Genomic DNA, 922746 nt, shown 5'->3' with positions numbered 1-922746 from the left:
TAATCACTGCGCAAAACGTGGCGAATATACGTTGAAACAGTTTCATTTAGCTGTTTTATCTTTTCATCAGTTTTTCACAAACAAATAACCCAAACCGCGTACAGTCTGAATCAGAGAAGCATCGCCCAATTTGTGACGGATGCTGGAAATATGCACGTCGATACTGCGGTCGAATTTGGCAAGTTTGCGGTCGAGCGCTTCTACCGACAAGGTTTCTTTGCTCACTACCTGACCGGCATGACGCATCAGCACTTCCAATAAGTTGAACTCAGTGCTGGTCAGCTCCAAAGGCACGTCTTTGATGGTAGCTTGGCGTTTGGCCGGATACAGCACCACATCGCTCACCGAAATGCTGTTGGGGCTGGCGCTTTGCTCGCCGGATTGCTGGGCACGGCGCAGAATGGCATTGATACGGGCCAGCAACTCGCGTGGCGTGCAAGGCTTCGGCACATAGTCGTCGGCGCCCATTTCCAAACCGATAATGCGGTCGATATCGTCGCCTTTGGCGGTGAGCATGATAATCGGCACGGTGCTTTGGTTGCGCACGTTTTTCAATACATCCAAGCCGTTCATTTTCGGCATCATCGAATCCAATACGACTACATCGTACTGGCCGGATAAGATTTCCTGCACGCCGGCTTCGCCGTCGGGCACGCTGTGTACATTTAAACCCTCTGCCGTTAGGTATTCGGTTAACAGCTCGGTTAACAGAGCATCATCATCTACCAATAATACGCGACTCATGGTTGGTCCTTTATACGGTTATAGTGGGTGGCTGCGCTTTTGCAGATTATGCAGCCTCAATGGATGAATCTTAACATGCAAATCTAATCCGTTATAGCACTTGCTTCTATGCTTTTGCGCTTTTTTGCAATGGCAACAACGGTCTTTACAATTCGTTTTGCATACCGATTGGTTTTTGAAAACGGTATGTTTTTGGAACTTATGTTAAGAATGAAAGATGGTTTGTTTAATTCAGGCCGTCTGAAAATTTTTTCACTTACAAAGGCATATTGCATTCTGTCTTTCATACGAGTTGAAACACAGGGAAATATTTTCAGACGGCCTCTTTATTTAAGATGGTTCTTTTTGCCAAACTTTCAAGCCATGCGGGCGTGTTTACATTTCAAACGCATGAAAATTCAGCTGACTTTGTGTTCTTCCAGCAGCCACGCCGACAGCCACAGGTTCAACACCACTCCCACGGCCACGGTTAATCCGAAAGCGGCGACAGCGGGCGTGCCGCTCATGCCGAGCAAAACAAAGGAAATACCGGTGGTGAGCGCAGCCAAAAGCATGCCGCCCAAGCGTGCGGGCGCGGAATGTTTGGCGGCAACGGCATAAACGGCGTAATCGACACCGATGGCGGAAACCAGCAGCAAACCGAACATGGCAAACAGGCTTACCGGTACGCCCAACCAGCCCAACACGGCTACCGAGCCGACCGCCGCCGCCAAAGGTACGGCGAGAATCTTGATGCCGCGCTTAGTGCCGAACATGCGCCACAGCAACAGCCACGCCAGCGTGTAAGAAGCGAGTTTCAGCCAAGCCGCCTGATTGCGGGTGGCGTGAAACAATTCGTTTAAGTGCGCGCGTTTGTCCGCCCAATGCACGCCCTTCATGCCTTGTGTGGCCGTCTGAACTGCAGCCGGGTCGGCCAAGCCGTTTAAACGGATAACCGACGCAAACCGCCCTTGCTCCGCTTCTCCGAGATACAAAGGCCGCCAAGCTTCCGCCAGCTCGGGTTTGAGGCCGTCTGAAAGCGTGAGTGCGGGCGTTTGCGCAGCTTGATTTAAGGCTTGGCGCATGGTGTTTCGCGGCACGCCGATGTCGTGCATGGCCTGCCACGCATCGGGCAATCTGGCTAATTCGCGCAAACGGTTTTGCAGTTTTTGCTGTTCGGTCACGGGCAGCAGCCATTGGTCGAGCGACTGCACGCCACCCAATTTTTGCTGTGCAATAAGCGGCTGCAATGCGCGACGGACTTCGACGTTTTTCTGTAAAAGCGCATCTTCACTTTCGGCTTCGACCACCAAATATTGACCGCTGAAATCGGTGCCGGACAACACGCCGATTTGCCGCGCTTCGGCCAGCATTTCAGACGGCATGTTGACCCATTGGCGGATATCGTCGCGCCAGTCGCTACGCCACAATCCTGCCGCAAGAAAAATACCGCCCACAATCCACCAACCGCGGCGGTGCAGGCGTTTTTTGATGCGTGCCGACACCTCGCCCAGCTTTTCCACCCAGCCGGCAAAGGGAACGTCTTTCACAGGATAACGTGCAAACAAAACGGGCAGCCACAACACGGTTGCGCCAAACGCGCCCAGCAGTGCAAAGCCAGAAAACACCGCGGTTTGCCGCAACACCGGCAGCGGCGTGAACCATAAAAACGCATAGCCTGTTACCGTGATAAACAGGCTTACCGCAAAAGTCGGCATCACATGGCGCATGGCGGAAGCGGGCTGCCACGGGCCGTCTGAAAGCGCGTGGTATTCGCTTTCCGAACGGCGGAACACCGACGGCGCCAGCCAATGCAGCGGGAAATCGACCAGCATCCCCACCAAGCTCGTGCCGATCACAATCGTGAGGATATGCACTTCGCCGAACACCAGCAGCGCCGCCGCCAGCCCCGTCAACATGCCTGCCGCCAGCGGCACCGTCAGCCAAAACACGCGCGCACTGCGGAACACCCACAGCAGCAGCGCAAAAGTGAGCAGCAAACCGGCAGCGCTCATCAGTTTACTTTCACGCTGGGCTTGCGCTTTGGCAGCAGCAGCAAACACCGCACCGCCCGCGCTTAAGGTATCGACCTTGCGCTCCGCTGCCAGCTTTCGGCTTGTTTCCAGCAGCGGCAGCAATCCTTCGCTGGCGTTGGCTACATGATTGGCATCGGGCAATCTGCCGCGCAGCACCACCCACGTTTTTCCCTGTTCGTCTTCGGTAAACAGCATGCCGTTGTCGGCATTCCACTGCAAACGGCTCTGCGGGCGGGCGCGTTCGGTTACAAAACGGCCGAAGCCCAGCCAATCTTGCTCCAGCGATAAAGGAGAAGGCGCGGCAAAGGGGTTTACCGCCGCCTCTGCACGCGCCTGAAAATAGTGTTTGGGCTGTTCAAACAGCAAGCGCTGCTGTTCAGACGGCATCACCGCCAGCCCCACCTTTTGGATATCCGCACGCACCTGCGCCAAATCGGGCGTGATGCTGCTGTCCACTTCGGCAAACACGCCGCTTTGCCGCCACTGCCCGGCAATATCCGAGGCCGTCTGAAACGCTGTTTCCGCATCGCTGCTTCCGGCCAACATCACCACTTGCGAATTAAGCTGCTTTTCGTTGGCCGCATCCGCCGCCAGCAACAGCGCGTCGGGCTGCTCTTCCTGCGGCAGCAGCGCGGTCAAATCGGTTTGCAGCCAAGACGTTGCGGCGAAGCTGTACAGCAGAAAACCGAGCAGTAAAACCATCAGCGCGGTGTAAGTGCGTCGGATTGAAGCGAGCATGGAAACTCCTTATGGCTGTGGAAATGAATATTTTATGGGGCGGCAAATCGTCTAAAGTACGTTCAAACGGTTTAACCAATCGGCAACACCCTGCCAATAATAGCAGTTTTCAGACGGCCTGCTGATGCCGTCTGAAACGCCAAGCGTCAGCTCCGCACCGTTTTGCCCTCCGCGCTCCAGCAATATCCAAATGCTGCCTTCCTGAAGCTGCTCCGATTGCGGCGGCTGCTCGAAGCACCAGCCGACGGCAATCTGCTGCCCGACATTCAGGCTGTTGGCGGCAAGTTGCACGATTTGGCACCATGACTCGGGGCGGTTGTCGGCGGCAATCACCAGCGATGCGCCGCTGCTGCCGAGCGCCTGCGCGGTGTGGAATGCGGGGGCGTTGTGCAGATTGGCGATAAAATCAAACGGCATGGCCACATGATGGTTGAGCACGTTGTCGGCCATTTTCTCAAACAGCGACGGCGAAAAAAACGGTGTGGCCGCATAAACGGCGCAATCAGGTTTGATTTCCGCCCGTTCGAGCAGCAGGCTGCCGCCGAGCGCGGCAATCAGGCTAAGGCGGCTGAGGCGGCGGGCATCGATGCCGGTTTGCGCTTGCAGCTGCTGTTTGAGTGTTTTGACCGCGACCGTCGCTTCGGTGTCGAAACGCACGGCAGCGGTGATGTTTACGGGGGGATTTATTTTGTCCATTGCCATACCATCGCGGTGTTGCTGCCGCCGAAACCGAAGTGGTTACTTAAATAATGGCCGTCTGAAAAAGCGACGGGATTGCCGTTAAGGTCTTGCCCGCCGCCTTGCTGCAAGGCTTCGGCCAGCAGCGCAGTTTCCAATGCCGTGCTGGCGCCGAGGGTGTGGCCGATGCGCGGTTTAAACACCAACAGCGGCGGCAATGTGCCGAACACTTGCTGCAAGGCTTGAAGCTCGGCGGCATCGCTGTCTTGCGTGCCGATGCCGTGCGTTTTCACCGCGCAGATGTGTTCGGGAGAAATCTGTGCGGCAGCTAAAGCGCGGCGGATCACGTCGGCTTGGGCAAGGCTGTCGCTTTGGACGGCGCTGGCGGTGGCTGTGTTGGCGGCATGTGCAACCAAGCGCAAAGCCGAAGCGTTTTGGGGTGCAGACGAACACGCCAACGCAGCAATGCCTTCGCCCAACATCAGGCCGTTGCCGCCGAAAGGCCGGTAATCGTCGGTAAACAAGCCCAAGCTGTGAAAATGCAGCAGCGTCAGGCGGTTGAGGCTTTCCAGCCCGAGCACAAACGCGCGCGGATGCAAGTCGCTGCGCAGCCAGTTGTCGGCTTGAATCAAAGCATGGGTAGATGATGTGCAGGCGGTGGCGAAGCTGAAAATGTTGGGATTGCCGCTGCGTTTTTTCAGGTCACGGGCGAGAAGAAGCAGGGAATATGTGTCTTCATCGTACCCGTTTTGGTCGGGATGGCGGTTTTCGTATTCTGACATCAAATAAGAACTCGAGCCGATAAACACGGGCATTTCGTGCCAACTTTCAGACGGCCACCCTGCCCGTTCGGCGGCTTGGCGCAAATGCTGTTCGGCCAATGCCACCATTTCGGCGCGGCTCAGGCTATCGTTGGAAAATGCGCGGAAATACTTGGCCTGCTGCGCTTGCTGCAAAAAGGTAAAACCAACCGTTGCGGGTTGGTTGGCGCTGCATCCGGCTTGCGGTTGCTGTGCGGAAGTAGCCGCCTGCCCGCACACATACATCATGCGCCGTGCTCCGCGCGCACGAAGGCCGCCAAATCGCGCACGGTCATCATGTGTTTGCGCACTATGCGGTCGCCTTGCAAGCGCACTTGGAAATGCTGTTGCAAAGCGACGGTAATTTGCAGCGCGTCGAGCGAATCCAAATCAACATTGCTCTGCCCGCCGAACAGCACGGCATCGTCGGCAAAATCGGCCAAATCAATGCTGTCGGCTTTGTCGGATTCTTGCAGTATCAGTTTTTTCAACTCGGTTTCGAGCGCGCCCGGTGCCAGGGTAAAGGTGTAAGACATGGTGTTCTTTCGGTATTCGGTATGTGTTTCAGGCCGTCTGAAACGTTTTTTGCGAAACTCTCGCACGGCTCGGTTTCAGACGGCCTCGTTCGGTTAAAACCGCACTTGCGTTTGCAGCTGCTGCCTGTACAGCAACACCGCCAGCACAAGCGTAACGGCTGCAAAAGCGGCCAATAATTGCAGATAAAGCGTGATGCCGTCCAAACCGCTGCGGTTGAGCAGCAATTCTTGAAAGGCTTTCAGCCCCCACGACATCGGCGACACCCAAGCGGCCTGCTGCATGGCTTCGGGCATCACATGGGCGGGCACCATAATGCCGCCGATGGCCGCCATCAGAATCACGCCGCCGCCGCCCAACACCACCGCGTGTTCGGTGGACTTAGCCACCACGCTCACCAGCAGCGCATAACCCAAAGCCGCCGCGCTCACCGCCGCCGACAGCAAAACATAAGGCCACAGGCTGCCGTTTAACATCAAAGCAGGCACGCCGATTTGCGGCAGCAGATAGCGGCCGAGCAGCAGCATGCCGGCAAACTGCAACTGGTTAATCAGAAAATACGGCACCAGTTTGGCGGCAATCAGCCCTGCCGCCCCTGCACGGGCAAGGCGCAGGCGGGTGATGGTGTTGGTTTGGCGCTCCAAAGCCATCACGTTCGACAGCGGTATCATAATGAAAAACATACCGAAAATCAGCCATGCCGGTACGCTGTGCTGCACGGCGTTCGGTTTGGACACCGCACCGCCCTGCACGGTCAGATAATGTTCTTTGAGCATGGGCTGCTTCAGAAAATCGCTGACAACGGCAAACTGCTCGGCGTTTTTTTCATCCACTTTTTTCTGAATGCTGTCGCGGATTTTTTTCGGCAACTGCTTGTTATCCACAGTGATGCCGGTGCCGCCGTCGAAATAAGCATTCAGGCGCGTTTCGGTGTAGTGCTGCTGCAAAACGCCTTTCACCGCCGCCAGCCAAGAAGGCTCGGTGTCGGGCGGCACATAAATATCCAGCGCACGGCTGTCGGCAAGCGCGTCGGAAGCGGCGTTGGGATTGTGTAGCACCAGCTGGAAACGCTTGTCGTGCAAGCCTTGCTGCGCGTCTTTGAGTTTTTCAGACGGCATCAGGCTCACCTGCATGTTTTCCTTTTGCAAAGCGGCAGCAAAAGCGGTGTTGACTTTATCTTCTGCTACGCCCACCAAAGCAATGCGGCTGTCGGTATGCGGATCTTCATCGCGGCTCAGAGCCAGCGACATAATCAGCATAAACGCCACGGGCATCACAAACAGCACGGCCAAACCGTGCAGATCGCGGCTTAAGAGTTTGAGTTCTTTGATTAAAGAGGCGACAATCATGCGGCTTCTCCGCGCAGAAAATCAAGGTAAAACGCCTCCAGCGAACCGTGCCCCTGCTGGAAATAACGGATATCCGTGCCGCTCTGCTGCAAGATTTCATACACTTCGGCCGGCGTGCGCGCGGTTTCCATCATGCCGCGGCCGTCAACAGCTTCGGCTTGCAGCAATGCCAGCGTTTCAGACGGCAGCGGCGGTTCGGTAATAAAACGCACCCGTTGCTCCTGCTCTGCCAATAGCTCGTCCAACGCGCCCTGATAAACCAAACGGCCTTGCTGCAACAGCGCGATTTTGCTGCACAACTGCTCGATTTCGGGCAGATAGTGGGACGTATAAACAACGGTTACGCCGTTGCGCGTCAGTTCCGCCACGCTGTCGAGGATAAAACGGCGCGACTGCGGATCGATGCCGACGGTAATTTCGTCCAAAAACACCAGTTCGGGCGCATTAATCAGGCCGATGGCGAAATTCAACCGGCGTTTGAGGCCGCCCGAAAGATGCTTCGCCGCCTTGTTTTTGTGCTCGGTGAGGCCGGTTTGCTCCAGCAGCGTTTTCAGACGGCCTTTGTCGCGCATTTTATATAGAGATGCGAAAAACAGCAGGTTGTCCCACACCGAAAGCTGCGGATAAAACGCAAAATCCTGCGGCACCAGCCCGATTTTCTGCCGCTCCGCCCGGCTCAAACGGCGGATGGGTTTGCCGTTAAACAAAATCTCGCCGCGCTGCACGTCTTGCAAACCGGCCAGCAGCGACATCAGCGTAGTTTTGCCCGCGCCGTTGTGCCCGAGCAAACCCCAACATTCGCCCGCGGCAATATCAAGCGAAACATCCGCCAATGCGTCGGCATCGGCGGCGGGATAGCGGTGTGAAAGAGATTGGATGTGAATCATAAGTATCGGGTTTTCAGACGGCCTGTTGGTTAAGATTTCAAACTACGCCACAAGGCTTCTTCCTTATCGGCAATCCCGCGCAGAAAGTCGGCAATCTCGCGGCAACCGTTTTCAGACGGCTTCTTACACTGCTTCACGCACTTGGCGGCAAACATGCGCCAGTCGTCGCCGATGGCGGTGAGTTGCTCGGAGGCCGTCTGAAAACGGGATTCGCCGCAAACTTCGGCGGCCTGCTCGAGAAAATAGGCGTAGATGTAGCGGAAGCCTGCGCCGCCTGTGCCGATTTCTTCCTGCATGCGTACGAGATGGCCGAGAAAGAGCTGTTGGTATTTGGCAGACTGTTTGCGCGGCAGGGATTCTATTTTTTTCGCCACGGTGCGTATGCCTTTCACGCCGGCGAAAAATACGGGGGCAAGCATGTGTTTGGCGTTTTTGCGGATAGCAGTACGAATCAGCGCGGGCAGTTCGGCCTGAGCGTTTTCAGACGGCCTGTTGTGCAGGGTGTACATCATGCCTTTGGCCGCCAACGCGCCTTTGGCAAAACGTGCGCGCTGCAAGTCTTCGGCAGCGCAGCGCTGCACGGTTTCAAACACGGGGTCGCTGATGAGATAGTCGCCGCCCTCTTTGCCGTACACCAACAAATTATGCGCGTTGAAATGAAAACGCATGTGCGGTGGAAAGTAAGGCAGCCAGAATACGGAAGTCTGCAAGCCGGCCAAACGGCCTTGCGACAACGCTTCATCTAATGCGGCCTGCCCTTCCTGTTCGCTCGAAAACTTGCGGATATCCAGCTTGAGATTCAACGCCTTGCAGGTGTTTTTGATGATGCTGCGCGGCACGGTGCGGTAAGACACGAGCGGCATGCCCGCCAGTTTCACAACCGGCAGATACACAAAAGAAAGCCCGTGCGCCAAGCCGAAAACCATGGCTTCGTTGAGCGGCAGGCCGTGGTAGTTCAGCAGCGTGGACATGACGCCGCTTTCGCAATGGGCGGTATGTTGGTGAGGGAAATCGGTCATAGGGTTTTGGTGTTGAGGCCGTCTGAAAGCGAGCTTTGCGGGTTTTGCGAAAGCCGTTTCAGACGGCATATCATGGTCAATACGTTAGATCATTAAGTTGAGGCTTTGTGTATGGGCGAACCGGCCTCGGCGCTTTTCAATTCGTCTAGGCTGATACACAAAGCATCGGCGTACTTGCGCAAGGTTTTTTCCGACAGTTTGGCAAACACCTCGGGGCGCAAGTGGCGGCGCAACTGCCATTTCCACACGCCCGCCGCCATCGCTAAGCTGGTTTCGTCGTGGCGGAAGCGGAACATATGGTAATACAGCGGCGAATATGCGCCTTGCGCCACAGCTTCGCGCGCCGCTTCGGTTTGCTGTTCCAACTCCGACACCGCCATTTCGGTGGCGTAGGATTCTTCCTGCCAGCCGGTGCTGGTGGCGGCTTCGTAGTGGCCGTTGCGCGTGCCATAAATGATTTTGCGCTGGCCGTGATACGACTTGCTGTTGTCTTGCGGAATATCTTCAACTTCCATTTTCAGACGGCCTTTACTGCTTCCAAGAGCATGAAACAAGTGGAAAAACGCCCGCTTTCGGGAATATAGCACAAGATTTTCTGGCCGTTTTCCAGCGGAAAAGTACGCATAAATTCTTCCAGAATAATGTAAATCGACGCCGAGCCGGTGTTGCCTTTGCTGTGCAGGTTGGTAAACCATTTTTCCTGCGGAATGGCAAAGCCGATGTTTTCCAGCCCCGCCGCCACTTTGTCGCGAAAAAAGCCCGACGAATAATGCGGCAGAAACCAATCGATCTCTTCCGCCGTCAGCTTGCGTTTGGCGGCAATCTGCGCCAAAGGCTTTTCAACGGTGTAGCGGATAATATTTTCATTGAGCAGCTTCACATCCTGCTTAACCGCCATCAGGCTGTTTTGGCGGCAGTAGTTTTGGTCGAATGCTTTCCAACCTTGAAAGAGGCCGTCTGAAATTTCTGCGCCCGCGTACATGCAGGCGGGCATTTCGTTCGCGTAGGAAAGCAGCTCTATCCAATGGATTTTGAAACTCAAGCCTGCCTCGTTCGGGCGGTTGCTCACATGCACGGCACCGGCGCCGTCCGACAGCATCCAGCGCAAAAAGTCTTTTTCAAAGCCGATTTCAGGCTTGGCGTTTTCCAGCTTTTTGTAATCGGTTTCGCTTTGGAACACTTCGCCGCGCATGATGGCGGAAGCGGCTTCGGAAGCGGCGGCCACGGCATCGCTATGCTCGCCCGTGCGCACGGCGTTGTAAGCGTGTTTCATCGCCGCCATGCCCGCTACACACACGCCGGAAGTGGTCAGCACTTCGCAGGCGGGAATCTCGGGCAGCAGACCGTGCACCATCACGCCGTGACCGGGCATCACTTGGTCGGGATAGGAAGTCGCGCACACCAAGCTGCCGATGTTTTCGGGTTCGACACCTTGCGCAAACAGCTGCTTCACCGCTTCCGCCGCGAGTTCGGCATTGGTATGCGTTGCCGCGCGCGTTGCCGGGTCGATGGCGTAATGGCGCGTTTCAATGGCGTTGGAACGCAAAATCATTTTCCGCACGCGCGAAGGCAGCCCGCCCGCCATGCCGAGCACGGCTTCCATATCGTCATTGCCGACTGCTTCATTGGGCAAAAAAGCGGCAATGCGGTTGATGTAAACGTCGTTGAGAGTGTGGTTTGGGTTCATATAGCGATATTAACTCATCAATATTTTCAGACGGCCTCATTCTCCCGAAGGCAGGCTGTAATAATGTTTTTGCCTTTCCAGCCACGGGCGCAGCAACGGCTTGAGCAGCTGCTTCAGCAAAGCGGTAATCGGCACCACGGTCAAAATCAGGGTAATCAGAAAAACGATGTACACGCCGAGCAGCACGCGGCGCGCAAGCGGCGATACGCGCCCTGCCGCCATCAGCAGCTTGCCCCACAGATAAAAACTGCGGGAAGCGGCTTTTTCGCTGAAAATCAGTTTTTCGTTCACTTTTACCGCGCTCATGCCGTGAAAAATGCCGGTGTCCAGAGGCCGGTTTTCCATCAAAACGTCACGCAGTTTCGCGCCGAAACGCGCACCGTCGGCCAACTGTTCGGGGGCGATGCCGGCTGCGGGCAGCGAACGGAAATACTGCCTGTCGCCCGTGAGCATCCACGCCGGTGTGGTGATAAAACTGGCGGCGCTGCTGCACGCATCAATTTTCACGATGTTCCCGATCAGCTTCGCGCCGTTGCGCGCCAACAGCATTTTCATTTTTTCCTGCGCCGCCAACCACATATTGCGGCAGCCGATAAGCGTAATCACGGGTTTGTCGCGCAGCAGCTGCTGTGTTTCAGGGCGCTGCAAAAATGCGGTAATCGGCTGGGCGGGCGACAAAAACCACACCGTATAGGCAATCACAACCACATCATAATCGGTGTGCGGAATATCGGGCTGCTCAATCGGGGCGGGCTTTAAGTGGACGGTTTCGGGAAAGGTGTCGAAAAACCGCCAAAACGGCCAAGGAAACGGATAAGGCTGCTGCGGCCGGATATTGACGCAATCCACATGAATACCGCCGCTTTGTTGCAGCGGCTCGATAAAATGTTGCGCCAACCGGCTCAGCTGGCCGGTTTGCGAGTAATACACCAGCAAAACTTTTTTCACATCAGATGCCATTTTCAACAATACACAAGGCTTATTCTTAAAATTTAACTACATATTTTAACCGAATTGGCGCCTGAGCTTACGGTTATTTTTCCCCGGCCTGATTTTTTCTGATGAAATATGTCGTGAATATATAGGGAGGTAGCTCTGCAAAGCTCTATAGCAAATAACTTTATTTCTGCTACGGCGTTGCTGCGCCTTGCCGTATTACCCATACTGTCTGCGGCTTGCTGCCTTGTATCAAAAATAAGTTTATTTGCTATACGCATCAACACTAGAGCAGTATCTCTACAAACTTAATGATGCCGTCTGAAAACCTGTTCAGACGGCATCATCATAAGCAAGCCGGGTTTGGTTTACAGCGCCTGCTTGGCAAAAGCATCCAATTCTTTGCCGGTTTGAATCTGGTTAAACTGCATCACCGTGCGGTCGCCCTGCTTTTCGTGCAGTTCGATACGGCGCACAACGGTATCGCCGCTGATGTCGATATGGTTGAAAATCTGCTTCATCAGCGCGGTTTTCGGGTCTAAACGCAGCGTCCATTTCTGTTGGGTACCGGAAAGTTTGAGCGTGAACTGTTTTTCCAGCCCTTGCGCATTGCCGCCGAGCAAATCGAGAAACAGGCGGATTTGCTGTGCTTGGCCGCTCATTTTGCTCGGATTGGCTGCCGCCCAGCTTTTGCCGTTCCACTGCATGATGCCGTCTGAACGCACGCGCAGGCGGTTGTCAAACGGCTTTTGCATATGCCACAGCAGGCCGCGCTTGGGAATCAGCACGAATTGGCCTTGGGTCGTCATCGGTTTGTTGAGCGATTTCAGGTAACGCTGCTGCGTAAACGCGCCTTGCACGTTATCGGGCTTTTGCAGGGTTTGGGAAAGCTCTGCGGTCGAAAACGCCCAAAGCAGCGGACTGCACACGGTTAATGCGGCAGCAAGTATCAGTTTTTTCATCGGTTTCTTTCTATCTTAAATTTCACGGTAAACGCTTTCAAACGGCAGGCGGAAGCGTTCGCCCCAAATGCCGCGTCCTTCTTTGCGTATGCCGCAGGAAACAATCATGTTGATTTCCGCGCCTCGCGGCAAGTTGAGAATGCGCTTCACCATGCGGCTGTCCAGCCCTTCCAGCGGGCAAGTGTCGTAGCCTTGCTCGGCCATGGCCAGCATAAAGGTTTGCGCCGCCAAGCCGCAGCTTTTGTGTACAACGGTACGCACATCGGCTTCGGACACGTCCACCACAATCGGGCGGAACAGGCCGGCGCTGCGGGCAATGATTTGGCGCAACAAGCCAACCAAGCCGAAAAAGCGTGCATAGATAAACGGCATCAGTTTGCCATAATAAAACTCAGTGTTTTTCAGACGGCCTGCCACTTTTTCGGGCGGGCTTGTGCGGCTGATGTTGCCGCGCTGGAACGCCAACACGGCACGCGCACGCTCGCGGTGCAAATCTTGGCGAGCTACAAACACCACCATCTGCGGCGCCGTGCTTGCTGCGCCCTGCCCCAAACAGGCTTCCGAAAGCTGCTTCAATACGGCTTGGTCAGTGATGTGGTAAAACTCGTAAAGCTGCATATTGGAGCTGCTCGGCGCAAGCTGCGCCAGCTTGAGGCATTCGCGCACTTTGTCGCTGTCCACCGCTTTGTTTTCATCATAATGACGTACCGCGCGGCGGTGATGAAGCATATCGGAAAGTGTCATGATGCTGCCCTCCTATCTTGGCAAAGCCCTGCCCGCTACGGTTTCAGACGGCCTCAAACGTAGGATGCCGCTTAACGGCCTGCAACCAGCTTTCAGGCGTTTCAAACTGCATTTCGCCGCTCTCGAGCGACACCGCCGCCTGAGTCGTACTCGCTTTGTTGAGTTTCACACCGCTCTCGGCATCGACAATCGTGTAATCAATCCGCAGGCAGCTTTCGATTTCCACCACCGCCAAATCCACGCGGATTTTTTGGCCGAAGCGGGCGGGCTTCACATATTTCAAGTTCATCTGCACAATCGGCCAGCTGAAACCCTGCCGAGCCATTTCATTGTAATCGTAGCCGATTTCGCTGAGAAACGCACAACGCGCCACCTCGAGATATTTCACATAATGCCCGTGCCACACAATGTGCATGGCATCGACATCGAAAAACGGCACTTCCATTTCGGTGCTGTGGCGACAATAAACATGTTTAGCCATGCGTTTCGTCTTTCCAAAAATCGTAAAAATTAAACCATTGCAGCGGATTGCGCGCACATTCCTGCGCCAAAGCATCGGCAAAACCCTGCGCCGCCGCCTCTACCGCAGCATGGCGTTCGCTGCGCTTCCAATCCGCCGTGTCCGCAAAACGGCGCAACTTCAAATGATAACGCCCGTTTTGCTTCACACAAAAAAGCGTGTTCACACGCGTTTTCAACAAACCCGCCAGCAGCCATGCCCCTTGCGGCATATCGGCTTGCGCGCCTAAAAAATCCACCGCTACGGTTTTTTCGCCGCGCACGGGCACGCGGTCGGCGGCGATGGCAATCCATTCCCCCACATCCATGCGCTTGTGCAGCTCCATCATCACCGCCGCATCCAAATCCGTAACCTGAATCAGCTGGATTTCATCGGCACCCGCCTTAGTCAGCGCTTCATTAAACGCCTGCGCATGGCGGCTGTGCACCAACACATTGAGGCGGAAACCTTTGTGATGCGACACCAACGCGCGGCACACTTCTACATTGCCGAAATGCGAACACACAAAAATCTGCCCGCGCTCACCGCGCTTGTCCACCACAGCCGAAATACCGTCGGGGTCTTCCACCACCAAATCTTCATAACGGATTTTGCGCTGCCACACCGCAAAACGGTCGCACACCGCCTCGCCAAACGCCACAAACTGCCGAAACACAGGCATACTTTGCGGCAGGCGCACATCGGGAAAGGCAGTCTGAAGCCGCCGTTGGTAGCGTGCGATATTGCGCCGCTGCTTGGGCGACGTGATATAGAAATACAGCACCACAAAGCCGATACACGGATTCATCAGAAACGCAGGCAGATATTTCACCATCAGCGTGGTAATGCCCAAAAACAGGCGGTTGCCGCGTTCGTTTTGCGCGGCCCAATGCGCGTTTGCTTTCGTATCCTTTTTCATATTTTCAGACGGCCTCTCACAGCTTCCCGCCCAACCGCCGCCACACCATCCCGCAAAACAATCTTGCGTGCATTTTGCTGATCAGCACATTATCGTCAAACGCGCGGAAATGCGACACGCCGCCGGCTTCGTATTTCACCGGCGTTTTAATCCACACCGGTTTCACGCCGCGCCAATAGAGGCGGATAAGGATTTCCGTGTCGAAATCCATACGGTCACCCACCCGTTCTTCACGCACCACGGCCAGCGCGGGCGCGAGCGGATAAAGGCGGAAACCGCACATACCGTCTTTTATATCGGTGGAAAACGTATGCACCATATTCCAAAAATCGGTGATTTTACGCCCGTAGAGCCGCGCTTTCGGCGCATCGCTGCCGTATTGCGGCCAGCCGCATATAACTGCTTCGGGATGTTGCGCCGCAGCGGCCAGCAACTTTTCCGTGTCAGCCAAATGGTGCTGAGCATCGGCATCCACCTGCAAAACATGGGTATAGTCCTGCCCTTCGGCGTATTTCAACCCCGCTTTTACCGCCGCGCCTTTGCCGCCGTTGACCGAGCGGTACACAACGTGAATGCCGTCCTGCTCCGCCAAAGCGTCCAATACCGGTTTGCAGTCCGCCCGCGAACCGTCGTCCACAATCAGCACATCCAAACCAAACCCGCGCATGGCTTGGGCAACTTGGGTGATGGTGGTCGGGTGATTGTAGTGGGGGATTAGGGCTAGGGTTTTCATGGATAACATTCAGGCAATATGAAATAAAACTTAACGGCACCACTGACGCTCGCACGGCACGCCGTCGTGGTTTCCGTCCATCTTGGTGTTGGGGCAATTCTGTAAGAAAAACTTGGCCTCTTCGCAGGAAGTCATTTGCGAACAATGCGTTCTGCCGTCGCAAGTAAATCTGCTTTTTTCTTTATCGGCTTGCTTGGGTGGCGATTTTAAAGGCAGCTGTTTAGTAATGTTCGACAATACTTCCGGTTTGTTTTGCCATTGGTTGTAGGCATCCTTTCCCCACAACTGCCATAAACCGCTAATCACAGCCAGTAAAAGAATGAATTTACGCATACGCCAACCCTTTCATGTATTTTATTAATGCTAAATTATTTATATAAAACAATATAATAACAACTCCAATATTGAGATGTAGGGGCGGATTACATATCCGCCCTATACTTGGCAAGACTGGAATGTTATTTATCCAACTACACGTGAAGCCGCTGTTGAATCTCAATGCCTATTGTTGAAATTCACATAGCGGGCGGATATGTAATCCGCCCCTACAAATAGCCCGGCGTAGTCGGCAAAGCATTTTTTCAGACGGCCTCAAACGCCCCAAACACAATCCGCCCCGAAGCGCACACCGCTTCATGGTTTTCCAGCTTAAACGTCAGTTTGTTTTTATCCGCATCGTATTTCAACTCTGCAAACACTTCATGATGCGGGCGCAGGAATTGCTGGTATTTCAGGTTCTCCACGCGCACGACGCTTTGCCGACCCCAGTCGAACCGTTCGGCCAAATCGCGCACCCATTGCAGCTCGATCACGCCGGGCACCAGCGGGAAATGGGCAAAGTGTCCGCCGAAATACACCAAGTCCAACGGCACCCGGCCTTGAAAGCGGTAGGTTTCTGCATTTTCAGACAGGCATGGCTGCCATTGCGGAGCGGTTTGTGCTTCGGTAAAGGCCGTCTGAAAATCGGCGGCGGTGATTTTGGATTGGGCATTGCGCGGCAAAGCATCGGTGAAACGCCAGTAGCGCGGCAAGGCCACTGTGTCTTGCGTCGCCGCAAGGTGTTTTTTCAACGCTTCCGCCACAGCTGCCCTGCCCCGTTCCTGCAAGGCTTGGATACCGTCTGAATTCAACGCCGCCCACACGGCGGGGCGTTTGTGCTGCGGGTGCTGGGCGCAATAGGCATCGGCAATCCATTCATGCGCCAGCAGATCGTGTTCGATTTGGTTTAGTGACACGCGTTTGTCCTCAAATTTGATAATCCGGTCTTTCCGGCCAAGCAGTAAAAAGCCTTCGGGCTGCATTTCCACCATATCGGCGGTTTGGAAACGACCGTTTGTCCACGGCGATTGCGCCCACAACGCGCCGTCTTCGTCCTGCCCGATTTCCACAGCGGCAAAAGGCTCCCACTCGCGGCGGTGGCAGCGCGACGCAATCACGCCGGTTTCGGTGCTGCCGTAAATCTCAAAAGGCCGCACGGCATGTTTTTCGAGCAAATCGGCGGTCGCTTCGGGCAATGCGCCGCCTGCCGACACAATCCCCGCCACTTTGCCGCCCACCGCCTGCCAGTTGCGCGCTTCGCCCAAGCGGTTCAACACCGCCGGGCTGGCAATCCACACCGATTGCACGTGCGCAGCCGTAGCGGCCAGCAGGGTTTCGGGATACACATTTTGCAGGCGGTCTATCGTCCAACCCATCGTAAGCGCGAGCGCGAAGCGGAAAGTAAAACCATACATATGTTGCGGGCTGACGCTGCCGACTACGGTTAAGCCCTCTTGTTGAAACGGTACAACCCCCGCCAACGCCAAAGCCTCCGCCTCCATCTGCCCCGCCGTTTTTACCACCACCTGCGCGCCGCCGGTCGAGCCGGACGTTTTCAGACAGGCCTCGGCATCCGCAGGAATCAGCAGATTATCCGGCATCACTATTTCAGACGGCATCCCGCTTAACACCGCGGGAATGTTGTAAATGTTATCGGCATTAAGGCCGTCTGAAAACGCTTTTTCATGCGGCGCATCCGTCAACCACACATCAGCCGTGTTGCCCCAATCCACATTATCCTGCGCCAAATTCGGCGGCAACAACACCTTCGCCCCCGCATGCCACGCCGCCAGCACCGCGCAGGCAAAAAACGCGGCATCTTCAAACCACAAAGCGGCGGTTTGCACGTTTTGCGTTTTCAGACGGCCTGAAAGGTGGATAACGGCGCGGTTGAAATCGGCGCGTGTCCAATCGGGGCTGGTGGCAATCAAATTATTAGAAAATGTTTTTTGAAGCAATATGTTAGTGAGTGTATTCATTATTTAAATCACTGTTTTTTATTCATGATCGGACGGCAGATTCGATAACTCAAACTACATTAAATCAGTTATCAAGCGGTTTCGATGTCAAAGGCTGCGCCAAACGGTAAACCCTACCTTTGCCCGTTCCCACCGCTTCCAGCAACCCGGCTTCGGTCAACTCCGCCAGATATTTTCTAACAGTCGCCGCTGATTTTCCGGTCAATTGCTGCGCCCGACTGTTGGAAATTTCGGTGTTTTCTTCAAGGTAGCGGCGTATCGGCAAATACGCTTGGCAGGCTTTTTCGCTGATTTTGGCGTCTGCAACATCACTTGTTGCATCGAATGTGTACGCTTTCAAGGTTTGAAGCACCATATCGAGCATAAACTCAACAAATACGGTTGAATCGTTGGCTTTGTCAGCCTCGGCCAAGACACGGTAATAGCCCTGCTGATTGCTGTACACCATCGTTTCTACGGGTATCCACGCAAACAAAGGGTTCCAGCGGCTCAACATTACGCTTTGCCACAACCTGCCTATGCGGCCGTTGCCGTCTTCAAACGGATGAATCATTTCGATTTCGTAATGCACTACGGCGCTTTTTACCAACATCGGCGTATCGTCGGCTTCTGCCCATGCAAACATTTTTTCCATCAAATCGGGCACAAACTGTGGTCGTGCGCCCATGTGCAGCAATGTACCGTCGGCGGCAAAAATACCGACATCTTTATGGCGGAAACCACCGGCTTGGCGGACGATGCCTTCGGTCAACAAACCGTGTGCTTTGAGAAAGTCGCCGATGCTGTATGGGTTGAAATTCAAAATCTCCTCATGCGCATCATAGGCATTTTTTACTTCTTGAATTTCTTTCGGATTACCCAATACCCGCTTGCCGTTGATGATGTCGGTTACTTGCTCTATGGTTAACGAGTTGTTTTCAATAGCTAAAGACGACTGAATCGAGCGGATGCGGTTTTCTTTGCGTAAATGCAGATTGCGCTCGTATTGGAATTGCAGGCGGCCGATGATGTGTGAAATTTCTACAATCAAGTTGAGAATATGATTGGTAATGCTGAAAGGCGGCTTCATGGCGGTATTTCCTGATGTTCAGGCGGCATCAATTGAGACGTTGAATTATACCGCTTATTTTATCGCTCGCTATATCGCTTATTTTATCGCTTATCTTTTCCCTATCTGCTTTTGCCTCAAGAGGCCGTCTGAAAGACTAGCCTGCTTCTGAGATAGTCAAAATATCGGTTTCACACATCCGTTCCGCCATTAAATGTTCAGACGGCCTCAAACCTTCAATACCACTTTCCGATAAACCCACTCCCCCGCAAACAGCACGCCCATCAATATATACGAAACAACGCCCGTATAAAGCGCCCACCAATCATGCCTGTCTGAAAGCGCCAACAGCGCGGCGGTGGCGGCGTTGAAGATGAAAAAGCCGCACCAGATTTGTGTTACCCGGCGGGTATAGCGCACGCCTTCGGGCGGGAGGTCGGGGTTTTGCAGGCGGGCGAGGCGTTCGATCAGGGTTTGTTTGGCAAAGAGGCTGGCACCGAACACGGCAAGCATCAGCAGGCTGACGGCGACGGGATACCAATACATGGAATCAGGCCGTCTGAAAACAATCACTACGGCAAAAAAGGCGGCAAGCAGCAATGAAACGGCTTGCTGGGCGCGGGTTTTCTGCATCGCGGCGCGTATCAGCCACAAGGTGCACATGGCCGCGGCAAGCCAGACAAACGCACCGTGTTCGCGGCCGTAATACCACAGTAACGGATAAGCGATACTGACTATGGCGAGCAAGACTTGGCCGATGATTTTCATAGTAGCTTCGGAATGAATGTTGTTGGACGGTAAGGGCTTTTCGATTGTTTTCCGAATAGGCAAAACAAGTTTTCAGACGGCCTTAAAGGAAAGAGGCCGTCTGAAAACCAATCCGAACATAGCAAAACGGCGGGCAAGGATGCCCGCCCTTCGGCTTTTAAATATCAAATGCGGCTTATTCGGCCTCAATCTTTGATACGGCCTGCACCACATCATCGACGGTGCGCACGTTGCGGAAATCTTCGGCTTTGAGCTTACGGCCGGTTTCGCGTTTAATGTGGTCGATCAAGTCGATGGCGTCGATACTGTCGATTTCCAAATCTTCATAAAGATTGGTTTCGGGCTTGATGCGCTCGGGTTCGATTTCAAACAGATTCACCAAAGCATCGGTCAGAATCCGGCGGATTTCTTGTTCGGTCATCATTCGCTCCTTAGGCTTGGCGGCTGCGGATAAAATCGGCCAATGTGGCTACGCTGGCAAAGTGGTCGCGCAAGTTGTCTTTTTCGCCGTCGAGTTGGAAGCCAAAGGTTTTTTGTACGGCCAAACCCAGCTCCAGCGCATCGACCGAATCCAAGCCCAAGCCGTCGTCGCCAAACAGGGGGGTGTCGGTTTCGATGTCGTCGGCAGTCATGTCTTCCAGACCCAAGCTGTCGATAATCATTTGTTTGATTTGTGTTTCTAAATTCATGTTGTTTCCCGTGTGAAATACTCTTGCAAATAAGTGTTTAAACGCCGTGCGGCGATGGGTAGGGGTTTTTCGGCCAGCCAATCTTGCGGATGGATGTCGTCGCCGACCGTAATTTCGTAATGGATGGTACGGGGTGGGATTTTATACCATGGCTGGCCTTTTTTAAAATTGGGCGGGTTCATTTTGATGCTTACAGGCGTAATCACTTCCGCGCTGCGCAAGCCGATGGATACGGCGCCGCGGTGGAGTTTGATTTCGCCATCCCACCCTGTGCGCGTGCCTTCGGGGAAAATCAGCATACTCTGCCCGCTTTTAAACACGGCATCCACTTCTTCCATCATTTCCAGCGATTCGTCGTTGGGGATATAACCTGTGGCGAGAATCTGGCTTTTCATAGAAGGATTATTCAGCAAATCTTTTTTAACGATGCAATTCACGTCCGGCACATGGCTGACCAGCAACACCACATCCAGCAGCGACGGATGGTTGGCCAGCACCAATTGCCCCGGGCGGCCGAGTTTTTCCACGCCGTTGAATGTCACGCGCAATACGCCCGACCACTCAAGATAGCCGACAAACCATTTCCACACTCTGCCGATCAGTCTGCGCGCGGCTATTTGGCGGGGAATATCGCCTTTGGTGCTTTTCAGGGTGTAAGGCAAAAGAACGATTTTCAACAATACGCCCACCACACCGAATAAGACGAATCCGAATAAAGTGGCAAGAAAACGGCGGCAACGGTTCAACATCTTCATCAGCTTTTCTGCCACAGCCAGCGGTAATGGCGGTAATTTCGGGTGTATTCGGGTTGGTCGGAAAGCATGAAGCGTATCCAATCCAAAGCTCCCCAATAAGGCGCCTGCTCTTCTGCATCTTGGTTTGCGGAACACATCGACAAGGTATATTGTTCGCCGGGTTTCAGCACCATCGCCAGCGCATAAGTCATAGGCGCACGCCCGGCAGCGACGGCGTATTCTTGAAGCATGGGGTCGTCGGCGATTACCACCAATACTTGCTCCGCGCCCTCCTGCATGATGGCGTAAGCCTCGGTCAAAGCGGTTTCCAAACCGTCGCGGCCAACCGCCAATGCGGTACTTTCGCCCATATCTTTGCGCAACATAGACCATTGGCCTATTTGGGCATTGTGCACTGACAAACCAAACGATGTGGGCGAAACGGTATCTGTTTTCATCAATTCCAGCCACAGCTCGAAGCTGCGGTTTAATTCGCCGTCGTGCGAAGCGAATACCAGCGGGCTGTCGGGATAGCGTTCGGCCAAATCCCATGCGGCATCGCACACCAGCCGTGCCGCGGAGCTTAAGCGCCGCCGCTGCATGGCAGGCAAAAAAGACAAAGCAGGTTTGTAATCAGGCCGGGTATCGGCAAAACCGGCATCCGCTGCCCATTGCTGCCAAGCTTCCAAGCCTGATACGCGGCTTGATGAAGCCTGCCAAGCTGCAATGTCAAAAGAGAAGCGGCAATGGCGGGAAGAATTCATGGTGTTTCCGGTGTTAAAGAAGGCGTTTATTTTAACCTAAGGTTTTAACAAAAAACAGCAATGCAATATAATCGCCGTGCTGCGGTGTCGCATGAATGATTATTTTGCCGTTCGGCACATATCAGGCTTACCGCAACCTTTTTTATACGCCACACCAGCCCAACCTTATCCACATTACATGTTTATGAATACTCCGCTCACTTGTCCGATTACTTCCGTTGCCCCTCTGCTGCCGCACAGCGGCCATATGGTACTGCTCGACTGCATTACCGATTACGGCGACAACCACCTTACGGCAACCGCTACCGTTAAAGACAACCACATTTTGTTGCGTAACGGCCGCCTCCCCTGCTTGGCCGGTCTTGAAATCATGGCGCAGGGCATCGGTGCGCTGGTGGGCTGCCATGCCGTAAATTCGGGAGAAGCAGTCAAACTTGGGTTTCTGCTCGGCTCACGCAAACTGAACCTTTTTGTCGACGATGTGCCGGTGAGTACGGAGCTGCTGATCAAAGTGAAAGAATCCATGCGCGATGCCGGCGGTTTCGGTGTGTTTGACTGCTCGCTTCATTGGACGGACGCTCCCGAACACGAAAAGCATTTGCTGCCTTCAGACGGCCTCTTGGTACAAGCCTCTCTGAATGTTTACAGCCCGAACGAAACCGAGGCTGAAACGCTTTAAACACATTCGGCACAAGTATTCATCTCTCAAAGTATCTCAAAGCACAAGTAAACCAAAAGGCCGTCTGAAAATATTCAGACGGCCTTTCATATAAATAAACCAAAGTTAACAGCGATTAAGCAGCAAAGCGTTTGGCTACTTCATCCCAGTTTACGATTTCCCAAAAGCCTTTCAGGTAGTTGGGGCGGCTGTTGCGGTAGTCGATGTAGTAAGCGTGTTCCCACACGTCGCAAGTCAGCAAGGGAGTGTTTTCGGTAGTCAACGGAGTGGCTGCGTTGGAAGTAGAAACCAAATCCAATTCGCCTGCCGGTGTTTTCACCAACCATGCCCAGCCTGAACCGAAAGTGCCGGCAGCACAAGCGTTGAATGCTTCTTGGAACTTCTCGAAACTGCCCCATTTCGCATCGATGGCAGCGGCCAATTCGCCGGAAGGCTTGCCTTGGCCTTTAGGTGTGAAACCCAACCAATAGAAAGTGTGGTTCCAAGTTTGGGCTGCGTTGTTGAATACGCCGCCGGAAGATTTTTTCACGATCTCTTCCAATGAAGCGTTTTCAAACTCGGTGCCTTTGATTTGGTTATTCAGGTTAGTGATGTAGGTTTGGTGGTGTTTGCCGTAGTGGTATTCCAAAGTTTCTTTAGAAAGATGAGGTTCCAAAGCATCTAAAGCGTACGGCAGTTCTGGTAATTTGTGTTCCATTTCGTATTCCTGTGGTGGTTGTTGTCGATATCGGTTTTGGTTGTGGTGCCGCCTTTTTATCGGCGGTCTGCGCTGATTTTACCCTGTTCGTTTTCAAAGGCCAATAAAACTTATTCATGTAGCTGTTTTAAAAGCCGATAAAAAAGCAGATAGGTAGGGTTGCCCATCTGCTTGAAAAGAATGTTTGGTCTGCGTCGGTTACACCAAGCTGACGACGCCCATCACAATCAAGGTGAGCAAAATCGTCAAGGCACACCCTACTTTGGCCACCACGCCGATGATGAAGCCGATAAACGTGCCGATGCTGACTTTACCTGCCGCCCATAAATCCTTACGCGCCCAAAGTTCGCCCGCGCCCGCACCAACCAACGGCCCGAGCAGCAAGCCCGGCAATGAGAAAAACGCGCCGACCAAGCCGCCGATTAACGCGCCCCATATCGCCTGCTTGCTAGCGCCGGTAAATTTCGCGCCCAACATTCCCGCCACATAATCGGTGGCTGTTCCCAATACCGTCACAACTGCCAGGAAAATCAGCGTATTGGTGGTAATCACCTGATAATCGCCCGCATAACCGATCAGCCACGCGCCGGCAAACATCAATCCCAAACCGGGAATGGCAGGATAAACCGTGCCGAGCAAGCCGATCAGCAGTGAAATCAGGCCGAGAATAATCAAAATAGTGGTCATGCGGTGTCCTCAAAAAAATCAGTTCTATAAATATCATCCGCACATCCGCACAGGCCGTCTGAAAAATGCGGCCGGTGCCGATGCCGGATTTTCGGTATTGTAATCACTAATATGCAGACAAAGTTGCTTTATTACAAGATTTAAAAATGCGCCTGCCAAACCCGGATTTCAGCTGCCTGCTTGAAAGCGCAACGCTCCGGCCTCTTTAGCCAAACAGGCAAAATAAAATATAATGTCTTTTTCGCCATGCGGCCGTCTGAAAACCCATCAGCAAAGTGAGAAAATATGACCACCTTATCGCAATTCCTTCCCCAGCATCTGCAAACCAACCACATTCCCGCCGCTTTGGGCAGCGTGTTGGAATCCGTCGTCGCCGCGTGCGCGCAAATCAACGGCAAAGTGCGCCAAGGTGCGCTGGCCGGCATTTTGGGTGAAGCCGGCACGGGCAATGTACAGGGCGAAGACCAGAAAAAACTGGACGTTATCGCCAACGATATACTGGTTCACGTTTTAACCGCCAACCCCAACGTAGCGGGCTTGGCCAGCGAAGAAGAAGACACTTTTGTCGCCTGCAATGAAAACGGCGGCTACTTGGTGCTGTTCGACCCGCTCGACGGCTCTTCCAATATCGACGTTAACATTTCCGTCGGCACCATTTTCTCCATTCTCGCCAAACCCGAAGGCGCGCTGGCTACCGAATCGTTCCTGCAAAAAGGCCGCAAACAGGTGGGCAGCGGCTATGTGCTCTACGGCCCGCAAACCCAGCTGGTGTTTACCTTAAAACACGGTGTGTTTGTGTTCACGCTCGATTCAGACGGCCAATTCGTACAAACGCAAACCAACCCAAGCGTACCCGCGCAAACCAAAGAATTTGCCATCAATATGTCGAACCAGCGCCATTGGTTCCCGCCCATGCAACAATACATTGGCGAGCTTTTAGCAGGCGACACCGGCGTGCGCGGCAAAAACTACAATATGCGCTGGGTGGCCTCGATGGTGGCCGAAATCCACCGCATCCTGATGCGCGGCGGCGTGTTTATGTATCCGCAAGACACGCGCGATCCGGGCAAACCCGGCAAACTGCGCCTGATGTACGAAGCCAATCCCTTGAGCCTGATTTTGGAACAGGCGGGCGGCGCGAGCAACAACACCGTTCAAAACATGCTCGACATCCAACCCGAAGGCCTCCACCAGCGCGTATCGGTGGTGATGGGCAGCCGCGAAGAAGTCGAATACGTTAACAAGCTGCACCAACAATAACAACGTCCGCATCAATCCCAAGCATCGAGCGGATCAGCTATCGAGGCCGTCTGAAAACACTTTTAAGGTTTTTCAGACGGCCTTTATTCAACAACCACGCTCCCCCTACTTCACACTCGAAATTTCCATTCCTTTTCCCTTCCCGCCATTCCGCCTGCCAATCCGCGCTCAAACCCCTGCCGAAAAGTCCGCATTGCGTTAAAATAGCGGTTTTTATTTTTCACGCGAAACCACATCATGAAAGCCAGTCAATTTTTCATTTCCACCTTAAAAGAAGCCCCTGCCGAAGCCTCCCTCGTCAGCCACAAACTAATGCTTCGCGCAGGCCTGATCAAAGCCAATGCTTCGGGTTTGTACACATGGATGCCGATGGGTTTGCGCGTGCTGCGCAAAGTGGAAAACATCGTGCGCGAAGAGATGAACCGCGCCGGCGCGGTGGAGCTGCTGATGCCGGTGGTGCAACCCGCCGAATTGTGGCAGGAAAGCGGCCGCTGGGAATTTTACGGCAAAGAGCTGCTGCGCCTGAAAGACCGCCACGACCGCGATTTCTGTATGGGCCCCACCTGCGAAGAAGTGATTACCGACATCGTGCGCAAAGAAATCACCAGCTATAAACAGCTGCCGAAAAATTTCTACCACATCCAAACCAAATTCCGCGACGAAGTCCGCCCCCGTTTCGGTGTGATGCGCGCACGCGAGTTTGTGATGAAAGATGCCTATTCATTCCACAGCGATTATGAATCGCTGGTGCGCGACGGCTATCAACCTATGTACGATGCCTATTGCCGCATTTTCAACCGCTTGGGCTTGAACTACCGCCCCGTAGCCGCCGACACCGGCAGCATCGGCGGCACCGGCTCGCACGAATTTCAAGTGCTGGCCGAAAGCGGAGAAGACGTGATTGCATACAGCGACCAATCCGATTTCGCCGCCAACGTCGAGCTGGCACCGACCTTGCCCCAACAAGGCGAACGCGCCGCCGCCACCGCAACCTTAACCAAAGTGCACACGCCGAATGTAAAAACTATTGCCGACTTGGTGGCGTTTTTGAACGTGCCGATTGAAAAAACGCTCAAATCCATCGTGGTGGAAGGCGAAGAAGAAGGCGAATTGGTGTTGCTGCTGTTGCGCGGCGATCACGAGTTCAACGACATCAAAGCCGAAAAACTCACCGGCGTGAAATCGCCTTTGGCCATGGCTACCCCAGCCGCCGTTCAGACGGCCTTCGGTGCCAACGGCGGCTCGCTCGGGCCCGTCGGCTTCACAGGCAAAGTGTATGCCGATTTTGCCGTTGAAAAACTGGCCGATACCGTGATCGGTGCCAATGAAGACGACTACCACTACACCGGCTTCAACTTCGGTCGCGACTGCCCCGAACCTGAGTTTGTCGATTTGCGCAATGTGGTTGAAGGCGACCCCAGCCCCGACGGCAAAGGCCGTCTGAAACTGGCACGCGGTATCGAAGTCGGCCATGTTTTCCAACTGCGCGACAAATATTCCAAAGCCCTGAACACCACCTTCCTCGACAACAACGGCAAAGCGCAAATCATGGAAATGGGCTGCTACGGCATCGGCATCACCCGCATCGTGGCCGCCGCCATCGAACAAAACAACGACGAACGCGGCATCATTTGGACAGATGCGATGGCACCGTTTGAAGTGGTGATCGTGCCGATGAACTACAAAAAATCCGATACCGTGCGCGAAGCTGCCGACACACTCTACGCCGAATTGCAGGCAAAAGGCGCAGATGTACTGCTCGACGACCGCGACGAACGTGCCGGCGTGTTGCTGAACGATTCCGAGCTTTTGGGCATTCCGCACCGCATCGTTATCGGCGACCGCGCTCTGAAAGAAGGCAATGTCGAATACGCCAAGCGTACCGACAACGAAGCGCAAAGCATGGCTGTTGATGAAGTGGTTGGCAAAGTGTTGAGTGCTTTGGGTAAATAAAACTGATTGAGTGATGTGAAATGAGGCCGTCTGAAAATTCAGACGGCCTTTAAAATGGCAAGCCCATGTAGAGCGGGCATCCCTGCCCGCCTTTAACGCTTGCTGCACCTCGGCGGGCAAGGATGCCCGCCCTACTGCAATCTATTTTTCAACTCCAAAAACAAAATATCAAAGCATACCGTTTGAAATCCACAATCCCATCTTATCCTCAAACACCAAACCAAAGGCCGTCTGAAAGCGAGCTTTAGCGAGCTTCGCCAAAACGAGCTGTGCGAGTTTCGCTAAAACTTTTTCAGACGGCCTTTGAAACGACAAATCCATGTAGGGCGGGCATCCCTGCCCGCCTTTAACGCTTGCCGTACCTCGGCGGGCAAGGATGCCCGCCCTACTGCAATCTATTTTTCAACTCCAAAAAACAAAATATCAAAGCGTACCGTTTTAAATCCACAATCCCATCTTATTCTCAAACACCAAACCAAAGGCCGTCTGAAAGCGAGCTTTAGCGAGCTTCGCCAAAACGAGCTGTGCGAGTTTCGCTAAAACTTTTTCAGACGGCCTTTGAAACGACAAATCCATGTAGGGCAGGCATCCCTGCCCGCCTTTAACGCTTGCCGTACCTCGGCGGGCAAAGATGCCCGCCCTACTGCAATCTATTTTTCAACTCCAAAAAACAAAATATCAAAGCATACCGTTTGAAATCCACAATCCCATCTTATCCTCAAACACTAAACCACAAGGCCGTCTGAAAATGTTGTTCAGACGGCCTTGTGGTCGATGAAAGGGAATGAATGAAATTTTATCAGACTGCCTGATTACTCTTTGCGGGTAAATTCAGCGTTGAAAGACACGGGAACTTGCTCAACGATAGAGCTCAAGCCCATTACTTCAACCAGTTTGGCTACACCGCCAACCATGTCCATGGCTTTAACATCGAGCAATACGGGGCTTAAAGTGCTGACCATGATTTTGTCTGCGCTGATGCGTTGTGCGGCCAAGTCGGCTTCCAGATTCAGCTGTTTGCCGTGGATGTCCAACACCAAAGGCTGTTTCAGGTTGATGGTTTCGCCTACGGCCAGTTTGCTTACGGCATCTACATCTACGGTGCCGGTTACGTTGGCTTTGGCAAATTTAGCGGTTTCAAAAACCCAGTCTTTCAAACGTTGGTCGCGGATTTCGATGCCGGTGTTTACGCTGCTCAAATCCACTTCCATTTTGAACTCGCCGTCTTTACCCAACACGGCTTGGCTGGCGGTGAAGCGTGATTGCTCGGTAACGCTGTTCAGCTGTTTGTTGATTTTGCTGCTCAGGAAAGTGATGGTTGCGTTGGATACTTCCCAATCGGCAGGGGTTTGCGGCACGGCTTGTACGGCTTCTGCAACAGGTTGTTCGGCTTGTGCGCTTTCGTTGGAAGGAGAGCAGGCTGCCAGAGCGAATAAAGAGGCGGCAACGATCAATGATTGTTTAAACATTTGGGTTCCTTTCAGTAAAAAATAAGATACGCACGGCTACGCTTTATATGCTTGGTATGCGGTAAAACATGCCGTTATTCAAAAAATCATGCCTAACAGACGGCGGGCTCTTCGGTTTCTTACAGAAAAATGACATTATTTTTTTACAAAGATTATCGATTTTCCGCTAATGTTTGTTTTTAAAAGTAAAAAAATATACGTTTTGTGGCAAAAAAATGACGGCAAAAATCCCCTTCTCATGCCCGTTCAATCATTCATCCGGCAGCCGCGCTTTATACGCGGCGCTCTTCAGACGGCCTGCCCGCCCAATCGCACACAAACTGCCAAGCGGTTCGGCCGGAACGGTTGCCGCGTGTGAGCGACCAATCGAGCGCGGCTTTGCGGGCGGCTTCGTCAAACGGCAGGCCGAAATCTTCCAGCCAGTTTTCGACGGCTTTCAGATAGTCGTTTTGGTCAAACGGGTAAAAGCTCAGCCACAAACCGAAGCGGTCGGAAAGCGACACTTTTTCTTCTATGGCTTCTTTGGGATGCACTTCGCCGCGTTCGCCGGTAAAGGCTTGGTTTTCGTCCATATACTCGGGCATCAGGTGGCGGCGGTTGGAGGTGGCATACACCAGCACGTTGCCGCAACGCTGCGACAAGCCGCCGTCCAGCGCGGTTTTGAGGGCTTTATAGGTTTCGTCGCCGCTTTCAAACGATAAATCGTCGCAAAACACGATGTATTTTTCAGGGCGCGGCTCGAGCATGGTGAGCAAGGCGGGCAAGGTAATCAAATCGGTTTTATCGACTTCGATGAGACGCAGGCCGCGGTCGGCGTATTCGTGCAGCAAGGCTTTCACCAGCGACGATTTGCCTGTGCCGCGCGCGCCGGTCATCAACACATTATTGGCAGGCCGTCCGTTTAAAAACTGCTCGGTATTGCGTATCAATCTTTGCATTTGGTTATCGACCGCCGCCAAGCGTTTGAGCGGAAAAGTGTGCGGATTGGGCAGGCTTTCGAGCAAACCTTTTCTGCCTATGCTCTGCCAACGGTAGGCCAGCGCGCGCCAATCCGGCTCGGAGCTTTCGGGCGGCAGCAGCATATCCAAACGCCGCAATACGGAAGCGGCCAGTGTAAAGAAGGTTTGGGGCTTCATCTTGTTTCCTTTTTTTCAGACGGCCTCAAGCCACATCAAAACGCGCCTGCACCACGCCTGCCAAATCCAATTCCAGTTTGTCGCCGGAATGCAGTTCGCCCACGCCCGCCGGCGTACCGGTAAACACCATGTCGCCCGCTTTCAAACCGTAGCTTTCGGCCAGCTCGCGCAAGATGGCGGCGATGGGATAAATCATGTGGGAAGTGTGGCCTTTTTGGCGCAACTCGCCGTTCACGGTCAAGGTAAACGCACAATCCTGCGCTTGCGGCAGCGTGGCGGCAGCAACAAAATCCGACACACAGGCCGCGCCGCGGAAACCTTTGGCTTTCGTCCACGGCAATCCTTTTTCTTTCAGACGGCCTTGTACATCGCGGGCGGTCAAGTCCAAGCCGATACCGAATCCGGCTATGATGCCGCACAAATCTTCATCACAGAGGCCGTCTGAATCGCGACCAATCAGCAACACCAGCTCGCATTCGTAATGCACCGATTGGCTGTACGGCGGCAGGATAATGGTGCTGCCGTCGTTGAGAATGCTGTTGTTCGGCTTCATAAACACCACCGGCTCGGTGGGCGTTTCGTTTTTCAATTCGGCAATATGGTCAACATAATTGCGGCCGATGCAGTAGATATTGTTGACGCGGGTCGTTTGGCGGTTGAAACGGATTTGGGTCATGGCGGTTTCCTTGCTCGGATCAATAAACGGAATGCGCAACATTATAACGGGATTCACTCCGTCCGAAACGCCCGCCGCCGCAACGATATGCAGGTCTTGTAAGCACGGAGCTTCGGTCGGATAATCAGGCTTACAGCCGCATCAGGCCGTCTGAACATTCAGACGGCCGGAGTTATTCATTCCCAACCTCCACCGACCCGTACCCGACACGAGATACCTATGCTCCCCAACTTGATTCCCGCCGCCGCAGAAACGTTGAAACAACGCAAGCAAGAAGCCGTCGAAGCCTACCGCACCCAACGCAGCCCTTTGGTGTTTTTCGAACAATACACCCAAGCCATCGACGACATGCTGGCCGTATTGTGGCAAGCGCTGTTCGCCGAGCAAAATAACCTGTGCCTGCTGGCCACGGGCGGCTTCGGGCGCGGAGAAATGTATCCGTATTCCGACGTCGATTTGGCTTTGGTGTCGGCCGAACCGCTCACAGCCGAAGAGCAGGAAAAAACCGCCGCATTCGTGCAGGCACTGTGGGACATGCAGCTTACCCCCGCCCTCAAAGCCGGCAGCATCGAAGAATTGAGCGAAAGCGCCCGTGAAGACATCACCGGCGATACCGCCTTTCTCGAAGCCCGCTTTCTGCACGGCAACCGCGAGCTGTGCGGCGAATTACTCAAACGCATCAATCTCCAGCGCGACACCGTTTCCTTTATAGAAGCCAAACTGCTCGAAATGCAGCAGCGCCACGCCAAATCGCAAGGCACGGGCGCCGTGCTCGAGCCGAACATCAAAACCTGCCCCGGCGGCCTGCGCGACATCCACACCATGCTGTGGCTCGCCAAAGCACAAGGTTTGGACGCCCCCCTCGGCACCTTAATCAGCCAAGGCGTACTTACCCGCACCGAAGCCGCCATGCTGCTCAACAGCCACACCCAGCTTGCCACCATCCGCATCGAGCTGCATCTGGCCGCAGGGCGCAACGAAGACCGCCTGATTTTCGACCTTCAAGCCCAAGTAGCGGAAAACATGGGCTGGCAAGAAGAAAGCCAACGCGCCAAAAGCGAAAAACTGATGCGCACTTTTTACCGCGCCAGCAAAACGCTCACCCAATTAGGCGGCATCCTGCTGCCCATGCTGCGCGGGCGGGTGTATTCGCTGATACGGCGCGTTGTCCACCGCATCGACAACCACTACTATCAGCTCGACAACCAAGTGGCGGTGTACGACAAACAACTCTTCGCCCGCCAACCCGAGCATCTGTTCAAAATCATCGAGATTCTGCAAACCCGCAACGATATTTCCAGCATCGCCCCCAAAACCCTGCGCGCATGGTGGGCGGCCACCCGCAAAATCAACCGCAGCTTCTACCTCAACCCTAAAAACCGCCGCCGCTTTATCGGATTTTTCAAGCAAGGCGAAGGGCTGACCCGCGTGATGCGCTTCCTCAACCTCTACGGCGTGCTGGAACGCTACCTGCCCGCATGGGGCAAAATCGTCGGCCTGCTCCAGCACGACCTCTTCCACATCTACCCCGTGGACGACCACATTCTCACCGTGCTCCACCACATGCGCCGTCTCGCCATGGATTCGCGCAGCCATGAACTGCCTTTCGCCTCCGCGCTGATGCACGCTTTCGAGAAAAAACACATCCTCTATCTCGCCGCCTTTTTTCACGACATCGCCAAAGGCCGCGGCGGCGACCACTCCATAGAAGGCATTGCCGACGCCCGCCGCTTCGCCGCCGACCATTTCCTCGACGAAGAAGAAAGCGCGCTGCTGTGCTGGCTGGTAGAAGACCACCTGCTCATGTCGGCCGTTGCCCAAAAAGAAGACATCCAAGACCCCGACGTGATCAGCCATTTTTGCGAACGCGTCCAAACCCAAGAGCGCTTGTCCGCCCTTTACCTGCTTACCGTTTCCGACATCCGCGGCACCAACCCCAAATTATGGAACAGCTGGAAAGCCGGCCTGCTCGAAAGCCTGTTTCACGCCGCCGCCCGCCGTTTTGCGGGAGAAAGCGGCAGCCGCCATCTCTTGGTCAGCCGCCGCCAACAAAGCGCCGTCGACCAACTCAACCGCGCCGGCACGCCCGAAAAACAGCAGAAAAAGCTTTGGCAGGCGCTCGGCTCGGCCTATTTCGTCCGCCACGAACTGCAAGAAATCCTCTGGCACACCGCAAACCTCGTCCACCAAACCGAATCCCCGCAAGTCCGCAGCCGCCTGCTCGACAGCGCCACTCTGCAAGTGATGGTGTTCATGCCCAATGCTCCCCGCCTGTTTGCCCGCCTGTGCCGCATCTTCAGCCATCAAGGTTTCGACATCCTCGCCGCCCGCGCTTTCGTTACCGAACACAACTACATCCTCGACACCTTCATCGTACACATGCCGGAAAAATACAACCGCAGCGAATACCCCAATGTACAAAGCGCTTTAGAGGCCGAAATCAACAACTTCATCCACGGCTGCGACACCACCCAAACCCACAGTCCGCAAAGCACCGCCGTCCGCAGCCGCCGCAGCCGCCACCTGCCGATTGCCCCCGGCGTGCAGCTGATACCCGAAAGCGACTATCCTGGCTGGTACACACTGGAAATCATCGCTGTCAACCGCCCTTACCTGCTGGCCAATATCGCCGAAGTCCTGTCCGACCAAGACATCAGCCTGCGCTACGCCAAAATCGCCACCCTCGACGAGCGCGCCGAAGACAGCTTCGTCCTCTTCAGCCCCCAGCTGGATAACTCCAAAAACCAACTGGCGCTAACCAGAGCTTTGCTGGAGCAACTATCCGCATAACGGCTGCAATATGCTTTGAGGCCGTCTGAAAGCGAGCTGTGCGAGTTTCGCTAAAGCGAACTTTAGCGAACTTTGCTAAAACCTTTTCAGACGGCCTCAAACACAAAACAGCAGCAACAAAAAAGCCGCGTTTTCATACGCAGCTTCAACTATTCCTCAAACAGATCCACATCAAACAAATCCGGCTCTTCAATACGCAGCCTGCAATCAAGCTCCACCGCTTCGGTAACCCGACAACAACACGGCAGAACCTCATTCGGGCCCACAAACGCCAGCGGAAAATTATCGTATTCCACCCTGCCCGACACGATTTTCAGACGGCATGAACCGCAATACCCGCTGCGGCATTGGTATTCGACCTCATGACCGGTACGCTCCAGCCCTTCCAGCAGCGTTTCACCGTCTTGAAGCTCGAAAATTTTGTCTCGTGTGGTAACCAAAGGCATATATAAAGACATTCCACTTGTGTGCGACGGTTTGCATTTTCCCTACCCGCCTGCATCACTCATTTTAGCGAAATCCAGTTAGGGGATATTTCGCGAAGCTCGCTAAACTCGCTTTAGCGAAACTCGCACAGCTCGTTTTAGCGAAACCAGCTAGCGGGTTTTGGCGAAGCTCGCACAGCTCGCTTTCAGACGGCCTCAAACAGCCGTGATACTTGAGGCCGTCTGAAATTCCGGTTTGAAACGGAAGCTTTCAGACGGCCTGATATTCAGATTCAAAACGCTCTGCCACTATTCACAACTACGCACAAAGGCAGATTATCTATCTGCCCGTACATCCATCACGAAGGCATTCGAAACGTCAGAATCACTGTTGGTAAAGGCAACGACTATCTTTTCAGACGGCCTTAAAGCTCGAAATCCCCCAAATCATCGGCGCTCACTTCAGCATCAATCTGGCCGATTAAGTAAGAGCTGATTTCCACTTCCTGCGGCGCTACCTGAACATTATCAGACGACAGCCACGCATTAATCCACGGAATCGGATTTTGGCTCGCCCCTTCAAAAGCAGGCTTCAAACCCACCGCCGCCATACGCAGATTGGTAATATATTCAACGTACTGGCTGAGAATTTCCTTATTCAGGCCAATCATCGAACCGTCTTTAAACAGATATTCCGCCCACTCTTTTTCCTGAGTGGCCGCCGTTTTAAACAACTCGAAACATTCCTGTTCCAATTCGGCGGCAATCTCGGCCATCTCTGGGTCGTCCGCACCGCTGCGCATCAGGTTCAACATATGCTGCGTGCTGGTTAAGTGCAAGGCTTCATCACGCGCAATCAGCTTGATGATTTTTGCATTGCCTTCCATCAATTCGCGCTCGGCAAAAGCAAACGAGCAGGCAAATGACACATAAAAACGGATCGCCTCCAGCACATTCACGCACATTAGGCACAGATACAGTTTCTTTTTCAGCTCGCGCTTGTTAACCGTAACCACCTTGCCGTTCACACGGTGCTCGCCCTCGCCCAACAGATTGTAGTATTGGGTATATTCAATCAAATCATCATAATAGCAAGCGATATCTTCCGCGCGGGCAATAATGTATTCGTTATCGACAATATCATCGAACACCACCGAAGGATCGTTCACGATATTACGGATAATGTGCGTATAGCTGCGCGAGTGAATGGTTTCCGAAAACGACCACGTTTCAATCCACGTTTCCAACTCCGGAATCGACACCAACGGCAGCAAAGCCACATTCGGACTGCGCCCCTGAATCGAATCCAACAGCGTTTGGTATTTCAGATTGCTGATGAAAATATGCTTTTCATGCTCGGGCAGATTCTGGTAATCGATACGGTCGCGCGACACGTCGATTTCTTCCGGCCGCCAAAAGAAAGACAGTTGTTTTTCAATCAGTTTTTCAAAAATTTCATATTTTTGCTGGTCATAACGGGCAACATTCACCGGCTGGCCGAAAAACATCGGCTCTAGCAAAGCATCGTTTTTTGCTTTGCTGAATGTGCTGTATGACATGACTAGGTGTTCGCAGGACATGGTTAATTTTCTTTAAAAAATAAAATCATCTATTAATTTATTATCAGCAACATATTTCAACAAATACTTTGCCTAAAGAAGTTAATTTACAAATACCTTTTCGTAAACTGACTGTTCTATCTTGCAACCAATTTTCAATATCAGAAACAGAACAATGGTTAGCTGAAGCAATTCTTTCCTTAGAATATGATTTTAATAGTTCTTCTATTTTCAATTTTCTAGATAAAATATGATTATTATGATTTAAGTGATCGAATAAATTTATCGAATAAAACTCTCTATATCTCGCTTCATCTGTGAAATGCCTATCCATATCAACTTGGATCAGTCCTAAATGTACTAAGTTATCTATTGATACAGATGTTTTCTCTATATTTTCTTCTCCCATAGCTAAACAAACTATGGGACTAAGTGTAAATTCTCCAGCATTATTATTGTCTTCAATATAATATTCACCCAGAGCCAATTCTATTGATTCTTTTAAGTTTTGAAGTAGTTTGGCATCATGAGAGGATAATGATTTAATTTTATCTACAAAACTATTATGCAACTTACCATTTTGTCTTGCATCAAAAGAAGCTGATACCAATTTTGCAAATATCTCTCTAAGCTCTTCTTCCTCTAAATAATATTGAGAAGCCTCTATCGCAGGACCCAAGACACTAAATGTAGGTTCTTGAATCTCCTCTTTCGGAATTTCTTTTAATTTCTCATTCAGTCTATTACCAAAATCCTCCAACTCTTTTGTTCTTTTTAACTGCTGCTTTTCCAACCATAAATCCATAGAACCAAAAACTTGTTTCCATATCAGATTTAATGTGTGAGCAGGAGCATCCGCTCCCTTTGTCATCAAAGTTGTTGCTCCTGCCGTTATGACTGAAGTAGCAATTGTAGATATATTCTCAATCACTTAAACTCCCTTATCCTAAAAGTTTTGATATCTAAATCTACAAAGAAACCCCTTAAATCTTACAAGCCCCACCCGCGCAGCCGTCGTCCTGCAAATCAGTCTGCGTATCGTCCGCACCATCGCGGGTGTTATGGTAATACAGGGTTTTCAAGCCGAATTTGTAGGCGGTGAGCAAATCTTTCAACAGTTGCTTCATCGGTACGCGGCCGCCTTCGAAGCGTTGCGGGTCGTAGCTGGTGTTGGCGGAAATGGCTTGGTCGACAAACTTCTGCATAATGCCGACAAGTTTCAAATAACCGTCGTTGGAAGGCATTTGCCACAGCAGTTCGTATTGGTTTTTCAGACGGCCGAATTCAGGCACCACCTGTTTCAAAATACCGTCTTTCGAGGCTTTCACAGACACCAAACCGCGCGGCGGTTCGATGCCATTGGTGGCGTTGGCAATCTGCGAACTGGTTTCAGACGGCATCAAGGCGGTTAAGGTTGAATTGCGCAGGCCGTGCTTCACAATATCGGCACGCAGGCTTTCCCAATCGAGATGCAGCGGCTCTTGGCAGATGGCATCCAAATCTTTTTTGTAGGTATCAATCGGCAACTTGCCTTGCGCGTAAGTGGTTTCGTTGAACAGCGGGCAGGCACCGAATTCTTTGGCAAGTTCCACCGAGGCTTTGAGCAAGTAGTATTGAATGGCTTCAAAGGTGCGGTGGGTTAAAGGGATAGCGGAATCGTCGCTGTATTTCACACCGTTTTTGGCCAAATAGTAGGCGTAGTTAATCACGCCGATACCGAGGGTGCGGCGGTTCATGGTGGCGACTTTGGCCGCTTTAACGGGGTAATCCTGATAATCCAACAAGGCATCGAGTGCGCGGACGGCAAGATCGGCCAAGCCTTCGAGTTCATCCAAACTTTCCAACGCACCCAAGTTGAATGCCGACAGAGTACACAAAGCGATTTCGCCGTTTTCATCGTTAATGTCGTTTAACGGCTTGGTCGGCAAGGCAATTTCCAAGCACAGGTTGGATTGGCGCACGGGCGCAACTTTGGGATCAAACGGGCTGTGCGTGTTGCAATGATCGACGTTTTGAATGTAGATGCGGCCGGTACCGGCGCGCTCCTGCATCATCAATGAAAACAGTTCGGTTGCAGGCAGCGAACGTTTGCGGATATTCGGATCCTGTTCGTATTGCGTATACAAACGCTCGAACTGGTCTTGATCGGCAAAAAACGCTTCGTACAAGCCGGGTACTTCGTTGGGCGAGAACAAGGTAATGTTGCCGCCTTTAATCAGGCGGGTATAAAGCAGGCGGTTGATTTGCACGCCGTAGTCGAGATGGCGCACGCGGTTGTCTTCTACGCCGCGGTTGTTTTTCAGCACCAGCAGGCTTTCCACTTCGATGTGCCACAGCGGGTAAAACAGAGTGGCCGCACCGCCGCGCACACCGCCTTGCGAACAAGACTTAACCGCGGCTTGAAACATTTTGAAAAACGGAATACAGCCGGTGTGTTGCGCTTCGCCGCCGCGGATTTCGCTACCCAAGCCGCGGATACGGCCTGCGTTGATGCCGATACCGGCACGTTGGGAAACGTATTTCACAATCGCGCTGGTGGTGGCGTTGATGCTGTCGAGGCTGTCGTCGCACTCGATCAACACGCAGCTTGAAAATTGGCGCGTCGGCGTGCGCACGCCCGACATAATCGGCGTAGGCAGGGAAATTTTGAAAGTGGAAACGGCATCGTAAAAGCGTTTCACATAATCCAAACGGGTGGCTTTCGGATATTTGGCGAACAGGCACATGGCCACCAAAATATACAGAAACTGCGGCGTTTCGTAGATTTGGCGGGTAACGCGGTTTTGCACCAGATATTTGCCTTCAAGCTGCTTGACCGCGCCGTAAGAGAAAGTCATATCGCGCTCGTGGTCGAGATAATCGTTCAGCTCTTCAAACTCTTCACGGCTGTAATCGGCAAGGACATGGCGGTCGTATTTGCCCGCTTCGGTGAGCTTGGCAACGTGGTCGAACAGGTGCGGCGGCTCGAATTCGCCGTATGCAATTTTGCGTAAATGGAAAATCGCCAAGCGTGCGGCGAGATATTGGTAATCGGGCGTATCTTGTGAAATTAAATCGGCCGCCGCTTTAATGATGGTTTCATGGATATCGTCGGTACGGATGCCGTTATAAAACTGGATATGCGATTTCAGCTCGACCTGGGAAACGGAAACGTTGTCCAAACCTTCCGCCGCCCAAGTAATGACACGGTGGATTTTATAAAGGTCCAAAGGCTCCAAACGACCGTCTCTTTTGGTTACTTTCAGGTTGCTCGCTGCATTCATCTCTATCATCCCGGAATTTATAAAAACACAAGATACAGTAGTACCCCGATAATCGGAACACAATATACTGTAATTCTAAAAGGCACACCAGTCTTGACAAGCCAAATCAAATTCGGTTCGGCGGCAACTGCAAACCGTATGTGCGGCAAACTTATACGTTTATCGGTTTGGGCTTGAAAGGCCGTCTGAAAGAGATTGCAGACGCAAAACAAGGGTTTGCTTAAAGATAAGAATGTCTCGCAACAACTGCGGCGGCGGCGCACAGGCTGACATGCCGAATTTCCCCGTCCGACCGAAAACGGCGCAAACCCGCATGATGCCTAATACTTGATGCTTTTGCCGACCAAAGTGTAAATAAATGTTAATTTACACATTCGTTATACCAATTTTGCATATCGGTTAGAGGCCGTCTGAATATTTTCAGACGGCCTCAATTGATAAAACCGCATCACAACAACGGACTCATCAAACGCACGGCGTTCTCAACCAAACCCCACCATTTTGCCCGCTGCTGCCAATTTTTAATACTCACATAGCTGCTGCCGGCCAAATACTGTTTTTGCAGGTTCCACACTTGCCGCGTGATGCCTTTATCGTACACGGCTAAGCTGATTTCCAGATTCAGGAAGAAGCTGCGCATATCCATGTTTACCGTACCGAAAAGCGTGTAGCCGTCGTCCACCGTCATGGTTTTGGCGTGCAGCAGGCCGCCGTCGAAAAGCGCGATTTTCACGCCCGAGCGCAACAGCATCGGGTAATAAGCCTGCGAAGCGTAACGCACCATGACCGAATCGACTTTTGCCGGCAGAATCAAGGTAACATCTACACCGCGCTTTGCCGCGTTGGTCAGCGCCATCAGCAAAGAATCGTCCGGCACGAAATAAGGCGTGGTAATCACCAGCTTGCGGGTTGCCGCATAAATCGCGCTGATGATGGTTTCGTAGATTACCCGGTCGGTTTGGCTGGGGCTGGAAGGGATAACCTGCGCCACCACTTTTCCGGCTTGCATTTTTTCAGGCAGCATGGCCGGAATAATATCTACATAAGTGCTCAGGTATTTTTGTATTTCAACCAAATTCTCATCGTTTTCAACCGCCACATCGGCATAAAACACTGCCGTCATTTCCAGCACCATCGGGCCGGTGCAGCGCATCATCACATCCACCCACTCGCCCACGCCCGCACCTTTTTTGAAAAAGTGCGGATCAACGAGATTATAGCTGCCGGTATAGCCTATTTTCTTGTCGATAATCATCAACTTGCGGTGATTTCTCAAGTCGCTGCGGGTAAACAGCGTGCGTAGCGGCCCCACCGGCAATGCGGCATGCACTTCTACGCCGGCATGACGCAACTTCTCTATCCATGCGCTGTTGAAAAAACTGCGGCTGCCCACCGCATCGGCCAAAATCACACAATCTACTCCGCGTCCGGCCGCTTCGATAACTCTGTCTAACAGGCGTTCAATCCGTCCTTGCGGGTCGATGATATAAAACGCAAGCAGGCAGGATTGGGTTGCAGATTCGATATCGTTTTCCATTGCCGCCAGTATGTCGGCGGTGGAAGACAGCAGCGACACGGCATTATTTTTCGTAACGCCCAATCCGGTCGGGTCTGCCGCCACTTTGGCGATACCGCGATAACGGGGGCTGACTTCTTCGGTGGTATCCAAATCGATATCTGCCAAATAACGTTCGGCGAAACGGCCGTAAAACCGGTTCATTTCTTCCGTGCGTTTGGCTCGGGCAATACCCAAGCGCGGCTCGCCCAGCATCAGGTATGCCGCCACGCCGAACAAAGGAAACAGAAACAAAATAATCAACCAGGCAAATGCCGTGCCGGTGTTGCGCTGTTTGTAGAGTACGCGCACCATAAAACCCAGTGCCACGGCAGTATGCAGATAAATCAGCATCTGCCCCCATGTGATTTCTATATTCATTGTTTGTGGTTTAAAAGAGTGAGCAGGATTGCAATCAAGATAAGACTAAACAGGCCGTCTGAAAGTTTAATCTTTTTTCAGACGGCCTCTTAAAGCGATGCAAGCATCAGACGTTTACTTTAACCAACCAGCCGTGGCGGTCTTCTGCCAAACCATATTGGATATCGGTAATCGCTTTGCGGATGGCCGCGCCACGCTCTTGGCTTTGCACTTCGATTTCTTTGCCTTCGATCACAAAAGAAGTTACCGGAGAAATCACCGCAGCCGTACCGGTTAGAATTGCTTCGGCACCGTTTTCAACCGCTTCTTTCAGTTCGCTTACCGTGAAATTGCGTTCGCTCACTTGATAACCCATATCACGGGCGATTTTCAGCACCGAATCGCGGGTCACGCCGTGCAGAAATTCGTCGGTAAGCGGCTTGGTGATGATTTCGTCGCCTTTAATCAGTGCGAAGTTAGACGCGCCGGTTTCTTGAACATCGCCATTGGGGCAGAACAACACTTGATGCGCACCGTGTTCTTCGCGGGCTTTGGTCACCCACGGTAAGGCAGACGCATAGTTACCCCCGCATTTCACACGCCCCATGTGCGGCGCACAGCGCATATGCTCGGTTTCAACCAAAAGCTTCATCGGCGCACCGGCCTTGAAATAGTCGCCCACGGGCGAGGCTAAAATATACAGCAAGGCATCGGATGAACCGACACCGGCTTTACCGATTACGGGATCGGTGCCGATTAAGGTCGGGCGCAAATACAAAGCGGCCGGAGCATCGGGAATCTCTTCTTCTGCGCGTGCCACCAGTTCCAACAGCGCCGCACGAAACGCCTCGGTTTCCGGCACGGGCAAACCCAACAGTTTGGCACTTTGCTGCATACGCGCGATGTTGGCATCGGGGCGGAACAGCACGATATCGCCGTTTTTTTGGCGGAACGCTTTCAAACCTTCAAAACACTCGCTGCCGTAATGCAGACAATGCGCACCCGGAGCAAGCGTCATCCCGTCTGATTTCTGCCAGCGCACTTCCTGCCACGAACCGTTTTCAAAAGCCAAGACGGGCATGTCTTGATGAAAAACACTGCCGAATACGGCGGGTACTTCTCTTGCCATGATTATTTTCCAAGTGGATGTGTTAAAAATGATGAAAATACTCTTTGCCTGCCCGGATTGCAAGTGTCTCTGCGCATAATCATTATTCCGATTGATAGGAGGAGACCTTTGCAAACCCCTCAGATGTGGATGCAGTTCAAGGCGTAGCAGCGCAGCGAGTGCAGACATATCATACAGATAGGCAAACGAGCGGGCAGCGCACAACGCAGAAATGCGCCGCAGATGAGGGTTTTGCAAAGGTCTCAGGCGGGTTGTTTTAACAAGATTTGAGGCCGTCTGAAAAACCGCACAGCCAAACAAAACACCCGCTGCCCTATCAACCGGCAACGGGTGTATCCGTAGATTTCAGACGGCCGTCTGAAACGGCCTATCCTTGCTCATGCTTAATTGCTCAACACATCCACACCTTTAGGCGGCGTGAATTTAAACGTGCCGCGGGAAAGATTCGGCTTCATATTCAAATTGCTGAAGCGGATGGTGGTTTCATTACCGAAGCTGTCTTTCAGCTGCATCGCGGCCAGTGCATCACCTTTGAAACCGATGCGGATGTATTGATAGCCCGCATTGTTTTTCTTCGGCATCGCGCGCACGTAATCAATGCCTTCGGCCGAGCCGTCTTCTTTCAGAGAATAGCTGCTGTCAAGAGCGGATTTGTTCGACAAAATCGCAGCGGGGCTGTCGCCGATGGTTTGGTTTTGCGCAGACTTGGTCACTTGCGCCAAATCGACATCGTAGAGCCAAATGGTTTTACCGTCGCCGACTATCGTTTGTTTGTAGGGCGAAGTGTATTGCCATTTAAACAGACCGGGGCGCAGAATTTGGAACGAGCCGTTAGTCGTTTGGGTTTTCTTTTTGCTTTTCACGGTTTGGGTGAAGCTGCCGCTAATGCCGTCGGCGTCTTCGTTGAATTTTTTCAGCGCATCAATCGCGCCTGCATGTGCGCTGCCCATGCTCAAGGCAAATACGGTGGCAAATGCAGTAAGCATTTGTTTTTTCTGAATCATCTCAGGTGTTCCTTTCGGGAAAATCAATCAATCGGCTCCCAGCAGATTGCTAGGGCGTATATTAAGCCTTTTTCTCGGAAATTCAACACTTTGAGCCGAAGCGCACGCATACCCTGCTTTCTTGTAAAGGCGGTTCTGCGCACTAACTGCTTATGAATTAAGGGCAAAATCCTGATGCTTTTAACCTGAATTTAAACCCCGTTTACCGTATAATCCGCCGCATGAATACAACACAATCCGTTTATCCCCGGCTTTTATCTGCGTTAAACGAGTCTGATCCGGAAGCAAAATGCCGTCTTACCGATGACATTTTTGCAGGGTTTGCTCAAGGTATTTTGGACAACAGGCCGTCTGAACCGCCGGTCGATTTCCGCTTTGCCGGCCGTCCGGCCAAACCCGACCTTGTGCCTTCCACCGCTGTCCGCGCCCGCAAAATGGGTACGCCCGAAGGCTACGCGGCCATGCTTCATGCGATTTGCCACATTGAATTCAACGCCATCAACTTGGCACTCGATGCCGCTTACCGTTTCCGCAACCTACCCTCCGACTTTACTGCCGACTGGCTCGGCGTTGCCCGTGAAGAAGCCTTCCACTTCCGGCTGATGCGCGCACGTTTGCAGGCGCACGGCTATGATTACGGCGACTTTGAGGCGCACAACCATCTGTGGGATATGGCCTACAAAACCGCTTACGATCCGCTTGTGCGCATGGCGCTGGTGCCGCGGGTACTCGAAGCGCGCGGCTTGGACGTTACCCCTGCCATACGCGCTAAAATGGCGCAAAAAGGCGACATGGAAACCTGTTCGGTGCTCGACATTATCTACCGCGACGAGGTCGGCCATGTACAAATCGGTAACCGTTGGTATCAATATTTGTGCGCAGAACGCGGCTTGGAGCCGATTGCACTCTTCCGCACTTTGATTTCACGCTACGATTTGTTTATTTTCCGCGGCTACGTCAACATCGAAGCACGCGAGCGCGCGGGCTTCAGCCGTTTCGAGCTGGATATGCTGGAAGACTTCGAGCAAAGTTTGAAAGCGGGCTGATAATGGATGAACCAGCCTGAGACTTTTGCAAAACCCCCATCTGTGGATGCAGTTCAAGACGTAGCAGCACAGCGAATGCACACATATCATATGCACAACGCAGAAATGCGCCACAGATGGGGGTTTTGCAAAGGTATCAGCCTTGCTTTGATGATATTTCGGTGTGAACTTATTTACGCTATCAATCTTTTGAGGCCGTCTGAAATTTTTTCAGACGGCCCCATCATTATGTGTGCAAAAGCTGCGGGCATTCAAAATGCTTTAGATACTCCGCCCTGCCCGCAATCTTTACAGCCATTGCCGACACAGCAGCCAAAACGTTCTCAATCCAAACAGGCTTAACTATTCAACAGCCAATATTGCAAACCGGCCAAGGTTTTGCCGTCTGAAACTTGGTTGTTTTTCAACGCCGCTTTCACTTCTTCGCGGCTCATCAGCACGGTTTCAGTAAATTCGTCTTCGTCGTTTTGCAGCGTGCTGCCCTCGCGCACGCCTTCGGCTTGGTAGAGGTACATCAATTCGTCGCAGAAACCGGGTGCGGTGTAGAAAGTGTGCAACAGTTTGACACTGTCGGCGGTGTAAGGCGTTTCTTCGGCCAGTTCGCGCAGGGCGCAGACAGCGGGGTCTTCGCCGGCATCGAGTTTGCCTGCGGGCAGTTCCAGCAGGGCTTGGTCACAGGCGTAGCGCCATTGGCGTACCAGCACCACTTCGTCGTTGTCGGTTACGGCCAGCACGCAGGCGGCACCGGGGTGGCGGATCACCACGCGCGTGCTTTCGTTGCCGTTGGGCAGGCGGATGGTGTCGCGGGCGATGTTGATGAACGTGCCTTGAAAAATCGGCTCGGAACTGAGTTGGGTTTCTTTCAAATCCATGATGATTCCTTGTTGTTATTGAAACAATTCTGTTTTTTGAACGGCCGCGCCAACGGCATCGGTAAGCCGTTGCAATTCGTGCGGGCGGATGATGTAAGGCGGCATCAGGTAAACCAGCTTGCCAAACGGCCGAATCCACACACCTTGCTGCACGAAAAACTGCTGCATGGCGGCCATATTGACGGGGCGGCGGGTTTCGACCACGCCGACGGCACCGATGATGCGCACGTCGGCCACGTTTTCATGAGCGGCAAGCGGCGTTAAGGCCGTCTGAAAATGTGCTTCGATGGCGGCGACTTGCGCCTGCCATTCGTTGCGCTTGAGTATCTGCATATTGGCTTCGGCCACGGCGCAGGCCAGCGGGTTGCCCATAAAAGTGGGGCCGTGCATGAATACGCCCGCTTCGCCGCCGCATACGGTTTCGGCGACATGGCGGGTGGCGGCGGTGGCGGAAAGCGTCATCATGCCGCCGGTGAGGGCTTTGCCGATGCACATAATATCGGGTTGGATGGCGGCGTGTTCGCAGGCAAACAGCTTGCCCGTACGCCCGAAGCCGGTGGCGATTTCGTCCAGAATCAATAAGATGCCGTATTCGTCGCACAAGGCGCGCACCTGCCGCAAATATTCGGGATGATACACGCGCATGCCGCCCGCGCCTTGCACCACAGGTTCGAGAATTACGGCGGCAATATCGTTGCGGTGTTGCGATAAGGCCGTCTGAAAAGCGGCGATATCGCTTGGCTGCCATTCGCCGTCGAAGCGGCTTTGCGGAGCTGGCACGAAGATGTGCTCGGGCAGGAAACGACGGTAAAGATTGTGCATGGAGTTCACGGGGTCGCACACGCTCATGGCACCGAAAGTGTCGCCGTGATAACCGCGCTCGATGGTGAGAAATTTACTGCGCGCTTCGCCCCGCGCATGCCAATATTGCAGAGCCATTTTCAGGGAAACTTCCACCGCTACCGAACCGGAGTCCGCCAGAAAAATGCAGTCGAGATTTTCGGGCAGCATGGTTTTCAGGCTTTGGCACAGGCGGACGGCGGGTTCGTGGGTGATGCCGCCGAACATGATATGCGGCATGGTGTCGAGCTGCTTGTGGGCGGCGGCAAGCAGTTCGGGATGATTGTAGCCGTGTTGCGCGCACCACCACGACGACATGCCGTCCACCAACTTGCGGCCGTCTGAAAGCTCTATATACACGCCTTCGGTGCGGGCGACGGGATAGACGGGCAGCGGATCGATCACCGAGGTGTAAGGGTGCCAGATATGGCGGCGGTCGAAGTCTAAATCGGCGGAAGAAAGCATGAAGGTAAGAGGCCGTCTGAAAAAAGAATGGCGGAATTATAACGCTTTTCAGACGGCCTTGAATGTGTCTCTACACCGCACGCATCAAGCCGCGCTCCTGCAAAGACGTTACTTGGCGGGCGGTTACGATGAAATGGTCTAAAAGCGTGATATCTACCAAATCCAAAGCCTGCGCCAGTTTGTGTGTGAAGGTGATGTCGGCATCGGAAGGCTCCGGCGAACCGCCGGGGTGGTTGTGGGCAATGATGATACTGCTGGCGTATTCGTCGAGCGCGAGTTTGACGATTTCGCGGATGTAAACGGTGTTTTCCGCCACCGTACCGCGCGCCAATTCATGCATGGCAATCAACTGGTTTTGCCGGTTCAGCAGCAGCGCAAGGCTCACTTCCACACGTTGGTGTGCCAGATGCAGACGCAGAAAGTCGGCAACCTCGCGCGGATTGTTCAACACGGCGGTTTCGCGCAACTCTTCGCCCAATATCCGCCGCCCGATTTCGCGCACCACGGCAAACTGCGTATAGCTCGCCAGCCCCATGCCTTTGTGCGCCGACAATTCTTTCATCTCCGCACTCATCAGCCGCCCTAAGCTGCCGAACTCGTTGAGCAGATGGCGCGCCAAATCCACCGCACTCATGCCGCGCGTGCCCACCCGCAGCAATACGGCCAGCAGTTCGGCATCGCTCAACGCACCCGCGCCGCGCTCCAACAGCTTTTCGCGCGGGCGTTCGCCTTCCGGCCATTGTTTGATACTCATGTAAGGTTTTCCCGTTTTATTATGAAATAATCATATCATTGATAGTTTTAAAATAACACAAGAGGCCGTCTGAAAAACCTTATTCGGCTTGATAAGAAAGTTTTTTGTCGCATAAATAAAACTGCTCCGGCTAAAAACCGGAGCAGTTTCAAAACATCAGGTCAATGGCAAATTAACCGTGCAGAGCGCGTTTGTCTGCCGCCAATGCCGCTTCGTGCAATACTTCCGACAATGTCGGGTGTGCGTGAACGATACGGGCGATATCTTCGCTGCTGGCGCTGAACTCCATGCTCATCACGCCTTCAGCCACCAGCTCGGAAACCATCGGGCCGATCATGTGAACGCCCAATACGCGGTCAGTTTTGGCACAGGCCAACACTTTTACCGTACCTTTGGCTTTGCCTAAACCTAAAGCGCGACCGTTGGCAGCAAAGCCGGAAGTCCCTTTTTTGTATTCCACGCCTTCGGCTTTCAGTTGCTCTTCGGTTTTACCTACCCATGCGATTTCGGGGTCGGTGTAAATCACAAACGGGATGGTGTTGAAATCCAAATGCGGTTTTTGACCGGCAATACGCTCGGCTACGGCAACGCCTTCGTCGCTGGCTTTGTGCGCCAACATCGGGCCGCGTACCACGTCGCCGATTGCCCATACGTTAGGCAGATTGGTGCGGCATTCGCCGTCCACTTTAATAAAACCGCGCTCGTCTTTTTCCAAGCCCACGCCTTCGGCATTCAAGCCTTCCGTGTTCGGAATACGGCCGATAGACACGATTAGTTTGTCGAAGGTTTCGGTTTTCGCCGCACCGCCGACTTCGTAAGATACGGTTACACCGTTCTTGTCGTTTTTGATTTCATTGAGCTTCACGCCCAATTCAATTACCAGGCCTTGTTCTTTCGTGAATACTTTGAAGGCTTCTTTGGCAATTTGCTGGTCTGCGGCAGCCAAGAAAGTCGGCATGGCTTCAAGAATGGTTACTTCAGAACCCACACGTTTCCACACCGAACCCATTTCCAAACCGATTACGCCGGAACCGATTACGCCCAGTTTTTTCGGCACTTCGGTCAGGTTTAATGCACCTTCGTTATCCAACACGTTAACATTGTCGATTTCAATCAACGGCAACGGACGGGGCACCGAACCGGTAGCCACAATCACATGCTTGGCTTCCACTACGGATTTTTCGCCTTTATTCTCAACTTCAACTTGCCATAAATCACCGTTACGGCCTTTCAATGATCCTTTGCCAAACAGGCTTTCCACTTTGTTTTTTTGGAACAGGAATTTGATACCGCCGGTCAGCTTGGTCACGATGCCGTCTTTACGCTCGATCATTTTGGCAGCATCAAATTTCACATCGCCCACGGTAATGCCGTGCTCGGCAAAGTCGTGTTGCGCTGCATGAAAATGCTCAGAAGACTGCAACAAGGCTTTGGAAGGGATACAACCTACATTCAAACAGGTGCCGCCCAGCGCGGGCGCGTCGCCTGCTTTGTTAACGCCTGCATCGATACAGGCAGTTTTGAAACCGAGTTGTGCAGCACGGATCGCAGCGATATAACCGCCCGGGCCTGCACCAATAACTACTACGTCGAATTGAGACATAATCAAATCCTTTTTCTCTTTTCCATGTTTAAGCCGTCTGAAACACAGCTTTTTCAGACGGCCTGATCATTCCTAACGACATGAATACGGTTGAAAATCTTTAGCCAACTGTTTGCTTGTTTTTTCGTGTACGCGGATAACGGCTTTAGGATAAACCTCGCATAAAGTATCACGTACCAAAGGAATACCTGCTTTGTTGCTGCCCAACTCTACACGTTTGGTCAGCAGACGCCCTTTGCCGTCGTAAGCAGATACCAGATATTGTTCGTTGTTTGTCGAAGCGCATGCAGAGAGAAAACACACGGCGCAAAACAAAAAATATCTCATAAGCCCCCTTGAAATTTAAAAACATTCAAGCTAATGCCTGATTAATTTGTATTTATTTTATGACGTTTATTGTGATGGTATATGCACGTTTCAGACGGCCTGCCTACCTAACCGCAGGCCGTCTGAAACCGTGTATATGAGCTTACTGCTTACAGGTCAAGCAGCAAACGTGCCGGGTCTTCCAGCAAGTCTTTGATGGTTACCAAAGTCAATACGGCTTCGCGGCCATCAATGATGCGGTGGTCGTAAGACAAAGCCAGATACATCATCGGGCGCACCACTACTTGACCGTTTTCAACCACGGCACGTTCTTTAGTGGCGTGCATACCCAAAATAGCAGATTGAGGCGGGTTGATAATCGGGGTAGACATCATAGAACCGAAAGTGCCGCCGTTGGTAATACTGAAAGTACCGCCGGTTAAGTCTTCCAGAGCGATTTTGCCGTCTTTGGCTTTTACAGCGTAATCTACAATGGCTTTTTCAATATCGGCAATGCTCATTTGGTCTGCATCGCGCAGAATCGGTACAACCAAACCACGCGGGCTGCCAATAGCGATACCGATATCGAAGTAACCGTGGTAAACGATGTCGTTGCCGTCAACAGAGGCATTAACTACCGGGAATTTTTTCAGTGCAGCAACAGCAGCTTTGACAAAGAACGACATAAAGCCCAGCTTCACGCCGTGCTCTTTTTCGAATTTTTCTTTGTATTTGGCACGCAAATCCATAACCGGCTTCATGTTGACTTCGTTAAACGTAGTCAAAATCGCGTTTTCTTGTTGAGAAGCCAACAAACGCTCGGCTACACGCGCACGCAAACGGCTCATCGGCACACGTTGCTCAGGACGAACACCGGCAGGAACAGGCGCAGCGGCAGAAGCAGCAGCTTTAGGCGCAGCAGAAGCATTTTGAACATCTTCTTTCAATACGCGGCCGTCTCTTCCGGAACCTTGAACACCGGCAATATCCACGTCTTTTTCCGCAGCCAATTTGGCAGCGGCAGGCATCGCCACACCGGCTTGAGCATTAGACGCTGCGGGAGCGGCAGCGGGAGCTTCGGCAGGTTTGGCTTCGGCGGCAGGCGCAGAAGCTTCTGCTTTGGCTTCAGTATCAATCTTGGCCAGCAGCTGTTCAGCTACTACGGTTTCGCCGTCTTGTGCAATGATTTCAACCAACACACCTGCTTGCGGCGAGGGAACTTCCAAAACGACTTTGTCGGTTTCAACGTCAATCAAAATCTCATCACGTTCTACGTATTCACCAACTTTTTTGTGCCAAGACATCAAGGTACCTTCAGACACACTTTCAGATAAAACAGGTACTTTTACTTCAACAATCATTTTATTCTCCGGTAGTGTAAGGCCGTCTGAATTACGCAAACCGTTTTCAGACGGCCAAAATGGTTAGTTCAGATTCATTGCGTCTTCAACAAGCTGTTTCAGTTGAGCGATATGTTTGCTCATATAACCCACAGCAGGAGAAGCGCTGGCAGGACGGCCTGCATAGCTCAGTTTTTGGTCTTTGCCCAAGATTCTTTCGATGCGGTGACGCAATTGATGGAAAGCACCTTGGTTGCGCGGCTCTTCTTGCGCCCAAACAACATCTTTCGCATTCGGGAATTTGTCGAGCTCGGCTTTAACTTCATCGTATGGGAACGGATAAAGCTGCTCTACACGAACGATGGCAATATCGTCTTCCAACTGACGCTCTGCACGGCCTGCTGCCAAGTCGTAATAAACTTGACCCGCACACAAAATCACGCGTTTCACGCTGCTGTTGTCTGCACGTTTGACCGTATCGCCGATAACCGGGCGGAAAGTAGAACCCTCCACGAAGTTTTCCAACGGACTCATAGAGTCTTTGAAACGCAGCAAACGCTTAGACATAAAGATAACCAACGGTTTGCGGTATGAACGCAATGCTTGGCGGCGCAAGATATGGAACATCTGAGAGGCTTCAGACGGCATCACGATTTGCATATTTTCTTCGGAACACAGTTGCAACCAGCGCTCCAAACGTGCCGAAGAGTGTTCCGGACCTTGACCGTCGTAACCGTGCGGCAGAATCGTCGTCAAGCCGCACAAACGACCCCATTTGGTTTCGCCTGAAGAAATAAATTGGTCGATTACTACTTGGGCACCGTTGGCAAAGTCACCGAATTGAGCCTCCCAAATCGTCAACTTATCAGGCGCCGAGCAGGCAAAGCCATACTCGTAAGCCATCACAGCTTCTTCATTCAAAATAGAATCGATAACCAAGAATGGGGCTTGTCCTTCAGACATATTTCTCAGAGGGATATATGCGCCATCTTCGCTTTTCTCTCGTTTTTGGTCATGCAATACGGCATGACGGTGTGAGAACGTACCGCGGCCTGAGTCTTCACCTGAAATACGGACACCTGTGCCATTGGTTACCAAAGCGGCATAGGCTAAGGTTTCGGCCATACCCCAGTCAATCGGTTGTTCGCCCACTGACATGCCTTTACGTGCTTCCAATACGCGCTTAGCGGTATTGTGCAAGGCAAAGCCTTCAGGCACTTCGGTAAATTTATCCGCCAACCGCTTGATATCAGAAGCAGACAAACCGCTTTCAACTTCTTCGCGCCAATCTTGGCCTTGATATTTAGACCAATCTACGCGGTGTTTGCTTTCATAATCGGTCAAACGGGTTTGCTCTACATGCTCGCCTTTATCCAAAGCGTCACGATAAGCCTGAATCAAACCTTCCGCTTCGTTGGCTTGAATCACTTTTTCCGCAACCAATTTGTCAGCATACAATGAGCGCACACCGGGATGTTGGGCTACTTTTTTATACATCATCGGCTGAGTCAAAGTCGGGTCATCACCTTCATTGTGACCAAGCTTGCGATAACATACCAAATCAATCACAACATCTTTGTGGAATTTTTTGCGGTAATCCAAAGCAGCTTGCACAACAAAACACACCGCTTCAGGATCGTCTCCGTTAACATGGAATACCGGTGCCTCTACCATTTTGGCGATATCGGTACAGTAAACTGTTGAACGTACATCTCGCGTATCTGATGTGGTGAAACCGATTTGGTTGTTGATTACCAAATGAATCGTACCGCCGGTGGTATAACCGCGTGTTTTAGACAAGTTGAAAGTAGCTTGGTTAACGCCCAAGCCAATAAATGCAGAGTCGCCATGAATTAATACAGGTAAAACTTGACCTTGACCGTTTTCTCCGCGACGGCGCTGCTTGGCACGAGTAGAGCCTTGCACTACCGGATTGACAATCTCAAGATGCGAGGGGTTAAACGCCAAAGTAACGTGGACCGCACCATGAGCTGTGGCGATATCCGAACTGAAACCCATGTGGTATTTTACGTCGCCACTCGGGAGAGTGGCCGCTGCACGGCCTTCAAATTCAGCAAATAAATCGCTGGGCTTTTTGCCTAAAGTGTTAACCAACACATTCAGACGGCCACGGTGAGCCATGCCGATAATCACTTCTTCTACGCCATCTTTTGCGACGTTCTGAACCAGATAATTCAAACCTGCAATGGCACTTTCGCCACCCTCAACAGAGAATCGCTTCTGACCAACGTATTTGGTGTGCAGATAACGCTCCAATGTTTCTGCGGCAGTCAGTTGTTTTAAAATATAGCGTTTTTCATCTGCATTAAATTTAGGCGTAGACAAAGCTGATTCAAAGTAATTGCGAATCCAGTGGCGCTCTTCGGTATTTTCGATATACATATATTCGATACCGATATGACCGCAGTAAGTTTGTTTCAACTTACTAACGATATCTGACAAAACCATTTTGTCGCTACCGGCAAAATCACCCTTACCTACACTGAATTGAACAGCCATATCCGAGGCATCCAACCCATGAAATTTGGGGTCCAAAGCATCAAGATTGCGGGGAGGCATACGTTTCAACGGATCGAGACTCGCTGCACCCACTCCTTGAATGCGGTAAGCAGAAATCATGCGTAACACGCCAACCTGCTTTTTCATCATGTTTTCATCTAAAGTTCCTGCAATAGCAGCAGTCGCTCGTTTTTTTGCTAAATTGGCAAATGATTCTTGAATAGGACGATGGGCAACATCCCGTTCTACACCCCCCGGCTGGGCAGCCAAATCAGTAAAATATTGCTTCCATTTTTCATCCACAGACTCGGGATCATTTAAGAAATTTTCATATAATTCTTCTATATAGGGTGCGTTAGAGCCAAATAAATAAGAAAAATTTAGCTTGTCTTCCATCATGAGTGTTGCCCTTTAATTAATAAAAAATTAGAGAGTAGAATTTTTATTTTCATGACATATACTGCATGCCGACTGAAAACATTCCTATTCTACTCTCTACGTTTTAACTTAGCTAATATTTTCTACATTGTTTTTAAAGGTAATTTAATTACATTTAATAAGCAAATGAACTCTATACAAAATACCTTTGCAAACTATGAGCTTACAACAATCAAATATTAGCGTTTATCGATTGAAACATAATCGCGACGCGGTGATCCGGTGTACAGCTGACGCGGACGACCGATTTTTTGGTTAGGATCGCTAATCATTTCATGCCAATGAGAGATCCAGCCAACGGTACGTGCCAATGCAAAGATAACGGTAAACATAGAAACCGGAATACCTAATGCAGACAATACGATACCTGAGTAGAAGTCTACGTTCGGATACAGTTTGCGCTCAACAAAGTAAGGATCGTTCAATGCAATTTGTTCCAATTCCATTGCCAATTTGAATTGAGGATCATCTTCCAAGCCCAATTCTTTCAATACTTCGTAGCAGGTTTCACGCATAATGTTTGCACGCGGATCCATGTTGCGATATACGCGGTGTCCGAAGCCCATCAAGCGGTATTTACGTTCTTTAACGCCTTCCATAAAGGCTGCAACATTGGAAACATCACCGATTTCATCAAGCATCTTCAACACGGCTTCATTCGCACCGCCGTGGGCAGGACCCCACAAGCTGGCAATACCGGCTGCAATACATGCAAACGGATTCGCACCGGAAGAACCGGCCAGACGAACAGTAGATGTAGAAGCGTTTTGCTCATGGTCTGCATGAAGGATGAAAATGCGGTCAAGCGCACGCACCAAAACAGGATTCGGCTCATAATCTTCGCAAGGAGTGGCAAACATCATATGCATAAAGTTAGCGGTATAAGACAAATCATTGCGAGGATAGTTAAACGGCAAGCCGTTGGAATAACGGTAGCACATTGCAGCAATCGTCGGAATTTTTGAAATCAAACGATAAATAGCAATCTTGCGATGTTCAGGATCAGAGATCTCCAAGCTGTCTTGATAGAAAGCAGACAGTGCACCTACAACACCAACCATCATTGCCATAGGATGTGCATCACGACGGAAGCCGCGGAAGAACCAAGTCAGCTGTTCGTGAATCATGGTGTGGCGAGAAACAGTATGCTCGAATTTTGCCTTTTGCTCGGCGGTAGGCAATTCACCATAAATCAACAAATAACATGTTTCGAGATAATCACTTTTTTCTGCCAGTTGCTCAATAGGATAACCGCGATAATACAACTGGCCTTTATCACCATCAATAAAGGTTATTTTTGATTCGCAACTTGCAGTAGATACAAAGCCGGGATCAAATGTAAACATACCGGTTCCCTTGGTAAAAGTCCGGATGTCTACAACATCCGGGCCTAAAGTACCTTCTAAAACCGGCAATTCCAATGACTCTTTACCATCGGCTTGTAACTTAATTGTTTTGGACATCTCTTGCTCCTTTATTTTTCTGTTCAAGTTAGACTCAGCGCATTACCCTTTATGATGATGCGGCTATGCTGCTTTTCAGACGGCCTTTAATCAAGCGCGCCTTATTTTTTCCAGAAGAGGAAGAAAACGGGTGTCTTCTGTATGCTCTTTTTGATTTACTAAAGCAAGAAATTGCTGATCAGGCAAATCTAAAATTTCTACAAAAACAGCCAATTCTTCGTCATTGAGATTCTGGAATTCTTTTTCCATAAACTTCCCGAGCAGGATATCCAGCTCGAGAAGTCCACGGCGTGTTTGATAATGTATTCTGCGTTTCGCAGCTTCATCAAAAACAGGCATATTTAAATTGCTCGTTTCAACATGATTTCTTTAATCTTACCGATAGCACGGGTCGGATTCAAGTGTTTCGGACACACATCAACACAGTTCATAATGGTATGGCAACGGAACAACCGATAGGGGTCGTTCAGATTATCCAACCGCTCGTTCGTAATAGTATCACGACTATCGGCAATGAAGCGATATGCATTTAGCAAACCAGACGGACCTACGAACTTATCAGGATTCCACCAGAATGAAGGGCAAGCGGTAGAACAGCATGCGCACAAAATACATTCATAAAGACCATCAAGCTCTTTACGCTCCTCTTGGGTTTGCAAACGCTCACGATCAGGCGCAGGAGTATCGTTTACCACATAAGGCTTAATAGAATGGTATTGCTTAAAGAATTGAGTCATATCAACAATTAAATCGCGCACTACCGGTAAGCCCGGCAATGGGCGCAGTTTAATCGGCTGTTTCAAACTACGAATATCGGTCAAACAAGCCAAGCCGTTTTTACCGTTGATATTCATGCCGTCTGAACCGCAAATACCTTCCCGGCAAGAGCGGCGGAAAGACAAGCTGTCATCCATGGCTTTTAACTTAACAAGAGCATCCAGCAGTTTCACGTCTGTAGGCTCAATTTCAAGCTCATAGTCCTGCATATAAGGTTTGGCATCTACGTCAGGATTATAGCGATACACCTGAAAACGTACTTTTTCCATGTGTTGTGTTCCTTTTATTTTTAGTAAACGCGCTTGGCCGGTTCAATATAATCAACGGTCAGTGGTTTAGTGTGAACCGGTTTGTAAGACAAGCTGTTGTCGGCAGTGTAGAAAAGGGTGTGTTTCATCCAGTTTTCATCATCACGCTCAGGATGGTCGTCTGAGGCATGCGCACCGCGGGATTCTTTACGAGCTTCGGCAGAAACCAAGGTGGCCTTAGCCACTTCCATCAGGTTATCCAGCTCCAAAGCTTCGATTCGTGCTGTATTCCATACTTGGCTCTTGTCTTTAATTTCCGTATGTTTAACACGTTCGGCAAGTTTCAATACTTTTTCCACGCCCTCTTTTAAGATGGCATCGGTACGGAACACACCTGCATGCAACTGAACGGTACGTTGCAATTCACGACGCAACTCGTCTACGTTTTCACCGCCGGTTTGGTTATTCAAACGATCCAAACGTTGCTTGGTGAGCTCGCCAGCATTACTGGGCAACTCTTTCCAGCCGTCTTGCTTGTTGATGTATTCAATCATGCTATCGCCGGCAGATTTACCGAATACAACCAAGTCTAACAGGGAGTTTGTGCCCAAACGGTTAGCACCATGTACAGAAGCACAAGCACACTCGCCGGCAGCATATAAACCGTTCACTACGGCTTCGGGATTATCGCCTTGAGGCACAACCACTTCGCCCAAATAATTGGTAGGAATACCGCCCATCATGTAGTGGGTGGTCGGCACAACCGGAATCGGATCTTTAATCGGATCGATACCGGCAAACTGAATGGAAATCTCGCGGATACCCGGCAGTTTTTCCATAATCTTTTCTGCACCGATATGGTCGATTTTCAGCAATACATGGTCTTTATTTTTACCACAGCCGCGGCCTTCATAAATTTCCATCGCCATAGCACGCGAAACCACGTCGCGAGAAGCCAAATCTTTTACGGTTGGCGCATAGCGTTCCATGAAACGCTCACCGTCGCAGTTCAGCAGAATACCGCCTTCACCGCGCACACCTTCGGTAATCAATACACCGGCTCCGGCCACACCAGTCGGGTGGAATTGCCAGAATTCCATATCTTCAAGCGGAATACCTGCGCGTGCACAAATGCCCAAGCCGTCGCCGGTATTCATAAAGGCATTGGTTGATGAAGCATAAATACGGCCTGCACCGCCCGTGGCAAACAATACGGCTTTAGCATGGAAAATGTAAACATCCCCGGTTTCCATTTCCATAGCGGTTACGCCGACAACATCACCGTTATCATCACGGATCAAATCCAGTGCAGTCCACTCCACAAAAAATTGCGTGTTTGCACGCACGTTTTGTTGATACAGCGTATGCAACATAGCGTGGCCTGTACGGTCTGCTACCGCACAAGCACGTTCTACGGCGCGTTTACCGTGTTCGGCGGTATGGCCACCGAAAGGACGTTGATAAATTTTGCCGCTCTCTACGCGGTCGAAAGGCATACCCATGTGCTCCAACTCAATAACGGCCTCAGGAGCACGGCGGCACATGAATTCGATGGCATCTTGGTCACCCAGCCAATCTGAACCTTTTACGGTATCGTACATGTGCCAGTCCCAACGGTCTTCCTGTACGTTACCCAAAGAAGCGGAAATACCGCCCTGAGCAGCTACGGTGTGAGAGCGTGTAGGGAAAACTTTAGACAATACGGCTGTATTCAAACCGGATTTAGACAATTGCAACGCAGCACGCAAACCTGCACCGCCGCCACCAACAATTACAGCATCAAACTTACGAACAGGAAAATTCATACAATACCCCAAATTACTTTAACCGAATAAACCAAGCATCCCACCAACCAAATAATAGTGGCTACTTGTAAAAATAATCGCAAACCGAAAGGCTTGATGTAGTCCATCCATAAGTCACGGATACCTACCCAAGCATGCAGAAACAATGCGATGAAAGTAACTTGGGTAAATACTTTAACCCATGTTTGCGCAAAAAATGCCTGCCATGAATCGTAATCGCCAGGCAAGGCAAGCAAGAAGATAATGAAAGCAACTGTGTAAACCAACATGATCACTGCTGTCGCACGTTGCATTGCCCAATCACGCAAGCCGTAATGGGCACCGGCCAATTTACGGTCTACCATAACCATGCTCCTAATACTACGGTTAACACCAATGCTGCAACAAATACCAATTTGGCAGTTGCACGGGCAGTTTGTAATTCCAGTCCTTTATGGGCATCCAACAACAAGAAACGGATACCGGCTAAAGAATGGTGCAGATAAGCCCATAGAAGACCTATCAAAGCGAGCTTCACAAACGGATTGGAGACAACGGAACGGTAAGTTTCAAATGCAGCCTCACGGCTCAACGTACCGGCAAGGAAACACAGCAAAAGGGGCAGGCTTACAAATAAAATAACCCCGCTGATGCGGTGCAGAATAGAAACAATCCCGGGTATCGGTAATCTGATATTGGGGATTTCAAGGAATACAGGGCGCTGCTTCGTCTGCATTTCAATATCCTCTTTACACAGTATTTTTCTCAAAAAACTCAAACCAAAAAGTAGGTTTATGCACCTCCGCCTAAAGCGGGCTACATAAAACTACGTTAAGACGTAATTTACATGTTTTGCAACTGCTTGACCAGTCTTTTGTTACAGTTTTTTATGAATTTTACGGCTTCCTTAACAAACAATAGATTTTTATATTGGTTTTAAGCACATAAAATTTCAATTTATCCGTATTTTTCATCAATCCGTGGCTCACAAACGTCCTATTCCAGCCACATAAATTTCCTGTTTGAAGCTAAATTCCACCGGATTGCTTTTCCATACAAAATAAAACCGCTTCCCATCGGTTTCATGCGATTACAAAATTCTATTGCCCCGTTGTGTAAATTTGGTATGATACAGCGTTGCAAAAACGGTTTTGATGGCTTCAAATGGCATACCATCCGTTTGCACACAGCCGCAAAACGGCTTGAAGGTCTTTTGCGCTAAATGCTTTAAGTTATATAAATGCTTCATTCACTTCGCATCATCGAAAATATTTGATGAGGCCGTCTGAATCATTATATTTGTTTATCACAATCACAAATTCACCCAGGAGAGTTTTGGTATGAAATCACCCGTTCGCGTTGCGGTAACCGGTGCCGCCGGTCAAATTGGTTATGCTTTATTGTTCCGTATTGCTAGTGGCGAAATGTTAGGTAAAGACCAGCCTGTTATCCTTCAATTGTTAGATTTGCCCCAAGCGCAAAATGCCGTGAAAGGCGTGATGATGGAGCTTCAGGATTGCGCCTTCCCTCTGCTGGCCGATATGTTTACTACTGACGACCCTGAAGTGGCTTTCAAAGACGCACAAATTGCCATTTTGGTAGGTTCTCGTCCGCGTAGCAAAGGTATGGAACGTGCCGATTTGCTGCTGGCCAATGCTGAAATCTTTACCAAACAAGGTGCTGCGTTGAACAAAGTTGCTGACCGCAACGTGAAAGTTTTGGTTGTGGGCAACCCTGCCAACACCAACGCTTACATTGCCATGAAATCCGCACCTGATCTTCCTGCGAAAAACTTCACTGCGATGCTGCGTCTCGACCACAACCGCGCGTTGAGCCAAATCGCCGAGAAAACCGGCAAAGCCGTAGCAGACATTGAAAAACTGTGCGTATGGGGCAACCACTCTCCCACCATGTATGCCGATTACCGCTTTGCCACCATCAACGGCGAAAGCGTAAAAGACATGATCAACGATCAAGAGTGGAACGCCAATGTGTTCCTGCCGACCGTGGGCAAACGCGGTGCTGCCATTATTGAAGCGCGCGGCCTGTCTTCTGCTGCTTCTGCCGCCAACGCCGCCATCGACCACATCCGCGACTGGGTGTTGGGCACCAACGGCAAATGGGTAACCATGGGTATTCCTTCCGACGGCTCTTACGGCATTCCCGAAGGCACTATGTTCGGCTTCCCGGTAACTTGCGAAAACGGCGAATACAAACTGGTTGAAGGTTTGGAAATCGACGAATTCAGCCAAGAGCGCATCAATGTAACTCTGAAAGAGCTGGAAGAAGAAAAAGCAGGCGTGGCTCACTTGTTGTCTTAATTGAGGCCGTCTGAAATCAAACGTTTAGTTTGAAGCAATCCCCTAATTGGTGCTGTTTTACAGTTCGCAATCAGGGGATTTTGTTTGCCGTTAAATCTGGAAGCGCTTCATTATTTTTTTCAGACGGCCACTCTACGGGTCTCAAACATTTTCAACACCGATATAACAAAATCATCTTAAATTAAAACGAACCATTCTTTCCTTTTTTCAGACGGCCTGTTTACAGTAGCCATCAGATAACAGGCCATCTGAAAAAAGGATTTTGTATGAGCGCACCCACCGCCCCTCTGCTTCGTTTTATTACCGCCGGCAGCGTAGATGACGGCAAGTCCACGCTTATCGGCCGCTTGCTTTACGACAGCAAAGCCCTGCTCGCCGACCAAGCCGCCAAACTCGACCAAACAGCTCAAAACGGCCAAGCGCCCGACTTCGCCAGCCTGACCGACGGCCTGGCCGCCGAGCGCGAACAAGGCATTACCATTGACGTTGCCTACCGTTATTTCTCCACGCCCAAGCGCAAATTTATCATCGCCGATACACCCGGCCATGAACAGTACACGCGCAATATGGTCACGGGTGCATCTACGGCGGATGCCGCAATTATTTTGGTTGACGCCACCCGCGTTAATTTCAACAGCGGCGAACCTGTATTACTGCCCCAAACCAAACGCCACAGCGCCATTTTGAAGCTGCTCGGATGCCCGAACATCATTGTGGCCGTCAACAAACTTGATCTCTTAGGCTTTGACGAACACAAATATCTTGCCATCACTCAAGCCTACCAAACGCTGGCTCAGCATATCGGCTTGGAAGCCGATATCCATTTTCTGCCCATCAGCGCTTTAAACGGCGACAATATTGTCGATATCAGCCCCAATACACCTTGGCACACAGGGCTGGCGTTGCTGCCGCTTTTGGAAAGCCTGCCGGTAGCCCGCAGAAACACCGACCACCAACCCGCTTACTTTTCCGTGCAACGCGTGGCCCGGCAAGACGGCAGCAGCAGCGATGATTTCCGCGGCTATCAAGGGCGTTTGGAAGCAGGCCGTCTGAAAACGGGAGACGAAGTCAGAATCCTGCCCAATAACAAAACCGCGCGCATTGCGGAAATCTACAAGCCGAACGGCAAAAGTGACTCTGCCCAAGCCGGCGATGTACTAACCTTAACGCTCGACAGCGACATAGACGTTTCACGCGGCGACAGCATTGTTTCCGCCGACAATCCGCTGATACCGCAACAAAATTTTCAGGCGGCCTTATGCTGGTTTGACGAAACGCCGCTTAATCTGCGGCGGAAATACCTGCTCAAACAAGGCGCAAAAACCACCGGCGTGAAAATCAGCGAAATCGCTTATGTGTGGGATGTGCACACCCTCAGCCACGTTCAATCGGCGCAGCAGCTTAACCTGAACGACATCGGCAATGTCAGCCTGAAAACACAGCAGCCGCTCAACGCAACGGCCTACACGGAAAACCCGGCCACAGGCGCTTTTATCCTGATAGACGAAGCAACCAACCACACGGTTGCCGCCGGCATGATACGCGGCGCAAACCATGAAAGTACGTTTGAAATCTAATTCTGCCTGCCAATAAACAGAGGCCGTCTGAAAGTTTATTTCAGACGGCCTCTGTATGCACACCAAGCTATTCGGCAAATTACCCTGCTTATTGATCCACAAACGCGCGTTCAATCAAGTAATCACCGCGCTGACCCATTTTCGGCGACACTTTCAAACCGAATTCGTTTAACACCTCGCTGGTATCTTTCAGCATGGCCGGGCTTCCACACAGCATGGCGCGGTCGTGCTCGGGGTTCATCATCGGCAAGCCGATGTCTTCAAACAATTTACCGCTGCGCATCAAATCGGTAATGTGGCCGCGGTGCGGAAATTCTTCGCGCGACACCACAGGATAATAAATCAGCTTCTCTTTCACGAGGTCGCCCAGATACTCGTGTTCGGGCAATTCTTTGGTAAAGCGGTCGTAATAAGCCAAATCTTTTTTGTAGCGTACACCGTGTACCAAAATCACTTTTTCAAACTGTTCATACACTTCGGGGTCTTTCGTGATGCTCAAAAACGGTGCGATGCCGGTGCCGGTTGAGAGCAGATACAGATGCTTACCGGGATTCAAATCACCGCAAATCAGCGTGCCGGTAGGCTTTTTGCTGATCAGCACTTCGTCGCCCACTTTCAAATGCTGCAAACGGCTGGTTAACGGGCCGTCTTGCACTTTGATACTGAAAAACTCGAGATGCTCTTCCCAGTTGGCGCTGGCCACGCTGTATGCGCGCATCAAGGGTTTGCCGTCGACCATCAAACCGACCATCACGAATTGGCCGTTTTCAAAACGCAGCGACTCATCGCGCGTGCAGGTGAAAGTGAAATAAGCGTCTGTCCAGTGATGTACTGATAAAACTTTTTGGGTATTGAATGCTGCCATTTAAGCTTCCTTAATTAATAGTAGAAATAGCAAAAAATTACCGGTTTCAGACGGCATACATATGAGGCCGTCTGAAAATGAATTAGTCTGCGGCTTGACTGTGGCCGTCTGAAATTTCGCTGTGCTTATCGAATTGCAGGCTGTGCAAATCGGCATAGCGGCCGCCCTTAGCCAGCAACTCGGTATGCGTACCCTGCTCGACCACCCTGCCTTCGTGCATCACCACGATATTGTCGGCTTTTTCAATCGTGGATAAGCGGTGGGCAATCACAATCGTGGTGCGGTTTTGCATCAAGGTTTCCAACGCCGCCTGCACCAAGCGTTCGGACTCATTATCCAGCGCGCTGGTGGCTTCGTCTAAAATCAAAATCGGTGCGTCCTTCAGAATGGCGCGCGCAATCGCCAAACGCTGCCGCTGGCCGCCTGAAAGTTTCAAACCGTTTTCGCCGATTTCGGTCTGCAAACCGTTCGGCATGGCTTTGATAAACTCCCAAGCATTGGCGGCTTTGGCTGCCTGAATAATATCGGCTTCGCTCACTTTATTCAGACGGCCGTAAGCGATATTGGCCGCTACCGTGCCGTTGAAGAGCACGACATCTTGGCTCACAAACGCCATATTGGCGCGCAGGCTTTCAAGCGTAAACTCGCGCAAATCAATGCCGCCGATGCGGATCTCGCCTTCGGTCGGATCGAAAAAGCGCGGCAGCATGTTGGCCAAAGTGGTTTTACCGCAGCCAGACGCGCCGACCAATGCAACTACTTTGCCTTGCGGCACCAAAAGATTGATACCGTTCAAACTGTTGCGATCGGCTTCGGGATAACGGTGCACGACATTGCAAAATTCGATATTGCCCGGTTTGGTGCTCAATACCAAACTGCTGCCGTCGCTTTCTTCGGGCGCATCCAAAAATCCGAATACGCTTTCCGCCGCCGCCAAGCCGCGTTGCAGCGACTGCACCACGCCGGTCATGCGTTTGATCGGGTCAAACATCATGATCATGCTCGACAAAAACGCCATAAAGTCGCCGGCGCTGAAATCCGAAGAATTAGCCTGACCCGCCGCCACATACACAATCACGGCCAAAGCCACCGATGCCATCAGCTGGGTAAAACCCGTGCCGAAAGAGCTGGCGGAAACCTGCTTGATATTGTTGCGGCGCACATGGTCGGACACATGCTCGAAGCGTGCCGTTTCATATTTTTGACCGCCGTAAACCTTAATCACGCGCGCGCCTTCGATGCTTTCGTTCAGCACCTGCATCATTTGGCCGAGATAAGTTTGGTTGACTTGCGACAGATTGCGCAACCGGCGGCTTACCAAACGGATGCTGACGGCCACCACCGGCAAAATGCCGAATGTAATCAGCGTGAGTTTCCAGTCTAGATAAAACAGCAAACACAGCAGACCGACCACGCTGACGCCGTCTTTGGCGATGACCGTAATCACGTTGAAACCGGCGTCGGTAATCTGGCCGGCATCACTTAAAATGCGCGACATAATCCGGCCGCTGCTGTTGTTGCCGAAATAGCCCGACGGCAGGCGCATCATTTTTTCAAACATTTCACCGCGCACCTTTTGTACCAAATGGCTCGAAAGGTAGGTGGTGCAATATTCGTTGAGAAAATTGAACAGGCCGCGAATCAGAAACAGACCCACAATCGCCAGCGGCAGCCAGGTCATTTTCTGCATGTTTTTATCGACGAAGCCTTCGTTGATCAACGGCTTCAACAGATAGCCAAACGCAGGCATAGTCGCCGCCACCACCAGCATCGAAAAAACAGCAAAGGAAAAAATCTTCCAATAGTTTTTCAGATACCCCAGCAAGCGCGTGTATAAAACCAGATTTGGCCGCTCTTTCATTTGGTTTGGCATAATTTCCCGTAAATTGAGCGCAAACATGTCATTCTAAACAAAAATATTTTTCATCACAATGTTTGCAGATAGCACGAAACAGCCGCAGAGGGCTGTACCGATATCCGGTTGGCGAACCGTTGTTCCGTTTATCTCAAAGGCCGAAACCTTTGCAAAACCCTCATCTGCGGCGCATTTCTGCGTTGTGCGCTGCTCGCTCGTTTGCCTATCTGTATGATATGTCTGCACTCGCTGCGCTGCTACGCCTTGAACTGCATCCACATCTGCGGGTTTTGCAAAGGTCTCAGGCCGTCTGAAAGCGAACTTTGCGAGCTTCGCCAAAACGAGCTGTGCGAGTTTCGCTAAAACGTTTCAGACGGCCTGAACACCTTTATTGATCTAAAGTTTCACGAATGATGGCTTTAACGATGTCCGCATTGTTCGGCACGACTTGAACGCGTTGCGGCAGTTTTTCCAAGCCTTCCAAACCGGTGGGGCGCGGGATTTGCACGTCGCCCACGGCTTCGCGAATGGTGTCTTCAAACTTGGCCGCCAATGCGGTTTCCAAACAAACGATGGTTTCGCCCGCTTCGCGCACTTCGCGCGCCACTTTCACACCGTCGGCGGTATGCGGGTCGATGAGTTCGCCGTCGGCTTGATACACTTCGGCGATGATGCGCAAACGGTCTTTGTGCAGGCTCTTGCCGGATACGAAACCGTAGCGTTGGTGCACTTTTTCCAGCAGCCAATTCAGGTCGAAGCCTTTGCCTGCGCCCACTTCCGCCCACAAGGCTTCCACTTGTGCGGCATCGCGCTCAACCAAATCGAAAATAAAACGCTCGAAGTTGGAGGCTTTGGAAATATCCATAGACGGGCTGGAAGTTACCATAGTGTGATCGGCGGTACGCGGGCGGTATTCGCCGGTTTTGAAAAACTCGTCCAACACGTCGTTTTCATTGGTCGCCACAATCAGGCGGTGGATAGGCAGTCCCATTTGGCGGGCAATGTGGCCGGCGCATACATTGCCGAAGTTGCCGCTGGGCACGCAGAAACTGACTTTTTGCTCGTTGCTGTGGGTTGCGTTGAAATAGCCGGCAAAGTAATACACCACTTGGGCAACGATGCGCCCCCAGTTGATGGAGTTGACCGTGCCGATATGGTATTGCTCTTTGAAAGAAGCGTCATTTTGCACGGCTTTAACGATGTCTTGGCAATCGTCAAACATACCTTTTACGGCGATATTGTGGATATTCTCGTCTTGCAGACTGAACATCTGTGCGCGTTGGAAAGCACTCATTTTCCCTTCGGGCGACAGCATGAATACATGAATGCCTTTTTTGCCGCGCAGTGCGTATTCGGCCGCCGAGCCGGTGTCGCCGCTGGTGGCACCGAGGATATTGAGCTGTTTGCCTTCTTTGTTCAGCACATATTCAAACGCGTTGCCGAGAAACTGCATGGCCATGTCTTTAAACGCGAGCGTCGGGCCGTTGGAGAGGGCTTGGATTTTGATGCCGTCTGAAAGCGTGCGCACCGGCGTGATTTCTGCCGTGCCGAAAGCTTCGGCGGTGTAAGTGCGGTTGATGATGTCGCGCAGGTCGTCGGTGGGAATATCGGTCACAAACAGGCTCATGATTTCAAAAGCCAATTCGGGATAGCTCAAGCCGCGCCATTTTTCCAGCGTTTGCCCGTCAACCTGCGGATAGCTTTCGGGCATCATCAGGCCGCCGTCGGGGGCGAGACCCATCAATAAAACTTCGCTGAATGCTTTATGTGCGGTTTGGCCGCGGGTGCTGATATATTTCATGATTTCTTCTTGTATTTCGTGAGATGGTTTGGAAAATTTCATGCCCGAAAGCGGGCTTATATCTTATTTTATTTTCAGACGGCCTGCCTTGCGACAGAGGCCGTCTGAAAAACAGGTTTAGCGTATCAAGCGTTTCACGCAGGCGGTAACGGTTTTCGCGGTTACCGAAGCGGCGGCTTCCACACGGGTATCGGGGTTGGCAATCTTAATTAATTCGTCGGTCGTCACATGATTGAATACTTCTTCGCCGGCACAGCCGCAGATTTTGTCTTCCCATTCGCGCTGCTGTTGGGCCGTCATCACCAACGATGCCAATTTCCATTCGCTGCGTTTGTTCAACTCTATACGGCATTGGTTATCAACCACCGATTTCACAATCGAATTACTTGACAACATACCGTTTGCGCCGCCGGCACAGGCACCGAGCAACAACATTCCCACCAATCCTGCTGTTTTCTTCATACATTTTCTTTCTAAAAACAAACGGCTCGCCAATCGAGAGGCCGTCTGAAACCCACCAAGGCGGTATTGTACAACATCGTGCTGCCGCTTACACGGTTATGGCGACGAAACTTCATCTTGCTGCAAGCCGGCCGACATCACTCTGCACTTTCTCCGCTATAATAAAGGCCGTCTGAACAGAAAACCGAGCCATGACCGACCTCTTTTCCCGCCAACCCGACGCCCCCTTAGCCGAACGCCTGCGCCCGCACTCGCTTGACGAAGTGATCGGGCAACAGCACCTTATCGGCGAAGGCAAACCTTTGCGCGTGGCGATTGAAGGCGGCAAACCGCATTCCATGCTACTGTGGGGACCGCCCGGCGTCGGCAAAACCACCTTGGCGCGGATTTTGGCGCAAAGCTTCAACGCCCAGTTTCTGCCTGTGTCGGCGGTATTTTCAGGCGTGAAAGACATCCGCGAAGCCATCGACAAAGCAGAAATCGCCTTGCAGCAAGGTCGCGCAACTATTTTGTTTGTCGATGAAGTCCACCGTTTCAACAAAGCCCAGCAAGACGCCTTTTTGCCGCACGTCGAAAGCGGCCTGTTAACCTTCATCGGCGCCACCACCGAAAACCCCTCTTTCGAAGTCAACCCCGCCCTACTCAGCCGCGCGCAAGTGTATGTATTGCAACCGTTAACTGCGCAAGACATGCAGCAGCTTATCGACAAAGTGCTGGCACTGCCCGAATACACCGCCTTCACCATCACCGACGAAGCCCGCGAACTGCTCGCCGACACTGCCGACGGCGACGCCCGCCGCCTGCTCAATCTTTTGGAACAACTGCTGCGCGCCGCCGATACACGCCGTCTGAAAACGCTTGACGCCGCTTTCCTCACCGAAAGCCTCGGCACACAAATCCGCCGCTTCGACAAAGGCGGAGAAAGCTTCTACAACCAGATTTCCGCTCTGCACAAATCCGTGCGCGGCTCCCACCCCAACGCCGCCCTTTACTGGTTTTGCCGCATGCTCGACGGCGGCGCCGACCCGCGCTACCTCGCCCGCCGCATCGTGCGCATGGCTTGGGAAGACATAGGCCTGGCCGACCCGCGCGCCATGCAGATTGCCAACGAAGCCGCCGCCACTTACGAGCGTTTAGGCTCTCCCGAAGGCGAATTCGCCCTCGCCCAAGCCGTGCTTTACCTAGCCGCAGCCGCCAAATCCAATGCAGGCTACAAGGCTTACAACAAAATGCGGGAATTTATCAAACAGAATGCCAGCGACGAAGTACCCGTCCACCTGCGCAACGCCCCAACCAAATTGATGAAAGAACTCGGCTACGGGCGCGAATACCGCCATGCCCACGACGAACCGAACGCCTACGCCGCCGGCGAAACCTATATGCCCGACGGTCTGGCCGAACCGGACTTCTACCAACCCGTACCGCGCGGGCTGGAAATCAAAATCGGCGAAAAGCTGGCATGGTTGAAAAGCTTGGACGACGAAGCGGGTTCGCCTTAAAAAGGCTTTGTACTCGGCAAGCCCTTCTGCCGAGCAAACCGTGTTGCCGATTTGCATAACAACACCGCTCTCTCAAACCTCAAACCCGCTGAATTTCCAAGCCCTGCCGCAGTTTTCAGACGGCCTCATCCCTATTCCCGACAAAACTACTCAACTACCCGCGTCAAATCTGCTAAAATACGCGCCGACAAAAATAACACCCCACAAGGCACACAAACATGGCTCTTCTGCAAATTTCCGAACCCGGCATGTCTGCCGCACCACACCAACACCGCTTGGCCGTCGGTATCGACTTGGGCACCACCAACAGCCTCGTCGCCTCTGTTAAAAGCGGCAGCGCCGTTTGCCTGCCCGACGAAAAAGGCCGCGTTACCCTGCCTTCGGTTGTGCGTTATTGCGGCCGAGACGATATCGAAGTCGGCTACGACGCGCTCAAGGCTCAAAAAATCGACCCCGTGAACACCATCAGCTCCGCCAAACGTTTGATCGGGCGCACTTTGGAAGATGTTCAGCAAGAAGCCCGCTATCTGCCTTACCGCTTCGGCAATAACGAACGCATCATCGAGTTGCACACCCGTGCGGGCGACAAAACGCCGATTGACGTGTCCGCCGAAATCCTCCGCACTTTGAAACAGCGTGCCGAAGAAAACCTCGGCGGCGAGCTTGTCGGTGCCGTGATCACCGTGCCTGCCTATTTCGACGATGCCCAACGCCAAGCCACCAAAGATGCCGCGCGTTTGGCCGGATTAAACGTTTTGCGCCTACTCAACGAACCGACCGCCGCCGCGATTGCCTACGGTTTGGACAACCGCTCGGAAGGCACGTTTGTGGTGTACGACCTCGGCGGCGGCACGCTCGACGTATCCGTGTTGCAGCTCACCAAAGGGCTGTTTGAAGTGAAAGCCACCAACGGCAACAGCGCGCTCGGCGGCGACGACTTCGACCACCGCCTGTTCTGCTGGCTGCTGGAGCAAAACAAACTCTCGCAGCTCAACGAGCAAGACAGCCAACTGCTGCTCAGCCTCGCCCGCGCCGCCAAAGAAACCCTCACCACCGACACCAGCGCCACCGTGCAAACCGTGCTTTCAGACGGCCGCACGGTCGATACCGCCATCACCCGCCAAGAATTCCACAACCTCACCCAACATCTGGTTGCCAAAACCATCGAGCCGGTGAAGCAGGCCTTGAAAGACGCGGGGGTGGGCAAGGCCGACGTGAAAGGCGTGATTATGGTGGGTGGCTCCACCCGCATGCTGCACGTTCAGCAAGCCGTGGCTACCTTTTTCGGCCAAACGCCGCTCAATAACCTCAACCCCGACCAAGTGGTCGCACTCGGCGCGGCGATGCAGGCCAATGTGCTGGCGGGCAATAAAAACGAAGACGAATGGCTGCTGCTCGACGTAACGCCCCTGTCGCTCGGCCTCGAAACCTACGGCGGGCTGGCGGAAAAAATCATCCCGCGCAACAGCACCTTGCCCACCGCCCGCGCCCAAGAGTTCACCACCTTTAAAGACGGCCAAACCGCGATGACCATCCATGTGGTGCAAGGCGAACGCGAACTCGTGTCCGACTGCCGCAGCCTCGCCAAATTCACCTTGCGCGGCATTCCGCCGATGGTGGCCGGCGCCGCCCGCATCCGTGTTACCTTCCAAGTGGATGCAGACGGCCTGCTTTCCGTGTCCGCCCGCGAACAATCCACCGGCGTGCAGGCGCAAATCGAAGTGAAACCTTCCTACGGTCTCGACGACGAAACCATCACCAACATGCTGAAAGAGAGCATGTCGAACGCCTCCGACGACATGGCCGCCCGCGCCCGCGCCGAAGCCGTTGTGGAAGCCGAAGGTCTTACCGCCGCCGTAGAAACCGCGTTGGAAATGGATGGCGATTTGCTCAAAGAAACCGAACTCGCCGCCATCCGCGACAGCATCGCCGCTTTGCACAATCTCGTTCAGACAGGCAATGCCGACGAAATCCGCAATGCCGTATCCGCGTTAGGACATGCCACCGACGACTTCGCCGGCCGACGCATGAACCGCAATATCCAACGCGCCCTGGCCGGACAAAATGTAAACGATATTTAAATTTCAGACGGCCTCCCAACTTGAGGCCGTCTGAAAATAACACAATCAATAACACCACCCTAAAGCCGCCAAGCACCTACCCGAACGGCTGAATAAAAAAATAAAGCGTTGCCCGAACAAGGCCGCAAAAGACAACCATGAACCTCTACACCCTAAGCATTCTGGCCTTTGCCATGTCTGTCGACGCCTTTGCCGCCTCGATAGCCAAAGGCGCCGCCTGCAACTGCAATTGCCTGACCTTGCGGCGCGTCGGCCGTACGGCACTGATTTTCGGCGTTATCGAAACCATTACGCCCTTAATCGGCTGGCTGGGCGGCTCGGCAGCCAAACCCTTCATCGCCGAATGGGACCACTGGGTCGCCTTTATCCTGCTGCTGGGTTTGGGCGGCAAAATGATTTACGGCACTTTATCCGACCAAGAAGAAAGCGGCGAAAACACAGGGAAAAACGGTTTCCTGCTCACCGTCATTACCGCCATCGCCACCAGCATCGATTCCATGATTGTCGGCGTCGGCCTCGCCTTTGTCGAAGTCAACATCTGGCTGGCGGCCTTTATGATCGGCACCACCACCACATTAATGTCCGCCACCGGCATGGTTTTAGGTCGTTCGTTTGGCAAAGCCGTGGGCAAACGCGCCGAAGTGTTGGGCGGCATCGTGCTGATCGTGATCGGTTCGTCGATTCTGATCGAACATTTGGAGCTGCTTGCCTGAAAAAACCAAACCGTTTATCCAACCGAACAAGCGGCGGAAATCTCAAGCAGCGCTTACCGCCCCATTTAAAACATTAATAGCAAACCGGCAGCAGCACCTGCCGTATCGGGTAAAATAGCGCCCGACCATAACTTCATTTCATTTAAGAGAACACACATGCCGAAAGTTACCATACTGCCACACGCCGAACTCTGCCCTGAAGGCAAAATCATCGACAACGCCCCCGAAGGCCAAACCATCTGCGATTTGCTGCTCGACAACGACATCGAAATCGACCATGCCTGCGAAAAATCCTGCGCCTGCACCACCTGCCATGTGATCGTTCGCCAAGGTTTCGACAGCTTGGAAGAGCCGTCTGAAATCGAAGAAGACCTGCTCGACCAAGCATGGGGCTTGGAAGCAGAATCCCGTTTAAGCTGCCAAGCCAAAGTCGCCGATGAAGATTTGGTGGTGGAAATTCCCAAATACACCATCAACCACGCGCGCGAGCATCATTAATCACAGAGGCCGTCTGAACAATTATTTTCAGACGGCCTGAAGCCTTAACGGAACCTATACCGTTTTCCGATGGGTTCCGTCTCAAAAATCACAAAGGAGTACACCGATGAAATGGACCGACACCCAACGCATTGCCGAAGAACTCTACGACACCCACGGCGATATCGACCCGAAAACCATCCGCTTCACCCACTTGCGCGAGCTGATTCTCGCCCTGCCCGATTTTGACGACGACCCTGCCCGTTGCGGCGAAAAAATCCTCGAAGCCGTGCAGCAGGCTTGGATTAACGAAGCGGAATAATCACAGGCAGCAGAACAAGCCCGTAGAAAGAGAAAATATAACCATGGCCTGTAAAAAACTGATGCTGTTGTGGCTGTTCGGTGTCGCGGCGGGAGCAATCTATTACGCGCAAGACCCGTTCGGCTATCTTGTCTTTTTGGCTTATATCGGCTTCCCTTTGGGTACGCTCGCCATGTTTTTGACAGCACCGCTTCTAACTTGGTTTCCCAACGAGTTTTCCGACTTTCAACTGTTACTAATCAATATCTCGGTAAACGGTATCGGTTTTTATCTGCAATGGTATGTGATACTTCCCTTTCTGAAGCGGAAATGGCAGTCGCGCAACCCGTAGCCTGTTTCGACAAAAAACCGTGCCGCAAACAAAACCGTCTCCATCCTGCATAAATACAGACAAACCGAGGCCGTCTGAAAACGGGTTTTGCGAGTTTCGCTAAAACGCATTTTCAGACTGCCTATTTTGATTTACAGAAATTTTGCCAGCCACGGCAATATATGCTTGCGGAAAAAGCCGCTTTGTTCACAGACAACCGGCTTCTGCAGCAGCTTCTCCAGAGCGGCGATATACGGGTTGAAATAACCGTAGCGGGCGGTCAGTATGGTTTTCGGTGCGTAAGGCGATGATAAATGAAGCCGCACAAAATCTTCTCCGCCGCCTTTCATCGAAAACACGCGCTCCAAACCCACTTGTTCGATGTGCGCCAGCGGGTAGGTTTGCGAAAAGTTTCCGGCGCACACACCCAGCAATTTGTTTTTATCGTCACGCCACACAACCGTCTGCCTACCGAATTTTTCTGCAATTACCGGCGGTCTTCTTTTCACGGAAGCGTCTTTTTTATAATCTACTCCCGTGGATACGGTCTCCTGCGGAAAAACCAAAACACCGCTCAACTTCATACTGTTTTCGCTTTCAACATCTGCCGGCAAATCAAAATAATCGCGCGTATTGACTGATAAAACCTGCAAACACGGATATTCCTGCCCGGCAAAATGTTTCAGATACAGCGTGATGCCGTTTTGACAAAATACTGAAGCAGACGCTTTACTGCTCCGTTTCTCAAGCGGCAAAACTTTTTCCAAATGATGGTGAATCTGCTGAAAATCCGACTCACTGATGCCAGTGGCAATGTCCGCATAATATTCTTGCACGACAATATCTGTACGTTGCTCCGGAGCTACATGGAAACACCATTTTTCAAACAGCACGTTGCCGACCCGCACCGGATAGCGGAAGCAGTAATCACTGCCGATTTCAAAATCCATATCCAAATACGGATCGTCCCGTTCCACGCACGGCAAGGTAATCACTTCGTCGTAAGCCGCGTCCCACGAGACAAGCAGCTTTTCGGGGGACTGTACTTCAAAGCCGAAAGCATAATCATGGTGTTTTTCCGAAAGCAAGGTAATCTGATTCATGGTTTTTCCGCGCATATCCGCCCTTTTCTTCAAAAAAGCATCGTAGCCTGCCGAAGCATAATCCGAATATAGCAGATATGCCGTTTTTAAGTCGGATGCATTGCCCGTGTTGCGCAAACACCCGGCGCAATCCTTTCAGACGGCCTGCCTATGCCTAAAAAAGTTTATCTCCTGCTTACCAAGCCACAACATAAGTGATGCGGTAATCCAGCGGCAACATACCGTTCGGCGCGCGCATGTTTTCGTAGGCCGTCTGAAAACGCTGCCAGCGCCGTTTGCCCGTTAAGCCTTTGTTTTCGCGTGCGATCACATGGTTGGCACCGATGTTTTTCAGGCTGTGCAGCAGGGCTTGGAGGGTGGGGAAATATTGGGTATGCGTTTCGGTGTGTATCCGTAGGTTGGGAAAGCAGTTAAAGGCCGTCTGAATTTCTCTTTCGGTCAGGAAGCGGTTGACGTGCGCGGCTTCGTCGGCGGCCTGCCATGCCTGTTTGAGCTGTTGCAGGCTGCCTGTGCCGATGGTGGCGACGGCCGCGCAGCCGCCGGGCCGGATCACGCGCTGCATTTCGGCGGCGGCGCGTTCGAGGTCGCACCATTGCAGGGCGAGGCTGCTGAAACAGGCATCCATGCTGCCGTCGGCCAACGGCAGCGATTCGGCATCGGCGAGCAGGCAGTAGTCGGCGCGGCGGTGGCGGGCGATGTGTTGCAACATGCCTTCGGCCAAATCGAGGGCGAGTACGTTGGCGCCGCGACTGCGTATTTTTTCGCTGACCCAGCCGCTGCCCGCGCCGATGTCGGCAACGGTTTTGCGGTTGAGGCCGTCTGAAAAATGGCTTTCCAGAAGTTGCAGCAAACGCAGCCCGGCCTGCTGTTGAACGTCGGCATAGGCATCGTAACCGGCGGCGGCTTGGCTGAATGCGCGGGCGATGAGGTGTTTGGACGGTTTTTCAGACGGCATCTTGCAAGCCTTTGATTAATGTTTCGATATGCGTCGGTTCGTGGGCGGCGGTAAGGGTAATCCGCAGCCGAGCCAGCCCGACGGGCACGGTGGGCGGACGGATGGCGGGCACATACAGGCCGTGCTCGCGCAGGGTGGCGGATGCGGACAAGGCGGCTTCGTTGCTGCCGCAGAGAAAGGGCTGGATGGCTGTTTCAGACGGCATCAGGCGTTCCCGCAGTCCGCATTCGGATAAGGCCGTCTGAAAAAAGCGGATGTTGCCTCGCAGTTTTTCGCGCAAACCGTCGGCGGCACGGACGCGCTCCAAAGCAACAGACAGCGCGGTGGCTTGGGCGGGCGGAAAGGCGGTGCTGTAAATCAGGTGGCGGGCGAATTGGGTGAGGTATTCGGCAACGGTGCGGCTGCACAATACCACCGCGCCCATCAGCCCGACGGCTTTGCCGAAGGTAACGATCAATATGTCGGGTTGCACGCCTGCCGCTGCCGCGCTGCCGCGGCCTTCGCTGCCGAGGATGCCGATGCCGTGTGCGTCGTCGAGCAGCAGCCATGCGCCGTATCGTTCGCACAGGGTTTTCAGACGGCCTAAGTCGGCGGTATCGCCGTCCATACTGAACACGCCTTCGCTGGCTACCAAGATTCTTTTCCCTTTATGTTCAATCAGTTGCTTTTCCAAAACATCATATTGCCGATGGGCGAACCGCTTAAACTGCGCGGGGCCGAGGGCGGCAGCTTCCTGCATGGAAGCGTGGCAGAGTTTGTCGGCCAGCAGCACGTCGCCTTTGCCCAATAAGCCAAGTAGCACGGCTTGGTTGGCGGCGTAACCGCTGGGAAACAGGATGGCGCGTTCGTAGCCGAGCCAATCGGCCAAATGGTTTTCCAGCATTTCGTGCGCGTCGGTGTGGCCGCTGACCAAAGGCGAACCGCCGCTGCCGGTGCCGTATTGCGCCAAAGCCTGCTGCCATGCGGCGATGATGCCCGGGTCGCGGCTGAGGCCGAGGTAGTCGTTGCCGGCGAAATTGAGATAGCGTTTGCCGCCGCTTTCGAGATAAGGCGGCGCAGTGTCGGCGCGACGGGCGGTGCGGCGGCGGTAGGCTTGTTTCGCCGCTTGGCTGTCGAGCGCGGCTTGCAGGTGGTCGTTCCAGTTCATCATGGCTGCGGCGGAGTGGAAAGCGGCAGAGTGTGTATGGTTTCAGACGGCCTGTCAAATGCAAAACCGCCCGAGCAAGGGCTTTTTTTGTTACACTACGCAGTTGCATTTTTCGAGCTTGTCTGCCGGCTTAGGCCGTCTGAAAAACAGAAAACAACGCGAAAACCGCCATGCGTAGTATCTGCCTGCACACTTTTTTGCCCTGCTCCGCCGAAGAAGCGGCCGCGCACTTGAAAAAGCCGTCGTTGCTGCTGTATGTGGCGCGTCCGTTGGTTGTTTTCTGCCCGTGCCGCAACGAAACGCTTCCCGAAACATGGCAACCCGCCGCCTACCGGCTCAACATGCACCTGTTCGGCCTTGTGCCGCTGGGCTGGCAGCTCGTGGATATTTCCTATCCGACGGCAGACTGCTTCACCATGCTCGACAACGGCCGCGGCGCGCTGATACGCCGCTGGCGGCATACGGTTACCGTCAAACCGCAAAACGGCGGCTGCCTGTATCACGACTGTGTGGAAATAGACGCGGGCATGCTGACTGCACCGATGGCAACCGCCGCCCGCCTCTTTTTCCGCCACCGCCAGCGGCGTTTGCGGCATTTGGCGGCAAACGGCTTTCGGGATGTAAAGGCCGTCTGAAAAAACACAGCTATCTACAACACACACTATCCGTAAGAGGCCGTCTGAAACAGGCCGTCTGAACTTGGAAACTTTATGCTTTTCGATCTAAACCGTTATTCCTTCCCCGTTTTCCATAAAGAAGGCAAAAAACTCGTGCTGCTCGCCCTGCCGATGCTGCTTGCCCAAGTGGCGCAAGTGGGCGTGGGTTTTGTAGATACGGTAATGGCGGGCGGCGCGGGTAAAGACGATTTGGCCGCCGTCGCCCTCGGCAGCAGCGCGTTTGTGATGGTGTACATCACTTTTCTCGGCGTGATGACGGCGCTGAACCCGATGATCGCCCAGCTTTACGGCGCGGGCAAATACGACGAAGTGGGCGAAACGGGGCGGCAGAGCATGTGGTTCGGCCTGATGATGGGCGTGATAGGCATGCTGCTGATGTGGCTGGCCATTGTTCCGTTTCAGAAGCTGCTGAACTTGAGTGAAAACGTCGAAAGCATGATGGCGCAATATATGCTGTTCACCGGCTTGGCCATGCCCGCGGCAATGATACACCGCGCCTTGCATGCCTATGCTTCGAGCCTGAACCGGCCGCGCGTGATTATGATTGTGAGTTTTTTGGCGTTTTTTCTGAACGTGCCGCTCAATTATGCGTTTGTGTACGGCAAATTCGGCATGCCTGCGCTGGGCGGTGCGGGTTGCGGTGTGGCGACTACGCTGGTGTTTTGGTTCAACGCCGCCGCGCTGTGGCTGTATGTGGTGAAGCAGAAATATTTCAGGCAGTTCAAGCTGACCGAGCGATTCAGTAAGCCTGATATGAAGGTGTTCAAACAAATCTGGAAACTGGGCGCGCCGATCGGCTTTTCGTTTTTTCTGGAAGTAAGCCTGTTTTCGTGCATCGTGTTTTTGGTGGCGCGGCAAGGCGAGGATTATGTGGCGGCGCAGCAAGTGGTGATCAGCTTAACCAGCGTGATTTATATGATTCCGCAAAGCATCGGCTCGGCGGGCACGGTGCGGGTGGGCTACACCATCGGCCGCAGGGAATATGCACGGGCGCGTTATATTTCGGGCGTTTCATTGGTTTTGGGCGTGGTGATGGCGGTGTTTACCGCTTTGTTGCTGGTATTTTTGCGCTACCCGCTGGCAGGCATGTACACCGACGATGCAGCGGTATTGGCGATTGCGGCAACGGTGCTGCTGTTCGCGGCGGTGTTTCAGTTGGGCGACGCCACCCAATGCGTCGCTTCTTATGCCCTGCGCGGTTATAAAGTGACCAAAATCCCAATGCTGATTCACGCCGTAGCCTTTTGGGGCTTCGGTTTGGTGCCGGGCTATCTGCTGGCTTATTCGGCAGACATGGGCATTTACGGTTTTTGGACGGCGCTGGTGATTTCGCTCACCGTCGCCGCCGTTTTACTGGTTTGGTATTTGGAAATATGCAGCCGCTCGGTGGCTGAACGTAAAAGGATGTTGTGATGCAGTTGTTGCACGATGTGGATTTAACGCCGCTCAACACATTCGGCTTGAAAGCCGCGGCGCGTGATTTTGCCGTGTTGGAAAAAGAAGCGGATTTGCCGGAATTGGTGAAGCTGCCCCAGTTCGACCGCCATACCGTTTTGTGGCTCGGCGGCGGCAGCAATATCCTGCTGATGCACGACTACGACGGGCTGGTCGTCCACATGCAAAATAAAGGCATACGCGAACTTTTCCGTTCAGACGGCCTCGTTTATATAGAAGCGCAGGCCGGCGAAGTGTGGCACGACTTTGTGTTGAAAACGCTGGATATGGGCTTGAGCGGTTTGGAAAACCTCAGCCTGATTCCGGGCACGGTGGGCGCGTCGCCTGTACAGAACATCGGCGCATACGGCGTGGAAGTGAAAGACATCATCCACAGCGTGCGCTGCTTCGATTTGGACACTTTAAGCTTTGTCGAATTAAGCAATGCCGACTGCTGCTTTTCCTACCGCGAAAGCCTGTTCAAACAGCAAGGCAAAGGGCGCTATGTGATTGTTTCGGTTGTGTTCGCCTTAAAAGAACAATTCACCGCCAACGCCCGCTACGGCGATTTGGCTGCCGTATTGGCGGAAAAATGCGCAGGCCGTGCGGCAACGGCGAAAGACGTATCCGAAGCCGTGTGCAGCATCCGCGCAAGCAAACTGCCCGACCCGAAAGTGCTGGGCAATGTCGGCAGTTTTTTCAAAAACCCGATTGTCGATAACGAAACCACACACAAACTGCTGGCACAATATCCCGAAATGCCGCATTACCCGCAAGCCGACGGCAGCGTCAAACTGGCGGCGGGCTGGTTGATCGACCAATGCCGTCTGAAAGGCTACGGCATAGGCGGCGCGGCGGTGCACGACAAACAGGCTTTGGTGCTGGTTAACAAACAGCAGGCCACAGCGCAAGACGTTTACCGCCTCGCGCAACACATCTGCCAAACCGTGCAGGAACGCTTCGGTGTGGCATTGCATGCGGAACCGAACTGGCTTCCGGCATCTTTTTCATTATGATTGCAGTCAAAACAAAGCAGCTTGGTTATAATCAACCACTTGTTAAAAGCATAAATTGAAACGGGCGGCAATGCGCCGCCCTAAGGAGTAGCAAAGTGGCAAAAGAAATAAAAATAAATACTTACACCAGAATCATTGATGCAGGGCTGATGTTGTTCAACGAAGAAGGCGAACGCAACATCAGCACCAACCACATTGCCGCCCATTTGGGCATCAGCCCGGGCAACCTCTATTACCATTTCCGCAATAAAGACGAAATCATCGTCCAACTGTTCAAACGTTACAGCGACGATTTGCTCAACTACCTGCACAACGCCCAACTGCCGGCAGGCGTATGCGATGCCATCAGCTATATGTCGGGCATTTACGACGTGATGTGGCGCTACCGTTTCCTGTTCAGCGACGTGAACACCTTGCTAGCAAGAAGCGCGGAGCTGTTGGGCGAACACAATAATTTCACCCAAGCCAAAGTGTCGCCGCTGTTGGTGAACCTGCTTACCCTCCTGAACGGCTTGGGCATCATCAAAGCCGACGAAACCTCCATGAATGATTTAGCTTTGAACATGTGGATGGTAACCAAATACTGGTTCGATTTCGACGGCTCGCTGCGCGGCCGCGCCAAGCTGACTGAAGATTCCAAAGTACGCGGCATCCAACGCACCCTCAGCCTGCTTCGCCCTTATCTTTTGCCGGAATATCTGGCCGAGTTCGACAAAACCATGAAAGATTTATCGCTCGAATCCGAGTGCGTGAAAAAAAGCGTTATCCCGTCATAAAGGCTTGGAAATATCGGATAGGCCGTCTGAAAACCTTTTTCAGACGGCCTTATTACTTTCTCCCACCCAATTAAATTTGCCGCTCCATCTTGCAATTACCTCCAAACGCACCATATAAGTTCGGCCAAGCTTTTGAAATCTTTGGCTTTGATACCGACACATCAAAAGGAACGACACTATGAACAGACCTTCTCCTGAAGAATTTATCCCTAAATTCCGCAGAAGAAAATTAGACGAACCGGGCTTTCTGCGAAAAGTAGGCCGCGTAGCCGGCAAACTGGGCGCACCCGCCATCAGACAGCTGTACAGTCTGTATTTTCTGTTTAAAGACCCCCAAACGCCCAGCCGCACCAAAATCATCATTCTCGGCGCGTTGGTGTATTTTTTCAGCCCCATCGACAGCATCCCCGACCTGCTCGGCCCGCTCGGCTTTACCGACGACATCGCCGTGATCGCTTTAGTCTATACCCAGATGAAAAGCCACCTTACCAATGAAATCCGCGACAAAGCACGCCGGGCTACCGAAAAGCTCTTCGGTTGATTTCCATGCAAAAAACTGCCGTCTGGACATGTTCAGACGGCAGTTTTTTCATTTCAGAATACCGGTCGTGCTTAAAATGGCTTATCCAACATTTCCGGTAAAGTTGTACATCATTGTTATTGCAAAGGACGCATCGACATAACTTCCATCAGGAAGTTGGTAAACGCAGGATTTGAAGGTTTGTTTCTCATGTTCGGCCAGCGTTGGTGCCAACCTCTGAGCGCGTTTTGGATATACAGTTTCGACTGCTCCGTCGTAATCGCACCGCGTTGGCTGTCCACAGCAGAACGCAGATACACTTCATACATGCTGTCGTCGATGGAGTTGCGGCCTACTTGTTGGATACGGAATTTGTTCAGATATTGCGCGGCCTGAACTTTCGTGATCTTGCCTTCACTTACCTGATAGCTCAAACGGGTTGCTTCGTCTCGGATTTTAGAAACGTCTGTCCAATGATTTTCAGCCAAACGGTAAGGAGCGCGGGCGGTAGGTTTCGCCGGCTCGGTTTTGACATTGGTGGGGCGTACAGGCACTTCTTTCAGGGTCGGAAGATAAATGGTCTCACAACCCGCCAGTGCAACCAAAGTAACGAGGAATGGGATATGTTTTTTCATGGCTCGCATTATAATCAGGTTTATAAGGATAATCCAACAATGAATTACAAACGGTCTCTATTCAGGTTTAAATATATAGAATTTCAAAGATTAAATCCAGCCTTGTAAACATTTGATAACTTAGATAAAAATAAACCAATTTCTCATTTGTCACACCGGCTCTTTCGCAAAGAGGCCGTCTGAATCGGATTCAGACGGCCTCTGCTTATTCAGGCTAAATAAATTACACGCCGCGCAGCAGTTCGTTTACGCTGGTTTTGGCGCGGGTTTGCGCATCCACTTTCTTCACGATTACCGCGCAATACAGGCTGTGGCTGCCGTCTTTGCTCGGCAGACTGCCCGATACCACCACCGAACCGGCAGGCACGCGGCCGTAGTGGATTTCGCCGGTTTCGCGGTCGTAAATTTTGGTGGATTGGCCGATGTACACGCCCATGGAAATCACGCTGCCTTCTTCCACAATCACGCCTTCGACGATTTCGGAACGTGCGCCGATGAAGCAATTGTCTTCGATAATGGTCGGGCTGGCCTGCAACGGCTCCAACACGCCGCCGATGCCCACGCCGCCGCTCAAATGCACGTTTTTACCGATTTGCGCACACGAGCCGACAGTCGCCCAAGTATCCACCATCGTACCTTCGTCCACATAAGCGCCGATGTTCACATAAGAAGGCATCAGCACCACGTTTTTCGCCACGAAGCTGCCGCGACGCGCCACCGCACCGGGCACGGCACGGAAACCGGCGGCTTTAAATTCTTCTTCGCTCCAGTCGGCAAATTTGGTCGGCACTTTATCGAAATACTTGTTTACACCGTCGTTTTGCACTTCGTTGTCTTGAATGCGGAACGACAACAGCACGGCTTTTTTCGCCCATTCGTTAACCACCCACTTGCCGTCTTTTTTCTCGGCAACGCGCAAAGTGCCGGCATCCAGCTGTTTCAATGTTTCTTCAACCGCCGCTTTCACTTCTTCGGTAACGGTAGCCGGCGTAATGTCGGCGCGGTTTTCAAATGCTGTTTCGATGATGTTTTGTAATGACATGTTCTTTTCCTAAATGGAATCAATTGAAAGTAAAGATATGAGGCCGTCTGAAACCAACGCCTTCTCTCGGCTGAATTTAAGCTCAGACGGCAGTTATAAAAAAGCATCAAGCTTTCAGACGGCCTTGAATGCTTAAAACGCAGGTATTTTACCTTAAAAAATTTTGGCGGCCACTTCTGTTGCCGATTCAGCTCTCACCAACACAAGAAAATTTTTGAATATCAATCAGATAAAATCCAAAAACCTTCTTTTAAAAAAACTATCGTCCGTAATGCGCTACTTTGCTTTCAGCGATTGCAGACAACCATCTTGAAAAGCATATATCTACGGAATATGCTTCACAGCTACCGTTCCGCATCCGATTTTCTGTGCCAACGGAAGCGCTGAACACCGTGTCAACGTCGCGCTAAAATCAGCGAAATCGATTTGCTCCGAGCCAAACCGCGCCAAATGGTGCGTATTCTGCTGGCAGTCGATCAACTCTACCCCGCATTGCGCCAAATACGGCACGGCACAGGCAAAAGCGATTTTGGAGGCATCGGGTTGCACGGCAAACATAGATTCGCCGAAAAACACCCGCCCGATCTGCACGCCGTACAAGCCGCCCGCGAGTTTCAGACGGCCTGATTCATCGGGATACCAGCATTCAAACGAATGGGCATGCCCCATTTCATGCAAACGGACATACGCCTGCTGCATGCTGTCGGTAATCCATGTGCCGTCTTGCCCCGCCCTCGGCACTTGCGCGCACGCTTGAATCACGAGCGGAAAACATTGGTTTACCGTAACCGCGTAAGGCTTGTTGCGTAAAGTTTTCTGCAGCGAACGACCAATGTGGATTTTTTCGGGATACAGCACGGTGCGCGGCGACAACGCCCACCAGCACACCGGCTGTCCTTCGGAAAACCACGGGAAAATGCCCTGCCGATAAGCGGTCAACAGCCTTTCCGGGCTTAAATCGCCGCCGACGGCAACCAAACCGTCGCGCTCGGCGATGGCCTGATTCACATCGGGGAACGTTTTGCTTTTAGGGTGTAAAAAAGGAATATCCATGCTCAACCGGCTTTGATAAAAATTTCAGACGGCCTCAGTTTATACCGAGGCCGTCTGAAAAAATTTGACACCAACACCGCCTTAACGCTTGCGTTTTTGCTGGCAGTCTTCGCACACGCCATACATATACAGCGCGTGGTCAACCACTTTATAGCCGTTTTCTTCGGCGATTTTTTCTTGCAGGTTTTCGATTTCTTCGTTGTGGAATTCGGTTACTTTGCCGCATTTTACGCACACGATATGGTCGTGGTGGTCGCCTTTGTTCAACTCGTAAACCGCTTTACCGGTTTCAAAGTGGTGGCGCAGCAAAATGCCGGCCTGCTCAAACTGGGTCAACACACGGTAAATGGTGGCGACACCGATTTCAATACCTTCATCCAACAAAATGCGGTAAACATCTTCCGCACTCAAATGTTCTTCAGCGTGAGTTTCAAATAAATCCAATATTTTCAAACGCGGGCCGGTAACCTTCAAGCCGTTGTCTTTCAATTGGGCAATATTGCTGAAATTGTTTTCCATAATGCTCTCATACCGTTGTGGTCTAATTGCCGTTATAATACGCACTTTTAGCGGCTTTGCCCACTATAAGATGATAAAGGTTTCCAATTGCCTGAGCCTTTCAGGCATACCGACACCTAAAACCTGCTACGACTTGTCAACGAAAGGTAAACCTGTGAATAAAACCTTATGTCTCGCCATCGCCGCCCTACTCGGACTGGGCGCGTGTTCCGCCGAACGCGTATCGAATTTTCCTTCTTACAAACTGAAAGTCATTCAAGGCAACCAGCTTGACGCCCGCGCCGTTGCCTCCCTGCAACCCGGCATGAGCCGCGACCAAGTACAGCTGATGTTGGGCACGCCGCTCTTGCGCGATCCTTTCCACAACAACCGTTGGGACTACACATTCAATATCTCCCGCAACGGCGTGATCAAAGAACAACGCACACTGACCCTGTACTTCGATAACGACCGCTTGGCACGCGCCGAAGGCAACGCCATCGAATACGCCATCCAACAACTTCAGGCAGAAGGCTTGATCGAACAGCAAGCCCAACAGCCGCAACAAGCCGCTCCCCAACCCGTTTTCCAACCGGAAGGCAACTAAAATCCGATAAGGAAGCACCAATGACTGCATTAAAGATTGCCATTGCCGGCGCAGACGGCCGCATGGGGCGCGTGTTGGTTGAAGCCGTCAACCAACATCCCGACACCGTATTGAGCGGCGCACTAGAACATTCCGGCTCAGACGCTTTGGGCTTGGACGCAGGCTATGCCGTCGGCCTGAAAACCGGCGTACCCATCACCGACAATATTGACGAAGTGCTGGCCGCCAGCGATATCCTGATCGACTTCACCCGCCCCGAACCCAGCCTCGTGTACATCGAAAAATGCGCGGCGGCGGGCGTGGGCATGATTATCGGCACTACCGGTTTCGACGACGCAGGCAAAGCCGCCATTCAGACGGCCTCTGAAAAAACCGGTATCGTATTCGCCGCCAATTACAGCGTTGGCGTCAACCTAACCTTCCATATCCTCGACACCGTGGCCCGCGTGTTGAACGAAGGCTACGACATCGAAATCATCGAAGCCCACCACCGCCACAAAGTCGATGCCCCCAGCGGCACCGCTTTACGCATGGGCGAAGTGATTGCCGATGCGCTCGGCCGCAACCTGAAAGAATGCGCCGTTTACGGCCGCGAAGGACACACCGGCGCGCGCGACCCGAACACCATCGGCTTTGCCACCGTGCGCGGCGGCGACGTTGTCGGCGACCACACCGCCCTTTTCGCCACCGACGGCGAACGCGTGGAGATCACCCACAAAGCCAGCAGCCGCATGACGTTTGCCGCCGGAGCCGTGCGTGCGGCCGTATGGTTGGGCAAACGCAAGAGCGGCCTGTTTGATATGCAAGATGTCTTGGGTTTGAAAAACCGATAAGCCGTATCAAACCTACACAGGCCGTCTGAAAACAAGATTTGCGGGTTTCGCTAAAGCTTATTTTCAGACGGCCTGTATATTTCTCAAACTTCACCTTTACCCTGCTTTTGAAACGAACCGTTTTCAAAACGCCGCCGGCCTTACTTCTACGCTTTTAACATTACATTTACCTGTTCTAACCTCCATAAGGCCGTCTGAAGCCCGCCGCCAGCTTGAATAAGCATCTCAGCAAACCTATAATCCAAAACAGCATTTTCATAAAACACCATGTGCATTTTATCCGAGCCACACACTGCCCGGCGATTAATCATGAACAAGCTTTTCCTACCGCTCGTCTGTATCCCGCTAGCCGCCGCCCTACCCTCATACGCCGAAACGGCGGTCGGCACACATACCGGCGAACCTGCGCAAACCGTTTCCTTGAGTTTCCAACAGGCTCGCGACGAACTGATGCAAAACTCCCCCAAACTGGCCGCCGCCCACGCTTTTGAATCGGCCAAACAGCTGCAAAGCGAAGCCGCAAAAGGGCTTGGCGGCCCCAGCCTGATTCTGAACGGTACCGCAGCCCAATACCGTGTACGCGGCGAAGTGGACGTTACCGACATCAAACAACGCGCCCTCAGCCACCCTTCCGGCGGCCAGACTTCCCTGCAAGGCATAGACCCCGCCCTCGCCGGCCTGCTCAATCAAGCGTCCCAGCGCATTGCCGCCCGCATCCCCAATGAATTTACCTACGATCACCGCGGCAACACACACCATGCCACCGTGGCCGGTTTTTGGCCGGTTTTTGACGGCGGCACCACCAAAGCCGCCAAAAACCTGATTAAAGCCCGCGCCGAAGAAGCCGGTGCCGACACGGGCTTAACGAGCAACGAATTAAACAGCACTTTGGCCGAACGCTATTTCGGCGCCCAACTCGCCCGTATGGCGGCGGGCCTGCACGACCAATCCGTGCGCACCATCGCCCGCTACGACCACACCGCCAAACGCGCACTGGAAGAGGGATTGATTGCGCGGGTTGACCGGCTTGAAGCCCAAGCCATGTTTGAAAATGCCAAACGCGACGCCGAAAAAGCACACAACGATGCCGCACTTGCCGAAACCGCATTAAGCCGCCTGCTCGGCAGCCCTGTTACCGTCAAACCTTCCACACCGATTTTTTTACTGAGCAAACCCATCGAACCGCTGGAGTATTTTCAAAATCTCGCCCTGCAAAACCATCCCGGCTTTAAAAAAGTCCACGCGAAAAAGCAGCAGGCCGAAGCCTTGCACGAAGCCGGAAAAGCGCGCTATTTGCCGAACGTCAACCTCTTCGGCGCATACGATATGGGCAAAAAACCCAGCTGGATTGCCGGCGTCAACATGACTTGGACGCTATACAGCCAAATAGACCGCCGCACCATGAACCGCGCCTCGGCACAGCAAATCATTCAGGCGGAAAAAAGCGATGAAGAGCTGCGCGACAACATTCTGCTGCTGGTAGAAAAAAACTGGCGCAGCGTAGAAAACGCCCGCGCCGACTACATCCGCCGCGGCAGCAACATCAAGCTGGCCAAAGAAGTGCTGCATTTGAAACAAGCCGGCCTGCGCGAAGGCGTCAATACCGTAGCCGAACTGATGAAAGCCGAAACCGAGTTTGCCAAAGCCAAAACCGAACGTGCCAAATCCGCCAACGATTATGTGCAGTCGCTGGCCAAACTGCTCGAAAGCAGCGGCGTACCCGAAAAGCTCTCCGACTACGAAAGCAAAGCCGACGTGAAGCTTTTCATGAAAAACGGCATCGTCCAATAAGCGAAAAAAGCGGGCTTGTCTGATACAGGCCGTCTGAAAATAAGAAAGACAATATGAACACCAAAAGCAAAAACAAATCCCGTTCCGCCGCACTGATTATCGCACTGCTGATTCTAATCGCCGCCGTTGCATACGGCGTATGGCTGTCGGTCAAACCCGAACCCGTCGTTTTGCAGGGGCGGCTTGAAGCACAAGAAACCGACATCGCAGCCAAAGTACCCGGCCGCGTGAGCAAAATCTTCGTGCGCGAAGGTGAAGACATCCAAGCAGGCACCCAGCTGATAGAAATGGACAGCCCCGAAATCACCGCCAAAATCAAGCAGGCACAAGCTGCCCAAGAAGCTGCCGAAGCCGTGGCCCGCAAAGCCGAACACGGCGCACGCCCCCAAGAAATCGAAATGGCGCGCGCGCAATGGAAACGCGCACAAGCCGCTGCCGAGTTGGCCGAAGTTTCCTACCGCCGCATCCAAAACCTCGCCAACGAAGGTTTGATGTCGCGCCAAAAACGCGACGAAGCCTACACCAACCACATCGCCAGCCGCGAACAGGCTGCCGCAGCCAAAGCCCAATACGATATGGCACGCACAGGCGCACGTTCTGAAGACAAAGAAGCCGCGGAAGCACAGGCCAAGCAAGTGGCGGCCAAAGTGGAAGAAGCCCAAGTGGCCCAAGAAGAAGCCAACCTCAAAAGCCCGATTAACGGCCAAGTTGCCGACATTATGGTGGAAGAAGGAGAAATCGTTCCGCAGGGCGTGCCCGTAGTCACTTTGGTTGACAACCAAAACCAATGGGTTGTTTTAAACGTGCGCGAAGACCATCTGAAAGCGTTCGCACTTGGCAACGAATTTGAAGCCACCATGCCCGCTCTGAGCGACAAACCCATACGCTTCAAAGTGTTCGCCAGCAAAGTGCTGGCCGACTACGCCACTTGGCGCGCCACCCGCAATAACGACGGCTTCGACATGCGCACCTTTGAAATCAAAGCACGCCCGATCAAACCTTTAAACGACGCCCGCCCCGGCATGAGCGTGCTGGTAACCGTGGTGCCGGAATAAATATCCGGTTTCACAGGTTTAGGGCGTGTCGTCAGAAAACTTCAAATAACAAAAGGGCAGATGTTAGTCTTCCCTTTATGCTTTTAAATAGAAATGAAACACAAACAAGATCGCCCTTAAACACTGAGGCCGTCTGAAAAGTTTTCAGACGGCCTCATCATTGAAACACCTTAATCAACTGCTTTCTTTATCCCATAAAGTACCGTCGCTCATGCTCATCACGCGGTCGAAACGGGATGCCAGCTCGTCGTCATGCGTCACCACAATCAAACTCGTGCCCAACTCGTTTTTCAAATCCAGCATCATGTCGAGCACGTTTTGGGCGTTTTTACGGTCGAGGTTACCTGTCGGCTCGTCGGCCAGCAGACATTTCGGGCGCGTTACCAATGCACGGGCAATCGCCGCACGCTGGCGTTCGCCGCCGGAAAGTTCGCTCGGGCGGTGCAGCATACGCTGCTTCAAACCTACCTTTTCCAACATCGCCGCCGCCTGAGCTTCCGCTTCTGCTTTCGGTTTCTTACCGATCAGCAGCGGCATCATCACATTTTCCAGCGCCGAAAATTCAGGCAACAGGTGATGAAACTGATACACAAAACCCAGATACTGATTACGCAAATCGCCGAGCTGCTTCTGGTTCATCTTGCCCAACTCATGGCCCATCAGTTTGATAGTACCCGAAGTCGGCATATCCAAACCGCCGAGAATGTGCAGCAAAGTTGATTTGCCGCTGCCTGATGCGCCGATGATGCTCACGCTTTGTCTTTGATAAACCTCCAAACTGAGATTATTCAGCACGCGGACGCTCAAATTACCATCGTTATAACTCTTGCAGACTTGTTCGCATTTCAAAACAACATTATTCATAACGCAAAGCCTCCGCAGGTTGGGTTTTCGCTGCACGCCAGCTCGGATAGAGTGTGGCCAAGAAAGCCAACACCAGCGATATGGTTGCAATCACGGCAACATCACGCATATTCACATCGCTGGGCAGGTAATCAATAAAATAAATTTGAGAATTAATCAGATGCACGCCGAAAAGCTTTTCAAAGAAAGCAACAATCTTGCCGACATTCCAGCCCAGCAGCACACCGCAAACCACGCCGACCAATGTGCCGAAAAAGCCTGCAAATGCACCTTGAACCATAAAAATCTTCATCACACCGGCGGGCGATAAACCAAGCGTGCGCAAAATAGCAATATCGGCCTGTTTCTCCGTAACCGCCATCACCAAAGACGACACCAAATTGAAAGCCGCTACGGCAATAATCAGCGTGAGAATGATGAACATCATGCGTTTTTCAAGCTCGACGGCTTCAAAATAACTGCGGTTTGAGAACGTCCAATCGCGCGCCCATATGTTGTTCTGCTGGGCTTTCGGAATCAGATTACGGGTAAAATCCGGCGCGTTTTGAGGGTCTGCCAACTTCAAGCGCAAACCGCCGACACCGTCTCCCAAGCGGTAAAGCACTTGGGCATCTTTGATATGGGTCATTGCCAGCGAGTTGTCCACTTCATAAACGCCCGTTTTGACAATACCTACCACATTAAACTGCTTCAAACGGGGCACAACACCGACCGGAGTCACATTACCCTCGGGCGTGATCACGGTAACCTTACCGCCTTTTTCCGTACCCAAAGCTTCGGCCAAGCCCTCTCCGAGAATAATGTCAAACTCGCCCGGTCTCAAATCATCAAAACTACCGACGGGCATGTTGTTGCCGTAATCCACGACATTTTTTTCTTCCTCAGGCAACACGCCGCGAATCTGCACGCCGCGCACTTCTCCCGCATTCGCCAACAATGCCTGATCTGCAATATAAGGGGCGCTGGCCAGCACTTCTTTTTTATCTTTGATATAACTGCGCAGGCTCTGCCACGATTCGCCGTTGCCGATATCGTAATACCCGATTTCAGCATGAGGCGCCACATTAAGCAGCTGCCCGCGTATTTCTTTTTGAAAGCCGTTCATTACCGACAGCACCACAATCAATGCCGTTACACCCAATGCAATGCCGGCTATCGAAATCATGGTAATAAACGACATGAATCCGTTACGTTTTTTCGCCCGCAAGTAGCGCAGGCCGATCCAAGTTTCTAAAGATGCCATTTGTTCAGGCCGCCTTTTATTCAGTAAAAATAAACGCGCATTGTACCGTATTTCAAGCTAAACCGCTTTAAGACAGGTACAGCCTCTGCTAAAAAACGCTAAACGAATAAAGGCTTAAAGCCCGCATATGAAAAGCTGCTGTTTTATCGCCTTGGCTGTTTTTCAGACGGCCTCAATAAAACTTCACACGCAATCCACCCTATTAGCTTTTGCCTCTGCACAAATTCGCGTATTCTTCACCTTTTTACACATATGGATAAGTAATGGAAGCGTTAGCAAAATTCAGCCGTTTAATCGGTCAAACTTTCGCATTGTGGGCGGCATTATTTGCTGCGATTGCATTTGTTGCGCCCGATACCTTCAAATGGGTGCTGCCTTATATTCCGGTATTGCTCGGCATTATTATGTTCGGCATGGGCCTGACGCTGGCTCCGGCCGATTTCAAGATTTTAGGGGAACACCCCAAAGCCGTGCTCATCGGCGTGATTGCCCAATTTGTGATTATGCCGCTCACCGCTTATGCCTTGGCGATAGGATTTAACCTGCCACCTGAAATCGCAGTCGGTGTGATTTTGGTAGGCTCTTGCCCCGGCGGTACGGCATCTAATGTGATTACTTATCTGGCACGCGGCAACGTCGCCCTTTCCGTGGCGGTAACATCGATTTCCACCTTGCTCGCACCCATTTTGACGCCGGCCGTTTTCTACCTGCTGGCCAACCAATGGCTGGACATTTCCGCCACAGCCATGTTTGTGTCGATTTTGAAAATTGTGCTGTTACCGATTGTTTTGGGCGTTATCGCGCATACTTTATTCAAAAAGCAAACCGAAGCTGCCGTGGGCATATTGCCTTTGATATCGGTGATCGCCATTGTGCTGATCATCGGCTCGGTAGTCGGCGCCAGCAAACCGAAAATCCTTGAGAGCGGCATGTTGATTTTGGGTGTGGTGATACTGCACAACGCCATCGGCTATTTACTCGGTTTTGTGACTGCCAAACTGTTTAAACTGCCTTTCGACGTACAAAAAACATTATCCATCGAAGTCGGTATGCAGAATTCCGGCTTGGGCGCCGCGCTTGCAGCAGCTTATTTCACGCCTTTGGCTGCCGTTCCCAGTGCCATTTTCAGCGTGTGGCACAATATTTCAGGTTCGCTCTTGGCTTCTTATTGGGCTTCAAAGGCAGATAAAGAAAAAAATAAATCGGCAAACTCATAAAACTGATATCGTTATATATCCGTTCAAGAATCCGATGAAAGATGAAAGGCCGTCTGAAAATTTTTCAGACGGCCTTTCTTAATCAATTTAAGCAGGTGTGTTCGTATTATTTATTATTTTAAGCAAATGTTCAGCCAATGCTGCCTTTGCGTGGGGCTGAGCAATTTGTAGAAACGGTGCTGGATCGACAACTCATCCACCGCGAAATCCATACTGGAAATATAGCGTTTTTCTACATAATCACGGGCATCGTCTTGGTTGAATCTATCGCTGGACAAAATTTTAATAACGTCACGACGGCGGTTTTTAAGAATACGGTCGTCTTTGCGGACAGATTTATCCAAGGCTTTTTTATAATCTTTACGGATAGCGCGCAATTCGTTATTCTGCTCGCGGGTCAAACCCAGAGAGCGGATATCGCAATTGGGATGGAAATCATCAAGCGAAGCAGCCAACGGCCCTGCATGTGCAGAACTTAATCCGTTTAAAATTATCCAACCGCTGATCGTTATAATCGGCACTACGCGGCTGAACCCTGTGAATGCAAGCATATATTGTTTTCCCAAATTTCGATATTGTTAAAATATAGCGGATATGTATGTGAAACGCGGTATAATCGTCGTTAACTTTAGTTAATGACAATGAAATTATTTTAAAAATATTTCTTTACATCATATCGTTATCATTATCCAGACAGTAAATTTATATATAATTCCTTGTAGGAAAATAAAACAAAAAGGATACATTTGTGCAAAAATTCCGCATTGCGCCCAGTATTCTCTCCGCCGATTTTGCCCGTTTGGGCGAGGAAGTCAGCAAAGTGATTGAGGCCGGAGCAGATTTAATCCATTTTGACGTAATGGACAACCATTATGTACCCAACCTGACATTCGGCTCGATGGTGTGCGCGGCATTGAAGCCCTATGCCACAGTACCCATAGACGTGCATCTGATGGTAGAGCCTGTGGACGACCTGATTCAGTCGTTTTCCAAAGCCGGTGCAAACATTATCACTTTCCATCCCGAAGCCAGCCGCCATGTGGACCGCAGCTTGAGTTTGATTAAAGATGCCGGTTGTCAGGCGGGGCTGGTGCTGAACCCTGCCACACCGGTTTACCTGCTGGAAAATGTGCTGGAGAAGCTGGACATGGTATTGCTGATGTCGGTTAACCCCGGATTCGGCGGGCAAAGCTTTATCCCGCAAACGCTGGTAAAAATCCGGCAAGTGCGTGATTTGCTAAACATGTATGAAGCGGAAAGCGGGCGCAAAATTGCTTTGGAAGTGGACGGGGGCATTAAAACCGACAACATCGCCGAAGTGGCTCGTGCCGGCGCCGATACTTTCGTGGCCGGTTCGGCCATCTTCGGCCAAGCCGACTACGCTGCAGTAATCGATAGAATGCGGCAGGAATTGGCTTCGTTGGAAGCTTAATTCTTCTAAACCATCAGTAAACGCTGTTAATGATTGTTTTAGATTAACGGTCTATACATACATAAAAGTATAAAAGCTGTGAGGCCGTCTGAAATATTTTCAGACGGCCTCACAATCTTGATTTAGCCTATTTAGCAGTTAACGATGCAATACACTGTTTGTCGCGTGCTTCGAATGCTTCAACGCCGCCGAGCAAATTAAGCTGCTCTTCGGGAGGCATGGAACTGAGCGACTGAATCTGCTTTTCGGTAAGCTTTTCAAGCGGTTCGTCCCACATACAGATGCAGTAATCGTTAATCACCTTTTCGGATTGACCTTCCAATCCCGCAGCCTTCAAATCCGCCTGCCATTTTTCGGAAAACGGCACGTTTTTCACACACGAATCCACAATCGCCTGCTTGGCTTTAGGTTTGGAAAGCGCACAATTGGACAACAATCCGAATACCGCCAACAAACTCAACACGATAAACGCCCAAATGCGGATGGTGCGTATTTTCGCGCGGGCTTTACGGCGTTCTTCTTCGGGCGTTAAAACCTGATTATCCTTGTTGTCCATGCAGGCTCTCCATGCGGATCATCACCACAGGTTTTTGAACGACTTCCAACGCTTCAATGGCGGCGATGGCAGTTTTGATGTTTTTCTCTACCGTGCTGTGGGTCAGAATCACGATCTCAGCCGAGCCGCCGTCAATCACGCCTTTTTGAATCAACGCTTCGATAGACACGTTTTCTTTCGCCAGCAAATTGGCGATTTGCCCCAACACACCCGGCTCGTCTTTCGCCTGAACGCGCAGATAATAGCTGCTGGTAATCTCATCCATAGTGAGCATGGGCTGGGTTTTCACTTGAGCGGGTTGGAAGGCCAAGTGCGGTACGCGGTTATCGGTATCGGCGGTAATCAAACGGCAAATATCGACGATGTCTGCCACTACCGCACTAGCCGTTGGCAATGCGCCGGCACCGGCACCGTAATAAAGGGTTTCGCCCACCATATCGGCATCAACCCGCACGGCATTCATCACGCCGTTCACATTCGCCAGCAAACGGCACTCGGGAATCAGGGTCGGATGCACACGCAATTCAATACCTTTGTCGGTTTTACGGGTAATACCCAATAATTTGATGCGGTAGCCCAACTCTTCGGCATATTTAATATCGCGGCTTTCCAGTTTGCTGATGCCTTCGAGATAACAAGCATTGAAGTTTACCGGCGTACCGAATGCCAGCGAACTCATAATAGTGATTTTATGACCCGCATCATGGCCTTCAATATCAAAAGTCGGGTCGGCTTCCGCATAACCCAGCTCCTGTGCCTGCTTCAACACATCGGCAAACGCACTGCCTTTTTCACGCATTTCGGTCAAAATGAAATTGCTGGTGCCGTTGATGATGCCTGCAATCGAACGGATTTTGTTGGCAGACAAACCTTCGCGCAGCGCTTTAATAATCGGAATACCGCCGGCAACGGCAGCCTCAAACTGCACCATCACATTTTTTTGCTCGGCCAACGGGAAAATTTCGTTACCGTACTCAGCCAAAAGCTTTTTGTTGGCCGTAACGATATGTTTACCGTTTTCAATGGCCTTCAATACAGCTTCTTTTGCCGCGCCCGTGCCGCCAAACAGTTCGACAACGATATCGACATCATCACGCTGAACCAACTCAAACGGATCTTTAACGAAGACTGCATTGGGGCAAAGCGTGCGGACTTTTTCCTCGCTGGAATCGCAAACCGCCGAAATATACACATCGCGCCCCAAACGGCGGCTGATTTCTGCGGCATTGTCCTGCAACACTCGGGCAGTGCCGCTGCCGACAGTGCCCAAACCCAAAATTCCGATATAAACAGGCTTCATTATGTCTCCTTAAGCCGTTGTATGTTAGTATTCTGCAAGCAAAACTGCTTGAACGCAAAGGCCATAATCCTACCTGAAATTGCCTGTTTCTGCATCTGAATTTCAGGCAGAGAGCCACTATAAGATATCGAGAGGAAATGTATGTTGATCGAAGAAAATACTTTCGGCGGAGAAGAAGCCGCCATCACAGCCTATTCGCCCGGCCGCCTAGAAATCAACGGTCAAGTTTATACCGAAGCCGTTATTTTAAAAGAAAATACAATTGAGCATCCCGCCAAAGCCACGCCGACCGAAATGACTGCCGAAGATTTTTTTCAGACGGCCTCAAACAGCCACCCCGAAGTGATTTTGGTCGGCACGGGAGAAAAACAGATATTTCTGCATCCGAAAATTGCCGCAGCTCTGGCCGCAAAAGGAATAGGGCTGGAATCCATGTCCACCGCCGCTGCTTGCCGCACGTTTATGATTTTACAAAGCGAAGGACGTAAAGTTTGGGCTTGGTTGTGGCCTTAATTCATTCAAAACTTTGGCCGTATTTTATTGAATAGAATCGAAAATCCGAAGAAACCGCGCTTCTGCTGCAATGAAACAAAATAACCCCGATCGTTGGTCGGGGTATTTTTATGGCAGTTGGAAATCCGTTAAATAAATAAAAATACTATAAACAGATTAACTAAAATTTTTCAGATAAAAAAAACCATCTATACTAAGGGGAAAAGTATAGATGGCCAAACACATTACGGGGAAAACGTCTTACTCACTTACTCACTCCTTTCGGAGCAAGTGTTACTCAGACACCTGAATTATATATTAGTTCATGAATTTTAGTATTAAGTTATGTAAATAAAAAAGACTTAAAATTATCCAATTGTTTTTAAATGGAAACTTACTTCTAAAACAGCTTATTTCTTTCCATTTCTTTACAAATATATAAACTGCCAATTCCCGATTGGCATATTATCAGCCGTCCAATCGCCAAATTTCGAGCGGTGAAGTTGCTCTACACGGTTGCCTGCGGCGGCGATCATGCGCTTCACTTGGTGGTATTTGCCTTCGGTAATGGTCAGCATCAAGATGTGTGGCGACTCCAAAACCGCATCGGCAGCGGCAACGGTTTCATTGTCATCGTGAAGCAATACGCCTTGTTTCAGCGTTTCGCACAAGATTTCGTCGGCAGGATGTTTTAATGTCACGCGGTAAACTTTCGCCACTTTATGCTTGGGTGAAGTTTGCCTGTGGTTGAAGCCGCCGTCGTTGGTAATCAGCAGGATACCGGTTGTATCAGCATCCAAACGCCCTACTGCCTGCATGTCGATATTGCGCATATGGTCGGGAAACAGGCTGAACACGCTCGGATATTGCTGGGGCTTATGGGAAGTTTCGTAGCCTGCCGGTTTGTTGAGCACGATATAAAAATACGGCATGGGTACGACGGTGTATGCCTTGCCGTCAATTTCCAAGCTTTGCACTTCTTCCGGCTGAACCGTGCTGCGCGGTGAATCCTGAATTACTCCGTTAACCGCAACGCAGCCGTTTTCAATCAGCCGCATACATTCTTTGCGGCTGCCGATTCCTTGGGATTGAAGATATTTGAAGAGTTGCATGGTCAATAAAATAGATGATGAATATTCGAACTCAATCGGCACATATCAATGCGGGAGCAAAAGTTTTCAGACGGCCTGATGGTGTTTGAGGCCGTCTGAAAATCGATTGCCAACGATCACGCGCTGCTTATTTTCAGACGGCCTTTATGTTTACATGGCGCCGTAGTTAGGCCCGCTCGCGCCTTCAGGGCAGATCCAAACGATATTTTGAGTCGGGTCTTTGATATCGCAGGTTTTGCAATGCACGCAGTTTTGGGCGTTGATTTGCAGTTGCGGTTTGCCGCCCTCTTCCACGATTTCATACACACCCGCCGGGCAATAGCGGGTTTCGGGGCTGGCGTATTCCTGCAAGTTCACATCGAGCATGGTTTGCGGATTTTTCAACGTGAGGTGCGACGGCTGGTTTTCTTCATGGCTGATGTTGGCTAAAAACACGCTGCTGAGGCGGTCGAACGTCAGTTTGTTATCAGGTTTCGGATAATCGATCGGACGGCAGGCCGCGGCTTTTTTCAGCGAACCGTGATCGGTGCCGTGGTGTTTGATCGTCCACGGTGTTCTGCCCTTGAAGACATATTGTTCCAAACCGGTATAAGCCATCGCGGGGAACAAGCCCCATTTGAACGACGGGCGGATATTGCGTGCGGCGTAAAGCTCGCGGTAGGCCCAGCTTTGTTTGAACAAATCTTCATAAGCAACGGCTTCTTTGCCGTGTTCAAACGATTCGACCTCTTCTAAATTTTCCAAAATCGGGAACACGGCCTCAGCAGCCAACATGGCCGATTTAATGGCGGTGTGGATGCCTTTGATACGCGGCACGTTCAAGAAGCCTGCCGCATCGCCCACCAGCACGCCGCCTTTAAACGAGAGCTTGGGCAGGCTTTGCAGACCGCCCTCGCTGAGCGCACGCGCGCCATAAGCGATGCGGCGGCCGCCTTCAAAAGTTTTGCGGATTTCGGGGTGGGTTTTGAAACGTTGGAATTCTTCAAACGGCGAAAGATAGGGGTTTTGATAATCCAAACCGACCACGAAGCCGACGGCCACCTGATTATTGTCGAGATGGTAGATAAACGAGCCGCCGTAGGTTTTGCTATCCAGCGGCCAACCCGTGCTGTGCACCACCAAACCGGGTTGGCAGCGGCCTTCGGGCACTTCCCAGATTTCTTTGATGCCGATGCCGTAGGTTTGCGGCTGGCAATCGCGGTCGAGTGCGTATTTTTGAATAAGTTGTCGGGTGAGCGAGCCGCGGCAGCCTTCGGCGAAAATGGTTTGCTGCGCCCACAATTCCATGCCGGGCTGGAAATTGTCGGTCGGTTCGCCGTCTTTGCCCACGCCCATATTGCCGGTGGCGATGCCTTTCACCGAGCCGTCGGGATGGTACAGCACTTCCGATGCGGCAAAGCCCGGATAGATTTCCACGCCGAGGTTCTCCGCCTGCTCCGCCAGCCAGCGGCACAACGCGCCGAGGCTGATGATGTAGTTGCCGTGGTTGTCGAAATTGGGGGTAACGGGCAACTTGATGGCTTTGTTTTGAGTAAGGAACAGCACTTGGTCGGCGGTAACGCTGCGGGTGAGCGGTGCGCCTTGCTCTTTCCAATCGGGCAGCAGCTCCGATAAAGCGCGGGGGTCGATCACCGCGCCGGACAAAATATGCGCGCCCACTTCCGAACCTTTTTCCACCACGCAGACGCTGATTTCGCTGCCTGCCTGTTCTGCAAGCTGTTTGAGCCGGATAGCGGCAGACAAACCCGAGGGGCCGGCGCCGACAATCACAACATCGTATTGCATACTGTCGCGTTCAATGGTTTCGGTCATGGTTGGTGTTCCTAATATAATGATTATCGGCCGGAAATTTTTCAGACGGCCTCGTTATGAAAAACTTCAGATTATACGACATCTTTCCATAGGATAGGCAGCCGGATACGCTCCGCTTAAACCGCCGCGCTCTGTTTCATTTACTTATCTGCATGAATCTTTTCAGACGGCCTCAAGCTCATGCTCCGCCATAGCCCAAGCCGATTGTGTAAAGCGGCAATGTTCGTGCTGATATTTGTACTTTAAGCATCAGGCCGTCTGAAAATAGTTTTCAGACGGCCTATACAGTTGCTTCAAATAGGATTGGGTATCATGAACGCCGCAATGGTTCTATCGCCAGCAAATGGTTGGTAAAGTCGTCTTTGGTTTCGCAACGCCAGCTGGCCCACAATTTATTACCGCCGCGGCTACCCTCGTCCAGCTCCAATGCGAGCCAGTTGCGCGCGGGCATAACATAGCGGTTGGAAGACGGAAACAGCATCATTTCCGCTTCGAGGTTCACGTCAAGCTTCTGCTTCTTCTTCGCCAACGAGTTCAACACTTGGCAGAACAGCCGCTCCATTACCGAAACCAATGACGGGTGCACAACCGCACTCGAAGTCAGCTGCTGGATTTGCGTTGAGCAGTTGGCATAATCCGAATCGGTGCGGTACACCACGCCCCAAGCGGCCACATGCACGTCGCCCGAAAGCACGGTAACGCGCAAATGATGGTCTTCGGCGGTTCTGAACAAGGTTTCAATCAAGCGCTTGCGTTCACCTTCGTGATCGTCGTTGGTCCAGTGGTCTTTCAAGTCGTCGGCGCTGCTGTCGAGCACATGGTCGTAACCCAAATTCTCCATCAGCAATTCCGCCAGCGAAAGTTTGGGGTGCATCACCGGCACCGACGATACAAACAGCAAATGCCGTTCCGTTTCGCATGTGGGAACGCCGTCGCACAACCACCGCTGCATGGCGCGCCAAGTGGAAGGCCCCATAATCTGCTCGTGCGAACGCTCGGTACGCAAATCCGCCACCAAAAGGCTGATCGGGCCGACGTTGTGCGCAAACGAAAAGCCGGGCTGGTCATCGAAAAGCGGCAAGGCAAGCGGGTCGGACTTCAAAATCTGCGACCATTTGATCGGCTCGAAAATCGGGTCATCGATACGCATATTGATGTCGGTGCGCAAGGTCAGTTCAGGCAATTGGTCTGCCGCCTGCTGCATCTGGAAAACCCAAAAAGCCCGGCGGGCATGGTAAAACATGCGTTGAAACACGGGGCTGCGCTGCATCTCGGCACTATGCGAACCCCAGCCGTCGAAAATATCATGGTCGTCCCACATCATCACGGTAGGAATGCGCGCCATACCGTGCGCCGAATCCAATGTTTTATTGGCCGAACCCCACGGCGCATGGTTGCGCGGCAGCCAGCGGCTGAGATAGAAATTGATGTAGTAATCTTCAATCGCTTTCTCCAAAGATGCACTGACTTTATATTTCAACTGCTCTCTGCGCGGCAGGCCGATCCATTTTTTCAATAACTTAATGTCTTCCCAAATCGGGTCGAAATAAATTTGGTCGCCGCCCATTACCATCAGGTGAAAACGCTGCAAGCCCTGCTCGTGCGTGCGGGTTTCGTGCCAAAGCTGTTCTTTATCGATTTGATAACCGGGCGGGCGCACGGATTTATCGTGGTTGCACAAAATGTCTTCCCACACCGCATTTTCGCCTTTAATCAGCTTACGGATACCGTTTGCATCGGAAAAGCCGTTACAAGACACATAAATCATGCGCGGCGCCTGACCTATTGCCGGCACGGTGAAATGCCAAACCTCGTCGATACCGTCGAGGCAGTATTCCACTTTTCTCTCTTCCGCCTGCTGGCAGGTAGATAAGTCGTAACGCAAATAAGCCTTACCGCCATGCTCGAGCAAAATCTTGGGGGCGCGGGTCGCTTTGCCGTCAACCCGCATCACCGGAAACTGCGCGCTGTTCGACACCGCAATCAATGCGCTGACTTTCCATTCTCCACACTCCGCCCCGCCGCGATACGACAGCACAGGGCCGATATAAAGCTTGGTCATCTTATTTCTCCTTTGTTTTTCAGTATGCTCTGAAGCCTGCTCAGCTTGCTTCCGCCGCCATGTGAAAACAAGAAAAAGCTGTTTTAGGCAGGATTACAGACGTTCAAATCGGTTGCAGGCCGTTTTTCAATAAATGCAATAACTCGGCCTACGCAGTTTTTGTTATGACAACACTATGTTTCGTATGGTTATTGTATCCATATTCCCGCAGAAGCTGCTTTAATGTAAAACAAAGTAATGTTATTGATTCCTCTGCTTGCCAAAAATATTTTTGCCTATAATTCCTATCAGGCCGGTATGCCGGATTATCATCAACACACTAAAAGGAATGAAAAATGGGTTTGTTTAGCTTTATCAAAAATGCAGGTGAAAAACTGTTTGGCAAAGACGAAAAAGAAGTTGCCGCTGCTGCCGCCGCCAACGTAGAAGACTTAAACAGCAAAGCTTCTGCCGCCATCCAAACGTACATCGAAAAACAAAATCTGGGCTTAACCGGCTTGAGCGTGTCTTTCGACGGTGCCAACGGTAAAGTTACCTTGAATGGTTCGGCACCTTCTCAAGAAGCTGCCGAGAAAGCCGTTTTGGCTGCCGGCAACGTTACCGGCGTTTCCGATGTTGAAAACAAACTCTCGTTCCCCGCCGCCGTAGAAGCCAAATATCACGACGTAGTCAGCGGCGACACTTTGTCTGCCATTGCTAAAAAATACTACGGCGATGCCAACCAATACATGAAAATTTTTGAAGCCAACAAACCGATGTTGAGCGACCCCAACAAAATCTATCCCGGACAAAAACTGCGTATTCCTGAGTAATCCATAGCCGGATAAACAATGAGGCCGTCTGAAAACTTTTTTCAGACGGCCTCATGATTGATAGGGCAGCAAATACAAAAGACACCACTTGCTCAAAAACCAATCATCCAATTCAGACAAATTAAGGCAGCTCTTCAATCGACTTAGCCAACTCTGCGAACATCTTATCGGCGTCCACCTCGGTAATCCAGTTCACATTCGCAGGCTTGCCGGTTGTCCCCCACCAATCGACTACGCACGCGCCCATCGTCAATTCGCTTTGGGTTTCAACCGCCACATGGCAGTTTTTGCCTTTAAACAATTCCGGAAACACCGCATAAGCAATGGCACACGGATCGTGCAGCGGGCCGCCCTCTAAACCGAATTTTTGCGTATCGAAACGCTCGTAGCTTTGCAAAATATTGGCAAGCCGCTTGCCGTTGGTATTGTTTTGTTTACGCAAAACGTCCATGCGCGGCGTGGTGATACATGCCTTGTGCGTTACATCCAGCGGTAAAACGGTAATCGGCGCGCCGCTTTGCAATACAATTTGTGCCGCATGCGGGTCAACATAAAAATTGAATTCGGCAGCAGGGCTGACATTACCGGCTTCAAAATAATTGCCGCCCATCAAAACGATGTTTTTGATAGCCCTAACAATATCCGGCGCCAATGTTATCGCTTGTGCAATGTTGGTCAACGGCCCTATCGGGCAAATCGTTATGCTCGCGTCGTCAGCTTTACGCAAAGTATCGATCAAATACGGCACGGCATGTACCGGCTGCAACGGACATTCAGGCTGGTGCAGCTCGACACCGTCCAAACCCGTTTTACCGTGCACTTCTTCCGCCGTTACCAAAGAACGGAGCAAGGGTTTGGCGGCGCCTGCATAAACCGGAAACGCTTTCTCACCGGCCCAATCGCAAATAATACGCGCATTGTTGGCCGTGTGATGCAGCCCGACATTGCCGGCGACGACTGTCAAAGCCATAAAATCAACAAGACCGCGTTTGGCGAGGCCGTGCGCCATCAAAATAGCGGCGGCATCGTCCTGACCGGGGTCGGTATCAATAATCAAACGGATTTTGTCAGTCATACAAACCTTTCTTGCCAATAGTAATAACAAAAAAACCAAACAATCATGTTGGGCATGCTTGCCGAAGGTACTACACTCAGTACGACAACGCAAGCCACGCCATGATTATTTGGTTATTTCGTTCAGAAGAATAATGGGGATGCGGATTAAAGTGAGTTACTTAAAAGGATTCGCTGTTTTTTCCGCATCGTATTTTTGCTGCTCTTCTTCGGTAAATCCGTTTGCATTCAGCGCATTGACCTTATTGAGTGCGGATTGGTATTCGCTTTTGGAAAGTTTGCTGCGGCTTATCATCCAGTATGTATAACCTTTTTCTTTAGTCGGTTTCGCCGTCCACAAACCTTCTTTGTGATAATGCCCCAATACTGCTTGAGCCAAAACTTTCATATCCGCTTCAGGATTATCTGCGCCGATGGTTCTTCCTATACGGTTATTTCTCAAATCAACAGCCTGATCTGCAGCCAAGCGGCTGAAATACTTGTTTTTTCTTTCTCGGATAGAAGAATCGTCTTCATTGGCATCGCCAACCTTTTTGGCAATATCCGTACCGAAGCGCGAAGCCACCGCCGCTTGCCATAAAGCATGCCGGACAGCATTCACCTGAGTACCTCTGCCTTCTCCGTTGGCTTTATTGTCCAACCCGGTCTTCTCCGCAATGCGGCTGGCGTTGCTGGTAATATTAACCGAGTCTTCACCTTTCAAACCGATGGCTTTAGCTGCAACAGGATGGCTGGCAGCGAAATGCAAAAGTTTGTTCCGTCGGCTCTCATCGGTATGGATATGGCAGGCACTGAGTAAAAGCGCAGCAAAAAGCAAAGTAATGTGTTTCATATTTTTCACTGTATTTTAGTTAACGTGCTCAAAAAATTGATATTTCTCAATATCTTTAACCGCCCTTTTATTTAAGTGAAGCAACTGCCGATACATTTAAGGGCTGTTATCTCAAACAACAAAGTATTTTCATCGCATCAACTAGGGCATCGCAGCCTGTATTTCTTGCATAATCTTGTCTAAAAAGCGGCCTTGCCTTACCTGCATGGCAGCGTGCTCATAAGCCTTGGCTGCAAAATCATCTTTGAGCTGCAGATAAAGCTGCTTTTGCTCTGCAACGATTTCTTTTTTAAGCTCATCCAGTGCCGAATCATCTTTTTCTGCTCTGGCTTCTGCCAAAGTTTCCCGCCACTCCATTTGCTGCATCAAAAATTCAGGAGCAAAAGCGGTATGCTCCGGTGCATCGGCATCTATTCCCTGCTGTTTGAGCAGATAGGCTGCGCGGTCGATAGGATTTTTAAGCACACGGTAAGCTTCGTTAAGCGTTGAAGCCATCATCACCGCCTGCTTTTGCTCAAATACGGATGCCGCTGCAAATTTATCAGGATGAAATTGAGCAGCAAGCACACGGTAAGTGCGCTCAAGAGCTTCCGAATCGATATCGAAACCGGCAGGCAGATTAAATAAGGTAAAGTATTGGCTCATATTTTTTATCCAATGCAGTCAGGCCTCTTTCGCAACAAGTCGATACCTTACTTTACATTACTTTAAATTATCCTACAAATTTAAAATTAAAACAAATGCTTATGCAAATTCAAAATTGCCTCTTTATTTGAGGGCGAAAATACCTTTTCTGCAGCTTCTGCTAACGGTAGCCATTCGAATGCAGTATGCTCGGAATCGCACAGTTTAATAGGGGTTGCGCAATCTATCTGCGCCGAAAATATGTGTTCGGTATTATGCGTTACGCCTTCCGGATAGCGGTGGCGCCAATGGGCATAAATTTCATACACATTACTTTCATACCAGTTTACAAGCTGGCCGTCTGAAAGATAAATGCCTGTTTCCTCTAAAACTTCTCTCAAAGCAGCCGCCTCTGGTGCTTCGCCGGGTTCAATACTTCCCGTTACGGACTGCCAAAAGTTTTTTCGGTCTGCGCGTTCAATCAGCAACACATTATTGTTGCCGTCGTGCAACACCACCAAAACCGAAACGGGCTGCTTAAGAGGTTTTACAGACATATCATCCTCATGCTTGATGCTTGGTGGTTGACTCTGATTCATCTGGATTTTTTTCTACGCTTGCGGCTACACCCAAATTTTCCGGCGCCAAACCTTCATTCAAAATACGCACTTCACGCTGTGGGAAAGGAAATTCAATTCCTTCTGCGTTAAACCGCTTCCAAACGGAATAGAAAATATTTGAGAACAGCACCACAAAGCCGTTTTCAGGGTCTTTTACCCAAAAACCAATCGACAAATCGATGCCGTTTTCTCCGAAACCGGTAATAACTGCTTTGGGAGGAGGAGACGCATCCACACGATCTTGTTCCGCTGCCACTTCTTCCAAGATACTCAATGCCTTAGTTAAATCGGTATTGTAGGCCACCTGAATATTCAGGCTTTGGCGCAAAGAAGCATTGGTATAGGATTCGTTAATAACGGTAGAGGTAACAAATGTTTCGTTAGGTATAAGCGCTTCCGACCCTGAAGCATTCGACAACACAACAAAACGGGAAGTGATTTTGGTTACATAGCCGGTGAAATCGTTTACCGTCAAACGGTCACCCGGGCGGATGGAGCGGTCGCCCAAAATAATAAAACCGGAGATATAGTTACTGGCCACTTTTTGCAGACCGAAACCGATACCGACACCCAACGCACCGCCGAATACCGAAAGCACGGTCAAGTCTATGCCGACCAAGGGCAATGCAATCAAAACCGACAAGGCCAGCATTACCGTTTTAACTACCTTCGACAAAACGATACGCAGGTTTAAGTCAAGACGTGAGCTGGACATCAAACGGTTGTCGATAAAGCGGGCCAACCACAAAGCGAAGACCATCAAAACGACAACCCACAAGAGGCCGGTTACGACGGTAAACAGGTTGAGTTTGACGGAGCCTATCGGAAACTCAAGCGACTTCATGCCGTTGATAATAATGTCGTCTATACCCGACACCCACAGCACAAAAGCAAACCACAGAAAGCCGGAAAGAAAGCGTTCCAGCCAATCGGTAAATTTGCTCGTCGGCAATGCGGCATGAACCACAGCCAATGCAAAGCGGATAAGAATCATCCAGCGCGATGCCATTGCCAAAAGCTGGAGCCACAAAGCGTTATTGTCGTTCAGATTCCAAAAATACAAGGCCACTACGGCAGAAATCAGCATCAGAATAGGCCACAGAATGCGCTGTGTAATATGCCGGGCGAAACCCCAACGGTTTGATTCCTGAACCGGATGCTTTTTAATCCAATAAGACGACAGCCAAAACGTTACCGCCATGATTGCGGCCACCACGCCCAATTCCAGCCATCCTTCGGGATTGTTGAAACTACGCTCCAATAATTGTGAAGCAAACTGCTGGCGGGCAAACAAGCCCGAGAAGAAATCAGCGATACCGGTACTTTCGAGTAACTGGTTGCCGGTAGAAGATAAATTAGACATGGTGTGTAAAAAATATAATGCGTTAAAAAATGGAAATGGATTATAACCTAAATTAATTAGGCACTTTTTAGTTTGCCGTGCAGACTATTCTGCCTTCTCAGATGAAAAACGGTTCAAACCAACGGCAATCTAAAATGAGGCCGTCTGAAAATTCATAGCGGCATCGGTGTGTTTGTTTAAGATGCTTTTTTATTGACATCTACCAATCTCGTTCCGGCAAGGAAGTCATATAAAAACTGACGGTCGGGATTCAGAAAAGCAAAGCCCCACGGCAAAATCCACCAGATCAGGGCAACGCCGAAAGCAGGCTTAGGCGGAATGCCGTTCAGATGGCGTAAAGCCGCATAAGCCAGCATCGGCACAAAAACGATAAAAACGCATGCCCACATAAAGCGCAAACGCAACTGAGGCAGCGGCGGCCGCTCGCCTGCGGCATTAACCAAACCGATTTTCCATACGCGCATTGGCAGCGTTTGGCTTTTTTTATGCCAGTTTGCCTTGAAATACAGCCACCAAACCGCCAGCAGAATGAGCGTCGCGGTTAAGCTCGATAATAAATTAGATACGGGATTCAGCAGCATCGCCGTCATACCGGCCAGCAAAGCTGCACCCATGCTGACTGCGCCGACAAGCAAAGCTTCGTAGAGCAAGGCTGCGAAGCGGCGTTTGAAAGAAACAGTAGGAAAATGGTGCATAATGTATGCGCCTCAAAACGGATAACGCCGCATTATAACGAAAGAAAAAGGTCAAGCCTATTGCCTTATCCGCCAAGCTTTCCGCGCTACTTGAAAGACGTTTGACATGATTTCACTCACCGACACCCATTGCCATCTTGCCGATGCCGCATTCCGCCATTGCTTGCCTGACGTGATCACAGAAGCGGTAACGGCCGGTGTGCGCCGCTTTATCGTGCCCGCCACACAACGTGCTGATTTTCAAGATGTGCTGGCTTTAGAACGTGCCGAAACCATACACATCGGGCTGGGCATTCATCCGTGGTTTGCCGAATCGGCAGCCGAAGAGGATTTTGCCGAACTCGAAACCCTACTCCTCCAACATCCGCGCGCTTGGGTAGGTGAAATCGGCTTGGATTTTTACGATAAAAACCAAACCGAAGCCCAAAAACACATCCAAAAAACCTGTTTTCTCCGCCAACTCGCCTTGGCAGAAAAACTCCGCCGCCCCGTGATTATCCACAATCTTAAAGCGACCGCCGCCGTGGTTGAGGCCGTCAAACAATCCCGCTTTACCCAAGGCGGTATTGCCCACGCCTTTTCAGGAAGTTTGGAAGAAGCGCACATGCTGATTCGGGCAGGCTTCAGCATCGGCATCGGCTCGTTGCTGTTAAATCCCACTGCAAGAAAAGCCCGTGAAGCCGCCGCCAAGCTGCCTTTGGAAAGCATCGTTTTGGAAACCGACAGCCCGTTCATGCTGAAAAACGCCGTCAACACACCGGCCAATGTACGTGAAATCGCTGAAATCACGGCAAGCCTGCGCGACATCAGCGTGGAAGAAGTCGCAAGGCAAACCGAGGAAAACGTCGACCGCCTGCTGGCCAAGTTAAGATATTCATGAATTTCAAAGTTAACAAGGGTGTATTTTTGCCGGAAACCCCAACATGGGGAAAACATAGCCATCTGAAACAAATCAGGTTGTTTCACTAAATTATATCACTAATTTAGATATAAAACCTTTTAATCAACATAAAATCAACTTTTATTAAAAACATCCACTATCAGGCCGTCTGAAAAATATGCTCAAAAATATGCTTTTCCACCTTGCGGAAAGCATGTACCGGGTCTAGAATCCAGCGTTAACTTATGTATGTTTTTCAAACAACACCGCCCTTCAACAGGGTTTGTTTCGATTAAAAGGCACAACCACCATGCTACCCACACCGATTTACAATTTCTCAGCCGGCCCCGCCATCCTGCCCGAATCCGTATTGCGCACCGCTCAAAGCGAGATGTTTGACTACAACGGAACGGGCTTTTCTGTAATGACCATGAGCCACCGCTCCGACGTATTCATGAGCATCCTTTATCATGCCGAGCAGGATTTGCGCCAGCTGATGGACATTCCGGATAACTATAAGGTACTGTTTTTACAAGGCGGCGCAAGCTCGCAATTCAATATGGTGGTCATGAACTTTGCCAACGGCTTCAAGCGCGTTGATTCTGTGGTAACCGGCAACTGGTCGGCAATTGCCCACTCTCAAATGGGCAAACTTTCCGACGCCGAAATCCATTTGGCGGCCGACGGCGGCAAGCTCTTCAACTACACCAACCTGCCCCCGGTTAATTCTTGGGACATCGATAAAAATTCCGCCTTCGTACACTTTGTAATCAACGAAACCGTGCACGGCCTGCAATACCGCGAAGTGCCGAAGCTGGATGACGGCATGCCGCCTTTGATTTGCGATATGTCGAGCGAGATTTTGTCGCGCAAAATCAATGTCAGCGATTTCGGCGTGATTTATGCGGGTGCGCAAAAAAATATCGGTCCTTCCGGCGCCACCATCGTGATTATCCGCGAAGACCTGCTGGAACGTTGCTCCGACCGCATTCCTGATGTGTGGAACTACAAATCGCACATTGAAAAACAAGGCATGTACAACACGCCGGCCACTTATCCGATTTATATTTCCGGGCTGGTGTTCCGCTGGCTGCAATCGCAAGGCGGCGTGGCACAGATGGAAACCATCAACACATTGAAAGCCAAAACGCTTTACGAAGCCATCGACAACAGCGGCGGCTTCTATATCAACAATGTCCATCCCGGCGCACGCTCTAAAATGAATGTCATCTTTACCACCGGCGATAAAGATTTAGACGAACTCTTCGCCCAAGAATCCACCACCCGCGGCCTGCAACTGCTGCGCGGCTATAAATCGATGGGCGGTATGCGCGCCAGCATCTACAACGCCATGACCCTGCAAGGCGTGGAAGCACTGATTGACTTTATGAAAGAGTTCCAACGCCGTTACGGTTAACGGAAATAAAAAACCTGTTTCCCCGCTTATGTTTCAAGCAGGGAAACAGGCATTAAAACCTTTGCATAACTCTATCTCGGGTTGGCAAAGGTTTTTTTATTCATCGTCATAACGGCAGTTTTTCAAGGCCGTCTGAATCGTATCCATATCAAAACCCCGATAAGCGAGGAAACGGATCTGCTTTTGTTTTTCTTTCATATCTGCGGCAGGTTGTTTGAATTTCTTCTTTAACACAGCCATTGCGGTATCCAACTCGCTTTCGCGCGAAGGCAGAAATTCACGCACGGTTTCTTCATCCACGCCTTTGGCTTGCAATGCTTGTTTCAAACGCAGTGTACCGTGTTGTCTGCTTTTGCTGTGGATATAGGCTTCTGCAAAGCGTTGGTCTGATTGCCAATGGCGATCGGCAAATTCGTCCAAAAGCTCGTCCAACTCGTCTTCATGCTCGGCATACGGCGCAAGCTTGCGCTTGAGTTCGGCGCGACTGATTTCTTGTCGCGCAAGTATATCTAAAGCTCGGGCGCGTAGGGATTTTTGCGGTTTCATCGGCATCGTGTTTCGTGGGAAACGGGAATATACGGATGAGGCCGTCTGAACAGTTTTCAGACGGCCTCAGTATTATGCTTCTTCTTGTTCTTTCTGCGGTTGCAGGTTTTCAAAAATTTCAGGCAGCGAGCCGATAATCCAGTCGGGCTTGGTGGCAGCTTCTTGCGACAGCATGGTCATATCGCCGTAGCCAAACGTAACGCCCACACTCAAGCAGCCCGCCGCTTTGGCGGCCAGAATATCATTCTGCGAATCGCCCACCATCATCATATTGGCCGGGTCAATGTTGAGCACTTCGGCGGCATGCAGCAAAGGCATGGGGCTGGGTTTTTTCTCGGGCAAGCTGTCGCCGCCTAAGATCAGGCTGAAATAATCGGCAAGGCCAAGCTGTTTCAGCAACTCTGCCGCCAGAATTTCGTTTTTATTGGTAATAACCACTAACGGAATACCTAAAGTTTTGAGCAAACCCAGCCCGGCCTCGGTTTCCGGATACGCGCGGGTATGGTCGCTTAAATGGTCGCGGTAATAGCGGATGTAAAAAGTAAACGCTTTTTCCCATTCTTCCTGCTTCGCCATTCCGTCGCGGCTATCTGTCAGTACCCGGTGAACAAGGTTTGCCAAGCCGTCGCCTACATAGCTTTCCACCACTTCAACAGGCAGCGGCGGCAAACCCATGTGTTCGCGGGTGGCATTGGCTGCGGCGGCAAGGTCGGGCACGGAATCGCAAAGTGTACCGTCCAAATCAAAAGCAATGGCTTGAACGTGTTCGATAACAGATGTGGTCATGATATTTACAAGTGCTCAGGGAAAAAGATAAGTCGGCTATTGTATAGCAAAGTGATATGCGCCGAAACGCTTGAGGCCGTCTGAAAAACCATAAAGGCAAGCGGATACGGTAAGGCCGTCTGAAATCATCACACTGATTTTTCAGACGGCCTCTTCATATCCTAAGCATTAGATGGAAAACTTACTTCCAATAGCGCCACCACGGAATGTTGTTATCCGACCATGATTTGTTCAGATAAGGGCTGTTGGGGAAGTTTTGCGCCAAAATGCGGCGGGTGTCGTCGGCAAGTTGCGGTTTGTTCATTTTGCGGTAAGAAGATTCCATAATGGCCAAAGCCTCTTCCACGAAACGGGTGTTTTGATAGCGTTCGACGATTTTTTGGGCGCGGTTGGCCGCAGCCAAATAAGCGCCGCGTTTCATGTAGTAACGCGCAACGGCGATTTCATTGCCGCCCAAAGCATCTACCAATTTAGCCATGCGTTCGCTGGCATCGGCGGCGTATTTGCTGTCGGGATAGCGTTCGATCAGCTGGGAAAACGCTTGGTAAGCATCGCGGTTTGCTTTGGGGTCGCGGTCTGACCAGTCTTGTGAAGCCAGTTTGTTTAAAAACGACTGGTCTTCGTTAAACAGAACCAAGCCTTTGAGATATAAGGCATAGTCCATATTCGGATGTTGGGGGTGGTTGCGTTGGAAGCGTTCGATAGCGGCTAAAGCTTTTTCAGGTTCGTCGTCTTTATAATAAGCGTAGGCCGTGTCGAGCTGGGATTGTTGGGCGTAGCGGCCGTTGGGGAAGCGCGATTCCAAAATTTCGTATAACTTAATCGCTCGCGTATAATTGCTGCTGTTTAACTCGTCGTGAGCCTCAGCATACAGTTTTTCAACCGACCAATCCTGAGTGATTTGCGCGTCTTTATCAATCGTGCCTTTGGTGCCGGCACAGCCGCCCAAAGCCAAACCCAATGAAATAACTAAAAGAATTTTTTTCATGCAGAACACTTCCTTTGAAAATGAAGCCGATTATAACGATGATTTGGAATTTGCGGCAGCCCCCGATGCAGAAACTTGCATTAATTTAACCGTTCCGCTCGATTTGGCGGGTATGCGTTTGGATGCCGTGCTGGCCAAGCTGCTGCCCGATTATTCGCGCAGCCGTCTGACTTCTTGGATAAAAGAAGGAGCGGTTACGGTAAACGAAAAAACGGCGCAGCCCAAAGACAAAATGATAGGCGGCGAATATATTGCAGTAGCGGTGCGCCCCAGTGAAGAAAACCTCGCCTTCACGCCCGAAGTGATGGATCTCGACATTATTTATGAAGACGACACAGTGATCGTTCTCAACAAACCCGCCGGTTTGGTGGTTCACCCTGCGGCGGGCAACTGGACGGGCACGCTGCTCAACGGCCTGCTCGCCCACTGCCCGGAGCTGAGCCAAATCCCGCGCGCGGGCATTGTGCACCGTTTGGACAAAGACACCAGCGGCTTGATGGTCGTTGCCAAAACCCTGCCCGCGCAAAATGCTTTGGTTCAGCAGCTGCAAGCGCGCACGGTAAGCCGGATTTACCGCGCCGTGGCCAACGGCATCGTGCCTTTTGACGGCAAAATCGACACCTTAATCGGGCGCGATCCGCACAACCGCTTGAAAATGGCCGTGGTGAAGTTCGGCGGCAAACCCGCCGTAACCCACGTTAAAGTGCTGGAGCGCTATCTTGCTCACAGCTACATAGAATGCAAACTCGAAACCGGCCGCACCCATCAAATCCGTGTCCACATGCGCGAAGCCAACCACCCTTTGGCCGGCGATCCCGTCTACGGCAACCCGCGCCACACTTGTTCGGATGCCGTGAAAGAAGCCGTAAAAGGACTGGGTCGGCAGGCGCTTCATGCCTACCGTTTGAGCTTCGAACACCCCGTGAGCGGCGAAACCGTGTCATTCGAAGCGCCGATACCCAAAGATATGTACCATTTGCTGTCGGTGTTGCGTTTGGAAGCGGGTTTGGATTCCTCTTTGAGCCATGAAGAAGAATGGCTGGAGCGCGTCGGCAAAGACAAAGACGACGATGATGATTGGGATGATGACGACTACGACGTAGAAGTCGTTTATGTACGCGATTAATCTTCCGAAACCTCTGCCTTCACATCCAGAGGTTTCATTTTTCAGACGGCCTGAGACCTTGGCCTCATACAGCCAACAGCTTTCTCTCAATATTCTCCCTCAAACCCAACGCCTTACCTTACGGCAATAGCTCAAATAATCCTCGCCAAACTTGTGCGCCAGCACGCGCTCTTCGTGGCGGATTTGAAAGCGGTTCATGCCGGCGACAAACAGCGGCAGCCCGAGCCAAGACAGGCCGTGTCCCAGCCACAGCGCCCAAGCTGCGAGCATCAGCAATAAGCCCAAATACATCGGATTGCGGGTGAAACGGTAAACGCCGCTGCTCACTAAGCGGGAAGCTTTGTCGAGATGAACGGGGTTCATCGTGGTTCGTGCCTGTCTGAAAGCCGCCACGCCCGCCGCGCCGACGGCCAATCCTGCCGCTGCGGGCAGCAAGGCCCAAACTCCGGCAGACGGCCATTGCAAAGCCGCCACCGGCGCGCCCGCCAGCAGCCGCATCAATACAGCGCAGGCAATCAATTGCAGCACTGGCGGGATTTTCAGGTTGTCCATATCGCCTCCTTTTTCCCGATACGTTCAGACAGGCATTATTTTTCCTGCTTCTTCAAAATCCAGCAGGCCGAGGTGAAATACACCACGTAAAACGCCAGCAGCACCAGCATTTCGCGGCTCAGGTCGTGCCCGCCCAAGCCTTTGGTGAAGCTGCCGATGCTGATGTTGAGATACCACGACGCGGGCATCAGCTTGCCCATCCAGTACGCCCCGCCTTCCATCGACGAGAGCGGGTGCAGAAAGCCGGAATAGTTGAAAGTCGGGATCATAATCACAATCGCGGTAAGGCTGATGGCCGCCACTTGCGAACGCACAACGGTGGAAGCCAGCAAGCCCAGCGCGGTGGACACGAACAGCAGAATCAACGTGCCCGCCGTCAGCACCAGCAGCGAACCTTTCACCGGCACGCCGAAGCCGAACACCATCATCGCCGTGAGCACTACATAATTCACCATGCCCACCGCAATATACGGCAGCTGCTTGCCGAGCAGAAACTGCGGCACGGTGGCGGGCGAGGTGTAGAAGTTGGAAATCGAACCGATTTCGCGTTCGCGCACCACCCCGACCACCGACATCATTGCCGGAATCAGCATCAGCACCAGCATCAACACGCCCGGCGCGATGGCGAAAATGCTTTCAAAATCCTGATTATACATAAACCGCTGCTCGATTTTGGCCGCGGGCGGCGGCAGCGTCAGCCCCGTTTCGCGCGCCAAATCCTGCCCGTACAGCGCAAAAATGCCGCCGATATAGCCTTGGATATTGCTGGCGTTGAACGGCATCGCGCCGTCGACATAAAATGCCGCCTCCGGCCGCCTGCCCGCCAGCATATCGCGCCCGAAACCTTCGGGAATCTCAATCACCAAACGTGTTTTCGCCGACTGCAAGGCGGTGTCGATATCGCTTGGCGACGAGAGCGGCGGCTGTTGCTGAAAATAGCGCGAACCGGAAAAATATTCGGTGAGGCGGCGGCTTTCGGTGGTTTGGTCGCGGTCGAGCACGGTAAACGTGAGGTCTTTCACGTCGAACGACACGCTCCACGACAAAGCCACCATCAAAATCACCGGCCCCGCCAATGCGAAAAACAGCCGCACCTTGTCGCGCAGCAATTCTTTGGTTTCACGCAAAGCAAACGTGCGCACGCTTGCCAGCCAGTATTTCAAGGTGTCGGTCGGCGGAGTGTTTTCAGACGGCCTGCTGTCTATTTGTACACCCGATACCTGACCCGCTTGCACGCCCCTTGCTGAAACTTGAGGCACGCTTTCGATTTCAGACGGCCTGTCTGAAACATCGGCGGCTTGTTCCCTTTCTGTAATCTTGCCGGTTTCCGAATACGATTCGTCTGGGGTGGAAGAAACTGAGGCTTCCGGTGCGATAACCGTTTGCTTCTCTTCCGCTTGCGAGGAAGCAAGGCTACTGTCGGAACGGACATTTTCAGACGGCCTGCTATCTATTTGCACATCCGACCGCTGATCCGCCTGCACGCTCCTTGCTGCAACTTGGGCGACGCTTTCGATTTCAGACGGCCTGTCTGAAACATCGGCGGCTTGTTCCCTTTCTGTCATCTTGCCGGTTTCCGAACGCGGTTCGGCTGGGGTGGAGGAAATCGGGGTTTCCGGCGAAACAACCGTTTGCTCCTCCTCCGCTTGCAAGGAAGCAAGGCCGCTGTCGGAACGGACATTTTCAGACGGCCTGTTGCCTGTCTGCTCATCCGAATCCTTATCCGCCTGCACACTCCTTGATGAAACTTGAGCCACGCTTCCGGTTTCAGACGGCCTCTCCGAATCGTCGGTAACCTGTTGCGGCGGCACGGCAACATCGTTTGCTTGCTTGGAAACCAATGTTTCAGACGGCCTTTCAGACAGGCCTTCCCGTGCCTCGTCATCCAACAGATAGCGCACAAACGCCTCTTCCAAATTCGGCGCGGCCTGCCGTGCGGTCAGCTCCGCCGGCGTGCCCACCGCTAGCACGCGGCCTTTGTGCATGAAGGAAATGCGGTCGCAGCGTTCGGCCTCGTTCATAAAGTGGGTGGAAACGAAAATGGTAATTTTGTCTTCGCGCGAGAGTTTGAGCAGATGCCGCCAGAACATGTCGCGGGCGGCGGGATCGACGCCGGAGGTCGGTTCGTCGAGAATCAGCACTTCGGGTTTGTGCAGGCAGGCCGCCGCCAGTTGCAGCCGTTGGCGGATGCCCAACGGCAGCGAGGCGGGTTTGGCTGTGGCGGCATCGCTGAGGTCGAACTGCACCAGCGCATCGACCACCGCCTGTTCGCCGGCCGCACCCATTTGGTAGAGGCGGGCGTGCAGTTTGAGGTTGTCGATCACACTCAATTCTTCATACAGCGAGAACGCCTGCGACATATAGCCGACGCGCATCCGCGTTTGGATATTGCCCGCTTCGATCGGCCGCCCCAAGAGTTCGGCCGAACCGTCGCTGGCTTCCAGCAGGCCGGTGAGCATTTTCATGGTGGTGGATTTGCCGCAGCCGTTGGAGCCGAGAAAGCCGAAGATTTCGCCTTGTGCGATTTTGAAGCTTACCCGATCGACCGCGGTAAAGCTGCCGAAACGCTTGGTCAGCCCGTGTGCTTCGATGGCGGGCGGGGCATCGGGATCGGCGACAAACGGGGTCATCGCCAACCCGCCCGAGCCTTGCTGCTTTTCAGACGGCAGCATCTGCACATAGGCGGCTTCCAGCGTGGCGGCACCGCTGTCGCGCATCACCTCGCGGGTGGGCTTGTTCACCAACAGCTTGCCGTCGTCCATCGCCAGCAGATGACTGAAGCGTTCGGCCTCTTCGATGTAGGCGGTGGCCACGATTACCGTCATGCCCGCACTTTCGGCTTGAAGTTCGTCCACCAACGCCCAAAACTGGCGGCGCGACAGCGGGTCGACACCGGTGGTCGGCTCATCGAGAATCAGCAGATCGGGCGAATGCACCAGTGCGCAACACAAGCTCAGCTTCTGCTTCATCCCGCCCGAGAGCTTGCCCGCCGCGCGGTCGGGGAACGGTGCCAACCCGGTGGCTTCCAGCAGCCGACTGATGCGCGCCTTTCGTTCGGCCGCATTCAGCCCGAACAGCCGCGCATGGAAATCGACGTTTTCATACACGCTCAAAGTGGGATACAGATTGCGCCCCAAACCCTGCGGCATAAAGGCGATACGGTGCGACAACGCCTGCCGCGCCGCTTTGTCGGCCATGTCGTGCCCGAACACCTCCACCGTGCCGCTCTGAATGATTTTAACGCCGGCAATCAGCGACAACAGCGTCGATTTGCCCACCCCGTCGGGGCCGATTAAGCCCACAGTTACCCCGCGCGGGATGGTCAGCGACACGTCGTCCAGCGCCGTTACGGTTTTGCCGTAGCGGTGAGAAACGGAGCGGAGAGAAACGGCGGGGTTGTTTATCATGGGTTACTCTGTTTTCAGACAGGTATTGGTGTTTCAGACGGCCTTTTTAGGTAGCTTGTTTGGGCTGTTACGTTATGGTAGTGCCGCTGGTAGGGTGTGTGGCGCGAAGCCACGCACGCGGATTTAGTGGTTTAAGCAACGCGTGCGTGCCGGTGGCACACACCCTACGCTTGCTAAGCAACCATGCCGGATTCAAGAATCCGACCTACACCGGCTTATCCTTCGTAAGCATGCGGTTCCGTTACGGTAATGAAATAACCGTCGGGATCACGGAAAGAAAATTCCTGCTTATGGGAATTGGGGTTTTGATGAATGTCTTCTTCAATCGCCCAACCGATTTTTTCAAGATTATTCCTGATTTGCTGCCAGTCCGCCGTTCTGAAATAAAGCAGCAACCCGTTTCCTACCGTAATATTCGGATTGGTCATGGTCGGATGGCCGTCTAACTCCCAAGCATGCAGACAAAGGACAATTTCGTTTTTTTGAGTGGTTAACACCGCAAAATATTTATCGACATGAGCGTTGTTGAATCCAAAGATGTCGCGATACCAAATTGCACTAGCTTCAACATCTTTGACTGCAATAATCGGGTCAAGTTTTGTCATATCGTTATCTCCTCTTAGATTGCTGCGTAGGTGAGAATCCAATATTTGGGCGTTCAGCGACCATGTCGCTTGCAAGAATCCGAACTACGCTCGTTTAGATCAATATTATTTTAAGTCAACCAAAGTTTTTTTCAGACGGCCTTATTCTTAACCGCTGTTTTCTCAAATAAAGCCCGGTAAGCAGATAAAGTGTAAGTGGAATCACGCCGAATGTGGGCGAAACAATCAGGGTTTTGTCTGCCTGTACAGTAACAAATTGCTCCGAAATAAGTGGATTAAGTGCATCTTCGACCGAATGCAGTATCACAACCACCCATAAAGATCGGGTTAATAAGAACAGTTCGGTAAACATAATCGTCCAAACACAAATAACCAAGACCGCATATAACGCCACAGCATATCTGCCATATGGAAAAAACATGGCTAAATAGTGTTCATCCAGAAACACCAGATAATAAGGCAGATGCCACAAGCCCCAAACCAAACCGACGATTACATAAATCAACCATTCATTTCGGGTTATCCGATCAAGCTTTGCCGTGAGATAGCCGCGCCACACTGATTCTTCAAAGATGTTTTTAATCCACTCAAACCCGATTACGCTCCCAAAAACCGGCATATAAGCAGCAAGATTGAAACAGGCCGTATTGACCCAATTCATTGTTTTACCGATAAATAGCGCAATGCTGATAACCACAGGAAACACCAGCGCGGCAAAACCATACCATTTGAGATTTTTACTGAAGCCGGGTTTCAGCCCGCTATAGCTCCAGCCGTCACCTGCAAACGTTCTGAGCAACAATACTGTTATCAAAGGTATTGCTATCCAAATACCTGCTCCAATAGAATCCATTAATGATTCTTGATTGGGAACAAACGTGTTTACCTATACGCCAAGAAAACCGCAAGTTAAGGCTACAAATATAAAAACAGCGAGATTTATCAAAGTTCTTCTATCTGCATCCATAGAGTTTCTCCTCTGTATAACCAAACGGCTACATCCATTTTGACAATCAAGCGCGTTTTCAGACGGCCTTTCAGCCAGTCTATCCGCTCTGAGGCCGTCTGAAAAACAAAGCCCGCTCTTTCCACAACACCCATGCAGTCAACAGCAGCAGAATGCCTGTCTGAATCACTTTACTGTCGGGGTGGGTTTGGAATATCTCGTTGCCGAGATTGGCAGCCAGATGGAACAGCAGCGTCACCATAATACTGCGCCCGCTTTTCAGATACAGCCAGTTCATCAGCAGCACAAACACCACCATGCTAGCGACAAAATTGGCGGTGTAAAGCCAGCCTTGTGCCACCAGTTCGCTGTGGTAATAGCCTTTCACCAAACCCAGCGGCACATGCCACAGCGCCCAGTACACGGTAAAAACCAGCGACGCGGCAAACAGGCTGAAGCGCGACAGCAGCGCGTCCGTGCCGTAGGAGTGCCACGCCAGCTCTTCCAGCACCGCCCCGAGCACCAAAGCCAGCCACGGCGAAATCAGCGCCGAAGTAAACGAAGGGCTGCCTGAAATATGGAACTGTGCGGCGGGATAGCCGAACAGCAGCGACACGCCCTGCGCCAATACCAGCGACAACGGCGGCAACAGCACCGCCGCCAGCAAATACCGTTTGGGCGCGCCGGAAAAACGCAAACGCGACAAGGCATCTGCCCGCAGCGAGGGCTGCCGCCACAACAAACCCGCCGCCAAACCCACCGGCGCGAACAAACCGGCCAACAGCAAGGCCGTGAGTAAACCTTTGTGCCCGCCGTCGGGCTGGTAGCTGAGATAAGCCGCCGCCAACCAAGCCGCCCACGGCAGCAGCAGCGACCAAGCGAAGAAGAACACGGGCCGGTAAACTGCGGAGTTGACAGTGTGTTGGAGTGGGTTCATCGGTAGTTCCTTGTTGTTCGGGCAGGCATGTTTTTTCAGACGGCATCGTTTGATAATGCAACCGTGGGGTTGGCACCCTTGCCCGCCGTGCGATTCAAACTTGCGAGGCTGAATGGCGGGCAGGAATGCCCGCCCTACGCATTGAGTTTTCTACACGGCAGATTTGCTTTTCTGATTACCTCCAGAAAAAATGCCGATAGGTATGATGAAAAACAATGTGTTAGATTATCGGCAACTGTTTCTGTTCCTTTTTCACTCTGTCAACGGAAAGGAGCATGTCATGCGTCGTTTACATATCGGTTCTATCATTATCTTAATCTGCGGGCTGTCTGCCATTATTCCGGGGCTGATGACTTTGCTGGGCATGGGCGGTTGGGTGCACGAGCTGCTCAATCAGCCGCTCGGTGCCATTGCCCTGCTGGTTATCGGCGGCTCTTGCGTGCTGGCGGCTTTGTTCCCTGTGTTCACCACTTACCTGACGCGCAAGGAGATGGGCAAGACGCCGTTTGAGGAAGATGAAACCGGCGATTGAGGTTTTCAGACAGGCATTTTTCAGACGGCCTCTTCAAACAATTGAGCATCCTTGCCCGCCGTATGATTCAAACAAACCAATCCGAATAGCGGGCAAGGATGCCCGCCCTACGCATGAAACCTTATCCAATCAAATATCTACCGGCTGCCACTTTTTGCTGCCTTTTACCGGCGGCAGGTAGGCCAGCCCCATTTGGCATTGCTGCCACAATCTTTCGGGGATGCGGTAACGGTCGGCTTTGTCGGGGTCAAGTTCGCACACGATTTCGGCTTCGCGGCCGCTTTCAATCAGTTCGACCAAATCGGGGTTGAGCAAAACGGTTTTACCCAATGCGATAAATTCTGCCCAGCCGGTTTGGTAGGCTGCCAAAATCTGCTCGGCGGTAAACAGGTTGCCTACGCCGATCAGGGGCAGTTTGCCGCTGATGCGTTGATGTATCTGCTCGATGCGCGTCAAATTTGTGTCGGCTCCGCGGCGGGCTTTTTTGTAGAAATCCCAAAGCGAAACGTGTAAGTATTGCAGCGGTTTTTGTACCATGGCATCAATCAGTGCGAACGTGTCTTGCATGGTCAGGCCGTTATCGCCGCCTTCTTCGGGCGAGAAACGGTAGCCGACAATGAAATCGGAGCGGTTGTGTTTACGGCGCACGGCATCTACGGCATCGACGACGGCCAGCGGGAAGCGCAGGCGGTTTGCCAAGCTGCCGCCCCATTCGTCGTCGCGGCGGTTGCTTTGGGCGGAAACGAACTGCTGAATCAGATAGCCGTTGGCGCCGTGGATTTCCACGCCGTCGAAACCTGCTTCGAGTGCCAACTCGGCGGCGCGGGCAAAGGCTTCAATCAGCGCGCGGACTTCCGGGTCGGTGAGTGCGCGCGAACCGCCGGCTTCGTCGTCCGACGGAGCCACTTTGTCGGCACCGTTCAGTAAATCGGCAGAGGCTTGAATACCGCCGTGATGAAGCTGCAAAACCGCTTTCGCGCCTTGTTGGTGGGCAATCTGTGCCACTTCTTTCAAGCTCGGCAAATGTTCGGTACCGACGGCTTCAGGCTGTCCGGCAAAAGCTTTGCCTTCGGGCGACACCAGCGTGGCAGCGGAAATAAACAGGCCGAAACCTTTGAAACGGTTGCTCAAAAACAGGCGTTCCTCCGGGCTGATGTTGCCGTCGGACAGAGAAGCCCAATGCGTCATCGGCGCAACGGCCAAGCGGTTTTTAATAACCGTGCCGTTGTTGAGGGTGTAAGGTTGGAAAAGCGGGGTGTATTTGGGGTTCATTATGTATCACTTTCTTGTCGTTCAAACGGATATACGATTTCAGACGGCCTTTGGGTAAGTTGGTGCTTCAAATCATTACAAATCGGTGCTGCCATTTCCATCGGCATCAATATGCGCCGCATCGTGCCGGCCGTTGGAGGGCACAACCAACAATCTCCGTAGACGGGCATCATTACCCGCCATTCAGACTAACGCATTGATAACACGGCGGGCAGGGATGCCCGCCCTACCCACAAAAATTTTCAAACAGGCACGGCATCACAGCAATTCCAGTTTCCCGATACGCTCTTGCGCCCGTTGGTAGGCGGGGTCGTTTTCAATGCGACGCACATAGGCGGCGATATTCGGCAGGTTCAGCGGCGTACGCGACACGGCGGCCTGCAAAGGAAAACCCATCATAATGTCGGCACCGCTGATTTCTTCGCCCAGCAGCCAAGTGCGGCCTTTTAGCTTGTTTTCAACAAATTCCAGATGCAGTTTGAGCTGCGGATTCAAAAACGACTCGCGCACGCCGTCGGTAATCTTGCGGGCAACGGGTTTGGCGAAAAACGGCATTTTGCGCGTTTCGATTTTGCGGAACACCAGCGACATCACCAGCAGCGGCATCAGCGAACCTTCGGCATAATGCAGCCAAAACAGATATTCGGGATAAACCGCGCTGCTTTCAGACGGCCTCAAGGCCGTTTCCTGACCGTAGCGTGCGATCAGGTATTCGACAATCGCGCCGCTTTCGGCCAGCACCAAGCCGTTGTCGTCTATCAGGGGCGATTTGCCCAGCGGGTGGACACGGCGCAGGCTGTCGGGCACAAGCGAGGTTTCGGCATCGCGCGCGATCACTTCCGCGCGGTACTCCAAGCCGAGCAGTTCGAGCAGCCACGCGATACGGTAGGCGCGGGATTGTTTGAGTGCGTATAGGGTAATCATGGCAGACTTCCTTTCATCGCTGATTTTGTGGTTTACTTTTTCTTAGGCTTGGTTTGGGGCAATTCATCATACATGGCCTCAAACAGCCCTGTTAAAAACGCCTTGTCATCCACCTCGCTCACAAGCAGCATTGCTTTTGCGCCTTCGTAAGGCAACTCATAGGCCGCATTCGGCATATAGTCGATTGCCGACTGAACGGGCTTAACCAGCAACCGATCATCGTAGATGCCGCCGACGATTTTCTGCTTATAGTAGAGAATATACTCGCCCATCATGGCTCGATAAGTGATGTCGTCCAAGTCGGATAATTGTTCCAAAATAAAATCCAAATATGCTTTGCCGGATGTCATATGCGCCTCTTTTTTCCCATGTGTAACCAAACAACTTCAGTAGTAACCGTACAGTCATACTCGGGTCAAGCCCGAGTATGACGGACGTGCTGTTTTTTTAAATGCTTTTTCAGACAGGCGTTTTTTCAGACGGCCTCACTTCATCATACAACTTTTACCAATCCCTATCCGCACAATAATCCACCAAAAAATCCAAAAACAGGCGCACGGAGCGGGAAAGTTGGCGGCGTGAGGGATAAAGCGCGTAAATGGTCATTTCGGGTAAGGTCCATTGCGGCAGCACGGCCTGCAAGGTGCCTTGCTCCAAATGTTCGCCCAACATATAACGCGGAAGCATGGCGATGCCTGCCCCGTTAAGGGCGGTTTGCAGCAGCACCGATGCGTCATTGCCGGCAACGGTGTTGTTGAGCGTAAGGGAATGCCGTTCGCCGCCGTTGCTGAAATGCCATTCGCTGCGGTTGAGGTTGGTGTGTGCCAAACAGCGGTGTTGGTGCAACTCGTCGGGATGCTGCGGTATGCCGTATGCCGCCAAATAATCAGGCGAGGCAACCAGCAGCGAGCGGCAGGGAGAAAGCGGGCGGGCGATCAGTGAGGAATCGGGGCTGCTGCTGATGCGTACCGCCAAATCTATGCCGGATTCCACCAGATTCACGGTTTCGTCGCCCACATGCAGATGAATGCTGAGTTTGGGGTGTTGCCTGCCGAACCCGGCAACCGCTTGAGCCAAATGGCAGATGCCGAACGATGTGCTGGCGGTGAGCCGCAAAACGCCGCGCAATTCGCCGTCGGCCGGAGCGATTTCCCATACGGCATCCTCTGCCAATTCATTGATTTGCCTGCAATAGCGCAATGCCTGCTCGCCTGCCGCCGTTAAACCGACATGGCGGGTGGTGCGTTGCAGCAGCCGCGCATTCAGCCATTGCTCCATCAGGGCGATATGCCTTGAAACCATGGCTTTGGACATCTCCAATTTCTCGGCGGCGGCGGTAAAACTGCCGCTTTCGGCCACGGCCAAAAACACTTTCACTGCGGTTAGTTTGTCCATCATTACGCCTAATTGTTGCAAAATAAGAAACAGTATAACTCAATCCAAGCGGTTTTTTGTTTATATTGTTTCATATATTATGCGCGGCATCTTAACCGATTGTAAAAAGGATATTCCGTGAACAAACATTCTTTGGCCGTTTTGGCTTCCGCCCTGATTTCTCAAGCCGCACTGGCCGACCAATTAACCTTCCACACTTTCAATCCGCAGGAAAGCAGTATTTTCCCCGTTTCTTCCGTAATTGTGGAAGGCGACAAAGAAGTGTTGCTGGTGGATGCCCAGTTCCAGCGCAATGACGCGCAAAAACTGGTTCAACAAATCAAAGCCATCGGCAAACCTCTGAAAACCGTTTATATCAGCCATTACGACCCCGATTTTTATTTCGGGCTGGACGTAGTCGGCCAAGCCTTTCCGCAAGCGGAAATCGTTGCCACGCCCGAAACTTTGGCGCATATCGAACAAAGCATCATCGGCAAATACAAATACTGGTCGCCCATTTTAAAAAACAACGCACCGAAAATGCTGGTGCTGCCCAAAGCCACCGACGCGGCTTATTTGAAAGTGGGCAGCAGCCGTTTGGAAATCCGCGGCAAACACATCAACCCCGCGCTGACTTACTTGTGGGATTCGGGCAGCAAAACCGTGTTGGGCGGCGTGCCGCTGTATGAAGGCACGCATTTGTGGCTGGCGGATTCGCAAACCAAACAGGCACGCAGCAAATGGGCGCGCACTTTGGACGACATCGCCGCGCTGAAACCGCGCCGGGTCATTCCCGGGCATTTTATCGGTACGCCTTCCGTGAAAACCATCGAATTCAACCGGCGTTATCTGGCCGAGGTCGAAAAAGCCGTCTCTTCGGCCAAAAACAGCCGCGATGTTGTCAACCGCCTCAAAACAGCCTTCCCCAACTTAAAAGGCGGGGATGATTTGGAACTGGGTGCGAAAGTGGTGATGGGCGAAGAAAAATGGCCTAAATAAGCCGCACGGTTTGCAGGCTTGTCATGCCTGCCTGAAAAGCTTTGGAAAACATCGAGGCCGTCTGAAATATTTTCAGACGGCCTCGAACTACCTCAGGCGTGCTATTTTTTAAAATGCTTTTTTCAGACAGGCATTCAGACGGCCTGCTTGGAATGAATGCTTTCCACTTCCACGCGACGGGCAATGTCCTTCAGATTGGAATAGCTTTCTACCAGCCTCGGCACATCGTCCAAACTCATGGCAAACATCCACAAATAAGTGGTGAGCGAATAGATATGTCCTGCGCTGCCGTAGCCGTTTAAGGTAATCCACACGAAAGTAAAGCCGAACAATACTGCCATCGCGGCACCGACACACAGATAGCCCAATGCTTCGCGGTTGGAAATCAGAATGCGTAAACGGGCAACCAAACCGAAATGCCTGTGCAGCATGATTTCGGGAGCAGACTGAATCATATCCACATCGCGCTCCAAGCGGTTGTTGAGTTTGAAATACAGTTTTTCGCTCACGCGCGAAAAACCCGGCAACAACAGCAAAAATACCGCCAAAATCATCAGGCTCAACACGCCCGCCCAAAACTCCAGTACCAAAAGCATAATGGCCGCGCCGAACACAGACACCAGCGAAGTAACCGCCGTCGGTAAATGCATTTCAAAAAAATCGACAAATTCCCGCGACAATGCCACCCGCGCCGCAATTTCAGACGGCGTCTGCCCCTGTATGCGCTGCTTCACAATCACAGGCACGGCGATTGCGCTGTAAATACGGGCAAACACGCGCGTATCGACGCTGCGCCGTGCCGCCCCCACCAACCACATCAACAATACCAAAAGCGCGTAAGTCAGCGCCTGCCATACCTTGCCCTGCATGACCGCGTTGACGGCAAAACCGCCGAACACGGGGTAAATCAGAAACAGCAGGTTTTCCAAAGCCACGATGCTGAACGTGAGCAACAGCTTTTTGCGGTGTGCGGTGCCGATATTTTTTAAAGTATTCCACATGGTTAAACTTCATTTCCCATCATCAGTGCAGTCATACCGTTTATAAAAAATTCAACTGCATTGCCGTTATACTGTACTTGCCGCATCTGCGGCATCCCGCCAAGAGATTTTACTTTTCAAACGGCCATCGATCCGCTTATCTGCATGGTTTTGTTATGGAATGCACAGAGCGTATTGCGGTGGCCGATACTGACGATGATGCTGTCGGGCAGCTTTTGGCGGATAAGCATGTAAAGTGCTGCTTCGGTGCTTTCGTCTAGTGCGGAGGTGGCTTCGTCAAGCAAAATCAATTTGGGCCGTGCCAGCAGAATACGGGCGAAAGCGATACGTTGCAGCTCTCCCGGAGAAAGGCGGTGCTGCCAGTCGTCGGCTTTGTCTAAACATCCGGCGAGATAATGCAAGCGGCAGTCTGCCAATACCAGCCGCAGTTCTTCGGGCGAAGGGTTGAGATCAGGATAGCATATGGCTTCGTAAAGCGTGCCTTGCGGCACATAAGGGCGCTGCGGTACAAACAGGGTTTCGTGATGAGGCAGCCTTCTTACCGTACCGCTGCTGCCGAATGGCCACAGTCCGGCCAAAACACGCATCAATGTAGTCTTGCCACAGCCGCTCGGGCCTTGAATCAGCAAAGCGTCTCCGCATTCCGCTTTTAAAGCGACATGATTGAGCAATACCGTGCCATCGGTGCGGTAAACGGCAACATTCTCCAATTCAAGCCTGTCTGAAACAACGTCAATGCCGTTTGAGCCGCAGTCGACGTTTTGCAAGTTGGAAAGAAAACCGCTTAAACGCTCCAAGCGGGCGCGGTAGGCGGTGAAAGATTCATAAAAATTACGGAAAAACGACAAGGCGCGTTGCAGGCGGTTGAATGCCTGCACGGTTTGGTGCATATCGCCGATTTTGATTTGTCCGGCAAAAAAGCGCGGAGCTTGCAGCATCAAAGGCAGCAATTGGACGCTTTGGGTCAAGAGGTCGTTGAATCCGCCCAAGACTACGCTTTGCCGGGTGATTTTCCAGCGGTTGCGGATGACGGCGCGGAAACGGTCGCCCAGTTGCTGTTGTTCTTTCCATTCGCCCCGGTAAAAGGCAATGCTTTCGGCGTGATCCCGGATGCGGATAAGAGAATAACGGTAGTCGCCGTTGAGCTTTTCATTGTCGTAATGGTAACGGATGAGCGGCTTACCTATCCACATCGCTGCGGCAGTGGAAAGCAGCACAAAAATAAACACGAAAAACACAATGCCGCGCGGAATGTTCAGGCCGAATAAGGATAAAACGCCGGACAACCCCCATAGCACGACGGTAAATTCAATGGCCGACAAAACGGAATTGAGCATCCCGCGTATAAATTCGATGGTATTGGCGATAAATTCCTGCGCATCTTGCTGGATGCGTTGGTCTATATTATCCGGTTCATGGCGCAGCATATGCAGCCGGTAATAATTCTTATCGGCAAACCAGCGTGAAACCAGCACGCCGTTCAGTTTTTCAGACCATTTAATTGCAAGAGACTGGTCTAAAAAGTCGTTAACAATACCGTTGAGCGTGCGCATAATCACCACGCCGGCATTGATTAAAGCGAAAAACCAGAAAGCCGCTGCTTTTTTGTCTTGCAATGCGCTGTATAAACCGTTGTAAAAAAATGTGTTCAAAACATTCAGGCGGATTTCGGTCAGCAGCAGCATTACCATAGCCGCCAGCAACAGCAGAATTTTCAGACGGCCTGCTTTATCCAAGCACGGTGAAAGAATTTGCCGGAACTGTCTGCCGAAACGGGTTTTGCCGATAATATAAACTATTGCAACAAGAGAAACAGATACGCCTATAAAAGTCTGTAAAAACCAGAGCGGCGTGGCATTTAATTCGATTTGCCATTTTTCCATAATGAACAGTAATAGGATGCCTGTCTGAAAAAATTCAGACAGGCATAGGGTAAATAAAATGAACAATAATGATATTGCCGCTTAAAACGGGCAAACCCAAATAGGGGGATGCCTTCTTTAAAAACCAGATGCAAAGGCAGCGGCAAGGTATCAGAAGCTTAACTTGGCGCCCAAAGCTACCGTGCGCGGCTCACCGATAGACAAATGCTCCATGGTGGCGGTAGTGTGCGACACAAAGTATTGCTTGTTGCCCAGATTTTTACCGGTCAGACGCACATTCAACGGTTTTCCGCCGACTTTTGTGTCATAAGACACAAACGCGCTGTATGTGGTTGCCGAAGGCAGTTTGAACCATTGGGCTTGGTTGTTCCGCACATAATTAAAGCCCCATGTGCCGCGGTAGTCCAAACCCGCCCCTGCGCGCCAGTTGCCGCCCGCCGCCCGGCCGAAGTCGTAAAACAGCGTCAGGCCGGCGGTGTGTTTGGGAATGCTGCCGAATTGCGTGCCTTCGTTGAGCGGCTCGTTTTTATCTTCAACCACTTTTGTGTCTGTGAAAGTGTAATTGGCGGAAATACCCAATTTGTCGGTAATTTTGCCGTTGACATCCACTTCCATACCCTGCGAGCGGTTTTTTTCGATAACGCGCATTTCCACTTCACCGTTGTCCAAAGTTACGGGGCGTGCAACATTGCTTTTTTTGATATGGAATAAAGCCAGATTCGCGCTAAGGTTTTCTCCGTTGTATTTGCTGCCGACCTCAAACTGGCGGCTTTTTTCCAGCGGGATTTTTTTGCCGCCGTAGTCGATGTTGCGCGAAGCATTAGGTTTGGCCGATGTGCCGAAATTGCCGTAAACCGACCATCTCGGGTTAATCAGGTAAACCGCGCCGATTTGCGGCAGCAGGTCGAAACCGCTACTGTGGTTGCGGAAGCGTGCCGGGCGGCCTTGCCCGGATTCTATTTTGTGCCACTGCCCGCGCACACCGCCGGAAACAATCCAACGGTTGCCGATATAGGCGGAATCTTGCAGCAGCAGGGCGGCGGTTTTGTAATGCTCGAGCGTATCGCTGGTACGCGCGTCTGCCGTCGGATTGGTCGATTCAATCCAGTTTTGCCCGTAAATGGGATTGTCCACACTCATGATGTGACGGGTGGCGCTGCGGCGCAAATCGCCCAATTTCAATTTGTAGTCTTGCAATTGCAAAGATGCACGCAATTTGTGCGTAATGTTTTCACCTTGGTCAACGAGGCCGTTGGCAGAAAGGTTCAGGCTGTGCGTAACTGCATCGGAAGGCCTTGTGCCGTCGATACGGCGGCTAACTTCCCGCTTGGCGGCGTTATAGCTCATCACGCGTGCCTGCCAATCGTTGTAATGATTTTTGCTGAACCCGTACTCTGCCTGCAACCGCCAATCGGCATTCAGCTTGTGTTCGCCGCTTAATTGGAAAGTGTGCGAATAACCTTTGGTCACGTTAATCGGGTCGTCCAAACGGCGTTTTAAAGGGATGTCCAACGCCTTGCCATAATTGGGATTATTTGCGGCCGTGCCACTAACGTCTAAAAAAGTACCCCGGTCAAACACGCCTTCGTAATTCTGATATTCGTAGCCCGCCGAAACCTTAGTTTTATCGTTTTTCCAAGATAAAGAAGGGGCGATGACATATTCGGTGTTGCTACCGAAACTCCGCCAGTAATTTTTGGTTTGATAGTCGGCAACCAAACGGTAAGCAAAGCCGCTGTTGCCGATAGGCCCGGTGGTATCGACACCGATATTCCTTGCCGCACGGCTGCCGTATCCCGCATTGACGGTCGTGCTGCTTTTCACGTGGTCAGGCTTTTTGGTTACCACATTAATCACGCCGCCGGGATTCTGCATTCCGTAGAGCATTGACGCCGGGCCTTTCAATACTTCCACTCTTTCCACATTGGCCGTGAAATTGCGCGCCATCGAGCTGGTCAAACCGTTGCGCATAATCGAGCCGTCGCGGTTCCCTCCGTAACCCCTACGCATAACCGTATCTAAAGTACCCGCCAGATTATTGCCTTGCGTTAGGCCGCTGATGCCTTTTACCGCCTCCTCCAAAGTTTGCGGCTGTTTATCCTGCAACTGCTCTTGAGTGACCACATCAATGCTGTAAGGCGTGTCAAGAATGGATGTGTTGACACCAGTAATGTCGCTGCGTTCGGCTTTATAGCCTTTTTCCATGGTAATGCGTTTACCGCGTACCGTTACCGTATCGACTTCAACCGCTTGCGGCAACGGGGATTGCTGTGCCGAATCCGACAAAGAAGGCTGATTTTCCGCCCATGCCGGCGCTCCGGCTCCCATTGCCGTTACTGTTAGAACCACTGAAGTGAAACATGTTTTCATCTCAAAATATCCTGTTACCTATAAAAATAATATCGGTTCAAGAATTTTATTATGTTAATACATTTAAAAATTATTATCATTTATATTTCAAAATATTTTTATGTTGTCTATGCGATGGTTCACAGCATAAAAATACCTGCCTGAAAACAGCTTTCAGACAGGCATGGTTTTCAGACGGCCTCATTCCCGCCGTCCCTGTCCAACACCGCCACAGCCGAACGCAGCCGCTGCCAAGCGAGGTTTTGCTGTTCGGCAAAAGCGTTCCACAGTGCATCTTCGCTCATGATGCTGTATTCGCCTTGCGTGTGCAGGTTCACGTCCAGCCCGTCTTCAAGCGCTTGAACGTAGCGCATGTATTCGCCTTCAAAGTAAAACTGCGCCAGCTCGCGCATTATGGCTTCGCCGCGCAGCCAGTCTTGATGGGCGGCTTCGAGTTTGGGGAACAGATCCGTCCATTCGCGGTAAAGTTTCTGAATGTGGTCGATGCGTGCCTGAGCTTCGGCCTGATTCGGCAAGTCGGTCATGGAATGCCCTTTCTGTTCTGTGCTTGTACGGAATCGTTTTGTTGCTGTATTTCGGCATTGGGACGGCGTTATTGCGGCAGCTTAACCGCCAATTCAGACGGCCATTGGGCCGCGTCGTCGGTACGCACATAGCCGTTGCCCGTCATGCCGCCTTTGAGCAGACCTTTATATTTCAGCGCGGTGTCGGCGGGGATTTTCAGTTTCACGCGGAACACCAATTTTTCGCGCTCGTTTTGTGTTTCCACCGATTTGGGCGTGAATTGGGCTTCGGTGGCGATAAAGCTGATTTTGGCGGGGAACACGGCCTCCACGTTGTCGAGCACAATCCGCGCTTCTCCGCCCACTTTCAGACGGCCTGCTTCGGCATTCGGCAGAAAAATGTTCATCGACACATCAGCCGGATCAAGCAGGCTCACTACTTTGCTGCCTGCGGCAATCACGCTGCCCGTTTCGGCGATTTTGTATTCCACCCTGCCCGCTTTAGGGCTGCGGATGGTCATGTCGTCATTGGCCGAAGCCGCTTGGTTAATCTGCGCCTGAGCCGCCGCCACTGCCGCCACCGCTTCGGCACGGGCGGCACGCGCCGCTTTCACCGAAGCCGCCGCACCGTCGCGCGCGGCCAGCCGTTTGCTTACTTCTGCCGACGACACCAATTCGTCGCGCTTCAAACTTTGGGCATTGCCCAATTCCATCTGCGCCACTTTCTGCTGCTGCTCGTAAGCCCTGATTTCGGCATCCGCCCGCGCCACCGCTTCCTGCGCGCGCTGTTTCTGGGCTTTGGCAGCTTCAAGCTGGCTGCTGCTGGTTACGGAAGAAAGCTCGGCCAATACGTCGCCCTCTTTCACTTCGCTGCCCTCGTCCACCAACACCGCCTGCACCCGCCCCGGATACAGGCTGGCAATGTCAAAGCGGTTCAGCTCCAAACGGCCGTTGGATTGGGCGAAGCCCTGCGGCAGGCCGTCTGAACCGTTTTTGCACGAAACATACACCCCTCCCGCCACTACCGCAGCGGCAATCAAAGCCACGATTATTTTTTTCATGAATTTTCCTGCCATCAATGATTTAGGATACCGGATCGGCAATGCGTGCCATGCAAAACGCCGCATTCGGCGGCATCAACATGCATCCGGTAAATCGTTTGCAACTTAAACCAATTAACCGTGCGGGGCAAGCCGTTTAACAATCCCGAACAACCTATACGCCGCACACCCATACGCCCCCGCCCGCCGCCGGTTATAACAAAATCATCTTTAATTAAAACCAACCATTCTTTCCCTTTTTCAGACGGCCTGTATAAAGTTGCACCATACGATAACTGCAATCAAGCCACGACTATGCTTCTGCTCAAAACCCCCAGCGTGTTACCCGGTTTCAAAATCAGCCTCGGCCTCACCGTATTGTGCCTGTCGCTTTTGGTGGTGCTGCCGTTTGCCATGATGGCCGTTAAAGCGGGCGAAATCGGTTGGACGGCTTTTTGGCAAACCATTTCCGAGCCGAACGTGCTGGCGGCGGTATGGCTCACCTTGCGGATGTCGTTTTACGCCATGCTCACCAATATCGTATTCGGCACACTGGTGGCGTGGGTGCTGGTGCGTTATGAGTTTCCCGGTAAAAGCATCGCCAACGCGCTGGTGGATTTGCCGTTTGCGCTGCCCACGGCAGTAACCGGCATTGCGCTGGCCACGCTGTACGCGCCCAACGGCTGGCTGGGACGGTGGTTTGAACCGTTGGGCATCAAAATCGCGTTCACACCCATCGGCATTTGGATTGCGCTGGTGGTGGTGAGCTTGCCGTTTATCGTGCGGGCAGTACAGCCGGTGCTGGAAGAATTGTCGGGCGAATACGAAGAAGCGGCGGCCACGCTGGGCGCAAACCGCTTCACCACGTTCCGCCGCGTGCTGCTGCCCGAAATCGCCCCCGCCCTGCTCACCGGCGCAGGCATGATGTTTGCGCGGGCAACCGGCGAATACGGCTCGGTGATTTTTATCGCGGGCAATATCCCGATGGTTTCCGAAATTCTGCCGCTGGTCATCACCGGCAAGCTGGAGCAGTTCGACGTGCAGGGCGCATCGGCCGTGGCGTTGTTTATGCTGATGATTTCGTTTGTGATTCTGTTTTTGCTGAACATCGGCCAATGGGCTTTGAGCAAACGTGCCGGCGCAAAAGTTTGAATATTCGGGCCGTCTGAACCGTGTTTCGATATTCGTTTTCAGACGGCCTCTTTATCCATTTTGAAAATCAATCAAAACCAAGCCTAAAAACCATGAAAACCAATCCGCCCAATCCGAACCTGACCGAACCGCGCTGGCTGCGGCTGACGCTGATTGCCGTTGCGCTGGCGTTTTTGCTGCTGATGCTGGTAGTGCCGCTGGCCGCCGTGTTTTACGAAGCCCTAAAAGGCGGCTGGGATTTATACCTCCAATCCATTACCGACCCCGAAGCATGGTCGGCCATCAAGCTCACGCTGATTACCGCCGCGATTGTGGTGCCGGTTAACGCCGTGTTGGGCGTAGCGATGGCTTGGCTGCTTACCCGCTTTAACTTCCGCGGCAAGCAGTTGCTCACCACGCTGCTCGACTTGCCGTTTTCGGTGTCGCCCGTGGTGGCAGGTTTGATGTTCGTGCTGCTGTTCGGCGCACACACCGCGCTCGGCGGCTGGCTTGAGGCACAAGGCATTCAAATTATTTTCGCCATTCCCGGCATTATTCTTGCTACGCTTTTCGTTACCTTTCCGTTTGTTGCCCGCGAACTGATTCCGCTGATGCAGGCGCAAGGCGACAGCGAAGAACAGGCCGCCCTGATTCTCGGCGCAAGCGGTTGGCAGATGTTTTGGCGCGTAACCCTGCCCAACATCAAATGGGCGCTGCTCTACGGCATCATTCTCACCAATGCCCGCGCGATGGGCGAATTCGGCGCGGTGAGCGTGGTTTCGGGGCACATTCGCGGCGAAACCAATACCATTCCGCTGCTGGTGGAAATTTTCTACAACGAATACAACTTTACCGGCGCATTCGCCCTATCCGGTATTTTGGCATTGCTGGCACTCGCCACCCTTGCCGTGCAAAACATCATCACCCGCATTCAAGAACGCAAACTCGCCGCTGCCGAAAGGAACGCCGCATGAGCATCACCATTCAAAAACTCAACAAACACTTCGGCTCATTTCACGCCCTCAACAACATCAACCTCAACGTGCCCACCGGCAAACTCGTGTCGCTGCTCGGCCCTTCCGGCTGCGGCAAAACCACCCTTCTGCGCATCATCGCCGGTTTGGAAAACGCCGACAGCGGCAGCATTCTGTTCGACGGCCAAGACGTTACCCGCAAACATGTGCGCGAGCGCAAAGTGGGCTTCGTATTCCAACACTACGCCCTGTTCCGCCACATGAACGTGTTCGACAACATCGCCTTCGGCCTCACCGTATTGCCCAAATCCGAACGCCCGAGCAAAGAAAAAATCCGCGCCAAAGTGGAGGAATTACTGCAACTCGTGCAGCTTTCGCATCTGGCCAAAGCTTATCCGCACCAGCTTTCAGGCGGCCAACGCCAACGCATCGCCCTCGCCCGCGCGCTGGCAGTCGAACCCAAGCTACTGCTGCTCGACGAACCCTTCGGCGCACTCGATGCCAAAGTGCGCAAAGAGCTGCGCAAATGGCTGCGCGACATCCACCACGAACTCGGCGTAACCAGCATTCTCGTTACCCACGACCAAGAAGAAGCCCTTGAAGTATCGGACGAAATCGTCGTAATGAACCACGGCCGAATCGAGCAGACCGGCACCGCCGAAAGCCTCTACCGCCAGCCCGAAAACGCCTTCGTCACCGAATTTCTCGGCGAAACCGACGCCTTCGAAGGCCGCATCGAAAAAGGCGCATGGCATTACAACGGTTTCAGATGGCCTTTAGACCTGCCCGGTGCATGGCAGGAACAGATTGCTACCGCCTACGTGCGCCCGCACGAATGGACGGTTGCCGGCGACAGCGAAACGCCGATGCTCAACGGCCGCATCCACACCATCCGCTCCGCCGGCGCACTCACCCATCTGACCGTAGCGGAAAACAGCAGGGACATACACATCACCTTTGCCGACAGCGACGCCGTCCGCCTCGGGCTGGCGGTCGGACAAAATATCGCGCTGGTGCCGAAGCAGATTTATGTGTTCTCTCAAAACGAGTTAATTGATTTTGCGATTTAAACCGTTGAGTTGATTGACAGACTAAAGCTGCTGAAAATTTAGATACACAACCAAGACTTAAAAAACTTTGAGGCCGTCTGAAAAACAAAAAACATTTCAGACGGCCTCAAGGTTTTAATCAAAAGTCATTGTGTTTCACCGCAGTATGTAAAGGCATGGATTACCTATCCGCCCGTGCACGGCCTTCAGCAACACAGCAATTAAAAAAACAGGCTTCGCAATCTCGTCCACAGATTTCGAAGCCTGCATCAATATGAAACAAAAACCCGCCCTATTCCGCCGATTTCTGACGATTTTCGAACCTTTCCAGCCGCGCGGCCAACCTTTCCGCATCGTCGCGCAACGCATCCACTTCACGCGACCATGCTGCCAACGTTTCGCGGTCGGCAACCGGCGATTCCGGTTCTCTGGCAAACTCGCCCAGCTGCTCCAGCACGCTCAAGCCCATCTTTTTCAACAGATTGCCCGCCTGCTCTGCGCGCGTACTGATGCCGCCCGCCAACGCATCGCCAAACAAGCGGCTCAAATCATCGTGGACGTAATAACGCAGGCTGCCGATCAACGGCAGCAAAGCCATGCCTAAATCGGTGTCGCCGCTGATTTCCACATCCCCCACTCCGGGCGTCTGCCCCTGCAATACTTTTTGTATGGCCGTTTGGCGGAAGCTGATTTCGGTAGCGGCTTCGGCGTTGCTGTGCTTCAAAAAACCCTGTTCGTCAAACGTGCCCTGCATGTGCAAGCCCGCCATGCGCAAACTGAGCGTGCTGCCCGCAAACGCTGCAAGCGCGGCTTGGGTTTCGCGGTTTTGCTGGATAAGGTGGTTGATAATCGGAAGGAAGGCTGTCATGTTTTTCTTTCACTGTCGAGACCGTCTGAAACCGCTTTTCGATTTTTCAGACGGCCTTAAGGTCTTCTATCAATTGATAAACTGCATCACGCAAACACTGAGGCAAAATCATCATACGCGGTATTGACTATCTTGCCGCTGCCAAGCTCGGCGCTTTCACAATCAGGCGCAGGCAAACCCAGTTTTGCCGCTTCTTCGCCATAAAAATCCCGTTTCGACGGATGGCGCGGCTCGACGATATTGCGTATGCGCACTCCATCGGGCGTGCAAGCCGCCAAATGCAAAGCGGCCACGGCAAAATCTTTATGCACAATGTTCACAGGCTGACCGCCGTTTTTGATGCCGCCGCGTCTCAGCAAACTGTTTAAAGGATGGCGGTCAACGGAATACAGCCCGCCGAAACGCAAAATGTCGATATTGGGAATGCCGCTGTTCAAAAACACCTGCTCGGCTGCCAACACTTTTTTGGCGCTGTCGGTTTGCGGATCAAGCGCGCTGTGTTCGTCGCAAACCCGCGCCGCATCGCCGTACACGCTGGTGCTGCTGGAATAAATCACATGTTTCACGCCATACTGCGCGGCCAAAGCCAGCCATTTTTCCAGCATTTCGGCGTAATGCACCACCGACGAAGGCGGCAGCAGGCAAATCCACACGGGCTTATCCGCCCACGTTGCCCATAAGGCCGTCTGAAAAACGGCTTCATCATTCAAATCAACGGTATTCAGGCTCACAGGCAGATTGATGTCGTCGGAGGTGAGCGTTTTTTTCACCGCCGACACACTGCTGCCCTGCTCAAACAGTTTTTCTGCCAACGCTTTGCCTAAATAGCCCATGCCGAGTATGGCGCAATCGGGTGTATTCATGATTTCAGACGGCCTCTTACGGTGAATATATCGGTTAAAAACAACAAGTGCCGAGACCTTTGCAAAACCCCTATCTGCGGCGCATTTCTGCGTTGTGCGCTGCCCGCTCGCTTCGCCTTGTATATGATATGTCTGCACTCGCTGTGTTGCTACACCTTGAACTGCATCCACATCTAGAGCTTTGCAAAGGTCTCGTGCCTTATTGTATCAGCTTCAAGCCCAAAAGCCGTGTAGAAAACATCCCGGCCGGCAAAAGAAAAACGGCATACATAAAAAATGTATGCCGTTTGCTTTCCGGTATTCAAAAAGACTGCTGTATTTGGCAGTGGTTTGTGTTTTAGTCCTCTTGCGCCCCGGTTTGCAGATAGTTTGCCAAGCCCATGCCGGCAATCAATTCCTGCTGCGTTTCAAGCCAGTCGATATGCTCTTCGTTTATATCTTTCAGTTTTTCCAACAGCTGGCGTGAAACATAATCCTGCTTCTCTTCGCACAAAGCAATCGCTTCAATCAAAGCAGTATGTTTTTCCTGCTCTTTTTTCAAATCGCAGGCCAAAATTTCTTCGGGCGTTTCGCCGATTAAGAGTTTGCCCAAATCTTGCAGGTTCGGCAAACCTTCGAGCAGCAAAACACGTTCGATAATGTCGTCTGCCGCTTTCATTTCCACAATAGACTGCTTGTAGAAATGCCCGCCCAATTCTTCCAAACCCCAGTTTTTCAAAATACGGGCGTGCAGGAAATATTGGTTGATGGTTACCAGCAGCAAACCCAGATTTTTATTCAAATTCTGGATAACTAAACGATCGCCTTTCATCATCAGTTCCTTTATGTTCGGTTTAACGGCAGGCCGCGTTTACAGTTGGCTTTGCAGATAGTTTTGCATGCCCAAAAGCTCAATCAGGCGCAATTGCTGTTCCAACCAATGAGCGTGGTCTTCTTCGGTGTCTTTCAGTTGAGCCACCAACAGATCGCGGGTCACATAATCCTGCTTCTCTTCGCACAGTTTCACGCCTTTTTTCAGCGCAGCCTGTACTTCCAATTCGGTATTCAAATCGGCTTTCAACATTTCTACCACATCGGCACCCACATTGATTTTGGCCGGAATCATGTTCGGCGTACCGCCCAGCATCAAAATACGGCGGATAAACGCTTCCGCATGAAGGGTTTCGTCTTCCATTTCATGACCGATGCGGTCAAACAGTTTGGTGTAGCCCCATTCGGCATACATGCGTGAGTGGATAAAATACTGGTCGCGCGCAGCCAGCTCGCCCGCCAATAATTCGTTCATATAATCGATAACAGCTTTGTCGCCTTGCATGGTGTGTCCTTTCTTGTTTCATCAATCCGGCAAACCCCTCGATTTCAGGCGCCGTGCGTTTAATCGAATTGTATGTAATAACAAGCCCCTGCACAAATTTTCTATTTAAAATACAAATAATTATCAAAAAACTATAGAGCCGGAAAATCGCATCGAAAAATTTACTTAATTGTTTATATTCAAGTTTTGTTGCTGATAATATTGATAAGCTGTTGCAACAAAAATATTTATTTTCCATTTTTAACTTATATTAACAAATCAAAAAAGCATCATTTGAAGCTTTTATTCCAATATCAATCCAAGTTCCGATTTTTCTTTTAATTTCATCAATCTTAGCGATTGATAAATTTTTCGATTTTCATCTTTTCTGCTTGATTTCCACCGTCAAATTATCACGAGGAATCCGATAAGCGTGCTACAATACACGGTTATTTTTTAGTGATAAGACGTAAATCAACCCATGAAACAAATCAGAAATATCGCCATCATCGCACACGTCGACCACGGCAAAACCACGCTGGTAGACCAGCTCCTGCGCCAATCAGGCACCTTCCGCGCCAACCAACAGGTTGACGAACGCGTGATGGACAGCAACGACATCGAAAAAGAACGCGGCATTACCATTCTTGCCAAAAATACCGCCATCGAATACGAAGGCTACCACATCAATATCGTCGATACCCCCGGACACGCCGACTTCGGCGGCGAGGTAGAGCGCGTCTTAGGCATGGTCGATTGCGTGGTATTGCTGGTAGATGCCCAAGAAGGCCCGATGCCGCAAACCCGCTTCGTTACCAAAAAAGCCTTGGCGTTAGGTCTGCGCCCGATTGTTGTGATCAACAAAATCGACAAACCGAGCGCGCGCCCGAGCTGGGTAATCGACCAAACCTTCGAGCTGTTCGACAGCCTCGGTGCCACCGACGAACAATTGGACTTCCCCATCGTTTACGCTTCGGGCTTGAGCGGTTTTGCCAAGTTGGAAGAAGACGACGAAAGCCAAGATATGCGCCCGTTGTTCGACACCATCCTCAAACACACCCCGCCCCCTAGCGGCAGCGCAGACGAAACCCTGCAATTGCAAATTTCCCAACTCGACTACGACAACTACACCGGCCGCTTAGGTATCGGCCGCATCTTGAACGGCCGCATCAAACCCGGCCAAGTGGTTGCCGTAATGAACCACGAAAAACAGGTCGCACAAGGCCGCATCAACCAACTTTTAGGCTTCAAAGGCTTGGAACGCGTGCCGTTGGAAGAAGCGGAAGCCGGCGATATCGTGATTATTTCCGGTATTGAAGACATCGGCATCGGCGTAACCATCACCGATAAAGACAATCCTAAAGGCCTGCCCATGTTGAGCGTGGACGAGCCGACCTTAACCATGGACTTCATGGTGAACACCTCTCCGCTGGCCGGCACCGAAGGCAAATTCGTTACCTCGCGCCAAATCCGCGACCGTCTGCAAAAAGAATTGCTGACCAACGTCGCCCTGCGCGTGGAAGATACCGAAGATGCCGACATCTTCCGCGTATCCGGCCGAGGCGAACTGCACTTAACCATTCTGTTGGAAAACATGCGCCGCGAAGGTTACGAATTGGCCGTCGGCAAACCGCGTGTGGTTTACCGTGAAATCGACGGCCAAAAATGCGAGCCGTATGAAAACCTCACCGTTGACGTACCCGACGACAACCAAGGCGCGGTAATGGAAGAGCTTGGCCGCCGCCGCGGCGAGCTTACCAATATGGAAAGCGACGGCAACGGCCGCACCCGTTTGGAGTACCACATCCCCGCCCGCGGCCTGATCGGTTTCCAAGGCGAGTTTATGACCTTAACCCGCGGTGTCGGCCTGATGAGCCATGTTTTCGACGATTACGCACCGGTAAAACCCGATATGCCCGGCCGCCACAACGGCGTGTTGATTTCCCAAGAGCAAGGCGAAGCGGTGGCTTACGCATTGTGGAACTTGGAAGACCGCGGCCGTATGTTTGTATCGCCCGGCGAAAAAATCTATGAAGGCATGATTATCGGCATCCACAGCCGCGACAACGACTTGGTGGTTAACCCCTTAAAAGGTAAAAAACTCACCAACGTGCGCGCCAGCGGCACCGACGAAGCCGTGCGCCTGACCACGCCGATCAAGCTGACTTTGGAAAGTGCAGTCGAGTTTATCGACGACGACGAACTGGTGGAAATCACGCCGCAATCCATCCGCTTGCGCAAGCGCTACCTGCAAGAGCACGAACGCCGCAAACACTTCAAAAAGCAGGATTGATTGGGTTATCCATTGAAGCAGTAAACCAAAGGCCGTCTGAAAAACATTTTCAGACGGCCTGAGACTTTTGAAAAACCCTCAGATGTGGATGCAGTTCAAGGCGTAGCAGCGCAACGAGTGCAGACATATCACACGATAGGCAAACGAGCGGGCAGCGCACAACGCAGAAATGCGCCGCAGATGAGGGGTTTGCAAAGGTCTCGGCCTTTTCATTTGTACCTATTCCCAAACATTCCATTCCGCGCTCTTTATCCCTCGACAACTTATCCGCAATATTCCCTGAATCTGCCCATAAAATTGTGCGTATTCTGTGGATAAATCAATATTCTATTTGAAACATAAAGACATTTTCAAACTGATTAAAAATTAAGCACAAACTCTGAAAAGCCCACAGTCAATGTTTATTCCTATGTGCATGGTTTGTGGATAAATCGGTTAACTTCATTATTTCACATCAAAAAATTAAAATGCTTAAAAATTAGGCAATTCAAGCAACTTCTGAAACGGTATAATAAAAAACAGAGCAGAAATTTCATGATAAACGCGGCATCAATTGGAGGCCGTCTGAAAAGAGCCGTTTTAACTTTCCAACCATATAAAAATCGTTAGCCATCCGACGGCAACACAATCTCTCAGCAGTTAAAACATTTACAGCCATACTCCGCCATCATGGATTTCACACGCGATATAACAAACCACAAGGAAGCCGCCATGCATACTCTGTCTGCCGAAACGAGGGCGCAAGCTGCACGCGCCCGTTTGAAAAAGAGCCGCCGTTGGGCTACGGGTTTGCTGTTGGCGGCAGGTGTGTTGTTTGTGGTTTCCTCGCTGTATGTGCCGCAATATCCCGCTCTCGGCTATGTGAAAGCCTTTGCCGAAGCCGCGATGGTGGGCGCGCTGGCCGACTGGTTTGCGGTGACGGCTTTATTCAGACGGCCTCTCGGCCTGCCCATTCCCCATACTGCCATTTTGCCGCGCAACCAGCACCGCATTGCCGACGAATTGGGCAGGTTTATCGAAAACAACTTTTTACAGAGCAAACCCATCGCCCTGCGCGTGTATCAGGCGGCGCCGAGTGAAAAATTATTGGCACGGCTGGCCGACCAACGCACGCGCGATTATTGGCTGCCGTGGCTGGCGAAGCAGATTCCGCCGCTTTTGGATATTGCCAAGCCCGAACAAGTGTCGCGCTTTTTAAGCCGTTTGCTGGCAGAGCAATACAGCGGCGAGCGCATCGGCAAAACTTTTTCAGACGGCCTCAAAGCCTTAAAAGCCCAAGGCATGCACGAAACGCTGTTTGTCGCCGTACTCAAACAAACACGCCGCTGGCTGCAAGATCCTGAGACCCGCGGGCTGCTCGAACGCAATCTGCGCGAATGGGCGGCACGCATCGAAAGCGACGCACCTACCACTTGGGAAAAACTGAAAGCCTCGCTCAAAGGCACTTTGGTGGACAAAGTGGACGGCTGGGTATCGGAAAAAGCGCTGGATTGGGCCGACGGCTACCTCGCCGCCGCACTCGCCGACCCCGACCACCGCATCCGCGCCGCATTCGATGAGCAATACGACCGCGTTACCGATGCTTTGAGCCGTTCGCGCTTATGGCACAAGCGTTTGGAGCAAGGCAAAATGAAACTGGCCGACTCGCCTGCAGTCCAAGAAATGCTGATGAAAAGCTGGCAAGGGCTGCAAAAATGGGCGGCGGATGATGTGGAAAAATCCGAATCGCTGTGTTTGGTGCAGCTCAACAAACTGCTTGACCACATGCTGTCGCAAGCGCAGAAACATCCGCAGTTTATGCGCCGTGCGGATGTGCGGATTTCGCTGTTGGTACGCGATTTTGTGATGCGCTACAAAGACAAAGCGGCGCTGTTTGTGTCAGATAAAGTCAAAGCTTGGGACAGCACGCAGATGGTGGAAAAACTCGAATTGAGCGTCGGCCGCGATTTGCAGTTTATCCGCATCAACGGCACATTGGTCGGTGGCTTGGTGGGCTTGGTGATTTACAGCGTGTCGAAGTGGCTGTTTTAAGGGTTATTCAAAATAAATCAGGCCGAGACCTTTGCAAAACCCCAATCTGCGGCGCATTTCCGCGTTGTGCGCTGCTCGCTCGTTTGCCTATCTATCTGATATGTCTGCGCTCGCTGCGCTGCTACGCCTTGAACTGCATCCACATCTGAGGGTTTTGCAAAGGTCTCAGGCCGTCTGAAAAAACTTTTCAGACGGCCTGATGCTATTCCGATCAGATTGAATCAACCCAAACTAACCATTTCGATTTGATCCATACTACGCCCCAAAAAGCGTTCGCCGATGGTACGGAAGCGCAAAGGAATATCGCTCACATAAAAACGGTAATCCGGCTGGGCGTTATCGGTGTTCAACAAACCCGCTTCCGTCAAAGCTTTGGCCGTTGCTTCTGCGGTCGTTAGAGCGGAATCAACCAAAGTCACTCCCGGCGCTTCTTCACGCAGCAAGGGCTTGAGCAGGGGATAATGCGTACAGCCCAAAACCAACGTATCGATGTCGTCGGCCAGCAGCGGCTTCAAATATTCGCGCGCCGTCAGACGGGTCACTTCATGGTCGAGCCAACCCTCTTCCACCAGCGGAACCAGCAGCGGGCAGGCTTGCGATTGGACGCGGGCTTCGGGATTGCGGCTGTGTATCGCGCGTGCGTAGGCATTGCTGTTAACGGTTGTGCTGGTGGCGATAATGCCGATATGGTTGTTGCGCGTGGTGCGCAACGCAGCTTCGGCACCTGCCGTAATCACGTCCAAAACAGGCATATTGCCGGCTATAGCGCGCACTTTCTGCCCCGCCACCGCCGCAATCGTATTACAGGCAATCACCAAGGCTTTTACTTCGTGTTGCAGAAGAAAATCAACAATTTGGGCGGTAAACGTTTCAATCGTGGCTCGTGACTTCACGCCGTAGGGAACGCGGGCGGTGTCGCCGAAATACACGATATTTTCCATCGGCAGGCGCTCCATCAGCGCACGCACGTTGGTCAAGCCTCCGACACCTGAATCAAATACCCCGATGGGGCGTTGGTTGGTATTGTTCATCATATTCTATAAGGCCGTCTGAAAAAGAGCTTTAGAGGCTTCGCTAAAAGTTTTAGCCAAGCTCACAACCATTCGCTTTCAGACGGCCTCTTACCATTACTTTAACGATGGTGCGGATTGTACACCTTTTCAAACGACGGGGCACATCGGCAAAACATGCGCCGCATAAAAGCAGAGCAAGCAATTAGGCCGTACAAGATGCCCGCCGTTTTACAATAAAATGCGCGCGGCAGAAACGCATATTAGCCGGCTACGCCTTATTTTCGCCTTCTTTCCATCAAATTATGCTGAAAAGCCTGCCGTTTACGCCGTTTTAATTCAATTTATCGGTTTATAAGGTTCCCAATCCCATTGAATTAACGCATAATTAAACCTTAATCTTAGTTATTCATATTCACATCAAGCGAGATGCCTTTTATGGAGTCGGCAAAAATTACCCGCTTCTTGGCCGATGAAGAAGCCACGCTGAAACTCGGCGAAAGCTGGGCAGCCAGCGTAATGCCGCCGTTGGTGGTTTATCTTCAAGGCAATTTGGGTGCGGGTAAAACCACATTTACCCGCGGCCTGCTGCGCGGCACAGGTTATCAAGGCGCAGTGAAAAGCCCCACATACACCATTGTGGAATCTTACACGCTGCCGCAATCTGCCTCTTTGCACCATTTCGACCTCTACCGCTTTGCCACGCCGGAAGAATGGGAAGATGCGGGTTTGGACGATCTGTTTGCCGACGACTGCATCTGCCTGATCGAATGGCCGCAACAAGGCGGCTCTTTTGTGCCGCCCGCCGATCTCACCGTTACACTCGAAAATCATGAATCAGGCCGCAAGTGCACGCTTGAAGCCCATACCGACAAAGGTAAGAAAAGTTTAGAAACATGGTTAAATTAACACGTCGTCAAATTGTCAGCCGCACCGCTGCGGGTTTGTTGTTTACGCTCACCCCCATCGGAGCATTGGCTAAAGCTGCCGCACCGCAGTTTGTTGCAGTCCGCATCTGGCCTGCCCGCGCTTATACCCGCATCACGCTGGAATCTTCCCAAGCCATCAAATACAAGCACTTCTCGCTGGATAACCCCGCCCGTTTGGTAGTGGATATCGAAGGCGCGACGCTGAACAACGTGCTGCAAAGCATGTCGGCCAAAGTCCAGAAAAACGACCCTTATATCCAAAACATCCGCGTCGGCCAAAACACCGCCACCACCGTGCGCGTGGTGATTGATTTGAAACAGGCCGCCAATCCGCAGGTGTTTACGCTGGCGCCTATTGCCAACTTCCGCAACCGTTTGGTAGTCGATCTGTATCCTTCTGCCGCTACTGCACTGGCCGCTGAAGCCAACGATCCGCTGATGGCGCTCTTGAACGATTATTCACAAGGCAAAATCCGCAGCGACGGCACGGGCACAGGCCACACGCCGCCGGTACGCGACCGCCAACCTGCCATCATCGACACCCCGCCGCCGAGCACTCCGGGTCGCGGCAACCGCCGTCCGATTATCGTGTTAGACCCCGGCCACGGCGGCGAAGACCCCGGCGCCATCAGCAAAGGCGGCTTGCGGGAAAAAGATGTAGTGCTTTCCATTGCACGCGAAACCAAAAAACGCCTTGAAGCAATGGGTTACAAAACCTACATGACCCGCAACGAAGACGTATTCATCCCGCTCGGCGTGCGCGTGGCCAAAGCCCGCCAGTTGAAAGCCGACGTGTTCGTATCGATTCATGCCGACTCATTCACCAGCCCCACTGCACGCGGCACCGGCGTTTACGCTTTGAGCACGCGCGGTGCCACCAGTGCCGCCGCTAAATTTCTGGCGCAAACCCAAAACAGTGCCGACTTAATCGGCGGCGTACAGAAAATGGGCAACCGCAGCGTGGATAATGCCATTTTAGACATGACGCAAACCGTAACCATCAAAGACAGCATGGTGCTCGGCCGCCACGTTTTGAGCGAATTGGGCAAACACAACAAACTGCACAAAGGCCATGTCGATCAGGCCAACTTTGCCGTATTGCGCGCGCCGGACATCCCGTCTATTTTGGTGGAGACGGCTTTCCTGTCGAATCCGACCGAAGAAAAACTTCTGGCCAGCCATTCTTTCCGCCAGAAAAGTGCCGAAGCCATCGCCGGCGGCATTAAAACTTATCTCGGCAAAGCCGTTTTGGCACGCCGATAATATTTCAGACGGCCTGAAGAACTCTTCAGGCCGTCTGAAAATATAAATCTTGCTTGTCTAAATAAGTCTTAAATCACATACCAATACACGCAGATAAATTGCGCCAAACTCCCCCCCAACACAAACAAATGCCAAATGCCGTGGGCGTGTTTGATTTTATGGTCGTTCACAAACCAGTAAATGCCCGCGCTGTACAGCAGCCCTCCCAGCACCAGCCAAAACAAACCCTCCGCTGACAAACTCTTGGTTAGCGGATAAATCGCCACCAAAACCAGCCAGCCCATCAACACATATAAAAACATGGAAAGCCGCCGTTTTTCACTTTTACGGCTGATGGTAAGTTCTTGAATAATCCCGAAAAGCGCCAGCCCCCATGACACGCCGAACAGCGACCAGCCCCACGCACCGTGAAGCGACACCAACGTAAAAGGCGTATAACTGCCCGCAATAAGTAGATAAATGGCGCAATGATCGATTTTCTGCAACACCGCTTTGGCTTTGGGTTGCGAAACGCTGTGGTAAACCGTCGAACCGGCATACAAAATAATCAAGCACAATCCGTAAGCCGCCGCGCTGGTGATTTTGTACACATCCAGCGTTCCCGCCGCTTTAATCAGCATCAACACCAAGCCCGTTACAGCCAGAAAAGCGCCGACCAAATGGCTGTACGCATTAAACCGTTCGCCTACATACATAATTAAGAATCGTTTTTATTTTAGGAAGATACGCAGTTTACTGCATTTCAGACGGCATAGGCAGCCCGAAACGGTTAAATAAACTTAAGGGCTTTAATAATAAAACGAAATAAACGCAAAGAAAGTGCTTATAACCAGCCGCATATTGAAAAACACTTTCTCGGCACCACCAAAACTTCAGGCCGTCTGAAAAACATTTTCAGACGGCCTGAATCACAATCTACGCGCGATTATCTTTTGTTCAGAGAGTCGCGGATTTCACGCAACAGCAAAACTTCTTCAGAAGGTTCGGCCGGAGCTTCTTCAGCAGCAGGCGCTTCGCGTTTCAGTTTGTTGATCATTTTAATTACCACGAAGATAGCGGCAGCAATGATCAGGAAGCTGATAACGGTGTTGATAAACAGACCGATATTCAGAGTAACCGCACCGGCAGCTTGCGCAGCAGCCAAAGTAGGATAACCGCCTTCGGGGACTGCCGCACCGTCTTTCAACGTAATAAACAGGTTTGAAAAGTCCACGCCGCCGATCAAGATACCGATGGGAGGCATGATTACATCATCTACCAAGGATTTAACAATACCGCTGAACGCAGTACCGATAACCATACCGACCGCCAGGTCGATAACGTTACCGCGCATAATAAACTCTTTAAATTCTTTTGCTAAAGACATCTTTTTTCCTTTCCTTAAATATTAAATATAGATGTATGAACTTATTCAAACTACTGTTTGGCGAAAAACCGCGCATACTACTGGATTTATTGTAAAAATATGTATTGCATAGTTATAGTTTGTGTTTTTGATAGAAAATGCCGGGTTTAGTTCCCGTTTAAGACAAAAAAGTGCCGTTTGAAAGAATTTGTAGTTTTTTTACAAAAGAACGAATGAATATTGAAAAGAAAAGGAAAAAGATTTTTGAAACGAAAACGGCTGCACATCCATCCCGAAATCAAACACACGATCGAGTCAGACAATGCAGCCGTTTTGATTAACCCCAGATTCGGCTTCTGCACCAGCCCAGCCACACCAGCAGCAATACGAAACTAAAATACAAAACACTCCATATCGGCAACGGAACGCCCAAAACATAATCGGGAATCGCACAATCGCCGAAACCTCGGATCACAGGTTCGTACCAATCAAACAAAGGCCAATCACGCAGGCGGAAAGTCCACGGCGCACCGCAAGCCGGAGCCGCACCGGGCGGCAGGCTTTGAATATAAATCTGATAGACCGCCACCCCCGCACCGTAAACCGCAGGAATGCTCACCAATAAAGCACTAAAGGTACGCACACCCCTGCCCGTTTGAGCAAAAACAGCACACACCAAAGCCACCACACCCACCGCTATCACGGCCAAACGCTGCAAAATGCACAACACGCAGGGGTTCAACCCCATTACATATTGCGAATAAAAAGAACCGAAAACAGTACACGCGGATAAAAATACAATAAACCACAACGCCTTACGAAACGCGTTCATAACACTCCATTCAATAAATAATCTTCACTGCCCACCGCGAGGCAGCCTATTTCACAAGGTCTCTTTGATAGATGCAACAAGAAAAGTTCAACTTCACAATATCTTTATAGATAGATTGAAGCAGCTTGCGTTCAAGCCTTGCCCGCTACTCTTTAAGGCCGTCTGAATCACTTTTTCAGACGGCCTCATATTCATCAATTTATTGCGATGCCACCCAGTCATCCCGCGCATCTTTAGCCTGCTCAAAATAGCGGTACAAAGCTTTAGCATCTCCGTTTTCCAGCATAGCGGTCAAAGCAGCAAGCTGTTGCTGCTGGCCGTTTAACAAAGCAAGCAAACTGTCTTTATTGGCCATACAGATATCCGCCCAAATCGCAGGATGGCTGGACGCGATACGGGTAAAGTCCCGAAAACCCGAAGCCGCAAAATCCAAATAAGTGCGGCCGTCTGAATGCGTGGCAATCTGATGAACATAGGCATAAGCCAAAAGATGGGGAAGATGGGAAACGGCAGCAAAAACAGCATCATGTTCCGTCGCACTCATCCGAAAAATACGCGCCCCGACCGCCTGCCAAAGCGACTCGACCATCAAGAGGCCATCTGAATCCTCTTCTCCGTGCGGACAAATCACCAGCTTTTTGTTTTGAAACAAGCCAAATTGCGCCGCCAGCGCACCACTGCGGTCCGAACCCGCAATAGGATGCGCAGCAATACAGCGCGCCAATTGTTCGGGAAGATAGCGGCGGAAAGCATCTATCGCCGACTGCTTGGTGCTGCCGACATCCGTAACCCAAGTATGCTTGGGCAATAAAGGCGCCAGCTGGCGGCAAACTTCCGGCAACGTGGCAACCGGCGTCGCAATCACCACCAAATCAGCGTTTTCCAGCGCTTCCGCACAAATGGTGTCAAAAGCCGCATCAATAACCCTGCGCTCCAACGCACGTTCCAAATTGCTGCGGTTAAGATCAACACCCACCACCTTGCCAACCAACCCTTTGTGTTTCAAGTCAAGCACAAAAGAACCGCCTATCAGGCCGACGCCGATAAGCGTAATCTGTTTGAGTTGAACCATAGTTGTCATGTCGGAGATGGAAATGATGGATATTAGAAACGCAAGTTTACCCCAACAGCCTTCCGCTTAACAGGGGATAAAGCATCCGCTTGATTTGCCGACGACATTGATAACGAGCAAAAGTCATATGTTGCAAAATAGAAGTATCCCAAATCATCGGAAGGCATTATTTGTTAATGACATTTGTTTTTAACTCAACATTGATTTACAATTTCTCATATTTGTTATGAACTGTAAGTTCAGACGGCCACTATTAAGCCGTTTTCCATCAATAAACAAGGGGATATTATGTCTAAGAGAATGCCTGTAAAACACATCGCGCTTACTGTACTCTGCTCTGCCGTATTGGCGGCATGTGGAGGCGGCGGCTCACCCGAGACCAAATTGGTCGACAATGCGGTAGCGGCGCGTAAAGTTATCGAGTTAATCGAAGCATTGGATACGGTTGAAAAAATCGATGCTGGAGACGAAGCCAGCATCAAAGCGGCACAAAAAGCCTTTAACAATTTAAGCAACGACCAAAAAGCCTTAGTAAGCAAAACATCCATCGAAAAATTGGAAGCCGCATTGAAAGCCTTGGCAGGATTAAGTGGAAACAGCAGCAACCCTGATGCTCCCCAAACCGACAATGCCAACCCCAATGCCAATAACAACAGCGCAGAAATCAAAGACGATAAAAGCCTGGCACCTTTAAACAAACCGGCTCCCGTACACACTTCTTTCATTTCATCTTCAGGCGCCCAACAGCATAATCCACACCTTCAATTGAGACAAGTTGACGGCAAACCTGCTTTTGTGGACAACCAAATCGGCCTGATCCGCAATTTAGATTTGAAGAAAAACGACACAGTCGTACTGGATGGCGCCGTATTAACCAACTCTGCGGAAGACAACCCTGCCATTCAAGTTAATTATCTGACACCTGAATCATCCATTACTAAATATACTTCTGCCGGTTCGACAAAAGAAAATATTTCTCCCTTGTTTGGTAAGGAACACGGCATATATTCGGAAGTCAAAACTTCATTAGATGATGAGATTAAATCCCAATATGATGAGATGAAAAAAGCTTGGGAAATCATCAAAGATGATAAAGCAGACCCTAAAGCTGTTGCAGAAGCCAAGAAAAAAGTTCAAGAAGCCCTGCCTCTTTATGCTGAAGATTTCGACTACAATGATTTTGTAGAAATTGCCAGAAACCATCAGGAAGCTTTCACCGAAGAAGGCATGAAAGAAATGGTAGATAACATCGATGCCGACCTGTTGAAAAACTACCATTCCGCAGCCAAAATCGCAGAAGCATGGCAGAAAATCCGCAAAGGTGACGAAAAAGGCTGGGAAACACTCAAACAATTTGAGCCTAAATTTACCTCCAAACTTTTATGGCGCGTTGCCCTAGATGCCAACAGCAACAATGCCATCGACGGTATGGAAGGTTCTACACCTAAAACTGCCGACGTTATGCACGGCATCGCCTATGTTCATAAAGACAAAAACAAACTGGCTTTCGACAAAGAGTTTGACGGCGTATATGTCATCAAATTTATCAACGGCGTGCGCGTTACCCTGCATGATCCGGCTGCCGCAGGTTGGACAGAGCAAACTTTCGCACACTATGTTGACCTGAATAACCTGGTTAACCACGGTTATCAAAGCCTCGGCAATGAAACTCCGATTGCTTCGGTTCCGACTGAAGGCACGGCAACTTACAGAGGCTTGACCACATCTTATCTGACCGAAACCGGCAAACCTGCCTGCCAATTGACAGCAAATGTGGTAGCAGTGGCTGATTTTGCGAAAAAAGGTTTGAGCTTCAAAACCACCAACCCCACATTCCATATCTTGGAAAACGGTGTAAGGGTTTCTACTCCGGTTGCCGGTTATGAAATGTCGGGTTCGGCTAGCTGGCAGGCAAACAGCAACAGCTTTAAAGGCCAAGTGGCTACGAAAGAACACGGTTTCAAAGGTAATTTGAACGGTAAATTCTACGGCAGCCAAGTTGATGAAATCGGCGGTACTTACGGTTTATCCAATGCCACCCAGCAGCTGATCGGCGGCTATGGTGCGAAACGCCAATAATTCCTCCACATCATGTAACTTCGCTACATAACCAAATGCCGTCTGAAAATATGTTCAGACGGCATTTTCTTTATCATTAACGCATGAACGTGGCGCTAAAACCTACAAGGATCACGCATTCTATTCAAGCAAGATATCAATCTGAGGCTTTTTTGATATTTCAAGATTCACTTTATGCTGCATCTGCCAAAGATGCCGTATCTACCAAAGCCTCAGACTGATTCACACCGCTTAATGGCAACCTTAAAAACAATCGCCCGGCACTCTTACCCAACCTTCCATAATCACGCGGGCGCTGCGGCTCATAACGGCTTTGGTTGCCGTCCACTTGCCGCCAACCTGTTCGGCTGCTGCGCCGACGCGTAAAGTGCCGGAAGGGTGGCCGAAGCGTACTTCGTTGCGTTCTCCGCCACCTGCTGCCAAATTGACCAATGTGCCGGGAATGGCGGCTGCGGTCGCGATCGCCACGGAGGCCGTTCCCATCATGGCGTGATGGAGTTTGCCCATGCTCATGGCGCGTACCAATACGTCGATATCGGCTGCGCGAACGGCTTTGCCGCTTGATGAAACATAATCTTTCGGCACAGACACCCAAGCGATTTTTGGGGTGTGTTGACGCGTGGCGGCTTCGGAAAGGTCGTTGATCAAGCCCATTTTCAAGGCGCCGTGTGCGCGGATGGTTTCGAGTTTTTCCAGCGCGGCGGCATCATTGTTCACGTCGTCTTGCAGTTCGGTGCCTGTGTAGCCGATGTCTTTGGCATTGACGAAAATGGTGGGAATACCCGAATTGATAAGCGTGGCTTTCAGACGGCCTATGCCGGGCACCTCCAATTCGTCCACCAAATTGCCTGTGGGGAACATATCGCCTTCGCCGTCGGCAGGGTCGAGAAATTCAATCTGCACTTCGGCTGCGGGAAAGGTTACGCCATCCAGCTCAAAATCGCCGGTTTCCTGCACTTCGCCGTTGCTTACCGGCACATGGGCGACAATGGTTTTGCTGATGTTTTTCTGCCAAATGCGCACGGTGCAGATGCCGTTTGCGGGAATTTTTTCAGCATCAATCAAGCCGTTGGAAATGGCGAACGCGCCCACGGCAGCGGTCAGGTTGCCGCAGTTGCCGCTCCAATCGACAAAAGGTTTGTCGATGGAAACCTGCCCGAACAGGTAATCGACATCATGGTCTGGGCGGGTGCTTTTATCGAGAATCACGGCTTTGCTGGTTGAAGAGCTGGCATTGCCCAAGCCGTCGATTTGTTTGCCGTAGGGATCGGGGCTGCCCAGCACGCGCAAGAGGATTTTGTCGCGTGCCTCCCCTGCTTCTTGAGCGGCGGCGGGTAAGTCGCTGCGTTTAAAAAATACGCCTTTTGAAGTGCCGCCGCGGTAGTAAACGGCGGGTATTTTTATCTGTGCGGGAAAAGCGGTCATGCGGTGGTTCTCCTTTTTCTTGTCTGTTTTTCGTATCTGTATTGAAAGGCGGGCTTATATTCACGGCTTGCTTGCGGTCTGCACTTTCAGACGGCCTCACAGCCTTCTGCTCCGCCGGTTTCGGCATTACACCAAAAAGCCTTCTGCCCTGCAAGGTGCGGTATGCAATCCGGCATGTTTTCTTACTTTTTTAATTTTCAGACGGCATCGGTTTGAATCATGGTTTTACCGGCATACGAAGCGGCGGGGTGATTCATATTATGATTGAATTTATCTATGCACTTGCGCGCCCCGCCGGCGGTTTATTGATTTTCAGACGGCCTCATGTGCTTTTTTCCGCTACAATGCCGTTTTTTTCTTCACACAGTTTCTGCTTATGCTTTATCAATTTGTGCGCGACATGTGGGATGTTTTGCGCTTGCGTTATAAAAACCCCGAAGAATACCGCTACTCTCTGCCTGTGAATCTGGCAGTGCTGCTGCTGATCGGTATCGTCAACGCCGCCGCTTCCGTGCCTTTGCTCGGTAAAAGCACGCCGTTGATTGTGTTTGCGGTTTTGCTGACGGTGCTCAAATGCGTCATCCTCAGCCGTACCATGAGCGCTGCGTTGCGCCATCAAAATGAGACCCGCCAACCGTTTTGGGGATTTGTGTTGGTAACGGAAAGCTTGGCCATTCCTTTATTGCTGCTGTTTTATGTACCTTCTTTGGCTTCCGTCGGCGTGTTTTGGCAGATTTGGATTTTCTGGGTACAGATTATCGGCTTCATGAACATCAGCAAACAAAGAGGCGGCAAAGTGGTTTTGGGTTATCTGATGTACGCTCTGATTACCCTCATCGCCGGCACGTTGCTGATTACGGTGTTTGCACAAGCGGGCTGGCTGGACTTGCAAGAGCTGTCGCAGCAGTTTGAAAACGTGATGAACTCAAACCGCTGATTCCCGGCATCCGTAAAAATACAAACAGGCCGTCTGAATTTTCAGACGGCCTGTTTACCTATCAAGATGACTTAGCCAAAAGCTCAAGCTGCTTTACGGATAAGCAATATAAGCATAAGCCGAGTGGTTGTGGATAGACTCGAAGTTTTCACTTTCCACCACAAAACCGCACACGCGGCCGTCGGCGATCAGGCGGGTGGCGACATCGCGCACCATATCTTCCACAAATTTCGGGTTTTCATACGCCTGCTCGGTAACATATTTCTCGTCGGGGCGTTTGAGCAAACCGTAAAGCTGACAGGAAGCCTGCGATTCCACGCAGTCGATTACCTCTTCGATGCCGACTTCGCTGCTGCACGTGAGCGTTACCGTAACGTGCGAGCGTTGGTTGTGCGCGCCGTATTGGGAAATTTCTTTAGAACACGGGCAAAGGCTGGTTACCGGCACCAGCACTTTCAAAGTATGGCTGTATTCGCCGTCTTTCACTTCGCCGGTGAGCGTTACATCATAATCGAGCAGCGATTGGATGCCGGAAATCGGCGCGGTTTTTTTACGGAAAAAAGGAAACGACACGCTGATTTTGCCCGAATGCGAATCCAACAGCGACACCATTTCTTCAACCAGCTGCTTCAAACGCCCGAAGCTCAAAGCCTCGGTTTGACGCTCCATCAACGCCACAAAGCGCGACATATGCGTGCCTTTTTGGTCGGCCGGCAGATAGACCGTCATGGTCAAGCGGGCAACGGTGGCCTGCGTACCTTCGGCGGTGTTGAGTGTGATGGGGAAACGTAAGTCTTTGATGCCGACCTGATTGATCGGCAGATTGCGTAAATCTCGGGTGGACTGCACGTCTGCAATAGCGTTCATGCTGTTAAATTCCTTAAAATCTAATCGGGCTGGGAAGCCCTATGTGTGTGCTGCGGCTCAAAATACAAGTCCGCTACTTTTATAAAATATATCTGCTTCAAACAGGCCGTCTGAAAACAGCCTTCAGACGGCCTGCAAATACTTTTGCCGAATGCCGCCGTCTGCTGCAAATGCGAGATTATATCACTTAGCCCCCTGCCGGGCATTGATTGTTTCTATTTTTCGGATAGTGATAAAATTCCCCATCTTTTTATCTGCTTACCCAACACCATCCGAAAGAGCCAACCATGAAATTCGCCACCGAAGCCATCCACAGCAGCTACGATCCCGACGACCACAACCGCGCGATTATGCCGCCGATTTATCAAAACAGTATGTTTCAGATGAAAGAAATCGGCGAACACATCCCCTTCCGCTATGCCCGCTTGAGCAACCCCACCCGCGAAGTGCTGGAAAACACCGTGGCCGCGCTGGAGCACGGTGCGGCGGGCTTTGCGTTCGGCAGCGGCATGGCCGGCATCGACTGCGTGTACCGCACTTTTCTGCGCCCGGGCGACACCATCGTGGCCGTCAGCGATATTTACGGCGGCAGCTACGACCTGCTGACGGAAGTGTATGCACAATGGGGCGTGAACGTCGTGTTTGCAGACTTGTCCGACCCCGCTAACCTCGACCGCGCGCTGGCCGAACACGCCAACGTCAAAATGGTATGGCTGGAAACCCCGTCCAACCCGCTGCTGCGCTTGGTTGATATTCAAACTCTGGCCGCAAAAGCCAAAGCCGCCAGAGCCTTGGTCGGCATCGACAACACCTTTGCCACACCCTATCTGCAAAATCCGCTCGATATGGGCTGCGACATCGTGTTCCACTCCGCCACCAAATACCTGTGCGGCCACTCCGACGTATTAATGGGTGTGGTGGTCGTTAAAACCGAAGAATTGGCGCGGCCGATGCGTAAAACCATGGTCAACACCGGCGGTGTGGCGGGGCCGATGGATTGCGCGCTGGTGCTGCGCGGCATCAAAACGCTGGCACTGCGTATGCGCCAACATTGCGAAAACGCTTTGGAACTGGCCAAACGGCTGGAACAGCACCCCGCCGTAGACAAAGTGTTTTACCCCGGCCTGCCCTCCCACGAACATCACGAACTGGCGAAAAAGCAGATGCGCGGCTTCGGCGGCGTGGTTACGGTTTGGCTGAAAAACGACAGCAAAGAAGCCGCCAACAGCGTGATTAAAAACATGAAACTGGTTCAGATGGCCTCCAGCCTCGGCGGCGTGGAAAGCCTGGTAAACCACTGCTATTCGCAATCACACAGCGGCGTGCCGCACGACATCAAAACCGCCGCCGGCATCAAAATCGGCTTGTTGCGCTTCTCCGTGGGTGTAGAAGATATCGACGATATTTGGGCAGACATCTCCGCCGCGTTGGATACCACGGTTTAATGGCCTGCCGACCTGTATAAAACTTCTCATGTATGCATAAAGATTGAGGCCGTCTGAAACTGGCATGGTGGTTCAAACAAAGCCTAAACCCAAGCCCTATTCCTTCGCCAAACGGCCATTCTCCATACGCCAAATTTCATCGGCGAGGCTGTCGGCATCGGCTTGGTCGTGGGTAATCAAAATCATGGGGACGCCGCTTTTTTGCTGCAATTGCAGCAGTTCGGCGCGGGTGTGCCGGCGCAAATCGGTGTCGAGCGCGGAAAAGGGTTCGTCGAGCAGCAGCAGTTTGGGGCGGGTAATCAAGGTGCGTGCCAATGCGGTGCGCTGTTTTTGGCCGCCTGAAATATGGTACGGATAATGATAGGCAACGGCTTCGAGCTGCAACAGTTCCAGCCAATACTGCACGTTTTCAGACGGCCTTTTCGGCGGATTGAACCATCCCCGCTTCAAACCGAACGCGATGTTTTGCGCCACCGTCAGATGCGGAAACAGTGCGTAATCCTGAAACATCAGCCCTGCCCTACGTTCGCACGCGGGCACGTAAAGAAGGCGGTTGTCGAACCACGTTTCGCCGTTTACCCTGATATGGCCTGCATCGGGCTTAAGCAAACCGGCAATCATTTGAAGGGTAAGGCTTTTTCCCGAACCCGACGCGCCGATTAACACCAGCTTTTGTGCATCCGATTGCAAGCGCACGTCCAAGTCAAACGACGGTAGTTTTTTGCGGATTTCGATGTCAAACAGCATCATTTCCTCCCGTCGTGCGCGCGGGCGAGATGGCCGACACTCAGCAAAATCACGATGCACACTGCCGAAATCAAAACCACCAAGCTGTTTGCCAGCGCATCGTCTCCGGCCTGAACGGCTTCATACACGGCAATCGACAGCGTTTGCGTTTGGCCGGGAATGCTGCCCGCAATCATCAGCGTGGCACCGAATTCGCCCAAAGCGCGGGCAAACGCCAGCAGAACGCCGGCGAGAATGCCGCGCCACGCCAAAGGCAGGCTCACACGGAAAAACACGGCGGCGCCATGCAAACCCGAAATCCGCGCGGCCTGCTCAAGCTGCGGGTTCACGCTTTCAAACGCCGCCCGCGCGGGCTTGAACACCAAAGGAAACGTAACCACGGTAGCGGCAATCACCGCCCCCTGCCAAGTGAAAATCAGGTTGATGTTGAACGTGTCTTTCAGCCAGCCGCCCAACGCGCTGTTGCGCCCCAGCAGCACCAGCAGGTAATAGCCCAGCACGGTGGGCGGCATCACCATCGGCAGAGTCAGTACGCTGTCGAGCAGGTTGCGCCCGATAAAACGGCTGTGCGCCAAAGCATAGCCTGCGGCGGTGCCGAAGACGATGTTCAGCAAAGTGGCCAGCCCGGCTACTTTCAGAGACAGCAGTAAGGTAACGGATACGGCTTCAGACATGGTGGGCGGAGTATTTGAACAGAGGTATCACAATATCGAGGCCGTCTGAACAATGTTTCAGACGGCCTCGCTAGACGTATTTTAAGGTTTCTGAAAACCGTAGCGGTTCAACACCGCTTGGCCCTGCGCCGACAGCACATATTGCACAAAGCGTTTGGCTTCGGCCTGTGCCGCGCTTTGTTTGGTAACGGCAATCGGATAAGACACGGGCTTGTCGGTGGGCACTTGTTTCAAGACTTTTACTTTGTCTTTCATCAACGCCGCATCGGTGTTGTACACAAAACCGGCATCCACTTCGCCGCGCGCCACATAATCGAGCGACTGGCGCACATGCTGGGTGTTGATAATCTTAGGTTGCAGCGTTTGCCACACGCCCGCCTTTTCCAATGCGGCTTTGGCATACCGCCCTACCGGCACGCTGGCGGGATTGCTCACGGCAATGCGCTCGAAGCGGCTGTGTGTCAAATCTTTCAGGCTGTTCACGCTTGATTTTCCGGCAACAGGCGCGGCAATCACCAACGCATTTTTGGCGAAATTGCGGCGGGTTTTCTCATCAATCACGCCTTGCGCGGCGGCCTTATCCATCGTTTCCTGATCGGCAAAGGCCAACACGTCCACCGGTGCGCCCTGCAACACCTGCTGGAGCAGCGTGCCCGAACCGGCGGTGTTGAGCTTGATTTTGCTGTGCGGATACTGTTTTTCGTATTGCGCGGCAATGTCTTTAAACGCATTGCTCAGGCTGGCGGCGGCGGAAACGGTGATTTCTTCGGCCGCTGCAAAAGGCGAAGCGGCAACCAACACGGCGGCCGTCAGGCAGCTAAACGGTTTCATCGGGCTTTTCTCACTTTTAGATAATCATGCGGTTATTGTTGTGCGCCTTAGGGCATGTTCGTGCCGCGCGGATTCATTCCGCAGGCATGGGCATTATAGGGCATCTGCGGCGGGCGGGATTTAATCCGCCGGTATTAGTTCTTTCGGCCGGCCGGTTTGCCGTCGGCACAAGGCTGCACCAACACCCACGGTGCCACCACAACTGCCCACATTTGCTGATTGTCGGCAAGAAAACGGCGCGCCTGTTCTTCGCTAACCAAACCGAACAGGCCGTTTTGCATCAATTTGCCTAATCCTTCGGCATTATCGTCGGCCATCATGCGGGCGGTTTCGATGAGGTCGAGTTCGGCACTCACATACACCGCCGCGCCGCGTGCAAAATGGGTTTGGAGTTCATGCCACGAAATACGGGCGGTTTCGAGATTGAGTTTGTCGTTGAGCAGATGGTCGGACACGGCAGATTTCCATTAAACGTCAAAAGCCGTATTGTAGCCGATGGCCAGCCGTGCGCGCACGCCGCCCCGCCTTTTTGAAACGGCTTTGCGCATCTTACTGTTTTACAATAATAATGTTATACAGTATCATGCAACGTTTTTCAGTTTTTCAGACGGCCTCCCGCTTTTTTTGAAGTTTAAGGCCGTCTGAACCGTTTGGCACAATACATGAATTCGATTTTACTGACCGGCCTCTTTCAGCGCCTGCTGCTTGCCCTTGCCGCACTGACGCTGCTGTGGGGCGTTTATTTTTGGGCGACGGCAACATGAGTATCACGCTAGAAAACCTTACCGTCAGCTACCGCCGCCGCCCTGCGGTACACCATCTGAATGCCGAATTTGCCGAAGGCTGCATGTGCGCCGTTTTCGGCCCCAACGGTGCGGGCAAATCCACGCTGCTCAAAGCCGTGATGGGTCTGCTCAAAACCGACACCGGCTCGGTGCATACGCACGGTTTGGAGAGAAAAGACATCGCCTATCTGCCGCAGCAGTCCGACGTTGACCGCAGCCAGCCCATCAGTGTGTTCGAGCTCACGGCTATGGGGCTTTGGTATGAAATCGGCTTTTTCGGGCGCGTGAACGCACAGCAGCGCGAGCGGGTGATGCAGGCTTTGGAACGTGTGGATATGGCCGATTTCGCCCACCGCCAGATTGCCCACCTTTCCAACGGCCAGTTTCAGCGCGTATTGTTTGCGCGCATGTTGGCGCAGAACGCCAAATTCCTGCTGCTCGACGAACCGTTCAACGCCGTGGACGCACGCACTACTTACGCCCTGCTCGACGTTTTGCGCGGCTGCCACCGCGAAGGCCAGTCGATTGTGGCGGTGCTGCACGATTATGAACAAGTGCGGGCGTATTTTCCTCAAACCCTGTTGGTTGCCCGCCGCAAAATCGCCCAAGGCGCAACCGAAACGGTGCTTACCGACACTTATCTGCAAGAAGCCAACGCCGCCATGCAGCGGCACGAATCGGAAGAATGGTGCGAAACCGTCTGATTTTCAGGGCGTGCCGTCAGCAAGCTTGACGGCAACACGCTTGAAAATGCCTTTATCTGCCAAAACCGGCATTGCCGCCCCGCTACCGATTGCCCATTGTTACAGGCCGTCTGAAAAAACGCCCTGCCCTGTTTATCTGCCGTTTGAACCTTTTCAGACGGCCTGCAAGTAATCTCATGAATATTTACGAATTATTAATCGAACCCTTTGCCGAATTCGACTTTATGCGCTATGCGCTGGCTTCGATTGTGTGCCTTGCCTTGAGCGCGGCACCCGTCGGCGTGTTTTTGGTGATGCGCCGCATGAGCCTGATCGGCGACGCCCTCAGCCACGCGGTTTTGCCCGGTGCGGCAATCGGCTATATGCTGGCCGGCCTGAGCATGCCCGCCATGAGTGCGGGCGGGTTTGCCGCCGGTATGCTGATGGCGCTGCTGGCGGGATTGGTAAGCCGCTTTACCAGCTTGAAAGAAGACGCCAACTTCGCCGCGTTTTACCTCAGCAGCTTGGCCATCGGTGTGATACTGGTCAGCAAAAACGGCAGCAGCGTCGATTTGCTGCACCTGCTGTTCGGCTCCGTGCTGGCCGTGGATTTGCCCGCGCTGCAACTGATTGCCGTGTCGGCAAGCATAACCATTACCACCTTGGCCGTGATTTACCGCCCGTTGGTACTGGAAAGCATCGACCCGCTGTTTTTACAGGCCGTTAACGGCAAAGGCGGGCTGTGGCACATTCTGTTTTTGGTGCTGGTGGTGATGAACTTGGTAGCCGGTTTTCAGGCATTGGGCACGTTGATGTCGGTGGGGTTGATGATGCTGCCGGCGATTTCCGCCCGCCTGTGGGCGAAAAACATGGGCATGCTGCTGTTGCTGTCGGTGCTGACCGCGCTGGCCTGCGGCTTGGGCGGCCTGCTGTTTTCTTACCATGTCGAAATCCCCTCCGGCCCTGCCATCATTTTATGGTGCGGTGCGTTTTACCTGTTTTCGGTAATATTCGGCTGGGAAGGCGGCATCCTGCCCAAATGGCTGCGCCACAAAAAACACCTCCGCGCTTAAGCATCGGAACTTTTCAGACGGCCTCTTTTCCAAATATCCGGCCGTCTTAAAAAATTTTTCACCTCATTAGAATTGTTACGTTATATCAAAGGAATCGATATGAAACATTGGAAAACCGGCATCATTGCCGCCCTCGTCTCCGGCAGCCTCTACGCCGCCCCCATGCCCGTTGTGACCAGCTTCAGCATTTTGGGCGACGTAACCAAACAAGTCGGCGGCGAACGCGTGAGCGTGCAAAACTTAGTGGGTGCCAACCAAGATTCACACGCCTACCACATGACCAGCAGCGACATCAAAAAAATCCGAGAAGCCAAATTGGTGCTGCTCAACGGCCTCGGCTTGGAAGGCGGCGACGTGCAACGTGCCGTGAAACAAAGCAAAGTGCCCTACGCCGAAGCCACCGCAGGCATCAAACCCCTTAAAGCCCCCGAAGGCGGCCACCATCACGGCCACGACCACAACCATGATCACGGCCACCACCATCACGACCACGGCGAATTCGACCCGCACGTCTGGACCGACCCCGTGCTGATGCAGACCTACGCCCAAAACGTCGCCAACGCCCTGATCAAAGCCGACCCGCAAGGCAAAGCCTACTACCAGCAGCGTTTGAACGCCTATCAAAACGAGCTGAAAAAACTCCACGCCGACGCGCAAAAATCGTTCGCCGCCATTCCGCAGGCGCAACGCAAAGTGCTGACCGGCCACGACGCTTTTGCCTATATGGGCAAACGCTACAACATCCGCTTTACCGCACCGCAAGGCGTGAGTACTGCCGCCGAGCCGTCTGCCAAACAAGTGGCTTCCATCATCCGCCAAATCAAACGCGAAGGCATCAAGGCCGTGTTTGCCGAAAACATCAAAGATGCCCGCATGGTTGAGCGCATTGCCAAAGAAACCGGCGTGAAAGTGAGCGGCAGGCTCTACTCCGACGCGCTGGGCAACGCGCCTGCCAACACCTACATCGGCATGTACCGCTACAACGTGCGCGTATTAACCGACGCCATGAAATAAAGCGTTTCCTTAAACAAAAACCGATACGAGGCCGTCTGAAAACCAGCAAAGTTGGTTTTCAGACGGCCTTCAAACATCATAAAACCGCTCTGCAACAGCTGCGGCAATCAGCCCGAATTGCTAACAATCCGCCCCTTTCGGCAGCAATTTGAGCTAAAATACCGTTCCCCAAAATTGACGACTCCAAGGAACGACCATGTCTGCCATCAGCCTAAAAAAAATCTATTCCGGCAAAGTACGCGATCTTTACGAAATCGACGACAAACGCATGCTTATGGTCGCCTCCGACCGCCTCTCCGCCTTCGACGTCATCCTCGACGACCCCATTCCCGGCAAAGGCGAAATCCTTACCCGCATTTCCAATTTCTGGTTCAACAAACTCGCCCACATCATGCCCAACCACTTCACCGGCGAGAGCGTGCACGACGTATTGCCCGAAGCCGAAGCCAAAAAACTGGAAAAACGCGCCGTCGTCGCCAAAAAACTCACGCCGGTGAAAGTCGAAGCCATCGTGCGCGGCTATCTGGCCGGCAGCGGCTGGAAGGATTATCAGAAAACCGGCACGGTATGCGGCATCAAACTGCCCGAAGGTCTGCAAGAAGCCCAACAGTTGCCCGAAGTGATTTTTACCCCGTCCACCAAAGCCGCCGTCGGCGACCACGACGAAAACATCAGCTTTGAAGAATGCGAAAACATCATCGGCAAAGAACTCGCCGCCGAAGTGCGCAGCAAAGCCATTCGGCTTTACACCGAAGCCGCCGAATACGCCAAAACCTGCGGCATTATTATTTGCGACACCAAATTCGAGTTCGGCTTGGATGAAAACGGCACACTCACTCTGATGGACGAAGTGCTGACACCCGATTCCAGCCGCTTCTGGCCTGCCGACCAATACCAAGTCGGCACCAACCCGCCCTCTTTCGACAAACAGTTTGTGCGCGACTGGCTGGAGCAAAGCGGCTGGAACAAACAAGCCCCCGCCCCCAAAGTGCCTGCCGACGTAATCGAAAAAACGGTTGCCAAATATCAGGAAGCGTTGGATTTGCTCACGGCGGAAAAGTAAACCGTAACGGCTGCCGATAAAACGTGAGGCCGTCTGAAAAGATTTTTTCAGACGGCCTCACGTTTTTTAAACCGGCAACGGTGCGGTTACGGCTTTATCGTTTCAATCCATTGGTACCGGCCCGGCGCAAACCGCGATATTACCGTCTGCGCCTTATCCGTATTACTGGTTTTGTTTGATGATCTGCTCAAGCTGCGGCATCGGGCTGTAACCGCTTTGGGTTTTGCCGTTGGGGAACACAATCGCCGGCGTGCCGTGAAAACCGAGCTGCTCGCCCAGCGAAGTGGTTTCTTCCACCGGGTTGTCGCACACTTTCACTTGCGGCGGCATTTTGCCTTCGCGCATCCAAGCCGTCCATGCAGCCGTGCGGTTGGGCTGACACCAAATCTGTTCGGCCTTACGCGCCGCATCGGGGTGCAGGCTGGCCAGCGGCATCATAAAGCTGTAAATCGTGATGTCGTTCATTTTGGTAAATTCGCGTTCCAAACGTTTGCAGAACGGGCAATCGGGGTCGGAAAAAACTGCCACTTTGAGTTTGCCGTTACCGCGCACTTCTTTAATCGCTTTGTCGAGCGGCAGGGAAACGAAATCAACTGTATGCAGTGCGGCCATGCGCTCTTCGGTCAAATCGCGGCGCGCTTCCACATCCAGCAGGCTGCCTTGCAGAATGTATTTCGCCTTGCCGTCGGTATAGATAATCTGGTTGCCCGATACCACCACTTCATACAGGCCGTTGATCGGGGTGTTGTTGACGCTTTGTACTTTCAGCTTTTGGGAAGCGTAAGCTTTTTCAAGGTTGGTCTTGATTTCCGAAGCGGCGTTTTGGGGCGCAGGCTCGCTTTTTTCCGCAGCAGAAGGCGTCTGCCCGCAGGCCGCCAGCGGCAGCATAAACGGCAGCATCATATATATCAGCTTTTTTTTCATAGTCTTTCCGTATGTCTTCAAGCGGCCGTCTGAATATTTCAGACGGCCTGTTGGGTGATGGAAGCGGGCATTGTACCAAACTCTCGTTTCAATACCGTTAAATCATGTTTTCGCACCGAAAGAATGATTGTTTTGCACGATAAAGTGATATTTTTGCACCATACCTGCGGTGGGCGTTGGCGGTTTTGCCACACTTGGCGCACCGCCTGCTTCATGCCACAATGCAGCCATCTCCGAGGAGCCTCATCATGACCCCTATTCTCGCTTTCGATATTGAAACCGTGCCCGACGTAAAAGGCATACGCACGCTTTACGATATGCCTGCCGACGTATCCGATGCCGATGTGGTAACGTTTGCCCAACAAAAACGCCGCGCCCAAACCGGCAGCGACTTTATGCAGCACCACCTGCATCAGGTCGTCGCCATTTCATGCTGCATGCGCTGGGGGCAAGACAAAATCCACGTCGGCACCATAGGCGAAACCAGCGACGACGAAGAAACCATGATCGCCAAGTTTTTCGACCTTATCGAAACCCACACGCCGCAACTGGTGAGCTGGAACGGCGGCGGTTTCGACCTGCCCGTGCTGCACTACCGCGCCCTCATCCACGGCATCCCCGCCGCCCGCTATTGGGACACCGGAGAAGGCGATTTCGGCGACAGCCGCGATTTCAAATGGAACAACTACATCAGCCGCTACCACAACCGCCATTGCGACCTCATGGATCTGCTCGCCCTCTACCAACCCCGCGCCAGCGTGCCGCTCGACGACATGGCCAAACTGTGCGGCTTTCCCGGCAAACTGGGCATGGACGGCAGCAAAGTGTGGGAAGCCTACCATTCAGGCCGTCTGAAAGACATCCGCGACTATTGCGAAACCGATGCCGCCAACACTTATTTAATGTATCTGCGCTTCCGCATGATGAGCGGCGCACTGGATGCAGACGAATACGAAATGGAAATCAAACGCCTGCACAACTACTTAAAATCACAAGCCGCAGAAAAAGCGCACTGGTCGGAATTTTGCGCGGCTTGGAAATAAATCGTGCCGTATGCGGATTTAATTAAACATGCCGGAAGAAACCGCCGGCAATGTAAGCATCATCTAACTGCTGCTTAGCCGTATCAAAACCGGAGGCCGTCTGAATATATTTTCAGACGGCCTCCAATGCTTCAATCTGCTCTTTACTGCTTTTGAGCCAACTGGTCAAACAATCCGCCGTCGGCAAAATATTTCTTCATAATCTCTTCCCAAGAGCCGAACACTTGGTTGGGGCTGAAGGTTTCCATTTCGGGAAATTCCGACTTGTGTTTTGCCAACACAGCAGGATTGCTCGGCCGCATATAGAATTTGGCGGCAAGCTCTTGGGCGGGTTCGCTCCACAAGTATTTCAGATACTCTTCGGCGGCAGCCTGCGAGCCTTTTTTACCCGCCACGCTGTCCACCACGGCCACGGGGCTTTCCGAGAGAATGGTGTAGCTCGGATACACGATTTCAAATTGGCCGGGTGCGAGGTTGCGGCTGACGTGGTTGGCTTCGTTTTCAAAAGTGACCAACACATCGCCGATATTGCGCTGGGTAAAGGTTGTGGTTGCCGCTCTGCCGCCGTTTTCTAAAACAGGTGTGTTTTTGAGCAGCTTGCCGGTAAATTCTTTGGCTTTGGCTTCATCACCGTTGTTTGTTTTCAAGGCATAACCGAACGCGCCGAGAAAGGCGTAGCGGCCGTTACCGCTGGTTTTGGGATTGGCCAACACAATTTGCAGATTGTCTTTGGCTAAATCAGCCCAATCGCGAATCTGCTTGGGATTGCCTTTGCGCACGAGAAACACGGTCGTGCCGGTAAAAGGCACGGCGTTATCAGGCAAACGGGTGCGCCACTCGGCTTTGACCAAACCTTTTTTCTCCAGCAATTCGATATCGGATGTCTGGTTCATGGTCGCCACATCGGCCTGCAAACCGTTCGCCACCGCCAATGCCTGTTTGCTGGAGCCGCCGTGCGACTGCTGGATGCTGATCTCCGCGCCCGGATTTTTGGCCTGATATGCCTTGATAAATAAGGGGTTGTATTCTTTATAGAAATCGCGTGCCACGTCATAAGACACGTTCAAAAGCTTGATGCTTCCCGAACTTGCAGCAGCACTGCCATCTGAAGACGCGGCAACTTGCGTGCTTTGTTCTTCGGCTTTGGGCGAACACGCCGATAAAGCCAATACTGCGCCGAACAAGGCGGCAAACGATAAAGGGCGTTGTGCAATCATCATCCATTCCTCACATAGATAAATAAGAATGGCCCCACTCTACACAGGCCGTCTGAAAAAGTGAAAGAATGCTTGGTTTTATCGTCATAACGGTTTGGTTATATAGCGAAACACCGCACCAGCCCGCACAAGATGTTTATCCGCTTGAAGCCACGGCTTTTGGGCTTAGCCACCGTATGGCGTACAATACGCAAGCGCGCATACGATGCGGCATCCTGCCACCCTTACAGAAACGCGGTAAACCCAATGAATGACCTGATTGTGTTCAACAAACCCTACGGGGTAATCTGCCAGTTTTCGGCGCACGAAAAACACACCAGCTTGAAAGACTATATAGAAGCACCCGGATTTTATCCGGCGGGGCGGCTGGACACCGACAGCGAAGGGCTGCTCTTACTCACCAACGACGGCCGCCTGCAAACGAAAATCGCCGAACCCAAACACGGCAAAAAGAAAACCTACTGGGCGCAAGTCGAAGGCAGCCCCGACGAAGCAAAATTAAACCTGTTGCGCGACGGCGTGGACTTAGGCGACTTCGTTACCCGCCCCGCCCAAGTGCGCGTGTTGGACGCAGGCGAAACCGACCGTTTGTGGCCGCGCAACCCGCCCATCAGGGAGCGCAAAACCGTGCCCGATTTTTGGTTGGAAATCACCATCAGCGAAGGCAAAAACCGTCAAGTGCGCCGAATGACGGCCAAAACAGGCTATCCCTGCCTGCGTTTGGTGCGGATTGCGGTAGGCCGTCTGAATATCTTTTCGCTTGATTTGGCGCCCGGCAAATGGCGTTTCAGCGCCACCAAGCCTTAAAGAAGCCTTAAAGATTAGTTCAGGCCGTCTGAAAAATCACCACAACACTTCAGCGGCCTGTTTCAGCAAACCATAAGCCAGATAAAACATCATCAGCGCAATCAGGCTCTCCAATATCTGCCAAACACGCTCGCGCCTAAACAAAGGAATCAGCAGCCGCGCCCCATAGCCCAAGCTCACAAACCACACGGCAGACACCGTTAACGCACCGATTAAAAACCATACCTTATCATGATGGTTGAGCGAAGCCGCGCTGCCGCCGATCAGCATTACCGTATCAATATAAACGTGCGGATTCAGCAAAGTCAGTGCCAGCGTAGCAGCCGCCACTTTGAGCGCAGAACGATTGCCGTCCGGCTCCGCGCTTACCGAAAGATGCCCGCCGCCCAGCCACGCCCGTTTGGCATTCATCATCCCGTAACACAACAAAAACACCCCGCCCGCCAAAGCCAACCACGCGGCTCCCGCGGAATGCCCCGACAGCAGCGCGGAAATACCGAATACACCGCAGCTCATCAACACCACATCACACAGCCAGCACAAAAACACCACAATGCCGATATGCCGTTTCAACAGCCCCTGCTTCAACACAAAAGCATTCTGCGCACCAATGGCAATAATCAGGCCGCCCGTGATCATCAGCCCGTTGAAAAAAGCATTCATCATGTTAAGAAATCCACCCAAAAGGAAAAACGATTATCGCGTACATACTCTGGTTTTGCCACGCAAGATTTTTCAGACGGCCTCTACCGGCTTAAACATACATCCCGTCATTTTTAAGCTGCCCAAGCTTCATTTCCAAACAAACCGGGCAGACAGTGTTGTGGATTTACCCCACCCTAAAACTTTCGTTTTCATACCAACCGTCGTACCAATCGACCGCACATTCTCCGCCCGACTCCACATACAGCGCCGATGCCGCCGTTTGCATTGAGAAAACCGAAAAAACGAATAAAAAATAAAGGCAAACAAAACAAAGCATTAAAACAAAACCATCAGCATATGTTTTTACGCCGATAATTTTTATTTATGTCAATTTTGAACAATCATTACTTAATTAATGAATTTTAATAAATTATTTTCTTTTAAATCATAAAGTTAATTAAACAACACCCTGCATTGTAAAGTAATGTATTGCAATAGATTTAATCTATGCTATTCTGCCCCCAGTGCTGCATATTGATCAAACATATTGCGGTTCACTTTACACACTTCAGGATATAAAAAAGCAGCCTTCTGTTTGATATATCCGATTTTTCAAAGAAGAAACTTAAAATTGCAAGGAGGAAACAATCATGTCCAATGAAAAGCATGACGCTACGGGCTATTGGAAAGCGAACGTCCGACTCATTTTCACTTGTCTGATTGTTTGGGCTATCTGTTCATACGGCTTTGCTATCTGGCTCCGGCCGTTGCTCGCCAGCATTCAAGTAGGCGGTTCCGATTTGGGCTTCTGGTTTGCCCAACAAGGTTCCATTTTGACCTTCATCGCCATCATTTTCTTTTATTCGTGGAGAATGAATAAGATCGATGCAGAGTTTGGCGTTCACGAGGAGTAAGACTATGAGCCAATTTGTCATTAACCTGATTTTCGTGGGCGCATCATTTGCCCTGTATTTCGGTATCGCCATTTGGGCGCGTGCCGGCTCCACGAAAGAATTCTATGTAGCAGGCGGCGGCGTGCATCCCGTACTCAACGGCATGGCCACCGCGGCAGACTGGATGAGTGCCGCATCGTTTATCTCAATGGCCGGTTTGCTGGCCATGAACGGATACGGTGCATCCGCCTACCTGATGGGTTGGACCGGCGGCTATGTATTGCTGGCTCTGCTGCTTGCTCCCTATCTGCGTAAATTCGGTAAATTTACCGTTCCCGACTTTATTGGCGACCGTTTTTACAGCCGTACCGCACGTTTGGTTGCCGTTGCCTGTTTGATTGTGGCCTCAACCACTTACGTTATCGGCCAGATGACAGGTGCGGGCGTAGCTTTCTCACGCTTCTTGGAAGTAAGCAACACCACCGGTCTGCTGATTGCCGCCGTTGTGGTATTGTTCTACGCCGTGTTGGGCGGTATGAAAGGCATTACCTATACGCAAGTGGCTCAATATGTGGTGTTGATTATTGCCTACACCATTCCGGCGGTATTCATTTCTTTCAACTTAACCGGCAACCCGATTCCCCCTATCGGCCTGTTCGGCACCGACACCGCTTCCGGCATGCCGCTGCTGCAAAAACTGGATTTGCTGGTTACCGATTTGGGCTTTAAAGCCTACACCGCCGACGTGCCCAACAAGCTGAACATGTTCCTGTTTACCTTGTCGTTAATGATCGGTACTGCCGGCCTGCCGCACGTCATCATCCGCTTCTTTACCGTTCCGAAAGTATCTGATGCACGTTCTTCTGCCGGTTGGGCTTTGGTGTTCATCGCGCTGCTGTACACCACCGCACCCGCAGTAGGTTCGATGGCCCGCATCAACCTGATCAACACCGTGTATCCGAACGGCTCCGAGCAACAGGCTTTGAACTACGAAGCCCGCCCGGAATGGATGAAAAACTGGGAAACCACCGGCTTGCTGAAGTTTGAAGACAAAAACGGCGACGGCAACATCCAATACTACAACGACAAGTCTAAAGAATTTGAAGCCACTGCTACCGAACGCGGCTGGAAAGGCAACGAGCTGACCGTAAACAACGACATTCTGGTACTGGCCAACCCTGAAATTGCCAATCTGCCAAGCTGGGTAATCGGCTTGATCGCAGCAGGCGGTTTGGCGGCAGCCCTCTCTACCGCAGCAGGTTTGTTGTTAGCCATCTCTTCAGCCGTATCACACGACTTGATTAAGAAAACATTGAAACCCGATATTTCCGAAAAAGGCGAATTGATGGCAGCCCGCGTATCCATGACTTTAGCTATCGTTGTCGCCACTTGGTTAGGCATCAACCCTCCCGGATTCGCAGCACAAGTTGTAGCACTCGCCTTCGGTATCGCCGCCGCCTCGATCTTCCCCGCTTTGATGATGGGCATCTTCTCCAAACGCATCAACAGCGCAGGCGCGACGGCAGGTATGTTGGCAGGTTTGATTTCCACCTGTGTGTACATCTTCCTGTACATGGGCTGGTTCTTCATCCCCGGCACCAACACCTTTGAGAATGTTGAAGCCAACTGGTTGTTCGGTATTTCACCCTTATCATTCGGTGCGGTAGGCGCGATGATCAACTTCGCAGTAGCATTCATCATCTCTGCCGCAGGTAAGGCTCCGCCGCAAGATGTACAGGATTTGGTAGAAAGCGTGCGTTATCCGCGTGGCGCCGGCCAAGCAGTTGACCACTAAATCTTGTTGAATTTGGGCTTCCTTCGGGAAGCCCGAACTTTTAAAATACCCGCCTTGTTTACCCGACAACAATACGGCAACAAACCTTAGCCGCAGAAGCATCCTATTCACGACTTAACGACAGCTATGCGGGCTGTATCACCATCACTTCAGAGGAACACGCCATGATTTGGGAATGGATCGCCACTTTATTTGCCGGGCTGGGCGCAGCAGGCATCGTACTCGGCTTGAAATTGATCTTTAAAAAAATGCCGAAATGGGCGGTTCCCGCCAGCGCAGGCTTGGGCATGATATTGTTTCAGGTGTATAGCGAATACACTTGGTACAACCACACCCGCTCCCTGCTTCCCGCAGGAACGGAAGTTGTAGCCGAAATTCCGGATACCGCTTTTTACAAGCCGTGGAGTTATATCAAACCCCAAGTATTGAAATTCGTTGCCGTGAATACCGCCAAAACCCTGCCCGTGAACGGCGACAACCGAATCATTCAGGCCAACCTATATTTCTTCGAACGGCGTATGAGTGCCAACACTTGGCCGGTGCTGATCGACTGCGATAAAAAATTGCAGGCCAATGTGAAAAACGTAGAAAACGGCATCCCCCAGCCCGACAGCTGGAACAAAACGCCTTATACGGAAAACATTGCCGCAGCGGTGTGCAAATAACGCACGATAGCCCGAACGGGCAGAAAAACAAGCCGTAGAAACCGCGAAACAGAAGAGCAAATCTTTCAATGAACTCGAAAATTTAACTCTTCTGTTTCGTTTTATTTTGGATTCGGATTGAGAAAGCATACATACTTCAACCTCGATTGCCTTCCATCAAACCAAGAGGCCGTCTGAAAACAGGTTTTCAGACGGCCTCTTCATCATTCAACGCTTATTTGCGCTCGACTTGGCTCACATCGCGCACCGCGCCGGTGTCGGCGGAAGTGGTCATGGCCGCGTAAGCACGCAAGGCGGCGGAAACGCGGCGGTCGCGGTTTTCGGGTTTCCACGCTTTGGCTCCGCGCGCTTCCATTTCGCTGCGGCGCACGGTCAACTCTTCATCGGAAACGGCCAAACGGATGCTGCGGTTGGGGATGTCGATTTCGATGGTGTCGCCCTCTTTTACCAAACCGATGGCACCGCCTTCTGCCGCTTCGGGCGAAACGTGGCCGATGCTCAAGCCGGAAGTGCCGCCTGAAAAACGGCCGTCGGTGAGCAAGGCGCAGGCTTTGCCCAAGCCTTTGGATTTCAGGTAGCTGGTGGGATACAGCATTTCCTGCATGCCCGGGCCGCCTTTCGGACCTTCGTAGCGGATAATCACAATATCGCCGGCGACGATTTGGTTATCCAAAATGCCTGCCACGGCGGAATCTTGGCTTTCAAACACGCGCGCGCGGCCGGTGAATTTGAGAATGCTGTCGTCCACACCGGCGGTTTTTACCACGCAGCCGCGCTCGGCGATATTGCCGAACAGCACCGCCAAGCCGCCGTCTTGCGAATAAGCGTGTGCTTTGCTGCGGATACAGCCGTTTTCGCGGTCGAGGTCGAGCGAAGGCCATTGTCGGTTTTGAGAAAAGGCTTCGATGGTGCGCACGCCGCCCGGTGCGGCTTTGTAGCGCTGATGTGCGGTTTCGTTGGCTGGATTGGTGATGTCCCATTTCGCCAGCGCATCTTTCAAGGTTTTTTCGTGAACGGTTGAAACGTCGGTTTTCAGGCAGCCGGCGCGGTCAAGTTCGGCCAGAATACCCATCACACCGCCCGCACGGTGTACGTCTTCCATGTGGTATTTCTGCGTGGCCGGTGCAACCTTACACAAACACGGCACTTGGCGGCTGATGCGGTCGATGTCGGCCATTTTGAAATCCACTTGCGCTTCGCTGGCGGCGGCCAACAGATGCAGCACGGTGTTGGTGGAACCGCCCATCGCCACGTCCAAACTCATGGCGTTTTCAAACGCGGCTTTGGTGGCGATGCTGCGCGGCAATACGCTCTCGTCGTCTTGCTCGTAATAGCGTTTGGTAATTTCCACAATCAGACGGCCTGCTTCCAAAAACAGTTCTTTACGGCCTGCGTGGGTGGCCAGCAGCGAGCCGTTGCCCGGCAGCGACAGGCCCAAGGCTTCGGTGAGGCAGTTCATCGAGTTGGCGGTAAACATGCCGGAGCAGGAGCCGCAGGTCGGGCAGGCGGAACGTTCTACCGCAGCCACTTCTTCGTCGGACACTTCATCGTTGGCGGCATCCACCATCGCGTCCACCAAATCCAGCTTGCGGGTATCGGTGATGTTGGCCACGCCGATGACTTTGCCCGCTTCCATCGGGCCGCCTGAAACAAATACGGTGGGAATGTTCAGGCGCATGGCGGCCATCAGCATGCCGGGGGTAATTTTGTCGCAGTTGGAAATGCACACCAGCGCGTCGGCGCAATGCGCGTTCACCATGTATTCCACCGAATCGGCAATCAAATCGCGGCTGGGCAGGCTGTAGAGCATACCGCTGTGGCCCATGGCAATGCCGTCGTCCACCGCGATGGTGTTGAATTCTTTGGCCAAACCGCCCGCTTTTTCGATTTCGCGCGCCACGAGCTGCCCCATATTGTGCAGATGCACATGGCCGGGCACGAATTGGGTGAACGAGTTGGCAATGGCGATAATCGGTTTGCCGAAATCTTCGTCGGCCACGCCGGTGGCACGCCATAAAGCGCGCGCACCGGCCATATTGCGGCCGTGGGTGGAGGTTTTGGAGCGGTAAGCTGGCATGGTGTGTTCCTTTGTATGGAATATTCGGGAAGTTTGTGTATCGTCGGCCGTCTGAATGTTTCAGACGGCCTCAATCTTTTTTCATGAAGCTGCGGCAGGCTTGAAACGCGCTTGATTCCGAAACGGCCGCACGCTCGTTCAAAGCCAAATTTGCCGTATAAAAACAGGCGCGTATTTTATACCAGTTAAGGCCGTCTGAACACGCTGCGGCTGCATTTCCAAACGCTGCCGCCGGTCTCTTTTTCCTAAAGCCTGCATTGCCTGTTTTTAATGTTTTCAGACGGCCTCAACTAGATAACACTTTAACATTCATTCTTTCCAAATGTATAACATTTCTTGACATATCCTAAATTACCAAACAATATTAACGGTTTCCAATACGGAGAACACAATATGTCGCAACAATCACATCATCATGACCCCTATGCGGGATACCGCGAGTTAACCCTTCGCGGTATGGTTTTAGGCGCGTTGATTACGGTGATTTTTACCGCATCCAACGTTTATCTCGGCTTGAAAGTCGGCCTCACTTTTGCTTCCTCGATTCCTGCCGCCGTGATTTCCATGGCGATTCTGAAATTCGCCAAAGGCAGCAACATCTTGGAAAACAATATGGTGCAGACCCAAGCGTCTGCCGCAGGCACGCTTTCCACCATCATCTTCGTGCTGCCCGGCCTGCTGATGGCGGGCTACTGGAACGGCTTTCCGTTTTGGCAAACGTCGCTGCTGTGCATGGCGGGCGGTATTTTGGGCGTGATTTTCACGATTCCGCTGCGTTACGCCATGGTAGTGAAAAGCGATCTGCCCTATCCCGAAGGCGTGGCGGCGGCTGAAATTCTGAAAGTCGGCAGCAGCGAGCATGACGGCAAAAAAGAAAACGGCAACAAAGACAGCGGCATCGGCGAAATTGCCGCCGGCGGCTTTTTAGCCGGGCTGTTGAGCTTCGCCAGCAACGGCTTGCGCGTAACGGCCGACCACGCCAGCTACTGGTTTAAATCGGGCAACGCCATCTTCCAACTGCCGATGGGCTTTTCATTGGCCTTGTTGGGCGCAGGCTATTTGGTCGGCATCACCGGCGGTATCGCCATTCTGGTGGGCATTTTCATCGCGTGGGGCGTGGCCGTGCCTTATTTCTCGTCTGCCGTTCCCCAACCCGCCGATATGGAAATGGCGGCCTACGGTATGCAGCTTTGGAAAGAAAAAGTGCGCTTTATCGGCGCGGGCACCATCGGTATTGCAGCGATTTGGACGCTGATTACCCTGTTCAAACCGATGATGGAAGGCATGCGCTTATCGTTCCGTGCGTTTAGCGGTAAAGCCGAAGTTTCCACCCAACGCATCGAACAGGATTTATCGCCCAAGTCGATGATTTTGTGGACTTTAGGCATGATGGCGATTTTAGCGTTCAGCTTTTACCACTTTATCGAAGCGGCCAACATTCCCGCCGGTTTGGGCTGGCTGCTGGTCATCGTGTGCACCCTGCTCACGTCCGTCATCGGCTTTTTGGTGGCCGCCGCCTGCGGTTATATGGCCGGCTTGGTGGGTTCGTCATCCAGCCCCATTTCAGGCATCGGCATCATTTCCATCCTGACCATTTCCATCGTTTTGCTGCTGATCGGCGAATCTTCAGGGCTGTTTGCCGATGAAGGCACGCGTCAGTTTATGCTGGCCTTAACGCTGTTCTGCGGCTCGGCGGTGATTTCGGTGGCATCGATTTCCAACGACAACCTGCAGGATTTGAAAACCGGTTATTTGGTGCAGGCTACGCCGTGGCGTCAGCAAATCGCGCTGATTATCGGCTGTATCGTCGGCGCGGTGGTGATTGCCCCCGTGTTGGAAATCCTATATGAGGCTTACGGCTTCACCGGTGCGATGCCCCGCGAAGGCATGGACGCATCCCAAGCCCTTGCCGCTCCCCAAGCTACGTTGATGACCACCATTGCCCAAGGCATTTTCGCCCACAACCTGCAATGGACATACATTTTCACCGGCGTTGCCATCGGCGTGGCATTGATTATTGTGGATTTTGTGTTGAAGAAAAGCAGCGCTTCCAAACTCAGCCTGCCGGTTTTGGCCGTGGGCATGGGCATTTACCTGCCGCCTTCCATCAATATGCCGATTATCATCGGCGCGGTATTGGCGGCAGTGCTGAAAAATATCGTCCGCAAACGCTATCCGAACGATACGGAAAGCCGTCTGAAAAAAACCGAACGCGCCGGCACGCTGTTTGCCGCCGGTTTGATTGTGGGCGAAAGCCTGATCGGCGTGATTATGGCCTTTATCATTGCCGCCTCCGTAACCGGCGGCGGCTCGGACGCCCCGCTCGCGCTCAACCTCGACAACTGGAGCGGCATCGCTTCATGGCTGGGCTTGGCCGCCTTTATCACGGGCATGCTGATTTTCGCCAAACGGGTTTTAAAATCAGTCCGCAATTAAGCATCGCAGCCTAAAGCTGCGCTATCTAAACAGGCCGTCTGAAAACAGGTTATGCGGGTTTCGCTAAAACTGTTTTTCAGACGGCCTTTGTATGGCAAACAACAGTGAAGCAAATACCGTGATAAAAAATACAGCTTAAACTAATAAACCAAAGAAAAAACGATATTGCTGAAAGAAACGCCCTTTTCCTCCGTCTAACGTAAACTTTACAAGGCCGTCTGAAACTGCGGGTAAAGTTTCAGGCGGCCTCTTATTTTTCGCCCTACAATATTTCATTTCCACACCGCTTTTTCAAAGGAAACTGTATGTCCATTAAAAAATTTATCCCCGCCGCCCTGCTTGCAGCCGCCTTCGTTTTGCCCGCAGCCGCTTCGGCCGCGCCTGCTGTCAAAGGCAAATTCCGTTACAGCATGGCCGAAATGCAGGATATCGCCAATCCGAAAAAACTTTCATGGCGCATTTTCTACGACAAACCTTCCGAAGGCCCCGATGCCGAATGGTTTGATGCCGTGAAGCAAGGCAACTTAGCCAAAGTGAAAAAAATGGTGGCCAAAGGCCAAAACCTCGAGGCCAAAGACGAGGCCAGCTTGGGTCAAACTGCGCTCGGTTGGGCGGCGTTTATCGGCTATGAAGACATGGTGGATTACCTGATTGCCCAAGGTGCCGATTTGAACGCCACCGACCGCGGCGACGTGTACAACGTGCTCAAATCCGCCGTATTGGGCAAAAACACCAAAATCGTGCGCAAGGTGTATGCCAAACTGAAAGACAAAACCGATTTGAACGACCAAACCGTAGAAAGCGACGGCGAAACGCTGCTGATGGTGGCTGCCAGCAACAACCGCATCGAAACGGTGAAATACCTGCTTTCACTTGGTGCAAACCCGAACTTGGTTACCACCCAAACCAACAAATCCGCCGGCTCGTACAACCAAAGCGCACTCTCTTACGCCTGCACCCGCGGGCATAAGGAAATGCAGGCTTTGCTGATTTCCAAAGGTGCCATCAACCACCGCACCGGCAAATCAAGCTGCGAATAATATCTTTGCCAGGCCGTCTGAAAAAATGGTTTCAGACGGCCTTTTTGCGAATGCGGCAAACCTTGGGTTTCAAAACTGTTTGTAGAGGCGGATTGCATATCCTCCCCTACAAACGACACGTCATACTCGGGCTTGACCCGAGTATCTTTTAAGCCTTCCTGAAACGCCAAGATACTCGGGTCAAGCCCGAGTATGACGCACCGTGGCGAACCGTAATAAGGCAAGGTTATTGAGCACCGTTAGCGTTTTATCAGGGCGGCTCCCTACTCTGTAAAGTAAGATTCAATACCCGCCATCATTCAAACGGCTTCCTCTGCCAATAAGGTTTATCCGTTTTCAGACGGCCTACCTGCACCTCTTCCCCCACGCCTAATTCAAACACCAAGCCGCCCGACAAATCGGTACGCAGCAGCGTGATGCCGTGTGCTTTCACGCGGTTTTGCACCGCAGCGGCGGGGTGTTTGTAAGCATTGGCATAGCCGCTCGAAGCCACGGCGTATTGCGGCGAAACGGCGTTCAGAAAGCCGCCTGCCGACGAAGTGTCGCTGCCGTGATGCCCCAGCACCAGCACTTGGCTGTACAAGCCTTCGCCGTATTTTTCCACCAACGCCAGCTCGCCGCGTTTGCCCAAATCGCCCGTTACCAGCAGCGACTGCCCGCCCGCCAGCACGCGCAGAACGCAGCTTCGCTCGTTGTCGTCGGCCGTTTTCAAGTTTTCAGACGGCTTCAGAAACTCAAACACCACGCCGTTCCATTGCCATTGCCGCTCCCCGCAAAACCGCGCGCCCTGATAAAACTCCGGCTGCCCCGCCCAAATTTCGCGCGGCTGTTTGGCTTGGTGGATTTCGGTGAAACCGCCGTCGTGGTCGGTATCGTGATGCGACAGCACCAGCATGTCCAAACCGCGCACACCCGCAGCATTCAGGCCGGGCAGAATCTGCGCGTTGGCGATGTGCTCCGTGCCGGTATCGAACAACAGATTATGCTCTTTCGTCTGCATCAACACCGACAAACCCTGCCCCGCGTCCCATACCGTTACTTTCAGACGGCCTTCCGCAAGCGGCGGCGGGCGGTACAGAACAAAGCCCGCCAGCACCAACCACGCCAGCGGTTTCCAGCCCGTGCCGCGCGGCAGCAGCACCATCAATACCGCCAGCACCGCCAACGGCAGCAGATAAGGCGGCGAGGCCGCAACCGCATATTCGGGCGCATATTCCGCCACCCACACCAACACGCGCATGGTGTATTCGCCCGCCGCGGCCGCCAGCCATTGCAGCCAGCCAAACGGTAACAACGAAGCCAGCAGAGCCAGCGGCACCAATACCCACGAAAACCACGGAATCGCCAACGCATTCACCAACGGGCTGATTAAAGGCAGCGAGGCGAACATACTGCCCAGCGCCACCACCGACAACAGCGACACCGCCCATTGCCCGCGCACCGCCAACAGCCAACCGCGTTCGTTCAGACGGCCTGCCGATACCCACAGCAAAGCGCCGACCAAGCCGAACGACAGCCAAAACCCCGCACTCAATACCGCCAACGGGTCGAACAGCAGCACCACCGCCAGCGCCTGCCACCAACCCGTCCACACCGACGCACCGCTGCCACGCCACCAAGCCCATGCCAGAGCAAGCAGCATCAACACGCTGCGCTGCGTCGGCACCGAAAAGCCCGCCAAGCCCGCATAAAACAACGCCGCCGCCAAACCCGCCGCCAGCATCCACGCCCGCGGCCGTTTCGGTACGCGCGGCAGCACACGCAACAATTGCTTCGTCAGCCACCCCGCCAGCACCGCCACCATGCTCACATGCAGGCCGGAAATACTCACCAGATGGTTCAAACCCAAAGGCCGGAACGCCTGCCAAGCCTGCGCGCTCAAAGCCGATTGCTCGCCGATGCTCAACGCCCGCATCAAACCGAGGTCGTCTGAAAAATCCCGCCCGCGGGTATCGGTTTGCTGCCAACGCAGGCTGACCGTGTCGCGCAAAGCCGATAAACCGCCGGCAAGGTTTTGCGCCGCAGCCTGCCGCTCTTTGCCGATGCTGCCCACGCCGCCGATGCCGTTGGCCAACGCCCACGCTTCACGGTTAAAACCGCGCAGATTCGCCTCGCCCACCGGCGGCCTTACCCGCGCCTGCACCCGCCATTCGCTGCCGACCGGCCAATCGCGCAAACGGTAGTCGGACAACAGCAAACGGTATTCCCGCCTCGCATCATCGCGCGCAACAGCCGTAAAACGCACCCGTTTATCGTCGCGCTGCGGCAAATCCGCCACTTTTACTGTAAGCGGCACAGAGGCCGTCTGAACCGCAGGCCATTGTTTTTCCAAAGCAGCTTGCGTACGCCCAATGCCGTATAACGCGCCGGAAAAACATATCAGCAACCACGCCGCCGTCCGAAACCGCCACGCCGCCGCAAACAGGCACAGCCATACCGCCGCCAACATCGTCCAAGACGGCACGGCGGGCAAAGCAAACGAAACAACAACGCCGCTTACCCAAAGCGGCAGCCAAAACATCGGCATGAATATGGTTTCTTTAAAAATAATCAAGAAAGAGATGATAAAGAAAAATCAGAATACCGTCAGAACGGTATAGGAGAATCGGGCGGTAACGCTGCTTGAATTGTTGTATCCGCGCAGGAAGGCTCGCTTATCCCTTAAAAAGCGAACCCGCCGCACTCATGCTTCACACGGGATCGGTATGCACCAGCACATCGGCGTCTGCAAACAAACTTCTCACCTCGGCCGCCGCCGCTTTCGCCACTTGATGCGAAGCCTCCAGCGTCATGGCTGCGTCCAAATCAATATGCAGCTGCACAAACACCGTGCCGCCCGAACGGCGGGTTTTCAGATCATGTACGCCTTGCACGGCGGGCAAAGCCGACACTGCGCTGCGGATGGCGTCAACTTCTTGCGGCGGCAGCGATTGATCCATCAGCGTGCGAACCGCGTCGCGGCCGATATCGAACACGCTTTTTCCAATCCACAACGACAGCAGCAAAGCCAGCCAAGCATCGGCTTGATGCCAGCCGTAAGCAGCCATCACCAGCGCCGCCAACACCACCGAATTCGACAGTAAATCCGTTACATAATGCAGCTTATCCGCCGCCACCGCTTGAGAAGCCTGCTGCTTCAACACATAACGCTGAAACAGCACCAAAGCCGCCGTCATCACCACCGACACCACCATCACGGCAATGCCCCAGCCCGTATGCTGCACAGGCTCGGGATCCATCAGCCGGTTGAGCGCGTTCAGCAGCAAAAACAACGCCGAACCGCCGATAAACGCAGATTGCGCCAATGCCGACAAACCTTCCGCCTTGCCGTGCCCGAAAGCATGGTTGGCATCGGCAGGCCGCAACGCCAAGCGCACGGCAAAGAGATTAAACACGCTAGCCGCCAAATCGGTGAGAGAATCGGCCAAGCTCGCCAAAATGCTCACCGAACCGCTAAACAGCCACGCCGCCGCCTTCAAACCCACCAGCAAAAGCGCGGTGGACGTGGAGGCGTAAGTGGCGAGCTTCAACAAACGCGCGCGTGAATCGGGATGGGAAGTGGTCATGGCGTGGGTTCCTGTGAATATAAAGCGGCAGGCGTTGTGTTTACAGCTTCTTCAGGCTGAGACCTATGCAAAACCCCCATCTGCGGCGCATTTCTGCGTAGTGCGCTGCTCGCTCGTTTGCCTATCTGTATGATATGTCTGCACTCGCTGCGCTGCTACGTCTTGAACTGCATCCACATCTGGGGGTTTTGCAAAGGTCTCAGGCTGTTGAAAAATGAGGCCGTCTGAATATTCAGACGGCCATCTGTGCCGCCGGTTTCCTATGCGACGGTTTTCAAGCGCTTAGTTGATCTTATCAATCTGATAAACGACTTTATCGATTCTGCCGGTTCTGTTGTTCGTCACCACCAGCGTGCGCGGGATAAATATTTGAGCGCCGGGCAGATAATAGCCTTCAAAATCCTGCGACATATTGAGCGTGCCCGCTTCGTTGTTCAAAGTCATCTTGCATTGCGCCTGCTGCACGGCACCTTTGAGCTGGCTGTGAAGCTGTTGCGCATCTTGCTGTGCACCCAAGCGGCATTGTTCTTTTAAGAAAATCTGGCCGTTTTTATCAACCAGCACGGCAGAGCTTTGGAAGTCGCCGCCCTGCTTGCTCCATTGCACCGGCGGCGGAGAAATGTGCAGGTTTTGGGTGGTAAACGCACCTTCGTCCATCTTCCAACGCAGCTCCCAATGGTTGAGCAGAATCAGGCTTTTCGCGTTCGGGCGGCCTTTCACAGATGTGGTTTTGTTTTTAACGTGGCTGTTGGACGAGGAAAATATGCTCACGTTGGAGAATTTCTCAACCTGTTGATTGATTTGAATTTGGTTGTCTTGATTGTTTTGCTCGGCAATGCTGTATGTGATTTTCTTGATGCGTTGCTCGGGCTTGCCGATTTCGTAGTTTCCTGCCATCGCGAGCAGTTGTTTGTCGATATTATCGGCGGCCGATGCAGCAAACGGCAAACCCGATACCAGTAAAGCAAGAATAATTTTACGCATGTGAATCATCCTGAAGAAATTGTCTGTATAACATGCAGGCTGTCTGAAACCACTTTTTCAGACGGCCTAAACACTGTCCGATAAGCTGAAACGTGTGCATGCCCGTCGTCAACAGGCATGCCGCTCAAGACGCAACGGCTGCGGGCGGGGAACGGTGTGAAAACGGCTCAAGCCGTCAAAACTTGCACCCTTCCACCCCGCGCCCGAATGCGGCCGCCGATAGGGAATATACCGTAATTGCCGACGGTTTTTCAATGCACAGAGGCCGTCTGAAACGCTGTTTGGTTTTCAAACGGCCTCTCCCGCCTACCCAAACGCACCGAGACCTTTGCCTGAATTTATTCTTATGCACGAGCATGTAAACCCGAGCCTTCATGCTTTATAATCCCCTTTTTTCCCATGCCGTCTGAAAAACCATGATGAAATGGCTTAAACGCACCAAAACCATCGTCCAAACCGTTTACCGCTTCGGCCTCGCCGAGCTTGTTTCCGGCCATATCCGCCAAAACTGGCTGCGTGCCGCGCTTCAAAAAATTCCGCAATCCGCCGAAGCCGCCGACGAACCGCTTCCCGTGCGTTTACGCTTGGCCTTGGAACACTTGGGGCCGATTTTCGTGAAATTCGGGCAAGTGCTTTCCACCCGCCCCGATTTGATTCCGCCCGCCTACGCGCAAGAGCTGGCCAAGCTGCAAGACCGCGTGCCGCCTTTCGACGCCGACCTTTCGCGCCGCCAAATCGAAACCTCCCTCGGGCAGCCCATCTCCGCACTTTACGCCGAATTTGAAACCCGCCCCGTTGCCAGCGCGTCGATCGCGCAAGTACACAAAGCGCGTTTGCACAGCGGCGAACAGGTGGCGGTGAAAGTATTGCGCCCCAATCTCTTGCCGGTAATCGAGCAGGACTTGGCTTTGCTGCGTTTCGGCGCAGGCTGGGTAGAGCGTCTTTTCGCCGACGGCAAACGCCTGAAACCGCGCGAAGTGGTGGCGGAGTTCGACAAATACCTGCACGACGAACTCGACCTCATGCGCGAAGCGGCCAACGCCAGCCAACTGGGTCGCAACTTCCAAAACAGCGATATGCTGATTGTGCCGAAAGTGTTTTACGACTATTGCAGCCGCGACGTGCTCACCATCGAATGGATGGACGGCACGCCCGTTGCCGACATTGCCGCGCTCAAAGCCAAAGGCATCGACTTGAAACAGCTTGCCCGCTACGGCGTGGAAATTTTCTTCACCCAAGTGTTCCGCAACGGCTTTTTCCATGCCGACATGCACCCGGGCAATATTCTCGTTGCCGACGACGGCCGCTACATCGCACTGGATTTCGGCATCGTCGGCTGCCTTACCGACTACGACAAACGCTATCTCGCCATCAACTTTCTGGCCTTCTTCAACCGCGATTACCACCGTGTCGCCACCGCCCACATCGAATCGGGCTGGGTGCCCGCCGATACCCGCGCCGAAGAACTGGAATCCGCTGTGCGCGCGGTGTGCGAACCGATTTTCAACAAACCGCTGTCGCAAATTTCTTTCGGCTTGGTGTTGATGCGCCTGTTTGAAACCAGCCGCCGCTTCAACGTGGAAATCCAGCCCCAGCTTGTGCTGCTGCAAAAAACCCTGTTAAACATCGAAGGCTTAGGCCGCCAACTCGACCCCGATTTGGATTTGTGGGCCACCGCCAAACCGTTTCTCACCCAATGGATGAGCGAGCAAGTCGGGCCGAAAGCTTTTTTCAACAACCTGAAAAACGAAGCTCCGGATTGGGCGCAAATCCTGCCCGCCCTGCCGCGCAAACTGAATATGCTGGTGGACGAAAACCGCCAGCAGGAAATGCGTGATGCCTACATCCATCTGGTGAAAATCCAGCAACGGCAAACCCTGTGGCTGGCGGTCATGGCTATCGCTTTGGTGTTGATTTTATTATTCAAATAATTCAAAGCCCGCGCTAAAAAGCAAAAAGAAACCTAATCATCGTATCGGCATTTCCCGCCTTGATGATTAGGTTTCTTTTTATTCGGATAAACCGCTTACGGATGGTTACATCACCGCCAGCGGATAAGAGCCGATCACTTTCACAAACGAAGCCCGCTCCGCCAACTGCGTTAAGGCCGTCTGAACGTTGGGGTCGTCTTTATGACCTTCGATGTCGATAAAAAACAGATAATCCCACAATCCCGAACGGCTGGGGCGGCTCTCGAATTTGGTCATGGAAATGCCCAGCTCGGTAAAAGGCTTGAGCAGCGCATTAACCGCACCGGCTTTGTTGGGCGTAGAAACCACCAAAGAGGTTTTGTCGCGACCGGTAGGCGAAGTATTTTGATGCCCCAATACTAAAAAGCGGGTGGTATTGTTCGGCTCGTCTTCGATGCTGTCGGCAATCTTGTTCAGCTGATAGATTTCAGCAGCGGTTTGCCCTGCAATTGCCGCCACGCCCGCCTCTTCCGCCTCAGCGGCCAAACGGGCGGCCTCCGCATTACTGGACACGGAAATCCTTACCGCATCAGGAAGATGGCGGCTCAACCATTCATGACATTGCGCCAATGCCTGAGCATGGGCATAAACTCGGGTAATGCCGTTCAAACCATCGCCGTTTTTGCGCAGCAAATGGTGGTGAATCCGCAAAACCACTTCCCCGCAAGCTTTCAGCGGCGTGACGGAAAGCAGATCCAACGCCCGCCCTACGCTGCCTTCGGTAGAGTTTTCCACCGGCGTAACTGCATAATCGGCCTGACGCGCCTCCACCAAGCGGAAGCATTCGTCAATCGTCGTGCACGATTGCGTGTGCGCGGCATGGCCGAAGTGCTTGATGGCTGCCTGCTGGGTGAATGTGCCCGCGGGGCCGAGATAAGTGATGGTTAACGGCCGCTCCACCGCCAAGCATTCGCTCATCACCTCGCGAAACAGGCGCGTTACCGCCTCATCGGGCAGCGGGCCTTGGTTTAAATCCTGAATGCGGCGCAACACGGCCGCTTCTCTCTCCGGGCGGTACACCACGCCCGTGCCTTTCAGTTCGCCGATGGCGCGGGCGTGTCCGGCACGCTCGTTCAACAGGCGCAGAATGGTGGCATCTATTTCGTCAATTGCATTGCGGTGCGGCAACAGTTTATCGTCGGTCGTCATTATTATTGTCCGTATCGGTAAAAGGATAGGAAGCCGATTTTAACATTAATCGCATACTAAGAGGCCGTCTGAAAACACTCCCGTTATGTTTTCAGACGGCCTCAAAGCTCATCTTCATCTACTTAATCCATTTCTCTGCCGCGGTTTTCCAGCCAAGCATCGCGCGAACACCACCACAGCAAAATAATGCCGACCATCGTACACACCAGCATCATGCCGCTCATTACCAGCGCCGTACCGTTGTGCAGCCAAGTGGCCAGCATACCCATCGACGCGCCGATTACCGACTGGCACACCCCCAGCACCGCATTGGCACTGCCGCCCTCTTTCTTAAAATATTCCATAAAACAGGCCTGCGTGTTGGCCGTAACCAAACCCTGCGTGCCGACCGACACCACCACACACCCGACCAGCCACCACATCGGCGGCAGCTTCAACCACAATACCGACACAAACATCAGCGCATTCGCCGCCAGCTGAACCGCAATGCCCCACTTCAAAATATCCTGCGCATGAGTGCCGTTTTTCAAACGCATCGCCGTGATGCGGTTAAACACCGCCATAGTCAGAATATTCATGCCGAACACCCACGCATACGCATGTGCCGAAACATGATACAGCTCCATATACACAAACGACGATTCGGTCAGAAACACAAACATCGAAGAAAAGCTGAACGCCTGAAAAAAGAGATAACCCAAAGCGGGTTTCGTGCTCAAAACCTGTTTATAGCGGCCGGCCACCACCGAAAAAATGCTGCTGTCTATCTTGCCCGTCTGCTTCGGCTTGGCCAAACACACATAAATCAAACCCCAAACGGCCACGGCATAAACACCCAAGAAAACGAAAATCGCCCGCCAACCGCCCAAGCTTTTCAACACCGCGCCCAGCATCGGCGCCAGCAAGGGCGCGGCCATCATAATAATCCCGATTAAAGCGAACATTTGCGCCGCTTTACGCCCTTGATAATGATCGCGCACCGTCGCGCCCACCACCACAACGGCCATGCCCGCACCGAATGCCTGCACCAGCCTCAGCAGCAGCAACTGTTCAACCGTTTGAGCGGCCGCCAAACCCGCCACGCTGGCGGTGTATATCACCAAGCCCACCAGCGCAATGATGCGCCGTCCTTTAATATCCGACAACGACCCGCCCACAATCTGCCCGGCCGCCACGCCAAACAGAAACGCACTCAAACTCTGCTCGATACGGTGGATATCCGCCCCCAAACTTTTCGCCATATCGGGAATCGCAGGCAGATAAGTATCCACAGACAGCGGCATCAAAGCCACCAGCAAAGCCAGCAGAAAAGCCATCTGCTTTTCACTGAGCATAGAAGAAGTCGGGCGCATAACCATCTTTCGGGCAGAGAAACAATACAATAAACCAAGCCCACCCAAAAGGCGGCTTGGCCGTCACATTATATAACACCGCCATGCCCGCATCACACCGTCTTTAGGAAAAGCTGCACCAACCCATAAGAAACAAAAAACCTGCCGGATTCCGGCAGGTCGGATAGATTAGGCAAAGAGGCTGAGGACAAACGGCACCTCAAACATCGTTCGAACCGTTATTCCGAAGCCCCCTTCGGCCTAGCAGTTACTTAACGACACCGCTCGCAGCGTTCACGCCGGAAGCGTCCATCGGGGTAGCAGTAGTGCTTTTGGTTTTAGCGGCTTTATTGGCTGCTTTAGAAGAAGACACTTTAGCCTCTTCCGGCTTTTTAGCTGTTTTTTCAGCAGGAGCAGCCATCACAGCGGCAGACATCGCTGCCATAGATACGAGTAAAGCAAACTTTTTCATCTGTATATCCTTTATAAAATCTATGAAAGTCATGTCCGAGACATGTGCTTGTGAGAAAGGATGAAAAAAGAAAAGTTCATCTGCCCGATTGTCATCAAGTTAAAGAATATTAATTTGATTCAATGATATCAAAATAAAAAATGCCGGCCCGACCGCAAGCCGCCACACGCCTGTTTCCCATATAGCGTTTTTCAGACGGCCTCATCTTTCGCACTCAACATCACTGCGGCATACACAAAAAACCGCAAACCGTTTCAACATTAAACATCTATTCAAAAAAGCTTCACAGAACTTTGCACGGCAAAATACCTGCACCCAAAAGAAAACGGCCTCAAGAGGCCGTCTGAATTTCGATTTGATAAGGCTCCATCAATAGCGCGGCACTTGCGAATCGACCAACACCGACCAAGCATCAATGCCGCCCTGCAAGTTATAAAGCTGCTCAAAACCGGCGTCCGCCAAATACATGGCCGTGTGCAGACTGCGCAAACCGTGATGGCAATACACCACAATCGGCACATCGTCCGGCAGCTCATTGTGGCGCATCGGAATCATGTTCATAGGAATATGGGTATGATTGGGCAGCGAACACAACGCCAGCTCTTCATCCGTGCGCACATCCAGCAAAACAAACTCCATACCGTCTGCCATCCACTGTTTCAATTCAATAGGCGTAATTTGCGGAATCATCGTCTTCTACTTTCCTTGCCGACTATTGCGTCGGTGTTCATTCTGTTATCAATAGAATGAGGCCGTCTGAAAAATATTTCAGACGGCCTCACCATCAAATTTAGAAATTAAATTTAGCTGTCGGCGATAAGGTCGGCGTTTTCAATTGCGGAATATAAGTATCAAACAACACTTGCTCGGCAAACGCATCACCGTTGCGGGTAATCAGCAAAGCACGTTGAACAGGCGCTTCACCCACCACCACAACCATACGGCCACCGTTGTTGTTCAACTGGTTTTTCAACGCTTCTGGCACAACCGGCACCGCGCCGCCGATATATACCGCATCAAAAGGCGCACCGCCCAGCGCACCCGCCAAGCCGTCGCCAACCTCATAAATGATCTTGTTAAAACCGAGCTTGTCCAACACCGCTTTAGCGCGCTGCTGCTGCTCAGCATCCACATCCACTGTCATCACATTAGCGCTGAGTTTGCTCAGCAAAGCTGCCGCATAACCCGAGCCGGTGCCCACTTCCAGTACTTTGTCGTCCGCTTTCAAAGCCAAGCCCTGAATCAAACGCGCCACAATCTTCGGTTCCAACATACTGCCGCCGTTGGGCAACGGCAAAGTTTTATCTGCATAAGCATAAGCCTGCTGCGACTCAGCCACAAAATATTCGCGCGGAACTTCACTCAACGCATCTAAAACATCAAAATCCAACACATCCCAAGGGCGGATTTGTTGCTCTACCATATTGAAACGCGCTTGTTCAAAATTCATTCCGTGCTCCGTGATTACTTTTGGGGTGGTTTGACCGCTCCCTCCTCCGCTCGGCAGGAGAAAACATGATTATTATTCAAGAGATAAACCGCTACATCAAATACAACGCATGATTATAATGGTTTTCACAGCGGTGTAACAGTATTTTTCAGACGGCCTCACGCTTGATTCGCCGCAATCATTTCAGCCAACTTGTTCAAATAATATTCATCCGTACCGTCATAGCAAGCCGTTGTTTCCGCATCCGCATCCAATACCGCAATCAGCTGCCCCGAACGATTGCGCACGGGCACCACAATTTCAGACTGAGATAACGACGAACAAGCAATGTGGTCGGGATGCAGGTTAACATCTTCAACTACTATCGTCTCTTCCCGCGCCCAAGCCTGCCCGCACACCCCTCTGCCGAAAGGAATCCGCGTACAAGCCAACGGCCCCTGAAACGGCCCCAGCACCAATTCGCGTTTTTCAGCATCAACCAAATAAAAACCCACCCACAACCAACCGAATGCCGCTTTCAATACCGCAGCAATATTGGCTAAATTCGCGATCAAATCCGTTTCATCCTGAATCAAGCATTCAATCTGCGGCAGAATTTCCTTATAAATTTCAGCTTTGTCCGTACTCTCTACATGAAGCTCGTGCATACTCATTTCATTCCGTTTAAATTTTCTAAAACGGGCAGTATTGTCGCGGCAAGCCATTTATACGGTCAAGCCGATTACCACACAACACCTTCCATCAATCCATACACCCAACACCAAAGCTTCAATCGCAGCCTCCCCACACTGCCTTCAAATCAAATAAAATTTTTATAAAATTCAACAAAAAAGCATATCCACTTCCCATTCCCAACCCACGAAACCGCCACACAGCACGGCAATGTGCGTTAAAATCCGAATATTCTGCAAGTAAACAAAGGAACCAATCATGTGGGATAAAAAATGGGTTATCGGCAACTGGAAAATGAACGGCCGCCTGCAAAGCAACAACGCCCTGATGCACCGTTTCCGCATCATGCCCACCACAGACCGAGTCCTCATCGGCTTGGCCGCCCCCACCGTTTACCTGCTCCAACTGCACAACGCCATGCAGATTGTGCTCAACAACCGCATTCTCACCTGCGCCCAAGACGTCAGCCGCTTTCCCAATAACGGAGCCTACACCGGCGAAGTATCCGCCGAAATGATGGCCGACATCGGCGTCGATATCGTCTTAATCGGACACTCCGAACGCAGCCTGTATTTCGGTGAAAAAAACGAAATACAACGCCAAAAAATGGTCAACGTATTAAATGTCGGCCTCACTCCCTTATTGTGCGTCGGCGAAAGCCTTGAAGAACGCGAAGCCGGCAAAGAGCAAGAAATCATTGCCCACCAACTCTCCATTTTAGAAGGCCTCAATACCAAAGATATCGCCGTTGCCTACGAGCCAGTATGGGCCATCGGCACCGGCAAAGTTGCCACAACCGATCAAATCGCAGAAATGCACGCTTTTATTCACAAACAAATCTTGTCATTGTGCGGCAACGATGTTAATATTCGCATCCTTTACGGCGGAAGCGTCAATGCCAACAATGCAGCAGACATTTTTGCCGTGCCGTATGTAGACGGTGCTTTAGTAGGCGGAGCCTCCTTGTCTTACGACTCCTTTACCGCCATTATCGATGCCGCACAAGATTCGTAAAGATTATGGAAGCCTTTAAAACCGTTATTTGGATTATCAACATCTTCTCCGCCTTAGCAGTTATCGTGCTGGTTTTAATGCAGCATGGCAAAGGCGCAGATGCCGGCGCAACATTCGGTTCCGGAAGCGGTAGCGCCCAAGGTGTATTCGGTTCGGCTGGCAACGCCAACTTCTTAAGCCGCAGCACCGCCATCGCAGCAACCATTTTCTTTGCAACCTGCATGGCTATGGTGTACATCAGCACCCATACCCACAAACACGGTTTGGATTTCAGCACCGTACAACAAACCGCACCGGCGCAAACACAAAACGCTCCGGCTCAAAATACCCAACAAACGCCTGCTGCACCTACCAAATAAAGCACGCGTTAATACAATTTAAAGTTTATTGCCGACATGGTGGAATTGGTAGACACGCTATCTTGAGGGGGTAGTGACCCTAGGTCGTATGAGTTCAAGTCTCATTGTCGGCACCATCAAAAGAAAACAGCCCAATTTTCGGGCTGTTTTTTTACGTCTAATACCGTCTAACGCCATAAACCAAGATTCAAGTATAACAAGGCTTTCAGCCCGATTAAGGGTGTTTTCAGGCGGCCTTAATTATCCAATACAGTAAAATCCCGTCTAATTGAATAAACCAAAAAACGGGGGTATATTTAGGGGTATCTGAAAAACACCCCTAAAAAAATACCCCCAAATGCCGCTAAATGACCGCCAAATAAAGAATGCCAAGCCCGCCGCCAAGCCATACAAACTAGCAGATGGCAAAGGCATGTTTTTACAGGTTACACCAGCGGGCGGGAAGTTATGGCGGCTGAAATACCGCATAGACGGCAAAGAGAAATTACTTTCAATCGGAAAATATCCCGCCGTTTCTTTGAGCGAAGCCCGAGAAGCCGCCGAAAATGCCCGCCGCCTGATTGCAACAGGGCAAGACCCCAGCGCAGCTAAGCAACAGGCCAAGCAAGAGCGGCAGGCAGCCCTACTCAATACCTTTGAAGCAATAACGCGCCGATGGCATAGCGAGAACCTGCACCGCTGGAAGCCCGACAATGCCGCCCGCATTCTCAATCACTTTTCAAAAGACGTTTTCCCGTATATCGGCGGGCAACAGATAGACGGTATAGCCGTAGCAGACGTGAAAGCCGTAATCGAGCGCATAGCCGCCCGCAATGCAACCGCCACCGCTGAAAAAATCAGGCAATGGATAGCCGCCGTATATGGCTATGCCGCCATGCTTGAGATAACCGACCGTAACCCCGCCGCCCCATTACGCGGCTTTTTGGCCAAAGCGGAAACCCGCCATTTACCCGCCTTGCCCCGTGAAGAACTGACCGAGTTTTACCGCCGCTTGATATTGGCCGATATTGATCCGCAAAACCGCATAGCCGTAATGCTGGTTATGCTGGTGTTCGTAAGAAGCACCGAATTACGCAGCGGCCAATGGCATGAAATAGACTGGCAGGCGAAAACATGGACTATCCCCGCCGAGCGAATGAAGCTACCCCGCTCCCATGTGATACCGCTTTCAGATTGGACGCTGGAATTACTGCAAGAGCTACACGGCCACACAGGACAAACGCCTTATTTATTCCCCAGCCGCACAAAAACGGCAGGATTTATCAGCGAAGCCACCCTAAACCGAATTATCGAGCGGCTAGGATATAAAGGCACGGCCACACCGCACGGATTCCGCAGCTTGGCCAGCAGCGTATTAAACGAACAGGACTTTAACCCCGATGCCATAGAACGCCAGCTTGCCCATGTGCCGAAAGATAAAATCCGCGCCGCTTACAATCGGGCGGAATACTGGCCGCATAGAGTAGAAATGATGCAATGGTATTCAGATTATTTGCGGGAACGGTATAACCAAGCCCGCGAGATGATCGAGAGTGAAACAGGCAGCCGAGAATAGGCCGTCTGAAAAGTTTACAGCCACACCTAGCCCGCGATTAGCTACCAAAGGCGAAAACAGGGCAATCCCTAGTCTTGTTGGTGTGGTTTTCTATTTTGCAGGGAATTGACGTTTTGGGAGCGTTTGAGAAATGGGATTTATTAATGACAAGCTAAAAGCAGAAAAAGACCAATATATTTTGCTTGAAGATATTATTCTTTTTGTTCAATCACTAGACGAGGAAACCCCTAGCCTTGCTAATACAGCTAAATATTTATTACAGGGATATAAGCGTGTTTATTTAGATGATATTAATGCTTACGGAGATATTGATGAATTTGCATTTGAAAAAACTATTTCAGATGAATACATACAAGTTGATATAGAAAGACCTTTCTATAACTTTTTAAAATTTGTAGCTATATATAATGCTTTTGATTCAGGTTCGACCGAAGATAATCCTAACTGGGTCAGTTACAACGATTATCAAAAATATTTTTTGAAAAAGGACATTGTAACTAAGCACTTAAAATCATATTTCAATATTCCTTTATGTGGAGATATTGATGAATTTATACGTACAAAAGAAGAGAATGATAGGATTCTAAGTAAAGAAGAAGCTAAAGAGGCTTTGGAAGAGCTAAAAAGTATTCTTGATGATAAGAATGAGATTAAAAATCTTAGAGAGCAAAATAAGATTCTTAAAAAACAATTAAAAGTTTTATTGGACCGGATTAAAAAGTTATCAGAAACCCAAAAACAAGTTCTTTCTGAAGATTTAGAGATTATTCAAAAGCACAGGAAGTCTGCTCCAGAGTTTGAAGCATTGATTCAAACCCTGCTACATCACGCACATGAATATAAATACGAAACCGGGGAGCAACCTTTAAAGAAAAGTGTTTCCATCACTTTCCAAGAAAAAGCAAACTTATCAGGATCTAGTAGAAGGCCTGATGAAGCAGCAAGAATATTAGGATTGCCCGAATAAAAATATCAATAAAATCAATTATGACAGGGTGTCATGACAGTATGTCATATATTGTCTGCCACCCTGTTTCATCTTGCAAACTTGCCATATTCCAACCCCGCCCTCACGGGCAGAAAGAAATTGATTTATGGCAACCATCTTACGACAAAACGAAGTAATCAAACGTCTTGGCATTTCATCAAGCACGCTTTGGTATCGTCTCGACCCCAAAAACCGCCGCCACGACCCCGATATGCCCCGCCCGTTTAAGTTATCCGACAGCGGCAATGCAATCGGCTGGCTGGAAAGTGAAATAGACGAATATATCGCCAAACAAGCGGCAAACCGTATCTAATGGGGGCGAATCATGAAAAAAGAAACCGCCCAAAACACCAGCAACGGCATTTCAGACGGCATCAACAAAGCAAGCCGGAACTATACCCCCTTTTCCCCTGAATCACAATGCGGCGAAATCCTAGCCATCTTGCAGAGCGGGCAAAGCCTAACCAGCTATCAGGCCGCGCAGATGGGCATTATGGGATTTAACGCCCGTGTCATGGATTTACGGCGTGCCGGTTATCCCGTTATCTGCACCATGCAGCCGCATATCAACAAGCGCGGCAGAACCGTTAAACGCGGTATCTACACACTGGCAGCAGAGAAAGGGGCGGCATGATGAAACCGATCACACTCGACTATCAAGGCTTGTCCATTCATGCCACCCGCGAAGCATGGTTTAACGCTACCGAAATAGCAGAATACCACGGCAAGCGGCTTGATAAGTTTTTCGAGAGACGTCGCAATCAGGACTACATACGCGCAATCGCAGCTAAACACGGTTTTTTAAATACCCCGAAAACGGGGGATTTAAAAACACCATTCAACCCTGCCGACTGTCCCGAATTGATACAGACCAAACGCGGGCGGCATAACGGCGGCACATGGCTGCACCCTGATTTAATGGTGTGTTTTGCCCGTTTTATCAGTCTTGAGTTTGAAATATGGGCAGACCAAACCATCAAGGCCTTACTGATAGACGGTAAAGACTGGAAACCATCAAGGGAAGAAGCAGCAACCGGCCACCGCTTGATGTGTGAAGCGATATACGAAGCAGAAGCGGCAGCCGGTAATGTTCCCGGGCGTTTCACTTACATCAATGAATCATGCCGCATTAATCGGGCGTTAACCGGCAAATGGGCAAAGCTGAATAGAGACGGTTTAAGCGCGGCACAATTGAAGATGATCAAGCAGCTTGAAATCAAAAATGCCGCTTTATACATGGCCGGAAAATCAGCCGATGAGCGGGATTTAGTATTAAACCGCATGGCCGCACCGCACAGAGCCGCTTTTCAGACGGCCTTAACCGCAGGGACAGCATAGTGATACCGGAATCATTGAATTTTGTCAGAGATACGCGCGTGCGCGCGTGAGAAACACACCGACATTTTCACAGACGGCCAAAGCGTATAAGCCCCTTTGTTTGCTGGTGTTTTGCATGGCAGGGAAGCAACAATCAGCCCTTTTGCACAACACCGGCCAAACAAAACCATTGACAGCTTGAGCATTGAGAATTAAATTACAGATTCTCTCTAAATCATAAACCCCAAATCAGCAGGGTAAACGCTGATTTTTTCACGCCAAAATTTCACATTGAGCGGCCATTTTTCAGACGGCCTATCAAGTCAAGTTATGGCGGTGTCTGCCAACCGTAAGGCGCAGGCTGTTTGTTTATGACAGAGAGAGCACCGCCCCCCTAATGGGTTTCTTAATCTCAAAAACATAAACGGAGCATTCAAAATGCAAAAAACTCAAACCGCGCAGCAGGCGCAAAATCCCCAAACCGTAACCGTATCTATCGCTACCGCACAAAAGGCCGCCGATGCCTTGTATGACTTAGAGCAACTGGCCGATGCCGCCGAAACTATCGCCTTGACTATCAAAGAACTGGCAAGCGGAAACAATGTGCTTATCCATTCACAGGCGGAATTACTTGCCCGTCTGGTTGAAAAAACCCGTCTTGATTGCAACGGCAAATCATTGTGCTATGACTTGTATGACGTTGTAGATACGGCTGAAGAAGCGGCCGAGAAAAAAACCGAGCAGACCGCCCGATAATCCCCCCTTTTGTTATTCCCCCAGCTTTGCCCCGCGCGGGCAAGGCGGGGTAAGTGCAACCTTTTTTCAGGCGGGTATCGAGATAAGGCCGTCTGAAACGGAGCAGACATCATGAATATCACATTGCACCGCAACACCGAGAAAACCAAGCACAAACAGGCCATTAATCCAGCCAAAACCGCCGCCATTTTCACAGGCACATTAGCCGCCTGCATGGTTTCCCTTGCATTTTCATCATGCACCGCCAAACGCGCCGATATAGAGCCGCCAGCCATGCCGGTAAGTGTCGTTTCAGACGGACAAGCCGCCATTCCTGCCGATTGGACGAAAAACCCGCTTGCCGGGGTGGTGTATGAACCGATTGGCGAATAGGGGCCGGGCCATGAAATCTTACGACCTATCCGACCTGAAAGCCGCCGCCGCTGGCCGCTGGCCTGAAATCCATGCCGCGCTTGGCATTCCCCGCGAATACCTTAACCCCCGTAAACATTGCCCCTGCCCCTATTGCGGCGGTAAAGACCGTTACCGCTACACCGACTATCAAGGCACGGGCGCGTTTATCTGCAACCAATGCACCCCCGACGGCGGCAGCGGCTTTGACTTGCTTATGCTGGTGTTTGGTTACGACTTTGCCACCGCCGCCAACGAAACCGCCGCTTTATTGGGTTTTTCAGACGGCCAAGCAGGGCAACACCAGCCCCGCGCCCCGTTGCCCCCTGCCAAGCCTGCCGCCCCGCCGCAAGACAAACAGGCCGCCTTGCTGAATCTATGGCACGAAGCCATACCCATCAGCAGCCAAGACCCCGCCGCGCAATATCTGCACGGGCGCGGCATACCTGATACCGCTTTTCAGACGGCCTTCAATATCCGTTATCACGCAGCCTTACCCCTATGGGCAACCGACACCGACGGCCAAACGGCCAAGCCGCTGTTAATCGGCTATTTCCCCGCCATGCTGGCCGCCGTAACCACCGCCGACGGCCAATTACAGGGCTTGCATAAAACCTACCTTGATGCGGTTTATACCAAGCTATACGTCGATAACGGCAACCATACCCCGACCTTTACCAAACTGAATATCCACCACCCGCACACAGGCGAGCCGTTGCCCGCCAAAAAGATGCAATCCCGTTTACCCGATGCCCTGAAAGGCGCAGCGGTACACCTTTTCCAGCCTGATACGCAAGGCCGCCTGATTGTTGCCGAGGGCATAGAAACCGCCTTTGCCGCCCGCGCCCTTTTCGGCCTGCCCGCCGTTGCCGCCTTATCCGCTTACGGCATGGCTTCGTTTATATGGCCGTCTGAAACGCAGGAACTGTTTATTTGCGCCGACAACGACGACAACCGCACGGGCATGAAAGCCGCCCACAGCTTGGCAGTAAGAGCCATCAAAGCGGGTATCAAGGCGCGGATATGGCAGCCCGAAACAGCAGGCTTTGACGCTTTAGACGAACTGAACTGCCGCCAAGACGAACAGACCGCCCCGCCGTAAACCGCCGTATTTGCGTTTTCAGCCCGTTTCCCTTTCAGACGGCCTTACCCCTTACCTAAGCGGATAACACCCCAAACAGCGCAGATTTTCCCGCCTGCCGTCTGAAATACACCGGCAAACAAAAAGGGCAGCCGATACAGGCCGCCCAAAACAGGAAAAATCAGGAATACCATCATGAAAAACGAAACTATACACGACAACACCGCCGACACCAGCCCCGAAACCATTCAGGCCACCGCCCTTGCCGAGTTTGAACAAGCAGAATTGCGCCCGTATTTCCAATGCACCCAAAACAGCGTTTTCTACATTGCCGTAGAAACCGACAATAATGGCGAAGTTCACGAAAAATCCCCGCTGAAACTGGCCGACCCAATCGAGCTTATTGGGCGCGGCACCGACGAAACGGGCAGCCATTACCGCATTATCCGCTGGCGCGATGCCGTAACCCGCAAAGCCCGCATAGAAGCCCTGCCGATGGCCGAAATCGGCGTAAACTGGCAACGCCTGCAATCACACGGCATTACAATCATGGCAAGCCGCAGAAAACGCGAATTACTGGCCGATTATCTGCAAACCGACGGCAGCAACGAACGCTACACCGTAACCAACCGCGCGGGCTGGTGTGCCGACAATACAGCCTATATCCTGCCCAACGGCGAAGCCATAACCGCCAAAAAACAGCCCGCCAAAGTGATTTACAACGGCGACAAATCACAGGCCGACAGCTACACCGAAAGCGGCAGCCTTGAAGACTGGCAGCAAGGCATAGCCCGCTATATGGCAGGCAACAGCCGCTTATGCTTGGCAATCGGCACCGCCCTAGCCGCCCCGCTTGCCCGCCTGTTGAATATCGAAGCAGGGGGATTCCACCTTTTCGGCGATTCACGCGACGGCAAATCAACCGCCGCCAAAGCCGCATTATCCGTATGGGGCAACCCTGAAACGCTTATGCTGACATGGACAGGCACAGGCTTAGGCTTTACCAACACCGCCGCCGCCCGCAATGACGGCCTACTGGTATTAGACGAAATCGGCCAAGCCAACGCAAAAGCCGTAGCTCAAACCGCCTATTCCGTGATTAACGGCGTTTCCAAAGTACAGGGCGCAAAAGACGGCGGCAACCGGGAATTAAGCCGCTGGCGGATTTTCATGCTTTCCACAGGCGAAAAGCCCCTAAACAGCTTTCTGAAAACGGCAGGCGTAGAATGGAACGCAGGCCAAGCCGCCCGCCTGCCCGATATTCCCAGCGACGCAGGCCACGGCTTAGGCGTTTTTGACACCCTGCACGGCCACGAAAAAGGCGCAGCCTTAAGCGAAGCCATTACCGCCCACGCCGCCCGATACCACGGCACAGCAGGCCGCGCCCTTATCCGCCTGTTATTGGAAGACCCTAAAGCCATCAACGAAGCCCGCGCTATAATGGCCGACTTTATGGCCATGTTGCCCGATACCGACGGCCAAAGCCGCACCGTTGCCTTACGCTTTGCCATAACCGCCGCCGCGCTGGAACTGGCCGCCAAGCACGGCATTACAGGCTTAGGCGCAGGGGTAGGCATGACAGGCATCAAGCAATGTTTCGACGCATGGCACCGCCGCACAGGCACAGGCAAATATGAAGACAACCAAATCATCAAACAGGCCATAGACTTCATGCAACTTTACGCAGAATCCATGCGCTTTGTGGATTGGAACAGCGAATTTACCAATCAAGACCACGCAGGCTATCGAAAGCGCAAAGAGCAGGCGCATTTAGACGAATTTTGGATAATCCCCGCCGTATTTGAAAACGAAATATCCAAAAGTTTTGAAACAAACAAGACTTGTAATGTACTTTTCGGTATTAAATGGCTGAAACGTGATGGAAAAGACAGCCGCTGGCAATTCAAACGCTATGGCAAAGGACGTTTTTATGTGCTGGTAGGCATAGAGCCGCCAAGCCAAGACAGCGACAACCAAGCCGAACAATAGGCCGTCTGAAAGCCCTTAAGGTTTATCGGCAGAAAACCAACCCGACACCAGCCCCGCCGCTGGTGTTTTTTATGGCCGTCTGAAACGGCAGGGCATACGCATTGACAATGTATCCAATCGGATACATAATCAATATATGGAATACCAAATCAAAACCACAAACCACTTTGAAACATGGCTTGCCGCCCTAAAAGACAAACGCGCCAAAGCCAAGATTGCCGCCCGCCTATTACGCGCCCAATTGGGCAACTTAGGCGACCATAAAGCCATAGGCGGCGGAATAAGCGAAATGAGAATAACAGACGGAAAAGGCTACCGCCTTTACTACACCATACGCGGCAATACCGTTATTTTTATGCTGATAGGCGGCGACAAAGGCACACAGCAAGCCGATATAGCCCGCGCCCACCAAATCAAACAGGAATTAAGCCATGACTAAAACCACCATTACCCCATTTGACCCCGCCCGCTATTTGCAAGACGAAGAAGACATAGCCTTATTCTTGGAAGCGGCGGCAGAAGAAGCCATAGACGCAAACGACAACAATATTTTGTTACAGGCCATCAATACCGCCGCCAAAGCGCGGGGCATAATGCAAGTAGCCAAAGATGCGGGGGTATCCCGTGAAAGCCTATACAAATCACTAGCCCCCAATGCCAAACCCCGCTTTGATACCATTACCAAAGTATTACACGCGTTGGGGGTACAAATGACGTTTACGGCCAAGCCACCGCAAACGGCAGAAAAGCCCTAAACTGCCAAATACAAAAAAGGCCGTCTGAACAATTACCCCTTGTTTCAGACGGCCTTTTTAAAACTTATATTACCCAAGCCCGCCCCTTATTGTTTCCTATCAGGAAATGATTTACCAAAAAATCATCAAATTATTTCATAAAAAATTTTTCCCTATACAGGATAACGAAAAATCAGCGGGTATGGCGGGTATGCAATTAAAAACACCCCTGCAAGCCTTTATTTATAAGGGTTTCACGCATACCCGCTTACATAAATTAACGCGGGTATGAACGGGTATGTGCGGGTATGGCTTTATAATCATAAACTTATAATGTAAAGACGCGCCTCATACCCGCACCAACCCGCCTATTTTCACTATATCGGGTATGATTTAATCATTTAATATCAATACTTTAACCCCATCATACCCGCATACCCGCCATACCCGCAGTGTTTTGCATATATAGCAATGTTTTTTTAGGGCGTTTAATAGGCCAAAACCCGCGAAACTTTGGCCGAAGTGTATAACTGCCACCCCGACCAACTGGCAGGCTTATAAGGCCGCCTGAAAACACAAAACACCAGCCCGCGCCGCTGGTGTTTTTTTATGGTTGCCTGAAAAACAGCACAAAATGCGCTATACTCAATCCAACAAAACCCCATACCCCAAAGCCGCAAAAAAACCACAAAATCAGCCCAAAAACGCTTTGACTTTTGCAAGATGGGGGTACATTTGGGGGTGTTTATCAAATATGAAAATAAAATATATAATCAAAACAATAATTTAAACCTCTGATTCAAGTCTCATTGTCGGCTTGCCGGTTTTCTCCCCTCCAAACATAAAACCGTCACAACCCGCTACAATTCAAGCATCTTCCTCCAATCAAGGTCGTCTGAATCATGAGTTATTGCGATTTTGCCAATGCACTGCCGCTTGATACGGATAATCCGAACAAGCATTACCACGACCATGCTTACGGTTTTCCTATTGCCGGCGACAATGAGCTGTTTGAACGGCTGCTATTGGAAATCAACCAAGCCGGGTTGAGTTGGACGTTGATACTGAAAAAGCAGAAAGCTTTTCAGACGGCCTATTCGGGTTTTGATATTGCCACGGTTGCTGCTTATACCGAAGCCGATGTCGAGCGTTTGTTGAACGATGCGGGCATTATCCGCAACCGCTTGAAAATTCGTGCGGCGGTTTATAATGCCGGGCAGATTATGTTGTTGCAAAACGAATACGGTTCGTTTAAAAACTGGCTCGATGTGCATCACCCGCTCTGTTTGCCCGAATGGGTAAAGCTTTTCAAAAAGCATTTTAAATTTGTCGGCGGCGAAATTGTGAACGAGTTTTTGATGAGTACGGGTTATTTGAAAGGGGCGCATGCGGAACATTGCCCGATTTATGAAAAAGTATTGGCTGCCAAGCCGAAATGAGCGGAATAATTAGCTAAAAAGCGGCCTGAAAGCGCGTTATGCTTTCAGGCCGTTGTTCTAAAGTATAAAACGAGGGAGTAAAATTAATAGTCGATGCGTGATGACAAGACGCGGCCGTTTTTGGCGTCCACAATCACGTCGTATTCTTGACCGCCTTTGGTGATTAATTCGACATCATAGTGCGCGCCGCCATGACGGCTGATATCGAAATCTACGTCTTTGATAAACGCGCCGGGAAATTTTTTCAGCGCAGCATTGGCTGCGGTTTCGTGGGTGATATATTTACCCGGATTTTGCTGGAGGTGATAATCGTCTTTGTCAGCCATCGCGGGCGCGGCGGCGAAAACAAAGGTAGAGGCCAATAAAGCGGCGATGGTTTTATTTCGTTTCAACATAGCAGGCATCCTTTCCAAGTGGTTGAACACACAGGGAATCCGGTTCCCTATGTTGTGTATTGTAGGCGGTGTCTGTTAGGCAAAAATTAGCCGGATAAAAAAGACGGGGTGTTGCATGATTCAGAATCGGTGCCGAAAAGCGGCGTCGGAACAAAACGTGTCGCTGCTTTTGCGCTTGGCGGTCATGCTTGTCGGTCTCTCTGCTTTCCTGCAGGTTTATTCCGTGCAGGCCATCTTGCCGCTGCTGGTGCAGGATTTGGCGGCAACGGAGGTTCAGGCCGGGCTTTCGGTTGGGGCGACGGTATTGGGTGTGGCGCTGATCTCGCCGTTTATGGGTATGTTGTCGGATGCAATCGGGCGCAAAGTCTTTATTGTCAGCTCGCTCTTGTTTTTGGCGGTGCCGACTGCCCTTTTGGCGGGCGCGCAGACGATTGAACAGATGATGCTGTGGCGTTTTTTGCAGGGTGTGGCTGTGCCGGGCATCACAGTAGTGCTGATTGCCTATATCGGCGAGGAATTTGACGCTAAAACGATGACGCGGCTGATGTCGCTTTATGTAACGGGCACGGTGCTGGGCGGTTTTCTCGGGCGGTTTATTCTCGGCCATTTGAGCGAAATCATGGGCTGGCGGCAGGCGTTTTATGTGATGGCTTGTTTGACTGTTGTGAGTGCGTTTTTTGTGTGGAAGCAGCTGCCCGCATCACAACGCTTTGTAGCCAAACCGCATTTTCAGACGGCCTTACGCACTTTATCAGGCCATCTGAAAAACCGCTATGTGGTGGCGGCCTGCCTGCTTGGTGCGTGTTTGTTGTGTTCGCTGGTGGGCTGTTTTACCTATATCAATCTGCATCTCGCCGAAGAACCGTACTCGCTCGACAGCGGCAGCTTGGCCAACCTGTTTACGGTTTACTTAATCGGTATGGTCATTACGCCTTTATCGGCAAGGCTGATCAACCGCTTTGGCAGCGCACCCACCATCATCCTCGCGGTGGCCTTGTCGGCAGCGGGCGTTATCGGCACTTTGACCGCCCCGCTCCCTGCCGTGATCGCCGCTTTGGCCTTGATGTCGTCGGGCGTATTCATTACGCAGGCGGCGACCATCAGCTATATTGCGGCCAATGTGAAAGAAGGCCGCTCATTGGCATCGGGTCTGTATTACATGGCTTACTACGGCGGCGGCACCCTCGGCGCGTGGCTGTGCGGCTTGGCTTATCGGCATTACGGCTGGCCGGGCGTGGCCGGGGTTTTGCTTTCTGTGCAGGCATTCGCCTTGCTGATTACCGTGAAAGGTATGTTGAGGCCGTCTGAAAAGTAGCGGTAGCATGTTTCAGACGGCCTTAAACACAATTTGCATCTAAGCTTTGAACTGTATATCTTCCAAACACTCTTATCTGCACCCTACCCGCTTCTTCAGCATCACAACACACTAACAACATTTGCTGCCGTGCACTCAAGATAACCGCCCCACTCTCTTTCTTTCGCGGGGCTTTATTCTCATGTACAGTAGCGCTGTTGTTTAAAAGACTGGTTAACATCATGAATTTCGACACTATTCTCAGCATTGCACTCGGCATAGGCTTGGCAGCCAGCGCAGGATTCCGCGTATTTTTACCCTTGTTTGCCTTGAGCGTATCCGCCTATTTCGGCGTGTGGCCGCTAAACGAAAACTGGCAATGGCTGGCCAGCACCAACGCTTTGATTATTTTAGGCATCGCAGCCATTACCGAATCATTAAGCTATTTGATTCCCTACATCGACAACCTGCTCGACACCATCGCCGTACCGCTTGCCGGACTGGCAGGCACCGCTGTGATGGCTTCGACCGCTGCCGATTTAAGCCCGGCAGTTACGTGGACTTTGGCCATCATTGCAGGCGGAGGCGCCGCAGCGGCCATCAAAGGCACCAACGCCGTTACCCGTGCCGCCAGCACAGCCACCACCGGCGGTTTGGCCAACCCTGTGTTTTCGATTATCGAAACCGGCATCGCCGTAATCATGAGCCTCTTGAGCCTGTTTCTGCCCATCTTGGCTGTGTTTGTCGTTTTGATGGTGGCATTTTGGCTGTATCGGAAATACACGCGCTACCAACGCAGTCGGGAACACATTGCCGGTTGATACGCGGCAGCCGATAAAAAGAATGCAAAAGGCCGTCTGAAAAAACTTTCTGATGAGTTAAAATAACGCTTTCAGATTGTTCAGACGGCCTTAAACAATGAGCACAGACACTCAGAAAAACTATATCACGCCCACAGGTTGGCAAGCTTTGAAAGACGAACTGTACAACCTCGTCAACAAAGAACGCCCCGAAATCGTGCAGATTGTGAACTGGGCGGCCGGCAACGGCGACCGCAGCGAAAACGGCGACTATCTTTACGGCAAACGCCGCATGCGCGAAATAGACCGCCGCATCCGCTTTCTCACCAAGCGCTTGGAAGCCGCCCAAGTGGTTGACCCCGAAACCCGCGAAGCGACGGATCAGGTGTTTTTCGGCGCCACGGTCGAGCTTCTGCGCGGAGACGGTAGCGAACAGATCGTCAAAATTGTCGGCATTGATGAAATCGACACAGCCAAAAACAAAATCTCATGGATTTCCCCGCTGGCCCGCTGCCTGATCAAAGCTCGAGAAGGCGATGAAGTGGTGTTAAACGGCCCCGAAGGCCGCGAAGTGATTGAGATTCTTTCCGTTGAATATGTGCGGATTGAATAAACGGCAAAGCTGCATAATCTTGATAACTCCATACCAAAGGCCGTCTGAAAATTTTCAGACGGCCTTTGGTATGTGTAATACAAGATAATCAAACCAAGCATCGTACTACGCTTGATTGCCGGAAACCCAACTGATTTGCTCTTTCAACTTAACGCTCAATACAGCCGGGTTTCCAACGGTTTGCCGCAAAGATTTACAGTAAGAAAATCAGCGCCACCGTTACGGCGATAATGCCGTAGATAAACATCGGAATCACAGTTTTCTTAATAATTTCACCTTCTTTGTTTTGCACGTTCAATACCGTACACACGGCGATGATGTTGTTGATACACACCATGTTACCCATCGCACCGCCCACGGATTGAAGCGCCAAAATCAGGGTTACGGACAATCCGGTATCCAAAGCGATTTGCTGCTGAATCGGGCCGAATGTCAGGTTGGATACCGTGTTGGATCCGGAGAAGAACGCACCGATTGCACCCAAGTAAGGCGCGAAATACACCCAATGCTCGCCGGCCATTGCTGCAAATTCCGTACCGATGGTTTTCACCATAGACGAATCGCCGCCGACCATCATCAATTTCACCATCACCAGCGCGCCCATCAAAGCGAGCAAAGGTTTTTTGGTTTGATTGAAAGTCGCCACATAGAATGCTTTGGCATCGGCAAATTTAATGCGGTAGAACCAAATAGCGATCAACACGGTAATCACAAACGGAATCCACGCCGGAACATACAGGGTTTGGTAACGGTCGTTTACCGCTTCGCCCAAAATGTTTTTGAACACCAAAGTCAGAGAACGGGTTAACTCGAAGTCGAAAATACCCATCGGAATGTTGAACAGCGGTGTGGTATCGGTCAGCAAACCTTTAATACCCAATTGCTTGATACGGGTAATCACCAAGAAGCCGATCAGCATACCCAAAGGCGCCAACGCTTTTGCCACAACGGCGATAGGCAGTTTTTCAGCATTCGGGTCTTTCGGATAATCTTTGCTCAAGCCGATGCCTTTGTTGGCCACAGCCACAGAAATCAGCAAGCCGATGGCACCGCCTACCAATGCGGGGAATTCTTCATTAACCGCCGCCAGCAACACATAAGGAATGGTACACGACATCACGCTGATGGCGATAAACACAAAGTTTTTACGGATTTCCTGCCAAGAAGTGATGAAACTCAAACCGATTAAAGGAATGATGAAAGCGGCGAAGAAGTGGATCAAGCCGGTTTGACGGCCGATAGACATAATGTCTGCATGCTCCAGATTCAGCGGCGCGAAACCAAACCAAGTCGGCGTACCTACCGCACCGAACGATACCGGCACGGAGTTCATCACCAAAGTGAAAATAGCCACGCGCAGCGGGTTGAAGCCCAAACTCATCAAAATCGGCGCGGCAATCGCAGCCGGCGTACCGAAGCCGCTGGCGCCCTCAATCATAAATGCAAACGCCCAACCGATAATCATCAACTGAGCCACCGGATTCGGGTTGATATTGCCCAACCACTTGCGGATCACTTCGATACAGCCCGCGGTTTCCATCATGCGGTTAAACATAATCGCACCGAAAATCACGGTAATCGGCGTCAATGTAGAAATCAGACCTGAAATCACATTGGCGTTCAACAGCATAAAGCTGTTGTTGAAGTAAGTAATCTGTAAAACGTAAATCAGCGCGGCAGTTAACGGCAATGCAATATAAGACGGCATACCGTTTTTCTTAACCATCAGCCAAATCAGCAATACGATAGGGAAAATGCTGAGAAATAAAGCCATTTTTTCCATCCTCTGAGGCGAAATTTATTTTAGTGTCGTATACCGGATGAACCCGATACATTAAAAGAACCGGCAAAGCTGCCAATGCAGGCTTTATCGCGGTTCATAAAGGGCGGTACAAAAACGTCTGCCCGGTTTTCTCGCCATCTGATTCAGACGGCCTTATCAAGCATCTTTGTTTTCACAACACAGGTCTTGCTAAAGCCGCTGTTTCAAATCGCTTGAATAGTTGCTATTTGTTGTTTTGTCGGCGCTCGGCCACCATTTCATGCAGCGTTTTCGCAGCGGGTTTGAGCGGAATGCGGTTTTGCGTCCAACCGAACTGATTGCTCGGCGTGAGCGAACGGAATTTCGTCGCCGCCCAACCGAATGCACGATAAACCTTGTTGCCGCTGAAAATGCCGTTAAACGTACGCCATGCAATCTGTTCGCCCAAATTGTGCGAAGCGCCCTGCCCCTTAATCGGGTTCGGTACTTTCTCGTTGGGCGAGCGTTGCGCTTCGGTTCTCAAGCGCATCAGCAACTCAGGAATCGGAATGCGCACGGGGCACACTTCGGCACACGCACCGCACAAAGAAGATGCCGTAGGCAAATCTTTGGTGGATTCCAAGCCCAGCAGGTGCGGTGAAATGATTTCACCGATGGGGCCGGGATAAGTGGTGCCGTAAGCGGCACCGCCGATGCGGGTATATACCGGACAGTGGTTCATACACGCACCGCAACGGATACATTGCAGGGTTTTGCGCATCTGCTCGTCGGCATACGCTTGGCTGCGGCCGTTATCCAACAACACCAAGTGCATTTCTTGAGGACCGTCCAACTCGGCGCTGCGGCGCGGGCCGGTGATCATGTTGAAATAAGTGGTGATGTTCTGGCCGATGGCGCTGCGCGGCAACAGGCTGTACAACGGCGGAATGTCCGACAGTTTGGCCACGACTTTTTCAATGCCGGTAATGGCAATGTGCACAGGCGGCACGGTGGTGGTCAAACGGCCGTTGCCTTCGTTTTCTACCAAGCACAGCGTACCGGTTTCGGCAACGGCGAAATTCACGCCGCTCAAGCCTACGTCGGCGGTACGGTAAATATCACGCAAGGCGCGGCGGGCAATGCCCGTGAGTTCGTCCACATCGTCGGTAAGCGGGGTGTTCAGGTTGTTGTGGAACAGTTCGCTTACCTGTTCTTTGGTTTTGTGAATCGCCGGCATCACAATGTGTGTGGGTTTTTCACCGGCCATCTGAACGATATATTCGCCCAAATCGCTTTCCACGGCGCGCATGCCGTGGTCTTCCAAATAATGGTTCAGCTCGATTTCTTCGCTGACCATGGATTTGCCTTTGACCATCAGACTGCCGTTTTTCGCGGCAATAATGCCGTGAATGATTTGGCACGCTTCGTCGGGCGTTTCAGCCCAATGCACTTTCACACCCAGCTCGGTGAGTTTGCGCTCCAGCTGCTCCAACAATTCGGGCAAGCGCGACAGAGAGCGTTGGCGGATATGTTCGGACAATGTACGCAGCGCTTGCAGCTCGTATTCGTCGGACAATACGTTTTTACGTTTTGTCATCAACATATCCATGGCCGTGCGCAGGCTTTTACGCAACGGGGCATCCGCCAGCGCGCCGACGGCATTCTGCTTGAAAGTTTCCGGTTTCGGATGGAAATGTATGGTTTGTGTGTTCATAGTGGTTTTGTTTTTCTATGCCCGTTTCAGACGGCCTGAAACGGACGTATTGTGTTACTCGTCCAAATCAGACGGATCAATGTGTTCGGGCAATACGGCCAACACCACCATATCGCGCGGGCCGTGGGCGCCGTATGCCAAGGTAAGCTGGATATCGGCGGTTTTAGACGGGCCGGAAACCAGCACCACATTGGTCGGCATACCTTCGACCATCCGCTCGCCCTGCATTGCACTGTAAAAATCGTTATACATTTTGGTCGTGTCAAACAGGCAGATATGCACGGGCGGCACCAAACTTTGGCTGCGCGGCTGTTCTTCAGACGGCCACAGCATCAATGTGCCGGTTTGGGCGATACCGCAGCGGACATCGGTAAAGCCAGCATCGATATCGTTGAAAAAGCTGTCTTTCCAATCTTCAATCGGGCGGTCGAATGCTTTGACCTCGATACCGGCCGTCTGAACGACTTGTGCGGCTTCTTGGCCGTGCTCAGTCTTCAAAGGCAGCAAAATATTGCGCAAGCCTTTTTCTGCTGCCACTTTAAGCAAAGTTTGCACCCAATCGTGACGGCGCACCCAATAAATCTCGGTTTTGACCGCGCGCATGGTTTTCGCCCAATGTTTCAGACGGCCTTCTTCGCTGTCCCAATGCGGTGACATTTCTTCGTAATAAGCCTCGGTATCAGGCTCCTGCATCGGCGTGGCGGCGGCTTTGCGCAGCTTGGCTAAAATATTGTCGCGTGCGTTGCTCATACTTTGCCTCCCGTGCGCTCAAGCAAAAACGTTGCGATATGCTTGGGCTTGGGCATACCCGGCTCATCTTTAGCGATTTTGCCGCCGATGTTCAACATACAGCCCGCATCGGCGCTGATGATTTCCACGGCTTCGGTTTCTTTGAGGGCAGCCACTTTATCGCTCACCATCGCTCCTGAAATATCGGGATGCTTCACGGAGAACGTACCGCCGAAACCGCAGCATTCGCTTTCATGCCCGTGCACAACGCGCTCGACATTGGCTAATTTATCCACCAACGCCCAGCCGGACACATGCACATTCATTTCACGACGCGCAGAGCAGGAAGTATGCACCGCTACTTTGGCGGGTTCGCCTTTATCCTGCGGTTCATAGCCGATAGACAGCAGGAAATGGGTAAATTCCACCACCCTGCCGGCAATCTCGTTGGCCTGACGCTCGTAAATGCTACCCTTAAACAAAGTGGGCCAATGGTGTTTCATCATGCCGCCGCAAGAGCCGGAAGGCACAACCACCGGCCACGGTTCGGGGAACAGGCCGAGCTGCGCTTTCGCCACTTCGAAAGAATCTTTCGGATGGCCGGAAGAAAAAGCAGGTTGTCCGCAGCAGCTTTGCTCCATCGGGAAATGAACGCGGATGCCTTGCTGTTCGATCAAGGTAATCGCATCCATGCCTGCTTCGGGCATAAAAATATCCAGCAAACAGGTGCCGAAAAAGTAAATATCGGTTGGTTTACCGCCTGAAACGGCGGTTGAGGTAGTGTTGTGGTTCATTTTGATTTTGATATTTTTGGTATTTTGGTTAATTGGTCTGACCAATTTGTGAATTTTGTTCTACTTTACGTAATGCTGTGTAGGCGGTCAAGTAGCAATAAAAAAATAAATGAACTGCATTGCTTGGAAATTTCCATCGCCAATAAAAGGTTTACGGTACAATGCTTCGGCAGCTTACGCGACACTATTTCAGCCGCCCAACAATTCAATAATAAATAAATGTTTTGGATAACATTCGAAAATACATAGCTTTCACAGCCGTCTTGATTCAACCACCCAAAAAGTAATTCAGGTATGAATATGCAGCCGAACACCAGCGCTACGGTCAGACTACCCGGAATAGGCGCACAGATTGCTTCTATTTTGGAGGAACGGATTTTACAAAACGTGTATCCAATTGGCAGCAAATTACCCTCCGAACGCCTGCTCGCGGAAGAGTTCGGCGTATCGCGCCAATCGTTGCGTTCGGCGTTGCGCATTTTATCGGTTCGCGGCATGCTGCAAACCCGGCAGGGCGACGGGCATTATGTTTCCGGCCGCATCGAAAAAAACTTCCAATACGGCTGGGAAGACTTAATCGACAAAAACGAAAGCATGGAAAGCGAAGTGCTGGATTTCCGCCGCAATATCGAAGGTATGTTGGCCGCTTTGGCCGCCCAGCGCCGCACCGATGCGGATTTGGCACGGATGCGCAGTTGGCTCGACAAACTGCGCGAAGCCTATGCGCAAAACAATCTCGACCTTCAATCCGCCGCCGATGTCGGTTTCCATCAAGCCGTGGCCGAAGCTGCACATAATATTATGTTCACGCGCCTTTCAGACGGCCTGCTGCGCCTGCTGACCGGGCAAACCAAGCGCAACCTCGCCAATATGTTCGGCGTGCCGGATATCCATATGCAGCTGACGGCGCAGCACGAAGCCATCTTCAAAGCCATCAAACAACAAAACGCCGCAGAAGCCATGCAGGCCGCGCACCGGCATTTGGATTATGTGCAAAACAGCTTGAACTTCCGCCGCGAACAACAACTGCGCGAAAGCGTTTCCCTTGCCCAAGCCGCCGGCGATGCCCGCAAACCCGGTTTTAAATAGTTTGAAGATTGGCGGAATGCTTTTAAGAAGCGCGGGTAACATACCGGCCATATTCTTATAAACGATGTGCTAAACGATTCGAGGCCGTCTGAAATTTCCCTCATGATTTCAGACGGCCTCGAATCATTTATATCGACACGCTAATGTCATGTAATGTAAATATCGCTTTTCTGTTTCAAACTCCCGCCCGAATCGTTTAAAATCAAAACTTTTCTCCACACACCAAGAAAGACTGCCCTATGACCTTCCAGCGCACGCTTACCCTGACGCTTACTGCCATTACTGCAGCCGTTCTGACCGCCTGTTCGTCGCAAGAGCAGCCCGTAGAGCCTATTCGTGACGGAGCGCGTCCGTCTGCACGCGCCGCTGAAACGCCGACGAAAATCTTGGCCGACTACCAATTGTACCAAAGCGCACTGGATGCCGCTAAAAAAGATGACGACTTCCTGCCCGAACAGTTTCTGAATCAGGTGTCCGCCCACAGCGCGATGGCTGAAGAAGTGCGCAACGAATGGTTGAAGAGCTTGGGCAAGCGCGGTGCGTGGCAGCAGTTTAACCAACAATATGCCAAGCTCGACAAAGCCGGGCGTTCTCAAGAAGCGCAATGTTATTCCGAATTGAGCAGCAGCCAATTCAACGGTTTGGCAGTCGAATTGGTGAAAGAAATCAAACGTCTGCCGCAAGGATGTACCCGCTTGGTGGAAAGTGCCGCCTCGGCAGGCCGTCTGAATAATCAAGATGCTTGGCGGCGTGTGCGCGGCTTAATCAGCAACAATCAGATTACCGACGCCCGCAACCTCGCCGCTGCACTCGGCAGCCCGTTTGACGGAGGCGGACAAGGTGCACAAGAAGCCCTTTTAGTCGGCATCATCGGCAACGCCGCCCAAAAAAATCCTGCTTCGGCTTCCCTGCTCGAAAGCATGTCGGGCAGCCTTACCCGCGAACAAAGCGGCTACGCTTGGGGCGTGCTTGGCCACGTTCAAGCACTGCGCCAAAACATGTCCACCGCTCTCAACTATTTCAACCGCGCCGACCGCAGCCAATTGAGCAACGAGCAGTTTGAATGGTACGCACGCGCCGCCCTGCGTCTGCAACGCTGGAGCGAGCTGGCGAACATCATCGAAGCCATGCCCGCCAAGCTGCAACAAGACCCGACTTGGCAATACTGGCTTGCCCGCAGTTATGCCGCACAAGGCGACCGCTCGCGCGCCAACAGTCTGTATGAAAAAGCCGCTGCATCGGGCCGCAACTTCTATGCCGTCTTATCGGGCGAAGAACTCGGCCGCCGCGTCAGCACGCGCAACAATGTCGGCGAGGCGTCAAAAAGCGACGTTAAACAACTTGCCCGCGACGGCGCCATCGACCGCGCTTTAACGCTGTTCAAAGCCAGCCAAAGCAGCGGCGACTGGAAAATGCGCCGCCAAGCACAGGCGGAATGGCGTTTTGCCACGCGCAATGCGGATGAAAATCTGTTGCTCACAGCTGCCCAGCTGGCGTTTGACCATCAGTTTTACGAAATGGCCATCAACAGCGCAGACCGCACCAACACCAAACTAAACTACAACCTGCGCTACATTTCGCCGTTTAAAGACATCACCACCCGCTATGCGTCGGAAGTCGGCATCGATCCCGCTTGGGTGTACGGCCTTATCCGCCAAGAAAGCCGGTTTATGCTCGGCGCGCAATCCAGCGTCGGCGCACAAGGTTTGATGCAGGTGATGCCTGCCACCGCCCGCGAAATTGCCGGCAAAATCGGTATGAGCAGCAGCGAGCTGTACACCATGAACGGCAATATCCGCATGGGCACTTGGTATATGGCCGATGCCAAACGCCGCCTTCAAAACAATGAAGTGATGGCCACGGCAGGCTACAACGCCGGCCCCGGCCGCGCGCGCAACTGGCAATCGTCTTCCTCGCTCGAAGGCGCGATTTACGCCGAGACGATTCCGTTCAACGAAACCCGCGATTACGTGAAAAAAGTCATGACCAACGCTACTTATTACGCCAGCCTGTTCAACGAGCCGCACACTTCGCTGAAACAGCGCATGGGTACGGTGCCGGGGCGTCAGTAAGCCTGTCTGTTGCAAACTGATTGACTTCATACCGCATCCATAAAGATAGAGGCCGTCTGAAAAACAGTTTTCAGACGGCCTCAAATCCAAATCAACCCACTTCAAGCAGATAATAGAGAGAATGTCATGCTAGGTGCTGCTACCGGCGATATTGTCGGCTCCCGTTTCGAGTTCGACAATCACAAACACACCGACTTCGAACTCTTCACACCCGACTGCGGCTTTACCGACGATACGGTCTGCACGGCCGCCGTGGCAGATTGGGTGCTGGGCGGATGCCGTGCCGACCTAGCGGCGCTGATGCAGCAATGGTGCCGCCGCTATCCCACACCCCGCGGCGCTTACGGCACATCGTTTCAACGCTGGATTCACCAAAACCCGCCCGAGCCTTACGGAAGCTGGGGAAACGGCTCCGCCATGCGCGTTTCGGCTGTCGGCTGGGCATCCGATACCTTAGAAGAAACCCTCGCCCATGCACGCGCTTCCGCCGCGATTACGCACAACCACCCCGAAGGCATCAAAGGCGCCGAAGCTGTGGCCGCCGCGATTTTCTGGAGCCGCAACGGTTACGACAAAGCATTCATCAAACAAAACATCAGCCGGATGTTTGGCTACTCCCTGAATTTGAACTGCGACGACATCCGCCCCAACTACACGTTTGATTCAAGCTGCGCCGGTTCGGTGCCGCAAGCCTTAACCGCTTTTTTCGACAGCAGCAGCTTCGAACACGCCGTGCGCCTTGCCGTATCTTTAGGCGGCGACAGCGATACTTTGGCCGCGATTGCCGGCAGCATTGCCGAAGCATACTACCGCGATATTCCGCCTTTTATCCATGAACAGGCTCTCAGCCGGCTACCGCCCGATATTGCCGAAGTATTATTAAGCGTGCCGACGTGAAATACCGCCCAAACTTATTCAGTTTCACGGCGATAAGCTATAATGCACGCCGTTTCCCATTGACACATTAAGTTCAAAGTTACCGCCATGAAGCCCTTTATCCTACCCGACACCCGCCCCTATCCCACCGACCCGGTGAAAAACAGCCTGCTCACTTACGCCACCCAAATCGCCGGCAGCACATCATCCGCCCAACGCAAACTCTCTGCCGAATCCCTGCAAGCCGAGATCTATATGATGTTGCAGCAAAACCATTATCTCGGCCTGTCTGTTGCCATGAGCATGGCGCCCGACACGGAAAGCTATCGTGCGCTGTTTAATAGTTTGGACGACACCCTGCAAGCCAAATCCGATGATGAAATCCAATGGTTTGCCTTGCCGGTGGTATTGGTTGCCGGCTGCAACCAAGCCCAAACGCTGCCTCTCGACACGCCGGCGGTAGAACTGTGCGCCTGTTTAGCCGATTATCCCCATCTGCGCGAACTTATCCATGCCACTTGGCTGCCCAAGCTCGTGCGTTCTTCCGACTTGGCCGCCATCAACGCGGGCAAATGGTTTGCCGCCAAGCAAAGCGAAGCCGCCGCCCAAGCGCTGGCAGCCCAACTGCCCCAAGCCGATTTAGACATTCCGCAAAACCAATCGGTACACGTCGTTTTCGCCTTGGGATACGGCAAGAAAAATCTTCAGACGGCCTTAAACCCGAATCTGGGTGATGCCGCCCTGCCCTTGATGCAGGTATGGCAAACCAGCCTGACCCGCCCCGGACTAACCCTGTTTGCCAATCCTTTGGCACCCGCCTCCCCACTACAAGCCCTAACCGAAGGCACCCATATGCGCACACGCATGGCAATGGACGTTTTTGCCGCCAACGCCATCCGCGCCATCCGCCTGCAAAGCCCGCGCGTGGGTGTTGTTATGGCCGCACAGCAAGGCGGCAAAATCCTGTTCGGTTTCAACGCCACCGACAGCGCGTTTGAACTGGCCAACCAAGTATTTACCTGGCCACTCTCCCCCGCCGACCGCATCGAAATCATCCAGCAAAACTTCTTAGACTTGATGGTGGAATGCCAAGTAGAAAACATCCGCCTGCTGCACGAAGCCCTGCCGGAAGACGCCGAACTGCCCACCTACGCCCAAGCGCTCAACCTGCCGGGGCATAACCCCTTATTTGCCGAACAGCCTTCATCATGAGCACCTACCGCATTCTGTTTGTCTGCCTCGGCAACATCTGCCGCTCGCCCATGGCTGAATACGTTTTCCGCCATCAAGCCCGCGAAGCAGGCGTTGCCAAACGCATCGTTACCTCCAGCTCCGGCACGTCCGGCTGGCACAACGGCGAAAACATGCACGCAGGCACGTTGAAAAAACTCAAGCAGCAAGGCATAGACCCGTCGGGTTTTACCAGCAGCCAAGTCGCCCCAAGCGATGCCGAACATTACGATTTCATCATCGCCATGGACGACAACAACCTCGCCGAGCTAACCCGGCTGTTCGGTACGCGCCCCGAACAAATATTCAAACTCACCGACCTCATTCCCGAAAGCGGATACAACCATGTGCCCGATCCGTGGTACACCGGCGATTTTGACGAAACCTTCCGCTTAGTCTCTTTAGGCAGCCAAGCCCTGCTGAAAAAACTCAATCTCATTGCTTGAAGCGATTCAACTTTGATCAAGCCACCGCATTAAACAACAGGCCGTCTGAAACACATTTTCAGACGGCCTCCATTCATAAAATAACGGCAAACACCTGCTTTTCATATTTCAATCCACACCTTCATAAACCTGCCCCACGCCATCGCATCATTTATCCATCTTCAATATAAAAACCAACATTTTCAATCATTAAGCATAAAACCAAGTATTTCACTCAACAATATAAAAAATTAATTCACAATAAAAACATAGTGTTAAAAAATATATCACTAATAATAACAATTATCATTTGCAAAGGAAGATTTTTTCCGTATAATGCACATCAACGGTTCAGCACACCAACCGATACAGAAAGGAGAAAAAAATGCCTGAAAGTATTTTTAAGCAGATTTCTCTCGACCTTCTGAGACTGCATCAAAAAGCCGTGCACTCGCTACTGGCCACACAATGCAGCGGTTGCCCTGAAATCCACAACGCGGTGTTTATCACACTCAACGGCAGATATTACCTTTGGCTTGATCACAACCCGCAAAACGAACCGGATACAGGTATTTTGCTGATAGAAACAGAAGATGCGTCCACACGTCTCAGCTGGGTAGCCTCGGCAAGAACCGTGAAACAGAAAGACAGTTTGCACCAACGCGTCACCGCCGCATTGCAAAGACGCCTCAGCGCAACCAAAGATACATTTATTCAAGCTGCAAACAACTGCCTGCTGGAGCTGACTCCTCAACAAGGCCGCCTCACCACAGCAGACAATCGAGATTTTACGCTTTCGCCTTCCGATCTGATGAAGGCTTTATATCCGGCAAAACGAACAATAGAAGAGTTTGCCGTGTAACAAGTTTTGGTAGTGGTTTGTGTTCCTTTTGCGCCCCCTAGTGGGGCGGTTTTTTTGGCTGTTTAAAACCTGATTGCCCATAACCGCCGGCCTCTTTGATACCGGCCTCTTTGATACCGGCTTTCAAGATCAGCCCAATTATTTTCAGACGGCCTCATCAAGAAAACTGCTCTACCCCACGATTGGCCAATCCGTCGGCCCGCTCATTTTCCGCATGGCCCGCATGCCCTTTAACCCAAGTCCAATGAACATCATGTTGGTTCACCAGCCTATCCAGCTCACGCCATAAATCCTCATTTTTTACCGGCTGCTTCGAGGCCGTTTTCCAACCGTTTTTTTTCCAGCCGTGAATCCAACTTTCCATCCCGTTTTTCACATATTGCGAATCGGTACAAATCTGCACGCGACAACGGCGTTTCAATGCCTTCAGGCCCTCTATCACGGCGGTCAGCTCCATACGGTTGTTGGTCGTCTCTTTCTCGCCGCCGAACAATTCCTTTTCATGCCCGCCATAACGCATCAGCACACCCCAGCCGCCGACACCGGGATTGCCCTTACACGCACCGTCGGTATAAAGATAAACTGTTTTTTCCATAACCATCCGCTTCATTTACCATGAGGCCGTCTGAAAACTTTTCAGACGGCCTACTACCATCAAAACACAACACGCTGCTTAGCGCTGCAACAGCTTGGCTTCTCTTACCTTTGCTGCCAACCACAAAGCCGCCACCACGCCGTAAACATCGGCCAACACATCGGCCAAACTACCTTCCCGCGTAGTCGTCCATACCGCTTGCGCCACTTCGCTGCCCACAGCAAAAAACAAAGCAAAAGCCAACAGCGTTTTATAAGGTATCGGCTTGTTTGCCACAATAAAAGCTTTGGCACACAACCAAGTTTGGGCAAAAAAGAGGCCGAAATGCGCCACCTTGTCGAAATGGCGAAACGACGGAGCGCCTCCCGCGTCGCGCAACAGTAAAAAATAGATGCCGGCCAAAAACCACAACACGGCAAACATCGTATAACGATTGGCAGGCAGCTTAATCATCAGCACTCCTCATCCAGCCAAGTTTGGCATTGCGCGGCCAAACGGGCAAACTTACCGCCGCGTTTTTGCAAAACATCGCGCCAAGCCTCAACCTCCTCCTTGCCCGGCGCCTCATCAAGGCTGCATTCATACAAAAAGAAATCCAATGTTTCCGCAACCGCAGCCGGCGTTTCTGTGCTTATCCATTCCAAAAGTGGCGACATGATTCACAATCAATATTCAAAAAAAGGATTTTAATCGGTTTGAACGCAATTTTGCAGCTTTGCCTTCAAGAAAACAGCTTCGTTACTTTGCCGTTTTTTCGTTTTATGTTCCATTACGAACAAAACAACACACAATCGAACCGTTTTATGATAACCCGTTTCAATACAGCTGAAACAATACAACGAAAAAGAGATAAAAAAAATGCACACAATCTTGCGATTGTGTGCCAAGTCTACAAAGGAGAAATAGAGGAGAAACTATCAGCTGACTACTCAAATCAGCCAACGGGGCGAATTATGCCCAAGCCTTCCTGCCGCGTCAATATTTTTATGTATATTATTTACCTATCCGGTTATTAAAATAATTTATGAAGCTTTGTTTCAGCCATAGCATCTTTTTTCGCAACGGCTACGCATTTCATTTTGAACAAAAAATTATTCGTGTGATTTCGTGTTCGCAAAAGAAACAAAAAGCTGCTCAATCCAAATCGAGCTTATCGGCATCTTAAACGGCAAACACAACAGATAAAAAATCCACATCAATGCCGCAGTGCCCTGCTCTACCGAACAGCTATTTTTGCCAACACAACTTTTTCGCTTCGATGCCGTTCACATCAAAAATGAAATAAGTGTTTATTTTCCCAAAATAAAATATAATAAAAATCAGATATAAAAAGCATTAAAGCAAAAAAATGCGCATATCCGTGAGGGTATGCGCCAAGTCTACAAAGGAGAAATAGAGGAGAAAACATCAAGCTGCTCAAAGCAACCTGATGGCTCACATTATGCCCAGCTCCATAATTGAAGTCAAACATATTTTCAAAATATGGTTCTTTGTGGGCTAAAAAACAACAAATATGATTCGTTTCATGTTCGATTATGTTCTTTTATTCCCAAATTATTCCCAATGTATTTTTCAACAAAACCAAGCTTACAGCCGTTTTGCCAACTGCCCTGCCGCTTCCTCACGTTCGCGCCTGCTTTGCTCCGGCAAATGCGTGTTCAAAGCAGACCACTTCGGCTGGCTTCTGGCTTTATTCAATTCAGACGGCAGTTTGGAAGGCTGCCACGGCGTTTTGCCGCTCAGCATCTGAATCTGGGCTTGCGCCGCATGGCCGCGTTTTTGCAGCGCGTTGAGCAAATCCAAAGCGCGGGCAGCCAGCAAGGTGATGGTTTCGGGGTCGATATGCAGCGTTTGGATGCCGGATAATTTATCGCTGATGGTCTGCATATTCGGCAGCACACCACCGAGTACGCCGCCGATGGCCGTACCCAAACCGAGCGAACCGCCCAGCGTTACCATGTCCACGCCTAAGCCGATTAACGCTCCCGTGGCCGCACCCGTGCCGGTGCGGATGCCGTATTCTTTGAGCAAATCCGCGTCAAACGGGTCTTGGCGGAATTCTTTCAATGCCCATTCGCCCGTGTCGATCTCGCTGTGGTAAAAACGGTAGGTTTGGAATAACTGCTGCTGAAGCTGGCGCTCCAACTGGCGCACGGCGGCCTGCATGGTTTGCAATACCGGCTCGGGGTTGTCGTCTTCGTCGATTTCCTGCTTGTACGCAGCCACATCGAGCAGAAAATGGGCGATATCGTGTTTGGCATCGTTGTCGAGTTTCTGCCATTCACGGCGGCGCATCCCCATCAAGCGGTCGAGCGTATCGCGTTCGGGCAGCATGGTGGCGAGGTTATCCCACAAGCGGATTTCACCTTCAAAATCAAAGGCAACGGTATCGAATCCGCTGTAAACATGCAGCCCGCGCCGTGCCAGCATGGTTGTCCATTCGCTTAAATCCTGCCCTTCGATAAAGTTGAACACCGGCATCACGGGTTTGGCGCACCACGAAAGTACAGTCAGCTCGTCTTTATATTTGTTCAACACCGGCTCGCGCGCATCCACCACATACAAAGCCATATCGCTCTGCAAAAGCTGTCGCAATACTTTGGCTTCCTGATTGAAATCGCCCGCCGCTTCGGGGCTGTCGAGAAACTGCTGTAAACGCTCGATGCCGTCTGAACGGCCGGAAGTATTGGTTTCCAACCAATCCAGCACACCGCCCGCATCTTCCAAACCGGGCGTGTCGTAGAGGTAAACCAGCGTATTGCTGCCGTCGCTAATCGCCGCCTCTTCCACATGGCGCGTGGTGGCGGGCGCGTTTTTGACTTCGCCGAACTGACTGTCGCGCAGCAAGGTACGCAGCAGAGAGGTTTTACCGGTGTTGGTGTGGCCGACTACGGCTAGGGATAGGGGATTTTGCATAACTATTTAATTATATGAATTTATTACTATGCTAATTTGAACAATTTAAATAACAATAGATCAAGTATTGTTATCAGCAAGTCAAATATCCAATACAACATCTGCCAAAATTTCAGCGTGAGCAAACAACAACATTTCAACTTCTTGAATAGAAGTGTCACAAGCAATCGCCACCTCTTTCAATAGTTTTAAATAATTGTAATAAACATCTTTAGATGGCATTGACTGATATTGCTCCCGATTGTTTTTTTCATAAGTTTAAATTTATCAGATGCTTCTACTATTTTTGTATTCAGACTGGGTAAAACTGGAAAAAACTTGGATTTATATCCCCCTTGCAATAATAATGCATTCAATGAAAAAGCGACTCTAGAGTCAAATATTGCGTAGGTTCGAGGTTCTACAATACTCAGAACTTTAGACCAAGATGAAATACCTGTTATTCCTTTTCGTTTGATTAAGTCTTGTGGTTCTAACTCCGCATAGCCACTTATCGTATTTTTATCATTTGTACAAATACCACCCCAATTTTTAACATACCATTTTGCCAACTTTTCCCTTTTCTCCAAAGAAGAAACTTTCCAATGCTCATGTAGTTGCTGACGTAATTGAAGATTTTTCTTAGCTAAATCCCAATTCTGATCTATGTTTATATGCACTCCCTCTGGCAAACTATCAAGTCGAAATTTATCCCAAGTGTAATCCCTGCTCAAATGATCTAATTGGCTTATAACATATTCATTCACGATGCAAAACATGCAGTATCCTTTCAAATTTACAAATAAAAGCCATTACATATAAGTTATTGAATAATTTATATTTCATACATCAAATACATTTTGACTTATCTCCAACCGCTCCCGCTGGCTAACCCTAGCCGGATCCAACCACGGCAAACTGCGTTCGGTTAGGGCTGCGTGCCATTGGCTTAAATAGTCTTCGAGGCCGTCTGAAAAGTCTTTTTCCACCAGCAACTGCACCACTGCTCCGCCTTGTGCGGCTTCGGCCAGAGCGGTGATTTGGCGCAGGATGCCGCGGTCGGGCACGCTGCGGGCGCGGATGCCAATCAGCAGTTGTGCGGGCTGTGTCTGCAATTCGTTTTTTAAGACGGCCACGGCATCGCGGCTGTCGGCGGTGCCTTTGTCGAGCCAGTCTTGGCCTAAGATGTGTTTGAACCATGTTTTGTCGGGCCATTCGGCATCGAGCATTACGGCCCATTTGGGGGACTGGTTGAGGCTGATTTTGGGGGCGACGGCGGTAACGGTTTCGCTTTGGGTGTCGGCATCGACAACGCGCTGCTGCCATTGTTGGATGATTTGTTGGTAATAGGGTTTTTCAAGCGGCAGCGGGCTTTGGGTGCGGCGGGAAAGGATTTTGCACACGAGCCATGCGGCGAAGCGCGGCAGCAGACCGTAGCAGATAATGCTGCCGATTAAGAGGCCGCCCCATTGTCGGGAGGCGGTGATGTCGTTGTTCAGGCGGCTGTTTAAGACGGCCTCGGTATCGGGCACGGGAAAGCCGAGTTTGGCGGGCAGCCATGATAAAACCTGCACGGCTTTGACAAAGGTGCTGTCGCTCAACAGGGTGCTTTCCCAGTTAAAGGTGTATTGGCGCACAGTAAGCAGCAGCACGACGGCGGCGAGCATGCCGAGCAAGGTCGCCAGCCACAGGCGGTGGGTGGTTTGGCCGATCAGCCAGCGGGTGGCAGGCTTGCTCCATTCGTCGCTATACAGGCGCAGGATGGCTTGGTTAACGGGGTCTTTGCCGCGTATCCACATGGCGGGATTGGCAAAAAAACCGTTGGGTTTAAAGCGCATGCCTACGGCGACAAGCCACACCAGCAGCATCACAGTGTGCAAACCGAGTACGCCTGCCAACACGAAAAAGAAGTTCAGCCCCGATTGCTGCATCAGGGTAAAGGTGCCGAGAAACCCACTTACCAGCCAAAACACGGTAGCCGCCAGCAGCAGCCATGCAAACAGGCTGCGGACGCGGGCGAGGCTGTCCTGCAGCTTGTGGTCGCTGTCGATCATTTCGGCGCGGTGGTTGAGTTTGGTTTCGGGATTGCCTTCGGCATGGCGCAAGGCTTCGGTGATGGGTTGCGGGTCGGCAGGGAAAATGTAGCTGCGTTCCTGAAGCAGGCGCACGAGTTCGGTAAGCTGGCGGTGTGGGTTGAGCATTATCGGGATGAGGCCGTCTGAAAATAAAACGTTATTCTAACATAGGCTTGTTTTCAGACGGCCTCGGCAGCTTTGGGGAAAGAGGATGAAAAGGCAAAGGCGGTTTTTCTAGACCAACAAACCATTCAGGCCGCTGCATTGAAAAAGGGGCTGTACTAGATAAGCAGTCATGCTAGACTGCAAAAATGAAGATAACTCATTGTAAATTAAAAAAGAGTATTCAAAAGAAGTTGCTTCAATTTTTTGTGCTTGAAGCAACCGCCCGTTCTGCTGCCGATTTGTTAGGCATCCATTCCAATTCAGCGGCTCTGTTCTACCGCAAGATCCGCGAAGTCATCAGCCATCATCTTGCTTTGGAGGCCGATGCGGTTTTTGATGGTGCTGTCGAATTGGATGAAAGTTATTTTGGCGGACACCGTAAAGGCAAACGCGGTCGCGGCGCCGCAGGGAAAGTGGTGGTTTTTGGCATCCTCAAACGCGGCGGTAAGGTTTATACCGTGGTGGTAGAAAACGCCAAACGGGAAAGCTTATTGCCTGTTATTACAAATAAAATCATGCCGGATAGCATAGTCTATACAGACTGTCTGAGCAGTTATGACGTGTTGGATGTGAGTGGTTTTACCCATCATCGTATCAACCACAGCAAATTATTTGTTGATCGTCAGAGTCACATTAACGGCATCGAAAATTTTTGGAATCAGGCAAAACGGGTACTTCGTAAATACAACGGTATCGACCGCAAATCTTTCCCGCTGTTCTTGAAAGAATGCGAATTTCGTTTTAATTTTGGCACACCGTCTGAGCAGCTTAAAATGCTGCGAAAATGGTGTGATGTTTAGGGCTTATCTAGTACAGCCCCTAAAGAAATTTATCCATCAACGCCTGCATAATATTTGATTTCCCCATCTCAACAATGCCAAATCATGCAAACAATAACTGCAATTAAGCAACAGCAGAAAATACAATGATTTCCAAGTTGCATCCATCCCACATACGCTGTTATCCCTCTGATAAATATCGAATTATCTCCCTCAATTATCTGAAAACACTCCCCAACGTAGCCTGTTTTCCAATATATCAACTACCATTTTCCCATTTAGAAACAAATCATTACAAGTTCATGAAATTAATACGTTTTAACCACCTAAAAATACATTTTGCATTTATATGCATAAGTGATATATTTACGCGATAACAAACTCACTTAAATTAAATTCTATAAAAGAAAGGTTTTTATGCCTCACTATATCCGCTTGGCAATCTTGGCTCTGTTATACAACGTTTCAGTTCCGGCTTTTTCACACACCGCTGAAAACGCTAAAGATACCGCTAATGGATACTTCCCGGGCATGTTAATCGTTGAAAATGATTTTGTCCGCCTTCAAGATTGCACACGGCGTCAACATTATTCATTACTGCCATATAAAAAATACGGCTACGAAGCCATGGCCGAACTCATCAGCACACGCAAAAGCACACCTGCCAAAACACCTATTTATGTCGCGTTAAAAGGGGAAGTAGAATATTCGAGCGACAGCAACCCCACCAATACTTTTTTGGTTTCAGGCATTGAATCGATTAAAGTTGGAGAAAATTGCTACATTTATCCCGTTCCAGCCAAACCGGATGCAGAAAATAAAGTATCTACAATCACCACAAAACCAACCACCCCTGAATCAAACACCATTGAACAGAACCAAAACATTACGGAGCAAAATACGCCCGCTGTTACTGAGCCTAATGCTCCAACAGCTAAATCTGTTTCCAACATTTCGGAATCTAAAGCCAGCGTAACTGAACCCAAGGTCAGTGAAGCCCAACCTGAAGTCAGCGCAGCTCAACCTGAAGTCAGCGTAGCTCAACCTGAAATCAACCAAGCTCAACCTGAAATCAGCGCAGCTCAACCTGAAGTCAGCGCAGCTCAACCTGAAGTCAGCGCAGCTCAACCTGAAGTCAGCGCAGCTCAACCTGAAGTCAGCGTAGCACAACCTGAAGTCAGCATAGCACAACCTGAAGTGAGCGCAGCTCAACCTGAAGTGAGCGCAGCCCAACCTGAAGTTAGCGAAGCTCAACCTGAAGTTAGCGCAGCCCAACCTGAAGTTAGCGAAGCTCAACCTGAAGTTAGCGCAGCCCAACCTGAAGTTAGCGCAGCCCAACCTGAAGTTAGCGAAGCTCAACCTGAAGTTAGCGAAGCTCAACCTGAAGTGAGCGAAGCTCAACCTGAAGTTAGCGAAGCTCAACCTGAAGTGAGCGAAGCACAATCTGAAGTGAGCGAAGCACAATCTGAAGTGAGCGAAGCACAACCTGAAGTGAGCGAAGCACAACCTGAAGTGAGCGAAGCACAACCTGAAGTGAGCGAAGCACAACCTGAAGTGAGCGAAGCACAACCTGAAGTGAGCGAAGCACAACCTGAAGTCAGCACAGCCGAATCTACTCAAGGTATTGTTGATGATTCTTCAAATGTTGCCGACGCTACCGTTAACAATGAAGCAGATGCTTTACCCTCTTCAACAGAAGAACAATCCGAAGAAGAACAGGCTGACAACGGCTTTCCTGTAATGAAAGAACCGGTTTCATCCGGCATTCCTTTACCGACTTCTTCCGCCAGAATGCCTGTTAAAATAGAAAAGCAGGCATCTATTGAGACTTCATCTGAAGAGCAGTTTGACACAGAAAAACCGGACTCTGCCGATACCAACATCGACATGGCTTCTTAAAATATAAAAAGCTTTGCGCATAATCGCGTTAAGCTTGGTAACGCATTTTTCCAATATCGTTTTATGATTTGAAGCAGTAAAACAGCCGCTTAGTCTAAACAAAGCGGCTGTTTATATTTAAGGCCGTCTGAAAAAATGTTTTCAGACGGCCTTGGGTTAACACACACTCATGAATTAGTGGCTATGCTTGTGATCATGGCCGTGATGGTGGTGATCATGCCCGCCGTTTTTCGGTGCGGTTTTCACTTCCACTTCCACGGTTTTGGGTTTGGCTTTTTTAAATTTCAGAGTGAGCGGAAACTTATCGCCTTCTTTCAGCGGCGCTTTCAAGCCCATGAACATCACATGGTATCCGCCCGGTTGCAGCTTGGTTTCTTTACCTTTTGGCAACGGAATGCCGCCTTTTACTTCGCGCATCCGCATCACGCCTTTGTCGTTGGTGTGGGTATGCATTTCAACACGGTCGGACACGGGGCTGGTAGCACCCACTAAAACATCATCGCTTTTGGTTTCGTTTTTAATGTCCATAAACGCACCGCCCATGGTCATGCCTTCTACGGTAGCGCGCGCCCAAACATCGTCCACGTCGATATCCGCGGCAAATGCGGTGTGGCACAAGCCGGCAAGCATTAATGCGCTCAGTAATTTTTTCATGCTTTACTCCTTCACTATTGAGATGTTGGAAAAACAATTCGGTTATACGGCAAAACAAGGTTTGAGCGTTTGACTTACATTAAAAAAGATTCAATCCATATTCGCGCCAAACCGCCATAAACCACAACACAACCAGCAAAACCAAGGCCAACATCTGCGCCGCCGAACCGGCATCTTTAGCCCGTTTTGCCAGCTCGTGGCGGGCGGTGGAAGTATGGTCAACCGCCGCTTCAATGGCGGTATTAAACAACTCCACAATCAGCGATAAAAACGAGGCAATGATAAGCATCATGCGGGTTGCAGGGCCGAAATCTAAAACAAAAACCAACACCAGCAAGATACCGTTCAGCCATATCAATTGGCGGAATGCACTCTCGTGCCGATAGGCTGCGCGCAGGCCGTCTTTGGAATAACCGGCGGCGTTAATGATGCGTTTGACTCCTCTTTTGCCTTTAAGTTTTCGCGCATATTCTTCATTTGACATGATTGTTTATCCTGTTAAAGCCATCATCCACAAAACGGCCAATGCCGCCAATGTAGTATATTGCGCCGCCGAGCCGACATCTTTGGCTTTTTTAGCCAGCACGTGCATTTCTTCGGAAGTATGGTCGACGGCGGCTTCCAAACCGGTATTAATCAATTCGACCACGATAGACATCGCCGACACCAGCACCAATATCATTTTAACGGGCAAGGTAAAATCTGCAAAAAACAGCCCGGCGAACAAAGCGGCATGAATCCACAAAAGCTGGCGAAACCCCTGCTCTTCGCAAGCCGAACGCACGCCGTCGGCGGAATAGCCCAACGCCTTGATGATGCGTTTGATTCCGCGGCTGCCTTTCATAGAAGCAGCATAAGTTTTCGGCTTATGCTCCATGTTTTCAGACGGCCTCAGACCATTCGGCCACGGCATCGGCAAACATAGCGGCCACATCGAAGCCCTTCTGCTTCATGATTTCCTGAAAACCGGTGGGGCTGGTTACATTCACTTCGGTCAGATAGTCGCCGATCACGTCCAAACCGGCCAGCAAAATGCCGCAGCGTTTCAACTCGGGCGCAAGGGCTTCGGCGATTTCACGGTCGCGGGCGGACAGTTCCTGCGCCACACCGCGCCCGCCGGCAGCCAGATTGCCGCGCGTTTCACCCTGCTGCGGAATCCGCGCCAAGGCAAACGGCACCACTTTGCCGCCGATAACCAGCACGCGTTTGTCGCCGTGCACGATTTCGGGAATATAACGCTGCGCCATAATCGTGCGCGTATCCATCTGCATCAGGGTTTCGAGAATGCTGCCGATATTGGGGTCGGTTTCGGTCAGACGGAAAATGCCCATGCCGCCCATGCCGTCGAGCGGTTTCACGATGATGTCGCCATGCTCTTTCAGAAACGCGCGCACATCGGCGGAGCGGGTCGATACCAAAGTGGGCGCGGTAAAGCGGCTGAAATTCAGAATCGCCAGCTTCTCGTTGAAATCGCGCATGGCCTGCCCGCTGTTAAACACTTTCGCGCCTTGCTGCCCGGCCAATGTGAGCAACTGGGTGGCGTAGAGATATTGCATATCAAACGGCGGGTCGGTACGCATAATCACGGCATCAAAGTCTTTTAAGGCCGTCTGAACTTTATCGTCGGCTTTAAACCATTGTTTATCATAATCGTTTTTCGCACCGCCAAATTCAAACGCCGCAGCCTGAGCCGTCACCACGCCGTTCTTTACCGCCAATTCGCCGCTCAAGGCGTGCGACAAACGCCAACCGCGCATGGCCATTTCGCGCATCATTGCATAAGTGGTGTCTTTATAAGTTTTAAAAGTCGCCATCGGGTCGGCGATAAACAAGATGTTCATGAACTTTCCTTATCATATCAACGGCTTCATCATGCCGCATCGAGGCCGTCTGAAACTTTCAGACGGCCTCATCCGTTTTGGCTATACCTGCCAGTCTATCGGCGTTTCGCCGTGCTCTTGCAAGTAACGGTTGGCTTGCGAGAAATGGCGGCAGCCGAAAAAGCCGCGGTGTGCCGACAAAGGCGAAGGATGCGGCGAAGTCAGCACAAGATGGCGGCTGCGGTCGATAAACGCACCTTTTTTCTGCGCATGGCTGCCCCACAAAAGAAACACGATATGCTCGCGGTGCTCGTTTAACTGCGCGATCACACGGTCGGTAAACTTCTCCCACCCCAAAGAAGCATGCGAATGCGCCTGCCCCGCACGCACGGTCAGCACCGTATTCAGCAGCAGCACACCCTGCTCCGCCCAATGTTGCAGGCAACCGTGGCGCGGAATCTGAAAACCGGCAATATCGTTCGCCAATTCTTTATAGATGTTCACCAACGACGGCGGAATCGCAATGTCCGGCCGCACCGAAAACGCCAACCCGTGCGCCTGCCCCACACCGTGGTAAGGATCTTGCCCCAAAATCACCACTTTTACTTGGTCGAACTCCGTTGCTTTAAACGCATTGAACACATCGGAAGCAGGCGGATAAACAATCTGCCCGCCTTCCCGCTCCGCTCTGACCACGTCCAAAATATGCTGGAAATAAGGCTGCTGTTTTTCCGACCCGATAGCATCGTGCCAAGTTTGCATGAGCCGCTCCGTTTCACCAATCAAAAATAAGTTGGCTGCATTATAGCAAGAGAGGCCGTCTGAAAAAGCAAAGGTTTCAGACGGCCTTCTTAACAATTCCAAAATGAATAAATAAAAATATTAAACTTCAAAATGTTATCAAGAATAACAACAAAATTTTTTCATCCCCGTAAAAAATCGGCATATCCGCCGTCCAAACACCATATCCCGGGATTCAAACAAACGCTTATTCAATATTTATTGTGAGGTAGTTATTATGAAAACCAAAAAACCGCTTTGCTGGCTTCTGTAATGGCCGCAGCCATATTCAGCACTTTTGCCGGCAATGTTTATGCCGAAGACCTTGCCGCTAAAGTAGAAAGCAACTCTCAACGCACCGCCGGCAATGTCGCCACTATCCGTATCCAATCCAACCTACTTGGCGAAGCTGACCAAGCTATCAAGACCAACCGAAAAAACATTGCTGCCAACTCCGAAGCCATCAAAGCTCAAGCTGAGCGCATCAACGATACCAGACGCTACGGCAGAGAAAACCGCGAACTGATCACGTCTAACACCAAAGCCATCAACGCCAACCAACAAGAGCTGGCCGGCCAAAAAGCAGAGATTGAGCGCATTGCTAAAGTTGCAGACCCCAAACTCTCCGAGCGTGTTGCCAACAATACCCAACGCATCAACAACAACGCAGCAGCCATCGAACGCATCGGCACTCAAAACACCGTCAAATTGAAACAGCTTGAGCACGAAGTCAACAACCTCGACAAAGAAGTCAAACGCGGCCTCGCCTCTCAAGCAGCCTTAGCCGGCCTGTTCCAACCCTACAATGTCGGCAAACTGAATGTTTCGGCCGCAGAAAGACAGGCCGTCTGAAAAACTTTCAGACGGCCTCTTTGCTTCTCTCAAATCACCAAATACTTCACACGCCGTATTCCGACCACAACTGCGCCTGCAAGCTGGATTCGGCTTCACCTTCTGCGGGCTTCGCGCGGACATAGCTGCCGTCGGGCTGCATCAGCCACGCTTTGCGGCTGTCTTTCAACGCCAAGGTCAAGCCTTCGCGGATCACGCGGGCTTTCAAGTCCGGCTCTTCGATAGGGGTGCAGGTTTCGATACGGCGGAAGAAATTTCGCGCCATCCAGTCGGCACTGGAAATATAGGTGTTTTCTTCGCCGTCGTTGAAGAAATAATACACACGCGCGTGTTCGAGCTGCGGGCCGATAATCGAGCGCACGCGGATATTGTCGGACAACCCCGGCACTTCGGGGCGCAACGCGCACATACCGCGCACGATCAAATCAATCTGCACGCCCGCCGCACTGGCTTCGTACAATGCTTCGATAACGCCCGGCTCGATCAGCGAGTTCATCTTGGCGATAATCCACGCGGGGCGGCCGGCTTGCGCGTTGCGTTTTTCGCGCTCGATGCTTTCCATTACCATCGGATGCAGGGTAAACGGGCTTTGATACAGTTTGTTCAAACGCCCGGGCTGACCCAATCCGGTAATCTCCATAAACAGCGTATTAACGTCGGCGGTAATGTCCTCGTCGGCCGTCAGCAAGCCGAAGTCGGTGTAAATGCGCGACGTGCCTTGATGGTAGTTGCCCGTACCCAAATGCGCATAACGCTTGAGCACACCTGCTTCGCGGCGGATAACCAGCGCCATTTTGGCATGGACTTTATAACCGAATACACCGTACACCACATGCGCGCCGGCATTTTCAAGCTTCTGCGCCCAGCTGACGTTGTTGGCTTCGTCGAAACGCGCCATCAACTCCACCACCACCGTCACGATTTTTCCGGCCTCGGCAGCACGCAGCAAAGCTTTCACCAATTCGGAATCGGTGCCCGTGCGGTAAATGGTCATTTTGATGGCCACGACATCGGGATCGGAGGCGGCTTCCTGAATAAACCGCACCACCGGCTCAAACGACTGGTAAGGATGATGCAGCAGCACGGGCGCTTCGGCCACCGCCGCAATAATCGACTTGCCTTTGCTCAAACGTTTAGGAACCCCCGCCGTGTGGGGCGGAAACTTTAAATCGGGGCGGTCCACCATATCCGGCACCGACATCAGACGCACCAGATTCACGGGGCCTTTTACCTGATACAGGTCGGCAATATCGAGATCGAAATGGCTGAGCAGAAATTCGTAAATGTGCTTCGGACACGTTTCCGCCACTTCCAAGCGTACGCCGTCACCGTAGTGGCGGTCTTGCAGTTCGCTTTGAATCGCCGTGCGCAGGTTTTGCAGATCTTCTTCGTCAACCGTCAAATCGCTGTCGCGCGTAACGCGGAATTGGTGGCAGCCGCGCACTTCCATGCCGGGGAACAATTTACCCACATACTCGTGCAGAATCGAAGATAAAAACACAAAACCGTCATCGCCGTTACAAATTTCAGACGGCAGCTTCAACACGCGCGGCAAAATACGCGGCGCCTGAACAATCGCCATCCCCGATGCACGACCAAAAGCATCCGTACCGACCAGCTCGACGGCGAAGTTCAACGATTTATTCAAAGGACGCGGGAAAGGATGCGACGGATCCAAACCGATGGGCGTGAGAACCTGCAACAGCTCGCGGTCGAAATAATCTTCAATCCAAGCGCGCTGCTCGGGCGTCCAGTTGCGGCGGCGGTAAAAATGGATGCCTTCTTTGCTCAGGGCTGGTTGCAGCTCTTCGTTAAACAAGGCGTATTGTTCGCGGATCAACTCGCGCGCCGCTTGGGCGGTCAGCTCGATCGTTTCCGCCGGCGTTCTGCCGCTGTCGAGAATCAGATGCGGATTCTGCTTGTGTTCGCGCTTGAGATAAGCCATGCGCACTTCGAAAAATTCGTCCAAATTCGATGAAACGATGCACAAGAAGCGCAAACGCTCCAATAAAGGCACGCGCGTATCCTGAGCCTGAGCCAACACGCGGCAGTTGAACTCCAGCAGGCTCAGTTCACGACAGAGTAAACGGTTTTGATCAGGCATGGTACTTTCCTCAATATCCTGTAATGGTGCAACAAAATAGATAAATTATATCAAGTATAACGTTTTTTTCAGACGGCCTCATAAGCACGGCGCAAAAACCGAAGCTTTTGTCATATCGCCGGGATTATAAAAGTAACGTTCGCCTTCATGGCAAAAAATGTTTATTCATATCATAGATATAGATAATCGAAGATTCAAAGCTCTTTCTACTTCGCTGTGAATATCAAAGAAGCTGAAAAAACTTAGGCCGTCTGAAATCATTTCAGACGGCCTTTATAAAAGACAATCGGTCTATCGGCACGCGGTTTGTAAAGCCGCAGCAACTGCCTTTTTCAAGTTTTAACGCAGGTCGGGCAGCACATTTAACACGGCCGACAAAACCGCTTCGCCCAAACGCAGCGAGCGCTGGCCGTTCCAGCCGAAATCGTCGTCGGGCAGGTTGTCGTTGTCTTTAAACGGCATTTCCAGCGTGTAGGCCAAGCAGCGGAAGTTTTCGCCGACCCACGCCGTCGCCATGCTCATGTTGGCTTGGCCGGGCGCATCTTTTTCATAGCCGTGCTCGTCTTGAAAATCGGGGCTGGCAGCGGCAAACGCTTGTTTGAACTGTGTTTCCAGCGCGGCAATACGCTCATCATAAGAAGGCACGCCTTCGGTGCCGGCCACAAACACAAACGGAATGGCTTCGTCGCCGTGAATGTCTAAAAACAAATCTACGCCGGTTTCGCGCATTTTTTCGCGCACATAATACACTTCAGGGCTGCGCTCGATGCTCGGTTCCAACCATTCGCGGTTGAGGTTGGCACCGGCGGCGTTGGTACGCAGGTTGCCCAACACCGAGCCGTCGGGGTTCATATTGGGCACGATATAAAACGTGGCACGGTCGAGCAAGGCGCGGGCGGTCGGGTCTTGCGGGTCAAGCAGACGGCCCAGCAAACCTTCGATAAACCACTCGGCCATGGTTTCGCCGGGATGCTGGCGGGCAATAATCCACACTTTCAAATCGCTGGCCACTTGGTTGCCGATGGTAAGCAGATTGATATCACGGCCTTGTACGGTGCTGCCCAAGTCGTCAATCTGGCACAGGCCGCTGCCTTGCGCGTCGCCGAGCAGGTTTAAATGCTGCTCGTGCGAATACGGTTCGAAATAAGCGTAATAAACGCTGTTCGCCAACGGCGTATGCTCGATGGTAAACACGCCGTTTTCATAGCGGGAAGGCACGCGGAACCAGTTGCTGCGGTCGTAAGAAGCTACGGCCTGATATTCTTCCCAACCGGCGGGGTAGGCGGAAGAAGCGGCGTTTTCAAAGTGCATCACACAATTTTGATAAGCCGCGCCCTGCAAGCGGAAATAAAACCACTGGGCGAAATCGGAAGCATTATCGGGGCGCAGGTTGAGGCGGATATTGGCAGGGTCGCTCAGGTCGATCACGCTGACGGAGCCTGCATCGAATTGGGTGCTGATTTTCATAGAGATACGTTTTCCTGTTCGGAACTTGATTGATTCGTTAAAACATTATTGTAAACGGTTTCACCACCAGCGTCTTTAGCTGTTTGCGCGCCGCACACAACGTGTCGAAAGAATGTTTTCAGACGGCCTCAAAGACTATCCGGCAGCAACTTAAGGGCAAGGATTGCTGATTTCGGCGTGCACTTTATCAATGGCAGCCAACACGTCTTGCAACAATTCCACTTCGGCGCTCGCAATATTCTCCCGCAGCTGCGCCATCGTGGTTGCGCCGATGATGTTGCTGGCCAAAAACGCTCGGCTGTTCACAAACGCCAGCGACATCGCCGTGAGGCTCAATCCGGCTTCTTCGGCAATCTCGGCATAACGCTCAACCGCAGCGAAACCTTGCGGCTTGGTATAACGTTTGAAGCGCTCAAACAAAGCCAAGCGGCTGCCTTCGGGCAAAGCGCCGTGGCGGTATTTGCCGGTTAACACGCCGAAAGCCAGCGGCGAATAAGCCAGCAACGGTATTTGTTCGCGCAAGGAAATTTCGCTCATGCCCACTTCGTAGCTGCGGTTAAGCAGGTTATACGGGTTCTGCACCGAAGCCACGCGCGGCAGCTCAGGGCGGCGTTCATGCTCGTTCAGATAGCGCATCGTGCCCCACGGCGTTTCGTTCGACAAGCCGAAAGCGCGGATTTTGCCCTGCTTCACCAGTTCGCCCAATGCTTCGACAATTTCTTCCAGCGGTGTGAAACTTTCTTCGGCCGGAAGTGCCGACACACCCAGTTTGCCGAAAAAGTTGACTTTGCGCTCCGGCCAATGCAGCTGATACAAATCGAGATAATCCGTATTCAAACGCTTCAGGCTGGCTTCGCAGGCTTCGAAAATTTGGACACGGGAAAAATCGTTGCCGCCGCGGATGTAGCTGTCGAGATTATTCGCGCCGGTAGGCCCTGCAATTTTGCCGGCCAACACAAAATCATCCCGCCGAGCGCGCTGCTTAATCCAACTGCCGATATATTGCTCGGTGCGGGTGTAGGTTTCTTTACGCGGCGGCACGGGATACATTTCGGCCGTATCGATAAAATTCACGCCGTTTGCCAACGCATAATCCAGCTGCTCATGCGCTTCGGCTTCGGTATTTTGTTCGCCCCACGTCATCGTGCCCAAGCAAATTTTGCTGACCTTGATGCCCGAAGTGCCTAATTCACGCTGTTCCATCGTTTTTCCTTTCCAATTTTGCGCTGCATACTTTTAATACTTTTTAAAGCAGGCGGCGGATCACTTCTTCGCACTCGCCCGGTGCCGCCGCAGGTGCAAAACGGTTTACCGCCCTGCCCTGTCTGTCCACCAAAAATTTGGTGAAATTCCATTCGATATCGCCGCTTTTCTGCCTGATACCGCGCGAAAGCAGTTTGAACAGGGCGTTTTTCAACCACCCTCCGCCGCTGTCGTGCGGCTGCTGCGCTTTGAGATAAATATACAAAGGATGCGCCCGCTTGCCATTGACTTCGATTTTGTCAAACACTTCAAACTGCGTGCCGAAGCGGGTTTCGCAAATCTGCGCGATTTCCTTGCTGCTCTCCGGTGCCTGTCCGCGGAATTGGTTGCACGGAAAATCAAGAATCACCAAACCTTGATCGGCATAGCGCTCGTGCAGGGCCTGCAATTCTTTGTATTGCGGCGTCAACCCGCAATGCGTTGCCGTGTTCACAATCAACAAGACTTTACCGGCATAGTCAGACAAAGGAACGTCTACACCTTCTGCATTTTTTACCGTGAAATCATACACTCCGGCCATATTCTGCCTCTATTTTCCAATGATTATTTTGCTGGGAACATTTTTCAGACGGCCTCAAGCCTTTGCTCATACCCACCACAGCTATTCGGAACCATCCTCAACCACGATATATTGCGGCGGCACATGATCGGCGAGCCAAACATGGTTGCCACTCAAATAAAAACGGTGGCCGTCTTGATACATTTTTTGCGCCAACACCTTCAAAACCATCACTTTACCGTGCCGCTGCCCCACTTTAACCGCCGTATCGAAGTCGCCCGACAAATGCACATGATGGCGGCTTTTGGCCAGCAAACCCTGCTCGCGGATAGACGGCCAAAAGCGGTCTGCCGTGCCGTGATACAAAACCTCCGGCGGCTCTTGAGGCGGATAATCAATCGCCACTTGGCCGGTCGAATGGCCTTGCTGCGCACGGATTTTGCGCCCGTCTTCCGACAAGGCAAAACGCTTCTTATCATTATTCGCCACCGCATCCAAAAGCAGCGCCCTATCAATATCTCTGCCTTGCTCAGCCGCTTTTTGCAGCAGCTCGTCAACATCTGCCCAACCTTCGCTGTCCAAATGCAAACCGATGGTTTCGGGATGATGACGGAGAATATAACTTAAAAATTTACTCGTTTTCTTCACAATAGAAATCCGTCATTCACTTCATCTGAGGCCGTCTGAAACGGTTTCAGACGGCCTCAAGTATCATATTTTGCAACACATTATCTTAATCGACAGAATTATTCCCGGCCGCTGATCTTGTCAGACAACCCAACCTCATGCGGATTGATGCGCGCATTGTCTTCCTGCCCCAAACCCACCAGCCTGCGCAAGCGCGTGATGTAGGCGTTTACATCCAACCCTCGCCCGAAACGCTGCGCTTCCCAAATCGTTTCCGCCAACGCATCGGCCATATCGTGCTCCGCTTTTACCCAATCGCCCGCATGTTTCGCACACAGCTTTTCATGAATCGCACGAATACCCGGCGGCTGGTCTATCGCCGCCTGCTCCTGTATCGAAAGGTGCAGCGACATATGCAGAAAAGGATTGGTTTCGCCTGCTTCGGGCGTCCAGTTTTTATCCAAATAGTCTTCGATGTTTTCCAAATAATGATGGTATTCGGGATGCGCTTCGATGATTCTCAACGCTTTTTGCTGCAAGGCATCCAGTTGCAAAGGCAGCATGCGCTGCTGCCAAACTTGCGCAAAAAAACGGCGCACATCGGTGGTGTTGACATCATACATAATGTGAAGATTCGCAATGGTTTTCAGACGGCCATTATAACCGATAAGGCCGTCTGAAAGCCTTTATATGGTTTTCAGACGGCCTCGCGACATTGATTGGCAATTTATCCACAATACGCGTATAATTGCCGGTTCCTATCTGGGGGCGATCTTGGTTTCGACGGGGGTTGCGAAGCAGATGCGGGCATACCGGGGTCTCAGATTCCCGTAAAACACTGAACGAAAATAGTCGCAAACGACGAAACTTACGCTTTAGCCGCTTAAGGCTAGCCGTTGCAACAGTTGGTCAATGGGCTGTGTAGCGCAAGCTACGGCAACGTCATTTTACATTGACTGGTTTTCTGTCGGGTTACTTGGCAGGAAATAAGATTTAAGGTGACTGGTTTCCAAACAGCCTGTCTGTCGGCGGAATGGGAACGAGATTTTAAGTAGGCAAGACTAAGTATGTAGAACGCTTTGTAGAGGACTTTCGGACGGGGGTTCAATTCCCCCCGCCTCCACCAGTTTTCATAAAAGACCTTGTTTAAAAACAAGGTCTTTTTTATTGCTTGTATAACACTGGCACAGCCTCGGCACAAACAGCCGTTGCCAAAATCTCGTTTAAAAACCTAAAAGGCCGTCTGAAACTTTTCAGACGGCCTTTTCAAACTCTTAATCAACGCGTTACCGGTTTATAGCGAATCCGTTTCGGTTTGGCACCCTCCTCACCCAAGCGGCGTTTTTTATCGGCCTCGTATTCCTGATAGTTGCCGTCGAAGAACACCCATTTCGAATCGCCTTCGCAAGCCAGAATGTGGGTAGCGATACGGTCGAGGAACCAGCGGTCGTGCGAAATCACCATCACGCTGCCGGCAAATTCCAGTAGAGCATCTTCCAGCGCACGCAGGGTTTCCACGTCCAAATCGTTGGAAGGTTCGTCCAGCAGCAGCACATTGCCACCCGACAGCAAAGTTTTCGCCAAATGCAGACGACCGCGCTCACCGCCGGAAAGGTTGCCGGCAATCTTGCTTTGGTCGCTGCCTTTGAAGTTGAAACGGCCCAAGTAAGCGCGGGCGGGGATTTCAAACTGGCCGACTTGCAGAATATCGCGGCCTTCGGCGATGTTGTCGAACACGGTTTTGTCGTTTTGCAAACCTTCGCGGCTTTGGTCAATCAGCGACATTTTCACGGTTTGGCCGATTTTCACTTCGCCGCTGTCCGGCTGCTCTTTGCCTGCAATCATTTTAAACAGGGTCGATTTACCCGCACCGTTAGGGCCGATGATGCCGACAATCGCGCCGGGCGGCACTTTAAAGCTCAAATCGTCGATTAAGAGTTTGTCGCCGAACGACTTGCTCACGTTCACAAACTCAATCACTTCGTTACCCAAACGCTCGGCCACGGGAATAAAGATTTCCTGCGTTTCATTGCGTTTTTGGTATTCGTAGTTAGACATTTCTTCAAAGCGGGCCAAACGCGCTTTGGATTTGGCTTGGCGGCCTTTGGCGTTTTGGCGCACCCATTCCAACTCCTGCTTCATGGCTTTCAGGCGGGCGGCTTCGGTTTTGGCCTCGTTTTCCAAGCGTTTTTCTTTCTGCTCCAGCCAAGAAGAGTAATTGCCTTTCCACGGAATGCCGTGCCCGCGGTCAAGCTCGAGAATCCATTCGGCGGCGTTATCCAAGAAATAACGGTCGTGGGTAACGGCCACTACGGTGCCGGGGAAGCGCACCAAAAACTGCTCCAGCCACTCCACCGATTCGGCATCCAAGTGGTTGGTCGGCTCGTCCAAAAGCAGCATATCCGGCTTGCTCAACAACAACTTGCACAAGGCAACGCGGCGTTTTTCACCACCGGAAAGATTGCCGATTTTGGCATCCCATTCGGGCAGACGCAGCGCATCGGCGGCGATTTCCAATTCGTGCTCCATACCGCCGCCGCTTGAAGAACCTGCGGCGATAATCGCTTCCAAGCGGCCTTGCTCTTCCGCCAGCGCATCAAAGTCGGCATCGGGATCGGCATAGGCGGCATACACTTCTTCCAAACGCTTCTGCGCGGCAGCTACTTCGCCCAAACCGCTTTCCACTTCTTCACGCACGGTTTTTTCGGGGTCGAGTTCCGGCTCTTGCGGCAGATAGCCGATTTTAATGCCGCTCATCGGCACGGCTTCGCCTTCAAACTCTTTGTCCACGCCCGCCATAATGCGCAGCACGGTGGATTTGCCCGCGCCGTTCAAACCGAGCAGGCCGATTTTCGCACCGGGGAAAAACGACAAGGAAATATCTTTGATAATAGTCTTTTGCGGCGGCACCACTTTGCTCACGCGCAGCATGGAATAAACGTATTGGCTCATAATGTTCTCTTTTAATCGTATTGGGAAAAATGTTTTCAGACGGCCTAAACATCATGAAAGGCCGTCTGAATGGAATAACTTAGGCTTTGTTTCACAGCGGTGTATGTTTTGCACAAAGCCAAATAAAGATAGGCGGTATTCTAACCTCAATTGCTTGTAAAACCTATCTTAATCTCGCGCCCGCTCAATCATCGCCTCGCGCAAAGCATCCAAACCCAAACTTTCGGTTACCGAAACATTCACCGCCACCGCCCTGCCCTGCGTATCGCACAGAATACCGGCGGGGCGTTTGTTGTCGGGCAGCAGGTCGATTTTGTTGTACACGATCAGTTGCGGCACTTCATGCGCGCCGATTTCTTCCAGCACGGTATTTACATCATCCATCTGCCGCTCGAAATCGGGATGGCTGGCATCGACCACATGCAGCAGCACGTCGGCCGATGCGGTTTCTTCCAAAGTGGCCGAAAATGCAGACACCAGCTTGTGCGGCAAATCGCGCACGAAGCCGACGGTGTCGGTTAGGATAACCGTGGCTTCGGGCGACAGATACAGGCGGCGGGCGGTGGTGTCGAGCGTGGCGAACAGTTGGTCTTTCGCCAGCACGTCGGCTTTGGTTAAACGGTTGAACAGGCTGGATTTTCCCGCATTGGTATAGCCCACTAGTGCAAAGGTTTTGATGCTGCCCTGCATCCGCGATTTGCGGCGGGTGGCTCGCTGTTTCTGCACATTTTGCAATTGCTTTTTCAAGGCGGTGATTTTTTGGTTGATTAAGCGGCGGTCGGTTTCGAGCTGGGTTTCGCCCGGGCCTTTCAAACCGATACCGCCTTTTTGGCTTTGCATGTGTCCGTAACCACGCACCAGCCGCCCGCTTAAGTGATTAAGCTGCGCCAACTCCACTTGCAGTTTACCTTCTTGCGATTGTGCGCGTTTGGCGAAAATCGCCAGAATCAGCCCCACGCGGTCGAGCACGCGGCATTGCAAAACGCGCTCCAAATTGCGCTCCTGCGTCGGTGTCAGTTCGTGATTGAACACCACTAATTCGATGTCGTGCTGCCGCACCAGTTCGGCCAACTCTTCTGCCTTACCCGTACCGACGAACAGCGCAGTATGGGCTTTGTCGCGCTTGGCGGTTTCGGTGCACACCAAATCGCCGCCCGCCGCGCGCACCAAGTCTGCCGCTTCGGCCAAGGCCGTCTGAAAAGCCTGTTCGCGCCATTCGTTGGCACCGGAATAATCCGCACTCAGCATCACGCCCACCAGCATCACGCGCTCGGGCTTTTCAAGGGATTTGTCGATTTGAAACAGGGTGGGTTTACTCACGGTTTACGCTCCGTTTAGGAAAGTTTTTCAGACGGCCTCTGCGGGTTTGCCATGTTTCAGCTTTTTCACGCCAACTTGGGCACTTTGTTAAACAACCGGTAGAAGTTTTCGGTAGTGATTTCAGCGATATGCTCCACCGAATCGCCGCGCAGTTTCGCTACGAATTCGGCAGTATAACGTACATAAGCCGGCTCGTTGGGCTTGCCGCGTTTAGGTACTGGGGCGAGAAACGGCGCGTCGGTTTCCACCAAAATCCGGTCTTGCGGCACATACTTGGCGGCTTCTTGGATATCCGCAGCATTTTTAAAGGTAACAATACCTGAAAACGAAATATAAAAACCCAAATCCAGCGCGGCTTTGGCCACTTCCACATTCTCGGTAAAACAATGAATCACCCCTGCATGGGCTTGATGTTCGCGCAGCATCCGCATCGTATCCGCCGCCGCTTCGCGGGTATGCACCACCAACGGCAGCCCGCTTTGGTTGGCCGCTGCGATGTGGTCTGCAAACCGTTGGTGCTGCCAACCCAAATCGCCTTGGCACCAATAATAATCCAAGCCCGTTTCGCCGATGCCCACCACTTTCGGATGTTTCGCATGCTCCACCAACTCGGCAACGGTAAATTCCGGCGTGTCTTGTTGGTCGGGATGAACGCCGACGGTGGCAAAAATATGTTCGTGCGCCTCGGCCAGCGCCAAGACTTCGGTAAACGTTTGTTTGCTCACGCTGATGGCCAGCGCCTGCTTCACATCGTTTTCCTTCATATTGGCGAATACTTCGGGCAGGCGGCTGCTGAGGCCGTCGAAATTCAGATGGCAATGGGAGTCGATTAAATGCATGATGAGCTTAAGCTGTGGAAAAAGTCAGTAAAGATAACATATCGGCGCGGCGGATAACAGCGAGCACGATAAAACCGCGTTTGCCACTCTGCTTGGTTTGGCATTTGAGGCCGTCTGAAAAGTATTTACCTCTCCTAACCGCACGGCAGCACACATAAAAATGTTACAATACGCGGTTCTTTTTTAACCGGAATTCAGACGGCCTCACCATCATGAGCAAGCACGACAACGACACCATCCGCATCCGCGGCGCACGCACCCATAATCTGAAAAACGTCGATCTCGACATTCCCCGCCACAAGCTCGTGGTGGTAACGGGTTTGTCGGGCAGCGGCAAATCCTCGCTCGCGTTCGACACGCTTTATGCCGAAGGCCAGCGCCGTTATGTGGAAAGTCTTTCGGCCTATGCGCGCCAGTTTTTACAGATGATGGATAAGCCCGATGTCGATTTGATCGAAGGCTTGTCGCCCGCGATTTCAATCGAACAAAAATCCACCAGCCACAACCCGCGCTCCACCGTCGGCACCGTAACCGAAATCCACGATTATCTGCGCCTTCTGTATGCCCGCGTCGGCACGCCGCATTGCCCCGAACACGATTTGCCCTTGAGCAGCCAAACCGTGTCGCAAATGGTGGATGCCGTCTTAAAACTGCCTGAAGACACCCGCGTGATGATTCTCGCCCCTACCGTGCGCGAACGCAAAGGCGAATTTGTCGATTTCTTTGCCGACTTGCAGGCGCAGGGCTTTGCCCGCGTGCGCGTGGACGGCGAAGTCTATCAGCTCGACGAAGTGCCCAAGCTCGAAAAAAACATCAAGCACAATATCGACGTGGTCATCGACCGCGTGAAAGTAAAAGCCGACATCAAACAGCGGCTGGCCGAAAGTTTTGAAACCGCCCTGCGCCACGGCGGCGAACGTGCGCTGGCACTGGAAATGGACAGCGGCGAAGAACATTGGTTTTCCGCCCAATTCGCCTGCCCCGTATGTTCATACAGCCTGCCCGAACTCGAACCGCGCCTGTTTTCCTTCAATAACCCCGTCGGCGCATGCCCCACCTGCGACGGCTTGGGCAATATGAATTTCTTCGACCCCGAGCGCGTGGTCATGCACCCCGAGCTTTCTTTAGCCACCGGTGCGATTAAAGGCTGGGACAAACGCAACCAGTTTTACTTTCAAATGATTCAATCGCTGGCCGCACATTACGGCTTCGATGTCGACACCCCCTTTGAAGGGCTGCCTGAAAAAGTAAAAAAAGTGATTTTGCACGGCTCCGGCAAAGACGTTATCGACTTCCGCTACCTTTCCGAAAAAGGCACCACCTTCAACCGCAGCCACGCTTTTGAAGGCATCATCCCCAATCTCGAACGCCGTTTCCGCGAAACCGATTCCAACACCGTGCGCGAAGAGTTGTTGCAATATCAAAGCCATAAAGCCTGCCCTAGCTGCGGCGGCGCACGTTTGCGCAAAGAAGCGCGTTATGTTTATGTGGGCAAACAGCCGCTGCACGAAATTTCCGCATGGCCGCTCACCCAAACGCACCAATTCTTTGAAACCCTTGATTTGGAAGGCAACAAAAAGCAGATTGCCGAAAAAATCCTCAAAGAAATCACCGAGCGCTTGGGCTTTCTGATTAACGTCGGCCTCGACTATCTGAACCTCAGCCGCAGCGCCGAAACCCTTTCCGGCGGCGAAGCCCAGCGCATCCGCCTCGCCAGCCAAATCGGCAGCGGCCTCACCGGCGTGATGTACGTTTTGGACGAACCCTCCATCGGCCTGCACCAGCGCGACAACGACCGCCTGCTCGCCACCCTCAAGCGCCTGCGCGACCTCGGCAACAGCGTGATCGTGGTCGAACACGACGAAGATGCCATCCGCGAAGCCGATTTCGTTATCGACATGGGCCCCGGCGCGGGCGAACACGGCGGCAACGTTATCATCGCCGACACACCCGACAAAGTCGCCGCCTGCACCGATTCCGTTACCGGCCAATACCTCAGCGGCAAAAAAGCCATCGCCGTGCCCTCAGTTAGAACACCCGTTAACCCCGAAAGAATGCTCGTGCTCAAAGGCGCACGCGGCAACAACCTCAAAAACGTTACCCTCGAGCTGCCTTTGGGTTTGATTACCTGCATCACCGGCGTATCCGGCAGCGGCAAATCTACCCTGATTAACGACACGCTGGCCAAAATCACCGCCCGCGAACTCAACCGCGCCCATGAAGAACCCGCGCCCTACGACGACATTACCGGCCTCGAACACCTCGACAAAGTCATCAACGTCGACCAATCCCCCATCGGCCGAACGCCCCGCTCCAACCCCGCCACTTACACCGGCCTCTTCACCCCCATCCGCGAACTCTTCGCCGGCGTACCCCTCGCCCGCGAACGCGGCTACAACGTCGGCCGCTTCTCGTTCAACGTCAAAGGCGGCCGCTGCGAAGCCTGCCAAGGCGACGGCGTAATCAAAGTAGAAATGCACTTCCTGCCCGACGTTTACGTGCCCTGCGAAGTGTGCCACGGCAAACGCTACAACCGCGAAACCCTCGAAGTGCAATACAAAGGCAAAAACATCAGCCAAGTGCTCGACATGACCGTAGAAGAAGCCCGCGAATTCTTCGACGCCGTGCCCACCGTATCCCGCAAACTGCAAACCCTGATGGACGTAGGCCTGGGCTACATCCGCCTCGGCCAATCCGCCACCACCCTCTCCGGCGGCGAAGCCCAACGCGTCAAACTCGCCCTCGAACTCTCCAAACGCGACACCGGCCGCACCCTCTACATCCTAGACGAACCCACCACCGGCCTGCACTTCGCCGACATCGCCCTGCTGCTGGAAGTCATCGGCCGTCTGAAAGGCAAAGGTAATTCGATTGTGATTATTGAGCATAATTTGGATGTGATTAAGACCGCAGATTATATTGTGGACTTAGGGCCGGAAGGGGGAGATGGCGGAGGGAGGATTATTGCTAAGGGTAGTCCGGAGGAAGTGGTTAAGGTTGAGGGGAGTTATACGGGGAAGTATTTGAAACCTATGATAAAATAAAATTATAAGATTTCTTATGTTTAATAATAAACATTATTTCAATTGAAGCTACCTCATAGGAATTTAATTAAGATGATAAACTCAATATTTTTGACACGAGTTGTTTTGCGTAACTATAAAAGTATTGGTTATTGCAATGTTAACTTGGGAACATTAACTTATTTAGTCGGCGGTAATGGCTCTGGTAAAAGTAACTTTCTTGATGCATTACAACTGGTAAGAGATGCTTTAAATAATTCTTTGGAAAATGCATTGAGTGAGCGCGGAGGACTGAACGAAGTGCGCCGTCGCTCAAGTGGTCACCCTACTCACTTTGGTATTCGTTTAGAATTTACCTTACCTAATGGGCAACAAGGACATTTTGCCTTTGATATAGGTGCCTTAAAAGATAGAGGATATGAAGTAAAAACAGAAGAGTGCGTTATCGGAGGAATAGGAAAAGGCCCTTTTTATAAAATCAATAAAGGCAAATTAGAAAAAAGCAGTGAATCCACTTTCCCTGCTGTTACTACCGACAGATTAGCCTTGGTAGCTGTTTCAGGCTTACAAGCTTTTCGAGATGTCTTTGATGCATTATCCTCAATGAGCTTTTACAGTTTAAACCCTGATGCAATGAAAGAATTACAGAAACCCCAGGAAGGAAAACTACTTAAATTCTCTGGAGAAAATATTGCTAGCGTAATCGGACATTTAGAAAGAATTGATGGTAAAAATCAAATACAAACTATTGAAAAATATTTACAAGCAGTGGTTCCCATGGTGCATGGTGTCGAGCGTAAACAAATTGGGCCAATGGAAACTTTGGAATTTAGGCAGGATATGTCTGGTGCTAAACACCCTTGGCGTTTCCTGGCACAAAATATGTCAGATGGAACACTACGGGCTCTCGGTATCTTAACTGCTTTATTTCAAAAGAATCACGACTATTCACCTACATTGGTAGGCATTGAGGAACCAGAAACCGCTTTACATCCTGCTGCAAGTGCAGCTTTAAGGGAAGCATTAACTATAGCATCTCAAGAAACTCAAATTATCGTAACAAGTCATAGTCCTGATCTTTTAGATGATACCGCTATTCCCGACAATCAAATTTTATCAGTCATCGCAGAAGGTGGAGAGACATTTATCGCGCCACTAGACAAAGCATCTAGAGAGGCAATTAAAAACCATTTATTTTCCGCTGGTGAATTATTGAGAATAAACCAGCTAGCCCCTGACAGAGAATATTTGGAGAGCCAAATACATAACAAACAAGCTGATTTATTTGGAGACACAAAAGAATGAACATCGCTTGTATCGTTGAGGGACAGGGTGAAGTTAAAGCTCTGCCTATCCTGCTAAGAAGATTGCATCAGTGGAAAACACCAACATTTTCATACCCGACTATTCAAGAACCAATTAGGGTAAAAAGAAACCAATTTATTAATAAAAATGAAGAATTCAACCGATATTTGCAACTTGCATCTATGAAATGCAGAGATAAAGGGTGGATTTTAATTTTATTTGACGCTGATGACGATTGCCCCGCGAAATTAGGAAATACTATCTTAACACGCGCACAAGAGTGTGTTCCACATCGTTCCATCTCTGTCGTCCTAGCAAATCGAGAATTTGAGGCTTGGTTTATTGCTTCAGCAAAATCATTAGATGGGAAAAACAATTTCACATTTGATGAAGAAAAAGAAACTATTATTGCCGAAGAACCGAGAGACGCAAAAGGATGGATCAAAAAACATATGTCAACCAATTCTTATGGAGAAACAACAGACCAAGCGATTTTCACTAAAGAAATGGATCTACAACAAGCATTTGATAACAGCCGATCATTTAGAAAATTATGCTCTGAATGGGAAAAACAGATAAATAAGCTATCATAGAAAACTGCAACAATCCACAACCTGTATAAAACCTAAATGTATAATGTATAGTGTGTGGTACGAACACAAGCGTTGCTTAAGACACAACAATTCATACGCCCAAGCAAGCGTAGCAAGTCGCAGCCTGCATAAAACCTAAATCCCATGCGTAGGATGTGTGCGGTACGCACGCACGCGTTGTTCAGACCCCTGTTCCAATGCCGTCTGAAACTTTCTTTTCAGACGGCATTGTTTTGTACATAAATAATGCGGCGTGATTTTAAAATCTTAACGGCGATGTTGGAAAAGGTCGGGTTATTTACACTTTTTATACCAAACAGCTTTCGTTTTTTGCAGGAATGATGGTTTCGTGATTTTTGAGTATTCTCAAGAACGATGCGGCTTCGCCGTGCCTTTCGGCATTCTTGACAACCCTCAAAAATCCCAAAATGGGTCTGCATGCAAAAAACGGAAAGTGTAAACAACGCTAGAATTTCCTACACTTTTGAGACCTTTGCAAAACCCCACGCCAAGAAACAACCGGAACATTCTTCATCATGTTCCGGCTGTTTTTGAGTAAAAAGTAGACAAGCTGAGACCTTTGCAAAACCGCGTGCGTGGCTGCGCCACACACCCTTGTATGGGTTTTATGCAGACTACGGCTTGCCAACCCCTCCGCCTTGTTTTAGAATGGTACTAAATATTAGTGCCATTTTGTTTTTATGAAAAAGAAACACCAAAGAACGCTTGCTTTAATATTCAACCGCCCCGTATCCGGCAGCATTAAATGGGCGGATATTGAGGCTCTGTTTGCCGAATTGGGCGCGGAAATACAAGAAAGGGAAGGTAGTCGTGTGGCCGTAATCCTTTTCGGGCAAGTGAAAGTGTTTCATAGGCCGCATCCAAGCCTTGATACGGATAAAGGCGCGGTTGCGAGCGTGCGTAAATGGTTGGAAGAAAACGGAGTAAAGCCATGAACAATGTAATGGAAATCAACGGCCATAAAGCCATTATTCAATACGACCCTGAAACCGAGTTGCTGCGCGGCGAGTTTGTCGGTCTTAACGGCGGGGCGGATTTTTACGCCGATAATGTGGCAGACTTGCACAAAGAGGGCGCAGCCAGTTTGGCGGTTTTTCTCGATGTGTGCAAAGAAAAAGGCATTGAGCCGTATAAACAGTATTCAGGCCGCTTTAATGTGCGGATAAGCCCTGAAACCCATGCAGCAGCGGCGGCGGCAGCGGCAGCGCAAAATATCAGCCTGAATGAATGGGTCAACCGTGCAATCAGCCAATCCGCCCATGTCTGAAAATGATTTTATGCCCGTTTTTCGATTTTCAAGCGAGCGTAAAAGTTAGGTAAAAGGTAGGGAATTTATCTTATTGAAAATTATTTTATCTTTATATTCATTGATTTATTTTATTAAAACCCGTTTTCCATCATGATTTGCCCCGGAGTGCGGTTGCGGTGCATGGCGAAGCCCATGTCGAGCAGGGCTTGGAAGGTGTCTTTGACCATGGCGGGGTTGCCGCAGATCATGAAGCGGGTGTCGGCGGGGGTGAACCGGATATCGAATGCGGCGGCGAGTTCGCCGTTGTTTAACAGTTCGGGCAGGCGTTTGCCGAGTGCGCCTGCTGTGGTTTCGCGGGTTACGACGGGTACGAAATGCAGTTTGTGGAAATGCTCTTCAATCAGCGGGTGTTCGGCAAGGGCGGCAATGCGGTCGTTGAAAATCAATTCGTTGCCGTAAGAAACGGAATGCGCGAGGGCGAGGCGGTCGAAGCGTTGCCAGATTTCGGGCTGTTCCAAAATCGATAGAAACGGTGCGATGCCGGAACCTGTGCAGAGCATTACCAAATCTTTGCCGTCGGGGAAGCGCTCGGGCAGCAGGAAGCCGGTGGCGTTTTTGTCGAGCAGGATAGTATCGCCCTCTTTCATCGCGGCGAGTTTGGCCGACATGGGGCCGCCTTCGATCAATACGGCGAAGTATTCGAGGGTGTCGGCGTATTCGGCGGAAACAACGGAATAGGCGCGCCAGATAAAGCCTTCGCCTTCACGAAAGCCCAGCCGTGAAAACTGGCCTGCGGAAAAGCGGTAGGCTTCGGGGCGAGTGATGGCGAATGTCATTAATTTGGGTGTGTGGTGCTTGATCCATAATACGGTTTCTTGCGTATATTTGGCTTCGGGTGATGCGGCCATGGTGTTTCCGATGTTTCAAATGTTTTCAGACGGCCTGAATTATACCTAAAGGCCGTCTGAAACCATACTGCTTTGCCAAAGTGTGCAAATTAGCCCCTTGTTGCTGCGATTCAGGTAAAATGCGGGCTTTTGATTCCCGTGCATTACACACACATGACCACTCAGAAAACTTCTAAAATGAAATATTGGCTGCTGGTTGCGGCGGCCATCGTTCTCGACCAAATAACCAAAGTTGCCGTGTTGCAGAATTTTGAGTTTGCCGAACGCCTGAACGTGATTCCGCATATTTTTGATTTAACGCTGGTATTCAACACCGGCGCGGCGTTCAGCTTTTTGGCGGACGCAGGCGGCTGGCAGAAATACTTTTTCTTGGGGCTGGCCGTGGTCATCAGCTTCTACCTTGCCCGCGGGATTGTGAAAGACGATTTCGGCAAATGGGGCAAACTCGGTGCGGCTATGGTGATCGGCGGCGCCGTCGGCAACGTTATCGACCGCCTGATTCACGGCCATGTGGTTGATTTTCTGTTGGTTTACTGGCAAAACTGGTATTATCCGGCGTTCAATGTGGCCGACAGCTTTATCTGCGTGGGCGCAGCCTTGTTGATACTCGACGGCTTCAAACACAAAAAAGCCGGCGATAAAGAAGAAAAAGCCGCTAAGGCCGTCTGAACATTATTGTGAAGCAAACACCATCATGACGAAAAAAACCATTATTTTGGCCAACCCCCGCGGCTTTTGCGCGGGCGTTGACCGTGCCATCAGCATTGTAGAGCGCGCGCTGGAAGAATTCGGCGCGCCGATTTATGTGCGCCATGAAGTCGTGCACAACAAATTCGTGGTGGACAATCTGCGCGAAAAAGGCGCGGTGTTCATCGAAGACCTTGCCGACGTGCCGGAAGGCGCAACGCTGATTTATTCCGCCCACGGCGTATCGAAAGCCGTGCAGGATGAAGCGGTTGAGCGCGGTTTTCAGGTGTTTGACGCCACCTGCCCGCTGGTTACGAAAGTGCATAAAGAAGTGGCGCGTTTGGATAGCCAAGGCTATCAGATCATCATGATCGGCCATGCCGGCCACCCCGAAGTGGAAGGCACGATGGGGCAGCTGCCCGAAGGCAGTATGCTGCTGGTAGAAACGGTGGACGATGTTGCCAAGCTCGAAGTGCGCGATGCCGAAAAGCTCGCCCATGTGAGCCAAACCACTCTATCGGTGGACGAAACCCGCGATATCATCGAAGCCTTGCAAGCGCGTTTTCCGCACATCCGCAGCCCGCACAAAGAAGACATCTGCTACGCCACCACCAACCGCCAAGAAGCGGTAAAAGATTTGGCGGCGGAATGCGATATCGTAATCGTGGTCGGCTCGCCCAACTCGTCCAACAGCAACCGCTTGCGCGAAGTGGCCGCCCTGCGCGGTGTCGATGCCTATATGGTGGATAACGCGGGCTATTTGCAGCGCGAATGGTTTGAAGGCAAAAACAAAGTAGGCGTAACCGCCGGAGCTTCCGCACCCGAAGTATTGGTTCAGGAAGTGATTGCCGCCATTCAAAGCTGGGGGCACGACACCGTGCGCGAAGGCGAAGGCGTGGAAGAAAGCATTGTGTTTGTTTTGCCCAAGGCTCTGAGAAAAGAGTAAGCCGTTTGCTCTGTGAATTTAAAACAGCGTAGCGCACGCCCTGCACTACGCTGTTTTTTAATGGCTTAGGTTGCTTGAGGCCGTCTGAAAAACCGCCAAACGGGTTTCAGACGGCCTCAAGCCTTGGCATAAGTCAGCCGCCATTCCGAGATATTCATACCCAAGAAAACCGTAGGGGCGGATTGCATATCCGCCCCTACGGTAGGGTTTTGTAATGAGCGTCGAATAGGTAACAGCTTGCTTCAATTTGCGAGCAGGGGTTCATGGGTGTGAAATAAATATTTTCTCATTTCAAGCATCGGGCGGATATGCAATCCGCCCCTACGAAATCTGTGTGCGGCTTGAAAAAATTTAGCCCCCCAAAACCCGCTTTGACGAAGTTCGCACAATTCGCTTTCAGACGGCCTCAAGCAATTTTCATTTTATCCAAAGATACAAACCGCTTTTACTCCTGCATCTCAAGCCTTGCGCCTTGCTGCCATCTTCCGCCCTATCTCCGCCAATGCCTGCTGCGGAATCTGCCTGCCCATTTCAAACAGCGGTTCTTCCAAAGCCAAATGAGCTTCATAGGCGGCGCAAAAACGCTGAAGCACCACTTCGTTCACACCGTAATTATGGTCGGCCTGCAAACGTGCAAACTCCTGCGCTACCGCCGCCCAGTTTTCATGCAGGCTGTCGTGCTGGCTCAACAGTTCATGAATGCTTTCTTGAGCCTGCGGGCAATATTGCAAAAGCAGCGGAAAAAAATCGTCTTCTTCGTCTTGATGGTGCAAAGGCGCGGCCACGTTGAAATACTGGCTGATCTGTTTAACCGCCTGCAACACGGTTTCGTTGCAGCCGTGTTGCGCCAGATATTCGGGCAACACTTCAAGCTGGCTGCAAAAACGGCGCACTTTGCCGTGGCAGGCATAAAGCATCTCGATCGGTTCGGCAAATGTTACGCTGCGCGTATCGAAAAGGTTCATATTTCTTCCTTTCATCTGCCCGCATCATAAACCTTTCAAGGCCAAATGTTTAGACTCCGTTCAGAGAATAGACACCCGCACGGTTTTATGCCTGCCGCCCGCCGCACGACAGGGCATTTTGCGCTACAATACGCACTCGAAACGAATCTTGAAGAAGCAGCATGAAAGAACACAAAGCCCGAAAACGGTTCGGGCAAAATTTTTTACAAGACACGCGCATCATCCGCGACATCGTTAACGCCGTGCGCCCTCAGCCCGATGATACGGTGATCGAAATCGGCCCCGGCTTGGCGGCGATTACCGAGTCTTTGGCGCAGAAACTCAACCGCCTGCATGTGATTGAAATCGACCGCGATATTGTAGGCCGTCTGAAAACCCTGCCTTTTGCCGACAAGCTCGTGATTCACGAAGGCGACGTTTTGCAGTTTGATTTCAACAGCGTGCCGGGCAAAAAGAAAATCGTCGGCAACCTGCCCTACAATATTTCCACGCCGCTGCTGTTCCGCCTGAGCGAAGTGGCGGACGATGTGATCGATATGCACTTTATGTTACAGAAAGAAGTGGTCGAGCGCATGGTAGCCGAGCCGAAAACCAACGACTACGGCCGCTTGGGCGTGATGCTGCAATATTTTTTCGATATGGAAATGCTGATCGACGTGCCGCCCGAATCGTTCGACCCCGCGCCGAAAGTCGATTCCGCCGTGGTACGCATGATTCCGGTGAAACACCGCATCGGCAAAGCCGAAAATTTCGAGCATTTCTCCAAGCTGGTTAAAGCCGCGTTTCACCAGCGCCGCAAAACCATACGCAACAATCTGAAAGACATGACCACAGACGAAGATTTGCAGGCCGTCGGCATCAACCCGCAAGACCGCGCCGAACACATCGCGCCCGAGCTTTACGTGGCATTGAGCAATCATCTTTCAGCCAAGGCCGTCTGAATACACTGGATTAACAACATAATGATTAAATTTATCAACGTACACAAACATTTCAAAGACTTGCACGTTATCAACGGCGTGAATCTGGAAATCAAAAAAGGCGAAGTGGTGGTGGTTTGCGGCCCTTCGGGCAGCGGCAAATCCACCCTGATCCGCACGGTTAACCAACTCGAAACCATCGAAAGCGGCGAAATTTGGGTGGACGGCATGAACGTAGCCGACCCGAAAACCGATTTGAACAAAGTGCGCGAAGAAGTGGGCTTTGTATTCCAAAACTTCAATCTTTACCCGCACCTCAACGTGTTGGAAAACATCATTCTTTCGCCGATGAAAGTGAAAAAGCAAAGCCGCGCCCAAGCTGAAAAGAAAGCGATGGAGCTGCTGGAGCGCGTAGGTTTGGCACACAAAAAAGACGCCATGCCCGGCCAGCTTTCCGGCGGCCAACAGCAGCGCGTGGCGATTGCCCGCGGCTTGGCGATGGAACCGCGCGTGATGCTGTTTGACGAACCGACTTCCGCTCTCGATCCCGAAATGGTCGGCGAAGTATTGCGCGTAATGAAGGATTTGGCCAACAGCGGCATGACCATGATGTGCGTTACCCACGAAATGGGCTTTGCCCGCGAAGTGGCCGACCGCGTGATTTTTGTCGATCACGGCCAGATCATCGAAGAAGCGGAGCCGGAAGAGTTTTTCAACCATCCCAAGCACGCGCGCGCCAAACAGTTTTTACAGCAGGTGATGAAACAAAAATAAGTATTTCCTGTGCCGCCATGTTTTCAGACGGCCTTTGGCAACCTTGAGGCCGTCTGAAAAATACGGGTTGGAATATTGCTTGTAAGAATCGGCAGCCTTATCCGTCTCTTTCTACGTATGCCGCTTAATACTGCGGCTGCACATTCCGCTTCAGAAGATTATTTGAATACCCAAACCTTAAAATCCGATATGAAAAAGCTACTTTATTTCTTTACCGCATGGCTGTGTTTGGCCGGCAGCGTTTTCGCCCAAGTGGACGCGTCTAAGCTGCTGCCGCCCGAGCAGGCTTTTGTTCCCCAAGTCAATGTAACCGATCAGGGCATCAATGTGCAGTTTGCCGTTGCCGAAGGCTACTACCTCTACCAATCGAAAATCTCGGCCGAAACCTCGCCCGAAGGCTTGCTCGCCGACGCACAATTCAGCAAAGGCGAAGAGAAAGAAGACGAATTTTTCGGCAAGCAGACGGTTTACCACCACGCCGCGCAGGTTAACTGGCCTTACGCCAAGCCGCAGCAAAACTACCGGCTGACCGTGAAATACCAAGGCTGCGCGGAAGCGGGCGTGTGCTATCCGCCCACGGAAACGGCGTTCGACATCAAAGGCAAAGGCTTGTATCAGCCCGAATCAGCCGCACCGCCTTCCGGCAAAAACCGCTTTCTGCAACCCATGCCGGTTTCAGACGGCCCTGCCGCAACACCAACCCGAAACAGCACCGAAACCAGCCGTTTCAAGCTTTCTTGGGATACTCTGGGCGCCAATTTATTGGCGTTTTTTGTCGCCGGACTGGGCTTGAGTTTCACCGCCTGTATGTATCCGCTGCTGCCGATTGTTTCCAGCATTGTGGTCGGCGATAAAAACGCCTCCAAAGGCCGCGCCTTCGCCTTGTCTATGGTTTACGTGCAGGGCTTGGCGCTGACGTACACTTTGGTCGGTATTACCGCAGGACTGACCGGCGCGCTGCTGACCGTATGGCTGCAACAGCCTTGGGTAGTGCTGGCTGCTGCGGCTGTGATGGTGGTGTTGGCCTTGTCGATGTTCGGCGTGTTCACCCTGCAACTGCCCGCTTCCATTCAAGGCTACTTTCAAAACCAAAGCAGCAAACTGAGCGGCGGCAAAATCGCTTCGGTGTTTGTGATGGGCATGCTCTCCGCCCTGATTGTCGGCCCCTGCGTCGCGCCGCCGCTGGCTTTTGCACTCGGCTACATCGGCCAAACCGGTGATGCGGCTTTGGGCGGCATTGCACTCTACGCTCTGGCCTTGGGTACGGGCGTTCCGCTGATTGCCATCGGCACGTTCGGCGGCCATATCCTGCCCCGCGCCGGCGGCTGGATGGACGGCATCAAATACGCTTTCGGCTTTATCTTGCTCGCCGTCGCCGTTTACCTTGCCACGCCCTATATTCCGTATTTGCTGGTGGTGGCGCTGTACACCCTGCTGATGATTATTCCTGCCGGTCTGCTCTTGGCAGGCATGCGCAAGCAGTCAGGCCGTCTGAAAACCGTTTCGCTGATTTTAGGTTCGGTTTTGCTGGCAGGCGGCTCTTGGTTTGCTTATCAAAGCGCCAACAGCCAAAGCACCGCCCTGCACCACTTCCTGACCCTCACGCCGCCCGCCGCCGATTCTGCCAGTGCGCACGGGCAGGTATATACCGATGTAAACGAATTGAAAGCCGCAATGCAGGCCGCTTTGCAACAAAACCCCAATCAGCCCGTACTGCTTGATTTTTACGCAGACTGGTGTATTTCATGCAAAGAAATGGCGGCCTACACGCTGAACCAGCCCGAAGTGCATCAGGCTGTGGGCATGAACCGCTTCTTCCAAATCGATGTAACCGCCAATACGGCCGAACATCAGGCTCTGCTGAAAGAATACGGTTTGTTCGGCCCGCCGGGTATTTTCATTCTCCGTGCCGACGGCAGCCGCAGCGAAGCTTTGCTCGGCTTTGCCAAACCCGATGCGTTTATCCGTTGGTATCAGGAAAATAAATAAACCGGTTCGATCAATTAGTTGCGGCGGCTTGCCGAGTCAATACCTGAAGCTTTAAAGCCGCTCGTAACGATTGATTGAAATACACTTGAGGCCGTCTGAAACTTTTCAGACGGCCTCAAGTTTTGGATAATCATCAATCTGATTTCATGGGCTGTACATCTCACAATCGATGATTTCCCAATATGTCGTTCATAAAGGTAAAACAAAATGCCGGTCAACCTTTCCGCCGTTGTGATGGGCGCTGCTTTGGGTGCTCTGTTGCGTTGGGCATTGAGCCATTGGTTCGCTCACACATTTTCATGGTTCGCCTTCGGTATGCTGGCTGCCAACTGGATCGGAGCTTATATTATCGGCATCATAGCCGCCCTTTCCGAACTGTTTCCTTCCATCGATCCGCATTGGCGCTTGCTGCTGATTACCGGATTCTTAGGCAGCCTAACCACGTTTTCAGGCTTTTCCCTTGAAGTGGTCAACATGCTGAACTCGCAGCGTTGGGGCGCAGCCATAGCCGTCTCTTCGCTGCACTTGTTTGGTTCGCTCATCCTAACGGCGCTCGGCATGATGACGGTACATCTCTTTCGCAACCTATTCTGAACACTGAAATATCCATATAAAACAGCCGAAAACAGATAATTCCGTTTTCGGCTGTCACTTTATCGGCATCAGCAAGCATGAGATCTTTGCAAAATCCTCAGATGTGGATGCAGTTCAAGGCGTAGCAGCACAGCGAGTGCAGACATATCATACAGATAGACAAACGAGCGGGCAGCGCACAACGCAGAAATGCGCCGCAGATGGGGGTTTTGCAAAGGTCTCAGCATGTTTGTTACCCATCATGCCGCCATACCTTTTACCAAAACTTAAACGATATACGCCGATACCTCGCTTTGCCATTGCTCTGCCTGCATATCCGCCGACTGCCTGTATTCCGCCACGATAACGCTATCGGCAAAGGCAGCATGGTTTTGCTTACCCAGCAAGCCGGAAAGATTCAGTTCGGCAATGGAAAGCAAATCGTCCAATGCCGGAGCGTGATGAGACTCTGCAAACAGTTCATCATCTTGATCGTCCTCTCCCAATACTACCGATTCGGAACGAACCGAAGGCGCCATACTGCCTGCATCGCGATGCACGGGCACACCGGAAATACTGTCGGTACCGATATCCCATTGCACATCAGCTGCGCTCTCTTCGTCTTCAGGCGAGAAACCCGCTGCCGGCTTGTTAATGTGCTGCACTTTGCCCAACGGTTTATTGTTGTGAGTGTTTCCATCGGCAAAAACATCGGCTTTACTGCGCTCAATCCAGCTGCGGTAAAGCGCGCCTTTGAGATCGGTGATAATGTCGTTGCCATTTACATGCAGTTCAGGTATTTCATTACCGGCGCGGCCCAACACACTAATCAACGGCTTGTTCATAGTGCCGTGGATTTCAAACTGGTTGTTGGTTACATGATAGCTTTCGGCATTACCGATCATCTGAATACCTTCCATACTGCCGTCTGAATGTTTGCGTATGATCAGGCTGTTGTCATCATATGTTACTTTGCCGCGAAGCTTACCGTTATTGCTCTGCTCGTTGATAAATACGGCCATATTTCCCGGCAAAATCGACCCGATGTTCATTTTATTGCCTGAAATATTGATATCGCTGGCGCCCGGGCCTTTTTCTCCAGTACGGCGGTCACGGGTATCGTTGATAATCGCAATCATATATTTGCTGGATTCGCCTTCGATCACATTATTGCTGATGTCCAACTTATAATGCATCTTCTGCTCATGGTTGCGGAATTCAATACCGTAGGTATGCTGGGCATTCTTATATACATCCAAATTCTTAATGGTATTGCCGCGAATTTCAAAATTACCCGTATCGCTGCTGCCTAAATCTCTGAATTGGGTATTGGTCTGCAATTGAATACCGGAATAGCCGTGATAGGTGTACTTCGGATTGTCATTAACCGCCAAACGGAAGTTTGGGTCTTGGATAATGGTGTTATCAGTAATTTTTACGTTATCCATCGTAAATTGACGGTTGTACACAGCAATACCGTGAAGTCTGTCGCCTATCAACATATTGTCTTTAATCACAACATCGTCGCCGTCGTGAACATCCAAGCCTTTGCGGTAGTTGTGGTCGGTTTTATTGTTGGTATAGGTAATGCCATAGTTGTAGCTACCTGCCATGCTGGCAATACCGTATCCCGTGCCTCCATCTGCCTCATGGCCGTTCCAAGCCAGCTTGTTGCCATTGGCTAAAAAATCTTTTTGATAAGCGACCAACGCTCCCGCTACCCGGTTGTGATGCAAGTAGCTATCGACAATACGGTTGTTTTCGCCTAGCGGAAGATTTTCGTAATGCTCGTCCACTTCTTTCAAAATCAATCTGGCTTTATAGGTTCTGCCTCTAGTGCTTTCTGGGTCTTTCTGCAAAGTCTGAGTTGACGTGAAAAACACGCCGGCACGGTTTGCGCCGGAAACTTCCACCTTGCTGATCAAGGTGTTGTCGGCATCATTAACCAAAATACCGTTTACTTTGCCGAAATAACTTTGCCCTTTGCGGTAAAAATCAGGATTGGTGTATTTAACCGACAAATCGGCAATGGTTTTATTGCTCTGCCCGTCCACCAAAATACCGGCAAACTCGCGCACATCATCGTCATTGCTATTGGGGTTATAAACACCTTTTTGCGCCTTATCAAAAGACACAACGGTCTTACCCATACCATCACCGAAAATACCGGTAACGCCGGCATTTTTTTCATTCAACACAATTTGGTCGGAAATATACAGATTACCGCTCAAGCGCACGGCCACTTTTTCTTCGTGCGCGGCCGTCAAAGCATTATTAATGGCAGCCAAACTATCGGTCTTGCCCGTTGAGTCGGTGCCGAATTCGGCCGCATCGATGTATTTGCCGTATGTTTTGTGTTGGTAAATATAAAAATGGCCGTCTTTACCGAAACGTACTTCAACGGCTTCGGTGTCATTATTGCCCACTTTTTCTAAAGATTCGGGAGAGATAGCCGCAGCATCGCTGGCAAGTTTTACGGGAGCGACTGTTGCAACCTCAACCGGCTTTTCTGTTTCCGAAAGCTTAGAAGTTAAATCCGTTTCAGCAACAAGCGGAGCTTCTTCTGCGGCAGGAGCTGAAATTTTTGTCTTCGGAGCAGGCTCGGTTTCTGCTTTAACTTCAGCCACAATTTCAGACGGCATCTCATTATTGACAGCAACTTCTTCTTTAGCGGCAACAACTTCTACTTGCTTAGTTTCAACTTCTGTTTGATTGGCTGCAACTTCTGCCTTATCAGCAGCAACTTCCTCAACAAAGTTATTTTTTTCTACCGGTGCTTCATTCACAGCAACTTCCAAACGGTTGCCTGCTACCTCTTCTTTTTCATGAACAAGCGCCTTTTCAGATTCAGACGGCAGTGATCCAAGCTGGGCTTTTTCTTCCTTTTTCACGACCTGTTCAGGTTTGTTGCTCTGAGCCGGTGCAGAAGCTTCTCCCGAAGACTTACCCGAGCCGCCGCCCGCCAAAGCACCAATCAAACCGGCACCGGCCAAGCCGCCTAACGCAAGAGCCAATTTATTTACACCACCTGAAGAAGCACGGTTAACCGTTACTTCTTCCGCCAATAAAGTGGTTTCAGGCACTTCCGAAGCATAATAATGAGCATTACCGCCGGCATCTAAAACAAAAACCTTACCGACACCATTGGGCTTTACATAAATATAGTAATCTTCGATCACAATATCCGGCCGGGCAGATGTGGAGCCTTTTGCACGGATATGCAAATGATTGCCCATTTGCACCAATTCAATGTTTTCGGGCATCAATCCGGTGTCCGCATCCGCCAATTGATAAGCAACATGTTGATCCGCCCGGATATACAAAGGCTCACCCGAACCTTTTTTCACGCTGTATCGGGCAACACCCTCTGCATCAGTAAAGCGGCTACCGCCATCCAATTTGCCCACAGAAATAATCATCTGACTAGACATTTTAAAACTCTCCGTAATGTTAATTAATTATTTTTTATATAAAACAAATAGATAAAATAAAAATCTCAAAAAATCAAAACAATCTAAACGATATTTAACAAATTTAAACAAATATTAATCAAATAACCATTTCGATCATCCCGACTTTATTCAAATATTTTTATTTCATAAGATAAAAACATATTCTCGACACAAATAAAACCACAAAATTAAAACAACAATATGTTTTATATATTTATTTTATCAATCAAAACAAACAACCCAATTTGTAAAAGTAACTTTATTTATTATTACAAATTAAAACAAAAGTTACCATCAATGACGTAATCATGCAAATATTTCTTTGGAATTTTCAGTATGTTTGCACATTTGCAACAAGCAGCAATTCACCTCAAAGGCCGTCTGAAAATCATTTGCCACCACAACAAAAACGGCCGGTTTGCTTCGCATCAAGCATCACTCGGCCGAAAATCAACAATCAATATAAAATTCATGAACTTACACAATGCAAATACACCCAAACATCAAAAAACCAACCATCATTTTTCATATAAACCGCACCTCGCTTTTTGCTTTAGCACGCTGTTTTTTAGGCGCAATTTGCGTTACAATAGCCACCTTTAAAATTGAAGCGGAACGCCTTCGAGGCTGTCTGAAACAGTTTTCAGACGGCCTTTGTTTGTTAATCTTCTCAATCCTCTCAGGCGTCGCGCCGGAACACAGAAAATAAATTAAACATCATGGAAAATGTAAACAGAATCGTTGAAGAAGGCATTTCAGCCGTTAACGAAGCCCTTGATTTTCAAGCATTAGAATTAGTCAAAGCCCGCTATATGGGCAAAACCGGCGAGCTAAACGCCCTCTTGAAACAGCTCGGACAAATGTCGCCCGAAGAGCGCAAAACCGTCGGCGCCCACATTAACGAATGCAAAAACCGTTTTCAGACGGCCTACAACGAAAAACGCGATGCCCTCAATGCCGCCCAGCTGCAAGCCCGCCTTGCCGCAGAAGCGCTGGACGTTACCCTGCCCGGTCGCAGCCAAATCTCAGGCGGCCTGCATCCCGTTACCCTCACCCTTCAACGCGTGGTCGAACTCTTCCACGGCATGGGTTTCGAGGTTGCCGACGGCCCTGAAATCGAAGACGATTTCCACAACTTCCAAGCACTGAATATTCCGCAAAACCACCCTGCCCGCGCCATGCAGGATACCTTCTATGTAGAAAACGGCAACGTATTGCGCACCCACACCTCGCCGATCCAAATCCGCTACATGCTGGACAAGAAAAACCCGCCTATCCGCATCATCGCCCCCGGCCGCGTTTACCGCGTGGACAGCGATGCCACCCACTCGCCCATGTTCCATCAGGCCGAAGGTTTATGGGTGGAAGAAGGCGTAACCTTTGCCGACCTTAAAGCCGTGTTTACCGACTTTATCCGCCGCTTTTTCGAGCGCGACGATCTGCAAGTACGTTTCCGTCCTTCCTTCTTCCCTTTCACCGAGCCTTCCGCCGAAATCGACATCATGGGCGACAACGGCAAATGGCTGGAAGTCGGTGGCTGCGGCATGGTGCACCCCAACGTGTTGAACAACGTCAACATCGATCCCGAACGTTACACCGGCTTCGCCTTCGGCATCGGCCTCGACCGCTTCGCCATGCTGCGCTACGGCGTCAACGACTTGCGTTTATTCTTTGATAACGATTTGAATTTTTTGAAACAGTTTAAGTAATGCCATGCAAAAAATATGGCTGTGGCTCTATTTACTGACATCAGCCCTGCTCATTTTTGCTTTCTATTGTGCACATCGTTCTTCACAATTAGCCGATTTAAAAATCGGCACAGGCGAAATTGAACAAGCTTTGATTTGGAGTGAATACGGAAGCCGGAGCATTTTGGTAGGTGGAATCACAGGATTATGCGCCAGCTTTTTCTTACCTTATTTTCACCATAAAGAAAAAGCAGCATTCATGATTTGCTTTATTTGCGCTTACAGCATACTGGCCGTATTCATCATGATGTAGCACTAACATTTTTCCACTTAAAAAATACAAAACAAATGGGATATGCCGGATTTACACAATCAAGCAACCCAAACCGTTATGTAGTTATATCCAAGTTAATGATATATAAAGAGATAACTCATGCAATTTTCTTATTCGTGGCTCAAAACCCAAGCCGATACCCATCTTTCAGCCGATGAATTCGGCCATTTATTGACCATGTCCGGCCTCGAAGTCGAAGAAGCCGAAACTGCCGCGCCCGCCTTTTCAGGCGTAGTAGTTGCCGAAGTCAAATCGGTAGAAAAACACCCCGATGCCGACCGCCTGAACGTCACCCAAGTCGATGCAGGCACGGGCGGGCTGATTCAGATTGTTTGCGGCGCACCGAATGTGAAGCCGGGTATCAAAGTACCTTGTGCCTTACCGGGCGCGGTATTGCCGAGCAATTTCAAAATCAAGCCGACCAAAATGCGCGGTCAGGTTTCAAACGGCATGCTGTGTTCTACCGACGAACTGGGCTTGCCCGACGACGGCGTTAACGGTCTGCACATTCTGCCTGATGATGCACCCGTCGGCGAAAACCTCCGCAATTATCTGGACTTGGACGACACCGTATTTACACTGAAAATCACGCCAAACCGCACCGATTGCTTAAGCATCAAAGGTTTAGCGCGAGAAACCGCAGCTTTAACCGGCTGTGCATTCCGTCAACCTCAAATTCAGACGGCCTCTATCAACAGCGGCAAAATCCAGCCCGTACGCATTGATGCGCCCGAAGACTGCGGCCGCTTCCTCAGCCGCGTGATTGAAAACGTGAACGCGCAAGCCGCCACGCCCGACTGGATGAAGCAACGCTTGGCCCGCAGCGGAGTGCGCAGTATTTCCGCGCTGGTAGATATCGGCAACTATGTGATGCTGGAAATCGGCCAGCCTATGCACGTTTTCGATGCCGACAAACTTTCAGGCAGCATCATCGTTCGCCGCGCTACCGAAGGCGAAACGTTGGCTTGTTTGAACGAAAAAACCGTTACCTTGTCCGACAACACCTTAGTGATTGCCGACGAAAAAGGCGCATTGAGCATGGCCGGCTTGATGGGCGGCGAAGCGAGCGCAGTTTCAGACGGCACCCGCAATATCGTGCTGGAATCGGCTTGGTTTGCACCTGAAATCATTGCCGGAAAATCCCGCCAATACGGCTTTGGCTCCGATTCATCATTCCGCTTCGAACGCGGCGTCGATTTCGAACTGCAACGCGACGCTATCGAACGTGCCAGCGAGTTGGTTTTGCAGATTTGCGGCGGCCAAGCTGGCGAAATCGTAGAAGCCGTCGGCAAACTGCCCGAGCGTAAAACGGTATCGGTTCGCACCAAACGTGTTGCCAAACTGCTCGGTGTAGCCATAGATGAAGCACGCATCGAAAACATCTTGGCTTCACTTGGTTTACAGCCGCAAAAAATTTCAGACGGCCTCCAAGTTACCTCGCCCAGCTTCCGCTACGACATTGAAATCGAAGCCGATTTGATTGAAGAAATCGCCCGTGTGTACGGCTACGAAAACATTCCCGACGATTACACTTCAGGTCGTCTGAAAATGATGGCGCTGCCCGAAACCCGCCGTCCGCGCTTTGACGTTTACCGTCAACTGGCCGCACGCGCTTATCAAGAAGTGGTCAGCTATGCTTTCGTAAATGAACAGTGGGAGCAGGATTTTGCAGCCAACAGCCATCCTATCCGCCTGCAAAATCCGTTGGCCGCACAATACAGCGTGATGCGCTCAACACTTATCGGCGGGCTGGTAGAAATCCTGCAAAACAACCTCAACCGCAAACAAAACCGCGTGCGCGTGTTTGAAATCGCCCGCGTTTTCCGCAAAGATTCAGACGGCCGTTTCATTCAAAACGAACGCATCGGCGGCTTGGTGTACGGCTCTGCCCTGCCCGAGCAGTGGGGCGAAAAAAGCCGCCCGGTCGATTTTTACGACATTAAAGGCGACGTAGAAGAACTGCTGGCAGGCAAACATGCCCAGTTCGTCAAAGCAGAACACCCTGCCCTGCACCCCGGCCGCACCGCAGAAATTAAAATCAACGGAAAAACGGTCGGTTTCATCGGCGAACTGCACCCGCAATGGCTGCAAAAATACGATCTGCCCCAAGCTCCGCTGGTTTTCGAAGTAGATATGGCTGCCGTATTGGAACAAGAAAAAACCGTTTACCGGCCCGTTTCCAAATTCCAACCGTCCCGCCGCGATTTGGCCTTCGTGTTGCCGGAAAGCACCGGCTATGCCGAACTGCATGCCGCGTTAAGCAGCGTCCGCAGCCCGCTGATTCAGGAAATCGCCCTGTTCGACGTATACCGAGGCACCGGCCTGCCCGACAACATGAAGAGTATGGCAGTGAAAATCATGCTGCAAGATATGGAAGCCACGCTTACAGACGAAGCCGTAGAGCCTCTTATAGCAGAGTTAATCAAAGCGGCTGAAAGTGCGGGGGCGCAACTTCGCGGCTAAAAAAAACCTTATTCACTTGAATTCTAAAAAAAAATTAGTAATAATCCCCACCTATTGAAAAACGAAGGTAATAATATGACATTAACGAAAGCCGAATTGGCAGATATTTTGGTAGAAAAAGTAAGCAGCGTAACCAAAAACGATGCCAAAGAAATCGTCGAACTCTTTTTTGAAGAAATCCGCGCCACCTTAGCCCGTGGCGAAGAAATTAAAATTTCCGGATTCGGCAACTTCCAGCTGCGCGACAAACCGCAACGCCCCGGCCGCAACCCCAAAACCGGCGAAGAAGTGCCGATTACCGCCCGCAGAGTCGTTACTTTCCATGCAAGCCAAAAACTCAAAGGCATGGTGGAGCACTACTATGACAAACAACGTTAATACCATCCCCGTTATTCCGGCCAAACGCTATTTCAGCCTGAACGAAATGTGCGAACTGGTGCAAATCAGCCCTGCACAATTTTCTCAATGGCAGCATGAAAACGGCGTGGTAGTAGGCTACGGCGGCAATAACTATACCCGTTCCGACGTATTAAAGCTGATCAAGCTCAAAGACACGTTTACCCCTTTTGTAGATACTTTTACCCATAACGCACTGGATGCAGAAGGCAACCCTGCCATTCAAGCCGATGAAATGCGGGATGAACTGCAAAAAATGCTGGGTGAAATTGAAAAAACACTTGCCAGTTGAGTAATGTGACTTTATAATCCCGTTCTCTTTTCGAGTCGGAGTGTGGCGCAGTCTGGTAGCGCACTTGCATGGGGTGCAAGGGGTCGAAGGTTCGAATCCTTTCACTCCGACCAACAATAAATAAAAAAGTCAGCTAAGCGTTAGCTGGCTTTTTTATTTATCAAAAAACAGCTTTAATGAACTGCCTGTTTAAATCAGATAAAAATACCCGCAGATACGGAAATCGGTAAAGCTTTTGTCAAACAATCAACCGCCATTTTGCCCGTGCAAGAATCTGCACATAGCAAAACAACGGTTTTCCCCAAAAGACTTTTATCGATATCTTAAGCATTTCAGGCCGTCTGAAAATTTTATCTCCATCATCGAAGTCAGATTCTTGATTCGTGTGCTTGGTCAGACTTCCCCTTATTTTCAGACGGCCTTTACCGGAAAACACTATGAAACCATCAATTTTGGACAAACTCCAACAACTGGCCGACCGCCTCGAAGAAGTTACCCACCTGCTCGGCCAGCCGGAAGCCACCGAAGATATGGACAATTACCGCAAGCTGACCCGCGAACATGCGGAAATCACGCCTGTGGTAGAAGTCTTCCATCAATATACTCAGGCGCAAAGCGATTTGGCGGAAGCGGAAGAAATGCTATCTGACCCGGAAATGAAAGAATTTGCCGCCGAAGAAATCGAAAACGCCAAAGCGAAAATCGAAACTTTGGATACAGAATTGCAAAAACTGCTGTTGCCGAAAGATGCCGACGACGACAAAAACATCTTCATCGAAGTCCGCGCAGGTACCGGCGGTGATGAAGCTGCGCTGTTTGCCGGCGACCTGCTAAGAATGTACAGCCGCTTTGCCGAACGTAGCCGCTGGCAGGTAGAAATCGTTTCCGCCAACGAAAGCGACTTGGGCGGCTATAAAGAAGTGATTGCCCGTATTGTCGGCTTAGGTGCTTACAGCAAACTGAAATTTGAATCGGGCGGCCACCGCGTACAACGTGTTCCCGCCACCGAAAGCCAAGGGCGCATCCACACTTCAGCCTGTACCGTAGCCGTGATGCCCGAAGCCGACGAATTGGAAGAAATCCAGCTCAATCCTGCCGATTTGCGCATCGATACCTTCCGCGCATCAGGCGCCGGCGGCCAGCACATCAACAAAACCGATTCTGCCGTGCGCATCACCCACTTGCCGACCGGCATGGTGGTGGAATGCCAAGACGGGCGCTCGCAACACAGCAACAAAGCGCAAGCCATGAAAGTGTTGGCCGCGCGCTTGAATGATGCGCAAAAACGCGAAGCCCAAGCCAAAGAAGCAGCGGAACGTAAAAGCCTCATCGGCAGCGGCGACCGCAGCGAACGTATCCGCACATACAACTATCCGCAGGGCCGCGTAACCGACCACCGCATCAACCTAACCCTGCATAAACTCGATTTTATTATGGACGGCGATTTGGAAGAGCTGACCACCGCTTTAATAGCGGAACATCAAGCCGAGTTGCTGGCCGAAATGGGTGATTGAGACGACTAAACCGTTAAAATTTTCGCCAAAATGTAAAAATCAACATAATACTGTAAAAAATAGTTGCACTATTTGTTTATCTTTGTTAAGATTTGTTTCGTAGCAAGGCCGTTAATTCAGCCGGTTTACATTCCTTTTCATCGATTCTTTTTTTAAGGCCATCTGCTTGATTTCAGATGGCCTCTATTTTTGCGCGCTGCGCTTTCGCTACAGATTCGACCTTTGAAAGGTCGAGACCTTTGCAAAACCCCCATCTGCGGCGCATTTCTGCGTTGTGCGCTGCTCGCTCGTTTGCCTATCTATATGATATGTCTGCACTCGCTGTGCTGCTACGCCTTAAACTGCATCCACATTTGGGAGTTTTGCAAAGGTCTCAGGTCTTTATTCATCTGCATGCCCCCTCAATTCTTCAAATGGCCGTCAGGCCGTCTGAAAAACCGCTGTAACCAATCAACACATTTTAGTAATCGAGACAGCAAACATCACTGAAGAGCCGTTTGCGCCTTGAACCGATTCATAAGACAATATGTGCATCTTCATTCAACCTATCAAGGACATTCTGATGACCACTTTCCCCATCGCCCGTTCAGACGGCAACACGCTGAAAATACAAGGCAAAATGGCCAACCGCCACGGCCTGATCGCCGGAGCGACCGGCACAGGCAAAACCGTTACCCTGCGCCGCATGGCCGAAGCCTTCAGCGAAGCGGGCATTCCCGTGTTTTTGGCCGATGTGAAAGGCGATTTGTCGGGCATCGTGAACGCAGGCAGCGACAGCGGTAAAGTAGCCGAGCGCATTGCCGAATTCGGTTTGGACAGCGGCTGGCTACAAGGCTTTCCCGTGCGTTTTTGGGATGTATTCGGCGAAACCGGCATTCCTGTGCGCGTAACCATTTCCGAAATGGGGCCGATGCTGCTCGCACGTTTGATGAACCTGAACGACACGCAGGAAGGTTTGCTCAATCTGGTGTTCCGCGTCGCCGACGATAACGGTTGGCATCTGATTGATTTGAAAGACTTGCGCGGCATGCTCAAACACGTTGCCGATAATGCCGCCGAATACCGCAGCCAATACGGTAACGTATCGCCCGCCAGCGTCGGCGCGGTGCAGCGGCAATTGCTGACACTCGAAAACGAAGGGGCGGCAAACCTGTTCGGCGAGCCTGCGCTGAATCTGGAAGACTGGATGCAGACCGAAGGCAGCAAAGGGGTGATCAATATTCTGAATTCCGAAAAACTGATGCGTTCGCCGCGCATGTATAGCGCGTTTCTGCTGTGGATGTTGGCGGAACTGTTTGAAACCCTGCCGGAAGTGGGTGATTTGGACAAACCGAAATTCGTGATGTTTTTTGACGAAGCGCATTTGCTGTTCGACAACGCCCCCGCCGCGCTGGTGGAGCAAATCGAACAAGTGGTGCGCCTGATCCGCTCGAAAGGCGTGGGCGTGTATTTCGTTACCCAAAACCCGCTCGATCTGCCCGACACGATTTTGGGGCAGCTCGGCAACCGCGTGCAACACGCTTTGCGGGCATTCACGCCGCGCGACCAAAAAGCCGTGAAAGCCGCCGCCGAAACTTTCCGCACCAATCCGAATGTGAACGTGGTGGAAGCGATTGCCGAGCTTGGCGTAGGCGAGGCGCTGGTGTCGTTTTTGGATGAAAAAGGCATGCCGATGCCGGTGGATCGTGCGCTTGTGTTGCCGCCGCAATCCAACTTGACCCCGCTGGCCGCCTCCGAACGCGACGAGAAGTTCCAAAAAGATATTCTCTACCGCCACTACAAAGATATGGTCGACAACTACTCGGCCTACGAAGCATTGGCGGAGTTGGAGCAGCAGCAAGCCGAAGCCAAGCAGGCCGAAGCCGCGGCGAAAGAGCAGGCCCAAGCGGAGAAAACAACCGCCGCACAGCCGCAGAAAGACGGCGTAGTCGGCGGCTTCTTGGGCGGTTTGTTCGGCAGCCGCAAAAAAGCCAATCAAGGTGTGGCATATGATTTGGCCGACAGCGTGGGCGATCAGATCAACAAGCAAGTTACCCGTGCCATTTCACGCAGCGTGATGGGTGTGATTAAAAACATACTGAAATAAGGTATGGCATGATGAGGCCGTCTGAAAAACATTTTCAGACGGCCTGAGACCTTTGCAAAGCCCTCAGATGTGGATGCAGTTCAAGGCGTAGCAGCACAGCGAGTGCAGACATATCATATAGATAGGCAAACGAGCGAGCAGCGCACAACGCAGAAATGCGCCGCAGATGGGGGTTTTGTAAAGGTTTCGGGCTCATCTTAAATCAAGCCTTTTATCCGGCATCACATACCGCTTACGCTGCGCCGCTTCCAAGCAGTACAATGCGCCTATCTGCTTCCTGTTTTACCCGAACCCTATCATGCAGCTTTCCCGCTTGTTCGACCATCAAGACGACTATCTTCAAACGCTAGTCCAGCAAGGCAAATCCGCTCACACGGTAGCCGCTTACCGCCGCGACTTAACGCAACTGGCCACCCTGCTCCCCACCGACTGCGGTCAAGAACCTGCCGCGCGCAAACATTTTGTCGCCGCCTTGAAAAGCCTTTCACAACAAAACACCGGCGAACGAAGCATGGCGCGCAAACTTTCGGCTTGGCGGCAATATTGCGGATGGCTGGTCCAACAAGGCTTGATGGCCGCCGACCCTACCGAAACGCTCAAAGCCCCCAAAGCCCCCGAACGCCTACCCAAAGCCTTGGAGCAGGAAATGCTGAACCACCTGCTCGACCAGCATGTGTGCGACGAAGCACTCAGCGTGCGCGACCATGCTTTGTTTGAATTGATGTATGGCAGCGGACTGCGTGTCGGCGAAGTCAACGCTTTGAATCTAAGCGATGTTTTGCTGCAAGAAGGCTGGGTAAGCGTGACAGGCAAAGGCAGCAAACAGCGCCGCGTGCCTTTAACCGCCAAAAGCATTGAAGCGATAGAAGCCTATCTGCCGCAGCGCGTTGCCAAAGATAATGAAACCGCTTTGTTTACCAACCGCTTAGGCCAGCGCCTCAGCGTCCGCCAGATTCGCAACCGCCTGCGCGATTGGGCCTTAACGCAAGGCAGCCCGCAACACATTTCCCCGCACATGCTGCGGCACAGCTACGCCAGCCACATCCTCCAATCGGCGCAAAACATCAGAGCCGTGCAAGAGCTACTCGGCCACAGCAATTTATCTACCACGCAAATTTACACCAAGCTCGATTTCGACCATTTGGCGAAAGTGTACGACGACACCCACCCGCGCTCGAAACGCCAAAAAAAGTAGCCGCACGTTTCTCGGTTCAAACGGCTATGCTCACTAAATGCCAAATATGCCCAACATAAAACAGGCCGTCTGAAAATTCAGACGGCCTCAAATCACCACATCCCACGACCGGTATTTTTCAAAACGCTTACCCAACTTTAATCAAATGATAACCCATATCATTTTTTAATTAACCTGAATGTGTTATCTTTGCATGTACGGATATTTCCGGCGCCATAACACTCAAAGATAAAAGCGGAATCATCGCCTTACCACGCCAACGCAGTTCATAAAAACTTAGCCGATAACAACAATCTTCTCGGACGCATTTTTAACAATGCTGCCCGCCCTATTGCACACACCACCGCACCGTTTTTCAACCATTTCCCCTCAACCCTTTACAAAGGAGTGATGTTATGTTGTCTGAAAAAATCGTCAAACACTTAAACGAACAGCTGAATCTTGAGTTTTATTCTTCCAACGTTTACCTGCAAATGTCTGCTTGGGCCGACAGCAAAGGCTTTGAAGGCGCGGCGGCATTTTTGAAAGCCCATGCCGCCGAAGAAATGCAGCATATGCACCGCCTGTTTGATTATTTGAGCGAAACCGGCGCCATGCCTGAAATCGGCACGATTCCCGCACCGAAAACCAACTATAAAGGTTTGAAGGAAATGTTTGAGGCCGTGTACAAACACGAAAAAACGATTACCAAGAAAATCAATGAATTGGTAGAAGCAACCTTTACCGAAAAAGATTATTCGTCTTTCAACTTCCTGCAATGGTATGTCTCGGAGCAGCACGAAGAAGAGCGTTTGTTTAAATCGATTTTGGACAAAATCAATCTGGTCGGCGACGACGGCAAGGGCTTGTATCATGTGGATAAAGACTTGGCCGGCTTGGCAACCGCAGGCAAATAAGCCCTGATACAACAAAGGCCGTCTGAAAATTCAGACGGCCTTTTTACATCATTCAAACATTAAATCTTAAACAGTTGCTTCCGCGTCTTCAGTCAGAAAACCGCGCAGTTTCTGCATGGCTTTGGCTTCAATCTGACGGATACGCTCGGCAGACACGCCGTATTCGGCAGCCAAATCGTGCAGCGTCAAACCGCCGTCGTCTTGCAGCCAGCGGGTTTCTACGATGCGGCGGCTGCGGTCGTCGAGTTTGGCCAAGGCGTTTTGCAGGCCTTCGGTTTGCAAAGCGTAGTGAGCTTTCTGCTCGATTTGCCGGGTCGGCTCGCTGTCGTTGTCGGCCAGCCAGTCAATCGGCGCGAAGCTGTCTTCATCGTCGCTGTTTTCCGCCAAAATGCCGATGTCGCGACCGGTCATGCGTTGTTCCATTTCCAGCACTTCCGACAGTTTCACACCCAAATCGTCGGCGATTTCCTGTGCTTCTTTCGGCGACAGGGCATTCAGGTTTTTACGCATGCTGCGCAGATTGAAAAACAGTTTGCGTTGCGGTTTGGTGGTAGCAACACGCACCAAGCGCCAGTTGCGCAAAATAAACTCGTGAATTTCTGCTTTGATCCAATGTACGGCAAATGAAAACAGGCGTGCGCCGCGAGTCGGCTCGAAGCGTTTCACCGCTTTCATCAGGCCGATGTTGCCTTCTTGAATCAGGTCGGCTTGGTTAAGACCGTAACCATCGTAACCGCGTGCAATCGATACGACTACGCGCAGGTGGGAAAGAATCAGTTGTTTGGCGGCTTCAAGGTCGCCTTTTTGTTGTCGCTCTGCCAGATTGGTTTCTTCTTCGGCAGAAAGCATAGGAATACTGTTTACGGTATGAATGTACTGCTCCAAGCTACCATGACCGCTGGGGACGGGTAATGCAAAGGCGTTATTCATTGTCATTAGTTGGCTTTCCTTATATTATATTGTGCAAGACTTTCGGCGGATGCCTGAGCCTCTGTGGTTTACCGGATACCCGGCTTTCTTATTAAACAGAATTATCGTGTACACATTCAATACATAATAGGTAAAATTTTGTATTTTTTTAAATTTGATTGATTTAAAATATTTGAGTACTTCTATCAGGATTAGTTCCGCATTAAAGCACAGATTATACACGCTGTGTGGATTTATCGTTTCAGACAGCCTGTATATTTTCGGTTTTCGATGGATACCGCAACACCATGCAGGCTGTTAATAAAGGTTGAGGCCGTCTTGAAAGCCTTTATCTGCGCCGTTTTCCTGCGGCAAACAATACCGCTGCGGCAAGACCGAGCAAGATGATTAAGGGCAGCGAACCGCCCATCTTCATGTAAGGGGTTTCGCCAGTATAGCCTTCGATCTTGCCTTCCAATACGGCTTCGGTATCCGGCACGGTCTGGCTGACGATTCGGCCTTTGGGGTCGATAATCGCAGTGGCGCCGGTGTTGGTGGAGCGCACCATATAACGCCCCAACTCCATAGACCGTGCTTGCGACTGCTGCAAATGCTGGAACATGGCGTTGGATTTTCCGTACCACGCCATATTGCTGGCATTGGCGAGCAGCGTGGATTGTTTGGCGGATGCGATTAATTCGTCGCCGAAACCGTCTTCATAGCAGATATTGAACGCGACTTTTTGGTTGGCCATCTGAAACGGCGTTTGGGCATCGCCGCCGCGCTTGAAGTCGGCCAAAGGCATGTTCATCAATTGGTACAGAGGCTCGGTAAGCCACGGCAGGGGTTTGTATTCGCCGAACGGCACGAGATGGTTTTTGGCGTAATACGGAATGTGGTCGGGTCGTTCCGGCTGATAATCGGTAAGATTGATAACCGCGTTTTCATAACCGAGGCCGTCTGAAGTGTATTGGCTGATACCGATTGCCAATGCGCTGCCGTTGGCTTTGGCGCGGGCGGCAAACTGGTCTATCAGACCTTGCGGCAAATCCTGACGCATCATCGGAATGGCGGTTTCCGGCAGAATCACGATGTCGGCTCGGCTGCCGGCAACCTGCTCGTAATAGCGTTTGACCGTGGGGAAAAACTGCTCGGGCGTCCATTTCAGCGTTTGCGGAATATTCCCTTGAGCCAACGCCACGGTGGCAGAGCTGCCGTCGGGGCGGGTAAATTCAATCTGTTTGCCAATATAGCCTGCCGACAGCACCGCCACCAATGCGCCCGCTGCCACGGCACGCTGTTTCAGACGGCCTCTTTTGCCGTCCAGCAGCAACACCAGCCATGCGCCTGTTAAAGCAGTTGCCAACGTTACCAAATGAATGCCGCCCAAAGGCGCGAAACCGGCCAGCGGGCTGAAATCGGCAATTTGGGAATACCCGAGCGCGCCCCATGCAAAGCCGGTGAGCAAACGCTCGCGGGCAAACTCGGTGAGCGTCCACACCAGCGGAATCACCAAGCCGATGCGCACGGTGCGCGACACATTAAATTTGTTGGCCAGCCAAAACGCCACCGCGGGATACAGCGCCAGAAATGCGGGCAGCAGAAAAGTAAGCGGCACGGCATACAGGTTCGGCAGCCCCGACACGGTATGCAGCGCGGTATGAATCCAGTAAAACTGGGCGGTATAGCCGATCAATCCAAACAGATAAGCACTTCTCGCCGCATATTGCGGACGCAGCTCGGTAAGCTTGATCAGAGCGCCGAACAGCAAAGGCATCAGCCAAAAATGATAATACGGCGCAAACGTCAAAGGCGTTGCAAGGGCAATGGCCGGCAACAGCGGCCAATACAGCCACGGCTTTTGCCACACGGTGTCAGCTTTTTCAAAAACATTCATAGGGTTGTGATGATTCGGGTTAATCGGCGTATCAAGATTTGAGGCCGTCTGAAATATAGTTTTCAGACGGCCTTCATACCATATATTTAATGTGCGGCTTTTTTACTGAACATTTTCATGACCGGCAGCACCACCGCACACACCGCCGCGCCGGTCAGCAGGCCGACCAACAACGTGGCAGGGTAGCTGGCCAAGCCTTCGACCACACCGTATTTTTCAAGCAGGTGATGTACGAAGTCGATGTTGTGGACAATGATGCCGCCGCCCACCAAAAACATCGCCAACATGCCGACCACGCTCAGGCCGCGCATAAACCACGGCATAAACAAAATGATGCCTTTGCCTACCGCGCGGGCTAACGCATTGGTTTTATTCATCAGCCACATGCCGAAGTCGTCCATCTTCACGATGCCGGCCACCAAACCGTACACCAGCACGGTCATTCCGATGCCGATTACCGACAACACCAGTGATTTGGTCAGCACGCCGAAGCTGCCCACCACGCCCAGCGCAATGATGATGATTTCGGCAGACAAAATGAAATCCGTGCGGATAGCGCCTTTGATTTTGGTTTTTTCATCTACGATTTCATCGCCAACGGCTTCATGCGCTTCGTCGCCACTGTGTTTGTTTAGAAACTTGTGCAGTATCTTTTCCACGCCTTCAAAACAGAGAAACGCGCCGCCGATTACCAGCAAAGGCTTAATCAGCGACGGAATAAAAATAGACAGCAGCAAAGCCGCCGGCACCAAAATCACTTTATTAATCAAAGAGCCTTTGGCAACCGCCCATACAATCGGCAGCTCGCGGTCGGCCGACACGCCGGTAACTTGGTTGGCGTTCAAAGCCAAATCGTCGCCCACCACGCCGGCGGTTTTTTTCGCAGCCATTTTCGTCATCACGGCCACGTCGTCCAACACGGAAGCAATATCATCAAGCAGAGTAAAAAGAGAGGCAAAAGCCATAGTGTTTCCTGAACAACAAGTTTGAAATAGCGCGCATTATAGCCGATTTCGGAAATTTGTTTTCAGACGGCCCGACCAATGGCATCGAGGCCGTCTGAAAAGGTATGGCCAGTGCCAACCGCCCCGCCTGCTTCGTCGGGGAAAATACTGTTTTATGCTAAAATGGCAGCGTTTTACGCTATCAAACATAAGCAAAACAACGCACACACCATCATGGACGGAATCAACACTTTATTCTTAATCACGGGGCTGCTGCTCTTTCTCAGCGTGATCTCGACCACGCTCTCGGCCCGGCTGGGGCTGCCGCTGTTATTGGTATTTCTCGGCGTCGGCATGCTGGCGGGCGAAGACGGCATCGGCGGCATCGCGTTCGACAATTTCGTTACCGCCACCTTAATCGGGCAACTCGCGCTGGCCGTGATCCTGCTCGACGGCGGCCTGCGCACCAAACTCGACAGCTTCCGCATCGCTTTGAAACCGGCGTCCGTCTTAGCCAGCTGGGGCGTGATTGCCACCGTAGCCTTGCTGGGCATTTTCGCCACACTTTATATGAATGTCGATTGGCGCTTGGGCATTTTGATGGCCGCCATCGTCGGCTCTACCGACGCCGGTGCGGTATTCAGCCTGCTGCGCAACAGCGGCGTGCGCCTCAACGAACGGGTGCAGGCCACGCTGGAAATCGAATCGGGCGCGAACGATCCGATGGCCATTTTCCTCGTAACGGCCTTGATTGCACTGACGATGAATCCCGAAGAAGCGGGCGTTCTTCCATTCTTACTGCTGCTGGTGCAACAACTCGGCTTCGGCCTGCTGCTGGGCTTTATCGGCGGCAAAATTTTATCGCGGTTAACACGGCGTCTGAATTTGGCCGAAGGTCTGTATGCCTTGATGATTGTTTCAGGCGGCCTGCTGACTTTTGCGTTTACCAACCTCATCGGCGGCAGCGGATTCTTGGCGGTTTATCTGGCCGGCATTATCGTCGGCAACCGCCACAGCCACGCCACCGAGCACGTTTTGCGCGTGATGGACGGCCTGGCATGGCTGGCACAAGCCAGTATGTTTGTGGTGCTGGGTTTGCTGGTTACGCCCACGCGCCTTCTCGAACACGGTTTGGACGCCCTCGCCATCGCCGCGTTTCTGATGCTGGTCGCCCGCCCGATTGCAGTGGCCAGCGGCATTTGGAAGTTTCACTACAATATGCGCGAAATGGCCTACATCAGCTGGGTAGGCTTGCGCGGCGCGGTGCCAATTACGCTGGCGATGATGCCGCTGGTAATGGGCGTGCCCAATGCGCGGCTGCTGTTTGACGTAGCGTTTGCGGTGGTGATTTTGTCGCTGCTGATTCAGGGAACGACCATTCCCGTGGTCGCCCGCTGGTTGAAAGTGACCGTACCGCCCAAACCCGAACCGACCGACAGCCGCGAAATATGGCTTTCGGAAAGCGAATCGGTGCCGCTGCTGGCTTACGAAGTGGTGGCGGACTCCGATGCCGAAGGGCAGCACCCCGATGAAGTGGCCCGGGATTTGTGTATGCTCTCCACCCGCTGCTTCGCCCTCATCCGCAACGACAAACGCGAAGTGCTGACATTCGACACCCGCTTGCAAGCCGGCGATGTGGCTTGGTATATCGTGCCGCCCGAACAGGTGGACACGCTCGCCAAACGCTTCTGCGAAACAGGCCAATCGGCGCTGATCAATTTAGACTTCTTCGGCGAATTTGTGGTTAACCCCTCCAGCATCGCCGGCGATTTGGCCGATGCCTACGGCTTGCGGCTGGAAGAACACGAACGCAACCTGACCTTGAGCGGCCTGTTTAAAAAACGCTTTGAAGGCAATGTACCCGTGGAAGGCGACCGCATCCACATCGGCGATTTCATCCTTACCGTTAAAGAGTTGGAACACGACGGCTCGATGAAATGGCTGGGGCTGAAATGCCCGAGTTAACCACACCCTCAAGAGGCCGTCTGAAAAATTTCAGACGGCCTGAGACCTTTGCAAAACCCTCAGATGTGGATGCAGTTCAAGGCGTAGCAGCGCAGCGAGTGCAGACATATCATTTAGATAGGCAAACGAGCGAGCAGCGCACAACGCAGAAATGCGCCGCAGATGGGGGTTTTGCAAAGGTCTCGGCCTGCCCTTTTTCCCTAAACCGCACACCCATGAACGCTACCCGATCCCCATACAAAGACCCACTCGGCTCAGGCTGGGTAATCATCGCCGCCGTCTGCTTTACCCTGATGAACCTTTTGGTAAAAAGCGCATCGCAAACATTCGCACTGGGCACAGGCGAGCTGGTATTTTGGCGGATGGGCTTCGCCGCCCTTTTTCTCGGCATCACCGCCAAAGCACAAGGCAAAAGTTTCCGCACACCGCATTGGAAAGCGCATTTGAACCGCAGCGTATCCGGCACCTTGGGGATGTTGTGCATTTTTTACGCCATCATGCACCTGCCTTTAGCCACAGGTGTAACCCTCGGCTACACCTCCTCGATTTTTCTTGCCGTTTTATCGTTTATTGTTTTGAAAGAAAAAATTTCTTCCTACACAGCGGCCGTGCTGGTTTTGGGCTTTATCGGCGTAGTCGTGCTGCTCAACCCTTCTTTTCAAAGCGGGCAGGAATTTGCCGCCTTAGTCGGCCTGTGCGGCGGCCTGCTTGCCGCTTGGGCTTATCTGCTCGTGCGCGAACTTTCGCTACTGGGCGAACCGGGTTGGCGGATTGTGTTTTACCTTTCTGTGGTCGGAATGGCTTTATCGAGCGTATGGGCTACATATACCGGCTGGCATCCGTTGACTTGGCAAACCCTGCCCTACCTGACCGGCATAGGCCTTTCCGCCATGATTGCCCAACTGTGCATGACCCGCGCCTACAAAGTCGGCAACAAATTCACCGTAGCATCTCTTTCTTATTTGGCAGTTGTCTTTTCCTCGCTCGCCGGCGTATGGTTTTTAGGCGATAAAATCAGCTGGCAGGAAGTGCTGGGAATGGGTATTATTGTGGCAAGCGGTATCTTGAGCAGCCTGAATCCTGCCCGGCTGCGCAAATTCACATTATCCAAATAACCATTCAGATAAGGAGTGCATAATGATTTCCATCCGCGAACAGGATTATGGTTTGAATGTGGCTCTCTACAACGAGTTTACAGTGGAAGACTTTTACGAATTTGAACGTGCCGCACTGGAATGCACACAAAAAATCCACCGCCCCGACATGCTGCTCGATTTAAGCATGCTCAAAGATTTCACCATCGATATGGCGATGGAACAGCTTAAATTCATGCGCGAACACGAAGACGATTTCGGCCGCATCGCCATCGTAGTGGACGACGTATGGATCAAACTGGGCACCCGCCTCTCCAGCCTGCTTACCCAACAGCACCCCAAATATTTCGACGATGCCGCTTCGGCTCAACAATGGCTGCAAGAATCACGCTCCGAATAAGCCGATAAATTCCAAACCCGCAACCGCTGCGCTACCGACAAAGCCGCAGCGGTTTTGTGTTTTACAGCAAACTCTTTCCCAAACGCATACGGCGATTCTGCCCGCTCTACTCCGTTTCAGACGGCCTTTTATGCTACACTTGCCGCCTGTATCCACTTTCCCCACATAAAAAATCATGGCAGGCAATACATTCGGACAACTCTTCACCGTAACCACTTTCGGCGAAAGCCACGGCCCCGCATTAGGCTGCATCATCGACGGCTGCCCGCCCGGGCTTTCATTAAGCGCCGCCGACATCCAAACCGACCTCGACCGCCGCAAACCCGGCACCAGCCGCCACGTTACCCAACGGCGCGAAGCCGACGAAGTGGAAATTCTTTCCGGCGTATTTGAAGGTAAAACCACCGGCACCCCGATTGCCCTGCTCATCCGCAACACAGACCAACGCAGCAAAGACTACGGCAACATCGCCCAAAGTTTCCGCCCCGGCCACGCCGACTACACCTATTGGCACAAATACGGCATCCGCGACTACCGCGGCGGCGGCCGCAGCTCCGCCCGCGAAACCGCCGCCCGCGTTGCCGCCGGAGCGATTGCCAAAAAATGGCTGAAAGAAAAGTTCGGCACCGAAATCACCGCCTACGTGACCCAAGTGGGCGAAAAAACCATCGCCTTCGAAGGCTATGAACACATCGGCAACAATCCCTTTTTCACCGCCAACCAAAGCCAAATAGCCGAGTTGGAAAACTATATGGACAGCGTGCGCAAATCGCTGGATTCCGTCGGTGCCAAACTTGCCGTCGAAGCCCGCAGCGTTCCCGTCGGCTTGGGCGAACCCGTATTCGACCGGCTGGATGCCGACATCGCCCACGCCATGATGTCGATTAACGCCGTCAAAGGCGTGGAAATCGGCGCAGGCTTCGGCTGCATCACCCAACGCGGCAGCGAACACGGCGATGAGCTTACCCCCGAAGGCTTCTTGTCCAACCACGCCGGCGGCATCTTGGGCGGCATCAGCACTGGCCAAGATATCGCCGTCAACATCGCCGTCAAGCCCACCAGCAGCATCGCCACTCCGCGCCGCTCAATCGACATCGAAGGCAATCCCGTCGAACTCGCCACCCACGGCCGCCACGACCCCTGCGTCGGCCTGCGCGCCGCCCCGATTGCCGAGGCCATGCTCGCGCTGGTGCTGATCGACCATGCCCTGCGCCACCGCGCCCAAAATGCCGACGTGAGCGTGAGCACGCCCGATATCGTCCGCCGTTGAAGCTGAATATACCGAGGCCGTCTGAAAACCATTCAGACGGCCTCTCAATTCATTAAAAACAGATATAAAATCTTAGCAAAAATTTGCGCTTTATAATAAAATGCGCAAAATCTTATATTTGTGGCGAACCATCCGGAATCAGGCCTATCAAACACTTTTCAGACGGCCTGAGCTTTAGGCCATCTGAATATGGATAGTCAAATTGATTCCAAACGCAGTAAAAGCCGCGCCCTACCATTTGACCGTCTCATTTAAGTTCGCCGCCCTTGAGCAAGCCGGATCATTCAGTCCGGCGTTTCAAAACACAAGCTTTACCCACAGGAAACCGACATGACGAAGGAAACCGCTTTGGGTGCTGCGCTCAAAACCGCAGTACAAACCATGAGCAAAAAGAAACAAACCGATATAATTGCCGATCACATCTACAACAAATACGATGTGTTCAAACGCTTTAAACCTTTGGCCGTCGGCATCGACCAAGATCTCGTCACCGCCCTGCCCCAATTCGACCCCACCCTGATTGCCCGCGTGCTGGCAAACCACTGCCGCCGCCCGCGCTACCTGAAAGCCTTGGCCCGCGGCGGCAAACGTTTCGATTTGAACAACCGCTTCAAAGGCGAAGTGAGCGCCGAAGAGCAAGCCATTGCCCAACAGCATCCGGCAGTACAGCAAGCCCTCGCCGCACAAGCCGAGCGCAAAGCTGCGGCAGAAGCGAAAAAAGCCGAAGCCCAGCCTGAAGTTGCTGCGGAAAACACCGAGCAAGCCGAGCCTTCTGCTTCCGCCGAATAAGCATTTTCAGTGTTGTACAAACAGGCCGTCTGAATACGATTTTTCAGGCGGCCTCAAACCTATCTGCGGGCGGATAGGCAATCCTTTCCTATGAGACCTGTTTGTTGTCCGCAAACTGCTTTCAGACGGCCTAAAGCTTTTTTCCTGATTTTATAAAACGCTCAGGCCGTCTGAAAAAACCGCTTGCCGTTATATCGGCAAGCGGTTTTATTTAGGCTCTGGCTCGGATTAACGATTAATCTCTATTGATTAATGCGTTAATGCGCCTGATGGCCGATTTGGAAAGTCAACGTGGTGTAGCTGGCGAGTTTCTGACAAACTTTTTGATCAGGGAAATCGGCTTTATGCTCGACGTTCACTTTCCAAAAACCCTGACGCAGCGGAATGATATCTACCGTGCCGTCGTCTCCCGCCTTATCGTAAAACGCCTGCGCCTCTACTTTGTGCGTTTTGCTGCGGTCGCTGTTATCGAAACCGTCGAAAGTGGCCGTTACCACCGCACCCGGCAGCGGTTCGCCGTTAAACAACACGCGCACCTTGAAGCGGTCGCCCACATGAATATTGGCAGGATTATCAAGCGGCACGATTTCCAAACCTTGGCCTACCGGACGAGTAATGATTTTGGTGTCGGCACTTTCATGGCCCACATTCACAATGTTTTTGCCGTACATGCGGGTTTGTTCGCAATAATCGGCATCGGGCATTTCTTTAATGCTGGCCTGCTTCCAACCTGCTTTGTTTTTAGACCAAAACGTAGGCTGGTATTCGGCCGTAACCAGATAGCTGCCGTCTTTCACTGCTTTTTTGCTTTGGTATTGATAATTATGCTCGCCTTTTTGCACCAAATCTTCTTTGCCTTTTTCGGTAATCAGCTGCATAGGCTTGCGGAAAATGTGGAGACGGTCTTTGGCAATCGGTTCCATATCGGGGAACTCACCATAACCCAATTCCGCTTTCAAAATTTCGCCGCCGTGGGTATGGGCGGTTTCCACCCACACGCGGTGGGCGTGTGCCGAAGCGGCTGCAAGCAAAGCAGCCAAAGCAAATGCGCTGTATTTTTTCATCTTTTCCTCTCTTGAATCTTGAAGTTGTCTATCATCTGATTGATACGGAATTGTTATAATATAATATTTCTCAAGAAAAAGAAAAGTTCGTCAACCGAAGCCGTGCAAAGATGCCGGGCCGTATGCCGATTCAACATGAGCGCACAAAAACACCTGCATAAAGATTTCAGGCCGTCTGAATGATGCTTTCAAACCAACCCGCCGTCTTGATACAATACGCCGCAATCCCGCCAGCCGATTGAGTGCATAAGGCATGTATTATCTTACGCCGCCTGTAACACATTGCAGACACTTTTTCGATACAGATCAGCAGGTTGTGGCAACAATCATTAAAAAGCCGTTAAGTTAAGCTAATGCCCTTGCAGCACGGCTGGTGCGGCGATATGTTAACTTCCTTCCGAGGCCGTCTGAACATGAAAAACATCGTTATCCTGATTTCCGGCAGAGGCAGCAATATGCAGGCCATTGTTGAAGCTCAGATTCCCCATGTGCGCATTGCCGCCGTTTTGAGTAACAACGAAAACGCCGCCGGTTTGGCTTGGGCGGCAGAGCGCGGCATAACCACCGACAGCCTGAACCACAAGCAATTTGCCGACCGCTCGGCATTCGACCGCGCAATGATGGAGAAAATCGACGCTTACCAGCCCGATTTGGTGGTTTTGGCAGGCTTTATGCGCATTCTCACACCCGAGTTTTGCCGCCATTATGAAGGGCGTTTGATCAACATCCACCCTTCCCTGCTACCCGCCTTTACCGGCCTGCACACCCACGAACGCGCCATCGAAGCAGGCTGCCGCATTGCCGGCTGCACCATTCATTTTGTTACGCCCGAGCTGGACTGCGGCCCGGTAATCGCACAAGGCGCGGTGCCGGTGTTTGACGACGACACCGCCGACACGCTGGCCGCACGGGTTTTGAAAGTAGAACACCAATTATTTCCGCAGGCTGTGGCTGATTTTGCCGCAGGCCGTCTGAAAATCGACGGCAACCGCGTTATCCGCACACCTTCGGTCAAGCTCGAATCGCAGCTTCTGGCCTGATTTCCGCATAAAGAGGAACTTAAATGAAAAAATTCAGTTTATCCTTGCTCGCCCTTGCCGTGAGCATTCCCGCAGCAGCGGCCGAACTGCCGCAATCTGCCGAATTGAGATATTCAGGCAGCTACGGCATCCCCGCCACCATGACTTTCAACCGCAACGGCAACAGCTACAAAATCGTTTCCCACATCAAAGTGCCGCTGTACAACATCCGCTTTGAATCCGGCGGCACCATTTCGGGCAACCGCCTGATTCCTTCCTACTACAAAGATGTGCGCGGCGGCAAAACCTATGCCGAAGCCAAATTCGGCGGCGGCAAAGTTACCTACGGCAAAGCGGGCGAACAAAAAACCGAAGCTGCTTCCGGCACCACCATGGATTTGTTCACCCTCGCGTGGCAGCTGGCCGCCAACGACGCCTCCCTGCCCTCCGGCCTGCGCATTACCAACGGTAAAAAAATCTACCGTGTCGGCGGCCTGAACAAAACCGGCAGCGGCCAATACAAAATCAGCGGCGGCAGCACCGAAGTGAACAAATACCGCATCCAACGCGGCGACAGCACGGTAAATTACGCTTTTGCACCGGCGTTTAACAACATACCTGCCCAAATCACTTACACCGACGACGGCAAAACCTATGATTTGAAACTGACAAGTATTAAAATCAACGGTCAAGCCGTGAAGCCTTGATGCCTTTGCCTTAAGGATTCAGCCAAAACATGAGGCCGTCTGAAAACTTTTTTCAGACGGCCTCATGTTTATCCAACGGCTTTAGCTGTATCAGTCGATAGCCAGCACCGGAAACGATTTCACTACATCATCAACCGCTTTCACGCGCACCAGAAAATCTTCCAACTTTGCCAACGGCAGCGCACTCGGGCCGTCGCATTTGGCTTCGTCGGGATTCGCGTGCGATTCCAAAAACAGACCCGCCAAGCGCGTGCCCATACCGGCCAACGCCAAATCAAGCACTTGGCTGCGGCGGCCGCCCGATGCGGCGGCACCCGATTCGCGCTGTTGCAGCGAGTGGGTTACATCGAAAATCACCGGCAGATTGCCGCAGGTTTTCTTCATCACGCCGAAGCCGAGCATATCGACCACCAAATTGTCGTAGCCGAACTGTGCGCCGCGTTCGCACAAAATCACTTGCTCGTTACCCGCTTCTTTAAATTTTTCCACAATGTTTTTCATTTGCGAAGGGCTTAAAAACTGCGGCTTCTTCACATTGATAACATTGCCTGTTTTCGCCATCGCCACCACCAAATCGGTTTGGCGCGCCAAAAATGCGGGCAGTTGGATGACGTCGCACACTTCGGCGACGGGCTGGCATTGGTACGGCTCGTGCACGTCGGTAATCACCGGCACATCGAATTCTTTTTTCACGGCGGCAAAGATTTTCATGCCTTCGTCCAAACCGAGGCCGCGGTAAGAATGGATAGACGAACGGTTGGCCTTGTCGAACGAGGCTTTGAACACATAGGGAATACCGAGTTTGTCGGTTACTTTAACGTAATGTTCACAGGCTTTAAGGGTGGAATCCAAATCTTCCAGCACGTTGATGCCGCCGAACAGGGTAAACGGCGCATCGTTGGCTACGGTAATATTTTTGATGTTAACGTTCATGATATGGCCTCGCTTGGTTTGAGGCCGTCTGAAAAATAACAGAGCAATTTTTTCAGACGGCCTTACGGTTTGATTTATAAAACGGTATGCGGCGGTTCGTAATGAATGATGCCGCGGATTTTGTTTTTCTCGTTCACCAAAACCACTTTCGGCTCGTGTTTGGCGGCTTCTTCGCTGCTCATCATCACATACGACATAATAATCACAATATCGCCTTTCTGCACCAAGCGCGCTGCGGCACCGTTGAGGCAGATTACGCCGCTGCCGCGCTCACCGGGAATCGTATAAGTTTCAAGGCGCGCGCCGTTGTTGTTGTTGACGATTTGCACTTTCTCGTTCACGCAAATGCCTGCTGCGTCGAGTAAATCTTGGTCGATGGTGATGCTGCCGACGTAGTTCAAATCGGCTTCGGTAACGGTGGCACGGTGGATTTTGCCGCCGAGCATGGTACGGAACATGATGCGTGTTTCTTTCTATGGTAAAGCGTATGAGATACGGCTTGGGAGGCCGTCTGAAAAAAGGCGCTATTGTACACCCATTAAACCCGTCTTTTTCAACAAATCTTTCCAAGCACTTACCCGCCGCACACGCGCACATGCCGCCGCGGTGGTGATAAACCGCTTAAAAATGTTAAAATCCGCCAATCATTTAAATTATGTTTACACTACCGCAAACATGCACACATCCACTCCGCAAAACATCATCGTCGGCCTATCCGGCGGCGTTGATTCATCCGTAACCGCGTATCTGCTCAAACAACAAGGCCATCAAGTGCGCGGCGTTTTCATGCAAAACTGGGAAGACGACGACAACGACGAATATTGCAGCATCAAACAAGACTCGTTTGATGCCATCGCCGTGGCCGACATCATCGGCATCGACATCGACATCGTCAACTTCGCCGCCCAATACAAAGACAACGTCTTCGCCTACTTCCTCACAGAATATTCAGCAGGCCGCACGCCCAATCCCGACGTATTGTGCAACGCCGAAATCAAATTCAAATGCTTTCTCGACTACGCCGTCGAACAAGGCGCAGACGTGATTGCCACCGGCCACTACGCCCGCAAAGAAGTGCGCAACGGCGTGCACTACCTGCTCAAAGGTCTCGACAACAACAAAGACCAAAGCTACTTTTTATACCGCCTCAAACAGCACCAGCTCCAACGCGCCATTTTCCCGCTCGGCGACTTGGAAAAACCCGAAGTGCGCCGCCTTGCCGCCGAAGCCGAGTTGCCGACCGCCGCCAAAAAAGACAGCACCGGCATCTGCTTTATCGGCGAACGCCCGTTCCGCGAGTTCCTGCAACAATACCTGCCCACCGACAACGGCGACATGGTTACGCCCGAGGGCAAAAAAGTAGGCGGACACGTCGGCCTGATGTTCTACACCATCGGCCAGCGCAAAGGTTTGGGCATCGGCGGCGCGGGCGAACCGTGGTTTGCTGCCGGCAAAGATTTAACCCGCAACCGATTAATCGTCGTACAAGGCCACGACCACCCGCTGCTCTACACCAAGAGCCTGACTATGAACGACTTAAGCTGGACACTGCCCGAACGCCCCGCCGAAGGCCGTTACACCTGCAAAACCCGCTACCGCATGGCCGATGCGCCGTGCGAACTGCGCTACATCGACGACGAAACCGCCGAGCTGCTGTTCGACGAACCGCAATGGGCCGTTACCCCCGGCCAATCCGCCGTAATCTACGACGGCGACGTATGCTTGGGCGGCGGCATCATTACGGCTACCGACAAACCCGTTATCATTACACAATAACAGTCAGGCCGTCTGAAAAAGCCAACCTGATTTTCAGACGGCCTCACAACAAGGAAACTCACTTTATGGAAAAAATCTGGCTCCAAAGCTACGAGCAAGGCATCAATGCCGAAATCGACACCGAACGCTACAACTCGATTATCGAAGTGTTTCAAGAAAGCGCCGGCAAACACAGCCATCTGCCCGCTTTTCAAAACATGGGCAAAACCCTCACTTACGCCGAAACGTCCAAGCTGATTACCGATTTTGCTTCGTTTCTGCAAAACACCCTCAAACTGCCGCGCGGCGAACGCGTTGCCATCATGATGCCCAACCTGCTGCAATACCCCGTCGCCCTTTTCGGTGCCTTGAAAGCAGGCATGATCGTGGTCAACACCAATCCGCTTTACACCCCGCGCGAGCTTGAACACCAACTCAACGACAGCGGCGCGACCACCATCGTGGTGCTGGAAAATTTCGCCAACACGCTGGAACTGGTTTTGCCGCGCACCAAAGTGAAAAACGTGATTGTCGCCACCGTCGGCGATATGTTCGGGCTGAAAGGCAAATTGATGAACTTTGTGGTACGCAAAGTCAAAAAAATGGTGCCCGAATACCGCATCGCCAACATCATTCCTTTTCAGACGGCCTTAAAACAAGGCGCGGCGCATCCGTTTACCCCCGTAGCACTTACCCGCGACGACACCGCCTTTCTGCAATACACCGGCGGCACCACTGGCGTGGCCAAAGGTGCCATCCTCACCCACGGCAACATTTGCGCCAATATGCAGCAGGCCGCCGAGTGGATTAAAAACCTGTTGGAACCCGGCAAAGAAATCGTAATTGCCGCGCTGCCGCTGTATCACATCTTGGCTTTAACCATCAACCTGATGATTTTCACCCAAGCCGGTGCCAAAATCCTGCTGATTACCAATCCGCGCGACATGAAAGGCTTCATGGGCGAATTGAAAAAAGAAAAAATCAGCGTATTCATCGGCGTAAACACCTTGTTTAACGCCATGGTCAACCGCCCCGAACTGGCCGAAATCGACTTTTCCGCCCTCAAGCTCACCCTAGCCGGCGGCATGGCCACCCAAAAACCCGTGGCCGAAAAATGGAAAAACATCACCGGCACGCCGATTGTCGAAGCCTACGGCCTCACCGAAGCCAGCCCCGGCGTATGCTGCAACCCGCTCAGCATTCCTTCCTACACCGGCAGCATCGGTCTGCCCGTACCTTCCACCGAAATCGAGCTGCGTGATGCCGACGGCAAAGAAGTGCCGATAGGACAACCCGGCGAAATGTGGGTGCGCGGCCCGCAAGTGATGAAAGGCTATTGGAACCGCCCCGAAGAAACCACCAAAACCATCGACGGCCGCGGCTTTCTCGAAACCGGCGACATTGCCGTTGTCGACGAAAAAGGCTGGTTCAAACTGGTTGACCGCAAAAAAGACCTGATTGTCGTTTCCGGCTTCAACGTTTATCCCAACGAAATCGAAGAAGTAGTCGCCCATCACGACAAAGTGCTCGAAGTGGCCTGTATCGGCGTAGCCAGCGAAAAAACCGGCGAAGCCCTCAAACTTTTCGTTGTGAAAAAAGACCCTTCGCTCACCAAAGAAGAGCTTATCGCCTTCTGCCGCACCGAGCTGACCGCCTATAAAGTGCCGAAAGACATCGAATTCCGCGACGAATTGCCTAAATCGAACGTCGGCAAAATCCTCCGCCGCGAACTGCGCGAAGAAGCCCAAAAATCTTAACCACATAGCACCGAGAGGCCATCTGAAAGCAAGCATTATCGTTTTTTCAGACGGCCTCCAAAGTTGAAGGCAAACCCCATTCAAGGTAAAATCACGCATTCAAAACGAGCGGTAAACATCATGACCAAATTTATTTTCGTAACCGGCGGCGTCGTATCTTCACTCGGTAAAGGTATCGCCGCCGCTTCTATTGCCACCATTCTCGAATCGCGCGGCTTGAAAGTCACCATGCTCAAGCTCGACCCCTATATCAACGTCGACCCCGGCACCATGAGCCCCTTCCAGCACGGCGAAGTGTTCGTAACCGAAGACGGCGCGGAAACCGACCTCGACCTCGGCCACTACGAGCGTTTTATCAACTCCACCATGTTCAGGCGCAACAGCTTCAGCGCAGGCCAAGTGTACGAACATGTGATTGCCAAAGAACGCCGCGGTGACTATTTGGGCGGCACCGTGCAGGTTATCCCGCACATCACCGACGAAATCAAACGCAAAATCCACGAAGGCGCGGCAGGCCATGATGTCGCCATCGTCGAAATCGGCGGCACCGTGGGCGACATCGAATCGCTGCCTTTCTTGGAAGCCATCCGCCAAATGCGCAGCCAGCTCGGCCGCAACAACACCCTGTTTGTCCACCTGAGCTACGTTCCCTACATTGCCGCAGCGGGCGAAATCAAAACCAAACCGACCCAGCATTCCGTTAAAGAATTGCGCGAAATCGGCATCCAGCCCGACGTGCTCATCTGCCGCATGGACCGCATTCTGCCCGATGAAGAAAAACGCAAAATCGCCCTCTTCTGCAACGTCGAAGAGCGCGCCGTGGCCGGTAGCTACGACGCCGACAGCATTTACGAAATCCCCGAAATGCTCCACAGCCAAGGCATCGACAACATCATTTGCGAGCAGTTGCAATTAAACGTACAACAGGCCGATTTGACCGAGTGGAAAAAAATCGTTTACGCGATTAAAAACCCCAAACACACCGTCAAAATCGCCATGGTCGGCAAATATGTCGATCTCACCGAATCCTACAAATCACTCACCGAAGCCCTGAAACACGCCGGCATTCACACCGAAACCGACGTGCAGATTACCTACATCGACAGCGAAGCCATCGAAAAAGAAGGCACCGACTGCCTGAAAGACATGGATGCCGTTTTAGTGCCCGGCGGTTTCGGTATCCGCGGCGTAGAAGGCAAAATCGCCGCCGTGAAATACGCGCGTGAAAACAAAGTGCCTTATCTGGGCATTTGCTTGGGCATGCAGATTGCACTCATCGAATACGCACGAGACGTTGCCGGCATGGAAGGCGCGAACTCAACCGAATTCGACCTGAAAACGGCTTACCCCGTCGTAGCCCTAATCGACGAATGGCAAACCGCCGACGGCAGCGTGGAAAAACGCGACGAAAACACCGACTTGGGCGGCACCATGCGCCTGGGCGCACAAGAAGTGGAACTAAAACCCGACAGCCTCGCCGCCAGAATCTACGGCAGCACCGAAATCAAAGAACGCCACCGCCACCGCTACGAAGTCAACAATAACTTCCTGCCGCAGCTCGAACAAGCCGGTTTGGTGATCGGCGGTGTATCCGCAGGCCGCGAGCGTTTGGTGGAAACCATCGAACTGCCCGAGCACCCGTGGTTCTTCGCCTGCCAGTTCCATCCGGAATTTACCTCTACGCCGCGTAAAGGCCACCCGCTGTTTACCGCTTACATTAAAGCGGCTTTGGCCAACAAAAAGGCGTAAGGAAAAACGAAACAGAATTGTTTCATCCTAATAAAAAAGCTCCCGTTAACAGGGAGCTTTTTTATTAGGATGAAGTAGATTAGCCAATAACGTTAAATCCGTTTTTTCAATGTCGGCAGTATCGCATCCCATGCCGCTAAGGCTTCTCGTTCGCTTAAAGGCGAGCCGGCCTTATTGCTGCCACTGGTACCGAACATCATGGTAAAGTTGACGCTGCCGTCATCTTTCTCCCACACAAACAAATAACGGTTGCCCTGCCATTTCACCAGCTTTTCGCTGCCGGACATGCCGTTAATGGTGCGGCTGCCTTTGCGGATGGTCGAGTATTTTGCCCACGACATCATTTTGCTTAACATACTGCCATTGGTGGCGATGTCCCGTTTCAATAACGGTTTGTCTTCTTCATCCAACGAACCGCCCGTTGTCAATTCTGCATAAACGTCGGTGTAATCTTTGATTTTGATGCCGGCACTGCCGAAGAACGGCTCGTTACCGGAGTCGCCAATAAAGCCTTCGGTCAAACAGATACCCGGTTTTTGCGGGATTTCGTGATCGGTGCGGCTTTGTAGGTTATTGAGAAAGTGATTGCGGTAATGGCCGATGATTTCATCAATTTTATTTTTTTCGAGCTGTTTGAAGTTGGGCGGTTCTTTACCGTTAACAGCAGGAATATTAAAAAATGCGCCAACAATATAAGCATCATTTTTCCCCAATTTAAAGCTTAAATCGGCGTAATAAGGCATACCATATTTGCTTACATGTCGACCGTCCCACATAAAATCTTCTCGTGTAATGGTCGCAATTGCTTGACCAGGAATAAGAGTGCGGTTTTCTATAAATAGTTTGCTACCATCCTTTCTTTCCCTTTGTATTTTTGAAATAGTCCTCACACGATCAACCCAATAATCGGGTTGCACAATCACCTGCCAGTTGTTATATCTAAGCCACCCTGTGCCAGCTATACGATTGGCCGGCAAGCTGATTTGATATCTGCCGCTGCAAAACGGTTGTGCCGTCCAATATGAAGTTGTTGTCGCGTTACTCATAATTTTTTTTCCTTCAGATGGTTGAATCGTATAAGAGGTGCTGCATGCAGACAATGAAAGGCTGACACAAAAAACCATGCAAATGCTATAAATTTTCATTTTTACTTTAAACATAATTATTCCTTTCTAGATGCAAATTCAAGAATACTGAATAATGCGGAAACTCTACTGGGTCTACCGTCTGCATACGAATCTTGATGCTCATACCCGCTTTCAATAAATATTCGCCCATCCGTTTTCCCTTGGGGAGCACAGCCTGAATCAGTAGGCACTGTACCATCACCCCTATCTTGTGCTTTACTCAGTTTAAATGACAAGCGCCGCTTATCAGGTAGCTCAAGCGTGATTTTCCCTTTATACATATTGTTGCTTTGAAGCAATCTTGCCTGCCGTAATTCATCTTCACTAACATCGTCTAAGGAACCGGAACACATCCAGCTAATACTACCCCATGCCTTATGCTGCCCATCATCGCCATAGGCAATATTGGTTTTACCGGATTGATAAAATCCCATGTGTTTTTTTTGAAAAACATCTACTTTTTCCATAATGACGCTGAAACGCACACTATCATTCATTTCTTGAAATTCTTTAATTGGAGATACTAGCCCACCAGGGTTAATACGAGGGTCTGCTTTCTCCCACTTATTTTTTTATCATTCAATTGGGTTTGTTGATACATCAATTCCCCTTGATGATCATATAAATCAGGCAATAAGCTATACCATGCTTGCGGATTCCGCATTAAATCTTCTGTATTGAGTTGGAATTTAATTTTTTCAGGATTAGATTCTTCTACAATTTTTAACCAATAATTGGTTTTATCTGATAATACTTGATAATCCATCCACGGCATTAATTCCATCGCTCCGGCTGAATTGAGCAATACCGGAGTAACCCTTTTGGCAGAATAGCCAAAAATAAGAGAAGCAACATCTCCTTTAAATCCACCTTCTCCACCAAATCCAGCTTTCAGGCGCTTATAGAATGCCGGGGCACCTGTAGCAGGCATAACATTATGATAGATGCCTGCAAGATGCTGGCCTTTCTGCTCTTTTGCATAGGCTCTTCCAACCAAGCCACCCATAGAGTGGGTAAGAATAATGACTTCATCGCATTTACTGTCGGTTTTTTTGCTTTCTTCTAAAATTTTTTGTATACGGCTCTTCAAATCGCTATGACCATATTTTTTATTTGTTTTTTTATCCGCTTCAAAATATTCAACACTTTTGGAATAATAATAACCATTGGGGCTGTACTAGATAAGCAGTCATGCTAGACTGCAAAAATGAAGATAACTCATTGTAAATTAAAAAAGAGTATTCAAAAGAAGTTGCTTCAATTTTTTGTGCTTGAAGTAACGGCCCGTTCTGCTGCCGATTTGTTAGGCATCCATTCCAATTCAGCGGCTCTGTTCTACCGCAAAATCCGCGAAGTCATCAGCCATCATCTTGCTTTGGAGGCCGATGCGGTTTTTGATGGTGCTGTCGAATTGGATGAAAGTTATTTTGGTGGGCACCGTAAAGGCAAACGCGGTCGTGGCGCCGCAGGGAAAGTGGTGGTTTTTGGCATCCTCAAACGCGGCGGTAAGGTTTATACCGTGGTGGTAGAAAACGCCAAACGGGAAAGCTTATTGCCTGTTATTACAAATAAAATCATGCCGGATAGCATAGTCTATACAGACTGTCTGAGCAGTTATGACGTGTTGGATGTGAGTGGTTTTACCCATCATCGTATCAACCACAGCAAATTATTTGTTGATCGTCAGAGTCACATTAACGGCATCGAAAATTTTTGGAATCAGGCAAAACGGGTACTTCGTAAATACAACGGTATCGACCGCAAATCTTTCTCGCTGTTCTTGAAAGAATGCGAATTTCGTTTTAATTTTGGCACACCGTCTGAGCAGCTTAAAATGCTGCGAAAATGGTGTGATGTTTAGGGCTTATCTAGTACAGCCCCTAACCATTTCCTGATTCTTGGTTATCCCTAAGCCAGTTGTAGCCACAAGCATATACACGAAATTCACAATCAGCAGCTTTTTGCAGCCATTGTGCTAATTGTTTAGTATCTTGTGCAGTTTGTGCTTCACTGGTGCTATCTGATACTTGCTCTTGCGGAGTTGATTGACTAGATTGCGGATTGAATAAAGGCAGCAAAGATTGCCAAACACCACTTGAAGCAAGTTTTTCGTATTCATCTAGTGATTCATAGGCAGGTATGGTATTTAACGTATCTTCTAAGAACGCTAAAAAAGGTGTATAATTGCCTTGATAAACAGTACCCCAGCCACGCCTTTTGGCCTCTTCGGCAATTTTTTGTGATTCCTTCATTTCCTCTTTTTCTTGAAAAGGCTTCTTGGCAGATTTTTGAGCCTCTTCTTTATTTTGCTCGTCTTGTTGTTCAGTTTTGTTATTTTCCTTCTCAATGTAAGTCATTTTTTTGGGTAGAGGCCTAATTTTATTGCTGTCCCAATCCACAAAAGCAACATCCGGATTCATTTCCCTTCTTCTCATTTCTTTCGTTCGGAATATGCTTGTGAAAAGTGTATATACCATTTCTCCAAGAGAAGTAGGAGGCTGCCAAGAATTATCAACCTCTGTCTTGGCTAATTCCTCTGCATCAGTCAATAAAACAGGCGTTTTTCTGCCGCTCCAAACATCTCGACATTTTAGATTACTGCCCATAATGCCCGGTGAAAATAAGATAGGCACAACTCTGTCTTTAATACGCACTTCACAACGCTGGGTATCAGAACTTTCTGTCAAATAAGCATGTGCGGTAGGTTGACCTAAATGATTAAGTTGGATATTTAATATTTTAGGCTGATGATCGCTCATAATTAATTTTCTTTCGGTAGAATTGTTAAAGTAATTTTTTCCAAAGTAGCGTCATTACGCTGAATACCCGTACTACCATTTGCATCAGTTACACCTTGAATCTTAGTGCCGTCTGAACGGGTAAGAATAAAGCGACGGTTAGCAATCGGTTTTACTGAAGGGGTTTTAACCAAAATTTCTTGATCGAATTTAGTTTTAGGTAAAGTATTAAACATCTGACTTAAGCTCCTCGGCCCCATCACCTGAAACCCCGCGCACTTCACCCACACCATCTTCGGGCAGCCCAGTTCGATGTTGCCGTCTTTTATCTTGATATAACCGCCGCCGCTGGTGAGCAGGATTTCGTCTTTGGCCGCCACGGTCACTTTGCCCGCGCTGCTGGTAATGGTCGCGTCTTTGAGGGCGTTGAGCTGCATCTCGTCGTTTTGTGCCTGAATCTCTACTTTGCCTTGATTGGTTTGGAGTTTGGCCCCTTTGCTTTGCGCAAACAGGTTGACGCTCTCTACCGCATGGACGGTGAAGTTGCTGCCGGTGCTGATGTCGGTGTCGCCGCCGCTGATGTGGTGGATGTGTTGGCCGGCGGTGTGCAGTTGGCTTTGCGGGGTGGCGCTGGCGATGCCGTCGGGGGCGGATTGGATGATGCCCGAACGTTGCAGCTGTTTGAGGCTGTCGTTCAGACGGCCTGCCTGTTCTTCGGCTTCGGTGGCTTCGTTTTTGGCGGTATGGGCGGCTTTGTTAAGGCTTTTAGCCAAACTGAGTGCCTGTTCCATTTGGGCGATGGCGGCATCCATATCCAATACCTGTCCCGAAGCCTGATTTTGGGCGTCGGTACTGATGAACAAGCCTTTCCCCGCCCGTAATGAGCCCCAACTATCGGTACGCAGCTCGAAGCCTTCGCCGTTGTCGCCGCGTTTCTGTCTTTGGCCGTCGACGATATGACCGAGGTTGAGTTGGGTTTTGCCGTATTCGGTCGCCAATTTGATGTGTTCCTGCCCCTGTTTGTCTTCCATGCGCAGCTTATTATTCGCCCAAGTACGGATAACGTTGCGGGTGTTCCAATCGGCAGGCACGTGGTCGGGGTGGGAACTGTCGTGCATCACTCCGCTGATGTAGGGCCTGTCGGGATTGCCCTGTACGAACGACAGCATTACTTCGGTGCCTTCGTGCAGCGGGAAGTGTTGGCCGTAGTCGGGGCCGGCATAGGGCTTGGCTAAGCGGATGGGACGGCTTTCTCCGCCCGGACTCCATTCATCAAGGTCGAACGGCAGTTTGACGCGGTAACGGCCCATATTGTCGATATAGGCGTAGGTGTAGTTGCCGGGGCTGGTGACTCTGGCGGGAAGGCTGCCTTGGATCTTCGGCAACGGGGTGATGCGTTCGGGGCGGAAGATGCTGTCGGCGGGAATGGCGGTGAAAGTATGGCTGTATGCTTGGTCGCGGCTGCCGCTGTGGGTGAGCGATACCGCCAACCAGCCGTTGGGTGCTTCGCTGAAGCTCGGGGCCGTCTGAAACACCAGACCGGGGCGAAGCGCGGTGATGTTGCCGCTGCCGGAAGCGACGATACGGCGGCTGTGGTCGAGCTGTTGCAGTAAGGCCGTCTGAAGTTGGGCTTCTTCGGGTGTTTTTTGATGCAAACCCCAATGGCTGTCGCTGCCGAGTAAGACGCTGCTGTCGGTTTCCGTACCCTTCGCCGTTACTGCGGACGATAAGTCGGTATCGGCATCGCGGTAGTTGTAGTCGCCGACGCGGATGGATTCGAGAATCGGGTTGTGTTTCACCTGTAAGGCGAACACCGCTTCCTCGCCGACGCTCTCCAATCCGCCGTGGGGGCGGTAGGGATAGGGAGAGGTATTACCGCGAAAATAATGGGCGGTATCGTCACCGAATACCGCCACATCGCCATATTGGGCATTCTGCTCGAAGGCATACCAAATCCCTTCTTCTTCGCACAGCCGGTTGAGAAAGGCAAAGTCGGATTCCTGATACTGGGTCACATACTCGCGTACACCGTATTCGCGTGAGGTATTGAAACGGAAATCGACGCCGGAGAAGCCGTGGTGTTTCAACAGCGACGAAATAATGTCGGGCACGTTTTGGTTTTGAAACAGACGCGAAGTGCGGTGGTGCTTCAATGCGGCGATGCGGGGTTCCAATACCATGCGGTAACGGGTCTCGTCCGCCGATACCGACAACTTCTCACAGGATGTGATGATGCCGCTCCATTCCTTCAACGGCTCGGGAGCCAACATCCCTTCGATCAATCCCAACGCATCAGAGCTTACCGGTGTTACCGTAAACTTAGCCGATTGGTTGATGTAGGACGACAGCGGTAAGTCGGCATCAACAGCAGTTTATTTCGCTGCCTGATAGGCTTTATCGGCCTCTTCAAACTTCTCTTCCACTTGTTTCGGTGCTTTGCCGATCAGCGATACGGCAACCACGGCGATAAAGCAGGCGATGAAGCCGGGAACGATTTCATACAGGCTGCTGCCGGTTAACGGTTTCCATGCCACCACAACCAATGCTCCGGCAATCATACCGGCCAATGCTCCGGCGGCGGTCATGCGTTTCCAGAATACCGACAGAATCACTACAGGGCCGAAGGCAGCGCCGAAGCCCGCCCAAGCATAAGATACCAATCCCAACACTCTGCTTTCGGGGTCGGCGGCGATAATGATGGCAATCACAGCCACGGCCAACACCATCAGGCGGCCTACCCAAACCAACTCTTTTTGCGGTGCATCGGGGCGCAAAAAGCCTTTGTAGAAGTCTTCGGTAATCGCGCTGGAACATACCAACAGTTGGCAAGACAGTGTGGACATCACGGCGGCAAGAATGGCGGAAAGAATCACGCCGGCGATCCACGGGTTGAACAGAATAGTGGTCAAGGCAATAAAGATGCGCTCGTTGTTGCCGCCCATGGCCGCTACTTGATCGGGATGGCCGCCGAAGTAAGCGATGCCGAAATAGCCGACGGCACAGGCTCCGGCCAAGCACAGAATCATCCACGTCATGCCGATGCGGCGGGCGGACACCAGCGATTTCACGTTTTCAGCCGCCATAAAACGCGCCAGAATGTGCGGCTGGCCGAAATAGCCCAAGCCCCATGCGGCGGTGGAAATAATACCCATCAGCGTGGTGCCCGCAAGCAGGCTGCCGTATTCTTTGCCGGTTGAAGCGGCAACGCCTTGGATAGCGGCATTCATTTCATCGGCTCCGCCCAACGCCAAATAAACCATAATCGGCGTGAGAATCAGGGCGAAAATCATCAAGGTTGCCTGAATCGTATCCGTCCAGCTCACGGCCAAGAAGCCGCCGATAAAGGTGTAGGCAATGGTTGCGCCCGCGCCCAGCCACATGGCTTGCGTGTAGGTAACGTCAAACAGGCTTTGGAACAGGCGTGCGCCGGCCACGATACCCGAAGCGCAATAGATGGTGAAGAAAAACAGAATGATGGCGGCGGAAATCACTTTCATTGCCGCACCTTTGCTGCCGAAACGGTGGAAAAAATAATCGGGCAACGTTAAGGCATTGTTGTTGTATTCGGTGTGGACGCGCAGCCTGCCCGCCACCAAACGCCAGTTGAAATAAGCGCCGACTGTCAGACCGATGGCGATCCATGCTTCGCTCAAACCGCTGGCGTAAACCGCACCGGGCAAGCCCATCAACAGCCAGCCCGACATGTCGGAAGCACCTGCCGACATCGCGGTAACAAAGCTGCCCAAACTGCGGCCGCCGAGAATATAGTCGTCGAAACTGCGGGTGGAATAATATGCCGCCATACCGATCAGCAATACTGCAATCAGGTATATCCCGAAGGTAACGTACATCGGATTAAAATTGCCCATATAAACCTCGATTTCTAAATGGAAAAGCCGCATGAAAACGCGACGCTTTTATTTCTTTTCTGCTGCCGGTTCCGTTGAAAACCTGCATCGGCATTTAACCGCAGGGCTTGATTTAAGTCAAGATTCGTTAATCTGCGTTGATTTTGCCTGACAAACGGCGCTCAAACGGGCAATGTGCCGTCTGAAAAAACCGTTTCAGACGGCACACGAACAAAGCACGCCTCCGGCCAAAGCCCAATCGGGCCGTCTGAACGGTAACGCCCCTAATTTGAATGCCAACTGTTATAATAGCCGCCTTAAAAAACACATCAAGGCAGCATGATTATGATGGTACATCCGCAGTTCAGCCCCGAACTGATCAGCTTCGGCCCGCTGGCAATCCGCTGGTATGCGCTCAGCTATATTCTCGCATTCGTTCTGTTTATCTGGCTCGGCAGACGGCGCATCAACCAAGGCAACACCGTTTTTACCAAAGAAATGCTCGACGATTTGCTGACTTACGGCGTATTGGGCGTGATTCTCGGCGGGCGGTTGGGCTATGTGCTGTTCTACAAGCTTTCACACTATATGCAAAACCCCGGCGATATTTTGAAAGTGTGGGAAGGCGGTATGTCGTTCCACGGCGGGTTTTTGGGCGTGTTGGTTGCCATGTGGCTGTTCGGGCGCAAACGCAACATCGGTTTTTGGCGCGTGGCTGATTTCGTTGCCCCGCTGGTGCCGCTGGGCTTGGCATCCGGCCGTATCGGCAACTTTATCAACGGCGAACTGTGGGGTCGCGTTACCGACATCAACGCTTTCTGGGCCATGGGTTTTCCGCAAGCCCGCCACGAAGATGCCGCCGTTGCCGCACACAACCCGCAATGGGCCGAATGGTTGGCGCAATACGGTATGCTGCCGCGTCATCCTTCTCAGCTTTACCAATTCGCGCTCGAAGGCATCAGCCTGTTTGTGATTATGTGGCTGTTTTCTAAAAAGCCGCGCCCAGTCGGCCAAACATCTATGGTGTTTCTCGCCGGCTACGGCATCTTCCGCTTTATCGCCGAATATGCCCGCCAACCCGACGACTATCTCGGCCTGCTGAGTTTGGGTTTATCTATGGGGCAATGGTTGAGCGTACCGATGATTGTGCTCGGCATTATCGGCTTTATCTATTTCGGCAAACGCAACGAACCTTTAAAATAACCGGCGCTTGCCATCCGTATGACAGGCCGTCTGAACGCTCCAGCCGTTTCAGACGGCCTTATGAAAGTTAAACCATCATGCTTCTAATGATCGACAACTACGACAGCTTTACCTACAACATCGTCCAATACTTCGCCGAACTCGGCCAAGAAGTGGTGGTGCGCCGCAACGACGACATCACTTTAGAAGAAATCGCCGCCCTCAAACCGCAATACCTTGTTATCGGCCCCGGCCCCTGCTCGCCCAAAGAAGCAGGTATTTCGGTAGCCGCCATGCAGCATTTTGCCGGCAAACTGCCGATTATGGGCATCTGCCTCGGCCATCAAACCATGGGCGAAGCGTTCGGTGGCAACGTGGTGCGTGCCAAAACGCTGATGCACGGCAAAGTATCGCCCGTGCACCACCACAGCCGCGGCATGTTCAAAGAGCTGCCCAATCCCGTAACCTGCACCCGCTACCACAGCTTGGTTATCGACCGCGATACGTTGCCCGACTGTTTGGAAGTAACATCGTGGACGGAAGATGGCGAAATCATGGGCGTGCGCCACAAGCATTTTCCCATCGAAGGCGTGCAGTTCCATCCCGAAGCCCTGCTCACCGAACACGGGCATGAAATGCTCGATAATTTCTTAAAAGAATTTGCCGACTTTCAGACGGCCTGATTACATATACCAAAGGCCGTCTGAAACCGTTCAGACGGCCTTCACGAAAACTTATCCGTTTAAAGGCAACACCCCGATGATTACCCCGCAGCAAGCCATTGCCCGCCTTATCGACAATAACGAACTCTTTTACGACGAAATGACCGACCTGATGCGCCAGATTATGAGCGGTCAGGTTCCGTCCGAACAGATTGCCGCCATTCTTACCGGCCTGCGCATCAAAGTGGAAACCGTGTCCGAAATCAGCGCCGCCGCCGCCGTCATGCGCGAATTTGCCACCCCCGTGCCCGTGCAGGACAACACCCATCTGGTCGATATCGTCGGTACCGGCGGCGACGGCGCGCAAACATTCAATATATCCAGCACCGCCATGTTTGTGGCCGCAGCCGCCGGAGCCAAAGTAGCCAAACACGGCGGCCGTTCGGTGTCGTCTTCCAGCGGCGCGGCAGACGTTATGGAACAAATGGGTGCAAGCCTTAACCTTTCTCCCGAACAAGTCGGCGGCAGCATCGACAATATCGGCATCGGCTTTATGTTCGCCCCCAACCACCACAGTGCCATGCGCTACGTTGCCCCCGTGCGCCGCTCATTGGGCTTCCGCAGCATCTTCAACATTTTAGGCCCGCTTACCAACCCCGCCGGTGCACCCAACCAGCTCTTGGGCGTTTTCCATATCGACTTGTGCGGCATTCTCTCGCGCGTACTGCAACAACTCGGCTCGCGCCACGTTTTAGTGGTCAACGGCAGCGACGGCCTCGATGAAATCACCATTACCGGCGCCACCCGCGTGGCCGAGCTGCATAACGGCCGCATCAGCGAATACGACATCACGCCCGACCAATTCGGCCTGCCCGTTTACGCCAACCTCGACGACATCCGCGTAGCCGACAGCACCGAATCGCTCGCCATGATGAACCGCGTGTTGGCAGGCGAAACCGGAGCCGCGCGCGACATCGTATTGCTCAATGCCGCCGCCTGCCTGTATGCGGGCGATATCGTACCTTCGCTGCAAGAAGGCGTGGCCGCCGCCGCCCAAGCCATCGATTCGGGCAAAGCCAAAGCCAAACAGCAGGCATTTATCGACTATACCCGGCAGGCAGCGGCGGAGCAGAACGCATAAACTTGACCATCTGCACATCCGCCGTTATCCGTTAAAACCGCCCCCATCCATAAGGCCGTCTGAAAACATGCACTACTTCAGCATCCACACGCAACAAGGCGAACATCTGGGCTTTTTCATTATGCTGCCCGACGATGAATCCGGGCAGCCGCCTTCAAGCGGCCGCTTTGCCGTGAAGGCTCAAAGCGAAACCGCACCCCAAGACGCCGCAGCCGCACGCACCATTGCCTTTTACGAAGAATGCGGAAAGCCGCTTTACTGGAAAACAGAAAAAGACCATGTGGTTTTATTCGACGACGAATCCCTTATCGGCCGCCTCCGCAACGAATATCTCAGCATCGGCGGGCAAACGCTGGTGCTCAACGATCTGACAGGAACGATCTAAATGGAAAGCATCTTTATCCTGATACCCATCAGCATTATTTTGGCTTTTCTGATTGCTTATTTTTTCTGGTGGTCCGGCAAAAACGGGCAGTTTGATGACTTGGAAGGCCCTGCCCACCGCATCATCATGGATGACGACGACACCGCCGCACAAAACGAAACCGGCAATAGCGAAAACCGAGAAAAGCCCGAAAATGAGCCTGAAAGATAACCTGAATTTTTCAACCGGCCGCCGTTTCGCGCCACTTTTCGGCACACAGTTTTTAGGCGCGTTTAACGACAACCTGTTTAAAACCGCATTGTTTGTGATGATCAGCTTCTACGGTCTGGGCCAAAACACCGTGCTGCCGGCCAGCCAAATGCTCAATCTCGGCGCGCTGCTGTTCATTCTGCCTTACTTTCTGTTTTCGGCCGTATCCGGACAACTGAGCACCAAATTCGATAAAGCCAAACTGGCACGGGTAATCAAATTGCTCGAAATTCTGGTGATGACGGCGGCAGCCTACGGTTTTTATATCCAATCGGCTCCGTTGCTGCTGTTCTGCCTGTTTTGCATGGGCACCCAATCCACCTTGTTCGGCCCCCTGAAATACGCCATCCTGCCCGATTATCTCAACAACAAAGAACTGATTATGGGCAACAGCCTGATCGAATCGGGCACGTTTATCGCCATTTTGTTCGGCCAGATTATCGGCACCGCCGTAGCAGGCATACCCGCCCATTTTGTCGGCATGATGGTGATGGCCGTTGCCATAGCAGGCACTGCCACCAGCCTGTTTATGCCGTCTGTCGCTGCCAAAGACCCAACCACACGCATCGAACCCAATATCGCCAAAGGCACTTGGGTGCTGTTGAAAGAAACATTCTCACAGCGCGAGCTTTACACAGCCATTATCGGCATTTCATGGTTTTGGTTTGTCGGCGCGGTTTATACCACCCAGCTGCCTACCTTCACGCAAATCCATCTCGGCGGCAACGACAACGTATTCAACCTGATGCTGGCCCTGTTTTCGATAGGCATCGCCGCCGGTTCGATCATGTGCGCCAAAGTCAGCCACCAACGCCTGCATCTGGGACTGGTCGCCATAGGCGGCGCGGGCTTAACCGTTAGCGGGCTGCTGCTGGTATGGCTGACTTACGGCCAACGTTTCACACAGCTTCAAGGCATAGTCTGGTTTTTATCTCAAGCCAACGCCTATCCGGTTATCCTTACCATGATCGCCATCGGTTTTTTCGGCGGTTTTTTCTCCGTGCCGCTCTACACTTGGCTGCAAACCGCCAGCAGCGAAACCTTCCGCGCCCATGCCATTGCCGCCAACAATATCGTTAACGGTATGTTTATGGTAACGGCCGCACTGTTGAGCGCATTACTGCTGTTTGCCTTCGACAGCATTACCCTGCTTTATCTCGTGGTAGCGCTGGGCAACGTACCGCTGGTGGCCTACCTGCTCAAACTCGAACCACGCTTTTGGCAGGATTTGAAACTCTATTTCCGCATCAACTGATCACTAAACACAGGAGGCCGTCTGAACATTTTCAGACGGCCTCATACTTTATTTTCACCAAACCGGCATCACATACGCTCAAAGATTTACCCTCCACACCATCCGCCCAATTCAAATCTATACCGTATAATGGCGGCAACACAACACCATGAAAAGGAATCTACCATGCGCTGGCAAGGCAGAAAGCAAAGCTCAAACGTAGAAGACCGCCGCGGGCGTTCCGGCCGTATCGGCGGCAAAGGCACGGGCATCATCGGCATCATCATCTTATTGGTAGGCGCTTACTACGGCGTGGATTTATCCGGCTTGGTCGGCACACCCTCGCCTACGCAAATCACTCAGCCGCAAACCAAATTAGACAGCAAACTCGAAGCCCAACTCAACGAACTTTCGCGCGTGGTACTGGCCGACACCGAAACCGTATGGAGCAACTATTTCGCCAAAAACGGCAGCCGCTACACACCGACCACGCTGGTGCTCTACACCGCCGGTACGCAAACCGCCTGCGGCACCGGCCAAGCCGCGATGGGGCCGTTTTACTGCCCTGCCGACCGCAAAGTCTATATCGACTTATCGTTTTATGAAGACATGCGCAAAAAGCTCGGTGCATCCGGCGATGCCGCCTTCTCTTATGTAATCGCCCACGAAGTCGGCCACCATGTACAAAACCTGCTCGGCATCTTGCCCCAAGTCAACCAAATGCAGCAGGCGGCAAACTCCAAAGCACAAGCCAATGCACTTTCCGTCAAGCTGGAATTGCAGGCCGACTGCTTTGCCGGCATTTGGGCGCATTACGCCGTCAACCAAAACCTGTTTGAAGAAGGCGACATCGAAGAAGCCGTCAACGCCGCCGAAGCCGTGGGCGACGACCGCCTGCAAAAACGTTCGCAAGGTTATGTGGTGCACGACAGCTTTACCCACGGCTCGTCGGCCGAGCGCATGGCCTGGTTCAAACGCGGCTTAAACAGCGGCGACGTGAACCAATGCAATACCTTTGCCGCAAGATAACCGCAACACACCCCGCTCAATAAAGCATTTTCACCATCCGCTCCCTATCTTAGGCAGATAGTGCAAATAACAGGACACAGAAGCCGATACTTCTGCCCGTGATTTATTTGCAATATCTGCCTAATTTACAATTGCTATACTTGCAATGCGAACCGTTTTTATTTATATTCTCAACCACCCCTATAATAAAACTCAATCTCATTACGAATAACGGAACAAGGAGCACGAAAATGTTTGTATGTATCTGCAATGCCATTACAGACCGCCAAATTCAAGAAACCGTTGCCGCCGGTGCTTCCAGCTTGAGCGACCTGCAAGCCCAACTGGGTGTCGCAACCTGCTGCGGCTGTTGCAGCGAATTGGCTTCTTCCTTCCTCACCGGCAGCAACACTTCCAGCACCAGCACCATGACCGCCGGTATCAACGTACAAAGCTAAGTCATCGTTCACCATTTATAAAGCACACAGGCCGTCTGAAACCTTTCAGACGGCCTGTGTGCTTTATATGAACTTAAAAACACCACCCCAACTTGTTGCACAATCCGCCACACTCACCGGCATGAATCAAGGCCGTTGGTTGCCACTTTTACCGCCTTGGTACTACAATCCGCCCCATTCGATTCATCTTCAGCAAAGAAAGGAGCACATCATGATGATTTACCACACAATCTGCTCAATCACTCTTTGCAGCACCGGCGTATAAGCGCGCACCTCTTTTTTCTGTGTCGCCCGCGTTCGGGCTGCTTTCCTGATTATTCGCGTCAACCCATGAAACACAGACTTCATGCGGTTTGCGCCTGCAAGAAAGTATATTATGGGCACACTTATTTCCCACCCTGATTCCATCGTGATTGCCGATTCCGACACTTGGATAGAAGGCAACGCGGTTCAACAACTCCACACCACCGCCACGTTGCCGCACATGCTCCGTGTAGCCGGCATGCCGGATTTACACGCCGGACGCGGTTATCCGGTAGGCGCGGCTTTTTTCAGCCGCAATCACTTTTACCCCGCCTTAATCGGCAACGACATCGGCTGCGGCATGGCTTTTTGGCAAACCGACCTGACCGCCTACAAAGCCAAACCCGAGAAACTCGCCAAACAGCTCGGCAATATCGACATGCCGCTCGATGACAACTGGCACGAACGCATCCGCGAATTGCTGCCTGCCCACCTGTTTCAGACGGCCTTAGGCACCATCGGCGGCGGCAACCATTTTGCCGAACTGCAAGCCGTTGACGACATTTACCGCGCCGACCTGCTGCCCGCTGCGTTTGACAAAACCAAACTACAACTCTTGGTACACAGCGGTTCCCGCGGCTTGGGTCAACACATTCTCAGCCGCCACGTTCAGCAATTCGGGCATCAAGGCTTAGATGCCGGCTCTGAAGCGGCGGCAGACTATTTACACGCACATCAAGATGCTTTGGATTTCGCCCACGCTAACCGACGCCTGATTGCAGAAAGAATGCTGCACAACTGGCGCAGCGAAGGCTCTTGCCTGCTGGATGTGCACCACAACTTTCTCGAAGAAGCCGACATCGGCGGCGTGCACGGCTGGCTGCACCGCAAAGGCGCAACACCGGCCGACCGCGGCTTGGTAGTCATTCCCGGTTCGCGCGGCGACTTCAGCTATCTGGTTTTACCCGCCGAAGATTGCAGCCTGTCGCTCAATTCGCTGGCACACGGATCCGGACGGAAATGGCTGCGTACGGAATGCCGCGGCCGTTTATCGCACAAATATTCTGCGGACTCATTGCGCCGCACCGCCTTCGGCAGCATCGTCGTATGCCGAGATAAAACGTTGATTTACGAAGAAGCACCGCAGGCATACAAAAACGTTGACAGCGTGGTCAATGCTTTGCTGAACGCGGGCCTGATCACCATCGTGGCGCGGTTTAAACCGGTGCTGACCTACAAAACATCGGGCGCTTGCGGCGCATAGGAGCAAGAAATGAACACGGTTTTATTACACATCTCCACCGCACAAGGCCCGGCGGAATGCCAGATATTCGCCCGTTTTGTTGTGCGGCATTTGATACGGGAAGCCAAGTCGCAAGGCATTGCCGCCGCTGTTCAGACGGCCTCCGAAAGCAAATACGGCATGATTTCGGCCACGGTCAAAATTAGCGGCGCGGCGGCAGAAACGTGGTCGCAACATTGGCTGGGAACGCTGCAATGGATATGCAGCAGCCCCGTCCGCAAACAGCATTTGCGTAAAAACTGGTACATCGGCATCTTCCGCCTGCCCGACGCGGATTTACCCGAGTACGGCGACGGCGAAATCGCTTTCCAAACCTGTCGCGCGGGCGGCAAAGGCGGTCAGCACGTCAACAAAACCGAAAGCGCGGTGCGTGCAACTCACACGCCAAGCGGCATTTCCGTGCGGGTAGAAAGCGAGCGCAGCCAGCACGCCAATAAAAAACGGGCGTTGGCATTGCTGTCGGAAAAACTGGCCGAAGCGCACAGCACCCGGGCAGAAGCCTATGCGCGTCAAAAACATGTGCAGCTTTATCAGGTGGAGCGCGGCAATCCGGTGAAGGTGTTTGAAGGTTTGTCGTTTCGGGAACGGAAAATGCCGTAACGCAACGCAGCTTCACAGCTTGAGGCCGTCTGAAAACGAGCTTCGCGAGTTTAGACAAAACCTGCCGAACGAAAATCCGCGAGCCTAGATCCAGATTGCCTAGCCGCCCGCAGGTAGCGTTCGGTTGTTTGCACGAATGTTTTTTTGAATCGTATGTATTTGAAAAGCACACAGGCCGTCTGAAATATTTTCAGACGGCCTGCTTTCATTTCCGCACCAATAACTTAAACAGCTCATTCAACCGCGCGGATGGTGTTCCTGCACAATACTTTTCAACCTCTCGTTAGCAACATGGGTGTAAATCTGGGTAGTGCTGATGTCGGCGTGGCCAAGCAGCAGTTGTACCACGCGCAAGTCGGCGCCGTGATTGACGAGATGGGTGGCGAAGGCGTGGCGCAGTCCGTGCGGGCTTAGGTGTTCGATACCGGCTTCTTGGGCGTATTTTTCGACAATCATCCAAGCGAGCTGGCGGCTGATGCCGGTGCGTTTCTGGCTGACGAACAATTCGTCGCAGGCTTTGTTTTTCAGCAGCAGCGGGCGGGCTTCGGCGAGATAGCGTTCTATCCAGTAGGCGGCTTCTTCGCCGAGCGGCACAATGCGCTGTTTGTTGCCTTTGCCGATGGTGTTGATGATGCCTTTGTGCAGATTGGCTTGGCCGATTTGGAGTTTTACCGCTTCGCTGACGCGCAAGCCGGTGGCGTAGATAAGCTCCAACAGGGCTTTATCGCGCAGGCCGTGTGCGCTTTCGGTGTCGGGAGCATTCAGCAGCGCGTCGATTTGTGCTTCGGTAATCAGCTTGGGCAGGGTTGTGGGCTGTTTGGGCGTGGTGAGGTGGCGGGTGGGGTTGTCGCTGCGCCGTTCGGTTTCGAGCAGCCAACCGTAGAGGCGTTTGCAGGCTGAAAGGGCGCGTGCTTGCGAACGGGTTTGCTCGTCGGGATGGTAAATGGCGGCGGATAAGTCGCTGCTTTGTGCGTTTTGCCAGTTGAGGCCGTGTTCGACCAAGCGCGCGGCGACTTTTTGCAGGTCACGCCGGTAGCTGTCGAGCGTGTTTTGGCTGAGACGGTCGTTCAGCCAAAGGTGTTCGAGCAGGCGGTCGATATAGGTATCGGGATGGTTTTCAGACGGCATCGCAAGGGTTTTCTCAAAGAACGGCCATAACAACAATAAAGGCAAACACCAGCGCAATCGCGGCCAAAATGCCGATCATCACGATTTTGGCGGTTCGGGCTTTGGCCTCGGCCAAGCGCACCTCTGCTTGCAGCTTGGCGGTTTCGGCTTTGGTTTTTTCAATGTCCCATTCCGTCGGGCGGGTTTGCGGGGCTTTGTCGGAGGTTTCGTGCATGTTGGTTTCCTTGCGGGAAAAGGGTTTTTCAGACGGCCTTAACAGCAAAATAAACTTATTTTTGATACAAGGCAGCAAGTCGAAGACAGTATGAGTAATACGGCAAGACGCAGCAACGCCGTAGCAGAAATAAAGTTTATTTGCTGTTTATTTCAATGCCTTCATGTTGCAGCAGCCAACGCTTAATCGCCAGCGCGTCGCCTTCTCCGCTGGAAAATCCGCCCAAGCCTTGTTTGGCGACGACGCGGTGGCACGGCACCACTAAGGCCAGCGGGTTTTTACCGCATGCGCCGCCGACTGCACGGGGATGGCTGCCTATTTTGCGGGCGATGTCTTGGTAAGTGAGCACTTCTCCGGCAGGGATCTCGGCAATCGTCTGCCAAACCTTCTGCTGGAACGCCGTGCCTTGCGTGGAAATCGGGTGATTAAAGTTTTTCAGACGGCCTGAGAAGTAATCGTCCAGTTTCTTTTTCCATGCTTCGGGCAAAGGATAAGGCGCATATTCGGGTCGGCCGTGCAGGTTCAGTTCGACAAGGTTTTCCTCTGCGTCGAAGATTAAGGTGATGTCGCCGAACGGGGCGGAATACAGACAAGGATAGTTCATGGTTTAAGGCCGTCTGAAAAATTATGGCTGCGCATTCACACGCGCCGCCAGCTTGGCTTTGGCTTGCGGCCATTCTGAGCGGATCATGCTGTACATCACGGTATCGCGCACGCTGCCGTCACGCCGGGCTTGGTGGCCGCGCAAAACGCCGTCTTTTTTCGCGCCCAAGCGTTCGATGGCTTGCTGCGAACGGGTGTTCAGAATATCGGTGCGCCAACCCACGGTTTGTACGGCCAGCGTTTCAAAGGCATGGCGCAACAGCAGGTATTTGCAGGTGGTGTTCACATGGCTGCGCCAGTAGCTGCGGGCATACCAGGTATAGCCGATTTCCAAACGCGCGGCGGCGGGGACGATATCGTGATAGCTGGTGCTGCCGATCACTTTGCCGCTGCGCTCGTCAATCACGGCGAAGGCCAAGCGGTTGGGCATGTTTAAGGCCGTCTGAATATAGGCGGCGGTATTGTGCGGCTCGGGCACAGAGGCAAACACCAGCTGCCACAGTTCGCCGTCGGCCGCGGCTTCGCGCAAACCTTCTTCGTGCTGCATACCCAGCGGCTCCAAGCGGATGCCGTTTAAACTGAGGGTAATCGGTTGCGGCGTATTCATGGTTCCACCTTTTTTCAGACGGCCTTACTGACGGTTTCCAACACTTCCTGCGCGTGCCCCGCTACTTTGACTTTGCGCCATTCGTGCTCGATTTCGCCTTGTTTGTTGAGTACGAACGTGCTGCGTTCGATGCCGAGCGATTCTTTGCCGTAGAGTTTTTTCAACTTGATCACGTCAAACAGCTTGCACACGGTTTCGTCTTTGTCGCTGAGCAGTTCGAATTGGAAACCTTGTTTGGCGCAAAAGTTCTGATGCGATTTCACGCCGTCGCGCGAGATGCCGACCACGGTGTAGCCGAGGGCTTTGAATTGTTCCAAGCGGGCGCTGAAGTCCAAGCCTTCGGTAGTGCAGCCGGGCGTGCTGTCTTTGGGGTAGAAATAAACCACCAGCGGCAGGTGTTCGTCGGATACGAAATCGCGGTCGGCGGAAGACGGCAGGGTAAAGCTGTATTGCGGCATGTCGTTCTCTTTCTCAATCGGTTTTCAGACGGCCTTTATCTTATACCATTCTGCGCTTACACCCAAAGGCCGTCTGAAAATGAATCAACCGAATAAGGCGGCAGCCATATGACGAACCGCGGTAAAGCAAGTTATCGACTATAGCTTCAAGTCCGAAGGCCGTCTGAAAATTCCGGCACGGCTTTGCGCAGGCTTCCTTTATAATGGCGGAACTTTGTCAATAAAGGAAAACTGAAATGGGTGTTTTACACAGTTTGCTGGGCATGGCGGTGCTGGTGGCGATTGCGGTGCTGCTTTCCACCAACCGCAAGGCCATCAACATCCGCACGGTGGCCGGTGCGTTTCTGATTCAGGTGGCTCTGGGCGCATTGGTGCTGTATGTGCCGCAAGGACGCGATATGCTGCAAGGCGCGTCGAACGCCATCAGCAATGTGATTGCTTACGGCAACAACGGCGTGAGTTTTTTGTTTGGCGGCTTGGTGTCGGACAAAATGTTTGAAATGTTCGGCGGCGGCGGCTTTGTGTTTGCCCTGCGCGTGTTGCCGATGATTGTGTTTTTCTCATCGCTGATGGCGGTGCTGTACTACATCGGCGTGATGCAGGTGCTGATTAAAGTCATCGGCGGTTTTCTGCAAAAAGTGTTGGGCACATCGAAAGCCGAATCCATGTCGGCGGCGGCCAATATTTTCGTAGGCCAAACGGAAGCGCCGCTGGTGGTGCGCCCGTATATCCGCAGAATGACCGAATCGGAGCTGTTTGCCGTGATGAGCGGCGGTTTGGCTTCGGTGGCCGGTTCGGTGTTGGCCGGTTATGCCCAAATGGGCGTGCCGCTGCCCTATCTGATTGCCGCTTCGTTTATGGCGGCACCGGGCGGTTTGCTGTTTGCCAAACTGTTGGTACCCGAAACGGAAAAAACGCAAAACGATGAAGAAGTGTTGGCCGAAAATGAAGAAGACAAGCCGACCAATGTCATCGACGCGGCGGCAGGCGGTGCGGTAACCGGCGCGCAAATCGCCATTGCTGTGGGCGCGTCGCTGCTGGCATTCGTCGCTTTAATTGCCATGATCAACGGCATTATCGGCGGCGTAGCAGGCTGGTTCGGCCACGGTGATTTGACCTTGCAGGCCATTCTGGGCTGGGTGTTTTCGCCGCTGGCATGGATTATCGGCGTGCCGTGGCATGAGGCGGGTGTGGCAGGTTCGTTAATCGGGCAAAAAGTGGTGGTGAACGAATTTGTGGCCTATTCCGAATTTGTGAACTACTTGAAACCCGAATCGGCAGTTAAACTCACCGACACCACCAAAGCGATTATTTCTTTCGCGCTGTGCGGATTTGCCAACTTGGGTTCGATTGCCGTATTGGTGGGCGGCTTGAGCATTATGGCGCCGAACCGCCGCAAAGACGTAGCCCGCTTGGGCATCAAAGCAGTGGTTGCCGGTTCGCTGTCTAACCTGATGAGCGCGGTGATTGCGGGCTTGTTTATCGGCTTGTCGGGCGTAAGTATCTTGTCGTAAAAGAATCTGGTTATTAATAAGGCCGTCTGAAAGCAAACTTGTGAGCTTCGCTTTCAGACGGCCTCGTTACATCTGTTCTAATCAAATCACTATTGATCTAAAACTCAATCTCAAGCCGGCGTTACATGCGTTCCCAAGCCCGGATAAAACCATCTGCCCTTCTTCCCAAACCATCGTCTGCAACAAAACAAACAGCCTGAAGGGATAAAACCCTCAGGCTGTTACTTCTTCCTATCCTAAAATCAAACCAACAATGGATTAAGAGCGTGTTTGCAACATCCAAGATTCGATTTTACGCGCATCGTTCACACGGCTCAGAGAAGAAGGCGCATTCAACAATACGATGGTTACGGGTTGGTTCTGCACTTTGGCTTTCACAACCATAGAACGGCCTGCCTCGCGGATATAACCGGTTTTCTGAAGCTCGATGTTCCAACCGCCCTCACGAACCAAAGCATTGCTGTTGCGATAGCTTTGCTGGCCTTTATGCGTGTAAACCGCGCGGTAGTTGGAAACGCTGTCGCGTCGGATAACCGGATACTTGCTCGCAGCCTGAACCATTTTGCTCAAATCGTTCGCCGTAGACACATTACGGAAATCCAAGCCGGTCGGCTCGTAAAAACGGGTATTGCCCATGCCCAAACTTTGCGCTTTGCGGTTCATCGCATCCACAAATGCAGACATACCGCCCGGATAGCTGCGGCCAAGCGCATGAGTGGCGCGGTTTTCACTGCTCATCAGGCTCAGATGCAAAAGCTCGCCGCGGGTCAGCGTAGTGCCCACCGCCAAACGGCTGCCCGTACCTTTCAGGCGGTCTATTTCAGCAGCGGTAATGGTAATCGGCTCGTTCATATTCTGATTCGCATCCAACACCACCATCGCAGACATCAATTTTGAAATCGAAGCAATCGGCATTACGCGGTTGGGATTTTTCTGAAACAGCACTTCGCCGGTTTTATTGTTCACGATCAAAGCAGACTGTGAAGACAGCAAGGGGCCTGCATAAGCAGCCTGTGCTTCAAGCTGGTCTTCAATTTTCATGGTCGCAAATGCGCCCAAGGGATCGCTTTCAACGGGGAAGTTCTGCTCCAAAAACTGACCCAGCACGTCCAAATCATCCGCTGCGGCAGGCAGGCTGAAAGCAGCCAAACCAATGCTCAAACAAGCTGCGGCAATTTTTTTGCTGATATTCATCATCGGCATTTTTCATCTTCCGTGTGTACTTAAGTTGAAACAAATGTGCCGCCATAAAAAGCTACTGTTTGGGCCTTATGACAACACGTTCTATCTGTAATTAGTAAATTATTGATTAAAACGGGCTTTGCTGTAAAGCCGAAAAATATATTTTCCCCCATTTAAACCATATTTTACCTTTTCAAACTATTAAATAAGCATAAAAAACTTCAAAAAACCTTACAATAAATAACTATATTTACTTTAACTGAGATTATTTAATATGTTGTATGAAGCTTACACCTCGAAAGCGCTACCCCACTCCGCCTTACTTTCCAATCCATTAAAATCCGGCAAAAAGCACGCCCCTTTCATTCTCTCAAAACATTTATCCGCTTAGTTTGATAAACAAGCAGATACTTATTATACTTATCGGTTCAACCAAGCAAATTCTGCATCTTAAACATCACACAATAATCCTGAAGAAAATATAAATATGTCAGACGAAAAACGTTTCTGCTCGTTTTGCGGTAAACCTGAGCACGAAGTAAAAAACCTGATTGAAGGCGAAAAAGCTTTAATCTGCAACGAATGTGTGGAAACCTGCGGCATCATGCTCAAAGCCCAGCATGAAGATTCCGATATGCCTGCCGAAACCGCAGCGCAAGACCGTTTACCCACCCCTGCCGAAATCGTGGCGAATCTCAACGACCACGTTATCGGGCAAGAGCAGGCCAAAAAAGCATTGGCTGTCGCCGTTTACAACCATTACAAACGCTTACGCCACCCGAAAAACAGCGAAAACGTAGAGCTGTCCAAAAGCAACATCTTGCTCATCGGCCCCACCGGCTCCGGCAAAACCCTGCTGGCACAATCGCTTGCCCGCAAACTGGATGTGCCTTTTGTGATGGCAGATGCCACTACGCTCACAGAAGCGGGTTATGTAGGCGAAGACGTGGAGCAAATCATTACGAAACTGCTGGGCAAATGTGATTTCGATGTAGAAAAAGCCCAACGCGGCATCGTATATATTGATGAAATCGACAAAATTTCCCGCAAAAGCGACAACCCTTCCATCACCCGCGACGTATCCGGCGAAGGCGTACAGCAAGCACTGCTGAAACTGATTGAAGGAACCGTTGCCTCCGTCCCCCCGCAAGGCGGCCGCAAGCACCCCAATCAAGAATTCATTAATGTTGACACTACCAATATCTTGTTCATCTGCGGCGGTGCATTTGCAGGCTTAGAAAAAGTCATCCGCCAACGTACCGAAAAAGGCGGTATCGGCTTCGGTGCGGTCGTGAGCAGCAAGGATGAAAATGCCAATATTACCGAGCTGTTTGAAACCGTTGAGCCGGAAGACTTAATCAAATTCGGCTTGATTCCCGAACTTATCGGCCGCCTTCCCGTTATTGCCACGCTGGCCGAACTTGATGAAGACGCTTTGATCAATATTCTGACTGAGCCGAAAAACGCCCTCATCAAGCAATATCAAGCATTGTTTGCGATGGAAGGCGTGGAGCTGGAAGTTTTGCCTTCTGCCTTACGCAGCATTGCCAAACAAGCTATGGAACGCAAAACCGGTGCCCGCGGCTTGCGTTCGATTGTAGAACGATGCCTGCTCGAAACCATGTACATCCTTCCGAATCTCAAAGAAGTGAAGAAAGTCGTGGTTAATGAGAATGTAATTGAAAAAGGTGACAAACCTAAGCTGTTACTTTCAGACGGCAGCGAATATCAAGAAGCAAGTTCAAGCAAAAAGCCTGCTGCATAAAGCAGATAAGAAAATCCCTTGATCGCCAAGTCTTTTCAACGATTCGGCAATCAAGGGATTTTTCAAAAATAATCTCAGTAATTTTTCTTTCTAATAGCAAATTTATTCAAAAGATAGTCTGCATTTCTTGTACAAATTACTAAGATTTAGTGGTCTTTAAACAAAGATAAATATCAAGTCTAACCAATTATTTATCACATCAATAAATTTGATTAGCCAACCAAATTCTGCTCCGCAAACCCCAATAACTGCTCAGCCCCGTCGTGCTGTGTATCATTTTTCCATTTTTCACGACAACAATCGTGGGCGTTACCGCTATTTGCCAATGAGCCGAAATGCTGCCGTCCGTATCGTTTACCGTTTCAAAACTCAAGCTTTTATCACGCATGTAAGCTTGCACTTCTTGATCCGAACCGGATTTCAAAGCAACACTCAACACAGGTATTCCTGATTGATGCAAACGCTGTACCACCGGAGAAGTGTGCCTACAAATACCGCACCAACTTCCCCAAAAATAGACCACAGCTGCACGGTCTTTGCTGAGTTCGCTTAAACTGGTTTGCTTCTGATTCAGTAAAGCAAGAGGCTGCTCTGCAAATTCCAAAGGTTGCACGGGCTTACGCCACCAATCTACCGCAACTGAAATCACTAAAACCATCAAGGCCGTCTGAAAAATGCTTTTAAGCCAGCGCTTTGCTTTTGAAGTCATTTATCTCAATCCTTTTGCTCTTTCATCAAAAAAGGCTGAATGCACGATAATACTTCATCCAAAATACGGTTATTGTCGGTATGACCTTGCGCCCACCAACGCAGCTCCATAGTGGCCGAAGTATCAGAAAGTGCAATCACAGCAATTTCGAGATCTGAAATATCGTTACTGCAACATTGTTGAATAGAAGCAATAATCTGATTTTTAACAGCATCCATATCCGATGCCACAGGCAGGCTGAAAGTTGTGCTTTGACGATATTTGCCACTGCTGGTATTCACGGTTACGGGCGATGTAAATAGCTGAGCATTCGGGATCACAATACGTCTGCCGTCGTAAGTACGCAGCGTAGTGGCGCGAATTTCTATATTTTCTACCGTTCCCTCAAACGAACCGGACACAATGCGGTCTCCAATTCTAAATGGTTCACTCAAAAGCAGCAGAATACCTGAAAGCAGATTTTGAAAAATATCTTTAAACGCAAAACCAATCGCTACCGAACCGATACCTAATGCACTAATCAATTGTGCCGGCGTGAAGTCTGGAATAGCAATCATCATCGCGGCCAAAAATCCGGCAAATATAATCAATGCCCCACCGATACGTTGCAAAACCAGCAAAAGATTCATGCGGTTACTCAAACGGCCCGCAAGCAATTTGGCAGTTAGCGATTTAAACAGCTTGGATAAAAACCAAAACAGAATAAACACCAACAGTGCCAACACCAAATACGGCACTCTCAACCAGAATGCCTGAACCATCGTATTCACACTGCTGGTCATGGTTTCATAATGACTCAAACTTTGGCTAATGCCGTTATTCAATTTTTCAAAAGTGTTCATCATCTCTTAATATCCGGCTCAAGGCCGTCTGAAATTATTTTGCTTCGCTAGAAATGAATAGAGTTCATTTTATGGAAAGCTTGCACTTCATGCTTATTGTTCATGCCATAAGATAAAAATCCAAGATAAAAAGCCGAAATCCCGATACTGAATTTCGACATCTTATCTTGGCGCTCTGTTAGCTCCTGAATGATTATTGAGCTGTCAATTTTAAAATCGTTAACCACCTATTTTTTCGCAATCACCACTAACAGCATATTCTCTTGCAGCAGCGGCATTACTGCATCTGTAAGCATCTCCGGCGCTACTCATCCACACAGCTTTTGTATAGCCGCTACTCGACTTAGGCGTTGCAATAAGATTGTAAGCAATACTGTTTTGATTCGGCACATAAACTAGGAAATCATACCTTTTTTCCACTTCCACATCTTTATGGTATTTGCCGATCAAATTGGTCAATTCAGTTTGGCTTTTGTAACTAGACGAATTTTTAATCCGTTCTGTTTTGATATGGTTATTCATATTAACCAATTCATTATAGGCCTGAGTAAGATGGCCACGCTCAATGTAATGCATATATGATGGAAATGCTATTACCGCAAGAATGCCGATCACGGCCACGGTTATCATCATTTCCAACAAAGTAAAGCCTTGTTGCTTTAAATACTTTTTCACTACAGCTTCCCCTTAACCGGCAGATACATACGATTGCAAAACCACAACGGTATTCGCATTTTTACCCCACGCTTTAGCCGTAACGCGGTAAATGACCGAACCGTCATTTTGAGTGCTGATATATTCTATAATGTAGCGCGGCTGTTGACTGGCTCCTGAATTGGGTAACTTTGCTCCATTGGTATCTATGTAAAGTTTAGATTTACTTCCACCATCGCTTCGCCGCCACGCCTCTACTGAAGAATTACCCGTAACAACAATCCCTCCAAAGCTACCTTCAACGCTACCAGCCGCCCTGCATTTAGCATCTTTGCAGTCATCAGTAAATGTGATCTCTCCATCAAATTCTGCAATTTGCTTTTCCCCCGCCCTCAAAGCAGCTTCTGCCAAGGCCGCTGCAAATTTTCGGTCTGCATCATTGGTACTAATACGCTGTTCGGTATTGTATGATTGGGTCACACTAACAACGAAAAATGCGACTACAATCATTACCATCAATACAATAAACAATGAAAAACCTTGCTGTGCCGATTTCTTTGAATAATTTACAGCGTACGGTTTGCGCATGAGTTCCCCCCCCTCACAGAAGCATTAATGGTGTAAATTTGGTTTAAGTCTTGAGCTCCGCCATTCAAAGTCATTTGTATTAATGCCGGCATTTTTGACAGGCTAGAAGAATATTCGAACGTTTCAAACTTTGTTTTATCCTTCGGCAGGATTTCATCCGGACAATTATTTACATAGGTATATCTGAAATTTGCCCCGGTAACATCTCTAATCAATAACTGAGGATTTCCCCAATCATTTCCATCCAACTGAAAGCGGAACAATCCTGCTTGACCGTTAATACTACCAGTCACATAAGCATTGACCACATAATTCATGACCATTGTTTCACTCCGCTGGTTATTTGCTAACCCTAACGTATTTAGCAGTGTACTTTGATCGGGAATTTTATCTTCTGCGGGGCGAACAACTGCTTTACAACTACTGAAAACCAAAGATTGGCTACTTGATGTAGAACTTGCACCACCAGAATCAGATCCATACATAAATATCAAAGCATCAGATGAAGCCTTGAAGCCCGTGGGTTTAAATTCACTCTGTGAAATAATGCGAACAGGCATCAGGTTAGTTGCACTATTCTCAAGCTTGAATGCACTTAGTTTTGACGTTTGAGCATTATTATCGTGAATAACCCTGTCACCCTTTGCACCAATTAAATTAAAACAGCCAAAACTACCGGCCATACGACCATCTCGTACAATCATATTGGCAGCATTACGCAAGTCTTGCTGGAATTTTAGCCGCGTATCCGCTGCGCTATTCAGGGTACGGGCAGTAAAATAACCTGTACTTACTGCAACTAACACAATCATGCTAAGCACACTTGCCACGGCAAACTCAATCAGGCTGAAACCCTTCTGTTTAGCCTTTGCCACATACAAATGGGATTTATACATTTTTGCCATACATTACTCCGCCGAGCGCGCCTGATAGGTATAAACAATCTTCTTACCGTTTGTGTTCAAACCATGATCATTCTTATCATTCTTCTCCACTTTCTCTGCTTCTATTTCCCACAACACTTTAACAACCAGAGGTGCATTACCACCTGAACATTGATGTTCGACTGCATTACCCACAATCTTCATATCTTTGCCGGTGCTATCATTGCAAATAATGTACCAAATATTTGCATTAGGTAATGCTTTTGCCAAACTATCTTCAAACCGTCCCAAATGATCTTCCAATATTTCCCTTTTATTTAAAGATGTAGCATCAGGAGATTTACACCATTTATCTGTATTGTTTTCACAATCCCTTACTTTAATCGGATTGCCGAATCGATAACTTACCGCTCCTTTGTTGCCTTCTACAAAAACATTATTGTTATCATAACTTTTAACAATCCACCCTTCCGGCGTTTTATCATTTATTTTACCGGCACATCGAGTGTCGTCTTGGATATCCTTGCTGCACAAAGTCGGATTGATTAACATACTTTCCATCAGATTTTGAACGGCCTGAGCGACAATGGTTTGGCTTTCTGCTTCCTGAACACTGGCTACGGTTCTTAATTGGGTTGCAAGCAAAGCCAGTACACCCACAGCCAACACAAACATGGATACCAGCACTTCTATCAAGGTCATACCACGCTGCCGAATTTTCAGACGGCCTGTATATGGCTTTATCAATAGATTGTTAGAGACTTTCATTTTTAAGATTCTTGTTTGATTATCATAAAAAAACAGGTGGAATTTTCAGCTTGGATATTGAGCATCCATCTTCATTATTATTGTGAGGCACTCTCGTATTGGCATAAATTCTTCATAACTTCCGTAGTATTTGTACTGCCATCTGAATTACCCGAGCAAACGGTTGCACGGCCGGCACTATCCAATATAACGATTGTAGATCGGGCTTTTTTATCTGCTTCACTTACCGCCGCCGCATCAGTCAAAGAAATTTTTACAAAACCGGTAGAAGGATTTAATTTATCGTCGGCATTAGCTTTATGACCAAAGGTACCGTCGGGCATAAACCCCCATATCAGATCTTTCCCAGTAGATTCAGCACTAAAATTATGAGTTGAAACTTGATAAGCTATTTTCTTATTCAATTTTTTCGGATTATCTTTATCTGGAGAATTTAAAATGACTGTACGCAAATCTATGTCTTCACCCCGCTGATATAAACCTTTTTTATTATTATTAGTTTTATTATTATCGGCAAATGCCGCCAGCCCTTGCTCCGCATGGTCTGCATTACAGTAAACATTGGGAGTTGCATCTTTTCTTATTTGAACGGGACAAACATACACAATGGTATTCAAGCGAACTGCTTCAGTGCGTGCAAATCGCAAAAGATTGGCCACTTGTTCTGCCTTGCTGGCGGCACGTCGCGAGGCAATCCATTGGCTCATATTGGGGAGGGCAATTGTGGCCATGATGGCGACAATTGCGATGACAATCAATAATTCTACTAAAGTAAAACCTTTATTCCGTAAGCGCATGAGTGAGCCTGGTGACGTTATTGGAGTGGTGTATTTCATCAATAAAGCCGCTTTAAACAGCTTTGGAGGTAATTTGTATCAGTATAGCCACAGGTTTCACAGCATAAAAAAACAAATATATCAATACGTTGAAACCCGAAATGCTCAATTCTATTTATGACTCATTTTTTAACTCAATGTCATTTTAAATAGTTTCGTTTAATTTTGTTTATCATTGTAAACGATAATATAACGGCATACCTAGTAAAAAATGAAATTAGTCTGCTTGACCGTTTTAATCTGTATCAATCTTCCATCATTGCCGCTTCCGGTATATATGCAGCATTTTCAAATTTCGTAAATTGGCCGATAAAGGTGAGGAACACTTTTCCGGTCGGTCCGTTACGATGTTTCCCGATGATACATTCTGCCAATCCCTTAAACTGTGTTTCGGCGTTATAGTATTCATCCCGATACATAAACATAATTAAATCAGCATCTTGCTCAATAGCACCTGACTCGCGCAAGTCTGACATCATGGGGCGCTTATCGGTACGTTGCTCCACCGTCCGGCTTAATTGGGACAAGGCAATAACCGGCACTTGCAGCTCTTTGGCCAATGCCTTGAGAGAGCGGGAAATTTCACCCAACTCTGCCGCCCGGTTATCGCTACGGCCTGAACCTGCCATCAGCTGAAGATAGTCGATCACAATCAGTCCCAATTTTCCGTTAAACTGGCGCGCCAAACGACGTGCGCGCGCACGCAACTCCAGCGCCGTCAATCCGGGGGTTTCATCAATAAACATTGGTGCTTGAGTTAATTTCAATACTGCTTCATTCAGACGGCCCCAATGCTCGTCTTCCAAACGGCCTGTTTTCAAAACATGCTGATCAAGCCGCCCGACCGAACCGAGCATACGCATCACCAGCTGAGCCCCGCCCATTTCCATTGAGAACACGGCCACCGGCAGCTTCGATTCAACAGCCACATGTTCGGCAATATTGATAGAAAATGCCGTTTTACCCATAGACGGACGACCAGCGACGATAATCAAGTCACCGGGTTGAAGCCCCGATGTTTTTTTGTCCAAATCGATAAAACCCGTGGCAATACCGGTTACTTCATCAGGATTATCACGCATATAAAGCATGTCAATGCGGGCCACTACCTCTTTCAGCAAAGCCGGCATTTCCAAGAAACCCTGTTTAGACTTGGCCGTACTTTCTGCAATTTGAAAGACTTTATTTTCGGCCTCATCCAATAGCTGCCCCGCATCACGCCCCTGCGGATTGTATGCACTGCGGGCAATTTCCGTACCGACTTCGGCAAGCTGGCGCATAATCGACCGCTCTCTGACGATTTCGGCATAGCGGCGTATATTGGCCGCAGACGGCGTATTTTGAGCCAAAGAAATCAAATAGTTGAAACCACCCGCAGCTTCTAATTCGTCATTCCGCTCTAACGCCTCCTGCACGGTAATCACATCGGCAGGACGGCTCTCATTAATCAGTGCGGCAATATTGCGGAAAATCAGGCGGTGCTCATGGCGATAGAAGTCTTCCGTGCTAACGACATCGGCTATTCTGTCCCACGCCGCATTTTCCAACAGCAAGCCCCCCAGCACCGACTGCTCCGCCTCCATAGAATGCGGCGGCAGTGAAAGGGCCGTTACCTCACGGTCTGTTTCAGACGGCATCATATCGCTGTAATCATTCATGGTTTTACCTTTCAAAGCCTTAATATGGTGGGACTCAGTTTGCAGTATTAGACACAAAGCCAATCATTGTATCCAATCATCAATTGAAGAGAAGCGGGAAATTATAGCCTAAATCAGCAAAGCTCCGTGACCCGTTAGTCAGCATCAATGTTTAATTTACCTTGCTTCCCATTGATCTAACCATAGCAACGGCACATACATTTTTCAAACGGCCTTAATCATCCTTCAACTTAGGACTAATATCACAAGCCATCGATCTATCATGTCAAATTACTTCAATAAAAACAAAACGCCCTTCCAAAAGGAAAGGCGTTCAGCAAACTAAAGCAAATTATTTAGCTGAAGATGCAGCAGACGCAGTAGCAGCCGCTTCTGAAGCAGCACCTTGAGCAGCTTGCTCTCCCCATGATGCAGGGTATTTGTAGCCGGCAAAACGCTGTTTGGCATAAGACTTGAACTCATCAGAATTATAAGCCTCAGCAACATCTTTAACCCATTGGCTGTCTTTGTCGGCAGTTTTCACAGCAGCCCAGTTTACATAAGCAAAGCTCGGCTCTTGGAATAAAGTTTCGGTCAACTTCATGCCGCTGCTCATAGCGTAGTTGCCGTTCACAACAGCAAAATCAACGTCGGCACGGCTGCGGGGCAGTTGAGCAGCTTCCAGCTCAACGATTTTGATTTTTTTCAGGTTTTCAGCAATATCATTTTTAGACGCAGTCAAGGGATTAACGCCGTCTTTCAACTTAACCCAGCCTAAATCGTTCATCATCACCAAAGCACGGGCAAAGTTGGAAGGATCATTCGGTGCAGAAACGCTGCTGCCTTCTTTAACTTCATCCAATGATTTTAATTTACCGGGATAGAGACCCAGCGGAGCAGTCGGCACTTGGAATACTTCGGTAATGTCTAATTTATGCTCTTTTTTGAAGTCGTCCAAATAAGGTTTGTGTTGGAATACGTTGATGTCCAACTCGCCTTCTGCCAAAGCCTGATTCGGGCGTACATAATCGGTAAACTCAATCAGCTTAACGGTATAGCCTTTTTTCTCCAGTGAAGGTTTGATTTGCTCTTTCACCATATCGCCGAAGTCGCCAACCGTTGTACCGAATACGATTTCTTTTTTCTCAACCGCAGCAGCGCCGCCGGCCGAAGCGTTGGAAGCCGCGGGAGCAGTTTCCTTTTGGCTTTGACCGCCGCAGGCAGCCAATGCGAATGCTACTGCACCGACAGAAAAAGTTTTAAACAAAGCAGATGCTTGCATAATCAAATACTCCTTGAGGTAAATGTGTAAAAAGTAAGATTATGCCGTCTGAACATTCAGACGGCCTTATAAACAGGTTTACCGCTTATCCAATTTACGGGAAATAAAATTGCCCAAACTTTGAATCAAAATAACCAACAACACCAAAATGGCGACAATAAAAATAATGACTTCAGTTTGATAGCGATAATAGCCATAACGGATAGCCAAATCACCCAAACCGCCGCCACCAATCATGCCCGCAGCAGCACTGTAAGACAACAAACCGATCGCCAACACGGTAATGCTCGACACCATGCCCGCACGAGCTTCGTTGAGCAACACTTTGCGGATAATCGTCATCGGAGTCGCACCCATGCTGCTGGCCGCCTCAATCACACCACGAGGAACTTCACGAAGATTTTGCTCAACCAAACGGGCGAAATAAAACATACCTGAAACGCTCAACACCAACGAAGCCGCCACCGGGCCAATCGTGCTGCCGACAATCGCTCTCGTCGCCGGAATCATGGCAATCATCAAAATCACAAACGGGAAGGCGCGCATCAAGTTAACCAAATTGTCCCACACCAAATTAACGGGACGGTTATAGTGAAGCTGGCGGTTGGCCGTTACAAACAAAAACACACCCAGCAATGTGCCGAATAAGGTGGCAAAAGTGGTCGAAAGCCCTACCATAATGAAGGTTTCCCACAGAGCCTGCACGATTTCACCGCGCATGCTGCTAATATTTTCCACTGCCTGAGCGAAGGTCATATCTGCCATATCAATCCTCCCTCACCAACTCGCAGCCGATTTCCGAACGCGCATGAATTTGATTATTTTCAACGTTCACCACTTCCACGATTTTTCCCTGATGCAGCAGTGCCGCACGGTCACACAAGCGACGGATCACGCTCATTTCATGGGTTACGATTACAATTGTTACGTTGAAACGCTTATTGATGTCTTCCAAGCATTCCAACACACTTCGAGTCGTGGCAGGATCAAGTGCAGAGGTCGGTTCGTCGGCAAGAATGACTTTAGGGCTGGAAGCCAGCGCACGCGCAATGCCCACCCTTTGCTTCTGCCCGCCTGAAAGCTGTGCCGGATAATGTTCCGCACGGTTTTCCAAGCCGACAATTTCCAAACACTCTGCAACACGCTTTTTAATCTTTTCAGACGGCCATCCGGCAATCTCAAGCGGGAACGCCACATTATCGGCAACCGTTCTATTGCTTAACAAATTAAACTGTTGAAACACCATGCCGATATTCTGGCGCGCCTTACGCAAAGCAGCCGCGCTCAATGCAGTCAGCTCTTCTCCGCCCACAGTTACTTTACCCGTATCCGGGCGTTCTAATAAGTTAATCAAGCGCAAAAGAGTGGATTTCCCCGCTCCCGAATAACCCATCAAACCAAAGATCTCACCTGCTTTAATTTCCAACGTAGTCGGCTCTACCGCAGTAAACCATGATTTATCACGGTTTTGATAACGCTTGGAAACATTGTCCAAAATAATCATAAATTTTCCAACACATACAACAAAAGCCCGATGTGTAACACAGCGGGCCGGAATCACAAAACGAAGGGCTGCGAACTGCAACCTTACGCTTTAGCTGTTTAACGCCCGCAAGCTGTATCAAATCGGCGAATCAATTTCAGTTCGGCAATATTACTGCAAGGCGGCCGTTAAATCAAGTTTACACATGTGAATTTAAATACAAAAATATACTCGGCATCCCAAGAGCAACAGGCCGTCTGAAAACCTTCAACATCTGCTTATTTATTGAAAATGCCCTGAGAGCTATAATGAAAAGAAGTAAAAATTATTTTTGATACAAAAAGTTGGAGGAAGAAATCATGCTTTCAAAATCAATTATGCTGACTACCCTAGCCCTCATCCTTACTGCATGTAGCTCTAATGCCAAAATCCAAGCTTTACAAAACAAATTATCCGAAGCGGAAACTGCTATAAAACTTTCTGCCGAAAATACCAAAAGGCTGGAAAGCACCTATTCCGATATTTATTTCGACTTAAACAGCTTAACTGTAGAAAATTTTAAAGCTAAAGTAGCCAAAGGGGATGTATTTTACGCTTATATCGGCCGCCCCAGCTGCGGAGACTGCAATACCTTCGAACCTATGCTCAAACGCTATATTCACAAGCATCAGTTGCATAACAAAATCTACTATGTGAATGTACACAGGCTCAATCAAGACAAACCAGCTTGGACTGCTTTCAAAACACAATACGGCCTAAGCGGCACACCTGTTTTAGCCAAATATGGACACGGCAAACAGCTCAATAAATTGGATTTTGAAGATAACAACGGCATCAGCCGCGAAGAATTAGAAAAATGGTTGGCACGCAATAAGTTGTGATGTATTTTGGATGCTATTTTCTCATTTAAATCAACTACAATACTGTCAAACGCAATGAAAGCGTATTGCAAAGTCGCCATATAACAGCAACTCAGGTTTTCATCGTCAAACCAAAGAGGGCATGAAACACAGTATTCACGCCCTCTTAAATTTTTCAAAAGAATTTTAATTTAGCGGGCTTTCATCACTCATACACTACACCTGCCATCAGCATTTCTGTATTTAAATCACCGTAAGATTGCTCCCATGCTTGGGCAGCTTCTATCGCAGCACATTTTTGAGCAAAACTCTGCTGAGATGAGTTCATTTGTTCGAACACAACATGATTCAATTCCGCACATTCACTTGAGAATAAAGCAGCTTCAGCTTCTTGATAGCCATTTGTCGCCACAAGGAATACTACTGTAAATAAGCTTAATAAAGCCAAATTCCTACTTTTCTTCATCACATTACTCCCGTCAACTAAACTGAATCTCTGCAAGCATACTTTTGAAAACTAAATTTTAGCTTTTCAAAAGTAAAGTTAGAAAATATTTAATCAGATAAAATTAAACGCACCAAACCGTTCAAATCACGCTTACAGTTTCATTAAATCTCAGATGAAGCACATTTTAATAAGACAAATCTAAATAATCAATACTTTTTCTTATTTTAATTTCAATTTGTCTTACTTTTTGCTCAAAACTAAAGTAAAATAAAGTTCAATGGTTGGAAAATATAAAAAAACATACTCCGCAAGGAATAAAAGATGGACACATTTAAAGATAGATTAGCTTTTCTTTGGAAAGACGAAGCCCGCCAAGCTAAAATTGCCGCCGACATTGATATGACTATCGCGGGATTCAGTCGCATTTGGAACGAAGGTGGCCTCCCCAAAGCCGAAACATTAAAAAAAATCAAGCAATTGAAAGGATGCAGTATTGATTGGCTGCTCACCGGAGAAGGAGAGCCGTTCCCCGATGCTTCTACTGCCACAGCTGCCTGTGTACAAGACACACTAGGTAATCCAGTTGATATTGAAGAATTTGTTTTTGTACCGCGCTATGATATCCAAGCGGCTGCCGGGCATGGCCGGCTGGTAGATGATGAAAAACCCGTGTTCAGCATGGCATTCCGCCGTTATTGGATTGAAAACTACGTTACTCGAGACACTAAAAATCTTTCCGTTATTTCAGTAAAAGGTGATTCAATGGAAGGCGTGCTCAACGACGGTGATTCCATACTGATCAACCACGGAGAAACGACGCCGCGCGACGGCCTGTATGTACTCCGCTTAAACGAAAATTTATTGGTCAAACGCCTTCAATTAATGCCCGGCGGTATCGTCAATGTGATTTCAGCCAACGAGGCGTATCCTACTTTTGAAATCAATCTCAATAAGATGACGGATGATGTCGCCATTATCGGAAGAGTTGAATGGTTTGGGCGTAGCATTTAAAACCATCAACAGCAAATATTTTCTCTGGATAAGACATTGCAAGGTATTGAGGCCGTCTGAAAAAACAGACAGCCTTCAGTTTAAGCAAACACTTTCCATCAGAATCCATTAAAATAGCAGGCTTTATTTTTCAGACGGCCTTATATATGTTGGTATTGGGAATAGAATCTTCTTGTGATGAAACCGGTGTGGCGTTATACGATACAGAACGCGGTTTATTGGCACACCAATTACACACGCAAATGGCCATGCACGCAGAATACGGCGGCGTGGTACCCGAACTTGCCAGCCGAGACCATATCCGCAGGCTCGTTCCTTTAACACAAAGCTGCCTCAAGCAAGCTAGAGTGCAATATTCCGATTTGGATGCCATAGCCTTTACGCAAGGCCCCGGGCTAGGCGGTGCATTGCTCGCAGGTTCAAGCTATGCCAACGCATTAGCATTCGCACTCAACATTCCTGTTATCCCCGTTCATCATCTCGAAGGCCACTTGCTTTCCCCCCTACTCTCTGAAGAGCGGCCTGCATTCCCGTTTGTTGCCTTACTGGTATCGGGAGGTCACACACAATTCATGGCGGTGCAAGATATTGGTAACTATACTTTGTTAGGTGAAAGTGTTGATGATGCAGCCGGTGAAGCTTTTGATAAAACAGCCAAACTGTTGGATCTTCCCTACCCCGGAGGCGCCAAGCTTTCACAACTTGCCAAAGAGGGGATACCGGAGGTGTTTCATTTCCCCCGACCTATGCTGCACTCCCATGATTTACAAATGAGTTTTTCCGGCTTAAAAACGGCTGTACTTACTGCTGTTCAAAAAGTCCGAGAAGAAAATAACGGCAACATACCCGACCAAACCCGCAATGATATATGTCGAGAGTTTCAAGATGCCGTAGTGGAGGTGTTAACAGCCAAAACACATAAAGCACTACTTGATACAGGTTTTCGCACATTGGTTGTTGCAGGTGGGGTTGGTGCAAACTGGAAACTGCGTGAAGCGCTAGGCAGCTTGAAAGTACAACCGCCCCATACGAAAGGTAAATCCAAACCTGTACCAGAACCGGTAAAGGTATATTTTCCACCGATGGAATATTGTACTGACAACGGAGCTATGATTGCTTTTGCTGGAGCCATGCGTCTGCAAAAAGCCCAAAAAGCCGGCGTTTTCAACGTCAAACCGCGATGGCCGCTAACCGACATAGTGAACTCTTAAATTAAATCCTTAGGATTTAATTTCGAAGATAAACCAATTGATATAAAAACACCCGGCCATACCGGGTGTTTTATTTATTTGAATCTCAGAAAATGCCAACTTAGATATTTTCAGGATCGTTTAGTGCATTGATGCTATAACCGCCATCCACATAAGTGATTTCACCGGTAATACCTGAAGCCAAATCAGAAAGCAGGAACGCGGCAGTATTACCCACCTCTGCAATCGTTACATTACGGCCAAGCGGATTGTGAGATGCTACATGGTTTAGCAGTTTACTGAAATCCGCAATACCGGAAGCAGCCAATGTTTTAATCGGGCCCGCTGAAATACCGTTACAGCGAATACCTTCTTTTCCTAAACAAGCCGCAGTAAAGCGGATACCGGCTTCAAGGCTCGCTTTAGCCATACCCATAACATTGTAATGAGGAATGGCTCTAACGGCGCCAAGATAGGTCAAAGCCAATATCGAACCATTTCTACCTTGCATCATTGGGCGAGCTGCTTTTGCCAATGCAGGCAAACTATAAGCAGAAACTTCATGAGCAATTTTAAAAGCTTCTCGGCTGATGCTGTCTAAAAAATCACCGTCCAATGCTTCACGCGGTGCAAAACCAATAGAATGAACCAAGCCATCCAGTCCATCCCAAACTTTACCCAAGTCGGCAAATGTTCGTTCGATTTCTTCATCACTTTGTACATCGCAACGGAATACCAAGTCGGAACCTAACTCCGCCGCCATTTTACGCACACGATCTTCCAATTTGTCTACAACATACGTAAAAGCCAAATCGGCACCCTGCTCTCGACATGCTTTGGCAATACCGTAAGCAATGGAGCGCTCGGAAATCATACCGGTAATCAGAATTTTTTTGCCTTGCAGAAAACCCATGCTCATTATCCTTAATAGTGTTTTTGCGGATTAACTAAACGGCGCATTATATCAAAATCAGTAAGTTAAGCATAGAAAATAGAAAGTATAGCCAAAACCTTCATTTATGGATCTTGGTTATAAGCCTTAGCTTTGCATAATGCAGTTTAAGAAATTTTAATAAACATCCCCTTATTATTGGAACTCCGATGATAAATATATGCTAAAAAAAGGCCCTGCTTGCCAGCAGGGCCTTGTATCGAACAGTTTAATTAACCGATAAATTCAACATGTTTTTCCAAAATGCTGTTCAGGGTTTCGCCTGAAGACACACCGGAGAACGTAATGCTGTTCTGATATGTTGCACCATTTTCACCTACACCGGTAAAGCTCAGAGTATGGGTTTTATCGTTCCATACTGCGCCTTGCAGATCTGCGGAGCTTACCAAATCGGCAAACACTACTTTGTCGGTACCTGCTTGGAAGTCCAAAATTTGGTCTTTGCCGCTGTTGCTATTGGCCAAGAATACAAATTTATCTGCCCCTTCTCCACCTGCGAGAGTGTCATTACCTGCACCACCAAACAAGATATCGTTACCGGCTCCGCCGCTCAGATTGTCGTTACCGCCATCTGAGCGTCCATCCAGCAGATTTTCCCAATTATTATGTACAAAATCTACTTTCTGTTGCGTAGTTGCTGCTTTGCCGCCGTTTTCACTCCATTTGATGAATTCATCCAGTGCTGGAGAACCCATTCCGTCGTGACTACCTGCTTCATAAGACACACCGGTAGCTTTGTTGGTCCAAGACAGTTGATCTGTATTGATTGAATCACCAAACAGAATATCGTTACCTTCTCCGCCGATCAAAGTATCATGAGACACTTGATTTGCAACTATGGAAGTAGAACCTTTCTGCAAGGCTGCATCCAACTCTTTGGGCGAATGAACAATAGACGCTTCACCTGTCGCACCGTGATAAACCACAGAAGCATGTTTGTTGTAGTAAATCGGTGCGCTTACTACATCACGACCATAACCCAACGGCCCTGAAGTAGTGGTGTCAAAATATTTCAGCGTTGTTTGCTCAACACCTTGCTTGAAACCAATTGCATGAACGGCAGATAATGCGCTCAGCTTTTTAAAGCTATGCAAACCGGCATCAACTGCTTCTTGCGTTACATAACCAATGCTGCGTTTATGTCCGCTTGAGCCGTCTTTACCGTAAGCGGTAGGCTGGCCGTCTGTCAGGAAGTAAGTTACGTTGTTGTAACCGTTTCCGGACACTTCTTTAAACCACTTGGCTGTATCTCTAAACGCATCCTCGTAGTTAGTAACGCCACCGGTCTCTTTTGCTGTTTGTGCAGAAATGCCTTTCAGCAGTTTGTTTACATTGTGTTCGTTCAAATCACGAATATCCACAACTTCACGCGCTTTACCGCTAAATACAATCAGGGTCGTATTAACATTTCCGTCATGAGCAGCCAAATCACCCGCTAGTTTCAGCAATGATTTTTTAGCCATATGCAAGTAAGACTTACCATCTGCAGCAATGAACTTATTCATACTGCTGGAAACATCAAACAAGATAGCCACATTGTAATTAGCGCCCTTAGTAATAATGGTTTGAGTACCGCCATGGTCGCCAATTAATACGTCATTACCGCTTCCGCCTTTAATGGTGTTTGAACCGTTTGAACCGATGGTAATTTGGTCGTTATCCACACCATTAATAGTGATGCTCAGTTCCGCGGTAGACGTATCGCCATCGGCATCTTTAATGGTATAGGTGAAGGTATCAACCAGTTTTTGTCCACTGTTCAATGCTTTCACAGCAGAGTTATTGCCATTTAAGGTGTAAGTGTATGTGCCGTCTTGTGCCATCACCAATTTTCCGTACTGGCCATTGGCGCTTCCTGAAGAAGACGTGATCGGCGTATCAGCACCTTTCAAATCATTAGCCAATACATTACCGTACACAGAAGTATCTCTTTCACTCATACTATTAACATCATTAGCAGCTACCGGAGCGGTATCGGTAATCTTGATGTCTAAAGTATCCATGCCTGTATTACCGGCTTTGTCTTTAACAGCAACAACAAACTTATCGATAACTGAATCATCTCCTTTGGAGTGATCTTTGCGTCCGCCATTTTCGGTGTAAGTGTAAGCCACCTCACCTTTTGCTGCATTGTAGCCGTTAACAGTCAATGTTCCTTTGTCGGTTTTGATAACAACCGGGCGCGCAGCTGACGCTGACGTAACATCTTTGCCGGCTACAGTAATCATAGCAATACCGCTAGCATCACCCACTTTAATAATTCCGCCAACTTTAGTACCTGTTGCTTCTTGGACATATTGGTCGGCCGCTTTAACGGATGGGGTTATGGTATCAACCGAACCGGGATCAGTTGCCTTAGCGATATTACCGGCAGCATCTTTCACAGAAGCTTTAGCAACATATTTACCTTCAGGCAAGCCGTTAGGTACATCTACGCTGTAGCTGCCATTGCCTTTTACTGTTGTAGTTACAGTTTGAATGCGACCATTGGCATCTGCCACCTCCACTGTCACCACTGAACCTACCGGCGCATCGGTCTTACCAGTAATGGTCGGAGTATTATCACGACTGTTGTCCGGCGCATCTACTGTGATGGTTGGTGCAACGGTATCTATTGAACCTTTATCGCTGGCTTTACCTTCATTACCTGCCGGATCTTTCACTTTGGCTTCAACAGTATAGTTGCCATCAGGCAAGCCTTTAGGCACATCTACACTGTAACCGCCATTAGGTTTCACTGTAGTAGTAACAGTTTGAACTCGGCCATTGGCATCACTTACCACTACGGTCACTACTGAACCTACCGGTGCATCGGTCTTACCTGTGATAGTTGGAGTATTGTCGTCGCAATTATCCGGGGCATCTACCGTAATCTTCGGAGCAACGGTGTCTACCGAACCTTTGTCGTTAGCTTTGCCCTCGTTACCGGCGGGATCCTGCACTTTGGCTTCAACAGTATAGCTGCCATCAGGTAAACCTTTAGGCACATCCACACTGTAACCGCCATTATCTTTTACGGTTGTAGTAACAGTTTGAACACCACCTTTAGCGTCGGTAACGATGACGGTCACAACCGAACCCACAGGCGCATCGGTCTTACCGCTGATGGTCGGAGTATTATCTTTGCTGTTGTCAGGCGCATCTACCGTAATCGTCGGTGCAACGGTATCCACCGAACCGTTGTCGTCAGCTTTGCCTTCGTTACCGGACGGATCCTGTACTTTGGCTTCTACGCGGTAGTCGCCGTCGGGCAGTACCGCCGGTACGTCGACGCTGTACACACCGCCGTCTTTAACGGTGGTGGTGACGGTTTGGCTGGCGCCGTTGGCATCAGTTACCACTACGGTCACTACTGAACCTACCGGAGCGTCGGTCTTACCGCTGATGGTCGGAGTATTATCTTTGCTGTTGTCAGGCGCATCTACCGTAATCGTCGGTGCAACGGTATCCACCGAACCGTTGTCGTTAGCTTTGCCTTCGTTACCTGAAGCGTCTTTCACTGAGGCTTCTACGCGGTAGTCGCCGTCCGGCAGTGCCGCCGGTACGTCAACGCTGTACACACCGCCGTCTTTAACGGTGGTGGTCACGGTTTGGCTGGCGCCGTTAGCGTCGGTGATCACGACGGTCACTACTGAACCTACCGGAGCGTCGGTGTTACCGCTGATGGTCGGGGTGTTGTCGCTGCTGTTGTCGGGCGCGTCTACGCTGATCATCGGCGCTGAGGTATCGATGACGTTGCCTTCTTTGTCTTCGGCTGTGGCGGTATTGCCGGCTTTGTCGCTGACGGTGGCTTTGACGCTGTACTCGCCTTCGGGCAGCGGTTGCGCTACGTCAACGCTGTAGCTGCCGTCTTTTTGAACGGTGGTGCTGACGGTTTGGCTGCGGCCGTCTGAACCGGTTACCACGACGGTCACCACTTGGCCTTCTTCAACATCGGTAGTGGTACCGGTGATGGTCGGGGTGGTGTCGTTGCTCAATGCCGGGGCATCTACGGTAATCGCCGCTTGGGTGTCTACCGAACCGTTATCGTTAGCTTTGCCTTCGTTACCGGACGGATCCTGTACTTTGGCTTCTACGCGGTAGTCGCCGTCCGGCAGTGCCACCGGTACGTCAACGCTGTACACACCGCCGTCTTTAACGGTGGTGGTCACGGTTTGGCTGGCGCCGTTGGCGTCGGTTACCACTACGGTCACTACTGAACCTGCCGGAGCGTCGGTGTTACCGCTGATGGTCGGCGTGTTGTCGCTGCTGTTGTCGGGCGCGTCTACGCTGATCTTCGGCGCTGAGGTGTCGATGACGTTGCCTTCTTTGTCTTCGGCTGTGGCGGTATTGCCGGCTTTGTCGCTGACGGTGGCTTTGACGCTGTACTCGCCTTCGGGCAGCGGTTGCGCCACGTCAACGCTGTAGCTGCCGTCTTTTTGAACGGTGGTGCTGACGGTTTGGCTGCGGCCGTCTGAACCGGTCACCACGACGGTCACCACTTGCCCTTCTTCAACATCGGTAGTGGTACCGGTGATGGTCGGGGTGGTGTCGTTGCTCAATGCCGGGGCATCTACGGTAATCGCCGCTTGGGTGTCTACCGAACCGTTGTCGTCAGCTTTGCCTTCGTTACCGGACGGATCCTGTACTTTGGCTTCTACGCGGTAGTCGCCGTCGGGCAGTACCGCCGGTACGTCGACGCTGTACACACCGCCGTCTTTAACGGTGGTGGTGACGGTTTGGCTGGCGCCGTTGGCATCAGTTACCACTACGGTCACTACTGAACCTACCGGAGCGTCGGTCTTACCGCTGATGGTCGGAGTATTATCTTTGCTGTTGTCAGGCGCATCTACCGTAATCGTCGGTGCAACGGTATCCACCGAACCGTTGTCGTTAGCTTTGCCTTCGTTACCTGAAGCGTCTTTCACTGAGGCTTCTACGCGGTAGTCGCCGTCGGGCAGTGCCGCCGGTACGTCGACGCTGTACACACCGCCGTCTTTGACGGTGGTGGTCACGGTTTGGCTGGCACCATTGGCATCAGTTACCACTACGGTCACTACTGAACCTACCGGAGCGTCGGTTTTACCGCTGATGGTCGGGGTGTTGTCGCTGCTGTTGTCGGGCGCGTCTACGCTGATCATCGGCGCTGAGGTGTCGATGACGTTGCCTTCTTTGTCTTCGGCTGTGGCGGTATTGCCGGCTTTGTCGCTGACGGTGGCTTTGACGCTGTACTCGCCTTCGGGCAGCGGTTGTGCTACGTCAACGCTGTAGCTGCCGTCTTTTTGCACGGTGGTGCTGACGGTTTGGCTGCGGCCGTCTGAACCGGTTACCACGACGGTCACCACTTGGCCTTCTTCAACATCGGTAGTGGTACCGGTGATGGTCGGGGTGGTGTCGTTGCTCAATGCCGGGGCATCTACGGTAATCGCCGCTTGGGTGTCTACCGAACCGTTATCGTTAGCTTTGCCTTCGTTACCGGACGGATCCTGTACTTTGGCTTCTACGCGGTAGTCGCCGTCCGGCAGTGCCGCCGGTACGTCAACGCTGTACACACCGCCGTCTTTAACGGTAGTGGTGACGGTTTGGCTGGCGCCGTTGGCGTCGGTGATCACGACGGTCACTACTGAACCTACCGGAGCGTCGGTGTTACCGCTGATGGTCGGGGTGTTGTCGCTGCTGTTGTCGGGCGCGTCTACGCTGATCATCGGCGCTGAGGTATCGATGACGTTGCCTTCTTTGTCTTCGGCTGTGGCGGTATTGCCGGCTTTGTCGCTGACGGTGGCTTTGACGCTGTACTCGCCTTCGGGCAGCGGTTGTGCTACGTCAACGCTGTAGCTGCCGTCTTTTTGCACGGTGGTGCTGACGGTTTGGCTGCGGCCGTCTGAACCGGTTACCACGACGGTCACCACTTGGCCTTCTTCAACATCGGTAGTGGTACCGGTGATGGTCGGGGTGGTGTCGTTGCTCAATGCCGGGGCATCTACGGTAATCGCCGCTTGGGTGTCTACCGAACCGTTATCGTTAGCTTTGCCTTCGTTACCGGACGGATCCTGTACTTTGGCTTCTACGCGGTAGTCGCCGTCCGGCAGTGCCGCCGGTACGTCAACGCTGTACACACCGCCGTCTTTAACGGTAGTGGTGACGGTTTGGCTGGCGCCGTTGGCGTCGGTGATCACGACGGTCACTACTGAACCTACCGGAGCGTCGGTGTTACCGCTGATGGTCGGGGTGTTGTCGCTGCTGTTGTCGGGCGCGTCTACGCTGATCATCGGCGCTGAGGTATCGATGACGTTGCCTTCTTTGTCTTCGGCTGTGGCGGTATTGCCGGCTTTGTCGCTGACGGTGGCTTTGACGCTGTACTCGCCTTCGGGCAGCGGTTGCGCTACGTCAACGCTGTAGCTGCCGTCTTTTTGCACGGTGGTGCTGACGGTTTGGCTGCGGCCGTCTGAACCGGTTACCACGACGGTCACCACTTGGCCTTCTTCAACATCGGTAGTGGTACCGGTGATGGTCGGGGTGGTGTCGTTGCTCAATGCCGGGGCATCTACGGTAATCGCCGCTTGGGTATCCACCGAACCGTTGTCGTTAGCTTTGCCTTCGTTACCTGAAGCGTCTTTCACTGAGGCTTCTACGCGGTAGTCGCCGTCGGGCAGTGCCGCCGGTACGTCGACGCTGTACACACCGCCGTCTTTGACGGTGGTGGTCACGGTTTGGCTGGCACCATTGGCATCAGTTACCACTACGGTCACTACTGAACCTACCGGAGCGTCGGTTTTACCGCTGATGGTCGGGGTGTTGTCGCTGCTGTTGTCGGGCGCGTCTACGCTGATCATCGGCGCTGAGGTGTCGATGACGTTGCCTTCTTTGTCTTCGGCTGTGGCGGTATTGCCGGCTTTGTCGCTGACGGTGGCTTTGACGCTGTACTCACCTTCGGGCAGCGGTTGCGCTACGTCAACGCTGTAGCTGCCGTCTTTTTGAACGGTGGTGCTGACGGTTTGGCTGCGGCCGTCTGAACCGGTCACCACGACGGTCACCACTTGCCCTTCTTCAACATCGGTAGTGGTACCGGTGATGGTCGGGGTGGTATCGTTGCTCAATGCGGGGGCGTCTACGGTAATCGCCGCTTGGGTGTCTACCGAACCGTTGTCGTTAGCTTTGCCTTCGTTACCTGAAGCGTCTTTCACTGAGGCTTCTACGCGGTAGTCGCCGTCGGGCAGTGCCGCCGGTACGTCGACGCTGTACACACCGCCGTCTTTGACGGTGGTGGTCACGGTTTGGCTGGCACCATTGGCATCAGTTACCACTACGGTCACTACTGAACCTACCGGAGCGTCGGTTTTACCGTTGATGGTCGGGGTGTTGTCGCTGCTGTTGTCGGGCGCGTCTACGCTGATCATCGGCGCTGAGGTGTCGATGACGTTGCCTTCTTTGTCTTCGGCTGTGGCGGTATTGCCGGCTTTGTCGCTGACGGTGGCTTTGACGCTGTACTCGCCTTCGGGCAGCGGTTGCGCTACGTCAACGCTGTAGCTGCCGTCTTTTTGAACGGTGGTGCTGACGGTTTGGCTGCGGCCGTCTGAACCGGTCACCACGACGGTCACCACTTGCCCTTCTTCAACATCGGTAGTGGTACCGGTGATGGTCGGGGTGGTATCGTTGCTCAATGCGGGGGCGTCTACGGTAATCGCCGCTTGGGTGTCTACCGAACCGTTGTCGTTAGCTTTGCCTTCGTTACCTGAAGCGTCTTTCACTGAGGCTTCTACGCGGTAGTCGCCGTCGGGCAGTGCCGCCGGTACGTCGACGCTGTACACACCGCCGTCTTTGACGGTGGTGGTCACGGTTTGGCTGGCACCATTGGCATCAGTTACCACTACGGTCACTACTGAACCTACCGGAGCGTCGGTTTTACCGCTGATGGTCGGGGTGTTGTCGCTGCTGTTGTCGGGCGCGTCTACGCTGATCATCGGCGCTGAGGTGTCGATGACGTTGCCTTCTTTGTCTTCGGCTGTGGCGGTATTGCCGGCTTTGTCGCTGACGGTGGCTTTGACGCTGTACTCGCCTTCGGGCAGCGGTTGCGCTACGTCAACGCTGTAGCTGCCGTCTTTTTGAACGGTGGTGCTGACGGTTTGGCTGCGGCCGTCTGAACCGGTCACCACGACGGTCACCACTTGCCCTTCTTCAACATCGGTAGTGGTACCGGTGATGGTCGGGGTGGTGTCGTTGCTCAATGCGGGGGCGTCTACGGTAATCGCCGCTTGGGTGTCTACCGAACCGTTGTCGTTAGCTTTGCCTTCGTTACCTGAAGCGTCTTTCACTGAGGCTTCTACGCGGTAGTCGCCGTCGGGCAGTGCCGCCGGTACGTCGACGCTGTACACACCGCCGTCTTTGACGGTGGTGGTCACGGTTTGGCTGGCACCATTGGCATCAGTTACCACTACGGTCACTACTGAACCTACCGGAGCGTCGGTTTTACCGCTGATGGTCGGGGTGTTGTCGCTGCTGTTGTCGGGCGCGTCTACGCTGATCATCGGCGCAGTAATATCAATAGAGCCATCATCTTTAGCGGTGCCTTCGTTGCCTAATTTATCTTTTACTGATGCTGTAACGTTGTATTTACCGTCCGGCAATGCTTCCGGCACATCTACGCTGTAGCTGCCATCAGCTTTAACAGTAGCCGTTAATGTTTGGACTTTATTGTTTGCATCAGTTACCACAATAGTAACAATTTGGCCTTCTTCCACATCTGTGGTTTTACCTGTAATGGTCGGGGTGGTATCGCTGCTTGCATCCGGTGCATCAACAGTGATTTTGGCAGTCGTATCAATGCTGCCGGGATCAGTAGCAGTTGCTGATTTATTAGAAGGTGTTTTAACTGTAGCGGTAGCAACATAATCACCATCGGCCAAAGGTTTTTCAGGCTCTACGGAATATTCTCCGGTTTCTCCAATAATGGTAGAAACTGTTTGAGTATTACCTTGGCTGTCAGTCAGCACAACGGTAACAACACTACCCGGTTCAGCAAAACCAACTTTGCCGGTAATTTCAGGGGTATTGTCAGTTGTATTATCAGGAGCATTTACTGAAATGATGGGGTCGCGCGGAGCTTCATCATCATTATTGCCGCCCAAAGCAGCCAAACCGCCCAAAGGCAGAGCAGCCAGCAACCACAACGGATTAGGCAACCACGTTGCGCTGATGATTTCACCACCCAAAGCTTGGCCTGCTTGAACTTCTTCCGCCAGCATAGTTACCGCATCAGAAGTTTCGGTACTTTCAGGCACATACGGATAAACATTGCCGTTTTCGTGCTCACCAACCAACAGGCTGCTTTTTGACGCGCCTGTTTCGCTGGAATAGTAACCTTCCAAAATCAAATCCGGATTTTGGATTTCGCTACCTTCAAACGCGATTTCAAGGTTGTCGCCAACGCGCTTGGTCATGATGTTTTCAGGAGCGAACTGAGTCATCTCATCGACGAGTTGATAGTTCACATCAGCTTGTGCAGGAATGCGCAGAACTTCACCCGAGGCCGTCTGAAATTTGACGGTTTCCACGGTTTCTTTGGCATTGTTAATTTTTAACGTAATGTTTTTAGACATATTATTCACCTTAATTTTTTAAAATTAATTTATTTCTTTTCACCATGCAGAATCACTTCAACGCGACGGTTGGGTTGGTCACATTGTTTGCGTGCATTCGCATCAGTCGGGTGTTTAGCACGACAGTCTTCTACCACCAGCTCACGCTCACCGCGGCCTTCTGCAGTGATTAATCTGTTGTCTAAGCCGCTTTCAGCCAAAACACGTTTAACCGTTTCGGCACGCTCAACTGACAATTTTTGGTTATATTCGGGACGACCGGACGGATCGGTATGACCTACCACTGCCACGCTGCGCACTAAGTCGGGGTGTTGTTTGATTTCATTGGAGATTTCAGCAATTTCCTGCTTGCCTTTAGGCAGCATGCTGGCGTAATCGGAGCGGTCGAACGCAAACAGGGTTGAGGCTTGCAAATCGTATTTTTTCAGCACGGTTGCACATTGTTGTGCGTTGGAAACACGTGAAAGTGTGTGGTTTTGGCGGGAGATGCCTTTCATTTCAACTTCTGCCTGCTCTGGCGATACAGCTCGCAGGACAGGATTACCGGCACCGTCATCCACTACCTTGAAGAAAGAAACGGCAGCTTCAGGAAGATTGTAGTAGTCGCCTGAATTCATTTTGTGGCGGTAACCTGCATCACGTTGGGTAAACTCAGCATGGAAGCGTTGGTTTTGCGCACAAATCGTTTCTTGGCGATACGCATTCGGCTGCAAAGAGCCTGAATATTGTCCGTTAACGTAAATATTGACAGTAGGCCCGGTAATAGCATCTGCTTGACGGTAAACCACCACGGAAGAGCGGTTATCCGGCACAGAGGTGCTGTATGCGGCATCTTTAGTACCGACCCAACTTTCTCTTTGCTGATGGGCGCAGCCTACAGCGGTAAGCGGCAATAATATCCACAATAAATTACGATACTGAAACATAATTCAAAACTCCTGACTTTCGATAAACACACCCGCACAGCAGGCACATTCGTTATATTTAAATATTTTCAGCTACAATATAATCTAGCTACTAAATTTTCACATGACATAATACATGGCAATAATAAGATGATATACGCATCAACTGTGCTTTTTCATATCAGAATACCAACGGTATTTTTTTACGGATAACAGGTATCCCGTTGTATTCGCCTTAACATTTAATAACTTTTTAGCAGAAAACGTTAATAAGTTGAATTTAAACAACCTAATTTTAATCATTTAAAATATTTTGATAAAAACAACATAATAAATAAGGTAATTATCCTTTTTGCAACACACCTTTCATTTTTCCGGCTTTAAGCATTCCTACAACTTTCCGGCCTTTCCCACATCAGCTTTGCAATTTCCGTTAAAATACGGCCTTTCACGCTTCAACTTTTCCACTTTATGCGCCTTACCCATATCAAACTTGCAGGCTTCAAATCGTTCACCGACCCCACAACCATTCATGTGCCCGGACAGCTCGTTGCCGTTATCGGGCCGAACGGCTGCGGCAAATCAAACGTGATTGATGCCGTGCGCTGGGTATTGGGCGAAGCTTCTGCCAAACAGCTTCGCGGCGAGAGTATGCAGGACGTGATTTTCAACGGCGCGGCCACCCGCCGCCCCGCTCCGCGCGCTTCGGTGGAATTGGTGTTCGACAACAGCGATCACAGCTTGCAGGGCGCATGGGGGCAATATGCCGAGGTAAGCATCAAGCGGCAGCTTACGCGGCAAGGCGAATCCACTTACTTTATTAACAACCAAGTGGTGCGCCGCCGCGACATTACCGATCTCTTTCTCGGCACCGGCGTAGGCGCGCGCGGTTATGCCGTGATTGAACAAGGCATGATTTCGCGCATCATCGAAGCGCGGCCGGAAGAATTGCGGGCATATATAGAAGAAGCGGCGGGCGTATCCAAATACAAAGAACGCCGCAAAGAAACGGAAGGCCGTCTGAAAGACACCCGCGAGCATCTGCAGCGATTGTCTGATTTACAGAGCGAACTCGCCCGCCAAGTGGAAAAACTCGAAAAGCAGGCCGAAACTGCCGAGCGCTACCAAACGCTCACCCGTCAGCTTTCGCAGCAGCAAGATTTGCTCGACTACGTGCAATGGCAGCAATCGCTAGCCACAGCCGACAAAGCCACCGCGCAACATCAAACCTTCCAACAACAGCAAGACGAAACCGCCGCCCAAGTTCAAGCTCTAACCGAAGAAATCCACGCCCTACAAGCCACCGAGCAGGCGCAGCAGCAAAGCGTGCACGACATCAGCAATCAGCGCGGTGTATTGCGCGAACAGATTGCCCGCTTGGAAGAACAAATCCGCCACCAACAAACCCTGCATCAACGCATCGAGCGCGACAAAGCCGCCGCACAAGTGCAGCTTTCGCGCATCCATCAAGAACAGCAGGAAATCCGTGTACAGCTTGAAGAAGCCGACATCCATATAGAAGACAAACAAGCCGAACTGGCCGAACTGGCCATGCAGGTTGCCGAATACGAAGAACGCCTGCCCGAACTCGAAGAAGCGCAGTCGGCACTCAACACCGCCTATCAAAACCAGCAAGACGAACACAACCGCATCAAACGCGAGCTGGCCTTGAAACAGCAGCAACTCGCCCATTCGCAGCAAACCCTGCAACAACACGAAGCACGCAGAGGCCGTCTGAAACAGGAAAGCCAAGCACTCAACCTGCCCGACGACAGCGAAACCGACGCCGCACAAGAGCAGGCCGCCTTGCTGCAAAGCCAACAAGAACATTACGAAGAACAGATTGTCGCCGCCGAAGAACAGCTCAATCATCTGCGCGAACAGTTTCAGACGGCCTCACAACACCTGCAAAACCTGAAGCAACAACACATCACCCTACAAGCGCAACAGCAGGCATTGGCACAACTGCTTGCCCAAGACGAAGCCGCCCAAACCGATTTTTGGCAACACACCGCAGCAGCCGAAGCCCCCCAACTGTGGCAGCACATCACCGCCCCTGCCGACTGGCAGCACGCCTTAAGCGTTATTTTGGCCGAACGGCTGCACGCCCGCGCCGTACCGCCTTCGTTCAGCCTGCCGTCGCCGCTGCCCGAAGGCAGCGCCGCTTGGTTGGCCGATAATCTTTCAGGTGGCCTCAAGAAAACCCTGCCCGCTCAAGCACTCTTAAACCAAATCCAAGCCAAAGCCCCTTTTCAGACGGCCTTACATCATTGGCTGGACGGCGTTTTATGCGCGCCCGATTTGGATTACGCCATCCAGCACCAAGCCGACTTGCAAAACAACCAAGTCTGGCTAACCCCCGAAGGCCACCAAATCGACCGCGTCAGCGTGGTGCTGTACGCCCAAGCCGCGCAAGACAACCTGATGGCGCGCAAAGCCCGTTTGGACGAATTAACCGCCGAACTGGAACAAATCACCCCCCAACTGGCCGCCGCCGAGCAGCAGTCCGCCCAAACCCAAAATGCCTTGAACGCTGCCGAACAACACCATAAAAACCTGCAACAGCAGCAAAAACAGCACAGCCAGCAATACCAAGCGGCACAAAACCGCGCCGCCGAACTGCTCGCCCGCACCAATCAAGGTCAAATCCGCCGCGAGCATATCGAGCGTGAACTGGCGCAACTCGCAGAAGAACAAATCATTCTCGAACAAACTTCAGACGGCCTCGAAGACGATATCGCCACGCTTACCGAAGCCGCAGCCGAACTCGAACACCAGCAGCAAAACACCGGCGGCAGCCGTCAAGAACAACAAGGCCGTCTGAAACAAGCCCAGCTTGCGCTGCTCGAAGCCAACCGCCAATACGGTTTGGCAGAAGTGGCCGTGCACAAACTGCAACAGCAAAAACAGCACTTCCAGCAACAACTCATACAGCTTGAGCAGCAAACTTTCGACTGGCAGGAACGCCAATCCGAACTGGCCCTTGCCTACGAAACCGAAACCCAAAACGACGAACAGCAAGCCAAACTCAGCGAACTGACCGAATCCGTACAAACCCTCGACGAGCAATACGCCGCCATGCAGGAACAACTCGCCGTCACCCAAGCAAAAGGCCGCGAACAATATGCCCGCCAGCAAACCCTGTCGGCCAAACTGCCGCAACTTCAAGCCGCTACCCAAACCGCGCTGCTGCAACAACAAGAAGCTCTGCTGAACGCCAAACGCTTCCACCAAAACCTCAGCGAACGGCAAGCCGATCTCGATGCGCTGGAATCGCTGGCCGCAGCGTCCGGCAGCCTGAAAACCCTCAGCAGCGACATCGGCAGCCTTGCCCAACAAATCGAAGCACTCGGCGCGGTCAATCTCGCCGCCCTGCAAGAGTTGGAAGAAGCCCGCGAACGCGACGGCTACTACCGCGGGCAAAGTGAAGACGTGCAGGCCGCTATTGACCTGCTCGAAGAAGCCATCGAACAAATCGACAACAAAACCAAATCGCGGTTTAAAGAAACCTTCGATGCCGTTAACGAGAAAGTACAAACCTTCTTCCCCACCCTGTTCGGCGGCGGCGAAGCCAAACTGCACATGATCGGCGACGACCTGCTCACTTCCGGCGTGTCCATCATGGCCCGTCCGCCCGGCAAGAAAAACAGCACCATCCACCTCTTGAGCGGCGGCGAAAAAGCCCTCACTGCCATGAGCTTGGTGTTTGCCCTGTTCAGCCTCAACCCCGCCCCCTTCTGCCTGCTCGATGAAGTGGACGCACCGCTCGACGATGCCAACACCGGCCGCTTCTGCAATTTGGTGAAAGAAATGTCGGCGCAAACCCAGTTTCTCTACATCTCGCACAACCGCCTCACCATGGAAATGGCCGAACAGCTTATCGGCGTAACCATGCAGGAAAAAGGCGTATCGCGGATTGTGGCGGTGGATATCCAACAGGCCTTGAGCATGGCGGAACCGGCTTAAAGCTTGCCCGCAATATTGAAGCCCCAAAAATACAGTTGTCCTGACAAGCCTCCGTTTCACGCATGATTACGCAGGGCAACTATCATGTACAATACGCACTTTTCACACGGGCTTGAGCACACGCCGCCCGATATAACCGGCAACATGAACAATCCTCTGATATGGCAGCCCCAACTGCCCGAAACCGTTTTACACAGCGTCTCTGAAAACGCCGCCACATTAATGCAGGCACAATCGCTGACCGCAGCATTGCGGAACACCAATCACGCATTTTCCGTGCGCCTGCTCCGTTTGAGCGAAGACCGCTTCGACCCGGCATTTTCAGACGGTCTCAATCCCAACAACACAGACAAATGGTTCTCCCGCGATGTGTTGCTGTGTTTAAACCAAACACCGGTCGTTTGGGCGCGCAGCATCTGCCGTGCCGATGCAGATAATTGGTGCGGGCTTTTGGATTGCGGCACCCGTCCGCTGGGCGAAAAATTGTTTGACGGCTCCCTACCGCTGACCCGCTCCCCTTTCGAATACACCTCTCCATCCCAACAACACCGCCTGCCCGGATTCGACGGACACGCTTTCGCAGCACGACGCTCGTTTTTTAGCTGGCAGCAAGAAACATTAGGCTTGGCCGAATACTTTCTGCCCGGGCTGCAAAGTTTTGTTTAAGCACATGAGTCTTTTCATAATCTGGTCTATAATTCTGCACAAAACAGCGTAACGACAAGCCGTTTGGAAACAGACGGCTTGTCTGTTTCCACTATATTAATAAATAAAGTAAATATTACACATGAATATAAAACGGTTACTCTTAAAATTTCTGCCGCGCTATGTCGTGGGAAGGCTGGTGATTTATAGCAAACTGATGCGTATAGAAAAGCCCATCGGCACTTTGCTGCTGCTTTGGCCGACTTTTTGGGCATTGTGGATCGCTTCGGAAGGTATTCCCGACTTCACCATCCTGCTCGCCTTCGCCGCCGGCACTTTCCTGATGCGCAGCGCAGGATGTGTGGTGAACGACTTTGCCGACCGCGATTTCGACGGCTCGGTAGAAAGAACCCAAAACCGTCCGTTTGCCAAAGGCTTGGTTTCCACAGAAGAAGCCATACTTTTGGCGCTGATTCTCTGCCTCATGGCTGCATTGTGCCTTCTACCCCTCAACCGCCTGACTTGGCTGATGAGCTTGCCTGCGCTGTTCTTGGCCGTTACCTACCCGTTTACCAAACGCTTTCTCCCTCTTCCCCAATTTTATTTAGGCCTAGCCTTCTCGTTCGGCATCCCCATGGCCTTTGCCGCCGTAACAGAAACCGTCCCGCCTTTGGCTTGGCTGATTTTCACCGCCAATGTTTTATGGACTTTGGCATACGATACCATTTATGCCATGGCCGATAAGGAAGACGATTTAAAAATCGGCATCCGCACTTCGGCCATCACGTTCGGCGACAACGACATCTCAGCCATCATGATTTGCCACTTTTGGTTTACCGCCTTGATGGCCATACTGGGTGTGCAAATTCAAGCCACATGGCCTTTCTGGCTGGCCTTGCCGCCCACCGTTTACTGGCAATTCCAACAATACCGCCAAATCAAAACGCGCGACCGCTGGCTGTGTTTCCGCACGTTCCTAGAAAACAACCGCATCGGCTTGGTTTGGTTTTTAGCCATTGCCGGGCACTATTTATGGCTTTCTTTTCAGACGGCCTGAGGCATCAGCAAAACGAAAGCGCACAACACATTACTCATATTCAGGCTTAGATATTTCACTCCGAATATCAACGCACAAATAAAAAGGCAGACGCAATATACGTCTGCCTTTTTATTGATTAATACAAGATTAAAAAACAATCATCAACCCAAATTATCCGCCATGGCGGCATGTTCGCTTTCCAATTGCTTCTCCGCCAACACCGCCAGCTGCGATGCTACGCCCTGCTCAATTTTTGCCAAGCTGGCCGCATTCGCTTCGTGATAAGCCTCTTCAAGCGCGAAAGCAAATCCTACCGCATCCGTTCCGCCGTGGCTTTTAATCACTACACCGCGCAAGCCGAGGAAAATGGCTCCGTTAAAACGGCGCGGGTCGAATTTATTTTTAAATCCCTTCAAAGCCGGCATGGAAACCAATGCCGCAGCTTTGGTAAACAGATTAGCCTTAAATTCCTGCTTGATGGCGCCGCCCATGAATTTGACTGCGCCTTCAATGGTTTTCAGCACAATATTGCCGACAAAACCGTCAGCGACAATCACATCCACATTGCCGGTGAATACCGTATTGCCTTCCACATTGCCGATGAAATTCAAATTACTTTCGCTCAACAGTTTGAAAGTCTGCTTAACCGTATCAGTACCTTTGATTTCTTCCGTACCCACATTCAGCAACCCCACTCTCGGGCGGCCTTTTGCAGGGTAAAGTGCCTGATAAAGCTCGCTGCCGATTACTGCAAACTGCATCAACTGCTCCGCCGTACAATCAACATTGGCACCCAAATCCAGCATCAAAGTCACATGGTCGGAAGCCGAAGGCAGAAACTTGGCAATTGCCGGCCGCTCAATACCGGGGATGGTTTTCAGCACAAAACGGGCGGTAGCCATCAAAGCACCGGTATTACCGGCAGACACTGCAGCTTGGGCATGCCCCTCTTTCACTTGATTAATCGCCACCCGCATGGAAGAGTCTTTTTTATTTTTCAGCGCCAGCTGCGGCGCCTCGTCCATTTCCACCACCTGCGTAGAATGGATTACAGTAATCCTGTCCATCGGCGCTTGTGCAGCGGCCAAAGCAGATTTCAAGGCGGATTCGTCGCCCACCATAATCAGATGCACATTACTCTGCTGCTTAAGAAAAGCTATGGCTCCGGGTACGGTTACATCCAAACCGGCATCTCCGCCCATAGCATCTACTGCCAAAGTAATCATAAATTTTCTCCGTGTTCCCAAATTTTGCCGAGAGTATCAATGCCGTTTTATTCTACGCACCTACCCGGCTATCCCTGCAATGTTTTCAGACGGCATTCTCTACAAAGGCCGTCTGAATCAATCACCTATTTGCTTAAAATACACCGCAAACAAAGAATGTCTTAAGCAAATCAATTTATTTTCAGTAGTGTTTACAATATAAAAAGACGCTCAAATATGCAGGCAGCTACTTTAACACAAGCCGCCCGCAGATTCCGCTTCAAGTTTCTTAATCAATGGTTGCCTGATCGGCCAAACGGTTGTGCTCGTCGATATCGTCAGCATCCCACGGATAGTTAATCCACCAGTCCTGCACGGTAATGCCGCTGAAATAAGGCATACCTTCCGGCAGCTTGCCTTTCTTCTCTTTGATTTTCTCATGCAAAACGGCGATTCCGATGGTGCCGAAGTCCTCTTTCGCGAACTCATTGAGGCAGAATTCCAAAGTTACCCGACTGTCGTCCACTTCATCCACAACCAGCACATTCTTGCCTTTCAAGGTTTCAGGCAGCGGATCAAGCCATTGGATTTTCTTTACGCTGTCGGTAACTTTGCCCGTATGCTCGCCGTCGTAATAAGCCGTAGTAACCGCATAAATCGGAATATTTAAAAAGCACCGTAAAATTCTTGCGGGAATAAACCCGCCGCCGCCAATAGCGATCATTGCATCATATTGAACACCGGAAGCCTTTACTTTATCGGCAAGCTGTTTGATGACGCGGTGAACATCATCGTATGTATACCAGATTTTCTTTTTCATCGTACAAAACCATATACCCGACAAGCAGGGCATTCAAACCTTTCAGACGGCCTCATGCCCTACTTAACTGCAACCAACCTAAGCTGACGTATCAGTAACGCAAAAAAGCCAGCAATTGCGGTTTTGGGGCAATTTTCTGGCTTTCTCTTCATCAGCAGAGGCGTAGAAACTTATTCGCCTTTAGCTTTTACCACTTTGCGGCCACGGTACATACCGTTGGGAGAAATGTGGTGGGGGCGGTGTACTTCACCGGTAGCGCTGTCAACCGACAGAGCAGGTGCAGTCAAAGCATCGTGTGAACGGTGCATACCGCGTTTTGAGGGAGATTTTTTATTTTGTTGAACGGCCATTTCAAGCTCCTAAAAATATATAAAACTAAAACCGGTTAGCGGCTGCTTTTCAGCCCTGCCAAAACGGCAAACGGATTGGGTTTGTCCTGATTTACCTCTTCAATAGCGGCATTGTCGCATGATTCGTGACGCGGCGAAAAAGGCAGTGCCATCAGGATTTGGTCTTCCACCAAAACACGCACGTCCATTTCGCTTTCTGCCACCATTCCTTCCAATTCCTCATCGGAGAGCATGGCTTCGTCTAAAACGGCTTCGTCATCAAACAAAACGATGCGGCTGCTTTCATTCAGCTCGAAGGGCATCGGCTTGATGCAGCGCTGGCATACCAAAGGAATGCTGCCGCTTACACTGAGATCAAGAAACAAACGCTGCAAGCGGTCTTGCCCGCCTTGCAGCGTAAACGAAACCTCTGACTGTTTGTCGGCAAAATATTCGTGCGACCAAACGCGTTCGTCCAACTGGCTAAGCAAAAATCTGCCTTGCAAACTCTGCTTTTCTGCGGCGAAAGCTGCGGGGTCAATCAAATTAAGGTCTGACATAAACGGGGTATGATATAATTTAAAAGATTTAACGTCAATGATTTTATTGCATACATGAATACATCTCTGCCGCTTATTTTAGGCTCAAGCTCCGTATTCCGCCAAGCCCAGCTGCAACGCTTGGGCATCGTTTTTCAGACGGCCTCACCCGATTACGATGAAACACCCGCTGCCAACGAAACGGCAGAGGAAACCGCATTGCGTTTGGCAGTCGGCAAAGCACGCTCGTTGGCAGCACAATTTCCTCAAGCTCTGATTATCGGTGCAGACCAAGTTGCGTGGTGCAACGGCATCCAATTGGGCAAACCGATGAACGTCGCGAATGCACAACACATGCTCGCATCTTTAAGTGGGCAGCGCATCGAATTTTACAGCGCAGTCTGCTTGCTCAACACCGCTTCAAACAGCCTGCACACACATGTAGATAAAACCGTCGTTACCATGCGCACGCTCAGCAGCGAGCAAATCCGCCGCTATTTAGAGCGCGAACCCGATGCCGTATATTGCGCCGGCGCAGCCAAAAGCGAAGGGCTGGGCGCGGCATTGTTAGAAAAAATCGACAGCACAGACCCGAACGCGCTCATCGGCCTGCCTATTTTTAAATTGGCCGATTTTCTCGCTTTAGAAGGCTTCGACGTACTGTAACCACGCAATGAAGCTTGTTATTCAGACATAGGACATAGAAAGCAAACATTTTAAAAACAGTATTGAGGCCGTCTGAAAACCACTAACCTCTCTTTTTTCAGACGGCCTCAACCCAATAATATAATCCAGTTATTATTATTCAGACCAAACATCATGCCGCCCATTCTCTATCTCATTCCCACGCCCCTCGGCACGCCCGACACACCCTGCCTGCTTCCGCACGAGCAAGCTCAGATTAGCGGTTTAACCGACTTTGTGGTCGAAGCTGAAAAAACCGCCCGCAGCCACTTAAAGCATCTCGGCATCACCACGCCGATTCGCGAGCTAAACCTACAAACACTCAACGAGCATACGGATATCAACATCTTGCCGGAACTGCTGAAACCGTTACACGAAGGCCGGAGCATGGGCATAGTCAGCGAAGCAGGTTGCCCCGTCGTAGCCGATCCCGGCGCCAACCTTGTAGCACTTGCCCACAAACACGGCTTCGAAGTCCGCCCGCTTGTCGGCCCGTCCAGCCTTTTGCTGGCACTCATGGCTTCCGGAGCCAACGGTCAGAACTTCGCTTTCAAAGGCTATCTGCCGTCTGAAAAAACCGAACGCATCCAAGCACTAAAATCTTTGGAGCAGCAATCGCGGCGCAACAACGAGACCCAGATTTTTATCGAAACGCCCTACCGCAACAACGCCATGCTTGAAGATGCCGTCGCCACCCTTTCTCCGTCAACGCGCTTGTGTACTGCCAGTGATTTAACCCTGCCCACGCAAACCATTATCAGCAAACACGTTGCCGATTGGCGCAAACTGCCCTCTCTTCCCGATTTGAAGAAACGGCCGACCATATTTATCTTGCACGCTGCATAATTTTTCTGCTTGCCAAGCAAAATTTCTTTGCCTATAATGCTCCGCTTATTCGGAATGTAGCGCAGCCCGGTAGCGCACTTCGTTCGGGACGAAGGGGTCGGAGGTTCGAATCCTCTCATTCCGACCAACATTTTTCAGGCGGCTTTGGATATTCAAAGCCGCCTGTTTTGCTATATTGCAACGTCCTGTTTCAGGCCGTCTGAAACTCAGTGATTAATGTTGGGAAAATCAGGCGTATTACCTTACAATACCTTTTATTCACAAACCATCACCAAAGGCGATGCCATGCAGTATGCCAAAATTCTCGGCACGGGCAGCTACCTGCCCGCCAACCGTGTAAGCAATGATGATTTAGCCAAAAAAGTGGATACATCCGACGAATGGATCACCACGCGCACCGGCATCAAATTCCGCCACATCGCAGACGAACACGAACAAACCAGCGATTTGGCGGTGGCTGCCGCACGCAACGCTTTGGAAGACGCCGGCGTACCCGCCGACCAAGTCGATTTGATTATCGTGGCTACTTCAACGCCCGACATGATTTTTCCGTCCACCGCCACCATCGTTCAACGCAAGCTCGGCATCGGCCCAACCGGCTGCCCCGCTTTCGACGTGCAGGCCGTGTGCGCGGGCTTTATGTATGCACTAACCACGGCCAATGCCTACATTAAAAGCGGCATGGCAAAAAAAGTATTGGTGATCGGCGCGGAAACCTTCAGCCGCATCATGAACTGGGAAGACCGCACCACTTGTGTGCTGTTCGGCGACGGCGCAGGCGCGGTATTGCTCGGCGCGTCGGACGAACCGGGCATCATCCACAGCAAACTGCAAGCCGACGGCGACTACATCGACTTGCTCAAAACGCCCGGCCAAGTGGTGAACGGCCAAGTGTGCGGCATACCGTTCCTGACTATGGACGGCCCCGGCGTGTTTAAATTCGCCGTCAAAATGCTGGCAAAAGTGGCCGACGACGTGATTACGGAGGCGGGTTATACCGCCCAACAAATCGATTGGATCGTGCCGCACCAAGCCAACAAACGCATCATCGAAAGCACTGCCAAGCACTTGGGCCTGAGCATGGATAAAGTAATCTTAACCGTGCAAGACCACGGCAACACATCCGCCGCATCCATTCCTTTGGCTTTGGATCACGGCATCCGCAGCGGCCAAATCCGCCGCGGGCAACATCTGCTGCTGGAAGGTATCGGCGGCGGGTTCGCATGGGGAGCGGTATTATTGAAATACTGATTCCTCAGTAAATACAGGCCGTCTGAATCTCACATACAAACCTGAAAACACAACATAACTTTTTTTCAGACGGCCTGCTTAACAGGAGCAGGGGAAGCTCCTTACTCACACAGATTATAAAAATGGACAAAAAAACACATTACGGTACGGTAACCCATTGGTTTACCGACCTCCAACGCGGCTCGGTATTATCCGACGACCACGGCACACAACGCATTCTTTTAGAAGCCGCTTCTCTTACCGAAGGCTACCGCAATCCTCAAAGCGGCGACCGCATCAGTTTCAGTCTTCACGAAGACAGCCGAAACCGCTTATGCGCCGACGAAGCCACCCTACTCCCGCCTTTGCAGGAAAACGAGCGGGTGGAAATCACCCTCAGCGATTGGAACTACCAACAAAACGGCGGTTACGGCATGCACCATGTGCAGCGCAACTCTCCGATTTTCATTCTCGGCCAGTTTCTCAACGACCAAACGCGCATCCCCGAAAACGGCGAAACGCTCGAAGGCCGGCTGGTTAAACACAGCAACGGACAATGGCTGCTGGTGGAAGTCGATATCATCGAAAAAACGCCGACAGCCCTGCCCGACATTCCCGCAGTGGCTGAGATACCCGTTCCGCCGCCTCCGCCGCCCAAACTGTCTAAAGCCAAAAGTACCACTAAGGCCGCACAAGATACCGAACTGCCCGCCGCTTTGCCTGCCAACCGCGTGCTGGGTGGCTCCATTGCCCATTGGAACGACGAAAAAGGCTACGGCTTTATTTCAACCGAAAACCAGCAAAGCGTTTTCTTCCATATTTCTGCGTTCCACTACATGTCGCAGCGCCCGAATATCGGCCAAAAAGTCAGCTTTTACTGCAACCGCCCCGTCGGCAGCGAACCGCAGCGCGCCATGCGGGTCGTATTGAGCGGACATGAAGCCTCGCTGTTTTCCGAACGCCCCTATGATTACCACGAATTCAATCTCAATATGCGCAAACTGTTGTGTTACGGCCTGACCGGCAGCCTGTATCTCTCCGGTGTCGCCTACTTTTCCCTCAAACTCGCCTCCTTCTATTGCCTCACCAGCGCCGCAGCTTTTTGGCTTTACCGCAGCGACAAACAAACCGCCGTGACCAAATCCCGTCAAAAGCAAGGCTATTTGGGACGCGTGCCCGAGAAAAAACTACACCAAATCGGCTTGCTCGGCGGCTGGCCGGGCGCACTGTTTGCCCGCGGCGCCTTCAACCACAAAACAGGGAAAGCCTCGTTTATCCGCGTTTTCTGGCTAACCGTGGCCGCAAATATTGCCATAACCTATGCCCTGCTGATACATTACGGCGACAACCCGATTGCCTTATTGTTAAAAAACTAAAAGGAATACCATGTCTTTTGCATTTTTCTTCCCCGGCCAAGGTTCGCAAAGCCTCGGCATGATGAACGGCTTTGAAGGCACGGCCGCAGTAAAAGCCACTTTTGACGAAGCCTCCGCCGCACTCGGCCAAGACTTGTGGGCAATGATGAACGGCGAAGACGCCGCCGTGATTAACGAAACCGTCAACACCCAGCCGCTGATGCTTGCCGCAGGCGTCGCCACCTACCGCGCCTATTTGGAAAGCGGCGGCAAAACGCCCGACGCAGTAGCCGGCCACAGCCTCGGCGAATACACCGCCTTAGTGGCTGCGGGTGCTTTGGACTTTGCCGATGCCGTCAAACTGGTGCGCTTGCGGGCAGAATTGATGCAAAACGCCGTACCGCAAGGCGAAGGTGCCATGGCCGCCATCTTGGGTTTGGATGACGACGTTGTCCGCCAAGTATGTTCGGAAGCCGCTCAAGGCGATGTGGTGGAAGCCGTGAACTTCAACTCGCCCGGCCAAGTCGTGATTGCAGGCTCTGCCGCTGCAGTCGAGCGCGCCATGAATTTGGCCAAAGAAAAAGGCGCCAAACGCGCCCTGCCCTTGCCGGTATCCGTGCCTTCCCATTGCAGCCTAATGAAACCCGCCGCCGAAAAACTGGCTGAAGCCCTGAAAAACATCGACATCAAACCACCGCAAATACGCGTTATCCACAATGCCGATGTTGCCTCTTATGACGATCCCGACAAAATCAAAGACGCTTTGGTGCGCCAGCTTTACAGCCCCGTGCGCTGGACGGAAACCGTTAACACATTGGTAGCGGAAAGCATTACCCAATCCGCCGAATGCGGCCCCGGCAAAGTGTTGGCAGGGCTGGCCAAACGCATTAATAAAGAGGCGGTATGCAGTGCATTAACCGATGCCGCCCAATTGGAAGCCTTTATCGAATTGCAGCGTTAAACCGCTTTTTCTCTAAATAGCCATACCCAAACCTTTGGCAGCATTGCCGAATGGCGATGCAGTTTAAATTCAGGCCGTCTGAAAAAACTTTTTTCAGACGGCCTTTTACCGATATAACCAATCAAATAAAAAACAGCCGGAACGGTTTTACCCGCTCCGGCTGTTCCCCCGTAGTGTTTGCAGAAGCCGCTCGTGTTGCCGTTGGCGGCTTCTTTGGCCATTTATACCGTTTTCAAAGAGATTACCACTCGAAGTTCACGCCCACGTTATAAGCAGTGTGACCACCTTTCGGGTTGAACGATACGCCCGCTTTGGTAGCAAAGTGTTCGTTGAAACGGTAGCCCGTGCCTACGGCAACAGCAGTTTCAGAACGGTAGCCGCCTACTGCCGCAGATACGTTCAGTTTGCCTACGTTGTAGGGTTGGAACAAACCTCCTAATGCTGCTTGTGTAGCAAAGCCACGGCGCACTTCTTTATCCAAATCTTTGACTTTTCTGTCTAACTGTTGGATTTTCTTGCTGTTTTGTGCTGCTTGAGCTTGAACGCCGTCCAAACGCTTTTGATCCAATGCTCTGCTTTGGTTCAAGCGGTTAATCGCTTCTACGTTGGCAGAAATTCTTGATTTGTTCTCTGCGATACCGGCTTTGTTGGCAGCGATATCGGTTTTGTTTGCTGCAATGCCTGCTTTGTTGGTAGCAATATCGGCTTTGTTTGCAGCAATGCCTGCTTTGTTGGTGGCAATGTCGGCTTTGTTGGCGGCAATGCCTGCTTTGTTGGTAGCGATATCGGCTTTGTTGGCGGCGATGCCTGCTTTGTTGGTGGCGATATCGGCTTTATTTGCGGCAATGTCTTTTTTGTTGGTAGCAATACCTGCTTCGTTGGCGGCGATTCGAGCTCTGTTCGTATCCACCGCATTGTTCACTTCGGTGATTCTGTTTGTATTGCGTTTGATTTCTTCGGCATTGCTCTTGATGTTTGCAGCATTCTTGTCGATTTGTTCCACTTTTTGAGGATCTACGCCGTTACCGAGAGAAATACGTGCAATAGCATCTTTATTCTCTTGGATTTGTTTAGCCTGAGCCTCCGCACCTGCTCGCAGTTGTTGGACTCCCACTTGATTATCCTGAGTCAACTTATTCAAAGCTGTCAGCTGTTCTCCATGTTGCTTAATTGTTTTGCCTTGTTTGTCTACTTCGCCGGTAAGCACATTCACTTTAACTTCGTTTTCAACAAGACCTTTAACTTGCTCTTTTAACGCTTCTTCATTCGCTTTAATGGTCTCTTTAGCTTTGCCCAAATCGGCTTTGATAGTTGCAATATCCGACTTATTGGCTGCAATAGCTGTTGTGTTTGCGGGAACTGTTGTATCTCTAAGTTTAATAGTAGCTTCTTTAACTTGTTGCGCCTCATTTTTCAGTATTGCAAACTCTTCGCGTGCTTTTTTAGTCTCTGCTGCGAGTTGGTTGACCTTTGCATCATTCGTTTTTACTTTTTGTAAATCTGCCTTAATGCCATTGATGTTTGTTTCCTGTTCTTTATGTTGTTTCTCAAGGGTTTGAATATAGCCGAGGTTTAATCCTACTTTTGAAGCTAAATTGGCATAATTATCTTCAATCTTTTTGATTTGCTCATCCTGTTGAGTATTTTTTTGAGTCAGCTGTTGACGATCTTGTTGGCCTTTTATGATAAGTTTATCATGGTCATCAATAAGATTTTTGTGCAAGCCAAATGCTGCATGCACCTCTGAAATCCGTTGGTCATTATCATTGATTAATTTTCTATTTTGCTCCACTTTTTCCGCTAATTTTGTATTGTCATTAGCATGTGCCTGCCCTGCAAAAACAGTCAACACTGCTGCCGCAGTCAATGAAAGTAAAGTATTGAATGATTGTTTTTTCATTTTATATTCCTTTAGTTTTGTTTGAGTAGACAACCGGTAATGGCAGCCGGATATAAGGGCACGGCAGTAAACGGTAAGGCGTTGCTCAGCCTTCAACACTTGCCGGACATATCCGCCCGCCTTGCAGATAAAATGACGGAGCAATAAATGAAAACTTACAACCTATTGGAAAAATACACAAAAAAAATTTTATATTTATGTTTTTAAAGAAAATTTAATTCAAAAATATTTTTACACCGAAAACCAAAAAGCATATAGGCGGTTTTACTTCCCTCTTATTGAGGCCGTCTGAACCTATGGTTAAGCCCGTTACTGCAGGCTTTACACACCGGAGAAATAATCCGGCAAGCCTGTGTTCAGACGGCCTCAACCCTTTTCGTGTATAATTTGCCGCTTCTTTTCAACGCGGTTCGAAATCCTCCCGCGATACCAAAACTAGGAACCAAAATGCACAACGAAAAAGCTCTGGTCGTCTTTTCAGGCGGCCAAGATTCCACTACCTGCCTGATTCAGGCGGTTCAAACCTACGGCCGCGAAAATGTGCAGGCCATCACGTTTCAATACGGACAACGCCACGCCATCGAGCTGGAACGCGCCCGTTGGATTGCCGAAGATTTAGGCATCGCGCAAACCGTGCTTGATTTAAGCCTGATGCAGCAAATCACCCACAACGCTTTAATGGACGACACCGCCGAAATTCAGACGGCCTCAAACGGCGTGCCGAATACTTTTGTCGACGGCCGCAATGCGCTGTTTCTGATCTACGCCGCCATTTACGCCAAAAGCCAAAACATCAAGCACATTATCGTGGGTGTATGCGAAACCGACTTTTCGGGCTATCCCGACTGCCGCGACGTATTCGTGAAATCGATGAACGTAACGCTCAATCTGGCGATGGACTACGCCTTTCAAATCCACACGCCGCTGATGTATCTCACCAAAGCGCAAACATGGGCGTTGGCCGACCGCTTGGGCTGCTTCGACTACATCCGCGAACACACCCACACCTGCTACCACGGCGTGGAAGGCGGCTGCGGCGAATGCCCGAGCTGCGTGCTGCGCGAACGCGGGCTGGCGGAATATCTCGCTTCACGCTGACCATTTTATCTTCCTAAAACAAAAAAGGCCGTCTGAAACGGGTTTCAGACGGCCTGAACCTCGAACCTGACCTACCATGAAAATCACCAAAATCTTCACATTCGATTCGTCGCACATGCTCGACGGACACGACGGCAAATGCCAAAACCTGCACGGCCACACCTATAAGCTCGAAGTCGTAGTTTCAGACGGCCTCATTCAAGGCGGCGCGAAAGACGGGATGGTGATGGATTTTTCCGACCTTAAAACCATCGTCAAACACACCATCATCGAGCCGTTCGACCACGCCTTTATCTACAACGGCAACAACCCGCGCGAAAGCCAAATCGCCGCCCTGCTCGAAAGCTGGAACATGAAAACCCTGCGGCTCGGTTTCCGCACCACCGCCGAAAACATGACAGTGGAAATGTTCGGCCGTCTGAAAAACGCCGGCCTGCCCGTGAGCCTGATCCGCTTGTGGGAAACGCCTACGTCTTGCGCGGAATACGAAGGGGAATAACGCCATGACCGAAATCCGCCCCGAAAACCCGCAATACCGTATCGTCGAAATCTTTGAAAGCCTGCAAGGGGAAGGCTATAACACCGGCATGCCCGCGGTGTTCATCCGCCTCGGCAAATGCAACCTCGCCTGCTCGTGGTGCGACACCGACTACCTCACATTCAACATGATGAGTTTGCAGGATATTTTAGGCCGTCTGAAAAACCATACAGCCCGCAATATCATCATCACCGGCGGCGAACCCACCATCCAGCCGCACCTCGATATCCTGCTCGACGCCCTCAAAGCCGAAGGTTACACACTCTGCATCGAAACCAACGGCCTCAACCCCGCACCGCCGCAAATCGACTTTGTCGCCACCAGCCCCAAAGCCTGCTACGCCGAAAAATACGAAAAGCAGTGCATAGCAACCGCCGACGAAGTACGCATCGTGGCCGACGGCGACGTGCTGGCCTTTTGCGAACGCATGGAACAAAAAATCCGCGCCAAACACTACTACCTCTCGCCCTGCGAGCAAAACGGCGAAATGAATATCTACGACACCATCCGCCAAATCGGGCTGCTCAACAGCCGCCCCGATGCCCTCGCGCATTGGCAACTGAGCGTGCAAACGCATAAATGGGCGGGGATTGAATAGCCGCTATTTAAACAAAAGGCCGTCTGAAACCTTTTCAGACCGCCTAACATTTCATTCACGCAATAGAAATACCTTACATTACAATCCGCAAATTATTTGATTTTCATAAAATGTTTAAAGGAAATGAAATGTCTGATATTCAACAACACCAAAACAACGTTTACCCTGCAAATCAGAATACCGCCGCACCTGTTGTCAGCTTGAAAGAATGGATTCTGACGCTGCTTGTGCTCGCCATTCCTTTTGTCAACATTATTATGTTGTTGGTGTGGGCATTCGGCAGCAGCACCAATCCGAACAAAGCGAATTTCTGCAAAGCACAAATTGTGATGATGTTGCTTGGAATCGTACTTGCGCTGATTCTGATTTTCGTAGTAGGACTCACTGTCCCCACAATGCAACAAGGCATGTAAATAAAATCTAGTAGAAATACAAAGGCCGTCTGAAATCAATTTACAGACGGCTTTTTCTTCAACAAACGCAAGGCGTTCGCCACTACCAACAGCGAGCTTAAGCTCATGCCCAAGGCGGCAATCCACGGGGTAACGTACCCGAACACGGCCAAGGGAATCACAATCAGGTTATACACGCTCGCCCAAATCAGATTTTGCCGGATAATCAGGCGGGTACGGCGGGCTTGGTTGATGGTGTTTGGCAATACGCGCATATCGTCGTTGAGCAGGATAACGTCGGCGCCTTCGCGCGCCACATCCGCACCGCCGGCTACGGCAACCGACACATCGGCCTGCGCCAACACGGGTGCATCGTTGATGCCGTCGCCAACCATCAGCACTTTACGCTGCTGCCGCTGCAAGGTTTCGACGTATGCGAGTTTGTCCTCCGGCAAAGCTTCTGCGCGGTAAGTATCCAAACCCAACGAAGCAGCAAGACCGGCTACGGCGGCTTCCCGGTCGCCGCTGAGCAGATGCAGACGCATGCCTTGTTTTTTCAGGGCGGCAATCATATCGGCCACACTTTCTTTGATTTCGTCTTCCAACAAAAAGGCCGTCTGAAAACTTTGCTCGTTGCCGAGATAAACGATGCTGCCGCTGTGTTCGATGTGTTCGGTCGGAAGCGGTACACCGGCAATGCCCGCTACAAAATCGGCTGTTCCCAATGCCCAGATTTGGGTTTCGCCGTTAACGGTAAGGCTGGCGCTCACGCCTTTTCCAACATGGTTGACACGCTGCCCGGCCTGCAATGCGGTAAGGTTGCCGCCGACTTGATCGGCGTAGCGGATGATGGCTTTGGCAATCGGATGTTCCGACTGGCTTTCCAGCGCTTTGGCAATGGCGGCGGCTTCTTCTGTTTTCAGACGGCCTAAAGCGATGGCGCGGGTCACGGCAAGTGTGCCTTTGGTGAGCGTGCCGGTTTTGTCGAATACCACATCATCGATTTGCGACAGGGTTTCCAAACTTCTGCTGCCGCTAACCAAGATGCCGTCTGAAGCCAGCATGCCCGTAGAGGCCGCCAGCGCAGTAGGCGTAGCGAGAGAAAGGGCGCACGGGCAGGTAATCACCAGCAGCGAAACGGTAATCCACAACGCCTGAAACGGCCCTGCGTAAATCGTCCAGCCGATAAACACGGGCACGGCGGCAATCAGCAGGCCGGACACGAAAGCAGAAGCATATTTATCGGCCATTTCCGCCAAACGCGGTTTTTGCGCCAACGCACGGTCGAGCAGTTTGACGATGTGCGACAAACGGGTATCGCCGCCCACTTGGTCGGTGCGGACAACCAGCGGGCTGAGGGTATTCAACGTGCCTGCAGTCACTTTGGCGTTTTGCTGTTTCAAAACGGGCAGGCTCTCGCCGGTGAGCATGGCTTCGTTGACTTCACTTTCTCCCGCCAGCACCGTACCGTCCACCGGAATCACTTCGCCCGGATACACCGCCACCACATCGCCGGTTTTAAGCTGCACCACCGCCGCTTCTTCGGCAGTATCGTTTTCAGGATAATTTGGCAATGTGTGGCAGAAAGCGGGAACAAGTTTCACCAAGCGCTCCGCCGCATCGCCTGCTTTGCGCCGCGCAATCTGCTCCATATAGCGCCCGCCCAGCAGGAAAAACACAAACATCGCCACCGATTCAAAATACATGCCCTGCCCTGCGTTGCTGATCAAGCCGTACACGCCCGCCAAAAACGTGAGCGAAATGGCAATGGCCACCGGCGTATCCATACCCATACGGCGGTTTTTCAGATCGCGCCAGAAACCTTTGTAAAACGGTACGGCAGAATAAAACATGGCCGGCAACACCATCAAAAATGCGCCCCAGTGCAGCACGCCCAAGTAAAGCGGTTCGATTTCGTTTCCATAAAGATAAGTCGGCACGGCAAACATCATCGTCTGCATCATAGACAGCCCGGCCACCGCCAACCGTATCAGCGCCTGTTTGCGTTCCGCCTGCATCTGCTCTTCCATTTTATGGGCGTCGTAAGGCACGGCGGTATAGCCGGTTTTCTGAATCAGCAACAAAATATCCGAAAGCGATACTTTATCGTTGTCCCACACAATGCGGACGCGGCGGGTGCTGTAATTCAAATCGGCACGCAAAACGCCTTCGGTACGCAGCAATTGCTGCTCAATCAGCCACACGCAGGCCGCGCAGGTAATCCCGCCGAGCATCAATACCGCCTCGCGCGCGCCGTCGGCAGCCGTTTCCACAAAGCCCGCCTGCACTTCCGGCATGTCGTAGAGTTTCAAGCGGTCGAGAATTTCCTGCGGCGGCAATGCAGCCCGCTCCGCATCGGCAGTACGCTGTTTGTAATAATTGCCCAGCCCCGCATCAATAATACTTTGAGCCACCGCTTGGCAGCCGGCACAGCAGGTATCGTGAGATTCGCCCTCGTAAACCACGGGCAAAGAAACGTTGTCGGGCACATCCAGCCCGCAATGGAAGCATGTTTTTTTCATGGGAAGGGATTGTACGCGCAGCCTATCTGCGGGGCAATCGGCCGTCTGAAAGCCATACGGATACTCAACCCCTATTCAAACAAACTACAATCTTAACCTTTTAATTACATATTTTTACAACAATAAGGGAACTCAACAAACAAAAGCATCAATTTGAATTGACATTAACGTTTTTTAATATCAAAATATTACGCAACGACTAGCGTTGTTTCCATTCATTTAAAATAAAAATAAAGATACAAATAATCACATAAATAAACATTTATTTACCGGAGAAGTTATGATTGAACGTCTTATGCCCATTTTTGCCGTGATCGGCATCCTTTCCACTTTGGGCTACGCAGGCTTGGCCGCATGGGCCATCTATTCCAACGTTGCCCAAATCAAAAAGAAACGTCTGTTCCCGATAGGCAGGCACTTGCCGAAAGTTTCCGATTAATCCGATTGATTAACGGATAAGGCCGTCTGAAAACGATGCTTGCAGGTTTTCAGACGGCCTTTATGTTTAGGGCTTATCAAATTATTCGTCTTTATCAAAAAAAGCCAGCTTGACCACATAACACAAAAACAACACCGTGAGCAGCAGCATCACCGTTTCCACAATATTGTCGTGCGTGCTTTGGTTCCAATAAAAAATTTCCTTGTTCACAAGCTACTCCTTTCCCTTCCGGCGCGGCACGTCGCGGTTGAGCTGCCGCCACAAAGCCGCAAACCACAGATACATCACAAACACAAACGGGAAGCCCGAAAACGACCCAACGGCCTTAATCCCTTCTATCTTTTCCGTCACAATCACCGCGTAGCTGATCAGCGTCATAAAAACACTCCACACTACCGCGCGGAATTTATTCTCAGTGCGGCCGTCGCTGCTGGTCATAATACCCAACGAAATCGCCGCGCTGGTTACGGTTGTCACGATAAAACCGAGAAACAGCGTAACCGTTACCAGCTTGGTGAAATCCGACAAAGGCAGCATATTGAGCAAATAGTAAAACGCGCCTTCGTAGTCGCCCTTATTGCCGATTTCCGCCAAACGCCCCGTGCCTTCAATCGTGTCCAGCAGGCTGAACCCCGAAAACACCGAAAACCAAATCACAATAAATCCGGCGGGCACCATTACCGATGCAAATACAAATTGGCGCAGCGTGCGGCCTCTGGAAATTTTGGCCAAAAACACGCCCACAAAAGGCGCCCAAGTTACCCACCACACCCAATACGCCATCGGATACCACACCACCCAATCGCGATTGTGAAACATATACAGCTGAAAGGAATGATGCACCGTTTTGGTCAGAATATTGCCGATGGAAACCACCATCGTGCTTAAAAAATAATGGGTCGGGCCAACCAAAAACACAAACATCAGCAACACAATCGACAAATAAACCGTCCAGTCGCCGAGAAATTTCATGCCCTTATTAATCGGCAGCACCGCACCCGAAGTGTAAAGCGCCGCCAGCACCACCAATACCACCGTTTTCCAAGCGATATTGTTGAACGACCCTCCCGTAATGATGCCCAACCCCGAAGCAATCTGCGCCGTTGCCATCGCAATCGAAGAAGACACCGACATCGCAATCGCCAAAATCGCCATCGCCGTCACGATGCCACCGAGCGGCCTTGCCCACTTTTTATGTTTAAACGCATATTGCAGCGGTGCCGCGGGCGTACATTCGGTTTTATGCTGGTAAGCAAAATAAGCCATTACCAAACCGGCAATCATGTACAGCGACCACGCGGGAATGCCCCACACGTGCAGCGCCAAGCTCATCGCATTTTCCACCCGTTGCGAATCGGTCAGCCCTTCCGCCTTCACGCCGATGGGCGAATGGAAGTAGTGCCACAAAGCCTCAATCGGCCCGAAAAACACAATGCCCACGCCGATACCCGCGGTAAACAGCATGTTCATCCACGAGAAAAACGAATATTCCGGCACCGCGTCTTGGCCGCCCAAGCGGATATTGCCGAAACGCGGCGACAGCGCCACCGCCAAGCCCACACCGCAGGCCAGCAGCGGCAGCCACATAATCAGCCAGTCGAATTTCAAGTAGAAAAACTTACCGATATCGGCAATCGTACCGGTCAGCAGCGTGGGCTTGATAACCGCAGTCAAAGCCATCAGGCCGACCAGCAGCGAAGTCCATAAAAAATAATTAGGGCGTTTAATAGGGGGATTTTCTTTTGCAGACATACACAACCTTTTCTTATTGATGATGAATAAAATGTTGTGCGGGCAAGACGTTATACGCTCGAAACACAAAGCGCATGTTTTTATGAAGTTTTATGCCGTGAATATTAACATCGAGTGTGAAAAACAAACAAGCCGGATAACTGGCGGCTTCCTGTATTTCCGCCTGCTGAAACGCAGCTTTTCTCCCAAATTTCCAAGCCGCCCAAGCAAATCAAACACAGCCCCTGCCTTTATGCCTGTACAAACGCTGAAAATCTCCCCTACCGCGCCGTTCGCCCTTTATAATTCCGACTTTTCAAAGTTTTTATCCGTCAACCATGTCCGAACTCTTCGCCCCTGCCGCCATTTCCGTTTCCGAACTCAACGCCTTAGCCAGAAGCCTGCTGGAAGACAACCTGTTCGGACTGTGGATAGCGGGCGAAGTGTCCAACCTTACCCGCGCAGCCAGCGGACATTACTATTTTTCGCTCAAAGACAGCCGTGCCCAAGTGCGCTGCGCCATGTTTAAAGGCACGGCAGCTAAATTGGCTGCACCGCTGAAAGAAGGCGACCACATCGAGCTGGCCGGCAAAATCAGCATTTACGAAGCGCGCGGCGAGTTTCAAATCACCGTAAACGAAGTGCGCTTGAAAGGTTTGGGGCAGCTTTACGAAGCCTATGAAAAGCTGAAAGCCCAATTGCAGGCCGAGGGCGTGTTTGCGGCGGAACGCAAAAAACCGCTGCCCGCCCATCCGCGCACCATCGGCATCGTAACCAGCCTTGCCGCGGCAGCTTTGCGCGACGTGGTCAGCACGTTGAAACGCCGTGCGCCGGAAATCCCTGTGATTGTGTACCCGACCGCCGTACAAGGCGCGGGCAGCGAATTTCAGATCGCCCAAGCGATTCAGACGGCCTCTGCGCGTGCCGAAGCAGACGTTCTAATCGTGTGCCGCGGCGGTGGCAGCATCGAAGATTTGTGGGCGTTTAACGAAGAGCCTGTGGTGCGGGCGATTGAAGCGTGCGAAATTCCCGTGGTCAGCGGTGTCGGGCACGAAACCGATTTCACGCTGGCGGATTTTGTCGCCGACGTGCGCGCGCCTACGCCCACGGGTGCAGCGGAACTGGTCAGCCCCAACCGCTTGGAATCGCTACACAAACTCGCGCAGGCACAAGGCCGTCTGAAAACCGTGTTGGAACAACGATATTACGATGCCTGCCAGCGCGTCGATTGGTTCGCCCGCCAAATCCGCCACCCGCAGCAAAAGCTGAACGAACAACGCAACCAACTTGCCGCCTTGCAACAATCGCTGCGCTTTTCCATGCAAAACAACCATCGCTTCAATGTGCAGAAGCTCGCCCGCCAGCAGCAAACCCTCGCCCATCTGCGCCCCGATATTTCGGCGTCCAAACGAGACGTAATGCGTTTTCAGACGGCCTTACAGCAAAGCCGTTTGTCTTTGTTCGCGCTGTACCGCCAACGCCTCGAGAAACAGGCCGCCCTGCTCGAAGCCGTGTCGCCGCAGCACATTTTGGAACGCGGCTTCAGCGTGGTTAAAAACAGCCGCGGCCAAGTCATCCGCAGCGCCCATGCTTTGAAGCAAGGCCAGAAGCTGCACATTACCTTTGCCGACGGCGAAACCGACGTGCGCGTAACCAGCGAACACAAACAGCCGGATTTGTTTGATTATTCTTAAAACCTGAGCGTATCGGGTGCTTATGAAAGTACAAAGGCCGTCTGAAATTTTTCAGACGGCCTAACCTTTCGCAGGATTCGGGTAACAGTATTAAAAATTTTGATATAGTCCGCAAGCAAACTTCGCGTTGAAATTGATCTGCCCCACATTCAGCATACCAAAAGGCCGTCTGAAAAATTTCAGACGGCCTTTGTCTCAATAAAATGAGTTCAGCTTACTTCTTACGTTGCGGAGGCAGGTCGGTACATGTGCCCAAAGCCACTTCCGCAGCCATGCCGATGCTTTCGCCCAGCGTCGGGTGCGGGTGGATGGTTTTGCCGATGTCCGCCGCATCGCAACCCATTTCAATCGCCAAGCAAATTTCGCCGATCATATCGCCGCCGTTGGGGCCGACGATACCGCCGCCGATGATTTTGCCGCTTTCCGCGTCAAAAATCAGCTTGGTAAAGCCTTGGTCGCAACCGTTGGCAATCGCACGACCCGAAGCCGCCCATGGGAAATTGGCTTTAGTGATTTTAATGCCGTGCTCTTTGGCAGAAGTTTCGGTTACACCCACCCAAGCCACTTCGGGCGCGGTGTAGGCTACACCCGGAATCACGCGTGCATCGAAATAGGCTTTATGGCCTGCACAGTTTTCAGCGGCAACATGGCCTTCGTGCACGGCTTTATGCGCCAACATGGGCTGGCCGACGATATCGCCGATGGCGTAAATGTGCGGCACATTGGTACGCTGCTGCTTGTCCACTTCGATAAAGCCGCGGTCGGTTACGGCAACACCGGCTTTTTCGGCACCGATCAGCTTACCGTTAGGCGCACGGCCTGCGGCAACCAATACGGTATCGTAGCGTTGCGGCTCTTTGGGCGCGTTGGCACCTTCAAAAGTAACGTAAATACCGTCTTCTTTCGGCTCAACGGCAACGGTTTTGGTGTTGACCATAATATTGTCGAAACGGTATTCGTTTTGCTTTTGCCACACTTTAACCAAATCACGGTCGGCACCCTGCATCAAGCCGTCCATCATTTCCACAACGTCCAAGCGCGTACCCAGCGTGCTGTACACCGTACCCATTTCCAAACCGATAATACCGCCGCCGATAATCAGCATTTTGCCCGGCACTTCTTTCAAGGCCAGCGCACCGGTAGAGTCGATGATGCGCGGGTCTTCAGGAATAAACGGCAGGTTCACCACGCGGCTGCCCGCTGCGATGATGGCGTTTTTGAATGCAACGGTTTTCTTCTCGCCGGTTTCTTCTTTACCTTCGCCGGAAGTCAAGGCCACTTCCATATGGTTCGGGCCGACAAACTGTCCGTTACCGCGGATAACATCCACTTTACGCATTTTAGCCATACCGGCCAAACCGCCGGTCAGCTTGCCGATCACTTTTTCTTTGTAGGCGCGCAGCATGTCGATATCCAGCTCAGGCTCGGGATATTTGATGCCGTTCTCAGCCAAATGACGCACTTCGTCAATCACAGCGGCGTTGTGCAGCAAGGCTTTGGAAGGAATACAGCCCACGTTCAGACACACACCGCCCAAAGTAGCGTAGCGTTCGACAATAGCCACTTTCAAACCTTCATCTGCTGCGGCAAAAGCAGCAGAGTAACCGCCCGGGCCGCCGCCCAACACCACTACGTCGTATTCGGCATCGGCAGAACCGCTGAATTGGGCGGCTTGCGGTGCGGGCGCAGCCGCTTTGGGCGCTTCTTCTTTCACGGGCGCAGGGGCTGATTCGGCTTTCGGTGCTTCAGCTGCGGCACCGGCGGCTTCAATCACGGCAATCACGCCGCCTTCGGAAATTTTGTCGCCTACTTTGACTTTTACTTCTTTAACCACGCCGGCAGCTTCGGCGGGTACGTCCATAGTCGCTTTGTCGGTTTCCAAAGTAACCAACGTATCTTCAAGCGCCACGGTATCGCCTGCTTTGATTTCCACGGCGATGATATCCACGTTTTCGTGGCCGCCGATATCGGGAACCTTGAGTTCAATCAAGCTCATTGTTAAACCTTTCAGTAAAGCAGCTTTATACATACTGCTTTCATTAAATCTTGTTTCAGACGGCCTCTGATTGCCAAAGGCCGTCTGAAAAGCCTTACAGCACTACGCGGCGGAAGTCTTTCAACAGGTTCGCCAGATACACGGTAAAGCGCATACCGGCCGCACCGTCGATCACGCGGTGGTCGAACGACAGGCTCAACGGGCACATCAGGCGCGGTTCAAAGGCCGAGCCGTTCCATACCGGTTTCATTTGTGATTTGCACACGCCCAAAATGGCCACTTCGGGTGCGTTCACAATCGGCGTAAAGCTTGTACCGCCGATGCCGCCCAAGCTGGAAATAGTAAAGCAGGCGCCTTGCATTTCGTTGGGCTTGAGTTTGCCTTCGCGGGCTTTTTTGCTCAATTCGGTCAGCTCTTGGGAAATTTCTTTCAAGCCTTTCTTATCGACATCTTTAATCACCGGCACAACCAAACCGTTGGGCGTGTCGGCGGCAAAGCCGATATTGTAGTATTTCTTCAGAATCAGGTTTTCGCCGTCGAGAGAAGAATTGAACTCGGGGAAGGCTTTCAATGCGGTTACGGAAGCTTTGATAATGAACGCCAGCGGCGACAGTTTCACACCTTCGCGCTCCCATTCTTTGTTCAACGTTTTGCGGAACTCTTCCAGCTCGGTCATATCGGCTTCGTCGTTCACGGTAACGTGCGGGATAACCACCCAGTTGCGCGACAGGTTTTGACCGGAAATTTTCTTAATGCGGGAAAGTTCTTTCACTTCGATTTCGCCGAACTTGCTGAAATCGACTTTCGGCCACGGCAGCAAGTCCAAACCGCCGCCCAATGAAGCGGTTGCAGCAGCAGGCGCAGCTTTGCCCGCACCGCCCTGCATGGCGGCTTTAACGAAGGCTTTGATGTCTTCGCCGACGATACGGCCTTTCAAGCCCGTACCTTTTACCAAACTCAAATCCACACCCAATTCGCGCGCCAGTTTGCGTGCAGACGGGCCGGCATGGGCTTTGGCAAATGCCGCTTCGTTTACCGGCGTGTTGCCGAATGCGGCAACCGGAGCGGCATCGGCTTTAGGCGCGGCAGGAGCCGGAGCGGCTTGTTGTGCGGGAGCGGCTGCGGGTGCTTCGGCTTTCACTTCTTGAACCGGTGCGGCAGCGGCAGCGGCACCGCCTGCGGTTTCCACTTCGATAATTTGCGTACCTTGCGAAACTTTGTCACCCACTTTCACATACACGGCTTTCACTACGCCGGCAGCGGTGCTGGGCACATCCATAGTGGCTTTGTCGGTTTCCAAAGTAATCAGGGTATCGTCTTCCGATACGGTATCGCCTACTTTGATTTCTACGGCAATCACGTCCACATTGTCGTGGCCGCCGATATCGGGCACTTCCACTTTAACGGTTGCACCGCCTGCGGCCGGCGCGGCTGCGGGTGCGGTTTGCTCCGGAGCGGGAGCCTGTTCGGCCTGTTTTTCTGCGGCGGCAGGAGCGGCTTCTGCAGCAGGGGCTGCTTCTGCTGCCGCACCGGCTGCTTCTACCAGCACAATCACGCTGCCTTCGGAAACCTTGTCGCCCACGTTCACTTTTACTTCTTTCACGACACCGGCCGCATCGGCAGGTACGTCCATAGTGGCTTTATCGGTTTCCAACGTAATCAGGGTATCGTCGACTGCGATGGTATCGCCCGCTTTCACTTCAACGGCAATCACATCTACATTGTCATGGCCGCCGATATCGGGCACTTTGATTTCTACGATTTGACTCATCGTTTTTTCCTTTAACAACCGCAACAACCAACTGCTGCGGCATGTTGTTTTGTTTAAAACTAAAATCTATTTGCAAAGCGAAAAGTATCTTTCAGACGGCCTCTATCGTTTCGAGGCCGTCTGAAAATATCATTAACGCTTCCAGCTCGGCGCGGTATCGGTTTTGATGCCGTATTTTTCGATGGCTTGCTGCACCACCACTTTTTCAATTTTGCCTTGCTCGGCCAATGCGTTCAGGGCGGTAACGACAACGTGGCGGCTGTCTACCTCGAAGAAATCGCGCAGGTTGGCGCGTGAATCGCTGCGACCGAAGCCGTCGGTACCCAAAACGTGGTAATCGTTGGGGATGTGGGCGCGGATGCGGTCGGCGAAATTGCGGATGTAGTCGGTAGAAGCAACCACGGGGCCTTCATGGCCTTGCAACTGTTGGGCTACAAACGGCAATTTGTTTTCTTCCATCGGGTGCAGGCGGTTGTAGCGTTCCACTTCGATGGCATCGCGGTAGAGCATATTGAACGACGGTACGGCCCAAACGTCGGCTTCTACGCCGAAATCGGCTTTCAGCATGTCGGCGGCTTTGATGACTTCGTTCAAAATCACGCCCGAACCCATCAATTGTACTTTCTTGTCGCTCTTCGCACCTTCGCGGAACAAATACATACCTTTCAGAATTTCTTCTTCGATGCCTTTGCGTTGCGGCATGGCAGGATGTGCGTAGTTTTCGTTCATCACGGTCAGGTAGTAGAACACGTCTTCTTGTTCCACATACATGCGGCGCAAACCGTCTTGAATAATCACGGCCAACTCATATTGGAAAGTCGGGTCGTAAGACAGGCAATTCGGAATCAAATCGGCCTGAACATGGCTGTGGCCGTCTTCGTGCTGCAAGCCTTCGCCGTTCAGCGTGGTGCGGCCTGCGGTACCGCCTACCAAGAAGCCGCGTGCGTGCATGTCGCCCGCCGCCCAAGCCAAATCGCCTACGCGTTGGAAACCGAACATTGAGTAGTAAATGTAGAACGGAATCATGGCGTAACGGTTGTTGGCATAGCTGGTTGCCGCGGCAATCCAGTCGGCCATCGCTCCCGGCTCGTTAATACCTTCCTGCAACATCTGACCGTCGGTAGATTCTTTATAGAACATCAGCTGGTCTTTATCTTGCGGGGTGTATTGTTGGCCTTTCGGATTCCAAATACCGTATTGGCGGAACATACCTTCCATACCGAAGGTGCGGCTTTCGTCGGGTACGATAGGTACGATGCGTTTGCCGATTTGTTTGTCTTTCAGCAAGGTAGAAAGGATACGCACGAATGCCATGGTGGTAGAGAACTCGCGGTCGCCACTGGTTTGCAGCTGTGCGTCAAAAGCGCTCAGTTCGGGCACGGGCAATGCTTCGTTGTTGGGGTTGCGTTGCGGCAGGTATCCGCCCAAAGCGTTGCGGCGTTCGCGCAGGTATTTCATTTCTTCGCTGTCTTCGGGGAAGCGGTAGTAAGGCAAATCGCCGCTTTCGATTTGCTCGTCGCTTACCGGAATGCCGAAACGGGTACGGAATTTTTTGAGTGATTCCACATCCATTTTTTTGGCTTGGTGGGCAACGTTTTGACCTTCGCCGGCAGAACCCATGCCGTAACCTTTAATGGTTTTGGCCAAAATCACGGTCGGACGGCCGTTGGCGTTATGGGTGGCTTCGTAATAGGCTGCATATACTTTATGCGGGTCGTGGCCGCCTCGGTTCAACGCCCAAATTTCGGCGTCAGACATATTGGCTACCATGGCTTTCAGTTCGGGCGTGTTGAAGAAGTGCTCGCGCACATACGCGCCGTCTTTGGATTTGTAGGTTTGGTAGTCGCCGTCCAAACACTCGTTCATGCGCTGTTTCAGGGCGTTGTTAGTATCGTTGGCCAGCAGCGCATCCCAGCGGCTGCCCCAAATCACTTTCAATACGTTCCAACCGGCGCCGCGGAAGTTGCCTTCCAATTCTTGAATGATTTTGCCGTTACCGCGTACCGGGCCGTCCAAGCGTTGCAGGTTACAGTTAATCACGAAAATCAGGTTGTCCAAACCTTCGCGGGCGGCCAGTGAAATTGCGCCTTGGCTTTCCGGTTCGTCCATTTCGCCGTCGCCGCAGAATACCCATACTTTGCGGCCTTTGGTTTTGGTCAGGCCGCGTGATTCCAGATATTTCAGGAAGCGGGCTTGGTAAATGGCCATCAACGGGCCCAAACCCATAGATACGGTGGGGAACTGCCAGAAATCGGGCATCAGGTGGGGGTGCGGGTAAGAAGACAGGCCTTTGCCGTCCACTTCTTGGCGGAAGTTGTCGAGCTGCTCTTCGGTCAGACGGCCTTCAACGAAAGCACGGGCATAAATACCGGGGGCTGAGTGGCCTTGGATAAATACCATATCGCCCTCTTCGCCGTCGCCTTTGGCTTTCCAGAAGTGGTTGAAGCCGACGTCGTACAAAGTGGCTGCGGATTGGAAAGAAGCGATATGACCGCCCAACTCCAGATCTTTTTTACCTGCACGCAATACCATAGCGGCTGCGTTCCAGCGGATGATCGAACGGATGCGGTGTTCCAATTCATGGTTGCCCGGCGATTTTTGCTCTTTGCCCACCGGAATGGTGTTCAAGTAAGCGGTGGTCGCGTCAAACGGCATGTGCACGCCGCGGCGGCGGGTATATTTCACCAATTGTTCCAGCAGGAAATGTGCGCGGCTTTCGCCTTCGGCTTCCAATACTGAGCTTAACGCGTCCAGCCATTCCTGGGTTTCAATCGGATCAGCGTCTTGGATTTGGGTCGACATAATCTATCCCTTCTGTTGAGTTTCAGAATCAGCCTGTTCAGACGGCCTCTTCTATTTTCGTTTATGAAACCTGCCCGGCTTTCTTGCTTTTCAGCGTCCGGCCAAGATACCAGCAATACATACTTCTTAATATTCAATGCACTAATAAAAGCGTTAGCATATTAATGCTTTATTGATATTTAAACAGAGTGAAAAACTGCGTTTGAATATATGTTACTTAATGCGAAATCCTATCAGTAAACGGGATTGCTGGCAAATAGACGTGAAGTTTGAGGCTGCTGTTTTGAACATGCGCAGCCGATAAAATGTTCTGTTTGGAAAATATAAATAGAGAAATACTGTAAAAATGTTTTATTTCGAAAAAACAATAAACAAAATCGAACAATTTGAAAATGTAAAAATAGTGGTGGCAAAAACTTTTTCAGAATATTCACAGGCGGATATCTGCACGCGCGGCCGAGCTGTTTTTACGCTTGAAGAATTTAAGCGGAAGCCGCAGCAGCCATACCACAAAGTTTCAGACGGCCTTACCGAGCTTACGGTTAATCAGCCGTTAAATCTCATGCCCGCCCTGCTCTGAATCCGGCACAAGCAAAACGCAAGGCAATTCAACAGCACTTTTTAATCGAAAACCAGCTGCGCGCCCCGCTTTTCAATCTCAACGCCGCGAACCGCCGGCAAAATAGTTTTCCAAAGGCTTAGGCAAACCGTAGCTCTGCAAATCTTTTTCGGCTACCCAAAGGCCGTCTGAACCGTTTTCAGACGGCACCTTCACATCGGCAACGGCGGTAAACGGCGTAATCAACAGCAAGCGGTGGGTGAGGCGGTGGGTTACGGGCGCAGCTTCTTCGAGGCCGTCTGAAAAAACGGAAAAATGTTCCGCGCGGCGGTGCAGTTCGGCCAGCGTTTCAAAACAAGGCACGCAATACAGGCCGCCCCAAATGCCTTTTTGCGGGCGCTTTTCCAGCCATACGCCGCCGTTTTGATTGCGCAGCATCAGCCAATACAGCGGCAAGGTGTGCACTTGCGGCGGCGTTTTTTTCCGTGGCAGCTCGGCAATGCGGTTTTGGGCTTTGGCCTCGCACATGCTTTCCATCGGACATTCGCCGCATAAGGGTTTGGTGCGTTTGCACACGGTTGCGCCCAAGTCCATCAGACCTTGCGTGTAAGCGGGCATGTCTTCGCGCCGTTCCGGCAGCAGGCTTTCGGCCAATGCCCACAGTTCGTTTTCAAATTTTTTGTCGGCCGGATTGCCGTCGCGCGCAAACACGCGGCACAAAACGCGTTTGACATTGCCGTCTAAGATGGTTTCGCGCCGGAGAAAGGCAAATGCGGCAATGGCGGCGGCGGTGCTTCGGCCCACGCCGCACAGTTTTTCCAACCCTTCGCGGCTTTCGGGGAACACGCCGCCGAAATCGTTTACCACCTGCTGCGCGGCTTTATGCAGGTTGCGCGCGCGGGTGTAATAACCTAGGCCCGCCCACAAGCTCAATACTTCGTCTTGCCCGGCTTCGGCAAGGCTTTGAACGGTGGGGAATCGGGCGATAAAGCGGGGGTAATAATCCAATACGGTGGTGACTTGCGTTTGCTGCAACATGATTTCCGACAGCCACACGTTGTAGGCATGGCGAACCTGCCACGGCAGATGGTGGCGGCCGTGCGTTTTTTGCCAGCGGATAAGGCGTTCGGAGAAGGAAGATGCAGACATAACCATCGTATGAAAAAGGATATTTGAAGAGAAAAACGAAACCGGTGTTTTTGAAATGCACTCCGTTTTAACGGAAAACAATACGGTGCGTTCAGATAAGTTTGAGGCCGTCTGAATCTTTGTTTTCAGACGGCATCGTTAAGTTTGCCCAAGCGCTACCATTGAAAAAGCCGGAAACTCTGCCCGGCCTTAGCATCTTGTTTACAGCGTAAAAGTAGCGCGGTCGCTGCGGATGCTGGAACCCAATTCGGCTTCGATCAGGTTTTTGGTTTGGATGCAGATTTCGTCGTCGCTGAAAGCCAAGCCCACACCTTTGGGGCGGTTTACCGACGTGCGCGCGGGGTTGATCCAAGCGACTTGGGTGCGCAGGAATTTTTTGCCGGGGTGGTTGGTCAATTCCAACGCCAGCAGCACTTCTTCGCCCAACGAAAACGCATCGTCAGTCGGCACAAACAGGCCGCCGTGTTCCAAGAACGGCATATAGCAGTTGTAGAGCGCCACTTTTTCTTTTAATTGCAAAGTCATCATTTTGCCCGGCAGGTCTTTTGCAGAATTCATAATTTTCCCTTATTTATTTGTTTTGCCAAAAGTTAAGATATTCAGTGAGTAAGTATTCGAGCTGCATTTTAACACTCAAGGTGTGGTGTCCGTAAGGGCTTAAGCGGTTCAGACGGCCTATTAGTGCAAACAATGCCGCCGGAGAAGTTTTCGCGCCCGTTTTTTCCAGCACGGCTGCGTATTCGGGGTAATACAGCGGCGGCATATGCTGTTGCGCCAAACCCACATCCAGCAGCCATTTGTGCAGCCAGTCGAGAAAAACCGCCAGCGGCTGCTTGTGTTTGTCGAACGCGGCGGCGTAATCGAGAATCGCCAGCAGGCGCGGGGCGGCGAGCAGGTCGAGCAGCTCTTCGCGCAAGTCGTCCAATTCGGGCGTGTGTTCAAACAGCGGCGCGCCGCCGTGAAAAGCCAGCAGCGCTTCGGCGTGTTCGGTGCCGCGTTCCTGCAAATATTGCAGAGCTTCTTCGTGCGACGGCGCGGGCAGCACCATTTGGCGGCAGCGGCTTTTGATGGTGGGCAGCAATTTGTCGCGCGCGTGCGTTACCAGCAGAAACACCACGTTTTCAGGCGGCTCTTCCAACACTTTCAGCAATCCGTTGGCCGCCTGAAGATTCATGCTTTCGGCCGGATGCACCAACACAATCCGCCTGCCGCCGCGCACGGAAGTTAAATGAATGTTGTCGACAATATCGCGCACGGCATCGATTTTAATCTGCAACAGCTTGCGCCCCACCGCCTCGCCTTCGGGGATTTCCGGCGTCAGCTCGTAAAAATCGGGATGGCTGTTTTGCCCGAACAAATGGCACGACGGGCAAACGCCGCACGGCCCGCCTGCCGCATCGGGTTGTTCGCACAGCAAGGCTTGCGCGGTGTGGCGGGCAAACGCGGTTTTGCCGGTGTTTTCCTTGCCGGTAAACAGCCATGCGTTGGGCAGGCTTTGCCGGTGCGCGGCGATTTGCTGCCATTGGGTTTGATGCCACGGATAAATCATGTGAACGGAGCGCGTTGAAAAAGAAAGCGGATATTATACCCAATAACCTTATCTTTCAGACGGCCATATTTCAGACGGCCTGACACGCCGGCCTGCGTTCTGCTAAAATACACGCCAAATCAACTATATTTTCAGACGGCCTCATGATTAAAGGCCGTCTGAAACCTTTTTTGGCAGACCACATTATGAACGACAAACCCGAAGTTACCCCCATCGACCGCCCCGTGCTGAACCCGCCCGGCGGCGAGAAAAAAGTGCTGCTGCATTCCTGCTGCGCCCCCTGTTCCGGCGAAGTGATGGAGGCCATGCTCGCCAGCGGCATTGATTTCACTATCTTTTTCTACAACCCCAACATCCATCCGAAAAAAGAATACGAAATCCGCAAAAACGAAAACATCGCGTTTGCCGAGAAACACAATATTCCTTTTATCGACGCGGATTACGATGTAGACAACTGGTTCGAGCGCGCCAAAGGTATGGAGATGGATCCCGAACGCGGCCGCCGCTGCACCATGTGTTTCGACATGCGTTTCGAGCGCGCCGCCCTTTATGCCCACGAACACGGCTTTCCCGTGCTCACCAGCTCTTTGGGCATCTCGCGCTGGAAAAACATGAACCAAATCAACGACTGCGGCCACCGCGCCGTCGCCCCTTACGATGATGTGGTGTATTGGGATTTCAACTGGCGCAAAGGCGGCGGCAGCGCACGCATGATCGAAATCAGCAAGCGCGAACATTTCTACCAGCAGGAATACTGCGGTTGTGCGTATTCGTTGCGCGATACCAACCATTGGCGTAAATCGCAAGGCCGTCCGCCGATTAAAATCGGTGTGAAATATTACGGCGACGAAGAAGAAGCCGAATAATCACTTCCGTATCAATACAAGTTAAGAGGCCGTCTGAAAAAACTTTCAGACGGCTTCTTTTTAATGTTTCACATCCGACAACATATTGAATAATCAAACCGAACTCTGTGCAAAATCAGCAATCATGCCGCAATATTTGCGTTCAAAACCCGCAAAACGCGCTTTCAGACGGCCTCAAATCTCACAAGGCTTGCCGCGCGGATATTGCACGGTTGTCAGGCTCAATCAAAACTGCTCGTCATGGCGCAGATAACGCCATTTTCCCGGCGGCAGGCGGCCCAATTTCACTTTGCCCATGCGGATGCGTTTCAGGCCGGTAACGCGCAGGCCGACTAATTCGCACATGCGGCGGATTTGGCGTTTTTTGCCTTGTTTCAACACAAAGCGCAGTTGGTCTTCATTTTGCCATTCCACTTGCGCAGGCTTGAGCTTTTCGCCGTCGAGGCTCAAGCCGTGATTGAGCAGTTTCAAACCTTCGTCGCTCAACTTGCCGCGCACGCGCACGAGGTATTCTTTTTCGCTGCTGCTGTTCTCGCCGATGAGCTGTTTGGCGATGCGGCCGTCTTGCGTCAACACCAGCAAGCCTACCGAATCAATGTCCAAACGCCCCGCCGGTGCCAGCCCGAAGCGGTGTTTTTCGCTGAACTCGATGCGGCTGGTGTCGCCTTCCCAATGGTTTTCGGGCGTAATCAGTTCGGCGGCCGATTTATAGCCTTTTTCGGCCTGTGCGCTTACATAACCCACCGGCTTGTTGAGCAGAATCGTTACCCGCTGCGCCTGCTTTTCGTGCGCCTGTTTGTTGAGGTCGATGCGGTCGGCGGCGGTCACTTTTTGACCGAGTACGGCGGTTTGCCCGTTGACTTTGACCCAGCCTTGCTCGATGTAGCTGTCGGCTTCGCGGCGGGAACACAAGCCCAACTCGGCCATGCGTTTGGAGAGGCGTACCGGTTCGTTAGAGGGTGGTTGCATGATAAAAAAAGCCTTTCAGACGGCCTGAAACCTTTGCCGCGCCCACCGTCTGCTTGGCGCGCGTTCCGCCGGAAACCGCGCCCGCAACCGGTGCCGGCACGCATACCGCAGGCCATCGGTTAACCGATTATGTGTTAAAACGCAATTATATAGTAGGGAAGGCATCCTTGCCCGCCCTAAGTCCGATATGTTTTTCAGACGGCCTATGCACCTGCGCCCACCGTCTGCTTTGCCCTTTACCCGCGGTTATCGGCTATAATTCGAGAGATATTTTCATTTGCACAAAAGGAAACGCCATGCCCAGTTTTTACCCTCATCCGATTATTGCCCGCGAAGGCTGGCCGTTTATCGTCGGCGGTTTGATCATCAGCATTCTGGTTACGGTGTCGGCAGGTTGGTGGTCGCTGCCTTTCTGGGTGTTTACCGTTTTCGCATTGCAGTTTTTCCGCGACCCCGCGCGCCCTACCCCTCAAGACGAAGATGCGGTGTTAAGCCCTGTGGACGGCCGCATCGTGGTGGTTGAACGCGCTACCGACCCCTACCGCCAAGTCGAATCGTTGAAAATCAGCGTATTTATGAATGTGTTTAACGTACACTCCCAACGCTCTCCCATCGACGGCACGGTTACAGCGGTGGAATACAACCCCGGCAAATTTTTAAATGCCGCGCTCGACAAAGCCAGCACCGAAAACGAACGCAACGCGGTATTGGCCACCACCCGCAGCGGCCGTGAAGTAACTTTCGTGCAGGTGGCCGGCTTGGTGGCACGCCGTATCTTGTGCTACACCCGCGTGGGCGACACGCTGCGCCGCGGCGAGCGTTACGGCTTTATCCGCTTCGGTTCGCGTGTTGACGTATATCTGCCGTTGGACGCACAGGCGCAAGTGGCCATCGGCGACAAAGTAAGCGGCACCAGCACCATTTTGGCACGCCTGCCGCTGACCGCGCCCGCTGCGCCGCACACCGAATCTGTTCCCCAAGCTGCCGAAGTCAAAGCGGTACAAGAGGTGGCAGCAACCGCACACCATCCCGCAACCGAGCCCGCCGCGCCCGTGGCTGCTGAAGCGGTTGAAACCGGCCACACCGTCAGCCAAACCGACATCGAAGCCTCTGCCGACAAAGTGCGCGCAGCGGTTGAAAAAGAATTCGGCAAGCAGGAATAAGGTTTTTTCGCACCCTGCTTTTTTGGTCTGATAAAGGCCGTCTGAAAAAATCCCGCAGCTCTTGTTACAAGAAACTGCGGGATTTTTTCAGACGGCCTCAAACTTTATTTACAAACTTTCCAATGCCTGCTGCACGCGGTCGGGCGTTAGCTTGTTCAAACAATCCATATGCCCCAACGGACATTCACGCTGAAAGCACGGCGAACAGTCCAAATTCAAACTCACTATGGCGGCCTGCTTGCTGAGCGGCGGCGTATGGTCGGCGCTGGAAGAGCCGTAAACCGCCACCAGTTTGCGCCCCAACGCGGCGGCCAAGTGCATCAGGCCGCTGTCGTTGCACACTACTGCGTCGGCACATCCGAGCAAATCTATCGCTTCCGACAAACTGGTTTTGCCGCACAAATTGACACACAGGCCGTCTGAAAGCGTATTGATTTCTTCCGCAATATCAAAATCTTTTTGCGAACCAAACAGCCAAATCTGCCAACCTTGCGCCTGATAACGGCGGGCGAGTTCGGCAAAATGGCGCGCGGGCCAGCGTTTGGCCGGACCGAATTCCGCTCCGGGGCAAAACGCCAGCACAGGCTTTTCGGTGTTCAGACCGTGCGCGGCCAAAGCGGCGCGGCGGCTTTCGGGCTTGATGCTGAAAAGAGGATGGTCGGAATGGCCGTTGAAATCGGCTTGAGAAGGATGCGCCAGCGCGGTGTAGCGGTCCACCATCAAAGGCAGCGCCTGTTTGTCGAGCTTGCGGATATCGTTGAGCAGCAGGTAACGCGATTCCCCCACATAACCGGTGCGCTTTTTGATGCCGGTAGCCGCGGCAATCAGCGCCGACTTGAGCGAACCGGGCAGCACAATCACCTGATCATAGCCGCGCTTGCCCAATGCCCTGCCCGTTTGAATGCGTTTTTTGAGTTGCAAAGCGCCGTGTCCGAATGGGTTTTCAATAATGTCGTTCACCTCGGGCATGCACTCGAACACCGCCAACGACCATTTCGGCGCAAACACGTCGATCGTGGCGCCGGGGTTCAGCTCGTGCAAACGCCGGTACAGCGGCTGGGTCATCACGCAATCGCCGATCCAGCTCGGCGAAATAATCAGAATTTTTTTAGACATATTTTTGTGGATAGGGATTTGCGGCTTGTGTAGGTTTTAGTCTGAAACTGAAAACCGCCGAAACACGGCGCGTTTGTCAGGCGGTGTATTGTACCGTTATTCAGGCAACGGCAAACCAACTTTATCAACCGACAATTCAATACAGGCTTCTGCCGCCGGCGGCCAGCGTGTCGGCGATATCGTCGGCCAATGTATCGCAATCCTCCAAACTTAAATTGCCGATGGTAATGCGCACGGCGGGCTGCTTGGAAAGATTGCACGCCGCACCGCTTTGCACCGCCCAGCCTTTGGCCGCCAAAAACTGAATCACTTGCGCTTCGTTATGCACAGGCAGCCAGATATGCTGGCCTTCCCCGCCGCTTCCGGGCACGCGGATGCCGTGTTTTTGCAGGCTTTCGATTAAACGGCAACGGCGTGCGTGATAGCTGTCTGCAATAGCCTTGAGGCCGTCTGAACCGAGCTGCCGCCACAGTTGCAAAGTAACATGCTGCAAGAGTTTGCTGATCCAACGCGGCCCCAGCGAAAAGCGTTTTTTCATGGCGTTTAAAGTGTGGCCGTTGCCCGCCGCCACGGCAATCCGCGCATCGGTGCCGAGAAATTTGCTGGTCGATGTACTGTAAATCCATTCGTTATCAAAACCTTGCATACCGTGAAACGGATGGCGGCTGAGCGCGCCCCAATGGTCGTCCACAATCAGCAGCGCATTATGTTGCGACAACGCCCGCTGCCATTCCTGCCAGCGGCGGCGGCTGTAACAAATCCCCGTCGGGCTGTGTGCTCGCGCCGTTAAGATAACCGCAGACACACCGCTTAAGCAGTCATCATGCTCCGGCACCAGCGCGCCTTCTTCGTCCAATTCGGCGGGGACGGCTTCGAGGCGCAGGTTCGACAGCAAGGCCAGCAACGGCAGCCAGCAAGGGCTTTCCACCAACACTTTGGCTCCGGGCATACACCGCTGGCTGAGGGCGCGTTCCATAATGTCCAAGCTGCCGGAAAACAACACTATCTCGCTGCTTTCAATGCCGGTGTTGTCACGCAGCCAATGTTTGATATGCGCCATCAACTCGGGATTGTCGCCCCTGCCGCCGACGTCGGTTGCCAAATGGTAGCCGTCCAGCAACGAAGGCGGCAGCTCGGGCAGCAACCTGCGGTCGACATTCCCTGAAGCCAAATCCACCAAGCCTTTAGGCACGGCGCTTTCGGTGTGCAGGATTTCGGTTTTCTCCGGCACAAAACTGCCGCGCCGCCCGTCGGTGGTAATGATGCCGGCATCGCGAAGCTGCTTGTAGGCCGCGGATACGGTATTGGGATTCACGCCCAAATCTTCGGCCAAACTGCGCACGGTAGGCAAACGGTATCCCGCAGGCCACACTTCTTCGCGTATCAGGCAGCTGATGGATTGGGCGATATTGACAGCGGTGCTTCCTTTAGGTTTTAATTCCACAATACAAAATCCGTTTTGTTCTAATACAAAATAATTTAATGGATTTTTTCTTGAGAGGCAAGCGTTACTTGCTATGCGCACTACTCCGCACGGCAAGGCGCAAACGCAAACCTTGATGCTTTCGGCTGTTTCAGACGGCCTCCTGTCTTAACCTTCTTAAAGGCCGTCTGAAATCATGAAACTGTTATAATAAGCAAATCAGGCCGTTGGAAAACGCGCCGTAAAACATAAAAAATTTAAGGAACACCGTGATGTCTAGCGAACAGAAAGACAAAACACCCAACCGGCCCAAAGAGCAGGTTATCCAACTTTACCAGGGATCCAAACGCATTCACCCCAAACTGGCCAAAGGCCGCTACACCAATCTGCGCATCTTGGCGGTATTGGTCACGCAATTTGTGTTTTATGTGATTCCGTGGTTCAACTGGAGCGGCCGCCAAGCCGTATTGTTTGATATTCCCGAGCGCCATTTTTATATTTTCGGCCTTTCGCTGGGCTTGGGCGATTTGATTTATCTGGCGTTGCTGCTGATTATTTCGGCGTTCGGCCTGTTTTGGTGGACGACCATCGCAGGCCGTTTGTGGTGCGGCTATTCCTGCCCGCAAACGGTGTACACCGAAATCATGTTGTGGATAGACCATTTCGTCGAAGGCGACCGCAACAAACGCCTCAAGCTCGACAAAGAGCCGTGGAATTTCCGCAAAATCCGCATCAAGCTGACCAAGTACCTGCTGATTTTCGCCGTGTGCGCGTGGACGGGCATTACTTTCGCCGGCTGGTTTACCCCCATCCGCGAATTCGTACCGGCCATTTTCACCTTGCAGGCAGGCGGCGGTTCGCTGTTTGCCGCTGCGTTCTACGGCTTCATGACGTGGCTGATGGCGCACCAAATGCGCGAGCAGGTGTGTAAATACATGTGCCCGTATGCCCGCTTCCAAAGCGCGATGTTTGATAAAGACACGCTGATTATTTCTTACGACGAAGAGCGCGGCGAACCCCGCGGCGCCCGTAAGAAAAACGCCAGCAAAGAAGACACCCAGCTTGGCGACTGCATCAACTGTACCATGTGCGTGCAGGTATGCCCCGTCGGCATCGACATCCGCGACGGCCTGCAATACCAATGTATCGGTTGCGCCGCCTGTATTGATGCCTGCGACGAAATCATGGATAAAATGAATTATCCGCGCGGTCTCATCCGCTACACCACCGAAAGCGCGTTGAAACACGAATACGCCGACAAAGACATCAAAAAACGCCTGCTGCGCCCGCGCGTGTTGGGCTACGGAGCGGTATTGTTCGTGGCTGTGATCGCCATGATTGCCGGCATCGCCACCCGCGAAACTATGAGCGTGGACATCATCAAAGACCGCGGCGTAATGCTGCGTGAAAACAGCAACGGCTGGCTGGAAAATGCGTACAATCTGCGCATCATCAACGACAGCGAAAAAGAACAGGTATTGACCGCCAAAGTGAGCGGTTTCGATGAAATCGCCCTCACCGGCCTGCTTTCAGACGGCCTCAAAGTGCCGCCGAAAGAAACCATAACCGTGCCGGTGCAAGTATCGACGATTCCCGAATACGCCGATAAAGGCAGCCATCCGATTATGTTTGAATTTACCTATCGAGAAAGCGGCAGCGAAGAAGTCAACACCATTACTGAAAAATCATCGTTTATCGGAGAATAATGTGACCGACCACCGCACACAATCGAAAGTCTGGTACAAAGAGCCGTGGCCGTGGCTGTTGATGGCAGGCCCCGCCATTGTGGTGGCTGCGGCTTTCTATACCTTTTATTTGGCGAAAAGCAATTCCGCCGACTTAGTGAGCGACGATTACTACAAAGACGGCAAACACATCGACCTGCAACTGCACCGCGACGAAGAAGCCGTTAAGCTCGGCATCAACGTCCAAGTGCTGTTCAACCCCGATAAAAACGCTGCCAAAGTATTCGTCAGCGGCAATTTCGACCGCACCCAGCCTTTGAATTTGGTATTGATGCACCCCGCCAAAAAATCGGACGACCAAACCGTGAAACTGCACGCCACCCAAAGCGGCACGCTTTCCGGCGATAAAACCGAATACAGCGCCGTCTTCAAACCGCTGCCCTCCACCCACCATTGGTATGTGCGGGTAGAAGACGCGGCAGGTAAATGGCGCGTAGAAGAAAAATGGATTGAAAACCAAGGCTATGCCGTCAACCTCAAGCCTAAGGAAAAGCTGGTAAACGTGCCTGCCGGCAAGCCGTAATGCCGAGCACGCCACAAGTAAACACAGGCCGTCTGAAAAATTCAGACGGCCTTCTCGATTGAAGCCTTACCTGTCGTAAATATCAATCACCAAACCATGTTTTTTCATCCGATTTATGGCCTGAATAAAGCATAATTTGTTAGACTTATGCCCTTTTAAATTCAACCCTTTTCAGACCCGCCGCACACACATCAGGCCGTCTGAAAATGCAGCCCGCTTCATATCGCAGGCCACAAAATAACATATCTTACTCATATCAATCAGGAAGTTTATGAAACGCAAACTCTCGCGCCGCGCATTCCTAGCCGGCTCCGCCGCCGTTACCGGCACAGCGATGCTGGGCGGTTATAAAATCTACAAATTATTTTCCCCGCAAACGCTCGAATCTTCCGTTAATGCCGCCGTCAACGCCACCTACTACCCGCCCGCCCTGCTCGGCTTGCGCGGCGATGTCGACGGCGTTCAGCGCGCCGCCCACAGCCTTGCTCTGCAAAACAAACCCTACACCCTGCCCGGTGCGGCCGAAGAAGAATACGACCTTGTTGTCGTCGGCGCCGGCATCAGCGGCCTGACCGCAGCCTACCTGTATCAACAGCAACGCCCGCAAGCCAAAATCCTGATTCTCGACAACCACGACGATTTCGGCGGCCATGCCCAGCGCAACGAATTTACCGTAAACGGCCGATTGCTGATTTCTTACGCAGGCAGCGAATCCATCGATTCACCGAAGTCTGAATACTCCAAAGAATCGCTCGCCCTACTCAAAGAGCTTGGCATCGACTACAACAAGTTTGAGCAATACTTCCATCAAGATTTATACGAAACCACGCGCAAACTCAAAGAAGGCGTTTTCTTCAGCCAAGCTTCGTTCGGTAAAAACACCGTCGTCCGCGGCATACCCGAAGTCGGCGAAGAGAGCGCGGCAGACATCATCAAGCAATTCCCCTTGCCCGATGCCGACAAAAAAGCCCTGACCGAGCTGTACACCTCGACCACCGATTATCTCGAAGGCAAAACCGACAGCGAGCGGATCAGCTTTGCCGAAAACACCAGCTATTACAACTTCCTGAAAAACGAAGTTCAGCTGCCCGAAGGCGCGTTGAAATACCTCAAAAACATCAGCTCGGAATACTGGGGGCATGCCATCAACGCCATTTCCGTACAAGAAGCCTTTGAAGACGGCTACCCCGGCGTACAAAACCTCGGCTTGGAAAAAGAAGAATCCGAAGAAGAACCCTACATCTACCATTTCCCCGACGGCAACGCTTCCATCGCCCGCATGCTCGTGCGCAAGCTGATTCCGGCAGTCGCCCCCGGCTACACCATGGAAGATGTTGTGTTAGCCAAATTCGATTACAGCAAACTCGACCTGCCCGAAAACCGCGTACGCCTGCGCCTCAACAGCACCGCCCTGCTGATGGAAAACCAGCCCGACGGCAGCGTTGCCGTGGCCTATATGCCGCACGATGCCGAAGCGCTCAAACAGGTTAGCGCCAAGAAAGCCATTTTTGCCGGACACAGCGTGTTGGCTGCCCGCGTGATTCCCCAAATGCCCGACGCCCAAAAAGCCGCCGCACAAACCACCATCAAAGTGCCGATGGTGTACGGCAAAGTCGTGGTCAAAAACTCCAAAGCGTTCCAAAAGCTCGGCGTACACTCGCTCTACGCGCCCGACGCCCCGTATTGCTTGGTCAAACTCGACGACCCCGTGAGCATGGGCGGCTACCAGTTCCCCCAAACGGCAGACGATCCAATGGTCATCCACATGGTGCGCATTGCCACCGACTTCACCGGCCAAACCGCGCGCGACATGTATAAGAGCGGCCGCCGCGCCTTAAACAACCAAAGCTACGAAAGCCTCGAAAAAGAGATGCTCGACCAGCTGCGCAGCATCTACGACGCCGCCGGAGAAAAACTCGACAGCGTCTTAATGGCCGTTACCCTCAACCGCTGGGCGCACGGTTACAGCTACGAGCAAACCGGCTTGTGGGATTCGGATAGCAGCGCGGAAAACGCCACTTCCACCATGCAGCAGCAGATAGGCAACATCTTCATCGCCGGTGCCGATGCCGCATGGATGCCGTATGTACACGGCGCCATCGACCAAGCCTACCGCGCCGTAGCGGAAGCTTTGGCTTAATGCCCGTAGCGTTTACTGCGTGATTCATCAGGCATTCAGGCCGTCTGAAAACTGATTTTCAGACGGCCTGAATGCTTTATATCGCAAATAAACTTTATTTCTGCCACTTCGCTGCCACGGCTTGCTGCCTTGTATCAAAAAAGTTGATTTGCCATATTCCGTTTAAGACAAAGCAAAATCCACCGCAGCCAGCGCATGAATTTCCGCGCTGTCAAACAGCGGCAGCGGGCAATCGTTTTCTTTCAGCAGCAAACCGATTTCCGTGCAGCCCAAAATCACACCCTCGGCGCCCTGCTCCTGCAAACGGCGCACCACTTGCTGATAATAGGCTTTGGAACCCGCCTGAATCTTGTTCAAACACAATTCCTCAAAAATAATCCGATGGATTTCCGCCTGCTCATTTTCAGACGGCATCCTAATCTCCACGCCCTGCTTGGCCATTCTCTCCGAGTAAAAACCGTCGCTCATCGTAAAGCGCGTACCCAGCAGCCCGACGCGGCTCAAACCTTTGGCTTTTACCGCCGCCGCGGTCGCATCCACCACATGCAGCAGCGGAATCCTTACGGCTTGTTCAATCACATCGGCAATTTTGTGCATGGTATTGGTGGCCAACACCAACACATCCGCGCCCATGCCCTCCAGCTTGCGCGCACTTTCCGCCAACACCGCGCCGGCAGCCGCCCAATCGCCTGCTTTCTGCAAACGCACAATTTTTTCAAAATCCACGCTGTGCATCACGATATCGGCGCTGTGGTTGCCGCCCAAGCGCGCGTTGGTTTCTCGGTTGATGATTTGGTAATACAGCACGGTACTCTCCGCACTCATGCCGCCGATGATGCCTATGGTTTTCATGATATTCCGTCGGATAATGGTTCAGACAGGCACTGCACTCAATGAAAGCTTGATGCCTGTCTGAAAATATGAATAAGTGTAGGGCGGGCATCCCTGCCCGCCGTCTCTTGCAAAAATGGCGGGCAGGGATGCTCGCCCTACTTGAACTGCCGATGGTATTAACCGATTTCGGCAGCGTATTGTTCGGCAGTCAGCAAACCGTCCAAATCGGCAGCATTGGCCGGTTTGATTTTGAAGAACCAACCTGCACCGTAAGGCTCGCTGTTTGCCGTTTCGGGCGCATCTACCAAAGCTTCGTTTACCGCTACGATTTCACCGGCAATCGGCGCGTAAACGTCAGAAGCCGCTTTTACGGATTCCACCACACCGGCCTGCTCTTCGGCAGCCAGATTCGCACCCACTTCGGGCAGCTCTACAAATACGATGTCGCCCAACAACTCTTGCGCGTGTTCGGTAATGCCCACGGTTACGGTGCCGTCGGCTTCCAAACGCAGCCATTCGTGGCTGGACACATATTTCAATTCAGCGGGGATATTGCTCATGGTTTGTTCTCCATAGGTTTCAAAATTAATACTGCCGTTATTTCTCGCATTGCTTGGTGGTTTCATTATAGCTGCCGCCTTGATCCAAGCAAGCGTCTTTCGCATCGCAGCCGGTTAAGGCCAGCGACGACAAAACGGCAGCCAAAAATAATATCTTACACATCGTGTGAATCCTCTTGTGTTCGGCCTTATGGTCAGCCTGTCTGAAAATACCGTTTTATCTTTTTCAGACGGCCTCTTGGTTTAAAGGCCGTCTGAAAACGCAGGATTATAGCTGTTTATCGGCAAGCGCCAACTTATCCAAGCATTGCACGGTATTTTTCTTTAACGAACCGTCCGGCTCGATAATGTCGTCTATCAAACAAACGCCCTGATTGCAGGATAAAACGTAATCCAACACCCGCGCCTCGCCGAAATTCTCAAAAGAAACATAAACCCGCCCGCTTTTCGTCAGCTTGTATTGAATCGTGCGGGCGATTTCCTGCCCGTCGAAATCCTGCCCCTGAATCACATAATCATAATCCATGCAGGCCACGCCTTCTGCTTCCGCCGCTTTGGAATCGCGGTTAAGTACGGCGCGGAAATCGGGCGTAAAAAACTGCTCCGGCTTAATTTCTTCCGCTTCGTCTCCTTCCGTATAGTGCGCATACAGTTTTTTCACTAAGTCCAACTTGGCCTCATCAGCCGCATGGCTTTGTTGGGAGCAAGCCGCCAAAGCGAACGGCAATAAAGCAAACGGGAGGATTTTCCACATAAAGGTTTTCATCATTTCTGCTTTTTCTTTAGCCGGTTAGTTTATCCGATAAAACACATATCGTCGGCACCAACCTAACAGGCCGTCTGAATGCGGCACTTCGTTGCAAAAAAGAACGAAGTGCCGCGTGCTTCAGATCAAATATTGGTTTCCAGATAAACCATCTGTGTTTGCAGATACTCTTCCAAACCGTGTTTGCCGTCGGCACCGCCGATACCCGATTTTTTCCAACCGGCATGGAAACCCTGCATGGTCTCGAAGTTTTCTCGGTTGATGTAGGTTTCGCCGAATTGCAGGCGGCGGGTTACGTAGAAGGCTTCGTTCAGATTGGTGGTGTACACCGAGCTGGTGAGGCCGAATTCGCAATCGTTCGCCAACGAAACGGCTTCGTCCAGCGTTTCAAAAGTGGCAATCGGCAGCACGGGGCCGAAGGTTTCCTCTTTCATGATGTCCATACTGTTATCGACATCGGTCAACACCGTCGGCTCGAAGAAATAGCCTTTGCCCTCGGCGCGTTTGCCGCCGCACACCAGCGTCGCACCTTGCGAAACGGCGCGCTGCACTTTTTCCGCCACTTCTTTCACCGCGCGCTCTTCAATCAGCGGCCCCATTTCCAACGCACCTTCGGCCGCTTCGGCAGGATTGCCGAAACGCACCGCTTTCATGGCGGCGGTCATCTTCTCGATAAATGGGTCTTTAATGCTCTTATGCACATACACGCGTTCGGCGCAGTTGCAGATTTGGCCGGTATTGCCCACGCGCGAAGCCACGATCGACTTCACCGCCAAATCCAAATCGGCGTCTTTCAATACTAGCGCAGGCGCTTTACCGCCCAATTCCAGCGACACTTTGGTAATGTTGGCCGAAGCCGCTTCCATCACTTGGCGGCCGGCTTCCACCGAACCGGTGAGGCTCACCATCGCCACTTGCGGATGCGATGCCAGCGCATTGCCGATTTCCGCGCCCGGGCCGTTCACCACGTTGAACACGCCCGCAGGCAGGCCGACGCTGTGCACGATTTCGGCAAAAATATGGCAGTTGATCGGCGTAACGCTGCTGGGCTTAACCACAATCGTATTGCCCGTAACCAGCGCAGGCCCCATTTTGCGGGCAATCAGGAAAAACGGGAAATTCCACGGCAAAATACCGCCGATCACGCCCAACGGACGCTTAAACAGGAAAATATTTTCTTTCGGACGGTCGCTCTGAATTATCTCGCCCTCATAACGGCGCGCCCATTCCGCCTGATAATCCAGATAATCGGCGGTAAACATCACTTCGATACGCGCCAAATCTTTGGTTTTACCGCCTTCGGCCACAATCGTATCCGTCAACTCGTCGGCACGCTCGCGGATGCCCGCCGCGATTTTACGCAGATACGCACCGCGCTCCACCGCCGGCACGCGTTCCCACGCAGGCTGCGCCGCATAAGCCGCTGCCACCGCTTTTTCCACATCGGCACGGCTGCCCTTCGGCTCCTGCGCAATCACCGCTTCGGTAGCCGGGTTCAACACATCGCGGTAGCTGCCTGCAAAATCAGACACAAACGCACCGTTGATATACATCGCCAATTGTTTCATGCTGTTACTCCTTTTTCCTTTATAGTGTCGGATGATTTTTATAAGTATGTGTGGTTTGGGCGTAAAGCGGAAACGGCTCTTTTTCTTGTAAAGTGATTCAAGCTGTTTTTCAGACGGCATCTTAGAAACAGATAGATATAGGTTTCGTTAAGAGGCCGTCTGAAAGTTTTGGTATGGGTAAAACAATTCTTGCTTGCTCCGCGTAGGGTGTGCGGCCTCAGCCACGCACGCATTCTCAATCATTCCCAACCAACGCGTGCGTGCTGGTGGCGCGCATATTCTTATTTATAAGCTTCCCATGTTGCCAAAAGATAACTCGCAAATGCTCCTGATAAATTAACTGCCAACTCTGCATGTCGGGGGGCGGGCTTACTTCCTACCTTACCTTTGCCATGTGCATCACTCAAACGATTGCGCATTGTTCCTAAACCTTCAATGACAGATGTACAACCACCTAAAATCTGTTTAAAAACTTCTTCTGTATGCTGTGAAGGTGAGAGATTAAGAAGATGTGCCGTTTTTTTATATAGTTTTGGTAAATCTAAATTATCTTCATAAGAAGCCTCGGCTTCATCCAATATATGTTTGCATACTGATTCAATTAAGGTGCGAGCAGAAGTAATCGCTCCTTCAGGATCTGTCGTACGCCTCTCCAATGCTTTTGACCATGCATCTTGAACATACTCTGCATCAATTGTTTTGACTATTGAAGTGATCATTTCATCAGATGGAATGGTTCTCTGCTCCAAAAAATTGAAAAGCGGCTCAAACTCTTCCCATATAAATGTACGACGCTCCCGATATGTTTCATATTTATATTTAATAAATTGCCAAAATTGATCCAAACTACGACAAGTCTGTATAAATTGAGGAACCAATCCATTAACTTTAGAGTTAGAGATAATCAAGTGCCGAAGTTTTACATATTCTTGATTACTTTCTTGCCCTCCCGTAGCCCGAGATATAAGAAGATTCTTCAAAGATTCTACATGTATAAGTAAATCATCCATGACAGTATAAATCATTGTTAATATTTAACTTTCCAGACAGCCTCTCTATAAAGGCCGTCTGAAAACTTCAAACCTTAATCAAACTGCTTCTGCCCATTCCGTACAAAAGGTAGTTTCAACACGCGCACGTCCACTTCTTTGCCGCGAATCACCACTTTGGCCGCGTCGCCTTCAAACGCTTTGGGCACACGGGCGATGGCGATGGATTGTTTCAAGCTGGGGGAAAACACGCCACTGGTGGTGATGCCTTTGCCTTGTTCGGTAACGACTTCCATGCCTTCGCGCAATACGCCGCCTTTGGCCAGCAGCAGGCCGACTTGTTTCACGTCCACACCTTTTTCTTTGAGGGCGACGAGGGCGGTTTTGCCGATGAAGTCGCGGTTTTCGTCTTTCAAGTCCACCGTCCAGCCCATGCCGGCTTGCAGGGGGCTGGTTTCGTCGTTCATGTCGTGGCCGTAGAGGTTCATGCCGGCTTCCATGCGCAGGGTGTCGCGTGCGCCGAGGCCGCAAGGTTGTACGCCGGCTTCGCGCAGGGCGGTGAAGAAGGCGGTGGCTTCGGTGCCGGGCAGAATCACTTCTACGCCGTCTTCGCCGGTGTAGCCGGTGCGGGCGACAAACCAGTCGTTGCCTAAATCTGCGCCTTGGAAGGGCTTGAGCGCGTTCACGGTTTCGGCCCATTCGGGTTTGACGGCGAGCAGTTTTTCAATGGCTTTGGGGCCTTGTACGGCGAGCATAGCGAGGTCGTAGCGGGGAGTGATTTCGATGCCGAACGCTTCGCCGACTTTGGCAAATTGTGCCAAGTCTTTTTTGCGAGTGGCGGCGTTGGATACGATGCGGTATTGGGTTTCGGCTTCGTTGGTGCGGTAAACGATCAGGTCGTCCATCACGCCGCCGTTGTCGTTGAGCATGGCGGAATAGAGGGCTTTGCCGACGAACGAGAGTTTGGCTACGTCGTTGGCGAGCAGTTTTTGCAACCATTGCTTGGCTTGGCTGCCTTTGATGTCGGAAACGAGCATGTGGGATACGTCGAACATGCCTGCGTCGGTGCGCACGGCTTCGTGTTCTTGGATTTGCGAGCCGTAGTTGACGGGCAGCTCCCAGCCGGCAAAATCGACGAGTTTGCCGCCTGCGTTTTTATGGGCTTGATTGAACGGGGTGGTTTTGAGGGTAGTCATTGCTCTGGTTCTCCATAGGTTAAGGGCTGCGATGCTCTTCACGCGCCCCTATCTGTCCTTGAACCTGAGATTTTCGGCAACAGGCCGTCTGAATCGAATGCCTGTGTGTTCGCCCGAATGTTTTCAGACGGCCTTCTCCCCTTCGGTGGGCGCAGCCGCGCCGCTCTCCAGATGATTGTGATGAAATGCAGTCCTTTTGCCTGAGCGATTTAAGGGTGTCTGCGCCTTCGGCGGCTTGCCGTACAGTTGATGTAGTACGGTGTAGCGCTCTCCTGCATCGGGTTTGATTATGGCGGGATTTTCGGCGGCGGGCAAGTTTCCTTTACATTGCGCTAAGCCTGCTCGGTACATTTGAGGCCGTCTGAAAAAACGGGAAATCGATTAAACAATATGAAGCTGAAAACTGTGTTTATTGTTACACAATATTTTAAAAAAATATGTTTTTTAAACTATTGTGCGTTAAGTTAAATTATCTTATATTAAGCTTGCAGTTGGAATGTGAATCCAATCAAAATAAATAAGAAAAAGGGCAAGAAAATGGCACAAATCACTCTGGATAAAACCGATTTAAAAATCTTGCAGGTATTACAGGAAAACGGCCGCCTGACCAATGTGGAGCTTTCCGAACGGGTGGCATTGTCGCCCTCTCCCTGCCTGCGCCGTTTGAAGCAGCTCGAAGATGCCGGCATCATCCGCCAATATGCGGCTTTGCTCTCGCCCGTGGCGGTCAAACTGGGGTTGCAGGCGTTTATCCGCGTTTCTATCGATAAAGCGGTGGAGGCGCGCGACGATTTTTCTTCGGCGGTGCAAAGCTGGCCGGAAGTATTGAGCTGCTTTGCTTTAACGGGTGAAACCGATTATCTGCTCCATGCGTTTTTTACCGATATGAACGCTTTTTCGCATTTTGTTTTGGATACGCTGTTGTCCCACCCCGGCGTGCAGGACGCTAAATCGAGCTTTGTGCTGAAAGAAATTAAAAATACTACCGCGCTGCCTTTGGGTCATTTGCATCAAGACTAAGCAACCTGATTTACTTCGAGGCCGTCTGAAAATGTTCAGACGGCCTTTCTGTATTTTGCCGCATTCAAAAACCGCCACAGCTCAACAAACACCATTTGAGGCGTGAAAACCTCATACCAAGCGGTTTGCACCGCAGAAATACGCGCTATGTATTTTCATTCGGGGTAAAAAACTTTATCATTGCAAACCGTTCTCAAATAATGCAGTTTTGAATCCAATGATGTCTGTTTGCGATAAAACCGTAGTCGAGCACACGCGCCAGTGGCTGGAAAAAGCCGTTATCGGTTTGAATCTGTGCCCGTTTGCCAAAGCACCTTATGTGAAAGGTTTGGTGAGGATAGAAGTCAGCCGTGCCAAACATCTCGACGGTTTTCTCGAAGACCTCGACCGCGAACTGCAATTATTGGGCAGTACGCCGCTGGAAGAATTGGAAACCACTCTGCTGGTACACCCTGATTTATTTGGTGATTTTTTGGTGTTCAACGATATGCTCGACTTCGCCGAGCAAGCTGTGGCGGATAACGGATTGGAAGGTGTGATTCAGATTGCACCGTTTCACCCCGACTTTCAGTTTGAAGGCACTGAAGCAGACGACATCACCAACTACACCAACCGTTCGCCTTACCCTACCCTGCATTTAATCCGCGAAGACAGCATCAGCAAAGCAGCCGAAGCTTTCCCCGATGCCGAAGCGATTTTCGGCCGCAATATGGCTTTGTTGCAGGAAATGGGCCATCAAGGCTGGAACGACTTGGAGATTCCGCGCTGCCCGTTCCGGCACGACGAAAGCGATAAACAATAATGCCGAACCGCACAAACGATAAAACCCTGCTCACTTCACACCACATAACAACATGATATTACGTCCTCTATTCTGGCTTTTCGGTGCGATTGCGCTGTTATTGGGCATTATCGGCATCTTTCTGCCGATTCTGCCCACCACCCCGTTCGTGATTCTGGCCGCCGCCTGCTGGGCGCGCGCTTCACCGCGTTTCCACCGCTGGCTTCACCAACACCGCTTTTTCGGCCCGATGGTCAAAGATTGGGAAGAACGCCGCGCCGTACCGCGCCGTGCCAAATATTTCGCATTCAGTATGATGGCCTTTTCTTGCTGCCTGATGCTTTATCAGTTTCCCGAACGCTGGTGGGTGGCGGCAGTTTCCGCTGTGTTCTGCTTTGGCGTGGCGGTGTGGATGTGGCATCTGCCCGATGCTTAAATTCTCTGTCTGCTCAAATTCTTAAGCATCATTTTCCCCGCCGGTTATCATCCATATATTCCCGATACAAACACATGCTTGTTACCGCCGCTTTTATGCCATGATTATTTTCAGACGGCCTCATGTGTCGTACAGGCCGTCTGAAAACGCGCGGTAGCAAAAGCTGACACACCGGCGTCTTTCATTTACAATTTATCCCTTTCGTAGCCGGAAAACCCATTGATGTACAAAGCGCAAACGTGCGCTCGGTCATCCAAATGCGGCCAAACCGACTCCTCAAACGGTTGTTTTTACCGCTATGATTCATCGAAGCCTTAGGTTTCGGCCGTGCGCGGCGGCTCATCTTGGCTGCCGTGTATTTCGACGACCCTCCACCATAAGGAATAATAAATAATGCGATTATCCACCGCACTTCTCCCTTTGCTGCTTGCGCCGGTGCCGGCGATGGCCGCCTCTCTCGACGGCGCCTCGCTCAGCCTGCTATGGGGCATTCCCTTCATTCTGATTCTGCTGTCGATTGCCACCGGCCCTCTGCTGTTTTCGCACACATGGCATCATCACTTCGGTAAAATCACGGCCGTTTGGACGCTGCTGTTTCTGATTCCGTTTATTTTCGTGTTCGGTTTCGGCGAGGCCGTCCACACCGTCGCCCATGCTTTGGTGGCCGAATACATTCCCTTTATCGTGCTGCTGTTTGCTTTATATACGATTTCAGGCGGCATTTTGGTATGGGGTAACTTACACGGCAGCCCGCGCCTGAATACGGCCATTCTTGCCATCGGCACGGTGTTGGCTTCGATTATGGGTACGACCGGTGCGGCCATGCTGCTTATTCGTCCGATTTTGAAAGCCAACGACAACCGCAAACACAAAGTGCATGTGGTGGTTTTCTTTATTTTCCTTGTGGCCAACATCGGCGGCGGTCTGACCCCGCTGGGCGATCCGCCACTGTTTTTGGGCTTCTTGAAAGGTGTTGATTTCGGCTGGACCGTGCAACACATGATGGTGCCCGTGCTGATCAGCTCCGTATTGCTGCTGATTCTGTTCTATTTTGTCGACAGCTATTTCTTTTCTAAAGAAGACGAAATTCTGCCGAAAGACCCTTCTCCCGACAGCAAACTGCAAATCTTCGGCAAATGGAACTTCCTGCTGCTGGCGGGCGTGGTAAGCGCGGTATTGATGTCCGGCTTGTGGAAGCCCGACCATCCCGGCGTGAATGTATTGGGTACGCCTTATCTGTTGCCCAACCTGCTGCGCGACATTATTTTGCTGGTTTTGGCCGGCATCTCTCTTGCCATCACCGCCAAACAGGTGCGTGCCGGTAATGAATTTAACTGGGATCCGATTCTCGAAGTGGGCAAACTGTTCTTGGGCATCTTCATTACCATCGCGCCCGTGATTGCCATTTTGCAGGCCGGTGAGAAAGGCGCGTTTGCCGGTTTGATTTCTTTGGTACACAACGATGCGGGCGACCCGATCAACAGCATGTATTTCTGGATGACCGGCATATTGTCTGCCTTCTTGGATAACGCGCCCACCTACTTGGTATTCTTCAACATGGCCGGCGGCGATGCCCAAGCTTTGATGAGCGGCCCGCTGTTCCACACCTTATTGGCCGTATCTATGGGTTCTGTATTTATGGGTGCATTGAGCTACATCGGTAACGCGCCCAACTTTATGGTGAAAGCCATTGCCGAACAACGCAAAGTGAATATGCCCAGCTTCTTCGGCTACATGATTTGGTCTTTCGGTATTTTGGTGCCGCTGTTTATCCTGCACACCTTCATTTTCTTCGTGTGGGAGCTGTTCTAAACAATAAGCCGCTTTAAATATAAAAGGCCGTCTGAAAATTTTCAGACGGCCTTTTCTTTACCACAGCCATTCCGGAGGCTCGGGCGTTAGTACACCCCATTCCGGCGGATAATCCACTCCTGTCAGATACAGGCCGTCGGGCATCAGCGTAGGCGGCGCATGCAGTCTGCTGCGCATCTCCATCAAACCGGCAAAATCCTGCACACTCAAGCGCCCGTCGCCCACATACACCAGCGCACCCATGATGTTGCGCACCATATGATGAAGAAACGCATTGCCGTGCAAGTCTAAAGTCATCAACGAAGGGCTGCCTTTCAATTCGGCGCTGTAAATCGTTTTAATGGGAGACTTGGCTTGGCATTCTGCCGCCCGAAAGCTGGAAAAATCGTGTTCACCCACCAATAAAGCCGCCGCCTCACGCATCTTGTCCAAATCCAGCTTTCTGCACACCCAACCCACTTTGCCAGCCAGCAAAGGGCTGCGGACGGCGGAAGACTGCAATACATAACGATAGCGGCGCCCGAACGCATCAAAGCGGGCATGAAAACGCGCATCCACAGGTTGCGCGTGCCACACCGCCACATCTTGAGGCAGATGGGCGTTTACCCCTCTTATCCACGCCTGTGTCGGGCGTTTTGCCGAAGTATCGAAATGCACAACTTGCGCCGTGGCATGCACGCCCGTATCGGTACGCCCCGCCACAATCGTGCGTATCGGCTCGCCGGCAATGCCGCTTAACGCATGTTCCAAAGCTTGCTGCACCGTGGCTACACCTCCGGCCTGCTTTTGCCAACCGCAAAAACCTTGCCCGTTATAAGAAATCATCAACGCCCAGCGCCGGGTAGATTGAGAAACTGTTTCCTGAACCATAAAACTTTGCATACCGCACTTTAAAACTTAAGCGCGTAAAAATGTGAAAACACGCAAGTATAGCAGGCAATGCCACGCCCAAACCTTCTTTAAGGGTTAAATCACACCCAAAGACCAAACCACTACGATGCCGCAAAACACCCATCAAGCAGACATGGTAGCACCCGTATTCAGCTCACACTAAAAACCTTATCCCTTAAATCCACATCACTTTTATATCTGCCCCACTTCTGCTTTCAAACGCACACGCCGCTTCACGCCTGTTGATTTTTTATAGGCACAGAAGTCGAGTTAACGCCATCAAATATTGCATTTCTCATAAAAACAAGGCAATTTTGCTAAAAAATACAGTCATTAAAAACAAACCTTTCTTTGACAAATTTTAACTCTTCCCCTAATATCGCCACGTTTAGCCACACGCAAAAATTTGCTTGCGGTTTGATTTTTACAGTTTTACCGGAAAGAAGAATCTATGGAATGGGTATTTAACAGTTATTACACACTGATTGCCGCCACCATCGTTTTGCTGGTTGGCAAAATAATGGTAAACAAAATCAAATTCTTACAAAATTTCAACATCCCCGAACCCGTAGCCGGCGGTTTGGTTGCCGCCATCATCCTGTACTTTTTACACTCGTTTTACGGCGTCAGCTTCAAATTTGAAAAACCGCTGCAAGACACGTTTATGCTGATTTTCTTCAGCTCCATCGGCTTGAGTGCAGACTTCTCCCGCCTTAAAGCGGGCGGCTTGCCGTTGGTAATTTTTACCGCCATCGTCGGCTTTTTCATCTTCATCCAAAACGCCGTCGGTGTCGGCTTGGCCAGCGTACTCGGCCTCGACCCCTTAATCGGCTTGATGACAGGCTCTATCACCCTCACAGGCGGCCACGGAACCGCCGGTGCGTGGGGCCCAGATTTTGAGAAAAACTTCGGCTTAACCGGCGCCACCGGTTTAGGCTTGGCTGCCGCCACCTTCGGCTTGGTAGCCGGCGGTTTGATCGGCGGCCCCGTAGCACGCCGCCTGATCAACAAAATGGGACGCCAACCTTTGGACGAAGCCAGCATCAAAGCCCAAGAAGCCGCTTATGACGACGACGATCCCGGCAAGAGCACCGAAGATTTGTTTGAGCATGCCGAGCAAACCCGTCTGATTACCGCCAGCTCGGCAATCGAAACCCTTGCCATGTTTGCAGCATGTTTGGCTTTTGCAGAAATCATGGACAGTATCGACAAAGAGCACCTCTACGATTTACCCAAATTCGTTTGGGCATTGGGCGGCGGTGTGATTTTGCGCAACATCCTCACCATCGTATTCAAATTCAATATGTTCGACCGTGCCATCGACGTGTTCGGTAACGCCTCTCTGTCGCTGTTCTTGGCCATGGCTCTGCTCAACCTGAAACTGTGGGAACTTACCGGCTTGGCTGGCCCCGTTACCATCATTCTGCTTGCGCAAACTCTGGTAATGGTGCTTTATGCTACTTTCGTTACCTATGTATTGATGGGCCGCAACTATGATGCCGCCGTTTTGGCAGCCGGCCACTGCGGTTTTGGCATGGGCGCAACACCCACAGCCGTTGCCAATATGCAATCCGTTACCGAACGCTTCGGCGCATCACACAAAGCATTCCTGATTGTGCCGATGGTAGGTGCCTTCTTCGTTGACTTGATCAACGTTGTTATCCTCACCAGTTTTGTAAACTTCATCAAATAAACTGAAAGCAAAATAAAAAGCACCTGTAACAGCCTTACCCGTTACAGGTGCTTTTGTTATGATGCCGTCTGAAAATCATTTTATGAGGTTTGAAAATGTATAAAAAACTACTCACTTTATCCCTGATTGCTACCGCACTCACCGCTTGCAGCGATGACGCACCTACCCAGCAAGCAAGCAACAAACTCGAATGTAACAATCCTGCCGTCGCACACAACATCCGTGCCAACGTGCAAGAAATCATCAAGCAGGAAGCCCAATCCTATGCCCGCAAAGACAGCCGGCAATTCATCGACCCCGATAAAATCATCGCGGCCGCAACACAGCTCAATATCTCGCTCAACAACCCGCAAGAAACACAAAGCAACGGCAACACCGTCTGCACTGCCGGGCTGAATATTCAAATCCCCAATGACATTTTGAATACCGCACAAACCAACAGCCCCCTGCTCTACAACAACCGCAGCATCAGCCAATTGATGCAAGAGCGCCTCACAGGCAGCCAGCTTACCTATGACGACAAAGGCGGCTTCTCACGCCCCCTTTCCTACACCCTATCCGTTTCAGACGGCCAAACCACCGTCAATTATGAAGACAACGGCTTAACCGTTGCCGCCAAAAACATCGCCACAGCCCTCATCCCCTACGGCATTAAAAGCATACTCATGATAGACGGCAAAGCCGTACCGCTCAAAGACGCCCTCAACCTCAACAACCAACCCCATGCCGAGCCGCCCCAAGCCGATCCCGAAGATATTTTGGACAACAACGCCGCCAGCAACGTCTTCGACCAAGAAGAAACCCCGGCACCCGAAATCCTCAGCCCCGAACCCAAACGTGCCGAAGTAACCTTCTCGGCCAACGAACTGGAGCAGGCAAAACAAAACAACCAAGCCGCCAACAACGAAATCAACCGGCTGTGGAACAACATGGAGCAACCCGTACAAAAAGAACTGCTCGGCGAACAACGCAGCTGGATTCAAAGCAAAACCAACCATTGCCGTCAAGCAGCCGCCCAAGCCGAAACCCCCTTGCAAGCAGAATACTTGCGCCTGCAATGCGACACCCGCATGACACGCGAACGCAGCCAATATTTACGCGGCTACACCATCCACTAACCCCCTCCTGCTCCCCAAAACACACAAGGCCGTCTGAAATTTCAGACGGCCTTTCATGTATAAAACCTCACCCTAAATATTGTATAAAATAATCAACAGCATTACCGCCATTCATAGTAAAATTTCCACCATGCACTACGATCACATCACCTTTCACACCGAAGAAAACTACCCATCTGATTTGCCTGAAGAAAATGCAGCAAATCACATGGGTTATTATTATAAATGGGCAGTATCGCAAGACCTGCACAGCCCCGAAGCGGAAGCATTGCCCCAATTTGCAGAACTGCAAAACGGCACACTTTCCGGCGCCGAATTCATACTGAACCAATTGGGTGGCGGCATAGACACCACCTGCTTCAACGACCTCGGCAACCGCTTCACCCAATACTATTATCAAGATGAAGACGAAGGCTACGGCAATTTCATCACCGACTACTTCCTAGCCTTAGGCCTCGAAAAACAAGAAGATTTCTACCGTACAGAAGATACCCGGGAAAACCAGCAGATACTGAATCAGGTTTTTCAGACGGCCTTTGATACTTGGCAACAGTCTATTTCATTTAACTTTAATCAAAATACTTAGCTCCCGCCTTCAAAATACCGCAATCCGATAATATCTATCCAACAACATCAAAAACAGTTTTAAGGAATCAATATTATGCATTTATCTAAAAAATTAGTTATTAGGTTATTTGCAAATAAAAAGAAAAACCAAGACTTTGATTTTAAAAATGTTCAATCCATTCTGATTCGCCCTATCGGAGATGCTGTCGGAGATGCTGTTGCCCACATTAATTACGCCCGCCAACTCAAAAAAGCCTATCCCAATTGCCGCATCGGCATGTTTACAACCGACAGAAACAGGGATGTATTTAAATGTTGCGAAGAAATTGATGAATTACTTGAAGACAAACCGGCCAGCTATTTAAAAAATAGAAAAAAGTGGCAGGTTTTATTGGATTTTTATGCATCTTTTACCAGCATGCACATTATTGGCGACTCCCTATTAGCACCCGAACTGATCATGGTGTTTGAGAAGCGCGCAAAAAAATACTATAGCCTCAACAATGTGCTCAATTATGACTTTCATTGCCCCCCACCGCCTGAAAACCATATCGCCGACCGCTTGCTTACTTCGGAATTTATAAGACATATTCCTTTAGAAAAAAGTAAATTCCATCTCGAAATTCCCAACCATGAACTAACCAAAGCCATATCCCTTTGGCCTGAAGCCGCAAAGCAAAAAATCCGCGTTTTGCTTGCGCCGCAAGGAAGCGACCCCAAACGGTGTATTCCGGAAGAAGATTTGGCAGAACTCTTAAACAACTGCCCTCCCGAATTATTGAATCAAGTGGAATTTGTTTTATGCAATTCTAAATTCAGCGAGCCTTATTTCGCACAACTGAAACAGCTGTGTCCGCCCGATATTTCCCTATCTCTGGCGCCTAAAACTTCCCTAAAAGAATATTTAGCTCTAACCGCCTCTGCTGATATTGCCATATGCGTTGACAGCGGCACAGTCCATTTGGCTTGTGCATTCAACAGGCCTTTATTGGCTTTTTATGCCAACTTACCCAAAAACCTTAAGATGTGGCATCCCCTTCCCAATCAAGGCGTACCATTTTTAATGGTTACCGCCAAAACTGAAAAAACACATAATTTCCCATTGCATGAAGCAAAGGGTTGGCTGAATCAACAAATAAAAAACTGCTTACAACAACAAAAAGCTTCGGCATAACGATTTAATCAAAATACACAATAAGCCTCTAAAGATTAAAAAAGGTAACATTTATATGTTAAGCAAAACTTAAAATATAAATGCTATCAAATAAAAGAAGCAACAACTTTCATGTCACTCTTTAAAAACCTCATTCTTCGTGTTTTTGCCAATAAAAAACCGAATGTAAACTTTAACTTCAAGAATGTATCTTCCGTTTTGATCAGGCCGATGGGGCATTCCGTAGGCGATACGGTTGCGCATATTGCCTACATCCGCCAGCTCAAAACCCTCTACCCCCATTGCAAAATCGGTGTGTTCACCAATGCCCGCAGCCTGCCCATCTATCAATGTTGCCGCTTGATAGATGTTTTGTTGGACGATTCATTTACCACTTGCCTGAAAAATAGAAAAAAGTGGCAAGTACACCTCGATTTTTACGAAACCTACAACAGCACGCACATCATCAAAACCGGTCTGCTGGCACCCGATATCAATATTATTTTCGGCAAAGGCAACAAAAAATATTACAACGCCGATAATGTGAAAAACTACGACTTCCATTGCCCGCCGCCTCCCAACGCCCACATTGCCACCTATTTAACAACCTCCATATTTAACCAATACTTTCCCGTCAGCGAACCCGATGTTTCTTTGGAATTGAGTGCTCAAACCTTGCGCGAGGCGGATGCCTATTGGTTAAACGGGCATGATAAAAAGTACCGCATTCTGCTTGCGCCACAAGGCAGTGAAGAAAGCCGGTGTATTCCGGCTAGTGAATTGGCCGGGCTTTTAAACGGCTGCGACCCGAAGCACATCGCTCAAGTGCAATTCGTCTTATGCAACACCCGCAACAGCCAAGCTTATTTGGAAGAATTAAAAAGCCTATGCCGTAAAGACATATGCTTGAATCTCTCGCCCGAAACCAGTTTATCCCAATACCTGTCGCTGGTTGCTTCGTCTGATATGGCAATTTGTGTGGACAGCGGCACCGTGCATTTAGCTTGCGCCTTTAAAAAGCCTCTGTTGGGTTTTTATGCCAATAATCCTGCCAACATCAGCAAATGGTATCCAATGCACCATAAAGATGTACCGAGTCTCATGGTTGTTTCCGATTTGCCTGCGCCATCAAAAGAAACCCGCCATTTTCCGTTAGCGGAAGCTATTACTTGGATGAATGCCCGCTTTCAAGAAAGTGAAGCAGCCAAACCGTAAATTTTCTATAATTAAATCATTTGATTAAGCAAACTTAATTTATCTAAGGTGCCGGCAATTTAAACATGAAACTCCTCATCACCGGCGGTGCCGGCTTTATAGGCTCCGCAGTTATCCGCCATATCATCAACCACACTCGAGACAGTGTGGTGAATCTTGATAAGCTCACTTATGCCGGCAATCTCGAATCCTTAGCATCCGTGGCAGACAACCCGCGCTATGTGTTTGAACATGCCGATATTGGCGACCGTGCGGCGCTTGAGTGGATTTTCAGCACACACCAACCGGATGCGGTGATGCACTTGGCCGCGGAAAGCCATGTCGACCGCTCTATCGACGGGTCGGCGGCATTTATTGAAACCAATATTGTCGGCACTTATACCTTGTTGGAAGCAGCGCGGGCATATTGGCAAAGCATGCCGTCTGAAAAACAGGCGTCGTTCCGTTTTCATCATATTTCCACAGATGAAGTGTATGGCGATTTGCACGGCACCGACGATTTGTTTACCGAAACCACGCCTTATGCGCCCAGCAGCCCCTATTCCGCTTCCAAAGCATCCAGCGATCACTTGGTACGGGCGTGGCGGCGCACTTACGGTCTGCCTACCTTGATTACCAACTGCTCCAACAACTACGGGCCGTATCAATTTCCCGAAAAGCTGATTCCGCTGATGATTTTAAACGCCATCGGCGGCAAGCCTCTGCCTGTGTACGGCAACGGCCTGCAAATCCGCGACTGGCTGTTTGTCGAAGATCATGCGCGGGCGTTATATACCGTCATCACACAGGGAAAAGTAGGCGAAACGTATAACATCGGCGGCCACAACGAAAAAACCAACCTCGAAGTTGTTGAAACCATCTGCACGCTGCTCGAAGAATTGATGCCGCAAAAACCCGCGGGCGTCGCAGCCTATCGTGATTTGATTACCTTTGTGGACGACCGCCCCGGGCACGACGCGCGTTATGCCATAGACGCCTCGAAAATCAGCCGCGAGCTTGGCTGGACACCGCAAGAAACCTTCGAATCCGGCATCCGCCAAACTGTGGCATGGTATTTAAACAACCGCAGCTGGTGGCAGCATGTGCTCGACGGCTCCTACCGGCTCGAACGCTTGGGAGCGGCAAAATGAAAGGGATTATTCTCGCAGGCGGATCAGGCACTCGGCTTTACCCGATTACACGCGGCGTATCCAAGCAGCTTTTGCCCGTGTACAACAAGCCGATGATTTATTACCCTTTATCGGTTTTGATGCTGGCCGGAATCCGCGATGTGTTGGTGATTACCACGCCCGAAGACAACGCCGCTTTCCGCCGCCTTTTGGGAGACGGCTCCGATTTCGGCATCCGCATCGATTACGCCGAACAGCCCAGCCCCGACGGTTTGGCACAGGCTTTCATCATCGGCGAAACATTTATCGGCAGCGATAAAGTATGCTTGGTGTTGGGCGACAATATTTTTTACGGCCAATCGTTTACCCAAACCTTGCAGCAAGCCGCCGCGCGTGAATCGGGGGCAACGGTTTTTGCTTATCAGGCCAAAAATCCCGAGCGCTTCGGTGTAGTAGAATTCGACAAGTATTTCAAAGCTTTGTCTATCGAAGAAAAACCGCGAAAGCCCAAATCCGACTGGGCGGTTACCGGCCTGTATTTCTACGACAACCGTGTAGTCGGTTTCGCCAAACAAGTTAGGCCGTCTGAAAGGGGCGAACTGGAAATCACCAGCATCAATCAAATGTATTTGGAAGACGGCTCGCTCAACGTACAGCTTTTAGGCCGCGGCTTCGCTTGGCTGGACACCGGCACGCACGAAAGCCTGCACGAAGCTGCCTCGTTTGTGAAAACGGTGGAACACCTGCAAAACCTGCAAATCGCCTGCTTGGAAGAAATCGCCTGGCGCAACGGCTGGCTTTCAGACGGCCAACTCGAAACCTTGGCTGCGCCCATGTGTAAAAACGATTACGGCCGCTATTTATTGCGTTTATTGGAAAGCCGCGAACATGGCTCTTAAACAGGCAACCGGGCCGCAAACATGATTTTTCAGACGGCCTCATATAGTTAAGGCCGTCTGAAAACCCAAACCGACCACACTGATATGAACATCATCGCCACCGCCATACCCGAAGTGAAAATCCTCGAGCCGCAAGTATTCGGCGACGAGCGCGGCTTTTTTATGGAAACCTTCCGCGACCAATGGTTTAGAGAAAACGTCTGCAACCGCACTTTTGTGCAGGAAAACCATTCCAAATCCGCCGCTGGCGTTTTGCGCGGCCTGCACTACCAAACCGAAAACACCCAAGGCAAGCTCGTGCGGGTGGTTTCCGGCAGCGTGTTTGACGTGGCGGTGGACTTACGCCGTACGTCGCCCACTTTCGGCTGCTGGGCCGGCGCGGTTTTGTCTGCCGACAACAAACGCCAACTGTGGGTGCCGGAAGGCTTTGCCCACGGTTTTTATGTACTGGGAGACGGCGCGGAATTCGTGTATAAATGCACCGATTACTACAACCCGCAAGCCGAGCATTGCCTACTGTGGAACGACCCGTCGGTGAATATCCGCTGGCCGCTCGCGGGCGAGCCGCAGCTGTCGGCCAAAGATGCGGCCGGTAAAACGCTTGCCCAAGCCGTTGTTTTTGAATAATGTCGGTATTTCCTTTTCAGACGGCCTCATCCGCTCTGAGGCCGTCTGAACATTTATGTGAATCATTGTGAACCTTATGAACCCTATCGCCATCAGCATCAACCGATTCAACCGCGGCGGCGGCATGGAAAGCTATACTTTCGACATCGTCCGCGCGCTGGCCGCACAAAACATACCCGTTCGCGTTTATGCCTCAAGGTTCGACACTTCCCTGCCCGAATACGCGCAAATCGACGCGCAAACCGTTAATCAGAAACGCATTCCCAAAAAACTGCGCCCGTTTTTCTTTGCGCGCCAGTTGCAGAAACTGCGCCGAAACGGTGAACGGCTGATCGCCTGCAATCCCAGCGACCACGCCGATATTTTCGTCTGCGGCGGCACGCATCTGGGCTATTTACGCGGTATGCAGCAGCAAGCCACCCTGCTCGACAAACTCACCATCCGCCGCAACCGCACCAATTACCGCACCGCCCAATCCATCATGGCGCATTCCGCTTTGATGCAGCGCGAGCTGGTCGAACTCTACGGCGTGAACCCGAACAAAATCCGCGTCGTGTATCCGCCCGCCGACACGCAACGCTTCTTCCCCGTGCCCGAAGAAACCGCCAACCTCCGCCGCAAATACGGTTTCGGCGAACACGAAACCGTGTTCCTCTTCCCTTCCACCGGCCACAAACGCAAAGGTTTGGACATGCTCGCCGCCTTTTTCGAGCACACCCGTTTGCCGGTAAAACTCGCCGTGGCCGGTTCGCCGCTGCCCCGCCCGATGAACAATGTCATCGAACTCGGCTTCTGCAAAAACATGCCCGAACTTTACCGCGCCGCCGATTTCACCATCATGGCCTCGTTGTACGAACCTTTCGGATTGGTGGGTGTAGAATCCGTGTTGAGCGGCACGCGCGTGGTGTTGGCCGACAACATGGCCTGCACGGAAGTGATGAACGACCATGCCGGTTTCTTCTTCTCTCGTGCGCGCCCCGAAACACTGGCCGCCGCCGTTGAACAAGCCGTCGCCCTCAAACAAAGCGGCACGCACAAACTGGCCGACCCGCAACAGGCATTAACTTACAACCCTTCTTTAGAACAACACATTACCGAGCTTCAAACCATGCTTGAGGCCGTCTGAAAAAGGTATCCGAACCATGAAACTGATTATTCTCGACCGCGACGGCGTGATTAACCATGACCGCGACGACTTCGTAAAATCCGTCGACGAATGGGTGCCCATCGAGGGCAGCATGGACGCGATTGCGTTTCTCGCCGAAGCGGGCTACACCATAGCCGTGGCCACCAACCAATCCGGCATCGGCCGCAAATTCTTCACCGTGCAAGACCTGACCGAAATGCACACCAAAATGCACCGCTTGGTACAACAGGCCGGCGGCAAAATCGACGGCATTTGGTTTTGCCCGCATCTGGCCGACGACAACTGCGACTGCCGCAAACCCAAGCCCGGTATGATTACCGACATCATCGAACGCTTCAACGCCGATACCGCCGAAACTTGGCTGGTGGGTGACAGCCTGCGCGATTTGCAGGCGATTGATGCAGTCGGCGGCAAATCCGCGCTGGTGCTGACCGGCAAAGGCAAAAAAACGCTCGAAAACCAAGGCGACGACCTGCCCGAACGCACGCAAATCTTCGACAACCTGCTGGCTTTTTCGCAATACCTGATGCAGGAAAACGCACGCCAGCAGGCGGCAGAACATCAGGCCGTCTGAAAACCTACCGGAAAACCGCCATGCTATATATCCGCAACCTGATCTATTGGCTGATATTGGTGCTGATTACCCCGCCGATGTTCACCGTTATCATTCCTGCCGCCCTGATTCCCAAAGGTGCCAACCACGTCGGACGGGCGTGGGCGCTGATTTTGGTGTGGATGCTCAAGCACATCATCGGCCTCAAATACCGCGTGGTCGGAGCAGAAAACATCCCCGACCACCCCTCGATTATTTGCAGCAAACACCAATCGGGTTGGGAAACGCTCGCTTTTCAAGAAATCTTTCCGCTGCACGTTTTCGTGGCCAAAAAAGAACTGTTCAAACTGCCCTTCTTCGGCTGGGGGTTGAAACTTGCCAAAACCATCGGCATCGACCGCAGCAACCGCACCCAAGCCAACCGCCAACTGCTCGAACAAGGCATGGCGCGGAAAAAAGAAGGCTTCTGGATCACCATCTTCCCCGAAGGCACACGCCTGCCGCCGGGCACACGCGGCAAATACAAGCTCGGCGCCGCACGCATGGCGCAGATGTTTGAAATGGACTTAGTGCCCGTCGCCCTCAACAGCGGCGAATTCTGGCCGCGCAATTCGTTTTTGAAATACCCGGGCGAAGTTACCGTCGTGATCGGCAAGCCCGTCGCCTACGACAGCGGCACGGCTGAAGAATTGATGAAGCAATGTGAAAACTGGATTGAAAGCCAACAGGAAAAAATCGACGGTGCCGGGCCGTTTGCCGCCAAAAAGGCCGTCTGAACATTTCAGACGGCCTCCACACCCAACAACATCATACCAACCCATGAACAGCGACACCTATTCCGCCCTCATCTTCGCCGTGCTGGTTACCCTGATCGGCGGAGCTTATTTCAACCGTAGTCTGCGCGATGCAGGCGTGCCGACCAACACCCGCACCGCCCTGCTTGCCGGCGGAGCCGCCGTGATTATCGGCTGCGTGCTGTATTATCTCGGCCTGATTTGACCATGCAGCTTGCCCACACCCTTTCAGACGGCCTCGACATCACGCTCCATCTGAAACGCAGCGCCAAGAAAAACATCATTTTGCGCCCGCTGTCGGCAGCCGCTATCCGCATCAACATTCCGCCTTTTCTGAGCGAACGGCAGCTGCATCTGTGGCTGCAACACAACGAAGCACTCGTTCTGCGCACCCTGCAGCACACACCGCCCGCGCCCACGCCGCACACCGCACCCGAACACATTTGGTATCGCGGCGAACCCCACCAACTCCGCACCCACGCGCAACACCACATCAGCCTCCAACCGCCGCACTTTCTGCTGCCGGAACAACCGTGGGCGCAGCAAAAAACGCATTTGCGCCGCTTTTTAACCGAACGCGCCGCCGAAACCCTGCTGCCGCGCTTGCAGCAACACGCCCACACCCTGCAACTCTTCCCCGCCGCCACCGCCCTCAGCAACGCCAAAACCTTTTGGGGCGTGTGTCGGCAGCGCACCGGCATCCGCCTGAACTGGCGTTTGATCGGCGCGCCCGATTTCGTGATTGACTATGTGTGCGTCCACGAACTCTGCCACCTTCCCCATCCCGACCACAGCCCGCGCTTTTGGGCAGCGGTCAACCGCCACACGCCCCATACCGATACCGCCAAACAATGGCTGAAACAACATGGCAACGAACTGTTTTTGCTGGATTAAGCCACCCTACGCCCGAATACAAAGAAGCCGTCTGAAAAACTTTTCAGACGGCCTCCAAACGGATGATTCAAAACACCGGCGCGTTCATTACGCTTTCAATGCCTCTTGCAGCTCACCGGCTTCATACATTTCCATCATGATGTCCGAACCGCCGAGAAACTCGCCGTTTACATACAGTTGCGGAATGGTCGGCCAGTTGCTGTATTCTTTAATGCCTTGGCGCACGGCATCATTTTCCAGCACGTTTACGGTAACGAAATCTTCGCAACCCGCAGCTTGAAGAAGCTGCACCGCACGCGAAGAAAAGCCGCATTGCGGAAACTGCTTGGTACCTTTCATAAACAGCACCACACGGTGGGTGGTTACGACTTCTTTGATTTGTTCTTGAATGCTCATCTCAATTCCTGATTCTCAAAATAAAACGATTAAACGCCTGCATTATACGCGGTTTGAAAAAAGATACATTAAGCTTATTTGCGGTTGCTCAACATAATCCCGCCGAAAATCGCCGCAATGCCCACCACATGGTAGGTCTGCAAAGACTCGCCCAAAAGCGTTACCGCCAGCAGCGTACCGAACACGGGCATCAGATAAATGCTCAAGCCCGCACCCACCGCGCCCAAGCGGGCGATGGCTGCGGTATAGCATAAATAAGCCACCACGGAAGGGAAAATGCCCACATAGGCAAAGCCAGCCAGCGAACGCAGGTTCCAATTCACCGCCGCACCACCGGCCTGCTCCCACCACCACAAAGGCAGCAGCACCAGCAAACCCAACATAATCTGCACGGCGGTCAAACCCGTGCGGTTGATTTCTGCCGGTATTCTCTTCATCCACAGCGTGTAAAACGCCCAACACACCGCTGCGGCAAACACCCATAAGTCGCCGGAGTGGAAACGCAGCGCCACAAGATTGTCCATGCTGCCCTGCAACACGACAACCAACACGCCCGACAGCGAAAGCAGCAACCCGGCCGTCTGAAAACGGTTCAGCCGCTGCCCGTAAAACACCGCGCCGATCAGCATAATCAACACGGGAATGCACGAATTGAGCAGCAAAGCGTTGGTGCTGGTGGTCGTGTGCAAACCTGCATACACCAGCGTGTTAAACGCTGCAATGCCTGTGAGCGCCGTGGCCGCCACCATTTTTTTGTGCTGAAAATATAGAGCTTTATCGCGCCGCATCGCCGCCCAAGCAAACGGCAGCAGAATCAGCAGCGAAATCACCCACCGCCCGAACGACAAGGTAAACGGCGGAATATCGTTACGCACCGCCCGCGCCACAATCACGTTCCCCGCCCATAACAGCGGCGGGGTGAGCAGAAACGGCAGGTTTTTCAGCAGGGAAGGTTTCGACATAACGGGCTGGAAATCAAACTAAGCAAAACATGATGCGGATTACGGCAGCAACGGCGTGTTGCCCAAGCCTGCGTTTTCGTCAAAGCCGAACATAATATTCATGTTCTGCACCGCCTGCCCTGCAGCGCCTTTCACCAGATTGTCAATTACCGACAACACAATCCACACGTCGCTTTGCGGCGCCTGCTGCACGCTGATGCGGCACAGGTTCGCCCCGCGCACGCTGCGGGTTTCCGGCGTGCTGCCCGAGGGCATAATGTCCACAAACGCGCTGTCGCGATAGAAACCGCTTAAGATTTCATGCGGGTTGGTACCTTCTTTCAGGTGCACATACATGGTGGCCTGCATGCCGCGTATCATCGGCGTGAGGTGCGGCACAAACACCAGCCCGTCGGCCACGCCGTTTTGCAGGCCGCTGATGGTTTGCTTGATTTCGGGCAGATGGCGGTGTCCGCCCACGCCGTAGGCTTTGAAATTGTCGCCTGCTTCACACAGCAGCGTGCCCACGTTGGCCTTGCGCCCCGCACCCGATACGCCGGATTTGCAGTCGGCAATCAGCGGCATGTTTTCTTTCAGACGGCCTACTTTCAACAAAGGCAGCAAGGCCAGCGAAACGCAGGTCGGATAGCAGCCGGGGTTGGCCACCAAACGCGCTTTCGCCACTTCGGCACGGTTCATCTCGCTCAAACCGTACACCGCCTCGACAACCGTTTCGGGGCTGGCGTGCGTCATGCCGTACCATTTTTCCCAAGTGGGAATGTCTTTGATGCGGTAGTCGGCCGACAAATCCACCACGCGCACGCCCTTAGCCAACAGCTCCGGCGCTTCTTTCATGGCTACGCCGTTGGGCGTGGCAAAAAACACCACGTCGCACGATGCCAAATCGGCATCATCGGGCGTTTGGAACACCAAGTCATACACACCGCGCAGGCTGGGAAAATAATCGGCCACCGCAATACCCGCCTCGCCGCGGCTGGTTACGGCACAAACATCGACATGGGGATGGGCAGACAAAAGGCGCAGCAGTTCCACGCCTGTGTAACCGGTTGCGCCGACAATACCCGCTTTCATTTTTTGATGCGACATGATGTTCCTCTACTTAAACCAAGGTGTTTTTATCAAGCCGCCAGTTTAAGCGCAAACAGGCCGTCTGAAAAGATTGGTTCAGGCTGTTTTATCTTTTCAGACGGCCTCATGTTCAAACGGAAACTCAAGCATACGTTAACCCGGTTTGCCGTCTGCCCGCGGCGCCGTCAGCCACGGAATATACCGCCACGCATACAGCAACAACGACGCGGCAAACAAAGCGGCCGACAAGCGGATGCTGTGCGTATAAGCCGTACCGCCCACAAAAGCCGCCAGCGCGCGCACCAGCGTTGCCCCCACCATCAGCCAAAACGCCAAAGTCATCGGCGAAGGCGCCGGATAAATCGGATGCCCCGTGTGGCCGAGCGCCGTCCGCGCCATCATGCCCACCGTCAGCAAACCGATGCCGCCCACGCCGATCAAGTGCGCCCCCAAACTCAGATAAACCGGCACCCATTGCGCCACGCCCACCACCATCAAGCCCAGCGCCGTAAACAGATAGCCTGCAAACAAAATCCACAACATCGGCTCGCGCAGCACCTGCTTGTGCCACCAACGGAACAGCTGTACCAAATTAACCACGCCCGCGGCAAACGCGCACAGCCCCACCAGCGTAAAGGCCGTCTGAAAAAGCATCAGCACCGCCGCCAGCATAGGCAGCACCAAAGCCGACAAAGCCACCCACATCGGCGAAGACACCTGCGGAATGCCCAAACGCTTGGCTGTGAAAAACGGCATAATCCGCATCCCCACCAAGCCGATAAAACCGGCCACCATGATCAAACCCGCCAGCATACCGTTCAGCAGCGCCGCCGCCTGAAAAGGCTCCAGATAGAGATGAAACACAGCATGGGTAAGGCCGAACACCGCCAGCGCCACCACGGCAATATAGTTGCGCGAATTTTTGCTTTCGACCACCGGAATCGCCATACACACCGCCGCATACCCGAAAAACAGCGTTCCCAACACCCCGCTGACTGCCGCGCCGTGCGGAAAATACATCGCAATGCGCGCCAGCAGCCAGCAGGCCGTCAAGCCAAACAAAGCCGCACCGCGCGTAGGCGGCCGGCCTGTCCACGTTGCCACCGCCGTCAGCAGAAAACCCACCACCACCGCACCGGCATAACCCCAAATCATTTCATGCGCGTGCCAGTAAAACGAGGGCATGTCCGCCGTACCCTGATAACCGAACCCCCACAGCAATATCGACACGGCACCAAACACAGCCGCCAACGCATAAAACGGGCGGAAAGCCATTGCCCACACAGGATGGGAAAACAAGGTTTTCATGGTAAGTTCCTTTTATATAAGTTTTTATCCAGTGATCTTCACATACCGAAATGCCGGAAAAGCATCAAGCAGCTGCGTCCAAAAAATTGCCGCCTACCTTGCCAAACTATTTTTCAGACGGCCATCCTACAAAAGTCTTAACGCGTATCAGCCTTAATCAGCAGCATTGTTTAATCTATACGAAACACACAAACCGAGGCCGTCTGAAAACTTTTCTCTCCGGCTTTAGCAATTCAATCCAAAAACGGCTCGAGCGCAGGAAACAATTCACGCTCTTCAAAACGCGCATGGTCGCGCAAAGTCGTGGCAAAGCGGGTATTCCACTCCGCATCATCGTATTGCGGTGCCGCCGCCAGCCCGCGCAGCAAAGCATGTTCCGTCTCAAAACGCTGCCGCAATGCCGGATCTAGCTTATCCCAATACGGCGCGAACTGCGCTTCTTCCGCCGCAAAATGCGCAAACAAATCAGGCAGGTGCGCTTCAATATCATCACGGTGGTTCTGCTTGGCATCGCGCAAAATCCGCACACACAATGCCAAAGTATGATGATGCTCGCGCGAGCGTTCGATTAAATCGGGATGGCGTTTCAAAGGTTTCATGGTCGTGCCTATGCTGGATTATTTTATAAGTTTCATATATTATGAAACTTATAACAGCCCAAAGTCAAACTCACCCGCCATTCATCATTATGTATCTGACCCAGCACACCGATTACGGCCTGCGCGTATTGATTTACACCGCCATCAACGATGATGCTTTAGTCAACATCAGCACCATCGCCGACACCTACGGCATTTCCAAAAGCCACCTGATGAAAGTGGTTACTTCCTTGGTAAAAGGCGGCTTTCTCGACAGCATCCGCGGCAAAGGCGGCGGCCTGCGCTTGGCACGTCCCGCCGACCAAATCAACATCGGCACCGTCGTCCGCCATCTCGAGCCGATGCAGCTGGTTGAGTGTATGGGCAGCAACAATCAGTGCATGATTTCCCCCAACTGCCGCATGGCAGGCATTTTAGGCGGCGGCATTCGCGCGTTTCTCAACTATCTCGACGGCTTCACGCTTGCCGACTTGGTCAACAAACCCACCTACGATTTGCTGTATTTCCCGAAAGTTGGCCTGATTGAAGAAAACGAAGTGGCCGAAGATGCCTAAAATGGCACATTCCCTTATCAAGCCGTGCTTCCAACGCTATTGAATGGTTTCACTCACGATTGCACAAAGATTCATTCTGATGATTTCAGACGGCCTTGATGCAACCCAAACCCATCATGCCGTCTCTTCTTTATCCTGAAACAGCTTGAGGCCGTCTGAAAGCGAACTTTGTGAGCTTCGCCAAAACGAGCAGAGCGGGTTTCGCTGAAAACCAACATAAACAAAGGCCGTCTGAATCCTATTTTCAGACGGCCTTTTTCCAATCAAACCTTAAAATAAATACCGATTGCTCAGCGCTTAGTTACCTGCTTTGGTCTCGGTAATAAACCCTACTTTGCCGATACCCGCTTCACGCGCCGAATGTAGGGCTTGGGCAACAAAGTCATATTCCACACTTTTATCGGCAGCAATCGCCAAAATCGTGTCTTCATTATCCGCTTTGGCCTGCTTCAACTTGGCGGTTACCTCTTCCAACGTCAATTTAGTCGTCGATTCCGCACCCAGCAAATACGCGCCGTCGGCATCAATCGTTAAGCGCAAAGGCTCTTTGGGCTGGGTTTCCTGTTGAACATTTTCCGAAGCGGTCGGCAGTTGCAAAGGAATGGAATGCGTCAGCACAGGCATGGTAATCATAAACACAATCAGCAATACCAACATCACATCCACCAAGGGCGTAACGTTGATGTCAGCCATCGGAGATTCTTCACCCGAATTCATCGAACCAAATGCCATAATCATCAATCCTTATTGTTCAACAGTTGAACATGAAAGTCGTGCGCAAAAGCATCCATATCCTGAGCCAGCGTTTTATTGCCGCGCACCAAAAAGTTATAAGCCAACACAGCGGGAATCGCCACAAACAAACCGAAAGCAGTCGCCACCAACGCTTCGCCGATGGGGCCTGCCACCGCAGCAATGCTCATTTGGCCGCTTTCGCTGATGTTGATCAACGCGTGGTAAATCCCCCAAACCGTACCAAACAAGCCGATAAACGGCGCCGTTGCACCCACGGAGGCCAAGGCAGTCAGACCGCCGTCAAACTTGCGCAAAATCTGGCTCATACTGTTACGGATTTGTCTTACCAGATAATCATTTAAAGGCACGGCAGCAGCAATTTGCGTATCTTTGTGTTTGCAGTAATTTTGATGGGCGCGTACCGCTTCCAAGGTCAATTCGCTCATCGGAGAAGAAACGCTCTGCGCTTTTTGCACGGCTTCATCCAAATTTTTAGCATTCCAAATTAACGGCTTAACCGCTTGATTGGCTTTCTTGGCCTGCATCAGCTTGATACCGCGCACAATCATGATGACCCAAGTCATAATGCTCATAAACAGCAGCAAGAAAAATACACTAATCAGTACGGCATCGCCCGATTCAAAAATTAACTTTAAATTCATAACTCTTTCCAAAAATAACTACAAAATAAATTAATGAAGCTTTTTATGCCGGCATCCATTTTTTTCGAATAAAACAGATACCTGCCGAATGTTAAAAATATCTTAGAGGGTAAATTTCACAGGCACCGTAAATTCAGTCCAGCCTTTGGGATTAAATTTACCTTTACGGGCTCCACCGATCGCAGCCTTATCCAAGCGGGCATAGCCGCTGCTTCGAGAAATCTTCACATCTACAACTCTGCCGCTAGGATCTACTATCACTTTGAGCACAACAGTACCCTCTTCACCGTTCTCTTCTGAAAGCGGAGGATAAGGAGGTCTTGGAATTGAGCCTGTTGCTTTTGTAGGATTGCCTCGGCTACCGCCCGGGCCACCTGCGCCACGAGTATCCCCATCACCGTGACCGCTACCGGTTTTACTACCGCTACCCTCACCCTTACCTAAACCGCGCCCCTCGCCGGTGCCGTCTGTGCCGCCACCTTTGCCTTGGATTTTGGAATAACCGCTGCCATCGCCTTTGCCGTCTTTCGCGGTAACCTTGGCACCGCCTGCCGAAGTATTTTCCGAAGCATTGTCGTTGGTTTTAGCCGCAGGTTTTTCAGCAGGCTTTTCAACCGTTTTTTCGGCCGGCTTCTCTACCGGCTTTTCAACCGGTTTCTGCTGAACTTCGGGCTTAGGTTTTTCAACAGGTTTGGGCTTAGGCGTTTCTTTAGCTTGCTTGATATCGGCCTGTTCTTTTTTCGTAATCACAGGCTTAAGCTCAGGCTTAGGCTGCTCGACAGGCTTGGGCTTGGGTTGAGGTTTAGCCTCAACTTTAGGCTTGGGCTTTTCAAGCTCCGATTTAGGCGTTTCTTCAGGAGCAGGCGCTCCGGCACCTTCCGGCTTTCCGTCTCCGCCACCGAAATCGCTCAAATCAACAAACTCTATATGCTCCACGCCCATTTGCGCAGGCTTCACAACCTGCCATGCCAAAAATATCAGCCATATATGCAATAGAATTACCACTACGATAGTAGTGGGTATTAAGACACGTTCATTTTCCATAATTTGCAATGTTAATAGCAATTATTCCTGTTTGCAACTTATTTTTTGTACAATATAACGTACAATGCGATTTTTTTAACATTTCACTATGTTTTGAAAGAGAATTTATAAGTTATTAAATTTATTTATTATTTTTAGAATTAAAATAACAAAGAAATATGAGATTTGATCGATTTGGGTAACGAAAAAGCTTAATGCTACACATTGGGATGATAAAGCTCTTGCAGGAGGCCTAATCAACTGTTTTTTAGATACTGATCAAAGCACTTTCTTCAATACAAAAACAAAACAGTGCCCTCACATTCAAATTATTCAGATCAGTAGCTCTTCTTCATCAAAAGGCTTGAAATAAGCAATAAAAAAGCACCTGATTAATCAGGTGCTTTTCAATATTTGGCGGAGTGGACGGGGCTCGAACCCGCGACCCCCGGCGTGACAGGCCGGTATTCTAACCAACTGAACTACCACTCCGCACAAGAAACTTGGTGGGTGATGACGGAGTCGAACCGCCGACATTCTGCTTGTAAGGCAGACGCTCTACCAACTGAGCTAATCACCCGTAGCGCTTATCGCTAAAACGTGATTAAAACAAATTTTCACTCAATACGCAAGCATTAATTACGCTGACGATGCATCATTTTCAATAAGAATCTGAAATATAAATATAATTAGTTTTATGACTAAAACGCATATTAAAACCAATGCCCAAGCTTTTGAGCTTTAGTGTTTAAATAATGCTCGTTCTCAGCATTTTCGCCCACCTGCAAGGGCACTCTTTCTACTATTTTGATACCTGCATCACTTAATACCTGCACTTTCTCTGGATTATTGGTCAGCAAAGCTACCTCTTTGACACCTAGATATTCGAAAATATACTTAGCCAAAGTAAAGTCCCGCGCATCTACCGGCAAGCCTAGAGCAACATTGGCTTCAACCGTATCCAAGCCCTGATCTTGCAATTGATAGGCACGGATTTTGTTAATTAAGCCAATTCCGCGTCCTTCTTGACGCAGATAAACAATCGCACCTCGCCCGGCTTTTTGAGTCGCCTGCATCGCCGCTTGAAGCTGCGGCCCGCAATCACATTTTTGCGAAAACAACGCATCTCCGGTCAAACATTCAGAATGGATGCGCGCCAATACCGGCTCTCCGTCTGCGATATTCCCCATCGTTAGCGCAACATGTTCCTGTCCGCTTTCCACTTCTTCAAAACCATGCAAGGTAAACACGCCCCACTCGGTGGGTAAACGGCAAGAAGCAACAAACTTAATCGGTTTAGTCATCATTATTTTCCGATAATTCAACTTTTAATAATTCACTCAGCGGCTGCGACAACGCCAGCGACAACGCCACCCATTCCGCTTGCGTTTCCTCATTTAATGCTTCTTTGTCCTGATATTCGACATGAACCACGCCTAATACGGCACCGCTATCGGTACAAACAGGCAAAGAAATTTGGCTGCGGCTACGACTGTGATGCTCGCCTTGCAATTCGTCCAGCTCCAACCATGAATCCACATCATCTACCAGATTCAGCCATCCCGTTTGCGCCGTACGCACCGGCAAATAAAAGCGGCTATGTTCTTCATCGACAGTCATTTTCTGCTCAACATGTTCGCCTTGTTGCGCCAAACGCAGCAAGCACAGATGATTGTTTTCAGACGGCCTCAACGCATAAACGGTTGCGTTTGCTGCTTTATCCGTTCTACTGAACACGGAATCCAAAGCCATAAAAACCTGCTTCAACAAAGCTTCGTTGTCGTCGTCCTGCTCAAAATAATTCGATAAAACCACTTCATCATCTGCATACCACAATACCGAACGGTCTATCGAAGCATGACCCACGTTCATCACAGCCTGAACAGCAAGATACGACATGTGCACCATATCTTTCGGCAAACGTAATCCCTGCGTCTGTAAATAATCCTGAATTTTTAATACAGGCATAGTTTTTCCTTTTGATTCACTGCATTTCATTAGACTAAAGGCCGTCTGAAAACGCACAGGCGGCTACTTACTTGGCGTAAATTAAGCCGATTATAGCTTTTTTCAAGCAGGAATTTGGTTGCATCTTGCCATGTTTCCAGTATAATCACGTGCTCATTTAGTGCGGAAGTGGCGAAATTGGTAGACGCACTGGATTTAGGTTCCAGCGCCGCAAGGTGTGAGAGTTCGAGTCTCTCCTTCCGCACCAAACTCAAAAAACAACAGCCTTTACGGGCTGTTTTTTTACGTCTACACCCATCTACCCCAATACACAAAAACCTAATCCTAGCAAGGCTTTCAGGCTGATAAAGAGCTGTTTCAGACGGCCTTTGTCATCTACACCAATCTACACCCGTATTATTGAATCAACAGAAAATTCACGGTACTTTTATCGGTATCTAAAAATACTGTAAAAAAAAGTACCGTAAAAATGCCGTTAAACGACCGCCAAATAAAAAACGCCAAACCCGCCGAAAAGCCCTATAAGCTGACAGACGGGCGCGGCTTGTATCTGTTGGTAAAACCAAACAGCGGGAAGTATTGGCGGCTTGATTATTCAATAGACCGAAAAAGAAAAACGCTTGCAATCGGCGTTTACCCCGTTATCGGCTTAGCAGAGGCACGGGAAGCCGCCGAAAATGCCCGCCGCCTGATTGCAACAGGGCAAGACCCCAGTCAAGCCAAGCAACAGACCAAACAAGAGCGGCAAGCCGCCCTACTGAATACCTTTGCAGCGGTAACGAAGCAATGGCACACCAAGAATCTGCCCCGCTGGAAAGAGAAACACGCCGCCCGTATCATGCAGTATTTTGAATCGGACGTTTTCCCGCATATCGGCAACCGCCCGATTAAAGAACTGCGGGTAAGCGATATTAAGGCCGTAATCGAGCATATCGCCGCGCGGGGCGCATTGGAAACGGCGGAAAAAATCAGGCAATGGATAGGCAGCGTTTTCAACCATGCCGCCTTGCTGGAACTGACAGACGGCAACCCAGCCTCCCCGCTTGTCGGCTATTTACCGAAAAAAGAAGCGGCACACATGCCCGCCCTGCCCCGTGAAGAACTGACGGAGTTTTACCGCCGTTTAATATTAGCCGATACACACCAGCAAAACCGTATATGTGTGATGCTGATTATGCTTTGCTTCGCCCGCAATACCGAAATACGCGGCGGCAAATGGCAGGAAATCGACTTTGATAAGAAAATATGGACGATACCGGCAGAGCGCATGAAACGGCCCCGACCGCACGTTATCCCACTGGCAGACTGGCCGCTTGAGCTACTGAAAGAGCTACACGCCATCACGGGGCATAGCCCGTTTCTATTCCCCAGCCGCACCGCCATAGGCGGCCATATCAGCGAAAACACGGCGGGCAAAATCATTAACAACATGGGCTATAAAGGCATTGCTACACCGCACGGATTCCGAAGCCTTGCAAGCAGTCTATTAAACGAACAGGGCTATAACCCCGACGCAATCGAGCGGCAGCTTGCCCATATCGACGACAACAAAATCAGAGCCGCCTATAACCGCACGGACTACATGGCCGAGCGGGTAGAGATGATGCAATGGTATTCAGATTATTTGCGGGAACGGTACAACCAAGCCCGCGAGATGATCGAGAGTGAAACAGGCTGCCGGGGATAGGCCGTCTGAAATCCCCAAATACAATAATAAGGCCTTTAAAATGGGTATGATTTTTAAAGATAAAAAAGAATTGGAAGATAAATACATATATGGAGAGCTTGCAATCAAATATCTGTTGCATATAGAGAATGGAGACGTAGATTATGCTGATATTGCAAAATTTTTATTGAGAGCAAAGTTTGATCATTACGCAGCAGGCAATACTTACAAAAAAATGTTTGATGATACATTCAAAAATATAGACCCTGAATATGATGATTTTGGCAATTTTTTACAACCATTCACTTTTGATGAATTTGGCAATGAATATTCAACACCTACTAGAAGTTTTTTAATAGATGTTGCTACTTATAATGATTTTTATAGCGAGGATTTTTTAACAGACTATAAACAACCGCATAATATTTTTTGGCCAAAAATATTATTTAAAGAATGGATTGAAACTATTTATAGTCAAAATCATTCTCTTGAATCAGATAATGGTATGGTTAATTTGCCTGATGTTAATGAGTTTCTTAAACTAAACAAAGAAAAGGAGCAAACTATACAAAATATAAGAATGCAGGCATTAGCCGGGCAAATTACCCGTCAGCAAGATAACAATTTAAGGGAGGATGCGGCAAATGCTTCTTTCAACGAGCAGCCGCTAACATTGAAATTAGCCAATAAAGCTTTTTCCCGTTTTTGGGGCAACGCAAACCCGCTAGAACGTGATACACACCCTGAAAACAGAGATATATCAAAATGGATTCAAGAGGAATCGAATCATGAAATATCAAAAACAATGGCCGATAAGATAGCCCAAGTTATCCGGCCTGAATGGGCAGCAACGGGAAGAAAGCCGCAAATTTAATAAAAGGTAATCTACCTTTCAGCCTTTATTTATCAGCATTTCAGTTAATGGAATCAGGTTAAGCAAAATCCTGATTCCATTTTTTTTCTTTATCTTGCCTGAAAAAATGCAGCCATATTTCATCAACCACACCCAATCGGACAGCAGGAGACTGATTTATGGCAACCATCTTACGACAAAACGAAGTAACCAAACGTCTTGGCATTTCATCAAGCACGCTTTGGTATCGTCTCGACCCCAAAAACCGCCGCCACGACCCCGATATGCCCCGCCCGTTTAAGTTATCCGGCAGCGGTAATGCAATCGGCTGGCTGGAAAGCGAAATAGACGAATATATCGCCAAACAAGCGGCAAACCGTATCTAAGGGGCCAAATCATGAAAAACGAAACCGCCCAAAACACCAGCAACAGCATTTCAGACGGCATCAACAAAGCAAGCCGAAACTATACCCCCTTTTCCCCTGAATCACAATGCGGCGAAATCCTAGCCATCTTGCAGAGCGGGCAGAGCCTAACCAGCTATCAGGCCGCGCAGATGGGCATTATGGGATTTAACGCCCGTATCATGGATTTACGGCGTGCCGGTTATCCCGTTATCTGCACCATGCAGCCACATATCAACAAACGCGGCAAAACCGTTAAACGCGGTATCTACACGCTGGCAAACTAAAAAGGAAAGTAAAAAATGGATTTTCAATATACAAAACAAACACTTGAAATAAGAAAAGAATTATTTGCACAAGCACAAAAGCAGATGGAAGAACTGGATGCTCAAATAGCAGCAACAGAAACAGGCACGGCGGTAGCAAAAGAAACCGTTGCCGAAGCCGAGCATTTACGCAGCGAGCGGAAAAGCCTTTTTGCCCGCCTGCTTTCAATAGGCAAGACCGATTTTGAAAACAGCTAAGTGAAAGAGCTTGATGCGGCCATTGCCGCCAAGAGAGACCAAACCGACCGGGCGGCCGATATTTTGGCAGCGCAATCCGAGCTTTTAGAGCGTCTGTGTGCCGAGCGTTTGGAACTGGCAAACCGCATTGAAGAATTGCGCCGTTTATTGCTTGGATCGCAATATGAAATGTTTACCGCCGAAATCGAGAATGAGCATATCCCCGAATATCTGAAAGCAGCAGAAGCATTTGCACAGGCCGCCGCCAAGCTGGCCGGATATGGTAAAGCCGCCGCCATGATGCGTGATAAGCTGATTGAAAGCGGTATCAGGACAACCGCCCCCGCTTACGGGCAGCATATACCCGCCCGCGCCGTTGATTTACGCATTGACGGCTTTAATTTACAGCAGAGGGAAGACGGCAGCCATAACGGTGTTTTCGATGTTTCCGGCCAAGTAGATCAATACTGCAAAGAAGCGATGAAAAACGCGCAGTAAGACATTGCCCATACCCGACACTATACGCAGACCGCGCAAACGCCCTATAACGCGCACGATGGCGGCTTGCTGAAAGGATATATACCATGACACCGAAACAGGAACACTTTGCCCGTCTGTTTGTGGAAACAGGCAATGCAAGCGAAGCATACCGGCAAGCATACAACGCCGAAAACATGAAGCCCGAAACGATAACCAACGAAGCCTATAAACTGCTTCAAGACCCCGATATTACCGCGATGATTGACGGCTTAAAGGCGGAACACAGGGCAAGACACGCAGTAACCGTGGACGATGTAATTGCAGAGCTTGAACAGGCACGGCAGAAAGCATTAAACGCACCGACACCGCAATCAGGGGCTGCCGTTTCCGCATCAATGGGCAAAGCAAAGATTTTAGGCTTGATTGTAGATAAGGCGGAAATTGCCGATACCACGCCGCCGAAACCCGAACCTTTCCGGCTTGATAAAAGCGAAGTAAGGGCGGTGATCGATTTATTTGAGGAGAAAGAAAAATCGGCCACCATTGCAGACTTGGAAGCCATTGTAGGAAACAGCGCGGAAAAAATTGGACTGGCCGCCGTGATGCTGTATGTACAGCACTTGATATAGCACTTTATACAACACCGGCCAAACAAAATGATTGACAGCTTGAGCATTGAGAATTAAATTACAGATTCTCTCTAAATCATAAACCCCAAATCAGCAGGGTAAACGCTGATTTTTTCACGCCAAAATTTCACATTGAGCGGCCATTTTTCAGACGGCCTATCAAGTCAAGTTATGGCGGTGTCTGCCAACCGTAAGGCGCAGGCTGTTTGTTTATGACAGAGAGAGCACCGCCCCCCTAATGGGTTTCTTAATCTCAAAAACATAAACGGAGCATTCAAAATGCAAAAAACTCAAACCGCGCAGCAGGCGCAAAATCCCCAACAGCAAACTATCGCCGTTTCCCGCGAACTGATATGCAATAGTGCCGATTCATTGTGGGCTTTATATCGTATTTCAGAAGCAGCCGAAACAATCGCCCTAACCATCAAAGAGCTTTCACAAGGCAATACCCTAATTGCGGCACAAGCCGATTTACTGCTTCAGATCAACGAAGAAATCCAAGCACATCACAGCCCACAATCATACAGCTATGAGCTTTGGGGGCTTGTAGAAGAAGCAGACGCGGCAACAAGTAAATAACCCCCTTTTGTTATTCCCCCAGCTTTGCCCCGTGCGGGCAAGGCGGGGTAAGTGCAACCTTTTTTCAGGCGGGTATTGAGATAAGGCCGTCTGAAACGGAGCAGACATCATGAATAACCGCCGTTACGATCTATCCGACCTGAAAGCCGCCGCTGGCCGCTGGCCTGAAATCCATGCCGCGCTAGGCATTCCCCGCGAATACCTTAACCCCCGCAAACATTGCCCCTGCCCCTATTGCGGCGGCAAAGACCGTTACCGCCACACCGACTATCAAGGCACGGGCGCATTTATCTGCAACCAATGCACCCCCGACGGCGGCATCGGCTATTTCCCCGCCATGCTGGCCGCCGTAACCACCGCCGACGGCCAATTACAGGGCTTGCATAAAACCTACCTTGATGCGGTTTATACCAAGCCATACGTCGATAACGGCAACCATATCCCCGCCTTTACCAAACTGAATATCCACCACCCGCAGACAGGCGAGCCGTTGCCCGCTAAAAAGATGCAATCCCGTTTACCCGATGCCCTGAAAGGCGCAGCGGTACACCTTTTCCAGCCTGATACGCAAGGCCGCCTGATTGTTGCCGAGGGCATAGAAACCGCCTTTGCCGCCCGCGCCCTTTTCGGCCTGCCCGCCGTTGCCGCCTTATCCGCTTACGGCATGGCTTCGTTTATATGGCCGTCTGAAACGCAGGAACTGTTTATTTGCGCCGACAACGACGACAACCGCACGGGCATGAAAGCCGCCCACAGCTTGGCAGTAAGAGCCATCAAAGCGGGTATCAAGGCGCGGATATGGCAGCCCGAAACAGCAGGCTTTGACGCTTTAGACGAACTGAACTGCCGCCAAGACGAACAGACCGCCCCGCCGTAAACCGCCGTATTTGCGTTTTCAGCCCGTTTCCCTTTCAGACGGCCTTACCCCTTACCTAAGCGGATAACACCCCAAACAGCGCAGATTTTCCCGCCTGCCGTCTGAAATACACCGGCAAACAAAAAGGGCAGCCGATACAGGCCGCCCAAAACAGGAAAAATCAGGAATACCATCATGAAAAACGAAACTATACACGACAACACCGCCGACACCAGCCCCGAAACCATTCAGGCCACCGCCCTTGCCGAGTTTGAACAAGCAGAATTGCGCCCGTATTTCCAATGCACCCAAAACAGCGTTTTCTACATTGCCGTAGAAACCGACAATAATGGCGAAGTTCACGAAAAATCCCCGCTGAAACTGGCCGACCCAATCGAGCTTATTGGGCGCGGCACCGACGAAACGGGCAGCCATTACCGCATTATCCGCTGGCGCGATGCCGTAACCCGCAAAGCCCGCATAGAAGCCCTGCCGATGGCCGAAATCGGCGTAAACTGGCAACGCCTGCAATCACACGGCATTACAATCATGGCAAGCCGCAGAAAACGCGAATTACTGGCCGATTATCTGCAAACCGACGGCAGCAACGAACGCTACACCGTAACCAACCGCGCGGGCTGGTGTGCCGACAATACAGCCTATATCCTGCCCAACGGCGAAGCCATAACCGCCAAAAAACAGCCCGCCAAAGTGATTTACAACGGCGACAAATCACAGGCCGACAGCTACACCGAAAGCGGCAGCCTTGAAGACTGGCAGCAAGGCATAGCCCGCTATATGGCAGGCAACAGCCGCTTATGCTTGGCAATCGGCACCGCCCTAGCCGCCCCGCTTGCCCGCCTGTTGAATATCGAAGCAGGGGGATTCCACCTTTTCGGCGATTCACGCGACGGCAAATCAACCGCCGCCAAAGCCGCATTATCCGTATGGGGCAACCCTGAAACGCTTATGCTGACATGGACAGGCACAGGCTTAGGCTTTACCAACACCGCCGCCGCCCGCAATGACGGCCTACTGGTATTAGACGAAATCGGCCAAGCCAACGCAAAAGCCGTAGCTCAAACCGCCTATTCCGTGATTAACGGCGTTTCCAAAGTACAGGGCGCAAAAGACGGCGGCAACCGGGAATTAAGCCGCTGGCGGATTTTCATGCTTTCCACAGGCGAAAAGCCCCTAAACAGCTTTCTGAAAACGGCAGGCGTAGAATGGAACGCAGGCCAAGCCGCCCGCCTGCCCGATATTCCCAGCGACGCAGGCCACGGCTTAGGCGTTTTTGACACCCTGCACGACCACGAAAAAGGCGCAGCCTTGAGCGAAGCCATTACCGCCCACGCCGCCCGATACCACGGCACAGCAGGCCGCGCCCTTATCCGTCTGTTATTGGAAGACCCTAAAGCCATCAACGAAGCCCGCGCTATAATGGCCGACTTTATGGCCATGTTGCCCGATACCGACGGCCAAAGCCGCACCGTTGCCTTACGCTTTGCCATAACCGCCGCCGCGCTGGAACTGGCCGCCAAGCACGGCATTACAGGCTTAGGCGCAGGGGTAGGCATGACAGGCATCAAGCAATGTTTCGACGCATGGCACCGCCGCACAGGCACAGGCAAATATGAAGACAACCAAATCATCAAACAGGCCATAGACTTCATGCAACTTTACGCAGAATCCATGCGCTTTGTGGATTGGAACAGCGAATTTACCAATCAAGACCACGCAGGCTATCGAAAGCGCAAAGAGCAGGCGCATTTAGACGAATTTTGGATAATCCTCGCCGTGTTTGAGAGTGAAATCTCGAAAGGCTTTGAACCGAGCAAGGCTTGTAATGTACTTCACGCCGTCCAATGGTTGAAACGCAATGAAACGGCAGGCCGCTGGAAATTCCAACGCTTTGGCAAAGGGCGGTTTTATGTGCTGGTAGGCATAGAGCCGCCAAACCACGAAGAACAATAGGCCGTCTGAAAACAGTTTTGAGACATTGGCATTTACTAGCAACACCAGCCCCGCCGCTGGTGTTTTTTATTCCTGAAACCCGCCAAGCATTTCAATGTTTCCTATTGGGAAATAATATCCACCAAAAAAGATTTATTGTTTCATGAAAAAATTTTCGCTATTAAGGAATAACCAAAAATTAGCGGTTATAGCGGTTATTACAATTAAAAACGGCCTGAAAGCCTTTATTTATAAGCGTTTCAAGAATAACCGCTAACACAAATTAACGCGGTTATGAGTGGTTATTTGTTTATATTCATAGGCTTATAGTGTTAAGAAGCAAGAAATAACCGCTGATACCCAGTCTATTTTCATGCAGTGGTTATGATTTATCCTTGTAATATCAATGTATTAGGCCATTTATAACCGCATAACCGCTATAACCGCAGTGTCTTGCATATATAGCAATGTTTTTTTAGGGCGTTAAATAAGTAAAAAATTGCCACTATTGATAATAAATCTTATAATATAAGAGAAATTTAAGAAAACATAAGCTAATCATGCCTAAAGTATTTTGGACACCCAAAGCCACTAAACAGCTTTTGAAAATTGACCCGAAAAACAGAGCGGCCATTTCCAGCAAGGCCAAAGACTTATCAGCTTTTCCCGATGTGGAAGCCGATATAAAGAAAATGGCAGGAATGGCCGACACCTACCGCTTAAGGATAGGAAACTACCGTTTGATATTTCAATGGCAGAAAAACCAAGAACCGCACATTATCGAAATCCAGCAGGTAGAAACGCGGCAATCCGTTTATAAAAACTAATCCAGCGGGACATATCCCGCCCCTGAAAGGCCATCACATGAATATCCAGTTATTAAACGGCGCAGACGGCAAACCCGCATTTGTCGTATTATCCGTAGAAGAATTTAACCGCCTTGCCAAAGGGCAGGCACAAATAGACGAAGCAGGCGAAGTATGGGAAAGTATCCCCGTAGAAGCGGGCGAGACGGACGAAAGCCCCAGCGCAGCATTACCGCATGAAATTGTAGAAATTATTCTAGAGCAGAATGTAAGCCCCGCCGCCGCATGGCGCATATACCGTAACCTTACCCAAAGCCAAGCCGCCGAACGGGCAGGCATCACGCAGGCGGCATTAAGCCAAATTGAGAAACAGGGCAGCCGCCCACAGGCCAAAACCCGCGAAACTTTGGCCAAAGTGTATAACTGCCACCCCGACCAACTGGCAGGCTTGTAGGCCGTCTGAAAACACAAACACCAGCCCCGCCGCTGGTGTTTTTTATGGCCGTCTGAGAAACAGTACAAAATGCGTTATACTCAATCCAACAAAACCCCACACCCAAGCCGACAAAAACCACACAATCAGCCCAAAAACGCTTTGACTTTTGCAAGATGGGGGTATATTTGGGGGTATTTACCAAATATGAAAATAAAATATATAATTAAATCAATTTCATGAATTAATAATTAGTGTCTCTCCTTCACCCAAATACACAAAAACCCAAGCCCAGCAAGGCTTTCAGACTGATAAAGAGTTGTTTCAGACGGCCTTTGTTATCTATTCCGATTTACCTCAAAATGCCCTAAATACCCGAAAAATTAAGCACTTAAAGCTCATTGATAAAATTCAAAAGTTATCAGATGGCGGCAACTTAATTTCAAGCTCGACGGCAAACAGAAAACCCTATCGCAACATCCATCATGATTGAAGATGAGAAAGGCTATGAGGCCGTCTGAAAACATCCACACCGACCCTGTTGCCGGTGTTTTTCATTTTAATTAGCTAATTTTATACAAACATTGTTCGATTATACATATTGTGTATAATTACGTATAACGTTATTTAATCAGATATAAACAGCCATGAAAGACCCCTTGTTTTTCCACCGCAGGGAATATGCCCGCAAGCTCATCAACAGCCTGAAAGACGGCATTACCCATGCTTTTACCTTGTTTGCACCGCGCCGCATGGGTAAGACGCAGTTTCTGTTGCAAGACGTATTACCGTTGGCCGAGGAAAACGGCCTTAACGTGTTTTACTTTTCATTTATGGACAGCACTAACCCCAGCGCTGATTTTCAGACGGCCTTATATCAATTCGCGCAAAGTATCCAAACGGTAAACAAAGCCAAAACTTTTTTAAGCAGCATCAGCAAAATCGAAATCATGAGCGTAGGCTTGGAGCGCGAAACAAACAAAACCGAGATTCCCCGTCTGTCCGACCTGCTTACCCTGATTGCAGCAGACAACCGCCCTACCCTTTTATTGCTGGACGAAATTCAAGAGTTGGCACGCCTACCTGATACGGACGGCTTGATCAGGTCATTCCGAACAGGGCTTGATGTCAATCAAAACAAAATCAAAGCTATCTTCACAGGCAGCAGCACCAACGGCCTGCGCGCTATGTTCAATGACAACAAAGCCCCGTTTTTCCATTTTGCCCATGCTTTGGATTTTCCTTTGCTGGGAAAAGATTTTACGGATTTTTTAGCAGACGTTTACCAAGACAGAACGGGAAATTCTATCGACAAAACAGAGCTATACAGCTTGTTCGAACGCTTGCACCATACCCCGATGTATATGCGTGCCATCATTCAAGACATGATATTGAGCCCGTCCGCAAGTTTGGAGGCCGCAGCAGCAGGTAGAATTGAAGAGCTGGGAGCGAGCCACAACGAAGTGAACCAATGGCAGCAAATGAAACCACTGGAACGAGCCATTATCCTCGACATTGCTACAAACCCCGATGCAAGTCCGTATAGTAGCGAAAGCCGCAAAAGATACGCTGCGATGCTGGGCGTTGAGTCCATCAGCAGCAGTAGCACGCAAGGCGCAATCAGGCGTATGGAAAGGCACGATTGGATAAGTCGGGACGCAGGCGGCAGATTAATCATCAACAGCCCCATATTCAAAATTTGGGTTATTGAAAACATCAAGTGAGGCCGTCTGAAAAGTTTTAGTTTATATGGCAGATGAACTACTTAAAGGCCAAAGCCCAAATAACGCTATGCCCTACTACTTCAAGCCCACACAAATCAAAGTCAATAAAATAGATAAGACTGCAAATAAAACCTTTCACTCCCTTCCTTGCCGATTCATAAAATAAAGAGGCCGTCTGAAAAATTCAGACGGCCTCGTTTTATTGGTAACAGCTGCTGCATGACACTCTATTTTGACTGATGGCAGCAATAATCCCGATTAGCAAATGTGCGAAAAACTCAAGCATACGCTTATAACAAAAACAGTTAGCTCATGATTTATCGCGTCTTGCCAACTACAACCCCAGCTCGCTCCACATCGCATCCACTTTCGCCACGGTGGCTTTGTCACGCTCAATCACGCGCCCCCATTCGCGGTCGGTTTCGCCCGGCCATTTGTTGGTGGCATCCAAGCCCATTTTGCCGCCCAAGCCTGAAATGGGGCTGGCAAAGTCGAGGTAGTCGATCGGCGTGTTTTCCACCAACACCGTATCGCGCACGGGGTCCATGCGGGTGGTAATCGCCCAAATCACTTCCTTCCAGTCGCGACAGTCCACATCGTCGTCCACCACCACAATGAATTTGGTGTACATAAACTGGCGCAGAAAACTCCAGCAGCCCATCATCACCCGCTTGGCGTGCCCCGCGTATTGCTTTTTGATGCTGACCACGGCCATGCGGTACGAACAGCCTTCGGGCGGCAGGTAGAAATCGACGATTTCGGGAAACTGCTTTTGCAACAGCGGCACGAACACTTCGTTCAATGCCACGCCCAGCACGGCAGGTTCGTCGGGCGGTTTGCCGGTATAAGTGCTGTGGTAAATCGGATTTTCGCGCATGGTGATGCGTTCCACCGTAAACACGGGGAACCAATCCTGCTCGTTGTAATAGCCGGTGTGGTCGCCGTAGGGCCCTTCCAGCGCGGTTTCATCGGGGTGGATAACGCCTTCGAGCACGATTTCGGCACGCGCGGGCACTTGCAAATCGCTGCCGATACACTTCACCAATTCGGTACGAGAACCGCGCAGCAAACCGGCAAACTGATATTCGCTCAAGGTATCCGGCACAGGCGTTACCGCCCCCAAAATGGTGGCCGGATCACAGCCCAACACCACCGCCACAGGATACGGCACGCTGGGGTGGGCTTTTTTATGCGCCTGAAAATCCAACGCGCCGCCGCGGTGTGCCAGCCAGCGCATAATCAGCTTGTTTTTGCCGATAAGCTGTTGGCGGTAAATGCCCAAATTCTGGCGTTTTTTATGCGGGCCGCGAGTAACGGTAAGCCCCCATGTTACCAGCGGCGCAACGTCTTCCGGCCAACAATGCTGAATCGGCAGTTTGCTTAAATCGACATCGTCGCCTTCAATCACGATTTCTTGGCACGGCGCTTTTTTCACTACATTCGGTGCCATGCTCCAAATGTCTTTCAGCAGCGGCAGTTTGGAAAACGCGTCTTTAATGCCTTTGGGCGGTTCCGGTTCTTTCAGATAGGCCAGCGTTTTGCCGATTTCGCGCAGCTTGTCCACACTGTCCGCCCCCATGCCCATCGCCACCCGTTCGGGCGTGCCAAAGAGATTGGCCAGCACGGGAAAATCGTAACGCGAACCGTCTTGCCGCACCGGATTTTCAAACAACAGCGCCGGCCCGCCGGCACGCAACACGCGGTCGGCAATTTCGGTCATTTCCAAATGGGGAGAAACCGGCAAACCGATGCGCTTGAGTTTGTTTTCCTGCTCAAGTTTTTGAATAAAATCACGCAGATCGTTGTATTTCATATTGTCTTTCAAGGCCGTCTGAAAACGGTTGGGGATATCAATTTATTTCGATAGGTATTTGGAAAACTATTTTAGACGTAAATATCGTTTTTACTGACTGGTAAGCAACACACACGGCAAAAAGAAATTTCCATATCTAGAATGCACGATTATAACAAACCCTTTCAACAATCACGGCTTCTTTAAAGCCTCCTTAACCCCTGCCACCCATTCAGACGGCCTTGCCCAAGTAGTAAATTATGCTACAATAGCACTCTTTCCTAACCCGGGTCTGTAGCTCAGGGGTTAGAGCAGGGGACTCATAATCCCTTGGTCGTGGGTTCGAACCCCACCGGACCCACCAAATAAATGAACAAAATAGGCCGCAAGCGATTGTTTGCGGCCTATTTTGTTTTTAATTTTACTGCTAAAGGCATTCAAACACGTTCACATTTTAAGGTGCATCAACTCAATAGTCTTCCGGCAAAGAAAAATCTTCTTCTGCCTCAATTGCATAATCTTCATTTGCCCAAGCACCCAAGTCAATCAACTTACAACGTTCACTACAAAACGGACGGAATTTATTTTCATCCGTCCACTCCGTAGGCGTTTGGCAAGTGGGGCAAGGCACCACCAATTTTCTATCGTTCATGCTTCAACTTACCAATATCGGATCAAAACTACACATGATTAATTTAAACGGTACATCAGTCACCAATTGCTTTCCGCGGGCATGCTCCTGAGATGCTTCCAAAAAGCGTATATGCGTGATGTATTTATTCGCAGAAACCTCCGGCAAGGCTTGATGATGAATATCCACTTCAATAGTGAGCATATGGATATTTTGCGACAAGCTGTTGCTTTGATAATTACCTTGCTGTGCAACACACTCCGCAGATTGGGTATTTGAGCGCAGAATATTCAACAACACGGCTATCGCTTCTCGAGTAGGAAGCAAGGTGCCAATCCATTTTCTCAAATCGTTCAAGCGGTGTTCATAAGGCAACTGCTGCCAAAAATAATAAGAGGACAAATCAAACGGGCTGGTACCTCCCGGCACGAGCATGCGTTGTTTGATGGCCATCAACCAGTCGTTTTCACGCAAATGCTGGCCGAATTTTTGTTGAACACCTTGAAGATTATCTGAAACTTCTTGCAAACGTTCCCGTGTCACTACTTGATGTTCTCCCTGAAAACGGTTGTCTGACCATATCTGCTTCTGCCGCTCCAACTCTTGGAGAATGTCTAATTTCACTTCGGCACGCCCGGCACATTCCATGATTTCAAACAAGGAAAATAAGGCCAGATGATGTGCCCACGGGCTGTCGTCTTGACACTCGCTTTCCGAGTGAAAACGTTTGAATAGATATTCAATGCGTAAAAAACTGCGTAATCGCTCGGAAAGCGGATGTTCGAAACGGATCATAGCGTGACTCTGGATAAGTATGAAAAACGGGCTTGATAAAACCGATGCAGGCAGCGAACTTTACAAGCTAATTCTTGGATTGTACCTTCATTTGACAAAACATCGTCAGCGGCAAGCAGGCGTTCTTGCCGGGTAGCTTGAGTTGCCATGATACGTTTGATTTCAGCCGGGTCAAGGCCGCTTCGTTGCTGCACACGTTTGATTTGGCATTCTTCGGTAACATCAACAACCAAAATGCGGCTCGCCAATACTGAAAAAATAGGTTTTTCAATCAACAACGGAATGTCGATAATGCCGTAAATCGAATGTTGATGATGACATTGCTGATCATAAATCTCTTCCAAAATAAGCGGATGCATCAATGATTCAAGTTGTGATTTGGCTTCAGGCCGTCTAAAAACCAAATCACGCAAAATATCACGTTTCAGACGGCCTTCATCATCAAAAAGTGCCGCACCAAATACACGCCGGATTTCCGGCAACGCCCTACCATTGTCTCCGGTTATCTTTCTGCTGATTTCATCGGCATCGATAACCGGAACGCCCAAATGGAGAAATTCGGCAGCGGCCTGTGATTTGCCGCTGCCGATTCCTCCGGTTAAACCTACCCAAAATGTCATAGTCTAAAACCCTGAAGCAGTTAACCACCATGATGTTAATGATATCACCTGCTCGTTGGCAATGAATATAATCCATCCGGCGATTGCCAAGCTGGGGCCAAATGCAAACTCCTGCCCTTTGGCGATCCGCATAATCAGCGCCACTATAATGCCGATTACAGCGGCCATGAATACCAATATAGGCAACACACCTACTCCCAACCATGCACCAAGGGCCGCCAATAATTTGAAGTCCCCGCCCCCCATACCGATTTTGCCGGTTAAGATTTTATAAATATAACACAGCAGCCATAAGCTCATATAACCGCAAACCGCTCCCCAAACTGCGGAAGTCAGCGGCACAAACGAACCGTCTATATTAAAAATCAGCCCGAGCCATATTAGAGGCAAAGTCAATTGATCCGGCAGATATTGGGTGTCTGCATCAATAAAAGCCAGTGCTACCAGCATAGCTGTAAAGATCAAACCGCCGAAGGTAATCCAACTCCAACCATATTTCCAAGCAACCGCTGCAAACAATACACCCGTTAACAGTTCAACTAAAGGATAGCGTTTGCTAATCGGCGTTTTGCAGGAACCACATTTTCCTCCTAACAACAGATAGCTGATGATGGGGATGTTTTGCCACGGTTTCACAGGGGCATGGCACTTAGGGCATCTGGAATCAGGTTTGATTAAATTGAACGGAGCAGATTCTTCAGCTGAGATATCCAAATTCAAATGGTCTTTGGCAAACAGCGTCCAATTTCGTTCCATCATTACTGGAACACGGTAAATAACAACATTCAAAAAGCTGCCTACCAACAGACCAAACAACAAAGAAAGCAGCACCGCAAAAGGTGCCAGCTCTTGAAATATAGCCCACATCATCAGCCTACCACATTACCCAAGTTGAACAACGGCAGATACATGGCGACCAAGATAATGCCGATGATGGAACCCAGCACAACCATAATAATCGGTTCCATCAATGATGAAAGCTGTGCTACGGCATTATCCACTTCGTCTTCATAAAACTCTGCGGCCTTATTCAACATATCATCCAGCGAACCTGATTCTTCACCGATAGCGGCCATTTGCAACACCATATTGGGGAACATATCTGTGCCCTGCATGCTGGATGTCAATGACAAACCTTGAGTAACTTTGGCTCGAATATCATGGGTAGCTTCTTCATAAAGGATATTGCCCGCCGCGCCTGATACGGAATCCAACACTTCCACTAAAGGTACACCGGCTGCAAACAGAGTAGAAGTTGTACGTGCCCAACGTGCGATGGTCGCTTTTCTGACAATCGAACCAAAAATAGGCAATCTGAGCATCATGGCATCAACACGTTTTTGCAACACTGGTGATTTTTTGTACCACTGGTAAACACCAAAGCACAGTGCTACCGTTCCAATCACAATAACCCACGCATATTTAACAAAGAAGTCGGAAATACTCATCACAATTTGAGTCAACCCCGGCAGCTCTGCACCCATGCTGCTGTACACTTCACCGAAAGCCGGCAATACAAACACCATCATAATGAAAACCAATACAACGGCAACGACAACGATCGCAATCGGATAAGTCAGCGCACTTTTAACCTTTTTCTTAATTGCTTGGGTTTTTTCTTTATAAACAGCCAATTTATCAAGCAGGCTTTCCAACACACCACCTGTCTCACCCGCTGCAATAAGGTTGCAATAGAAGCGGTCGAAATATTTAGGATGTTTGGCAAAAGCCTTACCTAAGGCACTACCCTGTTCTACATCGGCACGCACCTGCATGAGCATTTGCGTCATTGACGGGTTGGAGTGACCCTTCGCAACAATTTCAAACGCTTGCATCAACGGCAACCCTGCCTTCATCATGGTAGCCAGTTGGCGGGTAAATACGGTGATGTCTTCCTGCGTAATTCTTTTCTTGCGTACAGCCTTAACTTTGCTGACACGAAGCGGCTTAATACCCCGACGTTGAAGCTTTTTACGTGCCTCTTCTTCGTTTTTGGCAACAACTTCGCCACGAACCATTTGTTCGGTGTCGATGTTTCTGCCTTCAAAGTTAAAACGTATGCCTTTTTCTTTTTTAACGTTTCTACTTCCTGCTACAGACCTGCTCATTTTTACCCCTTTTAAGTTAATGCCTGTATATTAATCGTTAGTATGAGCCAACACTTCTTCCAATGAAGTGATACCCTGCATGACTTTCAACAAGCCCGCACGGCGCAAATCGACCATGCCTTCTTTGTAAGCCATATTTAAAATGTCGACTTCCGTACCATTCTCCATGATGACCCGCTGCATTTCTTCGGTGATAGGCATCACTTCATAGACACCGGCACGTCCTTTATATCCTTTCCCTCGACAGCTGTCGCAGCCTACAGGACGGTACATAGTCCAATTTTTTGCCAAGTCTTCATCGGTAAAACCAGCTTTCTTCAAAGCAGGCAGAGGCGGACGTTCCATAGGAACTTTGCAATGCGGACACAAGCGCCGTAACAGACGCTGAGCCATAATCAAGCTCACAGAGCTGGCGATATTAAACGGTGCAACGCCCATGTTCAGCATACGCGACAAAGTTGCCGGTGCGTTGTTAGTGTGCAGCGTAGAGAACACCATGTGACCGGTTTGTGCGGCTTTAATGGAGATATCGGCAGTTTCCAAGTCACGAATCTCACCCACCATGATGATATCCGGATCTTGACGGAGGAAAGCTTTAAGAGCCGCTGCAAAGGTCAAGCCCTGTTTGTCGTTTACGTTTACCTGATTAATTCCGGGTAAATTGATCTCGGCAGGGTCTTCTGCCGTGGCGATATTGACATTTTCCGTATTTAAGATGTTCAAACAGGTATAAAGCGACACCGTTTTACCCGAGCCAGTGGGACCCGTTACCAACACCATGCCGTAAGGACGGTGGATGGCTTCCAGCAGCATTTCTTTTTGGAACGGCTCGAAGCCCAGTTGGTCGATATTTAACGAACCCGCATCTGAATTCAGAATACGCATCACCACTTTTTCACCGAACAATGTCGGTAGGGTGCTGACACGGAAGTCGATCGGGCGGCCATGTTTGTGGAAGGCAATCTGAATACGGCCGTCTTGAGGTACGCGTTTTTCAGAAATGTCCAAGCGCGCCATAACCTTAATGCGAGATGCAAGCTGGCCGCGTACAGCTACGGGTGGTTGTACTACTTCGCGTAGCTGACCGTCAACGCGGAAACGAACCCGAGCCATTTGCTCGTAAAACTCAAAGTGGATATCCGAAGCACCAGCGTTCAAGGCATCAGAGAGTGTTTTATGAATAAAACGTGGGATAGGCCCGTCTTCTGCTTCTTCATTATCGATATACAGAGATTGAACAGGTGCCGCTGCTTCCTGCTCTTTGCTCATCTCATTCAGAATCGAAGTGGAGCGTTGACCCAGCCATTCCAATAACGTGCTTAGTTGGTCGTCACGCACGACAACCAAGTCAACTGATACGCCTGATGAAAAAGCTATTTTTTGAAAATTTTGAATTTGTGTGGGATCTGAAACTGCAAAATAAACTTTACGACCTCTTTGAAAAATCGGAATACAGCGGTTTTGCAGCATTTGCTCTTCCGAGAGCACGTCAGAAAGGATGTTGTTGCGGGGATAGTGGGTTAAATCCAGCAGAGGATAGCTGAATACTCTGGCAAGCAATTCCCCTAATGCTTTAGGTGTGATAATGCCCTCTTCAAACAAAAGAGGGAGAATAGGTTTATTGGCTTTTAATACGTTTTGATACCGTTCGACCTGATTATTGTCGATGACTTGGCTCTGCACCAATACTCTTAATATACCGACGCTCATTTTCCATTTCCTGCTTTACAAGCCGCTGATGCGGATTGTGTTAATCATTATTATAAAATGCCGCGCAAAGCATCAAATCTTGCCGTGGCAGCATGGACCCGTAATGTTATTTTTATTCGCAGGAAATATCTTCCCCGCAAGAACCATGTCATTATAAGCGAACAGGCCGGGCAAACCTACCCGGCCTGTGTTGAAATTTATTCAATCTAAGATTTCTTCGACGTAAAAACAACAGATAAAAAAATAACCGCTGATTGCGGTTTAAATGGTGGCCAGAGGCGGGATCGAACCGCCGACACACGGATTTTCAATCCGTTGCTCTACCAACTGAGCTATCTGGCCGTGGTGAAGAGATGCGTATTAAAACAGAATCAAACAGCCTCTGCAAGCTTTTTGATTTAAAAATATGGCACAACAAAGGTAACAGTATATTTTTTATAGAAATTAAGTATAGAACCGAATTAAGGTGGGGCAATCAGGCAACATTTTTATGTATCAACCATAATCACATGCAATATTATTTTGCAAGAATTACCGATTATCTGTAATATCTACCGAATATCTGAAATTCGGCTTACATACCCTTTCATTTTAGGCATTGAAAGCGGCCATGAAAAACACAAGCCGATTGCAAAAATAATATTAAACAATCTATTAGCTTATTTCTTAAACAAATGGCATGTGTGATTTGGGCTATAGATCGTGACATCTGCATGTTGATAATAGAGAAATGAGTAAGCCGTATTCAACAGCACACGGTAAAAAATCATAAAAAGTACGCATCTTCTTTTTTTCATTTTCAATCCGCCATATCCATTCGGACGGGATTTTGAAAATAGTTGATACGGATAAAACTTAGAACATAACAACACAATACACAGGCATCATCAAGGCAATTGAAGTGCAAGAGGAGTACAAGAAGTGAACGACGGAACAGGGCCGCCCTGAAATTCGTTGTTCGCAACTTGGGTTTAAAAGAGTTTCAAACCTTGCAGGAAACGCCCCTCTCAGCGATTGCTGAGCGGGGAAATATAAAAAGCCATGATTTCTAAAATAATTTTCTAATGAAGAGAAACCTATGAGTATTGTTGCCATCGACATTCATCCGCAAAAAACATTTTCCGAGCTGTGCCCGAACGAACTGCCTGTGCCTGATGCGCTTTCGATTGTGCCGCATCTTAACCGTCAGGCGGCATGGGCGGATTATCGGGTGCTGACTAAAGACGCGCACGCGGGTCAGGAGCCTTGGCATATTGATACCCAAGAGGCTTATCTTCCTTTGGATTCCGCTGAAAATTGGATCAGCCACGCCGTATTGGGCACCGACGGCTACCGCAATCTGCCGGGCTTGCCGCCGTCTGAAAACTATCATTTCTTGGTGCATATCGGCTTGGAAAGCAATGTGCACACTTTTGGCGCGTGTTTTCACGATATGGCCGAAAACATCAGTACGGGCTTGATTGAATGGCTGATTTGCCGCAATGCGGACACCATCATTATCGGCGGCTTAACAACGGAATACTGCGTGCAGGCGACGGTGTTGCAGCTGTGCTGGTACGGCAAATGGCGGGTGATTGTTAATTTGGATGCTTGCCGCAGTTTGAGCGAACATGAAGAGCAGCAGGCTATTTTCAATATGGAAAGAGCGGGGGCATTGGTGGTGAAGCATACGGACGAGATTCCCGACCTTCTGGTTGAGGTTGCCTGCTAACTTTCCCATTGGTGGATTGAATTTGCGATATATCTAGCTAAAAGCAAAACAAGTCTGATATTAACATTCATTGCCAACGTCTTTCTCGAAGCTTGAGCTATTTCATTCAACACAACCGAGGCCGTCTGAAAACTTTTTCAGGCGGCCTGAGACCTTATGCAAAACCCTCAGATGTGGATGCAGTTCAAGGCGTAGCAGCACAGCGAGGCAGACATATCATATAGATAGGCAAACGGGCGGGCAGCGCACAACGTAGAAATTCGCCGCAGATGGGGGTTTTGCAAAGGTCTCTGCCTCGTTATGATTCAAGACAGTATCAAACCCGATCAGCTTTCCGCCATCGCCATCAGGCTTGCGTTACCGCCCGCCGCGGTGGTGTTGACGCTGCAGCTGATTTCTTCGAACACCTGCAAAATGTCCAAGCCGTTTGCTGCATCGAGTATTTTGATGATTGCGCCGTCTTGCAGGGCGGTTTGCTGTTTGAGTTCGGCGGGAAGCGGTTCCAGCGCGGCCAGATGGCTGATGCCTTCGGGTACGTTGCGGCTGTCCACTTCAATCAGGCCGTCTGAATGTTCGCTCCAGATCGCCAACGGGTGTTGTTGAGTAACGACCGCCGCCGAACCTGCCGCCGCCAATTGGATCAGCGCGGCGAAGGCGTTTTCCAAGCTGCCGCCGTAGAGCCATACTTTTTCGGGTGCACGCCACATGGCGGTGTTGCGCTCGCCCGTCGGCCCCGGCAACAAGGTTTCGGCTTGGCGCAGGGTGTGTACGCGCGTTTCGCCCATCACTCTGCCCAAGCGCACTTTTTGTTCGTGGTCGAAGCCCATTTGCTGCATCAGTTTTTCCAATGCCGCCAACGCGGTTTCGTCGGCTTTGCCGTTGCGGGTGAGCGCGGGTATCTGCCATTTGCCGCGGCTGAGTTTTTGCAGGTAAAACGCGCCGCCCGCTTTGGGGCCGGTGCCCGACAAGCCGTGGCCGCCGAAAGGCTGTACGCCGACGACGGCACCGACGATATTGCGGTTCACATATATGTTGCCCGCTTCGATGCGGCCGCAGATGTGTTCTATGCTGCCGTCGATGCGGCTGTGGATACCGTGAGTGAGCGCGTAGCCTTTGCTGTTGATCTGATCGATCAGGCCGTCGAGTTCGTCGGCACGGTAGCGCACCACATGCAGCACGGGGCCGAACACTTCGCGTTGCAGTTCGTTTAAGTTGTTCAATTCAAACAGTATCGGCGCAACGAACGTGGCGTTGCCGCCGTTTTGGCGAAACTCGCTCCGCTCGTTTTGGCGAAACTCGCTCTGCTCGTTTTCAGACGGCCTGATTTCGTGATACGACTTGGCTACGCCTTTCATTTTGTTGATGTGCGCCAGCAGGTTTTGTTGCGCTTCGGCATCAATCACGGGGCCGATGTCGGTGGCAAGGCGTATCGGATTGCCGACGTTCAGCTCGTTCATCGCGCCTTTAATCATCCGAATCATGTGGTCGGCCACGTTTTCCTGCACGCACAAAATCCGCAATGCGGAACAACGCTGGCCGGCGCTGTCGAACGCGGAAGCCAGCACGTCGGTGCACACCTGCTCGGCCAGCGCGGTGCTGTCGACAATCATCGCGTTCATGCCGCCGGTTTCGGCAATCAGCACGGGGTTATCGGTGCGGCGGCTCAGGGCTTGGTTAATCAGTTTGGCCACTTCGGTGGAACCGGTAAAAATCACGCCGTTGATGCGCTGGTCTTGCGTTAACGCCGCACCCGCTTCGCCCGCGCCCAACACCAGTTGCAGCGCGTCTTTCGGCACGCCCGCTTCATGCAGCAGGCGCACGGCGTAATGGGCGATCAGGCTGGTTTGCTCGGCAGGCTTGGCAATCACGGTATTGCCGACGGCCAACGCGGCCGCGACTTCGCCGACAAAAATCGCCAGCGGGAAATTCCACGGGCTGATGGCGACAATGGTGCCGACCGGCGCGCGTTCGGCGCAGGTGGTTTCGGCTTCGTCGGCGTAATAGCGGCAGAAATCGACCGCTTCGCGCACTTCGGCAATGGCGTTGTTGAGCGTTTTGCCCGCCTCGCGCACCGCCAGCATCATCAGTGCGGGCATGTGGGCTTCGAGCAGGTCGGCAAAGCGGCGCAGGCATTCCGCCCTTTCAGACGGCCTCTTGGCCGCCCATGCCTGTTCTGCGGCTTTGGCGGCGGCTATCACATCGCTGACGGAGGCCGTCTGAATAAAGGCGGAGGTACCGACAATATCGCTGTGGTCGGCGGGATTGCGCACGGGCTGCGGTTCGCCGCTTGGTACGGCCACGGCGGTGATGGAGGCCGTCTGAAAATTTTTCTGTGCGGCGGCGTTCATGTCGTTTTGCAGTTGTTGCAGCACAAACTCGTTGCTCAAATCCAAACCTTGCGAATTCAGACGGCCTGTTCCGTAAAGGTTGCGCGGCAACGGCAGCGCGGCGTGCATTTTGCCTTGTGTTTGTGCAGCGGCATCGAGCGGGCATTTGATTAAGTCGTCTATGCTCACTTTTTCATCAACGATTTGGTTCACAAACGACGAGTTGGCACCGTTTTCCAGCAGACGGCGCACCAGATAAGCCAGCAGCGTTTCATGCGTACCCACCGGTGCGTAAATGCGGCAACGGCGGCCCAAGTTGTTCGCGCCGACCACTTGGTCGTACAGCGTTTCGCCCATACCGTGCAGGCATTGGAATTCAAAATCTTTGCCCTGCCCCATTTGGTAAACCGCCGACAAGGTGTAAGCGTTGTGGGTGGCAAATTGCGGGAACACGGCATCTTGCGCAGCCAACAGTTTGCGGGCGCAGGCGAGGTAAGATACGTCGGTGTGGACTTTGCGGGTGTAAACGGGATAGCCGCTCAAACCGTCCACCTGCGCCCATTTGATTTCGCTGTCCCAATACGCGCCTTTTACCAAGCGGATCATCAGTTTTTGATTATGGCGGCGTGCGAGGTCGATTAAATAATCAATCACAAACGGGCAGCGTTTCTGATAAGCCTGCACCACAAAACCGATGCCGTTAAAGCCGGCCAAATCGGCATCGCCGACCAATGCTTCCATCAGGTCGAGCGACAATTCCAAACGGTTGGCTTCTTCGGCATCGATGTTCAGGCCGATATTGTATTGTTTCGCCAGCACAAACAGCTCTTTCAAACGCGGCAGCAGTTCGGCCATCACACGTTCGTGCTGGGCGCGCGCGTAACGCGGGTGGATGGCGGAAAGTTTTACCGAAATGCCGTTGCCTTCATACACGCCCGCACCCGCCGCATCTTGGCCGATGGCGTGGATAGCGTTTACATAATCCTGATAATAACGGTCGGCATCGGCCTGCGTCATCGCCGCTTCGCCGAGCATGTCGAACGAAAAACGGTAGCCCGATTTTTCGCGCTCTTTGCCGTTTTGCAGGGCTTCGCCTATGGTTTGGCCGGTAACAAACTGCTTGCCCAACAAACGCATGGCGTAGTCCACGCCCTTGCGTATCATCGGCTCGCCGCCTTTGCCGATGATGCGGGTTAAGGCCATGCCCAAGGTTTTGTCGTCGTTGGCGGCGGTGAGCTTGCCGGTAATCAGCAGCCCCCACGCGGCGGCGTTCACAAACAGCGACGGGCTGTTGTTGAGGTGTTTTTTCCAATTGCCGCCGGAAAGTTTGTCTTGAATCAGCTTGTTGCGGGTGGCGTTATCGGGAATCCGCAGCAGGGCTTCGGCCAAACACATCAAGGCCACACCTTCTTGGCTCGACAGTGAAAACTCGTGCATCAACGCATCTACGCCGCTGGCTTTGGTGCGGTTGGCGCGCACCTGCGTAACCAGCCGCCGCGCCAATTTCGCTGCTTCTTCTTTTTCCTCTGCGCTCATTTCGGCGCGTTGCAGCATATCGGCCACCGCTTCGGCCTCGTCGCGGCGGTAGGCGGCGGTTACGGCATCACGCAAAGCGGATTGGGGTTTGGTAAAGCTAAACATGTTTTTCTCCGAAGCTTGATTTTCTTGATGCGGCAGCCAAATCCTGAAACCTTTGCAAAACCCCCATCTGCGGCGCATTTCTGCGTTGTGCGCTGCCCGCTCGTTTGCCTATCTGTATGATATGTCTGCACTCGCTGTGCTGCTACGCCTTGAACTGCATCCACATCTGAGGGTTTTGCAAAGGTCTCATCCTGCCGTTGAATCATTGAATTAATAACATATTAAAGCCGTCTGAAAAATCATTTCAGACGGCCTGCATTCATTTCAACAACAAACGTACGATAAATTCATCGTGCGGCAAAGTGAGTTTCAAATTGCGGCTGTCGCCTTGCACCAAGCGGGGGCGGATGCCGAGCATTTCGACGGCGGAGGCTTCGTCGGTGATGCGGTTCAAATCGCAAGTTTCCAGCGCACGCTGCAATAAACCCGCCCGAAAAAGCTGCGGCGTTTGCGCCTGCCACAAGCCGTTGCGCGGTACGGTGGCGGCGATGCGGCGGTGTTCGTCGGCCTGCTTGAGCGTGTCGGCCACGGGCACAGCCAAAATGCCGCCTTCTTCGGCGTCGCCCGCTTCGTCAATCAGACGGCTGAGGGCTTCGGCGGGCAAACAGCAACGCGCGGCGTCGTGCACGAGAATATTGTCGCCCGCTTCGGCCAAGCCGCGCTCCAGCAGGGCGTTTAATCCGTTTCTCACGGTTTCCGCACGGCTCCCGCCGCCGCAATGTAAGACGGCTACTTTTTCTGAGGCCGTCTGAAAACGGGTTTCGCTAAAACCGGTATCGTTGGGGGCCAACACAACCGCAGTCAGGCTGATACCCGGATGGGCGGTGAAAATGCCGACCGTGTGTTCCAAAACCGTGCGGTCGTTGATTTCCACATACTGCTTGGGTTTGCCCGCGCCGAAGCGTTCGCCGACACCGGCGGCGGGAATCAAGGCGATGTGCCGTTTCATGCCTGCGCCTCCGTGCGCCACACACACGCTCCGCCCACGGCTTTGTCCAAACCGTCTAAATACGCCTCATGCGCCGCCAGCTCTTCGGCATCGGCCGCCACCACTTTCAAAGACGCGGGGCGTTGGAACTCCACCGCCACATTCACCGTTTCCTGCTCTTCCGACGCGCTGTCGCCCATCAAATCAAACTGGCCGCGCGTCATCGCCAAATACACTTCGCCGAGCAGTTCGCAGTCGATCAATGCGCCGTGAAACACACGCTTGCTGCGGTCGACATCGAAACGGGTACACAACGCATCCAAGCTGGCTTTCTGCCCCGGAAACATTTCGCGCGCCATGCCCAGCGTGTCGGTAACTTCGCAGCCCAGCTCTTCGATGGTGGGCAAGCCCATGCGGCGGAACTCCATATCGAGAAAGCCCACGTCAAACTTGGCATTGTGGATAATCAATTCCGCACCGCGCAAAAAGTCGGCAATCTGCCGCCCTACTTCTTCAAACTTGGGCGCATTTTGCTCTTCCAACTGCTCCAGCGTAATGCCGTGAACCGCCGCCGCCTCTTCGGGAATGTCGCGGTCGGGATGTACATACAGATGCAGGGTATTGGCGGTCATCTTGCGGTTGACCATTTCCAAGCCTGCAAACTCGACCAATCTGTCGCCGCTGTTGGGATAAAGGCCGGTGGTTTCGGTATCGAGAATGATTTGGCGGGTGTTCATGATGGTTTATCAAAAGGCAAAATACGGTTGCCGCATCATACTAAAAGCAAGGGGGAAAGTAAAAGCAAAGATGGCGCGAAAACCCGTTTGCCATACTCGGTTTTTGCTGCGGATTTACATCAGGCAAGCGTCTGGCACAACCAAGTTTTGCGGCGATATAATATTCCGTCGGCAATGCGCCCGACTTCATAACGATTCACCGTAAACAAAAAGGACAAACCGCTATGCCCCATCACGTTTTGCTGCTGCACGGCCTGTATATGCGCGCTTGGGTGATGCGGCCTTTTGCCCGCATGATGCAGCAACAGGGTTTTAGCGCCGACATCTTCGATTACCGCAGCCTGCGCTATCCGGTTTCCGTGCACACCGCCGCGCTGGCAGCGCAGGTCGAGCAATACTACCGCGTTCACAACGAGCCGCTGCATTTTGTCGGCCACAGCCTGGGCGGGTTGGTGCTGCGCCACTTCGCCGCGGCTTATCCCGAATATGTTCGCGGCAGAATCGTTACTTTGGGCACGCCCCACCGCGGCAGCTTTACCGCCGAACAAATCAAACGGCTGGGGCTGGCGCGTTTTACTCTGGGCGAATCTTATTGCGATGCTTTGGACGGCTGCGCCCCCGCCCTGCCCGACGGTGTCGAACTGGGCAGCTTGGCGGGCAGCAAAACCGTGGGCGTAGGCCGCTTGCTGGGCATTCAAGGCGGGCACGACGGCACGGTTACCATCCGAGAAACCTGCTGCCCGGGCATGAAAGACCACATCGTGATGCCGACTTCGCACACCGCCATGCTGTTTGACCGCCGCGTTGCCACCCAAGCCGCCGCGTTTCTGCTGCAAGGCCGCTTCATCCACACAGACCAAAACGGCAACGCCATCTAAACCGCCCATTCAGACGGCCTCACCGTATCCGCCGCGCCATAGATATGCGAACCTTTGCAAAACTCTCAGATACAGAAATGCGCCGCAGATAGCAGTTTTGCAAAGGTCTCATATTTTAAAACGCCGCCAATCGGCCTATAATCCCATTCCCTACATACAGGCCGTCTGAAAAGCGACATCAAGCCGCCGACGGCCTCACACCAAACAAACACATACGGCCCATCAATCTTATTCACACACCAGCTGCGAACCCGCACAAAGGATACTCAGAACCATGCGCCCGCTGAACGCCCAAATCCGCCTCGAAAACCTGCGCCACAATTATCAAACACTGAAAAACATCCACGGCAACAAACTGTTGGCGGTGGTCAAAGCCGATGCCTACGGGCACGGCGCGGTGCGGTGCGCACATGCGTTGGCGGACATGGCCGACGGTTTCGCCGTCGCCGCCATTGAAGAAGCGGTGGAATTGCGCGAAAACGGCATCGAAAACCCGATTCTGCTGCTCGAAGGCGTGTTTGAAGCCAAAGAATATGCGCTGGTCGACCAATACCGCCTGTGGCCCGCCGTATGCAGCCAATGGCAGCTTGAAGCCCTGCTGCACCACGAATGGCAGACACCCGTAAAAGTGTGGCTGAAAATGGATTCCGGCATGCACCGCGCCGGCTTTTTTCCGCACAACTACGCCGCCGCCTACACCGCCTTGAAGCAGAATCCGAACGTGGCCGAAATTGTGAAATTCAGCCATTTTGCCTGTGCCGACGACCCCGAAAGCGGCATGACAGAAATCCAGCTTGAAGCCTTCGATTTGGGCTGCGAAGGCTTGGAAGGCGAAGAAAGTCTGGCCAATTCCGCCGCCATCCTGCGCTTTCCCGAAGCCCGCCGCGACTGGGGCAGAGCGGGGATTGCGCTTTACGGCATATCGCCTTTCGGCGGCAGCGACGAACGCCTGAAACCCGTGATGCGCCTGAGCACGCGCGTGTTTGGCGAACGCGTGTTGCAGCCGCATTCGCCCGTGGGCTACGGCGCGGTGTTTTATACGCAAAAATCCACCCGCGTCGGCCTGCTCGCCTGCGGCTATGCCGACGGTTATCCGCGCCACGCCCCCACCGGCACGCCCGTGGCCGTCGGCACCCACCGCAGCCGCCTGATCGGCCGCATTTCCATGGACATGATGACGATCGAGCTTGACGTTTCCCGCGAAGGCATCGGCGACGAAGTGGAACTGTGGGGCGATACGGTAAACATCAACGAAGTGGCGGCAGCGGCAGGCACGATTGCCTACGAATTATTGTGCAACGTCAAGCGCGCCAAGTTTACTTATTACGAATAACACACCGAGGCCGTCTGAAAATTTGCTTTCAGACGGCCTCGATATATCTAAAAACAGAGGAAGAAATGAACGACACCCAATCTCTCGCCTTAACCAGGCAACTCATCGCCCGGCCTTCCGTTACCCCCGACGACCAAAACTGCCAGCAGATTTTGGCCGAACGGCTGCAAAAAATCGGCTTTACCGTCGAAGAAATGAACTTCGGCGACACCAAAAACATCTGGGCGCGGCGCGGCACGGCTTCGCCGGTGGTGTGCTTCGCGGGGCATACCGACGTAGTGCCGCCGGGGCCGTCTGAAAAATGGGATTCGCCGCCGTTCGAGCCGACCGAGCGCGACGGCCGCCTTTACGGGCGCGGCGCGGCGGATATGAAAACCAGCATCGCCTGTTTCGTTACCGCCTGCGAGCGTTTTGTGGCGGAACACCCCGACCACACGGGCAGCATCGCCCTGCTGATTACCTCCGACGAAGAAGGCGACGCGCACGACGGCACCACCAAAGTGGTGGACGCGCTCAAAGCGCGCGGCGAATTGATTGATTACTGCATCGTCGGCGAACCCACCGCCGTCGAAACGCTGGGCGACACGGTGAAAAACGGCCGCCGCGGTTCGCTTTCCGGCAACCTTACCGTTAAAGGCAAACAAGGCCACATCGCCTACCCGCATCTGGCGTTGAACCCCATACATACCTTTGCGCCCGCGCTGGCCGAACTGACCGCCGCCGAATGGGACAAAGGCAACGCATATTTCCCACCCACCGGCTTTCAGATTTCCAACATCAACGGCGGCACGGGTGCAACCAACGTCATCCCCGGCACGCTCAACGTCAAATTCAATTTCCGCTTTTCCACCGAATCCACCGACATCGGCCTGAAACAGCGCGTGCACGATATTCTCGACAACCACGGCATCAGCTACGATTTGGAATGGTCGTGCTCGGGGCAGCCGTTTCTCACCGAAGCAGGCCGCCTGACCGACATCGCCCGCGAAGCCGTTGCCAAAGTGTGCGGAATACAGACCGAACTTTCCACCAGCGGCGGCACGTCGGACGGCCGCTTCATCAAAGCCATCGCCGCCGAACTGATCGAACTGGGCCCCAGCAACGCCAGCATCCATCAGATTAACGAAAACGTGCTGTTGAGCGACATTCCCAAGCTCTCGGCGGTGTATGAAGAAATGCTCAAAGCTTTGCTCTGAGGCCGTCTGAAAGCAAACTTGTGAATTTCGCCCAATCGAACTTCACAAGGTTCACGAAAACCCGAAGGCCGTTTTTTAGCGAAGCACACAAGCTCGCTTTCAGACGGCCTTTACCGCCCCCATCGACCCACACACCAGCCTATGCGCCAAACCATCTTCATCGCCGACTTACACCTTTCCGACGACACGCCGGAACTCAACCGCCTGTTTCTACAATCCCTCAACCGCTGGCAGGGCAAGGTGGACGCGCTCTATATCTTGGGCGACCTGTTTGAAGTATGGCTCGGCGACGACATCCTGAGCGACATCGCCGTTCAGACGGCCTCGGCATTAAAAACCTTCAGCCAAACCGCGCCGGTGTATTTCATCTGCGGCAACCGCGATTTTCTGCTCGGCCGACGTTACGCCGCCCAAGCAGGCATCACTCTGCTGCCCGACAACCACATCGCCGAACTCTACGGCACCCGCTACCTGATTACCCACGGCGACGAAATGTGTACCGACGACGTTTCCTACCAACGCTTCCGCCGCATCATCCGCCAGCCGTGGCTGAAAAAACTGCTGCTCGCCCTGCCCCAAAACCGCCGCCGCACCATCGCCGACCGCCTGCGCGCCGCCAGCAAACACAAGAAACAGCAAATGGGGCAAACCGCCCTTTCCGACGTGACCGAACACGGCGTTCAGACGGCCTTAAACCGCTACCCCCAAGCCCAAGCCATCATCCACGGCCACACCCACAGACCGAACATCCACCAACACACCCGCCACGGCCAAACCGTTACCCGCTATGTGTTGCCCGATTGGCACGGCGTGCGCGGCGGTTATTTGGCCGTGACGGAAAACGGGGCGGAAATCAAACCCTTAGAGGCCGTCTGAAAATTACCGCAACAAAAATGTAGGGCAGGCATCCCGACATGCCATCTGAAAACCACCATAAATCATCACACCGTAGGGCGGGCATCCTTGCCCGCCATCCAACCACCACAAACAAACAAAACACAAATCAGGCCTCCCAACATGCCGTCTGAAAACCACCATAAATAATCAAACCGTAGGGCGGGCATCCTTGCCCGCCATCCCATCCAGCCACCACAAACAAGCAAAACACAAATCAAGCATCCCTGCATGCCGTCTGAAAACCATCATAAATCATCAAACCGTAGGGCGGGCATCCTTGCCCGCCATCCCATCCAACCACCACAAACAAAACACACATCAGACATCCCAACATGCCGTCTGAAAACCACCATAAACCATCAAACCGTGTGACGCGGTATCCCAGCCCGACATCCAACCGCCCGCAGCCCTCACAAATCCACCCGCAAAGCCCGCATCCGCCCGCCAAAATATAGTACACTGCCGGCACTTCTTTTTTCCCGGCTACCCATGTCTATCCACATCCCCACCAACCGCGGCCATGAACTCGAATGGCGCAGCGAAAGCACCCAAAAACCGCCCGCACAAGCCGTTTACAGCGGCGAAACCAACGCAGCCGCCGTGCTGGCCACCGCCCGCGACAACACAGCCACCGTTTGGACAGGCGATTATCACAACGCCAAACAAGTGTTGGCCGCCATGAAAAAACGCCTGCGCAAACCCAACAGCAAACCGGATACCGATATTCAGACGGCCTTTCACAGCCACCGCATGCGCCAATCGCAAAACAGCCGTCTGCTCAATATGTTGGCCGTGGAAATCGGCGCAGACTTTTCCCTTGACTTGCCGCGCGCTCCCGATGTTTCCGAAGCACTTGCCGACGTTTACGGCACGCCCGACGGCAAACCGTTTTTACTGCCGCTCAACCGCTTGCTCGGCTACATCGGCGCCCACGAATGGCACAAAAAAGGCGTGTTCGTACCCGCGCTCGACGCCCGCACTCATGTTCCTTTCGGCGTCTTTTCTCCCTTGCGCGGCGAATATCTCGATTTAATCGCCCAAGCGCCGCTGCCGTCTGAATGCCGAACCGCGTTCGATATCGGCACCGGTTCCGGCGTGATTGCCGCCCTGCTCGCCCGCCGCGGCATCCCCGACATTACCGCCACCGACACCAATCCCCGCGCCATAGCGTGCGCCCAAGCCAATATCGAACACCTCGGCTTCTCGGCAAACATCCGCATCGAAACCGCTGACTTATTCCCGCAAGGCAAGGCCGACCTCATCGTGTGTAACCCGCCGTGGCTGCCCGCCAAACCCACTTCCGCCATCGAAGCCGCGCTCTACGACCCCGGCCACGCCATGCTTAAAGGCTTTCTCAACGGCGTGCGCGGCCATCTGAATGCCGGCGGCGAAGCATGGCTGATTATGTCAGACTTAGCCGAGCATCTGCATCTGCGTTCTCCCGATTTTCTGGCCGAATGTTTTCAGACGGCCTCACTGCAAGTGGTCGATATACTCAGCACCCGCCCCACCCACCGCAAAGCTGATGATGAAGCCGACCCGCTGGCCTTCGCCCGCAGCCGCGAAACCACGTTTCTTTATCGCTTGAAAGCGGCGTAAACACCATCGACACAGGGTATTTGAATGAATATAAAAAATAAATTACTATCCCCTTGATACACCCTGTCTCAGGCCGTCTGAACCTTCCTTACCCCACCCCTCAGGAATCCGACATGAATCTCAAAAACCGCCATTTTCTGAAACTGCTGGACTTTACCCCCGAAGAAATCCAATACCTTCTCGACCTTTCCGCCGAATTGAAAGCCGCCAAAAAAAGCGGCCGGGAACAACAAAAACTCAAAGGCAAGAATATCGCGCTGATTTTTGAAAAAACCTCCACCCGCACACGCTGCGCCTTTGAAGTGGCCGCTTACGACCAAGGCGCACAAGTTACCTATCTCGAACCCGGCGGCAGCCAAATCGGCCACAAAGAAAGCATCAAAGACACCGCCCGCGTACTCGGCCGCATGTACGACGCCATCGAATACCGCGGATACAGCCAGCAAATCATCGAAGAGCTGGCCAAATATGCCGGTGTACCCGTGTTCAACGGCCTCACCGACGAATTCCACCCCACCCAAATTCTCGCCGACATGCTCACCATGCGCGAACATTGCAGCAAACCGCTGAAAGAAATCGCCTTCGCCTACATGGGCGACGCCCGCTTCAACATGGGCAATTCCCTGCTGCTCGGCGGCGCCGTATTGGGCATGGACGTGCGCATCGGCGCCCCCCGCGACCTGTGGCCGTCTGAAGAATTGATCGAACGCGCCCGCCGCATCGCCCAAAACAGCGGCGCCCGCATCACGCTCACCGAAGACCCGAAAGAAGCCGTCAAAGGCGCAGACTACATCCACACCGACGTATGGGTTTCGATGGGCGAACCCGAAAGCGTGTGGAAAGAGCGCATCGAGCTGCTGACCCCGTATCAAGTCAATGCCCAACTGATGGCCGCCGCAGGCAACCCCAACGTCAAATTCATGCACTGTCTGCCCGCCTTCCACAACCGCGAAACCAAAGTCGGCGAATGGATTTACCAAGCCTTCGGCATGAACGGCGTGGAAGTTACCGAAGAAGTATTCGAAAGCCCTGCTTCCGTCGTGTTCGACCAAGCGGAAAACCGCATGCACACCATTAAAGCCGTTTTGGTGGCGCTGTTATCCTAAGCGTTTGATTTCGCTTTTATTTGCAAACACGCCCTCACCGGCAACCATTTACCGGAAAGCAGCAGGTATAAACCGCACCGCCAAAGTGATAAAATCCCCGCACTTTCCATTTTCCATTCCCATGAAAAGGATTCAAAACATGGCTACTGTATTGATCGTTCCCGTATCCGCCCATTCAGACGGCTGGGCCGTTACCCAAGCCGTTGCCGCCGCCCTGCCCAACGCAACGGCGTCACGTGCACTCGATGAAACCGGCGAAGCCGAAGTCATGCTCTGCTCCGGCCGCTGCGACGACTGGCTGGATATGCTGGTTGCCCGCGTTTCCCGCTTAGACGCCGAAAACGTCGTGATCAAAGGCATCAAACCCGATGCAGAACGCGTATTCCTGTCAACCCGAAACATCGAGCTGGCCTTGTCGCTCGACGCCAACGTCGTGTTCTCCCTCGTTGCCAACGGCAACTCACTCGAGCAACTGACCGGACAACTGAACATTGCCAAACAAGCCTATGCCACCGCCCCCGGCGTATTGGCAGGCTTCGTATTGGACGGCGAAGATGCCGGCATGGGCGCAGCGCTTACCGAAAAAACCGGCTTGGCTTACCTCGGCTCTACCGACAATCTTTGCAACACCGATTTGCTGCTGAAAAAAACCGGCCGCATGTCGCCCGCGCAATTCCGCGTCAACATGATGGAATCCGCCCGCAAAGCCAACAAACGCATCGTGTTGCCCGAAGGCGCAGAACCCCGCACCGTACAAGCCGCGGCTATCTGTCATGAAAAAGGCATCGCCCGCTGCGTATTGCTGGCTCCGCGTGCCGAAGTAGAAGCCGTAGCCAAAGAGCGCCACATCACCCTGCCCGATTCTTTAGAAATCATTGATCCGGCCACATTAATCGAACAATACGTCGAGCCGATGTGCGAACTGCGCAAGAGCAAAGGCTTAACACCCGAACAAGCCCGCGAGCAGCTGCAAGACACCGTTGTGCTCGGCACCATGATGATGGCGCAAAACCATGTAGACGGCTTGGTATCCGGCGCAGTACACACCACTGCCAACACCATCCGCCCCGCCCTGCAACTGATCAAAACCGCCCCCGGCGCCAGCTTGGTATCCAGCGTATTCTTCATGCTGCTGCCCAACCAAGTGCTGGTTTACGGCGACTGCGCAGTCAACCCCGAGCCGACCGCCGAACAACTGGCCGACATCGCCATCCAATCGGCCGATTCCGCCAAAGCCTTCGGCATCCCGCCTAAAGTAGCCATGATCTCCTACTCTACCGGCACTTCCGGCGCCGGCCCCGCCGTAGAAAAAGTCGCCCAAGCCACCGCCCTTGTGCGTGAAAAACGCCCCGATATCGACGTGGACGGCCCACTGCAATACGATGCCGCCACCGTACCGAGCGTAGCCAAATCCAAAGCCCCCGACAGCAAAGTGGCCGGCCAAGCCACCGTGTTGGTGTTCCCCGACCTCAATACCGGCAACTGCACCTACAAAGCCGTACAGCGCAACGCCAACGTATTGAGCGTAGGTCCCATGCTGCAAGGCTTGCGCAAACCGGTAAACGACCTGTCGCGCGGCGCATTGGTAGACGACATCGTCTACACCATCGCACTGACTGCTATTCAAGCCGTACAGATGGGTGAATAAACTGTTGTAACTTTAAAAAGCCAAAAGGCCGTCTGAAAATATTTTCAGACGGCCTTCAAACTTTATTCACTAACATTAATGAGTTTATTTTGCCAATATTTTGCTTTAGCTTCATCCTTGGAAATGTCTGATGTTCCTTTATGATATATTTCAACCAATTTCTGTATCGCTTCTTGAATACCGGCTTCAGCTGAAGCTTCATAAAGTTTTAAAGCCTCTAGCTCATTTTTATGTACATACCGCCCTTTCATAAGCCAGTTACCAAGTTGATATTGAGCAGGAGCATATTTCATTTCAACAGCTTGTAAATAATATTGATAAGCCTTACTTTCATCATAAGGAAAAATATTATTTCTCTCCGAATGAAGAGATCCCATCAAAAAAAATGCACGTGGTTCACCGCGTTTCATCGCCGCATCTAACAATTCCATAGCCTCATCATAATATAATTTGTCATTGGACAAAGCTAATACATTGCCTAAAGTTGCTTGAGCTAAAGCCCCGTTACTATGTTTAACAGCCTTCCTTGCCCAAAAGATCGCTTCTTTTTGATTTCCTAAATCTTGATAAGTTGAAGCTAAACTTAACATTGCAGGCTCAAAGCCTTGATCTGCAGCTTTTGTTATCCATTTTATGGACTTATCGATATCTTTTTCTATCCCTACCCCGTAAAAGTAAGCAAATCCTAAATTCATTTGTCCCCCAGCATCTCCCTTCTCTGCCAAAATTTTATAATAACCGGTTGCCTTTTTAACATCTCGCTCTACCCCAACACCTCTATTGTAATAATCAGCAAGATTGTTTAATGCTATGAAGCTACCTTTATTCGCTGCTTTTTGCGTCCACTCAAACGCTTTTTGGTAATCTTGTTCTACCCCTAATCCTAACTCATATAATTTACCCAAATTAATTTGTGCCCCTACAATACCTTGATCAGCAGCTATTTTTGTCCAATGGAAAGCTTTATGAAAATCTTGTTTAACTCCAATCCTTTGCATATATTGAGCACCCAATGCAAACTGACTATTTACATTGCCATTTTCAGCACACTTCATAAGGACTTCTATAGAAGAAGTATTTTTCTCACAATCTTTAGAAGTCGCAATCGCCTCACTAGTTTCAGCATAACCACAACCAGATAATATGAAAACTATAAGCAAACATCTAATCATTATTTATCTCCTGTGTTTGTATCTTTATGAGATAAAAATATATCTCTTATCATTGGTCGAGGTTATGTAGTAGATACCACTGCTGTAATAGAGATGATTGAACTTCTGATCCATCCATAGGAGGATGATTTGAATGCGGTTGCTAAGGATGTTGTAACACTATTCAGTAACAAAGATAGCACTTATTCTTCAAGTTTAAATTCAAAAGCAGTAAAAAAGGGGGTTCTAGGAGGCTGAAATATAAATTTTCTTTTAATTTTTTCTTCTACACATAATGCAAATTCGTCATTTTTATCATTCCAAGTTTGTTCAACATAACCTGAGCCATCTAACCTTGCAACAACTGTAAATGATTTAACTGATGAACCAAAATTATATTGCATACAATCACCAAAAACCTCACTGATTATTTTCCCTTGAGCTGTTATCAATGAACTAGTCTGTACCGTATTAAGACTTTGTTCATCGTGTTTTGACAATAAAAAAACTGATTGAAAATTAATGCCTAACACTATAGATGAGATAATTGAAAATGTTATATTTACAATAAATCCATTATATAAAATTTAACGAATAATTTCTTCAAAAAATGATTTAATTTATATTGGTAAAAAGTATAAATATAAGACGTCAAAGATTATAATTTCTTTGATGGAAAATAAATATCAGTATAATGCATAAGCCTCGAAATACTTCTAAGCAAATTATGAAAATCGCAAGATTTCTGATTAAACTGTATTCCTTAAAATCAAATTCCAATATCTGCGGCATCTGTTTATTTTTCCACAAAAAAATAACAAAACTATAATCTAATCTAATAAACTCCCAAAAAAAATAAGTATTAGAGGGATAGCCACTTAATTTATCTAATTCCGGGTGTTTTCTGATTGACTCAACTAAATTCTTAGCTTTGCCATTAACATAAATCAAAAAAATCCAATAAAAAAATAAAATTATTAATATAAAAAAAATTTCTAACATGTTCTAATCTAATTCAATAATAGGGAACCATTCGAATCATTTCGTTAATAGAAACATTAGGAGCTGGAGGCAAATTCTCTATTGGATAGTTATTTGGATATTGGCATTTTCCACAATTAACTTTAGGTTTTTCTTGACACGATTCTATGTATGAGGAAGTAACAGTAGACTTCCCTCCGTTCGCGGCTAACCCAACAGAATACCCTCTATCATATATTGTAAGTAAACCTTTAGATTCTGCTTGCCCAAGTTTAGTACTTCCTAAACCTATTCCTTTTATGAAAGTAATATTTCCACTACCTTCAGAATACAATCCATTAAAAACATTAGGATCAATATGGTCTAACTTATCTTCAAATGTTACATCTGAACCATTGGATCCAACAATACCTCCTACGCCATAAGAGCCTCCTGAAGCGTAAACGGTAGCATGTCCTCTTTTTCCTTTTATACATTCAGTTTTTAGCTCAAATCTAGTACCAGTTAAAACCCCTGCAGATACCGAATATGCTGTACCTTTCCATTCAACCCACCCAAGAGGATCAATAAATTTCATAGGCTGCAGCGAATAATTATACAAAGCATATCCCCCAGCCAATTTAATCGGATCCTGCTGCGTAAACCGCCCACAGTGCGGATCATAATAACGGAAGAAGTTGTAATGCAGCCCCGTCTCTTTATCCGCATACTGGTTCTGTAACCTGAACGGCTGATGCACGTCTTCTTTCAGGTTTGCACCCTCTGCATTATTCAGTTTACCCCAACCGCTGTATTCTCCACGCCAAACGATGTTGCCTTCCGCATCCGTCAGTTCGCGCGGAATGCCGATTTGGTCGTTGTGGTAGTACAGTATCTGTCTGTCGGTTTTACTGCCGTCCCGGTTGGCCGTCTGAACGATTTGCGCCAACGGTTCGTAGCTTCCCTGTTCGGTATAGACGTAAGTATAAGTCGCTTTATCGCCGTATTCCTGTAACAGGCGGCTGCCTTCCCATAGGAAACGGGTTTCCGTTTGGTTGTGGGCGTTCTGTTTACTCACCCTTCTGCCTAAGGCGTCGTAGCGGTAGTGCCAGTGTTCAGACGGCCTTCCCTCTTGTTCGATACGCGCTTCGGTCAGTTGGTTGTCGGCATCGTAACGGTAATACTGGCTTTCGCCCGTTGCGTCGTTGTGGCGTTCGCTTAGGTTGCCCAGCGGATCATACACATAGCGGATGCCGTTGTAGTCGGTCAGGCGGTTGCCGGCTACTTTGACACCGTCGCCGCTGATGTTGTGGGCGGGATCGAAGGCGAAGCGTTCGTCGCCGGCACGGGTAATCCTGCCCAGCGGGTCGTAGGCGTAGTCTTTATTGCCGTGGTGTTGGTCTTCGGTTTGAACCAGATTGCCGTTGGTATCGTAATGGTAACGGCGTTTGATCAGGCCTTTCGGCTCGGTGGCTTTGCCGTTAGTGGCTTCGAGTTGTACCAGCTGTTCTTTCAGACGGCCTAAGGGGTCTGAAATCAGGCGGGTGTGCAGTTTGCCGGCGCTTCTGGATACGGGACGGTGCAGGTCGTCGCGCTCGATATCGGTAATGGTGTCGCCGTCGAGGTTGATGTGGTGCAGATGGCCGCTGCCGTAGTAGAGGTAGTTGAGGGTCTCGCCCGTCGGCAGGATGGTTTGGGTGCGGTTGCCGAGGATGTCGTAACGGTATTCAGTCACCAACGGGATGCCGTCTTGGCTGCGGGGCCGGATGATGCCCGGCTGTATCGGTTCGCCCAGTGCTTGGGTATTGTTCTTTCACTAACAGGCCGTCTGAAAGCTTTATTTTCAAACAGTCTAAACAGAATTCGTCCCTGTCGGAATTTTATCAACCAAACCTTTAGGTACCAACTGCATCGATAAAACCTCGGTAGTAAATAATCAATTCGCCTTTTTCGTTGGCCGGGTAAGGATCATAATAATTGAAGAAGGTTGCATTGAAGACGCCATACTCTTGTAATGTGAGAAGAACCACTAACAGTACCGCTACCGATGCCAGCGCTTTACCTTTCATGAGCAAGCATTCTTGGTTACTTTGGGACTAAGCGGTACCATACAAGTTGAGATCGGTGTTAAAGTGGAATTGGAATTTGATACTTTACAGTTGTCGATTTCATACATGAATTAGAGTGGCACAGAATATTAAGAAAATTGGTCTGTGATCAACTGAAAAAATCGTCGTTAGGCCGTCTGAAAATTTTCAGGCGGCCCGTAGAAACCATACTATCACTTAAAATACATACTCATATTTTCAACAACTTTAGCTTCTAACTCTATTCTTTCCTGCCCCTGAACGGTTAGGTAGGTATCCAATATTTCGGCTTTCTCATCGTAATCGGCATGAAATTCTATCGACCTTCCCGTTTTTCCTGCTTGCTCGAATTTATGCATCATATACTTTTGGTCGAACTCCATCCGCAGTTGGGTTTTGCTGCCATCATCTTTAATTATAAAAAATAATATGTGATAAGGTACTGTTGCATTTCGGAAAAGGTTAGCTTCATGTTCCAAAGTATTAAACATCTCACCGTTAACATAATCGGCATTATATTCCACCAATTTAAAAGGTGCTGCAGTGGTCAGTTTCCATGCGTATTGTTTGAAATAGCGCTGCCAATAGGCAGGTTCGTAGGGAGAGGGTGTTTCTTTGAGTTCGTTACGCCAAAATTCCCGATGTTCATTCTTGGCAAAATAACTACGCATATTGGTCACATAAACCTCCCTGCTGTCTACAAACTTGTTGGGATAGCCCAACCCGAAATAAAATGGTTCCCATTCCATATCGGTTTTCTGCGCCTGGTAAACACCGATAAAACGTGTCGGATAGCGGCCTGCATATACAAACACTTGCCCGCTGGGGGAGGCATTAACAACCAGCTCCGAGAAAGGGCAGATTGTAGGGCGGCCGGGTCTCAAAATTTCCACATACTCGCAGCGGGTAAACAGTTCTTTCAGTTTTTCTTGCGGCAGGGTAAATTTCCCCTGCCAGAATTGGTCGGCTATCGGGTCGAAAAAGCGGATATGCATCGTGGCTGGTAAAGGCTGCCAGCCCTTTCCGGAATTTTGCGAACCAAATCCCAACGCGCCGACCGCACCGATAAAACCGCCGTAATAGGTAATCAGTTCGCCTTTTTCATCAGTCAGGTATGAACCCTGATAATCGAAAAGGATTTCGTTGAATCCACTTACTGATACATAGTAATAAAACAAGTCTTTGTTTTTTATATGGTTTGACAATTTCCATACTCCCGTAAGAAGAACCAATAACAATGCTGCTGCCCATAATGCCGTTTTGATTTTCATGAGCGGTACCCTTCGGTTACTTTGGGACGAAGCGGTGCCAGCGGGTTAAGGTTGCCGCTAGGTGTTTTGCTTTTGGATTTGGGTGTGCCGGTATTTGCAGGATTAATTACCGCCCCCCCCTTGGCATCCAGCGAGATATGCACAAAACGGTTATAAATCTGCTTCATCTCAGTGGGTGTTAGCAATGGCACTTTAAAATGAAGACCGCTTTTCATATAATTGCTCAACACATAATTTTTTGCCTGTGTGTAAAATTTATCCAACACAGGAATAGACCTCATCGCTTTAATCTGTTTACCAATAGGAGAACCATCTCTTTCTACAAAGCCGGCCTGCTGCTTCATCATCTCCATCATAATACCGCCGGTAATAAACTGATAATCGATTTTGATTTCTCGACTGCCAACAATATATTCCTGAGGATAATAGCCTTTGGTTTTCAGTTGGTTTTCGGTGAAATAGCCTTTCTGCACATACCATTTGTAATAAATATGGTTGGTACTTACCAGTGCCATATTTTTATGGCTGAGCATAAGCTCTTTATCGTGCCAAGGTTCGTAATAGCCACCTCCAATATCGGAATGTGCACCGGGGAAGCGGCACTCGAAACCAATATCTTCTTTGGTCGCCGCCGTTTTAATTGGAGTAAGCGGGAAATGGGCACGATAATCGTTTTCTGCAGTTAAATGCACGATTCTGCGGATACCCTCCGGCGCACCAATATCTAGATGAAATTCTTCCACATCGTTGTAATGTGCCACATCAGCCGAGGAAACGGTATCAAACAGACCGACAAAGTTAATATAGCAACGTATGTTTAAAGCTTTTTCCTGTTGCTTAATCTTCCAGCAAAAATAACGAGCATAGGCCGCTCCGCGGCTGAAGCCGTAAACATTAAGCCTTACTTTCCTTGTTTTAGATGCTAACTTTACAACTTTACTGATAGCCTCATCCACTCGTGCCTCAATACCGCTTTCGCCGCGGGCAAAACCCAAACCGTAATCGGTATCTTCCTTGTATTTAAAGGTGCCTGCGCCCTCGATATAGATTTGTTCGTGCATCCCTATCTGTGGATCTTGTGACAGATACAGTATGGCAACATTGGAATAATAATTGTTGTAGCTAACGCTCTTGCGCTTTTGGTCGTAGTCCCGCTGGAAAGGGTCTTTTTTACGGTTGGCTGCCGTATTAAAGCGGTTATTGCCGGTGCCGTCGAAAAAGATACTGATGGTAAGCGGTTTGATTTGAACTTCTACCTTGGTATGGTTTGGCGGATTGGTTCTGCCCGTGCCTATAGGCTGGCTTTGAGGATTTTTAACTGCACTAGCTGCCATATCATTTACTCCATTTGAAATTAATCTTCAAAGTCTTCATAAATCTGCAAATCCTCTATATCTAATCCGCTGTCTATACGTACTGTCATACCGTTTTTATCGGTAATACCGCGGTAAATTTCACCACTTGATGAAATTATTTTATATTTAAATCCTGCTATAGGTAAGCCTTGGTCATCTAAAAGACAAAACGCCTCATTATTACTTTTAGGGAAATCAACTAAATTAAAATTCATACTACTCGGCCCCATCACCTGAAACCCCGCACACTTCACCCACACCATCTTCGGACAGCCCAGCTCAATGTTGCCATCCTTAATCTTGATGTACGCCCCGCCGCTGATGAGCAGGATTTCGTCTTTGGCCGCCACGGTCACTTTGCCCGCGCTGCTGGTAATGGTGGCGTCTTTGAGGGCGTTGATTTGCATCTCGTCGTTCTGCGCCTGTATCTCCACTTTGCCCTGATTGGCTTGGAGTTTTGCTCCTTTGCTTTGGGCGAACAGGTTGACGCTCTCGACCGCATGGGCAGTGAAGTTGCGGCCGGCGCTGATGTCGGTGTCGCCGCCGCTGATATGGTGGATGTGTTGGCCGGCGGTGTGCAGCTGGCTTTGCGGAGTGGCGCTGGCGATGCCGTCGGGGGCGGATTGGATGATGCCGGCGCGTTGCAGCTGTTTGAGGCTGTCGTTCAGACGGCCTGCCTGTGCTTCGGCCTCGGTGGCTTCGTTTTGGGCGGTGTGGGCGGCTTTATTGAGGCTTTTGGCTAGGGAGATTGCTTGTTCGAGCTGGGCGATGGCGGCATCCATATCCAATACCTGTCCCGAAGCCTGATTTTGGGCGTCGGTACTGATGAACAAGCCTTTCCCCGCCCTAACCGCACCCCAACTGTCGGTACGCAATTCAAACCCTTCGCCGTTGTCGCCGCGTTTTTGTCTCTGGCTGTCGACGATATGGCCGAGGTTGAGTTGGGTTTTGCCGTATTCGGTCGCCAATTTGATGTGTTCCTGCCCCTGTTTGTCTTCCATGCGCAGCTTATTATTCGCCCAAGTACGGATAACGTTGCGGGTGTTCCAATCGGCAGGCACGTGGTCGGGGTGGGAACTGTCGTGCATCACTCCGCTGATGTAGGGCCTGTCGGGATTGCCCTGTACGAACGACAGCATTACTTCGGTGCCTTCGTGCAGCGGGAAGTGTTGGCCGTAGTCGGGGCCGGCATAGGGCTTGGCTAAGCGGATGGGACGGCTTTCTCCGCCCGGACTCCATTCATCAAGGTCGAACGGCAGTTTGACGCGGTAACGGCCCATATTGTCGATATAGGCGTAGGTGTAGTTGCCGGGGCTGGTGACTCTGGCGGGAAGGCTGCCTTGGATCTTCGGCAACGGGGTGATGCGTTCGGGGCGGAAGATGCTGTCGGCGGGAATGGCGGTGAAAGTATGGCTGTATGCTTGGTCGCGGCTGCCGCTGTGGGTGAGCGATACCGCCAACCAGCCGTTGGGTGCTTCGCTGAAAGCCGGGGCCGTCTGAAACACCAGACCGGGGCGAAGCGCGGTGATGTTGCCGCTGCCGGAAGCGACGATACGGCGGCTGTGGTCGAGCTGTTGCAGTAAGGCCGTCTGAAGTTGGGCTTCTTCGGGTGTTTTTTGATGCAAACCCCAATGGCTGTCGCTGCCGAGTAAGACGCTGCTGTCGGTTTCCGTACCCTTCGCCGTTACTGCGGACGATAAGTCGGTATCGGCATCGCGGTAGTTGTAGTCGCCGACGCGGATGGATTCGAGAATGGGATTGTGCTTCACCTGTAAGGCAAACACCGCTTCCTCGCCAACGCTCTCCAACCCGCCGTGGGGGCGGTAGGGATAGGGGGAAGTGTGGCTGCGAAAATAATGGGCGGCATCGTCACCGAATACCGCCACATCGCCATATTGGGCATTCTGCTCGAAGGCATACCAAATCCCTTCTTCTTCGCACAGCCGGTTGAGAAAGGCAAAGTCGGATTCCTGATACTGGGTCACATACTCGCGTACACCGTATTCGCGTGAGGTATTGAAACGGAAATCGACGCCGGAGAAGCCGTGGTGTTTCAACAGCGACGAAATAATGTCGGGCACGTTTTGGTTTTGAAACAGACGCGAAGTGCGGTGGTGCTTCAATGCGGCGATGCGGGGTTCCAATACCATGCGGTAACGGGTCTCGTCCGCCGATACCGACAGCTTCTCGCACGAAGTGATGATGCCGCTCCATTCCTTCAGCGCTTGGGGGGCGATCATTCCTTCGATCAGTCCCAATGCATCGCTACTCACCGGCGTTACCGTAAACTTGGCCGCTTGGTTGATGTAGGACGACAGCGGTAAGTCTGAATCAACAGAAGTAAGTTCGATGTCGAGACGGTAGGCTGTGTTGAGTGCTTCGGTAGCGGTGAAGGAAACGACGGAGAGGGAGGGGCTGAAGCGGGAGAAGGTAAGGTGGTAGGATTGGGTCGGGGTCATCGCGGGCGTTCCAAAACTGTATTCAAAGTATCGGGATTGAATATGTATGCTTTGGCAATATAGCAGAATGGCTATCTTTGCCCAATATGGGTATGACAAAAGGCCGTCTGAAATTTCAGACGGCCTTGGGGTGCTAAGAATCACTAAGCTTTATTTTTAGAGGTTATGCCTATCAAATTAGGTAATATTTTCTTTTATAGATTGTTTTTAAATAAAAATTCAAATTACATTTACATGTTGCAAAAGTGCTACTTCCAAGCATTTAAACACTACTTTAAAGCCTACTCCATCCAAAATTAATCAGGACGCTTTCTATTGTTACATGAACCCATGTAAAGCTTTCCCCTCTCCCTACCCTGCCTATTTTCGAATCGAAATCCTACCAAAGCCTGCTCACACTTGATAACCATTCTTAAATAGCCTATAATGTTACATTATAACATTTAATGGAGCTTATTTTATGAAACCCAATCTGCACCCCGAAGACTACCGCACTGTATTGTTTTTCGACAGCGGCGCCAATGAAGGCTGGTTGATCCGTTCCTGCGCCAATACGCACGGCAAAACGATGAAGTGGCACGACGGCAATGAATATCCTGTGTTTATGTTGGATACTTCTTCCGCTTCCCATCCGGTTTATACCGGCAGGCAACGTGCTTATAACACCGAAGGCCGTGCGAGCAAGTTCAACCAACGTTACCAATCCATGATGAACTCTTTCAGAAAGGATAAATGATGCAAGTTTTATCTTCTTTAAAGTCCGCCAAAAAACGCCATCGCGACTGCCAAATTGTGCGCCGCAAAGGCAGAGTTTACGTGATTTGCAAGAGCAATCCGCGCTTCAAGGCACGCCAACGCTGATTTCATTCCGTTCATTCAAGTTGACAGACTTAGTCAGGCTGCTTTCACAGGCAGCCTTTTTTTTATTGATGCGGCACGCCCAATCATCTTCAAACATACCGGACTTCCTGCTCAATGCCTCCAGCCGTCTGAAAATAAAGCTGCTAAAATAACGCATTCATTTTTTCAGACGGCCTCACGCCCTCCCGATACATCTATTCGATAAAAGGATTGCTAACCATGAACCGCAACGAACAGCTCTTCAATCGTGCCAAAAACATCATCCCCGGCGGGGTCAACTCGCCCGTGCGCGCATTCGGCAGCGTCGGCGGCGTCCCGCGCTTTATCAAAAAAGCGCAAGGGGCGTATGTGTGGGACGAAAACGATACCCGCTATATCGACTATGTAGGCTCGTGGGGACCCGCGATTGTCGGCCACGCCCATCCCGAAGTAATTGAAGCCGTGCGCGAAGCGGCGTTGGGCGGTTTGTCGTTCGGCGCGCCCACCGAAGCCGAAATCGTGATTGCCGAGGAAATCGCCAAACTCGTGCCCAGCGTGGAACAATTGCGCTTGGTCAGCTCCGGCACCGAAGCCACCATGAGCGCCATCCGTTTGGCACGCGGCTTTACCCAACGCGACAAAATCATCAAATTCGAAGGCTGCTACCACGGCCATTCCGACAGCCTTCTAGTCAAAGCGGGCAGCGGCCTGCTCACGTTCGGCAACCCCAGTTCCGCCGGTGTGCCCGGAGATTTCACCAAACACACACTGGTTTTGGAATACAACAACTTCGCCCAACTCGAAGAAACCTTCGCCAAAATCGGCGGCGAAATCGCCTGCGTGATTCTCGAACCGTTTGCCGGCAACATGAACTTGGTGAGGCCGTCTGAAAACTTCATCAAAGCCCTGCGTTCGCTTACCAAACAACACGGCGCGGTGTTGATTTACGACGAAGTGATGACCGGTTTCCGTGTGGCTTTGGGCGGCGCGCAATCGCTGCACGGCATCAAGCCCGACTTAACCACCATGGGCAAAGTGATCGGCGGCGGCATGCCGTTGGCGGCGTTCGGCGGCCGCAAAGACATCATGGCCTGCATCTCCCCACTCGGCGGCGTGTATCAGGCGGGCACATTGTCGGGCAACCCCGTGGCCGTGGCCGCCGGTTTGAAAACCCTCGAAATCATCCAACGCGAAGGCTTCTACGAAAACCTCGCCAAGCTCACCGAACAACTGGTTAAAGGTTTTCAGACGGCCTCGAAAGAAGCCGGTGTTACCTTCAGCGCCGATTACGTCGGCGGCATGTTCGGCCTTTACTTTGCCGACAGCACGCCGCAAAGCTATGCCGACATGACCCGCTCCAACATCGAAGATTTCAAACGCTTCTTCCACGGCATGCTCGAGCGCGGCGTGGCGTTCGGCCCCTCGGCTTACGAAGCCTGCTTCATGTCTGCCGCGCATACGCCTGAATTGATAGACGAAACCGTTGCCACCGCCAAAGAAGTGTTTGCCGAGATGGCGAAATAAAATGATTGGCTTTAAATATAGTCAATCCACATTAACTTTTACGACGGCGTTGCTGCGCCTTAGCTCAAAGAGAACGATGATGTAAGCCGCTGAAGCGAGCCAACTGTACTGTCTGCAGCTTGCTGCCTTTTATTAAAAATTAAGTGGATTAACTATAAGAATAAAAAGGCCGTCTGAAATTTTCAGACGGCCTCGTATAAAAAAGCACTCTTCATCAGAGTGCTTTTTGCATGACCAAAATTTATTTCTTTTCTTTCGGCATTTGTGATACCAAAGATAAGTTCACATCCAAGCCCTCAATTTGGAAGTGCGGACGGGCATACAAGCGCACTTTGAAGAAGCCCGGATTATCTTCGATATCTTCAACAATCACTTTGGCCTCTCTCAAGGGATGGGTAGCTTGCAATTCATCGCTCGGATCGGTCATTTCCGTTACCAAACCGCTAATCCACGTGTTCAACTCCAATTCGAGCATGCGGCGGTCTTTAGTAGTGCCGATGTTTTCACGTTGAATCAGTTTCAGGTAGTGAGCCAGACGCGACAGCAAGAATACATACGGCAAGCGTGAGTTGATGCGGCTGTTGGCAGTAGCTTCTTTGGTCTCATACAGAGCCGGTTTTTGTGCCGAGTTGGCAGAGAAGAAGCAGGCATAATCGCGGTTTTTATAGAATGACAAAGGTACAAAACCTAAGTTGGCAAACTCAAATTCACGCGTTTCGGGAATCAATACTTCGGTAGGAATTTTCACCTGATTACCGGTTCCCAAGTCGTACATGTGAATAGGCAGATCCTCAATCAAACCACCTGCCTGCGGGCCGCGAATCTGAACACACCAACCGTTATTGATAAAGCTGCGCACCATATTGGCAGCAAACGCAAAAGAAGCATTGGCCCACAAATAACGGTCGTGGTCGTTACCTTTAACTTGTTCTTCGTAATTGAAGCTGCGCACCGGCACAGTGTCGCTGCCGTAAGGAAGACGGGCAAGGAAACGCGGCAGGGTCAAACCGATATAGCGCGAATCTTCGCTTTCGCGGAAGCTCTTCCATTTAATGTATTCCGCACGGTCAACATAGCTGGCGATATCCTGAATCGCAGCCACTTCTTCCATATGTTCCTTACCGAAAAACTCCGCGCCAACCGAACCGATAAACGGCATGTGCGCAGAAGCGGAAACGCGGGAAATATTACGCAACAAAGCAATATCCTGAGGGTTTCGGCCAAATTCGTAGTTGGAAATAATCGCTCCGATAGGCTCGCCACCCGGAGTATCGTATTCCATTGTGTAAGTGTGGCGGTACAAACCGCTTTGTGAGATTTCGGGCGCATCTTCGAAATCTTGTACCAAATCTTCTTTAGAGACATCCAAAATTTCGATTTTCACATTGCGGCGGAAATCTGTGCGATCCACCAAAAATTTCAAACCGCGCCAGCCGGATTCCACCTTTTGAAACTCTTCATTGTGAAGAATTTCATCCAATTGGCGGCTGATTTTCTCGTCTATTCTGGCAATGTGGTAATCCAATAAGCTGCGGTCAAGACGTTCTACTTTTTGAGAAGAATCTTGAACCATCTTTAAGAATACGTTTACAGCAGCTGCGATACGCTCATCGGCAGAAGATTCCGACATCTTTTCATTGCTTTGGAATTTCTCGATATCGATAACCGAATCAACAGCGTTTAAATTGATTTTTTGGCAAAGTGTTTCATAGATATTGCCACCTTTAGTGGTTTCAGCGTTTTCAACAACCGTTGTTTTGGCTTGCTGGACTTTTTGCATCTTCTTTTCCTTATTCAATATTCATTACGTTGTTGAAATTTATTTATCAACAGGAGCAATTTTTTCCAGCTCGTTACGCAATTCTTTAGACAAAGATTCATCTTTCAGAATGGTTTCCAATTCACGACGGAAGCCGGCGTCATCCAACAAGTTGGATTTCAAATCGCGCAACAAATTACGCATGGCCAACAACGCACGCAATTCAGGAACGCTTCTGGCAATCTGCTCCGGGTGGAAGTCGTCCATAGATGAAAAGTTCAGATCAACGTTCAAATCGCTACCGTCGCCTGCCAAAGTGTTTTTAACTGCAATATTCACTTTGGGATTGTAGTCGGCGAGCACCGAATCAAAGTTGTTTTTGTTGACATTAACCTTCTCGCGCTCGGCCAAAGGTCTGTGGTCTTGTCCGTTGCTGTAATCACCTGCCACCAATAATTTCAGGGGCAGCTCTACCTTCTTTTGCGCTCCTCCCGTGTGCAAATCCAATTTAATGTTAATCCGCGCTGGCGGTACTTCGTTTTGAAAACTCTTGCTACTCATGATTGTTGCCATCCTAAAGACTGTTGTTTAAATCATACAAAGATAAAACCTTGTACACGTTTCAAAAAACCATACTGCGGCAATGAATCGACATCCTATTCGTTCAGTTTTGAAAATATACCGCTAATTATTTATTTTGAGTATAGGAGCTAAGATATGCTATTGTCCAGAAATGATGATTATCGGTTATTTTTTAGGAATAAAGCAGTCGTGAAGATTTACAAGCCATTATGGGAAGAAGGCATATTATTGTCGCCTCAGCATTTTCAGCAACAAAATCAATACAATGATTTTGTATCGGCGACTATGCTCAAAACAACAGGGGCATTTAATTGGGGTGTTGTACAACAGCATCTTGATTACAAGGCACTCGAAGTCGGCAAAGTGAAAGTTGATTTTTTGCAACTATGCCTGCCGGACGGAATCCTGCTGGATACCCGCTTGAGCAACGATATTATCGAAGCCCGTCCTTTAGACATCGTTCCCGAAACCACGAAAAGTACTTTTGTTTATCTGGCTATCCCGGTTTGGCAGAGCCACACTTCCAATTTACTGGGAGAACAAGACAGTATCGGCACGCCGCGCCGCTTCAAAAAGTATTTCCAAACCGTTTCCGATTTATTTTCGGATGAAGAAGTCGAAATTGCAGTTGAACAATACAACATGCAACTCAGATTCGATTTTGAAAACAATGATAACTACATTTTATGCCCACTAGCCAAGCTGGTTAGAAACGAGCATGGGAAATTGGTTTTCGACAGCCGGTATGTCCCTCCTTCCGTGCTGCTTGAAAGCTCCTCCTATTTAATGGAACTGCTGCAAAGACTTAAGTCTTTACTGTTCTCACGCATTCATAGTTTGTCTGCACGCAGAAAAGCACGCAGCGAAGACCTTGTCGACTTCTCCGTATCGGATTCAACGCTGTTTTGGTTTTTACACAGCTTAAACAGCGTTTATCCGGAAATCTCGCATTTGGAATTACACCCGAACCACCATCCGGAAGAACTCTACAAATTACTCAGCCGACTTTTGGGAATGCTCTATACCTTCCGCATTTCCGAATCGGTTGAAAACATCGATCACTACGATCATTACGATTTATATAAAACTTTCAGCGGTTTGGAAATCAAAATCAGAAACCTGCTTGATGAAGTGATTCCTTCTCCTGTTATTGAAATCAATTTGGATCACTTCAAGCCGACCCAATGGAAAGCTCAAATATTTGATAGCCGTATCGACGGCTCGGCAGAGTTCTTCCTATCGGCACATTCGGATACTTTGTCGTTCCTGGAGCTTCAAAAGCAACTGCCATTAGTTAGCAAAGTCGGCGCACCGGATGACGTAGAAAGAGTAATCAATACCGCCGTATTGGGCGTGCCGCTGCAACTGCTCAACCAAGCTCCGGCAGGGCTTCCTGTGCGGATGGATAATGTTTATTTCCGGCTGGATAAAAACCACCCTGCATTTAAACGCATGCTGGAATCTCAAGCATTCAGCATTTACGTTCCCGCATCCGTAACCAATTTACGCTTAAGTTTATACGCCGTAGTAAACCTTTAATTGAGAGACATCTGTAAATGAATAATCAATTTTTAATCAGAAGCAGTTTACGTGATACCGCCATTGCCGTGGCCGCCCTCTCCGCCGGTGCCACGCCTGAAACAACTGCAACCTGGCACGAACATGGCAAAGCCTTAGTCACCCAATTTAAAAACCATCTGCACGAGAATGGCTTTTCATCAGAAGAAATTGATGCCTTATCGTATGCACAATGTGCCTTGTTAGACGAAATCGCGCTCAAGCACCTACAAGGACAAGACCGCGATGCTTGGGAAATGGAACCGCTGCAAGTTCATTTCTTCCAGTCTTATCACGCCGGCGATGTTTTGTGCGACAGAATCGAAGAATTATGTACTCATAAATCACCCAATACCAAAATAGCCGAAGGCTATCTGAGCATTTTAAATTTGGGCTTTAGAGGCAGATATATTTTAGATGAACAAGAAGCTCAAAAATGGCGAAACGAATTAAGCCGTTTTTTACCGAAGCCTGCTTACACTGCTACAGAAACTTCAGACGGCCACTTTTTCCATTCCGACCAAAAAGGCACGTTGTTGCCCAAAAGCTTCTCCTTTAATCCGGGATGGGTATTTGCCTGCTTGCTGGCGGTCACCATTGTGACGTATTTCATATACGACTTTTATTTGAGCGGCTTAGCACAACAAATCACAACCAAGTAAGTACGACTGAAATATGAATTCAAATCGTTATACTTTTTTATCCATGCTGCTGGCTTCCGGGCTGGCAGCTTTCTGCATCATCGTTTTCTATGTCAATGCCCATTGGCTTATGAAAAGTATTGTGCTCCTGTTGATGGCTGCAAGCTGTGCCGCGCTATGGTTTTTCAAAGGGAAACAATTTTTTGCGAGAAATACGGATTATGCTCACGAATCTCTTGGCATTCACAGCCAGCTCAAAAATCTTGAGCAGGTGGATAAATTCATCTTCACTTTAGATGCTGATCCCGATTCAACGGATAACAAAGTCAGCGTTTCAGACGGCATCGCTTATATTCCTGTAAGCAATCCCGAACATTTAAATAAAGTGGTTATCGGCTTGATGGATGAATACAAAAGCAAACCGCTTTTTTTAGGGTTAGCGCTCGTTTGCCGCCCCGCTGGCCATGCCGACCCCACTTCTTTGCTTACCAACTGGCTGAGAAATATTCTTTTCCTCCAAAAAAATCTTAATGCCTGCATCCCTGTAAATTTGGCCATCAAAATGCCTGTCGATTTTTTAGGGGAAAATGAGCTGCTAGAACCCGTATGGTTCTCACACAAATTAAACGCAGAAGTTCAAGAATCAAACTTACCGAAACAGTTTGAAAGCTTTCAACAATATTTGGCGTCAGAATTTATTCATAACCAAAAGGCTCTGCAAAACCGACATTACGTCCACCTGATTGAAACCCTTGAATATTTAAAACAATATTTTGAAAGCCAACAAAATACAGGGTGGAATCATATCAATGTGAGAACCATCGGCATTCTGAATAATGCTGCCGCATCCTCTCACTCTCCATGGCATAAATTTATCTCCAACCGCACAGGCCGTCTGAACATTCAATATGCCTATATCGGCCAAGAGAACTCCGAACTTCATTTGCCTCAAAAGATGATTGATCAAGATTCTTTTTATAAAACCAATTGGCAGTTGAAGTTAGTGTTCAAACTACTGTGTGTTGCAGCTTTAGCACTATGGATCGCAATCATGTGTTCGGCATACAACAATGCGCAATTCTTGAAACAAATTCATGCTCACGTAAATGAATTTAAGAATAAAGATAAGCTGCCGGAATCCGAGCAACAAAGAATAACCAACGTTTTATATGCCGATCTAAATACATTGAAACGTTACCAAAACGAAGGTATTCCCTCTTATTACGGATTAGGGCTTTACCGAGCCGAAGGTTTAATTCCTACACTTGATAAGTTATTGGAGCCACCGAAGCCCGTTGTACAAGAAACGCCTAAAAAAATTGAACCCGTGGTGTTAACGATTGACAGCCTTGCGCTCTTTGAGTCCGGCCAATACGAATTAAAAGCCAACGCCAATAAGTCGTTAATTAACGTGATCAAGGAAATTGAAAAACAGCCCAATACTCAAGTCATTATTGAAGGGCATACCGATAATGTAGGAAATCCGGCCAGCAACCAGAAATTATCTGAGCAACGCGCCCTTGCCGTGCGCGATTGGCTGGTTATTTCTTCCAACATTCCGGCGAGCCGCTTTGCAACAAAAGGTTATGGCGACACTAAACCTATCGCCGACAATACTACCGAAAACGGCAAAGCACAAAACAGACGGGTAGAAATCATCCTGATTCCCGACGAAGTTATCAATCAGAAATGACATCCGTCTTAAAAATATGACTTTCGTCTAAAAAATAAATTTAATATAGATAATTTAATTAAAATAAAGAAAGTTTCCTAATATTCGTATTGGGCAAACTTTCTCCCCTCGGGGGAAATCCTAACCTTCCTCATTAAACTAAGGAGTAATATATGGCAATTCCTGCTTATATGTGGCTGAAAGACGACGGTGGCTCTGCCATTAAAGGTTCCGTAGATGTAAACGGCCGCGAAGACAGCGTTGAGATCGTTGAGTTCCAACACAACGTTCGCATTCCTACCGATGCAAACACCGGCAAATTGACCGGCACTCGTGTTCACGAGCCGATCGTTTTGTACAAAGAATACGACGCATCTTCTCCCTACTTGTTTAAAGCGGTAACTACCGGTCAAACTTTAAAAGAAGTAGAAATCAAATGGTACCAAATCGACGAATCCGGCCAAGAGAAAGAATATTTCAATACTAAGCTGGACAACGTTAAAGTGGTAGGTGTTGCACCCGTAATGTACAACATCAAAGATCCGCAACGCGAGCGCTACAACCACCTGGAGCGCGTAGAACTGCGTTACGAAAAAATCACTTGGACTTACAAAGACGGCAACATCATCCACTCTGACAGCTGGAACGAAAGCCGCGCTTAAGCCGCTAAAGTGCTGCCCTCCGGCAGCACTTTTTACTAAACACATTAAAGTTAAACACATTAACTAGAGAATTATTATGTCTGCTCAGAATCAAGCTATGCTTCTACGCCGTTTGAATGCCTATTGCCAACAGGCTATGGAAGCAGCAGCCAGTTTATGCCAAACCCGTGGTCATGCCGAAATCACAGTCGACCACTTATTTATCAAACTTCTAGAGCTGGATGAAGGCGATATCGTATCCATTCTCCGCCGCTATGAAATCAATTCAGACGGCATCTGGAACCCGCTGCTCGCCACAATGGACAAACTGCCTCGCAATGTGCGCGGCAATCCCAGCCTTTCCAAATCTTTGGTGGCATTGCTGGCCGATGCTTGGTTGCAGGCTTCTGACGACGGCAGCACAGAAATCCGCTCGTCGCATCTTTATATCGCATTATTAAAATCACCCTACCGGTTGATGAGCCAAGACGCTTGGCCCCTATTCAGCATCACAGAAACACAAATAGGCCGTCTGAAAAACTGGTTGGATGAAGTATCAACCGAAGGCATACAGCACACAACTCATTCAGCAGAAAGCTCTGTTGAAGAAAATGCCGGCAAAACAGAATCTGCCGCACTCTCTGTTGCCCCAAACAATCAAAATGAAGCTTTGGCCAAATTTACCGTAAACCTCACCGAAAAAGCACAAAAAGGTGAAATCGACCCTATTTTCGGCCGCGAAACCGAAATCCGCCAAATGATCGACATCCTACTCCGCCGCCGCAAAAACAATCCCATTTTGGTAGGCGAACCCGGTGTTGGTAAAACCGCATTGGTAGAAGGTTTGGCATTAAAAATTGCCGCAAACGAAGTACCCAACATTTTAAAAGACACCCAATTGCTGGTATTGGATTTAGGCCTGCTGCAAGCCGGTGCCGGCGTGAAAGGCGAATTTGAACAACGCTTGAGAAACGTGATTGAAGCCGTTCAAAACGCTGAGAAATCCACTTTACTGTTTATTGACGAAGCCCACACTTTGATTGGTGCCGGCAACAGCGCCGGCGGTGCCGACGCAGCCAACTTGCTTAAACCTGCTTTGGCAAGGGGCGAATTGCGCACCATCGCCGCGACGACTTGGAGCGAATACAAGCAATATTTCGAAAAAGACGCTGCTCTGGAGCGCCGTTTCCAAATGGTTAAAGTGGATGAGCCTGATGATGAATCAGCCTTTACCATGTTGCGCGGCTTGAAACAACGTTACGCCGCCTACCATAACGTCCACATCCAAGATTCCGCCATCGTTGCCGCCGTCCAACTTTCCCGTAAATACATCACAGGACGCCAACTGCCCGATAAAGCCGTTGATTTGTTGGACACAGCCTCTGCCCGTGTCCGCATGAGTTTGGATACCGTACCTCATCAGTTCAGCCTGATGGACGCCCAAGCTGCATCCCTGCAACGGGAAATTGAAGCTTTGAAGACCGATGATTTATTGAGCCAAGCAACCGAATCACAACAAGAAAAAATGGCTTCGGTTCAAAAAGAGTTCGACGAGTTGAACTCGAAAAAAGCAACATTAACTGCACGCTATGAATCAGAAAAACAACTGGCCGATAAAGTGCAAGAACTCATCGCCCAGATTAAAAATCCCGACTTGGATGACCACGCCCGCACGCAAGCCAAAGATGAATTGCACGCAGCTCAATCCGAATTGGAAAAAATGGCTTCAGACGACCAAAGTTTAATCTTTACCAGCGTTGATGAAAGCGTAATCGCCAACATTATCGCCGACTGGACCGGCGTGCCGACAGGCAGCATTCTCAAAGACGAACTGGCCAATCTGCTGCAATTGGAAGACATCATGTCCAAACGTGTAGTCGGCCAAGACGAAGCCATTCATGCCATTGCCCAAAGCCTCCGCGCCGTTAAAGCAGGCTTGAAAACAAATGAATCACCATTGGGCGTATTCCTTCTCTCCGGTCCTTCCGGCGTTGGCAAAACCGAAACCGCTTTAGCCTTGGCTGATGCGCTCTTCGGCGGCGAGAAATCATTAATTACCATCAATATGTCGGAATACCGCGAAGCGCATACCGTTTCTCAGCTTAAAGGTTCTCCTCCGGGATATGTAGGCTACGGTCAAGGCGGCATCCTAACCGAAGCGGTTCGCCAAAAACCTTATAGCGTGGTTTTGCTGGATGAAATCGAAAAAGCGCACAAAGATATTCTCAACCTGTTCTATCAAGTATTCGATAAAGGCATCATGCGCGATGGCGAAGGCAGGGAAATCGACTTCAAAAACACCGTTATTTTGATGACTTCCAACTTAGGTGCGGACGAATTAATCCAACTGCTTCAACCTGTTGAAGAAACAGCCGACGAACAAACTGCTGCCGATGAAGCAGTTGAGCAAAATGTTGAAGAAGCGGCTCAAGCTGAAGGAGAACAAACAGAAGCAGCTGCGGAAGATAACACCGTAGAAATACCGGAATACACCCAAGCCGAGCTTCAAGAAGCCATCCGCCCTATTTTGGTAGAACATTTCCAAGCAGCTTTGCTGGCAAGGATGCAGGTTATCCTATACAGACCGCTTCAAACTGAAGCTTTGGCTGAGATTGTCCGCTTGAAGTTGAATAAAGTGGCGGGGCATCTGTATGAACAACATCAAACCAAACTGGTTTACAGCGATGAATTCATCAATCTGCTCGCCTCTTCTTGCACCGTCAGCGACAGCGGAGCACGAAACATAGACCACTTACTCAACCAGCAAGTACTTCCGGTTATTGCGCAAAGCTTCTTGCAATGGCAACAAAGCGTCGGACATCCTCCGAAACAAGCTACGTTGGGAGTAAACGACGGCGATATCGATGTATTGTTTGAATAAGGCAAACTAAAACCCTAAAGGTCTTTGAATACTTCCATTTTCCAATTATTTATGAAAAGTATTGGGAATGTGCATGAAGTATTCGAAGGCCTTTATTTTGTCTAATTCATTAAGTCATAAATGTACAACATTATTTTCAGACGGCCTTAAAAAGCAAAAAGCTTCCAACTATGCCCTAATACCGCGTTACCTCCATGACGTAGCTAACCCCTCCTAGATTCCGCAAAGGCATTCAGCCCTTTCAGCCAAAAAATGTTATGATTCCACCCAATCAACCGCCTGTATTTCCATAACTGAACAATGGTTACAGGCACATAACACCGCTTTTTCAAAAGGAATTCACTATGCCGTTGTTGGACAGTTTTAAAGTCGACCATACCCGCATGCACGCCCCGGCCGTGCGCGTAGCAAAAACCATGCACACACCCAAAGGCGACGATATTACCGTATATGATTTACGCTTCTGCGTGCCGAACCGTGAGATTTTGTCGGAAAAAGGCATTCACACATTAGAGCATCTGTTTGCCGGATTTATGCGCGAACATCTAAACGGCAAAGACGTGGAAATCATTGATATTTCTCCGATGGGTTGCCGCACCGGCTTCTATATGAGCCTGATCGGCACGCCCGATGAAGAACAAGTTGCCGCAGCTTGGCTGGCTTCGATGCAGGACGTATTAAACGTGCAGAATCAAAACGAGATTCCTGAATTAAACGAATACCAATGCGGCACTTACCAAATGCACTCGTTGATTGAAGCGCAAGACATTGCCAAAAACGTATTGGAACGCAAAATCCGTGTGAATAAGAGCGAAGACTTAATGTTGGACGAGAGCTTGCTTAACTCATAAAGCGAACTTAAAAACCAAAGCCGCTGTTTTCTTCATAAATCAACGACTGGATAAACCAAAGGCCGTCTGAAATTATTTTTTCAGACGGCCTCTAATCTAGGAAGTAACACTAAAAGGAAAATAGCTCTAATACCTTAATCCGGTTAATAAACTCACGATTTCCGGCTCTCTTCCACTTTCAACTAGCAATCCAACACCCGAGATTGATCGGCCTAAGCCCTGATTTCCCGTCGCCATTGCGTTAACAGCTGATTAAGCTGGGCTGCGTGCTCATGACCGTTATCAATAGCACTCTGCAATAAACGGCAAGCCGTTTCAGCACTCTTCGGCGCACCATGACCGTGATAATGCAGACAAGCCAAATTGTATTGCGCCACTGCATCCCCTTGGCTTGCCGCCTGTTCAAACCAATACGCAGCCTGCTCGGGGTCGGTATCCACACCCTGACCGTTGTAATACATCATGCCGAGATTGGTTTGTGCCTTGCGGTGGTCAAGCTCCGCAGCCTGCAAGTAATATTTGCGGGCAAGCATATAATCTTGCTGGCGGTCTAATCCGTAATGATAGGCGAACGCGGTTTGATAATCCTGATCGGACTTCTGAAACATCAACGCGGCCTTTTTGGCTTCTTCGTATTCGCCCGCACGGGTCAAGGCCGTGTCGGCCAGCAATTTCTGATGCGCGACCATATCGCCCAACTCGGCGGCACGTTTGTATTGTCTCGACGCCACATCACCATCTGCATCAATACCTAAACCGTAACGGAAAATATCGCCCAGCAAGCGTAATGCTTTCGGGTGATTGCGACGGGCTGCCGAAGAGGCATATTTGCGCGCTTTGCCATAATCGCGTTCAACAAAACGCCCTGTCAGATAAACCTCTGCCAAAGCTGCCTGCGCATCGGAGTCTCCAGCACCAGCCGCTTTTTCCAACCATTCGATAGCGTTGCTGTCTCCCAACTCCAACAACACCTCGCCCAATGAAGATTGCGCAGGCGGCATGTTTTGCAACGCGGCAGGCATAAAGTGTTCCGCTGCTTTGTGCAGATTTTTCTCCACATGCTGCCCGTAACGGTATTGATTACCCAACAACCAATGGGCAGCCACCAAGCCCTGCTCGGCGGCACGGGTAAGCAATTCATGAGCGCGAGCCAAATCCGGTGTCGGGCATTGCTGGTAATACTTGGCCAAATACAGCTGCGCTTCGGCATTACCTTGCTTTGCCGCCAATTCCGCCCAATGCACGGCTTGCGGATCTTTTTTATCGGCGCAGTATTCAAGCAAACGGAGCTGGGCATGAAGAATACCCTGCTCCGCCAGTTCCGCATAAGCATCAATCTGCTCTTCAAACGGCTCTCCATTGGCCGCTCGGATTTGCAGCAGATTATAACGGGCATACAGATGGCCTTTTCCTGCGGCCTGTTCCAACCAATAATGTGCCGCCTCATAGTCAGGTCGGGCACCCGCACCGTTCAGTAGACAGCCTGCCAGCTGGAATGCAGCCTCGGTATGGCCCGCTTGGGCAGCTTCAAACAGCAAGGGAACGGCAGCGGCACAATTATTAGGGTCTTGCAGCAATAACTCATGCCCTTGTTGAAATAATGATTCAGGGGTCGTTTGGGTCATATTATTTTGCCGGTAAGAAACAGAAAATTACATTGTATAGCAAGAAAAGTATAACATGTTATTTTTAAAGGCATATAACATAAAAATATTCTTTGATGTTTTATGAATAAACCATATTTTAAGAATGCTATTTGTTTATAATTAAGCAGTTAGGATAAACATTCTGATTTATTTTTCTAAGCGTTTGAAATCGCGCGGACGGAAACCCAAAGCTGCCAAAGCAGCAAAATATAGTGTTCCGCCCAACGCAACCAAGCCTAAAAGTTGTGCAGCCTTCTGCCAACCGGATACCGCTTCCCACTTCAACGGCAGGTAAGCTTGAGCACCCCATAAACCTGCACCCATCACCGCCAAAGCCAACACCAGCTTCAGCAGGAACATGCTCCACCCTGCACCCGGCTTGTAAATATCATGTTTACGCAGCAGAAAATACAGCAATCCGGCATTCAAACACGCACCCAAGCCAATTGCCAACGCCAAGCCGACATGTTGCAGCGGGCCGATAAAGACGAGGTTCATCAGCTGCGTACACACCAGCGTGAAAATTGCGATTTTTACCGGCGTTTTAATGTTTTGGCGTGCATAAAAACCGGGCGCCAACACTTTAATCATGATCAAACCCAACAGGCCGAAAGAATAAGCAATCAGCGCATTTTGCGTCATCACAGCATCGTTCAGGGTAAACTCTTTATACATAAATAATGTCGCCACCAGCGGAAACGACAATACCGCCAGCCCCACGGCAGCAGGCATCGCCAGCAGCATACACAAGCGCAAACCCCAATCCAGCAAAGACGAAAATTCCTGCGGGTTTTCACTGGCCGCATGTTTCGACAAAGTGGGCAGCAGAATAGTGCCTAATGCCGCGCCCAATACGCCCGCCGGAAGCTCCATCAAACGGTCTGCATAATACATCCACGACACACTGCCCGATTGCAGAAACGATGCGAAAATCGTGTTAATCACCAACGAAATTTGCGCCACACTCACGCCCAGAATAGCGGGAGCCATTTGCTTCATCACGCGGTTGACTGCGGCATCTTTAAAATTCAACTTGGGCAGTTTCAAAAAACCCAGCTTGGCCAACCACGGCAATTGAAAACCCAGCTGCAACACACCGCCGATAAATACAGCCCATGCAAGTGCCATCACGGGCGGGTCGAAATAAGGCACCAAAAACAGGGCAAAAACGATAAACGAAATATTCAGCAAGGTCGGTGTAACCGCGGGAATGCTGAATTTATGGTAAGTATTGAGAATCGAGCTGACAAAAGATGAGAGGGAAATCAACAAGATATAAGGAAAAGTAACTCTCAGCAGTTCTGCAGAAAGTTGAAACTTATCCGGATTCTTAGCAAAACCCGGAGCAGAAGCATAAATTACCCACGGCGCCGCCAAAATACCGATGGCCGTTACCACCACCAGCACAAACGACAACATGCCCGCCACATGACGGATAAACTCGCGTGTCGCTTCTTCCGAACGGGTTTGCCGGTATTCGGCCAAAATCGGCACAAACGCCTGCGCAAATGCACCTTCCGCAAAAATCCGCCGCAATAAATTCGGTAATTTAAAAGCGACAAAGAAAGCATCTGTCGCCATACCCGCACCAAAAGTACGCGCAATAATCGTATCGCGCACAAAACCGAGTATGCGCGACACCATGGTTAAACTGCCGACTTTAGCCAGCGCACCGAGTAAATTCATGGTTTGATTCTTTAGAAAATAACGTAAGGTATACCGACAGGCCGTCTGAACATAACATTTCAGACGGCCTGATACCTCATGACAATAGTCGGAGATAAATGCGGATCAAGTTAAGCATTCAAGCAGCAATCAATACAGAAAAGCCGCACAAGATAGCTGCCATACTAGGCATGAGGCCGTCTGAAAACAAACACAGCCGTTTGCTTATATGAAACAGCCTAAATTACAGCTTGATGCCGGCCCGGTCTTCCAGCACTTGGTCGATCAAACCGTATTTTTGAGCTTCTTCTGCCGACATATAGTTATCACGGTCGGTATCGCGCTCTACTTTTTCCAAATCCTGACCGGTATGTTTTGCCAGCAGACGGTTAAGCTTGTCTTTTAACTTCAACAGCTCACGCGCATGGATTTCGATATCGGAAGCCTGTCCGCCCAATCCGCCGCTGATTAAAGGCTGGTGAATCATCACACGGCTGTTGGGCAGGGCAAAGCGTTTGCCTTTGGCACCGGCAGAAAGCAGAAACGCACCCATGCTGGCGGCTTGGCCCAAACACAGCGTAGATACATCGGGCTTGATGAAATTCATGGTGTCGTAAATCGACATACCGGCAGTCACCGAGCCGCCCGGTGAGTTGATATACAAGAAAATATCTTTGTCGGGATTTTCGCTTTCCAAAAACAGCAATTGTGCCACCACCAAATTGGCACTGTCGTCGTTCACAGGGCCGACCAAGAAAACGATACGCTCTTTCAAGAGGCGCGAATAAATGTCGAACGCGCGCTCGCCGCGGCCGCTCTGCTCGATAACGGTAGGCACCAAATAGCCGTTATGAATATCGGGAATCATCATTACACTCCTTTTCAGGATATTCAGTAAAAAGCACCAAAGCGCGGAAGGCTGCTTCGGTGCTTGTTTGTCTTTCAACCAAAAGTTTCAGACGGCCTTGTCAGCCGGGAAACCTTAAGCCTGCGCGCCCATCACTTCGTCAAACGACAATACTTTCTCGTTGACTTTGGCTTTGCCCAACACAAAATTCACTACGTTGGCTTCAACGGCCAAAGAAGTCGGGCCTTGCAGACGTTGTTTGTCGGCGAAGTACCAATCAATCACTTCTTGCGGATCTTCGTAGCTTTCGGCAAAGTCGCTTACCACGGCTTTAACCTGCTCTTCGGTCGGCTCCAGTTTATTGTCGTCAACCAGTTGGGCCAAAATCAAGCCCAAAGCCACGCGGCGTTCGGCCTGCTCTTTAAACATATCGGCAGGCAAGTCCAAATTGGCCGCATCTGCCATGCCTTGATTAACGAAGTTTTGTTTCATTTCATTAGCCAAACGCTCGGCTTCGTCGTTAACCAATGCTTTGGGCAGTTGGATGTCGGTCACTTTCAACAGCGCTTCCATCACGGCATCTTTGGTTTGGTTTTCAGTGCGGCGAGACACTTCGCGCGCTACGTTTTTACGCACTTCTTCACGCATTTTTGCCACGTCGCCGTCTTCGATGCCCAAGGCTTTGGCAAACTGCTCGTCCACTTCGGGCAGAGTCGCTTCTGAAACGTTTTTCAGGCTGATGGTAAATACAGCGGTTTTACCGGCAACGTCTTTACCGTGATAGTCTTCAGGGAAGTTAACTTCCACATCTTTGCTTTCGCCTTCTTTCAAGCCCAACACGCCGGCTTCGAATTCAGGCAGCATTTGACCGTTGCCCAATACAAACGGATAGTTTTGTGCGCTGCCGCCGTCAAACGGTACGCCGTCGATTTTACCTTCAAAATCGATGATCACACGGTCACCGTTTTGCGCTTCACGCTCTACATGTTTGAAGCTGGTGCGTTGCTTACGCAGGATTTCGATGGTTTTATCTACTTCGGCATCGCCCACTTCAGCAGTTACTTTTTCTACTTCTTGTGCAGACAAATCGCCTACTTTCACTTCGGGGAATACTTCGAAAATCGCGGCGATTTTCAAAGCATCTTTATCTTCCTGCTCTTCAACGTTTTCAAAGCGGGGATAACCGGCTACTTTCAGGTTTTGGGCAACGGCAACGTCGTAGAATGCTTTTTGAACCAGCTCGTTCAACACATCGTTTTGCACGCTCGCACCATACATAGAAGCAACCATTTTCAGCGGCGCTTTACCGGGACGGAAACCGTCGATTTTCACGCGGCGCTGGGTTTGCTGCAAGCGTTTGTCGGTTTCTGCATTGATTTCGTTCCATGGCAGAGACAACACTACTTTGCGTTCCAGATTTTCCAAATTTTCTACAGTTACGCTCATCGTAAACCCTTACTATTATTTAAAAATTAATTTTTTCACACCCAAGAAGGCTTCCAAAACCGCCTACTTCCGCCTACTTGGAAAACATTCAGATAAAAATCAGTCGCAAATTATAGCATATATTCAGATGGCTATAAAATATGTATCAAGCCCCTATCCTGCGCTTTTATGATTGGCAATTTACGGCTAATTTCGGGCTAATCTTGGCTGCTTACAATCAAAAATACCCTGATTGTTCGCAAATGAAGGAATGTATGCCATGAAAAGATTATTAACGACTATCGGCGCCGCCGTGATTTTCCTCACCGCCGCATCCCCTGCTTTGGCAGCCAAATACATCTCATCGCAAAAAGCCGTTGCTGCGGCCAAGGCGCAAGTGAAAGGCCGGGTGGTCGATGTCGATTCCGAGCTCGACTCCCGCCGCCCGCATTACGATGTGGACATCATTTCCAAAGGCAGAAAATATGAATTGAAAGTGGATGCACGAACCGGAAAGGTTTACTCCAAACGCATCGACTACGACGATTAATCCGAGCGCCGCCATACGCAACAGGCCGTCTGAAAAGTTTCAGACGGCCTGTTTACACTTCAAATCAAACAACGAACGGTTAGCTCTCCAACTCGTCGCTCAAATACACTTTCGCACCAGTATCGCGCGGCATTACCAAATTCATCACCAACGCCGCCACGCCGCCCATACAGATCGGGTTTTGAAACAACTCTTTAACCGGCAGCAACGCAAACACTTCCGGCTTGAAACTCACGCCCAACCCCAAGCCGATAGACGTTGCCGCAATCACAGCTTCGCGACGGTTGATACCGTTAGTCATAATGATGCGCACGCCCGCAATCGCAATCAGGCCGAACATCAATACCATCGCGCCGCCGATTACCGGACTGGGAATGGTGGTAAAGGCACGTCCGACAATCGGAAACAAACCGAGCAGCACCAAAATCGCGGCGATATATTTACCCACATGGCGCGAAGCCACGCCGGTCATTTGAATCACACCGTTGTTTTGCGCAAACGTCGTCAACGGCAGCGAACCGAGCGCAGTGGCAATCACCGACACCAAACCGTCGGCCAACACCCCGCCGCGCAAACGCTGTTGGAATTCGTCGCCTTCATAAGGTTCGCCAGACACCATCGCCGTAGCGGTCAAATCGCCCACCGCCTCAAAAATACTCAGCAAATACACCAAGCCGGCCACCAAAAACGGCACCCACTGGAAATCAAAACCGTATTTAAACGGCACCGGCACAGTAATGATCGGCAAATCTTTCAGCACCGAAAAATCCACCATGCCCAAAAACAGAGCTACGACATAGCCCGCAATCATGCCCACCGCGATACCGCTCATACGCAGCAACGGATTTTTCAACGCATTGAAAAACAGCACCACCGCCAACACAAACGCCGCCAAAGCAATGTTCTGCCACGCACCGAATGTGCCGTCGCCCAAAGCTGCAAAGCCGCCGCCAAATTCGGTAATCGCCACGCTGATCAAACTCAGGCCGATCATCATCACCACTACGCCGCTCACGGTCGGCGTAATCACTTTTTTCAGATAAGGCAGCAACCAAGCGGAACCGGCCACCAAAAACGCGCCGACAAACGCCACGCCCAGCAGCGCCGAAACCATGGCGTGCTCGTCCAAGCCCTGCTCTTTCATGCCCAAACCCAGCGAAATCATCACGCCGACAAATGAAAAGTTAACCGATTGAATCGACAGCAAACCCGAACCGACCGGCCCGAAACGGTTTACCTGCAAATAGGTGCCAATACCTGAGGCCACCATCGCCATCGACACCAAATAAGCCGTCATTTCAGGCGGCAGTTTGAGCGCACCGCCCACAATCAACGCCGGCGTAATCATCGGCACAAAAATCGCCAGCAAGTGGGTAATGGCACTCAATAAAGCATTGGCAAAAGGCGGCTTGTCTTCCAAACGGTAAACCAAGTCGGGCGCGTCTGTTTTCGGGGGCATGGGAGCCATAACACGGATTCCTTATATGTAATCGAACGATAAATTTTGTAAGCGCGGATTGTAAACAATTTCCATCCCCACTTCAATTTCCATCATCTCCACTTGTGCCTCAAAATCAGCTTTTTTCAGCATATAAGCATAACAACCGTTATGAATCAGGACATAAAAACCTTTTCAGACGGCCTCTCAAACCTTTGCAAACCTTTGCAGGCCGTCTGAAATCAGCATTTCACATCAATTCCAAAGTAAGCTACAATCAGCCAACTTTACAGAACGTTTGAGAAATAAAGGTTTTAACATGTTAAAAGGCAGCTTGGTCGCTCTGGTTACACCCATGAATCTGGACGGCAGCGTAAATTTCGACCAACTCAAATCCCTTATCGACTGGCACATTGAAAACGGCACCGATGCCATTGTGGCCGTAGGCACCACGGGCGAGAGTGCCACCCTTCCCGTAGAAGAGCATTTGGCCGTTATCGAAGCTACCGTCAAACACGTCAACAAACGTGTGCCGGTCGTTGCCGGTACGGGTGCCAACAACACCACCGAAGCCATCGAGCTTTCCAAAGCCGCCCAACAGCTGGGCGCAGACTACACCTTGTCTGTCGTACCCTACTACAACAAGCCCTCCCAAGAAGGCATTTACCGTCATTTCAAAGCCATTGCCGAAGCCGCCAGCATTCCCATGATTATCTACAACGTGCCCGGCCGCACCGTAGTCAACATGAGCGACGAAACCATCTTGCGGCTGGCAGAAATCCCCAACATCATCGGCGTTAAAGAAGCCAGCGGCGATATCGGACGCGAAACCGAACTCATCAACCGCGTTCCCGAAGGCTTTGCCGTCTACTCCGGCGACGACCCTACCGCCATGGCCTTTATGCTGTGCGGCGGCGACGGCGTCATCAGCGTAGCCGCCAACGTTGCCCCCAAACCCTTTGCCGAAATGTGCCGCGCCGCCCTCAAAGGCGACATCCCCACCGCCCGCGCCCTCAACAAACAGCTCATTCCCGTTTACAACGTGATGTTCTGCGAGCCCAGCCCCGCAGCCTCCAAATGGGCTTTGGCCGAACTGGGCAGATGCAACCCGCATGTACGCCTGCCGATTATTGAACTTTCTTCAGACAGCCAAGACAAAGTACGCAATGCGCTCAAAGAAGCCAATTTGATTTAACCACAGGAATCGCAATATGAACCGAATGAAACCGGTAGTATTAACCCTCGCCCTTGTCGGCCTGGCCGCCTGTTCCGGCAACAAAGAACAGCCCAAACTCGACTATCAAACCCAAAACCGTAAAGTTGTCAGCCTCGAAGTACCGCCCGATCTGACCAACCCCGATCAAGGCAACCTCTATCAAATTCCGGCAGGCACCGGCGCCGTGCGCGCCAGCGACCTCAACCGCAATAAAGCCGTTCAACAACCCGCCAGCCAAGCCGTATTGCAAGGCGTAAAAGGCGTGCATTTGGAACGCGACGGCAGCCAACGCTGGCTCGTTGTTGAAGGAAAAGAACCTGCCGAAATCTGGCCCTTACTGAAAGTATTCTGGCAAGAAAACGGTTTTGACATCAAATCCGAAGAACCTGCCATCGGCCAAATGGAAACAGAATGGGCGGAAAACCGCGCCAAAATCCCGCAAGACAGCCTGCGCCGCCTGTTTGAAAAAGTCGGCCTTGGCGGCGTTTACTCCACCAGCGAGCGCGACAAATTCATCATCCGTATTGAGCGCGGCAGAAACGGTACCACAGATATCTTCTTCGCCCACAAAGGCTTAAAAGAAGTGTATGGCGACAAAAACAAAGACACCACCATGTGGCAGCCCCGCCCCAACGACCCCAACCTTGAAGCAGCTTTTCTCGCCCGCTTCATGCAATATCTCGGCGTAGACGCCCGTCAAGCAGAAAACGCCTTAGGTAAAAGCGTTACCCCCGTACGCAACGCAGGCGAATTAGCCAAAATCGAAGGCAACAGCGTACTGCTCAGCGGCGACCACAACCGCAACTGGCGCCGTACCGCGCTGGCACTTGACCGCATCGGCTTGACCGTACTCGGCCAAAACGTACAAAGCAACGCATTCTTGGTACAACCCGCACCACAGGAAGGTGAAGCCGTTGCCAACCAAAAGCCCGGCATTTTCAAACGCATTTTCGGTAAAGGCAAAAAGAGCAATACCGCTGCCAACACAGCCCAACCCGAGCTGATCGTACTTGCCGAACCCACAGCCAACGGTACCCGCCTACGTCTGCTGAATAAAGACGGCACTGCTTATCAAGGCCGCGACGCTTCCAATTGGCTGAGCCGCCTGCATACCGAATTACGTTAAACGTCATTCCTATCCCGTAAAAAACAGCCCGAACGATGGGCTGTTTTTTTACAGACTTATTTAACCCGCTTATCCCAGCATACTCGGTTCCAACCCGAGCATCTTCCGGCATAGCCGGTTGTTGGAATCCCCGGAAAAGCCGCAAACATAACAAACGCATTCTTTTAAGTGGCTTGCCATGTAGTAATAAATAAAGGGATGTAGGGTATGAAAACCCTAGAGTTTGAATTTTGCCAATTCTTCCAGCAAAGCCGGCCGGTGCGGTTTGATACTGTACTGAGCCTTTAACGCATCTACAAAGTTTGCGAACTGCGCACGGCAATGAGGATATTGTTTTTTCAGGATGTTCAAGCGTTTGACCAAAATAGAATAGTGTTTGCGATTCGCTCCCGGCATCTGAATAGAAGCAGCCAGTAAAGACAGGTGGCATTCAAGCAAAGCCGCGTCATATGTTTTGGGAAACTTAGGGCTGTAATTTTCTAAAGTTGCATATTCCTTTTTGCGCCGCAATAAATTCAGCAGCGGGTCGAACAGCCGCTCTTCCAACAACACCGGAGCCAAAATCCAATCTTTGTCTTGCAACCGTTGCACCAATTTATCTCTTTCAGACGGCCATTCTTCAGCAGAAAAGGTTTCTTTCCATATTCGGTAGTATTCCGGTGAAAAAGATTTATCCAAAGCCAGCTTCTCAGCCAGCATACGGATAGATTGCCCTGTGCGGCGGTAAACTTCCAGAAGCTGTTTTTCCCAAGCCGCTACCGTACCGTGGTTATTTTTGGCAAAAGCAATCCGAATGCCTTCTTGCAACAATTGTTCGGCCTTAGACCAGTTTTCGGTTTCAAAAGCCTGAGCAACCGCTATTTGACGAAATGAAACCAATTCGAGATTCTTTTCAAAATACTTTTGGGCTGCTTCGTCTTCCTTGGCTTTCAGCAACATCTGCCGCTTGGCATCTGAAAAAAATTCATACAACCAATCGTCCGGCCGGTATGCTGCAATCTTTGTCTCCAACCATGCCTGCCAGGCGGCAAATGACTGTTGCCTTTCCCACTCGCGCGCACGGATAAGGTAAAGATCGGTAATATAATCACCAAAATCGGAATAGCGGCTGTCATTCAAACAAACATCTACAAATTCAACCAATTGCGCCAATTTCGATTCAGAAGCATCCTGCCGCTCCAAAACCTGTCCCAACAAATCGATGGCATAACACATGGTATCGCTTAATTCGCCCTCGGAATCATCTGAATATTCGATAGCATCAATCAACCGCCCCATCAGCAACGGCAAAATGCCCGCCAAAACCGAACCGCCGCGATTAGAAACGTCAGAGAGCCAATCTTGCAATTCACCAGCCAAATTAATAGCCGCGCTGTAATAATAATCGCCGCCATACGCAGCAAAAATCTGCTGCACTTGGAAAGCGTATATCTGCTCGGATTCAGTTTTATCCGGTTCAAGCATCAACATCAAACGGTTGCGGATTTCCTGATCTTGCGCCAATACCGACAGCAAATTGCGCAAAAACGGTGCGTCCTGCTTCTCTAAAAGCGCGGTCAAATCCGGCGGGTTCGCAACATTATGCTTCCGCCCCTTTTCCAAGGCATACCATAAAGCCGCCATATGTTTGCAGGGGTAGTTACAGGGGCAATCGCAACCACCTTCCACAATTCGGCCTTTACCATCCAGCTGAAGCCATGCCTGATAAGGCTCGGAACCGGAAATCTCCGCTTGATAACGCTGCCGACCGTTATCATAAACCGCCCCGACACGGCGGTTTTGAAAATAATGCCAACCGCGCTCGGCAATACTTGGGGAAAACAATTCAGGATTTTTGAATTTAGCGTACATGGATGAATAGTACCTTATCGGGAAAAGTGCTTTCGGCTTTGCATCATAAACAAAGCCTGAAACCTTGGCAAAACTCCCCCTATCCCCTGCCAAAACATTTATAGGAATTTTTCATGACCACCTTCTTTCAGCAAACCACACAAACCATGATTACCAAACACATTGACCGCTCGCCGTCAAAACACGCGATCGATTGACCACCGGCCAAACATTACACGAGCCGTCAGAAAATCTATTATGCAGGAAAACTAAGCTTCAGTACGCTGCCCCGTAAATCCCGCAGCCTATTTTCGCCTGAAAGAAAAACTAAAAACCTATGATTTGGCTTCTGGGGAGAATAAAGGAGATATTGGAGTAAAAGATTGCAGGCCGTCTGAAAACAACGTTTCAGACGGCATCTCCCAACATACCAAACAACCCTATCAAGCAAAAGGCTGCAATTGCTCGTTGATTTCCGTGCGAGCCAGATTATTGGCGTAATTGCACAAAGTGGCCAACGCCACGCCCAGCACTACTTCCAAAGCCTGTTGCTCGTTATACCCCGCATCAAAAAACGCCTGCAACTCGGCATCGCCCACATTGCCTTTATTCGCCATCACCGCTTGGGTAAACAAAGCCAAGCGGTTGAGTTTAGGGTCTGCCAAGGCCTGCGTGTTGCGTAAAGCCTCAATCGCTTGCGGGTCGAGCAATTTCTTTTTCATACTCAAAGCAGTATGCCCCGCTTTGCAGAAACCGCACTCATTCAACACCGCCGCCGTAATCTGCACCACCTCGCGCTCGCCTGCGGTCAGGCTGGTGGTGGCATTTAACGCACCCACTTCCTGATACATTGCCAAGGCCGCCGGCGCATTGGCCAACACGCCAATCAGATTCGGCAAAAAGCCGTTGTTTTTCAGAGCCGTTTCCACACGACCTTTTGCCGCCTCAGGTGCGGATGCCACACTATGCACAGTTAAACGGGCCATGATTTCCTCTCCGGTTATTTCGATTAAAAAAGCCATTCTAGCAAGGCCGTCTGAAAGGCTGAAATAACCGTAAGCAATATCAAACAAAGGAAAAATTATATCTCAGCAGCGCTATCTGCTTAGATTGCGAGTAAGACAAGGCCATCTGAGCTTTGCTATAATCCTATTTAGTAAATTTTGGAAAAAACGATGACAACAGCAGTTTCTTTATTCAGTGGGTGTGGCGGCTCCGATACAGGTATCCATCAATTAGGCATTAATATCCTAATGGCAAATGACATTATTCCTTATGCTCGAGATGTATATCTAGCTAATTTGCCTGATACTGACTATATTTTAAAAGATATACAAAAATTAGAAAGTTTTCCATCAGCAGACTTATTGCTTGGTTGCTATCCCTGCCAAGGTTTTAGCCAAGGAGGGTTACGCCAAGCAGATAATAAATTAAATTTCTTATACAAAGAATTTGCCAGAGCACTTAAATCAATCAAACCAAAAGCTTTTATCGTAGAAAATGTTAATGGAATGCTGCGATCTAATTATGAATATTTACTTAAAGATCAAATTAATACATTTTCAGAACTTAGTTATGATGTACATCATAAAGTATTAAATGCTGCTGATTATGGTGTTCCTCAATTCAGAAAAAGAATTTTTATTGTTGGAACAAGAAAAGATCTGGCTGTTGAATATAAATTTCCAATTCCTACTCATGGGCCAAATGGTAATCTTCCATATGTAACCATTCGAGAAGCTTTGCATGGGATGCCAGACTGGCCAACAGGAGAATTTTATAATCTGCCATTCCATTGGTATTACATGTCTCGAAATCGCCGACAAGATTGGGAACAGCCTTCTAAAACAATAGTAAGCAATGCTCGGCATACTTTATTACATCCAATCAGCCCAAAGATGAAAAAAATAGGTAAAGATCAATGGATATTTGTTGAAGATAGACCTGCTCGTCGTTTTAGCTACCAAGAGTGCGCAATTTTACAAGGGTTTAAAAGAGATTTAATTTTTCCAGATACCTCTAACGCTAGCCTAATGAATAAATACAAGGTTATTGGGAATGCAGTACCTCCAGCTCTTTTTCAGGCCGTTGCTAACGAGTTAATAAAATTTCTTTAAACTGACCTAATACAATAAGGCATAAAGTATGAATGATAATGAAGTAGCTAACCAAGAAATTACATTTATTCCTATTGAGCATTTAAGGCTTGATCCAGAAAACCCTAGACTTCCTTCAAGCTTGGGGCGATCTGAGCCAGAAATGCTACAGTATTTGGCTGATACAACCTCAATTATTGAACTAATGAGTGCAATATCTGAGAACGGATATTTTCCTGGGGAGCCCGTTGTTGCGATTCCAAATCCTGATGATCCACAGAGCTATTTAGTAGTTGAGGGTAATCGAAGATTAACTGCTGTTAAGATTCTAAATGATCACTCTGTTCTAAATAAATCAACTTCTCGAATAAGAGAACTATCTGAAAAAACAGGAAATATTCAAGAGCTTCCTGTTGTTGTAAAAGAATCAAGGTCTGCTGTATTGCCATATTTGGGCTATCGTCATATTACAGGCGTAAAACAATGGGAGCCTTTAGCTAAAGCAAGATATATTTTGCAATTGTATCAAGCAGCAGAGGCAGATTCTTTTCTTGAAAAGTATAAAGAAGTTGCACAATCAATTGGTAGTAGAAGTGACTATATTAAAAGAAATTTAGATGCACTTGCTGTTTATAATTTAATAGAAAGTGAAAATTTCTACGGCATAGAAGGATTAAATGAACTAAGCCTTAAGTTTTCTATCCTGTCTACAGCATTAGCTGATAGTAAAATTGCAGAGTTTGTAGGTTTGCGTACTCAGGATGGGGAAGATATTCTTAATCCAATAGATAATCCAAATCTACTTAACATTGATTCTATTAAAGAGTTAACAGAATGGCTATTTGAAAAAAAAGAAGGCGCAACTCGAGTTGGAGATTCGCGCAACTTAAGGAAATTATCTGCAATTATCGGTAATAAACCTGCATTAGAAGCATTTCGACATGGATCCGAATTAGAGATTGCCTACAGATTAACTTCTGCAGTTGCAGAAGATTTCGCACAATTATTAACGGAAGCTGAGAATTTATTAATTAAAGCTTTAAGCTTAACTTCTACAATTGAATATTCAGACGCCATGTACGATTTAGCACGACAAATAAGCAAACATATTAAAACTATTGGTGGAATTTTAAAAGATAAAAAACCTGGAGAGGAAGATGACTTTTGAAATAGGAGAGCTTCATCCCAATACACCACATCTTTTTTCTGATTTAATTGAACTGTATATTTTGGTTAATCATAAAGAAAAAAATAGTTTAAGTGAAAGTGATATGGAGGGCCTTATTCGAGAAGGTGTAATTAGTCCAGAAGAAAATAATATTGATTTGGAAGAAAACCTAGAATCAAATATCACATCTGCTGAAAAAAAAGATAAAGCAGAAGAAAGGGTTGAAAATATTTTTAGTCTATTAGAATATAGACAAGGTTGTTTTGGTGAATTTTACCCTTTTCAAATTAATGGGGAAATCATTAGCTTAAAAAATACTAATTTTGTCAATTTAACAGCACAAGAGAAATTATATGTAATTCTTTTAGCTTGCTCTAGACTAAGAAGTTTTAGAAACTTTAAGAGTCAAGCGGCGGAAGACAAATCAGTAGTTCAATTGTGGGCGAAGTATTTCACTGAGTTAAGTAAAATTGCTTTTCAAAGTTTACTTCCAGAATGGGCAAGTGTATATATTTTTGATGCAAACTCTGATGATAGGCGAAATATTTTTGATACTAATTTACAAGAGGCTATGAAAAGGCTTGGGAGCCAAGATATGTTGGCCCCAGTCAATCTATTGTCAAGCGGCATTGATCAATTATCTACATCGGGGGATGCAGGGCTAGATTTAGTTGGAATTGGAAATTTCGATGATAAAGCAATTTCTAATTTAGTTATTTTTGGACAATGTGGCGCACAAGAAACCAATTGGCCAAATAAGACTTTAGAATCACATCAAATACATTTAAGCAATTATTTTCATATGCAGCCATCTTATACAAATTACATGCTAATCCCTCTATCTTATCGAGACTCTAATGGCTCTTTTGTTAACTCTAATAAGTTAGGAGGCACACTCCTTTTGGATAGAAAAAGAATTCTTGATTTAGCAACTAAAAAAATAAACGCGTCTGATTTGATTTCTACTGAGTGGATGCGCAAATTTATTGAAGATTTCCGTAAGATTACTGAAGTAGCTTCAATATAATACTTTTACCGTCTGAAATTTTTCAGACGGATTTTTTTACTTTTTATTCAAAAACTCCCACTCCTTCAACAACCGCTTCACCGACACCGAATACGGTGTTTTCAACTCCTGTGCAAACAGCGACACGCGTAATTCCTCAATTTGCCATTTGAACATCTTCAGGTCGTCTGAAATTGCTTGGTTTTGTTTCAGCAAGCCATCGGTTTTTTCTTGCCACATCTGCTCCAACTCCTGAATATCGGCTTCGCGTGCGGTATCGCGGGCGGGGTTGGTGCTGTATTTTTCCATGCGCAGGGTCATGGCTTTGAGGTAGACGGGTAGGCGCGGCCATTGGCTCCAGGGGGTGCGGCTGGCGAATCCGGCGGACAGCAAGGTTTGAGTGCGTTCGCGCAGCAGGTGGGTGAGCGGGTATTTGCCGAGTTTGCCGTTGAGTTCGGCATAAGCGGCGGCGGTGTCTTGCAGGTAGCGGCTCATGGCTTCTTTGACGGCGGGCAGGCGGCTGCGGGCGCGTTTGATTTGTTCTTTGAAGGCTTTTTCACTGCGGGGCAACTCGTCGTCGCCGATAAAGGCGCGGTCGCAGATGGCGGCGGTGAGGTCGTCGCGCAGGGTGTCGGCGCTGATGTGTTTGAGCAGCATGGCGGCTTGGGTGAAGCCTTGGATGCCTTTGCTTAGGTCTTTCATGTGCTCTTTGAGCTGGAGCTGCATGAGGGCGATCACCCCTTGACGGTGGGCTTGTTCGGCGGCCTCAGGGGTGTCGAACAGGCGCAGGGCGATGCTGCCGTTTTTTTCTGTTTGCAGGCCGAGGTAGCCGGTGAGCTGTTGTTTGCCGCGGGCGAATTTGATGCTTTCAGGCAGGGTGCCGATGTCCCAGTTGGTGAGGTTGTCGCGCTCGAATTCTTGGGTGTTGTCGCGGAAGGTTACGGCGGCGGCTTGGCCGAGTTCTTGCTGGAGTTTGGCTACATCGCGGCCGGTGGCAAGCTCCTGGCCGCCGTCGTCGATGATGCGCAGGTTGAAATAGCAGTGCTCGGGCAGTTTGAACGCGCTCCATTCGTCTTGGTCGATTTGCTCAAGCAGGCGCATATCGCCGGCGGTTTTGGCGATAAAACGGGCAAGCTGGGGGATTATCGGCTCTTGGCGGTTGGGGTTGCTTTCTAGAAATTTTGTGATGAAGTCGGGCACGGGCACGCAGATGCGGCGGATTTGTTTGGGCAGGGCTTTGATAAGCAGTTGTAGTTTTTCGCGCAACATGCCGGGCACGAGCCATTCGAGCGCGGGGGCGTGGAGGCGGTTGAGCACGGTGAGCGGCAGGGTAAGGGTTACGCCGTCGAGCGGGTGGTGCGGCTCGAAGCGGTAGCTGAGTTTGAATTTGCCGTCGCTGTTTTGCCAATGGTGGGGGAACTGGGCTTCGGTAATGTGCGCGGCGGCGTGCTGCATGAGGTCTTCGCGGGTGAGGAACAGCAGGCGCGGGTTGTCGCGCTCGGCGGTTTTGAGCCAGCTTTGGAAGGTGCGGATGTCGGCAAGGGGCAATGGTTTTTTCAGACGGCCTGTGTAGTGCGGGCTACCTGAAAGGCCGTCTGAAACGGAGGCGGTGTTGTCGGGCTGGGGACTTACGTTTTTGGTTTTGTCGGATTCAAGAATCCGACCTACGTTTTCAGACAGGCCTGTGTTGTCGGGCAGGGATGCCCGACTTACCTTTTCAGACGGCTCGTAAAACTGCGGTAAACGCCGGTTGTAAAACTCAAACAAAGCTTCTTCGTCCACCAGCACGTCCTGCTTGCGCGATTTGTGCTCCAACTCACTGATTTCTTTAATCAGTTTTTTGTTGTGGATAAAAAAGGCCGTCTGAAGATTGCATTCCTGCGCCACCAGTGCGCTGCGGATAAAGATTTCGCGGGCTTCTTCGGGGGCGACTTTGCCGTAGGCAACGGGGCGGCGCGGCAGCACGGTCAGCCCGTAGAGGGTAACGCGTTCGCTGGCGACGACTTCGCCGCGTTTCTGCTCCCAATGAGGTTCAAAATAATGGTAGCGCACAAGGTGCGGAGCTTCCTGCTCGATCCATTCGGGCTGGATGGCAGCGACATCGCGGGCATAAAGGCGGGTGGTTTCGGTGAGTTCGGCCGCCATCACCCATTTGGGTTTGGATTTGAACAGGGCGGAAGCGGGGAACAAATGAAAGTGTGAACCGCGCGCACCGGTGTAGTCGTGGCCATCGGGCGATTTCATGCCGACGTTGGCAATCAGGCCAGTCAGCAGGGCGCGGTGGATTTGTTCGTAGCCCGCTTCTTTGGCGGCGCGGATGTGGGCGCGGTGCTGTTTTTTATCCAATTGTTTTTGTTTGAGTTTGGCAGATAAATCTTGGTTGCCGGTGTTTTCAGACGGCCTCAGCTGCTCTTGTGCAGGAGGCCGTCTGAAAGCCTGCTCTTTGGTAGTCAAACCCATTTCCACGGCAATGTCGGCGAGCTGGTGGTGCAGCTCACGCCACTCGCGCATCCGCAGGTGGGAAAGGAAATATTGGCGGCACCATTGCACCAATTGTTTGTTGGACAAACCTTTGTCGCGCTCGCGCTGGAAGCTGTCCCAAATATTGAGGTAGGCGAGGAAATCAGACTGCTTGTCGGTAAAACGTTCGTGCGCTTTTTGGGCGGCTTCGCGGGCTTCGAGCGGCCGTTCGCGCGGGTCTTGAATCGACAGGGCAGACACGATAACAAGTATTTCCGCCATACAGTCGTGCTTTTGCGCCGCCAGCAAAATGCGGGCGACCTTCGGGTCGATGGGCAGCCGTGCCATTTGCTCGCCGAGCTTGGTTAGGCGGTAGCGGGGTTCGAAAGACGTATTGCTACCTGAAAAATTTTTAGTTTCTTGCATAATTCTGTTTTAATGAACAATTGTGTAATGAATAGGCCGTCTGAAAAAAACAGGCTGCTTTTTATTAAGTTTATCAACCTGATCTATCGGCCAAACACTTTCCGCCAAGTATTCGGATTGATTTTGAACTTGGCTTTGAACTGCGCCCGCAGATTTGCAGCACTGCCGAAACCGCTTTGTTCGGCAATGTGCTCTATCGGCAAATCCGTGTTTTCCAACAAATCCTGTACCTGCCATAATCGCTCCGTTGTAAGCCATTCCCCGAAATTCATACCTGTGGCTTGAGCAAAATGGCGGATAAAAGTGCGGCGGGAAACAGCTAATTTCTCTGCCAAATCATCTAAGCGGTATGGTGCGGCAAGGTTTTGGCGCAGTTCGTCCAACAGGCGGTTGATTTTGTCGTCGGCGATACGGCGTTCGGCAGGACGGTGGATAAACTGTGCTTGCCCGCCTTCACGGTAAGGCGCAGCAACGAAGGTGCGAGCAAGCTCGTTGGCAACAGTTGCACCGTGGATTTTACGGATGAGGAACAGACAGCAATCCAGCCCGCCCGCAGCTCCGGCCGAAGTTAAAAAGTTACCGTCTTCCACATACAGGCGGTTGGTATCCAAATAAATTTTTGGAAAACGGCGGACAAAGTCGGATTCTGCAAGCCAGTGGGTAGCGGCCGTTTTACCATCTAGAAGTCCTGTGTAGGCAAGTGCATAAGTACCGTAGCACAGGGTGGCAATGCACGTACCTCGCTCTGCTGCTTGGTGCAAATGCGCGGTAAGCTCAGAGGTCGGAGCTTCTTCAATGTCGCGCCAGCCTGCGATAACGATAATGTCGGCACGGATCATTAAGTCCAATCCGCCGTGTACGGGAATGTTTGCACCCAATGCCGTGATAATGTTTTGACCATTATCAGAACAGATTTTCAATTCAAACAACGGATTATCCCGATAAGTTGTCTGAAGTACGGAAAAAGGAATATTGAAAACAAAATCGTTCATACCTGATTGGGCATACAGCACGATTTTGGGGATGGTTCGTTTTTCAGACGGCATATTGGCACTATTCTTGCGTTTATTGGCAATATTGCCTATTTTAGCCGATACGCCCGCTGCTTAAAATACGCTCCATGATTTTTTAAGGAGCAACATCATGAAATTCAAAAAATTTATTCTTGCCGCTGTTTTGGGTGCAACTGCTTTCTCTGCTTGGGCGGACGACTACTACCAACACATTCGCAACGCCACCGCCAAAATCGAATACGCAGGGCAAACGTTTCTGATTGACCCTTTTTTTGCCCCCAAGCATTCAATGAACGGCTTTGCCGGAACGTTCAACAACCAAACCAAAATGCCATTAGTCGGGCTGCCGATGAGCGTAAATAAAATTTTGGATGGTGTGGATGCTGTTATCGTTACCCACACCCACGAAGATCACTGGGACGAAGCTGCTGCTCGTGCCATTCCGAAAAACTTGCCCGTGTATGTGCAACACCAAGCCGATGCCGAAAAAATACGCAAACAGGGTTTTACTGATGTGCGCATACTAAACGGCAACACAACCTTCAACGGCGTAACCATCAGCAAAACCGGCGGCGCACACGGTACAGAAGCTATGTATGCCAACCCGCAAATGGCAGAAATTTTGGGGGATGCGATGGGGGTAGTGTTCCAAAGCAACGGACACAAAACTGCCTATATTATGGGCGATACGGTGTGGACGGCAGACGTAAACAAAGCCTTAAACCGCTACAAGCCCGATTACTTGATAATGAATACAGGCTACGCGCTGATTTCAGGTATTTCAGACGGCATCATCATGGGCACGGCAGACGTGTTGAAAGCCAGTCAAGCCATGCCCAAAGCTAAAATAATCACAGTACACATGGATACCGTGAACCATACTGCCGTCAGCCGCGCCGATATGCGTAAATTTATACGCGGACAAGGCATTGAAAGCCGCGTAAGCGTTCCGGAAGACGGTGAAACCGTTAAGCTGGATTGATAAACACCAATTAACCTCAAAGCAGCCTGCACTTTATTTAATTAAAAAGTGCAGGCTGCTTTTTTAAACGGTCTCCACCGCCCCCAATTCCAACAACACCTGAAACCCGTCATTAATATAACGCTGGTCAGGCGCTTCGAGAAACGGAAACGCCGCCACATTACCCAGTTTCAGGGCTGCCATGCGCAGAATCACTGCGGCCAGATTACTGCGGATGATTTCGGGGTCGGTGAAGGCGGGACAGACGTTCGCGCGGGTCTTGGATGGACAGGGCGGACACGATAACGAGTATTTCCGCCATACAGTCGTGCTTTTGCGCCGCCAGCAAAATGCGGGCGACCTTCGGGTCGATGGGCAAACGCGCCATTTGCTCGCCGAGCTTGGTTAGGCGGTAGCGCGGTTTGCTTGGGGAAACGGATTTCAGGCCGTCTCAAAGGTTTTTGCTTTGCAGAAACTCGCTTTGCTTGCCTTCAGACGGCATATTTGTATTTTCTGATTGATTGTTTTTGATGTTTTGCATGATGGCTTTTTATTTGTGTAGGAACGCTACGCAAATCGTTGGTTTCCCGGAAGCGTTCTTTAATATTTGAGAAAGGCATTTTATCGCATACAAAAGCAGGCTGAAACAGGAAAACGCACTTTCATTTGAAAAAATGAATATAAAACACACTTTTTCGTTTGAAAAAATGTAAAATCTAACTAAAATAACAAGCAAACTTTTGTGAGATCTTTTCCATGCAACGCAATATTATCCAATCTTTAGAAAAATGGAAAAACCAGCCTAAGCGCAAGCCATTGATTATTCAAGGGGCAAGACAGGTTGGCAAAACGTGGGTAATGAAGCACTTCGGTGAGCAGCATTTCGCCCAAGTTGCCTACATCAATTTTGACAACAACCCGCGCATGAAGACGCTGTTTGCAGGCGATTACGACATCAACCGCCTGATACTCGGCTTAAAAATTGAAAGCGGTGTAGATATTCAGGCAGAAGATACCCTATTGATTTTTGACGAAATTCAAGAAATACCGCAAGCCTTGTCATCACTCAAATATTTTTACGAAAACGCACCGCAGTTTTATATCGTGGCGGCAGGCTCGCTACTAGGCGTGTCGCTGCATCATCAAGTTTCGTTTCCTGTGGGCAAGGTGGATTTTCTGCCGATTTATCCAATGGATTTTCAGGAGTTTCTCACCGCGCTAGGTAAACAGGATTTGAGGCAACTGCTGGAAACGCAGGATTGGGCGTTAATTACCGCCATGAAAACGGCCTACATTGATTTGTTACGCCAATATTATTTTGTCGGAGGCATGCCTGAAGCGGTGCAGACGTTTATCGATACGCAAAATTTCGATGCGGTTCGCCAAGTGCAGCGCAATTTGCTGTTGGCGTATGAACAGGATTTTTCCAAGCACATCAAAGACGGGCAAACCGTGCAAAAAGTGCGGTCGATTTGGTCGTCCGTTCCTGAGCAACTTGCCAAAGAAAACAAGAAATTTATCTACTCGCAACTGCAAAAAGGCGCACGAAGCAAGGATTATGAAATTGCCCTGCAATGGCTCAAAGACAGCGGTTTGGTACATTGCGTGCCGCGCATCAAAAAACCGCATCTGCCGCTTTCGGCTTATCAGGACAACGCGTTCAAACTCTATGGCCTGGACGTCGGCCTGCTCGCCGCCCAAAGCCATTTGGACGTTAGTGTTTTGCTGGAAGGCAGTCGTATTTTTACCGAATTCAAAGGTGCATTGACCGAGCAATATGTCTTGCAACAACTGGTTGCCACGCAGGAAAACCCCGTGTTTTATTGGGCAGCCGAACGCGGCACGGCGGAGGTGGATTTTGTGCTGCAATGCGGGCAGTCGGTCATTCCCATTGAAGTGAAAGCGGAAGAAAATTTGAAAGCCAAAAGTTTGAAAGTGTATGTGGAACAGTTTCAGCCCGAACAGGCGGTGCGCTTTTCTATGGCGGATTATCGGGAGCAGGATTGGCTCGTGAATGTGCCGTTGTATGGGTGTAGTGTGGCGACAATTTAATAAAATATACCAAATATTTACTATGGAGTAATTTATGGAAATACAAGAATTTATGGAAGTACAAGACTGGGGCGGCGGCTTAACTACTCACGAAGTAGAAGCGATCGAAAAAATCAAGCAAGCTTTTTCAGGTTCCGTAAAAATAAACCAATCTTTCAAGGGGCAAGGATTACAAGCATTAGGGGCATTGAAATCCATTTTCCCTTGGAAAGGATATTCAGGTTTTCGCTTTGCAGACGTGAAAGAACGCAAAGAAGGTGAATTTGATTTGGTAATTATCACGCATTGCAATGTATTGATTGTGGAATTAAAACATTGGAATGGTGTTATTACCTCTGATAAAGATAAATGGTATTTGAATGAAAAAGATATGGGGCGTTCGCCTGTTTCTATTACACGAAACAAGCAATTTTTACTAGAAAAGAAACTGGATAAATTTAAACAACAATTCACCAATAAAGGCTTACGCCCACAGGTACATTTTTTGGTTGTGATGACAGGTAATGCTGATTTTAGTCAGCTGCCCGACAATGAAAAACTACACGTTCTCACTTTGGCGGATTTTCTCAAACTTAAAAACGAACACGAATTTAACAAACGCTTCAAACCACATCCCAATAGTAAAACTTTAAATCAAGATTTTGATCTTTTTAATAAAAAGATTTTTGGTAGCAATACCGTCAAGCCTAAGTCTACCAATATGAATGGCTATTATGCCGAAGACACACCTATTTTTTCTCACCCAAAACTCATTTTTCAAGAATATCTTGCTCAAACTGAAAACAAAAAATACCAAGACCAAGCTTTATTGCGCCGTTGGGATTTCACTAAAGTCAACCGTCCAGAAGCACAGACCCCTGATGGACGTTACCGTTTGGTCAGTCGTGAATATGATGTATTGAACTACATAAAATTAAAAAACAAAGACTTATATCATTCCTGTTTAAATTACAAATCCACACCACAAAAAGGTGAAATCACTGCTGAACACATTGATTTATTTGAACTGTTTTCACAACAAAAACGCTTTAATCAATTTGTGGGCGGATACAATGGCGAAAATTTAAGCACGGAACGTCGCTTGGGATTGGTGCAATTATTATTAGACAAATTTGCCCAGTTGCACAAAATCGATATTGCTCATCGGGACTTGGGCGAACACAGTATTTGGCTATCGGCAGATGACAAAATTACATTGTCAGGTTTTGCGACCGCTTACTTTCCGTCAGAGCAAACTGTTGGTGATGTACGTGAAATTTTGGAAGTATCCGGCGATTTGGCAAAAGAAGCTTTTGCACTTTCAGACGGCATCAAACTTACGCCCTATCAATATGATGTACGTTCATTGGCAGTTTTGGCATGGCATATCATTCAGGCAAAACGGATTTCTCCTGATAGCCTTAATGAAATGAAAAATAAACTAGGCAATGAGACAGCATGGTATGCAGAAGCTTTGCGTACGGCGTTATCAAATGCACCTTTTAAAAATGCTGTGGATTTTTTAGACGCATTTAATCAAGCCAAACCTGAACAGGCGATCGATTTTTCTTTTGATTTTGCAAAATTAGAGCCATTCTTTTTTCAGAATAAATTAGAAAAAAATTATCCTGATGAAGAAACAATAAAAGATGATGATGATAAAGAAATCTATCGTTCATCATATTATTTAGTAAAAAAATGGTTTGGTTCAGACCCGCAAACCGATAGTTCAAAAGCCAGAGTAGTTTTGCATTGGCTGGAAAATATGGCGAAACTGGCGAAATTGTCGCCCGATTATGTGCCGAAAATCCGTGAATTCGGTATTGCTAAAAAATCGGGCTGCCTGTTTGCAGTGAGCGATTTCATTGTTAAAGGTATACCTTGGCAAAAAATTCAAGAAATCAATTTGGCTGATGAGCTTAAGCTCACGCTTATTAATCAGCTTGTTCAGAATGTTGAACATTTGCACAGCTTGGGTTTTACGCACGGTGATTTGAAACCTGACAACGTATTGGTAACGATTGATGGCGACAATATTAGGCTTCAGATTTTGGATATTTTGGATTTTTCGCCAAACGGACAAAGTCAGTTCAATACCGAATATTCGCCAGAATTTGATCATGTTACCGAAAAACAGCGGGATAATTTTGCTGTCATGAAAATGGCATGCGAATTATTGGGTATAGAATGGAATAAGCCGTCTGAAAATTTTGCTGAAATTGCCGAAGCGATACAACAAGAATATTCAGACAGCCAAACAGCGTTTATTTCGTTGGCAAGATTTAAAGAAGCACTCAACCCGAGACCGACCACGCCGATGATAAATATTACCGTGGGTGGTCGTGATTCGTTTTTGCCGATTGAAATTTATCCTGAAAATGGCGAATTGTTTGTTCAGTTTCAAGAAAGTAAAAAATATCCAAAAGAAGAAGTAGATATTACCTTTATTGGCTTGGGTGGAAAATTTACAGCGTTTTATACCATTAATGACAGAAAATTCAGGCACGCTATTTCGCCGTTTGAACGTAGCCATATTAGCCGAACAGACAAAGAGAAAAGTGTGGCCAGTTTATCTTTAGGTTTATCAGTTTCTTATAGCAATTACAGCAACTTAGATAAGTTGAGTGATTATTTGGCTTATCATGAAGCATTTCAAAATACGTTACATCAATTCATTGGCGAACACATTTTCAGGTTGCCTGAAAAAGAAAATCTTGAAGAAATTGAAATTATTGAAACCGAAATCGTTGATGTTGAAATTTCAGAACCGATTATTGAACAACGCCCCAGCATTCAAAGGCTATGGCAGGCGATTTTGGATACCGAGACCGAAGCGTTACCATCTGTTACAGCTAGTGAAGCTTTGCAAAAAACCGAAAACGGTGACATTTATATTCCATATGATGGTGAAGTCAATCCGATTGATCAATTTAAGCGTGATGAAATTGTGGAAGCCGTTGGTAAAAGTGAAGACGGCGAAAAAACGTTTGTTTACGGCACGGTAGATGTTGCTAAAAGCACATTAAATGAAATTCATCTGAAAAAATATAAAGATAAAAATACTAATCGAATTCAAGCGGATACGCCTGTTTATTTGCAAAGTAAACAAAACAAAGCGTCTTACACCCGCCGTAAAAAGGCTTTACAACGTATTTTAGACGGCGAAAGTGTGGTTAAAAATTTAGTTAATTATTTTGATGAACATTGTTCATTGCCGTCTGAAAAATATGAGGTTCAGCTTAGCGATGATGAATTTAAACGCTACGACCAACCTGAAAAAGGTGTAAGTTTGAACGAGGCACAACGTATCGCTTTCCAGAAACTGATTGCCAACGGACCGTTATCCTTATTGCAAGGCCCGCCGGGGACCGGAAAAACAGAATTTATTGCCGCATTTGTGCATTATTTGTTTGATGTACAAAAGATGCGCAATATTCTGTTGGTCAGCCAATCGCATGAAGCGGTCAATACGGCTGCCGAACGTATACGTAAACACTGCCAGCGTTTGGGAACGGATTTGCAATTGGTGCGTTTTAGCAATCGTGAAATTGCTGATTCTGAAATTTTGGAAGATGTGTTCTCGCCGAATTTGGTCGGGCAAAAAAGAGCACAGTTAAATGTGAATAAAATTGGCAATATCTGTCAGCTTGGCCGCAGCATGGGACTGCCTGAAAGCTATTTGCGTGAACGGGCTGAAATCATGTTTGATATTGGTTCACAAATTCGTCGTTATGAAAAAATCATTAAAAATTCAAAAGATGAGAATATTGATGAAGACGAAAAGCATTTACGCAAACGATTAGAAAAAAGTATCAAAGAGCAAGCCCAGACAATGGGAATACGTGAACTGATGGAAATTGATGACATTTTGCCAAAGCTAATTGGCGAATTAAATCAAAAGCACAATATTCAGCCAGTAGAAGATGTTCAGGCGAAGAAATTGATTGATTTAACTCAAGATATGTTGGAAGCACTTTCAAATGAACGTACCAATTATGATGAATTTTTGGCACGTTCCCGCCAACTTGTGATTGGTACTTGTGTTGGTATTGGCCAACACCACATCGGCATTGCAGACAATATTTATGATTGGGTAATTGTGGATGAAGCAGCACGCTCCATTTCCAGCGAATTGGCAATCGCCATGCAGTCTGGCTCTCGAATCTTATTGGTAGGTGACCATAAACAATTACCGCCTTTATATTCGGAAGAACATAAAAATGCACTTGCCCGCCGTTTAGGTATTTCCAAACGTGGCGAAGAATTAGACCAAGCATTGGGCAGCGATTTTGAACGGGTGTTTCAATCGGAATACGGCAAACAAACTTGTGCAACACTTAAAACACAATATCGTATGGCGCCTGCGATTGGCAGTTTGGTGTCTGCTTGTTTTTATAATAATGTTTTGGAAAATGGTAAAACCGATAATGATGTGCCCAATATTTACGCGAAGCTGCCAGAAAAACTAAAAGCCGGTGTTACTTGGTTGGATACCACTTCATTGCCTAATTCTTATCATGAACAAGGTAAAAGTGGCAGTTTGTCTAATCGTGCCGAAGCCAAAGAAATTATTAATTTGCTGCAAAGTTTCCAAAATGATGAAACGTTTATGAACAGCGATGTTGTACAACATTGTTTGGATAAAAACGAACAAGCTATCGGTGTGATTTGTATGTACAGCGAACAGAAAAAACTCATTCGCACAATGTTTAATCAAAACAGTTGGGAAGAACGTTTCCGCCGTCTAATTAAAATTGACAGTGTGGACAGTTATCAAGGCAAAGAAAACCGAGTGATTATTTTATCGTTGGCTCGACATGACAAAACATACAGTACAGGCTTTTTACATTTGCCGAATCGTATCAATGTCGCTTTATCTCGTGCGATGGATAAACTGATCATTGTCGGTGCAAAAGCTGTGTGGGAACAGCCCAAAAACAGCAAAACCCCACTGGCAAAAGTTATACGTTTTATGCAAGAACAAACTAATCCGCAACATTACGCCATTAAAATCCTGAAAAACGGAGTGAAAAAATGAATGAACAAAAAACGCCGTATAATCAAATAGATTTTGTGGTTAAAGCTCCACGTTTTCATATCGTGTTTTCGTATATGAGCGATGAAGGTGTAGCATTTGTGCGCGAATATTTGTTGCGCTTGTTGAAAGTAACACCGTGCAAACCTGAACAAATTGCCCAATATTTCGGATTTACTCAACATGAAACCGAAGTCGCTCTTGCTGATTTGGAAAAAAAGAAATGGATTACTTGGCGAGATGATGGTTTGATTGAGTTATCGGCTGAAGGTTTACGATTGTTTCACAATGACGGACAAGATCCTCCCAAAATTCCAACATTAGAAGAGTTTGGTGGGGAATATCGCATGGAATTATTAGATAACAATTTTTTGCGAAAAGAAGATTGTGATAAAGCCAGTCAGCAAGCTATTGAATTGGAAATTGAACCCAAAGTATTATCCGAAAGCTGTGAAATTGCCCGAAAAGCGTTTCAAAACCGTTTTCGTCAATTAATGCAAGACGGCATCATAGATAAAAAAGACATTTCTCTATATAAAATTGATGCCATCGAACCCAAAGGTAAGCCTGATTATTTTCGTTTTACGCAGGCATTTGAACTAGTGCCTGAAACAGGTGAAGCTAAAGAACGCCACGATGTGCCTACTATCATCCATCAAGACAATATTCAGCAAGCGATTACAGTACAACTGAAACAATTTGCCAGTCGTGATAATTTACGTGAATTACGGAAAAGTATGGGAGAAATTGGTGATGAGGATACGGTAAACGTATTATTTGGCGGACAATTAGATTTTGTCGAATTTATGAAAATCTATCAAAAATATGAACAGCAAAATGGCTTGTATTTTCTAGGACAGATTTATCATCAAGAAATGCTATTTGAACAAATACAGGGTATTTTGAATAAATTGGACAACAAGCAAGTCAAAAAACTATATTGGTTTGCTCCAAGTGATATTTATTGGGGAAAACAGCGAAAAATCCACAACAAAATTCAATATTTCGTGGATAAGCAAAAGGAAAAAAATTATGATTTCCGACTTTATTTGCCTTTGCCATCCGAGTGCTATAAGCGTGAGAAACAAGAATGGTTACATCAGTTTAGAGATACATCAGAAAAAGTACTCTACGGATTTTGTGAAGGTTTTTTAAACGGCAATACGGAAATTTTATTTTTAGAAAATAAATTTGCGGTGGTTTGTTATCACGCTAAATTAGTAGGTTATCCCGTTACCGTGCCACTTGGTTTTATGACAACTCAAACAGATAAAATCAGACATATTATTAAATTAGTAGAAAATTATCTTAATTCAACAGTATTTTCTGATAATGATACGGATGAGAAAGGTCAAAAAGATTTTGGATTATTGAGTAAACTTTAAGGCAATTTACACTGTAAAAAATGCCGTCTGAAACTCATTTTCAGACGGCATCGTGCTTTTCAGACAGGCATTTTCAGAAATGCGTGCAGACTACTCATAATTCTCTTCCACCGCCCCCAGTTCCAACAACACCTGAAACCCGTCATTAATATAACGCTGGTCAGGCGCTTCAAGAAATGGGAAAGCTGCCACATCGCCCAGTTTCAGCGCGGCCATGCGCAGGATGACTGCGGCCAGATTGCTGCGAATGATTTCGGGGTCGGTAAAGGCGGGACGCTCGTTGAAATCTTCTTCGCTATACAGGCGCACGGCTACGCCGGCGGATACGCGGCCGCAGCGGCCGGAGCGTTGACGCGCGGCGGCTTGGGAGATTTTTTCCACATGAAGCTGTTCCACTTTGGCGCGCGCGGAATAGCGTTTGACCCGTGCCAAACCGGTGTCGATCACATATTTGATGCCCGGCACGGTGAGCGAGGTTTCGGCCACGTTGGTCGCCAGCACGATGCGGCGTTTGCTGCCGCTCGGGTGGAAAATTTTGTGCTGTTCGGCGTTCGACAAGCGGGCAAACAGCGGCAGGATTTCGTCGTCACGGCGCAGCGGCGATTTGCGCAGGGCTTCGGCGGCCTCGCGGATTTCGCGCTCGCCGGGCAGGAACACCAGAATGTCGCCGCCGCCCAGCCGTGCTAATTCGTCGGCGGCATCGACAATCGCGTCGGTCAACTCGATTTCCGCTTCGTCTTCGTCTTGCGAATGCAGCGGGCGGTAGAGAATGTTGACAGGGAAGGTGCGCCCGCTCACTTCCAGCACGGGCGCGTTGTTGAAATGTTTGGAAAAGCGCTCGGCATCAATGGTGGCCGAGGTGATGATGACTTTCAAATCGGGGCGGCGCGGCAGAAGCTGTTTCAGGTAGCCGAGCAGAAAATCGATGTTGAGGCTGCGTTCGTGCGCTTCGTCGATAATAATCGTGTCGTAAGCGGTGAGATAGCGGTCGGTTTGCGTTTCGGCGAGCAGAATGCCGTCGGTCATCAGCTTCACATAGGCATCGCGCGAGGTGTTGTCGTTGAAACGCACTTTGTAGCCGACGGTTTGGCCGATGTTGCTGTCCAATTCTTCGGCAATCCGCTCCGCCACCGAACGCGCCGCCAACCGCCGCGGCTGCGTGTGTCCGATCAAGCCCGCCGCACCGCGCCCAAGCTCCAAGCAGATTTTCGGAAGCTGGGTGGTTTTGCCCGAACCGGTTTCGCCGCAAATAATGGTTACTTGGTTGTTTTGAATGGCGGTTTTGATGTCGTCCAAACGCTCGTGCACCGGCAGTGTGCCGTCATACTGCGGCTTGGGCAGCGCGGCTTGGCGTTTTAAAAACGTGTCGTGCGATTTTTGGTATTTTTTCTGCACGGCTTCGATGCCGCCGAAGCGTTTGGGGTTTTTGAAGGCGTTTTGCAGGAAATGGCGGTCGCGGGAGAGCGTTTGGGTGAAGTCGGGCTGCTGCATGGTGTGTGTAAAAGCCTAGATAAAACAAAGGGCAAGATTATAGCAGAAGGCCGTCTGAAAACGGGCGCAGTGAGGTTTTTGCAAAACTACAAAAATATAGGAAAGCCTAGTATTGCTTGAAATTTAGTCGTATTTATTCTGGATACGGAAAACGACTCTCCCAAAATACTCAAGGCATCGGAAATACTGGGAACGCTACACAAATTTGCTTAGCGGGAGATTTACAGGCAAAAAAATAACCGCTTTAAAGCGGTATATTGATTGAGTATGGTGGTGCCCGGAGCCGGAATCGAACCGGCACGACCTGTTTAGGGTCGACGGATTTTAAGTCCGTTGTGTCTACCTATTTCACCACCCGGGCTTTATCTTTTATATCTGTTTGTTTAGATATCAAAGATAAATAACTTTGGAGGCGGGGGCGCGGATTTTAACCGGCCTGTATAAGGGTTGCACCCCTTATCGCATAAACACTCTGCCACCCCGCCGTAAGGGATGTATTTGAATATAATATAAAATGTGGAGGCGGGAGTCGGAATCGAACCGGCGTAGACGGCTTTGCAGGCCGCTGCATAACCACTTTGCTATCCCGCCTTAAAGCTATTCAAGCCGCTTAAGTGGTGTAAACGGCTTGGTATTTTGGAGCGGGAAACGAGTCTCGAACTCGCGACCTCAACCTTGGCAAGGTTGCGCTCTACCAACTGAGCTATTCCCGCTTGAGTTCAAATGTAAGCTGTTGGAGCGGGAAACGAGTCTCGAACTCGCGACCTCAACCTTGGCAAGGTTGCGCTCTACCAACTGAGCTATTCCCGCGTTTGAATTACATCTGAAAGTAAACTGTGGAGCGGGAAACGAGTCTCGAACTCGCGACCTCAACCTTGGCAAGGTTGCGCTCTACCAACTGAGCTATTCCCGCTTGGGTTTTGCTTCTGCTTATGGGCTTCGGCAAAAGAGAAAGCTATTATAGTGTCTGAAAATTTGCTGTCAAGGGTTTTGTTGGATTTTAATGCTTAAATTCTTTCCATGCCATTTTCAAGTAATAGAACATCGACCAGATGGTTAATACAGATGCAATAAACATCAATATGTTACCGATAGTGAGCAGGTTGAAGCCGTGATAATCTTGCAAGCCGATAAGCAACAGCAAAATGGCTGCCATTTGCGCGGTGGTTTTTAATTTTCCGATAGTGGCAACGGCGACGCTGTTGCGTTTGCCCATTTGTGCCATCCATTCGCGCAATGCTGAAATGGTAATTTCTCTGCCGATGATGATCATGGCGAAAATGGCATAGGTTCTGCCTAAGCTAACCAGCAGCAACAAGGCTACGGCAACCATCAGTTTGTCGGCAACGGGATCGAGAAAAGCACCGAAATCGGAGGTTTGCTTCCAACGGCGCGCTAAAAAACCGTCGAACCAGTCGGTAACGGCGGCAATGGCAAAAATCACGGCGGCTGTCCAATTTACGGTTTGTATGTCCAGCCATTCTTTGGGCAGGTAAAACAGGAGTGTGAATACCGGAATCAGCAATACGCGCATCCAAGTAAGGAAAATGGGAACATTCCAGGGCATGATTTGTGGCTTTCTGTGTTTTGCTGCTGATATAGCAATATAAACTTATTTTTGATGCAAGGCGGCAGGCCGCAAACAGTATGGGTAATATAAAACCGATTCTGTTGCCGCTTTAACGGCTTGTTCCATCGTTCTCTTTGAGCTAAGACGCAGCAACGCCGTAGCGGAAATAAAGTTTATTTGCTATATGCCTGCGTGTTTTCAGACGGCTTGTATGATGGGTTGATATGCCTCCGGCCGTCTGAAAAGTGTGTGCAGAAATTTTATTATTCAAACACGCAACGACAGTTTGCTAACCGCGGCTGCATTCGGTTGATGCCGAATTATAGCGAATTTAAAGGCTTGCTTGTGCGGGTTATCGTGTGGCCGTATGAAAAATAAACCGCACGGCTGTATTCCGCCTTATCTAATATGTATATTTTCAATCAGTGCAGGCTTTCATAAATTTTTTCGGCCAAGGCTTTGCTAATGCCTTCTACTTGAGCCAAGTCTTCTACGCTGGCGGCCGCTACGCCGCGCAGCCCTCCGAAACGGGTAAGCAATGCTTGGCGGCGTTTTGCGCCTATGCCGGGGATTTCGTTTAATGACGACGTTACTCTTGTTTTGTCGCGTTTTTTGCGGTGTCCGGTAATGGCGAAACGGTGGGATTCGTCGCGCACGGTTTGTAGCAGGTGCAAGGCGGGGCTGTTGGGCGGCAGGCGGAAGGTTTCGCCTGTGAACGGCAAAATCAGTTCTTCCAAGCCGGCTTTGCGTTCGGGGCCTTTGGCGATGCCGATGATGGGGATGTGCAGGCCGAGTTCTTCCCACACGGTTACTGCCATGCCGACTTGCCCTTTGCCACCGTCGATTAAGACGGCATCGGGCCATTTGACGGCTTCGCCGTTGGCTTCGGCTTCGACCATTTTGCCGTAGCGGCGGGTGAGCACTTCGCGCATGGCGGCGTAGTCATCGCCTGCTTTGGCGGTGGTGATGTTGTAGCGGCGGTATTGGTTGGGTTGGATATTATGCTCGTCGTACACAACACAGGAAGCGATGGTGGCTTCGCCTTGCGTGTGGCTGATGTCGAAGCATTCGAGACGTTGGAGGCCGTCTGAATCCATGTTTAATAGGCGTGCCAGTTCTTCGATGCGGTGTTGCTGGCTGCTGTGTTGCAAGCGGTGTTGGGCAATGGCGAGTTTGGCGTTTTTCTCTGCCATGTTCAGCCAGATTTTGCGCTCGCCTATGGTTTTGGTAACGAATTGGATTTGCTTGCCGTGTTCTTGGTTTAAGGCCGTCTGAAGCACTTCGGGCAAAGTGAAGTTGCTGATGATGATGTCGGGCTTGCTTTTGCCTAAATAATGTTGGGCGACAAAGGCTTCTGCGTAATCCTGCCCGTTGGGTTCGGGATCGTTGCGCACGTCGGGGAAGAAACTTTTGTCGCCCACATGCCGCCCGCCGCGGATGCTGACCCAATGGATACACACGCTGCCTTGCTCTACCACTAGCGCCAGCAGGTCGATATCGTTGGGATTGTTGGGATTTTTGCTGTCGATGAACTGCTGGCTTTGCACCAACCCGAGCGCTTGGATTTGGTCGCGGTAGCGGGCGGCTTCTTCAAATTGCAGCGCGGCGGCGGCCTGATTCATTTTGTGGTGCAGGGTTTGGGTCAGTTCATCGGTTTTTCCGTTGAGAAAAGTTACCGCTTCACGCACGCTGGCTTGGTAGTCTTCATAAGAAATATGGCCGACACACGGGCCGGAGCAGCGTTTGATTTGATACAGCAGGCAGGCGCGGTCGCGGTGTTGGAATACGCTGTCTTCACAAGTGCGCAGACGGAATACCTTTTGCAGAATCTGAATGCTGTCGCGCACGGCATAACCGTTTGGATAAGGGCCGAAATATTGGTTGGTTTTTTTGAGTGTGCCGCGGTAATAGGCCATCTGCGGGAATTCGTGCCCGCTCAACATCAGATAAGGATAGCTTTTGTCGTCGCGGAAAAGAATATTGTATTTCGGCGATAAGGCTTTGATTAAATTGTTTTCCAGAATCAGCGCTTCGGCTTCGGAACGGGTAACCGTGGTTTCGACCGAATGTACTTGTTTTACCATCAAGGTGATGCGCGGAGAATGGTCGCTTTTCTGAAAATAGCTCGACACCCGCCGTTTCAGGTTGACCGCCTTGCCGACGTACAAAACCTGCCCGCTTTTGTCGAGCATGCGGTAAACGCCCGGCAGAGTCGGCAGGTTTTTTAAAAAAACGGTTAAGTCGAACGGAGTGGACACGGCAGAAGGCAGATTCAGGTTTCAGACGGCCTGAATTATACGGGAAATTATGTGTGGAGCGCAGGAAGCAGTCGGCAAGCTATCGAGAATAAATGGGGTGCTGCAAACGCTTTTTTTGGATTGAGTAGAAATTTTGGATAGCCAAATCTCTTTTGAAACATCGTATAGCAAGCCGGCTTTAAAAAAACTTGGCTTTTATGAAAAGGCCGTCTGAAAAATTTTCAGACGGCCTCGGTTTTTTCAATTAAAGAATCTTATGCTTCTTTGCTTTCAGTTGCTTTCGCACGCAAGCGCAGGCTCAGTTCGCGCAGTTGTTTCTCGTCAACCGCATTCGGCGCATTGGTCAGCAAGCATTGAGCACGCTGTGTTTTCGGGAACGCAATCACGTCGCGGATGGATTCGGCACCGGTCATCAACGTAACCAAACGGTCTAAACCGAAAGCCAAACCGCCGTGCGGAGGTGCACCGAATTTCAGGTTATCCAGCAGGAAGCCGAATTTTTCCTGTTGCTCTTCAGGGCTGATTTTCAGGGCGGCAAACACTTTTTCCTGAACGTCGGCGCGGTGGATACGGATAGAACCGCCGCCGATTTCCCAGCCGTTCAACACCATATCGTAAGCACGCGCCAAGCAGTTTTCCGGGGCGGTTTCCATCAGGTCTTCATGACCGGGCTTAGGCGAAGTAAACGGATGGTGCATGGCGGCATAGCGGTCGTTTTCTTCGTCGTATTCGAACATCGGGAAATCAACCACCCACAACGGTTTCCATTCGTCCACGAAGTAACCGTTTTCCGTGCCGTGTTCATGGCCGATTTTGATACGCAGCGCACCGATGGCTTCGTTCACAATCTTGGCTTTGTCGGCGCCGAAGAAAATGATGTCGCCGTTTTGCGCTTCGGTTTTGGCAATGATTTCTTTCAGGCAGTTTTCAGACAGGAATTTCACAATCGGAGATTGCAGGCCGCTGTCTTCGCCGTTGGTGATGTTGCTCACGTCGTTGACTTTGATGTAAGCCAAGCCTTTCGCGCCGTAGATGCCGACAAATTTGGTGTATTCGTCGATGTCTTTGCGGCTCAATTTCGCACCGTTCGGCACGCGCAAAGCCACCACGCGACCGCCTTTCATGTCGGCTGCGGCACGGAATACTTTGAATTCTTCGGTTTTCATCAAATCGGTCAGCTCGGTGAATTTGAGCGACACGCGCATATCGGGTTTGTCGGAACCGTAGTAGAACATGGCTTCGGAGAACGGCATGCGCGGAAAATCGCCCAATTCCACGCCCAATGCGTCTTTGAACACCTGTTTGGCCATGCCTTCGGTGATGTCCATGATTTCGTTCTCGCTTAAGAACGAGGTTTCAATATCGATTTGGGTGAATTCGGGCTGGCGGTCGGCACGCAAATCTTCATCGCGGAAGCATTTGGTGATTTGGTAATAACGGTCGAAACCGGCCACCATCAGCAGTTGTTTGAACAGTTGCGGAGATTGCGGCAAAGCGAAAAATTCGCCCGGATGCACGCGGCTGGGCACGAGGTAGTCGCGCGCGCCTTCGGGAGTGGAACGGGTCAGCATTGGCGTTTCGATGTCGATAAAGCCTTGTGCATCCAAATAACGGCGCACGCCCATGGCTACTTGGTAGCGCAGGCGCAGGTTGCGCTGCATTTGCGGGCGGCGCAGGTCGATAACGCGGTTGGTCAGGCGCACGTTTTCACTGATGTTTTCGTCGTCGATTTGGAACGGAGGCGTAGCGGCAGTGTTTAAAATCTCGATTTCTTTCGCCAAAATTTCAATCTTGCCGGAAATCATTTTATCGTTGGCCGTCCCTTCGGGGCGGTTGCGTACTTTACCGGTAATGCTTAACACGTATTCGTTACGGGCTGAATCGGCGGTTTTGAAGGCTTCCGGTGTGTCGGGGTCAATCACCACCTGCACAATGCCTTCGCGGTCGCGCAAGTCGATAAAAATCACACCGCCGTGGTCGCGGCGGCGATGAACCCAGCCTTTCACGGTAACGGTTTGGTCTAAATATTGTTCGCTGATTAAGCCACAATAGTTGGTACGCATAAATTCACCTTGTTGATTTGTTTTAATTTAATTAATGATTCAAGCCGTCTGAATGGTTGTCAAACAGGCATAAATTACTCAAGTCTTGTTTTCAAATAATGCAACTGTTCAACGTTGGGTTTACCGTAGGTATAAGTTTCGACAAACCTTTTCGCAGAAGCATTAGCTTCATGTTCAATCACATGATAAGCAAATATTTGCTTTTTATTGGTTAAAATACAAATTTTATTATCTGGGCAATTATGTGGCTGACACATCTCTGTTGCATAATACTCCTTACCGCCAATCTTTACTCTCTCCAAAGGCGGCATTGGCCCTGACATATCTCGCACCCAACGATTCATCGGAGCTTTAGGTGTATATTGCCAAACCTGTTTTAGCCATAACTTCTTAAACTCCGGTTGCTTCATCCATTCAAACAAATACACCGGCTCACCTTTTGAATTAATTACCGTATTATCTGTTTCAGAGTAAGCAGGCGTCGCTAAGGCCAAACCAACACAACCCAACAGTAAAATGTGTTTCATCAATCCTTACCTTATCTATTATTTATTCTTCTATCGGCTTTTCGAGTAAATTTTTTGCAAATGGCTCGTTGGGCAACACCATGCCGAGCGAAATCACATATTTCAGGGCGTCGTCCACGCTCATATCCAGTTCGCGGATATCGCTTTTTTTAACCATGATGTAATAGCCGCCGGTCGGGTTCGGCGTGGTCGGCACATATACGGAAACGTATTCTTCGCCCTCCAAATGCCGCACCACCGATTCGGGGATACTGCCCGATACGAAGGCAATCGTCCAAATATCGGGCTGCGGGAAAGGCACCAGCACGGGGGTTTTGAAAGAACGGCTGTTGTCGGACAACAAAGATTCCGACACTTTCTTCACGCTGGAATAAATCGATTTCACAACGGGAATACGGCCGAGCAAATGATCCCACGCGGCAATCATCTGCTTACCGATTACGTTCGCACCAAACAGGCCGGTGATAAACAGAGCCAGCATGGTCACAATCACGCCCAACCCGGGGATGTTGAAACCGAGAAAATGCTTGGGCTGCCAATGCGCCGGCAGTAGGTTAAGCAGTTGGTCGGACGCCGATACGATATAAGTAATCACCCATAATGTCACTGCAATCGGCAGCCACACCAAAACACCGGTAATCAGGTATTTTTTCAATGCCTTACCGAGTTTGCCGCTTTCCGTTGCATTTTTGGCCATCATTCTGTTCCATTCAGGTAATTAATCTTGCCCAAGCGCGGCATTATACGCGCTAGCGCTGCAATAAACGAGTGCCGCACAATAAAATACGCGCCGGTTTTCGCAATGCAAAACGCGTTTCAATCATGCTTCCACGCATTAAACCGCGTTAAAAGCCGTCCCAATCGTTTAACATCACGCCTAAGCCTACGCTGTTGTGCTTGTGGTTATAGTCGAGCAAGCTCTCTCCGTAACCGTGGAATCCCTGCACATAAGCCTTGAGCTTGCCTTTGATCGGGAATGTGTAATCGGCCTGAACGCTACCCTTGCCGGTCTTGGGGTTGTAGCGCATGGTGGTGGCTACGGTTTGCTTGTCGTTAAACCGGTATTGCAGTTTCAAATCGCCGTAGCCCATATAATCGGAAATGTCGGGGTTATCATCTTTTTCACCGCTTTGGTCGAAAGCTCTCACCCATACGCGGGGAATTACGGTTAACTTGCCCCACTCCAAACCCGCCATGCCGTACACACGGTTCCATGAGCGCGACAGCGGGCGGCTTTGGCCGTTTGATTGATGCACCAAGCCCAAGCCCACCATGCGCAGCTTGCCGCCTGCGGGCAAATCAGCTTTCACAGGCTGGGTAATGAAAAACTCAGGCTGATAATCGTTGTTGCGGAACGGAGCGGATTTTTCGCCTTGGCTCCACACCTGCCAATGGGCATTTTGCGTATAGCCGAACCAAAGGTCGGAACGAGTGCTGAACACGTCTTCCATCAGCTTGGTTTTAAACGATACCTGCATTTTGGTTTCAAGACGCTTTTGGTCTCTCGCCCTCGGATCATTGGCCACTCCGCGCGTTTTGGAAGAAGGGCGGTAATTCGGGCTGCTGTTATACCATGCGGGCAACAGGTACATCGGATTATGTTCGCGCACCGACAGCACACCGCGGGCATCGTTTTGATCCAAATCGTACATCAGGCTCAGAGGCGTATAAGCGTCTGCGGCATCCAGCAGGGTTTCGGTCGGCTCCGTACCGGATGAAACCGGCTTACTGAACACAATGGCGGCCTCTTTCTTAGCCAAACTTTGATCCACCGTTTTCACCAAATCGACTGATTTGGGCGGCTGCTCGGCAGGAGTCGGCGGCATTTGCGGCGGGAACTGGGCAGCATACACTTTATCAAAACATGCCAGCCGCAAAGCGTTGTCCTGTATCAACGTACACTGCAACGCTTCATTACCGGATGAAAAAACGGGTGCAGAGGCAACCGCTGCTATGCCGGACATCAAAAGAACGTGTTTCTTCAACATCTCTTCATTACCTGTTTGGGCGGCTTTCACCGCATAGGCCGTCTGAAAACGGGCTTTGTAGGCTTTTCCTAAAAATTCAGACGACCTGCATACAAGCTGCGGCGGCACATATCATGCACGCCGAAATACACAAGCAAATGCCCCGAGAAACCGTTACCGCTTTCCGGGGCATTCAATGTAATAAACAAGCATCTGCTTCTTACTGCGGCAAAAAGCTGCCGTTTGCCGAATTAAGCCAACGCTTTAATTTTTGCAGACAGGCGGCTCTTATGGCGGGCTGCTTTGTTTTTGTGGTAAACGCCTTTGTCGGCAATGCGGTCGATAACTTTTACAGACTCTTGGAATACTGCTTGGGCAGCGGCTTTGTCACCCGCTTCGACAGCTTTCAGAACTTTCTTAACCGCAGTGCGGAAAGCAGTACGCTGGCTGGCGTTGTGGGCACGTTGTTTAACCGACTGGCGGGCACGCTTGCGGGCTTGTGCGCTGTTTGCCATATTGAATATCTCCTGATAAAAATCAAAATTTAATTTCGTAAACGCGCAATTCTAAAGACTTAGCACTCCATACGCAAGCGTTTTACGCAAAATCTATGAATGGCAATAAGAAAAGTTGGATGGAAAACGACAAGCCGACACTTGATTTTTACCTTCGCAGGTTTTCAGACGGCCTCAAGCCGTTAATCAGCCTTTTTAGCAGTTTAGAGATTCAGCTAAAAGCCAAGCAGCATAATCACCAAACAAAAAAATCATACAGATCATTGCATTAAACAATCTTGCAAGCCATACATCACGCATAAATATGCTACATCAGACAGGTTTTTATCAAAACCCCGGCAGCCCTCCCCTACTTCCCGCGCGTTTCGAGCCATATCACTTTGATTTTTATTAAGCATTACATTACAATACGCCCCGCGCCGCCGCCGGGGTTTATATGGGGCTGCGGCCTTTTTTCATTTCAACTCTTTCATCAGGAAAACAACCCGTATGAAAAAATCAGTATTAGCCGTTATTGCCGCCTTCTCACTGGCAGCCTGCGGCGGACAAAGCGAGCAGAAACCCGCCCAACCTCAAGCAGATGCAGGCTCTGCCGCTGCTGCCAATGCCGGCCTGCCCGCAACCGACACACTCAACATCTACAACTGGTCTAACTATGTGGACGAAAGCACGGTTGAAGACTTCAAAAAAGCCAACAACCTGAAGCTGACTTACGACCTCTACGAAAACAATGAAGCACTGGAAGCCAAAGTGTTAACCGGTAAATCAGGTTACGACTTGGTAGTGCCGGGCATCGCCTTCCTGCCGCGTCAAATTCAGGCCGGTGCTTACCAAAAAATCCACAAGGATTTGATTCCGAACTACAAAAACATCGATCCCGACATGCTGAAAATGTTGGAAACCGCCGACCCGGGCAACGAATACGCCGTACCCTATTTCTCCGGTGTAAACACTTTGGCCATTACTGCCAAAGGCAAAGAAGTGTTGGGCGGCCAATTGCCCAAAAACAGCTGGGACTTGCTGTTCAAACCCGAATACACCAACAAACTGAAATCTTGCGGCATCGCTTTGTGGGATACTCCGAGCGAAATGTTCCCCATCGTGTTGAACTACTTGGGTAAAGACCCGAAAGGCACCAGCGCGGACGACATCAAAGCCGCCGCAGCGACTTTGCAAGCCATCCGCCCCGACGTGAAACGTTTCAGCCCCTCGGTTATCGACGAGTTGGCTCGCGGCGACGTATGCTTGGCAGCCGGTAACGGCGGTGATTTGAACATGGCGAAAGCACGTTCGGAAGAAGTGAAAAACAACGTAGGCATCGAAGTGCTCACCCCAAAAGGCATGGGCTTTTGGATTGAATCTTGGTTGATTCCTGCCGACGCCAAAAACGTGGCCAACGCCCACAAATACATCAATTACACACTGGATCCCGAAATCGCTGCGAAAAACGGCAATGCGGTTACTTTCGCACCGGCCAGCCTTCCTGCCCGCGAGAAAATGGATCCGGCTTTGGTAGCCACCCGCTCGATCTTCCCGAATGCGGATGATGTGAAAAACGGCTTCGTCATGCCGCAAATGGATAACGATGCGAAAAAACTGACCGTAAGCTTGTGGCAGAAAATTAAAGTAGGTTCCAACTAATTCCTACGTTTCGTATCTTTGCTATTGAGCAATATAAAACGGCTGCACGATGCAGCCGTTTTTCTTTGGGCTTCTGAAACTGCCTGCGGTTTCACACTTCACTTTCCAACTGATTGCCGTCTTTTCTGTATTGCCCCGGAGAGATGCCGTATTGTTTTTTAAACACTTTACCGAAATGCGTTTCCGACTGAAACCCTACCGACAATGCCACAGACAATATCGAATCTGCCGAACGTTTCAACAACACGGCCGCCTGCTGCAAGCGGATACTATTGACAAAAGCATGGGGGCTGACGCCGATTTGCTGCTTAAACAAGCGCATCAACTGCGCTCTCGATACATTGACCACGCTCACCATATCCTGAATGCTCCACGCTTTTTCAGGAGCCGCCAGCACTGCCTGCACTACGCCGCGCAGACGCGGGTGATACCAGCCATTGAGCGTGCCGATGTGAATGGTTTTCTCTTCCTGATTCAAATAGGTACGCATCAGCAAAACCAGCAGCACCGAAGATAAAGCGTTAACCACCGTTGCCGAACCTTTTTCCGCCTGCTCCGCTTCGTATTTCAACATGCCGACCAGCGAATCCAGCGCAGTATGCGCCATACCCACATGCACAGTTTCGGGCAGGCTGTCGATAAGGTCTGCTTTGCGGTCGTATTCAAAAAGGGCGCAAAACATATTCAACGCTTTGCCTTGAGCGCCACGTTTTTTCAGCGTAAACACCCCGCTTTGCTCCCAATCGGGGGCATCGTCCACATTATCGCAAGCCTCCCTGCTGCTGATCACGTGTCCGACAATACGGGGAAAGAAAACCACATCTCCCGCTTTCAATAAGCGGATTTCTTCTTCACCGTCGATTTTCAGATAGCCTTCCCCGCCGGTTATGATATGCGCCACACCCTGCGTCCGCTTCGGCTCCTGCCTCACATACCAGTTTTCCTGAAAACGGCACTGCACGTTTACGCTGCCCGTGATTTGCGCCAATTCGACCAATTTATCGAGAATATCCATTTTTACACTAAAATTTGAGACGATTTGCAGATTATTCTAATCTATTTTCCGTAAAATAAGCTTCTCCCAAACACACACAACACAAACCACCCAAACTCATTCACAAAACAGGAGGCAAAACCATGTTTCAAAATTGGCCCGAACATACTGCACACGTTAAACAATCGTTTGCCGCTTTAGGCAAATCCCATCCTAAAATGCTGCAAGCCTACGGTTCGCTGGAGCAGGCTGCCGCAGCGGAAGCTTTAGACGAAAAAACCCGCGAACTGATCGCCATTGCCGTTGCCATCACGACCCGTTGCGAAAGCTGCATCAGCGTTCATGCCGAGAAAGCCGTTCAGGCAGGTGCAACCGAAAGCGAAATCGCCGGTGCATTGGCTACCGCCATCTCGCTCAACGCCGGAGCCGCCTACACTTACGCTCTGCGCGCGCTGGAGGCAGTTGAAACCCAACGCTGATTTACTCGAATTTCCTAACTAAAAACACCCAAACTGCACACTGCCTTTTCAGACGGCCTAATCGATACACACGGTTTAGGCCGTCTGAATACCATCTGCCCTGCCATGCTTCGGCCTAATTGTTTTTAGATACACAATATCGGGCAAACCGTTTAATATCTTGCCAAACAACCCGTATCCTTCAACCCGTATCCTTTATGTATGCGGTTTGCCGGTCATTAAATTGCCGCCCGCCTACCGCTTCCAACCCGATCTAAAAAGGAATCCATGATGAACTATTTGCAAAAAACCGCCCTCTCACTCCTCGCCGCCGCAGCGCTTGCCGCCTGCGCCCAAACACCGCACCACGGCGGCCGTAACCACCATCATCACGGCAAACACACTATGCAAAGCACCCATACCGTTTCCAGCAAATACAGTTTCAACGATACCGTCAGCCGTCTTGAAAACACCATCAAGCAAAAAGGCATGACCGTATTTGCCGTTATCGATCACCAGGCCGCCGCGCGTGACAACGGTTTGACCATGCAGCCGGCCAAAGTCATCATCTTCGGCACACCGAAAGCCGGTACGCCCCTGATGGTTAAAGACCCCGAATTCGCCCTGCGCCTGCCCTTGCGCGTGCTGGTTACCGAAACCGACGGCAATGTGAAAGTGGTGTTCAACGACACCCGCGCTTTGGTCAAAGGCAGCCGCATTGAGTTTAGCGAAGTGGAAAATACGCTCGCCAACGCGGAAAAACTGATCCGCAAAACCGTAACCGAATAAACTCCGCATGACCAAAACAGCCGTATGCCAAACACCGCATACGGCTGTTTTAATATTGGCAATTGAAATCTGCACACACAGCCGACGCCGGATATTCCGCATCACAAAAGACGCATCCAAGCCACAGGCTGAGACCTTTGCAAAACCCTCAGATGTGGATGCAGTTCAAGGCGTAGCAGCACAGCGAGCGCAGACATATCATACAGATAGGCAAACGAGCGAGCAGCGCACAACGCAGAAATGCGCCGCAGATGAGGGTTTTGCAAAGGTCTCAGGCCGTCTGAAACCGCTTTTCCCCTCTTCCCGCCGCACACTTCCATCCCGCCCTTCATACAGCATATCTATTGTATAATTTCGCTTTTTCCGCACCGCCGCCGCAGTTGATGCACCCCATCGGTAAACTTAATCTGCATTGAGGCGGTCAAACTGCATTTTGCCGCCGCGCTGAATCTTTTGGCAGCTCACAGCCTGCTTTCAGACGGCCTCCAGATACGATTGTTTATGGCTACAAAATCCCCGAAAACCACCGAAAAACCCGCAGCAAAATCCAACACCCGCACGACGAGGCCGTCTGAAAACGAACGGCGCGAGCTTCGCCAAAGCAAGCCGCCGCGCCGTGCGAAAGGTGTTACCAAAAACAATGCCGCCAAAAAACGCCCGCAGCATGTCGTCAACCTCATCAACGACACCTTTTGGCTGCTCGGCCTGCTGGCAACCGTTTACATCACTTTGTCTTTGGCCAGCTTCACGATGGACGACCCCGCTTGGTCGCGCAGCGTGCCACCTTCCGACGACGTGCACAACCTCGGCGGCCTCTTCGGCGCTTACCTTGCCGACATCGGCTACTACCTCTTCGGCTTATCCATTTGGTGGTGGATTGTCGCCGCCAGCGTTTTGCTGTATAAAAATTTCCGCCCGCTGCACACCCCCGAACGCAAACCCTACAATTACATGATTGCGGCTGCGGCTTTGGGCATACTGCTGCTGTGCGGCCCCATATTGGAAGTGTTTTCGTTCCAAAACCGTCTCGACGAATCTTTACCCGTCGGTGCCGGCGGCCTGATCGGTTCATTCGCCGCCAAAGGCTTGAGCTGGTTGCTGGGCACATCGGGCAGCCTGCTGATTATGCTGGTGGTTTTGCTGCTGGCCTTATCGCTGTTGGCACAAGTTTCGTGGTTGGACATCCTTGAAAAAACCGGTGCAAAACTGGAATGGTTTTGGATGAAGCTCACCCGCAAAGAGCACAAATACATCAAAGACCTGCCCGATGCCAAAACCACCCGCCGCATGGTGCGTGAAGCGAAAAACATCACCGCCGAGCCGGTAGAGCAAATCGAAGGCACCAGCAGCAACCGCAAAGCCGTTCCCGTATCGGTCGCCCCGCCCGCGCCCGTCCAGCCCGCTTTGTTTGACGAAAAAGGCGAAGCGGCCGAACACCAGCACAGCGGCGAATACACCAAGCCTTCGCTGCACCTGCTGCGCCTGCCGCAAGGCGAGCCGCCGGTGGTCAATCCCGACAAGCTGCAACAAACCGCCGAACGCATCGAAGCCAAGCTGGCGGAATTCGGCATCGGCGCGCAAGTGGTTTCCGCTACGTCCGGCCCGGTGATTACCCGTTTTGAAATCGAACCGGCCCAAGGCGTGAAAGGCAGCCAGATTGTCAACCTTTCCAAAGACTTGGCACGTTCGATGTCTTTACAGGCCGTGCGGATTGTCGAAACCATTGCCGGCAAAAATACCATGGGTATCGAGCTGCCCAACGAACGCCGCCAAGACGTAATGTTGAGCGAAATCCTCTCGTCGCCCGTGTTTACCGATGCCAAATCCAAGCTCACCGTCGCGCTGGGTAAAGACATCGCCGGCATTCCCGTGGTCGGCGATTTGGCGAAAATGCCGCATTTATTGGTCGGCGGCATGACCGGTTCGGGTAAATCGGTAGGTGTGAACGCCATGATTCTGTCGATTCTGTTTAAAGCCACGCCTGAAGAAGTGCGCTTTATCATGATCGACCCGAAAATGCTGGAATTGAGCATTTACGACGGTATCCCCCACCTGCTCTGCCCCGTGGTAACCGATATGCGCGAAGCCGGTCAAGCGCTCAACTGGTGCGTGGCCGAGATGGAAAAACGCTACCGCCTGCTTTCGCACGCCGGTGTGCGCAATATCGAGAGCTTCAACAAAAAAGTGGCCGATGCCAAAGAAGCGGGCAAACCGCTGCTCAACCCGTTCAGCCTTAATCCCGACGACCCCGAACCGTTAGACAAACTGCCGATGATTGTGGTGGTAATCGACGAATTGGCCGACCTGATGATGACCGAACGCAAAGCCGTCGAGCAGCAAATCGCCCGCCTCGCCCAAAAAGCCCGCGCCGCAGGCATCCACATGATTGTCGCCACCCAACGCCCGAGCGTGGACGTGGTTACCGGCCTGATTAAAGCCAACATTCCCACCCGCATGGCGTTTACCGTGCAAAGCAAAATCGACAGCCGCACCATTCTCGACCAAATGGGTGCCGACGAACTGCTGAAATACGGCGATTCGCTGTTCCTGCAACCCGGCAACGCCGAGCCGACCCGTCTGCAAGGCGCATTCGTATCCGACGACGAAGTCCACCAGATTGTCGCCCACGTCAAACGCCAAGCCCCGGCCGACTATATCGAAGGCCTGCTCAGCGGCGAGGCGGCGTTGGAAACCACCAATATCGTCAACCCCAATGCCAACAGCGACGAACTCTTCGACCAAGCCGTGGCATTTGTATTGGAAACCCGCAAAACCTCGATTTCTTCCCTGCAACGCCAGCTCAGAATCGGCTATAACCGCGCCGCCAACCTGATGCAGGCATTGGAAGATGCCGGTGTGGTTTCGCCCGCAGATGTCGGCGGCAGCCGTAAGATTTTGGCTCAGAAAGACAACCTTTAATTGTTAAAACCCAACCCTAGACTGAGACCTTTGCGGATACCGTTTCAGACGGCATTGGCAAAGGTCTCAGGCCGTCTGAAACGATGAATTAACCATTGAATTGAACATAATGTTGAGCAAACTTGATGATTGGCTGATCGACCACCCTTACCGCGCAGATTTGAAAGGTTGGCGGCGGTTTGTAACGGAATTTTGGTTTTTCGGTTTGAAAGAAGCCCGTGCATGTTTATTTGCAGGGCTGTTTTTTGTGGCGATGTTTGCCGTTCCGCGCGGCGGCTGGCTGGGCATCAGCCGTTATGATTTGCTGCTGGTGTTCGCCTTAACAGCGCAGGCGGCGATGGTGTATTTCAAACTGGAAACGTGGGACGAGGTCAAATCCATCACCCTGTTTCATATCGTCGGATTCGCTTTGGAAGTGTTTAAAACCTCGGGCAGTATCCAATCATGGTCATACCCCGACGACGGCTATACTAAGCTCTTCGGCGTGCCGCTGTTTGCCGGATTTATGTATGCTTCGGTTGGCAGCTACATCATTCAGGCTTGGCGGCTGCTGGATTTGAGGATTACCAGCCACCCGCCCTACTGGCTGGCGACATTGGCAGCCTCGGCGATTTACATCAACTTCTTTACCCACCACTATATCGGCGATTACCGTTGGTATTTAGCGGCGTTTGTGTTGGGCTTGTATGCCCGCACCACCGTGTATTTCAAACCTTACGACACCTACCGCAAAATGCCTTTGCTGCTGTCGTTCGTATTAATCGGTTTCTTTATCTGGCTGGCGGAAAACATCGGCACGCTGGCGGGCGTTTGGCGTTATCCCAACCAAATCGGCGCCTGGTCGATGGTGCATGTAAGCAAATGGAGCTCTTGGGCATTGCTGGTGATTATGACCTTCACCATCGTGGCGAATTTAAAGCACATCAAACACACGATTGCCGTTTCCAAAGATTGAGGCCGTCTGAAACGGCAAGATGCACCCGTTTCAGCAAAACCGGCGTGTAGTCAGATGAAACCGATTGTGAATAAAAAGCTTTTTCAGACGGCCTCTTGCCAAAAAAGACGGCTTCGGGCTATGGATTATTCCTGCAATTAGTGGTATTTTCGGTTTGGCTTTGCCTAAACAGCGCCGCAAAGTCCCATCAGAAAAAAAATTCCAGGAGAATCATCATGGCATACAACTACACCCAAGCCGCCGGTTTGCAGGTGGACAACCATCTCTATCAATTCATCGAAAACGAAGTATTGGCAAAACACCCCAACGTGAAATCCGCTGAATTCTGGCAAGGCTTCACCGATTTGGTGCAAAAGTTCGCCCCGCGCAACCGCGCGCTGCTTGAAAAACGCGACGCAATCCAAGCCAAAATCGACGCATGGCACAAGCAAAACGCCGGCGCGGTTAAAGATGAAGCCGCTTATCAGGCGTTTTTGAAAGAGCTGGGTTATTTGGTTGATGTGCCGTCTGAATTCAAAATCTCCACCGAAAACGTCGATCGCGAGCTTTCCGAGCAAGCCGGCCCGCAATTGGTGGTGCCGATCAACAACGCCCGCTACGCCCTGAACGCCGCCAATGCCCGCTGGGGCAGCCTGTATGACGCGCTTTACGGCACCGATGCCGTTGACCAAAGCGGCGACTTGGCGCCCGGCAAAGGCTACAACCCCAAACGCGGCGATGCCGTGATTGCCTTCGCCCGCGAGTTTCTCGACAACAGCCTGCCCCTTGCCAACGGCAGTCATAAAGACGTTACCGCCTACCAAGTGGCTGAAGGCCGTCTGAAAGCCACCTTGAAAGACGGCAGCGAGAGCGGTTTGGCCTCTCCTGACTTATTCGTCGGCTACAACGGCAGCGCCGAAGCCCCAACTTCCCTACTGTTCCTGCACAACGGCCTGCACATCGACATCTTGATTGATAAAAACAGCGCCATCGGCAGCCAAGACCCGGCAGGCGTGAAAGACATCATCTTAGAAGCTGCTCTCAGCACCATTATGGACTGCGAAGACTCCGTAGCCGCTGTCGATGGCGAAGACAAAGCATTGGTGTACGCCAACTGGCTCGGCCTGATGAACGGCACACTCACCGAAGAAGTGGAAAAAGGCGGCAAAACCTTCACCCGCAAACTCAATGCCGACCGCGAATACACCAAACCCGACGGCAGCGGCCAATTCAAACTGCCCGGCCGCTCGCTGCTGTTTATCCGCAACGTCGGCCACTTGATGACCACACCCGCCGTACTCGATTCAGACGGCAACGAAATCCCCGAAGGCATTCTCGACGGCGTGATGACCGCCTTAATCGCCCCGTTTGACCTCAACCGCAGCGAAAACAAAAACAGCCGTTCCGGTTCCGTCTATATCGTGAAGCCGAAAATGCACGGCCCCGAAGAAGTTGCGTTTGCCAACGAACTGTTCGCTGCGTTTGAAGACTTGGGCAAACTGCCGCGCAACACCCTGAAAATGGGCATTATGGACGAAGAGCGCCGCACCTCCGCCAACCTCGCCGCCTGTATCCAAGCCGCCAAAGACCGCGTGGTGTTCATCAACACCGGCTTCCTCGACCGCACCGGCGACGAAATGCACACTTCCATGCACGGCGGCGCGTTCATCCGCAAAGGCGACATGAAAGCCAGCAAATGGATTAACGCCTACGAATTAAGCAACGTCCAAACCGGCCTGCAATGCGGCTTGCGCGGCAAAGCCCAAATCGGCAAAGGCATGTGGGCCATGCCCGATTTGATGGCCGAAATGCTCAAGCAGAAAATCGGCCACCCCAAATCAGGTGCCACCACCGCTTGGGTGCCGTCGCCCACCGCCGCCACCTTGCACGCCATGCACTATCATCAAGTGAACGTGTTTGACGTGCAGCAGGGTTTGTTGGCGCAAGAGCCGAAAAACTACACCGATGATCTGCTCACCATTCCGTTTGCCTCCGAGCGCAACTGGTCTGCCGCCGACATCCAGCAAGAATTGGACAACAACTGCCAAGGCATTCTCGGCTATGTGGTGCGTTGGGTAGAACAAGGCGTAGGCTGCTCGAAAGTGCCCGACATCCACAACGTCGGCCTGATGGAAGACCGCGCTACCCTGCGTATTTCCAGCCAACACATCGCCAACTGGCTGCTGCACGGCGTAGTCAGCGAGGCGCAAGTGCGCGAAACGCTGGAGCGCATGGCCGGCGTGGTAGATAAACAGAACGAAGGCGATGCCGCATACACGCCGATGGTCGGCCGTTTCGACACCTCCCCCGCCTTTCTCGCCGCCTGCGATTTGGTGTTTAAAGGCACGGAACAGCCGAACGGCTACACCGAACCGCTGCTGCATCACTGGAGACATGTCGCTAAAGGCTAAACCCTGCATACACAATCAAGGCCGTCTGAAAATATTTTCAGACGGCCTTTTGTTTGAGGGCCAATGCTGTGCCAAATCGTTTACAGATTCACTATTCATCTCGGGCTTGTTTCGGGTATCTTGAATTTCGACAGCTTGAAGCAGCGATGTTTGGGTCAAACTCGAACATAACAACAATGCGATAAAGATAGGAAGCTTGAGGCCGTCTGAAAACGAAACCTGTGAACTTCGCCCCTCCCCCAAGTAGGTTTCGCTAAAACGAACTGTTCAGGTTTCACAAACACCTTCTAAACTTAAACTGCGTGCAACTTTCGGAGGGGCGGATTATATATCCGCCCGTAGCTGTTGTTCTCCAATAGGTTTTGATGTGGACGGTAGTTTTGGTTTTAAGACAAAAATTGAGAATCGCAACAAACTTTACCAAGACACTTGGCCATCTGAAAAAGGCCGTCTGAAAATATTTTTTCAGACGGCCTCTTGTTCTTTTATTCAAGCAAAAGAGCTAACGATATTTAAGCGTAGTGGCGTTCTTCGCCTTTGCCGTCCACGTTGTCTGCGCAGCGTTTGCAGATGGTGGGATGTTCGGCAACCGCGCCAATATCGTCGGTGTAGTGCCAGCAACGTTCGCATTTTTCGCCGCTGCTCACTTTGGCCGTTACCGCCAGCTCCTCGCCTTTGTGAACGGTGGCTTTGGACACCAGCAACACGAAACGCAATTCGTCGCCGAGCATTTTCAGATAGCCCGCCAAATCTTCGGGGGCGGAAATATCGACTTCGGCCTGCAAAGAAGAACCGACGGTTTTATCGGTGCGCAACGGCTCGATGGCGGCGGTGGCCGCTTCGCGCACTTGGCGGACGGCCTGCCATTTTTTCACGAGTTCGGCTTCGCTCTTTTCGTTGATGGGCGGGAATTCGTGCCATGTGTGGAACAGCACGCTGTCTTCTTCGCCGCCACCGATGATGTCCCACGCTTCTTCTGCGGTGAAGCAGAGAATCGGCGAAATCAGCAACACCAAGCTGCGGGTGATGTGGTAAAGCGCGGTTTGCGCGCTGCGGCGGGCGTGGCTGTCGGCGTGGGTGGTGTAGAGGCGGTCTTTCAGAATGTCGAGATAGAACGCGCCCAAGTCTTCCGAACAGAAGCTCACGATGTCTTTTACGGCGAAGTGGAAGGCATAACGCGGGTAGTAATCGCCGGCCAAACGCTCTTGCAGTTGGCGCGCCAAAATCAAGGCGTAGCGGTCGATTTCCACCATTTGGTCTTGCGGCACGGCGTGCTCGATGGGGCGGAAATCGCTCAGGTTGGCAAACAAAAAGCTCAAAGTGTTGCGGATGCGGCGGTAGCTTTCGGTAACGCGTTTGAGAATTTCTTTGGAAATCGCCAATTCGCCGCTGTAATCGGTAGAGGCCGTCCACAAGCGCAGGATGTCGGCACCGAATTCGTTATACACTTCTTGCGGAGCGACAACGTTGCCCAGCGATTTGGACATTTTTCTGCCGTTTTGATCCACCACAAAACCGTGCGTGAGCAGTTGTTTGTAAGGTGCGCGGCCCATTGATGCGCAGCCGGTAAGCATGGACGATTGGAACCAGCCGCGGTGCTGGTCGCTACCTTCGAGGTAAAGGTCGGCAGGCCAAGCCAGCTCGTCGCGCTGTTTCAGTACGGAAAAATGGGTGCTGCCGGAATCGAACCACACGTCCATGGTGTCTTTGAGTTTTTCGTATTGCTCGGCTTCCGCGCCCAAAAGTTCGGCGGCATCCAGCGAGAACCATGCTTCGATGCCTTTTTCTTCGATGCGTTTGGCCACTTCTTCCAAAAGCTCGGCGGAACGCGGGTGCAGTTCGCCGGTTTCTTTGTGGACGAAGAAGGTCATCGGCGTGCCCCAATAGCGTTGGCGCGACACCACCCAGTCGGGGCGGCTTTCAATCATGGCTTGCAGGCGGGCGCGACCCCATGAGGGGAAGAACTCGGTATCGTCCACGGCTTTGAGCGCGTTGTTGCGCAGGGTTTTGCCGCTGGCTCCGGCTTTGTCCATGCCGATAAACCATTGGCCGGTGGCGCGGTAAATCAGCGGGGTTTTGTGCCGCCAGCAATGGGCGTAGCTGTGTTCGATTTTGGCGTGGGAAAGCAATCTGTTTTCTTCTTGCAGCCATTCGATAATCACGGCGTTGGCTTCCCAAACGGTTAAGCCGGCCACGCGCGGCACGTCGCTGCGGTAGCGGCCTTCGCTGTTAACGGGGTTGTCGAGCGTGATGTTGTATTTCAAGCAGACGAAATAGTCTTCCAAGCCGTGCGAAGGTGCGGTGTGAACCAAGCCGGTACCGGCATCGGTGGTAACGTGTTCGCCGTTGAGCATGGGGATGTCGCGCTCTAAAAACGGATGGCTCATGTGCAGGTTTTCGAGCTTGTCGCCTGTGGTCTCGGCCAGCACTTGGGTTTGGCCGTCTGAAAAGCCGTAGCGTTTCAATGCGTCTTCGGCCAAATCTTTGGCCAGTACGAGTTTGCCTTTCGGCGTGTCGATTAATTGGTAAACCACATCGGCACCTGCGCTCACGGCTTGGCTGGCGGGCAATGTCCACGGCGTGGTTGTCCAAATCACGGCAAAGGCTTGGCCGTCGAGGTTGCTCAAACCGAAGGCTTGGGCAAGGGCGGCATTGTCTTTAAACGGATAAGCCACGTCGATGGCGGGCGATACTTTGTCTTTGTATTCCACTTCGGCTTCGGCCAGAGAAGAGCCGCAATCCAAGCAAAACTGCACGGGCTTCTCGCCGCGGTAGAGGTAGCCTGCTTTGTAGATTTCGCCGAGGGTGCGCACGGTGTCGGCTTCGGTTTTGAAATCCATAGTCAGGTAAGGTTTGCCCCAATCGCCGAGCACGCCTAAGCGGATGAAGTCTTTTTTCTGGCGGGCGATCTGTTCGGCGGCATATTCGCGGCACAGTTCGCGGAACTTGGCATCGGGCATGTTTTTGCCGTGCAGTTTTTCCACCATCACTTCAATCGGCAGGCCGTGGCAGTCCCAACCCGGCACATAAGGTGCGTCGAAGCCGGCCAGCGTTTTGCTGCGGATGATGATGTCTTTCAAAATTTTGTTGACGGCATGACCGATGTGGATGTCGCCGTTGGCATAGGGCGGGCCGTCGTGCAGAATGAATTTCGGGCGGCCTTGGGCTTTTTGGCGCAGTTTTTGATAGCGTTGCTGATCCTGCCAATCTTTTACCCACGCCGGTTCGCGCTTGGCGAGATTGCCGCGCATGGGAAAAGGCGATTCGTGGAGATTGACGGTTTTGCTGTAATCGGTCATGGTGTTCTCGGTATGTAATGTATAGCAGTGATTCAAATAGTTTTAGCGAAACCCGCAAAGCCGTTATTTCAGACGGCCTGCTTAAAGCTTGCAAAATTGTTTCATTTTATAAGGGTTTGCGTTGTCTGAAAAGTGCAACAGGCTGTGAAAAGGCCGGTAAATGAAAGTTAAACGTTATAATGTTGGCGCCGCGCCGACCATGATGGGATAAAACGGCGGTTAGTATATACACAGACCGCTTTCGGGCGGCTCGAATATGATTATTTTACTGAAAAGGAATGTTTGATGAAATTTGTTAAATTACTTGCTCCTGCGGCTGCTGCCCTGATTTTGGCTGCGTGTGCCTCTGACGGCCGTCAACCTCACGATCACGGTCATCATGGCCATGACCACTCACACGGTCATTCTCATGACCACGGTCACGCTCACGGCGCGGCATCAAACTTCAGCTGCCAAAACGGATTTACCGTAAAAGTAAGCCGCATGGGCACCGACCGCATCTCTGTAAACTACGGCCTGCAAGACCAACGCATGAGCGCCAATCTTGAAAGCGCTGTTTCAGGCTCAGGCGAGCGTTATGTATCACGCGACAAGAAAACCGAATGGCACCAAAAAGGCAACCAAGCTTTCTTGTCATTCACCGACCGTTACGGCAACGTAACCGAAACTTCTTGCAACAGCAGCAAATAAATCCTGACTGCTAAATAAGAAAAGGCCGTCTGAACATTTTCAGACGGCCTTCTTACATCATACGGTTGAATCTTTATCAGCCTTCAACTTTCACTTCTACGCGGCGGCCTTCAACATCGTTGCCAATCGCACCGGTAGTGTTTTCAGGTTTGCGCAACTCGATATTGGCAGCGTCAACGCCTTGTGCTTCAAAGAAAGCTTTCACGGCATTGGCACGTTTTTTCGACAATGCGGCATTGGCGGCGGCGTTACCGGTGCTGTCGGCAAATCCGCTTACCACCAGTTTTTTGCCTGCTTTACCGGCGGCAATCACATCGGCCACCATTACTTCCGCACCTTCAGGCACATCGGCTTTGGCAGTAGCGAAGTAGAACTTGGCTACGCCGTCTTGATACAGTACGCGGGCTTCTTCCGCTTTCAAGTCAGCAGGCGCTACGGCATCGGCGGCAGGGGCAGATGCTTCGACAGCCGAAGGTGCTGAAACCACGGAAGGTTCAGACGGCATCACAGGCGCCGATACGGGCGAAGCTTCTACCGACTCGGCCGCCTTATCCGCAACAGCCTCCGCTTCGGAAGCAACAGCTTCTCCGGACGCAACGGCAGGAGCGGCATCCCCGCCTTTGCGGTCGCCGCAGCTCTTGAAAGCAAACAAAGCCAGCAGCGCGGCAAGCACCAACGCAATCCATTTGCCCAATCCCGAGCCTTTGGTTGCGGCAGCAGCGGCGGCCGGTGCAGCGGCTGCGGCGGCAGCTCCCGCAGTTGCGGTGCGGGCGGCAGTACCAAACAAGCCGGTGAGGCTGCCAAACAAACCGCTCAAGCTGCCGATACCGAGTGCTGACAACATGCCGTTGCTCAACGAGCCGGACAACCAATCGCGTTGCGAACTGAACAAGCCTAGCATTTGATCGCGGTCGAGATTTTCGCTTTTGATTTTATTGCGCAATACAGACAGCACCAAAGGCAGCGATAAGGCAACCAACGATCCGGCCGCCGATTTCGATACGCCGCTTTCTTGAGAAAGCTGGTCGGAAACATCTGCCGCGTTACCGCCCAAGAAGTGCGGCAGTTGGGTTTTACCCCACACCAGCAGATCATTGAAACCCGCGCCGCCTTCTTCGGCACGGCTAACGGCGTTGTTCAGCACATTGCCTGAAACGCCGCTCACGGTTTCATACAGGTTTGCCGCATTGTCGGGCTGGTTGCTGATGTGTTTCAACATCCCGGCCACCACCGCCGGCAGAGCAAGGCGGACTGCTTTGGTGCTGTTTTCGGCACTTTCGCCCGATTGGGTGAGAAAACGGCTCAATACGCCGCCCAGTTGGCTTTGCAATAAATTGCCCAAATCAAAAGACATGCTTCTTCTCCTTGTGTGAGAGGTGTCGAAAATAAGCACCAAAAATAAAATACGGCTCCGCAAGTCTGCTTGTTAAGCGTTTGACCGCTTCGCCATAAGGCTATTCCTGACACTTAAACTTAACTGTGTATCGGCAATATCACGCAGCCCGCCGGGAAATGAAACAGATGCCGAAGCATCTTTCAAAAAACCCATAGGCATTTTTTAAGTTTTCATTTCTTTACAGAAAAAATCATCCCCGCAAATACGGATTATGATGTTTCTCGTGCCCTATCGTCGTCGTTCTTCCGTGCCCGCTGATCACGGTGATACTTTCGGGCAATGCCAGCAGTTTGCTTGTGATATTGTGGATCAGATCGGCATGGTTTCCGCGCGGGAAGTCGGTTCTGCCGATGCTTTCATAAAACAAGACATCCCCTGCTATCAATAATTCCGCATCTTTACAATAAAACACAACATGACCGGGCGTGTGGCCGGGGATATGCAGCACGTCAAAAGCATATTTCCCTACCGTGAGCGCATCCCCTTCTTTCAGCCAGCGCGTCGGTGTGAACGACGGCGACACGGGAAAGCCGTATTGCGCCGTTATCTGCGGCAGCTGCTCCAGCAAAAACAAATCTTCCTCGTGCGGCCCCAATACCGGCACGTCAACTTGCGAAAGCAGCTCGACCACACCGCCGGCATGATCCAAATGACCGTGCGTCAGCCAAATAGCGGTCAGCTTCAAATCGTGTTTTTTGATTTCTTCCAACAAAAACGGCACGTCTCCGCCCACATCGGTCAACACCGCCTCGCGGGTTTCATCATCCCAAATCAGCGTGCAGTTTTGACGGAACGGCGTTACCGCAATCATTTCACATTGCAAAGTCATTTATCAGATTCCTTTATTTTTCAGACGGCCTGTAATAGTATCCTGCCTAATCATTAAAATAATACGACACATTACAGGAAACAAAATGAAAGCCATCATACTCTCTTGCGCTTGGTTTATCACGCAGGCCGCCGTCGCCGCGCCGCCCAGTTTGCTGCTGGCCAAAGAATACAAAGGTCAAAATATCGCAGGCTGGGCCATGAGCGAAAAGCTCGACGGCGTACGCGCGTATTGGAACGGCAAGCAGCTGATCAGCCGCCAAGGCCATGCGTTTACCCCGCCGGCAGGCTACACCGCCCATTTCCCGCCCTACCCCATAGACGGCGAGCTGTTCAGCCGAAGAGGACAATTCGAACACATCTCCGCCACCGTACGCTCCGGTTCCGCCGATTGGCGCCACATCAAACTGCATGTATTCGACGTGCCACAGGCACAAGGCAATCTCTACCGGCGTTTGGCCGTATTGGAAAGCTGGCTGAAACAGCATCCGCAAGCACCGATTAAAATTATTCCGCAAACACCGGTGAAAGATAACGCCCATGCCCGCGCATTTTTAAAGCAAGTGGAAGCAGCGGGCGGCGAAGGCGTGATGTTGCGCCACCCCGACATACCCTATCAAAGCGGCAGAAGCGATTACCTGCTGAAACTCAAAAGCCGGCACGACGACGAATGCACCGTCACCCGCCACTATGAAGGCAAAGGCAAATATTCAGGCATGGTAGGCGCTTTGGGCTGCACCAACCGGCACGGCGAGTTCCGCATCGGCAGCGGCCTGAAAGATGCCGACCGCGCCAATCCCCCGCCCGTCGGCAGCACGGTTACCTACCGTTACAGCGGCTTCACACAAAAAGGCACGCCGCGCTTTGCCACATTTATCCGCGTTCGAAAAGAGCCATAATGTTGAACGGCTTATCCATGCAAATCCCTCCGACTGCCTAAGCAAAACACCGCAGGCCGTCTGAACTTTCTTTTTTCAGACGGCACGGTACAATATCCGCAGGCAACTATGTGATCAGCACATCTACATTTATTCCCTACATGGATAACCAAGCCCCCGACTCCTACCGCAGCAAACGCCGCCGCGCAAAAAGCACGCAGCCGTTTTGGCAGGCCGACAAACCGTATCTGCACGAGCACAACGTCAGCGACGTGCGCTTCCGCATTCTCGGCTACCTGATGGCTTTGCTGGCCGGTGCGATTAACGCCGGCGGTTTTTTTGCCGTCGCACGCTACACTTCGCACGTTACAGGCGAGCTGTCGCATGCCGCCGATATGGCTTATTTGGGCGAATGGAAAGTCGTGATGATCGGCATGCTCGGGCTGGTGTGCTTCATTCTCGGCGCGGCGCATTCCAGCTGGGTGGTGCTCTGGGCGAAAAGACGGCGCTTTCGCGGCGGCTTCGGCTTTTCCATGTGGCTTGAAGGCGTTTATATGCTGCTGTTCGGCATACTCGGCGTAACCGCGCTGGAATGGGAAATCGCCGAAATGCCCTCGCTGGCGATGTTTTTACTGTGCTTCATTATGGGTATGCACAACACCGTGATTACCATACTTTCCGGCGGCGCCATCCGCTCCACCCACATGACCGGCACCGCCACCGATTTAGGTATCGAAATTTCCAAAATGCTCTATTACAGCCGCAGCGAAAACCCCAAGCTGCCGCATGTGCATGTCAACAAACCCAAAGCCAAACTGTTCACCGGCCTGCTGCTGGCCTTTTTCGCGGGCGGACTCATCGGCGCATGGGGCTACCACACCGTCGGCCACCACTTCGCCCTGCCCGTTGCCGCCGTGTTGTTTATCTTGGGCTTCGGCTCCGTCGGCTACGACGTCAAACTGAGAATCAAGCTGATGCTGATGCAGCGGCTGCAAAAATACCGCCGCCACAAACACCCCAAACCATAAACGCCCGGCATTTATCCCGCATTTAAGCTGTATCATAAAAGATACGGTTTATCATATTCAGACGGCCTCGATGCCGTCTGAACAGTAAGCAAACCGCCAACTGTGTAATATCAAGTTAAGCAAACTGTTTTACCCATATGATTTCTATATAGTGAATCCGATAACATGCCCACCCGAAGCATGCTTGAAGTCTAAATAATCACTTCGAAACCGAAAGGAAAATGATCATGAAACTGTTGAAACCCTTCACCGTATTGGCCGCAACCTCCGCACTGATGCTTTCAGGTTGCGTTACCGACCCTGTAACCGGCCAGCAAAAAATGAGCAAAACCGCCATGTACGGCTTGGGCGGCGCGGCAGCCTGCGGCATCGTCGGCGCATTGACCCACGGCGGCAAAGGCGCGCGTAACTCGGCTTTGGCTTGCGGCGCAGTCGGTGCAGGCGTCGGCGGCTACATGGATTATCAAGAGAAAAAACTGCGCGAAAGCTTAGCCAATACCAACGTGGAAGTAGAACGCCAAGGCAACCAAATCAAACTGATCATGCCTGAAAGCGTAACTTTCGCTACCAACAGCGCCACGCTGAGCGGCAATGCTATGGATGCGTTGAACAAAGCGGCTGAAACGCTGGTTCAATACCACGACACCACGCTGACCATCGCCGGCCACACCGACAACACCGGTAACGACGCGATTAACGAGCCGCTGTCGCAACGCCGCGCCCAATCCGTAGCCGACTATCTGAACCGCCGCGGCGTAGCCGCTTCACGCCTCAGCACCATCGGTTACGGTTCGCGCCAACCGGTAGCGGGTAACGACACGCCCGAAGGCCGCGCGAAAAACCGTCGCGTAGAAATCTTGATCAATCCTGATCAAAACGCCATTCGCGCCGCCCAGCAACAATAATCCCACAGTTCTCTGAATGACTGTTTATCGGCTTCCTTTCCGAAATCCATGATGAGGCAAGGAAGCCGATTTGATTAAAGGCTTAAATTAAAAAGACCCGATAAATCATTTTATCGGGTCTTTGTTTTGCGTTCTTACCGCTTGCAGCTTCCGGTTTTCATGCCGGTTTTGAGCGAATAAATATCGCAGTCTTGCGCAAACGCCAGCTTGCCTTGGTAGGTTTTGCGGATGGCGGCGGAAGTGGCGGGCTTCACGTTTTCGGTACGGCGCATAAAGTGCGACAACACCACGCTGCGGCTGCCGGTAGTTTGGGCGATGCGGCCGATTTCAGACGGCGTCATGTGCAGTTTCAAGGCGATTTTGTCGCGCGCGGTTTCCGGCACGGCATTGTGGGCGATGAAAACATCCGTATTCTTCGCCAACACGTCCAAAGTTTTACCGATGTTGCTGGTATCGCCCGACATGGTTACGGAGCAGCCGTTTTTCTCGATGCGCCAACCCAAAGAAGGCAGCAAACCGTGTTCTACGGGAATGGCTTTCAAGGTAAAGCCGCCGAGCTTGGTTTCAAACAGTTTGGGCTGTTTTTTATCGGCGTTAACCGCTATCGGCTTCAAGGCGAACGCGGCTTCACCGGTGAGGAAGTCCGACAAATACGGATAAACGCCTTTTTCGCCGAACTGCCGCTCTACAAATAACGGCGTGGTCGGGATGGCGTGGTTTCCGGTGGGGCCATAAACCGGCAAGTCGCGGTTACGTTCGGAAAAATACGAGGCTTTGACCAATGCGGGCAAGTCGTTGGAATGATCGACATGGAAATGGGTAAACAGCAGGGCTTCCAAGTCTTTGATGTCGCCGCCCGCACGCTCGAAGTTGAGTGAAGAGCCTGCGCCGAAGTCGATAATGAAACGGGCCTTGCCGTTTTCACGCACTAGATAGCCGGTGGAAGCGCGTTTGTCGCTCAATTCGGGGCCACCCGAACCGAGCACCACCACGTCCAAGCCGGCATTCGTGCACTGCGCGGCGTGTGCGGCGGCAGGCACGGCGGCGAGCGCGAGCATGAGATTGAGAAAAAATTTGGGTTTGAAAAATCGTGAGTACATTTTTAGCTTTAATAAATAGAGTGATGAAAAGATAGATAATTTGAGGAATGGTTTAAGTATGAAAGACAAGGGTTGAGGCCGTCTGAAAGTTTTCAGACGGCCTCATGCCATCGGGCATTCGGGTTAATGCGGTTTAAACGGCAAACTCCGCCCACACCGGCGCATGGTCGCTGGGGCGTTCTTGTGCGCGGGCTTCCAAATCCACCTGCACGTCTTGCAGGGCATCGCGCAAGGCGGGGGTAATCAGCAGGTGGTCGATACGCAAACCCTGTTTGCGTTGGAACATCGCGCCGCGGTAATCCCACCATGTGTACATCACTTCTTCGGGATGGCGGTGGCGCAGGCTGTCGGTCAGCCCTAAATCGAGCAGTTTTTGGAACCACGACCGCTCGATACTGGTGCAATGGATTTTTTCACGCCATTTTTCGGGGTCGTAGCAATCCAAATCGGTGGGAGCGATATTGAAATCGCCCAGCAACACCAGCTTTTCGTAGCTGCTCATCTCATCGCGCACAAATTCGGTCAGCGCGGCGAACCATTGTTCTTTATATTGGAATTTCGGGCTGTCGGGTGCTTCGCCGTTCACGCAATATACGTTGATCACGCGCACGCCGTTAACGGTGGCGGCAATCACGCGCCGCTGCGGGTCGTCGGGCAGCGCGGGCAGGCCGGTGTGCACGTCTTGCGGGGCTTCTTTGCTGATGATGGCCACGCCGTTATAGGTTTTTTGACCGCTCCACACGGTATGCCAGCCGCCCATTTGGAAAACGGCGGCGGGGTATTTGTCTTGGTCGAGCTTGAGTTCCTGCAAAACCAATACGTCGGGGCTGTGCTGTTGCAGCCAATCCTGCACCTGCGGCAGGCGCACATTGAGGGAATTTACGTTCCAAGTAGCGATTTTCATGATGTGTTTTGTCTGTTTCCAAAGCGTTTTTCAGACGGCCTCTTTGCCACCGCCGTTTTCCTGCACGGCACGGAGCACGGCGACAATCAGCGGCGAAGTGAGCCGGTATTGCATCACACGGTGGTAGCGCGTGAAATCAACCGCGCCGCCGCTGCGCATTTTATTCAAATGGTTGGACACGGTGGTAACATGAATGCCCGTTGCTTGGGCAATTTCCGCGGCGCTATGTTCGCTTTCCAGCAGCAGCTTCGCAATGGCCAGCCGCTGCGGATGGGCAATCAGCTTGAGCTGCATGGCCGTGCGGACGGTATCGGATGATATTTCCATAGTTATAGTTAGTAGCGGTTTGTGTAGGGCTATTCTATACCATTCGGAGACGATAGCGAAGCAAACCGATGCGGCGGGTTTGCCGGCATTTGCGGTTTTAATCATTTGATTCGACAATAACAATGAAACCGCCCACCCCGCCCGCATGATTTTTGTTATATTCAGAAACCGCCGTTTTTACCGTATTGCCAATCAAAGAAGCACTTTGAATTTACTCCATCCGGCACTATATACACCCCGTTTGATTCCCATCTTACCCGTTTTTTTCAGACGGCCTCCCCATTCAGGCCGTCTGAAAACATCCAAAGGAAAACCATGAGCAACGTATTACTGAACCTCGCCGACGAACCCCGTTTCGACCGCATCCAAACCGCCGACATCCGCCCCGCGATGGAAGCCGCCATGACCGAAGCGCGCGCGGAAATCGCCGCCGTTAAAGCCCAAAGCGACATCACTTGGGAAAACACCGTTGAAAAACTTACCGACCTCACCGAGCGCGTGGGCCGTATTTGGGGCGTGGTGGCACATTTGAATTCCGTGGCCGACACGCCCGAATTACGCGCCGTGTACAACGAATTGATGCCCGAAGTAACCGTATTCTTTACCGAAATCGGCCAAGACATCGAGCTGTACGAACGCTTCAAAGCAATTAAAAACTCGCCCGAATTCGCCAAACTCGATGCCGCCCAGCAAACCAAACTCAACCACGACCTGCGCGACTTCGTATTAAGCGGTGCCGAACTGCCGCCCGAACAGCAGGCCGAGTTTGCCGCACTGCAAACCGAAGGCGCACAGCTCGGCGCGCAGTTCTCGCAAAACGTGCTCGATGCCACCGATGCGTTCGCGCTTTATTTCGACGACGACAGCCAACTCTCCGGCCTGCCCGAAGACGCGATGGCCATGTTCGCCGCCGCAGCCCAAGCCGAAGGCAAGGAAGGCTACAAAATCGGCCTGCAAATGCCGCACTACATCGCCGTGATGCAATACGCCGACAACCGCGAATTGCGCGAAAACATCTACCGCGCCTACGTTACCCGCGCCAGCGAATTGAGCGACGAAGGCAAGTTCGACAACACCGCCAACATCAGTCGCCGCTTGGAAATCGCCTTGCAGGAAGCCAAACTGCTGGGTTTTGCCAACTTCGCCGAACTTTCGCTCGCCACCAAAATGGCCGAAACCCCGCAGCAAGTGCTGGATTTCCTGCACGACTTGGCCCGCCGCGCCAAACCGTTCGCCGAAAAAGACTTGGCCGAAGTGCAGGCGTTCGCGCGCGAAACCTTGGGCATTGCCGACCCGCAATCGTGGGATCTGACCTACGCCAGTGAAAAGCTGCGCCAAGCCAAATACGCTTTTAGCGAAACCGAAGTGAAAAAATACTTCCCCGTCGGCAAAGTGCTGGCCGGCCTGTTTGCCCAAGTCAACCGTTTGTACGGCGTGAACTTCATTGAAAAAACCGTACCCGTGTGGCACCCCGACGTGCGCTATTTCGAGCTGGAAAAAGGCGGCTCGATCATCGGCGGCGTGTATCTCGACCTGTTTGCCCGCGAAGGCAAACGCGGCGGTGCTTGGATGAACGACTACCGCGGCCGCCGCCGTTTCATCTCCGGCAACCGCATCGGCCAAACCCAAACGCCGGTGGCTTATCTGGTGTGCAACTTCACCCCGCCCGTGAACGGCAAAGAATCGCGCCTCAGCCACGACGAAATCATCACGCTCTACCACGAAACCGGCCACGGCCTGCACCACCTGCTCACGCAAGTCGACGAATTGGGTGTTTCCGGCATCAACGGCGTGGAATGGGATGCAGTCGAACTGCCGAGCCAGTTTATGGAAAACTTTGCGTGGGAATACGACGTGCTGGCGGAAATGTCGTCGCACGAAGACAACGGAGCCGCCCTGCCGCGCGAATTGTTCGACAAAATGGTGGCGGCGAAAAACTTCCAGCGCGGCATGTTCCTCGTACGCCAAATGGAATTTGCCCTGTTCGACATGCTGATTTACAGCGAAAGCGACGAAGGCCGTCTGAAAAACTGGGCGCAGGTGTTGGAAAACGTGCGTAAAGAAGTAGCCGTTATCCAGCCGCCTGCCTACAACCGCTTTGCCAACAGCTTCAGCCATATCTTCGCCGGCGGCTATTCGGCAGGCTATTACAGCTACGCATGGGCGGAAGTGCTGTCGGCCGATGCCTACGCCGCCTTTGAAGAAAGCGACGACATCAAAGCCACCGGCAAACGCTTCTGGATGGAAATCCTCGCCGTGGGCGGTTCACGCAGCGCGATGGAATCGTTCAAAGCCTTCCGCGGCCGCGAACCTGAAATCGACGCGTTGCTGCGTCACAGCGGGTTTGATGTAGAAGCCGCTTGATTCATCTGGCTTGTTTTAAAGTTTAAGGCCGTCTGAAAACACATTTTCAGACGGCCTGAAAGCTTTGAAAAACCCTCAGATGCGGATGCAGTTCAAGGCATAGCAGCACAACGAGCGCAGACATATCACACGATAGGCAAACGAGCGGGCAGCGCACAACGCAGAAATGCGCCGCAAATGGGGGTTTTGCAAAGGTCTCGGCCTTATTTGCGGTTATCAGTCCCAATCTTGGGCGACAAAGTGCATTTCCTTGCCGGATTCACTGCGCAAAATGAGCTTATGCCCTTCTATGCGGTAAGTGTGGCTGCCTTTGATGTTGGCCGTAAAAGCCTGCTCCAAAGCCATTCTGTCGGCGCAATACATGCGGGTTGATGCGGCGTGACCAAACGAAATCTGCTGTGCGGTAACCGAATCGGCATTCAGCATAATGCGGTTGCAACCCATATAGGCGCTGCCGCGGGGAAGCGAACGCAAATCCATTTCGGCGCGCAAAGCCGTCAGCTGCTCGCGCGTGAATCCTTCCAAACCGGCCAGCATCCAAACGCGCTTCAACGCGGTTTCAGACGGCAGCGCTGCTTCGGCCTGCGGCGGCGCGGGTTTGTTTTCCGACTGATTATTCATAGAGCTACAGCCTGTCATCAAAATTAAGGTTGATGCAGATAAAGCCATCCATGTTTTCATATTCGCACCTTTCATTTGCTCGTGATGTCCTGCGGATTGTACAGGTTTGATGATTGGATTGAAGATGGTCGGTTTCGGTTCACATATTATGAGCAAAACCACGCTTTTAAGCGGGTGGGCTACCATGCCGTATTTTTCAGACGGCCTGAATAAGTTTTGCAAAGGCCGTTATCTGTATTAATATCTTGAAATCTATCGCAGATTCATCAATCGGCAAGAATATTTCCCGCTGCCGCGTCTGTTTGTGTGAGCACCCGAAACCTTCCGAAACCCCTGCCGTTTCCCTCCGAAAGCCCAAAATACTGATGTCTTTTTTAAAACCGCTCCTGTTTACCGTCTTACTCGCCGCCAGCCCTTTTGCCGCGGCCTGCCAGCCCGACAAACCCGTCAAACTCGGCGCGCTCGACTGGGAAAGCGGGCAATTCACCACCGCCGTCTTAAACACCATCTTGCGCGACGGCTACGGCTGCGCCACCGAAAGCGTGCCCGGCACCACCACCGCGCTGGAAACCGCGCTGGCGCAAGACGATATTCAGATTATTGCCGAACAATGGGTCGGCCGCTCGCCGGTGATGCAGAAAGCCGTGGAAGAAAAAAAGGCCGCCGTTATCGGCGACACGCTCAAAGGCGGGGCGAAACAAGGCTGGTATGTGCCCGATTATGTGAAGCAGGCGCACCCCGATTTAAAAGGCGTGGCCGACCTGCCGCGTTTCAAAGATTTGTTCCCCGACCCCGAGTCGCCGCAAAAAGCGCGTTTCCTCAACTGCCCTACGGGTTGGACGTGTGAAACCTTCAACACGCGCCTGCTCGACACCACCGGCCTCAACGCGCATTTCAACAACGTCCGCCCCGGCACCGGCGCGGCTTTGGATGCGGCCGTTTCTTCCGCTTACGAGCAGAAAAAACCGATCTTGTTTTACTACTGGCAGCCCACCGGCCTGATGGCGAAATACCGCTTCGAGCCGTTGGACTTCCCCGCCCACGATGCCGCCTGCTGGGAAACGCTGTTGCAGCCCGCCAGCAAAAACCGCTGCGTATCGGGCTTTCCCGTTTCCAAACTCGCCGTCGCCGTGTCCACCCCGTTTCAGACGGCCCACCCCGAACTGGCCGCCATGATCGAGCGGCTGCAATTCGAGCCGGATATGCTCAACCGCGCCATCTTGGAAATGTCGGAAAACAAACGCAGCGGCGAAGCACAGGCCAAGCTGTTTTTGCAGCAGCACCCCGAAGTGTGGCGACAATGGGTTTCCGAAGAAGCGGCAGGCCGTCTGAAAAACAAGCTCGATATTCGATCCGCAAGCAATAACGGTATTTTCCGCGTCTGGTCGGTTTCAGACGGCCTCAACCGTTCGCTCAAACAAACCGTGCAAAACCACGGCGACAAGCTGCGTAAAGCCAGCGATGTAACGCTCGGTTTGCTGCTGCCGCTGGAGCGCCTGCTGCAAGCCCTGCCCGCGTGGTTGGTGTTGCTGCTCACCGGCGTAGTGGGCTGGCATGCCACGCGCAAATGGTGGTTCGCCGCCTTGTGCATCGGCGGTTTCTACGTAATCGGTTCGTTCGGCCTGTGGGCGGCGCTGATGCAGACGCTCGCGCTGTTGGCCGCTTCGGTATTGCTCACCGTGATCATCGGCATTCCCGTCGGCATCTTCACCGCCTACCGCCCGCGCCTCTACAAGCTGCTCTCGCCTGCGCTCGACGTGATGCAGACCATGCCGAGCTTTGTATATCTGATTCCCGTGCTGATGCTGTTCGGCATCGGCAAAGTGCCGGCGCTGTTCGCCACCGTGGTGTACGCCCTCGCCCCGCTTATCCGCCTCACCGCCCTCGGCATCCGCCAAGTCAGCCCGCAGATGATTGAAGCCGCCATCGCATTCGGCAGCAACCGCTGGCAACTGCTGAAATGGGTGCTGCTGCCGCAAGCCAAGCCCAGCATCATGGCAGGCGTGAACCAAGCCGTGATGATGTCGCTCGGCATGGTGGTGCTGGCCTCCATGATCGGCGCGCGCGGGCTGGGCGAATACGTATTGCAAGCGGTGCAGACGCTCAACATCGGTCAAGGCGTGGAAGCCGGTGCCGCCATCGTAATTCTGGCCATCATTATCGACCGCATCACGCAGGCTTACGGTTGCGGCGAAAAGCACAATAAATCATAGGTGTTTTGCGATTGATTCTGCTGTTTTTGAGTTCAGCCTACACGATGAGGCCGTCTGAAAATATGCCTCAATATTTCAAGTCACAAGTAGCGTATCGATATGTTTTCAGACGGCCTCAAGAGCTAAAGCTAAAGTTCTTAAGGCCGTCTGAAATGCTTGTTCCAAACAAAAACGGATATTGTCTGAACATCAAACAATATCCGTTTCCAACGATGGTGCGGATTCAAGAAAGAACACCGCCAATCTGCCGGCTATCCATCAATCCACTTGCACAAGCGTTCGTTCTATCGGCTTACTCAATAACCTTTACATATAGCAATCACAATCGCAGCCTGTAATTTTTTCCACTCAAGAGGAATCACAAAAGAGCGCCCCTCTCTCGGCAACATAATCTCATCAGGCGCACCTCTGATAACTATGGGCACGGAAATTTCAAAGTTTTCGCCAAACTCACTGCGTGCGTTGCCTGCTATGGTGTTCGCCACTTCGCCTACAAGATCCATAATGTTGGCTTCAGAAAGATCTTCTTCCCCCATCAGCTCGAGCAAGCGCTGAGCCATACTTGCCGGTGAAGTAAAATACACAATGCCTTTTTTGCTACCCGAAATAGCAATCACACCCGAATAGTGCTTTGCCGCAGGCATAATGTTTTCGACAAGATACGGCGTACCTACAAAAATCTCTTCACCCGCAACCTGGCTAAAGTATTTTTGTACACCTTCTAAAAAAACCTGAAGTTGTTTCTCTTTCATTGCTGCAATCCTTCCGCCATTTCCTCAAGGGCTTCAAATAAATCTTCATCGGTAAAAGGTTTATAAATAAACCCTCTTGCACCATATTCCAGCGCCTTAATGCCTGTTGCCTTATCGGCAAGTGCAGAAATGACCAAAATATTCGCATTTTCATCCAAGTCCATAATATGGCGGATACAGGCCAAACCGTCCATTTCGGGCATGGTTAAATCCATCGTTACCATATTCGGCCTTAAAACATCATACAACTGCACGGCATCTCTGCCGTTGGCAGCACTCGCTACAACTTCAAATCCTTTATTTTCCGAGCTGCGGGTAATACGGTTACGGATAATATTGGAGTCATCTACTACCATAATTGTGAGCATCATTTTCCCTTTTATTAAGCCATTATCGTTTTAAATTACTTGGGTACCGTTAAGGTGATGCAGGTATAAGCGCCCGACCTCGTTGCAATTGAAACTTTGCCTTTCATTTGCTTAATACGGTCGCTGACGATATCCATGCCCACTCCGCGGCCGGCATCTTCGTTATTTTCTGCCGCAGTCGAGAAACCCGGAACGAATATTTTTTGGATCAACGCTCTTTTATCCAATTTATCCGCCTCTTCTCGAGAGTACATCCCCTTTTCTACCAATTTTTCACGAATCAACTCGGGATTAATGCCTGCTCCGTCATCCTGAACCGATAAGCTCACACAATCGTCTTTGTCTTCAAGCACCAAACGAAGATGGCCCGACTCAAGCTTATGGTTTTTAACGCGAACATCCGGTTTTTCAACACCATGAGCTACCGCATTTCTCAATAACTGCACGGCCAATTCTCTTAACTGGCTTTTGAGCATCATGCTAATGCCCCGTTGCTCCATACCCTCGCAACTGAAGTCAACTTTTTTGCCGTTACGCTCGGCCAATTCGCCTACATATTTACCCAGCTGTTGAGCGACGGAGTCTGAGAAGTTTTTCTGGCGGTTAATAGGTTGTACCGGCTTACGCTCATCTTCCGATGCGGCTTTGTTAATCCGACTATTCAGATCTTCAATCATTTTCGTCAGACTAAACAGCTCTTCCAGCGAAACCGTCAGCATCAAGAAATCTTCGCCGTTCAATACCTTTCTCTTTTGAAGCTCTTTTAAATTGTCTTCCAGCCGTTCTGCAATCGATACGAATCCATGCAGGCTTAAAGAGCTGGCATCGCCTTTCAAACCGTGAACATCACGGAAAATGGCTTCAAGTTTTTGGAAAAAGTCAGACTGGGTTTTTGCAGGCTGTTTCAAAATCTCATTGATGTTGTTATTCCGTTTCTTAGCAGTTTCAATAAAGTCACGCAGCAACTCAGAATCCGCATTCAAAATAAAGAACAACATTTCTGTCTGCAAATCGTTTTGTTTGCGCTCTTTTGTAATTTTTTCAGCCAGCAAAACCGCATTCGTTTCATCACTAACGTTTACCAACACGCGCGCAATTTCTTTATCTTGATAAACCCGGTTGAATTTAAAATCCAAATAGCGGATCTCTTTTTCTCCAGTCCGATTGGCCACCAACATCGGGCAGCGCACAAACGGGTTCAAACTGCCTATCAATTTCTCTTTCACTCTGGGGTTATACAATTGGCGGATAAAACTGTTTGCCGTTTCCAAATCTTCGGAGTTTGCCACCATGTCCGACAATATATCGAGCATATTCTGGCCACCAAAATCTTTTTTACCCCATAAATGCTCAAGCTCTTTAGAGTATTGAGTACCAATGTTCAAATCTTTATCTAGCAGGAATAAGCCGCTATTGATGGTTTGCAAAATTTCGTGGTTCTCGCGTCTTGCCACTGCTGTTTCACGGTCAGATTTTTCCAAACGGCGGATAAAAAAGGTTACAAAGAATAAGAAATACAACAATGAAAAACCAATGCCGGCAATTTGCACGGTTTTCAATATTGCAGACTGTTCCATAATCTCCGCATTGAGGCCGACAATAATCTCATCAATACCGTTATATAAAGCCTCTTGGTTTTCTGCCGCAAATGCAGCAATTTTGCTTTCGGTCTCTAAATTATGATCAGGTTTGATCGGAAGATGAATGGTTTCAAGAAGCAAAGGATCATACTGCTGCCAAATATCTCGAACTTTTGCCAAAGAGTTGCGGGTAGCTTCTGATTCTAAGGGTTGAATACTGTCGAAACTTTCTACGATATTGTAGTTTCCCCCTTTTGAAAGTACATTAATTAACCCCTGTGCTGTTTGGTAAGAATCCTTCAGAACCTTCTGATTTTCAACTTGCATCAAGATATATTCTTTTTCTTGATCATCAGAATTATTCTTTTCACGCACATTTTGAGCACTACTTTCTTGCCCATCCTCACCAAGCCCGACATTCCGTTCTAAATCGTTGATGCGCAGAGATTGAATGGTTACCAACATATCGTAAAAGGTATCACTCAAAGTACCGGCCGCATCGATTTGTACCTGATGCTTTTGAATGTCCACCGATATGCTATAAGCGTAATACATCAATCCTGAAACCAATGCCAAAAAAACAGCGATTGATGCAGTAATATTACGATAACGTTTTTTTAGTGAAAAATCTTGTCTATCCAAGCTTTTTCCTGTGCTGCTATTACTCATAACGTCCCCTTATCAATGTTGTCCAAGATATATTCAATATTTTCGTTTTATTGCCATGAATCACATGAAATAACAAAAGGAATTATTTTTATATTAAATATTACTAATAAATATACCAAATAAATGCGCAAATCACATCAATAATGTCATATTTAAAAGCTAAAAATGTACCCGCATAATCTTCAAACAATCCATCATTCATTATTTACAATAACTTATAAAACTATCTTAATGTTGTAAAATAAATACAAATACTAACCTTTTTTAACAATTTCCGTTTGGTAACTTGTTATCGGAAACATATGAAATAAACACAAAAAACCCGAAGAAAGAATCTTCGGGTTTTTACTGATAAACCTAATTATTGAACTTTGATTTCCACGTCAACGCCGGCAGGCAGATCCAGTTTCATCAAAGCATCTGTTGTTTTATCAGTCCAATCGACAATATCCATCAAACGCAAGTGTGTACGAATCTCCAATTGCTCACGTGAAGTTTTATTCACATGGGGAGAACGCAAAATATTGAAGCGTTCAATTTTTGTAGGCAATGGGATCGGGCCTTTTACAACAGCACCGGTACGTTTAGCAGTTTCAACGATTTCTTGAGCAGAACGATCAATCAAACTGTAGTCGTAAGCTTTTAAACGGATACGGATTTTTTGATTTGCCATTTGATCTATATCCTTCCAATTAAGCGATGATAGAAGATACTACGCCAGCACCTACAGTACGGCCGCCTTCGCGAATCGCAAAACGCAAACCTTCTTCCATAGCAATCGGAGCGATCAATTCTACAGTAATGGTCACATTCTCACCGGGCATTACCATCTCAACGCCTTCTTCCAATGTTACCGCACCGGTAACGTCGGTAGTACGGAAGTAGAATTGAGGACGGTAGTTAGCGAAGAACGGAGTATGACGACCACCCTCTTCTTTGCTCAATACGTACACTTCAGCTTTAAACTTGGTGTGCGGAGTGATAGAGCCGGGTTTAGCCAATACTTGACCACGCTCAACGTCTTCACGTTTGGTACCGCGCAACAGTACGCCAACGTTATCACCAGCTTGACCTTGATCCAGCAATTTGCGGAACATCTCAACACCGGTACAAGTGGTTTTTTGAGTCTCTTTCAGACCTACGATTTCAATCTCGTCACCTACGTTGATAATACCGCGCTCTACACGACCGGTTACTACGGTACCGCGGCCTGAAATAGAGAATACGTCTTCAATCGGCAACAAGAAAGGTTTGTCAACTGCACGCTCAGGAGTCGGGATGTAGCTATCCAAAGCAGCAGCCAATTCAAAGATTTTTTCTTTGTAAGCTGCATCACCTTCCAAGGCACGCAAAGCAGAACCTTGAACGATCGGGCAGTCATCACCGGGGAAGTCGTAGCTGCTCAGCAGATCACGGATTTCCATTTCTACCAACTCCAGCAGCTCTGCATCGTCAACCATATCGCATTTGTTCATGAATACGATGATGTAGGGTACACCTACTTGGCGAGCCAACAGGATGTGCTCGCGGGTTTGCGGCATAGGACCGTCAGCAGCAGAACATACCAAAATAGCGCCGTCCATTTGGGCAGCACCGGTAATCATATTTTTAACGTAGTCGGCGTGACCCGGGCAGTCTACGTGTGCGTAGTGACGTGTTTCGGTTTCGTATTCTACGTGAGAAGTGTTAATGGTAATACCGCGGGCTTTTTCTTCCGGGGCATTGTCGATTTGATCGTAACCTTTAGCCTGACCGCCGAATTTTTCAGCCAAAATAGTGGTCAATGCAGCAGTCAAAGTGGTTTTACCATGGTCAACGTGACCGATGGTGCCAACGTTTACGTGCGGTTTGCTCCGCTCGAATTTCTCTTTAGCCATGAGCTAATTCCTTTATAAAGAACGATTAAAGAACAGGATTATAGCCGTCTGAAAATTTCAGACGGCCTTACTAAACAGATTAGCCTTTACGGGCTGCAGTCACTTCAGCAGCAACGTGTGCAGGAGCTTCTGCGTATTTTTTAAACTCCATGGAGTAAGTTGCACGGCCTTGGGTAGCTGAACGCAGGTCAGTAGAATAACCAAACATTTCGGCCAAAGGAACCTCTGCACGTACTTTCTTACCACCGATACCGTCATCGTCCATACCCAATACGATGCCGCGACGACGGTTCAAGTCACCCATTACATCACCCATATATTCTTCGGGTGTTTCTACTTCAACGGCCATAATTGGCTCCAGCAGAACAGGCGAAGCTTTTTTCATACCTTCTTTGAAGGCCATTGAAGCAGCCAATTCAAAGGCGATTTGAGATGAGTCTACATCATGGTAAGAACCGAAAATAAGGCGTACACGAACATCTACAACAGGATAGCCTGCTACGATACCGTTGGGGAGAGTATCACGGATACCTTTGTCACAAGACGGAATAAATTCGCGAGGAATTACACCACCTTTAATCTCGTCGATAAACTCATAGCCTACACCACCCGGCTCCAAAGGTTCCATTTTAATCACTACGTGACCATACTGACCTTTACCGCCAGACTGCTTAACGTGTTTAGCTTCGGATTCCACTTCTTTACGGATGGTTTCACGATAAGCTACTTGAGGCGCACCTACGTTAGCCTCAACACCAAATTCACGCTTCATACGGTCAACAATAATTTCCAAGTGCAATTCACCCATACCGGAAATAATTGTTTGACCTGATTCTTCATCTGTACGAACACGGAAAGAAGGGTCTTCTTTAGCCAAGCGGTTCAAAGCAATACCCATTTTCTCTTGGTCTGCTTTTGTTTTCGGCTCAACCGCAACGTGAATCACAGGCTCAGGGAACTCCATGCGCTCCAAAATAATGGGAGCATCTTCAGCACAAAGCGTTTCACCGGTTGTAACGTCTTTCAAACCAATGGCTGCAGCAATATCACCTGCACGAACTTCTTCGATTTCAGTACGGTCAGCAGCAGTCATTTGTACCAAACGACCAATACGTTCACGTGTACCTTTAACCGAGTTAATTACAGTGTCGCCTGATTTTACCACACCAGAATAAACACGGATAAAGGTTAATTGACCAACATATTTATCGTTGAGCATTTTGAATGCCAATGCAGAGAATTTAGCATCGTCGCTGGCTTCACGGCTGTCTTTCTCACCATTGGGTGTTTCGCCTTGTACAGGCGGAATATCAGTAGGAGAAGGCAAAAACTCTACCACCGCATCCAACATGCGTTGAACACCTTTGTTTTTAAAGGCTGAACCACACAACATCGGTTGAATTTCACCAGCCAAAGTGCGTTGACGAATAGCGTTGATGATTTCTTCTTCAGTCAGCTCTTCGCCGCCCAAGTATTTATCCATCAACTCTTCACTGGCTTCAGCGGCAGCTTCTACCATATTGTTGCGCCATTCTTCAGCAGTTGCTACCAAGTCAGCAGGGATGTCGCCGTATTCAAAGGTAGTACCTTTATCTGCTTCATTCCAAATAATGGCTTTCATTTTCAGCAGATCAACAACACCTTCAAAATTATCTTCCGCACCTACAGGAATAACGATAGGTACAGGATTTGCACGCAAGCGGGTGCGCATTTGCTCCACTACACGGAAGAAGTTGGCACCTTGACGGTCCATTTTGTTTACAAAGGCCAAGCGGGGCACTTTGTATTTGTTTGCTTGGCGCCATACAGTTTCTGATTGCGGTTGAACACCACCTACCGCACAGTAAACCATTACCGCACCATCCAAAACGCGCATAGAACGCTCTACTTCAACGGTAAAGTCAACGTGTCCCGGAGTATCAATAATATTGAAGCGATGCTCTTTAAACTGACCAGCCATACCTTTCCAGTAAGAAGTAACGGCTGCAGAAGTAATGGTAATACCACGCTCTTGTTCTTGTTCCATGTAGTCGGTTGTAGCTGCACCATCGTGCACCTCACCCAGTTTGTGGGTCAAACCGGTATAGAACAAAATACGTTCGGTTGTTGTGGTTTTACCTGCATCAATGTGAGCAGAAATACCGATATTACGGTATAAACTAATGGGGGTTTTACGAGCCATTTTGGTCGCCTTTCTAAATCCAGATTAGAAGCGGAAGTGAGAGAATGCTTTGTTGGCTTCAGCCATGCGGTGTACTTCTTCACGTTTCTTCATTGCGCCACCGCGACCTTCTGAGGCATCAATCAACTCACCAGCCAAGCGCAAATCCATTGATTTTTCACCACGCTTACGAGCTGCATCCCTTACCCAACGCATTGCCAAAGCCAAACGGCGTGAAGGACGAACCTCAACAGGAACTTGGTAGTTGGCACCACCTACGCGGCGGCTTTTAACTTCAACAACGGGTTTTGCGTTTGCAATAGCTTCGTTAAACACTTCGATCGCTGCTTTGCCGGTTTTTTTCTCGATTTGATCCAACGCACCGTAAACGATACGCTCTGCAACCGATTTTTTACCGTCAATCATCAATACATTCATGAATTTTGTCAGCTCAACGCTACCGAATTTCGGATCAGGCAACACGTCGCGCTTGGGGACTTCTCTACGTCTTGGCATTTTAATTCCTTAAATTATCTATTCAGTTGGGGCAATCCCATGAATATCTAAAAAGATACTCACTTACTCGGCTATTTATTATTGCAAATAACCGACGTGCCATCGGGTTAAATTATTTCGGGCGTTTAGCACCGTATTTAGAACGGGCTTGTTTACGGTCTTTAACACCGGCGGTATCCAAAGAACCGCGAACGGTATGATAACGAACACCCGGCAAGTCTTTTACACGACCGCCGCGAATCAGCACTACGCTGTGCTCTTGCAGGTTATGACCTTCACCACCGATATATGAAATCACTTCAAAACCGTTGGTCAAGCGTACTTTACATACTTTACGCAAAGCAGAGTTCGGTTTTTTCGGAGTAGTAGTGTATACACGGGTGCATACGCCGCGTTTTTGCGGGCAAGCTTCCAGTGCAGGCACTTTGTTTACGTACACAGGCTTTTGACGGCCTTTGCGTACCAATTGATTGATAGTTGGCATATTTTCTCGTCCTGTTGAGTGAAATACTTAACGACACCATGTCGATAAGAGCGGAATTATATTTCCAATGCAAACACTTAGTCAAGCTAACCCGATTGAAACTTGCCCAGCGCGCAGATTTTATACATCAAAACAACAATTACACTTTATTAAATTAAAAAAACGAGCATCCCCCCGTTACAATACCGATTTTAATTTTAATAAAATAGGAATTGATAAAAAAAAGAGCCTGCATTTGCAGGCTCTTTTCAATCCAATCAATACGATTAGAATTTGTGACGCACACCAACCAAACCGGCAGTGTTTTGGATTTTCTCTTTACCAGTACCGGCTTTCAACCAACCGGCTGAAACCATAGCAGTAGTGCGTTTAGAGAAATCGTAATCCGCACCTACCACTACTTGATGGTAGCGAGTGTTATCAATTTTTTCGTTGCCGCTAACATTTTTAGCTTTAAAGCCATGAGCATAAGTCAAACGAGGAGTTACATTTCCAAAACGGTAAGCTACAGTTGCAGCCAATTCTTGGGTTTTGATGGCAGCAGTATTATCAACTTTTGACTCATCAACATTCGGAGTTGCTTTATCATCCTTAGGAAGAGAGTGACCATTACTCAAAGCACCGCGGTAAGATTGAACAGTATCTACACCTTTGGTGAATTGATAACCCAATCCTGCAAACAGGTTATTGGCATCGTAACCAGCTTCTACGCGGTGAACTTGACCAGCTTTGTCTTTACCATTTTTAGAATAAGCATTTTTGTGGAATGCAGCACCATACTGAGCAAAGAAGCCGGCATTTTCATAGTTCAAGCCACCATAGTAAGCTTCTTTTGATTTTACTTTATGGTCATATTTATCATCAGGATTAGCATTGTCACGAGGAGTATATTGTACGTTTGCGCTAAAACCAGCAAATACAGGGCTGTCGTAACGAGCAGAAACTACGCGATCACCGGTACGGGTAAATACGCCCAAGCCTAAAGCGTTGTTGTTGTATTCCCAAGGATCAATGGTACCCATGTCTTTCAATTGGGTATTCAATTTACCGGCACGGAATTTACCGAAGCCGCCTTCCAAACCGATAAACGATTCGCGACCGGCCCACTCGCCACCACCAGCAACGCTTACTTTGTTTTCAACTTGCCAAATAGCGTTCAGGTTAGAACCCAAGTGCTCGTGACCTTTAAAGCCGATACGAGAGCCAAAGTCGGCAATCTCTGTCGCAGTTTTGCTACGTTCTGCTTGATCACCAGAACCTACTTTTACTTTAGAAATTTCAACACCAGCTTTGATTTGGCCGTACAGAGTTACGTCAGCCATTGCTGCTACAGGCAGAGCAGCCAAAGACAAAGCAATCAGAGATTTTTTCATTGCTGTATTCCTTTTCTATCATTTAAGAAAACAAACTCAAATGGGTAACTAAAACCATCCAAGCTTATGCATTCATCGCGGGAGGCGCGATTTCATGTCTGCTAATATAATTGCTTCGTTGCAAAAAAACAAACTTTATCGGCTTTTCGAGCCTCTTCTTTCAAAAGAAAGTGTATGGTTTATTCCACAAATAAGATTAAAACCATTAAAAATCAAAATAATATATTTTTAATTTCAAAAATTGGCACATTTGCAACAAATTGTCAGGTTATGTTGTTTTTCGGCACTTTGGGTGATTTTTCATATTCAAACAGCGTTTTCTTAGGCTTGTTTACTCCATTTAGCCTTAACAGACGGTTCGGCATAAAACCGCTAGCAACACTTACATATTCGGTAACGATTCCGTAGCCAAGGCCGAGCCTTCCTAATGGTGCTTCTTGAGACAAGCCGTTGCGGGCGGATATGCAATCCGCCCGCACGCTTGCTTTGGAAAATTTCAGTCACCCCGTAAGTTGGGCTGCCAAACCCAATGCGGCAGAAGAGTTGAATATTTTTTGTTGGGTCACGACCCAATCTACGTTTGCTCGCTTTCAGACGGCCTCGAATTTTCATGAAAAACCGTTACGGGCGGATATGTAATCTGCCCCTACATTTCAGGATATTTGTAGAACAAGTTTGGGTATATCGCACATAAACTTAACAGGCCGTCTGAATTTTCAGACGGCCTGTTGATTGAGACTTCTGCCACATTAAAATTTATCTCAGATACTGCGTGGGATTAACTGCCTTACCATTAATGCGTACTTCAAAATGTAGTTTGACGCGATCGGTATCGGTGCTGCCCATTGTGGCGATGGTTTGCCCTGCTTGAACGGTTTGCCCTTTTTGAACGGTGAAGCTGTCGTTATGGGCGTAAGCGGTAATGGTGCTGCTGTTGTGGCTAATGAGGACCATCTTGCCGTATCCGCGTACATCTTCTCCGGCATAAAGCACTTTACCCGCAGCGGCGGCGCGCACCGGCATTCCAAGCTCGCCGGCAATATCTATGCCTTTATTGGTGCTGCCGTTATAGTGTTCGATGATGTTTGCGCTCCCGTTGCTTACCGGCCACTGTAAAGTCAGGCGGTTGGTTGGTGCGATGGTTTGTGTTTTTCTTGAACTTTCTTGAGAGCGGCCTTGGGCACGCACTTTAAGCACTTGCCCCACTTCGATTTTGGTCGGGTCTTTCAGATTATTCCATGCGGCCAGTGTTTGTACGCTTTGCCCGAAACGCTGGCTGATACGGTAGAGTGTATCGCCGCTTTGAACTCGGTAATGTCCTTCAGGCACGGGGCCGTCTGAAGATGTGGCAGCACAAGCCGCAAGCACTAAAGCTGTTGCGGCAGGAAGAATTTTTTTCAGTAAATAAGTCAATTGTGTTTTCATGGGCGTAAGGATAGCAAATTTAAACTGCTTCAAAAATTTTCAGACGGCCTTTCTTTTCGGCCTTTACTTTTTTTTACTGCATATAGCGGCGGTTTTCGCCAATGGCGCTTGAAAGGGTTTGCAGTAGTCTTTATTTTACTAGGCAATGAAAAAATCTGCTGTCGAATCTATCTAAACGGTGTTGCAAAACTCAATTTGTTTGATACCGGTAAACTCTCGCAGCAATTTGAATGATTGAATCAATCCGCCTTTGTATTTTTGTTTACTAAAAACGGGAGCGCGGATGATTTCACTTGGTTAAGGAGCCAATGTAATGCAATTTTTCGGTATCGGTTTTTTGGTGCTACTGTTTTTAGAGATCATGTCGATCGTTTGGGTGGCAGACTGGCTTGGCGGCGGCTTGACGTTTTTATTGATGCTGTTGAGTTTTGCCGGCGGCGTTATGATGCTGCGCCATACGGGGATTTCCGGTGTATTGATGGCAGGGGCAACGATGCGCAGCGGTAAAGGGATATCGCTGTATCAAATGTTGTGGCCTATCCGTTATACGGTTGCAGCGGTTTTGTTGATGAGCCCGGGCTTTGTGTCTTTGGTCATTGCTCTAATTTTGCTGCTGCCGATTAAAGGGAAGCCGATTGCTCAAATGGAAACTTTTCAAACCGGTCACAATCCTTTCCAATACCCGCCCAAGCAGCAAAATGAGGGAGATATTATAGAAGGCGAATATACGGTTACGAGGCCGTCTGAAAAAGACAAACAAAACTATATCGAACACAAGCCCGACTAAACCGTTATCTCAATTCATCTATCCAATACTTTCTCTTTCAGACGGCCTTTGCTTTTATAACCCGCACCACGGACAAGCAAAGGCTGTTTTGTTTATATCGCTTGAATGCTTGCCGATATTCAAACATCCACTCTGCTCTATATAAAAAGAACCTGTCAACTTAAATCCTTATATATAGTTATTATCCAAAACCATCTGCAAAAATCAAAACACTCCGACCGAATTGAAAATAGTCGCTCATTTTGAAGTGAAGCAATGCTATACTTCCCGATTATTTTTCAACCTTATAGAGGCCGTCTGAAAACAGTCTCTACTCTACCCATGAGCAGAATCCAACAAGCTTTCGATGCACTGGGCGGTAAAAAAGCCCTGATACCTTATATTACTGTCGGCGATCCCGACATCAATACAACTCTTGCTTTAATGCACAGCATGGTTGAAAACGGCGCCGATATTATCGAACTGGGTGTTCCGTTTTCAGACCCCATGGCAGACGGCCCCACGATTCAACGCGCTGCCGAGCGTGCGCTGGCCAACAAAGTGTCTTTAAAAGATGTTTTGGCTATGGTAAGCACATTCCGCCAAAAAAATACCGTTACGCCAGTTGTCTTGATGGGCTATCTGAATCCCATACATAAAATGGGCTATGCAGAATTTGCCCGAGCAGCATCCGAATCCGGCGTAGACGGCGTATTGACTGTTGATTCTCCCGTAGAAACCATCACTACACTTCGCGATGCTTTAGCGCAGAATGGGCTGGACTGCATCTTTTTGGTTGCCCCAACCACCAGCGAAGAACGCATGGCGCAAATCGGCCGGCTGGCAAGCGGGTTTGTTTATTATGTATCTCTCAAAGGCGTTACCGGCTCGACAAAACTGGATACGGATGAAGTAGCAGCAAAAATTACCGTTTTGCGCCGATATATCAATATACCTATTGGTGTGGGCTTCGGTATTTCAGATGAAGAAAGCGCCCGCAAAGTTGCCGCCGTGGCCGATGCCGTGATTATCGGCAGCCGCATCGTCAAAGAAATCGAGCAAAACCCCGGCAAAGAAGCCGAATCGGTTGGCGCTTTGGTTCGCAACCTCAAAGCCGCCATCTAGATTTTTTACTCGGAATATTTAAAATCAGGTAAAAAATCAGTTGCCAACTATGCTGCTGCTGGCTATATTGATTGTTTAATGTGCAAAAAGCATTTCAGTTATCCGCCTAATGTCAGCCCCATTTCTACTGCCCACACTTATCGGCGTACACGCTTGAAACAGCGAGTCTTTTAAAATGCCGGCAACAAGACCTAACCCAAACATCGCTGAATACCGGCAAAACAAGTCAATCGGTTTGACCGAAATATATAAACACAACGACTAACATTAGGCCGTCTGAAAACAACAAAGGAACTTAACATGAGCTGGTTAGATAAAATCCTGCCTCCTAAAATCAAACGTGCAGACAAAAACGAATCAAGCGTGCCGGAAGGTTTATGGCACAAATGCCCTTCTTGCTCCGCCACACTTTACTCTACCGACTTACAGCAAAACCTCTACGTTTGCCCCAAATGTAACCACCACAACGCACTGTCTGCACGCGAACGCCTCAATCTTTTATTGGACGAAAGCGGCCACGAAGAAATCGGTGCGCATGTAAAACCCACCGATATTCTGAAATTTAAAGACAGTAAAAAATATCCCGACCGCCTGACTGCCGCCCGCAAAACCACCGGCGAAGACGATGCTTTGGTGGTCATGAAAGGCACATTAAACGGCTTGCCCGTAGTGGTTGCCGCATTTGAATTCCGCTTTATCGGCGGCTCTATGGGTTCGGTAGTCGGCGAGCGTTTCGTTCAAGGTGTGCGCCGCGCAGTAGCAGACAACTGCTCGTTTATCTGCGTTGCCGCTTCGGGTGGTGCGCGTATGCAGGAAGGTTTGAACTCCTTGATGCAGATGACCAAAACCAGCGCGTCTTTACATTTGCTGACCGAGAAAAAATTGCCGTTTATCTCCGTATTAACCGACCCGACCATGGGCGGCGTATCGGCAAGTTTTGCTTTCCTCGGCGACATCGTATTGACCGAACCCAACGCACTCATCGGTTTTGCCGGCCCGCGCGTGATTGAACAAACCGTGCGCGAAACCTTACCTGAAGGTTTCCAACGTGCCGAGTTCCTGCTGGAAAAAGGTGCGGTCGACCAAATTATCGACCGCAGAGAAATGAAACAGCGTATTGCAGACCTGATTACCTTGCTGCGCCGTCAAGACGCTGTGAGTGCTGCATAATAATGGTTTGGTGTGCTCATCAAGTTTGATGTTGACAGCTTTCTAAAACTGCTTCGGCTCTTGGCGAAACTAAAGTTTTTCCGATAGCGCTTATCTTATCTAGAAGCCTTTGCAAAATCCTCAGATGTAGATGTAGTTCAAGGCGTAGCAGCACAGTGAGTGCAGACATATCATATAGATAGGCAAACGAGCGAGCAGCGCACAACGCAGAAATGCGCCGCAGATGAGGGTTTTGCAAAGATCTCATCTAGTGAAGCCAACCTAAAGTACCAAAGGCCGTCTGAAATATTTTTTCAGACGGCCTTTGGTTTATGCGATAATTGCGCAAATCAAACAACCGTAAAACCGCCATGTTTATTTTGATGCTGCACAACCTTAATCGTGCTGCCAGCCGCAGCGGTTTTGCCGTTCCCCACATATCGCGCCCGTATTGTACACGGGCTTTTTTATGGAAAAAGGAAATACAATGCCCAATTTGCTTTATCGTCAAAATGTCATTTCCATCTCCGATTTAAGTACGCCCCAGCTTGAATTGCTGCTGCACACCGCCCTCAAGCTCAAAGCCGAACCACGCACGGATTTGCTTAAAGACAAATTAATCGGTTCGTGTTTTTTTGAACCTTCAACCCGAACCCGCCTCTCATTCGAAACCGCCGTCCAACGCTTAGGCGGTAAAGTGATCGGCTTTGCCGACGGCGCCAACACCAGCGCCAAAAAAGGAGAAACTCTGGCTGATACGGCACGGATTATCTCCAGCTACACCGATGCGATTATCCAGCGCCACCCTAAAGACGGCGCCGCACGCGTGTTGGCCGAATTTTCCAGCGTGCCCGTTATCAACGCCGGCGACGGCACCAACCAGCATCCGAGCCAAACCCTTTTGGATTTGGTAACGATTTATGAGACCCAAGGCCGTCTGAACAATCTCAAAGTCGCCATGTGCGGCGATTTGAAATACGGCCGCACCGTGCATTCTTTGGCACAAGCATTGAAGCGTTGGGGTTGCGAATTTGCCTTTGTGTCACCGCCAAGCTTAGCCATGCCCGCCTACATTACCGAAGAATTAGACGAAGCAGGCTGCGCATACCAAATTCTGCCCTCTTTGGAAGCCGCTATCGAATGGGCAGACATTCTCTATATGACCCGGGTACAACGGGAACGCTTCGACGAACAGGAGTTTTCCAAGATTCAAGGCAAATTCAATCTTGATGCCTCTATGCTCGGCAACGCAAAAGAAAACCTGCGCATTCTGCATCCGCTGCCGCGCATCGATGAAATCCACCCCAATGTAGACAGCACACCTTATGCTTATTATTTCGAGCAAGCCACCAACGGCGTTTATGCGCGCATGGCGATTTTATCGTTGATTCTGAATGAAGAAGTTTGAGGAGCCGAACATGGAAAAAAAACAATACAGCGTAGAAGCGATTGAAAACGGCACAGTAATCGACCATATTCCGGCAGGCAAAGGCTTGGCGATTCTGCGCCAGTTTAAGCTGCTGCATCCCGGCAATGCAGTCACCGTAGGCTTCAACCTCCCCAGTAAAACTCACGGCAGCAAAGACATCATCAAAATTTCAGGCATTCATTTGAATGAAAAAGAATCTAACCGCTTGGCCTTATTCGCACCGGAAGCCACAGTAAACGTTATCGAACGCTTTCAGGTAGTAGAAAAAAGGCATTTGAGCCTACCTGATACAATCAGCGAAGTATTCCGCTGCCCCAACCCCAACTGCGCCAGCCACGGGGAGCCGGTAAAAAGCCGTTTTTATGTGAAAAACAGTGGCGGTCAAACCAAGCTGAAATGCCACTACTGTGAAAAAACTTATTCCCGCGAATTTGTAACTGAGACATAAGACGTACAAACTAAGGCTTCCTTATACACAAAATTCGGAAGCCTCAGCTGTATTTAATCGCCGGATTCACTGATAGAAGGCAGATAAATCATCCACCTGAAACCTTTGAAAAATCTCGATACATACCAAAGCAAACTTTAAAGAGCTTGAGGCCGTCTGAAAACGAACTTTATGAGTTTCGTAAAAACTCGGCCAAGCGGGTTTTAACGAAATACTTTCCAGACAACAAACAACTTTTGCAGTTGCGGATATTTTGAAATCTTTATTGATTGAACAAACGTTTCCCCTGCCCTTGCAGCAGCTTTTACCCAATACTTCCCCAACTCCCCAAATCAAAATATAAAAAAGCCTTCGCAAAATACGAAAGCTTTTTTCCTTACTTACAAAAAACCGACTGTTTATTTCAGTTTGGTTTCTTTGTACATAACATGCTTACGGGCTACCGGGTCAAATTTTTTGATTTCCAGTTTGCCGGGCATGGTGCGTTTGTTTTTGGTAGTGGTGTAAAAGTGACCAGTACCTGCACTTGATTCCAGTTTGATTTTATCGCGCATTGCAGTATTCCTTAATCAAAATATATTTAAATTAAGCTTCGCCGCGGGCGCGCATTTCGGCCAATACAACGTCAATGCCTACTTTGTCGATGGTGCGCAATGCAGCGTTGGATACGCGCAGGCGAACCCAGCGGTTTTCACTTTCTACCCAAAAACGACGTGATTGCAAGTTAGGCAAAAAACGACGTTTGGTTTTGTTGTTGGCGTGTGATACGTTATTGCCAGACATCGGGCGCTTACCGGTCACTTTGCAAACTCGTGCCATGGTTAGTCTCCAAACTTCTAAAATGGTAAAACGCGATTTATACCACAAAAATCGATTTCATTTCAAGCTTGTTTTTAAAAGTTAGGTGTTTTTCTATGAAAGAATCCTGATAAATGTTGTGTCTAACGCAATAAAGCAGATACGGCTCACAACGGGGTCAAAATATTTACTCTTTACCAGCTTGAGCAGGCAATTTGATATGTGCTCTATATGATTACGCATGATAACAATGAGGCCGTCTGAAAATAGTTTTCAGACGGCCTCACATTCATCAAAACCAATAATTAATGGCGGAAATGACGCACGCCGGTCAGCACCATGGCGATGCCATGCTCGTCTGCGGCGGCAAATACTTCTTCATCGCGCATCGAGCCGCCGGGATGAATAATCGCTTTGATACCTTGTTCGGCAATCACATCTACGCCATCACGGAACGGGAAGAATGCGTCTGAAGCTGCGCAGGCGCCATTGAGGTCAAAACCGCCGTCTTGGGCTTTACGCGCGGCAATGCGGGTGGAATCGACACGGCTCATTTGGCCCGCGCCGATGCCGTAAGTCTGACCGCCCTTGCCGAATACGATGGCGTTGGATTTCACAAATTTGGCTACATTCCACACAAACATCAAATCCTGCCATTCTTGCTCTGTCGGCTGGCGTTTGGACACTACTTTCAAATCTTCGCGCTTGATGCGGTGGATATCGGGGGTTTGAACCAACAAACCGCCGCCGACACGCTTCAACTCGAAACGGTTAGAGCCGGCCAGCAGAGGCACTTCCAACACGCGCACGTTTTTCTTGGCGGCGATGATTTCTTTGGCTTTGTCGGTAAATTTAGGCGCCATCAATACTTCGAGGAACTGGCCGGTTACCGCTTCTACGGTGTCGGCATCGACTTCACGGTTAAACGCAATAATGCCGCCGAAAGCGCTGGTGGTATCGGTAGCAAAAGCCAACTTATAGGCATTCAGGGGCGAATCGGCCACGGCAACGCCGCAAGGGTTGGCATGTTTTACAATCACGCAAGCCGGTTGCTCGAATGCTTTAACAGCTTCCCATGCGGCATCGGCATCGGCAATGTTGTTGTAAGACAATTCTTTGCCTTGCAATTGGTTGTAGGCGCTCAAGCTACCGGCGGCAGGATAAACGTCGCGGTAAAAAGCAGCATGTTGATGCGGGTTTTCGCCGTAACGCATTTCTTGAACTTTTATCCAGCTTTGGTTGAACTGCGCAGGAAACTCGCCGATTTCAGGCTCGCCTGATAATTTTTCATCCGACACGCTGGTCAGATAATTGGAAATCATGCCGTCGTATTGGGCGGTATGGCTGAAGGCTTTGCGCGAAAGGTTGAAACGGGTTTTGTCGCTCAATGTGCCGTTCTGGTTTTGCAGCTCTTCGATAACGGCTTGGAAATCGCCGTTGTCGGTTACGATGGCTACATGTTTCCAGTTTTTCGCTGCGGAGCGCACCATGGTCGGGCCGCCGATGTCGATGTTTTCAATTGCGTCTTCCAGTGTGCAGCCGGGTTTGGCAATGGTTGCGGCAAACGGATAGAGGTTCACGCATACCAAATCGATATTGCCGATATCGTGCTCTTTCATTTTGGCAACGTGTTCGTCTAAATCACGGCGACCGAGAATACCGCCGTGAATTTTCGGGTGCAGCGTTTTCACACGGCCGTCGAGCATTTCGGGGAAGCCGGTATAGTCGGCCACTTCAATCACGGGCACGCCGGCATCGGCCAGCATTTTGGCCGTGCCGCCGGTAGAAAGGATTTCCACGCCAAGCTTGTTTAAGGCTTGGGCAAATTCGATAACGCCTGTTTTGTCGGACAAGCTGATCAGGGCGCGTTTTACAGTTGCCATTTCGGTTCCTTAATTATGAAAAATCACTGTTTGAATAAATGATATGTCGTGCCAAAAAGTCTTTGTTGATGGGATTGCTGACGAGTATGGCTTCTTAATCTGTCAAGCTGACACTAGAGCAATTCCCTCATCATTTCATATATATAAACGCAAAATGACCGCCATGATTTTCAGACGGCCACGATTCATCTTTATTGTTCCAATAATCCGTGTTGCACCAGCTTCTTACGCAGAGTATTGCGGTTCAGCCCCAACACGGCAGCAGCCTTCGACTGGTTGCCGCCGCATTCGGCCATCACGCACTCCAGCAAAGGTTTTTCAACCTGATGCAGTACCATATCGTAAACCGCACAGGGTGTTTCTCCATTCAGGTCATGAAAATACTGCTTCAGATTTTGCTCGATACAATGAGCTATGTCGGGAATATTCTGTTTCATAACAATGTCTTTATTATTTATTATTCATTTTCGGCCTGATGATTTCAGACGGCCTCAACGGTAGCTGCACGTCCAACTGTCGGTATGGTCTTTTAATTGTTCGAGAAAACGGGCAACCATGTCATATTGCTCTGCCGCGCTGTCGGTTTGATTAATCTCCCTGCGCGCAGTTTCTCCTCCCGGCATGGCTCCGATGTACCAGCCGATATGCTTGCGCGCAATACGTACGCCGTCGCGCTCTCCATAAAAATCATGCATATCGCGGATATGGCGTAATACGGTTTCGCTACATTCCTGCACAGTCAGTGCTTCGGGCAAGCAACCGTGTTCGGCAAAATATTTCAAATCGCGAAACAACCACGGCCGGCCTTGCGCACCGCGGCCTATCATGATGCCGTCCGCTCCGGTCTGCTTCAACACCTCGGCAGCTTTTTGCGGCGCGATAATATCACCATTCACCCACACGGGTATATTCAGACGGCCTTTAGCCTCGGCAATCAAATCATACTCTGCCTCGCCTTTATACATCTGCGTGCGTGTACGGCCATGAATGGCAATCGCCGCAATACCGGCATCTTCAGCGATGCGGGCAACCGTTAGAATATTTTTATGCTCGTCATGCCAGCCCAAACGGGTTTTCAAGGTGACCGGCACATCAACCGCCTTCACTACGGCATGCAGAATATCAGCCACCAGCGGTTCGTTTTGCAGCAATGCACTGCCGGCCAATACATTACACACCTTCTTCGCCGGACAACCCATGTTGATATCCACCACTTGGGCGCCCTGCTCCACGTTATATCGCGCCGCCTCCGCCATCTGCGCAGGATCATTACCGGCGATCTGAACGGCCACAACGCCTTTTTCACCTTCAAAATCACTGCGACGGAGCGTTTTACGGGTTTGCCGCAAAGTCGGATCACTGTTCAGCATCTCGCCCACAGCCCAACCCGCCCCATATTCACGGCATAAGCGCCGAAAAGGTTTGTCAGTAATACCTGCCATCGGAGCAAGCGCAATAGGTGTGTCAATGGAATAAGCGCCGATATACATTCAAAAAGAGCCGTTTTCTGCAAAACACGGATTGTACATTTTTTAAGCACGACTTTCCAACGGGAAATGATTTATATAAATGTAAAAAATCCCATTAAAATGCATATTGATTATGTCATTCGATTAAAAATAATTGCATGATTATTTATATTATTCTATATTCATATTTCGAAGCTGATTTTCAAATTCAACGAAAAATGAAATTCAAAAAATAATTAAATTATCTATAAATTACATTAATTTAATGTTTATTTTTGTAATGCTTCACACAGGTATTCTATGCCCATCAACTAAACATTAGGCATAATATTAATATCGAAATATTTATAACGGTTAACACATTGCCATTAGACCACGAAATCCACCATTTGAATGAAATCAATCTTTGCAAAAGAAGTTTAACGTTAGAATCAAAATACAAATTCCGTCATTTACTTTCAAAGCAATTTTATTGAAGTAAATGATTTAACAACGAAACCTTTTGGGAGATTAAAATGAGTTACAGTCATTCTTATTACGGTTATACCTTCCAACCCGGACACGGCGGCTATTACGGATACGGGTGGGGCGGTAAAGGTGGCAGCAAAGGCAAAGGAAAGGGAGAAAAAGGGAAAAAAGGCAGTTGGCTTGACTGCTTCCCCGATGCTTACTACCCGCCTTTGAAACCATATCCCAAACCACAACCTAAACCTCAACCCAAACCTGATTGGGATGACGACAGCAAAGGCGGCTGGGTTCCCGAGCAAAAACCCCAACCGAAACCTGAGCCGAAACCTGAGCCGAAACCTGAGCCGAAACCTGAGCCGAAACCTGAGCCGAAACCTGAGCCGAAACCTGAGCCGAAACCTGAGCCGAAACCTGAGCCGAAACCTGAACCGAAACCTGAACCGAAACCTGAACCGAAACCTGAACCGAAACCTGAGCCGAAGCCTGAGCCGAAGCCTGAGCCGAAGCCTGAGCCGAAGCCTGAGCCGAAGCCTGAGCCGAAGCCTGAGCCGAAGCCTGAGCCGAAACCCGATGATTGTGTAGATTGCAAAGACAACAATTCCAATCCGGATAACAGCTTTGGCGGCATTGATAAAAATCCGGGCAATATCATTGACGGCAGAATTATCGGTACCGACAAAAAAGACACCATCTATGGCACACAACACGGCGACATTATCGAAGGTCGCGGCGGCCCCGATGTGATCTACGGAAAAGGTGGCGATGACATCATTTATGGTGGCAACAACGGTGATACGCTCTACGGCCAAGAAGGCAATGACACCTTGTTTGGTGAAAACGGTAACGACTACCTCAATGGCGGCTTAGGCAATGACATCATGCGCGGCAACCACGGCAATGATGTTTATATGGTTGAGCAAGCCGGCGACCAAGTTATCGAGCTGAAAGGAGAAGGCGTAGATACAGTTCGCACTTATATCGACTATGAGCTGCCGGACAATGTGGAAAACCTGATTCTGATGGGCAAAGGTAATCTGAACGGCACCGGTAATGATTTAGACAACGAAATTATCGGTAACGGCGGCAATAACGAATTAAGAGGTTTGGATGGTAATGACCGCTTAATCGGTAAAGGTGGCAACGACTGGCTTGACGGCTGTGGCGGCGACGACTACCTTGAAGGCGGGCTCGGCAACGATACTTATGTGTTCAATAAAGGTTACGACAAAGACGTGATCTGCGATTACGACACGACTGCCGGCAACCACGACGTCATCGAATTCTGGCACGGCTTGCAGTCTTCCGATCTGGAATTCAGCCGTAACGGTAACGACTTGACCATCAAAGCCAATGAGTCGGACATTCTGACTGTTGTGAAATGGTTTGAAAGCTCTGCCTACCGTATCGAAGAATTCAACTTCGACGACGGCAGCGTGTGGGATTCCGCAGCTATCGACAAAGCCTTGAGCGCACAAGGCGTTGACACCGGCTACGCAACAGCCAGCTACGATACCGCTGCCCTGCCGACCAATAACGAAGGCATTATCTAAGTTTTTGTTGAATAAACATGCAGGTTGAAATCTTTATCCGCGACAACCTGTATGACACATAAAACCATCCTCCGAATGCTTCTTGTACAGAATGTGTTCGGAGGATTTTTTCATATGGGGAAACAAAAGCAATCATGCCTGCTTCGTTGTTTTTCCAAGCCTAAAACGATTAAGGCCGTCTGAAAGCAAACTTGGTGAGCTTTCAGACGGCCTTCTTTACTTAATAGACTTAATGGCTTGTACGGGTATGCGATGTTTCCACACCGCCTTTGATTTCTCCGTATATTTCCTGCTGCCCCGAGCCGGACTGGGCGCACGCAGCCAACAATACGGCAAGCATGGTCAGATAAACTGTTTTCATCTCGAATTCCTTAATCTACTTTGCACACAAAATGGAAGGCGTCGATTTCAAAACCGCTTTCAAAATACAAGCGGTGAGCCGGAGTGCGTTCACTGCCGACATCCGACTGCACATGGATTTTTGAAATACCTGCTTCTCTGGCAATCTTCTGCACCTCAGCCAACAAGCGCGCGGCATAGCCTTTACTGCGTCCTTGCGGAATCGTAACCACATCATCAATATGGATATGGCGGCCGCTGGCTAAATTGGTTTGCTCACGGAAACCGCAGACGGCCACGGCATTGGTTTTACCTTCTTCAAAAATACCCAGCAAACGGTAGCCTTGAGGACGCTGATAGTGGTTGATCTGTTCGACAAAGCGGGAAACATCGTTGTGCATGGTGCGCAGAACGCTCAAAGCAGCGAAGGCGACGGCGGTTTCTTCTTCGCCGATTTCACGCAACACACTATGTTCCGCATCAGTATCGGCTTTGGCTTGTGCTTCGGCAGTTTCTTTTACGGCAGCTTCAACAGCCGGAGCAGGTGCGGCAGGCTGTTGTGCCGGCTCTTTGACCGCCGCCTGTTCGTCCATCAACGACTGGCAATCCATCACACGCAAATCGTTGTCGGCGGCAAAGTCCATCAAAAAGCGGAACATCGCCGGATTGATTTCTTCCAGCTTTTTGTCCACCGCCACGCAACGGATTTTATCGACCAAAATCGGGTGTACCCATTCGTGATAAGAAAGCCGGTTGCCCTTGTCGAACGATGACAAAATACCGCACAGCCGTTCCGCCCAGTCGCTCGGACGGAACACTTTTCCGTTGCTGGTGGTGCCGTGAATGATGATTTCGTAGGGATTGCAAACTAACATGGGGCGGCTCACTGTAACTATATATTATTGTTCGGGCACAGGATGAAGATGAAATGCGTGCGGCAGGATAATTCTCGTCTTTGCGGCGCCGATTATACCGTACTGCGGTATCAATCTAAAGCACTGCCCCTTAAGCGGAATAAAATTGTGCCGAAATAGGCCTAAACATCACACGGCCGCGTGTTGATTCCCGCCAACAGGCTTCAGCTTTTCCTGCACGGCATTCCACACGGCATCCACCGGTATCGCCGACAGTAAACGGGTTTTATCATCGGTATTGATGCTGTCTGGATGCGGCAGTTCGCCGAAATCGCCTGCCCACACTACCGAAGCCTTATCCGAATAAGGCCGCCAACGACTGACCCAGCTCGGGCCGAACAAGGCAACCTGCGGCTTGTCGAGTGCGGCGGCCATGTGCATGGGAACGGAGTCCACGCCGATAAACAGTTCCGCACCGTCAATCGCTGCAGCCAATTCGCGTAAGTTCAAGCAACCCGAAAGCTGCCATAGCTGAACGCCTGCGGGTATATTCAGACGGCCTGTAATCTCGTCCAACATAGCTTGTTCTTCCGCGTCGGGCGCGGCGGTCAGCACCACATTCCGACCGCTGTTTAACAAGCGTTGCAGCAATTCGATGTATTTATCGTTGTTCCAACATTTGAATTGCCAGCGCGAACCGGGGTGCATCAGCACATACGCCTCGCCCTGCCAACCGCGTTCCGTTAACTTGGCATGCAGCGATTCGCGCGCGGCGGCGTCGATTTCCATGCGCACTTTCGGCTGATAACTACTCTGCAAGCCCAGCGGGCGCAGCACGGCAAGATGGTTTTGCACAACATGATGGGCATGACCGAGGTCTTCGTTCAATTCGCTATGGCAAAACCGCCACAAGGCATTGTCGCGCTTACCGTAGCGGAGGCTGCCGCTACGTTTGCCGCACAATTTGGCCACGGCGGCGGCACGCCATTGGTCGGAAAGATTGAACACCCAGTCGTAACGCTGCGCTTTCAAATCGGCAAACAGCGCAGCTTCGTGCGACAGCTGGCGGCGGATACCTTGTTTTTTCCATTGGCGGTCGATGGTGAAGATGCGGCGTATTTGGCTGTTGCCGCGCAAAATATCGGCGGTTTCCTGATACACCAGCATATCGACGGCGCAATCGGGATACGCATGTTTGATTTGATCGACCACCGGCGTGGTCAGCAGCACATCGCCGTGATGCCGCAGCTTGATAATCAAAATACGTTTCGGGGTATGGGGTTGAGTCATGTTCGACAGCCTTTTCAGACGGCATCAGGAGGCGGCGGCGCGCCTGCCGGATGTTTGTAACGGTTGTAGGCAAACAGATATTGTTCGGGGAAGCGGCGCACCCAATATTCTACGTTTTCATTGATCACGACCGCATCATGCTGCTTATCGCCGTTCAACTCGCCTTGAAGCGGCTCGATGTGCAGCACGAATCCTTGCCCTTCAGGCAGGCGTTCTCCGCAGAAAAACAATGCCTTCACGCCTTTTACTTGAGCCAGCTTGGCCGCCAGTGTCATGGTATAAGCGGGTTTGCCGAAAAATTCAGCCCAAACGCCTTCGCCGCCTTCCCGCGGATCGGGCACATGGTCGGGCAGCACGATGGTTGCCTCCCCCGCTCTCAAAGCCTTGATAATCTGCTTGACCCCTTGAATAGAAGTCGGTGCCGTGCGGCCTTTGTCGCGCACCCTGCCCGCCTGCATTACCGCGTCAAACGCTTTGATTTTCGGCGGCTTGTACATCGCAGTCAGCGGGAAAGGCAAACGGTGGCTGATATAGCGGCCGGCAATATCGTAGCTGCCGATGTGCGGCGTAATCAGCAACAGACCTTCGCCGTTGTCCAAGGCCGTCTGAATATGTTCCCAGCCGTGTACTTCTTTAAACAGCGCCGCCACTTCTTCAGGCCGTCTGAAAAAAGCCACCGGCAGTTCCAAACCGCCTTTGGCTGTTTCCTGCAACACAGCTTTAATCATACGGTCATCGGCGCGGATGCCGGCAACCTCCAAATGCTTGCGGATACGCTCGCGGTTGTCCGCCGAAAAACGAAACGCCAAACTACCCGCCGCGCGTGCAAAAGTATGCAGCAGCGGTAACGGCAGCGCGGCCAGCAGGCGGAAAATCAAGGCAATCAGTTTCTGCATAAAGCGGACAAGCGGGCGAAATAAAAACGCTATTGTAATGGAAAAAAGCCCGCGCCAAACCTTCCGCACCGTAAAAAGCATTTTATCTCCCGCCCATGCCGCTGCCGTTTTTCAGACGGCACGCGCCGCCCCAAACCGGCGTTCTCTGCTATAATCGCACCGTTTATTTTCTACTGCCGCCCCGGCCCGGTGTGCGGCTTCCTTATTCAAGAAAGCACTCCCCCCATGAGCGAATATTTATTCACTTCCGAATCGGTATCGGAAGGCCATCCCGACAAAGTGGCCGACCAGATTTCCGATGCCATTCTTGACGCCATTTTGGCGCAAGACCCGACTGCCCGCGTGGCTGCCGAAACCTTAGTCAACACCGGCTTGTGCGTACTGGCCGGCGAAGTGACCACCACCGCACACGTCGATTACATCAAAGTAGCGCGCGAAACCATCAAACGCATCGGCTACAACTCTTCCGAGCTGGGCTTTGACGCCAACGGCTGCGCGGTCATGATGTGCTACGACCAACAGTCTCCCGACATCGCCCAAGGCGTGAACGAAGGCGAAGGCTTGGACTTAAACCAAGGCGCAGGCGACCAAGGTTTGATGTTCGGCTACGCTTGCGACGAAACCCCCACGCTGATGCCGTTTGCCATTTATTACAGCCACCGCCTGATGCAGCGCCAAAGCGAAGTGCGCCGCGACGGCCGTCTGCCGTGGTTGCGCCCCGACGCCAAAGCGCAAATTACCTGCGTTTATGACGCCGAAACCGGCAAAGTAAAACGCATCGACACCGTAGTATTGTCCACCCAGCACGCCCCCGAAATCAGCCACGAAGAGCTGTGCCAAGCCGTTATCGAGCACATCATCAAACCCGTGTTGCCGAAAGACATGCTCACGGAAGAAACCAAATATCTGATCAACCCCACCGGCCGTTTTGTCATCGGCGGCCCGCAAGGCGACTGCGGCTTAACCGGCCGTAAAATCATTGTCGACACTTATGGTGGTGCTGCTCCGCACGGCGGCGGCGCATTCTCCGGCAAAGACCCCACCAAAGTCGACCGTTCCGCCGCTTACGCCTGCCGCTATGTGGCCAAAAATATCGTTGCCGCAGGCTTGGCCACCCAATGCCAAGTGCAGGTTTCCTACGCCATCGGTATTGCCGAACCGACCTCGATTTCCATCGACACCTTCGGCACGGGCAAATTGAACGAAGAAGAACTGATTAAATTGGTACGCGAACATTTCGACCTGCGCCCGAAAAGCATCGTACAAATGCTCGACCTGCAACGTCCGATTTACAGCAAAACCGCCGCCTACGGACACTTCGGCCGCGAAGAGCCTGAGTTTACTTGGGAACGCACCGACAAAGTGCCTGCATTGAGAGCAGCTGCCGGCTTGTAAAACAACACAACCGAGCAAAAACGATTGAGGCCGTCTGAAAACAAGCTTTGCGGGTTTCGCTAAAATATTTTCAGACGGCCTCAAACTTATCTTAACTGCGTTTTATTGATTGTTCGGACGGCTATCGGCTTCAGAATAAACCGGCAGCTCCGGCACAGTACGCGCAGAGTCGGAAACGGAACCCGACAAGGTGTTCAAGAATGCCACAATTTTTTCCACCTCTTCTTTCGGTAATTCTTTACCCAATTGAGCCTCGCCCATGATACTGACCGCTTTATCCAATTCCCACACGCTGCCGTCGTGGAAATAAGGATAAGTACGGCTCACGTTACGCAGACCCGGCACGCGGAATACAAACTTGTCGTTTTCCGCTTTAGTTACTTCAAAGCGGCCTTCGTCATGCTTTTTGCTGCCGGTAAATTGCCAGTAAGGGCCTTTCACCAAACCGAATTTTTGGAACGTATCGCCGCCCAGCGTCACACCTTTGTGGCAGGCAATACAGCCGTTATTGATAAACGAACGTACACCTTGGCGCTCCGTTTCGTTCAAGGCATTGATATTGCCTTTCAGATAATCATCCCACTTGGTCGGCGTCAACAGCGTGCGCTCGAAAGCCGCAATCGCATGGGTAATATTTTTAAAGGAAACCGCGCCGCCGTTGTCAGGGAAAGCTTCTTTAAACAAAGCCTGATATTCGGGAATTGCCGCAATTTTCTTCTCAACAGACGCTTCATCGGCGTTGGCCATTTCAACCGGGTTCAGCAAGGGGCCGCCGGCCTGCTCTTCAACCGTTGCCGCACGTCCGTCCCAGAATTGACTGCCCAACAAAGCCGCGTTCAATGCAGAAGGCGAGTTACGCACACCAAAGCTGCCTTTATGACCGGGGCTGGTCGGCAGATTGTCCACACCTGCCGTCGCCAAGTTGTGGCATGAGTTACAGCTTACCGTATTGCCTTTAGACAAACGCGGTTCGTACCACAATTGATGTCCCAACTTAACCTGTGCAGGCGTAAAAGGATGTGCCTTTTGCATTTCAGCCTCGTCCGGCAGCGGTTGGAACAAGGTTTGAGCCTGCTTCAACAATTCCTTGTCTTCTGCAGAAGCATTGCTGTTATCCACAGCCGGTGCAGAAGCAGCAGGAGCGGACGCTTCAGGAGCAGAAGCAGCACCGGAAGCGGCAGGTTCGGACGCTTTTTCTCCGCAGGCAGCAAGAGCCAACAATACAGCAAGAACGATGCCGCTTTTATTCATAGCATGTTTCATGGTGGTTCCTTCCAAAGATATTATGGTTATTGATATTTTTGTTTTAACTTAAATGAGTGGTCGCAACATATTTCCACAACCGGCTTGAGTATAAACTCGATCATTTTTTGCTGATTTGTTTAAAATCAACTTTCAAAACACCATAACATTTGCCAATAATGCCGATAGCACTTATCTAAAACATATTCCCGCCCATACCCGTGTTTTACCCGCCGATCCCCTTCCCCGCCGAGCTTGCACCACCGCCATGATTGTTTTAAAGTTAGCCCCATTCCAACAATGAGAATACCCATATGAATATCACCGTTATCGGCGCAGGCTCTTGGGGAACCGCGCTCGCCCTACATTTCGCCCAACACGGCCACCGCATATCATTATGGTCGCGCAATGCCGAACACATGCAGACCATCCGACAAGAAAGAGAAAACAAACGCTATCTCCCCGGCTTCACCTTTCCCGACACACTCAGCGTCCATACCGAATTACAAGAAGCCTTAAAAGATAGCGAACTGGTATTAATCGTTACCTCCGTAGCCGGCCTGCGCGACAGCGTCAAACTCTTGGCAGAACACAACGCCGCCCACCTCCCCATACTGACCGCCTGCAAAGGCTTCGAGCAAGATACAGGCTTGCTGACTTTCCAAGTCGTTAAAGACGTTTTGCCCGACAACGACAAAATCGGCGTCCTGTCCGGCCCCAGTTTTGCCCAAGAGTTAGCCAAGCAACTTCCCTGCGCCGTTGTATTGGCATCAGAAAACAAAGCGTGGACTGAAGAACTGATAGGCCGTCTGAACAGCAACGTATTGCGTCTGTACGGCAGCGAAGACATCATCGGCGTTGCCGTAGGCGGTGCCGTTAAAAACATCATGGCCATTGCCACCGGTATTTCAGACGGCCTCGAATACGGCCTCAACGCCCGCGCCGCCTTAGTAACCCGCGGCCTCGCCGAAATCACCCGTCTTGCCGTCGCCATGGGCGCACAACCCAAAACCATGATGGGGCTTGCCGGCATCGGCGACCTCATTCTTACCTGCACCGGCGCACTCTCCCGCAACCGCAGAGTCGGCTTAGGCTTGGCAGAAGGCAAAGAGCTGCATCAAGTATTAAAAGAAATCGGCCACGTATCCGAAGGCGTCAGCACCATCGAAGAAGTATTCAACACCGCCTGCAAATACCAAATCGACATGCCCATTACCCACACCCTGCTCCAGCTTCTCCGCAAAGAACTGAACGCCCGTCAGGTTGTCGAAAGATTAATGGAACGCGAAACCCGATTCGAATAAACCGTCAAATATATAAAAGAACATCAGGCCGTCTGAAAAACATTACGTTCAGACGGCCTTATTTGACAGCCCCATTTATCCCTACTATGCTTGCCTCCATATCAACCGAGCGGTACGAAAAATGAATCAATCTCTGGAAAAACTCGAAATCAATGTTTACCAGCTGGTACAGAAATTTGAGACCCAGCTGGGCGAAAACAGACGCCATCAAGAAGAAATCGCCCGCCTGAAAAGCGAAATTACCCGGCACCAGATGGCACAAGAACAGCAAAAAAACGAACACCAGGCTGCCGTCGACGAATTGAGCGAAGCCCTCATGGTACAAATGAGCAACCTCAAAAACGAAATGCAGGGCCGCATTCAGAGCGTTACCGACGAAATGCAAAATAAAATCGACGAGCTTACCGCCGAAAACCAAAAATACCGCGACGCATTGAATGCCAGCGCCGAACACCTCCGCAAACTGCTGGCACGCCTGCCGCAAGAACCCGAAGCAAACCAATAAATAAGGATACCCGACAATGAGTATCGAACAAGTCAGCCTCGACATCATGGGCCGCTCATTTACCATCGGCACCCCCTCAGAAGAAAAAAACACCCTTCTGCAAGCCGTCAACATGCTGAACCAAAAGTTTGACACCATCAAACAAACCGGCCGCATCGTCGAAACCGACAAAATCGTCATTATGGCCGCCCTCAACGTCGTTCACGACCTCTTAAAAATGTCGATGAAAGATGATTTGGCAATTGGCGATTTTGAGCGTAAAATAACAGACATGATTAATGCTTGCGATAAAGTTTTATCCAAAACAGCTTAAGCAAGCCAAAAGCTTATTCCCTGCGGTGTTCGCGAAGGCATACATTCCTTTGAACCAATAAGTTCGCTTAAGGTTGCCGGGAGATGCAGTGGGCGCGAGCGTCTGTACAGATGCACCCGAAACTGCCCGTGGCGACCGCCTTGTCAGCAAGGTTCAAGCGGATTCAGCCTAGACGACACCTGCGGGGATTCCCCCAAAAAACAAAATGCCGCTATAGCGGCATTTTTCCTATCCGATACATCAATAATAAAACACACAAATCTTCAAAACCATCAGATTCGAACCACACCCAAGCACACCGAAATTGCAACAAATACAACACCATTTAACCTTCAGCTAAAAGTCTTCAACGTATTTTTCCCAGCAACTCAAATCAGATTGACAGACTTACGAATCATCTATAAAATCGGCAGCTTTCTATATCTATCTGGATTACCCCTTATGAAAACCTTTTCAGCCAAGCCGCATGAAGTAAAGCGCGAGTGGTTCGTGGTTGACGCACAAGATAAAGTATTAGGTCGCGTCGCTGCAGAAATCGCCCGCCGTCTGCGCGGTAAACATAAACCCGAATACACTCCTCACGTTGATACCGGCGATTACATCATCGTTATCAATGCAGACAAACTGCGCGTAACCGGCAACAAAGCTTTAGACAAAAAATATTACCGCCACTCAGGCTTCCCCGGCGGCATCTATGAGCGCAGCTTCACCGAAATGCAAGAGAAATTCCCTGAGCGTGTTTTAGAAAAAGCGGTTAAAGGCATGCTGCCCAAAGGCCCTTTAGGCTACGCCATGATCAAAAAACTGAAAGTGTACGCAGGTTCAGAACACGGCCACGCCGCACAACAACCTAAAGTTTTAGACATTTAAGGACACGACATGAACGGTAAATACTACTACGGCACTGGCCGCCGCAAAAGTTCAGTGGCTCGTGTATTTTTGCAAAAAGGCACCGGCCAAATCATCGTAAACGGCCGCCCTGTTGACGAATTCTTCGCTCGCGAAACCAGCCGCATGGTTGTTCGCCAACCTTTGGTTCTGACTGAAAATGCCGAATCTTTCGACATTAAAGTTAATGTAACCGGTGGCGGTGAAACAGGCCAATCCGGTGCAATCCGTCACGGCATTACCCGCGCACTGATTGACTACGATGCTGCACTGAAAGCCACTCTCTCCCAAGCAGGCTTCGTTACCCGTGATGCTCGTGAAGTTGAGCGTAAAAAACCGGGTCTGCGCAAAGCACGCCGCGCCAAACAATTCTCGAAACGTTAATCTGTACTATATACAGAAGCGTTGCAAACAAAAATCCCTGTTCACTAACAGGGATTTTTGTTTTTCGATAAAACTTGATTCATAACCAACTACATAACCAAAAATAGACTTGCTAAAGTCAAATAATATTTGGAAAGCCACATTTCATTTAATTATATAGAGAAATCCTCTTGAACAGGCTCGTACAATATTTTATCAATCCTCTCCCTACTCAAATCAGAAGAAAATAATTTTATAAAGTCATAAGCATAACCGCGGAGATAAACGTCAGGGCGCAAAGCAATATAAGTTTGAGAAGGCTCAAACAAATGAGAAGCATCAATAAGATGCAAATCCTGATCGGCTTGTTTGTCATATGCCATCTTAGCCATCAAACCAACCCCCAACCCCAAGCGCACATAAGTTTTTAACACATCAGTATCAGCCGATGCCAACGCTATGGGCGGCATGTCTAAACGAGCCTTATGGAAAGCACGGCAAATATTACTGTTATTATTCATCGCAAACTCATACGTTACCAATGAAAAACGTGCCAAATCGGTAATACTTAAGGGATGTTTACAATCTAATAAAGGATGATCATCCGGCACCAAAACAGCATGAGTCCATTCAGAGCAAGGTAATTTGCGCAACTCATCACCCTCTTCAAGGGATTCGGTTGCAATGGCAAAATCTGCATCTCCGCTCATCACCATTTGAGAGATGCCAGAAGGATTACCCTGCTTTATACTCAGCTGAACTTTCGGATATTTTTTCACAAATTCCGACACAACCTGAGGTAAAGCATATCTTGCCTGCGTATGAGTTGTTGCAATGATTAATGAACCGCTATCTTGCTCAGTAAACTCATTACCAATATTCTTAATATTCTGTACATCACGCAAAATTCTCTCTGCCAACTCCAATACGGCTTTTCCCGGTTGAGAGACCGAAACCACCCGTTTACCACTACGTATGAAAATCTGTATACCAAGCTCCTCCTCCAAAAGGCGGATTTGTTTGGATATGCCCGGCTGCGAAGTAAAGAGTGCCTCCGCAGCTTCAGACACATTTAAATTATGTCGGGAAACTTCTAGAGCGTAACGTAATTGTTGTAACTTCATATTGACTCAAAAGATGAGGACTTGTGGATTATGTACGACAGTTTAGCAACAATGTAGCATACTTTAACAAACCATGCCCAACAGCTTAACAATGCACAGTAAAGCTTTTGTTTTTTAATAAACAATCTTTTAATTATATTAATCAGCCATATTTTTTCAGACAATTTTATGTGGTTTTTGTGCAACTACAAATCTAACAACAATCGGTTTTATCTGTAAATAAATGACACAAGATTGATTTTTCGGCATGATTTACAAACAGGAAGCGGGTCTTTGCCGTTGTGTGCCGGTGTCGTGCTATTGACAGTTTGCCCTCTGCTTCTTTATAGTGCAAACTGATATATCCGATTTGCCGCCGTTTTACAACAGTGGCCTGTATATTTGGTGATGTGTAGCGGATTGAAAATATATAACTGCTGCATAACAATCTTTGATGAGGGAATAAAATGACCAAACAGCTGAAATTAAGCGCCTTGTTCGTTGCCTTGGTTGCTTCAGGCACCGCAATGGCCAGTGAACCGCATACCAAACACGGTTATACCGTAGACCGCCAACAAACTGTTGTACGCAACAACTATGGCGAGTGCTGGAAAAACACCTACTTCAATAAAGAAACTCAAGGCCGTATTGAGTGTAACGATGCCGTTCCGGTTTCTACCGCTCCTCAATATGCCGATGAAACTGTTTCTTTATCTGCTAAAACTTTGTTCGGTTTCGACAAAGACAACTTGCGTCCAGAAGCTACTGAAACTCTGAACGGCTTGGCTCAACGCTTGAGCAACACTAACGTTGAAGCTGTACGTGTTGAAGGTCATACCGACTTTATGGGTTCTGACGAGTACAACCAAAACCTGTCTGAGCGCCGCGCTAATGTTGTTGCCAACTACTTGGTAAACCGCGGTGTGGCTTCCAGCAAAATTTCTGCTGTTGGCTTGGGTGAATCTCAAGCTCGCATGACTGCTTCTTGTGAAGCCGAAGTAGCTAACTTGGGCAAAAAAGTTTCTAAAGCTAAGAAACGTGAAGCTTTGATTGCATGTATCGAACCTGACCGCCGTGTAGACGTTAAGATCCGCACCTTGGTTACTAAACAAGTTGCTCCCGGTCACGTTGAAGGTGAACGTCCTGCTACTGAAGGTGGTTGGTTGCCAGCTCCTGCTTCTAAATACCACGGTTACACCCGTCCGTAATTCTTTTACGACATCAGTGAGATTTAAAACCCCGCTTAAGCGGGGTTTTTGTTTAAAACACAATATCAATTATTTACTTCATCACTGCATGACATCGACTATGCTGACAAAATATAGCCTGACTTGATGTATAAGATTTTATTCTCAGCAACATTTAAACCCATAAAGGTTTGTCTTTTACGGGGAAATCCTTATTTCCAAATAAAATTTAAGAAATATAAGATTTTTAAAGTATTGTTTTAACAATGAAAGAATTCGATTTTATTAAGAACTATTTATACAGGCAGCAAAAGGATTCCGACGTATTACTCGGGATCGGGGATGATGCAGCCATTGTCCGTCCCCGTTTGGGATGGGACTTGTGCTGCAGCAGCGACATGCTTTTAAAAGATCGCCATTTCTTTGCTGATGTATCCCCTGCCGATTTAGCCTATAAAATTTTAGCGGTCAATATCTCAGACATGGCAGCAATGGGTGCCGTGCCGAGATGGGCTTTATTGAGTGCAGGGCTGCCTGAATTGAATCCAAACTGGCTTAACGAATTTTGTGACAGCTTGTTTACTCTAGCAAAGCAATTTGGCGTCACTTTAATTGGCGGCGACACCACTAAAGGCGACTTAGCATTTAATGTTACAATAATTGGAGAGCTTCCTCAGGGAAAAGCATTACGCCGTGATGCAGCACAAATGGGGGACGATATTTGGGTTTCCGGCACGGTTGGTTTGGCGGCAGCTGCTTTAAATTGCCATTGGAAAAACATTGAATTGCCGGATGCTGTTTTTACTTTATGCGAGCACGCCCGTTTACGACCCAAGCCAAGGGTTGATTTAGGAAAGGCTCTACTGCCTTTTGCACACGCCGCACAAGATATTTCAGACGGCCTCGCACAGGATATCGGGCATATTTTGAAAGCCTCCGATGTAGGAGCCGATATTTTCGCAGACTGCGTACCAACTTTGCCTGCATTGCGCGAAATATTGGATAAAGGCGTTTTGTATGATTACATGTTGGCGGGCGGAGATGATTATGAATTGCTGTTTACCGCACCCAAATCATGTAGAGAAGCAGTTTTGGCGGCCGGACGAATGAGCAATACACCCGTTACCCGTATCGGCAAAATTAACGATAGCGGCCGTCTGAATCTTTTAGATGCTAACGGTCATCACATTACATTAACTTCTTTAGGTTTCGATCATTTTGGCTGACTTCAAACCGAATTTTTCATGGCTGAAAACACGGCCTTTATGCTTTTTGGGCTTCGGCTTCGGCAGCGGTCTTGCTCCGGTTGCACCCGGTACTTTTGGTACGCTGCCCGCTTTACCGATCGCTTTCATGCTGCATCTCGTTGGCATTTCGGGATGGTGGCTGGCGGCATTTTGTGCGATATTATTTGTGTGGGGCATTCGGATTTGCAGCCACACCGAACGCGAGCTGGGCATTTACGACTACGGCGGCATCGTTTGGGATGAAATCGTAGCTATGATGTTGGTACTAGCATTCGTGCCTTTTAAATGGACGTGGTGGCTGGCTGCATTTGTAGTATTCCGTCTTTTCGATGCTCTCAAACCTTGGCCGATAAAATGGCTGGATGCACGCTTGCACGGCGGCTTAGGCATTATGTTGGACGATCTGGTAGCCGCCCTGTTTACTATATGGACTTTGAAAATCTTAGCTTGGCTGATATAAGGCCGTCTGAAAATATACGGGAATTGAAAATGGATGAGATTGAAATCATTGTAGAACCAAGCTTTGTGGCGGATGAAAGCAATATTGCCAAAGACAAATATGTATTCAGCTACGACATTACCATTCACAACCACAGCGATGAAGTGGTCACGCTGCGTAACCGCCATTGGCGCATTACCGACGCTCACGGAGAAGTAGAAAAAGTATCCGGCGTCGGCGTGGTTGGCGAACAGCCTGTGCTTTACCCCGGCGAACATTATTATTACAGCAGCGGTGCGCATCTCAACACCCCGTGGGGCTGCATGGAAGGCAGCTACGAATTTGAGGACAGCTATGGCGAGCGCTTTTCTGTGCCGATTCCTAGATTCGACTTAAGGGCAGATTTTGTTGTGCATTGATTTCTGGTGTTGCAATACAATCTTTGCGAGCTAAAGATCATGCGACCACGTACCTCTCAAGCACTGTAATTCTATTTTTCCCTTTTAATAACCAGAGGCCGTCTGAAATTTCAGACGGCCTCTTAGCGTAATCACAACTGCAATCAATTATTCTTTCAGATAAGCATGTGAAGCTGAGAGACCTGAATCGCCGACTGCTCAACACGCTCATTATGGCTTATTGAAACAGTTTAACCCCTGCTTGCAATTCTTTACGCCTTGTGCTGAAATGTGGTCACTAAAACAAAATGCCAACAATCAGGAGCAAATATGGATGCCTTGAAAAACTTTTTCGACACGGTAGGCGGCTGGGTCTGGGGGCCTGCGATGCTGGCTTTGCTCGTCGGTACCGGCGTGCTGCTGACCATTATGCTGAAAGGCTTGCAATTCAGTATGTTGGGTTATGCACTCAAACAAGCGTTTATGCCCCACCGCAAAAAGGAAGACGGCAGCGACCACGATGGGGATATTTCCCATTTCGGCGCATTAATGACCGCGCTTTCCGCCACAATCGGTACCGGTAACATCGCCGGCGTAGCCACAGCCGTAGTGGCCGGCGGCCCGGGTGCGGTGTTTTGGATGTGGATTACCGCCATTTTCGGCATGGCCACCAAATACGGCGAAGGTGTTTTGGCAGTTAAATACCGTATCACCAATAAAAAAGGCGAGATGTCCGGCGGCCCCATGTATTACATCGAGCGCGGCTTAGGCAGCAAATGGAAATGGCTGGCTTACGCGTTTGCCTTGTTCGGTACGATTGCTTCGTTCGGTATCGGCAGCTCGGTGCAGTCGAACTCCGTAGCCCAAGCGGTGCACACCAGCTTTCATATTGACCCGCTCTACACCGGCATCGTCTTGACCATTCTGACCGCAATTGTGGTATTGGGCGGCATCCGCAGTATCGCCACTGCATCGTCTCTGATTGTACCCATCATGGCGGTGCTTTATGTCGTCGGCGGTATCGTGGTTATTCTGATGAATCTTGATTTGGTCGGCCCTGCGCTGAATATGATTTTTACCGATGCGTTTACAGGCCAAGCTGTGGCCGGCGGCGCGCTCGGCAGTGTAATCCGCTACGGCGTGGCACGCGGCGTATTTTCTAACGAAGCCGGTATGGGTTCCGCTCCGATTGCCGCTGCGGCTGCCAAAACCGACCACCCCGTGCGTCAGGCTTTGGTTTCTATGACCGGCACTTTCTTAGATACGATTATTGTCTGCTCGATTACCGGTATCATTTTGGTAATGGGTTTGCTGGGTGCCGGCGGAGAATTTGTGAAGCCTGAAATCACCGGTGCGGCGCTGACCACCACCACATTCGACCGCCTACTGCCCGGCCCCGGCGGCTGGGTAGTAACCATCGGCCTGATTTTCTTCGCCTACTCCACGATTTTGGGCTGGTGCTACTACGGTGAGAAATGTGCGGCTTATGTGTTTGGTGACAGTTTTGCCAATGTGTACCGTGTGATTTACGTGGCTTCCGTGATGATCGGCACAGTCGCCAGCTTGGATTTGGTATGGTTGGCAGCCGATACGTTCAACGGCTTAATGGCGATTCCGAACTTGATTGCGTTGATTATGCTGTCAGGGGTTATTGCCAAAGAAACGCAAGACTTTAAAGCCAAACGCAAGAGCGGCGAATTGCATTGATGTTTTTTTCAGACGGCCCGGTTATCCGGGCTTTTTTATTGCGGCGGCTTAACTGCCATTGTGTCGCGTTGACTTTAGTCTCTTATAATCCCCCCATTCCTCATATTGTAAAAAAGGCCGTCTGAAATTTATGGAACCCCGCATTTACTTTGTTACCGGCACGGATACGGAAGTCGGAAAAACATTTTGTACCGCTGCGCTGCTGCATGCCGCAACACAAGCGGGAAAGAAAGCCATCGGGTTCAAACCGGTAGCCTCCGAAGCCGACGGCAACGGCCAGAATGCCGACGTGCTGCGCTTGCAAGCCGCTTCAAATATCCGGCTGCCTTATGATTCGCATAATTGCTATACTTTCCACGAAGCCACAGCCCCGCACTTAGCGGCCGCAGACGAAGGCGTAGAAATTCAGCCGCAATTACTCAGCCGAAACTTGGTCGATTTAAAACAGCACGGCGACTGGATATTGGTGGAAGGTGCAGGTGGCTGGCTAACGCCTTTAACAAGCGACATGGATTTTTCAGACTGGGTAGCCGCAGAAAAGCTGCCGGTTATTTTGGTCGTCGGCATGAAGCTCGGCTGCATCAACCACGCCATGCTGACCGTGCGCGCTATTTCCCAAGCCGGATTGCCGTTGGCGGGCTGGGTAGCAAGCTGCATCAGCGCCGCCCCTCACCGCCTTGACGATTACCTCGATACTTTGAAATGCCGCATTCCGGCGCCGCTGTTGGGTGTGATTCCCTACTCTCCCGCCGCCTCTCCCGAAGCCGTCTCTCAATATTTTTCTATTCAGCATTTATTGTGAACACTTGAGGCCGTCTGAAAAGTTTATGGTTAATTCAGACGGCCTCAAGCGCCATACGCCAGCCACGCTATCTAGCTGATATTTGAATGCTTTCAACGGCATCAACATCAAGCAGCTTTATGCAAGTAGCAGATTGTAACTTGCCTGATTAAATGACTGGGCGATAAAATACCCACAATTTTCAGGGTTATTCCCAATCAATAATTTTTTGAAAAATAGCCCATTCAAAGATAAAAAAATCGGTGCTGGAAAACGGTTGCGCAACGCCTTATAACAAGGCCGTCTGAACAGCGTTTTCCCTCAAAAATCAGGAAACGGGATGATGGATACTCCGCAAAATATTGCTGAAAATGTAAACAGACGGCGTCAGTTGTCCCGCCGTAAGCGTAATCTCACCTTGGTTACGCTGTTTTTTATCGTAGTAGCATTGGGATTCGCGCTGATTCATTTTTTAGTGTGGCAGCACGAAGAGGAAACCGATGATGCCTATGTGGCCGGACATTTGGTACAAATCACGCCCCAAATAGCAGGTACCGTGCGCCGCGTTATGGTGGACGACACCGATATCGTGAAAAAAGGCGATGTGCTGGTAGTGCTCGACGACACCGACTTTCAGCTTGAATACGACCGCGCTCAAAACGAACTGATTCAGGCTATCCGCCAAAACAAACGGCAGGCCGCCACCTCTTCCCAAGCCAAAGCACAAGTTCTTGTCCGTAAAGCCGAATTGGCCAAAGCCCAAGCCGACTTGCGCCGCCGTGAAAGCCTTGAAGGAACGGATGCCGTTTCCGGCGAAGAACTCAGCCATGCCCGCGCCGCAGTCGTACAAGCACAAGCCGCTTTGAAAGCGGTAGAAGCCGAGGCAGATTCCGCACAAGCCGTTTTGGGTAAAAATATTCCGCTGCGCCAGCAACCTGCCGTTCAGACGGCCATCAGCCATATCAAAGATGCCTGGTTGAATTTGCAGCGCACACAGATTCGCGCGCCGATGGCCGGACAAGTTGCCAAACGCAATATCCAAGTCGGCCAACGCATTGCTCCCGGCACTTTGATGATGGCGATTGTGCCGTTAAGCAATCTGTGGGTTGATGCCAACTTCAAAGAAGTGCAGCTGCGTAAAATGCGCATCGGTCAGCCGGTGGTGATGACTGCCGATTTATACGGCAGCCGCGTGGTTTATCACGGTAAAGTTATGGGCTTATCCGCCGGCACAGGCAGCGCGTTTTCCCTGCTGCCGCCGCAAAACGCCACCGGTAACTGGATTAAAGTGGTTCAGCGCGTGCCCGTGCGCATCAGCTTGAATCCGCAGGAACTCAAAGCCAACCCTCTGCGCGTGGGCTTGTCGATGACGGTTAAAGTCGATACATCCAACAGCATCAGCGGCAAAAGCATGGCCGAAGCTGCCGATAAGCAAGCGGTTAGCGCCGAAACCGATATTGTCGATTGGTCGGCTGCCGATGCTTTGATTGAACAGATTTTTGAAAAATACGCTAAATAATCTCAGAATGGTCGTTAAACATACCAACGAGGCCGTCTGAATTCGGATTCAGACGGCCTCGTCATACGGATGCTGCCGAAAAATTTTTGCCATTCCTATTTGGATTCAGCCATCATCATTTGCTGTATCAAAGCTGTTTGACCAAGCCCCATTCTGCGATGGAAAGTGATTGAGATTATGGCTCATCCACCTTTGAAAGGCGCCAACCTGGTGTGGGTAACGCTGGCATTGAGCTTGGCGGTGTTTATGGAAGTTTTGGACACTACCATCGCCAATGTCGTCGTGCCCGTTATCGCCGGAGATTTGGGGGCTGCCACCACACAAGGCACATGGGTAATCACCGCATTTGCCGTTGCCAATGCCATTTCCGTACCGCTAACCGGTTTTCTCGCCAAACGCTTCGGCGAAGTTAAAATTTTTCTGGCCGCTACATTGGGGTTTGTCGTTACCTCATGGCTGTGCGGCATCGCCGATAATTTGCAATTGTTGGTTTTGTTCAGAGTATTACAGGGGTTTGTATCCGGCCCGCTCATTCCTTTGTCCCAAAGCCTGCTGATGGCTTCCTACCCTCCCGACAAACGTACTCTGGCTCTCGCTCTTTGGGCGATGACTGTCGTGGTCGCGCCGGTATTGGGGCCGATTTTAGGCGGCTGGACTTCAGACAACTGGCACTGGAGCTGGATTTTCTTCATCAATATTCCCGTAGGCATTTTCTCAGCTTGGCTGGCATGGCAGCAGCTTGCCCACCGTGAAACGGAAATCCAAAAATCGCCGATAGACTATACCGGCTTGGCTTTGATGGTTATCGGCGTCGGCGCTTTGCAAATGATGCTCGACCGCGGCAAAGAATTGGATTGGTTTGCCTCAAGCGAAATCATCCTCTTGGCCGTTATCGCCTTCGTGTGCCTGACTTATTTCATCGTGTGGGAACTGGGCGAAAAACATCCGATTGTCGATTTATCCCTTTTCAAAGACCGCAATTTTACGGTAGGTGTTATCGCCACCTCGTTGGGCTTTATGATTTACATGGGCACGCTGACCTTGCTCCCCTTGGTTTTGCAATCCAACTTAGGCTACACCGCCACTTGGGCGGGATTAGTGGCCGCACCGGTAGGCTTCTTGCCGATATTGCTGTCCCCTATCATTGGTAAATTCGGCGGCCGCATCGATATGCGTTGGCTGGTCACAGCGAGCTTTTTAGTCTTTGCCTATACCTTTTACTGGCGCACCAGCTTCTATGCGGGCATGGATATGTCGAACGTTATCTGGCCGCAATTTTGGCAGGGCTTGGGTGTAGCCATGTTCTTCCTGCCGCTTACCACCATTACCCTCTCAAGAATGCAGGGGTCGCAAATCGCCGCCGCCGGCAGCTTGTCGAACTTTTTAAGAGTATTCATGGGAGGCGTGGGCGTATCTGTCGTCGCCACAACATGGGAACGTAGAGAAGCCCTTCACCATGCCCGACTTACCGAGCAAATTACGCCCTATTCCGTTGAAGCCCAAACTGCCGTTCAAAATATTTCACAAGCAGGAATGTCGCCGGCACAAGGCATGGAAAGCATCACCCGAAGCATTACCCAACAAGGTTTTATCATGGGATCCAATGAGATTTTTTGGGCTTCAAGCTTATTATTCATCGTGATGATTGCCATCATTTGGTTGGCCAAACCGCCTTTCGGCTCATCTTCGAGTGGACATTAATGGATTGGCCAATACCCGAATCATAAGTATTGGCATCTAAGCTAAATGGAGGCCGTCTGAATTTATTTTCAGACGGCCTCCAAACAAAATAAAGCTTTTACAGCAGCTATTAATCAACGTTTGGTTTGACGAACATTCACCACACCTTCCGGCATAAAATAGGTATCAATTACTACGGCTCCCACTTTTTCAATCCTGCATTCCAGCTGGTAGCACAAAATCATTAAATTATCTTTAGATTCAGTCAGCCTAATGTCCAAACCGGTTAAACGCGGCTCATATTTGAGTAAGGTCGCATGCATGTGACTACGTAAATCTTTCGCACTGGATGGCAGATTTTTATACACCATACTGAGATCCGGAATACCATAATCCGGAATGTGTTTTAGAGCCCCACTTCGCGTATTAAGAATACGCTGCATGTTATCCAACACACTCTTAATCAACTGAAGGCTGTCGGGCAAATCTTCCATCCGTTGGCCGTCCGAATAGTAGCCGGTCAACTTTTCATACAGGCCGGCTTCCATTTATTGATCGGCCTTACCGTCTTGCATATACAAACCGATTTCTTTCAGCTCAATAACCAAAGCTTTTTTATTGGAGAATTTTTTCTTAGGAATGATAATTTTCCATGTTTGGCTGTCATCCGAGCGGTTAAAAAACGCCACAATACCAACATATTTAGTATCGGGATGGATTTCTTCATCCACACTGATAGACTCCCCCGGGCGGAAAGTTAACTGCTTGCTCGATAAAAGATTGTCGCCCAACAAAACGGTATCTTGATTCAACAAATCCCGATAGGCTGCGGCATCGAAACTTTGGTTGTCTTTTAGCTGGTAAATCCTAACCACCGTTGATAAAGATTGCCCCCGCTCAGTTTGATTAACACCATGACGTGCAATGATATCCAACTTCAATACTTTGAGTTTACTGAAAAATATACTGCTGGACGTTTTGACCGTACCCTCTTTAACCATTTGCCACGCACCGCAACCTGTAAGACTGGCGAGCAGCAAGCCATACATAAGAATTTGAGTATATTTTTTAAATTTAAGCTTTGCTTTCATGGTTTAACCCGTTATTGAATTATTTAAATTAATGAATAGTAAAACGTCTGCCTGTTTCGCCATTCGGCAAGCCGGCCATACTTAATGATCAATAGCTGGATATTTTAGCCCAAGATAATCCACATTAAGTAACAATAATGATTTTTTAATCTTACAACTGCTCAATATTGATTATTGTGGAAATGAAACCTTTTATTTCCAAGCATTTGATATCATTTTTATAAATATACAGTTGTTTTTGCGCTACAACAGAATAACAGCTTAAGAAAAGCCAAAATTCGATTGTTTACCCTAAAAATCTTTAACTAAATATAAATATGCCCCTGCTCCCAAGAATTTTATTCATACCTAATGTTTGTCAACAAACATAATGGGCGATTTTAATTCTTTTATCCGTCTTGGCAGCACCCAATCCCGTATTGATTTTCAACATTTGTGCTCCGCTTAATTTCGTTTGGCTTATCCATTGTTTTTTGATGTTCAAATATATAGCCGCATCGGTTTGATAGCCCAAATAGATTTTCAGCAAGCCCAACAATTGTTGATGTAGATTTTTCTTCGGCAGCAAATCCAACATATCTTGATATGAAGAAGGGGTAATATCTATATGAATCAGATGGCTACAATCCTTCATTCTTTTTCCCACTACCGCGCTGCCTCCGTCAAGTTTTAAAGTCCCTTTGCCCAACTTGAGATCGCTTTCCACATTTATCCACTGAGGCTGAAATTCAGAAACTTTTACTTCTGAGAAAGGAGAAATGTAATTCACAATACTCTTTACGCCGTCTGCAGTTCGAGTACGTTGATGAAAAACACCTAATAAACCTAAGATTTTACTGTCTAATAAAGGTTGAACTAAGTCCCCACTGTTCTCTTTCAAACTTTGCCCTAGCAGATGCAGCAAAGTTAATGACGTTTTATCTTTTCCTCCGTTTAGAAATTGGAATGGATAACGATATTTTTTCCAAGCCTGATAAAACAAACTACTGATTCTATGGTTAAAAATATCTAGAAACTCTGCAAGACTTCCCGATCCTTCTTTCCCCGTTGCTATGTCATTTAAGAAATACTCAGGCAATATCGAATCAACACCATACAATCCAAGAAATGTTGTGTAAACAGAAGGGATGGCTGACGATTCCGTATCAACCTTTGCAATTTCCCCTGCAGGGAACGCCAAAGACTTTACTCGGCGAAACCGAATGTTTCGATGTAGGCCGTCTGAATGATTACCACTGACTTTTTCCAGTAAGTAACAAAACTGGAAAAAATTCATTCTATCCGCAGAATCAACAACACTTTTACCCAATATACTGCTAAAAATATTGTTGGTACTCTTTTGAAATACCTTTTCCGTACTTGGTATTTCCCAGCTTGCCTGCTCTTTCTTAACCTTGTTGTCTTCCGCAGCCAGATTTGCTGTATTTAAAACCGAACGGTAGTGGTTTTGCTGTCTTTCCATTGATATTGTTTTCCTGAGGGCAGCGACACAATCGTAAATCGGGTAAACAGATTTAAATCTGCATACATGGCAAAAAACTCGTTTAACAGTTCTCCAAACAGATAAACCTCGGCCTCACCTTCAAAAGCATCTTCATCCAAGGTAAGCGTAATATGCACGCCTCGTTGAACCATGCCTTTTTCAAGCCTTCTGACTTGTTGATGGCTCACATCTAAGATACCGTTTAATTTTCGCTTATTGAGCTCATCTTCGGTCCAATCATATATAGCCAATGCGCCTTTCAACGTATCTTTATTCAGTAAAGACAAATAATTAGGAGCAAGATGAGACAATATACGCCACTGAAATCTATCTTCCGTAGGTGGGTAACATGACAGTGTAGGCGTTAAGAGATTCCTCACTTGAATAATATTCGGAATGCCTGATGATTTATTTCGAATCTGTGTTTCTCTTAGTGTTTTGCGTGGAATTTTGCCGTTTGTACCTGTAACTTTTAAAGATAAAGTTTCAAATGGCAACGGATTTTGCTCTTCCCATGCATGCCCACCTAACATCAAGTAAGTTTCATATTTTCCTCCCACACCTTGTTTTACTCTGGTATGGAAATAGCGTTCGGGAGCATCATATTTCATTAATCCTCCCCGATGCTGAAAAGATGAAAAGGGTACATATTGATAGCGGGTTCCGGCATGATGATTAAACGCATCCACGGCATCCACAGAATATATCTCTACATTAATACTGTCATGAAGCAGGGGTTTAATCATATATTCATGATTCAAATGATCAACCCTAACCGGCTCTGCCTCCATGTCGAAAAGATTGATCGCAGGCGTACAATGTAATCTAAGCGCATCCGCATCAAACTTGAGCTCGACCGGGTAATTTTTAGATAACACCACATCCACAGAAAATTCTGACGAGGAGTCAGGAATATCAGAAAAATCAATCCCTTCCAAATCAACAAAAAAGAATTTTTGCTTAAAGCAAAAATACTCTAAAAGCATTTGATAGCCTGAAAAACTGTTATTTTCTTTACGCCACAATCGCTCTTCAGATCCAAACCCTACTGAACTAAATTTAATATTGTGCTCAGGGGCAAACTTTTCTCCATCAACATTCAAATTTATATGATCAACGTTGTGCAATAAGGCATGACGTAATGCAAACGCTACGGGCTCTTCCGCCGATATATATAATCTCAGCTTAGAGATATCCAACTGTTGCCGCTGCATCTGCTCACCGAACCTAAATCGAATGCGGATAATGCTGCGGCCATTAAGATCATGATCCAGCATGCTATATAAAATGTGCAAAGGCACTAATTGGACATCATGAGTTGTTCTGTATATACAGCGGGTCTGACGATCTTCTACACTCACTGCTTCAGATTGAATAGGAACGCCTTTTTCAACAGTTTGATTTCCCTGTAAAGTTTTAAAATCAGGTTGAAACTCCAACACTGTTAAAGAGGGAATCATTCTTAGATAGTGCGGCCACAGCATATTTACCAAGCTTTCAGTCAGCTCCGGCAAATCGTCATTCAATTTTTGTTGGATGCGCCCCGTTAGAAAGGCGAATCCCTCAAATAAACGCTCTACATAAGGGTCTCGCGTTCCTAAGCGATTGATATTTAAAAGTGCTGCGCGATCAGGGTAAGCTTTTGAAAACTCCAAACCCGCTTCTCTCAAATAGCGCATCTCTTCTTCAAAATATTTTAAGGTGGGGTCCGACATATTCATGACCTTAATACAAGGTAATTAAAGCTTTTGCAGCATCAAGTTTGACCAATCTGTTTTGAAGGTCGCCTATTTTCTCTATGATCTTGCTTTTCTCATGTTGGACGTCTTTCCGCTTGGCTTTGGCCTGCAAAAAGCTACATTGCAGATTATATAAATCGAATGCAAAATCCTTATCCCATACTTCTACAGGCATGCCTTGCATTTCATTTACAGCCCGATCCAACAGGTGTAAAGCCCATTCGTTTTTTTGGTAGGCATCTGCCAATTTCGCCATCATTAAAAGCTTGTGGCATAAAAACTTACCGTGTTGCAATTTAGGATGATCGGATAACCATGCCATAGCTGCTTCTACACCTGAAGCAGCAGCCATTGTTACTGCTTCTTCATATTGGTTGTTTTCCTCTGAAGCAATCAAATCCATAGTTTGGGATGATTGTTGGGGGTTACTGCTTGGCTGGGTGGATTTGAGCACCTGTTTTTCTATCCACTCTAAGACATTATCAGATGCAAAAGCCATGCCATCATCAAACATTAATCCGGCCACACCATCGCATCTTTCTAAAAAAGAGGAAAAGTCTGCTAAAAATGATGTTGTCTGGCTTGAATAAACGCCCCCTAAAGATACCTGAGCTTTCCAGGCATAATATTGCAAATCAAGCCAATAATGATTGGCACCTTCTAAAAAAGCTGCTTCAACTTTTTCTAATAAATCCAACCAGTTTTCTTCTTTTTCCAATCTTGCCAAGTTTGCTACAACATCGGTTCTCGGTGCTTTCAAACGGGTTTTACCATCCACTGCAGGAGGGCTGCTGTTCAAAGCACCCCAACGTACTGCTCTGATCATTTTGCATGCAGACCAATAACCGTTTTCTTGTTGCCTCAAAAAAACCGCTATTACCCGTGTCTGATCCAGCAACATCTTGCTAGAGCTGATAGTCGCTACTGGTGAAGGCAACGTCCCTGCGGTATTAGCTTCATTTGCACTTGATATGGGTCGATTTTGTGCATGATCCAAATCATCAACAGCAGAAGATTGACTACTTGAATCAGAGGCAGATGCTTTTTTCAGCTGAAGTGATGTTTGTTCAAATTTCTCTAAAACAGCACCAAACCCGGGACGAGCTCCTTCATCCCAACTCATACAGAGATTTTGCAGGAGAACTAACGAAGATAATATTCTTTTGAAAATGTCTTCGTTATCAATCTCCAATGTCTCTAAAACATCAAGTGTCCTGTTGCCCATTAACCAAGACAACGCGGTGTATCTTTGCTGAGGCTTTTTAGGCCAAACTTCATTACCAAATGATGAAAGTAAACCACATATCAGTTCTAGGCCGTCTGAAAAACCAGCAAGGCCTTCATCACGCAGTTTGGCGTAAGCATAATAAGCACCCACGCGCAAATCTTTTGCCTGCTCTTTTAATAATTGTTCACTTAAACGGATGATCAGCCCTACATCTATTCCGCTTAATTTAGCTAACTCTGATTTAACCGTTTCAAAATCATCTTCGTAGCTAATATCACTACCTGTCGGCATTTCTTCGGAAATGGGGTTTAGCCAAGTAACCCAAGCTGCCAGCCTCTCTTCTGCCAGCGAGCTTGGATTCTCTCCCAAGACTGATTTGATCCAATCAGGAACCATCATTTTGCAGAAACCTCGAAAATTCTGTTCGGAATATGCACGTTTCTCATTTCAAGCAAACCTAAAGGCCCTTTACCGGTATTGGTACGAATGTAAAAACGGATAGCAAGATTATTATCAACTTCAGACTCGACTAGGTAAGTTCCACTATCAATCGGTGTTACCCGAGCTTTATCTAATAAACGGATAAATCCAAAACGCCCGTTAAATTCAATATTTTTTCTTACTCCGGAGGCATCACTTTCCCAAGTGATTTGCGCTCCTGAAGCATTCACGTCCCCAGGCCATCTGAAAGCTTTCCATTCCGCTTCTTGGTTAAAGTAATTTAATGATTGTCCGTCAAGCATCAAAGAGAACGAGGTAATACCTGCCGTTGGAGCCGGTTTCAGTTCAAATGTATATCCGACTTCTCCATTAACAAATAAATCATTTGCAATAAGCCCCAGCTTATTAATTTGATTTAAAAATTCCCTATTTACTTTAAACTCTTGCCCAGGAACCTCAACCCAGCGATGACCTTGTTTCGTTAAAATACCTTTCAATTGCGATTGGATAAATTGATCAAAATTACCTTTGTTCGGCTCAAAATATTTAGCAAGCACAGGAATCGCAACTTCAATTTCACTTGCACTGAACGGATATTTACCACTTATATCTGCCTCAACAGCTGACATAACATTTTGGTGCCATACCGAGTTGATGTTTTCTTGAGCGACACCTGATAGGCTTCCCCACGATACATGGAATGGCTTCACAAAAACGTTATTGGCAAAAGCCATTAATTTATCACCCACCCCTGCTTCAACCAGTCGCGCATATTGCAGGCCGTCTGTAAATTCATTTTGTTCACCAGACATGACACCTTGTAGGGCGATACGGGCTGCGCCCCCCGTGTCAGACGAGCCGACAATCTGAATCAAACGCTGCTTAGTTGCCGTTACTTTTTCCAAATATCTTTGCAAGCTCAGATCACTTTTTGGATTGACGCTGGCATCAATCAACTGCAGTAAGGTTGCGAATTGATCGTGTAATGGCCCTTGCAAATAATCTTGCACTTGCTCTTGTACCGCTTTTACTTCTTCAGACTGACTTTCTAATGCAGCAGCAGCTAATTGACGCTGGCGAGTTGATACTTTTGCAGCCGCAATTTTCTCTGCTTTATTTAATACCGCTTGATTTACGGAAATTCTTTTTGCATCAATCATGCTGTTTTCTTTAATAACATCCATCAATGCTACTAAAGGGGAACGTTGAGGATCAGCATAAACATGCAATTGATTCACGGCCTCCAAACTCTTATTACGGCTTACCCATGAAATACTGTTCAGCACCTCGAACCATGCCGCAGCATATTCAGAGAAATATTTGTCTTTAAGGGTCTTGATGGCAATTTCATTCACTTCAGCTGCTGACAGTTTGCCCGCTAGAACCCAATCATCTTCATGATTATTTTTGGAAGCTGCCTCAAAAGCAGGTTCTATATACTTATTCCACGCTTCTACTGTAAACACTCCCGGCAGTTTTTTAGCCACCACCCATTCATTCTGTATATCTCTTTTCAAGATTTCAGCCAAAGAAATGCTCGGAAACTTTTGATTACCTTCTTCAATAATTTTTCTGTAAACATGCTCTTCGGTTTGCACATCGCCCATCCATTTAGCTAAAACCTGACGAGTGTTATCAACCAAGAGAGCATCACTTTGCGATGCCCAACTTTGATGCTGGGCAAGACGTTGAGTGTAGAAAGCGACAACTTCCTTAATCTGGTCATTCTTAGTCAAATATCCGTCGAATATCAAAAGCATATTTGAAGCCAAGAACTGTGGATCTACTTTATCGGTTCTATCAGTTACCATCAGATAGGCTTTTAAGATATTGTAATACTCATCGCCATTCTCAATACTGGCGCTGTTATATCCGTCTAAATAAGACAAATGATCAGTCCATTTTTGTAAAACAGGTGAAACCACGGCCGCTTTAACCGCTTTGCCATATTCGAGATAGGCCGTATCAAGCAATTCTTTACTATGGTTGTAACCTACGGCAGTCAATATTTTTCCTGAAGTACTGGCTTTTTTCTCTTCAAGGTAAGTAATCTGTTTTTGTAATTTAATGATATCGGCTAAGTTATTAATTGAAGAAGAATTCTGCTTCAACTGCATGATACTTTGCTGCAATGTCGCCATATCTTTGTGGCTGTTATAAGCAGCCATTGAGAAACCCACTGTTGCCAACACAGCAAGGATGCTTAACCCTCCGTAAATTTTATCGGGCTGAGTCCATTTCAATTTCTTGCCTTTATTGAAGTCGGCAATACTGTTGAAAGATTGATAAATCAAATCAGGCAGCAAGTCCTGCTGTCTAGCATGAACAAAAGCAACAGTATTAAGGCTGTCTGACTTACCCATCTCTTTTTTATTCAGAGAAAGCTTCTCTGCAATAATGCCATTTGAAACCTGTAATTTTCGTGACAACAACGCAGCTGCAGCCGATGTAGGCTTCTCCTCAATCGAAAACGTACCAATACCAGACAATTCAAAAGCAAATCGATCCAAATCTTTTTGAATATTTTCTTGCTTCGTTTCCAAAACGCGATGGGTAACAGAATAAGGTTGGGTATGCTGATGGTTTCTATCAACGTAAACCATGTTAACAGGCAGCAACCATCCCAACTTATCCATAAACGATTTAATAGCACCGGAAAATTGTTCTGCAGAATTGATTTCATCTGACAAATACACAATCCCTTCAGCCGGCTGCACACCCTGACCACGCAGGCCATTCCATCCTTCAAGCGGCTCCGGAGCATGGAGATCAATCCAAAAAGCTGAATGGCTTTCTACCCACAAATGGGTTTTAATTTCAGGGAATACTTGCAGAACCACTTCATCCGAACCATCAACGAATATCCAAGGTTTTCTATGGTTTTTATATTGGGTCGTCAAAGTGTAAATTTGTTGAAGCTGCTCCCAACGTTGAACATTTCCGAGTAAACGGATGGATTCGGAAGGCTCTTCTTTCAATTCTTCTGTGATTAATTTTCTTGCGCCCGCATATCGGCCCGACCAGCCAGACCATACATAACGAATGATCATAGGCATTAGGAAAATCAGTGAAGTGATGACTACCAAGCACATCCAAACAACTGTTTTTTGCATTGAGCCTTCGAGGCCTATTTTAGAGCCGAAAAAATAAACTAAACATCCGGATAGAATGCTGATAACAAGAAGGATTAAACCCAGAAAAAGTGGTCTCATGATTTTTAATTTCCAAAAAATCCAACAAGAGTAAAACTAACGTGAAATAAAAAAGGAATCTCGCGATTCCTTTTTTGGTGTCATTATTAAAATTTCTTTAATAGACAAGCACATTCAATCGTTAACATATACGACAAACGATTAAAAACTTTCCTCGCAGGCGTAAGATTATTCAACACGCATGAAAAAATCAATCAGTTTATGTTAAGCGGTTATTTTATGATATTGGCGTTACTATGTTATTGAAACCTTTTTACCACAACCCAATTTCACGTTTCTTTCTTACTTAATTATGAGGTATGTGAAAAAGAAACCAATCCCAAATACACCTTCTGCTGATCGCCCGCCAACCACAGAACATCCTTACCTGACATCTCGCTATTGAGCGCAAACCACAACACCAGCCAATGCGAATTCACGGCTCCATCGAAATAACGATCTGTCGTAAGAACCTCTACGCCGTCTTTGCCACGCCAAAACTTCAAGCCGGAAGCATAAAGATTCTCTAATAAAACCGACATCTTATCCGGCGCAATATTACCCAGCCACATCGCACTCGGCTCTTTGTCTTTTAAAGCATAAGGGGCGTATTTTTTTCTCACCAACTCCCCTAAAGCTTCATTATCTTCATAATTCAATTCAATCTGCCTAAACACATATCCTTGAATATTTGCTTGCTGTTTTGCCGCAGACTGCTTGGGAACAAACGCAAACCAAGCTGCACTTTCAGGAGCAGCATTATCTTCATCTTCATTTAATGCCAAAGATAAAACTACAACTAACTTTTCAGGTGTAGTTTGAATCCAATTACCTAATGCCTCGATCCCGTGCTCCAACAAGCTGATTTCAGTTTGGACTTGCTCTGAAATACCGGAGTAATTCAAATAATCAGAAAGCGCTTGAAAATCTTCCTCTTTCGAATATTCATTGGCTACATCTAAGCAAACAAGCAACTCTTTATAAGGAAGAGCGGCTAACATACTCTCAACAAATCCGCCAAACTCTTTGAATATGTCTTCCTTAATTTCATAATCATCTTTTTCCGCACGGTCAAATACGGCAGGGCTGCCTTTTCGCATTTCTCCCTGCTGAGCCAGCACATCCGACACATTCAGACTTTCAGGCAAATAAATACCCGAGCCGACTACCGCAATATTTTTTTGCGCCCAATTTTGCCAATGCTGGCGGATTCTGTTTTTTTCCACTTCCCACGCATCAAATTGGCTTTTCCGGCTGTATTCCCAAGAAAAAAACATCAAGCGTAAGCTCCCCCACAACAATAAAGGGACGCCAAACAACAATACCCAAAAAAGCAGCGAAAAAGGTCTGTTTTGCCAAAGAGATAAGATAACCGGCACACTCAGCAAAAATATAATAAACAAGCCCGCAAACCAAAATAAGGGCTTATCAAAGCGATATTTTTCCAGCTTTACCACTTCAGGAATATCAGGAATCGGCCAGTCCATCAATCACTCCCCACAGACGGCATGCTGCTGATCAACGCGCAGCCACAAGCACATTTACACCCTTCAACGGCAACCGCTTTATCTTGAAAAGACATAAAAGTGCTTCCTTCAATAATGGGATTCACACCATGGCCGGGCACCGGGCAGCTGACCATATCACCCACCAAAGCCGCCGGCTTGCCATCAATAACCATTTGCGATGAGGCCTGAATGACATTTCCACCGTGGGTGGTCGCATCGCCCAAGCGGATAATTCCTTTCATAGAACCGTTCCTTAATACTGAGAATAGAATGCCAGCATTCTACATTGCTTTATCATATTTTCACAAATCAGTCTCATTCAAACGCTCTAATTTTTAACTGAAAACAGCAATCTAATCTTTATTTCAACTATATGATTTAAATAAACAAAACATCAAATCCACTTTGAAGCTTCGATACACCATTCCAGTATTTCTTTTTTCCAACGCCATTGAAAGAAATACAACATGACAACTCTTTTAGATTAAATGAAGTTCATTTCAGACGGCCTCTCATGCAGACAAGCAATCCGTGAAGACGCAAAAAATCCCGCATGCCAAGCATGCGGGATTTTGGTTTGGTACGGCTTTTTCAGACGGTCTCTTACATCATACCGCCCATGCCGCCCATTCCACCCATGCCGCCCATATCAGGCATAGCAGGTTTGTCTTCAGGAATTTCGGCAATCATGCAGTCGGTAGTCAGCATCAAACCGGCAATCGAAGCGGCATGTTGCAGGGCTGAACGGGTTACTTTGGCAGGATCCAAGACACCCATTTCCAACATATCGCCGTAGGTGTCATTACCGGCGTTATAACCGTAATTACCTTTGCCTTCCAACACTTTATTAACCACAACAGAAGGCTCGCCGCCGGCGTTTTTCACGATTTGGCGCAGCGGAGATTCTACGGCACGCAACACGATTTGTACGCCTGCATCTTGGTCGGCATTAGCAGTTTCCACTTTCGCCAAAGCAGCACGGGCACGCAGCAGCGCCACGCCGCCACCGGCCACTACGCCCTCTTCCACGGCAGCGCGGGTTGCATGCAGCGCGTCTTCTACGCGGTCTTTCTTCTCTTTCATTTCCACTTCGGTAGCCGCGCCGACTTTGATTACCGCAACACCGCCGGCCAATTTGGCCACGCGCTCTTGCAGTTTTTCTTTGTCGTAATCGCTGGTTGCTACTTCGATTTGCTGACGGATTTCTCCTACACGCGCTTCAATCAGGACGGTATCGCCGAAGCCGTCGATAATGGTAGTGTTTTCTTTACCGATTTCGATGCGTTTGGCTTGACCCAAATCTTCCAAAGTGGCTTTTTCCAAAGACAAGCCTACTTCTTCTGAAATCACGGTACCGCCGGTCAAAATGGCGATGTCTTGCAGCATGGCTTTGCGACGGTCGCCGAAGCCCGGGGCTTTAACGGCAACGGTTTTCAGGATGCCGCGCAGGTTGTTCACAACCAAAGTAGCCAACGCTTCGCCTTCAACGTCTTCGGCAATAATCAGCAGCGGACGGCTGGTTTTGGCGATTTGCTCCAATACCGGCAACAGGTCGCGGATGTTGCTGATTTTTTTGTCGAACAGCAATACAAACGGGTTGTCCAACGCAGCCAATTGTTTTTCGGCATCATTGATGAAGTAAGGAGACAGATAGCCGCGGTCGAACTGCATACCTTCTACTACATCCAATTCGTTTTCCAATGATTTGCCGTCTTCAACGGTAATCACGCCTTCTTTGCCCACTTTTTCCATGGCTTCGGCAATGATGGCGCCTACTTGCTCGTCGGAGTTGGCGGAAATAGAACCTACTTGGGCGATTTCTTTAGAAGTGTCGCAAGGCTTGGCGATGTTTTTCAGCTCTGCAACCAAAGCATTTACGGCTTTGTCGATACCGCGTTTCAGGTCGGTCGGGTTCATGCCGGCGGTAACGTATTTCATGCCTTCGGCTACGATGGCTTGTGCCAAAACGGTTGCAGTGGTGGTACCGTCACCGGCTACGTCGTTGGTTTTAGAGGCAACCTCTTTCACCATTTGCGCGCCCATGTTTTCGAATTTGTCTTTCAATTCGATTTCTTTGGCTACGGTAACGCCGTCTTTAGTGATGTGCGGGCCGCCGAATGCGCGGTCCACTACCACATTGCGGCCTTTCGGGCCTAAAGTAACTTTAACGGCGTTGGCCAATACATTGACACCGTTTACCATTTTTTGGCGGACTTCGTTACCGAACTGTACGTCTTTTGCTGCCATGTTGATTCTCCAAATAATTTAAATTTTTCAAGAGGCCGTCTGAAACCGTTTCAGACGGCCTGAACAATGTTGTTTGCCGATTATTCCACGATACCGAAGATGTCTTCTTCGCGCATTACCAGCAACTCTTCGCCGTCTGCTTTAACGGTTTGGCCGCTGTATTTGCCGAAGATCACTTTGTCGCCGACTTTCACATCCAGCGCACGGCGTTGGCCGTCTTTACCAACTTTGCCCGCACCTACGGCAATCACTTCGCCCATGTCGGGTTTTTCGGCTGCGGCGCCCGGCAATACGATGCCGGATGCGGTTTTTTCTTCAGCTTCCAAGCGTTTCACAACTACGCGGTCGTGTAAGGGACGGATGGTCATGTGTATGCTCCAATATCATAAATAGTCAAACAAATACCTGAATATTCAGGCTGTTAAAAAATGAAATGTTGTGCACGAAAGGCAAGCCCAACATTTTCTAGTATGAACGAAAGGCAAAATAAGGCTGTAAACGGTAAATTCAAGCCCTGTTTTGTGTTTTTGTACAAATTTCTTTTGCTTTCAGACGGCCAAATAAGAGAAGCGGAAATGCGGCTTGGGCAAACCGGCTGCTTTAGGCAGGCAATGAATGCCGCGCTCACTCAAACCGATATGCCTTAACTATTCCGCAAAGGTTTCAGGCCGTCTGAAAACCTTTTTTCAGACGACCTGCTTACTTATCAAAGCTGATTCTATTTATTAAGGCGAAGACTTTAAATATCCACTTCTGCCGTATCGCCTTCGGCCTCCATCCACGCGCGGCGGCTGGCGGCTTCGCCTTTGCCCATCAATTTGACAAAGATGCTGTGGGTTTGTTCGTGCGCCGTTTCGGGAATCTGCACCTGCAACAGGCGGCGGGTGTCGGGGTGCATGGTGGTGTCTTTGAGCTGGTCGGGGTTCATCTCGCCCAAGCCTTTGAAGCGGCTGATGGAATAGGCGGTTTCTTTCACGCCTTCTTTTTGCAGGCGCTCCAAAATGCCGTCCAACTCGCCCTGATCGAGCGCGTAGAATTTGCGCGCGGGCTTGCTTTTGCCTTGGGCGTTGACATCCACGCGGAACAGCGGCGGTTGGGCGACATAAATATGGCCGTCTGAAACCAGTTTGGGGAAGTGGCGGTAAAACAGGGTAAGCAGCAGCACTTGGATGTGCGAGCCGTCCACGTCGGCATCGGAGAGGATGGCGATTTTGCCGTAACGCAGGCCGCTTAAATCGGGGTTGTCATTCGCACCGTGCGGATCAACGCCGATGGCGACGGCGATGTCGTGGATTTCGGCATTGCCGAACAGTTGGTCTTGATGCACTTCAAAGCTGTTCAACACTTTGCCGCGCAAGGGCAAAATGGCTTGGGTGGCTTTGTCGCGCGCGAGTTTGGCCGAACCGCCTGCCGAATCGCCCTCCACTAAGAAGAGTTCGTTTTCTCGGATGTCTTCGCTTTCGCAATCGGTGAGCTTGCCGGGCAGCACGGCCACACCGCTGCCTTTTTTCTTTTCGATTTTCTTCACCGAACGCATCCGCGCCTGCGCCTGCTTGATGGCGAGTTCGGCGATTTTTTTACCGGCTTCGACGTTTTGGTTGAGCCACAATTCCAGCGGGTCGCCCGATACGGCGGCCACGAGTTTGAGCGCGTCGCGGTTGGTGAGCTTGTCTTTGGTTTGGCCTTGGAATTGCGGGTCGAGCACGCGGGCGGACAACACGAATGCCACGCGGCCGAACACGTCGTCGCTCTGCACTTTCACGCCGCGTGGCAGCAGATTGTGGTGGTTGATGAAGTTGTTCACCGCTTGGAACACGGCTTGTTTCAAACCGGCTTCGTGCGTGCCGCCGAGCGGGGTGGGAATCAGGTTCACATAGCTTTCGCTGTTGCACGAGCCTTCTTCCAGCCAAGTGAGCGCAAACGCCGCGCCTTCGCCTGCGCTGAAATCACTGTCGTGGCCGTCTGAAAGATAGTTTTCCGAAGCGAACACCGGCACGGCTTCTTGCGCCTCGCTGATTAAGTCGAGCAGATAGCTTTTCAGGCCGTTGGGGTAATGCCATGTCTGCACGTGCGGCTCGGGCTGGCCTTTGACGGGGCGGGTGAGCGACACGGTAACGCCCGGCAGCAGCACGGCTTTGGCGCGCAACAGGCGCTCAAGCTCGGCGATGCTGTATTGCGGGCTTTCAAAATATTTGCCGTCCGGCCACACGCGCACTTCGGTGCCGCTGTCTTTCACCGCGCATTTGCCGACCTCGGCCAACGGCTCCACCACCGCGCCGCCCGCAAACACGATGCGGTGGATTTTGCCTTCGCGCTTCACGGTCACTTCGAGGCGTTTGGAAAGCGCGTTGGTTACCGATACGCCCACCCCGTGCAGGCCGCCTGAAAAGGCATACGCGCTGCCGCCGTCTTTCTTGTTGAACTTACCGCCCGCATGAAGCTGAGTGAACACCAGCTCCACCACCGGCAAACCTTCCACCGGATGCAGCCCCACCGGAATGCCGCGCCCGTTGTCGCGTACGGAAAGCGAGCCGTCTTCATGGATTTCCACTTTGATTTCGTCGGCAAAACCGCCGAGCGCTTCGTCGGCGGCGTTGTCGATCACCTCTTGGCAGATGTGGGTGGGGCTGTCGGTGCGGGTGTACATGCCCGGTCGCTCTTTTACCGGCTCCAAGCCTTTGAGGACGGTGATACTGGATTCGCTGTATTGGGGTGTGGTCATGAGGGTTACGCAGTCAAATGTTTAAGCGGTTTCAGATGGCCTCTTGCGGCAGGCCGTCTGAAAAATAAGAAAGTCTTGCAATCGGGCGGGATTTTAACATGATTCAAACGGGGTTTCAGACGGCATCGGAAAAGCGGATTGGGTGCTGAAGCAAATGAGGCCGTCTGAAAATCAAAAACGTTTTCAGACGGCCTGAAAGCATTTAGTTCTATTCCTATTTCAAGGCAAAAAACCTCTTCAAAAGTTCTGAATAGATGACCATTTTTGAGAACGCCCGCCAGTCCTGACTCATATAAAAATTGTCTTATATCAACTTTTGTACTCAATTTTCAGATCAAGGAGAAAAACAAAATCAATCCTTATTGACACAGGCCGATCAAGATTGCAACGTAAAGTTATATCATAAGTTATTATTTATAAAGTATTATTTATGATAATAACATTTAATGAATGCATCATTTATAAGATGCTGCCCACAGTAACACATACGTTTGTGCCATAAGGTTTTAAACCTTAACCAAGCACAACAACTGTAGGCCACGGTGCCGGTTTGTATGTTTTGTTGTAACTGTTGTTTGGAAAGCCAATGCCTTGTGCATTTCGGCGGCAAGTGCTTACAACTGTATCGATGTTTGATGCTTAGCTTTACGGAGTCGCCTCATTTTAAATAGTAAGGCTGCCTCCTAAAACAAGTGAGCTTTGCCGACAAAACTAAATCTACCCCACTGTATGAAAAGGAGAGTAAACATGAGCGAGAAAAAATGGCTTAGCTTTCAAAGTACCTCTGAAGTCAATGAACCGCCTAAAATCGAAGTTAACAAAGCAGTCACATCCTCTGCCGCTCCTAGAGCACGCAGTCTGCATGATGTAGAGCAACATAAGGCTGTAACGGTTCGATATACCATTTCAGGTGCATGGGAAGGTACGGTCGCAGACTTTAAGCGCTTGGAGATACCCGAAACTACATTCATAGACGTAGAGGGAGCCCCCTCCGTACCCAAAGACGGTATCTTTGTAGCTTTACCTATGGATGCCGAGGATGTGCAAGTCCGCGTTGTTGAAAAGTCCACAACCGCCATCGATCGCGAGCTTGAAATCGCCCCCGCTCCCAAACAGTTTATTGAATCAGAGTTCAAGGAGGTGTATAAGCCCGATCCGTCTATATATGGCTCGGACGAACCCTATCCCGGACGCGATTTCGACTTTTTGGGCTTAAAGACTGTTGCCGGTGTAAAAGTCGCTCATATCCTTGTTTACTTGGGGCAATACCGGCCTGTATCTAAAAGCATGGAAGTCGTTCAGTCAATCGTTCTTGAAGTTTCTTACCATACGCCACACGATACCGACAGCATTTCTGGCAAAAAGCGTAGCGCCCGCAAACTTGGCCGCAAACCGCGTCAAATGCCCGAAACCGATCTCATTTTAGGTTTAGATCTGCTGGACGACCAAGCCGATTATTCATCAATCATTGAAGATTTTGAAGGGCTGGATCGAGAATTTATTGAAAAACTGGAAGCCGAAGCAGAGTTGCCGCCAGATGAACTTGATAAAGCTTCATACCTGGAAACAACGGAAGACGAAGTTTTGATTACGTCGGCTCCAGTAGAACGCAGTCTAACCGCAAGAAGGCCGACAGCTTTTCCTCGCCCCAAACTGAAGATAGCCGGGCTCATCGCTGAGTATGTGATTATTACAACCCGGGCTCTTGAAAATGCGGTCGAACCATTGCGGAGAGCAAAAACAGGATGGCCGTTTTACGCCAAAGTTGCGCTGACTGAAGACATTCAGAAAGAGTTTCCGCACTCCGGTTCGGATTTGAAAGAATCAATCAAAGCATTTATTACATGGGCAACCAACAACTGGTGGGTTCCTCCCCGTTTTGTCGTCTTGGCAGGTGATACAGATGTTATCCCTATGCATACCTATGAAAGAGGTTATCTCTCTGACCATTATTACACTGATGTTTCCGACGATCTTGTGCCTGAATTGGCACTCTCGCGTATTCCTACTTCCGATCCTGCTGTCCTCAAACAAGTCTGTAGACACCTCACCGGATACGCAAATCGTCGTAGGGGAGATTGGGGCGGCTGGCAGAATCGGGTGATGTTGTGTTCTCACAAAGATTCTGTATACAGAGACAACTGCGACGAAATCTACGATCGAATCCATCATCGCTACAATACTATCAAACGATATGCCACAGACACTTCTAGGCAAGATGTGATCAATACGATGAACAACGGAGTTGTGATGGCACTTTATCGTGGGCACGGCGACGTAACGGAGTGGTCATCCAGCAACGGGCTCCGCTGTGAAGATGTTGAGCAGCTTTCCAACGGATGTTTTCCTCCTTTCGTGCTGAGCGTATGCTGCTCGAACGGTGCGGTGGACTTCAATCATCTCGAAACCATTACGGAAACATTTATCCGCAGGCGTAAAGCCATTTCTGTGTTTGCCAGTTCGCGCGATTCGTGGACTCATCCCAATAATGACTTCGCCAGGTATTTATTGGATGCTGTGATAAGTGGCAAATGTGCCACTCCGGCTGCCATTGTTCGCTATGCCAAAACCATGATGATACGAAACCACCCAAATTCCGTCTATCATATGGACAACATGCTTATGTACAACCTTTTCGGCGAGCTTACCGCTCATGTAGCCAGCAATGCCGAATGGTTGAGGGGTCGTTGGGAATTCCTCTACGACAAATGGAAAGGCACCCTGAAAGTAGACAGAATTTGGAACTACCGTGTAGAAACCTCCCCTTCTGGTCTGCAAGCACCGGTTTGGAGTATTTCTGGTCAGTATGTTAATAGAAACCACAGCTACTCCTTCGAGGGAACTCTGGGAGGATTCTCTCCTGCCCAACCGGGTGTAAGTTCCGTGCGAAGCGATCACAAATTCGAATTCCGGATTAAGTTCTCATCTTCCTACTACAAGCGGTTTGTGGGATACGTTGATACTTGCAAACTGACCCGCATTTCGGGATCAGGCTGGGAGTTTAGTTATCCATTCGGATGGACTGCTCAAAGGAAAAAAAGGAGAAAGAAAAAAGGAAAACGCAAAGCAGCTTGAATCCTTTGACTGCCGCAAGTGAGAAATCACGATAACAGTGAACCGCTCTGAATACTTACAGATATATTTGAATCATTCAAACGGCGGAGAGAAACTGAGTTCTGCATGACGCAGGGCTCAGTTTTTTTACTCAAACCGTACTGACTTATGGTGATAGCAGCCGATATATTCATCGGCCACTTCCTATTTCAATGTGACAACAAAGTGAATGCCCGGTTATACCAACGCTTCAGCTTAGATATCGCAAAATTTTTTACCAAGAACTGGCCTTTTTTCAGACGGCTTCACGCTGTTATGACAAACACTGTTTTACCAATCAACCATTCCATTCCGCAGCACGCACCGCCGCGGGTCGTTGGGCGTGGCGGTTGATATAGCTTGTGAACACGGGATCGGCGGGCAGCGCGCCGGTGTGGTTGACCGTCCAATCCAGCAAGCCGGTGTAGTAAAGGTCGAGCGCGGTAAAGTGGTTGCCGACCATATATTCGCGGCCGTCGAGGTGTTGGCGCAAGGTGTTTACGGCGGTGTTTAAGTCGCCGTAGCCGATGGCACGGCGGATGTTTTCGTCGCTTTCCAAACCGCGCATTTTGTCCACACCGGCATATTCGAGATGAACAGCAAACAAGAGCCAGCGGTAATATTGCCCGCGCTCTTCGCTGCCGGCGGCGGGAATCAGATTTTTTTCGGGAAACTGTTCGGCAAGGTAGGTAACGATGGCGGCCGATTCGGTCAGCACTTGGCCGCGGTGTTTTAAGGCAGGCACTTTGCCCATCGGATTGACGGCGAGATAGTCGGGGGATTTGACGCTGTCGTAAGACAACACCACGGTATCGTAATCGGCGCCGCATTCTTCAAGCATCCACAAAACCATGCCGCCGCGTGATTGGGGTACGGTGTAGAGGGTAAAGTCTTTCATGTCGTTCTCCAAATATCGGGAAGGGTAGGAAGATTTTACGGGCGGCGCGTGTCAGTTTTTGTCAGCAGGGTTTCAGACGGCCTCAAAAATCGAACGGATGCAGGTCGATGCCTTCCCTGCGCCGCCATTCGTCCAGCAAAAGCATGCGCGGGGTAGGATAAATGTCGCCGATCACGGCTTTGCCGATGCGGTCGGAACGGAAATGGCGGAAATCCTGCCGCAGTTCGCACCAAGCCGACACCAGCCGCGCGTCGTCGAAATAGCCGATGGAAAACGGCCACACGGTGCGGCGGCTCGGGCGGTTTTCGGCATCGATGTAGTCGAATTCGAGTTTGCGGTTGCTGCGGATGGCGGCGCGAATGGTGTTGAGAACATGCTGCTCGTGTTCGCCGTATTCCGCATGATCGCGAACGGGAAACAAGGCTTGGCTGTCCAATAAATCCGCCATGTTTTCCGGCAGCACGGCCTGCACTTTCGCCAACACCGATTTGGCATCTTGCGCCAATGCGTTGTCGGTATAAGCCAGCACCCAACGCATGCCGAGCACGAGGGCTTCGATTTCGTTGGCGTTGAACGAAAGCGGCGGCAGCAGAAAATCTTTGTGGAGAATAAAACCGACACCCGCCTCGCCGCGTATATCCGCTCCCTGACGACACAGGGTTTCGATGTCGCGGTATATGGTGCGCACGCTCACGGAAAGCGTTTCCGCCAGTGTATCGGCGGTAACGGGGAGACGGTGGTTGCGCAGCAGTTGCAACAGGTTGAGCAGGCGTTCGGAGCGGGTCATGGCGGGCGGTATGTTTGTGGCAGGTTTTAATCAGTGAGGCCGTCTGAAAATAAAAAACGCTTTCAGACGGCCTGAAAGCGTTTGGAGGGATTATTTGAGTTCCAATTGGCGGCGGGTGAATTCTTCCAACGTTTCCAAACCGCGCAGAAAGCGGGAAAGTTCGCTCAATGCACCTTCATATACTCCGCGTTTGAAATCAATCACTTCGTCTATCGGTGCCCAATATTGATGCCAACGCCAGCCGTCGAATTCGGGGTGGCTGGTCGCGCGCAGATGCACGTCGCTTTCACGGCCTACCAAGCGCAACAGATACCAAATCTGCTTTTGCCCGCGGTACGAGCCGCGCCATTCCCGTCGCACCCAATGGGTAGGTACGTCGTAGCGCAGCCAATCACGCGTGCGGCCGAGTATCTTAACGTGGTGCGGCAGCAGGCCGACTTCTTCCAGAAGCTCCCGATACATCGCCGTTTCGGGGCTTTCGCCCGGCTTGATGCCGCCTTGCGGAAACTGCCACGAATGCTCGCGCACGCGCTTGCCCCAAAATACTTCGTTGCGGTCGTTGGTCAATATAATACCGACATTGGGGCGATATCCTTCTCTATCCAGCATTTTTTGTCGCCCTTTGCGTAAAATCCAATCGCGTGATTTTCCCATAAATGCGAGCGGTTTGACAAATTTATCCACAAGCGGCGCCTCCCGTTCGGGGCCGTCTGAAAAAATTATTGTTTATGATGAAAAACCTATCCGAAGCCGTGTTAAAAAATGTTTGTTTTTACGTTGTAAGGTCTTGCATCTCAAAGGATTTTGCCGTTTAATTCGCCCTGCTGCACGCAGCCTCACTGCCTCTGCATGGTTTATATTTTTTTGTACCGCCTACGGTACGTTTTTTAAAGGATAAGAACATGAAAAAAACTTGGTTGGTTTCTGCTGCGGCAGGATTATTTTTAGCCGCATGCGGCGGTTCGGGTAATACTGAAGCGCAAAAAACTGCGGAAAATACGGCAGCAAGCAGCGGGCAGCAAACGGCAGCCGCTCCGGCAACAGGCAAACTGAACATTTACAATTGGTCGGATTATGTCGATTCATCTACCGTGAGCGATTTTGAAAAAGCCAACGGTGTTAAAGTGCGCTACGACTTCTACGACAGCAACGAAACGCTGGAAGCCAAAGTGCTTACCGGCAAATCGGGCTACGATTTGGTTGCCCCCTCGATTGCCAACGTAGGCCGCCAAATCAAAGCCGGCGCTTATCAGGAAATCGACAAAAACCTGATTCCCAACTACAACAATATCGATCCCGAATTGTTGTCTATGATGGACAAAGTTGATCCGGGTAACAAATACGCCGTGCCCTACTTCTGGGGCGTCAACACGTTGGCCATCAACAAAGACCAAGTAACCAAAGCTTTGGGCAGCGACAAACTGCCTGAAAACGAATGGGATTTAGTATTCAACCCCGAATACACCGCTAAATTGAAATCATGCGGCATCAGCTTCCTCGACAGCCCCACCGAGCAAATTCCGCTGGCGCTGAACTACATCGGCAAAGACCCCAACAGCGAAACCGCCGATGATTTGAAAGCGGCTGTGGAAATGATGAAAAAAGTGCGCCCCGATGTGAAGCGCTTCAGTTCTTCCGGCTATATCGACGATATGGCAGCAGGCAACCTGTGTGTGGCAGTAGGTTACGGCGGCGACTTGAACATTGCCAAAAACCGTGCCAAAGATGCCAAAAACGGTGTGAATATCCAAGTATTAACGCCCCAAACAGGCGTGGGTATCTGGATTGATTCGTTTATGATTCCTAAAGACGCGCAAAACGTTGCCAATGCCCACAAATACATCAGCCACACGCTTGATCCGCAAGTAGCCGCGAAAAACGGTAATTTCGTTACCTATGCACCGGCCAGCAAACCTGCCCGTGATTTGATGGAAAAAGATTTCGCAAGCGACAACTCTATTTTCCCGAGCGATGAAGTCAAAGCCAAGAGCTTCGTCGTTTTACCCAAATCACCCGATGCAGTTAAATTGAATGTACGTTTGTGGCAAGGTTTGAAAGCAGGTCAATAACTGCTTTCAAATAGGCCGTCTGAAAAATACTTGCATTAAAAAGCACCGTATCATCACGGTGCTTTTTTGTTTAAACCGGTTATTAACAAACACAACATTTTATACTTAAGCTTAAAATTCCAACAAAAAGGCCGTCTGAACAACAGACAGCCTTGATTTATGTTTCGTTGAAAGTATTAAAAAGACCGTTACTTACGACCGAAAATCAAGGAAAGTACGGCCAAAATCAAGAAACCGATAAAGAGGATTTTCGCAATGCCCGCAGCACTTCCGGCAATACCGCCGAAACCGAGAACCGCAGCAATGATGGCAATAACAAAAAAGATTACAGAATAACGCAACATGGTTTTTTCCTTTTTTTAAGTGTTATAAATTCGATGTGTGACATCTCAAAATACCGCTTTCCCGCTTCTCACATCTTATTGAAAAACATGAAGAAGCTACGGATTGCCATCACATTAACACACAGCACAACACTCTCCAATTGCATATGTTTACTTAAATCGCACTTTTGACAGAATTAACACCATATAGATAAAAATTGAATAAACAAAAAGTAAAAAAAATGGCCGTATAAAATTCTTCAATTGAAAGCAAAATAAAATAACTAATTGATAAAATTGAAATTTTATATTTTTCTGATATAAGTACGAAATTAAACATTGCTGACAAATCTGCAATTTTAGTAAATCGATTTAAAAAAAACATAACTAACCATATGATTTTATATAACTTTTAAATAGATTTTTGTTAAGACGTTTGAATTTTTCTTGAAAAAACCATATCGCTGCCTTACTTGTTTCTTACACCGAAACGGTGCACACATCATTATTTATATATAAATCTTTAAGGAAAGGAATCCACATGAATTGGGATCAAATCGAAGGTAAATGGGAGCAGCTTGTTGGAAAAGCGAAAGAAAAATGGGGCGAATTGACTGATGACGATTTGACTGTTGCTGCAGGCAAACGCGACCAACTCGCCGGAAAGCTTCAAGAGCGCTATGGTTATACCAAAGAGCAAGCTGAAAAAGAGTTGGATGATTGGATGAACAGCAATTAATCCCAATTAATTTATAATGCTCAATTGTTAAATTGAAACAAAAAAACCCGCACAAAGCGGGTTTTTCTACTATCAATAATCATGAATCATGTTTTAGGCAAGAAACTGCAATACAGTTTAGCCTTGTTTTTATTGATTACAACAAGATTTTATATCCATTTCCGCGCTGGTGTCGGTATCAGTGCATAACTGCTTTACCATGCAAAGCCATCATCAATTCTTCACCGATCAAAGCGGGCAACTCGGCTTTATGCGCCCATAAAACCAGCAGGGTCAGCACTTTTGCCATATCTACGGTAATTTCATCCGGCGGCAAGTGCAGCAGAGCATGTACGACAAATTCACGTTGTTCGCCATTAATGGCTTGGGCGTGATCTAAGAAATAGAGCAAATTAACCACGTCTTGCGGTAAAGACTCCAATTCTTCCCAACAATAAACGCGCATAACGCCGCTGCGGTATTGAGTTTCTTCTACTTCCGGGCTGTTGGCCAACACTTCCAGCAACATCAAGGCTTGATTGATTTCAATATCATTGAAACCGATGTCTTCCAGAATCTGCCCTAAATCAGAAGGCGGAGGGCAGGCATCTAAGTCGTAAAAGTGTTTGATTAAAAAGGCGATTACATCAGCCATGATATATCCTTGTTGTTATTTGATTCTTTGATAGCGTCCACCCGGCATCGGGGAGACGATTTTCTCCAGTTCAAGTTCAATCAACTGCGCGTATATGTCGGCAGCAGGCAGGTTTAACTGCTGCGCCAGAGTGTCGGGGTGAACAGGGGCATATCCCAGTGCGGCCAAAAGTGGATGTTCAGACGGCCCCGTTGTGTGTGTTTGGGTATAGTTTTCTTTTTTCTGCTTTTCCTGCCGAATTGTTTGCTTATTTGTCTCCATCGGAGGCAACGATTGCAACAATTGCGGGCATTCGAGCAAAATGTCGTCTAAACATTCTACTAATTTCGCACCTTCTTTTATCAGCTTGTGACAACCTTTGCTGTGCGGGTTATCAATCGAGCCGGGTACTGCCATCACTTCCCGCCCCATATCCGCAGCCAACTTGGCGGTAATCAGCGAACCGGACTCCGGAGCGGCTTCCACTACCAATACGGCTTTCGATAAAGCTGCGATGAGGCGGTTGCGGCGGGGGAAATTGCCTGCCAGCGGACGGGTATTGAGCGGAAATTCGCTCACAATCAACCCGTTTTCAGCAATCCGGTAAGCCAAATCTTTATTTGCCTGCGGGTAGATTCTATCTATCCCCGTACCCCATACCGCAATTGTACTGCCTTGTGTTTCCAGCGCGCCCTGATGGGCTGCCGCATCAATACCGGAAGCCATACCTGAAACAACGCTGATACCTTGCTCTCCCAATGCTTTACCGAAATCGCGGGCAATCCGCATAGCTTGAGGTGTCGCATGTCTGCTTCCAACAATGGCAGCAGAAGAACGGTGTAAAAGCTCAACGCGCCCCCGTAAAAACAGCAATGGCGGAGGTGTAATGCCTTCGGTCAGCATAACGGGGAAGTCGTTATCGCACAGCAACATCAAACGGCAATTTGCTTGTTGTTCCCACTCCAAAGCTGCTTCTGCGGCTTTGACGGCTTGCGCATTCTCTCCTTCCCATGCTGCAACAGCCTGTTTGTGGTGAGCCAGTTGCCTCACTCTTTCAGCCGGTGCCGCCAAAGCAGCTTGCGCACTACCGTAATACTTTATCAGCGCTAAAAAACTTTCTGCTCCGATATACGGTGTTAGTGCAAGCTGTATCCAAGCGAATCTTTCTGAATCATTCATGGCAAACCCCGTAATGTTTGCATATGCACATAAAATAGTAATGTGCGTTATATTTTTATGTTTCACATTTTATATAATTTGTAATGGTTTGTTAACCATTTTCAAGAATAATTTACGAAAAACAGGTTGGAAAAGTGAAAAATGTGTCGTGAAAATGCCAATAAAAAAGCACACATTGCTGTGTGCTTTTTTCAGACGGCCTTTAACCGGCTTGTTTTAATAGGGGTTTATATTGCTTTTAATGTTGTATTCATTATGCTCCGTATCATGCGACTCTTGTGGCGCATTCGGTACATGTTTCACATCATCTGCCATGTTGTCCAAGTCTTGACCCGGTTCGGAAGCGGCATCCCCAATGTTAATATTGGTTAAACTCTCCAATATGATGGCTGAAGCCAAATGCTCGCTAGTGCGGTAAACCATCGCCAAACCCACTTCTTCGGCCGGGATAGAAACATATTTCACCACGCTGCGGCCTTTGCCGCCGTTTTCCAAATCTACTTTTACTTGGCGGCTGCGCTTGTATAAGCTCAAAACCGTACCTTTGTCCAAGCCGTCGGCTTCGCCTTTATTCAAGGTAATGGTTTGGAATTGGCCGGCTTCACTCACGCCGTCAAAAATAGACACGACTTTTGCATCAATATGGCGGCTTGGTGCATGCGGCATCATTTGGAAACTGTCGCGCTCATCCGTCATTTTCAATAGGAAGTCACCCTTGCGTACTTCAGACACGGCTTCTTCTACCACCATAGGCTGTGCGGTTTGGGTAGGCACTTTTACCAAAGGATGCAGGCGGGTGTAATATTCGTTGCCAGGTAAAGATTCCGCATCTTTCTCACTGCGCGCATCCAAAGCGCTATTGGTGTAGGGCAACGTGCTGACGATGCCGCTGAACACCACTTCTTGTCCCAAATATTTCTTGGTCTCGGGATCAACAATATCTTTGCGCGCTCGATACACCAAATAACGACCCGGCTCGGTGATTCCGTATGCGTACACACGGTCGCCTTTGCTGTACAGAATGCGGTTGTCGGGGCCGTCGATCAGGCGGGGCGAATCTTGCGTCTGCATTTGCGGAATCACTTGCGGATGCTGCATAAACATACGGTAGAAATTCACATTAACGGTTTGGATGCCGTAACCCGAAGACACTTCGCGTACGCGCGGCGCCAATTTCACCACCGGAATGCCGTCGTTATAGGACGCGGCATTATCAAAACCCAAGCGCGGTTGGTCGTTCACATAACGCAACACCAGCACCTGCCCCGGATAAATCATGTGCGGATTGCGGATTTCGCTGCGGTTGGCACCCCACAGGCGGTTCCATTGCCACGGGCTGTAAAGGTATTTGCCTGAAATACCCCATAATGTATCCCCTTGCTTGACCACATAACGCTTAGGCGCATCGGGGCGAACCTTCAGTCCGGCTGCCGCGGCGTGGCCGGAAAATGCCAAGCCTAAGGTACAAAGCAGGGTTATAATACGTTTTTGCATGACTGCTCCCCTTGAAATCGAATTGATTGTCTTTAATTAACTTTAACAATGAGCATAATGGCTCTTTGCGGATAGGACATGTAATAAAATCTGCGTAATATTTTATCACTGAATATTGCCGTTATCATAGCATCAAACACACATATTTTTACATTAGAGATTCAACTATGGCATTACTTAACATTCTCCAGTATCCCGACGAGCGCCTGCACACTGTTGCAAAACCGGTAGCCGAAATCGACGGGCGCATCCAAACGCTGGTCGGCGATATGCTGGAAACCATGTACGAAGCACGCGGCATCGGCTTGGCTGCCACGCAAGTCAATGTGCATGAGCGCGTGGTCGTGATGGATTTGTCGGAAGAACAAAACGAACCGCGGGTATTCATCAATCCGATCATCACCCACAAAGACGGCGAAACCACTTATGAAGAAGGCTGTTTGTCCGTGCCCGGCATCTACGACACCGTAACCCGTGCGGAACGTGTCACAGTAGAAGCCTTGAATGAAAAAGGTGAAAAATTCACGCTGGAAGCCGACGGTCTACTGGCTATCTGCATTCAACACGAGCTGGATCACTTGGCAGGTAAAGTGTTTGTGGAATATTTATCCACATTGAAGCAAAACCGCATCAAAACCAAGCTGAAAAAACGTGCCAAGCACAATCTGTAATCCCTTGTTCAGACGGCCTTTTAAACTATGAAAGTGATTTTTGCCGGCACGCCCGATTTCGCCGCATCCGCCTTATCAGCCATCGCCGAGGCAGGCTTTGACATTCCTTTGGTGCTGACCCAACCCGACCGCCCCAAAGGACGCGGCATGCAGCTCCAGCCCAGCCCTGTAAAGCAAACGGCTTTGGAGCTGGGTTTAACCGTAGCCCAACCGCAAAGCCTGCGCCATGAAGACGCACAAGAACTGTTGCGTAAACAACACGCCGACGTGATGGTGGTAGCCGCTTACGGCCTTATTCTGCCCCAAGCCGTCCTCGACATTCCCACGCATGGCTGCTTAAACATCCATGCTTCGCTTCTGCCGCGCTGGCGGGGCGCCGCGCCCATCCAACGTGCTATTGAAGCGGGAGACGCCGAAACAGGCGTTTGCATCATGCAAATGGATGCAGGCTTGGATACCGGCAACGTGGTCAGCGAACACCGCTACACTATTCAAAGCACCGATACCGCCGGCAATGTGCACGACGCTTTGGCACATATAGGCGCGCAAGCCATCGTGGCCGATTTGCAACGTCTGCAACAAGAAGGCCGTCTGAACAGCACGCCCCAGCCGGAAAACGGCGTCACCTACGCCAACAAATTAAACAAAGAAGAAGCCCGCATCAATTGGAGCGAACCCGCCCACATCATCGAGCGCAAAATCAGGGCGTTCAACCCCGTGCCCGCCGCTTGGACGGAATACCAAGGTAAACCTCTGAAAATCTGGCAAGCCGAAGTAGTGGAAGGTCAGGGAGAAGCCGGTACAGTACTGCAATGCCGTTCAGACGGCCTGATTGTCGCGTGCGGACAACACGCCCTGAAAATTACCGAATTACAGCCGGCAGGCAGCAAACGCATGAATATAGCTGCTTTTGCGACGGGAAACCGTATTGAAACGGGAGAACGCCTGTGAGTATGGCTTTGGCGCAAAAGTTGGCGGCAGATACAATAACGGCAGTTGCATCCGGGCAAAACCTGCAAGATGCACTGGCAAACGTCCGTGCCGCGCATCCAGAACTAAGCCCGCAGGAAAACGGCGCTCTGCAAGACATTGCCTACGGCTGCCAACGCTACGGCGGCAGTTTGCGTTATATGTTGGGCAAAATGCTCAATAAGCCCATTACCGAACCCAAACTCGAAAGCCTCCTGATTGCCGCACTGTATCAACTGAACCACACCGCCAACGCTCCTCATGCGGTGGTCAACGAAGCCGTTGATACAGCCGCCAAAATCGGCAAAGGGCAATACCGTTCGTTTACCAACGCCATATTGCGCCGCTTTCTGCGCGAACGCGAAAAACTGAATGCCGGCTGTAAGCATAACGATGTTGCCAAATACAACTTGCCCGAATGGTGGGTTCGCTATCTGCAAAACCATTATCCGAAACATTGGCACAACATGGTTGCCGCATGGCAGCAGCACCCGCCGATGACTTTGCGCATCAACCGCCGTAAAAGCGACGCCCAAACTTATCTGAAACTGTTGGCGCAAGAAGGCATCGCCGCCACCGCTTTAGACGACTATGCCGTCATGTTGGCGGAAGCCGTACCGGTCAACCGCCTGCCCGGTTTTTCAGACGGCCTCGTATCGGTACAAGATTTCGGCGCACAGCAAGCAGGCTACCTGCTGAACCCGCAAAACGGCGAACGCATTCTCGATGCCTGCGCCGCACCCGGCGGCAAAACCGGCCACATATTGGAACTCGCCGACTGCAACCTGACCGCCTTAGATATCGATGAAGGCCGTCTGAAACGGGTGGCCGACAACTTAAATCGATTGAATGCCCATGCCGAAGCGCTCATATGTGCCGACGCACAAGACATTGAAAAATGGTATGACGGCCGGCCTTTCGATGCCATCCTAGCCGACGTACCCTGCACCGCCTCGGGTGTGTTAAAACGCAATCCCGACATCAGATGGCTGCGCCGCCCCGGCGATGCCGTCAAAACCGCGCGCCAGCAGGAAGCGTTGCTCGACGCACTCTGGCAAACCCTGACGAAAAACGGCAGAATGCTTTTAGCAACCTGCTCGATATTCGTAGAAGAAAACGAACAACAGCTACAAAAATTTTTAAACCGCCATGCCGACGCCCGATGTGTAGAGTCACATGTGCTTTTACCCAACAAACAGCAAGATGGCTTTTATTACGCGCTTATTCAAAAACAGTAAACTACTGTTATTGCCCATTCTGCTGGCCTTATCTTTTCAGACGGCCGCAGAAGGGATAAGTGCAACCCGCTCTTTAGCCACCTTAACCTCATCGGGGCAAATGTCGGTCAGCAGCCGTTTCTCAACCACGCTGCCCGACCAGCTCAAACAGGCCCTCAATCAGGGCGTACCTTTGAATTTCACGCTGAATTACCAGCTTTCCGCGCCTACCATTGCCTCCTACCGTTTCAAACTCGAGCATCTGGTCGGCAGCGGCAACACCATTCAATACAAACTTTCCTACCATCCGCTAACCAACCGCTACCGCGTTACCGTGGGCACTTTTTCCACAGAATACAACAGCTTGGAAACGGCCTTGCGCGGTATCGGCGCCGTAGCCAACTGGCGGGTGCTGCACAATGGAGCGCTTAGCGGCGTTTCGCCCAAAGAAACCAAGGCCGAAATCAGGCTTTCATTAAGCACCTCCCAACTTCCCAAACCTTTTCAGATTAATGCGCTGACTTCGAAAAGCTGGCAGCTGGATTCCGGCTGGCAGTCCCTTACCATCACGAAGGAGTAAGCCATGCGTCACTTTCTTCTGATTGCCGGACTGCTTTCCTTTATTTCCCTGTATATCCTGACACTGGCAACGGAAAACGACAGCGATCTAAGCTATTATTTTTGGTGGATTATTGCAGCCAGCGGCGCTTTAGTTGTCGTATTGCTGGGGCTGCTGGTGCGCTATGTGCGGCTGCTGCTGCGCGACGTGCGCAAAGGCGTGTTCGGCTCTCAAATCGCCCGCAGGCTGGCTGGTATGTTCACACTGGTTGCCGTGTTGCCCGGGCTGTTTCTGTTTGGCGTATCGGCCCAATTTATTTCCAACAGCATCAATTCCTGGTTCGGCAACGATACGCACGAAGCCTTGGAGCGCGGCCTGAATTTAAGTAAGTCGGCTTTAAATCTCTCACTCGACAACGCCGTGCGCCAAGCTGTGCCCATCCAAATCGACTTAATCGGCGCCTCTTCTTTGGGGCACAACCTTCCCCAAACGCTGAAAAACCTGCCCGGCAACCAACGTTTTGACCAACTCGCCGTTTACAACATCCAAAGTAATCAAGCAGATGTCGTGCGTAACATCAGCAATCTGCCTGAACCAAAACTCGACGAATCCTCACGCAAAACATTGCTCGATACCGGCTCGGCCAGCAGCATCGAAAACCTGAATAACGCACTTTACGCACAAGGCTGGATGATTTTGGACGACGGTACCAACCGTTCCCGCGCTTTATTCTTCCGCCAAGCCGTACCTGCCGATGTAGCCAAAGATGCCATCCTGATTGAAGCCGCCCGCGCCAAATACGCCGAGCTGACCTACGCCAAACAAGGCCTGCAACGCTTCTTTCTGGTAACTTTGCTGGTAGCCACCTTACTGGCGATTATGCTGGCTTTGGTGATGGCGCTGTATTTCGCACGCCGTTTTGTAGAGCCGATATTGTCGTTGGCAGAAGGCGCACGTGCCGTAGCACAAGGCGATTTCTCGCAAAAACGGCCGATTTTCCGCAACGATGAATTCGGCAGATTAACCCATCTCTTCAACCACATGACCGAGCAGTTGAGCATTGCCCAAGCAGCCAACGAACGCAACCGCCTGCAACAAGAAGCCGCGCGCCATTATCTTGAGTGTGTACTGGAAAGCCTAACCACAGGCGTCGTTACCCTAGACGATAAAGGCCGTCTGAAAACATTCAACCACAGTGCAGAAGAAATCCTCGGCATTTCCTTGGAAAACATGATCGGCAGCAGCTGGTACGAATGGCAGGGAAAATCTCCGCAGCAGTCCGTGCTGGCCGAAACCTTTGCTTCGATTATCGATACCGCGCCGGTCGACAAACCCGTACAGCTAAGCTATGCCGCTCCCGACGAATCCCGCATCTTACTGGCCAAAGCCACCATTTTGCCCGACGACAACGATAACGGCATCGTGATGGTATTCGACGACATCACCGCCTTGGTTAGAGCGCAAAAAGAAGCGGCTTGGGGCGAAGTCGCCAAACGGCTGGCACACGAAATCCGCAACCCCCTCACCCCCATCCAACTCTCGGCAGAAAGATTGGCATGGAAATTGCATGACAAGCTCAGCGGTCAGGACGCGCAGATCCTTACGCGCTCTACAGACACGATAGTCAAACAGGTTGCGGCATTGAAAGAAATGGTCGAAGCGTTCCGAAACTATGCCCGAGCGCCCGCACTTAAACTCGAACAGCTTGATTTAAACCAAATTATTGAGGAAGTTTTGCTGCTCTATGAGGGCAGTAAGTGTACATTCGAGGCCGATTTGAGTAATATATCTTTTTCAATCGCCGCCGACACCACCGCCATGCGGCAGGTTTTGCATAATATTTTCAAGAATGCAGCCGAAGCCGCCGAAGACGAACTTTCGCCCCGCGTGTGTGTATCCACACAAGCTGCCGACGACGACCAAGTGCTGCTGACCGTAAGCAACAACGGCAAAAGTTTCAGCAAAGAAATGTTGCAGCACGCATTCGAGCCTTATGTTACCGACAAACCGACGGGCACCGGTTTAGGCTTGCCCGTGGTAAAGAAAATTATCGAAGAACATGGCGGCCGCATCAGCCTCTCCAACCTGCCTGAAGGCGGCGCCGCTGTTAATATAGTCTTACCCAGATTGGTATAAACATTATGCGCAGTACTGATATTTTAATTGTTGATGATGAAATCGGCATCCGCGATCTTCTCTCCGAGATTCTTCAAGACGAAGGCTACACCGTAACCCTCGCCGAGAATGCCGAAGAAGCCCGCCAGCTCCGCCACCAAACCCGTCCGGCCATGGTGTTGCTGGATATTTGGATGCCCGATTGCGACGGCATCACGCTATTAAAAGAATGGGCGAAAAACGGCCAGCTCAATATGCCTGTGGTAATGATGAGCGGCCACGCCAGTATCGATACCGCAGTTGAAGCCACCAAAATCGGCGCATTGGATTTTCTGGAAAAACCCATCGCCCTGCAAAAACTGCTCAGCACCGTAGACCGCGCGCTGAAATACGGCGAAATGCAGGCCGCATCGGGCTTATCGCTCGACAAACTCGGCAACAGCCCTTCCATTCAAGAGCTAAACCGCGCGCTTGAAGCTGTTGTGAAACAAAACAAACCCGTTTTACTTTGCGGCGAACCGGGTTCTCCGTTTGAATTGGTGGCACGTTATTTCCATAAAAACGGCACGCCGTGGGTGGAACCGGGCAAAACCGAACACATCGTCGATATTCCGTTGGAGCTTTTGCAAAAAGCGGGCGGCGGTATTCTCTATTTGGGCGACATTGCCCAATACAGCCGCAGCATCCAACAAGGTATCGCCTTTTTGCTGACCAAAGCAGAACGCAGCAATGTGCGCATTATCTGCGCCAGCAGCCGCCCTTTAAACGAATCGGCCGAACATTCAATAATCGATACCAAACTGAAAGAAGCCCTTTCCGCTTGTGTGATTCAGATTCCGCCTTTGCGTAATCAGGCCGACGATATCGTGTTTTTGGTTGACCAAATTCTGAGCGAACTGGCTGAAACGCAAAAAATACCGCTGGTCAAATTCAGCACCGGTGCATTGAATATCCTGCGCCAATACGACTGGCCGGGCAATCTCGACCAATTGCGCAGCGTGGTCAAAAATTTGGCCATCACCGCCGAGAACAGCGCGGTGGAAGAGCAAGCCGTCAATGCAGTGCTGGGCGGGCAAATGAACCATGCGCCTGTTTCGGAAATGGTCGGCGGTTTCAATTTCAATATGCCTTTGCGTGAATTGCGCGAAGAGTTGGAACGACGCTATTTTGAATACCATATCGTTCAAGAAAGCCACAACATGAGCCGCGTGGCGCAGAAAGTGGGTTTGGAAAGAACGCACCTCTACCGAAAACTGAAACAGCTGGGCATTAATTTCTCACGCCGCAACAGCGACAAATCCAATGACGATTAAAGCCCGCTGAACATTTCAGACGGCCTCCTGTGTCTTATCAAAATCCCCGAACATGCTTGATAACATGCTCGGGGATTTTTATGAATATTCTGTATTTTTACCGCCGGTCATCTTATTCAGACGGCCTCAGATGTTGCGTGAATAATATTGCGGCTTCAAGCATCGGCAATCTATTCGGCGCAACATATATCCGCCGCCTAGCCGTATATTGAGCGCACACAACTGTTTGTTTTAAATAAATCTAAAGATAATCATGAACCATCCCACCCCCATCAAACACGATGCTTTGCAAAGAAGCCGCAGCTATCACGCGGCGAAAGAAATCAGCCGCTATCTTGACGACTACTATATCGACGGCATACTGGGTTTAATCCCCGTGGCGGGCGATGTGGTTTCACAAAGCTTTCACGCCGTGTTTCTGTATTTGGCGGCGGTGAAACTGCGTTCGGCCAGATTGACTGTGGTTGTGCTGTTCAACAGCCTGATGGACATCTTGATCGGCCTGATTCCTTTTTTGGGCGACGTGCTGGACTTTATCAATAAGTCGCACAAGCGCAATTTTGCCCTGATTGAAGGTTTCGCCTTGGGCGACAAAGCCGTGATCAGCCAAGTAAACCGCAGAGCGGCGATGGCGGCAGTAGGCATTTTGCTGCTGTTGGCGGGCATCGTGTTACTGCTGAAATGGTCTTGGGCCTTGATGGTATGGCTTTACCATTGGCTGCCGACGCTTTTCGCTTGACAGCGGTAACGGAAAACGGGCATCGGATTACCGCTTTTTCCTTGCGCCAAAAGCGCAGGCGAAGATGAAATATGCTTTTTTGATGATATAAAGCAGAAATTAAGAAACTTGTTGGCATATAGGCCGTCTGAATAGGGTTTCAGACGGCCTATTGTATTGTCTAAAACAACGCTTAACACAATAAATCCACCGCTCCGCCGACAAACAAACACAAACGTGTAGCGGCTGAGTATAGTTAAACGGTTTATATCCGCAACTGAAAGGCAGTAAACTTCCGTTTCAGACGGCCTGTATATCGCCCCGCCGCGTTCAAGCCAAGCCGCAGCAGCCGCTGTTTTACACGGTTTTGAAGAAGAGATGCAGCCCTATCCCGCACCCCAACGGAACTGCCCTGCCCGATTTTCCGAAAGTCTGCTTAAATGAAAAAACTCACTACTGCTTTAGCCGCCGCAGGATGCCTTGCCGCATTGTCCGGCTGTCAGATAATGTCTGCACCCGCAACCAAACCCGCCGAAAACATAACCGCTGCCGAAACGGTGGAAGACGTGACCGCGGTAACCGAGGTATTCGGCGACGGGCAGAAAATTACCGCAGCCGTGGTTCAATACAACCAGCCCGTGAGCAATGAATCGCTTGATGTGGAAGACTTCGCCGTCGCAGGCCGCACGGTAACCAAGGTTTACGGCAACGACGCGCCCGTTACCGCATCCGATGCAAAAGACGGCAAATATGTAGTGGTAGAGCTTTCCCAAAAAGACGAAGACGCTGTGGCATTCGGCGTTGAAGGCCGCGACATTATCCGCCGCCGCCCCGAATTGAGAATCACCCAAACCGGCGATGTGGCCGATACTGCGGGCAACGTGATTATCCCCGACGGCAAAGAGCGTGAAACCAAACAAGCCGCCAACCTGATTGTGGACGACTTCAAACAGGCTCAATTTGCCGACCCGCTCACCGGCATTTCGCTCAACTACAACCTTTTCGTGCCGAAAAATTACGACGCGAAAAAATCCTATCCGCTGGTTTTGTTCATCCACGATGCCGCCGTGGCCGGCAACGACGTGAAAAACACCTTGAAGCAAGGCTTGGGCGCAGTGGTGTGGGCCTCTCCCGAATCGCAAGCCAAACACGAAGCGCTGGTGCTGGCGCCGCAATTCGACCGCAAGTCTATGAGCCACCAAGCAACGGGCAAAGAACCGGAAGCCGTGGTTAACCTGATCAAACATTTGGAAACCGAATACAGCATCGACCCCGCACGCCGCTACGCCACTGGCCAATCCGCCGGCGGCATGATGCAGATGGCCATGAACGCCAAAAATCCCGATTTCTTTGCCGCTTCCTACCTCATCGCCCCGCAATGGGAAGCCGCCAAAGCCGCCGCACCGCTGGCTAAAAACAAAATGTGGATTGTCGTGGCGGAAGACGATGAAAAAGTCCATAAAAACATGAATGCCATTACCGCCTCTTTGGAAAAACACGGTGCGAAAGTAGCCAAAAAAATGTGGAGCGGCATGGCCACACCGTCCGAACTTGATGCCGAAGTTTCTGCCATGCGTGGACAAAATGCCAATATCCACTACACCGTGCTGCAAAAAGGCACGATTGCGCCCGCCGGCCAAACCGACAACGGCACCGCCAGCCACGCCAACACTTGGCGGATTGCCTATGCCATTGAAGGCATACGCGATTGGTTGTTTGAACAACGTAAGCCGTAAACATCAGGCCGTCTGAAAAACCATATCTGCTCTCTTAAAAATAAAAGCAGATATCCAATCAAACTCCAGACTAAAGGCCGTTCGCAAACCAAGAGGCCGTCTGAACATTTTCAGACGGCCTCTTTATCATCTTCATTAACCCATCAACAGCGCATCAACGATACGCCTCTACGCATACTTCTTCACCCGCCGCCGCAGTCAGCGCCTGATTCAACACCGCAAAAAACTCGCTGCCGTCGCGCGTTGCCAGCCACCGGCCGTCCTTCTCCGCAAAATGATAGCCGCCGCTTTTCGCCGCAATCCACAATTCCTGATTAGGCGTGTGCCGGTTCACAATAATCTGCGTGCCGTCGCCCGCTTCAATGGTTAACACATTACCGTTCAGACGGCAGTCGAAATCCCAGCCGCCCTCGTCGATTTGGTCTTCAATATGGGTAAATAAAGCATCGGAATGCTGTAAAAATTCGCTTTCAGTCATCATGGCTTTGTGCATTGGTGCGTTTTTGTTTAAGATACCGAATCTTGCCACATTCACCCGTGTGATGAAAGAACAATCATGAAACCAGCCCTGTTTTTACTCTCCGCCGCATTCATCTTGAGCGGCTGCGGCTACAAAGGCGATTTATACCTGCCCAAAGAAGACGACAAAGCCCGCTTCGGCGTGATACAGACCGGCCTGCAATTCGAAACCAAAGAACCCACCTCCCCCACACAATAATCATGACCCTACACTGCGAAAACATCCCGCTTGCCCGCTTGGCCGACGAATTCGGCACCCCGCTTTACGTGTACAGCCAATCCGCGCTAACCGAAGCCTTCCAAGCCTACACCGACGCCTTCTCCGCCCTGCAACCGCTGATCTGCTACGCCGTTAAAGCCAACGGCAACCTGAGCATACTCAAACACTTCGCCTCACTCGGCAGCGGCTTCGACATCGTATCCGGCGGCGAACTCGCCCGCGTATTGGCCGCAGGCGGCGATGCCGGCAAAACCATCTTTTCCGGCGTCGGCAAAAGCGAAGCCGAAATCGAGTTCGCCCTCAACGCCGGCGTATTGTGCTTCAACGTAGAAAGCCTGCCCGAGCTGGACCGCATCCAAGCCGTAGCAGAACGCCTCGGCAAAACCGCCCCCATTTCCCTGCGCATCAACCCCGATGTCGATGCCAAAACCCACCCCTACATTTCCACCGGCCTCAAGTCCAACAAATTCGGCATCGCCTACGCCGACGCCTTAGAAGCCTACCGCCACGCCGCCCGTTTAGGCCGTCTGAAAATCGTCGGCATCGACTGCCATATCGGCTCCCAGCTCACCGACCTAAGCCCCCTCGTCGAAGCCTGCGAACGCACCCTGCTGCTGGTCGATAAACTCGCCGCCGAAGGCATCACGCTCGAACACATCGACTTAGGCGGCGGCGTCGGCATCGTGTACGACAACGAAGACGTGCCCGACTTAAAAGCCTACGCCCAAGCCGTCGCCAAACTCATGGCCGGCCGCCCCCTCAAACTCATGCTCGAACCCGGCCGCAGTTTGGTCGGCAACGCAGGCACATTGCTGACCCGCGTTGAATTTGTCAAGCAAGGCGAAGAAAAGAATTTCGTCATCGTCGATGCCGCCATGAACGATCTCATGCGCCCCGCCCTTTATGAAGCCTACCACCGCATCGAAGTCGTCGAACCCGGCAACACCGCACCGTTTACTGCCGATATCGTCGGCCCCATCTGCGAAACCGGCGACTTCCTCGGCCAAAACCGTACCCTCGCCTGCACCGCCGGCGACCTGCTCGCCATCCGCAGCGCCGGCGCATACGGCAGCAGCATGGCCAGCAACTACAACACCCGTAACCGCGCCGCCGAAGTGTTGGTAAACGGCGCAGAAGCCAAACTCATCCGCCGCCGCGAAACCATCGAACAGCAACTTGCCAACGAACAAGCCTGTTTATAACGAATATCGGCCATAGCGTTTTAAATCGTTGAGATGCGATAAGGCCGTCTGAAAATGAATTGCCCAAAGTTTAAAGGGCGGTTTATTTTCAGACGGCCTTTTTGCTTCTCGAGGCTTGATCAATACATCAGTAGCAACTGTGTTACCAACCCGTCGATCAGCAACAGCAAACACAAGTAATCAAGTGCATTGCAGGCTACGGCTTATTATAAAATTTGTTTAACAGATCATTTTCTTTGATTTAGCAAATTAACTATATCTTGTCTAGCAATGTAAATAGAAGTTCTATCCGAAATTGATTTTAATAAAATCTTGTGTTCTGATAAATGTTCTAAATATTTTCTTGCCGTGTTATCTGTAACTCCTAATGAATTTTTGACTTCTTTTGCAGTGAATACTTTACCTGGATTTTTAATAGCTTTTTTTAATAAAATAATTTCTTTTGAGTTCAAATCGTGATATACAGATGTCTTAGATAGCCAAGCTAATGTCTCTGTAAACTCTTTATGTTTTCTATCAAGGAATTTAAATAGTTCTTCAATAGATTTTTTTATTGTATACAATTGGTGTTCGATGAAATAAGTTAAATCATTATCATCGGTTTCTGTATATAAATAAGCTTTTGCATATTTAGCAGGTGCTTCTTTTAAGAGCTTACTAATAGAAATATATTCAAACTCATTGTAATTATTTTTCATTACAAACCAATAAAATAATGCTCTTGCAGTTCTACCGTTTCCATCAAAGAAAGGATGTTCATAACCTAACATAAAATGCAAAATAATTGCTTTTATTATAGGATGAATAAACTCCTTTTCTTTATGCTCATAATTAGCAAAGTCACATAGTTTTTGTAATCTTTCTGATAAATCTTGGTGTGAAGGAGGCAGATGTAAAATTTCATTGTAGTAATTACTAACATAGACATCATCCTTATTCCTTAACATTCCAGGAGATATTTTTCTATCATCTATACCTTGAGTTGCAATCAAATGAAAATTTAAAATTAAATCAATATCTAATTTACAATCTTTTTTTTCAAGTACCTGTTTCATTAAAAGGTAATTATTCAAAATCATCTTTTCATCGTTACTTTGAGGAGCTCTTTCCTCTTCAAGCATTTGTAAGGCAACAGCTCTAGTAGTAGCAGCGCCTTCCAATTGCGAGCTGGAAATAGATTCTTCATATTTCAAAGAACTGGACCAAAATTCATGCTTATTTGCTTTATCCATATAAAAATTTAATAATCTAGCTCTTAATTCATCAATTTGATGGAGTAGCGAGTGGCAATTATTTGGTATATTAAACTTAAAATTGAATCCATATTTATCTTTTAATCTTACACTACGAGAAGAACCCTCTCTAACAAGTTTGAGCTTAAGCCATCTTTTTTCATTAAGATCATTATCCTTGGATAAACGCCGCAATTTATCCCAATGAATATAAGCTTCATCAGATTCAGGCATGTCAACTGACATCACTTCATGAAATTGAGCTATATACTTTTGCATTAAATCACTGATATTTTTAGGCTTTTCTACTTTTCTCATAATTCATATCTCAATAATTTATTTTTGAGATTAATTCTATACTGAAAGAATAATAGGGTCAAATAAACTCAATGCGCCTCTTCCCAATTCTCCCCCGCGCCCACTTCGGCCACCAACGGCACGCCCAGCATGCCTTCTGCCACGCTTGCCATAATCTCGGGCAGTTTTGTTTTCACTAAATCCATTTCCGATTCGGGCACTTCCAGCACTAATTCATCATGCACCTGCATGATGAGTTTGCTTTGGAGGCCGTCTGAAACGAGCCAGTTGCGCACGGCGATCATGGCGCGTTTGATGAGGTCGGAGGCGGTGCCTTGCATGGGGGCGTTGATGGCGGTACGTTCGGCTCCGGCGCGGGCGTTGGCGTTTTTGTTGTGGATGTCGGGCAGGTAGAGGCGGCGGCCGAACAGGGTTTCTACATAGCCTTGGGCGGCGGCCTGTTCTTTGGTGCGCTGCATGTAGTCGGCCACGCCGGGGTAGCGGGCGAAGTAGCGGTCGATGAAGTTTTTGGCGGAAAGGTTGTCGATGCCCAGTGATTTGGCAAGGCCGTATTGGCCCATGCCGTAGATGAGGCCGAAGTTGATGGTTTTGGCGTAGCGGCGTTGTTCGCTGCTGACGTTTTCTTGTGCGACGCCGAACACTTCGGCGGCGGTGCGGCGGTGGATGTCTTCGCCGTTTTTAAAGGCTTCGATCAGGGTTTTGTCGCCGCTCAAATGCGCCATGATGCGCAGTTCGATTTGGGAATAGTCGGCGGACACGATTACGCTGCCTGTGGGGGCGGTAAAGGCGCGGCGCACACGACGGCCTTCTTCGGTGCGAATGGGGATGTTTTGCAGGTTGGGGTTGTTGCTGGCCAGCCGCCCTGTGATGGCGACGGCTTGGGCGTAGGTGGTGTGCACGCGGCCGGTGTGTGGGTTGATCATTTCGGGCAGTTTGTCGGTGTAGGTGGACTTTAGTTTGGCTAGGCCGCGGTTTTGTAAGATGATTTTGGGCAGCGGGTAGTCGGGCGCGAGTTGTTCGAGCACGGCTTCGTTGGTGGAAATGCCCCCGGAGGCGGTTTTTTTGAGCCCTTTGGTGGGAATGCCCATTTTGTCGAACAGGATTTCTTGCAGTTGTTTGGGCGAGTTGAGATTGAAGGGCTGGCCTGCGGCTTCGTAGGCTTGCTGCTCCAGTGCCAGCAGTTGGGTGCCGAGTTCGTGGCTTTGTTGGGCGAGTTCGTTTTTGTCGATGAGGACGCCGTTGCGCTCCATTTCAAACAGCACTTGAGCCACGGGCAGCTCCATGTGTTGATACATTTCAAGCTGTTTTTCGTCCATTTGTGCTTTCAGCCAGCCTTCGATACGCAGGGCGAAATCGGCATCTTGGGCGGCGTATTCGGTGGCTTGTCCGAGGCCGACATCGGCAAACGAAATCTGTTTGGCGCCTTTGCCGCACAGGGATTCGTAGGTGATGGTGGGCAGGCCGAGCCAGCGTTGGGAAAGTTCGTCGAGGCCGTGCCCCAAGTGGCTTTCGATAATATAAGACGCGAGCATGGCGTCGCCGGCAATGCCGTTCAGGCCAATGCCGTAGTTGGCGAAAATGTGTTGGTCGTATTTGAGGTTTTGGCCGATTTTTTTGAGTTCCGCATTCTCCAAATGGGGTTTCAGACGGCCTAATACGTCTTGCAAATTAAGCTGTTCGGGCGCGGCGGTGGGCGTGTGGCCGAGCGGGATATACACGGCTTCGCCTGCTTTGAAAGCGATGCTGATGCCGACGAGCTGCGCTTCCATCGGGTTGAGGCTGGTGGTTTCGGTGTCGATGCCGACGGTGTCGGCTTGCGACAATTTGCTCAACAGAGCGGTAAACTGGGCTTCGTTGGTAACGGCTTGATAATCCAGCGTTTCAGGGGCTTGGGCAATGCCGATTTCCTTTTCAGACGGCCTCTCGGCAGCGAGCGCAGCCTGTTCGCCGATATGCGCCGCGCCGAACAAATCGCCGTTGCCTTCGTGCATGCGCTCTTCGGCTTCTTTCAGCCAAGTGCGGAAGTTGAGGCGTTTGAATTCCACCGCCAGTTGCGACCATTTCGGCGTGGTGCGGCGCAGACTTTCGAGGCCGTCTGAAAGATCGCTGTGTAAGTCCACATCGGTTTTGATGGTAACGAGTTGGTAAGACAGGGGCAGCTGCGGCAGCGCGGCTTGCAGGTTTTCGCCGACTTTGCCTTTAATTTCAGACGCATTGTCCATCACGTTTTGCAGCGTGCCGTATTGATCCAGCCATTTCACAGCGGTTTTGGGGCCGCATTTGTCCACGCCCGGCACGTTGTCCACTTTGTCGCCGATTAAGGTTAAATAATCAATGATTTGGTCGGGGCAAACACCGAATTTGTTTTTCACGCCTTCAATGTCGAGCTTTTCGTTGCTCATGGTGTTGACGAGGGTAACGTGCTCCGACACCAGCTGCGCCATATCCTTATCACCGGTGGAAATCACCACGTTCCAGCCCGCTTCCTCTCCTTGTTTGGCCAGCGTGCCGATCACGTCGTCGGCTTCCACATCCGGCACAATCAACACCGGCCAGCCCATCAGCCGCACCAGTTCGGGCAGCATTTCGGCTTGCGGGCGCAGTTCGTCGGGCATCTGCGGGCGCGTGGCTTTGTAGTCGGGATACATCTTGTGGCGGAAATTTTCGCCTTTGGCATCAAACACCACCGCGCAATAGTCGTGCACATAATCGGCACGCAGGCGGCGCAGCATGTTGAGCACGCCGTACAATGCGCCGGTGGGCGTGCCGTCGGGCGCGGTAAGCGGTGCCATGGCATGAAACGCGCGGTAGAGGTAGGAAGAGCCGTCGACGAGAAGAAGGGTTTGAGACATGGTATGAGGCCGTCTGAAAAGGTTATAGATGGGTGGATTATAACGGAATCAATCAGAAACGGCGGCGGGCGAGGCGATTGCCTGCCCTATCGAACCAAGGCCGTCTGAAAAGCATGAACCCTTACTTGTCAGACGGCCTTTGGTCGGTTCCACACTTCACATGTTTCGTTCCATTCCAAAGAGACGGCGGCGCAACACTGTTCCAAACAAAGCAAACGCACACCGCACACAGGCGGAATTTCATAATCATAGGTAATAAAAACACACAAATCGCGCCGAACAGCCCCCAATCCCTACCGTCAGCCCCGGCTTACTTCCCATGCCGTCTGAAAAACCTTAAAATGCCCCATCCTTTAATAATAAACGTTCAATTACAACACTATGCCCGTCTGCGTCTGTCCTCACTGCAAAACCCGTTTGTGGGTTAAAGATACGCAACTGAATGTTGCGCAAGGTTTCGTGGTTTGCCGTAAATGCGAAGGCTTGTTTCAGGCCAAAAACCATATTGCCGAAACACCTAAAAACATCGACCCCAGCCTGCTGTTGAACGCCGTTACCGATACCAAACTCGTGCATTCCATCGGCCCGCAGGTGCGCACGCGCAAAACTTTGTCGAAAAATGAAATTGCCGACCTGCTCGACAATATGCTGGTGAGCGATGCCCGCAATTCCGCCAAAGCCGCTACCGCAGCCAAAATGAAAGGCCCCGCCCAGCCTGCGCCCGCCATGCCCGCGTCCGGCCCGATGCCCGTACACATGCCGCAGCAAGAGCCGAAAAAAGACGGCTTCAACTGGACGCTGGCCACATTGGTTGCGCTAACCGTATTGATCATGCAGCTTTTCTACCTAGTGTTGTTACTAAATTGAGATGACCACTTCCGTTGATTTCATCCGCGACTTCCGCGAAGCCGCCCCCTATATCCACTACCTGCGCGGCAAAACGCTGGTTGTGGGCATAGCGAGCGGCCTGATCGGCGGCGCTACGCTGCCCACGCTCGCCGCCGATTTAAACTTAATCGCCAGCTTGGGTGTGCGGTTGGTGGTGGTACACGGTTCGCGCACACAAATCAATGTCTTATCCGAAACAGCCGGTATCACGCCGCAATACCACAACGGCCGCCGCATCACCGACGACGCCATGCTGGTTTACGCCAAACAAGCCTGCGGCATGGTGCGCAGCGACATAGAAGCCGCCCTATCCTTCGGCCTTTCCCAAACCCCTTTGCGCGGCAAACCCCTCAACATCGCCGGCGGCAATTTTGTTTCCGCCCGCCCGCTCGGCGTGATCGACGGCATCGACATGGGCTACACCGGCGTCGTTCGCAAAATCAACACCGAAAGCATCTTGCGCAACCTCAACGAAGGCGCGCTGGTGCTCATCAGCCCGCTGGGGCATTCGCTTAGCGGCAAAACCTTCAACCTCAGCATGGGCGATATCGCCGAAAGTACGGCCATCGCCCTGCAAGCCGAAAAACTGATTTATCTGGTGGATCAAGAAGGTATATTGGACGCACAAGGCAATGTGTTATCCAACCTTTCCGCCCAAGAAGCCCGCAGTATGTTGGACAACGGCAGCATCCACCCCACCCAACACCGCCTGCTGCAATCCGCCGTTAATGCCGTCGAAAACGGCGTACAGCGCACCCAAATACTCAGCGGCCTCAGCAACGGCAGCCTGATTGCCGAGCTGTTCACCCGCCACGGCGTCGGCACTTCGCTGGCACGCAACGCCTTCATGAGCATACGCCAAGCCCAAAGCGGCGACATTCCCGACATCGCCGCACTCATCCGCCCGCTGGAGGAACAAGGCATCTTGCTGCACCGCAGCCGGGAATATCTCGAAAACCACATTGGCGAATTTTCCGTGCTGGAACACGACCGCCAAATTTACGGCTGCGTCGCGCTCAAAACCTTCTCCGACGGGCAATCCGGCGAACTGGCCTGCTTGGTCGTTTCCCCCGAAGCGCAAGACAGCGGCTACGGCGAACTGCTGCTCGAACACCTGCTCGCCCAAGCCCGCAGCCGCAACATCCGCAAGCTGTTCGCCCTCTCCACCCACACCGGCGAATGGTTTATCGAACGCGGTTTTCAGACGGCCTCTCCCGAAGACCTCCCCCCAGAACGCCGGCACGAATATCACGAAAGCAAACGCCAATCCAAAGTGTTTGTCTATCCGCTCTAACGATAACAGCACAGGCATAGGCTTAAGAGGCCGTCTGAAAATATCGGTCGGCGGCATCAGATTGCCTTGCCAAGCCAATCCGCCAATCACAACCGCTCCCAAACTTCCGCCATACCTAATGCATACCTAATCCGTACCTAATTTCCGCCGTGTATGCTTGCCGAATTTCACCCTACCCTTCGGCAGTGTATTTACTCCATTGATTAAGGCCGTCTGAAAAAATCCGCGTCTTGTGGCAAAATATGCTGTATAAACAGAAAACTGCACGGCTGTTAATTGAACGATTGCATGGCAATCCCACCGAGAAAATACATATATTATGTTCCGCCACCCATCTATTCAGGCACGCCTTTCCGTCTTTCTGACCCTGATTATCCTTGCCACCGCATTGATTTCAGGGGTCGTTACCTTCTACACCATGTTTGAAGAAGCGGAAGAGCTTCAAGACGACATGCTCAAGCAGGCCGCGCTGCTCACCAGAAAAGACGAGCTGCCGGAAGAAGCTGGCTACACCGACATCGACAACGACACCCGCATCTACATCCAGCCCGTTGACGACGAAAGCCGCTTCAATATTCCGTCCGACCCCGAAGAAGGCTTTTTCAACATCACCGACAAACAAAAGAAAAAGACCTACCGCGCCTACATCCACCGCTATGAAGACAACACGCTGGTAGCGTTTATCCAAGAAACAGAGTTCCGCGACGACGTAGCCTTCGACAGCGCGTGGTTTGCCGTACTGCCGCTGCTGACCTTGGTGCCGGTGGCCGTATTGCTGACCATGCTGATTATCCACCTGAGCCTGCGCCCGATTTCCCGGCTTTCCGAACAGGCCGAAAACCGTAAAGACAACGACTTTTCCCCGCTTTCCACCCACAAAATTCCGATGGAAATCTACGGCTTTACCGAAGCCATCAACCATCTGCTTCACCGCGTGGGCGAAAGCATCCGCCAGCAGCAGCGTTTTATCGCCGATGCCGCCCACGAACTGCGCTCGCCCATGACCGCACTTTCCTTGCAGGCCGAACGTTTGTCGGGAAAAGGGCTGCCGGAAGACACCGCCGCGCTGGTTGAAGACTTGCGCGAAGGCATAGGGCGCAACCGCCGTTTGCTGGAACAGCTGCTCTCAATGGCGCGGGCGCAGGCGCATGAAAACCAGCAGCCGGCACAAAACATCCATTTAGCCAAGTTCTGCCAAAAACTGATACAGGATTTATACCCCTTGGCCGAAGGCAAAAACATCGACTTGGGCGCCGACTGCGAAAGCGTCAATATTTGCGTGGACGAAACCGAAATCTACACGCTGCTGAAAACGCTGCTGGAAAACGCCATCCTCTACACGCCCGAAAACGGCCAAGTCGATCTGACTGCCAAAATCGAAAACGGCGGCCTGCGTTTGGAAGTGGAAGACAACGGCCCCGGCATCCCCCTCGAAGAACGCGAGCGTGTGTTCGACCCGTTTTACCGCGTATTGGGCAGCGGCACCGAGGGCAGCGGCTTGGGGCTGTCGATTGCCAAAACGATTGCCGAGCGCTACGGCGGCACCATTTCCCTGTCGGATTCAACCCGCTTCGAGCACGGCTTGAAAGTCAGCATTTGGCTTCCGCAAGAATGCACAAACGCTTAACATTTGCGGCTGCGCCCGTATCAAGCATCGGGAACAGCCGCATTGTCCAACTCAAGCGCATCCATAAAAGAGCTTGCTGCAATCGGAATCACCCGTTTTTCAGCCCGAATACCGTTTAAAACACTACAATGCCGTTCATCATTACTTGATTTAGCTTGTTGTATTTTTTGCCTTATTTTTATTTTATGATAAGCGGAATGATTTCAGTAATTTACATACAGTAGTGTATTTTTGCATGAAAAGACCGTCTGAAAAATTGCCCATGCCTACCTTAAGTTATTAAAATGCAAACCTTTCAACACATTTCACGCGCATGACCACCAGCCCCTTCATTGAAATGAAAAACGTGGCGTTTGCCTACGGCGACCGCCCGATTCTTCAAAACATCAACTTCACCATCCGACAAGGTAATTTTGCAGCCGTGATGGGCGGTTCGGGCAGCGGCAAAACCACGCTGATGCGCCTGATTACCGGCCAAATCCATCCGCAGCAAGGCCAAGTGCTGGTGGAAGGGCGCGACTTGGCCAAACTGAGCGCTTCGGAATTATACGAACACCGCCGCCGCATGGGCGTTTTGTTTCAGCACGGCGCGCTGTTTACCGACTTATCGGTGTTTGACAACGTCGCCTTCCCCATGCGCGAGCTGACCAAGCTGCCCGAAGCCGTTATCCGCGATTTGGTGATTTTGAAGCTGAACGCCGTCGGCCTGCGGGGCATTGAAAAGCTGATGCCGTCTGAACTTTCCGGCGGCATGGCACGGCGCGTAGCCTTAGCCAGAACCATCGCACTCGACCCCGAAATCATGATTTACGACGAGCCGTTTACCGGCCTGGACCCGATTTCGCTGGGCGTGATTGCCCACTTGATCAGCCGCGCCAACAAAGCGTTGCGCTCCACCAGCGTGATGGTAACGCACGACATCGAGCAGTCGTTGGCCATTGTGAACCAAGTGATTTTTCTGGCGCACGGCGAGATAGTGTTTTCCGGCAGCCCGGAAGAAATGCGCAGACTCGATTCGCCTTGGGTACAGCAATTTATCGGCGGACTACCCAACGGGCCGGTGCCGTTCCGCTATCCGGCACAAACCGATTTGCGCCAAGATTTTCTGGAGGCGCAATAAGTTTTCAGACGGCCTGTTGCAGCAGAGGCCGTCTGAAAAGATTAATGTAAAGAAATGATGAATTTTATCCAAACCATAGGGCGAAATACCCTTCACTTCATCCGCGCGCTCGGCAGCGTGTGTCTGTTTCTGATACAGATACTTGCCAAATCGGGCACAGCTTTAAGCCGCTTCCGCCTCAGCGTGCGGCAAATGTATTTTGCCGGCGTGCTGTCGGTGCTGATTATCGCCGTATCGGGCTTGTTTGTCGGCATGGTGCTGGGCTTGCAGGGCTATACGCAACTTTCCAAATTCAAATCTGCCGACGTGCTCGGCTTTATGGTGGCTGCCAGCCTGCTGCGCGAGTTGGGGCCTGTGTTGGCGGCCATTCTCTTTGCCAGCAGCGCAGGCGGCGCGATGACCAGTGAAATCGGCCTGATGAAAACCACCGAGCAGCTGGAAGCCATGAACGTGATGGCTGTGAACCCCGTTGCCCGCGTGATCGTACCGCGCTTTTGGGCAGGCGTGTTGTCGATGCCTTTACTGGCTTCGATTTTCAATGTGGCCGGCATTTACGGCGCGTATCTGATCGGCGTGCAATATCTGGGCTTGGACAGCGGCATTTTCTGGTCGCAAATGCAGAGCAATATTTCGCTGCAATACGATGTCATCAACGGCTTGATCAAATCCTGCGTCTTCGGCGTGGCCGTTACCCTGATTGCCGTGCATCAAGGCTTCCATTGCGTGCCGACGTCGGAAGGCATTTTGCGCGCCAGCACGCGCACCGTCGTGTCTTCCGCGCTGACCGTGCTCGCGGTCGATTTTATCCTGACCGCATTGATGTTTACCGAATAACACACAACGAGTAATACGATGAAAAAGAATGTTTTGGAATTTTGGGTAGGTTTATTTGTCTTACTGGGCGTCATCGCCGTCGGTTTCCTCGCGTTTCGCGTGGCAGGCGGCGCGGCGCTGGGCGGCGGCTCGGGGCAGACTTATACGGTTTACGCCGATTTCACCGACATTGGCGGCTTGAAAGTCAACGCACCGGTGAAAGCATCCGGCGTCTTGGTCGGTCGCGTTGGCGGCATCCGGCTGGATCCGAAAACCTATCAGGCAAAAGTCAGCTTGAATTTGAACACACAATACCAATTCAGCAGCGACGTATCGGCGCAGATTCTCACCTCCGGCCTGCTGGGCGAACAATATATCGGTTTGCAGCAAGGCGGCGATGAAGAGAATTTGGCGGCAGGCGACACCATTACCATTACCGGCTCGGCTATGGTGCTGGAAAACCTGATCGGTAAATTCATGACCAATTTTGCCGAGAAAAACTCAGGCGGTTCAAGCGCCTCGGAAGCCGCGAACACAGCGGCCGAATAATCCGTTTTATATTTAAACAGAAAGAAAAGAATCCATGAAAAAATCATCTTTATTCACAGCCTTGGGCATGGCCGTTTTGAGCATCAACTTGGCCGTTGCAGCCCCGGCCGACGCAGTTAACCAAGTGCGTAACAACGCCACCCAAGTATTGAGCATCCTTAAAAACGCCAACGGCGGAAACGATGCCGCCGTGCGCCGTCAGGCCGAAAACTATGCCCTGCCCTATTTCGATTTCCAACGCATGACCGCACTGGCCGTCGGCAACCCTTGGCGCGAAGCGACGGCAACGCAAAAACAGGCTTTGTCGAAAGAATTCCAAACCCTGCTGATCCGTACTTACTCCGGCACCATGCTGAAATTCAAAAACGCCAAAGTCGTGGTTAAAGACAATCCAGTGGTAAACCGCAGCGGCAAAGAAATCGTTGTCCGCGCAGAAGTCACCCCTCCGGGCGGCAAAACCGTCAATATGGACTTCACCACTTACCAAAACGGCAGCAAATACCGCGCTTATAACGTCGCTATCGAAGGCGCGAGCTTGGTTACCGTTTACCGCAACCAATTCGGCGAAACCATCAAGAGCAAAGGCATCGACGGCCTGATCGCCGAGCTGAAGTCTAAAAACGGCGGTCAATAAACCATGCAATCCGAAGTACGCGATGGTGTGCTGTATGTGAAAGGCGAAGTAACCGTGAAAACGATTACGCCTGCCAATTACGCCCGCTTCGAACAGCAATGCCGTCTGAACGAAACGCATACCGTCGATTTGTCGGAAGTGAGCCGTGCCGATTCGTCTTGCGTGTCGCTGCTGCTGACGGCATTGCGTTTGAAACCCTCGTCCGTTGCCTTGCGCGGCCTGCCCGATTCGGTCGCAGCATTGGCCGAGCTATATGAAATCAAAGAATGGGTCGCACCATGAGTAAAAAAAACCTGTGTTTGGCAGTCGCGGTCTTGGCCGTTGCACAGCCTGTATGGGCCGAACGCAATCCTGCCGATCCCTATGAGCCGTACAACCGCGTGATGTTCAAAATCAACGACACGGCCGACAAATATGTAATGACGCCGATTACCCGCGGCTACCGCGCCGTTACGCCGCGCCCGGTGCGTCAAGGCGTAACCAACTTTTTCGATAATCTGCGCGACGTCGTCAGCATGGGCAGCAACCTATTGCGGCTCGACATCAAACGCGCCAGCGAAGATTTGGTGCGCGTCGGCGTCAACACCACTTTCGGCTTGGGCGGCCTGATCAATGTTGCCGACGCCGGCGGCATTCCCAACAACAAAAACAATTTGGGCGACACTTTTGCCTCGTGGGGCTGGAAAAACAGCAATTATTTCGTTTACCCGCTTACCGGCCCTTCCACTCTGCGCGACAGCATAGGCTCCACCATCACTTACGCGTATCCGGTGAAAAATGCCATTTTTGAAACTACTGCTGGGCGCATCGGCTCTACAGTCGTCGGCGGCATCGACACCCGCGACCGCTATCTCGACCTGACCGACAGCCTGCAAGATGCCGCAATCGACAAATACGCCTATACCCGCGACATCTTCATGAGAATGCGCGCCAAGCAAACCGGCGCACGCTTGCCGCAAGGCAGCGATGACGACATCGATATCGACGAGCTGGTCGGCGAAGAATCAGGCGCACCCGAAACGCAGGAATATGTACCCGCAGAACCCGAAGCAGCCGTTACCGACATGCCCCGCAGCAGCTTGGATGTTCCCGAAGAACACACGGAAATACTGACTTTGTGGGAGCCGGAAAGCAGCATATTCGGTGCTTCTTATTATTAAGAGCTGTATTAAGCGATAACAGCTTGTTGATTGCCTACCATTGATAGATAAGCTTTCCACTCTTTGAGGCCGTCTGAAAATAGAAACTGCACCTTATCTTGCAATAAGGTGCGGTTTCCTTTATGAGCATATCCAAGCCAAAGACAAACAATGCTTTGTGCAATCCAGCCGCCAATATTATGCAACGCCCATCATCAAGCGCAAAGCTTTTGAGGCCGTCTGAACCGTTCAAAAGCCATAAACATTTGCTCTAAGCTTTCCAACATTTTCAGACGGCCTCAAGCCTTATTGCTACAATACGTTTTTATTTTTCCCAAACCGCCGTCATGCGGTTTTAAGGTATCTATGACGCAGACTTCATCCAAAAGCTGGCTGGCCGCGGCCGGCGCCTATATCGACCGTCGTGCGATCACGATGTTTTTTCTCGGCTTTTCCGCCGGTATGCCTTTATTGCTGATTTTTTCCAGTTTGTCGCTGTGGCTGCGTGAAGCAGGCGTGGAGCGTAACACGGTAACCATGTTCAGCTGGGCGGCTTTGGCCTATTCGTTTAAGTTTGTTTGGGCGCCGCTGATCGACTCGCTGCCGCTGCCGCTGCTGACGCGCGGTTTAGGCAAGCGGCGCGGCTGGCTGCTGTTGGCGCAACTGCTGATTATCGCCGCCATTTGTTGGATGGCGATGGTGAATCCGGTCGGCCCCGCGGCATTGACGGTAATGGCGGCGGCGGCAGTATTGCTCGGCTTTTCATCGGCCACACAAGACGTAGTGATCGATGCCTACCGAATCGAAGTAGCGGGCGACGATACGGCGATGCAGTCGGTAACGGCGGCAACCTACAACGCCGGCTACCGCTTGGGCATGATTGTGGCGGGCGCGGGTGCATTGTTTCTGGCCGCCAAACTCGGTTCGCACGAGCAGGCTTATCATTATGCGGCTTGGCAGCAAACGTATTTGATTATGGCAGCGGTCATGGGCGTGGGCGTGCTGACAACGCTGCTGATACGCGAGCCTGCGTCGTCTGCCTCGCACACGGCTTCGCGCCCCGCGTCTGATAATTTGCGCTTGGTGCTGCTGTTTGTGCTGTCGGTAACGGCTTTTGTGGCAGCGTTTTCGCAACTGGGCAAGGTGTTGCCTCAAGGCGGCGGCCCGCTCAGCAGCTTGGGTGTTGAAGGATTGCGATTGGTGCTTTCTACCATCGCTGCGCTTATCGTCGGCATGTTCACGGTGAAAAGCGGGCTGGTGCCGAAGCAGCTTGCCGTCGATACTTGGGTTCATCCCGTCACCGACTTCTTCCAACGCTACGGTAAATCGGCATTACTGCTGCTGGCCTTAATCGGCGTGTACCGCATTTCGGATATCGTGGCGGGCGTGATTTCCAACGTGTTTTATCAAGACATGGGTTTCAGCAAAGAAGAAATTGCCGCAGCGGTCAAAACTTTCGGGGTGTTGATGGCAGTCGTGGGCGGCTTCTTGGGCGGCTTCTTGGCACAAAAATTCGCGTTGATGAAAATGATGATGGCCGGTGCGGTGTTGGCCGCGCTGACCAACCTGATGTTTGTGGCGCTGGCGTACCGCGGGCACGATGTTGTATTTATGTATCTGGCGGTGGGCTTCGACAATCTGGCTGCGGGCTTGGCCGGCGCGGTGTTTGTAGCCTTTTTATCAGCCTTGACCGACATCCGTTTCACCGCGGTTCAGTATGCTATTTTCAGCTCGCTGATGACGCTGTTGCCGAAAACGCTGGGCGGCTACTCGGGCGCTATGGTCGATAATATCGGCTATCCGGGCTTCTTTACGCTGACTGCGCTGATGGGTGTGCCTGTGTTGCTGCTGGTTTATTTCGCGGAGAAAAAGTTGTTTCAGCATCGGCATGAAAACCATGATAAGGCCGTCTGAAAACATCTGAAAGAAGATGCGGAGCAACCACACTGCTCCGCATCTTTTGTTTTGCATAAATATCGAATTGTATTCGCTGTCGAACCGCCCTATAATCGCGAATTTTTGGCGCGCCCGCTTTCGTATGGCATATCGGATGCTCTACGCAAGCTCTGAAAGAAGCCGCCGCCTTCACTTGTTTCGACCAAGCCCGCACGGTTTGAGTATCTGATTGAATTTATGGAAGCTTTCGTTTCATCTGTATTCAGCATCGCGTTCACCGAAATCGGCGACAAAACGCAGCTGCTGGCTTTGTTTCTCGCAACCCGCTTTTCCCAAAAAAACGCCATCGTGGCGGGCATGTTTGTGGCAACTCTGCTGAACCACCTTTTTTCCGCAGTAATCGGCGTCGGGCTGGCACAAACAGTTTCTCCCGATGCTTTGAAATGGGCGGTCAGCCTCAGTTTTATTGCGGTGGGCGCGTGGCTGCTGCTGCCCGGCCGGCAAAACGATTTAGACTGCCGTTGGCTCAAATACGGTGCGTTCGGCGCGACCACAATTTTGTTTTTCATCGCGGAAATCGGTGACAAAACACAAGTCGCTACCATGCTGATGGCCGCCAAATATCAGGAAATGTTTTGGGTGATCACCGGCAGTGTAATCGGGCTGCTGCTGGCCAATGTACCGGTGGTCTATTTAGGGGAAACCTTAATCAAACGCCTGCCCGCCCAAACCGTGCGCATCGGCGCCTGCGTATTGTTCTGCGCGCTCGGCGTATTTACCTTGCTCGGCAGCGGCATTGCTTTAAAGTAGGTTATCGCCCATGTTTCCCGTGTTGCTGCGCCATGCCGATTTTGTGGCGATTAACAAACCGGCCGACGTATCGGTTCATCAAGACCAAGATTCAGACGGCCTCACGCAACAACTGGCCGCCCAACTCTGTGTGTCGCGCGTATGGCTGGTACACCGTTTGGACAAGCCCACCAGCGGCGTGTTGCTGCTGGCCTTAAATGAAACCGCTGCTTCCGTGTTGGCGCAGCAGTTCGCCGAACGCACCATGCAAAAAACCTATATTGCCTTAAGCGACCGCAAACCGCTGAAAAAACAGGGCTGGATCAAAGGCGGCATGGAAAAATCGCGGCGCGGCACATGGAAGCTCACACGCTCGAACGAACACACCGCAGTGACGGAATTTAAAAGCAGTAGCGCCATGCCGGGCATCAGACTGTTTGAACTGCATCCGCATACCGGCCGCACGCATCAGCTCCGCGTTGCCCTCAAAAGCATCGGCAGCCCGATTTTGGGCGATACCCTCTACGGCGGCACACCTGCCGACCGTCTGTTTCTCCACGCCCTCAACTTGAGTTTCGACTATCATGGCGAACACTTCGACATCACCGCACCCGCCGATGCCGCGTGGCAGCCGTATCTTTCAGACGGCCTGTGAAGTCCGTTTCATTCTCAAACCTACATTTACATACATTATAGGTATAATTCCCACCTAATTTTCTGTTCCGCACACCATCAATGAAAGCATTTGTTTACAGCGCACTGTTTACCCTCGGCCTCGCCGCCCTGCCCGCGCATGCCGTTACCTACATCTGCAAAGACGGCGGCAAAGCCGTGTTTTCCTCCGAGAAAATCAACAGCAGCTGCAACCCTTCCAAAATGGACGGCAGCAATATCACCGTGATTGAAGATATCGAAGAACAGCCCGCCCCGTCCGCCGCCTCGCCCACCGTGAAAAAAGATGCCGGAGAAATCGAAAAAATTTGGACGAGCGAAAAACCCGGTCCCTACGACGACATTAAAATCGACCCCAACGCGCCGGTTACTTCCGTAACCAACACCGCCAACTCGGCGATGGAAATCAAACTGCGCAACCAGAAATCCGGCAAAGGTGCGCGTCGCGCGCCGGTGATCGTCGTACCCAAAGTTACCACCGCGCCCGCGCAGCAGCAGATGTCGCGCTATCAGATTCTGCAAAACGAAATCCGTACCGAGCAAACCGCGCTCACGCGCACGCAGGCACAATTGGCCGTTGCCCGCAAAAAAGGCGACCAAGCCAAAATCGCCCGTTTGGAACGCGACGTGCGCGACCGTGAAGCCAGCATCCGCGCCATGAAAGCCGAGATGAAACGCTAAACCGCGCCACAGCTTCGATAGCTTTGCACCCGCCGATAGAGGCCGTCTGAAACTTCCTTTTCAGACGGCCTCAATCAATTTCTTTATAATGCAAACCTTTCCTTTCCAAACATGAGGCCGTCTGAAATGCTGCAAACCATCACCGAGTGGCTAAACCGCTGCCCCCTGCCCAAACTCGAAGCGCGGATGCTGCTACAACACAGCACCGGCCTCACCCGCGCCCAACTGATTACCCGCGGCGGCGATGAATTAGACGAACCCACCCTGCAAACACTCAACACCCTCGCCCGGCGTCGCATCGAAGGCGAACCGATGGCCTATATTTTGGGCGAACGCGAATTTTACGGGCGCATGTTTCATGTCAACCCCGGCGTATTAATCCCCCGCCCCGAAACCGAACACTTGGTCGAAGCCGTGCTGCAACATCTGCCGCCGCAAGGCAAAGTATGGGATTTAGGCACGGGCAGCGGCGCCATTGCCGTTACCGTCGCACTCGAACGACCCGACGCCGTCGTGCGCGCATCCGACATCAGCCCGCAAGCCCTCGACACCGCCCGGCTCAACGCCCAACGTCTCGGCGCCGCCATCGAATGGGTTTCAGGCTCGTGGTTTGAAGCGGGCAGGCCGTCTGAACACCATACTTACGACATCATCGTGTCCAACCCGCCCTACATTGAAGCCGGAGACGAACATCTGAGCCAAGGCGATTTGCGTTTCGAACCGCAAACCGCGCTCACCGATTTTTCAGACGGCCTCAGCTGCATCCGCGTACTCGTCAGCGAATCGCCCCTGTATCTCAAGCAAGGCGGCATGTTGATGGTGGAACACGGCTACAATCAAGGCGCCGCCGTCAGGGCATTGTTTGAACAGGGCGGTTTCAAAGACGTCGAAACCCTTAACGACTTGGCAGGTTTAAACCGGCTTACCGTGGGCAGATTCGGCCAAAATCATACCCAATATTCATAAATGGCTGTATTTACTGAACAAAATAACGTTAAATTGTGAATAAAAATTTATTTTTTGCTGCCGACTTTGTTATCATTATTCCGCATTGCACCGGCCTTAAACGGCCGTTTCATGTCAAAAAAATCTTAATAACATAGGAATGTAATGATGAATTGGTATGTAGAAGTATTAAAGAAATACGCTGTTTTTTAACGGTCGCGCCCACCGTCAGGAATTTTGGATGTTTACTTTGTTCCACATCATCGCCTGTATTATCTGCTCAATTATAGATAGTTTGGCAGGCATCGGTCTGATTAGCTTGCTTTATTCGCTGGCCGTCTTTCTCCCCTGCTTGGGCGTCAGCATACGCCGCCTGCACGACATCGGCCGCAGCGGCTGGTGGCTGTTGCTCAGCTTTATTCCCGTAATCGGCTGGATTCTGTTGATCTACTGGGCCTGCCTCGACAGCCAACCCGGCACCAACCAATACGGCCCTAATCCCAAAGGCGTGGCTTAATCCCGCTCGGTAACATGAAGGCCGTCTGAAAACACATCGCACCGAAACACGGCAACTTTCCCCGCCGTATCCGTGCAAACCGTTTTCAGACGGCCTGAGACTTTTATACTTCCTAATTCTCTACTAACTGTCTGCTTTTAATATGTACCTCATCATAGAGTTTTAACTCATTTCACTCAGCGATGAGGAGGATAATTATGTACACCACACGCAAAATTCTGAACGCCGTTGCTTTATTCATTGCCATAGGCGTTGTAGCCGCCGTTTTTCTCGGCATCTTTTCATTAGGCTTTTTCTCTCCCGTTTCCGGCAAAGAAGCCGCAGCCGCAGCCGTGGCGCAAACCGGCGGCTACGCCAAAGAAGTGGATTTTGAATACAACTACCACACCGGCGGCCATTATGAAGTAGAAGTGCTGGCCAACGGCTTGAAACACAAAGTCATCGTGGATGCCGACGACGGCAAAGTCTTAGGCGTTCACACCAAAGGCCACAAAAAGTACCACCATCACAGCAATGATATGCCGCTGCAAATGTAAGCCCGCATAGGCAGTGCAATACCCTAAAGGCCGTCTGAAAAACCGTTTGCCGTTTTTCAGACGGCCTGAGACTTTTGCAAAACCCTCAGATGTGGATGTAGTTCAAGGCGTAGCAGCACAGCGAGTGCAGACATATCATATGGATAGGCAAACGAGCAAGCAGCGCACAACGCAGAAATGCGCCGCAGATGGGGGTTTTGCAAAGGTCTCGGCCTAATTCTTGCCCCAAACCCTGCTACAATACGCCTTTATTTCCGCCGCACATTTTCCCGCCATGACCGATCCCATCTACATCCCCCTGCGTCTGCACACCGAATTTTCGATTACCGACGGCACGGTACGCATCAAAGATGCCGTGAAAAAAGCCGTTTCAGACGGCCTGCCCGCACTGGGCATAAGCGACCTGATGAATACTTTCGGCTTGGTAAAATTCTACAAAGCCTGCCGCGGCGCAGGCATCAAACCGGTGGCGGCGGCGGACGTGTGGATCGAAAACCCCGCTGCGCCCGACAAACCTTTCCGCGCCATGTTGATTGTAAAAAACGACAGCGGCTACCTGCGCCTGAGCGAACTGCTCACCGCCGCCTATGTGGGCAAAGACCGCAACGTCGATCATGCCGAACTGCGGCAGGCGTGGCTGGCCGAAGGCGACAACAGTGGCCTGATTTGCTTATCGGGTGCGCATTACGGCGAAGTGGGTGTCAACCTGATCAACGGTCACCCCGACGCAGCCAAAGCGGCGGCGCAGAAATACGCGGCGTGGTTTCCCAATGCGTTTTACCTCGAACTGCAACGCCTGCCCGAACGCCCGCAATGGGAAACTTCGGTATCCGGCAGCTTGGAAATCGCCGCGGAATTGGATTTGCCCGTAGTCGCCACCCATCCGACCCAGTTTCTCAACCAAGAAGACTTCAGCGCCCACGAAGCGCGGGTGTGCATTGCCGGCGGCTGGGTACTGGCCGACAAAAAACGCCCGCACGAATTCACGCCGAGCCAATATTTCGCCTCGCCGGAGCAGATGGCGGAGCGTTTCGCCGATCTGCCCGAAGCGTTGCAAAACACGGTGGAAATCGCCAAACGCTGTAATCTCACGCTCACGCTGGGCAAAAACTTTTTGCCGCTGTTCCCCACGCCCGATGGCATGTCGCTCGACGACTACCTGACCCAACTTTCCAACGAAGGTTTGCAAGAGCGCATGGTGCAGCTTTACCCCGACGAAGCGGAACGCGCCGAAAAAATGCCCGAATATCAGGCACGCTTGGATTTTGAATTGGGCATCATCATCCAAATGGGCTTTCCGGGCTACTTCCTCATCGTACAAGACTTCATCAACTGGGCGAAAAACAACGGCTGCCCGGTGGGGCCGGGGCGCGGTTCGGGTGCAGGCTCGCTGGTGGCCTATGCGCTGAAAATCACCGACCTCGACCCGTTGAAATACGCGCTGCTGTTCGAGCGGTTCTTAAACCCCGAGCGCGTTTCCATGCCCGACTTCGATATCGACTTCTGCCAAAGCAACCGCGGCCGCGTGATTGAATATGTGCGCGAAAAATACGGTGCCGATGCCGTGAGCCAAATCGTTACCTTCGGCACCATGTCGTCCAAAGCCGTCATCCGCGACGTGGGCCGTGTGTTGGAATTGCCGTTCGGCCTGTGCGACCGCTTGTCGAAACTGATTCCGCTCGAAGCCAACCGCCCCGTGAGCCTTGAAAAAGCGATGGAAATGGAGCCGGAAATCCGCCAGCTGATCGAAGAAGAAGGCGCGGAAGAGTTGATGACGCTGGCGCAAAAGCTGGAAGACCTCACCCGCGGCCTCGGCATGCACGCAGGCGGCGTGTTGATTGCGCCGGGCAAAATTTCCGACTTCAGCCCCGTGTATCAGGCCGACGAATCAGCCTCGCCCGTGTCGATGTACGACAAAGGCGACGTGGAAGACGTGGGCTTGGTGAAGTTCGACTTCTTGGGCTTGCGCAACCTTACCATTATCGAAATGGCGCAGGAAAACATTAAAAACACCGTCGGTGAAGAAATCGACGTGAACACCATTCCGCTCGACGACCAAGCCGCCTACAAAATTTTCCGCGATGCCAACACCACCGCCGTTTTCCAGTTTGAATCGACCGGCATGAAAAAAATGCTGAAAACGGCGCACACCACCAAGTTTGAAGAGTTGATTGCCTTCGTATCGCTTTACCGCCCCGGCCCGATGGACAACATTCCCGATTTCGTCGCCCGCATGAAGGGGCAGGCGTTTGAATACATCCATCCGCTGCTGGAGCCGGTGTTGGAGCCGACTTACGGCATCATGGTTTACCAAGAACAGGTGATGCAGGCCGCGCAGGTGATCGGCGGCTACTCGCTCGGCGGTGCGGACTTGCTGCGCCGCGCCATGGGTAAGAAAAAACCCGAAGAAATGGTGAAACACCGCGAAATTTTCGCCAAAGGCGCGGAAGAAAAAGCCATTTCCCGCAAAAAAGCCGATGAAATTTTCGACTACATGGAAAAATTCGCCGGCTACGGCTTCAACAAATCGCACGCCGCCGCCTACGCGCTGATTTCCTACCAAACCGCCTGGCTGAAAGCGCATTATCCCGCCGAATTCATGGCCGCAACCATGTCGAGCGAGTTGGACAACACCGACCAGCTCAAACACTTCTACGACGACGCGCGCGCCAACGGCATCGAATTTCTGCCGCCCGACATCAACGAATCGGATTACCTGTTTACCCCCAACAACCGCAAACAAATCCGCTATGCCCTCGGCGCCATCAAAGGCACCGGCGAAGGTGCGGTAGCCTCCATCATGGAAGCACGCAAACAGGGCGGCAAATTCACCGGGCTGCTCGATTTCTGCGAACGCGTCGGCAAAGAACACATGAACCGCCGCACCCTCGAAGCCCTGATACGCGGCGGCGCGTTCGACAGCATCGAGCCCAACCGCGCCATGCTGCTCGCCAACATCGACCTGGCCATGAACAACGCCGACCAAAAAGCCGCCAATGCCAATCAGGGCGGGCTGTTCGACATGATGGAAGATGCCATCGCCGCCATCGAACTGCAAGCCGCACCCGCATGGAGCGAATCGGAAAAGCTCGCCGAAGAAAAAACCGTTATCGGCTTCTACCTATCCGGCCACCCCTTCGGCCCCTACGCTCAAGAAGTGCGCCAAATCGCCCCCACCCGCCTAAGCCGTCTGAAACCGCAAGACAACGTGCGCGTGGCCGGCTTCACCACCGCCGTGCGCACCATGATGGGCAAACGCGGCAAAATCGCCTTCGCCACGCTCGAAGACCAAAGCGACCAAGTAGAAGTGATGATTACCGGCCCCGTGCTGGAAGAAAGCGCAGGCCGTCTGAAAGCCGACCAAGTGCTGATTATGGAATGCAAAGTCAGCCGCGACGACTACACCGGCGGCGACACCCTGCGTATCGTTGCCAACCAAGTGATGGCGCTGCAAACCGCCCGCGAACGCTACGCCCGCAGCCTGAGCCTGAGCCTGAAACCCGAACACGACATCCCCGCTTTGGCACAACTGCTGAACACCCACCGCCGCCCCGATACCGGCCATATCCCCATCAGCCTTTCCTACGCCAACGCCGCTGCCTGCGGCGATTTGAAGATTCCGCCCAAATGGACGGTAACGCCGAGCGCGGAACTTTTCGACAAGCTGGAAACCTTGTTGGGGGGACGCTCCGTGCGGGTGAATTGGTAAGGTTTGCGGAAACATGGGAAAGGCCGTCTGAAAAACTGTTTGTGGTAATAAAACGGTTTTTCAGACGGCCTTTTATTGACGGCAGCCCCGTAGGGCGGGCATCCCTGCCCGCCTCTCTCCCAAACAATGTCTAACGGCGGGCAAGGATGCCCGCCCTACGCAGGCCATCTGAAAACTTGTCGGCAAGCCTTTCAGACGGCCTCTGCTCTTGTATTCAAAATTATTTGGATTCCGCGCGGGTTCGTGAAAGCAAATGATGTTCCGCTCTATTTCAAACCAAACCGTTTCACATCAACCCACCAAACCGTAGGGCGGCCATCCCTGCCCGCCTTTCCTCCCAACAATGCCTAACGGCGGGCAAGGATGCCCGCCCTACTTACTAAGGCCGTCTGAAAAACATTTTTCAGATGGCCTCTTCCCATTCACTTCATTCTGCTAAACAGCTATAAACTCTCCCGCAATTTGGAATACCCCAACGCACACAAAAACAGCGCCGCCTGTAACAAAATAATCACCGGCCCTGTGGCGGCATCCAAATGGTAGCTCAGTATCGTGCCGGCCAAACCGGTGATAACGGAGCACGCCACCACGATAACCATCATGCGGTCGAAACGGCGGGTCAGCAGGGAGGCGGTGATGCCCGGCGAAATCAGCATGGCGATGACCAGCACCACGCCCGCCACCTGTATCGCGCTGATGATGGTCAGCGCCAGCAGAATCAGCAGTCCGTAGTGGAGAACGCGGGGCGGCAAGCCGACGATGCGCGCTTGTACGGGGTCGAAGCAATACAGCATCAAATCCCTTTTTTTCAGCATCACCACCGCAAAAACAAGGGTGCAGATAATCAGCGTGCGGATCAGCTCTTCATAGCTCACGCCGAGAATGTTGCCGAACAAAATATGCGTGAGGTGTTGGTCGGTTTCCACTTTGGTAAACAGCACCAAGCCGAAAGCAAACATGCCCGAAAACACGATGCCCATCACCGTATCTTCTTTCAGACGGCTGTTGTTTTTCAGATAGCCCACACCCACGGCGCAGGCCAGTCCGGAAACGAATGCGCCTGCCACCAAAGGGATGCCGGTTACAAAAGCAACGATGATGCCGGGCAATACGGCATGGGAAATGGCATCGCCCATCAGCGACCAGCCTTTCAGCACCAGATAGCACGATAAGATGCCGCACACCACCGACACAATCAGCGCGGTCAGCAGCGCGTATTGCATAAACGGAAAACTCAGCGGTTCGACAAACCAGTTGATGATGTCAGCCATGGCCGGTTTCTCCTTGCAGCGCCGCAGTTTGTTTCTGTTTCAACAAGCCGTATTTGGGCGCGAAGATAAAGGCCAGCAGAAACAGCGCCGTTTGCAGGCAGACGATGATGCCGCCGGTGGCTCCGTCGAGAAAATAGCTGGCATACGCGCCGATGCCGCCGGTCAAAAAGCCCAACGCTACGGCAATACCTACGAGCTTGCTGAATTTGTCGGTAAGCAGATAGGCGGTGGCACCCGGCGTAATCACCATAGCGATCACCAGCACCGCACCCACGGTTTGCAGCGCCGCCACCACGCAGGCGCTGAGCAGGGTGAAAAACAGGATTTTATAGCGCAGCGGCGACAAACCCACGGCAACGGCCTGTGTTTCGTCGAAAAACACCAGCAGCAGGTTTTTCCAAAACAGCAATAAAAAGGCCAAGCACACCGCCATGATGATGCCGACTTGAACCACGTCTTCATCGGCAATGCCCAAGATATTGCCCAACACGATTTCCTGCACGTTGACGGCGGTGGGGTTGATGGAAACGATAAACAGGCCGAGTGCGAAAAACGTGGTGAAAATAAAGCCGATAATGGCATCTTCCTTCAATTTGCTCACCGCTTTGATCCACAAAATCGCCAACGCCGCCAAGATGCCCGAAATGAAAGCACCCACCGAATAAGGCAGTGAAAGCGAATAGGTAATGGCCACACCGGGCACCACCGAATGCGACAAAGCATCGCCGATTAACGACCAGCCTTTGAGCATCAGATAAGCCGACAAAAACGCACATATCCCGCCCACGGCGGCGCTGATGACCACGGCTTTAACCATATACTCGTAAGCGAGCGGCTCCAGTAACACATCCAGCATGGTTCAGCCCTCTTTGCCGTTTTCCGTCGGCGTTTGCTCTGTTTCTTCGTCGCGACTGCCGGCATATTTCGCCGCCGACGCGGGCGGGTCGATTTTGGTTTTGCCGTAGAACACGGCCGGACGTTCGTCGTCGGTCAATACCGTTACGGCGCGTTTGTCTTCATCGTCGTGCAAATCGCTGCCGGCGAGTTGGAAGTGGCGCAACACGCCGCCGAAAGCATCTTCGAGGTTATGCTGGTTGAACGTCGATTCGGTCGCGCCCGCCGCCAACACGGTGCGGTTGATCATTACCACGCGGTCGCAAAAGTCGGGCACAACACCCAGATTGTGTGTGGAGACCAAAATCAGACGGCCTTCCGCGCGCAACTGGCCGAGAAGATCCATAATCATGTTTTCGGTTTTCACGTCCACGCCTGTAAACGGCTCGTCCAGCAGAATCACCTTGCTGTCTTGCGCCAACGCGCGGGCGAGAAAGACGCGTTTTTTCTGGCCGCCGGAAAGTTCGCCGATTTGCCGTTCGGCAAGATGGGCGATGTCGACGCGCTCCATGGCCGTCTGAACCTGCTGCTTATCCGTTTTACTCGGAATGCGCAGCATATTCATGTAGCCGTAGCGCCCCTGCATCACCACATCGTAAACCGAAACAGGAAACTGCCAATCCACTTCTTCACTCTGCGGCACATAAGACACGAGATTGCTTTGCAGCGCCTTGGTGATGGGCAGCCCGCACAAGCGGATATCGCCTTTGCGCGGCTTGAGCAAACCCATCAGGCTTTTGAACAAAGTGGATTTGCCGCTGCCGTTCACGCCCACCAGCGCACAGGTCATGCCGCCTTGCAAATCCAGCGAAAAATCATAAATGGCCGTGTGGCCGTTGTTGTAGCGCACGGTAACATCGTTAACGTGAATCGAAGCAGCGTTGGAAAGCATCATTATTTTCCGAATCCTTTGACAATTGTTGATACCGTCGTATTCAGCAGGTCGGCATAAGTCGGCACCGGGCCGTTTTTGGCGGAAAGCGAATCCACATACAATACGCCGCCGTATTTGGCACCGGTTTCCTTAGCCACCTGCTGCATCGGCTTGGGCGAAATGGTGCTCTCGCTGAACACCACCGGAATTTTGTTTTTGCGCACCACCTCGATTACTTTGCGCACCTGTTGCGGCGTGCCTTGTTGTTCGGCATTAATCGGCCACAGGTAAACTTCTTTGAAGCCGTAGTCTTTCGCCAGATAGCTGAACGCGCCTTCGCTGCTCACCAAGAAACGCTGGTTTTGCGGCACCTGCATCAATTTGGCACGCAAAGGCTTGTCGAGCTGTTTGATTTTGCTGCTGTATGCCGCCGCATTTTTGGCATATACCGCCGCATTTTTCGGGTCGTGTTTTGCCAAAGCGTTTTTGATGTTTTCGATATAAACCAAAGCATTGCTGGTTGACATCCAAGCATGGGGATTGGGCATACCTTTGTACGGCCCTTCGTGAATCGACATCGGCGTGATGCCTTTGGTCACCACCACCGCAGGTTTGTTTTTCACATTTTGGAAAAAGCGCTCGAACCAGCGTTCCAGATTCATGCCGTTCCACAGCACCAAATCGGCCGACTGCGCTTTGGCAATATCCTGCGGTGTGGGTTGGTAATCGTGAATTTCCGCTCCCGGCTTGGTAATCGATTCCACCGTTGCCGCATCGCCGGCCACGTTTTGGGCGATGTCCTGAATCACGGTAAAAGTGGTAACCACTTTCAATTTCGCATAAGCGGGTGAGGCTGCCAAAACGGTTAACAACAAACATGTTGCGGTAGCTAAACGGCGCATGATGATTCTCCTGATGATAGCTATAAATAGAATAATGAAGCGGCAGATGGATAAAACGTATCTGCCGGTTGGCTTATAATATCAATAATGAGAACTATTTTCAATAATGGTATAAAATCTACGGATAACTGTTAGAAAAACAGCCGTCAAACCATGCAACCGCAAGCCGCACAAGCAAACTGCTAAACCGTTATACCCCATACAGAAAACGGCAGACAGGGTTATAATCTTTTTATTTCGATATAAAAAGGAACCCGCCATGCAATTCTCCGCTTTCGGCCAAAAATTCACCCGCAACAGCGGCATCCTGCAATTGATGGATGATTTGGGCAAAGCGCTCAACAGCGACAAGCCCGTCAACATGCTCGGCGGCGGCAACCCTGCGCGTATCGGCGACATCAACCGCGTTTACAAGCAAGTGCTGCAAGAATTGGTCGATAACGAAGTCGCCGTAGAAAGCATCGGCAACTACTCCACTCCGCAGGGCGATGCGGCGTTTATCGACACGCTGGTCGAGTTTTTCAACCGCGAATACGGCTGGGGCATCACCGCCGACAACATCGTCTTAACCAACGGCTCGCAAAACGCCTTTTTCTATCTCTTCAATCTCTTCGGCGGACGCTTCGACAAAAACGGCGGCAGCACCGACAAATCCATCCTGCTACCGCTCGCGCCCGAATACATCGGCTATGCCGATGCGCATGTAGAAGGCAAACATTTCATCTCCGTCGCACCGCACATCGAAGAAGTCGAACACGAAGGCGAGAGCGGCTTCTACAAATACCGCGTCGATTTCGAAGCACTGGAAAACCTGCCCGAACTGAAAGCCGGCAAAATCGGCGCCATCTGCTGCTCGCGCCCCACCAACCCCACCGGCAACGTTCTCACCGACGACGAAATGGCGCGCCTCGACAAGCTGGCCCAAGCCCACGGCATTCCGCTGATTATCGACAACGCCTACGGCATGCCCTTCCCCAACATCATTTACAGCAAAGCCACGCTGACTTGGCACGACAACATCATCCTCTGCTTCAGCCTCTCTAAAATCGGCCTGCCCGGCGTGCGTACCGGCATCATCGTCGCCAGCCCCGAAGTCGTGAAAGCCGTTACCGCCCTAAATGCGATTGTGAACCTCGCCCCCACCCGCTTCGGTGCCGCCGTCGCCACTCCGCTGCTGCGCGACGGCCGTCTGAAAACCCTCTCCGATACCGTGGTGCAGCCGTTTTACCGCAAGCAGGCCGCCCTTGCCGTGTCGCTGCTGAAAAAAGAGCTGGCCGGCTATCCGATGAAAATCCACAAACCCGAAGGCGCGATTTTCCTGTGGCTGTGGTTTGAAGGGCTGCCGGTTTCCTCGCAAACCCTCTACGAACGCCTGAAAGCCGCCGGCACGCTGATTATTCCGAGCGAACACTTCTTCGTCGGCCTCGACACCACAAATTACCGCCATGCCCACGAATGTATCCGCATGAGCATCGCCCAAGACAAAGAAACCCTGCGCAAAGGCATCGCCGCCATCGGCGAAACCGTGCGGGCGGTTTACGACGAAGCGCGTTGAGGTTTTGCAATGCAGCTTTAACGAATATTGAGAAGCATGAATGAGGCCGTCTGAAAACCCGTTGTAAGGTTTTCAGACGGCCTGTTGTATGCGGCTTTTCTGTTCGCTATATAGAATAACCATGTAGGGCGGGCATCCTTGCCCGCCGTTTCGGGCTGCTTACAGAAACTGGAAATAAGCTATTCAAAAAACGAAAGGCCGTCTGAATCTGTTTGAAAACTCATCAACAACCATGTAGGGCGGGCATCCTTGCCCGCCGGTTCGGGCTGCTTACAGAAACTGGAAATAAGCTATTCAAAAGACGAAAGGCCGTCTGAAACTGCTTGTAATCATCAACCAATTTTCAGACGGCCTCTCTTATTTATGTTGGAATATCCCTGCCTGTCTCTTACTTGGTTTGAATCATCAAATAAACGGCGGGCAGGGATGCCCGCCTTACGCGTGATGGATGTTCGAGGCGAAACGGTTTGTTTTAGAACGGAGTGAAACATCATCTGATTTTGCACACGGGCACATAGCCCCAATAATTTTGAATGCAAAAGCAGAGGCCGTCTGAAAAAGTTTGGTAGAAGTTTTTCAGACGGCCTCTTCACAGGTAGGGCGGGCATCCCTGCCCGCCGTTGCGAGTTGTTTACAGGAAACAGCAAACAAAATATCCAAAAGATGAAAGGCCGTCTGAATCCGTTTGAAAACTCATCAACCAATTTTCAGACGGCCTCTCTTATTTGTGTTGGAATATCCCTGCCTGCCTTTTACTTGGTTTGAATCATCAAGCAGTTGCGGCGGGCAAGGATGCCCGCCCTTATATCTTCCCAACCGTGTGGACAAAGCGCATTATCCATAACCCACCATGCCCGCATCCCGAATCATCACACATACCAACCTGCAAACATTCCCGATTTCCCACGCATTCCCTAAAATCACACACGGGCGGATATGTAATCCGCCCCTACGAAAGTGCGGTTATTTTCAAACGGCATCGCGGGTAAATACGGAATGTGCAATTGTTTTTTTTCAAACGGCCTTAATTAATACTGGATATTAAGTACCGCGAACTTGCTACGGACTATATCTCCAGCATAAGTTGCGTTTGTTTTGCCAACCCATTACCAAGGACGTAAATCGACAATCTGCTTCCATGTAGGATCTTTGCTGTTAATGAGCACCGCCATATCATAACCTTTTGATTTTAAGGGAAGGTAATAATCAGCCTCCGCAAACCGACCCAAAACAGCATCCACCTTTTGCTTATCATTGTATTTTTTTAAAACCGTTACAGGATGCGCTTTCTGCATCCAAGCCATTGAATCTGCATTCTCTATAGAGCGATAAAATCTTGGAGATTGAGCAACAGAATACATCCCGCCACTCATTCCTTCCTCAAGCAATACCTGATTTTGAACCTCAACACTTTCCCTCTCTAACGCCACCTTTACCCATTTCGGTTCCATCCATGAAGCAGTTTGATATTCAGGCAATGCTTTGTTTATTTCCCTATCATCAATCTCGTTCAACCGTATCAACTCGAAACGGTCTTTATTGAATGCAATCCACGCAGGCCTGCCTTCTGCAATACTGTAAAAACCATAGGCAAACGCACAAAATTGAATCAACACAATAACCGACAAATCGAATTTCAGCGTTTTTTTACCCTCTTTATAAACAAGCAAGGAAAAGAAAGGACCAATCAACACATCAATAGCCAGCAGCATAAAAAAGATTTTGGCCAAGCCAGCAGCTTTAAATAAAGGTGCCGGATACCAAAACAGGGTAACCAGCACCGTAACCAAACATGCCAAGATAAAAGAGACTGCCAAATGGCCTAAAAAATAACGTACACGTTTAGACATTTTATCCCCTTGGTTAAATAATTTTTCAGACTGCCTTTTAACGGCAACTTGCCGGCAAGTATAAGGCTGCTATGCCATTTTCTTCAGGCACAGCACATTTCCACGCTCTCACCTCTTTTGCCGTAGCCCTCACAAAATCAGCCGCCACCGCCGGTGTCGTCATCGCAGCATCAGTGTAAGGAATCAGTTCCACTTTATTGTTTGTGTCAAGCCCCGGGATGTTATGAAGTAGAGCCGTAATTTTACCGTTGCTGTCGGTATCAATATCAACCGTAAATGTTGTAGCTCCATAATTGCCGCAATTAAAACCATTTGCCGCAGTAACAGTACTCATAAAGCCGGTTTGCGATGCTTCTGTAACTGCCTCTTTACAATTTGCCATGGCGAGAATAGCCTCAGAGACTTTGGCACGGATTGTGTAGGCTTGGTAAGTAGACAGTGCCAGTGCAGCCAAAATAGCAATAATTGCCACTACAACCATAAGCTCAATCAAAGTAAACCCTTGAGTATTGTTTGTTTTCATTATCAAATCTGCTATTCCCAAATGGCTGTTTATTCAAAAAAAATATTACAGACAACCTGAATCAAATTTTAAGATTAAAGAAAACCCTGCCTTGTTAAGGGCAGGGCTTCTGCAACATCTTGATTACTTAAATTAAAAATTAACGGCAAGATGAAGGAAGGTATTTAGATTCAATACCGTTGCTGGTCCTACCCGACCCGGCTATAGGAGCCGTACATTTCCATGCTTTAATACCGCCGTTAACCAAGCTGGCACGATTAAAGTCTGCAGCAGCAAAAGCTTGTGTACCCGCAGCATCTTTATAAGGTGTCAAAGTCAAAACATTTTTGGTACCAAGCTGGCTGATGTTTTGCGCAGTTACCGTAATCACACCTGTATCGGCAGTGGTAACAGATGCCACATATTGAGAAGTCGTTTCATTCTCGCCGCAACCAAAGCCGTTAGCTTTTGCATTACCCAAAAAACCTGTTTGTGCAGCTTCACTAATTGCAGTACGGCACTGAGATGCTGCCAATACCACTTCAGATACTTTTGCACGGGCAGTGTAATCTTGGTACATCGGCAGAGCAACTGCTGCCAAAATACCGATAATCGCTACAACGATCATCAACTCGATCAAAGTAAAACCTTTTTGCATTGCTTTCATGTTTAAAACTCCAGTTTAAAAAAATCAAAATTTAAGAATAAAGTGAGTAACTTGTTTGTATCGTTATATACCGTAATGTGTTTGGCACGGTGTCTTTTTGTTTACTGCTTGGTTACAACTACGAAAAAGAAAGGAATGTATTTTCTGCTGCGGGCTGCTTCGCTTTGGATTTTCGGCACTGCCTTTTGCAGATGTTATGTATTAAGCAATGCTTGTGCCAAATTTGATAATTTTTGAAAAATAAATTTTATATTATTGATTTTTATATATTTTAATTTTATGTTTTAGTCATTTTATGATTAATTCATTATGCTTTTTAGATTTTTAATTGTAAAAAATCTGACATTTTTTGTCGTTTTTATGCCCGAATGCGGAAGGCGGAGGTTTATTATTTTGTCATGTGACGTTTTTTGTCGGGATGTAACGCGGTAGAGGTGGAAACCGTTTTGACAGCCTTTGCAATTCGCGTAAAACCCAAAGGCCGTCTGAAAACCCGCATAGCTCGTTTTCAGACGGCCTTTGTTCATACTTCGGCAGAAGGTTTATTTAGCAGCCGCCAAAGCCTGTTCCAAATCAGCCAGCAAATCGTCGATATGTTCGATACCGATAGACAAGCGCACCATGTCTTCGCTCACGCCTGCTTGTGCCAATTCTTCGGCATTCAATTGGCGGTGGGTGGTGCTGGCGGGGTGGGTGGCCAATGATTTGGCGTCGCCGATGTTGACCAAGCGGGTGAACAGTTGCAGCGCGTCGATAAACTTGCCGCCGGCTTCGATGCCGCCTTTGATGCCGAAGCTGAGCAGGCCGGAGGCTTTGCCGGCGAAGTCGCGCTCAATCAGGGCTTTGTAGGGGCTGTCGGCCAAGCCGGGGTAGTTTACCCAATTCACCTGCGGGTGTTTTTGCAGAAATTCGGCCACTTTCAGCGCGTTGTCGCTGTGGCGTTCCATACGCAGCGCTAGTGTTTCAAGACCTTGCAGGATTAAAAATACGTTCATCGGGCTGATGGCGGCACCGGTGTTGCGCAGCGGCACGACGCGGGCGCGAGCGATGTAGGCGGCGGGGCCGAAGTGTTCGCTGTAATTAACGCCGTGATAAGACACGTCGGGTGTGGTCAATACTTTGAAGCGGTCGCCTTTGGTCCAGTCGAATTTGCCGCCGTCGATAATCGCGCCGCCGATGCTGGTGCCGTGGCCGCCGATGTATTTGGTGAGGGATTCCACCACGATGTCGGCACCCAGCTCAATCGGGCGGCACAAGGCGGGCGAAGCGACGGTGTTGTCCACTACCAAAGGCAAACCTTGCGCGTGTGCGGCTTCGGCGAAGGCGCGCAGGTCAACCACATTGATGGCGGGGTTGCCGATGCTTTCGCAGTAAACCAGTTTGGTGCGCGCGTCGGTGTTGGCGGCGATTTCTTCGGGCTTGGCCGGGTCGATAAAGCGCACTTCGATGCCTTGTTTGGGCAGGGTGTGGGCAAACAGATTGAAGGTGCCGCCGTAAAGGGTTTTGGTGGCGATGATGTTGTCGCCCGCTTCGGCGATGGTTTGGATGGCGTAGGTAATCGCCGCCATGCCGCTGGCCACGCACAAGGCGGCGATACCGCCTTCAATGGCGGCCAAACGCTCTTCCAAAACGGCGGTAGTGGGGTTCATGATGCGGGTGTAGATGTTGCCGGCCACGTTGAGGTTAAACAAATCAGCGCCGTGTTGAGTGTTGTCAAACGCGTAGCTGGTGGTTTGGTAAATCGGCACGGCGGCGGCTTTGGTGGTGGGTTCGGGCTTGTAGCCGGCGTGAATGGCTTGGGTTTCGAGTTTCATATTTGCTCCGTTGTGTTGTGCGAATGCTTAAACCCGCTATTGTACATGATGAAGAATGGCTAAGGCTGTCTGAAAGTGAGCGCAGTGAGCTTCGCTAAAACGGGCTTGCGGGTTTCGCTGAAACATAGCGATAAGGGCGGACGTCACATCTGTCACATTTCGATTGTCACACAGGCTTGGTGTTACTGTCACATCAGGCCGTCTGAAACGTTTTCAAAATCAATCTTTCTTTTAAAATCATTTGGTTACTTTTTAATTTGCTTGTAGGCACGCGGTTTGCTGTGTTGGTAATAACAGCAAGTGCTGCAAGGAGAAACATTATGTCTGCCACCACCCGCGTCGGCATCATCGCCAACCCCGTTTCCGCACGCGATATCCGCCGGATTATTTCCCATGCGGCGGGGCTGTCGCTGGGCGAACGTGTGAATATGCTGGTGCGTATTTTGTCCGCGCTGGCGGCGTGCCGCGTCGATGAAGTGTTGCTGATGCCGGAAATGGAAGGTTTGCGCATGCTGCTGGAGCGTCGGCTGCCGGCGGTGATGAGCGAATTGGATTATCCGCTGCCGCGCCTGCGCTGGGTGGACATGACGGTGAACAACGACACCAACGACTCGGTGGCAGCCGCTGAAATCATGCGTGAAGAAGGTGTGTCGGCCATTTTGGTGCTGGGCGGCGACGGTACGCACCGCGCGGTGATGAAAGGCTGCGGCTGCGTTCCCATCGCAGGTATTTCCACCGGCACCAACAATGCGTTTCCGCCGATGCGCGAAGTGACCGTCACTGCTTGGGCGGTGGGTTTGTATGCCACGGAAAACGTGCCGCGTGAAGAGGCTTTGCGGTCAAACAAATGCCTGCACATCTGCAAATACGACGCCTCGGGCAAGGAAGTGCTGCACGAAATCGCGCTCATCGACGCCGCCGTATTAAACGAAGGCATTCTCGGCGCAAAAGCCATCAGTGAAACAGACACGCTGCGCACGTTTATCACCACGCAGGCGTCGATTGAAGCCGTGGGGCTGTCGGCGGTGGCAGCGGTGTTGCAGCCGGTAGGCCGTTACGAAACGGGCGGGCTGCTGGTGGAACTGGTGCCGTCGTACGGCCCGCACGCGGCAGGCAAAGCGTTTACCGTACAGGCCGTACTCACACCCGGCATGATCGAAAACATCAACATTGCCGCCTACCGCCGCTTCTACGCAGACGAAGAATACCGCCTGAGCGGGCAAACCGGCTTGGTGGCGCTGGACGGCGAGCGCGAAATAGCGTTCCGCGAAGACGAAACCATCGCCATCACTTTGCAGGAAGAGGCGTTTTACACGCTGGACGTACCTGCCGTGCTGGAATATGTGAGCGCTCAAAGGCGCAAACGGCATGGATAGGACGGGTGTCCTTGCCCGTCAGCCATGCCGAAGGCCGTCTGAAAAAATCGACAAATAACCTCCACTCGCAAAAAACCAACGGCAGGCAGGGATGCCCGCCCTACGGAAAACGGCAAGCCCGCGAAGCCGTTCATAAAACACAACCGAAAGGCCGTCTGAAAACGCATATATAGGACGGGCATCCTTGCCCGCCGCCCTCTAAAAACCGTTGAACAAGGAGAAAACCCATGAGCATCAAACTGCCTTTGGATAAAGACCAACTGCTCGAAGTGTACCGCCGCATGAAAACGATACGCGAGTTTGAAGAGCGGCTGCATATCGACTTCTCGCGCGGCGACATTCCCGGCTTCGTGCATCTGTATGCCGGCGAAGAGGCCACCGGCGTGGGCGTGATTTTCCACCTGAACGACGACGACCGCATCGCCAGCACCCACCGCGGCCACGGCCACTGCATCGCCAAAGGCGTGGACGTGATCGGCATGATGAAAGAAATCTACGGCAAACGCGACGGGCTTTGCAAAGGCAAAGGCGGCTCGATGCACATTGCCGATTTGTCGAAAGGCATGATGGGCGCCAACGGTATTGTCGGTGCCGGTGCGCCGCTGGCCTGCGGTGCTGCGCTGGCCGCCAAATTTCAGGGCAAAGGCGGCGTGGCCGTTACCTTCTGCGGCGACGGCGCAGCCAATCAAGGCACGGTGCTGGAAAGCCTGAACTTAGCGGCCATTTGGAATCTACCGGTGATTTTCGTGATTGAAAACAACGGCTACGCCGAATCTACTTCACGCGACTACGGTACCGCTGCCAACAGTTTCGCCGACCGCGGCGTCGGTTTCGGCATCCCCGGCGTGGTGGTGGACGGCAACGACTTCTTCGCCGTGTACGAAGCCGCCGGCGAAGTGATCCGCCGCGCCCGCAACGGCGGCGGCCCCGCGCTGCTGGAATGCAAAACCAACCGTTTCTTCGGCCACTTTGAAGGCGACGCGCAAACCTACCGCCCTAAAGGCGAAGTGGACAACCTGCGCGCCAACCACGACTGCCTGAAAATCTTCCGCCGCCGCGTAACCGAAGCAGGCGTACTTACCGATGCCGAACTCGATGCCGTCGACCAAGAAGTGCATGAGCTAATCGAACGCTCGGTACAAGAAGCCAAAGCTGCACCTGCGCCGAATCCGGAAGATTTGCTGACAGATGTTTATGTAAGCTATTGAAAACGATAAAAACAGGAGAAACAGATTATGTCCCGCCAATTAACCATGAAATTAGCGATTAACGAAGCTATCGACCAAGAAATGAGCCGCGACCCCACCGTGATTATGATGGGTGAAGACATTGTCGGCGGTGCAGGCGCCAGCGGCGAACGCGACGCTTGGGGCGGCGTACTCGGCCTATCCAAAGGGCTGTATGCCAAACACGGCGACCGCCTTATCGACACGCCGCTTTCCGAAGCCGCCTATGTCGGTGCAGCCATCGGCGCCGCTACCTGCGGCCTGCGTCCGATTGCCGAATTGATGTTTATCGACTTTATGGGCGTGTGCTTCGACCAAATCCTTAACCAAGCTGCCAAGTTCCGCTATATGTTCGGCGGCAAAGCCGAAACGCCCGTCGTGATCCGCGCCATGGTCGGCGGCGGTTTCAGCGCAGCGGCGCAGCACAGCCAAATGCTCACGCCCATGTTTACTCATGTGCCGGGCTTGAAAGTCGTGTGTCCGTCCAACCCTTATGACGCCAAAGGCTTGTTGGTACAGTCTATCCGCGACAACGACCCCGTGATTTTCTGCGAACACAAAAGCCTGTATGCCGTTAAAGGCGACGTGCCGGAAGAGCTGTATGCCATCCCCTTCGGCCAAGCCAACATCGTGCGCGAAGGTAAAGACGCCACCATCGTTACCTACGGCATGATGGTTCAGCGCAGTATGGACGCCGCCAAAGCGCTGGAAAAAGAAGGCATCGAAGCAGAAGTTATCGACTTGCGTACCCTTTCGCCGCTCGATATCGACACCGTATTGAAATCGGTGGAAAAAACCGGCCGCTTAGTGGTGGTGGACGAAGCCAGCCCCCGTTGCAATATCGCCACCGACATTTCCGCCCAAGTGTGCCAGCAAATCTTCGGCGCACTCAAATCCGGCATCGAAATGGTGTCGCCGCCGCACACGCCCGTGCCGTTTTCCAACGTACTGGAAAAACTCTACCTGCCCGGCGGCAAGCAAATCGCCGAAGCCGTTCGCAAAACATTAGGAAAGGTTGAGGCCGTCTGAAAGCGAATGTGGAGAGCTTCGCCAAAGCGGGCTTGTCAGTTTTGCCAGAACACCATCGGCAAACTGCCCGACAAAAGGCGGGCAAAAACGCCTGCCTTTTGAAACCATAACAGCCCCCTCTGAAACGTTTTCAGACGGCATTCACAATAAACAAAGGAGACAACCATGAGTAACATCAAACCCGTCATCATCCCCAAATGGGGTCTGACCATGGAAGAAGGCACCATCAACGAATGGCTGATTGAAGTCGGCACACCCGTGAGCGTAGGCATGGAAATCCTCAACATCGACACCGACAAACTCACCAACGCCGTCGAAGCCACCGACTCGGGCGTATTGCGGCGCATCCTCCACGGCGCAGGCGAAACCCTGCCGGTGAAAACCCTGATCGGCATCCTCGCCGATGCCGACACCCCCGAAGCCGACATCGACGCCTTTATCGCCAACTGGGTGCCGCCGTCTGCCGACGAAGTGGATGAATAAGGCCGGTTTCACGCAAGTACATTCATTACAGCCCGAAGCCCGACAACCGCATCCCCCGCTTCGAGTGGGGGATGAATAGAAAACCACAGGCTCACTTTACCAAGCAGGCCATCCGCTTTTTCAGACGGCCTGTTTCAACAAGCAAAGATATTGTTCAAATCAGTATTGGAAAACAAGGAGAAACACCATGCCCCAACAAAAAACCGCAGTCATTACCGGCTCTGCCGACGGTCTGGGCAAAGGCATTGCCGAACGCCTTGCCCGAGACGGCTTTAATATCGTCTTATCCGATATCGACGGCAATAAACTCGCCCAAACCGAGCAAGCGTTCAAAAACCGTAATCAGCCCGTTGCTTCGTTCAAAGGCGACGTGTCGAAACGGGCAGATCAGTTTGCACTCGTCCAGCATGCCGTCGATACTTTCGGGCGGGTTGACGTGTTTATCAACAACGCCGGCATTGAAGAAGTGTTGCCGCTGCTGGACGTTACCGAAGCCGATTTCGACCGCGTGTTCAACATCAACGTCAAAGGCGTACTCTACGGCATGCAGGCCGCAGCGGAACAAATGAAAAAGCAAGACAGCAGCCGCGTGTATAAAATCATCAACGCATGCAGCATTGCCGGTCACGAATCATTCGATCTTTTGGGCGTGTATTGCGCCAGCAAATTCTCCGTGCGCGCCCTCACCATCGCCGCCGCCAAAGAACTGGCCAAACACAACATCACGGTCAACGGCTACTGTCCCGGTGTTGCCGGCACCAAAATGTGGGATCGCATCGACGCCGAAATGGGCAAGCACCTCGGCCTCAAGCCCGGTGAGGCATTTGAAAAATTCTCGGCAGGCATCCTGATGGGGCGCACCCAACTACCTGAAGATGTCGCCTCGCTGGTACATTATCTGGCTTCGGAAGACTCCGACTACATGACCGGCCAATCCCTGATTATCGATGGCGGCATGGTGTTCCGTTAATACAGAAAGAGGCCGTCTGAAACGCAATATAGTTCAGACGGCCTTATCTTTTTCTTTTACTATCTAAACCTTACCCACCCCGCCGGAGCTTCGCCCATGCCGCTGATTCCGCCCTGTGTGTTTTACCCCGAACACCGCTTCGATCTTTCTACCCGCAGCTGGGCCGACAACGAACGCGCTTTGTTGGCAGCCGTCGGTGGGCCGTCTGAAAGCATGGCGCTGATACACGAAGGCAGCGACGGCATCGTTGTGCCGCGCAGTTATCAGCAAGGCCGTCCGAACTTTCAGACGGCCTGTGAAATCCTGTCCGGCGAGGGCTTGGCCGTACATGTGCGCCTGTCGGGCGGCGGCGTGGTGCCGCAAGCCGCCGGCGTGATCAACCTGCATTTGGGCTATACCGCCGACACACCCAATCCCTTACCGGCTGCGGAAGCGCATTATCAAGCTTTGTGCGACCTGCTCTCGGAATTACTGCGCCACTTCGGCATCGCCGCCACCGCCCAAGCCGTAGAGGGTTCGTTTTGCGACGGACGCTTCAACCTTGCCGTCAACGGCCGCAAAATTGCCGGAACCGCCCAACATTGGCAACGCGACAAAAGCGCGGAAAACCGCTACCGCGTCCTTTCCCACGCCGTTATCCTCGCCGCCGACCCGCATTTGCTTACCGACCGCGCCAACCGTTTTGAAGCGGCTATCGGCAGCACCGTCCGCTACCGAGCCGACAAAACCGCGTCGATTTCAGAATTGTCCGGCGCAAGCGGCACCGAAGTAGCCGCCCGACTGCGCCGCCTGCTCGGTCATAACTTTTCGTGAGCTTGATTGAACGGACTGCTTCGACAAAACCTATCTGCATACTTAAAAAGCAATGAGGCCGTCTGAAAGCAAAACTCACTACATTCGCTTTCAGACGGCCTCATTACATGAATCAATACAGATAAGGCTAAACTGCCACGGCAGCTTTGATATGCGGATGCGGGTCGTAATCCACCAGCTCGAAGTCTTCAAATTTAAAGTCAAACAAATCTTTCACTTCGGGATTCAGCTTCATCTGCGGCAACGGGCGCGGGTCGCGGGTCAGTTGCAACTCGGCTTGCTCAAAATGGTTGCTGTACAAATGGGCATCGCCGAACGAATGGATAAACTCTCCTGCTTCCAAACCGCACACTTGAGCCATCATCATGGTCAGCAAGGCGTAGCTGGCGATGTTGAACGGCACGCCCAAGAAGATGTCGGCGCTGCGCTGATACAGCTGGCACGACAGTTTGCCGTCGGCCACATAAAATTGAAACAGCGCATGACACGGAGGCAAAGCCATATCGTCCACCAGCGCGGGGTTCCATGCCGACACAATCAGGCGGCGGCTGTCGGGGTTGGTTTTGATTTGGCGCACCACATTGGCGATTTGGTCGATATGTCTGCCGTCGGGTGCAGGCCAAGAACGCCATTGGTAGCCGTACACCGGGCCTAAATCGCCGTTTTCGTCCGCCCATTCGTCCCAAATGGAAACGTTATTGTCTTTCAGATACTTGATATTGGTATCGCCTTTTAAGAACCACAAAAGCTCGTGAATAATCGAGCGCAGATGCAGTTTTTTCGTGGTTAGCAGCGGAAAGCCTTGGCTTAAATCAAAACGCATTTGATAACCGAATATGGAGCGCGTGCCGATGCCGGTGCGGTCGGATTTATCGGTGCCGTGTTCCAAAACATGGCGCATGAGGTCTTGATAGGCTTTCATGGGATTCCTTAATGATAGAGCTGAGTGTTTTCAGACGGCCTGATCATACTGATTCAGCCGTGAGTGCCGGGCATTTGCCGAACTGCTGCTTTAAAAGGCTGATTCGGCGTTTCTTACAGCCAACGTGAAGCGGCGATTGTACACCAATCGCACACCCAACGCGAAAACCCGCCCGATGCCGATGCCAAGGTTTTCAGACGGCCTTAAGCGGCAGCACCGCCCGCCGCAAAAATATCGGATTTCAATAATCGCGTTTATTTAAATTGGCATATAAAACCAAAATAAAAATAAAATTTAAAACTATATTCTTAAAAACATATTTTTTTAAACAAAACGTTTAAAAACAAAAAATATAAAAAAAATAATGTCAACAATTTTACAAATTTTTTCTTGGCAAATACACTGAAGAAGTTTATATTAGCAGCAAATAAATTTTCTTAACTGTATCTATTTTAAACCACTACTTTCGGAGAACTTTCATGTCAGTCAATCTGAACAATCTGTTTGAAAAAATCAAACAGCGCGACCCCAACCAGCCCGTGTTTCACCAAGCTGTCGAAGAAGTGTTCGGCAGCCTTGCTCCCTTCCTTGCCAAAAACCCCAAATACACCGAGCACGGCCTGCTGGAGCGCATCGTTGAGCCTGAGCGCGTGATTATGTTCCGCGTGTCTTGGGTGGACGACAAAGGACAGGTTCAAGTCAATCGCGGCTATCGCGTACAAATGAACTCCGCCATCGGCCCCTACAAAGGCGGCCTGCGCTTCCACCCCACCGTGGACTTGGGCGTGCTGAAATTCTTGGCGTTTGAACAAGTATTCAAAAACGCCCTGACCACCCTACCCATGGGCGGCGGCAAAGGCGGCTCCGACTTCGACCCCAAAGGCAAGAGCGACGGCGAAGTGATGCGCTTCTGCCAAGCATTCATGACCGAGCTTTACCGCCACATCGGTGCCGATACCGACGTACCTGCGGGCGACATCGGCGTGGGCGGCCGTGAAATCGGCTACCTGTTCGGCCAATACAAACGCCTGCGCAACGAATTTACTTCTGTGCTAACCGGTAAAGGCCTGCCCTACGGCGGCAGCTTGATCCGCCCCGAAGCCACCGGCTACGGCACCGTTTACTTCGCCGACAGCATGCTGAAAACCAAAGGCAACAGCATGGCGGCCAAAAAAGTGTTGATTTCCGGCTCGGGCAACGTAGCGCAATACGCCGCTGAAAAATGTATCCAATTGGGTGCGAAAGTGCTGACCGTTTCCGATTCCAACGGCTTTGTACTCTTTCCCGACAGCGGCATGACCGAAGCCCAACTGACCGCCTTGATCGAACTGAAAGAAGTGCGCCGCGAACGCTTGTCGGTGTATGCAAAAGAGCAAGGTTTGGAATACTTTGAAGGCAAAAAACCGTGGAGCGTGCCTTGCGACGTGGCTCTGCCTTGCGCGACTCAAAACGAGCTGGACGAAAACGATGCGAAAGCCCTGTTGTCCAACGGCTGCTTCTGCGTTGCTGAAGGTGCCAACATGCCTTCTACTCTGGGCGCGGTTGAAGCTTTTGTTCACGCCAAGATTCTGTATGCTCCGGGCAAAGCGTCCAACGCCGGCGGCGTAGCCACTTCCGGCTTGGAGATGAGCCAAAACCACATCCGCCTCTCTTGGGAGCGCGAAAAAGTTGACCAACGCTTGTTCGGCATCATGGAAAACATCCACGAAAACTGCATGGCCAACGGCACCGAAGAAGGCGGCTACGTTAACTATGTGAACGGCGCGAACATTGCTGGCTTCAAGAAAGTGGCCGAAGCTATGTTGGCTCAAGGCGTGGTGTAAGGTTTAGCCGATTATTGCTGTAAAGATTAAAGGCCGTCTGAAAATATTTTCAGACGGCCTGAGACCTTTGTAAAACCCTCAGATGTGGATGCAGTTCAAGGCGTAGCAGCGCAGCGAGTGCAGACATATCACACGATAGGCAAACGAGCGAGCAGCGCACAACGCAGAAATGCGCCGCAGATGGGGGGTTTACAAAGGTCTCGGCCTTTCGCATGGTATGAATAAATTTTATCCGCATAGACTTGCTATATTTTGTCTATGCGGATGATCAAACGGCACTGCCGCGTTATCCCTTACGCTTTTTTGCGGCAACGCAAGATGCTGTGTCCGCGGCCTAATTTGTCGTGTATTTCCACCACCTGCAATCCGGCGTTTTCCACACAGCGGATCATATCTTCGGAATGGTAGATTTTGCTGTTGCCGTTGGCCATGGCGGTGAAGTAAATGCTGGTTTGCGTCAGGCAGTATGCCGCGGTTTCATATTTCTGCCTGTCCCAAAACGGCTCCATGATATAGAGGTCGGTATCGTCACCCATAGAACGCGCGGCGCGGCTCAGGATGCTGGTTACCTCTTCCTCGGAGAAGCAATCGAGAAACTGGCTCATCCAAATGGCGTCAAAACCCGTGGGGAACGGCACTTCGGGGTCCAACAGATTGGCGGGATGGCCGTGAATACGCTCTTCGCCCAACTTGCCGGCCACCGCTTTGCGCATCAAGCCGATTTGCTGGGGCAAGTCCATAATCGTCACTTCCACGTCCTGATCATAGCCCACACACTGCACCGCCCAGCGGCCGGTATTGCCGCCGACATCCAGCAGCTTTTTCACCGGGCGGGCAAACACAATCGCCAGCGCTTCGGCAAACGAGCTATCCGAATAATAATGGTCAAACGCAAACCATTTTTCCTGTGTGATAGCAGGCAGTTGCGACAAACCTTCGTAAATCGTCGGCCAGCTGCCGAACACTTTCAAACCTTCGGGCTTGCCGTTGAGCAAAGTGGCTTCCAAATCAAACAAACCTTGATAGCAAACCTCGTGCACAAAATCCATGTTCACGCGTGCCATCGGGTCTTTGATTAAAAACCAGCCCGCTTTAGAAATAAGATAACGGTCATCTTGAGTCAGCACCGTGCCGATGGTCAGCGAAGACTCCAGCAACACCTGCGCCGCATAACGGCTCAAACCGGCACTTTCGGCAATTTCGTCGAGCGTCATGCCGTCCTGCTTGTCGTTGAGGCGGTCTAAAATGCCGAATTTCACCATCAGGCGCGACACTTGGAACACAACCGGAGCAAAGGCAATCTCTTGTGCCAAACGCTGTGCATCACCGGCGGAAAGCTGCTCGGTGGAATATCGTTTTTCTAAAGCAGGAAATAATTTCATAATGTGTCAGATAAGATAAGTATAAAGTGGTATCCAATGGCAAGGAATTGCCGCATTGAGGCCGTCTGAAAACGAGCTTGCGGGTTTCGCTAAACATTTCAGACGGCCTCAAACCTTATAAACAGGTTTAGCGCGGTGATTATAACATTCTTATCGTGAAAAACAGCTTGGAAAACGGTTACTTCGCTGCCCGCTGCCGCATTTTCCGCACGACCGAAACCAGCGGAAAAGCCGCTGTTCGCAGCATGATTTATATACGTTCTTCCCGATTTTCATCCGCATAAATCATTCCGCCTGCACCGCTTTGCAAAGACCGATAATATTCCACCGCAATAATCAAACCGGCCAAAACCTTATCCTGCCGCACCATTCAGACGGCCAGAGACTTTTACAAAACCCTCAGATGTGGATGCAGTTCAAGGCGTAGCAGCACAGCGAGTGCAGACATATCATATAGATAGGCAAACGATCGAGCAGCGCACAAGGCAGAAATGCGCCGCAGATGGGAGCTTTGCAAAGGTCTCGGCCTGCCTGCCACGGCTCAAAATAAGGTTGCCCTGTTTATCACCAACAAACCCGCTGAACAAAGGAATACTGATATGAAAAAAATTCTGCTGCCGGTTTTGGCTGCCCTGGCACTCGGCGCCTGCCAAACCATTCCGACCAACAATGACGTATTTGCGACAAACCACACCGTTTCCCTGCCGCAGACGGAAGCCGAGTTCCTGAAACGCACCGCCCACCTGCAACAGGCTGCAAAAGGCCAAAGCGTGAAAGAAATCATTTATTTTGATGAAAATTTCGACCTCAGCGAAACCCCGGTAGATAAGGGCTATTTCCGCAAATCTTACGGCCTGCAAAGCAACGGCCTTTATTTGGCGCAAGACTTTTTTGCCGACGGCCGCAAGCAAACCGATTTATTTTATGTAACCAATGCCAACTATCCGGATTCCGCACACGCGCGCGGTCATTTGTCTATCTATAACGATCAAGGCAAGCTCTCCAGCGTTCAATATGTGATCTCCGACAGCCGTTACAGCCGCATCGATTTTTGCAAAAACGGCGAACTGTGCGCCGAGCAGCATTTCACCGAAAACACCGAAAAAGAAGCGCTGTACCTCAACGGCAAAAAGATAGACGAATGGCTGGTAACCAGAAAAAGCACCGGCACCGAATCCAGCAGAAAATTATGGTACCCCAACGGCAAACAGGCTTATTACGGCCTCACTACGGTGGACTATGAAGAAGGCCAAGACAGCAAAGAGGAATACTGGCTGGAAGACGGCACTTCGACAGGCGATAAAAAGCCCGACAGCGAAGCATTCCGTTCATTGGAAAACACCATTGTCGATATCGAGCGCCAAGCTTACGACCGCCAGCCGATGGAAACCACCGACGAAAACTCGGAAACTGCCAACTGAAGCACTGCCCGCCAGCGAAACCGATAACACAACAGCCGCCTGTATTCGCACAGGCGGCTGTTTCTGTTTCATGCTGATTCCAAAACCATCTGCGGGCGGGATAGACAATCTGAAACCTTTGCAAAACCCACAAAGCTCGTTTTGGCGAAGCTCTCTACATTCACTTGAGCGAAACCCGCAAGATCGCTTTCAGACGGCCTCAAGCTGTTATCTGAATTTCGCCAAAGTATCTTCTTAACCTTTATTCCCCGTTGCCTTCAGGTAATTCCAATGCTCCGCTGTCGGCTTTTTCCGCCAGATTTTTTTCAAGCTGCTTGGAGGCTTTCACGCCCAGTTTGCGCAGTTTCTCGGCGCGGTTCACCAAATTGCCGCGGCCTTCGGAAAGCTGTTTGAACGCGGCTTGATACTGGCTTTGCGCCTGCTCGATGTTTTTGCCGACGCTTTCCAGCGTGGTTACGAAGCCGACGAATTTGTCGTACAGCTTGCCGCCTTCTTCGGCGATGGCGATGGCGTTTTGGTTTTGCTGCTCGTTGCGCCAAATATTCGCCACCGTGCGCAGCGTCGCCAGCAGCGTGCTGGGGCCGACGGGCATGATGCGTTTGTCGAAGCACTCTTGAAACAGGTTGTCGTCGTGCTGCAAAGCCAACAGGTAGGCGGGTTCGACGGGGATGAACATAAATACGAAATCAAGCGTGTTTACGCCTTCGATATGGCTGTATTGCTTGAGCGACAGGCTCTTGATGTGGTTGCGGACGCTGGCGGCGTGGGCGGCGAGTGCGCGTTCGGCCTCTTCGGGCGTTTGCGCCTGCGTGTAGCGCACATAGGCAGTGAGCGATACTTTGCTGTCTATGATGATTTGCTTGTTGTCGGGCAGGTTGACCAGCACGTCGGGTTGCAGGCGGCGGGTGCTGCCGTCTTCTTCGTGGCGCACGGAGGCCGCTTGAACAATATATTCTCGCCCTTTCACCAAGCCTGAATTTTCGAGCACGGTTTCCAGAATCATCTCTCCCCAGTTGCCCTGCGTTTTGTTTTGCACGCCGGTGAGCGCATCGGTGAGGGCTTTGGCATCGGTGTGAAGCTGGGTGTTGAGGGTTTGCAGGCGTTTGAGTTCGTTCTCAAGCGTGAGCCGCTCTTTGGCTTCTTTTTCGTAAGTGCTTTGCACCAGCTCGCTGAATTTGCCCATGCGCTCGTTGAGCGGGGTGAGCAGGCGGTTGATGTTTTCGGTGTTGTGTTCGGTAAAGCGTTTGGTTTTTTCTTCGAGAATGTTGTTGGCGAGATTTTGGAATTGGTCGGTTAAGCTTTGGCGTGCTTCGGCCAGCAGAGCGAGTTTTTCTTCCGAGGCAAGGCGTTCCTGCTCGATTTGGGTATGCAGCCTTTCGTTGCGCACTTTCAAATCGGCCACGGTTTGCTGCAATTGAGCATAATCTTCTTTCAGACGGCCTAATTCGCTTTCACGCGCCTGCAAGCCTTCGATGTGCTGTTTGGCGGCGGCAAAGCGGCTGTGGATTTCCTGCACTTCAGCCTGTAAATCCTGCGCGTGGCGGCGGCTTTGCGCCAGCTCTTTTTGCAGCGGCTCGATCTGGCTGCTGCGGGTTTCGGCGGCGGCAAGGGCGGTTTGGGCCGTCTGAAACTGCTGTTGCAGGGCATCAAGCGCGTTTTCCGCCTCGGCCTGCTCTTGCGCGGCGAATTGGTATTGCTGGGTGCGTTCGGCAAGCTGGCTGTTCAAGCGGTTTTGCTCGGCCTGATGTTTGTTGCGCAGGATCAGCCAAGTGATGAGGATGCCGAGAAAGGCGGCGGCAAGGGCGGTGAGGATAAGGTAAAGCGTAGATGTGTCCATGATGTAACAGGCCGTCTGAAAATGATAAAGCGCGTGCACTATATCATGTTTCAGACGGCCTGTTTCAGACGGCTCGAGACCTTTGCTTATCAGTCTTCTGCATCTTCCGGATCGGTACTCAAATAGCTGCTTTGCTTGAGCGCGTGCATAAATTCGGCGGTAAACAGTTTGCGCTCGGTCGATTTAAGCTGCGCCCAGCGGGTTTTTTCTTCAAAACGGTTAATCACTTCGCCGGTGGAAAGATGCACATAGTGGAGCATGTCTTCAATGGTGTCATGCTCTTCCATGCCGCCGAATTCTATATTGCCGTTGTCGCGCACATACACGTTTACCGAATCGGTATCGCCGAAAAGGTTGTGCATATCGCCGAGAATTTCCTGATACGCCCCCACCATAAACACGCCTAAAACATACGGCTCGCCGTGTTTCAAATCATGCACGCTCATGCTCGATTCGATGCTTTGCTGATCGACATATTGGCTGATTTTGCCGTCTGAATCGCAGGTTAAGTCTTGCAGCACGGCGCGGCGCGTGGGGCGTTCGTTCAAGCGGTGCAGCGGCATAATCGGCAGCACTTGGCCGATGGCCCATGTGTCGGGCAGGCTTTGGAACACGCTGAAATTGCAGAAATATTTGTCGGCCAGCTTATCGGTAAGGTCGTCGTACACCTGCCGTTGCGAACGTCTGCCCGCCTGAAGCTGGTTTTTCAAACGGCGGCACAACACGGCATGAAGCTGCTCGGCCAAGGCTTTTTCTTTCAGCGGCACTTTGCCTTCGAGATATTGCTCGGTGACTTCGGTGAGATAATGGCCGACGCGGTAATAGGTTTCGGTTACCATTTCGCTGTCGTTGGTATCCAGCAGCGTAATCAGCTTTTTGGTGGCAAACGACAAGTTATCCGGATCGGCAATTTCCGGCACTTGCTCGGGCAGCCGTTCCACATCGGTTACATTCATCACCAGCACCGCATGATGCGCCGTCATCGCGCGGCCGGATTCGGAGAAAATATGCGGATGCGGCATATTGTGTTCGTTGCAATATTCGGCCAGCATCGACACAATCACATGCGAATATTCGCCCATATCGTAGTTGATGGAGCTGGCATTGCGCGAGTGCGTGCCGTCGTAGTCCACACCCAAACCGCCGCCCACGTCCACATACTCAATCGGCAGCCCCAGCCCGCGCAGTTCGGCAAAATAACGCACCGCTTCTTTAAAGCCCATGCGGTAATCGGCAATATTGGAAATTTGCGAACCCATATGGAAGTGCATCAGCTTCACATTGTCGGCCAAACCTGCCGCCGTGAGTTTTTCCACCGCCGAAATCAGTTGCGCGGCAGAAAGGCCGAATTTGCCTTTTTCACCGCCCGTGTCGGCCCATTTGCTCGACGAGAGCGACGACAAACGCACGCGCAGGCCGATATTGGCTTTGATGCCCAGATTTTTCGATTCCTGAATCACCAAATCCACTTCCGACTCTTTTTCAATCACGATAAACACTTCATGACCGAGCCGCTGGCCGATGAGCGCAAGGCGGATGAAATCGCGGTCTTTATAACCGTTGCACACAATCGTGCCACCCTTGGGCGCAAACGCCAGCACAATCATCAATTCCGGTTTGGAACCGGCCTCCAAACCGATCGACACCTGATCGTTTTTCGGCACGATGATGTTTTTCACCACCGATTCCTGCTGGTTGACCTTAATCGGATAAATCGCCGTATATTTGCCCTGATACTCGTTTTTACGGATGGAACGGTTAAACGCCGTACACAGCCGCGCCACACGGTCTTGCAGAATATCGGGAAAGCGAAACAGCATCGGCAAATCCTGCCCGCGCTCGTTGAGCTGCGCCACCAAGCCGTATAAATCGACTTCGGTGTCGCTGTTGTTGTTAGGTTTGACCATCACATGACCGTTTTCGCCCACCGAAAAATAACCGTCGCCCCAATGGCGGATACCGTAAAGCGACGCGCTGTCTGCTGCCGACCAAGACATATTCTGTGTCCTCAAAAACAGGGTTGATAAACGGCGTGCATCATAGCACAAGCGGTCAGGGCGGCGGGGAAAATCGAAACTAAGCCTTTGAAAATAATTATTTGTACTGGCGGCACTGCATGGCCGCTTTTATCGAACATGACAAGAGGCCGTCTGAAAACATTTTCAGACGGCCTCTTGATATATAAAGCAACTGCTTTATCCACCTGCTATTTCCCATCAAACCCGCTCCCGCAGTTTCGCCAAATACAACTTGCCGCTTTCCGTCAGCCTTAACGCGCGCACTTCGTGAGCGGGCTGTTCGATATAGCCGCGCACGGCAAAGGCGGCCATCATTTCGTGCCCCAACCAGCCTGCGATGTGGTAGGTTTTTTCCGTCCAATCCAAGCAGGCATGGGTGTGCGGCGGGTAGTTGGCGGCGTTGATCTCGAGCGTATCCAGCCATGCCATGCCTGCGGGGGTTACTTCGTAATGTTCGTTGGCGCCGTCCAATATCACCAAACCGGCTTCGCACAAGCTTTGGCTGATGCTTACCGCCATTTCGCCCGCCATGTGCCCGTAGCAGATGCGCAGTTTTTGGTGCGGCTGCTCGACACGGCTTTTGCCTTTGTCGGCGAGCAAGGCGAGTTTCTGCAAGATGTCCATCACGCGCGGGCTGCCGATGCGGTAGAGGCGGTTTTTGCCCTCTGCTTCCATTTCCACCAAACCGCCGCGACGGAGTTTGTCTAAATGCACGCTGGCCGTCTGAACGGTAATGCCGGCGATTTCTGCCAATTCGGTTACGTTCAGGCGGTCGCGTCCCAACAGGGCGTCCAGCATCAGCGCGCGGCTGGGGTGGCCGATCAAATGGGCGGTGTGGGCGAAATGGTGGGCTAACGACATGATGCGGTTCCTTACAATGGCGGGGCAACAATACGGTCAATCAACTTAAAAACAGTACACTCGTCATACTCGGGCTTGACCCGAGTATCGCCTAAATTTGCTGAAACTCAAGACACTCGGGTCAAGCCCGAGTATGACGGCTTTGTTACTAAACTGCGGATTAACTATATACATTATGCCTTTCGCAGCATACCTTTCATTTCGCTTGCGGGCGAAATATGGCGGCCGTTTACGCTGCTAAGGTAGTGATACGACAACGTCTTGAAAGAGAGGGCATGATGTATCTGCTTTTCGGTATGCTGTTCAGCCTGTTATGGGCTTCGGCCTTTATTGCGGGCAAATACACCCTGCAAACGCTTGAGCCTTTAGACATGTTGAGTTTGCGTTTTTTGCTGGCGGCGGCATTGGTGTTTGCCTTGTGCGTGTGGCTGGCGCACAAAGGCGCGGATTTGGGTTGGCGCGGCAAATCGTTGTGGCTGCACGGCTTTTTGCTGGGTTTGACGAATTACGCGCTCTACTTGGGCTGGTCTTACACCGGCTTGAAAACGATCTCGCCCGAACTGGTGGTGCTGCTGGTTTCGACCATGCCTTTTGTTACCGCGTTTGTGTCTTCCCTGATCACGCGGCAATGGTCGTGGCTGCAATGGGCGGCGATTTTGCTGGGTTTTGCGGGCGTGTATGCGGTTTTGTCGGCCAGAATGCCGCAAGCGGGCTGGGACTTCGGCATCGTGTGGACACTGATGGGCATGTTGGCCTTGGCCGCCGGCACGCTCATCTACCGCGCGGTGGCCAACAAACATCATCTGCTGGCCTTAACGGGCGTGCAAAATCTGTTCGGCGGCCTGCTTCTGTTGCCTTTTGCCTCGCCTTCGGGCTGGGCGGCGGCGATGCACAACGGCGTGTTTGCGTGGTCGCTATGGTATCAGGTGATTGTGGTGTCGGTGGTGGCGATGCTGATGTGGTTTCAACTGGTGCGTTGGCTCGGCCCGGCGCATGCGGCGGCTTTCCATCTGCTCAACCCGATTTTCGCCACCTTGCTGGCACGGCTGTTTTTCCATATTCCGCTGGGTTGGACGGATATCGCCGGCACTTTGCTGGTGGTGATCGCGCTGGGCATGTTAAACCGGCAGAACATCAAGCAGGTCGAGGCAGCCAAACGCACTTAAAGCCCAAACAAACGCATTCAAGGCCGTCTGAAAGCGTTTCCTCACAGTCGGATACAAGTATCCGACCTACCGAAAATGTTTCAGACGGCCTCGGTTTTATTTCCAACGCAGGGCGGGCATCACTGCCCGCCGCTTGTGGCCGGACATCGACATTGTAGGTCGGATACTTGTATCCGACACCAATACCCGCCAACCTGCTTTCAGACGGCCTCACTCATTACCCGTTATTCCCCATCCTACCCCCGCCCCAAAATCATTTAAAATGGCCGTCTGAAACCGTTTCCCCCCAGCCGCCATGACACCCGAACACCAAAAGCTGCTCAAAATCACCGATACCGCCGCCAAAAAGCTCGAAAAGCTCAACCTGCACACCCCGTGGGACGTTGCCCTGCACCTACCGCTGCGCTACGAAGACGAAACCCACATCATGCCGATTAAAGACGCACCCATCGGCGTGCCGTGCCAAGTCGAAGGCATCGTAACCCTGCAAGAAGTGCAGTTCAAACCGCGCAAGCAGCTTGTCGTGCAGATTCAAGACGACTCCGGCAGCGTGCTGTTTCTGCGCTTCATCCACTTCTACCCCAGCCATCAAAAACAAATGGCGCAAGGCAAACGCATCCGCGCCGTGGGCGAAATCAAACACGGTTTTTATGGCGACGAAATGATCCACCCCAAAATCCGCGATGCCGACAACAGCAGCCTTGCCGAAAGCCTTACCCCCGTTTACCCCACCGTAAACGGCCTCAACCAGCCCACCTTACGCCGCATCGTTCAGACGGCCTTAGAAGCCCTGCCCCTGCACGACACCCTGCACGACGAACTCTTAGGCCGTCTGAAACTGCCGCACTTGGCCGAAAGCCTGCGCCTTTTGCACGCCCCGCCGCCCGATTACAGCATCCGCCAACTTTCAGACGGCACCCTCCCCGCATGGCAGCGGCTCAAATTCGACGAACTGCTCGCCCAACAGCTCTCCATGCGGCTCGCCCGGCAAAAACGCATCAGCGGGCAGGCTTCCCCCCTGCACGGCACCGGCGAATGGTCGGGCAAACTGCTCAACGCCCTGCCCTTTTCCCTCACCCAAGCCCAACAGCGCGTGCTGGCCGAAATCCGTGCCGACATGCAGCAAACCCACCCCATGCACCGCCTGCTGCAAGGCGACGTAGGCAGCGGCAAAACCATCGTTGCCGCCCTGGCCGCCCTCACCGCCGTCGAAGCCGGCAGCCAAGTTGCCGTGATGGCACCCACCGAAATCCTCGCAGAACAGCACTACCTCAAATTCAAACAATGGTTCGAGCCGCTCGGCCTCAGCGTTGCATGGCTTTCCGGCAGCCAGCGCAAAAAAGCCAAAGAACAAAACAAAGCCGCCCTTTCAAACGGCCTCGCCCCCATCGCCGTCGGCACCCACGCCCTCTTTCAAGAAGACGTACAGTTCCACAACCTCGGCCTCGTCATCGTCGACGAACAGCACCGCTTCGGCGTCGCCCAACGCCTCGCCCTCAAAAACAAAGGGCAAGACGTACACCAGCTCATGATGTCCGCCACCCCCATCCCCCGCACGCTGGCCATGAGCTTTTTCGCCGACCTCGACGTTTCCGTGATCGACGAACTGCCGCCCAACCGCACCCCCATCCAAACCCGCCTCGTCAACAGCCTGCGCCGCCCCGAAGTCGAAGGCTTCGTACTCAACACCTGCCGCAAAGGGCGGCAGGTTTACTGGGTCTGCCCCCTCATCGAAGAAAGCGAAACCCTGCAACTGCAAACCGCCACCGAAACCCAAGCCGCCCTTCAAACGGCCCTACCCGAACTCAGCATCGGCCTCGTCCACGGCCGCATGAAAGCCGCCGAAAAAGCCCAAGTGATGGCCGAATTTGCCGCAGGCCGTCTGAACGTACTCGTTGCCACCACCGTTATCGAAGTCGGCGTAGACGTACCCAACGCCAGCCTCATGGTTATCGAACACGCCGAACGCATGGGCTTGGCGCAACTGCACCAACTGCGCGGACGCGTAGGCCGCGGCGCCGCCGCCAGCACCTGCGTCTTACTCTTCGCCGAACCCCTGAGCGAGCTGGCCAAAGCCCGCCTCAAAGTCATCTACGAACACACCGACGGCTTCGAAATCGCCCGCCAAGACCTCAACATCCGCGGCCCCGGCGAATTTCTCGGCGCACGCCAAAGCGGCGTACCCATGCTCCGCTTTGCCAACCTCGAAGAAGACCTGCACCTCCTAGAAAAAGCCCGCGAAATCGCCCCCCAACTGATCGAAGAGAACCCCGACATCGTCGAAGCCCACCTCAACCGCTGGCTGGCGAGCAGGGAGGGTTATTTGGGGGTTTGAGGGTTGGGGAATATGATAAGAACACCTGAAAAATAATGTACGCCAAGTGCTAAATTGGATTTAATTCCAGTTATTTGGAGTAATCAATTAATATATTTTTAGAAAGGAAACGATGTGGGATTTTTTCATGATTTAAATGATAATTTATTGGAAATGCGAAAAATTATTAAACAATTTGACGAATCACTTTATGCATCAGAGATTATCGAAAAGCATCATGCTATTCAAAACATTATTACTTCAATGATTGACTCCCCCATCTTATGGGAAAGATACTGTCCATTTAATATTCATGACACAGGGCGAAGACTTGGAGAATATATTGAAAATTGTAAAAATGATGTCGACTTCTATATAGAAAGAATTGATACTGTATTTTACTTATTTATAAGATTTTTTGTGGAATATTACTTAAGCTTATCCAGAAATAATCATGAAATTCGACCAACTAGCCCTTTATACAAATTAATAGAAAAATTAAAAAAAGCGGCATTTTATGACGAAAATTACGAAAAAAATCAATTGATAACTTTTGCTTTCTATCAAATGCCTTTAGAAATTTTAAATTTCTATATTGGCAGCCCAGGTTTTCAAACCTTTGTAAATTTTGACAGCAAAAAAGAGGAATTGGAAAATTCTATATCCAAGCATACACAAGAAGTAGAAAGTAAAATAAGTGAAGTCGAGAAATTAAAAACGGCTCTTGATGAATATAAGACGGCTTATAATTTTGTCGGCTTATCTGACGGCTTTCAAAAGTTGTTAGATAAGAAAGATACCGCAAAATGGTGGACATTTGCAGGGTTGGTTACATTATTACTGGCTACATTTATACCTTTAGGCTTCAGCTTCTATAAATTTATTGATGACAAGACTCTTTCTTGGGAGCAAATGCTGCCCGTTATCGGTTTGGAGTTTGTTTTAATCTACTTCTTCCGCGTGGTATTAAGCCATTACCATGCCATACAAACCCAAATTATGCAGCTTGAGCTTCGCCAGTCTTTATGCCAATTTATCCAAAGCTATGCCGATTACGCAAAAGAAATCAAAGCATCGGATAAAGACGCTTTGGAAAAATTTGAAAACCTGATTTTCAGCAGTATCTTGTCCAATCCTGATAAAGTACCCGGCACGTTCGACGGTATAGATAGCCTGACAACGCTACTGAAAGAATTTAAAAAATAAATACTTATTGTCAATAAATCAAATCAAACTACAAAACCCTACCATGCACAGCCACGACCTTGAAGATTTAACCCTGCTGCTGATACGCGATGCGGATGAGGCGGAAATGTGGATAGACCGCTGGGCGGTCAGCTACCCTACCGTGCGTATGACTGCCGTGTCGCGCGGGCAGTCGATTGCCGGGTGGCAGCACGCGGTTCAGACGGCCTTTGGCAGTATCCACAGTAAAAATATCGCCGTCGTCGCCCACGGCGCGGGCGTGTCGGGCTGGCTGGCGTGGCTGTATCTGGCGGATGTGAACACGCAAAAGCGGATACGCAATATGATGCTGGTGTCGCCGCTGCAAGAGGCGTTTCCTGATGATGATTGCCACACGCTGCAACGGGTGCGCTGCCATTGCCCGACGGCGTTGGTGATCGGCAAAAACGATGCCGCCTGCCCGCCGGAATGGGCGCAAGGGCAGGCAGCGTGTTGGGGGGCGCGGCTGTTGGTGTCGCCGCATGAAGGCCGTCTGAACGGGCATTTGCACGGCTGGCAATGGGGCATGAAGCTGTTGCAGGAAATGTTGTTGCGGTAGTTTTTGGGTCGCTTGGGCTTGAAGCAGTGATTGAAGCGCAAGACCAAGCCTCGCTTACTCGATATAGATTACTGAACACTGCCTGCGGGCGGATGTAGCCCAAATCACTTTATTTTCTTCACGGCTTCGTCATGCTCGGGCTTGACCCGTGCATCTCCTAAAGTTACCGGAACTCGAGATACTCGGGTCAAGCCCGAGTATGACGGGTTTGCTGATGTTTAAAGGCCGTCTGAAAATGGTTTTTCAGACGGCCTTAAGTTTTATGCAATCAATACATCAAACGGCGGTTTATTCTTCGGGTGCTGCCGGTTTGGTGGTGGCGCGCACGTCGTTGCTTTTTTCTTTGTGCTTGAGGATGGCGCGGTCGAGTTTGTCCATCAGTACGTCTATGGCGGCATACATATCGGATTCTACGGTTTCGACATGTAAATCTTTTCCGGCCAGGTGTACATCTGCTTCGGCTTTGTTATTTACCTTCTCTACCGAAAGGGTAATGGCAACCGAAATCACGTTGGCTGCGTGGCGGTTGATGCGCTCGAGCTTGGAGGTAACGTGGTTTTTGATGGCTTCGGTTACGTCGAAATTCAGGCCGGTAATTTTCAGATTCATGGCTTTACTCCTTCGTTGGGTTGGTGCCGCTTGCCGTGCAAGGGGCAGGCGGCGGAAAAGGCGGGGTGCTGCATGTGTATCGTTGCGACCGTCTGAAAACGGGCTTGGCGGGCTTGGCCGAAATCTTGTTCAACCCGCTTTCAGACGGCCTGTGAATCCGGTTTAGGGTTTACGTTGGTGCGCGCTCGGAATATTCAAGGCCTCACGGTATTTGGCTACGGTGCGCCGTGCGATGTCTATGCCCTGTTGCTTGAGCAGGCTGCTCAAGGCTTCGTCGGAATAGGGTTTTTGTTTGTCTTCTCCTTCGATAAGCTGGGCAATCACGGCTTTGACTGCGCTCTGGCTTACGCCTTCTCCGTCTTCGGCGGAAACGGCTTGTGTGAAGAAATAGCGTAACGCAAACACCCCACGCGGGCAAGACAAATATTTGTGGTTGACGGCACGGGAAACGGTGCTTTCGGCCACGCCTAATTCGGCGGCGGCATCTTTAATCAGCATGGGTGTCAGGCCGATTTCGCCGAAGACGAAAAAGTCTTCCTGTTTTTCGACGATGTATTCGGCCAAGCGCAAGACGGTGTTTTTGCGCAATTCGAGGCTGTCGATTTTTTGGCGGGCTTCGCTGAGTTTTTCTTTCCACTCGGGGCTGACTTCGCCGGCTTCTTTGAGCAGGTCGCAATATTCGTGGTTGAGCTTGACTTTCGGCCATGCCTGCTCGTTGCCGGCGACTTTCCAGCCGCTTTTGGTTTCTTTCACCCACACGTCGGGCTGCACATAGGCGGTAGGCTCGGCGGAGGCGAAACCGTAGGCGGGATAGGGATTGAGCTTGGCAATCAGGTCTAAGGCCGTCTGAAGGGTGTCGGTGTCGTATTCGGGAAACTGTTTGCGGAAGCGGGCTATATTCTGCTGGCGGCTTCGGCCTAAGTCGTCCAAGCCTAAATGGATGATTTTGGCGGCGAGTTGGCGCGCGGGCGACGCGGGCAGGCGCATAAGCTGGAGCATCAGCGATTCGGTTAAGTTGGCGGCACCGACGCCTGCGGGGTCGAAGGTTTGCAGTAGGTCGAGTGCTTCGTGCAGGTCGTTTTCGTCGAGCATCCATTCGAGCGGGGTGTGGTCGAGGATGTCGCTCAGGCTGTCGGTGAGGTAGCCTTGTTCGTCGAGAAAATCAATGAGGATATGCACCCGCGCGGCTTCTTGCTCGCTCATGGGGTGTTCGCACACTTGTTTGTGGAGAAAGGCGTTGAAATCTTCTTCTTCGGCGATGGTCGCCCACACGTCTTCGGCATCGTCGCCGCCCACTTGTTTGCCTTTGGGCAGGGCGGCGGAAACGTGGGCGAACTCGGCATCGCCTTCGTCTTCTGCGGTTTCGGCACGCTCCAGCAGCGGGTTGTCTTGGAGCCAGTCGTCCACTTCGCGCTCAAGCTCCAAGCCCGACATTTGCAGTATGCGCAACGATTGTTGCAGATGCTGGTTGAGCTGCTGGGTTTGTTTGAGTTTTAGTCCGAGATTTTGGCTCATAGGGTTATCGGGTGAGTAAGTAAAGCGTTGTGTCCGAAACCGGCCTATCCTATATAGTCAGTCCACTTCACTTTTACTACGGCGTTGCTGCGCCTTGGCTCGAAGAGAACGATTGTGCAAGCCGCTGAAGTTCAACGGAATCGGTTCCGTACTGCCTGTACTGTCTTCGGCTTGCTGCCTTGTATTAAAAATGAAGTGAATGACCTATATGCCTTTGACCGGCTTGTGTATAAAGCGATACCTGACAGACCCTTTTATGGAAACTGCCGCCCAACTGCCCTGCCCTCATTCGGGCGGTAAGCACGGCTTCAAACGGTATCTTTAATAATTAAAGTTTTCGCCCAAATAAACTGCCCTCACCTGCTCGTTGTTGACCAACTCTTGGGGATGGCCGGATGCCAGCACAGCGCCTTCACTGATGATATAGGCGCGGTCGCAGATACGCAGGGTTTCGCGCACGTTGTGGTCGGTAATCAATACGCCGATGCCGCGTGTTTTGAGAAATTCGATGATTTTCTGAATATCGATCACGGCAATCGGGTCAACGCCCGCAAAGGGTTCGTCGAGCAGGATAAAGCGCGGCTGCATGGCAAGTACGCGGGCGATTTCGACGCGGCGGCGTTCGCCTCCCGAAAGCGACGGTGCGGGGTTGTTGCGCAGGCGTTCGATGTTGAGGTCGGCCAGCAGTTTTTCCAACTCGCTATCGATCCGGTTTTTGTCTTTCAGGCTGATTTCCAAGATGGCGCGGATGTTTTGCTCTACCGTCATCTTGCGGAAAATCGAGGCTTCTTGCGGCAGGTAGCCCAATCCTAAGCGGGCGCGCTCGTGTATGGGCAGATGGCGGATTTCCTGTCCGTCGAGCATCACGCTGCCGGCATCGGCGGCAATCAGGCCCACTATCATATAAAAGCTGGTGGTTTTGCCTGCGCCGTTGGGGCCGAGCAGGCCGACGACTTCGCCGCTTTCGATGTCGAGCGAAAAGTTTTTAACGACTTGGCGTTTTTTGAAACTTTTTTGCAGGTTTTGTACGTTTAAGCGGCTTTGCTCGGTCATGGTATTGCTCTTAGGTTATGGTTACTATTGTAATCTGTTTTAAGGCCGTCTGAAACCGGTTTTTCAGACGGCCTTTATCTGCGGCTATTTTTTACCCGATTGGGCGGAAGAAGGCTGGATGATCACGGTTACGCGTTTGCCGCCTTTACCGCCTGCGGCTTTGCTGCCGTGCACGGTATAGACTTCGGTGCGGGTGTTATAAGTGATAGACGCGCCTTCGGCCAAGTCGCCGCCGCGCTGCACTCTGGCGTTACCGGTGAGTTTCACCACGCCGGTGGCGGAGGAATATTCGACGTTGTTGGCTTGCCCGTTAACCGTGCCTTTGCCGCCGTCGAGCGTTTGGCCGAAGCGTACGGGGCTACCGGAAGCAGACATAAACTGTTCGCCTTTGTCGTTACGCGATACTTTCACGCTGCCGGCGCGAATGTTGAGCGAGCCTTGTTTGATGATCACGTTGCCGCTGAAGGTGGTTACTTGGTTGGCCTGATCGAGCGAGCCTTGGTCGGCTTCGATTTGAATCGGCTGCTTGCTGTCGCTTTCGAGGGCGTAAGCGGGCGCGGCGGCGGCCAAAGCGGCAAGGAAGGCGGCGTTAAAGATTTTTCGGGTCATAGATGATGGCTTTCACGCGTGAGGGCAGGTTCAACAACCCTTTTTTGTGGTCATAAACCAAGCCGTTGGCCGTGCCGTGCGACTCGCCGTAGCGGTATTCGACGGGGGCTTTGGTCTCGGCGGTTTCTGTTTGCGTATTTATGGTTAAGCTGCTGGTTTTCAAGACACCGGCGGGGCGGCGGGCGTCGGCGGATTTGGTCAGCACGACGTTGTGCTCAAACTGCACGGTGCGGGCGTCGGTGTTGTAGCGGGCGTCTTTGCTTTCGACTTTGTAAATCAGTTGCCCGCCGTCATACAGGGAAAGCCGCGGCTCTTCAAACACCACGTCGTCGCTCTTGGGCAGCTGCCATGCGCGCTCGGCGCTGAGGTTTTCTTTCAGACGGCCTTGAGCGTCGAAACGCTTGCCGTCTATGCCTTCCATCGAGTATTGCGGCTCATTGGGGTTTAAGACGGCCTCTTCGATATCGACTTGGCTGATGCGCCCGAGCCAAGCGGAAAGTCCGCCCAAGCCGATGGCCAACACCAGCGGAAACAGCCAACCGTAGCGCCATCTTCCGCTCATTTCACATACTCCTGCAAAGCCGCTTCCAGCGTGCCTTGAGCCTGCATAATCAGGTCGCACAACTCACGCACCGCGCCGTTACCTGCGCTGTTTCGGGTAACGTAAGCGGCGTACTTCAAAGTAAACCAATGTGCTTCGGGCACGGCTACGGGCAGGCCGCAGCGCACCATCACGGGCAGATCGACCACGTCGTCGCCGATAAAGGCGCATTCGTGCTCTTCCACGCCGGCTTTCTCGCGCAGATCGGCATAGGCGGCGCGTTTGTCGTGAATGCCTTTATAGTAGTGATTGATACCGAGCTGCTTGACGCGGATGCCGACAGACGGGGCGTCGCGGCCGGTAATAATGGCCGTCTGAACGCCGCCGGCCTGAAGCATTTTCAAACCGTGGCCGTCGAGCGTGTGGAAGGATTTGATTTCTTCGCCGTTGTCGCGGATAAAAATGCGCCCGTCGGTGAGTACGCCGTCCACATCCATAATCAGCAATTTGATTCGGGCGGCGCGGGCTTGGATTTCGGGGGTGAGGTTTTGCATATTCGATTGGCTTGCTTTAAATAAATTTCAGACGGCCTGCACGGCTTATTGTAGCACCATAGTCAATCAAATTAATTTTTAATACAAGGCAGCAAGCCGCAGGCAGTACAGGTAGTACGGCAAGGCGCAGCAACGCCGTAGTAAAAGTTAAGTTGATTGACTATATCAGCTTTGAAGGCCGTCTGAAAATGCAAACGCGGCGGTTGGGCTGGCGATGTGCGGCGGGCAGTTTAAATAATCCGCGCTTTGAGCAGATCGTGCATATTCAGCGCACCGACCAAAACATCGTTTTCCTTCACTACCAAAAGGCCGTTGATGTGGTTTTGCTGCATGTGTTTCAAGGCTTCGGTGGCGAGTTTGTCGGCGGCGATGGTTTTGGGGTTGGCGTGCATGATGTCGTTGACCGTCAGGCCGGCGAAGTTGTCGCGCTGTTGGAACAGGCGGCGCAGGTCGCCGTCGGTAAATACGCCTTTCAGACGGCCTGCTTCATCGGTAACGGCCAACATACCCAAGCCTTTTTCGCTCATGCGCACGATGGCGTCTTTCAGCAAAGTACCGTCGGTCACGGCAGGCAGCAATTCGCCGCTGTGCATGATGTCGGACACGCGCAGCAGCAGCCGTTTGCCGAGGCTGCCGGCGGGGTGGCTGAGGGCGAAATCGTCGGGCGTGAACTCGCGCGCTTTCAGCAGCACCACGGCCAGTGCGTCGCCCAAAGCCATCACGGCTGTAGTGCTTGAAGTGGGTGCCAAACCGAGCGGGCAGGCTTCGTGCGATACGGAGGCGGTAATGTGGATATCGGCATGGCGCGCCATGGTGGAGCGGGGTTTGGCGGTGATGCAGATAAGCGTGATGTTTTTACGTTTGAGGGCGGGAATAATGGCGGTGATTTCGTCGCTTTCTCCCGAATTGGAAATCGCCAGCACCACATCGCCGTCGACAATCATACCCAAATCGCCGTGCGCGGCTTCGGCGGGATGTACAAAAAAAGCCGGCGTGCCGGTAGAAGCCATGGTAGCGGCCATTTTGCGCCCGATATGCCCCGATTTGCCCATGCCCATAATCACCACACGGCCTTGGCAATGCAAAATGGTTTCGGCGGCTTGGGCAAAATGATGATCCAGCTCGGAAGAGATTTCGTGCAGACTTTCGGCCTCGATGCGCAATACGTCGCGCGCCCAGTCCAAATATTGTTCGGTATTTTCCATGATTAGTTTTCCCGCAGGGCTACCCAAATACGCTGAATCGGGTTAGGATTTCCACTTCATATAGAAATAACAAGGATTTCAGAGATGACTATTTTATCGGACGTTAAAGCATTAGGCCAACAAATCTGGCTCGACAACCTTTCCCGCTCGCTGGTGCAAAGCGGCGAATTGGCGGAAATGTTGCAGCAAGGCGTGTGCGGCGTAACTTCCAACCCCGCCATTTTCCAAAAGGCTTTTGCGGGCGACGTGCTTTACGCTGATGAAGTCGCCGCGCTGAAACAGCAAAACCTTACTCCGAAACAACGCTATGAAACCCTCGCCATTGCCGACGTGCAGGCCGCTTGCGACGTGTGCCTGCCCGAGTTTGAAAAAAGCGGCGGCAAAACCGGTTTTGTCAGCCTCGAAGTCGCCCCCGACTTATCACACGATGCAGCCGGCACGGTAGCCGAAGCCAAACGCCTGCACGCCGCCATCAACCGCCCCAACGTGATGATTAAAGTGCCCACCACCGATGAGGGCGTAGCCGCGTTGGAGCAATTGGTTTCAGACGGCATCAGCATCAACCTGACCCTGCTGTTCTCGCGCAAACAAACCCTGAAAGCCTATGAAGCCTATGTGAAAGGCATTGAAGGCCGTCTGAAAACAGGCAAACCGGTCAACCATATCCAAGTAGTGGCCAGCTTCTTTATTTCCCGTATCGACAACGCGCTGGATGCCACGCTGCCGGAGCATCTGCAAGGCAAAACCGCCATCGCGCTGGCCAAAGCCGCTTATCAGGATTGGCAGGATTTATTCGGCGGCGAACAATTTGCCGCATTGAAAGCACAAGGCGCCAACCCCGTGCAGCTTTTGTGGGCTTCTACCGGCGTGAAAAACCCTGCTTACCCCGACACATTGTATGTGGACAGCTTAATCGGCCCGAATACCGTCAACACCGTGCCCGATGCCACCTTAAAAGCCTTTATCGACCACGGCACGGCCAAACTGACCCTCACCGAAGGCGCGGCGGAAGCGGCGGCACAACTGGCCGAAGTGGAAAAACTGGGCATCGACGTAGAAGCCCTCGCCACCCGTTTGCAGGAAGACGGTTTGAAACAGTTTGAAGACGCATTTGAAAAACTGCTGGAGCCGTTGGCATAAGGCCGTCTGAAAGTATGTAGATTGGGTTGGAATGAGGCCGTCTGAAAAGATTTTTCAGACGGCCTTTTTAAATGTAGGGCGGGCATCTCTGCATGCCGCAACGGGAACAGCTTTGTTTGCTCTTTATGCTGTGTTTGAAAAGCCACGACAAAGACAACTTTTCCGCCTTGATCTTGGTGTAATGCTTAACCATACACGGCGGGCAGGGATGCCCGCCCTACGGGTTATGCTTTCTCAACCCTCATTGGAAATACACCGCGCAAGACGTTACCCAGCAACGTAGGTTGGAACTAAAACCAACTTTTCAGACGGCTTTTTTAAATGTAGGGCGGGCATCCTTGCCCGCCGCGACGGGAACAACTTTGTTTGCCCTTTATGCTTTGTTTGAAAAACCACGATAAGCGCCGCTGCTTTTTATCTCAATATTTGTGGCATGTTTGACCATACACGGCGTGCAGGGATGCCCGCCCTACGGTTATGTGCTTCTAACCTTCACCGGAAACACGCCGCGCAGGGCGTTGCTTAGGCGGATTTCGTCGGCCTGCATCAACATTTCGCGGGTGATGCGGCTTTGGTGCACGGTGTCGGTGCCGAGATGGGTTTGCGGGTCGGCAAGTACGGCTTGACGCATCACGCCGTTGAGGATGTCCAGATTCAATGCGGGGGTGTGCCATTCGTTGCCGAGGCGGATGAAGACGTTGCTGCGGCCGCCTTCGAGCAGGAGGCCGTCTGAATTGAAAAACAGGCTGTCAAACGCGCCTTGCCGTTCGGCTTGCTGCCAGCCGTGGTCGTAGATGCTGCGGCAGGTGGTTTTGAAGCGGCGCAGGTAGTCTTGCGGTGGCAAAGAAGTTTCGGACAGGCATACCGTTTGCCCGGGCGGCAATTCGTTCAGCGGTGCATGGCTGAGACTGAGGCCGTCTGAAGGGTTTAAGACGGCCTTGACGCGGTAGAGGCCGTGATCGGGCAGTTGGGCGAGATAGCCGTGTATCTGCTGTTCGATATGGTCGGCGAACGGCAGGTTCAGGGCGGCGGCGGACTGTTTCAGACGGCCTATGTGCAGGGGCAGCAGCGGGCATTGTTTTTGCTGCACACGCATGGTTTCGAAGATGCTGAATTCGGGGGCGAGATCGGTAAGGAAACGGGCTTTCCAGCGGCATTCGGTGTATTCGTCGGCGGGCACGCTGTCGGCAACGATGCCGGAACCTACGCCGTACACGCCGCGGTAGAGGCCGTCTGAAAGCGGGGCGAGCTGCAAGGTGCGTATCACGACGTTGAGGGTGCCGCTGAATCCCAAACCGCTGTCGCAGGGATTGAGAAAGCCGATACTGCCGGTGTAGAGGCCGCGCGGGGCGGTTTCGATGTCGCGGATAATCTGCATGCTCATGCGTTTGGGTGCGCCGGTAATCGAGCCGCAGGGGAAGGCGGCGCGGATGATGTCGGCGGCGCGGGTGTTCGGTTTGGCTTGCGCTTCGATGGCGGTGGTCATCTGCCACACGCTGCCGAAGCGGGATACTTTAAAAGGTTCGGGCACGCGCACTCGGCCGGTTTGGGCGATTTTGCCGAGGTCGTTGCGCAGTAAATCAACAATCATGATGTTTTCGGCGCGGTTTTTGGGGTCGGCCTGCAAATCGCGCGCGCGTTGTTCGTCTTGCCCGTCGTTGAGGATGGGGGCAGTGCCTTTCATGGGTTCGGTGGTGATGAGGCCGTCTGAACCGATTTTGAGGAAGAGTTCGGGCGAAAAGCATAAAGTCCAGCGGCTTTGCCCCTGATGGTTGGGCAGGCAGCTCAGGGCGGCGTAGGGCACGGGCTGGCGCAGGCGGCGGTAGAGTTTTATGGGGTTGCCGTAGGCAGTAAGGTGCAGGCGGGTGGTGTAGTTGATTTGGTAGGTGTCGCCGCGGGCGATGGCCGTCTGAATATCGCGCACGGCTTGCAGATAATCGGCTTGGGCGGTGTCGCTTTCGGGTGTGCCGATGCCTGCCGGTTGCGCTTCTCCGCCGTGCTGCGCCAGCCATGCTTCGGGGTCGGTTTCGGTGCAGCGTTCAAACCAATGCAGGGCGAGATGGGCGGGCGGTTGGGCGGACAGGTTGAGCAGCGGCAAGCCGAATTCGTAATCGGCAAACAAAACGGCGTGCCAACCTTGCTGCCAGCCTTCGCGCAGGGCGGCATCCAGCCCGTCGATATCGTCGGCGGTGAAAAAACGGCTGCCGGTGTGGGTTTGGTAAAGTTGGGCGCGGTTGGCGGCTGCGTCGTCTAGGAGCGCGAAATAAGGCATGGCAAAAAGCTGGAAAATAAAAGGCGTCATTATAGCGGCAACGGGCCGGAGCCGACGTTTTTTTGCGGTGCGGGCGGGTTGTCGCGGCAAGGCAAAACTGCCTTTATTTTTCTGCGGTCTTTTTTGTTTATTTATGTAAAAAGGAGTAGAATTAGTCTCAGAATACTTATAGATATTAATAACCTACTTAACAAAAGGAGCAGTGTATGACCGACCAACCCGCAGAGCAGCAGTTAAAGCCCTTCGAGCCTGTGGCACTGGGCGATAAGAAAGCGGAATTGAAAGTTTTTGAAAAAGCGGTTTTGGAACACAAAGGCCGCGTGTCTTCCGAAGACTCCCATTCTGCCCCGCTACCGGAAAGCTATCCCTACCGCACACGTCTGAGCCGCAGTGTTTACGAGAGAGAAAAACAAAAATTGCAAATCGAGTTGCTGAAAGTGCAAAGCTGGGTCAAAGAAACCGGCCAGCGCGTTGTCAGCTTATTTGAAGGCCGTGATGCAGCAGGCAAAGGCGGCACAATCAAACGTTATATGGAACATCTCAACCCCCGCGGCGCACGCGTGGTGGCTTTGGAAAAACCGACTGAAACCGAACGCGGACAGTGGTATTTCCAACGCTATATCCAAAACCTGCCGACAGCCGGCGAAATGGTGTTTTTCGACCGTTCTTGGTACAACCGCGCCGGCGTGGAGCGTGTGATGGGCTTCTGCCAACCGCACGAATACCTGCTGTTTATGCGCCAAACGCCTGAGTTTGAACGTATGTTGGTCGCCAGCGGCATCCATCTGTTTAAATTCTGGTTTTCGGTGAGCCGCGAAGAGCAGTTGCGCCGCTTTATTTCCCGCCGCGACGATCCGCTGAAACACTGGAAACTCTCGCCCGTGGATATTCAGTCGCTCGACCGTTGGGACGACTACACCGATGCGAAAAACGCGATGTTCTTCCACACGCACACCGGCGACGCGCCGTGGACCATCATCAAATCCGACGATAAAAAACGTGCACGTTTGAACTGCATCCGCTACTTCCTGCACACACTTGACTACCCGGGCAAAGACGTGAAAGCCATCGGCGAAGTTGACCCGCTGATTGTGAAAGTGCCCGATACCAAATTTACCGACAATAATTTCGACATCATTGCCGATTAATTATGGTTGAGCCTTAACGGGCAAAAACATAGAGGCCGTCTGAAAACGCATAAAAACGTTTTTCAGACGGCCTCATTACTTTTGCCGCCGATTACTTGGCTGATTATTTGTTTATAATCCCACCATTGATTATCGATTCCGGCCGCCCAACGCACCATGCTTTATCTTTACCAGTCCAACCGCCTCGAAGACTTAGCCGCCCTCTTTACCCGCGTGCACAGCCTGCAACCGCCCGAAAACCCTTTCGAGGCGGAGGAAATCGTGGTGCAGAGCCAAGGGATGCGGCGTTATCTCAACACCTATCTGGCGCGTGAAACCGGTATTGCGGCCAACCTCAATTTCAGCCTGCCCGCCGGCTTGGCGTGGCAGCTGATGCGGCGGTTTATTCCCGGCATTCCCGCGCTTAGCCCGTTTGCCCCCGAAGTGATGCGCTGGCGGCTGCTCGGCCTGTTTCAAAGCCAAGATTTTCAGACGGCCTCCGAATACCTGCCCGCACGCGAAGCCCTGCAAAGCTATCTCGACAGCGGCAACACCGCCGCCTACCAGCTGGCCGGACAACTCGCCGACATTTTCGACCAATACCTCGTGTACCGCCCGCAATGGATAGACGCTTGGCAGCAAGGCAAAAGCATGGGCTTGGGCAGCGACGAAAACTGGCAGGCCGTTTTGTGGCGTTTTCTCGACGACGGCTCGCAGCACACGCCCCACCGCGTCGGCTTGTGGCGGCAGCTGCTCGATTCGCTCGACCCGCAGCACCTGCCCCGCCGCTACTGTGTTTTCGGCATCGCCACCATGGCACCGATGTATCTGCAACTGTTGCAGGCGCTGGCCGAACATTGCGACGTGCACATTTTCGCGCTCAACCCCAGCAGCGGCTATTGGGGCAACGTAATTGAAGCGGCGCAAATCCTCCAACAGGAAGACGATGCCGATTTAAGCCTTTCCGGCCACCCGCTGCTCGCTTCGCTGGGCAAACAGGGGCGCGACTTTTTCGACGCGCTCACCGACATACCCAAACACGAAATTTCCGTATTCGACGAAGAACCTTTTCAGACGGCCCCGCCCACACTGCTTCAGCGTTTGCAATACGACATCCAAACCCTGTCGATGCCGTCTGAAAACCCAAACGGCCTGCCCCAACCGGACTTAAGCGACGGCTCGATACAGGCCGTATCCGCGCACAGCCCCCTGCGCGAACTGCACATTCTCAAAGACAAACTGCTGCAAGTGCTCGATCAGCATCCCGATTGGCAGCCGCACGACATCGCCGTACTCACGCCCGATATCGAACCCTACAGCCCCTTTATCGAAGCCGTGTTCGGGCAACAGCAGGCAGGCAGCCGCGCCCTGCCCTATTCGGTATCCGACGTTAAAATCAGCCGCCGCCAACCCCTGTTTCAAGCACTCGCCCAAGCCCTGGAGCTGCTCGAAAGCCGTTTTGAAGTCAACCTGCTGCTGCCGCTGCTCGAAAACGACCTTGTGCTGCAACGCTTCGAGCTGACCCGCGACGACCTGCCGCTGCTGCACGACACCATCGCCGCACTCAACGTACACTGGGGCACCGACGAACACATGCGCGGCGGCACCAACAACCTGTTTACTTGGCAACAAGGGCTGGAACGCCTCGCCCTCGGCTGGATGCTGCCCGAAAGCCGCCACCCGCTGTGGCAGCGCATCAGCGCATGGCACGCCAACCCCAACCACACCGCCGTACTCAGCCGCTTCAGCGCACTTATCCGCACCCTCACCGCAACCGCCCGCCTGTGGCGGCAACCCGCCTCCGTGCCGGAATGGACGGAACGCATCCGCAACCTTACCGCCGCCCTGACCGCCACCGATACAGACGGCCAATACGCTTGGCAGCAACTTACCCAAGCCCTCGCCCGCTGGCAGGAAGAAGCCGAACTGGCAGGCTTTAGCGGCACCTTGCCGCGCCAAACCGTTATCCGTCACATCGGCCGCTTTCTCGACAGCGAAAGCCAAGCCGGATTTCTACGCGGCGGCATCACCTTTTGCAGCATGGTGCCGATGCGCAGCCTGCCCTTCAAAATGATCTGCCTGCTCGGCCTCAACGACGGCGACTTCCCCCGCAACACCAAAGCCGCCGCCTTCGACCTCATCGCCCGCCACCCGCAAAAAGGCGACCGCGCCCGCCGCGACGACGACCGCTACCTGTTTCTCGAAGCCGTGATGAGCGCGCGCGACATCCTTTACCTTTCCTACATCGGCCGCGACATCCGCAACGACCAGCCCCTCGCCCCCTCCGCCCTGCTCGGCGAACTCATCGACACCCTTGCCGCCATGACCGGCCGTTCCGCGCAAGAGCTGCACACCCATTGGGTGAAACAACACCCGCTGCAACCCTTTTCACACCGCTATTTCACCCCCGAAAGCGCAGGTTCAGACGGCCTTACCAGCACCCGCCGCGACTACGCCGAAGCCCTCAACCGCCCGCCCGAACCCGAAGCTCCGTTCTTCACCGAACCGCTCGACGATACCGCCGCAGCCGACAACACCGTTGCCCACCACAGCTTTATCCGCTTCTGGAAAAACCCCGTACGCACTTGGCTGCAACACACGCTCCACTGGCAAAAACCCTACCGCGACGCCGCATGGGAAGCCGCCGAACCCTTCGAGCCGCAACAAAGCGCGCGCATCACCGCCGAATACACCGCCGCCCGCCGCCACAACGAAGACTTCGGCCGCCTCGAAAGCCGTCTGCAAGCCGAAAGCCTGCTGCCCGCAGGCGAATTGGGCGCACTTTGGCAAAACCGTTTTCAAACCGCCGCCAAATCGCTCGACCACACCTTAGTCACCAGCCCCAAACTGCCGCCCGCGCCCTACACCCTCGCCGTCGGCGCGCACACCCTCGAAGGCAGCCTCAACCATCTTTACCGCCACGGGCAGATTTACTTCCCCGGTCAAGCATTCAAAGCACCCGAACAGCTCGCCGTTTTACTCGAACATCTGATTTTCTGCGCCGTGAGGCCGTCTGAAACCGGGCAATACCAAACCCATATCCTGCTGCCCGAACAACCGCAAACCCTCGCCGAGATTCCACAACAAGAAGCCGTCGAAGCCCTGCAAAACTGGCTGGAGTATTACCAAATCGGCCAAACCCGCCCGCTGCCGTTCTTCCCGCGCGTCAATTACAAAGCTGCCCAAGAATGGAATAAAAGCAACGACCAAAGTAAAGCCTTAAACGAAGCCTATAAGCTTTACCACGGCGGCACGCACTCCGCCGGCCAAAAAAGCTATCCCGAAGTTGCACTGGTGTTCGGCGGCAACGAAGAAGACCCCACCGCCTCCACCCTCTTTTGGAACATCACCGCAGACCTGCTTGCCCCGCTCATCCGACTCACCACCCCGCCGGCAGACAATGATTGAAGCAGGCCGTCTGAAAAATAAGGCCGTCTGAAAGCGAACTTGTGAGCTTCGCCAAAACGAGCTTGCGAGTTTCGCTAAAACATTCCCGCCGCCCCACCGCAGCGGGAACCAAACCTTTCAGACGGCCTCATACCTTAACCCCAAACCCAAAAACACAGCCCGCACACCACAGACGGCGCCGACAAAAAAGCCCCCAAACCACATAGAGGCCGTCTGAAAGCCCCGGCAATTTATGGCATAATAAGCACCCGTTTTTCCCCCGGCAGGCAAGCGCAAACCGCCTGCCCCATAGTGAAACCAAACGCCGCAAACCCATCACGCTGATTTGGCGCCGGTTTCCACCAGTCTTAATCAAAACATACCGCCTACCCCAAGCGTATTAACCCTATTTTCAGACAGCCCCAACACAGTCTTTTAACAAAACAGGCCGTCTGAAACGAAAGCAAAGTACAAAACCATGAACCCAACCTTTTCATCACTCGGCTTAGGCAGCGAAATCGTTTCCGCCCTGACCGAACAGGGCTACGAAACGCCCACCCCCATCCAAGCCGCCGCCATTCCCAAAGCATTGGCCGGCCACGACCTTCTCGCCGCCGCCCAAACCGGCACCGGCAAAACCGCCGCCTTCATGCTGCCCAGCCTCGAGCGGCTGAAACGCTACGCCACCCCCAGCACTTCCCCCGCCATGCACCCCGTGCGCATGCTGGTGCTGACCCCCACCCGTGAATTGGCCGACCAAATCGACCAAAACGTGCGCGGCTATATCAAAAACCTGCCGCTGCGCCACACCGTGCTCTTCGGCGGCGTGAACATGGACGCGCAAACCAACGACCTGCGCGCCGGCTGCGAAATCGTTGTCGCCACCGTCGGCCGCCTGCTCGACCATGTGAAACAGAAAAACATCAATTTCAGCAAAGTCGAAATCGTCGTGCTCGACGAAGCCGACCGTATGCTCGACATGGGCTTTATCGACGACATCCGCAAAATCATGCAGATGCTGCCCAAGCAGCGCCAAACCCTGCTGTTTTCCGCCACCTTCTCCCCGCCCATCCGCAAGCTGGCGCAAGACTTCATGAACAGCCCCGAGCAGGTGGAAGTGGCCGCCCAAAACGCCACCAACGCCAACGTCGAGCAGCACGTTATCGCCGTCGATACCATGCGCAAACGCAACCTGCTCGAGCGCCTGATTGTCGACCTGAGCATGAACCAAGTCATCGTGTTCTGCAAAACCAAACAAAGCGTCGATCAAGTAACCCGCGACCTGCAACGCCGCAACATTGCCGCCCAAGCCATCCACGGCGACAAATCGCAGCAAACCCGCCTCGAAACCCTCAACGCCTTTAAAGAAGGCTCGTTGCGCGTACTCGTCGCCACCGACGTAGCCGCCCGCGGTCTCGACATTGCCGAGCTGCCGTTCGTGATCAACTACGAACTGCCGACCCAGCCCGAAGACTACGTCCACCGCATCGGACGTACCGGACGTGCCGGCGCCGACGGCGTTGCCATCTCGCTGATGGACGAGCAAGAACAAAAAATGTTTGAAGCCATCAAAGAGCTGACCGGCAACAACATCGAAATCGAACGCATCGAAGGCTTCGAGCCGAGCTGGTGGGGCAACGGCGCCCAAACCGCCGCACAGCCCGCCGCTTCAGGCCGCCAGCCGCGCGAACGTGCCGAGCGCAACGAACGCGGTGAACGCGGCGAACGCGCCCCGCGCGAATCCCGCCAGCGCGAAGGCCGCGGCGAACGCCAGCCAGACCGCCACAATGACCCCGGCGCCGCCTGCGGCAAAATTGCCGGACGCAACCGCCGCAGCCGCCGCGAACGCCCGCAATGTGCGTTGTTGCAGCCGAACTACGGTGCCTGATTCAAAGCAATAAACCAAGAGACCGTCTGAAAAAAGTTTCAGACGGCCTCTTGGTTTATTGCTGATTGCGTTTCAAGATTGATATCAAGATTCATATCAAGATTCACGCAGCTTACTGATAAAAAACGGCGGGATATGCCCCACCGGGTTTTAGCGAAGCTCACAAGCTCGTTTTGGCGAAGCTCACAAGCTCGCTTTCAGACGGCCTCAAACCTTAACGCTTCGCCAAGCCTTTGCGTTGCAGAAACGGCAAAATGTCGGGGCGCACTTCTTTGCACAAAGTAGCGCGGACTTGTTTGGTGAAGTCCAAATCCAGATTGCTGCGGCGTTGGTAGTAATCGCCCACCACTTTGTCGTATTCGGCGTAAGTGTCGCTGTCCAGCGGCGTGTAGCCGTTTTCCGATACCACACAGGGCAGCGGCATACGCGGGCGCATAATCGGGTCTTGTGCGGGATGGCCCAAGCACATGCCGAAGAGCGGCACAACATTATCGGGCAGGTTCAAAATGCGGTCGGTGGCGTTGATGTCGTCGCGCAGGCAGCCGATATATACGCCGCCCAAGCCCAGCGATTCGGCGGTTAACAGCACGTTTTGCGCCATAATGCCCGCATCAATCGCGCCCATCAGCGTCATTTCCGTCCAATCGGTTTGCACATCGCCGGCGATTTTTTTGTGTTTGGCAAAGTCGATGCAGAACACCAAAAACTCGGCGCAGGTTTCAATATAGTGCTGGTTGGCACCGACCGCGCGCAGCTGTTTGCGCAACTCAGGGTCGGTAACGCGCACGATGTGTACGGGCTGCATAAAGCTCGAAGTGGAAGCGGCCTGACCCGCTTTGAGCACGGCCTCCAGCATTTCGGGGGCGATGGGTTCGCCGGTGAATTTACGGATGGAACGGTGGCTCAATGCGGTTTCCAACGCGGGTTTGCTCGGTAAAACAGACATGTTTTTCTCCTGTTGTTTCTCAAAATAGGGATGCGGGTCGCGCCGATGGCTTTGGCGGAACCCGTGAAGCGGGTTTTAGCGAAGCTCACACAGTTTGCTTTGACGAAACCCGCAAGCTCGTTTCAGACGGCCTCGATGTTCAGACGGCCTCGATTTACACTTGCGCCAGTTTAACCGCCAATTCGGCCAACCGTTTGCCTTGTGTGAAAGCAATCTGCTGTTCGTCGCGGCTCAAGGCGGGTTTGCCGTCTTGTCCGGCCACATGCGATGCGCCGTAGGGCGTGCCGCCGGTTTGGGTGCTGCTGAGTGCGGTTTCGCTGTATGGCACGCCGCTGATCACCATGCCGTGATGCAAAAGCGGCAACATCATGGTCAGCAGGGTCGATTCCTGCCCGCCGTGCATACTGGCGGTGCTGGTAAACACGGTGGCGGGCTTGCCGATCAATTCGCCGCCCAGCCATTGCGGAATGGTGCCGTCGAGAAAATATTTCACGGCGGCGGCCATGTTGCCGAAACGGGTGGGGCTGCCCAAGGCCAAACCGGCGCAGTTTTTCAAGTCTTCAGCGCTCACATACGGCGCGCCGCTGTCGGGCACGTCTTTTTCCACCGCTTCGCACACGGTGGAAACTTTAGGCACGGTACGCAATACGGCTTCGCAACCGGGCACGCTCTCAACGCCGCGCACGATTTGACGGGCGAGGTTTTGGGTGCCGCCGTGCTGCGAATAATACAAAACCAGTATTTTTAAGGGATTTGGGTTCATAGATGCTTTCCGTTACAATGCGGTTTCATCAAAAATGAGAGAAGAGTATGCTTAATTTGCCGTGGTTGCAAGCCGTGCGTGAATCGCGTTTGGGCGGTTTTGCCCTGTTTGTGCTGAAACGCTTCAACGAAATACGCGTGCCGCAGGTGTCTGCAAGCCTCACATTTACAACGCTGCTGGCGCTGGTGCCGGTGCTGACCGTTACTTTGGCCGTGGTTTCGGCCTTTCCGATGTTCGACAGCCTTTCGGCTTCTTTTGTGAACTTCGTCAATCAAACCGTGGTGCCGCAAGGTGTGGATACGGTGTTTGAGTACATGAACGAATTTAAGCAAAAGGCGAGCCAGCTCACGGTGATCGGTGTGATTATGCTGGGCGTAACGTCGCTGATGCTGATTCAAACCATCGACCAAACCTTCAACCGCATCTGGCGCGTAAACACGCAAAGGCCGCTGGTGATGCAGTTTTTGGTGTATTGGGCTTTGCTGACGCTGGGGCCTTTGGCTTTGGGCATCGGCGGTTCGCTGTGGTCGGCGATGCTGCAATACAATCTGTTTAAATCGGATTTTTCTTTCCTTTCCGGCGTGGTGCGCGTTACGGCTTCGGTGCTGTTCAGCATGTTTTTGCTGTGGCTGCTTTACCGCCTCGTGCCCAACCGCTTCGTGCCCGCCCGCCATGCCTTAATCGGTGCGGCCATCACGGCGGTGCTGCTCGAAGCCGCCCGCTACGGCTTTGCGTGGTATATCAGCACGTTTAACGGCTATACCTTGATTTACGGTGCATTTGCCGCGATTCCTTTCTTCCTGCTGTGGCTGAATCTTTTGTGGATGCTGGTGTTGTCCGGCGCGGTGCTGACGGCATCGTTATCCTACTGGCACGGCGAGGCGTTCCGCCGCGGCGTGGATGCGCGCGGCCGTTTCGACGACGTGCTGAAAATCCTGCTGCTGCTCAACGAGGCTCAAAAAGAAGGCCGTGCTTTGAAGGTGCAGGATATCCGCCCGTCTATCAATATGGGTTACGACGAATTGGGCGAGCTGCTCGAAAAGCTGGCGCGCCACGGCTATGTTTATCAAGGCAAGCAGGGATGGGTGCTGAAAACCAAAGCCGAAGCCATCGAATTGAAAGATTTGTTCAAGCTGTTTGTGTACCGCCCCACTGCGCTCAACAAAGACCATGTTAACGTGGCAGTAGCCGACTTGATGGAACCCTGCTTGGAAACACTGGATATTACGCTGGCCGAGTTTGATGCCGCGGCACACAGCGAAGCCTAACCGCAAGCTCTCTATCTGCATATATGATATGGGCTTTTCCCTAACATCAGGCCGTCTGAAAATTTTCAGACGGCCTGAAAACTTTGCAAAACCCTCAGATGTGGATGCAGTTCAAGGCGTAGCAGCGCAGCGAGTGCAGACATATCACACAGATAGGCAAACGAGCGGGCAGCACACAACGCACAAATGCACCGCAGATGGGGGCTTTGTAAAGGTCTCGGCCTGATGTTTTTGAGACGCTATCGTCAACAATTTGCACGCAAAGTTTGTTCAAGCTCTCGGCGAATCGGCTATAATGTGCGCTCATTTTACTTTCTTTAACTCAAAAATACATTATGAATACCTCTCAAGTCAGCTTCTTGGAGCGCGTGTTTAAATTAAGCGAACACGGTACCAATGTACGCACCGAGATCATCGCCGGTTTTACCACCTTCCTAACCATGTGCTACATCGTCATCGTCAACCCGAGCATCCTCTCGATTACGGGCATGGATTTCGGCGCGGTGTTTGTGGCCACCTGTATTTCCGCCGCCATCGGCTGCTTCATTATGGGCGCGTTGGCAAACTACCCGATTGCACTGGCGCCGGGCATGGGCTTGAACGCCTACTTTACCTTTTCGGTAGTCAAAGGCATGGGCGTGCCGTGGCAGGTTGCGCTGGCCGCCGTGTTTGTGTCGGGCATCATCTTCATTTTGTTCAGCTTTCTGAAACTGCGTGAAATGCTGGTAAACGCCTTGCCGATGAGCCTGAAAATGGCGATTGCGGCGGGTATCGGCATGTTTTTGGCACTGATTGCCCTCAAAGGCTCGGGCATCATCGTTGCCAGCGAAGCCACTTTGGTAAAAATGGGCGAGCTGTATGTGATGGATAACGGCATCAAACTGCCCAACTGGCCGGTATTGCTGGCCTTGCTGGGCTTTTTCCTGATTATCGTGCTGGATTACTTCCGTGTGCGCGGCGCCATTATCATCAGTATTTTCACCGTTACCCTGATTTCTATTGTATTGGGGCTGACCGAGTTTCAAGGCATTGTCGATCCGATTCCCAGCATCGCCCCGACTTTCATGCAGATGGATTTCAACGGCCTGTTTAATGGCAGCTTGATTGCGGTGATTTTCGTTTTCTTCTTGGTGGACTTGTTCGACAGCACCGGCACGCTGGTAGGCGTTTCACACCGCGCCGGCCTGCTGGTGGACGGCAAACTGCCGCGCCTGAAAAAAGCCCTGTTTGCCGACTCCACCGCCATCGTAGCGGGCGCAGCGTTGGGCACTTCTTCCACCACGCCTTATATCGAAAGCGCGTCGGGCGTATCGGCGGGCGGCCGCACCGGTTTGACCGCCATCACCGTAGGCGTGTTGATGCTGGCCTGCTTGTGGTTCTCGCCGCTGGCCAAAACCGTGCCGGCTTTCGCCACCGCTCCCGCCCTGCTCTACATCGGCGTACAAATGATGCGCAGCGTGATTGAAATCGAGTGGCACGACATCACCGAATCGGCTCCCGCGTTCATCACCATTGCCTTCATGCCGTTCACTTACTCTATTGCCGACGGTATCGCCATGGGCTTTATCAGCTATGCGGTGATCAAACTGCTGTGCAACCGCACCAAAGAAGTGCCGCCGATGGTATGGATTGTTGCCGTGGCTTGGGCAGCTAAATTTTGGTTCTTGGGCGCTTGATAATCCGCTTAACACTTACGAATGATGCTTGTCAGCATCCAAATAAAAAAGGGCAGATTATTCTGCCCTTTTTGTTTTTCAGACGGCCTCACACTTCAAGGTACGCCATACATTCAATGCTGTTATCTCAACACCACATCGTCCGGCAATTCGTTGTCGCCGTCGCACTTATCGGTACGCGGCAGGTGTTCGGTCAAAATCGCGTTCACTTCGCGCAAACCGTTTTCCAAGCCTGCCACAAACGCGCCTTCGCGGAACGCTTCGCGCATGGTTTGGCAAACGTGCTGCCAGTCTTGCTCGCTCACTTTGGCCGCAATGCCGCGGTCGGCAACAATCTCGACGGCGTGGTCGGCAAACGAGATATACACCAGCACGCCGCTGTTCATTTCCGTATTCCACACGCCCAATTCGCCGAACCACTGCCATGCGCGGGTGCGGGTATCCAAACCGCGCAGCACTTCGGCACTGGGGTAGCGGGATTCGACCACGAAGCGTATCTGCCCGCAGTGATTTTGTTCCGACAAACCGATTTCGCGGCTGATGCGCTGCAAATCGACGGTAGGCAAATGCTGCTCCACTCGGAAGCGCGGGTGCAACCAATGCTGCCATAAGCGTTTGAATTTATTTTGTTCCATTACCATCCTCCCGACGCACCGCCGCCGCCGAAGCTGCCGCCGCCACCGCTGAATCCGCCTCCGCCGCTGCTCCAACCGCCCGAGCCGCCGCCGAAACCGCCTCCACCGAAACCACCGCCGCCCCGGCCTCCGCCACCGGAAATAAATGCGTTACTGCCCCGTACAAAAGCTATCAACACGCCGAACAGCCCCGCCAAAATACTGACTACCAATCCCCAGCCCAATATCAAACCGGCCACAAATACCAGCCCGCCTATCGCCAAGCTGCCTAAAGCCCTGCCCAGCAGCACATTACACAACACTCCGGCCAAAACAAAAACCGGGAAAATGAATGGCAACATCCAGCCGCCGTCGCCTTCGTCATCATAAGAAGCAGTCGGCTCGACTTCAGGCAAACCTTCGCCCGCAATCAGTTTTTCCACCTGCACCACCGCCGCCACGATGCCTTCATCGGTTTGCCCCGCGCGCAAATACGGGCGCAACACATCCTCCAAAATACGCTTGGCGTACACATCGGGGATTGCGCCTTCCAAACCGCGCCCCACGGCAAGATGGGTTTTGCGTTCGTCGCGCACGAGCAGCAGCAACACGCCGTCGCTCACGTCTTTACGGCCGGGCTGCCACGCTTCCATCACGCGGGCGGCGTAGTCAAACGGCGTTTCCGGCTCGATCGTCGGCACGGTCAGCACCATAATCTGACTGCCTTTTTCGCGGCTGTATTGCAGCAGATGCTGATTAAGCTGCTCCCGCGCTTCCGGCTTCATCATGCCCGCCGTATCGGTAACCGGCGCGGTGAGCGCAGGCACGGGCGCCAGCTCGGCGGCAAACAGCCACACGCTCGCCAGCATCATCGCCAAAAACACGCCCAAGCGTTGTAGTGCAGATTGCATGGAATTCCTCTTTATGAAACAGATTTCAGATTTTCAGACGGCCTCATCTTATGCTGTATAGCAAATAAACTTATTTTTGATACAAGGCAGCAAGCCGCGAACAGTACAAGAAGTACGGAACCGATTCTGTTGCCGCTTCAGCGGCTTACAAAATCGTTCTCTTTGAGCTAAGGCGCAGCAACGCCGTAGCAGAAATAAAGTTTATTTGCTATAGGCCGTCTGAAAACACGGCAGACGCAAACCAAGCTACTGCCGCGCGCCCGCCATAATCACCGCCATACCACTCAGGCACAAAGCCACGCCGATCCAGTCGGTGATGTGCGGTTTCACGCCGTCCACCGCCCACAGCCACAGCAGCGCCATACTGATATACACGCCGCCGTAAGCCGCATACACCCTGCCGCTGGCGGTCGGGTGCAGCGTCAGCAGCCAAGCAAACGCCGCCAAACTCATCGCGGCGGGCAGCAAAAGCCACGGCGAACCGTTTTGCCGCAGCCACACATAAGGCAGGTAGCAGCCGACAATTTCCGTCAAAGCCGTAGCCACAAACAATAACAGGGTTTTCAGCATCGTTTTCCGCCAACATCAAAACACAGGCGGCAATGACATTTCAGACGGCCCCACACTCCAACAGAGGCCGTCTGAATCATTACCCAAGCGCTTAAAACTCAACTTTCGGCGAAGTAGAAACCGCTTTTTCGTTTTCAACCGTAAATTGCGGACGCGCTTTCATACCGAAAATCATCGCCGTGATGTTTTGAGGGAACTGGCGCAAAGTCGTATTGTAGGTTTGCACCGATTTAATGTAGTTATTGCGCGCCAAAGTGACGCGGTTTTCAGTGCCTTCAAGCTGCGCCTGCAAATCGCGGAAGTTTTGGTCGGCTTTCAGCTGAGGATAGTTTTCAGACACCACCAGCAAACGCGACAACGCGCTGCTCAACTCGCCTTGCGCTTGGGCGTACTGCTTCATCTTTTCCTCATTGGTGGCATCTTCCGCCGTCATTTGGATGCTACCGACTTTGCTGCGCGCCTCGGTCACTTCGGTCAGCACTTTTTCCTCGTGCTTGGCGTAGCCTTTCACCGTATTGACCAGATTCGGAATCAAATCGGCACGGCGCTGATATTGGTTGAGCACCTCAGACCAAGCCGCATTGGCCGCTTCGTCCTGCGTCTGCATGGTGTTATAGCCGCAGCCGCTCAAAGAAAACAGGGATGTGAATACAGCCAAAACGGCCAGCCATTTTTTCAACATAAGATTACTCCGTGATTAATCGTCAATATCGCTTTCAGACGGCCTCAACCCCAAAAGAAAAAGCAAGATAACATGCCGTCTGAAACTCGCCCGACAGTATAACCAAAACCCTTCCTGTCAAACGTAAAGTTAAGACAAACGGTATCAGCATTGTTTCCCGAAGCTTATGCCGAAATTACAATTCCTTACATTTTAACCGGCAAACCTATTGCTCCCGCAAAACGCCGACGCCGCAGCCACTACACTACATGCGCTTTCAGACGGCCCGAAACTTGCTTTATAATAATCCGCGCAGCAACGCATCCGCCGCTCAAACCATACGTCCATAACAAGGAAAACCTTCAAAGGAACTGTTCTCATGAGAATTCTGCTTACCGGCTCCAAAGGCCAGCTCGGCCGCTGCTTCAAAGACCGCCTTCCCGAAAACTGGGAGCTGATTGCCGCCGACTCCGCCACGCTCGACATTACCGACGCCGAAGCCGTGCTGAACATGGTTAAGAGCTTCCAACCCGACGCCGTGGTCAACGCCGCCGCCTACACCGCCGTTGAAAAAGCCGAAAACGAACGCGCCAAAGCCTTCGCCGTCAACGGCAGCGCCGTCCACAACCTTGCCGCAGCCGCCCGCGCCGTTAAAGCGCGCTTCCTCCACATTTCCACCGATTACGTTTTCGACGGCAAAAGCAAAACCCCCTACACCGAAACCGCCCCGCCCGACCCCGCCAGCACATACGGCAAATCCAAACTCTCCGGCGAATGCTTGGCGCTGGCCGCCAACCCCGACAGCCTGATCATCCGCACCGCGTGGGTGTTCAGCGAATACGGCAGCAATTTCGTGAAAACCATCCTCAACCTTGCCGCCTCGCACAACGAAATCACCGTCGTCAACGACCAAACCGGCTGCCCCACCTACGCGGGCGACTTGGCACAAGCCATGATTACCCTGCTCGACAAACCCGTCTTCCCCCGCGGCGTGTACCACTACTGCGGCAGCAGCCCCGTCAACCGTTTGGAATTTGCCGAACAGATTCTTCAGACGGCCTCAGCCGTCCGCCCCGGCTTTACCGCCCCCGCATTGAAAGGCAACACGGTCGATAGCTCCGAGCCGCCCTTCCGCCCCGAATACAGCGTGCTCGATTGCAACAAAATCCGCCACGAACTCGACATCAACGCCCCGGATTGGCAAAAATCGCTGGGCGACGTGATTGCCAAGCTCAATCATTAAGCCGCCGCAGCCGCCATAACACATCAGGCCGTCTGAAAAATATTTCAGACGGCCTGATTCATTTTTTTCGAGCTTAACCCGAGTATGACGCGTGTACTTTTTCTTAAATTGATTGGTTATAAGAGCAAGCTAATCCGCCCTCACTCCGTATCCGGCAATTCCGCCGAACCCATGCGCCGCAAAATAATATTCGTCTTGGCACGCAGTCCTCTGTCGCGCGGGTTTTCGGCGTAATACAGCGGGCGCGGCACGCGGGCGGCCAGTTGCGCGGCCTGCTGCTTGGTCAGCTTGGCTGCCGGTTTTTTATAAAAGTGCTGCGACGCGGCTTCCGCACCGAAAATGCCGTAACCCCATTCGATGGAATTCAAATACAGCTCGAAAATGCGGTCTTTATCGGTGGTCGCTTCCATCATCGCCGTAATCGCCGCTTCTTCCGCCTTGCGCCAGTAGCTGCGGCTTTCGTTTAAAAACAGGTTCTTAGCCAACTGCTGGCTGATGGTCGAACCGCCGCCGCGGATTCTGCCGCTGCGCTGGTTGCGTTTGATGGCGTTGCGGATGCCGCTCCAATCAAAACCGCCGTGGGCGGCAAATTTGGCATCTTCCGAGGCAATCAGGGCTTTTTTGAGATTGATGGAAATTTGGTCGTAAGGCACCCAACGGTAATCCAGTTCCACGTCTTTGCCCTTATCGCGGAAATCGCTCATGCGCATGCTCATAAACGCGGTTTTGTGCGGTGCCACGGCGCGGTAGGTAATGATGTTGCCGTACACATAGGCGTTAAACAGAATAAAGGCGGCAAAAGGCAGTGCAATCAGCCATTTAATCATTTCAGACGGCCTCTTTCATATATCGGATAACGGGCTTGATGTCCGGCTCGAAACCCCGCCACAAGGCATAAGCACACGCGGCCTGCCCCACCAACATGCCCAAGCCGTCGGCCGTTTTCTGCGCACCCGAACGGCGGGCGAAATCCAGAAACGCCTGCGCACCTTCGCCGTACACCATATCGTAGGCCAATTCGCACGCGCCGAACACGCCTGCCTCTACATCGGGAATGCTGCCACTCAAACCGCCCGACGTGCCGTTGATAACGATATCGAAATGATGATGCGGCAAAGCATCCAACGGGGCCGTCTGAATACCGAAACGCGCCGCCAGCTCTTCCGCTTTGGCCGGTGTGCGGTTGGCAACGGTAACGGCGGCGGGCTGCTGCGCCAACAGCACGGGAATCACGCCACGCACGGCTCCGCCCGCACCCAAAATCAGAATCCGCTTGCCCGCAATCTCCACGCCCTGCGCCTGAAGAATATCGTTGACCAAGCCTGCACCGTCGGTGTTGTCGCCGCGAAAACGCCCGCCGCCCAACGGAATAACCGTATTCACCGCCTCCGCCGCCTGCGCCCGTTCGGAATGCTCGTCCACCCAATCGTAAGCATCGGTTTTAAACGGCACGGTTACATTCGCCCCCTGCCCGCCTTCGGCAAAAAAACGTGCCGCCGCCTCGGCAAACGCACCCGGTTCGGCCAAAATGCGTTCGTATTCAATCTGCACGCCTTCCTGAGCGGCAAACTGCTGATGGATTTGCGGCGACTTGCTGTGTGCAATCGGGTTGCCGAACACGGCATAACGGGGTTTGGTGCTGTTCATCATAAAAACCTGCTGTGGAATAACCGCCGTATTATATAGTGAAACCCACACCCTGCCGCATCCGTATCGCTTGTGCTGCAAAACCTTACAAATTGTTGACAATCTATACCCGCTAAACTTATATTTAACCGTCCTAGGCCGTCTGAAAAACACCTCGCCGAAACCGCGGCAAGGCAGATTTATTTTTACGCCGCCGCCTTTTTCAGGCTTGCTTATGGCACAATACGCCCATACCCGATTTGCGCTCCGCGCACTCCCAATCCGGCACGTTTTCATCTTCCCTATTCCCCAGCAGGAGCTTTATATGTCTGTTAAAGATGTTGTCAAACTGATTGAAGAAAACGAAATACGTTTCGTTGATTTGCGCTTTACCGATACCAAAGGCAAACAGCACCACTTCACGATTCCCTCGCGCGTTGTTTTGGACGACCCCGAAGAATGGTTTGAAAACGGCCAAGCTTTCGACGGCTCGTCTATCGGCGGCTGGAAAGGTATACAGGCTTCCGACATGCAGCTGCGCCCCGACGCATCCACCGCCTACATCGACCCTTTCTACGACGATGCCACCCTCGTTTTGACCTGCGACGTAATCGACCCTGCCAACGGCCAGGGCTACGATCGCGACCCGCGTTCCATCGCCCGCCGCGCCGAAGCCTACCTGAAATCTTCAGGCATCGGCGACACCGCATTTTTCGGCCCCGAGCCTGAATTTTTCGTGTTTGACGGCATCGAGTTTGAAACCCACATGCACAAAGCGCGCTTCGAAATCACTTCCGAAAGCGGCGCATGGAGCAGCGGCAAACACCTCGACGGCCAAAACACCGGCCACCGCCCCTTCGTGAAAGGCGGCTACGCCCCCGTTGCCCCCATAGATGCCGGCCAAGACCTGCGCTCCGCCATGGTAAACGTACTTGAAGAAATCGGCATTCCCGTTGAAGTGCATCACGCCGAAGTGGGCACCGGCACGCAAATGGAAATCGGCACCAAATTCAGCACGCTGCTGAAACGCGCCGACTGGACGCAAGACATGAAATATGTGATCTTGAACGTCGCCCACAACTTCGGCAAAACCGCCACCTTTATGCCCAAACCGCTGATGGGCGACAACGGCAGCGGCATGCACGTTCACCAATCCATTTGGAAAGACGGCCAAAACCTGTTTGCGGGCGACGGCTATGCCGGTTTGTCCGACACCGCCCTGTATTACATCGGCGGCATCATCAAACACGCCAAAGCCCTGAATGCGATTACCAACCCCTCCACCAATTCCTACAAGCGTTTGGTGCCGCACTTCGAAGCGCCGACCAAGCTGGCTTATTCCGCCAAAAACCGCTCGGCTTCCATCCGCATTCCGTCGGTAAACAGCAGCAAAGCCCGCCGCATCGAAGCGCGCTTCCCCGACCCGACCGCCAACCCCTATTTGTGCTTCGCCGCCTTGCTGATGGCAGGTTTGGACGGCATTCAAAACAAAATCCATCCGGGCGACCCTGCCGATAAAAACCTCTACGACCTGCCGCCCGAAGAAGACGCATTGGTGCCGACCGTGTGCGCTTCGCTCGAAGAGGCTTTGGAGGCATTGAAAGCCGACCACGAATTTCTGCTGCGCGGCGGCGTGTTCAGCAAAGACTGGATCGACAGCTACATCGCGTTTAAATCGGAAGACGTAAAACGCATCCGCATGGCACCGCATCCGCTGGAATTTGAAATGTATTATTCGCTGTAATACCGATACCAAAACACCCCGAGCCGCCATGGTTCGGGGTGTTTTTTGTTGGAACAACATAGATCGTGCTTGATCAACAGGCAACTCACTTGAGGCCGTCTGAAAAACTGATTAATTATTTTTCAGACGGCCTCAACATTCAACAACCCTGCCCCGATTGCTATTCCGCTTTTTGGAGCAACGCAAAACCTTCCTGCTTATTACGCGGCCGCGCGCCTTCCCAAATCAGGTTCCAACCGGTAGGCGCGGCGCTGCCTTTGGGCTGTTGCACCAAGCGGAAGCGGCAGCTCGGATGATCGGTTTGCAGCGGCAGCGTGCCGTATTGCCGCCACACGATACGGGCGGTTTCGGCGCTGCCGTCCACGCCGATACATTGGCTGCCCTCGGAAACCGATTGCGCCAAGCCCGCAGGCAGTGCGGCCTCCATCTGCCTCACCACCGGCGCATGGCTTTTGGCCGCATCAAGCCACGGCAGAAACAGCGTCATCATCAATGCCCACACCAGCGTAACCCCTGCCGCCCAATTGGTTACGGCTTGGCGGCCGCGGATATGGCGGCGGGTAATCGCCCACAACCACACAGGCGTAAACAAAACTGCCACCACCATCGGCATGATGTCGATATCGGGCGTGTAATACGGGCTGAAATATTGCGAACGCTCTGCCAGTTTTTCCGGCCAGCCGTAATTCATGGCAAAAAAGCCTATCCACAGAAACACCGCAAACAGGCCGAAAGCCATAATGCCGAACCAATTGATAAACGCCGCCGCACCGCGGCGCAACGCGTCCAGCTTCGCCGCTCCGAGCAAAGCCAGCGGCGGCAGCAGCCAAATCAGGTGATTGGCGTTGCGGTGCGGATTCAGTGCAAGCAGAACCAGCATCACTGCCAGCCATGCTACTGCAAGCACGCCCCACTTTTCAGACGCGAGTTTGGTGCGCGTTGCCGTCCACACCGCCAAAGGCCACGCAGGGAAAGCGAACCACAGCAGGTTTTTCAGAAAATACGGCAGCGAAAAGGCCGTCTGAAAACCGTTTATGCCGCCGAACGGGCCGAATATATATTGGCACGTCCACAACCGGAACGCCGCCACATCGGTTTTCGACAAGGCAAACAGATACACCGCCATCAGCGGCAGCGCAAAACACAACGCGCCGACCAAAGTCAGGTAATAACGCTTAAACCGCCACAACGGGCTAACAGGCAAAGCCAGCGCCAACAGCATCAGCGCAATGGGAAGCAGCAAACCGGCCGAAGTAAACAGCAACGCCCAGCCGCCGCCAAGCAGCAGCGATGCCATAATCACGCGCGTCTGCACCAAAGCGAAGCCATACAAGCACATACCGAGCGCGGCAAACACCACGGCATAGCCGCCGAGGAAGTGCGCCATCGTTACCAAGCCCGCACAGCCGATCAGAATCAATGCCACGCTGCGCCCCTGATGTCGGCCCAAAAAGCGGAACCCCGCCTTGCCGCAACACACCAGCCCGACCGCCGTAAACAATACGCTGGCAAAGCGGGAAGCCGAATAAGCATCCGCCCAATGGGGAGCCAGCAGTTTTTGAAACCCGGCCGCCACCCAAATATAAACGGGCGATATTTCGAAATAAGGTTTGCCCAGCACCTCTGGCAGCCATGTTTTACCGCCGTTTAAAAAAGATTCGACGGCCGTAAACACCGCCGGTTCGGCAGGGTTCCACAAATCGCGCGAAAAAATGCCCGGCCACAGCCACGCAAATGCCAGCAACAGCAAAAGCCACGGTTTTTCTCGAGAAGCAGCGGGAGAACGGGATTCGGGCGGAGTGTAAGTCAACATGGGAAAACAAACGAAAAATAAATTGCGCTAAGTGTAACAAATTACCGCACCGGCTTGTAAACCGAATACGGGCGGCACGTTCCGACAACACGGTTTCAGGCAGGACAAGGCCGTCTGAAAGCAGGTTTTCAGACGGCTTTATCCTGCTTTTCTCACAGCAAACAGGCAAGCGGTTAAGTTGGCAGGCCATATCCGCTACAATACCGCTTCATCACCACTCGCCCTTTTCCGTTATGAAATCCCTGTTTGCCTTATTGCTGCTTCTGCCCGCCGCCTACGTTTCCGCCGCACACGGTTTGGCATTGGGTCAGCCCGTACTCCATCCCGCCGGTTTCCAATCGTTTCACTATGTGAACCCCAACGCCCCCAAAGGCGGCACGTTTACCATGCCCCTGCCCGGCGGATTCGACACGCTCAACCCGTTCACCCTCAAGGGCGACCACGAATCGGGCATTACCACACTCACACTCGACACCCTGCTCGAAAAAGGCATGGACGAACCCTTCGCCATGTACGGCCTGCTGGCGGAAGACGTGTCGCTCGCTTCAGACGGCCTCTCCGTTACCTTCAAACTCCACCCTAAAGCCCGCTTCCACAACGGCGACCCCGTGCTGGCCAAAGATGTGGCCGCTTCGTTTAACACATTGGTCAAAGACCCCGCCGCCGCGCCGATGTATAAATTCTACTGGGCAGACGTCGCGCGCGTAGATACCCCCGATGCCCGCACCGCAGTATTCCGCTTCAAAAAGCGCAACGCCGAACTGCATTTGATTTTGGGCCAGCTGCCCGTGTTTTCACACAAAAGCTACCCTAAAGGATTGGCTGCCGCCCCCAACACCCCGCCCATCGGCTCCGGCCCCTACCGCATCGGCAAAACCGAAAACGGCCGCTTGAGCGAGTTTGTGCGCGACAAACACTACTGGGCGCAAAACCTGCCCACACGCAAAGGCCGGTATAACTTCGACACCGTGCGCTTCAAATACTACAAAGACGAAAGCGTGCGGCTCGAAGGCATCAAAGGCGGCCAATACGACTTCATGCAGGAAAACGTCGCACGCAACTGGGCGCGCGGCTATTCCGATGCCGTCTTGAGCAAACGCAACCTGCGCAAACACAAATGGAAACAAAACAACACCGCCGGCATGCAGGGCTTTGTGATGAACCAACGCCGCAAACCGTTCGACAACATTCTCGTCAGGCAGGCATTGGTAGAGAGCTTCGACTTTGAAAGTATCAACGCGCGTATGTTTTACGGCGCATACCGCCGCAGCAACAGCTTCTTTACCAACGGCGAAACCGCTGCACGCGGCAAGCCCGAAGGCATGGAACTCGCCCTGCTGGAAAAAGTGCGCCCGCACCTGCCCGCCGCAGTATTCGACCAAAACGTACCCGAACCTCCGGTTACCGACCCCGTATTAGGCGTGCGCCCCAACCTGCTCAAAGCTCGCGCACTGTTGGAAAAAGCAGGCTACCGCTACCATCAAGGCGTATTGAAAGACGCGCAAGGCAAGCCGCTGGTGATCGAATTTCTCTCCCCCAGCAAAACCTACGAACGCATTACCGCCAAATGGCAGCGCGACTTGGCCAAAATCGGCATCCGCATGAACGTGCGCTTGGCCGACCAGTCTGTATTTCAAAAGCGTATGAACGATTTTGATTTCGACATGACCATCGTGGTTTATGGCAACAGCGAAAGCCCCGGCAACGAACAAGCCAACTATTTCAGCTGCGCCGCCGCCCAAACCAAAGGCAGCAACAACTGGGCAGGCGTCTGCTATCCCGCCGTAGAAGCCTTGCTGAAACATTTCGAACACTTCGAAAGCCGCGCCGAACTCGTGGCCGCTTCCCGCGCACTCGACCGCGTGATGCGTCACCAATACATCATCGTACCCAACTGGTACAGCGACAGACACCGCGTGGTTTATCGCGATCATTTCAAAGTGCCCGAACGCCATCCCAAATATTACCAAGCGATAGAATGGGCGTTAACTGCCGGCTGGATACAGCGCTGACACAAAAGCAGGCCGAGACCTTTGCTCCCATCTGCGGCGCATTTCTGCGTTGCGCGCTGCTCGCTCGTTTGCCTATCTATACGATATGTCTGCACTCGCTGTGCTGCTACGCCTTGAACGGCATCCACATCTGAGGGTTTTGCGAAGGTCTCTGGCCGTCTGAAAATTCCGTTTGTTGAGTTTTGGCGAAACTCACAAACCTTACTTTCAGACGGCATCAAACTTGTTCAGGCTTTTATCTGAATAGTGCAAAAATTTCAGGCCGTCTGAAATGATTTCAGACGGCCTGAGCGTTTGATAAAAGTTTTTAGCCTGTGAATTTCTTGAATACCAAAGTGCCGTTGGTACCGCCGAAACCGAACGAGTTGGAAATCGCCACGTCGATTTTCAGATCGCGGGCTTCGTTGGCGCAGTAATCCAAATCGCAGCCTGATTCAACATCTTGCTCGAAAATATTGATGGTTGGCGGAGATTTTTGGTTGTGCACCGCCAACACGCTGTACACCGCTTCCACGCCGCCTGCCGCACCCAGCAAGTGGCCGGTCATCGACTTGGTGGAGTTCACCACCACTTTGTAGGCATGGTCGCCCAGAGCCAGTTTCAAGGCGTTGGTTTCGTTGGCATCGCCCAGCGGAGTGGAAGTACCGTGGGCATTCACATAATCGACATCGGTAGGGTTCAAACCGGCATCTTTCAGCGCACGGGTAACCGCCAGTGCCGGGCCTTCTACGTTAGGCGCGGTAATGTGGAAGGCATCGGAACTCATGCCGAAACCGACCAGCTCGGCATAAATTTTGGCACCGCGTTTTTTGGCGTGCTCCAATTCTTCCAACACCAGAATACCGGCACCTTCGCCCATCACGAAACCGTCGCGGCCTTTATCCCACGGGCGGGAAGCAGTGGCGGGGTCGTCGTTGCGGGTTGAAAGGGCTTTCATGGCCGCAAAGCCGCCCATGCCGAGCGTACAAACCGCGCCTTCGGCACCGCCTGCAATCATCACGTCGGCATCGCCGTATTTAATCATGCGGGCGGAATCGCCGATGGAGTGGGCACCGGTGGTACAGGCGGAAACCATGCCGTAGCTGGGGCCGCGGTAGCCTTTGAGAATGGTAACGTGGCCTGCGATCAGGTTGATCAGCGAACCGGGGATAAAGAAGGGGTTGATTTTGCGGGCACCGGTTTCCATCACGCTTTTGCCGGTAGCCTCGATGCTAGGCAAACCGCCGATGCCCGAACCGATGTTCACGCCGATGCGGTCTTTATCGAGGTTTTCAACATCGTCCAAACCTGAATCGGCAATGGCCTGCAAGGCGGCGGCGATGCCGTAGTGAATAAATACGTCCATGCGGCGGGCTTCTTTGGGGCTGATGATTTCGCCGATGTCGAAGCCTTTTACTTCGCCTGCAATTTGGCAGCTGATATCGGATGCGTCGAAACGGGTAATGGTGCCGATACCGCTTTTCCCGGCCAAGAGGTTGCTCCAGGCTGCGGCAATGTCGTTGCCTACGGGCGATACCTGCCCCAAACCTGTGATGACGACTCTTCGCTGACTCATAATGTTCTCGCTTTATGGGGTTAGACGTCTGCCGCCCGCTGTCGAAACGGAGGCAGGCCGTCTGAAACCGTGTTTATAAAAGTTTATAAAAGTCTGATAAGGCAAAAAGCCTCTGTTGGCAGGCAAAGCCGCAGCAGAGGCTGATTCATTTTATACCAGCGCAATCGGAAATTAGGCGCTGTGTGATTGGATGTAGTCGATAGCCAGTTGCACGGTAGTGATTTTTTCGGCTTCTTCGTCGGGGATTTCGCAGCCGAAAGCTTCTTCCAAAGCCATTACCAGCTCAACGGTGTCCAGAGAGTCTGCGCCCAGATCGTCTTGGAAAGAAGATTCGTTTTTTACTTCGGCTTCGTTAACGCCCAGTTGTTCGGCAACAATTTTCTTAACTTGTTGTTCAATGTTTGACATGTCGGTCGGTCCTTATATGCCTTACGGCGGTTTTGAAAAAAATTACACTCGGTCGGATTGTACCGAATACTTTTAGAGTTTTCTATCGAAAAATGCAGGCTTTGAAAGGTGGTTTCAACTGCATAGTGTTAGGCGGCATATTAGCATAGGCTTATTTTGAATCACAAGAGCCTTTTGGTTTCCTTTTAATATCATTCATTTAGCCTAAGCAAGCGGGAAAACAGCGCTATGATGCGCTGTTATTTCGGGCGCTGTTTGCGTTGTGCTGCCTGCATGGGGCGTTTGTTGCGAAACCGTTGTTTTCAGACGGCCTCTTGCTTTTTCTCCGCCTTTTGTTCCGTGCCGATGTGGCGGTTTAGGAAGGCGAGGATGCCGGCAAATTCGGTAACGGATTCTTCTTGCGTGGTATTGCCGGTATGGCCACCGGAACCGCCTGCATACAGCCATGCGGGGGTGCCGTTTTGCTTGAGTTTGGCGTAAAACTTGAGGGCATGGGCGGGATGGACGCGGTCGTCGCTGAGGCTGGTGGTAATCAGTGCGGGCGGGTAAGTGAGACCGTCTGAAAGGTTGTGATAGGGCGACAACTGCGATAAGGCCGTCTGAAAAGCCGGATCTTCGGGGTGGCCGTATTCATCGACCCAGCTTGAACCGGCAGACAAATAGGGATAGCGCAACATGTCGGTCAGCGGCATTTCGCACACCATGGCGCCAAACAGGCTCGGTTCGCGCACGAAAGCTGAGGCGACAATCAGGCCGCCGTTGCTGCCACCCTGCAAGCCGATGTGCGGCGGCGAGCTGAGGGAGCGGGCGCTCAAGTCGCGAACCACGGCGAGCAGGTCGTCCACGCTTTTGTGTTTGTTTGTGCCTTGCGCGGCCTGATGCCAGCTTGGGCCGAACTCGCCGCCGCCGCGCACGTTGGCCAGCACGAATGCGTTGCCGCGCTCGAGCCAGTATTTGCCGATGGTGCCCATGTAGTGCGGCAGTTCGGGCACGGCAAAGCCGCCGTACACATAAACGATGGTGGGTGTATCCGGCGTGCTGTTTTTGCCGACATGGTAATAAGGTATGCGGGTGCCGTCGGCGGATTGGGCGTGGAATTGGCGCACTTGGATGCCGTCGGCCTTAAACTGGACGGGCTGACGGCGCACGACGACGAGTTCCATCACGTTGAGGTCGAGTGCAAACAGGGTCAGCGGGGTGGTGAAATCGCTGGTCGCTATATAGATAACGTCGCCGCCCCACGGCTGGTCGGACAATTCCAACGCGCCTTGCGGCAGATTGGGCAGGGTGACTTCGTGCCAGAGGCCGTCTGAAAAACGCCATGCTTTCAGACGGCCTGATACGTTGTCGAGCAGGCTGGCGACAACGAAACGTTTGGTGGTTTCAACACTTTCCAGCGCTTGTGTTTCGTTTGGAGCAAACAGCAGTTGCGCCGCGCCGAGCGTGCCTTTGTTGAGTTTTACCGCCACCAAGCTGCCGGCGGGATAACTTTGGTTGGCGCGTTTCCACTCGCTACGCAAGTGCAGTAAGAGCTGTCCGGCGAGATAGCCGGAAACTTCGCAGTCGGCAGGCAGGTTCAGCGGCAGGGTTTCGCCATCGACGGTTACTTGCAGATAGGTTTTGGTATAGAAGCCGTCTGAAGATTCGATTAAATCGATCGGCGCGCCTTGGGCATCGAGGTAACGCCATGCGCTGACCATCATGCCGTCTGAATCCATGCAGTAAACGGGTGTGCTTTCTTCAAAGCTTTGGCCGCGTTCCACCAACCACACTTCGCGCGGATAGCCCGCTTGGGTGGTTTGGCGTTCGTCCCACGCGGGGCAAACCCACACGCTGTTTTCGTCACGCCACGAGATGTGGTTTTTGCCGGCGGGAAAGTGGAAGCCGCCTTCGACGATTTTGCCGGTATCCAAATCAAATTCGAGCGTGTAGGCCGTATCGCCGCCCGCACGGCTTAAGTTGAGCAAAACCATATTGGGCTTTTCGACATAATGCGATACGCCGCCGAGATACACGTCGTCGCCGAGAATGTCGTCGAAATCGGCCACCGAAAAGAGATTGTACCAATCGGGATAGCCGGAGCGGTAAGATGCCGCCGTACACACCTGATAAACGCCCTTGGGGTATTCGTCGTCTTGATGGAAGTGATACATGCGGGCGCGGTGTTCTTGGCAAAACGCAATCTGACGCGGGTCTTGCAACTGCTTCACCATATCGGCCACGGTGCGCGCGAAGGCTTCGCCATCGGTAAATTGTGCTTGGGTTTCGGCATGGGCATCGGCCGCGAATTGCTGCGTGGCGGCGGAATCGAGGTCTTCCAGATAAAGATAAGGGTCGTGCATGGTGGACAGGCCGTCTGAAAAAAATCGGCATTATAGTCAAATATTTCAGCCTTCACTATACCCGCACCCATCGTTTCAGACGGCCTCTGCACCTCCTGCCCGCTCTGCCGGGCAAAAAACCGCATCCGGTAATATTGAGTGGTTTTTCAAGGCTTACTATATAATACGGTTTTGACTACTCTGTTTTAGAATGACCTTATGGACATTGAAACCAAACGCCTGCACACACAATCCATGCTCGATAACGCCGAAATTCTGTTCGGCGAAGACGCCTGCCGCCGCGAACTTTTGCGCCTGGCCGGAGAAATCACCGAAGACTTGGGCGGCAAATATCCGCTGATTCTGCCCGTGATGGGCGGTGCCGTAGTATTTACCGGCCAGCTTCTGCCGCTGCTGCACTTTCCGCTGGATTTCGACTATGTGCACGTTTCCCGCTACGGCGACAAACTCAAGGGCGGCAATTTCAACTGGTTGCGCGCGCCCCAAGAAAGCGTGGCCGGCCGCCATGTGCTGATTCTCGACGACATTCTCGACGAAGGACACACCATGGCCGCCATCAAACAGCAGGTATTGGATTTAGGTGCCGCATCCTGCTCCACCGCCGTTTTCGCCAACAAACTGATCGTCAAAGAAAAACCGATCGCCGCCGACTACATCGGCATCAACGTGCCCGACCGCTACGTTTTCGGCTACGGCATGGACGCAGCAGGCGCGTGGCGCAATCTCGGCGCGGTTTACGCCCTGCGCGACCATCAGGAATAAACCCTTGCGCGAATCACGCTGCGGCCATTAAAACAACCCGACAGAGGCCGTCTGAAAAACACCGGTCGCCGCAGCCCGAACACAAAACACAGGACACACCATGATAGGTTTGCTGATCATTACCCACGAAGCCATAGGTGAAGCCTACCAAAGCCTTGCCCGCCATTTCTTTTTCGACCAAACGCCCGAAAACATCCGCATTCTCGGCGTGCATACCGATGAAGACCACGAAAGCATCATCAACCGCGCCAACCGCATGGTTGAAGATTTGCACTGTGCCGACGGCGTGCTGATCATGACCGACATTTTCGGCGCCACACCCTGTAACGCCGCACGCAAACTGGTTAGAAGCGGGCAAACCGCCATGCTCACCGGCCTAAACGCCCCCATGATGATCAAAGCCGCCAACTATTCGCCGACAGCCACCGACTTGGCCGCTTTCACCCAATGCGTTAAAGAAGCCGCCATCAACGGCATTCTCGACATCACCACCACCGACAACCACCCCGTATAACAAGGACGGTTCCGATGCTGAAACAATCGATTGAAATCATCAACAAACTCGGCCTGCACGCCCGCGCTTCCAGCAAGTTCACTCAAACCGCCGGGCAGTTTCAAAGCGAAGTGTGGGTCAGCCGCAACGACCGCCGCGTCAACGGCAAAAGCATTATGGGTCTGATGATGCTGGCCGCCGCCAAAGGCACGGTGATCGAACTGGAAACCGACGGCCCCGACGAAGCAGCGGCCATGCAGGCATTGGTCGGTTTGATCAACGATTATTTCGGCGAAGGCGAATAATATGTCCATCGTATTGCACGGCGTCAGCGCAGGCAAAGGCATTGCCATCGGCCGCGCCCACCTGATTACACGCGGCATGGACGAAGTGCCGCAGTATGACTTGGATGAAACGGAAGTTGCAGCGGAAACCGCCCGCTTCGATGCCGCCGTTAAAGCCACCCGCAAAGAGCTGGAGCAGCTGCGCAGCGCCATTCCCGAAAACGCCCCCACCGAATTGGGCGCATTCATTTCGCTGCACCTGATGCTACTCACCGACGTTACCCTGTCGCGCGAACCGGTAGATATTATCGAAGAGCAGCATATCAACGCCGAATGGGCATTGAAACTGCAAACCGACAAACTGGCCGCCCAGTTCGACGAAATCGACGACGCCTACCTGCGCGCCCGCAAGCAAGACATGCTGCAAGTGGTAGAGCGCCTGCACAACAATCTGGCCGGACAAGGCAACGAATTAACGCTCGACACCACCGACCTTTTGGAAGACACCGTATTGGTGGCGCACGACATTTCCCCCGCCGACACCGTCTTTTTCAAAGAACAGCGCGTAACCGCGTTCGTTACCGACGCCGGCGGCTCCACCAGCCACACCGCCATTCTCGGCCGCAGCCTCAACATCCCTTCCGTTATCGGCCTGCACAACGCCCGCAAGCTCATCAGCGAAAACGAATGGGTGGTGGTGGACGGCATCAACGGCGTACTCATCATCAACCCCGATGAAACCGTACTGGCCGAATATCGCGCCCGTGCCCGCGAATACCGCGCCCGCACCCGCGAACTCAACAAAATCAAAAAAACCGCCGCCACCACCGAAGACGGCATCAACATCGAACTGCTCGCCAATATCGAATCCGCCGACGACATCAAATCGGTACACAATATGGGCGCAGACGGCGTCGGCCTGTTCCGCAGCGAGTTTCTCTACCTCAACCGCGACACCATGCCGTCTGAAAAAGAGCAATACGAGGTGTACAGCCATTTCGTGAAAAAGCTCAAAGGCAAAAACCTGACCATCCGCACCGTTGACTTGGGCGTCGATAAAAACCCGCGCTGGTTCGGCCAAAACAGCTCGCCCAACGGCAGCACCAACCCCGCGCTCGGCCTCACCGGCATCCGCCTGTGTTTGGCAGAACCCGTGATGTTCCGCACCCAAATGCGCGCCATCCTCCGCGCCGCCGTGCACGGCCCCGTGAAAATGATGTGGCCGATGATCGCTTCGATTTCCGAATTGAAGCAGTGCTTAGTCCATCTCGAAACCGCACAAAAACAACTGATCGAACGCGACGAACCCTTTGGCGAAGTCTCCGTCGGCTGCATGATTGAAATCCCCTCCGCCGCGCTCACCGTCGGCAGTCTGCTCAAGCACGTCGATTTCATCTCCATCGGCACCAACGACTTGATCCAATACACTTTATCGGTTGACCGCGGCGACGATGCCGTCAGCTATCTCTACCAACCCGGCCACCCCGCCGTGCTCAAACTCATCCAGCACGTTATCCGCACCGCCAACCGCATGGGCAAAACCGTGTCGGTGTGCGGCGAAATGGCCGGCGACACCACCTTCACCCGCCTGCTGCTCGGCATGGGCTTGCGCCGTTTTTCCATGAACACCAACAACTTGCTGTCGGTAAAAGACATCGTACTGCACAGCAATACGATGGATCTGGAAAACGAAACCGCCCGCCTGATGCGCAACGAAGACCCTGAAAAAGTCGAAAAACTTTTGAAAAACATGAATAAAGAAGAAGAGCCGGAAAATCTTGCCAAATAGAGGCCAATTAGCTCACAGCCGTTTTGAGGCCGTCTGAAAAAAGGCGACAACAGGCAAGCATACAAAAACAACGGGCGGATCAATCATCCGCCCGTTTTCACATGCCAAATTCCAAGCAAACCGCTTTTAAAAAAAGCCAAAATCCGGCTGAGACCTTTGCAAAACTCTCAGATGTGGATGCAGTTCAAGGCGTAGCAGCACAGCGAGTGCAGACATATCGTATAGATAGGCAAACGAGCGAGCAGCGCGCAACGCAGAAATGCGCCGCAGATGAGAGTTTTGCAAAGGTCTCCGGCTGCTTCATCAATCTTCGTCTTTACGCCGCACCAGCAACACCGGAATATCCGACTTACGCACCACGCCTTCGGCAACCGAACCCATCAACAAGTGCATCAAGCCCGAAAAGCCGTGCGTGCCCATCGCAATCAAGTCGCAACGCTCTATGCCGGCCTGCTCAATCAGCAGATCGGCAATCTTATCGCCCGCACTTTCCATAATCAGGGCATCATGCTCCACGCCCAGCCCGTCCAGCTCTTGCTTGGCACGCTCCAACACTTTCACCCCCGCTTCTTCCACCGCCTTGCGCACGGCAGCGGCATCGGTATATCCCGGCGCACCCCAATTGAATTGACCCAAGTCCACCACATGCACAGCCAACACGACTGCACCAAGCTGCTTGGCCAGTTTGCCCGCTTCTTTCAAAGCATACAAAGAAGCCGTACTGTCATCTACGGGAACCATAATACGTTGATACATCGCTAACCTCCTCGGATTGTGGAAAAACGCTGTTGTTTTGCGGCATGAAACCTTTATAACATACAGACCTGCGCCAAGCATTTAAGTTGCGCCGTTTTTGCTTTATTTATTGTTTTGTATCAAATCTGCAAAAGTCTGTTCAAACCTGCTTTCCAAGCGGTTTTTCAAAGCAGGGCAACCTGAAACTTTGCGCCAAAATACAGGGAAGTGCCAGCCACAGCAGAGCGAGCGCAGACATATCATATGGGCAAGCACACAGCGCAAAAATCCGCAGGTAGATAGGTTTTTATAAAAGTCTCAGGCCGTCTGAATACAACAAAAGCCGTACCGAACATACGTTCAGACGGCCTTTCGGATACTTCTACCGCAAACATTATTCTTGCGGCACATAACCCTGCACTTGATCGGCACCCTCGCCGAAAAAATAGTTTTCCATCTGCTGCGCCAAATACTCGCGAGCGCGCGGGTCGGCCAAGCTCAAACGGTTTTCATTGATCAACATCGTTTGATGGCGCGTCCAAGCGTCCCAAGCTTCTTGCGACACATTTTCAAAAATACGCTTACCCAACGCATTGGGCAGCGGAGCAAATTTCATACCGGGGGCTTCCTTGCCCAACTTGATGCAGTGAACCATACGGGTCATGTCGGCTTCCTTTATTAAAATAATGTTTCAGACGGCCTCGATTGTAGCCGAGCAAGATAGGTTTGTATATTGCATCCGCGCCGCAGCACCCAAAACGACGTCCACCCAAATTACGGTAAAATACACACCTAAAACCTGACCAAACCAACGCACCCCTTACCCGTTAAAACCTATCAAACACCCATCAACAAACAACACCGCTTCAAATACCGACGCAATACATAAAGGAACACCGCCATGGCAAACACCCGCCGCGCCATCCTAAACTGGTGCGATGAAACCCTGCAAACCGCCCTCTTCAAAGACTACGCCCCCAACGGCCTGCAAGTCGAAGGGCGCAGCGACATCCGCAAAATCGTTACCGCCGTCACCGCCAGCCGAGCCGCCTGCGACTACGCCGTCAGCCAGCAAGCAGACATGCTGCTGGTGCATCACGGCATGTTTTGGAAAAGCGAACCCCTTACCATTACCGGTTGGAAAAAAGACCGCATCGCCACCCTGCTCAAACACGAAATCAACATGGCAGGCTACCATCTGCCGCTCGACGCCCACCCCGTACTCGGCAACAACGCCCAACTCGCCTCACGCATGGGCTGGACGCTCGACAAACAGTTTGGCGAACAAAACCTACTCAATGCAGGCCGTCTGAAAACACCCAAAACACTCGGCGAACTCAATGCCGAACTCCATCAAAAACTCGGTCGGGTGCCCGTTGCCGTCGGCGAAGAAACCCGCGTGATAGAAAACATCGTCTGGTGCACGGGCGGCGCACAAGGATTTTTTCAGACGGCCATAGACGAAGGCGCCGACGTTTACATCACCGGCGAAATTTCAGAAGCACAGTTCCATCTTGCCAACGAAACCGGCACCGCCTTCATCAGCGCCGGACACCACGCCACCGAGCGTTACGGCATCCAAGCCCTCGGCGAAGCCATACAAGCGCAATTCGGTATCGAAACCGTATTTTTTGACGAACAAAACCCCGCATAAAATCAAAAAACACTCCAAAATTTTTACCTTATTTTAAATAACGCTTTAAGTATCCCTATAAAATCAGGTAGAATTAAAGAGTTTAATGGCTCGGTATTCCCCTTAATTAGGATGACTGAATAATGGAAAATCAAGAAATCAATCAAAGCCGCCGCCGCTTTCTGACGCTGGCGACCGCCGGTGCAGGCGGAGTGGCCGCTTTAGGCGTTGCCACCCCGTTTCTTGCCAGCTTTTTCCCTTCCGAAAAAGCCAAGGCAGCCGGTGCGCCCGTTGAAGTGGACGTCAGCAAAATCGAGGCCGGTCAGCTGGTTACCGCCGAATGGCAAGGCAAACCCATTTGGGTGCTGAACCGCACGGAGCAGCAGCAAAAAGACCTCGCATCACTCAACAACGCGGTGGCCGACCCCAAATCCGAAGTAGAACAGCAGCCCGAATACTGCAAAAACGAAATGCGCTCCATCAAGCCCAATATTTTTGTAGCCATCGGTATCTGTACACACTTGGGCTGCTCACCAACCTTCCGTCCCGACGTGGCACCTGCCGACTTGGGTTCAGACTGGAAAGGCGGCTTCTTCTGCCCGTGCCACGGTTCCAAATTCGACTTGGCAGGCCGTGTGTTTAAAGGCGTTCCCGCCCCGACCAACCTGATTATTCCGCCCTACAAATACCTGAGCGACACCACCATTCTGGTAGGCGACGACAAATAAAGGGACTTATCATGGCAAACCAAACCAATAATGAAAATAAATCATTGTTAGGCTGGGTAGACGCACGTTTCCCTTTGTCTAAAATGATGAAAGAGCACGTAACCGAGTATTACGCGCCCAAAAACTTCAACTTCTGGTATTTCTTCGGTTCGCTGGCCATGCTCGTGCTGGTCATTCAAATCGTCAGCGGTATCTTCCTGACCATGAACTACAAGCCCGACGGCAACCTGAATTCATACCACCTTCCCGCAGCCTTTACCGCCGTGGAATACATCATGCGCGACGTATCGGGCGGCTGGATCATCCGCTACATGCACTCTACCGGTGCATCTATGTTCTTCGTGGTGGTCTATCTGCACATGTTCCGCGGCCTGATTTACGGTTCTTTCAAGAAACCGCGCGAATTGGTATGGGTATTCGGCTCATTGATTTTCTTGGCTTTGATGGCCGAAGCATTTATGGGCTACCTGTTGCCGTGGGGTCAAATGTCGTTCTGGGGTGCGCAGGTAATTATTAACCTGTTTGCCGCCATTCCCGTAATCGGTCCTGATTTGTCTACTTGGATTCGAGGCGACTTCAACGTATCCGACGTTACCTTGAACCGTTTCTTCGCTCTGCACGTTATCGCCGTACCTCTGGTATTGGTAGGCTTAGTTGTTGCCCACTTGATTGCTTTGCATGAAGTAGGCTCTAACAACCCCGACGGCGTAGAAATCAAGAAACTGAAAGACGAAAACGGCATTCCTTTAGACGGTATTCCGTTCCATCCTTACTACACCGTTAAAGACATCTTGGGCGTAGTGGTATTCCTGATCGTATTCTCAGCCATCATGTTCTTCGCACCCGAAGGCGGCGGCTACTTCTTGGAAGCACCGAACTTTGACCCGGCCAACCCGCTGAAAACGCCTGCACACATTGCGCCGGTATGGTATTTCACACCGTTCTACGCTATTTTGCGCGCGATTCCTTCGTTCTTCGGCACACAGGTTTGGGGCGTACTCGGCATGGGCGCAGCGGTTGTATTGATTGCCTTGCTGCCGTGGCTTGACCGCTCTCCGGTGAAATCCATCCGCTACCGCGGCCCAATTTTCAAAACCATGTTGGTATTGTTCATCATTTCCTTCATCGGCTTGGGTATTTTGGGTGCATTGGTAGCCACCGACACCCGCACCATCGTAGCTCGTATTCTGTCTTTCATTTACTTTGCATTCTTCTTGGGTATGCCGTTCTACACCAAAATGGACAAAGACCGCCCTGTTCCGGAGCGTGTCACCATGGGCACCGGCAAACAAAAACTGATGTTCTTTGTTTACGTGGCGATTACCGTGGTAGGTGCATACTTGTTTGCAACCAACATTTAATGAGGGCAGTGAAAATGAACAAAACACTGAAAAACTGGTTCGCTGCCTTATTGCTGGCAGCACCGATCAGTATGGCCGCAGCAGCAGGCGGTGGCGGCCACTATGAAAAAGTAGACATTGATTTGCGCGACCAAGTCAGCCTGCAACGCGGTGCCCAAATCTTTACCAACTACTGCTTATCGTGCCACTCTGCTACCGGCATGCGCTTTAACCGTTTGCAAGATATCGGCTTGAGCGAAGAGGAAATCAAGAAAAACTTGATGTTTACTACCGACAAAGTCGGCGACGTGATGCAGTCGGCCATGAATCCTAAAGACGGCGCAAAATGGTTTGGTGCTGAACCGCCCGATTTGACCCTGATTGCCCGTTCACGTGGTGCCGATTACCTGTATGCCTACATGCGCGGCTTCTATAAAGACCCTACCCGTCCTACCGGTTGGAACAACACTGTGTTTGATAAAGTAGGTATGCCGCATCCTCTGTGGCAACATCAGGGCGTTCAAGCCGTTGAGCTGGATGCAAAAGGCCAACCCGTTATGGTTAAAGACGAACATGGCAACATGGTACCTAAACTGTATTGGGAATCTACCGGCCTGCAAACCCGCCGCTTGGCTAACGGCAAAGTCATCACCAAAGAATACGATGAATATGCCCGCGACTTGGTAAACTACTTGGTTTACATGGGAGAACCTGCCCAGTTGCAACGTAAACGTACCGGCTACATCGTGATGATTTTCTTGCTGGCTGTGATGTTGCCGTTGGCTTACTTCCTGAAAAAAGAATACTGGAAAGACGTTCATTAATCTCTTTCCTGAAAATGAAAAGGCAAAACCTGTTGGTTTTGCTTTTTTTTGTTTCCTCCCTGCAATCAAGATTCACAACATAAACTATTCAAACCACAACCCGACATCTCAAAAAACAGAAAAATCCCGGTTTATCAACAGCAGTTTCTCCACAAAAAATTTTTCCAACCATTTTGCTTCTCACGGCTTGAATAAGCTTTCAGACGGCCTTATATAAAGCATCATTCACATCTTATCTATACAGGATAACCGACATGAGCGAACACAACCCCGTCACAGAAACAGAAGAAGCAGTAGAATCGGTTGAAACCATTGAAACCGAGCAAACAGAAGAAGTTCAGGAAAAGCCTTCTTATGAAGACTTAGAAGCCAAAATTGCCGAACTTGAAAACACACTCAAAGACGAACAACTGCGCGGCTTGGCTAATGAGCAAAACCTGCGCCGCCGCCACCAGGAAGAGATTCAAGCCACGCATAAATTTGCAGGCCAGAAATTTGCCTCCGAAATGCTGCCGGTTAAAGATTTCTTGGAAATGGCATTGCTTGACCAAAGCGGCAACTTTGAAGCACTCAAAATGGGCGTTCAAATGACCTTAAATGAGCTGAACAAAGCCTTTGAACACACCCAAATCACAGAAATCAACCCGCAACCCGGCGACAAACTCGATCCCCACCACCATCAAGCCATGCAGATGGTGGAAAGCGAACAAGAACCGAATACCATTGTGAGTGTTATGAAAAAAGGCTACCAACTTGCCGACCGCGTGTTGCGCCCCGCCATGGTTACGGTTGCCCAAAATCAAGGCAACGAGAACTGATTATTTGCATGGCACATGTTTTCAGACGGCCTGCATCAATACAGGCCGTCTGAAAACATTATCTGTGGATAAGTAAATCAAGCACTTGAATTAAAAATAATTATTCAGTCAAAAAAATTAAACGGCAACACTTGAAAAGTAAAAAATCCGCCTTATTTACGAATCCGACAGGGGAAAGATTCCCCACCAAGTTTAAGTTTCAAACATCATTCTATTTGAATTGAAAAAATTTCTAAGGAGCAAAACATATGGCAAAAGTAATCGGTATCGACTTAGGTACAACCAACTCATGTTTGGCTATTTCTGAAAACGGCCAAACCAAAGTAATCGAAAACGCCGAAGGCGCACGCACCACACCGTCTATCATCGCCTACCTCGACGGCGGCGAAATTTTGGTCGGCGCACCCGCCAAACGCCAAGCCGTTACCAACCCGAAAAACACCATTTATGCCGCCAAACGTTTGATCGGCCATAAATTCGAAGACAAAGAAGTACAAAAAGACATCGACCTGATGCCTTTCGAAATCGTCAAAGCCGCCAACGGCGACGCATGGGTGAAAGCGCAAGGCAAAGAATTGTCTCCGCCCCAAGTTTCCGCCGAAGTATTGCGCAAAATGAAACAAGCCGCCGAAGCCTACTTGGGCGAGCCGGTAACCGAAGCCGTGATTACCGTACCGGCCTACTTTAACGACAGCCAACGCCAAGCCACCAAAGATGCCGGCCGCATCGCAGGTTTGGACGTAAAACGCATCATCAACGAGCCGACTGCCGCAGCCTTGGCTTTCGGTATGGACAAAAACACCACCGGCGACCGCAAAATTGCCGTTTACGACTTGGGCGGCGGTACATTCGATATTTCCATCATCGAAATCGCTGATGTGGACGGTGAAAAACAATTCGAAGTATTGGCCACCAACGGCGACACTTTCTTGGGCGGTGAAGACTTCGACCAACGCCTGATCGACTACATCATCGCCGAGTTCAAAAAAGAACAAGGCATCGATCTGAAACAAGACGTGATGGCATTGCAACGCCTGAAAGAAGCGGCCGAAAAAGCCAAAATCGAATTGTCCAGCGGCCAACAAACCGAAGTTAACCTGCCGTACATCACCATGGATGCCACCGGCCCGAAACACTTGGCAATGAAAATCACCCGTGCCAAATTCGAGAGCTTGGTTGAAGACCTGATCGAACGCTCTATCGAGCCTTGCCGCGTAGCCGTAAAAGATGCCGGCTTGAGCGTGGGCGACATCGACGACGTGATTTTGGTGGGCGGTCAAAGCCGTATGCCGAAAGTGCAAGAAGCCGTTAAAGCCTTCTTCGGCAAAGAACCGCGTAAAGACGTAAACCCCGACGAAGCCGTGGCTTTGGGCGCAGCGATCCAAGGCGAAGTATTGGGCGGCGGCCGCAGCGACGTATTGCTGCTCGACGTAACCCCGTTGTCGCTCGGTATCGAAACCATGGGCGGTGTGATGACCAAACTCATCAACAAAAACACCACCATTCCGACCAAAGCGTCGCAAGTGTTCTCAACTGCCGAAGACAACCAAAGCGCAGTAACCATCCATGTGCTGCAAGGCGAACGCGAGCGCGCTTCTGCCAACAAATCGCTGGGTAACTTCAACTTGGGCGACATCGCACCGGCACCGCGCGGCATGCCGCAAATCGAAGTAACCTTCGATATTGACGCCAACGGTATCCTGCATGTGTCTGCCAAAGACAAAGGCACCGGCAAAGAAGCGAAAATTACCATCCAAGGTTCTTCGGGTTTGAGCGAGGAAGAAATCGAACGCATGGTAAAAGACGCCGAAGCCAATGCCGAAGAGGATAAAAAACTGACCGAACTCGTATCTTCACGCAACCAAGCCGAAGCTCTGATTCACTCAGTGAAAAAATCATTGGGCGAATACGGCGACAAACTGGATGCAGACGAAAAAGCGAAAATCGAAGATGCTTTGAAAGCCGCAGAAGAAGCCGTTAAAGGCGACGACAAAGCCGACATCGACGCTAAAGCCGAAGCATTGGGTGCAGCCAGCCAAAAACTGGGTGAAATGGTTTATGCACAAGCGCAAGCTGAAGCCAACGGTGAGGCAGCCGGCCAACAAGCCGACAGCGGTGCCAAAGGCAACGACGATGTAGTGGATGCCGAGTTTGAAGAAGTGAAAGACAAAAAAGACTAACCTGCTCACGAGCCGTTTTCAGACGGCCTGATCAGAAGCAAAGGACGCTGTTTCAGCGTCCTTTTTTGTTACCTGTTTAAACTAAAAAACAAACCAATACTGCTCAATCACTGCCCAAAACTACCTAAAAAATCAATTTCCCAGATTGACCGCAAGCCTCAAACCGTTTAGATAACACACGGAATTGATTTTACAGAATCACCCTCCAGCCCCTTCAATCGCTTGCACACCATATTCTTTAAGTTAATCAAATCAATGCCGTCTGAAAATTCAGCCGCGTAACCATCTGCCACAATGCCTCATTTCGCTGAGCTGCATCCCTATCCGGTTATCATTCAGACGGCCTCGTCATATAATACCCACCTTTAACATTCCCAAACACATTACCACCATCACATGGCTTTCAAACACTGGCTCGCCGCCGCCCGTCCTCGTACCTTGCCGCTGGCCGCTGCGTCTGCATTATGCGGCGGTGTGCTTGCCGCCCTAAATCAGCAAAGCAATCCGCCGGTTTTGGTGTTATGTATGATTACCGCCGTCGCCCTGCAAATATTCAGCAACTTCGCCAACGATTACGGCGATGCCTGCAACGGTGCCGACTCATGCCTGCGCAAAGGGCCGAAACGTATGGTCAGCTCAGGAAACATCAGCCGTAATGCCATGAAGCGCGGGTTAACCGTGTCGGCGCTGATCTGCTGCCTGTGCGGCCTTGCTTTGTTGGCAGCCGCCCTACCCTCTATCGGCATGGGCGGGCTGCACAATTGGATGTTGTGGCTGCTGCTGGGTGCGGCAGCCATCACAGCGGCTTTTTCCTATACCGCAGGCAAAAAGCCTTACGGCTATATCGGTTTGGGCGACCTTTCCGTTATGGTGTTTTTCGGGTGGGTGGGCGTATTGGGTAGCGAATATCTGCAAACAGGCCGTCTGAATGCCTGGTCGTGGCTGCCTGCTACCGCGCTCGGTTTGTGGTGTGCCATGGTGTTGAACATCAACAATATGCGCGACATCGACAGCGATGCGGCCGCAGGCAAAACCACCGTCGCCGTGCGCTTGGGGCTGCGCCGCGCCAAACTGTATCACACCGCTTTGCTGGCTGCGGCGGGGCTGATGTGGTGGGGTTGGCTGCCGCAATATTTCAACGCGGCGGCAGCAGGCCGTCTGAATGCTTTTCTACTGGCGGCATCATTCATCCACTTGTATTTTCTTAAAAAAGCCCAATCTTGCACGCAGCTCGACAAGCTGCTGCCGCAATGGAGCATCACGATTTTGCTGTGGGTGTTGTTTTTGTGGGCGCATGTTTGACATTTGAGACTTTTGCACCGGCATTCGAACCGCCGGTAATAATTTTCAGCAAAAAGCTTTGATTTGCTGTTAAAATCGATTTTCATTCATTTTTTACACACATTCCTCAAATAGGGAGCAAACGCCATGCAAAACGACGTTTACGATTACACCCAAACCGCCGGCGCGGTGCAGAAAAATACCGTGCTGCGCAAAACCTACGGCCTGCTCGGTCTTTCTTTCATTCCTTGCGCGGCGGGCGCATTTTTGAGCAGCCAAATGGGCTTCAACTTATACGCCATGTTCGGCAACCGCTGGATCGCGTTCGGCGTGGTGCTGGCCTTTTTCTACGGCATGTGCTTCATGATTGAGAAGAACCGTTACAGCAATGTGGGTGCTACCCTGCTGATGGTGTTCACTTTCGATATGGGCGTGCTGATCAGCCCGCTGCTGCAATACAGCCTGAGCTTCAGCAACGGTGCGAAAATCGTCGGCCTTGCCGCCGCCATGACCGCCGCCGTGTTCTTTACCATGGCCGCGATGGCGCGCCGTACCAAAGCCGACATGAATTCGCTCGGCCGCTTCTTGGTGGTGGGTGCGGTTGTGCTGATGGTGGCGGTTGTTGCCAATATGTTCCTGCAAATTCCTGCGCTGGGCTTAACCATTTCCGCCGGTTTTGTGATTTTCAGCTCGCTGATGATTATGTGGCAGGTTCGTACCGTGATTGACGGCGGCGAAACCAGCCACATCAGCGCGGCATTAACCATCTTCATTTCCATCTACAACATTTTCAGCAGCCTGCTCAACATTCTGCTGTCTTTAGGTGGCGAAGATTAATTGAAGCCGATTCAAAGCCAAAGGCCGTCTGAAAACTTTTCAGACGGCCTTTGGCTTTGACATTCACGGTATCAGGCTTTATCCTGCCAGCCGTACATTCCATCCTGTTTCTATCTTTTCGACATGACTACACGCCCAATCCGCCGCGCGGTGTATGCCGGCAGTTTCGACCCGCCCACCAACGGCCATTTATGGATGATCAGCCGCGCCCAAGCCATGTTTGACGAACTGATCATCGCCATCGGCGTCAACCCCGAAAAACGCAGCACCTACACCGTTGAAGAACGGCGCGAAATGTTGGAAGCAATCACGAGCGAATTTCCGAATGTGAAAGTTACCGTATTCGGCAACCGCTTTTTGGTCGATTACGCCGACAGCATCGGTGCGCGTTTTGTGATCCGCGGCATCCGCACCGCCTCAGATTACGAATACGAGCGCTCGATGCGCTACATCAACAGCGACCTGCAACCCGACATCACCACCGTGATTCTGATGCCGCCGCGCGAATTTGCCGAAGTGTCGTCCACCATGGTCAAAGGCTTGGTCGGCCCCGAAGGCTGGCGCGACATGGTTCGCCGCTATCTGCCCGAACCTGTGTACCGCAAGATTTTGAAAGACCACGAAAACGGCGATTGATGCGCTCGTTTACCATCCAAACCGAAACATTGAAGGCCGTCTGAATGATTTTCAGACGGCCTCGAATATTTTGAAACCCCACTTCCCGACACGCTCCGTAAAAATCTCTCTAAACCCACCGCTTTTCACAACCCTCACTTGCCAAACCGCACAAAACCCCCTAAGGTTACATCGGATAACATATAAACAAAAAAGGCCGTCTGAAACAACGCCGGCCGTCAACACAAAGGAAAAATAATGTCCCGACAACTTACCCAAAACCTTGGGCGCGCGGTGGCCGAAACCATGCTGGCCGGCTTCAACAAGCACTACCGGCTCTACCGCGAAGTTACCGCCCGCGCCAAAGAACTGTTCGAGCAGCGCAACTGGCGCGGTATTCAAGATTTGGTGGCCGAACGCATCCAAATGTACGACCAGCGCGTGCGCGAAGCGGTAGAGTCGCTCAACCGCGAACATGCAGCCACGGCTTTGAACGACGAAGTATGGGCGGCAGCCAAAACCGAATACATCGCCCTACTGGTCAACCACAAACAGCCCGAACTTGCCGAAACTTTTTTCAATTCGGTTTCCACCAAACTCTTGGCCAAAGAGTATTACAACAATCAGTTTATCTTTGTAAAACCTTCCACCAGCACCGAATATATCGATTCCGACCCGCCCACTTTCTGCTCGTTTTACCCCAGCAAACAAGGGCTACGCGGCTGCCTGCGCGATATTCTGCACCACTTCGGCTGGAACGTGCCGTTTGCCCATCTCGGCAAAGACATCAGCAACATTCTGCGCGCGGCACGCAAACACTTCCAAGCCGAATGGCCGCCGCAAGAAATGAACCTGCATGTGCGCGTGCTGCATTCGCCGTTTTACCGCAACAAAGCCGCCTACATTTTCGGCCAAATTATCAACGGCGGCGTGCGCCATCCCTTTGCCTTGGCCGTGCTGCACGACGAATCAGGCCGTCTGAAAGTCGATGCCGCCCTGTTTGAAGCCCAACAGATTGCCGTGCTGTTTTCATTTGCCCGCGCCTATTTTTTGGTGGACATGCCCGTGCCCAGCGGCTACATCCATTTCCTGCGCGACATGCTGCCGATGCGTTCGCAAGGCGACCTCTACACCATGGTCGGGCTGCACAAGCAGGGCAAAAACATCTGGTGGCGCGAATTTGCCCAACACCTCGAATACTCGCACGACAAATTCATTCTCGCGCCCGGCATCAAAGGGCTGGTGATGAGCGTGTTTACCCTGCCCTCGTTTCCCTATGTGTTTAAAGTAATTAAAGACACCTTCGGCCCGAACAAAGATTTCGACCAAGAATATGTGCGCCAAAAATACCTGCTGGTGAAAAAACACGACCGCGTCGGCCGCATGGCGGATACGCTCGAGTTCGCCAACGTCGCCCTGCCCAAATCGCGCTGCGACGAAGAGTTTTTAGAAGAAATGCGCACGCTCGCACCGAGCCAGTTTGAAGAAAACGACGACTGGGTGATCATCAAACACGTTTATGTCGAATACCGCTTAAAACCGCTCAACCTGTTTATGCAGAAAGCCAAGCCTGCCGACAAAGCCGCTGCCGTTATCGACTACGGCTACGCGCTCAAAGAGCTGGCCTCCGCCAACATCTTCCCCGGCGACATGCTGTATAAAAACTTCGGCATGACCCGTTTCGGCCGCGTGATTTTTTACGACTACGACGAAATCGAATACATGACCGACTGCAATTTCCGCAACATCCCGCCCGCCCCCAACCCCGAATACGAAATGTCGGGCGAAGTGTGGTACCCCGTCAACAAAGGCGACGTATTCCCCGAAGAGTTCGGCCCGTTCCTGCTCGGCGAACCCGATGTGCGGCAAGTATTTTTGCAGCACCATAAAGACTTGCTCACCGCCGAATTTTGGCAGGCTAAAAAAGACCGCCTCCAACAAGGCCAATACGACGACTTCTTCCCCTACCCCCAATCGGTGCGCTTTACACCTGAAAAAACCGCCGCAGGGCTGGTTGATGATGCCGATGCTTAAAGCGTGATTCCCGCAACCATAAAACACCGAGGCCGTCTGAAAGCCATGTTTTCAGACGGCCTCGATATACTTTAAATATCTACGCCCAAGCAAACTCTCTTTTTTTCCACCTTATTTACAGCAAATCATTCAACACAATCCCGCCACCCTCACTCCGCCGTAAAGGCCGTCTGAAAAACATCGCCGTCGATGTGGATATCCGCCAAATAATCATGGCGGTTTTGCACGCATACGGGCAGGCGGATTTGGTTTGCCGCCCATGTGCCGTCGGCTTGGCGAACCAGTTTGTAGCGGTTAAAGCCCATGTCCATGCCGCTCATCGAAAAGCTCACAAATACTTCCTGAACCTGCGGCGGCACGTTGTTCACGCGGATATCAAACGGCTGCTTGGCATGCACCCGGTCGCTGAATTTGACAACGGCACCGTTCGGCAGTGTACAGCCTGTATGCACATTACAGACAGCCTGCGGGATGGCCGTAATATCGGGCTGTTTGCTCTGCCACCACAGCAAAGCCGCCACTTTCACCGCTGCAAATCCGAGCAGCAAAACGGCAATGGTTATTTTTTGACGACGGGTTAAACTAGACATTTTCAGACGGCCTCAAGCCCATTCGGTTTCTTCATCAATCAATACGGCGTGTGCGCCGCGCTCAAGCCATTGTCGGCCGCATTGCTTCACACGCTCTTCATCTGCCAGCACCACCAGCGGCATGCCCACTCCGTCGACCAGCACCGCCGACAATGCGGCGGCAGAATCATCATTCTGCACGCGCCACACCACTACATCGGCATCCTGAACCAACGGCCATTGCTGCGGCTGCGAAATCACTACCCAAACGCTGTCGGCCTGCGGCATCTTGCCTCGACGACGCAAGGTTTCTTCATCAATCAACACCTGTTTGTGCTGCTGCTCGGCCAATTCAAACGGCACAACACGGTATTCGCCCATGCTGTTTTCGCCGTAAAAACCTGTTTTCAGACGGCCTTTCAATTCGGTAGGTACGGCCAATGCCGCCAGCAACGGGCCGTTGGCGGGCAGCATGGGCGATACGTCGAAATCTCCCGCACGCTGCCACGACCACGCCTGCCCTTCGCGCGATTCGGGTTCGCCCGACCATTCGTCGGCCTCTACGCGGAAAAAACGCAAATGCACCCGCGCGTGTTCGTAATCGTGGATTTTGGTCAGCCACGGGCGCGCGCTCCGGATACGGATGCCCAACTCTTCTTCAAACTCGCGCTGCAAGGCATGAAATTCGGTTTCGTCCGCCTCTACCTTACCGCCGGCAAACTCCCAATAGCCGGCATAAGGCTTGCCTTCGGGTCGGGAACTCAGCAAATAACGTCCTTGCCGGTCAAGCACCACACCGGCCACTACTTTGACCAAAGGTCGGGATGAATCCATACGTCGTACACCACAAAATGAAACGTAAGGCGCAATATACCGAAACCTCCGCCCGCCGTCATCCGTTGCCACGCAAGGGCGACCGGCCTGCGGCTTGTGTTTTCCTATCTGCAATGTTATTTTTGGCTACCTTTTTTCGAGTATTACCGCCATGCGTTTTCCGTCTAAATTGCTGATTCTATGTGCGTGTTTGAGTGCATTTGCCTTAAACGGCTGCAATCAAAGCGACGCTCATACACCCATTCCTGCCCAATCCGCTCAAGCGGAAGCCGAGATCGTTCAAGGTAATTTTTTGGAGAACGCCGAAGCATTGCAGGCTGCTGAAACCGCGTTGAAAAACCTGCCTCAATTTCGCGGCAAAGACCTGATGTTTTTTGAAAACATCGATTTTTTCAGCGGAGTCCGCCCGCGCATTGAGTTAGACATACAAGACCCCAACCGCCCCGGAAAAATCGACCATTATCTCTACGAACACGGAAAATGGCGCTACACCGACACTATGCGCATCACGCCCGAAGTCAACATTCCCGCCAACCTAAGCCCGCTTGCTATGGTGCGGTTTGCCGACGCCGCCACGATTGCCGCCAAATGGGCTGAAAAAGCGCGCTCGGTTAATGCGGTGATTACCGAGCCTTATTACGTTTCGTTCGTCTTGTTGGAAAAACAACAAAAACGCTTCTGGCACACCGCCACGCTTGAGGCCGTGGGCAAGCAGTATTATCTGAGCTTCCATCTAAACGGCACCGTCTGGGAATTTAAAAAGCTCTGAGTTTCCGAGCTATCAACACAAAGGCCGTCTGAAAATATTTTCAGACGGCCTTTCATCATACATCAAGCAAAATCAGAACAGCGAATCAAGCTGTGAAGGCGAACCTGCCGGAGCCAACGGTTCGGGACGGGCGTTATTACCGCTGTTGCCGCTTCCCGCCGCATTACCGCTGCCGCCTCTGTCGCTGCGTCCGTTGAGCGGTTCAACTGGTTGCTCAATCGGCGCATACTCGGAAGGATCGGCTTTCTGTGCCGCAGGTCTGGCGGCTTGCCCTACTTCGGGATCGCGTTCCTCATTACGCACCGGACGGCTTGAACGGTTGTCCAGCGGCAGATCGGCATTGGTGGTTTGCTGTTCTTTGAGGAAATAATCGTTGCCTTTGGTCACCAAGCCTTCAGGCGCTTTCATGCCTTTTACCGGCACGCCTTTCAACGCGAAACGCATGTATTCCACCCATACCGGCAAGGCAATCGTACCACCGTAGCCGGCTCGACCCATGCTGCGCGGTTTGTCGTAACCGATATATACCGCGGTAACAATATCAGGGTTAAAGCCTACGAACCATGCGTCTTTATTGTCGTTAGTAGTACCGGTTTTACCGGCAATGTCCGAACGGCCCAAGGCTCTCGCACGGGTGGCCGTACCCGCACGCACCACATCCTGCATCATCTTATACATAATGAAAGCGTTACGCGGATCAATCGCTTGAGGTGCGTTCTCACCCGCCACCAAAGGCTGCATTTGAGCGCGCAAGCGGCCTTGTCCGTCATAAATACGGTCAATCACATAAGAAGACACTTTGTAGCCGCCGTTGGCAAATACGGTATAACCTTCCGCCATTTTCATCGGCGTCGTTTCACCCGTACCCAAAGCCATGGAGAGTCCGGCCGGAATTTCAGACGGCTTAAAGCCGAAACGCTGAATGTATTCCTGCGCATAATCGACTTTAATCGCCATCAAAATACGGATAGACACCATATTTTTAGAAGCCGTCAGCGCTTGGCGCATCGTGATAAAACCTGCATAGCGGCCGTCTGAATTTTTCGGGTTCCAAGCAGCACCATTACGGCCTTGTCCCGGCAGAGAAATCGGCGCATCGTTCAGCGGAGTCGTCATCGTCATACCTTTAGCCAAACCTGCGGAATACACAAACGGTTTGAACGACGAACCGGGCTGGCGCAACGCCTGCGTGGCACGATTAAATGTTTTGCTGTGGAAGTCGTAACCACCTACCAACGCACGAACCGCACCGGTTTTCGCATCCAACGCCACCAAAGCACCTTGCAACAAAGGCTGCTGAGCGACAGACCAACGTTTGCCGTTTTTCTTCACACGAATCACAGCACCACGGCGAATCTGAGCATCTTCCATTTTTTTGTTATTTACCGATCTCGCAGCAAAACCAAGTTCGGCAGTGCTCAACGTTGCGCGGTTACCACTGGCAAACTGAATCTCAACACCTTTTTTGGATGTATTCAACACGACCGCCGGAATCATACCGTCAACCGTATAAAGCGTTGAAAGATATTGGCCTACCGTTTCATCCACATTATCGGTTTGGCTTAAGTCAAGATAATGCTCCGCACCTCGATAGCTGCTGCCTTGGTCAAAGTTACGCAAAGCTTTACGCAACGCTTCCGTCGCCACACGCTGATGCGCCGTGCTTACCGTGGTATAAACCTTAAAGCCTTGCGTATAGGCTTCTTCACCGTACTTTTCATACAGTTCCTGACGTACCATCTCGGCAACATATAAAGCGCTTTGATCAATTTTTTGAACATGACGCTCAAAGTGTAAATCTTCAGCCAAAGCTTTTTCGCGCTCTTCTGCTGTAATCATCTTCTCGTCAACCATATTGTTCAGAATATATTTCTGACGCAATTTGGCGCGCTCGGGATTCACAATCGGATTAAAAGTCGAAGGCGCTTTGGGCAAACCGGCCAAAATCGTAGCCTCTGCAAGCGTCAGATCTTTAACGTCTTTATTAAAGTAAATCTTAGACGCGGCAGCAAAACCATAAGCACGCTGACCAAGATAAATCTGATTGAAATAAAGTTCCAAAATCTGATCTTTGGTCAGCGACTTCTCAATTTTATAAGCCAGCAGTGCCTCGTTGAATTTACGGGTCAAAGTACGTTCGTTGCTCAAATAAAAATTACGCGCAACCTGCTGCGTAATCGTACTCGCACCGGATTGCACGCCGCCGGTCATATTACCGATAGCCGCGCGCATCACGCCGATCACATCCACGCCCCAATGGTCATAAAACCGCTTGTCTTCTGCGGCCAGCACAGCATCTTTTAATACTTTGGGGAAATCACTGATTTTGGTAAACGAGCGCCGTTCCTCTCCATACACACCGATAACCTCACCGTCTGAAGAATAAACCGTCAGCGGCATTTTCGGCTGGTAGTGCTGCACAGCTTCCAAAGAAGGCAGCTTCGGGTATGTAATCAGAATAGCGATTGCAACCAAACCTACCACAAAGAGTAATAAACCTAAAACCAAACCAATACAGGTCGTTATAATTTTTTTAATCATGACTAATTAATAAAGTTGCCATTAAAAGCATTAAATAAAGTAAAATAGCTAAAGATTTCATCAACACACAGTTATTTTTTGTGTCAACCATGAAGAAATCCGTTACGGATAAAAACTGTTACTCTTCTCAAAAGCACAAGGCGTTACATTATGCGATTAACAAAAAAGCAAAACAATACAAATAGTAAAACGTCATCCAATCTTACCCACCGTTCCGCTGTCGGCATCGATATCGGGCAACATGCCATTAAGATGGTACAACTGTCAGGCCGTAGTTTAAACCAAATTCAATTGGAAAAATACGTTATTACCAAACTGCCTAAAAATATTGTTAAAGGCAACAAAATTCAAGATTACGATCAACTTGTTACATATCTGCAACATTCTTATACACAGCTCAACAGCTCGTCAAAGAATTTCGTCGCAGCTCTGCCGCAAAGCTTGGTAACCATCGAAACAGTTGTCTATAACGAAAAAGATTCGGATCTAGACTTGGACGGCTTTGCCGAGTTTGAAGTTTCACAAATCGCACCGATTGAAGAGATGAATTTTGATTACCATCCGATCGGCACTTCAGTCGTCCCGGCCGGCACCAAGGTACTCCTTACCGCAGCCAAAAAAGATGACGTTGAACCGCGCATCGAAGCCTTCAACAATGCAGACATGCCCTTATCGGCACTAGACATTGATTTGTTTGCACAAAACAACGCCTTCTCTTTTTGGATCAATCAACATGCACCGGAATTAGAGCATGAAAAAATTGCCATTTTCGGCATTCATGCTACTCAAATGTATGCTGTGATTACGCAAAACGGCCAGATTCTCTACAAACAGGAAACTGCTGTTAGCACCGAACAGCTCAACCAGCTCATTCAACGTACCTATCAGGTTACCGAAGAAAAAGCTGCGCAAATGATGAATGCAACCACCAAACCTTCCGATTACCAATCGGCAGTAGCAGACCGTTTCAACATTCAGGTTGCCCAAGAAATTCAGCGTGTATTGCAATTTTACTACACCACCCAGCCCAGCGACCAATATTCCAACGTCAAACACATTTTATTGACTGGTACGGCGGCGCAGCAACCCGGATTGGCTGAAACTATTTTCTCACATACCAATACGGCCACCGAGTGCATTCATCCGATTTTATATGCAAGCAACAGCAGTAAAGTCGACATATCACAACTACAAATAGACGCATCAACATTAACTCTTGCCTTCGGTTTGGCATTAAGGGGGCTTTAATATGATTGAACTAACCAAAATCAATCTCCTTCCCTATCGTGAAGAGATTCAGCAAAAACAAAAGCAAAACTTCAAATCTCTGATGTTGCTCGCATTACTGACCGGTATCGGCCTTTCGGCATTGGCTTATTTCGGCATTAACCGCGCCATCAGCAGCCAAGAAGAAAGAAACAGCTATCTTTCCGAAGAAATTACCAAGCTTGATCAAAATCTGCTTGAGATCAATAAGCTGAAGAAAGAAAAAGAAGAATTCTTGGCTAGAAAACAAAAAGTTGAAGAGCTCCAAGAGAAACGATTCCAAGCTGCGCAAATTATCGATACTTTAAACGTGTTGATTCCGGAAGGTACTTACCTGACCGCCATTACCGCTGAGAATGCAACTACATACAACATCAGCGGCAAAGCAACCAGCGACAACAAGATTGCTATGTTTATGCGATCCATACCCAGCACAGGCATCTTTATGCAGCCGGAATTGGTCAATATTAAAAAAGTGGATAATGCACAAGAATTCACCCTAAAAGTGCTCTTGAATCAGTCTTATTACACATTACCGGATGCTTCTGCTCCTGCCGTTCAAAGCAATAACAGCACAGAATCCGGCGCAGAAGGGAAATAACATGGCAGCAAAAACACTTAAAAATATTGATACCAAAACCCTGCATTTATTAAGTATGCCGGCCAAACTGGTATTGGCATGTTTGGTAGTAATAGGTGTTTTAGTCATCAGCTATTTGGCTCTTTTCAGCAATCAGTTGGAAACATTAGATAATGCCGTTGCAAAAGAAGCCGAGTTAAAACAAACCTATACTCAAAAAAGCATTGAAGCTGCCAACCTCGATAACTTGAAAGAGGAATTAGCGGCCATCCGCTCTTCATTCAATGTATTGCTTAAACAGCTTCCTACCGATGCAGAAATCCCTAATCTGGTTCAAGAACTGCATCAAGCCGGTGCAACCAATGGTTTGCGTATGGATAGTGTTGTTCCGCAAGCACCTGTAAACGACGGCCCCATCCAAGCGCTACCTTATGAGATTGCAATTACAGGCAAATACAACCAAATCAGTCAATTTGCCCGTGATGTCGGCAAACTTTCCCGCATCATTACTTTGGAATCCTTGAAAATAAGCAGCGCCAAAGACGATAAAAGCAATTTACTGACACTTAGCGCTACCGCCAACACTTACAAAGCCCGTCCGGCTGAAGAAGTGGCCGCAGAATTAGAAGCCGCCAAAGCTGCAAGCGAAGCACAGGCTTCCCAATAACCCCTGAGAGCAACATTATGAAAAAAACACTACTACTCGCAGGCATATTGGCTGCTTCCGCCTGCACATCGTCTCATGATGACTTAAGCCAATGGATGAAAGAAACACGGCAACAGGCCAAATCAAAAATTATTCCTTTTGAAGCACCTGCTGCCATTCAGGCCAAAACTTATACAACACCCAATTTTAACGGGCTTAACGCTTTTGACAGCAAACGGCTGATTGCCATGCAGCAGGGAGCAAATGCACCTAACAACAACAGACCTAAAGAAATTCTCGAAAGCTTCAGTTTAGAGAATCTCAAATATGTCGGCAGCCTGACTAAAGGCAAACAAACTTCGGGCTATATCGAAGCCAATGGACATGTTTATACCGTACTCCCCGGCAACTATATCGGCCAAAACCACGGACGTATCCAATCTATCATTGCGGATAAGATTTTAATTACCGAATTAGTCGAAGACAGCAATGGAAATTGGACATACCGTAAAGCAGAACTATTATTGAGCAGCTCAGACAATAACCGTGACGCCGCTCAAAACAACAATTAAGGGGCATTAGTTATGAACTCACGCAACATTACAAAGATTTTTTCAGCCATCACCATCGGCTTTGCCGTTCAGACGGCCTGCGCAGGCAATATTACTGATATCAACGTATCCTCTCTGCCTGACAATCAAAAAATTATCAAAATCAAATTCGATAAAGACGTTACCGCTCCTCGCGGCTTTGTAACCAGCACTCCTGCGCGTATTGCACTGGACTTCGCCGGCACCTCCATCCAACTGCCGCAACCGGTTTTGGAATATGCAGATCCTTTATTGAATCAAATTACTGCGGCGCAAAACGATAATCGTGCACGCATTTTATTGGGTTTGAATAAAGCCAGCCAATACAACACCGAAATCAAAGGTGATGAGGTTTGGGTGTATATCAGTGAAGCCATTAATAAAACGAGCAACATGCCGCAACAAAGCGTGTCCACTCCTGCCGCAATCAAATCAGCACCGGCAAAAAGCGAGCAGATTGCCGTTTCTGCCAATATTGATTTCCGCAAAGGCTCTCGAAATTCAGGCATTGTGGAATTGAACGCCCCTTCCTTTACCGGTGAACCTGAAATCAAAAAACAAAGCGATAGAATCACCATTACTCTGAAAAACTACCCGCTTCCTACCCAAGCGCAACGTAGTTTAGATGTGGCCGACTTCAATACGCCCGTTCGCAACGTAACCATCAAACGTATTGGCAACAACACCCAGCTCATTATCCGTAACCAAGGCAGCTGGGATGTACAAACACAAGGTGCTCACGGACGCTATAGCTTTGAAGTAGTTAGAAAAGCCAATATTTCCGCTCAAGGCCTGGCAAACACACCGCAAAAATCATTTAACGGACGCAAAATTTCTTTGGATTTCCAAGATGTGGAAGTACGAACCATTCTGCAAATCCTGGCAAAAGAGTCCGGCATGAACATCGTTGCCAGCGACACGGTAAACGGCAAAATGACCCTGTCGCTCAAAGACGTTCCTTGGGATCAAGCACTCGACTTGGTCATGCAAGCCCGCAACCTTGATATGCGCCGCCAAGGCAATATCATCAACGTTGCTCCACGTGAAGAGTTATTGGCCAAAGACAAAGCTACCCTGCAAGCTCAGAAAGAAATTGATGACTTGGGTCCCTTGCTGTCTCAAACTTTCCAGCTCAAATATAAAAATGTGGAAGAATTCCGCAAAATCTTGCGCCTTGATGAGAGTGGTAGCAACAACGACCGCAACAGCATGTTGAGCGGAAGAGGCAGTGCGCTGATTGATCCTGCTACCAACACACTGATTATTACGGACAACCGCCACGTCATTCAAAAATTCCAAAAATTGATTGACGAATTGGATGTGCCAACCCGCCAAGTGATGGTGGAAGCCCGTATTGTAGAAGCCAATGATGATTTTTCTCGTGATATCGGCGTGAAGTTTGGTGCTACTGGTGTGAAGGGAGCGAGCAGCTGGGGTTCTGATTGGACAAATGCGGTAAACAACTACGGCACAGAAGTGAACAACCGCCGTACCATTGCCAATGCCATCTTAAGCGGGTCTAACACCCTTCCTTCCACAACTCCGCTCCAAATGAACCCGAATATCAGCTTGCCGATTACTTCTGCGACAACCAGCATCGCATTGGTTCGTGCGATTTCGTCGGGTGCTTTGGGCTTGGAATTGACCGCGATGCAAGAGCAAAGCAGAGGTAAAATCATTTCCAACCCGCGCGTGTTAACCCAAGACCGCAAAGAAGCCATGATTGAATCAGGCTCTGAAATCCCTTACGAAGAGGCTACATCAAGCGGCGCCACTTCTATTACGTTCAAAAAGGCTGTGTTGGGTTTAACTGTTACGCCTAATATCACGCCGGACGGGCAAGTCATCATGACGGTGAAAATCAACAAAGACAGCCCAACCGACTGTATATCCGGCGGCGTGACGACCAAATGTATTACCACCAAACAACTCCAAACCCAAGCCATGGTTGAAGATGGAGGTACACTCATTGTCGGTGGTATTTACGAAGAAGAAAACGGCAATACAGTGAGCAAAGTGCCCCTGCTGGGTGACATTCCGGTGGTAGGCAATCTGTTCAAATCACGTACCCGCAAAGAACGTCGTCGCGAACTGCTGATTTTCATTACTCCGCGCATTATGGATAATGTAGGCAGCAACTTACGCTACTAAGGCCGTCTGAAATCACACAAACGAAATAAACACCTAATACGTATATTTTCGTTTACAATGCCTGCTATGGAAAACATAGCAGGCAATTTATTTTTAATCGGCCTAATGGGCGCGGGAAAAACCACTTTGGGCAAGCATATCGCCCAAGTGCTTGAGCATTCTTTCTATGATAGTGACCAAGAAATTTGCAGGCGTACCGGTGTGTCTATCCCTACTATTTTCGAAGTAGAGGGAGAACAAGGGTTTCGCGACAGAGAAGCAGCTATCATTGATGAATTAACGGCCATGAACAATATTGTTTTGGCCACCGGCGGCGGTGCTGTTATCCGTGAAGAAAACCGGCACAATCTGCGAACCCGCGGCACAGTCGTTTATTTACACGCCTCCCCGGAAGTATTGCTTGAGCGTACCCGCTACGACAATAACCGCCCCCTGCTCCAAGTTGAAAACCCTTTGGCCAAGCTTCAAGAACTTTATCAAACCCGTGACGGCATTTATCGCGAGACCGCCCACATTATTGTCGAAGCCAACCGCCCAAATTGTTACAAAACGGCAGAACATTTATTGGCTCTGTTGAAAGAACGGCAAACAGCCCATGACTGACTTACGCACCCAGTAGCAAAAAAATTCGATATGAGGCCAATGGATTAATCATTGCGTAAAACATCAGCCGACATACCATAGATTGTGCTTTTACCAGCCGATTACATTGCCGCGTATCAATTAAAGTTTCACCGCATACTGAGGCCGTCTGAAAATCTCTTGCATTATTTTTCAGACGGCCTCAAACCTTAAGGGAATATCAACCTGTGGCTTTAACCACATTAATGAATGAAACCATACTATGCGTACACTTACCGTAGCCGCCCCATCTCATCAATATCCTATCTTCATTGGTGAAAACCTTTTAGCTCAAGCAGGCTCCATCTTAAAGCCCTATCTCGGCAAAAAGGCTGCCATCATTACCAATGAAACCATTGCTCCCTTATATTTGAATACGCTTCAGACGGCCTTAGCTTCCGAAGGCATTGAGTGTTTCAATATCGTATTGCCCGACGGAGAGCAATATAAAAACTGGCAAACGCTCAATCTGATTTTCGACGGCCTGATGCAACACCGGGCCGAACGGAAAACCACACTTATCGCACTCGGCGGCGGCGTCATCGGCGATATCGTCGGCTTTGCTGCCGCAACCTACCAGCGGGGTGCACCTTTTATTCAAATCCCAACCACTCTGCTCAGCCAAGTCGATTCATCGGTAGGCGGCAAAACCGCTATCAACCACCCGCTCGGCAAAAACATGATTGGTGCGTTTTATCAGCCGCAAGCCGTGCTGGCCGATCTAAACACCCTCGCCACCCTACCCGCTCGCGAATTATCTGCCGGCATGGCCGAAGTTATCAAATATGCCGCTCTCGGCGACAGCGATTTCTTAGCATGGCTGGAAAAAAACATAACGAAATTGATGCAGCAAAACAAAACCCTACTGGCAGAAGCCGTTTACCACTGCTGCAAAATGAAAGCCGAGATTGTGGCAAAAGACGAAACCGAACAAGGTATCCGCGCATGGTTGAATTTAGGCCACACATTCGGACATGCCATCGAAGCCGAAATGGGTTACGGCGTATGGCTGCATGGCGAAGCCGTGGCCGCCGGCATGGTATTGGCCTGCCGTTTGTCAGAAGTCTTAGGCCATCTGAAAACACATGACACCGAGCGCATGGTGAAGCTGATCAAGCAAGCCGATCTGCCGGTAACTCCGCCACAATTCGCTTTTGAAAAATGGATAAGCCATATGCAGCACGATAAAAAAGTCAGCAGCGGTATCATGCGCTTTATCGGCCTCAAACGCTTAGGCGAAGCCAACATTACGAAAATTACCGATATGGAGATTTTGAAGCAAACTCTGGCTCCTTATCTGTAAACATTCATTTTCAAGATGCGGCTTGGGGAGCTTTGCAGAATCAGTCGCAACTGTGAAACATGCTCGCCTAAGCCAAACCGTAGCGGCAGAGTATCGTTCGAAGAATATTTTGCGAAACTTGCTCTGCTCGCTTTGGCGAAGCTCACAAATTCGCTTTCAGACGGCCTCAAGTTGTAAAGCTTGCCTTGGGCTTTATCTGAAGCACTTTAAAAGCCTCGTTTGATGTTTCAATCACTGCATCAGCCCGTAAAAATCAACACATAAAAATCCCCGATGTTAGTTACCGTATTGGCAAAGAACATCGGGGATTTTTATATTTTCAGTCCTTCAATAAACCTCATCAAAATGCCATTAAAAAACGGCCTTGAACATTCAAGGCCGTCTGAAAAACTACAACATTCTAGCGGTTACACGTTTACTTTGTCGGCTACTTCGTTGTAGCTTTCGATTTCATTGAAGTTCATGTAACGATAGATTTGGTCGCCCTGCTCGTTGATGATACCGATGTTGGCTTGGTATTCCTCAACAGTCGGGATTTTACCCAGTTTAGAACAGATTGCTGCCAATTCAGCCGAACCCAAATACACGTTGGTGTTTTTACCCAATCGGTTCGGGAAGTTACGGGTTGAAGTCGACATTACGGTTGCACCTTCGCGTACTTGTGCTTGGTTACCCATACACAACGAGCAACCGGGCATCTCCATACGCGCACCGGCACGACCCAATACACCGTAGTGGCCTTCGTTGGTCAACTCTTGGGCATCCATCTTGGTCGGCGGAGCTACCCACAAACGCACGGGAATATCGCTCTTGCCTTCCAACAGTTTGGAAGCTGCGCGGAAGTGGCCGATGTTGGTCATACAAGAACCGATAAACACTTCGTCGATCACAGTGCCTGATTTTTCAGACATGAAGCATACGTCGTCCGGATCGTTCGGGCAGGCGATGATCGGCTCTTTGATGTCGTCCATATTGATTTCGATAACGGCAGCGTATTCGGCATCTTTATCGGCTTCCATCAATTGCGGATTAGCCAACCAAGCTTCCATGGCTTTGATGCGGCGCTCCAAAGTGCGCGGATCTTTATAGCCGTCTGCAATCATGTTCTTCATCAATACGATGTTGGACTTCATGTATTCGATGATCGGCTCTTCGTTCAATTTAACGGTACAGCCCGCAGCAGAACGCTCGGCAGAAGCGTCAGACAATTCAAACGCTTGCTCAACTTTCAGATCAGGCAGACCTTCGATTTCCAAGATGCGGCCTGAGAAGATGTTTTTCTTACCGGCTTTGGCTACGGTCAGCAAACCTTGTTTGATGGCGTACAACGGAATGGCGTTTACCAAATCGCGCAGGGTTACGCCCGGTTGCAGTTTGCCGCTGAAGCGTACCAATACAGACTCAGGCATATCCAAAGGCATTACGCCGGTTGCCGCGGCAAATGCTACCAAGCCCGAACCTGCCGGGAATGAAATACCCAATGGGAAACGGGTGTGCGAGTCACCACCGGTGCCGACAGTATCAGGCAGCAACAAACGGTTCAGCCATGAGTGGATCACGCCGTCGCCCGGACGCAAAGCCACGCCGCCACGGGTAGAGATGAACTCAGGCAGTTCTTTATGGGTTTTCACGTCAACCGGTTTCGGATAAGCCGCGGTATGACAGAAAGACTGCATTACCAAGTCGGCAGAGAAGCCCAAGCAAGCCAAGTCTTTCAGCTCGTCGCGGGTCATCGGGCCGGTGGTATCTTGAGAGCCGACGGTGGTCATGCGCGGTTCGCAATAAGTACCCGGACGCACGCCTTGACCTTCAGGCAAGCCGCAGGCACGGCCGACCATTTTTTGAGCCAAAGTGAAACCTGCTTTGCTTTCGGCAGGCGCTTGCGGCAAGCGGAATTCGGTAGATGCGGGCAAGCCTAAAGCTTCGCGGGCTTTGGCGGTCAGGCCGCGACCGATAATCAGGTTGATACGGCCGCCGGCTTGTACTTCGTCGAGCAATACTTGTGATTTCAATTGGAATTCGGCAACGGTTTCGCCGTTTTTCACAATCTTGCCTTCGTAAGGCAGGATATCGACTACATCGCCCATTTTCAGTTGCGATACGTCAACCTCAATCGGCAATGCGCCCGAGTCTTCTTGAGTGTTGAAGAAAATCGGCGCGATTTTGCCGCCTAAGCATACGCCGCCGTAGCGTTTGTTCGGCACGAAAGGAATGTCCAAACCGGTGTGCCAGATTACAGAGTTGGTGGCGGATTTACGTGAAGAACCGGTACCTACTACGTCGCCTACATAAGCAACGGGATGGCCTTTGGCCTTCAATTCTTCCAACAGTTTGATGGGGCCGACTTCGCCGGGTTTGTCGGGATTGATGCCGTCGCGCGGGTTTTTCAGCATCGCCAAAGCGTGCAGCGGGATGTCGGGGCGGCTCCATGCGTCGGGCGCGGGGGAAAGGTCGTCGGTATTGGTTTCGCCGTCTACTTTAAATACGGTAACGGTGATTTTTTCGGGCACTTTTTCGCGCGAAGTGAACCATTCGGCATTGGCCCAAGATTCCAATACGGCTTTGGCGTGTTCGTTGCCTTTTTGGACTTTTTCTTCCACGTCGTGGAAAGAGTCGAACATCAGCAGGGTGTGTTTCAAGCCTTCGGCGGCAATGGGAGCCAGTTTGTCGTTATCGAGAAGCTCAATCAGCGGATGGATGTTGTAGCCGCCGAGCATGGTGCCCAAAAGTTCGGTTGCATATTCGGGAGACACCAGCGGGCTGGTTACGCTGCCTTCGGCAACGGCGGCAAGGAAAGATGCTTTCACTTTGGAGGCATCGTCCACACCGGGCGGTACGCGGTTGGCAAGCAGGTCTACCAGAAACTCACCTTCGCCTGCGGGCGGATTTTTCAGCAATTCGACCAAATCGGCGGTTTGCTGTGCTGTGAGCGGGAGGGCGGGAATGCCCAGAGCTTCGCGCTCTGCGGCGGCTTTGCGATAGGCTTCTAACATCTCAATGGTTCCTTTTAGTGGTTTTTTCTTCTGAATAGCTGCATCTGTAATATGCAGTAGTTTGTTAATCATAAACTAAATTTGTGTAAATAGGAACTTTCTTTTAATGTGTTTTTGATGTGTACAGGCCGTCTGAAAGCGATGATTCAGACGGCCTGCCGACGGGGTTGGAAGGATTATTTTTCAGCCTGGTTCGGAAGTTCTTTTTTGGGTTTGCGGACTGCGAAAATCGACCACAGCAAAAGGATGTTTAATTGCAGCAAAACGATAACGGCGGCTATTTTAGCCAAGTCGGCCAAAGCCCAAGTACCGACTATCGGCCGATAAATCAGTGCCTGATGGTCGCGAAAAATCAAATAGGCCGTTAAAAACCATAAAGTCCAGGTAAAGGCAAAGATGAGTATGCTTTTGGTGCTGATAACGGGGTTGGGATTGCGTGCTTTGTGTATAACCAATAGTTCGCGTAAGTCTTGTATTTGTTCAGACATTTAACGTCTCCTTTTTTATCAGGCCTGAAAGTTACTGCACGCCCCTGTCGGGGCTGATCCAGGTGGCTTTGCGCTTTTTGTCGCGCAACAGTGCTTTGGGGAAACCGTGAATGAGCGTGATGCTGTTGAGCATCCAGAATGCGTAGGGATACCAAATGCAACTCATGAAATAACGCATCAGGTTGCGCTCGTAGCGGCTGTCGATAAACATGCTCACGGAAAATTGCAGGATAAACATCATAAATGTGACCAAGCTGGCTACTTTGAACAAAGTCAATTCCTGCATATCGCCGGTAAACAGGCCGGCTATACCGATTACGGTAACGGTTAAGAGTGAATACGCCCAAAACAAGGTAACGAAATATTCGGCATACAGCGGCCACAAGCGGATATGGTGCAGCTTCCAAATGCCGTTGAAGTATTTCAGAATCACTTCCGCCCCGCCCTGAGCCCAACGCAAGCGTTGGCGGTAAAGCCCGCGCACGGTTTCGGGCATCAGCACCCAACACAGGGCGCGGGGTTCGTAGGCTATGTTGTAGCCGGCGATTTGGGTTTTCCAGCTGATGTCGATATCGTCGGTAATCATGTTGTCGCTCCAGCCGCCGATTTTCACCAGCACGTCTTTGCGGATGCACATGATGACGCCGGACACGGTGAACAATGTGCCGACCATGCTTTGCGAGCGTTTGATCAGGCCGATGATGGAGCTGAATTCGGCCACTTGCAGCTTGCCCAGCACGGTACTGCGGTTGCGTACGCGCGGGTTGCCGGTTACTGCGCCCAATTCGGGGTTGTTTTCCATGTTTTGAATCATGTATTCGATGGCGCTGTAATCGAGAATGGCGTCTCCGTCTATGCCGACGATGTATTTGCCCAAAGCATGGCGCACGCCGTTGTTCATGGCCGAGGCTTTGCCGCCGTTGGGTTGGTCGACCACGACGATTTTTTCGGCCTGCATTGCCCAGCGGCGGATGATGCTCAAGGTATCGTCGGTGCTGCCGTCGTTGATGAATATCAGCTCGTAGTTGGGATAAGTAAGGTTGAGCAGATGGGGAATCGACATATCGAGGTTGGCGGCTTCGTTGTAACAGGGAATCAGCACGCTCACCATTGGCGCTTCTTCTTGAAACATGTATTCCGGCTCATCCATGCGGTTTTCCCAAAAAAGGAAATAAAACAGCCCGGAAACCGTCCAGTAAACGGCCATGATGCCCGGATAGAGCATCACGAAAACAGCTAAATATTCATACCAGGTCATAGCGGCTATACCTTTACCATTATGGTTTTCTTACAATCGGGCGGCCGAACCGCCATGTATTTTTTCAGACGGCCTCCTTGCTTGGCGTGCCAAACGGTTGCCTGAGGCCGTCTGAAAAAATCGGCATTCATTAATGTTGGACTGAGAAGTCGGGCTTAATGGCTTTTAACGGCGGTTGGTTGTTGAGAAAGTCATCGTGGTGGTAGGCCAGATTTTTCACGCCTTCCTTTTTCAAAAGTTTCATCCAAGAGGTCATTTCGGCGGGATCGACGGGGCGGCCGGTCAGCGGGTTGACCGACTGCAATTCAAAAAAGGTTTTATCTAAGGGAACATTGCTGCGTTTTACCGCTCCGGCCAAACTTGCCACCCAACGTGCCGCTTCTTTGCGGCCGGGCTGCTGGCCGTTCAGGGTGTAGGGCATGGCCGAAATCGCCGTGAAGTCGTAATGATTGGCATAACGGGCGAGCTTTTCGGCAAAACGGCTGTGCGCTTCGGGCGTATCCGAACCGTTTACGGCCAGGCTGCGCACGGTTTTCATTTCGTTGGTGCTGTTGTAGCTGTATTTGAGAACCGTTTGTTTGAGCACGTCGGTAAAGCCGGTAAGGTCGGCATCTGTGCGGCTGTCTTCTTTGCCGACTGTTAAGCCTTCGTGAAAGACCAAACCGTTAAAACGGCTGCTGTATGCCAAATCTTCATAAATCTCGGTAATGGCGCGGCGGTTTTTTTTGCTGTCGGGCGACAGATTCAACGAGCGCGAATGCGGTGCGGCGGCTTTATCGGCGTCGATATAGTCGTAATTTTTGCCCAAGTCGAACGCGGTTATCGGCATCTGTGCATATACCTTCACGTTAGAGCGGGTTATCAGCTGCCATGCCACACGGCTGAACAAATCGGCTTTCACTTTCAGATGGCGGTTGGGGAAATACACTGCTTCGGCCACACCGTCGTGGTTGTCGTCGGCAAAGGCTTGCAGATAAACGGTGGTGATGCCCAGTTTGTAAACGCGCTCGATGAGTTTGTCGAAGCGTTTTTCCAAAACGGCCGGATCGGGGTCGTACATATCGCCCAAATCAACGTGCACGGCTCGTTGGTGCGGGGCTTCGTAGATTTCGCCTGCCAAATAAGATTTAATCAGCGGATAGCCCGATTCGGTGTCGATCAAAGCCCTTCCGACGCTGGGTTGACCGATGGTGTTGAGCTTGGCGTCGAACAGGGTGAAATCGTTGGTTAAGCCGACACCGGCAGCGATTTTTTGGGCAGTTTGGTTAAATTGCCCGTAAGGCCATACCAACACGTTCGGGCGCGTACCGGTGTGTTTGGCAATCAAATCAACCGACTGCTGCAAATCGTGGCGGATGCGTTGTTCGTATTCCGCTTGGGTTTCGTAGCGGCCGTTACGGTAGGCCGGAAAAATGGCGGCAAACTGCGAACCGTAGGGGTTGCCCGAAACGCTGTGGTGCAGATCGTGGGTGTGCGAGGCGATTTCTATCAAGCCGCTTTTCTGCATTTCACGCACCTGCTCCCATGTGATGAAAGCCGAGCGCGGCAGCTTTTTCTTGCCGTAGGCAATCGTGCCGCCGGGCGGAACTTCCAGCCATGAAGTTACCAAGGCATAGACGGCCGGATAGTTGAAGGCTTTGAGAAGCGGATAGATTTTGGTGTAGAAGCTGATGTAGCCGTCGTCGAAAGTAAGCAGCACGGGTTTGGGCGGCAGTTGGCCGCGCCCTGCCCGGGCATCTTCGATCTGCTTGAAGCTGACGGGCGTGTAGCCGTTGTCGCGCAACCAGTTGAAGTGTGCGGTCAGTCGTTCCACCGTGATGGTTTGCGGAAAATAGCTGCGGCGGATTTCGCCTTGCATTTCGTCTTTCTTGTCTTCCACAAACACGGGCGGCGGTTGGTTGTTGTCGATCACATCGTGATAACACATCACGCCGTAGCGGACATCGGAAGCATTGGCGGCTTGGAAACCGCCGGCCAACAACAGGGCGGCAATCAGGCTTTTGTATTTCATGGTCTGTGCGTATCTTGGGTTGGATGGTTGGGAACATGGTTTTCAGACGGCCTCATCAGCCGTTAGGCCGTCTGAAAACATATCGCAAATAAACTTAAATTTTGCTACGGCGTTGCTGCGCCTTAGCTCAAAGAGAACGATTGTGTAAGCCGCTAAAGCGGCAACAGAATCGGTTCCGTACTCCTTGTACTGTCTGCGGCTTGCTGCCTTGTATCAAAAATAAGTTTCTTTGCTATACAAGCCAATTAAATTAATGGAGCTTGAGCTGGAGGTTTACGTTGCCGAAATTCTCGTATTCGGGAATGCCGTCATACATGGCTTGGCGGCGGCCGAATTCATATCCCAGCGTGGCGCGGCGGCCGAAACTCCAACCGTGGCCGTATTTCAGCAGCCAGGTGTTTTTAGCTTCGGCGCCCGACTGCCAGTAGCGTCCGGCACCGCCGGTGGCGGTTTGCACCCATTTCACGTCGTTATCCAGCGGCAACGTGTAGGAAAGCGCCAATTCGCCTCCTGCGGTTTTGCTGCTTTTCGGGTTGTAGTAAAACGCTCCGGGCGTGTCTTTGTTGCGGCTGTAATCCGCCAGCATCGAGCCGGTGAGTTTCCAGCGGTTGTATTGATAGATGTCGTGGGCAAGCCAGAGTGTGGCGGTGCGGCGGGTGTTGCCGTCGTCGAACTTCATCACGCCCGCGCCCACGCCGGCATGGGTTCTGCCGGAATGGTTGTATTGGGCGTTGACGGTATATTCATCGGCATACACGCCCTGCTCCCACGCTTTCACCGGCGTGTTTTCGCTGTTGAAGGCGGCTTTGGCATTCACGCTCACATGGTCGTTGATGCGGTAATCGGCACCGACCGAGCCGTAGGCTTTATCGTTCAAACGGGTACCGCGGCCTGCTTCGGCATTCACGATTACCGGATAGAGGTTGACTTCCGCGCCCACACCGACACGACCTGCATCCAGCGCTTGGCCGTGGTTCGGCACATGGGCATGCTGCTGCACCACATAAGCACGATGGCCTTGGCTGCTGCGCGGGCTTTCGAGCTTGGTGGTTTCGCGCCATTCGGTGCCGTTTTCAGGAGACGTAGTTTTCATCGCCGTGCCGGTAACGCTCAGCTGTGCGGCGGTTTCGGCTTGGCGGCGGCGGAGGAATTCTCCGTAGTTCACTTCATCGCTTTCCAAACCGGTCGATAAATCGCGCACGGCCGGCCAGTTGCCCGCTTCCATATAGGCGGTGGCAGACTTAGCATTAATCCATTTCTGATCTTTTTCCGACACATATTCCCGCGCCTGCTCAAAATGCTGTACCGCTTGATCGGTATGTCCTTCAAGCTGGAGCAGTTCGCCTTTCAACACCAGCCCCCACGGGTCGGCGGGATGCTCGTCGAGCCAGCTCTGCATCATCACTTTGGCGCCTTTGACATCGCCTTTCCATGCTTGCAGACGCGCGTTCCAATAGTTGTAGTTGGCGTAATAAGGGTTTTTGATTTCAACCGAATGGGTAAAGTCGGGCGTGTATTTTCGGGCGTTCCAATGCTGGAGCTTGGCCTGACCTTCATCAAACTTCATCAGGTCGGCGTCTTTTCTGATCAGCAACTCAACCAATTCGGGATCGGGGCGGCCTTGCTTGGCAACTTGGTTGGCCCAGTTTTGCTCCAACACCTTGCCTGCCTTGCGCGGGCTGCCCTCCATCAGCAGGGCGCGTCCGTATTGTTCTTGAACGTAATCAGGCTGTTTGCCTTGTTGCGACAACACACGGTAATCGCGCAATGCCTGTTTTGAATTGCCCACGGCAACGGCGGCGGCCATGCGGTCGCGCAATGCCTGCGTATGCAGCGGGCTGCCCGCGGGTGCTTTGTCCACCACCGCACTCAGGCGTTTGTACACCGAACGGATCTGAGCCGAATCAAAGGTAAATCTGGCGGTGCGCAACAAAGTGGCAGCTTTGGCAGACTCCAACCACAATCGGTCTTGCTCGGTAAACGCTTGCGGGAAGCGCGACATAATGTTTTCCTGCAAAGGGAAAAGCTGCAATTTGGCGGCGGTGCGGTAAAGCTGCAAAGCCGCGTCTTGATTGGCCGGATCGGCATCCCAACGGCGCTGCTGTTCATCCAACAACTCCGCGAGGGTTAAGGTTTGACGTTTCAGGTAATATTCGGCCTCTTGGATATCTTTATCGTTGCCGAAACGCTTGCGGTAAGCATCGATAAAATGCTTGGCTACCACATAATCGCCCGCATCCACCGAAGCCAAAACGCTGCCTAAATAGCCGACTTTATGGTTCGGCGCTTTTTCTTGAAGTTGGCGGTAATAATCGGCAGAAACACGGTAACGGCGGGCATCACGCGCCGCTTTGGCGATGTTTTCGAGCTCGTCGGCCGAATAATCTTCCATACGGCAATCGGGGCAGACGGCCAAAATTTCTTCCGCCTTGCCTTGGCGCAACAGCAAAGCAATCAAATCGGCGCGCACTTTCGCATCCGAGCTTTGCGCATACAGTTTTTGCAGCTGTGTCACCGATTCGGCCAACTCGGCACTACCGCTGCGGGCATGCAGCGCCCAGCGTTCACGTTCGGCTTGGATATCTTGTGAAGCAGCAAACGGTACGGCCGCAAACAGTGCTGCCACACCCAAAGACAGTTTGTGTAGTTTCATGATCAGGGAAGCTTTAGGAAAGGTTTCCGCACACTAACGTGCAGTGTTATCCGGCCTTGTCGGCCGTCTCATTTGCAGACACAAAAAACAGAACGTTTCTTTTGTAATGTAGACACCTGAACTACCGTAGATTTTTATTTATTTAGGATTATCAGGCTTTAAAATATTTACAGAAAGCTTATATCAATTTGAATAACGGTTGCCTAAGTTACCCTCCAACGGTCATTTAAAAGGCCTAACGGGTTTATCGATTTTTTTGAAACAATTATCATGATATAAAAATAAATAAAAAAAGTATTTTGCATATCACTATTTTCTTATTTAATGTACAAATAATAATTAACATACTGTTTTTAATGAATATTATTAACTTTCTTATCTTATAACGCATTACTTTAATTCACTACCCGCCTTAACCTTTCGGCATACGGTTTATCTATCCCACTCTTGCCGTTACCGCCTATTCAACGCACAATAGGCCGTCTGAAAACGACCGCCAACACTCAAAAGGAGAACCGCATGAATACCCTTCGCACCGACAACACCGTCTGCATCGTGGTGGACATCCAAGAACGGCTCAACCCCGCTTTGGCCGACGCCGATACCATGACCGAACGCAGCCGCGTGCTTCTGCAAGGTTTGCAGGCCATAGGCGTGCCGCTCTTGGCGACCGAGCAATACCCTAAAGGCTTGGGCAGCACCGTACCCGCCATCCGCCTGCTGCTCGACGATGCGCCGATTTTTGAAAAAACCCGTTTCTCCGCCCTATTGCCCGAAGTGGCCGACATTCTGCAAAACCTGCGCACCGAAAACGTGATCCTGATTGGCGCAGAAGCCCATGTGTGTATGCTGCAAACCGTGCTCGACCTGCGCAACGAAGGTTTTGGCGTTTATGTGCCGTTTGAGTGCACCGAGTCGCGCGACCCCGCCAACAAACAAAACGCTTTGCAACAAATGCAAACCGCCGGCGCGGTGGTTTCCAATGTGGAAAGCATCTTGTTCCAACTTTTGGGCGACGCCAAACACCCCGCGTTTAAAACCGTGTCCAAGCTGATTCAATAAGGTTTGCCGTATAAACGAAGATGCCGTCTGAAAAACTTTTTCAGACGGCATCTTTATTAAACACTAAAGTCAGCCAAGGTTGCGATCCATTAGATGATAGTAAACACATGATTAACAGGCATACGGATTTTTTGCTTTTGATTTGACTCGGGCTTTCCGATTGCAACCAATAAAACAGGCAATAAATTTTCCGCCAAACCCGCTACTTGCCGGACTGCGTCAGGATCGAATCCGCTCATCGGGCACGTCGCCCAACCCCGTTCTTGTGCGGCCAGCATCAACGGCATCGCGGCAAGAGAAACACTGCGTACCGCTTCGTCTCGCTGCGCCGGAGCATTTTCATGGAATGCGCCATAAGCCGCCCTGCTCCAACTTTCTGCAGTGTGCGCACTAATAATGCCCGCTTGAACAGATGGTTGCAATCTATCGGCCAAATGCCGATAGGCCAGCAAGTCTCCGCTCATCACGATAACCGCAGCCGCTTGTAAAATTTTCGGCTGGCAAAACGCTGCTTGATATAAAGCGTGTTTGGCTTCCTTGGATTGAACGGCGGTGAAATACCAGTTTTGCAGATGATACGCCGATGGCGACAAGCAGGCCGCATGAACGAAACATGCCAACTCCGATTCACTGATATCCCCTTCGGAAAAGCCGTTTGCCGATACGCGTTGCTGCAATAATGAGATAAGTCGGGTCATATTGGAGAGTCCTTTTTAATTGTCTTGTTAGATGATGGGAGCGCGTGCTGCACTCCGAAAATGGAAAGCAAAGCCAACATAAATCCAAACATAGATTTCATGTCCATACCTTGATTGAGAAATAACCAGCCCAGCACAAAAGCAGAAACGGGGCTGAGCAAACCCAAAGAAGAAACAACGGCAGGCGGCAGCTTGCTGATACCGTAGAAAAACAATACATAAGCCAAGACTGTTCCAAACAGGCCAAGATAGAGATAACCGCCGATATTGGCGAGAGTAAGAGCACTCGGCAGCGGCTCGAGCAGCCACACAACCGGCATCAAAATCAAACCGCCAAACAACAGCTGCCACCCGGTAAACGACAACAAAGAAAGATGAATACGGCAACGTTTGGAAAAGAATATGCCGACAGCCATCGATACGGCGCCCAGCAAGGCTGCAATAATGCCGACAGCGTCAAACTTTGTTTCCGGCGAATAAACCAACAAAGCAATACCCATTATTCCCAACAAAGCCGCCAACCAAGCTGTTTTCGGCGGCTGCTGTTTATCTATCAGCCATGCCAAAACCAAAATCATCAGGGTTTGTGTAGAGCCTAAAATTGCGGCCAATCCCCCGGGTAAACGGTAGGCTGCCACAAACAGCATCGCCTGAAAAAATCCGATATTTAATATGCCCAATAGAAAAATCTTGATACCATCTTTGAGCTTTGGAACCTCTCTTTTCCATAAAATCAGCAGCAATCCGGCAGGCAGCACGCGAAACAAAGCCGCAGTAAACGGCCTGTCGGGCGGTAAAAATTCTGTGGTAACCAAATAAGTGGAGCCCCAAATCAAAGGTGCTATCGAGGTGATCAATATCAAAAAAAAGCGGTTGTTCATTACATTTAGTTTGAATTCAAGATAAAATAATTATGAAAACGTTTTATCTTGAAGTCAAGGCAATAATTTTGTTTTCACAAATAATCAACAGGTTCGCAATATGGTTCGCAACACAGAAGACTCAGTAGATACCATTATCAAACAATGGCAGAAAGAATTACCCGAATTGGCATCAGAAAAAATGGCTTTGATAGGCCGTCTGAAACGTTGTGCCGCCCTCATACAGCCTAAACTTGATTCGGTATTCAACGAATATGGTTTAGGAAGCGGTTCTTTTGACGTACTGGCCACGCTGCGCCGCTCCGGCAGCCCGTATTGCTTGTCGCCCACCGAATTGTTTGCCTCATTAATGGTCACATCGGGCACGATGACGGTAAGGCTGCAAAAATTGGAAAGCCAAGGTTTGATCAAGCGCGTTCCCAACCCTAACGACGCGCGCAGTACATTGGTGCAGTTAACTGAAAAAGGGGCGCAACTGATTGAAAAAGCAGTATTCGAACACGTTGAGAATGAAAGCAGGCTGTTAGACGGTTTATCCGATGAAACGCAGCAACAACTCAATCAGAATTTGGCAGAACTCATGCACTTGCTGGAAAGCAAGGATAACCGCTAACGGCATTCGGCCTGATAACGGGTTTTCCGTTTATACATAAACAGAAAGAAGTTCCCAAAGAAGTTCCAAAGGCCGTCTGAAAAACTTTTTCAGACGGCCTCTTTGCATACTTTCATCAGGCCGTTTCCCCCGCCGCCACCACGCTTTCAGACGGCCTCAAACATTGCTATGATAGGCCGTCTGAAACCTGTTTGCGCCCGTCATGAACCCTATCGAAAACGCCCGCCGCCATTCCCAATACCTCTCGCGCCATCTCGACAACGGCAATCTGCAACCCGACATCCTCAACCCGATGCTGGAAAAAACATTGGGCAGCGAAGACTTCCAAGCCTTCGCCGATTGGGGGCAAATCCAAACCGACGAAAACGAAGCCGAACTCGCCCGCCAGCTGCGCCGTTTGCGCCGCTATGTGATGGCGCAGATTATCGTGCGCGACATCAACCGCATCAGCGATTTGGCCGAAGTTACCCGCACGATTACGCTGTTTGCCGATTTTGCCGTCAACACCGCGCTGGATTTCGCCCATGCTTATTATCGGGATATGTACGGCACGCCGATCGGCCGTTACAGCAACGAGCCGCAGTTTCTGAGCGTGGTGGCGATGGGCAAGGCGGGCGGTTATGAATTGAACGTGTCGTCCGACCTCGATCTGATTTTTATTTATCCCGAATCGGGCGACACCGACGGCAAACGCGAGCGCAGCAATCAGGAATTTTTTACCAAAGTCGGCCAAAAGCTGATTACGCTGTTGAACGACATCACCGAAGACGGGCAGGTGTTCCGCATCGACATGCGTTTGCGGCCGGACGGCGACAGCGGCCCGTTGGTATTGAGCGAAACCGCGTTGGAACAATACCTGATTCAGCAAGGGCGCGAGTGGGAGCGTTACGCATGGTGCAAAGGCCGCGTGATTACGCTGCACGCCAACAGCATCCGCGCGTTGGTGCGCCCGTTTGTGTTCCGCAAATACCTCGATTTCAACGCCTACGAAGGCATGCGCGGGCTGCACCGACAAATCCGCAGCGAAGTGAACCGCAAGGGCATGGCCGACAATGTAAAACTCGGCGCGGGCGGCATCCGCGAAATCGAATTCATCGCCCAGATTTTCCAGCTTATCCGCGGCGGCCAAGTGCGCGCACTGCAATTGAAAGGCACGCAGGAAACCCTGCTCAAGCTCGCCGAATTGGACATGCTCGACCGCCAAACCGTGCAGATGCTGCTTGAAGCCTACCGCTTCTTGCGCGATGTCGAACACCGCCTGCAATACTGGGACGACCGGCAAACCCAAACCCTGCCCGACAATCCCGAACAACAACAGCGGCTGGCCGAAAGCATGGGCTTTGCCGACTACGCCGCGTTTTCAGACGGCCTCGACCTATACCGCCGCCAAGTGAACGCCGTGTTCAACGAAATCCTTGCCGAACCCGACGAACAGCCGCAGGCGCAGGCCAACGGCTGGCAATGTATCTGGCAGCAAAACGCCGACGAAGAAACCCGCTCCGGCCGTTTGGCGGAACACGGCTTCGATGCCGTCTTAATCGGCCGGCGGCTCGACCAGCTCCGCAACAGCGGCAAATACCGCCACCTTTCCGCCCAAGTCCAACCGCGTTTCGATGCCGTGATTCCGCTGCTGGCGCAGGCCGCCGCCACCCAACCCGACCCCACCGTTACCCTGCTGCGGCTGCTGGATTTTCTCGAAAACATCAGCCGCCGCTCGTCGTATCTCGCTTTTCTGCACGAGCACCCGCAAGCCCTGCAACGGCTGGCCGACATCATGGGGCAAAGCTCGTGGGTGGCCGGCTACCTGATGAAGCACCCGATTCTGCTCGACGAATTGCTCAGTGCGCAATTGATGGACACCGGCTGTAACTGGCCGAAACTTGCCGCCGAGCTTTCAGACGGCCTCCGCAATGCAGCGGACGACACCGAAGCGCAAATGGACGTATTGCGCCGCTTCCAACACGCCCAAGTGTTCCGCCTCGCCGTGCAGGACTTGGCCGGATTATGGACGGTCGAATCCCTGTCCGACGAACTTTCCGCACTCGCCGACACCATCCTCACCGCCGCCCTGCCCGCCGTGTGGGCCGACACCCCGAAAACCCATACCGACACCCCACGCATCGGCATCATCGGCTACGGCAAACTCGGCGGCAAAGAGTTGGGCTACACCTCCGATTTGGATTTAGTGTATGTGTACGACGACACGCACCCCGACGCACCCGACGTATACGCCCGCTTCGCCCGCCGCCTCACCAACTGGCTTTCCGCCGCCACCGGCGCAGGCACGCTCTACGAAGTCGATTTGCGCTTGCGGCCGAACGGCGACAGCGGCTTCCTTACCCACAGCATCGCCGCGTTTGAAAAATACCAGCGCGAAAATGCGTGGACATGGGAACACCAATCGCTCACCCGCGCCCGCTTCATCTGCGGCCTGCCCGAAATCGGCGCATCTTTCGACCGACTGCGCACCGAAATCCTCACCCGCCCGCGCAACCGGGCCGAACTCGCCCGCGAAATCATCGCCATGCGCGAAAAAATGTTCGCCACCCACCCGCCCGAAGACAGCGACGTCAAATACGCCCGTGGCGGCGTGGTCGATGTGGAATTTATCGTCCAATACCTGATACTGGCTTATGCGGGCGAACATCCGCAACTGCTCGACAACTACGGCAACATCGCCTTGCTCAACATCGCCGCCGATGCCGGCTTGATAGATAAAACGCTGGCCGAACAATCACAAACCGCCTACCGTTTCTACCGCCAACAGCAGCATAACGCCAAGCTTCGCGATGCCGGCAAACCGGAAATAAACGGGCAGATACGCTCGTATTACGACAGCGTGAGAAAGCTGTGGGAACAGGTGTTTGGGGAAGAGGTAAGATTTGAGGCCACAAACTGATTAAACCGTAAAATCAAAAGCATTCATTGGATTTAAGATTATGAACAACAATCGATTTTTCTCTTTTGCCGTTTGCAGTATTCTCATGATTGGTACCCCTATGCTCTCTCTTGCAAAAGATATCCAAGCGAGAGGGCTGCTCGTGGCTTCTTGGGGAAAAAGCCTTGACGCCGACAACAACAAAAAAATATTGTATTTTGATTTTATTCCTGAAAATCAAAGCATCTCTAACGGCAACGAGATTTCGATATTGACTAAGAAGCAAGATCAGCAAAACATTTTGAAAACATTTTCTACCATTCCGTCCGGCTTCTACTCTTATCAAGAAGGAATCGCAACCCAGCCGGTCAGCATTACGCTTTCAAATATAGGACAAGAAACATTTTGCGACAGCAAATACTATTACGCTGACTTTGTGAAATTACGAAAAATCAAGCACACAAAAATCACAAAAATACCCAAAGCAAAATGCTTAGACGCTTATCTGCGTGATGATATTTATTTAATTAAATCCACCGATGAAAAAGGCGTCAACTTAAGAGAAAAGCCCGCCGGCAATGCTAAAGTACTCAAAATCTTAGCTGATAACAAGTTAGTTAAGAAATTAAAAACCTTTCCGAATGGCTGGTTTTATGTTGCTTTGCTGAATGATGACGGCTCCGATATGAAACAAAATGTTCACGGATATATACACAAAAGCCAACTTAAATTATTGGATTAAGAATCTAGCGTTTCAGATATAAGCCCATTTACCCTATTAAGCCTGAGGCCGTCTGAAAAACAAAAAGAGCAGAAATTTCTGCTCTTTTTGTTTTTCAGACGGCCTCAAACCCATATCAACGGCAGGCTTTCAAACATTCACGCACCAATTCCGGGCCGCGGTAAATCAAACCGCTGTAAACCTGCACCGCACTTGCACCCAAGCGCATTTTTTCCGCAGCGTCATCCCCGTTCACAATACCGCCCACCCCGATAACCGGCAATCGGCCTTCCAACTCTTTCACCAACTGCGACAACACACGGTTACTTTTTTCACGCACAGGCAAACCGCTCAAGCCCCCTTGCTCCCCCACTTGCGGATGGTTGCCCAGCGAAGATTTATCAATCGTCGTATTGGTCGCAATAATGCCGTCCATCTCCGTTGCCAACGCCACACGCGCAATGTCGGCCACTTGCTCCTCATCCAAATCAGGCGCGATTTTCACCGCCAAAGGCACATAACGGCCTTGCGCAGCAGACAGCGACTGCTGCTTGTCTTTCAACTTGCCCAACAACGCCGTTAACTCATCCCCGCCCTGCAAGTCACGCAGATTTTTGGTATTGGGCGAAGAAATGTTAACCGTAATATAGCTGGCATAAGGATACGCTTTTTCCAAACAAATCAAATAATCGGAAGCAGCCTGCTCAATAGGCGTATCGGCGTTTTTACCGATATTGATACCAAGCACACCCGTGTAACGGCTGTTTTTAATATTCCCGATCATCGCGTCGATGCCGTGGTTATTAAACCCCATCCGATTAATAATCGCCTGATGCTCGGGCAAGCGGAATAACCGCGGCTGAGGATTACCGCTCTGCGGACGCGGCGTTACCGTGCCGACTTCGATAAAACCAAAGCCCAAAGCCGCCAGCGCATCAATATAAGCCCCGTTTTTATCCAATCCCGCCGCCAGCCCCACAGGATTGGGCAAATCCAAACCCATTAAACGGGTCGGACGGGTATCGCGGTCGATAGTAGGCAACACCCCCAAACGATAGGCAGCATTCAACGCATTTAAAGCAAGGTGATGGGATTTTTCAGGGTCTGTTTTAAACAGCAGCGGACGCACAAAAGAATACATAGAATAAGCCGTTTGTAAGTGATTTCTGATTCAGATATTTTACCTGAACGGTATCGTTTCGGGCAGCTTTATGAATGTGCCGTGAATAAAACTTGAGGCCGTCTGAAATTTCAGACGGCCTCAAAAAGTCAATTATCCGCTTTCTCTTCAAAGTATTGCTTTTAATCTTTTCTAAAATATTAAGTTTATCTTAAAATTCAATAAACTAGAAATCGAAACAGGTTAACTTCTACATTTCCTACAGTATATTTAGCGTATTTTTCTATTCATTAAGTATTTAATTCCTAACAATAAATAACAAAACTCAGAATATAACGATATTGCAGATAGCGTCATGCATGACAATATTAAATAATATAAGCTTTCTTCATTTTTTCTATTAGCAAACGCATACAAACAAAAACCTATGGCTGCCATATAAGGAATATAGGAAATTATAGGTATTTTTTGAAAGGTTTTAGGTAACGTATCTGAAACAAAACAGATGGAAATATTATTTTCATCTTTTTTCACAAAATAATGACGTTTACTCATCTCTATTACTTTATTAGGACTTATATTACATATATATATAAAAGATAATAAAAAAGTTAATAAAACCAACGAGAAATAATATTTATATAAATGAATATATCTTATAAATGCAACAATAAACAATGGGAAAAATAGCATTGTAAAAATTACACCTAAATTAAGGAAAATAGACTGATAAAACATTGATTTTATAACTCTACCTGAATTATAAAAATATTTAATAACTTTTAAAGTTATTAAAAAATATAAAAATTCAAAAAGAGCATAAGAAATAATAATGATGACTTTCTGTTCAATTATTATATTTAAATCAATAAAAATGATGGGGATTATCTGGCATATTAGAATTATAGCCGTCCACTTAACATATTTATTGATTTTTAAATTGTTAATTATTTCAAAATCAAAATGATTAAGAATTACATTCATATACCATTACCTAAAACAGATAGGATGAAGTAGATTAACCCTAAAAATATACCAAAGCAGCAGGGATTTTTATTTACTACTTTAGTGTTCCAAAGTTAAAACGAAACTCACATTCTTTCAAAAGTAGCCAAAAAAACTTCCGATCAGTTCCATTGTAGTTATATAAAATACACTTAGCTTGTACTCAAAAATTTTCTATATCGTCAATATGAGTGTGGCACTTAGCAAACTGTTCGCTGTAATTGATGTTGAGATAGTAACAACCGTATAAACCTACCTCCATGTTTAAGGATACCGAAACCACCACTTTACCTGCCACTCCCCTACCACGCTTTCCTTTACGCCTACCACCGAAATAGCTCTTATCCAATTCTATTGCGCCCTCAAAACCTGATCTGCTTCCAAAGCCAAATGATGGCTGATAACGAGACGGATTTTGCGGTAAAAGAAAATAGCCGTATTGGGCTGAATACCCAAGATATCGACAGCAGAACGTGTGGTTACTTCCAATACAAAATATTCAAGCAGTTTTCTTTGCAGACTCTTCTTTAACTTACAGTGGGTTATCTTCATTTTGACAGCCTATCATGACTGCCAATCTACGTCAGCCCTTTTATATTCCAAAACCAAAATCATTAAACTCTACTTGAAAGTCTTTGATATCTATTATTAGCTAAAGCATTAGTATAGAGGCTGTCTGAAAGTTTTTCAGACAGCCTCTATTTTGATGTTTCTCCTATACTAAATTTCCCTGCCATACAACCCCCAAGCCAAAGTTTTTCCCGACAGCACTTTTTCCCGCGCTTTTTCGTCTAAAACTTCGTTTGCATGTTTGTTGAATTCCCTTCGCCATGCGGGCAGCCATGTATATCTTGAATTGGTGCTCGCTCCGCCTAATTCGGGGGAATACAGCAGCTCTGCCAATACCTCTTTATCTGTAATAATCCCTTTTTCATATGCTTCATTGGCTGTTTTCAACAGATAAATCTGATCTTTTATTGATGAAAAATGCATCAGCATGATCGCATAGGCTTTTTGAGACTGGTCATATTCGGGAGATTTAAGAACATAAGCTGCTTCACAAATATATTTATGAGGGCTTTCGTATATTTCCTTTGCTCCTTTTCCTTCCATTACTGTATATTTTGACGTATCTCGATCAGATTCATTCCATGTAACACCACTTATTAATCCTCTTTCTTTATTAAAATTTTCCCTACTTTTTTCTGATTCACCATTTATAAATTTAAAAAAATTATTACCTGTTTTGGCATACTTTTCTTGACATGAATACGTATCTATTTCACTATATATCAAAAATAAAACACACAGTCCAACTATGGTTAATAACAGTATTTTTTCTATTTTCTTTATCATTTTTTAATTACCTTATGTTTATATCGTCTGAAATTAGAAAAATCATATTCATCATCAGCATTAAATGTTCCACTCTAAATTCTAAAACCCGCATCATTCACTTCAATTTTATCTGCCCCTGCAGAAATACATACACCTTGCTTGGCAATGACAAAAGTGCTAATTATAAAAAAACAATAAAGTAAATTTTTTCATGTTACTTCCGATTACTTTAATATTTTTTAGATTTTTATTTTCCCATTTCATATTGACGACAAGAGTAAATTTCAGTTTATATCTGTTTTGCAAGGTACCAAATTCATAAAAGCATAGGGATTTAATAGTTATAATCCCCACAGCAATGTTTTCCCTGATAATACTTCTTCTTGCTCTTCTTCACTTAAGACTTCGTTTGCATGCTTTTTAAACTCCCTCCGCCATGCAGGAAGCCATGTATATTTGGAATTAGTGCTTTTGCCTTGCAGCTCTGGAGAATATAGTAATTCTGCTAATACTTCTTTATCGGTTAAGATTTTTTGCTCATAAGCTTTATTTGCTGCTTTTAACAAAAATATATGCTGCTCAATAGAAGCATAGTGCATTAACATAATCGTATACATTTTTTGTGATTGGTCATAATTTGGAGAACTGATAATATCGACTGCGGCACAAATATATGGATTTGAATTACTATAAATTGGCTCTTCTTCATGCCCAGCTATAATTTGATATCTGGAAAGGTCATAATCTTTCCAAGTATAGCCACTGATAAGATTTCTATCTTCTAATTTCTTTTTTCGATTTTTTTCGGATAAGTTTTCAATTTTTTGAAAAAAAACATTTAATTCTTTCTTTTCCAAATTGTCACAAGATTTTAATATTTTTTTTTCCGAACTAATATGCCCTGTAAAAAATAAATAATTACCCAAGCTAAAAAACATAAATCCAATAATTATAAATAATAACTTTTTAATCATTTTTAATTACCTTATGTTTATATCTTCTAAAATTCGTAAAATCAGATTTATCCGTTTCTAAATCAGCAGTACCATTCTGTAATCTAAAACCAACATCGTTGACTTCCACCTTTTCCCATCCGGCGGAAATACATACTCCCTTAGTTAGTATTATGCCTACATGCCCGGTAGCATCCGTATAAGGCAACATATATGCTCCTATATCTCCCGGTAAAGGCGTTTTATTCGAAGACCAGTTTTTTTGTAACTTACTTGTGTCTGCCCACTCTTCAGCTGTTGGAGGAGAAACTCTTGAATAATATGGGATATATTTACTCTTCCCATGTTCAATCCAAGGAACAGCGATTCCAGCTTCTGTTAATACATCATGGACAAATACATTGCATTTATTTGTTCTGTTATTAAAAGTTACATTTTTATCTTTCATTGTTAAATGAACTGATGTTTTAGAAGTATTTCCAGCCCATGTTGTACTACCTCTATGTTTCAAAGCGGTCAATACGATCTTTCTCGGGATATCCTTGATAATCACCTTTGCAAAAAGGTTATTATTTTTCCGTTTGACATTATATTCCACTTCAAAGAAATCCCCTTCTAATTTTCCACCTCCTGCTAGTGGAATCCTTGTCCATGGAGAAACTAACGTTAGTGTAGTATCCTTTCTTTTCAGTTCGTGCTCCCCAACTTTCTTTTCTGAACCGCCGGAAGATACAACTTTAATTTCAACCCGATTTGATAGTCTCTCAGGTATGGCTAAAGAATTTCCTTCTATACTTAATTTACCATTTGCCCATATAATTTGATAAGAGACTGTATCCTTATCTTTATCAACCTTGCCTTCCGATACCTTGATCCCATTTATATAGATTCTATAGTGTAGATTTTCTGGCGCACCAGCTAAAGAGTCCTTAAATACAATTAGTAATTTTGATTTGACCATTTTTAATTTTCCTCATTGTTGTCTTCTTCATAAACAAACAATTGCCAATCATCACTTTCTCTTCCTATTAATAAATAGCTGCCAGTATGAATCTGCTCTCTATCATGCTTAGAACCTAAACCGCTTTCATTTTGTGTTGTAGATGAAAACAATGTTCTATTGTCGGCAGTTTTTAACTTGTAATCTAAAGAAATACCTGAGATTTTTTGAGTTCCTATTCGCTTAATTTGAATCCTCATTGTTTCTTTTTGCTGCTGATTGTTCGATAAAAGTGGCAATAGATTATTCAAACTACTCGACCCCATCACCTGAAACCCCGCACACTTCACCCACACCATCTTCGGGCAGCCCAGCTCAATGTTGCCGTCTTTAATCTTGATGTAGGCCCCGCCGCTGGTCAGCAGGATTTCGTCTTTGGCCGCCACGGTCACTTTGCCGGCACTGCTGGTGATGGTGGCTTCTTTCAGTGCATTAATCTGCATCTCGTCGTTCTGTGCCTGTATCTCCACTTTGCCCTGATTGGCCTGTAACTTCGCGCCGCTGCTTTGGGCAAACAGGTTGACGCTCTCGACTGCATGGACGGTGAAGTTGCTGCCGGTGCTGATGTCGGTGTCGCCGCCGCTGATGTGGTGGATATGTTGGCCGGCGGTATGCAGTTGGCTTTGCGGGGTGGCGGTGGCGATGCCGTCGGGGGCGGATTGGATGATGCCGGAGCGTTGCAGCTGTTTGAGGCTGTCGTTCAGACGGCCTGCCTGTTCTTCGGCTTCGGTGGCTTCGTTTTTGGCGGTATGGGCGGCTTTGTTAAGGCTTTTAGCCAAACTGAGTGCCTGTTCCATTTGGGCGATGGCGGCATCCATATCCAATACCTGTCCCGAAGCCTGATTTTGGGCGTCGGTACTGATGAACAAGCCTTTCCCCGCCCTAACCGCACCCCAACTGTCGGTACGCAGCTCAAAGCCTTCGCCGTTATCGCCGCGTTTCTGTCTTTGGCCGTCGACGATATGGCCGAGGTTGAGTTGGGTTTTGCCGTATTCGGTCGCCAATTTGATGTGTTCCTGCCCCTGTTTGTCTTCCATGCGCAGCTTATTATTCGCCCAAGTACGGATAACGTTGCGGGTGTTCCAATCGGCAGGCACGTGGTCGGGGTGGGAACTGTCGTGCATCACTCCGCTGATGTAGGGCCTGTCGGGATTGCCCTGTACGAACGACAGCATTACTTCGGTGCCTTCGTGCAGCGGGAAGTGTTGGCCGTAGTCGGGGCCGGCATAGGGCTTGGCTAAGCGGATGGGACGGCTTTCTCCGCCCGGACTCCATTCATCAAGGTCGAACGGCAGTTTGACGCGGTAACGGCCCATATTGTCGATATAGGCGTAGGTGTAGTTGCCGGGGCTGGTGACTCTGGCGGGAAGGCTGCCTTGGATCTTCGGCAACGGGGTGATGCGTTCGGGGCGGAAGATGCTGTCGGCGGGAATGGCGGTGAAAGTATGGCTGTATGCTTGGTCGCGGCTGCCGCTGTGGGTGAGCGATACCGCCAACCAGCCGTTGGGTGCTTCGCTGAAGCTCGGGGCCGTCTGAAACACCAGACCGGGGCGAAGCGCGGTGATGTTGCCGCTGCCGGAAGCGACGATACGGCGGCTGTGGTCGAGCTGTTGCAGTAAGGCCGTCTGAAGTTGGGCTTCTTCGGGTGTTTTTTGATGCAAACCCCAATGGCTGTCGCTGCCGAGTAAGACGCTGCTGTCGGTTTCCGTACCCTTCGCCGTTACTGCGGACGATAAGTCGGTATCGGCATCGCGGTAGTTGTAGTCGCCGACGCGGATGGATTCGAGAATCGGGTTGTGTTTCACCTGTAAGGCGAACACCGCTTCCTCGCCGACGCTCTCCAATCCGCCGTGGGGGCGGTAGGGATAGGGAGAGGTATTACCGCGAAAATAATGGGCGGTATCGTCACCGAATACCGCCACATCGCCATATTGGGCATTCTGCTCGAAGGCGTACCAGATGCCTTCTTCTTCACACAACCGGTTGATAAAGGCGAAATCGCTTTCTTGATACTGGGTTACATACTCGCGTACACCGTATTCGCGTGAGGTATTGAAACGGAAATCGACACCGGAGAAGCCGTGGTGTTTCAGCAGCGATGAAATAATGTCGGGCACGTTTTGGTTTTGAAACAGACGCGAAGTGCGGTGGTGCTTCAATGCGGCGATGCGGGGTTCCAATACCATGCGGTAACGGGTCTCGTCCGCCGATACCGACAACTTCTCACAGGATGTGATGATGCCGCTCCATTCCTTCAACGGCTCGGGAGCCAACATCCCTTCGATCAATCCCAACGCATCAGAGCTTACCGGTGTTACCGTAAACTTGGCCGCTTGGTTGATGTAGGACGACAGCGGCAAATCGGCATCGGCAGAAGTGAGTTCGATGTCGAGGCGGTAGGAGGTATTCAATGCTTCGGTGGCGGTGAAGGAGACGACGGAGAGGGACGGACTGAAGCGGGAGAAGCTGAGGTGGTAGGATTGGGTCGGGGTCATCGTGACACTTTCTCAAATCAGTAAAGCGGGATTGATGCGTTTATTTAAACTGAAATATATCAAATTGAATATTTATTTTCTATTTGCATATAATAAAAGGCCGTCTGAAATTTCAGACGGCCTCAAGTTTTATGTAATCCCGTTTACAGCAAAGGAATCAACCCACCTTATCCCCCGGCTGCGCGCCCGCATCCACGTCCAGCAGCTTCAGTTTGCCGTCTGCCGTGGCGGCGGAAAGGATCATGCCTTCGGATACGCCGAATTTGGCCATTTTGCGCGGGGCGAAATTGGCGACGGCGATCACCATGCGGCCGTTAAGCTCGGCGGGATTGGGGTAGCTGGCGGCGATACCGGAGAAAATCACGCGCTGTTCGAAGCCGAAGTCAAGGTCGAATTTCAAGAGTTTGGTGCTGCCTTCGACAGCTTCGCAGTTGAGCACTTTGGCCACGCGCATGTCGATTTTCATGAAGTCGTCGAAGCTCGCTTGTTCGGCGACGGGCGCGTATGGGGATTTTTCGGCGGGGGCGGCTTCGGCTGAGGCCGTACCACTGGCAGGCTGCGCACTCTGAATGCTTTGTTTGTTGGCTTCGATTAAATCGTCCACTTGTTTTTGCTCCACTCGTTGCATTAAATGTGAGTATGGGTTGATGGTGTGGCCTTCCGGCAGCACGGTTGCGGCATCGGCCCAGCGCAGGCCGTCGAGATTGAGGAAGGCGGCGGCGCGCTCGGCGACTTTGGGCAGCACGGGCGCGAGGTAGATGGTGAGGATTTTGAAGGCGTTGATCAGCTCGCTGCATACTTCGTGCAGGCGCGCGTCTTGGCCTTCTTGCTTGGCCAATTCCCACGGTTTGTTGGCGTCGACGTATTCGTTCACTGCGTCGGCCAGCGCCATGATTTCGCGCAGGGCTTTGGCGTATTCGCGCTGTTCGAAATCGGCGGCGATATTGTCGCGCTCGGTGGCGAGTTGTTGTACCAATTTGCTGCCTGAAACGTCTTTCAGACGGCCTTCAAAGCGTTTGGCGATAAAGCCTGCGGCGCGGGCGGCGATGTTGACGTATTTGCCGACCAAATCGCTATTGACGCGGGCGATGAAGTCGTTCAGGTTCAAGTCGATGTCTTCGATTTTGCTGTTGAGTTTGGCCGCGATGTAGTAGCGCATCCATTCGGGGTTGAGGCCGCCGTCGAGGTAGGATTTGGCGGTGATGAAGGTGCCGCGCGATTTGGACATTTTTTGGCCGTCGACGGTTAAAAAGCCGTGGGCGAACACGCCGGTGGGGGCGCGGTGGCCGCTGAATTTGAGCATGGCGGGCCAAAACAGGGCGTGGAAGTAGAGAATGTCTTTGCCGATGAAGTGGTACATTTCGGCCTTGCTGTCGGCGCGGAAATAGTCGTCAAAATTCAGGCCGGTGCGGTCGCACAGGTTTTTGAACGAGGCCATGTAGCCGACGGGCGCGTCGAGCCAAACGTAGAAATATTTGCCGGGCGCGCCGGGGATTTCGAAGCCGAAGTAAGGTGCGTCGCGGCTGATGTCCCAATCGGAAAGGGTGTTTTCGCCTTCGCCCAACCATTCTTTCATTTTGTTGAGGGCTTCGGCTTGCAGGTGCGGCTGGATGCGGCCGTCTGAAAGCTCAGTGCTGCCTGAAGTCCATTCTTTCAGGTAGTCTGCACACTCGCCGAGCTTGAAGAAGAAGTGTTCGGATTCTTTCAGCACGGGGGTGGCGCCGGATACGGCGGAATAGGGGTTGATCAGCTCGGTGGGCGAGTAGGTGGTGCCGCAGACTTCGCAGTTGTCGCCGTATTGGTCTTTGGCGTGGCATTTCGGGCATTCGCCTTTAACGAAGCGGTCGGGCAGGAACATGTTTTTTTCGGGGTCGAAAAGCTGCTCGATCACGCGGCTTTCGATTTTGCCGTTGGCTTTCAGGGCGAGGTAAATCTGCTCGGAAAAGGCTTTGTTTTCAGGCGAATGGGTGCTGTAATAGTTGTCGTAGCCGATGTGGAAGCCGGTGAAGTCGGCCAAATGCTCTTCGCGCACTTTGGCAATCATGTCTTCGGGCTTCATGCCTTGTTTTTGGGCGGCCAGCATCACGGGCGTACCGTGGGTGTCGTCGGCGCAGCAGTAATGGCATTCGTGGCCGCGCAGTTTTTGAAAGCGCACCCAGATGTCGGTTTGGATGTGTTCGACCATGTGGCCTAAGTGGATGCTGCCGTTGGCATACGGCAGGGCGGAAGTGACGAGGATTTTGCGTTGGGTCATGGTTGGTGTTCGATAAACGGAAAACTAAAGTGGTGAATTATAGCGTATAAAACGGATATAGGCCGTCTGAAAGCGTGGGTGGGATGAAAGCGGAGAGCAGGTTTTCAGACGGCCTCAAGAGCAGGAAGTATTTGGAAGCACCAATCTAAAACACCGAACCGCTGCATCAGGGCAGCGGTTCGGTGTTTCGGTTTTGAGTATTTGATGTAAAGGGAACTGTATATCTCGTATATGCGCACTCCGGTAAGAAAGAGGGAATAAAAAGAAACAATCTTTTCAGGTGTTTAATGGGCCCGGCATTTAGGATGTCTGCCAAGTGTCTTTATTCTGCACTAAACAATAATAATTATCAATAATAAAAACCAAGAAAATTAATTAACTTTTATAACATAATGAAAATAAAAGAAATTAATTTCAAACTTAGCCTAAAGCAGGTTGCCGTCAAGCACGATATATATCCGGACGTTTCTCAATCCACCCCATAGCCGAAAGCAACAGCCGTATCAAGCCGCCGCCAAATCCCTTATAATTTTGATACAAAACGATACTTGCCGCCCTATGCAGGCCGTCTGAAACCTTTATTTTTATATTTAAATATTGCTAAGGCAGCCCCATATCAGGCTTCGGCACCAGTTTAGCCGTATTCTTTTTTATCGACCGATGCCGTCTGAAAAGCATCGCACAACCCGATCGAATTATATGTTCCACACTTATCAAACCGTACAACGCGACTTACTCGAAGCCAACCGATTGTCGCCCGAAATCCTATCTCAAAGCTTGAGCATCATCGGCAACCATCATGTGGATTATGCCGATATTTACTGCCAACGCACCGCGTTTGAAAGCTGGCATCTCGAAGAAGGCATGGTGAAATCGGGCAGCTTTCAAATTGATCAAGGCGTAGGCGTGCGTGCCGTTTCGGGCGACAAAACCGCTTTTGCCTATGCCGACAGCCTCGATGCCGCCTCTATCAACCGCTCCGCCCAAGCCGTGCGTGCCATCGGTGCGGCCGGCCAACACGCATCGGTGCCGGTGGCTGCCGCCCACCACGGCAAAAACGTACACGCAGCCGTTAACCCGATTATCGGTTTGGATTCGGCGGCCAAAGTGGCTTTGCTCAATAAAGTGGAAGCACTCGCCAAAGCCGCCGACCCGCGCATCGTGCAAGTAATGGCGGGGCTGACCTGCGAATACGACATGGTTTATATCGCCCGTTTGGACGGCAAACACGCTGCCGACATCCGCCCGATGGTGCGCCTGAATGTAACCGTGATCGCCAAGCAGGGCGACCGCCGCGAACAAGGCAGTGCGGGCGGCGGCGGGCGTTATCATTTGGATTATTTCGACGAAAACCGCATCAAGCAGTTTGTGAATGCCGCCATCCAACAAGCCTTAACCAATCTCGAATCCCGCCCCGCTCCGGCCGGTGCCATGACCGTGGTACTCGGCAACGGCTGGCCGGGCGTGTTGCTGCACGAAGCGGTGGGGCACGGCTTGGAAGGCGATTTCAACCGCAAAGAAACCAGCGCATTTGCCGGCCGCATCGGCGAGCGCGTGGCAGCAAAAGGCGTGACCGTAGTCGATCAAGGCGATATTGCCGACCGCCGCGGTTCGCTCAATATCGACGACGAAGGCAACGAAACCCGCCGCACCGTGCTGATTGAAGACGGCATCCTCACCGGCTACATGCAAGACGAAACCAACGCCCGCCTGATGGGTGTATCGGTAACCGGCAACGGCCGCCGCGAAAGCTATTCGTCCACACCCATGCCGCGCATGACCAACACCTTTATGGAAAACGGCAACCATGATCCCGAAGAAATCATCGCTTCGGTCGATAAAGGCATTTATGCGGTGAACTTCGGCGGCGGGCAGGTGGACATCACCAGCGGCAAATTCGTATTCAGCGCATCCGAAGCGTGGTGGGTGGAAAACGGCAAGCTGCAATACCCCGTAAAAGGGGCAACCATTATCGGCAACGGTCCCGAAGTGCTGAAACACGTTTCGATGATCGGCAACGACACCGCGCTCGACACCGGCGTGGGCGTGTGCGGCAAAGAAGGCCAAAGCGTACCTGTTGGCGTCGGCCAGCCGACTCTGCGGATTGATGCGGGATTAACGGTGGGCGGCAGCGAAGTGTAATACGCCGCAACTTACAACGTTTTACAACCGGCAATCAGGCCGTCTGAATATTTTTCAGACGGCCTGAGACCTTTGTAAAACTATCAGATGTGGATGCAGTTCAAGGCGTAGCAGCACAGCGAGTGCAGACATATCATATAGATAGGCAAACGAGCGAGCAGCGCACAACGCAGAAATGCGCCGCAGATGAGAGTTTTGCAAAGGTCTCGGCCTGATGTATTTCATAGCTATAATCCTGCGGCATCTTTCATGCCGTCTGAAACATGAAATCCGACCCGCAACGAAGAGATCAAGTAAAATTGTTCTCTGCAATGTTGTAGGGTCGGAGCCGATTCTGTTGCTGTTTCAGCGGCTTACGCAATCGTTCTCTTTCAGCTAGGGCGCAGACGGGGGTTTGCACAGGTCTCTTGTAGTAAGATAACGCCCTTAATGCGTTTATCCTGATTGGTGTTTTGTGAATAAAAATCTCAACGTCCATTTGAAATTGTCGGGCATGGCCGCACTGTGGGGCGTATCGTGGGTATGGGGCAGGATTGTCGCCCAAAATCTGCCGCCCGTAAGTGCCAGCGCCATCCGCTTTATACTGGCAGGAACGGCTTTGGCGGCGGGGCTGCTCTGCATGGGCAAATTTCCCAAACTCAAAAACCTGTCGCGCAAACAATGGTTGGGGCTGACGGTTTCTGCTTTTTTCGGCGTGTATGCCTATGCGGTGTGTTTTTTAACCGGCCTGAAACACATGCCCGCCGGTGAAGCGGCGGTGATTATTTCTTTGAATCCCGTGCTGATTTTGCTGCTTTCGCGGCTGATTTTTAAAGAAAAAATTACCTTACGCATCGGCACGGGCATGGCGATGGCGTTTTTTGGTTCGTTAATCTGCATCACACGCGGCAATCCGCTGATGCTGTTCCAGCAGCAGCTGGGTTTGGGGCAGATGCTGATTTTGGGCTGCGTGTTGTGTTGGGCGTGCTATACCATCGTGGGGCGGTTCGTGCTTAAGGGCATTGATGCCTTAACGGTTACGCTGGCAACGGCGTGGATAGGCGGAATGATGCTCGCGGTTACGGCATTGTTGGCGGAGCGGCAGTCGTTTGATTGGGTGTGGCAGACTGCGGATACGGTGTGGTTGAGTTTGATTGCGCTGGCCATCGGCTCGACGGCTCTGGCTTATGTGTGGTTTTTTGAAGGCGTGAAGGCATTGGGTTCGGGCACGGCCGGGGCTTATATCACGCTGGTGCCGGTGTTCGGCGTTCTGTCGTCGGTGGCCTTTTTGGGCGAACCGCTGCATTTTTCGCTGGTATCCGGCGGGATTTTAGCAGTGTGCGGCATGTTGGTGATGTATTTGGGTAAGCGTTAGGTCAAACTGCTTAGTCGGCCAACTCAAAGATAATATGCGTCATACTCGGGCTTGCCCCGAGTATCTCTTAAATTTGCTGAAACTCAAGATACTCGGGGCAAGCCCGAGTATGACGGTTTTGTAATTAAACTTAAGTGGGTTGACTATATCTTTAAAAAGCCAAGAGGCCGTCTGAAATTTTTCAGACGGCCTCTTGGCATTGAAATACCTGCGATTATTCCTGAATCGGGTCTTCAACCATGTTTACCGGTTCGTAAGTAATCTGCGGCAGCAAGGTATCGAGCATCAGGCCGGAGGCGTTGAGTGTCGGGTAGCCGCTGAAAGTTACCGAATAGCCGCCGTTGGATTCGCCGCGGATTTGGGCGTGTGCACCCAGCGGGAAGGTGGCTTTGTTGGTGATGTGGCCGAACGGGAAGCCGGTCAGCACGGGCACTTTGGTGATGCGGCTGACGTTGTTGACCACCGATGTGAAGTCGTAGCTGCTGTCGTACACGTCGCGGATGGTGCCCATGCGGAAATCGCCGAACACGATGGCCTGCTGTTTCGACAATACGCCTGCCAAATGCAGGGTTTGCAACATGCGCTCGATGCGGTAGGGTTGTTCGCCGACGTCTTCCAAAAAGAGGATGCCGCCTTGAATATCGGGCATGTAGGGGCTGCCCGCCAGCGAAGCGAGTACGCTGAGGTTGCCGCCCCACAATGTGCCTTCGGCGTTGAATTGCCTGCGTTGGATGGCGTGCACGCTGATGGTGTTTTGGGCGTTGGTCACACCGCGGATAAACGAATCCATCGTATAAACGCTCGGTTCGGGTTTGCCGAATTCGCTATATACCATCGGCCCGGCGAAACTGGGCATATTACCTTTGGCCAGCAGGGCAAGTTGCACGGCGCACACGTCGCTGAACCCGAAAAACAACGTGCCGCGTTCGCGCATTTTGGCGCCCAAACGGGCAAAGTCGATGTGCGGCAGAATCCGCACGGCACCGTAACCGCCGCGCAGACCCATCAACACTTTCGGCGCGGCGGCTTTGCCGAGTGCGACATCTTGAAAATCGGCGATGCGTTCGCCGTCGGTACCGGCGAAGCGTTGGTAGCGGCGGAAGCCCGCCTGCTGGTTGGTTACGGTGAATCCGGCGTTATACAGGCGGGTCAGGCCGGTTTCGGTGCGGCTTGCGTTTTCGGCAAAACCGGATGGGGCGACAACACGCAATACGTTGTCGCCGCTGCGGGCGGGATAGGTACGTTTCGGTTGCACGGGCTTGGCCTGCTGGGTGGATTGTGAACTGGGGTGGGTGGTGCCGCCGCTGCCGCAGGCGGTGAGGATGCCTGCTCCGGCCGCGGCGGCGGATGCTTTGATGAAACTGCGTCGTGAAGGCTGCCAGGTCATGAAAATTCCTTGTAATGGTCGGGCGTGGTGCCGGTATGTGTTGGTGCGGATTGTAAAACGGTGCTTATTTCTGCACAACCGCGGGGGTTTGGTGTTGAGGCCGTCTGAAAGCGAGCTTCGCTAAAAACCGGTTTTCACACCATTGAAGCGTGCAGCAGCTTTTTAACCTGCGCCGTCCAATCTTCCGGCAAATCCAGAGTGCCCGCCCGTTGCGGCGCAGCCCAAATGGGTGCTGGGAACTGAGCGTCGTCGTTGAAACGGGCGATCACATGCCAATGCAGGTGCGGCACAACATTGCCCAAGCTGGCGAGATTGATTTTGGCGGGCTGGAACACTTGGCGCATGGCGGCTTCAACGCGGTACACGGCTTCCATCAGCTCGTGCCGTTCTTCGGGCTTGAGGTCGGTCATTTCGGCCACATGTGCGTTCCAAATCACGCGGCAAAAGGCGGGGGCGTGTGTTTCGTTGTGAACGGCAATCACGCGCAAGGTGTCGTTTTGCCATAACACGTCTTCGTTTTCGGGGTGGCACAGCGGGCAAGTAGTGTTCATGGAGTGGCTTTCTTGGGTATGTAAACCTGCAAATATGTGCGGCCGTCTGAAACGGTTTCAGACGGCCTTTATGTTTTACATCAACACGATATCGTATTGCTCTTGGGTATAGGCGGTTTCAACGGCCAGCGAAATGGGCTTGCCGATAAAATCGATCAACATGGCGAGCGATTGCGATTCTTCGTCTAAGAATAAGTCGATCACATTGGGCGCAGCGAGAATGCGGAAGCTCTTGGCATCGTAGCGGCGGGCTTCGCGCACGATTTCGCGCTGGATTTCGTAGCACACGGTTTGCGGTGTTTTCAGACGGCCTCTGCCCTGACACGACGGGCATGGCTCGCACAATACATGGCTGAGGTTTTCGCGGGTGCGTTTGCGGGTCAGCTCGACCAAGCCGAGGCTGGTAAAGCCGTTGAGGGTTACGCGGGTGCGGTCGAAACTCAAGGCTTTGGCCAGCTCTTGCAACACGGCTTCGCGGTGGGCATCGTGCGCCATGTCGATAAAGTCGATGATGATGATGCCGCCGAGATTGCGCAAACGCAGCTCGCGGGCGATGGTGTGGCAGGCTTCGAGATTGGTGCGGAAAATGGTTTCGTCGAAGTTGCGCGCGCCGACAAAGCCGCCGGTGTTCACGTCGATGGTGGTCATCGCTTCGGTGGCTTCGATAATCAGATAGCTGCCGAAATTGAGGTTGACGCGCGGTTGCAGGGCGCGGTTGATTTCCTGCTCGATATTGTGGGTTTCAAACAGCGGCCGGTCGCCTTTAAACAAGGTAATTTTGTCGGTTGCGCCTTGTACATACAGCTCGGCAAATTGGCGCATACGCTGGTAGTTTTCGGTGGAATCGACCAAAATCTCGCGCGTGTTTTCGCTAAACATATCGCGCAGCACGCGCAGGCTTAAGGGCAAGTCTTGATAAAGCAGGGTTTCCGGCGGGCGGGTTTTGGCCTGATGCTGAATGTTTTCCCACACTTTGGTCAGGTAGTCGATATCGGCCTGCAATTCGGCATCGGTGGCGTTTTCCGCGCTGGTGCGGATGATATAGCCCTGCCCCTCCCCGTTGTCCGGCAACAGGTTTTCCAAACGGCTGCGCAAAGTGTTGCGCTCGTCTTCATCTTCGATACGCTGCGAGATGCCGATGTGGTCTTCCTGCGGCAGATGCACGAGAAAACGCCCCGCCAGAGAAATCTGCGTGGAAAGGCGCGCGCCTTTGGTGTTGATGGGGTCTTTAATCACCTGCACCAGCACCGACTGCCCTTCAAACAGCATATGCTCGATGCGCTGGGTTTCGTCGGGATTGCGGCGCTGTTCCAACACATCGACAATGTGCAGAAACGCGGCACGCTCAAGGCCGATGTCGATAAACGCGCTCTGCATGCCGGGCAGCACGCGGCGCACCACGCCGAGATAAATATTGCCGACCAAGCCGTGGCCGCTGTTGCGCTCGATATGCAGCTCGCAAATATTGTTTTCTTCAAGAATGGCCACGCGCGTTTCCTGCGGCGTGATGTTGACGAGCACGGTTTCGGGCGGGCGCACCGTGTCTTTGGGCAAGGGAATACCGTTTAACATAAGTCGCTCTTTAAATATAAAAATACTTTTGCAATCGGCCTTGCTCGTAAAGCCGGTTGCAAAAGTGTTTTCCTACGCCCCGAATGATACGCTAAACGCATGCTTTAATAAACCTTGCCCCTATCCGCAAGCTCACGGCACACAAACACAAGCCTGATGATTCGCCACGGCTTGAAGAGATTTAAAAAGTAGCAGGCCGTCTGAATAAAATGTTTCAGACGGCCTGCTTAACGGTGCAGCCTTATCAATCCAAATCGGCTTTGTATTCGATAACGCCTTGGCGGTTACGCTCGATAGACACATCCAATGCCTGATCGCGGCGTTTGAATTTCAAATCGGCGTCATCATTTTTGATATCCGATTCCACCACTTCAAACCCGTGCCGGCGGGCATGCTCGCGCACCCGTTCCACCAAGTGCGCCACACTGGTGTTACCCGCATCGATGCGGAATTCGGCTTCATAACCGCCGTCGCTTTGGGCATCTGCCTTTACCACTTTCGCACCGCGCGGCTGAAAAATCTCACCCGGCAGCCCGGCCGCTGCCGCACCGGCGGAAAAAAGTGCCATAATGCCCGTTATCAAAAGCGTTTTCGACTGTTTCATCATTACACCTTCATTCATATTACATGTTGATTCCATTGAAATTGCGCACAATATAACCACCAACCCCGCCTGCATCAAGCCGATAAACTTTGTTTTACGCCCATACGTCATTCGGCTGCTTTATGCTTACACTTTATTTCATAAATAGCATGAATATGACGGGAACTTTAGCCAACAATCCCGTTAAAGGCCGTCTGAAAAGCGGTTCAGACGGCATCAAGTCTATTGCCGTGTCGCTCCAATATATAATTGCCAAGCAAAATAAAATGCCAACCGATCGGTTGGCATTTTATTCAAATGTACAACATGAATAAGACAAAGCAAACAATTAACGTTGACCGCCAAAGCCTATTTCAACGTCTTGCTGCTCAATCCCTTGTTCACTGTCACCCGGTATAACAAAATCTGCAACACCAACAATCTCTTCGGCTTTAGGACCGAAAATACCTAAGGCATATTCACCCTTACCCAATTTCTCAGACACGGCTGTGCCTTCGATTTCTCCACCGTTCTTGAGAACCGGATGCTCTTCTGTGATCTGTTTGATAGATGCTTGATTCAGCTTGATATCACCGAATTGCTCCATGCCGGTAATGCTGCCGCTGCCCACTCTTTTCTCGAAGTCAATCGTATATTGCAGCGTACCTTCGGCTTTTTCATCGAACGCTTTACCGTTGTAGGTATAAACACCTTCTGTCGGAAGCATTTTGAACGGAGTAACATCACCTTGAATTGCATACCCATTATCAAAACTGAATGTATTTTCGTTTTCAGTATCTTCAGGTGAAGCCTGATTGAATTTCTTCTTCACAAAAGTGCCGGTCAATACTGAATAATGCTGTTTGTATAAACGCAAATTACCTTCGATTGCTGCTTGCTGACTCGGTAAACCTTCAATCGTTTGCGAGATAGATTCTTTGAAAGGCAGTGTGTTTAAGCCAAGTTGTAATGACGAAATGTCTATTTTGTCTTGACTACGGTAGGTTTTGCCGTTTAACTGAATCTGATAATTGCTGGCAATGATTTTCCCATTAATAATCGGTTTACCGTTAATCGTTTCAACAATCGTACCAATTTCTTCGTTTTCAAGGTTGGGAACGACCAAAAACGGATAACCGTTTGAAGACTGTTGTGAAGAAGGGGCATTTTCTTCCTGCTTTTTATCTTCCTGTTTTGTATCTTCTTGTTTCGTATCTTCTTGTTTTGTATCTTCTTGTTTATTGATGGGATCTAGCATTCCAGCAGCGTTAGGTGTACTTTGTGCCGAGGGAGCATTATTGCCACTGCTGCCGCAAGCTGCCAATAGTAAAGCAGAGAATGCACACATGAAGAGAGAAGTTTTTTTCATGACTTTCCTTTTTAATATTGTTTAATATTGCACTTTAAAAACCCGAATAATTTTAACACGAATTAAAATAAACTGTACTTTATAAATATAAATTTACACATTTATTGATCAATTTAAACCTTTAAGAAAAAATATGCCACTTTCTCGCTCCTTTCCCCCCTACACCGGCCGCTTTGCCCCCAGCCCTACCGGTTTGCTGCATATTGGTTCGCTGCTGACCGCCCTTGCCTCGTATGCCGATGCCAAGGCACACGGCGGGCGGTGGTTGGTTCGCATGGAAGACCTTGATCCGCCGCGCGAAATGGCCGGAGCGGCCGACGATATTCTGCGCACGCTGGAGGCATTCGGTTTCGAGTGGGACGGCGAAGTGGTTTACCAGAGCCGCCGCTATGAGCTGTATGAAGAGGCATTAGGCCGTCTGAAAAAACAAAGGTTGGTGTATCCCTGCTATTGCAGCCGTAAAGACTGGCAGGCCGCGGCGCGGATGGGGGCGGACGGTTTTGTGTATAACGGACGCTGCGGCCAAGCGGATTACAGGCCGTCTGAAAAAGATTTGGCAAAAACACCCGCGTGGCGGTTGCGTGTGCCCGATGAAAACATAGGCTTTGACGATGAAATTGTCGGGCATTACACCCAAAATCTGGCGTGTGATATCGGCGATTTCGTGTTGTTGCGGGCCGATGGCTTTTGGGCGTATCAGTTGGCGGTGGTGGCAGACGATGCCGAGCAAGGCATCACGCATATTGTGCGCGGGCAGGATCTGCTGGTGTCCACACCGCGGCAGATTTGGCTGCAACGCTGCTTGGGCGCGGATACGCCGCACTATGCGCATTTGCCTTTATTGGTGAACAGGCAGGGGCAGAAATGGTCGAAACAAACGCTTGCCCCGGCATTGGATGTGAGCCGGAAAGAAAAACTGCTCAGGCAGGTTATGTCTTATCTCAACCTGCCTGCCGCGCCGGAAGTGGAGAGGCCGTCTGAATTATTGGCCTGGACGGTGCAGCATTGGGATATGAACAAAGTGCCGAAAACGGCTGTGTGCACGGAAACGGATTAAACGGCTCAGCCGCCCGTATGTATCGTGCCGTTTTCTTTTTTGCGTTTGAAGTATTCGCGCATCGAGCCGCTGCTGCCCACAGGCGTATCCTGCTCGAACTGCCAGATAACTTTGCTGCCGCCGCCGATGGCATGCGAACCGCGAAAACCGACATAGCTGCCCAAATCTTCAACGGCAGTGCGGGTATTGTTGCCGCCTGTGGCTATTTTGGTTTGCGACACACTCACTCCGCTGCGGATATTGCCGTATAGTTGGATGTCGGCGGATACGGTGATTGGAACGAGTGCTATCAGAGTGAACAGAATTTTCATATTTGTCGTCAAACTTTCTTTTGTTAAATATCTAGTGTAATACAATATTTTTAATCTTCTTAATATTTTCCATTCTTTATCGGATGCAAGGGCACGATGATGCGCAAAACTTTAACCGAAATCCGTCAAGAAATTGACCGACTGGATACAGAGCTTATTAAATTGCTGGCCCAAAGGCAAAAATGGGTAGAACAGGCAGGCAGCATCAAACCACATAATGATGCTCAAGCTGTGGCCGCGCCCGAACGTGTTGCCCAAGTTATTCATGCACGACGCGAACAAGCCGCAGCAGCAGGATTGTCGCCCGATGTTGCAGAAGCCGTTTGGCGCGCCATGATAGATGCTTTCATCAATTTAGAACTCAAAGTCAATCAAGCGTGAGTTTTCATCAGCCTGTAGCTTACGGATACGGATAGCCGTCTCTTTAATGAATGATGTAAGCTGCACAGGCCGTCTGAAAAAAGGAGACCCATCCATGCATACCGTGAGAGTTGCCGCCGTTCAAATGGTGTCGGGTATTGACCCCGAGGCCAATATCCAAACCATGCAACGTCTGGTTGCCAAAGCCGCCGCCGCAGGTGCTGCGTGGGTATTGTTGCCCGAATACTGGCCGTTGATGGGCAAAAACGATACCGACAAGCTCGCGTTTGCCGAAACTTTGGGCGCGGGAACGTTTCAGACGGCCTTAAGCGAAGCGGCCAAACAAAACGGCGTCGTTCTCTTCGGCGGAACCATACCCTTACAAAGCCCGGACGCTAATAAAGTGTTGAACACCATGACGGTGTACAACCGCAGCGGAGAATGTGTCGGCGCCTACAATAAAATACATTTGTTCGGCTACTCAGGCTTGGGCGAACGCTATTCCGAAGCCGACACCATAACAGCCGGGCAGGAAGTTCCTCGTTTTGCAGCCGACGGCATCAGCTTGGCCGCAGGCGTGTGCTACGACTTGCGCTTCCCCGAGTTTTTCCGCGCCCAGCTGCCCTTCGACGTACTCTTACTTCCCGCCGCTTTCACCTACACCACCGGCAAAGCCCATTGGGAACTGCTCCTCCGCGCCCGCGCCGTAGAAAACCAATGCTATGTCATTGCTTCGGCACAAGGCGGCGTACACGAAAGCGGCAGACGCACATACGGCCACAGCATGATTATCGACCCGTGGGGCGAAGTGCTGGACGTACTACCAGAGGGCGAAGGCATGGTGATCGCCGAACTCGACGCCGCACGGCTCAACAGCGTCCGCACACGCCTGCCCGCCTTAAGCCACCGCTGTTTATAGCTTGAGACCTTTGCCCCCATCTGCGGCGCATTTCTGCATTGTGCGTTTATGCCCTAAGGGTACTGCCCGCTCGTTTGCCTATCGTGTGGATATGTCTGCCCCCGCTGCACTGCTACGCCTTGAACTGCATCCACATCTGAGGGTTTGCAAAGGTTTCAGCCCGATATTTCAGCAAACCCATAACTCAACAACGTGCCAAACGGTTTAGTACCGGTGCACGTTGTTTTACCGTCTGCCTATTGATTTAAAACAGCCTGGCAAACAAGGTTAAACATCCATTCCGTCTTTTTATCCATACATAGCTTCCATATCTACATCTACTTCATTAACCATATCGAGCCGTAAAGTGTGAAACATCATCAAACCTAAGAAAAAATATAGATAAAATTATTTCGTTTTTATGCAAATAACATTTAAATTTCACATCAACAACTATGCCTAAAAGCCTACACAAACCTCGACAAATCCCGTCATAAATCAAAAAAAGTGTAAAAAATGCAACAGTTTTTCACACCTTTTTAGAAAGAGAAAAATCCTCCAAATCACAAAATATTCATTATTCATAAATAAATGAATTGAATATTTCCTATATTAAATTCAGCCAAAGCCCACGAAATTTTATGCCATCTTATTAAATAATTTAAATTTAATCATATAAATTTAAATTTGTTTAAATATTGAAAAGAAACATTAAAAATTTAATGTAAAAATGTAAAGATAATAACCTATAAAGTACTTTTATTTAATATAACACAAGTTAATTTAAATATTTGATTAGGATATTTGCAAGAGAAAGGAAAGTTTTGATTGTCAGAATTTACTTTAGTCAAATGCAGTTAAGCTTTATTATGGGGATAAAGAAACGGATAAGAGTAAGCAATGAAATTGGACGGTTCTGTTTGGGTTTCATTAATTTTTGTTTTAACTGTATCGGGAGCGGTTATGCATACCTATGCAAAACCGCTTGAATGGCCGGAGTTAAGAGTTGGTTGAAGGCTTAAACGATACTCTTTAGTTTGGGAGATAACCATGAACCATAAAAATGTTCACACCAATGTAAAACCCCGTTTGCTGGCAACTTCTATTGCTGTCGGCCTGATGGCTTTTGCTTCCGGTGCACAAGCCAGCATTCCGTATTTTGCCGTGAATACCAATGGTGTCGTACGCGGTAACCATAAAAGCGAAGGTGCTACCAGTGACAACGCTATCGCTATCGGCCCGAACGCATCTTCTAGCGGTTTAGGTTCTACTGCAATCGGTACAGGAACAACTGCCAGCGGCGGTAGTGCTATCAGCGTAGGTAGCTATTCTGCTGCATCCGGTGTATCTGCGATTGCCGTTGGTGAGCACACTCAAGCAACCGGCTATGGTGACAGCTCTTTCGGTCGTAAATCAAAAGCAACTGGCGGCAACAGCACCGCTCTCGGTTCGACTGCTACTGCATCAGGTAATAATGCTACCGGCGTGGGTGCTTTCTCTCAAGCAACCGGCGATCGCTCTTTTGCTGCGGGCGGCAGTGCAAAATCTAGCGGTATCAGTTCTGTTGCTGTAGGTTCTTTTGCTAACGGTTCAGGCAAAGTAGCAACCGCTATCGGCGCATCATCGATAGCCAGTGGCGATACTTCTATTGCTATGGGTAACTGGGCTCAGGCCACAGAAACCAATGCTGCTGCTATCGGTCAAAGTGCTAAAGCAACTGCCGTCAACAGCGTTGCCTTCGGTAAAAGTGCTACCGCCAGCCAAACACAAGCCATTGCCATCGGCGCTGCTTCTCAGGCCAGCGGTGCCAATTCAGCCGCAATGGGTTCTCGTGCCCGTGCAACTGCACAGGACGGCGTAGCGTTGGGTAACAATGCTGTTGCAAGCCTTTCTAACTCAGTAGCTTTGGGTGCTAACTCTGTAACTTCAGCCTATGTTGACACCAATTCTGCTACGGTAGGCGGCCTGACTTACGGCGGCTTTGCCGGTAACGCTCCTGTGGGTACAGTAGGTGTAGGTTCTGTAGGTGCCGAGCGTACTATCAGCCATGTAGCTGCTGGCCGCATTACTCCGACCAGCACTGATGCGATCAACGGTAGCCAACTGTACAGCCTGTCTGAAAAAGTTAACCAAAACGCCGGCAACATTACCAACATCAACAACCAAATCACCAACATCAACAACAAAGTTGGCGACATGGATAAAGACCTGCGTGCGGGTATCGCCGGTGCCACTGCTATCGGCTTCCTGCAACGTCCGAACGAAGCCGGTAAGAGCTTGGTATCTGCCGCTGTGGGCGGTTACAAAAACCAACAGGCTTTGGCTTTGGGCTATGCGCACAACTCTGACAACAACAAGTGGTCTACCAAGTTCGGTGTGGGTGTGAACACCCGTAAAGACGTGAACTGGGGCGCCAGCTTGGGTTACCAGTGGTAATGACCTGCGGGGCCGTCTGAAACGGGCGGCCTGTTTAAGCTAAAGAACGAATCGAATCAAAGAATGATCGAAAGGAAATCATAATGAAACTGTCTGCATTGATTTTACCTCTGGCAGCTGCTCTGACACTGGCAGCTTGCGGCAACCTGAGCAAAGTAAGCAAAGACGGCATGACCGACAACCCGGTATGGCCGAACCCTGAAAAAACCACTTTCCGCCACAGCGGTTCGCAACACGGCTCTTGGCCCAACTGGGATAACGTGCGCCAAATCGAAGCCGGTATGAATAAAGACCAGATCTACAACCTGATCGGCCGCCCGCACTTCAACGAAGGCCAATACTTCGTGCGCGAGTGGGACTACCTGTTCAACTACCGCGAAGACGGCCAACACAAAACTTGCCAATACAAAATCTTGTTTGACAAGAAGATGAACGCTCAAAGCTTCTTCTGGCTGCCGGAAGGCTGCGGCCCGAAAGCCAAAGCACCCGAAGTAGTTCGCGAAGTGATCATCCGCGAAGTGGAAACTTCTCCGAAGCGCATCCGCCAATAATTTGCGATGAAAACTGTTGCAGTTATTGCCGCCGTGCTGCTCGGCCTGAGCGTTCATGCTCAGGCGGGCAGCACGCCGCATTTGAAGCGTAAAGCGGTGGTGCATACCGACAGGGCGGAATTGTGTTTGGAAAACAACCGCTGCTACCCTGTGTTAATCGGTAAAACCACACCCAAGGGTACGTTCGACCTGAATATCGTCAAAACCAACTGGCGCGGCTATGGCGGCGATGTGATGAAATTCAAGGAAGAAGGCGACTTTATGTTCGCCGTTCACCGCGTGTGGACGCTCAAACCCGAAGAGCGGCGTTTGGAAAGAATCGCTTCTTCGCGAGTAAAAGACCGTATCATGACCAACGGCTGCATCAATGTAACCGATGATGTTTACGAAAAACTCAAAGCCTATTTCGTGCTCGAAGTATTGTAATGCTTGAGAACAAGGCAACCATATCAAAAGGCCGTCTGAAATATTTCAGACGGCCTTTGTTTTCTTACCGCATTGTGCGTATCAACGCTCGAAGTGCAGGAACTGCATGTGCCGTTCGTATTGGTTCAGAATGTCGATAATAATCTGCTCTTTGGTGTAGCCGACGATATCGTAATCCTGACTGCCTTCGCTCAAAAACACCTCGGCGCGATAATATTTATCCTGTTCGCTTCTGGGCGCGATATTACCGGCCTGACCGAGTGCAAACACGGGTTTGATGGCTTCTATCAGCCGCACTTCATAAAGAAAATCCACTTCTTCGCCGTGCAGCACTTCCAGCTTGAATACATGTTTTTCTTTATCTTCCGTAAGCTTGGTTTCAATGCCTTTTTCCTGTAACTCGTGCGCCACTTCGAGCATGGCCGGTTGCAGCGTTTTGATCATAAAGCGCAAAGCGGTTTTCGCACTGGGAAAATCAACCAAACGGCTCAAGCGGTTGCGCCAGTTGCGGCCGTCGTCGAGCACCATCGCTTTGTCGATTTGCGTGGCTTTGCGTTTATTGCCTTCTTGGCGCAGACAGATCCACATCGAAATCATATACACCACCAACACCAGAGAGAACGGCAACCCTGCCACCACCGACACCGATTGCAGCGAGCTGAAACCGCCGGCAAACAGCAGGCCGAGCGTAATCAGACCGGTGGCCGCCGCCCAGAACAAACGCAGCCAAATCGGCGCGTCGGCACCCGAAGCCAGATTGCGCGAACTCAGATTTGCCAACACCAGCGCGCCCGAATCGGCCGAAGTCACAAAGAAAATCAGCCCGATAATCACCGCCAGAAACGACCACAGCGAAGCGAGCGGATAATGTTCAAACAGTGCAAACATGCCCATTGCCGGGTTTTCCAACGCGGTTTTGCCCAACTCGACCGCGCCGTTGCCCACCAATTCGATCGCGCTGTTGCCGAAAATCGAGAACCACGCAAAGATAAAGCCGAGCGGGATAAACATCACGCCGAACACAAATTCGCGCAGGGTGCGGCCGCGCGAAATGCGGGCGATAAACAGGCCGACAAACGGCGCCCACGCCACCCACCACGCCCAGAAGAAAATCGTCCAAGCCGATTTCCATTCCGCGCCTTTCTCGCCCGTGTAGGCATACACTTGAAAGGTTTTGCCAAGCAGGGTTTGGAAATAATCGCCGATGTTTTCGGTGAGCGCGTTCAGCAGAAAAACCGAAGAACCCATTACCAGCAGCGCAATCAGCAAAAAGGTTGCGCCCAGCATATTGATTTCAGACAACCGCCGCACGCCGCGCTCCACGCCCGACATGGCCGACAGCCCCGCCACCACCACCACCGAAATGATAATGGCCGCCTGAACAAACTGGCTGGCGGGAATACCGAACACATGGCTCAAACCCGCATTCGCCTGCAATACGCCGATACCCAAACTGGTGGCGATACCCAACAGCGTACACACCACGCCGAAGGTATCCACCGTATTGCCCAGCCAGCCGTCGGTGCGTTTTTGGCCGAACACCGGCACCAATGCGCTGCGCAGAGCCAGCGGCATGTCTTTACGGTAGGCGAAATACGCCAAAGCCATACCGATTAAGGCATAGATGCCCCAACCGTGCAGCCCCCAATGCAGAAAGGTTTGCGACAAGGCCGCACGCGCCGCTTCGGGTGTGCCGCCTTCGCCGGTATTGGGCGTGAGATAGTGCGCCAGCGGTTCGGACGCGCCGAAAAACAGCAAATCAATGCCGATGCCCGCCGAAAACAACATCGCCGCCCACGCCAAAAAAGGGAAATCGGGTTTGTCTTGATCTTTGCCCAGCTTGATGTCGCCGTAGCGGGAAAAGCCGACAAACAGCGAAAAAATCGAATATGCCGCCACCACCAGCATGTAATACCAGCCGAAATGGTCGGATACCCAGCGCAGCGAGTTGCCGAGCACGTTTTCGCCGATTTCAGGAAACAGAATGGTAAACAGAATCAGGGCGATAGAAATCACCGAAGCGGCGGTGAAAACGGTTTTGTTCACCGCCAGCTTGGGCGCGTCTGCCGCCGTGGAATTGGGTGCACTGTGCATGTATCCTCCTTTTTATGGTTTTTATGTTTTCAGACGGCCTCTCACACCGGTCTGCTTGCTATTAAATAAAGGCCGTCTGAATCCTCGACTCGCTGAAATCGAAAATATTCGGGCTGATTGCTTATCCGACCGATAAGGCCGTCTGAAAACACGATTCAGACGGCCTCAACCAGCCCTTACGCCCTGCGCTTCGGTTCGCCGCGTATCGGCGCGCCGTCGGCCACATAATAATCCGCTGTCGATTTCGGCAACGGCTGGCGGCCGCGGATTTTGTCGGCGATTTTCTCTGCCAACATAATCGTTGTGGCGTTCAGATTGCCCGTGATGATGTTCGGCATAATCGACGCATCGACCACGCGGAGGCCGTCGATACCGTGCACGCGGCCTTCGCCGTCCACCACCGCATCGTTGCCCTCGCCCATCGCGCAGGTGCACGAAGGGTGGTAGGCCGTTTCGGCGTGTTGGCGCACATATTCGTCGAGCTGCTCGTCGGTTTGTATGCTTTCAGACGGCGTGATCACCGCGCCGCGATAGCGGTCGAGCGCGGGCTGGTTCATAATTTCGCGCGTGATGCGGATGGCGGCGCGGAACTCTTCCCAATCCTGTTCGTGGCTCATGTAGTTGAACAGAATGCTCGGATGCTCGGCCGGATTGCGCGATTTCAGCTTGATGCGGCCGCGGCTGGGCGAACGCATCGAGCCGACATGCGCCTGAAAACTGTGCGACTTGCTGGCGTTGCGGCCGTCGTAGCGCACGGCAATCGGCAGAAAGTGATATTGGATATTCGGCCACTCGAATTTTTCATGCGAACGGATAAAGCCGCCGCCTTCAAAATGATTGGTCGCACCCAAGCCCGTACCCAACAACAGCCATTCCGCACCGATGGCAGGCTTGTTCCACCAATTCGTTGCCGGCGCAATCGACACCGGCTCTTTGCACTCATACTGCATGTAAAGCTCGAGATGGTCTTGCAGATTGTTGCCCACGCCCGGCAAATCCAACACCTCGCTCACACCCGCCTCACGCAGCCATTCGCCCGGGCCGACGCCGCTGCGTTGCAGAATCTGCGGCGACGCAATCGCCCCAGCGCACAGCAGCACTTCGCGGCGCACTTCGATGCTGTGTATTTGGTTTTGATGGTTAAAGCGCACACCGCGCGCACGTTTGCCGTCAAACAGAATCGTGTCGGTGAGTGCGCCGGTGAGAATCGTGAGCCGCTCACGGTGTTTCGCCATATCCAGATAACCGCGTGCGGTAGAAGCACGGCGGCCGCGCGGCGTCACAAACCTGTCCATCGGGCCGAAGCCTTCCTGCTGATAGCCGTTCAAATCGTCGGTGCGCGGATAGCCCGCATCCACGCCTGCCTGAATCATGGCCTCAAACAGCGGGTTCACATTCGGTTTGGCAGTAGTTACATGAATCGGGCCGCTGCCGCCGTGGTAATCGTTTTCGCCCGCATCGCGGTGTTCGGCCTTTTTGAAATAAGGCAGGCAGTCGAGATACGTCCAGTCTTCCAAACCGGGGATTTTCGCCCAATGATCGAAATCGAGCGCATTGCCGCGGATATAGCACATGCCGTTAATCAGCGAAGAACCGCCCAAACCCTTGCCGCGCCCGCAATCCATACGGCGGTTGTTCATAAACGGCTCAGGGTCGGTTTTGTAGCCCCAGTTATAAGTCAAACCTTGCAGCGGCATCGCCAGCGCAGCGGGCATCTGCGTGCGGAAATCCAAACGGTAGTCGGGCAGGCCGGCTTCGAGCAGCAGCACCGATACGTTTTCGTCTTCCGTCAGCCGCGCCGCCAACACATTGCCCGCACTGCCCGCGCCGATGATGATGTAGTCGTAAGTGGATTTTAGGGTCATGGGTTTCCTTTTTAGTGTGTGGTTTTCAGACGGCCTCAACATTTAGGCCGTCTGAAAAGTCGATATAGTCAATCAGCAACTTTTACTGCGATGTAGTTGCGTTTCTGCTCCGATAGCAAGATTGTGTGTAAACCGCCAAAGCGGTAACGGAATCGGTTCATGCTGCTTATACGGCACAACCGCCGCTTTCAATCAAAAAGTAGTTGAGTCGCCATGTTTTGTATGCTTGGTTTGAGAGGCAAAATAACAAAACGTTCGTCTAAAACCTTCACTCAAAATTATTGTTCTTTACATACTCGTCATTTTTCGTAAAAGAATTTAATTTACCGAAACCTAATGACAGTTTTGCGCTCACTAATCATCTAACCAATTTATTAAATAACCTCAAAAAACTTTGGATAAATAAATCTAATAAATCAGTAAATTATCACATTGTTATTTAATAAATTTAATCATCATAACTCTTCTCTGCTAAAGATATTTCCCTAATGAGCAAAGAACTAAAATACCGCGCCGATATAGATGGTTTACGCGCTATTGCCGTATTGGCAGTCATTGTTTTTCATATCAATAACCAGTGGATGCCGAGCGGTTATTTAGGTGTCGATATTTTTTTCGTTTTATCCGGTTATCTGATTACCAAAATCATCAGCAAAGAAATGCTGCGCGGCAGCTTTTCTTTTATTGATTTTTACAAACGGCGAGCAAAACGCATTTTGCCGGTATTTATTTTCGTGCTTTTGTGTACCACGATTGCCGCTGCCGTTTTTTTCCTCCCCGCCGACTTCAAGCAATACCTTAAATCTACGGTCGCCTCGCTGATGTTTGCCGCCAACCTGTTTTTTGCACGGCGCGGCGGTTATTTCGAGGTTTCATCTGCTGAAAGACCTTTGCAGCACATTTGGTCTTTATCGTTGGAAGAGCAGTTTTACTTTGTGTTTCCCGTTTTATTGTTGGGCTTTTACCGTTTCAGACCCAACAGCAACGGGCGCAATTTTATTATTCTGCTAATCTCGCTCAGCCTCCTCTCCGCTTTCTTGCCCACTTTCGGCATGGATGCTTACTTCCTGCCTCATGTACGCGCTTACGAATTGCTGATCGGGTCGCTGTTTGCTTTTATCCCCTCTTTAACAAAGCGCATACCCAATATACTCAATTGGGCTATGTTGGCCGTCGTTGCCGCCATGCTCTTTCTTCCCGGCGGTTTATTACCCGGAGGCGGCTACATCGAACGCCTGCTCTGCTGCTTTGCCGTCGGTTTACTGATTTTCTCCGGTGCCCAAGCGCAAACCCAACACGGTTTTAATGCGTCAAAACTGCTTTGCCATCGTGCCCTTGTCGGTATCGGCTTAATCTCATATTCGCTGTATCTGTGGCACTGGGTGGTACTTTCAATCATGCGCTATGTATATATGGACTACGATTTGCCGGTCGGAGCCATTATTTGTGCCGTGATCGCAACGTTTGTGCTGTCTGTGCTTTCGTACAAGCTGGTGGAATCTCCCGCCCGCCATATCAAAAACTTTACCGACAAAAAATTCACTCTGAGCATGGCCGCCTATTTCGCCCTACTCGCACCGATAGCCGCCTATCTCTTTACTACAAAACCGACACAGTTTGAAAATGAATTTGATTTGGCCGTCAGCAGTAAAATCTGTGCGGACGATATTCACAAAACCGATTGCGCCGTAGGTTTTAAAACCGGCAGGCCGTCTGAAATTATCGTTATCGGCGATTCCCATGCCGCCCACTTTGAAGAATTTTTCGACAAAGTCGGCCAACATGAAAAATGGTCTGCCGATATCGTTTCCTCCAACAGTTGCGCCGCCGTATTCAATTTCCGCCTGCCCGCCGACGACCGCCGCGCAGAACGCTGCAACGAATACACCGACCACATTGCAAACCGTGTGAAAGACTATCCCAACGTGTTCATTGCCGGCCGCTGGTTTTTACATTACGACAAACCGGATTATCTGCAATATTTCGAACAAACCCTGCAAACCCTGCTCAAAGACGGCAAGAAAGTTTACGTATTTGCCGATACGCCCATGTCGCCCCAAATTCCGTTGCGCCGCTACTATCTGAAACAACGCCTCGGATTAGACGTCGACTATGTTTCAGAGAGAAAAAAGGCCGAAGTCAAACGCTCGGCAGAAGCCGACAAATTGATCGAAGATATCGTTAAAAAATATCCCGAAGTTAAATGGGTCGATGTAAGCGCTTATATCCCAGAAGACAAAACCATCAACGGCCTGCCGATTTACCGCGACAATGATCACCTAAACCCCTATGGCTCGCGCAAACTGGCAGAAATGTATATCCGCGACCGGCAGACTTTGCTGCAATAAGCCGCCATCCGAGTCTGCATCAGGCTTAGAGGCCGTCTGAAAAGATGATATGAGTGTGGATTATTTAGAAAGCTAATCCAAACATTCGACATGAATGTCATACATATGCTTTTGCGCCTGTGCCAACAGGCTATCCCATTCTTCAGACGGCATCACGTCATAGCCCAGACGGGCTAAAGCCCGATCGAGCGTGTCCTGTAAAGCCCATACAGCGCGCCGTTCTTCTTCCGTCCATGTTTCGTATTCACGCAGGGCGGAAAGTCTGTCTGAAAGCGTTTGACACAGCATCAGCACATGGCCGAGGCTGAGTTCGACGTTTACTGTGTGCTGCATGGAATGGTCGGGCTTCATGGGTAATCCTTTGGGATGAAAGGCCGTCTGAAAAATAAGGAATCGGGTTTTCAACCGGCCTGAATCAAACCGTTTTTCAGACGGCCTCAAAACACCGATTGATAATCCCCCAGCTCCACCAGCACCGATTTGGTTTGTGTGTAGTGCATCAGCGTTTGGACGCCGTTTTCGCGGCCGATGCCGGATTGTTTGTAGCCGCCCACGGGCATTTGCGCGGGCGATTCGCCCCAGGCGTTGATCCAGCAGATGCCTGCCTGAAGCCGGCCGATGATGCGGTGGGCGCGTTTTACGTCGGGCGTCACCACGCCTGCGGCCAAGCCGTATTCGGTGTTGTTGGCGCGCACGATCACTTCTTCTTCGGTGGTGTAGGCCAAAATGCTCATCACGGGGCCGAAGATTTCTTCGCGGGTAATGGTCATGTCGTCGGTGCAGTCGGTGAACACGGTGGGTGCAACGTAGGCGCCGTTTGCCATGCCGTTTTCTTTCAGACGGCCTCCGCCCGCTAAAAGACGCGCGCCTTCCGCTTTGCCTTTTTCGATATAGCCCAACACTTTTTCCATGTGCGGAAAGCTTGCCAGCGGGCCGAAGTTCACGTTTTGGTCGAGCGGGTCACCGGCGCGGATGCGGGCTACGCGTTCCAGCACTTTGGCTTCAAACGCTTCTTTTTTGTTTACCGGCACAAACACGCGCGTGCCGTTGGTGCAGACTTGGCCGGAGCTGTAAAAATTGGCCATCAGGGCGATGTCGGCAGCGAGGTTTAAATCGGCATCGTCGCAGATAATCAGCGGTGATTTGCCGCCCAACTCCATCGTCACTTCTTTCAGGGAAGACGCGGCGGCCTGCGACATCACTTTTTTACCCGTCGCCACGCCGCCGGTAAACGATACTTTGGCAATCTGCGGGTGGTTGCTCAAAGCCTCGCCCACGCGCCAATCGCCTTGAACGACGTTGAACACGCCGTCGGGCAGTCCGGCTTCGGTGAAAATTTCCGCCAGTTTCAGCGCGCCGGCGGGCGTAACTTCGCTGGGTTTGAAAATCATGGCGTTACCCGCCGCCAAAGCAGGCGCGGCTTTCCACATGGCAATCTGAATCGGATAGTTCCACGCGCCGATGCCGGCCACCACGCCCAACGGCTCTTGGCGGGTGTAGGCAAATGCGGTGTCGCGCAGGGGAATTTGGCGGCCTTCGACAGTCTGCGCCAAACCTGCATAATATTCAATCACATCCGCGCCGGTAACGATATCGACATACAGGGTTTCAGACAGGGGTTTGCCGGTATCCAAGGTTTCGATGCGTGCCAACTCGTCGTTGCGTTCGCGCAGAATGGCAACGGCTTTGAGCAGGATGCGGCTGCGTTCCACAGCAGTCATCGCCGCCCAAACTTTTTGTCCTGCTATGGCCGTCTGAACGGCGGTTTCGATTTCGGATGCGCTGCTTTGCTGAACGGTAGATAAAACTTCTCCGTTGGCGGGATTGATGTTGCTGAATGTTTCGGCTTGGGAATCGGCGGGAACATAAGCGCCGTTGATGTATGCGGTGAGTGTTTGCATGTGAACCTCTTTCGTCTTAAACGGTTCAGGCGGCCTGCCCGAACGTATCGCACGAATCGGCAGTCAGGTTCTAGGCTCTGCAAACAGTATTGAAAAGCGGCTAACTGCCGTATATTGTGCGTAAAAGTGAATATTTTTACCTTATTGAAGCGAATTTCATTTTTACCATAACATATTTTCATAGCTGTGTCATGGCAAAGCCCCAAGCCTGAAAGCCGTTTTTTCAGACGGCCTTACCGCACCTGCGCGTAAATACACCGCGCCAACCGGCAACGGCGGGGGCAAAATATGTTATAAAGGCATTTTCAAACCTACAAACTTGGAGCAACACGATGGAACTCGTATTTATCCGCCACGGGCAAAGCGAATGGAACGCCAAAAACCTGTTTACCGGCTGGCGCGACGTGAAACTGAGCGAGCAGGGTTTGGCAGAAGCCGCCGCCGCCGGGCAAAAACTCAAAGAAAAAGGCTATCAGTTCGACATCGCCTTCACTTCCGTATTAACCCGTGCCATCAAAACCTGCAACATCGTGCTGGAAGAATCCGACCAACTGTGGGTTCCCCAAATCAAAACATGGCGTTTGAACGAACGCCACTACGGCCAACTTCAAGGTTTGGATAAAAAACAAACCGCCGAAAAATACGGCGACGACCAAGTGCACATCTGGCGCCGCAGCTACGACACCCTGCCGCCGCTGCTCGACCCCGCCGACGAGTTTTCCGCCCACAACGACCGCCGCTACGCCCACCTGCCCGACGATGTGGTGCCCGACGGCGAAAACCTGAAAGTTACCCTCCAACGCGTACTGCCCTTCTGGCACGACCAAATCGCCCCCGCCATTTTAAGCGGCAAACGCGTATTGGTAGCTGCCCACGGCAACAGCCTGCGTGCCTTGGTAAAACACATCGAAGGCATTTCCGACGACGACATCATGGGTGTGGAAATCCCCACCGGCCAACCGTTGGTTTATAAATTGGACGAAAATTTGAAAGTTGTGGATAAATTCTATCTGTAACCCCGCTTTCATCATCAACATGCTTCGAGGCCGTCTGAAAAATATTCAGACGGCCTCTTCACATTAAATCCATTCATACAGCCATGCAAATAACTCGTTTGCGCCTTGCCCGAAAAAGCTTCAAGATACGACCATCCGAATAAGCATCCGCAATTGATTTAACAACAGGAGTTGAACATGAACACATTTCATCTATCCGGCTACCCGCGCATCGGTGCGAAGCGCGAGCTGAAATTTGCCGTAGAAGCCTTTTGGAAAAGCGCGAAAAGCGAAGCCGAGTTGCAAGAAGTTGCCGCCGAAATCCGCCGTCTGAACTGGGCCACCCAAAAAGCCGCCGGTGCCGATTTGCTGCCCGTAGGCGATTTTTCTTTTTACGACCACGTTTTAGACCTGCTCTGCACTTTGGGCGCGATTCCCAAACGTTTCGGTTTCGACGCGGCCAACCTGAGCCTGCCCGAATACTTCCAACTGGCGCGCGGTAACGCCACCCAATTTGCGATGGAAATGACCAAGTGGTTCGACACCAACTACCACTACATCGTACCCGAATGGCACGCCGACACCGAATTTAAAGTCAACGCCAAAAACCTGATTGCCCAAATCAAAGAAGCCAAAGCACAAGGCCACGACATCAAGCCCACGCTGGTCGGCCCCGTTACCCTGCTGTGGTTGGGCAAAGCCAAAGACGACAACTTCAAACGCATCAGCCTGCTGCCCAAGCTGCTGTCCGCTTACGCACAACTGCTGCGCGAACTGGCCGCCGAAGGCGTAGATTGGATTCAGATCGACGAGCCGATTCTCTCTGCCGACGCCGATGCCAACTGGATCAAAGCCGTTGAAACCGCTTACAAAGAATTTGCCAACACCGGCGTGCGCATCATCATCGGCACCTACTTCGCCTCTGCCGCCGAACACCTCAACCTGCTCAAAGCCCTGCCCGTTCACGGCGTACACATCGACTGCGTGCGCGCACCCGAGCAACTCTCCGTGTTTGCCGACGCATGGCCGGAAAACAAAGTATTGTCTGTCGGCCTGATTGACGGCCGCAACGTATGGCGCGCCAACCTCTCCAAAGTGATCGACACTTTGGAGCCGGTAAAAGCCAAGCTGGGCAACAACTTGTGGATCGCCCCTTCCTGCTCGCTGCTGCACAGCCCGCAAGACTTGGCTGTGGAAGAAAAACTGGACGGCGAAATCAAATCTTGGATGGCGTTTGCCGCACAAAAACTGGTTGAGCTGGGCGTAGTCAAACAAGCCTTGGCACACGGCAAAGACAGCGTAAAAGAAGCCATTGCCGCTTCCGATGCCGCCGCTGCCGACCGCGCCACCAACAAAAAAATCCACAACGATGCCGTAAAAGCACGCGTCGCCAACCTGCCCAAAGGTGCCGATCAACGCAAATCACCGTTTGCCGAACGCATCAAAGCACAACAGGCTTGGATGAACCTGCCCGTGTTGCCGACCACCACCATCGGCTCGTTCCCGCAAACCACCGAAATCCGCCAAGCGCGCGCCGCCTTCAAAAAAGGCGAACTCTCCGCTGCCGATTACGATGCCGCGATGAAAAAAGAAATCGCCTACTGCGTGGAAGTACAGGAAAAACTGGAACTCGACGTGCCCGTACACGGCGAAGCCGAGCGTAACGACATGGTGGAATACTTCGGCGAACAACTGGCCGGCTACTGCTTCACCCAATTCGGCTGGGTACAAAGCTACGGCTCGCGCTGCGTAAAACCGCCCATCATCTTCGGCGACGTATCGCGCCCCGAACCGATGACCGTTTACTGGTCTGCCTACGCGCAAACCCTGACCAAACGCCCGATGAAAGGCATGCTCACCGGCCCCGTAACCATGTACAAATGGTCGTTCGTGCGCGACGACATTCCGTTGAGCGAAGTCGCCAAGCAAATCGCCTTGGCCTTGAACGACGAAGTGTTGGATTTGGAAAAAGCCGGCATCAAAGTGATTCAGATCGACGAACCGGCCATCCGCGAAGCCATGCCGCTGAAAAAAGCCCAATGGGACGAATTTTTGGCTTGGGCGTGCGAAGCCTTCCGTTTGAGCAGCACCGGCGCGGAAGACAGCACCCAAATCCACACCCACATGTGCTATTCGGAGTTTAACGACATCCTGCCCGCCATCGCCTCTATGGATGCCGACGTAATCACCATCGAAACATCACGTTCCGACATGGAATTGCTCACCGCCTTCGGCGATTTCAAATACCCGAACGACATCGGCCCCGGTGTGTACGACATCCACAGCCCGCGCGTACCGACTGCCGCCGAAGTGGAAAAACTGCTGCGCAAAGCCATGGAAGTAGTGCCAGTCGAGCGCTTGTGGGTCAACCCCGACTGCGGCCTGAAAACCCGCGGCTGGAAAGAAACCATCGAGCAGCTTGAAGTAATGATGGAAGTAACCAAAAAACTGCGTAGCGAGTTAGCTGCCAAATAAAGCCAAGTCTGTGAAATAGAGAAGTGAGGCCGTCTGAAAAAGTTTTCAGACGGCCTTTTTGATTAAGTTGGGCATTTGAAAAATAGAGCTTGTGAAACAAATGATCCCGAAACAGGACGTGATGTTAAAGCAGTAAGATTACTGACTGTCGATTAATTTCCAACACAAAAAGGCCGTCTGAAACAGCAAACATTTCAGACAGCCTGAATTTTCTCTAAAAATCAGCAATGCACCAACGTGCCTTCGTCTTCGCCGGCAATCACACGCTTCAATGCGCCGTCTTTGGCAATACCGAATACAACAATATTCAGCTTCTGCTCACGGCACAGGGCGAAAGCGGTGGCGTCCATCACGCGCAGGTTTTTATTGATGGCTTCGTCGAAAGTAATGGTTTGATAGCGGGTGGCCGACGGGTCTTTTTTAGGATCTGCGGTGTAAACGCCGTCAACATTAGTGGCTTTGAGCATGATGTCGCAGTTCATTTCCGCACCGCGCAATGAGGCGGCTGTGTCGGTGGTAAAGAAAGGGTTGCCTGTGCCGGCGGCGAAAATCACGACTTTGCCCTCTTCCAAATATTGGATGGCTTTGGGGCGGGCGTAGGTTTCGGCAATCTGCTGCATGCTCAAGGCGGATTGTACGCGGGCTTTGATGCCCAATGATTCGAAAGCATCTTTCAAGGCCAGCGCGTTCATCACGGTAGCCATCATGCCCATATAGTCGGCGGTGGCGCGATCCATGCCTTGAGCTTGGGTGGCGACACCGCGGAAGATATTACCGCCGCCAATCACCACGGCAACCTGCACGCCCATATCCACGACTTCTTTCACTTGCCCGACAATCTGCATAATGGTGTCGCGGTTGATACCGAAAGCGTCTTTACCCATCAGGGCTTCGCCGGAAAGTTTTAATAAAACGCGTTTATATTTGGTTTGCTGTGTCATGGGATACCTTGCTTTCTTCGGGTTGCGGGGAGGCCGTCTGAAACCGTTTCAGACGGCCTTATGTTTTTGGAGAACGGATACTGCACTGATTGTAGTGCGTTTTTCAGGGCTTTTCAAAGCACTAGGTCAAATCTCGGACGGTTTGTTTTCCGCCCGTTGCCAACGTTGCGGCCTGCGGTTTTTTTGCTATAAACGGCAGGCTGTCTGAAAAATGTCCTCAAAAAAAAGCACCCCGATTCGATACGAATCTGAGTGCTTTGTTTTTCATAAGCCTTATACTTTCGCAGCGGCAGCTACTTCGGCAGCGTAGTCTACAACGGCTTTTTCGATACCGTCGCCTACTTTGTAACGCACGAAGCTGATAACTTCCGCGCCGTTTTCTTTCAGGAATTGGGCTACGGTTTGGTCAGGGTTCATCACGAATGCTTGGCCGTTCAGGGTAACTTCAGCCAAGAATTTTTTGATGCGGCCTTCAACCATTTTTTCGGCGATTTCGGCAGGTTTGCCTGATTCGATAGCTTGTTGGGTGTAAATGCGACGTTCTTTTTCAACGGTTTCCGCATCTACTTCGCTTTCAGACACGCATTGGGGTTTGGCGGCAACGATGTGCATACCTACTTTGCGGGCAACGTCTTCGGCACCTTTGAATTCAACCAATACGCCTTCGGTAGCCAATGCACCGTGGATGTAGGCGGTCAGGCTGTCGGCGGTTTCGATCACTTGGAAGCGGCGTACAGACATGTTTTCGCCCAATTTGGCGATGATGGCTTTGCGCTCTTCTTCAACCAATGCGCTCAGTTCTTCAACAGAAGCAGGCTTTTTGGCAACGGCGGTTTTGGCAACAAAGTTGGCGAACTCTACGAAGCCGGCGTCTTTTGCTACGAAGTCGGTTTCGCAGTTTACTTCAACCAAAGCGCCTACATTGCCTTCGATAGCGTAAGCCAATACGCCTTCGGCAGCGGTACGGCCGGCCAGTTTACCGGCTTTGGCGCCTGATTTGATGCGCAGGATTTCTTCGGCTTTTTCGATGTTGCCTTCGGCTTCAACCAGTGCTTTTTTGCACTCCATCATGCCCAGACCGGTAGCGGCACGCAGGTCGGCAACCATTTTTGCAGTAATTTCTGCCATTTTGAATCTCCTAGAAATTGGGGCAAGCACGGTTTGTGGTGCTTGTGAATCTTGGTAAGGCCGTCTGAAAAGGTAGTATTTGATGCGTTTTCAGACGGCCTGTTTCGAGAAAAGGGGCATAAAGCCCCCTTTTTGAAAAGCCTTATTCGGCAGCGGCTTGGGCAGCGGCTACGGTTTCTTGGATGGCTTGGTTTTTGCCTTCCAATACGGCATCTGCCATACCGCGGCAGTACAGACGGATTGCTTTTGCAGAGTCGTCGTTACCGGGGATAACGTATTTCACGCCGTCTGGGCTGTTGTTGGTATCCACTACGGCAATCACGGGGATGCCCAGTTTTTCAGCTTCAACCAAAGTACCTTTTTGGTAGCCGGTGTCGATCACGAAAATCGCGTCGGGCAAGCCTTTCATATTTTTGATACCGCCCAATGAACGCTCCAGTTTTTCAACTTCGCGTTGCATTTCCAAGATTTCTTTTTTGCTGTAACCGCTCTCGGCAGCGTTTTCCAAAGCTGCGGTTTTTTCTTCCAAGCGTTTGATGGACTGTTTAACGGTTTTGTAGTTGGTCAACATGCCGCCCAACCAGCGGTAGTCAACGAAAGGCATACCGGCACGGGTAGCTTCTTCGCGGATGATGTCGCGGGCTTGGCGTTTGGTACCTACAAACAATACGGTACCTTTGTTTGCAACCAGACGGCGAACGGCTTCTTGCGCTTCTTGGAACAGCGGCAGGGTTTTTTCCAGGTTTACGATATGGATTTTGTTGCGCGCGCCGAAAATGTATTGCTCCATTTTCGGGTTCCAGTAACGGGTTTGGTGGCCGAAGTGAACGCCTGCTTCCAGCATCTGGCGCATAGTAACTTGTGACATAAATTTTCCTTAAAAGGGTTAAAGCATACACTTTGTCGCATAGAACCTACCGGAGTAAGCACCCTTTCGCGCAAAGTGCGGGCGTTTGAGTTAACAATAAAAAATGATTCCGCCGAAACGGAAACCGCAGAATTATATAAGATAAGATGCCGTCTGAAAAGTGCTTATTCGGGTTTGCGGCTCGACTGCTGTTTTTCCAGCCATTTGATGCGTTTGTTGCGCCGCCGTGTTTTAACGACCCAAAAAGTAAACAGGCTGGGCAACACCGCCCAAAATACGAGATAAATCAAGGCGCGGGCAATGGTGGGCTGTGCGGCGGAAAATAAAACGGCCACGAATAGATAACCGATGGCGATAATGTGCCACATGATGATCCTTTCATCTGAATGCGGGGTCGGCTTATTTTATCCTCAATCAATCCGTTTGCGGTCAATCCGATAACCCGAATGCGCCCGCTTCGCTGCCGTTTGGTTGCGCAATGTTTTCAGACGGCCTGTTTGGGCTAAGATGCTCGATGTTCGGCTACAATACCAACCAAGAAACCTTCAGGCCGTCTGAAAAACCATTTACCCGTCGAGGAGAACGATATGAATATCCGCCCTTATCTGGAGCATGTTCCGCACATTGATGAAAGCTGCTATATCGACCCGGTTTCTGCCGTGATCGGGGAGGTTTCGCTGGCGCAAGACGTATCGGTGTGGCCGTTTGCGGTGCTACGCGGCGATGTGAACAGCATTACCATCGGCGCGCGCAGCAATGTTCAGGATTTGAGCATGCTGCACGTTTCGCACAAAACGGCGGCCAAGCCCGACGGTTCGCCGCTGGTTATCGGCGAAGACGTAACCATCGGCCACAAAGTGATGCTGCACGGCTGCACCATCGGCAACCGTGTGCTGGTGGGCATGAATACGGTGATTCTCGATGATGTGGTAATTGAAGACGACGTGATGATCGGTGCCGGCAGTTTGGTGCCGCCGCGCAAGCGGTTGGAAAGCGGTTTTTTGTATGTAGGCTCTCCCGTTAAACAGGTGCGCCCGCTCACGGACGACGAAAAAGCGTTTTTGGTGTATTCGGCGCAGCACTATATGCGCGTGGCCGCCAACCATAAGAAAACTTTGGCAGAGATGCCGTCTGAAAACGCAGCTTCGGCTGACTGCAATACATAAACCAATTAAAACATACTCTCTCGCTTATTTCATCATGAAAGTATCAATAATGAACACTCGCCGCATTGCCTATATTTCATTGTTGGGTTCGCTGCTGCTGACTGCCTGCGGCGACAACGGCAGCCGTAACGCTTCAGAAGCAGAAGCTCCGGCTCCCGCAGCCGCCGTGGCGGAACAGTCTTCCGACAAACAAGCCGCCAAATTGACACCGAGCGCGGTGGTCGATCAAAAAATAGAAGGCAGGCAGCTTGCCGTAACCGCCGATATTGATTTCCAAACTACCGACACGCGCAAAACGGCGGCCGATATAGAAACGCTTACTGCCAAGCACGGCGGTTTTGTTGCAACCAATACGATTAATGCCGACATCCGCAGCACCGATTCTTTTCCGCAAACCGACGGCACGCTGCTTGAAATCAGCCGCTATACCTACCGCGCCGATTTGGTCGTGCGGATTCCCACCGACCATGCTTCCGAATTTCTTCACGATTTGCAGGCACACATTACATTTTTGAACAACCAGCATTTTTCAGCCGAAGACGTAAGCTTGGATTTGCGCCGGCAAGCACTCGAAGCGCTGCGCCAACAGCAGCTTGCCGACCAATTGGCCGATGTGAAGCAGTCTGAAGAACCTTCCGACAAAAAAGATTCGGCGCAAGTAACCCGCTGGCAGTTTGACGCCAAAGCCCAACAAGAATACGCCGAGCTGGAAAAGGCTTATTGGCAGGACAAAGTTGACTTCGCCACCATACAGCTTCACTTCAACCAGCCCGAAACGGTTATCCGCCGCAGCAGACCGAACCCCGAAGCTTTGGCCAAACAATCTGAACCGCCGTTTTTTGCACAAATCCTGCCGATGCTGGAAAAAGGCTGGTATCTGTTTCAAAACATACTGCTGATTACGATGGCAGCATGGCCGCTTTGGCTGCTGATCGCACTTGTCTGGTTTGGAAGACGTTTTTGGCGTCAGCATATCGCCGGCAAAGAAAACAACGACAGCAACAATCAAGATTGAAAACACGCGTTGGCGTATGCGTTATGAAACACAGGCCGTCTGAAAAACTGTTTTTCAGACGGCCTGATATTTTTGCTAAACCTACGGATAGGACTGCGGTTCAAAATGCAATATGGTCAATCCGCTAACAAACCAAAAAAGGCCGTCTGAAACCTGTGCTTTTCCGCAAACAGTTTTCAGACGGCCTAAGGGTTCAAACCGGCCTGTTTAGAACTTCACGTTCACACCGAAAATAAAGTTTCTTCCCGGTTGAGGCACATACGGCAAGTGCGAATTGTGGATATATACCTTTTGGTTGAGCAGGTTGTTCATATCCAAAGACACTTTATATTCCGTTTTGCCTACGCGGTTGCGGTAGGCGATACCCGCATTCAACAGATGGTAGCCGCGGGTGGGGTCTTCCAATACCGGAATGGTATAGAGCCTTTGTTTTGCGCCGTTTTCTTCCAATTCATCGTCGTCAAATTTACGCGGAAACTCCGAGACGGCGGTGCGGTTTTGATTGAAAACGCGGGTGTATTCAAGCGAGGTTGACCATTTTTCGTTGAATTCGCTGTTCAATCTGAAACCTAAGCGTGCGGGCGGTACGCGCGGTGCGTAACGGTCGGGCCGCTGCGCCGTTTCGCGTCCGACAACATCGAAACAGGTATCTTCCAAACCGTCTTCATCCACACAGGTGTATTCGCGGTAAATTTTGTCGCCGTAGAGAATCGGCAGGCCGAACAGTTTGCCCCGCACGATGTCGCCGAACACGGTGAATTTATGCCGTGGGGTAAATTGATAGCCGATTTCTCCTTCCAAGCCGTGGAAACGTGCCTGCGACTGAATATAACGGCGTACAAACAAATTACCGCTGCGGTGCAGGTTTTCGGCATGGATGAAGTTTTTAAAGCGGTTGCGGTAGGCACTGATTTTATAGTCCCATTTCTCGCCGCTGTAACTCAAGCCGATTTCAACATTGTTGGAACGCTCTTTTCTCAAACCCTTGTTGCCGAACTCAAATGAGTTGGTCGCCAAGTGTTTGCCGTGATAATACAGCTCCATCGGCGTGGGCAGGCGTTCGTTGTGGGACGCGGTGAGCGATAAGCGGTAGTAAGGTGCGAAATCCCACAGCAGGCCGCCCGAATAAGAAAAGGCCTTTTCCGAATAAGCGCTCAAATCGGGCTGCTGCGTGCCGGGCTTAACGTAACGCGCAAGCAGTTCTTGATCGTAACGGATGGGAATGCGCTGTTTCTCCCAACGCACGCCGCCTTCCAACAGAACATTGCCGATACGGTATTGTTCCAAAGCAAACAGGCTGAGCTGTTTGTTGGTGTTTTCTACCAACGGGTTACGCTCGTTGATGTATCGCTCGCCGTGTTTCAAAGGCGGTGCGACGCGGCGGGCGCTGCTTTTCTGGGTTTGGTATTGGATACCGGCCATACCGTTGAAACCGGCAATCGGGGTGTGGAAAAACTCCAAGCGGGTATTCAGGCCTCTGTTGGCAAATATGGCATCGGGCTTGCCTTGTTGCTCCATGCCGTCTCTCAGCTTGCGCTTTTTGTAGTCTTCGGGGTCGTCGGGGCTGATATAGACTTTACCGTCGTTTTTCTCGTCGTGGTAATAATTGCTGTACACGCTTGAGAACTTGATTTTGCTCAAACCGGCAAAAGGCTGTTTCCATTCGCCGGCCAATTCGTAGCGTTTCACATTCATATCCACCCACGGGCCGGGTCCGCTGTGGTCGTGTTTATGCCCGTACACGTTGTCGTGGCTGTGTTTTTTGTTTTGGTTATGTTCGCTGTCGCAATGGAAATGGTGCGAATCGTTAACATCTTCGTCAGCCATCAGATGCGGGTAAGGCAAAAGATAAGTGCGTGCAATCGGCGATGCGGTGGTTACGTCGAAAATGTGGCCGCTGCAACGGTCGAGCATATGGTTGTGCCCGGGCAGGCCGTAGCGGTCTTTGCGGTAAGTGTATGACGCACCCAAATGCCCTTTGCTGCCCACCCAAGACAACCCGAGCGTGCCGACATGTGATTTGTTATGGGTGTCCGGCACATATTTCAGCGTTTCGCCCAAATTGATTCCCCGAACGCGGTAATTGTCGGAATGGCGCGTCAGCCCTTCTGCATGAACGGCAATATTGTCGCCCAGGCCGAACGTAACGGCTGCGGTTGCCGCTTTTTCTTTGGCCGCCGTATCGAAGCGGACGGCAGTTTCGCCTTCGTAACCTTTTTCGGGCACCGAAGTCGGAATGCGTTTATCGGCAATATTCACCACACCGGCGGGGGATGCCGCGGCATAAGCCAGCGTAGACGTGCCGCGCAATACTTCCACCCTTTGCGCCAGCAGCGTATCGGCCGCTACCGCATGGTCGGGCGAGAGTGAAGACATATCGACGACATCCGAACCGTTTTGCAGAATCTTCACCCGCACGCCTTCCTGACCGCGGATAACCGGCGCACTCGCCCCGCCGCCGAAAGGATTGCTGTGAATGCCCAGCTCTCCGGCCAAAGCATTACCCAAAGTGGCCGAGCGGCTCTTGAGCTTTTCGCCGCTGATCAGCATATCGCTCGCTTTTCGGTTGCCGGTAAACGGCTGTGCCGTCGGCTGGCGTTTGCCGACAACCGTTACCTCTTCCAAGTTTTGTTTGTGTTCCGTCTCAACTTCCGCCCATACTTGCGTGCTCAATATCAGCAGCAGAGGAGAAACGGTAAATTTGAAATGTCGCATAGTTTATTTTCAGCAATGTTATAAAGTAACACATTATTTTAAGTTTTGTTTACTCAAATGGCAATATCTTTACCTATCCTTAATTTTTAGCTACCCGATTCAACTTACCATGCAAGCAAAACAACAAAAAGCGAAGCAACATGCAAACTGGCCTAGAAACTTAACGCTCATGCAGGAGAGGGCAATATGAACGAAGTAACCGAATGGGAAGAGCGGCAGAAAAGCATCGGACAAGTGATTGAAGAGTTAAAAACCTTTTCAGACCAAGAGCTTGTTGTAGTCGTAACGGCAGACGGAGGGGAAACCTTTAAAACCGTTAAACTGATCAGCAAAGGGTTTGATGGCGATAAAGTGTATTGCGCCCTACATATTTAATCGTGCGTGAGATTGTGTTGCCGTAGGCTTGCAGTGAGGCCGTCTGAAATCAACGCGTGCCCTGGCAAGAAAATGCACGAAAAAACCCTACAACAATAAGCCCCGCAACGGCTTTCGCGCTTGTCGGAAACCGCCAAGCACGGTACTATGGCTTGTTATCCTGCTGCAAAGGCCGTCTGAAAAATACGTTGCAGCCAGATTCAAGCTTTATCCTATTGATTTTAATAATTTTGAAAGAGTACAAATGATTAACGACATTCAAAAAACTGCCGAAAGCAAAATGCAGCGCTCTTTGGAAGTATTGCGTGAAAACCTGGCCAAAGTACGCACCGGCCGCGCCCACACCGGTTTGCTGGATCAAGTGGAAGTGGAATATTACGGCAGCCCCGTATCTGTGAGCCAAGTCGCCAACATCACCTTGCTCGATGCCCGTACCATCGGCGTGAAAGTATATGAAAGCAATATGGCTGCGGCGGTAGAAAAAGCCATCCGCGAATCGAATTTGGGCTTGAACCCCGCCGCGATGGGCGACGTGATCCGCGTGCCGATGCCGATGCTCACCGAAGAGCGCCGCAAAGACTTGATCAAAGTCGTGCGCGGCGAAGCCGAAGAAGGCCGCGTTGCCATCCGCAACGTGCGCCGCGATGCCAACAACGATTTCAAACGCTTGTTGAAAGACAAAGAAATTTCTGAAGACGATGCCCGCCGCGGCGAAGACCAAATCCAAAAGCTCACCGACAAATACATCGGCGAAGTCGATAAAATGCTTGCCACCAAAGAAGAAGACTTGATGGCGATTTAAGTTTTATAACCTATAATCATAATCAGAAAAGGCCGTCTGAAACCTTTTAAGACGGCTTCCAACGCTTCCCCGTCATCTTGGGACAACCGTTAATCATGTCCGCCACACACCCTTATTTATTGTTATTTCATAAGGCAAACAGATGAGCAGCAGCACGCAAACCATTTTGGAACACACTCAGATACCGCGCCATATCGCCGTGATTATGGACGGCAACGGCCGCTGGGCGAAAAAGCGTTTCCTGCCCCGCGTGATGGGGCACAAGCGCGGTTTGGATGCTTTGGAAAACATGGTCAAACGCTGTGCCGAACTGGGTGTGCAGTATTTAACGGTGTTCGCTTTTTCAACCGAAAACTGGCGCCGCCCCGAAGACGAAGTTTCTTTTCTGATGGGTTTGTTTTTACAGGCGCTGCAAAAGCAAGTACAACACCTGCACGAAAACAATATGCGGGTAAAGGTAATCGGCAACCGCAGCCGTTTCAGCGAAGACATCCGCACCGGCATTGAACAGGCAGAACGGCTTACCGCCGCCAATATGGGGCTTACGATTACCATCGCGGCCGACTACGGCGGCCGCTGGGATATTCTCCAAGCGGCCAACCGCCTGATTCAAGAAGGCGTTACCGAAATTACCGAAGACATGCTTGCCCGGCACCTGATGCTGCCCGATGCTCCCGAGCCGGATTTGTTTATCCGCACCGGCGGAGAAACCCGCATCAGCAATTTTCTGCTGTGGCAGCTGGCTTATACCGAACTTTATTTCACCGACACCCTGTGGCCGGATTTCGACAGTGCCGCGCTGGATGCGGCCGTGCAGTCGTTTCAAAAACGTGAAAGGCGTTTCGGCCGCACGTCCGAACAGCTTCCGCCTGAACAGCAACGGAGCGAATAACCCATGTTAAAACAACGCGTCATTACCGCTTTGATTCTGCTGCCCCTGATGTTGGGCATGCTGTTTTGGGCTTCAGACGGCCTATGGGCATTTTTTACCGGCCTGATCGCCCTGCTGGTTTTGTGGGAATACGCCCGCTTAAGCGGCATGGAGAAAGCCCAAAACCATCATTTTTTGGCTGCCACGGCTTTTTTCGGCCTTACCGCTTATGCTGGAGGGTGGACGCTGCCCGTTTTTTCATGGCTGTTGGTGCTGGCATTTTGGCTGCTGGTCATGCCTTTGTGGCTGTATAAAAAATGGCAGTTGAAGGCAGACTGGAAAGCCTATGCCACCGGCCTGATCATTGTTCTGCCTTTTTGGTTTGCCCTGAACAGCCTGCGCCCGAACACCGATGCCGCACTTTCGCTGCTCGCCGTTATGGGTTTGGTGTGGATAGCAGACATTTTCGCCTATTTTTGCGGTAAAGCATTCGGAAAACGCAAACTTGCCCCGTCCATCAGCCCCGGCAAAAGCTGGGAAGGCGCAATCGGCGGTGCGCTGTTCGTTGCCGTGTATATGGTTTCGGTGTGGAATGCAGGATGGCTGGCGTTTGATGTTTCATGGTTCGGCGCGGTGTTGGTAGGCTGGATACTCACGGCAGTCAGCATCGGCGGCGACTTGCTCGAAAGCTGGTTCAAACGCTCCGCCGGATTCAAAGACAGCAGCAACCTGCTGCCGGGGCACGGCGGCGTATTCGACCGCACCGACAGCCTGATTGCAGTAATCAGTGTTTACATGGCCATGATGGTTGTGTTCGGCTGACACACTTTGTATTTTTCAGACGGCCTTAACAACAGGAGCACGAAACCATGTCGGAAAAAAACTTATCCCTATCGAAAGGCTTGGGTGTTTTGGGCGGGCTGCTGGCCGCAGGCTTGATTGCGGCGGCCTTTATACTCGGCACGCAGTTTAAAAACTTCCGCCAGCCCGGCACCATCACCGTGAAAGGCTTGGCCGAAAAAAATTTCCAATCCGACCATGCACAATGGAACACTTCGGTAAGCCTTCATGCCGACACCTATCAAGAAGTGTTGGACGCGCTGAAAAAACAACGCCCCAAATTGAAAAAGTTTCTACTCGAACAAGGCTTTGCCGAAAACGAAATCCAAACCGGCACGCCTGAAATCACCCGTGCCTACATCACCGAATACGACGAACACCGCAACGAACGCCGCGTTCCCAACGGTTACGACGGCACGCAAACCATTACCGTGCGCACCGATAAACTGGGTAACATTCAAAAAGCCCATAAAGCCATTCTGAATCTGCGCGCCCAAAACGAACTGATCGACTTTTCCGATCCGCAATACCTGCTCGGCAATTTGGAAACCATCAAACGCGAACTGATTAACCAAGCCACCGACGATGCCCACAAACGCGCTCAGGAATTTGCCAAAACCGGCGGCAGCCAAGTAGGCAAAATGCGTTCCGCCTCGCAGGGTTCGTTTAATATTTATGCCGACAGCGGCAAAGGTGCTGAAGAAGAAGACTACGGCGGTACCTACGACAAATCCACCATCGGTAAACAGGTTCGATTGGTGGTCACGATTGAATACAACATAGATTAAGCGATTAAGCAAAACCGAGGCGTCTGCAAGCCCGCTCAACCCGTTTTCAGACGGCCTCACATAAAGAACCATCATGACACAACACGTTTTAACCATACTCGGCAGCACCGGCAGCATAGGCGAAAGCACGCTCGATGTCGTATCGCGCCATCCTGAAAAATTCCGCATTTTCGCACTGGCCGGACACAAACAGGTTCAGAAGCTCGCCGCCCAATGCGAGCGTTTCAAGCCCGAATTTGCCGTTGTGGCCGATGCCGAACACGCCGCCGCATTGGAGCAGCTGTTAGAACCGGCCGACTGCAACACCGAAGTGTTATACGGCGCACAAGCGCTTATCGACATTGCCGCCGCCGACGAAGTAACCGGCGTGATGGCGGCGATTGTCGGCGCGGCCGGCCTGCCTTCCGCGCTGGCTGCCGCCCGCAAAGGCAAAACCATTTATTTGGCCAACAAAGAAACGCTGGTGGTTTCCGGTGCCCTGTTTATGGAAACCGCGCGAGCCAACGGTGCCCAAATCCTGCCGGTGGACAGCGAACACAACGCCATTTACCAAGTATTGCCGCACGATTATTCAGGCCGTCTGAATACACACGGCATCGAATCCATCATACTAACCGCCTCCGGCGGGCCGTTTCTCGATACCGATCTAGCCACCTTCGACCACATCACGCCTGCGCAAGCGGTCAAACATCCGAATTGGTCGATGGGTCAAAAAATCTCCGTCGATTCCGCCACCATGATGAACAAAGGCTTGGAGCTGATCGAAGCGCATTGGCTGTTTAACTGCCCGCCCGACAAGCTCGAAGTGGTTATCCATCCGCAAAGTGTGATTCACAGCATGGTGCGTTATCTCGACGGCTCGGTGTTGGCGCAAATGGGCAATCCCGACATGCGCACGCCGATTGCCTATTGCTTGGGGCTGCCCGAACGCCTCGAATCGGGCGTAGGCGCGTTAAACTTCGGCACTTTGTCCGCCCTCACCTTCCGCGAACCGGATTTCAAACGCTTCCCGTGCCTGAAACTCGCTTACGAAGCGATGGAAACCGGCGGTGGCGCGCCGTGCGTACTCAATGCCGCCAACGAAGAAGCCGTTGCCGCGTTCCTCGCCGGAAAAATCCGCTTTACCGACATCGCCCGCATTGTGTCGCACTGCTTGGAGCAAGGCTTTTCAGACGGCATCGGCGACATCGACAGCCTGCTCGCACAAGACGCGCTCACCCGCATTCAAGCGCAAAAAGGCATCGGCGCATTGGTCATGAAATAAACCGGCGGCGGCAACCGCACTTGAAAATTTGCCGATAATTTACAGGCCGTCTGAAACCAATATGCATTTTACCGGCCTAATGGTTTTATAAAGTTCTGTAATCATTGTGCAAACCCGCTTGTTATATCCGCCGCTTCTTCTTATACAATGAAACATTTTTCAGACGGCCTCTAAGCAAACAGGCCGTCTGAAAAAAACATACAGCAATATTTTGGGGAATTATGTTGAACACCATACTGGCTTTTATCGTAGCCATTTTGATTTTGGTCAGCCTGCACGAGTTCGGCCACTACATCGTCGCACGCTTGTGCGGCGTGAAAGTCGTGCGCTTTTCTGTGGGCTTCGGCAAACCGTTTTTAAAGAAAAAACGCGGCGACACCGAATGGTGTTTGGCGCCCATTCCGCTGGGCGGCTATGTAAAAATGGTCGATACCCGCGAAGGCAATGTGTCTGAAGCCGACCTGCCCTACGCCTTCGACAAACAGCACCCCGCCAAACGCATCGCCATCGTCGCAGCCGGCCCGCTGACCAATCTAATTCTGGCCATATTGCTGTACGGCCTCAGCTTTTCATTCGGCGTGACCGAACTACGCCCGTTTGTCGGCACCGTAGAACCCGCCAGCATCGCCGCCCGCGCAGGTTTCGTGCCGGGCGACAAAATCCTGTCGGTCAACGGCGTGTCCATCGATAAATGGTCTGACGCGCGCAACGAAATCGTGCTGAATTTGGAATCGGGAAAAGTCGATATTGCCGTCGCCACGCCCACCGGCGGCAATGCCGTGCGTTCCATTAATGTTGCCGGCACGCCGGAAGTGGAAAAAGTGATCAAGCAGCAAGGCCATATCGGTTTGCTGCCGGTTAAAATCACCAACACCCTCGGCCATGTTGCCGCCGACAGCCCCGCAGAACGCGCAGGTTTGCAAAAAGGCGATACCTTGCTGGCAGCCGACGGCCGCCAAATCCACACTTGGGCGGAGTGGTCGGAAACGTTCCGCCGCAGCCCCGGTAAAAACCTTACCATCCAATACGTCCGCAACGGGCAAGTAGCCGAAACCCATCTGCGCCCCAACTCTGAAGAACTTTCAGACGGCACCTTAATCGGCAGAGCCGGCGTAGCACCCCAAAGCGACGAAGCTTGGATGAAAAAAATTACCCACGAATACCAACCCGGTTTGGCAGAAGCTTTCCAAATGGGTTGGGAGAGAACCGTCAAATACTCCACCATGACGGTGCAGTTTTTCGGCAAACTGATTACCGGCCAAGCCTCGTTGAGCCACATTTCCGGCCCCGTAACCATCGCCGACGTGGCGGGCAAAACCGCCGAACACGGTTTGCAAAGTTATTTGGAGTTTCTGGCGCTGGTCAGTATCAGCTTAGGAATCATGAATTTATTACCCGTGCCTGTTTTGGACGGCGGTCATTTGGTGTATTATGCCGCCGAGTGGATACGCGGAAAACCACTAAGCGAACGCATACAGGCTATCGGCGTACGCTTCGGCCTTGCCGTCATGTTACTGATGATGATGGTGGCTTTCTTTAACGATATAACCCGTTTGTTTGGATAAATGTTATGAAATTGAAACAGATTGCTGCAACCTTAACGTTAATCGGCCTCTCGCCTTTGGCGCTGGCCGACTTCACCATTCAGGATATCCGGGTAGAAGGCCTGCAACGTACCGAACCCAGCACGGTATTCAACTATCTGCCCGTTAAAATCGGCGATACCTTTACCGATGCCAAAAGCGAAGAAATCATCAAAAACCTGTATGCCACCGGCTTCTTCGACGACGTGCGCGTAGAAACTCTGGGCAATCAGGTATTGCTGACCGTAGTGGAGCGCCCCACCATCAGCAGCCTGAACGTTACCGGCGCCAAAATGCTGCCCAACGACGCTATCAAGAAAAATTTTGATACCTTCGGTTTGGCGCAATCCCAACCCTTCAGCCAAGCCACCCTCAACGAAGCCGTTGCCGGTTTGAAACAGGAATACATCAACCGCGGCAAACAGTCGGTGGAAATCACCCCTACCGTATCCAAGCTGGCGCGTAACCGCGTAGCCATCGACGTTAAGATTGAAGAAGGCAAAAGCACCAAAATCGTCGATATCGAATTTGAAGGCAACGAAAAATATTCAGACCGCAAACTGCGCCGACAAATGTCGCTCAGCGAACAAACCATTTTCAGCTGGCTGACCAAAAGCAACCGCTTTAACGAAGAAAAATTCGCCCAAGACATGGAGCGCGTAACCGAGTTTTACCAAAACAACGGTTACTTCGAAGCCCGTGTGTTGGATACGCAGATCGACACCAACGAAGACAAAACCAAACAAACCATCACCGTAAAAGTACATGAAGGCCCGCGCTACCGCTGGGGCAAAGTACAAATTGAAGGCGACACCCGTGAAGTTGCCAAAGAAGATTTGTACAAAATGCTGAAAATGAAAGAAGGCCGTCTGTACGAACGCCAAAAAATGGTCGACAGCCTGCAAGCCATGCAGACTGCTATGGGTAGTGCCGGTTACGCCTTTAGCGAAATCAACGTACAGCCCGTGCCCAACACCGAAACCGGCGTAGTGGATTTCGTGTTGAATGTCGAGCCGGGCCGCAAAGTTTATGTGAATGAAATCAACATTTCAGGCAACAACAAAACCCGCGACGAAGTAATCCGACGCGAATTGCGCCAAATGGAAGCCGCCCCTTACGACGTTTCCAAACTGCAACGTTCCAAAGAGCGCGTAGAATTACTCGGCTACTTCGATGACGTACAGTTCGACGCCAAACCGGTGGAAGGCACGCCCGACCAAGTGAATTTGGACATGTCGCTGAAAGAGCGTTCTACCGGCTCGCTGGATTTGAGCGCAGGCTGGGTACAAGATACCGGCTTGGTATTATCGGCAGGCGTGGCGCAAGACAACCTTTTCGGTACGGGCAAATCCGTTTCCGCCCGCGTATCGCGCAGTAAAACCACCCAAAACGCTTCACTGTCGTTTACCGAACCTTACTTCACACCCGACGGCGTGAGCTTGGGTTACGACGTTTACGGCAAAGTGTACGACCCGCGTAAAGCCTCTTCCAGCACGCACCAATACAAAACCACTACGCTCGGCACCGGCTTGCGCATGGGTATCCCGGTTACCGAATACGACCGCGTGAACTTAGGCTTGGGTGCGGAACACCTTACCGTTAACACTTACGAAGGCGCCCCCAAACGCTACCGCGACTTCATCAACGAACACGGCAAAGGTACCGACGGTATCGGTAAATTCAAAGGCTGGGTATATAAAGGCAACATCGGCTGGGGCCGCAATAAAACCGACAACGCCTTGTGGCCGACACGCGGCTACCTGACCAACGTCAACGGCGAAATCGGCTTGCCGGGCAGCAAATTGAAATACTACACGCTGACCCACAACCAAACTTGGTTCTTCCCGTTGAGCAAAGAGCTGACCCTGATGCTGGGCGGCGAAGTCGGCTACGGCAACGGCTACGGCAAAACCAAAAACATGCCTTTCTTTGAAAACTTCTACGGCGGCGGTTTAGGCTCCGTGCGCGGTTTCGAGAGCGGCACATTGGGCCCGAAAGTGTATGACCGCTTCGGCGACGTTATCAGCTATGGCGGCAACAAAAAAGCCAACGTAAGCGCCGAGCTGCTGTTCCCGATGCCGGGCATCAAAGATTCTCGCACCGTACGTTTGAGCCTGTTTGCCGATGCCGGCAGCGTGTGGGACGGCAAAACGTATAACAACAGCAGCAGCGATCCGTTCCACTCTACCGGTGCGGCGCAAAACGTTTACGGTAAAGACGCCGTACACAAATCTACGTTTAAAGAAGAGTTGCGTTACTCTGCCGGTGCGGCCGTAACCTGGCTGTCGCCGCTTGGCCCCATGAAGTTCAGCTATGCCTATCCGATCAAGAAAAAGCAAGGCGATGAAATCCAACGCTTCCAGTTCCAACTGGGTACGACTTTCTAATTCGGAGCCGGCATCCAAGCCAATAAGGAAGGTTATGAGTAAAACATCACATTTTATGAGCCGCTTTGCCGCTGCCGCATTGGGTTTCAGCCTGATGGGCAGCGCAGTTGCCGCCGAAGGTGTGCAAAAACTCGGTTTCATCAACACCGAGCGCGTTTATCAGGAATCCAAGCAGGCACAACGCATTCAGACGACGCTGGAAAAAGAATTCGACAGCCGTCAGAAAGCGTTGGAAAAAATCCGCAAGGAAGGCGAAGCCGTCGAGAAAAAACTGGCTTCGGGCAAACTTTCCCCAAGCGCCCACGAAGCCGCCGTGCGTGAGTTGGGCGAATTGGTACAGAAATTCCGACTCCAGCAAGCCCAGCTCGCCGAGGAATACAATCTGCGCCGCAATGAAGAATTTGCCGCCCTCCAGCAAAATGCCAACCGTGTCATCATCGATTTGGCGAAAAAAGAAGGCTACGACCTGATTTTGCAAGACGTGATTTACGTCAACAGCAAATACGATATTACCGACAGCGTGATCAAAGCCTTAAACGCACGCTAACCGCAGGTGCCTGTCGGCAAACCGTCATTCCGTTTCAACAAAGCGGCTGAGGTTTGCCATTACAGGCAGCTGTTTTTTCAGACGGCCTTAATACATGACTCCAGCTTTTTACACCTTATCGCAAATTGTGGCCGAATTAGGCGGCGAATGGCGCGGCGAAGACATCAGCATCGCTGCGGTACAGCCTTTGGCAGACGCCACTGCAGACCACATCAGTTTTCTGGCCAACCCCAAATACAAGGCCGACGTTGCCGGCAGCGCAGCCGGTGCCGTGATTGTCAGCCCGAAAACCGCCGACGAATTTCCCGGCCGCAACCTGATTGTGGCGCAAGACCCTTACCTGTATTTCGCCAAAGTTGCGCGTCTGTTTTCGCCTGTGGAGAAAGCCGTAGCCGGCATACACCCGACCGCCGTGGTCGAACCCACCGCCACCGTGCCCGCAAGCTGCGAAATCGGCGCACACGCTTATATCGGCGGCAACACCGTTTTGGGCGAAGGATGCCGCATTTTGGCCGGCGCCGTGGTCGAGCACGACTGTAAACTCGGCAACGAAGTCGTCATTCATCCCAATGCCGTGATTTATTACGGCTGCACACTGGGCAACCGCGTGGAAATCCACAGCGGCTGCGTCATCGGTGCCGACGGTTTCGGCTTGGCTTTTGCAGGCGACTCTTGGTTTAAAATCCCGCAAACCGGCGGCGTTACGCTGGGTGACGACGTGGAAATCGGCTCCAACAGCAATATCGACCGCGGTGCCATGAGCGATACCGTGGTCGGCAACGGCACCAAAATCGACAATCAGGTGCAAATCGGCCACAACTGCAAAATCGGTTCACACACCGTGATTGCCGCGAAAACCGGTATTTCAGGCAGCGTTACCATCGGCAATTACTGTATTCTCGGCGGCGGCGTCGGCACGGTCGGCCATATCGAAATCGCCGACAAAACCACCATCGGCGGCGGCAGCAGCATTACCCACAGCATCAAAGAAAGCGGCCAGCACATTGCCGGCCCCTACCCGATGCAGACGCACAAAGAATGGGCGCGCAATGCCGTCCACATCCGCCACTTGAGCGAAATGAACAAACGCATCAAGCAGCTTGAAAAAGCGCTTGAAATCCCGCAATCCGCTGAAAATAATAAGGAATAACCATGGATATTACCCTCCCGATTGAAGCTAAAGACATCCAGAAGCTGATTCCCCACCGCTACCCGTTTTTGCTGCTCGACCGCATCACCGCTTTTGAATCCATGAAAAGCCTGACTGCCATCAAAAACGTGAGCATGAACGAGCCGCATTTCCAAGGCCACTTCCCCGATTTCCCCGTGATGCCGGGCGTGTTGATTATCGAAGCGCTGGCACAGGCTTGCGGCACATTGGCCATTTTGAGCGAAGGCGGCCGCAATCCCGAAGAAATCTACTTCTTTGCCGGCATCGACAATGCCCGCTTCAAGCGCCAAGTGGTTCCCGGCGACCAACTCGTTTTTGAAGTGGAGCTGCTGGCCAACAAACGCGGTATCGGCAAATTCAAAGCCGTGGCCAAAGTAGAAGGCCAAATTGCCGTAGAAGCCGAAATCATGTGTGCCAAACGCGCAGTAGAACTATAAATACATGTATGAATAAAGGCCGTCTGAAAACATCTGCAACTTTTCAGACGGCCTTTCACAGAAGGAAAGCCTCCTATGAGCTTAATCCACCCGACCGCCGTTATCGACCCCAAAGCCGAGCTTGATAGCAGCGTCAAAGTCGGCCCTTACACTGTGATCGGCCCGAACGTACAAATCGGCGCCCACACCGAAATCGGCCCGCACGCCGTGATCGACGGCCACACCACCATCGGCAAGCACAACAAAATTTTCCAGTTTGCCAGCTTGGGTGCACAACCGCAGGATAAAAAATACCGCGACGAGCCGACCCGTTTGGTTATCGGCAACGGCAACACCATCCGCGAATTCACCACCTTCAACACCGGTACCGTAACCGGCATCGGCGAAACCCGCATCGGCGACGACAACTGGATTATGGCCTATGTGCACCTCGCGCACGACTGCGTGGTCGGCAACCACACCATTTTTGCCAACAACGCTTCTTTAGCGGGGCATGTTACCATCGGCGACTATGTTGTTCTCGGCGGCTACACGCTGGTTTTCCAATTCTGCCAAATCGGCGATTACGCCATGACCGCGTTTGCCGCCGGCGTACATAAAGACGTGCCGCCGTATGTGATGGCCGCAGGCTACCGCGCCGAACCGGCCGGCCTCAACACCGAAGGCATGCGCCGCAACGGATTCGCCCCCGAGCAAATCAGCCGCGTGAAAAATGTTTATAAAACGCTTTACCGCCAAGGTTTGGGTTTGGAAGAGGCGAAGGCCGAAGTGTTGAAACAAGCCGAAACCGCGCCCGAGCTGGCCGTGTTCAAGCACTTCTTTGAAACATCAACGCGCGGGATTATCCGCTAAGCGGCCGTCTGAAAAACACCATACGGTTTTCAGACGGCCTCGGAGCTTGCCTAACCGCGTCCGATATTCGAATACACAACACAGCACATACACACAGAAAAAACCTGCATGCCGTCTGAAATTTTCAGACGGCATCATAAAAACCACCAACCCCAAACATTCCGCCACTGCTTGCCCGTGAAGTTCCCTAGCCATAGTCTTTCGTCATCATTCCGGAACGCTCGGGCAAAAATACCAAAACAACGGCGGAAATTGAGTAAGATAAACAGCACACCGGCCACTATCCAATCATCTTTCATCTATCCAGCTTCATGAACCCACCCACCCCAGCCAACCGCCCCATCACCATTGCCCTGTGCGTAGGCGAAGCATCGGGCGACCTGCTCGGCGCACACCTGATGGACGCCATCAAACAACGCTGCCCGCAAGCGCGTTTTATCGGCATCGGCGGCCCGCGTATGCTTGCCCGAGGGTTTGAAAGCCTATACGAACAAGAAAAACTGGCGGTGCGCGGCTTTGCCGAAGTAATCAAACGACTGCCCGAAATCTTAAGCATCCGCAAAGGCTTGGTGCGCGACATGAAAAAAATCCGCCCAGACGTGTTTGTAGGCATAGACGCGCCCGATTTCAACCTCGGCGTGGCCGAAAAACTCAAAAAAGCCGGCATTCCCACCGTGCATTACGTCAGCCCGTCGGTATGGGCGTGGCGGCGCGAACGGGTCAACACCATCATCCATCAAGTCAACCGCGTCTTGTGCCTGTTTCCGATGGAGCCGGAGCTTTACCGCGAAGCCGGCGGGAAAGCCGAGTTTGTCGGCCATCCCATGGCGCAAACCATGCCGCTCGATGCCGACCAGCAGGCCGCACGCCGGCAGATGAAAATCGAAAGCTGGGAAACCGTGTTCTGCCTGATGCCCGGCAGCCGCGTGAGCGAAATCGACTACATGGCGCCGATTTTCTTCCGCACGGCCAAGCTGCTGATGCAACGCTATCCGAGCGTGCGTTTCCTGCTGCCCGTCGCCACCGTCGCCACCCGACGGCGCTTATTGCAGATTCTCGAACAACCCGAATTCAAGGCTTTGCCGATACAGCTTATGTCCGCACACGCCGACTTGGCCTGTACCGCCGCCGACGTCGTGCTGGTAACCAGCGGCACGGCCACGCTGGAAGTGGCTTTGTGCAAACGGCCGATGGTCATCAGCTACAAAATCTCCCCGCTCACATATGCCTATGTGAAACGCAAAATCAAAGTCCCCCACGTCGGCCTGCCCAATATCCTGCTGGGCAAAGGCGCCGTACCGGAACTGCTGCAACACGATGCCGAGCCGGAAAAACTCGCCGCCGCCGTCGCCGAATGGTACGAATCGCCCCAAGACGTTGCCGCGCTGAAACAGGATTTTCACGACTTGCATTTGCTGCTGAAAAAAGACACCGCGGCGCTGGCTGCAAAAGCGGTCTTGGCCGAAGCAGGCGTGCCGTTTGGAGAATCGGCTTAAAAAACGCAACCGCCATTCAGCCAAGCAGCAATTCAACGGCAGTTTCCACCCTTCCCCGTTCCGTTTCCATTCCACCCATACAAAAACCGCACCTTCCGTTTGAAACACGTTGTTCAAACGGAAGGTGCGTTTTTTTCAGACGGCCTCAAGCATCATGAGGAAGCTTCTTTAAGGCCGTCTGAAAGCAGTTGCGCGGGTTTCGCCAAAGATTCCCTGTATTCTTTAGAACTTCATCTCCATCGAAACCGTTACGTTTCTGCCCGGCGCGGCGTAGCGTGCGTAGTTTTCCACTTTGGTTTGTTGGTTTACCGCACCCATGGCCGATTGGCGCACGTTTTCCCATTGGCTGTAACGGCGGTTGGCCAAATTGTAGATACCGGCGCGCAAAGTCATTTTGTCTTTCAGGTTCACATAACCGCTGACATCGAAAACATACCAAGGTTTGGTGGCTTTCTTGGTGGCGGATTCGTTGTGGACGAGGTAGCTGGTTTTACATACGGTTTGCAACTCGTCGGGGTTTTTGGCTTTGGAATACGTCATCATGCCGTTTACGCCCCATTTGCCGCTCGGCGCATCGTAGCCCAAGCCCAATACATAGCGGGAAGGTTGGATGGCATCAAACAACATACCTCAGGAATGTACGAAATAGTCTTTGGTCAGCGAGGCTTTTTTGAGCTTCACATGGTTGTAGGCTACGGTGCTGTACAGGCCTTCGGGCAGTTTGTCGGTAATACCGTGCCAATCGACCTTGCCGACGATATTGATGCCGTCGGTGGTGGCGTTATACATATTGCGGTAGCCGCGGGCTTTTTCGGCGTTGGTCAAACCGGTAACGTTGGGGTCGATGTGTGGGTCAACCCGATCAAGCCTTTGTACCGGTTGCGGAAATAGCTGGCTTCCAGATGGCCGAAGCCGCCTTTGACATGGACGCCGAATTCGTTGTTTAAGGCTTTTTCGGGTTTGAATTTTCCGACATAGTGCGCTTTGTCGTTTATGCCTTTTTCAAAGCCCGATACGCGGTAGCCGAACAGTTCTTGGAAGCTGGGTACGCGGAAGCCGCTGGAGATGCGGTGTAAGAAGCTCAGATTGGAATTGGGTTTGAATACGAAACCGCTGTTCCATGAGCCGTTGCGGAAAGTGCCTGAAGCCGTCCATGAATCGTCGGTGGTCATTTTGTGGTAATCGTAACGTGCGCCCACGCCCCAATCGACATATTTACCCAAGCTCATGTGGTCGCGCAGGCCGATGTGATAGCTGTGGCCGTTGATGATGCGCGAATGGCAGCTGCTGACGCCGACGAAATTGTTGTAACGGCACAGGTTGAATTTTTCGACTCTGGGGTTTTCCAAACGGTAAATATAGGGGTTGCTTTTTGAGCCGTCGGCTTGGTCGTTCACATACACAACATCTTGCTGGCTGTTGAGGGCGTAAAAATCTTTGTGGTCGAGCTTGGATTGGAAACGGTCGAAGCCTGCGTTCAGATGCAGTTTGTGCGAGGTATGGGCAAACGAGAGTTTTTTCTCTGCTTCGAGGTTCAATGCGTTGTGTTTTTCGCCGTAAATGCTGCGTTCCGATTCGTAAAACGACCACGGTTTGTCTGTGCCGGGGCGGCAGTTTTTATCGACTGCGGGATAAACCGAGCAATTCACGTCGCTGCGGAGGGTGTCGAGCGTGATATTTTGGCGGTCGAGGCTGATTTTGGCTTGATCGACAAAGGTGTTTTTGTCGGGGTTGTCATAACGGTATTCCAAGCCGTTGCGGGTTTTGCGGTGGTGTTCGTCGAAATAGCGCAAGCGCGAGTAGCCCAAGCCGATGTAGCTCCATTGGTCGGTCAAACCGCGTTGGATGGTTTGGCCGTTGTCGATATTTTCGCCGAAGCGGTAAACCCCTTGCGATTTGCCGGACGCGATGCGGGTTTTAGGGTTCCAATATTGCTCGAAGGCCATGTCGCGGATGTCGTAACGCTGGCGTGTATTTTCAAAAATGCCGCCGAGGTAATGGCGCGGTGTGAAACGGTAGCCGCCGCGAACCAGCCACGACCGGCTGCCGTAGTCCATCGGATTGGGCAGGGCGCGTTTGTTGCCGGTGTATTGTGCGGCGGGGATGGTTTCGGTTGTGAGGTATTTTTCTGCCGGAGAGGTGTGGGAGAGCGGGCGCAGTTTGTCGCAATTGGCTATATCGACACACTCGCCTTCTAAAGCAAACCAATCGTATCGGGCGTCATCGCCTTCATAAACGTAGCCGTCTAAGCGCGATATGGTTTGCGGCTGATTGCCCGCATCTTTGTGCGCTTGGGTTTCGTGGCCTTGGCGGTGAGTATAAATTGCCAAGCCTTCAAAGCCGTTCAGACGGCCTGCTGCGGCTATTGATTGGGTAAATAGTTTGTTTTTGCCGCTGTATGCGGTTTTGGTATCCAAGCCCCAGTTTTGGCCTTCTTTGATGATGTCGTCCGCTTCTTTGGTGCGGAAAGCCAGCGAACCGCCCAACGAACCGCTGCCTTGTTCGGCAGAGTTGGCGCCTTTGTTGATTTCGATGGCGGTAATGTTTTCATATTCGATTTCGTTAATCGCGCCGCTGGTGGCCGATGTGTTGTCAACGGTATAAGACTGGATTTGCGGCAGGCCGTCCACCGTTAGGCTCACGCGGTTTTTATCCACCCCGCGCATCGAGTAGCCGCTGCTTGCGCCGCGCCCTTGCTCGACAACGGCGATGCTCGGGTCGTAACGGGTTAAGTCGCGGATGCCCAATACTTGTTCTTTATCGAGGCCGTCTGAATTTTTAACGACTTTGCCCAAGCCGGTAACTTCGGTGTCTTTACGGCGCGCTTTTTTCTTGCCTTTGACCACCACTTCGTTCAACTGCACGGTTTTCGTTACGTCGGTATCGGCGAAGGCCGGGGCGGCTGCCGTGCAAGACAGCACGGCCAAGCATACGGCGGTCAGGCGCGAGGGGAAGGTGTGGTTATGGATGTGTTTTGCGGTATTCATGTTTGCTCCCAATAATATCTGAATGTGTCATGCGTTCGGTTTATTGCACGGATACTTGCCGTTTGGCACCGAAACTGCCGCCCACTTTGTCTTTGCCTTCTTCGTTGCTGTGGAATACGCCGCCCAGCTCTGCTGCTTTGGGGCCGTAAAAACCGCCTTTGACTTCGGCATCCAGATGGACACTTACCGAGTTGGCCGTGCTGCCCGGATCCAAGATAAAGCCTTGGTCTCTGGTTTTGGCGCGGCCGGTAAAGCCGTTGCCTTCAATTTGGGCATGGATATTGAAGGTCGGCAACGCACGGTCTTGCGCAGTCAACTTGCCCTTAAGCGTTTTGGCGCCGAAGTCCACGCCGAACTCTGCGCGGCTGCCGCCTTCTTTGTTGTTGGGAGATTTGCTCCAAATATGAGCTGTTTTACTGATGATGTGTGCCTGCCAACTGCCTTTGTAATGCGCGGTGCCGGGGGGAATATCTTTAACGGGTGTACGCTCGCCTTGGAAGAAGAACGACGCACCGTCTTTATCCTCTCCTGTGGCCGTCTGAAAAGTACCGAACTTGAGATAGTCGAGATTGCTGCAACATGAAAACAGATTCAGCGTGCGGTTGCCGTCCAAAGCATATTTCAGGGTCTCCAAAAACGATTTCGTGTCCGTGCCTGCGGCGGGCAGCAACGAAAAGGTTTGGCCTTTAAACACGAATTTGCGGGCGTCGCCGAAATTGTCGGCTTGAGTGAGGTTCAGGTTTTTGAAGTCGATATGGTAGGCATCGATGATTTTGTCGGTTTTCTCGTCGGCCGCTTTCTCACGCTTACCCGCCAACACGCCGAACAGCGAATTGTCGTCGGCTAAAAACTTACCGGCCAATTCTTCCGCAGCCGGGCCGAAGAAGCCGCCTTCCAAATTACCGTCTTTACCGAAATAAAGGTCGTCCTTGTTGCCCGCCTCTACACGGCCTTGAAAGCGGTTACCTTTGACATCGGCTTTAACCTTGTAACGGAGCGTGCGTTCTTGTGCTTTATCGGCAAGTTTCTTATGGTTTTTATACAGTGTGCCCGTCAGGCTCTTGTTGGCAAAATCGACTTCCAATTCGCTGCTGTGGCCGACTTCGCCTGTGCTTTTATCGGTATGAATCGAGTCGTATTCATTAAACGAAACTGCGCCGTAATTGCTGCCCACATTTGCAGCCGTGCCGGTAAAGCCGGTGCCGGCTCTGCCTTGGCGCGCATCGGTCACGAAATCCCATGTACCTTTGTAAGTCGCTTTGCCTGACGTCGGGAATGCCTGCGCAGGCTGAACACCTTTGTAATAAACGTGGCCGATGCTGCCGAACAGCACTTTTCTGGTAATGCCGTTACCGATTTCGTAACGGTTTTGTGTGCGATATTCAAACCAACCTCTAAAAACACATTGATTTACAATGTAAATGACTAAGGCATTGACATTATTTAATAAATGAATCGGATTGAAATACCGCTCCCGCAGCACGGGCTTAGGTTTTATGCGTAAAAATCAACCGCTTTTCACACCTCAGGCTTTTTCAGACGGCCTGCTGCGTTTAGAATGCGCTTTTCAGGCCGTATGCCTCGTCGGTTTCAGACGGCAGGCCGTCTGAAACTACTTGAATACACAAGAAACGGATGGATTGGATATTATGGATATGCAAGCTTTTCACGCATGGGTAAATGAAGTCAGCGGGCCGCTGTGGAACGGATTGATTTTCCTGCTCCTCGGCACCGGCCTGTTTTTTACATTGGCTTCCGGATTCGTGCAGTTCCGATTGTTCGGCCGCAGCATCAAAGAAATGCTGGGCGGCAGAAAAGCCGGCGACGACCCGCACGGCATCACGCCTTTTCAGGCTTTTGTAACCGGCTTGGCCAGCCGCGTCGGCGTCGGCAATATTGCGGGCGTGGCTATCGCCATCACTTTGGGCGGCCCGGGTGCGGTGTTTTGGATGTGGGTTACCGCCCTCATCGGTATGAGTTCTGCTTTTGCCGAATCGTCGCTCGCCCAATTGTTTAAAATCCGCGACCACAAAAACGGCCAGTTTCGAGGCGGCCCGGCTTACTACATTACCTACGGCATGAAACAAAAATGGCTGGGCATCTTGTTTGCCGTGAGCCTGATTTTCTGTTTCGGCTTGGTGTTCAATGCGGTGCAGTCCAACTCCATCGTAGCCGCCACCGAAGCGGCTTGGGGCTGGGACAAACACATGGTCGGCGTGGGTTTGGTGATTCTCACCGCTCCGATTATTTTCGGCGGCATTCGCCGCGTGTCGCGCGTAGCGGAACTCATCGTGCCGCTGATGGCAACGCTTTATCTGCTGCTGGCGGTTTATGTGATGGCCGCCAACGTGGCGGAAATCCCCCGCGTGTTCGGTTTGATTTTCGGCTCGGCGTTCAACATTGAAGCGGCGGGCGGCGGCCTGCTCGGCTCGGTGATTTCTGCGGCGATGATGAACGGCATCAAACGCGGTTTGTATTCCAATGAGGCCGGTCAGGGTTCTGCGCCGAACGCGGCGGCGGCGGCCGACGTGAAACATCCCGTTTCTCAAGGCATGATCCAGATGCTGGGCGTGTTTGTGGATACTTTGATTGTGTGTTCGTGCACGGCTTTCCTGCTGTTGTTGTCCGATGTTACGCCGGGCGACCTTACCGGCGTGCAGCTTACCCAAGCAGCCATCGTGAGCCACGTTGGCGCATGGGGCGCGGATTTCTTGGCGATTGTGCTGTTTATGTTTGCGTTCTCTACCGTGATCGGCAACTATGCTTACGCGGAATCTAATGTGCAATTCATCAACGGCCACTGGCTGGTGCTGGCCGTTTTCCGCATGTGCGTGCTGGGCATGGTGTATTTCGGCGCGGTAAACCACGTTCCTTTGGTGTGGGATATGGCCGATTTAACTATGGGTACGATGGCTTTAATCAACCTGATTGCGATTTTGGCGCTCAGCCCGCTGGTGTTCCTGCTGCTGAAGGATTACACCGGCAAACTGAAAATGGGCAAAGAGCCTGTGTTCAAGCTGTCTGAGCATCCGGTGCTGAAACGCCGCTTTAAATCGGATATCTGGTAATACCGCCAAACTGATTGAATAGTTTAAATCAAACCGCCTTAATGCACGCCGCGCTCCATTTCGGATACGGCTGCATTAAGGCGGTTTCGTTTATGGCGTTGAGGCCCTCTGAAATTGAGGCCGTCTGAAAGCGAGCAAGCGGACTATGCAAGTTTCGCTAAAAACTCTTCCACTTTCTCTTGATAGCTTTTCAACAAAGCGGCAGATTCGGCAAACAGGGCGGCTTCCTGCCCGTCCAGCGGCTTATTAATCACCCGCACCGCGCCTTGGCGGTTAATCACGGTAGGCACGCCGATATAGACACCGTTTTGGCCGAACTCGCCTTCCAATAAAGTGGACACGGTCAACACCACATTCTGATTGTGCAAAACCGCGTTGGAAATGCGGCTCAAACCCATGCCGATGGCCAAGCTGGTGGCGCCTTTGGCATCAATAATGTCGTAAGCGGCATTGCGCACAGAATCGTGAATCTTTTTCATGCGCTCTTTTCCATTTTCTTCTTGTTCGAGAACTTCTTTCAACGGCATACCCGCGATATTGGCCGTGCTCCATGCTGCAATCACGCTGTCGCCGTGTTCGCCGATCATCATCGCATCAATGCTCACCGGCGCGATTTGGAACTCATGCCCCAAACACACGCGCAGGCGGGCGGTATCGAGAATCGTGCCCGAACCGATCACGCGCTCTTTGGGCAGGCCGGAAAATTTCCAAGTTGCGTACGACAACACATCTACCGGATTGGTCGCCACCAAAAAAATACCGTCAAAACCGGCCGCCATCACCGCCGTAACGATGCCATGGAAAATCTTGAGGTTGTTGTCAATCAAATCGAGGCGGGTTTCGCCCGGGCGCTGCGGCAAACCCGCGCAGATACACACGATGTCGGCATCGGCGCAGTCGGCGTAATCGCCCGCATAAATCTTGGTCGGCGTGGGCGCATACGGCACGCCGTGGCGCAAATCGCGCGCCTCGCCTTCGACCCGCCGGCGGTTGAGATCAATCAGCACCATCTCGTCGCAATGCCCTTGGTTGAGCATGGAATACGCGTAGCTGATGCCCACCGCGCCCGTGCCGATAATGGCGACTTTATTGCCTACTTTTTTGGTCATTTTTTTATCCTGTATTGTTTGTTGTGAATCACGCCCGATTATAAAGAAAAGAACCTGCCCGTTGAATCGCCGCAATGTTTAAACCATGAAAAGCTTGCCTGCATAACGCGCACCGCTTCTGATAAAATATCCGCCACACACCCTCACAGAGAAACACCATGAATACCTCCACCCTGCAAGCCGCACTCGATGCGGTACTTATCCCCGCTTCCCACCGCACGCTCGGCAGCGAAAAAGCCGTTAAGTCGCTGGAATCGCGTTCAGACGGCCTCCATATCGCCTTGCAGTTCGGTTATCCCGTCAACCACATCAAGCAGGCGTTAACCGAAAATATTCAGACGGCCTTACACAACGCCGGCCACAGCGCGCCCGTTCATCTCAACATCAGTACCGTTGTCGAAACCCATAAAGTCCAGCCCGGCATCGCCACCATCAAAGGCGTGAAAAACATGATTGCCGTTGCTTCCGGCAAAGGCGGCGTCGGCAAATCCACCACCGCGGCGAATCTTGCCGTGGCCATGGCCAACATGGGCGCGCGCGTGGGCGTGCTCGACGCCGACCTCTACGGCCCCAGCCAGCCGACCATGCTCGGCGTGACCGACAGCAAGCCCGACCAAAAAAACAAAAAACTCATCCCCGTGGTGTCCGACAGCGGCATACAGGTGATGTCTATCGGCTTTTTGGTGGACACCGACCAAGCCGTCGTTTGGCGCGGCCCGATGGTGAGCCAAGCGTTGCAACAACTGCTGTTTCAAAGCGAGTGGGACGACGTCGATTACCTGTTTATCGACCTGCCGCCCGGCACCGGCGATATCCAGCTGACCCTGTCGCAAAAAATCCCCGTAACCGGCTCGGTGGTCGTAACCACACCGCAAGACATCGCCTTAATTGACGCGCGCAAAGCCGTGGATATGTTCCAAAAAGTGAATATCCCGATTTTCGGCGTGTTGGAAAATATGTCGGTACACATCTGCTCGAAATGCGGCCACACCGAAGCCATTTTCGGCAGCGACGGCGGCAAAAATCTGGCCGAAAAACTCGGCGTGCCGCTGCTCGGCCAACTGCCCCTGAGCCTGCCCGTGCGCGAAGCCATGGATCAAGGCACGGCGGCACAGATGCAGGCCGCCAACCCCGCCGTAGCCGAAATTTACACCCAAGTCGCGTGGCAGATTGCTTTGGCGGTTGCCGATAAAGGCAAAGATTTCAGCAGCCGTTTCCCGAAAATCGTGGTGGAATAATCGGCAACGCCCGCTCGATAAAAAACAGGCGGCTCATTCGGCCGCCCGTTTTTTATGCCGCAAACAGGCATTCCTGCATCATCATTTCATCATCTTCACAAACACATCTTCCAAATCCGTTTCCGGCAGCGACATATGCTTCACTTCCACGCCCGCGTATTTCAAGGTTTGTAACACAAATGCAAGCTGGTCGTAGTCGTCGAGCCTGAATAAAAACTGCCCGTCGCCTTCCGACACCAGCCATTGGCGCAAATTGTCGGGCAACGCGCCGTTGAGCAGCATGTCCACCCGCAAGCCCTGTTCGCTTTGCAGCAGGTTTTCGGTTCTGTCCAAAGCCACCAACTCGCCCTGCTTCATCATGGCGATGCGGTCGCACAGGCTTTGCGCTTCTTCCAAATAATGCGTGGTCAGAATCACCGTATGCCCTTCGCTGTTGAGCTTGGAAATAAATGTCCACAAACTTTGGCGCAGTTCCACATCCACCCCGGCCGTCGGCTCGTCCAGCACAATCACGGGCGGGCGGTGTACCAAAGCCTGAGCCACCATCACCCGCCGCTTCATGCCGCCTGAAAGATTGCGGGTGTTGGTGTGCGCTTTGTCTTGCAGGCCGAGGTTGCGGATAATTTCGTCAATCCAGTCGCCATTGTTTTTAATGCCGAAATAGCCCGACTGGAATTTCAACGCTTCCAGCACCGTAAAAAACGGGTCGAACACCAGCTCCTGCGGCACCACGCCCAAGCTCATCCGCGCCGCATAGCTGTCGGCCACCACATCGTGCCCCATTACGCTGATGCTGCCCGAAGTGAGGCGGCTCAACCCCGCCATTGCCGAAATCAACGTGGTTTTACCCGCTCCGTTAGGCCCGAGCAAGCCGAAAAACTCGCCCTGATCCACCTGAAAACTCACGTTTTTCAGCGCAGTAAAACCGTTGGGATACGTTTTTACCGCATTTTGAATATCAATCGCAGCTTGCATATATTCTTTCGTTTCAGACGGCCTCTACTCAGATGCCGTCTGAAAAATCAGTCATAAAAGCGCGATTATAAACACAGATGCAAACCGCCCGCCATTCTATTGCCTGAAAGCAGCAATAAGGCCGTCTGAACCTTTTCAGACGACCTGCTTTACATAATTTAAACCAGCCCTAATTTTCGCATAAACAATCCGCTATACAATAAACATAAGTATTCCAAACCATCAAAAAACCACCGCGAGAGGAACCGACACATGAAAAAAAGTTTTTACACCCTTGCCGCCATCAGCAGCGCCGTTATGGCATTGAGCGCCTGCGGCACTTCTTCAAACAACCACAAACACGGCGGCATGGTTGATGCGCCTGCGCCGACCGCGCCGGCAGTCCACGCCCACCACAACCGCACACCCACCCAAGTGAGCGTTTCTCCGCAGCAAGCCATCGCCATCGCCCAAAAACAGGCAGGCGGACAAGCCACCGAAGTGCATTTGAAAGGCAAATACGGCACACCCGTGTACGAAGTGGAAGTGCGCAACGGTCAAAACGAACACACCGTTTACGTTGACGCCGCCAGCGGCAAAGTAATGGGCAGCAAATTGGAAACCGAATGGAAATCCATGCGCCAAACCGTCGTCTCGCTGGAGCGCGCCATGGAAATCGCCCAAAGCAAAGTCAGCGGCCGCGTATTGGAAGCCGAACGCGACAGCAAACGCGGGCAAATTGTGTATAAAGTAGAAATTCTTTCAGCCGACAACATACCCTACAAAGTCATCATCGATGCCGACAACGGCAACGTATTGGCGTCTTATGTAGATTACGACGATTAACCCACCGCGGCCCAACCGCCACGCAAGCACGGCACAACGCCGTGCTTGCGTGCGAAGTTTACGCCGTAACCCACGCGGAGCATCCGAAATGCGCATACTCTTGGTAGAAGACGACAACATGATAGGCCGTGCCGTAGAAGGCAGCCTGAAAGACAACCGCTATACCGTAGATTGGGTGAAAGACGGAAAAACCGCCATCGACACACTCGCCGCCCAACCCTACGATGTCGTTTTGCTCGACTTAGGGCTGCCCCACAAAGACGGGATGCAAGTGCTTTCCGATATCCGCAGCCGCGGCCTGACCATGCCGATTTTGATACTGACCGCCCGCGACGACCTTCACAGCCGGCTGGCAGGCTTGGATAACGGCGCCGACGACTACATCATCAAACCTTTCGACATGTCGGAAGTGCTCGCCCGCATCCGCGCCGTATTGCGCCGCAGCGGCGGCAGTGCCGTCAATATGCTCGACAACGGCGTCCTCAGCCTCGATCCTTCCACTTACTATGTTCACCGCCACGACAACGGCGAAGACATCCTGCTCTCCAACCGCGAATTTGCCATTCTCCACGCCTTAATGCTGCACCCCGGCACCATCCTTTCCCGCAGCGACTTGGAAGACAAAGTCTATGCGTGGGGCGAAGAGCCGGAAAGCAACGCCATCGATTACCTTATCCACGCCCTACGCAAAAAACTCGGCCACGACAGCATCAAAAACGTGCGCGGCGTAGGCTGGCTGGTGCCTAAAAAGGTCTGACCCGCCCGCCAACGTGCAAACGGCACACCGCAAAACAAAAAAGCATGGAATTCGCATCCATGCTTTTTTAAATTCAATATGGCAAGCCTTGAAGCCGTCTGAAAGCGAACTTGTGAGCTTCGCCAAAACGAGCTTGCGAGTTTCGCCAAAGCGATCTTGGTAAGCTTTGCTGAAACCCGCAACCCGTATTTCTCAAGCAAGTCAAAAATACCCAACCCAAACCCCGCCTACTCCACCGCCTGCGCCGCGCACACCGCCGATGCCCAAGCCCATTGGAAATTATAGCCGCCAAGCCAGCCGGTAATGTCCATCACCTCGCCGATAAAATACACACCCTCACACAGCTTGCTTTGCATGGTTTTCGGGTCGATTTCCTTCACGTTTACCCCGCCCCGCGTTGCTTCCGCCTTTTTATGGCCGTCTGAACCGCTCGGCAGCAGCGTCCATTCGTTCAAACTTCTGCCCAATTCTTGCAGCACGATATTCGGGATATCAGCCCATTTTTGCGCGGCATAGGGCGCAAACGCCTCGCGGGCAAGCCAAAAATCCAGCAAACGCTCGGGCAAGGCCGGGCAAAGCTGTTTCAACGCCGTATTCAGCTGGATTCTCTGGCCGTGTTTGCCGTCGCACAAAGCCTGCGCCACATCCGTATCCGGCACCAAATTCACCCTGATTACCTGCCCCGGCTGCCAATAACTCGAAATCTGCAACACCGCCGGCCCGCTCAAACCTTTGTGGCGGAACAACAAATCCTCATCAAAATCCACAGCCTGCCTGCCGCTTCCCGTGCTGATACGCACCGGCAGCGCAATGCCCGACAACGCATCAAATCCCTGCTGCGCCCAATGCTCGAAACGCAGCGGCACCAAAGCGGCTTCGTGTGGCACGATGCTGTGGCCGAACTGCTTCGCCAATTCATATCCAAACGGCGTCGCCCCCACCGCAGGCACCGCCAACCCGCCCGTGGCCACAATCAGATTGCGGCAGCGGAACACGCCTTGCGACGTGCGGATTTCAAAACGCGCGCCATGATCGGCAGAGGCCGTCTGAAAAGCATCCACCGCCTCGATACGGCAACCCGTATGCCAGCTCACCTTGCCGCGCGCGCATTCCGTTTGCAGCATGGAAATAATATCCTGCGCGCTGTGGTCGCAAAACATCTGCCCCTTATGCTTTTCGTGGTACGCAATGCCGTAGCGGTCGAGCAGCGCAATAAAATCCTGCGCGGTAAAACGCGAAAGCGCATGGCGCACGAAACGCGACTGCTGCGACACATAATAAGCCGAGCCGTCATGCCCGTTGAGGTGGCGGTTAGTAAAATTGCAGCGGCCGCCGCCCGAAATGCGGATCTTTTCACCGATTTTCAGCGCGTGATCCAGCAAGGCCACACTCAAGCCGCGTTGCCCGATGCGGGCGGCACACATCATCCCCGCCGCACCCGCACCGATCACCACACAATCAAAGTAAGCAACAGTATTCATCGTTTTCCAGCTTATCCAAACACACCATTATAGCCAATCGTCCGCACAGTATCACCGCACCATCCGCCATAACCGAGGCCGTCTGAAAAAGATAAATGCAGCAAACTGCTTTTTCAGACGGCCTATATCAACAAACTTAATCATGACGGCACGTCATACTCGGGCTTGACCCGAGTATCTCCCCACCTTACCCACCAAATATTTCCCCAAACCGCCGCGGCTGGACGCTCCCCGCAAGTTGGCGTATGCTTGCCCGACAAGGCTCGAAGCCTATCGACCCACCCATAAAAATCCAAAAAACAGCCAAAGGAACACACCATGCGCAACAACATCTGGGCAGCCCTCTGCCTGTGCCTCGCCGCCGGTTCGGTTTACGCCGACGCAGGCGACATCAAAGCACGCCAGCAATACATGAAAGAATGGCGCGGCCTCAACAAACAAATGGGCAACATCCTCAAAAGCAGCAACGCCCAAAACTTCCCCGCCAAAGAGTTTGCCGCACTCGCCGCACAATTAAACAGCACCGCAAACGAACCGTGGGAATACTACGGCCCCGGCACCAACGGCGACAACTCCGAAGCCAAAGCCGCCGTGTGGGAAAAACCGCAGCAATTCCAAGCCGCCATCAAACGCTTCAACCAAGCCGCCGCCGCACTGAACCAAGCCGCTGCCGGCGGCAACTACCAAACCGTAAAAACATCGTTCGACAAAGTCGCCCAAAGCTGCAAAGCCTGCCACCAAGCATTTAAAGAATAAGCCTAAGCAATAAGCCCGCAGGCCGTCTGAAAACCAACTTCGTGAGTTTTACCGAAACATACAGAAAGGAAACATCATGAACCTAATCCACACCGTAGCCCTGCTCGCCTTAATACAATACCTGTATTTCGGCTTTGCCGTCGGCCGCGCCAGAGCAAAATACGGCGTTAACGCGCCCGCCGTTTCCGGAAACGAACACTTCGAGCGCGCCTTCCGCATCCAAGCCAACACCCTCGAACAGCTCGTCGTTTTCCTACCCGCCCTGTTTATCGCATCTTTTTATTGGAACGAAACGCTCATCGCCGCCATCGGAGCCGTGTATTTGATCGGCCGCTTTCTCTACCGCCGAGCCTACACCGCCGACCCGCAAACCCGAGCCGTAGGCTTTCTGCTTACCATTATCCCGACTTTTATTTTGATTCTGGCAGGATTGGCCGGAGCGGTTTTTAGAGCTTAATTCCAGTTGCCGTTTACAGAGAGTTTCCGTGATGGCTAACATCAAAGCTTGAGGCCATCTGAAAATATTCAGACGGCCTCTGCTTATAGGGCTTAGGAAGCAAAATCACCAAATATAGTGATAAGCTTCTGAAACTAAATTAAAAAACAAGTATCAAAAGTTCAGCAAAATTACCGAGCCCAAATTCCGTCAAATCCTACGGTTTTTCTCCTTAGATCTGACCGCTTCTGATACCGCCAAATTGACAGGGATTAGTGTCAGAAGCATCAACAGCCTGTACCTGAAACTACGGCGACGATTGGTTGACGAATGTGAGCGGCAGACACCTTTGTGCGGCATAGTGGAATTGGACGAATCCTATTTCGGTGCCAAACGTATCCGCGGCAAACGCGGGCGAGGTGCAGGCAGTAAAACGATTGTTTTCGGCATACTCAAACGAGGTGACAAGGTTTATACCGAAACCGTTTCCGATGCTTCAAAAGCAACGTTACAAAAGGTTATCAGAGGACATATCTCTGTTGAGAGCGTCATCCATACTGATGGATGGCGCGGTTATCAGGGGTTGGTTGATATGGGCTTCGCGAAGCATTTCAGAGTGCGTCATAGTGATAATGAATTTGCTCATGGCGCTCAGCATATCAATGGTATTGAATCCTTTTGGAGCTACGCGAAGCATCGCTTGGTACAGTTTAACGGTGTACCTAAGCATACGTTTTACCTGGATTTAAAAGAAACCGGGTTCCGCTTCAATCACAGGCATGACGATTTGTATAAAGTGCTGCTGGGAATGTTGCGGAAAGATCCTTTAAAATGAATTTTGCTTCCTAAGCCTCTTAATTGGCTATGGTTTGCTTCATCCCTAGGTTTGGTTAAAATGGAATTCCTTTCCAATATCAAATAAATCGGAGCAAAATTATGAAAAAAATCATTTCCGCTGTGTTTTTAAGTGCATTGGCTACGACTGCCGGTGCGGCGACTTATCAGATTGACGGCCATCACACCAATGCCCGTTTCAGTATCGACCACTTCAATACCAGCACCAACGTCGGCGGTTTCTACAATTTAGGCGGTACTCTGGAGTTCGATCCCGCCAAACGCACCGGTTCGATAGACTTGAGCATTCCTGTGAATTCCATTCAAACAGGCAGCCAAGACTTCACGAATCACCTGAAATCGGCCGACTTATTCAATGCGGCCAAATACCCCGAAATCCGCTTTACCTCGACCAAGTTCAATTTCAACGGCAAAAAACTGTTGTCGGTTGACGGCAAGCTCACTATGCTGGGCAAAACCCATCCGGTTAAGCTCAAAGCACAAAAATTCAACTGCTACGACAGCCCGATTCTCAAAACCCAAGTTTGCGGCGGCGATTTCACCACCACCATCGATCGCACCAAATGGGGCATCAATTATCTGGTTGATGCCGGTATGACCAAGCAGGTCGCACTGACCATCCAAATCGAAGCCGGCAAGAAATAACGGTTAATCATTCCGAAAAAAGAATGCCTGCAACGTGTTGCAGGCATTCTTTTTTAAATATTATCCGTAATTAAACAACACTTTGATACAAGATATATATAGTTAAAACACTTAATTTTAGTAGCATTTCCGTCATACTATTTTTAAGTTGATCCACTATATATATAAACTTTACCGTGTTACCAAATGTAGCTTTCAGACGGCCTCAAAAGCAATAAAAGGCTTTTGAGGCCGTCTGAAAAAATGAATAGATAATAGGTTTGATTATTTACCGCAAGAAACGAAGTGGCGCACTTGCGGCGGTGTTTCGCCTTGGTGGAAGCGTTTTACTGCGTTTTGCAGGTCGGCATCGGTTTTGGAAACGCGCTTGTGCTGGCGCAGGTGCTCCGCCCACGATTCGACCAAGAACCATTCGAGCATAATGGATGGATCGGCGGTGTCTTCGCTCACGCCCCATTGGTAGGCTCCGTCGCGGCGGCGTTCGGCCGAAAGCGCGGTAATGGCGCGGATAAACGCTTCGCGGTCTTCGGGGCGGATGCTGTATTCGATTTGAATCAGCACCGGCCCGCGGTCGTTGGCAGGGCGAGATGCGGTGAGCGGTTCGGGCCAATGGTTAGAGGGGCTTAAGTCGTTTTCGCCTTGCGGCAGTTTGATGCGGTGCGCTACCAATGCGGAAACCACCAATGCCGCCGCACCTGCAAGCAAGGTCAAGGGGATGCCGATAAGGCTGGCAACACTGCCCCATAACAAACTGCCGGCAGTCATGGCACCGTTGAATACGGTGAGGTAAACCGCCAACGAGCGGCCGCGCACCCAGTTGGGCAGAATGCTTTGCGCCACGCCGTTGAGTGTGGTTAAAGCAGTAATCCATGATGCGCCGAGCAACAGCAATATCACTACAGCCAACCATTTGGGCGGTGCGGCGGCCAAAACGGCCATCACGGCAGCGGTTACGCCTGCGGCCAAAAGCAGTAGGCCGTCGGCACTCAAACGGCTGCGCAAGCGCGGCATGATCACGGCACCGAGAATTGCGCCCGCGCCTACCGCACCCAGCAAGATGCCGTAAAAGCCCGCACTACCGTTGAGAAGTTGTCGTGCCACCAAAGGCAGCAAAGCCCAAACCGAGCTGGCGATGGCAAAGAAGACAAAGGCACGCAGCAAAACGATGTGCAGCTCGCGGCTGGCACGCACATAGCGCAATCCGGCACGGAACGCCCCGCCGAATTGTTCGGAAAGCTCGTCGCGTTGGGTTTTGGGGCGTTTCCACCACAGTAATGCGCTGATCACAAATACATAGCTCAATACGTCGGCACCGTAGGCGAAAGCCGCACCCGCTCCGGCCAGAATCAAACCGCCGAGTGCGGGGCCGATGGCGCGGGCAATGTTTACGCCGAGAGAGTTCAAAGCTACGGCATTTTTCAAATCTTTTTTATCTACCAGCTCCGGTACGATGGCCTGCCAAGTCGGCCCCATCAGTGCGGCACCGATACCGCCGAGGAAGGTAAGTGCAATCAGTGAGGAGACCGACTGCATGCCGCTTGCCGAGAGCAGCATCAATCCGGCGCTGACACCGGCGAGCAGAATCTGAATGCCGATTAAGAATTTGCGGCGGTCGAGAATATCGGAAAGCACGCCGGCGGGAATGGCAAGCAGAAACACCGGCAAAGTGGCGGCGGCTTGCACCATGGCAACGGCCGCAGGCGAAGGCGATAAATCGGTCATCAGCCACGAGCTGGCAACATCGCGGATAAAGCTGCCGGTGTTGCCTAAGATGGTGGCTATCCATAACACGACAAACAAAGTTTGCCGCAACGGGGCGAAGCTGCTGCCGGAAGTTTCGGCGGCAGACGAGCGGTGTTGGGTCATATATGTTGTTCCTTTGGTTCCGTAATGTGGAAAAGCTGTTCAGACGGCCTGAGACCTTTGCCGGCTTGCTGTTTATATCGTTAAACTACTTTAAATCGATTGACTACAAATAAAAGATAGGTAGGCGCTACATTAGGTAGGCGCTACATTAAGGCTGCTTATCAGTTCCATAGCGGCGGTGTTTTTCGGCACAATCCGCTTGGATAGCATGAGGCCGTCTGAAAAAACAAACATTAGGTGTGCACGTCTGTACGGCTTTGTGCTGGGCAAGGATAAAAAGCACAAACCGGCCCGCTCGGTTCATGAAGCGGGATGTTGTGCCTGAATCCTACGCGGTTTCCGGCAGCCTGCTGCCGTGTGGGTTTGCCGGTTAGCGCAAATGTTCGGGTGCTTCCGGAGAAGGCAGACGGCTGAGTTTGCTGCCGGATAAATCGATATCGCCGAAGCGCGGGTGGCCGCTGTTCCAATCGGCAACGGCACGGCGGAGCGAATCGGGGTTGTCGGCCACAAAGTTCCACCAAAACAGGGTAGGGTGCGGCAAAGGTTCGCCGCCAAGCAGCATGATGTGTGTTCCTGCTTCTGCCTGAATGCGGATAACGCCGTCTGCATTGCCGTCGGTGAATACCATCATTTCATCTGCGGTCGCGCGTAAGCCGTCGGCTTCTACGCTGCCGGCGAGTACGAGGATGCCGTATTCCCAGCCTGAGTGGGCGGGTATTTCCAAAGTACGGGCCGTCTGAAAACGGATATCCACGCCGACCAGCGGGCTGAATTGTTTGGTCGGTGCAGTATGGCCGCCGTAGCTGCCGGTGGTTAAGATGTAATCGACACCGTTTTCGTGCCATTCGGGCAGTTCGGGATAGTGTTGGAAATCGGGTTCGATTTCCTGATGGGTCGGCAAGGCAATCCACAATTGAACGGCATGCAGGGTGTTGATGCCTTCGGGGGTTTGCTCGGTATGGCTGATGCCGCGCGTGTCGCCCGTGCCGGCAGTCATCAAGTTGACCTGCTTGGGGCGGATCAGTTGGCGGTAGCCGAGGCTGTCTTGATGCCACACTTCGCCTTCCAGCATCCAAGTAAAGGTTTGCAGATTGGTGTGCGGGTGCGCGCCGACCTGCATACCGTCTTCGCCCGCACCGAATTCGGCGGGGCCGGCATGGTCGAGAAAGCACCATGCGCCGATGGTACGGCGTTTGCCTTGCGGCAACAGGCGGGCAACAGGAATACCGCCGACATCTTTAATTTTGGCAGGAAGTTTTTCTGTGTTCATATCAGGGTTCCTTTGTGTGTTTATATCCGGTTGGCACGACAGCTTATAACCAACCGACTATCGTGCTGCGGGGCGCAACGTTCAAGCAAGGATTGGTGATAAGCCGTTTGCCAAATGCGGTTACGGATACGAAAAGTCATCCGTATCCGTTCGGGCGTTTTCAGACGGCCCAGCACGAGCAGCCGAGTGCGCCGAAGAAACCTTGCAGATCTGAAACGGGTGCCGACGATGCCCATGCGCGGGCATGATCGTGGCCGTGCAGACCGCACGCGCTGGCGCAACTGCATGAAGCGATGGCTTGTTGGCGCAGCGGTGCGAGCGAGTTTTTACCGGCACCTTCGGGGTCGCCCCATGCGCCGTAGCCGCGGTATTTGTGTACCGGCGACCAATCGGGCATGGCGGGCGGCGGCGGGGTGTCCAAATCAGAGAAGCTGCCTGCGCCGTAAACAACACGACCGCCAACTACGGTCAGATCTGAGGTCAAGAACGGGATTTCGTCTTCCGGCACGCTGAAAAAGTCTTTGCTCGGCACCATCATGTCGGCCAAATGGCCTACTTCGATGCGGCCGCGCTTGCCGACTTCGTTAGAGAACCAAGCCACGTTTTCCGTCCACATGCGCAAAGCGGTTTCGCGGTCGAGCAAATTGGCTTGCGGATAGAGTTTCATACCGCCGACGGTTTTGCCGCTGATCAACCACGATAAGGATACCCACGGGTTGTAAGAAGCCACACGGGTGGCATCGGTGCCGGCCGACACTTTCACGCCGCTTTCGAGAATGCGTTTCACCGGCGGCGTGTTGGCCGCGGCAGCCGTACCGTAGCGCTCGGCAAAGTATTCGCCTTGATAGGCCATGCGGTGCTGCACGGCGATACCGCCGCCCAGCTCGGCAATACGGTCGATGGATTTTTGCGACACGGTTTCGGCATGGTCGAAGAACCAGTTGATGCCTTCCAGCGGAATATCGCGGTTAACCTTTTCAAATACATCCAAGGCACGGGTAATGGTTTCATCATAAGTCGCGTGCATACGCCACGGCCATTTGTTTTGCGCCAAAATGCGTACCACTTCTTCCAATTCGCCTTCCATTTCAGGCGGCATCTCGGGGCGGGGCTGGCGGAAATCTTCAAAGTCGGCGGCAGAAAACACCAACATCTCGCCGGCACCGTTGTGACGGAAATAATCGTCGCCCTGTTTGTAGGTAACCGAAGACGTCCATTTGAGGAAGTCTTCTTTTTCCTCTTTCGGTTTTTGCGTAAAGAGGTTATAGGCGATGCGTACGGTAAGCTGGTTTTCTTCGGCCAACTTGCGGATCACTTCGTAATCGTCGGGATAATTTTGGAAACCGCCGCCGGCATCAATCACACTGGTTACGCCCAAACGGTTCAGCTCGCGCATGAAATGGCGGGTGGAGTTGACTTGGTAATCAAACGGCAGTTTGGGGCCTTTTGCCAGAGTCGAATACAGAATCATGGCATTCGGTTTGGCCAGCAACAGGCCGGTGGGATTGCCTTTCGAATCGCGTTTGATTTCGCCTCCGGGCGGTTCGGGAGTGTCTTTGGTGTAGCCGACGGCGCGTAATGCGGCTGCATTGAGCAAAGCACGGTCGTATAAATGCAGGATGAACACCGGTGTATCGGGTGCAACCGCATTGATTTCTTCAATGGTGGGCAGGCGTTTTTCGATGAATTGGTGCTCGGTAAAACCGCCGACCACGCGAACCCATTGCGGCGCAGGCGTAATATCGACTTGTGCTTTGAGCATGGCCATGGCATCGGCCAGCGAACGCACGCCGTCCCAACGCAATTCCATATTGTAATTGAGGCCGCCGCGGATGATATGGGTGTGGTTATCGAAAAGGCCGGGTAAAACGCTGCGGCCTTGCAGGTCGATGCGGCGGGTATTTTCGCCCGCCATCGCTAAAATTTCGCTGTTGCTGCCGACTGCGGCAAATTTTCCGTCGGCAACGGCAACGGCTTGGGCAACCGGCTTGGAGCGGTCTAAAGTCGTAAATTCGCCGTTATAGAAAATTGTGTCGATTTGTGTCGTCATCATTTACTCCTTATTGTGATTCTGGTCTTGTGAGTGTGCGGTTTGGGAGATAGATGTTTGCGGAGAAAAAAATTGTTTGGAGAGCGGAATCATTTGTTCGCCCAGTAACATGCCCAAAAGCCCCAGCAAGGCCACTACGGGCGGCGCGGGAGAGCGTACATTAAGCAGGTAGTAAACCACACCAACCAATATTCCGGCTCCGAAAGAAAACACATACAACTTCATAAATATCTCTTAATGGGCAGATTAAACAGCAAAGGTGTGATTTTGATGCAAACCACACCTTCGCATTAACAACAGTAAATCAGCGTTTACTTGGCAGGGTTAGGGCCGATGCGTTCGCCGTGTTGCACGCGCTCGGGCGCTTTGTGAACCATAGTGTAGGCGTAATCCACACCCATGCCGTATGCACCGGAATGTTCTTTTACGATATCCAATACGGCATCGTAGGTTTCTTTACGGGCCCAGTCACGTTGCCATTCGAGCAAAACCTGTTGCCAAGTTACCGGAATAATGCCCGCTTGAATCATGCGTTGCATAGCGTATTCGTGCGCTTCTACCGTTGTGCCGCCTGATGCATCTGCCACCATGTAGATATCATAGTTGCCTTCGGCAGCAGCAGCCAGAGCAAAGCCCAAGTTACATACTTCTGTCCACAAGCCTGCTACGATAACTTTTTTACGGCCGTTTGCAGCCAAAGCATCACGTACGTTTTGGTCGTCCCAAGAGTTCATTGAAGTGCGTTCGAGAATTTTGTTCTCTGGGAATACGCTCAACAATTCAGGGTAAGTGTGGCCGGAGAAACCTTCGGTTTCAACAGTGGTGATGATGGTGGGGATGTTGAATACTTTGGCTGATTTGGCCAATGCAACCACATTGTTTTTCAGGGTTTGGCGGTCGATAGATTGTACGCCGAAGGCCATTTGCGGCTGGTGGTCGATGAAAATCAGCTGGCTGTTTTCAGGGGTTAACAAGTCTAAAAATTTGTTTGACATGACGATTCTCCATGTGTCGTTAAAAGAATTTTCAGGCAATAAAAAAGCGGCAGATTCAAGGCTTGGAGCCTGTCTGAATTTGCCGCGTTATTGCACGGTGTATTCAGGCTGTGGTTCAGCCTGAAAATAATTACAGGCCGTAAACTTTCAGGCGGTCTTCTACGGGAGCAAAAGATTTATCGCCAGCAGGCTCGGTGATGCCGCCGAATACGAGTTGAGCGCTCATTTTCCAGTTGGCCGGCAGATTCCAAGTTTTAGCCACTTCGGCATCAATAATCGGGGTGTAGTGTTGCAGGTTGGCACCTACGTTTACCGCAGCCAGCGCAGTCCAAATAGCGTATTGGCTCATGGCATCGCTGTGACCTGCCCATACGGGGAAACCGGCGGCATAAGCAGGGAACTGCTCTTGCAGGCCTTTAACAACATTTTCATCTTCAAAGAACAACACGCTGCCGGCAGCCGCTTTAAACATGTTCAGTTTGTCTTCGGTAGCTTGGAAGTTTTCAGCGGGAACGATTTTGCGCAGTTCGGCAATGGTGATGTCCCACAGTTTTTCATGTTCGGCACCGAATAACACAACGAAACGGGTAGATTGCGAGTTGAACGCAGACGGTGTGTGTTTTACAGCGTGCTCAACGATTTTTACTACTTCTTCTTTGTTTACGGGCAGATTTTTGTTCAGCGCGTAAACAGAACGGCGGTTCTCAGCAGCTTGCTGCAAAGTTTGTACAACAGACATTGTGGTTTCCTTTATTTCAGGTTGGCTAGATGGCTGCCCGAGATTTTTCAGGCAGCTAAAAAGTTTGGATAACATTTTACTCCGATTTCCGTTAGTGTAACTGGTTGATATTGGCTTCTACATCCATCGGTACGTCCATCAACAGGATTTCCGCATCGCCCAAAGCCTCTACGTCAAAGCCGTCGGTTTCCCACAAGCCCAAGCCGTCGCGCTCGCCCAACTCGATACCGCCTACTTTGGCTTTACCTTTAATCACAAACACATACACGCCGTTGCCTTCGCGTTTTACGTCGTAACGTTTTTGGGTGCCGTCTGAAAAACGTGCCAGCGAGAACCAAGCGTTTTGGTGAATCCACACGCCTGCGTCATCAGCATTGGGAGACAGGATTTGCTGGAAGTCGTTAGGTTTGGCTTCGTTGGCAATCGTGATTTGCTGATAGCGGGGCGCTACGTTGTTTTTGCGGGGCAACACCCAAATTTGCAGGAATTTCACAGCTTGGTCGCGGTTGGCGTTCATTTCGCTGTGGGTAACGCCGGTACCGGCCGACATAACCTGCACATCACCGTTTTTGATGATGCTGCCGTTGCCCATGCTGTCGCGGTGGGCCAAATCGCCGCTCAAAGGCACGGAAATGATTTCCATGTCGCGGTGCGGGTGGGTGCCGAAGCCTTGGCCGCCTTCTACAAAATCATCATTAATCACACGCAGTACGCCGAAGCCCATGCGCTCGGGGTCGTAATAGTTGGCGAAGCTGAAAGTGTGTGCGCTTTTCAGCCAACCGTGATTAGCAAAGCCGCGTGAATCGGCCGGATGGTATACAGTTTGCATTTTATCTTTCCTTTAATTTAATTACTATTGTTAATATAACGATTTGCGATGGAGTGAATTATAGGGATAAATTTTGTCGGGAAAAAGACACGGATAATAAATCAATCATCAACTCAGAGTTAACAATAAAACAAAAAACTGGAAGATTAACACAAAAATGTACATATACCAATGTATACATACTTAAGACAAACTACTAATAAATATACATAATACGAAGCAAGTTGCTAATCTGAGACCTTTGCAAAAACAGTCTTTTAACGAAATTTAGCTCGTAAAATGTACTGAAAAATTTTCGATTGACTAAAACCTTTCTGATTTTGAGCAAAAAGATAAGAAAATCAGAAAGGTTTTTCATTTTAAAAATTTATTAAGCATAAAATTTTAGTAACTTATGTTACAGAAAAGGGCTCAATCTATATATCCACTCCAGCTTCAGTAGAGAGAAGCGGGTGATTTGCTTAGCAAGCATCGCTTGGATGATTTACCGAAAAGACACCTATGAAGAAATCTTAGATTCGAATTTCAAATGCAACACTCAGGCAGTAATGGTTGGAACAGATCTAAGAAAAACACTTGGCGTTTCATAACCAAATGTTTTTCTTAATCGGTGATTCAACTCATCTTGAATCCTGACGTATTTCCTGATGGCTGATGTTGTAGAAATCGGTTTGTTTGGGGAAGTATTGGCAGATAAATCCGTTGGCATTTTCATTCAGCCCTTTCTCCCAAGAATGGTAGGGACGGCAAAAATAGGTGATTGGGAAACCGACACTATCGTCGGCAAAGATCAGAGACGTACATTATTGACTTTAGTAGAACGAGTCACCCGCTACACCATCATCTGCAAATTGAAGAACTTCAAAGCCAAAGACACTACCCACACCGTCATCAGGGTATTGAAGGCGCATAAAGCTAGAGTGCACACCATTACCAGGGACAACGGACAACGGACAACGGACAACGGACAACGGACAACGGACAACGGCAAAGAATTCTAACGACATGCCCGAATAGCCCAAGCATTGGCAGCAAAAACCTATGCTGGATTTTGGGTTAACGATTTGGGGGCGGTTTTCCATACCGACGTGGTTAGGCACTTTTCCACTAATCCATGTACTGCCGTACTGTTTACAGTAAGGTTTGCTGGCTATTCTGAAATGTCGCCATAGTGTGCCGCCGTTGTTTTTGTCTTGGTACAGGTAACGCTAAACGGTGCTGTGGTGGAGTGTGATGGTGGTGTTTGCACAGGTAAGCGCAACCTGTTCGGGACTGATTTTGCGATGGATGAGGGTGTCGATGTGTTGAATCAGCTGTGAATGGAGCTTATAGCGTTCCCGTTTTCGCTGTTCGTTTTGGAGGCTTACTGTTGGGCTTTTTCGGCGTTGTATTGCTATTGCTGGGCACGGTGTCGTCTGATTTCGCGGCTGATGGAGCTTTTGTGGCGTTTAAGCTGTTTGGCGATTTCGGTGACAGTGTGGCGGCGGGATAGGTATGGATATTTTAGGTCAGTTGTTCATAGTTAATGGCAATCTTTCTTGTCAAGAAAGGCCGTATACTGCCGTATATTGGCCTTTTTCTGTTGTGGAAAGTTGCACTTCAAATCTGATGTTTCAGACGGCCTCTGTTTTACCCTTCCGCTTCTTTACTCCCTTTCGGGGCAGGCGGTTCTATTTGTTCTTTCCAGCCGCATTCTTTCTGCGGGCAGACTTTTTCCACACCCCAGCGTTTGGTGGTTTTGATGGTCAACACCGGCCATTGGCATTTCGGGCAGGTTTCAGCAATCGGCGGGTTCCACGTGGCGTAGTTGCAGTCGGGGTAGGTGCTGCAGCTGTAAAACAGTTTGCCGTAGCGTGATTTGCGCTCGACCAGATGGCCTTTTTTGCATTGCGGGCATTCTACGCCGGTGTCTTTGGGTTTTTCCAAAGGTTCGATGTATTTGCACTTCGGATAGTTGGCGCAGCCGATGAATTTGCTGCCGGTGCGGCTGTATTTGTAAACCAGTCCGCCGCCGCATTTGGGGCATTCGCGGCCTTCAAGTTCGGCTTGTTCGGCGGCTTCTTTGGCGATGCGCTCGGCGGCCTGCTCGGCGGTTTCGTTGACGTTGCGGGTGTAGCTGCATTCGGGGTAGCCTGCGCAGGCGACGAAGCGGCCCATTCTGCCGAATTTGATTTGCAGTTTGTGGTTGCCGCATTTCGGGCAGATTTCGTCCAGCTCTTCGGTGGTGAATTTGGCGCGTTCGATGCCTTCTTTTTCTTCAACCTGTTTGTGGAATCCTTTCCAGAATTTGTCCATCACGGGAATCCACTCGCGTTTGCCGGTGGCGATTTCGTCGAGCTGGTCTTCCAGTTTGGCGGTAAAGTGGTAATCGACGTATTGGGCGAAATGTTCGGTCAGGAATTTGTTGACGATGTCGCCGGTGTCGGTGGGCATGAAGCGTTTTTGCTCCAGAGTTACGTATTCGCGCTCTTTCAGGGTGGAAATGATGCTGGCGTAGGTGGAAGGGCGGCCGATGCCGAATTCTTCGAGTGCTTTCACCAGTGTTGCTTCGTTGAAGCGCGGCGGCGGGGTGGTGAAGTGCTGCTCGCCGTAGATGTTGTCGACGGGCAGTTTTTCGCCTTCTTTCATTTCGGGCAGTTTTTTGTTGTCTTCGTCTTCGTCGTTGTCGTCCACGCCTTCTTCATACACGCTCAGGAAGCCTGCGAAAGTTTGCACTTGGCCGGTTACGCGGAATACGCCGTTGCCCACGGCGATATCGACGGTGGTTTGGTCGAATTTGGCGGGGTTCATTTGGCAGGCTACGGTGCGCTGCCAGATCATTTGGTAGAGTTTGAATTGGTCGGCAGTTAAAAACGGCTTGACGCTTTCGGGGGTGCGGTACACGGAAGTCGGGCGGATGGCTTCGTGCGCTTCTTGTGCGTTTTTCGATTTGGTTTTGTATTGTTTGGCGGCGGAAGGCAGGTAGTCTTTGCCGATTTTGTTTTCGATGTAGTGGCGGATTTCGGTCAGCGCTTCGTCAGACAAAGTTACGCTGTCGGTACGCATATAGGTAATCAAACCGATGGCACCCTGCCCTACGTCGATACCTTCGTACAGTTGCTGGGCGGTGCGCATGGTGCGGTCGGTGGTCATGCCGAGTTTGCGCACGGCGTCTTGCTGCATGGTAGAGGTGGTAAACGGTGCTGCGGGGTTGCGGCTGCGTTTTTTCTTTTCGATGGCGGCCACTTGGGCTTCTTGCCCTTCCAAACCTTTTAAGACGGCCTGTTGCGCGGCTTCGTTGGGCAGGGAGAACTGCTCCAGCTTTTCGCCGTTCCATTGCACGAGTTTGGCGGTGAATTTGCTGCGGCCTTTGTGGCTGTCGAGATGTACCGACCAGTATTCCTGCGCTTCAAATGCGCGGATTTCGTTTTCGCGTTCGCAAATCAGGCGCAAGGCGGGGCTTTGTACGCGGCCTGCGCTCAAGCCGCGGCGGATTTTTTTCCACAATAGGGGGGAAAGGTTGAAGCCGACCAGATAATCCAACGCACGGCGCGCCTGTTGGGCATCGACCAGATTTTCTTCGAGTTCGCGCGGGTGGGCAATGGCATCGAGCACAGCGTTTTTGGTGATTTCGTGAAACACGACGCGCTGCGGCTTGATGTTTTTCAAGCCGCGTTTGGATTTGAGGATTTCCTGCAAGTGCCAAGAGATGGCTTCGCCTTCCCTATCCGGGTCGGTTGCCAGATAGAGGTTTTCGGCTTCTTTGGCGGCGGCCACAATGGCATCGACATGCTTGGCGTTGCGGCTGACCAGCTGGTATTTCATGGCAAAGTTGTTGTCGGGATCTACCGCGCCGGTTTTGGGTACCAAATCGCGCACATGGCCGTAGGAAGCGAGGATTTCAAAATCGCTTCCGAGATATTTTTTCAGCGTTTTGGCTTTGGAGGGCGACTCCACAATCAATAAATTCTTTGCCATCGTCGGCTCCCTTGGGTTATTCGTGCCATACCGTTGCCGTTGTGATTTCAGACGGCCTGCGCGCATTTGTTGTGCGGTGCCGTCTGAACGGGAAGCTCGGTATATATAGTGTCAATCTGTATCGGCTAACTGCTTATTATTATATTTATATGATGCCGTCTGAAACCTTGTCAAAACTATTTTCGGTTTCAGACGGCATCAAAAAGCGATGAGCGTATGTGTGTTTATGTAAAAGGCGCACAATATACCGCAAATCCTACTGTTTGTGCGCCAATTCGATACTGCCCGACAAGCGGTGTTGTAAAAAGAGAAAAGCGGGCGGCGGCATGGCGGTTTTGAGGAGGCCGTCTGAACGCCATCAAGGCCGTCTGAATTTTCAGACGGCCTTGATGTATGTGATTCCGAAACTTTATATGGTTTTAAAGTTTCTTGCCGCAAGCGGTTTCAAACTGTTTTTCGGTGATGGTGCCGCCTTGCACGCTCATGGGGCGCAAACCGGCGGCCGTGTAGGTTTCATTGGCCACTACTGTGCCTTTTTCGTCGAGCAGTTGGAGGGCGGTTAGGCGGTAGGTTTTGTTGGTGCAGTGGATTTCCCAAGTGCCGATGGCGGTTTTGTATTTGGGGGTGTTGCCGTAATTGTGCGAACCGGGTTTAACCACCACTTTTCTGTCGCGGAAGGTTACTAAATTGCCGTTTTTGCGGATGCTGTTTTTGTCGACAGCCACTTTGATATTGCCGTTGGCAACCGTGCCGATACTGCTCCAATTGCCGCTTACCGAAGGGCCTGTGGGGCTGTTGACGGTGGTACACGCAGCCATCAACAAAACAAGGGAAGCCGCAGCAAAGCGCGGAAAAAGGCGGTAGGTATTCATACATTCCTTTCAGACGGCCTGCGGGCAGACCATAATCAAAACGCCGATATATTAAGCGGTTTTATGTGATTGAACACAAAAATAAATAAAATAGCGTAAACCGTCTGCATTAAGTTGGGCCGCATCTTGAATTAAAAAACACCCCGCCACGGCTTGAATCCGTTGGCGGGGTGCGTTTTATCCAAGCACATATCAACCGATCAGCTTGCCCTGATGCAGCAGGAACAATACCGTAAAGCTGCTCAAATAAATCAAGCCCGCCCAAGCCAGCCACATCAGCCACGGTTGCAGCTTATGGCTGCCTTTGCGCACTAAAGAAAGGTTCAGCCAAGCAAAAACCGGCGTGCTCACAAACGAAGCGATCATGGCAAACTTCAGCATCACCAGCACCGCACCTTTGAAAAACAGAATCACACACAGGCCGGCAACCGCCGCAAACGTAATCCATGCTGCCAAAATACGGTTGGTGTTGCGCTCGCCGCCCACAATCAGGCGCAACGATTCCATATTGGTGCGCGAATAGCCGTCGATCACCGTAATCGTTGTGCCGTACATACACGCAAAAGCAATAAAAGTAACCAACCAGCGCGACCATTCGCCGATGGTGGAAGCATACATATTAATCAGTTGGCTGATATACGCGCCGCCGGCCATTTTCACTTCCGTGCCCGAACCGTACTGCACCAACGCACCCAAAGCCAAAAACACCAGCGCCAGCAATGCCGTGCCGATATAGCCTACGTTAAAATCGAACAAGCCGTCTTGATAGCTGACTTTTTCCAGATTGCGCTTGGCCGCCACCCACATCGAATTAATCGCCGAAATCTCGATCGGCGCAGGCATCCAGCCCATCAACGCCACAATAAACGCCAGCGCGCCCAAATTCCACGGGCTGGGTTCGATAAAATCGGCCTGCATCTGCGAACCGTTTAACGCCGCCACAATTACGGCGGCAACGGTAGTAACGGTAAGGCTGACCATAATGATTTTCGACATACCGTCAACCGTGCGGTAAGGCCCCACCAGCAGCAGCAACACCGCCGATGCCAGCACCGCAATCGAAAGCCCGTTTACCGACCATTCTCCCGGCAACACAAAATTCAAAATCGCCGCACACAACATGCTCACCGCCGCCGTATTGATAACGGTGGCAAACAGGTTGAGCACAAAAAACACCCACAAATAAATTCTGCCTTTTTCCGCATAGCCTTCAAGCAGGCTCTTGCCCGTTTCCAGCGTGTATTGCGGGCCGAAGCGGAAAAACGGATATTTAAACAGATTGGCCAGCACAATAATCAACGCCAACTGCCAGCCGTAAAGCGCACCGGCCTGAGTGGACGCAATAATATGCGAACCGCCCACCGCCGCCGATGCCATCATAATCCCAGGCCCCATCGCTTTAAAACGGCTGCGCCAGCGCGAACCGTTTACCGTTTGCTCATTCATGTTCAATTTTCCCATTCATAATTAACTGCGTAACGGCACCGCCGCAACACAGAGAAGCGGCCATTATAGAGAAATTCATCCTGATTGTTTATCTAAAAACCACGGTTTACGCCTGCCCTCCAACAGGCAGCAACACAGCCGGCACCGATTGCACGCAAACCGCCGATAACGGCCTGTCGCGAAAACGGTATAATACGCGGCAGAAACCCTGCACGGTGCCGCATATATTAAGTAAAGCCGCCGCAACACGGTTTCAGGCCGTCTGAAAAACTTTCAGACGGCCTGCGGGTTCTAACCCGTACGGCACGGGCTGTCCCGCCGCCCTTACAACAACAATGTTACCCCGTAACAACAAAGGAACCTACCATGAACAAATCTTTATATACACTCGGCACGCTTGCCGCCCTCACCCTGCTGGCTGCCTGCGGCGGCCAAAACAACAACGCCCAAGCACCCGCGGCTGCCACCGCATCCGCAGCGGCCGCAACAGGCGCGAAAGCATCGGTTGAGCAGCGCGAACAACTGATGGAAAACTACAAAAAACAAATGGGCACAATGGCCAAAATGGTTAAAGGCGAAGCACCTTTCGATGCCGCCGCCTTCCAACAGGCTGCCGACAATTTAGATGCCGATGCAGGCAAACCGTGGGAACACTACACCCCCGAAAGTGCCAAAGAAGAATCTGAAGCCAAGCCCGAAATCTGGAGCAAGCCCGACGAATTTAAAAAAGAAATCGACAAATTCACCGCCGCAACAGCCGCTCTGAAAGTAGCCGCCGCTTCCGGCAAACTCGACGATGTGAAAAAACCCTTCGGCGAAGTCGGCCAAAGCTGCAAATCCTGCCATGATTCATTCCGCAAAGAATAAACCCCAACCCGCCTAACGATTTAGGCTCAGGCCATAGTCAATCCACTTAAATTTCACAACAAAACCGTCATACTCGGGCTTGACCCGAGTATCTCCCAAGTTTGCTGAAACTCAAGATACTCGGGTCAAGCCCGAGTATGACGAATGTACTGTTTTTAAGTTGATCCACTATATACAAGGCCGTCTGAAAACCTCTTTTCAGACGGCCTGAACTTTGTCCGACCGCCGTATATAATGCCTGCCGGAAACCACCACAGAAAGCACAACATGTCCCTACAAATCTATCTCGTCCGCCACGGCAAAACCGTCTTCAACACCGTAGGCCGCCTGCAAGGCTGGAGCGACTCGCCGCTCACGCAGGAAGGCCGCGACATCGCCGCCCGTTTAGGCCGCGGATTGGCCGAACGCAGCATCCGCTTCGATGCCGCCTTTTCCAGCACCGCACCGCGCGCCGCCGAAACCGCCCGTATCATTTTGACGCATCAGGGGCAATCCGATTTACCGCTGACACAACTGCCCGATTTGCGCGAATACTGCTTCGGCGGCTTTGAAGGCGAATTCAACCACACCCTGCACCAAACCATCGCCGCATCGCTGGGTTTACCCGACGTATCCACATGGAAACAGACATACCAAAACGCCGACCGCCACTTACTGGCCGAAACGGTTGCCGCCTTGGACGAACTGGGTTTGGCCGAAAACGAACAGCAGTTTACAGGCCGTCTGAAAAACGGCATGGCAGAAGTTGTACGGCAGAGCGACGGCGCCCAACGCATATTGGTTGTCGCGCACGGCATGGCCATCACGGCTATTTTGAAAAACATTGATTTCAACAGCATCCCCTACCGCAGCGTGGACAACGCTTCCGTATCCCGGCTGCGGTTCGAGCAAGGCAAATGGCGGATCGAAAGCGTGGGAGAAACCACTTTTCTATCGGCATAACATTTCAGCATGCCATGCGATTGGTGTAAAAAATACAGTATCTGCAAATTTCTGAAGAATAGTTGAAAAATAACTTGTGTTTATTTTTGTTAAGAATGATAATCTGGTTTTACAAATACCAACGGTCTGAAAATTAGACTACCGGTTATTTTGCAACTTAACGCACAATAAATAACTTTAATAAAAAGGATTAAACACATGAACGCGGTTAAAAAACTTTTTGTACTCACTTCGGCTATGGCTGCCCTATCAGCTTCAGGGTTGGCAGCGGCAAACAGCCCTGCAACGGGCGAGCTCCATGTAACTATTCGTATTATGCCTGTTTGTAAAGTTGTAACAAATACAGGCAATGCTCCCAGCCAATTAGCAAACCCACCTTCTGCCGGCGCAGACATTGATTTCGGCGAGTATCCCTCCTCTCATAACACTGAAGTACAGGGTTTAAGCAAGGCAGGAGCTACTAACGGCATTAGTGTTACCTGTACTAAAGGAACCCCATATACCATCAGCTTAACGCCAAGTAATAACAGCACTAACGGTAGTGGCGAGATGAGCATGGTTCGCAAACATGTCGGCGATGCAGCACCATTATCACAAGACAACGACAAAATTGCTTATACACTTTACCAAGATTCTAGCTATGCAACTCCTTGGGGCTCCCAAAATAATGCCAAACAAGGTCTAGCAGGTACAGGTACAGAACAACTCTACCCTGTTTACGGTAAAGTAGCCGGCGACCAACTCAACAAAACTGCCGGCCGATATGCTGACCGCGTATCAGTAGAAGTTAGCTACTAACTCTAAACCAACCCAAACTCCACAACTCGTCATACTCGGGCTTGGCAGCAGTTTCAAGGCATTTAACGATGCCTGCCGATATCTGCGTCAAGCTCGGATATGGCGTATATTGTTTTTAAGCCCAAATAAATATTTTATTTGAATATTTTTGAAATAGCTGCGTTATTTTCCTTCATTCCAACCTTCATCATGAAAGCGGATACAGATATGGCTAACCTGAAACCTTCCCCAGCTTGCATACTTACCGGTTTGGTACTGGGTGCGATATCCGGTGCCTTTGCCGCCGGCCTGCAAGTCAGCCCTACCGGTTTGTCCCTACCCGCCAAACAGCGGGCAGGCGTTTTCACGTTAACCAATACCGGTGCCAAACCGCTGACCGCGCAGGTGCGTGTGTACCGCTGGAGCCAAGACGGTGAAGGCAAAGACGTGCTCACACCCAGCGGCGATGTTGTGGCCAGCCCGCCGATGGTGAAACTGGCTGCCGGAAAGGCACAGCAATTCCGCGTGATCCGCACCAAGCCCGCCGCTCCGCACGAAGAGGCGTTCCGCTTGGTGGTAGACGAATTGCCCGCCCCTGAAGACAAGCCACAAGCAAGCCTGCAATTTGTATTGCGTTATTCGATTCCGCTGTTTTTAAACCAAACCGATTCGCCCGAACCGCAACTGCAATGGCGCGTCGAGCGGGCAGCGGGCGGCAAAAGCGTGCTCACCGTTAAAAATATCGGCAAGGCTTATGCCCAGTTGAGCAATATTTCTGTGAAAAACGGCAGCAAAGACAAGAGCTTGGCCGGCGGTTTGGCCGGATATGTGTTGCCGGGCAACACTTGGAAAAGCGTAGTGGATGCCGATCCTGCTTCTTTGAAAAACGGCGGATTGTCGGCCACGGTAAACGGTCGGCAGATAAAGCCGGAGGTTCAAGGTGCAGTACGTTAATACTGCATTTCCTTTAAAACAGATTGTTTCCGGCATTTTCTTGTTTTTATACACGTTTCAGGCATCCGCCGAAACCTTCGCTCCGGAAACCGCCGCGTATGCCCAAGAATGGCTGCCGGTTTATCCGCAGGTGTCTGTAAACGGCAGCACGGCGGAAGGTCTGTTCAAATTTATGTCGCACCACGGGCGTTTATTCGTCAAAGCGGATACGCTCGCTTCTCTCGGCATCCATACGCCCGATTCGCATATACGGCAGGCCAATCAGGCCGAAGGGCAGATTGGCACCGAAAGCTCTGCCACGCCTGCAACCGATACAAACCCGATCACAACAAAATCCGAAACCGAACTTGCCGCTTCGGAAAGGCCGTCTGAAAAAGGCCTGTCTGAAAACCCGACCGAGCTTGACGGGCAATCCCCAACACATAACCAAGCACACCAAGCGGGCAATCCAACTGCCGCCGACACCGCTTCATCCGGCTGGATTGAGCTGGAAACCATTCCCGAACTGCACGTTCAATACGATGCCGCCGCCCAAACTTTGGCACTTACCGCGCCTTTGGACTGGCTTAACCTGCCTGTAACCCATATCGGCAAAGAAACCGAACAAGCCTACCGGATTGCCCGCCCCGGTTTCGCGGGCGTGTTGAACTATGATTACAACATCACACGCAACGGCAACGGCAGCATCGGCCACGGCCTGCTGACCGAAGCGCGCCTGACCACTCCTGCCGGCTATCTGAGCCACAACCATCTGTGGAACCGCCATCAAGAAAACGAGCGCAGCACCAACAAAAACGTGCGTTTGGACACCTATTGGCGCAGCACTTGGCCGGAACAAGGCTTAGTGCTGACCGCCGGCGACATTTTTGCCGGCCAGTTGAGCGGCAGCAGCTCGCGCTTGGGCGGCGTTAAACTCGAACACACCTACCGCACCCAACCGTGGCGGAACACCGCGCCTTTGCGTTCTTATTTGGGCGAGACCACTTTGCCCGGCACCGTCGATTTATATTTGAACGGCGTAAAACAATACAGCCAAGATGTAGCCGCCGGACGCTACGAAATCACCTTGCCCCCTTCCATCAGCGGCAGCGGCACGGCACAAGTGGTGGCGACCGACGTATTGGGCCGCCAAGTAAGCGTTGATTTGCCTTTATACCGCGGCACCGGCATGCTGGCCAAAGGCTTGAACGAATGGTCGTTGGAAGCAGGCTATTTGCGGCGCGGCTACGGCATCAGCGATTTCGACTACCACAAAACACTAGTTGCAAGCGGCGCAATACGTTACGGCATCAGCCACTTTCTAACCGGCCAGCTTCATGCGCAGGGCGGCGGCGGATACCGCCAGTTCGGCGCGGCGGCCAACAGCGTTATCGGCTCGCTGGGGCAACTGAACCTCAGCCATGCGCAAAGCCGTTTCAAACAACACAAAGGCGCGCAAAGCAGCATATTTTTCAGCACGCAAAAAGGCGCATGGTCGTTTGGCGCGGGCTGGAGCCTTTACAGCAACCGTTTTTCCGAATTAAGCCGGATTCTCGATGAAAAAGCATTTCAGCCCGAACCCGGCCACATCCGCACAGCCTCCGCCTCACTCGGCTGGAGCAGCCGCAAGTTAGGCTCGTTTGCACTCTCTTATCTGCACAACAAACGCAGCGCAGAAAAGCAAACAGACAAAATCGGCACACTCAACTGGAATGTGAATATCGGCAAACGCCTCGGCGTGTATCTGAATGCCGCACACCATTTCAACAACAGCGAACAGCGCAGCCTCTACGGCGGCATATCGCTCAGCTTGGACAAAGGCTATTCCGCCAATGCCGGCAGCCAGCGCGACGGCAGCGGCAACCGAAGCCACCGCGTCTCTCTAAGCAAATCTTCCGCCGGATTGGGCAGCCTTTCTTGGAACATCGGCTGGCAGCAGCAAAGCAGCAGCCACACCAAACGCCAAGGCCATCTGAACGGCTATCTGAATCACGATACCCAATACGGCGACTTCAGAGGCAGCGTTTACCACACCAACGGCATGACCAACTGGAACACCGGCGTGCGCGGCGGCATCGTGCTGATGCGGGGCGACGTGTTCGCCACCCGCACCGTGAACGACAGTTTTGCCGTCGTCAACGCGGGCGGCATGGGCGGCGTGCCCGTGATGCTGTTTAACAACACCGTCGGCAAAACCAACCGCAAAGGCCTGCTGCTGGTGCCCAACTTATCGGCTTACCAGAAAAACTCGCTTGATATCGACATTACCGATTTGCCGCAAAACGTGCAGGTAGAACACTCGCGCGTACAAGCCGTGCCGACCGAACGCTCCGGTGTGGCGGTGGATTTCAAAATCAACATCATGCGTGCCGCTTCCCTGACCCTGAAACATTCAGACGGCCTCTTTGTAAAAGACGGCTCGGTGATTCGCAGCGAAGACGGCACGCCCGTTGCCGTGGTCGGTTTCGACGGCCGCGCATTTGTCGAACAGTTGGCGGAAGGGCGCAACCGCTTTACGGTGCAACAGCCCGAAAACGGCGGCGAATGCCGCTTTGAAGTGGATTATCAAACCGAACAACATCAAGACAGCCTGCCCGATTTAGGTGAAATGATATGTTTACAATCAACAAAATAGAGAAAAAGCCACGGCAAACAGGCAACCCTGCCCGCCTGACGGCCGCCTTGTCCGCCATATTGCTGAGCCTGCTGCCTGTTCAGGAGGCTTGGGCGAAGTGCAGGGCCGACATGCAAAATGTCGATTTCGGCAATGTGGATATACTGTCGCCGCAGCCGGCCGCCACTCAAGCGCAAGTATCCGTTACTTGCCAAAAAGGCGATACTACACCCGAGAGTATTGAGCAACGATTCAATATATGTTTGGCAGTAGACGGCGGACGGCATAACACACGCCAGATAAACCCGCGCAACATGTGTTCGAACGGAATCTGTGATTTGTCATACAATTTCTATACCGACCCCGGCCATACAATCGTTTGGTCTACTCCGAGACAGGGCGGCAATACCATCAATGCCACCGTTATCATTCCTCCCGGACGCAACTCTGTAACCGTTAACCTGCCTGTATACGCCAAGTTGGCTCCTCCATTTACAAATACTGTACCAGGGCTTTATACCGCAGATTTTTCAAAAGGGTCTACTTCATTGGCTTTCAGTCCAAAATCATCATGCGGCCTAGCATCGGATCGTTTCGAGTTTACCGCATCCGCCACTGTTATTCCCAGCTGCATCATTAGCGAGGCAAGAGACATCAACTTCGGCACAGTTCAAACAAACGCTACCAACCTGCAAGGCCAATCGTCTTTTAAAGTAACCTGTACCCAAGGCACGCCCTACAAAATCGGCCTGCAACCTTCCAATAACAATCAAAACGGGCAAGGGGTTATGCGGGCTGTGCAGGCAGGAAACCCCGACGGCGTACCCTACCAACTGCGTTCGACCGCCGGATTAAACGGCACCGTTTGGGGAAACACGGCAACCGCCCAAAGCACCAACAACGGCGTAGCCGGAACCGGTAGCGGCACGGCACAGAAACACGATGTATATGCCACCATCAGCTCAGTTAACAACTACCGCCCGGGTGAGTATCGGGACAGAGTCATCATTAACGTTCATTATTGAAACAGACGGATAGGCTTGCCCGCGCCGAACCGCTTGAATATCGAAGGCTATAGTCAATCGACTTAAACACAGTACGTTCGTCATACTCGGGCTTGACCCGAGTATCTTGAGTTTCAGCAAGTTTGGGAGATACTCGGGTCAAGCCCGAGTATGGCGGCTTTGCTATTAAACTTAAGTAGATTGACTATATATGTTCGACGGCAGGCAAGGATGCCCGCCCTACGGCGTTTCAATATTTTCCAGCCTGCTTTAGGCTGTATGCGGCAGGTCATCTGATAAGAAAACTGCACCTTTTTAGTCGGAAGGGTGTCCAACTTTTGGGGTGCAGTTCAATATTTTCAGACGGCCTTGACGCGTTTGCACAATCAGTAAAAGCTTTCCATGCTTACGCCCAAGCCGCAGGGGCGGATTGCCTGCCCACACGCTGTTTGAAAACATGGAAATGCTGCCAGATCGAGCTTTTTACCTTTACCTTCACTTTCATTCCGCCCGCACCCTTTCATACCGTTTACACTTGAGAATAGTAATAATTTTTACAATCATAAAAAATTCTGTTAACATGATTCGCTAATATTGGGAATGATTCTTAATATTAAAATTAATATGATGTAGCTGATTCAAAACAAAAAACTAACGGCTGTCGCGGCAATCTGTGTAAAAACGGATGTTGCCGACGCCTTTCGGCGTTTACACAAACCTTTTCTTTACGCAGCTTCCGTTAGCGCCGCACGGCTTTGTTTGAAGCAGCCGACATAACACGATAAAGGCTGTTTACCTGATATATCAGCCTCGAACGGAGATGAATGATGAAATTTAAGCAACTTCCTCTGACTGCCGCGGTATTGGGCGCATTGTGTGCAACACCTGCATTCGCCGCCAACTCGGAAACTTCCAACGTAACGCTGGATACCGTTACCGTAACCGGCGACCGTCAAGGCGCGAAAGTGAAAACCAATGTGGTAACCACCCGCTCGAAAGACGAAAGCACCGAAACCGATTTGCGCGGCCTGTTTAAAGAAGAGCCTGCCATCGGCATCGGCGGCGGCAACGGCACTTCGCAATACCTGTATATCCGCAATATGGGTCAAAACTCGGTGGATGTGAAAGTCGACAATGCCTATTCCGACAGCCAAATCCACTACCACCAAGGCCGGCACATGCTTGACCCTGCTTTGGTGAAAATCGTATCCGTGCAAAAAGGTGCGGGCAGCGCGTCGGCCGGTATCGGCCAAACCAACGGCGCGGTGATTGCGAAAACCTTAGACGCCCAAGATTTGCTGAAAAACAGCACCAATCCCGATTTCGGCTTCAAAGTGAACAGCGGCTACAACACCAACGACGGCCACAACTACGGCCTGACGCTGTTCGGCAAACCCGGTGCGGTTGACTTCGTGCTTTCCGGCAACCGTGTGAAAGAAAGCAACTATAAAGGCGGCTCGGGCTACCGCAACGGCTTAGACGGCAGCAACCGCGTGCCGTTTAGTGCCTTAGACAAAACCGGCTATCTGGCCAAAATCGGCGTTGATGCAGGCGAAGACCACCGTTTTGTATTAAGCCATCTGAACAACGAGCATAAAGGCGAGCGTGTGGTGCGCGAAGAATTTGCCGTAGGCGGTGAGAGGCTCACATTGGAGCGCCAAGCACCTGCCAAGCGCAAAATGAGCATCAATCAAACCAACCTTGAGTGGACGGGCAAAAATCTGGGCTTCGCCCAATCGGCTGCCGCCAATATCTACCGCTTGGAAAAAAACCGCTGGTCTGTTGACGACAGCAAAAACGGCTACGCGGGCGGCAACAGCAATATCGGCCCCACCGAGACCAAAATCGAAACCATCGGCGGTAATGTCAACTTCGATTCGCACCTCAACGACCGCATTCTGCTGAAATACGGTGTCAACTACCGCACCCAACAAGTGAAACCGAACCAGATTTTCCGCGCGGGTGTAACAAGGCAGAAGAAACAGGATGTCGGCGTTTATACCGAAATGATTGCCGATGTGGTTAAAAATCTTACGCTGACCACCGGCCTGCGCTACGACCACTTCAATTTCAAAGCGATGGACGGCAAAAAAGTGAGCAGCGGCTCCGTCAGCCCGAGCTTCGGCGTGATTTGGCAGGTTATCCCCGATTTGAGCCTCAGCGCAAGCCACAACTACGCCACCCGCAGCCCGCGTATGCAGGACGGCATTATGGCGCACGGCAAACGCGGCGTGGTTTCGATTGCTTCCGGCACCAAAGCGGAAAGAGCCAGAAATATCGAACTCGGCTTCAACTACGATAACGGCACGTTCGGCGCAGACGGCAGCTACTTCTGGCAAAACATCAGCAAAGCATTGGGTACCTCCACCGGCCGCAACAACCATTTGTGCGATGCACCGACACCGCAAAACAAAAACGAATGCTTCTCCGAAATCATCAATGCCGGCAAAGTGAAAAACTCCGGCTACGAATTGGGCGCATCGTTCCGCAAAGGCGGCTGGAAAGCACGGGTGGGCGTGGCTTACAGCAAGCCGAAATTCTACGGCGAACGTTTGAGCGCAAACCCCGAATACGCCATGCGTATCGGCCGCACTTGGACAGGCTCGCTGTCTTACCGCTTTGCCAATCCCGACTTGGAAATCGGCATCCAGCACCGCCAAGTTGAAGGCGTGAAGAAAGAAGACAACTACATCTTGGTCAACCGTCAAGTAACAGCGGCCGACAAAGGCAAAAAAGCATTCGGCGTAACCGATCTTTCCGCCAACTGGAAACCGCTCAAAAACGACAAGATGAATGTGAACTTCGCCGTGAACAATGTCTTCAACAAAAACTACATCCCGCACGCCCAACGCAGCGACTTGCCCGGTGCCGGCCGAGAGTACCGCGTCGGTTTGAATTACACTTTCTGATGGGTTAACCCAACCATCAAGAAGCATGGGATATAGTCATAGAGGCCGTCTGAAAGCGAACTTGTAAGCTTTCAGACGGCCTTTACTGTTTGGCGAATTGAAGAGATCCAACCATTACTTGCATTGAACATCTATTGCCGAGGGCGAACCGCGGGCGGATATGCAATCCCGCCCCTACGCAAGCCGGTTGCCGTTGGGAAGGTGTTTTGGCGAAGCTCACAAGTTCGCTTTCAGACGGCCTCAATATATTGATTCGCTGGATGAAAGCATACGGCCAATCCATATCAGAATATAGCCGTCATACTCGGGCTTGACCCGAGTATCTCTTAGAGTTACCTGAACTCAAGATACTCGGGGCAAGCCCAAGTATGACGTATATACTATTTTTAAGTTGGTTAACTTATTTGCCTGTTTTAAAACCGTTTCAGCTAAACAACACCGAAGCGTTGCCGATGCCGCCGATGGATACCGACATGAAATCGCCTGCGCTCACGTTTTCCAGCGGCACCAGCGCGCCGGAGAGGATGATTTCGTCGGCTTTGAGCGGGATGCCGAAGCTGCCTAGGGTGTTGGCGAGCCAAGCGACGCAGTTGGCGGGGCTGCCGAGGGCGGCGGCACCTGCGCCGGTGCTGATGATTTTGCCGTTTTTCTCGACGACCATGCCGCAGGTGCGCAAATCGACTTGGCGCGGGCTGACGGCGGTGTCGCCCAGAATCAGCAGGCCGCAGGAGGCGTTGTCGGCAACGGTGTCTTGGATTTTGATCTGCCAGTTTTCGATGCGGGAATCGACGATTTCAAAACAGGGCATCACGCATTCGGTGGCGGCGATCACGTCGGCGGCGGTTACGCCGGGGCCGTTGAGGTCTTTTTTCAGCACGAAGGCGATCTCGCCCTCGGCGCGCGGCTGCATCAGCATTTGGCTGATGGGCATGTCTTGCCCTTGGCTGAATACCATTTTGTCGGTGAGAAAGCCGAAATCGGGCTGGTCGACTTTGAGCATGGATTGTACGGCGTGCGAGGTGAGGCCGATTTTTTTTCCGATCACTTTTTCGCCTGCGTCCAAGCGGTGTTGCAGGAAGGCTTGAGAGATGTGGTAGGCGTCTTCGATGGTGATGTCGGGTGCCTGTTCGGTAAGCGGGCGGATGGCTTGGCGGTTGGTCATGGCTTGGTAGAGCATGGTGCCGAAGCGTTTGATGTCGTCTTGGGTCATGTGGTTTCTCCGCTTGAGGCCGTCTGAACGTTCAGACGGCCTTTTGTTATGGGTTGTGGGGTATGGCGGGCAGGGATGCCCGCCATACTGGTTTTCAGACAGGCATTTCTTCAACCCTGTCTGCTTGCCGTGCGCTTGGGTTGTTAGGCGGCGGGCAAGGATGCCCGCCCTGCGGTTTTTAGAACCGTACAGTCTGCTTTCAGACGGCCTGCTTAAAGTTTGATGCAGATGTTTTTCAGCTCGGTGTAAAACTCCAGCCCGTGCACGCCGCCTTCGCGGCCGATGCCGGATTGTTTGGCGCCGCCGAATGCGGTGCGCAAATCGCGCAGGAACCAGCTGTTTACCCACACCAAACCGGCTTCCATCTGCTCGGCCACGCGCACGGCGCGGCTGCTGTTTTCCGTCCAGATGGCGGCAGCAAGGCCGTAGCGGGTGTCGTTGGCCAGCGCAATCACTTCTTCTTCGCTGTCGAAGGGGCGGATGTGGCAGCAGGGGCCGAAGATTTCTTCGCGAATCACGCGGGCGTCGTCCGGCAATCCTGTCCAAATGGTCGGTTCTATCCATGCGCCGTCTTGCAGGGCTTCGCCCATGTCGGGTATGCCGCCGCCGATTTCTACGGTTGCGCCTTCTTCTTCGGCCAGTTTGTAGTACGACAGCACTTTATCGCGGTGTTCCAAACTGATTAGGGGGCCGAAATTGGCTTCGGGGTCTTCGGGGCGGCCGGGCTTGAGTTTGGCCACTTCTTCTTTCATGCGTTTTAAAAAGGCATCGAAGAGCGGGCGTTCTACATATACGCGCTCGGTGCCGAGACACACTTGGCCGCAGTTGACGAAGGCGGAACGCATGGTGCCTTCGACGGCTTTTTCCAAGTCGCAGTCGGCAAACACGATGGCGGGGTTTTTGCCGCCGCATTCCATCGAGATGTTGCGCAGGCCGACGGCAGCGGCTTTCATGATGATTTCGCCGGTGCGGGTTTCGCCGGTAAAGGTGATGGCGTCGATGTCTTTGTGTTCGGTAAGGAAGGCACCGGCGGAATTGGGGCCGAAGCCGTGCACGACGTTGAACACGCCGGGCGGTACGCCGCATTCGTTCATTACCTCGCCCAGCAGGGTGGTGGTGGCGGGGGTTTCTTCAGACGGCTTCACGACCACGGTGTTGCCGCAGGCCAAGGCGGGGCCGACTTTCCATGTCATCAACAGCAGGGGCAGGTTCCACGGGGCAACCACGGCAACCACGCCTTTGGGGGTGCGGTGGCCGACGTTTAATGCGCCTTTGCCGTCGGACGTGTCGAGACGGAAGCCTTCGGTGGGGTGGTTGGCCAAGGTTTCGGAGAAGGCTTTGAAGTTGGCCGCGCCGCGCGGGATGTCGATATGGGCGGCCATTTTGCGCGGCTTGCCGGTATCGAGACATTCGGCTTCGAGAAATTCGTCGAAGCGTTCGTTGATGCGGTCGGCCACTTTATTGAGCAATTCGATGCGCTCTGCCTGCGTGAGTTTGCCCCACGGGCCTTTGAGTGCGGCGCGGGCGGCGGCAACGGCGGCATCGACTTCTTCTCTGCCGCCTTCGTGTACGATGCCGATCACGCTGTTATCTACGGGGTTGCGGTTTTCAAAGGTTTTGCCGCCGGCGGAGCCGACATATTTACCGTTGATAAAGTGTTTGAATTCTTTCATGTTTCTGCCTCTGTTTTCGATAGGGTTCGTGCACGCTTTTCAGACGGCCTTGATGCCTGTCTGAAAAGAACGGTTAGACCGCTCAATACTTCATCAATAACCGCCGTCATACCCGGGCAGACCCGAGTAGGACGGTTATTCATGTTCAGACGGCCTCTTGTTTCGAGCAGGCCGTCTGAAACATGCCGCTTAAGTCAATACGGTTAAGAAACGCTCGTTGAGCACGCGGTCGTGGTAGAAAATGGCTTTGCCCAGCTTATCCACATCCCAAGTAACGGGCGGGTGGTCGGGATAATAGTAGTCGCCGCCCGCAAACACTTCGTTGCGGTTGCCGGAGGGGTCGAAGAAATAAATCGTCTGCCCGTGGGTTAAGCCGTGGCGGGTCGGGCCGATGTCGATGGAGGTATCGGTCATGGAGATTAAATCGCCTGCCAACAGCACGTCGTTCCATGTTTCCAAGTAAAACGAAGCATGGTGGAATTTGCCTTTTTCGGGGTGGCGGATAAAGGCCACGTCGTGCGCTTTCATCGAGCAGGTTAAAAACTGTGCGGCCCGCGCGCCCTCGGGCGTAACCACCTGCTCGGCCAAACCGAAACCCAACACTTGGGTGAACAGATCAAACGTGCGGTCGAGATCGTCGCCGTAAAGCAGGCAGTGGTCGAAACGGGTGGCCTTCATGCCTTTCAAATCGCGCGGCCACGCTTCGGGGTTGTGGTTGCTCACACCGTATTTGCCCGGTTGGTCTTTGGTGGCAAACAGCTCGAACACATGGCCTGTGGGCGCGGTAAAACGCACGCGGCGGCCGCAGCCTTCCAGCTCGCCGGCGGGGATGTCGTGCACGTCCAAACCGCCGAAATCAACCAGCTCTTGGCGCAGTTGGTCTAAGGTGGCTTCGTCAACCACTTTAAACGCCATGAAATCCATACCGGCTTCGTCTGCCTCGCGCAGCACCACCGAAAAACTGTCTATTTCCGTCCAGCCTTTAAAATAGCGGCGGCCCTGCCCGTCGGTGCCAACGGGAATCAAGCCCAACAAGTCGCCGTAATGTTTCACGGCTTCATCCATATCCAATACGCGGATTTGCACATGGCCGGGGCGCATCACACCTTTTCTCATCTTCTTTCTCCTTGTTTGTATCCAGCAAACAATCTAAAAACGCCATAACGGGCGAACCGATACGCAGCCCAAGCGGCTTGAAGCGGCGGTTACGCAAACGGGTTGTAGGGAGTGCAGGGCTTTTCGCTCACCACTTCCATATCGCTTTCGGGAAACACCCGGCAGGCCAAAACCACGCCCTGCGCCAAGTCTTGCTCGTTGATATGGGTTTTGCTCATGGCCTTTTTGCGGTAGCTGCCCGACACGATGCGGATTCTGCACACGCCGCATCCGCCGCCGCGGCAACCGACGGCAATCGGCGGCTGCCCGTTGCGCTCCGAGGCAACCAGCAGGCTTTGCCCTTCTTCAACCGTGATATTGCGCAAACAGCAATCCGAATCGATTTGCTCTTTGATACATACCGTGTAGCACATCACCTCACCTCCTTGCTGCTTGGGTGGTTTCAGACGGCCTCCATGCCGTCTGAACACACTAAGCACCGTCAGCGGCCTTTGGCTTTGGCCGACTCTCCTGCAATACCGAAATGCTGCTTGGGCATTTCGTTAATCAGCACCCGCACCGATTCTTTGGGCGCACCCACGGCGCGGATCATGGCTTCGGTTACTTCGCGGATAACGGCTTCTTTCTGCTCGTCGGTGCGGCCTTCCATCATGTGGACTTGAATAATCGGCATGGTTGTTTCCTTTCTTTAGGTTTATTCAAAACGGCCGCTGATGCTGCCCAAATCTTGGAAATGCACGCAGAACGAGTCGCCTTTTTCCACCTGTACGGCGGCGGTAATCGCGCCGATCATCACAAACGAACCGGCCGGTAGATATTCGCCGCGCTCGGCCAGCATGTTCGCCAGCATGGCCACCGATGCGGCCGGATGCCCCAACACCGCCGCGCCCGCGCCGGTCTGCACCACTTTGCCGTTGATTTCCATCACCACGCCCAGCGTTTTCAAATCCAATTCGCTCGCGGGTTTGGCACAGCCGCCGGTAATGAAACGGCTGGAAGAAGAGTTGTCGGCAATCACCGATTTCAAATCGAATTTGAAATCTTTATAGCGCGAGTCAATCACTTCGATGGCGGGCATCACGAAATCGGTGGCGGCCAATACGTCGCCGATGTGGCAGCCGGGGCCGCGCAGGTCGGCTTTGGTTACAAACGCCAGCTCGGCTTCGATTTTGGGGTGGATCAGCTCGTCGTGCTTCACCGCCGCGCCTTCGGGCACGCTGAAATAGTCGGCCAGAAAACCGTAGCAAGGGTGTTCCACGCCCATTTGGCTCATCTTCGCCCATGAGGTCAGCCCCATTTTCATGCCGACGATTTTGTTGCCGCGCACTTCTTTGCGGCGGCGGATTTCCCATTGGATGTCGAAGGCGTCTGCGTAATCCATATCGGGAAAATCGTCGGTGATTTTAGTCACTTCATAAGCCTGCAATTCGGCGTTTTCCAAATGTTCGGCCAGTTGCTCGATGTGTTCTCTGCTTAATGTGCTCATGCTGTTTTGCCTTTCTGCTTGGCCATGGTGAGTGCCAAATCTTCGATCATGTCTTCCTGCCCGCCGACGGTGCCGCGCTTGCCCAGCTCCACCAAAATTTCGCGGGCGGACACGCCGTATTTGGCTTCGGCGCGTTTGGCAAACAGCAGGAACGACGAATACACGCCCGCATAGCCCAGCGTGAGCGCGTTGCGGTCGACGCGGATGGGGTGGTCCATAATCGGCACCACGCGGTCTTCGGCCACGTCCATCAGTTTGAAGAGATCGGTGCCGTGTTCGACACCCATGCGCTCCAACACCGCCACAAACACTTCCAGCGGCGTATTGCCCGCGCCTGCGCCCAAACCTGCAACCGAACCGTCGATGCGGTTGGCTCCGGCGTGCACGGCGGCCAGCGAGTTGGCAATGCCCATGCCGAGATTGTGGTGGCCGTGGAAGCCCAGCTCGGTTTCGGGCTTAAGGGCTTGGCGCAGCGCACCGATTTTTTCTTCCACTTCTTCGGGCAGCATGTAGCCTGCCGAATCGGTGCAATAGATGCAGTTGGCGCCGTAGCCTTCCATCAGCTTGGCCTGCTCGATCAGTTTGGCGGCGGGCACCATGTGCGCCATCATCAGAAAGCCGACGGTATCCAAGCCCAGCTCGGCGGATTTGGCGATGTGTTGTTGGGAAACGTCGGCCTCGGTGCAGTGCGTGGCCACGCGGATGCACGACACGCCCAAGTCTTTGGCCATCAAGAGATGGTCAACGGTGCCGATGCCGGGCAACAGCAAGGCCGACACTTTGGCCTGCTTCATTTTGGGAATCACGGCGCCGAGGTATTCTTCGTCGCTGTGGGCGGGAAAGCCGTAGTTGAGCGACGCGCCGCCCAAGCCGTCGCCGTGGGTTACTTCAATCAGCGGCATACCGGCTTCGTCGAGACCGGTGGCGATGTTTACCATTTCGTTTAACGAAATCTGATGGCGTTTGGCGTGCATGCCGTCGCGCAGGCTCATATCGTGCAGGGTAACTTTTTTACCTTTTAAATCCATGTCGTTCTCCTTAGCGTGCGGGCAAAGTCAACACGCCGTTGGCCGCTTCTTCGGCAAACATTTCGGCGGTGCGCAAACCGGCGGCGGTCATGATGTCGAGATTGCCGGCATAAGGCGGCAGAAAATCGCCCAAGCCCTTCACTTCTACGAAAATCGACACTTTGTTGCCGTCGAACACGGGGCCGTTGACCAGTGTGTAGCCCGGCACATAGCGCTGCACGTCGGCCACCATGCGGTGTACGGATTCGGTAATCGCGGCTTGGTCGGGTTCGCTTTCGGTGAGGCAATGGATGGTGTCGCGCATCATCAAAGGCGGTTCGGCCGGATTGATGATGATGATGGCTTTGCCTTTTTTGGCGCCACCCACACTTTCCACGGCCTGCGCGGTGGTGCGGGTGAATTCGTCGATATTGGCGCGGGTGCCGGGGCCGACCGATTTGGACGACACGGTGGCGATGATTTCGCCGTAGCTGACGGGCTGAACGCGGGAAATGGCCGCCACCATCGGAATCGTGGCCTGCCCGCCGCAGGTAACCATGTTGACGTTCATTTCCAGCTTTTCAGCATGGGCTTTGAGATTAACGGGGGGAATGCAGAAAGGGCCGACGGCAGCGGGGGTCAAATCAATCATGATCACGCCCTGCTCGTTGAGCTTTCGGCTGTTTTCGGCATGTACATAAGCGGACGTGGCGTCGAAGGCGATGCGGATGTCGTCTTCTTTCACATACGGCAGCAAGCCGTCCACGCCGGTGTCGCTGATTTTAATGCCCATGTCGCGGGCGCGCTTCAAGCCTTCGGATTGCGGGTCGATGCCGACCATCCACACCGGCTCTATCCACTCGGAACGCTTCATTTTCATCAGTAGGTCGGTGCCGATGTTGCCCGGCCCGATAATGGCCGCTTTTAGTTTTTTACTCACGGCTTTCTCCTCTTATTATCTGGTTGTTCGTCAAGGTTTTCAGACGGCCTGTCTGAACATCTGAACCGTGGTTCAGATTTTTTTGAACAAGGCCGAACGGGTTTGTGTTTCGCTGCCGTCGGCAGCAGTTAAGAAACGCTCCATGTGGATGTCGCGCTCAAACAGGCGGCTCTGCATCAGGGTGGATACGGCCGCTTCGATCATCGGCGGCGGGCCGCACAGATAAGCTTTGTGGCCGCTGCAACGGTTGCTGAAGTAATCGGCCACGGCTTCGTGTACGAAACCGTTGAAGCCTTGCCAGTTTTCTTCGGGCAGGGCGGCGTTCAATGCCGGAATGTAGTGGAAGTTTTCATGCGCTTCGGCCAGCTTTTCAAACCGCTCGCGGTGGTAGAGTTCGGCTACGTTGCGCGCGCCCTGAAACAGGTAAATCTGGCGGCTGTCACCCGCTTCCAGCAAGTCGAGAATCATGGATTCGGGGCTGGACAAACCCGAACCGCCGGCAATGAAAATCACGTCTTGGTCGTCGGATTTGCGCACGAAGAATTGGCCGTAAGGGCCGGAAAGCGGCAGCTCGTCGCCTTCTTTCAGGCTTTCGTGCAGCCAGGTTGTGGCCGCGCCGCCTTCGACTTTGCGCACATGCAGTTCAACCGTGTCGGCCATCGACGGCGGATTGGCAATCGAAAACGCACGCGTGCCTTCCACGCCCGGCACTTGCAGGTTGATATATTGGCCTGCCTGAAACTGCATGGGCCGGTCGAGCTTCAGCGTAATGCCCAAAATGGTGGGGGAAAGCGGTTCGGCGGCCACCACGGTGGCGGTGTAGTCTTCCACGGGGTAGCCTAAGAAGTCGGGGTCGACATCAATGTCGGCTTCGATGGTTACGTCCGATTCCGGCATGAAGCAGCAGGCCAAAACCTTGCCCTCGTCGCGCTCGACATCCATCAAGGCAAACGGTGAGGCGTTGCCCAAATCGCCGTAGCCGTCGGTTACCTGCACTTTGCAGGTGCCGCAAGTGCCGTGGCCGCAGGCAAAGGGCAGCCACACGCCCTGACGCAGCGCGGCATTCAGAATGGTTTGGCCTTCTTCCACTTCGATCACATCGCCGGTCGGCTCTACTGTTACTTGGTAGCTCATTGCACCCTCCTTATCTGCTTATACGCCGCTGCCGTTCCAGCCGTTGAGGCCGGGAGTGTTGAAGCGCAGCAGGGATTTATGGTCGAAACCGAGCTGTTCGAGGGTTTTGCCGTCATCGGGGGCAAGCGCACGGCCGTTCAACTGCCACTCGACATCGTCCCATTTGATGGAATCGAAATCGGGGTGCTGCGAAAATCCCTGCTTGAGCACGTTTTGGCGGAAATCTTGGAAGGGCATATCGGGCGGCAGGGCGAAAGCCAACGCCGAACAAAACAGCAGGTGTTTGTCCCAGCCGACAAATACTAAAATGTTGCCGCCGAAGTTTTCGCGACGGTCGCGCACTTCGCCGCGGTAATTGCTGACAATGGCTTTGGTAGGCATGGTGTTCTCTCCTTTTATTTATCGGGTTGTGTATGCAGCCTGTGCAGACGGCCTCTGCGTCTGCGGCTGGCCGGTGCGAACAAATCGGGCGGATCAGGCCACGCCTTTCCATTCTTTCCATCTTTGTTCGTCGGGAGAACCTTTCATATCCAAGTTGTCTGCTCCCACATTGAGGCGGTAGTAGTCGCGCAAAATGCTTTCCAAATCGGGGCCGCCACAGTTGCCTTGGAGAATTTGATGAACCGGCAGCCAGGCCTGTACGAATTTTTCGGGTTCGTCCACAAAAATATCGTGGCAGCCGTCTGAACACATGTGGTAACGCTCGCCTTCAAATTCGGCGCTGCGGTAGCTGATTTCGCCGGGGTCGCCGTTCATTTCGGTGAAGCCCATCGGCACTTGGCACACTTGGCACAGTTGCGGCAGGCCGTTTGAATAGAAGCGTTTGCCTTCGGCTTCCATTTTTTTCGCCAGCTCCCAGCGTGGGCGGTAGTATTTGTCGAAAGTGTCGGGGTATTTTTCGCTCAGCCAATCCAGCTCTTCGTCGGTCGGAATCCAAGTGTGGAAGCCCGCCGCGTGGCCGAAGTTGTAGAAAATCCACCACGCTTGATGGGAAATGTGCTCTTTTTCTTTCTCGATCACATCGCTGTATTTGGGCAGGCGGATGCCGTAGCGCGACAAATCTTTAAACAGTGCGCCGCCGGCTTCTTCAAAATACACTTCCCATGCTTCTTTCCACGACATCACTTTGTTGGGCAGCATGTAATCCATCATCATGGCCACGATAGACAGCAGGCGGGTGCCGCGCCAAAACCATTTGTCGATCCACTTCTGCACGATGGGCAGGTTGTCTTCGTGCTGTTCCAACAGGAATTTGATGATTTCAAGGCCGAGCGTCATGTGGCGGGCTTCGTCGGATTGCGCGCTGAAACCGAAGGTAACGGTGGCCATGTCGCCGTTGTGCGCCGCGCCCGACATAAACGGCACAAACAACAGATTGGTCAGCACATATTCAAACGAGAAGCTGATGGCCAGCAAAAATTCAAACGGCCCTGCCGAACGGGCGTCTTCGAAGAACGATTTGGGCACGGAGAGATACCACACACGGTCGTGCATGTGGCTCCAGTCTTGGAAACCGTCGAAATATTTGTTGTAGTGGCTCATGGCGTGGATTTGGGTTTGCACATGGCGCAATTCGTCGATCGACTGCATTTGCGAGGCAATGCGCGCCCCGATGCCGCCGAACTGGCGCCCCACATGGGCATAACCTTGATAAGCCTGATATTCGAGCGGGGTAACGCCGGTCAGGAAGATTTTGATGGCATTCACATAGCGCGGATCCGAGATATTCAACTGGCCGTTGTTTTGGGCAAACGCATCAAAAATGGCATACAGTTTTTTCTCTTTTTCGGCCTGATATTTCCAATAGGCATCCATGGTGAGGCGGAACGGGTCTTCCCATTTCGACCAGTCGGTGATTTTGATGCCTTCGAAGTCTTCATACGGAAACGCTTCCTTGCGGTCTTGATAGGAAAAATCCCAATCCAGATCGCGCGTGAGCAAACGGTATTTGTCTTTTAAATTCAGTTTTGCCATGGGGTGTCTCCTCGTTATTCTTTCTAGCGGCTTGTTGTATGCCGGTGGTTTCAGCGGTTCCAGCTTAACGTGAGGCTTTCGTCGTCTTCGTCCACGTTGCCGCCGATGGTAACCAGATTCAGATGCAGCTCCTGCACCTCCCAACTTTGCCCCAGCTTTTCTTCTACCGTGGCTTTGTTCACCACTAACTTGCCTTCACACTCCATACGGATCATGGCAGGCTGGTAGATCACCACCACATCGGGATTGTCCTGTTCGACGGCTTCAACGATATAGCGGGAAGTGTCGTTGTCTTGCAGAGCGAGATAAACTTTTGACATGCTTTATTCTCCTTTCGCCGTCAGGCCGATTTTGGCCGCACGTTTGGCCATTTCGCCGTTAACCGTTTCCACCACCGCACCGCCGTCTTCAAACAAAGCGTCGATTAACGGACGGTAGGCTTGCGTGGTTTTTTCCTGCCATTTTTCCACCCAGCCGCTTATCAGGGCGCGGTTGGATTCGTTTTCGGCAGCTATGGTTTTCAAAACGCTGTCTGCCCAACCCGCTTGGTCTTTCAGACAGAGCTGCATAAATTCGGTGAGCATGGAAATATCGCGCGCATTGTTATCCAGCAGCCATTGGTCGAGCTTTTGGTAAAACACTACATTTACCAAGGTATCGGCCACCAGATTTTGGGCAACAAACAATTCGCCCCAATCTTTATGCACCAGCATTTCTTCGCACAACGCCCGCACACCTTGCCAAGCAGGGTCTTCCATCCAGATTTTTTTGGAGCGGGCCAGCGATTCGCCGCTGTTTTCGTCGAGCATCAAGCCTATGCGCGACAAATATTGCGCCATACCCAAACGGTCCATGGCGGCATACAGGCAAGCCTGAGTCAACGCCGTTCCGTAGCCGTAAGCAGAGCCGGACATCATGTTCAGATTGGCGGTCTGCTCCACATGCCGCAAAGGCAGCAGGCTGAAAATAATTTGAGATTGGATATCGGGGTTGATGAGTTTGCCCAATCCGCGCTTTTCGAAAAACGCATAATTGTTCTCGGCCGCATCCTGCATCTTGGCGCGGTTCTGCACATAGGCACTGTAAAAAAACTGGCGCGGGTCTTTTAAAACATACCAATCCTGCATGGTCAGCGCGGTATGGCCGGGGTCGTTGAGTTCTTTTTCGGGCATCCATAACGGACGGTAATGGAAATTGGCTGTCGCCTGCGCATCATAAGTGGCCTCTTGATAACGGGAGGCCGGCTTGTTGCCGAACCGCCGCTCCACATTGGCAAATGTTTGGCGAACCGGTTCGATGGTGGCGGTTTTGATTTCTAAAGTCATCTGTGTTTCTCCTTAAATTTGCGCCTTGTTATTGGCCGGTTTCTGTTCCGTAACGCCATTTGGCTGCTTCTTGATCGTTTTTTTGGGATTGCTCTTCGCTCATGTGAACCACTTGGTTGCGCTTGCAAAACTCTTCAAAACAAGACTGGGGCATGATGAGTTCGACAAACAGCGAGGGGTCGTTGATGGCAAAATCAAACTCAACAAAACGCGCATCCGGCTCGCTGCGAACGCGGATGTATTTCACAAAATTCGATGGTGCGGCAGAAGGAGTGTGCATATCGTGCCTTTCTTTTCCGACAGCTTTTTAGAAAACGCATATCTTTTCATATAGCACACACCGTGCCAAAACATGATTAAAAATATAATTTATTGATTTTTATCAAATAAAAAAATTAAACCTAATAAGAAACAGAAACGGCACCCTTTAATTTTTTATCATTTGATAAAATCGCACCAAACAGATGTGATCAAATGATGAAATTTTTAAACAACTTGATTTTTAAGAAAATATTAAAGAGAATGAGATTATCTTGAGAAACTGCCCGTTCGGGCGTCCGGCAGATTTTTTTAATGATAAAAGCGATAAATGGCAAACAGGCTTAAAAACTTAAGTAACGTTTACTTTTTTCACAATAAACATTAATGTTTTTATATGTAAATTAAATGTAAATGGCAAAAACCATATTGCACAAACTGACGGCAACTTGTTAAGTTAACTAAACATTTATCAATAAATGACACATAAGGAATATGAATTATTCGCAAAATATTAGCAAAAAACCGAACCTTGAAACGCCCGAAAAAAAATCATAACAAAATCGGAAAATATATTAATAAAAACATAATCCGCAAGGCACCGCTACTAATGAGGAACGCTATGAGGAATAAGGAACAGAACCTACCCGGCCAAGATCTTATCGACGCCATCAAATTCGATGTGGACAACGGAAAAATCTGGTTTTACGAGCAGAGGATGCTGTTAAGCCATGCCTACGCTTTGTGGCTGTTCCGTGAGGATTTGGTCGAATCTCTCGGTTTGGAAAGTGCCAAACGCTTTTTTATGCGTTACGGTTATTATGCGGGTGTGCAAGATGCGGAAATTGCCAAAAAAATCCGCCCCGGCAGCAGCCTGCGCGAAGCGTTTTTGGCAGGCCCGCAACTGCACAGCATACGCGGCATGGTAAAAGTTACGCCGGTGGAATTGGAACTTTGCGCCGAAAAGGGGCGGTTTTACGGAGTATTCCAATGGGAAGGTTCGTTTGAAGTGGCTTACCACAAAAAGAAATACGGCATCAGCAAAGAGCCGGTTTGCTGGGCTTTGCTGGGCTATGCCAGCGGTTATTCGAGCTACTTTATGGGGATTCCGATTGCGTTCAAAGAAACCCAATGCGAATCGATGGGGCACGCATGCTGCCTGATTACCGGCAAGCCGATGAGCGAATGGGAAGACACAACCGATTTGGAGCGTTCCATGCTGCCCGACCCTGTGTCTGAAGAGCTTTTCGGCCTGCGTCACGAACTCGATATGCTCAAAAACCGCAAACTCAACGATTTGCTCAAAGAAGGCAATTATTTCGATGTGATCGGCGAATCAACTGCATTCCGCCAAGTCTGCCATATGCTGCGTAAAGCGGCGCAGAGCAAGGTAACGGTTTTGCTCGAAGGTGAAACCGGCGTCGGCAAAGAAGCTTTCGCCAAAGGGCTGCATGTGGCCAGCAACCGCAGCGGACAACCGTTTGTTGCCGTCAACTGCGCGTGCATTCCTCCCGATTTGATCGAATCGGAGCTGTTCGGCGTCGAACGCGGCGCATTTACCGGCGCAGGCCAGAGCAAGCCCGGAAAATTCGAACGGGCCGACAAAGGCACGATTTTTCTCGACGAAGTGGTGGAGCTTTCACCCAGAGCGCAGGCGGCCTTGCTGCGTGTTTTGCAGGAAGGCGAGCTGGAGCGCGTAGGCGGCACGCAAGTGCGTAAAATCGATGTCAGGGTGGTTGCCGCTACCAACGAAACGCTGGCCGACGCAGTCGCCGCCGGCAAGTTCCGTGCCGACCTCTACTACCGCCTGAACACGTTTCCCGTGTATATCCCGCCCTTGCGCGAAAGGCATCAAGATATTCCGCTGCTGATCAAATACTTTCTCGAAAAATACAGTGCCGAGCATCAAAAACGCATTTTGGGCATCAGCGACCAAGGGCGCGAACTGCTGCTGCAACACCAATGGCCTGGCAACATCCGCGAGCTGGAAAACGTCATCGAACGCGGCGTTATCCTTACCGAACACAATCACGTTATCGAAGCACAAAACCTGTTTCCCAATTTCAAACCCGTATCCGGCAACTTTGGTATTTCAGACGGCACCTTGTCCGCTCCTGCGGCTGCGGCACCGCAAGGCGGCCGCCATGCCTATATACAGCAATTGCTCGAGCAGGGGTTCGATTTGGAACAATGGATTGCCGACATTCTTCGGGAAGCCGTCGTACAAAGCAAAGGCAACATCTCCGAAGCCTCCCGAAAACTGAATATCAGCCGGGCAACGCTGGCTTACCAGCTGAAAAAATACAATCTGCCTGTCAAATAAACTGAAACCTTTGTAAAAGCCCTGTCTGCATCTTTTTCTTTGCCGCGGCCGTCTGAAAAATGTTTTCAGACGGCCTCATAATCAATCAGCATCAATCAGCTTAAAAATAGTACACCCGTCATAGTCGGGCCAAACCCGAGCAGGACACTTTGGTTATTAAAGTTAGGTTGGCCGGCCGAGACCTTTGCAAAACCCCCAGATGCGGATGCAGTTCAAGGCGTAGCAGCACAGCGAGTGCAGACATATCATATAGATAGGCAAACGAGCGAGCAGCGCACAACGCAGAAATGCGCCGCAGATGGGGGTTTTGCAAAGGTCTCCGGCTGTATATTATGCAGGGCGGGCATCCCTGCCTGCCGGCACGCCAAGCAAGCGGTTTCACCATAGCGTATAATCCCCGCTTCCACCCCATTCAAGAGCATTCGACCATGCCCGATCTGTCGGCTTTTCAAAACGACCCTGTTATGCAGCGCATCCGTGCCGCACAGCCCGTATGTTGGCACAATCCGCACACCGCCCCGTTTGCCGAAGCTTTAAGCGACGTAGGGCTTACCCGCAGCGACGTTGATGATGCCGCCGCACGCTTACAGCGGTTCGCACCTTATATCCGCCAAGCCTTTCCCGAAACCGCCGCTTCAGACGGCATCATCGAAAGCCCCCTGTACCGCGCAGCCTCTTTACAGCAGGCGGCAGGTTATTCAGACGGCCTGCTGTATATCAAAGCCGACAACGAACTGCCCGTATCCGGCTCAATCAAAGCACGCGGCGGCATTTACGAAGTGCTGCAACACGCCGAACAACTGGCACTCACGCACGGCCTGATCGACACCGCCGGCCATTACACCCAGCTCGGCTCACCGGCGGCACGCAAACTGTTTGCACGCCATACCGTTGCCGTCGGCTCTACCGGCAATCTCGGCCTTTCCATCGGCATCATGGCCGCCAAACTCGGCTTTTGCGCCGCCGTACACATGTCGGCAGATGCCCGGCAATGGAAAAAAGACAAACTGCGCGCCGCAGGCGTTGAAGTGTTCGAATACACCGGCGATTACGACCAAGCCGTAGCCGCAGGGCGCAAACAGGCCGAAACCGACCCCTTGTGCTATTTTGTTGACGATGAAAACTCACGCCACCTCTTTCTCGGTTACGCCGTAGCCGCAGGCCGTCTGAAAAAACAGTTTGAACAGGCCGGCATCACCATCAACCGCGAACGCCCCCTATATGTTTATCTGCCGTGCGGCGTAGGCGGCGGCCCCGGCGGCGTAGCATTCGGCCTGAAGCTCGCATTCGGCGACAACGTACACTGCATATTCGCCGAGCCCGTGCAGTCTCCCTGCATGTTACTGGGCGTGTACACCGGCCTGCACGAGCGCATCAGCGTACAAGACATCGGCTTAAACAACCGCACCGCCGCCGACGGCTTGGCCGTAGGCCGTCCTTCCGGCTTCGTCGGCCGCGCCATGCAACGCTCGCTAAACGCCTTTTATACGGTAGAAGACAGCGAACTCTTCCGCTGGCTGCGCCTTGTTCATGAAACCGAAGGGCTGAAACTCGAACCTTCCGCCTGCGCCGGTTTCGCCGGATTGCGCCATTTCCGCCACCCCGATGCCGTACATCTCGTATGGGCAACCGGCGGCAACATGGTTCCCGAAGAAATATTTGCCGAATATCTCGCACAAGATTAAAGAGATAACATACAATCCGAAACTTTCGCACCGCCCGCAACAAGCCCGTCGAAGCTCAAAGTATGCCGCCGTTCAATCGGCAAAGCGGTTTGATAATCCATCCGCAGATGCAAAACAAAAGCACAACACGCTTGAACACCTGCGAAAACAACGTAAAACAACTTAACTAACCATTCCCCCAACATCAGGCCGTCTGAAAACCTTTCAGACGGCCTGCACACCGAAACCACCCAAACAACATGACCGGATTCTTTACCCTGTTTAAAAAAGAAGTCTTACGCTTCTGGAAAGTGGGCCTGCAAACCGTTGCCGCTCCCATGCTCACCGCCCTGCTCTACCAAATGATATTCTCCCATGCCGTCGGCAGGCATATCGAAGCCCTGCCCGATGTTACCTACAACGCCTTCCTGATTCCCGGGCTGGCCATGATGAGCATGACCCAAAACGCCTTTGCCAACGCCTCCAGCAGCCTGATCCAATCACGGCTCACCGGCAACCTCGTCTTTATTCTGCTGCCGCCGCTGCCCGTTTCCGCCTTTTTTTCCGCCTACGTCGGCGCCGCCGTCTTGCGCGGCCTGCTCGTCGGCATCGGCGTCATCGCCGTTACCGCCCCCTTCGGCCTGCCCATGCCGCATAACATCTTATGGATCGCCGCTTTCGCCCTGCTCGGCTGCGCCATCATGGGCATGCTCGGGCTGCTGGCAGGCATCGTCGCCGAAAAATTCGACCAACTCGCCATGTTTCAAAACTTTCTCATCATGCCGCTCACGTTCCTTTCCGGCGTGTTCTACTCCATCAACAGCCTGCCCGAATTTTGGCGCAACGTAAGCCACCTCAACCCCGTGTTCTACATGATAGACGGCTTCCGCTACGGCTTTTTCGGCGTCAGCGACACCTCGCCTTGGCTGTCGGCCGCCGTAGTCGGCAGCGTCTCATTAGGCTTGGCAATATTCGTACTCGCCGTTTTAAAATCGGGCTGGAAGCTGCGCAGTTGAACTTACCCAATCAATTTATTGCTTTTCTAAAGCCGACACAGGTTTGATCCCATTCGAGGCCGTCTGAAACTTTCAGACGGCCTTTTGTCATACCCATATTGGGCAAAGATAGCCATTCTGCTATATTGCCAAAGCATACATATTCAATCCCGATACTTTGAATACAGTTTTGGAACGCCCGCGATGACCCCGACCCAATCCTACCGTCTCACCCTCTCCCGCTTCAGCCCCTCCCTCTCCGTCGTCTCCTTCACCGCCACCGAAGCACTCAACACAGCCTACCGTCTCGACATCGAACTCACCTCAGTCGATGCCGACCTGCCGCTGTCGTCGTATATTAATCAAGCGGCCAAGTTTACGGTGACGCCGGTAAGCTCTGATGTGTTGGGGTTGATTGAGGGAATGATCGCCCCCCAAGCGCTGAAGGAATGGAGCGGCATCATCACTTCGTGCGAGAAGCTGTCGGTATCGGCGGACGAGACCCGTTACCGCATGGTATTGGAACCCCGCATCGCCGCATTGAAGCACCACCGCACTTCGCGTCTGTTTCAAAACCAAAACGTGCCCGACATTATTTCGTCGCTGTTGAAACACCACGGCTTCTCCGGCGTCGATTTCCGTTTCAATACCTCACGCGAATACGGTGTACGCGAGTATGTGACCCAGTATCAGGAATCCGACTTTGCCTTTCTCAACCGGCTGTGCGAAGAAGAAGGGATTTGGTATGCCTTCGAGCAGAATGCCCAATATGGCGATGTGGCGGTATTCGGTGACGATGCCGCCCATTATTTTCGCAGCCACACTTCCCCCTATCCCTACCGCCCCCACGGCGGGTTGGAGAGCGTTGGCGAGGAAGCGGTGTTTGCCTTACAGGTGAAGCACAATCCCATTCTCGAATCCATCCGCGTCGGCGACTACAACTACCGCGATGCCGATACCGACTTATCGTCCGCAGTAACGGCGAAGGGTACGGAAACCGACAGCAGCGTCTTACTCGGCAGCGACAGCCATTGGGGTTTGCATCAAAAAACACCCGAAGAAGCCCAACTTCAGACGGCCTTACTGCAACAGCTCGACCACAGCCGCCGTATCGTCGCTTCCGGCAGCGGCAACATCACCGCGCTTCGCCCCGGTCTGGTGTTTCAGACGGCCCCGAGCTTCAGCGAAGCACCCAACGGCTGGTTGGCGGTATCGCTCACCCACAGCGGCAGCCGCGACCAAGCATACAGCCATACTTTCACCGCCATTCCCGCCGACAGCATCTTCCGCCCCGAACGCATCACCCCGTTGCCGAAGATCCAAGGCAGCCTTCCCGCCAGAGTCACCAGCCCCGGCAACTACACCTACGCCTATATCGACAATATGGGCCGTTACCGCGTCAAACTGCCGTTCGACCTTGATGAATGGAGTCCGGGCGGAGAAAGCCGTCCCATCCGCTTAGCCAAGCCCTATGCCGGCCCCGACTACGGCCAACACTTCCCGCTGCACGAAGGCACCGAAGTAATGCTGTCGTTCGTACAGGGCAATCCCGACAGGCCCTACATCAGCGGAGTGATGCACGACAGTTCCCACCCCGACCACGTGCCTGCCGATTGGAACACCCGTAACGTCATCCGCACTTGGGCGAATAATAAGCTGCGCATGGAAGACAAACAGGGGCAGGAACACATCAAACTGGCGACCGAATACGGCAAAACCCAACTCAACCTCGGCCATATCGTCGACGGCCAAAGACAGAAACGCGGCGACAACGGCGAAGGCTTCGAGCTGCGTACCGATAGTTGGGGCTCATTACGGGCGGGGAAAGGTTTGTTTATCAGTGCCGATGCCCAAAATCAGGCGGCAGGACAGGTATTGGATATGGATGCCGCCATCGCCCAAATGGAACAGGCACTCAGTTTGGCTAAAAGCCTTAACAAAGCCGCCCATACCGCCAAAAACGAAGCCACCGAAGCCGAAGAACAGGCAGGCCGTCTGAACGACAGCCTCAAACAGCTGCAACGCTCCGGCATCATCCAATCCGCCCCCGACGGCATCGCCACCGCCACCTCGCAAAGCCAACTGCACACCGCCGGCCAACACATCCACCACATCAGCGGCGACGACACCGACATCAGCACCGGCAGCAATTTCACCGCCCATGCAGTCGGAAGCGTCAACCTGTTTGCCCAAAGCAGCGGCGCGAAGTTACAGGCGAATCAGGGCAAAGTGGAGATTCAGGCACAAAACGATGAAATGCAGATTAATGCGCTGAAAGATGCCACCATCACCAGTAGTGCCGGCAAAGTAACCGTGGCGGCAAAAGACGAAATCCTGCTGACCAGCGGCGGGGCGTACATCAAGATTAAGGATGGCAAAATTGAACTGGGCTGTCCGAAGATGGTGTGGGTGAAGTGTGCGGGGTTTCAGGTGATGGGGCCAAAGGAAATAGAATTTGATTTTTTTTCTATTCAAAATTTTCCAATATATGAAGCAAAGTTACTCGTTAAAAATAGCGAAACAGGGGAACCTATAAAACAGCGAAAATGTGTAGTCACATTTTCATCGGGAGAAAAACAAATGTTATCAACTAATAAGGAGGGTTTTTTGCATTTAAAATCCCCACAAGAAGATATAGCATCAATACATGTCGTCTTCAAAGCTCCTAAGAGATCATTAAGAATTGATGAGGTATAAAATGGCAGACAAAAATACCAACCTTACTTTAGTCCATAACAATAATATACAAGCTGTAGAAATAACATTAAACGACAGGGCAGCAACTCGACAAGCGATCATTAATTATTTAGAAAAAAATTTACCTGTTATATCCGATAATAAATTTTTAGAGCGGTCAGAATGGAAGGCAAGAGCTGCTAAATCAGGATTGGTGGATGAATGGGATTACAGTTCAATAGTAATCCATCATCAAGGAAATTCACCTCAACATGGATGTTCTGCAATATACGGGGCTTTACCAGAAGTTCAAAACAAGCATATGGATAAAGATAAATACTCAGATATTGGCTATCATTATGCAGTTGGTTGTTCGGGAATTGTTGCAGAAGGTCGCGATATAAGATTTAAGGGATCTCATGTCAAAAATAATAATTCAAAAAAAATAGGTATTCTTTTGCTGGGAGATTTTTCTAAACCAGGAGAGGCTAAGCTTTCCCTTAAAGATCCTAGTACATGGGCTGATCAATTAGACTATTTTTATTATATGAGACAACTTCCTGACTCTCAATTAGCTGCTTTAAGAGTTTTGATACGATGTTTAATGAGCTTCTTTAAAATTAAAGAATTAGGCGGCCATAAAGAATTTGCTTTACCAGGAGATGTAAGAACATGTCCAGGTAGTATTGCAATGGAAAAAATAGCTGAATTGCGAAAAGAATTTGGCCTGAAAAAGCCTTGAGAGAAGAATGTATGAAAAAAATATTTACTTTTCTTTTTTTATTATTTTACTTATTTATAGGGATTGTTCACAGAGTAGGAGAGTTTGATTATTCTTATATGTTTTTTCTAAAAAAACCATGGTCATTTAAAATCTTTTATTATGACCACATAGGAGAGAGAGAGATTAGCGATGTACCTAAAGAGGAATTAAAAAAATATTTATCATATTGTAATGCTAATATTTTCAGACAATTCCCATGTACTTTAGAAATGCAGGAAGAAGCTAAAAAGTCCTTAATTGGTAAATAAAATCAAAACTTAGAAAAACGGTATGGTATATAACTGATTATATTTAATTCTGAAGAGACTTAGGCACTAGAAAATCAGAATATTTACACTTTTATATTGAATAACAAGTATATCAAACAACAAGCAGATATTATTTCCCATTACTACTTAGTCAAATATCATTCTGCTTCAGAGGCACTAGAAATATTGAAATCCTCTTTATTCAATCAACAAGCCAAAAGAGAATCTGTTCTAGGGGCATTTCTCCGAAACCCTAAAGATAAAATTCTCAAGTCTACCAATTGGGGGGGATATTATCGTCCAAGAGGAATCAAGAAATGAGCAATCAATACCTAATAATATCTGAAAGGTAGATTTGCAATATGAAATTGTTTTTTATAATTTTTTCGTATTTACTTTCAACTAATACCCAAGCTTTTTCAAAAAATCCCTTTCCTGACGGGAAAGTTGGAATAAAAGTAATTAATAGCACACCTTGCTTATATATTAGTAAAAACCAGCTGAATGGTTGGTATGTCATAATGGTATCAAGTAATGACGAAAAAGGTAATCTTCACTCATAGCACTATAAGAATTCTTTTGAAAAGCATTACCCCACAGAAAATCAATGCGTTCTGTTAAATACTTCTAATTTTCAAAATTTAAAGCTGAGGGAAAGCACCCCTTACTTTATCGAATTAATTCCAAGCGGGAGTGAATATGACCAGTTTGCTCCACCCCCTAATTTTGACGGATTTTCAAGTCGAATTTGTTTAAAGCGCGATCAAGAAAAACATCTTCAAATTCAAGATTATATTTACGGGAAATGCATGGATAGAGAGGCTGACACTCAGAAAGCCCCTACTACCTCAGCCAATACGGTTTCAGACGGCTGGTTAGACCGATTGCTTAATTGGTTTAAGGAGCTTTGGTAAAATAAAAGATAAAAGCCGGTCTGAAAAATTTCAGACCTGCTTTTTATTTGTGTCATTCAGTGGAGGCGTGACGAATTAGAAACCGTTTAACTGTAAGTATCGCAACCGGTTTACTGAATATCAAACAACTTCCCCTGAGCCAAAAGCATTTTTACGGGTGCGAAGTCTTGCCTGTGTTCGGGTAGTGCGCCGAATTTTTCCAAGGCTGCGAGATGTGCGGCTGTGCCGTAGCCTTTGTGTTTGTCGAAACCGTATTGCGGGTAACGCTCGGCCAGGGCATACATTTCGGCATCGCGGGCGGTTTTGGCCAATACGGATGCGGCGGATATTTCGATGGTTTTGCTGTCGCCCTTGACCACTGCTTCGGCGGCGACCTTGAGATTTTCGGGAATGCGGTTGCCGTCTATCCAAACTTTTTGCGGTTTGACAGCCAAGCCTTGCACTGCGCGGGTCATGGCGAGCATGGTGGCGTGCAGGATGTTCAGCTCGGCGATTTCGGCTACGTTTGCCGATGCCACGCACCATGCTATGGCTTGTTCTTTAATCTGTATGGCTAGGGCGTCGCGCTTTTTTTCGGTGAGTTTTTTGGAATCGGTCAAACCGGGGAGATTGTGGTCGGGCGGGAGGATAACGGCGGCGGCAAACACGCTGCCGACCAGCGGCCCGCGCCCGGCTTCGTCGACTCCGGCAGTCAGAAAAACATCATTCATTTGTTCAGGATCCTTTTTCAGGTTTTCAGACGGCCTCATTTCAACCTCTTCTTACGGGTTATCGAAACGCCGGCACACTTCCAACACAGCCTCTCCGTATTTTTCGATTTTTTCTGCGTCCACGCCGTGTATGCCGCTCAATTCTGCCAGCGTTTGCGGCTGTTTGGCGGCGATAGCGCGCAGGGTGATTTTGCTGAAGACGGTGTGCTCGGGTTCGCCTTCGGTTTCGGCGGTGGCGGCGCACCACTGCATCAGGGCGCGCATCAGGCGGCGTTTGTGTTGGGCTTCGTTGCTGAGGCCGTCTGAAAAGGGTTTGCAGACGGCCAATATGCTGCTGCCGAATTTGCCGATGCGTACTGCGCCCAAGCCGTAGATGCCGTTTAGGTCTGCGGCTTCTTCGGGGGTGTTGCGGACTAAATCGAGCAAGCTGTCGTCGGGGCAGACGGTGTGCGGGGTAACGCCTTCTGCCTGTGCGGTACGGCTGCGCCATGTGTTCAAGGCTTGCCAAAGCCGGCGGTCGCGTTCGGTTTCGAGGCCGTCTGAAACGGTATCGGGCAAGGCGGATGGGTGTTCAGACGGCCTGCCGTGTTCTGTAAAGGCTTGGCACACTTCGATGATTTCGTTGCCGAAGCTGTTGATTTTGGCTTCGCCCAAGCCGTAGATGTCGTGCAGTTCGGCAGGGGTGGCGGGCAGTTTTTCAACAATGTCGCGCAGGGTTTTGTCGCCGAAAATCACATAAGCGGGCACTTCTTCGGCCTGTGCGCGTTTGAGCCGCCAAGCGCGCAATGCTTGCCAGATGCGTTCTTCTCGCTCGGTGCGCAGCCATTCTTCTTTGGGTTTTTGGGTGGCGGCTTTGTCGCGTTTGAGCGGGCGCAGCCATACGGGTGTGCCGCCTTTGAGCACGGTTTTGGCGGCGGTGGTGAGTTGCAGGGCTTGGTGCATCAGGGGGTTGACGGTGAGATAGCCGGAACTGATGCATTGGCGGATAACGGCACGCCATTCTTTGTCGGAAAGGTTGTCGCCGATGCCGAAGGTGGATAATTCGTGATGGCGGTTGCGGGCAATCCAATCGTCGCTTTTGCCGCGCAATACGTTAATCACATAACCTGCGGCGAACTGTTGGCCGACGCGGTACACGCAGCTGAGCAGTTTCTGCACCGGCACGGTGCCGTCGAAGCGCACGGGCGGGTGCAGGCAGTTGTCGCAATGGCCGCAGGGTTGGGAATCTTCGCCGAAGTGTTTGAGCAGCAGTACGCGGCGGCAGTCGGCGGTTTCGCATACCGACAACATGGCATCGAGTTTTTGCAGTTCGATTTGTTTTTGCATGTCGTCGCTGTTGCCGGTTTGGATGCGTTCGCGCAGCAGCACCCAGTCGTTAAGGCCGTAGCACAGCCAGCTTGCGGCAGGCAGGCCGTCGCGCCCCGCCCTGCCTGATTCTTGGTAGAAATGTTCGACGCTTTGCGGCATGTCGAGATGGGCGACAAAACGCACGTCGGGTTTGTCGATGCCCATGCCGAAAGCGACGGTGGCGACGACGATAACGTTGTCTTCACGGGTAAAACGCCGCTGGTTGGCCTCGCGCACGTCCATGCTCAAACCGGCGTGGTAGGGAATGGCATCCAAGCCGTGTTCGCATAAAAAGGCTGCGGTGTCTTCCACTTTTTTGCGGCTCAGGCAATACACGATACCGCTTTGCCCTGCCATCTGTTTCACAATAAAATCAAGCAGTTGTTTTTTACCGTTGTTTTTTTCAATTACTTGGTAGTAGATATTCGGGCGGTCGAAGCTGGCCACGAACTCGGCCGCATCTTCCAAGCACAGGTAATGTTTGATGTCGGCGCGGGTGGCGGCATCGGCGGTGGCGGTAAGTGCGATGCGGGGAACGTGCGGATAGCGGTCGGCCAGCAGGCCGAGCTGTTGGTATTCGGGGCGGAAGTCGTGCCCCCATTGGCTCACGCAATGGGCTTCGTCGATGGCAAACAGGCTGATGGTGTGTTGGTCGAGAAAGCGCAGGAAACGCTCGCCAACCAAGCGTTCGGGGGCGACGTAAAGCAGTTTCAGACGGCCTGACTGGATATCGTCGGCAATTTGCCGCGCTTCGTCGGGGGTGGTGCCGCTGTGTACGCAGGCCGCCGCCACACCCGCCGTGTGCAGCGCGGCCACTTGGTCGTTCATCAGGGCGATCAGCGGCGACACCACCACCGCCACGCCTTCGCGCATCAGGGCGGGAATTTGGTAACACAACGATTTGCCGCCGCCGGTGGGCATCAACACCAGCAGGCTGTTGCCGCCCGCCAATGTATCCACAATCTCGGCCTGACTGCCGCGGAATTCGGGATAGCCGAAAACGTCGTGCAGAATTTGGGCGGCGGTGGCATGTTGCATTTGGCGGGTTCCGTAAGGGGCGTGTAGATGAAAGAGACTGCCCCCCGCGCGGCGATGATGGCGGGGATCGGGTTTAGGGCGGTATTTTAGCCTTTTTCACTTAAGGCCGTCTGAAAAAAACAAGAATATCTCAAAGAAAAATGCCGTCTGAAATTTCAGACGGCATCTGCCGAAGCATACGGTTTACACGACTTGGAAGCTGGTGTGATCTATTACCAAATCCTTATCCAACGTGGCAAAGTGAATGGCATCGGCATTGCCCTTGCCGTCTTTATCGTAAGTGAGATAGCCAGTATCTTTATGATATTTCACATATTGATCCCATTCATCCATGGTATTGGTGCTCAAGCTGTCGAAGATGGTGGCTTTCAGCTCGATAATGTCTTGGCCTGCCGTAAAATCGGTGATGGTATCGACGCTGCCGTCTAAAGCGGTGTCGAACACGAATGTATCTCTGCCGTCGCCGCCGGTAAGCGTGTCGCTGCCTGCTCCGCCGATAATGCGGTCGTTACCGGGCATACCATTGAGCGTGTTGTCGGCACCGTTACCCATGATGGTGTTGTTGCCTTCATTGCCTTGGCCTGTGATGGCGGTAGTACCGATCAAGGTCAGATGCTCCAAATGGTTGCCCAAGGTATAGTCTATGCTGCTGAACACATGGTCTTCACCTTGATTCTCGTGTTCGGTGACTACATCGCCCGCATCATCAACCATATAGGTATCATTGCCCGTACCGCCGTTCAACTTGTCGGCTCCGGTTCCGCCGTCGAGGTAATCGTCGCCCTCGCCGCCGTTTAAGGTGTCGTCACCTGCACCGCCGTAAATATTGTTGGCGGCTTTGTTGCCGGTGAGCACGTCTTTATGTGCCGAACCGATTAGGTTTTCAATCTGTGTTCCGAACCCGATAAACGCTTGGCCTTCGGTATAGGTGTTGAGCGTCACTTTATCGCCTGCTTTAGGGCCGCCTATATTGTCTTTTTCCTTCAAATCGAAATACTTGCGCATATCGTATTCGGTTCTGTCTTTCACACCGAAGGTTTTTTCGCGGCTGTCGCCCACATAAATCCATGATCCCGGCGTCAGGTTAACGTTAACACCCTGTTTTTCCTCGGAAGCATCAAACGTATCGACACCGCCGGCATCCCAGATATAGCGGTCTCCGTCACGACTGTACATGTTGTAGTTTTTAAACGTGTAAATGTCGTTGCCCGTGCGCGTATTCTGGTTGGGGCCGTAAGCGTATTGCAGGTAAGCCAAGTCGTAAGGACGCAGCTGGCCTCGGTCTAAGAAAATACCGTTGTTGGCATAGGCGTTATACGACATGTTGGAAAACTCTATGCTTTCTTCTTTGCCATAATCGCCGGTAAAGCCGTTTGACGTATGCGTCATGCCCAAGGTGTGGGTAATTTCGTGCAACGCCGTGTATTTCAAGAAAGCTTTGCCCCAACCTGCGTAATGGTGGCGGCTGTTCCAAGCAACCAAGCCGCCGTTGTAGGCAATGGCGGATGCTCCGTCAAAACCGTTGGTCAAGTTGCCCATGAAATAGTTGGTGTTGGCCTCGTTTTTATTGCTGACCTCGACAAACTGGATATTGGCTACTTCGCTGATTTCCTTATAGGCTTCACGCACGATGTCTTGCAGCTCGGTCGAATAAGTCGACATAGACGAGCGGTCGATATAGCGGTTGTAGTTTTCAGACAACTCGCTGATTTCATTCAAATTCATAAAGTGATATTTAATCACAGCCGGTTTGCCGTGTTCGCCGCCAAACGGGATGTTGTAGCTGCGCCCGCCCAAACTTCCTATCTTTTCAATGAAATACGGGAAATTATATTCTTCCGACGTGTGGTCGCTCTTGATGGTGCCATTGTTCAAACGCTGGTGCGCGTTGACAAATCCGCTGTCAACCTGCTTCAAAGACGCGTAGTGCTCGACATCGCTCACCGTTACCGCTTTGCCCGACAAATCCTTCGTATGCAGCACGGCTTTTACGGCATGATCGCTGTCCGCTGCCAAGTCGTGCGCGGATATTTGTGCCGTGAAGGTTTGGTTATCGCCTACTTTCGCGGTGTACACTTTGCCACCCACTTCGAGGCTGACATCGTCTCCGGCTTTGGCTGTGCCGCCGACTGTACCGCTGACATTGATCATGCGTTCGCCGACAGTCTCTGCTACGACATATGTGCCGTCTGAATTTTTTTGAATATCCGTACCGGTAAATTCAACGTCTTTAATGAGCACAGGGGTGTTTTTGTCTATTGCTCGAATTCTGTAAGAACCATCGTCCCACTTGATAGACTCATACAACTGCGGATCGGCCTCTACACCTATCTTCAGTTCCTGCCCTTTCAAGGCAGCCAGCTCGGCAGTAGGAATATTCAGGAAGAAGCTGCGGTCACTCTTCACACCGGCTTTGTATGCTTTATCGCCAATCTCTACGGTGATTTGGCGCATACGTTCGCTGTTCATGCCTTGGGCAAACTTGCCCTCTAATTCAATCTTGCCGTAGATGCGGGTATTCGCTTCGGTTTGGGAAACATCCAAGCTGAAATCGGTGTCAATCTGATTAAGGTCGATTTTGGCAGCGGCGACATCGTCCACACCGTAGCTGCGGGCGGCTTTGGCCGAGGTTGCTGCTTCGCCTGCGATTCGGGCAAAAACGGTATAGCCTGGGTTATTCAACAATTTGCCGGCATCAACGGTTGTGCTGAATGTTAAATCCTGCTGTATTGCTACTTTCAGCTTTTCATTACCTATCGTCAGCTCTACCATTTTTCCAGGCGCAACTTTGATTCCTGAAACGCTGCCGGAAATTTTAATTTCTTTACCGGCTTTAGCTTCAGTTACATTGATCAAGTCGTCACCGGTAATGGTATCCAACTTGATTTGGATATCCCCTTGCTTCACGCTATATCCGCGGCTGGCTTGTGCGGTGCCGACGTTACCCGCAGCATCCGTTGTAGTCATGGCAGCCCGCACTACCGGTTTGTCTGCGCCGGTAAATTCAGCAGCCTCTACAGCAAGACTGAATTCGCCTGCGTTATCAATCGACAGCTTATGCTCTTTATTATTAATAGTCAGAGTAACGGTATCTTGGTCTTTAAACTCGCCCTCGACTTTACCCGAAACAGTAACCTTGTCGCTCGATCCTGCATTGACCACATCATCTGCACCAATCGCATTCAACACAATGCTCGGCTTAGGCAGAGAGGTATCAACCTCAAATGTTTTTTCAGCAGAATGTGAAGCAGTATTGCCGTATTTATCCGCCACACTCACATGCACATCTACTTTTTTCAGACGGCCTTCTTCTTCTTTAGCAAGAGTGGTTGCGGGTACATTTAAAGTCCATTGTTTACCTGAAACATCGGCAGTATAGGTAACGCCGCCGATTTCAACGGTAACGCTCACCGTATCCGCCACAACCGTGCCGCCTAGGGTCAACGAGCCTTTGATGCTCACTTTTTCGGAAAGATGCGCGGCATTAATGGGGTTATTCTCATTGATACTATCCACCGTCACAGACACGCTGGGCGGTGTGGTTTGCTGTACGTAAGCTTCCGTGCTTTCCGCCACAGGCGTGCTGCGGCCTGCCATATCTTTCAACATACCTTGAGCACTAACCGAAGTATTGGCTTTCAGCTCATCTGTGGGCACGGCTACGCTGAACACCGAGCCGGTAAGGGTAGCCGGATACTCTTTGTCGCCAACGCGCACGGTTACCGATTGGGCTTCATCTCCCTCGCCGATTTTGGTTACTTTACCGGTAATGGTCACGGTAGGTTGCGTCAACTCTTCTTGGTTGAGTACACCGTCACCGCCCACTTTGTCGAAAACGATTTCGCCTTGCGGTGGTGTCTTATCTACCCGGAAATCACGTGATGCGGTGGCTTTACCGTCGCCTCTGTTACCCGCTTGGTCGATACGATCCACGCTCACACTCATTCCATACTTACCGTCGTTGCGGCCGGGAATGATGCGCTCTATTTCAACTTCTGCGCTGTATCTGCCGTCTTCTTGCACGGTGGCGGTGTAGGTATTTTTACCTATCTTGATCGTAACTATCTCGCCCGTTTTTCCATCGTTGACTTTACCGCTGATAACAACGGTAGGCCGGGCAATCTCATCGGCATCAAACACATTGTCGCCGGTAATGCCGTCGATTGTGATGCTGGTATTGTTAGCTAAATCAAAACGGTAAGACTGGGAAGAAAAGATTAACGGCTCATCGGGATTCTTAATGAACGCGCTTAATGTGCCGGAGACTTCTTTAATATTGTGTTTAAATCCCAAAAACGACAAAGGTACTGACGTACTGAAACGGCCGTCTGAAACTGCTACCTGAATGGTGCCGCTGCTTGTTGCCAGATTTACAGAAACGCCGTCGGCAATATTTTCAACCCTGCCGGACACAGTAATATTGCCGTCTCTGGCTTCCTCTTGGTTGATGATATTGTCTTCGGCAATAGGATCGAGATGAATAACAGGTGTCGCTTTGCCTACCGTATAGCTTCGGCTGGCCTCTGCTGCGGCCCGGTTGCCCGCCGCATCGGCAACAGTAGCCGATGCACGCACTTCGGTTGCCGCCGCCAGCACGGCAATCGGTATTGCAGCGGTAAAGATGTTGCCGCTTACTTGGGCAGAATAGGCCGTTCCGTTGACGGATACAGACAAGCTTTCGATACGTTCGCCTTCTTGCAAGCCGGAAATTGTGCCGGAAACACTATAAGGATCGGCTGCTTTCCGCTCTTCAGGGCTTAATACGTTATCTTCGCCGCCAATCGGATTAATCGACAAGGTAACTGACGGCGCTTCCAAGTCGGTGCTGTAGCGTTGGGTAGTTTCTGCCGTTGCCGTATTGCCCGCATCATCTTGTGAGCTGACTTTGGCTTTAATCAGGTTGTAGCCTTCTTTTTTCAGCGTTTCTCCCGAAAAATCAACCGAAAACGCGCCATTGCGTACTTTGGCTAAAATATCGATCCATTTCACGCTGCCGCAGCTTTCGCAACCGCAAGATACGATCACATCTTCTCCGTCGGCCACATCGCTTACTTGGCCGCTGACGGTAACTTTGTTTTTCGATTCGGCAAGATTGAGTATGTTGTCGCCTGCCACACTGTTTAAACTGATTTTAGGCGAATATTCGGTGTCCACGCGGTATTCGCGCTCTGCCGTGCCGGTTGCACTGTTTGCGGCATCGTCTCGGGTTGTCACTTCGGCAGAAATACGGCCGTGGTTAACCAGAGTTTTGGTATCTACGGGCATCGAGAAAGCGCCGTCTTTGACCGTACCGCGATATTGGGCTTCGCCGACTTTCAACACAATTTCATCACCGTTTTGCGCATGGACAACCCTACCGGTAACGGTAATCGAAGCCGCTTGTGATTCCACCAGATTGATGATGTCGTCTTGCGCCACCGCATCAATTTCGATAACGGGTGTCGTGATTTGGGTATCGATAGTGTAGGTTTGCTCGACGGTGTGGGTATGAGCGTTGCCTTCTGCGTCCTGCGCGGTCACGGCAATGGCGATTTTCTGCTCGCCCTGCAAACCGGCCAAAGCGTTACTGTCTAATTTCAGATGCCAAGTATCACCGCTGATTTCCGCGGCATACACTTTCCCGCCCACCTTGACCGATACGGCAGGCGCAATCAATCCGGCATCCATATTCAGACGGCCTGATAACACCAAACCCTGTTCAGGCTTGATGGAATCGGCATTGATAACGTTGTTTTCCCCCATCGGATTCAAGGTAATCTCAGGCTTGAGCGGAGGGGTTTGCTCGGTATTTTCTTGACGGTCAGGATTGGCTGTATTGTCTTGATTGGCGGTATCTTGCTTGTCTTCAGGTTTAGTTGGTGGAGTAGGCTCAGCATTATCCTGACGGTCGGGATTGGCCGTATCTTGTTTACCTACCGGTTGTTCGGGCAGATTTTTATCTGAATTTTCCTGCGGTTTGCTGTTGTCGTTTTTCTTGTCGGAACCGCCGCTGCTTGCCGCGGCAATACCTGCTACCGCCGCGCCCGCTACTGCGGCAGCCGTCCATAACTGCGCACCGGTTGTCCAGCCGGTAATACCTACTTCTTCGGCCACTGAGGCAGAAATCCGAGCCAGTGATGCTTCATCGGCGGCGGTTGCAAATGTCGAGCCGGTATCGTTTAAGTAGCGGCTGTTTTCTATCGGGAAGTTTAAGCGGTAATCTTTCAACACCAAATCGGGCGATTCGTCTTGAACACCGTCCAAAAACACCCACAAATCATTTTCCACCCATTGCATTAGCGGATTGGCTACTGCCTCTCCTGCCGAATCCAGCACGAGATAGAGCGTATCCGGCTCTGCCTGCACAACGGCAGCTGCGCCTTCCTCCAAAAACAATGCTTCAGTTTGTCCGTTACGGGTAATGTTGAGAGTATAAGATTTCATAAGTTTTCCGGTTCGCAAGTGCAATAAATGCTTATAGTTAAAAAATGTAGGCGCTCAATCTCATTCAGATCTTGACGGTTGTTCAATATAAAGTCCGGCAACATACTGTAAGGCAAATAAGCTTCGCCCGATATGTTAATAACAAAGTCCATTATAGATTAAAGCATCAGATATTGTGATATTCGGTATTATTTTTTAAACAAACGGCATAAACTGATATAAAATAACAACAGTTACAATCATTTTATCAATTTTCAGACGGCCAAACTGTCCTTTACAGCCCAAGAGCCTGTTACTTAGCCATTCACCACTACCGACCTGATAACATCGTATCAATATAGTGTTGATACGCTTATTTGATTATAATCACTCAGTTTTCTTACCTTCACGATCCGTTGCGGTTTCAGTATTTGATTGAGGTTCACAGCGTATTGGAATAATATTAACTACTGAAAGCACACCAAACACAATACACACACAAGGGCAGACCACGGAGAACCACTATGGCTCACTCATCCAAACATGCATCCATGAATATCAGCCTCATACAGGCGCGCGAAGCACTGATGACCCAATTCCGCCCCATTCTGCACAACGTCGGCCTCACCGATCAGCAATGGCGCATCATCCGTTTGCTGGCAGAAAACGGTACTTTGGATTTCCAAGATTTGGCCAATCAAGCGTGCATCTTGCGCCCGAGCCTGACCGGCATTCTGACGCGTCTCGAAAAAGCCGGATTGCTGGTGCGCCTGAAACCCTCCAACGACCACCGCCGCGTCTATCTGAAATTAACCAGCGAAGGCGAAGCGCTTTACGAATCGCTCGGCGAAGAAGTCGACAAATGCTACGACCGCATCGAAACCGTTTTCTCAAAAGAAAAAATGATGCAGCTGCAAACCCTGCTCAGCGAACTTTCCAACATCGGCAAAATGCTCAAATAACCACACACACGACATGACCGAGAACATTCCGGACCACGCACTCCAACCTTTTTTCCGTGATGCCATGGCCTCGTGCGCAGCCGGCGTTCACGTGATCACCACAGACGGCGGCGCGGGTCGCTACGGCATTACCATGACGGCGGTTACCCCGGTTACCGACGCTCCGCCCACCGTGATGATCTGTATCAACAGCCGCTCTGCCATCATTCCCATTCTTCAGGCCAACGAACATTTGTGCATCAACGTATTGTCGGCCGCCCAGCAAGATGTGGCCGAACATTTCGCCGGCATTACCAAACTCTCGCCTGAAGAGCGCTTCGAATACCATATCTGGCACCGCGGCCAAACCGGCCAACTGGAAGTGGAAGGCGCACTTGCCCATCTCCACGGCAAGATTACCGCCCAACACGATATCGGCACGCATCATGTTTTTTATGTGCTGATCGACGAAATCAAAGTGCACGACACCAACGAGCCTGCGCTGGTGTACTTCCGCCGCCATTTCAACCAACTGCCGTAGCCAAGCAACTTCAGTTTGACTGTTGCACCTTGCCCCACAATCAGAAAGGCACTGCCAACGCAACATGAGGCTTTTACGAAACATAAGCCGTTTCATAAAAGCCTCAAGCACAATTCTCACAACTTAATTTGCCGCTAGCCCAACCACATTTTCAGACGGCATCACAGATCAATAAAAAGCACGTTCGGCGCATTGCCCGTATGCAAACCTTAACGTTTTTTATCTTTGGGATTTCGAGTTAGAATAAATACTCATCAGGGTTTCCAGCCCTTTCCGCCATTCTTGGCATTTTTCCCGTTCGAATCCAAAACCGCCTTTTTTTGATATTTTACTGGACATTTAGCAGCAAGTTAGTAACAATATCCGTATATCTTTTTCCGTAACCGCCTATAAACACAGGCGCAGTATTCCCTCTGCTGTGCAGCATGAAGACAATAAAACCGGCTGCGCGGCACTCATAGCTTTACATTAAGCAAAAGGAACCTTTATGGACTTACGCAAACTGAAGAAATTGATTGATCTGGTTGAAGAATCGGGTATCGCCGAAATCGAAGTGACCGAAGGTGAAGAAAAAGTACGCATTACCCGCTCCACCGCTCCCCAGCAAGCCATTTATGCTGCGCCTACCGCCGTTCACCATGCCGCGCCTGCACCTGCCGCCCCCGCGGCTCCTGCCGCCGCACCTTCTGCTTCTCCTGCCGCTCCCGCTGCGCGTGATCTGACCAATGCACAAAAATCACCTATGGTCGGCACATTCTACCGCGCACCCAGCCCCACTTCCCCTCCGTTTGTAGAAGTAGGCCAAACCGTTAAGGCCGGCGACACCTTGTGCATTATCGAAGCCATGAAACTGATGAACGAAATCGAAGCCGAAAAATCCGGCGTGGTCAAAGAAATCTTGGTTGAAAACGGCCAGCCTGTCGAATACGGCGAGCCATTGTTTATCATCGAGTAACAGAATTATTTTCAGACGGCCCCGTGCATGAGGCCGTCTGAATTACTTACATTCAGAACAAAGCCCTGCTTTGAAACTTCTTCTGAAAGAATCTTATGCTGAAAAAAGTATTGATAGCCAACCGTGGCGAAATCGCGCTCCGTGTATTACGCGCCTGCCGCGAAATGGGCATCGCCACCGTTGCCGTGCATTCCGAAGCCGATAAAGACAGCCTGCATGTCAAACTGGTCGACGAATCGGTGTGCATCGGCCCGGCTCCCTCCCCCCAAAGTTACCTTAACATTCCCGCCATCATCGCCGCCGCAGAAGTAACCGGTGCCGATGCCATCCACCCCGGCTACGGCTTTCTGGCAGAAAACGCCAGCTTTGCCGAGCAGGTAGAACAATCGGGCTTCGTGTTTATCGGCCCCCGCGCCGATACCATCCGCCTGATGGGCGACAAAGTATCTGCAAAGCACGCCATGATCGAAGCGGGCGTGCCCTGCGTGCCCGGTTCCGACGGCGCGCTGCCCGACGATGATGCCGAAATCCTCAAAATCGCCGATAAAGTCGGCTTTCCCGTGATTATCAAAGCATCAGGCGGCGGCGGCGGACGCGGTATGCGTGTGGTCGAGAAAAAAGAAGACCTGCTCAAATCGGTGGAAATGACCAAAACCGAAGCCGGCATGGCATTCGGCAACCCCATGGTTTATATGGAGCGTTATCTGCAAAAACCGCGCCACGTCGAAATTCAGGTCTTAGCCGACGAACAAGGCAACGCCATTTATTTGGGCGAACGCGACTGCTCTATGCAACGCCGCCACCAAAAAGTGATTGAAGAAGCACCTGCTCCCGGCATTACTGAAAAAGAACGCAAGAAAATCGGCGAAGCCTGCGTAGCCGCCTGCAAACGCATCGGCTACCGCGGTGCGGGTACGTTTGAATTTCTGTATGAAGACGGCGAATTCTTCTTTATCGAAATGAATACCCGCGTGCAGGTAGAACATCCGGTTACCGAGCTGATCAGCGGTGTTGACATCGTTCAAGAGCAAATCCGCGTAGCCAGCGGCCTGCCTTTGCAATACAAACAGAAAGACATCGTGCTGGAAGGCCATGCTTTCGAATGCCGTATCAATGCGGAAGACCCGTACAACTTCATTCCCAGTCCCGGCCCGATTGAAAGCTGCCACCTGCCCGGAGGATTGGGCGTGCGGGTAGACAGCCACATTTACCAAGGCTACCGCATTCCGCCCAACTACGACAGCCTGATCGGTAAAATCTGCGTGCACGGCAAAGACCGTGAGCAGGCCATGGCAAAAATGCGTGTGGCACTGGCCGAGCTGGCCGTTACCGGCATCAAAACCAATACCCCCCTGCACCGTGATCTGTTTGCCGACCCCGGTTTTCAAGCGGGCGGCGTGAGTATCCACTACTTAGAGCACTGGCTAGAAGAACGTAAAGCCAAACAGCAAGCCTGATTAAAAAACCGAACCGCCTGAATCCATCGTGCGGTTCGTTCGTTTTTGCTCAATGCGAAGCTGAAATATACACATTCGATACGGTGAGGCCGTCTGAAAACAGATTTTCAGACGGCCTCAAGCGTTCATCCATCAATCATCATCGTCATCACGCTCGTAGCGTTTGTATTTTCCGTGCTTTTTGCCGTATTTTTTGTGGCTGACGTGGTGATGACGGTATTTTTTACGCTTTTTGTCATCATCGTCGTCATCATAATAGTAATGATGATGGTGTCTGTCGCGGTAAACCACCTCACGGCGACGGTTTTCACGTTCGGCCGCTTCACGCTTTTGATTGCGCTTGGCATACAGATTGCCTGCCGTACCGCCGATGGCAGCACCGATTAACGTGCTTTCCATATTGTTGCCTGCGGCACTTCCGATTACACCGCCGACGGCAGCACCCACGATCGTGGCTTTAGTGCGGTCGGTCATCCGCGCTTGGGCGGCCGGTGCCAGCACCAAAGCCGAAGTGACCAGCGCGGCTATCATGGATTTGCGGACAGTATTCATAAACATCTCCGTACAGTTGCGGGGAAAAGGTTGCTTTTACCACAACAAGCCGTATCTGCCGACAACGCACGGCAGAACGGTCGGTTAAAGCAACCTGCGGTATCATACTGCCCACCGGTTTTAAGAAATGCACAGCCAATGTAATATTATGCAGTTGACCGTCATGTTTCAGACGGCCTTTACGGGAAAACAAACCATGTCCTATCAATACCGCCAACCCCTCCCCGACACCCCCCTCGACATCATCGGCGACGTTCACGGCGAAATCGACGCCCTGCAAGCCTTGCTGCATCATCTCGGCTACCGCAGCGACGGCAGCCACCCGCAAGGCAGAAAAATCGTTTTTGTCGGCGACCTGTGCGACCGCGGCCCCGACAGCCCCGCTGTACTCGACTGGTTTTTTCAGGCACACGATGCCGGCAATGCCTTTACCGTGCTGGGCAACCACGAGCTGAATGCGCTTGTGCACGACCCCAAAGACGGCTCAGGCTGGTTTTTTCCCCAACGTTACAACAAAGACGCCGAACGTTATGCCCCTTGGCGCATTTTACCCGACGAGCGCAAGCCCGAATTGGAAAGCCGCCTCGCCAACCAACCGCTGATACTCGAACGCGCCGACCTGCGCATCGTCCACGCCGCTTGGCAGCCGCACGTCTTTGCCGCCCTCGATGCCGCAAACGGAGAAACGCTGCCCGAGCAATACCGCCGTTTCGATGCCGAACTGCGCCACTCGCTTCAGACGGCCTCTTGGTACGGCGATTATCTTGATGAGCAGCAACGCTATGCCGAAGCCATGGAAGACCCAAACGCACCGCCGCCGCCCATGCCCGCCACGGCGCAATACGAACTCAACCGCAGCCGCCTGCACCCGATACGCGCCCTAACCAGCGGCGTCGAGCGGATTGCCCCGCAGCCTTTCTACGCCAGCGGCCGTTGGCGGTTTACTGCGCGTTGCGGCTGGTGGGACGACTACCGCGACGACGTTCCCATCTTAATCGGCCACTACTGGCGCCACCGCTTTCCCCAGCCGCCCTCGCCCGACAGGGAAAACATCCTGCCTGCCGCCGGCAACGCATGGCACGGCGCGCGGCGCAATGTGTTCTGCCTCGACTTCTCCGTAGGCGCACGCTGGCGCGACCGTAAGAGCAACACCCCCGCCGAACGCTCCATCTACCACCTTGCCGCGATGCGCTGGCCGGAGCGGGTATTGATGTTTGACAACGGCGAAGTGGAAAAAACGGTTTAAGCCGTTATGCCTGCCGCCGAACGTAACGAGGCCGTCTGAAAATACTTGGGAAGAGTTTTCAGACGGCCTCATGCTTGGCCAAATCAACCGTAAAAATATTCGTGGCAAAAACCCAAACATGCGGGCGGCTGGTTGTCGGCAAGGTATTTGGCAAAGTGCGCAAGTCCGCTTTCAGACGGCATCAAGCTTTTACCTGAATGGTGCAAAGGTTTCGCTTCTCCCTATCCGGCTTAATCCCCATCACAAAAGCATGCCGCTTTAATGATGGATTCGACTTAATCCTTTACCAATACAACTTGAGGCCGAAACCTTTGAAAAACCCTCATCTGCGGCGCATTTCTGCGTTGTGCGCTGCTCGCTCGCTTGCCTATCTATATGATATGTCTGCACTCGCTGTGCTGCTACGCCTTGAACTACATCCACATCTGAGGGTTTTGCAAAGGTCTCTGGCCGTCTGAAAAAAATTCAGACGGCCTCATGTTTCCTGCAAAGCAGACACACATCTATGCTAATTACAGTTTCGATTCAAAGCGTTTGGCCGCTTCGTCCCAGTTCACCACATGCCAATACGCTTTCACATAATCCGGGCGGCGGTTTTGGAATTTCAAATAATAGGCATGCTCCCACACGTCCAAGCCGATGATGGGATAGCCTTTGCAGCCCGCAATCTCTTCACCCATCAGCGGCGTGTCCTGATTGGCGGTGGAAACCACTTTCAGACGGCCTTCATCCCACACCAGCCACGCCCAGCCGGAGCCGAACCGCGCCGCCGCCGCTTTTTCAAACTCGGCTTGAAAGGCTTCGACCGAGCCGAAATCGCGTTCAATCGCTTCTTTGAGTTTGCCTTTCAACTCCGTGCCTTTTTTCAGATTCTTCCAAAAGAAAGCGTGATTGGCATGACCGCCCGCATTGTTGCGCAACACGGTTTGCTTGTCGGCGGGCAGCTCTTTCAAACGCGACACCAGCTCTTCGGCGCTCAACGAGGCAAATTCGGGCAGGCTTTCCAGCGCCGCATTGGCATTGTTCACATAAGCCTGATGGTGCTTGGTGTGGTGGATATTCATGGTCAATTCATCGAAATGAGGCTCTAACGCATCGTAAGCGTAGCCGAGTTCGGGCAAAACGTAAGCCATCTTCACTCTCCTTGAAATGTCGGGTTGCAGTCGGGAATATTTACGCTGAAATATCATTATCAATAATAGTAATAATTATCTTTTACTGCAACATGGAAAGACCTTTCCGCAGCAAAGGCTTTTCGGACGGCCATAACCTTTATTTATCAACAACTTAAGTTATCATAATTTTATTGTTTAAAATCAATATGCTATCAAATAAGATTCTTGTTTCAGGTTCACTTTCGGTTTACAAGCCTTTCAATACATTATAAAAGTTATAGACAAGGCTGCATTCTTTACAAAACTTTCCGCCGCAGATGCGGTCAAGCAGTTTGCGTAAAAAGCTGCGTGCCGTCAGATGCCAACGGTGTTTGCCGAAAAAATGCAGCCCGCACCAACCGACATGACACTCAACAATATCAACTACTCAGGAGCCAACATTGTCTGTTCACAACCAATCCGATTCTAAAAAAGTCCCTTTCCGCTACAAGCCTGCGCAGGTGCGCTCTTCTTACCGCCATCTGGGCATGTTTGATGCCGATAAAAACTTCCAGCCGCGCGGCTCTTCCACTACGCCCGATACGCGCATCGACCAATTCACTTTTTTCGGCGTGCTGGTAATTTTGCTCGCCGTGACCCTGCCTTTGGTGGTTTTCCCGCAAGAAGGCGCCGATTGGGTGGCTGTGGTTAAAGAATTTGTGACCACCAAGCTGGGCGTCGGCTATCTGGCCTTCGGTCTGCTGGCGTTTATCTTTGTGGTTTATATTTCTTTTTCCGACATCGGCAACATCAAACTGGGCAAACCCGAAGACGATATCGAATTCAAAACCGGCTCGTGGGCGGCGATGATGTTTTGCGGCGGCATCGGCTCGGGCATCCTCTATTGGGGCGTGATCGAATGGGCTTACTACTATCAAGGCCCGCCGTTCGGTTTGGCGCCCGGCTCGCCCGACGCCGTGCGCTGGGCCAGCACTTACGGCCTGTTTCACTGGGGGCCGGTGGCTTGGGCGATTTATCTGGTGCCTGCCGTGGCCATCGCCTATTTCGCCCATGTGCGCAATTCGCCGGTGCTGAAAGTCAGCCAAAGCCTGATGCCTTTGCTGGGCGAGAAGTTTGCCAAAAGCAACTGGGGGCGCATGATCGACATTTTTTTCGTGTTCGGCATGATAGGCGGCGGCGCCACTTCGCTCGGCTTGGCTTCGCCCATGATTACCGAGGGCTTGCACGAGCTGTTCGGCCTGCCCGCCAACTGGGCAACCAGCTTGGGCGTGCTGCTGGTTACGACCTGTATTTTTGCGTACAGCGCTTATCAGGGTTTGCGCGGCGGCATCCAACTGCTTTCCAACATCAACTTCTACCTCGCCATCGCTTTTCTGATTTTTGTGCTGGCAGTAGGGCCGACGGTGTTTATTTTGAACGTGGGTTTGGAAAGCTTGGGGCGTTCGCTGACCCAAATGTTTACCATGATGACGTGGGTGGAATCGTTTGGCAGCTTCGAGCAGCACGGCTTTAAAAACACCGGCTTTCCGAAAGACTGGACGATTTTCTACTGGGCATGGTGGCTGGTATTCGCGCCGACCATCGGCCTGTTTATCGCCAAGATTTCCAAAGGCCGCACCATCCGCCAAATGACCGTCGGCTCGATGTTTTACGGTTCGCTCGGTTGCGCCGTGTTCTTTATCGTGCTCGGCAACTACGGCCTTTACCTGCAACTGAGCGGCGCATTGGATGTGGTGTCTGTGCTCAACAGCCAAGGCGCGACCGCCACGATTTTTGCGATTTTATCCACGCTGCCGATGCCGCAAATCTCGATTGCCGTGTTTACGCTGCTGGCTGTGATCTTTACCGCCACCACTTTCGACAGCATTTCCTACATTCTCGCCTCTGTGGTGCAGCATGAAGTACACGGCGAACCCCACCGCTGGAACCGTCTGTTTTGGGCATTCACGCTGTGCATTCTGCCCGCCACGCTGATGTTTATCGGCGGCTTAAACACGCTTCAGACGGCGTCCATCTTCGCCGGTGCGCCTTTGCTGATCATCATGAGTATGATGATGCTGTCGGTCATCAAGGCCGCCAAATACGACTTGTATTACCAGCCCGATTATTCGCTCAAAACCATCCACATCGAAGAAATTCCCACCAATGCTCCGTGGGAGCACGGCGAAACGTCGCAAGCACCCGAAGGCTCGGTTTTGGCGCAACAAGCTGTTTACGAAGAAAAACGGCACGGCAGCGAGCAACCGCCGTCGTCTTAACTTTCTTCCCGCAACAAAACCAAAACGGCACGGATACGCTCCGTGCCGTTTTCTTCTTTTCAAACCGACAGTTAACTATTCACACAACGCATCAATCCACACAGCTGCCGCCGTTTTGTATGCTAGCGCTTATCAAAAACCCTACCTTTCATACGGATTCTTAACCTTTTTTCAAAAATATTCAAAACCCTTATCGAATTGGCTTAATATTTCCATATTCATATTATTCACGGCAGCAACAGATAAAAATAACAGCTTGAATAATATCGACAAACATTTCAAGAATGTGCATCCGACACATCACCCCAACGTCTCTCATTTATTCCAAATCAACTCAAACGCAGCCGCAGGCCGTTATCCAAGCGCTTGCGCACGTCCGGCATCCGCACCGGCATAGGGAGACTATTTATGGAGATGTATGTCATCACCGCTTTGGTATTCGTCCATTTCATTTTGGCCGCCGCAGTATTGATGCGGGTGCTTTACACCGACTTTCTTCTGCTGAAAAATTATCACGCGCCGCTCGGCCACTCCCTCATCAAATACACCTGCCAAACCCAAAAAGCCGCCCGCATCGCGCTGGCAGGCTTGATTGCCACCGGTGTGATTTTTGTCGTACACGGCGCGGCGTCGAACCCCGAATACATGAACAACCCCAAGCTGTGGGTGAAATTTCTCTGCGTAGCCGCACTGGTGACGAATGAATTTTGGCTGCACCGCCTGTCGCGCCACATCTCGCACAACACTACCCTTTCCGGCCTGCCTTATGCGCTGTCGATCCAGCTTTCCATCTCCGGCGCCATCCGCTCGGCAAGCTGGTTTTTCACCTGCTGGCTGGGTATTGCCCGCTCTTGGAACAAAGTTATGCTGTTTGAAGACGTGCTTGCCCACTACGGCATGGTGCTGCTGGCCGCCGTGTGCCTGAGCATGGCTGTCAATATCCGCTTCAACCAATCGCAAAGCCGGCATTACAGCGAATAATATTCACGCTAACCGCCTGCGGTTTGTACCCTATTTGCCTTCCGCACTGCACATCAACGGCAAAAACCTTGAGGCCGTCTGAAATATTTCAGACGGCCTCAAGGTTTGTATCAATCAAACAGTCAAGTGTTGCTCAGGCTTAGAAACGGTAGCCCACAGTAGCCATGAAGCTGTTGTTTTTCACTTTGTTGCCGGCGCGTTTGAAGCGGGTTTGCTCCCACTCGCCGCCTACTTCTACATTCGGCGCTACTGCGTATTTCAAACCGGTACCGTAGCCGATACCGTGCATGGTGTTGTCGCCCATGCCTTTGAATTTACCGTAGTGGTAGCCGACTTTACCGTAAGCCAAGGCTTCAGGCACGAAGCGGTAGCCGGTTACATACGAAATAGAAGCATCGGTTTTTTGCTTGATTTTGCCGGCTTTGGTTTCGCCGATCGTACGGTGAACCGGTTTCACAGCCACTTCGGCACCACCAATCCAGTTGCTTGCGCCGTATTCGATATTGTAGTTACCGCGCAAGGCCATATCGGCTTTGTATTTCTCGTCGAAGTCACCGCCTTTGATGTCGCCTTTGCTCACGCCGACACCAACTTCCACAGCCGGGCCGACGAAAGTTGAAGTAGGCTGTGCAGATACCGCAGCGGCAGAACCCAAAGCCAAAATAGTCAATAACGCTTTTTTCATCTTTTATACTCCTATCGGGATTAAATCGGGGAGGCGCCAACTGCGCTTTCCATGCGACAAAGTATTGTGCTTATATGACCGCTGCACAAGGGCGGCGTTTGATGAATTACACGATTTCTCGAGACTTAACATTTGTAATTTAAAGCTTTTTTGTTATTTTGTCGGCACTTAAACTATTTCAGACGGCCTATATAGAGCTAATACACTCCGCCAACAGGCTGAAAGTACGGCAGAAAATATTACCGGCCTGTGCGATTTGATACCCTGCCCGCTCATATCGAGGCCGTCTGAAAAGACCTAACCGAGCTTCGCCGCCCTCTTTCGGCTTTACACTCGCATAGTGTGGTTTTTTATGCTGCTTCGTCTAATCGACTGTTTCAACCGCCGCCGTTTCAAACCAATTGCCGGCTATTTTATGCTTGCCATTGAGCGAACATCCGAAGAGGCCGTCTGAAATAATCCGACGCCTCACCCCATACCCCGCTATAATCCACACCATCCATTCACCCACGCATTCAGACGGCCTGAATGCTTCTTCACAAAGAAAGTGCCATGACCCAATATTCCCTGTTTATTACCTGCCCGCGCGGTTTGGAAACCGTATTGTCCCAAGAATTGGCCGCACAAGGCTGCACGCAGATTGAAGCGACCGACGGCGGCGTTGCCTGCAAAGGCACGTTGGAACACGTTTACCGCGTCAACCTTCATTCGCGCACCGCCAGCCGCGTGCTGCTGCAACTGACCAAAGGCAGCTACCGCGACGAAAACGACATCTACACACTCGCCCGAAATATCCGTTGGACAAACTGGTTTGCGCTGGAACAGACCTTCAAAGTGAAAGTAGAAGGCAAGCGCGCGCGGGTGAAGAGCCTTGATTTTGTCGGCCTGAAAATCAAAGATGCCCTGTGCGACGCGTTCCGCGAAGCCTGCAACGCCCGCCCGAGTGTGGGCAAAGTGCAGCCCGACGTGCGCATTCACGCCTTTATCAACGACAAAACCGTGCAGATTTTTATCGACACCAGCGGCGAAGCCTTGTTCAAACGCGGCTACCGTCAAGAAACCGGCGAAGCGCCATTGCGCGAAAATCTGGCCACCGGTTTGCTGCTGCTGGCCGGTTACGACGGCACGCAGCCGTTTCAAGACCCGTTTTGCGGCAGCGGCACGATTGCCATCGAAGCGGCATGGATAGCCACCCGCCGCGCCCCCGGCCTGATGCGCCGTTTCGGATTTGAAAAACTGCAAGGGTTCGATAAAACACTATGGGAAAAAATCCGCCGCGAAGCCGAGCAGCAAATCCAGTTTCAGACGGCCTCTGCCATCGGCGGCAGCGACAACGACCGCCACATGATACGCACCGCGATTGCCAACGCGCAGGCGGCGGAAGTGGACGACATCATCCGCTGGGAAGTGAAAGACGCGCAATCCGTGCGCCCCAACGGTGAAAACGGCATCATGATTTCCAACCCGCCCTACGGCGTGCGCTTGGCCGAAGTGCAGGCATTGCAGGCTCTGTATCCGCAACTGGGCACTTGGCTGAAGCAGCATTATGCAGGCTGGCTGGTGGGCATGTTCACCGGCGACCGCGACATGCCGAAGTTCATGCGCCTTTCGCCCAAACGCAAAGTGCCGCTGTATAACGGCAATCTGGATTGCCGGCTGTTTTTGATGGATATGGTACAAGGCTCAAACCGTTAAGCGGCTCGGAAGAAGATAAGAGGCCGTCTGAAATTTTCAGACGGCCTATTGAATTGAGATGGTTATTTTGGTGTTGAGATAGGGTATGTGCTTCTTAAGCCGTCAATATGTTCAAACAAGTCTTCAGGAATATTTTGCCACATCGGATCTAAAATAAAATCAATCCCTTCTCGTCTAGCTAATTTGGCGGCAGGAACGAAATCGGAATCACCGGAAATCAAAATAATACGGTCGGCCTGTTTTTTTAAAGTTATAGAGGCGATATCCAACGCGATCCGCATATCAACGCCTTTTTGCTTAACGTCGATTACGACATCATTTTCCGTTATATCGGCTTGCCCGATTTGACCTTTAAGCAGCTTGTTCATCACAGCTGGCTTTAAACGCCAGTGGGTCAATTGATCTGATAACTTTCCCAAACGCAGAGCCAGCTTTCTTGTTTTGATCAATTCTTTATGAAGTTCGCGGCGAAAAACGGCTTCATCCGACTTTGAAAAATCAATTAACTTTTTAGAAATCGGATTGTGCATTTTCTTTTCTAGTGGTGCGCAATCATAAAAGAAAATTCGATAAAGGCTGTCGTGCTGCTTGGCGCCGTTTATTTTTTGCGAAAGATGGAGCAATGATAAGCGGAAAGCGAGAGAAGAAATACGTTTTGCATTGTAAGCGTTGTGTTTTTCAAAATGGCGGATGCGTTTAATAAAAAACGCACCGTCGATTAAAACGGCGGTTCGCATAATTTTCCCCTGTATTGATAAAGAAAAAGCCCAAAGGTTCGGCACTTTCAGGATGGTTTGAAAGGCTTACTGCTAAGGGCGTTATTTGTGTTGCATTATAAATTCGGTATGAGTTTAAAGCAAATCTTTAATCGTGAATCAAACATCAAGCATCAGCTTGATGCTGCAACGGATACAGATCCAGCTTTTCCATTAACACGCGGTCGCCGTCTTCTTCGGGGTTTTCGGTGGTGAGCAGTTTGTCGCCGTAGAAAATCGAGTTTGCGCCTGCCATAAAACACATGGCCTGCATGGCTTCGGGCATGGCTGTGCGGCCGGCGGACAGGCGAACATAGCTTTTCGGCATGGTAATGCGGGCGACGGCGATGGTGCGCACAAACTCCGTCCAATCCAAATCTTCGGCATCGGCCAGCGGCGTGCCTTCCACTTTAACCAATTGATTAATCGGCACGCTTTCGGGCTGCGGGTCGAGGTTGGCGAGGCTGGCGATTAAGCCTGCGCGTTCGGGGCGGGTTTCGTTCATGCCCACGATGCCGCCGCAGCACACTTTCAAACCTGCGCCGCGCACTTTGCCCAGCGTGTCCATGCGGTCTTCGTGGCGGCGGGTGTGGATGATGTCGTTGTAGCGGTCGGGGTCGGTGTCGAGGTTGTGGTTGTAGTAGTCGAGACCGGCGTTTTTCAAATCTTCGGCCATGCCGTCTTCAAGCATGCCAAAAGTGCCGCAGGTTTCCAAACCCAAGCCTTTCACGGCTTTGATGACTTCCGACACGGTTTCTACGTCTTTCGGTTTGGGGCCGCGCCACGCCGCGCCCATGCAGAAACGGCTGGCTCCGCGCGATTTGGCGATTTTGGCTTTTTCGACGATTTCTTCCACGTCCATCATTTTGGCTTTTTCGAGGCCGGTGTTGTAGTGCGCCGATTGCGGGCAGTATTCGCAATCTTCGGGGCAGCCGCCGGTTTTGATGGAAAGCAGGGTGGAAAGTTGGACTTCTTGCGGATTGAAGTGTTCGCGGTGGATGGCGGCGGCTTTGTAAACCAAATCCAAAAACGGCATTTCAAACAGTTCTTCAACTTGGCATTTGCGCCAGTATTGGGCGGTAGCATGGGGCTTGCGCTCGGTTTGGCGGCGCAAAGCTACGGGGGATACGGTCATATCGTGTCTTTCTTTATCGGGTTTCGCAGCGGCGCAATGACGCTGACGTGCAAAACTGCAAGCACAATGTTTGCAGCAGCGGTTTGCCTGTTGATGCCGTCTGAAACGGCTTAAATATTTTCAGACGGCCTCGGCAGTGCGGGCAGTTTAACGGGAATATTCTGCCGCTTCAACAGCTTCTGTCGGGAAGATGATGATGCGGGCAGGCGGGTTGCACCGTTTGTAACAAGCGGTTTTGCGGCAGGCGCATTCGTGTAAAGAAGCCGTATTGTTAACAATGTTAACGTAAAATTTTTCTTGACAGCTTTACTTAAATTAAAAAAAATAGACCCGATTGAAAAGTTTTATTGATTAAAACCAATTGAATTAAAAGGAGAACAATATGAAAGAACACACCTTTTTTCAGCAAAAAGCCCTGCTGTTGGCCGTAGCAACCGCTTTCGGATTGGCGGCTTGCGGCGGCGGAAACAGCGCGGAGAATAACCAAAATACCGCGCCCGTTTCCACCGAGGCGGCTGAAAAACAAGAAATCGTCATCAACAACGGTGCCGAGCCCGAATCGCTCGATCCGCACAAAGTATCGGGCGTACCCGAATCGGGTATTCTACGCCAAATTTTAGTCGGCCTCACCTCTACCGATAACGACGGCAACACCGTTCCGGGCATGGCGGAAAAATGGGAAAGTGCCGACAACAAAGTATGGAAATTTACCCTGCGTGATGCCAAATGGAGCAACGGCGACCCTGTTACCGCCGAAGATTTCGCATATAGCTTCCGCCGCGTTACCGACCCGGCCACCGCATCGCCTTATGCCAGCTATCTGGCTGATGCCAAAGTTCTGAATGCCGCCAAAATCATCGAAGGCAAAGCCAAGCCCGACAGCTTGGGCGTGAAAGCCGTGGATACGAAAACGCTGGAAATCACGCTGGAAGAGCCGGTGCCTTACTTCCCCGACATGCTGATTCACACTTCTGTGAAGCCCGTGCATAAAGCCACGGTGGAAAAATTCGGCGACAAATGGACTTCTCCCGCCAATATCGTGGTAAACGGCCCCTACACCGTGAAAACGTGGGACGTTAACAGCCAAATCGTGTTGGAGCGCAACCCGAATTATTTCGACGATGCCAACACCACCATCACTAAAGCCACTTTGTTGCCGATTTCTTCACCGCCTACCGATATGAGCCGCTTCAAAGCCGGCGAAGTGGAGCTCACTTACAACGATATTCCGACCGAGCAGTTTAAGTCGCTGAAACAAGAAATGGGTGATCAAATGAAAGTTGCCCCCTATCTGTGCAGCTATTACTACGAGTTCAACCACACCAAGCCGCCGTTTAACGATGTGAAAGTGCGCAAGGCGCTGCAACTCACTTTAGACCGCGAAACCATGGTAGATAAAGTAATCGGGCGCGGAGAAACGGCCGCCTACCAATTCACGCCGCCTGCCGCCCAAGGCATGAAGGAATTTGTGCCGGAATGGAAGTCGTGGGATAAGGCCAAACGCATCGAAGAAGCGAAAAAACTGCTGGCCGAAGCCGGTTACAGCGAGTCTAAGCCTTTGAATTTCGAGCTGCTCTACAACACCAACGAAAACCACAAGAAAAATGCCGTGGCCGCTGCCGCATTGTGGAAAGAGGCATTGGGTTTTGTGAACGTGAATCTGGTGAACCAAGAGTGGAAAACCTATCTCGACACCCGTCGCAACCAAAAACACCAAATGGCGCGCGGCGGCTGGTGTGCCGACTACAACGAAGCTTCAACTTTCCTGAACACGTTTAAGTCTGACAACAGCAGCAACTACGGCAAATATCAAAGTGCCGAATTCGACAATCTGATACTGAAAACGCTCAGCGGCGATGTAACGCCCGAGCAACGCGGCGAGCTGTACCGCCAAGCCGAAGCCGTGATGGATAAAGATGCGGCAACCATTTTCGTTTTCCACTATGTAAATGCCCGTTTGGTGAAACCTTATGTTGACGGCTATTCAACCAAAGACCCGATGGACAACTGGCAAATCAAAAACTGGAAAATCCTGAAACACTAAAACCCAAAAAGGCCGTCTGAAAACAAGTTTGTTTGTTTTCAGACGGCCTTTGCCTGAAAAGCACGTTTATCTACAACAACCACAGGCCGTCTGAAACGGCCGGGCCGAAAGTACAAACCACCGTTAGAGTTTGCTTATGTTGAAATTCATCATCAGGCGCGTGTTGGAAGCCATACCCACGCTGCTGGTTCTGATTACCGTATCGTTTTTCATGATGCGTTTGGCTCCGGGCAGCCCGTTTACCGGCGAGCGCAACCTGCCGCCCGCGGTGCTGGCGAACATCGAAGCCAAATACCATCTCAACGACCCCATCTGGCTGCAATACCTCAATTATCTGAAACAACTGGCGCACGGCGATTTTGGGCCGTCGTTCAAATACAAAGACTACACGGTTAACGAACTGCTTTCGCAAGCCTTTCCCGTGTCGCTCGAAATCGGCCTTTACGCCTTTATTATCGCGCTGGTTGTCGGCGTGCTGCTCGGCGTGCTGGCGGCCTTGAAACAAAATTCATGGCTCGACTACCTCACCATGGGCGTGGCCATGACGGGCGTGGTGATTCCCAGCTTTGTGAAAGCACCGCTGCTGGTATTGATTTTTGCCATCTGGCTCAAATGGTTGCCCGCCGGCGGCTGGAACGACGGAGCCGTGAGCAATCTGGTGCTGCCGGTGGCGGCGTTGGCGATTGCCTATATTTCGAGCATTGCACGGATTATGCGCGGCTCGATGATCGAAGTGATGAACAGCCCGTTTATCCGCACCGCCCGCGCCAAAGGGCTGCCTACCCGCTATATCGTGTGGAAACACGCCTTACGCCCCGCCATGCTGCCGGTGATTTCTTATCTCGGCCCGGCGTTTGTGGGCATCATCACCGGCTCGATTGTGATTGAAACCATTTTCGGCCTGCCCGGTATCGGCCAGCTTTTTGTGAACGGCGCGCTGAACCGCGATTACGGCATGGTGTTGAGCTTGACCATTCTGGTGGGCGTGCTCACGATTGTGTTCAACGCCGTGGTCGATATTCTGTATGCGGTGATTGATCCGAAAATCCGTTATTGATTTGAGAGGCCGTCTGAAAACCGTATCTTGCTTTTCAGACGGCCTGATGTGTTGATCTATCCAATAAAAAAACCATAAGGCACACAACCATGATGGTAAGTAAAAAACAGGCAGCCGCATTAGCCGCCGCCTTGGAAGACCAAAACCTGCCCGATGTAAAAGGCCGCAGCCTGTGGCAGGACGCATGGCGGCGTTTCCGCCATAACCGCGCCGCGCTGGCAAGCGAGCTGGTGTTGCTGCTGATCTGCCTGTTCGTATTGATTGCGCCGCTTGTTGCGCCTTACGACTATGCCCACACCGATTGGGGCGCGATGCAGATGCCGCCCGAATGGGCCAACAAACACTATTTCGGCACCGATTCGCTCGGCCGCGACCTGTTTACCCGCGTGGCCGTGGGCGGACGCATTTCGTTGATGGTGGGCGTGGCCGGTGCGCTGGTGGCGGTGGTTATCGGCGTGGTGTACGGCGCGGTGTCGGGCTTTTTCGGCGGCAAAACCGATATGCTGATGATGCGCTTTTTAGAAATTCTGAACGCGTTTCCGTTTATGTTTTTCGTGATTCTGCTGGTTACGTTTTTCGGCCGCAATCTGGCATTCATCTTCGTGGCCATCGGCATGGTGTCGTGGCTCGACGTGGCGCGGATCGTGCGCGGCCAAACCTTGAGCCTGAAACGTAAAGAATTTATCGAAGCCGCCCATGTATGCGGCGTATCCAACCGCCACATCGTGTTCCGCCACATCGTGCCCAACGTGCTGGGCGTGGTGGTGGTTTACGCCTCGCTGCTGGTGCCGGGCATGATTCTGTTTGAATCGTTTTTAAGTTTCTTGGGCTTGGGCGTGCAAGAGCCGATGACAAGCTGGGGCGCGATGCTGCAAGACGGTGCGAACACCATGCAGATTGCGCCGTGGCAGCTGCTCGTGCCCGCCGTGTTTTTGGTGGTTACGCTGTTCTGCTTTAACTTCATCGGCGACGGCCTGCGCGACGCGTTAGACCCGAAAGACAGATAAACCCAAGAAAAATTAATATTTTCAGACGGCCTCTTGATGCTTGAGGCCGTCTGAAAAGGAAAAAACAATGAGCACACCCTTACTGCAAGTAAAAGACCTCGAAGTCCGCTTCAAAACCGAAGACGGCCTCGTTACCGCGGTCAACAAACTCAATTTCGATCTGCACGAAGGTGAAACGCTGGGCATCGTCGGAGAATCCGGCTCCGGCAAATCGCAAACCGCCTTCGCCATCATGGGCTTGCTGGCCAAAAACGGCCAAACCTCAGGTTCGGCCTTGTTTAACGGCCGCGAAATCCTTGGCCTGCCCGTTAAAGAGCTGAATAAAATCCGCGCCGAGCAAATCGCCATGATTTTCCAAGACCCGATGACCTCGCTCAACCCCTATATGCGCGTGGGCGACCAGCTTAGCGAAGTGCTGCGCCTGCACAAAGGCATGGGCAAAAGCGAAGCATGGGCCGAATCCGTGCGTATGCTCGAAGCCGTGAAAATCCCCGAAGCCAAAAAACGCATCGGCATGTATCCGCACGAATTTTCAGGCGGCATGCGCCAGCGCGTGATGATTGCCATGGCCTTGTTGTGCCGCCCCAAACTGTTGATTGCCGACGAACCCACCACCGCGCTCGACGTTACCGTGCAGGCGCAAATCATGGCGTTGCTCAATGATTTGAAACGCGATTTCGGCACCACCATCATCATGATTACCCACGATTTAGGCGTGGTCGCCGGCATTTGCGACCAAGTGTTGGTGATGTATGCCGGCCGCACCATGGAATACGGCAAAGTGGACGACATCTTCTACCGCCCCAGTCACCCCTACACCATCGGCCTGCTCGGTGCCGTGCCGCGCATGGACGAAACCGCCGACATCCTGTCCACCATTCCCGGCAACCCGCCCAACCTCACCAGCCTGCCGCCCGGCTGCCCCTTCCAAAACCGCTGCCTGCACGTCGAAGACATCTGCCGCCGCGAAGCACCGGCATTAGAAATCCTGCACGATCACCGCAAACGCGCCTGCCACAGGCCGTCTGAATATTTACAGGGAGCACAGGCATGAGCGAAACCCTATTATCCGTACGCGATTTACACGTTACCTTCGACGTTAAAGCCGACAACGCTTGGTTTTGGCAAAAACCCACCACCTTAAAAGCCGTCAACGGCGTATCCTTCGACCTTCAAGCCGGCGAAACACTCGGTGTCGTCGGCGAATCCGGCTGCGGCAAATCCACCCTTGCCCGCGCCATCATCGGCCTCGTCAAAGCCAAAAGCGGCAACATCATCTGGCAGGGCGAAGACTTAACCGCACTTTCCCCCGCCGCCATGCGCCTGAAACGCCGTGAAATCCAAATGATTTTCCAAGACCCGCTGGCCTCGCTCAACCCGCGCATGACCGTCGGCGACATCATCGCCGAACCGCTGAAAACCTTTTACCCCAAGCTCAAAAAAGCCGACATCGAACAACAGGTCAAAGACATGATGGCCAAAGTCGGCCTGCTGCCCAACCTCATCAACCGCTACCCGCACGAATTTTCAGGCGGCCAATGCCAGCGCATCGGCATCGCCCGCGCCCTGATTCTGAAACCCAAGCTGATTATTTGCGACGAACCCGTTTCCGCACTCGACGTTTCTATTCAGGCACAAGTCGTCAACCTGTTGAAAGAAGTGCAAAAAGAAATGGGGCTGACCCTGATTTTCATCGCCCACGATTTATCGGTAGTCAAACACATTTCCGACCGCGTGCTGGTGATGTATCTGGGCAATGCCATCGAACTCGGCACCGATCACGAAGTGTACGGCACCCCCGCCCACCCCTACACACAAGCCCTGATGTCCGCCGTGCCACAGCCCGACCCCGAAGCCGAACGCAACAAAACCATCCAACTGCTCCCCGGCGACCTGCCCAGCCCCATCAACCCGCCCAGCGGCTGTGTATTCCGCACACGCTGCCCGCAGGCCGACAACGGCTGCGCCGAAACCAAACCCGTGCTGCAAGGCACATCCACCCATACCGTAGCCTGTTTGAAAACCACAACCTGTTAAAAACCGCTATAAAGGCCGTCTGAATAAGTTTTTTCAGACGGCCTCCATCCCATTGAAATCCAAGATAGTCGGGCAAGCCCGCATAAAAAACTCATCATGCGGCCCACTTGCTTAAAGATACACTTTTAACCCGTTGCCACTCTTGAGTTTTCGCAAGCCGCCCCTATCTATACGCCAATTTTCACATACCCTTACCAACAAAGATTATGAGCAGCAAAGACTTCTACGAAACCCTCGGCGTAGCCCGTAGTGCAAGCGATGACGAAATCAAAAAAGCCTACCGCAAACTCGCCATGAAATACCACCCCGACCGCAACCCCGGCAACGCCGAAGCGGAGGAAAAATTTAAAGAAATCCAAAAAGCCTACGATATTTTGTCCGACAAACAAAAACGCAGCGCATACGACCAATACGGCCATGCCGGCGTCGATCCCAATATGGGCGGCGGCGGCTTCGGTGGCGGTTTTGGCGGATTCGGCGGCGCGCAAGGCTTCGACTTCGGCGACATTTTCAGCCAAATGTTCGGCGGTACGGCAGGAGGCCGTCAGCCCAACTATCAGGGCGCGGATCTCCAATACGCCGTAGAAATCACACTCGAAGAAGCCGCAAAAGGCATCAAAAAACGCATCACCATTCCCACTTACGAAGAGTGTGATGTCTGCCACGGCAGCGGCGCCAAACCCGGCACCTCGGCAACCACCTGCTCCACCTGTCACGGCACAGGCACCATCCATGTGCGCCAAGCCATTTTCCAGATGCAGCAAACCTGCCCCACCTGTCACGGCACAGGCAAAGAAATCAAAGACCCCTGCGTCAAATGCCGTGGCGAAGGCCGCGTAAAAACCACCAAAACGGTTGAAGTCAACATCCCTGCCGGCATCGACGACGGCCAACGCATCCGTCTCAGCGGAGAAGGCGAACCGGGTATGCACGGCGCACCCAGCGGCGATTTATACGTTGTCGTTCATGTGAAAGAACACAAAACCTTCGAGCGCAACGGCTTGGATCTGCACTGCGAAATGCCCATCAGCTTTGCCATTGCCGCACTCGGCGGCGAAGTGGAAGTGCCCACGCTCGACGGCAAAGTCAAACTGAGCATTCCGAAAGAAACCCAAACCGGCCGCCGTATGCGCGTCAAAGGCAAAGGCATCAAATCACTGCGCTCCAGCGCCGTAGGCGACCTGTATTGCCACGTGGTTGTGGAAACCCCCGTCAACCTCACCGACCGCCAAAAAGAGCTGTTGGAAGAGTTTGAAAAAATCTCCACCGGCATGGAGCGCTCGCAAACACCGCGTCAAAAATCATTCTTCGACAAAGTGCGCGATATTTTCGATTGATAAGCCAACGCTTTTTCAGACGGCCTCAACCGCTGAACAAGCCTGAAACGAAATCCCCTTCGGCTTCCGATGCCGAAGGGGATTTTTCATCACTGCTTTTGTCCGGCCATATGTCCGCCGCCCGAATACCCAAGCCCAGCTTGAGACCTAATCCGAGGCATTTGCAAAACCCTCAGATGTGGATGCAGTTCAAGGCGTAGCAGCGCAGCGAGTGCAGACATATCAGATAGATAAGCAAACGAGCGAGCAGTACCCTTAGGGCATAAACGCACAACGCAGAAATGCGCCGCAGATGGGGTTTTGCAAAGGTCTCAATCCGTCTGGTTCACACACACAACAGGCCGTCTGAATGTTCAGACGGCCTCAAACACACGCACCATCATCTTTCCTGCCCATCAAATATCCACCGCCATCGAAAAACAGCCGAACGCTCTATTCAAGCATTCGGCTGTTCAACCAAACCATTAGGCCGTCTGAAAGCGAGCTTTGCCAAAAACTTACGCAGCTTTCTCCGCCTTCATATTGTCGATAAATTTATCAAAAAGATAAGCCACATCATGCGGGCCGGGGCTGGCTTCAGGGTGGCCTTGGAAGCTGAACACCGCACGGTCGGTCAACTCAATGCCTTGCAACGAACCGTCAAACAGCGAGCGGTGGGTCACTTTCACATTGGCCGGCAAAGTTTCCGCATCCACCTCAAAACCGTGGTTTTGGCTGGTAATCATCACCTTACCGCTTTCCAAGTCTTGCACAGGATGATTGCCGCCGTGATGACCGAACGTCATTTTGCGTGTCTTGCCGCCGACAGCCAAGCCCAACAATTGATGTCCCAAGCAAATGCCGAACAGCGGTTTTTTGCTTTCCAACAGTTCTTTTACCGCCGCAATCGCATAATCGCACGGCTCAGGGTCGCCGGGGCCGTTGGAAAGAAACACACCGTCAGGGTTCATCGCCAATACATCTTTCGCCAGCGTTTGCGCAGGCACGACGGTCAAACGGCAGCCGCGCTCGGCCAACATACGCAAAATATTGGTTTTCACGCCGAAATCGTAAGCAACCACATGGAACAGCTGTTCAGACGGCGTTACAAAACCTTTGCCCAGCTTCCATTCGCCTTCCGTCCATTCATAAGATTCGCCGCAAGTGACTTCTTTCGCCAAATCTTTGCCGACCATGCTGCCGAATGCCGCAATCAATTCACGCGCTTTTTCCTCGGTAGCGTCCGCACCGGTCAAAATCGCACCGGCCTGCGCACCTTTGTCGCGCAAGATGCGGGTGAGGCGTCGGGTATCGATGTCGGCAATCGCAACGGTTTGGTTACGAACCAAATATTCCTGCAAACTCTCGCTGCTGCGGAAATTGCTGTGCAGAAGCGGCAGGTCGCGGATAATCAAACCGGCGGCATGAACGGCGGTGCTTTCGGTATCTTCGCCGTTGGTGCCGGTATTGCCGATGTGCGGATAAGTCAGGGTAACGATTTGTTTGCGGTAAGAAGGGTCGGTAAGGATTTCCTGATAACCGGTCATGGAAGTATTGAACACCACTTCGCCGGAAGTCGTACCGTTAAACCCCACCGACGTTCCGTGGAATACACTGCCGTCGGCAAGCACTAAGATTGCGGGTGTTGTCATCATGATTTCCTATCGTATCTGCTGGTTTTCCAAAGGCCGTCTGAACGTAAACAGCCATCATTTCAGACGGCCTCTGCACTCAATATTAGGTAAAAAAAAACACGCCGCACAGATGCCTCATCCGTGTTACGTGCTTTTTAAGGCATACTCGAAGTTGCCTCAGAAGCAATACATTCTAAGCGAACCCCCTTATTTTTTCAAGACGAAAAACAAATCCCTCGCGAGCGGTAACTTTGGGAAATGTTTCATTTACATCATATCAATCATCACTATAAACAAAGAAATAATATCAAAAATATCCTATATGAAGCTTTCGATGCTAAAATGATGATATCAAAATCAAAACAACAAAAAGATATCTAACAAACAGATCAATAAAAACTGTTGAAAGATGGCACATTATGAAAAAAAACAATACTCATCACAGCAAACTCCGTCCTATCGCCCGCACCATTGCTTCGGCATTGATGCTTTTCAGCATCGAAGCCCATGCTGAATTTGCCGATACCCCCCTCCACCTGCAAAACGAAAATTCGGTTGCAGAATCAAAAGTCAAATCTCAGGTTATGTTTTTGATTGACGATTCGCGCAGTATGGAATGGGAGGTTGCAAGTGAGAATAAAGCCGCTGCCGGCAGATCCCGTATGGATATTACCAAAAGAGCCTTGAACCAGGTTTTAGACAAATATCAGGATAAGTTCAAATGGGGTCTGCATACGCTGAATGATACCGACTTGAATACGAACGGTTATATTACTTATGCTCAGATGAAAAATAAGGTTGGGAGATTAAAAACAGACGGCCCGACACCGACAACCTTGGCCTACTATAACACGGCCAAAACGGTTATGGACAACACTCTCTATCGCTGTCAGAAAAACTATATTGTTGTGATGTCGGATGGCGATGCCAATGAGAGCTATAAGATGCGTCAGCCTTATGACTATTTACCTGATTTAAAATCTTTGTATTATGAAAATTATCCCGGTCACGTTAGGCCTTATTATGAACCTTATTATACAGTGAATCCTCAATTTACTGTTTCTTTCAATAGTAGAACATCTCCTGCGATTCGCGGAAAATCTCCGACCCCCAAAAATCTACTGAACAATTATGGGAAACAGGGAGGGGTATTTTCACCTAGTCCACGCAACCCGATTCGCTTACATACCAATAGACCTGATACTCCTTATACTCCTAATTTTATTAATGATCATTATTTCGGATATAAAGAAGGTGGGCTCCCTGCATTTAGATATTATCAAAACACACCGCATATATCTGAATCTTGGGACGAATTTTGGGATAGGGATACGGGCTTACGCTGGTTCAGCGAAACTCTGGCAACCAAAGACTTTAAAAAAGCCGGAGATAGAAACCCTTCTAATACATACCAAGAACGGCATTGGGACGGACATCCCGATGACCCTGAGGATTATTCCAAACAAACCGCCGAAACATTTACCGTAGGTTTTGGCGGAAGCTTATCCAATGAAGGTAAGAAATACTTATCAAACGGAGCCAGCAAACCTTCTTATTTCTTTGATGCTGAAAATGCAGAATCATTAGTTACCGCATTCGATACGATTTTCTCTAATATTGTCAATGCCAATATACCCATCAAAGCAACGGGCACAGTTGCGCCCACCGTATTTGGTAGCGGCGTACCCAACCTTGCCGCCATTGTTGATGTGAATACCGCCTCATGGAGCAGCCGGATTAAATTCTTCGATGTAAACTCCGAAGGAAAACTGAATACTGCTCAAACTAAAGAGCCTTTGTTTAGCGAACGCAAAACGCTGATTAACTTAGGCCGCCCTATCGGAACAGCCGGCGGTAGAGAAATTTACTGGGCAGACAATATCGAAAACGGCAACAACGGAATGTTTAACCTTCCCGAAACCGCACCTGCAAACGAATGGCGTGAAGCATTGATTCCGTGGATAACCCGCGCCCAAGACGACAATGCCTTATCTGCTCATGCCAAAACCTCAAACTTCAGCCAGCCTTATCGGATCCGCCCGACAGACGCGGCCAGCTCTGCCAATACCAACGCAAACGATTCGGGCAACCAACGCAATTTGGGAGATATTTTAGATACCCCGATTTTAACGATTGGAGACTTGGTAGATAACCGCCAAAAATATCTGGTTACCGCCGCGAATGACGGCATGGTGCACTTGTTTCAAGCGCATAACCAGCAGCATCCGTATAGCTTGAAACTCAGCTATATCCCCGCGGGTGCAGATCGCGAAGCTGGCAACACCATGGGGCGGTTGCTAAAAGATGTTGCCCATAAAGACTACGGCAAAAAAATCCAACCACATCATTATTTAATCAATGGTGGATTGGTTTTACGCCGCACCGCACCTGAAAACAACCAAAGCCATGCGTTCTTATTTGGCGCCATGGGTCAGGGAGGCCGCGGTGCATACGCCCTCAATATCGGCGGTTATGACCGCGGAACAAACAGACTTACAGGCATTGATAGCCCCGCTAACGATTGGATTAATACCGTACCTTTATTTGAAACAGCCAAAGGTGTCAATAACCAACTCGGCTATACCGTAGGCACGCCGCAAATCGGGCGCGTAGCGTTGCAACGCACCAATCAGAAAGTGGATATTAACGAAGATGTGGTTTACGCAGGCTTTTTGGCAAACGGCTATTCCGATCAGAAAGGCAAAAACCAAGAAACAGCCTTATACATTTACAATATGCTCGGACAAAATGCCCGCAGCGGACAAGCTAAAGGCACCAAAGGTGAAGTAATCGAAAAAATTGTTATTCCAAATACCATGGGGGGATTATCCAGCCCAACCCTGGTGGATACCGATTTTGACGGTGTAATCGATATTGCCTATGCCGGAGATTATCGCGGCAATATGTACCGTTTTGACTTGCGTGATAATCCGAACCAATGGAAAGCCAACCGGATTTATCAAGGCTCTACCGACCAACCCATTACTTCGGCACCTGCTGTTTCCCGCATGGGTAAAGATAAATATGTCGTGATTTTCGGCACGGGTAGCGAGCTTTACCAAGATGACCGGGACAGCAAAGCCCAACAGGCCGTATACGGCATTTATGATGATGTTAGCCAGCAGGCTCAAGAAGTGAAGTCCGACCAATTGTTGCAGCAAGAATTAACCGTAAATGGCAATCTTCGCGAAGTAACTAACAAGCCGTTCAACCCCCAAACACACAAAGGATGGAAAGTTAATCTCGGCGCTGGAGATGGCGAGCGTGTTGTAGTTAAGCCGACCATGGTTCTTAGAAGTGCTTTCATCAGCACCCGCATTTACCATTCGCAAACAACCACCACAAGATCAGCCGACGGCGACCTGTGTTTGCCGACGGTAACCAACAGCAAAACCGACAGCTCAAGCTGGGTATTGGCTTTAAACGCCGCAACCGGAGGAAAAGTTTCCAAAGCAGATGCGCATATCAAGTTTATTCAGAAAGCCGATGATCCTAATGCCATAGCTGCCGGTATGCGATACTCGGGTATTATCAATTTCAATTATGTTGATGGTACACGCGCAGGCGATTACTCTGTTACCGCCGATGGAGACAGTGGCGGAACAGGCACTGATAAGCCGTTAAATGAAGGAGGTGGCGGTGCCCCTAAAAACCACTGTTTCTCTAAAAAAGGCAAACGCTTTATCCTAAAAACCGACCAAGAGACTTTGGAAGTTGACGGTAAGGTTTGCAACAGTGTACGACGCATAAGTTGGCGGGAGATTTTCTAGATTGAAAGTTTATTTCGATCTGCTTCCTGATTTTTCTGAGAAAGAAATGGTATAAACCGATTGACGTAAGAATGATTGTTTTATATAATTCCATTCTTATTCGGGTCGTTAGCTCAGCTGGTAGAGCAGCGGACTTTTAATCCGTTGGTCGAAGGTTCGAATCCTTCACGACCCACCAGATAAATCACAAAACAGGCTGCAAGCAATTGCAGCCTGTTTTGTTTTTAGGTCATTTTAAGAGTTTTTGGATTAAAAACTCATGCCCTTACTTTTCGATTAAGGCCGTCTGAAAGCGAACTTGGTGAGCTCACCAAAACAAGCCTTGCGAGTTTCGCTAAAAATCTTTTTCAGACGGCCTCACTCTAAATAACATAACCTCGCAACCAATCAATAACAAAGGCAATCTCGATCAAGTAAAATGGACAAAAATATTGAAGAAGTTTATACAAAAATCGCAAAAATAATATGGACTTTTTTTCCAAAAGAGTCTTCATGCATAAACTACTATGCACAATTATTTAATGGAAATTCAGGGTATACGATTGATTTTATTGTTAATGGAGAAGTTAAATGGTTTGGCTTCGGAGAAACTCCAGAAACTGCCGCTGATATATTGGATTTATTAGAAAACATAAGAAGCCTTCCCCCATTTAAAGAAAAAGAACCATGGACGCATTGCCATATCAGCTTATCAGACTCGGGGAAATTTAATATCCGTTTTGCCTATATCTCTGAAAATGACAGCTGGCCGAATCTTTTTATGAGAGGAATAAGTGACTTAACTAAAGATGAGGCTGAAAATGTCTACCATATACCTAGAGAAACATGGGCAGAAAGGGTTAGGCTAAAAAAAGCTGATATAGATTAACCCCAATATTTTTTCAAACGGCCTGAGGTATAGAAAAATCAGGCGTTGTTTATGGTTTGCGAGAAGCAAAGCCGTAAACAACGCCTGATTTTTTACTGCTTACTTCGCATCCTTAAACCCGCGCTTCAAATGCACCATCAGCAAGGCGACGGCGGCGGGGGTTACGCCGGAAATGCGCGAGGCTTGGCCTACGGTTTCGGGGCGGTTGAGGTTGAGTTTCTGCTGCACTTCCGCCGACAGGCCTTTGACTTTGCTGTAATCGATTTCAGACGGCAGTTTCAGGGTTTCGATATCGCGGCGGCCTTCGATTTCTTCGTTTTGGCGGTCGATATAGCCTTGATATTTCACTTGGATTTCCACTTGTTCGATCACTTCGCCGTCCAATTCCTGTTCGGGTTTGGCATCGGGCAGGGTCATTAGGGCGGCGTAGTCGAGATTGGGACGGCGCAGAAGGTCGTGCAGATTGGCTTCGCGGGAAAGTTTTTGGCCGAACACGCGTTCTTGTTCGCTCTCGGGCAGTTTGGCAGGGGTGTACCATGTGCTACGCAGGCGTTGGATTTCACGCTCGATGCTTTCGCGTTTGCGCTCGAATTTCTGCCATTGGGCTTCGGAAACCAAGCCGATTTTGTGGCCGGCCTCGGTGAGGCGTATATCGGCGTTGTCTTCCCTCAGTTGCAGGCGGTATTCGGCGCGGCTGGTGAACATACGGTAAGGCTCGTTCACGCCTTTGGTGATTAAGTCGTCTACCAACACGCCGAGGTAGGCTTGTTCGCGGCGCAGGGTGAGCGGCTCTTGTTCGCGGATGTACTGCACGGCATTCGCGCCTGCCAGCAGGCCTTGTGCGGCGGCTTCTTCGTAGCCGGTGGTGCCGTTGATTTGTCCGGCGAAAAACAGGCCGTTGATGGTTTTGGTTTCGAGGCTGGCTTTGAGGTTGCGCGGGTCGAAATAGTCGTATTCGATGGCGTAGCCGGGGCGCAGGATGTGGGCGTTTTCCAAGCCTTTCATGGAGCGCACGAGGGCGAGCTGGATGTCGAACGGCAGGCTGGTGGAAATACCGTTCGGATAGTATTCGTTGGTGGTCAGGCCTTCGGGTTCTAAGAAGATTTGATGGCTGTCTTTGTCGGCAAAGCGGTTGATTTTGTCTTCAATCGAGGGGCAGTAGCGCGGGCCGACACCTTCGATTTTGCCGGTGAACATGGGGCTGCGGTCGAAACCGGAGCGGATGATGTCGTGGGTTTGCAGGTTGGTGTGGGTAATCCAGCACGACACTTGGCGCGGGTGCAGGGCGGCGCTGCCGCGCACGGAAAACACGGGCACGGGGGTATCGCCGGGTTGCTCGGTAAGTTTGGAGAAGTCGATGGTGCGCCCGTCGATGCGCGGCGGGGTGCCGGTTTTGAGGCGGGCGACGGGCAGCGCCAGTTCTTTCAGACGGCCTGACAAGCCTTGTGCGGCAGGGTCGCCTGCGCGTCCGCCTGCGTAGTTTTCCAAGCCGATGTGGATTTTGCCGGCAAGGAATGTGCCTGCGGTGAGCACGACGCTGCGGGCTTTGAACTCGACACCCATGGCAGTCATCACGCCGGAAACGTGGTCGCCTTCCACGGTGATGTCTTCCACCGACTGCTGGAAAAGGTCTAAGTTTTCTTGGTTTTCCAGCATGTGGCGGATGGCGGCTTTATAGAGGATGCGGTCGGCTTGGGCGCGGGTGGCGCGCACGGCGGGGCCTTTGCTGGCGTTCAGACGGCGGAATTGAATGCCCGATATATCGGTAGCCAGCGCCATGGCACCGCCGAGCGCGTCGAGTTCGCGCACGAGGTGGCCTTTGCCGATGCCGCCGATAGACGGATTGCACGACATTTGGCCGAGGGTTTCGATATTGTGCGACAACAATAAGGTTTGTGCGCCCATGCGTGCGGCGGCAAGAGCGGCTTCGGTGCCGGCGTGGCCGCCGCCGACCACGATGACATCATAGGTTTTGGGGTAAATCATGGTGTTGAATGCAATAGGAAAAATAGCGTGATTGTACGCGCTTTTGAGGCCGTCTGAAACTGGTTTGATGGTTTCAGACGGCCTCAAGGCTGTGTAAAAAGATAAGCCGAAGCGTTTCAGGCTGCTTATGTTGATTTGAGATGCTGAACGATGAATGTCGCTGCCGGCTCGCGGCGCATAAAAAAGGGGCAATCCCAAAGGATTGCCCAATACCTCAAATCAGAGATTTACGCTTCACAAACAATACAGGCTTTTACGCCTGCCTTTATTTGCACAGCTCAACTCTGTGCAAATAAAGAGGGTGGTTTCAGACGGCATCCTAAGAGGTGAGGCCGTCTGAAACATCCATTCTCTTCTTATCCTAAATCGGGATTAAGAGAATTGATTCATGGTGTTGTCTTTACCGCCTGCTTTCAACGCAGCTTCACCGGCAAAGTATTCTTTGTGGTTGTCGCCAATGTCCGAACCGGCCATGTTTTGGTGTTTCACACATGCGATGCCGTTGCGGATTTCTTGACGTTGAACGTTCTTCACATAAGCCAGCATACCTTCGTCGGCGAAGTAGCCTTTTGCCAAAGTGTCGGTAGACAAGGCGGCGGTATGGTAAGTCGGCAGAGTGATGAGGTGGTGGAAAATACCGGCTTCGCGTGAAGCATCACGTTGGAAGGTGCGGATTTTCTCATCGGCTTCTTTAGCCAAATCGGTATCGTCGTAATCGGCGCTCATCAGCTTATCGCGGTCGTAAGCAGAAACGTCTTTACCGGCTTCTTTCCAAGCGTCGAACACTTGTTGACGGAAGTTCAGCGTCCAGTTGAACGACGGGCTGTTGTTGTACACCAGCTTGGCATTCGGGATAACGGCACGGATTTTGTCCATCATCTCTTTGATTTGGCCGACGTGCGGTTTTTCGGTTTCAATCCACAGCAGATCGGCGCCGTTTTGCAGAGAGGTAATACAATCCAACACTACGCGGTCAATACCGGTGCCTTTGCGGAATTGGAACAGGTTGCTGGCCAAGCGGGTCGGCTTGATGGTTTTGCCGTTGGTGTTCACGATCACGTCGCCGGGTTTCACTTGGCTCAGGTCGGTGATTTCTTCGCCGTCCAAGAAGCTGTTGTATTGGTCGCCCAAGTCGCCTTTTTCGGCAGAGAACGCGATTTGTTTGGTCAGGCCGGCACCCAAAGAGTCGGTACGGGCAACGATCACGCCGTCGTCAACGCCCAGCTCCAAGAATGCATAGCGTACGGCATTGATTTTCGCCAAGAAATCAGAGTGCGGTACGGTTACTTTACCGTCTTGGTGGCCACATTGTTTCTCGTCGGATACTTGGTTTTCGATTTGGATACAGCAAGCACCGGCTTCAATCAATTTTTTCGCCAGCAGGTAAGTGGCTTCTGCGTTACCGAAACCGGCATCAATATCGGCAATAATCGGCACAACGTGGGTTTCGTAGTTGTCGATTTGGTTTTGGATTTCTTTGGCTTTGGCAGAATCGCCGGCTTTGTTGGCATCATCCAGCGCGGTAAACAGCAAGTCCAGCTCGCGGGCATCGGCTTGGCGCAGGAAGGTGTAGATTTCTTCGATCAACTCAGGCACGGAAGTTTTTTCGTGCATAGATTGGTCGGGCAGCGGGCCGAATTTGGAACGCAAACCGGCAACCATCCAGCCTGAGAGGTATAAATAGCGTTTGTCGGTGGTTTTTTGGTGTTTTTTGATGGAAATTAATTTTTGTTGAGCAACGAAACCGTGCCAGCAGCCCAGCGATTGGGTGTATTTGCCGTGGTCGGCATCGTATTCTGCCATGTCTTTACGCATAATAGCGGCAGTGTATTTTGCGATGTCCAAGCCTGTTTTGAAGCGGTTTTGCAAACGCATGCGGGCAACATATTCGGGGGTGATGTTGTGCCAGCCGTTGCCGTTTTTCTGTTTCAGCTCGTCTGCAACTTTAATCTCGTTTTGGTAATTTGCCATTTATTTCTACTCCTTTGTTCTCGCTTGATTTTTGGATCACCGTGTGCGCTGTTGCGCATGTAGTTCGGTGTAGTCGGAATGTACGCTTTTTTTCCTGCCTTGCCAAGCCCCGCTTTGAAAGTTTTTGATTTATAACCATTCCTTTAGGATGCGCCAAACAAGATGTTTTTGGAATTTTTCGGGGCATTTGCTGCAAACGGCAGGATTTTTCTCCAACTTATGCGGATTTTTCAGCATTTATTGGTGGCTTCTACCGAATATTAATTTATTTACAAGATGATGATATGACAGGATAAAAGATTTGATGCAAGCCGCTTGGGCATGGGTAAGAGGGGTTTATGAAGAAAGAAACGCAGCCGCTGTTTTTTTGGCTAGGCCGTCTGAAAATAGGAGTATGTAGTTCGGCGTAGCGATTGTGAATCAATGAGTAAGCAAGGTGTGATGAATGATTGGAGGCCGTCTGAAAAATCAATAAAAGCCGGCCTCTCCTTCGGGGCGCGTTTTGAAACGTTTGTGCAGCCAGAAATACTGTTCCGGCTGTTCGCGCACCCGCGCTTCGATGAAATCGTTCATGCGCTGGGTATCGTTGACAACGTTATCGGTCGGAAAGTTTTCCCATGCGGGATAGAAACGCAGCGTAACCGTGCCGTCGGCTTCGCGGGTGGGAATGGCGGGAATCACTTTGGCTTTGGTGAGTGCGGCAATACGGCTCAAGCCCTCGATGGTGGCGGCTTGGATGCCGAAGAAGTTCACAAAAATCGAATCTTTGCGGCCGAAATCCTGATCGGGAAGATACAGAAACGGCGCGTCGTTTTGCCGCAGTTGTTTGATGATGGCACGCAGGCCGTCATTGCGGCCAAGCAGGAAAACATTGTTGTAGCGGTGGCGGCCTTTGAGGATTTGCTCGTCTAGGGCTTTGTTTTTTTGATGGGAATACATGCTGATTAGCGGCACATCTTGATTCAGCGTATAAACCGCCATCTCAAATGCGGTGAAATGCGGATAAAGCAGAATCACTTTTTCTCCGGCAGCCAAAGCATTGTCGAGATGATGTTTATCTTGATAGCGCACCAAGCTGCGCAAGCGCTCTGCCGGTGTGTACCAATACAGGCCGTATTCGAGCATGAGCTTGGCCATGTGCTGGAAATGGCGTTTTAAAACGGCTTGGCGTTGCGTTTCGCTCCATTCGGGGAAGCATTTTTGCAGATTCACCGTACCGACACGGCGGCGCGGTGCCACGGCGTAATAGGCCAACCAGCCGATAAAATCGGCCAGCTTCTGAATCATGCCGAAAGGCAAAAGCTGGATTAAATAGAGAATAATAAAGGCAAATTTCATGGCAGTTTTCAGACGGCCTTATTGGGTGGAGAGAAGGGATTATAAGCGATAAATCAAGGTTGAAATCTGCCGCGCTTAATGTGAAGCCCGCCTTGTTGCAATTGGGCGGCGAGGCTGTGGTTGCGCAAAGCGTGGGTAAGCGCAACGGCCAAACCGTCGGCGGCGTCGGCCTGCGGCGTGCCCGACAAACCGAGCATCTGCACCACCATATGCTGCACCTGCTCTTTTGCCGCTTTGCCCTTCCCTACCACGGCTTGTTTCACTTGCAGGGCGGTGTATTCAAACACGGGCAAATCGCGCATCACCAAAGCCGCCATCGCCGCGCCGCGCGCCTGCCCCAGCATCAGCGTGGAAGCCGGGTTCACGTTCACAAACACCTGCTCAATGGCGGCCTGCTGCGGTCGGTAAAGGGTAACGATTTCGTCGATATGCTTCACAATCACGGCAATCCGCTCAGCCAACGGCGCATCCGGCGGGGTTTTGATGCAGCCGGACGCCACATAAAAATGCTCGCGTCCGCACACGTCAATCACACCGAAGCCGGTAACGCGGCTGCCGGGGTCTATGCCTAAAATGCGGACGGTATTATGTGCCATGCAGGAATACTTTTCAGACGGCCTGATCAGCGTTTGACGCCGCTCAAACACGCCCAGCCTTCGTCTATTTGCACCGGCGCCATGTCGAACCATTCAGCGTAAATGCCGCTCATTTCTTCAACTTGTTCGTCGAGAATGCCCGACAACACGATACGGCCGCCCTGCTTGGTGCGCTCCGCCAGCAAGCCGCCGAGCATACGCAGCGGGTTCGCCAAAATATTGGCAACGACAACGTCAAACTGCGCTTGCGGCAGCGCATCAGGCAGATAAAAACGTGCATCGACATTGTTTTGCGCGGCATTATCGTTACTCGCGCGGATGGCCTGTTCGTCGATATCCACACCGGTCGCCGCGCCCGCGCCTAGCTTCATGGCCGCAATCGCCAAAATGCCTGAGCCACAACCGTAGTCCAACACCGATTCTCCGCCTTTCAGATGGCCGTCGAGCCATTGCAGGCACAAGCGGGTAGTCGGGTGGCTGCCTGTGCCGAAAGCCAAACCGGGATCCAGTTGCAGGTTGACGGCGTTCTCGTCGGGCGCTTCGTGCCAAGAAGGGGTAATCCACAAACGGTCGGAAATCTTAATCGGATCAAACTGCGCCTGTGTTAAGCGCACCCAATCCTGCTCGGGCAGCAGCTCGGTTTCGTAAGTGTTGACGGTCAGGCCGCAATCTTGGGCGGCGGCGGCCACAATCGGGGCAACATCCGTATTTTCGCCAAACAAAGCAATCACTTTGCTTTGCTGCCACACTTGCTCGGCCGGCATGCCCGGCTCACCGAAAATGGCCTGCTCGTTGGCCGTGCCCGCATAAGCATCTTCAATCGCGGCAGAAAGCGCGCCGTGATCCATCAGCGCGTCGGCAAGGCGTTCGGCAGAGTGGTCTTTTACAGCAATCGTGATTTGTTGGTAAGACATAGAGCATGTTCCGTCTGAAGGCCGTCTGAAAATTTCAGACGGCCTGTATTAATCATCATGACCTCACCGCGCACAAGCAAAAAGCGGGCATGGCCGAATGTGGCGATTTTAGCAAAAAACCGCCGCAGATTAAACCGCAGCGCGCAATATCCCCTTGACAGAAAGCAAAAAAAAAGAAATACTACGCGGCTTATCTTTGAAGCATAGGCACAACCCCTATGCCCGCCAACCTAAAGGAAAACAAAATGAAACAAAATGTTCACCCCGAATACCATGACGTGAATGTAACTTGCTCTTGCGGCAACAAATTCACTACCCGTTCTACCATGGCAAAAGAAAACTTCAATATCGAGGTTTGCTCTTTGTGCCACCCTTTCTACACCGGCCAACAAAAAATCGTTGACACCACCGGTCGCGTTGACAAATTCAACCAAAAATTCGGCAACATGTTCAAACGCTAATCGTTTAGCCCGGATACAAAATAAAACAGACTGCTTCGGCAGTCTGTTTTATTTTGGCTTAAGCCCGATTCAATCTTTTCAATCCGTGCAGCCGCGCTTATTGCGCAGGCATACAGTTTTTCGCCAAGGTTAAATCAACGGGCAACACTTCGCTGTTGACCTGCTGCTTTTCGTGGCGGACAAAGAAGCCGTTGTCTTCCTTGTATATATCGGCTTGCTGGCTGTTGCTGATCGTCCAAGTATGCGTGCCGTCGCCGAAAGTGGTTAAATCTTGATTGCTGTATTCGCTGTTGTGCGTCAGCTTGAATAATTTGCCGTCAAAGCGGACTTCCGCAGCAGGCTTGCCGTCTTCACCATTAAAGTAGCGCGCGCTCAAAGCCAAACCGTCGTGACATTGGTAAGACTTCCATTTAGCGTCTTTTTCAGAACCCAAAGCCACAGCGGCAGACGCACCGGAAGCAGCCGCCTCAGCCACCGCAGGCGTGCTGGCCGCCGGAGCGGATTCCGCCGGTGCTGCGGTTTCTTGTTTACACGCCGCCAAAGCCAACAAGGCAACTAAAGGCAGAGAAGATTTCAACAAATTCATAACATTCCTTTCCTATATTGTATTGAGTATAGACACCGGCAGTGTAAAAGAAATCGGCGAAAATTTCACGCTACGGCGCAAAAGGCCGGTTTCGATACTGTTTCGTATGATTAAGGTGTTTTAAGAAATATTGGGAAACAAGCCGCCATTGTTGCGCAGTTATTCCACATTAGCCGCCACATGCGAACGCAAGCGCTGCCATCCATACAAACGCCACACGCACAGCAAGGCAACCAAAGGCTGGCAGACTGCAACGATCAGGTAGCGCGGAGAGTCTAAATTAAAGGTATTGTGACCGCCCGCCAATCTCACCAGCGCCCACATCCATTCCCACAAAGCTGGCAAGCTGAATGCCAGCACGGCAATCAGACCCAGCGCCCGAAAAACGCCGATAGGAAAGACGCTTTTTTGCAAAACGGCGCGGTTGAGCTGAAGCAGCACATACAGCCCGAATCCGATGATCAAAATCATGCCGCCGTTTGCCACAACCTGCAAACCGCTGAAGGCAATATCCGGCGCAACGGGAAGGCCGTCTTTGGGCAGTTGGCTTTGAGTAAGGTTGAAGCTTTGCAGAATACTCAATACAAACGTATAAATCATGTCGGCCAAAATCACCCAAACGGGCACGGAAGAAAGCAAGCGGTTCATGGCGGGCATCGCAAAAAATAAAGAAGAAGAGTTTAAAGTATTTGGGCGCGTTTATGAATCATTTGATGGCGTTTGCCGTGTATTCGGGAAAATGTGTCGAGGCCGTCTGAAATTTTCATCAAAAGCGTGCCGAAAAGTAGGCACGCTTTGGATTATTTGTTAATATTTGAAAATATATTTTTGCGTTATATTTACACCGATTCCTATTCAATCCACCCTTATAAAGGCCGTCTGAAATGTTTCAGACGGCCTTTCGGACAATCAGCCATGTACAAATATCTTTTTATCATATTATCGGCAAGCGCAGCCGCCGTTGCGATGGCAGACGATCAAACCCTACAAGCCAAAGACATTCCACCGCCTGCGCCGTCGTTTGAAGACAGCAACTTAAACCTTCCCCTGCCTGATGCCAAGAAGCCCGAAGTGGCCGCTTCCGTTCAAACAGGTAAGACCGAGCAGTCCGAATCCGTGCATCTCGACGAAAGCGACCTGCGCCAAAATCCCGAGCTGACCGCCAAACTGATCGAGCAGGCGATTCACAGCCAAAACTGGCCCTTATTGGCAGACTTATTGCCGCTTTACCGCACCCTGCCGCAGCACGACGCCATCCTTTACGACTACGCCAACGGCGCCCTATTGCGCGCCCAAAAGAAACACCCCCAAGCCATCGCCGCTTACCGCCGCATCATCGCCGCACAGCCCGACTTAAGCTATGTCCGCCTCGACTTGGCCGGCATGCTCTATGAAAACAAGCAATACCAAGCCGCGAAAGACCAATTCGAACGCGTGAAAGCCGACGATATTTCCCCACAGGCACGAGCCATGGCCGACGCCTACCTTGCCCGCATCCAAAAACAGCAAGGCTGGGAAATCAATGCCGGCGTACAGTATGAGCGCAACGACAACGTCAACAACGCCTCGTCGTCGGAATACATCGACACACCCGACGGCAAACGCTTCCACCGCACCCAAGATTCCCGCCCCCAAACAGCCAACGGCCTCAGATACAACTTCTCCGCCAACCGCGACTGGAGCCTTTCCGGCAACCACTACCTCACCACCGAAGCATCCGTTGACGGCGTATGGTATTGGGACAAACGCGATTACAGCGAACAAAGCCTGCGATTAGGCGCAGGCTACAAAAACCAACAAATCCGCCAATGGTTTTCCGCCGTACCCTTCGTCGGCTACAACCGTTTGGGCGGAGATGCTTACAGCCGAAATTTCGGCGCCTCCACCCAATACGGACGCTGGCTCAACGACAACTGGCAAGTCATCGGCTCGTTCTCCCACATCCAAAAACGCTACGCCCGCGATTACCAAGCCCGACGCTATAACGGCAAAATGAACAACGTCTCCCTCACCGCCGCATGGATTCCCAAAGCAGACCTCATGCTCTACGGCGGCTTGGATTACAGCCGCGAGCACGCCAAAGACCCGCAAGAATCCTCCAAACGCCAAGGCGTGCGCGCCGGCGTATTGAAAGAATGGCAAAACGGCGTGAGCACGCGCGTCAACCTCCGCTACGGCCAACGCCATTTTGATGCGCCCAACCAATTTTTCTCCATCAAACGCCGCGACAAAGAATATCAGGCCAACGTTGCCGTATGGCACCGCAGCCTGCATGTTTACGGCATCACGCCCAAACTGAACTTCCAGTATCAAAAAATCGACAGCAGCATTCCATTGTTTTACTCGCGCCAAAACAAACAATGGTTTATCACACTGGAAAAAACGTTCTAAACGCCGTAAAAACACAGGCTGAGACCTTTCACATAAAGCTGAGGCCGTCTGAAAAATATTCAGACGGCCTCAGTCATCATTAAGCCAACCCTATGCTCTCCGTCATCGGCGAAGCCCGCGAATATGAATCCCTTTTCAGACGGCCTTTCAAACAATTCATCCTGTAAAAGCAGGTTTTCAGATAAGATTACGCCAAACGAAAAAGCTTAATCAGGACAATAAAAATGGATAACAAACAAAAATTACAAGACGGCCTGCAAAAACTCGGCCTTGAGCTTTCCACCCCGCAGCAGTTGCTGCTGCTCGAATATGTTTCCCTGCTGAAAAAATGGAACAGCACCTACAACCTGACCGCCTTGCGCGATGAGGCGATGATGATCAGCCATCATGTTCTCGACAGCCTGACGCTGCTGCCGTATGTGAAAGATGCCAAAACATTGATGGACGTAGGCTCCGGCGGCGGCATGCCGGGCATTCCCACCGCGATTTGCCGCCCCGATTTACAGATTACGCTGCTGGATTCAAACACTAAAAAAACCACGTTCCTGCAACAAGCCGTGATTGAACTGGGCTTGAGTAACGTTACCGTGGCCAGCGGCCGCGTGGAAGCGATGCACGATAAGAAAGTGGACGTAGTAACCAGCCGCGCTTTTGCGGAGTTGGCCGATTTTATTGCGCTGACCAAGCATTTGCTGAACGAAAACGGCTATTGGGCGGCGATGAAAGGCGTGTATCCGTATGAAGAATTGGAGCATGTACCCGCCGATGTAGAAGTGGTTCGCGTGGACAAGCTCGACGTTCCCCAGCTTGATGCGGAACGGCATATGGTGGTGATGAAACCTAAGAAATAAGCAATGATGCGGCGGTTTGAATATGAGGCCGTCTGAAAAATACCCTGCGAGGCATGTGCTATCCCGCAGGGTATTTTTCAGACGGCCTTATAGTCAATAAACCTACTCTGTCACATTACGTCATACTCGGGCTTGACCCGAGTATCTTGGCTTTTAGTAAAGCCTGAGTATGACACAAGTCCGTTCTATAAGTTGATTGACTGAAAACGCAGTGCTTAGTTGCCTTTAACCCGTTCTCCGCGCAGCAGTGTTTTGCCTTGGCGGTCAAACATTTCGATTTCCTGACCGACGAAACGGTAGCCGCGCACTTGCGGCAGCAGGCGCGAAATGTGTTGCTCGGTGCTGGCATCGGGGCAGCCTTTCAGGGTTGAGGCAACGCCGCCGAACTGTAAATTTTTATCGGAAGAATTGAGGTAGTGTCCGAATAAAGTGTTGCAATCGGTGCGGATGCTGAAAGCTTTGTCTTTACCGTCCAACATCATCACCACTTCGGGGCGCACCTGCTGCCCTTCCGCTTCTTTAATCTGCCACGAGCCCTGCAGCGGCTGCGCATGGTTGCCCAAAGGCACAACTGAAGAAACCGTACATGCGCCGGCTAATAATAAAGGTAACAATAGTCCGAATCGTTTCATAATTTCTACCTTTCTATACAGATAATTAATCATTAGGCTGCAACGGTTAATATATTAACCGATAACCCGCCCAAACAGCATATGACATCACCTTAAAAATACGTAAACCTTATTTTCAGACGGCCTTTGTTATACAATTCATGCCTTTCAAACCAATACGGAATCACCATGAAAGCCATGATTTTAGCCGCCGGTCGCGGGGAACGTATGCGCCCGCTCACCGATTCCTGCCCCAAACCGCTGCTGAAAGTGGGCGGCGAACCGCTCATCGGTTGGCATCTGCGGCGTCTGCACGCGGCGGGCATCCGCGAAATCGTGATCAACCACGCTTGGCTGGGCAGCCAGATAGAAGATACGCTGGGCACGGGCGAAGCATACGGCGTGCGGATTGCGTATTCTCCCGAAGGCGAAACGGGTTTGGAAACGGCCGGCGGCATTGCAACCGCGCTGCCTTTGCTGGGCGACGAGCCTTTTCTGGTGGTCAACGGCGACGTATTGACCGATATCGATTTTCAGACGGCCTTTGGCGTAGCCGAAGCCCTGCTGCAACAGCAAAAGCTCGCCCATTTGTGGCTGGTGCCGAATCCCGCCCACAACCCTAACGGCGATTTTGTCTTGCAAAACAACGGCGCCGTGTTATCCGCCTCGCCCGAAGGCACGGCATTAACTTTCAGCGGCATGGGCGTTTACCATCCCGATTTGTTCCGCAACACCCCGCCGCGCCAAGCCGCCAAGCTTGCTCCGCTGCTGCGCGATGCGATGAACCAAGGTTTGGTGTCCGGCGAGCAGCATCAAGGTTTGTGGCTGGACGTGGGTACGGTGGAGCGTTTGGCCGAAGCCGACGCACTCGCCCGCCATTGGGCATAAGGCTTTGCTCCGGCAAACGCCCTTTCCGAAACACCCAACCATTTATATGCCGACAGCCGAAACCCGCCCCGCCGCGTTTCGGCTGTTTTCCTGCCGATACGCGCCCTATTTCAATATCCCGCCATAGAATCTCTTGTTATAATCAGCCGTTACCGTAGCAAACCACCGACAGAAAAAGAGCGAATATGAGCCAAACCCCTTTACTCGACACCATCAGCCTGCCGCAAGACTTGCGCTGTTTGCCTAAAGAACAGTTGCCGCGCGTGGCGGAAGAATTGCGTATGTTTCTGTTGGAATCGGTCGGTAAAACGGGCGGGCATTTCGCCAGCAACCTCGGCGCGGTCGAGCTAACCGTCGCGCTGCATTATGTGTATGACACGCCCAACGACAATTTGGTTTGGGATGTCGGCCATCAAAGTTATCCGCATAAAATCCTCACCGGCCGCAAAAACCGTATGCACACCATGCGCCAATACGGCGGTTTGGCGGGCTTTCCCAAGCGCGGCGAGTCAGAATACGACGCATTCGGTGTCGGCCATTCTTCCACGTCCATCGGCGCGGCGCTCGGTATGGCGGTGGCCGACAAACTGGCGGGCAACGGCAAACGCAGCGTGGCGGTGATCGGCGACGGTGCGATGACGGCGGGTCAGGCGTTTGAAGCCTTAAACTGTGCAGGCGATATGGATATCGACCTGTTGGTGATTCTTAACGACAACGAAATGTCGATTTCCCCCAATGTCGGCGCGCTGCCCAAATATCTGGCGCGTAATGTCGTGCGCGATATGCACGGCCTGCTCAGCACCATCAAAGCGCAATCCACCAAAGTGCTCGACAAGCTGCCCGGCGCGCTGGAAATCGCCCAAAAAGTCGAACACAAAATCAAAACCATCGCCGGCGAAGCGGAGCACGCCAAGCAGTCGCTGTCGTTATTCGAAAACTTCGGCTTCCAATACACCGGCCCCGTCGACGGCCATGACGTTGAAAATCTGGTCGACGTGCTGAAAGACTTGCGCGCCAAAAAAGGCCCGCAGATTCTGCATGTGATTACCAAAAAAGGCCAAGGCTACAAACTCGCCGAAAACGATCCGGTGAAATACCACGCCGTCGCCAACCTCGCGAAAGAGCCTGAAAAAGAACCCTGCAAACCCGTGCCGCAACCTGCTGCCAAGCCCACCTACACGCAGATTTTCGGCAAATGGCTGTGCGATCAGGCCGCCGCCGACCCGCGCTTGGTTGCCATCACGCCCGCCATGCGTGAAGGCAGCGGTTTGGTCGAATACGAACAAAAATTCCCTGAGCGTTATTTTGATGTCGGCATCGCCGAGCAGCACGCCGTTACCTTTGCCGGCGGCTTGGCTTGCGAAGGCGCGAAACCGGTGGTGGCGATTTATTCCACTTTCCTGCAACGCGCCTACGACCAACTCGTCCACGACATCGCCCTGCAAAACCTGCCCGTGATGTTTGCCGTTGACCGGGCCGGCATCGTGGGCGCAGACGGCCCCACCCACGCCGGTTTGTATGATTTGAGCTTTTTGCGCTGTGTTCCGAATATGGTCATCGCCGCGCCGAGCGACGAAAACGAATGCCGCCTGCTGCTGTCCACCTGTTACCAACTCGATGCGCCGACCGCCGTGCGCTATCCGCGCGGTTCGGGCATCGGTGCAACGGTTTCAGACGGCCTCGATACCGTGCCCGTCGGCAAAGGCGTTGTCAGACGCGAAGGCAGCACAACCGCCGTTTTCGCTTTCGGCAGCATGGTTCAGCCCGCGCTGGAAGCCGCCGAAACGCTGGATGCAACCGTGGCCGATATGCGCTTCGTGAAACCGCTGGACGAAGCATTGATTCTCAAACTGACGCAGTCGCACGATTATCTGGTGAGCGTCGAAGAAAACGCCGAGCAAGGTGGTGCGGGCAGTGCGGTGCTGGAAGTGCTGGCGAAGCACAATATCTGCAAACCCGTGCTGGTTTTGGGTGTGGCCGACACCGTTACCGACCACGGCGACCCGAAAAAACTGCTCGACGACTTGGGCCTAAGCGCAGCGGGCGTATTGCAACGCATTCAAAAATGGCAGGCAGACTTAAGCCGTTGAAACTGCCGTCCAAACCCTAATCACAATCAGACCTTTGCAAAAAACCGGATGCGGATGCAGTTCAAAGTGTAGCAGCGCACAACGCAGAAATGCACCGCAGATAGGGTTTTGCAAAGGTCTCACCATATCCGCTTGCCCATATAGAGAAGGCCGTCTGAAACCTGTTTTTCAGACGGCCTTCATACCATTCGGGCGCAAATAACGGTACAATTCACCCCAATTCAAATATCACACGGGTTTCACAGATGGGTGCAAATATTATCGCCGTGGCCAACCAAAAAGGCGGTGTCGGCAAAACCACCACCGTGGTTAATCTGGCCGCCTCGCTGGCAGCCGAAAATAAACGCGTATTGGTGATCGACTTAGACCCCCAAGGCAACGCCACCACCGGCAGCGGCATCGACAAAGGCAATATTCAAAACGGCATTTATCAAGTGCTTTTGGGCGATTCCGACATTAAAAACGCCTTAATGCACAGCGAATCCGGCGGTTACGACGTACTCGCCGCCAACCGCACGCTCGCAGGCGCCGAAGTCGAGCTGGTACAAGAACTCGCCCGCGAAATGCGCTTGAAAAACGCGCTGGCCGACGTTGCCGACGACTACGATTTCGTGTTGATAGACTGCCCGCCCACCCTCACCCTGCTCACCCTCAACGGCTTGGTAGCCGCCAACGGTGTGATTGTGCCGATGGTGTGCGAATACTACGCGCTCGAAGGCATCTCCGATTTAGTCGCCACCGTGCGCAAAATCCGCCAAGCCATCAACCCGCGCTTGGACATTATCGGCATCGTCCGCACCCTTTACGACAGCCGCAGCCGCCTTTCGCAAGAAGTGTCCGAGCAACTTCAAGCACATTTCGGCCCGCAGCTTTTCAACACCACCATCCCCCGCAACGTGCGCCTCGCCGAAGCCCCCAGCCACGGCATGCCCGCGCTGGCTTACGATGCCAAAGCCAAAGGCACGCTGGCCTATCAGGAATTGGCTAAAGAGCTGTTGAAACGGGGGGGAGCTGCGGCGAAATAAAGCGAAACAGCTTTTACACTAACGGATTAAGCATACCGAGCTAACAGTCTTCTGCCGCCATCATACAATCAAGGCCGTCTGAAAACTTATTTTCAGACGGCCTTAATTGTTGTTTCTCAAACTAATCAGTCAAACAAAGCATCCACAAACGCACGCGCATCAAACGGGCGCAAGTCGTCGATGCTTTCACCCACGCCGATATAGCGCACCGGAATCGGGCGGTTGGAAGCCAGCGCGGCGAGAATGCCGCCTTTGGCCGTACCGTCGAGTTTGGTAACAATCAGGCCGGTAACGTCCAGCGCATCATCAAACGCAACCACTTGATTAATAGCGTTTTGGCCGATATTCGCATCCAACACCACGATGATTTCATGCGGCGCGTCGGGCATGGATTTTTGCAGCACGCGTTTTACTTTTTTGATTTCTTCCATCAAATGAAGTTGGGTCGGCAGGCGGCCTGCGGTGTCGGCCAGCACGATGTCGATACCGCGCGCTTTGGCGGCTTCTACGGCATCGAAACAGACAGCGGCGGAGTCGCCTGTGCTTTGCGAAATCACGGTCACGCCGTTGCGCGCGCCCCATTCCTGCAACTGCTCGCGGGCGGCGGCACGGAAAGTATCGCCCGCCGCCAGCAGCACCGACTTACCTTGCGATTGGAAATATTTGGCCAGTTTGCCGATAGAAGTGGTTTTGCCCGCGCCATTGATGCCGGCCAGCATAATCACAAAAGGCTGCCCGTTGTCGGGAATCACCAGCGGTTTCTGCAACGGCTTGATCAAATCGTAAATCGCGTCTTTCAAAGCGCCGCGCAACTCGTTGCCGTCTTTCAAACCGCGCAGCGACACGCGTTTGCGCACGTCTTTCATCAGATATTCGGTGGCTTCCATGCCCATATCGCTGGTAATCAGCACGGTTTCCAGCTCTTCATACAGGTCTTCGTCGATCTGGCCGCCGCCGAATACGCCGGCCAGCGATTTGGCCATTTGGTCGCGCGATTTGGTTAAGCCTTTTTTCAAACGCGCCGCCCAACCGAGCTTGGCTGGTTCGTCTTCCTCCGCCACAGGTTCGGCAGGCTCGTCGGCAGCGGCAACCACCGGCGCAGTCATCGTGGCGATACTGTCGGGCAATCTCAAAGCATCGGCCAATTCGCTGCTGTTGAGTTCGGCCGCCTCTTCCACCGGTGCGGCATCGCCTTCGGGTATCGGCGAAACGTGGATTTTGGCTACCGGCGCATTCGGATCGTATTGTTCGGGCAACTCGCTGCTGCCGGAAACCACGTCCGACACCAATTGGTCGAGTACGCTGCTTTCTTCATGCTCTTCTACCGCTTCAAGCTGGGTTTCGGTCAGCGGTTCGAGGGTTTCGGGAGTGGAAATTTCAAGGGCGGACGGCTCGTCCGCATTTTCGACAGCCGCTTCCGATACCGGCGTTTGCACAGGTTCGGCAACAGTTTCGGCAGTTTCCTGTTTTTTCTTGCGTTTAAAGAAGCTGAACATGGCTTTCCTTGTTTGAAAAAGTGGTTTCAGACCTGAATTGTAACGTATTTTCAGAGAATGCCAATCCGCCCAAGCAGAGAAACACGTCGGCGGAAAATAAGTTATATCGGCAACTGTAAATTTATTATCAATATTTTAGCTGAAACAAATGCCATTCTGAAAAAATAGCCTGCTAAAAAAGCCGTCTGAACATAAGTTTTCAGACGGCCTAAACAGCGTTTACCACAAATGGCGCATCGCTTCATGCTCTTGGCGGATACGGATAGAGAGAATAACCATATACACCGGCAAGCCGACCATCATGGTTGTCCAAGCATGACAAAGCAAACCCACGCCGATCAGCTCGGGAATAATATTCAAAAAATAATTGGGATGGCGTACATAGCGGAACAACCACGACCTGTTGATTTTATGTTGCGGATGGATATAGATTTTCAGCGTCCAAATTTCACCCAACGCACGAATAACGTAAAACAGCACAACCAAGGCAAACGCCGTCAATGCCGTACCTGCTGCGGAAATACCGTCAAACACCGCCTCTCGGATATGCGATTCGGCAAGTGCCGAAAAATAATAGATGATATGTGCCGCAGCCAGCAGCTTCGAATTTTTCTCGCCAAACTGCTTGGCACCCGCCGCAATCAAGCGTTTTTCGTTTTGAACAGAAATAGAAAGAGAAACTAAACGGATAGCAAAAATAAGAGCAAAAACAGCTGTAATCATATAGAAAAGGTTTCCTAATACAAATGAACAAAGTGCCTGCAAAGCTTTTCAGACGGCCCCGAAATCTTTCCGCCTGAAGCCGTTTGCCGAAAGCCATGATAGTCAATCAACTTAAAAATAGTACATACGTCATATTCGGACGCGTCCCGAGTACCGCCTAAATTTGCTGAAACTCAAGATAATCGCGTCAAGCCGAGTATGACGATTTTGTTATTAAGTAAGTTGATTGATTCTAGACGAACGGAAAAGCCTTTTTCTTACAACTGCGCATCTATAAAAGTTACCGTATAAGGGCAACGCATTGATTCAAAAAACATACGGCCGTCTGAAACATATTGTTTCAGACGGCCGTATCGCTGATTCTTAATCAGAACAACAAATCTTAATCTGCTTGGCTCTTAATCTGCTTGGCGACGCAAAATGGCTGGAATTTCAAAATCATCCAATACAGATTGATTTGAAAAATCAGAAGCAGTCAGGTTCATGCTGCGGGTATTGCGGCCGGAACGGATTAAGCCGTCGATATTGGGGAAACCGTCGTCCGTGCCGGTAGCCTGCTGGGTTTTCACCATACGCAGATTATTGTTGGAACCCAACACATTGTTTTCTTTCAAACCGGTTGCGATGATGGTTACACGGATGGCATCTTCTTCCATGTTTTCATCTTCGGCCGTACCGTATTTACGCTCTGCTTCGGGATGGGCATATTCGTCCACCACTTTCATGATTTCGCGGTATTCCGACATTTTCAGGCACCCCGGAGCGGTGGTGATGTTTACCAACACGCCGCGCGCACCATCCAAAGTCACATCATCCAAGAGCGGGCTGGAAATAGCTTGTTCAGTAGCCAAGCGTGCACGGTCGATGCCTTGGGCAAAGCCTGAACCCATCATCGCCATGCCCATAATGCTCATCACGTTTTTCACGTCGGCAAAGTCCAAGTTGATGAAACCGGGGCGGGTAACTACTTCGGAAATACCGGCAACGGCATCGCGCAATACGTTGTCGGCAGCGCGGAATGCTTCACGCACGGTGATGTCTTCGCCCAATGCAGTCATCAGTTTGTCGTTAGGAATCACGATTAATGAATCCACTTGGCTTTTCAGGTGATCCAAGCCTTCTTGGGCGATGTGAACGCGTTTACCTTCGTGGCCGAACGGACGGGTCACAACAGCCACAGTCAAAATGCCTTGCTCTTTGGCAATTTCAGCAACAACAGGAGCGGCACCGGTACCGGTACCACCGCCCATACCGGTGGTAATGAACAGCATATTGGCACCGCGGATGGCATCTGCAATGGCTTCACGGTCTTCTTGGGCTGCGGCGCGGCCGATTTCAGGGTTGGCACCCGCACCCAAACCGCGGGTTAAATTGGTACCCAACTGGATACGTTTGCCGGCATTGCTTTTGCCTAAAGATTGGGCGTCGGTATTCGCGCTAATAAATTCAACACCTTGAACGGTATTCAAAATCATGTTGTTGATAGCGTTGCAACCGCCGCCGCCGATGCCGATAACTTTAATGACCGCAGGGCTTGCAGCTGATTCTACTACGTCGTAAACCAATTCCATGTAACACTCCTTTGCGCCCTGCGTCAGGACGGATAAAACGGGATAAAAAATGGGAATAAATATACGCTAATTATATAAGAAGCATGATGCGGCTGGCAAAAGCCTTCTTATATTCTTATTATATTTTTACGTTTGTTTTAAAAGTTGTTTTTGAGCCAGTCGCGGAATTTCACCCACAAGCTGTCTTTGTGCTCTCTTACTACGACCGCGCCGGAAACGGGGCTGCCGTACACTTCGCCGCGGGCCGCCTGAAGCAAGCCGATGGCGGTAGCATAACGGGGATTGCGGATACGTTCGGAAACGCCGCCCATTTCTTGCGGCACACCGATACGCGCAGGCAGGTTGAATACGTCTTCTGCCAAATCCACAATGCCGGTAAGCAGTGATGCGCCGCCCGTCAATACGATGCCGGAAGTCAGCACTTCTTCGGGAAAACCCGAACGGCGCAACTCGTTAAGCGTCAGCTCCAAAATTTCTTCCACGCGCGGGCCGATAACGCTGGCCAATACGCGGCGGGAAATTTGGCGCGGCTGGCGGTCGCCTACGCTGGGCACTTCGATCATTTCATCCAAACCGTCCATAGTGGCAATAGCCACGCCGTGATGGATTTTGATGTATTCAGCCGCATTATGCGGAGTACGCAATGCTTGTGCCAAATCTTTGGTAATCAAATCGCCGGCAACCGGAATCACGGCGGTATGGCGGATGGCACCGTTGGTATAAACGGCAATATCGGTAGTACCGCCGCCGATATCGATTACGCATACGCCCAAATCTTTTTCGTCTTCGGTTAAGACGGCCTGCCCGCTGGCCAAAGGCTGCAACATAATCTGATCCATGTGCAGGCCGCAGCGGTTAACGCATTTTTGGATGTTTTGCAGGGCGGTAATGGCTCCGGTAATGATGTGTACGCGCGTATCCAAACGAACGCCGCTCATGCCGATGGGTTCTTTCACGCCGGGTTGGTTGTCGATAATATACTCTTGGACAACGGTATGCAGTATATTGTGGTCAGGCGGAATATTAACGGCTTTAGCGGTTTCAATAGCACGGTCGATATCGGCTTGCGACACTTCGCCGTCTTTGATTTTAACCACGCCTTGCGAATTGAGGCTGCGGATATGGTTGCCTGCGATGCCGGTGGTTACGCTGTCTACTTTACAGTCCGCCATCAACTCGGCTTCGTTCATGGCCTGTTTAATGGCTTGGGCAGTGGCATCGATATTGGTCACCATACCGGCTTTCAGGCCGCGCGACGGTGCCTGACCCAAGCCGATAATGTGGATTTCATTGTCTTCCTGTATTTCGCCGATTAATGCGATAACTTTAGAAGTACCGATATCCAATGCGCTGATATATTTGCCTTTTACCATGATGTCCCATTCATTTTATTTATGTTACTGTCTGTTTGCTGTTTCGGCCTCTGGAATCGCGGTTTCAGACGGCCCTGCTGTTTCTTGCTCTTGTGTTTTCTCAAGATAGCGCACGGCAAAACCGTCTTTGTAGCGCATATCTACATAATCTATGTTGCTTTGGCGCACTTGCAGCACTTCCTGCCACATGTCGGCAAAGCGTTGCAGACGTTTGGTTTCGTTTTCACGCCCCAATCTGACGGAAATGCCGTTGTTTAATTCTACCGACCACGCCGAGCGCGGCGTGTATTCAAGTTTCGCGATACTCAAGTTTTGAGGTTTGAGTATCGCGGTAAATTCATTGTAATGCTTGACCATGATGGAACCTGTACCGGGCTGCCCGTCGAAAAGCGGGAAGGTTTCATCGGTTGCGGCGTTAAACAGATTGCCGTTGCTGTCTATCAAGCCGGATTCTTTCCAACGCCCCACCGGTATGCGTTCGGTCAAGTTGATTTCTACGGTATCGGGCAAACGGCGCCGCACGGATACTTTATCTACCCAAGGCAGTTTGGCAAAAGCGTCTTGCGCGCCGTTTAAATCGGCTTTGAAAATATTGCCGCGGATGTATTTCTGCGCCACGTTTTGCAGTTGCTTATTGCCTGTGCGCTGAACATCGCCTTCGATTTTCACTTGTTTGACCGGAAAGTAGGGCGAATTGTAAACCCAAACGACCAATGCTCCCAGCAGTATCAACACTACTAGGATCATCAGCCAACCGGTTATGCGCTTCAGCGCGCCTGCATTATCCCACATGAGCGGTTTTCAGAATTTCAACACATAAATCGGCGAAGCTCAAGCCGGTTTGGGCGGCGGACTTCGGCACTAAGCTGTGGCTGGTCATGCCCGGCAAGGTATTGATTTCAAGAAGATACAGTTTTCCGTCGGTATCTTTCAAAAAATCCACCCGCGACACGCCTTGGGCGCCGACAGCCGCAGCGCCTTTAACGGCCAGTTCGCGCATTAAGGCCTCGTCTTCGGGGCTTAAGTCGGACGGACATTGATACACGGTATCGTCGCGGTTGTATTTGGCTTCGTAGTCGTAAAACTCGGTAGCGGGAACGATGAGGATACTGGGATAACCTTTGCCGTTAATCACGGGGCAGGAATATTCGCCGCCGCCGATAAAGCGTTCGGCAATAATTTCGCCGTGGAAATGCTTCAGCTCTTGATACACTTCTTTCAGACGGCCTGCTTCTTTCACTTTCACCACGCCTACGCTGCTGCCTTCTGCGGCGGGTTTCACAAACATGGGCAAGCCGAGTTTTTGCTCGACGGCATCAAAATCGCTGTCTTCATAGAGCACGGCAAATTCGGGCACGGGCAAACCCAAGCCCTGCCAAATCAGTTTGCAGCGGTATTTGTCCATACCGACTGCCGAGGCCATGATGCCGCTGCCGGTATAGGGAATGCCGAGCAATTCCAAGGCGCCTTGCACTGTGCCGTCTTCGCCGTATGTACCGTGCAGGATATTGAAGGCCGTCTGAAAACCTTGCGTTTTTAATTCGTGCAACGGGGTTTCTTTCGGGTCGAACGCATGGGCATCTATGCCTTTGCTTTTCAGTGCTTCGAGGATGGCGCCCCCGCTGATTAAGGATACCTCCCGTTCGCTTGAAAATCCGCCCATCAGCACGGCAACTTTGCCAAATTCTTGCATGATTATTTCTTTCTTTTTCAGACGGCCTGCTTATGCACGGGCACTTTCTTCGATAAATGCCGCCGGTACTTTATTGATGCTGCCGGCGCCCATAGTAAGCAATACGTCGCCGTCTTTGAGTACGTTCAACAGCGTTTGCGGCAGCGCGTTGACGTCTTCGCAGTAAATCGGCTCGAGTTTGCCCATCACCCGCACGGCGCGAGCCAATGCGCGGCTGTCGGCGGCAACAATCGGCTCTTCGCCGGCGGCATAGACTTCGGTCAAGACCAAAGTATCGACAGTATTCAATACACCCACAAAGTCTTCAAACAAGTCGCGGGTGCGGGTATAACGGTGCGGCTGGAAGACCAGCACCAAACGGTTGTTCGGGTAAGCACCGCGGGCGGCAGCCAATGTTGCCGCCATTTCTACGGGGTGATGGCCGTAATCGTCGATCAGGGTTACTTTACCGCCGCCGGGCAAGGCAACTTCGCCGTATTTTTGGAAACGGCGGCCTACGCCTTCAAAACCGAGCAAACCTTTTTGAACGGCTTCTACGGAAGCGCCTACTTCCAACGCAACGCCGATAGCAGCCAGCGCGTTCAATACATTATGGCGGCCGGGCATATTCAGCACCACTTCAAACGGCTCCGTGCCGTTGTGTTTCGCATGCACGGTAAAGCGCATTTGCGTGCCTTCGGTGCGCACGTCGGTGGCGTAAATATCGGCCGAGCTGTCCAGCCCGTAAGTCGCGAAAGGTTTGCTGATGCGCGGCACAATCGCTCGCACATGCTCGCTGTCGATGCACAAAAAGGCTTTGCCGTAAAAAGGCATGCGGTGGATGAAGGTTACAAACGCCTGATGCAACTTTTCAACGCTGTGGTCGTAAGTGTCCATATGGTCGGTATCGATATTGGTCACAACCGACATAACGGGGGTGAGATGCAAAAACGAGGCGTCCGATTCGTCTGCTTCGGCAACGATGTATTGGCCGCTGCCCAAACGGGCGTTTGTACCGGCAGCGTTGAGTTTGCCGCCGATGACAAAGGTCGGATCCATGTCTGCTGCCGCCAAAATAGATGCGGTCAGGCTGGTGGTGGTGGTTTTGCCGTGTGTGCCGGCAATAGCGATGCCGTCGCGAAAGCGCATCAGCTCGGCCAACATCAAGGCGCGGGGAATCACGGGAATTTTGCGCTCGTGCGCGGCCACCACTTCGGGATTGTCGGCCTTCACGGCGGTTGAAATCACAACAACGTCGGCATCGGTAACGTGGGCGGCGGTATGGCCGGGATACACCTGAATCCCCAAGCCGCTCAGGTGGCG

831 protein-coding genes, 14 tRNA genes, 2 other RNA genes, 17 pseudogenes and 1 riboswitch (2 of these 865 running past the window's edge) are annotated in these 922746 nt (G+C 51.2%); of the genes and pseudogenes, 404 read left to right on the top strand and 460 right to left on the bottom strand.

Annotated elements, in window-relative coordinates; all coding sequences use genetic code 11:
• The 25 genes and pseudogenes from CKV66_RS06205 to CKV66_RS06080 form a co-directional block, all read right to left on the bottom strand.
• A protein-coding gene (locus tag CKV66_RS06205) for a sensor histidine kinase (RefSeq protein ID WP_085363269.1) crosses the window boundary here: on the bottom strand, positions 1-46 show its start. 1334 nt of this gene lie to the left of the window's left edge; the window shows 46 of its 1380 coding nt (coding positions 1-46); its start codon is at positions 44-46; its stop codon lies off the left edge, out of view.
• 20 nt (positions 47-66) lie between these two features.
• Positions 67-744: a two-component system response regulator MisR gene (misR, locus tag CKV66_RS06200; RefSeq protein ID WP_085363268.1), complete on the bottom strand. Its 678-nt coding sequence runs from the start codon at positions 742-744 to the stop codon at positions 67-69.
• 398 nt (positions 745-1142) lie between these two features.
• Entirely contained in the window at positions 1143-3497 is a 2355-nt protein-coding gene (locus tag CKV66_RS06195) for an MMPL family transporter (RefSeq protein ID WP_085363266.1), read from the bottom strand.
• Between the two features lie 51 nt (positions 3498-3548).
• Positions 3549-4193, bottom strand: a complete 645-nt coding sequence (locus CKV66_RS06190) for a hypothetical protein (protein WP_331716133.1) — start codon at positions 4191-4193, stop codon at positions 3549-3551.
• Positions 4181-5224, bottom strand: coding sequence for a beta-ketoacyl synthase N-terminal-like domain-containing protein (locus CKV66_RS06185; protein ID WP_085363264.1), 1044 nt, complete (start codon positions 5222-5224; stop codon positions 4181-4183). The genes CKV66_RS06190 and CKV66_RS06185 overlap by 13 nt, the downstream gene beginning before the upstream one ends.
• Positions 5221-5511: an acyl carrier protein gene (locus CKV66_RS06180; protein ID WP_085363263.1), complete on the bottom strand. Its 291-nt coding sequence runs from the start codon at positions 5509-5511 to the stop codon at positions 5221-5223. Before CKV66_RS06180 ends, CKV66_RS06185 begins: the two co-directional genes overlap by 4 nt.
• A gap of 93 nt (positions 5512-5604) precedes the next feature.
• Positions 5605-6858, bottom strand: coding sequence for an ABC transporter permease (locus tag CKV66_RS06175; protein ID WP_085363262.1), 1254 nt, complete (start codon positions 6856-6858; stop codon positions 5605-5607).
• A complete protein-coding gene (locus tag CKV66_RS06170; protein ID WP_085363261.1) occupies positions 6855-7745 on the bottom strand; it encodes an ABC transporter ATP-binding protein in 891 nt (296 codons plus the stop codon). Before CKV66_RS06170 ends, CKV66_RS06175 begins: the two co-directional genes overlap by 4 nt.
• Positions 7746-7774: 29 nt before the next feature.
• Positions 7775-8764, bottom strand: coding sequence for a BtrH N-terminal domain-containing protein (locus CKV66_RS06165; protein ID WP_085363260.1), 990 nt, complete (start codon positions 8762-8764; stop codon positions 7775-7777).
• A 92-nt stretch (positions 8765-8856) separates the two neighbouring features.
• On the bottom strand, positions 8857-9279 hold the full coding sequence (locus tag CKV66_RS06160; RefSeq protein WP_085363259.1) for a hypothetical protein: 423 nt from the start codon (positions 9277-9279) through the stop codon (positions 8857-8859).
• 2 nt (positions 9280-9281) lie between these two features.
• Entirely contained in the window at positions 9282-10451 is a 1170-nt protein-coding gene (locus CKV66_RS06155; protein WP_085363258.1) for a beta-ketoacyl-ACP synthase III, read from the bottom strand.
• Between the two features lie 36 nt (positions 10452-10487).
• Positions 10488-11399 carry a hypothetical protein gene (locus CKV66_RS06150; protein ID WP_085363290.1) on the bottom strand — a complete coding sequence of 304 codons (912 nt, stop codon included), beginning with the start codon at positions 11397-11399 and terminating at the stop codon, positions 10488-10490.
• A gap of 356 nt (positions 11400-11755) precedes the next feature.
• Positions 11756-12349, bottom strand: a complete 594-nt coding sequence (locus CKV66_RS06140; protein WP_085363257.1) for a LolA family protein — start codon at positions 12347-12349, stop codon at positions 11756-11758.
• A 15-nt stretch (positions 12350-12364) separates the two neighbouring features.
• Positions 12365-13093 (bottom strand): nitroreductase family protein, encoded by a 729-nt coding sequence (locus CKV66_RS06135; RefSeq protein ID WP_085363256.1) that lies wholly within the window; start codon positions 13091-13093, stop codon positions 12365-12367.
• Positions 13094-13136: 43 nt separating this feature from the next.
• Entirely contained in the window at positions 13137-13574 is a 438-nt protein-coding gene (locus CKV66_RS06130; RefSeq protein WP_085363255.1) for an acyl-CoA thioesterase, read from the bottom strand.
• Complete coding sequence (locus CKV66_RS06125) at positions 13567-14511, bottom strand: LpxL/LpxP family acyltransferase (protein ID WP_085363254.1); 945 nt, start codon at positions 14509-14511, stop codon at positions 13567-13569. Before CKV66_RS06125 ends, CKV66_RS06130 begins: the two co-directional genes overlap by 8 nt.
• Positions 14512-14527: 16 nt before the next feature.
• The gene (locus tag CKV66_RS06120) at positions 14528-15244 is read right to left on the bottom strand and encodes a glycosyltransferase family 2 protein (RefSeq protein WP_085363253.1); all 717 of its coding nucleotides are present in this window, start codon (positions 15242-15244) and stop codon (positions 14528-14530) included.
• Between the two features lie 30 nt (positions 15245-15274).
• A pseudogene (locus CKV66_RS12555) lies at positions 15275-15412 on the bottom strand (excalibur calcium-binding domain-containing protein); the annotation flags it as partial.
• Positions 15413-15825: 413 nt separating this feature from the next.
• Entirely contained in the window at positions 15826-17541 is a 1716-nt protein-coding gene (locus tag CKV66_RS06110; RefSeq protein ID WP_085363251.1) for an AMP-binding protein, read from the bottom strand.
• A 64-nt stretch (positions 17542-17605) separates the two neighbouring features.
• On the bottom strand, positions 17606-18610 hold the full coding sequence (locus CKV66_RS06105; RefSeq protein ID WP_085363250.1) for a Fic family protein: 1005 nt from the start codon (positions 18608-18610) through the stop codon (positions 17606-17608).
• A gap of 207 nt (positions 18611-18817) precedes the next feature.
• Positions 18818-19357 (bottom strand): COG4648 family protein, encoded by a 540-nt coding sequence (locus CKV66_RS06100; protein ID WP_085363249.1) that lies wholly within the window; start codon positions 19355-19357, stop codon positions 18818-18820.
• 175 nt (positions 19358-19532) lie between these two features.
• Positions 19533-19778, bottom strand: a complete 246-nt coding sequence (locus CKV66_RS06095; protein WP_040667088.1) for an acyl carrier protein — start codon at positions 19776-19778, stop codon at positions 19533-19535.
• A gap of 10 nt (positions 19779-19788) precedes the next feature.
• Positions 19789-20046 carry a phosphopantetheine-binding protein gene (locus CKV66_RS06090; RefSeq protein WP_085363248.1) on the bottom strand — a complete coding sequence of 86 codons (258 nt, stop codon included), beginning with the start codon at positions 20044-20046 and terminating at the stop codon, positions 19789-19791.
• Positions 20043-20801 (bottom strand): lysophospholipid acyltransferase family protein, encoded by a 759-nt coding sequence (locus tag CKV66_RS06085; protein ID WP_085363247.1) that lies wholly within the window; start codon positions 20799-20801, stop codon positions 20043-20045. Before CKV66_RS06085 ends, CKV66_RS06090 begins: the two co-directional genes overlap by 4 nt.
• The gene (locus tag CKV66_RS06080; RefSeq protein WP_085363246.1) at positions 20801-21544 is read right to left on the bottom strand and encodes a beta-ketoacyl synthase chain length factor; all 744 of its coding nucleotides are present in this window, start codon (positions 21542-21544) and stop codon (positions 20801-20803) included. The genes CKV66_RS06085 and CKV66_RS06080 overlap by 1 nt, the downstream gene beginning before the upstream one ends.
• A 184-nt stretch (positions 21545-21728) precedes the next feature.
• Here CKV66_RS06080 and CKV66_RS06075 point away from each other — a divergent pair, with 184 nt between their 5' ends.
• Positions 21729-22223, top strand: coding sequence for an ApeP family dehydratase (locus CKV66_RS06075; protein WP_085363289.1), 495 nt, complete (start codon positions 21729-21731; stop codon positions 22221-22223).
• Positions 22224-22338: 115 nt separating this feature from the next.
• Here the strand turns inward: CKV66_RS06075 and CKV66_RS06070 are convergent, their stop codons facing one another.
• Both CKV66_RS06070 and CKV66_RS06065 read right to left on the bottom strand, forming a co-directional pair.
• Complete coding sequence (locus tag CKV66_RS06070) at positions 22339-22920, bottom strand: superoxide dismutase (RefSeq protein ID WP_085363245.1); 582 nt, start codon at positions 22918-22920, stop codon at positions 22339-22341.
• Positions 22921-23118: 198 nt separating this feature from the next.
• Positions 23119-23607 (bottom strand): DUF456 domain-containing protein, encoded by a 489-nt coding sequence (locus CKV66_RS06065; protein ID WP_085363244.1) that lies wholly within the window; start codon positions 23605-23607, stop codon positions 23119-23121.
• A 285-nt stretch (positions 23608-23892) separates the two neighbouring features.
• On the opposite strand from CKV66_RS06065, the gene CKV66_RS06060 reads away from it, so the two are divergent.
• The gene (locus CKV66_RS06060) at positions 23893-24867 is read left to right on the top strand and encodes a class 1 fructose-bisphosphatase (RefSeq protein WP_085363243.1); all 975 of its coding nucleotides are present in this window, start codon (positions 23893-23895) and stop codon (positions 24865-24867) included.
• Between the two features lie 237 nt (positions 24868-25104).
• Positions 25105-26820, top strand: a complete 1716-nt coding sequence (locus CKV66_RS06055) for a proline--tRNA ligase (RefSeq protein ID WP_085363242.1) — start codon at positions 25105-25107, stop codon at positions 26818-26820.
• Positions 26821-26988: 168 nt separating this feature from the next.
• On the opposite strand, the gene CKV66_RS12175 is transcribed toward CKV66_RS06055, so the two are convergent.
• The 5 genes from CKV66_RS12175 to CKV66_RS06040 all read right to left on the bottom strand — a co-directional run bounded on the left by CKV66_RS12175 (position 26989) and on the right by CKV66_RS06040 (position 30101).
• Complete coding sequence (locus CKV66_RS12175; protein ID WP_157739152.1) at positions 26989-27141, bottom strand: hypothetical protein; 153 nt, start codon at positions 27139-27141, stop codon at positions 26989-26991.
• Positions 27142-27258: 117 nt separating this feature from the next.
• Entirely contained in the window at positions 27259-27396 is a 138-nt protein-coding gene (locus CKV66_RS12170; protein ID WP_157739151.1) for a hypothetical protein, read from the bottom strand.
• 236 nt (positions 27397-27632) lie between these two features.
• Positions 27633-28289 carry a YceI family protein gene (locus CKV66_RS06050; RefSeq protein WP_085363241.1) on the bottom strand — a complete coding sequence of 219 codons (657 nt, stop codon included), beginning with the start codon at positions 28287-28289 and terminating at the stop codon, positions 27633-27635.
• A gap of 272 nt (positions 28290-28561) precedes the next feature.
• Positions 28562-29425, bottom strand: a complete 864-nt coding sequence (locus CKV66_RS06045) for an ATP-binding protein (RefSeq protein WP_085363240.1) — start codon at positions 29423-29425, stop codon at positions 28562-28564.
• Positions 29426-29450: 25 nt separating this feature from the next.
• Entirely contained in the window at positions 29451-30101 is a 651-nt protein-coding gene (locus tag CKV66_RS06040; RefSeq protein WP_085363288.1) for a fumarylacetoacetate hydrolase family protein, read from the bottom strand.
• A gap of 219 nt (positions 30102-30320) precedes the next feature.
• Here CKV66_RS06040 and glnD point away from each other — a divergent pair, with 219 nt between their 5' ends.
• Entirely contained in the window at positions 30321-32891 is a 2571-nt protein-coding gene (glnD, locus tag CKV66_RS06035) for a [protein-PII] uridylyltransferase (RefSeq protein WP_085363239.1), read from the top strand.
• Positions 32892-33040: 149 nt separating this feature from the next.
• On the opposite strand, the gene yfaE is transcribed toward glnD, so the two are convergent.
• The 7 genes from yfaE to lolA all read right to left on the bottom strand — a co-directional run bounded on the left by yfaE (position 33041) and on the right by lolA (position 42186).
• A complete protein-coding gene (gene yfaE, locus CKV66_RS06030) occupies positions 33041-33337 on the bottom strand; it encodes a class I ribonucleotide reductase maintenance protein YfaE (protein ID WP_085363287.1) in 297 nt (98 codons plus the stop codon).
• A 404-nt stretch (positions 33338-33741) separates the two neighbouring features.
• Positions 33742-34875: a class Ia ribonucleoside-diphosphate reductase subunit beta gene (nrdB, locus tag CKV66_RS06025; RefSeq protein ID WP_036494980.1), complete on the bottom strand. Its 1134-nt coding sequence runs from the start codon at positions 34873-34875 to the stop codon at positions 33742-33744.
• Positions 34876-34939: 64 nt separating this feature from the next.
• Positions 34940-35806, bottom strand: a complete 867-nt coding sequence (locus CKV66_RS06020; protein ID WP_143773794.1) for a DUF4393 domain-containing protein — start codon at positions 35804-35806, stop codon at positions 34940-34942.
• A 52-nt stretch (positions 35807-35858) separates the two neighbouring features.
• Positions 35859-38138 (bottom strand): class 1a ribonucleoside-diphosphate reductase subunit alpha, encoded by a 2280-nt coding sequence (gene nrdA / locus CKV66_RS06015; protein WP_085363237.1) that lies wholly within the window; start codon positions 38136-38138, stop codon positions 35859-35861.
• 448 nt (positions 38139-38586) lie between these two features.
• Positions 38587-40074 (bottom strand): cardiolipin synthase, encoded by a 1488-nt coding sequence (gene cls, locus CKV66_RS06010; protein WP_085363236.1) that lies wholly within the window; start codon positions 40072-40074, stop codon positions 38587-38589.
• Positions 40075-40180: 106 nt separating this feature from the next.
• Positions 40181-41182 (bottom strand): branched-chain-amino-acid transaminase, encoded by a 1002-nt coding sequence (gene ilvE, locus CKV66_RS06005; protein ID WP_085363235.1) that lies wholly within the window; start codon positions 41180-41182, stop codon positions 40181-40183.
• A 383-nt stretch (positions 41183-41565) separates the two neighbouring features.
• The gene (lolA, locus tag CKV66_RS06000) at positions 41566-42186 is read right to left on the bottom strand and encodes an outer membrane lipoprotein chaperone LolA (protein ID WP_085363234.1); all 621 of its coding nucleotides are present in this window, start codon (positions 42184-42186) and stop codon (positions 41566-41568) included.
• Between the two features lie 221 nt (positions 42187-42407).
• Here lolA and CKV66_RS05995 point away from each other — a divergent pair, with 221 nt between their 5' ends.
• Positions 42408-43232, top strand: coding sequence for a ferritin-like domain-containing protein (locus tag CKV66_RS05995; RefSeq protein WP_085363233.1), 825 nt, complete (start codon positions 42408-42410; stop codon positions 43230-43232).
• A gap of 6 nt (positions 43233-43238) precedes the next feature.
• Positions 43239-43574 (top strand): hypothetical protein, encoded by a 336-nt coding sequence (locus CKV66_RS12165; RefSeq protein ID WP_157739150.1) that lies wholly within the window; start codon positions 43239-43241, stop codon positions 43572-43574.
• On the opposite strand, the gene CKV66_RS05985 is transcribed toward CKV66_RS12165, so the two are convergent.
• The 13 genes from CKV66_RS05985 to sdhC form a co-directional block, all read right to left on the bottom strand.
• A complete protein-coding gene (locus tag CKV66_RS05985) occupies positions 43571-44104 on the bottom strand; it encodes an NUDIX hydrolase (RefSeq protein WP_085358227.1) in 534 nt (177 codons plus the stop codon). The genes CKV66_RS12165 and CKV66_RS05985 overlap by 4 nt on opposite strands.
• A gap of 15 nt (positions 44105-44119) precedes the next feature.
• On the bottom strand, positions 44120-45409 hold the full coding sequence (gene bioA / locus CKV66_RS05980; RefSeq protein WP_085363232.1) for an adenosylmethionine--8-amino-7-oxononanoate transaminase: 1290 nt from the start codon (positions 45407-45409) through the stop codon (positions 44120-44122).
• A 70-nt stretch (positions 45410-45479) separates the two neighbouring features.
• The gene (gene radC, locus CKV66_RS05975) at positions 45480-46163 is read right to left on the bottom strand and encodes a RadC family protein (RefSeq protein WP_085363231.1); all 684 of its coding nucleotides are present in this window, start codon (positions 46161-46163) and stop codon (positions 45480-45482) included.
• A gap of 172 nt (positions 46164-46335) precedes the next feature.
• Positions 46336-47766, bottom strand: a complete 1431-nt coding sequence (lpdA, locus tag CKV66_RS05970; protein WP_085363230.1) for a dihydrolipoyl dehydrogenase — start codon at positions 47764-47766, stop codon at positions 46336-46338.
• Positions 47767-47838: 72 nt separating this feature from the next.
• The gene (locus CKV66_RS05965; protein ID WP_085363229.1) at positions 47839-48093 is read right to left on the bottom strand and encodes a hypothetical protein; all 255 of its coding nucleotides are present in this window, start codon (positions 48091-48093) and stop codon (positions 47839-47841) included.
• Positions 48094-48242: 149 nt separating this feature from the next.
• The gene (gene odhB, locus CKV66_RS05960; RefSeq protein ID WP_085363228.1) at positions 48243-49433 is read right to left on the bottom strand and encodes a 2-oxoglutarate dehydrogenase complex dihydrolipoyllysine-residue succinyltransferase; all 1191 of its coding nucleotides are present in this window, start codon (positions 49431-49433) and stop codon (positions 48243-48245) included.
• A gap of 63 nt (positions 49434-49496) precedes the next feature.
• Positions 49497-52331, bottom strand: coding sequence for a 2-oxoglutarate dehydrogenase E1 component (locus CKV66_RS05955; RefSeq protein ID WP_085363227.1), 2835 nt, complete (start codon positions 52329-52331; stop codon positions 49497-49499).
• A 218-nt stretch (positions 52332-52549) separates the two neighbouring features.
• The gene (gltA, locus tag CKV66_RS05950) at positions 52550-53833 is read right to left on the bottom strand and encodes a citrate synthase (protein WP_085363226.1); all 1284 of its coding nucleotides are present in this window, start codon (positions 53831-53833) and stop codon (positions 52550-52552) included.
• Between the two features lie 90 nt (positions 53834-53923).
• Entirely contained in the window at positions 53924-54172 is a 249-nt protein-coding gene (locus CKV66_RS05945; protein WP_085363225.1) for an FAD assembly factor SdhE, read from the bottom strand.
• A gap of 2 nt (positions 54173-54174) precedes the next feature.
• Positions 54175-54879 (bottom strand): succinate dehydrogenase iron-sulfur subunit, encoded by a 705-nt coding sequence (locus CKV66_RS05940; RefSeq protein WP_085363224.1) that lies wholly within the window; start codon positions 54877-54879, stop codon positions 54175-54177.
• A gap of 20 nt (positions 54880-54899) precedes the next feature.
• Entirely contained in the window at positions 54900-56663 is a 1764-nt protein-coding gene (gene sdhA / locus CKV66_RS05935) for a succinate dehydrogenase flavoprotein subunit (RefSeq protein ID WP_085363223.1), read from the bottom strand.
• Positions 56660-57007, bottom strand: a complete 348-nt coding sequence (gene sdhD / locus CKV66_RS05930; RefSeq protein WP_085363222.1) for a succinate dehydrogenase, hydrophobic membrane anchor protein — start codon at positions 57005-57007, stop codon at positions 56660-56662. The genes sdhA and sdhD overlap by 4 nt, the downstream gene beginning before the upstream one ends.
• Positions 57001-57378: a succinate dehydrogenase, cytochrome b556 subunit gene (sdhC, locus tag CKV66_RS05925; protein ID WP_085363221.1), complete on the bottom strand. Its 378-nt coding sequence runs from the start codon at positions 57376-57378 to the stop codon at positions 57001-57003. The genes sdhD and sdhC overlap by 7 nt, the downstream gene beginning before the upstream one ends.
• A gap of 604 nt (positions 57379-57982) precedes the next feature.
• On the opposite strand from sdhC, the gene CKV66_RS05920 reads away from it, so the two are divergent.
• Positions 57983-58963 carry a malate dehydrogenase gene (locus CKV66_RS05920; protein WP_085363220.1) on the top strand — a complete coding sequence of 327 codons (981 nt, stop codon included), beginning with the start codon at positions 57983-57985 and terminating at the stop codon, positions 58961-58963.
• Positions 58964-59229: 266 nt separating this feature from the next.
• Positions 59230-60540 (top strand): sulfate adenylyltransferase subunit 1, encoded by a 1311-nt coding sequence (locus CKV66_RS05915; protein ID WP_085363219.1) that lies wholly within the window; start codon positions 59230-59232, stop codon positions 60538-60540.
• Between the two features lie 88 nt (positions 60541-60628).
• Here CKV66_RS05915 and CKV66_RS05910 read toward each other — a convergent pair whose 3' ends face one another.
• Both CKV66_RS05910 and msbA read right to left on the bottom strand, forming a co-directional pair.
• On the bottom strand, positions 60629-61405 hold the full coding sequence (locus tag CKV66_RS05910; protein ID WP_085363218.1) for a ferredoxin--NADP reductase: 777 nt from the start codon (positions 61403-61405) through the stop codon (positions 60629-60631).
• Positions 61406-61487: 82 nt separating this feature from the next.
• Positions 61488-63278, bottom strand: a complete 1791-nt coding sequence (gene msbA, locus CKV66_RS05905; protein WP_085363286.1) for a lipid A export permease/ATP-binding protein MsbA — start codon at positions 63276-63278, stop codon at positions 61488-61490.
• Between the two features lie 149 nt (positions 63279-63427).
• Between msbA and CKV66_RS12550 the strand changes: the two genes are divergently transcribed.
• Entirely contained in the window at positions 63428-63574 is a 147-nt protein-coding gene (locus tag CKV66_RS12550) for a lipoprotein signal peptidase (protein ID WP_085363217.1), read from the top strand.
• A 74-nt stretch (positions 63575-63648) separates the two neighbouring features.
• Here CKV66_RS12550 and thrC read toward each other — a convergent pair whose 3' ends face one another.
• Both thrC and CKV66_RS05890 read right to left on the bottom strand, forming a co-directional pair.
• Positions 63649-65061, bottom strand: a complete 1413-nt coding sequence (thrC, locus tag CKV66_RS05895; RefSeq protein WP_085363285.1) for a threonine synthase — start codon at positions 65059-65061, stop codon at positions 63649-63651.
• A gap of 117 nt (positions 65062-65178) precedes the next feature.
• Positions 65179-65523 carry a hypothetical protein gene (locus tag CKV66_RS05890; protein ID WP_085363216.1) on the bottom strand — a complete coding sequence of 115 codons (345 nt, stop codon included), beginning with the start codon at positions 65521-65523 and terminating at the stop codon, positions 65179-65181.
• 191 nt (positions 65524-65714) lie between these two features.
• Here CKV66_RS05890 and CKV66_RS05885 point away from each other — a divergent pair, with 191 nt between their 5' ends.
• The 6 genes from CKV66_RS05885 (at position 65715) to CKV66_RS05860 (ending at position 70946) form a co-directional block, all read left to right on the top strand.
• A complete protein-coding gene (locus CKV66_RS05885) occupies positions 65715-67022 on the top strand; it encodes a replication-associated recombination protein A (protein WP_085363215.1) in 1308 nt (435 codons plus the stop codon).
• A 218-nt stretch (positions 67023-67240) separates the two neighbouring features.
• Positions 67241-69103, top strand: coding sequence for a Fe-S protein assembly chaperone HscA (hscA, locus tag CKV66_RS05880; RefSeq protein ID WP_085363214.1), 1863 nt, complete (start codon positions 67241-67243; stop codon positions 69101-69103).
• A gap of 137 nt (positions 69104-69240) precedes the next feature.
• On the top strand, positions 69241-69816 hold the full coding sequence (locus CKV66_RS05875) for a manganese efflux pump MntP (RefSeq protein ID WP_004286267.1): 576 nt from the start codon (positions 69241-69243) through the stop codon (positions 69814-69816).
• Positions 69817-69972: 156 nt separating this feature from the next.
• The gene (gene fdx / locus CKV66_RS05870) at positions 69973-70314 is read left to right on the top strand and encodes an ISC system 2Fe-2S type ferredoxin (protein ID WP_004286265.1); all 342 of its coding nucleotides are present in this window, start codon (positions 69973-69975) and stop codon (positions 70312-70314) included.
• Between the two features lie 106 nt (positions 70315-70420).
• The gene (gene iscX / locus CKV66_RS05865) at positions 70421-70615 is read left to right on the top strand and encodes a Fe-S cluster assembly protein IscX (RefSeq protein WP_085363213.1); all 195 of its coding nucleotides are present in this window, start codon (positions 70421-70423) and stop codon (positions 70613-70615) included.
• Between the two features lie 43 nt (positions 70616-70658).
• Positions 70659-70946 carry a hypothetical protein gene (locus CKV66_RS05860; RefSeq protein WP_085363212.1) on the top strand — a complete coding sequence of 96 codons (288 nt, stop codon included), beginning with the start codon at positions 70659-70661 and terminating at the stop codon, positions 70944-70946.
• A 131-nt stretch (positions 70947-71077) separates the two neighbouring features.
• Here the strand turns inward: CKV66_RS05860 and CKV66_RS05855 are convergent, their stop codons facing one another.
• From CKV66_RS05855 to bioF, 3 genes are all read right to left on the bottom strand, one after another.
• Complete coding sequence (locus tag CKV66_RS05855; protein ID WP_143773793.1) at positions 71078-72028, bottom strand: hypothetical protein; 951 nt, start codon at positions 72026-72028, stop codon at positions 71078-71080.
• 175 nt (positions 72029-72203) lie between these two features.
• The gene (gene bioC / locus CKV66_RS05850; RefSeq protein ID WP_085363210.1) at positions 72204-72983 is read right to left on the bottom strand and encodes a malonyl-ACP O-methyltransferase BioC; all 780 of its coding nucleotides are present in this window, start codon (positions 72981-72983) and stop codon (positions 72204-72206) included.
• Complete coding sequence (gene bioF / locus CKV66_RS05845; RefSeq protein ID WP_231990530.1) at positions 72973-74133, bottom strand: 8-amino-7-oxononanoate synthase; 1161 nt, start codon at positions 74131-74133, stop codon at positions 72973-72975. The genes bioC and bioF overlap by 11 nt, the downstream gene beginning before the upstream one ends.
• A gap of 167 nt (positions 74134-74300) precedes the next feature.
• Here bioF and CKV66_RS05840 point away from each other — a divergent pair, with 167 nt between their 5' ends.
• The 5 genes from CKV66_RS05840 (at position 74301) to CKV66_RS05820 (ending at position 78574) form a co-directional block, all read left to right on the top strand.
• Positions 74301-74765, top strand: coding sequence for a hypothetical protein (locus CKV66_RS05840; protein WP_085363209.1), 465 nt, complete (start codon positions 74301-74303; stop codon positions 74763-74765).
• 75 nt (positions 74766-74840) lie between these two features.
• Positions 74841-76220, top strand: coding sequence for an MATE family efflux transporter (locus CKV66_RS05835; RefSeq protein WP_085363208.1), 1380 nt, complete (start codon positions 74841-74843; stop codon positions 76218-76220).
• On the top strand, positions 76220-77257 hold the full coding sequence (gene murB / locus CKV66_RS05830; RefSeq protein WP_085363207.1) for a UDP-N-acetylmuramate dehydrogenase: 1038 nt from the start codon (positions 76220-76222) through the stop codon (positions 77255-77257). The genes CKV66_RS05835 and murB overlap by 1 nt, the downstream gene beginning before the upstream one ends.
• 149 nt (positions 77258-77406) lie before the next feature.
• On the top strand, positions 77407-78033 hold the full coding sequence (locus CKV66_RS05825; RefSeq protein ID WP_231990542.1) for a TetR/AcrR family transcriptional regulator: 627 nt from the start codon (positions 77407-77409) through the stop codon (positions 78031-78033).
• Positions 78034-78211: 178 nt separating this feature from the next.
• Positions 78212-78574 carry a YkvA family protein gene (locus CKV66_RS05820; RefSeq protein ID WP_085363205.1) on the top strand — a complete coding sequence of 121 codons (363 nt, stop codon included), beginning with the start codon at positions 78212-78214 and terminating at the stop codon, positions 78572-78574.
• Positions 78575-78690: 116 nt separating this feature from the next.
• Here the strand turns inward: CKV66_RS05820 and CKV66_RS05815 are convergent, their stop codons facing one another.
• The 4 genes and pseudogenes from CKV66_RS05815 to fur all read right to left on the bottom strand — a co-directional run bounded on the left by CKV66_RS05815 (position 78691) and on the right by fur (position 81866).
• Complete coding sequence (locus CKV66_RS05815; RefSeq protein WP_085363204.1) at positions 78691-79188, bottom strand: prokaryotic membrane lipolipid attachment site family protein; 498 nt, start codon at positions 79186-79188, stop codon at positions 78691-78693.
• Between the two features lie 223 nt (positions 79189-79411).
• A complete protein-coding gene (dapD, locus tag CKV66_RS05810) occupies positions 79412-80230 on the bottom strand; it encodes a 2,3,4,5-tetrahydropyridine-2,6-dicarboxylate N-succinyltransferase (protein WP_085363203.1) in 819 nt (272 codons plus the stop codon).
• Positions 80231-80554: 324 nt separating this feature from the next.
• Complete coding sequence (aat, locus tag CKV66_RS05805; protein WP_085363202.1) at positions 80555-81283, bottom strand: leucyl/phenylalanyl-tRNA--protein transferase; 729 nt, start codon at positions 81281-81283, stop codon at positions 80555-80557.
• Between the two features lie 81 nt (positions 81284-81364).
• Positions 81365-81866, bottom strand: a pseudogene (gene fur, locus CKV66_RS05800) (ferric iron uptake transcriptional regulator).
• Between the two features lie 90 nt (positions 81867-81956).
• Between fur and CKV66_RS05795 the strand changes: the two are divergent.
• From CKV66_RS05795 to CKV66_RS05780, 4 genes are all read left to right on the top strand, one after another.
• Positions 81957-82388 carry an outer membrane protein assembly factor BamE gene (locus CKV66_RS05795; protein ID WP_085363200.1) on the top strand — a complete coding sequence of 144 codons (432 nt, stop codon included), beginning with the start codon at positions 81957-81959 and terminating at the stop codon, positions 82386-82388.
• 20 nt (positions 82389-82408) lie between these two features.
• On the top strand, positions 82409-83221 hold the full coding sequence (gene dapB, locus CKV66_RS05790; RefSeq protein WP_085363199.1) for a 4-hydroxy-tetrahydrodipicolinate reductase: 813 nt from the start codon (positions 82409-82411) through the stop codon (positions 83219-83221).
• Between the two features lie 309 nt (positions 83222-83530).
• Positions 83531-85012, top strand: coding sequence for a TolC family protein (locus CKV66_RS05785; RefSeq protein ID WP_085363198.1), 1482 nt, complete (start codon positions 83531-83533; stop codon positions 85010-85012).
• A 53-nt stretch (positions 85013-85065) separates the two neighbouring features.
• Positions 85066-86067, top strand: coding sequence for an HlyD family secretion protein (locus CKV66_RS05780; RefSeq protein ID WP_085363197.1), 1002 nt, complete (start codon positions 85066-85068; stop codon positions 86065-86067).
• A gap of 174 nt (positions 86068-86241) precedes the next feature.
• On the opposite strand, the gene lolD is transcribed toward CKV66_RS05780, so the two are convergent.
• Both lolD and CKV66_RS05770 read right to left on the bottom strand, forming a co-directional pair.
• On the bottom strand, positions 86242-86931 hold the full coding sequence (lolD, locus tag CKV66_RS05775; RefSeq protein WP_085363196.1) for a lipoprotein-releasing ABC transporter ATP-binding protein LolD: 690 nt from the start codon (positions 86929-86931) through the stop codon (positions 86242-86244).
• Positions 86924-88174 carry a lipoprotein-releasing ABC transporter permease subunit gene (locus CKV66_RS05770; protein WP_085363195.1) on the bottom strand — a complete coding sequence of 417 codons (1251 nt, stop codon included), beginning with the start codon at positions 88172-88174 and terminating at the stop codon, positions 86924-86926. The genes lolD and CKV66_RS05770 overlap by 8 nt, the downstream gene beginning before the upstream one ends.
• A 263-nt stretch (positions 88175-88437) precedes the next feature.
• Here CKV66_RS05770 and CKV66_RS05765 point away from each other — a divergent pair, with 263 nt between their 5' ends.
• A complete protein-coding gene (locus tag CKV66_RS05765) occupies positions 88438-89391 on the top strand; it encodes a bile acid:sodium symporter family protein (RefSeq protein WP_085363194.1) in 954 nt (317 codons plus the stop codon).
• A gap of 113 nt (positions 89392-89504) precedes the next feature.
• Here CKV66_RS05765 and CKV66_RS05760 read toward each other — a convergent pair whose 3' ends face one another.
• Entirely contained in the window at positions 89505-89942 is a 438-nt protein-coding gene (locus tag CKV66_RS05760; protein ID WP_085363193.1) for a Spy/CpxP family protein refolding chaperone, read from the bottom strand.
• Positions 89943-90139: 197 nt separating this feature from the next.
• Here CKV66_RS05760 and rpe point away from each other — a divergent pair, with 197 nt between their 5' ends.
• On the top strand, positions 90140-90823 hold the full coding sequence (gene rpe, locus CKV66_RS05755) for a ribulose-phosphate 3-epimerase (RefSeq protein ID WP_085363192.1): 684 nt from the start codon (positions 90140-90142) through the stop codon (positions 90821-90823).
• Positions 90824-90950: 127 nt separating this feature from the next.
• On the opposite strand, the gene CKV66_RS05750 is transcribed toward rpe, so the two are convergent.
• Both CKV66_RS05750 and CKV66_RS05745 read right to left on the bottom strand, forming a co-directional pair.
• Positions 90951-91379, bottom strand: a complete 429-nt coding sequence (locus tag CKV66_RS05750; protein ID WP_085363191.1) for a hypothetical protein — start codon at positions 91377-91379, stop codon at positions 90951-90953.
• Positions 91363-92679 (bottom strand): homoserine dehydrogenase, encoded by a 1317-nt coding sequence (locus tag CKV66_RS05745; protein WP_085363190.1) that lies wholly within the window; start codon positions 92677-92679, stop codon positions 91363-91365. Before CKV66_RS05745 ends, CKV66_RS05750 begins: the two co-directional genes overlap by 17 nt.
• Before the next feature lie 141 nt (positions 92680-92820).
• Here CKV66_RS05745 and CKV66_RS05740 point away from each other — a divergent pair, with 141 nt between their 5' ends.
• Positions 92821-93192, top strand: coding sequence for an Mth938-like domain-containing protein (locus CKV66_RS05740; protein ID WP_085363189.1), 372 nt, complete (start codon positions 92821-92823; stop codon positions 93190-93192).
• 407 nt (positions 93193-93599) lie between these two features.
• Here CKV66_RS05740 and CKV66_RS05735 read toward each other — a convergent pair whose 3' ends face one another.
• The 3 genes from CKV66_RS05735 to CKV66_RS05725 form a co-directional block, all read right to left on the bottom strand.
• Positions 93600-94283 carry a pseudouridine synthase gene (locus CKV66_RS05735; protein ID WP_085363283.1) on the bottom strand — a complete coding sequence of 228 codons (684 nt, stop codon included), beginning with the start codon at positions 94281-94283 and terminating at the stop codon, positions 93600-93602.
• Positions 94284-94433: 150 nt separating this feature from the next.
• Positions 94434-96095, bottom strand: a complete 1662-nt coding sequence (locus CKV66_RS05730) for an electron transfer flavoprotein-ubiquinone oxidoreductase (protein WP_085363188.1) — start codon at positions 96093-96095, stop codon at positions 94434-94436.
• A gap of 310 nt (positions 96096-96405) precedes the next feature.
• A complete protein-coding gene (locus CKV66_RS05725) occupies positions 96406-98157 on the bottom strand; it encodes an alkaline phosphatase D family protein (protein WP_085363187.1) in 1752 nt (583 codons plus the stop codon).
• Between the two features lie 335 nt (positions 98158-98492).
• Between CKV66_RS05725 and lysM the strand changes: the two genes are divergently transcribed.
• The gene (gene lysM / locus CKV66_RS05720; protein ID WP_085363186.1) at positions 98493-98969 is read left to right on the top strand and encodes a peptidoglycan-binding protein LysM; all 477 of its coding nucleotides are present in this window, start codon (positions 98493-98495) and stop codon (positions 98967-98969) included.
• A gap of 121 nt (positions 98970-99090) precedes the next feature.
• Here lysM and CKV66_RS05715 read toward each other — a convergent pair whose 3' ends face one another.
• From CKV66_RS05715 to CKV66_RS05690, 6 genes are all read right to left on the bottom strand, one after another.
• Positions 99091-100044, bottom strand: coding sequence for a nucleoside hydrolase (locus CKV66_RS05715; protein WP_085363185.1), 954 nt, complete (start codon positions 100042-100044; stop codon positions 99091-99093).
• Between the two features lie 156 nt (positions 100045-100200).
• Positions 100201-100875 (bottom strand): DUF6973 domain-containing protein, encoded by a 675-nt coding sequence (locus CKV66_RS05710; RefSeq protein WP_085363184.1) that lies wholly within the window; start codon positions 100873-100875, stop codon positions 100201-100203.
• 141 nt (positions 100876-101016) lie between these two features.
• Positions 101017-101520 carry a Fe-S protein assembly co-chaperone HscB gene (gene hscB / locus CKV66_RS05705; RefSeq protein ID WP_085363183.1) on the bottom strand — a complete coding sequence of 168 codons (504 nt, stop codon included), beginning with the start codon at positions 101518-101520 and terminating at the stop codon, positions 101017-101019.
• Between the two features lie 86 nt (positions 101521-101606).
• Entirely contained in the window at positions 101607-102056 is a 450-nt protein-coding gene (gene nudB, locus CKV66_RS05700; protein ID WP_085363182.1) for a dihydroneopterin triphosphate diphosphatase, read from the bottom strand.
• A 7-nt stretch (positions 102057-102063) separates the two neighbouring features.
• The gene (locus CKV66_RS05695; protein WP_197697465.1) at positions 102064-103482 is read right to left on the bottom strand and encodes a mechanosensitive ion channel family protein; all 1419 of its coding nucleotides are present in this window, start codon (positions 103480-103482) and stop codon (positions 102064-102066) included.
• 176 nt (positions 103483-103658) lie between these two features.
• Entirely contained in the window at positions 103659-104177 is a 519-nt protein-coding gene (locus CKV66_RS05690; protein ID WP_085363181.1) for an RDD family protein, read from the bottom strand.
• Between the two features lie 109 nt (positions 104178-104286).
• Here CKV66_RS05690 and CKV66_RS05685 point away from each other — a divergent pair, with 109 nt between their 5' ends.
• Both CKV66_RS05685 and serC read left to right on the top strand, forming a co-directional pair.
• Positions 104287-105057: a TatD family hydrolase gene (locus CKV66_RS05685; protein ID WP_085363281.1), complete on the top strand. Its 771-nt coding sequence runs from the start codon at positions 104287-104289 to the stop codon at positions 105055-105057.
• Between the two features lie 310 nt (positions 105058-105367).
• Positions 105368-106474 (top strand): phosphoserine transaminase, encoded by a 1107-nt coding sequence (serC, locus tag CKV66_RS05680; protein ID WP_085363180.1) that lies wholly within the window; start codon positions 105368-105370, stop codon positions 106472-106474.
• 96 nt (positions 106475-106570) lie between these two features.
• Here serC and recX read toward each other — a convergent pair whose 3' ends face one another.
• From recX to CKV66_RS05665, 3 genes are all read right to left on the bottom strand, one after another.
• Entirely contained in the window at positions 106571-107020 is a 450-nt protein-coding gene (gene recX / locus CKV66_RS05675) for a recombination regulator RecX (protein ID WP_085356160.1), read from the bottom strand.
• A 72-nt stretch (positions 107021-107092) separates the two neighbouring features.
• Complete coding sequence (locus tag CKV66_RS05670) at positions 107093-107806, bottom strand: phosphoglycolate phosphatase (RefSeq protein ID WP_085363179.1); 714 nt, start codon at positions 107804-107806, stop codon at positions 107093-107095.
• Positions 107807-107987: 181 nt separating this feature from the next.
• Positions 107988-108794 carry an outer membrane protein assembly factor BamD gene (locus tag CKV66_RS05665; RefSeq protein WP_085363178.1) on the bottom strand — a complete coding sequence of 269 codons (807 nt, stop codon included), beginning with the start codon at positions 108792-108794 and terminating at the stop codon, positions 107988-107990.
• Between CKV66_RS05665 and rluD the strand changes: the two genes are divergently transcribed.
• Positions 108793-109920: a 23S rRNA pseudouridine(1911/1915/1917) synthase RluD gene (rluD, locus tag CKV66_RS05660; RefSeq protein WP_085363177.1), complete on the top strand. Its 1128-nt coding sequence runs from the start codon at positions 108793-108795 to the stop codon at positions 109918-109920. The genes CKV66_RS05665 and rluD overlap by 2 nt on opposite strands.
• 99 nt (positions 109921-110019) lie before the next feature.
• Here the strand turns inward: rluD and CKV66_RS05655 are convergent, their stop codons facing one another.
• The 5 genes from CKV66_RS05655 to CKV66_RS05630 all read right to left on the bottom strand — a co-directional run bounded on the left by CKV66_RS05655 (position 110020) and on the right by CKV66_RS05630 (position 116367).
• Entirely contained in the window at positions 110020-110472 is a 453-nt protein-coding gene (locus tag CKV66_RS05655; protein ID WP_085363176.1) for a methyltransferase family protein, read from the bottom strand.
• Between the two features lie 35 nt (positions 110473-110507).
• A complete protein-coding gene (locus tag CKV66_RS12545) occupies positions 110508-113879 on the bottom strand; it encodes an ABC transporter ATP-binding protein/permease (protein ID WP_231990529.1) in 3372 nt (1123 codons plus the stop codon).
• Positions 113880-114094: 215 nt separating this feature from the next.
• Positions 114095-114484 carry a VOC family protein gene (locus tag CKV66_RS05640; protein ID WP_085363175.1) on the bottom strand — a complete coding sequence of 130 codons (390 nt, stop codon included), beginning with the start codon at positions 114482-114484 and terminating at the stop codon, positions 114095-114097.
• A 115-nt stretch (positions 114485-114599) separates the two neighbouring features.
• Positions 114600-115337 carry a CPBP family intramembrane glutamic endopeptidase gene (locus CKV66_RS05635; RefSeq protein ID WP_197697464.1) on the bottom strand — a complete coding sequence of 246 codons (738 nt, stop codon included), beginning with the start codon at positions 115335-115337 and terminating at the stop codon, positions 114600-114602.
• 193 nt (positions 115338-115530) lie between these two features.
• A complete protein-coding gene (locus CKV66_RS05630; protein WP_085363174.1) occupies positions 115531-116367 on the bottom strand; it encodes a CPBP family intramembrane glutamic endopeptidase in 837 nt (278 codons plus the stop codon).
• 280 nt (positions 116368-116647) lie between these two features.
• On the opposite strand from CKV66_RS05630, the gene CKV66_RS05625 reads away from it, so the two are divergent.
• The gene (locus tag CKV66_RS05625; RefSeq protein WP_085363173.1) at positions 116648-116899 is read left to right on the top strand and encodes a hypothetical protein; all 252 of its coding nucleotides are present in this window, start codon (positions 116648-116650) and stop codon (positions 116897-116899) included.
• Positions 116900-117028: 129 nt separating this feature from the next.
• On the opposite strand, the gene CKV66_RS05620 is transcribed toward CKV66_RS05625, so the two are convergent.
• The 5 genes from CKV66_RS05620 to CKV66_RS05605 form a co-directional block, all read right to left on the bottom strand.
• Positions 117029-118171, bottom strand: coding sequence for an NADH-dependent flavin oxidoreductase (locus CKV66_RS05620; RefSeq protein ID WP_085363172.1), 1143 nt, complete (start codon positions 118169-118171; stop codon positions 117029-117031).
• Positions 118171-118293, bottom strand: coding sequence for a hypothetical protein (locus CKV66_RS12760; protein WP_269457274.1), 123 nt, complete (start codon positions 118291-118293; stop codon positions 118171-118173). Before CKV66_RS12760 ends, CKV66_RS05620 begins: the two co-directional genes overlap by 1 nt.
• Before the next feature lie 136 nt (positions 118294-118429).
• On the bottom strand, positions 118430-119095 hold the full coding sequence (locus tag CKV66_RS05615) for a glutathione S-transferase (protein WP_085363171.1): 666 nt from the start codon (positions 119093-119095) through the stop codon (positions 118430-118432).
• Between the two features lie 32 nt (positions 119096-119127).
• Complete coding sequence (locus CKV66_RS05610; protein ID WP_085363170.1) at positions 119128-119445, bottom strand: TfoX/Sxy family protein; 318 nt, start codon at positions 119443-119445, stop codon at positions 119128-119130.
• Between the two features lie 154 nt (positions 119446-119599).
• On the bottom strand, positions 119600-120493 hold the full coding sequence (locus CKV66_RS05605; protein ID WP_197697463.1) for a LysR family transcriptional regulator: 894 nt from the start codon (positions 120491-120493) through the stop codon (positions 119600-119602).
• Between the two features lie 114 nt (positions 120494-120607).
• Between CKV66_RS05605 and CKV66_RS05600 the strand changes: the two genes are divergently transcribed.
• Entirely contained in the window at positions 120608-121468 is an 861-nt protein-coding gene (locus CKV66_RS05600; protein ID WP_085363168.1) for an MBL fold metallo-hydrolase, read from the top strand.
• A gap of 134 nt (positions 121469-121602) precedes the next feature.
• Here CKV66_RS05600 and CKV66_RS05595 read toward each other — a convergent pair whose 3' ends face one another.
• The 5 genes from CKV66_RS05595 to CKV66_RS05575 form a co-directional block, all read right to left on the bottom strand.
• Entirely contained in the window at positions 121603-122469 is an 867-nt protein-coding gene (locus tag CKV66_RS05595; RefSeq protein WP_085363167.1) for an ABC transporter six-transmembrane domain-containing protein, read from the bottom strand.
• A 116-nt stretch (positions 122470-122585) separates the two neighbouring features.
• A complete protein-coding gene (locus tag CKV66_RS05590) occupies positions 122586-124352 on the bottom strand; it encodes an ABC transporter ATP-binding protein/permease (protein WP_085363166.1) in 1767 nt (588 codons plus the stop codon).
• Between the two features lie 150 nt (positions 124353-124502).
• Positions 124503-126722: a TonB-dependent siderophore receptor gene (locus CKV66_RS05585; RefSeq protein WP_085363165.1), complete on the bottom strand. Its 2220-nt coding sequence runs from the start codon at positions 126720-126722 to the stop codon at positions 124503-124505.
• A 170-nt stretch (positions 126723-126892) separates the two neighbouring features.
• A complete protein-coding gene (locus tag CKV66_RS05580; protein ID WP_085363164.1) occupies positions 126893-127246 on the bottom strand; it encodes a DUF4298 domain-containing protein in 354 nt (117 codons plus the stop codon).
• A 68-nt stretch (positions 127247-127314) separates the two neighbouring features.
• A complete protein-coding gene (locus CKV66_RS05575) occupies positions 127315-128286 on the bottom strand; it encodes an HlyD family secretion protein (protein WP_085363163.1) in 972 nt (323 codons plus the stop codon).
• A 294-nt stretch (positions 128287-128580) separates the two neighbouring features.
• Between CKV66_RS05575 and cysT the strand changes: the two genes are divergently transcribed.
• The 3 genes from cysT (at position 128581) to CKV66_RS05560 (ending at position 131440) form a co-directional block, all read left to right on the top strand.
• Positions 128581-129417, top strand: a complete 837-nt coding sequence (cysT, locus tag CKV66_RS05570; RefSeq protein ID WP_054598823.1) for a sulfate ABC transporter permease subunit CysT — start codon at positions 128581-128583, stop codon at positions 129415-129417.
• Between the two features lie 92 nt (positions 129418-129509).
• The gene (gene cysW / locus CKV66_RS05565) at positions 129510-130370 is read left to right on the top strand and encodes a sulfate ABC transporter permease subunit CysW (protein ID WP_085363162.1); all 861 of its coding nucleotides are present in this window, start codon (positions 129510-129512) and stop codon (positions 130368-130370) included.
• Entirely contained in the window at positions 130367-131440 is a 1074-nt protein-coding gene (locus CKV66_RS05560) for a sulfate/molybdate ABC transporter ATP-binding protein (protein ID WP_085363161.1), read from the top strand. Before cysW ends, CKV66_RS05560 begins: the two co-directional genes overlap by 4 nt.
• A gap of 271 nt (positions 131441-131711) precedes the next feature.
• Here the strand turns inward: CKV66_RS05560 and CKV66_RS05555 are convergent, their stop codons facing one another.
• The 4 genes from CKV66_RS05555 to bfr (CKV66_RS05535) all read right to left on the bottom strand — a co-directional run bounded on the left by CKV66_RS05555 (position 131712) and on the right by bfr (CKV66_RS05535) (position 134465).
• Positions 131712-132287, bottom strand: coding sequence for a ubiquinone biosynthesis accessory factor UbiJ (locus CKV66_RS05555; protein WP_085363160.1), 576 nt, complete (start codon positions 132285-132287; stop codon positions 131712-131714).
• Positions 132288-132373: 86 nt separating this feature from the next.
• A complete protein-coding gene (locus tag CKV66_RS05550; RefSeq protein ID WP_085363159.1) occupies positions 132374-133150 on the bottom strand; it encodes a Rossmann-fold NAD(P)-binding domain-containing protein in 777 nt (258 codons plus the stop codon).
• Between the two features lie 337 nt (positions 133151-133487).
• Positions 133488-133961, bottom strand: coding sequence for a bacterioferritin (bfr, locus tag CKV66_RS05540; RefSeq protein WP_085363158.1), 474 nt, complete (start codon positions 133959-133961; stop codon positions 133488-133490).
• 39 nt (positions 133962-134000) lie between these two features.
• Positions 134001-134465, bottom strand: coding sequence for a bacterioferritin (gene bfr / locus CKV66_RS05535; protein WP_085363157.1), 465 nt, complete (start codon positions 134463-134465; stop codon positions 134001-134003).
• Positions 134466-134925: 460 nt separating this feature from the next.
• Here bfr (CKV66_RS05535) and typA point away from each other — a divergent pair, with 460 nt between their 5' ends.
• Positions 134926-136737: a translational GTPase TypA gene (typA, locus tag CKV66_RS05530; RefSeq protein WP_085363156.1), complete on the top strand. Its 1812-nt coding sequence runs from the start codon at positions 134926-134928 to the stop codon at positions 136735-136737.
• Positions 136738-136786: 49 nt separating this feature from the next.
• Here typA and CKV66_RS12540 read toward each other — a convergent pair.
• Positions 136787-136932: pseudogene (locus CKV66_RS12540) on the bottom strand (lipoprotein signal peptidase).
• A 516-nt stretch (positions 136933-137448) separates the two neighbouring features.
• Here CKV66_RS12540 and CKV66_RS05520 point away from each other — a divergent pair.
• Positions 137449-138768 carry a DUF445 domain-containing protein gene (locus CKV66_RS05520; RefSeq protein ID WP_085363155.1) on the top strand — a complete coding sequence of 440 codons (1320 nt, stop codon included), beginning with the start codon at positions 137449-137451 and terminating at the stop codon, positions 138766-138768.
• A 221-nt stretch (positions 138769-138989) separates the two neighbouring features.
• Here the strand turns inward: CKV66_RS05520 and murI are convergent, their stop codons facing one another.
• Positions 138990-139799: a glutamate racemase gene (murI, locus tag CKV66_RS05510; RefSeq protein WP_085363279.1), complete on the bottom strand. Its 810-nt coding sequence runs from the start codon at positions 139797-139799 to the stop codon at positions 138990-138992.
• A gap of 417 nt (positions 139800-140216) precedes the next feature.
• Here murI and tsaE point away from each other — a divergent pair, with 417 nt between their 5' ends.
• Both tsaE and CKV66_RS05500 read left to right on the top strand, forming a co-directional pair.
• The gene (gene tsaE, locus CKV66_RS05505; protein ID WP_095197907.1) at positions 140217-140687 is read left to right on the top strand and encodes a tRNA (adenosine(37)-N6)-threonylcarbamoyltransferase complex ATPase subunit type 1 TsaE; all 471 of its coding nucleotides are present in this window, start codon (positions 140217-140219) and stop codon (positions 140685-140687) included.
• Complete coding sequence (locus tag CKV66_RS05500; RefSeq protein WP_085363152.1) at positions 140675-141970, top strand: N-acetylmuramoyl-L-alanine amidase; 1296 nt, start codon at positions 140675-140677, stop codon at positions 141968-141970. Before tsaE ends, CKV66_RS05500 begins: the two co-directional genes overlap by 13 nt.
• A 68-nt stretch (positions 141971-142038) precedes the next feature.
• On the opposite strand, the gene trhA is transcribed toward CKV66_RS05500, so the two are convergent.
• The 4 genes from trhA to CKV66_RS05480 all read right to left on the bottom strand — a co-directional run bounded on the left by trhA (position 142039) and on the right by CKV66_RS05480 (position 145219).
• Complete coding sequence (trhA, locus tag CKV66_RS05495) at positions 142039-142665, bottom strand: PAQR family membrane homeostasis protein TrhA (RefSeq protein ID WP_085363151.1); 627 nt, start codon at positions 142663-142665, stop codon at positions 142039-142041.
• Between the two features lie 230 nt (positions 142666-142895).
• The gene (gene mscL / locus CKV66_RS05490; RefSeq protein ID WP_085363150.1) at positions 142896-143336 is read right to left on the bottom strand and encodes a large conductance mechanosensitive channel protein MscL; all 441 of its coding nucleotides are present in this window, start codon (positions 143334-143336) and stop codon (positions 142896-142898) included.
• A 316-nt stretch (positions 143337-143652) separates the two neighbouring features.
• Positions 143653-144147 carry a disulfide bond formation protein B gene (locus tag CKV66_RS05485; RefSeq protein ID WP_085363149.1) on the bottom strand — a complete coding sequence of 165 codons (495 nt, stop codon included), beginning with the start codon at positions 144145-144147 and terminating at the stop codon, positions 143653-143655.
• Between the two features lie 199 nt (positions 144148-144346).
• Entirely contained in the window at positions 144347-145219 is an 873-nt protein-coding gene (locus tag CKV66_RS05480) for a prephenate dehydrogenase (RefSeq protein WP_085363148.1), read from the bottom strand.
• A gap of 288 nt (positions 145220-145507) precedes the next feature.
• Here CKV66_RS05480 and CKV66_RS05475 point away from each other — a divergent pair, with 288 nt between their 5' ends.
• A complete protein-coding gene (locus CKV66_RS05475; protein ID WP_143773792.1) occupies positions 145508-147298 on the top strand; it encodes a transferrin-binding protein-like solute binding protein in 1791 nt (596 codons plus the stop codon).
• A gap of 243 nt (positions 147299-147541) precedes the next feature.
• Here CKV66_RS05475 and prpF read toward each other — a convergent pair whose 3' ends face one another.
• The gene (gene prpF / locus CKV66_RS05470; RefSeq protein WP_085363146.1) at positions 147542-148723 is read right to left on the bottom strand and encodes a 2-methylaconitate cis-trans isomerase PrpF; all 1182 of its coding nucleotides are present in this window, start codon (positions 148721-148723) and stop codon (positions 147542-147544) included.
• A 376-nt stretch (positions 148724-149099) separates the two neighbouring features.
• On the opposite strand from prpF, the gene CKV66_RS05465 reads away from it, so the two are divergent.
• Complete coding sequence (locus CKV66_RS05465) at positions 149100-149660, top strand: hypothetical protein (RefSeq protein WP_085363145.1); 561 nt, start codon at positions 149100-149102, stop codon at positions 149658-149660.
• Between the two features lie 93 nt (positions 149661-149753).
• On the opposite strand, the gene folE2 is transcribed toward CKV66_RS05465, so the two are convergent.
• Positions 149754-150527: a GTP cyclohydrolase FolE2 gene (folE2, locus tag CKV66_RS05460; RefSeq protein ID WP_085363144.1), complete on the bottom strand. Its 774-nt coding sequence runs from the start codon at positions 150525-150527 to the stop codon at positions 149754-149756.
• Between the two features lie 287 nt (positions 150528-150814).
• Between folE2 and CKV66_RS05455 the strand changes: the two genes are divergently transcribed.
• Complete coding sequence (locus CKV66_RS05455) at positions 150815-151972, top strand: trans-sulfuration enzyme family protein (RefSeq protein WP_085363143.1); 1158 nt, start codon at positions 150815-150817, stop codon at positions 151970-151972.
• Between the two features lie 96 nt (positions 151973-152068).
• On the opposite strand, the gene CKV66_RS05450 is transcribed toward CKV66_RS05455, so the two are convergent.
• From CKV66_RS05450 to CKV66_RS05435, 4 genes are all read right to left on the bottom strand, one after another.
• Positions 152069-152719: an ABC transporter ATP-binding protein gene (locus CKV66_RS05450; protein WP_085363278.1), complete on the bottom strand. Its 651-nt coding sequence runs from the start codon at positions 152717-152719 to the stop codon at positions 152069-152071.
• Positions 152719-153393: a molybdate ABC transporter permease subunit gene (gene modB, locus CKV66_RS05445; protein WP_085363142.1), complete on the bottom strand. Its 675-nt coding sequence runs from the start codon at positions 153391-153393 to the stop codon at positions 152719-152721. Before modB ends, CKV66_RS05450 begins: the two co-directional genes overlap by 1 nt.
• 81 nt (positions 153394-153474) lie before the next feature.
• Positions 153475-154224: a molybdate ABC transporter substrate-binding protein gene (gene modA, locus CKV66_RS05440; RefSeq protein ID WP_085363141.1), complete on the bottom strand. Its 750-nt coding sequence runs from the start codon at positions 154222-154224 to the stop codon at positions 153475-153477.
• A gap of 134 nt (positions 154225-154358) precedes the next feature.
• Positions 154359-154679 (bottom strand): DUF2288 domain-containing protein, encoded by a 321-nt coding sequence (locus tag CKV66_RS05435; protein ID WP_085363140.1) that lies wholly within the window; start codon positions 154677-154679, stop codon positions 154359-154361.
• 305 nt (positions 154680-154984) lie between these two features.
• Between CKV66_RS05435 and CKV66_RS05425 the strand changes: the two genes are divergently transcribed.
• The 5 genes from CKV66_RS05425 (at position 154985) to CKV66_RS05410 (ending at position 158842) form a co-directional block, all read left to right on the top strand.
• Complete coding sequence (locus CKV66_RS05425) at positions 154985-155713, top strand: metal ABC transporter ATP-binding protein (protein WP_054598726.1); 729 nt, start codon at positions 154985-154987, stop codon at positions 155711-155713.
• 40 nt (positions 155714-155753) lie between these two features.
• A complete protein-coding gene (locus CKV66_RS12755) occupies positions 155754-155885 on the top strand; it encodes a hypothetical protein (RefSeq protein ID WP_269457273.1) in 132 nt (43 codons plus the stop codon).
• A 4-nt stretch (positions 155886-155889) separates the two neighbouring features.
• A complete protein-coding gene (locus CKV66_RS05420; protein WP_085363139.1) occupies positions 155890-156765 on the top strand; it encodes a metal ABC transporter permease in 876 nt (291 codons plus the stop codon).
• Positions 156766-156864: 99 nt separating this feature from the next.
• Entirely contained in the window at positions 156865-157779 is a 915-nt protein-coding gene (locus CKV66_RS05415) for a metal ABC transporter solute-binding protein, Zn/Mn family (protein ID WP_085363138.1), read from the top strand.
• 196 nt (positions 157780-157975) lie between these two features.
• A complete protein-coding gene (locus CKV66_RS05410; protein WP_085363137.1) occupies positions 157976-158842 on the top strand; it encodes a phosphoribosylaminoimidazolesuccinocarboxamide synthase in 867 nt (288 codons plus the stop codon).
• A gap of 162 nt (positions 158843-159004) precedes the next feature.
• On the opposite strand, the gene CKV66_RS05405 is transcribed toward CKV66_RS05410, so the two are convergent.
• Positions 159005-159766 (bottom strand): DsbC family protein, encoded by a 762-nt coding sequence (locus CKV66_RS05405; protein WP_085363136.1) that lies wholly within the window; start codon positions 159764-159766, stop codon positions 159005-159007.
• A 102-nt stretch (positions 159767-159868) separates the two neighbouring features.
• Complete coding sequence (locus CKV66_RS12750) at positions 159869-159997, bottom strand: hypothetical protein (RefSeq protein WP_255733850.1); 129 nt, start codon at positions 159995-159997, stop codon at positions 159869-159871.
• A gap of 17 nt (positions 159998-160014) precedes the next feature.
• Between CKV66_RS12750 and CKV66_RS05400 the strand changes: the two genes are divergently transcribed.
• The gene (locus CKV66_RS05400; protein ID WP_085363135.1) at positions 160015-160809 is read left to right on the top strand and encodes a 3'-5' exonuclease; all 795 of its coding nucleotides are present in this window, start codon (positions 160015-160017) and stop codon (positions 160807-160809) included.
• Positions 160810-160952: 143 nt separating this feature from the next.
• Here the strand turns inward: CKV66_RS05400 and CKV66_RS05395 are convergent, their stop codons facing one another.
• Entirely contained in the window at positions 160953-162026 is a 1074-nt protein-coding gene (locus CKV66_RS05395) for a sulfate ABC transporter substrate-binding protein (protein WP_085363134.1), read from the bottom strand.
• Between the two features lie 246 nt (positions 162027-162272).
• Between CKV66_RS05395 and CKV66_RS05390 the strand changes: the two genes are divergently transcribed.
• On the top strand, positions 162273-162833 hold the full coding sequence (locus CKV66_RS05390; protein ID WP_085363133.1) for a pseudouridine synthase: 561 nt from the start codon (positions 162273-162275) through the stop codon (positions 162831-162833).
• 36 nt (positions 162834-162869) lie between these two features.
• Here CKV66_RS05390 and CKV66_RS05385 read toward each other — a convergent pair whose 3' ends face one another.
• Positions 162870-163499, bottom strand: a complete 630-nt coding sequence (locus CKV66_RS05385) for a LysE/ArgO family amino acid transporter (protein ID WP_231990528.1) — start codon at positions 163497-163499, stop codon at positions 162870-162872.
• 629 nt (positions 163500-164128) lie between these two features.
• On the opposite strand from CKV66_RS05385, the gene CKV66_RS05380 reads away from it, so the two are divergent.
• From CKV66_RS05380 to CKV66_RS05370, 3 genes are all read left to right on the top strand, one after another.
• Entirely contained in the window at positions 164129-164392 is a 264-nt protein-coding gene (locus CKV66_RS05380) for a DUF4212 domain-containing protein (RefSeq protein ID WP_085363132.1), read from the top strand.
• Positions 164393-164396: 4 nt separating this feature from the next.
• Positions 164397-166166, top strand: coding sequence for a sodium:solute symporter family protein (locus CKV66_RS05375; RefSeq protein ID WP_085363131.1), 1770 nt, complete (start codon positions 164397-164399; stop codon positions 166164-166166).
• A 164-nt stretch (positions 166167-166330) separates the two neighbouring features.
• On the top strand, positions 166331-166831 hold the full coding sequence (locus tag CKV66_RS05370; protein WP_085363130.1) for a hypothetical protein: 501 nt from the start codon (positions 166331-166333) through the stop codon (positions 166829-166831).
• A gap of 214 nt (positions 166832-167045) precedes the next feature.
• Here the strand turns inward: CKV66_RS05370 and ilvD are convergent, their stop codons facing one another.
• Positions 167046-168908, bottom strand: a complete 1863-nt coding sequence (ilvD, locus tag CKV66_RS05365; protein WP_085363129.1) for a dihydroxy-acid dehydratase — start codon at positions 168906-168908, stop codon at positions 167046-167048.
• Between the two features lie 393 nt (positions 168909-169301).
• Here ilvD and CKV66_RS05360 point away from each other — a divergent pair, with 393 nt between their 5' ends.
• Together CKV66_RS05360 and CKV66_RS05355 are read left to right on the top strand one after the other, a co-directional pair.
• On the top strand, positions 169302-171344 hold the full coding sequence (locus tag CKV66_RS05360) for an OPT family oligopeptide transporter (RefSeq protein ID WP_095197850.1): 2043 nt from the start codon (positions 169302-169304) through the stop codon (positions 171342-171344).
• Between the two features lie 305 nt (positions 171345-171649).
• The gene (locus CKV66_RS05355; protein WP_095197849.1) at positions 171650-172384 is read left to right on the top strand and encodes an ankyrin repeat domain-containing protein; all 735 of its coding nucleotides are present in this window, start codon (positions 171650-171652) and stop codon (positions 172382-172384) included.
• Between the two features lie 295 nt (positions 172385-172679).
• Here CKV66_RS05355 and CKV66_RS05350 read toward each other — a convergent pair whose 3' ends face one another.
• The 3 genes from CKV66_RS05350 to CKV66_RS05335 form a co-directional block, all read right to left on the bottom strand.
• The gene (locus CKV66_RS05350) at positions 172680-174905 is read right to left on the bottom strand and encodes a DNA internalization-related competence protein ComEC/Rec2 (RefSeq protein WP_085363275.1); all 2226 of its coding nucleotides are present in this window, start codon (positions 174903-174905) and stop codon (positions 172680-172682) included.
• A gap of 169 nt (positions 174906-175074) precedes the next feature.
• On the bottom strand, positions 175075-175950 hold the full coding sequence (locus CKV66_RS05345; RefSeq protein ID WP_085363127.1) for a cation diffusion facilitator family transporter: 876 nt from the start codon (positions 175948-175950) through the stop codon (positions 175075-175077).
• Positions 175951-176232: 282 nt separating this feature from the next.
• Entirely contained in the window at positions 176233-176934 is a 702-nt protein-coding gene (locus CKV66_RS05335) for a hypothetical protein (RefSeq protein ID WP_085363125.1), read from the bottom strand.
• Between the two features lie 419 nt (positions 176935-177353).
• On the opposite strand from CKV66_RS05335, the gene ubiB reads away from it, so the two are divergent.
• A complete protein-coding gene (gene ubiB, locus CKV66_RS05330; protein ID WP_085363124.1) occupies positions 177354-178865 on the top strand; it encodes a ubiquinone biosynthesis regulatory protein kinase UbiB in 1512 nt (503 codons plus the stop codon).
• A 105-nt stretch (positions 178866-178970) separates the two neighbouring features.
• On the opposite strand, the gene pheA is transcribed toward ubiB, so the two are convergent.
• From pheA to CKV66_RS05300, 6 genes are all read right to left on the bottom strand, one after another.
• Positions 178971-180053, bottom strand: a complete 1083-nt coding sequence (gene pheA / locus CKV66_RS05325; RefSeq protein WP_085363123.1) for a prephenate dehydratase — start codon at positions 180051-180053, stop codon at positions 178971-178973.
• A gap of 122 nt (positions 180054-180175) precedes the next feature.
• Positions 180176-181405: a multidrug effflux MFS transporter gene (locus CKV66_RS05320; RefSeq protein ID WP_231990527.1), complete on the bottom strand. Its 1230-nt coding sequence runs from the start codon at positions 181403-181405 to the stop codon at positions 180176-180178.
• A gap of 247 nt (positions 181406-181652) precedes the next feature.
• Complete coding sequence (locus tag CKV66_RS05315; protein ID WP_085363122.1) at positions 181653-181856, bottom strand: hypothetical protein; 204 nt, start codon at positions 181854-181856, stop codon at positions 181653-181655.
• A 369-nt stretch (positions 181857-182225) separates the two neighbouring features.
• Positions 182226-182546: a rhodanese-like domain-containing protein gene (locus CKV66_RS05310; RefSeq protein ID WP_085363121.1), complete on the bottom strand. Its 321-nt coding sequence runs from the start codon at positions 182544-182546 to the stop codon at positions 182226-182228.
• Positions 182547-182646: 100 nt separating this feature from the next.
• Complete coding sequence (locus CKV66_RS05305; protein WP_085363120.1) at positions 182647-183306, bottom strand: protein-L-isoaspartate O-methyltransferase family protein; 660 nt, start codon at positions 183304-183306, stop codon at positions 182647-182649.
• A 158-nt stretch (positions 183307-183464) separates the two neighbouring features.
• Positions 183465-183953, bottom strand: coding sequence for a GAF domain-containing protein (locus CKV66_RS05300; protein WP_085363119.1), 489 nt, complete (start codon positions 183951-183953; stop codon positions 183465-183467).
• Positions 183954-184236: 283 nt separating this feature from the next.
• On the opposite strand from CKV66_RS05300, the gene tpiA reads away from it, so the two are divergent.
• From tpiA to CKV66_RS05225, 16 genes are all read left to right on the top strand, one after another.
• On the top strand, positions 184237-184992 hold the full coding sequence (gene tpiA / locus CKV66_RS05295) for a triose-phosphate isomerase (RefSeq protein ID WP_085363118.1): 756 nt from the start codon (positions 184237-184239) through the stop codon (positions 184990-184992).
• Positions 184993-184997: 5 nt separating this feature from the next.
• The gene (gene secG / locus CKV66_RS05290) at positions 184998-185351 is read left to right on the top strand and encodes a preprotein translocase subunit SecG (protein ID WP_085363117.1); all 354 of its coding nucleotides are present in this window, start codon (positions 184998-185000) and stop codon (positions 185349-185351) included.
• A 30-nt stretch (positions 185352-185381) separates the two neighbouring features.
• A tRNA-Leu gene (locus CKV66_RS05285) sits at positions 185382-185467 on the top strand.
• A 221-nt stretch (positions 185468-185688) separates the two neighbouring features.
• Positions 185689-186906, top strand: coding sequence for a tyrosine-type recombinase/integrase (locus CKV66_RS05280; protein ID WP_085363116.1), 1218 nt, complete (start codon positions 185689-185691; stop codon positions 186904-186906).
• A gap of 130 nt (positions 186907-187036) precedes the next feature.
• Positions 187037-187873 carry a hypothetical protein gene (locus CKV66_RS05275; protein WP_085363115.1) on the top strand — a complete coding sequence of 279 codons (837 nt, stop codon included), beginning with the start codon at positions 187037-187039 and terminating at the stop codon, positions 187871-187873.
• 127 nt (positions 187874-188000) lie between these two features.
• Complete coding sequence (locus CKV66_RS05270) at positions 188001-188207, top strand: helix-turn-helix transcriptional regulator (RefSeq protein WP_085363114.1); 207 nt, start codon at positions 188001-188003, stop codon at positions 188205-188207.
• Positions 188208-188219: 12 nt separating this feature from the next.
• Positions 188220-188528, top strand: a complete 309-nt coding sequence (locus CKV66_RS05265) for a helix-turn-helix domain-containing protein (protein ID WP_085363113.1) — start codon at positions 188220-188222, stop codon at positions 188526-188528.
• Positions 188525-189232, top strand: a complete 708-nt coding sequence (locus tag CKV66_RS05260) for a KilA-N domain-containing protein (protein WP_085363112.1) — start codon at positions 188525-188527, stop codon at positions 189230-189232. Before CKV66_RS05265 ends, CKV66_RS05260 begins: the two co-directional genes overlap by 4 nt.
• A 417-nt stretch (positions 189233-189649) precedes the next feature.
• A complete protein-coding gene (locus tag CKV66_RS05255) occupies positions 189650-189967 on the top strand; it encodes a hypothetical protein (protein ID WP_085363111.1) in 318 nt (105 codons plus the stop codon).
• Positions 189968-190078: 111 nt separating this feature from the next.
• Positions 190079-190339, top strand: a complete 261-nt coding sequence (locus CKV66_RS05250) for a hypothetical protein (RefSeq protein WP_085363110.1) — start codon at positions 190079-190081, stop codon at positions 190337-190339.
• A 10-nt stretch (positions 190340-190349) separates the two neighbouring features.
• Positions 190350-191459: a DUF7146 domain-containing protein gene (locus CKV66_RS05245; protein WP_095197847.1), complete on the top strand. Its 1110-nt coding sequence runs from the start codon at positions 190350-190352 to the stop codon at positions 191457-191459.
• Positions 191460-191633: 174 nt separating this feature from the next.
• Complete coding sequence (locus CKV66_RS05240) at positions 191634-193427, top strand: DUF927 domain-containing protein (RefSeq protein WP_095197846.1); 1794 nt, start codon at positions 191634-191636, stop codon at positions 193425-193427.
• 136 nt (positions 193428-193563) lie between these two features.
• Positions 193564-193866: a type II toxin-antitoxin system RelE/ParE family toxin gene (locus CKV66_RS05235; RefSeq protein ID WP_085363836.1), complete on the top strand. Its 303-nt coding sequence runs from the start codon at positions 193564-193566 to the stop codon at positions 193864-193866.
• Complete coding sequence (locus CKV66_RS05230) at positions 193859-194182, top strand: addiction module antidote protein (protein WP_085363837.1); 324 nt, start codon at positions 193859-193861, stop codon at positions 194180-194182. The genes CKV66_RS05235 and CKV66_RS05230 overlap by 8 nt, the downstream gene beginning before the upstream one ends.
• A gap of 106 nt (positions 194183-194288) precedes the next feature.
• Positions 194289-194453, top strand: a complete 165-nt coding sequence (locus tag CKV66_RS12535) for a hypothetical protein (protein WP_157739149.1) — start codon at positions 194289-194291, stop codon at positions 194451-194453.
• Positions 194454-195063: 610 nt separating this feature from the next.
• Complete coding sequence (locus CKV66_RS05225; protein ID WP_085363838.1) at positions 195064-195600, top strand: DNA-3-methyladenine glycosylase I; 537 nt, start codon at positions 195064-195066, stop codon at positions 195598-195600.
• Positions 195601-195683: 83 nt separating this feature from the next.
• On the opposite strand, the gene CKV66_RS05220 is transcribed toward CKV66_RS05225, so the two are convergent.
• Positions 195684-195995 carry a PepSY domain-containing protein gene (locus tag CKV66_RS05220; RefSeq protein WP_085363839.1) on the bottom strand — a complete coding sequence of 104 codons (312 nt, stop codon included), beginning with the start codon at positions 195993-195995 and terminating at the stop codon, positions 195684-195686.
• 115 nt (positions 195996-196110) lie between these two features.
• Here CKV66_RS05220 and CKV66_RS05215 point away from each other — a divergent pair, with 115 nt between their 5' ends.
• The 3 genes from CKV66_RS05215 (at position 196111) to greB (ending at position 198702) form a co-directional block, all read left to right on the top strand.
• Positions 196111-197310: an MFS transporter gene (locus CKV66_RS05215; RefSeq protein WP_085363840.1), complete on the top strand. Its 1200-nt coding sequence runs from the start codon at positions 196111-196113 to the stop codon at positions 197308-197310.
• Between the two features lie 221 nt (positions 197311-197531).
• The gene (locus CKV66_RS05210; protein WP_085363841.1) at positions 197532-198110 is read left to right on the top strand and encodes a DUF4126 domain-containing protein; all 579 of its coding nucleotides are present in this window, start codon (positions 197532-197534) and stop codon (positions 198108-198110) included.
• Positions 198111-198207: 97 nt separating this feature from the next.
• Positions 198208-198702 (top strand): transcription elongation factor GreB, encoded by a 495-nt coding sequence (greB, locus tag CKV66_RS05205; protein WP_085363842.1) that lies wholly within the window; start codon positions 198208-198210, stop codon positions 198700-198702.
• A 193-nt stretch (positions 198703-198895) separates the two neighbouring features.
• Here greB and CKV66_RS05200 read toward each other — a convergent pair whose 3' ends face one another.
• The 4 genes from CKV66_RS05200 to CKV66_RS05185 all read right to left on the bottom strand — a co-directional run bounded on the left by CKV66_RS05200 (position 198896) and on the right by CKV66_RS05185 (position 203680).
• Positions 198896-200476, bottom strand: a complete 1581-nt coding sequence (locus CKV66_RS05200; RefSeq protein WP_085363843.1) for an L-lactate permease — start codon at positions 200474-200476, stop codon at positions 198896-198898.
• A 232-nt stretch (positions 200477-200708) separates the two neighbouring features.
• Positions 200709-202157, bottom strand: coding sequence for a LutB/LldF family L-lactate oxidation iron-sulfur protein (locus tag CKV66_RS05195; protein WP_085363844.1), 1449 nt, complete (start codon positions 202155-202157; stop codon positions 200709-200711).
• A gap of 54 nt (positions 202158-202211) precedes the next feature.
• Positions 202212-202907, bottom strand: coding sequence for a LutC/YkgG family protein (locus CKV66_RS05190; protein WP_085363845.1), 696 nt, complete (start codon positions 202905-202907; stop codon positions 202212-202214).
• A complete protein-coding gene (locus CKV66_RS05185) occupies positions 202904-203680 on the bottom strand; it encodes a (Fe-S)-binding protein (protein WP_085363911.1) in 777 nt (258 codons plus the stop codon). The genes CKV66_RS05190 and CKV66_RS05185 overlap by 4 nt, the downstream gene beginning before the upstream one ends.
• A gap of 300 nt (positions 203681-203980) precedes the next feature.
• On the opposite strand from CKV66_RS05185, the gene CKV66_RS05180 reads away from it, so the two are divergent.
• From CKV66_RS05180 to CKV66_RS05155, 6 genes are all read left to right on the top strand, one after another.
• A complete protein-coding gene (locus CKV66_RS05180; protein ID WP_085363912.1) occupies positions 203981-204769 on the top strand; it encodes a FadR/GntR family transcriptional regulator in 789 nt (262 codons plus the stop codon).
• 239 nt (positions 204770-205008) lie between these two features.
• Positions 205009-206841 (top strand): lytic transglycosylase domain-containing protein, encoded by a 1833-nt coding sequence (locus CKV66_RS05175; protein ID WP_085363846.1) that lies wholly within the window; start codon positions 205009-205011, stop codon positions 206839-206841.
• Between the two features lie 126 nt (positions 206842-206967).
• A complete protein-coding gene (locus CKV66_RS05170) occupies positions 206968-207738 on the top strand; it encodes an ADP-ribosylglycohydrolase family protein (RefSeq protein ID WP_085363847.1) in 771 nt (256 codons plus the stop codon).
• 87 nt (positions 207739-207825) lie between these two features.
• A complete protein-coding gene (locus CKV66_RS05165; RefSeq protein ID WP_085363848.1) occupies positions 207826-208929 on the top strand; it encodes a conjugal transfer protein in 1104 nt (367 codons plus the stop codon).
• The gene (locus tag CKV66_RS05160; RefSeq protein ID WP_085363849.1) at positions 208926-209393 is read left to right on the top strand and encodes a low molecular weight protein-tyrosine-phosphatase; all 468 of its coding nucleotides are present in this window, start codon (positions 208926-208928) and stop codon (positions 209391-209393) included. The genes CKV66_RS05165 and CKV66_RS05160 overlap by 4 nt, the downstream gene beginning before the upstream one ends.
• A 364-nt stretch (positions 209394-209757) precedes the next feature.
• Positions 209758-210234: a hypothetical protein gene (locus tag CKV66_RS05155; RefSeq protein ID WP_085363850.1), complete on the top strand. Its 477-nt coding sequence runs from the start codon at positions 209758-209760 to the stop codon at positions 210232-210234.
• Positions 210235-210391: 157 nt separating this feature from the next.
• Here CKV66_RS05155 and rnhA read toward each other — a convergent pair whose 3' ends face one another.
• The 3 genes from rnhA to CKV66_RS05140 form a co-directional block, all read right to left on the bottom strand.
• Complete coding sequence (gene rnhA, locus CKV66_RS05150) at positions 210392-210829, bottom strand: ribonuclease HI (RefSeq protein ID WP_085363851.1); 438 nt, start codon at positions 210827-210829, stop codon at positions 210392-210394.
• A 78-nt stretch (positions 210830-210907) separates the two neighbouring features.
• Positions 210908-211282, bottom strand: a complete 375-nt coding sequence (locus CKV66_RS05145; protein ID WP_408633888.1) for a VanZ family protein — start codon at positions 211280-211282, stop codon at positions 210908-210910.
• Positions 211282-211485, bottom strand: coding sequence for a dioxygenase (locus CKV66_RS05140; protein WP_085363852.1), 204 nt, complete (start codon positions 211483-211485; stop codon positions 211282-211284). The genes CKV66_RS05145 and CKV66_RS05140 overlap by 1 nt, the downstream gene beginning before the upstream one ends.
• A gap of 39 nt (positions 211486-211524) precedes the next feature.
• On the opposite strand from CKV66_RS05140, the gene CKV66_RS12155 reads away from it, so the two are divergent.
• Positions 211525-211845: a hypothetical protein gene (locus CKV66_RS12155; RefSeq protein ID WP_085363853.1), complete on the top strand. Its 321-nt coding sequence runs from the start codon at positions 211525-211527 to the stop codon at positions 211843-211845.
• 571 nt (positions 211846-212416) lie between these two features.
• On the opposite strand, the gene CKV66_RS05135 is transcribed toward CKV66_RS12155, so the two are convergent.
• From CKV66_RS05135 to CKV66_RS05125, 3 genes are all read right to left on the bottom strand, one after another.
• Positions 212417-213745 (bottom strand): DUF3482 domain-containing protein, encoded by a 1329-nt coding sequence (locus CKV66_RS05135; RefSeq protein WP_085363854.1) that lies wholly within the window; start codon positions 213743-213745, stop codon positions 212417-212419.
• 188 nt (positions 213746-213933) lie between these two features.
• A complete protein-coding gene (locus CKV66_RS05130) occupies positions 213934-214503 on the bottom strand; it encodes a hypothetical protein (RefSeq protein WP_085363855.1) in 570 nt (189 codons plus the stop codon).
• Between the two features lie 63 nt (positions 214504-214566).
• Positions 214567-215925 (bottom strand): DUF2868 domain-containing protein, encoded by a 1359-nt coding sequence (locus CKV66_RS05125; RefSeq protein ID WP_197697462.1) that lies wholly within the window; start codon positions 215923-215925, stop codon positions 214567-214569.
• A 185-nt stretch (positions 215926-216110) separates the two neighbouring features.
• Between CKV66_RS05125 and CKV66_RS05120 the strand changes: the two genes are divergently transcribed.
• Both CKV66_RS05120 and CKV66_RS05115 read left to right on the top strand, forming a co-directional pair.
• The gene (locus CKV66_RS05120) at positions 216111-216764 is read left to right on the top strand and encodes an IS1595 family transposase (protein ID WP_095197845.1); all 654 of its coding nucleotides are present in this window, start codon (positions 216111-216113) and stop codon (positions 216762-216764) included.
• A 396-nt stretch (positions 216765-217160) separates the two neighbouring features.
• Entirely contained in the window at positions 217161-218642 is a 1482-nt protein-coding gene (locus CKV66_RS05115; protein WP_095197844.1) for a ribonuclease E domain-containing protein, read from the top strand.
• A 174-nt stretch (positions 218643-218816) separates the two neighbouring features.
• On the opposite strand, the gene CKV66_RS05110 is transcribed toward CKV66_RS05115, so the two are convergent.
• The 5 genes from CKV66_RS05110 to ung form a co-directional block, all read right to left on the bottom strand.
• Positions 218817-219296, bottom strand: a complete 480-nt coding sequence (locus CKV66_RS05110; RefSeq protein ID WP_085363858.1) for a copper chaperone PCu(A)C — start codon at positions 219294-219296, stop codon at positions 218817-218819.
• A gap of 79 nt (positions 219297-219375) precedes the next feature.
• On the bottom strand, positions 219376-219780 hold the full coding sequence (locus CKV66_RS05105; protein ID WP_085363859.1) for a diacylglycerol kinase: 405 nt from the start codon (positions 219778-219780) through the stop codon (positions 219376-219378).
• Between the two features lie 6 nt (positions 219781-219786).
• Positions 219787-220173: a diacylglycerol kinase gene (locus tag CKV66_RS05100; RefSeq protein WP_085363860.1), complete on the bottom strand. Its 387-nt coding sequence runs from the start codon at positions 220171-220173 to the stop codon at positions 219787-219789.
• Positions 220174-220177: 4 nt separating this feature from the next.
• The gene (gene gshB, locus CKV66_RS05095) at positions 220178-221137 is read right to left on the bottom strand and encodes a glutathione synthase (RefSeq protein ID WP_085363861.1); all 960 of its coding nucleotides are present in this window, start codon (positions 221135-221137) and stop codon (positions 220178-220180) included.
• Between the two features lie 81 nt (positions 221138-221218).
• Positions 221219-221878 carry a uracil-DNA glycosylase gene (gene ung / locus CKV66_RS05090; RefSeq protein ID WP_085363862.1) on the bottom strand — a complete coding sequence of 220 codons (660 nt, stop codon included), beginning with the start codon at positions 221876-221878 and terminating at the stop codon, positions 221219-221221.
• A gap of 291 nt (positions 221879-222169) precedes the next feature.
• On the opposite strand from ung, the gene CKV66_RS05085 reads away from it, so the two are divergent.
• Entirely contained in the window at positions 222170-222748 is a 579-nt protein-coding gene (locus CKV66_RS05085) for a hypothetical protein (RefSeq protein WP_085363863.1), read from the top strand.
• A gap of 46 nt (positions 222749-222794) precedes the next feature.
• Here CKV66_RS05085 and ppk1 read toward each other — a convergent pair whose 3' ends face one another.
• The 6 genes from ppk1 to CKV66_RS05055 form a co-directional block, all read right to left on the bottom strand.
• On the bottom strand, positions 222795-224852 hold the full coding sequence (ppk1, locus tag CKV66_RS05080; protein WP_085363864.1) for a polyphosphate kinase 1: 2058 nt from the start codon (positions 224850-224852) through the stop codon (positions 222795-222797).
• A gap of 339 nt (positions 224853-225191) precedes the next feature.
• Positions 225192-226319: a M14 family metallopeptidase gene (locus tag CKV66_RS05075; RefSeq protein WP_085363865.1), complete on the bottom strand. Its 1128-nt coding sequence runs from the start codon at positions 226317-226319 to the stop codon at positions 225192-225194.
• Between the two features lie 150 nt (positions 226320-226469).
• Positions 226470-227522, bottom strand: a complete 1053-nt coding sequence (locus tag CKV66_RS05070; RefSeq protein ID WP_085363866.1) for an NADP(H)-dependent aldo-keto reductase — start codon at positions 227520-227522, stop codon at positions 226470-226472.
• Between the two features lie 43 nt (positions 227523-227565).
• A complete protein-coding gene (locus CKV66_RS05065; RefSeq protein WP_085363867.1) occupies positions 227566-228102 on the bottom strand; it encodes a glutathione peroxidase in 537 nt (178 codons plus the stop codon).
• 81 nt (positions 228103-228183) lie between these two features.
• Positions 228184-228729, bottom strand: a complete 546-nt coding sequence (locus CKV66_RS05060) for an RNA 2'-phosphotransferase (protein ID WP_231990526.1) — start codon at positions 228727-228729, stop codon at positions 228184-228186.
• 98 nt (positions 228730-228827) lie between these two features.
• A complete protein-coding gene (locus CKV66_RS05055; protein ID WP_085363869.1) occupies positions 228828-229331 on the bottom strand; it encodes a DUF1841 family protein in 504 nt (167 codons plus the stop codon).
• A gap of 141 nt (positions 229332-229472) precedes the next feature.
• Here CKV66_RS05055 and ssrA point away from each other — a divergent pair.
• Positions 229473-229834: a transfer-messenger RNA gene (ssrA, locus tag CKV66_RS05050) on the top strand.
• A gap of 152 nt (positions 229835-229986) precedes the next feature.
• Here ssrA and ettA read toward each other — a convergent pair.
• The 3 genes from ettA to CKV66_RS05035 all read right to left on the bottom strand — a co-directional run bounded on the left by ettA (position 229987) and on the right by CKV66_RS05035 (position 233819).
• On the bottom strand, positions 229987-231663 hold the full coding sequence (ettA, locus tag CKV66_RS05045) for an energy-dependent translational throttle protein EttA (RefSeq protein ID WP_095197843.1): 1677 nt from the start codon (positions 231661-231663) through the stop codon (positions 229987-229989).
• Between the two features lie 165 nt (positions 231664-231828).
• A complete protein-coding gene (gene hflX, locus CKV66_RS05040; protein WP_408633894.1) occupies positions 231829-232923 on the bottom strand; it encodes a GTPase HflX in 1095 nt (364 codons plus the stop codon).
• Positions 232924-233045: 122 nt separating this feature from the next.
• The gene (locus tag CKV66_RS05035; protein WP_085363871.1) at positions 233046-233819 is read right to left on the bottom strand and encodes a TatD family hydrolase; all 774 of its coding nucleotides are present in this window, start codon (positions 233817-233819) and stop codon (positions 233046-233048) included.
• 212 nt (positions 233820-234031) lie between these two features.
• Between CKV66_RS05035 and uvrA the strand changes: the two genes are divergently transcribed.
• The 5 genes from uvrA to CKV66_RS05010 all read left to right on the top strand — a co-directional run bounded on the left by uvrA (position 234032) and on the right by CKV66_RS05010 (position 240028).
• Entirely contained in the window at positions 234032-236863 is a 2832-nt protein-coding gene (gene uvrA / locus CKV66_RS05030; protein WP_085363872.1) for an excinuclease ABC subunit UvrA, read from the top strand.
• 72 nt (positions 236864-236935) lie between these two features.
• Positions 236936-238147: an AAA family ATPase gene (locus CKV66_RS05025; protein ID WP_085363873.1), complete on the top strand. Its 1212-nt coding sequence runs from the start codon at positions 236936-236938 to the stop codon at positions 238145-238147.
• Positions 238144-238740, top strand: a complete 597-nt coding sequence (locus tag CKV66_RS05020; protein WP_085363874.1) for a DUF4276 family protein — start codon at positions 238144-238146, stop codon at positions 238738-238740. The genes CKV66_RS05025 and CKV66_RS05020 overlap by 4 nt, the downstream gene beginning before the upstream one ends.
• Positions 238741-239441: 701 nt before the next feature.
• The gene (locus tag CKV66_RS05015; protein ID WP_085363875.1) at positions 239442-239696 is read left to right on the top strand and encodes a type II toxin-antitoxin system HicA family toxin; all 255 of its coding nucleotides are present in this window, start codon (positions 239442-239444) and stop codon (positions 239694-239696) included.
• Positions 239693-240028, top strand: coding sequence for a type II toxin-antitoxin system HicB family antitoxin (locus CKV66_RS05010; protein ID WP_085363876.1), 336 nt, complete (start codon positions 239693-239695; stop codon positions 240026-240028). Before CKV66_RS05015 ends, CKV66_RS05010 begins: the two co-directional genes overlap by 4 nt.
• Positions 240029-240141: 113 nt before the next feature.
• Here the strand turns inward: CKV66_RS05010 and CKV66_RS05005 are convergent, their stop codons facing one another.
• A complete protein-coding gene (locus CKV66_RS05005; protein WP_085363877.1) occupies positions 240142-240918 on the bottom strand; it encodes a ferredoxin--NADP reductase in 777 nt (258 codons plus the stop codon).
• A gap of 153 nt (positions 240919-241071) precedes the next feature.
• Between CKV66_RS05005 and lspA the strand changes: the two genes are divergently transcribed.
• Both lspA and ispH read left to right on the top strand, forming a co-directional pair.
• Entirely contained in the window at positions 241072-241587 is a 516-nt protein-coding gene (gene lspA / locus CKV66_RS05000) for a signal peptidase II (RefSeq protein WP_054598760.1), read from the top strand.
• A 25-nt stretch (positions 241588-241612) separates the two neighbouring features.
• A complete protein-coding gene (gene ispH / locus CKV66_RS04995) occupies positions 241613-242551 on the top strand; it encodes a 4-hydroxy-3-methylbut-2-enyl diphosphate reductase (RefSeq protein ID WP_054598759.1) in 939 nt (312 codons plus the stop codon).
• 458 nt (positions 242552-243009) lie between these two features.
• Here the strand turns inward: ispH and CKV66_RS04990 are convergent, their stop codons facing one another.
• Positions 243010-243516, bottom strand: a complete 507-nt coding sequence (locus CKV66_RS04990) for a hemerythrin domain-containing protein (RefSeq protein WP_085363878.1) — start codon at positions 243514-243516, stop codon at positions 243010-243012.
• A gap of 161 nt (positions 243517-243677) precedes the next feature.
• Between CKV66_RS04990 and rsmA the strand changes: the two genes are divergently transcribed.
• From rsmA to crcB, 4 genes are all read left to right on the top strand, one after another.
• Positions 243678-244457, top strand: coding sequence for a 16S rRNA (adenine(1518)-N(6)/adenine(1519)-N(6))-dimethyltransferase RsmA (gene rsmA / locus CKV66_RS04985; RefSeq protein WP_085363879.1), 780 nt, complete (start codon positions 243678-243680; stop codon positions 244455-244457).
• Positions 244458-244478: 21 nt separating this feature from the next.
• Complete coding sequence (locus CKV66_RS04980; RefSeq protein ID WP_085363880.1) at positions 244479-245210, top strand: amino acid ABC transporter ATP-binding protein; 732 nt, start codon at positions 244479-244481, stop codon at positions 245208-245210.
• 189 nt (positions 245211-245399) lie between these two features.
• A complete protein-coding gene (dsbD, locus tag CKV66_RS04975) occupies positions 245400-247199 on the top strand; it encodes a protein-disulfide reductase DsbD (protein ID WP_085363915.1) in 1800 nt (599 codons plus the stop codon).
• 207 nt (positions 247200-247406) lie between these two features.
• Positions 247407-247793, top strand: coding sequence for a fluoride efflux transporter CrcB (crcB, locus tag CKV66_RS04970; protein WP_085363881.1), 387 nt, complete (start codon positions 247407-247409; stop codon positions 247791-247793).
• Between the two features lie 68 nt (positions 247794-247861).
• On the opposite strand, the gene CKV66_RS12865 is transcribed toward crcB, so the two are convergent.
• Both CKV66_RS12865 and CKV66_RS04960 read right to left on the bottom strand, forming a co-directional pair.
• The gene (locus CKV66_RS12865) at positions 247862-248020 is read right to left on the bottom strand and encodes a lipoprotein signal peptidase (RefSeq protein WP_095197842.1); all 159 of its coding nucleotides are present in this window, start codon (positions 248018-248020) and stop codon (positions 247862-247864) included.
• A gap of 39 nt (positions 248021-248059) precedes the next feature.
• Complete coding sequence (locus CKV66_RS04960) at positions 248060-251203, bottom strand: right-handed parallel beta-helix repeat-containing protein (RefSeq protein ID WP_231990525.1); 3144 nt, start codon at positions 251201-251203, stop codon at positions 248060-248062.
• Positions 251204-251943: 740 nt separating this feature from the next.
• Between CKV66_RS04960 and pheS the strand changes: the two genes are divergently transcribed.
• The 9 genes from pheS (at position 251944) to CKV66_RS04910 (ending at position 259997) form a co-directional block, all read left to right on the top strand.
• Complete coding sequence (gene pheS, locus CKV66_RS04950) at positions 251944-252933, top strand: phenylalanine--tRNA ligase subunit alpha (RefSeq protein WP_085363884.1); 990 nt, start codon at positions 251944-251946, stop codon at positions 252931-252933.
• Between the two features lie 4 nt (positions 252934-252937).
• Entirely contained in the window at positions 252938-253225 is a 288-nt protein-coding gene (locus CKV66_RS04945) for a hypothetical protein (RefSeq protein ID WP_085363885.1), read from the top strand.
• A 120-nt stretch (positions 253226-253345) separates the two neighbouring features.
• The gene (gene pheT / locus CKV66_RS04940; RefSeq protein ID WP_085363886.1) at positions 253346-255709 is read left to right on the top strand and encodes a phenylalanine--tRNA ligase subunit beta; all 2364 of its coding nucleotides are present in this window, start codon (positions 253346-253348) and stop codon (positions 255707-255709) included.
• A gap of 75 nt (positions 255710-255784) precedes the next feature.
• The gene (locus CKV66_RS04935) at positions 255785-256087 is read left to right on the top strand and encodes an integration host factor subunit alpha (protein ID WP_054598949.1); all 303 of its coding nucleotides are present in this window, start codon (positions 255785-255787) and stop codon (positions 256085-256087) included.
• Complete coding sequence (locus CKV66_RS04930; protein WP_085363887.1) at positions 256071-256397, top strand: hypothetical protein; 327 nt, start codon at positions 256071-256073, stop codon at positions 256395-256397. Before CKV66_RS04935 ends, CKV66_RS04930 begins: the two co-directional genes overlap by 17 nt.
• Positions 256398-256433: 36 nt before the next feature.
• Positions 256434-256510 (top strand) — tRNA-Pro (locus CKV66_RS04925).
• A 324-nt stretch (positions 256511-256834) separates the two neighbouring features.
• The gene (gene prfA / locus CKV66_RS04920) at positions 256835-257911 is read left to right on the top strand and encodes a peptide chain release factor 1 (RefSeq protein ID WP_085363888.1); all 1077 of its coding nucleotides are present in this window, start codon (positions 256835-256837) and stop codon (positions 257909-257911) included.
• A gap of 239 nt (positions 257912-258150) precedes the next feature.
• Positions 258151-258357 carry a lipoprotein signal peptidase gene (locus tag CKV66_RS12530; protein WP_095197905.1) on the top strand — a complete coding sequence of 69 codons (207 nt, stop codon included), beginning with the start codon at positions 258151-258153 and terminating at the stop codon, positions 258355-258357.
• 116 nt (positions 258358-258473) lie between these two features.
• Entirely contained in the window at positions 258474-259997 is a 1524-nt protein-coding gene (locus CKV66_RS04910) for a helicase HerA-like domain-containing protein (protein WP_085363889.1), read from the top strand.
• A 34-nt stretch (positions 259998-260031) separates the two neighbouring features.
• Here the strand turns inward: CKV66_RS04910 and CKV66_RS12525 are convergent, their stop codons facing one another.
• Complete coding sequence (locus CKV66_RS12525; RefSeq protein ID WP_085363890.1) at positions 260032-260193, bottom strand: lipoprotein signal peptidase; 162 nt, start codon at positions 260191-260193, stop codon at positions 260032-260034.
• A gap of 102 nt (positions 260194-260295) precedes the next feature.
• Between CKV66_RS12525 and CKV66_RS04900 the strand changes: the two genes are divergently transcribed.
• Together CKV66_RS04900 and ftnA are read left to right on the top strand one after the other, a co-directional pair.
• On the top strand, positions 260296-261192 hold the full coding sequence (locus CKV66_RS04900; protein ID WP_085363891.1) for a tyrosine-type recombinase/integrase: 897 nt from the start codon (positions 260296-260298) through the stop codon (positions 261190-261192).
• A 395-nt stretch (positions 261193-261587) separates the two neighbouring features.
• A complete protein-coding gene (gene ftnA / locus CKV66_RS04895) occupies positions 261588-262088 on the top strand; it encodes a non-heme ferritin (RefSeq protein WP_085363892.1) in 501 nt (166 codons plus the stop codon).
• A 66-nt stretch (positions 262089-262154) separates the two neighbouring features.
• On the opposite strand, the gene rpoH is transcribed toward ftnA, so the two are convergent.
• The 3 genes from rpoH to CKV66_RS04880 all read right to left on the bottom strand — a co-directional run bounded on the left by rpoH (position 262155) and on the right by CKV66_RS04880 (position 265859).
• A complete protein-coding gene (rpoH, locus tag CKV66_RS04890) occupies positions 262155-263018 on the bottom strand; it encodes an RNA polymerase sigma factor RpoH (protein ID WP_085363893.1) in 864 nt (287 codons plus the stop codon).
• Between the two features lie 328 nt (positions 263019-263346).
• The gene (lnt, locus tag CKV66_RS04885; protein ID WP_085363894.1) at positions 263347-264894 is read right to left on the bottom strand and encodes an apolipoprotein N-acyltransferase; all 1548 of its coding nucleotides are present in this window, start codon (positions 264892-264894) and stop codon (positions 263347-263349) included.
• 86 nt (positions 264895-264980) lie between these two features.
• Entirely contained in the window at positions 264981-265859 is an 879-nt protein-coding gene (locus CKV66_RS04880; protein ID WP_085363895.1) for a DUF808 domain-containing protein, read from the bottom strand.
• Between the two features lie 213 nt (positions 265860-266072).
• On the opposite strand from CKV66_RS04880, the gene CKV66_RS04875 reads away from it, so the two are divergent.
• Positions 266073-267803 (top strand): potassium/proton antiporter, encoded by a 1731-nt coding sequence (locus tag CKV66_RS04875; protein ID WP_085363918.1) that lies wholly within the window; start codon positions 266073-266075, stop codon positions 267801-267803.
• Positions 267804-267833: 30 nt separating this feature from the next.
• Here the strand turns inward: CKV66_RS04875 and CKV66_RS12520 are convergent, their stop codons facing one another.
• A complete protein-coding gene (locus tag CKV66_RS12520; RefSeq protein ID WP_231990523.1) occupies positions 267834-268016 on the bottom strand; it encodes a lipoprotein signal peptidase in 183 nt (60 codons plus the stop codon).
• Positions 268017-268018: 2 nt separating this feature from the next.
• On the opposite strand from CKV66_RS12520, the gene CKV66_RS04865 reads away from it, so the two are divergent.
• The 4 genes from CKV66_RS04865 to CKV66_RS04850 all read left to right on the top strand — a co-directional run bounded on the left by CKV66_RS04865 (position 268019) and on the right by CKV66_RS04850 (position 271356).
• Positions 268019-268918 carry a DMT family transporter gene (locus CKV66_RS04865; RefSeq protein ID WP_085363896.1) on the top strand — a complete coding sequence of 300 codons (900 nt, stop codon included), beginning with the start codon at positions 268019-268021 and terminating at the stop codon, positions 268916-268918.
• A gap of 22 nt (positions 268919-268940) precedes the next feature.
• Complete coding sequence (locus tag CKV66_RS04860) at positions 268941-269297, top strand: SpoIIAA family protein (protein WP_085363897.1); 357 nt, start codon at positions 268941-268943, stop codon at positions 269295-269297.
• Between the two features lie 175 nt (positions 269298-269472).
• On the top strand, positions 269473-270567 hold the full coding sequence (gene aroC, locus CKV66_RS04855; RefSeq protein WP_085363898.1) for a chorismate synthase: 1095 nt from the start codon (positions 269473-269475) through the stop codon (positions 270565-270567).
• A gap of 330 nt (positions 270568-270897) precedes the next feature.
• Positions 270898-271356, top strand: a complete 459-nt coding sequence (locus CKV66_RS04850; RefSeq protein ID WP_085363899.1) for a ProQ/FINO family protein — start codon at positions 270898-270900, stop codon at positions 271354-271356.
• 257 nt (positions 271357-271613) lie between these two features.
• Here CKV66_RS04850 and CKV66_RS04845 read toward each other — a convergent pair whose 3' ends face one another.
• On the bottom strand, positions 271614-272420 hold the full coding sequence (locus tag CKV66_RS04845) for a DUF4198 domain-containing protein (protein WP_085363900.1): 807 nt from the start codon (positions 272418-272420) through the stop codon (positions 271614-271616).
• Positions 272421-272833: 413 nt separating this feature from the next.
• Here CKV66_RS04845 and purN point away from each other — a divergent pair, with 413 nt between their 5' ends.
• Entirely contained in the window at positions 272834-273460 is a 627-nt protein-coding gene (gene purN / locus CKV66_RS04840) for a phosphoribosylglycinamide formyltransferase (RefSeq protein ID WP_085363919.1), read from the top strand.
• A 23-nt stretch (positions 273461-273483) separates the two neighbouring features.
• Positions 273484-274146: a DUF3108 domain-containing protein gene (locus CKV66_RS04835; RefSeq protein ID WP_085363901.1), complete on the top strand. Its 663-nt coding sequence runs from the start codon at positions 273484-273486 to the stop codon at positions 274144-274146.
• A gap of 90 nt (positions 274147-274236) precedes the next feature.
• Here the strand turns inward: CKV66_RS04835 and kdsA are convergent, their stop codons facing one another.
• Both kdsA and panD read right to left on the bottom strand, forming a co-directional pair.
• Positions 274237-275079, bottom strand: a complete 843-nt coding sequence (kdsA, locus tag CKV66_RS04830) for a 3-deoxy-8-phosphooctulonate synthase (RefSeq protein WP_085363902.1) — start codon at positions 275077-275079, stop codon at positions 274237-274239.
• 74 nt (positions 275080-275153) lie between these two features.
• Positions 275154-275537 (bottom strand): aspartate 1-decarboxylase, encoded by a 384-nt coding sequence (gene panD, locus CKV66_RS04825; RefSeq protein ID WP_054598931.1) that lies wholly within the window; start codon positions 275535-275537, stop codon positions 275154-275156.
• 217 nt (positions 275538-275754) lie between these two features.
• On the opposite strand from panD, the gene mnmA reads away from it, so the two are divergent.
• From mnmA to CKV66_RS04810, 3 genes are all read left to right on the top strand, one after another.
• Entirely contained in the window at positions 275755-276855 is a 1101-nt protein-coding gene (mnmA, locus tag CKV66_RS04820; RefSeq protein ID WP_085363920.1) for a tRNA 2-thiouridine(34) synthase MnmA, read from the top strand.
• Positions 276856-276920: 65 nt separating this feature from the next.
• Positions 276921-278591, top strand: coding sequence for an AMP-binding protein (locus tag CKV66_RS04815; protein ID WP_085363903.1), 1671 nt, complete (start codon positions 276921-276923; stop codon positions 278589-278591).
• Positions 278592-278711: 120 nt separating this feature from the next.
• The gene (locus CKV66_RS04810) at positions 278712-280340 is read left to right on the top strand and encodes a CTP synthase (protein ID WP_085363904.1); all 1629 of its coding nucleotides are present in this window, start codon (positions 278712-278714) and stop codon (positions 280338-280340) included.
• A 92-nt stretch (positions 280341-280432) separates the two neighbouring features.
• On the opposite strand, the gene CKV66_RS12150 is transcribed toward CKV66_RS04810, so the two are convergent.
• From CKV66_RS12150 to CKV66_RS04795, 3 genes are read right to left on the bottom strand one after another with little or no spacing between them, the layout of a single operon-like run.
• Complete coding sequence (locus CKV66_RS12150; protein WP_085363905.1) at positions 280433-281500, bottom strand: T6SS immunity protein Tli4 family protein; 1068 nt, start codon at positions 281498-281500, stop codon at positions 280433-280435.
• Between the two features lie 2 nt (positions 281501-281502).
• The gene (locus CKV66_RS04800; RefSeq protein ID WP_085363906.1) at positions 281503-281964 is read right to left on the bottom strand and encodes a hypothetical protein; all 462 of its coding nucleotides are present in this window, start codon (positions 281962-281964) and stop codon (positions 281503-281505) included.
• 26 nt (positions 281965-281990) lie between these two features.
• Positions 281991-282557: a PGAP1-like alpha/beta domain-containing protein gene (locus CKV66_RS04795; RefSeq protein ID WP_085363907.1), complete on the bottom strand. Its 567-nt coding sequence runs from the start codon at positions 282555-282557 to the stop codon at positions 281991-281993.
• 117 nt (positions 282558-282674) lie between these two features.
• On the opposite strand from CKV66_RS04795, the gene CKV66_RS04790 reads away from it, so the two are divergent.
• Positions 282675-283328: an IS1595 family transposase gene (locus CKV66_RS04790; protein WP_085363908.1), complete on the top strand. Its 654-nt coding sequence runs from the start codon at positions 282675-282677 to the stop codon at positions 283326-283328.
• Between the two features lie 19 nt (positions 283329-283347).
• Here the strand turns inward: CKV66_RS04790 and CKV66_RS04785 are convergent, their stop codons facing one another.
• The 3 genes from CKV66_RS04785 to putP are packed head-to-tail and all read right to left on the bottom strand — an operon-like array spanning position 283348 to position 288074.
• Positions 283348-284226: a hypothetical protein gene (locus CKV66_RS04785; RefSeq protein ID WP_085363909.1), complete on the bottom strand. Its 879-nt coding sequence runs from the start codon at positions 284224-284226 to the stop codon at positions 283348-283350.
• Positions 284227-284228: 2 nt separating this feature from the next.
• Positions 284229-286541 (bottom strand): type VI secretion system Vgr family protein, encoded by a 2313-nt coding sequence (locus tag CKV66_RS04780; protein WP_231990541.1) that lies wholly within the window; start codon positions 286539-286541, stop codon positions 284229-284231.
• 36 nt (positions 286542-286577) lie between these two features.
• Complete coding sequence (gene putP / locus CKV66_RS04775) at positions 286578-288074, bottom strand: sodium/proline symporter PutP (RefSeq protein ID WP_054598969.1); 1497 nt, start codon at positions 288072-288074, stop codon at positions 286578-286580.
• A 324-nt stretch (positions 288075-288398) separates the two neighbouring features.
• Here putP and lgt point away from each other — a divergent pair, with 324 nt between their 5' ends.
• The 10 genes from lgt to prfH all read left to right on the top strand — a co-directional run bounded on the left by lgt (position 288399) and on the right by prfH (position 296518).
• A complete protein-coding gene (gene lgt / locus CKV66_RS04770) occupies positions 288399-289256 on the top strand; it encodes a prolipoprotein diacylglyceryl transferase (RefSeq protein WP_085364388.1) in 858 nt (285 codons plus the stop codon).
• A 77-nt stretch (positions 289257-289333) separates the two neighbouring features.
• A complete protein-coding gene (locus tag CKV66_RS04765) occupies positions 289334-289918 on the top strand; it encodes an aminodeoxychorismate/anthranilate synthase component II (RefSeq protein ID WP_054598927.1) in 585 nt (194 codons plus the stop codon).
• Between the two features lie 76 nt (positions 289919-289994).
• Positions 289995-291038 (top strand): anthranilate phosphoribosyltransferase, encoded by a 1044-nt coding sequence (gene trpD / locus CKV66_RS04760; protein WP_085364389.1) that lies wholly within the window; start codon positions 289995-289997, stop codon positions 291036-291038.
• Positions 291039-291105: 67 nt separating this feature from the next.
• A complete protein-coding gene (locus CKV66_RS04755) occupies positions 291106-291423 on the top strand; it encodes an HLGFF motif protein (protein ID WP_085356249.1) in 318 nt (105 codons plus the stop codon).
• The gene (gene ccoS, locus CKV66_RS04750; RefSeq protein WP_054598924.1) at positions 291424-291633 is read left to right on the top strand and encodes a cbb3-type cytochrome oxidase assembly protein CcoS; all 210 of its coding nucleotides are present in this window, start codon (positions 291424-291426) and stop codon (positions 291631-291633) included.
• Positions 291617-292927: an MFS transporter gene (locus CKV66_RS04745; RefSeq protein ID WP_085364390.1), complete on the top strand. Its 1311-nt coding sequence runs from the start codon at positions 291617-291619 to the stop codon at positions 292925-292927. The genes ccoS and CKV66_RS04745 overlap by 17 nt, the downstream gene beginning before the upstream one ends.
• Positions 292928-293092: 165 nt before the next feature.
• Positions 293093-293935 (top strand): KPN_02809 family neutral zinc metallopeptidase, encoded by an 843-nt coding sequence (ypfJ, locus tag CKV66_RS04740; protein ID WP_085356246.1) that lies wholly within the window; start codon positions 293093-293095, stop codon positions 293933-293935.
• A gap of 230 nt (positions 293936-294165) precedes the next feature.
• Positions 294166-294372, top strand: a complete 207-nt coding sequence (locus tag CKV66_RS04735; RefSeq protein ID WP_085356245.1) for a (2Fe-2S)-binding protein — start codon at positions 294166-294168, stop codon at positions 294370-294372.
• A 376-nt stretch (positions 294373-294748) separates the two neighbouring features.
• Entirely contained in the window at positions 294749-295879 is a 1131-nt protein-coding gene (locus tag CKV66_RS04730) for an RNA ligase RtcB family protein (protein WP_085364391.1), read from the top strand.
• Positions 295880-295888: 9 nt separating this feature from the next.
• Positions 295889-296518 (top strand): peptide chain release factor H, encoded by a 630-nt coding sequence (prfH, locus tag CKV66_RS04725; RefSeq protein WP_085364392.1) that lies wholly within the window; start codon positions 295889-295891, stop codon positions 296516-296518.
• Between the two features lie 237 nt (positions 296519-296755).
• Here prfH and xerD read toward each other — a convergent pair whose 3' ends face one another.
• From xerD to CKV66_RS04700, 5 genes are all read right to left on the bottom strand, one after another.
• On the bottom strand, positions 296756-297646 hold the full coding sequence (gene xerD / locus CKV66_RS04720) for a site-specific tyrosine recombinase XerD (RefSeq protein WP_085364393.1): 891 nt from the start codon (positions 297644-297646) through the stop codon (positions 296756-296758).
• 13 nt (positions 297647-297659) lie between these two features.
• Entirely contained in the window at positions 297660-297860 is a 201-nt protein-coding gene (locus CKV66_RS04715) for a hypothetical protein (RefSeq protein ID WP_085364394.1), read from the bottom strand.
• 136 nt (positions 297861-297996) lie between these two features.
• Positions 297997-298464 carry a methylated-DNA--[protein]-cysteine S-methyltransferase gene (locus CKV66_RS04710; protein WP_085364395.1) on the bottom strand — a complete coding sequence of 156 codons (468 nt, stop codon included), beginning with the start codon at positions 298462-298464 and terminating at the stop codon, positions 297997-297999.
• A gap of 21 nt (positions 298465-298485) precedes the next feature.
• Entirely contained in the window at positions 298486-299070 is a 585-nt protein-coding gene (locus CKV66_RS04705) for a GNAT family N-acetyltransferase (protein WP_085364396.1), read from the bottom strand.
• A gap of 14 nt (positions 299071-299084) precedes the next feature.
• On the bottom strand, positions 299085-299528 hold the full coding sequence (locus tag CKV66_RS04700) for a peroxiredoxin (RefSeq protein WP_085364397.1): 444 nt from the start codon (positions 299526-299528) through the stop codon (positions 299085-299087).
• A 236-nt stretch (positions 299529-299764) separates the two neighbouring features.
• On the opposite strand from CKV66_RS04700, the gene CKV66_RS04695 reads away from it, so the two are divergent.
• The gene (locus CKV66_RS04695) at positions 299765-301042 is read left to right on the top strand and encodes a NupC/NupG family nucleoside CNT transporter (RefSeq protein WP_085364398.1); all 1278 of its coding nucleotides are present in this window, start codon (positions 299765-299767) and stop codon (positions 301040-301042) included.
• A gap of 258 nt (positions 301043-301300) precedes the next feature.
• Here the strand turns inward: CKV66_RS04695 and CKV66_RS04690 are convergent, their stop codons facing one another.
• On the bottom strand, positions 301301-302239 hold the full coding sequence (locus CKV66_RS04690) for a serine hydrolase (protein WP_370686958.1): 939 nt from the start codon (positions 302237-302239) through the stop codon (positions 301301-301303).
• 472 nt (positions 302240-302711) lie between these two features.
• On the opposite strand from CKV66_RS04690, the gene clpX reads away from it, so the two are divergent.
• Positions 302712-303989: an ATP-dependent Clp protease ATP-binding subunit ClpX gene (gene clpX, locus CKV66_RS04685; protein WP_085364400.1), complete on the top strand. Its 1278-nt coding sequence runs from the start codon at positions 302712-302714 to the stop codon at positions 303987-303989.
• Between the two features lie 199 nt (positions 303990-304188).
• On the opposite strand, the gene CKV66_RS04680 is transcribed toward clpX, so the two are convergent.
• The 11 genes from CKV66_RS04680 to CKV66_RS04625 form a co-directional block, all read right to left on the bottom strand.
• Positions 304189-304698: a protein disulfide oxidoreductase gene (locus CKV66_RS04680; protein WP_085364401.1), complete on the bottom strand. Its 510-nt coding sequence runs from the start codon at positions 304696-304698 to the stop codon at positions 304189-304191.
• 5 nt (positions 304699-304703) lie between these two features.
• Complete coding sequence (locus tag CKV66_RS04675; protein WP_085364402.1) at positions 304704-305543, bottom strand: mechanosensitive ion channel family protein; 840 nt, start codon at positions 305541-305543, stop codon at positions 304704-304706.
• A gap of 216 nt (positions 305544-305759) precedes the next feature.
• Positions 305760-306215: a PilX family type IV pilin gene (locus CKV66_RS04665; RefSeq protein WP_269457272.1), complete on the bottom strand. Its 456-nt coding sequence runs from the start codon at positions 306213-306215 to the stop codon at positions 305760-305762.
• A 12-nt stretch (positions 306216-306227) separates the two neighbouring features.
• Positions 306228-306782 (bottom strand): pilus assembly PilX family protein, encoded by a 555-nt coding sequence (locus CKV66_RS04660; RefSeq protein WP_085364404.1) that lies wholly within the window; start codon positions 306780-306782, stop codon positions 306228-306230.
• Positions 306761-307687: a PilW family protein gene (locus tag CKV66_RS04655; protein ID WP_085364405.1), complete on the bottom strand. Its 927-nt coding sequence runs from the start codon at positions 307685-307687 to the stop codon at positions 306761-306763. Before CKV66_RS04655 ends, CKV66_RS04660 begins: the two co-directional genes overlap by 22 nt.
• A 3-nt stretch (positions 307688-307690) precedes the next feature.
• A complete protein-coding gene (gene pilV / locus CKV66_RS04650; RefSeq protein WP_085364406.1) occupies positions 307691-308434 on the bottom strand; it encodes a type IV pilus modification protein PilV in 744 nt (247 codons plus the stop codon).
• 77 nt (positions 308435-308511) lie between these two features.
• Positions 308512-309270 (bottom strand): pilus assembly FimT family protein, encoded by a 759-nt coding sequence (locus CKV66_RS04645; RefSeq protein ID WP_231990522.1) that lies wholly within the window; start codon positions 309268-309270, stop codon positions 308512-308514.
• Positions 309271-309515: 245 nt separating this feature from the next.
• Entirely contained in the window at positions 309516-310928 is a 1413-nt protein-coding gene (gene dnaB / locus CKV66_RS04640) for a replicative DNA helicase (RefSeq protein ID WP_085364408.1), read from the bottom strand.
• A 331-nt stretch (positions 310929-311259) separates the two neighbouring features.
• Positions 311260-312189, bottom strand: coding sequence for a MetQ/NlpA family ABC transporter substrate-binding protein (locus CKV66_RS04635; RefSeq protein ID WP_085364409.1), 930 nt, complete (start codon positions 312187-312189; stop codon positions 311260-311262).
• Positions 312190-312267: 78 nt separating this feature from the next.
• Positions 312268-312954: a methionine ABC transporter permease gene (locus CKV66_RS04630; protein ID WP_085364410.1), complete on the bottom strand. Its 687-nt coding sequence runs from the start codon at positions 312952-312954 to the stop codon at positions 312268-312270.
• Position 312955: 1 nt separating this feature from the next.
• On the bottom strand, positions 312956-313693 hold the full coding sequence (locus CKV66_RS04625; RefSeq protein ID WP_085364411.1) for a methionine ABC transporter ATP-binding protein: 738 nt from the start codon (positions 313691-313693) through the stop codon (positions 312956-312958).
• 338 nt (positions 313694-314031) lie between these two features.
• Here CKV66_RS04625 and CKV66_RS04620 point away from each other — a divergent pair, with 338 nt between their 5' ends.
• Positions 314032-314553 (top strand): thioredoxin family protein, encoded by a 522-nt coding sequence (locus CKV66_RS04620; protein ID WP_085364412.1) that lies wholly within the window; start codon positions 314032-314034, stop codon positions 314551-314553.
• Between the two features lie 184 nt (positions 314554-314737).
• On the opposite strand, the gene CKV66_RS04615 is transcribed toward CKV66_RS04620, so the two are convergent.
• Positions 314738-314998 carry a hypothetical protein gene (locus tag CKV66_RS04615; RefSeq protein WP_085364413.1) on the bottom strand — a complete coding sequence of 87 codons (261 nt, stop codon included), beginning with the start codon at positions 314996-314998 and terminating at the stop codon, positions 314738-314740.
• 303 nt (positions 314999-315301) lie between these two features.
• On the opposite strand from CKV66_RS04615, the gene CKV66_RS04610 reads away from it, so the two are divergent.
• Positions 315302-315991, top strand: a complete 690-nt coding sequence (locus tag CKV66_RS04610) for a S24 family peptidase (protein WP_085364414.1) — start codon at positions 315302-315304, stop codon at positions 315989-315991.
• 146 nt (positions 315992-316137) lie between these two features.
• Positions 316138-317202, top strand: a complete 1065-nt coding sequence (gene tsaD / locus CKV66_RS04605; protein WP_085364415.1) for a tRNA (adenosine(37)-N6)-threonylcarbamoyltransferase complex transferase subunit TsaD — start codon at positions 316138-316140, stop codon at positions 317200-317202.
• Positions 317203-317302: 100 nt separating this feature from the next.
• On the opposite strand, the gene fabI is transcribed toward tsaD, so the two are convergent.
• The 3 genes from fabI to CKV66_RS04590 all read right to left on the bottom strand — a co-directional run bounded on the left by fabI (position 317303) and on the right by CKV66_RS04590 (position 328634).
• Positions 317303-318094, bottom strand: a complete 792-nt coding sequence (fabI, locus tag CKV66_RS04600; protein WP_085364416.1) for an enoyl-ACP reductase FabI — start codon at positions 318092-318094, stop codon at positions 317303-317305.
• Between the two features lie 251 nt (positions 318095-318345).
• Complete coding sequence (locus tag CKV66_RS12335; RefSeq protein WP_095197837.1) at positions 318346-327708, bottom strand: Ig-like domain-containing protein; 9363 nt, start codon at positions 327706-327708, stop codon at positions 318346-318348.
• 29 nt (positions 327709-327737) lie between these two features.
• A complete protein-coding gene (locus tag CKV66_RS04590; protein ID WP_085363986.1) occupies positions 327738-328634 on the bottom strand; it encodes an OmpA family protein in 897 nt (298 codons plus the stop codon).
• 450 nt (positions 328635-329084) lie between these two features.
• Between CKV66_RS04590 and smc the strand changes: the two genes are divergently transcribed.
• The 3 genes from smc to ubiA all read left to right on the top strand — a co-directional run bounded on the left by smc (position 329085) and on the right by ubiA (position 334281).
• Positions 329085-332579 carry a chromosome segregation protein SMC gene (gene smc / locus CKV66_RS04585; protein ID WP_085363987.1) on the top strand — a complete coding sequence of 1165 codons (3495 nt, stop codon included), beginning with the start codon at positions 329085-329087 and terminating at the stop codon, positions 332577-332579.
• An 84-nt stretch (positions 332580-332663) separates the two neighbouring features.
• Positions 332664-333245, top strand: coding sequence for a chorismate--pyruvate lyase family protein (locus CKV66_RS04580; protein WP_231990521.1), 582 nt, complete (start codon positions 332664-332666; stop codon positions 333243-333245).
• A 121-nt stretch (positions 333246-333366) separates the two neighbouring features.
• The gene (gene ubiA / locus CKV66_RS04575) at positions 333367-334281 is read left to right on the top strand and encodes a 4-hydroxybenzoate octaprenyltransferase (RefSeq protein ID WP_085363988.1); all 915 of its coding nucleotides are present in this window, start codon (positions 333367-333369) and stop codon (positions 334279-334281) included.
• 143 nt (positions 334282-334424) lie between these two features.
• Here ubiA and plsX read toward each other — a convergent pair whose 3' ends face one another.
• The 4 genes from plsX to CKV66_RS04555 form a co-directional block, all read right to left on the bottom strand.
• Positions 334425-335489 carry a phosphate acyltransferase PlsX gene (plsX, locus tag CKV66_RS04570; RefSeq protein WP_085363989.1) on the bottom strand — a complete coding sequence of 355 codons (1065 nt, stop codon included), beginning with the start codon at positions 335487-335489 and terminating at the stop codon, positions 334425-334427.
• Positions 335490-335757: 268 nt separating this feature from the next.
• Complete coding sequence (locus CKV66_RS04565; protein WP_085363990.1) at positions 335758-336288, bottom strand: phosphoribosyltransferase; 531 nt, start codon at positions 336286-336288, stop codon at positions 335758-335760.
• A gap of 170 nt (positions 336289-336458) precedes the next feature.
• Positions 336459-336638: a 50S ribosomal protein L32 gene (gene rpmF, locus CKV66_RS04560; protein ID WP_004283533.1), complete on the bottom strand. Its 180-nt coding sequence runs from the start codon at positions 336636-336638 to the stop codon at positions 336459-336461.
• 35 nt (positions 336639-336673) lie between these two features.
• Positions 336674-337177 (bottom strand): YceD family protein, encoded by a 504-nt coding sequence (locus CKV66_RS04555; RefSeq protein ID WP_085363991.1) that lies wholly within the window; start codon positions 337175-337177, stop codon positions 336674-336676.
• Between the two features lie 54 nt (positions 337178-337231).
• Here CKV66_RS04555 and CKV66_RS04550 point away from each other — a divergent pair, with 54 nt between their 5' ends.
• The 6 genes from CKV66_RS04550 (at position 337232) to fabD (ending at position 342232) form a co-directional block, all read left to right on the top strand.
• The gene (locus tag CKV66_RS04550) at positions 337232-337822 is read left to right on the top strand and encodes a Maf family protein (protein WP_085363992.1); all 591 of its coding nucleotides are present in this window, start codon (positions 337232-337234) and stop codon (positions 337820-337822) included.
• 153 nt (positions 337823-337975) lie between these two features.
• Positions 337976-338686 (top strand): SAM-dependent methyltransferase, encoded by a 711-nt coding sequence (locus tag CKV66_RS04545; protein WP_085363993.1) that lies wholly within the window; start codon positions 337976-337978, stop codon positions 338684-338686.
• 50 nt (positions 338687-338736) lie between these two features.
• Positions 338737-338813: transfer RNA gene (locus tag CKV66_RS04540), tRNA-Pro, on the top strand.
• A gap of 158 nt (positions 338814-338971) precedes the next feature.
• Positions 338972-339937 (top strand): beta-ketoacyl-ACP synthase III, encoded by a 966-nt coding sequence (locus CKV66_RS04535; protein ID WP_085364052.1) that lies wholly within the window; start codon positions 338972-338974, stop codon positions 339935-339937.
• Positions 339938-340059: 122 nt separating this feature from the next.
• Entirely contained in the window at positions 340060-341292 is a 1233-nt protein-coding gene (locus CKV66_RS04530; RefSeq protein WP_085363994.1) for a DUF1294 domain-containing protein, read from the top strand.
• Between the two features lie 10 nt (positions 341293-341302).
• Entirely contained in the window at positions 341303-342232 is a 930-nt protein-coding gene (gene fabD / locus CKV66_RS04525) for an ACP S-malonyltransferase (protein ID WP_085363995.1), read from the top strand.
• 241 nt (positions 342233-342473) lie between these two features.
• On the opposite strand, the gene CKV66_RS04515 is transcribed toward fabD, so the two are convergent.
• Positions 342474-344132 carry a YadA-like family protein gene (locus tag CKV66_RS04515; protein ID WP_085363997.1) on the bottom strand — a complete coding sequence of 553 codons (1659 nt, stop codon included), beginning with the start codon at positions 344130-344132 and terminating at the stop codon, positions 342474-342476.
• A gap of 447 nt (positions 344133-344579) precedes the next feature.
• Here CKV66_RS04515 and queC point away from each other — a divergent pair, with 447 nt between their 5' ends.
• The 4 genes from queC (at position 344580) to CKV66_RS04495 (ending at position 346779) form a co-directional block, all read left to right on the top strand.
• On the top strand, positions 344580-345230 hold the full coding sequence (gene queC, locus CKV66_RS04510; protein ID WP_085363998.1) for a 7-cyano-7-deazaguanine synthase QueC: 651 nt from the start codon (positions 344580-344582) through the stop codon (positions 345228-345230).
• Positions 345231-345306: 76 nt separating this feature from the next.
• Positions 345307-345729: a 6-carboxytetrahydropterin synthase QueD gene (gene queD, locus CKV66_RS04505; RefSeq protein WP_085363999.1), complete on the top strand. Its 423-nt coding sequence runs from the start codon at positions 345307-345309 to the stop codon at positions 345727-345729.
• Positions 345730-345733: 4 nt separating this feature from the next.
• Entirely contained in the window at positions 345734-346366 is a 633-nt protein-coding gene (locus CKV66_RS04500) for a 7-carboxy-7-deazaguanine synthase QueE (RefSeq protein ID WP_085364000.1), read from the top strand.
• A gap of 128 nt (positions 346367-346494) precedes the next feature.
• A complete protein-coding gene (locus tag CKV66_RS04495; protein WP_085364001.1) occupies positions 346495-346779 on the top strand; it encodes a hypothetical protein in 285 nt (94 codons plus the stop codon).
• 35 nt (positions 346780-346814) lie between these two features.
• Here CKV66_RS04495 and CKV66_RS04490 read toward each other — a convergent pair whose 3' ends face one another.
• Positions 346815-349280, bottom strand: a complete 2466-nt coding sequence (locus CKV66_RS04490; RefSeq protein WP_085364002.1) for a heavy metal translocating P-type ATPase — start codon at positions 349278-349280, stop codon at positions 346815-346817.
• 280 nt (positions 349281-349560) lie between these two features.
• On the opposite strand from CKV66_RS04490, the gene CKV66_RS12285 reads away from it, so the two are divergent.
• Positions 349561-349719 carry a hypothetical protein gene (locus CKV66_RS12285; RefSeq protein WP_169709797.1) on the top strand — a complete coding sequence of 53 codons (159 nt, stop codon included), beginning with the start codon at positions 349561-349563 and terminating at the stop codon, positions 349717-349719.
• 81 nt (positions 349720-349800) lie between these two features.
• Here the strand turns inward: CKV66_RS12285 and CKV66_RS12745 are convergent, their stop codons facing one another.
• Both CKV66_RS12745 and CKV66_RS04485 read right to left on the bottom strand, forming a co-directional pair.
• On the bottom strand, positions 349801-349929 hold the full coding sequence (locus tag CKV66_RS12745) for a hypothetical protein (protein ID WP_258553601.1): 129 nt from the start codon (positions 349927-349929) through the stop codon (positions 349801-349803).
• 3 nt (positions 349930-349932) lie between these two features.
• Positions 349933-351471 (bottom strand): BCCT family transporter, encoded by a 1539-nt coding sequence (locus CKV66_RS04485; RefSeq protein WP_085364003.1) that lies wholly within the window; start codon positions 351469-351471, stop codon positions 349933-349935.
• Positions 351472-351788: 317 nt separating this feature from the next.
• On the opposite strand from CKV66_RS04485, the gene xseA reads away from it, so the two are divergent.
• Positions 351789-353144, top strand: coding sequence for an exodeoxyribonuclease VII large subunit (gene xseA / locus CKV66_RS04480; protein ID WP_085364004.1), 1356 nt, complete (start codon positions 351789-351791; stop codon positions 353142-353144).
• A gap of 214 nt (positions 353145-353358) precedes the next feature.
• Here xseA and lpdA (CKV66_RS04475) read toward each other — a convergent pair whose 3' ends face one another.
• From lpdA (CKV66_RS04475) to aceE, 3 genes are all read right to left on the bottom strand, one after another.
• Positions 353359-355140 carry a dihydrolipoyl dehydrogenase gene (gene lpdA / locus CKV66_RS04475; RefSeq protein ID WP_085364053.1) on the bottom strand — a complete coding sequence of 594 codons (1782 nt, stop codon included), beginning with the start codon at positions 355138-355140 and terminating at the stop codon, positions 353359-353361.
• A gap of 94 nt (positions 355141-355234) precedes the next feature.
• Positions 355235-356911, bottom strand: a complete 1677-nt coding sequence (gene aceF, locus CKV66_RS04470) for a dihydrolipoyllysine-residue acetyltransferase (RefSeq protein ID WP_085364005.1) — start codon at positions 356909-356911, stop codon at positions 355235-355237.
• A 132-nt stretch (positions 356912-357043) separates the two neighbouring features.
• Complete coding sequence (gene aceE / locus CKV66_RS04465) at positions 357044-359713, bottom strand: pyruvate dehydrogenase (acetyl-transferring), homodimeric type (protein ID WP_085364006.1); 2670 nt, start codon at positions 359711-359713, stop codon at positions 357044-357046.
• A gap of 346 nt (positions 359714-360059) precedes the next feature.
• On the opposite strand from aceE, the gene CKV66_RS04460 reads away from it, so the two are divergent.
• Positions 360060-360293 (top strand): hypothetical protein, encoded by a 234-nt coding sequence (locus CKV66_RS04460; protein WP_085364007.1) that lies wholly within the window; start codon positions 360060-360062, stop codon positions 360291-360293.
• Between the two features lie 78 nt (positions 360294-360371).
• Here the strand turns inward: CKV66_RS04460 and mutY are convergent, their stop codons facing one another.
• The 3 genes from mutY to CKV66_RS04445 all read right to left on the bottom strand — a co-directional run bounded on the left by mutY (position 360372) and on the right by CKV66_RS04445 (position 362970).
• Positions 360372-361421 carry an A/G-specific adenine glycosylase gene (gene mutY, locus CKV66_RS04455; protein WP_408633885.1) on the bottom strand — a complete coding sequence of 350 codons (1050 nt, stop codon included), beginning with the start codon at positions 361419-361421 and terminating at the stop codon, positions 360372-360374.
• Between the two features lie 201 nt (positions 361422-361622).
• Complete coding sequence (locus tag CKV66_RS04450) at positions 361623-361979, bottom strand: PilZ domain-containing protein (RefSeq protein ID WP_085364009.1); 357 nt, start codon at positions 361977-361979, stop codon at positions 361623-361625.
• Positions 361980-361992: 13 nt separating this feature from the next.
• A complete protein-coding gene (locus CKV66_RS04445) occupies positions 361993-362970 on the bottom strand; it encodes a DNA polymerase III subunit delta' (protein ID WP_085364010.1) in 978 nt (325 codons plus the stop codon).
• Positions 362971-363155: 185 nt separating this feature from the next.
• Between CKV66_RS04445 and CKV66_RS04440 the strand changes: the two genes are divergently transcribed.
• Positions 363156-363836 carry an epoxyqueuosine reductase QueH gene (locus CKV66_RS04440; protein WP_085364054.1) on the top strand — a complete coding sequence of 227 codons (681 nt, stop codon included), beginning with the start codon at positions 363156-363158 and terminating at the stop codon, positions 363834-363836.
• Positions 363837-364061: 225 nt separating this feature from the next.
• Here the strand turns inward: CKV66_RS04440 and CKV66_RS04435 are convergent, their stop codons facing one another.
• Positions 364062-364805 (bottom strand): pseudouridine synthase, encoded by a 744-nt coding sequence (locus CKV66_RS04435; protein WP_085364011.1) that lies wholly within the window; start codon positions 364803-364805, stop codon positions 364062-364064.
• A gap of 296 nt (positions 364806-365101) precedes the next feature.
• Between CKV66_RS04435 and CKV66_RS04430 the strand changes: the two genes are divergently transcribed.
• Positions 365102-365968, top strand: coding sequence for a phosphatidylserine decarboxylase (locus CKV66_RS04430; RefSeq protein ID WP_085359659.1), 867 nt, complete (start codon positions 365102-365104; stop codon positions 365966-365968).
• A gap of 108 nt (positions 365969-366076) precedes the next feature.
• On the opposite strand, the gene waaF is transcribed toward CKV66_RS04430, so the two are convergent.
• Positions 366077-367084, bottom strand: a complete 1008-nt coding sequence (waaF, locus tag CKV66_RS04425) for a lipopolysaccharide heptosyltransferase II (protein ID WP_085364012.1) — start codon at positions 367082-367084, stop codon at positions 366077-366079.
• A gap of 136 nt (positions 367085-367220) precedes the next feature.
• Positions 367221-368528, bottom strand: a complete 1308-nt coding sequence (locus tag CKV66_RS04420) for an aminotransferase class I/II-fold pyridoxal phosphate-dependent enzyme (RefSeq protein ID WP_231990520.1) — start codon at positions 368526-368528, stop codon at positions 367221-367223.
• Between the two features lie 251 nt (positions 368529-368779).
• On the opposite strand from CKV66_RS04420, the gene ccoG reads away from it, so the two are divergent.
• The 3 genes from ccoG (at position 368780) to CKV66_RS04405 (ending at position 372915) form a co-directional block, all read left to right on the top strand.
• On the top strand, positions 368780-370213 hold the full coding sequence (ccoG, locus tag CKV66_RS04415; RefSeq protein ID WP_085364013.1) for a cytochrome c oxidase accessory protein CcoG: 1434 nt from the start codon (positions 368780-368782) through the stop codon (positions 370211-370213).
• Between the two features lie 61 nt (positions 370214-370274).
• On the top strand, positions 370275-370775 hold the full coding sequence (locus CKV66_RS04410) for a FixH family protein (protein WP_085364056.1): 501 nt from the start codon (positions 370275-370277) through the stop codon (positions 370773-370775).
• A 271-nt stretch (positions 370776-371046) separates the two neighbouring features.
• Complete coding sequence (locus CKV66_RS04405) at positions 371047-372915, top strand: NAD(P)-binding protein (RefSeq protein WP_085364014.1); 1869 nt, start codon at positions 371047-371049, stop codon at positions 372913-372915.
• Positions 372916-373077: 162 nt separating this feature from the next.
• Here CKV66_RS04405 and CKV66_RS04400 read toward each other — a convergent pair whose 3' ends face one another.
• The 7 genes from CKV66_RS04400 to gcvT form a co-directional block, all read right to left on the bottom strand.
• Positions 373078-373767, bottom strand: coding sequence for an aspartate/glutamate racemase family protein (locus CKV66_RS04400; RefSeq protein WP_085364015.1), 690 nt, complete (start codon positions 373765-373767; stop codon positions 373078-373080).
• A gap of 158 nt (positions 373768-373925) precedes the next feature.
• Entirely contained in the window at positions 373926-374309 is a 384-nt protein-coding gene (gene gcvH / locus CKV66_RS04395; RefSeq protein ID WP_004285714.1) for a glycine cleavage system protein GcvH, read from the bottom strand.
• A gap of 37 nt (positions 374310-374346) precedes the next feature.
• Positions 374347-374472, bottom strand: a complete 126-nt coding sequence (locus tag CKV66_RS12740; protein ID WP_269457271.1) for a hypothetical protein — start codon at positions 374470-374472, stop codon at positions 374347-374349.
• A gap of 105 nt (positions 374473-374577) precedes the next feature.
• Positions 374578-375078, bottom strand: coding sequence for a hypothetical protein (locus tag CKV66_RS04390; RefSeq protein WP_143773811.1), 501 nt, complete (start codon positions 375076-375078; stop codon positions 374578-374580).
• 122 nt (positions 375079-375200) lie between these two features.
• The gene (gene aldA / locus CKV66_RS04385; protein WP_085364017.1) at positions 375201-376643 is read right to left on the bottom strand and encodes an aldehyde dehydrogenase; all 1443 of its coding nucleotides are present in this window, start codon (positions 376641-376643) and stop codon (positions 375201-375203) included.
• Between the two features lie 281 nt (positions 376644-376924).
• On the bottom strand, positions 376925-377653 hold the full coding sequence (locus tag CKV66_RS04380) for an abortive infection family protein (protein ID WP_085364057.1): 729 nt from the start codon (positions 377651-377653) through the stop codon (positions 376925-376927).
• A 74-nt stretch (positions 377654-377727) separates the two neighbouring features.
• Positions 377728-378828: a glycine cleavage system aminomethyltransferase GcvT gene (gene gcvT, locus CKV66_RS04375; protein ID WP_085364018.1), complete on the bottom strand. Its 1101-nt coding sequence runs from the start codon at positions 378826-378828 to the stop codon at positions 377728-377730.
• A 178-nt stretch (positions 378829-379006) separates the two neighbouring features.
• Positions 379007-379113, bottom strand: a riboswitch (glycine riboswitch).
• Positions 379114-379365: 252 nt separating this feature from the next.
• Between gcvT and CKV66_RS04370 the strand changes: the two genes are divergently transcribed.
• From CKV66_RS04370 to CKV66_RS04355, 4 genes are all read left to right on the top strand, one after another.
• Positions 379366-379848, top strand: a complete 483-nt coding sequence (locus tag CKV66_RS04370) for an Lrp/AsnC family transcriptional regulator (protein WP_085364019.1) — start codon at positions 379366-379368, stop codon at positions 379846-379848.
• 220 nt (positions 379849-380068) lie between these two features.
• Positions 380069-380650: a DUF1415 domain-containing protein gene (locus tag CKV66_RS04365; RefSeq protein ID WP_085364058.1), complete on the top strand. Its 582-nt coding sequence runs from the start codon at positions 380069-380071 to the stop codon at positions 380648-380650.
• Positions 380651-380702: 52 nt separating this feature from the next.
• Positions 380703-381065, top strand: coding sequence for a YbaN family protein (locus tag CKV66_RS04360; RefSeq protein ID WP_085364020.1), 363 nt, complete (start codon positions 380703-380705; stop codon positions 381063-381065).
• A gap of 393 nt (positions 381066-381458) precedes the next feature.
• On the top strand, positions 381459-382877 hold the full coding sequence (locus CKV66_RS04355) for a sodium:proton antiporter (protein ID WP_085364021.1): 1419 nt from the start codon (positions 381459-381461) through the stop codon (positions 382875-382877).
• 57 nt (positions 382878-382934) lie between these two features.
• On the opposite strand, the gene truA is transcribed toward CKV66_RS04355, so the two are convergent.
• Positions 382935-383747: a tRNA pseudouridine(38-40) synthase TruA gene (truA, locus tag CKV66_RS04350; RefSeq protein WP_085364059.1), complete on the bottom strand. Its 813-nt coding sequence runs from the start codon at positions 383745-383747 to the stop codon at positions 382935-382937.
• Between the two features lie 472 nt (positions 383748-384219).
• Between truA and gltS the strand changes: the two genes are divergently transcribed.
• The 13 genes from gltS (at position 384220) to CKV66_RS04285 (ending at position 395537) form a co-directional block, all read left to right on the top strand.
• Positions 384220-385461, top strand: coding sequence for a sodium/glutamate symporter (gltS, locus tag CKV66_RS04345; protein WP_085364022.1), 1242 nt, complete (start codon positions 384220-384222; stop codon positions 385459-385461).
• A 95-nt stretch (positions 385462-385556) separates the two neighbouring features.
• The gene (locus CKV66_RS04340; protein ID WP_085364023.1) at positions 385557-386579 is read left to right on the top strand and encodes a lysozyme inhibitor LprI family protein; all 1023 of its coding nucleotides are present in this window, start codon (positions 385557-385559) and stop codon (positions 386577-386579) included.
• 130 nt (positions 386580-386709) lie between these two features.
• Entirely contained in the window at positions 386710-387165 is a 456-nt protein-coding gene (locus tag CKV66_RS04335; RefSeq protein ID WP_085364060.1) for a DUF7832 domain-containing protein, read from the top strand.
• Between the two features lie 75 nt (positions 387166-387240).
• Positions 387241-388320 (top strand): glycosyltransferase family 9 protein, encoded by a 1080-nt coding sequence (locus CKV66_RS04330; RefSeq protein WP_085364024.1) that lies wholly within the window; start codon positions 387241-387243, stop codon positions 388318-388320.
• Between the two features lie 111 nt (positions 388321-388431).
• Positions 388432-389514, top strand: a complete 1083-nt coding sequence (locus CKV66_RS04325; RefSeq protein ID WP_085364025.1) for a glycosyltransferase family 9 protein — start codon at positions 388432-388434, stop codon at positions 389512-389514.
• A 65-nt stretch (positions 389515-389579) separates the two neighbouring features.
• Positions 389580-390644 carry a dTDP-glucose 4,6-dehydratase gene (rfbB, locus tag CKV66_RS04320; RefSeq protein WP_085364026.1) on the top strand — a complete coding sequence of 355 codons (1065 nt, stop codon included), beginning with the start codon at positions 389580-389582 and terminating at the stop codon, positions 390642-390644.
• Complete coding sequence (gene rfbA, locus CKV66_RS04315; RefSeq protein ID WP_085364027.1) at positions 390641-391522, top strand: glucose-1-phosphate thymidylyltransferase RfbA; 882 nt, start codon at positions 390641-390643, stop codon at positions 391520-391522. Before rfbB ends, rfbA begins: the two co-directional genes overlap by 4 nt.
• A gap of 84 nt (positions 391523-391606) precedes the next feature.
• Complete coding sequence (rfbC, locus tag CKV66_RS04310) at positions 391607-392149, top strand: dTDP-4-dehydrorhamnose 3,5-epimerase (RefSeq protein WP_085364028.1); 543 nt, start codon at positions 391607-391609, stop codon at positions 392147-392149.
• A 76-nt stretch (positions 392150-392225) separates the two neighbouring features.
• On the top strand, positions 392226-393275 hold the full coding sequence (locus tag CKV66_RS04305; protein ID WP_085364029.1) for a glycosyltransferase family 4 protein: 1050 nt from the start codon (positions 392226-392228) through the stop codon (positions 393273-393275).
• Between the two features lie 16 nt (positions 393276-393291).
• Positions 393292-393870 carry a D-glycero-beta-D-manno-heptose 1,7-bisphosphate 7-phosphatase gene (gene gmhB, locus CKV66_RS04300; RefSeq protein WP_085364030.1) on the top strand — a complete coding sequence of 193 codons (579 nt, stop codon included), beginning with the start codon at positions 393292-393294 and terminating at the stop codon, positions 393868-393870.
• A 20-nt stretch (positions 393871-393890) separates the two neighbouring features.
• Positions 393891-394625, top strand: a complete 735-nt coding sequence (locus CKV66_RS04295; RefSeq protein WP_085364031.1) for a lysophospholipid acyltransferase family protein — start codon at positions 393891-393893, stop codon at positions 394623-394625.
• A gap of 43 nt (positions 394626-394668) precedes the next feature.
• Entirely contained in the window at positions 394669-394848 is a 180-nt protein-coding gene (locus tag CKV66_RS04290) for a hypothetical protein (protein ID WP_085364032.1), read from the top strand.
• Positions 394845-395537 (top strand): M48 family metallopeptidase, encoded by a 693-nt coding sequence (locus tag CKV66_RS04285; RefSeq protein ID WP_085364033.1) that lies wholly within the window; start codon positions 394845-394847, stop codon positions 395535-395537. The genes CKV66_RS04290 and CKV66_RS04285 overlap by 4 nt, the downstream gene beginning before the upstream one ends.
• Positions 395538-395624: 87 nt before the next feature.
• Here CKV66_RS04285 and grxD read toward each other — a convergent pair whose 3' ends face one another.
• From grxD to CKV66_RS04260, 5 genes are all read right to left on the bottom strand, one after another.
• A complete protein-coding gene (gene grxD / locus CKV66_RS04280) occupies positions 395625-395933 on the bottom strand; it encodes a Grx4 family monothiol glutaredoxin (protein WP_054599197.1) in 309 nt (102 codons plus the stop codon).
• 74 nt (positions 395934-396007) lie between these two features.
• On the bottom strand, positions 396008-396895 hold the full coding sequence (locus CKV66_RS04275; RefSeq protein ID WP_085364034.1) for a DMT family transporter: 888 nt from the start codon (positions 396893-396895) through the stop codon (positions 396008-396010).
• 39 nt (positions 396896-396934) lie between these two features.
• Positions 396935-397981, bottom strand: coding sequence for an N-acetyl-gamma-glutamyl-phosphate reductase (gene argC, locus CKV66_RS04270; protein ID WP_085364035.1), 1047 nt, complete (start codon positions 397979-397981; stop codon positions 396935-396937).
• Between the two features lie 135 nt (positions 397982-398116).
• On the bottom strand, positions 398117-399271 hold the full coding sequence (locus tag CKV66_RS04265) for an NnrS family protein (RefSeq protein WP_085364036.1): 1155 nt from the start codon (positions 399269-399271) through the stop codon (positions 398117-398119).
• A gap of 233 nt (positions 399272-399504) precedes the next feature.
• Positions 399505-399870 (bottom strand): hypothetical protein, encoded by a 366-nt coding sequence (locus CKV66_RS04260; protein ID WP_085364037.1) that lies wholly within the window; start codon positions 399868-399870, stop codon positions 399505-399507.
• 89 nt (positions 399871-399959) lie between these two features.
• Between CKV66_RS04260 and CKV66_RS04255 the strand changes: the two genes are divergently transcribed.
• Complete coding sequence (locus CKV66_RS04255) at positions 399960-400424, top strand: Rrf2 family transcriptional regulator (RefSeq protein WP_085364038.1); 465 nt, start codon at positions 399960-399962, stop codon at positions 400422-400424.
• 297 nt (positions 400425-400721) lie between these two features.
• On the opposite strand, the gene CKV66_RS04250 is transcribed toward CKV66_RS04255, so the two are convergent.
• From CKV66_RS04250 to CKV66_RS04220, 7 genes are all read right to left on the bottom strand, one after another.
• Positions 400722-401156: an ExbD/TolR family protein gene (locus CKV66_RS04250; protein WP_085364061.1), complete on the bottom strand. Its 435-nt coding sequence runs from the start codon at positions 401154-401156 to the stop codon at positions 400722-400724.
• 5 nt (positions 401157-401161) lie between these two features.
• Positions 401162-401821: a MotA/TolQ/ExbB proton channel family protein gene (locus tag CKV66_RS04245; RefSeq protein ID WP_085364039.1), complete on the bottom strand. Its 660-nt coding sequence runs from the start codon at positions 401819-401821 to the stop codon at positions 401162-401164.
• Positions 401822-401923: 102 nt separating this feature from the next.
• A complete protein-coding gene (locus CKV66_RS04240; RefSeq protein ID WP_085364040.1) occupies positions 401924-402865 on the bottom strand; it encodes an energy transducer TonB in 942 nt (313 codons plus the stop codon).
• Between the two features lie 394 nt (positions 402866-403259).
• Positions 403260-403336: transfer RNA gene (locus CKV66_RS04235), tRNA-Asp, on the bottom strand.
• A gap of 12 nt (positions 403337-403348) precedes the next feature.
• A tRNA-Val gene (locus tag CKV66_RS04230) sits at positions 403349-403424 on the bottom strand.
• Between the two features lie 133 nt (positions 403425-403557).
• Entirely contained in the window at positions 403558-404148 is a 591-nt protein-coding gene (gene ribA / locus CKV66_RS04225) for a GTP cyclohydrolase II (protein WP_085364041.1), read from the bottom strand.
• The gene (locus tag CKV66_RS04220) at positions 404141-404812 is read right to left on the bottom strand and encodes a hypothetical protein (RefSeq protein ID WP_085364042.1); all 672 of its coding nucleotides are present in this window, start codon (positions 404810-404812) and stop codon (positions 404141-404143) included. The genes ribA and CKV66_RS04220 overlap by 8 nt, the downstream gene beginning before the upstream one ends.
• 162 nt (positions 404813-404974) lie before the next feature.
• On the opposite strand from CKV66_RS04220, the gene CKV66_RS04215 reads away from it, so the two are divergent.
• From CKV66_RS04215 to CKV66_RS04150, 14 genes are all read left to right on the top strand, one after another.
• Positions 404975-405059, top strand: a tRNA-Leu gene (locus CKV66_RS04215).
• 222 nt (positions 405060-405281) lie between these two features.
• Entirely contained in the window at positions 405282-406499 is a 1218-nt protein-coding gene (locus tag CKV66_RS04210; RefSeq protein WP_085364043.1) for a tyrosine-type recombinase/integrase, read from the top strand.
• 40 nt (positions 406500-406539) lie between these two features.
• Positions 406540-407352, top strand: coding sequence for a hypothetical protein (locus CKV66_RS04205; protein WP_085364044.1), 813 nt, complete (start codon positions 406540-406542; stop codon positions 407350-407352).
• A gap of 158 nt (positions 407353-407510) precedes the next feature.
• A complete protein-coding gene (locus CKV66_RS04200) occupies positions 407511-407717 on the top strand; it encodes a helix-turn-helix transcriptional regulator (RefSeq protein WP_085364045.1) in 207 nt (68 codons plus the stop codon).
• Between the two features lie 11 nt (positions 407718-407728).
• Entirely contained in the window at positions 407729-408022 is a 294-nt protein-coding gene (locus CKV66_RS04195; RefSeq protein ID WP_085364046.1) for a helix-turn-helix domain-containing protein, read from the top strand.
• Between the two features lie 15 nt (positions 408023-408037).
• The gene (locus CKV66_RS04190; protein WP_085364047.1) at positions 408038-408259 is read left to right on the top strand and encodes a hypothetical protein; all 222 of its coding nucleotides are present in this window, start codon (positions 408038-408040) and stop codon (positions 408257-408259) included.
• Positions 408260-408736 carry a hypothetical protein gene (locus CKV66_RS04185; protein ID WP_085364048.1) on the top strand — a complete coding sequence of 159 codons (477 nt, stop codon included), beginning with the start codon at positions 408260-408262 and terminating at the stop codon, positions 408734-408736.
• A gap of 86 nt (positions 408737-408822) precedes the next feature.
• Positions 408823-409347, top strand: a complete 525-nt coding sequence (locus CKV66_RS04180; protein ID WP_085364049.1) for a terminase small subunit — start codon at positions 408823-408825, stop codon at positions 409345-409347.
• 279 nt (positions 409348-409626) lie between these two features.
• Complete coding sequence (locus tag CKV66_RS04175; protein ID WP_085364050.1) at positions 409627-409926, top strand: hypothetical protein; 300 nt, start codon at positions 409627-409629, stop codon at positions 409924-409926.
• 109 nt (positions 409927-410035) lie between these two features.
• On the top strand, positions 410036-410803 hold the full coding sequence (locus tag CKV66_RS04170; protein ID WP_095197836.1) for a toprim domain-containing protein: 768 nt from the start codon (positions 410036-410038) through the stop codon (positions 410801-410803).
• A gap of 174 nt (positions 410804-410977) precedes the next feature.
• On the top strand, positions 410978-412756 hold the full coding sequence (locus tag CKV66_RS04165) for a DUF927 domain-containing protein (protein WP_095197835.1): 1779 nt from the start codon (positions 410978-410980) through the stop codon (positions 412754-412756).
• 539 nt (positions 412757-413295) lie between these two features.
• On the top strand, positions 413296-413562 hold the full coding sequence (locus CKV66_RS04160) for a type II toxin-antitoxin system RelE family toxin (RefSeq protein WP_085364442.1): 267 nt from the start codon (positions 413296-413298) through the stop codon (positions 413560-413562).
• Positions 413563-413599: 37 nt separating this feature from the next.
• Positions 413600-413995 carry a helix-turn-helix domain-containing protein gene (locus CKV66_RS04155; protein WP_085364441.1) on the top strand — a complete coding sequence of 132 codons (396 nt, stop codon included), beginning with the start codon at positions 413600-413602 and terminating at the stop codon, positions 413993-413995.
• 626 nt (positions 413996-414621) lie between these two features.
• Entirely contained in the window at positions 414622-415698 is a 1077-nt protein-coding gene (locus tag CKV66_RS04150) for an ATP-binding protein (protein ID WP_085364440.1), read from the top strand.
• 334 nt (positions 415699-416032) lie between these two features.
• On the opposite strand, the gene ubiD is transcribed toward CKV66_RS04150, so the two are convergent.
• Positions 416033-417511, bottom strand: coding sequence for a 4-hydroxy-3-polyprenylbenzoate decarboxylase (ubiD, locus tag CKV66_RS04145; protein ID WP_085364439.1), 1479 nt, complete (start codon positions 417509-417511; stop codon positions 416033-416035).
• A gap of 267 nt (positions 417512-417778) precedes the next feature.
• Between ubiD and CKV66_RS04140 the strand changes: the two genes are divergently transcribed.
• Positions 417779-417854 (top strand) — tRNA-Ile (locus CKV66_RS04140).
• A gap of 105 nt (positions 417855-417959) precedes the next feature.
• On the opposite strand, the gene yacG is transcribed toward CKV66_RS04140, so the two are convergent.
• The 7 genes from yacG to CKV66_RS04105 form a co-directional block, all read right to left on the bottom strand.
• Positions 417960-418142, bottom strand: coding sequence for a DNA gyrase inhibitor YacG (gene yacG / locus CKV66_RS04135; RefSeq protein WP_085364438.1), 183 nt, complete (start codon positions 418140-418142; stop codon positions 417960-417962).
• Between the two features lie 3 nt (positions 418143-418145).
• Positions 418146-418916 carry a cell division protein ZapD gene (gene zapD, locus CKV66_RS04130; protein WP_085364437.1) on the bottom strand — a complete coding sequence of 257 codons (771 nt, stop codon included), beginning with the start codon at positions 418914-418916 and terminating at the stop codon, positions 418146-418148.
• Positions 418913-419536 (bottom strand): dephospho-CoA kinase, encoded by a 624-nt coding sequence (coaE, locus tag CKV66_RS04125; RefSeq protein WP_085364436.1) that lies wholly within the window; start codon positions 419534-419536, stop codon positions 418913-418915. The genes zapD and coaE overlap by 4 nt, the downstream gene beginning before the upstream one ends.
• A 3-nt stretch (positions 419537-419539) precedes the next feature.
• Positions 419540-420406 carry a prepilin peptidase gene (locus CKV66_RS04120; protein WP_408633884.1) on the bottom strand — a complete coding sequence of 289 codons (867 nt, stop codon included), beginning with the start codon at positions 420404-420406 and terminating at the stop codon, positions 419540-419542.
• On the bottom strand, positions 420406-421644 hold the full coding sequence (locus tag CKV66_RS04115; RefSeq protein ID WP_085364434.1) for a type II secretion system F family protein: 1239 nt from the start codon (positions 421642-421644) through the stop codon (positions 420406-420408). The genes CKV66_RS04120 and CKV66_RS04115 overlap by 1 nt, the downstream gene beginning before the upstream one ends.
• Before the next feature lie 30 nt (positions 421645-421674).
• Positions 421675-423354: a type IV-A pilus assembly ATPase PilB gene (gene pilB / locus CKV66_RS04110; RefSeq protein WP_085364433.1), complete on the bottom strand. Its 1680-nt coding sequence runs from the start codon at positions 423352-423354 to the stop codon at positions 421675-421677.
• Between the two features lie 266 nt (positions 423355-423620).
• Positions 423621-423696, bottom strand: a tRNA-Phe gene (locus CKV66_RS04105).
• 736 nt (positions 423697-424432) lie between these two features.
• On the opposite strand from CKV66_RS04105, the gene CKV66_RS04100 reads away from it, so the two are divergent.
• Entirely contained in the window at positions 424433-425065 is a 633-nt protein-coding gene (locus CKV66_RS04100) for an isochorismatase family protein (protein ID WP_085364432.1), read from the top strand.
• Positions 425066-425167: 102 nt separating this feature from the next.
• On the opposite strand, the pseudogene CKV66_RS12510 reads toward CKV66_RS04100, so the two are convergent.
• The 4 genes and pseudogenes from CKV66_RS12510 to dnaQ form a co-directional block, all read right to left on the bottom strand.
• Positions 425168-425349, bottom strand: a pseudogene (locus tag CKV66_RS12510) (lipoprotein signal peptidase).
• 560 nt (positions 425350-425909) lie between these two features.
• Positions 425910-429033, bottom strand: a pseudogene (gene putA / locus CKV66_RS04090) (bifunctional proline dehydrogenase/L-glutamate gamma-semialdehyde dehydrogenase PutA); the annotation flags it as partial.
• A 259-nt stretch (positions 429034-429292) separates the two neighbouring features.
• Positions 429293-429982 carry a 2-C-methyl-D-erythritol 4-phosphate cytidylyltransferase gene (ispD, locus tag CKV66_RS04080; RefSeq protein WP_085364429.1) on the bottom strand — a complete coding sequence of 230 codons (690 nt, stop codon included), beginning with the start codon at positions 429980-429982 and terminating at the stop codon, positions 429293-429295.
• A complete protein-coding gene (gene dnaQ, locus CKV66_RS04075) occupies positions 429979-430698 on the bottom strand; it encodes a DNA polymerase III subunit epsilon (RefSeq protein WP_085364428.1) in 720 nt (239 codons plus the stop codon). Before dnaQ ends, ispD begins: the two co-directional genes overlap by 4 nt.
• Before the next feature lie 224 nt (positions 430699-430922).
• Here dnaQ and CKV66_RS04070 point away from each other — a divergent pair, with 224 nt between their 5' ends.
• From CKV66_RS04070 to CKV66_RS04055, 4 genes are all read left to right on the top strand, one after another.
• Entirely contained in the window at positions 430923-431576 is a 654-nt protein-coding gene (locus CKV66_RS04070) for an alpha/beta fold hydrolase (RefSeq protein WP_085364427.1), read from the top strand.
• Positions 431577-431850: 274 nt separating this feature from the next.
• Positions 431851-432909, top strand: a complete 1059-nt coding sequence (gene alr, locus CKV66_RS04065) for an alanine racemase (protein ID WP_085364426.1) — start codon at positions 431851-431853, stop codon at positions 432907-432909.
• Positions 432910-432974: 65 nt separating this feature from the next.
• On the top strand, positions 432975-434105 hold the full coding sequence (dapE, locus tag CKV66_RS04060) for a succinyl-diaminopimelate desuccinylase (protein WP_085364425.1): 1131 nt from the start codon (positions 432975-432977) through the stop codon (positions 434103-434105).
• A gap of 141 nt (positions 434106-434246) precedes the next feature.
• Complete coding sequence (locus CKV66_RS04055) at positions 434247-434981, top strand: UDP-2,3-diacylglucosamine diphosphatase (RefSeq protein ID WP_085364424.1); 735 nt, start codon at positions 434247-434249, stop codon at positions 434979-434981.
• A 235-nt stretch (positions 434982-435216) separates the two neighbouring features.
• On the opposite strand, the gene CKV66_RS12125 is transcribed toward CKV66_RS04055, so the two are convergent.
• On the bottom strand, positions 435217-435462 hold the full coding sequence (locus CKV66_RS12125) for a hypothetical protein (RefSeq protein WP_143773823.1): 246 nt from the start codon (positions 435460-435462) through the stop codon (positions 435217-435219).
• A 29-nt stretch (positions 435463-435491) separates the two neighbouring features.
• Here CKV66_RS12125 and CKV66_RS04050 point away from each other — a divergent pair, with 29 nt between their 5' ends.
• The 3 genes from CKV66_RS04050 to pta all read left to right on the top strand — a co-directional run bounded on the left by CKV66_RS04050 (position 435492) and on the right by pta (position 439355).
• The gene (locus CKV66_RS04050) at positions 435492-436601 is read left to right on the top strand and encodes a methyltransferase (RefSeq protein ID WP_085364423.1); all 1110 of its coding nucleotides are present in this window, start codon (positions 435492-435494) and stop codon (positions 436599-436601) included.
• Positions 436602-436714: 113 nt separating this feature from the next.
• Entirely contained in the window at positions 436715-437707 is a 993-nt protein-coding gene (locus CKV66_RS04045; RefSeq protein WP_085364422.1) for an ornithine carbamoyltransferase, read from the top strand.
• A 139-nt stretch (positions 437708-437846) separates the two neighbouring features.
• A complete protein-coding gene (gene pta / locus CKV66_RS04040) occupies positions 437847-439355 on the top strand; it encodes a phosphate acetyltransferase (protein ID WP_085364421.1) in 1509 nt (502 codons plus the stop codon).
• A gap of 62 nt (positions 439356-439417) precedes the next feature.
• Here pta and CKV66_RS04035 read toward each other — a convergent pair whose 3' ends face one another.
• From CKV66_RS04035 to CKV66_RS04010, 7 genes are all read right to left on the bottom strand, one after another.
• Positions 439418-440527 carry a tetratricopeptide repeat protein gene (locus tag CKV66_RS04035; protein ID WP_085364420.1) on the bottom strand — a complete coding sequence of 370 codons (1110 nt, stop codon included), beginning with the start codon at positions 440525-440527 and terminating at the stop codon, positions 439418-439420.
• A 182-nt stretch (positions 440528-440709) separates the two neighbouring features.
• Positions 440710-441006: a hypothetical protein gene (locus tag CKV66_RS12120; protein ID WP_157739147.1), complete on the bottom strand. Its 297-nt coding sequence runs from the start codon at positions 441004-441006 to the stop codon at positions 440710-440712.
• Between the two features lie 515 nt (positions 441007-441521).
• The gene (locus CKV66_RS04025; RefSeq protein WP_143773826.1) at positions 441522-443201 is read right to left on the bottom strand and encodes an RHS repeat-associated core domain-containing protein; all 1680 of its coding nucleotides are present in this window, start codon (positions 443199-443201) and stop codon (positions 441522-441524) included.
• 160 nt (positions 443202-443361) lie between these two features.
• Positions 443362-443535: a hypothetical protein gene (locus CKV66_RS12115; RefSeq protein WP_157739146.1), complete on the bottom strand. Its 174-nt coding sequence runs from the start codon at positions 443533-443535 to the stop codon at positions 443362-443364.
• A gap of 212 nt (positions 443536-443747) precedes the next feature.
• On the bottom strand, positions 443748-444824 hold the full coding sequence (locus CKV66_RS04020; protein ID WP_085364543.1) for a DUF2931 family protein: 1077 nt from the start codon (positions 444822-444824) through the stop codon (positions 443748-443750).
• Complete coding sequence (locus CKV66_RS04015; RefSeq protein WP_085364544.1) at positions 444821-446158, bottom strand: T6SS phospholipase effector Tle1-like catalytic domain-containing protein; 1338 nt, start codon at positions 446156-446158, stop codon at positions 444821-444823. Before CKV66_RS04015 ends, CKV66_RS04020 begins: the two co-directional genes overlap by 4 nt.
• Before the next feature lie 20 nt (positions 446159-446178).
• Entirely contained in the window at positions 446179-448638 is a 2460-nt protein-coding gene (locus CKV66_RS04010; RefSeq protein WP_095197834.1) for a type VI secretion system Vgr family protein, read from the bottom strand.
• A 460-nt stretch (positions 448639-449098) separates the two neighbouring features.
• Between CKV66_RS04010 and CKV66_RS04005 the strand changes: the two genes are divergently transcribed.
• The 3 genes from CKV66_RS04005 (at position 449099) to hemL (ending at position 451002) form a co-directional block, all read left to right on the top strand.
• Positions 449099-449374, top strand: a complete 276-nt coding sequence (locus CKV66_RS04005) for a type B 50S ribosomal protein L31 (RefSeq protein ID WP_085364062.1) — start codon at positions 449099-449101, stop codon at positions 449372-449374.
• Positions 449374-449499 carry a type B 50S ribosomal protein L36 gene (gene ykgO / locus CKV66_RS04000; protein WP_085364063.1) on the top strand — a complete coding sequence of 42 codons (126 nt, stop codon included), beginning with the start codon at positions 449374-449376 and terminating at the stop codon, positions 449497-449499. Before CKV66_RS04005 ends, ykgO begins: the two co-directional genes overlap by 1 nt.
• A 219-nt stretch (positions 449500-449718) precedes the next feature.
• Positions 449719-451002, top strand: coding sequence for a glutamate-1-semialdehyde 2,1-aminomutase (gene hemL, locus CKV66_RS03995; protein WP_085364064.1), 1284 nt, complete (start codon positions 449719-449721; stop codon positions 451000-451002).
• A gap of 241 nt (positions 451003-451243) precedes the next feature.
• Here hemL and tssC read toward each other — a convergent pair whose 3' ends face one another.
• Positions 451244-452782, bottom strand: coding sequence for a type VI secretion system contractile sheath large subunit (gene tssC, locus CKV66_RS03990; protein WP_085364065.1), 1539 nt, complete (start codon positions 452780-452782; stop codon positions 451244-451246).
• Positions 452783-452821: 39 nt separating this feature from the next.
• Positions 452822-453322 carry a type VI secretion system contractile sheath small subunit gene (tssB, locus tag CKV66_RS03985; RefSeq protein WP_085364066.1) on the bottom strand — a complete coding sequence of 167 codons (501 nt, stop codon included), beginning with the start codon at positions 453320-453322 and terminating at the stop codon, positions 452822-452824.
• A 156-nt stretch (positions 453323-453478) separates the two neighbouring features.
• On the opposite strand from tssB, the gene tssK reads away from it, so the two are divergent.
• The 6 genes from tssK (at position 453479) to luxS (ending at position 461586) form a co-directional block, all read left to right on the top strand.
• Positions 453479-454882 carry a type VI secretion system baseplate subunit TssK gene (gene tssK, locus CKV66_RS03980; protein ID WP_231990519.1) on the top strand — a complete coding sequence of 468 codons (1404 nt, stop codon included), beginning with the start codon at positions 453479-453481 and terminating at the stop codon, positions 454880-454882.
• 17 nt (positions 454883-454899) lie between these two features.
• Positions 454900-455562, top strand: a complete 663-nt coding sequence (locus tag CKV66_RS03975; protein ID WP_085364068.1) for a DotU family type IV/VI secretion system protein — start codon at positions 454900-454902, stop codon at positions 455560-455562.
• A 13-nt stretch (positions 455563-455575) separates the two neighbouring features.
• Complete coding sequence (locus CKV66_RS03970; protein WP_085364069.1) at positions 455576-457234, top strand: OmpA family protein; 1659 nt, start codon at positions 455576-455578, stop codon at positions 457232-457234.
• Positions 457235-457386: 152 nt separating this feature from the next.
• Entirely contained in the window at positions 457387-457875 is a 489-nt protein-coding gene (locus CKV66_RS03965) for an Hcp family type VI secretion system effector (protein ID WP_085356701.1), read from the top strand.
• A 76-nt stretch (positions 457876-457951) separates the two neighbouring features.
• A complete protein-coding gene (gene tssH, locus CKV66_RS03960; protein WP_085364070.1) occupies positions 457952-460735 on the top strand; it encodes a type VI secretion system ATPase TssH in 2784 nt (927 codons plus the stop codon).
• 344 nt (positions 460736-461079) lie between these two features.
• A complete protein-coding gene (gene luxS / locus CKV66_RS03955) occupies positions 461080-461586 on the top strand; it encodes an S-ribosylhomocysteine lyase (RefSeq protein ID WP_085364071.1) in 507 nt (168 codons plus the stop codon).
• Positions 461587-461798: 212 nt separating this feature from the next.
• Here the strand turns inward: luxS and CKV66_RS03950 are convergent, their stop codons facing one another.
• The 4 genes from CKV66_RS03950 to tig all read right to left on the bottom strand — a co-directional run bounded on the left by CKV66_RS03950 (position 461799) and on the right by tig (position 467190).
• Positions 461799-463211, bottom strand: coding sequence for an SEL1-like repeat protein (locus tag CKV66_RS03950; RefSeq protein WP_085364072.1), 1413 nt, complete (start codon positions 463209-463211; stop codon positions 461799-461801).
• A 168-nt stretch (positions 463212-463379) separates the two neighbouring features.
• Positions 463380-464918: a murein biosynthesis integral membrane protein MurJ gene (gene murJ, locus CKV66_RS03945; protein ID WP_085364073.1), complete on the bottom strand. Its 1539-nt coding sequence runs from the start codon at positions 464916-464918 to the stop codon at positions 463380-463382.
• A 223-nt stretch (positions 464919-465141) separates the two neighbouring features.
• The gene (clpP, locus tag CKV66_RS03940; RefSeq protein WP_085364114.1) at positions 465142-465765 is read right to left on the bottom strand and encodes an ATP-dependent Clp endopeptidase proteolytic subunit ClpP; all 624 of its coding nucleotides are present in this window, start codon (positions 465763-465765) and stop codon (positions 465142-465144) included.
• Positions 465766-465879: 114 nt separating this feature from the next.
• Positions 465880-467190, bottom strand: coding sequence for a trigger factor (tig, locus tag CKV66_RS03935; protein ID WP_085364074.1), 1311 nt, complete (start codon positions 467188-467190; stop codon positions 465880-465882).
• A 259-nt stretch (positions 467191-467449) separates the two neighbouring features.
• Here tig and CKV66_RS03930 point away from each other — a divergent pair, with 259 nt between their 5' ends.
• Positions 467450-467719 (top strand): PepSY domain-containing protein, encoded by a 270-nt coding sequence (locus CKV66_RS03930; protein ID WP_085364075.1) that lies wholly within the window; start codon positions 467450-467452, stop codon positions 467717-467719.
• Between the two features lie 79 nt (positions 467720-467798).
• Here the strand turns inward: CKV66_RS03930 and CKV66_RS03925 are convergent, their stop codons facing one another.
• Complete coding sequence (locus tag CKV66_RS03925; RefSeq protein ID WP_095197833.1) at positions 467799-469187, bottom strand: nucleobase:cation symporter-2 family protein; 1389 nt, start codon at positions 469185-469187, stop codon at positions 467799-467801.
• A gap of 289 nt (positions 469188-469476) precedes the next feature.
• On the opposite strand from CKV66_RS03925, the gene dapA reads away from it, so the two are divergent.
• On the top strand, positions 469477-470352 hold the full coding sequence (gene dapA / locus CKV66_RS03920) for a 4-hydroxy-tetrahydrodipicolinate synthase (RefSeq protein WP_085364076.1): 876 nt from the start codon (positions 469477-469479) through the stop codon (positions 470350-470352).
• 16 nt (positions 470353-470368) lie between these two features.
• Complete coding sequence (bamC, locus tag CKV66_RS03915) at positions 470369-471499, top strand: outer membrane protein assembly factor BamC (protein WP_085364077.1); 1131 nt, start codon at positions 470369-470371, stop codon at positions 471497-471499.
• Between the two features lie 216 nt (positions 471500-471715).
• On the opposite strand, the gene CKV66_RS03910 is transcribed toward bamC, so the two are convergent.
• Together CKV66_RS03910 and CKV66_RS03905 are read right to left on the bottom strand one after the other, a co-directional pair.
• Positions 471716-473350, bottom strand: coding sequence for an SWIM zinc finger family protein (locus CKV66_RS03910; RefSeq protein ID WP_085364078.1), 1635 nt, complete (start codon positions 473348-473350; stop codon positions 471716-471718).
• A 422-nt stretch (positions 473351-473772) separates the two neighbouring features.
• Complete coding sequence (locus CKV66_RS03905) at positions 473773-474315, bottom strand: carboxymuconolactone decarboxylase family protein (protein ID WP_085364116.1); 543 nt, start codon at positions 474313-474315, stop codon at positions 473773-473775.
• Between the two features lie 189 nt (positions 474316-474504).
• Between CKV66_RS03905 and CKV66_RS03900 the strand changes: the two genes are divergently transcribed.
• From CKV66_RS03900 to CKV66_RS03890, 3 genes are read left to right on the top strand one after another with little or no spacing between them, the layout of a single operon-like run.
• Positions 474505-475446, top strand: a complete 942-nt coding sequence (locus CKV66_RS03900; protein ID WP_085364079.1) for a DNA cytosine methyltransferase — start codon at positions 474505-474507, stop codon at positions 475444-475446.
• 28 nt (positions 475447-475474) lie between these two features.
• Entirely contained in the window at positions 475475-476593 is a 1119-nt protein-coding gene (locus CKV66_RS03895) for a ParB N-terminal domain-containing protein (protein ID WP_085364080.1), read from the top strand.
• A complete protein-coding gene (locus tag CKV66_RS03890; RefSeq protein WP_085364081.1) occupies positions 476583-477620 on the top strand; it encodes a hypothetical protein in 1038 nt (345 codons plus the stop codon). The genes CKV66_RS03895 and CKV66_RS03890 overlap by 11 nt, the downstream gene beginning before the upstream one ends.
• A gap of 36 nt (positions 477621-477656) precedes the next feature.
• On the opposite strand, the gene CKV66_RS03885 is transcribed toward CKV66_RS03890, so the two are convergent.
• Entirely contained in the window at positions 477657-480485 is a 2829-nt protein-coding gene (locus CKV66_RS03885) for a DUF3418 domain-containing protein (protein ID WP_085364082.1), read from the bottom strand.
• An 83-nt stretch (positions 480486-480568) separates the two neighbouring features.
• Positions 480569-481531 carry a GlxA family transcriptional regulator gene (locus tag CKV66_RS03880; protein WP_085364083.1) on the bottom strand — a complete coding sequence of 321 codons (963 nt, stop codon included), beginning with the start codon at positions 481529-481531 and terminating at the stop codon, positions 480569-480571.
• Positions 481532-481628: 97 nt separating this feature from the next.
• Here CKV66_RS03880 and CKV66_RS03875 point away from each other — a divergent pair, with 97 nt between their 5' ends.
• Entirely contained in the window at positions 481629-482480 is an 852-nt protein-coding gene (locus CKV66_RS03875) for an MBL fold metallo-hydrolase (protein WP_085364084.1), read from the top strand.
• A 63-nt stretch (positions 482481-482543) separates the two neighbouring features.
• On the opposite strand, the pseudogene CKV66_RS03870 reads toward CKV66_RS03875, so the two are convergent.
• Positions 482544-482723 (bottom strand): annotated as a pseudogene (locus tag CKV66_RS03870) (ATP-dependent RNA helicase HrpA); the annotation flags it as partial.
• A gap of 1 nt (position 482724) precedes the next feature.
• Positions 482725-483000: pseudogene (locus CKV66_RS12860) on the bottom strand (DUF3418 domain-containing protein); the annotation flags it as partial.
• 215 nt (positions 483001-483215) lie between these two features.
• Between CKV66_RS12860 and CKV66_RS03860 the strand changes: the two are divergent.
• Genes CKV66_RS03860 through CKV66_RS03850 form a run of 3 tightly spaced genes read left to right on the top strand, consistent with a single transcriptional unit; the run spans position 483216 to position 490910 of the window.
• A complete protein-coding gene (locus CKV66_RS03860) occupies positions 483216-484511 on the top strand; it encodes an ATP-binding protein (RefSeq protein ID WP_085364085.1) in 1296 nt (431 codons plus the stop codon).
• 34 nt (positions 484512-484545) lie between these two features.
• The gene (locus CKV66_RS03855) at positions 484546-489528 is read left to right on the top strand and encodes an AAA domain-containing protein (RefSeq protein ID WP_231990517.1); all 4983 of its coding nucleotides are present in this window, start codon (positions 484546-484548) and stop codon (positions 489526-489528) included.
• The gene (locus CKV66_RS03850) at positions 489525-490910 is read left to right on the top strand and encodes a hypothetical protein (protein ID WP_085364086.1); all 1386 of its coding nucleotides are present in this window, start codon (positions 489525-489527) and stop codon (positions 490908-490910) included. The genes CKV66_RS03855 and CKV66_RS03850 overlap by 4 nt, the downstream gene beginning before the upstream one ends.
• A gap of 90 nt (positions 490911-491000) precedes the next feature.
• Here the strand turns inward: CKV66_RS03850 and hrpA are convergent, their stop codons facing one another.
• From hrpA to rpsT, 13 genes are all read right to left on the bottom strand, one after another.
• Entirely contained in the window at positions 491001-492401 is a 1401-nt protein-coding gene (gene hrpA / locus CKV66_RS03845; protein WP_085364087.1) for an ATP-dependent RNA helicase HrpA, read from the bottom strand.
• Between the two features lie 271 nt (positions 492402-492672).
• Positions 492673-492762 (bottom strand) — tRNA-Leu (locus CKV66_RS03840).
• A gap of 156 nt (positions 492763-492918) precedes the next feature.
• A tRNA-Cys gene (locus tag CKV66_RS03835) sits at positions 492919-492992 on the bottom strand.
• Positions 492993-493038: 46 nt separating this feature from the next.
• Positions 493039-493114 (bottom strand) — tRNA-Gly (locus tag CKV66_RS03830).
• A 21-nt stretch (positions 493115-493135) separates the two neighbouring features.
• Positions 493136-493211, bottom strand: a tRNA-Gly gene (locus tag CKV66_RS03825).
• Between the two features lie 27 nt (positions 493212-493238).
• A tRNA-Gly gene (locus CKV66_RS03820) sits at positions 493239-493314 on the bottom strand.
• Between the two features lie 87 nt (positions 493315-493401).
• Positions 493402-493968 carry a CDP-diacylglycerol--glycerol-3-phosphate 3-phosphatidyltransferase gene (gene pgsA / locus CKV66_RS03815; protein ID WP_085364088.1) on the bottom strand — a complete coding sequence of 189 codons (567 nt, stop codon included), beginning with the start codon at positions 493966-493968 and terminating at the stop codon, positions 493402-493404.
• A 425-nt stretch (positions 493969-494393) separates the two neighbouring features.
• A complete protein-coding gene (uvrC, locus tag CKV66_RS03810) occupies positions 494394-496229 on the bottom strand; it encodes an excinuclease ABC subunit UvrC (RefSeq protein ID WP_085364089.1) in 1836 nt (611 codons plus the stop codon).
• A gap of 254 nt (positions 496230-496483) precedes the next feature.
• On the bottom strand, positions 496484-498292 hold the full coding sequence (aspS, locus tag CKV66_RS03805) for an aspartate--tRNA ligase (protein ID WP_085364090.1): 1809 nt from the start codon (positions 498290-498292) through the stop codon (positions 496484-496486).
• Positions 498293-498366: 74 nt separating this feature from the next.
• Positions 498367-498819 carry an Ivy family c-type lysozyme inhibitor gene (locus CKV66_RS03800; RefSeq protein WP_085364091.1) on the bottom strand — a complete coding sequence of 151 codons (453 nt, stop codon included), beginning with the start codon at positions 498817-498819 and terminating at the stop codon, positions 498367-498369.
• A 22-nt stretch (positions 498820-498841) separates the two neighbouring features.
• Positions 498842-499516: a DUF502 domain-containing protein gene (locus tag CKV66_RS03795; RefSeq protein WP_085364118.1), complete on the bottom strand. Its 675-nt coding sequence runs from the start codon at positions 499514-499516 to the stop codon at positions 498842-498844.
• Positions 499517-499664: 148 nt separating this feature from the next.
• Entirely contained in the window at positions 499665-500783 is a 1119-nt protein-coding gene (locus tag CKV66_RS03790) for a phospholipase A (protein ID WP_231990539.1), read from the bottom strand.
• 254 nt (positions 500784-501037) lie between these two features.
• A complete protein-coding gene (gene rpsT / locus CKV66_RS03785) occupies positions 501038-501301 on the bottom strand; it encodes a 30S ribosomal protein S20 (RefSeq protein ID WP_085364092.1) in 264 nt (87 codons plus the stop codon).
• Between the two features lie 489 nt (positions 501302-501790).
• Between rpsT and CKV66_RS03780 the strand changes: the two genes are divergently transcribed.
• Positions 501791-502942, top strand: a complete 1152-nt coding sequence (locus CKV66_RS03780; RefSeq protein WP_085364093.1) for an extracellular solute-binding protein — start codon at positions 501791-501793, stop codon at positions 502940-502942.
• A 91-nt stretch (positions 502943-503033) separates the two neighbouring features.
• Here CKV66_RS03780 and CKV66_RS03775 read toward each other — a convergent pair whose 3' ends face one another.
• The gene (locus CKV66_RS03775) at positions 503034-503957 is read right to left on the bottom strand and encodes a cupin domain-containing protein (RefSeq protein ID WP_085364094.1); all 924 of its coding nucleotides are present in this window, start codon (positions 503955-503957) and stop codon (positions 503034-503036) included.
• A gap of 122 nt (positions 503958-504079) precedes the next feature.
• On the opposite strand from CKV66_RS03775, the gene CKV66_RS03770 reads away from it, so the two are divergent.
• The 5 genes from CKV66_RS03770 (at position 504080) to CKV66_RS03745 (ending at position 511447) form a co-directional block, all read left to right on the top strand.
• Positions 504080-504415, top strand: a complete 336-nt coding sequence (locus CKV66_RS03770) for a carboxymuconolactone decarboxylase family protein (protein WP_085364095.1) — start codon at positions 504080-504082, stop codon at positions 504413-504415.
• Positions 504416-504682: 267 nt separating this feature from the next.
• Entirely contained in the window at positions 504683-505183 is a 501-nt protein-coding gene (locus CKV66_RS03765) for a DUF302 domain-containing protein (RefSeq protein ID WP_309473637.1), read from the top strand.
• A gap of 501 nt (positions 505184-505684) precedes the next feature.
• Positions 505685-508102, top strand: a complete 2418-nt coding sequence (locus tag CKV66_RS03755) for a DNA translocase FtsK (RefSeq protein ID WP_085364097.1) — start codon at positions 505685-505687, stop codon at positions 508100-508102.
• A 109-nt stretch (positions 508103-508211) separates the two neighbouring features.
• Complete coding sequence (locus tag CKV66_RS03750) at positions 508212-509057, top strand: DUF817 domain-containing protein (RefSeq protein ID WP_085364098.1); 846 nt, start codon at positions 508212-508214, stop codon at positions 509055-509057.
• 215 nt (positions 509058-509272) lie between these two features.
• Positions 509273-511447, top strand: coding sequence for a malate synthase G (locus CKV66_RS03745; RefSeq protein ID WP_085364099.1), 2175 nt, complete (start codon positions 509273-509275; stop codon positions 511445-511447).
• A 512-nt stretch (positions 511448-511959) separates the two neighbouring features.
• Here the strand turns inward: CKV66_RS03745 and ileS are convergent.
• On the bottom strand, positions 511960-514746 hold the full coding sequence (ileS, locus tag CKV66_RS03740) for an isoleucine--tRNA ligase (protein ID WP_085364100.1): 2787 nt from the start codon (positions 514744-514746) through the stop codon (positions 511960-511962).
• A 285-nt stretch (positions 514747-515031) separates the two neighbouring features.
• On the opposite strand from ileS, the gene CKV66_RS03735 reads away from it, so the two are divergent.
• Entirely contained in the window at positions 515032-515436 is a 405-nt protein-coding gene (locus tag CKV66_RS03735) for an MliC family protein (protein WP_085364101.1), read from the top strand.
• A 76-nt stretch (positions 515437-515512) separates the two neighbouring features.
• Here the strand turns inward: CKV66_RS03735 and CKV66_RS03730 are convergent, their stop codons facing one another.
• Both CKV66_RS03730 and CKV66_RS03725 read right to left on the bottom strand, forming a co-directional pair.
• Positions 515513-516790, bottom strand: a complete 1278-nt coding sequence (locus CKV66_RS03730; protein ID WP_085364102.1) for an OmpA family protein — start codon at positions 516788-516790, stop codon at positions 515513-515515.
• 232 nt (positions 516791-517022) lie between these two features.
• On the bottom strand, positions 517023-517661 hold the full coding sequence (locus CKV66_RS03725) for an MBL fold metallo-hydrolase (protein WP_085364103.1): 639 nt from the start codon (positions 517659-517661) through the stop codon (positions 517023-517025).
• Between the two features lie 85 nt (positions 517662-517746).
• Here CKV66_RS03725 and CKV66_RS03720 point away from each other — a divergent pair, with 85 nt between their 5' ends.
• From CKV66_RS03720 to CKV66_RS03710, 3 genes are all read left to right on the top strand, one after another.
• Positions 517747-518559 (top strand): DNA ligase, encoded by an 813-nt coding sequence (locus tag CKV66_RS03720; RefSeq protein WP_085364104.1) that lies wholly within the window; start codon positions 517747-517749, stop codon positions 518557-518559.
• 140 nt (positions 518560-518699) lie between these two features.
• A complete protein-coding gene (locus tag CKV66_RS03715; protein ID WP_085364105.1) occupies positions 518700-519566 on the top strand; it encodes a YoaK family protein in 867 nt (288 codons plus the stop codon).
• A 227-nt stretch (positions 519567-519793) separates the two neighbouring features.
• Complete coding sequence (locus CKV66_RS03710) at positions 519794-520471, top strand: OmpA family protein (protein WP_085364106.1); 678 nt, start codon at positions 519794-519796, stop codon at positions 520469-520471.
• Between the two features lie 134 nt (positions 520472-520605).
• On the opposite strand, the gene CKV66_RS03705 is transcribed toward CKV66_RS03710, so the two are convergent.
• From CKV66_RS03705 to CKV66_RS03695, 3 genes are all read right to left on the bottom strand, one after another.
• The gene (locus CKV66_RS03705; RefSeq protein WP_231990516.1) at positions 520606-521571 is read right to left on the bottom strand and encodes an MBL fold metallo-hydrolase; all 966 of its coding nucleotides are present in this window, start codon (positions 521569-521571) and stop codon (positions 520606-520608) included.
• Between the two features lie 133 nt (positions 521572-521704).
• Positions 521705-522475, bottom strand: a complete 771-nt coding sequence (gene xth / locus CKV66_RS03700; RefSeq protein WP_085364107.1) for an exodeoxyribonuclease III — start codon at positions 522473-522475, stop codon at positions 521705-521707.
• A 30-nt stretch (positions 522476-522505) separates the two neighbouring features.
• Positions 522506-522769, bottom strand: a complete 264-nt coding sequence (locus tag CKV66_RS03695) for an ArsR/SmtB family transcription factor (RefSeq protein WP_231990538.1) — start codon at positions 522767-522769, stop codon at positions 522506-522508.
• Between the two features lie 348 nt (positions 522770-523117).
• Here CKV66_RS03695 and CKV66_RS03690 point away from each other — a divergent pair, with 348 nt between their 5' ends.
• Positions 523118-525166 carry a M3 family metallopeptidase gene (locus tag CKV66_RS03690; RefSeq protein ID WP_085364108.1) on the top strand — a complete coding sequence of 683 codons (2049 nt, stop codon included), beginning with the start codon at positions 523118-523120 and terminating at the stop codon, positions 525164-525166.
• 46 nt (positions 525167-525212) lie between these two features.
• Here CKV66_RS03690 and CKV66_RS12500 read toward each other — a convergent pair.
• Both CKV66_RS12500 and CKV66_RS03680 read right to left on the bottom strand, forming a co-directional pair.
• Positions 525213-525373: pseudogene (locus tag CKV66_RS12500) on the bottom strand (lipoprotein signal peptidase).
• Positions 525374-525382: 9 nt separating this feature from the next.
• Complete coding sequence (locus tag CKV66_RS03680) at positions 525383-526009, bottom strand: META domain-containing protein (protein ID WP_143773813.1); 627 nt, start codon at positions 526007-526009, stop codon at positions 525383-525385.
• Between the two features lie 143 nt (positions 526010-526152).
• Here CKV66_RS03680 and CKV66_RS03675 point away from each other — a divergent pair, with 143 nt between their 5' ends.
• Positions 526153-528000: a glycine betaine ABC transporter substrate-binding protein gene (locus tag CKV66_RS03675; RefSeq protein WP_085364110.1), complete on the top strand. Its 1848-nt coding sequence runs from the start codon at positions 526153-526155 to the stop codon at positions 527998-528000.
• A gap of 296 nt (positions 528001-528296) precedes the next feature.
• Here CKV66_RS03675 and CKV66_RS03670 read toward each other — a convergent pair whose 3' ends face one another.
• The 10 genes from CKV66_RS03670 to CKV66_RS03625 form a co-directional block, all read right to left on the bottom strand.
• A complete protein-coding gene (locus CKV66_RS03670) occupies positions 528297-528752 on the bottom strand; it encodes a chemotaxis protein CheX (protein ID WP_085364111.1) in 456 nt (151 codons plus the stop codon).
• Complete coding sequence (locus CKV66_RS03665) at positions 528749-529123, bottom strand: response regulator (protein WP_085364112.1); 375 nt, start codon at positions 529121-529123, stop codon at positions 528749-528751. Before CKV66_RS03665 ends, CKV66_RS03670 begins: the two co-directional genes overlap by 4 nt.
• A 32-nt stretch (positions 529124-529155) precedes the next feature.
• Entirely contained in the window at positions 529156-531369 is a 2214-nt protein-coding gene (locus tag CKV66_RS03660) for an ATP-binding protein (protein WP_085364113.1), read from the bottom strand.
• A 361-nt stretch (positions 531370-531730) separates the two neighbouring features.
• Positions 531731-532042, bottom strand: a complete 312-nt coding sequence (rpsJ, locus tag CKV66_RS03655) for a 30S ribosomal protein S10 (RefSeq protein ID WP_002642322.1) — start codon at positions 532040-532042, stop codon at positions 531731-531733.
• A 19-nt stretch (positions 532043-532061) separates the two neighbouring features.
• The gene (gene tuf / locus CKV66_RS03650) at positions 532062-533246 is read right to left on the bottom strand and encodes an elongation factor Tu (RefSeq protein ID WP_085360686.1); all 1185 of its coding nucleotides are present in this window, start codon (positions 533244-533246) and stop codon (positions 532062-532064) included.
• A gap of 79 nt (positions 533247-533325) precedes the next feature.
• Positions 533326-535428, bottom strand: coding sequence for an elongation factor G (gene fusA / locus CKV66_RS03645; protein ID WP_085364530.1), 2103 nt, complete (start codon positions 535426-535428; stop codon positions 533326-533328).
• Between the two features lie 24 nt (positions 535429-535452).
• Positions 535453-535923, bottom strand: a complete 471-nt coding sequence (rpsG, locus tag CKV66_RS03640) for a 30S ribosomal protein S7 (protein WP_085364529.1) — start codon at positions 535921-535923, stop codon at positions 535453-535455.
• Between the two features lie 112 nt (positions 535924-536035).
• Positions 536036-536407 (bottom strand): 30S ribosomal protein S12, encoded by a 372-nt coding sequence (rpsL, locus tag CKV66_RS03635; protein WP_002218431.1) that lies wholly within the window; start codon positions 536405-536407, stop codon positions 536036-536038.
• A gap of 266 nt (positions 536408-536673) precedes the next feature.
• Positions 536674-537780, bottom strand: a complete 1107-nt coding sequence (porB, locus tag CKV66_RS03630) for a trimeric porin PorB (RefSeq protein ID WP_085364528.1) — start codon at positions 537778-537780, stop codon at positions 536674-536676.
• 756 nt (positions 537781-538536) lie between these two features.
• Complete coding sequence (locus CKV66_RS03625; RefSeq protein WP_085364531.1) at positions 538537-539205, bottom strand: murein hydrolase activator EnvC family protein; 669 nt, start codon at positions 539203-539205, stop codon at positions 538537-538539.
• Between the two features lie 313 nt (positions 539206-539518).
• On the opposite strand from CKV66_RS03625, the gene CKV66_RS03620 reads away from it, so the two are divergent.
• The 3 genes from CKV66_RS03620 to accD all read left to right on the top strand — a co-directional run bounded on the left by CKV66_RS03620 (position 539519) and on the right by accD (position 542266).
• Positions 539519-539992, top strand: a complete 474-nt coding sequence (locus CKV66_RS03620) for an FxsA family protein (protein ID WP_085364527.1) — start codon at positions 539519-539521, stop codon at positions 539990-539992.
• A 321-nt stretch (positions 539993-540313) separates the two neighbouring features.
• Entirely contained in the window at positions 540314-541096 is a 783-nt protein-coding gene (trpA, locus tag CKV66_RS03615) for a tryptophan synthase subunit alpha (protein WP_085364526.1), read from the top strand.
• A gap of 300 nt (positions 541097-541396) precedes the next feature.
• Positions 541397-542266 carry an acetyl-CoA carboxylase, carboxyltransferase subunit beta gene (gene accD, locus CKV66_RS03610; RefSeq protein WP_085364525.1) on the top strand — a complete coding sequence of 290 codons (870 nt, stop codon included), beginning with the start codon at positions 541397-541399 and terminating at the stop codon, positions 542264-542266.
• Positions 542267-542285: 19 nt separating this feature from the next.
• On the opposite strand, the gene CKV66_RS12495 is transcribed toward accD, so the two are convergent.
• A complete protein-coding gene (locus CKV66_RS12495; RefSeq protein ID WP_231990537.1) occupies positions 542286-542504 on the bottom strand; it encodes a lipoprotein signal peptidase in 219 nt (72 codons plus the stop codon).
• A 228-nt stretch (positions 542505-542732) separates the two neighbouring features.
• Between CKV66_RS12495 and pyrB the strand changes: the two genes are divergently transcribed.
• Positions 542733-543653: an aspartate carbamoyltransferase gene (gene pyrB, locus CKV66_RS03600; protein ID WP_085364524.1), complete on the top strand. Its 921-nt coding sequence runs from the start codon at positions 542733-542735 to the stop codon at positions 543651-543653.
• A gap of 10 nt (positions 543654-543663) precedes the next feature.
• Positions 543664-544122, top strand: a complete 459-nt coding sequence (gene pyrI / locus CKV66_RS03595) for an aspartate carbamoyltransferase regulatory subunit (protein ID WP_085364523.1) — start codon at positions 543664-543666, stop codon at positions 544120-544122.
• A gap of 398 nt (positions 544123-544520) precedes the next feature.
• Here pyrI and rpmG read toward each other — a convergent pair whose 3' ends face one another.
• From rpmG to dusB, 5 genes are all read right to left on the bottom strand, one after another.
• The gene (gene rpmG / locus CKV66_RS03590; RefSeq protein WP_009117634.1) at positions 544521-544676 is read right to left on the bottom strand and encodes a 50S ribosomal protein L33; all 156 of its coding nucleotides are present in this window, start codon (positions 544674-544676) and stop codon (positions 544521-544523) included.
• 31 nt (positions 544677-544707) lie between these two features.
• Positions 544708-544941, bottom strand: coding sequence for a 50S ribosomal protein L28 (gene rpmB / locus CKV66_RS03585; RefSeq protein WP_085364522.1), 234 nt, complete (start codon positions 544939-544941; stop codon positions 544708-544710).
• Positions 544942-545225: 284 nt separating this feature from the next.
• On the bottom strand, positions 545226-546803 hold the full coding sequence (gene purH / locus CKV66_RS03580; RefSeq protein ID WP_085364521.1) for a bifunctional phosphoribosylaminoimidazolecarboxamide formyltransferase/IMP cyclohydrolase: 1578 nt from the start codon (positions 546801-546803) through the stop codon (positions 545226-545228).
• A 191-nt stretch (positions 546804-546994) separates the two neighbouring features.
• Positions 546995-547240, bottom strand: coding sequence for a Fis family transcriptional regulator (locus CKV66_RS03575; protein ID WP_085364520.1), 246 nt, complete (start codon positions 547238-547240; stop codon positions 546995-546997).
• Between the two features lie 54 nt (positions 547241-547294).
• Complete coding sequence (gene dusB, locus CKV66_RS03570; RefSeq protein ID WP_085364519.1) at positions 547295-548293, bottom strand: tRNA dihydrouridine synthase DusB; 999 nt, start codon at positions 548291-548293, stop codon at positions 547295-547297.
• A gap of 494 nt (positions 548294-548787) precedes the next feature.
• Here dusB and CKV66_RS03565 point away from each other — a divergent pair, with 494 nt between their 5' ends.
• A complete protein-coding gene (locus CKV66_RS03565) occupies positions 548788-550290 on the top strand; it encodes a calcium-binding protein (protein ID WP_095197832.1) in 1503 nt (500 codons plus the stop codon).
• A gap of 229 nt (positions 550291-550519) precedes the next feature.
• Here CKV66_RS03565 and CKV66_RS12735 read toward each other — a convergent pair whose 3' ends face one another.
• From CKV66_RS12735 to CKV66_RS03550, 4 genes are all read right to left on the bottom strand, one after another.
• Entirely contained in the window at positions 550520-550651 is a 132-nt protein-coding gene (locus tag CKV66_RS12735) for a hypothetical protein (RefSeq protein ID WP_269457270.1), read from the bottom strand.
• A 10-nt stretch (positions 550652-550661) separates the two neighbouring features.
• Positions 550662-551504, bottom strand: coding sequence for a GNAT family N-acetyltransferase (locus tag CKV66_RS03560; RefSeq protein ID WP_085363435.1), 843 nt, complete (start codon positions 551502-551504; stop codon positions 550662-550664).
• A 168-nt stretch (positions 551505-551672) separates the two neighbouring features.
• Complete coding sequence (gene rfaQ, locus CKV66_RS03555; protein WP_085363434.1) at positions 551673-552773, bottom strand: putative lipopolysaccharide heptosyltransferase III; 1101 nt, start codon at positions 552771-552773, stop codon at positions 551673-551675.
• Positions 552774-552787: 14 nt separating this feature from the next.
• A complete protein-coding gene (locus CKV66_RS03550; RefSeq protein ID WP_231990515.1) occupies positions 552788-553669 on the bottom strand; it encodes a lysophospholipid acyltransferase family protein in 882 nt (293 codons plus the stop codon).
• A 225-nt stretch (positions 553670-553894) separates the two neighbouring features.
• On the opposite strand from CKV66_RS03550, the gene metK reads away from it, so the two are divergent.
• Positions 553895-555064: a methionine adenosyltransferase gene (metK, locus tag CKV66_RS03545; RefSeq protein ID WP_085363432.1), complete on the top strand. Its 1170-nt coding sequence runs from the start codon at positions 553895-553897 to the stop codon at positions 555062-555064.
• A gap of 102 nt (positions 555065-555166) precedes the next feature.
• Here the strand turns inward: metK and CKV66_RS03540 are convergent, their stop codons facing one another.
• Entirely contained in the window at positions 555167-556327 is a 1161-nt protein-coding gene (locus CKV66_RS03540; protein WP_085363431.1) for a cytochrome-c peroxidase, read from the bottom strand.
• A 293-nt stretch (positions 556328-556620) separates the two neighbouring features.
• Between CKV66_RS03540 and CKV66_RS03535 the strand changes: the two genes are divergently transcribed.
• The 6 genes from CKV66_RS03535 to rpsI all read left to right on the top strand — a co-directional run bounded on the left by CKV66_RS03535 (position 556621) and on the right by rpsI (position 559700).
• Positions 556621-557610, top strand: a complete 990-nt coding sequence (locus CKV66_RS03535; protein ID WP_085363430.1) for an NAD(P)H-dependent glycerol-3-phosphate dehydrogenase — start codon at positions 556621-556623, stop codon at positions 557608-557610.
• A 121-nt stretch (positions 557611-557731) separates the two neighbouring features.
• Positions 557732-558115, top strand: a complete 384-nt coding sequence (locus CKV66_RS03530) for a hypothetical protein (RefSeq protein ID WP_085363429.1) — start codon at positions 557732-557734, stop codon at positions 558113-558115.
• 16 nt (positions 558116-558131) lie between these two features.
• Positions 558132-558428 carry a cell division protein ZapA gene (locus CKV66_RS03525; RefSeq protein ID WP_054600138.1) on the top strand — a complete coding sequence of 99 codons (297 nt, stop codon included), beginning with the start codon at positions 558132-558134 and terminating at the stop codon, positions 558426-558428.
• Between the two features lie 14 nt (positions 558429-558442).
• Positions 558443-558620: non-coding RNA, 6S RNA (gene ssrS / locus CKV66_RS03520), on the top strand.
• A 249-nt stretch (positions 558621-558869) separates the two neighbouring features.
• Positions 558870-559298 carry a 50S ribosomal protein L13 gene (gene rplM / locus CKV66_RS03515; RefSeq protein WP_085363428.1) on the top strand — a complete coding sequence of 143 codons (429 nt, stop codon included), beginning with the start codon at positions 558870-558872 and terminating at the stop codon, positions 559296-559298.
• A 9-nt stretch (positions 559299-559307) separates the two neighbouring features.
• Entirely contained in the window at positions 559308-559700 is a 393-nt protein-coding gene (gene rpsI / locus CKV66_RS03510) for a 30S ribosomal protein S9 (RefSeq protein ID WP_085363427.1), read from the top strand.
• 152 nt (positions 559701-559852) lie between these two features.
• Here the strand turns inward: rpsI and CKV66_RS03505 are convergent, their stop codons facing one another.
• Positions 559853-560803, bottom strand: coding sequence for a CysB family HTH-type transcriptional regulator (locus tag CKV66_RS03505; RefSeq protein WP_085363426.1), 951 nt, complete (start codon positions 560801-560803; stop codon positions 559853-559855).
• Between the two features lie 446 nt (positions 560804-561249).
• Between CKV66_RS03505 and CKV66_RS03495 the strand changes: the two genes are divergently transcribed.
• Both CKV66_RS03495 and thiL read left to right on the top strand, forming a co-directional pair.
• A complete protein-coding gene (locus CKV66_RS03495; protein ID WP_085363425.1) occupies positions 561250-561990 on the top strand; it encodes an OmpA family protein in 741 nt (246 codons plus the stop codon).
• Positions 561991-562235: 245 nt separating this feature from the next.
• Positions 562236-563195, top strand: a complete 960-nt coding sequence (thiL, locus tag CKV66_RS03490) for a thiamine-phosphate kinase (RefSeq protein WP_085363424.1) — start codon at positions 562236-562238, stop codon at positions 563193-563195.
• Here thiL and CKV66_RS12490 read toward each other — a convergent pair.
• Positions 563172-563324, bottom strand: a complete 153-nt coding sequence (locus CKV66_RS12490) for a hypothetical protein (RefSeq protein WP_231990553.1) — start codon at positions 563322-563324, stop codon at positions 563172-563174. The two genes, thiL and CKV66_RS12490, sit on opposite strands and share 24 nt — an antisense overlap.
• Here CKV66_RS12490 and CKV66_RS03485 point away from each other — a divergent pair.
• The 6 genes from CKV66_RS03485 (at position 563299) to CKV66_RS03460 (ending at position 569761) form a co-directional block, all read left to right on the top strand.
• Positions 563299-563676, top strand: coding sequence for a phosphatidylglycerophosphatase A family protein (locus CKV66_RS03485; RefSeq protein WP_231990536.1), 378 nt, complete (start codon positions 563299-563301; stop codon positions 563674-563676). The two genes, CKV66_RS12490 and CKV66_RS03485, sit on opposite strands and share 26 nt — an antisense overlap.
• Positions 563677-563705: 29 nt before the next feature.
• Complete coding sequence (apaG, locus tag CKV66_RS03480) at positions 563706-564074, top strand: Co2+/Mg2+ efflux protein ApaG (protein WP_085363422.1); 369 nt, start codon at positions 563706-563708, stop codon at positions 564072-564074.
• Between the two features lie 309 nt (positions 564075-564383).
• A complete protein-coding gene (locus tag CKV66_RS03475; RefSeq protein WP_085363421.1) occupies positions 564384-565760 on the top strand; it encodes an alanine/glycine:cation symporter family protein in 1377 nt (458 codons plus the stop codon).
• A gap of 130 nt (positions 565761-565890) precedes the next feature.
• Positions 565891-566562, top strand: coding sequence for a dethiobiotin synthase (bioD, locus tag CKV66_RS03470; RefSeq protein WP_085363420.1), 672 nt, complete (start codon positions 565891-565893; stop codon positions 566560-566562).
• A 322-nt stretch (positions 566563-566884) separates the two neighbouring features.
• A complete protein-coding gene (locus tag CKV66_RS03465; protein ID WP_085363447.1) occupies positions 566885-568060 on the top strand; it encodes an efflux RND transporter periplasmic adaptor subunit in 1176 nt (391 codons plus the stop codon).
• Between the two features lie 177 nt (positions 568061-568237).
• Complete coding sequence (locus CKV66_RS03460) at positions 568238-569761, top strand: DHA2 family efflux MFS transporter permease subunit (protein WP_085363419.1); 1524 nt, start codon at positions 568238-568240, stop codon at positions 569759-569761.
• Between the two features lie 113 nt (positions 569762-569874).
• Here CKV66_RS03460 and tssE read toward each other — a convergent pair whose 3' ends face one another.
• From tssE to CKV66_RS03405, 11 genes are all read right to left on the bottom strand, one after another.
• Positions 569875-570288: a type VI secretion system baseplate subunit TssE gene (gene tssE, locus CKV66_RS03455; RefSeq protein WP_085363418.1), complete on the bottom strand. Its 414-nt coding sequence runs from the start codon at positions 570286-570288 to the stop codon at positions 569875-569877.
• Positions 570289-570831: a type VI secretion system lipoprotein TssJ gene (tssJ, locus tag CKV66_RS03450; RefSeq protein ID WP_231990514.1), complete on the bottom strand. Its 543-nt coding sequence runs from the start codon at positions 570829-570831 to the stop codon at positions 570289-570291.
• 358 nt (positions 570832-571189) lie between these two features.
• On the bottom strand, positions 571190-572293 hold the full coding sequence (gene tssG, locus CKV66_RS03445) for a type VI secretion system baseplate subunit TssG (RefSeq protein WP_085363417.1): 1104 nt from the start codon (positions 572291-572293) through the stop codon (positions 571190-571192).
• Entirely contained in the window at positions 572257-574029 is a 1773-nt protein-coding gene (gene tssF, locus CKV66_RS03440) for a type VI secretion system baseplate subunit TssF (RefSeq protein ID WP_085363445.1), read from the bottom strand. Before tssF ends, tssG begins: the two co-directional genes overlap by 37 nt.
• A gap of 10 nt (positions 574030-574039) precedes the next feature.
• Positions 574040-575680 (bottom strand): type VI secretion system protein TssA, encoded by a 1641-nt coding sequence (gene tssA, locus CKV66_RS03435; protein WP_085363416.1) that lies wholly within the window; start codon positions 575678-575680, stop codon positions 574040-574042.
• Positions 575677-578934, bottom strand: coding sequence for an ImcF-related family protein (locus CKV66_RS03430; protein ID WP_085363415.1), 3258 nt, complete (start codon positions 578932-578934; stop codon positions 575677-575679). The genes tssA and CKV66_RS03430 overlap by 4 nt, the downstream gene beginning before the upstream one ends.
• Before the next feature lie 290 nt (positions 578935-579224).
• A complete protein-coding gene (locus CKV66_RS03425; RefSeq protein ID WP_085363414.1) occupies positions 579225-580400 on the bottom strand; it encodes a hypothetical protein in 1176 nt (391 codons plus the stop codon).
• A complete protein-coding gene (locus CKV66_RS03420; protein WP_085363413.1) occupies positions 580400-580663 on the bottom strand; it encodes a PAAR domain-containing protein in 264 nt (87 codons plus the stop codon). The genes CKV66_RS03425 and CKV66_RS03420 overlap by 1 nt, the downstream gene beginning before the upstream one ends.
• Positions 580664-581024: 361 nt before the next feature.
• Complete coding sequence (groL, locus tag CKV66_RS03415) at positions 581025-582668, bottom strand: chaperonin GroEL (RefSeq protein WP_085363412.1); 1644 nt, start codon at positions 582666-582668, stop codon at positions 581025-581027.
• A gap of 80 nt (positions 582669-582748) precedes the next feature.
• Entirely contained in the window at positions 582749-583036 is a 288-nt protein-coding gene (gene groES / locus CKV66_RS03410) for a co-chaperone GroES (protein WP_085363411.1), read from the bottom strand.
• Positions 583037-583407: 371 nt separating this feature from the next.
• Complete coding sequence (locus CKV66_RS03405; protein ID WP_085363410.1) at positions 583408-585390, bottom strand: DNA topoisomerase IV subunit B; 1983 nt, start codon at positions 585388-585390, stop codon at positions 583408-583410.
• A 747-nt stretch (positions 585391-586137) separates the two neighbouring features.
• Here CKV66_RS03405 and CKV66_RS03400 point away from each other — a divergent pair.
• Positions 586138-588465, top strand: a complete 2328-nt coding sequence (locus CKV66_RS03400) for a C25 family cysteine peptidase (protein ID WP_158087792.1) — start codon at positions 586138-586140, stop codon at positions 588463-588465.
• A gap of 316 nt (positions 588466-588781) precedes the next feature.
• On the opposite strand, the gene CKV66_RS03395 is transcribed toward CKV66_RS03400, so the two are convergent.
• From CKV66_RS03395 to CKV66_RS03385, 3 genes are all read right to left on the bottom strand, one after another.
• Positions 588782-589381 carry a glutathione S-transferase family protein gene (locus CKV66_RS03395; protein ID WP_085363408.1) on the bottom strand — a complete coding sequence of 200 codons (600 nt, stop codon included), beginning with the start codon at positions 589379-589381 and terminating at the stop codon, positions 588782-588784.
• Between the two features lie 82 nt (positions 589382-589463).
• Positions 589464-590168, bottom strand: coding sequence for a helix-turn-helix transcriptional regulator (locus tag CKV66_RS03390; protein WP_085363407.1), 705 nt, complete (start codon positions 590166-590168; stop codon positions 589464-589466).
• A 90-nt stretch (positions 590169-590258) separates the two neighbouring features.
• Entirely contained in the window at positions 590259-590777 is a 519-nt protein-coding gene (locus CKV66_RS03385) for an RNA pyrophosphohydrolase (RefSeq protein WP_054600166.1), read from the bottom strand.
• Positions 590778-591070: 293 nt separating this feature from the next.
• Here CKV66_RS03385 and CKV66_RS03380 point away from each other — a divergent pair, with 293 nt between their 5' ends.
• Entirely contained in the window at positions 591071-592237 is a 1167-nt protein-coding gene (locus CKV66_RS03380) for a polyamine ABC transporter substrate-binding protein (RefSeq protein ID WP_085363406.1), read from the top strand.
• Positions 592238-592425: 188 nt separating this feature from the next.
• Here the strand turns inward: CKV66_RS03380 and CKV66_RS03375 are convergent, their stop codons facing one another.
• Positions 592426-592581 carry a DUF1328 domain-containing protein gene (locus CKV66_RS03375; protein ID WP_085363405.1) on the bottom strand — a complete coding sequence of 52 codons (156 nt, stop codon included), beginning with the start codon at positions 592579-592581 and terminating at the stop codon, positions 592426-592428.
• Positions 592582-593101: 520 nt separating this feature from the next.
• Between CKV66_RS03375 and CKV66_RS03370 the strand changes: the two genes are divergently transcribed.
• Complete coding sequence (locus CKV66_RS03370; protein ID WP_085363404.1) at positions 593102-593299, top strand: CsbD family protein; 198 nt, start codon at positions 593102-593104, stop codon at positions 593297-593299.
• A gap of 178 nt (positions 593300-593477) precedes the next feature.
• On the opposite strand, the gene CKV66_RS03365 is transcribed toward CKV66_RS03370, so the two are convergent.
• The 4 genes and pseudogenes from CKV66_RS03365 to CKV66_RS03355 all read right to left on the bottom strand — a co-directional run bounded on the left by CKV66_RS03365 (position 593478) and on the right by CKV66_RS03355 (position 596585).
• A complete protein-coding gene (locus CKV66_RS03365) occupies positions 593478-593933 on the bottom strand; it encodes a DUF494 domain-containing protein (RefSeq protein ID WP_085363403.1) in 456 nt (151 codons plus the stop codon).
• A gap of 15 nt (positions 593934-593948) precedes the next feature.
• Positions 593949-594089 (bottom strand): annotated as a pseudogene (locus CKV66_RS12855) (DprA-like winged helix domain-containing protein); the annotation flags it as partial.
• Positions 594090-594206: 117 nt separating this feature from the next.
• A pseudogene (gene dprA, locus CKV66_RS03360) lies at positions 594207-595091 on the bottom strand (DNA-processing protein DprA); the annotation flags it as partial.
• A gap of 216 nt (positions 595092-595307) precedes the next feature.
• Positions 595308-596585, bottom strand: coding sequence for a LysM peptidoglycan-binding domain-containing protein (locus tag CKV66_RS03355; protein ID WP_085363401.1), 1278 nt, complete (start codon positions 596583-596585; stop codon positions 595308-595310).
• 167 nt (positions 596586-596752) lie between these two features.
• Between CKV66_RS03355 and def the strand changes: the two genes are divergently transcribed.
• The 8 genes from def to CKV66_RS03315 all read left to right on the top strand — a co-directional run bounded on the left by def (position 596753) and on the right by CKV66_RS03315 (position 605883).
• Positions 596753-597256 carry a peptide deformylase gene (gene def, locus CKV66_RS03350; RefSeq protein ID WP_085363400.1) on the top strand — a complete coding sequence of 168 codons (504 nt, stop codon included), beginning with the start codon at positions 596753-596755 and terminating at the stop codon, positions 597254-597256.
• Positions 597257-597283: 27 nt separating this feature from the next.
• Complete coding sequence (fmt, locus tag CKV66_RS03345; RefSeq protein ID WP_085363399.1) at positions 597284-598207, top strand: methionyl-tRNA formyltransferase; 924 nt, start codon at positions 597284-597286, stop codon at positions 598205-598207.
• Positions 598204-599463 (top strand): 16S rRNA (cytosine(967)-C(5))-methyltransferase RsmB, encoded by a 1260-nt coding sequence (gene rsmB / locus CKV66_RS03340; RefSeq protein WP_085363398.1) that lies wholly within the window; start codon positions 598204-598206, stop codon positions 599461-599463. Before fmt ends, rsmB begins: the two co-directional genes overlap by 4 nt.
• Positions 599429-600022 carry a DUF4390 domain-containing protein gene (locus tag CKV66_RS03335; protein WP_085363397.1) on the top strand — a complete coding sequence of 198 codons (594 nt, stop codon included), beginning with the start codon at positions 599429-599431 and terminating at the stop codon, positions 600020-600022. The genes rsmB and CKV66_RS03335 overlap by 35 nt, the downstream gene beginning before the upstream one ends.
• A gap of 3 nt (positions 600023-600025) precedes the next feature.
• Entirely contained in the window at positions 600026-602137 is a 2112-nt protein-coding gene (locus CKV66_RS03330; RefSeq protein WP_085363396.1) for a sensor histidine kinase, read from the top strand.
• 5 nt (positions 602138-602142) lie between these two features.
• Complete coding sequence (locus CKV66_RS03325) at positions 602143-603429, top strand: sigma-54-dependent transcriptional regulator (protein WP_085363395.1); 1287 nt, start codon at positions 602143-602145, stop codon at positions 603427-603429.
• Positions 603430-603682: 253 nt separating this feature from the next.
• On the top strand, positions 603683-604168 hold the full coding sequence (locus CKV66_RS03320) for a DUF4112 domain-containing protein (protein ID WP_085363394.1): 486 nt from the start codon (positions 603683-603685) through the stop codon (positions 604166-604168).
• Between the two features lie 485 nt (positions 604169-604653).
• On the top strand, positions 604654-605883 hold the full coding sequence (locus CKV66_RS03315) for a prolyl oligopeptidase family serine peptidase (RefSeq protein WP_157739145.1): 1230 nt from the start codon (positions 604654-604656) through the stop codon (positions 605881-605883).
• Between the two features lie 154 nt (positions 605884-606037).
• Here CKV66_RS03315 and cyaY read toward each other — a convergent pair whose 3' ends face one another.
• Positions 606038-606364, bottom strand: a complete 327-nt coding sequence (cyaY, locus tag CKV66_RS03310) for an iron donor protein CyaY (RefSeq protein ID WP_085363444.1) — start codon at positions 606362-606364, stop codon at positions 606038-606040.
• Between the two features lie 75 nt (positions 606365-606439).
• Between cyaY and lptM the strand changes: the two genes are divergently transcribed.
• Together lptM and lysA are read left to right on the top strand one after the other, a co-directional pair.
• The gene (lptM, locus tag CKV66_RS03305; RefSeq protein WP_085363392.1) at positions 606440-606601 is read left to right on the top strand and encodes an LPS translocon maturation chaperone LptM; all 162 of its coding nucleotides are present in this window, start codon (positions 606440-606442) and stop codon (positions 606599-606601) included.
• A gap of 2 nt (positions 606602-606603) precedes the next feature.
• Complete coding sequence (lysA, locus tag CKV66_RS03300; RefSeq protein WP_085363391.1) at positions 606604-607824, top strand: diaminopimelate decarboxylase; 1221 nt, start codon at positions 606604-606606, stop codon at positions 607822-607824.
• A gap of 227 nt (positions 607825-608051) precedes the next feature.
• Here the strand turns inward: lysA and CKV66_RS03295 are convergent, their stop codons facing one another.
• Together CKV66_RS03295 and polA are read right to left on the bottom strand one after the other, a co-directional pair.
• Positions 608052-609374, bottom strand: coding sequence for a Fic family protein (locus tag CKV66_RS03295; RefSeq protein ID WP_085363390.1), 1323 nt, complete (start codon positions 609372-609374; stop codon positions 608052-608054).
• 68 nt (positions 609375-609442) lie between these two features.
• Positions 609443-612226 (bottom strand): DNA polymerase I, encoded by a 2784-nt coding sequence (gene polA / locus CKV66_RS03290; RefSeq protein ID WP_085363389.1) that lies wholly within the window; start codon positions 612224-612226, stop codon positions 609443-609445.
• A gap of 381 nt (positions 612227-612607) precedes the next feature.
• On the opposite strand from polA, the gene CKV66_RS03285 reads away from it, so the two are divergent.
• The 16 genes from CKV66_RS03285 (at position 612608) to CKV66_RS03210 (ending at position 626326) form a co-directional block, all read left to right on the top strand.
• On the top strand, positions 612608-613093 hold the full coding sequence (locus tag CKV66_RS03285) for an MJ0042-type zinc finger domain-containing protein (RefSeq protein ID WP_085363388.1): 486 nt from the start codon (positions 612608-612610) through the stop codon (positions 613091-613093).
• 1 nt (position 613094) lies between these two features.
• Complete coding sequence (gene argA / locus CKV66_RS03280) at positions 613095-614408, top strand: amino-acid N-acetyltransferase (protein WP_085363387.1); 1314 nt, start codon at positions 613095-613097, stop codon at positions 614406-614408.
• A gap of 319 nt (positions 614409-614727) precedes the next feature.
• Positions 614728-616035, top strand: coding sequence for a sensor histidine kinase (locus tag CKV66_RS03275; protein WP_085363386.1), 1308 nt, complete (start codon positions 614728-614730; stop codon positions 616033-616035).
• Positions 616036-616348: 313 nt separating this feature from the next.
• Complete coding sequence (locus tag CKV66_RS03270; protein WP_085363385.1) at positions 616349-617155, top strand: ABC transporter ATP-binding protein; 807 nt, start codon at positions 616349-616351, stop codon at positions 617153-617155.
• A 57-nt stretch (positions 617156-617212) separates the two neighbouring features.
• Complete coding sequence (gene mlaE, locus CKV66_RS03265; protein ID WP_085363443.1) at positions 617213-617989, top strand: lipid asymmetry maintenance ABC transporter permease subunit MlaE; 777 nt, start codon at positions 617213-617215, stop codon at positions 617987-617989.
• Positions 617990-618007: 18 nt separating this feature from the next.
• Positions 618008-618517, top strand: coding sequence for an outer membrane lipid asymmetry maintenance protein MlaD (gene mlaD / locus CKV66_RS03260; protein ID WP_085363384.1), 510 nt, complete (start codon positions 618008-618010; stop codon positions 618515-618517).
• 34 nt (positions 618518-618551) lie between these two features.
• Entirely contained in the window at positions 618552-619151 is a 600-nt protein-coding gene (locus CKV66_RS03255) for an MlaC/ttg2D family ABC transporter substrate-binding protein (RefSeq protein WP_085363383.1), read from the top strand.
• A gap of 3 nt (positions 619152-619154) precedes the next feature.
• On the top strand, positions 619155-619433 hold the full coding sequence (locus tag CKV66_RS03250; RefSeq protein WP_085363382.1) for an STAS domain-containing protein: 279 nt from the start codon (positions 619155-619157) through the stop codon (positions 619431-619433).
• Positions 619430-620311 (top strand): MlaA family lipoprotein, encoded by an 882-nt coding sequence (locus CKV66_RS03245; protein WP_085363381.1) that lies wholly within the window; start codon positions 619430-619432, stop codon positions 620309-620311. Before CKV66_RS03250 ends, CKV66_RS03245 begins: the two co-directional genes overlap by 4 nt.
• Positions 620312-620656: 345 nt before the next feature.
• Positions 620657-622204, top strand: coding sequence for an AmpG family muropeptide MFS transporter (locus CKV66_RS03240; protein WP_085363380.1), 1548 nt, complete (start codon positions 620657-620659; stop codon positions 622202-622204).
• A gap of 219 nt (positions 622205-622423) precedes the next feature.
• Entirely contained in the window at positions 622424-622996 is a 573-nt protein-coding gene (locus CKV66_RS03235; RefSeq protein ID WP_085363379.1) for a TMEM165/GDT1 family protein, read from the top strand.
• 10 nt (positions 622997-623006) lie between these two features.
• The gene (locus tag CKV66_RS03230; protein WP_085363378.1) at positions 623007-623630 is read left to right on the top strand and encodes a TIGR01621 family pseudouridine synthase; all 624 of its coding nucleotides are present in this window, start codon (positions 623007-623009) and stop codon (positions 623628-623630) included.
• A gap of 80 nt (positions 623631-623710) precedes the next feature.
• Positions 623711-624328 (top strand): hypothetical protein, encoded by a 618-nt coding sequence (locus tag CKV66_RS03225; protein WP_085363377.1) that lies wholly within the window; start codon positions 623711-623713, stop codon positions 624326-624328.
• Between the two features lie 126 nt (positions 624329-624454).
• Positions 624455-625294 (top strand): peptide chain release factor N(5)-glutamine methyltransferase, encoded by an 840-nt coding sequence (gene prmC, locus CKV66_RS03220; protein ID WP_085363376.1) that lies wholly within the window; start codon positions 624455-624457, stop codon positions 625292-625294.
• A gap of 220 nt (positions 625295-625514) precedes the next feature.
• The gene (locus CKV66_RS03215; protein WP_211276192.1) at positions 625515-625790 is read left to right on the top strand and encodes a DUF805 domain-containing protein; all 276 of its coding nucleotides are present in this window, start codon (positions 625515-625517) and stop codon (positions 625788-625790) included.
• A 197-nt stretch (positions 625791-625987) separates the two neighbouring features.
• Positions 625988-626326 (top strand): PepSY domain-containing protein, encoded by a 339-nt coding sequence (locus tag CKV66_RS03210; protein WP_169709793.1) that lies wholly within the window; start codon positions 625988-625990, stop codon positions 626324-626326.
• Positions 626327-626382: 56 nt separating this feature from the next.
• On the opposite strand, the gene CKV66_RS12790 is transcribed toward CKV66_RS03210, so the two are convergent.
• Positions 626383-626529, bottom strand: a complete 147-nt coding sequence (locus tag CKV66_RS12790) for a lipoprotein signal peptidase (protein ID WP_095197831.1) — start codon at positions 626527-626529, stop codon at positions 626383-626385.
• Positions 626530-626600: 71 nt separating this feature from the next.
• Between CKV66_RS12790 and dnaE the strand changes: the two genes are divergently transcribed.
• Positions 626601-630035 (top strand): DNA polymerase III subunit alpha, encoded by a 3435-nt coding sequence (gene dnaE, locus CKV66_RS03200; RefSeq protein WP_085363442.1) that lies wholly within the window; start codon positions 626601-626603, stop codon positions 630033-630035.
• Positions 630036-630478: 443 nt separating this feature from the next.
• Here the strand turns inward: dnaE and CKV66_RS03195 are convergent, their stop codons facing one another.
• Genes CKV66_RS03195 through CKV66_RS03180 form a run of 4 tightly spaced genes read right to left on the bottom strand, consistent with a single transcriptional unit; the run spans position 630479 to position 633976 of the window.
• Complete coding sequence (locus tag CKV66_RS03195) at positions 630479-631306, bottom strand: metal ABC transporter permease (protein ID WP_085363373.1); 828 nt, start codon at positions 631304-631306, stop codon at positions 630479-630481.
• Complete coding sequence (locus tag CKV66_RS03190; RefSeq protein WP_085363372.1) at positions 631299-632162, bottom strand: metal ABC transporter permease; 864 nt, start codon at positions 632160-632162, stop codon at positions 631299-631301. The genes CKV66_RS03195 and CKV66_RS03190 overlap by 8 nt, the downstream gene beginning before the upstream one ends.
• 3 nt (positions 632163-632165) lie before the next feature.
• Positions 632166-633095, bottom strand: coding sequence for an ATP-binding cassette domain-containing protein (locus tag CKV66_RS03185; RefSeq protein ID WP_269457268.1), 930 nt, complete (start codon positions 633093-633095; stop codon positions 632166-632168).
• Positions 633095-633976: a metal ABC transporter substrate-binding protein gene (locus CKV66_RS03180; RefSeq protein WP_085363371.1), complete on the bottom strand. Its 882-nt coding sequence runs from the start codon at positions 633974-633976 to the stop codon at positions 633095-633097. Before CKV66_RS03180 ends, CKV66_RS03185 begins: the two co-directional genes overlap by 1 nt.
• 259 nt (positions 633977-634235) lie before the next feature.
• On the opposite strand from CKV66_RS03180, the gene CKV66_RS03175 reads away from it, so the two are divergent.
• Positions 634236-635531 carry a valine--pyruvate transaminase gene (locus tag CKV66_RS03175; protein ID WP_085363370.1) on the top strand — a complete coding sequence of 432 codons (1296 nt, stop codon included), beginning with the start codon at positions 634236-634238 and terminating at the stop codon, positions 635529-635531.
• A 1106-nt stretch (positions 635532-636637) separates the two neighbouring features.
• Here the strand turns inward: CKV66_RS03175 and tfpZ are convergent.
• The 4 genes from tfpZ to CKV66_RS03155 form a co-directional block, all read right to left on the bottom strand.
• Entirely contained in the window at positions 636638-637381 is a 744-nt protein-coding gene (tfpZ, locus tag CKV66_RS03170) for a TfpX/TfpZ family type IV pilin accessory protein (RefSeq protein ID WP_085363369.1), read from the bottom strand.
• A gap of 37 nt (positions 637382-637418) precedes the next feature.
• On the bottom strand, positions 637419-637904 hold the full coding sequence (locus CKV66_RS03165; protein ID WP_085363368.1) for a pilin: 486 nt from the start codon (positions 637902-637904) through the stop codon (positions 637419-637421).
• Positions 637905-638043: 139 nt separating this feature from the next.
• Complete coding sequence (locus tag CKV66_RS03160) at positions 638044-638550, bottom strand: pilin (protein WP_085363367.1); 507 nt, start codon at positions 638548-638550, stop codon at positions 638044-638046.
• A 542-nt stretch (positions 638551-639092) separates the two neighbouring features.
• Positions 639093-640364 (bottom strand): O-acetylhomoserine aminocarboxypropyltransferase/cysteine synthase family protein, encoded by a 1272-nt coding sequence (locus tag CKV66_RS03155; protein ID WP_085363366.1) that lies wholly within the window; start codon positions 640362-640364, stop codon positions 639093-639095.
• Positions 640365-640684: 320 nt separating this feature from the next.
• Between CKV66_RS03155 and CKV66_RS03150 the strand changes: the two genes are divergently transcribed.
• From CKV66_RS03150 to CKV66_RS03125, 7 genes are all read left to right on the top strand, one after another.
• Positions 640685-641740, top strand: a complete 1056-nt coding sequence (locus CKV66_RS03150) for an NAD(+)/NADH kinase (RefSeq protein WP_085363365.1) — start codon at positions 640685-640687, stop codon at positions 641738-641740.
• A gap of 5 nt (positions 641741-641745) precedes the next feature.
• A complete protein-coding gene (locus CKV66_RS12110) occupies positions 641746-641913 on the top strand; it encodes a hypothetical protein (protein WP_157739144.1) in 168 nt (55 codons plus the stop codon).
• A 54-nt stretch (positions 641914-641967) separates the two neighbouring features.
• Positions 641968-642948 (top strand): thiamine pyrophosphate-dependent dehydrogenase E1 component subunit alpha, encoded by a 981-nt coding sequence (locus CKV66_RS03145; protein ID WP_085363364.1) that lies wholly within the window; start codon positions 641968-641970, stop codon positions 642946-642948.
• Between the two features lie 27 nt (positions 642949-642975).
• Positions 642976-643995, top strand: a complete 1020-nt coding sequence (locus CKV66_RS03140) for an alpha-ketoacid dehydrogenase subunit beta (RefSeq protein ID WP_085363363.1) — start codon at positions 642976-642978, stop codon at positions 643993-643995.
• Between the two features lie 165 nt (positions 643996-644160).
• Complete coding sequence (locus CKV66_RS03135) at positions 644161-644478, top strand: biotin/lipoyl-containing protein (protein ID WP_085363362.1); 318 nt, start codon at positions 644161-644163, stop codon at positions 644476-644478.
• A 187-nt stretch (positions 644479-644665) separates the two neighbouring features.
• Entirely contained in the window at positions 644666-645448 is a 783-nt protein-coding gene (locus tag CKV66_RS03130) for an acetoin reductase (RefSeq protein WP_085363361.1), read from the top strand.
• 96 nt (positions 645449-645544) lie between these two features.
• Complete coding sequence (locus CKV66_RS03125; RefSeq protein ID WP_085363360.1) at positions 645545-646261, top strand: lipoyl protein ligase domain-containing protein; 717 nt, start codon at positions 645545-645547, stop codon at positions 646259-646261.
• A 127-nt stretch (positions 646262-646388) separates the two neighbouring features.
• Here CKV66_RS03125 and CKV66_RS03120 read toward each other — a convergent pair whose 3' ends face one another.
• Positions 646389-647183, bottom strand: coding sequence for a thymidylate synthase (locus tag CKV66_RS03120; RefSeq protein WP_085363359.1), 795 nt, complete (start codon positions 647181-647183; stop codon positions 646389-646391).
• A gap of 479 nt (positions 647184-647662) precedes the next feature.
• Between CKV66_RS03120 and gdhA the strand changes: the two genes are divergently transcribed.
• Positions 647663-649006, top strand: coding sequence for an NADP-specific glutamate dehydrogenase (gene gdhA / locus CKV66_RS03115; protein ID WP_085363358.1), 1344 nt, complete (start codon positions 647663-647665; stop codon positions 649004-649006).
• Between the two features lie 49 nt (positions 649007-649055).
• On the opposite strand, the pseudogene CKV66_RS12475 reads toward gdhA, so the two are convergent.
• The 3 genes and pseudogenes from CKV66_RS12475 to CKV66_RS12850 all read right to left on the bottom strand — a co-directional run bounded on the left by CKV66_RS12475 (position 649056) and on the right by CKV66_RS12850 (position 650905).
• Positions 649056-649186, bottom strand: a pseudogene (locus CKV66_RS12475) (lipoprotein signal peptidase).
• Positions 649187-649299: 113 nt separating this feature from the next.
• Complete coding sequence (locus CKV66_RS03105) at positions 649300-650388, bottom strand: class I SAM-dependent methyltransferase (protein ID WP_085363357.1); 1089 nt, start codon at positions 650386-650388, stop codon at positions 649300-649302.
• Positions 650389-650776: 388 nt separating this feature from the next.
• Complete coding sequence (locus CKV66_RS12850) at positions 650777-650905, bottom strand: lipoprotein signal peptidase (protein ID WP_085363356.1); 129 nt, start codon at positions 650903-650905, stop codon at positions 650777-650779.
• An 82-nt stretch (positions 650906-650987) separates the two neighbouring features.
• Here CKV66_RS12850 and CKV66_RS03095 point away from each other — a divergent pair, with 82 nt between their 5' ends.
• A complete protein-coding gene (locus CKV66_RS03095; protein WP_085363355.1) occupies positions 650988-651809 on the top strand; it encodes a hypothetical protein in 822 nt (273 codons plus the stop codon).
• 241 nt (positions 651810-652050) lie between these two features.
• Here the strand turns inward: CKV66_RS03095 and rmuC are convergent, their stop codons facing one another.
• The 3 genes from rmuC to CKV66_RS03080 all read right to left on the bottom strand — a co-directional run bounded on the left by rmuC (position 652051) and on the right by CKV66_RS03080 (position 656525).
• Positions 652051-653646 (bottom strand): DNA recombination protein RmuC, encoded by a 1596-nt coding sequence (gene rmuC / locus CKV66_RS03090; RefSeq protein WP_085363354.1) that lies wholly within the window; start codon positions 653644-653646, stop codon positions 652051-652053.
• Between the two features lie 89 nt (positions 653647-653735).
• Positions 653736-655643, bottom strand: coding sequence for an arginine decarboxylase (gene speA, locus CKV66_RS03085; RefSeq protein ID WP_085363353.1), 1908 nt, complete (start codon positions 655641-655643; stop codon positions 653736-653738).
• 219 nt (positions 655644-655862) lie between these two features.
• Positions 655863-656525: an ArsR/SmtB family transcription factor gene (locus CKV66_RS03080; protein ID WP_085363352.1), complete on the bottom strand. Its 663-nt coding sequence runs from the start codon at positions 656523-656525 to the stop codon at positions 655863-655865.
• 275 nt (positions 656526-656800) lie between these two features.
• Between CKV66_RS03080 and CKV66_RS03075 the strand changes: the two genes are divergently transcribed.
• From CKV66_RS03075 to CKV66_RS03060, 4 genes are all read left to right on the top strand, one after another.
• Positions 656801-657691 carry a DMT family transporter gene (locus CKV66_RS03075; RefSeq protein ID WP_231990513.1) on the top strand — a complete coding sequence of 297 codons (891 nt, stop codon included), beginning with the start codon at positions 656801-656803 and terminating at the stop codon, positions 657689-657691.
• 295 nt (positions 657692-657986) lie between these two features.
• A complete protein-coding gene (recG, locus tag CKV66_RS03070) occupies positions 657987-660026 on the top strand; it encodes an ATP-dependent DNA helicase RecG (RefSeq protein WP_085363351.1) in 2040 nt (679 codons plus the stop codon).
• A gap of 114 nt (positions 660027-660140) precedes the next feature.
• Positions 660141-661211 carry a hypothetical protein gene (locus tag CKV66_RS12470; RefSeq protein ID WP_231990512.1) on the top strand — a complete coding sequence of 357 codons (1071 nt, stop codon included), beginning with the start codon at positions 660141-660143 and terminating at the stop codon, positions 661209-661211.
• A 43-nt stretch (positions 661212-661254) separates the two neighbouring features.
• The gene (locus CKV66_RS03060; protein WP_085363350.1) at positions 661255-661788 is read left to right on the top strand and encodes an alpha/beta hydrolase; all 534 of its coding nucleotides are present in this window, start codon (positions 661255-661257) and stop codon (positions 661786-661788) included.
• 288 nt (positions 661789-662076) lie between these two features.
• On the opposite strand, the gene hpf is transcribed toward CKV66_RS03060, so the two are convergent.
• The 7 genes from hpf to CKV66_RS03025 form a co-directional block, all read right to left on the bottom strand.
• Entirely contained in the window at positions 662077-662397 is a 321-nt protein-coding gene (gene hpf, locus CKV66_RS03055) for a ribosome hibernation-promoting factor, HPF/YfiA family (protein WP_085363349.1), read from the bottom strand.
• 162 nt (positions 662398-662559) lie between these two features.
• A complete protein-coding gene (rpoN, locus tag CKV66_RS03050) occupies positions 662560-663912 on the bottom strand; it encodes an RNA polymerase factor sigma-54 (protein ID WP_085363348.1) in 1353 nt (450 codons plus the stop codon).
• Positions 663913-664233: 321 nt separating this feature from the next.
• Positions 664234-664965, bottom strand: a complete 732-nt coding sequence (gene lptB / locus CKV66_RS03045) for an LPS export ABC transporter ATP-binding protein (protein ID WP_054600555.1) — start codon at positions 664963-664965, stop codon at positions 664234-664236.
• A gap of 84 nt (positions 664966-665049) precedes the next feature.
• A complete protein-coding gene (gene lptA, locus CKV66_RS03040) occupies positions 665050-665574 on the bottom strand; it encodes a lipopolysaccharide transport periplasmic protein LptA (RefSeq protein ID WP_085363347.1) in 525 nt (174 codons plus the stop codon).
• On the bottom strand, positions 665555-666136 hold the full coding sequence (gene lptC / locus CKV66_RS03035; protein WP_085363346.1) for an LPS export ABC transporter periplasmic protein LptC: 582 nt from the start codon (positions 666134-666136) through the stop codon (positions 665555-665557). Before lptC ends, lptA begins: the two co-directional genes overlap by 20 nt.
• Positions 666133-666669, bottom strand: a complete 537-nt coding sequence (locus CKV66_RS03030) for a KdsC family phosphatase (RefSeq protein ID WP_085363345.1) — start codon at positions 666667-666669, stop codon at positions 666133-666135. Before CKV66_RS03030 ends, lptC begins: the two co-directional genes overlap by 4 nt.
• A gap of 230 nt (positions 666670-666899) precedes the next feature.
• A complete protein-coding gene (locus tag CKV66_RS03025; RefSeq protein WP_085363344.1) occupies positions 666900-667874 on the bottom strand; it encodes a KpsF/GutQ family sugar-phosphate isomerase in 975 nt (324 codons plus the stop codon).
• A gap of 84 nt (positions 667875-667958) precedes the next feature.
• Here CKV66_RS03025 and tal point away from each other — a divergent pair, with 84 nt between their 5' ends.
• Positions 667959-669014, top strand: a complete 1056-nt coding sequence (gene tal, locus CKV66_RS03020) for a transaldolase (RefSeq protein ID WP_085363343.1) — start codon at positions 667959-667961, stop codon at positions 669012-669014.
• Positions 669015-669489: 475 nt separating this feature from the next.
• Here tal and CKV66_RS03015 read toward each other — a convergent pair whose 3' ends face one another.
• The gene (locus CKV66_RS03015) at positions 669490-671286 is read right to left on the bottom strand and encodes a bifunctional chorismate-binding protein/class IV aminotransferase (protein ID WP_085363438.1); all 1797 of its coding nucleotides are present in this window, start codon (positions 671284-671286) and stop codon (positions 669490-669492) included.
• Positions 671287-671492: 206 nt separating this feature from the next.
• On the opposite strand from CKV66_RS03015, the gene ppk2 reads away from it, so the two are divergent.
• The 3 genes from ppk2 to CKV66_RS03000 all read left to right on the top strand — a co-directional run bounded on the left by ppk2 (position 671493) and on the right by CKV66_RS03000 (position 677688).
• Positions 671493-672434, top strand: a complete 942-nt coding sequence (gene ppk2 / locus CKV66_RS03010) for a polyphosphate kinase 2 (RefSeq protein WP_085363342.1) — start codon at positions 671493-671495, stop codon at positions 672432-672434.
• Between the two features lie 156 nt (positions 672435-672590).
• A complete protein-coding gene (gene recC / locus CKV66_RS03005; RefSeq protein ID WP_085363341.1) occupies positions 672591-675821 on the top strand; it encodes an exodeoxyribonuclease V subunit gamma in 3231 nt (1076 codons plus the stop codon).
• 457 nt (positions 675822-676278) lie between these two features.
• A complete protein-coding gene (locus CKV66_RS03000; protein ID WP_085363340.1) occupies positions 676279-677688 on the top strand; it encodes a DEAD/DEAH box helicase in 1410 nt (469 codons plus the stop codon).
• A gap of 214 nt (positions 677689-677902) precedes the next feature.
• Here CKV66_RS03000 and nfsA read toward each other — a convergent pair whose 3' ends face one another.
• Both nfsA and wrbA read right to left on the bottom strand, forming a co-directional pair.
• On the bottom strand, positions 677903-678634 hold the full coding sequence (nfsA, locus tag CKV66_RS02995; protein ID WP_085363339.1) for an oxygen-insensitive NADPH nitroreductase: 732 nt from the start codon (positions 678632-678634) through the stop codon (positions 677903-677905).
• A gap of 154 nt (positions 678635-678788) precedes the next feature.
• Positions 678789-679397: an NAD(P)H:quinone oxidoreductase gene (gene wrbA, locus CKV66_RS02990; protein WP_085363338.1), complete on the bottom strand. Its 609-nt coding sequence runs from the start codon at positions 679395-679397 to the stop codon at positions 678789-678791.
• 47 nt (positions 679398-679444) lie between these two features.
• Here wrbA and CKV66_RS02985 point away from each other — a divergent pair, with 47 nt between their 5' ends.
• Positions 679445-680665, top strand: a complete 1221-nt coding sequence (locus tag CKV66_RS02985) for a YihY family inner membrane protein (protein ID WP_085363337.1) — start codon at positions 679445-679447, stop codon at positions 680663-680665.
• A gap of 65 nt (positions 680666-680730) precedes the next feature.
• Here CKV66_RS02985 and CKV66_RS12465 read toward each other — a convergent pair whose 3' ends face one another.
• Entirely contained in the window at positions 680731-680892 is a 162-nt protein-coding gene (locus tag CKV66_RS12465; protein WP_095197830.1) for a lipoprotein signal peptidase, read from the bottom strand.
• A gap of 108 nt (positions 680893-681000) precedes the next feature.
• Here CKV66_RS12465 and CKV66_RS02975 point away from each other — a divergent pair, with 108 nt between their 5' ends.
• Complete coding sequence (locus tag CKV66_RS02975) at positions 681001-682341, top strand: NCS2 family permease (protein ID WP_095197829.1); 1341 nt, start codon at positions 681001-681003, stop codon at positions 682339-682341.
• 122 nt (positions 682342-682463) lie between these two features.
• On the opposite strand, the gene CKV66_RS02970 is transcribed toward CKV66_RS02975, so the two are convergent.
• The 4 genes from CKV66_RS02970 to CKV66_RS02955 all read right to left on the bottom strand — a co-directional run bounded on the left by CKV66_RS02970 (position 682464) and on the right by CKV66_RS02955 (position 685118).
• The gene (locus CKV66_RS02970) at positions 682464-682976 is read right to left on the bottom strand and encodes a TPM domain-containing protein (RefSeq protein WP_085363334.1); all 513 of its coding nucleotides are present in this window, start codon (positions 682974-682976) and stop codon (positions 682464-682466) included.
• Positions 682976-683866 carry a TPM domain-containing protein gene (locus tag CKV66_RS02965; RefSeq protein ID WP_085363333.1) on the bottom strand — a complete coding sequence of 297 codons (891 nt, stop codon included), beginning with the start codon at positions 683864-683866 and terminating at the stop codon, positions 682976-682978. The genes CKV66_RS02970 and CKV66_RS02965 overlap by 1 nt, the downstream gene beginning before the upstream one ends.
• A 246-nt stretch (positions 683867-684112) precedes the next feature.
• The gene (locus CKV66_RS02960) at positions 684113-684436 is read right to left on the bottom strand and encodes a YnfA family protein (RefSeq protein WP_197697461.1); all 324 of its coding nucleotides are present in this window, start codon (positions 684434-684436) and stop codon (positions 684113-684115) included.
• A gap of 91 nt (positions 684437-684527) precedes the next feature.
• Complete coding sequence (locus CKV66_RS02955) at positions 684528-685118, bottom strand: LemA family protein (protein WP_085357673.1); 591 nt, start codon at positions 685116-685118, stop codon at positions 684528-684530.
• A gap of 358 nt (positions 685119-685476) precedes the next feature.
• Between CKV66_RS02955 and rfbD the strand changes: the two genes are divergently transcribed.
• On the top strand, positions 685477-686340 hold the full coding sequence (rfbD, locus tag CKV66_RS02950) for a dTDP-4-dehydrorhamnose reductase (RefSeq protein ID WP_085363332.1): 864 nt from the start codon (positions 685477-685479) through the stop codon (positions 686338-686340).
• A 140-nt stretch (positions 686341-686480) separates the two neighbouring features.
• Here rfbD and mtgA read toward each other — a convergent pair whose 3' ends face one another.
• The gene (mtgA, locus tag CKV66_RS02945) at positions 686481-687167 is read right to left on the bottom strand and encodes a monofunctional biosynthetic peptidoglycan transglycosylase (protein ID WP_085355625.1); all 687 of its coding nucleotides are present in this window, start codon (positions 687165-687167) and stop codon (positions 686481-686483) included.
• A gap of 1 nt (position 687168) precedes the next feature.
• Positions 687169-687990, bottom strand: a complete 822-nt coding sequence (aroE, locus tag CKV66_RS02940; RefSeq protein WP_085363331.1) for a shikimate dehydrogenase — start codon at positions 687988-687990, stop codon at positions 687169-687171.
• A 301-nt stretch (positions 687991-688291) separates the two neighbouring features.
• On the opposite strand from aroE, the gene glnA reads away from it, so the two are divergent.
• On the top strand, positions 688292-689710 hold the full coding sequence (gene glnA, locus CKV66_RS02935; protein ID WP_085363330.1) for a type I glutamate--ammonia ligase: 1419 nt from the start codon (positions 688292-688294) through the stop codon (positions 689708-689710).
• Between the two features lie 160 nt (positions 689711-689870).
• Here the strand turns inward: glnA and CKV66_RS02930 are convergent, their stop codons facing one another.
• Positions 689871-691523 (bottom strand): ArnT family glycosyltransferase, encoded by a 1653-nt coding sequence (locus CKV66_RS02930; RefSeq protein WP_085363329.1) that lies wholly within the window; start codon positions 691521-691523, stop codon positions 689871-689873.
• Positions 691524-691756: 233 nt separating this feature from the next.
• Between CKV66_RS02930 and CKV66_RS02925 the strand changes: the two genes are divergently transcribed.
• Positions 691757-693535 (top strand): extracellular solute-binding protein, encoded by a 1779-nt coding sequence (locus tag CKV66_RS02925; RefSeq protein WP_085363328.1) that lies wholly within the window; start codon positions 691757-691759, stop codon positions 693533-693535.
• Positions 693513-693698 (top strand): lipoprotein signal peptidase, encoded by a 186-nt coding sequence (locus CKV66_RS12460; protein WP_085363327.1) that lies wholly within the window; start codon positions 693513-693515, stop codon positions 693696-693698. The genes CKV66_RS02925 and CKV66_RS12460 overlap by 23 nt, the downstream gene beginning before the upstream one ends.
• Before the next feature lie 144 nt (positions 693699-693842).
• On the opposite strand, the gene fabF is transcribed toward CKV66_RS12460, so the two are convergent.
• The 3 genes from fabF to CKV66_RS02905 form a co-directional block, all read right to left on the bottom strand.
• Complete coding sequence (gene fabF / locus CKV66_RS02915) at positions 693843-695090, bottom strand: beta-ketoacyl-ACP synthase II (protein WP_085363326.1); 1248 nt, start codon at positions 695088-695090, stop codon at positions 693843-693845.
• A gap of 171 nt (positions 695091-695261) precedes the next feature.
• A complete protein-coding gene (acpP, locus tag CKV66_RS02910) occupies positions 695262-695498 on the bottom strand; it encodes an acyl carrier protein (RefSeq protein ID WP_054599558.1) in 237 nt (78 codons plus the stop codon).
• A gap of 302 nt (positions 695499-695800) precedes the next feature.
• On the bottom strand, positions 695801-697840 hold the full coding sequence (locus CKV66_RS02905; protein WP_408633876.1) for a prolyl oligopeptidase family serine peptidase: 2040 nt from the start codon (positions 697838-697840) through the stop codon (positions 695801-695803).
• Positions 697841-698038: 198 nt separating this feature from the next.
• Between CKV66_RS02905 and CKV66_RS02900 the strand changes: the two genes are divergently transcribed.
• The 4 genes from CKV66_RS02900 (at position 698039) to ptsP (ending at position 701168) form a co-directional block, all read left to right on the top strand.
• On the top strand, positions 698039-698602 hold the full coding sequence (locus CKV66_RS02900; RefSeq protein ID WP_085363324.1) for a hypoxanthine-guanine phosphoribosyltransferase: 564 nt from the start codon (positions 698039-698041) through the stop codon (positions 698600-698602).
• Positions 698603-698702: 100 nt separating this feature from the next.
• The gene (locus tag CKV66_RS02895) at positions 698703-699116 is read left to right on the top strand and encodes a PTS sugar transporter subunit IIA (protein WP_085363323.1); all 414 of its coding nucleotides are present in this window, start codon (positions 698703-698705) and stop codon (positions 699114-699116) included.
• A gap of 14 nt (positions 699117-699130) precedes the next feature.
• Positions 699131-699400, top strand: a complete 270-nt coding sequence (locus CKV66_RS02890; RefSeq protein WP_085357697.1) for an HPr family phosphocarrier protein — start codon at positions 699131-699133, stop codon at positions 699398-699400.
• A 1-nt stretch (position 699401) separates the two neighbouring features.
• Positions 699402-701168, top strand: a complete 1767-nt coding sequence (gene ptsP, locus CKV66_RS02885) for a phosphoenolpyruvate--protein phosphotransferase (RefSeq protein WP_085363322.1) — start codon at positions 699402-699404, stop codon at positions 701166-701168.
• A gap of 126 nt (positions 701169-701294) precedes the next feature.
• On the opposite strand, the gene CKV66_RS12455 is transcribed toward ptsP, so the two are convergent.
• From CKV66_RS12455 to CKV66_RS02870, 3 genes are all read right to left on the bottom strand, one after another.
• Positions 701295-701453, bottom strand: a complete 159-nt coding sequence (locus CKV66_RS12455) for a lipoprotein signal peptidase (protein WP_085363321.1) — start codon at positions 701451-701453, stop codon at positions 701295-701297.
• Between the two features lie 18 nt (positions 701454-701471).
• On the bottom strand, positions 701472-701924 hold the full coding sequence (locus CKV66_RS02875) for a universal stress protein (RefSeq protein WP_085355635.1): 453 nt from the start codon (positions 701922-701924) through the stop codon (positions 701472-701474).
• A 373-nt stretch (positions 701925-702297) separates the two neighbouring features.
• Entirely contained in the window at positions 702298-702567 is a 270-nt protein-coding gene (locus CKV66_RS02870; protein ID WP_054599549.1) for an oxidative damage protection protein, read from the bottom strand.
• A 237-nt stretch (positions 702568-702804) separates the two neighbouring features.
• Between CKV66_RS02870 and CKV66_RS02865 the strand changes: the two genes are divergently transcribed.
• The 10 genes from CKV66_RS02865 (at position 702805) to aceK (ending at position 714193) form a co-directional block, all read left to right on the top strand.
• Positions 702805-703557, top strand: coding sequence for a Nif3-like dinuclear metal center hexameric protein (locus CKV66_RS02865; protein ID WP_085363320.1), 753 nt, complete (start codon positions 702805-702807; stop codon positions 703555-703557).
• Between the two features lie 122 nt (positions 703558-703679).
• Complete coding sequence (gene petA / locus CKV66_RS02860) at positions 703680-704264, top strand: ubiquinol-cytochrome c reductase iron-sulfur subunit (RefSeq protein WP_085363319.1); 585 nt, start codon at positions 703680-703682, stop codon at positions 704262-704264.
• An 11-nt stretch (positions 704265-704275) separates the two neighbouring features.
• Positions 704276-705625: a cytochrome b gene (locus CKV66_RS02855; RefSeq protein ID WP_085363318.1), complete on the top strand. Its 1350-nt coding sequence runs from the start codon at positions 704276-704278 to the stop codon at positions 705623-705625.
• A 14-nt stretch (positions 705626-705639) separates the two neighbouring features.
• Positions 705640-706428, top strand: coding sequence for a cytochrome c1 (locus CKV66_RS02850; RefSeq protein WP_169709792.1), 789 nt, complete (start codon positions 705640-705642; stop codon positions 706426-706428).
• 254 nt (positions 706429-706682) lie between these two features.
• The gene (gene grpE, locus CKV66_RS02845) at positions 706683-707246 is read left to right on the top strand and encodes a nucleotide exchange factor GrpE (RefSeq protein WP_085363316.1); all 564 of its coding nucleotides are present in this window, start codon (positions 706683-706685) and stop codon (positions 707244-707246) included.
• Positions 707247-707494: 248 nt separating this feature from the next.
• Positions 707495-709426 (top strand): molecular chaperone DnaK, encoded by a 1932-nt coding sequence (gene dnaK, locus CKV66_RS02840; protein WP_085355639.1) that lies wholly within the window; start codon positions 707495-707497, stop codon positions 709424-709426.
• 396 nt (positions 709427-709822) lie between these two features.
• Positions 709823-710728, top strand: coding sequence for a 1,4-dihydroxy-2-naphthoate octaprenyltransferase (gene menA, locus CKV66_RS02835; protein WP_085363315.1), 906 nt, complete (start codon positions 709823-709825; stop codon positions 710726-710728).
• Between the two features lie 126 nt (positions 710729-710854).
• Entirely contained in the window at positions 710855-711544 is a 690-nt protein-coding gene (locus CKV66_RS02830; protein WP_085363314.1) for a Bax inhibitor-1 family protein, read from the top strand.
• Positions 711545-711667: 123 nt separating this feature from the next.
• Positions 711668-712180, top strand: coding sequence for a pantetheine-phosphate adenylyltransferase (coaD, locus tag CKV66_RS02825; RefSeq protein WP_054599541.1), 513 nt, complete (start codon positions 711668-711670; stop codon positions 712178-712180).
• Positions 712181-712417: 237 nt separating this feature from the next.
• On the top strand, positions 712418-714193 hold the full coding sequence (aceK, locus tag CKV66_RS02820; protein ID WP_085363313.1) for a bifunctional isocitrate dehydrogenase kinase/phosphatase: 1776 nt from the start codon (positions 712418-712420) through the stop codon (positions 714191-714193).
• Positions 714194-714342: 149 nt separating this feature from the next.
• Here the strand turns inward: aceK and CKV66_RS02815 are convergent, their stop codons facing one another.
• Together CKV66_RS02815 and CKV66_RS02810 are read right to left on the bottom strand one after the other, a co-directional pair.
• Positions 714343-714783: a hypothetical protein gene (locus CKV66_RS02815; RefSeq protein WP_085363312.1), complete on the bottom strand. Its 441-nt coding sequence runs from the start codon at positions 714781-714783 to the stop codon at positions 714343-714345.
• Positions 714784-714795: 12 nt separating this feature from the next.
• The gene (locus CKV66_RS02810; RefSeq protein ID WP_085363311.1) at positions 714796-715596 is read right to left on the bottom strand and encodes an NUDIX domain-containing protein; all 801 of its coding nucleotides are present in this window, start codon (positions 715594-715596) and stop codon (positions 714796-714798) included.
• A gap of 151 nt (positions 715597-715747) precedes the next feature.
• Between CKV66_RS02810 and CKV66_RS02805 the strand changes: the two genes are divergently transcribed.
• Positions 715748-716365: a hypothetical protein gene (locus tag CKV66_RS02805; protein WP_095197828.1), complete on the top strand. Its 618-nt coding sequence runs from the start codon at positions 715748-715750 to the stop codon at positions 716363-716365.
• Between the two features lie 72 nt (positions 716366-716437).
• Here the strand turns inward: CKV66_RS02805 and CKV66_RS02800 are convergent, their stop codons facing one another.
• Entirely contained in the window at positions 716438-718906 is a 2469-nt protein-coding gene (locus tag CKV66_RS02800; protein ID WP_085363309.1) for a penicillin-binding protein 1A, read from the bottom strand.
• Between the two features lie 150 nt (positions 718907-719056).
• On the opposite strand from CKV66_RS02800, the gene pilM reads away from it, so the two are divergent.
• The 7 genes from pilM to aroB all read left to right on the top strand — a co-directional run bounded on the left by pilM (position 719057) and on the right by aroB (position 726063).
• Entirely contained in the window at positions 719057-720154 is a 1098-nt protein-coding gene (gene pilM, locus CKV66_RS02795; RefSeq protein WP_085363308.1) for a type IV pilus assembly protein PilM, read from the top strand.
• 1 nt (position 720155) lies between these two features.
• A complete protein-coding gene (locus tag CKV66_RS02790; RefSeq protein WP_085363307.1) occupies positions 720156-720773 on the top strand; it encodes a PilN domain-containing protein in 618 nt (205 codons plus the stop codon).
• 1 nt (position 720774) lies between these two features.
• Positions 720775-721419 (top strand): type IV pilus inner membrane component PilO, encoded by a 645-nt coding sequence (locus tag CKV66_RS02785; protein WP_085363306.1) that lies wholly within the window; start codon positions 720775-720777, stop codon positions 721417-721419.
• A 17-nt stretch (positions 721420-721436) separates the two neighbouring features.
• Positions 721437-721970 (top strand): pilus assembly protein PilP, encoded by a 534-nt coding sequence (locus CKV66_RS02780; RefSeq protein ID WP_085363305.1) that lies wholly within the window; start codon positions 721437-721439, stop codon positions 721968-721970.
• Between the two features lie 12 nt (positions 721971-721982).
• Positions 721983-724139: a type IV pilus secretin PilQ gene (gene pilQ / locus CKV66_RS02775; RefSeq protein WP_085363304.1), complete on the top strand. Its 2157-nt coding sequence runs from the start codon at positions 721983-721985 to the stop codon at positions 724137-724139.
• Positions 724140-724196: 57 nt separating this feature from the next.
• Entirely contained in the window at positions 724197-724742 is a 546-nt protein-coding gene (locus CKV66_RS02770; RefSeq protein ID WP_085363303.1) for a shikimate kinase, read from the top strand.
• Positions 724743-724983: 241 nt separating this feature from the next.
• Positions 724984-726063, top strand: a complete 1080-nt coding sequence (gene aroB / locus CKV66_RS02765) for a 3-dehydroquinate synthase (RefSeq protein ID WP_085363302.1) — start codon at positions 724984-724986, stop codon at positions 726061-726063.
• Positions 726064-726470: 407 nt separating this feature from the next.
• On the opposite strand, the gene acnB is transcribed toward aroB, so the two are convergent.
• The 5 genes from acnB to pgaA form a co-directional block, all read right to left on the bottom strand.
• Positions 726471-729056 (bottom strand): bifunctional aconitate hydratase 2/2-methylisocitrate dehydratase, encoded by a 2586-nt coding sequence (gene acnB, locus CKV66_RS02760; RefSeq protein ID WP_085363301.1) that lies wholly within the window; start codon positions 729054-729056, stop codon positions 726471-726473.
• A 176-nt stretch (positions 729057-729232) separates the two neighbouring features.
• The gene (locus CKV66_RS02755) at positions 729233-729544 is read right to left on the bottom strand and encodes a hypothetical protein (protein WP_085357727.1); all 312 of its coding nucleotides are present in this window, start codon (positions 729542-729544) and stop codon (positions 729233-729235) included.
• A 31-nt stretch (positions 729545-729575) separates the two neighbouring features.
• The gene (gene pgaC / locus CKV66_RS02750; RefSeq protein ID WP_085355653.1) at positions 729576-730802 is read right to left on the bottom strand and encodes a poly-beta-1,6-N-acetyl-D-glucosamine synthase; all 1227 of its coding nucleotides are present in this window, start codon (positions 730800-730802) and stop codon (positions 729576-729578) included.
• A 130-nt stretch (positions 730803-730932) separates the two neighbouring features.
• Entirely contained in the window at positions 730933-732813 is a 1881-nt protein-coding gene (gene pgaB / locus CKV66_RS02745; protein ID WP_085363300.1) for a poly-beta-1,6-N-acetyl-D-glucosamine N-deacetylase PgaB, read from the bottom strand.
• Between the two features lie 250 nt (positions 732814-733063).
• Entirely contained in the window at positions 733064-735466 is a 2403-nt protein-coding gene (gene pgaA / locus CKV66_RS02740) for a poly-beta-1,6 N-acetyl-D-glucosamine export porin PgaA (RefSeq protein ID WP_085363299.1), read from the bottom strand.
• A 519-nt stretch (positions 735467-735985) separates the two neighbouring features.
• On the opposite strand from pgaA, the gene CKV66_RS02735 reads away from it, so the two are divergent.
• Entirely contained in the window at positions 735986-736528 is a 543-nt protein-coding gene (locus CKV66_RS02735; RefSeq protein WP_085363298.1) for an isochorismatase family protein, read from the top strand.
• Positions 736529-736617: 89 nt separating this feature from the next.
• Here CKV66_RS02735 and CKV66_RS02730 read toward each other — a convergent pair whose 3' ends face one another.
• Positions 736618-737226, bottom strand: coding sequence for a nitroreductase family protein (locus CKV66_RS02730; RefSeq protein ID WP_085363297.1), 609 nt, complete (start codon positions 737224-737226; stop codon positions 736618-736620).
• Positions 737223-738107 carry an EamA family transporter gene (locus CKV66_RS02725; protein WP_085363296.1) on the bottom strand — a complete coding sequence of 295 codons (885 nt, stop codon included), beginning with the start codon at positions 738105-738107 and terminating at the stop codon, positions 737223-737225. The genes CKV66_RS02730 and CKV66_RS02725 overlap by 4 nt, the downstream gene beginning before the upstream one ends.
• A 100-nt stretch (positions 738108-738207) precedes the next feature.
• Between CKV66_RS02725 and CKV66_RS02720 the strand changes: the two genes are divergently transcribed.
• The 3 genes from CKV66_RS02720 (at position 738208) to CKV66_RS02710 (ending at position 742340) form a co-directional block, all read left to right on the top strand.
• Positions 738208-738720 carry a MarR family winged helix-turn-helix transcriptional regulator gene (locus CKV66_RS02720; protein WP_085363295.1) on the top strand — a complete coding sequence of 171 codons (513 nt, stop codon included), beginning with the start codon at positions 738208-738210 and terminating at the stop codon, positions 738718-738720.
• A 202-nt stretch (positions 738721-738922) separates the two neighbouring features.
• Complete coding sequence (gene glnE, locus CKV66_RS02715) at positions 738923-741619, top strand: bifunctional [glutamate--ammonia ligase]-adenylyl-L-tyrosine phosphorylase/[glutamate--ammonia-ligase] adenylyltransferase (RefSeq protein ID WP_085363294.1); 2697 nt, start codon at positions 738923-738925, stop codon at positions 741617-741619.
• Positions 741620-741659: 40 nt separating this feature from the next.
• Positions 741660-742340, top strand: a complete 681-nt coding sequence (locus CKV66_RS02710; protein WP_085363293.1) for an SH3 domain-containing protein — start codon at positions 741660-741662, stop codon at positions 742338-742340.
• Positions 742341-742455: 115 nt separating this feature from the next.
• Here the strand turns inward: CKV66_RS02710 and CKV66_RS02705 are convergent, their stop codons facing one another.
• From CKV66_RS02705 to metG, 8 genes and pseudogenes are all read right to left on the bottom strand, one after another.
• Complete coding sequence (locus tag CKV66_RS02705) at positions 742456-743460, bottom strand: quinone-dependent dihydroorotate dehydrogenase (protein WP_085363292.1); 1005 nt, start codon at positions 743458-743460, stop codon at positions 742456-742458.
• Between the two features lie 249 nt (positions 743461-743709).
• Complete coding sequence (locus CKV66_RS02700) at positions 743710-744423, bottom strand: hypothetical protein (protein WP_095197827.1); 714 nt, start codon at positions 744421-744423, stop codon at positions 743710-743712.
• A gap of 76 nt (positions 744424-744499) precedes the next feature.
• Positions 744500-744996, bottom strand: a pseudogene (locus tag CKV66_RS02695) (IS1595 family transposase).
• A 168-nt stretch (positions 744997-745164) separates the two neighbouring features.
• Positions 745165-745800: a hypothetical protein gene (locus tag CKV66_RS02690; protein ID WP_085364553.1), complete on the bottom strand. Its 636-nt coding sequence runs from the start codon at positions 745798-745800 to the stop codon at positions 745165-745167.
• A gap of 323 nt (positions 745801-746123) precedes the next feature.
• The gene (locus CKV66_RS02685; protein WP_095197826.1) at positions 746124-746756 is read right to left on the bottom strand and encodes a hypothetical protein; all 633 of its coding nucleotides are present in this window, start codon (positions 746754-746756) and stop codon (positions 746124-746126) included.
• Positions 746749-747696, bottom strand: a complete 948-nt coding sequence (locus CKV66_RS02680) for a hypothetical protein (protein ID WP_085364560.1) — start codon at positions 747694-747696, stop codon at positions 746749-746751. Before CKV66_RS02680 ends, CKV66_RS02685 begins: the two co-directional genes overlap by 8 nt.
• Positions 747697-747698: 2 nt before the next feature.
• A complete protein-coding gene (locus CKV66_RS02675) occupies positions 747699-750230 on the bottom strand; it encodes a type VI secretion system Vgr family protein (RefSeq protein WP_095197825.1) in 2532 nt (843 codons plus the stop codon).
• 157 nt (positions 750231-750387) lie between these two features.
• Positions 750388-752484 carry a methionine--tRNA ligase gene (gene metG / locus CKV66_RS02670; RefSeq protein ID WP_085363739.1) on the bottom strand — a complete coding sequence of 699 codons (2097 nt, stop codon included), beginning with the start codon at positions 752482-752484 and terminating at the stop codon, positions 750388-750390.
• Between the two features lie 699 nt (positions 752485-753183).
• Between metG and tldD the strand changes: the two genes are divergently transcribed.
• Positions 753184-754626: a metalloprotease TldD gene (gene tldD, locus CKV66_RS02665; protein ID WP_085363738.1), complete on the top strand. Its 1443-nt coding sequence runs from the start codon at positions 753184-753186 to the stop codon at positions 754624-754626.
• Positions 754627-754680: 54 nt separating this feature from the next.
• Here tldD and CKV66_RS12450 read toward each other — a convergent pair whose 3' ends face one another.
• Positions 754681-754851, bottom strand: coding sequence for a lipoprotein signal peptidase (locus CKV66_RS12450; protein WP_095197824.1), 171 nt, complete (start codon positions 754849-754851; stop codon positions 754681-754683).
• 229 nt (positions 754852-755080) lie between these two features.
• Here CKV66_RS12450 and CKV66_RS02655 point away from each other — a divergent pair, with 229 nt between their 5' ends.
• On the top strand, positions 755081-755980 hold the full coding sequence (locus tag CKV66_RS02655; protein ID WP_231990511.1) for a DMT family transporter: 900 nt from the start codon (positions 755081-755083) through the stop codon (positions 755978-755980).
• A gap of 214 nt (positions 755981-756194) precedes the next feature.
• Here the strand turns inward: CKV66_RS02655 and CKV66_RS02650 are convergent, their stop codons facing one another.
• Entirely contained in the window at positions 756195-757367 is a 1173-nt protein-coding gene (locus CKV66_RS02650; protein WP_085363737.1) for an LD-carboxypeptidase, read from the bottom strand.
• On the opposite strand from CKV66_RS02650, the gene CKV66_RS12730 reads away from it, so the two are divergent.
• A complete protein-coding gene (locus CKV66_RS12730) occupies positions 757366-757491 on the top strand; it encodes a hypothetical protein (protein ID WP_269457267.1) in 126 nt (41 codons plus the stop codon). The genes CKV66_RS02650 and CKV66_RS12730 overlap by 2 nt on opposite strands.
• A 10-nt stretch (positions 757492-757501) precedes the next feature.
• Here CKV66_RS12730 and CKV66_RS02645 read toward each other — a convergent pair whose 3' ends face one another.
• The 3 genes from CKV66_RS02645 to CKV66_RS02635 form a co-directional block, all read right to left on the bottom strand.
• Positions 757502-757918: an HIT family protein gene (locus tag CKV66_RS02645; protein WP_085363736.1), complete on the bottom strand. Its 417-nt coding sequence runs from the start codon at positions 757916-757918 to the stop codon at positions 757502-757504.
• 75 nt (positions 757919-757993) lie between these two features.
• The gene (rng, locus tag CKV66_RS02640) at positions 757994-759490 is read right to left on the bottom strand and encodes a ribonuclease G (RefSeq protein WP_085363735.1); all 1497 of its coding nucleotides are present in this window, start codon (positions 759488-759490) and stop codon (positions 757994-757996) included.
• A gap of 244 nt (positions 759491-759734) precedes the next feature.
• Positions 759735-760094, bottom strand: coding sequence for a hypothetical protein (locus CKV66_RS02635; RefSeq protein WP_085356817.1), 360 nt, complete (start codon positions 760092-760094; stop codon positions 759735-759737).
• 155 nt (positions 760095-760249) lie between these two features.
• Here CKV66_RS02635 and CKV66_RS12105 point away from each other — a divergent pair, with 155 nt between their 5' ends.
• Positions 760250-760408: a hypothetical protein gene (locus CKV66_RS12105; RefSeq protein WP_157739143.1), complete on the top strand. Its 159-nt coding sequence runs from the start codon at positions 760250-760252 to the stop codon at positions 760406-760408.
• A 14-nt stretch (positions 760409-760422) separates the two neighbouring features.
• On the opposite strand, the gene CKV66_RS02630 is transcribed toward CKV66_RS12105, so the two are convergent.
• Positions 760423-761442 carry a factor H binding protein domain-containing protein gene (locus CKV66_RS02630; RefSeq protein ID WP_085363734.1) on the bottom strand — a complete coding sequence of 340 codons (1020 nt, stop codon included), beginning with the start codon at positions 761440-761442 and terminating at the stop codon, positions 760423-760425.
• 133 nt (positions 761443-761575) lie between these two features.
• On the opposite strand from CKV66_RS02630, the gene gluQRS reads away from it, so the two are divergent.
• A complete protein-coding gene (gene gluQRS, locus CKV66_RS02625; RefSeq protein ID WP_085363733.1) occupies positions 761576-762499 on the top strand; it encodes a tRNA glutamyl-Q(34) synthetase GluQRS in 924 nt (307 codons plus the stop codon).
• 5 nt (positions 762500-762504) lie between these two features.
• Here the strand turns inward: gluQRS and CKV66_RS02620 are convergent, their stop codons facing one another.
• Positions 762505-762810, bottom strand: a complete 306-nt coding sequence (locus CKV66_RS02620; RefSeq protein ID WP_085363732.1) for a porin — start codon at positions 762808-762810, stop codon at positions 762505-762507.
• 96 nt (positions 762811-762906) lie between these two features.
• Here CKV66_RS02620 and CKV66_RS02615 point away from each other — a divergent pair, with 96 nt between their 5' ends.
• The 6 genes and pseudogenes from CKV66_RS02615 to CKV66_RS02590 all read left to right on the top strand — a co-directional run bounded on the left by CKV66_RS02615 (position 762907) and on the right by CKV66_RS02590 (position 767481).
• Positions 762907-763191, top strand: coding sequence for a chorismate mutase (locus tag CKV66_RS02615; protein WP_197697460.1), 285 nt, complete (start codon positions 762907-762909; stop codon positions 763189-763191).
• 94 nt (positions 763192-763285) lie between these two features.
• Complete coding sequence (locus tag CKV66_RS02610) at positions 763286-764089, top strand: carbon-nitrogen hydrolase family protein (protein WP_085363730.1); 804 nt, start codon at positions 763286-763288, stop codon at positions 764087-764089.
• 20 nt (positions 764090-764109) lie between these two features.
• Positions 764110-764297, top strand: a pseudogene (locus tag CKV66_RS12445) (lipoprotein signal peptidase).
• An 821-nt stretch (positions 764298-765118) separates the two neighbouring features.
• Positions 765119-766504, top strand: a complete 1386-nt coding sequence (locus CKV66_RS02600) for a YadA family autotransporter adhesin (RefSeq protein ID WP_085363729.1) — start codon at positions 765119-765121, stop codon at positions 766502-766504.
• Between the two features lie 83 nt (positions 766505-766587).
• On the top strand, positions 766588-767055 hold the full coding sequence (locus tag CKV66_RS02595) for an outer membrane protein assembly factor BamE (RefSeq protein ID WP_054600049.1): 468 nt from the start codon (positions 766588-766590) through the stop codon (positions 767053-767055).
• Positions 767056-767061: 6 nt separating this feature from the next.
• Positions 767062-767481 carry a hypothetical protein gene (locus CKV66_RS02590; RefSeq protein WP_054600048.1) on the top strand — a complete coding sequence of 140 codons (420 nt, stop codon included), beginning with the start codon at positions 767062-767064 and terminating at the stop codon, positions 767479-767481.
• 81 nt (positions 767482-767562) lie between these two features.
• On the opposite strand, the gene betT is transcribed toward CKV66_RS02590, so the two are convergent.
• Complete coding sequence (betT, locus tag CKV66_RS02585; protein ID WP_085363728.1) at positions 767563-769575, bottom strand: choline BCCT transporter BetT; 2013 nt, start codon at positions 769573-769575, stop codon at positions 767563-767565.
• 176 nt (positions 769576-769751) lie between these two features.
• On the bottom strand, positions 769752-771440 hold the full coding sequence (betA, locus tag CKV66_RS02580) for a choline dehydrogenase (RefSeq protein WP_085363727.1): 1689 nt from the start codon (positions 771438-771440) through the stop codon (positions 769752-769754).
• A 488-nt stretch (positions 771441-771928) separates the two neighbouring features.
• On the opposite strand from betA, the gene CKV66_RS02575 reads away from it, so the two are divergent.
• Entirely contained in the window at positions 771929-773788 is a 1860-nt protein-coding gene (locus tag CKV66_RS02575; RefSeq protein WP_085363726.1) for an acyltransferase family protein, read from the top strand.
• A 72-nt stretch (positions 773789-773860) separates the two neighbouring features.
• Here the strand turns inward: CKV66_RS02575 and CKV66_RS02570 are convergent, their stop codons facing one another.
• Together CKV66_RS02570 and betB are read right to left on the bottom strand one after the other, a co-directional pair.
• Positions 773861-774139, bottom strand: a complete 279-nt coding sequence (locus tag CKV66_RS02570; protein ID WP_085363725.1) for a hypothetical protein — start codon at positions 774137-774139, stop codon at positions 773861-773863.
• Between the two features lie 86 nt (positions 774140-774225).
• Positions 774226-775689 carry a betaine-aldehyde dehydrogenase gene (gene betB / locus CKV66_RS02565; protein ID WP_085363724.1) on the bottom strand — a complete coding sequence of 488 codons (1464 nt, stop codon included), beginning with the start codon at positions 775687-775689 and terminating at the stop codon, positions 774226-774228.
• Between the two features lie 332 nt (positions 775690-776021).
• Here betB and CKV66_RS02560 point away from each other — a divergent pair, with 332 nt between their 5' ends.
• Both CKV66_RS02560 and metE read left to right on the top strand, forming a co-directional pair.
• Positions 776022-776705: a 2,3-diphosphoglycerate-dependent phosphoglycerate mutase gene (locus CKV66_RS02560; RefSeq protein ID WP_054600044.1), complete on the top strand. Its 684-nt coding sequence runs from the start codon at positions 776022-776024 to the stop codon at positions 776703-776705.
• Positions 776706-776882: 177 nt separating this feature from the next.
• Positions 776883-779159 carry a 5-methyltetrahydropteroyltriglutamate--homocysteine S-methyltransferase gene (gene metE / locus CKV66_RS02555; protein WP_095197823.1) on the top strand — a complete coding sequence of 759 codons (2277 nt, stop codon included), beginning with the start codon at positions 776883-776885 and terminating at the stop codon, positions 779157-779159.
• A gap of 221 nt (positions 779160-779380) precedes the next feature.
• Here metE and pyrH read toward each other — a convergent pair whose 3' ends face one another.
• From pyrH to CKV66_RS02535, 4 genes are all read right to left on the bottom strand, one after another.
• Positions 779381-780100 carry a UMP kinase gene (pyrH, locus tag CKV66_RS02550; RefSeq protein ID WP_054600429.1) on the bottom strand — a complete coding sequence of 240 codons (720 nt, stop codon included), beginning with the start codon at positions 780098-780100 and terminating at the stop codon, positions 779381-779383.
• A 273-nt stretch (positions 780101-780373) separates the two neighbouring features.
• Entirely contained in the window at positions 780374-781228 is an 855-nt protein-coding gene (gene tsf / locus CKV66_RS02545; protein ID WP_085363722.1) for a translation elongation factor Ts, read from the bottom strand.
• A gap of 142 nt (positions 781229-781370) precedes the next feature.
• Complete coding sequence (rpsB, locus tag CKV66_RS02540; protein WP_085363721.1) at positions 781371-782096, bottom strand: 30S ribosomal protein S2; 726 nt, start codon at positions 782094-782096, stop codon at positions 781371-781373.
• Between the two features lie 164 nt (positions 782097-782260).
• Positions 782261-782464, bottom strand: a complete 204-nt coding sequence (locus CKV66_RS02535) for a hypothetical protein (RefSeq protein ID WP_085363720.1) — start codon at positions 782462-782464, stop codon at positions 782261-782263.
• A 219-nt stretch (positions 782465-782683) separates the two neighbouring features.
• Here CKV66_RS02535 and CKV66_RS02530 point away from each other — a divergent pair, with 219 nt between their 5' ends.
• Positions 782684-783262: a gamma carbonic anhydrase family protein gene (locus tag CKV66_RS02530; RefSeq protein WP_085356680.1), complete on the top strand. Its 579-nt coding sequence runs from the start codon at positions 782684-782686 to the stop codon at positions 783260-783262.
• A 49-nt stretch (positions 783263-783311) separates the two neighbouring features.
• On the top strand, positions 783312-784277 hold the full coding sequence (locus CKV66_RS02525; protein WP_157739142.1) for a DUF4349 domain-containing protein: 966 nt from the start codon (positions 783312-783314) through the stop codon (positions 784275-784277).
• Positions 784278-784484: 207 nt separating this feature from the next.
• Here CKV66_RS02525 and CKV66_RS02520 read toward each other — a convergent pair whose 3' ends face one another.
• Complete coding sequence (locus tag CKV66_RS02520; RefSeq protein ID WP_085363718.1) at positions 784485-786992, bottom strand: TonB-dependent receptor; 2508 nt, start codon at positions 786990-786992, stop codon at positions 784485-784487.
• Positions 786993-787178: 186 nt separating this feature from the next.
• Between CKV66_RS02520 and CKV66_RS02515 the strand changes: the two genes are divergently transcribed.
• The 12 genes from CKV66_RS02515 (at position 787179) to lpxA (ending at position 798909) form a co-directional block, all read left to right on the top strand.
• Positions 787179-787367 (top strand): hypothetical protein, encoded by a 189-nt coding sequence (locus CKV66_RS02515; RefSeq protein WP_085363717.1) that lies wholly within the window; start codon positions 787179-787181, stop codon positions 787365-787367.
• Between the two features lie 244 nt (positions 787368-787611).
• On the top strand, positions 787612-788169 hold the full coding sequence (gene frr / locus CKV66_RS02510) for a ribosome recycling factor (protein ID WP_054600055.1): 558 nt from the start codon (positions 787612-787614) through the stop codon (positions 788167-788169).
• Positions 788170-788311: 142 nt separating this feature from the next.
• Positions 788312-789061 carry an isoprenyl transferase gene (locus CKV66_RS02505; RefSeq protein WP_085363716.1) on the top strand — a complete coding sequence of 250 codons (750 nt, stop codon included), beginning with the start codon at positions 788312-788314 and terminating at the stop codon, positions 789059-789061.
• A 3-nt stretch (positions 789062-789064) separates the two neighbouring features.
• The gene (locus CKV66_RS02500) at positions 789065-789862 is read left to right on the top strand and encodes a phosphatidate cytidylyltransferase (RefSeq protein WP_085363715.1); all 798 of its coding nucleotides are present in this window, start codon (positions 789065-789067) and stop codon (positions 789860-789862) included.
• A gap of 47 nt (positions 789863-789909) precedes the next feature.
• On the top strand, positions 789910-790668 hold the full coding sequence (locus tag CKV66_RS02495; protein WP_085363714.1) for an SIMPL domain-containing protein: 759 nt from the start codon (positions 789910-789912) through the stop codon (positions 790666-790668).
• A 73-nt stretch (positions 790669-790741) separates the two neighbouring features.
• Complete coding sequence (ispC, locus tag CKV66_RS02490) at positions 790742-791932, top strand: 1-deoxy-D-xylulose-5-phosphate reductoisomerase (RefSeq protein WP_085363713.1); 1191 nt, start codon at positions 790742-790744, stop codon at positions 791930-791932.
• 224 nt (positions 791933-792156) lie between these two features.
• Entirely contained in the window at positions 792157-793497 is a 1341-nt protein-coding gene (gene rseP / locus CKV66_RS02485; RefSeq protein WP_085363741.1) for an RIP metalloprotease RseP, read from the top strand.
• A gap of 5 nt (positions 793498-793502) precedes the next feature.
• On the top strand, positions 793503-795902 hold the full coding sequence (gene bamA, locus CKV66_RS02480) for an outer membrane protein assembly factor BamA (RefSeq protein WP_085363712.1): 2400 nt from the start codon (positions 793503-793505) through the stop codon (positions 795900-795902).
• A gap of 34 nt (positions 795903-795936) precedes the next feature.
• On the top strand, positions 795937-796449 hold the full coding sequence (locus CKV66_RS02475; RefSeq protein ID WP_085363711.1) for an OmpH family outer membrane protein: 513 nt from the start codon (positions 795937-795939) through the stop codon (positions 796447-796449).
• Positions 796450-796543: 94 nt separating this feature from the next.
• On the top strand, positions 796544-797599 hold the full coding sequence (lpxD, locus tag CKV66_RS02470) for a UDP-3-O-(3-hydroxymyristoyl)glucosamine N-acyltransferase (protein WP_085363710.1): 1056 nt from the start codon (positions 796544-796546) through the stop codon (positions 797597-797599).
• A 2-nt stretch (positions 797600-797601) separates the two neighbouring features.
• Positions 797602-798057, top strand: coding sequence for a 3-hydroxyacyl-ACP dehydratase FabZ (gene fabZ, locus CKV66_RS02465; RefSeq protein WP_085363709.1), 456 nt, complete (start codon positions 797602-797604; stop codon positions 798055-798057).
• Between the two features lie 75 nt (positions 798058-798132).
• A complete protein-coding gene (lpxA, locus tag CKV66_RS02460) occupies positions 798133-798909 on the top strand; it encodes an acyl-ACP--UDP-N-acetylglucosamine O-acyltransferase (RefSeq protein WP_085363708.1) in 777 nt (258 codons plus the stop codon).
• Here the strand turns inward: lpxA and CKV66_RS12100 are convergent.
• Positions 798886-799104 (bottom strand): hypothetical protein, encoded by a 219-nt coding sequence (locus CKV66_RS12100; RefSeq protein ID WP_143773804.1) that lies wholly within the window; start codon positions 799102-799104, stop codon positions 798886-798888. The two genes, lpxA and CKV66_RS12100, sit on opposite strands and share 24 nt — an antisense overlap.
• 116 nt (positions 799105-799220) lie before the next feature.
• Between CKV66_RS12100 and lpxB the strand changes: the two genes are divergently transcribed.
• A complete protein-coding gene (gene lpxB, locus CKV66_RS02455) occupies positions 799221-800405 on the top strand; it encodes a lipid-A-disaccharide synthase (protein WP_085363707.1) in 1185 nt (394 codons plus the stop codon).
• A 222-nt stretch (positions 800406-800627) separates the two neighbouring features.
• On the opposite strand, the gene CKV66_RS12845 is transcribed toward lpxB, so the two are convergent.
• From CKV66_RS12845 to CKV66_RS12835, 5 genes and pseudogenes are all read right to left on the bottom strand, one after another.
• Entirely contained in the window at positions 800628-801032 is a 405-nt protein-coding gene (locus CKV66_RS12845; RefSeq protein WP_408633873.1) for a TonB-dependent receptor domain-containing protein, read from the bottom strand.
• Between the two features lie 3 nt (positions 801033-801035).
• Positions 801036-801230 (bottom strand): hypothetical protein, encoded by a 195-nt coding sequence (locus CKV66_RS12840; RefSeq protein WP_408633872.1) that lies wholly within the window; start codon positions 801228-801230, stop codon positions 801036-801038.
• Positions 801227-803392: a lactoferrin/transferrin family TonB-dependent receptor gene (locus CKV66_RS02450; protein WP_408633871.1), complete on the bottom strand. Its 2166-nt coding sequence runs from the start codon at positions 803390-803392 to the stop codon at positions 801227-801229. Before CKV66_RS02450 ends, CKV66_RS12840 begins: the two co-directional genes overlap by 4 nt.
• A 40-nt stretch (positions 803393-803432) precedes the next feature.
• Positions 803433-804725 (bottom strand): transferrin-binding protein-like solute binding protein, encoded by a 1293-nt coding sequence (locus tag CKV66_RS02445; RefSeq protein WP_158087793.1) that lies wholly within the window; start codon positions 804723-804725, stop codon positions 803433-803435.
• Positions 804726-804734: 9 nt separating this feature from the next.
• Positions 804735-804875: pseudogene (locus tag CKV66_RS12835) on the bottom strand (hypothetical protein); the annotation flags it as partial.
• A gap of 172 nt (positions 804876-805047) precedes the next feature.
• Between CKV66_RS12835 and CKV66_RS02440 the strand changes: the two are divergent.
• The gene (locus tag CKV66_RS02440) at positions 805048-806460 is read left to right on the top strand and encodes an alanine/glycine:cation symporter family protein (protein ID WP_408633893.1); all 1413 of its coding nucleotides are present in this window, start codon (positions 805048-805050) and stop codon (positions 806458-806460) included.
• 143 nt (positions 806461-806603) lie between these two features.
• Here CKV66_RS02440 and CKV66_RS02435 read toward each other — a convergent pair whose 3' ends face one another.
• Entirely contained in the window at positions 806604-807569 is a 966-nt protein-coding gene (locus tag CKV66_RS02435) for an L-lactate dehydrogenase (RefSeq protein ID WP_085363704.1), read from the bottom strand.
• Between the two features lie 209 nt (positions 807570-807778).
• On the opposite strand from CKV66_RS02435, the pseudogene apbC reads away from it, so the two are divergent.
• Positions 807779-808807: pseudogene (gene apbC / locus CKV66_RS02430) on the top strand (iron-sulfur cluster carrier protein ApbC); the annotation flags it as partial.
• 81 nt (positions 808808-808888) lie between these two features.
• On the opposite strand, the gene CKV66_RS02425 reads toward apbC, so the two are convergent.
• Positions 808889-809782 carry an ABC transporter ATP-binding protein gene (locus CKV66_RS02425; protein ID WP_085363702.1) on the bottom strand — a complete coding sequence of 298 codons (894 nt, stop codon included), beginning with the start codon at positions 809780-809782 and terminating at the stop codon, positions 808889-808891.
• A 252-nt stretch (positions 809783-810034) separates the two neighbouring features.
• Between CKV66_RS02425 and CKV66_RS02420 the strand changes: the two genes are divergently transcribed.
• Both CKV66_RS02420 and CKV66_RS02415 read left to right on the top strand, forming a co-directional pair.
• Positions 810035-810607 carry a PepSY domain-containing protein gene (locus tag CKV66_RS02420; protein WP_085363701.1) on the top strand — a complete coding sequence of 191 codons (573 nt, stop codon included), beginning with the start codon at positions 810035-810037 and terminating at the stop codon, positions 810605-810607.
• Between the two features lie 88 nt (positions 810608-810695).
• Entirely contained in the window at positions 810696-811364 is a 669-nt protein-coding gene (locus CKV66_RS02415; protein WP_085363700.1) for a response regulator transcription factor, read from the top strand.
• Between the two features lie 227 nt (positions 811365-811591).
• Here CKV66_RS02415 and CKV66_RS02410 read toward each other — a convergent pair whose 3' ends face one another.
• Positions 811592-812845 carry a BaiN/RdsA family NAD(P)/FAD-dependent oxidoreductase gene (locus CKV66_RS02410; RefSeq protein ID WP_085363699.1) on the bottom strand — a complete coding sequence of 418 codons (1254 nt, stop codon included), beginning with the start codon at positions 812843-812845 and terminating at the stop codon, positions 811592-811594.
• Positions 812846-813163: 318 nt separating this feature from the next.
• Between CKV66_RS02410 and CKV66_RS02405 the strand changes: the two genes are divergently transcribed.
• The 4 genes from CKV66_RS02405 (at position 813164) to CKV66_RS02390 (ending at position 815537) form a co-directional block, all read left to right on the top strand.
• Positions 813164-813601 carry a c-type cytochrome gene (locus CKV66_RS02405; protein ID WP_085363698.1) on the top strand — a complete coding sequence of 146 codons (438 nt, stop codon included), beginning with the start codon at positions 813164-813166 and terminating at the stop codon, positions 813599-813601.
• A gap of 76 nt (positions 813602-813677) precedes the next feature.
• Positions 813678-814058 (top strand): MAPEG family protein, encoded by a 381-nt coding sequence (locus CKV66_RS02400; RefSeq protein ID WP_085363697.1) that lies wholly within the window; start codon positions 813678-813680, stop codon positions 814056-814058.
• A 169-nt stretch (positions 814059-814227) separates the two neighbouring features.
• On the top strand, positions 814228-814872 hold the full coding sequence (locus CKV66_RS02395; RefSeq protein ID WP_085363696.1) for an IS1595 family transposase: 645 nt from the start codon (positions 814228-814230) through the stop codon (positions 814870-814872).
• Positions 814873-814973: 101 nt separating this feature from the next.
• On the top strand, positions 814974-815537 hold the full coding sequence (locus tag CKV66_RS02390; protein ID WP_085363695.1) for a YceI family protein: 564 nt from the start codon (positions 814974-814976) through the stop codon (positions 815535-815537).
• A 264-nt stretch (positions 815538-815801) separates the two neighbouring features.
• Here the strand turns inward: CKV66_RS02390 and CKV66_RS02385 are convergent, their stop codons facing one another.
• The 8 genes and pseudogenes from CKV66_RS02385 to CKV66_RS12830 form a co-directional block, all read right to left on the bottom strand.
• Positions 815802-817403, bottom strand: coding sequence for an MFS transporter (locus tag CKV66_RS02385; protein WP_085363694.1), 1602 nt, complete (start codon positions 817401-817403; stop codon positions 815802-815804).
• Positions 817404-817773: 370 nt separating this feature from the next.
• Positions 817774-818673: a pirin family protein gene (locus tag CKV66_RS02380; RefSeq protein ID WP_085363693.1), complete on the bottom strand. Its 900-nt coding sequence runs from the start codon at positions 818671-818673 to the stop codon at positions 817774-817776.
• A 160-nt stretch (positions 818674-818833) separates the two neighbouring features.
• The gene (locus CKV66_RS02375) at positions 818834-820726 is read right to left on the bottom strand and encodes an amidohydrolase (RefSeq protein ID WP_085363692.1); all 1893 of its coding nucleotides are present in this window, start codon (positions 820724-820726) and stop codon (positions 818834-818836) included.
• Complete coding sequence (locus CKV66_RS02370) at positions 820727-820948, bottom strand: DUF1427 family protein (protein ID WP_004284751.1); 222 nt, start codon at positions 820946-820948, stop codon at positions 820727-820729. It lies immediately after the preceding gene.
• Between the two features lie 86 nt (positions 820949-821034).
• Entirely contained in the window at positions 821035-821718 is a 684-nt protein-coding gene (locus CKV66_RS02365; RefSeq protein ID WP_004284753.1) for a hydrolase, read from the bottom strand.
• Between the two features lie 130 nt (positions 821719-821848).
• Positions 821849-822457, bottom strand: coding sequence for a nitroreductase family protein (locus tag CKV66_RS02360; RefSeq protein WP_004284755.1), 609 nt, complete (start codon positions 822455-822457; stop codon positions 821849-821851).
• A gap of 91 nt (positions 822458-822548) precedes the next feature.
• Positions 822549-823286: a pirin family protein gene (locus tag CKV66_RS02355; RefSeq protein ID WP_085363691.1), complete on the bottom strand. Its 738-nt coding sequence runs from the start codon at positions 823284-823286 to the stop codon at positions 822549-822551.
• A gap of 525 nt (positions 823287-823811) precedes the next feature.
• Positions 823812-824044 (bottom strand): annotated as a pseudogene (locus CKV66_RS12830) (transposase); the annotation flags it as partial.
• Here CKV66_RS12830 and CKV66_RS12825 point away from each other — a divergent pair.
• Entirely contained in the window at positions 823934-824287 is a 354-nt protein-coding gene (locus CKV66_RS12825; protein ID WP_408633870.1) for a hypothetical protein, read from the top strand. The pseudogene CKV66_RS12830 and the gene CKV66_RS12825 sit on opposite strands and share 111 nt — an antisense overlap.
• 36 nt (positions 824288-824323) lie before the next feature.
• Here CKV66_RS12825 and CKV66_RS12820 read toward each other — a convergent pair.
• From CKV66_RS12820 to CKV66_RS02335, 4 genes and pseudogenes are all read right to left on the bottom strand, one after another.
• Positions 824324-824781: pseudogene (locus CKV66_RS12820) on the bottom strand (transposase); the annotation flags it as partial.
• A gap of 134 nt (positions 824782-824915) precedes the next feature.
• Positions 824916-827243, bottom strand: coding sequence for a type I DNA topoisomerase (gene topA, locus CKV66_RS02345; protein ID WP_085363690.1), 2328 nt, complete (start codon positions 827241-827243; stop codon positions 824916-824918).
• A gap of 419 nt (positions 827244-827662) precedes the next feature.
• Positions 827663-828115, bottom strand: a complete 453-nt coding sequence (locus CKV66_RS02340; protein ID WP_054600034.1) for a surface-adhesin E family protein — start codon at positions 828113-828115, stop codon at positions 827663-827665.
• A gap of 192 nt (positions 828116-828307) precedes the next feature.
• The gene (locus tag CKV66_RS02335) at positions 828308-829561 is read right to left on the bottom strand and encodes an NRAMP family divalent metal transporter (RefSeq protein WP_054600053.1); all 1254 of its coding nucleotides are present in this window, start codon (positions 829559-829561) and stop codon (positions 828308-828310) included.
• Between the two features lie 366 nt (positions 829562-829927).
• On the opposite strand from CKV66_RS02335, the gene CKV66_RS02330 reads away from it, so the two are divergent.
• From CKV66_RS02330 to CKV66_RS02300, 7 genes are all read left to right on the top strand, one after another.
• Complete coding sequence (locus tag CKV66_RS02330; RefSeq protein ID WP_085363689.1) at positions 829928-830428, top strand: c-type cytochrome; 501 nt, start codon at positions 829928-829930, stop codon at positions 830426-830428.
• Positions 830429-830695: 267 nt separating this feature from the next.
• Positions 830696-831370: a histidine phosphatase family protein gene (locus CKV66_RS02325; protein ID WP_085363688.1), complete on the top strand. Its 675-nt coding sequence runs from the start codon at positions 830696-830698 to the stop codon at positions 831368-831370.
• Positions 831371-831568: 198 nt separating this feature from the next.
• Complete coding sequence (locus tag CKV66_RS02320) at positions 831569-832168, top strand: Csu type fimbrial protein (RefSeq protein WP_085356796.1); 600 nt, start codon at positions 831569-831571, stop codon at positions 832166-832168.
• 207 nt (positions 832169-832375) lie between these two features.
• Positions 832376-833101, top strand: coding sequence for a fimbrial biogenesis chaperone (locus tag CKV66_RS02315; protein ID WP_095197822.1), 726 nt, complete (start codon positions 832376-832378; stop codon positions 833099-833101).
• 40 nt (positions 833102-833141) lie between these two features.
• Positions 833142-835715: a fimbria/pilus outer membrane usher protein gene (locus CKV66_RS02310; RefSeq protein ID WP_143773803.1), complete on the top strand. Its 2574-nt coding sequence runs from the start codon at positions 833142-833144 to the stop codon at positions 835713-835715.
• Positions 835694-836719, top strand: coding sequence for a Csu type fimbrial protein (locus CKV66_RS02305; protein ID WP_085363686.1), 1026 nt, complete (start codon positions 835694-835696; stop codon positions 836717-836719). The genes CKV66_RS02310 and CKV66_RS02305 overlap by 22 nt, the downstream gene beginning before the upstream one ends.
• A gap of 806 nt (positions 836720-837525) precedes the next feature.
• Positions 837526-839607 (top strand): TonB-dependent receptor domain-containing protein, encoded by a 2082-nt coding sequence (locus tag CKV66_RS02300; RefSeq protein ID WP_085363685.1) that lies wholly within the window; start codon positions 837526-837528, stop codon positions 839605-839607.
• Between the two features lie 424 nt (positions 839608-840031).
• On the opposite strand, the gene dmpE is transcribed toward CKV66_RS02300, so the two are convergent.
• The 14 genes from dmpE to CKV66_RS02230 all read right to left on the bottom strand — a co-directional run bounded on the left by dmpE (position 840032) and on the right by CKV66_RS02230 (position 851752).
• Positions 840032-840817, bottom strand: a complete 786-nt coding sequence (dmpE, locus tag CKV66_RS02295; RefSeq protein ID WP_085363684.1) for a 2-oxopent-4-enoate hydratase — start codon at positions 840815-840817, stop codon at positions 840032-840034.
• 212 nt (positions 840818-841029) lie between these two features.
• The gene (locus CKV66_RS02290; protein WP_054600027.1) at positions 841030-842490 is read right to left on the bottom strand and encodes a 2-hydroxymuconic semialdehyde dehydrogenase; all 1461 of its coding nucleotides are present in this window, start codon (positions 842488-842490) and stop codon (positions 841030-841032) included.
• Between the two features lie 189 nt (positions 842491-842679).
• On the bottom strand, positions 842680-843606 hold the full coding sequence (locus tag CKV66_RS02285) for a catechol 2,3-dioxygenase (RefSeq protein WP_085363682.1): 927 nt from the start codon (positions 843604-843606) through the stop codon (positions 842680-842682).
• A gap of 89 nt (positions 843607-843695) precedes the next feature.
• The gene (locus tag CKV66_RS02280; protein WP_231990510.1) at positions 843696-844085 is read right to left on the bottom strand and encodes a 2Fe-2S iron-sulfur cluster-binding protein; all 390 of its coding nucleotides are present in this window, start codon (positions 844083-844085) and stop codon (positions 843696-843698) included.
• 2 nt (positions 844086-844087) lie between these two features.
• The gene (locus tag CKV66_RS02275; RefSeq protein ID WP_054600024.1) at positions 844088-844279 is read right to left on the bottom strand and encodes a 4-oxalocrotonate tautomerase; all 192 of its coding nucleotides are present in this window, start codon (positions 844277-844279) and stop codon (positions 844088-844090) included.
• Positions 844280-844300: 21 nt separating this feature from the next.
• A complete protein-coding gene (dmpH, locus tag CKV66_RS02270; RefSeq protein ID WP_085363681.1) occupies positions 844301-845092 on the bottom strand; it encodes a 2-oxo-3-hexenedioate decarboxylase in 792 nt (263 codons plus the stop codon).
• Complete coding sequence (dmpG, locus tag CKV66_RS02265) at positions 845089-846120, bottom strand: 4-hydroxy-2-oxovalerate aldolase (RefSeq protein ID WP_085360803.1); 1032 nt, start codon at positions 846118-846120, stop codon at positions 845089-845091. Before dmpG ends, dmpH begins: the two co-directional genes overlap by 4 nt.
• A 10-nt stretch (positions 846121-846130) precedes the next feature.
• Positions 846131-847039: an acetaldehyde dehydrogenase (acetylating) gene (locus tag CKV66_RS02260; protein ID WP_085363680.1), complete on the bottom strand. Its 909-nt coding sequence runs from the start codon at positions 847037-847039 to the stop codon at positions 846131-846133.
• A 72-nt stretch (positions 847040-847111) separates the two neighbouring features.
• Entirely contained in the window at positions 847112-848173 is a 1062-nt protein-coding gene (locus tag CKV66_RS02255; RefSeq protein WP_085363679.1) for an NADH:ubiquinone reductase (Na(+)-transporting) subunit F, read from the bottom strand.
• A gap of 18 nt (positions 848174-848191) precedes the next feature.
• On the bottom strand, positions 848192-848554 hold the full coding sequence (locus tag CKV66_RS02250) for a phenol hydroxylase subunit P4 (RefSeq protein WP_054600019.1): 363 nt from the start codon (positions 848552-848554) through the stop codon (positions 848192-848194).
• A gap of 93 nt (positions 848555-848647) precedes the next feature.
• Entirely contained in the window at positions 848648-850147 is a 1500-nt protein-coding gene (locus tag CKV66_RS02245; protein WP_085363678.1) for an aromatic/alkene/methane monooxygenase hydroxylase/oxygenase subunit alpha, read from the bottom strand.
• Positions 850148-850197: 50 nt separating this feature from the next.
• Positions 850198-850467, bottom strand: coding sequence for an MmoB/DmpM family protein (locus tag CKV66_RS02240; RefSeq protein WP_054600017.1), 270 nt, complete (start codon positions 850465-850467; stop codon positions 850198-850200).
• 3 nt (positions 850468-850470) lie between these two features.
• On the bottom strand, positions 850471-851472 hold the full coding sequence (locus CKV66_RS02235) for an aromatic/alkene monooxygenase hydroxylase subunit beta (protein WP_085363677.1): 1002 nt from the start codon (positions 851470-851472) through the stop codon (positions 850471-850473).
• A 28-nt stretch (positions 851473-851500) separates the two neighbouring features.
• Positions 851501-851752, bottom strand: a complete 252-nt coding sequence (locus CKV66_RS02230) for a phenol hydroxylase subunit (RefSeq protein ID WP_054600015.1) — start codon at positions 851750-851752, stop codon at positions 851501-851503.
• Between the two features lie 600 nt (positions 851753-852352).
• Between CKV66_RS02230 and CKV66_RS02225 the strand changes: the two genes are divergently transcribed.
• Together CKV66_RS02225 and CKV66_RS02215 are read left to right on the top strand one after the other, a co-directional pair.
• The gene (locus tag CKV66_RS02225; RefSeq protein ID WP_085363676.1) at positions 852353-854053 is read left to right on the top strand and encodes a sigma-54-dependent Fis family transcriptional regulator; all 1701 of its coding nucleotides are present in this window, start codon (positions 852353-852355) and stop codon (positions 854051-854053) included.
• 332 nt (positions 854054-854385) lie between these two features.
• The gene (locus CKV66_RS02215; protein ID WP_269457265.1) at positions 854386-855738 is read left to right on the top strand and encodes a D-serine ammonia-lyase; all 1353 of its coding nucleotides are present in this window, start codon (positions 854386-854388) and stop codon (positions 855736-855738) included.
• On the opposite strand, the gene CKV66_RS12095 is transcribed toward CKV66_RS02215, so the two are convergent.
• A complete protein-coding gene (locus CKV66_RS12095; protein WP_143773802.1) occupies positions 855735-855923 on the bottom strand; it encodes a hypothetical protein in 189 nt (62 codons plus the stop codon). The two genes, CKV66_RS02215 and CKV66_RS12095, sit on opposite strands and share 4 nt — an antisense overlap.
• Positions 855924-855977: 54 nt before the next feature.
• Here CKV66_RS12095 and CKV66_RS02210 point away from each other — a divergent pair, with 54 nt between their 5' ends.
• From CKV66_RS02210 to CKV66_RS02195, 4 genes are all read left to right on the top strand, one after another.
• Entirely contained in the window at positions 855978-856733 is a 756-nt protein-coding gene (locus tag CKV66_RS02210) for an ABC transporter permease (RefSeq protein ID WP_085363674.1), read from the top strand.
• A 183-nt stretch (positions 856734-856916) separates the two neighbouring features.
• Complete coding sequence (locus CKV66_RS02205; RefSeq protein WP_095197821.1) at positions 856917-859409, top strand: type VI secretion system Vgr family protein; 2493 nt, start codon at positions 856917-856919, stop codon at positions 859407-859409.
• 1 nt (position 859410) lies between these two features.
• Entirely contained in the window at positions 859411-860130 is a 720-nt protein-coding gene (locus tag CKV66_RS02200) for an N-acetylmuramoyl-L-alanine amidase (protein ID WP_157739140.1), read from the top strand.
• 11 nt (positions 860131-860141) lie between these two features.
• Entirely contained in the window at positions 860142-860420 is a 279-nt protein-coding gene (locus tag CKV66_RS02195) for a hypothetical protein (protein ID WP_085364556.1), read from the top strand.
• A gap of 1024 nt (positions 860421-861444) precedes the next feature.
• Here CKV66_RS02195 and rnhB read toward each other — a convergent pair.
• The 3 genes from rnhB to CKV66_RS02180 all read right to left on the bottom strand — a co-directional run bounded on the left by rnhB (position 861445) and on the right by CKV66_RS02180 (position 870852).
• The gene (gene rnhB / locus CKV66_RS02190) at positions 861445-862044 is read right to left on the bottom strand and encodes a ribonuclease HII (protein ID WP_085363978.1); all 600 of its coding nucleotides are present in this window, start codon (positions 862042-862044) and stop codon (positions 861445-861447) included.
• 51 nt (positions 862045-862095) lie between these two features.
• The gene (gene recQ / locus CKV66_RS02185; protein ID WP_085363977.1) at positions 862096-864429 is read right to left on the bottom strand and encodes a DNA helicase RecQ; all 2334 of its coding nucleotides are present in this window, start codon (positions 864427-864429) and stop codon (positions 862096-862098) included.
• Positions 864430-864612: 183 nt separating this feature from the next.
• Positions 864613-870852, bottom strand: a complete 6240-nt coding sequence (locus tag CKV66_RS02180; protein WP_085363976.1) for an Ig-like domain-containing protein — start codon at positions 870850-870852, stop codon at positions 864613-864615.
• Positions 870853-871355: 503 nt separating this feature from the next.
• On the opposite strand from CKV66_RS02180, the gene hpaR reads away from it, so the two are divergent.
• From hpaR to accC, 4 genes are all read left to right on the top strand, one after another.
• Complete coding sequence (gene hpaR / locus CKV66_RS02175) at positions 871356-871793, top strand: homoprotocatechuate degradation operon regulator HpaR (protein WP_085363975.1); 438 nt, start codon at positions 871356-871358, stop codon at positions 871791-871793.
• Between the two features lie 13 nt (positions 871794-871806).
• Complete coding sequence (gene hpaC / locus CKV66_RS02170) at positions 871807-872313, top strand: 4-hydroxyphenylacetate 3-monooxygenase, reductase component (protein WP_085363974.1); 507 nt, start codon at positions 871807-871809, stop codon at positions 872311-872313.
• A gap of 487 nt (positions 872314-872800) precedes the next feature.
• Positions 872801-873268 carry an acetyl-CoA carboxylase biotin carboxyl carrier protein gene (accB, locus tag CKV66_RS02165; RefSeq protein WP_054600534.1) on the top strand — a complete coding sequence of 156 codons (468 nt, stop codon included), beginning with the start codon at positions 872801-872803 and terminating at the stop codon, positions 873266-873268.
• A gap of 95 nt (positions 873269-873363) precedes the next feature.
• Positions 873364-874725 (top strand): acetyl-CoA carboxylase biotin carboxylase subunit, encoded by a 1362-nt coding sequence (accC, locus tag CKV66_RS02160; RefSeq protein WP_085363973.1) that lies wholly within the window; start codon positions 873364-873366, stop codon positions 874723-874725.
• Positions 874726-874857: 132 nt separating this feature from the next.
• Here the strand turns inward: accC and CKV66_RS02155 are convergent, their stop codons facing one another.
• Positions 874858-875277, bottom strand: coding sequence for a glycine zipper domain-containing protein (locus CKV66_RS02155; RefSeq protein WP_231990509.1), 420 nt, complete (start codon positions 875275-875277; stop codon positions 874858-874860).
• Positions 875278-875473: 196 nt separating this feature from the next.
• Between CKV66_RS02155 and CKV66_RS02150 the strand changes: the two genes are divergently transcribed.
• Positions 875474-876523 (top strand): metallophosphoesterase, encoded by a 1050-nt coding sequence (locus CKV66_RS02150; protein ID WP_085363985.1) that lies wholly within the window; start codon positions 875474-875476, stop codon positions 876521-876523.
• 311 nt (positions 876524-876834) lie between these two features.
• On the top strand, positions 876835-876981 hold the full coding sequence (locus CKV66_RS12430) for a lipoprotein signal peptidase (RefSeq protein ID WP_085363984.1): 147 nt from the start codon (positions 876835-876837) through the stop codon (positions 876979-876981).
• Between the two features lie 54 nt (positions 876982-877035).
• Here the strand turns inward: CKV66_RS12430 and sodA are convergent, their stop codons facing one another.
• Positions 877036-877656, bottom strand: coding sequence for a superoxide dismutase [Mn] (gene sodA, locus CKV66_RS02140; RefSeq protein WP_085363971.1), 621 nt, complete (start codon positions 877654-877656; stop codon positions 877036-877038).
• A gap of 422 nt (positions 877657-878078) precedes the next feature.
• Here sodA and CKV66_RS02135 point away from each other — a divergent pair, with 422 nt between their 5' ends.
• Positions 878079-879896 carry a BCCT family transporter gene (locus CKV66_RS02135; RefSeq protein ID WP_231990508.1) on the top strand — a complete coding sequence of 606 codons (1818 nt, stop codon included), beginning with the start codon at positions 878079-878081 and terminating at the stop codon, positions 879894-879896.
• Between the two features lie 408 nt (positions 879897-880304).
• On the top strand, positions 880305-880877 hold the full coding sequence (locus tag CKV66_RS02130) for a hypothetical protein (protein WP_143773810.1): 573 nt from the start codon (positions 880305-880307) through the stop codon (positions 880875-880877).
• A 139-nt stretch (positions 880878-881016) separates the two neighbouring features.
• Here CKV66_RS02130 and CKV66_RS02125 read toward each other — a convergent pair whose 3' ends face one another.
• The gene (locus tag CKV66_RS02125; RefSeq protein WP_085363969.1) at positions 881017-881562 is read right to left on the bottom strand and encodes a porin family protein; all 546 of its coding nucleotides are present in this window, start codon (positions 881560-881562) and stop codon (positions 881017-881019) included.
• Positions 881563-882114: 552 nt separating this feature from the next.
• On the opposite strand from CKV66_RS02125, the gene CKV66_RS02120 reads away from it, so the two are divergent.
• On the top strand, positions 882115-883257 hold the full coding sequence (locus CKV66_RS02120; RefSeq protein WP_085363982.1) for a THUMP domain-containing class I SAM-dependent RNA methyltransferase: 1143 nt from the start codon (positions 882115-882117) through the stop codon (positions 883255-883257).
• A gap of 62 nt (positions 883258-883319) precedes the next feature.
• Here the strand turns inward: CKV66_RS02120 and CKV66_RS02115 are convergent, their stop codons facing one another.
• Both CKV66_RS02115 and bioB read right to left on the bottom strand, forming a co-directional pair.
• Complete coding sequence (locus CKV66_RS02115; RefSeq protein ID WP_085363968.1) at positions 883320-883994, bottom strand: NYN domain-containing protein; 675 nt, start codon at positions 883992-883994, stop codon at positions 883320-883322.
• A 145-nt stretch (positions 883995-884139) separates the two neighbouring features.
• Positions 884140-885147 carry a biotin synthase BioB gene (gene bioB / locus CKV66_RS02110; RefSeq protein WP_085363967.1) on the bottom strand — a complete coding sequence of 336 codons (1008 nt, stop codon included), beginning with the start codon at positions 885145-885147 and terminating at the stop codon, positions 884140-884142.
• Between the two features lie 382 nt (positions 885148-885529).
• Here bioB and CKV66_RS02105 point away from each other — a divergent pair, with 382 nt between their 5' ends.
• The 6 genes from CKV66_RS02105 (at position 885530) to dnaJ (ending at position 892629) form a co-directional block, all read left to right on the top strand.
• A complete protein-coding gene (locus tag CKV66_RS02105) occupies positions 885530-887191 on the top strand; it encodes an ABC transporter substrate-binding protein (RefSeq protein ID WP_085363966.1) in 1662 nt (553 codons plus the stop codon).
• A gap of 136 nt (positions 887192-887327) precedes the next feature.
• Positions 887328-888248, top strand: a complete 921-nt coding sequence (oppB, locus tag CKV66_RS02100; protein WP_004283974.1) for an oligopeptide ABC transporter permease OppB — start codon at positions 887328-887330, stop codon at positions 888246-888248.
• 89 nt (positions 888249-888337) lie between these two features.
• Positions 888338-889255 (top strand): oligopeptide ABC transporter permease OppC, encoded by a 918-nt coding sequence (gene oppC, locus CKV66_RS02095; RefSeq protein ID WP_085363965.1) that lies wholly within the window; start codon positions 888338-888340, stop codon positions 889253-889255.
• Positions 889256-889322: 67 nt separating this feature from the next.
• Complete coding sequence (gene oppD / locus CKV66_RS02090; RefSeq protein WP_004286177.1) at positions 889323-890309, top strand: oligopeptide ABC transporter ATP-binding protein OppD; 987 nt, start codon at positions 889323-889325, stop codon at positions 890307-890309.
• Entirely contained in the window at positions 890306-891292 is a 987-nt protein-coding gene (gene oppF, locus CKV66_RS02085; protein WP_085363964.1) for a murein tripeptide/oligopeptide ABC transporter ATP binding protein OppF, read from the top strand. Before oppD ends, oppF begins: the two co-directional genes overlap by 4 nt.
• Positions 891293-891498: 206 nt before the next feature.
• The gene (gene dnaJ, locus CKV66_RS02080; protein ID WP_085363963.1) at positions 891499-892629 is read left to right on the top strand and encodes a molecular chaperone DnaJ; all 1131 of its coding nucleotides are present in this window, start codon (positions 891499-891501) and stop codon (positions 892627-892629) included.
• A gap of 497 nt (positions 892630-893126) precedes the next feature.
• Here dnaJ and carA read toward each other — a convergent pair whose 3' ends face one another.
• Positions 893127-894260: a glutamine-hydrolyzing carbamoyl-phosphate synthase small subunit gene (carA, locus tag CKV66_RS02070; RefSeq protein WP_085363981.1), complete on the bottom strand. Its 1134-nt coding sequence runs from the start codon at positions 894258-894260 to the stop codon at positions 893127-893129.
• A gap of 401 nt (positions 894261-894661) precedes the next feature.
• Between carA and pilC the strand changes: the two genes are divergently transcribed.
• The 3 genes from pilC to CKV66_RS02050 all read left to right on the top strand — a co-directional run bounded on the left by pilC (position 894662) and on the right by CKV66_RS02050 (position 898880).
• Positions 894662-898012, top strand: a complete 3351-nt coding sequence (gene pilC, locus CKV66_RS02060; RefSeq protein ID WP_085363961.1) for a PilC family type IV pilus tip adhesin — start codon at positions 894662-894664, stop codon at positions 898010-898012.
• Between the two features lie 102 nt (positions 898013-898114).
• Positions 898115-898190: transfer RNA gene (locus CKV66_RS02055), tRNA-Lys, on the top strand.
• Between the two features lie 240 nt (positions 898191-898430).
• Positions 898431-898880 carry an immunity protein YezG family protein gene (locus CKV66_RS02050; protein WP_085363960.1) on the top strand — a complete coding sequence of 150 codons (450 nt, stop codon included), beginning with the start codon at positions 898431-898433 and terminating at the stop codon, positions 898878-898880.
• A gap of 99 nt (positions 898881-898979) precedes the next feature.
• Here the strand turns inward: CKV66_RS02050 and mnmG are convergent, their stop codons facing one another.
• The 5 genes from mnmG to prmA form a co-directional block, all read right to left on the bottom strand.
• Positions 898980-900866, bottom strand: a complete 1887-nt coding sequence (gene mnmG / locus CKV66_RS02045) for a tRNA uridine-5-carboxymethylaminomethyl(34) synthesis enzyme MnmG (RefSeq protein WP_085363980.1) — start codon at positions 900864-900866, stop codon at positions 898980-898982.
• Positions 900867-901238: 372 nt separating this feature from the next.
• Entirely contained in the window at positions 901239-902837 is a 1599-nt protein-coding gene (locus CKV66_RS02040; RefSeq protein ID WP_004282590.1) for an isocitrate lyase, read from the bottom strand.
• Positions 902838-903305: 468 nt separating this feature from the next.
• A complete protein-coding gene (locus CKV66_RS02035) occupies positions 903306-904175 on the bottom strand; it encodes a lipid A biosynthesis lauroyl acyltransferase (RefSeq protein WP_085363959.1) in 870 nt (289 codons plus the stop codon).
• A gap of 53 nt (positions 904176-904228) precedes the next feature.
• Complete coding sequence (gene ruvC / locus CKV66_RS02030) at positions 904229-904771, bottom strand: crossover junction endodeoxyribonuclease RuvC (RefSeq protein ID WP_085363958.1); 543 nt, start codon at positions 904769-904771, stop codon at positions 904229-904231.
• A 26-nt stretch (positions 904772-904797) separates the two neighbouring features.
• Positions 904798-905685 (bottom strand): 50S ribosomal protein L11 methyltransferase, encoded by an 888-nt coding sequence (prmA, locus tag CKV66_RS02025; RefSeq protein ID WP_085363957.1) that lies wholly within the window; start codon positions 905683-905685, stop codon positions 904798-904800.
• Between the two features lie 245 nt (positions 905686-905930).
• On the opposite strand from prmA, the gene rpmE reads away from it, so the two are divergent.
• The gene (gene rpmE / locus CKV66_RS02020) at positions 905931-906146 is read left to right on the top strand and encodes a 50S ribosomal protein L31 (RefSeq protein WP_085363956.1); all 216 of its coding nucleotides are present in this window, start codon (positions 905931-905933) and stop codon (positions 906144-906146) included.
• 97 nt (positions 906147-906243) lie between these two features.
• On the opposite strand, the gene CKV66_RS02015 is transcribed toward rpmE, so the two are convergent.
• Positions 906244-906732, bottom strand: coding sequence for a hypothetical protein (locus CKV66_RS02015; RefSeq protein WP_085363955.1), 489 nt, complete (start codon positions 906730-906732; stop codon positions 906244-906246).
• A 159-nt stretch (positions 906733-906891) separates the two neighbouring features.
• Complete coding sequence (locus CKV66_RS02010; RefSeq protein ID WP_085363954.1) at positions 906892-907380, bottom strand: hypothetical protein; 489 nt, start codon at positions 907378-907380, stop codon at positions 906892-906894.
• Between CKV66_RS02010 and CKV66_RS12090 the strand changes: the two genes are divergently transcribed.
• The 3 genes from CKV66_RS12090 to rsmG all read left to right on the top strand — a co-directional run bounded on the left by CKV66_RS12090 (position 907379) and on the right by rsmG (position 909974).
• Entirely contained in the window at positions 907379-907543 is a 165-nt protein-coding gene (locus CKV66_RS12090) for a hypothetical protein (RefSeq protein WP_157739139.1), read from the top strand. The genes CKV66_RS02010 and CKV66_RS12090 overlap by 2 nt on opposite strands.
• A 104-nt stretch (positions 907544-907647) precedes the next feature.
• On the top strand, positions 907648-909123 hold the full coding sequence (locus CKV66_RS02005; RefSeq protein WP_143773809.1) for a surface lipoprotein assembly modifier: 1476 nt from the start codon (positions 907648-907650) through the stop codon (positions 909121-909123).
• A 224-nt stretch (positions 909124-909347) separates the two neighbouring features.
• Positions 909348-909974, top strand: coding sequence for a 16S rRNA (guanine(527)-N(7))-methyltransferase RsmG (gene rsmG / locus CKV66_RS02000; protein ID WP_085363952.1), 627 nt, complete (start codon positions 909348-909350; stop codon positions 909972-909974).
• Between the two features lie 215 nt (positions 909975-910189).
• Here the strand turns inward: rsmG and CKV66_RS01995 are convergent, their stop codons facing one another.
• Complete coding sequence (locus tag CKV66_RS01995; protein WP_157739138.1) at positions 910190-910606, bottom strand: META domain-containing protein; 417 nt, start codon at positions 910604-910606, stop codon at positions 910190-910192.
• Positions 910607-910774: 168 nt separating this feature from the next.
• Between CKV66_RS01995 and murU the strand changes: the two genes are divergently transcribed.
• The 3 genes from murU (at position 910775) to CKV66_RS01980 (ending at position 914588) form a co-directional block, all read left to right on the top strand.
• Positions 910775-911473 carry an N-acetylmuramate alpha-1-phosphate uridylyltransferase MurU gene (gene murU / locus CKV66_RS01990; protein WP_085363950.1) on the top strand — a complete coding sequence of 233 codons (699 nt, stop codon included), beginning with the start codon at positions 910775-910777 and terminating at the stop codon, positions 911471-911473.
• A gap of 185 nt (positions 911474-911658) precedes the next feature.
• Positions 911659-913563: a 1-deoxy-D-xylulose-5-phosphate synthase gene (gene dxs, locus CKV66_RS01985; RefSeq protein WP_085363949.1), complete on the top strand. Its 1905-nt coding sequence runs from the start codon at positions 911659-911661 to the stop codon at positions 913561-913563.
• A gap of 245 nt (positions 913564-913808) precedes the next feature.
• A complete protein-coding gene (locus tag CKV66_RS01980; RefSeq protein ID WP_085363948.1) occupies positions 913809-914588 on the top strand; it encodes a ParA family protein in 780 nt (259 codons plus the stop codon).
• Between the two features lie 125 nt (positions 914589-914713).
• Here CKV66_RS01980 and ftsY read toward each other — a convergent pair whose 3' ends face one another.
• From ftsY to murC, 7 genes are all read right to left on the bottom strand, one after another.
• Positions 914714-916084 (bottom strand): signal recognition particle-docking protein FtsY, encoded by a 1371-nt coding sequence (gene ftsY, locus CKV66_RS01975; protein ID WP_085363947.1) that lies wholly within the window; start codon positions 916082-916084, stop codon positions 914714-914716.
• Between the two features lie 219 nt (positions 916085-916303).
• Positions 916304-916807, bottom strand: coding sequence for an isoprenylcysteine carboxyl methyltransferase family protein (locus CKV66_RS01970; protein ID WP_054599838.1), 504 nt, complete (start codon positions 916805-916807; stop codon positions 916304-916306).
• Positions 916808-917205: 398 nt separating this feature from the next.
• Positions 917206-918378 carry a cell division protein FtsZ gene (ftsZ, locus tag CKV66_RS01965; RefSeq protein ID WP_054599837.1) on the bottom strand — a complete coding sequence of 391 codons (1173 nt, stop codon included), beginning with the start codon at positions 918376-918378 and terminating at the stop codon, positions 917206-917208.
• Positions 918379-918515: 137 nt separating this feature from the next.
• On the bottom strand, positions 918516-919751 hold the full coding sequence (gene ftsA / locus CKV66_RS01960) for a cell division protein FtsA (protein ID WP_054599836.1): 1236 nt from the start codon (positions 919749-919751) through the stop codon (positions 918516-918518).
• A 24-nt stretch (positions 919752-919775) separates the two neighbouring features.
• Positions 919776-920543 carry a cell division protein FtsQ/DivIB gene (locus CKV66_RS01955; protein WP_085363946.1) on the bottom strand — a complete coding sequence of 256 codons (768 nt, stop codon included), beginning with the start codon at positions 920541-920543 and terminating at the stop codon, positions 919776-919778.
• On the bottom strand, positions 920533-921444 hold the full coding sequence (locus CKV66_RS01950) for a D-alanine--D-alanine ligase (protein WP_085363945.1): 912 nt from the start codon (positions 921442-921444) through the stop codon (positions 920533-920535). Before CKV66_RS01950 ends, CKV66_RS01955 begins: the two co-directional genes overlap by 11 nt.
• Before the next feature lie 30 nt (positions 921445-921474).
• Positions 921475-922746 carry the 3' portion of a UDP-N-acetylmuramate--L-alanine ligase gene (gene murC / locus CKV66_RS01945; RefSeq protein WP_085363944.1) on the bottom strand. The gene runs 129 nt beyond the window's last position, so 1272 of the gene's 1401 nt are visible here — the last part of the coding sequence; its start codon lies off the right edge, out of view; its stop codon occupies positions 921475-921477.

The organism is Neisseria zoodegmatis (genome assembly GCF_900187305.1).
Lineage (GTDB): Bacteria > Pseudomonadota > Gammaproteobacteria > Burkholderiales > Neisseriaceae > Neisseria > Neisseria zoodegmatis.
The sequence above is the reverse complement of the archived record's forward strand: the minus strand, read 5'-3'. Positions and strand labels throughout refer to the sequence as shown.

Bases quoted from the DNA above. Each gene is read 5' to 3' on its own strand.
- CKV66_RS02015 (WP_085363955.1), bottom strand. From the start codon at position 906,732: ATGAATTTGTTGAAATCTTCTCTGCCTTTAGTTGCCTTGTTGGCTTTG.
- bamC (WP_085364077.1), top strand. From the start codon at position 470,369: ATGAACCGAATGAAACCGGTAGTATTAACCCTCGCCCTTGTCGGCCTG.
- CKV66_RS03335 (WP_085363397.1), top strand. From the start codon at position 599,429: ATGGCTTTTATTACGCGCTTATTCAAAAACAGTAAACTACTGTTATTG.
- CKV66_RS06075 (WP_085363289.1), top strand. From the start codon at position 21,729: ATGAATACTCCGCTCACTTGTCCGATTACTTCCGTTGCCCCTCTGCTG.
- CKV66_RS02705 (WP_085363292.1), bottom strand. From the start codon at position 743,460: ATGTATTCTTTTGTGCGTCCGCTGCTGTTTAAAACAGACCCTGAAAAA.
- rnhA (WP_085363851.1), bottom strand. From the start codon at position 210,829: ATGGAAAAAACAGTTTATCTTTATACCGACGGTGCGTGTAAGGGCAAT.
- CKV66_RS05180 (WP_085363912.1), top strand. From the start codon at position 203,981: ATGCAGCCGAACACCAGCGCTACGGTCAGACTACCCGGAATAGGCGCA.
- ispC (WP_085363713.1), top strand. From the start codon at position 790,742: ATGACACAACACGTTTTAACCATACTCGGCAGCACCGGCAGCATAGGC.
- CKV66_RS02985 (WP_085363337.1), top strand. From the start codon at position 679,445: ATGCTTAATTTGCCGTGGTTGCAAGCCGTGCGTGAATCGCGTTTGGGC.
- CKV66_RS03925 (WP_095197833.1), bottom strand. From the start codon at position 469,187: ATGGCTCCCATGCCCCCGAAAACAGACGCGCCCGACTTGGTTTACCGT.
- CKV66_RS05275 (WP_085363115.1), top strand. From the start codon at position 187,037: ATGGGATTTATTAATGACAAGCTAAAAGCAGAAAAAGACCAATATATT.
- CKV66_RS05520 (WP_085363155.1), top strand. From the start codon at position 137,449: ATGCATACTCTGTCTGCCGAAACGAGGGCGCAAGCTGCACGCGCCCGT.
- CKV66_RS03215 (WP_211276192.1), top strand. From the start codon at position 625,515: ATGTTTACTTTGTTCCACATCATCGCCTGTATTATCTGCTCAATTATA.
- lpdA (WP_085363230.1), bottom strand. From the start codon at position 47,766: ATGTCTCAATTCGACGTAGTAGTTATTGGTGCAGGCCCGGGCGGTTAT.
- CKV66_RS01970 (WP_054599838.1), bottom strand. From the start codon at position 916,807: ATGATTACAGCTGTTTTTGCTCTTATTTTTGCTATCCGTTTAGTTTCT.
- CKV66_RS05015 (WP_085363875.1), top strand. From the start codon at position 239,442: ATGAAAAAGAAACACCAAAGAACGCTTGCTTTAATATTCAACCGCCCC.
- CKV66_RS03850 (WP_085364086.1), top strand. From the start codon at position 489,525: ATGAATGAACAAAAAACGCCGTATAATCAAATAGATTTTGTGGTTAAA.
- CKV66_RS02925 (WP_085363328.1), top strand. From the start codon at position 691,757: ATGAAATCCCTGTTTGCCTTATTGCTGCTTCTGCCCGCCGCCTACGTT.
- glnD (WP_085363239.1), top strand. From the start codon at position 30,321: ATGCTCCCCAACTTGATTCCCGCCGCCGCAGAAACGTTGAAACAACGC.
- CKV66_RS02805 (WP_095197828.1), top strand. From the start codon at position 715,748: ATGCGTTTTCCGTCTAAATTGCTGATTCTATGTGCGTGTTTGAGTGCA.
- CKV66_RS04430 (WP_085359659.1), top strand. From the start codon at position 365,102: ATGCCCAGTTTTTACCCTCATCCGATTATTGCCCGCGAAGGCTGGCCG.
- CKV66_RS04245 (WP_085364039.1), bottom strand. From the start codon at position 401,821: ATGAATTTAAAGTTAATTTTTGAATCGGGCGATGCCGTACTGATTAGT.
- CKV66_RS01980 (WP_085363948.1), top strand. From the start codon at position 913,809: ATGGGTGCAAATATTATCGCCGTGGCCAACCAAAAAGGCGGTGTCGGC.
- grxD (WP_054599197.1), bottom strand. From the start codon at position 395,933: ATGAGCATTCAAGAACAAATCAAAGAAGTCGTAACCACCCACCGTGTG.
- CKV66_RS03195 (WP_085363373.1), bottom strand. From the start codon at position 631,306: ATGGCTGACATCATCAACTGGTTTGTCGAACCGCTGAGTTTTCCGTTT.
- CKV66_RS02905 (WP_408633876.1), bottom strand. From the start codon at position 697,840: ATGCACGACCCTTATCTTTATCTGGAAGACCTCGATTCCGCCGCCACG.
- lolA (WP_085363234.1), bottom strand. From the start codon at position 42,186: ATGATTCAGAAAAAACAAATGCTTACTGCATTTGCCACCGTATTTGCC.
- CKV66_RS04045 (WP_085364422.1), top strand. From the start codon at position 436,715: ATGAATCTCAAAAACCGCCATTTTCTGAAACTGCTGGACTTTACCCCC.
- gshB (WP_085363861.1), bottom strand. From the start codon at position 221,137: ATGAACATCTTGTTTATCGCCGACCCGATGGCGACTTTTAAAACTTAT.
- CKV66_RS03565 (WP_095197832.1), top strand. From the start codon at position 548,788: ATGAGTTACAGTCATTCTTATTACGGTTATACCTTCCAACCCGGACAC.
- CKV66_RS03795 (WP_085364118.1), bottom strand. From the start codon at position 499,516: ATGGCCAAAAATGCAACGGAAAGCGGCAAACTCGGTAAGGCATTGAAA.
- CKV66_RS02335 (WP_054600053.1), bottom strand. From the start codon at position 829,561: ATGAATGAGCAAACGGTAAACGGTTCGCGCTGGCGCAGCCGTTTTAAA.
- gltA (WP_085363226.1), bottom strand. From the start codon at position 53,833: ATGTCCAAAACAATTAAGTTACAAGCCGATGGTAAAGAGTCATTGGAA.
- tssA (WP_085363416.1), bottom strand. From the start codon at position 575,680: ATGATGGTTCCTGATTGGATCAAATCAGTCTTGGGAGAGAATCCAAGC.
- lpxD (WP_085363710.1), top strand. From the start codon at position 796,544: ATGACTCCAGCTTTTTACACCTTATCGCAAATTGTGGCCGAATTAGGC.
- mnmG (WP_085363980.1), bottom strand. From the start codon at position 900,866: ATGATTTACCCCAAAACCTATGATGTCATCGTGGTCGGCGGCGGCCAC.
- ubiB (WP_085363124.1), top strand. From the start codon at position 177,354: ATGAAATGGCTTAAACGCACCAAAACCATCGTCCAAACCGTTTACCGC.
- CKV66_RS03970 (WP_085364069.1), top strand. From the start codon at position 455,576: ATGAATTCAAATCGTTATACTTTTTTATCCATGCTGCTGGCTTCCGGG.
- CKV66_RS06135 (WP_085363256.1), bottom strand. From the start codon at position 13,093: ATGACACTTTCCGATATGCTTCATCACCGCCGCGCGGTACGTCATTAT.
- CKV66_RS03765 (WP_309473637.1), top strand. From the start codon at position 504,683: ATGATGAACTATTTGCAAAAAACCGCCCTCTCACTCCTCGCCGCCGCA.
- CKV66_RS04335 (WP_085364060.1), top strand. From the start codon at position 386,710: ATGCACTACGATCACATCACCTTTCACACCGAAGAAAACTACCCATCT.
- CKV66_RS05625 (WP_085363173.1), top strand. From the start codon at position 116,648: ATGCGTCGTTTACATATCGGTTCTATCATTATCTTAATCTGCGGGCTG.
- CKV66_RS02900 (WP_085363324.1), top strand. From the start codon at position 698,039: ATGGACATTGAAACCAAACGCCTGCACACACAATCCATGCTCGATAAC.
- CKV66_RS04785 (WP_085363909.1), bottom strand. From the start codon at position 284,226: ATGAGCGATCATCAGCCTAAAATATTAAATATCCAACTTAATCATTTA.
- CKV66_RS03950 (WP_085364072.1), bottom strand. From the start codon at position 463,211: ATGACCCAAACGACCCCTGAATCATTATTTCAACAAGGGCATGAGTTA.
- def (WP_085363400.1), top strand. From the start codon at position 596,753: ATGGCATTACTTAACATTCTCCAGTATCCCGACGAGCGCCTGCACACT.
- CKV66_RS05420 (WP_085363139.1), top strand. From the start codon at position 155,890: ATGAATATTTACGAATTATTAATCGAACCCTTTGCCGAATTCGACTTT.
- CKV66_RS02340 (WP_054600034.1), bottom strand. From the start codon at position 828,115: ATGAATACCTACCGCCTTTTTCCGCGCTTTGCTGCGGCTTCCCTTGTT.
- CKV66_RS12170 (WP_157739151.1), bottom strand. From the start codon at position 27,396: ATGGATTTGTCGTTTCAAAGGCCGTCTGAAAAAGTTTTAGCGAAACTC.
- CKV66_RS04205 (WP_085364044.1), top strand. From the start codon at position 406,540: ATGGGTATGATTTTTAAAGATAAAAAAGAATTGGAAGATAAATACATA.
- CKV66_RS05130 (WP_085363855.1), bottom strand. From the start codon at position 214,503: ATGTTTTGCATCGTGAATGAATATGTTATAAGCCAATTAGATCATTTG.
- lgt (WP_085364388.1), top strand. From the start codon at position 288,399: ATGATGGTACATCCGCAGTTCAGCCCCGAACTGATCAGCTTCGGCCCG.
- CKV66_RS03725 (WP_085364103.1), bottom strand. From the start codon at position 517,661: ATGACTTTGCAATGTGAAATGATTGCGGTAACGCCGTTCCGTCAAAAC.
- dnaQ (WP_085364428.1), bottom strand. From the start codon at position 430,698: ATGAACACCCGCCAAATCATTCTCGATACCGAAACCACCGGCCTTTAT.
- CKV66_RS04330 (WP_085364024.1), top strand. From the start codon at position 387,241: ATGCATTTATCTAAAAAATTAGTTATTAGGTTATTTGCAAATAAAAAG.
- CKV66_RS04265 (WP_085364036.1), bottom strand. From the start codon at position 399,271: ATGAAAACCTTGTTTTCCCATCCTGTGTGGGCAATGGCTTTCCGCCCG.
- pilQ (WP_085363304.1), top strand. From the start codon at position 721,983: ATGAACTCACGCAACATTACAAAGATTTTTTCAGCCATCACCATCGGC.
- CKV66_RS03240 (WP_085363380.1), top strand. From the start codon at position 620,657: ATGACGCAGACTTCATCCAAAAGCTGGCTGGCCGCGGCCGGCGCCTAT.
- CKV66_RS04340 (WP_085364023.1), top strand. From the start codon at position 385,557: ATGTATAAAAAACTACTCACTTTATCCCTGATTGCTACCGCACTCACC.
- CKV66_RS05655 (WP_085363176.1), bottom strand. From the start codon at position 110,472: ATGGACAACCTGAAAATCCCGCCAGTGCTGCAATTGATTGCCTGCGCT.
- CKV66_RS03375 (WP_085363405.1), bottom strand. From the start codon at position 592,581: ATGTTGCGTTATTCTGTAATCTTTTTTGTTATTGCCATCATTGCTGCG.
- CKV66_RS06120 (WP_085363253.1), bottom strand. From the start codon at position 15,244: ATGAAAACCCTAGCCCTAATCCCCCACTACAATCACCCGACCACCATC.
- CKV66_RS05115 (WP_095197844.1), top strand. From the start codon at position 217,161: ATGCCTCACTATATCCGCTTGGCAATCTTGGCTCTGTTATACAACGTT.
- CKV66_RS03140 (WP_085363363.1), top strand. From the start codon at position 642,976: ATGTCCCGCCAATTAACCATGAAATTAGCGATTAACGAAGCTATCGAC.
- trpA (WP_085364526.1), top strand. From the start codon at position 540,314: ATGAGCAGAATCCAACAAGCTTTCGATGCACTGGGCGGTAAAAAAGCC.
- groL (WP_085363412.1), bottom strand. From the start codon at position 582,668: ATGGCAGCAAAAGACGTACAGTTCGGTAACGAAGTCCGCCAAAAAATG.
- CKV66_RS02235 (WP_085363677.1), bottom strand. From the start codon at position 851,472: ATGACTTTAGAAATCAAAACCGCCACCATCGAACCGGTTCGCCAAACA.
- oppC (WP_085363965.1), top strand. From the start codon at position 888,338: ATGATGGTAAGTAAAAAACAGGCAGCCGCATTAGCCGCCGCCTTGGAA.
- purH (WP_085364521.1), bottom strand. From the start codon at position 546,803: ATGGCAACTGTAAAACGCGCCCTGATCAGCTTGTCCGACAAAACAGGC.
- CKV66_RS02205 (WP_095197821.1), top strand. From the start codon at position 856,917: ATGACCCCGACCCAATCCTACCGTCTCACCCTCTCCCGCTTCAGCCCC.
- cyaY (WP_085363444.1), bottom strand. From the start codon at position 606,364: ATGATGACTGAAAGCGAATTTTTACAGCATTCCGATGCTTTATTTACC.
- CKV66_RS04220 (WP_085364042.1), bottom strand. From the start codon at position 404,812: ATGCCTGTATTAAAAATTCAGGATTATTTACAGACGCAGGGATTACGT.
- CKV66_RS12285 (WP_169709797.1), top strand. From the start codon at position 349,561: ATGATTGAACGTCTTATGCCCATTTTTGCCGTGATCGGCATCCTTTCC.
- CKV66_RS03855 (WP_231990517.1), top strand. From the start codon at position 484,546: ATGGAAATACAAGAATTTATGGAAGTACAAGACTGGGGCGGCGGCTTA.
- CKV66_RS04845 (WP_085363900.1), bottom strand. From the start codon at position 272,420: ATGAAAAAATACAGCGCATTTGCTTTGGCTGCTTTGCTTGCAGCCGCT.
- CKV66_RS02525 (WP_157739142.1), top strand. From the start codon at position 783,312: ATGAACACTCGCCGCATTGCCTATATTTCATTGTTGGGTTCGCTGCTG.
- CKV66_RS05310 (WP_085363121.1), bottom strand. From the start codon at position 182,546: ATGATTCCGCAAATTACGCCTATTGAATTGAAACAGTGGATGGCAGAC.
- CKV66_RS04150 (WP_085364440.1), top strand. From the start codon at position 414,622: ATGAAAGACCCCTTGTTTTTCCACCGCAGGGAATATGCCCGCAAGCTC.
- CKV66_RS03095 (WP_085363355.1), top strand. From the start codon at position 650,988: ATGAAAAAAATTCTGCTGCCGGTTTTGGCTGCCCTGGCACTCGGCGCC.
- CKV66_RS04675 (WP_085364402.1), bottom strand. From the start codon at position 305,543: ATGATGAACACTTTTGAAAAATTGAATAACGGCATTAGCCAAAGTTTG.
- gmhB (WP_085364030.1), top strand. From the start codon at position 393,292: ATGAAACTGATTATTCTCGACCGCGACGGCGTGATTAACCATGACCGC.
- rpsJ (WP_002642322.1), bottom strand. From the start codon at position 532,042: ATGGCAAATCAAAAAATCCGTATCCGTTTAAAAGCTTACGACTACAGT.
- CKV66_RS02800 (WP_085363309.1), bottom strand. From the start codon at position 718,906: ATGATTAAAAAAATTATAACGACCTGTATTGGTTTGGTTTTAGGTTTA.
- kdsA (WP_085363902.1), bottom strand. From the start codon at position 275,079: ATGAACGTTAACATCAAAAATATTACCGTAGCCAACGATGCGCCGTTT.
- CKV66_RS03405 (WP_085363410.1), bottom strand. From the start codon at position 585,390: ATGACCACACCCCAATACAGCGAATCCAGTATCACCGTCCTCAAAGGC.
- ftnA (WP_085363892.1), top strand. From the start codon at position 261,588: ATGTTGTCTGAAAAAATCGTCAAACACTTAAACGAACAGCTGAATCTT.
- CKV66_RS06190 (WP_331716133.1), bottom strand. From the start codon at position 4,193: ATGGACAAAATAAATCCCCCCGTAAACATCACCGCTGCCGTGCGTTTC.
- CKV66_RS05670 (WP_085363179.1), bottom strand. From the start codon at position 107,806: ATGACCACATCTGTTATCGAACACGTTCAAGCCATTGCTTTTGATTTG.
- zapD (WP_085364437.1), bottom strand. From the start codon at position 418,916: ATGATCCGTTTCGAACATCCGCTTTCCGAGCGATTACGCAGTTTTTTA.
- rng (WP_085363735.1), bottom strand. From the start codon at position 759,490: ATGTTAAACGGTATTCCCTTGCCCAAAGACACGGTGCGCCCGCCCGAA.
- CKV66_RS02210 (WP_085363674.1), top strand. From the start codon at position 855,978: ATGACCGGATTCTTTACCCTGTTTAAAAAAGAAGTCTTACGCTTCTGG.
- fabI (WP_085364416.1), bottom strand. From the start codon at position 318,094: ATGGGTTTTCTGCAAGGCAAAAAAATTCTGATTACCGGTATGATTTCC.
- CKV66_RS04275 (WP_085364034.1), bottom strand. From the start codon at position 396,895: ATGTCGAAACCTTCCCTGCTGAAAAACCTGCCGTTTCTGCTCACCCCG.
- CKV66_RS03155 (WP_085363366.1), bottom strand. From the start codon at position 640,364: ATGAAACTCGAAACCCAAGCCATTCACGCCGGCTACAAGCCCGAACCC.
- CKV66_RS04660 (WP_085364404.1), bottom strand. From the start codon at position 306,782: ATGCGCAAACCGTACGCTGTAAATTATTCAAAGAAATCGGCACAGCAA.
- acpP (WP_054599558.1), bottom strand. From the start codon at position 695,498: ATGTCAAACATTGAACAACAAGTTAAGAAAATTGTTGCCGAACAACTG.
- CKV66_RS05860 (WP_085363212.1), top strand. From the start codon at position 70,659: ATGGCCTGTAAAAAACTGATGCTGTTGTGGCTGTTCGGTGTCGCGGCG.
- CKV66_RS06085 (WP_085363247.1), bottom strand. From the start codon at position 20,801: ATGAAGATGTTGAACCGTTGCCGCCGTTTTCTTGCCACTTTATTCGGA.
- CKV66_RS03125 (WP_085363360.1), top strand. From the start codon at position 645,545: ATGCCGCTGATTCCGCCCTGTGTGTTTTACCCCGAACACCGCTTCGAT.
- lnt (WP_085363894.1), bottom strand. From the start codon at position 264,894: ATGAATGTTTTTGAAAAAGCTGACACCGTGTGGCAAAAGCCGTGGCTG.
- CKV66_RS03270 (WP_085363385.1), top strand. From the start codon at position 616,349: ATGACCACCAGCCCCTTCATTGAAATGAAAAACGTGGCGTTTGCCTAC.
- CKV66_RS05220 (WP_085363839.1), bottom strand. From the start codon at position 195,995: ATGTTGAAACGAAATAAAACCATCGCCGCTTTATTGGCCTCTACCTTT.
- ilvE (WP_085363235.1), bottom strand. From the start codon at position 41,182: ATGGCAAGAGAAGTACCCGCCGTATTCGGCAGTGTTTTTCATCAAGAC.
- CKV66_RS02290 (WP_054600027.1), bottom strand. From the start codon at position 842,490: ATGAAAGAATTCAAACACTTTATCAACGGTAAATATGTCGGCTCCGCC.
- CKV66_RS03390 (WP_085363407.1), bottom strand. From the start codon at position 590,168: ATGACCCGCTCCGAACGCCTGCTCAACCTGTTGCAACTGCTGCGCAAC.
- CKV66_RS05415 (WP_085363138.1), top strand. From the start codon at position 156,865: ATGAAACATTGGAAAACCGGCATCATTGCCGCCCTCGTCTCCGGCAGC.
- bioA (WP_085363232.1), bottom strand. From the start codon at position 45,409: ATGCTTTCTTCCGCCGATTTAGACTTCGACCGCCGCCATATCTGGCAC.
- rfbC (WP_085364028.1), top strand. From the start codon at position 391,607: ATGAACATCATCGCCACCGCCATACCCGAAGTGAAAATCCTCGAGCCG.
- rsmA (WP_085363879.1), top strand. From the start codon at position 243,678: ATGAAAGAACACAAAGCCCGAAAACGGTTCGGGCAAAATTTTTTACAA.
- tssH (WP_085364070.1), top strand. From the start codon at position 457,952: ATGTCTGCTCAGAATCAAGCTATGCTTCTACGCCGTTTGAATGCCTAT.
- CKV66_RS02790 (WP_085363307.1), top strand. From the start codon at position 720,156: ATGATTGAACTAACCAAAATCAATCTCCTTCCCTATCGTGAAGAGATT.
- CKV66_RS03695 (WP_231990538.1), bottom strand. From the start codon at position 522,769: ATGCAGCTCAAGCTGATTGCCCATCCGCAGCGGCTGGCCATTGCGAAG.
- gluQRS (WP_085363733.1), top strand. From the start codon at position 761,576: ATGCCACTTTCTCGCTCCTTTCCCCCCTACACCGGCCGCTTTGCCCCC.
- CKV66_RS04645 (WP_231990522.1), bottom strand. From the start codon at position 309,270: ATGAAATACACCACTCCAATAACGTCACCAGGCTCACTCATGCGCTTA.
- queC (WP_085363998.1), top strand. From the start codon at position 344,580: ATGCACAACGAAAAAGCTCTGGTCGTCTTTTCAGGCGGCCAAGATTCC.
- CKV66_RS01955 (WP_085363946.1), bottom strand. From the start codon at position 920,543: ATGTGGGATAATGCAGGCGCGCTGAAGCGCATAACCGGTTGGCTGATG.
- CKV66_RS03705 (WP_231990516.1), bottom strand. From the start codon at position 521,571: ATGTACTCACGATTTTTCAAACCCAAATTTTTTCTCAATCTCATGCTC.
- carA (WP_085363981.1), bottom strand. From the start codon at position 894,260: ATGACAACACCCGCAATCTTAGTGCTTGCCGACGGCAGTGTATTCCAC.
- CKV66_RS03730 (WP_085364102.1), bottom strand. From the start codon at position 516,790: ATGTCTTTTGATTTGGGCAATTTATTGCAAAGCCAACTGGGCGGCGTA.
- ccoG (WP_085364013.1), top strand. From the start codon at position 368,780: ATGTCTAGCGAACAGAAAGACAAAACACCCAACCGGCCCAAAGAGCAG.
- CKV66_RS03620 (WP_085364527.1), top strand. From the start codon at position 539,519: ATGCAATTTTTCGGTATCGGTTTTTTGGTGCTACTGTTTTTAGAGATC.
- CKV66_RS03030 (WP_085363345.1), bottom strand. From the start codon at position 666,669: ATGCAAAACCTCACCCCCGAAATCCAAGCCCGCGCCGCCCGAATCAAA.
- CKV66_RS03690 (WP_085364108.1), top strand. From the start codon at position 523,118: ATGAGCAACGTATTACTGAACCTCGCCGACGAACCCCGTTTCGACCGC.
- tssB (WP_085364066.1), bottom strand. From the start codon at position 453,322: ATGAGTAGCAAGAGTTTTCAAAACGAAGTACCGCCAGCGCGGATTAAC.
- ftsY (WP_085363947.1), bottom strand. From the start codon at position 916,084: ATGTTCAGCTTCTTTAAACGCAAGAAAAAACAGGAAACTGCCGAAACT.
- greB (WP_085363842.1), top strand. From the start codon at position 198,208: ATGAGCACAGACACTCAGAAAAACTATATCACGCCCACAGGTTGGCAA.
- CKV66_RS03575 (WP_085364520.1), bottom strand. From the start codon at position 547,240: ATGAAACAGAATATTCCCGACATAGCTCATTGTATCGAGCAAAATCTG.
- mlaD (WP_085363384.1), top strand. From the start codon at position 618,008: ATGAAAAAGAATGTTTTGGAATTTTGGGTAGGTTTATTTGTCTTACTG.
- CKV66_RS05025 (WP_085363873.1), top strand. From the start codon at position 236,936: ATGATAAACTCAATATTTTTGACACGAGTTGTTTTGCGTAACTATAAA.
- CKV66_RS04180 (WP_085364049.1), top strand. From the start codon at position 408,823: ATGACACCGAAACAGGAACACTTTGCCCGTCTGTTTGTGGAAACAGGC.
- CKV66_RS05815 (WP_085363204.1), bottom strand. From the start codon at position 79,188: ATGAAAAAACATATCCCATTCCTCGTTACTTTGGTTGCACTGGCGGGT.
- CKV66_RS03430 (WP_085363415.1), bottom strand. From the start codon at position 578,934: ATGAGACCACTTTTTCTGGGTTTAATCCTTCTTGTTATCAGCATTCTA.
- CKV66_RS06105 (WP_085363250.1), bottom strand. From the start codon at position 18,610: ATGAAGCCGCCTTTCAGCATTACCAATCATATTCTCAACTTGATTGTA.
- pgsA (WP_085364088.1), bottom strand. From the start codon at position 493,968: ATGCCCTGGAATGTTCCCATTTTCCTTACTTGGATGCGCGTATTGCTG.
- CKV66_RS03150 (WP_085363365.1), top strand. From the start codon at position 640,685: ATGTCTGCCACCACCCGCGTCGGCATCATCGCCAACCCCGTTTCCGCA.
- CKV66_RS03790 (WP_231990539.1), bottom strand. From the start codon at position 500,783: ATGTCCGGCATAGCAGCGGTTGCCTCTGCACCCGTTTTTTCATCCGGT.
- pyrI (WP_085364523.1), top strand. From the start codon at position 543,664: ATGGAAAAAAAACAATACAGCGTAGAAGCGATTGAAAACGGCACAGTA.
- CKV66_RS04400 (WP_085364015.1), bottom strand. From the start codon at position 373,767: ATGAAAACCATAGGCATCATCGGCGGCATGAGTGCGGAGAGTACCGTG.
- CKV66_RS05885 (WP_085363215.1), top strand. From the start codon at position 65,715: ATGACCGACCTCTTTTCCCGCCAACCCGACGCCCCCTTAGCCGAACGC.
- CKV66_RS02785 (WP_085363306.1), top strand. From the start codon at position 720,775: ATGGCAGCAAAAACACTTAAAAATATTGATACCAAAACCCTGCATTTA.
- tsaE (WP_095197907.1), top strand. From the start codon at position 140,217: ATGGAGTCGGCAAAAATTACCCGCTTCTTGGCCGATGAAGAAGCCACG.
- CKV66_RS02930 (WP_085363329.1), bottom strand. From the start codon at position 691,523: ATGTTGACTTACACTCCGCCCGAATCCCGTTCTCCCGCTGCTTCTCGA.
- CKV66_RS03160 (WP_085363367.1), bottom strand. From the start codon at position 638,550: ATGAAAGCAATGCAAAAAGGTTTTACTTTGATCGAGTTGATGATCGTT.
- CKV66_RS03425 (WP_085363414.1), bottom strand. From the start codon at position 580,400: ATGGACTGGCCGATTCCTGATATTCCTGAAGTGGTAAAGCTGGAAAAA.
- metG (WP_085363739.1), bottom strand. From the start codon at position 752,484: ATGACCCAACGCAAAATCCTCGTCACTTCCGCCCTGCCGTATGCCAAC.
- CKV66_RS05985 (WP_085358227.1), bottom strand. From the start codon at position 44,104: ATGGATTTGAAAGAAACCCAACTCAGTTCCGAGCCGATTTTTCAAGGC.
- CKV66_RS04460 (WP_085364007.1), top strand. From the start codon at position 360,060: ATGTTTTATTTCGAAAAAACAATAAACAAAATCGAACAATTTGAAAAT.
- yacG (WP_085364438.1), bottom strand. From the start codon at position 418,142: ATGAACGATAGAAAATTGGTGGTGCCTTGCCCCACTTGCCAAACGCCT.
- lspA (WP_054598760.1), top strand. From the start codon at position 241,072: ATGACCACTCAGAAAACTTCTAAAATGAAATATTGGCTGCTGGTTGCG.
- cysT (WP_054598823.1), top strand. From the start codon at position 128,581: ATGCTTCTGCTCAAAACCCCCAGCGTGTTACCCGGTTTCAAAATCAGC.
- CKV66_RS05105 (WP_085363859.1), bottom strand. From the start codon at position 219,780: ATGTCAAATGAAGAATATGCGCGAAAACTTAAAGGCAAAAGAGGAGTC.
- CKV66_RS05715 (WP_085363185.1), bottom strand. From the start codon at position 100,044: ATGACTGACAAAATCCGTTTGATTATTGATACCGACCCCGGTCAGGAC.
- CKV66_RS12825 (WP_408633870.1), top strand. From the start codon at position 823,934: ATGGCTGATGTTGTAGAAATCGGTTTGTTTGGGGAAGTATTGGCAGAT.
- CKV66_RS02770 (WP_085363303.1), top strand. From the start codon at position 724,197: ATGCCTGCTATGGAAAACATAGCAGGCAATTTATTTTTAATCGGCCTA.
- rsmG (WP_085363952.1), top strand. From the start codon at position 909,348: ATGGATAACAAACAAAAATTACAAGACGGCCTGCAAAAACTCGGCCTT.
- CKV66_RS02305 (WP_085363686.1), top strand. From the start codon at position 835,694: ATGTTTACAATCAACAAAATAGAGAAAAAGCCACGGCAAACAGGCAAC.
- CKV66_RS03175 (WP_085363370.1), top strand. From the start codon at position 634,236: ATGCAATTCTCCGCTTTCGGCCAAAAATTCACCCGCAACAGCGGCATC.
- CKV66_RS03660 (WP_085364113.1), bottom strand. From the start codon at position 531,369: ATGAGTAATAGCAGCACAGGAAAAAGCTTGGATAGACAAGATTTTTCA.
- sdhC (WP_085363221.1), bottom strand. From the start codon at position 57,378: ATGCAGACGAAGCAGCGCCCTGTATTCCTTGAAATCCCCAATATCAGA.
- CKV66_RS02380 (WP_085363693.1), bottom strand. From the start codon at position 818,673: ATGAACACAGAAAAACTTCCTGCCAAAATTAAAGATGTCGGCGGTATT.
- CKV66_RS05265 (WP_085363113.1), top strand. From the start codon at position 188,220: ATGAAAAAAGAAACCGCCCAAAACACCAGCAACGGCATTTCAGACGGC.
- CKV66_RS02115 (WP_085363968.1), bottom strand. From the start codon at position 883,994: ATGCGAACCGCCGTTTTAATCGACGGTGCGTTTTTTATTAAACGCATC.
- murB (WP_085363207.1), top strand. From the start codon at position 76,220: ATGCAGTTGTTGCACGATGTGGATTTAACGCCGCTCAACACATTCGGC.
- CKV66_RS06080 (WP_085363246.1), bottom strand. From the start codon at position 21,544: ATGAATTCTTCCCGCCATTGCCGCTTCTCTTTTGACATTGCAGCTTGG.
- CKV66_RS04295 (WP_085364031.1), top strand. From the start codon at position 393,891: ATGCTATATATCCGCAACCTGATCTATTGGCTGATATTGGTGCTGATT.
- CKV66_RS04485 (WP_085364003.1), bottom strand. From the start codon at position 351,471: ATGTCTGCAAAAGAAAATCCCCCTATTAAACGCCCTAATTATTTTTTA.
- aat (WP_085363202.1), bottom strand. From the start codon at position 81,283: ATGGATATTCCTTTTTTACACCCTAAAAGCAAAACGTTCCCCGATGTG.
- bioD (WP_085363420.1), top strand. From the start codon at position 565,891: ATGGAACCCCGCATTTACTTTGTTACCGGCACGGATACGGAAGTCGGA.
- CKV66_RS06050 (WP_085363241.1), bottom strand. From the start codon at position 28,289: ATGTTTAAACAATCATTGATCGTTGCCGCCTCTTTATTCGCTCTGGCA.
- CKV66_RS03180 (WP_085363371.1), bottom strand. From the start codon at position 633,976: ATGCGCCGTTTAGCTACCGCAACATGTTTGTTGTTAACCGTTTTGGCA.
- CKV66_RS04960 (WP_231990525.1), bottom strand. From the start codon at position 251,203: ATGTCTAGTCAGATGATTATTTCTGTGGGCAAATTGGATGGCGGTAGC.
- CKV66_RS02570 (WP_085363725.1), bottom strand. From the start codon at position 774,139: ATGAAGCCCGACCATTCCATGCAGCACACAGTAAACGTCGAACTCAGC.
- CKV66_RS04690 (WP_370686958.1), bottom strand. From the start codon at position 302,239: ATGATGAATATCAGCAAAAAAATTGCCGCAGCTTGTTTGAGCATTGGT.
- clpX (WP_085364400.1), top strand. From the start codon at position 302,712: ATGTCAGACGAAAAACGTTTCTGCTCGTTTTGCGGTAAACCTGAGCAC.
- prmA (WP_085363957.1), bottom strand. From the start codon at position 905,685: ATGTCTTACCAACAAATCACGATTGCTGTAAAAGACCACTCTGCCGAA.
- CKV66_RS02125 (WP_085363969.1), bottom strand. From the start codon at position 881,562: ATGAAAAAAGCGTTATTGACTATTTTGGCTTTGGGTTCTGCCGCTGCG.
- CKV66_RS02560 (WP_054600044.1), top strand. From the start codon at position 776,022: ATGGAACTCGTATTTATCCGCCACGGGCAAAGCGAATGGAACGCCAAA.
- gdhA (WP_085363358.1), top strand. From the start codon at position 647,663: ATGTCAGTCAATCTGAACAATCTGTTTGAAAAAATCAAACAGCGCGAC.
- pgaB (WP_085363300.1), bottom strand. From the start codon at position 732,813: ATGAAATACAAAAGCCTGATTGCCGCCCTGTTGTTGGCCGGCGGTTTC.
- CKV66_RS02385 (WP_085363694.1), bottom strand. From the start codon at position 817,403: ATGACCCAACACCGCTCGTCTGCCGCCGAAACTTCCGGCAGCAGCTTC.
- CKV66_RS05370 (WP_085363130.1), top strand. From the start codon at position 166,331: ATGATTTGGGAATGGATCGCCACTTTATTTGCCGGGCTGGGCGCAGCA.
- ppk1 (WP_085363864.1), bottom strand. From the start codon at position 224,852: ATGCCTGATCAAAACCGTTTACTCTGTCGTGAACTGAGCCTGCTGGAG.
- CKV66_RS02450 (WP_408633871.1), bottom strand. From the start codon at position 803,392: ATGAATACCGCAAAACACATCCATAACCACACCTTCCCCTCGCGCCTG.
- rpsL (WP_002218431.1), bottom strand. From the start codon at position 536,407: ATGCCAACTATCAATCAATTGGTACGCAAAGGCCGTCAAAAGCCTGTG.
- recC (WP_085363341.1), top strand. From the start codon at position 672,591: ATGCTTTATCTTTACCAGTCCAACCGCCTCGAAGACTTAGCCGCCCTC.
- CKV66_RS04555 (WP_085363991.1), bottom strand. From the start codon at position 337,177: ATGTCAGACCTTAATTTGATTGACCCCGCAGCTTTCGCCGCAGAAAAG.
- msbA (WP_085363286.1), bottom strand. From the start codon at position 63,278: ATGCCAAACCAAATGAAAGAGCGGCCAAATCTGGTTTTATACACGCGC.
- pheT (WP_085363886.1), top strand. From the start codon at position 253,346: ATGCAATTTTCTTATTCGTGGCTCAAAACCCAAGCCGATACCCATCTT.
- CKV66_RS05235 (WP_085363836.1), top strand. From the start codon at position 193,564: ATGGAATACCAAATCAAAACCACAAACCACTTTGAAACATGGCTTGCC.
- CKV66_RS02040 (WP_004282590.1), bottom strand. From the start codon at position 902,837: ATGGCAAATTACCAAAACGAGATTAAAGTTGCAGACGAGCTGAAACAG.
- CKV66_RS03025 (WP_085363344.1), bottom strand. From the start codon at position 667,874: ATGGAAAATACCGAACAATATTTGGACTGGGCGCGCGACGTATTGCGC.
- CKV66_RS04580 (WP_231990521.1), top strand. From the start codon at position 332,664: ATGTACAATACGCACTTTTCACACGGGCTTGAGCACACGCCGCCCGAT.
- CKV66_RS05335 (WP_085363125.1), bottom strand. From the start codon at position 176,934: ATGCGTAAAATTATTCTTGCTTTACTGGTATCGGGTTTGCCGTTTGCT.
- CKV66_RS02195 (WP_085364556.1), top strand. From the start codon at position 860,142: ATGAAAAAAATATTTACTTTTCTTTTTTTATTATTTTACTTATTTATA.
- tal (WP_085363343.1), top strand. From the start codon at position 667,959: ATGACTATTTTATCGGACGTTAAAGCATTAGGCCAACAAATCTGGCTC.
- CKV66_RS05215 (WP_085363840.1), top strand. From the start codon at position 196,111: ATGATTCAGAATCGGTGCCGAAAAGCGGCGTCGGAACAAAACGTGTCG.
- CKV66_RS04635 (WP_085364409.1), bottom strand. From the start codon at position 312,189: ATGCAAGCATCTGCTTTGTTTAAAACTTTTTCTGTCGGTGCAGTAGCA.
- CKV66_RS02325 (WP_085363688.1), top strand. From the start codon at position 830,696: ATGTCCCTACAAATCTATCTCGTCCGCCACGGCAAAACCGTCTTCAAC.
- CKV66_RS05120 (WP_095197845.1), top strand. From the start codon at position 216,111: ATGAAGATAACTCATTGTAAATTAAAAAAGAGTATTCAAAAGAAGTTG.
- CKV66_RS03875 (WP_085364084.1), top strand. From the start codon at position 481,629: ATGAAATTCAAAAAATTTATTCTTGCCGCTGTTTTGGGTGCAACTGCT.
- CKV66_RS12730 (WP_269457267.1), top strand. From the start codon at position 757,366: ATGAAAATTCCTTGTAATGGTCGGGCGTGGTGCCGGTATGTGTTGGTG.
- CKV66_RS02815 (WP_085363312.1), bottom strand. From the start codon at position 714,783: ATGTCTAGTTTAACCCGTCGTCAAAAAATAACCATTGCCGTTTTGCTG.
- CKV66_RS05145 (WP_408633888.1), bottom strand. From the start codon at position 211,282: ATGATTAAGCTGCCTGCCAATCGTTATACGATGTTTGCCGTGTTGTGG.
- pheA (WP_085363123.1), bottom strand. From the start codon at position 180,053: ATGACGACCGACGATAAACTGTTGCCGCACCGCAATGCAATTGACGAA.
- CKV66_RS03550 (WP_231990515.1), bottom strand. From the start codon at position 553,669: ATGCAGAAACTGATTGCCTTGATTTTCCGCCTGCTGGCCGCGCTGCCG.
- rfbB (WP_085364026.1), top strand. From the start codon at position 389,580: ATGAAACTCCTCATCACCGGCGGTGCCGGCTTTATAGGCTCCGCAGTT.
- CKV66_RS05475 (WP_143773792.1), top strand. From the start codon at position 145,508: ATGTCTAAGAGAATGCCTGTAAAACACATCGCGCTTACTGTACTCTGC.
- CKV66_RS05820 (WP_085363205.1), top strand. From the start codon at position 78,212: ATGAACAGACCTTCTCCTGAAGAATTTATCCCTAAATTCCGCAGAAGA.
- aceF (WP_085364005.1), bottom strand. From the start codon at position 356,911: ATGAGTCAAATCGTAGAAATCAAAGTGCCCGATATCGGCGGCCATGAC.
- metE (WP_095197823.1), top strand. From the start codon at position 776,883: ATGAACACATTTCATCTATCCGGCTACCCGCGCATCGGTGCGAAGCGC.
- speA (WP_085363353.1), bottom strand. From the start codon at position 655,643: ATGTCTTGGTCGGCAGCAGACAGCGCGTCGCTTTACGGTATCCGCCAT.
- CKV66_RS02150 (WP_085363985.1), top strand. From the start codon at position 875,474: ATGTCCTATCAATACCGCCAACCCCTCCCCGACACCCCCCTCGACATC.
- CKV66_RS02360 (WP_004284755.1), bottom strand. From the start codon at position 822,457: ATGTCTGTTGTACAAACTTTGCAGCAAGCTGCTGAGAACCGCCGTTCT.
- CKV66_RS06095 (WP_040667088.1), bottom strand. From the start codon at position 19,778: ATGACCGAACAAGAAATCCGCCGGATTCTGACCGATGCTTTGGTGAAT.
- CKV66_RS05725 (WP_085363187.1), bottom strand. From the start codon at position 98,157: ATGACCAAGCTTTATATCGGCCCTGTGCTGTCGTATCGCGGCGGGGCG.
- CKV66_RS05835 (WP_085363208.1), top strand. From the start codon at position 74,841: ATGCTTTTCGATCTAAACCGTTATTCCTTCCCCGTTTTCCATAAAGAA.
- CKV66_RS05125 (WP_197697462.1), bottom strand. From the start codon at position 215,925: ATGCTCAACCCACACCGCCAGCTTACCGAACTCGTGCGCCTGCTTCAG.
- CKV66_RS05785 (WP_085363198.1), top strand. From the start codon at position 83,531: ATGAACAAGCTTTTCCTACCGCTCGTCTGTATCCCGCTAGCCGCCGCC.
- CKV66_RS03275 (WP_085363386.1), top strand. From the start codon at position 614,728: ATGTTCCGCCACCCATCTATTCAGGCACGCCTTTCCGTCTTTCTGACC.
- CKV66_RS03895 (WP_085364080.1), top strand. From the start codon at position 475,475: ATGAATGATAATGAAGTAGCTAACCAAGAAATTACATTTATTCCTATT.
- tssK (WP_231990519.1), top strand. From the start codon at position 453,479: ATGCTATTGTCCAGAAATGATGATTATCGGTTATTTTTTAGGAATAAA.
- CKV66_RS03860 (WP_085364085.1), top strand. From the start codon at position 483,216: ATGCAACGCAATATTATCCAATCTTTAGAAAAATGGAAAAACCAGCCT.
- CKV66_RS04815 (WP_085363903.1), top strand. From the start codon at position 276,921: ATGGAAAAAATCTGGCTCCAAAGCTACGAGCAAGGCATCAATGCCGAA.
- CKV66_RS06195 (WP_085363266.1), bottom strand. From the start codon at position 3,497: ATGCTCGCTTCAATCCGACGCACTTACACCGCGCTGATGGTTTTACTG.
- CKV66_RS03675 (WP_085364110.1), top strand. From the start codon at position 526,153: ATGTCTTTTTTAAAACCGCTCCTGTTTACCGTCTTACTCGCCGCCAGC.
- CKV66_RS05555 (WP_085363160.1), bottom strand. From the start codon at position 132,287: ATGACAGCCTTCCTTCCGATTATCAACCACCTTATCCAGCAAAACCGC.
- iscX (WP_085363213.1), top strand. From the start codon at position 70,421: ATGAAATGGACCGACACCCAACGCATTGCCGAAGAACTCTACGACACC.
- CKV66_RS05140 (WP_085363852.1), bottom strand. From the start codon at position 211,485: ATGTCGCCACTTTTGGAATGGATAAGCACAGAAACGCCGGCTGCGGTT.
- CKV66_RS03750 (WP_085364098.1), top strand. From the start codon at position 508,212: ATGTTGAGCAAACTTGATGATTGGCTGATCGACCACCCTTACCGCGCA.
- CKV66_RS04390 (WP_143773811.1), bottom strand. From the start codon at position 375,078: ATGATGAAAACCTTTATGTGGAAAATCCTCCCGTTTGCTTTATTGCCG.
- CKV66_RS12735 (WP_269457270.1), bottom strand. From the start codon at position 550,651: ATGAAAACAGTTTATCTGACCATGCTTGCCGTATTGTTGGCTGCGTGC.
- CKV66_RS05610 (WP_085363170.1), bottom strand. From the start codon at position 119,445: ATGACATCCGGCAAAGCATATTTGGATTTTATTTTGGAACAATTATCC.
- aceE (WP_085364006.1), bottom strand. From the start codon at position 359,713: ATGTCGACCCAAATCCAAGACGCTGATCCGATTGAAACCCAGGAATGG.
- odhB (WP_085363228.1), bottom strand. From the start codon at position 49,433: ATGATTGTTGAAGTAAAAGTACCTGTTTTATCTGAAAGTGTGTCTGAA.
- lptB (WP_054600555.1), bottom strand. From the start codon at position 664,965: ATGACCGAGCAAAGCCGCTTAAACGTACAAAACCTGCAAAAAAGTTTC.
- CKV66_RS04765 (WP_054598927.1), top strand. From the start codon at position 289,334: ATGCTTCTAATGATCGACAACTACGACAGCTTTACCTACAACATCGTC.
- CKV66_RS02810 (WP_085363311.1), bottom strand. From the start codon at position 715,596: ATGGATTCATCCCGACCTTTGGTCAAAGTAGTGGCCGGTGTGGTGCTT.
- CKV66_RS03965 (WP_085356701.1), top strand. From the start codon at position 457,387: ATGGCAATTCCTGCTTATATGTGGCTGAAAGACGACGGTGGCTCTGCC.
- CKV66_RS02725 (WP_085363296.1), bottom strand. From the start codon at position 738,107: ATGAACAACCGCTTTTTTTTGATATTGATCACCTCGATAGCACCTTTG.
- truA (WP_085364059.1), bottom strand. From the start codon at position 383,747: ATGGTTCAGGAAACAGTTTCTCAATCTACCCGGCGCTGGGCGTTGATG.
- apaG (WP_085363422.1), top strand. From the start codon at position 563,706: ATGGATGAGATTGAAATCATTGTAGAACCAAGCTTTGTGGCGGATGAA.
- CKV66_RS04865 (WP_085363896.1), top strand. From the start codon at position 268,019: ATGAACGCTACCCGATCCCCATACAAAGACCCACTCGGCTCAGGCTGG.
- CKV66_RS03475 (WP_085363421.1), top strand. From the start codon at position 564,384: ATGGATGCCTTGAAAAACTTTTTCGACACGGTAGGCGGCTGGGTCTGG.
- xth (WP_085364107.1), bottom strand. From the start codon at position 522,475: ATGAAAATCGCTACTTGGAACGTAAATTCCCTCAATGTGCGCCTGCCG.
- CKV66_RS02245 (WP_085363678.1), bottom strand. From the start codon at position 850,147: ATGGCAAAACTGAATTTAAAAGACAAATACCGTTTGCTCACGCGCGAT.
- crcB (WP_085363881.1), top strand. From the start codon at position 247,407: ATGCCGGTCAACCTTTCCGCCGTTGTGATGGGCGCTGCTTTGGGTGCT.
- pilB (WP_085364433.1), bottom strand. From the start codon at position 423,354: ATGAGCGTCGGTATATTAAGAGTATTGGTGCAGAGCCAAGTCATCGAC.
- CKV66_RS05360 (WP_095197850.1), top strand. From the start codon at position 169,302: ATGTCGCAACAATCACATCATCATGACCCCTATGCGGGATACCGCGAG.
- queD (WP_085363999.1), top strand. From the start codon at position 345,307: ATGAAAATCACCAAAATCTTCACATTCGATTCGTCGCACATGCTCGAC.
- accB (WP_054600534.1), top strand. From the start codon at position 872,801: ATGGACTTACGCAAACTGAAGAAATTGATTGATCTGGTTGAAGAATCG.
- rfbA (WP_085364027.1), top strand. From the start codon at position 390,641: ATGAAAGGGATTATTCTCGCAGGCGGATCAGGCACTCGGCTTTACCCG.
- CKV66_RS04115 (WP_085364434.1), bottom strand. From the start codon at position 421,644: ATGAGCAGGTCTGTAGCAGGAAGTAGAAACGTTAAAAAAGAAAAAGGC.
- CKV66_RS04190 (WP_085364047.1), top strand. From the start codon at position 408,038: ATGGATTTTCAATATACAAAACAAACACTTGAAATAAGAAAAGAATTA.
- CKV66_RS05020 (WP_085363874.1), top strand. From the start codon at position 238,144: ATGAACATCGCTTGTATCGTTGAGGGACAGGGTGAAGTTAAAGCTCTG.
- CKV66_RS04680 (WP_085364401.1), bottom strand. From the start codon at position 304,698: ATGACTTCAAAAGCAAAGCGCTGGCTTAAAAGCATTTTTCAGACGGCC.
- CKV66_RS02965 (WP_085363333.1), bottom strand. From the start codon at position 683,866: ATGCAATCTGCACTACAACGCTTGGGCGTGTTTTTGGCGATGATGCTG.
- rpoH (WP_085363893.1), bottom strand. From the start codon at position 263,018: ATGAATAACGCCTTTGCATTACCCGTCCCCAGCGGTCATGGTAGCTTG.
- CKV66_RS02975 (WP_095197829.1), top strand. From the start codon at position 681,001: ATGAATACCTCTCAAGTCAGCTTCTTGGAGCGCGTGTTTAAATTAAGC.
- CKV66_RS06160 (WP_085363259.1), bottom strand. From the start codon at position 9,279: ATGGAAGTTGAAGATATTCCGCAAGACAACAGCAAGTCGTATCACGGC.
- CKV66_RS03495 (WP_085363425.1), top strand. From the start codon at position 561,250: ATGACCAAACAGCTGAAATTAAGCGCCTTGTTCGTTGCCTTGGTTGCT.
- CKV66_RS03715 (WP_085364105.1), top strand. From the start codon at position 518,700: ATGGATAACCAAGCCCCCGACTCCTACCGCAGCAAACGCCGCCGCGCA.
- CKV66_RS03295 (WP_085363390.1), bottom strand. From the start codon at position 609,374: ATGAGAAAAGTAGAAAAGCCTAAAAATATCAGTGATTTAATGCAAAAG.
- CKV66_RS05355 (WP_095197849.1), top strand. From the start codon at position 171,650: ATGTCCATTAAAAAATTTATCCCCGCCGCCCTGCTTGCAGCCGCCTTC.
- CKV66_RS06170 (WP_085363261.1), bottom strand. From the start codon at position 7,745: ATGATTCACATCCAATCTCTTTCACACCGCTATCCCGCCGCCGATGCC.
- CKV66_RS04360 (WP_085364020.1), top strand. From the start codon at position 380,703: ATGATATTACGTCCTCTATTCTGGCTTTTCGGTGCGATTGCGCTGTTA.
- CKV66_RS03365 (WP_085363403.1), bottom strand. From the start codon at position 593,933: ATGGCTGATGTAATCGCCTTTTTAATCAAACACTTTTACGACTTAGAT.
- CKV66_RS05035 (WP_085363871.1), bottom strand. From the start codon at position 233,819: ATGCATTTAATCGACTCCCATTGCCATCTGAATTTCGACGGCCTCAGC.
- ung (WP_085363862.1), bottom strand. From the start codon at position 221,878: ATGCAAACTTGGCACGATGCTATCGGGTCGGAAAAACAGCAGCCTTAT.
- CKV66_RS02575 (WP_085363726.1), top strand. From the start codon at position 771,929: ATGAGCAAAGAACTAAAATACCGCGCCGATATAGATGGTTTACGCGCT.
- nrdB (WP_036494980.1), bottom strand. From the start codon at position 34,875: ATGTCATACAGCACATTCAGCAAAGCAAAAAACGATGCTTTGCTAGAG.
- CKV66_RS05155 (WP_085363850.1), top strand. From the start codon at position 209,758: ATGCCTGAAAGTATTTTTAAGCAGATTTCTCTCGACCTTCTGAGACTG.
- coaE (WP_085364436.1), bottom strand. From the start codon at position 419,536: ATGACATTTTGGGTAGGTTTAACCGGAGGAATCGGCAGCGGCAAATCA.
- CKV66_RS05375 (WP_085363131.1), top strand. From the start codon at position 164,397: ATGAGCCAATTTGTCATTAACCTGATTTTCGTGGGCGCATCATTTGCC.
- CKV66_RS04930 (WP_085363887.1), top strand. From the start codon at position 256,071: ATGACAAACAACGTTAATACCATCCCCGTTATTCCGGCCAAACGCTAT.
- CKV66_RS06155 (WP_085363258.1), bottom strand. From the start codon at position 10,451: ATGAACCCAAACCACACTCTCAACGACGTTTACATCAACCGCATTGCC.
- rplM (WP_085363428.1), top strand. From the start codon at position 558,870: ATGAAAACCTTTTCAGCCAAGCCGCATGAAGTAAAGCGCGAGTGGTTC.
- CKV66_RS05005 (WP_085363877.1), bottom strand. From the start codon at position 240,918: ATGGCCGCATCACCCGAAGCCAAATATACGCAAGAAACCGTATTATGG.
- ptsP (WP_085363322.1), top strand. From the start codon at position 699,402: ATGTCCATCGTATTGCACGGCGTCAGCGCAGGCAAAGGCATTGCCATC.
- CKV66_RS04935 (WP_054598949.1), top strand. From the start codon at position 255,785: ATGACATTAACGAAAGCCGAATTGGCAGATATTTTGGTAGAAAAAGTA.
- CKV66_RS03560 (WP_085363435.1), bottom strand. From the start codon at position 551,504: ATGTTAGTTTGCAATCCCTACGAAATCATCATTCACGGCACCACCAGC.
- nrdA (WP_085363237.1), bottom strand. From the start codon at position 38,138: ATGAATGCAGCGAGCAACCTGAAAGTAACCAAAAGAGACGGTCGTTTG.
- CKV66_RS12150 (WP_085363905.1), bottom strand. From the start codon at position 281,500: ATGTTTAAAGTAAAAATGAAAATTTATAGCATTTGCATGGTTTTTTGT.
- prmC (WP_085363376.1), top strand. From the start codon at position 624,455: ATGCTGCAAACCATCACCGAGTGGCTAAACCGCTGCCCCCTGCCCAAA.
- cls (WP_085363236.1), bottom strand. From the start codon at position 40,074: ATGAATATAGAAATCACATGGGGGCAGATGCTGATTTATCTGCATACT.
- CKV66_RS02035 (WP_085363959.1), bottom strand. From the start codon at position 904,175: ATGAAATTTGCCTTTATTATTCTCTATTTAATCCAGCTTTTGCCTTTC.
- CKV66_RS04980 (WP_085363880.1), top strand. From the start codon at position 244,479: ATGATTAAATTTATCAACGTACACAAACATTTCAAAGACTTGCACGTT.
- pyrH (WP_054600429.1), bottom strand. From the start codon at position 780,100: ATGACACAGCAAACCAAATATAAACGCGTTTTATTAAAACTTTCCGGC.
- mutY (WP_408633885.1), bottom strand. From the start codon at position 361,421: ATGTCTGCATCTTCCTTCTCCGAACGCCTTATCCGCTGGCAAAAAACG.
- CKV66_RS02500 (WP_085363715.1), top strand. From the start codon at position 789,065: ATGTTAAAACAACGCGTCATTACCGCTTTGATTCTGCTGCCCCTGATG.
- CKV66_RS04210 (WP_085364043.1), top strand. From the start codon at position 405,282: ATGCCGTTAAACGACCGCCAAATAAAAAACGCCAAACCCGCCGAAAAG.
- CKV66_RS02355 (WP_085363691.1), bottom strand. From the start codon at position 823,286: ATGCAAACTGTATACCATCCGGCCGATTCACGCGGCTTTGCTAATCAC.
- nudB (WP_085363182.1), bottom strand. From the start codon at position 102,056: ATGTCTGTAAAACCTCTTAAGCAGCCCGTTTCGGTTTTGGTGGTGTTG.
- CKV66_RS02475 (WP_085363711.1), top strand. From the start codon at position 795,937: ATGAGTAAAACATCACATTTTATGAGCCGCTTTGCCGCTGCCGCATTG.
- rpsB (WP_085363721.1), bottom strand. From the start codon at position 782,096: ATGTCACAAGTTACTATGCGCCAGATGCTGGAAGCAGGCGTTCACTTC.
- smc (WP_085363987.1), top strand. From the start codon at position 329,085: ATGCGCCTTACCCATATCAAACTTGCAGGCTTCAAATCGTTCACCGAC.
- CKV66_RS02365 (WP_004284753.1), bottom strand. From the start codon at position 821,718: ATGTCAAACAAATTTTTAGACTTGTTAACCCCTGAAAACAGCCAGCTG.
- CKV66_RS03130 (WP_085363361.1), top strand. From the start codon at position 644,666: ATGCCCCAACAAAAAACCGCAGTCATTACCGGCTCTGCCGACGGTCTG.
- CKV66_RS05500 (WP_085363152.1), top strand. From the start codon at position 140,675: ATGGTTAAATTAACACGTCGTCAAATTGTCAGCCGCACCGCTGCGGGT.
- rpmF (WP_004283533.1), bottom strand. From the start codon at position 336,638: ATGGCCGTTCAACAAAATAAAAAATCTCCCTCAAAACGCGGTATGCAC.
- CKV66_RS04010 (WP_095197834.1), bottom strand. From the start codon at position 448,638: ATGACCCCGACCCAATCCTACCACCTTACCTTCTCCCGCTTCAGCCCC.
- aldA (WP_085364017.1), bottom strand. From the start codon at position 376,643: ATGAAACAATTGGCGATGTATATCAACGGTGCGTTTGTGTCTGATTTT.
- fmt (WP_085363399.1), top strand. From the start codon at position 597,284: ATGAAAGTGATTTTTGCCGGCACGCCCGATTTCGCCGCATCCGCCTTA.
- xerD (WP_085364393.1), bottom strand. From the start codon at position 297,646: ATGCCGTCTGAAAACCATCCCGATACCTATATCGACCGCCTGCTCGAA.
- CKV66_RS04515 (WP_085363997.1), bottom strand. From the start codon at position 344,132: ATGAAAAAACAATCATTCAATACTTTACTTTCATTGACTGCGGCAGCA.
- dnaE (WP_085363442.1), top strand. From the start codon at position 626,601: ATGACCGATCCCATCTACATCCCCCTGCGTCTGCACACCGAATTTTCG.
- dusB (WP_085364519.1), bottom strand. From the start codon at position 548,293: ATGTATATCGGCGCTTATTCCATTGACACACCTATTGCGCTTGCTCCG.
- CKV66_RS04290 (WP_085364032.1), top strand. From the start codon at position 394,669: ATGAACAGCGACACCTATTCCGCCCTCATCTTCGCCGTGCTGGTTACC.
- CKV66_RS02050 (WP_085363960.1), top strand. From the start codon at position 898,431: ATGGACAAAAATATTGAAGAAGTTTATACAAAAATCGCAAAAATAATA.
- pta (WP_085364421.1), top strand. From the start codon at position 437,847: ATGGCTACTGTATTGATCGTTCCCGTATCCGCCCATTCAGACGGCTGG.
- typA (WP_085363156.1), top strand. From the start codon at position 134,926: ATGAAACAAATCAGAAATATCGCCATCATCGCACACGTCGACCACGGC.
- bioB (WP_085363967.1), bottom strand. From the start codon at position 885,147: ATGACCGTATCCCCCGTAGCTTTGCGCCGCCAAACCGAGCGCAAGCCC.
- dapA (WP_085364076.1), top strand. From the start codon at position 469,477: ATGTTAAAAGGCAGCTTGGTCGCTCTGGTTACACCCATGAATCTGGAC.
- pgaA (WP_085363299.1), bottom strand. From the start codon at position 735,466: ATGAAACTACACAAACTGTCTTTGGGTGTGGCAGCACTGTTTGCGGCC.
- CKV66_RS06070 (WP_085363245.1), bottom strand. From the start codon at position 22,920: ATGGAACACAAATTACCAGAACTGCCGTACGCTTTAGATGCTTTGGAA.
- CKV66_RS05065 (WP_085363867.1), bottom strand. From the start codon at position 228,102: ATGGCCGGAGTGTATGATTTCACGGTAAAAAATGCAGAAGGTGTAGAC.
- aceK (WP_085363313.1), top strand. From the start codon at position 712,418: ATGTCCCGACAACTTACCCAAAACCTTGGGCGCGCGGTGGCCGAAACC.
- CKV66_RS02890 (WP_085357697.1), top strand. From the start codon at position 699,131: ATGCTGAAACAATCGATTGAAATCATCAACAAACTCGGCCTGCACGCC.
- CKV66_RS05915 (WP_085363219.1), top strand. From the start codon at position 59,230: ATGAGCGCACCCACCGCCCCTCTGCTTCGTTTTATTACCGCCGGCAGC.
- ileS (WP_085364100.1), bottom strand. From the start codon at position 514,746: ATGACCGATTACAGCAAAACCGTCAATCTCCACGAATCGCCTTTTCCC.
- CKV66_RS05945 (WP_085363225.1), bottom strand. From the start codon at position 54,172: ATGCCTGTTTTTGATGAAGCTGCGAAACGCAGAATACATTATCAAACA.
- sodA (WP_085363971.1), bottom strand. From the start codon at position 877,656: ATGGCTTACGTTTTGCCCGAACTCGGCTACGCTTACGATGCGTTAGAG.
- radC (WP_085363231.1), bottom strand. From the start codon at position 46,163: ATGAGTATCAAACAATGGCCGGAAGGCGAACGCCCGCGCGAAAAGCTG.
- CKV66_RS04255 (WP_085364038.1), top strand. From the start codon at position 399,960: ATGTATCTGACCCAGCACACCGATTACGGCCTGCGCGTATTGATTTAC.
- rpsT (WP_085364092.1), bottom strand. From the start codon at position 501,301: ATGGCAAACAGCGCACAAGCCCGCAAGCGTGCCCGCCAGTCGGTTAAA.
- fabF (WP_085363326.1), bottom strand. From the start codon at position 695,090: ATGAGTCAGCGAAGAGTCGTCATCACAGGTTTGGGGCAGGTATCGCCC.
- CKV66_RS05710 (WP_085363184.1), bottom strand. From the start codon at position 100,875: ATGAAACACATTACTTTGCTTTTTGCTGCGCTTTTACTCAGTGCCTGC.
- ykgO (WP_085364063.1), top strand. From the start codon at position 449,374: ATGCAAGTTTTATCTTCTTTAAAGTCCGCCAAAAAACGCCATCGCGAC.
- CKV66_RS04100 (WP_085364432.1), top strand. From the start codon at position 424,433: ATGAGTATTGTTGCCATCGACATTCATCCGCAAAAAACATTTTCCGAG.
- CKV66_RS03185 (WP_269457268.1), bottom strand. From the start codon at position 633,095: ATGATGCTTTCCAACGCTGCTTCGATTCACGTTAACGATGTTACCGTG.
- CKV66_RS02615 (WP_197697460.1), top strand. From the start codon at position 762,907: ATGATGCGCAAAACTTTAACCGAAATCCGTCAAGAAATTGACCGACTG.
- betB (WP_085363724.1), bottom strand. From the start codon at position 775,689: ATGCAAACACTCACCGCATACATCAACGGCGCTTATGTTCCCGCCGAT.
- CKV66_RS04705 (WP_085364396.1), bottom strand. From the start codon at position 299,070: ATGAATACGCCGCAACCGATTACCCTCAGTTTAAACGGCATCCGCTTG.
- CKV66_RS06165 (WP_085363260.1), bottom strand. From the start codon at position 8,764: ATGACCGATTTCCCTCACCAACATACCGCCCATTGCGAAAGCGGCGTC.
- CKV66_RS05780 (WP_085363197.1), top strand. From the start codon at position 85,066: ATGAACACCAAAAGCAAAAACAAATCCCGTTCCGCCGCACTGATTATC.
- CKV66_RS02130 (WP_143773810.1), top strand. From the start codon at position 880,305: ATGGAGATGTATGTCATCACCGCTTTGGTATTCGTCCATTTCATTTTG.
- CKV66_RS05110 (WP_085363858.1), bottom strand. From the start codon at position 219,296: ATGAAAAAATTACTGAGCGCATTAATGCTTGCCGGCTTGTGCCACACC.
- CKV66_RS04050 (WP_085364423.1), top strand. From the start codon at position 435,492: ATGTCTATCCACATCCCCACCAACCGCGGCCATGAACTCGAATGGCGC.
- CKV66_RS02495 (WP_085363714.1), top strand. From the start codon at position 789,910: ATGTCGGAAAAAAACTTATCCCTATCGAAAGGCTTGGGTGTTTTGGGC.
- CKV66_RS03530 (WP_085363429.1), top strand. From the start codon at position 557,732: ATGAATCAATCTCTGGAAAAACTCGAAATCAATGTTTACCAGCTGGTA.
- rluD (WP_085363177.1), top strand. From the start codon at position 108,793: ATGCAGAACACTTCCTTTGAAAATGAAGCCGATTATAACGATGATTTG.
- bioC (WP_085363210.1), bottom strand. From the start codon at position 72,983: ATGCCGTCTGAAAAACCGTCCAAACACCTCATCGCCCGCGCATTCAGC.
- betT (WP_085363728.1), bottom strand. From the start codon at position 769,575: ATGCACAGTGCACCCAATTCCACGGCGGCAGACGCGCCCAAGCTGGCG.
- CKV66_RS02620 (WP_085363732.1), bottom strand. From the start codon at position 762,810: ATGAAAATTCTGTTCACTCTGATAGCACTCGTTCCAATCACCGTATCC.
- lpxA (WP_085363708.1), top strand. From the start codon at position 798,133: ATGAGCTTAATCCACCCGACCGCCGTTATCGACCCCAAAGCCGAGCTT.
- CKV66_RS02420 (WP_085363701.1), top strand. From the start codon at position 810,035: ATGAAAAAAAGTTTTTACACCCTTGCCGCCATCAGCAGCGCCGTTATG.
- CKV66_RS05160 (WP_085363849.1), top strand. From the start codon at position 208,926: ATGAGCACCTACCGCATTCTGTTTGTCTGCCTCGGCAACATCTGCCGC.
- CKV66_RS02955 (WP_085357673.1), bottom strand. From the start codon at position 685,118: ATGTTGAAAAAATGGCTGGCCGTTTTGGCTGTATTCACATCCCTGTTT.
- ispH (WP_054598759.1), top strand. From the start codon at position 241,613: ATGACGAAAAAAACCATTATTTTGGCCAACCCCCGCGGCTTTTGCGCG.
- CKV66_RS05400 (WP_085363135.1), top strand. From the start codon at position 160,015: ATGACCCCTATTCTCGCTTTCGATATTGAAACCGTGCCCGACGTAAAA.
- CKV66_RS05380 (WP_085363132.1), top strand. From the start codon at position 164,129: ATGTCCAATGAAAAGCATGACGCTACGGGCTATTGGAAAGCGAACGTC.
- plsX (WP_085363989.1), bottom strand. From the start codon at position 335,489: ATGATTACTTTGGCAGTAGATGCTATGGGCGGAGATGCCGGTTTGGAT.
- CKV66_RS05550 (WP_085363159.1), bottom strand. From the start codon at position 133,150: ATGAATACACCCGATTGCGCCATACTCGGCATGGGCTATTTAGGCAAA.
- CKV66_RS02685 (WP_095197826.1), bottom strand. From the start codon at position 746,756: ATGATTAAAAAGTTATTATTTATAATTATTGGATTTATGTTTTTTAGC.
- CKV66_RS05450 (WP_085363278.1), bottom strand. From the start codon at position 152,719: ATGCTGTTTGACATCGAAATCCGCAAAAAACTACCGTCGTTTGACTTG.
- CKV66_RS05010 (WP_085363876.1), top strand. From the start codon at position 239,693: ATGAACAATGTAATGGAAATCAACGGCCATAAAGCCATTATTCAATAC.
- CKV66_RS12760 (WP_269457274.1), bottom strand. From the start codon at position 118,293: ATGCGGCGCATATTGATGCCGATGGAAATGGCAGCACCGATTTGTAAT.
- CKV66_RS03720 (WP_085364104.1), top strand. From the start codon at position 517,747: ATGAAAGCCATCATACTCTCTTGCGCTTGGTTTATCACGCAGGCCGCC.
- waaF (WP_085364012.1), bottom strand. From the start codon at position 367,084: ATGTCTAAAAAAATTCTGATTATTTCGCCGAGCTGGATCGGCGATTGC.
- CKV66_RS05410 (WP_085363137.1), top strand. From the start codon at position 157,976: ATGTCTGCCATCAGCCTAAAAAAAATCTATTCCGGCAAAGTACGCGAT.
- CKV66_RS05735 (WP_085363283.1), bottom strand. From the start codon at position 94,283: ATGCAACTCTTCAAATATCTTCAATCCCAAGGAATCGGCAGCCGCAAA.
- ubiD (WP_085364439.1), bottom strand. From the start codon at position 417,511: ATGAAATACAACGATCTGCGTGATTTTATTCAAAAACTTGAGCAGGAA.
- CKV66_RS03745 (WP_085364099.1), top strand. From the start codon at position 509,273: ATGGCATACAACTACACCCAAGCCGCCGGTTTGCAGGTGGACAACCAT.
- CKV66_RS02710 (WP_085363293.1), top strand. From the start codon at position 741,660: ATGAACAACAATCGATTTTTCTCTTTTGCCGTTTGCAGTATTCTCATG.
- CKV66_RS05255 (WP_085363111.1), top strand. From the start codon at position 189,650: ATGCAAAAAACTCAAACCGCGCAGCAGGCGCAAAATCCCCAAACCGTA.
- CKV66_RS05770 (WP_085363195.1), bottom strand. From the start codon at position 88,174: ATGGCATCTTTAGAAACTTGGATCGGCCTGCGCTACTTGCGGGCGAAA.
- purN (WP_085363919.1), top strand. From the start codon at position 272,834: ATGAAAAACATCGTTATCCTGATTTCCGGCAGAGGCAGCAATATGCAG.
- CKV66_RS02180 (WP_085363976.1), bottom strand. From the start codon at position 870,852: ATGAAATCTTATACTCTCAACATTACCCGTAACGGACAAACTGAAGCA.
- topA (WP_085363690.1), bottom strand. From the start codon at position 827,243: ATGGCAAAGAATTTATTGATTGTGGAGTCGCCCTCCAAAGCCAAAACG.
- CKV66_RS03420 (WP_085363413.1), bottom strand. From the start codon at position 580,663: ATGAAAGGAATTATCCGCTTGGGCGATGCGACCACCCACGGTGGAAAT.
- mlaE (WP_085363443.1), top strand. From the start codon at position 617,213: ATGAATTTTATCCAAACCATAGGGCGAAATACCCTTCACTTCATCCGC.
- fabZ (WP_085363709.1), top strand. From the start codon at position 797,602: ATGGATATTACCCTCCCGATTGAAGCTAAAGACATCCAGAAGCTGATT.
- CKV66_RS03120 (WP_085363359.1), bottom strand. From the start codon at position 647,183: ATGAAAGCCTATCAAGACCTCATGCGCCATGTTTTGGAACACGGCACC.
- CKV66_RS06060 (WP_085363243.1), top strand. From the start codon at position 23,893: ATGACCACCTTATCGCAATTCCTTCCCCAGCATCTGCAAACCAACCAC.
- CKV66_RS02830 (WP_085363314.1), top strand. From the start codon at position 710,855: ATGCAAAACGACGTTTACGATTACACCCAAACCGCCGGCGCGGTGCAG.
- CKV66_RS02370 (WP_004284751.1), bottom strand. From the start codon at position 820,948: ATGAAGTTGTATGTGTTTTCTTTCGGAGCCGGAATATTGGTTGGTGTG.
- frr (WP_054600055.1), top strand. From the start codon at position 787,612: ATGATTAACGACATTCAAAAAACTGCCGAAAGCAAAATGCAGCGCTCT.
- CKV66_RS03080 (WP_085363352.1), bottom strand. From the start codon at position 656,525: ATGTCGTTAGCCCACCATTTCGCCCACACCGCCCATTTGATCGGCCAC.
- CKV66_RS05395 (WP_085363134.1), bottom strand. From the start codon at position 162,026: ATGATTGCACAACGCCCTTTATCGTTTGCCGCCTTGTTCGGCGCAGTA.
- CKV66_RS04250 (WP_085364061.1), bottom strand. From the start codon at position 401,156: ATGGCATTTGGTTCGATGAATTCGGGTGAAGAATCTCCGATGGCTGAC.
- ftsA (WP_054599836.1), bottom strand. From the start codon at position 919,751: ATGGTAAAAGGCAAATATATCAGCGCATTGGATATCGGTACTTCTAAA.
- CKV66_RS03775 (WP_085364094.1), bottom strand. From the start codon at position 503,957: ATGGATATTCTCGATAAATTGGTCGAATTGGCGCAAATCACGGGCAGC.
- CKV66_RS02865 (WP_085363320.1), top strand. From the start codon at position 702,805: ATGGCAAACACCCGCCGCGCCATCCTAAACTGGTGCGATGAAACCCTG.
- CKV66_RS04015 (WP_085364544.1), bottom strand. From the start codon at position 446,158: ATGGCAGCTAGTGCAGTTAAAAATCCTCAAAGCCAGCCTATAGGCACG.
- CKV66_RS04655 (WP_085364405.1), bottom strand. From the start codon at position 307,687: ATGGCAAAAATGTATAAATCCCATTTGTATGTGGCAAAGGCTAAACAG.
- CKV66_RS03385 (WP_054600166.1), bottom strand. From the start codon at position 590,777: ATGCTGGATAGAGAAGGATATCGCCCCAATGTCGGTATTATATTGACC.
- CKV66_RS05605 (WP_197697463.1), bottom strand. From the start codon at position 120,493: ATGATGGACAAACTAACCGCAGTGAAAGTGTTTTTGGCCGTGGCCGAA.
- tldD (WP_085363738.1), top strand. From the start codon at position 753,184: ATGTTCCACACTTATCAAACCGTACAACGCGACTTACTCGAAGCCAAC.
- CKV66_RS12090 (WP_157739139.1), top strand. From the start codon at position 907,379: ATGGCGGGCATCGCAAAAAATAAAGAAGAAGAGTTTAAAGTATTTGGG.
- CKV66_RS05225 (WP_085363838.1), top strand. From the start codon at position 195,064: ATGAGTTATTGCGATTTTGCCAATGCACTGCCGCTTGATACGGATAAT.
- CKV66_RS05580 (WP_085363164.1), bottom strand. From the start codon at position 127,246: ATGACCGACTTGCCGAATCAGGCCGAAGCTCAGGCACGCATCGACCAC.
- CKV66_RS05940 (WP_085363224.1), bottom strand. From the start codon at position 54,879: ATGGAAAAAGTACGTTTTCAGGTGTATCGCTATAATCCTGACGTAGAT.
- CKV66_RS02215 (WP_269457265.1), top strand. From the start codon at position 854,386: ATGCAGGGCGGGCATCCCTGCCTGCCGGCACGCCAAGCAAGCGGTTTC.
- CKV66_RS12865 (WP_095197842.1), bottom strand. From the start codon at position 248,020: ATGCTGAGACCTTTGCAAAACCCCCATCTGCGGCGCATTTCTGCGTTG.
- CKV66_RS02755 (WP_085357727.1), bottom strand. From the start codon at position 729,544: ATGTCTGAACAAATACAAGACTTACGCGAACTATTGGTTATACACAAA.
- tuf (WP_085360686.1), bottom strand. From the start codon at position 533,246: ATGGCTAAAGAGAAATTCGAGCGGAGCAAACCGCACGTAAACGTTGGC.
- CKV66_RS02330 (WP_085363689.1), top strand. From the start codon at position 829,928: ATGAACAAATCTTTATATACACTCGGCACGCTTGCCGCCCTCACCCTG.
- CKV66_RS06180 (WP_085363263.1), bottom strand. From the start codon at position 5,511: ATGTCTTACACCTTTACCCTGGCACCGGGCGCGCTCGAAACCGAGTTG.
- CKV66_RS06140 (WP_085363257.1), bottom strand. From the start codon at position 12,349: ATGAAAAAACTGATACTTGCTGCCGCATTAACCGTGTGCAGTCCGCTG.
- pilM (WP_085363308.1), top strand. From the start codon at position 719,057: ATGCGATTAACAAAAAAGCAAAACAATACAAATAGTAAAACGTCATCC.
- hflX (WP_408633894.1), bottom strand. From the start codon at position 232,923: ATGCTGGTGGGCGTGATGCTGAGTGCGGATTATTCCGGTGCCAACGAA.
- oppD (WP_004286177.1), top strand. From the start codon at position 889,323: ATGAGCACACCCTTACTGCAAGTAAAAGACCTCGAAGTCCGCTTCAAA.
- polA (WP_085363389.1), bottom strand. From the start codon at position 612,226: ATGTCTCAAACCCTTCTTCTCGTCGACGGCTCTTCCTACCTCTACCGC.
- ispD (WP_085364429.1), bottom strand. From the start codon at position 429,982: ATGAAACGGCACATCGCCTTGATTCCCGCCGCCGGTGTCGGCGAACGC.
- pheS (WP_085363884.1), top strand. From the start codon at position 251,944: ATGGAAAATGTAAACAGAATCGTTGAAGAAGGCATTTCAGCCGTTAAC.
- aroC (WP_085363898.1), top strand. From the start codon at position 269,473: ATGGCAGGCAATACATTCGGACAACTCTTCACCGTAACCACTTTCGGC.
- CKV66_RS03330 (WP_085363396.1), top strand. From the start codon at position 600,026: ATGCGTCACTTTCTTCTGATTGCCGGACTGCTTTCCTTTATTTCCCTG.
- hscB (WP_085363183.1), bottom strand. From the start codon at position 101,520: ATGAGCCAATACTTTACCTTATTTAATCTGCCTGCCGGTTTCGATATC.
- CKV66_RS05305 (WP_085363120.1), bottom strand. From the start codon at position 183,306: ATGAATTTTGAACAAGCGCGTTTCAATATGGTAGAGCAACAAATCCGC.
- recQ (WP_085363977.1), bottom strand. From the start codon at position 864,429: ATGCAACATGCCACCGCCGCCCAAATTCTGCACGACGTTTTCGGCTAT.
- CKV66_RS05405 (WP_085363136.1), bottom strand. From the start codon at position 159,766: ATGAAAAAAAAGCTGATATATATGATGCTGCCGTTTATGCTGCCGCTG.
- recX (WP_085356160.1), bottom strand. From the start codon at position 107,020: ATGAAACCGCAAAAATCCCTACGCGCCCGAGCTTTAGATATACTTGCG.
- CKV66_RS04695 (WP_085364398.1), top strand. From the start codon at position 299,765: ATGGGTGTTTTACACAGTTTGCTGGGCATGGCGGTGCTGGTGGCGATT.
- CKV66_RS06040 (WP_085363288.1), bottom strand. From the start codon at position 30,101: ATGACCCAAATCCGTTTCAACCGCCAAACGACCCGCGTCAACAATATC.
- CKV66_RS02635 (WP_085356817.1), bottom strand. From the start codon at position 760,094: ATGAAACAGTCGAAAACGCTTTTGATAACGGGCATTATGGCACTTTTT.
- luxS (WP_085364071.1), top strand. From the start codon at position 461,080: ATGCCGTTGTTGGACAGTTTTAAAGTCGACCATACCCGCATGCACGCC.
- CKV66_RS12115 (WP_157739146.1), bottom strand. From the start codon at position 443,535: ATGAAAGGTAAAGCGCTGGCATCGGTAGCGGTACTGTTAGTGGTTCTT.
- tsaD (WP_085364415.1), top strand. From the start codon at position 316,138: ATGTTGGTATTGGGAATAGAATCTTCTTGTGATGAAACCGGTGTGGCG.
- CKV66_RS04545 (WP_085363993.1), top strand. From the start codon at position 337,976: ATGCCGCCCATTCTCTATCTCATTCCCACGCCCCTCGGCACGCCCGAC.
- CKV66_RS05635 (WP_197697464.1), bottom strand. From the start codon at position 115,337: ATGGATTCTATTGGAGCAGGTATTTGGATAGCAATACCTTTGATAACA.
- CKV66_RS02275 (WP_054600024.1), bottom strand. From the start codon at position 844,279: ATGCCGATTATTCAAGTCCACATGATGGAAGGCCGCACCGACGAGCAG.
- CKV66_RS02520 (WP_085363718.1), bottom strand. From the start codon at position 786,992: ATGCGACATTTCAAATTTACCGTTTCTCCTCTGCTGCTGATATTGAGC.
- CKV66_RS03105 (WP_085363357.1), bottom strand. From the start codon at position 650,388: ATGAAATTATTTCCTGCTTTAGAAAAACGATATTCCACCGAGCAGCTT.
- hpaC (WP_085363974.1), top strand. From the start codon at position 871,807: ATGACCGAGAACATTCCGGACCACGCACTCCAACCTTTTTTCCGTGAT.
- CKV66_RS03465 (WP_085363447.1), top strand. From the start codon at position 566,885: ATGGATACTCCGCAAAATATTGCTGAAAATGTAAACAGACGGCGTCAG.
- CKV66_RS12105 (WP_157739143.1), top strand. From the start codon at position 760,250: ATGACGGGAACTTTAGCCAACAATCCCGTTAAAGGCCGTCTGAAAAGC.
- CKV66_RS12740 (WP_269457271.1), bottom strand. From the start codon at position 374,472: ATGTGTAAGATATTATTTTTGGCTGCCGTTTTGTCGTCGCTGGCCTTA.
- CKV66_RS04755 (WP_085356249.1), top strand. From the start codon at position 291,106: ATGCACTACTTCAGCATCCACACGCAACAAGGCGAACATCTGGGCTTT.
- CKV66_RS04535 (WP_085364052.1), top strand. From the start codon at position 338,972: ATGCAGTATGCCAAAATTCTCGGCACGGGCAGCTACCTGCCCGCCAAC.
- CKV66_RS12100 (WP_143773804.1), bottom strand. From the start codon at position 799,104: ATGGCTAGGGAACTTCACGGGCAAGCAGTGGCGGAATGTTTGGGGTTG.
- ppk2 (WP_085363342.1), top strand. From the start codon at position 671,493: ATGACCGACCAACCCGCAGAGCAGCAGTTAAAGCCCTTCGAGCCTGTG.
- mtgA (WP_085355625.1), bottom strand. From the start codon at position 687,167: ATGATTAAATGGCTGATTGCACTGCCTTTTGCCGCCTTTATTCTGTTT.
- lolD (WP_085363196.1), bottom strand. From the start codon at position 86,931: ATGAATAATGTTGTTTTGAAATGCGAACAAGTCTGCAAGAGTTATAAC.
- dapB (WP_085363199.1), top strand. From the start codon at position 82,409: ATGACTGCATTAAAGATTGCCATTGCCGGCGCAGACGGCCGCATGGGG.
- CKV66_RS04380 (WP_085364057.1), bottom strand. From the start codon at position 377,653: ATGGATGATTTACTTATACATGTAGAATCTTTGAAGAATCTTCTTATA.
- CKV66_RS05615 (WP_085363171.1), bottom strand. From the start codon at position 119,095: ATGATTACCCTATACGCACTCAAACAATCCCGCGCCTACCGTATCGCG.
- CKV66_RS05270 (WP_085363114.1), top strand. From the start codon at position 188,001: ATGGCAACCATCTTACGACAAAACGAAGTAATCAAACGTCTTGGCATT.
- CKV66_RS04990 (WP_085363878.1), bottom strand. From the start codon at position 243,516: ATGAACCTTTTCGATACGCGCAGCGTAACATTTGCCGAACCGATCGAG.
- dmpG (WP_085360803.1), bottom strand. From the start codon at position 846,120: ATGGATTTAAAAGGTAAAAAAGTTACCCTGCACGATATGAGCCTGCGC.
- CKV66_RS05965 (WP_085363229.1), bottom strand. From the start codon at position 48,093: ATGAGATATTTTTTGTTTTGCGCCGTGTGTTTTCTCTCTGCATGCGCT.
- CKV66_RS05455 (WP_085363143.1), top strand. From the start codon at position 150,815: ATGAAATTCGCCACCGAAGCCATCCACAGCAGCTACGATCCCGACGAC.
- CKV66_RS02870 (WP_054599549.1), bottom strand. From the start codon at position 702,567: ATGACCCGTATGGTTCACTGCATCAAGTTGGGCAAGGAAGCCCCCGGT.
- dapD (WP_085363203.1), bottom strand. From the start codon at position 80,230: ATGTCATTACAAAACATCATCGAAACAGCATTTGAAAACCGCGCCGAC.
- CKV66_RS06065 (WP_085363244.1), bottom strand. From the start codon at position 23,607: ATGACCACTATTTTGATTATTCTCGGCCTGATTTCACTGCTGATCGGC.
- murJ (WP_085364073.1), bottom strand. From the start codon at position 464,918: ATGAATTTACTCGGTGCGCTGGCTAAAGTCGGCAGTTTAACCATGGTG.
- CKV66_RS06130 (WP_085363255.1), bottom strand. From the start codon at position 13,574: ATGGCTAAACATGTTTATTGTCGCCACAGCACCGAAATGGAAGTGCCG.
- CKV66_RS04305 (WP_085364029.1), top strand. From the start codon at position 392,226: ATGAACCCTATCGCCATCAGCATCAACCGATTCAACCGCGGCGGCGGC.
- CKV66_RS12490 (WP_231990553.1), bottom strand. From the start codon at position 563,324: ATGAAAGCGATCGGTAAAGCGGGCAGCGTACCAAAAGTACCGGGTGCA.
- CKV66_RS04590 (WP_085363986.1), bottom strand. From the start codon at position 328,634: ATGTTTCAGTATCGTAATTTATTGTGGATATTATTGCCGCTTACCGCT.
- CKV66_RS02435 (WP_085363704.1), bottom strand. From the start codon at position 807,569: ATGACCAAAAAAGTAGGCAATAAAGTCGCCATTATCGGCACGGGCGCG.
- CKV66_RS04615 (WP_085364413.1), bottom strand. From the start codon at position 314,998: ATGAAGAAAAGTAGGAATTTGGCTTTATTAAGCTTATTTACAGTAGTA.
- hpf (WP_085363349.1), bottom strand. From the start codon at position 662,397: ATGAATCTGAAAATTACCGGCCTGAATTTCGACGTAACCGAAGCCATC.
- CKV66_RS02320 (WP_085356796.1), top strand. From the start codon at position 831,569: ATGAACGCGGTTAAAAAACTTTTTGTACTCACTTCGGCTATGGCTGCC.
- CKV66_RS03015 (WP_085363438.1), bottom strand. From the start codon at position 671,286: ATGCCTTATTTCGCGCTCCTAGACGACGCAGCCGCCAACCGCGCCCAA.
- CKV66_RS02400 (WP_085363697.1), top strand. From the start codon at position 813,678: ATGAACCTAATCCACACCGTAGCCCTGCTCGCCTTAATACAATACCTG.
- CKV66_RS04160 (WP_085364442.1), top strand. From the start codon at position 413,296: ATGCCTAAAGTATTTTGGACACCCAAAGCCACTAAACAGCTTTTGAAA.
- CKV66_RS02530 (WP_085356680.1), top strand. From the start codon at position 782,684: ATGAATATCCGCCCTTATCTGGAGCATGTTCCGCACATTGATGAAAGC.
- CKV66_RS12545 (WP_231990529.1), bottom strand. From the start codon at position 113,879: ATGATAAACAACCCCGCCGTTTCTCTCCGCTCCGTTTCTCACCGCTAC.
- CKV66_RS03230 (WP_085363378.1), top strand. From the start codon at position 623,007: ATGTTTCCCGTGTTGCTGCGCCATGCCGATTTTGTGGCGATTAACAAA.
- CKV66_RS03665 (WP_085364112.1), bottom strand. From the start codon at position 529,123: ATGATGCTCACAATTATGGTAGTAGATGACTCCAATATTATCCGTAAC.
- CKV66_RS02505 (WP_085363716.1), top strand. From the start codon at position 788,312: ATGAGCAGCAGCACGCAAACCATTTTGGAACACACTCAGATACCGCGC.
- CKV66_RS05245 (WP_095197847.1), top strand. From the start codon at position 190,350: ATGAAATCTTACGACCTATCCGACCTGAAAGCCGCCGCCGCTGGCCGC.
- CKV66_RS04630 (WP_085364410.1), bottom strand. From the start codon at position 312,954: ATGGCAGATATGACCTTCGCTCAGGCAGTGGAAAATATTAGCAGCATG.
- CKV66_RS12750 (WP_255733850.1), bottom strand. From the start codon at position 159,997: ATGGCTGCATTGTGGCATGAAGCAGGCGGTGCGCCAAGTGTGGCAAAA.
- CKV66_RS04370 (WP_085364019.1), top strand. From the start codon at position 379,366: ATGGCACAAATCACTCTGGATAAAACCGATTTAAAAATCTTGCAGGTA.
- glnE (WP_085363294.1), top strand. From the start codon at position 738,923: ATGAACCCTATCGAAAACGCCCGCCGCCATTCCCAATACCTCTCGCGC.
- groES (WP_085363411.1), bottom strand. From the start codon at position 583,036: ATGACCATCCGTCCCTTACACGACCGCGTAGTTGTGAAACGCTTGGAA.
- CKV66_RS03250 (WP_085363382.1), top strand. From the start codon at position 619,155: ATGCAATCCGAAGTACGCGATGGTGTGCTGTATGTGAAAGGCGAAGTA.
- pilC (WP_085363961.1), top strand. From the start codon at position 894,662: ATGAAAAAAAACAATACTCATCACAGCAAACTCCGTCCTATCGCCCGC.
- CKV66_RS03505 (WP_085363426.1), bottom strand. From the start codon at position 560,803: ATGAAGTTACAACAATTACGTTACGCTCTAGAAGTTTCCCGACATAAT.
- CKV66_RS04850 (WP_085363899.1), top strand. From the start codon at position 270,898: ATGACGAAGGAAACCGCTTTGGGTGCTGCGCTCAAAACCGCAGTACAA.
- CKV66_RS04195 (WP_085364046.1), top strand. From the start codon at position 407,729: ATGAAAAACGAAACCGCCCAAAACACCAGCAACAGCATTTCAGACGGC.
- aroE (WP_085363331.1), bottom strand. From the start codon at position 687,990: ATGATGAACAGCACCAAACCCCGTTATGCCGTGTTCGGCAACCCGATT.
- ypfJ (WP_085356246.1), top strand. From the start codon at position 293,093: ATGCGCTGGCAAGGCAGAAAGCAAAGCTCAAACGTAGAAGACCGCCGC.
- argC (WP_085364035.1), bottom strand. From the start codon at position 397,981: ATGTCGCATCAAAAAATGAAAGCGGGTATTGTCGGCGCAACCGGTTAC.
- wrbA (WP_085363338.1), bottom strand. From the start codon at position 679,397: ATGAACCCAAATCCCTTAAAAATACTGGTTTTGTATTATTCGCAGCAC.
- CKV66_RS04365 (WP_085364058.1), top strand. From the start codon at position 380,069: ATGTCTGTTTGCGATAAAACCGTAGTCGAGCACACGCGCCAGTGGCTG.
- hpaR (WP_085363975.1), top strand. From the start codon at position 871,356: ATGGCTCACTCATCCAAACATGCATCCATGAATATCAGCCTCATACAG.
- clpP (WP_085364114.1), bottom strand. From the start codon at position 465,765: ATGATTCCCGATATTCATAACGGCTATTTGGTGCCTACCGTTATCGAG.
- CKV66_RS05955 (WP_085363227.1), bottom strand. From the start codon at position 52,331: ATGATGGAAGACAAGCTAAATTTTTCTTATTTATTTGGCTCTAACGCA.
- rpoN (WP_085363348.1), bottom strand. From the start codon at position 663,912: ATGAGCCAAAATCTCGGACTAAAACTCAAACAAACCCAGCAGCTCAAC.
- CKV66_RS04155 (WP_085364441.1), top strand. From the start codon at position 413,600: ATGAATATCCAGTTATTAAACGGCGCAGACGGCAAACCCGCATTTGTC.
- CKV66_RS04035 (WP_085364420.1), bottom strand. From the start codon at position 440,527: ATGATTAGATGTTTGCTTATAGTTTTCATATTATCTGGTTGTGGTTAT.
- CKV66_RS04790 (WP_085363908.1), top strand. From the start codon at position 282,675: ATGAAGATAACTCATTGTAAATTAAAAAAGAGTATTCAAAAGAAGTTG.
- rpsG (WP_085364529.1), bottom strand. From the start codon at position 535,923: ATGCCAAGACGTAGAGAAGTCCCCAAGCGCGACGTGTTGCCTGATCCG.
- fusA (WP_085364530.1), bottom strand. From the start codon at position 535,428: ATGGCTCGTAAAACCCCCATTAGTTTATACCGTAATATCGGTATTTCT.
- CKV66_RS06045 (WP_085363240.1), bottom strand. From the start codon at position 29,425: ATGAAGCCCCAAACCTTCTTTACACTGGCCGCTTCCGTATTGCGGCGT.
- CKV66_RS04730 (WP_085364391.1), top strand. From the start codon at position 294,749: ATGGGCACACTTATTTCCCACCCTGATTCCATCGTGATTGCCGATTCC.
- CKV66_RS03885 (WP_085364082.1), bottom strand. From the start codon at position 480,485: ATGCAAGAAACTAAAAATTTTTCAGGTAGCAATACGTCTTTCGAACCC.
- dnaJ (WP_085363963.1), top strand. From the start codon at position 891,499: ATGAGCAGCAAAGACTTCTACGAAACCCTCGGCGTAGCCCGTAGTGCA.
- CKV66_RS05345 (WP_085363127.1), bottom strand. From the start codon at position 175,950: ATGACCACTTCCCATCCCGATTCACGCGCGCGTTTGTTGAAGCTCGCC.
- CKV66_RS02590 (WP_054600048.1), top strand. From the start codon at position 767,062: ATGAAAACTGTTGCAGTTATTGCCGCCGTGCTGCTCGGCCTGAGCGTT.
- CKV66_RS02595 (WP_054600049.1), top strand. From the start codon at position 766,588: ATGAAACTGTCTGCATTGATTTTACCTCTGGCAGCTGCTCTGACACTG.
- hrpA (WP_085364087.1), bottom strand. From the start codon at position 492,401: ATGCAGCAGCCCGACTTCACCCAAACGCTCTCCCGCGACCGCCATTTC.
- CKV66_RS05250 (WP_085363110.1), top strand. From the start codon at position 190,079: ATGAATATCACATTGCACCGCAACACCGAGAAAACCAAGCACAAACAG.
- CKV66_RS03460 (WP_085363419.1), top strand. From the start codon at position 568,238: ATGGCTCATCCACCTTTGAAAGGCGCCAACCTGGTGTGGGTAACGCTG.
- CKV66_RS05385 (WP_231990528.1), bottom strand. From the start codon at position 163,499: ATGATGAATGCTTTTTTCAACGGGCTGATGATCACGGGCGGCCTGATT.
- bamA (WP_085363712.1), top strand. From the start codon at position 793,503: ATGAAATTGAAACAGATTGCTGCAACCTTAACGTTAATCGGCCTCTCG.
- CKV66_RS02735 (WP_085363298.1), top strand. From the start codon at position 735,986: ATGAATACCCTTCGCACCGACAACACCGTCTGCATCGTGGTGGACATC.
- CKV66_RS01995 (WP_157739138.1), bottom strand. From the start codon at position 910,606: ATGAAACGATTCGGACTATTGTTACCTTTATTATTAGCCGGCGCATGT.
- CKV66_RS03905 (WP_085364116.1), bottom strand. From the start codon at position 474,315: ATGGCCCGTTTAACTGTGCATAGTGTGGCATCCGCACCTGAGGCGGCA.
- CKV66_RS05190 (WP_085363845.1), bottom strand. From the start codon at position 202,907: ATGAGCAACGCACGCGACAATATTTTAGCCAAGCTGCGCAAAGCCGCC.
- rpsI (WP_085363427.1), top strand. From the start codon at position 559,308: ATGAACGGTAAATACTACTACGGCACTGGCCGCCGCAAAAGTTCAGTG.
- CKV66_RS04170 (WP_095197836.1), top strand. From the start codon at position 410,036: ATGAATAACCGCCGTTACGATCTATCCGACCTGAAAGCCGCCGCTGGC.
- dapE (WP_085364425.1), top strand. From the start codon at position 432,975: ATGAACGACACCCAATCTCTCGCCTTAACCAGGCAACTCATCGCCCGG.
- CKV66_RS05165 (WP_085363848.1), top strand. From the start codon at position 207,826: ATGAAGCCCTTTATCCTACCCGACACCCGCCCCTATCCCACCGACCCG.
- CKV66_RS04625 (WP_085364411.1), bottom strand. From the start codon at position 313,693: ATGATTATTTTGGACAATGTTTCCAAGCGTTATCAAAACCGTGATAAA.
- CKV66_RS05230 (WP_085363837.1), top strand. From the start codon at position 193,859: ATGACTAAAACCACCATTACCCCATTTGACCCCGCCCGCTATTTGCAA.
- CKV66_RS05315 (WP_085363122.1), bottom strand. From the start codon at position 181,856: ATGAAAAAGTTTGCTTTACTCGTATCTATGGCAGCGATGTCTGCCGCT.
- bfr (WP_085363158.1), bottom strand. From the start codon at position 133,961: ATGAAAGGCGATCGTTTAGTTATCCAGAATTTGAATAAAAATCTGGGT.
- CKV66_RS03380 (WP_085363406.1), top strand. From the start codon at position 591,071: ATGAAAAAAACTTGGTTGGTTTCTGCTGCGGCAGGATTATTTTTAGCC.
- CKV66_RS05595 (WP_085363167.1), bottom strand. From the start codon at position 122,469: ATGTGGAATACTTTAAAAAATATCGGCACCGCACACCGCAAAAAGCTG.
- CKV66_RS03770 (WP_085364095.1), top strand. From the start codon at position 504,080: ATGTTTCAAAATTGGCCCGAACATACTGCACACGTTAAACAATCGTTT.
- CKV66_RS02630 (WP_085363734.1), bottom strand. From the start codon at position 761,442: ATGAAAAAAACTTCTCTCTTCATGTGTGCATTCTCTGCTTTACTATTG.
- CKV66_RS03540 (WP_085363431.1), bottom strand. From the start codon at position 556,327: ATGAAACATGCTATGAATAAAAGCGGCATCGTTCTTGCTGTATTGTTG.
- CKV66_RS05425 (WP_054598726.1), top strand. From the start codon at position 154,985: ATGAGTATCACGCTAGAAAACCTTACCGTCAGCTACCGCCGCCGCCCT.
- CKV66_RS05560 (WP_085363161.1), top strand. From the start codon at position 130,367: ATGAGCATCACCATTCAAAAACTCAACAAACACTTCGGCTCATTTCAC.
- cysW (WP_085363162.1), top strand. From the start codon at position 129,510: ATGAAAACCAATCCGCCCAATCCGAACCTGACCGAACCGCGCTGGCTG.
- CKV66_RS04260 (WP_085364037.1), bottom strand. From the start codon at position 399,870: ATGAAACCTTTGAAACGCCATCCCGATTTAATCGAACGCTCGCGCGAG.
- prpF (WP_085363146.1), bottom strand. From the start codon at position 148,723: ATGACCGCTTTTCCCGCACAGATAAAAATACCCGCCGTTTACTACCGC.
- ribA (WP_085364041.1), bottom strand. From the start codon at position 404,148: ATGACTAAACCGATTAAGTTTGTTGCTTCTTGCCGTTTACCCACCGAG.
- CKV66_RS02405 (WP_085363698.1), top strand. From the start codon at position 813,164: ATGCGCAACAACATCTGGGCAGCCCTCTGCCTGTGCCTCGCCGCCGGT.
- CKV66_RS03535 (WP_085363430.1), top strand. From the start codon at position 556,621: ATGAATATCACCGTTATCGGCGCAGGCTCTTGGGGAACCGCGCTCGCC.
- CKV66_RS03670 (WP_085364111.1), bottom strand. From the start codon at position 528,752: ATGAAAGAGAAACAACTTCAGGTTTTTTTAGAAGGTGTACAAAAATAC.
- CKV66_RS02440 (WP_408633893.1), top strand. From the start codon at position 805,048: ATGCAAGCTTTTCACGCATGGGTAAATGAAGTCAGCGGGCCGCTGTGG.
- CKV66_RS02515 (WP_085363717.1), top strand. From the start codon at position 787,179: ATGAACGAAGTAACCGAATGGGAAGAGCGGCAGAAAAGCATCGGACAA.
- CKV66_RS04405 (WP_085364014.1), top strand. From the start codon at position 371,047: ATGAAACGCAAACTCTCGCGCCGCGCATTCCTAGCCGGCTCCGCCGCC.
- CKV66_RS02010 (WP_085363954.1), bottom strand. From the start codon at position 907,380: ATGAACCGCTTGCTTTCTTCCGTGCCCGTTTGGGTGATTTTGGCCGAC.
- CKV66_RS05320 (WP_231990527.1), bottom strand. From the start codon at position 181,405: ATGCGCCCGACTTCTTCTATGCTCAGTGAAAAGCAGATGGCTTTTCTG.
- CKV66_RS02720 (WP_085363295.1), top strand. From the start codon at position 738,208: ATGGTTCGCAACACAGAAGACTCAGTAGATACCATTATCAAACAATGG.
- tsf (WP_085363722.1), bottom strand. From the start codon at position 781,228: ATGGCAGAAATTACTGCAAAAATGGTTGCCGACCTGCGTGCCGCTACC.
- hscA (WP_085363214.1), top strand. From the start codon at position 67,241: ATGGCTCTTCTGCAAATTTCCGAACCCGGCATGTCTGCCGCACCACAC.
- CKV66_RS05840 (WP_085363209.1), top strand. From the start codon at position 74,301: ATGCGTAGTATCTGCCTGCACACTTTTTTGCCCTGCTCCGCCGAAGAA.
- CKV66_RS02240 (WP_054600017.1), bottom strand. From the start codon at position 850,467: ATGTCAAAAGTTTATCTCGCTCTGCAAGACAACGACACTTCCCGCTAT.
- betA (WP_085363727.1), bottom strand. From the start codon at position 771,440: ATGACCCTAAAATCCACTTACGACTACATCATCATCGGCGCGGGCAGT.
- CKV66_RS02680 (WP_085364560.1), bottom strand. From the start codon at position 747,696: ATGGTCAAATCAAAATTACTAATTGTATTTAAGGACTCTTTAGCTGGT.
- prfA (WP_085363888.1), top strand. From the start codon at position 256,835: ATGAAACCATCAATTTTGGACAAACTCCAACAACTGGCCGACCGCCTC.
- CKV66_RS04945 (WP_085363885.1), top strand. From the start codon at position 252,938: ATGCAAAAAATATGGCTGTGGCTCTATTTACTGACATCAGCCCTGCTC.
- grpE (WP_085363316.1), top strand. From the start codon at position 706,683: ATGAGCGAACACAACCCCGTCACAGAAACAGAAGAAGCAGTAGAATCG.
- dnaB (WP_085364408.1), bottom strand. From the start codon at position 310,928: ATGAATGATTACAGCGATATGATGCCGTCTGAAACAGACCGTGAGGTA.
- yfaE (WP_085363287.1), bottom strand. From the start codon at position 33,337: ATGCCTTTGGTTACCACACGAGACAAAATTTTCGAGCTTCAAGACGGT.
- CKV66_RS04070 (WP_085364427.1), top strand. From the start codon at position 430,923: ATGCCCCATCACGTTTTGCTGCTGCACGGCCTGTATATGCGCGCTTGG.
- lpxB (WP_085363707.1), top strand. From the start codon at position 799,221: ATGAACCCACCCACCCCAGCCAACCGCCCCATCACCATTGCCCTGTGC.
- modA (WP_085363141.1), bottom strand. From the start codon at position 154,224: ATGAAACCGTTTAGCTGCCTGACGGCCGCCGTGTTGGTTGCCGCTTCG.
- CKV66_RS05730 (WP_085363188.1), bottom strand. From the start codon at position 96,095: ATGACCGAAACCATTGAACGCGACAGTATGCAATACGATGTTGTGATT.
- accD (WP_085364525.1), top strand. From the start codon at position 541,397: ATGAGCTGGTTAGATAAAATCCTGCCTCCTAAAATCAAACGTGCAGAC.
- CKV66_RS12845 (WP_408633873.1), bottom strand. From the start codon at position 801,032: ATGTTGTTTGATGCCATCCAACCTTCCCGCTATGTATTGGGCTTGGGC.
- CKV66_RS12165 (WP_157739150.1), top strand. From the start codon at position 43,239: ATGAACCAGCCTGAGACTTTTGCAAAACCCCCATCTGTGGATGCAGTT.
- rpmG (WP_009117634.1), bottom strand. From the start codon at position 544,676: ATGCGCGATAAAATCAAACTGGAATCAAGTGCAGGTACTGGTCACTTT.
- lptC (WP_085363346.1), bottom strand. From the start codon at position 666,136: ATGAGCGGAAGATGGCGCTACGGTTGGCTGTTTCCGCTGGTGTTGGCC.
- CKV66_RS02250 (WP_054600019.1), bottom strand. From the start codon at position 848,554: ATGCCTACCAAAGCCATTGTCAGCAATTACCGCGGCGAAGTGCGCGAC.
- rpmB (WP_085364522.1), bottom strand. From the start codon at position 544,941: ATGGCACGAGTTTGCAAAGTGACCGGTAAGCGCCCGATGTCTGGCAAT.
- CKV66_RS02850 (WP_169709792.1), top strand. From the start codon at position 705,640: ATGAACAAAACACTGAAAAACTGGTTCGCTGCCTTATTGCTGGCAGCA.
- CKV66_RS05740 (WP_085363189.1), top strand. From the start codon at position 92,821: ATGTTGATCGAAGAAAATACTTTCGGCGGAGAAGAAGCCGCCATCACA.
- petA (WP_085363319.1), top strand. From the start codon at position 703,680: ATGGAAAATCAAGAAATCAATCAAAGCCGCCGCCGCTTTCTGACGCTG.
- CKV66_RS02780 (WP_085363305.1), top strand. From the start codon at position 721,437: ATGAAAAAAACACTACTACTCGCAGGCATATTGGCTGCTTCCGCCTGC.
- CKV66_RS03890 (WP_085364081.1), top strand. From the start codon at position 476,583: ATGACTTTTGAAATAGGAGAGCTTCATCCCAATACACCACATCTTTTT.
- CKV66_RS05825 (WP_231990542.1), top strand. From the start codon at position 77,407: ATGTTGTTCAACGAAGAAGGCGAACGCAACATCAGCACCAACCACATT.
- gcvH (WP_004285714.1), bottom strand. From the start codon at position 374,309: ATGAGCAATATCCCCGCTGAATTGAAATATGTGTCCAGCCACGAATGG.
- oppF (WP_085363964.1), top strand. From the start codon at position 890,306: ATGAGCGAAACCCTATTATCCGTACGCGATTTACACGTTACCTTCGAC.
- CKV66_RS04440 (WP_085364054.1), top strand. From the start codon at position 363,156: ATGAACGACAAACCCGAAGTTACCCCCATCGACCGCCCCGTGCTGAAC.
- aroB (WP_085363302.1), top strand. From the start codon at position 724,984: ATGCGTACACTTACCGTAGCCGCCCCATCTCATCAATATCCTATCTTC.
- CKV66_RS02390 (WP_085363695.1), top strand. From the start codon at position 814,974: ATGAAAAAAATCATTTCCGCTGTGTTTTTAAGTGCATTGGCTACGACT.
- CKV66_RS05575 (WP_085363163.1), bottom strand. From the start codon at position 128,286: ATGAAAAAAATAATCGTGGCTTTGATTGCCGCTGCGGTAGTGGCGGGA.
- CKV66_RS05890 (WP_085363216.1), bottom strand. From the start codon at position 65,523: ATGAAGAAAACAGCAGGATTGGTGGGAATGTTGTTGCTCGGTGCCTGT.
- CKV66_RS05745 (WP_085363190.1), bottom strand. From the start codon at position 92,679: ATGAAGCCTGTTTATATCGGAATTTTGGGTTTGGGCACTGTCGGCAGC.
- CKV66_RS03800 (WP_085364091.1), bottom strand. From the start codon at position 498,819: ATGAAACACATTTTACTGTTGGGTTGTGTTGGTTTGGCCTTAGCGACG.
- thrC (WP_085363285.1), bottom strand. From the start codon at position 65,061: ATGAAATATATCAGCACCCGCGGCCAAACCGCACATAAAGCATTCAGC.
- CKV66_RS04120 (WP_408633884.1), bottom strand. From the start codon at position 420,406: ATGATGTGGGCTATATTTCAAGAGCTGGCACCTTTTGCGGTGCTGCTT.
- CKV66_RS02600 (WP_085363729.1), top strand. From the start codon at position 765,119: ATGAACCATAAAAATGTTCACACCAATGTAAAACCCCGTTTGCTGGCA.
- CKV66_RS01950 (WP_085363945.1), bottom strand. From the start codon at position 921,444: ATGCAAGAATTTGGCAAAGTTGCCGTGCTGATGGGCGGATTTTCAAGC.
- CKV66_RS02970 (WP_085363334.1), bottom strand. From the start codon at position 682,976: ATGGAACAAAATAAATTCAAACGCTTATGGCAGCATTGGTTGCACCCG.
- CKV66_RS05350 (WP_085363275.1), bottom strand. From the start codon at position 174,905: ATGTTTTGGCTGCCGCTTTGGGTAAGCGGCGTTGTTGTTTCGTTTGCT.
- CKV66_RS05100 (WP_085363860.1), bottom strand. From the start codon at position 220,173: ATGGAGCATAAGCCGAAAACTTATGCTGCTTCTATGAAAGGCAGCCGC.
- CKV66_RS12450 (WP_095197824.1), bottom strand. From the start codon at position 754,851: ATGAAATACATCAGGCCGAGACCTTTGCAAAACTCTCATCTGCGGCGC.
- CKV66_RS04495 (WP_085364001.1), top strand. From the start codon at position 346,495: ATGTCTGATATTCAACAACACCAAAACAACGTTTACCCTGCAAATCAG.
- CKV66_RS06100 (WP_085363249.1), bottom strand. From the start codon at position 19,357: ATGAAAATCATCGGCCAAGTCTTGCTCGCCATAGTCAGTATCGCTTAT.
- accC (WP_085363973.1), top strand. From the start codon at position 873,364: ATGCTGAAAAAAGTATTGATAGCCAACCGTGGCGAAATCGCGCTCCGT.
- CKV66_RS02650 (WP_085363737.1), bottom strand. From the start codon at position 757,367: ATGACCTGGCAGCCTTCACGACGCAGTTTCATCAAAGCATCCGCCGCC.
- CKV66_RS03395 (WP_085363408.1), bottom strand. From the start codon at position 589,381: ATGAAAGACTTTACCCTCTACACCGTACCCCAATCACGCGGCGGCATG.
- CKV66_RS05750 (WP_085363191.1), bottom strand. From the start codon at position 91,379: ATGGACAACAAGGATAATCAGGTTTTAACGCCCGAAGAAGAACGCCGT.
- CKV66_RS04835 (WP_085363901.1), top strand. From the start codon at position 273,484: ATGAAAAAATTCAGTTTATCCTTGCTCGCCCTTGCCGTGAGCATTCCC.
- CKV66_RS04165 (WP_095197835.1), top strand. From the start codon at position 410,978: ATGAAAAACGAAACTATACACGACAACACCGCCGACACCAGCCCCGAA.
- CKV66_RS03245 (WP_085363381.1), top strand. From the start codon at position 619,430: ATGAGTAAAAAAAACCTGTGTTTGGCAGTCGCGGTCTTGGCCGTTGCA.
- CKV66_RS05280 (WP_085363116.1), top strand. From the start codon at position 185,689: ATGCCGCTAAATGACCGCCAAATAAAGAATGCCAAGCCCGCCGCCAAG.
- CKV66_RS05640 (WP_085363175.1), bottom strand. From the start codon at position 114,484: ATGACAAAACTTGACCCGATTATTGCAGTCAAAGATGTTGAAGCTAGT.
- CKV66_RS05875 (WP_004286267.1), top strand. From the start codon at position 69,241: ATGAACCTCTACACCCTAAGCATTCTGGCCTTTGCCATGTCTGTCGAC.
- CKV66_RS04445 (WP_085364010.1), bottom strand. From the start codon at position 362,970: ATGATTTATCCGTGGCATCAAACCCAATGGCAGCAAATCGCCGCGCAC.
- CKV66_RS02535 (WP_085363720.1), bottom strand. From the start codon at position 782,464: ATGTGGCACATTATCGCCATCGGTTATCTATTCGTGGCCGTTTTATTT.
- CKV66_RS03190 (WP_085363372.1), bottom strand. From the start codon at position 632,162: ATGCTGGATGTGTTACTGGAGCCGCTCGCTTACGAGTATATGGTTAAA.
- CKV66_RS12535 (WP_157739149.1), top strand. From the start codon at position 194,289: ATGATTTACCAAAAAATCATCAAATTATTTCATAAAAAATTTTTCCCT.
- murU (WP_085363950.1), top strand. From the start codon at position 910,775: ATGAAAGCCATGATTTTAGCCGCCGGTCGCGGGGAACGTATGCGCCCG.
- fdx (WP_004286265.1), top strand. From the start codon at position 69,973: ATGCCGAAAGTTACCATACTGCCACACGCCGAACTCTGCCCTGAAGGC.
- CKV66_RS06110 (WP_085363251.1), bottom strand. From the start codon at position 17,541: ATGAATACACTCACTAACATATTGCTTCAAAAAACATTTTCTAATAAT.
- CKV66_RS03165 (WP_085363368.1), bottom strand. From the start codon at position 637,904: ATGAAAACAAACAATACTCAAGGGTTTACTTTGATTGAGCTTATGGTT.
- trpD (WP_085364389.1), top strand. From the start codon at position 289,995: ATGATTACCCCGCAGCAAGCCATTGCCCGCCTTATCGACAATAACGAA.
- CKV66_RS02155 (WP_231990509.1), bottom strand. From the start codon at position 875,277: ATGAATACTGTCCGCAAATCCATGATAGCCGCGCTGGTCACTTCGGCT.
- CKV66_RS02610 (WP_085363730.1), top strand. From the start codon at position 763,286: ATGCATACCGTGAGAGTTGCCGCCGTTCAAATGGTGTCGGGTATTGAC.
- CKV66_RS04910 (WP_085363889.1), top strand. From the start codon at position 258,474: ATGACCACTTTCCCCATCGCCCGTTCAGACGGCAACACGCTGAAAATA.
- dmpH (WP_085363681.1), bottom strand. From the start codon at position 845,092: ATGAGCACATTAAGCAGAGAACACATCGAGCAACTGGCCGAACATTTG.
- tssC (WP_085364065.1), bottom strand. From the start codon at position 452,782: ATGCAAAAAGTCCAGCAAGCCAAAACAACGGTTGTTGAAAACGCTGAA.
- porB (WP_085364528.1), bottom strand. From the start codon at position 537,780: ATGAAAAAATCTCTGATTGCTTTGTCTTTGGCTGCTCTGCCTGTAGCA.
- CKV66_RS05240 (WP_095197846.1), top strand. From the start codon at position 191,634: ATGAAAAACGAAACTATACACGACAACACCGCCGACACCAGCCCCGAA.
- murI (WP_085363279.1), bottom strand. From the start codon at position 139,799: ATGAACAATACCAACCAACGCCCCATCGGGGTATTTGATTCAGGTGTC.
- CKV66_RS04200 (WP_085364045.1), top strand. From the start codon at position 407,511: ATGGCAACCATCTTACGACAAAACGAAGTAACCAAACGTCTTGGCATT.
- CKV66_RS05585 (WP_085363165.1), bottom strand. From the start codon at position 126,722: ATGAAAACATGTTTCACTTCAGTGGTTCTAACAGTAACGGCAATGGGA.
- CKV66_RS02895 (WP_085363323.1), top strand. From the start codon at position 698,703: ATGATAGGTTTGCTGATCATTACCCACGAAGCCATAGGTGAAGCCTAC.
- lptM (WP_085363392.1), top strand. From the start codon at position 606,440: ATGAAACCAGCCCTGTTTTTACTCTCCGCCGCATTCATCTTGAGCGGC.
- CKV66_RS05920 (WP_085363220.1), top strand. From the start codon at position 57,983: ATGAAATCACCCGTTCGCGTTGCGGTAACCGGTGCCGCCGGTCAAATT.
- CKV66_RS05260 (WP_085363112.1), top strand. From the start codon at position 188,525: ATGATGAAACCGATCACACTCGACTATCAAGGCTTGTCCATTCATGCC.
- CKV66_RS02300 (WP_085363685.1), top strand. From the start codon at position 837,526: ATGAAATTTAAGCAACTTCCTCTGACTGCCGCGGTATTGGGCGCATTG.
- lysA (WP_085363391.1), top strand. From the start codon at position 606,604: ATGACCCTACACTGCGAAAACATCCCGCTTGCCCGCTTGGCCGACGAA.
- CKV66_RS04565 (WP_085363990.1), bottom strand. From the start codon at position 336,288: ATGAAAAAGAAAATCTGGTATACATACGATGATGTTCACCGCGTCATC.
- CKV66_RS05765 (WP_085363194.1), top strand. From the start codon at position 88,438: ATGGAAGCGTTAGCAAAATTCAGCCGTTTAATCGGTCAAACTTTCGCA.
- tssJ (WP_231990514.1), bottom strand. From the start codon at position 570,831: ATGAAAGCAAAGCTTAAATTTAAAAAATATACTCAAATTCTTATGTAT.
- CKV66_RS05200 (WP_085363843.1), bottom strand. From the start codon at position 200,476: ATGGCTTTATTTCTCAGCATTTTCCCTATCGTATTGCTGATTTGGCTG.
- fabD (WP_085363995.1), top strand. From the start codon at position 341,303: ATGTCTTTTGCATTTTTCTTCCCCGGCCAAGGTTCGCAAAGCCTCGGC.
- pgaC (WP_085355653.1), bottom strand. From the start codon at position 730,802: ATGACCTGGTATGAATATTTAGCTGTTTTCGTGATGCTCTATCCGGGC.
- coaD (WP_054599541.1), top strand. From the start codon at position 711,668: ATGACTACACGCCCAATCCGCCGCGCGGTGTATGCCGGCAGTTTCGAC.
- CKV66_RS02645 (WP_085363736.1), bottom strand. From the start codon at position 757,918: ATGAACACTACTTGCCCGCTGTGCCACCCCGAAAACGAAGACGTGTTA.
- CKV66_RS02675 (WP_095197825.1), bottom strand. From the start codon at position 750,230: ATGACCCCGACCCAATCCTACCACCTCAGCTTCTCCCGCTTCAGTCCG.
- CKV66_RS05170 (WP_085363847.1), top strand. From the start codon at position 206,968: ATGCTAGGTGCTGCTACCGGCGATATTGTCGGCTCCCGTTTCGAGTTC.
- rmuC (WP_085363354.1), bottom strand. From the start codon at position 653,646: ATGGACACATCTACGCTTTACCTTATCCTCACCGCCCTTGCCGCCGCC.
- rpmE (WP_085363956.1), top strand. From the start codon at position 905,931: ATGAAACAAAATGTTCACCCCGAATACCATGACGTGAATGTAACTTGC.
- CKV66_RS03235 (WP_085363379.1), top strand. From the start codon at position 622,424: ATGGAAGCTTTCGTTTCATCTGTATTCAGCATCGCGTTCACCGAAATC.
- glnA (WP_085363330.1), top strand. From the start codon at position 688,292: ATGTCTGTTAAAGATGTTGTCAAACTGATTGAAGAAAACGAAATACGT.
- CKV66_RS05695 (WP_197697465.1), bottom strand. From the start codon at position 103,482: ATGTCTAATTTATCTTCTACCGGCAACCAGTTACTCGAAAGTACCGGT.
- CKV66_RS04435 (WP_085364011.1), bottom strand. From the start codon at position 364,805: ATGCAACCACCCTCTAACGAACCGGTACGCCTCTCCAAACGCATGGCC.
- ruvC (WP_085363958.1), bottom strand. From the start codon at position 904,771: ATGGCACATAATACCGTCCGCATTTTAGGCATAGACCCCGGCAGCCGC.
- CKV66_RS02315 (WP_095197822.1), top strand. From the start codon at position 832,376: ATGGCTAACCTGAAACCTTCCCCAGCTTGCATACTTACCGGTTTGGTA.
- CKV66_RS05620 (WP_085363172.1), bottom strand. From the start codon at position 118,171: ATGAACCCCAAATACACCCCGCTTTTCCAACCTTACACCCTCAACAAC.
- CKV66_RS04700 (WP_085364397.1), bottom strand. From the start codon at position 299,528: ATGCCGCAATACAGCTTTACCCTGCCGTCTTCCGCCGACCGCGATTTC.
- lpdA (WP_085364053.1), bottom strand. From the start codon at position 355,140: ATGAGCTTGATTGAACTCAAGGTTCCCGATATCGGCGGCCACGAAAAC.
- CKV66_RS03210 (WP_169709793.1), top strand. From the start codon at position 625,988: ATGTACACCACACGCAAAATTCTGAACGCCGTTGCTTTATTCATTGCC.
- CKV66_RS05760 (WP_085363193.1), bottom strand. From the start codon at position 89,942: ATGCTTGCATTCACAGGGTTCAGCCGCGTAGTGCCGATTATAACGATC.
- prfH (WP_085364392.1), top strand. From the start codon at position 295,889: ATGAACACGGTTTTATTACACATCTCCACCGCACAAGGCCCGGCGGAA.
- CKV66_RS02425 (WP_085363702.1), bottom strand. From the start codon at position 809,782: ATGCAAGCTGCGATTGATATTCAAAATGCGGTAAAAACGTATCCCAAC.
- CKV66_RS04875 (WP_085363918.1), top strand. From the start codon at position 266,073: ATGGACGGAATCAACACTTTATTCTTAATCACGGGGCTGCTGCTCTTT.
- nfsA (WP_085363339.1), bottom strand. From the start codon at position 678,634: ATGTCTGTTTTACCGAGCAAACCCGCGTTGGAAACCGCATTGAGCCAC.
- CKV66_RS04325 (WP_085364025.1), top strand. From the start codon at position 388,432: ATGTCACTCTTTAAAAACCTCATTCTTCGTGTTTTTGCCAATAAAAAA.
- CKV66_RS03075 (WP_231990513.1), top strand. From the start codon at position 656,801: ATGATGTATCTGCTTTTCGGTATGCTGTTCAGCCTGTTATGGGCTTCG.
- CKV66_RS04355 (WP_085364021.1), top strand. From the start codon at position 381,459: ATGCGATTATCCACCGCACTTCTCCCTTTGCTGCTTGCGCCGGTGCCG.
- lysM (WP_085363186.1), top strand. From the start codon at position 98,493: ATGGGTTTGTTTAGCTTTATCAAAAATGCAGGTGAAAAACTGTTTGGC.
- rfaQ (WP_085363434.1), bottom strand. From the start codon at position 552,773: ATGACTCAACCCCATACCCCGAAACGTATTTTGATTATCAAGCTGCGG.
- trhA (WP_085363151.1), bottom strand. From the start codon at position 142,665: ATGTATGTAGGCGAACGGTTTAATGCGTACAGCCATTTGGTCGGCGCT.
- CKV66_RS02700 (WP_095197827.1), bottom strand. From the start codon at position 744,423: ATGAATGTAATTCTTAATCATTTTGATTTTGAAATAATTAACAATTTA.
- CKV66_RS04900 (WP_085363891.1), top strand. From the start codon at position 260,296: ATGCAGCTTTCCCGCTTGTTCGACCATCAAGACGACTATCTTCAAACG.
- ilvD (WP_085363129.1), bottom strand. From the start codon at position 168,908: ATGCCAGCTTACCGCTCCAAAACCTCCACCCACGGCCGCAATATGGCC.
- CKV66_RS05590 (WP_085363166.1), bottom strand. From the start codon at position 124,352: ATGGAAAAATGGCAAATCGAATTAAATGCCACGCCGCTCTGGTTTTTA.
- CKV66_RS02375 (WP_085363692.1), bottom strand. From the start codon at position 820,726: ATGATGACGACACAAATCGACACAATTTTCTATAACGGCGAATTTACG.
- CKV66_RS03370 (WP_085363404.1), top strand. From the start codon at position 593,102: ATGAATTGGGATCAAATCGAAGGTAAATGGGAGCAGCTTGTTGGAAAA.
- CKV66_RS02230 (WP_054600015.1), bottom strand. From the start codon at position 851,752: ATGCACACTCCTTCTGCCGCACCATCGAATTTTGTGAAATACATCCGC.
- CKV66_RS12175 (WP_157739152.1), bottom strand. From the start codon at position 27,141: ATGGATTTGTCGTTTCAAAGGCCGTCTGAAAAAGTTTTAGCGAAACTC.
- CKV66_RS03000 (WP_085363340.1), top strand. From the start codon at position 676,279: ATGAACCCAACCTTTTCATCACTCGGCTTAGGCAGCGAAATCGTTTCC.
- pyrB (WP_085364524.1), top strand. From the start codon at position 542,733: ATGCCCAATTTGCTTTATCGTCAAAATGTCATTTCCATCTCCGATTTA.
- CKV66_RS05075 (WP_085363865.1), bottom strand. From the start codon at position 226,319: ATGAAAATCAGCACCCAATTCGATGCAGGCTCCGTCAGCGTGATCGAC.
- menA (WP_085363315.1), top strand. From the start codon at position 709,823: ATGGCTTTCAAACACTGGCTCGCCGCCGCCCGTCCTCGTACCTTGCCG.
- CKV66_RS05070 (WP_085363866.1), bottom strand. From the start codon at position 227,522: ATGGAACAGCGTGAATTAGGCACTTCGGGCATCAAGGTCAGCAAAATT.
- dsbD (WP_085363915.1), top strand. From the start codon at position 245,400: ATGAAAAAGCTACTTTATTTCTTTACCGCATGGCTGTGTTTGGCCGGC.
- CKV66_RS04610 (WP_085364414.1), top strand. From the start codon at position 315,302: ATGGACACATTTAAAGATAGATTAGCTTTTCTTTGGAAAGACGAAGCC.
- CKV66_RS02255 (WP_085363679.1), bottom strand. From the start codon at position 848,173: ATGAGCTACCAAGTAACAGTAGAGCCGACCGGCGATGTGATCGAAGTG.
- CKV66_RS04005 (WP_085364062.1), top strand. From the start codon at position 449,099: ATGAAACCCAATCTGCACCCCGAAGACTACCGCACTGTATTGTTTTTC.
- CKV66_RS12095 (WP_143773802.1), bottom strand. From the start codon at position 855,923: ATGTTGGGGGAATGGTTAGTTAAGTTGTTTTACGTTGTTTTCGCAGGT.
- rnhB (WP_085363978.1), bottom strand. From the start codon at position 862,044: ATGAATGATGTTTTTCTGACTGCCGGAGTCGACGAAGCCGGGCGCGGG.
- CKV66_RS02120 (WP_085363982.1), top strand. From the start codon at position 882,115: ATGACCCAATATTCCCTGTTTATTACCTGCCCGCGCGGTTTGGAAACC.
- CKV66_RS06125 (WP_085363254.1), bottom strand. From the start codon at position 14,511: ATGAAAAAGGATACGAAAGCAAACGCGCATTGGGCCGCGCAAAACGAA.
- CKV66_RS05055 (WP_085363869.1), bottom strand. From the start codon at position 229,331: ATGTATGATGTCAACACCACCGATGTGCGCCGTTTTTTTGCGCAAGTT.
- CKV66_RS03225 (WP_085363377.1), top strand. From the start codon at position 623,711: ATGAAAGCATTTGTTTACAGCGCACTGTTTACCCTCGGCCTCGCCGCC.
- panD (WP_054598931.1), bottom strand. From the start codon at position 275,537: ATGTTCCGTACCATGCTCGGCGGCAAAATCCACCGTGCCACCGTTACC.
- CKV66_RS05995 (WP_085363233.1), top strand. From the start codon at position 42,408: ATGAATACAACACAATCCGTTTATCCCCGGCTTTTATCTGCGTTAAAC.
- mscL (WP_085363150.1), bottom strand. From the start codon at position 143,336: ATGTCTTTAGCAAAAGAATTTAAAGAGTTTATTATGCGCGGTAACGTT.
- CKV66_RS03135 (WP_085363362.1), top strand. From the start codon at position 644,161: ATGAGTAACATCAAACCCGTCATCATCCCCAAATGGGGTCTGACCATG.
- metK (WP_085363432.1), top strand. From the start codon at position 553,895: ATGAGCGAATATTTATTCACTTCCGAATCGGTATCGGAAGGCCATCCC.
- CKV66_RS12335 (WP_095197837.1), bottom strand. From the start codon at position 327,708: ATGTCTAAAAACATTACGTTAAAAATTAACAATGCCAAAGAAACCGTG.
- tpiA (WP_085363118.1), top strand. From the start codon at position 184,237: ATGTGGGATAAAAAATGGGTTATCGGCAACTGGAAAATGAACGGCCGC.
- CKV66_RS02415 (WP_085363700.1), top strand. From the start codon at position 810,696: ATGCGCATACTCTTGGTAGAAGACGACAACATGATAGGCCGTGCCGTA.
- recG (WP_085363351.1), top strand. From the start codon at position 657,987: ATGACACCCGAACACCAAAAGCTGCTCAAAATCACCGATACCGCCGCC.
- ftsZ (WP_054599837.1), bottom strand. From the start codon at position 918,378: ATGGAATTGGTTTACGACGTAGTAGAATCAGCTGCAAGCCCTGCGGTC.
- folE2 (WP_085363144.1), bottom strand. From the start codon at position 150,527: ATGAACGCTATTGCAGACGTGCAGTCCACCCGAGATTTACGCAATCTG.
- CKV66_RS04745 (WP_085364390.1), top strand. From the start codon at position 291,617: ATGAGCCTGAAAGATAACCTGAATTTTTCAACCGGCCGCCGTTTCGCG.
- CKV66_RS02200 (WP_157739140.1), top strand. From the start codon at position 859,411: ATGGCAGACAAAAATACCAACCTTACTTTAGTCCATAACAATAATATA.
- CKV66_RS05630 (WP_085363174.1), bottom strand. From the start codon at position 116,367: ATGAACCCACTCCAACACACTGTCAACTCCGCAGTTTACCGGCCCGTG.
- dmpE (WP_085363684.1), bottom strand. From the start codon at position 840,817: ATGACCCAAGACGACATCAAACGCTTCGGCACCATGCTCTACCAAGCC.
- CKV66_RS05480 (WP_085363148.1), bottom strand. From the start codon at position 145,219: ATGGTTCAACTCAAACAGATTACGCTTATCGGCGTCGGCCTGATAGGC.
- CKV66_RS02410 (WP_085363699.1), bottom strand. From the start codon at position 812,845: ATGAATACTGTTGCTTACTTTGATTGTGTGGTGATCGGTGCGGGTGCG.
- CKV66_RS04500 (WP_085364000.1), top strand. From the start codon at position 345,734: ATGACCGAAATCCGCCCCGAAAACCCGCAATACCGTATCGTCGAAATC.
- CKV66_RS05390 (WP_085363133.1), top strand. From the start codon at position 162,273: ATGAATGACCTGATTGTGTTCAACAAACCCTACGGGGTAATCTGCCAG.
- CKV66_RS03320 (WP_085363394.1), top strand. From the start codon at position 603,683: ATGAACCATCCCACCCCCATCAAACACGATGCTTTGCAAAGAAGCCGC.
- acnB (WP_085363301.1), bottom strand. From the start codon at position 729,056: ATGTTAGAAGCCTATCGCAAAGCCGCCGCAGAGCGCGAAGCTCTGGGC.
- CKV66_RS03315 (WP_157739145.1), top strand. From the start codon at position 604,654: ATGTCTGCACCCGCAACCAAACCCGCCGAAAACATAACCGCTGCCGAA.
- CKV66_RS04020 (WP_085364543.1), bottom strand. From the start codon at position 444,824: ATGAAAATCAAAACGGCATTATGGGCAGCAGCATTGTTATTGGTTCTT.
- gltS (WP_085364022.1), top strand. From the start codon at position 384,220: ATGGAATGGGTATTTAACAGTTATTACACACTGATTGCCGCCACCATC.
- modB (WP_085363142.1), bottom strand. From the start codon at position 153,393: ATGTCTGAAGCCGTATCCGTTACCTTACTGCTGTCTCTGAAAGTAGCC.
- CKV66_RS03710 (WP_085364106.1), top strand. From the start codon at position 519,794: ATGAAACTGTTGAAACCCTTCACCGTATTGGCCGCAACCTCCGCACTG.
- CKV66_RS03910 (WP_085364078.1), bottom strand. From the start codon at position 473,350: ATGTACGCTAAATTCAAAAATCCTGAATTGTTTTCCCCAAGTATTGCC.
- uvrA (WP_085363872.1), top strand. From the start codon at position 234,032: ATGAGCAAGCACGACAACGACACCATCCGCATCCGCGGCGCACGCACC.
- tfpZ (WP_085363369.1), bottom strand. From the start codon at position 637,381: ATGTCTAAACGTGTACGTTATTTTTTAGGCCATTTGGCAGTCTCTTTT.
- CKV66_RS04810 (WP_085363904.1), top strand. From the start codon at position 278,712: ATGACCAAATTTATTTTCGTAACCGGCGGCGTCGTATCTTCACTCGGT.
- bioF (WP_231990530.1), bottom strand. From the start codon at position 74,133: ATGATGAACTGGAACGACCACCTGCAAGCCGCGCTCGACAGCCAAGCG.
- CKV66_RS03400 (WP_158087792.1), top strand. From the start codon at position 586,138: ATGAGCGAGAAAAAATGGCTTAGCTTTCAAAGTACCTCTGAAGTCAAT.
- CKV66_RS04800 (WP_085363906.1), bottom strand. From the start codon at position 281,964: ATGAATGATAGTGTGCGTTTCAGCGTCATTATGGAAAAAGTAGATGTT.
- CKV66_RS04710 (WP_085364395.1), bottom strand. From the start codon at position 298,464: ATGAACTATCCTTGTCTGTATTCCGCCCCGTTCGGCGACATCACCTTA.
- tig (WP_085364074.1), bottom strand. From the start codon at position 467,190: ATGAGCGTAACTGTAGAAAATTTGGAAAATCTGGAACGCAAAGTAGTG.
- argA (WP_085363387.1), top strand. From the start codon at position 613,095: ATGACCACTTCCGTTGATTTCATCCGCGACTTCCGCGAAGCCGCCCCC.
- CKV66_RS04240 (WP_085364040.1), bottom strand. From the start codon at position 402,865: ATGGAAAATGAACGTGTCTTAATACCCACTACTATCGTAGTGGTAATT.
- ubiA (WP_085363988.1), top strand. From the start codon at position 333,367: ATGAATATAAAACGGTTACTCTTAAAATTTCTGCCGCGCTATGTCGTG.
- bfr (WP_085363157.1), bottom strand. From the start codon at position 134,465: ATGCAAGGCGACAAAGCTGTTATCGATTATATGAACGAATTATTGGCG.
- CKV66_RS04490 (WP_085364002.1), bottom strand. From the start codon at position 349,280: ATGAAAAAAACATGCTTCCATTGCGGGCTGGATGTGCCCGACAACGTT.
- CKV66_RS02855 (WP_085363318.1), top strand. From the start codon at position 704,276: ATGGCAAACCAAACCAATAATGAAAATAAATCATTGTTAGGCTGGGTA.
- CKV66_RS05690 (WP_085363181.1), bottom strand. From the start codon at position 104,177: ATGCACCATTTTCCTACTGTTTCTTTCAAACGCCGCTTCGCAGCCTTG.
- putP (WP_054598969.1), bottom strand. From the start codon at position 288,074: ATGGGCAATTTTAATCCGATGTACGTTACCTTCGGGATATACCTGATT.
- CKV66_RS04880 (WP_085363895.1), bottom strand. From the start codon at position 265,859: ATGGCTTTTGCCTCTCTTTTTACTCTGCTTGATGATATTGCTTCCGTG.
- CKV66_RS06090 (WP_085363248.1), bottom strand. From the start codon at position 20,046: ATGAATTTAGAAACACAAATCAAACAAATGATTATCGACAGCTTGGGT.
- CKV66_RS03145 (WP_085363364.1), top strand. From the start codon at position 641,968: ATGAGCATCAAACTGCCTTTGGATAAAGACCAACTGCTCGAAGTGTAC.
- CKV66_RS02730 (WP_085363297.1), bottom strand. From the start codon at position 737,226: ATGACCCGACTTATCTCATTATTGCAGCAACGCGTATCGGCAAACGGC.
- dnaK (WP_085355639.1), top strand. From the start codon at position 707,495: ATGGCAAAAGTAATCGGTATCGACTTAGGTACAACCAACTCATGTTTG.
- CKV66_RS04175 (WP_085364050.1), top strand. From the start codon at position 409,627: ATGCAAAAAACTCAAACCGCGCAGCAGGCGCAAAATCCCCAACAGCAA.
- CKV66_RS02285 (WP_085363682.1), bottom strand. From the start codon at position 843,606: ATGAGAAAAGGTGTGATGCGCCCCGGCCATGTGCAAATCCGCGTATTG.
- secG (WP_085363117.1), top strand. From the start codon at position 184,998: ATGGAAGCCTTTAAAACCGTTATTTGGATTATCAACATCTTCTCCGCC.
- CKV66_RS04450 (WP_085364009.1), bottom strand. From the start codon at position 361,979: ATGAATTCTGCAAAAGACCTGCCGGGCAAAATGATGACTTTGCAATTA.
- CKV66_RS03285 (WP_085363388.1), top strand. From the start codon at position 612,608: ATGCCCGTCTGCGTCTGTCCTCACTGCAAAACCCGTTTGTGGGTTAAA.
- CKV66_RS06185 (WP_085363264.1), bottom strand. From the start codon at position 5,224: ATGATGTATGTGTGCGGGCAGGCGGCTACTTCCGCACAGCAACCGCAA.
- CKV66_RS02105 (WP_085363966.1), top strand. From the start codon at position 885,530: ATGAAAGAACACACCTTTTTTCAGCAAAAAGCCCTGCTGTTGGCCGTA.
- CKV66_RS05300 (WP_085363119.1), bottom strand. From the start codon at position 183,953: ATGCACGAGCTTCATGTAGAGAGTACGGACAAAGCTGAAATTTATAAG.
- xseA (WP_085364004.1), top strand. From the start codon at position 351,789: ATGTCCGAACTCTTCGCCCCTGCCGCCATTTCCGTTTCCGAACTCAAC.
- CKV66_RS03880 (WP_085364083.1), bottom strand. From the start codon at position 481,531: ATGCCGTCTGAAAAACGAACCATCCCCAAAATCGTGCTGTATGCCCAA.
- dxs (WP_085363949.1), top strand. From the start codon at position 911,659: ATGAGCCAAACCCCTTTACTCGACACCATCAGCCTGCCGCAAGACTTG.
- gcvT (WP_085364018.1), bottom strand. From the start codon at position 378,828: ATGACTACCCTCAAAACCACCCCGTTCAATCAAGCCCATAAAAACGCA.
- CKV66_RS03060 (WP_085363350.1), top strand. From the start codon at position 661,255: ATGCACAGCCACGACCTTGAAGATTTAACCCTGCTGCTGATACGCGAT.
- CKV66_RS04620 (WP_085364412.1), top strand. From the start codon at position 314,032: ATGCTTTCAAAATCAATTATGCTGACTACCCTAGCCCTCATCCTTACT.
- CKV66_RS05085 (WP_085363863.1), top strand. From the start codon at position 222,170: ATGGCCGCAGCCATATTCAGCACTTTTGCCGGCAATGTTTATGCCGAA.
- CKV66_RS05135 (WP_085363854.1), bottom strand. From the start codon at position 213,745: ATGCAAAATCCCCTATCCCTAGCCGTAGTCGGCCACACCAACACCGGT.
- mnmA (WP_085363920.1), top strand. From the start codon at position 275,755: ATGCACACATCCACTCCGCAAAACATCATCGTCGGCCTATCCGGCGGC.
- CKV66_RS05855 (WP_143773793.1), bottom strand. From the start codon at position 72,028: ATGAATCAGATTACCTTGCTTTCGGAAAAACACCATGATTATGCTTTC.
- serC (WP_085363180.1), top strand. From the start codon at position 105,368: ATGCTACCCACACCGATTTACAATTTCTCAGCCGGCCCCGCCATCCTG.
- CKV66_RS03255 (WP_085363383.1), top strand. From the start codon at position 618,552: ATGAAAAAATCATCTTTATTCACAGCCTTGGGCATGGCCGTTTTGAGC.
- CKV66_RS04410 (WP_085364056.1), top strand. From the start codon at position 370,275: ATGGCAGGCCCCGCCATTGTGGTGGCTGCGGCTTTCTATACCTTTTAT.
- CKV66_RS04550 (WP_085363992.1), top strand. From the start codon at position 337,232: ATGAATACATCTCTGCCGCTTATTTTAGGCTCAAGCTCCGTATTCCGC.
- tssG (WP_085363417.1), bottom strand. From the start codon at position 572,293: ATGGAAAGACAGCAAAACCACTACCGTTCGGTTTTAAATACAGCAAAT.
- CKV66_RS05665 (WP_085363178.1), bottom strand. From the start codon at position 108,794: ATGAAAAAAATTCTTTTAGTTATTTCATTGGGTTTGGCTTTGGGCGGC.
- CKV66_RS03735 (WP_085364101.1), top strand. From the start codon at position 515,032: ATGAAATTTGTTAAATTACTTGCTCCTGCGGCTGCTGCCCTGATTTTG.
- CKV66_RS03975 (WP_085364068.1), top strand. From the start codon at position 454,900: ATGAATAATCAATTTTTAATCAGAAGCAGTTTACGTGATACCGCCATT.
- CKV66_RS02225 (WP_085363676.1), top strand. From the start codon at position 852,353: ATGAGGAATAAGGAACAGAACCTACCCGGCCAAGATCTTATCGACGCC.
- CKV66_RS06055 (WP_085363242.1), top strand. From the start codon at position 25,105: ATGAAAGCCAGTCAATTTTTCATTTCCACCTTAAAAGAAGCCCCTGCC.
- CKV66_RS05465 (WP_085363145.1), top strand. From the start codon at position 149,100: ATGCTTTATCAATTTGTGCGCGACATGTGGGATGTTTTGCGCTTGCGT.
- CKV66_RS06175 (WP_085363262.1), bottom strand. From the start codon at position 6,858: ATGATTGTCGCCTCTTTAATCAAAGAACTCAAACTCTTAAGCCGCGAT.
- CKV66_RS05175 (WP_085363846.1), top strand. From the start codon at position 205,009: ATGACCTTCCAGCGCACGCTTACCCTGACGCTTACTGCCATTACTGCA.
- CKV66_RS03900 (WP_085364079.1), top strand. From the start codon at position 474,505: ATGACAACAGCAGTTTCTTTATTCAGTGGGTGTGGCGGCTCCGATACA.
- CKV66_RS02875 (WP_085355635.1), bottom strand. From the start codon at position 701,924: ATGTATCAACGTATTATGGTTCCCGTAGATGACAGTACGGCTTCTTTG.
- hemL (WP_085364064.1), top strand. From the start codon at position 449,719: ATGAACCGCAACGAACAGCTCTTCAATCGTGCCAAAAACATCATCCCC.
- sdhA (WP_085363223.1), bottom strand. From the start codon at position 56,663: ATGAATTTTCCTGTTCGTAAGTTTGATGCTGTAATTGTTGGTGGCGGC.
- CKV66_RS05485 (WP_085363149.1), bottom strand. From the start codon at position 144,147: ATGAACGCGTTTCGTAAGGCGTTGTGGTTTATTGTATTTTTATCCGCG.
- rfbD (WP_085363332.1), top strand. From the start codon at position 685,477: ATGAGAATTCTGCTTACCGGCTCCAAAGGCCAGCTCGGCCGCTGCTTC.
- CKV66_RS03355 (WP_085363401.1), bottom strand. From the start codon at position 596,585: ATGCAAAAACGTATTATAACCCTGCTTTGTACCTTAGGCTTGGCATTT.
- sdhD (WP_085363222.1), bottom strand. From the start codon at position 57,007: ATGGTAGACCGTAAATTGGCCGGTGCCCATTACGGCTTGCGTGATTGG.
- aspS (WP_085364090.1), bottom strand. From the start codon at position 498,292: ATGCGTACCAACTATTGTGGCTTAATCAGCGAACAATATTTAGACCAA.
- misR (WP_085363268.1), bottom strand. From the start codon at position 744: ATGAGTCGCGTATTATTGGTAGATGATGATGCTCTGTTAACCGAGCTG.
- CKV66_RS04735 (WP_085356245.1), top strand. From the start codon at position 294,166: ATGTTTGTATGTATCTGCAATGCCATTACAGACCGCCAAATTCAAGAA.
- pilV (WP_085364406.1), bottom strand. From the start codon at position 308,434: ATGAAAGTCTCTAACAATCTATTGATAAAGCCATATACAGGCCGTCTG.
- alr (WP_085364426.1), top strand. From the start codon at position 431,851: ATGCGCCCGCTGAACGCCCAAATCCGCCTCGAAAACCTGCGCCACAAT.
- ccoS (WP_054598924.1), top strand. From the start codon at position 291,424: ATGGAAAGCATCTTTATCCTGATACCCATCAGCATTATTTTGGCTTTT.
- CKV66_RS02005 (WP_143773809.1), top strand. From the start codon at position 907,648: ATGTACAAATATCTTTTTATCATATTATCGGCAAGCGCAGCCGCCGTT.
- CKV66_RS03325 (WP_085363395.1), top strand. From the start codon at position 602,143: ATGCGCAGTACTGATATTTTAATTGTTGATGATGAAATCGGCATCCGC.
- CKV66_RS05185 (WP_085363911.1), bottom strand. From the start codon at position 203,680: ATGAACCACAACACTACCTCAACCGCCGTTTCAGGCGGTAAACCAACC.
- CKV66_RS03625 (WP_085364531.1), bottom strand. From the start codon at position 539,205: ATGAAAACACAATTGACTTATTTACTGAAAAAAATTCTTCCTGCCGCA.
- CKV66_RS12525 (WP_085363890.1), bottom strand. From the start codon at position 260,193: ATGAGCCCGAAACCTTTACAAAACCCCCATCTGCGGCGCATTTCTGCG.
- CKV66_RS04860 (WP_085363897.1), top strand. From the start codon at position 268,941: ATGATTTCCATCCGCGAACAGGATTATGGTTTGAATGTGGCTCTCTAC.
- thiL (WP_085363424.1), top strand. From the start codon at position 562,236: ATGAAAGAATTCGATTTTATTAAGAACTATTTATACAGGCAGCAAAAG.
- CKV66_RS04055 (WP_085364424.1), top strand. From the start codon at position 434,247: ATGCGCCAAACCATCTTCATCGCCGACTTACACCTTTCCGACGACACG.
- CKV66_RS02690 (WP_085364553.1), bottom strand. From the start codon at position 745,800: ATGATAAAGAAAATAGAAAAAATACTGTTATTAACCATAGTTGGACTG.
- tssE (WP_085363418.1), bottom strand. From the start codon at position 570,288: ATGGAAGCCGGCCTGTATGAAAAGTTGACCGGCTACTATTCGGACGGC.
- CKV66_RS04530 (WP_085363994.1), top strand. From the start codon at position 340,060: ATGGACAAAAAAACACATTACGGTACGGTAACCCATTGGTTTACCGAC.
- CKV66_RS02960 (WP_197697461.1), bottom strand. From the start codon at position 684,436: ATGCTGAAAACCCTGTTATTGTTTGTGGCTACGGCTTTGACGGAAATT.
- CKV66_RS05195 (WP_085363844.1), bottom strand. From the start codon at position 202,157: ATGAACACACAAACCATACATTTCCATCCGAAACCGGAAACTTTCAAG.
- tssF (WP_085363445.1), bottom strand. From the start codon at position 574,029: ATGTCGGACCCCACCTTAAAATATTTTGAAGAAGAGATGCGCTATTTG.
- oppB (WP_004283974.1), top strand. From the start codon at position 887,328: ATGTTGAAATTCATCATCAGGCGCGTGTTGGAAGCCATACCCACGCTG.
- CKV66_RS03755 (WP_085364097.1), top strand. From the start codon at position 505,685: ATGGCTACAAAATCCCCGAAAACCACCGAAAAACCCGCAGCAAAATCC.
- CKV66_RS05910 (WP_085363218.1), bottom strand. From the start codon at position 61,405: ATGGCAGCATTCAATACCCAAAAAGTTTTATCAGTACATCACTGGACA.
- CKV66_RS05210 (WP_085363841.1), top strand. From the start codon at position 197,532: ATGAATTTCGACACTATTCTCAGCATTGCACTCGGCATAGGCTTGGCA.
- CKV66_RS03930 (WP_085364075.1), top strand. From the start codon at position 467,450: ATGAAAAGATTATTAACGACTATCGGCGCCGCCGTGATTTTCCTCACC.
- CKV66_RS03780 (WP_085364093.1), top strand. From the start codon at position 501,791: ATGAAAAAATCAGTATTAGCCGTTATTGCCGCCTTCTCACTGGCAGCC.
- lptA (WP_085363347.1), bottom strand. From the start codon at position 665,574: ATGACCCGAAAAATCTTTAACGCCGCCTTCCTTGCCGCTTTGGCCGCC.
- CKV66_RS03525 (WP_054600138.1), top strand. From the start codon at position 558,132: ATGAGTATCGAACAAGTCAGCCTCGACATCATGGGCCGCTCATTTACC.
- CKV66_RS04715 (WP_085364394.1), bottom strand. From the start codon at position 297,860: ATGCACGAAACCTCCGACAAAGCCCCGCAAACCCGCCCGACGGAATGG.